Source organism: Bartonella sp. HY406 (assembly GCF_025449315.1).
GTDB lineage: Bacteria > Pseudomonadota > Alphaproteobacteria > Rhizobiales > Rhizobiaceae > HY038.
Map to the genome: position 1 here is coordinate 461,371 of NZ_CP104893.1, position 922,746 is coordinate 1,384,116.

Annotated in this window: 760 protein-coding genes, 13 tRNA genes, 1 other RNA gene, 12 pseudogenes and 1 riboswitch (2 of these 787 cut by a window edge); of the genes and pseudogenes, 432 read left to right on the forward strand and 354 right to left on the reverse strand. The window is 40.3% G+C overall.

Annotated elements, in window-relative coordinates; all coding sequences use genetic code 11:
* Together N6B01_RS01890 and N6B01_RS01895 are read left to right on the forward strand one after the other, a co-directional pair.
* On the forward strand, positions 1–796 hold the 3' portion of the coding sequence (locus N6B01_RS01890; RefSeq protein WP_262079671.1) for an HpcH/HpaI aldolase/citrate lyase family protein. It extends 98 nt beyond the left edge of the window; only the last 796 of its 894 coding nucleotides appear in the window; its start codon lies beyond the left edge, outside the window; its stop codon occupies positions 794–796.
* 18 nt (positions 797–814) lie between these two features.
* The gene (locus tag N6B01_RS01895) at positions 815–1,357 is read left to right on the forward strand and encodes a sugar O-acetyltransferase (protein WP_262079672.1); all 543 of its coding nucleotides are present in this window, start codon (positions 815–817) and stop codon (positions 1,355–1,357) included.
* A gap of 91 nt (positions 1,358–1,448) precedes the next feature.
* Here N6B01_RS01895 and N6B01_RS01900 read toward each other — a convergent pair whose 3' ends face one another.
* Positions 1,449–1,859, reverse strand: coding sequence for a tellurite resistance TerB family protein (locus tag N6B01_RS01900; RefSeq protein WP_182418653.1), 411 nt, complete (start codon positions 1,857–1,859; stop codon positions 1,449–1,451).
* A 420-nt stretch (positions 1,860–2,279) separates the two neighbouring features.
* Here N6B01_RS01900 and N6B01_RS01905 point away from each other — a divergent pair, with 420 nt between their 5' ends.
* From N6B01_RS01905 to N6B01_RS01925, 5 genes are all read left to right on the forward strand, one after another.
* Positions 2,280–3,941, forward strand: a complete 1,662-nt coding sequence (locus tag N6B01_RS01905) for a lysine--tRNA ligase (protein ID WP_262079674.1) — start codon at positions 2,280–2,282, stop codon at positions 3,939–3,941.
* Positions 3,942–4,072: 131 nt separating this feature from the next.
* Positions 4,073–5,647 (forward strand): peptide chain release factor 3, encoded by a 1,575-nt coding sequence (locus tag N6B01_RS01910; protein ID WP_182418655.1) that lies wholly within the window; start codon positions 4,073–4,075, stop codon positions 5,645–5,647.
* Between the two features lie 262 nt (positions 5,648–5,909).
* A complete protein-coding gene (locus tag N6B01_RS01915; RefSeq protein ID WP_262079676.1) occupies positions 5,910–6,638 on the forward strand; it encodes an arylesterase in 729 nt (242 codons plus the stop codon).
* A gap of 718 nt (positions 6,639–7,356) precedes the next feature.
* Positions 7,357–10,572 (forward strand): autotransporter outer membrane beta-barrel domain-containing protein, encoded by a 3,216-nt coding sequence (locus N6B01_RS01920; protein ID WP_262079678.1) that lies wholly within the window; start codon positions 7,357–7,359, stop codon positions 10,570–10,572.
* A 192-nt stretch (positions 10,573–10,764) separates the two neighbouring features.
* Positions 10,765–11,142: a TFIIB-type zinc ribbon-containing protein gene (locus tag N6B01_RS01925; protein ID WP_182418659.1), complete on the forward strand. Its 378-nt coding sequence runs from the start codon at positions 10,765–10,767 to the stop codon at positions 11,140–11,142.
* Between the two features lie 109 nt (positions 11,143–11,251).
* Here N6B01_RS01925 and N6B01_RS01930 read toward each other — a convergent pair whose 3' ends face one another.
* A complete protein-coding gene (locus tag N6B01_RS01930; protein ID WP_182418660.1) occupies positions 11,252–11,971 on the reverse strand; it encodes a Bax inhibitor-1/YccA family protein in 720 nt (239 codons plus the stop codon).
* Positions 11,972–12,436: 465 nt separating this feature from the next.
* Between N6B01_RS01930 and N6B01_RS01935 the strand changes: the two genes are divergently transcribed.
* From N6B01_RS01935 to N6B01_RS01955, 5 genes are all read left to right on the forward strand, one after another.
* Positions 12,437–13,114, forward strand: coding sequence for an ABC transporter ATP-binding protein (locus N6B01_RS01935; RefSeq protein ID WP_262079680.1), 678 nt, complete (start codon positions 12,437–12,439; stop codon positions 13,112–13,114).
* Between the two features lie 101 nt (positions 13,115–13,215).
* On the forward strand, positions 13,216–15,723 hold the full coding sequence (locus N6B01_RS01940; protein WP_262080540.1) for an ABC transporter permease: 2,508 nt from the start codon (positions 13,216–13,218) through the stop codon (positions 15,721–15,723).
* A 23-nt stretch (positions 15,724–15,746) separates the two neighbouring features.
* Positions 15,747–15,989, forward strand: coding sequence for a hypothetical protein (locus tag N6B01_RS01945; RefSeq protein WP_262079682.1), 243 nt, complete (start codon positions 15,747–15,749; stop codon positions 15,987–15,989).
* 65 nt (positions 15,990–16,054) lie between these two features.
* Positions 16,055–16,372 (forward strand): hypothetical protein, encoded by a 318-nt coding sequence (locus N6B01_RS01950; protein WP_262079684.1) that lies wholly within the window; start codon positions 16,055–16,057, stop codon positions 16,370–16,372.
* 202 nt (positions 16,373–16,574) lie between these two features.
* Positions 16,575–17,138: a hypothetical protein gene (locus N6B01_RS01955; protein ID WP_262079686.1), complete on the forward strand. Its 564-nt coding sequence runs from the start codon at positions 16,575–16,577 to the stop codon at positions 17,136–17,138.
* On the opposite strand, the pseudogene N6B01_RS15200 reads toward N6B01_RS01955, so the two are convergent.
* A pseudogene (locus N6B01_RS15200) lies at positions 17,129–17,344 on the reverse strand (recombinase family protein); the annotation flags it as partial. The gene N6B01_RS01955 and the pseudogene N6B01_RS15200 sit on opposite strands and share 10 nt — an antisense overlap.
* Positions 17,345–17,355: 11 nt before the next feature.
* Positions 17,356–17,973, reverse strand: coding sequence for a hypothetical protein (locus N6B01_RS01960; protein WP_262079687.1), 618 nt, complete (start codon positions 17,971–17,973; stop codon positions 17,356–17,358).
* A 253-nt stretch (positions 17,974–18,226) separates the two neighbouring features.
* Here N6B01_RS01960 and N6B01_RS01965 point away from each other — a divergent pair, with 253 nt between their 5' ends.
* A complete protein-coding gene (locus N6B01_RS01965) occupies positions 18,227–18,772 on the forward strand; it encodes a hypothetical protein (RefSeq protein WP_262079689.1) in 546 nt (181 codons plus the stop codon).
* Between the two features lie 18 nt (positions 18,773–18,790).
* Here the strand turns inward: N6B01_RS01965 and N6B01_RS01970 are convergent.
* Positions 18,791–18,907 (reverse strand): annotated as a pseudogene (locus N6B01_RS01970) (IS6 family transposase); the annotation flags it as partial.
* Between the two features lie 191 nt (positions 18,908–19,098).
* Here N6B01_RS01970 and N6B01_RS01975 point away from each other — a divergent pair.
* Positions 19,099–19,662, forward strand: a complete 564-nt coding sequence (locus N6B01_RS01975) for an SMI1/KNR4 family protein (RefSeq protein WP_262079690.1) — start codon at positions 19,099–19,101, stop codon at positions 19,660–19,662.
* Positions 19,663–19,792: 130 nt separating this feature from the next.
* Here the strand turns inward: N6B01_RS01975 and N6B01_RS01980 are convergent, their stop codons facing one another.
* Entirely contained in the window at positions 19,793–20,284 is a 492-nt protein-coding gene (locus N6B01_RS01980; protein ID WP_182418674.1) for a tetratricopeptide repeat protein, read from the reverse strand.
* Between the two features lie 177 nt (positions 20,285–20,461).
* On the opposite strand from N6B01_RS01980, the gene N6B01_RS01985 reads away from it, so the two are divergent.
* Positions 20,462–20,911, forward strand: coding sequence for a hypothetical protein (locus tag N6B01_RS01985; RefSeq protein ID WP_262079691.1), 450 nt, complete (start codon positions 20,462–20,464; stop codon positions 20,909–20,911).
* Between the two features lie 290 nt (positions 20,912–21,201).
* Positions 21,202–23,010, forward strand: a complete 1,809-nt coding sequence (gene lepA / locus N6B01_RS01990) for a translation elongation factor 4 (protein ID WP_182418676.1) — start codon at positions 21,202–21,204, stop codon at positions 23,008–23,010.
* Between the two features lie 98 nt (positions 23,011–23,108).
* On the opposite strand, the gene N6B01_RS01995 is transcribed toward lepA, so the two are convergent.
* From N6B01_RS01995 to N6B01_RS02025, 7 genes and pseudogenes are all read right to left on the reverse strand, one after another.
* Complete coding sequence (locus N6B01_RS01995) at positions 23,109–24,374, reverse strand: restriction endonuclease subunit S (RefSeq protein ID WP_262079692.1); 1,266 nt, start codon at positions 24,372–24,374, stop codon at positions 23,109–23,111.
* A gap of 203 nt (positions 24,375–24,577) precedes the next feature.
* Positions 24,578–26,557 carry a type I restriction-modification system subunit M gene (locus N6B01_RS02000; RefSeq protein WP_262079693.1) on the reverse strand — a complete coding sequence of 660 codons (1,980 nt, stop codon included), beginning with the start codon at positions 26,555–26,557 and terminating at the stop codon, positions 24,578–24,580.
* A gap of 104 nt (positions 26,558–26,661) precedes the next feature.
* Positions 26,662–27,048: pseudogene (locus tag N6B01_RS02005) on the reverse strand (GDSL-type esterase/lipase family protein); the annotation flags it as partial.
* 77 nt (positions 27,049–27,125) lie between these two features.
* The gene (locus N6B01_RS02010) at positions 27,126–27,389 is read right to left on the reverse strand and encodes a hypothetical protein (RefSeq protein WP_262079694.1); all 264 of its coding nucleotides are present in this window, start codon (positions 27,387–27,389) and stop codon (positions 27,126–27,128) included.
* 659 nt (positions 27,390–28,048) lie between these two features.
* Entirely contained in the window at positions 28,049–28,966 is a 918-nt protein-coding gene (locus tag N6B01_RS02015) for an RNA polymerase factor sigma-32 (RefSeq protein ID WP_262079695.1), read from the reverse strand.
* Positions 28,967–29,706: 740 nt separating this feature from the next.
* Positions 29,707–30,507 carry a bifunctional hydroxymethylpyrimidine kinase/phosphomethylpyrimidine kinase gene (gene thiD / locus N6B01_RS02020; RefSeq protein ID WP_262079696.1) on the reverse strand — a complete coding sequence of 267 codons (801 nt, stop codon included), beginning with the start codon at positions 30,505–30,507 and terminating at the stop codon, positions 29,707–29,709.
* 209 nt (positions 30,508–30,716) lie between these two features.
* On the reverse strand, positions 30,717–32,132 hold the full coding sequence (locus N6B01_RS02025; RefSeq protein WP_262079697.1) for a DHA2 family efflux MFS transporter permease subunit: 1,416 nt from the start codon (positions 32,130–32,132) through the stop codon (positions 30,717–30,719).
* Positions 32,133–32,758: 626 nt separating this feature from the next.
* On the opposite strand from N6B01_RS02025, the gene gdhA reads away from it, so the two are divergent.
* Complete coding sequence (gene gdhA, locus N6B01_RS02030; RefSeq protein ID WP_262079699.1) at positions 32,759–34,111, forward strand: NADP-specific glutamate dehydrogenase; 1,353 nt, start codon at positions 32,759–32,761, stop codon at positions 34,109–34,111.
* A 188-nt stretch (positions 34,112–34,299) separates the two neighbouring features.
* Here the strand turns inward: gdhA and N6B01_RS02035 are convergent, their stop codons facing one another.
* The 4 genes from N6B01_RS02035 to hemC all read right to left on the reverse strand — a co-directional run bounded on the left by N6B01_RS02035 (position 34,300) and on the right by hemC (position 39,669).
* A complete protein-coding gene (locus N6B01_RS02035) occupies positions 34,300–36,039 on the reverse strand; it encodes a heme biosynthesis protein HemY (protein ID WP_262079701.1) in 1,740 nt (579 codons plus the stop codon).
* Positions 36,036–37,634: a hypothetical protein gene (locus N6B01_RS02040; RefSeq protein ID WP_262079703.1), complete on the reverse strand. Its 1,599-nt coding sequence runs from the start codon at positions 37,632–37,634 to the stop codon at positions 36,036–36,038. The genes N6B01_RS02035 and N6B01_RS02040 overlap by 4 nt, the downstream gene beginning before the upstream one ends.
* A gap of 380 nt (positions 37,635–38,014) precedes the next feature.
* Complete coding sequence (locus N6B01_RS02045) at positions 38,015–38,725, reverse strand: uroporphyrinogen-III synthase (RefSeq protein WP_262079704.1); 711 nt, start codon at positions 38,723–38,725, stop codon at positions 38,015–38,017.
* Positions 38,726–38,742: 17 nt separating this feature from the next.
* Positions 38,743–39,669: a hydroxymethylbilane synthase gene (gene hemC, locus N6B01_RS02050; protein WP_262079705.1), complete on the reverse strand. Its 927-nt coding sequence runs from the start codon at positions 39,667–39,669 to the stop codon at positions 38,743–38,745.
* A 222-nt stretch (positions 39,670–39,891) separates the two neighbouring features.
* Between hemC and tsaD the strand changes: the two genes are divergently transcribed.
* The 4 genes from tsaD (at position 39,892) to N6B01_RS02070 (ending at position 42,909) form a co-directional block, all read left to right on the forward strand.
* A complete protein-coding gene (gene tsaD / locus N6B01_RS02055) occupies positions 39,892–40,971 on the forward strand; it encodes a tRNA (adenosine(37)-N6)-threonylcarbamoyltransferase complex transferase subunit TsaD (protein ID WP_262079707.1) in 1,080 nt (359 codons plus the stop codon).
* Positions 40,972–41,040: 69 nt separating this feature from the next.
* On the forward strand, positions 41,041–42,069 hold the full coding sequence (locus N6B01_RS02060) for an NAD(P)H-dependent glycerol-3-phosphate dehydrogenase (protein ID WP_262079709.1): 1,029 nt from the start codon (positions 41,041–41,043) through the stop codon (positions 42,067–42,069).
* 4 nt (positions 42,070–42,073) lie between these two features.
* Entirely contained in the window at positions 42,074–42,364 is a 291-nt protein-coding gene (locus N6B01_RS02065) for a YciI-like protein (protein WP_182418689.1), read from the forward strand.
* Between the two features lie 116 nt (positions 42,365–42,480).
* Positions 42,481–42,909: an EVE domain-containing protein gene (locus N6B01_RS02070; protein ID WP_182418690.1), complete on the forward strand. Its 429-nt coding sequence runs from the start codon at positions 42,481–42,483 to the stop codon at positions 42,907–42,909.
* 87 nt (positions 42,910–42,996) lie between these two features.
* Here the strand turns inward: N6B01_RS02070 and N6B01_RS02075 are convergent, their stop codons facing one another.
* Both N6B01_RS02075 and N6B01_RS02080 read right to left on the reverse strand, forming a co-directional pair.
* Positions 42,997–44,322: an MFS transporter gene (locus N6B01_RS02075; RefSeq protein ID WP_410007221.1), complete on the reverse strand. Its 1,326-nt coding sequence runs from the start codon at positions 44,320–44,322 to the stop codon at positions 42,997–42,999.
* Positions 44,323–44,460: 138 nt separating this feature from the next.
* The gene (locus N6B01_RS02080; protein ID WP_262080542.1) at positions 44,461–45,351 is read right to left on the reverse strand and encodes an aromatic amino acid exporter YddG; all 891 of its coding nucleotides are present in this window, start codon (positions 45,349–45,351) and stop codon (positions 44,461–44,463) included.
* Between the two features lie 243 nt (positions 45,352–45,594).
* On the opposite strand from N6B01_RS02080, the gene N6B01_RS02085 reads away from it, so the two are divergent.
* The 4 genes from N6B01_RS02085 (at position 45,595) to N6B01_RS02100 (ending at position 50,230) form a co-directional block, all read left to right on the forward strand.
* The gene (locus N6B01_RS02085) at positions 45,595–46,278 is read left to right on the forward strand and encodes a GntR family transcriptional regulator (RefSeq protein ID WP_262079711.1); all 684 of its coding nucleotides are present in this window, start codon (positions 45,595–45,597) and stop codon (positions 46,276–46,278) included.
* Between the two features lie 103 nt (positions 46,279–46,381).
* Entirely contained in the window at positions 46,382–47,284 is a 903-nt protein-coding gene (locus N6B01_RS02090) for a dihydrodipicolinate synthase family protein (RefSeq protein ID WP_262079713.1), read from the forward strand.
* Between the two features lies 1 nt (position 47,285).
* Positions 47,286–48,782: an aldehyde dehydrogenase gene (locus tag N6B01_RS02095; protein WP_262079715.1), complete on the forward strand. Its 1,497-nt coding sequence runs from the start codon at positions 47,286–47,288 to the stop codon at positions 48,780–48,782.
* Positions 48,783–48,904: 122 nt separating this feature from the next.
* Positions 48,905–50,230 carry an NAD(P)/FAD-dependent oxidoreductase gene (locus tag N6B01_RS02100; RefSeq protein ID WP_262079717.1) on the forward strand — a complete coding sequence of 442 codons (1,326 nt, stop codon included), beginning with the start codon at positions 48,905–48,907 and terminating at the stop codon, positions 50,228–50,230.
* 132 nt (positions 50,231–50,362) lie between these two features.
* On the opposite strand, the gene N6B01_RS02105 is transcribed toward N6B01_RS02100, so the two are convergent.
* On the reverse strand, positions 50,363–51,043 hold the full coding sequence (locus tag N6B01_RS02105) for an XRE family transcriptional regulator (RefSeq protein WP_371739716.1): 681 nt from the start codon (positions 51,041–51,043) through the stop codon (positions 50,363–50,365).
* A gap of 334 nt (positions 51,044–51,377) precedes the next feature.
* On the opposite strand from N6B01_RS02105, the gene N6B01_RS02110 reads away from it, so the two are divergent.
* From N6B01_RS02110 to N6B01_RS02145, 8 genes are all read left to right on the forward strand, one after another.
* On the forward strand, positions 51,378–51,608 hold the full coding sequence (locus N6B01_RS02110) for a hypothetical protein (RefSeq protein ID WP_262079718.1): 231 nt from the start codon (positions 51,378–51,380) through the stop codon (positions 51,606–51,608).
* Positions 51,609–51,611: 3 nt separating this feature from the next.
* Complete coding sequence (locus N6B01_RS02115; protein WP_262079720.1) at positions 51,612–53,060, forward strand: replicative DNA helicase; 1,449 nt, start codon at positions 51,612–51,614, stop codon at positions 53,058–53,060.
* Positions 53,057–54,013 carry a helix-turn-helix domain-containing protein gene (locus N6B01_RS02120; protein WP_262079721.1) on the forward strand — a complete coding sequence of 319 codons (957 nt, stop codon included), beginning with the start codon at positions 53,057–53,059 and terminating at the stop codon, positions 54,011–54,013. The genes N6B01_RS02115 and N6B01_RS02120 overlap by 4 nt, the downstream gene beginning before the upstream one ends.
* Before the next feature lie 45 nt (positions 54,014–54,058).
* Positions 54,059–54,661: a hypothetical protein gene (locus N6B01_RS02125; RefSeq protein WP_262079722.1), complete on the forward strand. Its 603-nt coding sequence runs from the start codon at positions 54,059–54,061 to the stop codon at positions 54,659–54,661.
* 193 nt (positions 54,662–54,854) lie between these two features.
* Entirely contained in the window at positions 54,855–55,313 is a 459-nt protein-coding gene (locus tag N6B01_RS02130) for a hypothetical protein (protein WP_262079723.1), read from the forward strand.
* A gap of 264 nt (positions 55,314–55,577) precedes the next feature.
* Positions 55,578–56,045, forward strand: coding sequence for a hypothetical protein (locus tag N6B01_RS02135; protein WP_262079724.1), 468 nt, complete (start codon positions 55,578–55,580; stop codon positions 56,043–56,045).
* A gap of 250 nt (positions 56,046–56,295) precedes the next feature.
* Positions 56,296–56,817, forward strand: a complete 522-nt coding sequence (locus N6B01_RS02140) for a hypothetical protein (RefSeq protein WP_262079726.1) — start codon at positions 56,296–56,298, stop codon at positions 56,815–56,817.
* A gap of 222 nt (positions 56,818–57,039) precedes the next feature.
* On the forward strand, positions 57,040–57,519 hold the full coding sequence (locus tag N6B01_RS02145) for a hypothetical protein (RefSeq protein WP_262079727.1): 480 nt from the start codon (positions 57,040–57,042) through the stop codon (positions 57,517–57,519).
* Between the two features lie 95 nt (positions 57,520–57,614).
* Here N6B01_RS02145 and N6B01_RS02150 read toward each other — a convergent pair whose 3' ends face one another.
* Entirely contained in the window at positions 57,615–57,758 is a 144-nt protein-coding gene (locus N6B01_RS02150; RefSeq protein WP_182418703.1) for a hypothetical protein, read from the reverse strand.
* Between the two features lie 166 nt (positions 57,759–57,924).
* On the opposite strand from N6B01_RS02150, the gene N6B01_RS02155 reads away from it, so the two are divergent.
* On the forward strand, positions 57,925–58,485 hold the full coding sequence (locus N6B01_RS02155) for a YagU family protein (RefSeq protein ID WP_262079729.1): 561 nt from the start codon (positions 57,925–57,927) through the stop codon (positions 58,483–58,485).
* Positions 58,486–58,898: 413 nt separating this feature from the next.
* Here N6B01_RS02155 and N6B01_RS02160 read toward each other — a convergent pair whose 3' ends face one another.
* Together N6B01_RS02160 and N6B01_RS02165 are read right to left on the reverse strand one after the other, a co-directional pair.
* A complete protein-coding gene (locus N6B01_RS02160; protein ID WP_262079730.1) occupies positions 58,899–59,219 on the reverse strand; it encodes a hypothetical protein in 321 nt (106 codons plus the stop codon).
* 378 nt (positions 59,220–59,597) lie between these two features.
* Positions 59,598–59,671 (reverse strand) — tRNA-Gln (locus N6B01_RS02165).
* 399 nt (positions 59,672–60,070) lie between these two features.
* On the opposite strand from N6B01_RS02165, the gene pal reads away from it, so the two are divergent.
* Together pal and N6B01_RS02175 are read left to right on the forward strand one after the other, a co-directional pair.
* A complete protein-coding gene (gene pal, locus N6B01_RS02170; protein ID WP_182418705.1) occupies positions 60,071–60,610 on the forward strand; it encodes a peptidoglycan-associated lipoprotein Pal in 540 nt (179 codons plus the stop codon).
* A 216-nt stretch (positions 60,611–60,826) separates the two neighbouring features.
* Positions 60,827–61,786: a tyrosine recombinase XerC gene (locus tag N6B01_RS02175; RefSeq protein ID WP_182418706.1), complete on the forward strand. Its 960-nt coding sequence runs from the start codon at positions 60,827–60,829 to the stop codon at positions 61,784–61,786.
* Positions 61,787–61,859: 73 nt separating this feature from the next.
* Here the strand turns inward: N6B01_RS02175 and N6B01_RS02180 are convergent, their stop codons facing one another.
* Complete coding sequence (locus N6B01_RS02180; RefSeq protein WP_182418707.1) at positions 61,860–62,645, reverse strand: transporter substrate-binding domain-containing protein; 786 nt, start codon at positions 62,643–62,645, stop codon at positions 61,860–61,862.
* Between the two features lie 346 nt (positions 62,646–62,991).
* Here N6B01_RS02180 and hisS point away from each other — a divergent pair, with 346 nt between their 5' ends.
* From hisS to hisG, 3 genes are all read left to right on the forward strand, one after another.
* Entirely contained in the window at positions 62,992–64,503 is a 1,512-nt protein-coding gene (gene hisS, locus N6B01_RS02185) for a histidine--tRNA ligase (RefSeq protein ID WP_262079732.1), read from the forward strand.
* A 98-nt stretch (positions 64,504–64,601) separates the two neighbouring features.
* Positions 64,602–65,708, forward strand: coding sequence for an ATP phosphoribosyltransferase regulatory subunit (locus N6B01_RS02190; RefSeq protein WP_262079733.1), 1,107 nt, complete (start codon positions 64,602–64,604; stop codon positions 65,706–65,708).
* 1 nt (position 65,709) lies between these two features.
* Entirely contained in the window at positions 65,710–66,399 is a 690-nt protein-coding gene (gene hisG, locus N6B01_RS02195; RefSeq protein ID WP_182418710.1) for an ATP phosphoribosyltransferase, read from the forward strand.
* 81 nt (positions 66,400–66,480) lie between these two features.
* Here hisG and N6B01_RS02200 read toward each other — a convergent pair whose 3' ends face one another.
* A complete protein-coding gene (locus tag N6B01_RS02200) occupies positions 66,481–68,193 on the reverse strand; it encodes a lysozyme inhibitor LprI family protein (RefSeq protein WP_262079734.1) in 1,713 nt (570 codons plus the stop codon).
* A 608-nt stretch (positions 68,194–68,801) separates the two neighbouring features.
* Between N6B01_RS02200 and N6B01_RS02205 the strand changes: the two genes are divergently transcribed.
* From N6B01_RS02205 to N6B01_RS02215, 3 genes are all read left to right on the forward strand, one after another.
* Positions 68,802–69,491 carry a Tim44/TimA family putative adaptor protein gene (locus N6B01_RS02205; RefSeq protein WP_262079735.1) on the forward strand — a complete coding sequence of 230 codons (690 nt, stop codon included), beginning with the start codon at positions 68,802–68,804 and terminating at the stop codon, positions 69,489–69,491.
* A 171-nt stretch (positions 69,492–69,662) separates the two neighbouring features.
* The gene (locus N6B01_RS02210; protein ID WP_262079736.1) at positions 69,663–70,277 is read left to right on the forward strand and encodes a Smr/MutS family protein; all 615 of its coding nucleotides are present in this window, start codon (positions 69,663–69,665) and stop codon (positions 70,275–70,277) included.
* A 17-nt stretch (positions 70,278–70,294) separates the two neighbouring features.
* Positions 70,295–70,666 carry a helix-turn-helix domain-containing protein gene (locus N6B01_RS02215; protein WP_182418713.1) on the forward strand — a complete coding sequence of 124 codons (372 nt, stop codon included), beginning with the start codon at positions 70,295–70,297 and terminating at the stop codon, positions 70,664–70,666.
* A gap of 61 nt (positions 70,667–70,727) precedes the next feature.
* On the opposite strand, the gene trpA is transcribed toward N6B01_RS02215, so the two are convergent.
* The 4 genes from trpA to N6B01_RS02235 all read right to left on the reverse strand — a co-directional run bounded on the left by trpA (position 70,728) and on the right by N6B01_RS02235 (position 74,393).
* The gene (gene trpA, locus N6B01_RS02220; protein WP_262079737.1) at positions 70,728–71,537 is read right to left on the reverse strand and encodes a tryptophan synthase subunit alpha; all 810 of its coding nucleotides are present in this window, start codon (positions 71,535–71,537) and stop codon (positions 70,728–70,730) included.
* 21 nt (positions 71,538–71,558) lie between these two features.
* Positions 71,559–72,725 (reverse strand): tryptophan synthase subunit beta, encoded by a 1,167-nt coding sequence (gene trpB, locus N6B01_RS02225; protein WP_246708185.1) that lies wholly within the window; start codon positions 72,723–72,725, stop codon positions 71,559–71,561.
* Between the two features lie 205 nt (positions 72,726–72,930).
* Complete coding sequence (locus N6B01_RS02230; protein ID WP_182418715.1) at positions 72,931–73,590, reverse strand: phosphoribosylanthranilate isomerase; 660 nt, start codon at positions 73,588–73,590, stop codon at positions 72,931–72,933.
* Positions 73,591–73,652: 62 nt separating this feature from the next.
* Entirely contained in the window at positions 73,653–74,393 is a 741-nt protein-coding gene (locus N6B01_RS02235; RefSeq protein ID WP_182418716.1) for a sulfate transporter family protein, read from the reverse strand.
* Positions 74,394–74,705: 312 nt separating this feature from the next.
* Here N6B01_RS02235 and N6B01_RS02240 point away from each other — a divergent pair, with 312 nt between their 5' ends.
* The 4 genes from N6B01_RS02240 (at position 74,706) to N6B01_RS02255 (ending at position 80,821) form a co-directional block, all read left to right on the forward strand.
* The gene (locus tag N6B01_RS02240; RefSeq protein ID WP_182418717.1) at positions 74,706–75,710 is read left to right on the forward strand and encodes an adenosine kinase; all 1,005 of its coding nucleotides are present in this window, start codon (positions 74,706–74,708) and stop codon (positions 75,708–75,710) included.
* Between the two features lie 279 nt (positions 75,711–75,989).
* Positions 75,990–76,631: a LysE family translocator gene (locus N6B01_RS02245; protein WP_262080545.1), complete on the forward strand. Its 642-nt coding sequence runs from the start codon at positions 75,990–75,992 to the stop codon at positions 76,629–76,631.
* 30 nt (positions 76,632–76,661) lie between these two features.
* Entirely contained in the window at positions 76,662–77,606 is a 945-nt protein-coding gene (locus N6B01_RS02250) for a 2-hydroxyacid dehydrogenase (RefSeq protein WP_262079738.1), read from the forward strand.
* A 227-nt stretch (positions 77,607–77,833) separates the two neighbouring features.
* The gene (locus N6B01_RS02255) at positions 77,834–80,821 is read left to right on the forward strand and encodes an autotransporter family protein (protein WP_262079739.1); all 2,988 of its coding nucleotides are present in this window, start codon (positions 77,834–77,836) and stop codon (positions 80,819–80,821) included.
* 121 nt (positions 80,822–80,942) lie between these two features.
* Here the strand turns inward: N6B01_RS02255 and purD are convergent, their stop codons facing one another.
* Positions 80,943–82,229 carry a phosphoribosylamine--glycine ligase gene (purD, locus tag N6B01_RS02260; RefSeq protein WP_262079740.1) on the reverse strand — a complete coding sequence of 429 codons (1,287 nt, stop codon included), beginning with the start codon at positions 82,227–82,229 and terminating at the stop codon, positions 80,943–80,945.
* A 249-nt stretch (positions 82,230–82,478) separates the two neighbouring features.
* Positions 82,479–83,600 (reverse strand): ATP-dependent DNA helicase, encoded by a 1,122-nt coding sequence (locus tag N6B01_RS02265; RefSeq protein ID WP_182418721.1) that lies wholly within the window; start codon positions 83,598–83,600, stop codon positions 82,479–82,481.
* Between the two features lie 176 nt (positions 83,601–83,776).
* On the opposite strand from N6B01_RS02265, the gene N6B01_RS02270 reads away from it, so the two are divergent.
* On the forward strand, positions 83,777–84,322 hold the full coding sequence (locus tag N6B01_RS02270; protein WP_262079741.1) for a DUF6210 family protein: 546 nt from the start codon (positions 83,777–83,779) through the stop codon (positions 84,320–84,322).
* A complete protein-coding gene (locus N6B01_RS02275) occupies positions 84,315–84,812 on the forward strand; it encodes a hypothetical protein (RefSeq protein WP_262079742.1) in 498 nt (165 codons plus the stop codon). Before N6B01_RS02270 ends, N6B01_RS02275 begins: the two co-directional genes overlap by 8 nt.
* A 43-nt stretch (positions 84,813–84,855) precedes the next feature.
* Here N6B01_RS02275 and hpt read toward each other — a convergent pair whose 3' ends face one another.
* Positions 84,856–85,392 (reverse strand): hypoxanthine phosphoribosyltransferase, encoded by a 537-nt coding sequence (gene hpt / locus N6B01_RS02280; protein ID WP_262079743.1) that lies wholly within the window; start codon positions 85,390–85,392, stop codon positions 84,856–84,858.
* A 447-nt stretch (positions 85,393–85,839) separates the two neighbouring features.
* Here hpt and ftsE point away from each other — a divergent pair, with 447 nt between their 5' ends.
* Positions 85,840–86,499 carry a cell division ATP-binding protein FtsE gene (gene ftsE, locus N6B01_RS02285; protein ID WP_182418725.1) on the forward strand — a complete coding sequence of 220 codons (660 nt, stop codon included), beginning with the start codon at positions 85,840–85,842 and terminating at the stop codon, positions 86,497–86,499.
* The gene (locus tag N6B01_RS02290) at positions 86,492–87,487 is read left to right on the forward strand and encodes a cell division protein FtsX (protein WP_262079744.1); all 996 of its coding nucleotides are present in this window, start codon (positions 86,492–86,494) and stop codon (positions 87,485–87,487) included. The genes ftsE and N6B01_RS02290 overlap by 8 nt, the downstream gene beginning before the upstream one ends.
* A 167-nt stretch (positions 87,488–87,654) precedes the next feature.
* Here the strand turns inward: N6B01_RS02290 and N6B01_RS02295 are convergent, their stop codons facing one another.
* Positions 87,655–88,416: an alpha/beta hydrolase gene (locus tag N6B01_RS02295; protein WP_262079745.1), complete on the reverse strand. Its 762-nt coding sequence runs from the start codon at positions 88,414–88,416 to the stop codon at positions 87,655–87,657.
* Positions 88,417–89,214: 798 nt separating this feature from the next.
* On the opposite strand from N6B01_RS02295, the gene infC reads away from it, so the two are divergent.
* Positions 89,215–89,751, forward strand: coding sequence for a translation initiation factor IF-3 (infC, locus tag N6B01_RS02300; RefSeq protein WP_182419605.1), 537 nt, complete (start codon positions 89,215–89,217; stop codon positions 89,749–89,751).
* A gap of 197 nt (positions 89,752–89,948) precedes the next feature.
* A complete protein-coding gene (locus tag N6B01_RS02305) occupies positions 89,949–90,947 on the forward strand; it encodes a hypothetical protein (protein WP_262079746.1) in 999 nt (332 codons plus the stop codon).
* 135 nt (positions 90,948–91,082) lie between these two features.
* Here N6B01_RS02305 and N6B01_RS02310 read toward each other — a convergent pair whose 3' ends face one another.
* The 7 genes from N6B01_RS02310 to crcB form a co-directional block, all read right to left on the reverse strand.
* The gene (locus N6B01_RS02310; protein ID WP_182418729.1) at positions 91,083–91,553 is read right to left on the reverse strand and encodes an Lrp/AsnC family transcriptional regulator; all 471 of its coding nucleotides are present in this window, start codon (positions 91,551–91,553) and stop codon (positions 91,083–91,085) included.
* A 431-nt stretch (positions 91,554–91,984) separates the two neighbouring features.
* A complete protein-coding gene (locus N6B01_RS02315) occupies positions 91,985–93,286 on the reverse strand; it encodes an ABC transporter permease (RefSeq protein ID WP_262079747.1) in 1,302 nt (433 codons plus the stop codon).
* Between the two features lie 5 nt (positions 93,287–93,291).
* The gene (locus tag N6B01_RS02320; RefSeq protein ID WP_262079748.1) at positions 93,292–93,966 is read right to left on the reverse strand and encodes an ABC transporter ATP-binding protein; all 675 of its coding nucleotides are present in this window, start codon (positions 93,964–93,966) and stop codon (positions 93,292–93,294) included.
* Between the two features lie 21 nt (positions 93,967–93,987).
* On the reverse strand, positions 93,988–94,359 hold the full coding sequence (locus N6B01_RS02325; protein ID WP_262080547.1) for a hypothetical protein: 372 nt from the start codon (positions 94,357–94,359) through the stop codon (positions 93,988–93,990).
* 296 nt (positions 94,360–94,655) lie between these two features.
* On the reverse strand, positions 94,656–96,407 hold the full coding sequence (locus N6B01_RS02330) for an alkaline phosphatase (RefSeq protein WP_262079749.1): 1,752 nt from the start codon (positions 96,405–96,407) through the stop codon (positions 94,656–94,658).
* Between the two features lie 228 nt (positions 96,408–96,635).
* The gene (locus N6B01_RS02335) at positions 96,636–97,919 is read right to left on the reverse strand and encodes an NCS2 family permease (RefSeq protein WP_262079750.1); all 1,284 of its coding nucleotides are present in this window, start codon (positions 97,917–97,919) and stop codon (positions 96,636–96,638) included.
* 573 nt (positions 97,920–98,492) lie between these two features.
* Complete coding sequence (gene crcB, locus N6B01_RS02340; RefSeq protein ID WP_371739825.1) at positions 98,493–98,885, reverse strand: fluoride efflux transporter CrcB; 393 nt, start codon at positions 98,883–98,885, stop codon at positions 98,493–98,495.
* A gap of 951 nt (positions 98,886–99,836) precedes the next feature.
* Between crcB and N6B01_RS02345 the strand changes: the two genes are divergently transcribed.
* Positions 99,837–102,854 carry an autotransporter domain-containing protein gene (locus N6B01_RS02345; protein ID WP_262079751.1) on the forward strand — a complete coding sequence of 1,006 codons (3,018 nt, stop codon included), beginning with the start codon at positions 99,837–99,839 and terminating at the stop codon, positions 102,852–102,854.
* A gap of 113 nt (positions 102,855–102,967) precedes the next feature.
* Here the strand turns inward: N6B01_RS02345 and N6B01_RS02350 are convergent, their stop codons facing one another.
* The 3 genes from N6B01_RS02350 to N6B01_RS02360 form a co-directional block, all read right to left on the reverse strand.
* Positions 102,968–104,272: an HlyD family type I secretion periplasmic adaptor subunit gene (locus N6B01_RS02350; protein ID WP_262079752.1), complete on the reverse strand. Its 1,305-nt coding sequence runs from the start codon at positions 104,270–104,272 to the stop codon at positions 102,968–102,970.
* 10 nt (positions 104,273–104,282) lie between these two features.
* The gene (locus N6B01_RS02355) at positions 104,283–106,013 is read right to left on the reverse strand and encodes a type I secretion system permease/ATPase (protein ID WP_262079753.1); all 1,731 of its coding nucleotides are present in this window, start codon (positions 106,011–106,013) and stop codon (positions 104,283–104,285) included.
* Positions 106,014–106,173: 160 nt separating this feature from the next.
* Positions 106,174–112,119 (reverse strand): Ig-like domain-containing protein, encoded by a 5,946-nt coding sequence (locus N6B01_RS02360; protein WP_262079754.1) that lies wholly within the window; start codon positions 112,117–112,119, stop codon positions 106,174–106,176.
* A 222-nt stretch (positions 112,120–112,341) separates the two neighbouring features.
* On the opposite strand from N6B01_RS02360, the gene N6B01_RS02365 reads away from it, so the two are divergent.
* From N6B01_RS02365 to N6B01_RS02410, 10 genes are all read left to right on the forward strand, one after another.
* Positions 112,342–113,208, forward strand: a complete 867-nt coding sequence (locus tag N6B01_RS02365; protein WP_262079755.1) for a LysR substrate-binding domain-containing protein — start codon at positions 112,342–112,344, stop codon at positions 113,206–113,208.
* A 188-nt stretch (positions 113,209–113,396) separates the two neighbouring features.
* Positions 113,397–113,894: a prolyl-tRNA synthetase associated domain-containing protein gene (locus N6B01_RS02370; RefSeq protein ID WP_262079756.1), complete on the forward strand. Its 498-nt coding sequence runs from the start codon at positions 113,397–113,399 to the stop codon at positions 113,892–113,894.
* A 115-nt stretch (positions 113,895–114,009) separates the two neighbouring features.
* Positions 114,010–114,927: a thioredoxin gene (trxA, locus tag N6B01_RS02375; protein ID WP_262079757.1), complete on the forward strand. Its 918-nt coding sequence runs from the start codon at positions 114,010–114,012 to the stop codon at positions 114,925–114,927.
* 423 nt (positions 114,928–115,350) lie between these two features.
* Positions 115,351–115,896 carry a hypothetical protein gene (locus tag N6B01_RS02380; RefSeq protein ID WP_262079758.1) on the forward strand — a complete coding sequence of 182 codons (546 nt, stop codon included), beginning with the start codon at positions 115,351–115,353 and terminating at the stop codon, positions 115,894–115,896.
* Positions 115,897–116,164: 268 nt separating this feature from the next.
* Complete coding sequence (locus tag N6B01_RS02385) at positions 116,165–118,351, forward strand: primosomal protein N' (protein ID WP_262079759.1); 2,187 nt, start codon at positions 116,165–116,167, stop codon at positions 118,349–118,351.
* A gap of 331 nt (positions 118,352–118,682) precedes the next feature.
* The gene (locus N6B01_RS02390; RefSeq protein ID WP_262079760.1) at positions 118,683–119,174 is read left to right on the forward strand and encodes a GNAT family N-acetyltransferase; all 492 of its coding nucleotides are present in this window, start codon (positions 118,683–118,685) and stop codon (positions 119,172–119,174) included.
* A gap of 871 nt (positions 119,175–120,045) precedes the next feature.
* Positions 120,046–121,179, forward strand: a complete 1,134-nt coding sequence (locus tag N6B01_RS02395) for a type III PLP-dependent enzyme (protein ID WP_262079761.1) — start codon at positions 120,046–120,048, stop codon at positions 121,177–121,179.
* A gap of 246 nt (positions 121,180–121,425) precedes the next feature.
* Positions 121,426–121,974, forward strand: a complete 549-nt coding sequence (locus tag N6B01_RS02400; RefSeq protein WP_262080549.1) for a GNAT family N-acetyltransferase — start codon at positions 121,426–121,428, stop codon at positions 121,972–121,974.
* A gap of 114 nt (positions 121,975–122,088) precedes the next feature.
* Positions 122,089–122,556 carry a nucleoside deaminase gene (locus N6B01_RS02405; protein WP_262079762.1) on the forward strand — a complete coding sequence of 156 codons (468 nt, stop codon included), beginning with the start codon at positions 122,089–122,091 and terminating at the stop codon, positions 122,554–122,556.
* A 259-nt stretch (positions 122,557–122,815) separates the two neighbouring features.
* Positions 122,816–123,250: a hypothetical protein gene (locus N6B01_RS02410; protein WP_262079763.1), complete on the forward strand. Its 435-nt coding sequence runs from the start codon at positions 122,816–122,818 to the stop codon at positions 123,248–123,250.
* Positions 123,251–123,381: 131 nt separating this feature from the next.
* On the opposite strand, the gene N6B01_RS02415 is transcribed toward N6B01_RS02410, so the two are convergent.
* From N6B01_RS02415 to N6B01_RS02440, 6 genes are all read right to left on the reverse strand, one after another.
* A complete protein-coding gene (locus N6B01_RS02415) occupies positions 123,382–124,887 on the reverse strand; it encodes a DASS family sodium-coupled anion symporter (RefSeq protein ID WP_262079764.1) in 1,506 nt (501 codons plus the stop codon).
* 210 nt (positions 124,888–125,097) lie between these two features.
* Positions 125,098–125,967, reverse strand: a complete 870-nt coding sequence (locus N6B01_RS02420) for a hypothetical protein (RefSeq protein ID WP_262079765.1) — start codon at positions 125,965–125,967, stop codon at positions 125,098–125,100.
* 76 nt (positions 125,968–126,043) lie between these two features.
* The gene (locus tag N6B01_RS02425) at positions 126,044–126,976 is read right to left on the reverse strand and encodes a hypothetical protein (RefSeq protein ID WP_262079766.1); all 933 of its coding nucleotides are present in this window, start codon (positions 126,974–126,976) and stop codon (positions 126,044–126,046) included.
* A 32-nt stretch (positions 126,977–127,008) separates the two neighbouring features.
* Positions 127,009–127,956, reverse strand: coding sequence for a hypothetical protein (locus N6B01_RS02430; RefSeq protein WP_262079767.1), 948 nt, complete (start codon positions 127,954–127,956; stop codon positions 127,009–127,011).
* Between the two features lie 32 nt (positions 127,957–127,988).
* A complete protein-coding gene (locus N6B01_RS02435) occupies positions 127,989–128,957 on the reverse strand; it encodes a hypothetical protein (RefSeq protein WP_262079768.1) in 969 nt (322 codons plus the stop codon).
* 36 nt (positions 128,958–128,993) lie between these two features.
* Positions 128,994–129,908, reverse strand: coding sequence for a LysR family transcriptional regulator (locus N6B01_RS02440; RefSeq protein WP_262079769.1), 915 nt, complete (start codon positions 129,906–129,908; stop codon positions 128,994–128,996).
* A 304-nt stretch (positions 129,909–130,212) separates the two neighbouring features.
* On the opposite strand from N6B01_RS02440, the gene budA reads away from it, so the two are divergent.
* The 5 genes from budA (at position 130,213) to N6B01_RS02465 (ending at position 154,263) form a co-directional block, all read left to right on the forward strand.
* The gene (budA, locus tag N6B01_RS02445) at positions 130,213–130,917 is read left to right on the forward strand and encodes an acetolactate decarboxylase (protein ID WP_262079770.1); all 705 of its coding nucleotides are present in this window, start codon (positions 130,213–130,215) and stop codon (positions 130,915–130,917) included.
* A 1,067-nt stretch (positions 130,918–131,984) separates the two neighbouring features.
* Positions 131,985–146,054, forward strand: a complete 14,070-nt coding sequence (locus N6B01_RS02450) for a YadA-like family protein (protein WP_262079771.1) — start codon at positions 131,985–131,987, stop codon at positions 146,052–146,054.
* A gap of 2 nt (positions 146,055–146,056) precedes the next feature.
* Positions 146,057–146,626, forward strand: a complete 570-nt coding sequence (locus N6B01_RS02455; RefSeq protein WP_182418754.1) for an invasion associated locus B family protein — start codon at positions 146,057–146,059, stop codon at positions 146,624–146,626.
* Positions 146,627–146,917: 291 nt separating this feature from the next.
* Complete coding sequence (locus tag N6B01_RS02460; RefSeq protein WP_262079772.1) at positions 146,918–147,571, forward strand: hypothetical protein; 654 nt, start codon at positions 146,918–146,920, stop codon at positions 147,569–147,571.
* Positions 147,572–148,344: 773 nt separating this feature from the next.
* Positions 148,345–154,263, forward strand: a complete 5,919-nt coding sequence (locus tag N6B01_RS02465) for a YadA-like family protein (RefSeq protein ID WP_262079773.1) — start codon at positions 148,345–148,347, stop codon at positions 154,261–154,263.
* 209 nt (positions 154,264–154,472) lie between these two features.
* Here the strand turns inward: N6B01_RS02465 and N6B01_RS02470 are convergent, their stop codons facing one another.
* Positions 154,473–155,396, reverse strand: coding sequence for a hydrogen peroxide-inducible genes activator (locus tag N6B01_RS02470; RefSeq protein WP_262079774.1), 924 nt, complete (start codon positions 155,394–155,396; stop codon positions 154,473–154,475).
* 625 nt (positions 155,397–156,021) lie between these two features.
* Between N6B01_RS02470 and N6B01_RS02475 the strand changes: the two genes are divergently transcribed.
* Positions 156,022–156,771 carry an electron transfer flavoprotein subunit beta/FixA family protein gene (locus N6B01_RS02475; RefSeq protein ID WP_262079775.1) on the forward strand — a complete coding sequence of 250 codons (750 nt, stop codon included), beginning with the start codon at positions 156,022–156,024 and terminating at the stop codon, positions 156,769–156,771.
* A gap of 13 nt (positions 156,772–156,784) precedes the next feature.
* Positions 156,785–157,717, forward strand: coding sequence for an electron transfer flavoprotein subunit alpha/FixB family protein (locus N6B01_RS02480; protein ID WP_262079776.1), 933 nt, complete (start codon positions 156,785–156,787; stop codon positions 157,715–157,717).
* A gap of 51 nt (positions 157,718–157,768) precedes the next feature.
* On the opposite strand, the gene N6B01_RS02485 is transcribed toward N6B01_RS02480, so the two are convergent.
* The gene (locus N6B01_RS02485) at positions 157,769–158,680 is read right to left on the reverse strand and encodes a LysR family transcriptional regulator (RefSeq protein ID WP_262079777.1); all 912 of its coding nucleotides are present in this window, start codon (positions 158,678–158,680) and stop codon (positions 157,769–157,771) included.
* Positions 158,681–158,789: 109 nt separating this feature from the next.
* Here N6B01_RS02485 and N6B01_RS02490 point away from each other — a divergent pair, with 109 nt between their 5' ends.
* From N6B01_RS02490 to N6B01_RS02515, 6 genes are all read left to right on the forward strand, one after another.
* Positions 158,790–160,001, forward strand: coding sequence for an acyl-CoA dehydrogenase (locus tag N6B01_RS02490; RefSeq protein WP_262079778.1), 1,212 nt, complete (start codon positions 158,790–158,792; stop codon positions 159,999–160,001).
* 14 nt (positions 160,002–160,015) lie between these two features.
* Entirely contained in the window at positions 160,016–161,251 is a 1,236-nt protein-coding gene (locus N6B01_RS02495; RefSeq protein ID WP_262079779.1) for a CaiB/BaiF CoA transferase family protein, read from the forward strand.
* 1 nt (position 161,252) lies between these two features.
* Positions 161,253–162,128, forward strand: coding sequence for a 3-hydroxybutyryl-CoA dehydrogenase (locus N6B01_RS02500; RefSeq protein ID WP_262079780.1), 876 nt, complete (start codon positions 161,253–161,255; stop codon positions 162,126–162,128).
* A 235-nt stretch (positions 162,129–162,363) separates the two neighbouring features.
* On the forward strand, positions 162,364–163,068 hold the full coding sequence (locus tag N6B01_RS02505) for a ZinT family metal-binding protein (protein ID WP_262079781.1): 705 nt from the start codon (positions 162,364–162,366) through the stop codon (positions 163,066–163,068).
* Between the two features lie 751 nt (positions 163,069–163,819).
* Positions 163,820–164,452: a thiamine diphosphokinase gene (locus tag N6B01_RS02510; protein ID WP_262079782.1), complete on the forward strand. Its 633-nt coding sequence runs from the start codon at positions 163,820–163,822 to the stop codon at positions 164,450–164,452.
* 209 nt (positions 164,453–164,661) lie between these two features.
* Positions 164,662–164,946 (forward strand): YMGG-like glycine zipper-containing protein, encoded by a 285-nt coding sequence (locus N6B01_RS02515; RefSeq protein ID WP_182418763.1) that lies wholly within the window; start codon positions 164,662–164,664, stop codon positions 164,944–164,946.
* A 169-nt stretch (positions 164,947–165,115) separates the two neighbouring features.
* On the opposite strand, the gene N6B01_RS02520 is transcribed toward N6B01_RS02515, so the two are convergent.
* Positions 165,116–165,565, reverse strand: a complete 450-nt coding sequence (locus N6B01_RS02520; RefSeq protein WP_182418764.1) for a universal stress protein — start codon at positions 165,563–165,565, stop codon at positions 165,116–165,118.
* Positions 165,566–166,233: 668 nt separating this feature from the next.
* Here N6B01_RS02520 and N6B01_RS02525 point away from each other — a divergent pair.
* The 5 genes from N6B01_RS02525 (at position 166,234) to N6B01_RS02545 (ending at position 171,501) form a co-directional block, all read left to right on the forward strand.
* Positions 166,234–167,310 carry a D-alanyl-D-alanine carboxypeptidase family protein gene (locus N6B01_RS02525; protein WP_262079783.1) on the forward strand — a complete coding sequence of 359 codons (1,077 nt, stop codon included), beginning with the start codon at positions 166,234–166,236 and terminating at the stop codon, positions 167,308–167,310.
* A gap of 312 nt (positions 167,311–167,622) precedes the next feature.
* Complete coding sequence (locus N6B01_RS02530; protein ID WP_410007246.1) at positions 167,623–169,353, forward strand: heparinase II/III family protein; 1,731 nt, start codon at positions 167,623–167,625, stop codon at positions 169,351–169,353.
* Between the two features lie 185 nt (positions 169,354–169,538).
* Positions 169,539–170,144 (forward strand): 3-isopropylmalate dehydratase small subunit, encoded by a 606-nt coding sequence (gene leuD, locus N6B01_RS02535; RefSeq protein ID WP_182418766.1) that lies wholly within the window; start codon positions 169,539–169,541, stop codon positions 170,142–170,144.
* Between the two features lie 299 nt (positions 170,145–170,443).
* A complete protein-coding gene (locus N6B01_RS02540) occupies positions 170,444–170,875 on the forward strand; it encodes a metallopeptidase family protein (protein WP_182418767.1) in 432 nt (143 codons plus the stop codon).
* A 227-nt stretch (positions 170,876–171,102) separates the two neighbouring features.
* Positions 171,103–171,501 (forward strand): TM2 domain-containing protein, encoded by a 399-nt coding sequence (locus N6B01_RS02545; protein WP_262079785.1) that lies wholly within the window; start codon positions 171,103–171,105, stop codon positions 171,499–171,501.
* Between the two features lie 76 nt (positions 171,502–171,577).
* On the opposite strand, the gene N6B01_RS02550 is transcribed toward N6B01_RS02545, so the two are convergent.
* The 8 genes from N6B01_RS02550 to N6B01_RS02585 all read right to left on the reverse strand — a co-directional run bounded on the left by N6B01_RS02550 (position 171,578) and on the right by N6B01_RS02585 (position 177,009).
* Positions 171,578–172,579, reverse strand: coding sequence for an NAD(P)H-quinone oxidoreductase (locus N6B01_RS02550; RefSeq protein WP_262079786.1), 1,002 nt, complete (start codon positions 172,577–172,579; stop codon positions 171,578–171,580).
* 142 nt (positions 172,580–172,721) lie between these two features.
* Positions 172,722–172,952 (reverse strand): hypothetical protein, encoded by a 231-nt coding sequence (locus N6B01_RS02555; RefSeq protein WP_262079787.1) that lies wholly within the window; start codon positions 172,950–172,952, stop codon positions 172,722–172,724.
* A 104-nt stretch (positions 172,953–173,056) separates the two neighbouring features.
* Positions 173,057–173,287, reverse strand: coding sequence for a hypothetical protein (locus N6B01_RS02560; protein ID WP_262079788.1), 231 nt, complete (start codon positions 173,285–173,287; stop codon positions 173,057–173,059).
* A gap of 35 nt (positions 173,288–173,322) precedes the next feature.
* Complete coding sequence (gene ybgC, locus N6B01_RS02565; protein WP_410007222.1) at positions 173,323–173,778, reverse strand: tol-pal system-associated acyl-CoA thioesterase; 456 nt, start codon at positions 173,776–173,778, stop codon at positions 173,323–173,325.
* Between the two features lie 62 nt (positions 173,779–173,840).
* Positions 173,841–174,890: a Holliday junction branch migration DNA helicase RuvB gene (gene ruvB / locus N6B01_RS02570; protein ID WP_182418772.1), complete on the reverse strand. Its 1,050-nt coding sequence runs from the start codon at positions 174,888–174,890 to the stop codon at positions 173,841–173,843.
* A 6-nt stretch (positions 174,891–174,896) separates the two neighbouring features.
* Positions 174,897–175,514 (reverse strand): Holliday junction branch migration protein RuvA, encoded by a 618-nt coding sequence (gene ruvA / locus N6B01_RS02575; protein WP_182418773.1) that lies wholly within the window; start codon positions 175,512–175,514, stop codon positions 174,897–174,899.
* Positions 175,515–175,524: 10 nt separating this feature from the next.
* The gene (gene ruvC / locus N6B01_RS02580; RefSeq protein ID WP_182418774.1) at positions 175,525–176,031 is read right to left on the reverse strand and encodes a crossover junction endodeoxyribonuclease RuvC; all 507 of its coding nucleotides are present in this window, start codon (positions 176,029–176,031) and stop codon (positions 175,525–175,527) included.
* Between the two features lie 156 nt (positions 176,032–176,187).
* Positions 176,188–177,009: a VanW family protein gene (locus N6B01_RS02585; protein ID WP_262079789.1), complete on the reverse strand. Its 822-nt coding sequence runs from the start codon at positions 177,007–177,009 to the stop codon at positions 176,188–176,190.
* Positions 177,010–177,041: 32 nt separating this feature from the next.
* Between N6B01_RS02585 and N6B01_RS02590 the strand changes: the two genes are divergently transcribed.
* From N6B01_RS02590 to N6B01_RS02600, 3 genes are all read left to right on the forward strand, one after another.
* Entirely contained in the window at positions 177,042–177,476 is a 435-nt protein-coding gene (locus tag N6B01_RS02590) for a hypothetical protein (RefSeq protein ID WP_262079790.1), read from the forward strand.
* Between the two features lie 12 nt (positions 177,477–177,488).
* Positions 177,489–177,911 (forward strand): hypothetical protein, encoded by a 423-nt coding sequence (locus N6B01_RS02595; RefSeq protein ID WP_262079791.1) that lies wholly within the window; start codon positions 177,489–177,491, stop codon positions 177,909–177,911.
* 248 nt (positions 177,912–178,159) lie between these two features.
* Entirely contained in the window at positions 178,160–178,654 is a 495-nt protein-coding gene (locus N6B01_RS02600) for a hypothetical protein (protein WP_262079792.1), read from the forward strand.
* Positions 178,655–178,780: 126 nt separating this feature from the next.
* Here N6B01_RS02600 and N6B01_RS02605 read toward each other — a convergent pair whose 3' ends face one another.
* From N6B01_RS02605 to N6B01_RS02645, 9 genes are all read right to left on the reverse strand, one after another.
* A complete protein-coding gene (locus tag N6B01_RS02605) occupies positions 178,781–179,110 on the reverse strand; it encodes a lipid-A-disaccharide synthase N-terminal domain-containing protein (RefSeq protein ID WP_262079793.1) in 330 nt (109 codons plus the stop codon).
* Positions 179,103–179,879 carry a glycosyltransferase family 2 protein gene (locus N6B01_RS02610; protein ID WP_262079794.1) on the reverse strand — a complete coding sequence of 259 codons (777 nt, stop codon included), beginning with the start codon at positions 179,877–179,879 and terminating at the stop codon, positions 179,103–179,105. The genes N6B01_RS02605 and N6B01_RS02610 overlap by 8 nt, the downstream gene beginning before the upstream one ends.
* 1,170 nt (positions 179,880–181,049) lie before the next feature.
* Positions 181,050–181,562: a ribosomal protein S18-alanine N-acetyltransferase gene (rimI, locus tag N6B01_RS02615; RefSeq protein WP_262079795.1), complete on the reverse strand. Its 513-nt coding sequence runs from the start codon at positions 181,560–181,562 to the stop codon at positions 181,050–181,052.
* A gap of 213 nt (positions 181,563–181,775) precedes the next feature.
* Complete coding sequence (gene tsaB, locus N6B01_RS02620) at positions 181,776–182,429, reverse strand: tRNA (adenosine(37)-N6)-threonylcarbamoyltransferase complex dimerization subunit type 1 TsaB (protein WP_182418782.1); 654 nt, start codon at positions 182,427–182,429, stop codon at positions 181,776–181,778.
* Between the two features lie 725 nt (positions 182,430–183,154).
* On the reverse strand, positions 183,155–183,469 hold the full coding sequence (locus tag N6B01_RS02625; RefSeq protein WP_262079796.1) for an HPr family phosphocarrier protein: 315 nt from the start codon (positions 183,467–183,469) through the stop codon (positions 183,155–183,157).
* 8 nt (positions 183,470–183,477) lie between these two features.
* Positions 183,478–183,879: a PTS sugar transporter subunit IIA gene (locus N6B01_RS02630; RefSeq protein ID WP_182418785.1), complete on the reverse strand. Its 402-nt coding sequence runs from the start codon at positions 183,877–183,879 to the stop codon at positions 183,478–183,480.
* Between the two features lie 300 nt (positions 183,880–184,179).
* Positions 184,180–184,647: an HPr kinase/phosphorylase gene (locus N6B01_RS02635; RefSeq protein ID WP_262079797.1), complete on the reverse strand. Its 468-nt coding sequence runs from the start codon at positions 184,645–184,647 to the stop codon at positions 184,180–184,182.
* Positions 184,628–186,448 carry a sensor histidine kinase gene (locus N6B01_RS02640; protein ID WP_182418787.1) on the reverse strand — a complete coding sequence of 607 codons (1,821 nt, stop codon included), beginning with the start codon at positions 186,446–186,448 and terminating at the stop codon, positions 184,628–184,630. The genes N6B01_RS02635 and N6B01_RS02640 overlap by 20 nt, the downstream gene beginning before the upstream one ends.
* A 228-nt stretch (positions 186,449–186,676) precedes the next feature.
* Positions 186,677–187,396 carry a response regulator transcription factor gene (locus N6B01_RS02645; protein ID WP_182418788.1) on the reverse strand — a complete coding sequence of 240 codons (720 nt, stop codon included), beginning with the start codon at positions 187,394–187,396 and terminating at the stop codon, positions 186,677–186,679.
* A 652-nt stretch (positions 187,397–188,048) separates the two neighbouring features.
* On the opposite strand from N6B01_RS02645, the gene N6B01_RS02650 reads away from it, so the two are divergent.
* Together N6B01_RS02650 and N6B01_RS02655 are read left to right on the forward strand one after the other, a co-directional pair.
* Positions 188,049–189,644, forward strand: a complete 1,596-nt coding sequence (locus N6B01_RS02650; protein ID WP_182418789.1) for a phosphoenolpyruvate carboxykinase — start codon at positions 188,049–188,051, stop codon at positions 189,642–189,644.
* A 272-nt stretch (positions 189,645–189,916) separates the two neighbouring features.
* Complete coding sequence (locus N6B01_RS02655) at positions 189,917–190,126, forward strand: hypothetical protein (protein WP_262079798.1); 210 nt, start codon at positions 189,917–189,919, stop codon at positions 190,124–190,126.
* Between the two features lie 165 nt (positions 190,127–190,291).
* Here N6B01_RS02655 and N6B01_RS02660 read toward each other — a convergent pair whose 3' ends face one another.
* Positions 190,292–190,759 (reverse strand): hypothetical protein, encoded by a 468-nt coding sequence (locus N6B01_RS02660; protein WP_262079799.1) that lies wholly within the window; start codon positions 190,757–190,759, stop codon positions 190,292–190,294.
* A 396-nt stretch (positions 190,760–191,155) separates the two neighbouring features.
* On the opposite strand from N6B01_RS02660, the gene N6B01_RS02665 reads away from it, so the two are divergent.
* Complete coding sequence (locus N6B01_RS02665; protein ID WP_262079800.1) at positions 191,156–192,559, forward strand: MmgE/PrpD family protein; 1,404 nt, start codon at positions 191,156–191,158, stop codon at positions 192,557–192,559.
* A gap of 211 nt (positions 192,560–192,770) precedes the next feature.
* Entirely contained in the window at positions 192,771–193,616 is an 846-nt protein-coding gene (locus tag N6B01_RS02670) for a phosphosulfolactate synthase (protein WP_182418793.1), read from the forward strand.
* A 147-nt stretch (positions 193,617–193,763) separates the two neighbouring features.
* On the opposite strand, the gene uppS is transcribed toward N6B01_RS02670, so the two are convergent.
* The 3 genes from uppS to N6B01_RS02685 form a co-directional block, all read right to left on the reverse strand.
* The gene (gene uppS, locus N6B01_RS02675) at positions 193,764–194,516 is read right to left on the reverse strand and encodes a polyprenyl diphosphate synthase (protein ID WP_262079801.1); all 753 of its coding nucleotides are present in this window, start codon (positions 194,514–194,516) and stop codon (positions 193,764–193,766) included.
* Between the two features lie 117 nt (positions 194,517–194,633).
* Positions 194,634–194,999: a winged helix-turn-helix domain-containing protein gene (locus N6B01_RS02680; protein WP_182418795.1), complete on the reverse strand. Its 366-nt coding sequence runs from the start codon at positions 194,997–194,999 to the stop codon at positions 194,634–194,636.
* On the reverse strand, positions 194,992–195,600 hold the full coding sequence (locus tag N6B01_RS02685; protein WP_182418796.1) for a hypothetical protein: 609 nt from the start codon (positions 195,598–195,600) through the stop codon (positions 194,992–194,994). The genes N6B01_RS02680 and N6B01_RS02685 overlap by 8 nt, the downstream gene beginning before the upstream one ends.
* Positions 195,601–196,078: 478 nt before the next feature.
* Here N6B01_RS02685 and N6B01_RS02690 point away from each other — a divergent pair, with 478 nt between their 5' ends.
* The 4 genes from N6B01_RS02690 to N6B01_RS02705 all read left to right on the forward strand — a co-directional run bounded on the left by N6B01_RS02690 (position 196,079) and on the right by N6B01_RS02705 (position 203,902).
* A complete protein-coding gene (locus tag N6B01_RS02690) occupies positions 196,079–197,293 on the forward strand; it encodes a GTP-binding protein (protein ID WP_182418797.1) in 1,215 nt (404 codons plus the stop codon).
* 148 nt (positions 197,294–197,441) lie between these two features.
* Positions 197,442–197,708: a DksA/TraR family C4-type zinc finger protein gene (locus N6B01_RS02695; protein WP_262079802.1), complete on the forward strand. Its 267-nt coding sequence runs from the start codon at positions 197,442–197,444 to the stop codon at positions 197,706–197,708.
* 213 nt (positions 197,709–197,921) lie between these two features.
* Positions 197,922–199,361: an NAD-dependent succinate-semialdehyde dehydrogenase gene (locus tag N6B01_RS02700; RefSeq protein ID WP_262079803.1), complete on the forward strand. Its 1,440-nt coding sequence runs from the start codon at positions 197,922–197,924 to the stop codon at positions 199,359–199,361.
* A 374-nt stretch (positions 199,362–199,735) separates the two neighbouring features.
* Positions 199,736–203,902: an ATP-binding protein gene (locus N6B01_RS02705; protein WP_262079804.1), complete on the forward strand. Its 4,167-nt coding sequence runs from the start codon at positions 199,736–199,738 to the stop codon at positions 203,900–203,902.
* A gap of 46 nt (positions 203,903–203,948) precedes the next feature.
* Here N6B01_RS02705 and N6B01_RS02710 read toward each other — a convergent pair whose 3' ends face one another.
* Complete coding sequence (locus N6B01_RS02710) at positions 203,949–204,815, reverse strand: NAD(P)-dependent oxidoreductase (protein ID WP_262079805.1); 867 nt, start codon at positions 204,813–204,815, stop codon at positions 203,949–203,951.
* 353 nt (positions 204,816–205,168) lie between these two features.
* Here N6B01_RS02710 and N6B01_RS02715 point away from each other — a divergent pair, with 353 nt between their 5' ends.
* The 6 genes from N6B01_RS02715 to N6B01_RS02740 all read left to right on the forward strand — a co-directional run bounded on the left by N6B01_RS02715 (position 205,169) and on the right by N6B01_RS02740 (position 212,675).
* On the forward strand, positions 205,169–207,412 hold the full coding sequence (locus N6B01_RS02715) for a TonB-dependent receptor domain-containing protein (RefSeq protein WP_410007247.1): 2,244 nt from the start codon (positions 205,169–205,171) through the stop codon (positions 207,410–207,412).
* Positions 207,413–207,559: 147 nt separating this feature from the next.
* Positions 207,560–208,477: an alpha/beta hydrolase gene (locus N6B01_RS02720; protein WP_262079807.1), complete on the forward strand. Its 918-nt coding sequence runs from the start codon at positions 207,560–207,562 to the stop codon at positions 208,475–208,477.
* Between the two features lie 255 nt (positions 208,478–208,732).
* Complete coding sequence (locus N6B01_RS02725; RefSeq protein WP_182418803.1) at positions 208,733–209,674, forward strand: siderophore ABC transporter substrate-binding protein; 942 nt, start codon at positions 208,733–208,735, stop codon at positions 209,672–209,674.
* A 334-nt stretch (positions 209,675–210,008) separates the two neighbouring features.
* Positions 210,009–210,965 (forward strand): ABC transporter permease, encoded by a 957-nt coding sequence (locus N6B01_RS02730; RefSeq protein ID WP_262079808.1) that lies wholly within the window; start codon positions 210,009–210,011, stop codon positions 210,963–210,965.
* Positions 210,958–211,920, forward strand: a complete 963-nt coding sequence (locus tag N6B01_RS02735) for an iron chelate uptake ABC transporter family permease subunit (RefSeq protein WP_262079809.1) — start codon at positions 210,958–210,960, stop codon at positions 211,918–211,920. The genes N6B01_RS02730 and N6B01_RS02735 overlap by 8 nt, the downstream gene beginning before the upstream one ends.
* Positions 211,917–212,675 (forward strand): iron ABC transporter ATP-binding protein, encoded by a 759-nt coding sequence (locus N6B01_RS02740; RefSeq protein ID WP_182418805.1) that lies wholly within the window; start codon positions 211,917–211,919, stop codon positions 212,673–212,675. Before N6B01_RS02735 ends, N6B01_RS02740 begins: the two co-directional genes overlap by 4 nt.
* Positions 212,676–212,820: 145 nt before the next feature.
* Here N6B01_RS02740 and N6B01_RS02745 read toward each other — a convergent pair whose 3' ends face one another.
* Positions 212,821–216,075: a hypothetical protein gene (locus N6B01_RS02745; protein WP_262079810.1), complete on the reverse strand. Its 3,255-nt coding sequence runs from the start codon at positions 216,073–216,075 to the stop codon at positions 212,821–212,823.
* A gap of 606 nt (positions 216,076–216,681) precedes the next feature.
* On the opposite strand from N6B01_RS02745, the gene N6B01_RS02750 reads away from it, so the two are divergent.
* The gene (locus N6B01_RS02750) at positions 216,682–218,010 is read left to right on the forward strand and encodes an omega-aminotransferase AptA (protein ID WP_262079811.1); all 1,329 of its coding nucleotides are present in this window, start codon (positions 216,682–216,684) and stop codon (positions 218,008–218,010) included.
* A gap of 88 nt (positions 218,011–218,098) precedes the next feature.
* On the opposite strand, the gene N6B01_RS15160 is transcribed toward N6B01_RS02750, so the two are convergent.
* The 5 genes and pseudogenes from N6B01_RS15160 to ligA form a co-directional block, all read right to left on the reverse strand.
* The gene (locus N6B01_RS15160) at positions 218,099–218,785 is read right to left on the reverse strand and encodes a dihydroxyacetone kinase subunit L (RefSeq protein WP_315973327.1); all 687 of its coding nucleotides are present in this window, start codon (positions 218,783–218,785) and stop codon (positions 218,099–218,101) included.
* A gap of 6 nt (positions 218,786–218,791) precedes the next feature.
* Positions 218,792–219,745 (reverse strand): annotated as a pseudogene (locus N6B01_RS15165) (dihydroxyacetone kinase subunit DhaK); the annotation flags it as partial.
* A gap of 128 nt (positions 219,746–219,873) precedes the next feature.
* Positions 219,874–220,264, reverse strand: an RNA gene (gene rnpB, locus N6B01_RS02760) — RNase P RNA component class A.
* Between the two features lie 101 nt (positions 220,265–220,365).
* Positions 220,366–221,277 (reverse strand): DMT family transporter, encoded by a 912-nt coding sequence (locus tag N6B01_RS02765; protein ID WP_262079812.1) that lies wholly within the window; start codon positions 221,275–221,277, stop codon positions 220,366–220,368.
* Between the two features lie 272 nt (positions 221,278–221,549).
* Entirely contained in the window at positions 221,550–223,712 is a 2,163-nt protein-coding gene (gene ligA / locus N6B01_RS02770) for an NAD-dependent DNA ligase LigA (protein ID WP_262079813.1), read from the reverse strand.
* A gap of 266 nt (positions 223,713–223,978) precedes the next feature.
* Here ligA and ivy point away from each other — a divergent pair, with 266 nt between their 5' ends.
* A complete protein-coding gene (gene ivy / locus N6B01_RS02775) occupies positions 223,979–224,431 on the forward strand; it encodes an Ivy family C-type lysozyme inhibitor (protein ID WP_262079814.1) in 453 nt (150 codons plus the stop codon).
* A gap of 463 nt (positions 224,432–224,894) precedes the next feature.
* Here the strand turns inward: ivy and N6B01_RS02780 are convergent, their stop codons facing one another.
* The 4 genes from N6B01_RS02780 to lpxC form a co-directional block, all read right to left on the reverse strand.
* Positions 224,895–225,128 (reverse strand): hypothetical protein, encoded by a 234-nt coding sequence (locus N6B01_RS02780; protein ID WP_262079815.1) that lies wholly within the window; start codon positions 225,126–225,128, stop codon positions 224,895–224,897.
* Between the two features lie 69 nt (positions 225,129–225,197).
* Complete coding sequence (gene recN, locus N6B01_RS02785) at positions 225,198–226,868, reverse strand: DNA repair protein RecN (RefSeq protein WP_262079816.1); 1,671 nt, start codon at positions 226,866–226,868, stop codon at positions 225,198–225,200.
* A 3-nt stretch (positions 226,869–226,871) separates the two neighbouring features.
* On the reverse strand, positions 226,872–227,756 hold the full coding sequence (locus N6B01_RS02790) for an outer membrane protein assembly factor BamD (RefSeq protein WP_371739826.1): 885 nt from the start codon (positions 227,754–227,756) through the stop codon (positions 226,872–226,874).
* A 415-nt stretch (positions 227,757–228,171) separates the two neighbouring features.
* Positions 228,172–229,038 (reverse strand): UDP-3-O-acyl-N-acetylglucosamine deacetylase, encoded by an 867-nt coding sequence (gene lpxC, locus N6B01_RS02795; protein WP_262079817.1) that lies wholly within the window; start codon positions 229,036–229,038, stop codon positions 228,172–228,174.
* A gap of 226 nt (positions 229,039–229,264) precedes the next feature.
* Here lpxC and N6B01_RS02800 point away from each other — a divergent pair, with 226 nt between their 5' ends.
* Positions 229,265–229,687 (forward strand): DUF3995 domain-containing protein, encoded by a 423-nt coding sequence (locus tag N6B01_RS02800; protein ID WP_262079818.1) that lies wholly within the window; start codon positions 229,265–229,267, stop codon positions 229,685–229,687.
* Positions 229,688–229,759: 72 nt separating this feature from the next.
* On the opposite strand, the gene N6B01_RS02805 is transcribed toward N6B01_RS02800, so the two are convergent.
* Positions 229,760–230,401, reverse strand: a complete 642-nt coding sequence (locus N6B01_RS02805) for a glycosyltransferase family 29 protein (protein WP_246708122.1) — start codon at positions 230,399–230,401, stop codon at positions 229,760–229,762.
* A 322-nt stretch (positions 230,402–230,723) separates the two neighbouring features.
* Between N6B01_RS02805 and guaB the strand changes: the two genes are divergently transcribed.
* On the forward strand, positions 230,724–232,223 hold the full coding sequence (guaB, locus tag N6B01_RS02810; protein ID WP_262079819.1) for an IMP dehydrogenase: 1,500 nt from the start codon (positions 230,724–230,726) through the stop codon (positions 232,221–232,223).
* Between the two features lie 82 nt (positions 232,224–232,305).
* Here guaB and N6B01_RS02815 read toward each other — a convergent pair whose 3' ends face one another.
* Positions 232,306–232,830 (reverse strand): anthrone oxygenase family protein, encoded by a 525-nt coding sequence (locus tag N6B01_RS02815; RefSeq protein WP_182418818.1) that lies wholly within the window; start codon positions 232,828–232,830, stop codon positions 232,306–232,308.
* An 86-nt stretch (positions 232,831–232,916) separates the two neighbouring features.
* On the opposite strand from N6B01_RS02815, the gene N6B01_RS02820 reads away from it, so the two are divergent.
* On the forward strand, positions 232,917–233,507 hold the full coding sequence (locus N6B01_RS02820; RefSeq protein ID WP_182418819.1) for a TetR/AcrR family transcriptional regulator: 591 nt from the start codon (positions 232,917–232,919) through the stop codon (positions 233,505–233,507).
* A 295-nt stretch (positions 233,508–233,802) separates the two neighbouring features.
* Here N6B01_RS02820 and N6B01_RS02825 read toward each other — a convergent pair whose 3' ends face one another.
* Positions 233,803–233,940, reverse strand: a complete 138-nt coding sequence (locus N6B01_RS02825) for a hypothetical protein (protein WP_262079820.1) — start codon at positions 233,938–233,940, stop codon at positions 233,803–233,805.
* Between the two features lie 641 nt (positions 233,941–234,581).
* Between N6B01_RS02825 and N6B01_RS02830 the strand changes: the two genes are divergently transcribed.
* A complete protein-coding gene (locus tag N6B01_RS02830; protein WP_262079821.1) occupies positions 234,582–238,958 on the forward strand; it encodes an autotransporter domain-containing protein in 4,377 nt (1,458 codons plus the stop codon).
* Positions 238,959–239,059: 101 nt separating this feature from the next.
* Here the strand turns inward: N6B01_RS02830 and N6B01_RS02835 are convergent, their stop codons facing one another.
* Positions 239,060–240,592, reverse strand: a complete 1,533-nt coding sequence (locus tag N6B01_RS02835) for a helicase HerA domain-containing protein (RefSeq protein WP_182418823.1) — start codon at positions 240,590–240,592, stop codon at positions 239,060–239,062.
* A gap of 325 nt (positions 240,593–240,917) precedes the next feature.
* Here N6B01_RS02835 and N6B01_RS02840 point away from each other — a divergent pair, with 325 nt between their 5' ends.
* Both N6B01_RS02840 and pth read left to right on the forward strand, forming a co-directional pair.
* The gene (locus N6B01_RS02840; RefSeq protein ID WP_182418824.1) at positions 240,918–241,529 is read left to right on the forward strand and encodes a 50S ribosomal protein L25/general stress protein Ctc; all 612 of its coding nucleotides are present in this window, start codon (positions 240,918–240,920) and stop codon (positions 241,527–241,529) included.
* Positions 241,530–241,698: 169 nt separating this feature from the next.
* A complete protein-coding gene (gene pth, locus N6B01_RS02845; protein WP_262079822.1) occupies positions 241,699–242,439 on the forward strand; it encodes an aminoacyl-tRNA hydrolase in 741 nt (246 codons plus the stop codon).
* An 82-nt stretch (positions 242,440–242,521) separates the two neighbouring features.
* On the opposite strand, the gene N6B01_RS02850 is transcribed toward pth, so the two are convergent.
* The 5 genes from N6B01_RS02850 to N6B01_RS02870 all read right to left on the reverse strand — a co-directional run bounded on the left by N6B01_RS02850 (position 242,522) and on the right by N6B01_RS02870 (position 248,380).
* The gene (locus tag N6B01_RS02850; RefSeq protein WP_262079823.1) at positions 242,522–244,441 is read right to left on the reverse strand and encodes a potassium transporter Kup; all 1,920 of its coding nucleotides are present in this window, start codon (positions 244,439–244,441) and stop codon (positions 242,522–242,524) included.
* A 372-nt stretch (positions 244,442–244,813) separates the two neighbouring features.
* Positions 244,814–245,554: a pyridoxine 5'-phosphate synthase gene (locus N6B01_RS02855; RefSeq protein ID WP_262079824.1), complete on the reverse strand. Its 741-nt coding sequence runs from the start codon at positions 245,552–245,554 to the stop codon at positions 244,814–244,816.
* 156 nt (positions 245,555–245,710) lie between these two features.
* A complete protein-coding gene (metF, locus tag N6B01_RS02860) occupies positions 245,711–246,616 on the reverse strand; it encodes a methylenetetrahydrofolate reductase [NAD(P)H] (RefSeq protein ID WP_262079825.1) in 906 nt (301 codons plus the stop codon).
* 79 nt (positions 246,617–246,695) lie between these two features.
* Positions 246,696–247,688 (reverse strand): ArsR/SmtB family transcription factor, encoded by a 993-nt coding sequence (locus N6B01_RS02865; RefSeq protein WP_262079826.1) that lies wholly within the window; start codon positions 247,686–247,688, stop codon positions 246,696–246,698.
* Positions 247,689–247,864: 176 nt separating this feature from the next.
* Entirely contained in the window at positions 247,865–248,380 is a 516-nt protein-coding gene (locus N6B01_RS02870) for a GNAT family N-acetyltransferase (RefSeq protein WP_262079827.1), read from the reverse strand.
* A gap of 352 nt (positions 248,381–248,732) precedes the next feature.
* Between N6B01_RS02870 and N6B01_RS02875 the strand changes: the two genes are divergently transcribed.
* Positions 248,733–249,473, forward strand: a complete 741-nt coding sequence (locus tag N6B01_RS02875; protein WP_182418830.1) for an OmpW/AlkL family protein — start codon at positions 248,733–248,735, stop codon at positions 249,471–249,473.
* Between the two features lie 216 nt (positions 249,474–249,689).
* Here the strand turns inward: N6B01_RS02875 and N6B01_RS02880 are convergent, their stop codons facing one another.
* From N6B01_RS02880 to N6B01_RS02890, 3 genes are all read right to left on the reverse strand, one after another.
* Positions 249,690–250,661: a tetratricopeptide repeat protein gene (locus N6B01_RS02880; protein ID WP_262079828.1), complete on the reverse strand. Its 972-nt coding sequence runs from the start codon at positions 250,659–250,661 to the stop codon at positions 249,690–249,692.
* Between the two features lie 107 nt (positions 250,662–250,768).
* Complete coding sequence (locus N6B01_RS02885) at positions 250,769–251,908, reverse strand: FUSC family protein (RefSeq protein ID WP_182418832.1); 1,140 nt, start codon at positions 251,906–251,908, stop codon at positions 250,769–250,771.
* Positions 251,905–253,686 (reverse strand): SLC13 family permease, encoded by a 1,782-nt coding sequence (locus N6B01_RS02890; protein ID WP_182418833.1) that lies wholly within the window; start codon positions 253,684–253,686, stop codon positions 251,905–251,907. Before N6B01_RS02890 ends, N6B01_RS02885 begins: the two co-directional genes overlap by 4 nt.
* 366 nt (positions 253,687–254,052) lie before the next feature.
* On the opposite strand from N6B01_RS02890, the gene N6B01_RS02895 reads away from it, so the two are divergent.
* Positions 254,053–254,232, forward strand: a complete 180-nt coding sequence (locus N6B01_RS02895) for an Imm40 family immunity protein (RefSeq protein WP_410007223.1) — start codon at positions 254,053–254,055, stop codon at positions 254,230–254,232.
* 106 nt (positions 254,233–254,338) lie between these two features.
* Positions 254,339–254,716 (forward strand): DUF4260 domain-containing protein, encoded by a 378-nt coding sequence (locus N6B01_RS02900; RefSeq protein ID WP_262079829.1) that lies wholly within the window; start codon positions 254,339–254,341, stop codon positions 254,714–254,716.
* 34 nt (positions 254,717–254,750) lie between these two features.
* Here the strand turns inward: N6B01_RS02900 and N6B01_RS02905 are convergent, their stop codons facing one another.
* A complete protein-coding gene (locus N6B01_RS02905; protein ID WP_262079830.1) occupies positions 254,751–255,626 on the reverse strand; it encodes an ABC transporter ATP-binding protein in 876 nt (291 codons plus the stop codon).
* Positions 255,627–255,691: 65 nt separating this feature from the next.
* Between N6B01_RS02905 and modA the strand changes: the two genes are divergently transcribed.
* Together modA and modB are read left to right on the forward strand one after the other, a co-directional pair.
* Positions 255,692–256,423 carry a molybdate ABC transporter substrate-binding protein gene (modA, locus tag N6B01_RS02910; RefSeq protein WP_262079831.1) on the forward strand — a complete coding sequence of 244 codons (732 nt, stop codon included), beginning with the start codon at positions 255,692–255,694 and terminating at the stop codon, positions 256,421–256,423.
* A gap of 4 nt (positions 256,424–256,427) precedes the next feature.
* A complete protein-coding gene (gene modB, locus N6B01_RS02915; protein ID WP_246708123.1) occupies positions 256,428–257,129 on the forward strand; it encodes a molybdate ABC transporter permease subunit in 702 nt (233 codons plus the stop codon).
* Between the two features lie 25 nt (positions 257,130–257,154).
* Here modB and modD read toward each other — a convergent pair whose 3' ends face one another.
* The 3 genes from modD to N6B01_RS02930 form a co-directional block, all read right to left on the reverse strand.
* The gene (gene modD, locus N6B01_RS02920) at positions 257,155–258,003 is read right to left on the reverse strand and encodes a ModD protein (RefSeq protein WP_262079832.1); all 849 of its coding nucleotides are present in this window, start codon (positions 258,001–258,003) and stop codon (positions 257,155–257,157) included.
* 220 nt (positions 258,004–258,223) lie between these two features.
* Positions 258,224–258,850 carry an SH3 domain-containing protein gene (locus tag N6B01_RS02925; protein ID WP_262079833.1) on the reverse strand — a complete coding sequence of 209 codons (627 nt, stop codon included), beginning with the start codon at positions 258,848–258,850 and terminating at the stop codon, positions 258,224–258,226.
* Positions 258,851–259,086: 236 nt separating this feature from the next.
* On the reverse strand, positions 259,087–259,893 hold the full coding sequence (locus tag N6B01_RS02930) for an undecaprenyl-diphosphate phosphatase (RefSeq protein ID WP_262079834.1): 807 nt from the start codon (positions 259,891–259,893) through the stop codon (positions 259,087–259,089).
* A gap of 389 nt (positions 259,894–260,282) precedes the next feature.
* Between N6B01_RS02930 and N6B01_RS02935 the strand changes: the two genes are divergently transcribed.
* From N6B01_RS02935 to N6B01_RS02995, 13 genes are all read left to right on the forward strand, one after another.
* On the forward strand, positions 260,283–260,975 hold the full coding sequence (locus N6B01_RS02935; protein ID WP_262079835.1) for a glutathione S-transferase family protein: 693 nt from the start codon (positions 260,283–260,285) through the stop codon (positions 260,973–260,975).
* Positions 260,956–262,095, forward strand: coding sequence for a tRNA epoxyqueuosine(34) reductase QueG (queG, locus tag N6B01_RS02940; RefSeq protein WP_262079836.1), 1,140 nt, complete (start codon positions 260,956–260,958; stop codon positions 262,093–262,095). Before N6B01_RS02935 ends, queG begins: the two co-directional genes overlap by 20 nt.
* Entirely contained in the window at positions 262,092–262,952 is an 861-nt protein-coding gene (locus tag N6B01_RS02945) for an SDR family oxidoreductase (RefSeq protein WP_262079837.1), read from the forward strand. The genes queG and N6B01_RS02945 overlap by 4 nt, the downstream gene beginning before the upstream one ends.
* 98 nt (positions 262,953–263,050) lie before the next feature.
* A complete protein-coding gene (gene mepA, locus N6B01_RS02950; RefSeq protein WP_410007248.1) occupies positions 263,051–263,962 on the forward strand; it encodes a penicillin-insensitive murein endopeptidase in 912 nt (303 codons plus the stop codon).
* Positions 263,963–263,988: 26 nt separating this feature from the next.
* The gene (gene glk, locus N6B01_RS02955; protein WP_262079838.1) at positions 263,989–264,993 is read left to right on the forward strand and encodes a glucokinase; all 1,005 of its coding nucleotides are present in this window, start codon (positions 263,989–263,991) and stop codon (positions 264,991–264,993) included.
* A gap of 86 nt (positions 264,994–265,079) precedes the next feature.
* Positions 265,080–265,886 carry a 4-hydroxy-tetrahydrodipicolinate reductase gene (gene dapB, locus N6B01_RS02960; protein ID WP_262079839.1) on the forward strand — a complete coding sequence of 269 codons (807 nt, stop codon included), beginning with the start codon at positions 265,080–265,082 and terminating at the stop codon, positions 265,884–265,886.
* A 59-nt stretch (positions 265,887–265,945) separates the two neighbouring features.
* On the forward strand, positions 265,946–266,563 hold the full coding sequence (locus tag N6B01_RS02965; protein ID WP_262079840.1) for a 2,3-bisphosphoglycerate-dependent phosphoglycerate mutase: 618 nt from the start codon (positions 265,946–265,948) through the stop codon (positions 266,561–266,563).
* Positions 266,564–266,764: 201 nt separating this feature from the next.
* Positions 266,765–267,913, forward strand: coding sequence for a homoserine O-acetyltransferase MetX (locus N6B01_RS02970; protein WP_410007249.1), 1,149 nt, complete (start codon positions 266,765–266,767; stop codon positions 267,911–267,913).
* Positions 267,906–268,535 (forward strand): methionine biosynthesis protein MetW, encoded by a 630-nt coding sequence (gene metW / locus N6B01_RS02975; RefSeq protein ID WP_262079842.1) that lies wholly within the window; start codon positions 267,906–267,908, stop codon positions 268,533–268,535. The genes N6B01_RS02970 and metW overlap by 8 nt, the downstream gene beginning before the upstream one ends.
* Positions 268,536–268,538: 3 nt before the next feature.
* Positions 268,539–269,534: a phosphotransferase enzyme family protein gene (locus N6B01_RS02980; RefSeq protein ID WP_262079843.1), complete on the forward strand. Its 996-nt coding sequence runs from the start codon at positions 268,539–268,541 to the stop codon at positions 269,532–269,534.
* A 63-nt stretch (positions 269,535–269,597) separates the two neighbouring features.
* The gene (locus tag N6B01_RS02985; protein ID WP_262079844.1) at positions 269,598–270,212 is read left to right on the forward strand and encodes a GntR family transcriptional regulator; all 615 of its coding nucleotides are present in this window, start codon (positions 269,598–269,600) and stop codon (positions 270,210–270,212) included.
* A gap of 197 nt (positions 270,213–270,409) precedes the next feature.
* Complete coding sequence (locus N6B01_RS02990; RefSeq protein ID WP_262079845.1) at positions 270,410–271,285, forward strand: DMT family transporter; 876 nt, start codon at positions 270,410–270,412, stop codon at positions 271,283–271,285.
* Between the two features lie 4 nt (positions 271,286–271,289).
* The gene (locus N6B01_RS02995; protein ID WP_262079846.1) at positions 271,290–272,021 is read left to right on the forward strand and encodes an alanyl-tRNA editing protein; all 732 of its coding nucleotides are present in this window, start codon (positions 271,290–271,292) and stop codon (positions 272,019–272,021) included.
* 21 nt (positions 272,022–272,042) lie between these two features.
* Here N6B01_RS02995 and N6B01_RS03000 read toward each other — a convergent pair whose 3' ends face one another.
* The 11 genes from N6B01_RS03000 to phoR form a co-directional block, all read right to left on the reverse strand.
* On the reverse strand, positions 272,043–272,903 hold the full coding sequence (locus N6B01_RS03000) for a C40 family peptidase (RefSeq protein ID WP_262079847.1): 861 nt from the start codon (positions 272,901–272,903) through the stop codon (positions 272,043–272,045).
* A gap of 26 nt (positions 272,904–272,929) precedes the next feature.
* On the reverse strand, positions 272,930–274,312 hold the full coding sequence (locus N6B01_RS03005) for a leucyl aminopeptidase family protein (protein WP_262079848.1): 1,383 nt from the start codon (positions 274,310–274,312) through the stop codon (positions 272,930–272,932).
* A 135-nt stretch (positions 274,313–274,447) separates the two neighbouring features.
* A complete protein-coding gene (locus N6B01_RS03010; RefSeq protein WP_262079849.1) occupies positions 274,448–274,876 on the reverse strand; it encodes a hypothetical protein in 429 nt (142 codons plus the stop codon).
* Positions 274,877–275,290: 414 nt separating this feature from the next.
* Positions 275,291–276,259 carry a type I pantothenate kinase gene (coaA, locus tag N6B01_RS03015; protein WP_262080557.1) on the reverse strand — a complete coding sequence of 323 codons (969 nt, stop codon included), beginning with the start codon at positions 276,257–276,259 and terminating at the stop codon, positions 275,291–275,293.
* 23 nt (positions 276,260–276,282) lie between these two features.
* A complete protein-coding gene (locus tag N6B01_RS03020; RefSeq protein WP_262079850.1) occupies positions 276,283–276,603 on the reverse strand; it encodes a phosphoribosyl-ATP diphosphatase in 321 nt (106 codons plus the stop codon).
* Positions 276,604–276,616: 13 nt separating this feature from the next.
* Entirely contained in the window at positions 276,617–277,408 is a 792-nt protein-coding gene (hisF, locus tag N6B01_RS03025) for an imidazole glycerol phosphate synthase subunit HisF (protein WP_262079851.1), read from the reverse strand.
* 11 nt (positions 277,409–277,419) lie between these two features.
* Positions 277,420–278,166, reverse strand: a complete 747-nt coding sequence (hisA, locus tag N6B01_RS03030) for a 1-(5-phosphoribosyl)-5-[(5-phosphoribosylamino)methylideneamino]imidazole-4-carboxamide isomerase (protein WP_262079852.1) — start codon at positions 278,164–278,166, stop codon at positions 277,420–277,422.
* Positions 278,163–278,813, reverse strand: a complete 651-nt coding sequence (gene hisH / locus N6B01_RS03035) for an imidazole glycerol phosphate synthase subunit HisH (protein WP_262079853.1) — start codon at positions 278,811–278,813, stop codon at positions 278,163–278,165. Before hisH ends, hisA begins: the two co-directional genes overlap by 4 nt.
* Positions 278,814–278,881: 68 nt before the next feature.
* Positions 278,882–279,478 carry an imidazoleglycerol-phosphate dehydratase HisB gene (hisB, locus tag N6B01_RS03040; RefSeq protein ID WP_182418861.1) on the reverse strand — a complete coding sequence of 199 codons (597 nt, stop codon included), beginning with the start codon at positions 279,476–279,478 and terminating at the stop codon, positions 278,882–278,884.
* 234 nt (positions 279,479–279,712) lie between these two features.
* Entirely contained in the window at positions 279,713–280,342 is a 630-nt protein-coding gene (gene chpT, locus N6B01_RS03045) for a histidine phosphotransferase ChpT (protein ID WP_182418862.1), read from the reverse strand.
* 103 nt (positions 280,343–280,445) lie between these two features.
* Positions 280,446–281,699 (reverse strand): phosphate regulon sensor histidine kinase PhoR, encoded by a 1,254-nt coding sequence (gene phoR, locus N6B01_RS03050; RefSeq protein WP_182418863.1) that lies wholly within the window; start codon positions 281,697–281,699, stop codon positions 280,446–280,448.
* Between the two features lie 762 nt (positions 281,700–282,461).
* Between phoR and ppk2 the strand changes: the two genes are divergently transcribed.
* Together ppk2 and N6B01_RS03060 are read left to right on the forward strand one after the other, a co-directional pair.
* Complete coding sequence (ppk2, locus tag N6B01_RS03055; protein ID WP_246708124.1) at positions 282,462–283,409, forward strand: polyphosphate kinase 2; 948 nt, start codon at positions 282,462–282,464, stop codon at positions 283,407–283,409.
* A gap of 25 nt (positions 283,410–283,434) precedes the next feature.
* Complete coding sequence (locus N6B01_RS03060) at positions 283,435–284,304, forward strand: transporter substrate-binding domain-containing protein (RefSeq protein ID WP_262079856.1); 870 nt, start codon at positions 283,435–283,437, stop codon at positions 284,302–284,304.
* 81 nt (positions 284,305–284,385) lie between these two features.
* Here N6B01_RS03060 and N6B01_RS03065 read toward each other — a convergent pair whose 3' ends face one another.
* The gene (locus N6B01_RS03065) at positions 284,386–285,315 is read right to left on the reverse strand and encodes a 2-hydroxyacid dehydrogenase (RefSeq protein ID WP_262079857.1); all 930 of its coding nucleotides are present in this window, start codon (positions 285,313–285,315) and stop codon (positions 284,386–284,388) included.
* Positions 285,316–285,912: 597 nt separating this feature from the next.
* Here N6B01_RS03065 and rpsU point away from each other — a divergent pair.
* From rpsU to N6B01_RS03095, 6 genes are all read left to right on the forward strand, one after another.
* A complete protein-coding gene (gene rpsU / locus N6B01_RS03070; RefSeq protein WP_182418867.1) occupies positions 285,913–286,137 on the forward strand; it encodes a 30S ribosomal protein S21 in 225 nt (74 codons plus the stop codon).
* Between the two features lie 553 nt (positions 286,138–286,690).
* Positions 286,691–287,488: a tetratricopeptide repeat protein gene (locus N6B01_RS03075; RefSeq protein ID WP_262079859.1), complete on the forward strand. Its 798-nt coding sequence runs from the start codon at positions 286,691–286,693 to the stop codon at positions 287,486–287,488.
* Between the two features lie 170 nt (positions 287,489–287,658).
* Positions 287,659–289,011: a TolC family outer membrane protein gene (locus N6B01_RS03080; protein ID WP_182418869.1), complete on the forward strand. Its 1,353-nt coding sequence runs from the start codon at positions 287,659–287,661 to the stop codon at positions 289,009–289,011.
* Positions 289,012–289,179: 168 nt separating this feature from the next.
* Positions 289,180–289,500: a DUF4282 domain-containing protein gene (locus tag N6B01_RS03085; protein ID WP_262079860.1), complete on the forward strand. Its 321-nt coding sequence runs from the start codon at positions 289,180–289,182 to the stop codon at positions 289,498–289,500.
* 364 nt (positions 289,501–289,864) lie between these two features.
* The gene (gene greA / locus N6B01_RS03090; protein ID WP_182418871.1) at positions 289,865–290,338 is read left to right on the forward strand and encodes a transcription elongation factor GreA; all 474 of its coding nucleotides are present in this window, start codon (positions 289,865–289,867) and stop codon (positions 290,336–290,338) included.
* A gap of 7 nt (positions 290,339–290,345) precedes the next feature.
* Positions 290,346–291,398 (forward strand): glycosyltransferase family 4 protein, encoded by a 1,053-nt coding sequence (locus N6B01_RS03095; protein ID WP_262079862.1) that lies wholly within the window; start codon positions 290,346–290,348, stop codon positions 291,396–291,398.
* Between the two features lie 216 nt (positions 291,399–291,614).
* On the opposite strand, the gene N6B01_RS03100 is transcribed toward N6B01_RS03095, so the two are convergent.
* Positions 291,615–291,688, reverse strand: a tRNA-Cys gene (locus N6B01_RS03100).
* A 107-nt stretch (positions 291,689–291,795) separates the two neighbouring features.
* Positions 291,796–292,050, reverse strand: coding sequence for a hypothetical protein (locus N6B01_RS03105; protein WP_262080558.1), 255 nt, complete (start codon positions 292,048–292,050; stop codon positions 291,796–291,798).
* Positions 292,051–292,313: 263 nt separating this feature from the next.
* On the opposite strand from N6B01_RS03105, the gene N6B01_RS03110 reads away from it, so the two are divergent.
* From N6B01_RS03110 to N6B01_RS03130, 5 genes and pseudogenes are all read left to right on the forward strand, one after another.
* A tRNA-Asn gene (locus N6B01_RS03110) sits at positions 292,314–292,388 on the forward strand.
* A 287-nt stretch (positions 292,389–292,675) separates the two neighbouring features.
* Positions 292,676–292,750: transfer RNA gene (locus N6B01_RS03115), tRNA-Asn, on the forward strand.
* A 485-nt stretch (positions 292,751–293,235) separates the two neighbouring features.
* Positions 293,236–293,904: pseudogene (locus N6B01_RS03120) on the forward strand (PspA/IM30 family protein); the annotation flags it as partial.
* A 7-nt stretch (positions 293,905–293,911) separates the two neighbouring features.
* Complete coding sequence (locus N6B01_RS03125) at positions 293,912–294,514, forward strand: OB-fold-containig protein (RefSeq protein WP_182418874.1); 603 nt, start codon at positions 293,912–293,914, stop codon at positions 294,512–294,514.
* Between the two features lie 94 nt (positions 294,515–294,608).
* A complete protein-coding gene (locus N6B01_RS03130; protein ID WP_262079864.1) occupies positions 294,609–296,312 on the forward strand; it encodes a flotillin family protein in 1,704 nt (567 codons plus the stop codon).
* 236 nt (positions 296,313–296,548) lie between these two features.
* On the opposite strand, the gene mnmA is transcribed toward N6B01_RS03130, so the two are convergent.
* Positions 296,549–297,739, reverse strand: a complete 1,191-nt coding sequence (gene mnmA / locus N6B01_RS03135) for a tRNA 2-thiouridine(34) synthase MnmA (protein WP_262079865.1) — start codon at positions 297,737–297,739, stop codon at positions 296,549–296,551.
* A 399-nt stretch (positions 297,740–298,138) separates the two neighbouring features.
* On the opposite strand from mnmA, the gene N6B01_RS03140 reads away from it, so the two are divergent.
* Positions 298,139–298,414, forward strand: a complete 276-nt coding sequence (locus N6B01_RS03140) for a CtrA inhibitor SciP (RefSeq protein WP_182418876.1) — start codon at positions 298,139–298,141, stop codon at positions 298,412–298,414.
* 231 nt (positions 298,415–298,645) lie between these two features.
* Positions 298,646–299,410, forward strand: coding sequence for a YggS family pyridoxal phosphate-dependent enzyme (locus N6B01_RS03145; protein WP_262079867.1), 765 nt, complete (start codon positions 298,646–298,648; stop codon positions 299,408–299,410).
* Positions 299,411–299,501: 91 nt separating this feature from the next.
* On the opposite strand, the gene gltX (N6B01_RS03150) is transcribed toward N6B01_RS03145, so the two are convergent.
* The 6 genes from gltX (N6B01_RS03150) to rpiA all read right to left on the reverse strand — a co-directional run bounded on the left by gltX (N6B01_RS03150) (position 299,502) and on the right by rpiA (position 307,971).
* Positions 299,502–300,869 (reverse strand): glutamate--tRNA ligase, encoded by a 1,368-nt coding sequence (gltX, locus tag N6B01_RS03150; protein WP_262079869.1) that lies wholly within the window; start codon positions 300,867–300,869, stop codon positions 299,502–299,504.
* A 144-nt stretch (positions 300,870–301,013) separates the two neighbouring features.
* Positions 301,014–302,702: an NAD+ synthase gene (locus N6B01_RS03155; RefSeq protein ID WP_262079870.1), complete on the reverse strand. Its 1,689-nt coding sequence runs from the start codon at positions 302,700–302,702 to the stop codon at positions 301,014–301,016.
* Positions 302,703–302,828: 126 nt separating this feature from the next.
* Positions 302,829–304,208, reverse strand: a complete 1,380-nt coding sequence (locus tag N6B01_RS03160; protein ID WP_262079871.1) for a class II 3-deoxy-7-phosphoheptulonate synthase — start codon at positions 304,206–304,208, stop codon at positions 302,829–302,831.
* A 158-nt stretch (positions 304,209–304,366) separates the two neighbouring features.
* Positions 304,367–305,758, reverse strand: a complete 1,392-nt coding sequence (gene gor / locus N6B01_RS03165; protein ID WP_262079872.1) for a glutathione-disulfide reductase — start codon at positions 305,756–305,758, stop codon at positions 304,367–304,369.
* 292 nt (positions 305,759–306,050) lie between these two features.
* Positions 306,051–306,866 carry a DUF2059 domain-containing protein gene (locus N6B01_RS03170; RefSeq protein ID WP_262079873.1) on the reverse strand — a complete coding sequence of 272 codons (816 nt, stop codon included), beginning with the start codon at positions 306,864–306,866 and terminating at the stop codon, positions 306,051–306,053.
* A gap of 406 nt (positions 306,867–307,272) precedes the next feature.
* Positions 307,273–307,971, reverse strand: coding sequence for a ribose-5-phosphate isomerase RpiA (gene rpiA / locus N6B01_RS03175; protein ID WP_262079874.1), 699 nt, complete (start codon positions 307,969–307,971; stop codon positions 307,273–307,275).
* 393 nt (positions 307,972–308,364) lie between these two features.
* Between rpiA and N6B01_RS03180 the strand changes: the two genes are divergently transcribed.
* From N6B01_RS03180 to N6B01_RS03215, 8 genes are all read left to right on the forward strand, one after another.
* On the forward strand, positions 308,365–308,679 hold the full coding sequence (locus N6B01_RS03180) for a (2Fe-2S)-binding protein (protein ID WP_246708195.1): 315 nt from the start codon (positions 308,365–308,367) through the stop codon (positions 308,677–308,679).
* Positions 308,645–309,130, forward strand: a complete 486-nt coding sequence (gene bfr, locus N6B01_RS03185; protein WP_182418883.1) for a bacterioferritin — start codon at positions 308,645–308,647, stop codon at positions 309,128–309,130. The genes N6B01_RS03180 and bfr overlap by 35 nt, the downstream gene beginning before the upstream one ends.
* Before the next feature lie 739 nt (positions 309,131–309,869).
* A complete protein-coding gene (locus tag N6B01_RS03190; RefSeq protein ID WP_262079875.1) occupies positions 309,870–313,886 on the forward strand; it encodes an autotransporter outer membrane beta-barrel domain-containing protein in 4,017 nt (1,338 codons plus the stop codon).
* 403 nt (positions 313,887–314,289) lie between these two features.
* Positions 314,290–314,517, forward strand: coding sequence for a hypothetical protein (locus N6B01_RS03195; protein ID WP_262079876.1), 228 nt, complete (start codon positions 314,290–314,292; stop codon positions 314,515–314,517).
* Positions 314,514–314,891, forward strand: coding sequence for a type II toxin-antitoxin system death-on-curing family toxin (locus N6B01_RS03200; RefSeq protein WP_182418886.1), 378 nt, complete (start codon positions 314,514–314,516; stop codon positions 314,889–314,891). The genes N6B01_RS03195 and N6B01_RS03200 overlap by 4 nt, the downstream gene beginning before the upstream one ends.
* 179 nt (positions 314,892–315,070) lie before the next feature.
* Positions 315,071–315,628: an ATP-dependent protease subunit HslV gene (hslV, locus tag N6B01_RS03205; RefSeq protein ID WP_262079877.1), complete on the forward strand. Its 558-nt coding sequence runs from the start codon at positions 315,071–315,073 to the stop codon at positions 315,626–315,628.
* A 71-nt stretch (positions 315,629–315,699) separates the two neighbouring features.
* Positions 315,700–317,007 (forward strand): ATP-dependent protease ATPase subunit HslU, encoded by a 1,308-nt coding sequence (hslU, locus tag N6B01_RS03210; RefSeq protein WP_262079878.1) that lies wholly within the window; start codon positions 315,700–315,702, stop codon positions 317,005–317,007.
* Between the two features lie 89 nt (positions 317,008–317,096).
* Positions 317,097–317,729 carry a DUF3885 domain-containing protein gene (locus tag N6B01_RS03215; protein WP_262079879.1) on the forward strand — a complete coding sequence of 211 codons (633 nt, stop codon included), beginning with the start codon at positions 317,097–317,099 and terminating at the stop codon, positions 317,727–317,729.
* Between the two features lie 36 nt (positions 317,730–317,765).
* Here N6B01_RS03215 and N6B01_RS03220 read toward each other — a convergent pair whose 3' ends face one another.
* The 3 genes from N6B01_RS03220 to N6B01_RS03230 are packed head-to-tail and all read right to left on the reverse strand — an operon-like array spanning position 317,766 to position 320,796.
* Entirely contained in the window at positions 317,766–318,731 is a 966-nt protein-coding gene (locus tag N6B01_RS03220) for a cation diffusion facilitator family transporter (RefSeq protein WP_262079880.1), read from the reverse strand.
* Positions 318,732–318,777: 46 nt separating this feature from the next.
* Positions 318,778–320,028 carry a lytic murein transglycosylase gene (locus N6B01_RS03225; RefSeq protein ID WP_262079881.1) on the reverse strand — a complete coding sequence of 417 codons (1,251 nt, stop codon included), beginning with the start codon at positions 320,026–320,028 and terminating at the stop codon, positions 318,778–318,780.
* Between the two features lie 33 nt (positions 320,029–320,061).
* The gene (locus tag N6B01_RS03230) at positions 320,062–320,796 is read right to left on the reverse strand and encodes an HAD family hydrolase (RefSeq protein WP_262079882.1); all 735 of its coding nucleotides are present in this window, start codon (positions 320,794–320,796) and stop codon (positions 320,062–320,064) included.
* Positions 320,797–320,993: 197 nt separating this feature from the next.
* Between N6B01_RS03230 and N6B01_RS03235 the strand changes: the two genes are divergently transcribed.
* A complete protein-coding gene (locus N6B01_RS03235; RefSeq protein WP_262079883.1) occupies positions 320,994–321,344 on the forward strand; it encodes a hypothetical protein in 351 nt (116 codons plus the stop codon).
* A gap of 155 nt (positions 321,345–321,499) precedes the next feature.
* Here N6B01_RS03235 and pgi read toward each other — a convergent pair whose 3' ends face one another.
* The gene (gene pgi, locus N6B01_RS03240; RefSeq protein WP_262079884.1) at positions 321,500–323,152 is read right to left on the reverse strand and encodes a glucose-6-phosphate isomerase; all 1,653 of its coding nucleotides are present in this window, start codon (positions 323,150–323,152) and stop codon (positions 321,500–321,502) included.
* A gap of 186 nt (positions 323,153–323,338) precedes the next feature.
* Between pgi and N6B01_RS03245 the strand changes: the two genes are divergently transcribed.
* From N6B01_RS03245 to N6B01_RS03265, 5 genes are all read left to right on the forward strand, one after another.
* Positions 323,339–323,803 (forward strand): SRPBCC family protein, encoded by a 465-nt coding sequence (locus N6B01_RS03245; protein WP_182418894.1) that lies wholly within the window; start codon positions 323,339–323,341, stop codon positions 323,801–323,803.
* An 11-nt stretch (positions 323,804–323,814) separates the two neighbouring features.
* Positions 323,815–324,450 carry a DUF1287 domain-containing protein gene (locus tag N6B01_RS03250; RefSeq protein WP_262079885.1) on the forward strand — a complete coding sequence of 212 codons (636 nt, stop codon included), beginning with the start codon at positions 323,815–323,817 and terminating at the stop codon, positions 324,448–324,450.
* 635 nt (positions 324,451–325,085) lie between these two features.
* Positions 325,086–325,484 carry a Fur family transcriptional regulator gene (locus N6B01_RS03255; RefSeq protein WP_262079886.1) on the forward strand — a complete coding sequence of 133 codons (399 nt, stop codon included), beginning with the start codon at positions 325,086–325,088 and terminating at the stop codon, positions 325,482–325,484.
* Positions 325,485–325,560: 76 nt separating this feature from the next.
* Positions 325,561–326,136 carry a DUF2753 family protein gene (locus N6B01_RS03260; protein ID WP_262079887.1) on the forward strand — a complete coding sequence of 192 codons (576 nt, stop codon included), beginning with the start codon at positions 325,561–325,563 and terminating at the stop codon, positions 326,134–326,136.
* Between the two features lie 211 nt (positions 326,137–326,347).
* Positions 326,348–326,641, forward strand: coding sequence for a pyridoxamine 5'-phosphate oxidase family protein (locus N6B01_RS03265; RefSeq protein ID WP_262079888.1), 294 nt, complete (start codon positions 326,348–326,350; stop codon positions 326,639–326,641).
* A 552-nt stretch (positions 326,642–327,193) separates the two neighbouring features.
* Here the strand turns inward: N6B01_RS03265 and N6B01_RS03270 are convergent.
* A complete protein-coding gene (locus N6B01_RS03270) occupies positions 327,194–327,517 on the reverse strand; it encodes a winged helix-turn-helix transcriptional regulator (protein ID WP_262079889.1) in 324 nt (107 codons plus the stop codon).
* Between the two features lie 122 nt (positions 327,518–327,639).
* On the opposite strand from N6B01_RS03270, the gene N6B01_RS03275 reads away from it, so the two are divergent.
* The gene (locus tag N6B01_RS03275) at positions 327,640–328,272 is read left to right on the forward strand and encodes an NAD(P)-dependent oxidoreductase (protein WP_262079891.1); all 633 of its coding nucleotides are present in this window, start codon (positions 327,640–327,642) and stop codon (positions 328,270–328,272) included.
* Positions 328,273–328,840: 568 nt separating this feature from the next.
* Here the strand turns inward: N6B01_RS03275 and N6B01_RS03280 are convergent.
* On the reverse strand, positions 328,841–329,260 hold the full coding sequence (locus N6B01_RS03280) for a MarR family winged helix-turn-helix transcriptional regulator (RefSeq protein ID WP_262079892.1): 420 nt from the start codon (positions 329,258–329,260) through the stop codon (positions 328,841–328,843).
* Positions 329,261–329,849: 589 nt separating this feature from the next.
* Between N6B01_RS03280 and N6B01_RS03285 the strand changes: the two genes are divergently transcribed.
* The 3 genes from N6B01_RS03285 to N6B01_RS03295 all read left to right on the forward strand — a co-directional run bounded on the left by N6B01_RS03285 (position 329,850) and on the right by N6B01_RS03295 (position 332,864).
* Complete coding sequence (locus N6B01_RS03285; RefSeq protein ID WP_262079893.1) at positions 329,850–330,641, forward strand: creatininase family protein; 792 nt, start codon at positions 329,850–329,852, stop codon at positions 330,639–330,641.
* Between the two features lie 148 nt (positions 330,642–330,789).
* On the forward strand, positions 330,790–331,884 hold the full coding sequence (locus N6B01_RS03290; RefSeq protein ID WP_262079895.1) for a CobW family GTP-binding protein: 1,095 nt from the start codon (positions 330,790–330,792) through the stop codon (positions 331,882–331,884).
* An 8-nt stretch (positions 331,885–331,892) separates the two neighbouring features.
* Positions 331,893–332,864, forward strand: coding sequence for a WD40 repeat domain-containing protein (locus N6B01_RS03295; RefSeq protein ID WP_262079896.1), 972 nt, complete (start codon positions 331,893–331,895; stop codon positions 332,862–332,864).
* Between the two features lie 83 nt (positions 332,865–332,947).
* Here N6B01_RS03295 and N6B01_RS03300 read toward each other — a convergent pair whose 3' ends face one another.
* Positions 332,948–334,069, reverse strand: coding sequence for an alkene reductase (locus N6B01_RS03300; protein ID WP_262079898.1), 1,122 nt, complete (start codon positions 334,067–334,069; stop codon positions 332,948–332,950).
* Between the two features lie 276 nt (positions 334,070–334,345).
* On the opposite strand from N6B01_RS03300, the gene N6B01_RS03305 reads away from it, so the two are divergent.
* From N6B01_RS03305 to N6B01_RS03320, 4 genes are all read left to right on the forward strand, one after another.
* The gene (locus N6B01_RS03305) at positions 334,346–336,688 is read left to right on the forward strand and encodes a Tex family protein (RefSeq protein WP_315973328.1); all 2,343 of its coding nucleotides are present in this window, start codon (positions 334,346–334,348) and stop codon (positions 336,686–336,688) included.
* A gap of 439 nt (positions 336,689–337,127) precedes the next feature.
* On the forward strand, positions 337,128–339,542 hold the full coding sequence (gene gyrB / locus N6B01_RS03310) for a DNA topoisomerase (ATP-hydrolyzing) subunit B (protein WP_410007250.1): 2,415 nt from the start codon (positions 337,128–337,130) through the stop codon (positions 339,540–339,542).
* 276 nt (positions 339,543–339,818) lie between these two features.
* Positions 339,819–341,156, forward strand: coding sequence for a hypothetical protein (locus N6B01_RS03315; protein WP_262079903.1), 1,338 nt, complete (start codon positions 339,819–339,821; stop codon positions 341,154–341,156).
* A gap of 139 nt (positions 341,157–341,295) precedes the next feature.
* Positions 341,296–341,748 (forward strand): MliC family protein, encoded by a 453-nt coding sequence (locus tag N6B01_RS03320; protein WP_262079904.1) that lies wholly within the window; start codon positions 341,296–341,298, stop codon positions 341,746–341,748.
* A 228-nt stretch (positions 341,749–341,976) separates the two neighbouring features.
* Here the strand turns inward: N6B01_RS03320 and N6B01_RS03325 are convergent, their stop codons facing one another.
* Positions 341,977–342,471, reverse strand: coding sequence for a thermonuclease family protein (locus tag N6B01_RS03325; RefSeq protein WP_262079906.1), 495 nt, complete (start codon positions 342,469–342,471; stop codon positions 341,977–341,979).
* Between the two features lie 251 nt (positions 342,472–342,722).
* Positions 342,723–344,510 carry a glucan ABC transporter ATP-binding protein/ permease gene (locus N6B01_RS03330; RefSeq protein ID WP_182418909.1) on the reverse strand — a complete coding sequence of 596 codons (1,788 nt, stop codon included), beginning with the start codon at positions 344,508–344,510 and terminating at the stop codon, positions 342,723–342,725.
* Positions 344,511–345,075: 565 nt separating this feature from the next.
* On the opposite strand from N6B01_RS03330, the gene N6B01_RS03335 reads away from it, so the two are divergent.
* From N6B01_RS03335 to N6B01_RS03350, 4 genes are all read left to right on the forward strand, one after another.
* Positions 345,076–346,065, forward strand: a complete 990-nt coding sequence (locus N6B01_RS03335) for an RluA family pseudouridine synthase (protein WP_182418910.1) — start codon at positions 345,076–345,078, stop codon at positions 346,063–346,065.
* Positions 346,065–346,739, forward strand: coding sequence for an HAD-IA family hydrolase (locus N6B01_RS03340; RefSeq protein ID WP_262079909.1), 675 nt, complete (start codon positions 346,065–346,067; stop codon positions 346,737–346,739). Before N6B01_RS03335 ends, N6B01_RS03340 begins: the two co-directional genes overlap by 1 nt.
* A 61-nt stretch (positions 346,740–346,800) precedes the next feature.
* Positions 346,801–347,586, forward strand: a complete 786-nt coding sequence (locus tag N6B01_RS03345) for an ATP12 family chaperone protein (RefSeq protein WP_262079911.1) — start codon at positions 346,801–346,803, stop codon at positions 347,584–347,586.
* Positions 347,587–347,752: 166 nt separating this feature from the next.
* The gene (locus tag N6B01_RS03350; protein ID WP_262079912.1) at positions 347,753–348,793 is read left to right on the forward strand and encodes a zinc-dependent alcohol dehydrogenase family protein; all 1,041 of its coding nucleotides are present in this window, start codon (positions 347,753–347,755) and stop codon (positions 348,791–348,793) included.
* A gap of 394 nt (positions 348,794–349,187) precedes the next feature.
* Here the strand turns inward: N6B01_RS03350 and N6B01_RS03355 are convergent, their stop codons facing one another.
* From N6B01_RS03355 to N6B01_RS03385, 7 genes are all read right to left on the reverse strand, one after another.
* A complete protein-coding gene (locus N6B01_RS03355) occupies positions 349,188–349,814 on the reverse strand; it encodes a hypothetical protein (RefSeq protein WP_262079913.1) in 627 nt (208 codons plus the stop codon).
* Between the two features lie 302 nt (positions 349,815–350,116).
* Positions 350,117–350,614, reverse strand: coding sequence for a hypothetical protein (locus N6B01_RS03360; protein ID WP_262079914.1), 498 nt, complete (start codon positions 350,612–350,614; stop codon positions 350,117–350,119).
* A 416-nt stretch (positions 350,615–351,030) separates the two neighbouring features.
* Positions 351,031–351,651, reverse strand: coding sequence for a MarC family protein (locus N6B01_RS03365; protein WP_262079915.1), 621 nt, complete (start codon positions 351,649–351,651; stop codon positions 351,031–351,033).
* A 98-nt stretch (positions 351,652–351,749) separates the two neighbouring features.
* Complete coding sequence (gene fhuB, locus N6B01_RS03370) at positions 351,750–353,723, reverse strand: Fe(3+)-hydroxamate ABC transporter permease FhuB (RefSeq protein WP_262079917.1); 1,974 nt, start codon at positions 353,721–353,723, stop codon at positions 351,750–351,752.
* The gene (locus N6B01_RS03375; RefSeq protein ID WP_262079918.1) at positions 353,710–354,618 is read right to left on the reverse strand and encodes an ABC transporter substrate-binding protein; all 909 of its coding nucleotides are present in this window, start codon (positions 354,616–354,618) and stop codon (positions 353,710–353,712) included. Before N6B01_RS03375 ends, fhuB begins: the two co-directional genes overlap by 14 nt.
* A 73-nt stretch (positions 354,619–354,691) precedes the next feature.
* Complete coding sequence (locus N6B01_RS03380) at positions 354,692–356,827, reverse strand: TonB-dependent siderophore receptor (RefSeq protein WP_262079919.1); 2,136 nt, start codon at positions 356,825–356,827, stop codon at positions 354,692–354,694.
* 308 nt (positions 356,828–357,135) lie between these two features.
* The gene (locus N6B01_RS03385) at positions 357,136–358,008 is read right to left on the reverse strand and encodes a helix-turn-helix transcriptional regulator (RefSeq protein ID WP_182418919.1); all 873 of its coding nucleotides are present in this window, start codon (positions 358,006–358,008) and stop codon (positions 357,136–357,138) included.
* A 296-nt stretch (positions 358,009–358,304) separates the two neighbouring features.
* Between N6B01_RS03385 and N6B01_RS03390 the strand changes: the two genes are divergently transcribed.
* The 8 genes from N6B01_RS03390 to N6B01_RS03425 all read left to right on the forward strand — a co-directional run bounded on the left by N6B01_RS03390 (position 358,305) and on the right by N6B01_RS03425 (position 367,415).
* The gene (locus tag N6B01_RS03390) at positions 358,305–359,084 is read left to right on the forward strand and encodes an ATP-binding cassette domain-containing protein (protein WP_182418920.1); all 780 of its coding nucleotides are present in this window, start codon (positions 358,305–358,307) and stop codon (positions 359,082–359,084) included.
* A 463-nt stretch (positions 359,085–359,547) separates the two neighbouring features.
* Positions 359,548–362,286 carry a DNA gyrase subunit A gene (gene gyrA / locus N6B01_RS03395; RefSeq protein ID WP_410007251.1) on the forward strand — a complete coding sequence of 913 codons (2,739 nt, stop codon included), beginning with the start codon at positions 359,548–359,550 and terminating at the stop codon, positions 362,284–362,286.
* Between the two features lie 253 nt (positions 362,287–362,539).
* Positions 362,540–363,037 (forward strand): pantetheine-phosphate adenylyltransferase, encoded by a 498-nt coding sequence (gene coaD / locus N6B01_RS03400; RefSeq protein ID WP_182418922.1) that lies wholly within the window; start codon positions 362,540–362,542, stop codon positions 363,035–363,037.
* Between the two features lie 154 nt (positions 363,038–363,191).
* A complete protein-coding gene (locus N6B01_RS03405) occupies positions 363,192–363,752 on the forward strand; it encodes a peptidylprolyl isomerase (protein WP_262080560.1) in 561 nt (186 codons plus the stop codon).
* 147 nt (positions 363,753–363,899) lie between these two features.
* Positions 363,900–364,409: a peptidylprolyl isomerase gene (locus tag N6B01_RS03410; protein ID WP_182418924.1), complete on the forward strand. Its 510-nt coding sequence runs from the start codon at positions 363,900–363,902 to the stop codon at positions 364,407–364,409.
* Between the two features lie 160 nt (positions 364,410–364,569).
* A complete protein-coding gene (gene queA, locus N6B01_RS03415) occupies positions 364,570–365,652 on the forward strand; it encodes a tRNA preQ1(34) S-adenosylmethionine ribosyltransferase-isomerase QueA (protein WP_262079921.1) in 1,083 nt (360 codons plus the stop codon).
* 1 nt (position 365,653) lies between these two features.
* Positions 365,654–366,784, forward strand: coding sequence for a tRNA guanosine(34) transglycosylase Tgt (tgt, locus tag N6B01_RS03420; protein WP_262079923.1), 1,131 nt, complete (start codon positions 365,654–365,656; stop codon positions 366,782–366,784).
* 148 nt (positions 366,785–366,932) lie between these two features.
* Positions 366,933–367,415: a GlcG/HbpS family heme-binding protein gene (locus N6B01_RS03425; RefSeq protein WP_262079924.1), complete on the forward strand. Its 483-nt coding sequence runs from the start codon at positions 366,933–366,935 to the stop codon at positions 367,413–367,415.
* Between the two features lie 152 nt (positions 367,416–367,567).
* On the opposite strand, the gene N6B01_RS03430 is transcribed toward N6B01_RS03425, so the two are convergent.
* Entirely contained in the window at positions 367,568–368,557 is a 990-nt protein-coding gene (locus N6B01_RS03430) for a hypothetical protein (protein WP_262079925.1), read from the reverse strand.
* A gap of 559 nt (positions 368,558–369,116) precedes the next feature.
* Here N6B01_RS03430 and N6B01_RS03435 point away from each other — a divergent pair.
* A complete protein-coding gene (locus N6B01_RS03435; protein ID WP_262079926.1) occupies positions 369,117–370,103 on the forward strand; it encodes an LLM class flavin-dependent oxidoreductase in 987 nt (328 codons plus the stop codon).
* A gap of 123 nt (positions 370,104–370,226) precedes the next feature.
* Here the strand turns inward: N6B01_RS03435 and N6B01_RS03440 are convergent, their stop codons facing one another.
* Together N6B01_RS03440 and N6B01_RS03445 are read right to left on the reverse strand one after the other, a co-directional pair.
* Positions 370,227–371,855, reverse strand: coding sequence for an acyl-CoA dehydrogenase family protein (locus N6B01_RS03440; protein WP_262079927.1), 1,629 nt, complete (start codon positions 371,853–371,855; stop codon positions 370,227–370,229).
* Positions 371,856–371,981: 126 nt separating this feature from the next.
* A complete protein-coding gene (locus N6B01_RS03445; RefSeq protein ID WP_262079928.1) occupies positions 371,982–372,455 on the reverse strand; it encodes a PACE efflux transporter in 474 nt (157 codons plus the stop codon).
* A gap of 172 nt (positions 372,456–372,627) precedes the next feature.
* Here N6B01_RS03445 and N6B01_RS03450 point away from each other — a divergent pair, with 172 nt between their 5' ends.
* The 8 genes and pseudogenes from N6B01_RS03450 to N6B01_RS03485 all read left to right on the forward strand — a co-directional run bounded on the left by N6B01_RS03450 (position 372,628) and on the right by N6B01_RS03485 (position 380,542).
* Entirely contained in the window at positions 372,628–374,124 is a 1,497-nt protein-coding gene (locus N6B01_RS03450; protein ID WP_262079929.1) for a CoA-acylating methylmalonate-semialdehyde dehydrogenase, read from the forward strand.
* A 137-nt stretch (positions 374,125–374,261) separates the two neighbouring features.
* Positions 374,262–374,603, forward strand: coding sequence for a DUF1491 family protein (locus N6B01_RS03455; protein WP_315973329.1), 342 nt, complete (start codon positions 374,262–374,264; stop codon positions 374,601–374,603).
* Positions 374,604–374,798: 195 nt separating this feature from the next.
* A complete protein-coding gene (locus tag N6B01_RS03460) occupies positions 374,799–375,344 on the forward strand; it encodes a hypothetical protein (protein WP_262079931.1) in 546 nt (181 codons plus the stop codon).
* Positions 375,345–375,446: 102 nt separating this feature from the next.
* Complete coding sequence (locus N6B01_RS03465; RefSeq protein WP_262079932.1) at positions 375,447–376,241, forward strand: tRNA1(Val) (adenine(37)-N6)-methyltransferase; 795 nt, start codon at positions 375,447–375,449, stop codon at positions 376,239–376,241.
* A gap of 87 nt (positions 376,242–376,328) precedes the next feature.
* Positions 376,329–377,180: a S49 family peptidase gene (locus N6B01_RS03470; protein WP_182418934.1), complete on the forward strand. Its 852-nt coding sequence runs from the start codon at positions 376,329–376,331 to the stop codon at positions 377,178–377,180.
* A gap of 118 nt (positions 377,181–377,298) precedes the next feature.
* A pseudogene (locus tag N6B01_RS03475) lies at positions 377,299–377,957 on the forward strand (IS1595 family transposase).
* A 1,310-nt stretch (positions 377,958–379,267) separates the two neighbouring features.
* Positions 379,268–379,459, forward strand: coding sequence for a hypothetical protein (locus N6B01_RS03480; protein WP_182418936.1), 192 nt, complete (start codon positions 379,268–379,270; stop codon positions 379,457–379,459).
* Positions 379,460–379,624: 165 nt separating this feature from the next.
* Positions 379,625–380,542 carry a 4-(cytidine 5'-diphospho)-2-C-methyl-D-erythritol kinase gene (locus N6B01_RS03485; protein ID WP_262079935.1) on the forward strand — a complete coding sequence of 306 codons (918 nt, stop codon included), beginning with the start codon at positions 379,625–379,627 and terminating at the stop codon, positions 380,540–380,542.
* 106 nt (positions 380,543–380,648) lie between these two features.
* Here N6B01_RS03485 and N6B01_RS03490 read toward each other — a convergent pair whose 3' ends face one another.
* Complete coding sequence (locus tag N6B01_RS03490) at positions 380,649–381,086, reverse strand: DUF805 domain-containing protein (protein ID WP_262079937.1); 438 nt, start codon at positions 381,084–381,086, stop codon at positions 380,649–380,651.
* Between the two features lie 128 nt (positions 381,087–381,214).
* Here N6B01_RS03490 and N6B01_RS03495 point away from each other — a divergent pair, with 128 nt between their 5' ends.
* Complete coding sequence (locus N6B01_RS03495) at positions 381,215–382,102, forward strand: DUF4424 family protein (RefSeq protein ID WP_262079938.1); 888 nt, start codon at positions 381,215–381,217, stop codon at positions 382,100–382,102.
* Positions 382,103–382,354: 252 nt separating this feature from the next.
* Here N6B01_RS03495 and N6B01_RS03500 read toward each other — a convergent pair whose 3' ends face one another.
* Positions 382,355–382,792, reverse strand: a complete 438-nt coding sequence (locus N6B01_RS03500) for a hypothetical protein (RefSeq protein WP_262079939.1) — start codon at positions 382,790–382,792, stop codon at positions 382,355–382,357.
* 539 nt (positions 382,793–383,331) lie between these two features.
* On the opposite strand from N6B01_RS03500, the gene N6B01_RS03505 reads away from it, so the two are divergent.
* From N6B01_RS03505 to smpB, 3 genes are all read left to right on the forward strand, one after another.
* Positions 383,332–383,505, forward strand: coding sequence for a DUF4424 family protein (locus tag N6B01_RS03505; protein ID WP_262080561.1), 174 nt, complete (start codon positions 383,332–383,334; stop codon positions 383,503–383,505).
* A 304-nt stretch (positions 383,506–383,809) separates the two neighbouring features.
* Entirely contained in the window at positions 383,810–384,694 is an 885-nt protein-coding gene (gene dapA, locus N6B01_RS03510) for a 4-hydroxy-tetrahydrodipicolinate synthase (protein ID WP_262079941.1), read from the forward strand.
* A gap of 20 nt (positions 384,695–384,714) precedes the next feature.
* Positions 384,715–385,188, forward strand: a complete 474-nt coding sequence (smpB, locus tag N6B01_RS03515) for an SsrA-binding protein SmpB (RefSeq protein ID WP_182418942.1) — start codon at positions 384,715–384,717, stop codon at positions 385,186–385,188.
* Positions 385,189–385,327: 139 nt separating this feature from the next.
* On the opposite strand, the gene N6B01_RS03520 is transcribed toward smpB, so the two are convergent.
* Positions 385,328–385,846 carry a DUF805 domain-containing protein gene (locus tag N6B01_RS03520; protein WP_262079944.1) on the reverse strand — a complete coding sequence of 173 codons (519 nt, stop codon included), beginning with the start codon at positions 385,844–385,846 and terminating at the stop codon, positions 385,328–385,330.
* Between the two features lie 306 nt (positions 385,847–386,152).
* Between N6B01_RS03520 and N6B01_RS03525 the strand changes: the two genes are divergently transcribed.
* Positions 386,153–387,538 (forward strand): MFS transporter, encoded by a 1,386-nt coding sequence (locus tag N6B01_RS03525; RefSeq protein WP_262079946.1) that lies wholly within the window; start codon positions 386,153–386,155, stop codon positions 387,536–387,538.
* Between the two features lie 323 nt (positions 387,539–387,861).
* Here N6B01_RS03525 and N6B01_RS03530 read toward each other — a convergent pair whose 3' ends face one another.
* Complete coding sequence (locus tag N6B01_RS03530; RefSeq protein WP_262079948.1) at positions 387,862–388,083, reverse strand: putative signal transducing protein; 222 nt, start codon at positions 388,081–388,083, stop codon at positions 387,862–387,864.
* A gap of 189 nt (positions 388,084–388,272) precedes the next feature.
* Between N6B01_RS03530 and N6B01_RS03535 the strand changes: the two genes are divergently transcribed.
* The 5 genes from N6B01_RS03535 to N6B01_RS03555 all read left to right on the forward strand — a co-directional run bounded on the left by N6B01_RS03535 (position 388,273) and on the right by N6B01_RS03555 (position 396,226).
* Complete coding sequence (locus N6B01_RS03535; RefSeq protein WP_262079950.1) at positions 388,273–389,253, forward strand: polyprenyl synthetase family protein; 981 nt, start codon at positions 388,273–388,275, stop codon at positions 389,251–389,253.
* 354 nt (positions 389,254–389,607) lie between these two features.
* Positions 389,608–391,476 (forward strand): tetratricopeptide repeat protein, encoded by a 1,869-nt coding sequence (locus N6B01_RS03540; RefSeq protein ID WP_262079951.1) that lies wholly within the window; start codon positions 389,608–389,610, stop codon positions 391,474–391,476.
* A 236-nt stretch (positions 391,477–391,712) separates the two neighbouring features.
* The gene (locus tag N6B01_RS03545; RefSeq protein ID WP_182419624.1) at positions 391,713–392,684 is read left to right on the forward strand and encodes a glycine--tRNA ligase subunit alpha; all 972 of its coding nucleotides are present in this window, start codon (positions 391,713–391,715) and stop codon (positions 392,682–392,684) included.
* Complete coding sequence (gene glyS, locus N6B01_RS03550) at positions 392,684–394,966, forward strand: glycine--tRNA ligase subunit beta (RefSeq protein ID WP_262079952.1); 2,283 nt, start codon at positions 392,684–392,686, stop codon at positions 394,964–394,966. Before N6B01_RS03545 ends, glyS begins: the two co-directional genes overlap by 1 nt.
* A gap of 189 nt (positions 394,967–395,155) precedes the next feature.
* The gene (locus tag N6B01_RS03555) at positions 395,156–396,226 is read left to right on the forward strand and encodes an alpha/beta hydrolase family protein (protein WP_262079953.1); all 1,071 of its coding nucleotides are present in this window, start codon (positions 395,156–395,158) and stop codon (positions 396,224–396,226) included.
* Between the two features lie 77 nt (positions 396,227–396,303).
* Here the strand turns inward: N6B01_RS03555 and N6B01_RS03560 are convergent, their stop codons facing one another.
* The 9 genes from N6B01_RS03560 to N6B01_RS03600 form a co-directional block, all read right to left on the reverse strand.
* Entirely contained in the window at positions 396,304–396,858 is a 555-nt protein-coding gene (locus N6B01_RS03560; RefSeq protein ID WP_262079954.1) for a copper chaperone PCu(A)C, read from the reverse strand.
* 28 nt (positions 396,859–396,886) lie between these two features.
* A complete protein-coding gene (locus N6B01_RS03565) occupies positions 396,887–397,249 on the reverse strand; it encodes a hypothetical protein (RefSeq protein ID WP_262079955.1) in 363 nt (120 codons plus the stop codon).
* Positions 397,250–397,485: 236 nt separating this feature from the next.
* A complete protein-coding gene (gene panC, locus N6B01_RS03570; RefSeq protein WP_262079956.1) occupies positions 397,486–398,334 on the reverse strand; it encodes a pantoate--beta-alanine ligase in 849 nt (282 codons plus the stop codon).
* An 85-nt stretch (positions 398,335–398,419) separates the two neighbouring features.
* On the reverse strand, positions 398,420–399,151 hold the full coding sequence (gene recO / locus N6B01_RS03575) for a DNA repair protein RecO (RefSeq protein ID WP_262079957.1): 732 nt from the start codon (positions 399,149–399,151) through the stop codon (positions 398,420–398,422).
* Positions 399,152–399,312: 161 nt separating this feature from the next.
* Positions 399,313–400,224 carry a GTPase Era gene (era, locus tag N6B01_RS03580; RefSeq protein WP_182418954.1) on the reverse strand — a complete coding sequence of 304 codons (912 nt, stop codon included), beginning with the start codon at positions 400,222–400,224 and terminating at the stop codon, positions 399,313–399,315.
* An 8-nt stretch (positions 400,225–400,232) separates the two neighbouring features.
* On the reverse strand, positions 400,233–400,934 hold the full coding sequence (gene rnc / locus N6B01_RS03585) for a ribonuclease III (RefSeq protein WP_262079958.1): 702 nt from the start codon (positions 400,932–400,934) through the stop codon (positions 400,233–400,235).
* Positions 400,935–400,955: 21 nt separating this feature from the next.
* Complete coding sequence (gene lepB / locus N6B01_RS03590; protein WP_262079959.1) at positions 400,956–401,795, reverse strand: signal peptidase I; 840 nt, start codon at positions 401,793–401,795, stop codon at positions 400,956–400,958.
* Positions 401,796–401,976: 181 nt separating this feature from the next.
* Positions 401,977–402,396, reverse strand: coding sequence for a holo-ACP synthase (acpS, locus tag N6B01_RS03595; RefSeq protein ID WP_262079960.1), 420 nt, complete (start codon positions 402,394–402,396; stop codon positions 401,977–401,979).
* Positions 402,393–402,995 carry a DUF2062 domain-containing protein gene (locus N6B01_RS03600; protein ID WP_262079961.1) on the reverse strand — a complete coding sequence of 201 codons (603 nt, stop codon included), beginning with the start codon at positions 402,993–402,995 and terminating at the stop codon, positions 402,393–402,395. The genes acpS and N6B01_RS03600 overlap by 4 nt, the downstream gene beginning before the upstream one ends.
* 464 nt (positions 402,996–403,459) lie before the next feature.
* On the opposite strand from N6B01_RS03600, the gene moaB reads away from it, so the two are divergent.
* The 5 genes from moaB (at position 403,460) to pqqE (ending at position 407,701) form a co-directional block, all read left to right on the forward strand.
* The gene (gene moaB, locus N6B01_RS03605) at positions 403,460–403,996 is read left to right on the forward strand and encodes a molybdenum cofactor biosynthesis protein B (RefSeq protein WP_262079962.1); all 537 of its coding nucleotides are present in this window, start codon (positions 403,460–403,462) and stop codon (positions 403,994–403,996) included.
* A gap of 603 nt (positions 403,997–404,599) precedes the next feature.
* Positions 404,600–405,532: a pyrroloquinoline quinone biosynthesis protein PqqB gene (gene pqqB / locus N6B01_RS03610; RefSeq protein WP_262079963.1), complete on the forward strand. Its 933-nt coding sequence runs from the start codon at positions 404,600–404,602 to the stop codon at positions 405,530–405,532.
* Positions 405,529–406,293 (forward strand): pyrroloquinoline-quinone synthase PqqC, encoded by a 765-nt coding sequence (pqqC, locus tag N6B01_RS03615; protein WP_262079964.1) that lies wholly within the window; start codon positions 405,529–405,531, stop codon positions 406,291–406,293. Before pqqB ends, pqqC begins: the two co-directional genes overlap by 4 nt.
* A gap of 8 nt (positions 406,294–406,301) precedes the next feature.
* Entirely contained in the window at positions 406,302–406,613 is a 312-nt protein-coding gene (gene pqqD, locus N6B01_RS03620; protein WP_262079966.1) for a pyrroloquinoline quinone biosynthesis peptide chaperone PqqD, read from the forward strand.
* Positions 406,601–407,701 carry a pyrroloquinoline quinone biosynthesis protein PqqE gene (pqqE, locus tag N6B01_RS03625; RefSeq protein WP_410007252.1) on the forward strand — a complete coding sequence of 367 codons (1,101 nt, stop codon included), beginning with the start codon at positions 406,601–406,603 and terminating at the stop codon, positions 407,699–407,701. Before pqqD ends, pqqE begins: the two co-directional genes overlap by 13 nt.
* 33 nt (positions 407,702–407,734) lie before the next feature.
* Here pqqE and N6B01_RS03630 read toward each other — a convergent pair whose 3' ends face one another.
* Both N6B01_RS03630 and N6B01_RS03635 read right to left on the reverse strand, forming a co-directional pair.
* Complete coding sequence (locus N6B01_RS03630; RefSeq protein ID WP_262079968.1) at positions 407,735–408,340, reverse strand: UbiX family flavin prenyltransferase; 606 nt, start codon at positions 408,338–408,340, stop codon at positions 407,735–407,737.
* Complete coding sequence (locus N6B01_RS03635; RefSeq protein WP_262079969.1) at positions 408,337–409,803, reverse strand: UbiD family decarboxylase; 1,467 nt, start codon at positions 409,801–409,803, stop codon at positions 408,337–408,339. The genes N6B01_RS03630 and N6B01_RS03635 overlap by 4 nt, the downstream gene beginning before the upstream one ends.
* 254 nt (positions 409,804–410,057) lie before the next feature.
* On the opposite strand from N6B01_RS03635, the gene N6B01_RS03640 reads away from it, so the two are divergent.
* From N6B01_RS03640 to N6B01_RS03655, 4 genes are all read left to right on the forward strand, one after another.
* Positions 410,058–410,564 carry a ubiquinone anaerobic biosynthesis accessory factor UbiT gene (locus N6B01_RS03640; RefSeq protein ID WP_262079970.1) on the forward strand — a complete coding sequence of 169 codons (507 nt, stop codon included), beginning with the start codon at positions 410,058–410,060 and terminating at the stop codon, positions 410,562–410,564.
* Positions 410,555–411,532 (forward strand): ubiquinone anaerobic biosynthesis protein UbiU, encoded by a 978-nt coding sequence (locus tag N6B01_RS03645; protein ID WP_262079971.1) that lies wholly within the window; start codon positions 410,555–410,557, stop codon positions 411,530–411,532. The genes N6B01_RS03640 and N6B01_RS03645 overlap by 10 nt, the downstream gene beginning before the upstream one ends.
* Positions 411,533–412,456 (forward strand): ubiquinone anaerobic biosynthesis protein UbiV, encoded by a 924-nt coding sequence (locus tag N6B01_RS03650; RefSeq protein ID WP_410007224.1) that lies wholly within the window; start codon positions 411,533–411,535, stop codon positions 412,454–412,456.
* Between the two features lie 62 nt (positions 412,457–412,518).
* A complete protein-coding gene (locus N6B01_RS03655; RefSeq protein WP_262079972.1) occupies positions 412,519–413,694 on the forward strand; it encodes an NnrS family protein in 1,176 nt (391 codons plus the stop codon).
* 79 nt (positions 413,695–413,773) lie between these two features.
* Here the strand turns inward: N6B01_RS03655 and N6B01_RS03660 are convergent, their stop codons facing one another.
* Positions 413,774–416,152 carry a membrane-bound PQQ-dependent dehydrogenase, glucose/quinate/shikimate family gene (locus tag N6B01_RS03660; RefSeq protein WP_262079974.1) on the reverse strand — a complete coding sequence of 793 codons (2,379 nt, stop codon included), beginning with the start codon at positions 416,150–416,152 and terminating at the stop codon, positions 413,774–413,776.
* 436 nt (positions 416,153–416,588) lie between these two features.
* Between N6B01_RS03660 and N6B01_RS03665 the strand changes: the two genes are divergently transcribed.
* The 9 genes from N6B01_RS03665 (at position 416,589) to N6B01_RS03705 (ending at position 424,863) form a co-directional block, all read left to right on the forward strand.
* Entirely contained in the window at positions 416,589–416,957 is a 369-nt protein-coding gene (locus tag N6B01_RS03665) for a DUF805 domain-containing protein (RefSeq protein WP_262079975.1), read from the forward strand.
* 60 nt (positions 416,958–417,017) lie between these two features.
* Positions 417,018–417,557: an SMI1/KNR4 family protein gene (locus N6B01_RS03670; RefSeq protein ID WP_262079976.1), complete on the forward strand. Its 540-nt coding sequence runs from the start codon at positions 417,018–417,020 to the stop codon at positions 417,555–417,557.
* A 15-nt stretch (positions 417,558–417,572) separates the two neighbouring features.
* Entirely contained in the window at positions 417,573–418,094 is a 522-nt protein-coding gene (locus tag N6B01_RS03675; RefSeq protein ID WP_262079977.1) for a DUF805 domain-containing protein, read from the forward strand.
* Positions 418,095–418,587: 493 nt separating this feature from the next.
* A complete protein-coding gene (locus tag N6B01_RS03680; protein ID WP_262079978.1) occupies positions 418,588–419,361 on the forward strand; it encodes a hypothetical protein in 774 nt (257 codons plus the stop codon).
* Complete coding sequence (locus tag N6B01_RS03685) at positions 419,354–420,637, forward strand: hypothetical protein (protein WP_262079979.1); 1,284 nt, start codon at positions 419,354–419,356, stop codon at positions 420,635–420,637. Before N6B01_RS03680 ends, N6B01_RS03685 begins: the two co-directional genes overlap by 8 nt.
* The gene (locus tag N6B01_RS03690) at positions 420,624–421,580 is read left to right on the forward strand and encodes an AAA family ATPase (protein ID WP_262079980.1); all 957 of its coding nucleotides are present in this window, start codon (positions 420,624–420,626) and stop codon (positions 421,578–421,580) included. The genes N6B01_RS03685 and N6B01_RS03690 overlap by 14 nt, the downstream gene beginning before the upstream one ends.
* Positions 421,581–422,894, forward strand: coding sequence for a DUF58 domain-containing protein (locus N6B01_RS03695; RefSeq protein WP_262079981.1), 1,314 nt, complete (start codon positions 421,581–421,583; stop codon positions 422,892–422,894).
* Positions 422,891–423,982: a stage II sporulation protein M gene (locus tag N6B01_RS03700; protein ID WP_262079982.1), complete on the forward strand. Its 1,092-nt coding sequence runs from the start codon at positions 422,891–422,893 to the stop codon at positions 423,980–423,982. Before N6B01_RS03695 ends, N6B01_RS03700 begins: the two co-directional genes overlap by 4 nt.
* Positions 423,979–424,863, forward strand: coding sequence for an RDD family protein (locus N6B01_RS03705; RefSeq protein WP_262079984.1), 885 nt, complete (start codon positions 423,979–423,981; stop codon positions 424,861–424,863). Before N6B01_RS03700 ends, N6B01_RS03705 begins: the two co-directional genes overlap by 4 nt.
* Positions 424,864–425,054: 191 nt before the next feature.
* Here N6B01_RS03705 and leuA read toward each other — a convergent pair whose 3' ends face one another.
* The 5 genes from leuA to N6B01_RS03730 form a co-directional block, all read right to left on the reverse strand.
* The gene (gene leuA, locus N6B01_RS03710) at positions 425,055–426,743 is read right to left on the reverse strand and encodes a 2-isopropylmalate synthase (RefSeq protein ID WP_262079986.1); all 1,689 of its coding nucleotides are present in this window, start codon (positions 426,741–426,743) and stop codon (positions 425,055–425,057) included.
* Between the two features lie 292 nt (positions 426,744–427,035).
* Positions 427,036–427,614, reverse strand: a complete 579-nt coding sequence (locus N6B01_RS03715) for an NUDIX domain-containing protein (protein WP_262079988.1) — start codon at positions 427,612–427,614, stop codon at positions 427,036–427,038.
* Positions 427,615–427,885: 271 nt separating this feature from the next.
* The gene (locus tag N6B01_RS03720) at positions 427,886–428,518 is read right to left on the reverse strand and encodes an ATP-dependent Clp protease proteolytic subunit (RefSeq protein ID WP_262079989.1); all 633 of its coding nucleotides are present in this window, start codon (positions 428,516–428,518) and stop codon (positions 427,886–427,888) included.
* Positions 428,519–428,706: 188 nt separating this feature from the next.
* Entirely contained in the window at positions 428,707–429,201 is a 495-nt protein-coding gene (locus N6B01_RS03725) for a DUF805 domain-containing protein (protein WP_262079990.1), read from the reverse strand.
* A gap of 42 nt (positions 429,202–429,243) precedes the next feature.
* Positions 429,244–430,221, reverse strand: a complete 978-nt coding sequence (locus N6B01_RS03730; RefSeq protein WP_262079991.1) for an asparaginase — start codon at positions 430,219–430,221, stop codon at positions 429,244–429,246.
* A gap of 432 nt (positions 430,222–430,653) precedes the next feature.
* Between N6B01_RS03730 and N6B01_RS03735 the strand changes: the two genes are divergently transcribed.
* The 6 genes from N6B01_RS03735 to hemN all read left to right on the forward strand — a co-directional run bounded on the left by N6B01_RS03735 (position 430,654) and on the right by hemN (position 438,203).
* On the forward strand, positions 430,654–432,897 hold the full coding sequence (locus N6B01_RS03735) for a RelA/SpoT family protein (RefSeq protein ID WP_182418983.1): 2,244 nt from the start codon (positions 430,654–430,656) through the stop codon (positions 432,895–432,897).
* A 257-nt stretch (positions 432,898–433,154) separates the two neighbouring features.
* Positions 433,155–433,733, forward strand: a complete 579-nt coding sequence (gene pyrE / locus N6B01_RS03740) for an orotate phosphoribosyltransferase (protein WP_262079992.1) — start codon at positions 433,155–433,157, stop codon at positions 433,731–433,733.
* Between the two features lie 751 nt (positions 433,734–434,484).
* Positions 434,485–434,733 carry a hypothetical protein gene (locus N6B01_RS03745; RefSeq protein WP_262079993.1) on the forward strand — a complete coding sequence of 83 codons (249 nt, stop codon included), beginning with the start codon at positions 434,485–434,487 and terminating at the stop codon, positions 434,731–434,733.
* 178 nt (positions 434,734–434,911) lie between these two features.
* On the forward strand, positions 434,912–435,313 hold the full coding sequence (locus tag N6B01_RS03750) for a hypothetical protein (RefSeq protein ID WP_262079994.1): 402 nt from the start codon (positions 434,912–434,914) through the stop codon (positions 435,311–435,313).
* A 591-nt stretch (positions 435,314–435,904) separates the two neighbouring features.
* Positions 435,905–436,684 (forward strand): cyclic nucleotide-binding domain-containing protein, encoded by a 780-nt coding sequence (locus N6B01_RS03755; RefSeq protein WP_262079996.1) that lies wholly within the window; start codon positions 435,905–435,907, stop codon positions 436,682–436,684.
* A gap of 184 nt (positions 436,685–436,868) precedes the next feature.
* Positions 436,869–438,203, forward strand: a complete 1,335-nt coding sequence (gene hemN / locus N6B01_RS03760; protein WP_262080563.1) for an oxygen-independent coproporphyrinogen III oxidase — start codon at positions 436,869–436,871, stop codon at positions 438,201–438,203.
* Between the two features lie 116 nt (positions 438,204–438,319).
* Here the strand turns inward: hemN and N6B01_RS03765 are convergent, their stop codons facing one another.
* The 6 genes from N6B01_RS03765 to N6B01_RS03790 all read right to left on the reverse strand — a co-directional run bounded on the left by N6B01_RS03765 (position 438,320) and on the right by N6B01_RS03790 (position 442,286).
* Positions 438,320–438,829 (reverse strand): hypothetical protein, encoded by a 510-nt coding sequence (locus N6B01_RS03765; protein WP_262079997.1) that lies wholly within the window; start codon positions 438,827–438,829, stop codon positions 438,320–438,322.
* Between the two features lie 359 nt (positions 438,830–439,188).
* Complete coding sequence (locus N6B01_RS03770; protein WP_262079998.1) at positions 439,189–439,965, reverse strand: hypothetical protein; 777 nt, start codon at positions 439,963–439,965, stop codon at positions 439,189–439,191.
* A 42-nt stretch (positions 439,966–440,007) separates the two neighbouring features.
* Positions 440,008–440,253, reverse strand: a complete 246-nt coding sequence (locus N6B01_RS03775) for a hypothetical protein (protein WP_182418989.1) — start codon at positions 440,251–440,253, stop codon at positions 440,008–440,010.
* A gap of 190 nt (positions 440,254–440,443) precedes the next feature.
* Positions 440,444–441,211, reverse strand: coding sequence for an N-acetylmuramoyl-L-alanine amidase (locus N6B01_RS03780; RefSeq protein ID WP_262079999.1), 768 nt, complete (start codon positions 441,209–441,211; stop codon positions 440,444–440,446).
* Positions 441,208–441,933: a J domain-containing protein gene (locus N6B01_RS03785; protein ID WP_262080000.1), complete on the reverse strand. Its 726-nt coding sequence runs from the start codon at positions 441,931–441,933 to the stop codon at positions 441,208–441,210. Before N6B01_RS03785 ends, N6B01_RS03780 begins: the two co-directional genes overlap by 4 nt.
* Positions 441,930–442,286: a hypothetical protein gene (locus tag N6B01_RS03790; RefSeq protein ID WP_182418991.1), complete on the reverse strand. Its 357-nt coding sequence runs from the start codon at positions 442,284–442,286 to the stop codon at positions 441,930–441,932. The genes N6B01_RS03785 and N6B01_RS03790 overlap by 4 nt, the downstream gene beginning before the upstream one ends.
* A gap of 285 nt (positions 442,287–442,571) precedes the next feature.
* On the opposite strand from N6B01_RS03790, the gene N6B01_RS03795 reads away from it, so the two are divergent.
* From N6B01_RS03795 to N6B01_RS03805, 3 genes are all read left to right on the forward strand, one after another.
* Positions 442,572–443,351 carry a glycoside hydrolase family 25 protein gene (locus N6B01_RS03795; RefSeq protein WP_262080564.1) on the forward strand — a complete coding sequence of 260 codons (780 nt, stop codon included), beginning with the start codon at positions 442,572–442,574 and terminating at the stop codon, positions 443,349–443,351.
* A gap of 45 nt (positions 443,352–443,396) precedes the next feature.
* Positions 443,397–443,909, forward strand: a complete 513-nt coding sequence (locus N6B01_RS03800; protein WP_262080001.1) for a ClbS/DfsB family four-helix bundle protein — start codon at positions 443,397–443,399, stop codon at positions 443,907–443,909.
* Positions 443,910–444,298: 389 nt separating this feature from the next.
* The gene (locus N6B01_RS03805) at positions 444,299–445,525 is read left to right on the forward strand and encodes a lytic murein transglycosylase (protein WP_262080003.1); all 1,227 of its coding nucleotides are present in this window, start codon (positions 444,299–444,301) and stop codon (positions 445,523–445,525) included.
* A gap of 64 nt (positions 445,526–445,589) precedes the next feature.
* On the opposite strand, the gene N6B01_RS03810 is transcribed toward N6B01_RS03805, so the two are convergent.
* On the reverse strand, positions 445,590–446,870 hold the full coding sequence (locus N6B01_RS03810) for a glycerate kinase type-2 family protein (protein ID WP_262080004.1): 1,281 nt from the start codon (positions 446,868–446,870) through the stop codon (positions 445,590–445,592).
* 106 nt (positions 446,871–446,976) lie between these two features.
* Positions 446,977–447,585 (reverse strand): glutathione transferase GstA, encoded by a 609-nt coding sequence (gene gstA, locus N6B01_RS03815; protein WP_262080005.1) that lies wholly within the window; start codon positions 447,583–447,585, stop codon positions 446,977–446,979.
* A 422-nt stretch (positions 447,586–448,007) separates the two neighbouring features.
* Here gstA and dusB point away from each other — a divergent pair, with 422 nt between their 5' ends.
* From dusB to rplL, 11 genes are all read left to right on the forward strand, one after another.
* Positions 448,008–449,012, forward strand: a complete 1,005-nt coding sequence (dusB, locus tag N6B01_RS03820; protein WP_262080006.1) for a tRNA dihydrouridine synthase DusB — start codon at positions 448,008–448,010, stop codon at positions 449,010–449,012.
* Positions 449,012–450,181, forward strand: a complete 1,170-nt coding sequence (locus N6B01_RS03825) for a two-component system sensor histidine kinase NtrB (protein ID WP_262080007.1) — start codon at positions 449,012–449,014, stop codon at positions 450,179–450,181. Before dusB ends, N6B01_RS03825 begins: the two co-directional genes overlap by 1 nt.
* Positions 450,178–451,638 carry a nitrogen regulation protein NR(I) gene (gene ntrC, locus N6B01_RS03830; protein WP_262080008.1) on the forward strand — a complete coding sequence of 487 codons (1,461 nt, stop codon included), beginning with the start codon at positions 450,178–450,180 and terminating at the stop codon, positions 451,636–451,638. The genes N6B01_RS03825 and ntrC overlap by 4 nt, the downstream gene beginning before the upstream one ends.
* 377 nt (positions 451,639–452,015) lie before the next feature.
* Positions 452,016–453,191 (forward strand): elongation factor Tu, encoded by a 1,176-nt coding sequence (tuf, locus tag N6B01_RS03835; protein WP_182419000.1) that lies wholly within the window; start codon positions 452,016–452,018, stop codon positions 453,189–453,191.
* 80 nt (positions 453,192–453,271) lie between these two features.
* Positions 453,272–453,347, forward strand: a tRNA-Trp gene (locus tag N6B01_RS03840).
* A gap of 654 nt (positions 453,348–454,001) precedes the next feature.
* Complete coding sequence (secE, locus tag N6B01_RS03845; RefSeq protein ID WP_182419001.1) at positions 454,002–454,226, forward strand: preprotein translocase subunit SecE; 225 nt, start codon at positions 454,002–454,004, stop codon at positions 454,224–454,226.
* Between the two features lie 12 nt (positions 454,227–454,238).
* Positions 454,239–454,775: a transcription termination/antitermination protein NusG gene (nusG, locus tag N6B01_RS03850; protein ID WP_182419002.1), complete on the forward strand. Its 537-nt coding sequence runs from the start codon at positions 454,239–454,241 to the stop codon at positions 454,773–454,775.
* A 202-nt stretch (positions 454,776–454,977) separates the two neighbouring features.
* Positions 454,978–455,409, forward strand: coding sequence for a 50S ribosomal protein L11 (gene rplK / locus N6B01_RS03855; RefSeq protein ID WP_182419003.1), 432 nt, complete (start codon positions 454,978–454,980; stop codon positions 455,407–455,409).
* A gap of 1 nt (position 455,410) precedes the next feature.
* Entirely contained in the window at positions 455,411–456,112 is a 702-nt protein-coding gene (rplA, locus tag N6B01_RS03860) for a 50S ribosomal protein L1 (protein ID WP_262080009.1), read from the forward strand.
* Positions 456,113–456,684: 572 nt separating this feature from the next.
* The gene (rplJ, locus tag N6B01_RS03865) at positions 456,685–457,203 is read left to right on the forward strand and encodes a 50S ribosomal protein L10 (RefSeq protein ID WP_182419630.1); all 519 of its coding nucleotides are present in this window, start codon (positions 456,685–456,687) and stop codon (positions 457,201–457,203) included.
* Between the two features lie 53 nt (positions 457,204–457,256).
* The gene (gene rplL, locus N6B01_RS03870) at positions 457,257–457,628 is read left to right on the forward strand and encodes a 50S ribosomal protein L7/L12 (protein ID WP_262080010.1); all 372 of its coding nucleotides are present in this window, start codon (positions 457,257–457,259) and stop codon (positions 457,626–457,628) included.
* A gap of 90 nt (positions 457,629–457,718) precedes the next feature.
* Here the strand turns inward: rplL and N6B01_RS03875 are convergent, their stop codons facing one another.
* Complete coding sequence (locus tag N6B01_RS03875) at positions 457,719–457,928, reverse strand: hypothetical protein (RefSeq protein ID WP_262080012.1); 210 nt, start codon at positions 457,926–457,928, stop codon at positions 457,719–457,721.
* Here N6B01_RS03875 and rpoB point away from each other — a divergent pair.
* Complete coding sequence (gene rpoB, locus N6B01_RS03880; RefSeq protein ID WP_262080013.1) at positions 457,910–462,049, forward strand: DNA-directed RNA polymerase subunit beta; 4,140 nt, start codon at positions 457,910–457,912, stop codon at positions 462,047–462,049. The two genes, N6B01_RS03875 and rpoB, sit on opposite strands and share 19 nt — an antisense overlap.
* A gap of 191 nt (positions 462,050–462,240) precedes the next feature.
* Positions 462,241–466,449, forward strand: coding sequence for a DNA-directed RNA polymerase subunit beta' (gene rpoC / locus N6B01_RS03885; protein ID WP_182419008.1), 4,209 nt, complete (start codon positions 462,241–462,243; stop codon positions 466,447–466,449).
* A 921-nt stretch (positions 466,450–467,370) separates the two neighbouring features.
* Here the strand turns inward: rpoC and N6B01_RS03890 are convergent.
* Both N6B01_RS03890 and N6B01_RS03895 read right to left on the reverse strand, forming a co-directional pair.
* A complete protein-coding gene (locus N6B01_RS03890; protein ID WP_246708136.1) occupies positions 467,371–468,075 on the reverse strand; it encodes a cyclic nucleotide-binding domain-containing protein in 705 nt (234 codons plus the stop codon).
* 242 nt (positions 468,076–468,317) lie between these two features.
* Positions 468,318–468,818 carry a DedA family protein gene (locus tag N6B01_RS03895; protein ID WP_262080014.1) on the reverse strand — a complete coding sequence of 167 codons (501 nt, stop codon included), beginning with the start codon at positions 468,816–468,818 and terminating at the stop codon, positions 468,318–468,320.
* 640 nt (positions 468,819–469,458) lie between these two features.
* On the opposite strand from N6B01_RS03895, the gene N6B01_RS03900 reads away from it, so the two are divergent.
* From N6B01_RS03900 to N6B01_RS03935, 9 genes are all read left to right on the forward strand, one after another.
* Entirely contained in the window at positions 469,459–471,759 is a 2,301-nt protein-coding gene (locus N6B01_RS03900) for a sensor histidine kinase (RefSeq protein ID WP_262080015.1), read from the forward strand.
* A gap of 189 nt (positions 471,760–471,948) precedes the next feature.
* Entirely contained in the window at positions 471,949–472,413 is a 465-nt protein-coding gene (locus tag N6B01_RS03905; RefSeq protein WP_182419012.1) for a hypothetical protein, read from the forward strand.
* A gap of 249 nt (positions 472,414–472,662) precedes the next feature.
* A complete protein-coding gene (gene guaA, locus N6B01_RS03910; RefSeq protein ID WP_262080017.1) occupies positions 472,663–474,222 on the forward strand; it encodes a glutamine-hydrolyzing GMP synthase in 1,560 nt (519 codons plus the stop codon).
* Between the two features lie 97 nt (positions 474,223–474,319).
* Entirely contained in the window at positions 474,320–474,658 is a 339-nt protein-coding gene (locus N6B01_RS15205; RefSeq protein WP_410007225.1) for a YrdB family protein, read from the forward strand.
* 314 nt (positions 474,659–474,972) lie between these two features.
* Complete coding sequence (locus N6B01_RS03915; RefSeq protein ID WP_262080018.1) at positions 474,973–478,395, forward strand: autotransporter family protein; 3,423 nt, start codon at positions 474,973–474,975, stop codon at positions 478,393–478,395.
* Positions 478,396–478,569: 174 nt separating this feature from the next.
* Positions 478,570–480,048, forward strand: a complete 1,479-nt coding sequence (locus N6B01_RS03920) for a helicase HerA-like domain-containing protein (RefSeq protein WP_262080019.1) — start codon at positions 478,570–478,572, stop codon at positions 480,046–480,048.
* 59 nt (positions 480,049–480,107) lie between these two features.
* Positions 480,108–480,491: a hypothetical protein gene (locus N6B01_RS03925; RefSeq protein ID WP_262080020.1), complete on the forward strand. Its 384-nt coding sequence runs from the start codon at positions 480,108–480,110 to the stop codon at positions 480,489–480,491.
* Between the two features lie 361 nt (positions 480,492–480,852).
* A complete protein-coding gene (locus N6B01_RS03930) occupies positions 480,853–483,114 on the forward strand; it encodes a leucine-rich repeat domain-containing protein (protein ID WP_262080021.1) in 2,262 nt (753 codons plus the stop codon).
* A gap of 572 nt (positions 483,115–483,686) precedes the next feature.
* A complete protein-coding gene (locus N6B01_RS03935) occupies positions 483,687–484,691 on the forward strand; it encodes a hypothetical protein (protein WP_262080023.1) in 1,005 nt (334 codons plus the stop codon).
* Between the two features lie 78 nt (positions 484,692–484,769).
* Here N6B01_RS03935 and N6B01_RS03940 read toward each other — a convergent pair whose 3' ends face one another.
* The 5 genes from N6B01_RS03940 to N6B01_RS03960 are packed head-to-tail and all read right to left on the reverse strand — an operon-like array spanning position 484,770 to position 489,877.
* Positions 484,770–486,041: an ABC transporter substrate-binding protein gene (locus N6B01_RS03940; protein ID WP_262080024.1), complete on the reverse strand. Its 1,272-nt coding sequence runs from the start codon at positions 486,039–486,041 to the stop codon at positions 484,770–484,772.
* Positions 486,042–486,061: 20 nt separating this feature from the next.
* On the reverse strand, positions 486,062–486,883 hold the full coding sequence (locus tag N6B01_RS03945) for a carbohydrate ABC transporter permease (protein WP_262080025.1): 822 nt from the start codon (positions 486,881–486,883) through the stop codon (positions 486,062–486,064).
* 58 nt (positions 486,884–486,941) lie between these two features.
* A complete protein-coding gene (locus N6B01_RS03950; RefSeq protein WP_410007226.1) occupies positions 486,942–487,877 on the reverse strand; it encodes a carbohydrate ABC transporter permease in 936 nt (311 codons plus the stop codon).
* Between the two features lie 51 nt (positions 487,878–487,928).
* Positions 487,929–489,047, reverse strand: coding sequence for an ABC transporter ATP-binding protein (locus N6B01_RS03955; protein WP_262080027.1), 1,119 nt, complete (start codon positions 489,045–489,047; stop codon positions 487,929–487,931).
* Entirely contained in the window at positions 489,047–489,877 is an 831-nt protein-coding gene (locus tag N6B01_RS03960; protein ID WP_262080028.1) for a metallophosphoesterase family protein, read from the reverse strand. The genes N6B01_RS03955 and N6B01_RS03960 overlap by 1 nt, the downstream gene beginning before the upstream one ends.
* Positions 489,878–490,416: 539 nt before the next feature.
* Between N6B01_RS03960 and N6B01_RS03965 the strand changes: the two genes are divergently transcribed.
* From N6B01_RS03965 to N6B01_RS03975, 3 genes are all read left to right on the forward strand, one after another.
* Entirely contained in the window at positions 490,417–492,489 is a 2,073-nt protein-coding gene (locus tag N6B01_RS03965; protein WP_262080029.1) for a carbon starvation CstA family protein, read from the forward strand.
* 122 nt (positions 492,490–492,611) lie between these two features.
* Positions 492,612–492,809 carry a YbdD/YjiX family protein gene (locus tag N6B01_RS03970; RefSeq protein WP_262080030.1) on the forward strand — a complete coding sequence of 66 codons (198 nt, stop codon included), beginning with the start codon at positions 492,612–492,614 and terminating at the stop codon, positions 492,807–492,809.
* 243 nt (positions 492,810–493,052) lie between these two features.
* Positions 493,053–494,063 carry a CobW family GTP-binding protein gene (locus N6B01_RS03975; RefSeq protein ID WP_262080032.1) on the forward strand — a complete coding sequence of 337 codons (1,011 nt, stop codon included), beginning with the start codon at positions 493,053–493,055 and terminating at the stop codon, positions 494,061–494,063.
* Positions 494,064–494,137: 74 nt separating this feature from the next.
* On the opposite strand, the gene nrdF is transcribed toward N6B01_RS03975, so the two are convergent.
* From nrdF to rpoZ, 6 genes are all read right to left on the reverse strand, one after another.
* Entirely contained in the window at positions 494,138–495,106 is a 969-nt protein-coding gene (nrdF, locus tag N6B01_RS03980) for a class 1b ribonucleoside-diphosphate reductase subunit beta (protein ID WP_182419028.1), read from the reverse strand.
* Between the two features lie 12 nt (positions 495,107–495,118).
* Positions 495,119–497,287 carry a class 1b ribonucleoside-diphosphate reductase subunit alpha gene (gene nrdE, locus N6B01_RS03985; RefSeq protein ID WP_262080033.1) on the reverse strand — a complete coding sequence of 723 codons (2,169 nt, stop codon included), beginning with the start codon at positions 497,285–497,287 and terminating at the stop codon, positions 495,119–495,121.
* Positions 497,262–497,687, reverse strand: a complete 426-nt coding sequence (gene nrdI / locus N6B01_RS03990) for a class Ib ribonucleoside-diphosphate reductase assembly flavoprotein NrdI (RefSeq protein WP_262080034.1) — start codon at positions 497,685–497,687, stop codon at positions 497,262–497,264. Before nrdI ends, nrdE begins: the two co-directional genes overlap by 26 nt.
* Position 497,688: 1 nt before the next feature.
* A complete protein-coding gene (gene nrdH / locus N6B01_RS03995) occupies positions 497,689–497,910 on the reverse strand; it encodes a glutaredoxin-like protein NrdH (protein ID WP_262080036.1) in 222 nt (73 codons plus the stop codon).
* Positions 497,911–498,296: 386 nt separating this feature from the next.
* Positions 498,297–498,571: riboswitch (cobalamin riboswitch) on the reverse strand.
* Between the two features lie 76 nt (positions 498,572–498,647).
* Positions 498,648–499,532: a LysR family transcriptional regulator gene (locus N6B01_RS04000; RefSeq protein WP_262080037.1), complete on the reverse strand. Its 885-nt coding sequence runs from the start codon at positions 499,530–499,532 to the stop codon at positions 498,648–498,650.
* A 209-nt stretch (positions 499,533–499,741) separates the two neighbouring features.
* Complete coding sequence (gene rpoZ / locus N6B01_RS04005; RefSeq protein WP_182419033.1) at positions 499,742–500,146, reverse strand: DNA-directed RNA polymerase subunit omega; 405 nt, start codon at positions 500,144–500,146, stop codon at positions 499,742–499,744.
* A 212-nt stretch (positions 500,147–500,358) separates the two neighbouring features.
* Here rpoZ and N6B01_RS04010 point away from each other — a divergent pair, with 212 nt between their 5' ends.
* Positions 500,359–500,943: a LabA-like NYN domain-containing protein gene (locus N6B01_RS04010; protein ID WP_182419034.1), complete on the forward strand. Its 585-nt coding sequence runs from the start codon at positions 500,359–500,361 to the stop codon at positions 500,941–500,943.
* A 117-nt stretch (positions 500,944–501,060) separates the two neighbouring features.
* Positions 501,061–501,729, forward strand: coding sequence for a uracil-DNA glycosylase (locus N6B01_RS04015; protein WP_262080039.1), 669 nt, complete (start codon positions 501,061–501,063; stop codon positions 501,727–501,729).
* Between the two features lie 59 nt (positions 501,730–501,788).
* On the opposite strand, the gene N6B01_RS04020 is transcribed toward N6B01_RS04015, so the two are convergent.
* On the reverse strand, positions 501,789–502,991 hold the full coding sequence (locus N6B01_RS04020) for an MFS transporter (protein WP_262080040.1): 1,203 nt from the start codon (positions 502,989–502,991) through the stop codon (positions 501,789–501,791).
* A 405-nt stretch (positions 502,992–503,396) separates the two neighbouring features.
* Here N6B01_RS04020 and N6B01_RS04025 point away from each other — a divergent pair, with 405 nt between their 5' ends.
* Positions 503,397–505,508: a lytic transglycosylase domain-containing protein gene (locus N6B01_RS04025; protein ID WP_262080041.1), complete on the forward strand. Its 2,112-nt coding sequence runs from the start codon at positions 503,397–503,399 to the stop codon at positions 505,506–505,508.
* An 86-nt stretch (positions 505,509–505,594) separates the two neighbouring features.
* On the opposite strand, the gene N6B01_RS04030 is transcribed toward N6B01_RS04025, so the two are convergent.
* Both N6B01_RS04030 and N6B01_RS04035 read right to left on the reverse strand, forming a co-directional pair.
* Positions 505,595–505,756, reverse strand: coding sequence for a hypothetical protein (locus N6B01_RS04030; protein WP_262080043.1), 162 nt, complete (start codon positions 505,754–505,756; stop codon positions 505,595–505,597).
* A 168-nt stretch (positions 505,757–505,924) separates the two neighbouring features.
* Positions 505,925–506,536, reverse strand: a complete 612-nt coding sequence (locus N6B01_RS04035) for a hypothetical protein (RefSeq protein ID WP_262080044.1) — start codon at positions 506,534–506,536, stop codon at positions 505,925–505,927.
* 535 nt (positions 506,537–507,071) lie between these two features.
* Between N6B01_RS04035 and N6B01_RS04040 the strand changes: the two genes are divergently transcribed.
* Together N6B01_RS04040 and N6B01_RS04045 are read left to right on the forward strand one after the other, a co-directional pair.
* Positions 507,072–507,419: a RidA family protein gene (locus N6B01_RS04040; protein WP_182419039.1), complete on the forward strand. Its 348-nt coding sequence runs from the start codon at positions 507,072–507,074 to the stop codon at positions 507,417–507,419.
* Between the two features lie 103 nt (positions 507,420–507,522).
* Entirely contained in the window at positions 507,523–508,407 is an 885-nt protein-coding gene (locus N6B01_RS04045; protein WP_262080045.1) for a metallophosphoesterase family protein, read from the forward strand.
* 16 nt (positions 508,408–508,423) lie between these two features.
* On the opposite strand, the gene N6B01_RS04050 is transcribed toward N6B01_RS04045, so the two are convergent.
* Positions 508,424–508,579, reverse strand: coding sequence for a hypothetical protein (locus tag N6B01_RS04050; protein ID WP_182419041.1), 156 nt, complete (start codon positions 508,577–508,579; stop codon positions 508,424–508,426).
* Between the two features lie 532 nt (positions 508,580–509,111).
* On the opposite strand from N6B01_RS04050, the gene N6B01_RS04055 reads away from it, so the two are divergent.
* The 4 genes from N6B01_RS04055 to N6B01_RS04070 all read left to right on the forward strand — a co-directional run bounded on the left by N6B01_RS04055 (position 509,112) and on the right by N6B01_RS04070 (position 512,255).
* A complete protein-coding gene (locus tag N6B01_RS04055; protein ID WP_262080046.1) occupies positions 509,112–509,669 on the forward strand; it encodes an NADPH-dependent FMN reductase in 558 nt (185 codons plus the stop codon).
* A gap of 429 nt (positions 509,670–510,098) precedes the next feature.
* A complete protein-coding gene (locus tag N6B01_RS04060; protein ID WP_262080047.1) occupies positions 510,099–510,263 on the forward strand; it encodes a hypothetical protein in 165 nt (54 codons plus the stop codon).
* A 248-nt stretch (positions 510,264–510,511) separates the two neighbouring features.
* A complete protein-coding gene (murA, locus tag N6B01_RS04065; protein ID WP_262080048.1) occupies positions 510,512–511,801 on the forward strand; it encodes a UDP-N-acetylglucosamine 1-carboxyvinyltransferase in 1,290 nt (429 codons plus the stop codon).
* A 10-nt stretch (positions 511,802–511,811) separates the two neighbouring features.
* Positions 511,812–512,255: a DUF2948 family protein gene (locus N6B01_RS04070; RefSeq protein WP_262080049.1), complete on the forward strand. Its 444-nt coding sequence runs from the start codon at positions 511,812–511,814 to the stop codon at positions 512,253–512,255.
* A gap of 34 nt (positions 512,256–512,289) precedes the next feature.
* Here the strand turns inward: N6B01_RS04070 and N6B01_RS04075 are convergent, their stop codons facing one another.
* Positions 512,290–512,742 carry a DoxX family protein gene (locus N6B01_RS04075; protein ID WP_262080050.1) on the reverse strand — a complete coding sequence of 151 codons (453 nt, stop codon included), beginning with the start codon at positions 512,740–512,742 and terminating at the stop codon, positions 512,290–512,292.
* A 244-nt stretch (positions 512,743–512,986) separates the two neighbouring features.
* Here N6B01_RS04075 and uvrB point away from each other — a divergent pair, with 244 nt between their 5' ends.
* On the forward strand, positions 512,987–515,695 hold the full coding sequence (gene uvrB, locus N6B01_RS04080; protein WP_410007227.1) for an excinuclease ABC subunit UvrB: 2,709 nt from the start codon (positions 512,987–512,989) through the stop codon (positions 515,693–515,695).
* 304 nt (positions 515,696–515,999) lie between these two features.
* Entirely contained in the window at positions 516,000–517,433 is a 1,434-nt protein-coding gene (gene gndA, locus N6B01_RS04085; RefSeq protein WP_262080051.1) for an NADP-dependent phosphogluconate dehydrogenase, read from the forward strand.
* Between the two features lie 431 nt (positions 517,434–517,864).
* On the opposite strand, the gene N6B01_RS04090 is transcribed toward gndA, so the two are convergent.
* Together N6B01_RS04090 and N6B01_RS04095 are read right to left on the reverse strand one after the other, a co-directional pair.
* Positions 517,865–518,938, reverse strand: a complete 1,074-nt coding sequence (locus N6B01_RS04090; RefSeq protein ID WP_262080052.1) for a tartrate dehydrogenase — start codon at positions 518,936–518,938, stop codon at positions 517,865–517,867.
* 44 nt (positions 518,939–518,982) lie between these two features.
* On the reverse strand, positions 518,983–520,281 hold the full coding sequence (locus N6B01_RS04095) for an MFS transporter (RefSeq protein WP_262080053.1): 1,299 nt from the start codon (positions 520,279–520,281) through the stop codon (positions 518,983–518,985).
* A gap of 108 nt (positions 520,282–520,389) precedes the next feature.
* Here N6B01_RS04095 and N6B01_RS04100 point away from each other — a divergent pair, with 108 nt between their 5' ends.
* Entirely contained in the window at positions 520,390–521,304 is a 915-nt protein-coding gene (locus N6B01_RS04100) for a LysR family transcriptional regulator (RefSeq protein WP_262080054.1), read from the forward strand.
* Positions 521,305–521,420: 116 nt separating this feature from the next.
* On the opposite strand, the gene pepT is transcribed toward N6B01_RS04100, so the two are convergent.
* Together pepT and N6B01_RS04110 are read right to left on the reverse strand one after the other, a co-directional pair.
* On the reverse strand, positions 521,421–522,638 hold the full coding sequence (pepT, locus tag N6B01_RS04105; RefSeq protein ID WP_262080055.1) for a peptidase T: 1,218 nt from the start codon (positions 522,636–522,638) through the stop codon (positions 521,421–521,423).
* Positions 522,639–522,646: 8 nt separating this feature from the next.
* Complete coding sequence (locus N6B01_RS04110) at positions 522,647–524,257, reverse strand: ABC transporter substrate-binding protein (RefSeq protein WP_262080056.1); 1,611 nt, start codon at positions 524,255–524,257, stop codon at positions 522,647–522,649.
* A gap of 264 nt (positions 524,258–524,521) precedes the next feature.
* Between N6B01_RS04110 and N6B01_RS04115 the strand changes: the two genes are divergently transcribed.
* The gene (locus N6B01_RS04115) at positions 524,522–525,580 is read left to right on the forward strand and encodes a hypothetical protein (protein ID WP_262080057.1); all 1,059 of its coding nucleotides are present in this window, start codon (positions 524,522–524,524) and stop codon (positions 525,578–525,580) included.
* 226 nt (positions 525,581–525,806) lie between these two features.
* On the opposite strand, the gene N6B01_RS15210 is transcribed toward N6B01_RS04115, so the two are convergent.
* The 7 genes and pseudogenes from N6B01_RS15210 to lipB all read right to left on the reverse strand — a co-directional run bounded on the left by N6B01_RS15210 (position 525,807) and on the right by lipB (position 533,435).
* Positions 525,807–525,932, reverse strand: a complete 126-nt coding sequence (locus N6B01_RS15210) for a putative quinol monooxygenase (protein WP_410007228.1) — start codon at positions 525,930–525,932, stop codon at positions 525,807–525,809.
* Between the two features lie 236 nt (positions 525,933–526,168).
* Positions 526,169–527,176 carry an aldo/keto reductase gene (locus N6B01_RS04120; RefSeq protein WP_262080058.1) on the reverse strand — a complete coding sequence of 336 codons (1,008 nt, stop codon included), beginning with the start codon at positions 527,174–527,176 and terminating at the stop codon, positions 526,169–526,171.
* Between the two features lie 51 nt (positions 527,177–527,227).
* The gene (locus tag N6B01_RS04125; RefSeq protein ID WP_262080059.1) at positions 527,228–527,644 is read right to left on the reverse strand and encodes a MerR family transcriptional regulator; all 417 of its coding nucleotides are present in this window, start codon (positions 527,642–527,644) and stop codon (positions 527,228–527,230) included.
* A 144-nt stretch (positions 527,645–527,788) separates the two neighbouring features.
* The gene (locus N6B01_RS04130; RefSeq protein ID WP_262080060.1) at positions 527,789–528,817 is read right to left on the reverse strand and encodes a hypothetical protein; all 1,029 of its coding nucleotides are present in this window, start codon (positions 528,815–528,817) and stop codon (positions 527,789–527,791) included.
* Positions 528,818–529,271: 454 nt separating this feature from the next.
* Entirely contained in the window at positions 529,272–530,342 is a 1,071-nt protein-coding gene (gene mutY, locus N6B01_RS04135; protein WP_262080568.1) for an A/G-specific adenine glycosylase, read from the reverse strand.
* Positions 530,343–530,457: 115 nt separating this feature from the next.
* Positions 530,458–532,386: pseudogene (gene parE, locus N6B01_RS04140) on the reverse strand (DNA topoisomerase IV subunit B); the annotation flags it as partial.
* A gap of 314 nt (positions 532,387–532,700) precedes the next feature.
* Positions 532,701–533,435 (reverse strand): lipoyl(octanoyl) transferase LipB, encoded by a 735-nt coding sequence (gene lipB, locus N6B01_RS04145; protein ID WP_410007229.1) that lies wholly within the window; start codon positions 533,433–533,435, stop codon positions 532,701–532,703.
* Between lipB and N6B01_RS04150 the strand changes: the two genes are divergently transcribed.
* From N6B01_RS04150 to gatA, 5 genes are all read left to right on the forward strand, one after another.
* Positions 533,434–533,604 carry a hypothetical protein gene (locus N6B01_RS04150; protein ID WP_262080061.1) on the forward strand — a complete coding sequence of 57 codons (171 nt, stop codon included), beginning with the start codon at positions 533,434–533,436 and terminating at the stop codon, positions 533,602–533,604. The two genes, lipB and N6B01_RS04150, sit on opposite strands and share 2 nt — an antisense overlap.
* A gap of 67 nt (positions 533,605–533,671) precedes the next feature.
* Entirely contained in the window at positions 533,672–534,343 is a 672-nt protein-coding gene (gene gmk / locus N6B01_RS04155) for a guanylate kinase (RefSeq protein WP_182419059.1), read from the forward strand.
* Positions 534,344–534,666: 323 nt separating this feature from the next.
* Entirely contained in the window at positions 534,667–536,151 is a 1,485-nt protein-coding gene (locus tag N6B01_RS04160; protein ID WP_262080062.1) for a cobyric acid synthase, read from the forward strand.
* 200 nt (positions 536,152–536,351) lie between these two features.
* Complete coding sequence (gene gatC, locus N6B01_RS04165; protein WP_182419061.1) at positions 536,352–536,639, forward strand: Asp-tRNA(Asn)/Glu-tRNA(Gln) amidotransferase subunit GatC; 288 nt, start codon at positions 536,352–536,354, stop codon at positions 536,637–536,639.
* Positions 536,640–536,739: 100 nt separating this feature from the next.
* On the forward strand, positions 536,740–538,221 hold the full coding sequence (gene gatA, locus N6B01_RS04170; protein WP_182419062.1) for an Asp-tRNA(Asn)/Glu-tRNA(Gln) amidotransferase subunit GatA: 1,482 nt from the start codon (positions 536,740–536,742) through the stop codon (positions 538,219–538,221).
* Between the two features lie 77 nt (positions 538,222–538,298).
* Here gatA and N6B01_RS04175 read toward each other — a convergent pair whose 3' ends face one another.
* Positions 538,299–538,739, reverse strand: a complete 441-nt coding sequence (locus tag N6B01_RS04175) for a VOC family protein (protein ID WP_262080064.1) — start codon at positions 538,737–538,739, stop codon at positions 538,299–538,301.
* 261 nt (positions 538,740–539,000) lie between these two features.
* Between N6B01_RS04175 and N6B01_RS04180 the strand changes: the two genes are divergently transcribed.
* From N6B01_RS04180 to N6B01_RS04190, 3 genes are all read left to right on the forward strand, one after another.
* A complete protein-coding gene (locus tag N6B01_RS04180; RefSeq protein WP_410007230.1) occupies positions 539,001–539,594 on the forward strand; it encodes a cold-shock protein in 594 nt (197 codons plus the stop codon).
* An 86-nt stretch (positions 539,595–539,680) separates the two neighbouring features.
* A complete protein-coding gene (locus N6B01_RS04185) occupies positions 539,681–539,953 on the forward strand; it encodes a hypothetical protein (protein ID WP_182419064.1) in 273 nt (90 codons plus the stop codon).
* Positions 539,954–540,231: 278 nt separating this feature from the next.
* Positions 540,232–540,834, forward strand: coding sequence for a YqgE/AlgH family protein (locus N6B01_RS04190; RefSeq protein WP_262080065.1), 603 nt, complete (start codon positions 540,232–540,234; stop codon positions 540,832–540,834).
* 643 nt (positions 540,835–541,477) lie between these two features.
* On the opposite strand, the gene N6B01_RS04195 is transcribed toward N6B01_RS04190, so the two are convergent.
* Together N6B01_RS04195 and N6B01_RS04200 are read right to left on the reverse strand one after the other, a co-directional pair.
* Positions 541,478–541,783: an ETC complex I subunit gene (locus N6B01_RS04195; RefSeq protein ID WP_262080067.1), complete on the reverse strand. Its 306-nt coding sequence runs from the start codon at positions 541,781–541,783 to the stop codon at positions 541,478–541,480.
* Between the two features lie 397 nt (positions 541,784–542,180).
* Positions 542,181–542,257: transfer RNA gene (locus N6B01_RS04200), tRNA-Pro, on the reverse strand.
* Positions 542,258–542,630: 373 nt separating this feature from the next.
* Between N6B01_RS04200 and N6B01_RS04205 the strand changes: the two genes are divergently transcribed.
* Entirely contained in the window at positions 542,631–543,125 is a 495-nt protein-coding gene (locus N6B01_RS04205) for a DUF7000 family protein (protein WP_262080069.1), read from the forward strand.
* Between the two features lie 60 nt (positions 543,126–543,185).
* Here the strand turns inward: N6B01_RS04205 and ctrA are convergent, their stop codons facing one another.
* Complete coding sequence (gene ctrA / locus N6B01_RS04210) at positions 543,186–543,887, reverse strand: response regulator transcription factor CtrA (protein ID WP_182419068.1); 702 nt, start codon at positions 543,885–543,887, stop codon at positions 543,186–543,188.
* Between the two features lie 685 nt (positions 543,888–544,572).
* Here ctrA and N6B01_RS04215 point away from each other — a divergent pair.
* The gene (locus N6B01_RS04215) at positions 544,573–544,959 is read left to right on the forward strand and encodes a flagellar export protein FliJ (protein ID WP_262080572.1); all 387 of its coding nucleotides are present in this window, start codon (positions 544,573–544,575) and stop codon (positions 544,957–544,959) included.
* A 345-nt stretch (positions 544,960–545,304) separates the two neighbouring features.
* Positions 545,305–546,021, forward strand: a complete 717-nt coding sequence (locus tag N6B01_RS04220; protein WP_262080071.1) for an MgtC/SapB family protein — start codon at positions 545,305–545,307, stop codon at positions 546,019–546,021.
* A gap of 206 nt (positions 546,022–546,227) precedes the next feature.
* Here the strand turns inward: N6B01_RS04220 and N6B01_RS04225 are convergent, their stop codons facing one another.
* On the reverse strand, positions 546,228–546,542 hold the full coding sequence (locus N6B01_RS04225; protein ID WP_182419071.1) for a DUF1476 domain-containing protein: 315 nt from the start codon (positions 546,540–546,542) through the stop codon (positions 546,228–546,230).
* A gap of 199 nt (positions 546,543–546,741) precedes the next feature.
* Between N6B01_RS04225 and purC the strand changes: the two genes are divergently transcribed.
* The 7 genes from purC to grxD all read left to right on the forward strand — a co-directional run bounded on the left by purC (position 546,742) and on the right by grxD (position 552,483).
* Positions 546,742–547,506: a phosphoribosylaminoimidazolesuccinocarboxamide synthase gene (gene purC / locus N6B01_RS04230; RefSeq protein ID WP_262080072.1), complete on the forward strand. Its 765-nt coding sequence runs from the start codon at positions 546,742–546,744 to the stop codon at positions 547,504–547,506.
* Between the two features lie 198 nt (positions 547,507–547,704).
* The gene (purS, locus tag N6B01_RS04235) at positions 547,705–547,944 is read left to right on the forward strand and encodes a phosphoribosylformylglycinamidine synthase subunit PurS (protein WP_182419073.1); all 240 of its coding nucleotides are present in this window, start codon (positions 547,705–547,707) and stop codon (positions 547,942–547,944) included.
* Positions 547,945–548,093: 149 nt separating this feature from the next.
* Positions 548,094–548,762 (forward strand): phosphoribosylformylglycinamidine synthase subunit PurQ, encoded by a 669-nt coding sequence (gene purQ / locus N6B01_RS04240; RefSeq protein WP_182419074.1) that lies wholly within the window; start codon positions 548,094–548,096, stop codon positions 548,760–548,762.
* Positions 548,759–549,160 (forward strand): hypothetical protein, encoded by a 402-nt coding sequence (locus N6B01_RS04245; RefSeq protein WP_262080074.1) that lies wholly within the window; start codon positions 548,759–548,761, stop codon positions 549,158–549,160. The genes purQ and N6B01_RS04245 overlap by 4 nt, the downstream gene beginning before the upstream one ends.
* 216 nt (positions 549,161–549,376) lie before the next feature.
* A complete protein-coding gene (gene purL, locus N6B01_RS04250) occupies positions 549,377–551,584 on the forward strand; it encodes a phosphoribosylformylglycinamidine synthase subunit PurL (RefSeq protein ID WP_262080075.1) in 2,208 nt (735 codons plus the stop codon).
* A gap of 159 nt (positions 551,585–551,743) precedes the next feature.
* A complete protein-coding gene (locus N6B01_RS04255) occupies positions 551,744–551,977 on the forward strand; it encodes a BolA/IbaG family iron-sulfur metabolism protein (RefSeq protein WP_182419077.1) in 234 nt (77 codons plus the stop codon).
* Between the two features lie 173 nt (positions 551,978–552,150).
* Entirely contained in the window at positions 552,151–552,483 is a 333-nt protein-coding gene (gene grxD / locus N6B01_RS04260; protein ID WP_182419078.1) for a Grx4 family monothiol glutaredoxin, read from the forward strand.
* Between the two features lie 377 nt (positions 552,484–552,860).
* On the opposite strand, the gene N6B01_RS04265 is transcribed toward grxD, so the two are convergent.
* Positions 552,861–554,075 carry a UbiH/UbiF family hydroxylase gene (locus tag N6B01_RS04265; RefSeq protein ID WP_262080077.1) on the reverse strand — a complete coding sequence of 405 codons (1,215 nt, stop codon included), beginning with the start codon at positions 554,073–554,075 and terminating at the stop codon, positions 552,861–552,863.
* A 365-nt stretch (positions 554,076–554,440) separates the two neighbouring features.
* Here N6B01_RS04265 and pcsA point away from each other — a divergent pair, with 365 nt between their 5' ends.
* From pcsA to N6B01_RS04305, 8 genes are all read left to right on the forward strand, one after another.
* Entirely contained in the window at positions 554,441–555,211 is a 771-nt protein-coding gene (gene pcsA, locus N6B01_RS04270; RefSeq protein ID WP_315973322.1) for a phosphatidylcholine synthase, read from the forward strand.
* 614 nt (positions 555,212–555,825) lie between these two features.
* On the forward strand, positions 555,826–556,935 hold the full coding sequence (locus N6B01_RS04275; RefSeq protein WP_262080078.1) for a septal ring lytic transglycosylase RlpA family protein: 1,110 nt from the start codon (positions 555,826–555,828) through the stop codon (positions 556,933–556,935).
* Between the two features lie 184 nt (positions 556,936–557,119).
* A complete protein-coding gene (locus N6B01_RS04280; RefSeq protein WP_262080079.1) occupies positions 557,120–558,343 on the forward strand; it encodes a D-alanyl-D-alanine carboxypeptidase family protein in 1,224 nt (407 codons plus the stop codon).
* 70 nt (positions 558,344–558,413) lie between these two features.
* Positions 558,414–559,058: a dTMP kinase gene (tmk, locus tag N6B01_RS04285; protein WP_262080081.1), complete on the forward strand. Its 645-nt coding sequence runs from the start codon at positions 558,414–558,416 to the stop codon at positions 559,056–559,058.
* A 69-nt stretch (positions 559,059–559,127) separates the two neighbouring features.
* Positions 559,128–560,243 (forward strand): DNA polymerase III subunit delta', encoded by a 1,116-nt coding sequence (locus N6B01_RS04290; protein ID WP_262080083.1) that lies wholly within the window; start codon positions 559,128–559,130, stop codon positions 560,241–560,243.
* A 301-nt stretch (positions 560,244–560,544) separates the two neighbouring features.
* Positions 560,545–562,092 (forward strand): methionine--tRNA ligase, encoded by a 1,548-nt coding sequence (gene metG / locus N6B01_RS04295; RefSeq protein ID WP_262080084.1) that lies wholly within the window; start codon positions 560,545–560,547, stop codon positions 562,090–562,092.
* A 3-nt stretch (positions 562,093–562,095) separates the two neighbouring features.
* Positions 562,096–562,869, forward strand: coding sequence for a TatD family hydrolase (locus N6B01_RS04300; RefSeq protein WP_262080085.1), 774 nt, complete (start codon positions 562,096–562,098; stop codon positions 562,867–562,869).
* A gap of 18 nt (positions 562,870–562,887) precedes the next feature.
* A complete protein-coding gene (locus tag N6B01_RS04305; protein ID WP_262080087.1) occupies positions 562,888–563,709 on the forward strand; it encodes an MBL fold metallo-hydrolase in 822 nt (273 codons plus the stop codon).
* A gap of 185 nt (positions 563,710–563,894) precedes the next feature.
* Here the strand turns inward: N6B01_RS04305 and rpmG are convergent, their stop codons facing one another.
* The 3 genes from rpmG to N6B01_RS04320 all read right to left on the reverse strand — a co-directional run bounded on the left by rpmG (position 563,895) and on the right by N6B01_RS04320 (position 566,031).
* Positions 563,895–564,062: a 50S ribosomal protein L33 gene (gene rpmG / locus N6B01_RS04310; protein WP_182419087.1), complete on the reverse strand. Its 168-nt coding sequence runs from the start codon at positions 564,060–564,062 to the stop codon at positions 563,895–563,897.
* A 95-nt stretch (positions 564,063–564,157) separates the two neighbouring features.
* Positions 564,158–565,333 carry an MFS transporter gene (locus N6B01_RS04315; protein WP_262080088.1) on the reverse strand — a complete coding sequence of 392 codons (1,176 nt, stop codon included), beginning with the start codon at positions 565,331–565,333 and terminating at the stop codon, positions 564,158–564,160.
* The gene (locus N6B01_RS04320; RefSeq protein WP_262080090.1) at positions 565,333–566,031 is read right to left on the reverse strand and encodes an NUDIX hydrolase; all 699 of its coding nucleotides are present in this window, start codon (positions 566,029–566,031) and stop codon (positions 565,333–565,335) included. The genes N6B01_RS04315 and N6B01_RS04320 overlap by 1 nt, the downstream gene beginning before the upstream one ends.
* 307 nt (positions 566,032–566,338) lie before the next feature.
* Here N6B01_RS04320 and N6B01_RS04325 point away from each other — a divergent pair, with 307 nt between their 5' ends.
* From N6B01_RS04325 to N6B01_RS04335, 3 genes are all read left to right on the forward strand, one after another.
* Entirely contained in the window at positions 566,339–567,568 is a 1,230-nt protein-coding gene (locus N6B01_RS04325; protein ID WP_262080091.1) for a hypothetical protein, read from the forward strand.
* Positions 567,569–567,666: 98 nt separating this feature from the next.
* The gene (locus tag N6B01_RS04330; protein WP_262080092.1) at positions 567,667–568,773 is read left to right on the forward strand and encodes a DMP19 family protein; all 1,107 of its coding nucleotides are present in this window, start codon (positions 567,667–567,669) and stop codon (positions 568,771–568,773) included.
* 82 nt (positions 568,774–568,855) lie between these two features.
* Positions 568,856–570,064 carry a DMP19 family protein gene (locus N6B01_RS04335; protein WP_262080093.1) on the forward strand — a complete coding sequence of 403 codons (1,209 nt, stop codon included), beginning with the start codon at positions 568,856–568,858 and terminating at the stop codon, positions 570,062–570,064.
* Between the two features lie 24 nt (positions 570,065–570,088).
* Here the strand turns inward: N6B01_RS04335 and N6B01_RS04340 are convergent, their stop codons facing one another.
* Entirely contained in the window at positions 570,089–571,471 is a 1,383-nt protein-coding gene (locus tag N6B01_RS04340) for a MocR-like pyridoxine biosynthesis transcription factor PdxR (protein WP_410007231.1), read from the reverse strand.
* Positions 571,472–571,561: 90 nt separating this feature from the next.
* On the opposite strand from N6B01_RS04340, the gene N6B01_RS04345 reads away from it, so the two are divergent.
* The 3 genes from N6B01_RS04345 to N6B01_RS04355 are packed head-to-tail and all read left to right on the forward strand — an operon-like array spanning position 571,562 to position 573,091.
* Positions 571,562–571,987, forward strand: a complete 426-nt coding sequence (locus N6B01_RS04345; RefSeq protein ID WP_182419092.1) for a GNAT family N-acetyltransferase — start codon at positions 571,562–571,564, stop codon at positions 571,985–571,987.
* Positions 571,988–571,997: 10 nt separating this feature from the next.
* Entirely contained in the window at positions 571,998–572,609 is a 612-nt protein-coding gene (locus N6B01_RS04350; RefSeq protein ID WP_262080097.1) for an FMN-dependent NADH-azoreductase, read from the forward strand.
* Between the two features lie 2 nt (positions 572,610–572,611).
* Positions 572,612–573,091, forward strand: a complete 480-nt coding sequence (locus tag N6B01_RS04355) for a carboxymuconolactone decarboxylase family protein (protein ID WP_262080098.1) — start codon at positions 572,612–572,614, stop codon at positions 573,089–573,091.
* Positions 573,092–573,304: 213 nt separating this feature from the next.
* Here the strand turns inward: N6B01_RS04355 and tig are convergent, their stop codons facing one another.
* The 4 genes from tig to N6B01_RS04375 form a co-directional block, all read right to left on the reverse strand.
* Entirely contained in the window at positions 573,305–574,825 is a 1,521-nt protein-coding gene (gene tig, locus N6B01_RS04360; RefSeq protein WP_262080099.1) for a trigger factor, read from the reverse strand.
* Positions 574,826–575,057: 232 nt separating this feature from the next.
* A tRNA-Leu gene (locus tag N6B01_RS04365) sits at positions 575,058–575,140 on the reverse strand.
* A 322-nt stretch (positions 575,141–575,462) separates the two neighbouring features.
* A complete protein-coding gene (locus N6B01_RS04370) occupies positions 575,463–576,665 on the reverse strand; it encodes an FAD-dependent monooxygenase (RefSeq protein WP_262080100.1) in 1,203 nt (400 codons plus the stop codon).
* A gap of 261 nt (positions 576,666–576,926) precedes the next feature.
* A complete protein-coding gene (locus tag N6B01_RS04375; protein WP_182419097.1) occupies positions 576,927–577,178 on the reverse strand; it encodes a zinc-finger domain-containing protein in 252 nt (83 codons plus the stop codon).
* A 364-nt stretch (positions 577,179–577,542) separates the two neighbouring features.
* Between N6B01_RS04375 and N6B01_RS04380 the strand changes: the two genes are divergently transcribed.
* The 5 genes from N6B01_RS04380 to N6B01_RS04395 all read left to right on the forward strand — a co-directional run bounded on the left by N6B01_RS04380 (position 577,543) and on the right by N6B01_RS04395 (position 583,737).
* Positions 577,543–579,732 carry an RNA degradosome polyphosphate kinase gene (locus N6B01_RS04380; RefSeq protein ID WP_182419098.1) on the forward strand — a complete coding sequence of 730 codons (2,190 nt, stop codon included), beginning with the start codon at positions 577,543–577,545 and terminating at the stop codon, positions 579,730–579,732.
* Between the two features lie 24 nt (positions 579,733–579,756).
* Positions 579,757–581,274: an exopolyphosphatase gene (gene ppx / locus N6B01_RS04385; RefSeq protein ID WP_182419099.1), complete on the forward strand. Its 1,518-nt coding sequence runs from the start codon at positions 579,757–579,759 to the stop codon at positions 581,272–581,274.
* Between the two features lie 223 nt (positions 581,275–581,497).
* The gene (gene tldD, locus N6B01_RS04390) at positions 581,498–582,910 is read left to right on the forward strand and encodes a metalloprotease TldD (protein ID WP_262080101.1); all 1,413 of its coding nucleotides are present in this window, start codon (positions 581,498–581,500) and stop codon (positions 582,908–582,910) included.
* 120 nt (positions 582,911–583,030) lie between these two features.
* A complete protein-coding gene (locus N6B01_RS15215; RefSeq protein ID WP_410007253.1) occupies positions 583,031–583,192 on the forward strand; it encodes a DUF4424 family protein in 162 nt (53 codons plus the stop codon).
* Positions 583,193–583,206: 14 nt separating this feature from the next.
* Positions 583,207–583,737, forward strand: a complete 531-nt coding sequence (locus tag N6B01_RS04395) for a hypothetical protein (protein ID WP_262080102.1) — start codon at positions 583,207–583,209, stop codon at positions 583,735–583,737.
* A gap of 343 nt (positions 583,738–584,080) precedes the next feature.
* On the opposite strand, the pseudogene N6B01_RS04400 reads toward N6B01_RS04395, so the two are convergent.
* A pseudogene (locus tag N6B01_RS04400) lies at positions 584,081–585,314 on the reverse strand (DEAD/DEAH box helicase); the annotation flags it as partial.
* Between the two features lie 800 nt (positions 585,315–586,114).
* On the opposite strand from N6B01_RS04400, the gene gpt reads away from it, so the two are divergent.
* Positions 586,115–586,609: a xanthine phosphoribosyltransferase gene (gpt, locus tag N6B01_RS04405; RefSeq protein WP_262080103.1), complete on the forward strand. Its 495-nt coding sequence runs from the start codon at positions 586,115–586,117 to the stop codon at positions 586,607–586,609.
* Between the two features lie 462 nt (positions 586,610–587,071).
* Positions 587,072–587,539, forward strand: coding sequence for an NUDIX hydrolase (locus N6B01_RS04410; protein ID WP_182419103.1), 468 nt, complete (start codon positions 587,072–587,074; stop codon positions 587,537–587,539).
* 99 nt (positions 587,540–587,638) lie between these two features.
* Here N6B01_RS04410 and N6B01_RS04415 read toward each other — a convergent pair whose 3' ends face one another.
* The 3 genes from N6B01_RS04415 to N6B01_RS04425 all read right to left on the reverse strand — a co-directional run bounded on the left by N6B01_RS04415 (position 587,639) and on the right by N6B01_RS04425 (position 593,412).
* Positions 587,639–588,709 (reverse strand): hypothetical protein, encoded by a 1,071-nt coding sequence (locus N6B01_RS04415; protein ID WP_262080105.1) that lies wholly within the window; start codon positions 588,707–588,709, stop codon positions 587,639–587,641.
* A gap of 158 nt (positions 588,710–588,867) precedes the next feature.
* The gene (gene dnaE / locus N6B01_RS04420; RefSeq protein ID WP_262080106.1) at positions 588,868–592,353 is read right to left on the reverse strand and encodes a DNA polymerase III subunit alpha; all 3,486 of its coding nucleotides are present in this window, start codon (positions 592,351–592,353) and stop codon (positions 588,868–588,870) included.
* Between the two features lie 618 nt (positions 592,354–592,971).
* Positions 592,972–593,412 carry a Ros/MucR family transcriptional regulator gene (locus N6B01_RS04425; protein WP_262080107.1) on the reverse strand — a complete coding sequence of 147 codons (441 nt, stop codon included), beginning with the start codon at positions 593,410–593,412 and terminating at the stop codon, positions 592,972–592,974.
* A gap of 370 nt (positions 593,413–593,782) precedes the next feature.
* On the opposite strand from N6B01_RS04425, the gene msrB reads away from it, so the two are divergent.
* Positions 593,783–594,211 carry a peptide-methionine (R)-S-oxide reductase MsrB gene (gene msrB / locus N6B01_RS04430; protein WP_262080108.1) on the forward strand — a complete coding sequence of 143 codons (429 nt, stop codon included), beginning with the start codon at positions 593,783–593,785 and terminating at the stop codon, positions 594,209–594,211.
* A 207-nt stretch (positions 594,212–594,418) separates the two neighbouring features.
* On the opposite strand, the gene N6B01_RS04435 is transcribed toward msrB, so the two are convergent.
* Positions 594,419–596,260 carry an ABC transporter ATP-binding protein gene (locus N6B01_RS04435; RefSeq protein WP_262080109.1) on the reverse strand — a complete coding sequence of 614 codons (1,842 nt, stop codon included), beginning with the start codon at positions 596,258–596,260 and terminating at the stop codon, positions 594,419–594,421.
* A gap of 334 nt (positions 596,261–596,594) precedes the next feature.
* Between N6B01_RS04435 and N6B01_RS04440 the strand changes: the two genes are divergently transcribed.
* The 3 genes from N6B01_RS04440 (at position 596,595) to N6B01_RS04450 (ending at position 599,217) form a co-directional block, all read left to right on the forward strand.
* Complete coding sequence (locus N6B01_RS04440) at positions 596,595–597,056, forward strand: tRNA (cytidine(34)-2'-O)-methyltransferase (protein ID WP_262080110.1); 462 nt, start codon at positions 596,595–596,597, stop codon at positions 597,054–597,056.
* Between the two features lie 209 nt (positions 597,057–597,265).
* On the forward strand, positions 597,266–598,180 hold the full coding sequence (gene hemF, locus N6B01_RS04445) for an oxygen-dependent coproporphyrinogen oxidase (RefSeq protein ID WP_182419109.1): 915 nt from the start codon (positions 597,266–597,268) through the stop codon (positions 598,178–598,180).
* A 140-nt stretch (positions 598,181–598,320) separates the two neighbouring features.
* A complete protein-coding gene (locus N6B01_RS04450) occupies positions 598,321–599,217 on the forward strand; it encodes an ankyrin repeat domain-containing protein (RefSeq protein ID WP_262080111.1) in 897 nt (298 codons plus the stop codon).
* A 73-nt stretch (positions 599,218–599,290) separates the two neighbouring features.
* Here the strand turns inward: N6B01_RS04450 and N6B01_RS04455 are convergent, their stop codons facing one another.
* The 7 genes from N6B01_RS04455 to N6B01_RS04485 all read right to left on the reverse strand — a co-directional run bounded on the left by N6B01_RS04455 (position 599,291) and on the right by N6B01_RS04485 (position 607,098).
* A complete protein-coding gene (locus N6B01_RS04455; RefSeq protein WP_262080112.1) occupies positions 599,291–600,274 on the reverse strand; it encodes a TerC family protein in 984 nt (327 codons plus the stop codon).
* A 170-nt stretch (positions 600,275–600,444) separates the two neighbouring features.
* The gene (locus N6B01_RS04460; RefSeq protein WP_262080575.1) at positions 600,445–601,233 is read right to left on the reverse strand and encodes a heme ABC transporter ATP-binding protein; all 789 of its coding nucleotides are present in this window, start codon (positions 601,231–601,233) and stop codon (positions 600,445–600,447) included.
* Positions 601,233–602,339, reverse strand: coding sequence for a FecCD family ABC transporter permease (locus N6B01_RS04465; protein ID WP_410007232.1), 1,107 nt, complete (start codon positions 602,337–602,339; stop codon positions 601,233–601,235). The genes N6B01_RS04460 and N6B01_RS04465 overlap by 1 nt, the downstream gene beginning before the upstream one ends.
* An 8-nt stretch (positions 602,340–602,347) precedes the next feature.
* On the reverse strand, positions 602,348–603,259 hold the full coding sequence (locus N6B01_RS04470; protein ID WP_182419113.1) for a heme/hemin ABC transporter substrate-binding protein: 912 nt from the start codon (positions 603,257–603,259) through the stop codon (positions 602,348–602,350).
* Between the two features lie 150 nt (positions 603,260–603,409).
* Positions 603,410–604,471, reverse strand: a complete 1,062-nt coding sequence (locus N6B01_RS04475) for a hemin-degrading factor (protein ID WP_262080113.1) — start codon at positions 604,469–604,471, stop codon at positions 603,410–603,412.
* Between the two features lie 9 nt (positions 604,472–604,480).
* Positions 604,481–604,678 carry a hemin uptake protein HemP gene (gene hemP / locus N6B01_RS04480; protein ID WP_246708140.1) on the reverse strand — a complete coding sequence of 66 codons (198 nt, stop codon included), beginning with the start codon at positions 604,676–604,678 and terminating at the stop codon, positions 604,481–604,483.
* Between the two features lie 212 nt (positions 604,679–604,890).
* Positions 604,891–607,098 (reverse strand): TonB-dependent hemoglobin/transferrin/lactoferrin family receptor, encoded by a 2,208-nt coding sequence (locus N6B01_RS04485; RefSeq protein WP_262080114.1) that lies wholly within the window; start codon positions 607,096–607,098, stop codon positions 604,891–604,893.
* A 191-nt stretch (positions 607,099–607,289) separates the two neighbouring features.
* Between N6B01_RS04485 and N6B01_RS04490 the strand changes: the two genes are divergently transcribed.
* Entirely contained in the window at positions 607,290–607,610 is a 321-nt protein-coding gene (locus N6B01_RS04490; RefSeq protein ID WP_182419116.1) for a heme-degrading protein HmuQ, read from the forward strand.
* A gap of 86 nt (positions 607,611–607,696) precedes the next feature.
* Here N6B01_RS04490 and N6B01_RS04495 read toward each other — a convergent pair whose 3' ends face one another.
* Complete coding sequence (locus tag N6B01_RS04495; RefSeq protein WP_262080115.1) at positions 607,697–609,406, reverse strand: ABC transporter ATP-binding protein/permease; 1,710 nt, start codon at positions 609,404–609,406, stop codon at positions 607,697–607,699.
* Between the two features lie 117 nt (positions 609,407–609,523).
* Positions 609,524–611,725 (reverse strand): TonB-dependent siderophore receptor, encoded by a 2,202-nt coding sequence (locus tag N6B01_RS04500; protein WP_262080116.1) that lies wholly within the window; start codon positions 611,723–611,725, stop codon positions 609,524–609,526.
* Between the two features lie 456 nt (positions 611,726–612,181).
* Between N6B01_RS04500 and N6B01_RS04505 the strand changes: the two genes are divergently transcribed.
* From N6B01_RS04505 to N6B01_RS04525, 5 genes are all read left to right on the forward strand, one after another.
* On the forward strand, positions 612,182–613,678 hold the full coding sequence (locus tag N6B01_RS04505) for a replicative DNA helicase (protein ID WP_182419119.1): 1,497 nt from the start codon (positions 612,182–612,184) through the stop codon (positions 613,676–613,678).
* A 190-nt stretch (positions 613,679–613,868) separates the two neighbouring features.
* Positions 613,869–615,269: a DNA repair protein RadA gene (radA, locus tag N6B01_RS04510; RefSeq protein ID WP_262080117.1), complete on the forward strand. Its 1,401-nt coding sequence runs from the start codon at positions 613,869–613,871 to the stop codon at positions 615,267–615,269.
* A gap of 357 nt (positions 615,270–615,626) precedes the next feature.
* Complete coding sequence (locus N6B01_RS04515; protein ID WP_182419121.1) at positions 615,627–616,205, forward strand: CvpA family protein; 579 nt, start codon at positions 615,627–615,629, stop codon at positions 616,203–616,205.
* Between the two features lie 82 nt (positions 616,206–616,287).
* Complete coding sequence (gene purF, locus N6B01_RS04520) at positions 616,288–617,835, forward strand: amidophosphoribosyltransferase (RefSeq protein WP_182419122.1); 1,548 nt, start codon at positions 616,288–616,290, stop codon at positions 617,833–617,835.
* 27 nt (positions 617,836–617,862) lie between these two features.
* Positions 617,863–618,606: an SDR family NAD(P)-dependent oxidoreductase gene (locus N6B01_RS04525; RefSeq protein ID WP_262080118.1), complete on the forward strand. Its 744-nt coding sequence runs from the start codon at positions 617,863–617,865 to the stop codon at positions 618,604–618,606.
* Here the strand turns inward: N6B01_RS04525 and N6B01_RS04530 are convergent.
* The 3 genes from N6B01_RS04530 to N6B01_RS04540 all read right to left on the reverse strand — a co-directional run bounded on the left by N6B01_RS04530 (position 618,595) and on the right by N6B01_RS04540 (position 621,117).
* On the reverse strand, positions 618,595–619,827 hold the full coding sequence (locus tag N6B01_RS04530; RefSeq protein ID WP_262080119.1) for a cyclopropane fatty acid synthase: 1,233 nt from the start codon (positions 619,825–619,827) through the stop codon (positions 618,595–618,597). The genes N6B01_RS04525 and N6B01_RS04530 overlap by 12 nt on opposite strands.
* 363 nt (positions 619,828–620,190) lie before the next feature.
* A complete protein-coding gene (gene rplI, locus N6B01_RS04535; RefSeq protein WP_182419125.1) occupies positions 620,191–620,763 on the reverse strand; it encodes a 50S ribosomal protein L9 in 573 nt (190 codons plus the stop codon).
* A gap of 30 nt (positions 620,764–620,793) precedes the next feature.
* Positions 620,794–621,117, reverse strand: a complete 324-nt coding sequence (locus tag N6B01_RS04540; RefSeq protein WP_182419126.1) for a hypothetical protein — start codon at positions 621,115–621,117, stop codon at positions 620,794–620,796.
* Between the two features lie 355 nt (positions 621,118–621,472).
* On the opposite strand from N6B01_RS04540, the gene N6B01_RS04545 reads away from it, so the two are divergent.
* Positions 621,473–621,742 (forward strand): hypothetical protein, encoded by a 270-nt coding sequence (locus N6B01_RS04545; RefSeq protein ID WP_262080120.1) that lies wholly within the window; start codon positions 621,473–621,475, stop codon positions 621,740–621,742.
* A gap of 275 nt (positions 621,743–622,017) precedes the next feature.
* On the opposite strand, the gene rpsR is transcribed toward N6B01_RS04545, so the two are convergent.
* The 3 genes from rpsR to N6B01_RS04560 form a co-directional block, all read right to left on the reverse strand.
* Positions 622,018–622,266: a 30S ribosomal protein S18 gene (gene rpsR / locus N6B01_RS04550; RefSeq protein WP_182419128.1), complete on the reverse strand. Its 249-nt coding sequence runs from the start codon at positions 622,264–622,266 to the stop codon at positions 622,018–622,020.
* Complete coding sequence (rpsF, locus tag N6B01_RS04555; RefSeq protein ID WP_182419129.1) at positions 622,266–622,664, reverse strand: 30S ribosomal protein S6; 399 nt, start codon at positions 622,662–622,664, stop codon at positions 622,266–622,268. The genes rpsR and rpsF overlap by 1 nt, the downstream gene beginning before the upstream one ends.
* 318 nt (positions 622,665–622,982) lie before the next feature.
* Positions 622,983–624,512: an NAD(P)H-hydrate dehydratase gene (locus N6B01_RS04560; protein ID WP_262080122.1), complete on the reverse strand. Its 1,530-nt coding sequence runs from the start codon at positions 624,510–624,512 to the stop codon at positions 622,983–622,985.
* Positions 624,513–624,745: 233 nt separating this feature from the next.
* On the opposite strand from N6B01_RS04560, the gene N6B01_RS04565 reads away from it, so the two are divergent.
* The 4 genes from N6B01_RS04565 (at position 624,746) to N6B01_RS04580 (ending at position 631,323) form a co-directional block, all read left to right on the forward strand.
* Positions 624,746–625,084, forward strand: coding sequence for a P-II family nitrogen regulator (locus N6B01_RS04565; RefSeq protein WP_182419131.1), 339 nt, complete (start codon positions 624,746–624,748; stop codon positions 625,082–625,084).
* Positions 625,085–625,188: 104 nt separating this feature from the next.
* The gene (gene glnA / locus N6B01_RS04570; RefSeq protein ID WP_182419132.1) at positions 625,189–626,598 is read left to right on the forward strand and encodes a type I glutamate--ammonia ligase; all 1,410 of its coding nucleotides are present in this window, start codon (positions 625,189–625,191) and stop codon (positions 626,596–626,598) included.
* Between the two features lie 143 nt (positions 626,599–626,741).
* Positions 626,742–627,560: a hypothetical protein gene (locus tag N6B01_RS04575; protein WP_262080124.1), complete on the forward strand. Its 819-nt coding sequence runs from the start codon at positions 626,742–626,744 to the stop codon at positions 627,558–627,560.
* Positions 627,561–627,891: 331 nt separating this feature from the next.
* On the forward strand, positions 627,892–631,323 hold the full coding sequence (locus tag N6B01_RS04580) for an AsmA-like C-terminal domain-containing protein (RefSeq protein ID WP_262080126.1): 3,432 nt from the start codon (positions 627,892–627,894) through the stop codon (positions 631,321–631,323).
* A 165-nt stretch (positions 631,324–631,488) separates the two neighbouring features.
* Here the strand turns inward: N6B01_RS04580 and N6B01_RS04585 are convergent, their stop codons facing one another.
* Positions 631,489–631,836: an ADP-ribosylation/crystallin J1 gene (locus N6B01_RS04585; RefSeq protein WP_182419135.1), complete on the reverse strand. Its 348-nt coding sequence runs from the start codon at positions 631,834–631,836 to the stop codon at positions 631,489–631,491.
* Between the two features lie 121 nt (positions 631,837–631,957).
* A complete protein-coding gene (locus tag N6B01_RS04590) occupies positions 631,958–634,792 on the reverse strand; it encodes an Rne/Rng family ribonuclease (RefSeq protein ID WP_262080127.1) in 2,835 nt (944 codons plus the stop codon).
* Positions 634,793–635,628: 836 nt separating this feature from the next.
* Here N6B01_RS04590 and N6B01_RS04595 point away from each other — a divergent pair.
* The 7 genes from N6B01_RS04595 to pip all read left to right on the forward strand — a co-directional run bounded on the left by N6B01_RS04595 (position 635,629) and on the right by pip (position 645,571).
* On the forward strand, positions 635,629–636,891 hold the full coding sequence (locus N6B01_RS04595; RefSeq protein WP_262080129.1) for an N-acetylmuramoyl-L-alanine amidase: 1,263 nt from the start codon (positions 635,629–635,631) through the stop codon (positions 636,889–636,891).
* 526 nt (positions 636,892–637,417) lie between these two features.
* Positions 637,418–639,835: a penicillin-binding protein 1A gene (locus tag N6B01_RS04600; RefSeq protein ID WP_262080577.1), complete on the forward strand. Its 2,418-nt coding sequence runs from the start codon at positions 637,418–637,420 to the stop codon at positions 639,833–639,835.
* Between the two features lie 200 nt (positions 639,836–640,035).
* Positions 640,036–641,164 (forward strand): peptide chain release factor 2 gene (gene prfB, locus N6B01_RS04605; RefSeq protein ID WP_262080131.1). Its coding sequence is split into 2 segments (ribosomal slippage): positions 640,036–640,104 and positions 640,106–641,164, totalling 1,128 coding nucleotides; the frame shifts between segments, so codons are not numbered across the junction.
* A 226-nt stretch (positions 641,165–641,390) separates the two neighbouring features.
* On the forward strand, positions 641,391–642,335 hold the full coding sequence (locus N6B01_RS04610; RefSeq protein ID WP_262080132.1) for a phosphodiester glycosidase family protein: 945 nt from the start codon (positions 641,391–641,393) through the stop codon (positions 642,333–642,335).
* Between the two features lie 128 nt (positions 642,336–642,463).
* Complete coding sequence (locus N6B01_RS04615) at positions 642,464–643,201, forward strand: cytochrome c biogenesis CcdA family protein (protein WP_262080133.1); 738 nt, start codon at positions 642,464–642,466, stop codon at positions 643,199–643,201.
* Positions 643,202–643,246: 45 nt separating this feature from the next.
* On the forward strand, positions 643,247–644,596 hold the full coding sequence (glmU, locus tag N6B01_RS04620; RefSeq protein WP_262080135.1) for a bifunctional UDP-N-acetylglucosamine diphosphorylase/glucosamine-1-phosphate N-acetyltransferase GlmU: 1,350 nt from the start codon (positions 643,247–643,249) through the stop codon (positions 644,594–644,596).
* 27 nt (positions 644,597–644,623) lie between these two features.
* The gene (gene pip, locus N6B01_RS04625; RefSeq protein WP_262080137.1) at positions 644,624–645,571 is read left to right on the forward strand and encodes a prolyl aminopeptidase; all 948 of its coding nucleotides are present in this window, start codon (positions 644,624–644,626) and stop codon (positions 645,569–645,571) included.
* A gap of 39 nt (positions 645,572–645,610) precedes the next feature.
* On the opposite strand, the gene N6B01_RS04630 is transcribed toward pip, so the two are convergent.
* The 3 genes from N6B01_RS04630 to aroC are packed head-to-tail and all read right to left on the reverse strand — an operon-like array spanning position 645,611 to position 648,193.
* Complete coding sequence (locus N6B01_RS04630) at positions 645,611–645,880, reverse strand: exodeoxyribonuclease VII small subunit (protein WP_182419646.1); 270 nt, start codon at positions 645,878–645,880, stop codon at positions 645,611–645,613.
* Between the two features lie 54 nt (positions 645,881–645,934).
* Positions 645,935–647,050 carry a 3,4-dihydroxy-2-butanone-4-phosphate synthase gene (ribB, locus tag N6B01_RS04635; RefSeq protein WP_262080140.1) on the reverse strand — a complete coding sequence of 372 codons (1,116 nt, stop codon included), beginning with the start codon at positions 647,048–647,050 and terminating at the stop codon, positions 645,935–645,937.
* Between the two features lie 54 nt (positions 647,051–647,104).
* Entirely contained in the window at positions 647,105–648,193 is a 1,089-nt protein-coding gene (aroC, locus tag N6B01_RS04640; protein ID WP_262080142.1) for a chorismate synthase, read from the reverse strand.
* 382 nt (positions 648,194–648,575) lie between these two features.
* Between aroC and N6B01_RS04645 the strand changes: the two genes are divergently transcribed.
* On the forward strand, positions 648,576–648,872 hold the full coding sequence (locus N6B01_RS04645; protein ID WP_262080144.1) for a DUF1344 domain-containing protein: 297 nt from the start codon (positions 648,576–648,578) through the stop codon (positions 648,870–648,872).
* A gap of 385 nt (positions 648,873–649,257) precedes the next feature.
* A complete protein-coding gene (gene rarD / locus N6B01_RS04650; RefSeq protein ID WP_262080145.1) occupies positions 649,258–650,160 on the forward strand; it encodes an EamA family transporter RarD in 903 nt (300 codons plus the stop codon).
* 35 nt (positions 650,161–650,195) lie between these two features.
* Here the strand turns inward: rarD and map (N6B01_RS04655) are convergent, their stop codons facing one another.
* On the reverse strand, positions 650,196–650,981 hold the full coding sequence (gene map, locus N6B01_RS04655; RefSeq protein ID WP_262080146.1) for a type I methionyl aminopeptidase: 786 nt from the start codon (positions 650,979–650,981) through the stop codon (positions 650,196–650,198).
* A gap of 199 nt (positions 650,982–651,180) precedes the next feature.
* Positions 651,181–651,839 (reverse strand): annotated as a pseudogene (locus N6B01_RS04660) (IS1595 family transposase).
* A gap of 562 nt (positions 651,840–652,401) precedes the next feature.
* Here N6B01_RS04660 and N6B01_RS04665 point away from each other — a divergent pair.
* A complete protein-coding gene (locus N6B01_RS04665) occupies positions 652,402–652,797 on the forward strand; it encodes a hypothetical protein (RefSeq protein WP_262080148.1) in 396 nt (131 codons plus the stop codon).
* Positions 652,798–653,017: 220 nt separating this feature from the next.
* On the opposite strand, the gene N6B01_RS04670 is transcribed toward N6B01_RS04665, so the two are convergent.
* The 5 genes from N6B01_RS04670 to N6B01_RS04690 form a co-directional block, all read right to left on the reverse strand.
* Positions 653,018–653,227 (reverse strand): cold-shock protein, encoded by a 210-nt coding sequence (locus N6B01_RS04670; RefSeq protein ID WP_182419149.1) that lies wholly within the window; start codon positions 653,225–653,227, stop codon positions 653,018–653,020.
* Between the two features lie 648 nt (positions 653,228–653,875).
* Positions 653,876–654,247, reverse strand: a complete 372-nt coding sequence (locus tag N6B01_RS04675; RefSeq protein WP_262080150.1) for a hypothetical protein — start codon at positions 654,245–654,247, stop codon at positions 653,876–653,878.
* A gap of 112 nt (positions 654,248–654,359) precedes the next feature.
* The gene (locus N6B01_RS04680; protein ID WP_262080152.1) at positions 654,360–654,710 is read right to left on the reverse strand and encodes a hypothetical protein; all 351 of its coding nucleotides are present in this window, start codon (positions 654,708–654,710) and stop codon (positions 654,360–654,362) included.
* Positions 654,711–655,690: 980 nt separating this feature from the next.
* Positions 655,691–655,764: transfer RNA gene (locus tag N6B01_RS04685), tRNA-Gly, on the reverse strand.
* A 26-nt stretch (positions 655,765–655,790) separates the two neighbouring features.
* Positions 655,791–655,874, reverse strand: a tRNA-Tyr gene (locus tag N6B01_RS04690).
* Positions 655,875–656,066: 192 nt separating this feature from the next.
* Here N6B01_RS04690 and N6B01_RS04695 point away from each other — a divergent pair.
* Positions 656,067–656,897, forward strand: coding sequence for a TrmH family RNA methyltransferase (locus tag N6B01_RS04695; protein WP_262080154.1), 831 nt, complete (start codon positions 656,067–656,069; stop codon positions 656,895–656,897).
* Positions 656,898–657,011: 114 nt separating this feature from the next.
* Here N6B01_RS04695 and N6B01_RS04700 read toward each other — a convergent pair whose 3' ends face one another.
* Entirely contained in the window at positions 657,012–657,773 is a 762-nt protein-coding gene (locus N6B01_RS04700; RefSeq protein WP_182419153.1) for an NAD kinase, read from the reverse strand.
* 185 nt (positions 657,774–657,958) lie between these two features.
* On the opposite strand from N6B01_RS04700, the gene N6B01_RS04705 reads away from it, so the two are divergent.
* The 5 genes from N6B01_RS04705 to N6B01_RS04725 all read left to right on the forward strand — a co-directional run bounded on the left by N6B01_RS04705 (position 657,959) and on the right by N6B01_RS04725 (position 663,884).
* Positions 657,959–658,333 (forward strand): hypothetical protein, encoded by a 375-nt coding sequence (locus N6B01_RS04705; protein ID WP_262080155.1) that lies wholly within the window; start codon positions 657,959–657,961, stop codon positions 658,331–658,333.
* Between the two features lie 212 nt (positions 658,334–658,545).
* Entirely contained in the window at positions 658,546–659,259 is a 714-nt protein-coding gene (locus N6B01_RS04710) for an SDR family NAD(P)-dependent oxidoreductase (protein ID WP_262080156.1), read from the forward strand.
* Between the two features lie 232 nt (positions 659,260–659,491).
* Positions 659,492–660,166 carry a protein-L-isoaspartate O-methyltransferase family protein gene (locus N6B01_RS04715; RefSeq protein WP_262080157.1) on the forward strand — a complete coding sequence of 225 codons (675 nt, stop codon included), beginning with the start codon at positions 659,492–659,494 and terminating at the stop codon, positions 660,164–660,166.
* Positions 660,167–660,398: 232 nt separating this feature from the next.
* Positions 660,399–661,745 (forward strand): TolC family outer membrane protein, encoded by a 1,347-nt coding sequence (locus N6B01_RS04720; protein WP_262080158.1) that lies wholly within the window; start codon positions 660,399–660,401, stop codon positions 661,743–661,745.
* Positions 661,746–662,276: 531 nt separating this feature from the next.
* Entirely contained in the window at positions 662,277–663,884 is a 1,608-nt protein-coding gene (locus N6B01_RS04725) for a DUF2497 domain-containing protein (protein ID WP_262080159.1), read from the forward strand.
* A gap of 245 nt (positions 663,885–664,129) precedes the next feature.
* On the opposite strand, the gene N6B01_RS04730 is transcribed toward N6B01_RS04725, so the two are convergent.
* Together N6B01_RS04730 and N6B01_RS04735 are read right to left on the reverse strand one after the other, a co-directional pair.
* Complete coding sequence (locus N6B01_RS04730) at positions 664,130–664,870, reverse strand: hypothetical protein (RefSeq protein ID WP_262080160.1); 741 nt, start codon at positions 664,868–664,870, stop codon at positions 664,130–664,132.
* 826 nt (positions 664,871–665,696) lie between these two features.
* Positions 665,697–665,771 (reverse strand) — tRNA-Val (locus tag N6B01_RS04735).
* A gap of 198 nt (positions 665,772–665,969) precedes the next feature.
* Here N6B01_RS04735 and N6B01_RS04740 point away from each other — a divergent pair.
* Complete coding sequence (locus N6B01_RS04740) at positions 665,970–666,341, forward strand: hypothetical protein (RefSeq protein ID WP_262080161.1); 372 nt, start codon at positions 665,970–665,972, stop codon at positions 666,339–666,341.
* A gap of 96 nt (positions 666,342–666,437) precedes the next feature.
* On the opposite strand, the gene cpdR is transcribed toward N6B01_RS04740, so the two are convergent.
* The gene (cpdR, locus tag N6B01_RS04745; RefSeq protein WP_182419160.1) at positions 666,438–666,800 is read right to left on the reverse strand and encodes a cell cycle two-component system response regulator CpdR; all 363 of its coding nucleotides are present in this window, start codon (positions 666,798–666,800) and stop codon (positions 666,438–666,440) included.
* A gap of 540 nt (positions 666,801–667,340) precedes the next feature.
* Here cpdR and N6B01_RS04750 point away from each other — a divergent pair.
* Together N6B01_RS04750 and hisN are read left to right on the forward strand one after the other, a co-directional pair.
* The gene (locus N6B01_RS04750) at positions 667,341–668,231 is read left to right on the forward strand and encodes an N-formylglutamate amidohydrolase (RefSeq protein ID WP_262080162.1); all 891 of its coding nucleotides are present in this window, start codon (positions 667,341–667,343) and stop codon (positions 668,229–668,231) included.
* A 255-nt stretch (positions 668,232–668,486) separates the two neighbouring features.
* Positions 668,487–669,272, forward strand: coding sequence for a histidinol-phosphatase (gene hisN / locus N6B01_RS04755; RefSeq protein WP_262080163.1), 786 nt, complete (start codon positions 668,487–668,489; stop codon positions 669,270–669,272).
* 30 nt (positions 669,273–669,302) lie between these two features.
* Here the strand turns inward: hisN and N6B01_RS04760 are convergent, their stop codons facing one another.
* Positions 669,303–670,292 carry an alpha/beta fold hydrolase gene (locus N6B01_RS04760; protein ID WP_262080164.1) on the reverse strand — a complete coding sequence of 330 codons (990 nt, stop codon included), beginning with the start codon at positions 670,290–670,292 and terminating at the stop codon, positions 669,303–669,305.
* Positions 670,293–670,543: 251 nt separating this feature from the next.
* Between N6B01_RS04760 and N6B01_RS04765 the strand changes: the two genes are divergently transcribed.
* Positions 670,544–671,035 (forward strand): Hsp20 family protein, encoded by a 492-nt coding sequence (locus N6B01_RS04765; RefSeq protein ID WP_182419163.1) that lies wholly within the window; start codon positions 670,544–670,546, stop codon positions 671,033–671,035.
* 261 nt (positions 671,036–671,296) lie between these two features.
* Here N6B01_RS04765 and glmS read toward each other — a convergent pair whose 3' ends face one another.
* The 5 genes from glmS to N6B01_RS04790 form a co-directional block, all read right to left on the reverse strand.
* A complete protein-coding gene (glmS, locus tag N6B01_RS04770) occupies positions 671,297–673,117 on the reverse strand; it encodes a glutamine--fructose-6-phosphate transaminase (isomerizing) (RefSeq protein WP_262080165.1) in 1,821 nt (606 codons plus the stop codon).
* A gap of 151 nt (positions 673,118–673,268) precedes the next feature.
* Positions 673,269–674,168 carry a cation diffusion facilitator family transporter gene (locus N6B01_RS04775; RefSeq protein WP_410007233.1) on the reverse strand — a complete coding sequence of 300 codons (900 nt, stop codon included), beginning with the start codon at positions 674,166–674,168 and terminating at the stop codon, positions 673,269–673,271.
* Positions 674,169–674,394: 226 nt separating this feature from the next.
* Positions 674,395–676,581 (reverse strand): anthranilate synthase, encoded by a 2,187-nt coding sequence (locus N6B01_RS04780; protein WP_262080578.1) that lies wholly within the window; start codon positions 676,579–676,581, stop codon positions 674,395–674,397.
* 418 nt (positions 676,582–676,999) lie between these two features.
* Complete coding sequence (locus tag N6B01_RS04785; RefSeq protein ID WP_262080169.1) at positions 677,000–677,506, reverse strand: BA14K family protein; 507 nt, start codon at positions 677,504–677,506, stop codon at positions 677,000–677,002.
* Positions 677,507–677,947: 441 nt separating this feature from the next.
* The gene (locus tag N6B01_RS04790) at positions 677,948–678,163 is read right to left on the reverse strand and encodes a cold-shock protein (RefSeq protein WP_182419167.1); all 216 of its coding nucleotides are present in this window, start codon (positions 678,161–678,163) and stop codon (positions 677,948–677,950) included.
* A 318-nt stretch (positions 678,164–678,481) separates the two neighbouring features.
* Between N6B01_RS04790 and N6B01_RS04795 the strand changes: the two genes are divergently transcribed.
* Positions 678,482–678,904: a Kazal-type serine protease inhibitor family protein gene (locus tag N6B01_RS04795; RefSeq protein ID WP_262080170.1), complete on the forward strand. Its 423-nt coding sequence runs from the start codon at positions 678,482–678,484 to the stop codon at positions 678,902–678,904.
* A gap of 103 nt (positions 678,905–679,007) precedes the next feature.
* Here N6B01_RS04795 and N6B01_RS04800 read toward each other — a convergent pair whose 3' ends face one another.
* From N6B01_RS04800 to N6B01_RS04825, 6 genes are all read right to left on the reverse strand, one after another.
* A complete protein-coding gene (locus N6B01_RS04800) occupies positions 679,008–680,294 on the reverse strand; it encodes a dihydroorotase (RefSeq protein ID WP_262080172.1) in 1,287 nt (428 codons plus the stop codon).
* A complete protein-coding gene (locus N6B01_RS04805; RefSeq protein WP_262080174.1) occupies positions 680,291–681,259 on the reverse strand; it encodes an aspartate carbamoyltransferase catalytic subunit in 969 nt (322 codons plus the stop codon). Before N6B01_RS04805 ends, N6B01_RS04800 begins: the two co-directional genes overlap by 4 nt.
* A 355-nt stretch (positions 681,260–681,614) precedes the next feature.
* The gene (gene glpX / locus N6B01_RS04810) at positions 681,615–682,604 is read right to left on the reverse strand and encodes a class II fructose-bisphosphatase (RefSeq protein WP_182419171.1); all 990 of its coding nucleotides are present in this window, start codon (positions 682,602–682,604) and stop codon (positions 681,615–681,617) included.
* Between the two features lie 158 nt (positions 682,605–682,762).
* A complete protein-coding gene (locus N6B01_RS04815; protein ID WP_182419172.1) occupies positions 682,763–684,079 on the reverse strand; it encodes a homoserine dehydrogenase in 1,317 nt (438 codons plus the stop codon).
* A 455-nt stretch (positions 684,080–684,534) separates the two neighbouring features.
* On the reverse strand, positions 684,535–685,719 hold the full coding sequence (locus N6B01_RS04820) for an LL-diaminopimelate aminotransferase (RefSeq protein ID WP_182419173.1): 1,185 nt from the start codon (positions 685,717–685,719) through the stop codon (positions 684,535–684,537).
* 203 nt (positions 685,720–685,922) lie between these two features.
* Complete coding sequence (locus N6B01_RS04825) at positions 685,923–686,276, reverse strand: hypothetical protein (RefSeq protein ID WP_182419174.1); 354 nt, start codon at positions 686,274–686,276, stop codon at positions 685,923–685,925.
* Positions 686,277–686,830: 554 nt separating this feature from the next.
* Between N6B01_RS04825 and N6B01_RS04830 the strand changes: the two genes are divergently transcribed.
* The 4 genes from N6B01_RS04830 (at position 686,831) to dprA (ending at position 691,294) form a co-directional block, all read left to right on the forward strand.
* Positions 686,831–688,138, forward strand: coding sequence for a YcbK family protein (locus tag N6B01_RS04830; RefSeq protein ID WP_262080175.1), 1,308 nt, complete (start codon positions 686,831–686,833; stop codon positions 688,136–688,138).
* Positions 688,139–688,212: 74 nt separating this feature from the next.
* A tRNA-Glu gene (locus N6B01_RS04835) sits at positions 688,213–688,287 on the forward strand.
* Between the two features lie 1,126 nt (positions 688,288–689,413).
* Positions 689,414–690,031 (forward strand): glycerol-3-phosphate 1-O-acyltransferase PlsY, encoded by a 618-nt coding sequence (gene plsY / locus N6B01_RS04840; RefSeq protein WP_262080176.1) that lies wholly within the window; start codon positions 689,414–689,416, stop codon positions 690,029–690,031.
* 6 nt (positions 690,032–690,037) lie between these two features.
* Entirely contained in the window at positions 690,038–691,294 is a 1,257-nt protein-coding gene (gene dprA, locus N6B01_RS04845; protein ID WP_262080579.1) for a DNA-processing protein DprA, read from the forward strand.
* On the opposite strand, the gene N6B01_RS04850 is transcribed toward dprA, so the two are convergent.
* Positions 691,255–691,491, reverse strand: coding sequence for a hypothetical protein (locus N6B01_RS04850; protein ID WP_262080177.1), 237 nt, complete (start codon positions 691,489–691,491; stop codon positions 691,255–691,257). The genes dprA and N6B01_RS04850 overlap by 40 nt on opposite strands.
* 353 nt (positions 691,492–691,844) lie before the next feature.
* Between N6B01_RS04850 and topA the strand changes: the two genes are divergently transcribed.
* Positions 691,845–694,568 carry a type I DNA topoisomerase gene (gene topA / locus N6B01_RS04855; protein ID WP_262080178.1) on the forward strand — a complete coding sequence of 908 codons (2,724 nt, stop codon included), beginning with the start codon at positions 691,845–691,847 and terminating at the stop codon, positions 694,566–694,568.
* 53 nt (positions 694,569–694,621) lie between these two features.
* Complete coding sequence (rnr, locus tag N6B01_RS04860; protein ID WP_262080580.1) at positions 694,622–696,865, forward strand: ribonuclease R; 2,244 nt, start codon at positions 694,622–694,624, stop codon at positions 696,863–696,865.
* A 261-nt stretch (positions 696,866–697,126) separates the two neighbouring features.
* Here the strand turns inward: rnr and N6B01_RS04865 are convergent, their stop codons facing one another.
* The 12 genes from N6B01_RS04865 to N6B01_RS04920 all read right to left on the reverse strand — a co-directional run bounded on the left by N6B01_RS04865 (position 697,127) and on the right by N6B01_RS04920 (position 709,821).
* A complete protein-coding gene (locus tag N6B01_RS04865) occupies positions 697,127–698,446 on the reverse strand; it encodes an MFS family transporter (protein WP_262080180.1) in 1,320 nt (439 codons plus the stop codon).
* A gap of 150 nt (positions 698,447–698,596) precedes the next feature.
* On the reverse strand, positions 698,597–700,006 hold the full coding sequence (locus N6B01_RS04870) for an FAD-binding oxidoreductase (RefSeq protein WP_262080181.1): 1,410 nt from the start codon (positions 700,004–700,006) through the stop codon (positions 698,597–698,599).
* Between the two features lie 417 nt (positions 700,007–700,423).
* Positions 700,424–700,903 carry a F0F1 ATP synthase subunit B gene (locus N6B01_RS04875; protein WP_182419180.1) on the reverse strand — a complete coding sequence of 160 codons (480 nt, stop codon included), beginning with the start codon at positions 700,901–700,903 and terminating at the stop codon, positions 700,424–700,426.
* A gap of 12 nt (positions 700,904–700,915) precedes the next feature.
* Complete coding sequence (locus N6B01_RS04880) at positions 700,916–701,476, reverse strand: F0F1 ATP synthase subunit B (RefSeq protein ID WP_182419181.1); 561 nt, start codon at positions 701,474–701,476, stop codon at positions 700,916–700,918.
* 121 nt (positions 701,477–701,597) lie between these two features.
* Positions 701,598–701,822, reverse strand: a complete 225-nt coding sequence (locus N6B01_RS04885; RefSeq protein WP_182419182.1) for a F0F1 ATP synthase subunit C — start codon at positions 701,820–701,822, stop codon at positions 701,598–701,600.
* A 74-nt stretch (positions 701,823–701,896) separates the two neighbouring features.
* Positions 701,897–702,655, reverse strand: coding sequence for a F0F1 ATP synthase subunit A (locus tag N6B01_RS04890; protein ID WP_182419654.1), 759 nt, complete (start codon positions 702,653–702,655; stop codon positions 701,897–701,899).
* 24 nt (positions 702,656–702,679) lie between these two features.
* Positions 702,680–703,060 carry an AtpZ/AtpI family protein gene (locus N6B01_RS04895; protein WP_262080184.1) on the reverse strand — a complete coding sequence of 127 codons (381 nt, stop codon included), beginning with the start codon at positions 703,058–703,060 and terminating at the stop codon, positions 702,680–702,682.
* 401 nt (positions 703,061–703,461) lie between these two features.
* Complete coding sequence (locus N6B01_RS15220; protein ID WP_410007234.1) at positions 703,462–704,742, reverse strand: cell wall hydrolase; 1,281 nt, start codon at positions 704,740–704,742, stop codon at positions 703,462–703,464.
* Positions 704,743–705,282: 540 nt separating this feature from the next.
* Positions 705,283–706,713 (reverse strand): ribosome biogenesis GTPase Der, encoded by a 1,431-nt coding sequence (gene der, locus N6B01_RS04905; RefSeq protein ID WP_262080185.1) that lies wholly within the window; start codon positions 706,711–706,713, stop codon positions 705,283–705,285.
* Between the two features lie 3 nt (positions 706,714–706,716).
* Positions 706,717–707,394 (reverse strand): tetratricopeptide repeat protein, encoded by a 678-nt coding sequence (locus N6B01_RS04910; RefSeq protein WP_262080187.1) that lies wholly within the window; start codon positions 707,392–707,394, stop codon positions 706,717–706,719.
* Positions 707,395–707,624: 230 nt separating this feature from the next.
* Positions 707,625–708,902, reverse strand: coding sequence for a Na+/H+ antiporter NhaA (gene nhaA / locus N6B01_RS04915; RefSeq protein WP_262080188.1), 1,278 nt, complete (start codon positions 708,900–708,902; stop codon positions 707,625–707,627).
* A gap of 214 nt (positions 708,903–709,116) precedes the next feature.
* Positions 709,117–709,821, reverse strand: a complete 705-nt coding sequence (locus tag N6B01_RS04920; protein WP_182419187.1) for a L,D-transpeptidase — start codon at positions 709,819–709,821, stop codon at positions 709,117–709,119.
* Between the two features lie 268 nt (positions 709,822–710,089).
* Between N6B01_RS04920 and N6B01_RS04925 the strand changes: the two genes are divergently transcribed.
* The 18 genes from N6B01_RS04925 to N6B01_RS05010 all read left to right on the forward strand — a co-directional run bounded on the left by N6B01_RS04925 (position 710,090) and on the right by N6B01_RS05010 (position 727,992).
* Positions 710,090–712,180 (forward strand): molybdopterin oxidoreductase family protein, encoded by a 2,091-nt coding sequence (locus N6B01_RS04925; RefSeq protein WP_262080189.1) that lies wholly within the window; start codon positions 710,090–710,092, stop codon positions 712,178–712,180.
* Positions 712,181–712,270: 90 nt separating this feature from the next.
* The gene (gene nagZ, locus N6B01_RS04930; protein ID WP_262080190.1) at positions 712,271–713,296 is read left to right on the forward strand and encodes a beta-N-acetylhexosaminidase; all 1,026 of its coding nucleotides are present in this window, start codon (positions 712,271–712,273) and stop codon (positions 713,294–713,296) included.
* Positions 713,297–713,384: 88 nt separating this feature from the next.
* On the forward strand, positions 713,385–714,191 hold the full coding sequence (locus tag N6B01_RS04935; protein WP_262080581.1) for a segregation and condensation protein A: 807 nt from the start codon (positions 713,385–713,387) through the stop codon (positions 714,189–714,191).
* On the forward strand, positions 714,184–714,855 hold the full coding sequence (gene scpB, locus N6B01_RS04940) for an SMC-Scp complex subunit ScpB (protein ID WP_262080191.1): 672 nt from the start codon (positions 714,184–714,186) through the stop codon (positions 714,853–714,855). Before N6B01_RS04935 ends, scpB begins: the two co-directional genes overlap by 8 nt.
* A gap of 129 nt (positions 714,856–714,984) precedes the next feature.
* Positions 714,985–715,218 (forward strand): twin-arginine translocase TatA/TatE family subunit, encoded by a 234-nt coding sequence (locus tag N6B01_RS04945; RefSeq protein ID WP_182419191.1) that lies wholly within the window; start codon positions 714,985–714,987, stop codon positions 715,216–715,218.
* A 163-nt stretch (positions 715,219–715,381) separates the two neighbouring features.
* Positions 715,382–716,053: a Sec-independent protein translocase protein TatB gene (tatB, locus tag N6B01_RS04950; RefSeq protein WP_262080192.1), complete on the forward strand. Its 672-nt coding sequence runs from the start codon at positions 715,382–715,384 to the stop codon at positions 716,051–716,053.
* Positions 716,046–716,882 carry a twin-arginine translocase subunit TatC gene (tatC, locus tag N6B01_RS04955; protein WP_182419193.1) on the forward strand — a complete coding sequence of 279 codons (837 nt, stop codon included), beginning with the start codon at positions 716,046–716,048 and terminating at the stop codon, positions 716,880–716,882. Before tatB ends, tatC begins: the two co-directional genes overlap by 8 nt.
* A gap of 74 nt (positions 716,883–716,956) precedes the next feature.
* Positions 716,957–718,237 carry a serine--tRNA ligase gene (serS, locus tag N6B01_RS04960; RefSeq protein ID WP_262080193.1) on the forward strand — a complete coding sequence of 427 codons (1,281 nt, stop codon included), beginning with the start codon at positions 716,957–716,959 and terminating at the stop codon, positions 718,235–718,237.
* 193 nt (positions 718,238–718,430) lie between these two features.
* Positions 718,431–719,189, forward strand: coding sequence for a 5'/3'-nucleotidase SurE (gene surE / locus N6B01_RS04965; protein WP_262080194.1), 759 nt, complete (start codon positions 718,431–718,433; stop codon positions 719,187–719,189).
* A gap of 90 nt (positions 719,190–719,279) precedes the next feature.
* Positions 719,280–719,942 carry a protein-L-isoaspartate(D-aspartate) O-methyltransferase gene (locus tag N6B01_RS04970; RefSeq protein WP_182419196.1) on the forward strand — a complete coding sequence of 221 codons (663 nt, stop codon included), beginning with the start codon at positions 719,280–719,282 and terminating at the stop codon, positions 719,940–719,942.
* 125 nt (positions 719,943–720,067) lie between these two features.
* Entirely contained in the window at positions 720,068–721,408 is a 1,341-nt protein-coding gene (locus N6B01_RS04975) for a LysM peptidoglycan-binding domain-containing M23 family metallopeptidase (RefSeq protein ID WP_262080195.1), read from the forward strand.
* A gap of 264 nt (positions 721,409–721,672) precedes the next feature.
* Entirely contained in the window at positions 721,673–722,251 is a 579-nt protein-coding gene (gene pgsA, locus N6B01_RS04980; protein WP_262080196.1) for a CDP-diacylglycerol--glycerol-3-phosphate 3-phosphatidyltransferase, read from the forward strand.
* Positions 722,252–722,354: 103 nt separating this feature from the next.
* Positions 722,355–722,606 (forward strand): molybdopterin converting factor subunit 1, encoded by a 252-nt coding sequence (gene moaD, locus N6B01_RS04985; RefSeq protein ID WP_262080197.1) that lies wholly within the window; start codon positions 722,355–722,357, stop codon positions 722,604–722,606.
* 2 nt (positions 722,607–722,608) lie between these two features.
* Entirely contained in the window at positions 722,609–723,088 is a 480-nt protein-coding gene (locus N6B01_RS04990; RefSeq protein ID WP_262080198.1) for a molybdenum cofactor biosynthesis protein MoaE, read from the forward strand.
* Between the two features lie 366 nt (positions 723,089–723,454).
* Complete coding sequence (locus tag N6B01_RS04995) at positions 723,455–724,015, forward strand: invasion associated locus B family protein (RefSeq protein ID WP_182419201.1); 561 nt, start codon at positions 723,455–723,457, stop codon at positions 724,013–724,015.
* 376 nt (positions 724,016–724,391) lie between these two features.
* Positions 724,392–725,081 carry a ribulose-phosphate 3-epimerase gene (gene rpe, locus N6B01_RS05000; protein ID WP_262080199.1) on the forward strand — a complete coding sequence of 230 codons (690 nt, stop codon included), beginning with the start codon at positions 724,392–724,394 and terminating at the stop codon, positions 725,079–725,081.
* 85 nt (positions 725,082–725,166) lie between these two features.
* Positions 725,167–726,474: an adenylosuccinate lyase gene (gene purB, locus N6B01_RS05005; protein ID WP_262080200.1), complete on the forward strand. Its 1,308-nt coding sequence runs from the start codon at positions 725,167–725,169 to the stop codon at positions 726,472–726,474.
* 642 nt (positions 726,475–727,116) lie between these two features.
* Complete coding sequence (locus tag N6B01_RS05010; RefSeq protein WP_262080201.1) at positions 727,117–727,992, forward strand: META domain-containing protein; 876 nt, start codon at positions 727,117–727,119, stop codon at positions 727,990–727,992.
* 176 nt (positions 727,993–728,168) lie between these two features.
* Here the strand turns inward: N6B01_RS05010 and ndk are convergent, their stop codons facing one another.
* A complete protein-coding gene (ndk, locus tag N6B01_RS05015) occupies positions 728,169–728,591 on the reverse strand; it encodes a nucleoside-diphosphate kinase (protein ID WP_182419205.1) in 423 nt (140 codons plus the stop codon).
* A 248-nt stretch (positions 728,592–728,839) separates the two neighbouring features.
* On the opposite strand from ndk, the gene N6B01_RS05020 reads away from it, so the two are divergent.
* The 3 genes and pseudogenes from N6B01_RS05020 (at position 728,840) to N6B01_RS05030 (ending at position 732,368) form a co-directional block, all read left to right on the forward strand.
* Positions 728,840–730,726 (forward strand): ABC-F family ATP-binding cassette domain-containing protein, encoded by a 1,887-nt coding sequence (locus N6B01_RS05020; protein WP_262080202.1) that lies wholly within the window; start codon positions 728,840–728,842, stop codon positions 730,724–730,726.
* Between the two features lie 143 nt (positions 730,727–730,869).
* Positions 730,870–731,439, forward strand: a pseudogene (locus tag N6B01_RS05025) (IS1595 family transposase); the annotation flags it as partial.
* Between the two features lie 452 nt (positions 731,440–731,891).
* On the forward strand, positions 731,892–732,368 hold the full coding sequence (locus N6B01_RS05030; protein ID WP_262080203.1) for a hypothetical protein: 477 nt from the start codon (positions 731,892–731,894) through the stop codon (positions 732,366–732,368).
* A 114-nt stretch (positions 732,369–732,482) separates the two neighbouring features.
* On the opposite strand, the gene N6B01_RS05035 is transcribed toward N6B01_RS05030, so the two are convergent.
* The 6 genes from N6B01_RS05035 to N6B01_RS05060 all read right to left on the reverse strand — a co-directional run bounded on the left by N6B01_RS05035 (position 732,483) and on the right by N6B01_RS05060 (position 739,097).
* Positions 732,483–732,884, reverse strand: a complete 402-nt coding sequence (locus tag N6B01_RS05035) for an SUF system Fe-S cluster assembly protein (RefSeq protein ID WP_182419209.1) — start codon at positions 732,882–732,884, stop codon at positions 732,483–732,485.
* Complete coding sequence (locus N6B01_RS05040) at positions 732,881–734,125, reverse strand: aminotransferase class V-fold PLP-dependent enzyme (RefSeq protein ID WP_410007235.1); 1,245 nt, start codon at positions 734,123–734,125, stop codon at positions 732,881–732,883. Before N6B01_RS05040 ends, N6B01_RS05035 begins: the two co-directional genes overlap by 4 nt.
* A gap of 24 nt (positions 734,126–734,149) precedes the next feature.
* Positions 734,150–735,430, reverse strand: a complete 1,281-nt coding sequence (sufD, locus tag N6B01_RS05045) for a Fe-S cluster assembly protein SufD (protein ID WP_262080204.1) — start codon at positions 735,428–735,430, stop codon at positions 734,150–734,152.
* Between the two features lie 12 nt (positions 735,431–735,442).
* Positions 735,443–736,198 (reverse strand): Fe-S cluster assembly ATPase SufC, encoded by a 756-nt coding sequence (gene sufC, locus N6B01_RS05050; protein WP_262080205.1) that lies wholly within the window; start codon positions 736,196–736,198, stop codon positions 735,443–735,445.
* Between the two features lie 55 nt (positions 736,199–736,253).
* The gene (gene sufB / locus N6B01_RS05055) at positions 736,254–737,765 is read right to left on the reverse strand and encodes a Fe-S cluster assembly protein SufB (protein ID WP_182419212.1); all 1,512 of its coding nucleotides are present in this window, start codon (positions 737,763–737,765) and stop codon (positions 736,254–736,256) included.
* A 168-nt stretch (positions 737,766–737,933) separates the two neighbouring features.
* Entirely contained in the window at positions 737,934–739,097 is a 1,164-nt protein-coding gene (locus N6B01_RS05060; protein WP_262080206.1) for a cysteine desulfurase family protein, read from the reverse strand.
* 250 nt (positions 739,098–739,347) lie between these two features.
* Here N6B01_RS05060 and N6B01_RS05065 point away from each other — a divergent pair, with 250 nt between their 5' ends.
* Together N6B01_RS05065 and N6B01_RS05070 are read left to right on the forward strand one after the other, a co-directional pair.
* Positions 739,348–740,022: an alpha/beta hydrolase gene (locus N6B01_RS05065; RefSeq protein WP_182419214.1), complete on the forward strand. Its 675-nt coding sequence runs from the start codon at positions 739,348–739,350 to the stop codon at positions 740,020–740,022.
* Positions 740,023–740,268: 246 nt separating this feature from the next.
* On the forward strand, positions 740,269–741,942 hold the full coding sequence (locus N6B01_RS05070) for a ribonuclease J (protein ID WP_182419215.1): 1,674 nt from the start codon (positions 740,269–740,271) through the stop codon (positions 741,940–741,942).
* A 78-nt stretch (positions 741,943–742,020) separates the two neighbouring features.
* Here the strand turns inward: N6B01_RS05070 and N6B01_RS05075 are convergent, their stop codons facing one another.
* Positions 742,021–742,635, reverse strand: coding sequence for a DUF922 domain-containing Zn-dependent protease (locus N6B01_RS05075; RefSeq protein WP_262080207.1), 615 nt, complete (start codon positions 742,633–742,635; stop codon positions 742,021–742,023).
* A gap of 113 nt (positions 742,636–742,748) precedes the next feature.
* On the opposite strand from N6B01_RS05075, the gene folP reads away from it, so the two are divergent.
* Positions 742,749–743,582 (forward strand): dihydropteroate synthase, encoded by an 834-nt coding sequence (gene folP, locus N6B01_RS05080; protein ID WP_262080208.1) that lies wholly within the window; start codon positions 742,749–742,751, stop codon positions 743,580–743,582.
* Complete coding sequence (gene folK, locus N6B01_RS05085) at positions 743,582–744,109, forward strand: 2-amino-4-hydroxy-6-hydroxymethyldihydropteridine diphosphokinase (RefSeq protein ID WP_262080209.1); 528 nt, start codon at positions 743,582–743,584, stop codon at positions 744,107–744,109. The genes folP and folK overlap by 1 nt, the downstream gene beginning before the upstream one ends.
* A gap of 35 nt (positions 744,110–744,144) precedes the next feature.
* Here folK and N6B01_RS05090 read toward each other — a convergent pair whose 3' ends face one another.
* Together N6B01_RS05090 and N6B01_RS05095 are read right to left on the reverse strand one after the other, a co-directional pair.
* Positions 744,145–746,403: a ComEC/Rec2 family competence protein gene (locus N6B01_RS05090; RefSeq protein ID WP_262080210.1), complete on the reverse strand. Its 2,259-nt coding sequence runs from the start codon at positions 746,401–746,403 to the stop codon at positions 744,145–744,147.
* A gap of 413 nt (positions 746,404–746,816) precedes the next feature.
* A complete protein-coding gene (locus N6B01_RS05095; protein WP_262080211.1) occupies positions 746,817–747,389 on the reverse strand; it encodes a TetR/AcrR family transcriptional regulator in 573 nt (190 codons plus the stop codon).
* Positions 747,390–747,612: 223 nt separating this feature from the next.
* On the opposite strand from N6B01_RS05095, the gene N6B01_RS05100 reads away from it, so the two are divergent.
* Positions 747,613–748,797 (forward strand): MFS transporter, encoded by a 1,185-nt coding sequence (locus N6B01_RS05100; protein WP_262080212.1) that lies wholly within the window; start codon positions 747,613–747,615, stop codon positions 748,795–748,797.
* Positions 748,798–749,320: 523 nt separating this feature from the next.
* Here N6B01_RS05100 and N6B01_RS05105 read toward each other — a convergent pair.
* The 3 genes from N6B01_RS05105 to N6B01_RS05115 are packed head-to-tail and all read right to left on the reverse strand — an operon-like array spanning position 749,321 to position 754,253.
* A complete protein-coding gene (locus N6B01_RS05105) occupies positions 749,321–750,508 on the reverse strand; it encodes a beta-barrel domain-containing protein (protein ID WP_182419221.1) in 1,188 nt (395 codons plus the stop codon).
* Positions 750,509–750,520: 12 nt separating this feature from the next.
* Positions 750,521–752,782 (reverse strand): type I secretion system permease/ATPase, encoded by a 2,262-nt coding sequence (locus N6B01_RS05110; RefSeq protein WP_182419222.1) that lies wholly within the window; start codon positions 752,780–752,782, stop codon positions 750,521–750,523.
* 16 nt (positions 752,783–752,798) lie between these two features.
* Positions 752,799–754,253, reverse strand: a complete 1,455-nt coding sequence (locus N6B01_RS05115; RefSeq protein WP_262080213.1) for a TolC family protein — start codon at positions 754,251–754,253, stop codon at positions 752,799–752,801.
* Between the two features lie 1,336 nt (positions 754,254–755,589).
* Here N6B01_RS05115 and N6B01_RS05120 point away from each other — a divergent pair.
* The 8 genes from N6B01_RS05120 to N6B01_RS05155 all read left to right on the forward strand — a co-directional run bounded on the left by N6B01_RS05120 (position 755,590) and on the right by N6B01_RS05155 (position 766,838).
* Positions 755,590–758,988 (forward strand): type I secretion C-terminal target domain-containing protein, encoded by a 3,399-nt coding sequence (locus N6B01_RS05120; RefSeq protein WP_262080214.1) that lies wholly within the window; start codon positions 755,590–755,592, stop codon positions 758,986–758,988.
* A 371-nt stretch (positions 758,989–759,359) separates the two neighbouring features.
* Entirely contained in the window at positions 759,360–759,689 is a 330-nt protein-coding gene (locus N6B01_RS05125; RefSeq protein WP_182419224.1) for an FtsB family cell division protein, read from the forward strand.
* 129 nt (positions 759,690–759,818) lie between these two features.
* The gene (pdhA, locus tag N6B01_RS05130; RefSeq protein ID WP_182419225.1) at positions 759,819–760,859 is read left to right on the forward strand and encodes a pyruvate dehydrogenase (acetyl-transferring) E1 component subunit alpha; all 1,041 of its coding nucleotides are present in this window, start codon (positions 759,819–759,821) and stop codon (positions 760,857–760,859) included.
* 14 nt (positions 760,860–760,873) lie between these two features.
* Positions 760,874–762,271 (forward strand): pyruvate dehydrogenase complex E1 component subunit beta, encoded by a 1,398-nt coding sequence (locus N6B01_RS05135; protein ID WP_262080215.1) that lies wholly within the window; start codon positions 760,874–760,876, stop codon positions 762,269–762,271.
* Positions 762,272–762,323: 52 nt separating this feature from the next.
* Complete coding sequence (locus N6B01_RS05140; RefSeq protein WP_410007254.1) at positions 762,324–763,679, forward strand: pyruvate dehydrogenase complex dihydrolipoamide acetyltransferase; 1,356 nt, start codon at positions 762,324–762,326, stop codon at positions 763,677–763,679.
* 80 nt (positions 763,680–763,759) lie between these two features.
* Positions 763,760–765,220 carry a dihydrolipoyl dehydrogenase gene (gene lpdA, locus N6B01_RS05145; protein WP_262080217.1) on the forward strand — a complete coding sequence of 487 codons (1,461 nt, stop codon included), beginning with the start codon at positions 763,760–763,762 and terminating at the stop codon, positions 765,218–765,220.
* A 200-nt stretch (positions 765,221–765,420) separates the two neighbouring features.
* Complete coding sequence (lipA, locus tag N6B01_RS05150) at positions 765,421–766,383, forward strand: lipoyl synthase (RefSeq protein ID WP_262080218.1); 963 nt, start codon at positions 765,421–765,423, stop codon at positions 766,381–766,383.
* Complete coding sequence (locus tag N6B01_RS05155; protein WP_182419230.1) at positions 766,383–766,838, forward strand: type II toxin-antitoxin system RatA family toxin; 456 nt, start codon at positions 766,383–766,385, stop codon at positions 766,836–766,838. The genes lipA and N6B01_RS05155 overlap by 1 nt, the downstream gene beginning before the upstream one ends.
* 350 nt (positions 766,839–767,188) lie before the next feature.
* Here the strand turns inward: N6B01_RS05155 and N6B01_RS05160 are convergent, their stop codons facing one another.
* Together N6B01_RS05160 and N6B01_RS05165 are read right to left on the reverse strand one after the other, a co-directional pair.
* Complete coding sequence (locus N6B01_RS05160; protein WP_182419231.1) at positions 767,189–768,403, reverse strand: NADP-dependent isocitrate dehydrogenase; 1,215 nt, start codon at positions 768,401–768,403, stop codon at positions 767,189–767,191.
* Between the two features lie 72 nt (positions 768,404–768,475).
* Entirely contained in the window at positions 768,476–768,826 is a 351-nt protein-coding gene (locus N6B01_RS05165) for a DMT family protein (RefSeq protein WP_182419232.1), read from the reverse strand.
* Between the two features lie 1,413 nt (positions 768,827–770,239).
* Here N6B01_RS05165 and N6B01_RS05170 point away from each other — a divergent pair.
* From N6B01_RS05170 to N6B01_RS05185, 4 genes are all read left to right on the forward strand, one after another.
* On the forward strand, positions 770,240–770,815 hold the full coding sequence (locus N6B01_RS05170; protein WP_262080219.1) for a spore coat protein U domain-containing protein: 576 nt from the start codon (positions 770,240–770,242) through the stop codon (positions 770,813–770,815).
* Positions 770,816–770,902: 87 nt separating this feature from the next.
* Positions 770,903–771,643: a fimbrial biogenesis chaperone gene (locus tag N6B01_RS05175; protein ID WP_262080220.1), complete on the forward strand. Its 741-nt coding sequence runs from the start codon at positions 770,903–770,905 to the stop codon at positions 771,641–771,643.
* A gap of 111 nt (positions 771,644–771,754) precedes the next feature.
* Entirely contained in the window at positions 771,755–774,433 is a 2,679-nt protein-coding gene (locus N6B01_RS05180) for a fimbria/pilus outer membrane usher protein (RefSeq protein ID WP_262080221.1), read from the forward strand.
* A gap of 199 nt (positions 774,434–774,632) precedes the next feature.
* Entirely contained in the window at positions 774,633–775,736 is a 1,104-nt protein-coding gene (locus tag N6B01_RS05185) for a Csu type fimbrial protein (RefSeq protein WP_262080222.1), read from the forward strand.
* Positions 775,737–776,510: 774 nt separating this feature from the next.
* Here N6B01_RS05185 and N6B01_RS05190 read toward each other — a convergent pair.
* The gene (locus N6B01_RS05190; protein ID WP_262080223.1) at positions 776,511–777,875 is read right to left on the reverse strand and encodes a sigma-54-dependent transcriptional regulator; all 1,365 of its coding nucleotides are present in this window, start codon (positions 777,873–777,875) and stop codon (positions 776,511–776,513) included.
* 599 nt (positions 777,876–778,474) lie between these two features.
* Here N6B01_RS05190 and N6B01_RS05195 point away from each other — a divergent pair.
* Both N6B01_RS05195 and hemH read left to right on the forward strand, forming a co-directional pair.
* Complete coding sequence (locus N6B01_RS05195) at positions 778,475–778,852, forward strand: outer membrane lipoprotein Omp10 (protein ID WP_182419238.1); 378 nt, start codon at positions 778,475–778,477, stop codon at positions 778,850–778,852.
* 194 nt (positions 778,853–779,046) lie between these two features.
* A complete protein-coding gene (hemH, locus tag N6B01_RS05200; protein WP_262080224.1) occupies positions 779,047–780,060 on the forward strand; it encodes a ferrochelatase in 1,014 nt (337 codons plus the stop codon).
* 132 nt (positions 780,061–780,192) lie between these two features.
* Here hemH and N6B01_RS05205 read toward each other — a convergent pair whose 3' ends face one another.
* Entirely contained in the window at positions 780,193–780,654 is a 462-nt protein-coding gene (locus N6B01_RS05205; protein ID WP_262080225.1) for an NfeD family protein, read from the reverse strand.
* 374 nt (positions 780,655–781,028) lie between these two features.
* Positions 781,029–782,003 (reverse strand): SPFH domain-containing protein, encoded by a 975-nt coding sequence (locus N6B01_RS05210; protein WP_262080226.1) that lies wholly within the window; start codon positions 782,001–782,003, stop codon positions 781,029–781,031.
* Between the two features lie 348 nt (positions 782,004–782,351).
* On the opposite strand from N6B01_RS05210, the gene panB reads away from it, so the two are divergent.
* Positions 782,352–783,161: a 3-methyl-2-oxobutanoate hydroxymethyltransferase gene (gene panB / locus N6B01_RS05215; RefSeq protein ID WP_262080227.1), complete on the forward strand. Its 810-nt coding sequence runs from the start codon at positions 782,352–782,354 to the stop codon at positions 783,159–783,161.
* Between the two features lie 846 nt (positions 783,162–784,007).
* On the opposite strand, the gene recA is transcribed toward panB, so the two are convergent.
* The 7 genes from recA to N6B01_RS05250 all read right to left on the reverse strand — a co-directional run bounded on the left by recA (position 784,008) and on the right by N6B01_RS05250 (position 792,402).
* Positions 784,008–785,090, reverse strand: a complete 1,083-nt coding sequence (gene recA, locus N6B01_RS05220) for a recombinase RecA (RefSeq protein WP_182419243.1) — start codon at positions 785,088–785,090, stop codon at positions 784,008–784,010.
* A gap of 306 nt (positions 785,091–785,396) precedes the next feature.
* On the reverse strand, positions 785,397–786,620 hold the full coding sequence (locus N6B01_RS05225; RefSeq protein WP_262080228.1) for an aq_1923 C-terminal domain: 1,224 nt from the start codon (positions 786,618–786,620) through the stop codon (positions 785,397–785,399).
* Positions 786,621–786,815: 195 nt separating this feature from the next.
* On the reverse strand, positions 786,816–788,033 hold the full coding sequence (gene glp, locus N6B01_RS05230; RefSeq protein WP_262080229.1) for a molybdopterin molybdotransferase MoeA: 1,218 nt from the start codon (positions 788,031–788,033) through the stop codon (positions 786,816–786,818).
* A 150-nt stretch (positions 788,034–788,183) separates the two neighbouring features.
* Positions 788,184–788,669, reverse strand: coding sequence for a cyclic pyranopterin monophosphate synthase MoaC (gene moaC / locus N6B01_RS05235; protein ID WP_262080230.1), 486 nt, complete (start codon positions 788,667–788,669; stop codon positions 788,184–788,186).
* Positions 788,670–788,697: 28 nt separating this feature from the next.
* On the reverse strand, positions 788,698–789,492 hold the full coding sequence (gene trpC, locus N6B01_RS05240) for an indole-3-glycerol phosphate synthase TrpC (protein WP_262080583.1): 795 nt from the start codon (positions 789,490–789,492) through the stop codon (positions 788,698–788,700).
* Positions 789,492–790,511 carry an anthranilate phosphoribosyltransferase gene (trpD, locus tag N6B01_RS05245; RefSeq protein WP_262080231.1) on the reverse strand — a complete coding sequence of 340 codons (1,020 nt, stop codon included), beginning with the start codon at positions 790,509–790,511 and terminating at the stop codon, positions 789,492–789,494. The genes trpC and trpD overlap by 1 nt, the downstream gene beginning before the upstream one ends.
* Positions 790,512–790,524: 13 nt before the next feature.
* Entirely contained in the window at positions 790,525–792,402 is a 1,878-nt protein-coding gene (locus tag N6B01_RS05250) for a peptidyl-prolyl cis-trans isomerase (RefSeq protein ID WP_262080233.1), read from the reverse strand.
* 628 nt (positions 792,403–793,030) lie between these two features.
* On the opposite strand from N6B01_RS05250, the gene N6B01_RS05255 reads away from it, so the two are divergent.
* On the forward strand, positions 793,031–795,028 hold the full coding sequence (locus N6B01_RS05255) for a L,D-transpeptidase family protein (protein ID WP_262080235.1): 1,998 nt from the start codon (positions 793,031–793,033) through the stop codon (positions 795,026–795,028).
* A 19-nt stretch (positions 795,029–795,047) separates the two neighbouring features.
* Here N6B01_RS05255 and N6B01_RS05260 read toward each other — a convergent pair whose 3' ends face one another.
* Complete coding sequence (locus tag N6B01_RS05260; protein ID WP_262080237.1) at positions 795,048–795,827, reverse strand: cobalt-precorrin-6A reductase; 780 nt, start codon at positions 795,825–795,827, stop codon at positions 795,048–795,050.
* A complete protein-coding gene (locus N6B01_RS05265; RefSeq protein WP_410007236.1) occupies positions 795,814–796,917 on the reverse strand; it encodes a cobalt-precorrin-5B (C(1))-methyltransferase in 1,104 nt (367 codons plus the stop codon). Before N6B01_RS05265 ends, N6B01_RS05260 begins: the two co-directional genes overlap by 14 nt.
* 406 nt (positions 796,918–797,323) lie before the next feature.
* Here N6B01_RS05265 and N6B01_RS05270 point away from each other — a divergent pair, with 406 nt between their 5' ends.
* The 9 genes from N6B01_RS05270 to rnhA all read left to right on the forward strand — a co-directional run bounded on the left by N6B01_RS05270 (position 797,324) and on the right by rnhA (position 806,354).
* The gene (locus tag N6B01_RS05270; protein WP_262080240.1) at positions 797,324–798,007 is read left to right on the forward strand and encodes a rhomboid family intramembrane serine protease; all 684 of its coding nucleotides are present in this window, start codon (positions 797,324–797,326) and stop codon (positions 798,005–798,007) included.
* 535 nt (positions 798,008–798,542) lie between these two features.
* Complete coding sequence (locus N6B01_RS05275) at positions 798,543–799,676, forward strand: porin (RefSeq protein WP_262080241.1); 1,134 nt, start codon at positions 798,543–798,545, stop codon at positions 799,674–799,676.
* Positions 799,677–799,878: 202 nt separating this feature from the next.
* Entirely contained in the window at positions 799,879–800,460 is a 582-nt protein-coding gene (locus N6B01_RS05280; RefSeq protein ID WP_262080243.1) for a YdcF family protein, read from the forward strand.
* A 288-nt stretch (positions 800,461–800,748) separates the two neighbouring features.
* A complete protein-coding gene (locus tag N6B01_RS05285) occupies positions 800,749–802,275 on the forward strand; it encodes a cbb3-type cytochrome c oxidase subunit I (protein ID WP_262080244.1) in 1,527 nt (508 codons plus the stop codon).
* 287 nt (positions 802,276–802,562) lie between these two features.
* On the forward strand, positions 802,563–803,510 hold the full coding sequence (cyoE, locus tag N6B01_RS05290) for a heme o synthase (RefSeq protein ID WP_410007237.1): 948 nt from the start codon (positions 802,563–802,565) through the stop codon (positions 803,508–803,510).
* The gene (locus tag N6B01_RS05295; RefSeq protein ID WP_262080245.1) at positions 803,510–803,659 is read left to right on the forward strand and encodes a hypothetical protein; all 150 of its coding nucleotides are present in this window, start codon (positions 803,510–803,512) and stop codon (positions 803,657–803,659) included. The genes cyoE and N6B01_RS05295 overlap by 1 nt, the downstream gene beginning before the upstream one ends.
* 219 nt (positions 803,660–803,878) lie before the next feature.
* The gene (ispH, locus tag N6B01_RS05300; RefSeq protein ID WP_262080246.1) at positions 803,879–804,907 is read left to right on the forward strand and encodes a 4-hydroxy-3-methylbut-2-enyl diphosphate reductase; all 1,029 of its coding nucleotides are present in this window, start codon (positions 803,879–803,881) and stop codon (positions 804,905–804,907) included.
* An 18-nt stretch (positions 804,908–804,925) separates the two neighbouring features.
* Positions 804,926–805,894, forward strand: a complete 969-nt coding sequence (locus tag N6B01_RS05305; RefSeq protein WP_262080247.1) for a homoserine kinase — start codon at positions 804,926–804,928, stop codon at positions 805,892–805,894.
* Positions 805,895–805,913: 19 nt separating this feature from the next.
* Positions 805,914–806,354: a ribonuclease HI gene (rnhA, locus tag N6B01_RS05310; RefSeq protein WP_262080585.1), complete on the forward strand. Its 441-nt coding sequence runs from the start codon at positions 805,914–805,916 to the stop codon at positions 806,352–806,354.
* An 82-nt stretch (positions 806,355–806,436) separates the two neighbouring features.
* Here rnhA and N6B01_RS05315 read toward each other — a convergent pair whose 3' ends face one another.
* From N6B01_RS05315 to N6B01_RS05330, 4 genes are read right to left on the reverse strand one after another with little or no spacing between them, the layout of a single operon-like run.
* Positions 806,437–807,198, reverse strand: a complete 762-nt coding sequence (locus N6B01_RS05315) for an ABC transporter permease (RefSeq protein WP_262080248.1) — start codon at positions 807,196–807,198, stop codon at positions 806,437–806,439.
* Complete coding sequence (locus N6B01_RS05320) at positions 807,182–807,952, reverse strand: ABC transporter ATP-binding protein (protein WP_262080586.1); 771 nt, start codon at positions 807,950–807,952, stop codon at positions 807,182–807,184. Before N6B01_RS05320 ends, N6B01_RS05315 begins: the two co-directional genes overlap by 17 nt.
* A 41-nt stretch (positions 807,953–807,993) precedes the next feature.
* The gene (locus N6B01_RS05325) at positions 807,994–808,995 is read right to left on the reverse strand and encodes an ABC transporter substrate-binding protein (protein ID WP_262080250.1); all 1,002 of its coding nucleotides are present in this window, start codon (positions 808,993–808,995) and stop codon (positions 807,994–807,996) included.
* A gap of 59 nt (positions 808,996–809,054) precedes the next feature.
* Positions 809,055–810,110: a PrpF domain-containing protein gene (locus tag N6B01_RS05330; protein WP_262080252.1), complete on the reverse strand. Its 1,056-nt coding sequence runs from the start codon at positions 810,108–810,110 to the stop codon at positions 809,055–809,057.
* A gap of 230 nt (positions 810,111–810,340) precedes the next feature.
* On the opposite strand from N6B01_RS05330, the gene N6B01_RS05335 reads away from it, so the two are divergent.
* Positions 810,341–811,234 carry a LysR family transcriptional regulator gene (locus tag N6B01_RS05335; RefSeq protein WP_262080253.1) on the forward strand — a complete coding sequence of 298 codons (894 nt, stop codon included), beginning with the start codon at positions 810,341–810,343 and terminating at the stop codon, positions 811,232–811,234.
* Positions 811,235–811,278: 44 nt separating this feature from the next.
* Here the strand turns inward: N6B01_RS05335 and N6B01_RS05340 are convergent, their stop codons facing one another.
* The 10 genes from N6B01_RS05340 to N6B01_RS05385 all read right to left on the reverse strand — a co-directional run bounded on the left by N6B01_RS05340 (position 811,279) and on the right by N6B01_RS05385 (position 823,737).
* Complete coding sequence (locus N6B01_RS05340) at positions 811,279–812,097, reverse strand: protein-disulfide reductase DsbD domain-containing protein (RefSeq protein ID WP_262080254.1); 819 nt, start codon at positions 812,095–812,097, stop codon at positions 811,279–811,281.
* Between the two features lie 235 nt (positions 812,098–812,332).
* Positions 812,333–813,256 carry a translation elongation factor Ts gene (gene tsf / locus N6B01_RS05345; RefSeq protein ID WP_182419265.1) on the reverse strand — a complete coding sequence of 308 codons (924 nt, stop codon included), beginning with the start codon at positions 813,254–813,256 and terminating at the stop codon, positions 812,333–812,335.
* A gap of 113 nt (positions 813,257–813,369) precedes the next feature.
* The gene (gene rpsB, locus N6B01_RS05350) at positions 813,370–814,140 is read right to left on the reverse strand and encodes a 30S ribosomal protein S2 (RefSeq protein WP_182419266.1); all 771 of its coding nucleotides are present in this window, start codon (positions 814,138–814,140) and stop codon (positions 813,370–813,372) included.
* 235 nt (positions 814,141–814,375) lie between these two features.
* The gene (locus N6B01_RS05355; protein ID WP_262080255.1) at positions 814,376–815,212 is read right to left on the reverse strand and encodes a cell envelope integrity EipB family protein; all 837 of its coding nucleotides are present in this window, start codon (positions 815,210–815,212) and stop codon (positions 814,376–814,378) included.
* 224 nt (positions 815,213–815,436) lie between these two features.
* Positions 815,437–816,711, reverse strand: a complete 1,275-nt coding sequence (clpX, locus tag N6B01_RS05360) for an ATP-dependent Clp protease ATP-binding subunit ClpX (RefSeq protein ID WP_182419268.1) — start codon at positions 816,709–816,711, stop codon at positions 815,437–815,439.
* A gap of 222 nt (positions 816,712–816,933) precedes the next feature.
* A complete protein-coding gene (locus tag N6B01_RS05365) occupies positions 816,934–817,557 on the reverse strand; it encodes an ATP-dependent Clp protease proteolytic subunit (protein WP_262080256.1) in 624 nt (207 codons plus the stop codon).
* 215 nt (positions 817,558–817,772) lie between these two features.
* Complete coding sequence (locus N6B01_RS05370; RefSeq protein WP_262080257.1) at positions 817,773–818,564, reverse strand: glycosyltransferase family 32 protein; 792 nt, start codon at positions 818,562–818,564, stop codon at positions 817,773–817,775.
* A 170-nt stretch (positions 818,565–818,734) separates the two neighbouring features.
* On the reverse strand, positions 818,735–820,111 hold the full coding sequence (gene trkA / locus N6B01_RS05375) for a Trk system potassium transporter TrkA (RefSeq protein ID WP_182419271.1): 1,377 nt from the start codon (positions 820,109–820,111) through the stop codon (positions 818,735–818,737).
* Between the two features lie 3 nt (positions 820,112–820,114).
* Positions 820,115–821,479 carry a nitrogen assimilation response regulator NtrX gene (locus tag N6B01_RS05380; protein ID WP_182419272.1) on the reverse strand — a complete coding sequence of 455 codons (1,365 nt, stop codon included), beginning with the start codon at positions 821,477–821,479 and terminating at the stop codon, positions 820,115–820,117.
* Entirely contained in the window at positions 821,479–823,737 is a 2,259-nt protein-coding gene (locus N6B01_RS05385) for a sensor histidine kinase NtrY-like (RefSeq protein ID WP_262080258.1), read from the reverse strand. Before N6B01_RS05385 ends, N6B01_RS05380 begins: the two co-directional genes overlap by 1 nt.
* Positions 823,738–824,534: 797 nt before the next feature.
* Between N6B01_RS05385 and rirA the strand changes: the two genes are divergently transcribed.
* The 6 genes from rirA to N6B01_RS05415 all read left to right on the forward strand — a co-directional run bounded on the left by rirA (position 824,535) and on the right by N6B01_RS05415 (position 831,499).
* Positions 824,535–824,993, forward strand: a complete 459-nt coding sequence (gene rirA / locus N6B01_RS05390; protein WP_182419662.1) for an iron-responsive transcriptional regulator RirA — start codon at positions 824,535–824,537, stop codon at positions 824,991–824,993.
* 34 nt (positions 824,994–825,027) lie between these two features.
* Complete coding sequence (locus N6B01_RS05395; protein ID WP_262080259.1) at positions 825,028–826,245, forward strand: bifunctional 2-C-methyl-D-erythritol 4-phosphate cytidylyltransferase/2-C-methyl-D-erythritol 2,4-cyclodiphosphate synthase; 1,218 nt, start codon at positions 825,028–825,030, stop codon at positions 826,243–826,245.
* A complete protein-coding gene (locus N6B01_RS05400; protein ID WP_262080260.1) occupies positions 826,242–826,751 on the forward strand; it encodes a CinA family protein in 510 nt (169 codons plus the stop codon). The genes N6B01_RS05395 and N6B01_RS05400 overlap by 4 nt, the downstream gene beginning before the upstream one ends.
* Positions 826,752–827,255: 504 nt before the next feature.
* Positions 827,256–828,344 (forward strand): hypothetical protein, encoded by a 1,089-nt coding sequence (locus N6B01_RS05405; protein ID WP_262080261.1) that lies wholly within the window; start codon positions 827,256–827,258, stop codon positions 828,342–828,344.
* A 618-nt stretch (positions 828,345–828,962) separates the two neighbouring features.
* Positions 828,963–829,649 carry a LuxR C-terminal-related transcriptional regulator gene (locus N6B01_RS05410; protein ID WP_182419277.1) on the forward strand — a complete coding sequence of 229 codons (687 nt, stop codon included), beginning with the start codon at positions 828,963–828,965 and terminating at the stop codon, positions 829,647–829,649.
* Positions 829,650–829,666: 17 nt separating this feature from the next.
* Positions 829,667–831,499: a sensor histidine kinase gene (locus N6B01_RS05415; RefSeq protein WP_262080262.1), complete on the forward strand. Its 1,833-nt coding sequence runs from the start codon at positions 829,667–829,669 to the stop codon at positions 831,497–831,499.
* A 95-nt stretch (positions 831,500–831,594) separates the two neighbouring features.
* On the opposite strand, the gene mltG is transcribed toward N6B01_RS05415, so the two are convergent.
* Complete coding sequence (mltG, locus tag N6B01_RS05420) at positions 831,595–832,722, reverse strand: endolytic transglycosylase MltG (protein ID WP_262080263.1); 1,128 nt, start codon at positions 832,720–832,722, stop codon at positions 831,595–831,597.
* Positions 832,723–833,127: 405 nt separating this feature from the next.
* On the opposite strand from mltG, the gene N6B01_RS05425 reads away from it, so the two are divergent.
* Positions 833,128–833,589 carry a RidA family protein gene (locus N6B01_RS05425; protein ID WP_262080264.1) on the forward strand — a complete coding sequence of 154 codons (462 nt, stop codon included), beginning with the start codon at positions 833,128–833,130 and terminating at the stop codon, positions 833,587–833,589.
* A 60-nt stretch (positions 833,590–833,649) separates the two neighbouring features.
* Here the strand turns inward: N6B01_RS05425 and pyc are convergent, their stop codons facing one another.
* A complete protein-coding gene (gene pyc / locus N6B01_RS05430; protein WP_262080265.1) occupies positions 833,650–837,108 on the reverse strand; it encodes a pyruvate carboxylase in 3,459 nt (1,152 codons plus the stop codon).
* A gap of 312 nt (positions 837,109–837,420) precedes the next feature.
* Here pyc and purU point away from each other — a divergent pair, with 312 nt between their 5' ends.
* Entirely contained in the window at positions 837,421–838,305 is an 885-nt protein-coding gene (gene purU, locus N6B01_RS05435; RefSeq protein WP_262080266.1) for a formyltetrahydrofolate deformylase, read from the forward strand.
* A 59-nt stretch (positions 838,306–838,364) separates the two neighbouring features.
* Here the strand turns inward: purU and cimA are convergent, their stop codons facing one another.
* The gene (gene cimA, locus N6B01_RS05440) at positions 838,365–839,987 is read right to left on the reverse strand and encodes a citramalate synthase (protein ID WP_410007238.1); all 1,623 of its coding nucleotides are present in this window, start codon (positions 839,985–839,987) and stop codon (positions 838,365–838,367) included.
* On the reverse strand, positions 839,987–841,492 hold the full coding sequence (gene cysS, locus N6B01_RS05445; protein ID WP_262080267.1) for a cysteine--tRNA ligase: 1,506 nt from the start codon (positions 841,490–841,492) through the stop codon (positions 839,987–839,989). The genes cimA and cysS overlap by 1 nt, the downstream gene beginning before the upstream one ends.
* 466 nt (positions 841,493–841,958) lie before the next feature.
* Between cysS and N6B01_RS15225 the strand changes: the two genes are divergently transcribed.
* The 5 genes from N6B01_RS15225 (at position 841,959) to N6B01_RS05465 (ending at position 846,309) form a co-directional block, all read left to right on the forward strand.
* Complete coding sequence (locus N6B01_RS15225; protein ID WP_410007255.1) at positions 841,959–842,144, forward strand: polymorphic toxin type 17 domain-containing protein; 186 nt, start codon at positions 841,959–841,961, stop codon at positions 842,142–842,144.
* Positions 842,141–842,377 carry an Imm31 family immunity protein gene (locus N6B01_RS05450; RefSeq protein ID WP_262080268.1) on the forward strand — a complete coding sequence of 79 codons (237 nt, stop codon included), beginning with the start codon at positions 842,141–842,143 and terminating at the stop codon, positions 842,375–842,377. Before N6B01_RS15225 ends, N6B01_RS05450 begins: the two co-directional genes overlap by 4 nt.
* A gap of 510 nt (positions 842,378–842,887) precedes the next feature.
* Positions 842,888–843,937, forward strand: a complete 1,050-nt coding sequence (locus tag N6B01_RS05455) for a zinc ABC transporter substrate-binding protein (RefSeq protein ID WP_262080269.1) — start codon at positions 842,888–842,890, stop codon at positions 843,935–843,937.
* A gap of 259 nt (positions 843,938–844,196) precedes the next feature.
* Positions 844,197–845,054 carry a glucose 1-dehydrogenase gene (locus N6B01_RS05460; RefSeq protein ID WP_262080270.1) on the forward strand — a complete coding sequence of 286 codons (858 nt, stop codon included), beginning with the start codon at positions 844,197–844,199 and terminating at the stop codon, positions 845,052–845,054.
* On the forward strand, positions 845,047–846,309 hold the full coding sequence (locus N6B01_RS05465) for a D-mannose isomerase (protein WP_262080271.1): 1,263 nt from the start codon (positions 845,047–845,049) through the stop codon (positions 846,307–846,309). Before N6B01_RS05460 ends, N6B01_RS05465 begins: the two co-directional genes overlap by 8 nt.
* Before the next feature lie 459 nt (positions 846,310–846,768).
* Here the strand turns inward: N6B01_RS05465 and N6B01_RS05470 are convergent, their stop codons facing one another.
* Both N6B01_RS05470 and pepN read right to left on the reverse strand, forming a co-directional pair.
* Positions 846,769–847,197 carry an organic hydroperoxide resistance protein gene (locus N6B01_RS05470; RefSeq protein ID WP_182419287.1) on the reverse strand — a complete coding sequence of 143 codons (429 nt, stop codon included), beginning with the start codon at positions 847,195–847,197 and terminating at the stop codon, positions 846,769–846,771.
* A gap of 348 nt (positions 847,198–847,545) precedes the next feature.
* Positions 847,546–850,212, reverse strand: a complete 2,667-nt coding sequence (pepN, locus tag N6B01_RS05475) for an aminopeptidase N (RefSeq protein WP_262080273.1) — start codon at positions 850,210–850,212, stop codon at positions 847,546–847,548.
* A gap of 313 nt (positions 850,213–850,525) precedes the next feature.
* On the opposite strand from pepN, the gene N6B01_RS05480 reads away from it, so the two are divergent.
* The gene (locus tag N6B01_RS05480; RefSeq protein WP_262080274.1) at positions 850,526–851,518 is read left to right on the forward strand and encodes a DMT family transporter; all 993 of its coding nucleotides are present in this window, start codon (positions 850,526–850,528) and stop codon (positions 851,516–851,518) included.
* Between the two features lie 48 nt (positions 851,519–851,566).
* Here the strand turns inward: N6B01_RS05480 and N6B01_RS05485 are convergent, their stop codons facing one another.
* From N6B01_RS05485 to N6B01_RS05515, 7 genes are all read right to left on the reverse strand, one after another.
* Positions 851,567–852,442, reverse strand: coding sequence for a uracil-DNA glycosylase (locus N6B01_RS05485; RefSeq protein ID WP_262080275.1), 876 nt, complete (start codon positions 852,440–852,442; stop codon positions 851,567–851,569).
* Between the two features lie 168 nt (positions 852,443–852,610).
* Complete coding sequence (locus N6B01_RS05490) at positions 852,611–853,675, reverse strand: nickel/cobalt transporter (protein ID WP_262080276.1); 1,065 nt, start codon at positions 853,673–853,675, stop codon at positions 852,611–852,613.
* Positions 853,663–854,325 (reverse strand): DUF1007 family protein, encoded by a 663-nt coding sequence (locus N6B01_RS05495; RefSeq protein WP_262080277.1) that lies wholly within the window; start codon positions 854,323–854,325, stop codon positions 853,663–853,665. Before N6B01_RS05495 ends, N6B01_RS05490 begins: the two co-directional genes overlap by 13 nt.
* A gap of 289 nt (positions 854,326–854,614) precedes the next feature.
* Positions 854,615–855,028, reverse strand: coding sequence for a Fur family transcriptional regulator (locus tag N6B01_RS05500; RefSeq protein ID WP_262080278.1), 414 nt, complete (start codon positions 855,026–855,028; stop codon positions 854,615–854,617).
* A 60-nt stretch (positions 855,029–855,088) separates the two neighbouring features.
* Entirely contained in the window at positions 855,089–855,889 is an 801-nt protein-coding gene (locus N6B01_RS05505) for a metal ABC transporter permease (RefSeq protein ID WP_182419292.1), read from the reverse strand.
* Positions 855,882–856,715 (reverse strand): ATP-binding cassette domain-containing protein, encoded by an 834-nt coding sequence (locus N6B01_RS05510; RefSeq protein ID WP_315973330.1) that lies wholly within the window; start codon positions 856,713–856,715, stop codon positions 855,882–855,884. The genes N6B01_RS05505 and N6B01_RS05510 overlap by 8 nt, the downstream gene beginning before the upstream one ends.
* A 193-nt stretch (positions 856,716–856,908) precedes the next feature.
* Positions 856,909–857,658, reverse strand: a complete 750-nt coding sequence (locus tag N6B01_RS05515) for an SOS response-associated peptidase (RefSeq protein WP_262080281.1) — start codon at positions 857,656–857,658, stop codon at positions 856,909–856,911.
* A 173-nt stretch (positions 857,659–857,831) separates the two neighbouring features.
* On the opposite strand from N6B01_RS05515, the gene N6B01_RS05520 reads away from it, so the two are divergent.
* The 6 genes from N6B01_RS05520 to cysE all read left to right on the forward strand — a co-directional run bounded on the left by N6B01_RS05520 (position 857,832) and on the right by cysE (position 862,266).
* Positions 857,832–858,203, forward strand: a complete 372-nt coding sequence (locus N6B01_RS05520; protein WP_262080283.1) for a TIGR02301 family protein — start codon at positions 857,832–857,834, stop codon at positions 858,201–858,203.
* 192 nt (positions 858,204–858,395) lie between these two features.
* Positions 858,396–858,653, forward strand: a complete 258-nt coding sequence (locus N6B01_RS05525; RefSeq protein WP_262080285.1) for a hypothetical protein — start codon at positions 858,396–858,398, stop codon at positions 858,651–858,653.
* 92 nt (positions 858,654–858,745) lie between these two features.
* Positions 858,746–859,414 (forward strand): hypothetical protein, encoded by a 669-nt coding sequence (locus N6B01_RS05530; RefSeq protein WP_262080286.1) that lies wholly within the window; start codon positions 858,746–858,748, stop codon positions 859,412–859,414.
* Positions 859,415–860,115: 701 nt separating this feature from the next.
* On the forward strand, positions 860,116–860,589 hold the full coding sequence (locus N6B01_RS05535) for a DUF192 domain-containing protein (RefSeq protein WP_262080287.1): 474 nt from the start codon (positions 860,116–860,118) through the stop codon (positions 860,587–860,589).
* A gap of 6 nt (positions 860,590–860,595) precedes the next feature.
* On the forward strand, positions 860,596–861,375 hold the full coding sequence (locus N6B01_RS05540; RefSeq protein WP_262080288.1) for an alpha/beta fold hydrolase: 780 nt from the start codon (positions 860,596–860,598) through the stop codon (positions 861,373–861,375).
* Between the two features lie 60 nt (positions 861,376–861,435).
* Complete coding sequence (gene cysE, locus N6B01_RS05545; protein ID WP_262080289.1) at positions 861,436–862,266, forward strand: serine O-acetyltransferase; 831 nt, start codon at positions 861,436–861,438, stop codon at positions 862,264–862,266.
* 24 nt (positions 862,267–862,290) lie between these two features.
* Here the strand turns inward: cysE and N6B01_RS05550 are convergent, their stop codons facing one another.
* The 4 genes from N6B01_RS05550 to folE all read right to left on the reverse strand — a co-directional run bounded on the left by N6B01_RS05550 (position 862,291) and on the right by folE (position 864,133).
* Complete coding sequence (locus tag N6B01_RS05550; protein ID WP_262080290.1) at positions 862,291–862,650, reverse strand: DUF488 domain-containing protein; 360 nt, start codon at positions 862,648–862,650, stop codon at positions 862,291–862,293.
* Positions 862,651–862,806: 156 nt separating this feature from the next.
* A tRNA-Leu gene (locus N6B01_RS05555) sits at positions 862,807–862,891 on the reverse strand.
* A gap of 208 nt (positions 862,892–863,099) precedes the next feature.
* Complete coding sequence (gene hisI, locus N6B01_RS05560; protein WP_262080291.1) at positions 863,100–863,513, reverse strand: phosphoribosyl-AMP cyclohydrolase; 414 nt, start codon at positions 863,511–863,513, stop codon at positions 863,100–863,102.
* Entirely contained in the window at positions 863,510–864,133 is a 624-nt protein-coding gene (gene folE / locus N6B01_RS05565; RefSeq protein WP_182419302.1) for a GTP cyclohydrolase I FolE, read from the reverse strand. The genes hisI and folE overlap by 4 nt, the downstream gene beginning before the upstream one ends.
* A 323-nt stretch (positions 864,134–864,456) precedes the next feature.
* Between folE and N6B01_RS05570 the strand changes: the two genes are divergently transcribed.
* Both N6B01_RS05570 and yidD read left to right on the forward strand, forming a co-directional pair.
* Entirely contained in the window at positions 864,457–864,888 is a 432-nt protein-coding gene (locus N6B01_RS05570; RefSeq protein WP_262080292.1) for an iron-sulfur cluster assembly scaffold protein, read from the forward strand.
* 12 nt (positions 864,889–864,900) lie between these two features.
* The gene (gene yidD / locus N6B01_RS05575; protein WP_262080293.1) at positions 864,901–865,272 is read left to right on the forward strand and encodes a membrane protein insertion efficiency factor YidD; all 372 of its coding nucleotides are present in this window, start codon (positions 864,901–864,903) and stop codon (positions 865,270–865,272) included.
* A gap of 157 nt (positions 865,273–865,429) precedes the next feature.
* Here the strand turns inward: yidD and N6B01_RS05580 are convergent, their stop codons facing one another.
* From N6B01_RS05580 to N6B01_RS05610, 7 genes are all read right to left on the reverse strand, one after another.
* The gene (locus N6B01_RS05580) at positions 865,430–866,884 is read right to left on the reverse strand and encodes an NAD-dependent succinate-semialdehyde dehydrogenase (RefSeq protein WP_315973331.1); all 1,455 of its coding nucleotides are present in this window, start codon (positions 866,882–866,884) and stop codon (positions 865,430–865,432) included.
* Between the two features lie 161 nt (positions 866,885–867,045).
* A complete protein-coding gene (locus N6B01_RS05585; RefSeq protein ID WP_262080296.1) occupies positions 867,046–868,323 on the reverse strand; it encodes a 4-aminobutyrate--2-oxoglutarate transaminase in 1,278 nt (425 codons plus the stop codon).
* A gap of 211 nt (positions 868,324–868,534) precedes the next feature.
* Positions 868,535–869,962 carry a PucR family transcriptional regulator gene (locus N6B01_RS05590; RefSeq protein ID WP_262080297.1) on the reverse strand — a complete coding sequence of 476 codons (1,428 nt, stop codon included), beginning with the start codon at positions 869,960–869,962 and terminating at the stop codon, positions 868,535–868,537.
* A gap of 81 nt (positions 869,963–870,043) precedes the next feature.
* Positions 870,044–870,796 (reverse strand): amino acid ABC transporter ATP-binding protein, encoded by a 753-nt coding sequence (locus tag N6B01_RS05595; RefSeq protein WP_262080299.1) that lies wholly within the window; start codon positions 870,794–870,796, stop codon positions 870,044–870,046.
* 34 nt (positions 870,797–870,830) lie between these two features.
* The gene (locus N6B01_RS05600) at positions 870,831–871,973 is read right to left on the reverse strand and encodes an amino acid ABC transporter permease (RefSeq protein ID WP_262080300.1); all 1,143 of its coding nucleotides are present in this window, start codon (positions 871,971–871,973) and stop codon (positions 870,831–870,833) included.
* A gap of 2 nt (positions 871,974–871,975) precedes the next feature.
* Complete coding sequence (locus N6B01_RS05605; RefSeq protein WP_262080301.1) at positions 871,976–873,184, reverse strand: amino acid ABC transporter permease; 1,209 nt, start codon at positions 873,182–873,184, stop codon at positions 871,976–871,978.
* A gap of 88 nt (positions 873,185–873,272) precedes the next feature.
* Complete coding sequence (locus tag N6B01_RS05610; RefSeq protein ID WP_182419668.1) at positions 873,273–874,274, reverse strand: amino acid ABC transporter substrate-binding protein; 1,002 nt, start codon at positions 874,272–874,274, stop codon at positions 873,273–873,275.
* 307 nt (positions 874,275–874,581) lie between these two features.
* Here N6B01_RS05610 and metC point away from each other — a divergent pair, with 307 nt between their 5' ends.
* The 4 genes and pseudogenes from metC (at position 874,582) to N6B01_RS05630 (ending at position 880,916) form a co-directional block, all read left to right on the forward strand.
* On the forward strand, positions 874,582–875,754 hold the full coding sequence (gene metC, locus N6B01_RS05615) for a cystathionine beta-lyase (protein ID WP_262080302.1): 1,173 nt from the start codon (positions 874,582–874,584) through the stop codon (positions 875,752–875,754).
* 231 nt (positions 875,755–875,985) lie between these two features.
* Positions 875,986–876,347, forward strand: a pseudogene (locus N6B01_RS05620) (choloylglycine hydrolase); the annotation flags it as partial.
* A gap of 172 nt (positions 876,348–876,519) precedes the next feature.
* The gene (locus tag N6B01_RS05625) at positions 876,520–879,282 is read left to right on the forward strand and encodes a [protein-PII] uridylyltransferase (RefSeq protein ID WP_262080303.1); all 2,763 of its coding nucleotides are present in this window, start codon (positions 876,520–876,522) and stop codon (positions 879,280–879,282) included.
* Between the two features lie 221 nt (positions 879,283–879,503).
* A complete protein-coding gene (locus tag N6B01_RS05630) occupies positions 879,504–880,916 on the forward strand; it encodes a DegQ family serine endoprotease (RefSeq protein ID WP_262080304.1) in 1,413 nt (470 codons plus the stop codon).
* 89 nt (positions 880,917–881,005) lie between these two features.
* On the opposite strand, the gene argC is transcribed toward N6B01_RS05630, so the two are convergent.
* Positions 881,006–881,923: an N-acetyl-gamma-glutamyl-phosphate reductase gene (gene argC / locus N6B01_RS05635; RefSeq protein WP_262080305.1), complete on the reverse strand. Its 918-nt coding sequence runs from the start codon at positions 881,921–881,923 to the stop codon at positions 881,006–881,008.
* Between the two features lie 275 nt (positions 881,924–882,198).
* On the opposite strand from argC, the gene glyA reads away from it, so the two are divergent.
* The 6 genes from glyA to nusB all read left to right on the forward strand — a co-directional run bounded on the left by glyA (position 882,199) and on the right by nusB (position 887,075).
* Positions 882,199–883,506, forward strand: a complete 1,308-nt coding sequence (gene glyA / locus N6B01_RS05640; protein WP_262080307.1) for a serine hydroxymethyltransferase — start codon at positions 882,199–882,201, stop codon at positions 883,504–883,506.
* A gap of 299 nt (positions 883,507–883,805) precedes the next feature.
* Complete coding sequence (gene nrdR, locus N6B01_RS05645; RefSeq protein ID WP_182419314.1) at positions 883,806–884,279, forward strand: transcriptional regulator NrdR; 474 nt, start codon at positions 883,806–883,808, stop codon at positions 884,277–884,279.
* Complete coding sequence (gene ribD, locus N6B01_RS05650) at positions 884,276–885,379, forward strand: bifunctional diaminohydroxyphosphoribosylaminopyrimidine deaminase/5-amino-6-(5-phosphoribosylamino)uracil reductase RibD (RefSeq protein ID WP_262080308.1); 1,104 nt, start codon at positions 884,276–884,278, stop codon at positions 885,377–885,379. Before nrdR ends, ribD begins: the two co-directional genes overlap by 4 nt.
* 2 nt (positions 885,380–885,381) lie before the next feature.
* Entirely contained in the window at positions 885,382–885,987 is a 606-nt protein-coding gene (locus tag N6B01_RS05655) for a riboflavin synthase (protein WP_262080310.1), read from the forward strand.
* Between the two features lie 159 nt (positions 885,988–886,146).
* On the forward strand, positions 886,147–886,605 hold the full coding sequence (locus tag N6B01_RS05660; RefSeq protein ID WP_182419317.1) for a 6,7-dimethyl-8-ribityllumazine synthase: 459 nt from the start codon (positions 886,147–886,149) through the stop codon (positions 886,603–886,605).
* Positions 886,602–887,075 (forward strand): transcription antitermination factor NusB, encoded by a 474-nt coding sequence (nusB, locus tag N6B01_RS05665; protein ID WP_182419318.1) that lies wholly within the window; start codon positions 886,602–886,604, stop codon positions 887,073–887,075. The genes N6B01_RS05660 and nusB overlap by 4 nt, the downstream gene beginning before the upstream one ends.
* A 130-nt stretch (positions 887,076–887,205) precedes the next feature.
* Here the strand turns inward: nusB and N6B01_RS05670 are convergent, their stop codons facing one another.
* Positions 887,206–887,868, reverse strand: coding sequence for a DUF2268 domain-containing putative Zn-dependent protease (locus tag N6B01_RS05670; RefSeq protein WP_182419319.1), 663 nt, complete (start codon positions 887,866–887,868; stop codon positions 887,206–887,208).
* Between the two features lie 357 nt (positions 887,869–888,225).
* On the opposite strand from N6B01_RS05670, the gene glpD reads away from it, so the two are divergent.
* Positions 888,226–889,716 (forward strand): glycerol-3-phosphate dehydrogenase, encoded by a 1,491-nt coding sequence (gene glpD, locus N6B01_RS05675; protein WP_262080311.1) that lies wholly within the window; start codon positions 888,226–888,228, stop codon positions 889,714–889,716.
* 105 nt (positions 889,717–889,821) lie between these two features.
* On the opposite strand, the gene gltA is transcribed toward glpD, so the two are convergent.
* Both gltA and gltX (N6B01_RS05685) read right to left on the reverse strand, forming a co-directional pair.
* Positions 889,822–891,111, reverse strand: coding sequence for a citrate synthase (gene gltA / locus N6B01_RS05680; RefSeq protein ID WP_182419321.1), 1,290 nt, complete (start codon positions 891,109–891,111; stop codon positions 889,822–889,824).
* A 563-nt stretch (positions 891,112–891,674) separates the two neighbouring features.
* Positions 891,675–893,096 carry a glutamate--tRNA ligase gene (gltX, locus tag N6B01_RS05685; protein WP_262080312.1) on the reverse strand — a complete coding sequence of 474 codons (1,422 nt, stop codon included), beginning with the start codon at positions 893,094–893,096 and terminating at the stop codon, positions 891,675–891,677.
* A gap of 265 nt (positions 893,097–893,361) precedes the next feature.
* On the opposite strand from gltX (N6B01_RS05685), the gene N6B01_RS05690 reads away from it, so the two are divergent.
* Positions 893,362–893,437 (forward strand) — tRNA-Thr (locus N6B01_RS05690).
* A 1,539-nt stretch (positions 893,438–894,976) separates the two neighbouring features.
* A complete protein-coding gene (locus N6B01_RS05695) occupies positions 894,977–895,183 on the forward strand; it encodes a DUF3126 family protein (RefSeq protein WP_182419324.1) in 207 nt (68 codons plus the stop codon).
* Positions 895,184–895,244: 61 nt separating this feature from the next.
* On the opposite strand, the gene radC is transcribed toward N6B01_RS05695, so the two are convergent.
* The 3 genes from radC to sfsA all read right to left on the reverse strand — a co-directional run bounded on the left by radC (position 895,245) and on the right by sfsA (position 897,778).
* Positions 895,245–896,063 carry a RadC family protein gene (gene radC / locus N6B01_RS05700; RefSeq protein ID WP_262080313.1) on the reverse strand — a complete coding sequence of 273 codons (819 nt, stop codon included), beginning with the start codon at positions 896,061–896,063 and terminating at the stop codon, positions 895,245–895,247.
* A 159-nt stretch (positions 896,064–896,222) separates the two neighbouring features.
* Complete coding sequence (gene map / locus N6B01_RS05705) at positions 896,223–897,050, reverse strand: type I methionyl aminopeptidase (RefSeq protein ID WP_262080315.1); 828 nt, start codon at positions 897,048–897,050, stop codon at positions 896,223–896,225.
* A complete protein-coding gene (gene sfsA, locus N6B01_RS05710) occupies positions 897,050–897,778 on the reverse strand; it encodes a DNA/RNA nuclease SfsA (RefSeq protein WP_262080317.1) in 729 nt (242 codons plus the stop codon). The genes map (N6B01_RS05705) and sfsA overlap by 1 nt, the downstream gene beginning before the upstream one ends.
* 724 nt (positions 897,779–898,502) lie before the next feature.
* Here sfsA and N6B01_RS05715 point away from each other — a divergent pair.
* Together N6B01_RS05715 and murI are read left to right on the forward strand one after the other, a co-directional pair.
* Positions 898,503–899,348, forward strand: coding sequence for an RNA methyltransferase (locus N6B01_RS05715; RefSeq protein ID WP_182419328.1), 846 nt, complete (start codon positions 898,503–898,505; stop codon positions 899,346–899,348).
* Positions 899,349–899,354: 6 nt separating this feature from the next.
* Positions 899,355–900,149 carry a glutamate racemase gene (gene murI / locus N6B01_RS05720; protein ID WP_182419329.1) on the forward strand — a complete coding sequence of 265 codons (795 nt, stop codon included), beginning with the start codon at positions 899,355–899,357 and terminating at the stop codon, positions 900,147–900,149.
* A gap of 86 nt (positions 900,150–900,235) precedes the next feature.
* On the opposite strand, the gene moaA is transcribed toward murI, so the two are convergent.
* The 7 genes and pseudogenes from moaA to N6B01_RS15170 form a co-directional block, all read right to left on the reverse strand.
* The gene (moaA, locus tag N6B01_RS05725; RefSeq protein WP_262080319.1) at positions 900,236–901,267 is read right to left on the reverse strand and encodes a GTP 3',8-cyclase MoaA; all 1,032 of its coding nucleotides are present in this window, start codon (positions 901,265–901,267) and stop codon (positions 900,236–900,238) included.
* Between the two features lie 64 nt (positions 901,268–901,331).
* On the reverse strand, positions 901,332–902,225 hold the full coding sequence (locus N6B01_RS05730) for a peptidylprolyl isomerase (RefSeq protein ID WP_262080321.1): 894 nt from the start codon (positions 902,223–902,225) through the stop codon (positions 901,332–901,334).
* A 483-nt stretch (positions 902,226–902,708) separates the two neighbouring features.
* Entirely contained in the window at positions 902,709–903,428 is a 720-nt protein-coding gene (gene narI, locus N6B01_RS05735) for a respiratory nitrate reductase subunit gamma (protein WP_182419331.1), read from the reverse strand.
* An 11-nt stretch (positions 903,429–903,439) separates the two neighbouring features.
* Positions 903,440–904,141, reverse strand: coding sequence for a nitrate reductase molybdenum cofactor assembly chaperone (narJ, locus tag N6B01_RS05740; RefSeq protein ID WP_182419332.1), 702 nt, complete (start codon positions 904,139–904,141; stop codon positions 903,440–903,442).
* A complete protein-coding gene (narH, locus tag N6B01_RS05745) occupies positions 904,141–905,676 on the reverse strand; it encodes a nitrate reductase subunit beta (protein WP_262080323.1) in 1,536 nt (511 codons plus the stop codon). Before narH ends, narJ begins: the two co-directional genes overlap by 1 nt.
* Complete coding sequence (locus N6B01_RS05750; RefSeq protein ID WP_262080324.1) at positions 905,673–909,422, reverse strand: nitrate reductase subunit alpha; 3,750 nt, start codon at positions 909,420–909,422, stop codon at positions 905,673–905,675. Before N6B01_RS05750 ends, narH begins: the two co-directional genes overlap by 4 nt.
* Positions 909,419–912,162 (reverse strand): annotated as a pseudogene (locus N6B01_RS15170) (nitrate/nitrite transporter). The gene N6B01_RS05750 and the pseudogene N6B01_RS15170 overlap by 4 nt, the downstream one beginning before the upstream one ends.
* Before the next feature lie 1,752 nt (positions 912,163–913,914).
* On the opposite strand from N6B01_RS15170, the gene N6B01_RS05765 reads away from it, so the two are divergent.
* The 4 genes from N6B01_RS05765 to N6B01_RS05780 all read left to right on the forward strand — a co-directional run bounded on the left by N6B01_RS05765 (position 913,915) and on the right by N6B01_RS05780 (position 917,518).
* The gene (locus N6B01_RS05765) at positions 913,915–914,061 is read left to right on the forward strand and encodes a hypothetical protein (protein WP_182419337.1); all 147 of its coding nucleotides are present in this window, start codon (positions 913,915–913,917) and stop codon (positions 914,059–914,061) included.
* 38 nt (positions 914,062–914,099) lie between these two features.
* Positions 914,100–914,249: a hypothetical protein gene (locus N6B01_RS05770; protein ID WP_262080327.1), complete on the forward strand. Its 150-nt coding sequence runs from the start codon at positions 914,100–914,102 to the stop codon at positions 914,247–914,249.
* 350 nt (positions 914,250–914,599) lie between these two features.
* Positions 914,600–917,023 carry an endopeptidase La gene (gene lon, locus N6B01_RS05775; RefSeq protein WP_262080328.1) on the forward strand — a complete coding sequence of 808 codons (2,424 nt, stop codon included), beginning with the start codon at positions 914,600–914,602 and terminating at the stop codon, positions 917,021–917,023.
* 216 nt (positions 917,024–917,239) lie between these two features.
* Positions 917,240–917,518 (forward strand): HU family DNA-binding protein, encoded by a 279-nt coding sequence (locus N6B01_RS05780; protein ID WP_182419340.1) that lies wholly within the window; start codon positions 917,240–917,242, stop codon positions 917,516–917,518.
* A gap of 108 nt (positions 917,519–917,626) precedes the next feature.
* Here N6B01_RS05780 and N6B01_RS05785 read toward each other — a convergent pair whose 3' ends face one another.
* Positions 917,627–917,938, reverse strand: coding sequence for a 2Fe-2S iron-sulfur cluster-binding protein (locus tag N6B01_RS05785; RefSeq protein ID WP_262080329.1), 312 nt, complete (start codon positions 917,936–917,938; stop codon positions 917,627–917,629).
* 204 nt (positions 917,939–918,142) lie between these two features.
* Between N6B01_RS05785 and N6B01_RS05790 the strand changes: the two genes are divergently transcribed.
* Positions 918,143–922,746, forward strand: the 5' portion of a protein-coding gene (locus tag N6B01_RS05790) for an apolipoprotein A-IV repeat region-like domain-containing protein (RefSeq protein ID WP_262080331.1). The gene runs 2,500 nt beyond the window's last position; 4,604 of the gene's 7,104 nt are visible here — the first part of the coding sequence; it begins with the start codon at positions 918,143–918,145; its stop codon lies off the right edge, out of view.

Sequence of the window (922,746 nt, forward strand, 5' to 3'; positions counted from 1 at the left end):
TGTTGATGTCGTCATTTTTGACCTTGAGGACTCGGTGGGAATTGCAGACAAGGCGGCAGCAATTGGCAATCTGCAACAATTTTTTAAAGATCATCAACAATTACCCTATTTTGTCACCATTCGTATTAATCCAGTGATTGGTAAAGATATTAATGAACTGCAACAGGTTGCCGCCCTTAATATTGATGCGCTGGTTTTGCCCAAAGTTGAAAATATAGATGAATTAGATTTCGTCTATGCGATTTGTAAAACATCAGCCCAAAGGCCTATACCGGTTTGGGCAATGATTGAAACGCCAAAGGGGATTTTGGCCGCCGCATCTATTGCTAGTCATCCAAGTGTGACATGTCTCATTGTCGGGCCAAATGATATTGCATTGGCGACTGGCGTTGCGAGCGTGGTTGATGAAGGCGCGGTTAATCATGGCGCAAACCGCCAATATCTTGTTCCTTGGCTTATGCAAATTGTGCTTGCTGCCAAAGCCTATAATCGCCGTGTTTTAGATGGCGTTTTTAATGATTACAAGGATTTGGTGGGTTTTGAAGATGAATGCCGCCAAGCAAAAGCCATGGGCTTTGATGGTAAGACGCTTATTCACCCTAGCCAAATTGAAACCGCAAATGTGATTTTTCAGCCAACATTGAGCCAAGTGGAATGGGCGCAAGAAATAATTACCGCTTTTGCTTTGCCTGAAAATATCGGTAAAGGCGTTATTTCTTTAAATGGTAAAATGGTTGAAGATTTACACTTAAAGCAAGCGCAACGCATTTTAGCCAATAGTAGCGATACCAGATAGCATTATAAGGATAGATATATGAGTGAAAAGCAAAAAATGCTGGCTGGTGAACTTTATAATGCTAGTGATGGTGAACTTATTTTAGAGCGCAAACAAGCTTTTTCATGGATGAAAACCTTAAATGACGCTTTTGCCATGGATGATAATGAGCGGCTTAGCTTGTTGCGGCAAGGCCTTGGACGTGTGGGCGATAATGTCACCATTCGCTCGCCCTTTTATTGCGATTATGGTTATAATATATCCGTTGGCAAAGATGTTTTCATTAATTTCAACTGTGTCATTCTTGATGGTTGCAGTGTTGAGATTGGTGATGGCTGTGAAATTGCCCCAAATGTGCAGATTGTAACGGCAACGCACCCCACTGACGCTAAGTTGCGCGAACAAAAGCTTGAATATGGCAAGCCGATAAAAATTGGTAAAAATGTTTGGATTGGTGCGGGAAGTATTATATTGCCCGGCGTTACCATTGGCGATGGCGCAACCATTGGCGCGGCAAGCCTTGTTACGCGTGATATTCCGGCAAATTGCACCGCTTTTGGTTCGCCGGCGCGGGTGCGTTAAAGTCTTAAAGCAAGTATGAATGGGCATTTTGCGTTTCATATTTAAATAGCAAAATGCCCATTACAAAAGGTCCATTAATTGAAAATTTCGCCTATAATTTTCGGAAACGTAAACGTGCGCTACGCTCTAATGCGGCAACGGTTAACTCATCAAGCTCCCAACGATCTTGCATCATTTGCAAAAATTCAAGCTCTTCTTGATTAACATTTAAATCAGCCGAGGCAATCTCAACCGCAAGCGCATAGGCAGTATCATAAAGCTTTTCTGGTAATGCTTCATGCGCGAGGTCAAGAATGTGTTCAAGACCGCTTTCTTCTTCCAAGTGCCCTAAGCATTCAGCCGCTAAAGCATCTAGACGGTCGCTATCAAAGCCGGCAAAAACGGGGTAATGGTTTACAATGGTAACAATGCTTGCCAATTCCCGCTCAGACATTGCAGCATCGGCCGCCGCAGTGGTTACCATGACAAATATCAAACCTTCATGGGGAGTTAGCTCAGCCATTACAATCTTCCTCGTGATTTATGAATTTGATGTTAGCTTAAAGATAAAATGCTTTTATTAAAAGTGGTTTTAAGCTTCTTACACGAGATTATTATCGCATTTTGTTTTTTTGTCAAAATCCGTGCAAATTTATAGTGTGAATAATCTTATAAATAAAAAGCAGCATTGCTTGGGTTAAATCTATAGGCTTAAAGGGGATAATTATGCTTGAAATCTTGTAAAAATCGATAGTTTTTATAGATAAGACGGTTGTAGGCTTGCAAGATTTATGAAAAAGAGTAAATGAAAACAAATTGATGTTGTTAAATAATCTAAAACTTGTTTAATTATCATCAATTGATAAACCTATTGCTGGTCAATGAGCTTTTGCTTACAACCACATTTATATAAGCCGATTAACACTATTTAGGGAACCTTTCTATGGCGTCCGATTTTTCCTCCACCCTCCTTATATCCCCTGAAAGCGTGACTTTAGCAGGTGATGCGAAAGCTTGGCCTTTCGAAGAGGCACGAAAAATTGTCAAACGTTATGAGAAAAAAGGCTTTCCTGATGAAGTCTTGTTTGAAACTGGTTATGGTCCGTCAGGTCTGCCGCATATCGGCACTTTTGGTGAGGTTGCCCGCACCACCATGGTACGCCATGCTTTCCATGTTTTAACCGAGAATAAAGTTAAAACGCGCCTTATCTGTTTTTCTGATGATATGGATGGTTTGCGTAAAGTGCCTGATAATGTTCCTAATAAGGAAATGTTAGAGGCAGCGCTCGGTAAGCCCCTTACTCAAGTGCCTGACCCATTTTTAAGTGAATATCCATCTTTTGGTGCGGCTAATAATGCGCGTTTACGAGCCTTTCTCGATCGCTTTGGCTTTGATTATGAATTTGCAAGTGCAACCGATTATTATACATCAGGTCGCTTTGATGAAACCTTGCTACTAATGCTTAAAAATTATGACAAGGTCATTAACATTATTTTGCCAACCCTTGGTGAAGAACGCCGTGCTACCTATTCACCATTTTTGCCAATTAGCCCATTTTCTGGCAAGGTTTTGCAAGTGCCAATTATTGCCCGCGATGAAGCGCGTGGCACAATTACCTATGTTGAGCCTGAAACAGGTGAAACCATTGAGACAGAAGTAACCGGTGGCAAAGTAAAATGCCAGTGGAAAGCTGACTGGGCAATGCGTTGGACTGCCCTTGGCATTGATTATGAAATGGCTGGTAAGGATTTGATCGATTCAGTTACCCTGTCGTCAAAAATTTGTAAGGTTTTAGGTGGTACACCGCCTGAAGGCTTTAATTATGAATTGTTCCTTGATGATAAGGGTGCAAAAATTTCCAAAGGCAAGGGCAATGGTCTTACCATTGATGAATGGCTTACTTATGCACCGACTGAAAGCCTTGGACTTTATATGTTCCAAAAGCCAAAAACCGCTAAAAAACTTTATTTTGATGTGATCCCTAAAGCGGTTGATGAATATTATACTTATCTTTCAGCCTATGGTCGTCAGGATTGGAAAGAGCGCTTAAATAATCCAGTTTGGCATATGCATAATGGTAATCCACCGGCGATTGATTTACCTGTTTCTTTTGCGATGCTGTTGAATTTGGTGAGTGCATCCAATGCTGAAAATAAAAATGTGCTTTGGGGCTTTATCTCGCGCTATGCTGATGGTGTAACGCCAGAAAATAATAAAAGCCTTGATGATCTTGTTGGCTATGCCATTCGTTATTTTAATGATTTTGTTAAGCCTACAAAAAAATTCCGCGCCCCTGATGAGGTTGAGCGTGAAACATTAATAGCTATTGATAAAAATCTTGCTGCGCTTGACTTGCAAGCTGATGGCAATATCATTCAAAATGCTTTGCTTGACGTGGCACGTGAGATTGAACGCTATCAAGATAGCGCGAAAAAAGGCCCTGATGGCGGCCCCGGCGTATCGGTTATGTTCTTCCAAATGCTTTATGAAGTATTAATTGGTCAAGAGCGCGGTCCGCGTTTTGGCTCGTTCATTGCGCTTTATGGCATTAATGAAACGCGCGAGCGCATTCAGCAAGCCTTAAATGGTGAATTGTTAAATTAATGGTAAATTAGGCTCGATACCTATGGTATTGAGCCTTCTTGCCATGTTTTATTTTAGTTAAGATGCGCTGCCATAGCAAAGGCGTCTTTTATTGCGTGCTAAGCGCGCAAATTTAATTTTAGGAGAATTTGATGAGTGAAGCCAGCGAGGTCAAACGGCGCCGGACTTTTGCGATTATCGCCCACCCCGATGCTGGTAAAACAACACTTACTGAAAAGCTCTTGCTGTTTGGTGGTGCCATTCAGCTTGCTGGTGAAGTCAAGGCTAAGAAAGACCGTATCCAAACCCGCTCCGATTGGATGAATATCGAGCGTGATCGCGGTATTTCGGTTGTAACTTCAGTGATGACCTTTGAATATAAGGATTGTATTTTCAATCTTCTTGATACACCTGGCCATGAAGACTTTGCCGATGATACTTATCGCACCTTAACTGCTGTGGATAGCGCGGTCATGGTGCTTGATGGTGCGCGCGGTATTGAGCCACGAACATTAAAATTGTTTGAAGTTTGCCGTATGCGCAATATTCCGATTGTTACCTTTGTTAACAAAATGGATCGCGAAGCGCGTGATCCTTTGGAAATTTTGGATGAGATTGAAGAAAAATTAGCACTTGATACTGCGCCAGTTACTTGGCCAATTGGTGCAGGTAAAAATTTTGCCGGTAGCTTTTCCTTGCATGAAAATAGCGTGCGCCAAAAGGATGAGGAAGAAACGCCAAGACCAGTAAGCGGGCCGGAAGAGGCTGCAGAATTACTGCCTGAAAATGAGCGGGATATGTTTGTGGATGGTGTGGTTCTCGCGCGCGATGCTTGTAAGCGTTTTGATTTACAATCTTTCAGTGAAGGCCATATGACACCGGTTTATTTTGGCTCGGCACTGCGCAATTATGGTGTGCGTGATTTGATTGATGCGCTGGTGGACTTTGGACCGCAGCCGCGTGACCAAGTGGCCGATACAAGAACCGTTCATGCCGTTGAACCTAAAATGACTGGCTTTGTATTTAAAATTCAAGCCAATATGGATCCTAACCATCGCGACCGCATTGCCTTTTTGCGTGTTTGCTCTGGCACTTTATCGCGTGGTATGAAAGCAAAATTGGTGCGCACCGGCAAACCAATGACCCTTTCAACCCCGCAATTCTTCTTTGCACGTTCACGCCAAATTGCCGATGAAGCCTTTGCAGGTGATGTGGTTGGCATTCCCAATCATGGTACGCTGCGTATTGGTGACACTTTGACCGAGGGCGAAGATTTGCTGTTTAGGGGCGTGCCTAATTTTGCGCCAGAAATTTTGCGTCGTGTGCGCCTTGGCGATGCGATGAAAGCCAAAAAACTGCGCGAAGCCTTGCAACAAATGGCAGAAGAAGGGGTTGTTCAGCTCTTTACGCCTGATGATGGCTCACCGGCGATCGTCGGCGTGGTGGGCGCCTTGCAAATTGATGTATTGACCGAGCGTTTAAAGGTTGAATATTCTTTGCCTGTTGGTTTTGAAGTGGCTCGCTTTACAATCTGCCGTTGGATTAGTGCAGATAGTCAAGAAGAGCTAGATAAATTTATTGCAGCTCATCGCGCTGACATTGCTCATGATCTTGATAATGATCCAGTATTCTTGGCACAAAATGTCTTTTCTTTGAATTATGAAGCAGAGCGGTGGAAAGCTATTCGCTTTGCAGCGGTGAAAGATTATCAGGTGCGAGCAAATTAGTCTAAACTGCATAAATTGCTAACCCAATGATAAATAATGCTATATGCTAATTGATTTTTATTGGATGGTTATGACCATGAACAAGCACCGCTTTACAAAAATGTAAAATGGTGCTTTTTTATTGAAATAATAATATTACTACAGCCCATAAATAAGCCGCAAAGTATTGCTGATCTCTAGTATGCTAGACAGCAATGAAAAGAAACAAAGTGATGAGTTACTGCCTTTTAATATGGTAACCTCAGTAAAATGGATTATATTGATGCTGCAAAAACTTTATTATGCGAGTTTCGCGTTTTTTTTAAGCTTATTTTTAAGTTTTACCGCGCATGCACAAGCAGATAATAACCCATCTGATGCGATAGGTGAGGGGCAGGCAACAGATCTTGATCCAGCTCTTATTCCAAATAGTCCATTTCGTATAATTGGCTTTGGCGATAGCCTTATGGCTGGCTATCAGCTTGAGCAAGACCAATCTTTTGCAGCTGTTTTGGAAAAAAAACTAAGCAGTGAGGGCTACGAAGTCATTGTTGATAATGCCGGTGTTTCTGGCGATACCACAACCGCCGGTTTGTCCCGTCTTGATTGGTCGGTACCAGATGACGCAAAACTCGTCATTCTTGAGCTTGGTGCCAATGATATGTTGCGCGGTATTGAACCAGAGGTCACCGAGCAAAACCTTGACGCAATGCTTGCCCGCCTTCAAAGCCGCAAAATTCCAGTACTGCTCGCAGGTATGATGGCCGCGCCAAATATGGGGGTAGAAAATGTCACAAAATTCAATGCTATTTATCCGCGCCTTGCACAAAAATATAATGTTACCCTTTATCCGTTTTTTCTTGATGGTGTCGCAGGACAAAGCCAATATCAGCTAAGTGATGGCATGCACCCCAATAGGCAAGGGGTTGAACTTATGGTAGATCGGTTTTTGCCAACCATAAAGGCAGAATTACAAAAGCTTGGTGTTGAACCGCTGCAGGATAGTGAATAATTTTCATACTTTGCGCTTTTTTCCTTTTTACATCAAAAATATATATTTTTGATGTTTATTGAGCTTGTTTCTTTAAATAAATAGGTGCTAACCCTAGTATAGATCATAAAAGTAGATCAATTTTACATTCATGAAATTAATGCTGCAAATAGTCTTTGCGCTCGACTAAGTGCCAATAATTTTTTTTGCGAATTTATCAAAAACGCTTGATATGCGTCATTATAGTGCAATTATTTGCGGCAAAAATTAGAATTTACAAACATATTGAACATTTTACATCTATTGATACCGTTTTCTATAGACCGCGAGCAGTTGCTGATTATATAGTAACTTAATCATGGATTGATAAATGCGCATAGCTATTGTCTTGACCAATGGGGGCAAATCCTTGGGGTTAACAATATTGTATGTGATGAAGTTATGTTGAAGCCGTTGTAAATATGGCAGTCCATTTAACAATATATCATAAGTCAATTAAAGTTTAGCTAGCTTGGTTAATGCTTGTTTTTAACCAATACAAGGATAGCAGCTTGTTAATATAATCAAACGCTATTTAAGTTTTTTAAAAAAATTGTTTAAAAAATAAAATCAACCGCTTTATTTTAGAACTTATTTATTTTATTAAATTTGCAATTTTAATATTATTAACATCCGTATTTACTAAAATTACATATTCTATTTTTTTAAATTCTATATGAAAGTGTCGGGCTATCCGAAAATGAAAAATTCTATTCGTCGTTTATTATGTGCTACAATTCTATTTTCAGGTTTTACGCCGTCTTTTTTCTCTTTTGAGGTTTTTGCAGCGTCGATTACCTATAATGGTACGACCAGTGAATTTGACCAATTACAAGACGATGCGCGCGGGATGGCACAAAAAAGTGTTGGTCCTAATGATAGTGCAGACCAATCAGATAATTCTATTCTTATAAATGATTTAAATGGTTTAGGCGATGATTTTTCCGGTGATATTGCCGTCTATGGTGGTTATTCCGATCAAGGATCTTTAATTTCAAATAATAAAATTACCATGACTGGCGGTTCGGCGGTTGTCGTTTATGGCGGTTTTAGCACGTTGGGGATGGTCCAAAATAACCAAGTTGATCTTTCAAATGCTAAGATTAGCAATAATGTCTATGGTGGCTATAGCGAGGATTCAGAAAACGTCACGAGTAATAGTGTTGTTATTGACAATAATAGTTCGGTAGCAGGCTCGGTATATGGCGGATTAATGAACGGTTATAACGGTGATATTTCTAGAAATATTAGCGCAAACCGCGTTACCATATCGGGAAATAGCTCGATTGAAGGCGATGTGCATGGCGCTTTTATTTACAACTATATGTCTAATATTAGCAATATATTGAATGATAATATTGTCGAAATTACAAATAGTTATGTTAAAGGTCAAGTTGCTGGTGCCTATATTCAAAGTTCGGGCATGTTATCGGCTGATGAAATTTTTAACCTACAAGGAAATAGGGCCAATATTGTTAATAGCCGTGTAGATGGCAGTATCAATGGTGCTTATAGTAATGTTTACGGATCATCATCAGCGTTGCAAAATAGTGTGACGATTTTGAATAGTGATGTCACCCAGGTAAATGGCGGCAATGTGTTTAGCAATGTTGAAGGGGTCAGTCTTATTGTGAATGCCAATTCTGTTGCTATAAGCGGTGGAAGTGCTTCACAAATTCAAGGCGGTAATGCTGAGTTAAATGGTTATAGCCCGTCCTTAGGGCAAGTTTTGGATAACCGCGTTGATGTTGATGGTGTCACAGGTATTGCGTCAATTTATGGCGGCAGAGGCTATATTCGATATGGCTCTGCCTTGGTTAACGGTAATCAGGTTAATGTTTCGAATAGCATTCTGCGTTCAAATTCTGAAATCTATGGTGGTTATGCTTTTGGTGGCGAGAGCCTTCAAGCCAATGATAATAAAGTTCAAATAAGCAATAGTTCTTCAATTACCAGAGTTTATGGTGGTTTCGCTACGGGCGGTAGCGGCATGGAAGAGCAAAAAATTGAAAATTTTGCTCAAAATAATATGGTGGTCATATCGGGGAGTGATATTGGCTTAGAAGTTGTTGGCGGTCTTATCGAAACAAGTATGGCGAGCGACAACAATATTTTAAGCAATGCCGTTTCCATTGCTGATAGTCATATCGGTGGAGACGTTATTGGCGGATCACTTCGCAATTATGGCTCGTCCATTGACGTTACAATTGCTAGTAATACTATAGAATTATCAGGGCTTACAACTATTGATGGCTCTTTATATGGTGGCTATGCAATTAATGGAGTTGATGCAAGCCATGTCACCAATAATAAGGTGACACTTAATGGTGATCAGCTAACTATTCTTGGATCCTTATATGGTGGCTATAGCGTAAGCGGTAGTGGTGAAGTCAATAATGAGTTTGACTGCGTTGTTGCCGGTAACACACTTAATCTTAATCAATATCGCGGCAGTGTCAGTGGTATTTATAATTTTGAAAATTATAATTGGCTATTGCCCAGTTCTATCGTCAATAATGACGTGCTTATCCATATTACCGGCAATGATGCCGTCAATTTAAATAATACCAATCATAGTATTGCAATGATGAATGATGGCAATCGGTTAAATGAGGGTGATGAAATCACCATGATTGATAAGGCTGTCGGTACTCCAACCGCAGCGCCAACCCAAGTAACTCAAGGTCAATTCATTATCTATGACGTTAGCGTTAAAGTGACTGATGACAATAAATTTGTGCTAAAAGTCAATGGTAAAACCGATGGTGAGGAAACGGATACTGACGGTAGCGATGGTAATGAAACTGATACTGATACTGGCGGCACAGATAATAATGAAAGCGGCAGTGGTGGCGGTGACATTGATGTCAAGCCAATTGTTCCCGATCAAAAACCTGCAGGATATATTAATCCACGCAGTAAAGCATTTTCAGAAGGGCGCATTGCCAGCCTTGCCTTCCTTAATCAAGCCAATGATTTGATTGCAACTGCTGGCATTGACAATATTCGTATCATGGTTCGCGCCAATGAAGATGAAATATATCGTCCTCATTTTATTCCATTCATGATCGCTAATGGCTCAACCCAGCGCTACAAAACCGGTAGTCATGTTGATATTGATGGATTCAATATGGCGGTTGGCCTTGCGACCGGTTTTGAAACCAAGGCAAATCATAAAGTAACCCTTGGTTCATTTTTTGAATATGGTCACGGTACTTATGATACCTATAATAATTTTGCCACTTATGGTTCAGTTCATGCTGATGGTGATGTAAATTATAAGGGTGGTGGTATTTTTGGCCGTATAGAGTTTAATGGCACCGGTCTTGGCCAAGTTGCAAGCCTTGCCGCAGATCAGGCCGACGGCCTTTATGTGGAAGCCTCAATAAGAGGCGGCAAAACCCGCAATAAGTTTGATGGTAGCAATGATTTAATTGATGGCGAAGGTTATCGCGGTATTTATGATAGCAAGGTTTCCTATTATGGTGGCCATGCAGCTGTTGCCTATGTTTTAAACTTTGATGAAAAGCAAGCACTAGATGTTTATGGTCGCTATTTGTGGATGCATATGGATGGCGATACAGTCAATATTGGCAAGGATCGGTTGCATTTTGATGCAAGCAACAGCTCGCGCATGCAACTTGGTGGGCGCTATAGCTATGCATATAGCCAGCAATTCAAGCCCTATATTGGCGCGGCATATGAATATGAGTTTGATGGTGCAATTAGCGCCAATGCCTATGGCTTAAGTCTGGCAGAGCCCTCATTAAAAGGCTCAACTGGTATTTTTGAAGCCGGTTTCTTGTTCCATCCAATTGCTGATAATGATGCACTTAGCATTAATGTCAATGGTCAAGGCTTTGTTGGCCAACGTCAAGGTGGTGGCGGCGGTGCTAAAATAAAATATCAATTTTAGAAGCTAAAAGTCCCACCTAAAAATTTATCGCAATGGGTGAAATAGCAAATTTTGCTCATTGCCACAAATATACCAGTTTCATGCAAGATGCTTTGCAATATCATCACACAATTTGCAGTAATTTAGTTTTGTTCTCTTTTAATTGCCCTTCTTCATATCCACATAGAAGATTGGTAAATTGGAGAAGATAAAATGCAATGTCCTATTGATGGTGAAACTCTGGTCATGAGTGAGCGCAGTGGTATCGAAATTGATTACTGCCCAAAATGTCGTGGTATTTGGCTTGATCGTGGCGAATTGGATAAAATTTTAGAGCGTGGCTCGCAGGAAATGAACCAGCGGGATGTGAGTGATCGGCGGGCTGATACGTCTTATGAGCCGCCAAGAGCCGCAAGTTCGCATCATGATTCCTATCGCGATGAGCGTGCGCGTGATGATAGACATGGGGACAGGCGTTATAGTGAAAAAGATCGCTATAATGAAAAAGATCGTTATGACGACCGCTATCATGATGGTAAGAAAAACCGTAAAAAATCATTCTTAAGTGAGATATTTGAGTTTGGTGATTAAATATAAAAGCTATAGGCTGAAACTAATAAAAAGCCCCGTTTTCTAAAAGAAAACGGGGCTTTAATTTTTATACAATACTTGTTTACACTATATTTGTATTCGCTTCATATTAATTGCGGTTACCAAGGAAACGCAAAAGGAACAAGAATAAGTTGACAAAGTCGAGATAGAGGTGCAACGCACCAATCACAATTTTTCTACCACGTGTTTCGTCATGGTCGCCTGCATAATATAATTCTTTGATCTTTTGGGTATCATAAGCGGTAAAGCCTGCAAAAATTAACACACCTGCAACAGAAATAATGAAGTCCATAGCTGATGATTCAACAAACAAGCTAACAAGCAATGCGATAACCAAACCGATAAGACCAATAACTAAAAATGTTCTCATTGGGCTAAGGTCGCGTTTGGTTGTATAACCGTAAAGTGATAAACCACCAAAAGATGCCGCTGTTATAAAGAATGTGCGTGAAATACTGGCAACATCATAAACTAAGAATATCGGTGCCAAAGACGCACCCAACAGTGCTGCATAGGCAATAAATAGAGTTCTTGCTGTTGATGTCGACAAACTATCAATCCGGAATTGCAAAAACATAGCAACGCCAAATGGTACAAGAATTAGGATAAAATTAAATCGATACAAGAACATTAAAAATTCAACATTGGTTGCTGCAAAATAAGCAACAGCCATTGCAATAATGCCTGTAATTGCAAGTCCAACCATCATCAGGTTATAGATGCCAAGCATATAGCTGCGCAAACCTAGATCAATGGATGCATCGCCGCGCGCAATTGTTGTTGTGCGCATATTATTAAAATCTGCCATAATATAATCCTTTGCGTGCGTTCCGTCCGGTGTCGGTCGTTTAAGCAATTTAGTATTCTAATGCTAAAAAATGCCAATTTTATGATGGATTGATATTTATATTTCGTCCGTCATTTTAACACCTATACATCTTGTCTTAAAATTTGAGAGATAGCAAAAATTCATTAAATTTTAAAATAAGAGCAAAGCGCTGATTAAACTCCCAGGCTCCGCTGGCGGAACTCCAGCATGCCTTGCTATTATTATGGCGATTTATAGTTTTATAAACAAGCCTTTAATTTAACTTTTTTTGCTTTTTCACAAAGTATCAAGTGTAAAACTTCATTGATCGGCTGCACTATTTTGATGTTTATTTTTCTTTGCTACTATTATTTTGTTGATTTTTTAAAGCTAACCATAAACTTGGCTTATTTTTGCTTACAACTAAAATCATATGCATTAAAATCTATGTGAGTGGAGTTGTTCGTGGCAGATTTATTGGTGGCTTTAAAAAATGTTGATTTAACCTTGGGTGAGGGTGCTTCAAAAGTCCATGTGTTAAAAAATATTTCACTTACAATTAATAAAGGTGAGGTTATCGGCATTGTCGGGCCATCGGGTTCAGGAAAGTCTACTTTATTAATGGTGCTTGCTGGGCTTGAAAAAGTTGATGGCGGTGAAGTGTTAATTAGTGATTGCGATATTTCAAAGTTAAATGAAGATGAAGCGGCATTGTTTCGTGGCCGCAATATTGGTATTATTTTCCAATCCTTCCACCTTATTCCCAATATGACGGCGCTTGAAAATACGGCTGTTCCCTTAGAGCTTGCAGGTGATAAAAATGCTTTTGATCGCGCGCGCCAAGAATTAGAAGCGGTTGGCCTTGGCCACCGCTTAAACCATTATCCGGCAACCCTATCAGGCGGCGAACAACAGCGCGTTGCTATTGCAAGAGCTTTAGCGCCAAGACCAAAAATTATTATTGCTGATGAGCCAACCGGCAACCTAGATAGCGCAACAGGGCAAGATATTGCCGATCTTTTATTTAAGCGCGCGCAAGACAACGGCACCACCATGGTGCTTGTTACCCATGATAATCAATTAGCGGCGCGCTGCGCCCGCCAAATCCATGTGCGCAATGGCGAACTTGAAGCAGGGCAATGAGCATGAAGCCAAATGATAGCGTTACGGTTGCTTCAAACGCCGTTGATTATTTATCAAAATTTGCCAGTTTAAAACTGGCTTTACGTTTTGCTTTGCGTGAAATGCGCGGTGGCTTACGTGGTTTTTATATTTTTCTTAGCTGCATTGCCCTTGGTGTTGCGGCAATCGGCGGTGTTGGTGGTATTACTGATATGATACGGCAAGAATTTGCCACCCAAGGTAAAATATTGCTTGGTGGTGATTTGCGCGTTTCGATGACGCAAAAGGAAGCAACCCCACAAGAATTAAGCTATCTTAAAAGCATGGGCAATGTGTCTTCTAGCCTTTGGATGCGCACCATGGCACGGCGCAGCAGTGACCAAACCCAGTTACTGGCTGAAGCACGTGCAGTTGACAACAAATATCCGCTTTATGGCAGTGTCAAAGTTAAGCTTAATGATGGCAAATTTTCCAATAATCTTTATGACCAAGTTAAAAATATCAATGGCACTTATGGTGTTGTTGTTGCGCCGCTTTTAGCCCAGCGCCTTGATTTAAATATTGGCGATAAGCTTACCCTTGGCAATACAAATTTTGAAATCAGAGGCTTGGTGGAAAATGAGCCTGATTTGTTATCGGAAGGCTTTCAATTAGGGCTTCGGGTATTTTTGTCAGAAGAGGCAATGAAGCAAACCGGTCTTTTACAACCGGGCAGCCTTTTTACCTATACCTATAAAATAGCGGTTCCTGCCGCTAAATTAGCTGAAGTTGCCAAATTTGATGAAGCGGCTAAAAAGCAATTTCCTGATAATTTATGGATTATCCGCAATAGCGACAATGCAACGCCGGCTTTAACCAGTAATATTGAACGCTTTTCGCAATTTTTAACCCTCGTTGGCTTAATGGCCTTGGTGGTTGGCGGTGTTGGTGTCGCCAATGCGGTGCGTGCCTATCTTGAAACCAAATTCGGTGTGATTGCCACGCTAAAATCGCTTGGTGCTTCGGGTAATTTTGTTATTTGGCTTTATTTAATCCAAATCGTGTTGTTGAGCTTTATCGGTATTGCTATTGGTCTTGTTTTTGCGCTGATTATACCGCCGATTGTTGGACAAATATTAAATTCTTATTTTCCTTTGGCTGGTGGTTGGTCAATTTCCTACCTTAGCCTATTAAATGGTGCAGTTTTTGCCTTGCTAACCACGCTTGGTTTTGCGTTAATACCTTTGGCACGCGCGCGTGAAATTCCGGTCACTACCCTTTTTCGCGCTATGGGCTTTTCTGGCAAGGTTAAAATTGCGCGGCTTTATCTTGTTATTGTCGCATTGATTTTTGGCTCTATTGCTTTCATGGCGGTTTTTACCGCTTATGATCGGCGTATGGCGGCTATTTTCATTATTGCCGTTATTGGTGTTTTCATTGTTTTGCGGCTATTGGCGATTATTATCCAATATCTTGCCAAAAAGGTTTCCCATGTCCGCGCGCCTGCTTTGCGCCTTGCTATTGGCAATATTTATCGCCCAGGTTCCTTAACCAGTGCCATTGTGCTTGCGCTTGGGCTTGGGCTAACTTTGCTTGTTGCTATTGCGACGATTGACGGTAATTTGCGCCGGCAACTTGGCGATACAGTGCCGATCAATGCGCCAGCATTTTTCTTCCTTGATATTCCAAGTGATGGAGAGCCGGCATTTCGTGCCTTGATCGCTCAAAATGATCCCAAGGGTGAATTGCGGCTTATGCCCACTTTGCGGGCGCGTATCACAGCGCTTAATAATGTCGAGGCAAAGGATGCCAATGTCGCTGAAAATGGCCGTTGGGTGCTGCGCGGTGATCGTAATATTACCTATTCAGATAATGTACCACAATCGACCATACTAAAAGAAGGCAAATGGTGGCCGCAAAATTATGATGGCCCACCGCAAGTATCCATGTCAAATGATGAAGCAAAAGCACTTGGCTTAAAGCTTGGTGACATGATAACCGTTAACGCCTTAGGGCGGCAAATATCGGCTAAAATTACTAGCCTGCGGGAAGTGCATTGGGATTCGATGAATATGAATTTCGTCATGATTTTTTCACCCAATAGTTTTCGTGGTGCGCCGCATATTTGGATGGGAACGCTTAAAAAAGGCGATGGCACGCTTGAAGATGTGGCATTAATGCGCGCTATTGGTAAGGATTTTCCCTCGGTGACGATTTTATCAGTGCAAGATATTATCACCAATGCACGAGAGCTTATAGATCAAATTGGTCTTGGTGTGCGTGCCTCTGCCTCTATTGCTTTGCTTGCCGCCATTCTTGTGTTAGCAGGTGCGCTGTCCGCCGGTAACCGTAGCCGAACCCATGATGCGGTGGTGCTAAAAACTCTTGGCGCAACCCGCAAAGTGCTTATTCGTGCCTTTTTATATGAATATATAATTTTAGGCGTTGTCAGCGCGGTTTTTGCCTTTATTGCAGGCAGTGCGGCAGGGCTTGCTATGGCACGTTTTCGTATGGATCTTGATGCAGTACTATTGCCGCAAACAGGGCTTATGGTTTTGGTTGCTGCCTTGGTGCTAAGTGTTGGTTTTGGTCTTATTGGCACATGGCGTATTTTAGGGCAAAAACCATCGCGTTGGCTGCGTGAATTGTGATAATTAGACTAAGAGAGGGGCGAATGAAAAATTGTCTTTGGTATCCAATCGATGCTTTTCATTCGCTTCATGAATATGCACGCTTTTGTAATTGGTTGCAGCTTCAAATTGCTGAAGGCATGGTTGAAGAAATAACCGTAAATGAAAATTCAACCCGTTTGCCTTTGTATCAGCAACGAACCTTTATTTGCAAATTAACTGGAGAAAAATGGCAGCTTATTGCGCCAGATTTTCCTTTTAAAGGAACTTGGTTGCCTCATTTTTGATAAATTATATTGAATTGTGTTTACAGTATTTAGGTATATAAGATAAACTATATTAGGATATTGGCATGTTGGTTAAAACACCGGATAATGAAACTTTAAATGTTTTTCAAATTTTTTGGAATTCGCAATATACCAGTTTAGGTATATTGCGACCTAATACTGGTGGCATGAATGTCATTTACCTGCATGAAGTAGAGGTCATTGATCCATCGTTCAATTTTCGCACAGTTTTATTCCAAAGTGAAAATGGCACCATGCTTGCTCATTGGGCGCTTATTGAAAAAAAACTATTGGATGATTTTATTGATCATTCGAAATCTGTCTATCTAGAATTTTTGGAAATTATTAAAAAAGAAGGTATTGTTGACAAAAATTTTTATTAATAAATAGCGGGTACCAATGCACTGTGACGATCCTTGTCACATAAAACTTGGCGATATTTAATTTCGGATCAGTTCACTGGTAGAGGATAGAATTTACACATCAATAATTGGAGAAAAATGGCAGCTTATTGCGCCAGATTTTCCTTTTAAAGGAACTTGGCTGCCTCATTTTTGATAGGTTATATTGAATGGAGTTTACAGTATGCTTTATCACGCCTTCACATTTTGGGGAGCAATCCGTAAAAATGTTCAATTCAACACCGTTGATGAATATATTAAAGACATATATTCTCATTTAAATTTAAACATTACTCATATCGGATATCACTCTGAGAAGTATGATAGTAAAGGTTATAGAACTTACCAAAGAGTGATTAAAAAGCTTCGTTGTTTTGATGAAGAAATAGATAACCTTGCATATGTAACATTTGATTATACGGGTAAAGAATCTGAAATATTATCAAATTTTGACATTCAGATAGGGATAAGAGAAGAAAATTTTAAACTATATGATCATGTTGGTCCTAATCCTAAAAGAGATATCTGTCATTTTGTGCTTAAAAATCAATATATTTCGAACAATTTTAAAGAAGCAATATTGCCAATTTTTAAACAATTAGCCAATATCGTTCTTGATAAAAATGAGTATCAGTACTTTGTTACTGAAAAACATTTTGCAATTGATAGTTATCAAGAAGGAAAGAAAGTTGAGGATATTCCAGATATTGCTTCGATTAGAGTATTAGAGCGTAAAATTTATAAATAAAGTTTTTTGGCTAGATCTTTTGGCGGAACACCATTGGCTAAAAGACGGTTAGCAGATTTAAATTTGCTGTTGTTCATTTTACGTAGGCGGCTACCAATGGGGCCCAATTGTTTTGCTATTATTAATCTAGCCCGCGTGCGCTCAATAATCAATTCTCGTTCCATTTGTGCTAAACTTGCCATCACATGAAAAAAGAACCTACCAGACACTATTTGTATCAATCTAATCCGTTATATATTCCGCTTAACGAAAATTCACTGCTAGGTAAACATTTACCTAAATCAATTACAGATAAATACTTACCGTAAAGATAAAATTTATATTCACATATAAAATCCTCTCCAATGATTTTATATATACCGTTATCATACTCTAAATTTCCTTCAGAGATGTAATTTCTTAAATTTTTTTCGTTATTGACCTTAAAAGAGCTTGCACCTGACATATACAATTTATCATCAGTGATATTCAAATCAATATTTAAATTCTTGTACTCATCATATGCAATCCATTCTCCAATTAAATGTTTATTGTCATATTTATTAATATTTACTGAAGATAAAGAATTACTATTAACCCAACCAGATATATATTTATTATTATCCATTTTATAAATAATACATGTAAAATTATTATAATTAACGCCAGCCAAGACTAAATCATTATTAATTAAATATTTATTGGTAATGCTATTATTTTCAATAGTTTTATATATAAAAGATTTCTTATTTATTTTTTTAATTTCGCCATTATTGTTATTAATAAAAGAATTTACATCGCCACAAATAGAAATAAGATGTTCATATTGTTTCTTTTCTAATCCTTGCGCATACAATGTATATATATTTATATTTAAAAAAAAATATTATTAAAAAAATATTTCATAATTTACCACCTATTAAAACTATTTGATAAAAAATAGGCCTTGTCGCAAAGTTCCGAGTAAAACTGATAAGACATGTTAAATTAAATGATAAAATGAAAAATGCAGGTAGTCAACTCACAGCATGCTGTCAAAATGACTCAGTAGTTTTAGGTTCAGGTAGAATTACAACTATACCTAATTTACATCAATAGGATTAATGATTATGCTATTTCATTCATATATATTTTGGGGCACTATCCGTAAAGATAGTCAATTCAATATAATTAATCACCAAGCAAATGAAATATTTGTTGATATGGGATTGGATATTACTCATATTGGTTATGAATCTAATACTTATGATAGTAAAACCTATAGAAAATATAATAGAGTAAATAAAAAATTGATGAATTTAAATGAAAATTTAGATAATATATATTTTTTAAATATAACTAATAATGCAAAAGATGCTTACTATTTGTATGAATATGACGTGCAACTTGATTTTCTCAATAAAATTTTCGCTGGCAACAAGCAAAGACCAAATGATAGTTGCCAACTTGTAATTAAAGAAAAATATTTAGATGATAATTTTAAAAATAACATTATCGAAAAATTTAAACACCTAGCTAAGTATATTTTAGATGTAAATGAATTTCAACATTATACATGTAGAAGCCAAACTAAAGCTGGAGATTATATTTTTTACAAGGGTACAAAAAGGGATTTTAGATCAATTAATATTTTGGAGCGTGAAATTTATAAATGAACGATTGGTTTAATTCAAGTCAACCTTGATGCCACGCTCCAATAACAGCTCCTCAATATCCCTATAGCTTAAACAATAACGCAGATACTTGGCTGCCACCTGAATAATAATTATCGCATCAAAGTGCCGTATTATTTAAATTAGGTATAAAATCATTCCTTACTCAACCACCGCTTATATGCTGAAATAATTTATTCTTTAATTTTTTGAGCCACTATGCTTCGTTAAAACAGGAAAGCCCAAGGATTAGATTTGTCTCAAGTTTTCTTATTTTTAACGTTAATACAGATTACGAATAATATTTGCGAAAAGGTTGGAGAAACAAAATGAATCTAGAAGCAATAAATCCAATTGTTTATGGTGCTTGGTTACAAAGAAAAGCAGCAGGCCCCCGATTTTATGAGCCTAGTACACGAGAACAATTACAGAAAATTGAAGATATGATTGGGTCTCATTTATCTGATGACTTTATTGATTCCATGCTAGAATATTCAATGGTTGCTCCAACTGAAACTAATGATTGCTCGTGTTTTAAAGTTGATTATATTAGTGGTTCAAAGCTTGAATGTTCTTATTTGTTGGTTGAATCTGCTCAGTCCATAATCAATGCAATAGACTGGTATCAAAATCCATCACCTTATAACGACGAAATTGGCCCGCGCCTTCCTAAAGTTTTACTGCCACTTTCAAGAGATAATGAGTCATCATTACTTATCGATTTACGCCCAAAAACTTTTGGTAATATTTTATATCATCCTGATTTATCCGTTTGGACTTTTGGCACATCAATGAACGATTGGGATACAATTGGCTATGTAGCACCAAATTTTACTGATATGTTAAAAGAGTTAAATAGTGAAGAAGTCATAAAAGAACGTTATAATTTATAAAGTGTTCATAATGGAAACAGGTTTTATTTAATATAGAAAATTACCCTAATCCAGTAATTGCATCAGAGTATTTTTATTGGCCCGAACCTTTACAAAACCTTGCAAGTTTCAAACCTCTAGGGTCTTGAACCTAGTCTTTCAACTTGTCAATTTCCTGCCGCAAAATGGCTTTATCAGTATAAGGGCGGCCTATAATATAATGGCGGACAAAATCATCAGGCAGCAATTTAAATAGCCGTTCAGCCTCCAATATTTTAGCCTGTTTGATTGCAATAGCTAGCTGAATAAAATATGAATCTATTTGAAAATAAGGTTCTTTTTCAATTTCAATAAAGGCTAATTTGGCTTCATCAAGTAATCCAGTATTCATATAATCTGTACCAAGACCATATAAGATTCCATATCTCTCCTTTAGTTGATTATCTTTTAGCAATGTCAGCGCTATTTTTTCATGGTCGATTGCATTTTGATACATCTTCAACATGCTGAAAGCATCCGAAATGCTAACGTGTGGCTGATAATCTGAAGGGTCTTCTCCAATAGCTTTTTGACAATATTCTATCAGGAAGCCGTATTCCCGTTTCATAAAAGCCTGATCCGCAATATCTTTTTCAAATGCCATGACATTTCCTCCTTAAAAATTATACACCAACTGGGTTACAGCCTTGCAGCAAAGTTTAATTTATATGCATTTATGCCCTAAACCCACAGTTTTTAGGTATTGTTAACTTATCTAACTGCAAATATATCGCGGTGCAATGAGTTGCGCTTTTTCCAAATCTATAACAAGGAATTAAAAATGATTATTTACGAAAAAATATTTTTCCAAATAATAGAACCATTTCTCTGCCTATGGGATAACGACGAAATGGGAGATCAGGTGATGGAATTTGAAAATAAGAAGGATTATGATGGATTAAAGGAATTTATACAAAATAACATTGAAAATCATTTAATCTACCTAATTGGCGATGATTATTTAAAATCAAACAATGTAAAAAATACTATTTTTTACTATGTAAATTGTTGTTCAACAGAAAAATTAGATGCTAAATTAGCATCTTATTTGATAAGTTTTACAGAAATAAGTGTCTTTACAACTGCTTTAGATAATATTTTAAAAAAGATGATTAATTTGACAGGAAATGTAACGATTAAATGTGAAGACATAATTGAAAATAGTAAATCATTAGATGAAATTGAAATTTTTAATTATAGTGATGCTTGGGTTGACTATTTAATAAAATAGTATTCCTGTTTGAGGTCATGATAACCAACCTTTTTGCAAGTAACTAAAATTTTAAGAAATTGATCTCACAGAATCTGATATTAGATGTAGGGTAACTTCATTGGCAAATCAGCCAGAGCGTAATGGCAGCCATTGGCTTAATGCTTGTTTGATAATATTTATGGGGTTTTGCATGTTCTTGCCTAAAAATCATAATATTTTAGCAAGCAAGCTGTGAAAAGCTGCAAATCTATGCCCAACTTGCTAAGAAGGGCTTTGCCTTTATTGTTAACACCTGCTAAATCGCTTCTATGACGACAAAACTTGACCATATTCGAAATTTTTCCATCGTGGCGCATATCGACCACGGCAAATCAACATTGGCCGACCGCCTCATTCAATTGACTGGCGGTCTGGATACGCGCGAGATGAAGGATCAGGTGCTTGATTCTATGGATATCGAGCGCGAGCGTGGCATTACCATTAAGGCGCAAACCGTGCGTTTGCATTATAAGGCCAAAAATGGTGAAGACTATGTTTTCAATCTCATTGATACGCCCGGTCACGTTGACTTCGCCTATGAGGTATCGCGCTCATTATCGGCTTGTGAAGGCTCGCTTTTAGTCGTTGATGCTTCACAAGGCGTGGAAGCGCAAACCCTTGCCAATGTTTATCAGGCCATTGATAATAACCATGAATTGGTCGTTGTTTTAAATAAGATTGATTTGCCCGCAGCTGAACCAGAGCGCGTTAAAGAGCAGATCGAAGAAGTGATTGGCATTGATGCCAGTGATGCGGTGGAAATTTCTGCTAAAACTGGTCTTGGCATTGCCGATGTTTTGGAAGCAATTGCAACAAGATTACCGCCCCCACGGGAAGGCGATGCAAGCAAGCCGCTAAAAGCCATGTTAGTGGATAGTTGGTATGATGCCTATCTTGGCGTTATTGTGCTTGTGCGGGTTATTGATGGCGTTTTGAAAAAAGGTCAAACTATCCGCATGATGGATACTGGCGCAAAATATCCGGTTGAGCGTGTGGGCGTGTTTACCCCAAAAATGTTGGCAATGGATGAATTGGGGCCGGGTGAAATTGGTTTTATCACAGCGTCCATCAAAGAAGTTGCTGATACGCGCGTTGGTGATACCATTACTGAAGATCGCCGCCCTTGTGAAGATGCACTACCAGGCTTTAAACCTGCGCAACCCGTTGTTTTCTGTGGTCTATTCCCGGTTGATGCGGCAGATTTTGAAGATTTGCGCGGCGCAATGGGTAAATTACGCCTTAATGATGCAAGCTTCTCCTTTGAAATGGAAACATCCGCCGCACTTGGTTTTGGTTTCCGTTGTGGTTTCTTAGGGCTTCTTCATCTTGAAATTATCCAAGAGCGTTTGGAGCGTGAGTTTAATCTTGATCTGATTGCTACAGCGCCATCGGTTGTTTACCGCATGAATATGCTAGACGGTAGCCAGAAGGAATTGCACAATCCTGCTGATATGCCGGATATTATCAAGATTACCTCGATTGAAGAGCCTTGGATTAAAGCAACTATTTTAACGCCAGATGAATATTTGGGTGCTATTTTAAAGCTTTGCCAAGATCGTCGTGGTATTCAGGTTGACCTATCCTATGTTGGCACTCGTGCTATGGTCACTTATGATTTGCCATTAAATGAAGTGGTTTTTGATTTTTACGACCGCTTGAAGTCTATTTCCAAGGGCTATGCTTCATTTGATTATCAAATTACTGATTATCGTGAAGGCGACCTTGTAAAAATGTCGATTTTGGTCAATGCTGAGCCAGTGGACGCGCTGTCAATGTTGGTGCACCGCACCGCGGCGGAAAAGCGTGGCCGCGTCATGTGTGAAAAGCTAAAAGACCTTATTCCGCAACATATGTTCCAAATCCCGATTCAAGCGGCAATTGGCGGCAAGATTATTGCTCGTGAAACCATTCGCGCTTTACGTAAAGATGTGACCGCTAAATGTTATGGTGGTGACGTTAGCCGTAAGCGTAAATTGCTTGATAAGCAAAAAGAGGGCAAAAAGCGCATGCGTCAATTTGGTAAGGTGGAAATTCCTCAGGAAGCCTTTATCCAAGCGCTTAAAATGGGCGATAATTAGGCTTTCAGTCTCTGCTAAATTCATTAAAACGCTAAATGGCAAAGCTGCTATTTAGCGTTTTTTATTGATCTAATCGCTATATTAAGCGACTTCTATTTTTAGTTTATAAAATTCATTTTGTTAGTATTTTGTGTTATGAATTCCATTGCGGTTTCTTCATCACATTCAATTGCTATTTCAACCGCTTGCTTGGCTATATCTAGCAAATTCTCTGCTTGAGATTTTAACGCAAAACTTTGTTTTACAAGGTTACAAATCGAACGTTGTTTTTCAATGTTTAAAATTGGAATTATTGTATCCTGTACTTGACTTATACGCCAATGATCAATGATAGAGCCGCCAGAATCTCTTTCTGCTTGTTGTTGTACGACTTTAGAATTTAAAACTAAGGTTAAATATTCGGGTAAGATATTATCGTCTTGAATTGTTAAATGTAAAATTGCACCAGAAGTAATTGAGTTGCTATCTTCGGTCATTAAATAGGCAACACCAATGCTACCATCCTTTGATAAAAGAATAGTATCCTTCTTCAACATCAAGTCGTCTAACCGTTCTTTGTTAGCGTTATAGTAATCTTTTTTAAGTTTCAGAGTAGGCTCGCTGATGCCTATTTTATTATAATCAGCAACGCGAATAAATGGAATACCTTCAGTGTCATAAGCATTGGAACCCGGTTCAACTGATTTTTTTATTATAACTAATTCTTTTAATAGTTTGTGATGTATACTTTTTATATGATTGATTATTTCTTCATATTTGGGCAGATAATATTCTGCATCTAAGCGTCCTGTTATTTCAAAGGAATCCTTATTTGATTTAATATTAATAGCTTGTTGATTTGGTTTGAAATTCTTCAAATCCAACTCTTCTAATAAAATATCTTCTGCTTGCTGGTATAATAAAATCGCGCTAGTTCTTTGTTTATGTGCTAAGTGCAAATTGTAACTAACTATATTTTGTAACTCGGCTGAAAGTATAGGAATTTCAACTTCTTTTACCTCCTCTGGATTTATGTTTGTCTGATTAATAGATTCGCGAGCTCTTCGTTTTAAATCTCGTACACCTTGTCGAGTATTCAAATAACATGTCAAATATTCTGGAGTAATTATATTGGGGTCAGGTATAAATCTAACTAAATAGGAAGCAAATGTCCTTTCTAAATTGTCGTGTTTATAGTATATTCCTGTTCTGCCGACCCATTCATATGAATTTGTTCTATTAAATAAAACATCTCGATCATCTAATAAATATGCTTTAACTTCCGTAAAAGGTAAATCAATATACTTATTAGTTTCTAAGTCACATAACATAGAGTGGATTTCATTCATTCTATAAATAGGAAACCCTTTTTTTTCTTCAGACATGGAAATAGATAATCCATATTGACTTGACAATATGACACTACCAATTTTCTTATATGTTAATTTATCGTTTTTTTGAGGAGCATCGGTATGAAAACCTGAATCAATTCTCCTATCCTTATTTTTATTTACATCAGAAAGATAAACCTCCCTGATTTCCAGCCCTTTTAATGAAGCCTCATATTTTGCTTCATCAAAAGGGCTGTTTAAAAAAAACTTAATTTTTCCTTTTTGGCAAATTCAATAAAGGCTTCCGCTATGCCATCTTGAGTTAAGTCATCATGATTATATAAGTCATGTTTAACTATGAGATGACCATGCTCATCAAGCCTATGGCTGCCATCAGCATTTTTAATAAATATTTTGTCACCTGAATTATCTTTGCTTGGCTCTTGCATCGTTGCAAAGAAAATTGGATAATCATCGCGTTTAGGACAAAGTTTTTCATCCCATTTTTGTACAAAAAGAACGCTTGTTTTTGTGCCTGTATGGGGTTTAAAGACATTGCCGTGTAATCCTACTACTGCTAGAATCCTACAACGTTCAGCAATGAAATCGCGAATATATTTATCTGTACTATTGTTAAATCTACCTTGCGGAAGAACTATGGCCATTCTTCCTCCCGGTTTTAAAAAATCTAAATTTCGTTCGATAAATAACACATCACGCACAACTTTCGTTTGCATTTTTCCCTTAGCATTTTTTCCTAGTTCATATTTGGCTAAAATGCGACTTTCTTTGATATCGCCAGCAAAAGGCGGATTTGCCATCAAAATATCAAAGTTAAAATCACGATTACTTTTTGGTGATTGTCTTAATTTGCGCAGATTCTTCCAACCAGTATTATAAGTATCAAGCCAATTTTCGTCTTTGGTGTTTTCATCCCAACGCTCATAATCAAGTGTATTCAAATGCAGTACATTTGTTTGTCCATCGCCAGCTATTAAATTTAACGTACGAGAAACACGCACTGATTTTTCATCAAAATCAATCGCAAATACATTATTTTCAACGTAATCTGTACATTCTTGAGGCTTTTTTTCCAGGCTAAATAGATAACTGATTTCAATGTTTTTCTCTTTTAAAATATTTCGCCAGACGTAAAAAATACTATGAACAGGAAAGCCACAACTTCCCGAGGCTGTATCTATAATTGTCTCATGTGCTTGAGGATTCAGCATTTTTACGCACATATCAATAACATAGCGTGGTGTAAAATACTGTCCCTTTTCACCTTTGCTTGATTTGCTAATTAAATACTCAAAAGCTTCATCTACCACATCTAGGTTGGAGTTAAATAATTTTACGTCCTGCAATGAAGAAACGCAGACAGATAAATGAGATGGTGTTAGCAATATTTTAGCGTCATTGCTAAATACACCATCCCATTTTTTTTTCGCATCATTAAAGAGGTTTTGAATTTTTTCCTTTAATTCTGTCTCAGTATCGCCGTAATTTCTAAATTGTAAAGTACGGTGTTTATTATTGCCTGATTGCATTTCATCATAAAGCTTAGTAAAAATAAGCTTAAATAATTCTTCAAAAACATCTACACCTGCATTGGCTAAGACTTCATCTTCCATTTCAAGAACAAGGTCTTTTAAAGATTTTTTCTCAGTTATCAGCTTATCTTTTTTAACCAAATCGTCGATGGTCCAACGCTCTGTTAAAATATCCGATAGTTTTTCATTTTCATTCGGAATATTAGGTATATCTTCGAAAAAGTTAGGATCTTTACGATGATAAAACGAAATAGCGTCTCCGTTGGTCCAAATGCCGATAGGCGCACCTGTAGCGTTACAGTACGATTTTAACTGCTCTTTACCATCTTTTAACTTTGGTTTTTTTAATTCAATAATTATAAATGGGTCTGTGCGCCTATCTTTATCAAAAATGACAATGTCGGCTCTCTTTTTTTCACGACCAAACGAAACGGAGTACTCCAATTCCATGCGTGTTATTGGATAATTGTATTCATCTATCAACTTAACTAAGTATAATTGTCTTACAGCTTCTTCAGGTGTTAGTTTAATTTCCTTTTTTCTGATCAAACATTTTATATATACAACTGCGTTGCCATTTTTATCTTGTTTAATAAAGATGGAATTTTCAATTTTTGCAATTTGCTTATCTGAGAATTGTGATAATTTATAAGGTGAACCTTTAGTTAAATTGTATAAATACATAGAATGTTTAAGACCTTTATGGTTTATTATTGAGTGAGTTTCATATTCCGCTGTAAATTTGTTATGGTAGTTTTTTATATCCTATGCAATCCTTAAATTCTATATTAGTCATCTGCTTTTTTGGGAGCAATCTCAAGTTTTTGCAGTTCCGCTTTCATTAATGGCAAAAACCGCTCGACCATGATTTCAATACCTTCCTTATTAGGGTGCATGCCATCACTTAGTTGGTATTGGCGTTGTCCTGCTACGCCATCAAGAAAAAATAGATAAAGGGTAATGTTATATTTTTCCGCAAGTTTTGGGTAAATGGCGTTAAATTTCTCTGCATTTTCTGCTCCCATATTAGGTGCGGTCAACATGCCGGCAAGGAGAACAGGAATTTTGCGGTTTTGAAGGCGTTCAAGCATTGCATCTAGGTTCTGCTCTGTTACCTCAGGTTCAATGCCGCGTAGCATATCATTGGCCCCTAGTTCTAAAATAACCAGCTTTGCATCTTCAGTAACCGACCAATCAAGCCGCGCAAGACCCGCGGTTGTTGTATCTCCAGATACTCAGGCTTTATCTAAAATCACATCATAGCCTTGACTATGCATTTTTGTTCTAAAACTGCGGTAAAAGATTGGTCTTGTGGAAGTTCATAGCCGGGCATGAGGTTATCACCAAAACCGATGATGCGAAATGGACTATTGGGAATAAGGGATGGGTCAAGGTCAGTCGCTTGATCCTCGCCAATGTTTTCAGGCAGACTACTTGCCGTTTGTGCATGGGCATTAAAGGTTAGGAAAAAGCTTAAAATTAACCCCAAACTTGCATAATACATTTTTTGCAACATCACTATAATCCATGTTCTCTTGCGGGATTGCCCCTTTTAGGCCTATGGCACTGTTTACCTATCTAATCTGGCCACTATTTTATGGCCAATGGCTTGCAGTTTGACATTTTTTATTGTCACTTTTATGGCTTTTTAAAAAACAAGAGTGGCAGATGTCCCCGTTTCAACTCAAAATACCTAAAGCCCTTTTTACCGCTTGCTATGGTAAATTACTATGCACAGCTTTTAATATGTGTAAAGACAGGTAATATATTGCCTTTTTGTTAGCAGCAGTCTGCCTTAATAGCAAATCGGATGCAGTCTTTTTTAAAGCTAATGATTATAAAATATTTTGTGATTAAAATATAGCATGATATCAATATATTAAAGGCAGAAGGTAAATTATGGCCGCATGGGTAATCGTCATTATAGTTTTTGCTATCAGTAATATTTATAGAATATTACCTTGCGCAATTAAATAGCAATATTATTTGCATAGATAAAATAAAAATGGCAAGCTTTTTGTAGCTGCCATTTAATCCAACTGATATATGTATTTTACTTGTTAAAAATTTAGAGCCATTTCTTTATTGCGGGGCTTTGTTTATTATTTTTATGCTTAACGAAAAAAAAACGGCCCCACAAGTCTCGTACGTCTACCCAATTTCAAAGCCTAATAACTAGCAGCTTGTAAAAATTTCTGCCTCATGCTGCTTTAATAAGGCTGCACGAAGTTTTTCCATGGCGCGGCTTTCAATTTGGCGAACCCGTTCTTTAGATATGCCAAGATGCTCGCCTAAATATTCAAGGGTTGCAGCTTGTTCTTTTAAGCGGCGCATTTTAATAATAAGCAATTCACGCTCATTAAGGCTACTCATCGCCTCATTTAGCCATTTGCTGCGTCGATCATTATCAATTTCATCAGCTACAACCATATCTTGCAAGGGCGCTAAATCAACCAATTGGTCCATTTTGGTTGCCGTACTATCCTCATCATTGCCAATTGTTGCATTTAACGAATTGTCTGATGCGGAAAGCCGAATATCCATAGTTGCAACATCACCAACTGATACGCCAAAATGGGTTGATAGTTTTTTATAAACTTCATCAGTGGTTAAATGCGCTTCTTCAACGCTAAGCTGGTTGCGCAAACGGCGCAAGTTAAAAAACAAGGCTTTTTGTGCTGAGCTCGTTCCACCACGCACAATCGACCAATTTTTAAGAATATAGTCTTGAATAGAAGCGCGGATCCACCAACTTGCATAGGTAGAAAAACGCACCTCACGTTCTGGATCAAAACGTGTTGCCGCTTCCAAAAGGCCGATATAACCTTCTTGTACAAGGTCTGCCATCGGTAAATTAAAACGTTTAAATTTGTTGGCAGTCGCAATAACAAGACGCATATGGGCAGAACCAATATCATGTAAGGCTTGCGTATCCTGAGAGGCCTTCCATTTTTCGGCCAAAGCCTGTTCGTGGCTCCTTTCAAGATAAGGCGCATTGACAGCCCATTGGACAATGTCTCTACTTATGGTTGCGTAACCCTTTCCAGGGCGAAATCTTGCTGTTGGTTTATCCCTAGTAACAATTTGTTGCATTTTAACCCCTTATAAACTTATCAAACATTAGGGAATTCTGCTGTTTAACCAGCGTTGATAGTACCGATACATATATAACGCTGATTTAATCATTTGGTTGCATGCTACTTTAAAGTGTATTTATTACAACTATAAGTTTAACTCAAATTCTATTAGTCGGCAAATATTAAATTGAAATTTTAAAAAAATTCTTGCTATGGTTGCATTGGATTTTACTTAAATACTTGACTTTTTTAGTATTTTTATAAAATGCATTCCCAATTTAATTTTGGGTTTATCAAGAATTATTCCAGTGATTGGTGGGGATAAAGGCAGAAAAAATTCAAATTGAGTGGCCGTTATGTGATTCTTTTTGAAGAATAGCCGATTTTTTTTCTTGCATTTTAAGGTTAAAAGGCAAAATTCAAGAATTTTTTGATAATAGTCAAGTATTAAACATTAGGAATAATCAATATATATTTGAAGTGGGCAAGGGGGCAAAGAAAAATTGAAAATAAACAAGGTTGCCAGCAGATGGTATGGGCGTCAAATCGCGTCTTTTAGGGGATTGTTTATATTTTTGCCAATGGCTATTTTATCGAATAGTAAATTTTTGGCTTTTGCAAAAAATTTAAGACTAGGGCCCTAACCTTGGGCAGGGTTTCATTGGGCAGAATAAATAAAGGCTGTCTTTAAACCAAAGCAGCCTTTTATCTTTTGTCAATTTTTAGATGCAACGGGAGCGTTCGCGCAAAAATTGCCTATTCGCTCCAAATATTATGAAAATGGTGCACGGGGCCATGGCCTTTACCAACAGCAAGCTTTGATGACATAATAAGCGCTTGGGTTAGATAGTCTTTAGCGGTAAATACCGCATCTTTAAGGGAGTGGGTTGGTAATAAGGCGGTAATTGCTGCTGATATGGTGCAGCCGGTACCGTGATCGTTTTTGGTTTCAACGCGGTTTTTTTCCAGCCAAATTGTTTCATTATTGATGCAAAGTAAGTCGCTTGCTTTAACGCCTTTTAACGCGCCGCCTTTAAGTAGCACGGCGCCGGCACCAAGCTCCATTAATGCAGGGGCAACCTCTTGCATTTTTTCAACGCTCCAATCTGGCTTTATCGATAAAAGAACGCCGCCTTCAAGCAAGTTGGGGGTTATAATGGTGGCTTTTGGCACCATGACGTCACGGATAAAATCCACCGCATCACTGTTCATTAACAAATCGCCGCTTTTAGACACCATAACCGGGTCTAAAACAATATTTTTAGCCTTGTGATAATTGAGGCGATCCATAATAGCTTCGCCAATTTTTATATTGGCAATCATCCCAATTTTTACCGCGTCAACATGAATATCTTCAAAAACCGCATCAATTTGGTCGGCAACAAATTGCGGCTCTAGCGCAATAAATGATTTAACCCCGCGCGTATTTTGAGCAACGACTGCGGTGACGGCTGCCATGCCATAGCTGCCAAGAGCTGAAAATGTTTTCAAATCTGCATGAAGGCCTGCGCCACCGCTTGGGTCAGTGCCTGCAATACTTAAGACATTTGCGATCATTTTTTTTCCACTCAATAAACCGCATTGCTTGGTATTTTTTGAGTTGTTATGCGGTGTTTTAATTTTAAGGTAAGTATTATTTTTATAATGATTTTATCAAAACTAACATACTATATCTAGTTTTTATCATATAAAAATAAAACTGCATTATTGCGCTTAAAAACTTAGTTAATAAATAATATAATCGGCGCATAGTAAAAATAAAGTTTTCATTTTATTTTTTTAGTAACATGGGCGCCGGCATCCTTGGCAAGGCGCACGCTGTCCCAAAGGCCAATTAATGATAATAGGGCGATAATGACAAAAGCAATATGAAATTGCATGCTAGGCAAGGCGTTTTCTGGTGCAAGCATAATGCCAATGCGCCAAGAAATTGCACCAATGGCAACGCCAAGACCAACGCTTAATTGATTGGCTGTTGAAAAAAGCGTATTTGCATTGGCCATGTCACTGGTTGGGGTATCGGCAAAGGCCACCGTATTTAAGGCGGTAAATTGAATTGATCTGGTGACGCCACCGGCAAATAAAATAAGCGCGGTGATGATAAATGGCGTATGCTGATCGATAAAAATACAAAGAAAAAGCGACAGCGCATTTAAAAGACCATTTACAATCAAAACGGGGCGAAAGCCAAAGCGCTTTAAAATTGGCGTGGTAAGTGGTTTAATAATGAGATTGCCGGCAAAAACAATCATCAGCATCATGCCTGCATAAAAGGAGTCGTAGCCAAAGCCAATTTGAAACATAAGTGGCACCAAAAATGGTACGGCGCTAACCCCAATGCGAAATAGTGATCCGCCATAAATGGCAACGGCAAAAGTTTTATTTTTTAAGGTGGCAAGATTTATCATTGGGTTTTTAGTGCGCTTCATATGATAAATTGCCATAAAAAGCATTATGCAACCAAATAAGAAAATACCACCAATCAATGATAAGTTGGCGTCTTCATATCCGACAAATTCCGTACCATAAAGTAAGCAAAATAAAGCTGTGCCAGAGTATAAAAAGCCAAGCCAATCAAAACGCGGAATATGGCTGGTTTTGCCGGCAGGAATAAGCCATAAAGCCATAACAAAAGCTATTAAGCCAAGGGGAATATTTATATAAAAAATCCAACGCCAATCGACATGTTCGGCCATGAAACCGCCAATAGGCGGCCCTAATACTGGGGCCACCAATGCTGGCCAAGTTAATATGGCAATGGTTTGAATAAGCTTTTCTTTAGGTGTAAAGCGCAAAACAACAAAGCGTCCAACTGGAACCATCATTGCGCCGCCAATACCTTGTAAGATGCGGAATATAACAAATTGCGGCAAGTTTTGTGCAAAGCCACATAAAAGCGAAGCAAAGGTAAAAAGTGCAATCGCAAAAGCAAAAATGCGTCTTGCACCAAAACGCTCTGCTATCCAACCGCTTGCCGGAATAAAAATTCCTAAAGTTAGCATATAGGCGCTAACACCAATATTAAGATTAATCGATCTTGTGCCAAAACTAATGGCCATATCAGGTATGGTTGGTGTGATGATGGTTGCATCAAGGTTTTCCATAAAAAATGTTCCCGCCACCAATAAGGCAATGGCGGTAAGGCGAGCAGCACTTGGAGGCTCGTTATTTTGGACAGACATTTGATGCACCTAAATCTAATACGCTTCAAAGACTAGGGTTAAATCTTTAGCGGTTTATTGAATTATTATGAACCCAATAAAAACGTATATTAAAAAAAAGCAAGAATAAACCTGCCTTTTGCCTGTTTTTCTTTTGCATAAGTGCAAATAGTGCGACACGTTTCAAATTGGCGGCAAATATATCACCGCAATGGTTGTCATGTCTTGCGCATTGGTATTTCTTTTAAAGGTGAAGTAAAACTGCAAAAAACCTATATACGCCTTCTCTATAGAAGTACAATTTAATATATTGTTTTTACGTTATTTTTTTAGACTTATTTTAATTATCAATAGGAAGATAATTGGCAGAAAATTCAACTTTTAAAACTTGACAATTATAGAATAGTATTTAGCATAATGATACAATTCAGGCCAATTTTAAATGTCGTTTATAGCTTTTAGCTTATTTTTAATCTGTAAATTTCATTTGATGACAATTGGCGGTGAAGAGTAAAATTGTCGCGATTACAATGGTATGACTATATAAATTATTAGAATGTCTATATAAATTACTGCTTTTTCCTATAATCTCATCATCAGTTTGGGCGCTTAATGCGCGCCCAATTAAAACCCATTGGGAGGATTGAATGTCGGTTTCTGAAAATAAAACACTTGCACAGGTTTTGGAAGTGGTTCGTAAGCGTAATGCCGGTGAGCCAGAATTTCATCAGGCGGTTGATGAGGTTTTAGGCAGCTTGGAACGTGTGGTGGCTAAACATCCAGAATATGCTGATAATGCATTGATTGAGCGCATTTGCGAGCCAGAACGCCAAATTATTTTCCGAGTGCCGTGGATTGATGATGCCGGGGATGTACAAATTAATCGTGGTTTTCGCGTGCAATTTAACTCCGCCCTTGGACCCTATAAGGGTGGTTTGCGTTTTCACCCATCGGTCAATGTTGGCATTATTAAGTTTTTAGGCTTTGAACAAACATTTAAAAATGCTTTGACGGGTTTGCCGATTGGCGGCGGCAAGGGAGGATCAGACTTTAATCCGCGTGGTCGTAGCGACCGTGAAATTATGCGGTTTTGCCAATCTTTCATGACTGAATTGCACCGCCATATTGGCGAATATGTTGATGTGCCGGCCGGTGATATTGGTGTTGGCGGCCGCGAAATTGGTTATATGTTTGGCCAATATAAGCGCCTTACCAATCGCTATGAAGCAGGTGTCATCACCGGTAAGGGGCTTATTTATGGTGGGTCGCAAGCACGCACAGAAGCAACCGGCTATGGTGCGGTGTATTTTGTTGAACGTATGCTTGCTACCAAAGATATGAGTTTTGAAGGCCGCAAGGCCGTTGTTTCAGGCTCTGGCAATGTTGCTATTTATACCATGGAGAAGTTGATTGAACTTGGCGGTAAGGTTGTGGCTTGCTCTGATTCCAATGGCTATATTTATGACGAAGAAGGCGTTGATCTTGATATTGTTAAGGAAATCAAAGAAAAACGCCGCGCCCGTATTTCGCTTTATCCTGAATTAAAGGGCGGCAATGCGCGTTATGTCGAGGGTGGCAATATTTGGGACGTACCATGTGAAATTGCTATGCCATCAGCTACCCAAAATGAGCTTAATGGCGAAAGCGCCCGCACTTTGGTTAAAAATGGCGTTATTGCCGTTGGTGAAGGTGCTAATATGCCATCAACTGCCGAGGCGGTGCATATTTTCCTTGAGGCAGGAACTTTGTTTGCTCCCGGTAAAGCTTGTAATGCTGGCGGTGTTGCAACCTCTGCCCTTGAAATGCAGCAAAACGCTTCACGCGATAGCTGGACTTTTGAGGAAACCGAAAGTCGTTTAGCTGAAATTATGCATAATATTCATGATCTATGCGCATCAACCGCTGAAGAATATGGCGTTGCCGGTGACTATGTTGCCGGTGCCAATATTGCCGGCTTTGTGCGGGTTGCTGAAGCGATGAAAGCAATGGGCGTTATTTGATAACAGCTTTGAATTTTAGCCGGTTGCTAATTTGTTAAATGATCTATCGGCTGATATTTAAGTGATAATATTTTTGAATGTGAAACGAGAGCACTTACACTTGATATCGGGGTGCAAGTGCTTTCATTTTGTTAAGTGCTTTCATTTTGTGTTTTATACATCTGTTATGAACACTTTTTCTTTTATTTTTATTTATCCTTAGGGTCAACACCCGGATCATCAACATTTAGCCGGTTGAAGCTTGGATGGCTTTTATCTTCAAATTTTTTGTCATCCATTGGCTCGGCATCAATGATTATTGCTGCAGCTGGCGCGGTATCAACTTTCGGCTTTTCTTCCGCCATTGGTTTTCCAGCATTGGTTGCACTTGTATTGCCTGTACTCGGCTTAGCCGTTTTAACCACTATTGTTTCGGTTTTACTGGTTTCAGCTTTACTGGTTTCAGGTTTGTTGGCAGGCGGCTGAGCTTGGTCGGCACTAGCAATATCAGCAACCTCTTTGCTTATGTCGTCTTTATCGGCGTTTAACTTGGTTTCCGTCTTTGGCTCGCTTGTTTGTGCCACCGCTTCAAGTTGCAAAATAGTGCTATCATTTGATAGGTCTAGATCAAGTGCATTTTGATGGGTGTTTTTGGTTGGTTGCGTCCAAACACAAGTGCCGATTTGACCACTTATTGGTGAAATAGCAACCCATTGCGGCACCATCATGCCATCAACAATCCATACTGGATCTGGCTCGGCATGCAGGGCCATTTGCAACCACTCACGCATTTTACCTTCATTGCCGCTTTGCGCCGCTTCAATGTCCGCAAGCAAGAGATAGGTGCTTTCTGTTGGTGCTTCCTTAGCAATGATTAAAGCATTTTTACGGGCCAATTCAAACTCGCCCGCTTCTAAAGCCGTGCGTGCAACAATCATTAACGAGGCATGATTTTTTGGGTTGAAACGGGCAAGATTTTGCGCCCGTTTAAGGCGATCCAAGGCACTTGCACCCAAGTAAGCATTAACATAGGTTAAGGCAAGATCTGGGTGGGGCGTTGATGACCATAATTTTTCAATCATCTTGCTGCCTTTGCGCACTTCATCTAGTTTAAACAAAATGGTCGTGGCAATATTAACCGCTGGCACAAAATTAGGCTCAAGTTTAACTGCCTTTAAGGCATTGCGCTTGGCTTCATCAGGATAGGTTTCAAAGCCTTCTTGCGCTTGGCCTGCCATCATCACAACCCGCATATGTTGCAAGTCTTGATCATTGGCGGCTGTTTTATTTTTCTTGGCGGCTTTTTCATAAGTGTTAAATAGGCTAAGCGCTTCTTTCCAGTCCCCTTCAAGGCTCAATTGCTCAACGGTAGCGCGGTTTGCCCATTTTAGCGAGGCATTTAACTGGGCAGCTTCTGCCGCATATTGGTGGGCTGCATCAAAGGCTTTGCTTTTAAGTGCTTCAGCATAAAGACCTTTAAGGCCAAGCAAGCGCATATTGGGATTTTCGCGCATTTTGGCGTAAACTTCGATTGCGCCCTTATTGTCGCCTTCAAGTTGTTTGGTTTGTGCATCAAGCAAAAGAATAAGCGGCTCTTTATTTTCGTCAATTAGCTTATTGCCTTGCTTTAACATTTTGCGTGCATTGGCAACATCACCAGACATAACCGCAATTAAGCCTTGTGAAAGGGCTTGGTAGCCGCGGTCACGCTTGCGGTTTTTTAAGTGGCGGTTAAAGGCAAAAGGCGCGGTTATGATTGATTTGATAATCCACCAAATGAACAATAAAATAATAACCGCAGCAATGAATGCGCATGTTGCATGAAATACACTCATCACAATGCGTTGGCCAGCAATGACCATCACCACATCACCGTGATAATTGGCAAACCATGCAAGACCTGCGCCGGCCGCTACCAGCACGAGAAAATAGACTATAGCGCGGATCATGGTTGTGTCTCCCCATGGTTAGGGGCAGTTTCATGTGGTAAAGAAGCAGGTATTGGCTGCGCGGGCGCTTGCGGTGTTGTTTTTGCATCAGGATTAATGGTTAAATTGACCAATTGTGCAAGCAGTTGATCAATATCATTGCGCACTTTTAGCTTGCTGATAAAGCTTGCTGAAACATCCTTGGCTGATTGTGGCAGTTTTTGCCATTCACTTAAAGCGTGATTATAATCAGCTTCCTTAATTGCAACTTCCATTCTTGCGGCAATTGCACCGGCATTATCGCCCTCTACATTACCAACAGGGCGAATAGCGACAAATCCTTTGGCATAGCTCCACGCTTTTTGCCCCAAATTAGCGTCACTGCCAACTTGGTTTTCAGTGGCAGCAATGGCATCGGCAACGCTGCTAAACTCTTCGCTTAACGCGGCATTGCTAGCAATGCCGGTAGTGGAATATTTTTTCAATTCATCAAGGGCAAGACCTTTAGGCGCAAGGCTTTCAAAGGTTGCCAATTCATTGACATAAGAACCACCGCGATCCACCGCAGATTTTAGCGCATTGGCGGCAATAAGGGTGGTCATGCTTTTGGCGCGCTCTGCCAAGGGATCAGGAATTTTCTTAACTTCAACAGCAAGGCTATCGAGGGTTGCGTTGCTTTTGGCAATATTCGCGGTATTTTGGCTAACTGCGCTTTCAAGCTGTTTTGCCTTATCAAGGTCACTTTGAATGCCATTAAACCGTTGTTCAGTCGCATTTTTAAAGCTTGCAAGATTTTCATCAAGCGCATTTAATTTGCCTTCAAGCGAGCGGATTTGCGGATCATCAGCGCTGATGGTTGCATGCGTATTTTGGGCTAAATTTTCTTTTAATGATGCGATTTCAGCTTTTAGACCATCAAATTGCGCTGCAAAACTGCTTGTGCTTTGACGAATGTCACTTAAGGATTGTTGCGCTTGATCAGCAGTCGCGCGCGCATCATCTGCAGCTTTTGTTGCCTTTTCAATAAGGTTTTTATCAACAGCGCTGATAGCATTGCTCGCATTGCTAAGTTGTTGTTGGCCTTGTTCTTTCAATTTGGAAAGTTCAGCTTTTAATGCTGACAATTCTTTTTGTACGCTATCAGAAAGCGCGGTTGCAACAGTAGTGCCAGTTGACACGGCTTGACCATGATTGGAAAGCGGTGGAATAACACCGCTAAATTGTAATGCACCGGCCAATGCAATTGCGATAACACCGCCCGCAACGCCGGCTAGAAGCCCACTACCAGTTTTTTTGCCGCTATCTGGTGTTGAAGTCATATTGGATGTAGAATTTTGTTTTGAAGTCATATCATCTTTATCAGTTGAATTATCTTTGCCACCAATTGCCGCAATTTTTTCATTTGCAGGGGCAGCTTTATTGCCACTATCTTGCACAGGTTGTTTTTGCGGTGCATCTTGTGTGGGATTATTTTGCGCTTTTGGCGCTGCCAATTGTGCCATGGCGACTGGCTCGGCATCAGGTACATTTTGTGAGCCTTTGGGCAAAGGCTCATGATCTATTGCGGCGGGTTTACGGGTTGTGCCTGAATGACGTTTTTTATCTGCTCTGGCCATAATTCCTCACATTTTCGCGGCTATAGACTGCTATTGGTTCATGTAACACAAATTAAAATATATCGTAGTCATTTTAAAATATATCTAACTTATTGCGTTATTTTCACACAAGATCAAGAAAATTACATCAAGTCACATGCTTTCACCAAGCTTTTACCAAACTATGGTTGATTAAACATTCTTAATTTTTGTACCATAACATTTATTCGAGCAAAATGAAAAAAGAGTTTAAATCCTTTGAGCATTTTTTGATGAGAGCGCATTTCGATCTGATTGGATCAGATATGCGCTCTAATCCATAGTTTACACGCCGTTTTTTGCCCGAAAACCGCTTCACACTTTTCAAAAAACGCTCTATTGGGTTAAAATTATAGCGGCTTTTATAAAAGCTTTAATAGGTTTTCCTCGGTTGGCTCACTGGCAATAATTGCTTGTGGTTGATATTTTTGTGGCAGGCTTTGTGCAATGCGCTTTGATAAGCATAAAAATTTTGTTGCATGATTAAAATGACTATCAATGACTTTAAGGCCATTTAATCCAAGGGTTGAATAAAGCAAAACCGCATCAAATTGCATTGATTTTGCGATTTTTTCTTTATTTGGTGTCATTGCAAAGGCTTCATAGGTTTCAATCGTAGTAACAAGCCGGCCTTGCGCGGTTAAGCCGTCTTCCAAAACAGGGCGGCGTTGTTTACCGGCAAGATATAAAAAATGCTGATAATTGCTGGATTTTAGCAATGAAACAAGCTGATCTGCATCTTGGGCAATAGCAGCTATATGGCGAAAACCAGCATTTTGCGCAGCTTTTGCCGTTTTGCTGCCAACGCAAAAAAGGGGTAATTCTTTTATAATTTCAAATTTTGGATCATTTTGATGGCTTGTAGCTAAAAATGCCGCTGCGCTTGATGCGCATAGGCCATCAAATTGTGATAAATCCTCGGGCAGTATAAAATTACAAGGCTCAAGCCGAGATAAAGGCGCAATAATCGTGTTAAAGCCTTTTGCTAAAATATATTCTTGCGTTTTTTGGCTGCTTTCGATGGGGCGCGTTACTAGAATAGTTTTGCTAGCCTTATCACCACCTTGCACCATATTTTACTATCCCATTCCTACCAGCTACTAAAAAACTTTTCGCCAGCATTTTTTTTAAGTTCCATTGCGGCTTCTTCGCCAATTAATCCGCCATCTTGGGGATTGCCGGCAATTTTAACTTCAAAAAATTCTTTGCCATCGGGCGTTGCCACCATGCCATGAAAGTGCAAAACGCCATCTTTAACCCGAGCAAGGCCACCAAGTGGCGTGCGGCATGAACCATCAAGACTTTTTAAAAATTGCCGTTCTGCCGTAAGTTCTAAATGTGTGGTTTCATCACGTAGCGGCGCAACAAGTTGATCGGTTTTTATGTCACCCTTGCGGCTTTCAATAACAATGGCACCTTGGCCGGGCGCAGGCACAAAATAACGCTCATCAACAATTTCACTAATCACATGGGAAAGTCCCAAACGGTTAAGGCCAGCAACCGCTAAAAAGGTAGCGTCGGCAACGCCATCGTGTAATTTTTTAAGCCGTGTTTGCACATTGCCGCGAAACATCACCACTTCAAGATCTGGGCGCAAGCGACGAATCATTGCTTGGCGGCGCAGCGAAGATGAGCCAACAATTGCGCCTTGCGCTAGATCCATAAAATTTTTAACCTTATGGCTGATAAAGGCATCGCGCGGATCTTCACGCTTTAAATAAGCGGAAAGATAAAGACCATCAGGCAAAATGGTTGGCATGTCCTTGGTGGAATGCACCGCAAGGTCAATCTCTTTATTGGTTAGGGCGGTTTCAATTTCCTCAGTAAAAAGCCCTTTGCCACCAATTTCCGATAAAGCGCGGTTTTGCACGCGGTCGCCCTTGGTGGACATCGGCACTATTTCAATTGCTTGCTGGTTAAGATTATGGGCAAGCACCAAACGATCGCGCACCTCATGGGCTTGAGCCAATGCTAATTCGCTTGCTCTTGTGCCTATTTTTAGAAGAGGTGTTTGCATCTTATTTTATCCGTGTTATAGCATATGTTAGCAGAACTAATAATTAGTTTTACATAAAAATGCATAAAATTAAACAGTTAGCGCATTTTATCAAGCGGTCAAATATTGATAAATTATTTATTTAGCAAATATTGTTGATCGCTCATTGGCTATTTTAAACTTATTGCATAAATAACAAAAAATCTGTAGCCATTTTTTTATTTTTGAAAGGTTAATCCTTAAATGCGAGTGCTTGGTATTGAAACCAGTTGTGATGAAACTGCTGCTGCGGTTGTTGTAAGAAATGAAGATGGCAGTGGTGAAATTCTTTCAAACATCGTTTTCAGCCAGATTGAGGAACATGCCCCCTATGGTGGTGTGGTGCCTGAAATAGCAGCGCGCGCTCATGTCGACGTTTTGGATGGTTTAGTCAAAAAGGCGCTTGATGAAGCAGGCCTTCGATTGGATGATATTGACGCGGTGGCAGCAACATCTGGGCCGGGTTTGATTGGTGGTTTGATTGTCGGGTTAATGACTGCAAAAGCCATTGCCCTTGCTGCCAATAAACCATTTATCGCGGTTAACCACCTTGAAGGGCATGCCTTGACCGCGCGCCTTACCAATAATTTAAGCTTTCCCTACTTATTGCTGCTTGTTTCTGGTGGCCATACCCAAATGATTTTGGTTAAAGGCCTTGGTGATTATGAGCGCCTTGGCACCACGATTGATGATGCACTTGGCGAAGCTTTTGATAAAACCGCAAAATTATTGGGTCTTGATTACCCTGGTGGGCCAGCGGTTGAAAAAGCCGCTTTTAGCGGCGATAGCGCGCGTTTAAACCTGCCGCGCCCGTTAAAAGGTGAAAAGCGGCTTGATTTTTCTTTTTCCGGTTTAAAAACGGCGGTGCGAAAAGCAGCAACGCAAATGGCGCCGTTAAGTGATAAGGATGTTGCTGATATTTGTGCAGCATTTCAGCTTGCCGTCACTGATACTTTAGCAGACCGTGTTGGCCGCGCCCTTGAACGTTTTTTGGAAACCTATCCAGAGTTAGACAACCCAAAATTGGTGGTTGCCGGCGGTGTTGCAGCCAATAAGGCTATCCGCACCATGCTTGAAAAAACCTGCGCTGCCAAGGGCTTTGAATTTATTGCCCCGCCAATTAGTCTTTGCACTGATAATGCTGCAATGATAGCATGGGCGGGGGCAGAGCGTGCCGCAGAAAAGCTGTTTGATCCGTTAGAGACTGCGCCGCGTTCACGTTGGCCGCTTGACCAAAAGGCAGAGCCATTAATTGGTGCTGGGAGGCGCGGCGCAAAAGCATAAGCCGCAAAACTATAAGGCGCAAAGGCATAAGGCGTAAAAGTATAAGGCGCAAAAATAAGGGGCATTAATATGGATGGTAAATCGCAAGCAAAAAGTGATTTAAACAATAAGGCTGCGCATAAAAAAATTACTGTTTTGGGTGGTGGTGCATGGGGCACAGCCTTAGCCACTATGGCGGCAAATCAAGGCCATGATGTGCGCCTTTATGCGCGCTCCACAGCAATGGTTGACGATATTAATCTTAACCAACAAAATAGTGAATATTTGCCCGATATAAAATTGCCAAAGGCAATTATTGCCACCACTGATGTTAAAGCAGCAGTTGCCCATGGCGAAATTTTGTTAGGGGTTATACCAGCGCAAGCCTTTGGTGCATTTTTAAGCGATATTGCGAGCGACATTAAAGAAAATATACCCATGGTTTTATGCGCCAAGGGTATTGAGCGGGCAACGGGGCGCTTCATGTCCGATGTTGCAAGTGATATTTTGGGCAAAAATCATCCAATTGCTGCCTTGTCTGGCCCAAGTTTTGCCGCCGATGTTGCCAAAGGCCTACCAACCGCCGTTACCATTGCCGCCACCAATGCCGACCTTGCTAAAAATTTAGTGCATGTTTTTTCTGGGGCGCGTTTTCGCTGTTACGCATCGCATGATTTAATCGGTGTTGAAATTGGTGGCGCGTTAAAAAATGTGCTTGCCTTGGGGGCAGGGGTTACTACTGGGCGCGGTCTTGGTGCAAGTGCGCAAGCTGCATTGGTAACGCGTGGCTTTGCCGAAATGCGGCGCATTGCAACAAAATTGGGCGGCAAGGCTGAAACAATGATGGGTCTATCGGTACTTGGTGATTTAATGCTAACCGCATCAAGCCCACAATCGCGCAATTATTCTTACGGGCTTGCGATGGGGCAGGGGTTAAGCCTTGATGATTTACCTTTAGCCGAAGGGGTTGCCACCGCGCCAATTGCTGCTAAGCTATGCAAGGACAATGATATTGACGCGCCAATTATTGATGCAATAGCTGCCTTAATTGATAAGCGTATTAGTATTGATGAAGCAATGGATGGTTTAATTTCACGGCCACTTAAATTTGAGGATTAATAAAATGCTTTATGCAATTATTGCAAATGATAAGCCTGACCATGTTGAAAAGCGTCAAGAGGTTCGCCCAAAACATCTTGAATATTTGACGAGCCTTGGGGATACGCTAAAATTTGCAGGTCCCTTTTTAGATCATGAAGGCAATGGCGTTGGAAGCCTTGTGGTGGTGGAAGCTGCTGATATAGCTGAGGCTGAAAAAATCATGAAAAATGATCCTTATGCATTAGCCAATCTTTTTGCCGATGCACAGGTTCGTCCTTGGCGCTGGGCAATTAACAATCCTGAAAATAGTTAAGGCAGAACCCTAAACCTATTTTGTTAAAATAAGCCGGCAATTATTGGCAACAAAGACTGCCGGCTTTTATTTTCCACTATTGATTTTCCACTATTTATTTTTCTAAAGGCAGGCATATGGCATATTGGCTTTTTAAATCAGAACCATTCAAATGGTCATGGGAGATGCAAAAGGCAAAAGGCGAAGAAGGCGAGCAATGGGACGGCGTGCGCAATTATCTTGCCCGCAATAATATGCGCGCCATGCAACTTGGCGATAAGGCGTTTTTCTACCATTCTAATGAGGGGTTAGAAGTTGTTGGTATTGTTGAAATATGCGCGCTTGCCCATCATGATACAACAAGCGATGATCCGCGTTGGGAATGTGTTGATATTAAAGCTGTTTGCGATATGCCAAAGCCGGTGACGCTAAAAGCGGTTAAGGCTAATCCTAAGCTTGAAAATATGGCACTGGTTACGTCTATGCGCCTATCGGTGCAACCGGTGCGTGAAGATGAGTGGCTTGAGGTTTGCCGCATGGGCGGTCTTGAACCTGCCCCACAATAGGCGATAAGCACCCTATATATTCGCTCTTTGATTTGACGGTTAGTTTATCAACTAGCCGTCATTTTGTGTGGTTTTGCGTTTTAAAGCTTACAATTTTCCGGCATCATCAAGGTCAAGCCCTTTGGTTTCAGGTGCCCAAGCGATAGAAACAATAAGACCAATTGCTGTAACCGCTGCAGCAACATACATAGTATTGCCAATGCCAATAGTTTCAAGCGACAGTGGCACCAAAAATGTACCAATAGCAGCGCCAATGCGCGTTGCTGAAACACCCCAACCCATGGCATAGGGGCGAAGTTCGGTTGGGAATATTTCATTTGGATAGACAAGCTCTAATACTTGGGCGCCGCCAATAAACAAAGCATAAGCCCCAAATAAGATCAAAACAATAAGTTGCGAAGAATTAGAAAATGCACCCAATAATAGCAATGCCAAACCCGACCATAAAAAACTATGAATGAGCATTTTGCGCCGGCCAAGGACATCAATCAATTTGGTTGCAACAATACAGCCAACCACAAATAATAGCGTGATAACAACCGAGCCATAGGCTGCCCAATCGCCTTTTAAATTTAATGCATCCAATACTTTTGGCGCAAAAGCATAAACGGCAAAAACAGGAATAATCGCACAAGTCCAAAAAATAATCACAAATAGCAAGCGCTTGCCATAACCCATGCGCAGCATATCACCTAAGGATAGTTTTTTCATCGCCGTATCTTTTGACAAATTGGTAAGCGAAAACTTTTCCCCATAGATTTTTTTGATAATGGCAAGGGCTTCGCTGCTGCGGTTTTTGGTAATTAACCAGCGCGCCGATTCAACAGTGCCTAATCGCGAGATTAACAAAATAATGCCAATGATAACCGAGCTTGCTAACGCCCAGCGCCAACCATTTTCACCCGTAAAGCGCATGATAATGTCACCAAAAATATAGGCAAGGGCAGCGCCGGTAAACCATAAAATTGTGAAGCCGGCTAAACGACCGCCGCGATTTTTTTTGGGAACAAATTCGACAAAGAGACTGGTGGCAGCCGAATAATCAATGGCAATGGCTATGCCAATCAAAAAGCGTAAAAGAAAAATAATTGTTGGTGAATCTGTCCAAAATTGCAATATTGAGCATAGCAAAAAGATAATTGGCGCAACAAAAATTATTTTTTGCCGGCCAAATCTGTCGGTTAGCCAACCACTAAATAGGCCGCCTGCAAAGATCCCAAGCAATGCCGATGTTGCAATCATTCCCTGCCAAAAATTGCTTAAATGTAAATTGGCGGTCATTTGCACCAAAGCGACACCAATAATGCTTAAAATATAACCATCCATCAGCGATGCACCGCCAACCGAAATGGTTAAACGTTGGTGAAACGCATTTAACGGTACGTCCTCAATTGATATAGTCGATTGTTCCATTTTATCCTCCTCCGTTAGTTTTAAAAATTTTTTTCGATTGGAATCCTTTGTATACATATTGTATAATGTAAATTTTGAATGATAAGTTACTGATAGTTATGACCTATCAATTTTTGAATTTAGGTTTTTAAGCTTTATTTATTTATTGCTTTCACGTTTTCGCTTTTTAAAAATTATATCCTTGGAAGCAAGAACCGCGCCGCAGGTAATAAGAATACAGGCGGCCAAAATTTTCCAATTTGGCTCGGTGATGCCAAACAGTACTAAAAGCAGTGTCGATAAAAGCGGGGTTGCATAGCTTGTGGTGCCAAGTACTTGGATATTGCCATTTTTAATACCATAATCCCAACAATAAAAGGCAAGACCAACAGGAAAGAGACCAAGGGCAATCATTGCGCTCCACTGGATTAAGCCTTGTGGTAAAATATTGGCTTCACCAAAGATAAAATGGCAAATGAGCGATAAAATCGCTGATATAAAGCAAAATCCACCCACAAGCAGGGTTGGAATGCGGTTGAAACGGCGTGCCAATAGGGAATAGCTCGCCCAAATAGTTGCACTGCAAATAGCGGCCAAATAGCCTAAACCATAGCGGCTATCAAAGCCTAAGCCACCGCTTTTGCTAACCACAAGGATTGTGCCACAAAAGCCAAGGATAACCCCGCCTATATGGAACCAGCGCAATTTTTCATTGGGCATAAAGGCAGTGCCAAGCACAATTAATAATGGCCAAAGATAGTTGATAAGACCCGCCTCGGCAGGTGGTGCATTGCGTAGGGCAGTAAAGTAAAAGAAATGATGGCCAAATAAGCCGCCAATGCCAATAAGCCAAATGATAAGTGGCTGTTTTAGCAATTTAAGATTTTGCGGGTGGAGTATAAGTTTCAAAACTGCCGGAAGAGAACCAATAAACAGTGCAATAGCGGTTAATAAAAATGGCGGCACCGCACCGGTATAGGCAGTTAATGTGACCATGATAGCCCACATTAAAATGGCAAGAAGACCAATGATCGTCGCCTTTGATGACATATGTGATGGGGTGTGCATCGTCTCTCCCTAACATGCAGCAGATTTTTAAACGGTGAAAATGGAATCAAGTTTGTGCTTTGCTTTTATATGCCCCTATCCAAACTTGAAATATCCTCCGTTAAATATCTATATTATACAAAATGTATTATGAAAATATACAAAATGCTTGACGATGAAAAAAAAAGTCGTAATGTAGGCTATAGTTTGCTAAACCTTTGATAGTTTATAAAATGGTTGAGCAGCATGAAAAACGGAAAAACTATTTTCTATGAAGACCTTAAGCGCCAGATTTTAACAATGGAGCTTGATCCTGATGAAGACCTTGAGGAAATTCGGTTGGGGCAGGAATATGGTCTTTCAAGAACGCCAGTTAGGGAGGTGCTGCAAAGGCTAGCAGGAGAGGGCTATGTCGAGTTGCGAGAAAATCGCGGTGCGCGTGTTTCGCCAATGAATCATTCAACAATACGCCATTTTTTTCTGGTGGCGCCAATGATTTATGCGGCAATTGGTCGTCTTGCTGTTCATAATTATAAACAAAAGCAACTTGCTGAATTGGTAAAAACACAGGAAGACTTTACCAAAGCCAGCAAGGATCATGATGCATTAAATATGGTACTTTCTAATAATCGCTTTCATGAGATTATTGGTGAAATGTCGGGAAATGTTTATTTGCAAGCAAGCCTTGGCCGTTTGTTGATTGATCATAGCCGCATTGGTTGTGTTTTTTATCGGCAAAATAGCAGTCAAGACATGACGTCACGGGTGCAAGATGCGGTTGCCCATCATGATGGTTTTATCGCCGCAATTATTGCCCGCGATGAAGATGCTTTTGTGGCGCTGGTTTTCCAGCATTGGGAATTGTCGCGTGAAAGAATGGAAATGTTTGTCATGCCCCATAGCATGAAAGCTGACATTAACCAGCTATAATTTAGCTCACGCGCTTTAAACCTTAAAAAATCTAACAATCATTAAACGCTCTTACCCTTGTGGGAGCGAATAGAAAGCTTTTATACTTTTTTTGGAGGAAAAAATGGACTTTAAAGGTATTTTCACCCCGGCAATCACACCTTATGATGAAAATGGTGAGATTAATTGGCAAGCTTTTGCAAATATTATTGAAAGCCTTATTGAAGCGCAAGTGCATGGCATTATTATTGGTGGGTCAACCGGTGAATATTATGCGCAAACCCAAGAGGAGCGCATTAAACTTGCTGAAAAAGCTAAAGAAATTATTGGCAATCGCCTGCCACTGATTATTGGCACTGGTGCTATTCGCACTGAAGATGCGGTTATTTATGCAAGCCATGCCAAACAAATCAAGGCTGATGCCATTCTTGTCACATCACCGCCTTATGCGCTGCCAACCGAGGCTGAAAACGCCCACCATGCTTTAACCATTGATAAAGCGGCTGATTTACCCATCATGCTTTATAATTATCCAGGCCGTATGTCGGTAACAATGGGCGATGAATATTTCAAATTGGTAAGCGCTTCTAAAAACGTAAGGGCGATTAAAGAAAGTTCAGGCGATGTTAATCAAATGCACCTTCTTGCTTGCCAATATCCCAATATTGCCATGTCATGTGGGTGGGACGATCAGGCGCTTGAATTTTTTGCTTGGGGCGCGCAAAGCTGGGTTTGCGCTGGTTCTAACTTTTTGCCAAAAGAACATATTGCACTTTATAAGGCTTGCGTCATTGACGGTAATTTCACCAAGGGGCGTAAAATCATGGCGGCAATGATGCCATTCATGAATTTTCTTGATGGCGGCAAATTTGTGCAATCGATTAAATATGGCTGCGAATTGGCAGGGCTTCATGCCGGTAAAGTGCGTGCGCCATTATTGGGGCTTGATGACAATGCCAAGGAACAGCTTAGCGATATTATTGCCGCATTAAAAGCCGATATTCCTGCCATTGAAGCAGGGGCATAAGATGACGGAGCTGTTAACTCGCGACCAATATTATAGCCTTGCGCGTTCTATAAAATATCCAACAGATGCTTTTATTAATGGGCAATTTCAACCCTCCTTATCGGGCGATAGGTTTACCACTGTAAATCCTGCTACCGGCGAAAAAATCACTGATATTGCCGATTGTGCAAATGGCGATGTTGATTTGGCGGTAAAAGCTGCTCGTCATGCTTTTGATGCAGGAACATGGAGCAAGCTTAGCCCGTTAGAGCGCAAAACAACTATCTTGCGTTTTGCCGATATTATTGAAGAGCATTTGCAAGAATTGGCCGTTTTGGAAAGTTTGGATAGCGGTAAACCAGTCAGCGAATGTGTTGGTGTTGATGTGCCTGATACTATTCATACTTTGCGTTGGCATGGCGAACTGATTGATAAAATTTACGACAACACCGCACCGGTGGGGGATGAAAAAATCGCCATGATTATTCGCGAGCCAATTGGTGTGGTTGGTCTTGTTTTGCCATGGAATTTTCCCTTACTTATGCTTGCATGGAAAATTGGCCCTGCTTTAGCAGCAGGGTGCAGCTTAGTTATTAAGCCGGCAAAAGAAACTACTTTAACCGCGCTAAAACTGGCAGAACTTGCGCAAAAAGCTGGTATTCCTGCCGGCGTTATCAATGTTGTGCCGGGTGGTGGGCGAGCAGTGGGTGAGCCGATTGGCCGCCATATGGATATTGATATGGTAAGCTTTACTGGCTCGACAGAGACGGGGCGGCTATTTCTCCATTATGCCGCTGACTCCAATTTAAAGCGCATTGTGCTTGAATGTGGTGGCAAAAATCCTGCTGTGGTTATGGATGATGTCAGCGATATTGATGCGGTGGCTGAACAAATTGTAAGCGGTGCTTTTTGGAATATGGGTGAAAACTGCTCGGCAACCTCACGCCTTATTGTCCATGAAGCAATTAAAGATAATTTGCTGAAGCGCATTTTGCATCATATGAAAGCTTGGAAAATGGGCGATCCCTTAGATCCTCAAAATCGGCTTGGGGCTTTGGTAAGTTCTGCCCATTATGACAAGGTTTTATCTTTCATTAAAACTATTGAGGAAGAAAATCTTGATCTTATCGCTGGAGGAGAGGCGAAAGACGATATTTATATATCTCCAACAGTGGTTGATAATGTTGGGGCGCAAAGCAAGCTTTTTAACGAAGAAATCTTTGGGCCAATTCTTACCATTACCAGTTTTAGCACCATAGACCAAGCGATAACCCTTGCGAATGATACACCTTATGGGCTAGCGGCTAGCGTTTATACTGCAAATCTTCGTCATGCATTTACCCTATCAAAGGCAATTCGTGCCGGCATTGTGACGGTGAATTGCTTTGGCGAGGGTGATGCCACCACACCCTTTGGCGGATATAAGGAATCTGGTTTTGGTGGGCGTGATAAATCGCAATGGGCTCATGATCAATATACCGAATTAAAAACCATTTGGATCGATATTTCAGCGTCCTAGAGCGTTTTTTAAGAAAAGTGTGAAGCGGCTTTCGGGCAAAAAACGAAGGTAAACAATGGATTAGAGCGCCGATCTGATCCAATTAGATCGAAATGCGCTCAAGGGCGCGATGGGGAGGAATAATGCAAGAGATAGATCGTTTTCCAGCCAAGGCGGGAGATCTTGGCTGGTTTGAATTGTCACGTTTTAAAAACCATTCATTTACCAATCATGATTTGATGGAAAAGGATTATGATTTTGTCATTATTGGCGGTGGGTTTGCAGGGGTTAACGCAGCGCATCGCTTAGCCGAGCACCGACCACAAGCAAAAATTGCCCTTTTTGAAGCCTTGCAAATTGGCATGGGTGATAGTGGGCGCAATGCTGGGTTTTTAATTGATGTTCCCCATTCTTTTGGTGAGCCGGGGATTACGATTGCCGATCATAAATATCGCTTTCATTTAAATAACCTCATCATCAAACGCTTGCGCAAGCTTAAAGATGACCATCAGCTTGCAATTGATTGGCTGGATTGTGGCAAATATCTTGCCGGCCATGAGCAAAAATATTTAAAAAATCTTGATGCAATGGCAACACTCCTTGATCAAATTGGGGCTTCAAGCCAATTTATCGAGCATGACGAATTAGTCACGCGCATGGGTACGCATTATTATAAGCGCGCTTTATATACAGCTGGCACTTGCCTTATTAACCCATCTGAAACGGTGCGGGCTTTTGCCAGTATTTTGCCGAAAAATGTGGATGTTTTTGAACAATGTCCTGTCTTAAAATTTGATGATGGCAAAGTGGTAACCATTACTTTCACCAATGGCAAAACCGTAAAAGCTGGGCAATTATTGCTATTGGCGGGGGTTTTTATAGATCGTTTTGATATTGAGAAAAAAGGTCGTATGACGCCTGCAGGTAGTTTTGCAGCTTTTAGCCGTGAATTAAATAAGGATGAACTCGCATCGATTAAAAATATTGCGCCATGGGGTTGTACTTCCGCCCATGCGGCAGGTACTACGGTGCGCTTTACATCAACCAACCGCATTTTTGTGCGCAATGGCTTAACCTTTCCCACTCATTTAACCCTGTCGCCAGAACGGGTTTTTAAAGCACGTAAACAATTGCGCAAAGCCTTTGAAAATCGCTTTCCAAGTTTAAAACATGTTAATTTTGAATATGTCTATGGTGGTATGATACCGCTTACGATGAATGGCGATTCCTTCTTTTTTCAAAAAAGCCCCCATGTTTATGCAGCCGCAGTGGGTGATGGTTGCGGGCTAACACGAAGTTCGATGCTTGGCACTTATCTTGCGGATCTTGCTTGCAATGTTGATAGTGAAGAAATGCGCTATTTGCTAAAAACCAGTAATCCCAAATGGTGCCCACCAGAGCCGATTAAAACCATTGGTGCCACCATTCGTATGAGCATTGAAGAGTGGCAAGCCAAAGGAGAAATATAAAGCGGGAGAAATATAAAAAATTTCCCGCATTTTCGCGCCATAACTTGGTCAATGAAGCCAAAACAGTTAAGCGGCATTTGGTTATATTGCCGATTGCCAACCTTTGCTATCACATTTCATAATGCTTAGTTTTTACAATTCGCCTGCAACAGCAATAAAATGCACGGAAACCACTTGGGCATGAGGAAACCGCAATTCCTTTGGTGGATTAAATTGTGATAGCACCAATTCTTGCGCATTGTGGCGCACAAAACGTTTGACAAAAGCATGAGGGGTTGAAAATTCATCCATTTGGATTTGCGCAACCACATAATCGCCTTGCTTTACACGCCTTTGCGGGTTGAGAAAAACCACCTCACCATCTTCATAGCGCGGTGACATAGAGTCTCCACTCACCACAACGCCATAAGCATCTTTTACATCACATAATTGTGGTGGGCATATAACATCATAAAGCACGTTGCCATTGAGCAAAAACTCTCCATCAACCCCTGCAACCGCTTGGCCATAAATAGGAATTTTGCGGCTTGTATCAAAATGGATGGGGCCTACTATTTTAGCATTGGGCGCGTCAAGGCTAAGCCTCGCGGCTTGCTCTGGTGTGCTTGCCTCTAAAAGCTCTGCCATATCTAACTCAAGCGCTTGGGCTAATTGCGCAAATTTATCGTTCCTAAAGGATTTTTTACGCCCCGATAGGAAATCTCGAATATAGCCTTTTTCAAGCCCAACCTTGGTGGCAGCTTCAACTGCACCGATATTGAGCGCTTGCAAGCGTGCTGCAATAATTTTACGTAATTGTTCCATATTTGTCATTATAGGATATTTCCAACTTTTTTAAAAGAGGGAAAATTACACTTGCAAAGTTGGATAAATACAACTATTATCCAACTATGAAAAAACGAGTCGTACAATATTTTCTAGCTCATTACCTCAGATTTTCTGAAATAGATAAACTCAAACTTTTTACAAAAAATAACTTTAAAAACAATATGAAAGCGCGCAATGGCGCGCTGATCCCTCAATTCTTAACCCATTATCAAAGCCTAAAAAAATTACAAAGCCAAAATTATAAGTGGTTTTTATACCGCTTTATCCCTTTATTTGCTGCTACCAATAAGTTGGATATTAATAAAGTTGAGGTGGCGCAATGAGTGAAACATTTTCACAAGCGGCAAAGCGGTTATTAGCGGGGCTTGATGCCAAGGCCAAGCTTGTGCATTTGCCAGTAACACCGGCAGGGCGCGCATTATTACGCCACGTCATACAACAAAATAAAATGGATGGAGCTACATTTTCTAACCGCAATTTTGACCATGAGGCCGCCACTCATTTTTCGCAAAAAATGGGTCGTTTTAACCTTAAAAAAAGTGAGCATTAGTTTATGGCGGAATTTTCAAATGCATCGGTTAATCAAAACGCTTTTATACCTGAAATCGAGCAAGATTTGCTGGGTGGTTGCCTGTTGGAAACAGAATGTTTCATCAAGGCATCGGCTATTTTATCGGCTGATAATTTTATTGAGCCACTGCATCAAAGTGTTTTTAATGCCATGCAGCGCGGCTTTGATACCTATCAATCAACCACTTTGCCAATTATTGTAAAAGGCTGCCCGCAAGGGGTTGAAGAACAATTAAAAGCGCGTGGCTTTGTTAATTGGGCAGAATATTTGGTGCGTCTTACCACGAGCACCATTACCCGTCCTGCTAGTGTTGAAGAACGGGCAATGCGCGTGCTTGAGCAATGGGGCAGGGTGCAATTATCCGATCACGCGCAAAATATCGCCATTGCCGCTAAAGACCCTTTAGCATCGCTTCAAGGGCTTGTTTCTTCAACTGTTGCCGCCTTTGATGATATTTTGGTAAAATGTCGTAAATCAACTAGCAAAAACGCTAGAACCTCGTTAACGCGCGCCATGCAAAGTGCTTTTATTGCTGCAAGAAAAGCAGCAAGCTCTAACAATGGTTTAACGGGTTTAAATTGGGGGCTTGTTGATTTAAATGCGATTACCGGTGGTATTCAAAAGCGAGATTTAATTTTAATTGGTGCGCGTCCATCGATGGGTAAAACCACCTTTGCCACCGCCATTGCCCGTGCGGTTGCTAAATCTGGCAAGCATGGCGTTGGTATTATTTCGCTTGAAATGGATAAGGATAAGCTAGCCGCGCGCATGGCAAGCGATATTGCCTTTGATAAGCGCATGGATATTCCCTACACCCATATTATTAATGGCAAAATTGCGCTTAGTGATTTGGAGCAAATGGAAGAAATTTGCCAAACCATTGGTAACTTGCCAATTTTAATTGATGATCAATCAGGCATTACCATTGCGCAAATCCGCGCCAAGGTTGAAGCGATGAAAGCCGAATTTATCAAAGGCGGCGCTGAATTATCAGTGTTGATCATCGACCATTTGGGGCTTATTCGCGCCAGCAACCGCTATTGTGGCAATCGCAATAATGAAATTGCCGAAATGACCGCAACATTAAAAGCTATTGCCCGCGATTTTGATATTGCTGTGGTGCTGCTATCGCAGCTTAACCGCGAGGTGGAAAAGCGCAATGATAAACGCCCTCAACTATCCGATTTGCGCGACTCTGGTGCTATTGAGCAAGATGCTGATACGATTATGTTTTTGCATCGTGAGGCCTATTATCTTGACCGCGAAAAATATGCTGATTTTGACAAGGAAAGTGCGCGTGTCGAGCGCTTAATTGATACGCAAAATACAATGGAAATTATTGTGGCCAAGCAGCGCAATGGCCCGTTGAAAACCATTGGCGTTTTTGCCGATATGGCATGTGCGGCAATTAGAAATGGAGCAAGACCATGAGTATTAAAGCTGTTGCTTGGGTTTTAGATCAAACAATAACAGACCCAACCGCCAAACTGGTGCTTATATCATTAGCCAATTGCTTAAACAGTAAAACAGGCAAATGCTTCCCAACTTTTGAGCGTATCAGCCAAGAAAGCAGCTGCGCGCGCAGCACCGTTATTCGCAAATTGCAATGGCTTGAGCAAAATGGCTGGATTAGCATTAACCGTGAATTTGGCGATGATGGCCGCCAATTAGCAAATAGCTATATCTTGCATTTTGAGGGTAGCAATTTGCTATCCGCGGATAGCATTTGCAAGGGCGAGGGTGGCAAGCTGCAACGGGAGGGTGTTGTGGCACATACGGGGGAGGGTTGCATTGTTGATACTCCTTATAAGAAACTGGAAGAAATACCAGAAGATTATTCTTTGTCGGAAAAGCATTCCGACCCGCAGGAAAACTTAGGCGATAACCAAAAAGAAAAATCACAACAAGAATTATTCGCGGCAAAAGCTAAAAACAAAAAGCCAAACTATCCACAAGCATTTGAAAATGCTTGGAAGTTATACCCAACTGACTGCAATATGTCAAAAAAACAAGGTTTTAGCGAGTGGCAGCGTTTAGATGCGAGTGACCGCGCTTTGCTACTTGCTGCTATCCCCAATTTTAAGGCGCATTGCCAGAAAAACCCCGATTATCGCCCAGTGCACTTTTGCCGTTTTATCAGCCAAAGGCGCTTTGATGGCTTTCAACCGCAAGAGGTAAAACCTTTGGCGCACGATTGTAATATTAGCGGCTTTGATGATCAACGCTGGCAAAAAATATTAGATTTTGGCCGCAGCCGTAAAGAGTGGCAGGTAAGCCTTTGGGGACCAATGCCCAATCGTCAAGGCTCACTTGTGCCAGCTAAGCTTGTTTTGCCAAATGATGGCATAGGCTGGGCTGAAACATATTTAGCTGCCGCACAATAACGCCACAATGACGCAATTTATCAATTTAAAAATAGGAGAATGATCATGGCACAACAAAAGGCAAAAACAAAAAATCAACATGTTAAAAAAAGAGGCGGTCGTCCACGCATACATGGTAAATTGCGCGAGCCTAATGGGCGTGTTTCAAGGGCTAAAGGGCCACAAGAACCAATTGATAAATTAGCAATTGAAGTGCGGGCGCGCCGCTTTGGTTTAAATGTTCATGAGGCGCGAAACCCGATGGCCGCGACTTTTATTGGCCGTTTAGCGATGAAAGGCGCTGCCAATGGTTTAAGCCAAGATCAATATGATGCCGCCGTTCAATTTTTAAAAATTCGCAATGATTATCGCTGCTCGCTACTTTCGCCTGGTGCATTTTATGAAAAAACAGGGCAGTCCATGAATGTCGATAATATGCAAGAATACACCGATTGGGTGTTGCGGGCGCGCCAGCGTTATCAAAATGCGATGAAAGCCATACAAGAAGCGCAATTTGATAATGGCCATGAAAATCTTTATGCAGCACTGCAATATGTGATTATTAATGATGTTGAACTTGAAAATTTAATTGGCGCGGCCCGCATGGTTTTAAATGCATTGGTGCGCCATTTTTGCGCTAAAACCCACGCTTCTCGCCGTTTTTTATAAAAAATATTTTTGTCAATTTTTTTGTTGACGAAGCATATGTCATAAACCTCTTATATAAATTGTGGCTAAAGAACAAAACATGAACTAAGCCGCAATTGCTAAGATGTTTCTAAGACTTAGCAGATATGAAATTTATACTACAAAGGTTTTTGTTAAAAAAGCTAGCGTGTGTTTTAAATGAAAGGAATTTACAATGGCTGATTTTCTTCAAAAGAATAGTGATGGTTTTTATTTAGTTAAGGGTGGTGCGACACTCAATGTTAGGTCACATACTGCCTTCACCAAGAATGGTTTGATCGTACCTTTGGGGCATCCTGATGGTATTGTTTATGCTGGACGTATAATAAGTCAAGATGATCCAGATAATACCAATGGCCAAGATGGTGATACTGCAGTAAACGTTCAAATTTATGATAATTTACAATTTTTTGCGTCAGATTTAGCCAAAGAATTTGATGTAAAAATTGAAAACCTCAATCAGCAGGTTTACCTATCTACCCTTCAAAACCTTCATACGACTGCAGGTACGGGGCGTATGCCGATTGGTACTTTGACAAGTATACATCGGAATTTTGATGCAGATCCTTCACGCGATCCAAATGAAATTGTTTATGAAATTGATGTAAGCAAAATTGCGCCGATTTATCGCTAATTTGGAATTAAAATGCTGGGGATAAAGCGTTGCTATAACAGCGATGCTTAAAGCCAAAATCTCAGCAAAATATAAAAATAATTGCCCAGTTTTTGTTGACGAAGCATAGGTTGGAGACTTCTTATATAAATTGCGGCTATAGAACAAAACGTGAATATAGCCGTGATTGCTAAGATGCATTCAAGACTTAGCAGTTATGAAATTAATACTACAAAGGCTTTTTAAGAAAAAGCTGGCGTGTGATTTAAAGAAAAGGAATTTACAATGGCTAATTTTATTCAAACTGACGGTAATTCGCAATCCTTACTCAAAGCTGGCGTGAAGCTAGCTTGTGAAGAAATTGCAGCAGTAACTAAGGATGGTTTTATTGTGCAATTGGGGCATCCAGAAGCGGTTGCTGTAGCTGGCACTGTAGGAAATTATGAAGGGGTTGATAACACCAATGGTCAAGATGGTGATGTCACTGCTTACGTTTGGTCAACTGTGCCTAGTAATTTTAAAATTTTTGCCTCTGATTTGACCGAAAAATTTGACGCAAAACTTGAAAATCTATATCAACAAGTCTTTGCGTCTTCTGCTAAGACACTTCATCTCGTGCCAGGTGCAGGTCGTTTACCTATTGGTGTGCTAACCAGCATTAAGAAAAATTTCACTACCGATCCTAACCGTGATCCAAATGAAATTTATTATGAATTAGATACAAGCAAAATTTCAGCTGTTTATCGTTCATAAGCAATTAGTATCATGCTGATAAAGCATTGCTGTAATAGCGATGCTTAAAGTCAAAATCTGAGAGAATTACAATAATATTTGCTTAGTTTTGTTAACGAAGCATAGGTTGGAGACTTTTTATATAAATTGCGGTTATAGAACAAAACGTGAATATAGCCGCAATTGCTGAATAAATTTAAACTATCAAATTAAAAACTGCCGCTGCTAAAGCTAGGCGGGCAAAACGAAATTTACTTAAAAGGAATTTAAAATGACACATACAACTATAGCTGGATCTCATGTTGCTCCAGAAATAAGCCTAGGGGTGAAAGGTGGTATTAAGCTAGATTTTGACATGCTATGCGCATGTACTAAAGAGCGCTATTTGGTGCCGATTGAGCATCCGGAAGCTGTTATTTTTGCGGGGGTAACAATCACTCTACCGTCATCAGGCTTTCCTGAAAGTGATCAAGAGTATTATGATACGTACATGCAAGGCAATTTTGATAATACTAACGGTCAGGACGGCGATAAAAATGGTTCATGCTTTTTAGGTACCTATGGCTTCCCAGTTGCCAGTTTAACCCAACCTTTGGATGTTAGCTTACAAGATCACGGACAAATTATCTATGCGTCTGGCAATCGCACACTTCATAAAACGCCTGGTAAAGGTCGTCTTCCTATTGGTATTTACTTGCTAACTGCTCCTTCACGAGATTGGACAGGAAAATTATCTACGGAATCATATCATTGGATTGACACAAACGTTAACCTACCGCGCTATAAAGCGTAAGCCCATATTTTAAAATATATAAAGGCAGCCACATTGGTTGCCTTTTTCCAAACAGCCTATTGGCTTGACAAAGCATAAGTCAGAAACTTCTTATATAAATTGCGGTTGTAGAACAAAACGTGAATATAGTCACAATTACTGTATAGATACAGAATATAAAATTAAAAATGCCGCTGCTAAAGCGAGGCGGGCAAAACGAAATTTACTAAGAAGGAATTTAATATGATTATTAAAGGTGTAACTGAGGCTTATATAGATAATAACTATCCAGTAAAAGCGGGTGTTAATTTGCGAGGAGGTAATTTATTGGCATTAACAAAGAATAGATTGCTTGTTCCAATTAGTCATCCTGATGCAGTTGTATTTATTGGTTACGTGTCAACACAATACGAAGAGGGCATGTATGACAATACAAATGGAGAAGACGGCGATATTAAAGTTCGACCAATTCAGGGGGGGGACGTAACTTTTATGGCTGATGCTTTGGTAAAGCCATTAGACGTAACAATTGTTAATATTGGCCAAACTATTTTTGCTTCAAATCATGATGCGTTACATTTATCACCGGGTGAGGGACGTTTTCCAATAGGCATTTTAAAAGACATTGCCCCAGCTGCGCAATGGTCTATTCCTGTTGGGGGAGATGCCAATGCAATTTATTATCAGCTCTCATTAAACACTTTGCCTGTATTCTATTCATAAATAAGATTTAAGGTTTAGCCCTAAATCTTATAGTTCGGGCACTATTTACGAAAAAAATGTTGGGCAGTAACTAAAAAAAATCTGCTCAACATTTTTTAATGCTGATCGACCGAAACACCATTTTCGTTAAGTTTTAGTTCAATGCCTGATGGTTGTTTTTCTTGCTTATAGGTGTAGTAACCAAAACCAATAACAACGACAATAAGCGCACCAATAATGAGGTAAAGAAATCGGTTCATAATTTAGATCCTAAAATATTGTAACTGCAGATCTATATGGAGCGAAAATAAGCGATTCAAGGTGCGGCTAAACATCATTATTAATATTGGCAAGCTGTAAGTTGAGGTAAATGACTGGTTTTGCTCTCTTTATTGTGACTTGCGGTTAAGCTAAATATGGATATTGATGGGTTATATTTCATCTGCGAGTAGTTATATTATGACATCATTATTTGTTAGAACGAACCCTAAAGATCGGCTATTTGGCGTTGCTGTAATTGTCGGTTTAGCCGGTGGCATTATATCCGGTTTTGTTAAATCTGGAGTTGAAGGTGTTCTGCCTCCACGCACCCCAGATAGATTGATCCCACCTGCGGAAGTGTTGCAAAGCTTTGGTATTGATTCCAGCAATATGATCTATCACTATTCAGATCATATAGTTAATTGGGGCATATCAGGTGTTCATTATTTATTTTCGATTGTTTTTGCTGTTGCTTACTGTATCGCCGCTGAAATTTTTCCAAAAGTTAAACTTTGGCAAGGTCTTCTATTTGGTGTTGTCGTGACAATCGGTTTTCATGGCTTGGTGTTACCAGTTGGTGGCTGGGCGCCGCCAATTTGGAAATTGCCTTTTGACGAATTATTTTCAGAAAGTTTCGGGCACCTAGTTTGGGCATGGACGATTGAAATTTTTAGACATGATTTAAGATATAGAATAAGTGGTAAAACGGATGTAATGGCAGCTTAATAATGAGCTGTAAGCATTGGCAGACAAGCAAAGATATAAGATTAGGCTAAACTATATGCTTGCCTGCCAATAGCTTAAATTGCTAACCATATTACTTTTACATTAAACATAACCGCCTTTATGAGGCGGTTTTTTTCGTAAAATAACCTTGATGACATCTAAAATAACCGCTAATGCCAGTTAAAAAGTGGCTAAAATGATGCTAAGATGTATGGCAATTATGTTCTTTGTCTTTGTATCTATATTGTCATTGGTAAACTGTGAAATAAGTTCCAAATATTCTATCAACTGGGCTCGTGCATAAAGACTAATCGCTGCGCATTGGTAGCAGAAGACCAAAAGCGCTTAAAACAATTAAATAACTAATAAAATGCCATTGAAAATACGGTATAAGGCTTAGGCCAAATTTATTGCTACCACCACCCTCTTGGAGTAACGACAGGTCTAAAGAAAATATGGGCATTTTTGTCTAATGTAAAACCCAAATTTTGCATGCATAAACTTGTTTTTACATTTACGTTATTCTTAGCCGCATCGTCCAAGGTGTAATTGATAATGTTATTTTTACTCTTTTGGAAGCAATCACCAAGCGCTTTTTGGGTATCTTCAAGGCTTACCCCTGGTTTATGAAAAGAGGCGGCAGTTGGTAAAGGAGGTTGAATAACTTGCGGCTGACAGCCAATTAAAAGGCATAATAAAGGAAAGTAAATTAAAGAAAATAATATTTTTTTCATGTTTACTCCTTTGTGTAAATAAACTTAAATAAATATATATAGTACTCAATTATATTAATTGATGCAATCATTTATAAAAAAATCTATACTTTATCATATCGGAATTTATTGATGCTGATCTATAAGGACGTAGCAATATGTCATAAATTGCAAAGCAAAAGCGGTTCACTGCCAGATAAATTATCAATTTTAATGCAATTTAAGCCGCCTATGCGCAGGTTACAGATCTAAAACAGCCAATGGCAATCTTTGTTTAAGTAATGCAAGGAAAACTAAATATTTAAATCTTTTGTTGCCATGATGTTAGCTAAAAAGGGGATAAAGCCATTGTGGATAGATGTTTTCAATCTTTAAAGCATTTTGAAATTTTTGAAAAATTGGCTGGGGAACCTGGATTCGAACCAAGACTAGCGGAGTCAGAGTCCGCTGTTCTACCCTTAAACTATTCCCCAAGACAGATTAGCGGCAAATATATTGAAGCCGAATCTTCTAGTGCGGTGACTTCTATCATATTTTTCAAGCCAATCAAGATAAAAAGCACCAATTGCATATTCTTTTTGCTTTGTTTTTAAATTCTAACGCGCAAATATGTCAGCGACAAAATATCGTCTTTTTGACTAACTTTTATAATCATTGGTAAAATAAATTGATGATCGCCGTTTAAACGCCGTAATTTTTGGCGATGAAAACTGCAAGCCTTGATGATGTTTTTTGCTTTTTTGCAGAAAAATACGTCAAAAAGTGATAAAAATTTCAAGTTTATCGTTTGTTAACCATAGTTATTGAATTGCCTTTAATGAACTTAGGCTAAAGACAAATTATCAACAGACCAACTAAGGGAGTGCCGGCACATGCGCCGTTTCCAGACAATTATACGCCATCCCGTTACGGTAGCACTTTTTCTTTCGCTTACCCTTGCTGGTTGCGCTAAGAAAAACACCGGTTTAGATGCCAATGGCCAATTTGGTGCCAATGGTCAATATGGTGCCAATGGCCAATATGGCTCAGGTAGTGCAAGACCTGGAACAGCACAAGATTTCACCGTAAATGTTGGTGATCGCGTGTTCTTCGAGCTTGATTCATCCTCTATTCGTGGCGATGGTCAGCAAACTTTGATGCGCCAAGCCCAATGGTTGAAGCGTTATCCTAACTATACCATCACCGTTGAAGGCCATGCCGATGAACGCGGTACCCGTGAATATAATATCGCCCTTGGACAGCGCCGTGCAGTTGCTGCCCGCGATTTCTTAATTTCACAAGGTATTTCACCTAATCGTATGCGGACCATTTCTTATGGTAAAGAGCGTCCGGTTGCTGTTTGTGACGATATTTCTTGTTGGTCACAAAACCGCCGCGCTGTTACAGTGGTTAATAATGCGCCAAATAGCTAAATCTTGGCTTTATTGCGGGCTTTAGAGCGCATTTCGATCTGATTGGATCAGATCAGCGCCTTAATCCCTTGTTTACACCGCGTTTTTTGTCCGAAAACCGCTTAACACTTTTTTAAAAAACGCTTTAAGATTTAAGTATTTATAAAAATGAAAGGCTTATCCGTTATTATATGGGTAAGCCTTTTTGTTATTCGCAACTTAGATGGAAAGACCATAATGCGTGAAGAATCAAATGATATAGAGCTATTACCTGCCAAGCCTGATGTATTATTGGCCCGCAAAAATTGGCTTGAAAATCTTTTGCATACACGGCGCTTATCAAACTTAACCATTGAAGCCTATGAGCGTGATACACGGCAATTTTTGCATTTTCTTGCCCAATATAATGGTGATGCGGTATCTTTTGGCGATATAAGTGCTTTAAAAGTGAGCGATTTACGCAGCTTTCTTGCCGCAAGGCGGCGCGATGATATTAGTGCGCGCAGTTTAGGGCGTGGTCTTGCCGGTATTCGTTCATTTTTTGATTATCTTGGCCGCCAAGACCTTGCCCATGTTCCCGCCGCTAAAGTTATTCGTAGCCCCAAACCAGATAAGCGTTTACCAAAGCCGCTTGCGCCGCAAAGCGCGCGCGATGTGGTCTCCATCGCCGCGCAAGATAGCGACGAGCCGTGGGTTTGCGCCCGTAATGCTGCCGTTTTAACACTGCTTTATGGTTGCGGCTTGCGTATTTCGGAAGCCTTGTCGCTGCAAGCAAAAGAGCTTGAAAATGCCGCGCAAACCAGCCTTTATATCACCGGTAAGGGCGGCAAAACTCGTCTTGTGCCAATATTACCAGCAGTTTTTACCGCTGTTAATCATTATCGCAAGCTTTGCCCTTTTGCCTTGGAGCGTGAAAAACCGCTATTTCGCGGGGTAAGGGGCGGTGCTTTGCAGCCAGCTATTATTCAGCGTGCTGTGCAGCATATGCGTGGCAGCCTTGGGCTACCAGATAGTGCAACACCCCATGCATTGCGCCATTCTTTTGCAACCCATTTATTAACTGCAGGTGGCGATTTGCGTTCTATTCAAGAATTGCTTGGCCATGCCAGCCTTTCAACAACGCAAATCTATACCCAAGTGGATACAGAGCGTTTATTGGCGGTTTATCAAAATGCCCATCCGCGCGCTGATCGATAATCATATGCACAAAAAAGCCTGCTGCAATGTTTGAAAAACTGCAGCAGGCTTATTGTTGGTTATGTCTTAAAGATTAATCTTTCTTTTTGAAAGATACATCATAGCCAAAATATTGATTAGATAATTTGCTCACCGTGCCATCAGCAGTTAATTCGCTAATTGCTTTATCAACGCGAGCCTTTAATTCGCTATTGCCTTTTTTCATTGCAACGCCAATGCCTTGGCCAAATTCAGGATAATCAGCACCGGTGAGGATTGGGCCAAAGCGTTCAATCTTATGATCGTCCTTCAATAAGCCTTCCCAAACAGTAATTTCAAGAAGAGCAGTATCAAGACGGCCAGCTAAAATGTCGTCAACGATTTGTTCATTGCGCTCATAAATACGCACATCGGCATCTTTAAAATGGGCTTTTACCACAAATTCATGGGTGGTGCCACTTTGTACGCCAATAACCTTATTTTCTAAAGCTTTTTCAAGCTCGGCAGTGGTTTTAACGCTTTTAAGCGGGCTATCAGCTAGGGCTGCAAATTGATAAGGTGATTCACCATAAGGAATGGAGAAGTCGACATTCTTTGCCCGTTCTTCAGTGATGGAAATGCCAGAAAGCAACATGTCAAATTTACCAATTTGCAAGCTTGGCAATAAGCCATCATAGGCTTGGTTGGTCCATGTGCAGGTGGCATCAATCTTTTGGCAAATTGCATCGCCCAAATCGCGCTCAAAACCAGTAATTTCGCCACTTGGTGTGGTGAAACCCCATGGCGGGAAATCGGCGCTTATACCAAGGCGCAGATTTTCAGCATTGGCATTACTGATAAAAAGCGCTGCTGCCATCGTGGCAATTGCAAATAATTTCATACTCGTTCCTTTTAACCCAATATTCAACCCTTAGCCTAACATATGCCATAAACCGCGTTTGTTAAACCTGTTTTTTGTAAATTTTATTGGGGCTTTATTGGAGTGGCTTTATTTTGCTAAATTTGAAAAATCGTCAAAAATTGTTTTAAATTGAGGTCCTGACCCTAATCAGCTGTAAGATATTGCCAATAACCTAAAATTTAAAGCAAATGCTTTCAATCAATACTTGTTTGATTTGCCTTTTCAATGTTAAAGGCAATAGATATAAATTTATCAATTAACTCATGTATATACATGTATATATGGGTTTTAAAGACAGTAAACGAAAAGACAAAGGCGAAAGCAAATGGCTAAAGACAAAGAAAAAACCAAGGCAAGACTACCGCGTGGATTTGTTGACCGCCATCCTGCCGAATTGCGTGCCGCCGAAGAAATGATGTCAACCATTCGTAGTGTTTATGAGCTTTATGGTTTTGAACCCGTTGAAACTCCGATTTTTGAATATACTGATGCTTTGGGCAAGTTTTTGCCTGATCAAGATCGCCCTAATGAAGGGGTATTTTCGCTACAAGATGATGATGAACAATGGTTATCGCTGCGTTATGATTTAACTGCACCATTGGCGCGTTTTGTTGCTGAAAATTTTGAAACCTTGCCAAAGCCCTATCGCAGCTATCGCGCTGGTTGGGTTTTCCGCAATGAAAAGGCAGGCCCTGGTCGTTTCCGCCAATTCATGCAATTTGATGCCGACACGGTTGGCGCTGAAAATGTAACAGCAGACGCTGAAATTTGCATGATGGCTGCCGACACATTGGAAAAGCTTGGCATTGCGCGCGGTGATTATGCAATCCGCGTTAATAACCGCAAAGTGCTTGATGGCGTTTTGGAATTGATTGGCCTTGGTGAAGCGCAAAATAGCGCTAAGCGTCTGACGGTTTTACGCTCAATTGATAAGCTTGATAAATTTGGCGAAGAGGGCGTACGCGCTTTGCTTGGTAAAGGGCGCGTGGACGAAAGTGGTGATTTTACCAAAGGCGCAGAGCTTAGCGAAGACGCCATTGAAAAAGTTATTGCTTTTACGGCTGCTGGCGGAACAACTGGCAGTGAAACAATTGCCAATTTGACGAAAGTGGTTGAAGGCAGTGAGCGCGGTCTTGAAGGCGTGCGCGAATTGCAAGACATGAATGTGCTATTTGATGCAGCAGGCTATGAAGGGCGGGTTAAGATTGATCCTTCCGTGGTGCGCGGCCTTGAATATTATACTGGCCCAGTTTTTGAAGCCGAATTATTATTTGATGTGGTTAATGAAGATGGCCAAAAGGTTGTTTTTGGCTCGGTAGGCGGCGGCGGTCGTTATGATGGTTTGGTGTCGCGCTTTCGTGGGCAGCCAGTGCCAGCCACTGGCTTTTCCATTGGTGTTTCACGCCTTATGACTGCGCTTAAAAATCTAGGCAAGCTAGATCTTTCAACGAGCGTTGGCCCTGTTGTGGTATTGGTTATGGACCGCGACAGTGAAGCGCTGGTGCGTTATCAAAAAATGGTGGCTGATTTGCGTCTTGCCGGTATTCGCTCCGAGCTTTATGTCGGTGATACGGGCATGCGCTCGCAAATGAAATATGCGGATCGCCGTAACGCGCCTTGCGTTGTCATTCAAGGTTCTAACGAGCGCGAGGCAGGCACAGTTGAAATTAAGGATCTATTGGAGGGGCTACGCCTATCGGCTGAGATTGCTGACAATGAAACATGGCGTCAAAGCCGCCCTGCGCAGGTAACCGTTGGTGAAGCCGAGCTTGTGCAAGAGGTACAAAAAATCCTTGCCGCCCAAGAAGAAGATAGAAAAGCGTCAAAGCCGCAATAAAAGCGTAATAAGAATAGATCAATATTATTCTTTAACCTATGAAGGCGGATTATTGGCTTTCATAGGTTACGTTACTAAGTATAAAGACAGGCAACATCATGACAGCAGAAAGACCAACAAACGCGGCACGCGTCACCGCAGTTTTTAGCCAAATGGGGTTAGAACCTGTAAATGTGCCGATTTTACAACCTGCCGATCCTTTCCTTGATATTGTTGGAGAAGACTTGCGCCGCCGCATTTTCATGACTGAAAATGAAAATGGTGACAGTCTTTGTTTGCGCCCTGAATTTACCATTCCTGTTTGTTTAAACCACATTGCTGAAAATCATGATACGCCGCGCCGCTATGCCTATATTGGCGAAGTGTTCCGCCAAAGACGGGTTGGCACCGGTAGCTTTGTGCAAGCAGGCATTGAAGATTTGGGCGAAACCAATGAAGCGGAGGCTGATGCGCGCTCCCTTCATGATGCCTTTACACTGGTTGGTTACGTTTCATCGCTAACGATTGATAAGATTTTAATTGGCGATCAGGCACTTTTTGCCGCTGTTTTAAATGCGCTGGGCTTACCTCATGGTTGGCAAAAAAAGCTCATGCGCTGTTTTGGTAATGACCAGCTTTTGCAAGCACTGCTTGCGGATTTTGCAAAACCCCGTGAGCCGCTAGAATTGCCCGCTCATATAGCACAAAAAATTGCAAATCATGATAAGGATGGTTTGCAAGACTTGCTTGAAGCGGAAATGATAAGTGCCAATATTTCGCCGGCATTTTCGCGCAGCCCTAAAGAAATTGCCCAGCGATTAATTGAAAAGGCAGAGCTTGCAGAAGTGCAATTAGATCCAAAATCTATGGCGGCTTTGCAAGAATTTTTGAAGTTTGATGTCGCGCTTGATAAAGCGGTTGATATTTTAAACGATTTTGCCAAAACAAACCATTTGCAGCTTGATGATGTAATTGAGCGTTTTTCTGCCCGCAGCAAAGCGATTGTAAAAGCAGGGTTTGATCTTGATAAATTACATTATGATGCTGCTTTTGGCCGCCCGCTTGATTATTATACCAGCCTTGTTTATGAGATCCGCTCGCAAAATGGCGAGGTGATGATTGGCGGTGGGCGCTATGATAGTCTTTTAACCATGCTTGGTGCAAAAAAGCCCATACCTGCCGTTGGTTTTTCCATGTGGCTTGATCGGGTAGGGGGAGATTTATAAAATGGCAATTACTTTAGCACTTCCCTCCAAGGGCAGATTAAAAGAAAAGTCGTTGGAATTATTAAAAAAGGCGGGTTACGAGGTGGTCTTGCCTGAAGATGACCGCAGCTACCGCGCCCATATTGCCAATGCACCAAAAATAGATTTGCAATTCTTGTCAGCCTCTGAAATTGCCCGCGAGCTTGGCTATGGCCGGGTTGATCTTGGTGTTACTGGTGAAGATTTAATCCGTGAAACCCTTGCCCATGCTGACGAACGGGTTAAGGTGGAATTGCCCTTGGGCTTTGGCCATGCGGATGTGGTGGTGGCTGTGCCGCAGGTTTGGCATGATGTATCAACCATGGCTGATCTTGATGATGTGGCGGCAGATTTTCGTCAGCGTCATGGCCGCCGTTTGCGCATTGCCACAAAATATTGGCGTTTGACGCAAAAATTCTTTTCGCAAATGCATGGCATTCAAGTCTATCGCATTGTTGAAAGCTTGGGGGCAACAGAGGGCGCGCCTGCCGCCGGCTCTGCCGATATGATTGTTGACATCACCTCAACCGGGGCAACTTTAACCGCCAATCAGTTGAAAGTGCTTGATGATGGGGTGATTTTGAAATCAGAGGCTTGCCTTATTGCATCAAAGCAAACCAAAGAAAAAGCTCTAAGTGATGAGGTTATAAGCCGCATGAAGGCTATTATCTGATTTAACTATGGCAAGATTATCGCGTGTTTTTTAAAATATTAAGGGCTTTATTTCACTTTGAATAAAGCCCTTAATAGTTGGCTATTGTTTTACCAAATTGCTATTATAAAGTTGTGGCCAATCCTCTTGCTGAACGAGCGCGCAAAAAGGCATGGCACGAACAGTGCTTAACTGCCAAACCTTGCCATTATAGGCAAAGCCAAAATCGCGGCCGCAATCATTATTGGAACTAAAACGAATGGTTGAACGCAATTCAAGTCCAGCATTATTTGCGGCTAAATTATATAGCCAATTTTCTTGAGATAAATTCGCTTTGCCATCAAATTGAGCCGCTATCATACCTTGTGGGCTTTGTTTTTGTAAGCGATAATTATCTGTATATCTATTTGTATAATCGTCACAAACTGCAATGAAGTGTTCACCATTGTTTAGCCTAATATTTAAGTCTGTTGGTTTATCACTTTGGCAATTTGAACTATCTTCACCATGTAGCGCAATTGGCGTATTAAGGGTAAAAGCGAGAGCCGAAATTTTCGGCAAAGGCGCAATTTTATTGCCAAAAAGCGCATTAGCATTATCTTTTTGAGTGTTATAAAAATTTGCAAATTCTTTAAGGGAAATATTAGCGCGAGGTAGGTCTTCAACATCAACACCAAAGGTTAACTCTTTTTCGGATAAAAGTGCCTTCATAAAATTTGCGCTGTCTTTATCGTCAATATGAGCCGCAAAAATAACTGGCTGATGGGCGCTATCATTAATAAGCCCAAATTTAAGATTTTTCTTGGAAAAATGATAGATAAATTCACCGCTTGTAATATGTTGATCATTGCTTGCCACAATGAAGCGTATAAGAGGTGGTTTCGTGCTGTTATATTGCCAATGGATTGCGATATATTGACCTTTATCATATATATTATCAATATTAGGGTAGCCAATTGCGGTGCAGCTAAAACCTTGGTCGCAACCAAAAAGCCAATCACCCTTGTGCGATATTTTACCAATATTGGCAAAATCTGATAATGCGCTGGTTGTGGCTGTATCATTCCCAAAGGCTAGTTGTTGAATGCGGTGGTCAATGATTGCACTTTGGCAGCTTTGATATTGGAAATTATTATTGGCATTTTCATCAAGATATTGGGTAAAGAGGCAAGCCTTATCCAAAAAGCTTTTAAAATTATTTTTATCACGTAATGCATCTTTTTCAAAATTGATGCCATAATCCTTTTCAAGCTCAGCAATTTCTTGAGCGCTGTTTTCTTGATCCGGATCACTTTGACCCAAACTACTTTGATTTGGCGTCTCAAAATAATCAAGAATAGATTTTTCCGTTTTAGTATCGATAAAATCACGTTCAACCTGTTGATCGAAGCCACATTTTTCTTGATAACAATAATGGTTGCGCAGTTCGTCAATACGGTTAGCAAGTAAGCTATTATTACAGTTGGGAGCACTGAGCACTTGTCCATCGCGGCCCCAATAACCGCTTTCATAAACTGCACAAACATTTTGGCGATAGTTTAACCATGCCCGTTGCTCTGCAATTAAGCTTTTGCGAATGCCTTCAGCTTTGGGGTGGCCGTCATAACTTGCTAAAACAATTTTCCAAACCGCATTTAATTGGTTATCAAGCCGTTTCCAGTTTTCACTACCGCATGCAGTCCAATCTGAATTAGTACCAAATGGATTTTCTGCCATACATTGATCATAAAGTGGATCAGCTTTAAGTGTTGGGATTATTGTGAAGTAAAATAGTACTATAAAAATAAAGGAAAAAAATAACCGCATATTATTCATGGCCCCACACCTTGCCGAAAATTTATTAACCACTCTAATATTTTTAAAACATTATTTAAAGTACTTAGGGTCAGGACCTATTAATTTAAATGAAATGGCACAATAAACAGCAAAAATATACAAGGAGGAAAGCGAAAAGTGGGTGGTATACCCAGTTAAGCTTTACGACGCAGTAGATTGCAGCTGTTTTTGTGTCCTTTCAGGATATGGGAAATTTTTGCGATAACTTTGTCGAAGCCCCTTGAAAATATTTATATTTCCTGCGTTTCTTCTCCTTGTTCTCACAAAAATTCCCTCATACCATTTTGTTCAAATTAATAGGTCCTGACCCTAACTATCTAAAAGTAATTTATTTATTGGTTGTTATAAATATAATTGCTTAAACATCTTAGCCGGTGATTTAAAGGAATGTTTCATGCGTCATTTGCAAGTTTGATAATGGTTACCTATATAGCAAATATTTAAAGCAATGAAAAACCGCAATGGTTCTTAAAAAAGCTGTTTTTTGTTTGGCTTATGCTCTAAAACAGGATAAGGTTGACTAAATCTTATCCTTGTTGTGTAAGAATAGTTCATTTAGATTTTAAGGCAGGAGACTGACGAAAACAATGGAATTTGATGTTGTACTCGTAGTATTTTTCGTATTGGCAGTTGTCATATTTTTGCAATTGCGCAGTGCGCTTGGTAAGCGTACCGGTAATGAAAGACCTCCCTTTGATCCGATGAAACGTACACCAGCAAGCAGCCCAGCGCGCGGTGATGATAATGTCGTACCAATGGCGAAAAAACAAAATCGCCGGAGCGATGATTTTTCTGATATTGATGCAATTGCCCCGCAATCAAGCCGTTTAAATGAAGGATTGCGCGCTATTCGTGCCGCCGATAGTTCGTTTTCACCGCAAAGCTTTAGCGATGGTTCGCGCATGGCCTATGAAATGGTGATGACTGCCTTTGCTAATGGCGATACCAACACTTTGAAGACGCTTTTAGCAAAAGATGTTTTTGATGGTTTTAATACCGCAATTAGCGAGCGTGAAGCAAATGGCGAAAAGGTTAAATTTTCGTTTGTTGGTATTGATAAGGCAGATATTGTTGCTGCCGATCTCAATAATGGCGTTGCAGAAATTACGGTGCGTATTGCAAGTGAAGTGATCTCTGCTACCTATGATAAAAATGAAAATTTGGTTGAAGGTGATCCGCAAGAAGTAACTCAATTGCATGATTTGTGGACCTTTGCCCGTGATCCACGCTCGCGTGATCCTAACTGGCAAGTGATTGCCACCGATGAGGATGCGTAAGGATTATTCCTTGGATTTTAAAAGCCGCTTTTAGCGGCTTTTTTATTGAAAAATAAAATTTTTTTTTTTAAATGACAAAATCAATCAAAAAAATGAAATTTAAAAAATTGGTCTATTCGCCCGATAGGTGAATATGCTATATAGCAAAAAATTAGAAATATTGGTTTTAAAATGCAAAGCGATTTTGGCAAGAAACAACAAAAAAATACAAGTGGCAAAAGCCGCTTTAATGTTTTGCGCCCTGAAGACAAAGCTTTGTGGGATGCGGTGGCAAAATCCATTCGTCCCTTGCGTATGAGTACCGCTATTGCTCAAGCTGATAGCGATCCTACTGAATTTAAAACCATGCTGGCTAGCGGTGATATTGCACCTTTGGATAAAAACCAAACCAAACGGGCGCAAGCAGATAATTATTCGCCAAAATCTAGCCGTAGAAATAATGATGGTGGATTAATCAACCCGATTGACCGCAAAACCCACCGTAAAATCGCTAAAGGCAGGCTTGATATTGATGGCCGCATTGATTTGCATGGTCTTACGCAAAGTGAAGCTCACACGCTGCTCTTGCGGTTTTTACAATCGGCACAATTTCGTGGCTTTCGTCACGTTTTAATCATCACCGGCAAGGGTAAGTCGTTGCAAAGTGATGGCATTTTGCGCCAACTTGTTCCCCATTGGTTGTCAACCCCAGCTTTTCGCATCTATATTAGCGCTATTAATGATGCGGCGCGTCATCATGGTGGCGATGGTGCAATCTATCTAAAATTGCGCAAATTATCCGCATAATCAACAGGCAGTAATCAATGACCCCTTTTGGTTTGAAAATGCAAAGCTTGCGGCGCAAAAAGGGCGTAAGCCAAAAGGAAATGGCTAAGGCGCTTGATGTTTCAGCCGCCTATCTGTCCGCCCTTGAACATGGGCGCAAAGGTGCGCCGCCTTTTGCTTTTGTGCAGCGGATTATCGCTTATTTTAATATTATTTGGGATGAGGCGGATGAAGTATTAAAATTAGCCGATTTTTCCCATCCGCGTATTATTATTGATACCAAGGGATTGTCGGCAGAAGCTACCCATTTTGCTAATCGCCTTGCTAAGGATTTGGCAAAAATTGATAATGCTGACAAATTATTATTAATGCAAAAATGTCTTGATGATTTACTTGCCGATTTATCTTAAAATTAGCCGATAGATCGATAGATTGTGAGGCATTGATTAAACACCTCACAATTTTAAGTTTTTAAAGACCGCTTGCTAACTCTTTGACCAAACGGCTTGTTGCTGCAACAATATCGGCTTTAACCGCGCCATTATCATCAAGGCTTTGTGCTACCGCATTAACAATGGCTGAGCCCACCACAACGCCATCGGCAAGCTTCGCAATATTGGCAGCTTGTTCGGCGGTTTTAATCCCAAAGCCAACCACGACTGGTAAATCTGTATGCTGCTTAATGCGCGCAACAGCATCGCCAATTTGCTCAATTTGCGGCAAGGCTTGGCCGGTAATACCGGTCATTGACACATAATAAACAAAGCCAGAAGTATTTTGTAAAACCTTTGGTAAGCGCTTATCATCAGTTGTTGGGGTTGCAAGACGAATGAAATTAATCCCAGCTTTTAAGGCAGGCAAACAAAGCTCATTATCCATTTCAGGGGGGAGATCGACCACCAATAAGCCATCAAGTCCTGCTTCTTTGGCATCTTTCAAAAAGCGATCGACACCATAAATATAGATTGGATTATAATAGCCCATCATTAAAATTGGCGTAACATTATCATGAACGCGAAAATCCCTAATCAATTGTAAGGTTTTTGCAAGAGTTTGGCCATTTTTTAGTGCCCTTTGGCCGGCAAGCTGAATGGTTGGGCCATCGGCCATTGGGTCTGAAAAAGGCATGCCAAGTTCAATAATATCAGCACCAGATTTTGGCAAATCCAACATAATCTTTAAGGATTCATCATAATTAGGATCGCCAGCCATAATATAAGTGGCAAGAGCACTGCGACCTTCAGCTTTTAAGGCCGCAAATTTATCATCAATACGCGTCATAGTTAAAATCCTTAAAAAGCGTTACATTGCCATGCCGAGCAAATTGCCGACCGTATGCACATCCTTATCACCACGCCCCGAAAGATTGACGATGATAATTTGATCTTTGCCCATTTTAGGTGCGCGTTTTACTGCCTCTGCCAAGGCATGTGAAGATTCAAGCGCTGGAATAATACCTTCAGTACGGGTTAATAGTTGAAATGCGTCCAAAGCTTCATTGTCAAGAATAGGCACATAACTAACCCGCTTCGTGTCTTTAAGCCATGAATGTTCAGGGCCAACACCTGGATAATCAAGACCTGCAGAAACTGAATGGCCTTCAAGAATTTGCCCATCACTGTTCTGCAAAAGATAGGTGCGGTTGCCGTGAAGAACGCCGGGGCTTCCAGCACTCATTGATGCGCAATGCTCATCGCTATCAAGGCCATGGCCACCTGCTTCAACGCCAATAATTTCAACACTTTTATCATCAAGGAAGGAATGGAAAAGCCCAATAGCGTTAGAGCCACCACCAACGGCGGCAATAATCATATCAGGCAGGCGGCCTTCACGTTCTAAAATTTGAGCGCGCGCTTCATCACCGATAGTGGTTTGGAAATCGCGCACCATTTCAGGGTAGGGGTGCGGGCCGGCGGCAGTACCAATGAGATAATAAGTATCATCAACATTGCTAACCCAATCGCGCAAGGCTTCATTCATCGCGTCTTTTAAAGTGCCATTACCAGCCGATACTGGCTTTACTTCAGCGCCAAGAAGGTTCATGCGAAACACATTGGGCTTTTGCCGCTCAACATCGGTTGCACCCATATAAACAACACAAGGAAAGCCAAAGCGCGCGGCAACGGTTGCAGTAGCAACCCCGTGTTGACCAGCACCCGTTTCAGCAATAATGCGTTTTTTGCCCATGCGCTTTGCTAAAAGCACTTGGCCCAAACAATTATTGATTTTATGGCTGCCGGTGTGATTAAGGTCTTCACGCTTTAAATAGATTTTTGCGCCGCCAAGATGTTCTGAAAGACGATCGGCATAATAGAGCTTTGATGGACGGCCGGCATAATGGGTTAAAAGATTGGACAGCTCGGCTTTAAAGGCTGGATCATTTTTTGCTTCATCATAAGCATCTTGAAGCTCCAATATAAGTGGCATCAAAGTTTCAGCAACAAATCGACCGCCAAAAATACCAAACATGCCATCTTCATCAGGACCTGTCCGATACGAATTTAAGTCAATTGCGCGATCATCTTGCGCCCCATCAACCAGCTTTGTCACATCATTCTCCATTATTGCCATCTTCATTCAACTGTCGAATTTTATTATATACTGCTTATAGTCATAAAAAACCAATTTAGGCAAAACATTTTAAATTGGTGGTGCCGTGCAAAGCATTGCATCGTTATTTTTGCTGGGCGATTAAAGCATTTTGTACCGCGTTAAAAAAACCGTTCATAAGGGCAAGATCTTTAACGCCTGGTTCACTCTCAACGCCTGATGAGACATCAATGCCACTTGGGCTAATCGTTGTTAATGCATCATGGATATTTTCAATGCGCAAACCACCAGAAAGCATATAATCCATGTCGCTATCAAAATTATTTAATAATTGCCAATCAAAAGACACGCCATTTCCCCCCGGAAGATTAGAACCTTGTGGGGCTTTGGCATCAAATAAAATGCGGTCGCTAACTTCCCTGTAGGGAATAGCGTTTTGTAAATCTGGCGCGGTATGGACTGAAATTGCTTTCATCACGGGTAAATTATAGCGCTTTTTAATTTCAGCAACGCGGCGCGGCGTTTCATGGCCATGTAATTGCAGCATATCGGGCTTTACAATATGGACAAGGTCATCAAGAAAAAGATTATCAGCATCAACCGTTACGGCAACGGTTTTGGCGCGCTTTGCGACTGTTTCACAAAGCGCGGCTGCTTGCAAAAATGAAATATTGCGTGGACTTTTGGGAAAAAAGATAAAGCCAATATGGCTTGCACCATTGGCAATGGCCGCTTCTACCGCCTCATTTGTCTTTAATCCACAAATCTTTATATCAAGTGCCATTTTGGTTTTCCCATTTTGGTGATCCAAGTGAATTCTTTATTTTTTAAAAACCGATCATAACTTCATATCGGCCTAGAATCGTATTGATCTTTCTGTTTTGGTTCTCTTTTACTGCCAGAAAGTGATTTGTGCAAATAGGTCATCATGGCTGCTGCAAATAGCGGTGTCAATAAATTGAGTATCGGAATGGATAAAAACAAGGCAATCACCAAACCTGCACAAAAAACGTTCCATCGGTTTTGTAAGTAAAATTCATGACCACCTTTTTCAGCACGTAAGCGGCTTGCGGCAAATTCAAAATATTCTCGCCCTAAAAGATAGCCGTTAATGACAAAAAAGCCTATGAGATTAACCCCCGGTACCAATAATAATAAAAGCGCAATAATATTGCCGATGATGGAAAGGCAAAGAAAGCGCGCCGCGATAATCATCGAGCGACCAAGCGGCATTGCAGTTCCGACTTTATCTTGTGGGTAATCTTGCTTTTCAATAATTTCAGCCACATCATCAATAAAAAGCCCACCGATAAGTGCGGTAATTGGCCCCACCAATAAGGCAAGAATAGCTGCAAGCCCAAAGCTAAAAGTAATAATCCACACAATGCCAAGCCAGCCAAGCCAATCAGGCATGCCAGAAAAATAGGGTGCAAGCCAAGGAAAAACCGATTGAATAAATATTTGGCGTAAGAAAAACCATAGAAAAATCAAAAGACCAATTGTATAGCCAAGGGACTTCCAGAAAATTGTTCTAAATTGCGGCGACCATAAACGTTGTAGAGCCCAAAAGGCAGCGTTGAAAATCATTTTTTTCCTGACTTAAAACTGAAAAAGGCGAAACGAGGTTTCATTTTTGTACTGGCATTTATTTTTTTAAAGCATTAATAATCATATATCGTAAAGCCTTGCCAATTTTAAAAGTGGATTGCCCGATATTTTTGGTTCTGATATGCTTTTTTAAAATTTCTTGTGCATTGGCGTTCAATGTCCGTTTTAACCAAATCCTATGGGTAAATCTATTTATCCTTTATATAAATCTAACTGTTCAAGAGTTTAAGTCTTTTATCCATTTAAATGTATAATTGTGTTCTTGTTTTGAACTTATGGAGCTTTTAATCCATGCCGAAATTCGATGTTTTAACTATTGGCAATGCCATTGTTGATGTTATTGCCCGTTGTTCTGATGATTTTCTTATTCAAAACGGCATTGTAAAAAATGCGATGAATTTGATTGATAGCGGCCGTGCGGAGCTTTTATATAGCCGTATGGGGCAAGCCATAGAGTCTTCAGGCGGTAGTGCTGCCAATACGGCGGCAAGTGTTGCCAGCCTTGGTGGTAAAGCTGCCTTTATGGGCAAGGTTGCAAGCGATCACTTAGGGCAAGTCTTTGCCCATGATATGCGCGGCCAAGGTGTTTCTTATGATACGCGCCCCTTAGAAAATGGTGCGCCAACCGCAAGATGTATGATTTTTAATACGCCCGATGGCGAGCGGTCGATGAATACTTATCTTGGCGCATGTATTGAGTTTGGCCCAGAAGATATTGAAATTTCCAAGGTTGCTGAAGCCAAAGTTACTTATTTTGAGGGTTATTTGTGGGATCCGCCACGCGCCAAGGAGGCAATGCGCCTTGCTGCACGTATTGCCCATGAAAATATGAATGAAGTTGCTATTACTCTGTCGGATTCATTTTGTGTTGAGCGCTATCGTGATGAATTTTTAGAAATGATCCGCTCTGGCATGGTTGATATTGTTTTTGCCAATGAAGCAGAAATTCTAGCGCTTTATGATACAACCTCATTTGATACAGCTATTCGCGCTATCCGCACCGATTGCAAGCATATTGCTTGTGTAACGCGCGGTGATAAGGGTTCGGTTATTGTTCAACGTGATGAAACCTTTACTATTTCGCCGATAGCGGTTGAAAAGGTTGTTGATACAACTGGCGCTGGTGATCTTTATGCGGCAGGCTTCCTTTATGGTTATACCAATGGGTTAAGCCTAGAAGATGCAGCGCGTCTTGGTTCGCTTGCTGCCGGTCTTGTTATTCAGCAAGTTGGTGCGCGCGTACAATATTCTTTGTGTGATGCAGCTATTCAAGAAGGCTTGATTGAAAAACGCTAAAGCAATTTTGAAAAATTGATCATACTATATAATCAAGGCACCTCTTCATTTTTGGGGTGCCTTTATCATTTTTGATAATATTAACAGCAAAATTCATCACGATTATTTCCATAGATTTGTTGTTGTCTTTTTGCTAGAAATCTTATCAATGTGATTAGAGCGTTTTTTAGAAAAGTGTGAAGCGGTTTTCGGACAAAAAACGCGGTGTAAACAATGCATTAGAGCGCCAATCTGAACCAATCAGATCGAAATACGCTCCAAAAAGGTGTAGCAAACATGATGACATTTTTGCCAGAATGGTCAATTTTTTTAAAATTTGCGCTTTATTCGATTATCTTGACACTTGTTCCCGGCCCTGATCTTACATTGCTTATTTCACGCTCTATCCTTGATGGGGCAAAAGCTGGCTTTGCTTGCTTGCTTGGCGCGTATAGTGGCATTTTTATCCATGTTATTGCCGTGTCTATTGGGCTTTCTGCGCTCATTATTGCCTCGCCAACAGCGTTTTTTATCTTAAAATGGCTTGGTGCTGCTTATCTTGTTTGGTTGGCTATTCAATTATTTCGCAACCGGTCAACTTTTAAGCTTGATATGGAAAAGACCAAAACATTTTCTTTCAAAAAGAATTATTTGGCTGGCTTGATGTCCAATTTGTTAAATCCTAAGGTTATTTTATTTAATATGACCTTTTTGCCGCAATTTGTGTCGGTGACAGATCCTCATGCTGCGGGTAAATTGGTTTTTTTGGGGCTATCTTTCATTCCCGTTTCCATGCCTTTTGTTGCCGCAATCATTGTTGCAGCTGACCGCGTTGCTAAGCTATTAAAGGAAAACCCGCAATTTATTCGTGGTTTGAATTGGGTGATGGGAGCAATGTTCATGGGCTTTGCAGTAAAGCTATTGGCCATTCAAGCAAAATAAAGCATGTCGATAAAATAAATGGGAGGATTTATGAATAAGGTTATTGCATTTGTTTCTCGTTATAATGGTGAGGAAACACAAAATTGGTTGGACGCATTAAATAAGGCATTTAATGGTCAAAAAATTATGGCAATATCAGCAATGAGTGATATGCAAAAGCATGATTGCTCGGTGGCAATTGTTGCTAATCCCGACCCTAGCGAGCTTGCTTTGCTGCCTAATTTACAACTTATCCATAGTTTATGGGCCGGGGTTGAAAGATTGGTTAGTGAGCTTCCACTAAATTGCGCGCCAATTATCCGCCTTATTGATCCTGAATTAACCCGCACCATGGCTGAAGCTGTGCTTGCTTGGAGCTATTATATTCAACGTGATATGCCAGCCTATCGGATCAGCCAAATGGCAAAACAATGGCAACCGCGTGAATATCGCCCACCTCATAATATGACTGTTGGCATTGTTGGCTTGGGGCTGCTTGGGCAAGCGTCAGCAAAATTTTTACAGCATGCCGGTTTTAATGTCATTGGTTGGAGCCGCACCCTAAAAACCATTGATAATCTTCAAAGCCTAACAGGTGATGATGGTTTAACGACATTGTTGCAGACAAGTGATATTGTTGTTTTACTCGTCCCGCTAACCAATGAAACCACTGGCTTGATGAATGACAAGCGGTTTTCTCAAATGAAAAAAGGTGCAGCTTTAATTAACTTTGCCCGTGGGCCAGTTGTTGAAGCGCAAGCCATGCTAAAATCTATTGAGCAAGGGCAACTTGGACATGCTATTCTTGATGTCTTTAATGTTGAGCCATTGCCGCCAACATGCCCCTATTGGCATAATCCAGCGATTACCATATTGCCCCATATTGCCGCGCAAACGCCTAAGGAAACTGCGGCAAAAATTGTTGCACACAATATTGCCACTTGGCAAAAAACCGGTGATTTACCGCCATTTGTCAATCGCAAATTGGGCTATTAATGCTGATTAAAAAATTTATCTAAACTTTAGACAGAGAATTATCCTCACAAAAACTATTATTTATAGGAAAATTATTAGTCGGCTAATTATTTAATTGTGTTAAAAGAGTCACTAAAATAAGCAAATATGAATTTACATATATAAATTGAAGCTTATCAATTGAATTGCTGACAAGTCGATGTTATTTAAGGGAAAATTTTTTAGCAAGTTTAGCGGGATTCCCTATAATGTATAGACATAAACTTTTTTCATGGAAAAAAATTATTTTTTGCAGCACTTTTTTATGTTGTTTAAACACAAGTTTTTCTTATTCACAAATGGTCAATGACACCATTATTAGCACGCCAGATACAGCATTAACACTTGATAATAATTATAACGGTTTAACCTTTGAAAATACAATAACCGGTCAGGTTTTGGGGGTAAACCGTGGAATACTTGTTAATGCAAACAATACAGTTAGCATTACCAATGCTGGAATGATTTCTGCCATACAAAATGCAGATCGTTTTTGGGAAGATGCAGGTATTCAAAACAGGGGTGTTATTACGAGTTTTGTCAATTCAGGCACGCTAAAATCGTCTTTGGGCTTAGGGTTGTTTAATCAAGGCACGATTGGTTCAATACATAACACGCAAAGCGGCGTTATTTCATCAGATAACACGACAGCTATTTTGTCTACTGGTGCTATTGATAGTATAACCAATGATGGCGTTATATCAGGTGTTGACGCGGCTATTATTACCACTGCTAAAATCAATACTTTGACTAATTCTGGCGTTATTTCTGGCTATAATGCAGGTATTCAGTTGGATGGTCCAGCAGCGATTGATAAGATAATAAATAATAATATTATCGAAGCGCGCGGCGATCATACAACTTGGTACAATGCCGCTATCTTTACCAATGGTGGTACTGGGTATATTGGTTCCATTGATAATCATGGTCAGCTTAAATCCAGTCAATATGGTGTATTGACTTATAATGATATTGGTCAAATTAATAATTATGGCACCATTGAAACAGGCCAAAGCGCCATTATTCAAAATAGGGGTACGATTGGAGTCATTAATAATTATGGGACTATTGGTAGCAAGGATGTAGAAAACTCCCAAGCCATTATTCTTAATAATATTAATCCAATTGCACAAAGCAATGTCATCAATAATTATGGTACTATATATGCGCGTCAATCATTGGGTATTATGGTCAATAATACAAATGGCAATCAAAATACTGTAAGTATCAATAACTATAAAGATATAAGCGGTGTTGTTGGTATAGAGCTTACTGGCAGTACGGGTAGTGTTGTTATCGAAAATAGCGGCAATATTAATGGTGTTAATGTCGGTGTCGAATCCTCTTTCCAAAATGCTATTATTAAGAATTTTGAAGGTGGCGTTATCCAAGGTGGCGGCGCGTCTATTTCTGTTTCGGCAAATGGTCAAGTCTTAAATTATGGTTCTCTTTTAGGTGAAGTAAATTTACGCTCTGCATCTCTTTACGCTCTTGGCGATAAAAGCATTATCAAGGGTAATGTAATTGGTGATGAAGATGCTTTATTTTCTGTTGGTAAGGGTACACAAACCGCAAATTATGACGCGCAGGATTTAACTGTAGTTAGTGTTGGAAAAATTGCCGTTGAAGCCAATTCATCTTTAAAACTGTATGACACGACAAGTTGGGAAACATTGTCTAGCGAACAAGATGCGTTTAAAAATCTAGGCACTTTATACATTAATGGTAATGTCAGCTTAAAGTCTAATGTTACGAATGATGGCATAATTTCATTCTCTTATGATAATACTTATAAGACTTTAAAAATTGATGGTAATTATGCTGCCAATAATGGTCAAATTTTTATTAATACCGTATTGGGTGATAGCAATTCTGCAACCGATCAATTGCATATTTTAGGCGATGCAACAGGTAGTACTTGGGTTAATATCCTTAATCGCAATGGTATTGGCGCACTAACAACTGGAAATGGTATAAATATCATTAAAGTTGATGGTACATCTTCTGCCGATGCATTTACTTTAAAATCTGATTATTCGTTTGAGGGACGCTCAGCAATTATTGCAGGTGCTTATGCCTATTCACTTTATGCAAGCGATGCTGCGGGTAATTTTGATGGCAATTGGTATTTGCGTTCGCTTAGTACAAAAGATGATGATGATACTGAAGACAAACCAGTAAAACCAGTAAAGCCAGTTTATTCAGCTACTGCGCCCTTATATGAAGCCTATCCGCAAATTCTTCAGCAGTTGAATAAGGTTGGAACGCTAGAACAGCGCGTTGGTAACCGCACTTGGCTTAACACGTCAAAAGATTTACAAGCCAATACAATTGATCAAGCGGATGGTCGTGGCTTTTGGATGAAGGTTGATGGTGGTACAGGCCACATTAAATCTGATATTAGTAAAACCAATTCTTCATATGATATCGATTTGGTGAAAACATTATTAGGATTGGATTTTATTGCCCAAGAAACTGCTCATGGTAAATTTATTGGCGGTGTTTATTTCCAATATGGTCATGCAAAAGCTGACATTGATTCACGCTATGGTGATGGTGAAATAAGTACAGATGGTTATGGCTTTGGTGGTACTTTAACGTGGTATGGCGCCAATGGGCTATATGTTGATGGTGTAGGGCAGGTAATGTTCTATGATAGTGATATCCGTTCCAATTGGCTAGAAAATGGATTTGGTAAGCGCGTTGTTGATGGCAATCGCGGTCGTGGTTATGCTCTTAGCATTGAGGCAGGTAAGAAAATTGCTCTTAATCAAGAATGGGCAATGACCCCACAAGTTCAGTTAAGCTATAATGATGTCGATTTTAATAGTTTCAATGATAATTATGGCGGCCATGTCAATGCAAAAGATGGGAATGCATTAACGGGTCGTTTGGGCATGCAATTTGATCGTGAAGTAAGTTGGAAAACATCAGAGGGTGATTTACGCCGTTTAAAGGCTTATGGTATTGGCAATCTTTATTATGATTTCTTAAATGGTACCAATATTAATTTGACCGGTGTTAATTTCCGTAATCGTTCAGATCGTTTCTGGGGTGGTCTTGGTACAGGTATTTCCTATAATTGGAAAGATGATGCCTTCACCATCTATAGTGAAATTGATGCGCGTACCAGTTTTACAAATTTTAGCGATAGTTATAGTTTTAATGGTACAGTTGGTTTTAAAGCCCGCTTTTAAGTGTCGTTTCTTTCATTAAATAAAAAGGCAGCCAATTGGCTGCCTTTTTATTCTTAAACACTATTCATGGTTTGTATATGAGGTCATGACCCTAGACCATTTGTGCAATAGTGAAACAAGGTTATTGGTGAAGCGTTTTGAAGCGGGCAATTTCCTTATAGCCAATATCTTGGCGGCAAAAACCTTGTGGCCAATTGATCTTATCAATGGCGGCATAGGCTTTTTGTTGGGCTTCTAACACGGTTGCGCCCTTAGCGGTAACATTTAAAACCCGTCCACCATTCGCAATTAATTTCCCTTCCTTTAACGCGGTTCCAGCGTGGAAGATGACAACATCTTTTTCTTTCGCTGCTTCTTCAACGCCTTCAATAATCGTGCCTTTAAGTGGATGATCGGGATAGCCTTCGGCAGCTAAAACAACGGTAAGTGCCACCTCATTTGCCCATTTTGGTACAACGCCTGATAGATTGCCGGTTGCAGCCTTATCAAGCAGTGGGATAAGATCATCTTGCAACAGCATCATTAATACCTGACATTCAGGATCACCAAAGCGTACATTATATTCAATCAGTTTTGGACCATGGTCGGTTAGCATTAAGCCTGCATATAAAATACCAGTAAATGGCGCATCAATGGCAATCATGCCGCGCATGGTTGGTTCAATAATTTCGCGCATGGTTTGGGCGATAAGTTCATCACTCATGATTGATGCTGGTGAATAGGCGCCCATGCCGCCCGTATTGGGGCCAGTATCGCCATTACCTACGCGCTTATGGTCTTGGGCCGTGCCAAAGGGAATGGCGTTTTTGCCATCGCAAAGGCAAAAAAAGCTTGCTTCTTCGCCTTGTAAAAATTCTTCTACCACAACTTCAGCGCCCGCTTCGCCAAAAGCACCATCAAAGCAAGCATCAATGGCATTTAATGCGTCTTCTAAGGTCATAGCAACAAATACGCCTTTGCCGGCGGCCAAGCCATCAGCTTTAACCACGATTGGCGCACCTTGTTGGCGAATATAGGCTTTGGCGCTATCTGCATTGCTAAAGCGGCCATAGCTAGCAGTTGGAATATTAAAGCGGCTACAAATATCCTTGGTGAAGCCTTTTGAGCCCTCAAGTTGTGCCGCTTGCTTGGTTGGGCCAACAACTTTAATACTAGCAGCGATCAAATCATCGCAAATGCCGGCGACAAGCGGCGCTTCTGGGCCAACCATAACAAGGTCAACGCCATTATCTTTACAAAAAGCAATAACCGCTTGGTGATCGCTAATATCGAGGCTGATATTTTCGGCAATGTTTGCAGTCCCAGGATTGCCGGGGGCGCACCATAATTTTTCTAATAGGGGGGAACGTGTCATTTTCCATGCCAAAGCATGCTCGCGCCCACCAGAACCAATAAGAAGAATTTTCATGCCACAGCCCCATTCCCTGTTAAAAGTCATCATTGAACTTTAATCTTTAAATCATCTAACATGGATGCGGCAAGCAAATAACATCAAAAAATTATGTTAAACACATAAAGCATGTTCCTTGCAAAAGCAGGCTAGCCTTTTGGGGGAGGGGGCAATTCTTATATGCCCTATATCAGATAATTTTTGTAAGTTAGAATAGCAAAGCTTGGCAAAAGACTTTTCGCGCATAACCTATCATATAATAACCAATTACCGAACAATCACTAATTCTTCGGCGGCACGGGTTATTGCGGTGTAAAGCCAACGCTCTCTCGTTTCACGAAAGGCATAGCTTTCGTCAAACAATACCACCTTATCCCATTGTGAGCCTTGCGCTTTATGGGTGGTTAAGGCGTAGCCATAGTCAAAATCATCATAGCGTTTTTTTAAGTTCCAAGCAATTTCCGCATCGGGATCTTCAAATTGCGCTTTTAATAATTTGATTTTTGCCATGCCGCGATCATCATCTTCTGGGTTTATCAAAAGATTAATACCCGGCTTTACTGTTTCTTTAGAGGATTGAAACACTTTCCAAAGCGAGCCATTAAGCAAGCCTTTTACAGGGTCATTGCGCAAGCATACGAGTTTATCGCCAGCTTGCGGATAAACAGCATCAAAGCCTTTTAACTCCCGCAAACGTTGATTATAGCGCTTTCTTGTCCGATTGGTGCCAACCAATACTTGATCTGCCGCCAAAACCAGTTCTTGATTAACATCGTTACGGGTGATGATCCGTGCTTTGCCATAATCACCATAAGCAATATCGCGCCCCTCGCGCACATCAAGTGCAAGGCGAATAATTGGATTGTCTTTGGCTTGACGGTGAATTTCAGTTAATAAAAAATCAGGTTCTGCCTCGGTAAAAAAGCCGCCACCGGAAATAGGTGGCAATTGCCCGGGGTCACCTAGCACTAAAATCGGTGTGCCAAAACTCATCAAATCGCGGCCCAATTGCTCGTCTACCATTGAACATTCATCAACAACGATTAAAGCGGCTTGGCTAACGGGACTTTGGCGGTTAACCGAAAACATCGGCGCAATTGAGGTTTTACCAGTAATTTCGTCTTCAACCGCTTCTTCGCCGCGTGGCCGATAGATAAGCGAATGCAGCGTGCGAGCATTGCTTGCGCCTTTGGAGCGCAAAACTTGCGCGGCTTTGCCGGTAAAAGCGGCAAATTGCACCGTGCCATCAATTGTTTCAGCAAAATAGCGAGCAAGGGTGGTTTTACCCGTACCGGCATAGCCAAAAAGCCTAAAAATAGGAGACCGCCCCGCTTTTAACCAGCGAGCCACTTCGTCCAATGCTTTTTCTTGTTCAGGTGAAAACTTCATGGAAAGAACAAAACAGGATTCGAGTAAAAAGCGCAAGCTTGAACTATCTTTGTACACGCGATTTTTATTCAGTAAAGAATAACATATTTAAAACACAAGAGGATCATTATAGTAAAACATCTATAATGCTTGTTAGGAATAGTTATTGGTTAATCTAAGGTGGAAAAAGGCGCGCTATGGAAAAATTATTCACAACGATTTGGGAGGCTCGTGATAGCTATCTTATTATTCTAAACGATAATGGCATGATCTATCACACCCAAACCGGCGGTGAATTACACGATGAAGAAGAGGCGCAAGGGTTTTTGCTACCTTTTCCAATTTATAAAAACAAAGAATTTTGCCATGCTATAATTTCTTTATTTCAAGACCACTATTATCAATATAGTGACCAATGCTATTTACATCACAATCCGCAATTGCGTCAAAACTTGAGTAACCTTTTTGAAGAATTTCAACTTGCGGAGCTAATTGAATTAGATGAGGGTGAGCTCGATAAATCTTATAATCAATGGATTTATGTTAATATTACAGCCGGATTTCAAGATATGTTCACCGTGCCACAGCAGCAATTACCGCTCAAAGCTGTTTTAACATGGTCTTTCAATGATCCATTTGTTGAGCGGCCAGATTACCATATCTATGAGGAAATGGTAAAAAAATCACAAGAAATTATACTTAAGGCAAAGAGGCGAAAAGAGGAAGTGGGGCGCAATGGATAAGGCAAATAATCCACCTAACAAGGCGTTTAAGCTGATACTGCATATCATTTGCTTTATTCTTGCCTGCATTGTGGTTATAAATGCCGAGCTATCGCTAATTGCTGATACATGCAATCAAGCAATGTCGGATAGTTTTCAAGGCATTGTCTTTTCGGTGATTATTTGGGCGGTTCTCATTGCACTGAATCTTAAAAGCAAAAGCTATTTAAACTTTTGGATAAGTTTGCTGTTACCAAGTTGCTATTTTATTGCAGTTTTACCGCGCAGCATTGCGGTATTTAACCATGTTGTTATGAACAATCAAAATATTTGCACGATAAATATGATGATGGTTGAAAGTCGTATTGATACGGCGGATTTGATTGGTGGGTTTTGTTGGCTTTTCCTAAGCCTTACAGCAATTTATATTTTTGCCCTTGGCTTACGGCGGCTTTTAGCTTGGGGCAAAAACAATATAGCAAACATAAAAAAGCGCTTTAGCAAATGTTAGGCAGCTAAAGCGCTTTTTAATTTCTATTTTTACCAATCAATATTTATTCTTTTACAACGCCAACAAATGGCAATTGGCGGTATGAATGGGCAACGTCCATGCCGTAGCCAACCACAAATTCATCAGGGCATTCAAAACCAACATAATCGGCAGAAATATCCGCTTGGCGGCGTGTATGCTTGTCAAGAAGAACGGCAATGCGGCTTGATTTGGCACCGCGCTCACTCACCAAATTTTGCACAAATTGCAAAGTGTTGCCTGATTCAAGAATATCATCAATCAGCAAAACATCGCGGCCTGCAATATCGCTATCAATATCATGGACAAGGCGGATATTACCGGGGGTCTTGCTTTCGCCATAGCTTGATACAGTGATAAATTCAACCGATGAAACGATGCCAGTCTTATGCAAAGCACGGATCAAATCGGCAGCAAAAACAAAAGAACCTTTTAAAATGGGCAAAACCAAAAGACGGCTAGGATTTGAAGCTGCAATTTCGGCGGCAATAAGATTATTGCGCTCTGCGATTTGTTCTTCTGAAAAAAGAACATCAATTTGTCGACCGTCTATATGGGGCATTAACTTTTTCTTTTTGCTAGGAATTAAGAATCAATGGGGAATGGGCTCTATTTATAAGCTATTGAGGATTGGCGCAAAGGAATTCGTTAAAAAAAACTTTTTCCAAAGCTTGCAACCATTTTTTTTAGTTTTAGCTAGGCTTGAAAACTAAGTAGATGATAAAAGTTGTTTTTAGCGCTGGCCTTAATGCAAAAGATTGTAAATGCAGACTAATCACCTCAAAATTGCCTTATAGAAATATTTAATTAGAGTTGAGCTAAAAATCATCGGCTATTGTTTCATATGTTTTAGGTTAAAACTGATTAATAATATTTGCGACAAGGTTAGGGGGCTAATCCTAAATTGGTTGTTTGAGTTCATGAAATCAATCTTATTGAAATAATTAATTTTACTCATGGGTAAAAGGCTTTTAAAAGCTGCAAGCAGAAAAAACAGGGTAAGTATTACGTGATTCGCTTTGATAATGTAGGTTTGCGCTATGGTATGGGGGCTGAAATTTTAAAAGATGTCAGCTTTAATATACCATCAGGCTCATTTCAATTTTTAACTGGTGCATCAGGTGCTGGCAAAACCACGCTTTTGCGTTTGATGTTTTTGGCACTAAAGCCAACGCGTGGGCTTATCACCGTTTTTGATAAGGATACATCCTTGCTCGCGCGTAATGAAATGCCGCAATTGCGCAAGCGCATTGGCATTGTTTTTCAAGATTTTAGGCTTCTTGATCATTTAACCACTTATGAAAATGTGTCGCTGCCCTTGCGCGTGCGGGGCCGTGAAGAACACACCTACCGCGCTGAGGTAGAAGAATTATTGCATTGGGTTGGCCTTGGCGAGCGCATGAATGTTTTGCCCCCTGTATTGTCTGGCGGTGAAAAACAGCGTGCGGCCATTGCCCGTGCCTTGATTGATCAGCCTGAAGTGCTTTTAGCCGATGAGCCGACCGGTAATGTTGATCCGCCAATGGCACGGCGTTTACTGCGCTTATTTATTGAGTTGAATAGGCTTGGCACTGCGGTTGTGATTGCCACCCATGATTTACCACTGATGGACCAAGTTGATGCACGTCGGATGATTTTGGAAGAGGGAAAGTTGAAAATTTATGACTGATGCTGTGCAGCAAAAATCACCAAAGCGTCCAATTGGGCGGTTTTTTGGAAAAAAATCCAATGGTCTTACCCCGATTGTTCCTGAAGGTGACATTCGTGGTTTTGCTTTGGCTGTAGTGCTCACCATTATGACATTTTTAGCAAGCCTTTCCCTTGGCGGTGTTAATCTTATCAACTCTTATGCAAAAAGCTGGCAATCGGATATATCGCGTGAAGCAACAATTCAAATTATGCCGGGCGATAATGTCAACATGGAAGACGCGCTTAAAAATGCTGTGCGGCTGGTTACTGACTTTCCGGGGGTTAAAGAAGCGCGCGTTCTTGACCGTGAGGAAACGCAAAGCCTGCTTGAACCCTGGCTTGGTAGTGGTATTAATGTCAGTGAGTTGCCAATTCCGCGCTTGATTATTGTGACCTTTGATCAAGGTACCGCTCCCGATACTTTTAGTTTGCGTGAGCTGGTTAAGCAAAATGTGCCTAATGCCTATTTTGATGATCATCGCATGTGGGTCGATCAATTATCTAGCGTTGCCAATAGCTTTGTGGCAGTTGGACTTGGTGTCTTTATACTGGTGCTTGTTGCATTGATTTTAACCATTGTTTTTGCAACACGTAGTACACTTTCTAATAATAACCATATTATTGAAGTCTTGCACTTTATTGGAGCCGAAGCTGGATTTGTGGCGAGACAATTTGACTGGTATTTTTTCAAAACCGGTTTAAAAGGTGCGACTATCGGTGCTTTGGCGGCTTTGTCACTATTTTTTGCTTTTTCTTTTTGGTCATCTTATAATAGTCAATCGCCGCAAGCTATGGAATTTACCATGTTGCTTGGTACCTATTCTATCGGCTGGTTAAGCATTGTTGAGACGTTTTTACTTATTTTCTTTGTGGCATTTTTGACCATGTTTACTAGCCGTATTACGGTCATTCGCCAATTGCGCGAAATTGACAGCAAGGAAACAGGCTTTTTTGCTATAAATGCGTAACAATTCATTCTAAAGTATAAGTCCTTATCATTTGCTGACTGATAAGGACTTTTTAGAGCGTTTTTTGAAAAGTGTGAAGCGGTTTTCGGACAAAAAACGCGATGTAAACAATGCATTAGAGCGCCGATCTTATCCAACTAGATCGAAATGCACTCTAATGTTGATACTTAAATCAGCGATTTTACAATGCGTTCTAATAAAGCAAGGTCTTGTGGGCGGGATAAGCGATGGTCGCCATCATGCACAAGGGTTAAAGTCACATCATTGAGCGGCAAATGTTCCATCAGCTTCATAGTTGATTGATAAGGAACCACATCATCTTTCATGCCTTGGATAATATGCACTGGACAGCCAGTGTCAATAATGCCTTTTAAAACGAGATTATTAGCGCCATCATCAAGCAGTTTTTTTGTATAGGGGGTGGAGCCATATTCTGTTTCAATTGTAAAATAGCCTTGTCGAGCCAAATCTTCGCGGTTTTGGTCGGTAAGACTTGGTTCAACAAGGGTTTTGGTGAAATCAGGCGCTGGTGCCAATAAAATAATTGCTGCCGGTGTAATGTTTTTCTTCTTTAATTCTTCAACCATTCGCAAAGTAATCCAACCGCCCATGGATGAGCCAATCAAAATTTGTGGGCCGTTACTAAAATGCTCAAAAATAGCAAGGCTTTGGGCAAGCCAAAGAGAAATTGAGCCGTCAAAGAAATCGCCTTTTGATTCACCATGGCCTGAATAATCAAAGCGTAAAAAACTATGGTTTTCTTTAACCGCCAATTCTTCTAAAAATACTGCCTTTGTTCCAAGCATATCTGAACGATAGCCGCCAATCCAGACAAGCCCAGGAGCTTTGTCGCCTGTTTTTTGGCGTAAAGCAATGTCAATACCTTCAACATTATAAAATTGCACGGGGGGTATATCAACATTGGTCATTTCACCATATCCTTTATTTGCAATGTCTATTTCGCAAGCCATGCTATCATATTTGTTAAGGGGCAGATCAATTTAATTTTGATAAAATATGAAAAGAAAATTGTGGGCATCATTATGACGGCGGCAAAGCTATTGTGAAAATTTAAACCTATTTTTAAACGCCTCCCACAAAGCCGCAATCAATAGTGACGTAAAACTCATTCACATATTTTGATAGATTAGTAGGTCCTAACCCTAAACAAGATTAATATAATTAAATATTTTTATAATGCCATTATTTCTTATCTAAGACTAATTGCTGATTACTTATTGGTAGGGGTAAATATTTGTAAATCAGGTATTATTGTTATTTATAAAATTGTACTTATTATGGCTATTTGATAGCAATTTAAAAAATCTGCGTTGGATTTTACTCGCTTTGCGTTAAAGCATAATAGAATCACTATGTTTAGTTTATTTGAGTTCTTGTTTGATAATTGCTTGAGTTTGGGGTGATTTCTTTATATCAAATTTAAAAAAATAGGGTCAATTGGTTATTGAAAAGCTTGATAATAACTAAAAATAGTCATCTTTAGTGCAGCTTGGTTAATTGTCAGCAGTTTAATAAACTGATAAACTACAATTTATTGGCTATTCAATTGTAAAGTTCTTGCATTTATAGTCAAAAATGTGCAATTTGCTCAAACTTGAAATGTGGGGTTCCCACATTTATATATATAGGCGGTTAAGCCCTTTAAATTAGAGAGATTTAGAGCCTAACTGTTCTGGTAATGTTAATAATTTTAGGAGAATAAGACCATTCGCCGACCGTTTAAAGCAACCCCCGTTCAAAAAGACGGGCCACGTTCTAATCAAGATATCCGTGTTCCACGCATCCAATTGATTGATGCGGAAGGGCAAAATCATGGAAATATTGCAACAAGTGACGCACTTGCTATGGCACAAGAGGCAGGGCTTGATCTTGTAGAAATCGTGCCTAATGCTGAACCGCCTGTCTGTAAAATCATTGATTTGGGTAAATTAAAATATCAAAATCAGAAAAAAGCAGCAGAAGCGCGCAAAAAGCAAAAGACGGTTGAGATTAAAGAAATCAAGATGCGTCCCAACATTGATACCCATGATTATGAGGTAAAAATGAAAGCTGTTGCACGTTTCCTTGATGAAGGCGATAAGGTTAAAGTAACATTGCGTTTCCGTGGTCGCGAAATGGCGCACCAAGAATTAGGCATGAGATTGCTTGAGCGCATGAAAGAGGATACTGCTGAAATTGCAAAGGTTGAAGCAGAGCCTAAACTTGAAGGCCGTCAAATGATGATGGTTATTGCGCCGCGCTAAACCTAAGTTAAAAATCAAGATCACGCAGTTATTTGCATGGTTTGATAATTATAATTTGAAGCCTTGGAGGGAATAGATTTCCTCCAAGGTTTTTTTATAATTGCTATGCACATTTTAGTTGAATATTGCGGTGTGGTTTTACTTTATCGCTAAATTGTTTTAATCTGTTGACCTAGCCCTCTGGAATGAAGTTTAAAATGCTAAAAAAACTCAATAAGATTATTATGTTTATCGCTTATGCTGCGATGCTTGCCTTGTGCATTATTTTGCTGGTTGTGTCGTTTAGTAAGGCGCAGGATAAAGAAAATAATGAAAGACTTGCCGTTTTGGGCACACCTGTCACCATGCAGCCACCGCAAGGATTTAAACCATCAGCTGAGTTTACGGGCTTTTTAAACCAAGATACCAATGCTAGCATTGTGGTTGCGGTGTTTCCTGATGATGTTGCCCCCCAAATAGGTAGCCTATTTACCAATAGAGAAAATTTTACCAAGCAAATGGCAGCGCTTGGCTTTGAAGTGCAAGGCGTAAGCGAATTGCAGCGCATTAATTCCGATGTGCCGCTTATGGTTTATAAAGGTATTCAGACAGATCAAGGTAAAAAATATGATAAATGGGCAACGCTGATTGCCCATGGCGGTCTTTATATGGTGACAATTCAAGCCCCTCAAGATAATCCGTTAAGTGAAGAAGAAGTTGATGCCGCATTTCAATCCATAGATTTTACCGCCAATTTTACACTTGCGGATCAAATTCTTCATCTACCATTTTCTTTTGTGAGTGAAGCACCTTTTGAGCCGAAAGCAACCATTCTTGGTAATGGTGTCAGTCTTGAAATGAAAGATGCAACTGGCAAGACTGGCGATGCAACAATTTTTATTTTACGCGATAGCCAAGCGCTTGATATAAATAATGCAATTTTGGCGCAAAATCTTTATCTAGCCTCAATTATCAAGGTTTTTAAGCTACAAGAAACCACTATTGAGCGCGATGAGCAGTTTTTGCAGCGCAATGGCCGCTTGTTGATTGGTAGTGGTGTCAGCGCAGATGGAGCTGAGCAGGATATTATCCTATATAGCGCGATTGATAATGACCAACACCCGATCTATTTGCAGGCGCTTGCGCCAAAAGGTGAATTAGCGGCTTATCAAGCAATTATTCAAAATATTGCAGCAAGTGTAAAATCTAAATTATAATGGCAAATAATTTCTTATTGCGCCGTTAAAGCGTTTTTCAAACAAAAAATGCGGTGTAAACAATGGATTAGAGCGCTGATCTGATCCAATAAGATCGAAATGCGCTCTAAAAATAGTGAGATGAACGGCTTGCAATTATAAGATCAAGAGTGGATCATCTTTAACTGCCTTGATGGTAAGGGCAGTTCTAACCCCATCAACATTGGGGGCAGCAGTCAAGCACTCGATAACAAAAGTTTGGAAACTGCTAAGATCAGGGGCAATGCAATAAAGCAAAAAGTCAGATTCGCCTGATACCATCCAAGCTTTGCGCACAAAAGGCCATTCATTGGCGCGTTCAGCAAAAGCTTTTAAATCGCTTTCTGCTTGGTGGTGCAGGCTGACTGAACAAAAGGCAACGAGATCTTGCCCTAAAATTTTGCCACTAAGCAAGGCGCTATAGCCCTTAATAATGCCAAGTTGTTCAAGCCGGCGCACCCGTCTTAAACAGGGCGGCGCTGAAATGCCAATTTTTGCTGCAAGTTCAACATTGCTCATACGCCCATCATCTTGCAGCTCTTTTAAAATCTTCCAATCGGTTTCATCAAGATCTGCTTTGATCGGCATTGCATTCCAGTCCTTAAAAATAAAATGATAAGCCTTTAAGGCAAAAAATATATTGCCTAAAGATGCCCAATTATTGATTGGATTATCAAATATGAATTCCATTTAAATATATTGAGCTATAATCAATTTAGATTAAACTAATAATAATTTTGGCTCAAATATGCGTCACGCAAAATGAATCATAAGAAATGATCTAATTTACTTGGCGACAAGTTTTACCATTGAATTTATAAAAGGTCACGCAATAAAATTACTTGTTAGAGTGGTTTTTTATGGCAATCATTACCAAGTCGCTTGATGCAGGTGGTAAAATGATTGCCGTTGTTGGTTTAGAGCGTTTTTGCGAAAAGTGTGAAGCGGTTTTCGGACAAAAACGCGCTATAAGCAATGGATTAGAGCGCCGATCTGACCCAATCAGATCGAAATGCGCTCTAAGAGCGCAGCGCAGTCATCGGGGATTGTCGCCATGCCATGAAGGCAGGTACAAGACTAATGATGGCGGCGGTAAAGATAAGGCGCAATAAATTGCCAAGATCTTCATCGCTTAACTCAATTGGCAAGGGAATACCACTTGCTTGCCCTAAATTGTTAGCAATGACATGGCTTACTAAAAAGCCGCCACTATAGCCAACGACAATACCAACCATAATCAACACCATTAATTCAAGCCAAACCATGGTTAAAATTACACTGCGCGAGGCGCCAAGGGCACGCAATGCACCAATTTGGCGGCGCCGGTCATGGATATGGGTAATTGCCACAAAGATAAGTGCCGCAGCAACTAATATTTGCGCTCCATCAGCAATAAGGCTCAACAGCTTTCTGACATCGCCAAGTGTACCATAAAGATTGGTTAAAATCTCACCGGGAAAGACGGCTAAGGCTTGGTCATTGCGATAGGCTTGGCGAATTTTATAAGCATCGGCGATCGATTTTGGTTTGACGATAACCGCAGGCACTCCCGGTAAGCCTGAGGCGGATAGCCGATGGTCGTGTTGACTATTATTGTAATTTTTAAAATCAAGGCTTGGATATGTCGCTTCAGCATTGTCTTTGGTGTCTTTTTTATCTTGGTTTTCTTGCCTGTTCGCGTTATTCTCCACACTTGGCTTTTTATCATCGCCTTGCTTGCCAAGGCCATGGACATTCCAAACAGTTTCAATTGGTACAAAAATTGCCTTATCCCAAGCTGTGCCAGATGGCTTTAACTTGCCAATAATCTTATAGCGAACGTCAGTGTGGATATGGCCGCCTTCACTAAGGCTGCCATGCATGGGAGCAATGTGCTTACCAATGGCAATATCCACATGAGCACCAATAACCGCTTCACCATCTTTTGGCATAAGGCTGCCACTTTCAACATCATGGAAAATGCTTTTTAAGATGGATTCATCAACGCCGATAATTGGATAATCTAAAAATGTGTCGCCCATGCCAACTGGGCTTGCAAATTCCACTCTTGGATCATTTTTCAATTGTTGCAATACATCGCCCGACATTAAGGGCAGGGCAGAGGGTTGCAAAAAAATAGTTGAGAGCACCAATTGGGTTGGGCTGCCCGGCGCACCAATGACAATATCAAATTGGTCAGCAGCCCTTGCGCTGCCAAGGCGAATAGCGCGCTCCATTAAGGTAACAGTCAAGCCAAGGGTAACTGCAAAGCCAATTAAGATAATGATGGCCATAGCGCCAAGCCACATGCGCCTAAGGTCAGCTTTAATAAAACGTATCATCGCTTTTACAGCCTTTCATCTTTTACAATGCGGCCGCTATTTAATTCAAGTCGCCGATCCATGCGTTTTGCAAGCTCAATATCGTGGGTGACGATAATTAAACTGGTATTTTCTTCGCGCCCTAATTGCTGGATTAAATCGCCGATGATTTTACCATTATCGCCGTCAAGACTGGCGGTTGGCTCATCGGCTAGCAATATATCGGGCTTACGAAGCAAGGCGCGTGCAACGGCAACCCGTTGCATTTCGCCGCGTGACATCATTTTAATATCGCGTTCTGGCTTTTTTAAATTGGTACGCTCTAAAAGCTCTAAAGCGCGTTTTTTATCATCAGCGCGTACAAGACCAGAAAGCGCCAAAGGCAGTAAAACATTATCAATTGCACTTAGACCTTGAAAGAGATGAAAATCTTGCATGATAAGACCAATATTTTTGCCGCGCCATTTATCGCGTTTACCTTGAGATAGGGTGTAAATGTCACTATTGCCCCATTTAACCGCACCTTTATCTGGCTTGGTAAAACCGGCAAGCACATTAATAAAGGTTGTTTTGCCGCAGCCCGATGGTCCTGTGACGGCTAGATGCTGGCCGCTTTCAAGCGTAAAACTGGCAATATCAAGGGCTGGCGCTTCAAGACCAGAAAATTGAATCTGTAAATCCATTATATCAAGGGATAGCATTTTATACCTGTTACTTAAGCTCTATTCAACGCGATATTGCGCATCAAGCAAGCGTAATTGGCTCACAAAGCCAGTTTCTGGATCCGTCCATGAGCCGACATCAAGGCGACCAGTGACGACAATATTTTGCGATGGTTGAACAAAAGTTTGCTTTTTATCCAAATAAACAACCACAATATTATCAGGCCAGTCGGAGTCTGAGCTGCAAAAAGGGCAAATGGACATGGGAATTTCAGTCAGCACAAAAAACTTAGCTTCAGCTTTTAATGGCGGTGCCATAAAGCCGCGCATATCAATTTTCTTTTGGTTAAGGTCATGAACCTTTTGGGAAAACTCAAGCCCAAGTACGGTTATTTTGCTATAAAGTTCGCGGAACTTTAATTCTTCCGACATTGCTGGAGTTATAAAAGCAATAAAACCAAGCGAGCTAAAAATTAAGCAAAAGACCCGTCTAAAAAAAGTGCGGTCCAGCATTTGGGTAATTCCTTGCCGATCAAATGGCGAATAATGCAAAAAAATCAGTGGTTGAAGCCTGAGCAATGTTGCTTGTTACTCAATTTTATGAGTTGCAGCATGCTTTAAACGACACTTCAAAGACGTGGCTGGACCTAAAACCCAGCCACGCGGCGCATTAATTAAATGCCTATTGTATATTCTGGCAGCAAAAGGCATTTGCCTATTGCGCGCTATTATTCGCCTTTGCCGCCAAAGCCCAATGCGTCAGCAAGAACTTTATAGACATCGCTTTGTTCCATATAGCCACGGAAGTTTTCTGATTGTGGACCTGTTGCTTGCAACACCACATCATCAACCGCATGGATTGCTGTGTCGTTAGAACGTGGCAAATTACCAGCTCTAAAGACTGCACCAGGAACATCCTTATAGGCTTCGTTGGCTACATATTCGCCTTTTTCATTTTTGACAGCAGGTACAAATGGGCCATCAAGCTTGGGGCGGAATGTTTCATAATAATCAGGGAAGTTGCTAGAAAAGACCGCAAGGCGGTGGCTAACATCAACGCGGTCTGGGAAACCATCGCCATTGCTATCGACATAATTAGGGAAACCGGCATGCTGATAAACACCAACTTTTTCGCGCATTTCATCGCCAGCAATTTCATCATTCACTGTACCAACAACAGAAATACCATGGGTATGATCGCCGGTTACAACAATTAAGGTATCTGGGTGGGTTTTAGCAAATTCCATGGCAACGCCAATGGCTTGGTCAAATTCGATTGTTTCATAAAGAGCGCGATCCCAATCCATAGGGTGGGACATTTTATCAATTGACGCGCCTTCAACCATTAAGAAAAAACCGTTTTCATTTTTGGATAAACGCTCAAGGGCAACCTTGGTCATATCAACAAGGCCGGGTTGTTCTGGGAATTTTTCAACCGTACCTTTTTTAAGCTGTTTACGGTCAAGAACCGTATCAAGGTTGCCGGTATGGAAAAGCCCAAGCAATGGGCCATCGCTGTCATTAGCGGCAAGCAATTCTTTTTCAGATGTTACCAATTTATAGCCAGCATCTTCAAACTTTTGGATATAATTAATGTCGTCTTTACGTTTTGAGCCATTAGTGGTTTTTGGCAAGAAGTAAGCAGAACCACCACCTAGCAAGACATCAGGTTTAACATCAAGCAACATGCCAACAATTTCAGGCTTGTCATAACGATTGCGCGTATGACTGACCACTGCAGCAGGTGTTGCATCTTCTACTTCGGCTGTTGTTACAATACCAAGGGATTTCTTGGTGGTGCGGCGTAAGGCCTCGGCGATATTTTCAATGCGAGGATCATCAAGGCTATCAGCTGTGCGGTCAGCATAAACGCCAATTGCATTAACCGATGATTTGTGACCAGTCATATAAGCAGACATAGTATTAGCACTGTCGGTTGCAATTGAGTTAACCGCTGATGTGCCGATAAAGGCCATCCGGTCAAGATCATCCATATTAAGGCGGCCATTGGCCTTGCCCTCGGTCATGCCTTTTGACATAATACGCGCGCCAGTTCGGTGAGCAACCGACATGCCATCACCAAGCAAGAAGATGACGTTTTTAACCTTTGGCGTTGCAGATGCACCGTAAACATGCCAATTGACGGTTTTTTCTTCATTGCCAGCTTTTACAACAACCTTATATTCGCCTGGTTCGCTAATTTTTACATTGCGAAGAATAAGGGCGGAACCAAGTTCCTTGTCGTCTTTGCCTTTTTCAACTTCGACAAATTCGCCTTTTTGACCAAGGGCAGAATCATAATCCTTGCCATTGATTGAAATAGAAATGTCGCCAGCTTTGATTTTATTGTCAAACTCAACCTTGAAATCAAAAGGCGAGTTGGCAAGAACCGTTGCACGATCAATGGGATAGACGCTCGCAGCTGAAGCTGCCGACATCATAAATGTAGACGCAATAAGGGTAACTAATAAAGAACGCATAAGATAAGCTCCAAGTTTATCATGGAGCGGAAAATATGGAAGCTATGTTGCGATAATGTTGCGGCTAGATGACAGTTTTATGACAGGATGTGCGTTAAAATTAAGCTAATATTTGAAAAATAACGCGATTATGTCAATTTGGATAAAATTTTATTTTAAAAATAAATTGATAAGCGTAACAATGAGCTTATAAAAAAGCGCCAAGGTTAATTGGCGCTTTTGGGCATATTATTCAACAACGAAGCGTAAAATAAATAAAGCAGCAATAATCCAAGTTGCTAGGTGGACATCACGCCATTTACCAGTGCATGTTTTTAGTATGACATAGCTGATAAAGCCAAATGCCAAACCATTTGCAATAGAATAGGTAAGAGGCATCATGACGGCAGTTAAAATGGCGGGAACAGCTTCGATTAAGTCATTCCAATTTACCTTAGCAAATTCACGCGCCATCAAGCAGCCAACAAATAATAGCGCTGGTGCTGTTGCATGGGCTGGAATAGATGTGGCTAAGGGTGAAAAGAAAAGCGCAATAGCAAAGAAAAATGCAACAGCCACGGCGGTTAGACCAGTGCGTCCGCCAACGGCGGCTCCTGCCGCGCTTTCGACATAGGCGGTGGTGCTGCTTGTACCAAGGAGCGACCCTGCAACAATGGCTGTACTATCTGCAAATAAAGCCTTGCCAAGATTATTGGGCTTATTGGGGGTAATAAGGCCTGCGCGTGTGCCAACGCCGATAAGTGTGCCTGTCGCATCAAAAACTTCAACCAACACAAAAACAAGCAAAATATAGAAAAAGCCTTTTTGGAAAACCCCCATAAGATCAAGCTGCAAGAGAGTAGGCGCTAGCGAACTTGGCATTGAAATAACACCATTAAATTGGCTGATGCCCATAAGCATAGAAATAAGGGTGATGAAAAGAATACTGGTTAGCACGGCACCGCGAAAGCGGAAATGATCAAGAACGATGATAAGAAAAAATCCAAAACCAGTTAAAATCGCGCTCATATTGGTCAAATTGCCCAATTGAACCATGGTAAATTGATTGGCTACAAGGATGTTAGTGCTGTGTAGCGCGACAATAATAAGAAAAAGACCAATACCTGCAGCAATCGCGCTGCGTAGGGATTGCGGAACACCGTCAATAAGCCAACGACGAATACCCGAAGCGCTTAAAACGATGAAAATAACACCTGAAATAAATACCGCTCCCAAGGCTTGTTGCCAAGTAAAACCAAGCTGGGTCACAACAAAGGCAAAAAATGCGTTAAGCCCCATGCCGGGTGCCATACCAATTGGCCAATTGGCAATGAACCCCATGATAAGGGAACCGATGATGGCTGCAATACAGGTGGCGACAAAGACCGCGCCGCGATCCATACCCGTATCAGCCAAAATATTGGGATTAACTGCCAAAATATAGGACATGGTCAAAAATGTGGTTAAACCGGCAAGAATTTCGGTTTTCACTGTTGTGCCATTGCGCGATAAGCCAAAGAGCTTTTCTAACATTTTGCAAATACTTTCTTACGCTCCAGCCCCTAAAATAATACCGTTTTTCGCATTGAATTAGGGTGGATAATAAAAGGTCTTTTTGCCACTAACCTGTTTAATCAAAGCCAAGTTAATTAGGAGACCGGGTTGAGCTTAGTTTAAATTTGAGTACGGTAATTTTTCTTAAAGCAAATATTTAATATGAAATAAGGCGTTGCTTTGCAAACGCAACCATTTCTCGACTAAATTTTTATTGCTAAACTTTTCTTACCCTATCTTGTCAAATTATGCCATGGGGCCATTGCACAATTTTGCCATAATTCACGCAATTTCGTGTTTTTAAGCCATTACCAAAGATAAGATTTATAAAATTTAAAAAATACTATCGATCGCTTATTTTATTAAATATGCCGTTAAAGACATAAAAAAACCCGTCAACCAAATTGCCTGATAAATTAGGTGACAATGGTTGACGGGCGTGAAACCGATTGGAGGTCGAATGTTTCAAGATTCTTATAGCCATTCATTGTGGCAGATTTATTAAATTAACTATATTTAATATTGGCTGGCACAATGGGGTTGTAATGCAGTTTAATGCGTGTTGATTGCTTGCGCCGCATAATAACCAATGGCGGTTGCAATAAGGCACAAAACAACCGATAAAACTATATTCATAAAAGCCCTTAATGGCGCACCATTTATCAAAAGCTCAAATGTATTTAAACTAAAACTGGAAAAAGTGGTAAAGCCGCCGCAAATTCCTACCATAACAAACAGCCTTATGTGTTCAGGCATTGGAAAACGGCTATTCATCAAGGTTAAAACGGCAAAAAAAGCAATAATAAACGAGCCAACAACATTAATTGAAAGTGTACCTAAGGGGAAATTGCGGCTAAGTGGCGCCATTAAAAGCCCAACCCAAAATCGCGCAACACTACCCAAGGCGCCACCCAATGCAACCCATAGCGTTTGCATCCATAAAATATGTGTCATTGGCCTTTACATCCTTAACAGTTTTACAACCCTTGATCATTATCGTTTTTTACGCTTGTAATAAGGTGATAGCAGTTTTTTTTAAACTTGCATATTCGTTGTTTTTAAGGAAATGCAAGAAATGAAAAGACACTCTGAAGAGAAATACTTTATCAATCATGACAGATTTTTCGACATTTTTGAGTATTATATTAAGACTGACGAGATGTGTTATGTGGATATTCTGAAAATTTTTATGAAATATTTAGAAAAAATAAAGGGGCTGGCATAGATAGCGAAAAAAGCTATTGGTGCTAAATAGCTAAGTCGCAATGCAAAGCTCGTATTTTACAACCGAAAACTGCCTTATTCTTTCGTAACAGGCTTGACTGTACATTTGCTGCTATTTTAGCGAGCGGAAAAACACATCTTCACTCTATTTTTATAAGCAATAATCGTAAATAGCCTTCACCCAAAATAAGAGGGCGTGCCCCATATTGGCTGAAATTGACCGCTATGACCGTTATTGGAGTGGTATCCGTAAAGGCAAAACAACAATTTTATCTCTATTTAAAGGAGTATGAGCGCGCTTTAATTGTCAAATAATTAAAAATTTAAATATTATTGATGCAGATGAAATAATTATACGTTATTAATATTTGTTTAATTTTGAAAAATATTTTTAAATACTATGTAATAAATCGATGATATTAATAAAAAAATAAATGAGTTTTCTGAATATTAAAAATTTCGATTATTACTATGTATTAAAATGTGCTATATTTGGCACAATGCCATTCAAAAAATGCTTATAATATAAAGATTTTTTTTAATATGTAGCATGTTTAAAATATTTTTTGTAAGAATACGGGCAAAAATTATTTCAATAATAGGTTAAGTGCTTATAAGACACCTTGCCGGTATTGTTTGATTATATCATTTTTAAAGGGAAAAAATGCTATTATGGTTTGTTTTGATAAGCGATTTAGCTTAAAATACTCTGCTTCACGCTTTGCTTTAGCTTTAATATTGGGTACAGCTATTGTTGCAAGCCTAGGATCGGCCAATGCGATAGCTGATACAATTAGTTATGATGATACATCATCATCAGCTACATTGAAAAACGCACCAACTTATGTCTCTTTTGGTTCTAATTCGCTTTATGTTGGTACTTTTGATACGCCGGCGGCTTCTAACAATACAGTGACGTTAGATTATACAGGGGCAAATAAAACTTCGCCTAATAATGTCTTTGGTGGTTTGGTCAAAAATGGAATCTCTGAAAACAATGTGGTTTTGATTAAAAACGGCAGTGTAAGTTTTACTGGGATTGGTGGTAATGTTTATGGCGGTTATGGCTTTGGTAATCAAAGCGTGACTGTTAGAGGCAATAGCGTTAATATAAGCGGTGGCAATATTGGCGGCTCTGTTTTTGGTGGTGTTGGCGCTGCTGATGTCGCTACCTATGCCGATGTCGGAGCTCTTATTGTTAATGATAATTCTGTGACCCTTGGTGGTACTGGCAAGGTTGCAGGAAATTTGAATGGCGGTGCGGTAAATGGTCTTAGCAATGCGTCATCAATTACAGTTAATGGCAATTCAGTAACTGTTACCTCTGGGAGCGCCGGCAATATTAACGGCGCGCTTATTCAAGGCAATAAAAGTCTTGATACGACTGCTAACAATAATTCAGTTACAATAACTGGTGGTCAAACTGGATCAGTTAGCGGTGTTTTTGCGCATGGCAAGGGCATTATTAATGTTAACTCAAATGTTGTTAATATAACAGGCGCGACAGTTCGTGGTAATATTTACGGTGCTGATGGCGCAAGTACTGATTCCGTTACCGTTAGCAATAACTCAGTTAGCATTCATCATTCGGGTATGGTTGAGACTATTTCCGGTGGCAAAGGTGAAGCAAACAACAGTGCCACGGTTAGCAATAATTCTGTAGAGATTAGTGGCAATGGTTCGGCGGTTTTTGTATATGGCGGTGAAGGCGGTAGCGATGGCACTGCAACCGTTGCAATTAGCGGCAATAGCGTTTTAATAAATGAAAGTTCTGCTGGGACGATTGTTGGCGGCTATAATAGCGGATATAGTTTTAATAACCTTAATAATGATACTGCAGTTATTAGCAATAATTCTGTGATCATGAATGGTGGTACTGCTGGGCAAGTTTTGGGTGGTGAAGCAAGTTTCACCAATACAGCAACTATCAGCGACAATTTGGTAAAAATTAGCGATGCTGAAGTTTTGCTAACAAGCGGTGGTTATGCGCGAACGAGTGGTACGGGTGCTACAAATATTAGCGGTAACTCTGTTGAAATAAGTGGCACAAGTAAACTTGGTTCTGTTTATGGTGGCTATGCAATTGGCAGTGGTAGCGGTGACGTTAATGTAACCAATAATAGCGTTACCTTGATAGGCGACAAAATCACTATTGCTACCTATAGTGAAGAAGATGATTCATTAGAAGCTTATGGCTCGATTTGGGGCGGAAGAGCGACTATTTCAGGTGCAGACGTTACTGATTTTGATAAGGTTGTACAAGGAAATACATTAAATCTTGTTGGTTATCGCGGTACAGTATCAGGTATTTATAATTTTCAAAACTATAATTGGACATTGCCAAGCAATGTTGTCAATGGCGATACGCTTGTAACAATTGCCGATGGTGGTACAGCGGTTGATCTTACCAATACGAGGCATAGTATAGCTGACATGCAAGTCAGTGATAACCGCCTTCAAAATGGTGATAGTATTACATTCATCTCCAAAACAACTGGTGATTGGTCAGCCTCTAGCCCTTATACGATTAAACAAGGGCAATTTATTATTTATGAAGCAACCCTTGCTCAGCAAGCAAGCGGAGCTGATAATGCGCTTGTATTAACCATTGGCGGTAAAACGGATACAACACCGGCTGGGTCTAATCCTGTTGATGGGATTGGTCAATCAGCTGCACAAGTTAACCCTCAGTCTGAATCTTACTCAGAAGGGCGAGCCGCATCGCTTGGTTTTGCCAATCAAGGTGCCGATCTTATTTCAAGCGAATTGGGTGGCATTGCGAGCGAATCTTCTGCGCAAGGTAATGGTGCATCAGCAATGCCCTTCATGGTCATGAATGGTTCATCACAGCGCAATAATACTGGTAGCCATGTTGATATTAAAGGCTTTAATATGGCGCTTGGTATAGCAACCGGTTTTGATTTTAGCGCCGGCCATAAGGTTACGCTTGGTGCTTTCTTTGAATATGGTCGTGGTACCTATGATACCTATAATAGCTTTACAAACTTTGCCTCAGTGCAAGGCGATGGCGATAGCGAATATAAAGGCGGCGGTGTTTTTGGTCGTTTAAATCTAGCCGGTACTGGACTTGGACGGGTTAGCACAATTGCCCCAGATCAAACAGATGGTGTTTATCTTGAGGCATCTTTGCGGGCTGGGCGTATCAGCAGCAATTTTGATGCTGGCCGCAATATGCGTAGTTTTAGCAATGATGGCGATGATTATCGTGGTTCCTATGATAGCAAAAGCAGCTATTATGGTGGGCATATTGCTGGTGGCTATGTGTTTAATTTTGATGAAAAGCAATCGCTTGATACTTTTGGCCGCTATTTATGGACCCATATGGATGGTGATACAGTTTCAGTTGGCAATGAAAAGCTGAGCTTTGATAGTAGTACGAGTTCACGTATGCAAATAGGTGGTCGGTATGGCTATGCTTATAATGAGCAATTCAAACCCTATTTAGGTGCTGCCTATGAATATGAATTTGGTGGTGAAGTTGCAGCTAAAGCCTATGAGTTTGATATTGAGAAACCATCGCTTGGTGGCAGCACTGGCATATTTGAAGCTGGCTTCAACATTAAACCAATAAGCACCAATAAGGCTTTAAGTTTAGATGTTAATGGGCAAGGTTATGCTGGCCAACGCCAAGGCGGCGGCGGCGGTGTAAAGCTTAAATATCAGTTTTGATTTTTTGTCTAAAGTTATTATCTAAATTATCGTCATAAAAAGATAAGAGCCAATATTTTTTATATATTGGCTCTTTTTATTTTTAAGCAATAATATGCTCGAGGATCAGGAACTTAGCTTTCTCTAAACGCGCGGTTAACTTGGTCCATAAGCGGTTTTATAAAGTATGAGGCAATTGTGCGTTCTTGTGTGGTGATAAAGGTTTCAACCGGCATGCCTGCCACTAATTCCACATCACCAAGGCGCATAATTTCCGCTTCGTCAATTGCAAGGCGCGCAATATAATAGGTTTGGCCAGTTCTTTGATCGGTGGTAATATCTGCCGATACGCGCTCTATATGACCGTTAATTTCAGGCGTGGTTTTTTGATTAAATGCCGAAAAGCGCAATCTTGCAGCTTGTCCTTTGTAAATCTGGTCAATGTCTTGGGGGGCAACTTTAGCTTCGACCACCAACTTATCCACCTTGGGCACAATCATCATAATGGGTTCTCCAGCAGATATAACTCCGCCTTTCGTATGTACTGTCAATTGATGCACAATACCGGTTTGTGGTGCGATAATATCAATACGGCGTAATTGATCTTCCGCCGCTATTTTACGCTCACTATATTCGGCAATATTATTGGCCATTTCGCGTAAATCATTGCCAACTTCTTCGCCCCATTGTTCATCAACTTGAATAATTTGCAATTGGGTTTCTGCTATTTTTTCATTAACTCCGGCAATCGCTGATATTAGACGACCAATTTCACCATCAATATTGGAAGCTTGTCTTTGTATTGTGCTAAGGCGGCTATGCTCAACCAGTTTTAGTTCATAAAGTTTTAAAAATCTTGATAATTCGTCCTTAATCAGCTCACGAGAATGTTCATTGGCTTGCTTTTGCGCCATTAGCCCTTTAATTTCGTCATCAAATTGGGCGATACGGCGTTGTAATTGTTGTTTTTTACTGATGCGGACTTCTCGGCGGTTAGAAAGTAGACGCTCTTCTGCCTTCATCATCGCCGCAACGTCTTCATCACTAGCACGCGCCAATATATCCTTATGAAATTTTATATAATTTAAATGATCGCGTTCACTTTCAAGACGGGAACGGCGTACTATAAATTGGTCAAGACTATTGCTGATAATTGCAAGATTAGCCTTGGTGGTGGTGGCATCAAGCCGCATAACTACATCGCCAGCAGTGATGAGATCGCCTTCTTTGACCAATAAATCCTTAACCACACCACCAACAGGATGTTGCACTTTTTTCAAATTGCTTTCAACAACAATTGATCCTTGGCTAATCACTGCGCCAACGATATTGGTGTTGAGCATCCAACCAATAACACCAACCAATAAAATAACCACGGCCAAACAACCAATTAACAGATGTCTGCGTAATGAGCGCTGTAATTCTTGCCATTCATTCATCTTTTTTTCCTCAAGCGTGAACAACTTTTAGGGTTGCTGATGGTGTCGGTGTTAATACTTTGGCTAAGACTTCATCTTTAGGGCCAAAAGCCTGCAATTTTCCACCATTGAGCATGAGCACTTGATCGACAGCAATGAGAGCGCTTGGACGATGGGCAATGACAATGGCAATACCATTTCTTTGGCGAATAGATAAAATTGCGGCGGTTAAAGCCTCGTCCCCTTGCGCGTCAAGGTTGGAGTTTGGCTCATCTAAAATGGTTATGAAAGGATCTCTAAAAAGGGCGCGTGCAAGTGCAATACGCTGTTTTTGTCCTGCCGATAATGGGTGGCCAAGTTCGCCAACTTGGGTATCATAGCCATGCTCAAACGTAATTATAAGATCATGAACCCGCGCATTTTGTGCAGCACTGATAATTTCAGCAGCGGTTGCCGTTGGATCAAAGGCTGCAATATTTTCAGCAATTGTACCATCCAATAATTCGATGCTTTGTGGCATATAGCCAATATGTCGCGCAAGGGTTGCGGGGGCCCATTGGTCAAGAGTTGCGCCATCAAAGCGTATGGTGCCACGGGCAGGCAGCCAAATGCCGGCTAAAATTCGCGCTAAGCAGCTTTTGCCTGAACCGCTTGCGCCAATAATGCCAAGTCCCATGCCTGCTTTTAATGAAAAACTGATATCGTGCAGCACGGGATTTTGAAATTCGGGCGGAATAGCTGTAACATGGTCAATCGTAAGTTCGCGCGTTGGTGCAGGTAGATCCATGATTGCCTTATCATCTGGCAATAGTTTTAAAATATTTTTAAGCCGCGTGCGGCTTTGGCGCGCGCCAATAAATCCCTTCCAGTTAGCAATGGCAAGATCAACCGGGGCGAGTGCGCGTGCTGAAAGAATGGAGCCTGCAATAATAATGCCCGGTGTTGCTTGTTGTTGTATAACTAGCCAGGCACCGACTGCTAAAATACCTGATTGTAATAGCATACGCAGTGCTTTGCTCAAAACGCCTAAACCGGATGAAATATCGCTTGCTTGGCGCTGATGGCGGGCATAGCTGCGGCTTTCTTCATGCCAGCGTTGCTTTAAATGCGGTAGCATACCATGGACCGTTGCAATATCGGCATTACGCCTACTCATATCAATCATGCGGCTACGTTTTATCGCTTGGCGTGCGGCTTCCTCCACTGGTCGCCGTGTAACCATTTCGGTGACAAGGGTAACCAATGCCAGAATAATCGCGCCGGCAAGGGCTGTCACCCCAAGCCAAAAATGAAAGAAAAAGCAAATGGCAATATAAAATGGCAACCATGGTAAATCAAAAAGGGCGATGGGGCCGCTACTTGATAAAAAGGCACGAATACTATCAAGGTCGCGCATGGGTTGGTTGTTACGCGCGCTAATTGGCATGATTAATTGGATGCGCATAATAATATCATAAATGCGCGGAGCCAAAGCTTGATCAAGACGATCAGCAATGCGGATTAATAATCGTCCGCGTAAACTATCAAAAACGCCTTGAAACGCATAAAATACAATAACAAGTGCCAATAAGGCAATTAAGGTTGGTATGCTGCGGCTTGGCAGAACTCGATCATAAACCTCCATCATGAATAGGGAACTGGTTAAATAAAGCAAGTTGACAAAGGCACTTAAAACAGCAACACCGATAAATGCTGTCATGCAGCCAGAAAATATGCCACTTAAACTCTTTGATTTATTTTCCGTATTAGGCTTATTAATCATAAATTATTTTCCCTCAAAAACCTTTGCATTTGCTGTTTTTATCAACGCCTTTTGACAAAGTGATTTCAGCAAAGGCAATATTTGACCTTTGCTGAAATCTTTTTTAAAAACTCATTGAGTGCATGTTCACTTAATGATGTTTCAGGGCAGTAATCATGGCCTAAGCAAAGCGGAAATCATCAATGGTAAAGTCTTGAACGCGAACACCATTTACGGTTATTGTTGATCCATCATTGAGAACAATTTGAGCGCCATTGGCGGTGTCTGTTATATGACCTGATGTCATTAATGCATCAAAATCGGCAAAGATTTCTTTGGCAAGAACAATGATATCGCCATTAGTCGCACCGGGCTTAAAATCCATGATCAAATCATGACCATTATCAACAGCTTGGAAAACAAATGTATCATTGCCATCGCCGCCCCATAATATGTCATTGCCTTTGCCACCGATTATGTAATCATCGCCGGTTCCACCATTGATTTGGTCGTTGCCATCGCCGCCATTCAAGACGTCATTGCCATCATTGCCCATAATGATATCGTTGCCGTCTCCGCCGTCAACAATATCATTTCCCGCGCCGGCCATGATGCGATCATTGCCTTTGCCACCGCTGATAAGATCATCACCATTGCCGCTTATGATCGTATCATTGCCATCAAGTCCATCAATCATATCATCGCCATTTGTACCGATGAGAATATCAGCCGCGTTTGTACCATGAATGATGTTATAAGGGGTATAACCATCAATACGGATGGTTGCGGTGCCTGTGGCTGTGCCGCCATTGCCATCGCTAATGGTATATTCTAGTGTGACTGTGGCAAACTCCCCTTTATTTAATGCCGCAAATACATTTGCAGGATCGGCAAATAATTTACCATCAACAATTGAAAATGCGGCTTGGGCTTGTTGCGGAGTAAGCGCAATGCCTTCGACAGTAGTTACTTGAAAACCGGTTAAACTGATCGTGTCACCATCGACATCAATGTCATTGGCGGTAAGGTCAAAGAAAGCCGTTTCATTTTCAGCAACACTGCCAAAATCAGCAACCGCAATAGGCGCATCATTCACTGGTGTAATGGTGATATTGATGGTGCTTTCAGCAAAACCACCATTGCCATCACTGACAAGGACAATAAAGCTATCAAAGCCATTAACATTTAGATTAGGTGTATAGGTCCATGCGCCAGTCTTTGCATCAACGGTTGCGGTACCATTTTTAGGGCCATTATTAGGTTTAATGGTATAAGTTAATATGTCGCCATCAACATCACTTGCAACGACTTGTCCACTAATTGCCTCATCTTCCTTAGTTTCAACGTCAATTGATGATGTAACTGGTGCATCATTAACTGGGCGAACCACAAAAGAGGCGCTTGCTTGGCTGGTGCCACCACGGCCATCACTCACCACATAGTTAAATGAGGCAGTGCCGTTGAAATCTTGGGTTAAAGAAAAGCGGATAGCATCGCCTTCTATCACCGCTGTTCCACCAATCGGCGTGCCAATGGACACAATCGTTAAACTATCACCATCAAGGTCATAATCATTTGCAAGTAAAGAACTAAATGGAATGAGGAATGATGGCGTATCTTCATCAATTGTTGCAAGCACATCATTGCCCGCTGATGGGCCGCGATTGGTAAGATTAGACAAGATTTGCTCGCGGTTTAATACCGTACCGTCAGCAAAGGTAATCAATTCAACGCCGCCATCGCGCATTTGCAGGTTAAGCCGAATTTTTGAACCATCGTTCACAACCAATTCAACCGCATCATGGGATTTATATAAGGTGACTTCGCTGCGGTTAATATCATGGAATGCCAAAACATCTTGCCCGCTATCTTGTGCAACTTCGGTAATATTATCCGAGCCATCGCCGCGCCCATAAATATAGGTATCTGAGCCGTCACCACCTACCAATAGGTCATCACCACGCCCACCTTCGATAATGTCATCGCCATTGCCGCCAAAAAGCGAGTCATCGCCATCTTCGCCCATAAGCACATCATTACCATTACCACCTTCAAGACGATCATTGCCGGTGCCGCCCATCAAAACATCATCGCCATCGCCGCCATATAATTGGTCGTTGCCACCAAGACCGAGCAAAGTATCATTGCCGGCAAGCCCATAGATTACATCATCACCATCGCCGCCGGCCATTATATCGCTAGCATCCGTGCCGATTTTGGCATTTTGGTCTATGGTTGATAAATCGCTTACGGTAAGATCATCAAAAGCAAGCCCGGCATTGCCCCAAGAATAAAGGCCAAAAGTACCTGTATCATGACCGCGATCGCCAATTGGCTCTGCAAAAAGCTTTTCGCCATTAAGATAAGCCATGATTTTGTCGCCTGAAACTTCTAGCCGCAATCTCATTGGCTCATCGGGTTGATATTTACCCGGCATTTGCGCAAGGATTTGCTCCACACCATCTTTCATGCGGATCAAATTAAAAATGCTTCCCGCGCCATTTCGTGCGTTGCGGTCGAAAGTACCACTGGCATCAAGTTCAAGCTTATAATAGTTTTTATCGTCTGTATAACGGAAAAGGAAACCAAGCACATCATCATCAGGCGTGGTGATTGTGGCTTCAATTGCATAATTTTGCCAAGCCATGGCGGCTGAATCATTATATAAGGCATAAGTACCAAGGCGCAATACATTGACACCATCGCCAAGCGGGCTCCAGCCGCGTTGCCAATAGTCGCTTGCGGTTGCTCCTTGCCAAGTTAATTGGCGGCTAGCAAGTTCAGTTGTTTGCACCAATTTACCATCTTGCCAAATCCATTGCGATTTGCGGCCATCGCTGCCAATGCCGCCAAACTCACCTTCATCAATAATTGTGAAGCGTGAAAGCGAGTCTTGGTTTGAAAAGTCTTCATGCATTAATATTTTTGACTTACTCACCACGTTAATATCAATGCGATCTGTTGAAACCAAACCATCACTATCGGTGACTTTTAACAGTAATTGATTGTTTCCGGCAGGAAGTTCGGTGGTTAAAGTTTTGCCAGTACCAATCACATTGCTATTAAGATCAGTCCAACTATAATCGACAATGTTTTTGGTGCTAAAGGAAGCACTTGCATCTAAAGTAACTGCAGCAGTGCCATTACCATCAAAATCATAAACATTTTGATCAATTCCAGCTTTTGCGGTGGTAATGGCTTTGGTTACCACAAGATCATCAAATACAGATGAGCGTTGTCCACTTGAGTAAACGCCAACTGTGCCGCCTTTTATGGTCATTGTATCATCAACAACGGGTCCGCCAAAAACATTTTTATCATTGATAAAAACGTTGATATTATTATCGGTTATCGCGATGGTTATTGGCAAGCGGATGTTAAAAGGCGTACCTTCATTTACCACCGCTAGCAGCGTTTCTTGACCATTTTCTACTTTGATTAATCGACGCTGATTATTTTCGCCATCCATGCTGAAGCGATAGTAATTATTGGCATCTTGATAGTAGAAGTAAACACCTAAAGCATCATTGTCGAGCTGAGTGAGAGTTGCTTCAAAAACATAATTGCTCCAGTCTTTAGAGCCTTCACCAATATAAACGAGCTTATTATTGGCAGCATCACTTTGATCGTAAAGGGAAGCTTGGGGCGCGGCTAAACCATCATCATGTGCAGGGCGAGAAAATACAGTGCCTTTTAACAAAAATTTACCCGTATCGCCATCAGCTGCACCATAATCGGTCGCCCAACCTTTAGCATCACCATCGTTAAAGTCTTCCACCATTAATGTTCGATCGCCGCGCACAATAACTTGGATTGTATCGGTGGTTTGAATACCATTTTTATCAATGGCGGTTAGTTTTAAGTTATGTTTACCAAGGCCAAGCTCTGCAATTGCATCCTTACCATTTGCAACAATATCACCGTCTTTATCGGTCCATATCCATGATGTAACCGCATCTGGCAAAAGCGATTTTGCAGCAGATAGATTAACGCGTGCAAATTCGGCGCCCTCGGTTGCTTGGGCTATAATGTCATCTCCCGCCTTTGCCAATGCATAAGCTTGTGCAGGACCTAGATCAATATTTTCAATAACTTCTTGATGATCCTTATATGGACCAGTTAGACCATCGCGATCAAGCTCTTCTTGGGTGCGATATCCATCAAGATATTTATCCAAAGCAACAAAATAGGTCTCAGTGGTGATACGATTATTGTCAGGGTCAATCGTTACCAGACGAATAGCACCATTACCGCCATTATTACCTTTTGATTCATCGCCATTTCCGGTGATTTCGCGTGATACACCATTTTGATAATTGACAAGAAACTGATAAACTGGTTGGCCATATTGATTATAAGAAATATCGGTTTGTGCGCCATCACCAAAAATATGACCCGAAAATGTCATCACAATATTAGGGTAACGGGTTAATAATTCTCGTGCAATGGTTTCACCATCAGTTGAGCCGCGTTGATCCTTGCCTATTCCATAATCATAGCCTGCGCCTTCATCATAAAGGGGAAGCGAAATATTGTCTTGCCGGCTAGCATAACTTGTCAGCGCGTGGGTGGTTAGCATCACCTTATAATCAGGATGGGCTTCAATCACATCACCTGCCCAACGAATAACATCATCGCGTGGCCCAAATTCTAGTGAAATGGATAGCCATTTTGTTCCATCTGGTGCGGTAAATGTGCTATAGGTGTTACGCGCGCTATTGGTTTCTTGATCATAAGCGCCACCAAAATTATTGGGATTGGTGGCTTTTTGCTTATCTGGCGAAAAACGCTCATCAAGGTGGATAGATGAGTGATCTGCGGCACTACCGCCAGTTGCCTGATCATGATTGCCTGGCAATAAAGCATAGGGAATTTTACCATCAAGCTTACGTAAAGCAGCCTCTGCAATATCCCATTGACGAGTGGTATTATTGTTCGTAACGTCACCGACATGGGAAACAAAGCTAATATTATGGCTATCCTTATTATCAACCAACCATTGCATCATATCGCCAAATATATGGGCAAGACCGTCACTTGCGGTATAATCTTGCGTATCTGGAATAACTGCAATTGTATAGGCATTAGGACCTGCAACACGCACACGAAAATCATCAACAACTGATGTTTTTCCGCTACTATCGGTTGCTGTAACTGAAATATCGGAATGACCAAGAGTATTAAAATCAAGGATAAGCTGATTGTCAACCAGCGTTGCAGCAACCACATCGCCATTTTTATTGGTAATATTGTAGGTTAATCCCTCACCAGAGAAATATTGTGAAAGGTCTATTGTGACATTTTCTGCGTCTGGGGTTACCATAATATCACGAATTGATGCAACTTTTTGCACAAGCGCTGGGTCGGTTGTACCAGATCCGCCGCTATCTTTCTCAACGGTAAGGGTTGTGTTAATGCCTTCTAATGAGGCACTGCCAAAAATTGGCTCTGCTGTGCCGTTATTAAAGCGAAATTCACTGCCGTTAAATTTTACTGCTTCATCATGAAGACTATCTGGAATAATACCGCTTGGCTGAAAATTGCCAAGAGCGCCCATCTCGTCGGCGGTAAGCACTCTTTCACCGTAGAAAAAATTGCTAAGCTGTGCGGACGATGTTTCGCCATCATTATCAGAAAAAATCAAAAATCCTTTTTCATTATCAATAATATAACGCTCAGCATTACTGCCGGTAATTTGTTGGTCATCTATATGGATACCATTGATATATTTATGCATGGTAACGCTGTTATCAGCATTTTTTTCAATGGTTATACCAATGCGGTTCCAACTATCGAGTTCGGCAACGCCGCGATAATTTCCGCCTATGCCAATACCATAGCTGGTTCCGCCCATTTTGCCAAAAATATCAGCATCATTTGTATTGGTTACGTCAGATTGAAAAAATGAAACCCAGCTGCTTGTAGCAGTCTGTGCTGGAACATAAACATCGAAAATTAAACTAAAAGATGTGACTTTTCCCGTGCCGCCCGTATTGACATGAATGGCTTGATTTGGGTTGAGCGCATCAATTTTCAAAAAGCCATCTGCCGCTGTATTAAAAAGCGATGTATCTAATGGCAATGTCATTAAAGGTGGTGTATTTGAATTAGCTGATATTGTACTCATAAAGGTTTTCCTCAAAGCAAGTAAAAGCAGGTATTTTGCCGTTAAAAGCTATGGTGGAAATATGACAAACAGGTTGCATTTGTTTTGCCAAGCTATGAAAAACCGATAGTTTATTTCTATATGGGGTATTCATTTTTTAATGTGTCATACAACTGTAAATAAAAGATCTTAGCGTAAAGTAAGGTGTTTAGGCGTGTTATTCGCAAGGACTTAGGGGGGACTATGTCATTTACACAACTAAAGGCTTTTCACTATGTTGCGCTTTCTAACAGTTTTTCACGCGCATCACGTCAAATGGCCATTAGCCAATCAACTTTGTCAACTCATGTGCGCCAATTAGAAACCAAATATGGTCTTAACCTGTTTGAACGTAAAATGAATGGTGTTGTGTTAAGTGATGTTGGTAAAGATCTTTTTGAAATAACCACCAAGCTATTTGATGCCGAGCAACAGGCGCAGGAATTTTTAAAAGGTGAGAGGCTTGTTTATACAGGACGTATAAGGGTGGCGGCTGATGGCCCAATATTGGTTTTGCCAATTTTAACCCATTTGAAAAACTGTCATTCAAATTTGACTTTTTCACTATCGATTGATAATTCTGTGCATGTTGTTGAGCAACTTATTAATCAACGTGTTGATATTGCTATTAGTGCTTTTTTGTCAAAAAATCAGGAACTTGCAGCCGAACATTTTTTAAGCATGCGCCTTGGCCTTTGTGTTTCTTGTCACCATCCCTTAGCAAAACGAATTTCGGTTTCGATGCAGGAAATCAAAAATCTACCTTTTGTATTGCGCGAGATTGGCTCAAGAACGAGAGAAGTTTTTGAAGCAAATATAAACCACCACGGTCTTTCATTAAAAAATATTGTTGCAACATCCTCGCGTGAGGGCGTAGCTGAAGCAGTAGCCTTGGGGGTTGGAGCCAGCATTGTCGGTGATCGGGAATTTGGCAATGATGACCGACTTTGTTTCATTCCAATTAATGACGCAGATATAACTATTGATGAATATATTATTTATTTTAAAGAACATAAAAATTTTTCGCTTATCAAAAAATTTATAGAGACTGCAAAACTCCTCTATCAATAGAATATCTTGTTACTTCATGTAAAATCAATAGGTTTTAACCCTCGCTAAAGCTTGCGACACGATCATGTCCAATTTTGTTTTGACTTATGAGCGCAAACAATACAAATTGCTTTTCTAAAATGAGTTGATTGCTAAGGCTTTTGGGGTTTTTATGAAAAGCTGCAAGACTATAGTGAGGGAGAGCCACATTGAAAGCAGGACGCAAAGAACTTCAAGCTTTTTTGAATGATCTTGGCATTCGTGTCAAAACCTATGATCATGAGACGGTTTTTTCTGTTGGTGAGGCGGAACATCTTAAAGAAACTATTAGTGGTGCTCATAGTAAGAATTTGTTTTTAAAAGATAAAAAGAGTAATTATTTTTTGATAACAGTTGAAGACAATGCCATTATCGATCTTAAATCCATTCATCATAAAATTGGTGCATCGGGGCGTGTTTCTTTTGGCTCGCCAGAAAAACTTGATGAATTTTTAGGTCTTTATCCTGGTGCAGTTAGTATTTTTGGCGCGATTAACGACAAAAATCAGCAAGTAAAAATTATTATTGATGAGCCATTATTTAAACAACCATTGATTAATGGCCACCCCATGAGCAATGATGCGACCATGAGCATTGGTAATGATGACCTTGCACGTTTTATCAAAGCAACTGGCCATGAACTACACATTATTAAAGTCAGTGAATAGCTTTATTGAAGCCTTGAAAACTATCTTTGAGAATACGATTTTATAAGAAAAATATTTTGAGTGTCTATCATTGATAGATAAGAGATTAATCGCTTAGAAACAGGAATTGGAAAAAATGAGTACAATCAATGGTCTTGCAACCGGCGCAATAGGTAGCCAACCAAGCCAATGGGTAAGCGATACGACGACTGCAACCTTTCAAAAAGACGTGCTTGAGGTGTCTAAAAAACATGTCGTTCTCGTGGATTTTTGGGCGCCATGGTGCGGGCCATGCAAACAGCTTGGGCCAACGCTTGAAAAAGTAGTCAATGAAGCCAAAGGCGCTGTTCGGTTGGTTAAAATGAATATTGATGATCATCCATCAATTGCTGGGCAGCTTGGCATTTCATCTATTCCGGCAGTTGTTGCATTTGTTAATGGGCAGCCAGTTGATGCTTTTATGGGCAATGTACCAGAAAGCGAAGTGCGTGAATTTATTAGCCGTCATTCATCAGCAGATCAAAAGCCAGATATGCAAGAAGCGGTTGAAGCTGCGCAAGAATTGCTTAAAAACGGTGATTTTGTTCAAGCACTTAATATTTTTTCGGCAATTTTACAGCAAGAGCCTGAAAATATTCCTGCAATCGCCGGCCTTGCAACGTGTTTTCTAGAAGCCGGTGAGGTGGAACAAGCCAAGGCTATTCTTGCGACCGCCCCTGAAAATAAAAAAAGTGATGCAGCTTTAAGTGCGGTTTTGGCTCGTATTGCCATTGCAGAGCAAATTAAAACGCTTGGCGACCCAATTGCATTGCAAAAACAAATTGATGAAGATCCCAAAAACTTTTCGGCGCGTTTTGATCTCGCCCTTATTTTTAACGCCCAAGGTGAACACGCAAAAGCCGCTGATATGCTGCTTGACTTAATGCGTGAAGACCGCACATGGGAAGATGAAAAAGCCAAAAAACAGTTGCTACAGTTTTTTGAAGTTTGGGGCGCAACTAATCCTGTTACTTTGTCCGCGCGACGCAAATTGTCTTCACTGCTTTTTGCTTAAGATGAGGTAAGTAAAGTTTACAAAGGCCAGTGGATTTTGCTATTTACTGGCCTTTTTATCTGGCATGACAATGGATATTTTTAAAAATTTTGATTTTTCCAATGAGCAAAGGACGTTAAAATTTACTATGAAAAATTTGGGTCTTGCCGCAAACTTTAAATAAAATATATTTATTTCCTAACCCTAATATGTTGCAAATATCTTATCGCTTAACAATAGCGAATACACTTAGCTGTAAATCGAATATTCATCATTGTGTCAAAGTAGCAACGTTTAAAATTATTGCTTGCCTAATGGTATAATTTTCTATTTAATCTTAATGGATTATAGGTTTTAAAATAGGAATACTCAAAAATGAGCTTTCCAAAGACCTTTTTTACGCTCATGCAGAGTAAGGATAATATTTAAGCTAAGGACAATTAAATGTATTTTGAAGAAATTACTAAATTAATTGCAACTTTGAGAAGCTATAAATCCAAGGTAAAATTGGTATCTGCTGGTAATTTTGACTTAGATTTATTTCCTTGTATGAAAATACGCGGTGAAATATCGGAATTTGGCTATTTTAGTTCTTTTACATTAAATTGTAATTCAAATGGCGTTGATTTTTATGATTTGAATAAAATTTTAAAAATGCGAAAATTTTTCGATTTAGATGTTAAGGAATATCTTGTCATTGCTGATGCTAGTGGTGATCCAATAGCTATAGGCAAAGATTGCAATCTTTATTGGTCAATCCATGGTGGTGGAGAGGCTGATTTTAATAAAATAGCAACGAGTTTAGAAGATTTTTTTGCAACCTTGACTATATTTGCAACATTTTATTTTGGCAATTTTAAGCGCAATATTGACAATGAAGATCATGGGATTAACTGGGATAAATACAAAATTATAAAAAATGCGATAATCAATAATGGAACAGAAGAGGACGTTGCCGACAATTTTTTACATTGCATGTTATACCTTTAACCATCTAAATTTTATCTATAACTAAATTTTTTGATAATTGTTAATCAATTACGTTCGGTTTAATCTAACCAATCCATTTGATGTTTCCGCTTTAGCGGATTTGATTTAATAAAATTTTGTTCTGTGTTCTTTTATTATCTAAAAAATAGACCCGTGATAAAAATCTTATGGTGTTGTGGTGTAAACCGCTTTCCAGTTTTATGAAAATGCTTTAGTTAATCGATAAAAGCTTTGTTTAAACAAAAAGCATGTGTATCATAAAGGCCATATGACAAACGATCTGTTTCAACCGACAAAAATTGTATCTGTGCTCATTCCTGTACCGACTGAGCGTCCATATAGCTATGCCGTGCCGGAAGGCATGAATGTCGAGGTTGGCTCTATTGTGCAAGTGCCGCTTGGCCCAAGACAGGTGGCGGGTCTTGTTACCGATGATGCAACTGATAATGTGCCGATAAAAAAGTTAAAGGCAATACATCAAGTTTTTGATTGCCCGCCAATAAAAGCCGAGCTTTTACAATTTATCAAATTTGTTGCAAATTATACGCTGTCGCCGCCCGGTATGGTGGCACGCATGGCCTTGCGTGTTCCAACTGCCTTTGAGCCAGAGCCGATGATTACAGGTTTTCGCTGGAATGGGAATGAAGTTGAACGGCAAACTCCGGCGCGATTACGCGTGATAGACCATATTCAAGATGGCTTACCTTGGACGAAATCCGGCCTTGCTCATGCTGCGGGTGTTTCCACTAGCGTTATTGACGGGCTTATTGCGCAAGGCCTATTTGATGAAGTAAAGCTGCCACCACCTGCCGTTGTTGCCGATCCTGATCCTGCTTATTCACCACCAAAGCTTGAACAAGACCAACAATACGCTGCTGATGCTTTGGAAATTGCGGTTTTTGATAATGCTTTTAGCACAACCTTACTCGATGGTGTCACCGGTTCTGGCAAAACTGAGGTTTATTTCGAGGCGGTTGCCCGCGCTATAGAGCTTGGCCGCCAAGTTTTAATTCTTTTGCCTGAAATTGCCCTTACCCAACAATTTCTTGACCGTTTCCATGCGCGTTTTGGTGCGCCACCTGCTGAATGGCACTCTGATATGTCGCCGCGCCAACGCGAACGGGTTTGGCGGCAAGTGGCAGAAGGCAGAGTTAAGGTGGTTGCCGGCGCGCGTTCCGCTTTATTTTTGCCGTTTAAGCAACTTGGGCTGATTATTGTTGATGAAGAACATGATGCTGCTTTTAAGCAAGAAGATCGCGTTTTTTATAATGCGCGTGATATGGCTGTTGCGCGTGGTGCTATTGCCAAAGTTCCGGTCATCTTATCATCGGCAACACCATCAGTTGAAAGTCAGGTTAATGCGCTGCAAGGGCGTTACAAGCAAATTAAGCTTACCAGTCGCTTTGCTGCTGCTGCAATGCCTGATCTTCATGCAATTGATTTAAGAAAAAACGCACCAGCGAGCGGCCATTTTTTGTCACCCCGTCTCATTGAATCTATTCATAAGACCATTGAAAAGGGTGAGCAAAGCCTATTATTTCTTAATCGGCGTGGCTATGCGCCGCTAACCCTTTGCCGTGTGTGTGGACACCGTTTTTCCTGCCCCAATTGCTCAAGCTGGTTAGTGGATCACCGCTTTCGTGGTGAATTATTATGCCACCATTGCGGTTATCACGTACCAACGCCGGAAAGCTGTCCCGAATGTGGAACATTTGACCATTTGGTTGCCTGTGGTCCGGGCGTTGAACGGATTGCTGAGGAAACGGAGGCAGAATTTCCCGATGCGCGTATTCTGGTGCTTTCGACCGACCTTATTGGCGGTGTCAAACGTTTGCGGCTAGAACTTGAAGCCGTGACCAAGGGTGAAGTAGATATTGTCATTGGCACGCAGCTTGTCGCTAAAGGCCATCACTTCCCCAATATGACCCTTGTTGGCGTGGTCGATGCTGATATTGGTCTTGCGAATGGTGACCCGCGCGCGGCTGAACGCACTTTTCAACTTTTATCGCAGGTGACGGGACGCGCTGGGCGTTCAGGCGCAGCGGCAGAAGGGCTTATTCAGACCTATCAGCCTAGCCATCCGGTGATGCAGGCAATTATATCGGGTAATGCATTAGCCTTTTATGAGCGCGAAATTGCAGCGCGTGAGCGTGATCACTTGCCGCCCTTTGGGCGCTTGGCGGCCATTATTATTTCAGCTGAAAGCCGGCAAGAATCTGAAAATTATGCAAGGCTCTTGCGTCAAGCCGCCCCAAAAACCAATGAAATCAGTGTTCTTGGACCGGCTGAAGCACCGCTTGCGATTATTCGAGGTCGCCACCGCTTTCGCTTACTTATTCATGGCTCAAAACGCGCTGATATTCAAAGTTTTATTAAAGCCATCATTGCAACCGCGCCACCACCACGTGGCTCGGTAAGGATACAAATTGATATTGATCCACAAAGCTTTTTATAAGTATTGTTCTGTCGTTAAAAATAGCCGATGGTTCGTAAGTTGTTATTTATGATAATTAATGGGTTCTGACCTTCATATGATTTATTGATGATTGTTCTATCGGTAGTTGCCCATAGTTTAGTTAGCACCAATAGCAAAAAGTTGCGTGCTGCGCGTGAAGATTAGCGCGGTTACAGAAACATATAAGACATGAGTTTTACCGCGCCAGCATATTGGATGCTATCGCAGAGCCGCTTTGACGCCGATGATTTTTAATTGATTATTAAAAACTCCTTGCGTCATTTTTAAATGCTGTATAATTTTATTTCTTAATTTAAAGGGGAAAGATTATATGCTTCATATTCGCGCCGCCACTGAGGATGATTTGCCAGTTATTACCGATATTTTTAACGAAGCAATTTTAAATAGTGATGCTATTTGGACCGAGCATGTGGTTGATATTGCAAACCGCAAATCATGGTTGCAGGACAGGCAAAAATCAGGGTTTCCGGTACTGGTTGCTGAGGTTGATGGCATAACTTGTGGCTATGCAAGTTATGGTCCATTTCGCCAGTTCCCCGGCTATGTTCATTCAAGTGAATTATCGATTTATATTGATAAGAATGCCCGGGGCAAGGGTATTGGTAAAGCCTTGCTTGGCGCTTTGATTAAGGAAGCGCAAAATAACAATGTCCATGTTTTAATTGCAGGAATTGAAGCTGAAAATAAGGCCTCAATTGCCTTGCATGAAAAATTTGGCTTTAAGGTTACAGGGCATATGCCGCAGGTTGGTATAAAATTTGGCAAATGGCTTGATTTGGTATTGATGCAGTTAATTTTATAACTTACTGATTAGAGCGTTTTCCAAAAAGTGTGAAGCGGTTTTCGGACAAAAAACGCGGTGTAAACAATGTATTAGAGCGCGGATCTGATCCAATCAGATCGAAATGCGCTCTAATAAATGCACTTTGATGGATTAAGGTGCATAGTATGTTGAAAAAAGCGCGGGCTATTAAGGGGAGATTTTCTGCTATAGCCCGTTAAAAATACCATTGCTTTTTGACCATAAGCTATTGATTGCTTGCAACTTATTATTTTGCAAAAAAATATACATTTACATAAATATTGCTTGTCATGAAAGAAATAGTTTTATACTTTAGTTTGCTTGTTTAATACTAAAATATAGTTGAAAAATTAAATTATTTATGTTTTTCTGATATTTAGCAAGACCTGAAAATTAAATTTAAAAAAAAATCCCAAATTTGAAAAATTGTCATTGAAAAGTCATTTTTTTATGACTATATGGCAATTGCCCAAAGTCGCACGAGCCTATGGGTGTCCGCCGGTTCCTCGAATGGTGAGGGTAATCGGTAAGGTACCTGGAACTAACCGCTCCAGTCGCTCTCATTGGCCAACCAAAAGAGCGAGGACATCTCGAAGCAACGACGGTGCGGGCCTTTCTAGTGATACGGCTATGCCGGAAATACTGTAGAGGCACACCCTCATTGCCTTCATTGCGGAAATGGTTTTCCAATTCCAATAAGAGGCAGACAAAGCTGAACAATGCGGTCGCCGCGCTGTTCCTTCATCGCCTGAATTCTATCCTATTTTTTAAAATGGGAGGATTTCATGCACTTTGTTCTGAAGTTTTACAGCCCCTTGATGACAAAGGGCTGCGATGCTTTACATTTGGAAACCAAAAGTGGAGAGTTCCAATGGCTACACAACGCATTCTTGATTTTCTTAAAACCCGCCGCCCAGAAGGCCCATGCGTTGTCGTGGATCTTGATGTTGTGCGCGAAAATTATCACGGTTTTGAAAAAGCACTTCCGCAATCGCGTATTTTTTACGCGGTAAAGGCTAATCCAGAGCCACAAATTTTGCGCCTTTTGGCTGATTTGGGTTCTAATTTTGATACAGCTTCAGTTGAAGAAATTGAAATGGCTTTGGATGCAGGTGCATCACCAGAGCGAATTTCTTACGGCAACACCATCAAAAAAGAGCGTGATATTGCCCGTGCTTATGCTTTGGGTATTTCGCTCTATGCTGTTGATTGCGTTGAAGAAGTAGAAAAAATTGCCCGTGTTGCGCCCGATGCAAAAGTGTTTTGCCGTGTATTAACCGATGGTGAAGGGGCTGAATGGCCGCTATCACGCAAATTTGGTTGTGTGCCTGCCATGGCAATTGATGTGTTACGCCGTGCCGATGAACTTGGTTTATCCGCCTATGGTGTTTCATTCCATGTTGGCTCACAGCAAACCAATCTTGATGCATGGGATAGTGCTTTGGCTGATGCGGCTGGTGTGTTTGAAGCGCTTGCTAAAGAAGGCATTAAATTGCAAATGGTGAATATGGGCGGTGGCTTTCCAACCCGCTATTTGAAAGATGTACCAACCGCGCAAGCCTATGGTAATGCTATTTTTGAAGCTTTAAGCAAGCATTTTGGCAATCGTATCCCAGAAACCATTATTGAGCCAGGCCGTGGCATGGTGGGTAATGCAGGGGTTATCCGCACCGAAGTGGTGTTGATTTCTAAAAAGTCGGCTAATGATGAGCAACGTTGGGTTTATCTTGATGTTGGTAAATTTAACGGTCTTGCTGAAACAATGGATGAAGCTATTCGCTATCCAATTATAACGCCTCATGATGGTGATGTAACCGCGCCTTGCGTGCTTGCTGGCCCAACCTGTGACTCTGCCGATGTTATGTATGAAAAGACACCTTATCCATTGCCTTTAAGCTTGACCATTGGTGATGAATTGTTGATCTTGGGTACAGGTGCTTATACGACTACTTATGCATCTATTGCATTTAATGGTTTTGAACCTATCCGCTCTTACGTGATTTAGAGATTTTGCTCTTTAAGTGAGCAGTAATTTCTATTGCGATCAACCTTAAACGCCTCACGCAAAAGTGGGGCGTTAAGTTTAGTATTTTAAAAAAAATATATGCATGTGTCTTGTAAATTACCAATAAGGTGATTTGCGGTTCTTTTGACATGTCATCTTATAGGGCGATCGAACATGTTGGCTCAAAGCTTAAAAAATATTTTAAATAATGGTGATGCAGCGCTTATCAATAACAGTGCAAGTGCAATGATTATCATTGATGATGAACGCTGTGATGAAGTTTCACAGCGCGAAGCTTTGCTTGATAGTGTGATGGGGGCAAACCGTAAACGCAAATCATCAGAAAAAATTCGTAAAAATCGCTTGCCCGCTCGCGGATTAAACCTTGTTGCACGTGATGAAAGCGGTATGCTTATTGGCAGCATTCGCCTTTGGCATATCTGCTTGGCAAATAGAAATGGTGGTTTTATTAATGCGCTTTTATTGGGTCCTCTTGCTATTCGTCAAGATTTTGCAGGGCAGGGCATTGGCGCGCGCTTGATGGTGGAAGCTATTTCTCGCGCCAAGCTCTTAGGGCATGGTGCTATTCTTCTTGTTGGTGATGCTGATTATTATCGCCGTTTTGGTTTTTGTGCTAGCAAAGCGGCTCATTTATCTATGCCAGGACCTTTTGAGCGCCAACGTTTCCAAGCACTTGAATTGGTTACTGATTGGTTAGATAATGCAACTGGTGTTGTTATGCCGTCAGGTGAAAAAATAAAGCGTAATATAAGCCCCTCAAAAAACGTGGCTTAAACAAGTTAAACCCATAGGCCTGCGCTATTTTGTTAGCAAGCTCTTCACAGCTTTTATAATATGTTTTATTGCTATTGCTTGAAATGAACAATAAATGGCTGAATTAACTTAAATATGGTTGTTACAAGCAAAAAACAAAGTACACCTATGGAGCTTGCCTTGCGAGAGGCAAAGCTTGCATTTGAACTGGATGAGGTTCCCGTTGGCGCGGTTATTTTTCATCAAGGCAAATTAATAGCCAAAGCCCATAATTTAACCCGCCATGTTTTTGATCCAACGGGACATGCCGAAATCCGTGCAATAAGAATGGCTTGTGAAGCACTGTCAAGTGAACGCTTGCCAGAATGCGATTTATACGTAACGCTTGAGCCTTGTGCTATGTGCGCAGCCGCCATTTCTTTTGCGCGAATTCGCCGGCTTTATTATGGCGCAAGTGATCCAAAGGGCGGCGCTGTCGAATATGGACCGGTTTTTTTTAATCAACCAACCTGTCATCACCGCCCAGATGTCTATTCTGGTCTTTGTGAACAGGAAACATCTGATCTTTTGACGCAATTTTTTAGCAATAAACGCAAAGCTTAGAATGTAGATCTTGTTTTAATAGCTGAAATATTGTGTAACAGTGGTTGTGTCTTTATAAAATAATTTACCATGTATTAATCTTACAGTAAATGAAGAAAAACGTTTCCAAAATGCCGATATTCATAAGGCTTTTGGGTGCTTTTATTATTGCATTGTGTTTAAGTTTTACTGCAATTTCTTGAGCAATAATTAAAGACCTAGTTTGCTTTAATAATTCTACGCTTAACAAAACTATTTCAATATTCTACTGGGGATAAAGATGAATTTAAAAAAATGTGCTGTGTCGGCAATGGTTATTGGTTTTTCGCTTTCAACCTTAGCAGGTTGTGGTGGGCGTGCTGCCAAGGAAATTGCTATTACCAATCCAACCGATAGCATCATGGATTGTGCGGGAATTTCTCGCGAGTTTGAAGCCAATGAGCGTCAGGTGAAAGCAACTTTGCATGAGCGCAATGTAGGGCGCGGCAAAAATGTCGCTCTTGGGGCTGCTAGCATTGTATTTTTCCCAGCATTGTTCTTTATGGATCCAAAATCGCCTGAAGCGGTTGAAATCGCCGCTTTGCGTAACCGCAATGGTGTTTTAACTCAAATGGCAGCTACCAAAAGATGTGCAGCACCGCAATCGCAATTGACGGAAGTTTATAGGGAACTTGATGGCCGTTCATCAAAGGCAAAGCAAGAAGACCGTAATTAAGCTTTTTTGGTTTTTTATAAGCAAGGTAAAGGCGCTTACACAAAGAGTGAAGCGCCTTTAAAAATTAGAGATTTAGAGCATTTGGGGAGACACTTATGGTGCAAATGCTCTCGTTTTTATGGGGAAAGATATTACCAATATCCCAAGAATTTCCACCATACCCCGCCGATTATTGCGAAAATGGCAAGATTTACTACCGCCATGATGAAGCCGACAGTCCACCAACGACTTAAAGTGACAAAGCCTGAACCAAAGATAATCGGTGATGTGCCAGTGGCATAATGGGTAAGACACATCATGATTGCTGATGCCGCGGCCATTAACAGCATGAATAAATTGATATATTCTGCTGGGATGAGGTGCACGCCAACGGTTAAGAAAGCCAGCATCATGGCGCTGATATGGGCTGTTGTACTTGCAAATACATAGTGAGAAAACATAAAGGTAAGAATAAGGATCGTCATTGCGGCTGGCCAACTCATACCACTTGTTTCAATTGCAGTACGCAAGCCATCTGAAATCCATCCAACAACGCCAAGCTTATTAAGTTGACCGGCAAGCATTACGAGAGCGCCAAACCAAATTAATGTATCCCACGCGCTTTTTTCTTTTAAAACATCATCCCATGATAATGTGCCGCTTAGCAATAAAATTACTAAACCAACAAAAGCAACAGCAGTTGGATCAAAGAGGTAAGAATCGCCAAATATTGCGGCTGGAACGCCTGCCCATAATAAAAGCATAATTGCGAAAGTTATTAGCATCACAATCTCAGAGCTTTTAACTGATCCAAGTTTTGTAAGTTCACCATGAGCAAAGGTAACGGCATTTGGTGTATGCTTTAATTCAGGCGGGGATATGAGGTAAATTACAAATGGCATAGCAATCATTGCGATGAGGCCGGGTAAAAGCATGCATAATGCCCAACTGCTCCATGATAAGGATAGGCTACCACCGGTTGCTTGGCTAATATATTTTACCACAAGCGGATTGGGAGCTGTTGCTGTAATAAACATGGCTGAGCTGATTGGATTGGCATGATAATTTACCAAAGCAAGATATGTACCAACCTTGCCTTGCGTCGCTTTTTCAGGGCTTGAATCAAAGGCCGCAGCAATGGATCGCATGACAGGATGTATAATACCACCACCGCGCGCCGTATTGCTTGGGGTAAAGGGTGCTAATAGCAATTCACAAAATGCAAGTCCATATCCAATGCCTAAAGTCCTCTTACCAATAAGGCGGATGAAATAATAGCCAATGCGGGCGCCAAGTCCCGTTTTGATTAAGCCACGTGACACCATGATTGAAACCACAATCAGCCAAATGAGGGGACTGTTAAAGGCAGCAAGGGCATCTGCAACAGCCTCTTTTGATGTGGGTGATGTAACCCTTGAAAGAACCACAACAGCTATCGTAATCATTGACATGACGCCAATAGGCATAACTTTTAAAATAATGCCTAATATTGCGGATACAAATATTGCAACAAAATGCCATGCATCATCAGTTAGTCCAGTTGGTGTGGGTGTAAAAATAAGCCCCCAATAGACCACAACACAAAAAAAACCGGGAATGACGCGGAATGGAACGAGGAGAGAAAATCTCTCATAAAGATTATAAAGTGACTTAAACATTAGGCCCTCTTACTAGGTGCCTCCCGAATAAATCCTATACCCTTTTATTGGAATAGCAAGAAATTATTCATATAAATATGTCGTTATTTTGACTTGTTAGGTCGTATTTTTTCAGCTTAAGATTGTGCCTTAATTGAAAGGAGTTTTAGGGTGGTTTTATGGATTTGATGACATAAAACCATTGCCCTATTTCCATATAGGATTGAACTGCTAATTTTCGGCTAATAGCTTTAACATCGCTTCTTCGCCATCTTTTTTGCTTATCAATGGGATAGAGCTACTTGTCTCATCGTATAATTCTAGCGCATATGCTAATGTATTATATAATAGGCAATTTCCATCAGTTTTATATTTCATAAGCTGTTGTTCTAAATACGGTTTTGGAATGATTTCAAAAAAGCTGTGATGTGCAAGTTGATGTAGATAGATAAGCGCAATATGGGTATCGAATAGACCATGACGCTGGGTTATCGCATCTTTATCAGGATTTAATAACCACCATGCTGACAGCGGGTCATCGATAAAGTCAGCAAAATAATAATCAATTCTTTCGTCACGCTGTTGAAATAGATAATTAAAAATTTCCCGAGGGGCAACACGTAAATGAATAAGGCATGCAATAATTGTTTTTAAGCTAAATGCTATTGGACTCACTGTAGTATAATCATTGGTTTTAAATTGGCCGATGGCAGGACCAAGCGGCGCAGGATTATTATGGGCAATAAAATTTATCAAACAACGGCAAAATAATTGGCGTAAGGCATCTTGTTCGCATTGGCGCCAAAAACTGACATTTTCACAAGCGAGTTTTTCATAAAACTCAAAAGTTGAACCAGCGCGGTCATCAAGTATTAATTTTTCTAATATACGGGGCAGCCAGAATTTAAAGCTATTTATTCCGCCAACGCAGTCAATAGGTTCACAAACAAACAGACGGCAGGCTAAGTTATCAGCGCAATCGGCATTATCAATGCTGTCTATTATTTGTGTAAGCATTTCATCTGAAACGCATGTGTCGCAATAATCCTCGCGTTTGCGACAAGGTTGATATTGGCTAAAGGCTTGCTTAACGGCGTGCATGCAGCTTTCCGCCGAGGGCGGCGATAAATCTAATGGGTAAAAAAGGGTTTGCTTATTGTCCAATGTTTTGCTGCCTTTATGCTGGTATAGAAAATTGACCTTGTTGAATTAATTTTAAAATAGCCTCTTCCCCGTTTTGTTGACTTATTAATTGAGGGCGCTTTTTTCTTTCATCATAATATCCAATTGCAAGCTCGAAGTTTTGTACCAAAAGTTGGTTTCTAGCTGTTTGGTATTTAGCCAATTGCTGGGCTAAATAGTCCTTGGATACATGGTTTAAAACAGCTTGCATGGCATTTTGATCTAAAAATATATTGACCTTATCATAATCAGTTAAATTATTTGGTAATCCTTTGTCTAAATCACCAAGCCACCACGGTTCCATCTCAACAATGATGATGTGCGCTAAAAAATAATCAATCCGCTCATCGCAATGCTTAAAAACATAGGCAAAGATATCTTGCGGATTAACGCGTAAAGCAATGAGACTGCCGATAATGGCTTGTAAGGCAAAATTGGTCGGCCAAGCTTTGTCATAATCATTGGAGGCAAAATCAGGCAACTGGGGCCCCAAGGGTGCCGCATCCATGTGTTCAACCACGCCAATTAAAGACCGCGTAAAAACTTGTCTTAGTGCCTTTGTTTCGTGAGGAGACCAAAAGCCGATATTTTGGCTTTTGTATTTTTCAAAAACTTCAAAGGTAAAGTGTTTATTGGAATCTAAAATTGATGTTTCTAATGTGCGTGGTAGCCAGAATTTTAAATTATTAATCGTGCCGACACAATCAATATGTTCATGAAAAAAGAGTTCGTAAACCCAAGGTTTTGCAGTATTGGGGTGATCAATTGCATTTTGAAATTCAGGAAAGACTTCTTCAGCTATGCAAGAGTCACAAAAATCATGGCGTTCACGATAGGGCGCATATTGGCTAAAGGCTTGCTTAACGGCGTGCATGCAGCTTTCCGCCGAGGGCGGCGATAAATCCAATGGGTAAAAGACTTGCTGCATATTTGTTCCTTTGAAGATGATAAATAGTCAATTTAAGCGGATAAATCCTTCTCACGAGGGAATTTTTGCAATAAGTGACGCAAAGTCCTTTCATCCGCGATTTGGTCTTTATCATCTTGAATGATTTTTTGTTGTTCATATTGTTGCAGGGCATCTTTAATTTGACAACATAATATTTCGTCGCCTTTCGCCTTATATTTTTTTAACAGTTGCTGGAGATCATCGCTTGATATTAATTGAAATAGGCTTGCTCGCGCACGTTTACTTAATATTTCGGTCACATGTTTTAAGTCATCATTATTAATATAAATTTGCTCAGAAAACCTATCCAAGTGCTCCATGCTAAGCCAAGGGTAATTTATTTCGCTGCACAGGAAAAAATTAACGCGCGCATCATCATTGTTTAAAAGATATTTGAAAATATTTGTTGGTTCGACACGTAGATAGATTAAAGTCGCGATAATGATCACAAAAATATCGCTTATATGCAGTAAAGCTAAACGCCTATCATCTTGATTATCTAATAATTCGCCTTTTAGCGGCGAGGGGTCGCCGGTTTCAATCAAATTTATGAGGGCACGGCTAAATGTAAGGCGCAAAACCTCTTGTTCATGATCTGGCCAAGCTGAAAGGCCAAGATTTTGATATATTTCATGTATGCCGCTATATGGCATGTGTTGTAGCGATGTCAGCATATAGGTTTCAAGGGTGTGCGGCAGCCAAAATTTGATATTGTCCGCGCCGCCCATGCAGGTTGGGTTTTCCCAATAAATCCCGCAAAAACTATTCATGGGTGCTGTATGGGGTGATTTACTCGCCTTAGCTATCGTTTCAATAAAATCATCGCGTGTGCAAGTTGTGCAGTATTGTGCTCGTTCTACGGCAGGTTTATAATCAGCAAAAGCCTCGTAAATTTTAAGCATACATTCATGAGCGTTTGGTGGTTGTATATCAAAGGTATAGAATAAAGATTTTGGCATTTTATTACGCCTACTATAATTAAAATATTTCATTATAATGCAGTATCTAACAGTTTGTGCAATAATAAACTATCATCATCTTCGTTTAAATCTTCATTATTAGATTTTTGACTATTATAGTCTTGCAGGGCTTTTTCGATATATTGGCATAAAATTGTGTTACCTAATTTTTCATATCTATCCAATTTATCAAATAAGTCTTCAATGCAAATAGCATTAAAAAGGGCAGTGCGCGCCCGTCTGTTTAATAGCTTGGTTAAAAGTTTTAAATTGTCATTGTTATTGATTGTTTCAGCATCATAATAGGCTTCTTCATCGATGCTTAAAAAATCGTCGCTTATCTCGCGGCATAGGAAAAAATCAATATTTTCATTTTGGTGGGCTTTTAAGTAGGCAAAAATGCCTTTTGGCTCAATACGCAAATAGATGAGCATGCCAATAATCATGGTAAAAATATCGGCATGTTGCTGCAATTCTTTGCATTTGTTGCGGCTCTTCGTCAATAATGTGCCGTTTAACGGTGCGGGGTTGCCGCTTTCAACAAAATTAATCAATGCGCGGCAAAAAGTAAGCCGCAAAACCTCCTGCTCATCAAAAGGCCAGAGAGACAGTCCTATGCTTTGATAACGCTCAACTACGCTGGTAAAAATACCATTATCGACTGGCGTTAATATATATGTTTCAACGGTGCGCGGCAGCCAAAATTTTATATTGGATATGCCACCCATACAATGGGGGCCTTCCCAATAAATCCCGCTAAAGCTACTTAACGGTGCTTTACTGGGGGATTTGCATGCTTCAACGATAATTTCAACAAATTCGTCGCTTGCACAGGTTCGACAATAATTAGCACGACCGCGCGCTGGTGGATAATGAGAAAAAATATCATAGACTGCGCTCATACAATCGATAGCGCTTGGCGGCTGCTCTTCAAAAATATAAAAGAGCTGCGGTTTTTTATTGCCGATTAGCTTTCGTGTCGATTTTTTCAAAATAGACATAGCTTAACATTACTCACTTATTCATTTTATTTTCGATTAATTACCATTGTGTTCCGACCTAGAGCTTATCAAAATACCATCTTTGTCGGTGGAGCACTGGCTAATTATCATTTGGGCGATATGGTTGATTGGTTTATTATGAGTATTATGGGGGGCAATGGCTAACCATGTCATATGTTTTATGATAGGTTTAAGTCCTGCAAATTCCAGTAGTTTAAATTCACCGGATTTTAGTTTTGGAGATAAAATTCGAATTGATTCAAGCCCAATACCCATTCCATTTTCAATAGCCGATACCAATTGCGATGCACGGTTAACCGTCATGGATTTTGTTATATTGACTGGTATATGGTTAAAACTTAACCATTCTTCCCAAGTTGTTCGGGCAAATTCATTGCGAATAAGTATAAACTGTTTAAAGTCTTCAATCGTTTTGATTTTATCATAGATATTTTGATGGCAGAACGGATAATAATAATCTGGCCCCAAGTCTAAAGCGTGCGAAAGGTGGGCTGCTTTTTCATCAAGAAAAACAGCTATATCGTAATTTTTTATGTCCAGAACGTCTCTTTCTTCATTGGTGATAAGCCGAATATCTTCGTAACCTTTTTCTAGAAGTTCAAGAATTATAGGCTGCATTAAAAAATTGGCAAAGCCCGGTGGACAAAAAAGAGTGATGAAGTGCTCTTTGTTGGTGATGTGATCTATGCCTTTTTCAATCTCTTGTAGCCCTGCCTCAACGAAGGATAATAAGGCCTGGCCTTTTGCAGTTAATTCAACACTGTTGGAATTGCGGATGAATAAACGCACTCCTAGCAAATCTTCTAGTTTTTTAGTTGATTGGCTAACAGCACTTGTTGTCAATAACAGTGCTTCACCTGCGAGCTTGAAAGACTGTAAACGTGCAGATATCGCGAAAATATTGAGTAAATTCAAAGGTATATTTTTCATTCTAGGTTAAATCCCACTAAATCAAGATTGAAATTTATTAAATTGATGGTCGATAAAATATAGTTATATTGGAAATAGAAACGATTACCAAAATACCTCAATCTGCTGCAAAAAGAAATTACCTTAGCAATAACAAGCTGTTAAAATTGGTAAATGCCATTTAAATGGCGGTGCTTATTCCTATAGCAATTGACGGTGTTAGCTCTAATTAACTGAATGTCTAGTCTTTGCTATATGAACAATTAATTAGTGGTGTGATTAGTCGTATTTAATTGGATAAGTCAAATTCTGAATTGGAAAAATTATGACCAAAGCTATTTCTCAGTTTTCTACAGTTAATGCTTTAATGTCTGGACTATATGATGGTGTATTTTCTGCTGAAACTATTCTTAAAAGCGGCGATTTTGGACTAGGCTGCTCTCATGCATTTGGAGGCGAAGTCATTATTATTGATGGAAAAATGATAGAAGCGCGTGGCGACGGCATCGTTCGTACCATGTCTTCAGCAGAAAAATTACCCTTTGCGCAAGTAACCAGTTTTAATGCGGAAAAAAACATATCTATAAAGAATGTTGCCAAAGAGCAATTGCATGATGTTTTATCGTCTTATACGAAATTTGATAATATATTTTTGGCGGTAAAATATAAAGGTAGTTTTGATAGAATTAAAATTCGCCGCCCTTTGGAGCAAAAAAAACCTTATAAATCTGTTTTAGAAGTCGTGTCAGATCAAGTCGTTGATGAATTGAAAAATGTTTCTGGCACACTGATTGGCTTTTTTTCTCCAAATTATTTTTCAACCATTTCTGTTTCGCAGTTCCATGTTCATTTTATTTCTGATGATGGGACAAAGGCTGGTCATGTAATGGATTTTGCCATGGCAGAAGGTAATCTAGAATTTGAGCGTAAATTGGGTTTAGATATTAAGTTGCCCGATAATCCTGAATTCTTAAAGCAAAATCTAGATATTGATGATATGGTTGAACTTATAAAGCACGTTGAAAATTAAACTTTAGTACAACATTTAAAAAGCCCCTTTTATGAAAGGGGCTTTTTTGTTATTATGGCTAGGTTCTTGAGTGGTAAGATGGGAAAGCACCAAGACTGCAATAATGTCTTAAGCTGCTAGCCAAGATAATGGAATTTATTTTTTCAGATTTAAAGACAGCTAGAAAAACGTTAGCCTACTTGCATAAGGCCGCAAAAATCGTTTTTTACCTCCCTTTTAAATTTGGTTCTTTAATATGGTTGTTGGTAGGTTGAACAAGTCTCTTTCGATCAATACAGCTTAGATTTTTTGCCAGAAAAATCGAGCAAATTTCACTCCAATTATAATTAGCTATTTTGGGGGATGCTTCAGCGCATTATTGCCGAGCTATTGCGGCGACAAAATCCATTATTGGCTTTAATTGTGGCAAATCGAGACATTTATGTTGCCATTATGTCACGATGGTTTTTTTTTGTTGAAATCTTGAAAAAAATTTTTTTTTGGAACCAAATTTAAAGTTGCGCGTTTAAGAAAAATTCGTGCCAATTTAGCTTTGTTTCATAATAAGAAAATAGTTTTCAAGTTAAATAATTTCAATATTCTAATATTATTAATTGATTTTCCATAATATTTCGAAATTTAAATGATATTTATGTATTATTTTATATATTTATTGAATTTTATCAATTGGAATTTATAAATATAATTTTGTCATTGATTATATCGATATTTATTTAACCTTATATTATAATCCTTAATTAATTTGTATCTTTATATTAGATTTTTATTATGTATTTGTATTATTATGCAATATTGCATGAAATATTAAATTATGTTAATGAAATATACACAGCTGTAACTTTATGAAAGTGAAGTTGTACTCGTGGCTATGTTCGAGGTTTTCGGCGTTTTGCGAGTGCTGGAGTGTAAAGGATCACGCATTTGTGATTCAGCATACTTAAGTGAGTCTAGTTCAAGTGTGTTCTTGGCAGAGTGTCTTGGGTTGCACTGACTTAATTTTATTTATGAGTTTCTGCGTAAGTACGTAGTTAAGAATTTTATATGTGTATCTACATTGGGTGGGTTAAATGACAAAAACTATTAAGAATAAAAATACTTCTTTAGCAGTTGAAAATCGTCATCGTCGTCGCGAAAGCTTATTGTCCGGCGTTGCTGGTGCCGGTTTGGTTGCTGTGACCGCCTTGATTTCTGGTGGTGTGCTTATTGATCGTGCAGATGCTGCGATCGCCATTAGTGATTATGCTAGTAAAAATGTTAGTGCTACTGCTACCTCGCCTAGTAGTAGTAATTCTGGCAATCTAAATACAGGTGCGTCGGCAAGTAATAACGGTATTGCTATGGTTGGTGATGGTGATTGTTCCGTCTTTACCGGTGATGATACTTATGCTGGTGTGTACGGATCTGATTCTACTTTTGCTGGTGGTGTGTATGGGTTTGGTCAGCAATCTACAGCTATTGACTACGGGGTTTATGGAAATAAGGGTGGAAATACTGCTGGTGTTGCGACCTGGCTTGGAAGTGATCAGACTTTTGGTACTAGCAAATCGTTGGTATATTTAAGATCTGCTACCCAGACTTCAAATCAAACTCAAGCTTTTGGTATGAATAGTTTCGCTGTGGGTTGTAATTCTAAGGCTTTGGGAGTTGGATCTACTTCTATTGGCTTAAATAATCAGGCGCTAGGTACTGGTAGTGTAGCTATGGGGCAACACTCTATTGCGAATGCTGGTGGCACTATTGCAATGGGTGTATCTGCTAAAGCTATGGCTGAGGATGCAATTGCGCTTGGCTCTTTGTCTAATGCATCCGTTAGAAATACGATTGCTATCGGTTCTAATGCTCAGGCAACTGGGGTTGGTGCTACTGCGTTTGGTTCTACCGCAAATGGTAGTGTTGATGCAGGTGTGCTTGCGAGTGGTGCGGGTTCTACAGCTATTGGTGGTAATGCTACGAAAGGCGCTAATGCGACCGGTGCAGATTCAGTAGCTATTGCAGGTCAATCCCTTGCTAGTGGTGCGTCATCTGTTGCTATTGGTTTAAGTTCTACTGCAAGTGGTACATCAGCCATTTCTGTTGGTAATGGCTCAACTGCAAGTGGTTCTCAGTCAATTGCAATTGGTGTTGGAAACACTGTAAGTGGTGCAAATTCTGGTGCGATTGGTGATCCAACCACGATTACCGGTGATGGTTCATATTCTTTAGGTAATGATAATAATATTGCTGGCGCTAATGCCGGTATTTTTGGTAATAATGGTAATATCGGTACAGCTGGCGCTGGCGCTCGTATCATTGGTAATAATGGTAGTGTTAATGTTGCTGATGGCTTTGTTCTTGGTAATTCAGCCTCTGTTACAGCTAGCGGTGGCGTTGCTATCGGCTCATCTTCCAAAGCTTCGACAGCTGCTGGCGGCATTGGTCTTGATCCTTTCACAAATAAGGCATCAACTACAACTGGTGGTGCATGGGTTGCCACAAATGGTGCGGTAAGCGTTGGTGATGGTTCAACCGTTACTCGCCAAATTACTGGCCTTGCTGCTGGTACTGCTAGTACTGATGCGGTTAATGTTGCACAGCTTAGCAAATTACGTGATTATGCAGCGCAGGGTTGGAATTTAACTGCAGGCGGTGAAAATTCAACCAATGTTGGTGTTGCAGGCGCTATTGATCTAAGTGCTGGTAGTACGAATTTGCTTGTATCAAAAGGTGCAGATAATAATAATGTAACTTTTGACCTTGCTAAAGATATCAATATTACAAGTGTTACGACTGGCAATTCTAAGTTAACAACAAGTGGTCTTGCTATCACTGTTGGTTCTGGTGCAACGGCAGGCACAACAAGTTTGACTGGTACTGGTCTTTCAATCGCCAATGGCCCATCTATTACAACGACTGGTATTGATGGTGCAGGCAAATCTGCAACCAATCTTGCAAATGCAACTTTGTCTGCAACGTCAACTGATGCAGTGACTGGTCAGCAACTTTTTGCAACCAATACCACAGCAACCACCAATGCTTCACGCATTAGTAGTTATTTGGGTGGCGGTGCTAATGTTGGTGCTGGTACTGCGCCTACTTATTCCATTCAAGGTGCGAATAAGAGCAGTGTGGGCGATGCATTTGCATCAGTTGATAGTGCACTTGATAATCTTAATCTTAATGCGCTACAATGGAATTCAAGCTTATCAGCCTTTGACGCAAGTTATGATAAGGATGGTACAGGTACAAAGACAGCTCAAAAAATCACTAATGTTGCCGATGGTGAGCTTTCCACTACATCAAAAGACGCTGTTAACGGTTCGCAGTTAAATACTACCAATACCAATGTATCTACTCTTGATACTAAGGTTGGTACTTATGCAACTCGTACCAATACCTTCCTTGGTGGTGGTGCAGATATTGCAAATAATAAAGCACCTAGCTATTCAATTCAGGGTACATCTAAGACCAGTGTTGGTGATGCTTTCTCAGCTGTTGATACAGCAATTACAACAAACAAAACAAATATTGCCACCAATGCTAGTAATATTTCTAACTTGCAAAGAGATGCTCTGCAGTGGAATTCAACCACAAAAGCATTTGATGCTAGCTATGATTCAGCTGGTACAGGCACAAAAACAGCTCAAAAAATTACCAATGTTGCGAATGGTACTAGTGCCAATGATGCGGTAAATTATAGCCAGTTGCAGGCTGTTCAGTCTGGTTCTGCTTGGAATGTGTCCGCTAATGGCGATGCAACCGGCAAAACATCTGTTGGTGGCGGCGCAACTGTAGATTTCAGTGCAGGAAGCACAAATTTAACTGTTGCTAAAAGCGGCACAAATCTTTCATTTGATTTGGCTAAAGATATTAGCATTGATAGCGTAACTACTGGTAACACAAAGGTTTCAACCAGTGGTGTTGCGATTGCAGTTGGATCTGGTGCGACGGCTGGGACAACAAGCTTAACTGGAACTGGCTTAACCATTTCAGGTGGCCCAAGCATTACAACAACCGGTATTGATAATGCTGGTAAAAAAGCAACTAATCTTGCTGATGCAACATTGTCTGCAACTTCAACCGATGCAGTTACAGGTAAACAATTGTTTGCAACCAATGCAAATGTAACAACTGTTGATGGCCGCGTTACCACGCTTGATACAAAGGTTGGTACTTATGCAACGCGCGCTAGCACCTATTTGGGTGGTGGTGCAGATATTGCTGCTGGTACTGCGCCAAGCTTTACAATTCAAAGTACAGCTTATGGCAATGTAGGTGCTGCTTTAGGAGCTGTTGATACAACATTGACAGGTCTTAAAACTGACGCTCTACAGTGGAATGCAACATCATCTGCTTATGATGCAAGTCATGGTACAACATCTGCGCAAAAAATTACCAATGTTGCTGATGGTACGTTATCTGCTACATCTAAGGATGCAGTTAACGGTTCGCAGCTCAATACAACAAATGCTAATGTAACTGCTGTTGATGGCCGTGTTAGCACGCTTGATACTAAAGTTGGTACTTATGCAACACGCGCTAGCACCTATCTTGGTGGTGGTGCAGATATTGCTGCAGGTACTGCGCCAACATTTGCTATTCAAGGCGCTAACTACAACAACGTAAATTCTGCCTTTGGCGCAGTTAACTCAACGTTGACTACACAAAATACTAATATTTCTGCATTGCAAACTGATGCATTGCAATGGAATAGTGCTTCCCTTGCTTATGACGCAAGTCATGGTAGTGGTTCAGCTCAAAAAATTACCAATGTAGCCAATGGTACAGCTAGTTCAGATGCTGTTAACTATGGCCAGTTAACCAATGCGATTAATTCTTCAGCTTGGAGTTTGGCAGTTGGTAGTGAAGCAGGCACTGCTATTGGTAATGGTGCAACAGTTAAGTTGTTGGCTGGTAGTAGCAATCTAACAATTGCTCGTGCTGCTGGAACCAATGATATTACTTTTGATATCTCAAAGAACTTGAGCCTCACCAGTGTTACTGCAACAGGTGCTGTGACAGCAAATAGTCTTGTCGCTGGTAATTCAACTATTAATAATAATGGTTTAACTATCGCTAATGGTCCTAGTGTTACAGCAACTGGCATTGATGCAGCTTCATTGAAGGTTACTAATGTTGCTGCAGGTACATTATCTGCTGCTTCAAAAGATGCCGTCAATGGTTCTCAGCTTTATACTACCAATACCAATGTGGCTTCGAATAAGACAGCTATTACTGATCTCCAAACCAATGCATTGCAATGGAATGGCACAGATTCCTTTGATGCAACACGTAATAGTGCTGCACAAAAGATTACAGGTGTTGCTGCAGGTACATTATCTGCAACTTCAACTGATGCTGTAAATGGTGCTCAGCTCAATGCAACCAACACCAATGTTTCAGCAAATAAGACAGCAATTAGCAGTCTTCAAACCAATGCATTGCAGTGGGATGGCACAAGTGCTTTTGACGCTACACGCAATAATGCATCACAAAAGATCACAGGTGTTGCTGCAGGTACCTTGTCTGCAACTTCAACTGATGCTGTAAATGGTGCTCAGCTTAATGCTACAAACGCCAATGTCACCACGAATAAGAACTCAATTACGGCTCTTCAAAGTGATGCATTGCAATGGAATGCAAATCTAAGTGCTTATGATGCAGGTCATGGTACAGGCACAGCGCAAAAAATTACTAATGTTGCTGATGGTACCTTATCAACTACATCTACTGATGCGGTGAATGGCAAGCAGCTCAATACAACGAATACTAATGTAACTGCTGTTGGCAATCGCGTTACTGCGCTTGATACAAAAGTTGTTACACAGGCTAATAATGTAAGCACTTATCTTGGTGGTGGTGCTGATGTTGCTGCCGGTGTTGCACCTACTTATACCATCCAAAGCGCTTCTAAAACGAGCGTTGGTGATGCTTTCTCAGCCGTGGATACCGCACTTACTACCAATAAAAATGCAATAGCTACCAACAAAACAGCTATTACTAACTTGCAAACAGATGCTCTACAGTGGAATTCTGCTTCAGGTGCTTATGATGCAAGTCATGGTAGTGGTACAGCTCAAAAAATCACCAATGTTGCTGCTGGTACTTTGTCAACAACATCAACAGATGCTGTTAATGGTGCCCAGCTTAATGCAACCAATACCAATGTGACTGCCAACAAGACTGCAATTGCTGCAAGCAATGCTAATATTGCAAATCTTCAGGCAAATGCTTTGCAATGGAATGGTACAGATAGCTTTGATGCAAATCGTGGTGGTGCAGCTCAGAAAATTACCGGCGTTGCAGCAGGAACGTTGTCAGCAACATCAACTGATGCTGTAAACGGTGCTCAACTTAATACAACTAACACCAATGTAACTGCTAATAAGACAGCAATTACAGCTAATACTAATGCAATTGGCGCTCTTCAAACCAACGCATTGCAATGGGATGGTACAGGTGCTTTCGATGCAACTCGTAACGGCGGTTCTCAGAAGATTACTGGCGTTGCAGCAGGCACATTGTCAGCAACTTCAACTGACGCAGTAAATGGTGCTCAGCTTAACGCTACCAATAATAATGTAACTGCAAACAAGACTGCAATTACTAGCCTACAAACAGATGCACTTCAATGGAACGCCGTTTCTGGTGCATATGATGCAAGCCATGGTAGTGGTACAGCACAAAAAATCACCAATGTTGCTGATGGTGCGTTATCAACTACATCAACTGATGCAGTTAACGGTAAGCAACTTAATGCAACCAACACCAATGTAACTGCTGTTGGTAACCGCGTTACTGCTCTTGATACCAAGGTTGGAACTTATGCTTCTAACGTTGATAGTTATCTTGGCGGTGGGGCTTCAGTTTCTGGCGGTACTGCGCCAAGCTTCACAATCCAGGGCGCAACTAAAAATAGCGTTGGCGATGCATTCACTTCTGTTGATACTGCTCTTACAACCAACAGAAATGCAATTAATGCAAATAAGACTGCAATCACAGGTCTTCAAACTGATGCACTTCAGTGGAATGCGACTTCTGGTGCTTATGATGCAAGTCATGGTACAACATCAGCACAAAAAATTACCAATGTTGCGGCGGGTACTTTATCTACAACATCAACCGATGCTGTAAATGGTGCACAGCTTAACGCAACCAATGCAAATGTTACTGCAGTTGGTAACCGCGTAACTGATGTTGATACTCGTCTTGGTACAGCTGTTAGTAACGCCAATAAATATTTTGGTGGTTCTACAGATTTAGCTGCAGGTACTGCACCAAGCTTTACCATCCAAGGCAATGCAACCAACAACGTAACCTCTGCATTTGGTGCAGTTGATACAGCCTTGACAGGCCATGGCACATCAATTGCTGCGCTTCAAACCAATGCTCTTCAATGGAACCAAAATCTTGGTGCTTATGATGCAAGCCATGGTTCGAATGCACCGCAAAAAATTAGCAATGTAGCTAATGGTACTAACACCAATGATGCCGTTAATCTTGGTCAATTGAATGAGCAAATTGGTCAAACTGGTTGGAATCTTTCCGTAAATAATGCTAATTCGACAAAAATTGGCAAAGACGCTACGGTTGATCTAAAATCAGGCAGCAGCAATTTGACTATTGCTAAAGCAACAGGCAGCAATGACGTAACTTTTGATATTGCACGTAATCTTGATCTTGATAGTATCCAAGCTGGTAATGTTAAGCTTGATAATACTGGTCTTGTTATTACTGGTGGTGCAAGCGTTACCACAACTGGTGTTAATGCTGGTAATCAAAAAATTACCAATGTTGCACAAGGTACAGCTGCAACTGATGCAGTTAACTTTGGCCAATTGACAACAACCAATAATAATGTTGCAGCTAATACGACTGCGATTGCTGCCAATAAAACAGCAATTACAGCCAATACAGCTGATATCACTGATCTTAAAACCAATGCATTGCAATGGAATGGTACAGATTCATTTGATGCAACACGTAATGGTGCTGCACAAAAGATTACTGGTGTAGCAGCAGGCACTGCAGCAAGTGATGCTGTAAACTTTGGTCAATTGACAACAACAAACAACAATGTTGCTGCCAATACCACTGCAATTACCACCAATAAGAATGCAATTGCTACCAACACAACTGACATTGCTGGTCTTAAAACCAATGCTCTACAATGGGATGGTTCTGGTACATTTGATGCAACACGTAATGGTGCTGCACAAAAGATTACTGGTGTAGCTGCAGGTACAGCAGCAAGTGATGCGGTTAACTTTGGTCAGTTGACAACAACCAACACCAATGTAACAAATGTCGGAAATCGCTTAACAACAGCTGTAAGCAATACCAATAAGTATTTTGGTGGTACAACAGATGTGGCTGGCGGCGTTGCTCCAAGCTTTGCTACCCAAAACGGCACTGCAAATAACGTGACTGATGCATTTAGTGCAGTTAACACCAGCATTACTGGTCAGGCTACATCAATTGCAGCTCTTCAAACCGACGCTCTACAGTGGAGTTCTTCACTTGGTGCGTATGACGCAAGTCATGGTAGCAATGCACCACAGCGCATTTCAAATGTTGCTGCTGGTACAAGTGCAACCGATGCAGCCAATGTTGGCCAGTTAACGACAGCTATCAGCTCAACCGGTTGGAACCTTTCTGCTAATGGTTCTAATGCAAGCAAAGTTGGCAATGGTGGTACTGTTGATCTTCGTGCAGGCAGCAGCAATCTTACCATTGCTAAGGCAACCGATAGCAGCACTGTAGCTTTTGACATTGCTAAAGATCTTGATCTTACAAGTGTTAAAACTGGTGATGCTACACTCAATACCAATGGTCTTTCAATCACTGGTGGTCCAAGTGTAACCAAGACTGGCATTGATGCAGGCAATACAAAAGTAACTAATGTTGCTGCAGGTACTGCTGCTAGTGATGCTGTTAACTTTGGTCAGTTGACAACAACCAATACTAATGTTGCAGCTAATACGACAGCAATTGCCGCTAATAAAACAGCAATTGCAACCAACACCACTGATATTTCTGGTCTTAAAACCAATGCATTGCAATGGAATGGCACAGATGCATTTAATGCAACTCGTGATGGTACAGCGCAAAAGATCACTGGTGTAGCAGCAGGTACTGCAACAGGTGACGCAGTCAACTTTGATCAATTATCTGCAACCAATACCAATGTTGCAGCTAATAAGACAGCAATTGCTGCCAATAAGACAGCAATTAACGCCAATACATCAGATATTTCTGGTCTTAAAACCAATGCATTGCAATGGAATGGTACAGATTCATTTGATGCAACACGTGGTGGCGCTGCGCAAAAGATTACTGGTGTAGCAAACGGCACTGCTGCTAGTGACGCTGTAAACTTTGGTCAGTTGACAACAACCAACACCAATGTAACCAATGTTACAAATCGCCTAGCAACCGCAGTAAGCAACACCAATAAATATTTTGGTGGCACAACTGATGTTGCTGGTGGAGTTGCTCCAAGCTTTGCTACTCAAAACGGCACTGCAAATAACGTAACTGATGCATTTAGTGCAGTTAATACCAGTATTACTGGTCAGGCTACATCAATTGCAGCTCTTCAAACTGATGCTCTACAGTGGAATTCTTCACTCGGTGCTTATGACGCAAGTCATGGTTCTGGTACACAGAAGATTACCAATGTTGCAGCTGGTACCAATAACACCGATGCAGTTAATGTTGCACAGTTGAATGACAAGATCGGCCAAACTGGTTGGAACTTGACAGCAAATGGTGCAAATAGCAGCAAAATCGGTAATGGCGGTACTGTTGACCTACGTGCAGGCAGCACCAACTTGACTGTGTCAAAGACTGCGGACAGCAATGCTGTAAGCTTTGATATTGCTAAGGACCTTGATCTTACCAGTGTTAAAACTGGTGCAGCTACACTCAACAATGACGGTCTAACAATCGCCAATGGCCCAAGTGTAACAAGCACAGGTATCAATGCAGGTGCGAAGAAGGTAACCAATCTTGCTGATGGTGATGTAAGCACTACATCAACTGATGCAGTAACTGGTCGCCAGCTCAACACAACCAACACCAATGTAGCTGCTAATAAAACTGCAATCGCTGCTAACAAAACAGCAATTGAAGGCAATACAACAGCAATTACAGGTCTTCAGACCAATGCATTGCAATGGAATGGTACAGATTCATTTGATGCAACACGTAATGGTGCTGCGCAGAAGATTACTGGTGTAGCTGCTGGTACTTTATCAGGAACATCTACTGATGCGGTGAACGGAGCTCAGCTCAATGCAACCAACACCAACGTTACCAATGTTCAAAATCGTGTAGCTGATGTTGATACCCGTCTTGGTACAGCAGTAAGTAACACCAATAAGTATTTTGGTAGCACAACGGATGTAGCAGCAGGTACAGCACCAAGCTTTGCAACACAAAACGGTAGCGCAAATAATGTTGCGGATGCATTTAGTGCAGTTAACACCAGTATTACTGGTCAGGCTACATCAATTGCAGCTCTTCAAACTGATGCTCTACAGTGGAATTCTTCACTCGGTGCTTATGACGCAAGTCATGGTTCTGGTACACAGAAGATTACCAATGTTGCAGCTGGTACCAATAACACCGATGCAGTTAACGTTGCACAGTTGAATGACAAGATCGGCCAAACTGGTTGGAACTTGACAGCAAATGGTGCAAATAGCAGCAAAATCGGTAATGGCGGTACTGTTGACCTACGTGCAGGCAGCACCAACTTGACTGTGTCAAAGACTGCGGACAGCAATGCTGTAAGCTTTGATATTGCTAAGGACCTTGATCTTACCAGTGTTAAAACTGGTGCAGCTACACTCAACAATGACGGTCTAACAATCGCCAATGGCCCAAGTGTAACAAGCACAGGTATCAATGCAGGTGCGAAGAAGGTAACCAATCTTGCTGATGGTGATGTAAGCACTACATCAACTGATGCAGTAACTGGTCGCCAGCTCAACACAACCAACACTAATGTAGCTGCTAATAAAACTGCAATCGCTGCTAACAAAACAGCAATTGAAGGCAATACAACAGCAATTACAGGTCTTCAGACCAATGCATTGCAATGGAATGGTACAGATTCATTTGATGCAACACGTGGTGGTGCTGCGCAGAAGATTACTGGTGTAGCTGCTGGTACTTTATCAGGAACATCTACTGATGCGGTGAACGGAGCTCAGCTCAATGCAACCAACACTAACGTTACCAATGTTCAAAATCGTGTAGCTGATGTTGATACCCGTCTTGGTACAGCAGTAAGTAACACCAATAAGTATTTTGGTGGCACAACAGATGTAGCAGCAGGTGTTGCACCAAGCTTCAAGGTTCAGGGTACTACTTATAGTGATGCTACCTCTGCCTTTGGTGGTGTTGATACAAGCCTAAACAGCATTAAGAATGATGTTGCAAGCATCAGCACTGATGCCTTGAAGTGGGATGCAACAACAAATGCATTTAACGCACAACGTACCGATGCTGCAGGTAACACTTCTAACGGTAAAATCACCAATGTTGGCGATGCAACCTTGTCTGCAACATCTAGCGATGCGGTAACGGGTTCACAGCTTTTCGCAACCAATAAGGAAGTGACTGCTAATCAGGCACGTATCGCAAGTGTTGCTGATAAGACCAGCCTCTATCTTGGCGGCGGTGCAGACTTAGCAAGTGGTACAGCGCCGACCTATAATATCGGTAGCAACAGCTTTAACAATGTTGGTAGTGCATTGACTGCGGTTGATTCAACTTTAACTGGTCACGGCACAAGCATTGCAACCTTGCAGCGCGACGCCATGCAGTGGAATGATGGTCTAAACGCATTTAGTGCAAGCCGTAATGGTGCAGCACAACGTATTACCAATGTTGCGAATGGTACCGAAGCAACTGATGCAGTTAATAAGAGCCAATTGGATACAGCTGTAAGCAATTCTGGTTGGAACTTGTCAACAGATGGTAAAAACTCCACGAAAGTGGGTGCTGGTGACAGCGTTGACTTGAAATCCGGCAGCAACATCAATGTAAGCAAATCGGCTAATGGTCGTGATGTGACATTTGATCTTGCTAAAGACATCACTGTTGATAGCGTAACTGCAACAGATGTAGCTGCAACCAATGTAACTGCAGATAGTATCAAAGCTGGTAATACAAGCATTGATACCAATGGTCTTACAATTGCCAATGGTCCAAGTGTAACAGCTTCAGGCATTAATGCGGCATCGAAGAAAGTTACCAATGTTGCTGATGCAACCTTGTCAGCTACTTCAAAAGACGCAGTTAACGGCTCACAGCTCTTCGCAACCAACAGCAATATTGACCAAGTTGCAGCAAATACCAGCAGCTATCTTGGTGGTGGTGCTGATGTGAAAACGGGTCAAGCACCTAGCTATTCAGTACAAGGCGGTACCTACGATAATGTTGGTTCAGCACTTGGTGGTGTAGATGCAGCCTTTAACAATGTTAACAGCCAGATCAGCACAATCAACAATAGTGCATTGATGTGGAGTGTTGGCGAGGGTGCATATGATGCGGCTCGTGATAAGGGTACAGGCACAAAGACCAATAGTAAGATTACACATCTTCAAGACGGTACTTTGTCAGCTGACTCTAGCGATGCTGTAACTGGTTCACAGCTCTGGAAAACTCAGCAAGATGTTAATGACACGAGCTTGCGTTTGACCAATATTGCAACCAACACCTCTAACTATCTTGGTGGTGGTGCCAATGTTCAAACTGGTGAAGCACCAACCTATAAGGTTCAGGGCGACACTTACCGCAATGTTGGTGATGCATTTAACGGTGTAGATACAAGCCTTACTAATGTTCAAAACCAGATCGCTAACGTCAATAAAGACGCTTTGATGTGGGATAGTTCATTAAGTGCCTACAATGCTGCCCGTCCTGATGCTACTGGTACTAGTGTTGCACGCCGTATTACTGGTGTTGCTGAAGGCAATGTTAATGCGTCTTCAACCGATGCAGTTAATGGCTCACAGCTTAATGCAACCAATTTGAATGTAGAAAGTGTTACAGACCGTGTTAATACAGTTGCACAAAATACCAATAAATATCTTGGTGGTGGTGCAGATGTAGCAAACGGCGTTGCACCAAGCTTCAATGTTCAAGGTACTAAATACAATAATGTTAGTGCAGCATTTGGTGGTGTTAATGCAAACTTGACTGATATTAAAGATCAGGTTGCAAGTATCAATACAGATGCCTTGAAGTGGGATAGTGACTTAAGTGCATTTAGCGCTGCCCATGATGATGGTACAGGTACGAAAGTTGCAAGCAAGATCACCAATGTTAAGTCAGGTCGTGTTGCTGCAGATTCAACCGATGCTGTAAATGGTTCGCAACTCTTTACAACAAACACCAATGTTGCAGCGGTTAGAACGACTGTTAATGATCATGCAGAACGCGTAGCCACCTATCTTGGTGGTGGGGCTGACATTATCGGTGGCACTGCGCCTACCTATAATGTTCAGGGCCAAGCTTATCGTGATGTTGGCTCAGCATTTGGCGGCGTTAACTCCAATCTTACCGATATTAAGGGTCAGATTGCTGGTATCAATAACGACGCTCTTATGTGGGATGCTACATTGGGTGCATTTAGTGCAGCTCATGACAATGGTACTGGTACTAAAGTTGCAAGCAAGATCACCAATGTTGCAGCAGGCGAAGTTAGTGCAACTTCAACGGATGCAATTAATGGCTCGCAGCTATTTACCACAAATACTCGTGTCACAACCATTGCTAATACTACATCTGCTGCTCTTGGTGGTGGTGCAGACTTGGCAAACGGTAAAGCACCTAGCTATCAGATTTCATCAATTGGCTCTGGTGCAACCACTCGTTCAGCTAGTGCATTTGGTATTGAAGCTTTTGCTGATGGTGACACTGTTACTAACTTTGATAATGTTGGCGATGCGCTTACACAGCTCAACACCAATGTTAACACTGTTAACACCAAGGTTGAAAATGTTAAGGCAACTGTAACGGACCTTTCCAAAAATGCGTTGGTTTGGGATGAAACAGCTGGTGCATTTAGTGCAAACCATACCAAGGATGGCGTAACAACCAAGAGCAAAATTACCAATATCGCTGATGGTTCACTTACTGCCGGCTCTAGTGACGCTGTAACAGGGGGACAATTGTACTCCTCTAACAGCCAAATCGCTAGCTTCTTTGGTGGTGGTGCAGCCTTTACCAACGGTACTTGGACTGCTCCAACCTTCATCGTTAGCCAGGTGAGTGCAAATGGTACACAAACCAACGGTACCTATAGCAATGTTAATGATGCCTTTGGTGGTGTAAATAGCAGTGTTAATAATGTTAACCAACGCGTGACTGATGTTCAAAACCAGATCAACAATATGGGCCCAGATGGAAATGCTCTTCGTTATGATGAGACAGCTGGTGGCTATAATGCTGGTGCAAAGAACAATCAGCCTAACAAGATTGTTAATGTTGCAGATGGTTCAATTGCACAAGGTTCGAAAGACGCAGTTAATGGTGGTCAGCTTTGGGATACAAACCAGAGGATCGATAGCATTCAAACCAATGTTAACGATGTTGCCAATAATTCTGTCATGTATGACAAGGATGCAAGTGGTAACAAGACCAACTCGATTAGTCTAAAGGGTGCTGATGCAAGCAAGCCAGTAACCATTAATAATGTTGCTGATGGCAAGATTGAAAAAGGTTCGAAACAGGCAGTTAATGGCGGCCAGCTCTATGATTACACCAAAGAGCAAGCTCAAGTTACACTTAATGAATCGAAGGCTTACACTGATCAGCGTGTTGACAACATCGTACAAAATTCTGTAGAACAGTCTAACTACTATACAGATACGAAGTTCAACCAGCTTAACACTAGCATTACAAATGCACGTAAAGAAGCCCGTCGTGGCGCAGCAATCGGCCTTGCCGCTGCTAGCTTGCGTTATGATGATACACCAGGTAAATTCAGCGTAGCTACCGGTGGTGGCTTCTGGAAGAGCGAAGGTGCATTGGCATTCGGTGCGGGTTATACCTCTGAAACCGGTAAAGTGCGGTCTAATATTACCGCAACAACAGCTGGCGGCGATTGGGGTGTTGGTGCAGGTGTAAGCATAACCTTGAATTAATTATGGTTTTGAAAAAACTTAAATTTACAATAATCGCTCTCGCCTTCTCCCTAATGGGGGGAGGCGAAAGCTTTTCACAACAGCCAGAACAAAACTACTTTCCTCACCCGCCTGAGCTTTCAGTGCCCGATGGTGAACCTGGTCAGATCCGCCGTGCGATTATGCAATTTAATAATTGGACGCTTATCTGTGACGAGGACTTGCCTGCTAAAAAGCAGGTTTGCAATGTTACGCAATCAATTGTCGATCGCACAGGCAATGTGGTTTTTAGTTGGTCGCTAGCTGCGAGTGATAATGGGCAGCCGTTTTTTTTGCTTCGGGCATTGCCGACAGCTGATAAAACCAAGCCAATACAAATGTTCTTTCAAAATCGCAAGGAGCCAGTAAATATCGATTATGTTGATTGTAATGAATCGCTTTGTCTAGCACAGACGCGGGTTGGGCCAGTGCTTAGCGCAGCAATTGATACAGGAGCGATGGCGTTTATTTCTTATCCGTTGCAAGATGGCAGTAATTTTCAATTTTATGCGCCATTGAAAGGCCTAAAAGAAGCAGTGCAATCGATAAAGTAGTTGTTGGATTACTTGTTAAATAAGTCTAAAAGCATATTGACATAAATACTTTTTGTCTATGGTTATTAGACATTGAAATTAGTATCAAGGTTTCTAGATTATAACATTTGTTGCGAGATAAATTTGTAAAAGTGAAAGGTAATTGGAGTGATTGCTGATCGCTTATTGCAATAATTCTTCTATTTGTATTGATGCTATTTTTTAATTTTGTTTAAGATTTAAAAAATTGCACATATTTTGCCCTTGGTTGCATTCCGCTTTGTGGATATTGTCGGGGGAAAGCAGGAAAAAATGACATCAGATCAAAATAATAATTCGCCATCTTCTATCTATCAAACCAAACCCAAGAAAAAGTCATTTTTGGCTCAGCCAGTATTTTGGCTTATTCTACTAGTGCTTATTCTTATTGGTATTGCTGGATTTTTGGTTGCCGATAAATTGAGTGGCTCAACCACACCACAAGCACCAGCTGCAACCGAGCCGCAAACGGGCAATGCAACAAATATGATTAATAATGAATTTGCCAAACAAGCGCAGGAAATCGGAGCCAAAAAATGTGCAGCGCTTTTCTCTAATCTGGGTGATGCAGTTATTAGCGGTTCAACTTATGATGCAATTTATATAGGTAGCCAACAGGGCGCTGATGAAAATCCAATTGGCGCGTTGATCGGACAGGTGTATACATCTACTAATGGCCGTGGTACAGGCGTTGTTTTTGCTGCGCCAACACCTAATGGCTGTGCTGGTGTTTTGACACGGACAATTTTACAAATGCAATCATGTGGTGAAATTGCACAACAATTACCTGCAGGTAGTGAACGGCTTAAGGATTTGACTGCAACGGCAGTATTCAAACTACCCAATAATTTTAATGTAATGCTTATGCCTGCATCCGAAACGAGCTGTGTGATTGTTACGTCGCTTAATTTAACTGATAAAAAATAGACCGGCATTTTACATATATGATTGCTATTTTTTAAAAGTAAGTAGGTTTTTACATCCAGCGTTTGTGTTGGCATCTAAAATTTTTCTTTTAAAAATTATATTTATCGAAACGGCTCCTTTTTTCAAAAGGGGCCTTTTTTCGTTTAAGAGTTCAATTAAAATTTTTGCGAAAGCATTTCCTGCTTGCTAAGATGTAGTGGTTTTCAAATAGGCCATTGAAAAATTGTCGATATTCGCACCGTGCCGGAATCTCCCATTTAAACCGGTACATCCTATTTAAATATGTAAAATCTTAATCGCATTATTTAATATCCATAAAATCTTGTTATGGAAGCCCCCACTTTTTACACCTTATCAAAGCTTTAGGGTGAAGTATTTTTCTTCATTTTAGTGTCCAATTTTGTTGGCGATTTAGTCTTTTAAATTGCTAGTTAAAATAGTGTTATAAGTTTCTTAAAAAAAATGGAACCAAATGTCTTTGTAGACGTTCATTTGTTATTAAATCAAAAAAATCGGTCGTAAATAAATCATTTAGTTAATTATAATTAAGTCGTTAATAAATTAGATTTTAATCAAAATATATTCTTTTTAAAATATTTGTTTAATTTAAATAAAGTTAAGGTTATATTTGAAAAATAATTCGTTTTCAGTAGATTATAATTTAGTTATTTAAAAATTTGCGTTTTTTTTGATTTAATACTTTGTTGTTGAAATGCGATAAATGTTATGCGGTTACAATTATTGGCGCTTTGATCATAGAAATGGATGTTATCATGAGAAATTCCACAAACATTAAATTGAAAAAATTGGCATCTAGTGCTTCTGCGGTCAAGCTTAACAATAGTTATTTCCCTCGGCTTGATATAAAGAAAGCTGCTGCTGCATTGTTGTCTGCCGGTGTTTGTTTCACATCATTTCAGGTTGGAACTGCACAGGCTGCTATTGCAATATCAGATAGTGGTATAGCTGCAAGTTCGCCCCCACAAACACGACCTGGTTCTAGCGGTGGTGGTGGCGCTAATACAAGTAACACAGGTATCGCTATGGTGGGTGACGGTGATTGCTCTATTTTTGCTGGTGATACTGTTTATTCTGGCGTTTATGGTACGGATGCGAGTACCTATTTGGGCGGAATGTATGGCTTTGGTTCTCAATCGGTTAGCCGAGACTATGCCGACCCTTCGAACGCGGCAGCTAATTCAGGTATAATTAGTTATCAAAGCGCAGAGCAATCATTTGGCAATGTAACTTTCCATGGTTTTGCAAATAGCGCACAAGTTAATAATAAAACCAATGCATATGGCGTTAACTCTTTTGCCGTTGGTTGTAATTCCAAAGCTCTAGGCGTGTCTTCAACCGCTATTGGTATGAATGTACAAGCTAATGGTACAGCAAGTATTGCGATGGGGCAGAGCTCGGTAGCAAATGCGGGCGGCACGATCGCGCTTGGTTTGTCGGCACAGGCATTGGACACTGATGCTCTTGCTTTGGGTACCTTATCTTATGCGTCAGTAAAAAACGCGATTGCTATTGGTTCCAACGCGCAAGCTACAGGTATTAGTGCGACAGCATTGGGTTCTACCGCCAACGGCAGTTCCGATGCTGGGGTAATTGCTAGCGGTGCAGGTGCAGTAGCACTTGGCGGCAATGCAACGAAGGGCGCATCTGCAACTGGAGATGACGCTATTGCCATAGCAGGTGAATCAAGTGCAGCTGGCACTTCGGCGTTAGCCATTGGCAGAGGATCTTCTGCGTCAAAAAATCTATCTATAGCAATTGGTGATGGTGCTCAAAGCTCAATCGTCGGTGGTGTTGCTCTTGGGGCAAATTCTATCGCTTCGATTGATGCTGGCGTATCAGGCTTTGATCCTTTCAGCAACGCAGCATCTACAACGACTGGTGGTACTTGGGTTAGTACTACGGGGTCAGTCAGTGTTGGCAGTGGTTCAACCATAACAAGACAAATTACTGGTCTTGCAGCAGGTACTAATGATACTGATGCAGTTAATATCGCACAGCTTAAACAAATGCGTGCTTATGCTGCCCAAGGATGGAACATATCCGTTGGTGGCGGTGACGCAAGCAATGTTGGCCTTGGAAGCCAAGTTGATTTTAGTGTTGGTAACTCTGGTAATTTGTTGGTTACAAAAGGAACAGACAACAATAATATTAGCTTTGAACTTGCAGAAAATATTGATGTAAGCAGTGTTAAAGCCGGTAATTCTTTATTGAATACGAATGGTCTTACAATCACTGTTGGTGATGGTTCAACAGCCCTTACCGCAACTGGTCTTACAATTGCTAATGGTCCAAGTGTGACAACATCAGGTATTGATGCTGCAGCTAAGAAAGTAACTAACCTTGCTGATGCAACCTTATCAGAAACTTCAACAGATGCAGTAACTGGTAAGCAATTGAATGAAACCAATACCAATTTGGCAACGACGAATACTAATCTTGATACAACCAATGCAAATTTGGCAACGACCAATAGCAATGTAACTGCGCTTAATAGCAAGGTTAATGACCATGCTACAAATATTAACGCAGCACTTGGCAGTGGTGATATTACAGATGGTACAGCGCCAAGCTTTAGCATTCAAGGCGTTGTAAAGAACAGCGTTGCTGCTGCATTATCTGCAGCTGATAGCGCAATCACAACCAATAAGGATAATATTGCAACCAATACAACTAATATTGCAACAAATTCTACTGATATTGCTAGCCTTCAAGCCAATGCTTTACAATATAGCGGCGGTGTATTTTCGGCGACCCGTAACGGTTCAGCTCAAAAAATTACTGGCGTTGCCAATGGTACTGCTGATAGTGACGCGGTAAATTATGGTCAGTTAAGTGATGCAATCAGCGGCGCTTCTTGGAGCCTTTCCGTTGGTGGTGAGAATTCTACCAAGATTGGTAATGGTGCAACCGTTGATTTTAGTGCTGGAAGTTCTGGTAATTTGTTGGTTACAAAAGGAACAGACAATAACAATATCAGCTTTGAACTTGCAGAAAATATTGATGTAAGCAGTGTTAAAGCCGGTAATTCTTTATTGAATACGAATGGTCTTACAATCACTGTTGGTGATGGTTCAACAGCCCTTACCGCAACTGGTCTTACAATTGCTAATGGTCCAAGTGTGACAACATCAGGTATTAATGCTGCAGCTAAGAAAGTAACTAATCTTGCTGATGCAACCTTATCAGAAACTTCAACAGATGCAGTAACTGGTAAGCAATTGAATGAAACCAATACCAATTTGGCAACGACGAATACTAATCTTGATACAACCAATGCAAATTTGGCAACGACCAATAGCAATGTAACTGCGCTTAATAGCAAGGTTAATGACCATGCTACAAATATTAACGCAGCACTTGGCAGTGGTGATATTACAGATGGTACAGCGCCAAGCTTTAGCATTCAAGGCGTTGTAAAGAACAGCGTTGCTGCTGCATTATCTGCAGCTGATAGCGCAATCACAACCAATAAGGATAATATTGCAACCAATACAACTAATATTGCAACAAATTCTACTGATATTGCTAGCCTTCAAGCCAATGCTTTACAATATAGCGGCGGTGTATTTTCGGCGACCCGTAACGGTTCAGCTCAAAAAATTACTGGCGTTGCCAATGGTACTGCTGATAGTGACGCGGTAAATTATGGTCAGTTAAGTGATGCAATCAGCGGCGCTTCTTGGAGCCTTTCCGTTGGTGGTGAGAATTCTACCAAGATTGGTAATGGTGCAACCGTTGATTTTAGTGCTGGAAGTTCTGGTAATTTGTTGGTTACAAAAGGAACAGACAATAACAATATCAGCTTTGAACTTGCAGAAAATATTGATGTAAGCAGTGTTAAAGCCGGTAATTCTTTATTGAATACGAATGGTCTTACAATCACTGTTGGTGATGGTTCAACAGCCCTTACCGCAACTGGTCTTACAATTGCTAGTGGTCCAAGTGTGACAACATCAGGTATTGATGCTGCAGCTAAGAAAGTAACTAATCTTGCTGATGCAACCTTATCAGAAACTTCAACAGATGCAGTAACTGGTAAGCAATTGAATGAAACCAATAGCAATTTGGCAACGACGAATACTAATCTTGATACAACCAATGCAAATTTGGCAACGACCAATAGCAATGTAACTGCGCTTAATAGCAAGGTTAATGACCATGCTACAAATATTAACGCAGCACTTGGCAGTGGTGATATTACAGATGGTACAGCGCCAAGCTTTAGCATTCAAGGCGTTGTAAAGAACAGCGTTGCTGCTGCATTATCTGCAGCTGATAGCGCAATCACAACCAATAAGGATAATATTGCAACCAATACAACTAATATTGCAACAAATTCTACTGATATTGCTAGCCTTCAAGCCAATGCTTTACAATATAGCGGCGGTGTATTTTCGGCGACCCGTAACGGTTCAGCTCAAAAAATTACTGGCGTTGCCAATGGTACTGCTGATAGTGACGCGGTAAATTATGGTCAGTTAAGTGATGCAATCAGCGGCGCTTCTTGGAGCCTTTCCGTTGGTGGTGAGAATTCTACCAAGATTGGTAATGGTGCAACCGTTGATTTTAGTGCTGGAAGTTCTGGTAATTTGTTGGTTACAAAAGGAACAGACAATAACAATATCAGCTTTGAACTTGCAGAAAATATTGATGTAAGCAGTGTTAAAGCCGGTAATTCTTTATTGAATACGAATGGTCTTACAATCACTGTTGGTGATGGTTCAACAGCCCTTACCGCAACTGGTCTTACAATTGCTAGTGGTCCAAGTGTGACAACATCAGGTATTGATGCTGCAGCTAAGAAAGTAACTAATCTTGCTGATGCAACCTTATCAGAAACTTCAACAGATGCAGTAACTGGTAAGCAATTGAATGAAACCAATAGCAATTTGGCAACGACGAATACTAATCTTGATACAACCAATGCAAATTTGGCAACGACCAATAGCAATGTAACTGCGCTTAATAGCAAGGTTAATGACCATGCTACAAATATTAACGCAGCACTTGGCAGTGGTGATATTACAGATGGTACAGCGCCAAGCTTTAGCATTCAAGGGACAGCTTATGATAATGTAAGTTCAGCTTTTAGCGGTGTTGATACAAGTTTAAATGCAATTAAGGGGCAGATTAATAGTATAGACACAGATGCACTTAAATGGGATACGACCATAAATGCGTTTAATGCTTCTCGTAATAATGACAATGGTGAAGCAACAGCTAGTAAAATCACCAATGTTGCGGCAGGCGATATAAGCGCAAATTCAACTGATGTTATCAATGGTTCGCAATTATATTCGACCAATGAGAGTATAAATTCAGTTGCGAACCTTACGTCAAGCGCACTTGGTGGCGGTGCTGATCTTGCTAATGGTGTGTTGCCAAGCTTTCAGATTTCAACCATCGTTGCTAATGATGCGCGGATGTTGCGTTCTGGTTCATTAGTTTCTACTTATGATAGTGTTGACAGTGCATTAACTCAGTTGGATACCAACATTAATGTCGTAAATGATAAAGTGGAAGCAGTTAGTAGCAATGTAAGCAATCTTAGTTCCAATGCATTGCTTTGGGATGATACAGCAGGTGCTTTTAACGCAGGCCGTACAGTTGATGGTGAAGTAACCAAGAGTAAAATAACGAATATTGCAGATGGGTCATTGGAAGAAAATTCTAGTGATGCAGTAACTGGTGGACAACTTTACTCATCAAATAGTCAGATAGCAAGTTTCCTTGGTGCTGGTGCAGCCTTTGTTAATGGTACTTGGACCGCCCCTAATTTTTTGATTAGTCAAATTGATACAAGCGGCAATAAGACCACCGCAAATTATGGAAATGTTGGTGATGCCCTTACTGGCGTTAGCAGTAGTATTGATAATGTTAACCAACGTGTCAGTGATGTGCAAAGCCAAATAGATAATATGGGTCCAGATGAGGATGCCTTGCGTTATGACGAAAGTGCTGGAGGTTATGATGCCGGATCCAAGAATAACCAACCAAATAAGATTGTTAATGTAGAAAATGGTACAATCGCTCAAAACTCAAAAGATGCAGTAAATGGTGGACAGCTTTGGGATACTAATCAAAGGATTGACCAAATTCAAAGTAACGTCAATGATGTGGCAACTAATGCTGTAACCTATGATAAGGACGAAAATGGTAATAAAACCAATTCAATTAGTCTGAAAGGAGCTGATGCCAGTAAGCCAGTTGTTATAAATAATGTGGCAGATGGCAAGATTGAGAAAGATTCAAAGCAGGCGGTAAATGGTGGTCAGCTTTATGATTATACCAAGGAGCAAATGCAAGTCACACTTAATGACTCCAAAGCTTATACAGATCAGAGAATTGAAAGCATGACTCAGAATTCGGTTGAACAAGCTAATTATTATACCGATGCTAAGTTTAATCAGCTCAATGGTAGTATTAATGATGTTCGTAAAGAAGCACGACAAGCTGCCGCTATCGGACTTGCAGCCTCTAGCTTACGTTTTGATTCAACCCCTGGCAAGATAAGTATTGCAGCTGGTGGTGGCTTCTGGAAGAGTGAAGGTGCTTTTGCAGTAGGTGCTGGCTATACATCTGAAACAGGTAAAGTACGTGCTAATGTTACAGCTACATCTGCCGGTGGTGATTTTGGTGTTGGTGCCGGTGTTAGCTTCACGTTGAATTAACCGGGAACTGCATAAATAAACCCTTGCCATATTGCGCTTAAATGTAGTTTGGCAAGGGCATAATGCATTAATTATTTTTGATGACAAAACATATATAATAAATTGGGCTATTGGGTAAATTAACCGATAGCTTTTTTTAAAAATTTAATTAAGATGTGCTTGCAATGAGCACTTTTTATCAAAACTATTCATCACTTTTGCTAAAGACATTATTCTTGTAGTTGTATATTTTGATTTGCTTTCTTTTGTAATGGCTTTACCACATTGATCAAAATTTCGGCAAATTGTTCATATTCCTTATCGCGAGGACTGCGTTCTCGCCAAAATAATGAAATGTCACGTTTAGGATGGCTATGTTTGAAGTTTAAAATTTTCAAATTTTTTAAATTGCTATCATCGATACAAGCAATTTGTGGAATAAGCGTTACGCCAAAATCATTAGCAACTAATTGCAATAGCGTGGTAAGACTGGTTGCACCATATTCTTGCAAATAATTATTGGCGCTGCAAATATCGAGCGCTTGATCACGTAAACAATGGCCTTCTTCAAGTAAAAGTAATTGTGTAATATCTATATCATCGACATTATCTACGCCGTTATTGTAACGCTGCTCTTGTTTCGAGGTGCCAAGGTAAAACGGGTCAGAAAATAAGTGTTTAGATTTTACAGCATCTATAGGAAAAGGTTCGGCAGCCAGTGCTAAATCTAAATTGCCGATAGCTAATTCACTTGCTAATGTCGTTGTTTTCGCTTCATGTAATTCTAATGAAAGATTGGGGTAGTTTTGTTTGATTACAGGTAAAAGGCTAGGTAAGAGATAAGGAGCAAGAGTGGGAATAATGCCAATACGTAAAATCCCATGAAAGGGACCGCGATACAGCGACGACATTTCATCAAGAGTTTTCACTTGCTTCAATATAGAACGAATAATCGGCAAAAAGTCACGTCCAGTAGTCGTTAATATAACGCCTTTTGGCATACGCTCAAAAAGTGGTAGGCCAATTGCTTTTTCCATTTCGGCAATTTGTACTGATAATGCTGGTTGTGATACTCCAACTTTATCAGCAGCGGCGCCAAAATGCCGAATTGTGGCTAAAGCTTCAAAATAGCGCATTTGTCTTATAGTAAACATAAATAATTCCCGACTGAATAGAATTTATTTATATGCAAAATATTATAAAATTAAATAAATTATTGATTTAATTAGAAATTACATTAAATAAATTTTCTTTTTTATACCTAATTTAGAAAGTATATTTAATTTTTAATTTTTTTATTAATCAAGATTCCTAATTAAATTAAACTAATTCCACTTTTACAAAGAAATATAAAGCATATACTGGTTTTTGATTGTTTTGTCCGCTTTGTCAGTCTTACAATTTATTAGCTTAATTTTAAATACTCAAGCGCTTGATTAATGTTAAATTAATTAGTTTTCCGGCAAAATAATTTTTATTTGAATAATTTTTAATTTGGCAACGCAATTTGCGCATTTAAATTAAATATATCATTCTTTCACTAAAGGTTGTAGCTGAAAACTTGATTAAAATTCTCCTAAAAAATGGTGGTTTTGTACAAAAAGAGTTATGTAAAGAGATATTTCACGCTTTACATAGGGTATTAGAATGGGTTTAGTAGGTTTGCTATTGTAAGGTTTTGGTTGGAAATATTATAAGCCATAAATGTGGCATCTTTGTCAGTAATATTTCATATATTGGCGCACTATGTAAACCCTAATTGGAAAGGATAATGCCAACATGAAGGTTTTGGTCTGTGTGAAGCGTGTCGTTGATTATAATGTTAAAGTTCGCGTAAAAAGTGACGGTTCAGGTGTTGACCTTGCCAATGTTAAAATGTCGATGAATCCCTTTGATGAAATTGCAGTAGAAGAAGCGATCCGCCAAAAGGAAGCTGGTGTTTTTAATGAAGTGGTTTTGGTGTCTGTCGGGCCGCAAGCTGCCCAAGATGTTTTGCGTACTGGTCTTGCTATGGGGGCAGATCGCGCCATTTTGGTTAAAACCGATAATGTTGTTGAACCATTAAATGTAGCTAAAGCGGTAAAGGCCGTAACTCAAAATGAAAAGCCTGATATGGTTTTTCTTGGCAAACAAGCAATTGATGATGATAGCAATCAAACCGGTCAAATGCTTGCTGCATTATTGGCATGGCCGCAAGCAACCTTTGCTTCAAAATTGGAAATGGCTGGTGATAAGGCAATTGTTAGCCGCGAAGTTGATAGCGGTATTGAAACAATTGCAGTGACGCTGCCCGCCGTTTTAACGGTCGATCTTCGTTTGAATGAGCCCCGCTATGCTTCCCTTCCTAATATTATGAAGGCGAAGAAAAAGACAATTGATGAATTGAGTCTTGAAGAACTTGGTGTTGATGCAAGCCCACGTCTAAGCGTTTTAAAAGTTGAAGAGCCGCAGGGGCGCAAAGCAGGTATTAAAGTTGCAAGCGCTGAAGAGTTGGTAGCTAAACTTAAAAATGAAGCCGGAATTTTTTAAGGAAGGGATGAAAATGGCAATTCTTATTTTAGCTGAACATGATAATGTGAACCTTTCCGAACAAACGGCAAAGACCTTGCTTGCAGCGCAAAAAATCGGTGGAGATATTGATATTTTAATTGCTGGGCATAATGTTGGTAATATTGCCGCTGCTGCTGCAAAGCTATCTAGGGTTAGAGCTGTATTGGTAGGGGATGCTCCCCATCTGGAGCACCAATTGGCAGAGCCTGTTGCCGATCTCATGCTATCGCGCAGCAATTTTTATGATTATTTGCTAAGCCCTGCAACTTCTAGGGGTAAAAATATATTGCCGCGCGTTGCGGCTTTGCTTGACGTGATGCAGATTTCAGACATTGTAGAAGTGGTTGATAGCAGCACATTTAAGCGCCCCATCTATGCAGGTAACGCTATTGAGACGGTAAAAAGCAGTGAAGATAAAAAGGTTATCACTGTGCGCACAACGGCGTTTAGTGGTGCTGTAGAAGAAAACGGTAATGCCAGAATTGAAGCAGTTGGCGTACCGGAAGATAAAGGCTTATCGCAGTTTATCAAGGCTGATGTTACTGCCAATGAGCGGCCTGAACTCACCTCTGCGAAAGTGATTGTGTCAGGTGGACGTGCCTTTGGTTCAGAAGAACATTTCATGCAGCTTTTATTGCCGCTTGCTGATAAATTAGGCGCTGCGATTGGTGCAAGTCGTGCGGCGGTTGATGCAGGCTATGCCCCTAATGATTGGCAGGTTGGCCAAACTGGTAAGGTGGTTGCGCCAGCACTTTATATTGCCATTGGCATTTCTGGCGCAATTCAGCATTTGGCTGGCATGAAAGATTCAGGCATTATTGTTGCTATTAACAAGGACGAAGAAGCACCGATCATGCAAATTGCTGACTATGCTTTAGTGGGCGATTTATTTGATATTGTACCAAAGCTAAACGACTTGCTTTAATTCTTGGTGGACTATTTAAAAATAAGGGGCATCTTTAGGCGTATTATTCGGCTATTGATGCCTTTTTTCCACTATTGAGCGCTTTTCAACAATGGTTTTTAACCATTGTTGAAAAGCAATAAGTGGTGGGTGGTTTGCCTGCTTTTCTGGCCAAACCAACCAATAGCTGCCTAAACCGTCAATATTAGGCTTTAATATAGGTATAAGCTGACCACTTTCCATTGCGCCATGGGCTAAATATTGCGGTAAGAGTGCAACGCCAAGACCAGCCATTGCCGCTTTCATCATTGGTTCAAAATGATCGAAAATCATTGCGGTTTTAAAACTTGGTGATTGGCCGCCTTGATGTGTAAACCAATTTTCCCAAGCCTTGGGGCGGGTTTCTAATTGCAATAATGCCAGCCCTTCCATATCTTTGATAGTTTTAATTGGTTTTTCATGTAAAAGCGCTGTTGAAATATAAGCCGTTAGTTTCTCATCAAATAATTTCATATGATTGGCATCGCGCCAATCAGCCTCACCGAAGTGGATAGCTGCATCAAAATTTTCCTTGTCAAAATTAAAGTGTTTTAATCTTGTGGCAAGTTTAACAAAAATTTGCGGATGCGCTTTGTTAAAATCGGCGAGGCGTGGCACAAGCCAATCACTACTAAAAGCCGGTAAAACTGAAAGTGACAGCGTGTCGCTATGGGTTGTTAGCTGTATACTAGCATTTTCAATAAGGTTTAAAGCCTTGGCAATGTGGTCGGCATAGGTGAGTGCATCTTTGGTCGCGATGAGTTTTTGTAATCGGCGATGAAAAAGTTGTTGTCCTAATTGCTTTTCAAGGTTTTGTACCAAACGGCTTACCGTGCTTTGCGTCAGGTTAAGCGCACGCGCTGCGGCCGCAGTTGAGCCGGTTTTTAAAACCGCTTCAAACGCAGTTAATTGGCTGATTGATGGCAATAATCGGCGTGAGCGCATGTTCCCCTATGCATTTTATACATTACCTTAAAGCAAAATAGCGTTATCATTCTTAAAGTGCAATGCTTATCTTGAAGAGAGAAAGAGTTGGGATATTAGGAGGAATAAAATGTCTAGTGGATTGGCTTCCCGTTCACCCAAGGGGGTTGCATTTAATTGGCAGGATCCATTTTTTTTGGACGATCAGCTTAGCGATGAAGAACGGATGATTAAGGAAACGGCTGCCGCTTTTGCGAAGGCGGAATTATTGCCGCGCATTGAAGAAGCTTATCTTGATGAGGAAACAGATCCACAATTATTTAAGAAAATGGGGCAGGCGGGGCTGCTTGGTATCACCTTACCAGAAAAATATGGGGCAGCGAATGCAGGCTATGTCGCTTATGGTCTTGTTGCAAGAGAAGTAGAGCGAATTGATTCAGGGTATCGCTCGATGATGAGTGTCCAATCGTCCTTGGTAATTTACCCGATTTATGCCTTTGGCTCAGAAGTGCAGCGTGATAAATATTTGCCCGGTCTTGTTGCTGGTGATCTCATTGGTTGTTTTGGTTTGACTGAACCTGATGCTGGTTCTGATCCAAGTGGCATGACGACAAGGGCTGAAAAGATAGACGGTGGCTATCGGCTGCATGGCACAAAAATGTGGATTTCCAATGCCCCTATCGCTGATGTTTTTGTGGTTTGGGCAAAATCTGCCGCCCATAATAATGCTATTCGCGGCTTTATTCTTGAAAAGGGCATGAAAGGTCTTAGTGCCCCTAAAATTGGCGGCAAGCTATCTTTGCGTGCATCAATCACCGGTGAAATAGTGATGGATGGGGTTGAAGTGGGCGATGATGCAATGTTGCCCAAAGTGCAAGGTTTAAGTGGGCCTTTTGGCTGCTTAAACCGCGCGCGCTATGGTATTTCATGGGGGACAATGGGGGCGGCAGAAGATTGCTGGCTTCGTGCACTGCAATATGGCTTGGAGCGTATTCAGTTCAAACGACCGCTTGCCGCCAATCAGCTTTACCAAAAAAAGCTTGCCGATATGCAAACAGAAATTGCCCTTGGTTTGCAGGCATCACTAAGGGTTGGGCGGTTAATGGATGAGGGTAAAATGGCGCCTGAAATGATTTCGATTATCAAGCGCAATAATGCGGGCAAGGCTTTGGATATCGCGCGCCAAGCACGTGATATGCATGGTGGCAATGGTATTCAGATCGAATATCATGTGATGCGTCATGCACAAAATCTTGAAACGGTAAATACCTATGAAGGCACCCATGATATTCATGCTTTAATTTTAGGGCGAGCACAAACAGATATTCAAGCATTTTTTTAAATTAGGGGGATGCTATGGGAGAGGATAATAAGGCGCCATTAGACGGCATAAGAGTTGTTGAATTGGCACGGGTTTTGGCTGGTCCTTGGATTGGGCAAACCCTTGCTGACCTTGGTGCTTGTGTCATTAAGGTTGAAAGCCTAGAGGGAGATGATACGCGAAAATGGGGACCGCCCTTTGTTGAACGCCAAAATATAAACGGTGATATCGATAAGACAGCGGCTTATTTTTACTCTGCCAATCGCGGCAAGGAATCTGTTTTGTGTGATTTTAATGATGATCAGCAATTGGCAAAATTAAAAGAGCTCATAAATGATGCTGATATCCTCGTTGAAAACTTTAAGCATGATGGTCTTAAAAAATATGGGCTGGATCATGCAAGCCTTAGCGCTAGCAATCCGCGGCTTATTTATGCTTCTGTAACCGGATTTGGACAAAATGGCCCGCGAGCTAGCCAGCCAGGCTATGATTTTTTGATCCAAGGCATGAGTGGGATTATGGATTTAACCGGCAATCCCAAAGGGGATCCGCAAAAAGTTGGTGTGGCATGGATTGATATTTTTACCGGTCTTTATGGTGTGATCGCCATACAAGCGGCTTTATATGAACGGCTAAAATCGGGTAAAGGCCAACACATTGATCTTGCATTATTTGATGTTGCAGTGGCAATGTTGGCTAATCAGGCAAGTAACTATCTTTATAGTGGAAAAGTACCCCATCGTTTAGGCAATACCCATCCCAATATCATGCCCTATCAGGTTTTTCCTGCAAAAGATGGCTTTGTTATTATTACTTGCGGCAATGATCGTCAGTTTGCTAATCTGTGCCAAAGTTTGCAGCTTAATCAATTGGTTGGCAATCCACTTTATGAAAATAATGGTAAAAGATTAGAAAATAGCAAGAAGCTTGCCGAAATCTTAAGCGAAAAGACGGCCCAAAAAACACGGGCTGAACTTATTGATTTAATGGGCAAGGTTGGTGTCCCATGTGGGCCAATCAATACGGTGGCAGACGCAATTAATGATCAGCAAATAAAAGCACGCAATTTAAAAATTGAAGTGGAAGGTTTCCCATTGTTGCGTAGCCCCATTCTTTTTTCACGTAGTCCCATGGTTTATGAAAAAGCGCCACCTGTTCTTGGTAACATGAATTGGCAAAGCGCAAAATGGCCAAATGCAGCAACAGTCACCCCAATGTTATGCCGTGAAGAAATTATTAATCTTAAGATCGAATGTGATAAAGAGGAATAAAATGGCGATTAAAACCATAGGTATTATTGGGGCAGGGCAGATGGGTAGCGGTATTGCGCAAACTTTTGCTGCTGCCGATTATTCGGTTCTACTCAACGATTTAAGCGAGGAAAGCCTTAAAGCAGGGATTGCAAAAATTGCTGCCAATTATGATCGGCAAATCTCACGCGCTAAAGCAAGCCAAAGCGACAAGGATAAAGCCTTGGCGAATATTACCACGAGTTTAAGCCTTGGTGATATTGGTAGATGTGATCTCATTATCGAAGCAGCTACCGAGCAAGAAGTGATTAAGAAGCAAATTTTTGATAAATTAAAACCCCATGTAAGCGATAAAACCATCATTGCGTCCAATACGTCTTCAATTTCGATAACGCGTCTTGCCGGCTATAATCAAAACCCTGCCCAATTTTTGGGTATTCATTTTATGAACCCAGCACCAGTGATGCAATTGGTTGAAGTTATTCGTGGTATTGCAACTGATGATGATAGTTTTAATGCTGTGCTCGATGTGGTAAATAAAATCGGAAAAGTTGCTATCAAATCGGCAGATTATCCAGCCTTTATCGTCAATCGGATATTAATTCCGATGATTAATGAAGCAATCTATGTGCTTTATGAGAGTGTTGGCAATGTTACCGATATTGATAATGCCATGAAGCTTGGCGCAAACCAGCCAATGGGGCCATTAGAACTTGCTGATTTTATTGGCCTTGATACTTGCCTTGCTATTATGAATGTTTTGTCGCAAGGCTTTGTTGATTCAAAATATCGCCCATGTCCACTATTGGTGAAATATGTTGAAGCAGGGTGGCTAGGGCGTAAGAGCGGCATTGGCTTTTATGATTATCGCAATGGCGAGCCAATCGCTAGTCGTTAAATCATTTTGGCTTAAAATAACATAGTCAATCATAATTGATGTTGTTGATCATTGCCTGTTTTGTGCTTATGTGTGCTGCGTTTCTTCCATTGTTTATAAATGCAACAAAATATGCGCTGGTTAAAAAAATGTCTTTTTCCCTCTTGCCAAAAGAAAATTCATGACATAAAAACGTTATGTTATTTTATAACATTTAGTTTGTGGAAAAATTTTGTTCATGAAAGAGGCTTGGTTTATGTCTGATATTATTTCAAAATGCGTGGGTGCATTTGGTGCAACAGCACTTCTTTTAACTCCAGTTGCTAGTTTTGCAAATAGTGGCGCGCAGCAGGTTGCCGCCGCAGAACATGATCACGCCCATGAGCATTCGCACGCCCACGCCCATGATGAAGAGCACGGCCACAGTGATCCAATTTATAAGGGCTATTTTAAAGACGATCAAGTAAAGGCGCGCGAACTTACCGATTGGGATGGTGATTGGCAGTCCGTTTATCCATATTTAATGGATGGCTCGCTTGAAACTGTTTTAGAAGCTAAAGCAAAAAAAGGTCCGCAAACGATTGAGGAATATCGGGATTATTATAAAACTGGTTATAATACCGATATTAATCGCATTGTTATTGATGGCAGCAAAGTCACTTATTATAAAAACGACAAACCTTATAGCGGCGAATATGCTAGCGATGGTCATGAAATACTCACCTATAAAAAAGGCAATCGTGGTGTAAGGTTCATCTTTAAAAAGATATCTGGCGATGCTGATGCACCACAATTCATCCAATTTAGTGATCATGGTATTTTCCCAGCTAAGGCCGAACATTATCATCTTTACATGGGTAATGACCGCGCTGAATTGCTAAAGGAAATGGATCATTGGCCAACCTATTATCGCTCGTCATTAAATGCCAAGCAAATTGCTGATGAAATGCTTGCCCACTAAAATTGTTAAGCTGATTTAAAAGTTTTCCGATCATGATCATTCCCATGATCGGCGCGCGCCAGAATGTTTATGTATAAGCTCCAATTTATCACACCTATTCTGGCGCGCTTTTTTTGTTTAAAAATTCAATAGTGATAGTTAAACTGCTCTATCAAAAATATTGGCTTTAGGGCCAGGACCTATTAATTAGCATTGGTAAAAAATTTTGATTTTGTTGACGATGTCTTTATATGGGCTCATATAAAACCGACATATATTTAACCGAAATTCTAAACACCAATTGAAATCTCGGTCTGTTAACCAAACGCGGTAAGCATTATTAAACTGCTTTTGAAGTTCCTTCAGGATATCATAGCAATTACCGCCAAAGTAATCTTCTTGCAGCTCGCCTAGTTAAATAAACATAGCCATAAATAATTAGGCTTTTTCTTATGTTACTTAACCATTTACCAATATTTTGATCGCCACGTTCGAAAATGATGGGTATAGATTTTTGGCTATTTATATAACTAAATTCCCAAGGAAAATTATTATCCAGTTTTTGATCTAGCTTTTGCTTATCCAATTTGTTTTTAAAAATGCTTAGTTGCTTTTTGGGATACAGATGGCGCCACCATCTTTTTCATTTGCAATTATATGTAAGATTTTAAAATACTTTGTTTTTTTATTTGCGCAGTGGTTTTTTGTCTTTATAAGATTAAATAGTTTATTCAATTTAAGACTGCAACGCAAATTTCAATCAAGGCTAAAAATGAAAAAAATTACAATCCTTCTTGGTGGGCAGTTAGAAGTAACGCCGCGATTGATGGGGCAAATTGCTGGGAGTACTGTTATTGCTGCTGATAGTGGTATTCGACATGCTGAAACGTTGGGTGTTGAACCTTTCTTATGGTTAGGTGATTTTGATTCGACCCAAGAAGCAGATATTGCCCGCTATAGAGAAATTCGTCGCCAATCCTACCCTGTTGAAAAAGACATGACGGATGGCGAAATTGCCGTTCATGTAGCATTGGCTGAAGGAGCTGATGAGATCATTTTATGTGGGGCTTTTGGTGGTAGCCGTAGCGATCATGCCTTATTGCATATGACCATGGCGGCCGCTTTAGCACAAAAGGGTGTGAAGCTTTTATTGACAAGCGGCGGCGAGGAGGCAACCCCTCTTGCGCCTGGCGATCATGTATTTGATTTGCCTGATGATACGCTGTTTAGCATCATTGCATTTTCGCAAATGTCAGAATTATCTATTCAAGGTGCGCATTGGCAATTGCAAAATGCCCAATTGGATTTTGGCTCTTCGCTTACCTTATCAAATAGGGTGCAAGGTACGCTTTTTGTGTCATTTGAAAATGGTTCTGGCATTCTTATTGCAAATTTGAAAGAATAATTGATTAAATATAGCTTTTAGCAGTCAATCTTTGTAAGATATCACAATTATTCATCACTTGTTCATCAGTTATAGAATAAGTTAACGATAAAGCATGATTTCATGGTAACAAAAAAGTTGACTGATAGGCTATTTATTCTGACTTTTTTTAGCCGTATTATCAACACATGATAGTGAAATCAGATATTGATTTGAGAGAGGTATTTATTATGTTGAAACGTATTTCAGTTATTGCTGTTACCGCAATTATGGGTTTTGCAGCCGTTGGTTGCACCCAACAAGAACAGCGCACAGCTGGTTATGGTGTTGGTGGTGCAGCGCTTGGTGCGCTTGCTGGTGGTGCAATTACTGGTTCTGGTCGCGGTGCCCTTGCAGGTGCTGCTATTGGCGGCGCTGCAGGTACTCTTCTTGGTGTTGCTCAAACACGTAATGGCGTTCAATATTGTAACTATCGCGATGCTTATGGCCGCGTATATCAAGCACCTTGCAACTAATAATCTATAATAGTTGACAATATTAAAGCAGCGTTTGCTCCATGCAACGCTGCTTTTTTATATTTAAATTTGTGATGCATTGGGTTTGACACATTATTCACCTCAATAAAAAACGCTGCTATAGCAAAATAGCAGCGCTCTAAAAAACAATTATTTAGATCAAATAGCTTTATTTAATCACCATAACAGGGCGTTCACTCATCGCCATTACTTCTGATGCTTGGCTACCCAGAATAAGACGGTTAACGCCACGGCGACCATGTGATGCGACAATAATGAGATCGGCATCATGCTCATTAGCTGCATCCACAATACCAGCTGCTGCCAACTGATTTTCCGCATGGATACCTTGCGCTTTTACATTAAATTGATGAGCTTTATTTAAAGCAGATTCAAGAATTCTTTTTGCACTTGATTCCATTTCCTTACGAAAATCTTCAAATGCACCAGGGCTTGATGCCCATTCTGCACCCATAACAATACCGTAAGAAGGCATCATACTGGTGACTGTTACAATAAATAGCTCGCCACCTGTTTTTACAGCCAGTTCAATTGCTGCATCAACGCCTTTTTCAGCAAGCTCTGACCCGTCTGTTGCAACTAAAATTTTCTCATACATTTGCAAAACTCCTTACTTGCTTGCCAATAATGGTCAGATCTTCTGCCTTTAGCATTTTCAATTAATCGTGATGGTTAATTATTCATCATACGAATTTGATAAAAATGCTATTGTAGTTTTTCTGTCCTCACATAATAGATATTGGCATGTTTCATCAAAAAAACAACCAATTTTGCCAAAAATTTCGTATTATTTCGCAGCTTTTAAGTCCTTTTTAAACTATTTTTAGAGCTAATCTAATTGAGGGGGCAAATCATTGATTATAATCAATTTGATCTTATAGATTTTAATAGTTTTGGGTGAGTTATTTGCTTATATCTATCAAAATATAAATGATGGCAGAAAATTAACAAATATGCATTATTGCTACCTGATGGTTAGATAATTGACACATTTGACCTATAGGGCAATGAAGTAAAGTTTTGTTGCGCAACGAAATGTTGTCTTGTAAGTTTAGGCTTCAACTTAATATTGATTTTCTTGGGGTGTAAATGTTGTAAATTCACCTTAAAGTTGAGGTGTTATGCATTTTTGTATGAATATTAATATAAAGCGTATTATTGAAACCTAAAAAACTACTTTTAGGCAAATATGTTTAAGGTAAAGGTCAAGGCATTTTGATTATTCAATCTTTGATCAAGATGTTTAAGGAAATTGGAAATAGTGTAATGTTTAGATTTTTAGCTTTAATTTTGTCGCTTAGTATAACTGTTTTTTCTTTTTCCTCCGCTTTTGCTAATCCCTATATTGTTGTTGATGTGCAAACAGGTCGCGTGCTTGCCCATAACGAAGCTTTTGATCGTTGGTATCCTGCCTCTCTTACTAAACTTATGACCGCTTATGTCACATTTCGTGCATTACAGCGTGGTGAAATTAGCCTAGAAACACCTATCCGTATTACCACGACTGCTGCGCAATTACCGCCAAGCAAATCTGGCTACAAGGCTGGCTCCACATTGACCCTTGATACAGCTTTAAAGATTATGATGGTTAAGTCGGCCAATGATATAGCAACATCTATTGGTACTGCGGTTGGCGGTTCTGATGATGCATTCGTTGCGCGTATGAACTCCGAGGCGACTAGGATCGGTATGGTGGGTAGCCATTTTGCTAATGCAAGCGGACTACCCGATCCTGCTAATTATTCAACTGCACGTGATCTAGCTGTTTTAGCCGCGCAAATTCGTCGCGAGTTTCCTCAATATGCGCATTATTTCAATATTCCAGCTATTGATTATGGCAATGGGGCCAAGTTGGTTCCTAACACTAATAATTTGATTGGTCGCTTCAATGGTGCCGATGGCATGAAAACCGGCTTCATTTGTTCTTCAGGCTTTAATCTTGCCGCTTCAGCAACGAGAAAAGGGCGCATTATCGTTGCTGTCGTCTTGGGTGCAGAACGCATTGATCAACGTGAAGGCCTATCAGCGCAATTATTAAATGATGGTTTTAAAAGCGCTGGTTCACAACAATTGACCTTAGTCACATTGCGTCCATATGGCAGTAAATTATCGCAGGCAACTGATTTACGTCAAACAATTTGCACAGAAACTGCTTGGCAGGAGCGTTTGCAATATCGTGATGAAAATGGAAAAATTCAATTTTCTTCGCCGTTCATGTCGGCATTGGATATAAATAACATAGCTGCTATTCCGGTTCGTTTATTGGCTGCGCCTCCAGTTTTAAAAGCAGGACAAGTGCCAGATTGGAAAGTGCCCGTTCCAGTTGCAAAGCCTTCATTTTAAAAAAGGGCTTACCCAGCCTTCAAGAGCAAACATTAAATAAACGTATTTTCAATGTTGTAATTTTGATTAGCAAAATTGTAACATTGATCGATAATGTCTAAATATCTTATATTAAGAGCGATGATTTATTAGCTTCGAACTTAATGAGAAATATCAATTTGCTTAAAAATTAAGATTGTTAACTATTCATTCACCATAAGTCTATAAATATTATAAACGAAAGAGGACCGATCTATTGGTTCATTGATTTGATATAATAATCTGCTTGCCATTTTGGGCTAGCCAATGACGGGAGATCCAGCTGTGACATCCATGCTCGCGGATAATTTGGATTTTAAAACATCGACTGCATCCATTGCTGTGCAGCGTTGGGCACGCCGTCTAAGTGTTGGGCCGTTTTTTCGGTGGCGTTTTAGCGGCTTTAGTCCGCAACAGATTTTAAATCGTCCCATTGATTTACATTTAGCTGATCCCTATCTTGCTCATGAATTTTATCATGGGCGGTTTCCACTTGCTGGCCGTATTGTCCAGACCGGATCTATTTCACCCTTTGTGGTTGTCCCTCCAACCAGAGAGTGGCAAAACGCCTTGCATGATTTTAGCTGGCTACGCCATATGGCTGCAGCTGAAACAGAGCTTGCAAATGCTCATGCGCGTTCATTATTGGGTGATTGGATTGATATTTGCGGTAAACGTATCCACGGCAATGTTTGGGATGGTGCAGTTACTGCTGGTCGGATTATTTCATGGCTCACACATTCAGATATTTTATATGAAAGTGGCAATACCGCGTTTAAAAAGCGGTTTTTAAGGTCACTTGGCCTGCAGGTACGCTATTTGCGCACCGCGGTCAAAACTATGGATCTAAATGAGCACCGTTTGCTCGCTCATATTGCCCTTACTTTTGCGGCTTTAGCTTTACCTGTATCACAACGAGTTGCAAAGCGCACGACGCGCAATTTGGAGCGCGAATTGCAAAAGCAAATATTGCCCGATGGTGGTCATATTTCACGCAATCCAGCTATTTTACTAATGCTTCTATCGCATCTTATTGCGCTGCGTCACTGCTTTGCCCAAAGCGATATTGAGGTGCCAGAGGTTTTACATGCAGCCGTTGAACGCATGCTGCCTGCCTTGCGTTTTTTTCAGCATCGCGATCAAAGTCTTGGTAATTTTAACGGCGTTGGCCCCACGCTATCTGATCGCCTTGATATTATTTTGCAATCGGATGAAACTGCTGGTAATCCTTTTAGTCATGCACCGCATTCTGGTTATCAGCGTTTGGCTGCGGGTGGCACAACCGTCCTTGCTGATACGGGCAAGGCACCAAGTGGCGCAATTTCAAAAACAGCCAATGCAGGTTGCTTATCCTTTGAAATGTCGTCTGGTATTAAAAAATTTGTGGTAAATTGTGGTGTTGATCCATATGGACCAGAAGAATTTCGTTTTTCTGGTCGCTTGACTGCGGCTCATTCTACGGCAACCATAAATGATACTTCATCATGCCGTTTTCGTAAAAATGGTCGTGTAGATAGTGCCATTACAGCCGGGCCGTCTAAGGTTGTGGTAAAACGTCTTGAACAAGATGGTCAATCTGGATTTATAGCTCTTCACGATGGTTATGCACGTAGCTTTAATGTGTTGCATCAGCGCACGATGATGCTATCTGATGATGGCATGGTTTTGGAAGGTGCGGATTCATTTCTCAAAGCTAATAAAGCACAAGCCTTCAAGGCTGCAAAAAATATTGCAACAATTCGCTTTCATTTGCACCCCGACGTGGAGGTTAGTCGCAGTGAAAGCGGTGCTTTACGTTTGGAAGTAATGGGCGCAGATAGTTGGAGCTTTCAAACTGATGCACCCTTGCATTTAGAAGATTCTATCTATTTTTGTGGTCTTAAAGGGCCAACAAAGACCCGTCAAATCGTTATTTCATGTGATATTGCCAATGCCAATGAAGTTTATTGGGCATTTCAACGTTTATCACCTATTGCTAAAAGCCAACCTAATTTGTCGCTTGATTTTGCTGTTGATGATATTTGAGCTACGGATTAGAAATCTGCCCATACTCTTCTTAAATAAATGGAGTAGTTAAAAATAATTTGCAAAAAAGGGTTTATACTTCTTGCGAATTGTTCTAAAAACCCCATTTGTTTGACAAAGAATTTTGACTTGTTACTGCAAGAGTAGTAAAAGAGTTAAAAATTCCAGCCATTGAGGGTAGACATATGGAAAAATTTACAAAGCTCACTGGCGTTGCTGCTGCCTTGCCAATTGTCAATATCGATACAGATATGATCATTCCAAAGGATTATCTTAAAACGATTAAACGCACTGGGCTTGGAAAAGGTCTTTTCGCAGAGCTTCGCTATAATGAGGATGGTTCAGACAATCCTGATTTTGTGCTCAACCAACCAGCCTATCAGCATGCGCAAATTTTAGTTACTGGCGATAATTTTGGTTGTGGTTCCTCGCGTGAGCATGCTCCTTGGGCGCTAGCAGATTTTGGTATTCGTTGTGTTATTTCAACATCCTTTGCTGATATTTTCTATAATAACTGTTTTAAAAACGGTATTTTGCCGATTAAAGTAACGCAAGAAGAGCTTGAGTCTTTGCTTGATGATGCAACTCTGGGCGCAAATGCTACTTTAAGCGTTGATCTTGAAACGCAAGAAATTCGTCGTCCTGATGGTGGTATTATAAAGTTTTCGATTGATGAATTCCGCCGTCATTGTATGCTCAATGGTTTAGATGATATTGGCTTAACTTTACAAAAAGTATCAGAAATTGATACATTTGAAAAAAGTGAAGCGCAAACCCATCCCTGGGCTTAAATAACGCTAAAAGTTGAATTGATTTTAAGGTACAGAACATATTGCTGTTCTGTACCTTGATTTTGTTTAGCTTTGTCTTAAATTTGTAATAGATGACCTATCATTATCGAAAATAGGTATTCAGATATGGTTGTGTTTTACAAAAAATGCCAAAGCGCTAAAGTCATAAAGCACAAATAATTTTGAAACTTGTGTTATCTTTCATGATTTTTATTAATTTTGTTTAAAACACTTGGTAATTTAAAATAGACACGATATATCAAACAAAAATACCTGATGGGCTTGAAAGTAAGTATTATATGGCGCGTATGGACCAAAGCCGAGATTGGAAAGCAAAGCTTGCACCTTCTCTTGGCGAATTAGATTCTCTTACAGTTGAGGCTTATGCTCAATTGCCTGAAAAGTTTCGTGCTTTATGTGGGGATTTGATTATTAGTGTAACCGATTTTCCTGAAGATCAAATCATTGAAGATATGGGGTTGGATTCACCTTTTGAATTGCTTGGACTTTTTGAAGGTAATGGTATTGGTGAGCGCTTTAGTTTTCCCACCGGCGAAAAGCAAAATCGCATGACTATTTTTCGCCGTGCTATACTTGATTATTGGTCGGAAAATCCAGAAACTTTAGGCGATATTCTTACACAAATTCTTATCTATGAGATTGGTAATCATTTTGGATTATCCGATAAGGATATGGAGCAAGTTGAGGAAGCTGCCGAAACCTGTCTTTAAATAGTAGCATGTTTTCATTGACAACGCGGCTTAATCTTAAAAGCCATATTTAATATTTTGCATTTCTATAATCTGTTTCCTATATAATCTCCCATAAAGATGGTAATAAATAATATTATTTTTTGCAAAAACCTGTTGAGTGGTTTTGCGTTAAAATCTGTAAAGCGAAAATAGCGCATGCCACGGGACTTGATTAATGTGGATGTGCTTTGGGATTGGTTTTATTTATGCGTGGAATAGTTATCAGTTTTAGTCGTAATCGTGGTATGATTTCGGGTGATGATGGCCGGCGTTATGGTTTCAGTCATCTCGATTGGTCGGGCAGGGGAACCCCACAAGCTGGTACGCAAGTCGACTTTCTCGATCAAGGCACCAACGCTAAAAACATATTTCCACTTAAAATCGAGCGCGATTATTCAAAACTTATTTTAGCGTTGATTTGTCTCTTCTTGGGTATTTTTGGGGTGCATCGATTTGCTGTTGGTAAAATAGGTACGGGGATACTTATGTTGTTATCCACTTGCACTGGATATGGCGCAGCTATTACTCTTATTTGGGCTGTTATCGATTTCATCTTTATTGTAACCAGTAACTTCACTGATAAGAATGGCAATAAAATTGAGTAAAATTTATTGAAATATTTCTTTCAACCATATTAAAACGCCAATTTGCACTTTTAAATTGGCGTTTTTCTAATTTCTATTATTCTTCTATAACTTTTAGTATAATCTTGCCGATATGGCTGCTTTCTTCCATAAGGCGGTGGGCAGTTTCTGCTTCAGTAAGCGGAAATACCGCGTCAATTAATGGTTTTATTGTCCCTGCTGCCAATAAAGGTAGAACATGGGTTTCTAACGCCTTAGCGATCAAAGCTTTGAAGGGTATTTCGCGCGCACGCAAGGTTGAACCTGTATGAACCAACCGCTTACGCATGAGATCATTAAGGTTTACTGTTGCCTTATGGCCATTTAAAAATGCGATCTGGACAATGCGCCCCTCAATGGCGGCAATCTTATAATTCCGTTCGGTATAATCGCCGCCAACCATATCAAGAATAACATTAACACCCTTTTTTTCCGTAATGCGATTTATTTCCGTGACAAAATCTTGTTCTTTATAATTTATCGCATGGTCTGCACCAAGCGCAAGGCAAGCATCACATTTTTGTTTTGACCCAGCAGTTATAATGACTGTTGCACCAAAAGCTTTACCAAGTTGAATAGCTGTAGTGCCGATGCCTGAACTGCCACCATGGATAAGCAAAATTTCGCCGCTTTTTAGACCGCCGCGATCAAATACATTGCTCCACACGGTGAAGAAAGTTTCGGGTATTGCTGCGGCTGTGACATAGTCCATATGGTCTGCCATTGGCAAGACTATGCTTTCATCTACGGTAGCATATTGAGCATAGCCACCACCGGCAATAAGTGCAAAAACGCGCGCCCCCAGTTTAAAGCGCTTTGCGCCATCACCTAAAGCGACCACTTCGCCCGCAATTTCAAGACCAGGCAATGGCGAAGCACCATCAGGAGCGGGATAAAGGCCCATACGCTGCGCAACATCAGGGCGATTTACGCCGGCTGCATGAATCTTTACCAATATTTCATTGGCCTTAGGTTTCGGGATGGGTACTTCACAAGGCTTCAATACCGATGGATCGCCAAAAGCACTGATTTCAATTGCAGTCATCGTTTCTGGTAACATCACAGAATCCTTTTATATCTCGGCACCTTTTATGCCATTCGTCATGACATTTAACAGTGTAGCTTGCTGTTTAAAAAACGGCAACGTTAGATATGATATTGTGCTTTCTCGGCTATTTCAAAAGTTGGTTTTAGCACCACCTTTAGGACTTTATTTGGATATTCATAAGTTCGCCATTAATATCAAAATCCAAAAATATTTTAAAATCACCAAGCGAAAGTCTACCATCGCTATTTTGCGATATAATATCATTTAAGCTAAGTGTTTCCACAGTTTCTCTTGAAATAATTTCGGATTCTGCATCATGTTTATCAAGACTAATTATGCCTGAAAATGGTTCACCATTTATTATGCTAAAGCTGAAATTGGACATCAAGCTGATCCTCAAATTGAGATTGCGTGTCTTGGGTTATATAGCTTGCTGATGAACTGCATTTAAAATTTGTTTCAATTTAACAAGCAGTTAAACAAAGCCATTTATTGATAAATTTCCAATGCTGAAACTTCGCCATTTTCATCAAAATCAAAAATTATATCGACTTTTCCTAATGAATATTTTTCTCCAGTGAATTTTTTAAGAAAATTACTGAGAAAAAAGCCATCACCTAAATTTCTTGGAACGATTTCGCCTTCTTTATTCAGCTTATTTATCTCAATAAAGGCCATGAATGATGCATCATTGGTTATATTTAACTTAAATTTAGCCATAGACTTATCCTAAGGATACACTTTATTCGTGGCATCTATTGAAAGCGTTCTATCCATTCAAGGGGTAGGCGGCGAGGGCGGCCATTAGCATTGATAATTGCTGCCTCTACCTCGGCGCCAACCAATAATTTATCACCGCGTAAAATTTTCTGCTGCATTTTAACCCGTGCTGCACTTACATGGCTAATGGTTGTTTCAACACATAAAACGTCGTCGATTTTAGCAGGAGACGCAAAATCAAGCGACATGCGGCGCACAATCCAAGCCACTGCCTCATTGGGGCCAGCTTCCGCCATAATATGATGATGAATATCAGAAAGGCGTAAAAATTCCGTGCGGCCACGCTCGAAAAACTCAAGATAGCGACCGTGATAGACGACGCCTGAAAAGTCAGTGTCTGCATAATAAACGCGCACCATCAGCTGATGTATACCATCTTTAATTTCACCGCAAAAGGCAATATTTTTTTGATTGTCGCTCATATCTATCATAATCATTTCTCTTTTTGTTTTTGCGGCTTTATTGCGTTTTTGACGGTTAAGGTAAAGCAGGCTTAATCGCTTTCCTCATCATCAAAAAGACCAATTTGAGCAGCCCCTACCATATTTTCAGGCGCACGCAGACCCAAATGCCGCCATGCATTTTGCGTCAATACTCGTCCTCGCGGTGTACGCTGGATAAAGCCTTGTTGAATTAGGTAAGGCTCGATAATATCTTCAATAGCATCACGCGGTTCTGATAATCCTGCGGCAATAGTTTCAATACCGACAGGGCCGCCGCCGAAGTTTTGCGCAATCATGAATAAATAGCGGCGGTCAAGTTGGTCTAGTCCAAGGCTATCAACCTCAAGCCGCGATAAGGATTCATCAGCAATTTTACGGTCGATTATATTTGTTTTGGCAACCAAGGCAAAATCACGCACGCGGCGCAATAAGCGGCCAGCAATACGTGGTGTACCACGCGCGCGGCGGGCAATTTCACGCGCCCCATCATCGGTGATCTGCATATGCATGATGCGGGCGCCGCGCCGCACAATGAGTTCCAACTCATCCACCGTATAAAAATTTAGCCGTACCGGAATACCAAAACGGTCACGCAGCGGTGTAGTGAGCAACCCAAGACGGGTGGTGGCAGCAACGAGGGTAAAGCGTGCTAAGTCAATTTTAACCGAGCGTGCAGCTGGTCCTTCACCAATGATAAGATCAAGCTGAAAATCTTCCATTGCCGGATAGAGAATTTCTTCAACTGCTGGGCTTAACCGATGGATTTCATCAATAAACAATACATCGCGTTCTTCCAAGTTGGTTAACAGCGATGCAAGATCACCAGCTTTAGCGATAACAGGACCAGAGGTTGAACGGAAATTAACCCCTAATTCTTTTGCCATGATTTGAGCAAGGGTGGTTTTACCAAGCCCGGGAGGACCAACAAATAAAACATGGTCTAATGCTTCATTGCGCACTTTTGCGGCTTCAATAAAAATTTTAAGATTAGCGCGGGCGGCTGCTTGGCCAACAAAATCATCAAGGGTTTGCGGGCGTAAACTTGTGTCGGTATCTTCCCCGCGCTTATCAGCGGCAATTAATCTATCGGGCTTTTCCATGTTTATTTACCTTGATAATTCTTTAAGCCCAAGCCGAATAAGGGTGGCAGATTCTGCTTCATCGCCAGCTTGCTTCAAGGCACTTGCTACGGCATTGGCGGCCTGTTCGCGTGAATAGCCAAGATTAGTAAGCGCAGAAACAGCATCGGAAACGGAAGAGGGGGCGTTTGCACTGCCAATATCTTCAAGCATGCCAAAATTTTCATTGCTAATGGTCGAAAAAGCAGGGGCCTTGCCTTGCAACTCCGTAATCATACGCTCTGCCACTTTTTTGCCAACTCCTGGTGCGCGTGAAATCATCGCAACATCACGCAAGGCAATGGCATTGGCAAGTTCGCCAGCACTCAAGGTTGCAATCACTGCAAGGGCAACTTTTGCACCAACGCCTTGCACATTTTGCAAAATTTTAAACCATTCTTGATCAAGCTTGGTGGTAAAGCCATAAAGACGGATAAAATCTTCACGTACATGGGTTTCAATAAAAAGTGTTACCGCTTCACCGATTGAACCTAAGGTCGCTAGCGTGCGGTTGGACAAAAATACGACATAGCCCACACCATGGACATCAAGAATGATATGATCATCGCCAATTTCGTCAATAATACCCTTGAGCTTACCAATCATATATTCACCTTTATGCACTTACCCGCATGCGGGCTTTTAATGACAATGTTTGGCGATTATGCGAATGACAAATAGCAATAGCCAAAGCATCTGCTGCATCGTTTGAGTCAAAGGTTGCGCGTGGCATTAAAACCTTTACCATCATATGAATTTGTTGCTTTTCGCCATGACCAACGCCAATCACCGCCTTTTTAACAGCATTAGGCGCATATTCACTAACAGGCAAGCCATAAAGCGCAGGAACTAGCATGGCAATGCCCCGTGCTTGACCAAGTTTAAGGGTAGCGGTTGCATCCTTATTAACAAAAGTATGCTCAACCGCTGCTTCACTTGGCGCAAATTCGCGTAGTACCTTAAATAAACCATCATGCAATTGGCAAAGACGTGTAGCAAGATCACATTTATCATCTGATTTAACTGTGCCGGCGCCAATGAAGCTAAGCTTATTGCCTTCGCTTTCAATTATACCCCAACCAGTATTGCGCAATCCTGGATCTATGCCAACAATTCGAATCATTTTTAACCTATGCCCTTATTTGATACTCTTTTAGCATGGTAATTGTAATAAGTGAACAAAAGGGAAACGAAAAAGCAGTCGCGCCAAAATAAGGACAATAAATGAAAGTGGTGAACAACGAATATCGACAAATTACAAGAAAAATAAACCTATTTATCAGCTTTGCTCTTCAAACCCTTGTGGGACATAAGCAACACGGGCGTAATTTTTGGTTACCAACTCCCTTGATAATTCTCGTCCTATCTGCCCTTTTTCGTTGCAAATGCGCCAAATTTCGTTGCGGCGAAAAAACATGCCATTGGTTTCACGAATAAAGGCATGGTTTTCTTCTATAACATGATAGCGGTAGGGTAGGTCATCTGAGCAACGCAATTCGCCTTCTAAACATTTTTCGGAAAACCATAAGCGAATTTGAAACGTATGGTTGGTATTATTTTTAAATTGGTAATCTCGGTAATTATAAAATACCGTTGCACCGCTACCAAAAGGTAACACACGTCCATCATCAGGAAAGGGATCATAAGAATGATGATAACGTTCGGTAACAGTGAGGGGAGAATGGATAACCAGCCAATGAATAAGGTTGGAAATTTGGCAAATGCCACCACCAATACCGGCACGCGGCTTACCAAAGGATATTTCCATACCTTCTAAAAATCCGCGTTTTTCAGTTGGTTTACCAACACGACGACAAAAGGAAAAGGTTTCCCCTGGTTTAATGATTAGACCATCAATTGTTTGAATAGCAATTTTTAAATTGGTTACCTTATTGCGTTGCAGTTGCATATCGCTTTCACCAAGCTTTTTTAACAAAACCGATTGGTGTTTTTTGACGCGGTAGGGTAAAAGTTCACTTTTTTGATGCTTGGCATAGTGCTTGCCATCGCAATACCACAAGCATTGCCGCCATGAACGGCGTAAAAATACTGATATTTTATATAAAATAGGATGATAGCTGCTAAGCGGTTTACGTGCCACAATAATGCCTATATTTTAAATAGAGTTAAATAATGTATAAATTGATATTTTCCACAGCAGATATAAATGAAAAGGTAGAAGAATATACCTATCTGTTTAAGCTGAAGATATATTTAAATCTATATTATGCAAATAATTATTTTTCCAAAATAATGTTTAGAGACGTTTATAAAGAAAACAATTATTGTAGTGAAGATTTAGGTAGCAATAACGGTTTAGATATTTGGATTACCCAATGCTCATTATATAATGGGCCGATGGCGTTAAAAGATGTACAAGAAATACATCTCAATAGGTGTGATAATCGATTTGCGGTAAGTATCAAATCTGCTTCTGACAAAATTGATCTGCAATGTTGGCGCTTAGAAATATATCAGCATAACCAAGATCGCATCACATTTTTTCCATCAATTGATAAAGATCGTCTCCCTATATTTGATAGAAAAGGGCAAGATACTATAAATTAGCTTGTTAAAAATATGTATGATATTGTTTTTTCAACCGACGATATAAATCAAGATCAAGAAGAATATATATATGTTTTTGATACGGTGAAAGTTTTAAATCTTTATTATGTTAATAATCATTTTTCAAAATTATTGTTTCGAGATGCAAGTATGGAAAATGGTTGCTTTAGTGAAAAAGGCGCGAAGGATATTTGGGTGTTTGAATGTTCGCATTATAAGGGACCTTTGGCATTATTGGACGCGCAGGAAATCCTATTCCATAGGCATCAAGAAGGTTTTCAAATATCTATAAATGCGTTGGCGGGCAAGATTGATTTGCAATGTTGGCGATTGGAAATATACCAACACAAACAGGATCGGCTTAGGTTTTTCCCCTCGATTGATGCTCATCGTCTTTCGATATTTAACCAAAAACAGACACTTAGAAAAAAGTAAAATAGGCTAATTGGGGGGATTAATTTACGATAGCTTCCCCATAGTCAAAGAAGTCTATTCCATAAAAGCTGCCTTGAATTAGATAAAGGTTGTGAATTTTCTAGAAGCGTTGGGTTTTGAGTAAAAATAAATATGAGCTTATTGATAAACTGGTATATTCGCCTTTTGGTAGTTTACTTCATAGATTTGTATAATATTTTGTTCTTCTTGCTTTAATATTAATAAATTTATGGGATAACCAATTAAAGATGTATCCGCAAAAGGAAAGTAATTTGATAAATAGGTATTTTACGCAACAAGATATATTAGAAAATAACGTAACGGTTGAAATATTTGAGTATTACGCGAAGACTGAAGATTTGAATTACGTTGACGTTATAAAAATATTTATTAAAATTTTAGAAAATCTAACAAATCAAGTTAATCATGATTTTTTTAAATATATAGAATATGCTAAAGAATTTTATTATGGACCACATGTAGGAGATGAAAAGTTTCTTGAGGAAAAAAGAGTGAGTCTATGGAAAAAGATGGGTAAAGACCCGAACAGTCAGTTATATAAAGAGGGTAGACCTATAATCTATCCGTTATTTAGTGAAAAGGTTGCAATTGAAATGAAGGGGGAAGAACTATACATGCTTATTCCTTGTTTTATTTTTGATTTACTTAATTTGAATCTCAATAATTGGCAATATATAGAGCCTTGTGTTGCGGAATATTACGGCGAAATTTCAAAAGCATAGCTTTAAATTCTAATTGCCTTCAATAATTTAAGATTTATCTACCTTCAACGTCCAGAGGATTTGGATAAGATTATATCCTCTGTGCTCTTTTTTTGAAGTTTTTATGCTTATGAGTTTTAATCAAAATTAGCTTTTTAGGGCTTGCGTCTTTTCGTTGCGCCGCTCATTGAAAATAAGCCAAAGATTACGAATATAAATAAATAGTCCGGCACCTTGACCCAGAATAAACACTGGTTCTTTACGGCTAATGGCATAAACAAATAGGATTAAACCGCCGCCAAGGGAAAAAAACCAGAAGGCAACGGGCACGATTGAACGTTTTGCACGCTCTGACGCCAGCCATTGAACGACAAAACGCATAGTAAACATGAGCTGCCCACAATAGCCAATAACCGCCCACCAATCCATTTGCGCCACAAACACTTCATGGAACCATGCGCCTAGTGCATCAAACATTTTCGGTATTTCCTGTTGCTTCGTCTAAATTTGTGGTTGGGTTTAACTTTAATTCGCTAACCTTTGGTACGATTTTAAATCGGCGGCGAAGCCACCATACTCCAAATAGATCAAGAACGCCGACTAAGGCGCGATCTAAGATACCATAATTGGATTTGCCGTGTACACGTTCGCGGTCAATAACATCAAGATGGCCAACTTGATATCCTTCACGCAAAACAAGGGCAGGTAAATAACGGTGCCAACCATTAAAGTAAGGTAGTTTTTTAAAAATATCGGCGCGTACAGCTTTTAATCCGCAGCCAGAATCGCGCGTATTATCTTTCAATATCGCTTGGCGCAAACCATTGGCCATGCGCGATGAAAATTGCTTCAATTTCGTGTCGGTACGTTTCAGTCTTTGACCTGCGACTAAGCCCATATCTTCACCACCTGCAATTAATTTATCGGCAAGTTGTGGTAAATAGGCTGGGTCATTTTGACCATCACCATCAAGACTAACGATTATGCTCCCCGATGCTGCATAAACACCCGAACGTAGTGCGCAGCTTTGGCCCGAAGAGCGATCATGACGAATATGGCGCAAAGGTTTGCCTGCTTCCATACGGGTAGCTAAAAGTTTGGCAGTTGTGTCGGTTGAGCCATCGTCAACTACTAGCACTTCATAATTGCGCCCAGTCATTGCATTGTCAATTTCGTCTAATAAAAAACCTAAGTTTTCAGCTTCATTACGGCAAGGTATGACAACAGAAATTTTTTTATCTGGCAAAGATATAATCCTTGACGTTACAGCATGCAGCCTTGAAATCGATCTGGCTTTATGCATTGGGTTAAATAAAGTCTATAAGCGTTTATTAGCGCAGTTAGCTAAAGAATATCTTTTAATCCAATCTCATGGCGATGGCAATTATCTTTATACTAAGATAGCTTTGCACTTTAATATTTTAACAATAATCATATTTTTAAATTGTCGCTAACCAGTGCGCATTGGCAAAAAACGTTCATCTTCGCTATAGCCGTCTTTTTTCAGCATTTTTTCAATTTGTAAAGTATTTTTAACTCTAATCGAATTTTTCAGCATTTTTTCAAGGATGAGCCAATATAATAGTTAAATATCATATAATAATTATGTGATCATCACGGGTTGTTTGTCTTGTGAAGCATGGCAGCCAATCGCCAATAGTAAAATCTTTAATCACATTATAGTATCCTTGTCGGTGCGCCAAGTGGGTTATAAAGGGGCTTGGCACATCTGAACCTAAGCGAAATTTTTCATATAAAAGCCGGTATTTTATTAAGCTTTTGTCCAACTTGCTGATAGTCGCTACTTTATCCATGATAAGTTTAGCATCTCGTTGAGTTTTGCAATTGGGCTTTGAATTTAACCATATACCGATAAGGCCTGGTGCATAAATGCAAATATCATGATCGGCAGGCAGATCTTCACAAGAAAGTTCACCATTTGTTAACGTGTAAAAAAAAGTTAAAAAATTGCTTAGCAAATATGGAATTTTTACACCATAGGGTATGAGAAGCGTTGTATGTTTAACGTCTAATTGTTTAAGCTCATCCATATTATTTGCGGTTTAAATCCTTGTGGCAAAATATTATAACTTTTATAAACAAAGAGTTGAGTATCTGATATAGATTTTTTTGAAATTGTGAATTTTAGCGAAAAAAACATAAAAGCCAAAAAAAATATTAAAAAATACTTGTCGAAAGAAAAAAACTGCGACACTATATATTGGTGATGAGAGTTGTTTTCAAGCCTATCTCGAAAGGCGAACTTCTTATTTAGCGTATTATTATCAACGCCGTTTTAAGTTTTATTCTAATTTGAAAATCTGAAGGTGAGAGGATTTTTTCTTTCACCGCATCAGAGGGGAAAACCGGGTGACGGAAATATCCGCACCCGGTTTAAAGTAGTTATTGCCAATATTTAAGCTTTTTCTTTTATTTCAATTGGTGAATAGATTAATTGCCGGCGTAAAATGAGCGCGTCACTTCGCCCATCAGGGGAGCGATAATAGCCTGCGCGTCTGCCGACTTCTTCAAAGCTAAATTTTTTGTAAAGCGTGATTGCAGCGATGTTGTTTTCATCAACTTCTAAAAAAGCACTTTCTACACGATGATGATAAAAATGGCGTAGTAATGCATGCATAAGTTTTTGCCCTATGCCGTCACCACGGTGCTCTTTATCCACTGCGATAGATAAGATTTCAGCTTCATCGGCAACAAGGCGCGCCAATACAAAAGCAACCATATTGTTAGGTTCCTTTATGGGGCGAGCAGATAGACCAAAAATCGTGCTATCTTGCAAAAAATTATGAAATGCATTTTCATCCCAAGTTTCAAAAAATGCACCGGCATGTAAGCGATGCAATGCCTCTACGTCGTCAAGGGTTAAAGGTGCTATGTCCATATTGCGTCGCATAAAGGGTAATCTGGTCATGCTAATTCCATAAATTGGCTGTTCTTAAAAAATAATTATTCTTAAAAATGAATGTTAAAATTCGCAGCTCAATGAGATAATTAAAATTATTCTATTAACAATTCAACCAATTAAATGCTTACCCATGATATAAGGGTAATAATATTAATCTATGCCAATTTTTACCCATTTAGGAGCATTGCCATTTGCATCAAATGCAAGAACCAATATGTTTTATATACGGGGAAGGGCGAAGCCAATTTGCGGTTTTGCATCAGGCGGACGCATATAGACAGGGGTAGGTAAAGCGTTTTCAGGTGACTTATTTGCCCCTAATACTGCCAAGGATTGTAAAATTTCAAAATATGGTGGTGATTTGCGAGCCGCAATTAACGGACTTTTGATATTGGCGGCGCCTGAGCCACTCAACAATATTTCACCCATAAGATTTTTGCGAATATCATCGGCATTTGCGGTATAAGCAGGCGTCAATATATTGCCTGCGGCATTAAAATGTTGCGCCATTAAAGTGCCGCCATGACCTTCTTCAATGATAGAGATCGCATATTGTTCATTGCGCAATGCAAATGCCTTGGCTTCCAATAATGATATGCCAATAACTGGTTTATCTAGGGCAAGGCCAAAGCCTCGTGCTGCGGAAACTCCAATGCGAATTCCGGTAAAGGAACCTGGACCAGTATTTACAATGATGCGATCTATATCCGAAAAACTTTTATTTGCCTTTTGCATGATCGTTGAAATCTGCTGCATCAAATGCTCTGCAGGACTTTTTTCAAGCGGATTTGTATCAAATGTAAGACACGTGTCACCATCAAAAAGGGCGGTAGCACTAAGGCGTGTAGCTGTGTCGATGATTAATAGCGTCATGGCAAATTTTACAACTCAATTTTTCAAACTGGCGATAACCAGATCAATATTTAATTGTTTGCTTATACTGCCAATTGCAAAAAAAGCAAACCATCAGACAATAATCGGGGTAGTCAATTAAAGGTGATTCCTGTTGTTTAAGCAAGCGTGCATGGATGGCGGTGTAAAAAGCGCGCATATGTAATAGGCATTTTATCTATAGTTTGGAATAAATGTTTCAAGATAAAGTCGTCTCATCGCAATTGAATTCATCATCTTTCTTTAAAAGATGAGGCATATGAATGATAAAATAATCTAAAATTATGAAGAATGATTAACGCGTAATTATTAGCCCTTTTAAAAGTTGCCAATACACAACTTCAGAAGGCACGAAAATAAAACGAATGATGAGGTGTTTGGCTTTTTCTTGTACTTGTTCAAATTGTGATGGATGAAAATATTGAAACAACAGCTGGCGATGATGAGCAGCTTTGCAAGGAGGCTCATGATAAATTGTTTTAAAGCTTTTTTAAAAAAATATATTGGAAAAGAGATAATATTATTTGGACAAAATGCAAAATGTGAACATTGTTGATTTATCTGATATTTTTAATAAATATTATGACGTTTTAAGGGGTATTTGCCTGCGCCTAATTTAACTTTATAATAGAGGCAAATATGAGCAGATTGATCAGATAGTTTATCAGCTGATTGTCATTCTTTATTGTTGCTTTACAATAACCTAATTAGCATTCTTCACCAAAACGCTCATTAACCAGTTCCTCAATCGCATCAAGCACGGCATTGGCATCATCACCTGATGCAATGACTCTAATTTTGCACCCTGGCGAAGCGGCAAGCATCATTAGTCCCATGATAGATGTGCCACCAACGCTCATGCCATCTTTTTCAACGTGTACATCAGCATTAAAAGAACCAACCAGTTTAACGAATTTAGCAGAGGCGCGCGCATGTAAGCCGCGCTTGTTACAAATGCCAATATCACGTGTTAGCACTTGCTCTGCAAGGGATGGTTGTGATGATAGTTGCGTTTGTGACATTTTGCCTCCTATTCGTCTGCAAGAACCATGCTTGGTACGGTAATATAACGCCGTCCAGCATCTTGTGCGGCGCGTAGCGCCCCTTGCAAACTCTCAACATGCCTAACGCTTGCCAATTTTATCAGCATTGGTAGGTTGACGCCAGCAATAACTTCAATTTGGCCTTCTACCATAACCGATATAGCCATATTGGAGGGAGTGCCACCAAACATGTCGGTTAAGATAATGACGCCATCGTCTTCATCAACTGATTGAACTGCGGCCAAAATATCATCACGCCGCTGATCCAGATCATCATCTGGACCGATACAAACAGTTGCAAATTTTTCCTGTGGGCCAACCACATGCACCACTGCATGTAAGAATTCTTCAGCTAGCCTACCGTGCGTCACAAGCACGAGTCCGATCATATATATGCTCCCGTTAAAAACACATCTCGTCCAAGCTTGCTTGAGTTCTTCTTCAAGGACGAATTATCTATTGTCTCAGTCTTAACGCGGAGTGCAAGGGGAAACTTCAAATAATTACAATATTTCTGTTTCTTTAACCAATAAATGTGACTTTTTTGCCAAATTTCGCCACTTTTTCACCCAATTTGAAAAAGCGATGCAAATATTCTCTAAAAACGGCAGTTTGTTTGCATATCTACTTATAACAAAGAATCGGATTGCTAGCATTACAATCCGCTTCAATGAAATAATGTAAATTATTTAAAGCTTATAGGCCCGCTTGAACAAGGTGGCTTCAATAGCTTGACAAATAGTAATTGGATTAGCATTTTCAAGACTAGGCAAGCGTAAAAAAGGCAATTTAATTCCTAAAATCTCATAGCCTTCACTTGATGGGTAGCGTTCACCCTTACCTTCTAATTCGACAACAAGGTCAATGCGGGCTTTGTCTTGATGCTCAATTCTAAAAACTCCAGCACCGCGCACCTCAATTAGTCCTTTGATGGTATCAGGTGCAGTCGCAATCACCGTTTGTTCGTCGCGACTTAATAGTACATAATCATCGCTAACAAGCGCCGCACTGCGGTTGATAGATTCCGCCCATTCGATTAAGGCAAGTGCGATGGTCGATTTTCCTGAGCCTGATTGTCCTTTGATAATGACGCCATAACTGCCAAGGCGCAAAGCGCAGGCATGCATTAAATTAGGGTTATTCGTCGTCTCGTTCATGATGTGGCTTTCCATGATAGCCGGCAACTGGCAGCTTAATGATAAAACGCGCGCCGAGCAGGTGGTCTTTATTGTTAGGGTCGATAATATTTTCGGCCGTGAGAGTGCCCTCATGGGCTTCGATAATCTGTCGGCTGATAGATAAGCCAAGTCCAGAATTTTGTCCAAAGGATTCTGCGCCAGGTCGATCAGTATAAAAACGCTCAAAAATGCGCTCAATATTTTCAGCGCCAATGCCAGGACCATTATCTTCAACTGTCAGAATAATATTATGACCAGACATTTTCATTTTGATACGGATAATACCATTTTCAACTGGAATAAATGAACGCGCATTTTCGATTAAATTTGATACCACCTGACCAAGGCGCAAATCATGCCCAGCAACAATATAGCGTTTATTGCCGCTTAATGGTTCAACATCAAACTCGATTTTTGCTTGCGTTTTATTTTTGCGCACTTCTCGTGCTGCTAACACAATACTATCAAGCAAAGTTTGAATATTTACCTCTTGTGATGCTTCACGTGCCAGTTCTGCATCAAGTCGGGAAGCATCAGAAATGTCAGTAATTAAGCGGTCAAGACGGCGCACATCATGTTGGATAACCTCTAAAAGCCGACCGCGTGTTTCATCGGTTTTTGCCAAAGGTAAGGTTTCAACGGCACTACGCAGCGAGGTTAGCGGATTTTTTAATTCATGACTAACATCGGCGGCAAAACGCTCAATTGCTTCAATGCGCATATAAAGTGCCTCCGTCATATCGCGAATAGAGGTCGATAAATGTCCAACTTCGTCTTGGCGTGAGGAAAAATCAGGTATTTCGACCCGCTTATTGGTACCATTACGTACCCTATCAGCAGCGGCTGCCAATTTGCGCAAAGGTGTAGCGATGGTGGATGCTAAGAAGAGTGAAAGAACTAGCATGACAGCCGCAATCACCGCAAAAATCTTTAATATTCCCATGCGCTCGGCACGGACAATATTATCAATATCCGAGCCAACCGTTGATAGTAATAACACCCCAACAACCGTATGAGAACGCTGAATAGGCACAGCTACTGAAACAATTAATTCACCTTGGCGGCTGCGTCGCTGTGCGGTTGCGGGTGTTCCATCAATTGCTTTTAAAACCTCAGGATATGCCATGCCATTGCCGCCTGACATTTCACTATCTTGTGGAATATCATTACCGAAAAATATTCCTGATAGCCAATTTGAAAAACGCTCATACCAAGTTTGGTCATTGTTAGAAATATTGGGTAGGCTGTAGCTTAAAACCTGTCCACTTGAATATAGTTGTCGTGAATCAAGCAAGAGATTTGCATCACGGTCATAAATGCGTGCTCTTGTGGTTGCTGGCGAAATAACTCGTCTTAATAGGGGGGATACACGTTCTGGATTAATTGGAAAATCCCAATTATCGCTACTGTCGCCATGGGCAAATAAACTTTCGCCTGCTTGCAACTCCATAAGTTTTTCTGGATCAATAAGGATTGAATTAGTATCCACCGTTGCAGATGCCGCAATAGCACCCGCAATAATTTTTCCTTGTGTTGTTAAACTATCAAGACGCGCATCTACCACCACATCGCGGGTTTGATTGAGTAGCATGATGCCAAACATTAACCCAACCAGAGCCGCAATGTTTAAAATCACAATTAGCATTGTAAGATTTGAAAATAGGACAAGCTCAAAAAAACGCTTTATGCGGCGTAAAAATCGCATGATTGGCGATTTTTTTGTACGCTTTGTCGTTTGGGCAGCGTTATTGCCATCGCCTATCTTTGCGTCCTCACTCATATAGCAAGAATGATCCTATTGGGTTTAAACTAGTTTATGCAGGTTGCTAACCAGTTTTTAAAATTAAATTCGGCTTAAATAGCTTTTAACACGATTTACCAAAGCGTAGGGCTCTAGCCATCTCATTGGTGACATGGAAGCCATAGCCTATGGGCCTTAAAACATGATAGGCCATAGTGTCAAAATAAAAGTTTATTTTATGTTATTTGACACTATTGCCGGTTTTAATTAACCTTCACGGAAACGATAGCCAACGCCATAAAGTGTTTCAATCATTTCAAAATTATCATCAACGCTTTTAAATTTTTTGCGCAAGCGTTTAATATGACTGTCAATGGTGCGGTCATCCACATAGACTTGATCATCATAGGCAGCATCCATCAATGCATCACGGCTTTTAACAACGCCTGGGCGTTGCGCTAGCGATTGCAAGATAAGAAATTCGGTAACCGTTAAAATAACCGGTTCGCCTTTCCATGTGCAGGTGTGGCGTTCCTGATCCATGACCAGCGATCCACGCTCAATGGATGAGCTTGGTTGGCCGCTTACTTTAGCAGCTTCCCTTGCGGCTGTACGACGCAAAATAGCTTTTACGCGTTCAACCAATAAGCGCTGTGAAAAAGGCTTGGTTATAAAGTCATCAGCACCCATTTTAAGCCCAAAAAGCTCGTCGATCTCATCATCTTTTGAAGTCAGGAACATCACGGGTAAATCAGATTTTTGACGCAAACGCCGTAAAAGTTCCATGCCGTCCATGCGCGGCATTTTAATGTCGAAAATAGCAAGATTAGGCGGGCGAGCCATCAAACCTTCAAGAGCTGAAGCGCCGTCAGTATAGGTTTCGACCTTATAACCCTCAGCTTCAAGCGCAATCGATACAGAAGTCAGAATATTGCGGTCATCATCAACAAGTGCAATAGTCTGGGTTGTGGTTGTTGCATCCTTCATAAGGCCTCGCTTTAAATTAGATACCATCTTTATTTAAATACCAAACTATCTAACCACAGTTGAATAGATTGGGATGTTTTGTATTTATTGTCATACTACCTAAATATAACTGCAAAAAACCAGTCAAATTTAAATTAGCATTATAGCGACATTTAGGACATCTACTATAGGCTTAAAGTAGCTATCCAAATTTTACGCGATTATTATCTTGCTAATTTATTGATCCATTATGCCAAATTTAACATACATCATTTCATAAATTAGCAGCGTTAAAACCGTTCTCTGCTTTGCTCATGATTTAGGTTTATTTGAGCAAATTCTGTTTTTCCTCCGACTCACCTTAGAACAATTTGTAATTAGTTGAAGGGTAACGCATAAATTTTCGCCTTTTTTTCTATTACCCTTTTTGGGGGACAAATTAGGTACAAATTGTGGCAATGGGTAAAAATAGTTGATTTTTCAGATATATTTCACAAATTTTAGCCAAAAAATTGTTTATTAGAAAATAATAATTAATGGGATAAATAGCAATTTAAAAAATTTAAATTTCTTTTAAATCGATTAAAAGTTTGATCTATTTGATTTTTTCTGTCTTAAAGCGTTACGCCTTTTTAAAAAATGCGTTTTTAATGATGAATCATGCGGAGTTATTATGAAAGAGACTGGCATTTTCAACCCGTCCGCGTCTATCACTACAGCGGGACTTAAAGATCTTGGTAATGTTTATTACAATCTTACCCCAGCTTTGCTTTATGAAGAAGCAATTAGACGTCAAGAAGCAAAGATAACCGCTCAAGGTGCACTTGTTGCCTATACCGGTCAACACACCGGGCGTTCAGCTAAGGATAAGTTTGTTGTCCGCACCAGTGAGACAGAGTCTCATATCTGGTGGGAAAACAACAAACCAATGTCGCAAGAGCATTTTGATACGCTTCATGCTGACTTTATCGAGCACGCTAAGGGCCGTGATCTTTTTGTTGAGGATTTAATTGGTGGCGCTGATGAGCAGAATTCAATTCGTGCTCGTGTTACCAGTGAATATGCTTGGCATGCTCTTTTTATCCGCAATTTGCTTATTCGCCCCTATGAAAGCGAATTGAAAAATTTTGTGCCACAAATGACCATTATCAATCTGCCTTCTTTCCGTGCAGATCCTGTGCGCCATGGTTGCCGCAGTGAAACGGTTATTGCGTGTGATCTTACCCGTATGATTGTGCTTATTGGTGGTACATCTTATGCCGGTGAAATGAAAAAGTCAGTATTTACTGCCTTGAATTATCTCTTGCCAGCTAAGGGCGTTATGCCAATGCATTGCTCGGCTAATGAAGGTCCACATGGCGATACTGCTGTGTTTTTTGGCTTATCTGGCACAGGTAAAACTACGCTGTCAGCTGATCCATCACGTACCCTTATTGGTGATGATGAACATGGTTGGGGCAAGGACGGCGTCTTCAATTTTGAAGGTGGCTGCTATGCTAAAACCATTCGTCTTTCTGCCGAAGCAGAGCCTGAAATTTATGCAACAACGCAACGTTTTGGCACCGTGCTTGAAAATGTTGTGTTAAATGAGCGTCGCGAACCAGATTTTGATGACGGTTCACTGACTGAAAACACCCGTTGCGCTTATCCATTGCATTTTATTCCTAATGCAAGCCCAACTGGTCGTGGTGGTCAACCTAAAAATATCATCATGCTGACTGCGGATGCTTTTGGTGTTATGCCGCCAATTGCTAAACTTACCCCAGCACAGGCCATGTATCACTTCTTATCTGGTTATACAGCCAAGGTTGCCGGTACTGAAAAAGGTGTAACAGAGCCAGAAGCAACATTCTCAACCTGTTTTGGTGCGCCGTTTATGCCGCGCCACCCATCGGAATATGGTAATTTGCTCCGTGCTCTTATTGCTGAGCATAAGGTAGATTGCTGGTTGGTTAATACCGGTTGGACTGGTGGTGCTTATGGTACTGGTAGCCGCATGCCCATTAAGGCAACTCGTGCGCTTTTAACTGCGGCTCTTGACGGTTCGTTGAAAAATGTAACTTTCCGCCACGATGAAAATTTCGGCTTTGAAGTGCCAACAGCAGTTAATGGTGTGGATACTACTATCCTTGATCCGCGTTCGACATGGGAAGATAAATCTGCCTATGATGCGCAGGCTAAAAAGCTTGCCGGCATGTTTGTTGATAACTTTGGCAAATTTGCAAGCCACGTTGATGAAGAAGTGCGCAGTGCAGCACCCAAAGCATAAAATTTAAACACTTTTAAAAGTAAATTTTATCAAAATAGCAATAGATCCAGTATGTCTTTTATAAAAAGGCTTACTGGATTTTTTTTTGTTTTAATATAACATGTTTTAATATAATAGAACTGCGTAATTTTATGATTAGATAAAGGTGTTGGTTTATGAAAAAAGTGATAAACTTCGTAATATTATTAATTATTGTTGGTGTTGGGGCTGTTTACTTTACTTAGGGGCCAAATATTTTTTGTGGTGGTCCTAAAAATAGCGATATTATAGAGGTGACAAAAACAGTTATGATTGCCACATCAGGTAGTGAAGAAAAAAAGGCTCTTGTGGCAACAGCTAAAATTACGCCAAAGGGTATCTGCAATAAAATGGATAGCAAATTTGCTTGTGCCGTTAATATTAGTCTATCAGACGGGAGCAGTAAGGATTTTGTAGCTGTATTGCAAAAAAATGCTGCTGGAACTTGGATTGCTGTAGATTAGCATAATTTAAAACGATTGGTCCATATATTTGTGGTAATCAATCGCTTATTCTATTAATTCATTAATTCTTTTGGCAAACAGTTAAAGTAAAATTTAAAAGTGTTTGCCGATTGATGTTTTTTTAAACTCGGTAATATTGGTTTTATTTTTTAATTTATGCTTTTGTTATTCCATGCGGAAAACATGTTGGTAGGAGTTGGCGGCAAGGCGCACCAGTTGCTCTTCTTCTGATGCGGTAATGCTAAGGCTTGGGCGGATGACAATGCCTGCTTGCGCAAATAATTCCAAAATTTGTTTTGCTTGTTGCTCAACTTCCACAAAGGCAGCTTTGCTAGTTAGGTCGCCATGGTGTGGCGCGGTGCCTGTTGTGCCTGCAATAAGATCAATTATCAGTAGTTCCGTTGGTGTTAGATAGTCCCCTTCTTGTCCAGCCTTGATTTCATTAATTTTATCAGCATGGGTAAAGAGGTTGAATAGGGCATTGATAAAGGGATAAATTCGCTCCTGCCGCAGATTGGCTGCCAAGCGATGCTCGATAATGGCTTGTGTTGGTTTGCCTTGTCGCCAAATGCGATAGGCTTCAATAATAATCTGTTCCCAGTAATAAAGATCGTGCACAAAGACACTCGGCATTTTTTTCTCCTATATTAAATGCGCCAACATAACGGCTTGCTTTATTTATTTGGTTTATCAATGAAGGCTTTTATTTGTTTTAAAAGAAGTAGTTTAATTATAATAATTAAAAATTTTAATTATTATAATAAAAATCTATATCATTTTATAATAAAAACCATTTGACGAAATAAAAACTATTTATATATTAAAAAATGTAAATTTTAAATAGAAAATCTTTTTAAAAGATTCTTAAAGTATCAAATAGATTATTGGAATAGTTATAATTATTACATTTTGTGGTAATTATAATTATAATTATATTTATTACAATTAAAATGTATATCCATTTCACTTAATTCAAAAGATCTTACGCTTTTGAAAATGAATAATTGTGTAAAATTTGGAGGATACACTATGGCAAATCATAATACACGGCAGGAAACAGCGCATAAAGATACAGAAGTGCGCCAATTGGCGCGTTTTGTAACCCATGCCAATATTGATATGATGTCAGATACAGCCAAGGACGAATTAAAAAAGCGTATCCTTGACTCGGTTGGCGTTGCGATTGGTGCATTGGATGGTGAACCTATCCATATGATCCGTGAGCAATTGGAGGATTTTGGTGGTCGCCCCCTATCAACCTTGATTGGTGGTGGTAAAACCGCGCCGGATCGTGCAGCTTTTTATAATGGCGCACTGGTTCGCTATCTTGATTTTATGGACAGCTATCTTGCTAAAGGGGAAACCTGCCACCAGTCGGATAATCTTGGTGCGGTGCTTGCTGCGGCTGAATATAGTGATGCGAGCGGAGCAGCTTTTTTAACCGCTATGGCGGTTGCCTATCAGGTGCAGGGTCGCCTTTGTGATGTGGCGCCGGTGCGTGCCAAGGGTTTTGACCACACGGTTCAAGGCGCCTATGCTGTTGCTGCAGGTGTTGCTAAAGCCTTAAAGCTTGATAATGAAAAAACTGCCAATGCCATTGCAATATCAGGCACTTGCAATAATGCCCTGCGCGTTACCCGTACTGGGGCTTTATCCCATTGGAAAGGGCTAGCCTATCCCAATACCGCCTTTATCGGCACGCATAGCGCATTTTTAGCTATGCGCGGTATAACCGGCCCTGAAGAAGTATTTGAGGGCAACAAAGGCTTTAAGGACGCAATAGCTGGACCTTTTACCATTGATTGGCAAAAGGAAAATCTTGAAAATGTCGTTCAGTCAATTATCAAGAAATATAATGCCGAAATACATTCGCAATCTTCCATCGAAGGTGCCCTTGAGTTGCAAGCTCGTGAAGGCTTTACCTGGGATCAAATTGACAAAATCGAAATCGATATTTTTGATGTTGCCTTTCACATTATTGGTGGCGGCGAAGAAGGTGACAAGACGATTATTAGAACCAAGGAAGAGGCAGACCATTCCTTACAATATATGGTTGGTGTCGCTTTGATTGATGGTAATGTTTTGCCTGCCCAATATGATGATGCCCGTATTATTAGAGATGATATTCAATCCTTGTTAAAGCGCTTTGTTGTGCGACCAAGCAAAGAATATACCGATCGCTTCCCGCAAGAGGTAGCAACAACGCTTAACGTTAGCTTAAAAGATGGCAAGAAATTTTCAATTGATAAAACTGATTATGAGGGCTTTCGTACCCGTCCAATGAGTTGGGAGACAGTTATTGCCAAATTTAACGGTCTTGCAACGCCATTTACATCTGAAAGGGCGCGCAAAGCAATCATTGATGCTGTGCAAAATATTGAAAAAATAAAGGTTCGTGAATTTACTGAGATTTTGGCGCATCTCAAAGTTTAAAGCATTTTTAAAAACTGCGCAGTGGTTTTCATTAAAATGCACGAACCAAAGAATCTAGAGCACGCCATTGCCCAAACGATAAGTGGGCGTGCTCTAGACAAAATTCCTAACATAACTGCGTTGGTGGCCCATATTTAAGATTGAGTTTTATCTATCTATGGCCTGTGCGCGACTAATTTATAATTATTTTCTTTAAACAATGGAGTTTAATATGAGTGACAAGCCGCAATCTGATGTTTGGAAAAATCGTTCATTTCCGTTTGTACCAATGAATGATCGCGACCCTAAGCCGCGCAACAAGTCAATTACTGAAATTCGTGGGCCTTATTATGCCATGGTTACCCCAACCTATACTAAGGAATTATTAGAAGGTATGGGGGAGCATGTCGATGGCTATAAATATGCCGGTGGTTCTTTCTCGCTCATGCCGGCAGATTATGTTCGCAAGATCAATCGCATTTGTCATGATCATGGTGTCTATGTTTCAACTGGTGGCTGGATTGAAAATGTTCTTGCCCGCGCACCAACGCAAATTGATGCCTATATTGAAGAATGCGTGCGGTTAGAATTTGATATGATTGAGCTGTCAACAGGTTTTATCCAGTTACCAACGCCCGATCTTATCCGGTTGATTGATAAGGTGAAGAAAGCGGGGTTGAAACCAAAGCCTGAAATTGGCATTCAGTTTGGGGCAGGGGGTGATACGTCTAAAGCCGAGCTAGAGGCTGAAGGCACGCGCGATCCGCAAATCTTGATTGATACTGCTAATGATTGTCTTAATGCTGGCGCTTCGATTATCATGATTGAATCGGAAGGCATTACCGAAAATGCTGATCCATGGCGCACCGATGTTGCAGCAAAAATCATGAAAAATGTTGGTATGGAAAATGTCATGTTTGAAGCTGCTGACCCTGAAGTCTTCTCATGGTACATTAAAAATTATGGTATTGATGTCAATTTGTTTATCGATCACAGCCAAATTGTGCAGCTTGAATGTTTGCGCCGTGGTATTTGGGGCACTAAGAGCACCTTTGGTCGCATTACCACATTCCGCTAATGGGCAAATGTAAATAGCTTAAATTAGCATTTGAAAATAAAAATCCTAGGCTTGCCTTGCTTGCTTAGGATTTTTTGTTTTTTGCATGTTTTGGTTTTTATTTTCAAAAAAATGATAAAATTTTTTATAGATTATACATGTATCAAATTATGCAGTTAAACGTTGGTAATTTACTGGCGCGCTGGTAGGGCTTTTACCCACTAGCCCAAAGCGGCGTTCGCGATTGTGGAAGAAAGTCACGGCTGCAACAAGATCTTCAGGTTCAAACTCGGGCCACATTTTTTGAGTAAACCATAATTCAGCATAGGCGCTTTCCCATAGTAAAAAATCGGATAATCTTTGTTCGCCGCTGGTGCGTATGACAAGATCAACATCGCCAATTTCTGGGCTTCCGGTTAATGCTTGGTGAAAAAGGTCGCGGTCAATATCTTGGTTCTTATCAAGGGATTTTATGGCTTTTAAAATTTGGTCTCGTGATGAATAATCAATTGCTATGCGCATGTGCACACCGGTGCAATGGGCGGTTTGGCTTTCGGCATAATCAATTGCCAAAAGCAATTTTTCTGGCAGGCGCTCCCTCATGCCAATGACCGTAAGTTTGACATTATGGTTGATAAGGTTTTCTGTCTCAGCCAATAGAAACAATGTGAAAATCTCCATCATGGTTTCAACTTCTTGGGCCGGGCGCTTAAAATTATCCGTTGACATACCAAAAAGCGTTAATGTTTTGATATTAAGATTTTTTGCATGAATAAATGCTTTGCGAACTGCTTCTGCTCCCTGATAATGCCCATAGGAACGCGGTAGACCTTGTCGTGATGCAAAGCGACCATTGCCATCCATGATAATTGCAACGTGGAGTGGTTTTTTGTTTTTAAAATCAATCAAGTCATGATGCATGATATTTACCTAACAATGAGTGTTTAATGATATTTTCAAAAAAAGAATATGCAAGATCTGCTCGGTGTATGAACCAAGAGATGATAATTTTAGTTATTTTATGCGGCTTATAGGAGATTAAGTGGGGGCGGGTTTTAAGCTTTTTGGAATGGTTTCACGGGCAAGGGCGGCATCGCGAATAATTTGTTCGAGTATATTGATATAATCTAAAAAACGTTGTTGCCCTTCGCTCGTCATCTTGCAGGTGGTAACAGGGCGTAATTTATCAAAATATTTATCAATCTCAACCAGGCCTGCTTCTTGCAATACTTGTAAATGGCGGCTTAGATTGCCATCACTAAGACCACAAGAGTTTTTAAGATCGGCAAATTTCATGGCGCTATCATGAGCACTTAGCGAGGTTAGAATGGCAAGGCGCGCGCGCTCGTGAATGATTTTATCAAGATTTTCATAAGAAAACGGAGCAGATGATGAGTTAGGCATTTTTTTTACCCTTTGCTGTATAAAGTAAAAAGGCCATAAGACTTTGGGCGCAGCCAAAGGGTAAAGCCATAGCAAGTGGTGATAAATCACGCGATTGCACGGTGAAAATAAAAGTTGCAAAGCCCAAAACAACATAGGCAGCAGCACCAATGGCAAGCGATGGCGGTAAAATTCGCAATGCTGCAAAAAGGCAGCAACCAACCAACATCAACCATAATGGTGGTAACAACCAATATAGGTCTGGCGCATAAAAGGCAAAGGCTGTTAAAAGCAAGGCACCGATGATACCAGCTGGCAATAAATGGCTCATGGCGGCTAGCACCATTTCATCTGCCATGCCTTGATGGTGGCGTCTTGAGCGCGCAATCATTTCGCCGCCAACTAAAAGCGTTGCTATGATTGCTGTAACAATCCACGAGCTAAAAAAGGCAAAGGGTGTGGCCGCAAGTTGCGGAAATATATATTGCAAGCCGCCAGTGATAAATGCCAAAATAGCAGTCAACGCCATTGTCATTGGTCCAAGCCCGCGAAATTCCTTTGTCGTTGCCATTTGTTGGCGGATAAAGGAAATATCGGCAAGTGCCTTATCAAGATCGCCCATGTTTACCCCGTCAAAAACTATTATACTAAGTTTGTCTATGCCTTATTGCAAAGCCTACTTTTTAAAAAGTTGATGTTAGCAACTCATAAGCTATGATAACTTTTTATTAAAGTGGACTTTGCATTACAAAGTACTTTGACTGGTATTATTGGATTATGATTTAATTATGGCGGCTCTATAAAACCTGTCGATTATTTGGTGAGGTCCATTGATGATTAGATTGGAGTACTGTTTGTAAGTCGATTCATCACAGCATAAATCTAAGGATAATTTATAAACTCACAAAGCAGTTTAGAATTATAAAAAAATACTAGACAATGTAATGTTATTACATTACATAAGCAGTTAAATTGAATAAAAGGAAATATCCAAAGGCGAAAATGGTTATGAAGCTGCCATCTTTGATGGTTGGCAATGGATGCTTTTGCACTTTTTCTTCTAATTCCGGTTTTTAAATTGTTTTGCATTGGAGTAAATAATGAACCAAGATTGCCGCTTACCAGTTACAGTTTTGTCGGGTTTTTTGGGGGCTGGTAAGACCACCTTGCTCAATCATATTTTAAATAATCAAAAAAATATGAAAGTAGCCATTATTGTTAATGATATGAGTGAGATTAATATTGACGCTGAGCTTATTCGCGCCGATTTAAGCGGTGATGAAGCAAGCAGTCTTTCACGTCTTGATGCGCAGTTAGTAGAGCTTACTAATGGTTGTATTTGCTGCACCTTGCGTGAAGATTTACTAGTTGAAGTCGAGCGTTTAGCTAAGCAAAACCGTTTCGATTATTTGTTGATCGAATCGACTGGGATATCGGAGCCTATGCCGGTTGCGGCAACTTTTGATTGGCGTGATGAAGATGGTAAAAGTCTTTCCGACCTTGTACGCTTGGATACTATGGTGACAGTTGTCGATACTGCAAATTTATTGCATTATTATTCTAATAGTCAGCGTCTTGCGGATTTAGGTGAAACTGCTGGTGATAATGATGAACGTACTTTGATTGATTTATTGGTTGATCAAATCGAATTTGCAAATATTATTATTTTGAACAAAATTGATAGCGCCAGCCCAGAAAATCTTCAATTTGCTAAAACCATTATCCGCTCGTTAAATGCTGATGCTAAAATTATTGAGGCAAACTTTGGTGAAGTTGCACCAGATCAATTATTAAATACCGGTTTATTTGATTTTGAAAAGGTAGCAGATCATCCACTTTGGGCCAAAGAGCTTTATGGCTTTAAAGATCATATTCCAGAAACCGAAGAATATGGTATTCGCTCATTTGTTTATCGTGCGCGTCGTCCATTTCATCCCCAAAAGCTGCAAAATTTTCTTAATAGTTCTTGGCCTGGAGTTGTGCGTGCTAAGGGCTTTTTTTGGTTGGCAACACGGCCTGATTTTGTCGGAGAAATCAGCCAAGCTGGTGCGCAAATGCGCACCCAAAGATATGGGCGTTGGTGGTCGTCGGTGCCGAAAAATAAATGGCCCGAAAATGACCAATGGCGTGAGATGATGGCACAAAAAATGGATCCAATATGGGGAGATAGGCGGCAAGAAATTGTTTTTATCGGTTGTGATCCAATGGATGAAAAAATGCTGCGGATCTGTCTTGACGATTGTCTTATTGAAGAAGAAAGTCTTAATTTTGCACAATGGCAAAAATTAAATGATCCTTTTGCTCATTGGAGTTAATTTATTGAGTTTTTCTTCCAAAACCGCATCACTTTTTGTTGATTTTTTTAGCCTTTGGTAACGCCACCTATAGTCTTTGCAAACTTGAATTAGGCCCTTGCAATACTTATATATTTTTAAATTATTAATAATATAAAAGGAGTGTTAAATGGCTGGTGGATGGACCGCAGATGGTGCAGTTCAAGAGCAAGTTGATGCAAGCCTTGATGATGCTTTACAGCTTGCACGACAGCGTTTGCCAAGTGGTGAAAGTGAGTATTTTTGCGTTGAGTGTGATGAAGCCATTCCCGAAAGGCGCAGGCTTGCGTTAAAGGGGGTAAAGCTTTGTGTTGCCTGTCAGAGCGAACATGAAAAAACAAGCAAAATACAAAGTACTTATAACCGCCGTGGTAGCAAAGATAGTCAATTGAAATAGATCATATAAAGGCATTTTTGATAAAGGATAGTGTTCTTTTATTAAAAATGCCTTTCGTCTATTAGCATTTAGTATTCAATAAAATGGTAGCCAGTTGTTTATTATCTGTAACATTATTACAGTATTTATAAATGATAATTTCTAATATTGACATTGCCATTTTATCCATGACAAGCTGGGCATAGAAATTTGACTTTCATAGTGGAGGAAATCATGCAAGGTCCATATCCCGATACACTTCTGTTAATTGACAATACGTGGCGCGAAAGCGAAGGTAATAAGAAAATGCCGGTTATTGATCCGGCAACAGAAGAAATTATTGGCCAAGTAAGTGTCGCATCGAATAATGACCTTGAAGCTGCTGCACAATCTATCGCTAAGGGATTCGAAATTTGGAAGAATGTTTCACCTTTTGAGCGCGCTAAAATTATGCGTAAGGCGGCGCAATTATTGCGCGAGCGCAGCCAACTTATTGCTTGGTTTATGACTCGCGAACAAGGCAAGCCTAGCGCGCAAGCCAAGATGGAAGTAATGGGCGCTGCTGATACTATCGATTGGTTTGCTGAAGAAGCGCGCCGTACCTATGGACAGATTATACCTGCACGCAGCACCAATGTAACCCAAATGGTGATTAAACGCCCTGTTGGACCTGTGGCAGCTTTTACGCCTTGGAATTTTCCAATTAACCAAGTTGTACGCAAATTATCCGCCGCCTTAGCTGCAGGTTGTAGCATTGTTATTAAAGCACCAGAAGAAACGCCGGCTTCTCCTGCTGCCATGATCAATTGTTTTATTGATGCTGGTGTGCCAGCAGGTGTTATCGCACTTGTTTTTGGTGTGCCTGCGCAAATATCAGAGTTCTTTATCGCTCATCCAGCTATTGAAAAAATATCATTTACTGGTTCAACTGCGGTTGGCAAACATCTTGCAAGCCTTGCTGGGCAACATATGAAAAAAGCGACGATGGAGCTAGGTGGACATGCGCCGGTTCTTGTTTTTGATGATGCTGATATTGATATTGCTGTAAGTACAATGGCGGCGTCCAAATTCCGCAATGCAGGTCAAGTATGTGCATCGCCAACTCGTTTTATCGTGCAAGATGACGTCTATGATGAATATGTTGAAAAATTCACCTTGGCTGCAAAAATGATGAATGTCGGCAACGGTTTAGAACAAGGTGTCGATATGGGACCGCTTGCCAATGACCGGCGTATTCCAGCTATGGAAAATATGTTGCAGGATGCAACTTCAAAGGGTGGTAAGGTTATTTTAGGTGGTAAGCGTATTGGTAATAAGGGCTATTTTTTCGAGCCAACGATCATTACCGATGTGCCAACTTCTGCCGAAATCATGAATGAAGAACCTTTTGGCCCGATAGCAATCATTAATCGCTATAAAATGGATGATGATATGTTTAACGAGGCCAATCGCCTGCGTTATGGGCTTGCATCTTATGCCTTTACCAAATCGGCATCACGTGTCCATGCGCTGAGTAGTTTGGTTAATGCAGGTATGACCAGTATCAACCATAATGGCCTTGCCCTGCAAGAAGTTCCATTTGGCGGTATACGCGATTCCGGCTATGGCACAGAAGGTGGCTCGGAGGCTATAAACGCCTATCTTGATTTGAAATTTGTAACCGTTGCGGTTTAAATATTCATGAGACATTTCAGCGAGAGGTGCGAATCCCTTTCGCTGAAACTTTCATTCTAGCTTCTTTTGAGTGAATTTTGAGGCGTTGAAGCATGTTTTTCTTTGCTACACTTAGATTTACACGCTTTCAAAACAAGTAAATATTTAATGGAATTATCCAAAATAGATATATTATAAATTATCTTATTAATTTTCCATTGTGCCTTTGTAAAAAGCTAACTGCCTAATATATTGAAATTAAATAGTAAATTCTATTTTATTTGTTGCTGTATCAGCGCGTTAACTAAAAATCCATTTTTCCTTTTAAAATACATGCATAAGTTTGATTAAGGCTGTAAACTGGTAAAATAATTTTTGAACCAGGAATGATCACTATGGCAGCTCCGCATGCTTTTTTGGATATTTTAGCAAATCCGCAAGTGCGTGATGCATATCTTGCCGGCCGCATTTCTATTATTTTATCAAGCGATTTTGAAACTATTCTTTGGGCAAATGGAGCTGGTGCTCATTTTTTAGGTTTTCGTACCGTTGCAGATTCAATTGGCGTTGATAGTGGTTTTGATAATTTAACCCGTTTGCAGATTGAAAACGGTTTAGCCACAAAACGTGGTGTAAAAATTGGTGGTATCCCTGCCGCACAGTCTTTTTTAATTAATGCAATAGACATGGAGCATTTAGGGCAAGTGGTTTTCTTGCGTTCAATCGCAGCCGTTGCCTCTGATGCAGGTTTTGTAGATTTAACCAATGGTTTAGGAGATGAATTTACTGAGGCTGCAGTTTTAGATGTTTCGGGCAATATTTTGAGTGCAACCAAAGGTTTTCGACCCGATTTTGTTGTTGATGAAGATTTGATGGCACTGCTGCATGAAGCGCAATCGGGCGGTGGTGTAAAGAAACGTTTGCTGAAAAATTATTCAGATATGCCTGTCGGTGTATTGGAACTCAATAAACAGCCGGCAATTTTTTTACTCATTGCGGCAAAGCCCAATGGTGATAATGACAATGCTGACAAAGATGAAGTAAAACAGGAATTTGTTTTTGATGTAACGCGCTTTCCATTACAATTTGCGTGGCAGCTTGATGAAAATAATTTTTTTATTGATGTTTCTCCGGAGTTGGAAACTGCTGTTGGTCCCCGCTTTGGAGATGTTATTGATAAATGTTTTACAAGCCTTGCCAAAGAATGGAATATGGATAGCAATGGAGCGATGCGGGCTTTATTAAAAAGCCATAAAGCCTGGTCGGAACGTAAGATATATTGGCCTGTTGAAGGCGGTGAAAGTCGGGTTGAAATTGAATTTTCAGCCTTGCCAATTTATTCGCGGGATCGTGAATTTAGTGGCTATCGTGGTTTTGGTATAATAAATGAAGCAAAAATGACAGTAAAAGAAGAAGGATTGAACCTTGCACGCAATCGTGGTCCAAAAGGTTTAACCGCGCAAGAGCATGAAGCATTTACAATAATAGCCCGTAAATTGAAGGCTGATATTCTTGCCGTTGAATTACCAAGAAATCTGCGCCAAGCCAAAAATGATGAATATTTAAAAGTATCTTCGGCTAAACCACGCTCTAGCGAAAAAGAACTGGGTGCTGATGAGGGGATTATCGCTGACGAAAATAATCAGCCCATAGTCTTCCAACCATCGCAGGCTAAACAGACGAATGCTATTATTGACAATATTCAAATTAGCAATAAGCAAGACAATAATAACGACCAGCAAGAGGTTGCTTTAATTGGTAATGACAAAGTTATAGATAATTTGCCGGTAAATATTGAAGAAAAAATTGTTGCGCCATCAAAGTTAGATGTTGATGGTCTAGAAGATGGCGAAGAAAGTGATAGCAATACACATCATGATGTTGAGGACAGTGAAATTGCCCTTGATGATCAGCCATTGAACTTGCCTGAAGCTATTGAGCAAGAAGATAAAGTTTTGCCTGCTCTTTCAACTTTGCCAACGCTTGATGAAGAATATGGTTTTTCAAATGATGACGAGCCAGACACGCAAAACAGTGATTTGGCCATTGACGCCTTACTTAATCATTATGATAGTAATATATTATCAGGGGCTAGCTCTATACAGTTAAAAAGTACTGATGTGTTGCCAAAATTGCCTGAAAGGGTAATGAATACGCAAAAAAACAACTCGCCCAAAACGTCTCAAATGTCTAGCGAAGATGATTTGGTGATGGCGACATTGCCCGATGATGATCTTGAAACAGCATTGGAGCAAGAATGGGCTGATGATGATTTGATTACTGAAACATCAGAAGACAGGCTTGATGTAAAAAAATTGGAAGATATAGAAGGCGATGAAGATAGGGAAATTCTGGCCGAAAAATCACCAGATGCCAAACAAAGATCTGATGTTACAGAAGCCGAAAACCTTGTAGAGCAAAAAGCTGAAATCAACAATCAAGATACAGAAAACCAAGATACAGAAAACCAAGTCACAGGAAAGAAGAGCACTGACTTGGTTGATAGTAACGATGATGGTGATCTTAATGACGTGGTTGAAGCAAAGGATCACAATGAGGAGGAATTGGGCACTATAGACGAAAGCGATGAAGAGGAAGCGCTGCAAACTATTGAGGAGGCCTTGGCAGCTTTACGTCGCTCGCTGGAAGCAAATGGTGTTGAAGCAATAGAACCGCGTGAAGAGCAAGACCTTAATTTTTGGGATGACAGTGCTATTGAAGAAACCGAGCTTGATGATCGGTCGAAAAGCAATGCCTTTGTTGAAGATCTTTCCCCCAATATTGATGAGCTGATGCGGCAAGCAACTTTCTTAGATGAAGACAATCAATCAAATTCCTCTTCTTTACCGATATTGGGCGAAGATATTGGATTGGATGAAAGGGCAGGGGAAAGCCCATATCAATATCCAGAGAATGACAGCAGCCCATTAGCGCTTGAAACTGAAGAGAGCGATATACCAGATGGGCATCGCAGCCGCTTAAATCTACGTCCTGCCGAAAAGCTCGAAATATTTGGTGCTGGTGCATTGGATGCTGGTAAGACTTCACAGTCTCCCCACGATACAGCTTTGCCTATAATGCCTTCTCCGCGTATCGAATTTACATTGCTACAGCATTTGCCTTTACCCATTCTTATTTATCGTGACAATCGGGTTCTATTTGCAAGTGATGAATTATTGCGCTTAACCGGTTTTCCAACCCTTGATTCATTTAGGGCACATGGGATTTTATCAGTTATCTTACGGGAATGGTTGCCGCGTAATATTCTTATTGGTAGTAATGACGAGATTTGGTCGGTACGTCCGCAAATGCGTGGTGTTACTTGGGCAGATGGCCGTGAAGCTTCAATGATTTCTTTTGGTAATCTTGAAAAACAAGATTCTATTGATCGAGAAGATTTTGAGGCTTTGCAGCGTAAAGCAGTGGAATTATCCATATTATTGAATTTAATTTCAGATGGCGTTCTTATTGTTGACGATACTGGACTTATTCATTCGGTCAATGAAGCGGCGCAACGCATGCTTGGTTTTGATGCTGATGAAATTAAAGGGCGCAATTTTATCCAGTTCTTTAGTCCTAAAAGTGTTGATATGGTCAACCAATATTTCGATACGGTTAGGCAAAGTAATGACAAGCCCCCTTTTGGTGAGGGCTACGAGTTTGAGGCAAAGCGCAGTGATGGCGACGCTATAAGCCTATTTGTAAGTTTTGGAAAAATGGAGCTCGATGAGGGCTATTTCCTTATGCTGCGTGATTTAAGTGTTATCCATTCCGCTGCATCTGAGTTGGTGGTCGCGCGCCATCAAGCAGAGGAAGAGTCTTTGCGTAAATCGCGTTATCTTGCCTTGGTAAGTCATGAAATTCGCACGCCGCTCAACGCGATAATAGGTCTTTCTGAACTTATTTTGGAAGAAAAATTCGGCTCTCTTAATAATGATCGCTATCGCGGTTATTTACGTGATATTGTCAATTCTGGTGGCCATATCATGACGCTTATCAATGATTTGCTTGATGCAGCTAAAATTGCTGAAGGGCGTACCACAATTGATATTCGTAATGTCTCAATAGTGCCTATTTTAAAAGAGGTTTTGGGGCTAATGGCGCCGCAAGCCAATACGGGTCGCATCATTATGCGCTCAAATATAGCTCATGACTTGCCCGATATTGCTGCTGATAAACGTTCTGTAAAGCAGATAATTCTTAATCTCTTGTCCAATGCTATTCGGTTTACACCGCCAGGTGGTCAAATTATTATTTCAGCCTTGCGTCATGAAAATGCAGGTGTATTATTGCGCGTTCGTGATAGTGGTATTGGTATGAGTGAAAACGAAATGGAAGAAGCAATGCTGCCCTTCCATCAAATTTCACGCCCCTTACAAAATGATAGTATTGATGATAATATTGATCGTGGCACAGGCCTTGGTTTACCGCTAACTAAGGCATTAGCAGATGCTAATAATGCGCGTTTTAATCTTTATTCTGAAACTGGTAAAGGCACTGTTGCCGAAATTGTTTTTCCATTGGCGGTTAATCGCCTTGATGATGAACCAATGGATAGTTAAACTATAGGGAGCTAAAAATTAGTAGCTCCCTATATCAGTTTTGACCCTAGTCACGCAAGCGGGTAATAAGGCTTGATGTATCAAAACGGTTATTGCCGGCGCGCTGGATGTCAGCATAAAATTGATCAATCAAAGCAGTGATTGGCAAGGTTGAGCCATTATTTCTTGCTTCATTAAGACAGATGCCTAGGTCTTTGCGCATAAGATCAACCGCAAAGCCAAAATCAAATTTATTGTCAACCATGGTATTGCCACGGTTTTCCATTTGCCATGAACCAGCAGCACCCTTTGATAAGACTTCTATCACCGATTTCATGTCAAGTCCGGCATTTACGCCAAATTGTAAGCCTTCCGATAGGCCTTGTACAATGCCCGCAAGACAAATTTGGTTGACCATTTTGCACAATTGACCAGATCCGGCCGGCCCCATAAGCCGCACTGAAACCGCATAGCTGTCAATTGCCTTTTCAATCTTTTCATATATTGCTTGGTCACCGCCACACATTACAGTAAGTTTGCCATTTTCTGCGCCAGCTTGGCCACCAGAAACTGGTGCATCTATAAAGTTAAGCTCACATTTTTGCGCTTCCTCATAAAGCTTGCGCGCAACCTCTGCAGAGGCGGTGGTATGATCAACAAAAATGGCCCCTTTGTTCATTGCTTTAAAAGCCCCATTGTCACCAAGGGTAATTTCAATAAGATCCTTATCATTGCCAACGCAAGAAAAAACAATATCTTGTCCTTTGGCGGCCTCAGACGGTGTATCAGCACTCTTACCTTGATAGGTGGTGACCCAATGGTCAGCTTTGGTTTTCGTGCGATTATAAACAGTCACCTCATAACCAGCTTTTGCCAAATGCCCGGCCATAGGAAAGCCCATGACACCAAGCCCTAAAAATGCAATTTTTTTCATACCCACTCCCTATAGAACTCTTTTTCAAATTAAGGCAATATCATGCCTTATTCATTTTTATACTTCAAATAAAACAATCCTACACTATTTTCGAAAACACTTAAATTAATTCTTTGATATTACAGTAAATTCGCGCGTTGAACAATTCTATATTTATTGAGTAATACACATGTGTTTTCTAAATTATTTGTAATGTTTCCTTTATTTTGAACAAATTTTGACAAAATTTCACCTTGTTTAGAGGGGTTAAAAATAACGCTATTGACATGACAATGTTTTTACTTTTGTAAAAGATGATAAATTAAATCATGTTATCTTGGCAGAGGTATTGGAAAGCTATGAAATTGAAAGCAATGTTAAGCGGAACGAGCTGTCGGCGTAGATTGGCGTCTATTTTGTCTGTTCTAACTATTTCTACTTCAGCAATCGTATTAGCAAGCCCAGCAATTGCGCAAACCACGCCAGCACAAAGCCGTACCACACGCCATATCAATGCACAGCAAGTTGCCGAAACTGTAGCAACACAGGGCGAAACAACACAAACAGCAACAAGTGAAGAAGCAAGCGATGAAAATGCTTCAACGCGTTTGCAAACCGTTGTTGTAACTGCAACCGGTTTTGAGCAGACGGTTAATGATGCCCCTGCAAGCATCACGGTTATTCCGCGAGAAGAGCTTGAAAAAGGATCATTCCGCGATCTAGGTGATGCGTTGCGTAATGTTCAAGGCGTTGCCGTGACTGGGTCGGCTGCTGAGCAGGATATCTTTATCCGTGGTCTTCCAGGGGCCTATACACTCATTTTGGTTGATGGTAAAAGACAAAGCACTCGTGATGCTCGCACCAATGGTAATTCTGGTTTTGAGCAAAGCTTTGTTCCACCAGCTGGCGCTATCGAGCGGATCGAAGTCGTGCGCGGGCCTATGTCCTCGCTTTACGGCTCAGATGCCATGGGCGGCGTTATCAATATTATAACCCGTAAAGTTCCAGAAAAATGGACCGGAACAATAACGATTGATGGTACGGCTAACCAGCATAGCGAATATGGTAATAGTGCGCAGGTAAGCTATTATGCTGCTGGTCCCTTGCAGCCTGATGTAATAGGCTTGCAATTATGGGGGCGTGGCATGGGCCGCGAGGAAGACGCAATTGTCTCTGGTACACCAAAGAAAAAAGAAATTGATATTACTGGCCGTGTCACGGTTACTCCCAATAAGGATCACGACTTAACCTTTGAAGCTGGTACAACAAAGCTGAAGCGCTTTAGCACAGTTGGCAATAATATTGAACGCTCGGTCAATAATAATCGCGCCGCTGTTGATACCTACAATCTAAATACGCGTGACCATTTATCTTTTGGTTACACTGGGCGCCTTGGTTGGACAACTGCAGAGTTTTCAGTGCTTCAAGAAACGGCTAAGCGTGAAAGTTATACTTGGAATAATAATACGCAAGATTTCGTTGCTAATTTACGTGCGCCAACTATTCGCAATACTATTATTGATGGTAAATTCACCACACCGTTTAGCCTTGCGGGTAACCATACACTTGTCACCGGCGCTCAGTACATTCGCAATGATTTAACCGATCAAAACCCAGGCTTACGCACTGCGCAAGATGAAAAATTTGACGTGACACAATGGGCATTGTTTGGTGAAGATGAATGGTGGATTAGCAATTCATTTTCACTAACCGGTGGTTTGCGTATGGATCACCATGAAATTTATGGCACCCATTGGAGTCCACGTGGTTATGCAGTTTGGCATGCAACTGACAATATCACTTTAAAGGGCGGTATTTCAACCGGTTTCCGTGCTCCTGAAATACGTCAAATTGCCCCTGGTTATGCTTATACGACAGGTGGCGGCAATTGTTTTTATGGGCAAAAGCCGCCAAGTGGCCGCGGTCGTTGCGGTGTTATTATCGGTTCAAGCGGTTTGCAACCAGAAAAGAGCACATCTTATGAATTTGCGGCCCTATATGACAATCTTGAAAACTTACAGCTTGGTGCAACTTATTTCTATACAGATTTTAAGGATAAGATAAGCAACCAACAGGTTGTTGATGCAAATGGTAATCTTGCTGAATGGTCGGTAGATCCAAATTATGTCTTGTGGGAATTTATCAATATTGACGATGCGGTTATGCAAGGTGTGGAATTAACCGGAACTTGGTCGCCAATCGAAGCTGTTTCTTTGCGTGGAAATTATACCTACACCCATTCAGAGCAAAAAACTGGTGATTATAAGGGCTTACCACTTGCTCGTACACCAGAACACATGGGTAGTATACGTGCCGATTGGCATACACCGGTTGACGGGTTAGATGCTTGGGCTGGCGGTAATTATCATGGTAAGGAAACCAATGCTGGTTTGCGTATTGGTGCAGCTGGAACAGCTGTTCTTCGTAATGGCCAAGTGGTTGCCCGTGAATATAAGGATTATTTCACCTTTGATATTGGTGGCAGCTATAAGTTTAGTGACTATGTTTCATTAAATGCAGCAGTTTATAATCTTTTTGATAAACGCGTCAGTGTTGACGAATTTAATAATGTGGTTGAAGGCCGGCGCCTTTGGGTGTCAATGACGTCCAACTTTTAAATTAAATAGCGGGTAAATTGGTAAATTTACTGCAATACTTTGCTAATTTACCCGTAAATCAAAAAAATAATGAACCCTTTGTCCGTAAATGTTAAAAATATAGGTTAAACTTAATTGCGTAAAATTTTAACACTGTTTGGCTCATGCATGCTGACGACATTGGTCATGCAACCATGTTTTGCGCAAAGTGAAAAAGTAACAGCCAATCACAGCGAAGCATTGAATATGGATATTCGTCATTTTGATATAAAAATTACGCCAACCAATAATGCATCGCGTTCGATAGATACGGAAAAAGCTGATCTGGAAAGCTATCGCATCTTTGTCGCTACTCCCAAACAGTCAGCGCCGCAAGATGGTTGGCCAGTCGTTTGGTTGCTTGATGGCAATATGACGTTTGATTATGCGGTCAAAAATAAACCAGAGGCGATTATTGTTGCTATTGGTTACCCATTAGACAATAGAGACGAAATCGTAACGCGGCGCTATTATGGCCTCACCGAAAAGGCAGGGCCTGAAAATTTCCCACATAGGGAGGGAAAAACTCCACCCAATACAGGTGGGCGCGCTGCATTTAGCCGTTTTATTATGGATGACTTACGTCCATTAATAAAAAAGCAATATAATATAAATGATAATCAACAAATTTTATATGGCCATTCCTTGGGTGGATTATTCGTTTTACATGAAATGCTAGATGGTCGCCAGCGTTATAATATTTATTGCGCCGCAGATCCGTCCATTTGGTGGAGTAAGCATGGCATATTAGAACGTTTTAAAGCGGAACCATTATTTGCTGATACGAATAATAATCAAAAAACTTATCTGCTTATTTCTGCTTCGGGTAAGCGTGCGCAACGAGCGCAACTATCGCCCGAGGAAGCCAAAAAACTTGCAGAAACCCGTGGTGGTCCCAATGGCAAATATGTGTTTGATTTATTGAAACAATATCCATTTATAGAAGAAAATTATCAGCTTTATGAAAATGATAGTCATGGCACCATGGTTGAGCCATCGGTTCATGATTGTTTGAAATTTGCCAAAATCAAGCTCAATAATGATTAAAAGTCGATTTTAAACTGGGTAAAAGGCTTCAGTAAATTTGCATAAGGCTTTTGAAATAAATATAAAGATGAATTTCAGTGCATAGTTTCATAGGCTGTAATTTGGGGGATCTAAGTCAGTTCAGGGAATTGAAGATTGGCTTATGAGAGATTTAGAGCAATTAGGATTTTATAAAGAAACTAAGTTTGCTTTAGGTGATTAGGTGATGCCTAATTATAAATGTAGTTTTCTAACAATGAAAGCAAGGATGATTAAATGGTAACGAAACGTAAATTCCTTATTGGGGCTGTTTTTAGCACTATGTTGGCAATGGCAGGCTTTAGCACACCATCATTTGCAGAAAATATTAAGATTACCCATGCATCAGGTGAAAGCGAAGTGCCGCTTCAACCTAAAAAAGTTGTGGTCTTTGATCTTGCAAGCCTTGATAATCTTCAGCGCCTTGGTGCAGGTGATACGGTCATTGCTCTACCAGAAATTGGTTTGCCTAAATATCTTGAAGCCTTTAGCGATGAAAAAATTACCAAAGTTGGTACACTTTTCGAGCCAAATTATGAGCTTATCGCTTCGCTTAAACCCGACCTTATTATTGCTGGCGGTCGTTCACAGCCAAAGCTTAAAGAATTAGCAGCTATTGCGCCTACAATTGATACAACTGTATCAACAGATAATTATCTTGGCGATGTTGATCGTAATGTTGAAATTTTAGGTAAGATTTTTGGCAAGGAAGCGGAAGCTAAGGCCGAAATCGAAAAGCTTGCCGCAACTCTTGCTGAAGTGAAAAAGGAAGCAGATGGCAAGGGTAATGGTCTGCTTATTTTAACAACTGGCGGTAAAATGAGTGCATTTGGGCCCGGCTCACGCTTTGGTCTACTTTATTCAGGCTTCGGCGTTTCTCCAGCTGTTGCAGATCTACCCGTTGGTCGCCATGGCCAGCCAATTTCATCTGAATATATTTTGGAAAAAAATCCTGATTGGCTTTTCGTTATTGACCGTGATGCTGCTATTGGTCGTGAAGGTCAGTCTGCCGCTCAAATGCTTGATAATCCAGTTGTTAATGAATCAAAAGTTGCACAAAAAAAGCATATTGTTTATCTTGATCCACAAAACTGGTACCTCGTTGGCGGTGGTTTAAGTGGTCTTCACGAAACAGCAGACCAATTGATGAAAGCCTTTAAAGCTGCTGATGCAAAATAAATTGTTATTGGCAGAATCTATCATTTATCGTTTTTGTTGATAGACTTTATTACAATATTCAATTTTGAGTTTTTTAAAGCGGGCACCATAAAGGCCCGCTTTTCTTTTAAATAATTGGTTAGCACGCGAATTCCTTTTTTGTGTTTATCACACGGTGCCATAAAATCCCTGTTAAAAAGACGAATAAAACCAAAAAAGGTAATTTTAAAAAGTTGATTAAAATATACTTGTTTTATATGACTAATCATTCAAACTAGATTTCACTTTATCATTTAAGAATAAGCAGTTGGGGCAAAACCTGCTTATTATATAACAACATGCTGGGAATAATTTCTTGGGAAAGCTAATTGGCGGATTATTAATTGTCTGCATTCTCGCCCTTTGCAGTATATTTGTTGGTGTTAGCGATGTTACGCCATCAAGGCTTTGGGCGCTTGACCCTTATGCTTGGAATGTTTTTTGGGCAACACGTATTCCACGAACTGCTGCGCTTATTCTTGTTGGCGTTGCCATGACTATTTCTGGCACAATCATGCAGCTTTTGGCCCGTAATCGTTTTGTTGAGCCGTCTACTGCTGGTACGGTAGATTCTGCATCCTTAGGAATTTTAACCGTTTTATTATTAGCACCTGATTTGCCTGTTATCTTAAAAGCTGCTGTCGCAGCTTTATTTGCGCTCATTGGCACATTAATCTTTATGGCAATTTTACGCCGTATACCATTGCGGTCAGCTTTATTGGTGCCATTGGTTGGTATTATGCTTGGCGGGGTTATCGGGTCGATTAGTACATTTTTTGCCTATAAACACGATAAGATCCAATCTCTGCAAGCATGGATGTCCGGCGATTTTTCAAGTGTGATGCAAGGACAGTATGAACTTTTGTGGATTGCGGCGCCACTTGTATTGCTTGCCTATATTGCCGCAGACCGTTTTACTGTTGCAGGCCTTGGTGAAGATTTTACCACTAATCTTGGGGTTAATTATCGGCGTATTGTTATGATGGGGCTTATAATTGTTGCAATGACCACAGCACTGGTTGTGGTAACTGTTGGGCAAATTCCATTTTTGGGCCTTATTGTACCCAATATTGTTGCGCTATTCATTGGTGATAATATGCGGCGCGCCGTGCCTTGGGTCGCACTTTTGGGCGCATCAGCGGTGTTATCTTGTGATATAATGAGCCGCTTAATCAATTATCCTTTTGAAATTCCAATCAGTACCATTTTGGGTGTTGTTGGTAGCGGTATTTTCCTTTTCCTCTTGCTGCGAAAGGGGAACCGTTTTGCTTAAATCTATCAATAGACCTGCTTATATTATTGCACTATTAGTCGTAATTGCTGTCGTTTTTAGCATATTTTTTATGTCGTGGAACTTGCTTGGCAATATGTCCTTTGCATTAACACTACGTGGTAAATCGCTTATTTCACTTGTCATTGTTGGCTATGCGATTGCTATTTCAACAGTGCTTTTTCAAACAGTTACCAATAATCGTATTTTGACACCGTCTATCATGGGCTTTGACCAATTATACCTTTTGGCGCAAACAGTGGTTGTTTATTCGGTTGGTGTCTCAGGGCTTGCGCTGGTAAGCAGTGTTACTGGCTTTATTATCCAAACACTTATTTTGGTTGTTTTTGCTACGACATTATTCAGGTGGCTATTTGCTGGTGAGAATAAAAGTCTGCATCTTGTTTTATTAGTAGGTATTGTACTTGGCACATTTTTCCGCAGCTTAAATGTTCTCTTGCAAAGAAAAATTGATCCAGATTCATTTGTAGGGTTACAAGAGCGTTTCTTTGCCAATTTCAATAGCGTTAACTCCGATGCGCTTTTACCAGCCTTTTGCATTATTCTGGTTGTGAGTATTTTTGTTTTTGCCAAGCGTAATTGCCTTGATACTTTGGCATTGGGGCGTGAAATCTCAATTAACCTTGGTGTTGATTATAAGAAAAATGTCACGTTCATTTTAATGCTAGTAACTATTCTTGTTTCTGTCTCAACAGCACTGGTTGGGCCAGTTCTCTTTTTCGGATTATTGGTTGCAAGTCTTGCCTACCAGCTTGCAGGCAGCTATCGACATATTTTTATTTTACCAATTGCTGCGCTTTTGGCCATAATATGCTTAGTTGGCGGTCAATTGATTATGACACATGTCTTTAACCTTGGCGTGCCGCTTGCGGTAATTATAGAATTTATTGGTGGTATTGTCTTTATCTGCCTGCTTTTGAGAGGATCCTTGCGATGATTGAAATTAAAGGTGTGTCGAAAGCCTATAATGACCGCTTAGTGGTTGATGATGTCCATCTTACAATACCAGCGCAAGGCATTACCTCGATTATTGGGCCTAATGGCGCAGGTAAGTCAACATTGCTAACGATGGCAAGCCGTTTAACACCGATGGATAAAGGCGAAATTTCGGTTGGGGGTCTTGATATTTTAAAAACCCCGAGTGATGAGCTTGCTAAACGGCTTTCAATTTTGCGACAAGAAAATGTCTTAACATCACGTTTAACCGTGCGTGAATTGGTGACTTTTGGTCGCTACCCTTATAGTAAAGGGCGGCCAACGTTGGAAGATAGGCAATTTGTCGATTCCGCAATCCGTTATCTTGGCCTTGAAGATTTGCAAAATCGCTTTCTTGATCAATTATCGGGCGGCCAGCGTCAACGCGCATTTGTTGCCATGGTTATTTGTCAAGATACTGATTATGTCCTGCTAGACGAGCCACTTAACAATCTTGATATGAACCATTCTGTTTCGATGATGAAGCAATTGCGCCGCGCTGCTGATGAGCTTGGCAAAACTATTGTTATTGTTGTTCATGATATTAATTTTGCATCTTGCTATTCAGATACCATTGTCGCTATGCGTGATGGCAAACTTATTGCGAAAGGATCGCCAAGCGAAATCATTGAAACCGATTGTTTAAAAGCAATTTATGATATGGATATTAATGTGCGAGAGATAAATGGCAATCGTATTGCTATTTATTATTCCTGATAATTTTTATGATTTTGCGTTGAAAAATGTGGCAAGACTAAAAGTCAAAGCAAGTTGATGCAGCATTTCATTCTTTAACTTATTCAATAATTAGGGCATATTAGAAATATAATTCTATTTCAAATATGCCCTATTTTTTTGATGGTTAAAACTGATATTTTATTTTGATACCGCCACCACCACCATGACGTTGACCAACAAAAGCTTGGCCGTTAACATTAATGTTAAAAGCCTCATTATTGGCTATAGGCTGGAGATTGAAACCAGCTTCAAATATACCTGAATCTCCCTTTAATGATGGCTTATCAAGTTTAAACTCATAAGCAGTTGCTGCAATTGTGCCATTAAATTCATGTTCATAGGCCGCACCAATATAGGGTTTCAATTGTTCGCTATAGGTATAGCTGTATCGCCCACCTAGCTGTAAGCGAGAGCTGGTCGCGCTATCAAAGTGTAACTTTTCATAGCCAATTGAAACCGTATCGCTATCCATGCGCGTCCATAAATAGCGCCCATAAACATCAAGCGCCTGTTTTTCATCAAAATTAAAAACATAACCAATAGCGGCATGACCTCCAACATATTTACCTTTGCTATCATAAGAACCGTGATAGCCAATTGATGATTCTTTAAGAGTACTTAAAGTGTTGCCGACATCAAAACTATTATTTATTTGTCCAGCGCGTATTGAAGCTTCTAGATAAATACCATCGGCTTGATCAGGTGTAAAATTGACAACGCGGCCAAGACCAGTACCCTTTAAGTCAATGCGACCAAAAATGCCGGCACCTTTATAATTGCCATTCCCATCACCATGAACGGAAGAAAAATTGGTAAAGTTGTTATAGGTGTCATAAGTGCCATGACCATATTCAAAAAATAGGCCAATGGTGGCTTTGTGGCCGGCGTTAAAATCAAAGCCAGTAGCAACGCCAACTGCCATATTAAAACCTTTAATATCAACATGGCTACCTGTATTATATATTTGTGATGAACCATTGGCGATCATAAAAGGTATAAAAGCTGGACGATTTATATTATCATCATTTGCGCGCACCATAATACGTATTTTATCAATTCCGGCTGTTGAAATAAGATCACTCCCTTGATTGAGAAATCCTAACATTGCTGCTCGACCTTCCGAATATGATTTTGATTGGGGATTTATTTGAGCTGCAGATTGATTATTGTTAGGATTAGACGGCTTAGGATTCTCTGGAGTAGGCTCTGCTGGTTGATTAGGATTCTCCGGAATAGGCTCTGTTGGTTGTTTAGGATTCTCTGGAGTAGGCTCTGCTGGTTGAGGTGTTATATCTGCTTTATTGTTAATAGTTAAGACAAGTGCTTTATTATCATCAATTAACTGTTGTTCTAAGCTTGCTTGATAGATAATAAATTGGCCTTGTTGAATGACATAATTATTCAATGCAGTCCAAGTACCTTGGGTCTTTGTAATAAAAATAATTTTATCACCATCATAAAGACGATTATCACTCATCTGCATATTTGCAATTGTATGTTTGGTGTTTGTCAAATCAACAGCTTGGCCATTACTAGAAATTGTTATAAGTCTATCTTCATTTGTTACATCGCTTGGCAAAGTCCAATTGTAATTTTCAAAATTATAAATTCCAGATACTGTACCGCTATAACCTATCAAATTTAATGTATTGCCGGAAATTACTTTATTAAAAATATCTTGAGAGTTGGCATTTGAATCATTAAAACTAAGCCCAGTGTCATCTATACTTTTACCGCCCCAAATAGCGCCATATTGCATGACATCAGAAATATTGTGACCTATAACAATTTGCTTTCCTTTCAATGTTACTATATTATTTATAGCTACATTGCCAGTACTATAACCGCCAAAAATGTCGCCCCAGATGGCCGATGACCCTGAAATCGATACTTCATTATTGATAACTGCACCGCCAGAACCTTTTGTGCCACCATTGCTAATAGCGCCTCCACCGATGCTTAAGCCACCAAAGATACTTCCTCCCTCCATGCCTTCTGAGCCGCTGATGTCTGAAGAACCTCCGTCGCCGCCTATGATAGTAACATTTGTTAGTGAAACTTTGTTATCGCTTACCGTTCCTCCAGAACCCCCGGTGCCCATGTAAGCGCCTCCTATGCCCCCCATACTTAAGCCACCATAAACGCCTCCACCTCCAATTCCGCCAGTGCTTGCGTAGCTTCCTATGCCACCGCTACCACCGCGACCACCCTGAAGCGCTACATCTGTTAATATAACTGTGTTATTGTTTACATCCCCACCTAAACCACCAATTATATCATGAGCATTGTTGCCGATACTTAACCCACCATAAACACTGCCACCTCCCAAACCTCCAGTACCATAAATACTACCAAAACCACCAGTGCTACCATTACCACCCTTAAGGGCTGTGTTGGTTAATATCACCATATTATTATTTACCTGGCCGCCAGATCCGGCGTTGCTTTGATCGCCACTATTCCCGCCCATACTTAAACCACCATAAACGCTACCGCCGCCAAAGCCGCCAAAGCCCCCGGCGCTATTACTTGCAAAGCCACCCGAACCGCCATTTGCTCCTATAAGAGCTACATCTGTCAAGGTAACGGTGTTATAGCTTACGAGACCACCAGAGCCTCCTGCACGCTTAAAGCCGCCTGTACCACCAATACTTAGGCCACCCAAAATACTTGCGCCACCAATGCCGCCCATACCGCCGCCGCCGCCCATCGATGAGCCGCCACCGCCACCATTGGCTCCTGTAAGGGTTACATCTTTTAGTGAAACTGAATTATTAGTTACTTCACCACCAAAACCACCAGTACCCTCAGAAGCGCCTGCACCGCCTATACTTAAACCACCATAAATACTTCCACCACCAAAGCCTCCTGAACCGCCGCCGTCGCCGAAATATTCTCCATTTGCACCTTCCACTGCATTATTCGTTACCCCACTCCAATCGTACGCGATGTGATGCATCAAAACTTTGTTATTTTCGATACGATTACCGGAGATGCCATTTTGAGTGCCCGTTGTAAGGGGTGTCCCAGCATCTCCTATATTTACACCACCATAAATAATATAAGGAGCAATGATGTCGCCTAGGTTAGGTTGTGTATTCCAATTTGCTTGGACTGCAGCATCAACATCACCTATTGTAATCATATTTCCAGTATAACTACTTTGTGAAAAAAGACTTTTATATTTTTCACTATTATCTGAGATAGCAGTTGGGTCTTTTTTAAAGACGGTTGATGCGCTTGTTCCTGTATATATAATATCTTCGGCAACAGCATTTGGTATACCCATGCAGCTTAGCCCAGTTGCACTAAGCGCAATTATAATAGAAAAACGTGAAACTGAGCCTTTAAGGCAAAAATAATTATTCAAAGAACTCATGATAAGTTTTTTCCTATACAACATGATATGATGCAAAAAACAGTAAACGTATTATGTCACGTTACGTCGTATTCAAACCGTTTGTTTAATCGACATATTCAAATCATTGCTTTTTTACGCAATTAAAACATTAGTTTTGAATATATTATAAAAAATATAATTTACAATAAAAATTTGTTTTTTAGAAATTGTTTAAAGTCTAAAATAAAATTTTAATTAATAAAATTATAATTTAACAATTTTTCTATTATTTAAATTAAATAGTTTTTTTGATGATAATTATTTAATAGTTGATTTTTATAATTTTTGCTTATTTAGTCTCAATTAGATATAATTTCGAGTGAATTAAAAAAGTTTTATACGATATTTTTAAAAAAATATTTAGCCATTTAAAACAAAAATATTTAGAGTAAAAACAATGCGATCAACTAAACTCTAAGTGCATAGAAATAATACTTAATTATTGTTGTGAATAACTGCTTGTTTCGTTGTATTGGGCTCTAACAAGCAAGCATGCAAAATTAAAAAAGGACTTGTTTAAATTTAAAAACGTGGTTTTCTATCATCATCGGGAGTTTTGAATATTGAAAGCCGGAGGAGTAAACTATGACTGCAAAATCTAATTCTATATCATTGGAAAGCTATTGGATGCCGTTCACGGCAAATCGCCAATTTAAGGCAAATCCAAGAATATTGGCATCCGCCAAAGGCATGTATTATAATGATATTGATGGCAATAAGATTATTGATGGTACAGCAGGTCTGTGGTGTGTCAATGCAGGCCACGGTCGGGCTGAAATAGCAAGTGCGGTTGAGCAACAATTATTAACTCTTGATTATGCCCCTGGTTTTCAGATATCGCATCCTATTGTACATGAATTTGCTAATCGCTTAATAGACATGGCCCCTGGCGGCAAAGAATCGGGTTTAAACCATGTATTTTTTACTAATTCAGGATCTGAATCAGTTGATACAGCTTTAAAAATTGCTATTGCCTATCAACGCTCTATCGGGCAGGGTACTCGCACCCATGTTATTGGTCGGGAAAAAGGTTATCATGGTGTTGGCTTTGGCGGCATTTCCGTTGGTGGCCTAGTTAATAATCGACGTGTTTTCCCCAAAATTCCTGCAAGCCATATGCGCCATACTTTGAATATTGAAAAAAATGCATTTTCGCGGGGGCTTCCAAAGCATGGGGTGGAACTGGCGGAAGATTTGGTACGCATTATCGAGCTTAATGGTGCCGAAACTATTGCAGCAGTTATTGTTGAGCCAATGTCAGGTTCAGCAGGTGTAATTTTGCCTCCTAAAGGCTATTTAGAGCGCCTACGTGAAATAACGCAAAAACATGGCATATTGCTGATTTTTGATGAGGTTATTACTGGTTTTGGGCGTTTGGGTACACCTTTTGCCGTAGATTATTTCGGCGTTGTGCCGGATATGGTGACTTGCGCCAAGGGGCTCACCAATGGTGTTGTTCCAATGGGGGCTGTATTTGTGCAGCAAAAATTATATGATGGCATGATGAACGGTCCGGAAAGCCAAATTGAGCTTTTCCACGGCTATACCTATTCTGGTCATCCACTTGCTTGTGCGGCAGGGCTTGCCACATTAGACATCTATGCCAAAGACGATCTATTTGCTCGTACTGCAGGTCTTGCACAATATTGGCAAGATAGTGTTTTCTCGCTGCAAGACTTGCCCCATGTTATTGATATTCGAACAATTGGGCTTGTGGCCGGTATTGAACTTGCTAGCCGTGATGGCGCCCCATCTCAGCGTGGTTATGATGTTTTTGTCGATTGCTTTAATCATGGTGCATTGGTGCGCCAAACCGGTGATATTATTGCACTTTCGCCCCCTTTAATTGTAGAGAAAAGCGAAATTGATGAGATTATCAGTAAATTAGCTGATGCCATCAAACGGGTAAAATAAGCTAGGTAATTAACGCGTATCCAATGGCTATGACATCGGATACGCGTATATTTTGTAATGTGTAACAAAGTTTATAAAAAACGTAAATTTATTGTTTTGCTGTAGCAAGCGCTTCAAAAATGCGGGCTGCCATTTCAGCGCCGGGATCCTTTACATTTTCTAATTGATTAGCTGAAACATAGCTAGCACGACCAGCATGAGCCGTTAACATTTTTCCTGTTTCATCTGCGCCCTCACGCGCGGCTTTTGCAGCTTCTTGTAAGTTGCCACCCGCGATAAGCGCATTAAATGCCGGTTGTAAAGCATCAATCATGGTGCGATCACCAGACTTGGCACCGCCATATTCCATCATTTTTTGTAAGCCGATGTTAAGTGCTTCTGCCCAACCTTGCTGTTCATTATAATTATGGGCGGCACTGGTAAATAAAATGGCCAGCAAGACACCGCTAGAGCCGCCAGCACTGCGCATTAAACGCTCACCGATTTGCTTTAAAAATCGGGTTGGATTTCCTGTTGCAAGCTGATCTTTCATATCTCTAATGCTTTTTGCTGCAGTGCTTAAGGTTGAGCCTGTATCACCATCACCAATTTTGGCATCAATTTCATCAATCTCATCGGCATTTTTAATAATTGTGTCAATGATGGTTGCAAGTATTATAGCATCGTTTTCATTGCGGGTAATGGCCTGTGTTTCTTGTAGCGTTGGTTGAGGCAAGGAAATTAATGGGTGTTTAATGCTTGTATCGCGCACGATCGGCCAATCTGCAACACTCACAGCTTGGGTTAAAGCCGCTTCTTTATCATCATCCAATATTAAAATACTTATTGAAAAGCCACGCATATCAAGCGATGTCATTAATGGTGCAGGTCCTATAATATATTTCGCATGGCTATAAAGTGGCGTCTTGGCAAGCGAATTCATCATAATAGATAATTCTAATGGCGATACGCCACCAAGGGAGTTGAGCATGATAGCGATTTTATCTGTACTTGATAATTTTTCGCAAAGTTTAACTGCAGTAAGGGCAACAAGATCATCGGCGGACTGCATGGGAATGATAGCAGCTCCAGGTTCGCCATGAATGCCAAGCCCTAATTCAGCTTGATTATCATTAAAAGATTGTTCCGCTTGCTTGGCGCCTGGTATATTGCAATGATTAAGGGATAGACCAAGGGAATGGGTAGCTTAAGCAGCTTTTATTGCCATTTCATGCACTTTTTCAAGACTTGCACCTTGTTCGGCTAGTGCTCCTGCTAATTTATGCACAAAAAGCGTGCCAGCAATGCCACGCGGTTGCTTATGGTCGGGTAGGGCTATGTCATCAGCAACAATCACCATTTCAACCTTATAGCCAAGACTAATCGCTTGCTCACGCGCTAGACCAAAATTGAGGCGATCTCCCGTGTAGTTTTTAACAATAAGCAAACAACCAGCTTGTCCGCAAACACTGGTAATTGCGGCTAGAACAGCATCAACGCTCGGGGAAGCAAAAATTTCGCCACATATGGCAGCTGTTAGCATAGCTTTGCCAACAAAACCAGCATGGGCAGGTTCATGGCCTGAGCCGCCGCCAGAAATCACCGCAACTTTATCCTTTTGCCAATCAGCACGGATTACAACCTTTATTTCTGGAAAAGCATCAAGCCGCGTTAGATTTGTGCCTGCGGATGAAAGGAGTAAGCCATCTATTGCATCACTTACCAATGTTTGACGATCATTCATAAAAGATTTCATTGAACACCTTTTAAGTTAATGTGTAAATATTTATAAGAAAAAATAGTAATTATGGAGTGTAGCTTGCGGCTTTGTTAAGCCACTTCAGTTTTATTAAAAAGCAGTTAAGCACAGAAGTTTGAAAAATAAAAGTCAGTCGGCCTGTAAGCCGGGTTTTGTATGGCAAAGCTTAACGCTTTACGTGGCAGCCATTCATCTTGGACGCAATGTCGCCATGCGCCTCATGCAACCCACCCGGATGATTGGCTGGAGACAGGCCTGTGGTTAAACCACGCATCATCCCTATTCGGTCTTGCTCCCGGTGGGGTTTACCCTGCCATTATCATTACTGATAATGCGGTGAGCTCTTACCTCACCCTTTCACCCTTACCTATAAAATATAGGCGGTTTGCTTTCTGTGGCACTTTCCCTAAGGTCACCCTCGCCGGGCGTTACCCGGCACCGTGTCTCGCTGGAGCCCGGACTTTCCTCACTAGCCACCTTTCGGTATTGGACTAGCGCGGCTGCCCAGCCGACTGACTTTGCAGTGCAATAGCATGCTAGGGTCAAAAACGCTATAGCATTTTCTGCAAAAATTAAATCGACTTTCGCTTAGCGAATAATGCAGCAAAATAAAGAATTTACTGCGCGTCTTCCAATTTAATTTTTGGTTTTCGTACTTGTTCGCGATAAAACACAAATAATCCACTGCCAACAACAATGGTTGCGCCGACCAATGTCCAAAAGTCTGGAAAATCATTAAATATGATGAGACCAACAAAAATCGACCAAACAAGCTGTAAATAATTGAAAGGCTGAATAATACTAACTGGAGCCATGGTGAGCGCTTTAATCATTGCAAAGTGGCCGCTTACCGACATAAGACATAGGAGAACCAACAGCCAAACATGGTGACGATCCATATCCACCCAGAAATAATAAATGCAGCCAGTCGTGATAATAGCTCCAACAAGGCCAATATAGAAAAATGAGGTAATAGCGCTATCGCGATCACCAACCAAACGGGTTATGGTTGCATAAAGTGCAAAACAAAAAGAGCCGCTTAAGGCAAAAATAGCGCCAACGGAAAACACACCCGAACCGGGGCGAACCATGATCAATATGCCCAAAAAGCCAATAATCAAGGCAGTGATACGCCGCCAACCGACCGCTTCTTTCAAGATTAAAATTGCAAGGAGTGTGCCGAAAAGTGGATAGGCTTGAAAAAGCGCTGTGGTTTCAGCAAGCCCCATATGACGAAAAGCTAGGCCAATCAGTATAAGCTCCACCAATAGCAACACACCACGTAAAATTTGTAAGTAAATGTGACCGCTTTTACTGTTTTTGCGAAAACCGCCTTTTGATTGTTTAGCCATCAGCATGCCAACCGCCAAAAATACCCAATAGCGTACCATGACAATAAAGGTAATTGGATAGTTACTTACAAGAGTTTTGGTTATGGCATCTTGAAAAGCAAAAATAAGGGTCGCTAAAATGGCAATCAAAATACCTGGCCAATAATTAGGCTTTTGGCTTTCGCTTTCATTGGACATTTATTGCCTTCCCTTTTTTAATTATTTATAGCTTTATGCTTAGTATGCAAAATCTATGCTTATAATTCTAGTAATACTGTGCATTTAAAATCTTGCAACAGCAATACTATGGGTGTTGAAAAAATAAATCGTGATGTTTCACTACCTAGATGAAAATAACCTGTAAAGCCCTATATAAAATGCTAAAAGCACATATCTATCCAATAAGATATGTGCCTTAATATGTTGTTTTTAATAAGGTATAAACAAATATTGGCAGAGCTATTTAGCTGTTAAGCGCCAACTAGATCGAACCATGCATCCTCATCAATAACCTCAATACCAAGTTCACGTGCTTTATCAAGCTTAGAGCCAGCTTTGGGACCCGCTACGACAAGATCGGTTTTTTTAGATACTGAGCCTGCCGTTTTTGCACCAAATCGCTCTGCCATGGCTTTTGCTTCATCTCGTGACATGCGTTCAAGCGAGCCAGTGAAAACAATGGTCTTGCCAGCAACGGGCGAATGACTTGCAACCACCACTTCTTCGTCTAAAGGGGTAACTTCAGCCAAAAGCGCATGGACGGCTTCTAGGTTATGGGGCTCACTATAAAAATCAACCACAGCCTCGGCAACAATTTGGCCTATGCCTTCAATATTAATAAGTTCTTGCCACGTATCATTGCCCTTGTCGGCTTTGCTTTCTGGCATTTTGGCATCCTTAGCGGCTTTTTCAAAAGCAGCATAGGAAATATAAGCTCGTGCTAAGCGTTTGGCGTTAACCTCCCCAATATGGCGCATGCCAAGGCCAAATAAAAAGCGGCTTAGTGCAATTTCACGTCTTGCATCAATGGCATCATAAAGCTTTGCTGCAGAACGACTGCCAAACCCTTCAATATTTTCAAGCTTGGTAAGCGAATTTTCCTGCCGTTTTTTTAAGGTAAAAATATCGGCGGGAGTTTTAATGCTCAATGATGGATCTTCAGCATGAAAGAAAAATTCAACCTGCTTTTCGCCCAAACCCTCAATATCAAAAGCGTTGCGTGAGACAAAATGGCGAATGCGTTCAACCACCTGAGCAGGGCAGATAAGGCCGCCGGTGCAACGGCGCACCGCTTCTCCTTCTTCGCGCACTGCATGGCTTCCACATACAGGGCAGGTGGTAGGAAATTGATAAGGCACCGCATCACTGGGGCGTTTTTCTAAAACCACATCAACAATTTGCGGAATAACATCGCCAGCACGTTGTATGATAACTGTGTCACCAATACGAATATCGCGGCCATCACGCAATTTGCCACCATTGGAATCAATTCCAGAAATATAATCTTCATTATGAAGGGTGGCATTGGTCACCACGACACCGCCAACGGTAATTGGCTCAAGGCGCGCAACTGGTGTTAAAGCACCAGTTCTGCCGACTTGAATATCAATTCCCTTTAACAGCGTAAAGGCACGCTCGGCTGGAAATTTGTGGGCAATAGCCCAACGCGGTGAGCGAGATACAAAACCAAGGCGGCTTTGCAAGCTCAATTCATTGACCTTATAGACCACGCCATCAATATCATAATCAAGGTTTGCTCTTTGTTCCTCAATCATATGATAATGATTAATAACATCCTTGGCGCTGGTAAACAGCTTGGTGAGGGGGGTGACGACAAAACCATATTCAGCAAAGCAATCCATCATTCCCATTTGAGTTGTTGCCGGCATTTCGCTAACTTCACCCCAAGCATAGGCAAAAAATCGCAATGGCCGCTGTGCGGTTATTGAAGGATCTAGTTGGCGAAGTGCGCCAGCCGCGGCATTACGCGGATTGGCAAGGCGCTGTTTGCCTGCTTCTTCTTGACGTAGATTTAGTTTTTGAAAATCATCACGTGCCATATAGCATTCGCCGCGTACTTCAATAATATCAGGATAGTTACCTTTAAGTTGGCGAGGAATATCTTTTAATGTAAGAGCGTTAGCAGTAACATTTTCACCAATTGTACCATCGCCGCGCGTTGCGGCACTTACTAGTTTGCCTTGTTCATAGCGCAGCGATAATGATAATCCGTCAATCTTAGGTTCAGCACTAATGCCAAGTGGCGTTGTCGTATCAAGACGTAAAAAGCGATGTATGCGGTCGATAAAATCATTAACATCTTCGTCATTGAAAGCATTATCAAGTGACAGCATTGGAACATTATGGCGTAGCTTTTCAAACTTTTCTGAAACCTTGGCGCCCACTTTTAAGGACGGAGAATCTTCGCGAATTAAGGTTGGGAAACGTTGTTCAATCGCATGATTGCGTTGCCGCAATGCATCGTAATCAGCATCAGATAGGGCAGGATTATCTTCCAAATAATAGAGTTGATCGTTATGGGCCATTTCGCCAGCAAGAGCTGCCAATTCTTTTGCGGCTTGCTCTTCGCTTAAATTTTCAACAGCAATCTGTCTTAATTCATTCTCGCTCATATGTTCCATTTCCTATCGTTTTTTCGCTTGATTTTCATAACCGACTTGATGAAGCATTGCACATAATTATTTGAAAAATATTTAACACGAAGGAGTAGATGATATTATTGCGACAAAAATAAAGATCCAAAACCTAAATTATAAGCTTGCCAGCATTGTGCAAGCTTTTAAATGAATCAACAAGGCGTGATTTGTCTCTTACAATGTCGATAGGTTAAATTGATATCCTATATATTTAATGGATCGATAATATAGGAGTTTTATGTATGAAAAAATTACTTGTGGCATTATTAATATCTTTATCAAGCCTACCAACTTACGCCTATGCGCAAGACGATATTACGATCAGTAGTTTAGAAAAAAACGCCGACACAAAAGTAGAATTTCAAAAATTAATGAAAGGTCAGAATTTACCTAAATGGGTAAGTGAAGGCGGGACGGAATCTCAGGCTAAAGAAGTTATCATTGAAGGCAAAAAATATCTTGTATTGAGCGCATGCAAACCCCATGATTGTGATGCGCAGCAAATAGCTCTGCTTTATTCAACTGAAGCTAAAAAATTAGCAGGTGTTTTCTCGTCAAATGATGACAAAGATGGCAGTCAAAAACTACAATGGCTCAATATTCCTGATGAATTGTCGATTGACGGCAAAACAATTCTATTCGCAGCATTGACGGGTAGTCTTGATAACCACCCAAATAGCTTTAATTTTAAATAAGAATTGCAACGAGTGGGGAAATATATCCCCACTTAAGCTTCATCACAAATGTAGATCTTGTATAAATTTTTTTCTATCTAAAGGATGAAAGACATTGCCCAGTCGATACAGATTTGAAGTTGTTGAAATCGTAGTTCGAAACACGTCCCAAGCACCGATTGCAGAAGATCTGTTTTATAAATGCCTAATTTGTGAGGGCATGATACCATCAATGCCTGATGATAATATTCGTTGTCAATGTAGGAATGTTGTAATCGATGTTGATATGCATCGCTTATATATTGGAGATTATCAAAAATTTTCAGTTTTAAAACGAATGAAGGTATAAATCGATTAAGAGCTTTTATAGATAAATATCAACCATCTAAATCGATCTCTAATTTATCTTCTTTTAAGGTCGAGAAAAAATCAATTTTTATTAAATGATTTATTGCTTTTACAATCTCATCATAGGTTATTTCTTTTACAACAACAATATTTTTGGAATAGAAAAACACCCATATCCATGTCGTTCATTTTCAGCGTCTATATCTTGTTCTAAACGCATCTTGTCATAAAAAATTATATTATATGATTTTTTTTCAATAATGACATATAAATCAAAAAGATATCCTTTGCATTGCGTTTCATAACGTCTTCTATCGTCAAAGGTAGAAAGAAATGCTATGTCATAGCCGTTTTCACGAATAATATGCATAAAATTTCCTTTAAGAATACAAACAGTCAAATATATGTTTGCCCATTGCGATGCTAAAAAAAACGCAAATTAGTCTTTGCTGGCTAATAGCTTTTTAGCCGCAGCACGAGCCTCGCTGGTTACTTCAGCACCAGCCAGCATACGGGCAATTTCTTCTTGACGTTCTTTTTTATCCATCAAATGGATGCGTGAACTAACGCGATTGCTGTCGCCAGTTTCAGCCTTGGCAATAAGGAAATGTCCATCAGCACGCGCTGCCACTTGCGGTGCATGGGTGACCGATAAAACTTGCACATTTTGCGCAAGGCGTTTTAATCTTTGACCAATGGCATCCGCCACTGCACCGCCAACGCCAGTATCTATTTCGTCAAAAACGAGAGTAGGGGCAGAGCCGCGATCAGCGAGTGCGACTTTTAATGCTAGCAAAAAGCGAGATAATTCACCGCCTGAAGCAACTTTCATCATTGGGCCGGGTTTGGTACCGGGATTTGTTTGCACATAAAATTCTACCGTATCGATACCCTCAGCCTGCCGCTCATTCAAGTTACTGGTAAATTCAATGATAAACTTTGCACGCTCTAATTTTAAGGCTGGCAATTCTGCCATGACGGCAGCTTCAAGTTGATGGGCAGCCGCTTTGCGCTTTTGCGACAATTCTTGCGCTAAAACATCAAATGCATCACGCGCTGCCAAAGTTTCAGCTTCCATCTGCGTTAAGGTGGTTTCGCCAGCATCAAGATCGGCAAGATTTGCGTCGAGCTTGTCGCGCAGCTCGGGTAAGTTTTCTACCGCAACCGAATATTTACGTGCTGCAGCCCGCAGCGCAAACAGCCGTTCTTCCACGGCTTCTAATTCGCGCGGATCAAAATCTATAATGCGCATGGCATTTTCTACGGCATCTTGCGCAAGGCCAAGCGCATCAAGGGCTTGATCAACTTGTTGGATGATCGGCTCTACAATGTCTTGTGCTTCGCTCATCTTGCGCTCCAGACGGCGGACAAGATTGGCTAATATTGGAATGGCTGATGTTGGGCCAGATAATATTTCACCTGCTTCGTTAATATCGCTGGCAATTTTTTCGGATTTCATCATTGTGCCACGCCGCTCTGCCAAGGATTCTTCCTCGCCAAATTGCGGATCAAGCAGCGATAATTCTTCAACTGATGCGCGTAAATAATCAGCTTCTTTAGCCGCCGCCTCAACATGGGCGCGGTGGCGAGCAAGACCTTTTTCAAGGCTGCGCCAAATTTGATATTGTTGTTTTAATGCAGTAACTTCACCGCCAAGACCACCAAAGGCATTAAGCAAATCACGATGGGCATTAATGTCGATTAAAGCGCGATCGGCGTGTTGACCATGAATTTCAACTAAATGGCGTCCAATATCACGTATGAGCCCAACGCTTGCAACTTGGTCATTGATAAATACGCGTGAGCGTCCATCACTTGACTGTACGCGCCGCAATATAATATCGCCGTCATCTTCAAGACCATTTTCGCGAATTAATAAACGTGCTGGATGATTAATCGGTACATCAAAAACGGCAGTTACTTGCCCTTGTTGTGCGCCGTGGCGCACAAGCGAAGCATCTCCCCTTGCACCGAGCGCAAGGGAAAGAGAATCAAGCAAAATAGACTTACCGGCGCCTGTTTCGCCGGTAAGTACAGAAAGACCGACATCAAAATTGATGTCCAATTTTTCGATCAGAACAATGTCGCGGATCGAAAGTTGAATGAGCATGGTTTATTGTGTTCTGTTCGCTTGGTTGGCATTATTGGAAGACCCGCCCTTAAAGGCGCGGGAAATCCAAGAGCCGCTATTTTCTTGTGGTGAGTGGCCAGCCTTTTGCAAAAGCTTATAGGCATCAGCATACCATTTACTATCAGGGTAATTTTGCGCCAATACTGCCGCAGCTGTTTGCGCTTCAGGAATAATACCAAGAGCAAAATTAGCTTCAACTAGGCGATAAAGTGCTTCTTCAATCTGATTAGTGTTTGAATATTCTTGCACAACAGCTTTAAAGCGATTGATAGCTGCAAGATATTGACGGCGTTCTAGATAATAACGGCCAACTTGCATTTCCTTACCGGCAAGCTGCTCGCGCCCGAAACGAATCTTATCTTTGGCATCCGTAACATATTCAGAGTTTGGATAACGGTCGACCAGTTCTTGCATAGCAGCAACTGCGCGTTTTGTATCTTTTTGATCGCGGGTTACGTCAGGAATTTGGCGGAAATAGGCAAGACCGATAATATAATAGGCGTAAGCTGCTTCTTGAGAGGTTGGATATAGCGAGATATAACGGCGCGCCATATTAACCGCTTCATCATATTTGGATTGGCGATAATTCGTAAAAGCGCCCATAACAAGAGACTTACGTGCCCATTCAGTGTAAGGGTGTTGGCGGTCAATTGCTTCAAATTTCTTGGCGGCCTCATTAAGGCGACCTGCTTCAAGATTGGCAAGGGCTTGGTTATAAAGCACGTCTGGCGACTCAATAGTGTCAACATAAGCGTTAAGATCAAGCGCTTTGTCTTTGTCTGCACAGCCTGCTATAAGTGCCGTTGTGGCAACCATGCTGGTAATCAGTAGACCTCGGGCTAAGCTAAGTGGTTTAAATCCCCGAATACTGAAATACGATTTTAACATTGTCATGCTATCTCTGGCCCTCTTGGCACGCTGGTTGAATGAAGTGGGTATCACAGAAAAACTGCGCTAAGTCCACACCCTTTTAACCAAAACTAGTCTTTTTACCAATAGTTTAGTGATATATAAATACCACATTTTCAAATTTTTGATTTGTGTCTCAATTAAAATAGCATTTTAGCTTTTAAATCAATTCACGAATTTGATTTGTCTGAATGATTCAACAAAAAATCAAAGGCAATTCAAATCTTGTTATTCTTAATAAAGCATTTTGTAAAAAATACAAAATATTTAAGCAGCTTATAAAGGCATAACTTTTTTTAATGCTTATCGTCAATCATTCTATCTAGGCTCAATTAAGGCAATTGTTGAAAACTGGTAATTTAAATCGGGTTTTTCACAAAAATGATGTGATTTTATAAGCATCAGAGGTTGATAAAAGTGTTTTTACTGCCGCACCATTTAACGCATGGCCACCGCGCAGTGATTTAAAGCATCCAATAAAAGGCAATCCTAGCAAAGCAGTGTCGCCAATCGCGTCAAGGGCTTTGTGGCGTACAAATTCATCTTCAAATAATTTGCCTTGCGGGTTTAATATTTCTTCATCATGGCCAATGACCAATGAATTATCAAGTGATGAACCAAGGGCTAAGCCTTGCTTTTGTAAAATTTCGGCATCTTTTAGAAAGCCAAAAGTGCGGGCAGGGGCAATATTTTTATGAAAAAAATCTGCCTCAAGCGCAAACTCAATATGTTGTTTGCCTATTGCTGGTGAGGCAAAATCTATTGCAATATCAAATATTGTTGCTTCATCTGGCAAAAATTCTGCAAAACCATTGAGGCTTTCAACCCGCACGGGCTTAATGATTTTGATATATTGGCGTGGCTTATCTTGGGTTTTTAAGCCTATATCATTAATTCCGTTTGCAAATATCAAAGCACTACCATCGAGAATTGGCATTTCATCATTATCAGCTTCAATAATCAGATTATCTATTGCAAAAGCACTAATTGCCGCCATCAAATGTTCAATTGTTTCAACCTTAGCACCATCCTTATGCAATGTTGTGCATAATTGTGCAGGTCCGGCAAATTGGTGGCTGGCTTTTAGGTCAATTGGCTTATTATCATTGCTACTGCGGTTAAAAATAATGCCGTTGTCAACCGGCGCGGGCTTTAATACTATATTGCTAGGCTTGGCGCTATGCACGCCAATTCCACTAAATAAAATCGGCGCATTTATGGTTGATTGAAATGAATTCACTTAAATTGACCTATATATGTTTCAAATATTAAGACGCGTCATTTAGATAACGCAAATTTACTTATCTTTCAATTGCCAGATAATTTTTAGATAATTCTTGAGGTTTGCACGCCAATAAATTTCAGCTAAAATGATAAGAGTTGATATAAAGCGGTTGAGAAAATTTAAAAAGAAAATAAAAATACTTTAAATCAATTAAATACAAAAGATATTAAAAGGTAGCTTTATGATTAAAGATTTGATTGCTTTGGCAATGGCAGTTATATTTTTTACAATTGCTTTGGCGCATTTTTATTGGGCTTTTTTTGCAAAAATAATTTCACCGAAAGTTATTCCGCATGTTGATGGTAAGCCGGCATTTATACCGTCTAAAGCGATTACTGTATTTGTTGGTATCGTTTTTATTATTTTAACGGCTTTTGTCGCCATTATGTCATTACATTGGCAAAGTTCCTTATTAAATCCTTTTTATCAAATCGCCGGTAGTCTTTTAACATTTATTTTTTTACTAAGAGCAATTGGTGATTTCAAACTTGTTGGCTTTTTTAAAAAAATAAAAAATAGTGAGTTTGCTTTTTTTGATACACGCTATTGGTCGCCACTTTGTGCGATTTTGGCAATTTTTATGGCATATCTTACTTGGTTATAGTTTAAAGCCAATATCAATGCGGCATTATTAATGGTAATTGCCTATTGTAAAGAAGTATTAAGTGTATAATTGTTAATTAAACAAAGTTAAAACACCTTCTTCCATACGAGTTTCAACCCATTGGCGTTCTGCATCCCAATTATGGCGTTTCCAGCCTTCAAAGCCAAAACCTATAATATTTATTTGCCATTCAGCCGGCCAAAACCGCTTTAAAGTACGCCACATGCCAAGATATCCGGTGGAGGGAAATTGCTTGTAGAGACCTTCACCCTCAATACCAATATCGCGGCAAGCAGATAGGTAAAATTGCGGTGGCATAATTGTAATCGGTTTACCAGCCTCACCTAAAATTTTGATTGCTTCAGCCGTCCAATCAACTTTACGACCTTTTAACAATCGCGATGTGATTAATGGGCGTTTAAAATAACGGCGCATAATATTGGGGTGATAGACAAAAATAAGCTCTCTTGCTGCTTCAAAAAACGGTGAAACAATGAAAGCACTATCATAAAGCTTGGTTTGCATTGGCTTACCAGAATTTGCCAACATTAAACAATCAGTCTTTAGGCCTGCCCAACCGCCTAGCATACGTGGTTCGTTAAAGCGTAAAACATAATCAGCATTATTAATCTCGGCTGAAAAATCTCGTGATAAATCGCCATTTCCAACAATGAAACAGGTTTTACGATTTTCTATTGCTATTGACGAATGCATGGCCATCCTTCGCATTTCATGATCAATAATACAAAACAGCTAAAATATAGGATCATAATCAATACATCATTTCCAAAGCTGCAAGCTATCGTTTGAAGAATTCTTACAAAAATTGAGAGGATTACCTCCATAAAACTGTAAAAATAGCTCTATAAAATATAATTGAAGTGATTTACGGCATTAAAGATTAATATTTTTTTAAAAATAGCTTTTCATTAGCGTTAAAGCATGGTACGCACCGTTGTCAATTCATATCATTAGCCAAGCGTTAGCCGCATCTTTAAAAGAGTGCGGTATTTGTGCATTTAAAAGGGAATTGACAATGGCAAAAATCGTTGAAACCGCTACAGGGCTTTTAGCTCTTACATTTGATGACGTGCTTATTCAGCCAGGTCACTCAGAGGTTATGCCCGGTCAAGTCGATATTAGAACACGTATTGCCCGCGACATTGAGCTTAATTTACCACTTTTATCCGCTGCTATGGACACTGTTACGGAAGCGCGTCTTGCTATTGCAATGGCACAAGCCGGCGGTATTGGTGTTATTCACCGTAATATGACACCTGATGAACAGGCGGAACAAGTACGCCAAGTTAAAAAATTCGAATCTGGCATGGTGGTTAATCCTGTAACTATTCATCCTGATGCGCCACTTTCTGAGGCGCGACAAATCATGAAAGCTTATGGAATTTCAGGCATTCCAGTCGTGGAACATAAGGGCGAAGCCAAGGGACCAGGTCGGCTCGTCGGTATTTTGACAAATCGTGATGTGCGCTTTGCATCAAATCCTAACCAAAAAATCTATGAATTGATGACTCGCGAAAATCTCGTAACGGTGCGTGAAAATGTCACACAAGAGGAAGCCAAGCGTTTATTACATCATCATCGCATTGAAAAGCTATTGGTGGTTGATGATCAGGGCCGCTGTGTAGGTCTTGTTACGGTTAAGGATATTGAAAAATCACAGTTAAATCCCCATGCATCCAAAGATGAAAATGGCAGCTTACGTGCTGCTGCTGCATCAACAGTTGGCAAGGATGGCATGGAACGCGCTGAACGTTTGATCGATGCCGGTGTTGATATTATTGTTATTGATACCGCCCATGGTCATTCACAGCGTGTCCTTGATTCCGTTGCTGAAATTCGCAAAATGGCATCCAATACCGCAATTATTGCTGGTAATGTTGCAACAGGTGACGCAACCCGTGCTTTGATTGATGCGGGTGCCGACGCAGTTAAGGTTGGCATTGGACCTGGCTCTATCTGCACAACGCGTATTGTTGCCGGTGTTGGTGTGCCACAGCTTGCAGCGATTATGGGCGCAGTCGAAGTTGCCCATAAGGCAGGTATTCCAGTTATTGCTGATGGTGGCATTAAATATTCAGGCGATTTTGCCAAGGCAATTGCTGCCGGCGCATGTGCTGCAATGGCAGGTTCGCTGCTTGCCGGTACTGAAGAAAGCCCAGGTGAAGTTTATCTTCATCAAGGTCGCTCATTCAAGGCCTATCGTGGTATGGGTTCAGTTGGCGCGATGGCGCGTGGATCGGCAGATCGTTATTTCCAAGCTGAGGTTCGCGATGAACTCAAGCTTGTGCCAGAAGGTATCGAAGGGCAAGTTGCTTATAAGGGGCCAATTTCATCAGTCCTTCATCAGCTTGCCGGTGGTTTGCGCGCTTCCATGGGTTATGTTGGCGCCAAAACTATTCCTGAATTTCAAGAAAAAGCAACTTTTGTGCGCATTACTAATGCCGGTCTTCATGAAAGCCATACCCATAATGTGGCAATTACTCGTGAAAGCCCGAATTATCCAAGTGCAAAATAATTATTTAAAATTCGATAAAAGAGCTGGTCATGCGATCAGCTCTTTACCATTCCATTGATTTAAGTCTTATAATATTGCTTTGTTAAGACTTTTTTGAGCATTCTTGGAGCTGTGTGCGCGGCAGAGAAAAGACTGCGAGGATGGTTAATGTAAAAACAATACCAGAAGCAATAAACCGTATTAAATTCCAAAACTGCCATGGTTGTGAAAAGTTTTTCCAAATTAAGTCAGCTTTTTGGATATCTTCGGGTATTATCACAGCAGCTAAAGCTACATTCATAGGCACATTTATAAGGGCTGTTAGAATGAAGCAAAAGCAAATATAAATGATACTTGCAACTGCAACCATTAAGGCACTCTTTTTATGGCGCATATAGAATAATACAATTGCGGTACAACATAAAGCGATAGGTGTGCCAAAAAACGTCGGAGCAAATACAGCGTTGCGGACAGAACTATTCATAGCTTGCATTGCATTTATTGCAACCCGGGGATCTATTTTATCTAGTCCCCACATAGTCGAACAAAGCCAAGCATAAAAAAATCCAAATATGGCCGCACTCAACAGTAGAGAAACCATAACCATGAAAAATGCGAATTTGCGCATATTTATTCCTTTCAATAAGCCTAAACATTTATACGCCTTGTATTCCGTACAAATCTTTACGCTAAATGTAAAGGGGGCTTAACCAAATGAAAGAAACGGTACGGCGTAGCCGAGAAATTTCAATATTTGAAGCTGCCTATGAGCAATTAAAGCTGTATGGTTATGGTGGTGCATCGATGCTTCGTATTGCAAATGCTGCAAAAGCCTCCAACGAAACGCTTTATCGTTGGTTTGGCGATAAGGATGGCCTGTTTAAAGCGATGGTTAAAGAGAACGCCGCACAAACTTATCACACTTTAAAAGAAGCTGTAGATCAGCATCAAGACGCTTGGCAAGCTTTAGCAAACACAGCGCCAATTTTATTACGGATGATCTTAAGTGAAAAAGCAATATTATTAAACCGCGCAGCAGCTGCTGACCCTAGTGGTGCTTTGGGTCTAGCAATATCTACTAGTGGTCGCACCGAAATTAAAGTCTTATTAAATCAACTTATAAAACGCATCTGCACGGATGTAAGTCATAATGAGATTGAGGTAACAGATTGGTTTATAAGCTTACTTGTTGGAGAACTGCAAACACTGCGGATTATCAATCAACAAGCGGAATTATCAGATATTGAGATTGAAATAAGATGTTTGAAAACTCTTGCAGCCTTGCGTTGCTTGTTGAGTAAATAGCGGCTTAAACAACAAACACTTAAAGAAATAAAACTATCTGATTTTGGTATTTAAAATACTATAATTGTAAAAAAACCTATCTGACCAATCATGAAATCAGATAGGCCAAGTGTGAGCTTAAATTTAGCTGACGAGGATTTGAGAACTTCTTAACGCAAATGCTGTGGTGCAATTTTAGCAACATTGATGCGTTTGTGATTAACAGCCTTTGCTTCTGATTGTTCACGAACAATAGTGATTGAGATGTTTAAGCTAGCAAAAGCAGTACGGCTACCTGTTGCGCCAGCACTACCAGTTACACACCACGAGCTGCCATTGAGCTCATATGGCTATTTGCTGCAGTCAATTGGCCTTGAAAGCTTGTTGGTTGCAACCCGTCCCTTTTGGTTGCCAATAGTAATATAGCACCAAGCAGAATTACAAACACCAACATTAACTTCAGTACCCTTAGCAATTGTGCTTGTTACTGCGGCTCCTTTTGCAGAGTATTTTGTAATGATAAGGCAAGGGCTGAAAGTGTGGTTGCTTGCGCTGAAGGAGCAATGCCAATTACAGCAATGGGTAAAGTTGAAGCAGTAATGATAGTTTTGCAGAACGGTTCATGATCTTATTTTTTAAGTTTTGGAAAGAACCATCCAACTTGAAATTTGAGCTAAGCTTTTCTATTCAAGAATATGCCTTTACGCTATGTAGCTTCAAATTTTGACAAAGTTGGATGATTAATGGGAAACAGTTTTTGCTTCCAATTTATAAAATTTTCCGTGGCATTGATTAACTCTTAAGCTGCTTCGCTTATTTTTCTTTGTCAGCATTCTTGTTAGGATCATAGCTTGCCTGCAAAAAATTCTAACAATTTTTAAAAATATACATCTTGCCAAAAAGGGAATTAATAATGAGATTGAATCATAATAAATGAATAATTTCAATATATTTTAAATAATAATTTTATAAGTATTTAATAATAGTTTTATCTACAAATTTAAATTTTTTCTTCATTTTAAATACACCAAAATGAAATAATCCTGAAATACGCCAACAATAGAAAAATCGCATTAATCTTTTTACGAGGGAAAAATGCGAAAAAAATTAATTCTAAAAACATCTTACGCCATTGGTGCATTACTTATTCCAACGCTTTTTAGCACCACCGCTACACTAGCGTCAGAAATTAATAAGGATGCGTATCAGCTTAATCTATTTAATTTTAATGTCGAAAAAAAAAGCTATTCCACAGACAGTGATTTTGGGCGTTGGCTTATAGACTTTAAGCCTGATGCTTTACTGTTTCAAGAAGACACCCAAGAAATGGCCGAGTTATTTGCCCAATATTTAGTGGCGCAAAATAATCAAACAAATAATGTTGTGGGGCAAGGGCGCGGTGATCAAAGATTACGATCATTAATCGGCGGTGTTGCTCGTCTTACACCATTAATTAATTATGAACCTGCTTGGGTCCAAAGTGGCTTTTGGCCTTGGCAAGGATATTGGTCCTTAAATAAAGTACAAGGCGCAGTACCGACAGTGCGCGTAACAATGCGAGGCGACCAAGAAATAGATGTTTTGACCGCTCATTTCAAAGGGGATGATCGTTCAGTTGGTAATAATGCGCAACGTAATATTGCAGCAGATGCACGTGAAATCAATAATATGATTAATGGCATGCCAATTCCAATGGTGTTGACGGGGGATTTTAACGCTGGTGATGTGTCTGCTACAGGCTTACGTCCAAACCAGACTTATCCTTCTGCCGATAATTATCCAATAACAATGAATATTATCAAAAATGGCGCGCAATTATTTCAATCGGAAAGTCAAAGAGAACCTTTTCGATATTTGCAAGATAGTGATGGATCTTACACATGGCCCAATGTTGGAGCTAACTGTACTGCCGCAGCTGGATGTTGGGGCTCTTCCCAGCGTTGGGATCGTGTAAGGATTGATCATTTTGTCATTAATAGGCCTTATGCTAAGTGGTTTTTTGACAATAAAAGCGAGGAGGATCTAGCCGCAGATTTAGCTTTGCGTGAAATAAATCGTGGTGGGGTTTTATCTGATCATAGCCATAGTTCGGCGAAAATGGGTTGGGTTATGCCGGTTTCTAAAGAAATTGAAAGTGGTAATTCTGCCGCCGGCATTAGTCTCACATTTGATATAAATCTCCAAGAACAATCAGCCATAGCCGGTAATAAGGCACCTTGGTATAATGGAGAAAAGAAGGAATTTTATCTATCGCGTACCAATAATCGTAGCGATGTTTATCTTGGCCAAATTTCTGATGAAAATGGTAAGCCAACTTTAACCCAAGCAGATATTACGAATGCATTAAATTTAGGCGATCCAGAAATTCGTCAGCAATTAGCCCTAAAAACCGGCTTGGATTTTGATAATGATGCTAATGCCGTCTTTAAAATCCAACTTGACTGTTCTGACACTGGGCACTTATCATTAAGCGGAGCAAGTGCTTATTGTACGGATGACCATAGTCGCTTCAAAGCAATCGACATTAAAGATGGGCAAACGGTGGTTTATGATGAGGAGGCAGCCCTTGGTGATATTGATGGAGTAATCACCTTAAATGACGGTGGGCTTAGAACCAAGGGCAGTGATGATCTTTGGGCAATAAATAAGCTAGCCATTGATACAATAACGCGTGCAATAACTCTTAATGGTAATGGTTGGATCAACATAACTGATATTGATGATGTTGTTACGGCTAATGGTATCATTTCAGGAGAAGGAAATTTTATAAAACGTGGTAATGGTATCTTAGTTTTAAATGCCGCCAATGTTTATAAAGGAAACACTACTATTGAGGCGGGTATTTTAAGGGCAGGCTCAGCAAATTCCTTTGTGCAAAATCAAGCTTATATTATCAATAATGGTACTTTAGATTTAAATGATTATGACCTTACGGTAAGCTCTTTAGCTGGCCTTGGTGGTAATGTTTCGCTTGGATCAGCGAATTTAACAATTAATCAAGATATTGATACTGAGTTTTATGGCAATATAACCGGTACAGGCGGGCTCAATAAGGCAAGTCAGGGTACTATTATTTTAAATGGTAGCAATTCTTACAAAGGTGATACCAATATTTTTGCTGGCAAAGTGCAATTTGGCAATGGTTCTCATGAAAATATCAGCGATATTGGTGGAAATATCAATGTCAATGCCGCAGCAACCTTAGCAATTTTTTCCCCTAGCACTGTTTATGTTGATAAAACAATATCATTGTTTGAGAATTCAATTTTAGAAATATCAGACAGCCGTATGGGATCATCGAACTTTGGTAATTTGACAGCTCAAAACATTGTAATACAGGATAATGTTACATTTAATTTATCTGGAATAAATGAAAATTCTGCATTTAATCGGGTATTATTTAGCGCCAATGAAGGCATTGATGGCGAGTTTAAAACAATCAATATTGGTGGTTTTAATGGTGAGGTAGATTATTTAAATCTCCATGTCAAAAAATCTAATGATGGCACAAAGTACTATGCCACATATGATTTGAGTTGGTATGCCAATACTTCCTCAACCCATGGTACATTTACCCTTGCCAATAGTGAAAACCATTTTACGCTTGATACCGTTTTGAGCGATGTCATTTCCAATAATGGTAATTGGGATGGTAAAAGCTTAACTAAAATGGGGCAGGGGACACTTATTCTTAATCAGGATAATACTTATAGCGGCCAAACAATCATTAATGCTGGTACATTGCAATTGGGTAATGGTGCTAATAGTGGCTCGGTAATTGGTGAGATTATCAATAATGGCACCTTAGCAATTAATCGCAATGATGAAAATTTGATAGTAAGCCAGGCAATTTCTGGTTCTGGAAATGTGAAACTCATTGGCAATGGCACAACCATATTCTCGGCAACCAATAGCTATGCAGGATCAACAGATATTAATGCCGGCAAGTTAATTTTAGGCGCAAGCAAAGAGTTTGCAAATAGTGCGCAAATTGCAGGTAATGTCAATATCAGCTCTGGCGCGACACTTGCTGGACATGGTCGGGTTCTCGGTCATGTTCAGGTTCTTGATGGTGGTATTATATCACCTGGTAACTCTATCGGCACTTTAACAGTTGGTTCGATTACCTTTGATAAAGGATCAACCTATGGCGTTGAAATGAATGCATCAGGTAATAGCGATCTCATAAAGGTAATGGGACGCGCCACAATTAATGGCGGAAAAATTGAAATTTTAAGCAGTGCTTCCGATTGGGATTTTAATAAAATATACACGTTCATTGATGCAGATGGTGGTATATCAGGTAGTTTTGATACGATTGATGCCGCATCCTTGTTCCTCACTGCAAGGCTTATTTACACTGACCCACAAAAACTACAATTTGGCATTGTTCGTGATAATCAGGCATTTATAAATGTTGGTACAACCCATAACCAAAAAAATACCGGATATGGCATAGCAAAGCTTAATGATCAGCATGATATTTTACAGGCAATGCTTAAATTTACCGATGAACATCAAGCGCGCACCGCTTATGATAATTTATCTGGTGAGATTTATAGCTCTACCCGTTCTGGGCTTATTTTAAACAATCGCTATCTGCGCGATGCATTAAATAAACGTATGCTATCTGAAAGCCGTCTCCCTTCTACAGAACCAATATGGTTCTCCATGTGGGGCCATGGTGGTAAAATAGATGGTAACCATAATGCTGCATCGATAAACAATAAGGGGTGGGGTCTCGCTTTAGGATTTGATGGCGAAGTGAATGATAATCTTTTTGCTGGTATTGCTTTAGGGTATGACCGTGGTGAATTTGATGGTGGAAGAAATTCTAAAAGTGAAGCAGATTCATTCCATGTCAGCGGTTATGGCGCAACTGAATTTAATACGATTAAATTACGAAGTGGCGTTTCTTATAGCTATATTGATGGGGAAGCAAGCCGTAATATCTGGGTTCCTGGTTTAAGAAGTGAAGCCAAAAGCGATATTAATGGTTGGCAAGTTCAATTATTTGCCGATATGTCAAAGGATTTTAAATTATCTGATAACGCAGTTTTATCCCCCTATGCCAATATTGCCCATATTTGGTTAAACCTTGATGATATAAAGGAGCGTAACAGTAACGCGGCACTTCATAGTCATGGTGATAGAGATAATATCACTTTCACAACTTTAGGTATTCGGAGTGAATTACAAATTGCTACGTTACTGCCTGTTGCTCTTTATGGTGATATTGGTTGGCAACATGCTTTTGGTGATATCGATGGCAAGATTATCAATAATTTCCAAAATACGAGCACCAGCTTTGCAATCAAAGGCGTAGGTATAGATGAAGATATGGCCATTATATCAACTGGCTTTAATGTTAGGCTTAATGAAAATAACACTATTTCGCTTGGCTATAATGGGCAATTGGGATCAAAAACAAAGGCCCATGCTGCAACAGCTGAATGGAAGGTAAGATTTTAATTCATATTGTTTAGATGTGAGGTGGTATAATCAAAGCCTCCTCACATCTGTCTCTTCACGTCAAAATGTAAAAACTATATGTAGTCATATGATCTGCATCTTTATTCAGCCGCAGTTGGTTGGCCAGATGTCACATCATCAGGCTGCTCTGGATCACCTGCTGCAGTTTCTAAGCCAAGGTCTGGAAAAACAACAATGCGCTTACCTGAAAAATCGGTACGTACGACCACAAGACCGCGCTCTTCAAAATAGGTAAGCAAACGGCGGGCACGAGAATGGGAATAAGTACCATAAATACGAGCAAGTGTTGCGTCGCCGGGGCAGGGGGCGCCCGTAACAGCGGCTTGTGCAACGGTTAAAAATACGCCTTGCACATCATCGGTCAAGGTTTTGGATAATTCAAGCGCCTGTTGCCAGCCTTCACCTGATGCGGTCTCATCATCAATACTGGCTTGCGCAACAGCTAATTTGCGACGAAACTGTGCAAGATCAAGCGGCTCCCCGGGTACACGGTGGATGCGGCAGCGGACAAGAAAATCTTGATAAAGTACTGCAACCGAGCGGTAGGCTGCATCAGGATCATTAACAATGTCGCGCATGACACTTTCGAATTGCGCTTCTTTTTCTGCCTTACCAATTTCTGGAAAGAGGGGAGCTTCGTCCTCTGGCTCTTCTTGGCGCATCCGTACAACTTCTTCTAATATTTCAGAAGTAGGCTTTGGAGGTGGCACTGGCGCAGGCCGGCGCGGCGCTATGCGAATTTCACTTGGCAAAGGTGTAAAGATTAATTCCTGTGCATCAACAGGTGCATCAGGCAGTGGCATTAATTTAGGACTAGATGAACGAGCCGAGGTTTCCACATCCCCAATTTTAATTGGAAATGGTCGGCGCGATAAAGCAGGGCCAAGGGCAATAAAATGCCCACGCTCAAGATCTCGGAACATTTCGGCTTGCCGGCGCTCCATGCCAAGAAGGTCGGCGGCGCGTGCCATATCAATATCAAGAAAGGTTCGCCCCATCAAAAAATTGGAGGCTTCCGCCGCAACATTTTTTGCAAGTTTTGCAAGGCGCTGCGTTGCAATAACACCAGCAAGGCCGCGTTTACGGCCGCGACACATTAAATTGGTCATCGCGCCAAGTGAAACTTTACGGGCTTCATCAGACACTTCGCCGGCAGCGGCAGGGGCAAAAAGCTGTGCTTCATCCACCACCACCAACATCGGATACCAATAATCGCGTTCGGCATCAAAAAGACCGCCCAAAAAAGCAGCAGCAGCACGCATTTGTTGCTCGGCATCTAATCCTTCAAGGTTTAACACAACCGATACACGGTGTTGGCGAATACGACCAGCAATGCGGGTCAATTCATTTTCCGTGCGCGTGGCTTCTACCACCACATGGCCGAATCGATCGGCAAGAGTTACAAAATCACCTTCAGGATCAATGATACATTGTTGTACCCAATCAGCGCTTTGCTCAAGAAGACGGCGTAAAAGATGTGACTTGCCTGAGCCAGAGTTACCCTGCACCAAAAGGCGGGTTGCCAAAAGCTCTTCAAGATCAAGCGTTGCTGGTGCTGCTTTCCCCAAAGCAACATCCTTGGTCGCTACACCCATATTGATATCAACTTTCATTAAAACTCCAGACCACAGGCCTATTAACGGCTATCTAAGGGCAATCATAATGCGGCCTTAAGATCAATAGGCCGTAGTGGTAAATGATTCTGACAGACACTTAGCATTTTTTTGGCACAAATTGTGAATTTTTCAATAAAAAAACCACAACTCTTGCAAGTGAGGCAAGATTGCTTTATAGCAAGCCATCCGCGTAGACACCCTTGGAGGCAACGCGGAATGCAAGCATTACCCTCTTTTTTGAAAAATCAAATAAATAGGCATGATCTGCTGCATATTTTCAACTGATGTTGAAAATCTCCATAACACTTGAAAGGATACAGCCATGAGTAAGGGCTATACACTCAAGGCCGAGAAGCGCGATCGGGTTGGTAAGGGGTCCTCCCGCGAACTTCGCCGCAACGGTCTTATTCCTGCGGTCATCTATGGTGACAAGCAAGAACCAATTGCAATTTCCGTTCCCTATAAGGAAGTTTTCTACAAGATTCATGGCGGCGGTTTCCGTACAACTGTTGCAACTATTGATCTTGATGGTAAAAAAATTCAAGTATTGCCTAAGGATTATCAACTTAATCCAGTAAGCGATGCTCCTCTTCATGTTGATTTCTTGCGCGTTTCCGCAAAGTCAGTTGTTGAAGTAAACGTTCCTGTGCATTTCATCAATGAAGAAGCTGCCCCTGGTATTAAGCGCGGCGGCGTTCTCAATGTTGTTCGTCACGATGTTGAACTTTTGGCTCCTGCAAATGCAATTCCAGAAGCAATTACGGTTGACCTTACTGGTTATGAAATTGGTGATTCTATCCATATTTCTGCAGTTAAATTGCCTGCAAAAGTTGAAACCGTTATCCAAGATCGCGATTTCACCATTGCAACAATTGTAGCTCCTGCTGCTCTTACATCTGAAGAAGCTGCTGAAGAAGCTGCTGCAAGCGAATAATATTTTAAGGGGAGTTTACTCCCCTTTTTTTCAATCTGACATAAATTAAAGCATTTTAGGCTTAAACATTTTGTTTATGCGTAAAATGCTTTATGTTTTTTATGGCAATTGTTAACTCAATTCTTTAAATCAATATTCAAATATTTGTATTATTATACTGCGAGGCATCATGCTGCTTATTGCTGGTTTAGGTAATCCTGGCGCACAATATGCGCATAATCGTCATAATATCGGCTTTATGGCGGTGGATGACATTCAACAGCGCCACAATTTTTCCTCTTGGAGCAAAAAATTCCATGCCCTTATTAGTGAGGGAAAAATAAATGATCGTAGAATTCTATTGATCAAACCACAAACCTATATGAACCTATCTGGTCAATCAGTTGGTGAAGCAATGCGCTTTTATAAAGTGCCGCTAGAAAACCTTATTGTAATTCATGATGAATTGGATTTACCCGCAGGCAAAGTACGGATTAAAACAGGTGGCGGCTCTGGTGGTCACAACGGCATTAAATCAATAGATGCCCATTGTGGAGCAAACTATCGGCGGTTACGCTTAGGCATTGGCCATCCTGGGCAAAAAGAACTCGTCCATAATCATGTTCTTGGTGATTTTGCCAAGGTGGATAATGACTGGCTAGAACAATTATTGAAGAATATTTCTGATAATATTGGCGAAATCGCTGATAATAAAGATAGCCAATTTATGAATAAAATATCTGGGCAGCAAGATAACAACGCTAAAACAAAAAAGCCTAAAGTTGATAAAGCTAAAACTGATGAAGGCGCAACCGGAAAGCCTAAGCAACAAAGCCACATAAGGCAAGCCCGCGACGATCATCATGTGCAAAAAGCATCTGGACCCATGGCCGATATGCTTAAAAGGCTTTTTGGCAACAAAGAAAAATAGCTGGAAATAAAGCCAAAATTAAAATTAGCATTCACAAAAAGGCGTTTTAGCAATTTGCTAAAACGCCTTTGATTTTTAAAGGTTACACTGTAATTTGCGTACCAATTTCAACAACACGACCGGTCGGAATTTGAAAATATTCTGTTGCATCAGAGGCACCACGAGCAAGCTTGATAAATAATTTTTCTTGCCAACGCGGCATTTCAGGCTTGCTACCTGTTTTGATAGAACGACGCGACACAAAGAATGATGTTGTCATAATATCAAACTTCCAACCAAGCTTACGGCATAAGGCTAAAGCGCGTGGAATATTAGGCTGCTCCATATAACCAAAGGTTAGCTCTACTAGCATGAAACGTTCGTTAAATTGCGAAACCCTTGCGCGATCAACTCGGCTAACTCGCGGCGTTGAAGCAGTCTTAACGGTAAGAATAACATTATTCTCATGCAAGACCTTATAATGCTTCAAGCTATGCATAAGCGCGGTGGGCACGGTTTTGGGATCACCGGTCAAGAAAACTGCAGTACCTGAGACTATAGTTGGCTGGCTTTTTGCAAGACTATCAATAATAACCTCAAGTTCTACTTCATTTTTGCGTGTCTTCTTCATTAAGTTGCGCGTACCACGCACCCAAGTCCACATAACCACACAAACAATGAGCGCAAGACCGATTGACACCCAGCCACCATCATGGATTTTAATAATATTAGCCGAGAAAAACAAAATATCTATTGTCAAGAAACAAGCTGTTAACGCGACACAAGCTGGCAGGCTCCATTTCCAAATACGGGTCATTACAATGAAAAGAAGGGCGGTCGTTACAAGCATGTTCCCGGTAACGGCAATGCCATAGGCGGCTGCCAAATTGGTGGATTTTTGGAAACCGATAACCAATGCGATCACAACAATTGCCAAAATGAAGTTGATCCTTGGCATATAAATTTGGCCAAGGGTTTTTTCAGATGTGTGCAAAATTTCCAAACGTGGCAAAATATTTAATTGTACAGCTTGGCGCGCCATAGAAAAAGCACCAGTAATGACAGCTTGGCTAGCAATAACAGTTGCCATTGTCGCCATTAAAATCATCGGTACTAATGCCCAACTTGGTAACATTTGATAAAATGGATTGGCAGCGGCTTGCCCATGGCTTAAGATAAATGCACCTTGCCCTAAATAATTTAGGATAAGGCATGGGAAAACCACCCAGAGCCAAGCCGCAACAATTGGCTTTCTACCAAAGTGGCCAAGGTCAGCATAAAGGGCTTCCGCACCCGTTACCGCCAAAAATACCGCGCCAACCGCGGCAAAAGATGTTGCCGGATTATTAAAAATATAAGCAACACCATGCCAAGGTAATAAAGCTTGTAAAATAGATAAATCATCAACAATATGAATAAGGCCAAAGAAACCAAGGGCCAAAAACCATACAAGGGTAATAGGGCCAAAAATAACCGCAACCCGCCCCGTACCAAAACGCTGCACGGCAAAAAGTGCCAACAACACCACAACGGTCAACGGCACAATAATCGGCTCGAGATCTGGTGCGACAATTTCCATGCCTTCAATCGCTGAAAGCACCGACACTGCCGGCGTAATTACCGCATCGCCAAAAAACAATGACGCACCTATGATACCAATACCAAGCGCCCAGCCACCATGATGTTTAAAGCCAGTACGAGCCAAGGCCATCAATGATAAAATACCACCTTCGCCATTATTATCAGCTCTTAAAACGAAAATAACATATTTAACCGTGACAATAAGAGCTAATGCCCAAAAAATAAGGGAGATAACCCCAAAAATATCTTCGCTGGCAATTGCCTTGCCTCCGGCGCCGGCATGGAGCGCTTCACGGAAAGCATAAATCGGACTGGTACCGATATCGCCATAAACAACACCAATTGCACCAAGCAGCAAGAGACGGAAACTCTCTTTTGAATGGTCGTTTGTTTCTTCAGTCAAGTCATCAGAAGACACATCTGCCGTTTGCAGATCAGCCATTGCTGGATTCCTTTCAACACCTTATGAGGCATAAACGTCATTAAGGTTTACTTTGAATATAGGGGGAAATAAAATTTCACAGGCTAAGCCCATTTTTAAAAAGCCTCTTCAAGCTCTACTAGACATATTTGCCAAGCTTACTTGCATCGCCTTATCTCTTTTCCGATAGTTCTCAATATCAGGCTATGCCTAAACTACCTTTGTTGATCTTTAAAAATAGCAATCTTTTGCTAAAAAAACTAAACTCTTTTTACTTTAACAATAAATGCGGTATCTAAATTCCGCAACCATTTTTCATTTTCCAATGTCTCGGCATCTATAAACATTTACGCCGAGGCAAATTTGTTTGAATAATAATCACGATACCTCAATTTATTGCTGTGACATAGCGTCAATAAAGCGCTTCACAGTCATATTCATACCATATTCTAGCGCATCTGCAATAAGGGCATGCCCAATTGATGCTTCCGCAATGTAAGGTACGGCTTTTATCAATGGTGGTAAATTAGCAATGGTGAGATCATGGCCAGCATTAATTTCAAGACCATTTTGTTTAGCAGTTTCAGATGCTTGCTGTAAACGTTGCAACTCTATTTTTTGCTGTTTTTCATCGTTAAAAGTTGCACCATATGGGCCTGTGAAAAACTCGACCCGATCTGCCCCTAATTTAGCGGCTATATCGAGTCCTTTGGGTTCAGGATCCGCAAAAAGTGATATACGAATTTTATTCTTTTTGAGTCGCGCAATGATGGGCGCAAGACGATCGGCATTTGCTTCAAAGTCCCAACCGTGATCTGATGTTGATTGCTGCGGCGCATCAGGCACAAGAGTTACTTGGTCTGCATCATTTTCTTCAACTAAACCTAAAAAATGATCAGTTGGGTAGCCTTCAATATTAAATTCACGGCCTTTATAGTCATTATCCAATAATTTACGGATGTCTTTAAGGTCGCTAAATCGCACGTGACGCTCATCGGGACGCGGATGAACCGTAATGCCAACAGCGCCAGCATCTAAAACAATGCGGGCAAAGTGCAAAAGGTCTGGCCAAGGCAAATCCCGCCGATTGCGTAATAGAGCAATGGCATTAAGATTAACCGATAATTTCGTCATACTATAAAACCATATTAAAATTGTACAAAAGTTTTTTGAAAGATTATAGATTTAACCGCAAAAAACAACCAGATAAATATTTATAGCATAGTTTTTAATAGGAAATGCAATCACTTTAATGTGCCCACCTTTAAGATGGGCACTTAAATGAAGATATTAAATCTCTTTTTTAACCTTGGGGCGAATGCCGATAAGGTGGCAAATAGCATAAACAAGATCGGCACGGTTTAGTGTATAAAAATGAAAATCGGTAATACCACGCTCAACAAGGTCAACCACCTGCTCAGCGGCGACTGCGGCTGCAACAAGGCCATGAGTTTTTGGGTCATTTTCCAATCCTTCAAAGCGCTGAGCAAGCCAATCTGGCACATGAGTGCCATTGCGTGAACAAAAATTCCTCACCTGCCAAAAATTATGAATAGGTAAGATGCCGGGTAAAATTGGGATATAAATTCCAGCACGTCTCACTCTTTCAACATAGCTTTCATATAAATTATTGTCAAAAAATGCCTGCGTAATCGCGCGGGTCGCGCCATTATCGATTTTGCGTTTTAATAATTCAATATCGGTTGCAAAATCTGGACTTTCTGGATGTTTTTCTGGATAGGCAGACACCGAAATATCAAAATCTGGATCAATGGCCTTTAAACCACCAACCAAATCAGCGGCATTAAAATATCCGCCTTTGGTTGGCTCATAAGTGCCGCCAATACCATTGGCTGGATCGCCGCGCAAAGCCACAAAGCGTCGAATGCCAAGGGCAGCAAATTCACGCACTACCTGATCTACCTCGTCACGCGTAGCGTCAACACAGGTTAAATGCGCCGCAGTTGTAAGACCCGTTTCGTTAATAATCCGCTCAACAGTGCGCGCCGTACGCTCACGGGTTGAACCACCTGCACCATAGGTTACTGATACAAATTCTGGCTTCAATGGGGCAAGCCGCTCAACTGTTTGCCATAGCATTTCTTCCATTTTTTCGCTTTTGGGTGGAAAAAATTCGAAAGAAACTTTGAGATTCTCGCCAATATTATTACGGCGGGACAACCCATAAGATGCCATAGCCTACTCTCCTACAATGTTAAGGCCTTTGGGCCAGTTGAAATTAAAATAAATTCGCATTAAAAAATAAAGTTGCCTATCATGCGGTTAATGCGGAAACCTTCTCAGCCATCAAAAGTCGCGGATCCTTTGCAAGCCATAATTTAACCGTTAGGCCTTTTTGGCGATCCTTAGGCTCAAACTCTACACTATCAACAAATTCTAATCCTGCTTTGTCGATCCATGTTTTCATTTGCTCATCAGAAAACCCAAGTCTTAAATGCGCATAATCGGTGCGCAAAAATTCCAAATCATGGGCAGCAAAGTCCACAATAATTAACCGACCATTGGGGCGCATAACTCTCGCAGCTTCCCGAATTGCAGCTTGTGGATCATCCAAAAAATGCAAGACTTGATGAATGGTAACAAGATCAAAACTTTCCTTATCAACGGGCAAGGCAGCAATATCGCCTTGGCGTACTTGCGCATTCGTAATGCCCGCCAAATCGAGATTAGAACGCGCAATAGCAAGCATGTCACGATTATTATCAACACCGACACCGCGTAGGTATAAGTCAGCAAATAATTTCAACATTGATCCAGTGCCAGTACCGATATCAAGCATGGATTGAAATGTCTTGCCGCCAACTATTTCTCTCATCGCTGCTTCAACGGCATTATCCGGCACATGAAGCAGGCGCAGCTTATCCCACAGGGCAGCATTTGCAGAAAAATAAGAAGCAGCATAGGAGTTGCGTTCTTCTTTAACCTGATTTAACCGATGCTGATCGCTTTCTAACATATGATCACCATGGTTAAGATGATTGAGAATTGCATGAGTAATTGTCATGCGCATTTGATCATCAGCAAGGCGAAAATAAGCCCATGCGCCCTCTTGATAACGAATGATAAGCCCAGCTTCTTGCAACAGCTTTAAATGTCGTGATACCCGAGGTTGCGATTGACTAAGAATACGTGTCAAATCAGAAACTGTTAAATCACCTTGGCATAAAACCGCCAAAATGCGCAGGCGCGTTGCTTCAGACGCAGCTTTTAGCATTTCAACCATTGCAGCAAGATCAAGATTCGTCATATTTTCATTTCCAATTAAAATGCCACCCTGTATGAATGATAAAATAGATATAAAGATATGTTTATGTCTTGTCTAGCTTTTTAATTCATTAATATTGTGATTTATATAGATTGGATAAACAAAGGACGCATCATTAATGAGCTTAAATTTTTCCTAACAACGCCCTTTTAATATTGCTAAATGAGTTTCAAGCAATTTTTGTGGCGAACAATACCGGCAATATCTACAAGGCTGCTGGGGGCAAGCTCTAATCCCAATAAACGATCCGGATTAACTGGGGCTGGCATAATAACGCGCCCTTGAGGTATTTTTTTAAAGCCAAAGCGACCATAGTAAGGTTCATCACCCACCAATAGAATTGATGGAAAGTCAGCGTATCGCGCAGCATCAATTGCCAAATTCATCAAATACTTGCCAATGCCTGCACTTTTAAGATTTGGAGAAATAACAATCGGCCCTAATAAAAGGCTTAAATTTTGGCCAATATAAATAGGTGTTTGCCGTATTGTACCGACAACTTCATTATCTTTTAATGCCACGAAGGAAAGAGAATAATCATGCCCACCAGATTCGCGAATGAGATGGGCTGCACGCGTAAAACGCGAAGGACCAAAAGCTTCTGCATTCAATTGTTCGATTATATCTTGATGCGCGGCATTTTCCTGCGCATAGGTAAGCTCTGCAAATATCATTGAAAATTCCACTGGTAAATAAAAAACGCGACAAAACCTGCCTTTAAAGGCGAACCACTGTTCTTCGTCGGTTAAGAATCATAAAACCAGTCAATAATTTTTCCAATGCAAATAGAGTGAAAACCCAATAAAGTTATTATTAGCAAAAAAAATTCAAATAGCCATAAAAAAAGCAAGGTATAAAATATTTACAAATATTGAGGTAAAGCTAATATGTTGCAAGTAAGCAACAAGCCCCAATATCTAACGATGATAACGTTAGCTTTCCAAATAATTTGATTTCAATCAATGAACTAAGGGCGTAAAGGGTGCATTGATTAATCATGTTAATTGCACTTTTACGGAGAGAAAAATGAAAAAGTGGATTGGTGCTAGTGTTCTGGCCATAGCAGCTACAGCGGCTTTTTCTACCTCGGCATCTGCTGCCGATGTTGTAAGTCAACAACCAACACAATATGATGCAGCTCCGGTTGTGCAAGAGGCTTTAAGCCCATGGCAGATCCGCGTTCGCGCTTTGGGTGTTGTTCCACAAAACAAAGGTCACGTTAGCCAGATTGACAACTCAGGCCTTGGTTTTTCTAATACAGTAATTCCTGAACTTGACATCACTTATTACTTTACAGATAATTTTGCTGCCGAGCTTATTCTTGGTACAACATTTTCTAAAGTAGATAGCCGTCGTTCATTAAAAGAAGCTGGTGCGGGTCGTCTTGGTAAGACATGGATTTTGCCTCCAACACTTACATTGCAATATCACTTCACCAATTTTGGCAACTTTAAGCCTTATGTTGGTGCTGGTGTAAATTACACCTTCTTCTATAAAGAAAAAGGCTATGCAAATGATGCTGGTATTGGTCTTTCTGACTTCAATGTTAAAAATACTTGGGGCGCAGCCTTGCAAGTTGGTTTCGACTATATGATCGACAAGCATTGGGGCTTCAACATGGATGTCAAAAAACTTTATTTGCGTCCTGATTGGAACGGTCGCTTAAATGCAGCAACAGCTGGCGCACTTGGTCTTGATCCACATATTAGTGGTAAAGCCAAGCTTGACCCATGGTTGATTGGCGCTGGTGTCACCTATCGCTTCTAATTATTGCTTTGCAATATTGCATTATAGCTTGATGAAATGTGGGGGCTAACCATCAAGTTAGTAATGGGAGTGTTTCTTTGAAACACTCCCTTTTGTATTTTTTAGCTTTTTTTTAACTAAAAATAATCCCACAGTTTTGATCATGTGGGCTAATAAACTAAAAACAATGATACAGTACATGAGCTAAACACTAGCGAGTACACTGTTTGTAACGCACTATTTTATAAGCTTTTTTTCCTTAAGATGGTTTAAATATATTTCGCCATCTTCGTCAAAAATATCATCGCCTTCTAACATATAAGCGCGCAGCAAATAATCGGTTGCTTCATCCTTGCGGTTTAAATCATATAGGTTCGTACCTATTGAATAAAGAATATAGGGATTTAAATAGCCCTCCGCTGACTGATAGCCGCGTTCAAAATATGATAGTGCCTCCTTATGATCGCCTTTACTTTGATAAGCGTCACCCAATGCTGCATAAAGCCATAGGCTTGCTTCCCACTTTTGGCGCGGCTCTGGTAATAAACTCAACGCCTGCTGCCACTTTTCAATAGCTGCATCTATTTGCTTGTTATCAAATAACTCTTGCCCTTGCCCTGATAGATTTTCTACTTCTTCATAAATATCATCAGGCAACTCGTCCTCGTCCAATTCATCAACCACTTCTGGAGTTTTTGCGCTTGATGTTAAGCCGTTTTCAATAAGATAGGCTTTTATCGCATTTTTATCCAAAGTCGCTTTTTGCTTTTCATCTTCATAATAAAGCATAAATTTATAGTGATTTAAATCTTCTCCTCTAAAAGCACCTTTGCCGTATATTTCATATGTGCGATGAAATGCTTGGTAGGCTTTTTCATAATCTTCAAGCTTGAGATAGCCTTCACCTGCAGTACTTAAAACATAGAGTTCTGTTTTTTCTGGGGAGTGATACATTTTAAAAGCAATATCAATCCACTTGGCAAATTCTTCAGAGTTACCAATATTGGCATATTTATTAGCCATATTGATTGACATTATTTGCGGATACATCATCCACGTCTCTTTAGGCTCAGGAATAAGATCCCAAGCCTTAAGGCCATATTCTATGCTTAAAGCGATATTTCCACTACGCGCCAATTCCCCAGCTTTACTTAAAAAGTCGGTAACTTGCTGTTCAATTTTGACAGGGAGTTCTTGTATCACAGTCATCATTAACTCCTTTAAAAACAATGCGTTTTTCCATCAATCATATTGTCATTAAATAATCGCCGATTGCAAGTATATTTTATAAAGTGATAAGTTAAACAATATAAAGTTTATTTTTCCGCTTTTCCTTGTAAGGCAAGTAATTTTTCTTTTTTGCTTTGTTCTACCTCAGCACGGACGGCATCAAGGATTTGCTTCCGCTTATGGGCTTGCAATCGCGCTTTTCGTGTGCGACTTTTATAAAACCGTGCAATCGTGTTTTCGGTCATTTCAATATCGTTGACGCAATTGCGCCAAGAAATTGGTACTTCACTGCGGATTGAGCGATCAGGCTTTGAAAAATCGGTGTAATGTCCACCTTCGCCGGAAAATACCCGACAATTATCGGCAACAGCTCGAATAGCATCACTTAGCCATTCTGGTGGCGGTTCTGCTTGTTTGCGCAGTGCGTTGACAAGAGCTTCAGAAAATAACAGCGTCACCGCATAAAGACGAATGGCCGCTTGGTCATAGCGCACCGATAAAGCGGTAACTTGTTTCGATGCAATACGGCCACGCAATGTCCAGCGTGCACTATCGCGCGCTACATCAATAGCGCCAGTTAAGGCAACCAAAGCAATATGGGTGCGTGAACAGCTTTTTAAAGCGCTTACGGCTGCCGCAACATTGCCTTCATCTAGGGCATTGGCGGCTAAAGTATAATTATTGGCAAGCTCTCGAAAAAAGCGTTCAACCGAGGCGCGAAGGGCTTTAATGGGGTCGGGCGTAAAAAGCACTTGGCTAAATAATAGACCAATCCCAGTTCCAACCATCACATCAATGACACGCGTAAAACCTGCGACTTCCGCACCCATTGCGAGCACCATAACCGAAGAAACGCCCGCTTGGATAATAATTGCTGGAACAACTGCATAGGCAGAACCAATAAGCAATCCCAAAAAGGCCACAATAGTGATGCGCAATTCAATTGCCATTGGCGGTAATAAAAGCGTCATTTCACCAACAAAAACGCCAGTTAGAACACCAATCAATACATAAATAGCTTGTTTGCCATGGTTGGTAAGCCCTGGAGCAATACAAATAAGTGCCGACATTGACGCAAAAATAGGATGAGAGTGCCCAAGCCAATGCTGTGAAATATACCAAGATATACCCGCCGCAATTCCAGCAAGCGCAGCGTCTACCCAATTGGCGCGCGCCTGCGACCAAGCCAGCTTTAAACGGCGATTTAAATGTTCAAGTCCAATCATTGTAATGGCCAAACCCACATTAGCATCGGTACTGAAATCAAGAGGATTAAAAATGACAATGGTAGCCCAAGGCGCGGATAATCACTAAATTTATATCCTCCTGGTGCCATAACCAACATATTGCATTGATGACCTATTGGGGTTAAAAAATCACACCCTGCACCAATAGCAACTGCCATTAAAAAAGCCTCCGGCTTATAATGGAGTGACGTTGCAAAGCTTGATGCAATTGGTGCCATTACCATTACCGTTGCTGCATTATTCAAGAAAGGTGTCACCAACATGGCAGCAACCAAAATTAATGCAAGCGCACCAAAAGGTGGTAACGAGGCTGCAGAATAAGAAAGCCAATCACCAATCAATTTGGTGCAGCCCGTGGTTTCCAGCGCTTGGCTGACTGGAATAAGCGCGGCAAGCATTATTAATATTTGCCCATCTAAGCTTTTATAAATATCGCGACCTGGAATAACCCTAAAAACAACCATGGCGGTTGCCGCGGCAAAAAAAGTGATAGCGACTGGCACGAGCTGCAAAGCTGTAACCATAATTGCCAATAGTAAGATAAGCAATGGAATAAGCCCACGGCGCAAGCTCCCTATATTAATATTACGCTTGGCAAGCGGCAAAACTTTTAAATCACGTAAAAGGCCGGGTAATAGGTGTTCTCGTCCTTGCAATACAATAACATCACCAAGGCGAAAAGATATTTCACCAAGGCGGGCACGAATACGCTCGCGCTGGCGACTTACCGCAAGAAGATTGGCATCATAGCGGTCAAATAGTGCAAGGCGCTTGGCGGAAATACCGATAAGCGGCGAGTTATCAGTAATCACCGCCTCAATAACATCGAGTTCCTGTTTTTTATCGCCTTCTGGAATAGGCCGCCCAGTAGACAATGACAGTTTGCCGGTATTAATCAAAATATCAAGGGCTTTGGGACTGCCTTCAACGATGATAATATCACTTTCAGCTAAGATCGTATCGGGAAGTGGTGCAATATTTTTTCCGCCCCTAATGATTTGTAACAACATTAAACTGCCGGTAACGGGACGCAAAACCTCAGAAACGGTTTTACCAATATAGGGTGAGCCCGTAACAATTTCTGCTTCAGAAACATAATCACGAATTTCAATCGCTTCGCTATTTGGAACTTCGCTACGACCACGCACCGGCAAAATCCAATAAAAAAGCACAAGATAAATAAAGCCACCAAGTGCAATGGTCGCGCCAACAGGCGTAAAATCAAACATAGAAAATGACTGGCCAGTCATATTTTCACGAATACGCGAAACAACCACATTGGGCGATGTACCAATTTGCGTCATAAGGCCGCCCATCAAAGCGCCAAAAGACATTGGCATTAAAAATATTGACGGTGATACGTTTGAGCGACGCGCAAATTGGAAAGCTACCGGTAGCATAATTGCCAAAGCGCCAATGTTTTTAACAAAAGCTGAAAGAATGGTAACAACAATGACCAAAAACGCCAATTGCATTCTTACAGATCCGGTATCATGCCAATAACGTTGGATGAGGTTTTCCATAATGCCCGATCGCGCAACACCAGCACTTACCAATAAAGCACTACCGACAATAATAACAATATCGTCACTAAACCCAGAAAAAGCACCATTTTCACCGCTGACAGGTACAATTCCAACCGCTACCGCAATAAGTAATGTGCAAACTGCCACAACATCAAAACGAAATCGGTCGAGAATGAAAAAGAACATCATCAAACCGATAATTGAAAAGGCAAAAATTTGCTGATGCGTCATGAGAGTTTATTCCTTTTGGCGTTAATCGCCATTTTGGGCATTTATAAACTATTCAATGGTATTGAGTAGCTAAGTTTTACAATTAAACGATCATAAAAATATGATTTGCACATATTTTTTTTCGTTAAAAAAACATAAAATACACCATTAAAATAAATATAAACAATAATTTAACAAGATTCGTAATGTCATTGTAAATTAAATTGCATTGGAAAGACAAAAGATGGATTTTTCACATCGTGAAATAATAACCACCATTCTTGAAAAGGGCTTTCTCTGCACGACAAAGGTATAAATAATTGGGTTTTAACTAAAATCCAGTGCCTCACTGCGATTGAAGAGCTTCAACAAAATAATATAGCCATATTGGGTGGTGATACTTATCTTAACGGTCAGATAAATCCCAATGGCGATAGTTGGTCGGTCGATAGCCAAGCTAATGAAGGTGATCAAGAATATTTTGAGCGTAGGATAAATGCGGCGATAAAATTTGTTTCTAACCCAATTTATGCAAAATATAGCTTTCTTCTTGTACCCAAACAATAAATATCAAATAAGTTTTTAACGAAGACATGGCTCAAGCTGTCATTATTTTTTAATTTTTTAATAATATCGGTAAATTTAATATATTTCTCACATTCGGTATTTATCCATGTTTTCATTTAACAAGCCTAATCATATTTTACGTATCGAGGCATTATTTTTCTTAGTCGCAGTGATATTTATCTATTGGAAAATGCAAGGTTCATGGGTGCTTTTCGCTATTTTATTTTTTGTACCCGATATTTCGATTATTGCTTATAAAGTTTCGCGGGGCATCGGCAGTACTATCTATAACCTATTTCATACCACAATTTTTGCGATTATATTCGTTGTCATTGGACTAGTAATAGATAATCAAAATTTATTATCCATCGGCTTAATATGGGCGGCTCATATCGAATTTGATCGTGTCCTTGGCTTTGGTTTGAAATATCCAACAGGCTTTCAAGATACACATTTGGGCAAAATTGGTGGTGTTAAACAATAGGGGATCAATAAGACTGTAGCGGTCCTACTAAAATTTATTCGGCTGCGTTGAATTTTAAATGATCACAGCACAGTTTAACCACATCACCTTTTTTAAAGCCTTGGGGCAAATTATCAATTTTTTGTTTGATAGTTTGCCCCAATGTTTTAACAATAACAAATCCATCTTCATCAGCAAGACTTAAAATTTCACCTATCATTTCCAGCTTGTTATGTACCTTGTTTTGGCGATAATTCTTTAAATCTTGATCCGTGACAATTTTTCCAGCTTTTAATTCCACAATGCGATCAGCCATTGAAATAATATCTTGTTTGTCATGGCTAATCATAATGGTTGTCGTTTCAAATAAATCATGTAAGCGCCGTATTTCACCTTGTAAAAATAGACGCATATGTGGATCAAGCGCCGACAAAGGCTCATCAAGTAATAAGAGTTTTGGTTTGCTGGCTAAGGCACGGATAAGTGCAAGGCGTTGTTGTTGCCCACCTGATAATTGTGACGGATAGACGTGAGCCAAATTTTCCAAGCCCACTAAGGCTAGATAATCTAAGGCAATTTTCTTTTTATGCTTTTCCTTAATGGAGTAATAAAGGTTTTTTTGTACGCTCATATTGGGAAACAACGCATAGTCTTGAAAAACAAAGCCAATATGGCGATTTTGTACCCGCTTATTAATCTGCCGCTGACTTGAAAACCAAATATCATCTTGGGCGTCAATCTGGCCAATCTGCGGTTTATCCAAGCCGGCAATCAGCCGTAAAAGACTGGTTTTTCCTGCTCCTGATGGCCCACATAAAGCAACAAATTGTCGCTCAAAAATGGCAATATCCACATTAAGGTCAAATGCGCCTTCGGCACCCATCAGCGGCTTAACTAGACTAATATCAATAAATTTTTTAAAAGCGTTCATAGGTTTAACTATACAACGATATTTGACGATGTTATAGAGCTAAAATACGAATGAAGGAAATTAATATGCGTAAACTTTTGACCTCTATTATTGCAATGACCACCATCATCGGCTTTGGCAGCGCTGCGCTTGCAGATAATGCCATTATCGCTTCAGCCGGTGGCTTTCGCAAGCCAATAACTGAACTTGCAACTCAGTTTGAGCAGCAAAGCGGCTTAAAATTGGACCAAGTTTATGGACATATGGGGCAGATTATTACGCAAGCATCAGAAAATAAAGATGTTGCATTGGCTTGTGGCGATGAAAGCGTATTAAAAGCCGCCAAGAATGTTGAATTTTCAAAAATGCTACCGCTTGGTGATGGTAAATTAGTTTTGGCTTTCCGCAAGGGGCTTAAAATTGAAGATACTAAGGATATTGTAGCAGCCGACATAACAAAAATTGGCGTTGCAGATCAAAAAAGTGCAATTTATGGCATGGCAGCACGAGAATTTTTACAAAACTCTAAGCTTGATAAGGAAGTAGATGATAAAATTTTGCCTGTTGCTAGTGTTCCGCAGGTTACCAGCTATATTGTGAGCGGTGATGTTGATGCAGGTTTTATCAATGCTACCGATGCATTAGGCGCTGGCGATAAAATTGGAGGCTTTATCGAAGTTGACCAAAAACTTTATACACCAATCAAGATAAGCTGCGCAGTAACCAAAGACCATGCAGAAACAAAAGTAGTTAAAGAGTTCTCGTCGTTTTTAGAAACCCAAGCTGCCCAATCTATTTTAAAACGCTATGGGCTTTAAGATATTGCTACTTAATCTAATCAACGAAATTGCCGATCCAAGCGTCATTCAATCGGCAATTTTAACCTTACGCGTCGTTATAGCTACATTTTTTTGTCACCTTATTTTAGGGGCGCTCCTTGGCTGGGCATTAGCACAAAAAAAGTGGTTTGGGCGCACTCTGCTTGATATCATCATTACGCTGCCGCTTATTTTTCCGCCTATGGCTCTTGGTTTTTTTCTTCTTTTATTGCTAGGGCGCAATGGTTATATCGGCAAATTTTTAAACAATGTATTTTCTATCAATTTGATATTTTCGATTGAGGCCGTGATCTTAGCTTCCGTCATTGCTGGTCTGCCATTGGTCGTAAAACCGGTTGAGGCTGCAATCCGAAATCTACCAAAAAGCCTATGCGAAGCATCCTACACGCTTGGACATAGCCGCTTGGCCACATTTTTCTTCGTAATTTTACCCAATATAAAAGGTGCATTTATCGCAGGCCTCATCCTTGCAACCGCCCGCGCAATGGGCGAGGTTGGCATAACCCTCATGCTTGGCGGTAATATTTTAGGCCGTACCAATACAATATCGTTAGAAATTTATAATGCCGTTTTCAATACAGACTATGATCGCGCCTTGGCATTGTCGCTTCTACTTGCAGTTATTTCCATGCTGATATTTATATTAATGCGCATTTTCACCCGTAATGATTTGCAAAAACATTAAATTTAATATTATGTTTCCCAATATTTTATAAGGCTTTATGGATTGCTACCTTCACATCTTTTGGAGGTGCATAATAAGGCTGTGAGGTTACAAGAATATCTGCTCCTGCCTGCGCAAAACTTTTCGCATTTTGCGTATTTATGCCGCCTGCAGCAGATATTAGGGGAGGATTTTTAAAGCTTAAAAAAGCTGTTTTTAATTGGGTGATATCTTCAAGGCTTACCTTATCCATCTGGATAATATCCGCGCCAGCTTTTGCAAATTCCAACGCTTCTTCAACATTGTTGCTTTCAATAGCAATTTTACGCTCTGGTGCGGCATTGCGTAAATCAGCAATGTATTTTTCAAGGCTAATATTTGGCGACATGAGATTGCGATGTTCTGCAAAAATAAGAGCGAAGTCAGAGAGTCCCAAACGGTGTGGACTTGCGCCGCCACAAATAATAGCTTTTAATGCCGCTTTCTTAACGCCCGGCATATGTTTGCGTGTACATGTCACGTGACAATCAGCATTGCCGGCTTTGGCTTCTTTAACAATATTAGCTGTTGCGCTCGCTATGCCAGATAAAATTTCCATAAAAGTTTGTGCAACCTTATATAATTCGTGAATAGCACCGGCTGGTCCACTAGCCGTTAATATCACATCACCAGCTGCTAACTCATCCCCGCTTTTATAAAACAAAGTTGTTTCAATATTTTTCAAAGAAAACATACGCGCAGCTTCTTCTATGCCGCATAAGGTCATAGCATGTCGTGCTGACATAGTTATTTGTGCTTTGACATTACTTATACCTAAGCCATTGGTGGTAATATCACCATAAGGACAATCATCATTAAGTAAGGATAACAGTGTATCATCAGTTAGGAAAATCATGCTTGTCCTCTAGTGGCCAGTTTTTTTATTGTTAAATTTCTCAATTACTTTTGCTTTTTAAAAAATAGTTATAGAAAAACCTAAAGTGCAGCCAATGCTTATTTTCAGTAATTATGCTAAGTGCTTTATAATTATTTAAAACCTTACCTAGTTTATAACATAGAATTGTTATGCGGCTAGGTAAGATTTCGTTTAGATTAAAACAGCCTGATTGACGCCTCTACTGCTGATACAGACTTGGAGCCCTTCTGAAGCTTGGCTGTGGTCTTTGGTAGGTTGGTATAGGCCGTTTGTAACTTTGTGGTGGTTGATAGTTTACCGGCGGTCTTTGGTAACCCTGTGGTGGTCTTTGAACACCGGGGCGTGGGGGTAGAGGTCTATTAAACCCTGGTGGAGGCCGATGAAATCCAGGAGGTGGCCGATGGAAATTTGCAGGTGGGCGTTGATAGACTGGAGGCGGTGGTGGGCGATGATAATGATGGCGATAATAATTGCGGTGGCGATTGCGATAGTAATAATTATCATAGCCACCAATAATAAATGGCATTGCAACTGCAGGAGCCGGGTTTTGCGCATAAGGTCTCACCGGTTGTCTTGCTTCCCGATAAGCAATATAACGGGCTGAAATCCAGCCACTATAGCCACCCGCATTGATCAAGCACCAATTAGCCCGACATTGATTAATATTAATTGGATAACCAGCCGGTAGCGTTGCTTGTACGCGGTAACGTGTACTTGGCCCATTGCGCAAATTCACATTTCCAGTCGTAATGGCATCAGCAGCAAGTGCAGTGCCAGCACCAAGGCAGAAAATACTTACTAATAATGAACTTAAAAACCTTTTCATGATACACCATCCTAAGCTGCAAAAGCAGCTGATAATGACCTTGATGGCCAAAAAAATTACGCCATTATGATTTGCTATTACAATATTTTATTTCATAACAGCGCGTTGATATTTGTAACAATGCTATCCTATTAGCAGATTTTAGATGAATGGTTAATGAATCGTTAATGATGCTAAAGCCCCCGCGATAAACAGTCAATTAGTAAAAAAAACTAAAAATAGGATGTTCTTTTAATCTAAGACCAAATCTTAAGCGCAGCAAGCCCTAAAACACCAACAATAATGCGCCACCAGCCAAAAAGCATAAAGCCTTTGCGTGATACATAATCAAGGAGATGGCGGACAACAAAAACGCCGGAAATAAAGGCGACAACAAAGCCAATTATAATATATAGCCCGTCATTAAATGTGAGAACGCGATAGCTTTTGAAAAGCTCAAGCGCAAAAGCTCCTGCCATGGTAGGCAAGGCTAAAAAGAATGAAAATTCGGCAGCTGAGCGCTTATTGGCTCCCATTAACAGCGCAGCTACAATTGTCGAGCCAGAACGCGACACGCCCGGTATCATTGCAAGGCACTGGCAAAAGCCAATTGCAAGACACATGCCAAGGGGATATTTTGTTGCGTCATCATAACGGGGCTTAAGGTCCATTTTATCAACAGCCAAAAGAATTACGCCACCAATAATCAGCGAAATACAAACTAATAAAGGCGAGGCTAAAAGATAAGTTTTAATAACGCTATGTAAAGCAAAGCCGATAAAAACAGCTGGTAAAAAGGCTAATAAAACACCAAGGACAAAACGGCGCACGCTAGCATCGCTAGTAAAATTGCGGGCAATAAATGCAAGCTTGCCAAAATAAACGGTTAAAATTGCTAAAATAGCGCCAAGTTGAATGAGAATCTCAAAGGTTTTTTGAGGAGAGTTAAATCCTAAAAAATGGCCAATTAAAATAAGGTGGCCAGTTGAAGAAACGGGAATAAATTCAGTTAATCCTTCAATAAGTCCTAGGAAAAACGAATTAAAAATTTGATAAAGATCCATAGTGAGCCTATTGGTGCAAAGGTAAAATGTTAAATGACGTTGGTTGGTAAAAGCTATATATTGGCTTTATAAGACATTAAAATAAAACAAGGCGTTAAAAAATATTTATTTAGTAACTAATTTATTATAACTGGTTTGACTAGACGTTTTCGCTAAAAGTCATTATGCACAAGCAATGTTTTTTGGGCGATGTATTTTTGGGTAATGTAATTTTTGCGGCAATGCCTTTGTTGGTACTGTTTGGCTTTGCTTATAAAAAACCATGTTTGGTCTGGTCTATTGAAATATGTTAATGAAATATCAAATAGAGTAAATAGTATTTTAGGTAATTTACTTTATTTCCTATAGTTTGAAATTAGTTTTTTTTAATTGAACGAAATGTGCCGCATATGCTGACGCTTTTTCAACATCCTATGTCTTCTGCCTCGCGCTTTATCCGCCTTATTCTCAATGAATACGGGATTGCTACCAATTTGATTGAAGAATATGAATGGGCAAATCGTCGTGAATTCAAAGCATTAAACTTAGCTGGTACTGTACCTGTATTGCTTGCAGAGGGCGAAGTTGCCATTTGTGGCGCAACAGTCATTTGCGAATATCTTGATGAAACACGCGGTACTTTTAATCGTGGCGCTCCATTTTTTCCGCAAAATCCGTTGGAACGCGCCGAAGTGCGCCGCGTCATTGACTGGTTTTTAAATAAGTTTGAAAATGAGGCCACTGTCCATATTGTTCGTGAACGAGTTTATAAGGGTGAAATGACCACAGCCCAAGGTGGTGGTGCACCTGATTCGACCATTTTGCGCAACGCACGTAATAATATTCGCCCTCATATGCAATATTTGGATTGGCTTGCCGCGACGCGTGATTGGATTGGCGGCTATACGCTAACCTATGGTGATCTTGCTGCAGCTGCTTCTATATCGGTGCTTGATTATATGGGCGAAATTGATTGGAGCCATTATCCCGCCGCGCGTGATTGGTATGCTCGCTTAAAGTCTCGCCCGTCTTTCCGCCCATTGTTAAATGATCGCATTCGTGGTCTTATGCCGGTCGCTCATTATGCAGACCTTGACTTTTGATAAGGCTGTAAAGCTTAAACAATTTATTGCTAGCGAAGCAAAGGCGCATGGTTTTGACCTTTTTGCCATTGCTAATCCAAAATCGGTGCTTGATGCCGGTGATCGTTTAAAGATAGCGGTTGAGCGTGGCTATCATGGCGATATGGAATGGATGAAAGAGACACTGGAACGGCGTCAATCTCCACAAAATCTTTGGCCAGAAGTGCGTTCTGTCATTATGCTGGGGGTTAATTATGGACCAGAGCATGATCCACGCTTGGATGCAAACAGTAAGGATAAGGGTAATATATCGGTTTATGCTCGCCATCGTGATTATCATGATTTAATCAAGGGGCGGCTTAAACAACTAGCATCGCGTTTTGCTTCACGCGCTGGCGGTGAGGTTAAAGTTTTTGTAGATACCGCGCCAGTGATGGAAAAGCCTTTGGCTGTTGCTGCGGGACTTGGCTGGCAGGGAAAGCATACCAATCTTGTTAGCCGCGAATTTGGTGCTTGGTTGTTTTTAGGCTCTATCTTTACAACCCTTGAGCTGCCCGTTGATGAAGCCGAAATTGACCGTTGCGGCTCCTGCAAAGCCTGTCTTAATTCTTGCCCGACCAATGCTTTTCCAGCTCCTTATCAATTAGATGCACGCCGTTGCATATCTTATCTGACGATTGAGCTTAAAGAGCAAATCCCGCATGAATTTCGTAAAGCCATTGGGAACCGTATTTATGGTTGCGATGAGTGTTTAGCTGCCTGCCCATGGAATAAGTTTGCCCAACACACCAATGAGATTAAATTGCAAGCACGGCCAGAACTTATGGAACCAGATTTGCGGTTTTTACTTGGTTTTGATGATGCGAATTTTCGCCAGTTTTTTTCGGGCTCACCAATAAAACGCATTGGGCGAAATAGGTTCATTCGCAATGTTTTATTGGCAGCTGGCAATAGCAATGATAGAACATTTATTGAGGATATTAAGGCGCATTTAAATGATGGTGATGTTCTTGTCCGCTCTATGGCGGTTTGGGCATTAAAGGAACTTATGTCATCAAACGAATTTGATGGCCTTCGCCAATTGCACATGCGCCAAGAAAATGATGATATGGTTAAAATTGAATGGGGAATAATGTCATGAAGTTTTTTATTTTTGGTGCAGGATTTAGCGCACGAGCTTTTGCAAGGCTAAATAAAGAAGCGGTAGCAGGTACAACGCGCAAATTTGATAAATTTGAGCCTTTGGAAGATGCTAATGTAAAGCCCTATATTTTTGATGGCATCAATTTAAGCGCGGAAATTATCGCAGAATTATCCGACACCACCCATCTTATTGTTTCTGCGGCGCCCAATGAAACAGGCGACCCAGTATTACAAGTTAAAGACATTGATGTGTTGTTACCAAAATTGCAATGGATTGGCTATTTATCAACCGTTGGCGTTTATGGTGACCATCAAGGCAATGTGGTTGATGAAGAAAGCAGTTGCAAGCCAACGACGGAACGCAATGAAATGCGGGTTATTGTTGAGCAAAATTGGCTTGACTTAGGAAAAAGGCTTAATGCCAAGGTTGCAATTTTACGTTTGGGCGGCATTTACGGTGCTGGCCGCAATGCCTTTAATAAGCTTAAAAATGGCACTGCTAACCGGATTATTAAGCCTGGGCAAAAATTTAGCCGCATCCATAGCGATGATATTGCCGGTGTTTTAAACTATTTTGCACAACATCATTTAGGCGGCATTTTTAATGTTGCGGATGATGAGCCTTCACCACCGCAAGATGTCATTACTTATGCAGCTCAAATTATGGGGGTTGAGCCGCCGGTTGAAGTACCCTTTGAAAAAGCAGATTTGTCACCTATGGCACGCTCTTTTTATGGCGATAACAAGGTTGTCTCCAATAAAAAATTAAGACAAAGTGGTTATGATTTCAAATATCCAAACTATCGTGATGCGCTTAATGGCATGTGGCGTGATAATAGTTGGGAAAGGGAATAAGCATTTGCAACAAAAGTGTGTAAGCGGTTTTGTGTTCGCAAAATGCGCTAGGTAAAAATAGATTTGCAACAAAAAAGCGGTATGGCTCGTTGCAAATGATGCGGTTAATTAAGAAAGGCGGCAGCATGAAAAAGAGTTTTAAATTTTGTCTGGCTTTATGTAGCCTAAGTCTGTTTGGTCTTTCTTATGCAGGTATTGCACAAGCTGATCAGCCTGCAAAACAAGCTTTCAGCGCCCAAAAAACGCCAACAGGCGGTGAGCCAAAGGCGATTGGGTTTTATTCCAAAGGCTGTTTATCAGGTGCAATGCAGATGCCCATTGATGGCCCCAATTGGCAAGTTATGCGTTTGTCGCGCAATCGCAATTGGGGACATCCAACGACAATTGCATTTTTGCAGCAATTATCACGTGACGCCGCCAAAGATGGTTGGCGCGGTTTATTAATTGGCGATATTTCACAGCCACGTGGTGGGCCAATGCCGCAAGGCCATGCCTCGCATCAAATTGGTATGGATGCCGATATTTGGTTGATGCCAATGCCAGCGCGTAAATTAAGCGCTAAAGAACGTGAAAATATGCAAGGCGTATCTATGCTTAAAGGTAAAAGCCTTTATGTTGACCCCAAAAAATGGACACCTGCCCATGGTTTTCTCATTCGGGATGCCGCCTCTAGCCCACTAGTCGATCGTATTTTTGTGCATCCTGGCATTAAAAAGCAGCTTTGTGAAACAGCAACGGGCGACCGTGCATGGCTTGGCAAAGTGCGCCCTTATTGGGGGCATATTTGGCATTTCCATGTTCGGTTAAAATGCCAACCTGGATCTCCTGCTTGTGTTTCGCAGCCACCAGTACCCAAGGGTGATGGCTGTGGTTCTGCTTTAGCATGGTGGTTTACTGATGAGCCTTGGGTACCCAAAACACCTAAAAAGCCGACAGAGGAAGAAGAGCAACCAAAAGAAATGATGGTATCTGACTTACCAAAAGCTTGCGCTGCCCTGCTTAATGAATAGATAAATAACATACTGAGTGAGGTAAAATGCACGAGGAAAAATCAATTATCTTTCCTGTTTTAATTGCCGATATTGGCGGCACTAATGCGCGCTTTGCTTATCTAACAGATAGTGCAAGTGAACTTTTGTTGTTTGATAGTTTAAAAACTGCTGATTTTGATAATATAGATCAGGCGATTAAGCGTAATATTTTACCTCACCTTAAAAATTCTCCTAAAACACTCATCATTGCTTGGGCAGGGCCAATTGATGGGGTGGCACCAAAGCTCACTAATTCCACGTGGTTTATTGATAAACAAGCCTTGGCCAAAAGTTTGGATTTAAAAGCCATATGTTTGCTAAATGATTTTGAGGCGCAGGCTTTAGCCACAACAGTTTTACCAGCTGCACAACTGCAGCAAATTGGCGGTAAAATACATGAAAGCAATGCATCGCGGGCAATTCTAGGCCCAGGTACAGGCCTTGGTGTTGCTGGGCTTATTTCTTTTAAAGGACAATATTTACCAATTGCTGGAGAGGGTGGGCATATCGATTTTCCTTTAAAGGGTGAAGATGAATTTGCGCTTTTTAAATATCTACCATTACTTGAAGGGCGCTTAACCGCAGAAGAAGTTTTAAGTGGGCGTGGGCTTTTAGCCATATATCATGCATTTTGCAAAAAGAATGGTGTTGTGATTGATTTTACATCTGCAGACAAAGTCAGCCATGCAGCTTTACATGATAATAATCATTTGGCACGGCAAGCGATAGATTTGTTTTTAAAGTGGTTGGCGCGTATTGCTGGCGATATTGCACTTATTTTTAAGGCAAAGGGCGGCGTTTATATTGGCGGTGGCATTGTACCACGGCTTTTGCCTTTGCTTGATGAAGTTATATTTCGTGATGAATTTGAAAACAAAGCTCCCCATCAATGGTTGATGCAGGATATGCCAATTTTTATCATAAAGGATTCAAATTCTGCTTTAACAGGCATGGCAGGTTTGGCTAAAAATCCAAAGGATTATTTAGTGAATATTGATTATTTTTCTTAAAATAAATTTGCATGTTTTCTTTTTTGATAGTTGCGTTCTTTCTGGCTAAAGTCCATTATAGAATAGATGAGTTAAAGGAGATTTTAATGCGGCTTGCAGTTGTTGGTGCCGGTGGGCGTATGGGGCGCGAATTAATTCGCACAATTAACGAAATTGACGGCGCAGAGCTTGGCGCTGCAATTGAGCGTAGTGGCTCCGACCTTATTGGCAAAGATGCAGGGCTTCTAGCTGGTATGGAAGAAAATGGCATAAAAATAACTGATGATGCATTGGCAGCTTTTGCAGCAGTTGATGGCGTTATCGATTTTACATCACCTGTTTCTAGTCTTGTTTATGCTGGCTTTGCAGCACAAGCGCGCATTGTCCATGTTATTGGCACAACGGGATTTGAACAAAAAGACGAAGCGGCTATTTTAGCGGCTTCCCGCCATGCAAAGATTGTTAAATCCGGTAATATGAGCCTTGGGGTCAATCTTTTGGCAAGCCTTGTCAAGCAAGCAGCAAAAGCCTTAGATATAGCTGACTTTGATATTGAAGTGGTGGAGATGCATCACCGTAAAAAGGTTGATGCGCCATCAGGTACCGCGCTTTTATTGGGTGATGCCGCAGCAAAGGGGCGCGAGCAAAACTTAAACGAAGTAAGTGTGCGTGGCCGCGATGGTATTACTGGTGCGCGTGAAGCGGGCACTATTGGTTTTGCCGCCTTGCGTGGTGGCACAGTAATTGGTGAACATTCTGTTATATTTGCGGGTGAAAACGAACGCATTGTTTTATCGCATATTGCCGAAAATCGCTCAATCTTTGCTCGTGGGGCAATAAAAGCTGCACTTTGGGCGCAAGACAAGCCGCATGGCCTTTATTCAATGGCTGATGTGTTGGGACTTGAAGCTTAGCACAAGTAATTAGTTTAACTATTTTATAAAATCCAATCTCGCAAAAGGAAAAAACAGATATGCAACGCACACTTGTACTTGTCCGTCATGGTCAAAGCGAATGGAATCTTAAAAATCTTTTTACTGGCTGGCGTGATCCAGGATTGACCGAGCAAGGTCATCAAGAGGCTATTAGCGCAGGCCAAAAATTAAAGGCAGAAGGACTTCAGTTTAATATTGCCTTTACTTCAGCTTTAAGCCGCGCACAGGTGACCTGCCAACATATTTTAGACAAGATTGGCGAGCCGAATTTGCAAACCATCCGCGACCAAGCTTTGAACGAGCGCGATTATGGTGATTTATCAGGTCTTAACAAAGATGATGCTCGTCAAAAATGGGGTGAAGATCAAGTTCATATTTGGCGCCGTTCCTATGATATTGCACCACCAGCCGGTGAAAGTTTACGTGATACTGGCGCGCGTGTTTGGCCTTATTATATCCATAAAATTCAACCGCATGTTTTGCGCGGTGAATCGGTGCTTGTTGCGGCCCATGGCAATTCATTACGAGCATTAATTATGGCACTTGAAGGCTTAACCCCTGATGAGGTCGTAAAGCTTGAGCTCGCGACTGGTGTGCCAATTGTTTATACTTTAAATGCTGATTCAACCATTGCGACTAAAAAAGTGCTTGGTTAAATCTATCAAAATTAAGTCATTAAGAAGCTGTGCGCCCTAAAGCGGGGCGAGCAGCTTTTTATTTCGTATTTAGCAAAATTAATACTTATGCAAAAATACGTTGTAAAACTGATTGAGTTATGGCTAATATCACCGCATTAACTCTTTCTAGACGGTGCAACCGAAATGAACAATTCAATACCCAATCCTGCGGGTGGCATCATGCTTGCCCAAGCGGTGCAGCCTGACAGTAAAATTGTCAAGTTTGGCCCCGATAATCCCCTTATTCTTGATAGCGGCGTGACATTGTCACCCTTTCAAGTTGCATATCAAGATTATGGCACTTTAAATGCAGATAAAAGCAATGCTATTCTTATTTGCCATGCTTTAACTGGCGATCAACATGTTGCTAATGATCATCCCGTTACCGGTAAACCGGGTTGGTGGGAATCATTGGTTGGCCCTGGCAAAATAATCGACACAAACAAATATTATGTAATTTGCTCCAATGTTATTGGTTCATGTTTAGGCTCATCTGGCCCAGCATCACTTAATCCGCAAACAGGACTTCCTTACGCACTTGATTTTCCAGTCATTACCATTGGTGATATGGTACGGGCGCAAGCCATGCTTGTCGATCATATGGGTATTGATACATTATTTGCGGTTATTGGTGGTTCCATGGGCGGCATGCAAGTGTTACAATGGGCATCAAGCTATCATAGTCGTATGTTCTCGGCGATTGTTTTGGCAAGTGGCGCACGCCATTCAGCGCAAAATATTGCCTTTGATGAAATTGGTCGGCAAGCAATTATGGCTGACCCCAATTTTCATGAAGGGCGCTATTTAGAAAAAGGCACTGTACCACGCAAAGGTTTAGGTGTTGCGCGTATGACTGCCCATGTCACCTATTTGTCAGAAGATGCCTTACATCGCAAATTTGGTCGCAATTTGCAAAATCGCAGTAATATCACCTATGGGTTTGATGCGGATTTCCAGATCGAAAGCTATTTACGCCACCAAGGAAGTTCTTTTGTTGAACGTTTTGACGCCAATTCCTATCTCTATCTCACCCGCGCTATGGACTATTTTGATCTTGCTAGCGAGCATGATGGCCAATTGTCAAAAGCCTTTGCCGGCATTAAATCGCGGGTGTTTGTTGCTTCTTTTTCATCTGATTGGTTGTTTTCTACCAAAGAAAGCCGCAGTTTTGTTCACGCGCTAAATGCTGCGGGGGCAGCGGTTTCCTTTGTCGAAATTGAAACCGATAAAGGACATGACGCATTTTTACTGGATGAGCCGATCATGTTTTCGGCAATTAATGGTTTTGTTGCATCGGCTGCTAAAGCAAGAGGGCTAAAAGATGAGTGACATAGCAAATCTTAGTGCTAGCCTTTCGCGTGTGGATTTTGACGTCATTGCCTCGCTAGTGCAGCCACAAACACGCGTCCTTGATGTTGGTTGCGGTAATGGCTCGTTGCTTGAATTGTTAATTGAGCGAAAAAAAATTGATGGGCGCGGTGTTGAATTATCACAAGAGGGCGTCGATCTTTGCATGGCACGCGGCCTATCGGTTATTCAAGGTGATGCCGATAGTGACCTTATTTATTATCCCGATCAAGCCTTTGATTATGTGATATTATCCCAAACCTTGCAGGCAACACACAATCCTAAAAATGTACTCGATAATCTCCTGCGTATTGGCAAACATGTCATTGTGTCGATTCCCAATTTTGGCTATTGGCGAGTGCGCGCTTCACTGTTATTTCGCGGTAGAATGCCGGTTACCAAAGAATTACCTTATAGTTGGTATGACACGCCCAATATCCATTTTTGTACGATTGAGGATTTTTTGGATACGGTGCGTGAGTTAAATGGGAACATTGAGGAAAGAGTGGTGCTTAAACGCTCTGGCGAGCGCGTGAGTTTTCGGCTGCCAGAAGCTGCCCTTAATATGTTTGGGCAACAAGCTGTGTTTTTGTTGCGCCGTTAAACCATGTTTTATACCCGTCACAGATTAGCGTTTTTAGCCGCCCTTGTTAAGGATAATATTAGGCATTGGGGCTTTCACTCCAATGCTGAAGTTGCTTTGCTTACCTATTCGGAAAATGCCACCTTCATTATTCAAGATAAGGGGCAAAAACGTGTGCTTCGTGTTTATCGACCGCATTATCATAGCAATGCAGAGATATTAAGCGAATTGCAATTCATGCAAAAGGTTGAACAACAAGGCAATATTATTTTGCCCCATATTTATAAAACCAAAGATAATCAATATTTTTTAACGATTCGTGCAGAAGGCATTGATTGGCGAATTGCCTGTTTTTCATTTATCGAAGGTATTGAGCCTAAAATATCTGATAATTTACCACAATGGTTTAATAAATTAGGCGGATTAGCGGCGCAGTTACATAGCATAACACGAGACTGGCCATCTCAAGCTGCTAGTAGTCAAAATATTTTTACCCGCAAAAGCTGGGCCTATGAAACCATGATTGGTAAAAATGCCTATTGGGGTAATTGGCGAGCAGCAAGGCTTGACGAACAAAATAAAGCCCTACTTGAAATTTGCGATGCGCAATTAAAAAATGCCTGTGAAGCGCTAACAAATAAAGGCACAAAATTTTCGCTTTTACACGCCGATTTGCGCCTTGCCAATTTGCTTATGCATGGGAATGAATTAGCGATTATTGATTTTGACGATTGCGGCTTTTCTTGGCTTGGTTTGGATTTTGCCAATGCTATCAGTTTTATCGAAAATGAGCCGATCGTGCCCTTGTTGCAAGATCAATGGTTGAGTGGCTATTCAAAGGTAAGTGAGCCTGATAAAGATATGATTGAATCCTTGCCTCATCTCATCATGATGCGGCGCATGCAGCTAACCGCTTGGTTGATGAGCCATAGTGAAACGTCTACGGCTATTGCATTAAATGATCAATTTGGTTGTATAACAAGTCATCTTGCCAAAATATATTTAAACAAGCATGGTTGATTTAACTGTTAAAAAGGCAAATTAACAATCGACTTCATAAAATAATGAATTATCTATTGAAACATGGAAAAAACGCTTCAAGAACCGATTGCTGATAATATTGCTAAAATACTTGCCGAGCGAATTATTCGCGGCGAGATGCAAGCTGATGAAAAACTGCGGCAAGACCATATCGCAATTGAGTTTTCAACCAGCCATGTGCCGGTGCGTGAAGCGTTTCGCCGTTTAGAAGCTATGGGCTTGGTGGTAAGCTTACCAAGGCGCGGCGTTAGGGTTTCTTCCTTTACTAAGGATGACATGCGCGAAGTGGCGCAAATGCGCGCATCATTAGAGGCTTTGGCTTTGCGCCATGCAGCTCCACATTTAACGCCTGCCATTTTAGAAAAGGCTGAAGAATTAACAAGTTTGGGAGAGGCGGCCCGCGATGTTGCTACTTGGGAAGATGCTAATCGGCAATTTCACCGCTCTATCCTTGCGCCTTGTAACATGCCGCGATTAATGAGCACGATTGATGAATTGCATATTGCTAGCGCACGCTTTGTTTTTTCTGGCTGGCGAGCCGAATGGGAAGCACCAAGTGACCGCGATCACCGTGCCATTTTAGATGCTTTACGCAAAAATAATATCGATTTAGCAGTAAGTGTCCTTGCTCACCATATCGACTGGAAACGTGCATAATTTTCTTTGTTAGGATTGTGTTTTTGCACTTTGCTTTTATTTTATACGTTTTATTCTATATAGTGGCTTTGTCATTTAAAACCCATGTATAGATTTTAAAAATAATAATATTTTATTTTTATTATAGATTTATAGCAAATTTTTCTCATAATGATGATCTGTCCAAAATATTAATCATTTTTAAATGTGGGAAAAGAGTGGCAAATAATAGAACCAATAATAGCCGTGATGTTTTGCTTGTTCTGCTATTTGTTAGCTGCTTGGCATCAGGTGGTATTTTTGTGCGAATGAGTGATCTAGGGCCGATTAATACTGGCCTATGGCGCATTGTATTTAGTATTCCAATTTTACTGCCATTTTTACTTTATGAAAAATCAACAACAAGCTATAAGCCACTATCGGGCAAGGATTTTATCCTTTTGGCAATTGCCGGTGGCTTTTTGGCCGGTGATTTAGCAATTTGGAATATTTCTTTTCATTATACAACTGTTGCTAATGCCAATCTTTTAGCCAATTTTGTACCTTTGATTATTATTCCAGTATGTTATTTTATTTATAAAGAGCCAATATCGCGCAATTTCTTTTTGGGGGCGATTGTTATTCTAATTGGCGTAGTCTTGCTAGTTAGCGGTAAATCCACAATTACATCAGTTAATCTGCTTGGTGATAGTCTTGCCTTTTTAACCTCGATATTTTACGCGCTATTTTTGTTGATGGTTTATAAACTACGAAATCGCACCAGTGCTGTACAGATCATGTTTTATAGTGGTCTTGGTTCAATTGTGACACTATTTTTCATATGCTTGATGACTGAAGGCATTCAATTTCCCAATACATGGCATGCTTTTTTCCCAATTCTTGGACTAACGGTTTTTTCTCAAATTTTAGGGCAAGGTGGCTTAAGTTACAGTTTGGGGCGTATTTCTGCCTCTTTTGCCTCTATTCTTGTTTTAACTCAGCCGGTTATTTCGGCAATTTATGCGTTTTTGTTTTTCCATGAAAGTTTGACATGGATGGAAGTACTGGCAATGTTTATCGTTTTGGTTGGAATTTATCTCGTTAAAAGGAAATAGCCTCATGGTTGATACGTTGAAACTACATATTAATGATGCCTATCTTAAACAATGCGAGGCAAAAATTATTGATGTTTTTGATAATATCGTGGTGCTTGATCAAACAATTTTCTATGCAGAGAGTGGCGGCCAATTAAGTGATAGAGGCGAAATTGTCTTATCTGATGGAACAGTTTTTAAAGTTGAAAAAGTTATAAAATCTCATCCAATCAGCAATGAACAAGGGGTTTTTCATATTATTGCGGGCGATACACCACTTGATCGCGGTAGCTTATTAAATTTGCCTGTTATCTGTAATATTGATTGGGCATATCGCTATAATATCATGAAGATGCATAGCGCAGCCCATCTTTTATGCGCGATTTTACCCTACCCAGTTAATGGTTGCCAAATTAGCGGCACTGCTGCGCGGCTTGATTTTGTAACAACCGATGCTTTTGATAAGGATCTTATCAATGGCAAGCTAAGCCAATATATTGAAGATGCTTTAGAAATAAGTCAAGATTTCATCACCAATAATGAGCTGGCGCAAAATCCTCAGCTTGTACGCACATTAAACGCGGCGCCACCGCAAAATAATGATCAGGTGCGATTGGTTAAAATTGCCGATATTGATATTCAGCCCTGTGGCGGAACCCATGTTAACAACACCAGTGAAATCGGTAAGATTGAAGTTGCAAAAACCAAAAAAGTAAGCGCCGAATGTCGGCGCTTATCTGTTGGATTTGTTGCCTAGAAAGACACGTAAAATTGTCGCTTACAGGCTTTCAGGCCTGCGATAGCAGGTTGGGCGGCCATAAAGCTTGGCAATACGCGAGATAGCCTCATTTAATGGCTCAATACGCACATCCATGGAAGCACCATTGGCATGAATGAGGTTATCCTTATCAATCATAATAGCAACATGTCCTTGCCAAAAGACAAGATCACCACGCTCGCTTGGCAAGCCTTCTGGTATTTCATGGCCGATGGAATGCTGTTGCATATCACTGTCGCGCATGACATTACGACCAGCCATTGCAAAGGATAATTGCACAAGGCCGGAGCAATCAATACCAAAGGCTGATTTGCCCCCCCACAAATAGGGCGTATGGATGAGGCTTTCTGCAATACAAACAAAATCAAGGGCACGCACATCAATTGGCTCAATATGCGCGGCAATGATTGCTTTGCCATCTTCAAGCATAGCATAGCGCGTGCCGCGTGTTTCTTCAAAACCATCAATGGTTAGTTTGGAATTCATCGAAATGGCGTCAATTGGTGGCGTTTTTAAATCTGCCATTGGGTAAATAAAACTGCGTGGTACTTTAACGCGGTGGGTGAGGGGGCGTTTGTCAACGCTGAGATGACTACTGGCGACATATCCGACATAGCCATCTTGCAATGAGCGGATAAAGCAAAAATCATTGTGATTTTCAAAAACGAGTGCTTCATCACCAAGTAACATTTGGCTTAAAGTAGAGCTAGAAAAGTTAGCGGCTTTTTTTATATCGCTTACTGGCGCAATAATACGATGTTTAACACCTTCAACAAATTTTTGTGCATTAACGCGTCCTTTTAAGGTGATATCTGCAAGGTCATCACGATAGGCATTAAGGCGCGGATCAAGTTTTTCCATTTATTTGGCCTTCTAATATGCAAAAATTATTTACAATATAATAGCTTAATCGCAGCAAAAAGTGCTCTTATGCCTTGCGCTTCACCACCTTTTGGAAAACTTGGGCGTGCTGTTGGTGTCCAACCGTAAATATCAAAATGCGCCCAAGATTTTGCTTGTTCTACAAACTGGTTTAAAAACAAGGCTGCAGTGATTGATCCAGCAAATCCACCGCTTGTGACATTGTTTAAATCGGCAATCGGTGAATCGAGATGTTTTTTATAAGCAGGCCAAAGTGGCAATTGCCAAACTGGGTCATGTTGGGCAAGGCTTTGCGCGTTAATTGCGCTAATCAAATCTTGGTCTTGGCTATAAAATGGTGGCAAATCAGGCCCTAAGGCAACACGCGCGGCGCCGGTTAATGTTGCCATGTCAATGATTAAATCGGGTGCATCTTCATCGCCATAGCTAAGCGCATCGGCTAATACCAACCGTCCTTCCGCGTCGGTATTGCCAATTTCAATGCTTAAGCCTTTGCGGCTGATTAAAATATCGCTTGGGCGAAAAGCATTGCTAGCAATTGAGTTTTCCACTGCAGGGATAAGCAGTTTTAAGCGCACATCGAGCTTTTGCTCCATAATCATTTGGGCAAGACCAATAACATTTGCAGCGCCGCCCATGTCTTTTTTCATTAATAACATGCCGCTTGCTGGTTTAATATCAAGACCACCAGTATCAAAACAAACACCCTTACCAACAAGAGTTATTTTGGGCGCATCTTGCCGCCCCCAGTTAAGTTCAATCAAACGCGGCGCAATAGCGCTTGCACGGCCAACCGCATGAATAAGCGGAAAATTTTGTGACAGCAAATCATCACCAATAACGGCATGGACTGACGCGCCAAATTGATTGCCAAGCATGCGGACAATGTTTTCAAGCTGGTCAGGCCCCATATCATTGGTTGGGGTATTGATGAGATTGCGTACAAGTATTGTGCTTTCAGCTTGGCTTAATAGCGCTTTATAATCAATGTGGCTTGGCACAAAAAAGCGTAAAGCCTTTTCACTTGGTTGTTTCAAATAGCGATTAAATTTGTAAGCACCTAAGGCAAGCCCTAAATAGTGTAAGTGCTGCAAATTTTGGTCATCATGAAAATGCCAATCACCATCGGGTAAGGCGTCTGCTAATTTTCCAGTAATAAAAGCGCCATTGTCTGGACAGTTTATGAGTACTGCGCCACAAAGATCGCCTTGTTCGTTAGGTAATAATGCAAATGCCCCTGATTTTGCTTTAAAATTTTGTGCTTTTAGCCAATTTGCGCTGAAATTTGATAGCGGCAGCGTTGCAAAATCGCGCTCGTTGGTAAAAAATATCGGTAAACTTGTGGCTACTTGATCGGTGGTGAAAGTAATATTTAAATGAATATTCATAAAGCACCTTTTAATTTCAAAAATAATCTTGCTATAAACTGTGACGTATTATTTGCTTAAACTCAAGTCGGATTAGTACATAATAATCCGCCAATTTTTTGAAAAAAATCAAGTTAAAAAGCTAATGCCGCAAACCTAACTTTGCTCTTTAGATATTGATGTGAACAAGTTATATTTTTTTAAGTTTTTAAAAATGGTGGCAATATCAGTATATTTTTCATCATAAATAATAAGATGGCTGCTATTTGCTAGCGCGCCCTCACCATATTGATAAAATTCATTGGAAAATAGCAAGATGCACTCATCAAGCTCATCATTAGCGCTTGTTGTGCAAAATAGATTATTATCAATTATAATGTCATCAATGTAATCTTCAATTTTATTGGCATCGCCACCATAAATAAAGAAATTCTGATTACCATTTTTAGCAAGATTTAAAATAAGGCTTTCCGGTAATTGGTTTTGTTGTAACCCAATCAATACAACATTCTTATAGGGTAAATTTTCAATAGACTCATGAGGCTTATTGATATTAATAATGTTTTTATCATGCTTGATAATCACTATCATTTCCTAATAATTTTTTCGCGTGTTCTTTTGAGGATAAAATTTATGCGACATAGGTTAAATGGATGAGTATGTCATTTCTCGTTAATCTTAGAAAATTAAGCATATTAGTGATATTTTAGCACAATATTTGATTTTCGTCTATTTTGAGTAATATGCTCATTGCACAGGTTTTAAAAAACTATGCAATTATTTATGTGGTATTGAAAACAAAAAAACCACAAAGACCAGAGCCTTTGTGGTTAAAAAATTTAAAATGTTTAAGTTTTAGCCATCACAATAAGGCTTATTAATACGGTGGTTAATTGCACCATGTTAGGCATTACTGTTGCGGCAAGCAAATGACAAAGAAATAAAATATATGGGATGCAAAACCATCTTGCTTTTTATTCAATTTAAAAAAATATGTGTTTACAGCTTTCTAAGCGCAACTTTTTCAACCAAATGATTTTGACCTTTGCGCAAAATGAGACTTGCTCTTGGCCTGGTGGGTAAAATATTTTCTTCTAAGTTTTTTAGGTTGATATTATCCCATAAGCCTTGTGCCATTGCACTTGCCGCATCATCGCTTAGGCTTGCATAGCGATGAAAAAATGATTGAGGGTTTTGAAAAGCGGTTTCGCGTAGGCGTTTAAAACGCTCTAAATACCATTTATTAATCATGGCTGTATCAGCATCAATATAAATGGAAAAATCAAAAAAATCTGAAACAAAGGGAATAGCCCGCCCACCGCTTGGCAAGTCGCGTACTTGCAAAACATTGATACCTTCAAAAATAAGAATGTCCGGTTGGTCAATGGTGATATATTCACCCTTCAAAACGTCATAGCTTAAATGTGAATAAAGTGGAGCCGGTACCATGTGGCGACCAGCTTTAATGTCATTTAAAAAGCGTAAAATTTTACCTGTGTCGTAGCTATCTGGAAAGCCTTTGCGATCCATGCGGTTTTCAGTGCGTAGCACGTCATTAGGATATAGAAATCCATCTGTGGTTACAAGGTCAACCTTAGGGCTCGTGGGCCAGCGCTTAAGCAGTTCTTGCAAAATACGTGCAGTAGTTGATTTGCCAACCGCAACCGATCCTGCAATACCAATAATAAAAGGCGTTTTAGGAATATTCTGCATACGTAAAAAATCGCTGCGTTGCCTAAAAAGCCGCTGCGAAGATTCTACATGGGCATAAAGCAAGCGCGATAGTGATAAATAAATGCGTTGCACTTCGTCAAGGTCGATTGGATCGCCAATCGAACGTAACCGCTTAACTTCATCAAATGTCAGGGTTAATGGCGTGTCAGCGCGAAATTTTGCCCATTCTTCTGCCGAAAAAAGACTATAAGGAGAATACTGACCGTTTAATACATCATAGCTTAAATCAGGCATTTCGATTGCAAGGGCATTATTATTCATGGCTGACGTGCCGCCTTTTCTTGCAAGCCAGTTTGCGCCGTTCGTTTTTCTAATTCAGCCATAACATCATCAACATTAATGCCCGCAATTTCCCAAACAACAGCAAGATGATAAAGAAGGTCGGCGCTCTCGCCAATTAAATGATGCTTATCTTCGGCAAGGGCGGCAATAACCGTTTCAACTGCTTCTTCTCCAAGCTTTTTAGTGGCTTTGGTCATGCCCTTTTCAACAAGACTTGCCGTATAGGAGCTGCCATCGGTAACTTTAGCGCGCTTACTAACAATATTGGTTAAAGTCTTTAAGGTAAAATCACTCATATCATTGTCTCAATTATTGCTCGCCAACGGGGTCAAGTCGCATAGGCAACCCTGCCTTTGCCATGTAATGTTTGGCTTCGCTGATTGAATAGGTGCCAAAATGGAAGATCGAAGCCGCAAGTACCGCTGTTGCGTGGCCATCACGAATACCTTCAACCATATGCTCTAAAGTGCCAACGCCGCCAGATGCAATTACCGGTACCGATACCGCATCGGCGATCGTCCGGGTAAGTGCAATATCATAGCCTGATTTGGTACCATCACGATCCATGGAGGTTAGCAAGATTTCGCCAGCACCGCGCTTTACCATGTCTTGTGCAAAGGCAATGGCATCAATGCCGGTTGCTGTACGTCCACCATGGGTAAATATTTCCCAGCGTGGGTTTTCGTCTTGCGGATTTATGCATTTGGCATCGATCGCTACAACAATACATTGATTGCCAAATTTATCCGCACCTTGTGAGACAAGATCAGGATTTTGTACCGCAGCGGTGTTAATCGCGACCTTATCGGCACCTGCCAATAATAGATTGCGCATATCTTCAACTCGGCGCACGCCGCCACCAACGGTTACTGGCATAAAACAATGTTCTGCGGTGCGGGCGACAACATCAAATATAGTTTCGCGATTATCGGACGAAGCGGTAATATCAAGAAAACATAATTCATCAGCGCCAGCTGCATCATAAGCGCGAGCAGCTTCAACTGGATCACCAGCGTCAATTAAGTCAACAAAATTGACGCCTTTGACAACGCGGCCATCTTTTACATCAAGACAAGGAATAACCCGTGCTTTTAAGCTCATTTTATGTCCTTTCAAGAATTGCTTGTCGCATTGCCATTTTTAAGCAATTGTAATGCCTCATGTGGATTAATACGCCCGTCATATAAAGCGCGACCAGAAATAGCACCGTTTAAAATCGCCGCATCGCTTTGAGTTAGGCGTTTAACATCATCAATGGAAGCAAGCCCACCAGACGCTATGACCGGAATGGTAACCGCATTGGCAAGTCGCAAGGTTTCATCAAAATTAATACCGCTTAAGATGCCATCGCGATCAATATCAGTGTAGATGATAGCGGCAACACCAGCGCCCTCAAATTGTTTGGCAAGGTCAATTACGTCAAGTTCTGATTCTTCCGCCCAGCCTTCAACCGCAACCTTGCCCTTGCGCGCATCAATGCCAACAGCAATATGGCCTGGAAATAATCGGCAAGCTTCCCGCACAAGGGCAGGATCACGCACAGCAATAGTGCCAAGGATAACACGGGCAAGCCCCTTGCTAAGCCAATTTTCAATATGCTCAATTGTGCGGATACCACCGCCAAGTTGCACGGGATTTTTAGTCGCTTTTAAAATTGCGTCAACCGCATCACCATTCATGGATTTACCAGCAAAAGCGCCATCTAGATCCACGACATGCAACCATTCAAAGCCTTGTTGTTCAAAGCTTAAAGCTTGCGCGGCAGGGTCTTCATTATAAAGGGTAGCTGCATTCATATCACCTTTGATAAGACGCACGCATTGACCTTGTTTTAAATCGATAGCAGGATAAAGTATCAAGGCATCCACTCCAGAAAATTGGCAATTAATTGTAAACCGAGGCGTTGGCTTTTTTCAGGATGAAACTGCGTACCAACAATATTATCGCGACCAATCATTGCAGTGATAGGGTTACCATAATCGGTTGTGGCTATTAGTTCTTGCGGCTTTTCACATTCAAAATGATAAGAGTGAACAAAATAGGCATGGAGCCCATCACTGCCAGTTGGAATTTGTGATAATAATGGGTGATTGTTATGAACGCTCAAAGTGTTCCAGCCAATTTGTGGAATTTTATAATCGTTTGATTTTGGTTTGATAGGCACAACATTGCCGCCAATCCAATCGAGACCAGCGGTTTCGCCTTTTTCTAAACCGCGCCGCGCCAAAAGTTGCATACCAACGCAAATACCAAGAAATGGTTTGCCGCCAGCAATCACTTCTTCATTAAGGGCAGTAATCATGCTGTTTAAATCTTGAAGGCCTTGTTTACAGTCGCCAAAAGCACCAACGCCAGGCAAAACAATGCGATCAGCTTGCGCTAAGTCTTCGGCTTTATCGGTTAATATTATTTCAGCCTTAATTGCGTGGTCATGGGCAGCGCGCTCAAATGCTTGCTGAACCGAGCGTAAATTACCAGAACCATAATCTATAATTGCAACACGCATTTAATTTTCCTTGTTGCCTTTTATGAATGCTTTATTCCAAGCTTTTAAAGAGCTAAGAAACAGTTTTATCAACCCTGTAGTGAACCCTTGGTTGATGGGATAGCATCGGGTTGGCGCGGATCGCTTTCCATGGCTGTACGAAGGACACGGGCAACGGCTTTAAAACAGGTTTCAGAAATATGGTGATTATTAACGCCATAGTGATTGGTTACATGAAGGGTAATGCCCGCATGTTGACTTAAGGCTTGAAAGAACTCTCGTACCAATTCCGTGTCAAAGCTGCCGATTTTTGCAGCATTAAAATTAACATTCCACACAAGAAATGGGCGGCCAGAAACATCAATGGCTGCGCGGGTTTCGGTTTCATCCATGCAAAGATCAAGTGATGCATAACGAATAATGCCCTTGCGCGTACCCAAAGCCTTATCAATGGCTTGACCAAGGGTGATGCCGCAATCTTCAACTGTATGGTGGTCATCAATATGTAAATCACCATTGGCAGTAATTTCCATGTCAATCAATGAATGGCGGGATAATTGTTCAAGCATATGATCGAAAAAGCCGATGCCAGTATTGATATTAAATTGCCCTGTGCCATCAAGGTCAATTTTAACAGTAATATCAGTTTCATTGGTTTTACGGCTTAACGAGGCTTTACGTGCCATAGTCTGTTCCCTCTTATTTATCGTTGCGCCACTATAGCTTGCCAAGCCTATAGTGAAATGCTTGATTAAGTTAGCGTGACTATCTATTTTTCTCGCCACAAAATCAACATTAAAACACTTAATTTATAAGAGACGATAGCATTTTATAACAGTTTAAAGCACTTTTAAAAAAATAAAGCGGTTAAAGAACAATTTTGCTTTAACCGCTTTGTGGTGAACTATACCGAGAAAATTTTAACTTGCTGAGAAAATAATTTCAGTTGGTAAAACACGAATATCAATTTTCATATGGGCTAGTTCTGCAAGTAATAAGGTATAATAGGATTGCACGGCATGACCATCCACCGGTTCACCCGGTAAGTCGCCATTAAATAATTCAACAAAGCGCGGCGGAATACGCAACATTTTGCCACTCACCGCAATGGTGAAAATGGTTTTATCATTGTCGCGGCTAAGATTGACTTTGATTTCGCCACCACGCGGAATGGAGCCATTTGCAATAAGTAAAAGATTGAGCAGCAATTTTACTTCATTTTTTGGCAAAAGCATGCGTGTGCCCTGCCAAGATAATTGCGCCTTTTCATTTGCCATATATTTTTGTGCAACTGATTCAGCGTCGCCTGTATCAATTTCCATACCGGCAGAACCTGCCGCACCATAGGCAATCCGGGCAAATTGCAGGCGAGCCGATGCATTGGTTGCCGACATACGGATAAGTTCAAGGGCATCTTCCTCGGCGCCGCCTTCATCATATAATTCCATTGCATTATTAATAGCGCCAATTGGAGAAATGAGATCATGGCAAATGCGGCTTGCAAGCAGCGCGGCAAGATCTTGGGCTGATAGAGTGATGGCGAGGGGCATGGTAACTCCGCTTTTGAAAAATGCATATGGACTATTAGGCTTGGTTATAAAGCAATGAAGTGAACAGTTTCCTAATCATTTGCTTGAAACGTTGCTATATCTTTTAGTGAAGATCGTCGGCAGGATTGGTTAAAAGGGTTTCTTTGTTGTTAGAGGCCGGCAAAATGACGGTGAAAGTCGATCCTTCGCCAAGTTTTGAAGTGATTTCCAATTTGCCGCGATGTTGAGTAATGATATGCTTAACAATGGCAAGCCCAAGACCAGTCCCTTTATGCGCTCGGCTTATATCGACGCTTACACGATAAAAACGCTCAGTGAGGCGCGGTAAATGTTCTGCCTCAATGCCCATACCATAATCGCGAATGGCAATATGAATTTGTGTACCGACAGATTTAGCTGAAACCACAATTTTTTTGCCTGAGGCCGCATATTTTAAACCATTTTCAACAAGGTTTTGAAAAAGTTGGATCAAACTGTCACGATTGGCGGCAAGGGCAGGCATATCCTCTTCAAGGTTAAGTTCAATATTAACATCATTTTTGCGGGCAAGCGGTGTTAATGTTTCGGTCACGTGGCGTAGTAATTTGGCGGTATCAAGCCGTTCAACCATTCCAGGGCCTGTTTGAGTTTCAAGGCGTGAAAGTGATAGCAAGTCATCAATTAAGCGCGACATGCGCTCTGCCTGTTCTTGCATGATGATAAGAAATCGCGCCCTAGCTTCGCTATCATTTTGCGCAGGTCCACGCAGGGTTTCAATAAAACCGCGTAGCGATGTTAGTGGCGTGCGCAATTCATGGCTAGCATTGGCAACGAAATCCGTACGCATGCGCGCCAAGCGATGCATTTCTGAATGGTCACGAAAATGGCAAACAAAAAGGTCTTTGGTGATTGGAATAATCGCAAGATTAAACCATCGCCTTTCTGCGCCTTTTTCACCATATTCGATGCTACGCGCAACGCCGCTTGCTGTAACATTGCGAAAAAGGTTTGATAATTCGGGAGCGCGGAAGCGGGCAAAGAGGCTTTGGTCACGGCTGAGACCAGAAAATGTTTGATAGGCTGCATGATTAATAAAGCTGATATTGCCTGAATGGTCAAAAAATACCAAGGGATCATTAAGGGCATTAGCCAGTTTTTCTGCATCAAATTGCATTATGTTTGCGGGTCGTTTTTCCAAACTTATGCGTTCAGATAAACGGATCAAACGTTTTATCAGCAATATCAAACGGCGAAAATAAAATATTTCAAAACCTAAAACAATGATACACCAGATAAAAACTATATTGCTTGGGAAAAACCAAATGGCTGGCAAAAGGCTAAGCCCTATAAGTGTAGCAATTATTCCAAGGCTTCTCATTATTCGTTTTACTCCAATTAGTAAGTCACATAGGGCATTGGGTTGGTAAGTTAAGTCGCTTAAGTAATATATTTATCTGATGTATTGGTTTACATAAAACTAAATCAATATATTTGCAAAATGCCCCATTAAAAATCTCATGTTACTGAATTTATTTTATAAGTAGTATCGAACTTGCTAATATTTTCCACTCCTCTTTCATTTAGCTGCAAAAAAGTTAATTAAAATCGGAATCAATAATATGTCACTATGACAAGTAATATATTACATCAGTTGATAATCCCCATTTTAATTACGCTATCTTGTTTTTTAAGATAAGGGCACTGTATCCATATGCATCAATGTCGAACGAGCAGGGCATATTGCCGCAGCTAATAATATTGTATGGAAAATATCTAAAATTGTGGCCTATTTGGTAGCCGAAAAAATACCTGAAATTTGGAACGCGAGTTTTTTTAAGATTGATTCGAATAAAGGTAAAATTTTGCTAGAATATTTAATATCTATATCGGGGGTAGTTAAATAGAATGGACAACAAAATAAGGCCAATTTTACAACTTAGCTTTTCTAGATTTTATAAATTATGGTCCTAAGAATAGTTTAAATTTAAAAGCATTAAAAATTGTGCTACATTAGACTAGGGTTGGTCATTATAATTGCTTAAAACTTATTAGTGATAGCTGAAATCTATTTGACTTAAAAACTATTTAAATTGTGATTTTATACAGATACAATATCAAAAATAGCAAAAAGGAGCCAATCGTGAGTGAAAAGCCAAAAAAAAATGGTAAAAAGCCTAAAGTTGACGGGATCGAGCTTACTCTAAATGGCAAAAAGCGGGTATTTAATATTAGTGATCCCAAATTGCCCGATTGGATTGAAAAGCAGGCAATGACATCAGGCGGTTATCCCTATACGCAAAAGATGAACCGTGATGAATATGAAAAAATGCTTTTGGCTTTACAGATCGAGCTAGTGAAATTACAAGGTTGGCTGCAAGATCAAGGTGGTAGGGTCGTTATCTTGTTTGAAGGACGCGATGCAGCAGGAAAAGGCGGTACAATTGATGTATTACGTCAATATTTAAATCCGCGTTCTGCACGAAATGTGGCGCTACCAAAACCGGACGAAACTGAAAATGGGCAGTGGTATTTCCAACGCTATGTACAGCATTTTCCAACTCGTGGTGAATTTGTAACCTTTGACCGTTCTTGGTACAATCGTGCAGGAGTTGAATCGGTTATGGGTTTTGCAAGTCCTGCGCAAGTGGATCTATTCTTATCCGAAGTTCCTTCATTTGAGCGCTTGATTGTTTCTGATGGTATTCGTTTCTTTAAATTTTGGCTCGATATTGGGCAAGAAATGCAGTTGAAACGTTTCCATGAACGCCGTCATAGTGACCTAAAACATTGGAAATTTTCAACAATGGATGAGGCGGGCATTTCCAAGTGGGATGACTATTCCAAAGCAACAGAGCGGATGGTAACTGTTTCGCATAGTGCTATGGCGCCTTGGACGATTGTACGCTCTAATGACAAACGTCGGGCTCGTTTGGCGGTTATTCAGAGAATTTTATTATCAATTCCCTATACAGATCGCGATATTAATGCCATTGGTGTGGAAGATGGTAATATTATTGGTCATGGTCCATCATTCCTACGCGAAGGGGATGGATTTGAAAAGAATTTTACCTCTGATGATAAATCCTAACCAGCGTGAGATTTAAAGCTTTGATATGAGATTATGTTCGACTTATACCTTCCGTAGTCTCAGACTGCTTTTAAGCCTTATCACTATCGTGGCTTTGTTGCTACCATGGTCAAGTCACGCCCAGCAGCGTGACTTACCACATTTTTTTTACAGCAAAATAAAACCAGTAAAGCCTGACTTGAGCCAATATGAAAGGGTGCGGTTTTTAACTATAGTTGATTTTCCACCCTTTAATTATATCAATAATGATGGTGTGCTATCGGGCTATAATGTTGATCTTATCAGAGCTATTTGCGAAGACCTTGATATTGTTGCGCGCTGTCAGGTTGAAGCTTTGCCGTTTGATGAGCTGCAAAAACGCCTTTTGGATAAGGGGGGCGAAGCTATTATTGCCGGCCTAAGTCCAACAATGGATAACCGCCAATATTTAAGATTTTCTCATGTCTATATCGCATTCCCCGCCCGTTTTATTGGTTTTGCTAGCAATATTATGTCGGAGCCACTGAGTGATAAACTTAATGGCACAAAAATTGGTGTTGTTGCAAAGACTGGCCATGAAATTATGGTGCAGAGTTACTTTCCAAAAGCTGAAATCATCAGCTTTAAGGATTACGACACGCTTTATAGTGCAGTGTTAACCGGTGATGTTGTACTTGGTTTTGGTGATGGCATGCGCTTTTCGCTTTGGCTTTCGCAACCTGATAATGGCGGTAAAGCGCAATTTGTTGGTGGTCCTTATTTGAATAAAGCATTACTTGGCGGCGGCATGCAAATTACTGTGCGTGAGCAGGATGAAAGTCTTGCCAAAGCCTTTGACTATTCACTTGGCCGATTGGAGCAAAGTGGTAAGTTGCAAGAATTATATTTACGTTATTTTCCAATTGGCTTTTATTGAAATTGTGAATTTTATTGAAATCGCATTTTTAAAAAACTGCCTTTAAAAAAAGGGGCTTTTTGCCCCTTTTTATTTTTAATATTAATTAATAAGGGTGAGGGCGGGTTTGCCGTCAATAACCGCTTTTATATTATCAATAACACATTGTCCCATGGCTTCACGGGTTTCATTGGTAGCGCTGCCTTGGTGCGGTGCCAGTACCACATTATCAAGGGTTAAAAAAGCAGGGTTAATTTTAGGCTCATTTAAAAACACATCAAGCCCTGCGCCAGCAATAAGCTTGCTTTGTAAAGCCGTGATTAAAGCATCTTCATCAATGACTGAGCCGCGAGCAATATTAATAAGCACGCCTGATGATCCAAGTGCCTCTAACACATCCTTATTAATAATTTTTTCTGTTTCGCCATTGGCGGATATTGCAACAATTAATGCATCGCTATCCTTGGCAAGTTCCACAACATTGGGATAATGCGGCCAAGTTAAATTTACCTTTGGGCTACGATTATAATAGCGTGGCAGCATGCCAAAGGCTTGCGTGCGCTCCGCAATGTCCAAGCCAATGGCACCAAGCCCAACAATCCCAACTTTTTTGCCGCGAATAGATGTGCCTAGCGGGAATTTTTCACCCTTCGCCCAAGTGCCAGCTCGAATGAATTCATCGCCCTTAACAATTTGGCGGGTAAGTGCCAATAAAAGCGCTAAGGCCATATCAGTTACATCTTCGGTTAAAATGCCAAGAGTGGTCGTGACATCAATATTGCGGCGGCGCGCCTCTTTAATGTTAATTTTGTCAAAGCCGACACCAAAAACCGCGATGAGCTTTAAATTGGCTAGGCGATCAAACCAACTCTCATCAAATCCCGTCATTGGCGAAACGACAGCATATTGAACGCTTTTTAGAACATCATCGCTAGGATTATCCTTGGCGAATATTGGTGTTGTAACTGCTTCGATACCAGCGATAATTTTTGCTGGCAAGCTGTTATCAAGAATTAGGCACGATGGTAGCATAAAAACTCTCCCTAAGCTAAAGGCTATAAAACAAGTATATAGCAAGTTTAACAAGGAACGGCACAAATAAATGTTATTTAAGTTTTTCTTAGTAAAGCATGTTCCATAAAACATGGTGCGCCAACTGTATTGTTTCCCCAATGGATTTTAAATATGGATCGTGCTAGATTTGCTAGGAAAATAGATTTTTCTTATTTTTGTTAAATATTTGGCTTTAACAGCAATTAACATAAAACATGGTTTATCGCCCGTTGATTCCAATTATCTCGTTTTGTTTGGCTGATTGATAATTTAAAACCTTGCTTGCCATTATTATTGGTAATGGCTTGTTAATTTTGACTTTTACCTATGCTTTACACGATAAAATGCTACAAAATGTCATAAGCTTATAGACAAATGCTAGGTTTTTGTGCTATCGGCTCTTCACATTCTTCTTGATAGGTAATCAAGAGCAGAAGTTTTGACTTTATTTTAATAAGATCACCGGTTCTATTGTAGTGCTTATGTGCTGCTTAATTGATAGCAATCGTGTGAAAGTTTAACCAATATAAAGATTGCATGTAAGTGCATCTTTTATGGAGAAAAGCAGGATTACAAGTGCAGGTACTCGTTCGCGATAACAATGTTGACCAAGCGCTGCGCGCGCTTAAGAAAAAAATGCAGCGTGAAGGTATCTTCCGCGAAATGAAAATGCGTGGCCATTATGAAAAGCCTTCTGAAAAGCGCGCCCGTGAAAAGGCTGAAGCTGTTCGTCGCGCTCGTAAGCTCGCTCGTAAGCGCGCACAGCGTGAAGGTTTGGTTTCAGGTCGCGCTGCTCGCTAATTTCTGCGTTGCAAGAATCAAAAATACAATTATTGAGGGCAGGCGTTTACGTCTGCCTAATTTATTTTTAGATCACATTTATTTATAGAATCAGCTTTTATCTGGCGTTTGCTTAAGTTTTATAAGCATGGTCAACACCAATATGATCTTCATTGAAATGATATGCTTTAATGGGAAATAATGTGATTCCATTAAATATTAATGGGTCTATAATTACATTTAACCTGCTCCAAAATATACATGACCCACTATTTGCAGGGTGTGATGAGATGAAGCACTAATGGTGATTTGGCTATAGTGTAAATCATATTTAAATAAATTATGACTATATTGCAGCCAATTATGCCATTCATAATTGTTTGTAGTGATTCTGCCTTGATCTTGCCATAATAATCATTAACGGCAATTTAAATAAGGGGTGGCACAAGTTGTAACTTTGTTTTTAGCCTGTCATTATCTAAAAATGCGACATTATTTGCATGTTATTTTATAATGGAAAAATTTTGATATGCATTTTAGTGTGGTCGGGCTTCTTTAATTCTTGGGATTTAATATGGGTAAATTTCGTTTGAGCCTATGTGCTGTTTTGTTGCTTGCAGGCTGCACTACAACAAATTTTGTTGGTACTGCTGAGGATCTTGCGCAGGGGTCCAGCGAGAATATTTCTTCGCTCAGCGCGGTTATTCGCAATAATCCTAATGACGCTACTGCTTATAATGTGCGTGGTTCAGCCTATGGGCGTGCGGGTAAATATAGGGAAGCGATTAATGACTTTAATACAGCATTAAAGCTTAATCCGCAATTTGCTGCAGCTTACGCTAACCGTGCTTTGATTAATCGTCATATGAAAAACGATCAGGCAGCTGTAGCTGATTATTCGCGTGCCTTGGAGATGGATCCAGGTTATACGTCCGCGCTTGTCGGGCGGGGTAATGTTTATCGTGAAAATAACCAGCTTGATCTTGCCTATAATGATTTTTCACAGGCAATTTCACTTGGTACCACTGATGGTCGTGCTTGGTATGGCCGTGGTTTGGTTGAACAAGCGCGTGGCCAACATACACAAGCAATTGCAGATTTTGGTGCCGCAATCTCGCGTCAGCCAAGTCAACCTGCGCCCTATAATGGTCGTGGTGTTTCCTACGTCGCACTAAATGATTTGGAAAATGCGCAGGATGATTTTACGGCGGCGGTAAGGTTGGATAAGCAAAATGCTGAAAGCTGGTATAATCAAGCAACGGTATTAGAGCGTCAGGGCAATAAGCCTCAAGCCTTTCAGTCCTATCAACGCGCCTCGCTTCTTGATCCTAAATATCAAGCTGCCCGTGATGGTATGACACGCACTAGATAATATTTGATCTATATTTGGTAAGCTTGCTGTTGATCAAATCAATAGATAGGTGATTACATAAATGTGGGTTTGACCTTGAGTTGCATTTATATTAAAGATCATGCTGCACATAATTGAATGAATGCCAGATTTTTGGCCAAAACCACATTGGATTGAATTAGGGAAAATAGATGCAAAAGAAAACTTTACTTTCCTGCTTGTTTGCCTTGGGTGCATCTGTTGCCTTTGCTATGACACCGGCATCAGCAGATAGTTTAAAAGATGCATGGGCGCAGACATATAAAAATAATCCAACGCTTAACTCTGCGCGTGCTAATGCTCGTATTACCGATGAAGATGTTGCTATTGCGCGCTCAGGAATGAGACCAATTATTCAGGGAACAGGTAGCCTATCACGTTCTCGCTCGGCTCAAACGGGGTTGTACACCAATAGTGGGTCTTTAGCTATTCAAGTTAGCCAGTCATTGTTTGATGGTTTCCAGACCGCTAATAATGTACGTGCAGCACAAGCTCAGGCAGCAGCTCAGCGTGAGGCTTTGCGAAATGAAGAGCAAAATCAGCTAACCAATGCCGTATCTGCCTATGCTGATCTTTATGCAAAGCAACAGATCGTTGGTTTGCGTCGTCAAAATCTTGCAGCCTTGGATGAGCAAGTGCGCGTTGATCAGTCGCGCCTTGATGTTGGTGAAGGTACGCAAACCAATTTGGCGCAGTCGCGTGCAGCTCGCTCGCAAGCCTTATCAGAATTAGCCCAAGCAGAAGCTGCGGTTAAATCTGCACAGGCCTATTATCGCCAAATTATCGGTGTTGAACCAGGCCAGTTAGAACGTCCTGCGCTAGCAAAGGCGCTCGCTGCTAATTTGAATGCTGGTTATACAATTGCAGATACAGAGCATCCTGCAATTGTTGCTTCAAAATACGCACTTGATGCGCAGCAATTTAATGTTAAGTCGAAAGAAGGTGCTTTATTACCACAGGCTGACCTTTCTGCTAGCAGTTCCTATAATCATATTTATAAAGGTCTCCCAATTGGTGAAGGCCGTGCCAATAGCGCTGGCGTTTCAGTTACTGTTCCGGTCTATCAAGGTGGGCGCTTGTCGGCGCAAGTTCGTCAATCTAAAGAACAAGTCAGCCAGGCAACGGTTGAAGTGGAAGTATCACGCGACACAGTACGCAGTGCTTTGACGTCTGCTTGGTCTCAGCTTGAGGGGGCCCGTTCTGCTGTATCTGCTTATAATGATAGTGTTAAAGCGGCACGAATTGCTTTAAATGGTCGCAGTGAAGAATATCAAGTTGGCCAAGCAACTACTCTTGATGTTTTAGAATCTCGTTCAGTGCTGATCAATGCGCAAATTGCTCTTGCGCAATCAGAGCGTGATACGGTGATTGCGAGTTATAATGTGCAATCAGCTTTGGGGCGCATGACTGCTGATTACTTAGGGCTTGATGTTGATAAATATGACCCTATGAAACATTATGATGCAGTGCAAAAAAAGTGGATTGGTATTAATACTCCACAATAGAAAGTACTGCTTTTCCATTAGATTTAACTAATATTAATTTAGAACTATTAGAGTTTATAGTAATAACTATAAACTCTATTATTTTATTTGGAACTTTTTTATTGATTTATATTTTATATTGCATTAGTTGTTTCCCTATTATTAATTTATTCGGTTATGGGAAAAATTATGCAAAATAACTTCAATGTAAATCCAGAAGAAGCAAAGGGTTTTGTGAAAAACCTCTTGAGTTTAGATAAGTTTGTTACACCAAAACTTATACATGTATTTTATATTATAGGTTTAATTTGTTTGGCCATATTCTTTGTGGTAACTCTCTTTAGCGCTTTGATGGCTATTTTACAGGGCAATCTTATGGGGGGATTGGGGGTTTTATTGTTGTCTATTGGTGGAACAATAATATATACGCTTCTTTTGCGCGTCTCTGTTGAAATGACAATTTTGGCATTTAAAAATAACGAGTATTTGAAAAAAATTAGTGAAAAATAGTTAGAAGATAACTTTTTAGATCTAATGATTTAATTATATTGATGAGAGCACCTTGAATTTACTATTGAGTTCAGGGTGTTTTTATTTGATTTAGACGTAAGACTTTTGTTTCAGATTATCATTACTTGTACTTAGAAGAAAAGGCTTAAAATATAAATATGCGGCGCCATAATTATCTATAGGGCTAAAACAAAGCTATTTGATAATATTAGGTTAGATAGGCAATAAAATATATATTGTTTTAAAAAGAAATTAACTGTGCTATAATGTAAAAATTGTTAAATGTGACGGGCTCTAGGAGGCATTCTGGAGGCCGTTTCTTTTTTGCATACTTTGTGTTTGCAAGTGTAAGAAAGGACAGGACATGGATAACGTCCCAATGACCAAGGCTGGTTTTCAACAGCTTAAAGAAGAATTGCGTGAGCGCCAACAAGATGGCAGGCCAAAAATTATTGAGGCAATTGCTGAGGCACGTGCACATGGCGACCTTTCTGAAAATGCCGAATATCATGCGGCGAAAGAAGCACAAAGTTTGAACGAAGGGCGCATCCACGAGCTTGAAGATTGGATAGCACGTGCTAATGTGATTGATATCGCAAAGCTTTCAGGCGATAAAATTGTTTTTGGTGCGACTGTAACGCTTATTGATGAAGAATCCGAAGAAGAGCGTTCCTATCAGATTGTTGGCGATCAAGAAGCTGATGTGAAAAAAGGGCGTATTTCTATTTCCTCGCCCATTGCGCGCGCGCTAATTGGTAAATCTATCGGCGATACAATTGAAGTGAATGCGCCCGGTGGTGCTCGTTCTTATGAAATTATAAATGTAAGATTTATTTGATAAAGCAATGCGTATATCGTTAAGTGAAACAGAAGTTATTGCCCCGAATTTTAAAAAACGTTTATCGGGGGTAACATCAACCATTGTCCAGCTTATTCCATTGCAAAGGAAAAGCGGTATACGCATTTCGACACTTGGGCCAGGATTGCCAGAAGACCTTCCCTCATTATCATATTTTTCGCTTTTTGGGCTTTGGAAAAAGCCCAAAGATCGTAGGTTTCGTATTTGGCATGCACGCCGCAATGTTGAAATGATTGCAGGCATATTGATGCGCAATATTTTGCGTATGAAAATAAAGCTTATTTTTACCTCTGCTGCCCAACGTGACCACAAGTCTTTTACCAAATTTCTCATTCGGCGTATGGATCGGGTTATTGCTACCAGTGCGCGCTCAGGCTCGTATTTGGAAGTGCCGCATAAGGTGATCATGCATGGTGTAGACTTGGAGCGTTTTCATCCGCCGCGCGATGCCGAAGATGATTTTAGCGCTAGTGGATTGCCGGGAAAATATGCAATTGGTTGTTTTGGGCGGGTGCGCCACCAAAAAGGAACAGATCTTTTTGTGGATGCTATGGTTGCGCTTTTGCCAAATTATCCTGATTGGACAGCGGTTGTCACCGGACGCACCACTGCAGAACATGCTGATTTTGAAGAAAATCTTCGCAAAAAGATTGCCGCTGCTGGCTTGGAAGACCGTATATTTATTTTAGGCGAAGTGCCCGATGTTCGTGTTTGGTACCGCCGTGTCAGCCTTTATGTAGCGCCATCGCGCAATGAAGGATTTGGTTTAACGCCATTGGAGGCAATGGCATCGCAAACAGCTGTGGTTGCCAGTGATGCAGGTGCTTATGCAGAGTTAATTACACCACAAACAGGTAGCGTCGTTGCTGCAGGTGATGGTGAAGCATTAACGAAAGCAATTGCACCTTGGCTCGCCAATATAGAAGATACAAAGGCAGCTGGGCAGCTTGCCTTGCAGCATGTCTGTGAAGCCTTTCCTTTAAGCAGAGAAGCTAATGCTATTGCGGAAGTTTATGAGGAATTGTTTTCTCAAAGCTGAAATTCAATCTATTGGCGCATAAAGATATTATCGTTAATTATACAGACAAAAGGGTAACCTTGATTGGGTGATCTATTCATAATCACTTCTATCATTTTGCATCTAGTATAAGTAATTTAAACGCTTTACTCATAAGGTTTAAAATACCTAATGTCAGCTTGCAAGAAAGTGCAGGCTTATTATTGGTAGTTGAAATGATCTAAGATGAAATTATGATGGAGGCCTCGCCCGGAATCGAACCGGGATACAAGGATTTGCAGTCCTCTGCGTAACCATTCCGCCACGAGGCCTCACAAAGAATATTTAAAATATTCTTCAAATACCAAAACTGAATCACACTTTTAAATTGAAGTGAATTAAGTCAGTAGCAGCTCATTAAGTGATCAAAATCATTCCGTCAAGTAATTCTAAGCGGCTTTACGATTTTTTTTGAACATTTTCGTGAATTCTTACCTTTTTCAGGCGTTTTTGAAAAGCGAGTAGAATGCCACCATCGCATAATGCGGACTTCTTGTTCACGGCGCCACCTTCTTATTTTAGGTGAGTCCTGCGACAGAACAAACAAGCCTACAGGAATCATCCAATATCCAAGAATTGGTAAAAAGCCTAGCATGCCTCCAACAACTAAACTATATCCCAATATTTTCCGCATAAGACGTGATTGGGGAATCGGTATTTTTTGATTGAAAATACGAATCTCATGTCTTTTGGAAGCATTTTTCAAAGTTTTCTTCTTTCACTTTAAAAATTTATAAAATGTTGGTGAATTTATCCACTAATTTAGATAATTTCTGCAAAGAAACAAGTTAATATCACGATTATTAGAAAAATTTGATGAAAATGTGTTTTTCCCTCTTGGCAAATCACTTTTTCTTTTGCTATAGGGCGTTCAGCACTTATTCAATTGAGCACTGTTCCCCGGTAGCTCAGTGGTAGAGCAACCGGCTGTTAACCGGTTGGTCGCTGGTTCGAATCCGGCCCGGGGAGCCACTTTTAAAAATCCAATAAATGACTATATTTCTTACTCTTGCAATGCTTTTGTGATGACTGGGTGCTCATAGAGTTTTCAAATTTAATTCATGACTTCTGATAATCGAGCTATTCACCTTTAATTAAAGTTAGCTATCTGAAATCGCTTTGGTCTTTATGAAAATTGGTGGAGAAGTTATCCCCATTTTTTACTTTTTTGGTTTAATTTTGCATTTTTTTAATTTTTTCTCTTGGCAAATCAGTTCTTCTTTTGTATAGGCATTCATCACCAAGTGATTGAGCACTGTTCCCCGGTAGCTCAGTGGTAGAGCAACCGGCTGTTAACCGGTTGGTCGCTGGTTCGAATCCGGCCCGGGGAGCCATTTCATAATCGTAGATAGTTATTTATCAAGCAGATATCATCTGAATTTTATTTTAGCGCAAATATAATCTAGCTGCATGTCTAAGCGCTAATATTTTTATCTTCTTAATAGTTTTTTCTAAAATATCATCATTTTCAAATCTACAGCCAGTTTTAAGGTAATGTTTGTTTTGTTGGCTTTGAAATTTAAAAAAATCTTTAGATATTAGAACTTTTTCAGATAGCATTTATTAGCATAATAAAAAATATGATAGTTTGGAATAGATCTATTTATTTATTGAATAATTTATATAATTATCGTCATTTTATTGCAATAAAATATGAAAAAAAATAAGATAATATAATGTACGAAGTCTTTTATAAATAGATAAAAGATTATCGATATATCTTGTATAAAATACAATAAATGCACTTGCGGAAATTTTAATTTTATTCAATGATGTATTTGTAAATTATTGCGAAAAGCTTTATGATAACTTTGGATTTAAAAGGGAGTTTTACATGGCTAGAGAAGGCGTTCTTGCCCGTATGGGCCGTTTGATTGCAGGTATTACAAATGCTGCAATTGACAAAGCTGAAGGAACAAATCCCGTAGCAATCGTTGAGCAAGCTATTCGGGAAATAGATGATGCAGCAGAAGAAGCCCGCCTTGTACTTGGCCAATCTAAAGCTGAAGAATATCGCATTAAAACGCGTCGTGGTGCATTGGAAACAGAACGCACTAGTCTTGATGAAAAAATTAGACTTGCTGTTAATGAAAATCGCGATGATTTAGCCAAAGCTGCCATTGCTCGGCAAATTGATCTGGAATCTCAAATTACAGCGCTTGATAAGGCATTAAGCAATATCAATGAAGATATGACAGAAGGGCAGCAAGCTCTTCAAGCAATTTTGGCGACCCGCCGTGAAGCTGAAGAAAGATTAGCAGAATTAAAACGTTCTTTTGCAGCATCTAGTAAAGGTGATGGTATTAATGGCATTAATCCTCGCGATAATGCTAGCGCGCAAGCAGACCGCGCTGCGAGTGCTGTTTCTCGTGTGACTGGCGTACCAAAGGGCGAAAAGAACCAATCTATTGAACTTGATGAATTAGATCGTTTGCACCGTGATCATGCTATTGCCGAGAGGTTAGCCCGATTTAAAACTACCAATTGAGGTTAAAATGGCATTATTATTTGCCCCTGAATGTCGATTTTTTCTTATCGCATTGGTTGTTATGCTTTGCTTGGTAGCTATTGAAGTTATGGCATTATTTACCGGTGCTTCGCTAAGCGATATTGTTGATAATAGTTTCGATTTTTCTTCAGTTGGTGTTATCAATTGGTTTAATATTGGTGGCGTACCGCTGATTATTTTACTTATCTTAATTTTTGCTTGGTTCTCGGCATTGGGGTTTTGTATTCAAGGTGTTGCTAGTGGATTTTATCATCCGATACCGCAATCATTAGCGGTCATTGGCGCCTTGTTCTTGACTATTCCTGCGGTACGGGAAAGCAGCCGTTTGGTTGCACGTTTTGTTCCACAGGATGAGACCTATGCAGTAGAGGTTGATGATTTTATTGGTCATATCGCTAAAGTAACAGTTGGGCCTTTGGATGAAGGCTTGCCGGGTTTGGTACGGGTTAAAGACAAGCATGGCAATTACCACAAATTGCGTGCGCGAGCAGCGCCTAATGTGGGTAAAATGGCTGTTGGTGAAGAGGTTTTATTAGCAGATATGCAAAATCATATATTTATCGCAATTCCATTTTCTGCAGATGAATAGCCATTTAAGTAGAACTTTACCTATTACAGATGAGCATATTGAAAATAAGCGCAGCTGTGGCGGTGCTTAATATTTGACTTAAAAGAGGGAAAATATGGATATTTTACTACCGGTTGGAATTATTCTTATTGCCATTATTGGTGTAGGCTTTGTGTTGGGATCGCTTTATAAGCGTTCATCGCGTGACCAAGCCTATGTTCGTACCGGACTTGGCGGTCAAAAGGTTGTACTTGATGGCGGTTCTATTGTTCTGCCGATTTTCCATTCCACCGCTTTTGTTAATTTAAAAACTTTGCGCCTTGAAGTACGGCGCGGTGAAAATGATGCACTTATCACGAAAGATCGTATGCGCGTCGATATTGGTGCTGAATTTTATGTACGTGTAAAACCAGATGCATCTTCTATTGCCCTTGCGGCGCAAACCTTAGGTGATAGAACCAATAATGCTGAAGAATTGCGTCTATTGATTGAAGCAAAATTCGTCGATGGTCTTCGCTCTGTTGCCGCCACCATGAATTTGGATGAATTGCAAGAACAGCGCGCTGATTTTGTTAAAGCCGTGCAAGAAGCGGTGGGCGCCGATTTACAATCCAACGGTTTGGAGTTGGAATCCGTATCACTGACACGTCTTGATCAAACAGACATTAAGCATTTTAATGCTAATAACTTTTTTGATGCTGATGGTCTTGCCACGCTTACACGTATTACCGAGCAACGGAAAAAAGAGCGTAACGAAATTGTTCGTGATACTGAGGTTGCTATTGCACAAAAAGATCTTGATGCTCGTCAACAGCAATTAGAAATTGAACGCACCCAGCGTCAAACCGAACTTAGTCAAGAGAGAGATATTGCGAATATTGCTGCATCTACTCGCGCTGAGACCGCTCGTCAAGAGCAAGAAGCCCAACGCGCTGAGGAAGAAGCGCGCATTGGCCGCGAGCAAGCCGTGGCAGAGCGTGAGGCAACGGCGCGTCAAGCGCGTGAAACCGCTAATATTGAATCAAAATTGAATGTGCAACGGCGTGAAACCGAAGCACAACGTGATTTGCAACTGATTGCACAAGATAGCTCGATTGCGGTTGCCGATCGTAGTCGTCAAGAATCCGAGGCTAAGGCCCGTGCTGAAGAAGCCCGTGCTGATGCAATTTCAGCGGAAGAAAAAGTTGCGACTGCGCGAGCCGTTGAAATTGCAGAGCGTGATCGTCGCATCGCAGTTATTGATGCACGCCGTCAGGCAGAACAAGAGGCAACTTCGGTTCTTGTTTCTGCAGAAGCTGAACGCAATGCGGCTAATGATAAGGCAACCGCTGTATTAACGCTTGCAAAAGCTGAAGCAGATGCCGCAGCTGAACGCGCGCGTGGTATTTTGGAAATTGGCCGCGCCGAAGCTGAAGCTGAAGCTGCCCGCAATGAAGCACGTAATAAATTAAGCGCGCAGGTTATTGAGTATGAAATTACTCGTGAGCGTATTCGAATCATTCCAAACGCATTGGCTGAAATCGTTAAACCAATTGAAAAAATTTCTGATATTCGTATTTTTGATACCGGTGGTATGCTGGGGCGTGGCGGCGATGGTAAATCAAGTGGTGTTGGCATGGGGGAGGGCTTGGCTGGCCAGTTACTTTCTTATAATGCGCAAATGCCGGTGCTTAATGAGCTTTTAAAGACTGCAGGCTTTGATGACAAGGATGCGGTTGCTTCTTTGTTAAACGAAGCAGTGGGTAAAAAAGAGCAAGCTGCTGATCCTGAGCCATCGCAGCCCAAAGCACCTATTATTAATACCCCCAACAAGAGCTAAATACATTACTATTGTTTATGCCGTTAAATCCCACATTTTAAAAATGTGGGATTTTTTTTATATATTGCTTAAATTATTGTGGCTTGAAGTTGAAGGCTTACCAAAATTAAAATTGACCTGCTGCTTTTTGATTTAATTATGGCGTATATTGGCAAACACAATCTATTTTAATAATATAAATGCGAAAAACCCCGCAAGTGCGGGGTTTTGAAGTTTTTTAATGATTCGTAAAATAATTATGCAGCAGTGTTGTTTTCAAAAATAAGTTTTTGCAACATTTGTTCAGCTTGAGCTTCACGCTGTGAACGAGCAATGAAACCGCCACCTAAAACGCGTGAACCATTATCTTCACTTTCATAAACAACACAAGCTTGACCTGGTGCAACTCCGCTTTCACCTTCTAATAATTCGACATTAAATTCGCCATCCTCATAACGAAGAATCGCTTGGCGTGGAGGGCGTGTCGAACGTACTTTGGCGGCAACCTCAATTCCTTCCACTGGAAAATTATTAAGATCATGATCGCCAAGCCAATTGGCATTGCGTAAATAAATGCGGTGGGTATGTAAGGCTTCCCTTTGGCCGACGATAACGCGCGCGCCCTCAGCATCAAGATGCACAACATAAAGTGCTTCACCTGTTGCAATGCCAATACCGCGGCGCTGCCCAATGGTATAATTCATAATACCTTCATGACGTCCCAAAACCCGGCCATCAATATGGACAATATCACCTGGATTTGCTGCATCAGGTTTTAACTTGCTGATAACATCACTATATCGACCCTGTGGTACAAAGCAGATATCTTGACTATCATGCTTTTGCGCAACCGTAAGGCCCATTTCTTCAGCAAGTTTTCGCACATCTGCTTTTGGCAACCCACCTAACGGAAAGCGCAAATAATCAATTTGCTCCTGTGTGGTTGCAAAAAGGAAGTAGCTTTGGTCACGTTCTGCATCAATGGGCCGATAGAGTGCGCGGTGAGCACCCTTTTGTTTGCTGCGGATATAATGACCAGTAGCAAGTGCATCTGCACCTAATTCTTGGGCGGTTGCTAACAAATCAGCAAATTTTACTGTTTGGTTGCATGCAACGCATGGAATAGGTGTTTCTCCATGGGCGTAACTTTCTGCAAAGGGGTTGATTACCGCTTCACGAAAGCGCTGCTCATAATCCAAAACATAATGAGGAATGCCCAAAGTTTCACAAACTCTGCGCGCATCCTCAATATCTTGACCTGCACAACAGGCACCAACGCGGTGTACGGCGGCACCATGATCATAAAGCTGTAATGTTACTCCTAAAACATCATAGCCCTCTTGCTTTAATATACCTGCCACAACGGACGAATCAACGCCCCCGGACATGGCAACTACTACCCGGGTCTCCGCAGGAGAGCGTGGTAGATCGAGACTATTTAAAGACATCAATGTCACCTTTCAGACATTATGGAAATATATACCGATCAAGGCTGGTATAAAAGCCATAGACTAAGTCCAACAAAGGAAATGTCGAATTTTGCGGCTATATCGCAAAATACAGCTCATTGTAAAATGAAAACTGGAAGATTGCACTCACAATTATAAAAAAAATTAATAGCTGTAGCGTCGTATATATGAAACTTTTAAAAAAAAATAAAGTGCTTGAAAAAATAAAATATTTTAGAAAAATGTAATATTTAATTTAACATATTGTATTTAAACGATAAATCCAGAATTTTGATATTTAAATGTTAATTATTCGTTACACAGAGTTTAGTTAAATCTTAAAGCTAATAGTGTATTTTTGAGTCTGTGATTGGGTCCTTGAGAAGAGTAGAGAGTACAATGACCGATCTTGTTAGACAGAGAATAAAATATGTAATTGGTCCAGATGGAAGTCCTTTGACGATGTCTGACCTACCACCGAAAAATACAAGGCGTTGGGTTATACGACGCAAGGCAGAAGTTGTTGCAGCCGTTCGCGGCGGATTATTAAGCCTTGATGAAGCATGTCAACGTTATACACTCACAGTTGAGGAGTTTTTGTCATGGCAAACCTCAATTGACGAGCATGGCTTGGCAGGATTACGCACAACGCGTATCCAGCAATATCGCCATTAGACAATTTCACATTTTATTTTTAAAATGGAATTACAAGACATTATGGCCGGATCTGATCCGGCCATAAATATTTTTGGATTGAGCGTTTACGCTCTTAGGCATAAAACTGTCTTTATTTTTCAAAATTTGACTATATTGCTTACTTTTAAAGATCATTAATATGTGATTTGCGTATTATGGCTTTAATGGCGCAAACATATGACGAGCAGTCCAATAATGGAGAATGCAATTATGGTTGATTTAGATGAGGATAAAAAGCGTTTTGGTAATGATCCGAAGAATTTATTTGCCGATAATTTAAAAGCTGTCCATAAGCGTATTGCAATTGCGGCCGCGGCAAGTGGCCGCCAAGGAAGCGATATTCGGTTACTGGTGGTCACAAAAACAGTACCTGCGCATATTTTGCGTTTTGTTCATGATCTGGGCATTGATAATTTTGGTGAGAATAAAATACAAGAAGCAAAGGAAAAGTCCGAAATCCTAGCTGATTTAAATATCCGTTGGAGTATGATTGGCCATTTGCAAAGCAATAAGGTTAAATATCTTGTGCGGTTTGCCTCTGAGTTCCATGCTCTTGATAGCCTTACACTCGCAGAAGAATTAAACCGCCGCCTCGATAATATGGGACGCGATCTTGATGTCTTTGTGCAGGTCAATACATCTGGCGAAGAAAGTAAATATGGACTTCATCCTGATGACTTGCTGCCATTTTTAGAGGTCTTGAAAAAATATCCACGTTTGAAGCCTAAAGGATTGATGACTTTAGCTATTTTATCCGATGATCCTGTGCTAATACGTCCTTGCTTTAAACTTTTAAAGCAATTGCGCGATGCTGCCCGAAACAAATATCCAGAAATTGAAAAACTCTCGATGGGAATGTCTGGGGATTTTGAAATGGCGATTGAAGAGGGCGCAGATATTGTTCGCGTTGGACAAGCTATATTTGGTCCGCGTCCTACAAAAGATTCAGACTATTGGCCAGCTTTATTTCATTAAAATTTTTGTCTTTAAAAGCAGCTTTTTAAAAAGCTGCTTTTAAATTTTTAAGGTGCAAAAAACCTCATCAATAAGGCTAAAGCAATATTTTTTAAGCCGTTAGACGCTTTAATACGAGATCACGATCAAGCAGAAGCAAGAAGCTTGCAAGCTCTGGCCCTGATTGTTCACCAGTCAAAGCAACGCGCAAAGGATGAAAGAGATCTTTGCCCTTGCGGCCTGTTTTATCTTTAATCGCTACAGTCCAATTTTTCCATGTGGTTTTATCCCATGGGCTTTCTGGCAATAGTTTAGCAGCTTCGCTTAGGAATTCTTTTTCTTCTGGCTCAGCAAAGGTGAGGTCGCTATTATTGGCAATATCCCACCAATGTGTTGCATCGCAAACTTTGGTCAAATTTTCATGGACTACATTCCAAAAATCTTCAGCCTTATCGCCATTGATACCAAGTTTAGCTAAACGATCTTTAACATCATCATAGCTATATTTATGGACGATTTGCATATTCAATGCATTAAGATCAGCAGGATCAAATTTAGCTGATGATTTTGAAACTGATTGAAGGTTGAAATGGCTAGCAAGCTCATTCATATCAAAACAGGAAATGACATTTTCAGCCGTGCCAGTAAGGGTGGCAAGCGAGCTGATCGCCATTGGTTCTAAACCATCTTCGCGAAGGCTGCGTAATGATAAATCACCTTTACGCTTGGATAGGCCTTCGCCTGAAGCTGTCGTTAAGAGATTGATATGACCAAAATTTGGCACATCACCACCCAAGGCTTCAAAAATGGCAATTTGAACACCAGTATTGGTAACGTGATCGTCACCACGAATAATGTGGCTGATCTTCATTTCAATATCATCGACAACCGATGGTAAGGTATAAAGATAAGTGCCATCTTCACGCACGAGAACAGGATCCGACATTGATGATAAGTCGATAACTTGTGGGCCGCGTACGATGTCATTCCAACGCACTTCACTGCGCTGGCGTTCAAACGGTGAGGACGCAAAATTAGGAAGCAAAAAGCGCCAATGGGGTTTGCGTCCCTCTTGCTCAAAAGCTTGCTTTTCGGCGTCAGTTAATTTTAGTGCATCGCGTTCATAAATTGGTGGCAATTTACGCGATAATAAAATTTTACGGCGGCGGTCTAATTCTTCTGCTGTTTCATAACAAGCATAAAGCAAACCTGCAGCTTTTAGTTTTTCAACTGCCGCATCATAAACATCAAAGCGTTTTGACTGGTACCAAATTTCATCGGGAGTAATGCCTAGCCAATCAAGGTCTTGTCCGATGCCATCAATATATTCTTGTTTGGACCGTTCAATATCTGTATCGTCGAAACGTAAGATATATTGCCCTTTATTGGTTAGCGAATATAACCAATTAAAAAGTGCAATACGTGCATTACCAATATGAATATAGCCCGTTGGTGAGGGCGCAAAACGAACGCGTACCATGGTTCTCACTTATCTTTATTCTTGTTGTAAGTTCTAAAGCAGTTTATGCCTTTTAGAGGTAAAATGCTTTTATTATTTCTTTTATACTGCCAATTGATAATTGTCGCGATAATTATCACAATTTTATTGAATATTAATCACCATTTACTTATCGCGGAAGCGATTGGTAATCGGATAGCGTCTATCACGACCAAAATTCTTAGGCGTAATTTTTACACCCGGTGCCGATTGACGCCTTTTATATTCAGCAATGTAAAGAAGATTTTCAATGCGCTTTACGGTTTCACGATCAAAGCCACGCTCAACAATCTGTTCAACACCCATTTCTTGCTCAACCAAACATTCAAGAATATCGTCAAGCACGGGATAAGGAGGCAAGCTATCTTGATCTGTTTGGTTTTCCCGCAACTCTGCGGAGGGTGCTTTTTCAATAATGTTTTGCGGAATAACCATGCCTTTTGGACCTAGGGCACTTTCTGGGCGATGATGATTGCGCCAGTCGGACATAGCATAGACTTGCATTTTATAAAGATCTTTAATTGGATTAAAGCCGCCATTCATATCGCCGTAAAGCGTTGCATAGCCAACCGACATTTCTGACTTATTGCCTGTGGTTACCACCATTGAACCAAATTTATTGGAAATAGCCATAAGAATTGTGCCGCGTGTACGGCTTTGTAGATTTTCTTCGGTGATGCCGCTATCTGTACCTGCAAAAACTCCATCAAGAGCAGATAAAAAGCCTTCAACAGGGGCAAAGATCGGCACAGTTTCATATTTGCAGGTCAATAATTTAGCACATTCTTCTGCATCAGAAAAAGATTCTTGCGATGTATATTTATAAGGCAACATAATTGCCCTAACGCGTTCAGCGCCAAGCGCATCAACAGCAATTGCGGCGCAAATAGCAGAATCAATGCCGCCAGATAGACCCAAAACGACATCTTTAAAGCCATTTTTATTCACATAATCGCCAAAACCGACCATACAAGCACAATAGTCCGCTGCAAGGCCTTCCAACAATTCTTCATTTGGACCGTTTAAGAAATTCCAGCCAAATTGGTTTTCTTCCCATTCGGTTATGCTAAGATCCGATTGGAAATGTTTCATTTGAAAGGCAAGATTGCCGCCGCCATCAACACCAAAGGATCCGCCATCAAAAACCAACTCATCCTGACCACCAAATTGGTTGACATAAATTAAAGGTAATTGACAATTTTGCGCTTGAACCGCAGCAACAAGTGGTCTGCGTGCAGGCTTGTTACGTGTATAGGGGGAGCCGTTGATGACAATCATCATTCGCGCCCCTTGATCGGCTAGATATTTGCAAAATTCTTCATCATTCCAGATGTCTTCGCAAATGGGCAATCCAAGACTTATACCACGATATTCGATCGGCTCCGGCATTGGGCCACAGTTAAAGACACGCTTTTCATCAAATTCGCCATAATTAGGTAAATCGACCTTATAGCGCTCGCCGATGCAGGTACCGTGATCGAGAACCATGACACTATTATAGATTGCATCATCTCTATGCAGCGGTGTGCCAATGATAACGCCTGGTCCACCATCTAATGTGTCTTTGGCTAATTCCATCACGGCTTTTTCGCAAGCCTTGGTGAAAGCCGGTTTTAGCACAAGATCTTCTGGTGGATAGCCACTGATAAAAAGCTCGGAAAAAACAATGAGATCCGCATTTTGTGCTTTGGCTTGCAGTCGCGCATTGCGGGCTAGTTGCAAGTTTTTTTCAACGTCGCCCATAACGGGATTTAATTGTGCAATGGCAATGCGCAAAATTCGATTATGATTTTCATTGATCTCAGTTTTGGTCATCAAGTTACCTATAAATTTTTATTTTTTTGCATATGTGGCAGAAGACTTAATTATTCAGATATGCTTTAATGTTTTATTAAATGGATAGCAAAAGGGCCACTTGGTAAACCAAATGGCCCTAATTTTTTAACTAGCCGCAGCCTTGCCCGCGCTTTCAGCATCGCGGTCACGCTTTAATAGCTCCGCCACCAAAAACGCTAGTTCAAGAGCCTGGTCGGCATTAAGACGAGGATCACAATGGGTGTGATAGCGGCTTGATAAATCATCACCGGAAATAGCTTGCGCACCACCAATACATTCAGTGACGTTTTTGCCGGTCATTTCAATATGGATGCCGCCTGGATGGGTGCCTTCCGCACGATGCACATTGAAGAAAGTTTCAACCTCTTTCAATATACGATCAAATGGGCGGGTCTTATAGCCAGCAGCCGTAATGGTGTTACCATGCATAGGATCGCATGACCAAACAACCTTACGACCTTCACGCTCAACAGCACGAATAAGTTGCGGCAAATGATCTTCAACTTTATCATGACCAAAACGTGCAATAAGGGTTAAACGACCTGCTTCATTTTCTGGATTTAAAATATCAATAAGGCGTAAAAGATCATCTGGTTCTAAGGATGGACCACATTTTAAGCCGATTGGGTTTTTAATGCCACGGCAATATTCAAGGTGAGCATGGTCGGCCTGACGCGTGCGGTCGCCAATCCAAAGCATATGGCCAGAAGTTGCATACCAATCACCACTGGTGGAATCCACCCTTGTCATGGCTTCTTCATAACCAAGTAGCAAAGCCTCATGGCTGGTGAAGAATTCTGTTTCACGCAGCATGTGGTTGGTTTTGGCAGTGATGCCAATGGCGCGCATGAAATCCATTGTTTCGGATATGCGCTGGGCTAGTGCCTCATAACGTTCACCTTGTGGACTATTGGACACGAAGCCAAGCATCCATTTATGGACATTTTCAAGATTGGCATAACCGCCCTGAGCAAAAGCACGTAAAAGATTGAGAGTTGCAGCCGATTGACGATAGACCATGGCCATGCGTTGTGGATCTGGAATGCGCGACTTTTCGTCAAACTCGATGCCATTGATAATGTCACCACGATAGGATGGTAGTTCAATACCATTAATTGTTTCAAAATCACTGGAACGTGGCTTGGCAAATTGGCCGGCAATACGCCCAATTTTAACCACTGGCTTTGAAGAACCAAAAGTTAGCACAACCGCCATTTGCAAAAACACACGGAAAAAATCGCGGATCGTATCAGCCTCATGCTCAGCAAAGCTTTCCGCGCAATCTCCGCCCTGCAGCAAAAACGCCTTACCTTCAGCAACATCAGCAAGCTCGCTTTTAAGGTCTCTTGCTTCCCCAGCAAAAACAAGCGGTGGGAAACGGCTTAAACGGCTTTCTACATCGGCCAAAGCGGCGGCATCAGGATAGGCTGGAACCTGTTTAATCGGCATTGATCTCCAGCTGTGCGGTGTCCAGTTTTTTGTCATGGCTCTTAACTCACTTACCTTAATTCAAAATCTGCGTGAGGTCTCTCCCCAGAAGATAATGAAACTTATAAGACATATAAATAGAAACTTCTAGTCCCCAATATAATAATGGCAGCAAATGCTGCCATTTGTTTTGTTAGATTTATTTAGATTAAAGATTAACTATCAATACGCACGCCGCTTTTATAAATATAGCTTGGCTTATACATGGTTACCAATTCTTCAGCTGCGGTTGGGTGTACTGCCATAGTTGCATCAAAAATATCCTTGGTTAGTTTGCCTTTGAGGCAAATGCCAAGAACTTGAGCAAGCTCGCCAGCATCAGGTCCCATAATATGGGCGCCAATCACAATACGGCTATCGCCATCAACAATAAGTTTAGTCAACATGCGCTCGCTATTTCCCGAAATTGTATTGCGCATTGGGCGAAATAATGCGCGGTAAACCTCGATATTGGCATATTGAAGGGCTGCTTCTTCTTCTGATAGGCCTACAGTGCCAATTTCTGGCTGTGAGAATACTGCGGTTGCAATAAGATCATGATCGGGCGCCGTTGGATTACTGTTAAAAGCAGTTTGCAAGAAACACATTGCTTCATGAATAGCAACGGGGGTTAATTGCACACGGTCGGTGACATCGCCAACAGCCCAAATATGGGGATTGCTAGTGGTAAGATATTGATCCACAATAATCGCGCCACGCTTGTCGGTTTTAACGCCTGCCTTTTCAAGGCCAAGCCCTGATGTATGGGGAACGCGTCCAAGTGCTAGCATAACTTGCCCTGCTTCAAGCAATTCACCATTGGATAAGATAACGCTATAATCTTCGCCGGTTTTAGCAACCTGCTTGATGGAAGCATTATAAATAATTTTAATGCCTTTTTGGCTCATTGCATCATGCAATAATTGGCGCAAATCATGGTCAAAGCGGCGTAAGATTAAATCACCACGATAAACCAATGTTGTATCAACACCAAGGCCATGAAAAATATTGGCAAATTCAACGGCTATATAACCGCCACCTGCAATGACAACAGATTTTGGTAATTGCGGTAGGTCAAAGACTTCATTTGAAGATATGCAATATTCGCCACCGTTGATTTGCTCGGCCCCCTGTGGGCGGCCACCCGTGGCAACGAGTATTTTTTCGGCGGTTATTTTTTCACCGGTATTTTTAAGTATAAGGGTATGCGCATCAAGAAACTCAACGCGGCTTTCAAAAATAGTAACCTTACTATTTTCAAGGCCCATACGATAAAGACCTTCAAGGCGGGTGATCTCGGTGTTTTTTTGGTCAACAAGATAGCGCCAATCAAATTTGGGCTCATTAATTGTCCAGCCAAAGCCCTTTGCATCATGAATGGTTTCGCGATAATGAGAGGCATAGACATAAAGCTTTTTAGGAACACAGCCACGAATAACGCAGGTTCCCCCCATACGATATTCTTCCGCAAGACCAACTTTTTTACCCAAGGCGCCTGCAAGACGCGCGGCGCGCACACCGCCAGAACCACCACCAATGACAAATAAGTCAAAATCAAAAGAAGACACAATTAACTCCAAAATCTATGCACAATCGGCAATTTCTATTAAAATAATGACTATTGCATAAAACAATAATAGGCAATTGTTTTAGGCTTGTTTTCGTCATGTTTAATAAAATTATATAGGAAGTGATGAATGCGGCTTTTAGTGCTGCGCGCTTAATAAATCTGTCTTACTAAATATTGAGCCACGTGGATGAAACGCATACTGGAATTAAGGATCCTATTAAAAGCAAAAAGACCTTAGCCATTATAGCTAAGGTCGGTTTGATAAAACGAAATAAATCTCGTCAATTTTATTAATTTGCAGGCTTTGCTTCTTCAGTTGCAGGCTTAGCTTCTTCGGTTGCAGGCTTTGCTTCTTCGGTTGCAGGCTTTGCTTCTTCAGTTGCAGGCTTAGCTTCTTCGGTTGCAGGCTTTGTTTCTTCAGTTGCAGGCTTAGCTTCTTCGGTTGCAGGCTTTGCTTCTTCAGTTGCAGGCTTGGCTTCTTCGATTGCAGGTTTTGCTTCTTCAGTTGCAGGCTTAGCTTCTTCGGTTACAGGCTTGGCTTCTTCGCTTTCTGTTTTTGGTGCATTTGGATCAACAATAACATTATTTTGAACAAATTTGGCATTTAACTCTTTGCCAACATTGGCAGCTAAGTCCTGCGCAATTGCTTGACGCCATACATCAAAAGCCTTGATTGTTTCGCCAACGGCTTCAGGTCCTTTGCTTAAAAGTTTTTTTCCTGCTTCCGAATTATAAAATGCTGCAATATCATTTAATTCTTGTTCTGAAAAATATTTCGCATAGGCATAGGCAGCTTCACGCTCAAGATCGGCACGGCGAGAAACCAAAGCTAGCGCTTGCTCATTTACAATCTCTGAAATGTCTTTTTGCAAATTGGGATCACGGCGCATTAATTCATTTTTTAACTCGCGGGCTGTGTCTGGTAAAAATGAATCAAATTGATCCGTCGCATGAATTGCAGAAATAGCTTTTCTCGCGGCCTGCAAATGGCCTTCCGTTACGGATTGCGCAAAGCTTGGCAATAGGCCAAAACCTAGGATAGCCGCCACAGATAAAGGCATGGTAATCTTGTGCGCAATACGGCGAACATTTTTTGCAATAGTCATAAACTAATTTCTCCAATTTAAACCCCTTAATAGGGGAGTAGCATTTTCTTCTGGTAAGGTTTTACCAAGCCAAATTATCATCTGTCTACATTTTTAAAACCAATGTAACGATAAAATGATATATTTTATTATATTGTCCATCTGCCAAAATTTAGGCAAGATCACTTTAAAAAGATTTTTGATAAATTGATGCTTTGTACAATAAAAAATTCTTACATTTTGACAAAAATCAGATATTTCAATCTAATTCAATATCAATTTTTTCTCTCTCCAGATAGTTTTGCCCGATGAGGCGCTAATACTGGTTAGATATTTGATCAAATTATCATTCTTTACCTGTTATTTGGATACGGCAATATTTACCTGATGGCACAACTTTATATTGAAAAGCATTATCGGGGCGTGCTTAACGGGATAAAACCAAAATTTCACCTTGCTTATCCGCGATAATGGCAATGCCTGCAAGACCAAGAAACATGCCATGTTCAACTACGCCTGGAATGGATACCAAGCTATCGGCTAAAGCCTGAGGTTGTATGATAACGCCAAAGCTCGCGTCAAGAATAAAGTGACCGCCGTCAGTTACATATGGTTTGTTGCCATCATGTCGTAAGCTCACTGCACCGCTTAGCCCAAGGGTAAAGGCTGCTTTTTCGATGGCGTGTTTTGTTGCCGCCAAGCCAAACTGATTTACTTCTATAGGTAATGGAAATGCACCCAACTTTTCCACAATTTTAGAGCTGTCAGCAATTACGAGCATCTGCTTTGAAGCTGCGGCAACAATTTTTTCACGGAGTAAGGCGCCACCACCACCTTTAATAAGGCTCAAGTTTGGGCCAATTTCGTCAGCGCCATCAATGGTTAAATCAAGTTCAGGCATTTCTTCAAGTGTTGCCAAAGGAACGCCAAGTTCGCGGCATAAATCCGCACTGCGCTGTGATGTAGGCACACCGCATACACGTAAGCCATCATTTACCCTTGTTGCAAGAAGTTTGATGAATTCATTTGCTGTTGAACCAGTACCTATACCAAGACGCATGCCGTCTGATACATATTCAAGTGCTTTTGCTGCAGCAGCAATTTTTAATTGATGAGCGTCTTGCATGATGATTCTATCCCTAAATACGTATTTTCCATTAATATAGCATATTTGTAATTCTGTTAACCCTTCCTTACTCTTCTAGTTTAAGTAAAATTGGAACGTTATCCACAGTTAAGCCTAATTATTAAGTATATACATATCTTAATTATTTTTGGAAATAAACTTAAAAATGCGTTATTTCTCTTTACAGTTTAGACTCCCTCTAAACTAGATGAAAAAAATCCATCGCTATAACTTAAAAATTGACGCTTAAACTTGTGTTTTAATGTCATGTTTAATATATTGACAAAATTCAATGGGTCAAACTCATTGTTTCCATTATTGAAATCAGTTTGGCGTCACCTTCTGGTTGTCTTTTAATGGCTGGTCAAAATCCTGGTAAGAGAGTTGACTAACATGATTGTTTGCCAATGTAATGTCCTTAGTGATAAAGAAATTGAAGGCATTATTTGGCAATTTCTTGAAGACGATTGTTGGACCCTTGTGGTGCCCGGTCGTGTATTTAATGCTGCAAAAAAGCTTGGACGCTGTTGCGGTTGTTTCCCGAACATAGTAGAGACAATTATCAAAGTAACAGAGGCTTACCACCTCGCTCATGTTCGCGATGAAGAGAAAGTTATTGATTTTCTTGACAGAGTTCGCGCGCTGAGAACCAAGTTCGGGAGTATGGAATACCATGAAAGGCGACGCAAGAGTTATAGAGCGGCTTAATGAAGCACTCTTTTTAGAATTGGGCGCAGTAAACCAATATTGGATGCATTATCGCTTGACTGAAGATTGGGGCTTAACCAAGCTTGCCAAAAAAGAGCGCGAAGAATCCATTGAAGAAATGAACCATGCTGATAAGTTGGTTAAGCGCATTATTTTCCTTGAAGGTCATCCAAACATGCAGACCCTTGCGCCATTGCGTATTGGTCAAACAGTTAAAGAAGTATTGGAATGTGATCTAGCTGGCGAATATGAAGCTCGTGAATCCTACCGTAAGTCACGTGAAATTTGCGCAGAACTTTCCGACCATGTATCAAAACAGCTTTTTGATGAGCTTCTTGCTGATGAAGAGGGTCATATTGACTTTCTTGAAACTCAGCTTGAACTTTTGAATAAAATGGGTGAAGCTAAGTACATTCAGCTTAATGCTGGTAGTGCAGATGTAGCCGAATAATTTTATAAGTTTGTTATGCTAATATTATCATTTAATACTAGGTTATTTGGTTATTAATTGATTGCATGCAATTGAGATGCAAACGGCAGCTGCGTAAAGCAGCTGCCATTTTTTTATTTTTAGTGTTTCGATCTGTTTGCAGCTTTTAAGAAAGGCACTCTATCTTATTTTTGAGTTGTATGATGTCGTAGTTTTGGGGATCAAAAAGCGCCATCATTGTGTTATATTTTTTATAAATCATGGAAGCCAATTAAATATTCTTAAGTATTGAGTTTTATCATAGTCGATAACTATACTGCTAAAGATTTATTTTTTTGTGTTTTGGCTGTCATACATGTTTGCTCTTTAGTTTCTTAATAGTTCTCATTGTTGATGGGGCTTTATTTAAACCCTTATGCCAAGCGTCGCGTCCAATATTTTTTTTGGAAGAAGCGAAGGAAAAATATATAATAGATTTGATATAAATTGAGTAGAAATTTCTTTTATTTTTCAATAATTCTAAAAAATACTGAATTGCGATTGTTTTATGGGGGGGTTAATTTTATTTTATCTGTTGCAAAAATACACATGTTATAAATAAATTGTTTTATATTATGTTTACTTGTTGCTTGGTTTTCTCGGCCACTATATGTTTGCTAAACTTTAGGGGTGAATAATTTGGGAAATATTATTCGCGAATTTTAACTGATATATTTTATAAAAAACTTGTTTTTTAAAGTATTATTGGCGAGGGACTATAATGCAAAAGAAAATTTTGAAATCTGCGGTTTCGGTATTGGCTCTTTCTACTGCTGCTATTGCACTAATGCCAATGGCTGCAAGTTTTGCCGGTTCAATTGTTTATGACGGAACGCCTGCAGACCAATCTCTTTTGCAAGAAGAATTTATTCAGGATAATGATCCCAATACAACTTGGTATAGTTTGTATCCCGGAACCTTAAATGCACCAGGAAATACAGGAAATATTATTAACGTAACCAATACAACTGGTCTCGTAATTGATCATGATCCTTTAAATCCCTTGCCTGATTCAGCTTATTATAATGCCCCTCATAGTGTGTATGGCGGCTATACTGATGCAATTGGCGTTGCAATTACAGATAATAAAGTTTTTGTGTCGGGCGGACTGATTTCTAGCGATGTTCGTGCTGGCCGTGGTAAGGATGTTGTTACTGGAAATAGTGTTGATTTTAGCGGCGGTTGGGTGTTGGGCTCAATTTATGGTGGCTGGAGTGACGCTACTATTAACTCTTCTAATAATAGTGTCAGTATGACAGGTGGCCAAGTTAATGGTTCTGTTTATGGTGCCTTTGCAGCTAGCGATGGCATAGCATATGTTTCAGGCAATAAGGTATCAGTTTCAGGTGCAAGCACTGAAGCTTGGTTTGTTGTTGGTGCTGAAGGCATGGGTGAGGGTGAAGTTAATGTTTCAGGTAATAGCGTTGTAATTAATGATGGTGCTAAGACAGGCCGTGTGTTTGGTGGTGCAAATAGCACGACGGGTATCGTAACAAATAATAATGTCACGATTGCAACAGGTGCAACAGCTGAAGCTGTTTACGGTGGTGCAACTTATGGTTCAGGACTTGTATCGGGTAATTCCGTTAGCGTTAATAAAGCGAGCGTTAGCGATGAAATTTATGGCGGTTATGGTGATGATGTTGGTGCGGTCAGCAATAATCGCGTGAATGTTGAAAATGAGTCAACTGTTAATCAAGTTTTTGGTGGTTTTTCCAATGGCAGCGGAGCTGTTTCGTCCAATATTGTTACGCTTACAAATAGCACATCTTCAGATAAGGTTCATGGTGGGGCGAGTTATGGTTCTGGTCTTGTAGATAGTAACACTGTTAATATAAACAAGGCAAAAACTGAAGCGCGAGTTTATGGCGGTTATGGAGATGGTACAAGTGCCATCAGTAACAATAAAGTTATCGTTGAAAATGGATCAACGATTAATCATGTTTACGGCGGCTTTTCAAACAGCAATGGAACAGTTTCATCAAATAGTGTGGTGTTTGCTGATAGTACTTCTGTAGGTGAAATTTTCGGTGGTTGGTCTGTCGAAGGTGATGCAAACAAAAATAGTGTTTCCATTTTAAGCGGTACAATAGAAAATCACGTGGTTGGTGGTTATTCTTCTAGGCTTGGCAATGTTAATGATAATAAGGTGACAATTGCTGGGGGGGCTCAGATTACTGGTTCGGTATATGGTGCAATTAGTGAAACAGGAGGAGGCAATGCCGCAAATAACCTTGTGGACATGAGTAGCGGCACAGTCTTTGGTGAAATTCATGGAGGCGCGGCTTTTGCTGGAACTGCACGCTTAAATAGTGTCTCTATGACAGGTGGTCTGTCAAAGGGTAGTATCTATGGCGGTTCAAGTGAGAGGGGCGAAGCTAATAATAATGCCGTTAGCATTGTAAATGCAGCGGTTGAGGGGCAAATTAACGGCGGCGTGGGGCTTAGTTTAGCCGCTGAAAATAGTGTGACCTTATCAAATGCTGTCGTAAGTAATTTAGTTATTGGCGGGCGTACTTTTGAAGCCTCTAGCAGTGCAGAACGAAATAGCGTCATTATTTCTAATGGTACAATTGCTGCAGAAACGATTGCGGGTGGTTTTAGTCAATTTGGTAAAGTTTCAAAAAATACAGTGAATATATCTGACAGTAATATCGCGCAATCGGTGTTTGGCGGCCGTGTTGATGATGGCACACTTAATAATAGCTATGCGAATAATAATAGTGTGGTGATTACTAATAGTACTATATCGGGAAGAGTTTCTGCAGGCGAAATTACTGGCAGTAATAATACCATAATCGGTAGTGGGGATGTTATTGCAAATAAATTGACAATTACTGGAAGCAGCATTGCAAGAGATGCAGTTGGCGGTTGGGCTGATGCTGGTTTAGTACAGCTCAATAATGTAACTGTGTCGAATTCAATATTATCGAAAAGTGCTGTTGGCGGTTATGTTGGTGTAGGCGCTGGCAATGCAGAACAAAATAGTGTTACATTGACCAATAATACAATTGTCACCGAAATGGCTATCGGTGGATATACTGCTAGCGGCAATGCAACCGGAAATAGCGTTTCAGTTACAGACGCTACAATATCTCAAAATGTTTATGGTGGTTGGTCAGCCAATGGTGATGCAATTAACAATACGGTTACTTTAAACGGTACCAATGTTAATATTGCTGGTTTTGTTTATGGTGGCTTTAGTGTTGATCAATCCGGCGATCAATTTACTGGCAATACATTAAATCTCAACGGTTATCGTGGTAGCGTTGCAAGTATCTATAACGTGCAAAATTATAATTGGGTGCTGCCTAAAGATGTTATGAATAATGATGTATTGGTTCATGTAACTGGCGATGCTGTTGACCTAAATAATACCAACCATACTGTTGCCATTGAAAATGACGGTAATAGGTTGAATGCTGGTGATCAAATTGTCATGATTGATAAGGCGACCGGCGCACCTTTAACTACGCCAACCGAAGCTCAGCAAGGGCAATTTATTATTTATGAAGTAAGTATGGCTGTCAATGCTGACAATAAATTTGTGTTGAGTGTAGCCAATCAGAAGGATGATACGCCAACTGAAGGCAATGCTGATAATGGTGAAACTGGCAGCAATACTAGCAATGAAACGAGTGCTAATACTGGTAATGGTGAAACTCAAGATAACAATGTAAGCACTATTATTAATGAAGCTAGTCGCCCAAGTGTTACACCCGCAGGGCGCATCAATCCGCGTACAAAGGCTTATTCTGAAGGACGTACGGGTGCCCTTGCCTTTGTCAATCAAGGCGGTGACTTAATTGCGGGCAGTGGTATACAAGCCGCTCTGACTGCAATTAACGCTGAAAGTGGTAGCGCTCAGCGCTTCACTGTTGCTCCTTTCATGATTTTAACTGGTTCATCACAACGATTTAACACAGGTAGCCATGTTGATATTGATGGTTTCAATATGGCAATTGGCCTTGCTGGTGCTACTCAAGTTGAGGCTGGACATAAAATTATGTTCGGAGCTTTCTATGAATACGGTCATGGCAATTATAAAACTTATAATAGCTTTGACAGGTTGGCATCTGTTCGTGGCGATGGTGATACAGATTACAATGGTGGCGGTATTTTAGGACGCATTGAATTTGCTGGAACGGGTTTAGGACGTGTTGTAAATCTTGCTAGCACCCAAACGGATGGGCTTTACCTTGACGCATCATTGCGTGGTGGTAAAACCAAGTTAGCGTTTGATACTAACGATCTTTATGACGGTGACGGCTATCGCGGTCATTATAATAGTAAAGCTAGCTATATTGGTGCACATGGCACACTTGGTTATGTTTTCAACTTTGACGAAAAGCAAGCGCTTGATATTTACGGTCGTTATTTATGGACGAGAGTAAATGGCGATAATGTGGTGATTGGTAAAGATACATTGCATTTTGATCGCAGCAATAGTTCGCGCGTACAGCTTGGTGGACGTTATAACTATAGCTATAGCCAGCAATTTATACCCTATGTAGGTTTGGCCTATGAGCATGAATTTAAAGGAACAATTTCTGCTAATGCCTATGGTCTTGCTCTTGGGGAGCCATCATTGAAGGGTGATTCAGGTATTGTTGAAGCCGGATTTATGGTTCGTCCGATTACCACAGCACCAAATTTGTCAGTCAATATTGGTGGCCAAGGTTTCTTTGGTAAGCGTGAAGGTGGTGCTGGCTCGTTAAAAGTGAAATACCAGTTTTAATATTGTTCGACTAGCTATCTTCAATCTCTAGTCTAAATCATCAATGAAATGCCAAGGGCTCATAAGGCGCTTGGCATTTTTGCTTTTCTTGGGTTGCAGCTAAATTATCAATCCAATGCAGTTATTTTGAATTTTGTCAGAAATAGTAAAAACTTTAGTGATTTTACAAATTAGGCTCCAATGTTTCCGATCATATGGGGCAAATTACTTAGAAAATACGTGTTTAAAATAATGATTTAAACTATTTGTCAAAATATTCATATTTGTTATAGGGTTACTATTTTTATTTACCTGCGCAATAGATAAAATAGTGACCTTGTTGCTGGTTGATTTATAAGATATTATTTTAATAAAAGAGATACAATATATTTTAGTATCGCTGATTATACTTCGAAAGTTTGTTATGAAAAATAGCCCCGTTAACAATATAAGTATTGATGTTGAGCTTTTGCAAAAAATTGAGAAAATCGCCGCAATCAAGAATTGTTCAGTTGATGAGCTTATTTATGATGCGCTAAGTGCGTTTATTGCTCCCAATATTGAAGCAGAAGGTTTAAGAGAAAGCATCATGCGTGCTTATCAAGAAAGTCATAAAAAATATGCCAGCCTTTATGAAAGGCTTGCCCAATGACTTTATATTTACGGCCAATTGAAGCGGAAGCCATTCATAAAGACCAAATCGCACGTTATGGCGGCGGTGATGGTATTCGTGATTATGGCTTGTTTGAAGCTGCCCTTTATCGGCCGCAACAGGGGTATTATTCTAGCCTTTTACAAGAAGCGGCAGCCCTTTGGGAAAGTTTGGGGCAAAACCACCCTTTTATTGATGGTAATAAGCGTACGGCTTTTGCCGTTACCTATACATTTTTAGCTATTAATAACATTGAAATGACCGCGAATGCTGATGACATATTTGATTTTATTATTAAGCAATATGATGCAAAAGCATTTACATTTGCCAATCTTGAAAAGTGGCTTATTAATAATACCAAACAGCGCAATTAGGGCACATTTTATGGTTTAATCCATTTAGGCTCTATACCATTTTCACTTAAATTATACCAAAAGATGGAACAATCGGCCTAGAAGTGGTTGTGTTTTATAAAAAGGCTTCCTAAATAGACTTATAATTGCGTCGTTAATTGCTAAAGAAGGATGACGGCGGCAGATTAGGAGTTCATTATATGATAGATCACAAACCAGATACAATTTACGGCACGACCATTGTTACAGTAAGAAAAGGTGGCAAGGTGGTTATTGCTGGTGACGGTCAGGTATCGCTTGGGCAAACCATTATGAAGGGAAATGCCCGCAAGGTACGCCGTATTGGTTCAGGTGGCCATGTTATTGCCGGTTTTGCTGGTGCAACCGCTGATGCTTTTACTTTGCTTGAACGCCTTGAAGCAAAGCTTGAACAATATCCAGGTCAATTAATGCGAGCAAGTGTCGAACTTGCCAAAGATTGGCGCACTGACCGCTATTTGCGCCGTCTTGAGGCTATGATGTTGGTTGCCGATAAGAATGTAACCCTTGCTTTAACCGGCCTTGGTGATGTGCTAGAGCCTGAAGATGGTATTATGGCTATTGGATCGGGTGGTAATTACGCCCTTGCTGCAGCGCGCGCCCTTGCTGATACCGATATTGATGCTGAAACCATTGCACGCAAAGCAATGAAAATTGCTAGCGATATTTGTGTTTATACCAATAGTAATTTCACCGTTGAAACATTGGATGCCGAATAGGCATCATCTTGGTAAATTCTAGTAGAAAACCATTTATCTTATTTAAATTATAAAAGCTGAAAGTATTATTAATGAGTAATAATTTTTCTCCCCGTGAAATCGTATCGGAACTTGATCGCTATATTATTGGTCAAAAGGACGCAAAGCGTGCCGTTGCTATTGCTCTTCGTAACCGTTGGCGTCGTTTGCAATTGGAAAGCCCAATGCGCGAAGAAGTTATGCCAAAAAACATCTTAATGATTGGACCGACAGGCGTTGGTAAAACCGAAATTTCTCGCCGTTTAGCGCGTCTTGCTGGTGCACCTTTTGTAAAAGTTGAAGCAACTAAATTTACTGAAATTGGTTTTGTCGGACGTGATGTTGAGCAAATAATCCGTGATCTTGTTGAAGTAGCAATTAATCTCGTACGTGAAAAAAAGCGTGAAGAAGTTCGTGCTAAAGCCGAAGTTAATGCTGAGGAACGCGTTCTTGATGCGCTGGTTGGTAAAACCGCAAGCCCTTCAACGCGCGAATCATTCCGCAAAAAATTGCGCGAAGGTGAGCTTAATGACCGCGAGATCGAAGTTGAAGTAAGTGATAATAGCAATTCTGGTGCGCCAACTTTTGATATTCCGGGTATGCCCGGTGCCCAAATGGGCGTAATGAATATTGCTGATATTTTTGGCAAAATGGGTGGTCGTACCAAAACCCGAAAAATGACGGTTGAAGAATCTTTCAAACCATTAATGACCGATGAGTCAGATAAATTATTGGATGAAGAACAAGTCATTCAAGAAGCATTGCGCCTTACCGAAAATGAAGGCATTGTGTTTATCGATGAGATCGACAAAATTGCAGTGAAGAACTCGTCTTCTACCAACACGCCGCGTGAAGGCGTGCAGCGTGATCTTCTGCCATTGATTGAGGGAACAACTGTTTCAACCAAGCATGGGCAAGTTAAAACTGATCATATTTTATTTATTGCATCGGGTGCTTTCCATATTTCAAAGCCATCGGATCTATTGCCAGAATTGCAGGGGCGTTTGCCTATTCGTGTTGAATTAAATGCGCTAACCCGTGAGGACTTCCGTGCAATTTTGACCGAGCCAGAGGCAAGCCTTATCAAGCAATATATTGCTTTGATGAAAACTGAAGGTGTGACGTTAGAATTTGCCGAAGATGGTATTGATGCTTTGGCTGATATTGCTGTCGATCTAAATTCTACGATCGAGAATATTGGTGCAAGGCGTTTACAAACGGTTATGGAGCGTGTTTTGGATGAAATTTCCTTTGCCGCCCCAGATCGCGCCAATACTAGTCTTACCATTGACGCTGATTATGTGAAAAAGTCAGTTGGTGACCTTGCTGCCAATACTGATTTATCGCGCTTCATTTTGTAGTTTTTTATAAAAATATTCTGCCCCAACGAGATTAAACCTTGGGGCAGATTTTTTACTTAATTACTGCCATACAGGGTAGCATAATTGCCATGAAAGAAAAATTTCAGGATTTTATTGTCCCCTTGGGTGTTAAAAACATTCCTTTTGGAGCTTTTTACAATTTTCCCCATGCTTTAAGATTTGAACTGGGCATTGGTGAAAATAGAATGAGGCGGATGGTATCTGCATTTGATCGCGCAAGAGCGATTTGTAATCATATTTTAGACATGCAAATAGATGAAATCTATGCTGTTTTTCGCATTATCGATGAAAAGCGAAGATCATTCAATAAACAGCGATTTTTTGAAACTATGTTGGATTATCTAAATATTAAGGCAGACGATTTTATAAATTATGGCGTGACTGCAATGCCAGAAGGCTATGAAGATGATGATTTATGCTGCTATTGGTATGCGGTTAAATTAAAAAGTCTGGAAGATATAGATGGATTTTTATGGTTTCCTGTAAGTGCAGAAATGGGATTTAAGCCAATATTACTTGCAGATCTTTACATTTATGATCGCAAAAATGCTATTTTAATTCATCCCTATGATGATCGAGGAATGGATGTAATTGCTGCCCAAAAACAAAGTTTAGTTAGACTTTACCAAGATTTTAATGGTTGGTTGTTAGATTATGATAGAACAAAAATGGATGAAAACTTTGCTTCTTTCAGTGATTAACTCAACTATTCTATTATGCAAAATAATAAACCGCTTTTAACTATTATTGGCAATTTCTGCGGCATTCATATTATCTTCTTGTTTTTTCCACGCACCAGCCGTTTGTGGTTTCACAAAAAATCGCACTATTTCAGGAATGGCTTGTTTTAGTTCAACTTCCAATCGCTCAACACAATTTTCAATTTCCGGTGCGGTCAAATGATCTTCAAATTCAAGACTTAGATTAACAAGAATCTGATGTGGTCCAAGTTGTGCTGTTAAAACGCCGTTGACTTTTTGCACGTCTTTATCTTTTGAAGCAATATTGATAATTGTTGCCTGCATTTCAGGCAAGGCCTGCTCACCCACTAAAAGCCCCTTACATTCTCGTGCTAAAAATATGGCTGTTAAAGCCAATACTAAACCGATGCCCATAGAAGCTATGCCATCATAAATAGGATTATGGGTCACAACACTTGCGGTAATTCCTATACCCGCTATAAATAGACCTAGTAAGGCTGCGCTATCTTCAAACAACACTGAAAAAACGGTAGGATCCTTTGATTGCCTTACTGCCGCAAAATAGCCGAGCTGCCCTTTTTGCATGCGAAAGGCGCGTAGAGCAACTAACCATGATGCTCCTTCAAAAATAATAGAAGCACCAATAACAATATAGTTCACAAAAACATCGCGTATTGGTTCAGGGTTTAAGACATGGATAATGCCTTGATAAAAGGAAACACCGGCGCCAAGCGCAAAAACCAATAGAGCTACAATGAAACTCCAAAAATATAGCTCTCTGCCATAACCAAAAGGATGGGTGCGGTCGGCAGTGAGGGCGGCGCGCTTTAAGCCATAAAGCAATAATAATTCATTGCCAGTATCGGTAAGTGAGTGTACGCCTTCGGACATCATCGCTGACGAGCCAGTAAAAAAGGCCGCAAAAAATTTGGTCATCGCTATAAAGAAATTACCAGCAAGCGCCGCATAAATTACAGTTTTTGAGCCTTTTGGTGTCGCCATTATCGAATTTCCTTACACTATGGCAGAAATGGATTGTTACCTTTAATTAAAGAGCTTTCAATGTCTTTTGGCTTGGATAGCAATCTGCAGCTAAGCCGTTTTTTTGCTGCCATTCACCTATGGAGCGGCGTGTTTTAAATCCTGCCAAACCATCAGCCTTGCCGATGTCATAGCCTTGTTTTTGCAAATATTGTTGGATTTTTAAAACGTCTGATCGCAGCGTAACATCAACATTTTGCCATTTTGCGAAAAATTGCGGCGTGCCACCAATGCCATCAGCGACATGGCCAATATAAACGGCATAAAGATCGCTCATATTATAGCTTTTAATGACATAGAAATTGGGTGTCACCAAAAAGGCAGGCCCAAAGCGACCCGCTGGCATTAATAATGAAGCTGGCGTTTTTAGATCCGTATTTGAAAAATTGCGCCTATCGGCACGCTTGACGCCAAGTTGCTGCCACTCAGCAAGGCTTTTTCGCTGGTCTGGCCCTTCCAATGCGCATGAAACGCTTTGCGGCAAAATCACCTCATACCCCCAGTTAAATTTACCATCCCAACCTTCCAGCTTTAGATAATTGGCAATGGATGCAAGGCTATCAGGAACGCTTTGCCAAATATCGCGATGGCCATCACCATCAAAATCAACCGCATGTTTCAAATAGGAACTTGGCATGAATTGTGGTTGTCCTAAAGCACCCGCCCAAGAGCTTTTTAATTCATTGGCATTTATATAATTTTTTTCAACAATAATAAGTGCGCTTAACAACTCACTTTGAAACATCTCTTTACGGGTTGCCATAAAGGCTTTGGTTGCTAAAACCTCAAAAGCATCATAGGGAATTTTTACACTGCCATAGGCTGTTTCTCTTCCCCAAATTGCAAGTATAATATTTTCTGGTACGCCATAGCGTGCCCTAATTTGTGATAAAAACTGCCCATATTGGCTTTTACGTTTCTTACCACCATCGACAATAATCTTAATTTTTTGCTCATCAAAATAGCGGGCAGGGGAGGAAAACTCTGCCTGAGTTTGTGGCTTTTGCGGCTTAGGTGCAGCGCCCGGTATAACAAGATCAGGCAGTTTCCAATTGATTTTGACGTTTTTCAATGCGCTGTCAAAAGTTTGACGGCTGATACCATTGACTTTGGCAATGGGCCAAAAATCGTTTTCTAGCCATTGCTGAAAGCTTTTTTCAATTTGTGGCTTGTTGACTTGTGCAAAAGCCGTTGCACTTAAGCTAAACAGACAAAGGCATATAATGATAAAATAAGATTTTATGCTCCATAGTTTCATTATAAAATTTCCTTTTAATCTGTAAAATTTGCTTTAGTTATGATCTATGGTGTTTATCAGCCAATCGGATAATTCGACCACCGATGGAAATAATAAGTCACAATTGTTTTGCAACTGCTCTTTGCTGCCCGTGCCGGATAATACGCCAATTGCAAGACCTGCATTGGCGTTGCGTGCGGCGCTTATGTCGTGATTATTGTCGCCAATCATGGCAATTTCATCAAGATTAAGTCGCGTTGTTTTGCTAAAAAGCATAATTTGATCGCCTGCCGGCTTAGCATTTTCAACTGAGTCCCAACCGATAATTTCGCTAAAATATTCTTGCCAGCCAAATTTTTCGACGCATTTTTTTGCACTTAATTCAGAATCATTCGTGGCAATGCCAAGGATATAACCTTGTTGTTTTAGTGCTTTTAAACTTTGGCTAATACCATCAATTTCGCAGACATAGAGCATAGATCTTTCTGCTCCATGATTGCGGTATTCAAGCACTTTATTATCAAGTGCTATGCCCTCAAGTTCAGGATGCCATAATTTGACAAGGTCAAGCAATGAACCAGATGCCATTGGACTGTCGCCCTTAAAACGTTCTGTTGTAAAATCATAACCACCTAATTCTAAAAGGTAGCGCGCTTTATCATCATTGCCATTGGCTGCCATTAAGGCTTGCTCATAGGCAATAGCAAACCATGTCTTTTCAAAGTCGATTAATGTACCATCCTTGTCAAATAGTAGGCCACGAATTTTGCGTAATTTTGTTATAGGCATAGTTCACCAATTGAAAAATAATAAAAGCTTATACCATTTTATTATAGGCCATAAATTAAGATTATGTACCAAATTTATTGTGTAAAATTTAAATAAAAATATTTTTAAAAGCTATATTTACGACATAATATAATTGTTAAAAATTAAAAATTTATGCAAATTTAGAACAAATATTCCGATGTAAAAAAGGGGTAAAAATGTCGAGAAGACCAATAATTTTAATAGTCGTAGGTATAATTGCGCTAATCAATGCTTTTGTGTTTAAACCAAATGTTTCTGAAGCGCCGAATGATTTAAGAATTGCTTGTGAAAATAAAATTCGAAATATGGGTACTGATGGATTAGATTTTATAGATAGGTGTAAAGAATTAACATTTGCAACTGCAACAACATCTACTAATGCTCATGCTGCGGCGCAGGCTATTAGTTCAGCAAATAAATCAGATGTTTTGTTAGATACAGTGCAAAAATTCCTCTGGGGATTGGGAGGGATTCTTGTGTTTTTGGGAATTCTTATGATTTTTCGGCGCAAAAGGAATAACTCTTAGTTTTTAACCTAATTAACTAAGAGCTTTGAGTTGGGAAATGAAATCGAAGTGATTTATTGAACCAACTTAAATAACGAAATAAATAAATCAGTGTTTATTATTGGCAAAAAGCGCAGCTGGCGATTAAGTAACGGCAGCTACGCTTTCATATCTTACTATAACTTGTTTCGCTGTGATTGAATATGAGCAAGTAATCCGAGTGTTGAAGCATCGCGATTTTGTGCTTTTTTCTCGCCACTTACCATGGGCAATAATTCGGTTGCTAAAGCTTTACCCAGTTCAACCCCCCATTGGTCAAAGGAATTAATATTCATTAACACGCCTTCAACAAAAACCCGATGTTCGTATAAAGCGATTAAGCGGCCAAGGGCGTAAGGGGTGAGCAAATCTTGCATCAAGGTTAGTGTGGGGCGGTTGCCGTCAAATTCCTTATGTGGGCAAAGGTTTTTCGCATCATTTTTGCTCATGCCTTGCTGTTCAAGCTCGTCACAAACAGATTTTTCATTTTTGCCAACCATTAAGGCTTCTGATTGCGCCAAGCAATTGGCAAGCAGCATATCGTGCTGGCGTTGTAGTTTTGGCTCATGGCCATTCACTGCAACGATAAATTCAATCGGAATAATATCTGTGCCCTGATGTAAAAGCTGGAAAAATGCATGCTGGGCATTTGTGCCAGGTTCGCCCCAAACTAGAGGACCAGTTGGTGTGGTTACCGGCATACCGTTAAGGTCGATATGTTTGCCATTTGATTCCATGTCAAGCTGTTGCAAATAGGCTGGGAAACGCTGTAAACGCTCTTCATAGGGAATGATAGCACGTGCAGGATAATTACAAATAACACGGTGCCAATAGCCAACCAAACCAAGCATCATTGGCAAATTGGTATTAAGCGGCGCATCTTTAAAATGCATATCCATAGCATGGGCACCAGCAAGGAATTTTTTAAATTGTTGGGCGCCAATTGCTAGCATTAACGAAAGGCCAATGGCCGACCAAATGGAATAACGACCGCCAACCCAGTTCCAAAAACCAAAGGTTCGCTCATGATCAATGCCAAATTCTGATACTTTATCAAGGGCAGTTGATACCGCTGCAAAATGCTTGGCAACTGCTTCTTCGCCAAGGGCGTTGCAAATCCATTGCCGTGCCACGCGGGCATTGGTCATGGTTTCAGCCGTGGTAAAGGTTTTGGACGATATGATGATTAATGTTGCCGCAGGATCAAGCGGTTTTAAGACATCGGCAATATTTGCGCCATCCACATTGGAGACAAAATGACATCTTGGGCCATCATGATAAGGTTTTAACGCGGCCGTTGCCATACGTGGCCCAAGGTCAGAGCCACCAATGCCGATATTGACAATATCAGTAAAAGCTTTGCCACCGGTGCCATTAATATCGCCATCGCGCACTGCTGTTGAAAATTTAGCCATATGATTTATTACGTCATGGACATCTTCAACAATATTTTTGTCGCCCAGGATAATTTCGCTGTCTTCTGGCATGCGCAGTGCAATGTGAAGGACCGCGCGCTTTTCTGTAATATTGATCTGGTCGCCGCGATACATGGCATCACGGTGGCCAACAATATCTGCCGCATGGGCAAGGTCATCAAGCAGGCAAAGGGCTTTTTGGCTTAATGCAGTTTTTGAATAGTCAAATAATAGGTCTTCAAAATTAAGCGAGAATTTTTCAAAACGTTGCGGATCATTTTGAAATGAGGCGCGTATATCAAAGGACGCGTCATTTTCTGCGTATGCTTTTAATGCGGTCAATGCTTTGTCAAACTGAGCTGCATCACGTGCCATATTATCCACTCCCGTTCATAGGATTTATTGTTAAAACAATTAAATAAAATTTTTGTCGAAACTCTATCAGTAAATGTCGCGATAAAATAGTTTATAGTAATCGATTAAAAGATAAATGACATTTTTGTGCCAGTTTTCCGTAATAAACACAATTTTGATTTTATTTAGAAAAGATTGTGGATTTGCATGGAAATACGAGGTGAAGAGCACATTGCAGCTAGCCCGGACGCGGTTTGGCGTACTTTGAATGATACAACTTTACTGATTGATTGTATTCCTGGTTGTGAAAAATTAGAGCGGATATCTGAACATTTGATCGAGGCAACGATCGTGGTTCATTTAAGCCTAATTAAATTGCGCTTTCACGGGCGGTTAATTTTGTCTAATTTAAATCCACCCTATTCTTATACAATTGCTGGCGAGGGCGAGGGGTCTGTATCAGGTCTTGCAACTGGCAAAACTGACGTTAGCCTTGTGGCTGATGGTGATGGTACCATATTGAGCTATGTGATGTATGGGTCAGCTGAAGGGAAAATTGCCAAATTGGGTTCCGCTCTTTTGGCAGGTGTTGCGCGAAAAATTGCGGATAAGTTTTTTGCAAATGTTTCAAAAGTAGCAAGTACATTGCCTAATATGAATCTTGTAAACTGAAAGATAAATATATGACTTTGAAACGCCGTGATTTATTATCATTTGGTTTGCGGGCTGGTTTGGGATTAAGTTTTGTACCACTCTTTTTGTTGGGTAATAGTGCAAAGGCTAATCCACAACAAAATGAGCGGCGTGCATTAATGCTGATAGATGCGGCGCGCGCGCAAATTGGTGTTACAAGGTTTTATAGTGGAGCTTACCAAAAAATATCCTTTCCTAATGGTGATATTGACCGTAGCATCGGCGTTTGCACCGATGTGGTGATTAGAGCTTATCGTGATGCTTTTCAATATGATTTACAAAAGCATGTGCATGAAGATATGGCAGGTAATTTTGGACAATATCCTAAAATTTGGGGTTTAAAGACTACCGATTGCAATATTGACCACCGCCGCGTGCCTAATTTACAAACATTTTTTGCAAGAAAAAACGCGCGTATTCATTCAAAGCTTGATATGGCTAATTTGCAAGCAGGCGATATTGTCACTCAAATGGTCAATGAAAAGCTGCCGCATATCGTTATTATATCAAACAGAAAAAATGCTAATGGCATTCCTTTGGTCATTCATAATATCGGCCGTGGCACACAAGAGGAAGACCGCTTGTTAGAGTTTCCCCAAACGGGTCATTATCGCTTTTTTAGCTAAATTTTTGGCGATGCTAAATTTTTAGCGATGATTGTATGGCGTAATGGGTTGTGAGACTGATGCTAGCCGCGTTTTTAAGATTTTTAGTTTTATGCAAGCATGAAATACAAACGGATTTTATGCTTGTAGTTTTATGAAGCAGGTGCCAATGGGTCGCGGTCTTACTTAAATTAGCTAAATAGATACCAACAATATTCAAAGTGCAGTGCCCAAGATTTTTGCTATATTTATGGGTGAATTATAACTCATCTTCATTGAATTCGTTTTTGAAGCTCTTTTAGGTTTAGCAATAATTATCATCCCATTATTGCTATTATCAGCATATAACTACGTTCAAATTATCAAATCCATACCTTGAGTAATAAATAACAATGAAACCCCATTTTTTACGGCGCATGGAAAATCTGTAAAAAACTATTATTGCTATTGCAAATCATTTGCAATAATGCCAAAAATAAAATGAAGCTGATTTCAAATGTTTCATTTGTGCCTTTGGGATCAAAAGCAAGCTCCTTTTATATGAATTTATGAAATGAATGGTTTGGCATCCAATGTTATATATTCCTGAAGAAATAAGAAAAGGTTTGCTCTCTCAGCAAGTCTTAACCTCTAAACAAAAACAAGCAATTGCGAACATGTTGCGGTCGGTCGATGTGCGCCCAACGCGACCAAGGCTCATCGTTGCCCATTGTCTTTTTCGCGAAAAAAATAGGCGAGTTACCCCTGATGAGCTATATCGTGAAGTGACTGATGGGCGGCTGTTTATCTCACTTGCAACCGTCTATAATTGTCTTAACTTATTTGCGAGCGTTGGTCTTTTGCGCAAATATAGCATTACCGGCGATAAGACTTATTTCGATACCAATGTTGATGGCCACCGCTTTTTTTATTGCAGTGATAGTGATGCCATTTTGCCACTTGCGGTACCTACACTTTCACTTGTTAGCCAGCCGGATATCCCCGATGGATTTTACCTAGATAAGGTGGATATCATTATTCATTTAAAACAAAAGGATTGCAAAGGGCAGGGGTAATTTCGGGAAGAAAGGCCGTTGTGATGGATAAAATTATTTCCCAATTTTAATGACAATCAATTAAAGAGATGAAATTATGGGGTTCTATACTGATAATATTAAGGAAAATTTCAAACAAGAGTGCAAAAACACGGGGTCTGACGGGCTGCGTGTAATTAATGGCGGCGACCAAAATTGGCAAAATTATACAAAATTGGCCAATGAAGCTTTTAAGCATGGCGAGATAGAGCAAGCAGTGCATTTTTATAGCCAAGCATTTGGTGAAGCAGAAATATTATTTCATGCAGCCATAGCCGGTGAGGGGCGCGATACTGCACCTATGCTTTACAATATCTCTTGTCATAATTTAGCAGCTTTAGAAATGTGGCGTAATAATCGGTTAGAAGCTGATTATTATTATTACAAAGCCTATCATCAACTTCTTGATATAGCTTCTGCGGTTGATACTTTTCCAAATTTACGGCTGGCTTGTGTTCAGCATCTAAAATTTTCATTAATAGCTTTGGTAGATCATTTGGTAAAACATCAAATCGACAAGGATCATATTATACAACTTAAGCAGGATGCGGCAAAGGTTGCGTTAAATGTTTATCATATGGCTGAGCATATGCTTAAGGCCAAGCAGGATTGTCCCCATTGCTCGCCCCATTAGGCTTGATCGTCACCTTGGTGTTATGCGTGCGCATATTGCTAAAATGTTCAAGTTTAGAAAGTTTGTTGCAGTGAGAATAGATAGATAATTTAAATATAAGGATAGGATATCCATGCTTAATGATGACATGAAAAGTTTATTGGCCAAGCAATTGCCAATTCAAGCTACAACGAGCAAATTGGAAATACCAGATATTGGTCCTTAGCGATCATTGCGTGTATTTGATGATAATACTCTAATTTATAATGAAAATACGGGCGGTCAAACATTGCAAAATTTGATTGATGGTTCAAAAATAGCGGTTGCAGTTATTGATAGGGAAGCCTTGGACGGCTATCGCTTTATTGGTAGTGCGCAAATTATTGATGATGGTGAAATATGGGAGCAAGCAAAGATCTATGCAGATGAAAGAAGAATGAAAGCACCTAAATGTGCGGTTCTTATTCATATTGAAGCGGTGTTTAGTCTTCGCTCTGGTTCAACTGCAGGACAAAAAATTATCTAGTTATAAAAGCTTATTTTACCAGTATTATATGCTTAATTATTTTAGAGGCAGGACTCATTAATTGTGATAAAAGATGACAGCTGCAGCGATATATATTGCTGAGAAAAAGAAATGAGCGCATCTGTTGTGTCTTGTAGCGATGTGTCGCCAAATTTCAAGTTTTGCAAAAAAGTTCTCAATTTTATTTAGTATTGTAACCTTTGTCCGCCATGAGTTTTTGCGCATCAGGCAAAATAGGTAGTAAAAGAGCAGCACCTTTTTAATCACTCCTCTCACCTTCTGACAATAATAGGCATTTAGGTTTTCCATCTTGATCACAGACTATGGTTATTTTGAATATCACTAGATATCAACCAAAACCCAATTAAATCCAGATTTTACCCATATCATTACAATATGTTATCTTATTGCTATAGTGAATTATGTAAAAGGCATCATTGATGTAAGTTCTGCCGATGGTGGTATTTGTGATGATATTAAAACAAGCATATCAAATTATACTAGATAGATGGGCATTTTATATCCCAAATAGCTTGAAAACAATTTAAATCTTTATGCTATTGCTAATTCTTGACGGTGATCTTCGCCCCAATTTGCCATAGCGCTTAATATGGGTTCAAGCGTTTTACCGCGTTTGGTTAAGCTATAATCAACCCGTGGCGGCACTTGCGCAAAGATTTGTCTCGTGACTATGCCTTGTTCTTCCAATTCACGTAAATTGGCTGTTAGCACTTTTTGCGAAATATCGCCAATGCTTTTGCGCAATTCGCCAAATCGTTTGGTGCCATTAAGCAAGTCGCGAATAATCAATGGTTTCCAACGATTGCCTATAATGAGCAAGGTAATTTCAACAGGACATGGTGGTAGCTTAAGCATTTTATACCCTTAATACTCGATTATTCAACATTAATATCTTTTAGTAACCTATATAACAAAAAGGTGCCTACTTTACAATAGCGCCTATCATGTTATGGTTTGCAAAATAAGGAGTAATTATCATGAAAATAGCAATTATTGCGGCCAATGGCCGTGCAGGTCAATTAATAACCAAAGAAGCTCTCGATCGCGGCCATGATGTCACAGCGATTATCCGCAAAGGCAATGCAGCTGATCCGCGTGCAAAAACTTTTATCAAGGATTTATTTGACTTGAGCTACCAAGATTTGGCTGATTTTGATGTTATTATTGATGCATTTGGAGTTTTTACCCCCGATACATTAAACCAATATCAAACTTCGCTTGCACATCTTACTGATATCTTGGCTGGTCACGCCAATCGTTTGTTAATTGTTGGTGGGGCAGGGAGCCTTTATATGGATAAAAGTCACACGACACGTTTGGTTGATAGCCCAAACTTTCCTGAAGAATATAAGCCTTTAGCGCTTTCTATGGCGACCGCGCTTGATGCGCTTAAAAAACGTCATGATGTCAATTGGACGTTTTTAAGTCCTGCTGCTGTTTTTATTGCGGACGGTGTTCGCACTGGAAAATATCAAGAAGGTGGTGAAGAGTTTATAGTTGATAGTAATGGCAAAAGTGAAATCAGCTATGCCGATTATGCCATTGCAATGATTGATGAGGCAGAAAAAGGCAATCACATTAAGCAACGCTTTAGTGTCATTTCACAATAACTTCTCAGGCAAATTATTGCAAAGAAATTGGGCTCAAAATATCAGCTATGAAAAAATTTCAAGCTTATCATTATATTGGTTATGATTTTATTTTAGCGAGATGATAAGTTTGGTTTTGTGCTTTATTGAGGAATTGGCTTTAAGTGGCTGCGTCTCAAATATGAATGGCTATGATTGCTTAAGAGGCAGGATCCATTAATTTAAATGAAAAGGTACGAGGAAATTTTTGTGAGAATGCAAATATTATATGTGAGAAGAGTTAGCCGGAAATATGAATATCTTCAAGGCTCTTTAACAAATTAGCGTTAAAATTGAACATATCCTGAAAGGATATAAAAACAGTTGTAATCTACTGTGTCTTAAAGCTTAATGGGTATACCATCCACTTTCCGCTTTTTTCCATTTATATTAAAAATGTATATTTTTGCTGTTTATTGTGCCATTTCATTTAAATTAGTGGGCCCTGACCCTAATCAAAGCTTGTTTGTCATTCCAATCATATTGGCAAACATATCTACTATTTCTAGTTGCAAGAATTTTACTGTAAATGTAGGTTTAATGAAAATTCTTATGCCAAATTACGTTCAATGCGCTGCAATAATTCAGTTAAAATAGTAATCTCATCATTGCTAACATCATTTAATGCCGTCTTTTCTATAGCGTTAAGATGAGTTTGTAACTTATTGACAATATTTAACCCTTTTGACGTAAGGGAAACAAAGCTTTGGCGTTGATCTTCCGTTGACGTGTTTTTTTCAACAAAGCCTTGATTGGCTAGACGTAAAATTGTTTTTGTGATTGTTGGTGGGCGGACATCTAGTTCATGAGCAAGCTGTCCAAGTGTCAATTCACCTTTCAATGAAAGGGCTAGCAAAACATTATCTTGCCCAGGGTAAAGGCCTTCCTTTTGCAGTTCTTGAGCTAAAGCGGTGCGCAAAAAACGTGATGTTGTTTGAAGTTTTTTTAAAAGACCTTGTCTGTCAGGCATTATTGGGCTCGCTAAAAAAGCACCTTATTCACAAAATTATATACCAAACATAATGCAATTAAGGTGCTCGTGTTTTAAGTGACTATTCATTGATAGTGGCAATTTTGCATTCTTAAACTTAATTATTAATACATGCAAATATAATAATAATCTATTATTCCAAACTTGGTAGATATTATCAATGTCTATTTTAGTAAATTAGGAGGTTATATTAAAATTTCAACATAAAAGGTGGATTTTTAAGCAAACTAATTGTGAACGCTTGTGCTAGAGTTTATTTATTTTATCAAAGCTGTACTAATTCAATTTTGAATATCGGCTATAATGCTTAATGTTTTCAGTTGTGCTTTTGCAATTCCATCATAGTTCTACAAGGATAACTTTGCCTGATTCTGAAGGATTAATCTTTTTGATATAGTTATTTTTATCATAAGAAAGTTTTGCTCGCTTATTTTATGATGTGTTTAGTTTGCAGTATCTAAGCCTTATAGCTTTGCCAATGATCGGTATCATACAATATTGTTTGGCGTAATTGTCAAAATATTGAATAATATTTGACAATGAATAGATTACGATGACAGATAGGCTTATGGAAACGTTATGTAATAATATTGATCAAACATCGCACATTGCAGTTCTGCCTCTTGGTGCCTATGAGGCTCATGGTCCCCATTTGCCTTTTGAAACCGATGCATTGATTGCGCAGGCTTTTGTTGATCATGTTGCGGCTATTTTACCTCTCCATCTTAATGTCAATTTTTTAAATGTTGAACCAATTGGTTATTCTATTGAACATAAAAGGGTAAGTGGTACCAAGACACTTAGCTTTGATGAAGCAGTGGCACGTTGGATCAAAATTGGTGAGGAACAATTTAAAAAAGGTACTGATAAATTTGTGTTGCTGAATGCTCATGGCGGAAACTCGCCTCTAATGACTATTGTTGCGACAGAACTGCGCGCGCGCTATCCGATGCTTTGCGTCACAACCAGTTGGACGCGCTTTGGTTTGCCGATTGGGCTTATGAGTGAAGATGAAAAAGCGCTAGATATTCATGCTGGTTTTATTGAAACATCGGTCATGCTTCACATCGCACCGCATTTGGTTGTAATGGAAAAGGCTAAGAATTTTAGCAATTTTCAAGCACGTTGTCATTGCGATTTTAGCTATTTGCGTGCTTATGGTCGCCATAGCTTTGGTTGGTTAATGCAGGATCTTAACTGTGAGGGGGCTGCAGGTGACGCAAGCCGTGCCAGTGCAGCGGTTGGAAAAGCAATTTTAGATCATGCGGCAAAAGGCTTTATTAGTTTGCTTGAAGATGTTCATCGTTTTGATACCGAGCACTTTCAAAAAATTGATGAGCTCTTTCCTCAATCGACATAGTCATTGCTGGATGATTAAAAAATCCGCAATTATGTTTGTGAGCTATCTTCTACAAAAATTACAAATGAAATTTGTTATACTATTTCAATTTAAACAAAACACGCTTATATCATACCATATCTTGTCTTTTTAAAAAGAGGTTTAAGCCATGAGCGAGGCAGTAAGTGAAATCAAGAAAATTCCGGTAACCGTTTTAACCGGCTATCTTGGATCAGGAAAGACCACATTGCTCAATCGGATTTTGAGTGAAAATCATGGCAAACGCTATGCGGTGATTGTCAATGAATTTGGTGAAATTGGCATTGATAATGATCTCATTGTGGAATCAGACGAAGAAATTTATGAAATGAATAATGGCTGCATTTGTTGCACTGTTCGCGGTGATCTTATCCGCGTTGTAGAAGGCTTAATGCGTCGGCCTGGTCGTTTTGATGCTATTTTGGTCGAGACCACTGGTCTTGCTGATCCCGTTCCTGTCGCGCAAACATTCTTTATGGATGAAGATGTTCGTTCTAAAACAATGCTTGATGCGGTTGTCGCATTGGTTGATGCCAAGCACTTGCCGCTTCGCCTTAAAGATAGCCGTGAAGCTGAAGATCAAATCGCTTTTGCTGATATTGTCTTATTAAATAAGACTGATCTTGTTAATGCTGATGAGCTTGCATCGGTTGAAGCAACAATTAGGGCTATTAATCCAACTGCTGTCATTCACCGCACCGAGCGTGCCTCGATTGATCTTGCTAAGGTGCTCGACCGTGGCGCATTTGATTTAAAACGCGCCCTTGATAATGATCCTTACTTCTTGGAACATGGTGAAGAAGGTCATATTTGCGGCCCCGATTGCGGCCATGACCACAGCCATGAGCATAATCACGATCATAGCCACAGCCATGAGCATAGCCATCAACATGATCACGGTCATCATCATGAGCATGGAGCGGCCATTCATGACGTTACCGTGCAATCGGTGTCACTGCGTAGTGGCGAATTAGATCCAGCAAAATTTTTCCCATGGTTGCAAAATGTAACGCAAGTACAAGGGCCAAATATTTTGCGCCTTAAAGGTATCATTGCTTTTAAAGGTGATGAAGACCGTTATGTGGTGCAGGGGGTCCATATGATTATTGAAGGCGATCATCAACGGCCATGGAAAGACGGTGAGAAACGTGAAAGCCGTCTTGTCTTTATCGGTCGGCAATTGGACGCTGAAAAATTAAAATCTGGCTTTGAAGCCTGTGCGTGAGAGGTTTTATGCCGACAATAGCTCCAATTGATATTCAAAGCCATTGCCTGTTAGCTGGCTTTCTTGATGATAAGCCATTTTTTATTTCGGCTGATGGTGTTCTGCATCATTTAGGCGAAGGCGAAAAACAAATTGAGATCGGCAATGGTATTGCCAGCGCTAAAAGTGCCGAAAACGGTCGTTTTGTGCTTACTGGCGGTGAGGATGGCCGTTTATGTAAGGTGAATGCTGATTTTTCCGTTATCGAATTGGAAAAACTCGGTAATAAATGGCTTACAGCCGTGGCAATTGGTCCTGATGATGCCTTTGCTTATGGTACAGGGCGCGTCGCCTATGGTAATGTACAGGGCAAAAGTCAAGAAATGCCCCATGAGCGCAGCATTGAAGATTTGGCTTTTGCGCCAAAAGGTCTTCGTCTGGCGCTTGCTCATTATAATGGTGTTACATTACATTGGCTTGGTACGGAAAGCAAACCCGTGTCGCTTGAATGGAAAGGCGCCCATACAATGGTGAATTTTTCACCCGATGGGCGCTTTCTCGTAACGGCGATGCAGGAAAATGCCTTGCATGGTTGGCGGCTTGCTGACAATCAACATTTACGCATGTCTGGCTATCCTGCTAAGGTTAAAAGCTGGTCATGGAGTAGTAAGGGGCGTTACCTTGCAACGTCCGGTGCGCCTGCGGCCGTAGTTTGGCCGTTTTTAGGCAAGGATGGTCCAATGGGTAAAGCCCCATTAGAGCTTGGCACGAGAGCCAATATATTGGTGACATGTGTTGCTTGTCATCCAACTGAAGAAATGGTGGCTATCGGCTATGAAGATGGCATGGTGCTTTTTGTGCGTTTTGCTGACCAAAAGGAAGCACTGTTACGTCGCCCGGGGCAAGGGGCTATCAGCTCATTGGCTTGGGATAAAAGGGGTGAAAGATTGGCTTTTGGTTCAGAAGCTGGTGATTGCGGTATAATTGATATAACTGGGTAAGTTTCTACCTGTCGTTTAAAGTTTAAAAGGCATTTTCAGTTTTAAAAATTGAAAATGCCTTTTGTTATGCGATTTTTTAATTCTTAAGCCTTATCAAGAGTTGGATAGTCCGTATAGCCTTCTGCTCCTTGGCCATAAAGCTTGTCGGCTTTTAACTCATTAAATGGCCCATTTTGCTTTAATCGTTCAACAAAGTCGGGATTAGCAATGAAAGGTCGGCCAAAGGCGACGAGATCTGCATAGCCGCTATCAATGGCTTCTTCTGCCATGGCGCGATTATAGCCATTATTGGCAATCCACGCAGCTTTACCTCCGGCATCGCGATAATGTTGGCGTAAACGGTGATAGTCAAAGGGATAGGGAGCCTCTTGATAATTACGGTCTGCCCCTGTTGCTCCTTCGATAATATGAATATAGGCAAGGTCATAAGCGGCTAATTCATCAATCAGCGCATCAAATAATGGCTGCGGATCATTATCATGAGCATCGTTAACTGGGGTTACTGGCGAGATACGAATGGCGGTGCGATGGGCGCCAATTTCACTAATGATCGCTTCAACAACTTCCAAAGTTAGGCGAATGCGGTTTTCGATAGATCCACCATATTCATCATGGCGCTGATTGGAGTTTTCACGCATAAAGGAATCAAGCAAATAACCATTAGCGGCGTGGATCTCTACGCCGTCAAAGCCGCCTTCTTCTACCGCGCCTTTAGCTGCGCGTTTATAGTCTTCAATAACACGGCTAATCTCGTCAAGACGAAGCGCGCGCGGCTCAGACGTTGACGCAAATTCTCCTTCACCCTTATCATTGCGTATATATGTGTGGGCATCGGCTTTAATTGCTGATGGGGCAACAGGTGCACCGCCATTTGGTTGCAAGCTTGTATGGGAAATACGACCAACATGCCAAATTTGAGCAAATATTTTGCTATCCTTGTCATGAACTGCATCGGTTACTTGTTTCCAGCCAGCTAATTGTTCTTTGCTGTAAAGGCCGGGAACATCAATATAACCTTGTCCTTCTTGGCTAATGGCAGTGCCTTCAGAAATAATGAGACCTGCACTAGCGCGTTGGCTATAATAAATGCGGTTTAACTCATTAGCAATGTTGTTGGGCGAGCGATTACGTGTAAGCGGCGCCATAACAATGTGGTTTTTTAAGTTTAATGCATTAGATTTAAAGGGTTGAAATAATTTGCTCATTCTGCCTATCCTTAGTGACTATAATAAAGAGATAGGGCTTAATAGGCAGTTTAAAAAGAAGTGAGCGATAATTTAAATGGCTTTCTTGATCACGATTGCGCCATATTAGTGATAAAAGATATTGAGTAGGTTTTTAACAATGAATGAAAAATTCAAGTCTAATGCTTTCCTTAAGTGTTAAAAGGTATTAGAAGTTAAAAACAATTTCGAAATAAGATTTAAAAAGTGAATTAGTGTTTGATGACAATGAGTGTTTCGCAAAATAATAACCCGGCTATGAGTCAAGTATTTGATATCGCTAAAATTATTTCCACCGAAGTTAATGCCCGCCGTGAGCAAGTGGATGCTGCTATTGCATTGATTGATGAAGGAGCAACAATTCCCTTTATTGCGCGCTATCGTAAGGAAGTAACTGGTGGCCTTGATGATACGCAATTGCGTTTGCTTGGTGAGCGATTAACCTATTTGCGAGAGCTTGAAAGTCGCCGATCGACTATTTTGCAAAGCATAGAAACACAAGGAAAGCTAACGGATGATTTGCGCAATAAGATTGCTGCCATCACCACTAAATCAGAGCTTGAAGATGTCTATCTGCCCTATAAGCCAAAACGCCGCACTAGGGCGCAAATTGCTCGCGAAAATGGTTTAGCGCCCCTAGTTGATGATATTTTTAATAACCGCGATAAATCACCAGAAGTTTTAGCGAAGTCCTATATTAATGATAAGGTTGCAGATACTAAATCTGCTCTTGAAGGTGCGCGCGATATTATTGCGGAAAATATGTCAGAAAATGCTGATCTATTAGGAATTTTACGCCAATATATGAAAGATCATAGTGTTCTTCACGCCAAGGTTGTTGATGGTAAGCAGAATGATGGCGCAAAATTTGCCGATTATTTTGACCATAGTGAACGCTGGGCAACTGTGCCAGGCCACCGTGCTTTGGCAATGTTGCGCGGCCGCAATGAAGATATTCTAGCTCTTGATTTAGAACTTGATATTGATGATCCAGCACCAATAAAGCCGGCGCAAAAACTAATTGCAAAAGCCTATGAAATCGGTTCAAAACTGCCGGGTGATTTATTCCTGATGGATGTTGCAGGTTGGGCTTGGCGGGTAAAACTGTCACTATCCTTAGGGCTAGATCTTATGCGCGAAATGCGTGAACGTGCAGACCAAGAAGCGATTGATGTTTTTGCCCGTAATTTAAAAGATTTGCTTTTGGCAGCTCCTGCCGGTTCGCGCACCACGATTGGGCTTGATCCGGGTATCCGTACAGGCGTTAAGGTTGCCGTTATTGATAAAACAGGCAAATTGCTTGAAACGGCAACTATTTATCCTTTTCAGCCGCGTAACGACATTAATAGTTCAAGGGCAGTGTTGGGCGCATTAATTATGCGTCATAAGGCGGAACTGATTGCCATTGGCAACGGCACTGGAAGCCGCGAAACAGAAAAGCTGGTTAATGACCTTCTTAAAGATGTACCAGAGCCTAAGCCAATTAAGGTTATTGTGTCAGAAGCTGGTGCATCGGTTTATTCTGCATCTGAACTTGCTGCGCGTGAATTTCCAGAGCTTGATGTGTCATTGCGCGGTGCAGTCTCTATTGCACGGCGTTTGCAAGACCCATTGGCAGAGCTTGTAAAAATTGAACCAAAATCCATCGGTGTTGGTCAGTATCAGCATGATGTTGACCAATTCCAATTGGCTCATTCGCTTGATGCTGTGGTTGAAGATGCGGTGAATGGTGTTGGTGTTGATCTAAATACCGCATCAGCTCCACTCCTTTCACGGGTTTCAGGTCTTGGCAAATCCTTGGCAGAAGCGGTCGTTGCCCACCGCGATCAAAACGGCCCATTTAAAAGCCGCAAAGGCTTGTTGGATGTAGCGCGCCTTGGTGCAAAAGCATTTGAACAATGCGCTGGTTTTTTGCGTATTCGTGATGGCAGTGAGCCGCTTGATGCATCTAGCGTGCATCCCGAAGCCTATGATGTGGCACGTAAAATTGTAGCATCTTGTGGGCGTGATGTCCGTGATCTTATGGGCGATAGTGCAGCGTTAAAAAATATTGATCCTCGTGAGTTTGTGTCAGGTCGTTTTGGCTTGCCAACTATCCGAGATATTTTGTCAGAACTGGAAAAACCGGGTCGCGATCCGCGCCCAGAGTTTAAAACTGCAAGCTTTACCGATGGTATTGAAGATATCAAGGATTTAAAAGTTGGTATGGAGCTTGAAGGTACGGTTACCAATGTCGCTGCCTTTGGTGCTTTTGTTGATATTGGCGTGCATCAAGATGGCCTCGTGCATATTTCTGAAATAGCCGATCGGTTTGTTAAAGACCCTCATGAAGTGGTTAAGGCTGGCGATATTGTTAAGGTCAAGGTTTTGGAAGTGGATGCACCACGAAAGCGCATTTCGCTTTCTATGCGTAAAGAAAATCCAGGTAGCGGTGCTGCGCAATCGCGTAATAATCATAGCCAAAGCAACCAAGCTGCTCCGCGTCAAGCCAATGCGAATAACCAAGGCAAAGCTAAAGCAAATCGCGCTAATCCGCAAGAAAGTGCTAGCGGCGGCGCATTTGGTGCAGCACTCCTTGATGCCATGAAGCGCAAGAAATAGCCAATACAGATATTTTACTGCCATAAATATTTAAATGATTATGGCAGTAAAATTTGTACATCGCTTTGCGTGTTTTTTCGCGATAAGAATGTATAAAAAGCAATGTGTCGATTATTGGCATTTATTTGTTAAATTTAGGCAATATCCACGTAAAAAGACCGGCATTTATTTGGAAAATCAACGCATTTGCCTTATATATATTAGATTAGATTTTCTCGATTCGGATTTAAATATGTGATTGATTATAAATTTCAATGATTGATATTTAATCCTCAACTTTACGCTTTTGGAAAGTGTATTTATTTGCAAGGGGAAGCTCTTGCATTTTTGGTGTGCGGCAAAAATAGCGAAGGTAATTGTTTATCTTGTATTTTGTTGACAAACTTACACATTTCAATCTGCGGTTTTTAAAATGGATCAGTTCATGAGTGATGCAACAATGCCAGAGAATAACGCCGAATATGGCGCGGATTCAATCAAGGTTTTAAAAGGCCTTGATGCGGTGCGTAAACGCCCCGGCATGTATATTGGTGATACCGATGATGGTTCGGGTTTACACCATATGGTGTATGAAGTTGTTGATAATGCGATTGATGAGGCCTTGGCTGGTTATGCAGACTTGGTGACTGTAACGCTTAACGCCGATGGTTCTTGTACCGTAACCGACAATGGACGCGGTATTCCAACCGATATTCACACTGGTGAAGGTGTTTCTGCTGCTGAAGTTATTATGACGCAATTGCATGCCGGTGGTAAATTTGACCAAAATTCCTATAAGGTTTCTGGTGGTTTGCATGGTGTTGGTGTTTCCGTTGTTAATGCTTTGTCGGTTTATTTGAAGCTAAGCATTAAGCGTGCAGGTAAAATTCATGAAATGACCTTTACTCATGGCGTTGCAGATGGGCCATTGGCAATTGTAGGGGACGCGGGCGAAGCTACTGGTACGGCAGTAACTTTTTTACCAAGTACTGAAACTTTTACCAAAGTTGAGTTTGATTTTGATACGCTTGAGCGCCGTTTGCGCGAACTTGCATTTTTGAATTCAGGTGTACGTATTTTCCTCGCTGACCGCCGGCACGCGGATCATCGCGAAGAAGAATTGCATTATGATGGTGGTTTGATTGAGTTTGTAAAGTATATTGATCAGACAAAAACACCTTTGATTAGCGAGCCAATTTATATTAGCAGTGAAAAAGACGGTATGACCGTGGAAGTTGCTATGTGGTGGAATAATTCTTACCACGAAAAGGTTTTGTGCTTTACCAATAATATTCCTCAGCGTGATGGTGGTACCCATTTGGCTGGTTTCCGTGGTGCGTTAACCCGTCAGGTGAATGGCTATGCCGAAAGCTCTGGCATTGCTAAACGAGAAAAAGTGCAGCTTACTGGTGATGATTGCCGCGAAGGCTTAACGGCTGTTTTGTCGGTTAAGGTACCAGATCCTAAGTTTTCATCGCAAACCAAAGATAAGTTAGTTTCGTCAGAAGTTCGTCCTGTTGTTGAAAGTCTTGTTAATGAGGCGTTGGCAAGTTGGCTTGAAGAACATCCAACCGAAGCTAAAATATTAATCGGTAAGGTGGTTGAGGCTGCGGCAGCACGTGAAGCTGCTCGTAAAGCACGTGAGCTAACCCGCCGTAAAGGTGCGCTCGATATTTCGTCCCTGCCTGGTAAACTTGCCGATTGCCAAGAACGTGATCCTGCCAAATCTGAAATCTTCATCGTTGAGGGTGACTCAGCTGGTGGTTCTGCTAAAAGTGGTCGTTCGCGTAAAAATCAGGCTATTTTGCCATTGCGTGGTAAGATTTTGAACGTTGAACGCGCACGGTTTGACCGTATGTTGTCATCAGATATGATAGGAACGCTAATCACTGCCCTTGGTACGTCTATTGGCAAGGACGAATTTAACGCGGATAAATTGCGTTATCACAAAATCATTATCATGACCGATGCGGACGTTGATGGTGCGCATATTCGAACTTTGTTGCTAACGTTTTTCTTCAGGCAGATGCCTGAACTTATTGAACGTGGTAATATTTATATCGCGCAGCCGCCGCTTTATAAGGTTACGCGCGGTAAATCATCACAATACATCAAAAATGAGTCAGCATTTGAAGAATTTTTGATTGATTCAGGTCTTGATGAATGCTCATTGGAATTGCATTCAGGTGAAGTGCGCCGAGGTCAAGATTTGCGTCAATTAGCTGAGGAAGCCCGTCAATTGCGCCAATATTTAAATGGTTTACATACGCGCTATGACCGCTCTGTTGTTGAGCAAGCAGCCATTGCGGGGGTTCTCAATCCTGATGCGGTTGCCAATAATGAGCTTGCACAAATTGCCGCCGATAAGGTAGCAAGCCGTCTTGATCTTATTGCTGAAGATATGGAGCGCGGTTGGAGCGGCCATGTTATGGATGATGGTGGCTTACGCTTTGAGCGTACCTTGCGCGGTGTTAAGGACGTCGCCTTTGTTGATATGGCGCTTATTGGCTCGGCTGATGCACGTCAGATTAATCGCTTTTCAACCCAATTGAATGAGGTTTATGGCGAGCCCGCAAAGCTTTCGCGTAAAGATAAGGTTGAAACTGTTACGAGTGCTAATAATTTGCTTGAAAGTATTTTTGCAAGTGGTCGCAAAGGGCTTTCCTTGCAGCGCTATAAAGGACTTGGTGAAATGAATGCCGAGCAATTATGGGAAACAACCCTTGATCCTGATGCACGCACTTTATTGCAAGTTAAGGTGAGTGATGCGACTGAAGCAGATTCACTATTTTCACGCTTGATGGGCGATGAGGTAGAACCGCGCCGCGATTTTATTCAAGAAAATGCCCTTAATGTTGCAAATCTTGATGTTTAAGATTTTAGTATTTTGATAGTTTTAGCGCTGGTTGAGGTTCTCGTCCGGCGCTTTTTTATGGGGCGAAGTAAAGTCTTTTGTAATTGCGGTAAATTTTTTTAAAAATTCTATGATTTCGGTCATCATAAAGAAGGCGTTTTTATCTTTTAAAGACTAAAAGTAGGATATTAGCATTTATTTTTATATAAATGCTGATCGGTTAAGGCAGTTTTAACATAAAACCTGCACCTATAGGGAATTCATATTTTTAATTAGATGGGGCATGGCTCGATTACAATGGTTGATTCTAGGTTTAAGAGTTTTTTTGCAGCGAAGCGCTTTATCGTTCAAGCAGTATTAGTTATAGGGCTAGGTCTTGCGGCCCAAACAGCAATTGCACAAAAAAGCGAACATTTGTTTGAAACCCTTCGGTTGTCACCGCAGCAGACCGAAATTTTTGGTTTAGAGCGCAAGGTTTTTGATTTTAAAAGCCCAAAGCTCAATTTTGAAACGATTGTGCCAAAAGGTGCTCAAATAACCCTTAACCCTTACGAGGATCAAGTTGTAGAGGAGGGGCAAATCGGTCGCGTTCTTCCGCTTGGTAAGGCTATTTTTAACCTAGATGGCGTGGAAATTGAAGATAATATATTTTCCTATAAACTACGCTATGCACCTGCTGCCTTACGCACATGCCAGTGGCAGATGCAGAATGATGAGTATTTCATTTTTCACTCGGTGGCTAAGGATAAGTTAGCCGAAGCTGAACTTTTTGGTGTACAGTTTAAAGGTGAGAAAAAAGTACCAACCAAGGCAGAATTTGGCTATTGCTATGCGCGTGGCGATGTTTTAATTGCCCATTTTTTCTCGACACCGCTAGTTGGAAGTGTTCAGCAACAAAGCGCATCAATTGTTGGTTTGCGCAAGGTTGTTTCTTATTTTGCGTCAAATATCCTAATGGCTGATGGCAGGCCAAACTCTATTGACGAAGATTTAATGCAGAGTTTGGCAGTTGACCTTGATGGAGAAACCTTGGTATTGACCTACCCTAAAGGTTTTACATTAGTGGTAGATAATTCTAAGCGTAAGATTTTACCTTACGAGGTACATCTTATTCAAAAATTGCAAAATGACGAGATGTTTAGCCATTTATTGCTATGGATTAATAAAGCCAGTGAACCTGAAAGCGAAGAAAGTTTTCGGCGCCAAGCGGATATTTTTGCAGAAATTTACCTCTCATCGCAATTGCGCGTAAATAAGGGGCAAATTAATAATACAGAGCAAAATGGCGAAGCAACTTCAAATGATGCAGCAATAACACCTGCAGCCGAAGCAAATAATGTTGCAGAAAACGTAAAATATGAATTTATTGGACGTAATTCTATTCCCGGTTTTGCTGAGGCAGGGATTATGGCGCGCTCCTATCAATATAAGATTATCGATAAAAATAATCCCGACCATCCAACATTGTTTTTTGTTTCCGTTATTGGCTACAAGGACAAAACTTATGTTCTTTATTATCATAGTTTAAGGGGTGGTATTTCAAAAGCAAGCGAGTATTTTACTGGTCTTGCTGGTGATATTGCTTATGATAGTATTCGTGAATCTATTTACAATTATCTTGTAGGGTTAAAATAATAGTTGATAAAAAGCGAGCTGGTTGATTAAAGTCATATCGTGGATTGTTTAGATTAATTGATATGTGTTTTGATTGTTTTTACAATTAAATATGTCATAGTTTTTTGTGTAACCCTTTTATCAACCGCGAGGAAAGTTTATGAAATTACATTCCATTGTAGCAATAGCTTTATTTTCTTTAACAGGAAGCGCTTTGGCTGAAAGTGTGTCAGTTACTATGCCCGGGATATCAGTATCTGTCCCTGCTGATGATGCAGCTGCAAATGTTTCAGTGGGCGCACCATCTGGTTTTGCCATTTCTGTGACTGGAAGCGATGACTTTTCGTCGGAAAAAGTAAAATATAAGTGCGGCGATCAAGATGTGGTAGCAACTTATATCAATGCGAATGATATCTCCCTTGTACAGCTTGATTTTAGCGATAAAACGATTGTTGCTGCTAATGTCCTTGCTGCCAGCGGTGCTAAATATGCTGGGGATCAATTTATCTGGTGGGAAGATCAAGGCGAAGTGAGCCTTTATAATATCATTGATGATCCAGAGCAGAAAAAGCCAATTGCTTGCCTTGAGGATGCAAATGAAACGGGCGAGTAAATTGTTTCTAATAGGCTAATGTCTTTTATAAAACGACTTTGTTCAATTTTGAGGAAAGTCGTTTTTACATTATTTATAAGTTTGTATTTACCCCTTAAATATTTTAGTGTTTTTCCAATTAAAGAAAGAGCTTTTTTGCTTTTAAAACAATATTTTATTTTAAATTGTTTTGTTAATGGTTAAAATAATGTTAAAGTAAATTATTATTTTATTAAGTTTTGGTCTCTTTTAATTAATTTTATTAGATTTTTTATTCCATCGCCACTGCCAAGGCTCTAAAAAACTTCCTGCCCATATTCCTGATTTTTTCTGTTTGGCTTTTTCTTGGGCATTGCTATAATATCCTTGTGAGTAGCGGGGCCAATCAAGTGCATGGCCATTGGAAACCATGTAGTCGCCAAGATCTCTATTGTCAGCTCTCACACATTTAGCAACAAAACGCTTATATCTATCCTTATATTGTATATTACATTGTATAGGTTGCGATTTATCAAGCCAATCAGCTAAAGCAAAGGATGCCTTTTGCCCACAACGGTAATTTTGGCCTTTATTATCTATACATAATTGCTTGCTTTCAGGGGCATCAATTCCCCATATGCGAATGCGCGTATTGTGAATAATAATGGTGTCGCCATCAATGACAAATGCGCGTCCAGTTATAATATCATTTGCAAATGTTGGGGAACTTAACAATAAAAATAATGAACAGAGAAAAAGACGCATAATGCAGCTCGACCTAATTGAATAATGCCGAACAATTACACTTATTGATATGTATGTATATAATAAAATATTAAATTATAGAATTATTGATTGAAGGAATTTTTAGCCTTGTAATAAGGAAATTTAATGCCAGTTAAATTAAAATTTTTGAACTGGATCATTTAAATAGCTCTACAAAAAAGGGAGCACTGAGGCTCCCTTTTTTGAAATAATTTTGAATGTCGGCTTTAATTTTCTTGAGGGTGAAAATCTTAAGCAACTTCGCGGTTTGGAAACTTTGTAACATTGCCCGAATAATTATCTGGCATTTCTTGTTCTATAGTCAAGCCGCCGGCACGTAGTAATTGGGTGAAGCGACCACCTTTTAATGAAAGCTCGCGGAACGAGCCTTGTTCAATAATGCGTCCCTGATCCATGAAAAGAACAAGATCAGCATTGCGTACCGTTGATAGGCGGTGAGCAATCACAAAGGTTGTGCGGTCACGGCTAACCTGATCAATTGCATCTTTAACTTTAGCTTCGGTTTCAACGTCTAAGGCACTTGTTGCTTCATCCAGTACCAAAATAGGTGCATTCTTTAAAACAGCGCGGGCAATTGCAAGGCGTTGACGTTCACCACCTGAAAGACGTGAGCCACGCTCACCAACTTTAGCCTGATAGCCATTGCCCTTTACCAAAATAAAATCATGGGCAGCAGCGCTTTTAGCGGCATCTTCAATTTCTTTAACGCTCGCACCTTGCTTACCAATACCGATGTTTTCAAGGATTGAACGGTTAAATAGCCCAGCATCTTGGAAAACAGTGGCAAGACATTTACGCAATGAATCGCGTGAAATTTTACGCGTATCGGTACCATCGATAGAAATATTACCAACCGCTGGATCATATACCCGTTGTAAAAGGTTGATCAAAGTGGTTTTACCTGCCCCTGTTGGACCAACGATGGCAACGGTCTGTCCAGCTTTTGCTTCAAAGCAAACATCATAAACACCCTGGCCGGAATTCGCAAATTCGAAGGTTACATGATCAAACTTAACGGAGCCTTTTACATTTTCCAATGCTGGTAAATTTTGTGGCTCTGCTTGGGCAATGGTTGAATCTTCCATTTCGTAAAATTCATCAAGCTTAGCGCGTGAAGATACCGCAAGGTTGATAAAGGCAGTGATTTGATCAAGACGACCAATCATCAATTGTGCAAAGCCAACAAATGCAACCACATTGCCAACAACCATTTGGCCGCGTGATACAAGTACGGCGCCAAGTAGAAGTACAACTACCATAGAAATAGTGGACGCCATACGATTTAAGCCACTTGCTAAAGCCCACCAATTTAAAACGGGATATTGGGCGCCAAGTAAACTCTCTGTATGCTGACGCAATGCTTTAGATTCTGCTTGAATGCGGTTATAGCCCTGAACAACAGATACGTTGGAGATTGAATCTGAAACATGCTCAAATAATGTATGGTGGTGATGTTCAATAGCTTCTTGGCCATCCTTGGTTTTTTTCATAACCAAGCGCGCAATCATGACATATACAACGCCAAGCACAGCAAGCACCATAGTCAAACGCCAATCCATTGATAGCGCAGTTGGTACCAACATAACTAGAACAACAATAGTTGAAAGATGTTGGCGCATAAATTCAAGCCAAATGGCAGAAAGTGAATCTGTCGCGCGAATAAGTGTATGCAAAGCGCTAGAGGTACCGCGCCCCTGATGCCAAGATAGCGGCATAGCAATGATGCGCTCATAGGATTTGGTTAAAGTATCAAGGCGCAAGCGATGAGCCAAGCGGTCGGCTCCGCGCGCAACGAGTACATAAGCAACAATATTAAAAATACCAAAGCCAACCCATAGGCTAAGATTGGTGAAAACATCACCCTTATCAGCAATAGCACCGATGATGCGGCCAAACAAAATAGGTTCGGCGATAACAATTATCGACAAAATCACATTGGCTAGACAAATCGATATAGCCGATTTTTTTTCTCCGCCAAGATAGGAAAGCGCACGCATATAAGTTTGAAATATTGACACGGTATTCGTGCTCCATAAAATATAGCTAGAAATTAAATTCTCTTTGCCTTATTTCATGCCCTAATGACTAATATGTGTCAGGGAAAGCCACTTTTGGAATCGCATTGTAACCAGTCGTGATAATTAGTTTTTTTTAAAATATTAAAATTTATTTAAAAAAAATATCAATAGAACAGAAAGTTCTCGAATTTTTAAATTAGTGGGATGATGAAACTTTATCATTTTTATAACCTATTGGTATTTAATGATTTTTATTGTTTTAGTTGCGTGCTAATGTGCTTAATTAATCGATTTAAAAGTAAATTTAGCTAGATGAAAAGTACGGTTTTGTTCTTGAAATTAGTAAGACTTGGATACAATTAAAAACAAAATGTGATTTATAAGTTTTCACCAAATTATCATGATGACGGTGCTTTTTGATGGATGGGCGTTACTTTGATGATGGTGATTCTAGAAAATTTAGCTAAAAGATGCGGAAAAGCAAATATATATTGCATTTGATAGTGGTAATATTGCATTAAGGTGCAAAGAAGATACGACTGCCATTGGGCAAGGAGATAAGCGCATGACCGGACAGAAAACGGTTGAGTTAAAAACTGTTGAAAATGATGAAGCGGGCATGCGGCTTGATCGTTGGTTTAAGGTTCATTATCCTGGCTTGGGTTTTGGTGCGTTGCAAAAGCTTTTGCGTTCTGGGCAAATCCGCTTGGATGGCGGGCGGGTTAAATCTGATACCCGTCTTAATGCTGGGCAAACCATGCGTGTGCCACCATTAAGCGTTGATGAAAAAGCCTCTGGCCCCTTAACAGGTAAAACTATACGAGGGCAAAATGATGGCGATGTTTTAGCGCAAATGCTCATTTATGAAGATCCAAAGGTTTATGTATTTAATAAACCATCTGGACTTGCAGTGCAGGGCGGCTCAGGTGTTGCACGCCATGTTGATGGCATGCTTGAGGCTTGGCGCAACAAAAAGGGTGAAAAGCCACGCCTCGTTCACCGTATTGACCGTGATACCTCTGGGGTTTTGGTTGTTGCCCGTACACGTAGTGCCGCTCAAAGCTTAACGGCAGCTTTTCGTGAGCGTGAAACTAAGAAGACCTATTGGGCGATTGTGCGTGGTGTGCCACGCCGCCGCCAAGATAAGATTTCAACTTGGCTGGTGCGTGAAACAACTCCCGATGGCGACCGTATGCGGGTTTGCGAACATGGCGAGCCTGATTCCGATCACGCGGTTTCTTATTACCGAGTTATTGAAACGGTAGGCCGCGATATTTCATGGTTGGAGATGGAGCCGTTTACGGGGCGTACTCACCAATTGCGGGTGCATGCAGCTTTTATGGATAATCCGATTTTAGGCGATTCAAAATATTTTTATGCGGATCAAAATTGGGTTTTCCCAGGTGGCATTCAGAACCGGTTGCATCTTCATGCGCGCCGTATTCGTATTCCAAATCCTGCTGGTGGCATGATTGACGTTAGCGCGCCATTGCCACCCCATATGGTACAGACATTCAATCTTCTTGGGCTTGATGAAGAAGATGGTAATGAATAATGGTAAATGATTTACGCCTTGTGCTTTTTGATTGTGATGGCACTTTAATTGACAGTTTCTCAACCATCAAAAATTGCATGGTGAATGCTTTTGAGGATTTTAATTTTCCTGTACCAAGTGATGCAGCAATAAAATCGATCATTGGTCTGTCGCTGCCAATTGCTATTACAAGATTGGCGCAAGGGGTTGATTTGTCTAGTAATGTAACAGTTCCAGCCGATGAGATGACGGCTTGTTACAAGCAGCATTTTAATCGCTTGCGCGATGAAAATCGGGGATATGAGCCTTTATATTCAGGCATTAGCGAATTGTTAAAACAACTGTCATCTATGGATAATATTATCCTTGGCATGGTGACCGGCAAATCAAGGCGCGGCGTTGATATGGTGATGGCTGAGCAAGGATTTAACTGCTTTGTTGCTAGCCGCTGCGCCGATGAGTGTCCATCAAAGCCGCATCCTGCGATGGTGCTTGAATGTTGCGATGAAACTGGTGTTACACCAGATTGCACCCTTGTTGTTGGCGATGCAATTTATGATATGCAAATGGCAAAGGCAGCAGGCGCCAAAGCTATAGGTGTTGACTGGGGCTATCACAAGGCTGAGCAATTGTTAAAGGCTGGTGCAGATTCATTGTTGAAGCAACCATTGGACTTGCTGAAATTGCTATCATAAAAATAGTACTTTTGATATAAAGTGCTTATGAGCTAGATGACCAAAATATAGGAATAAAATTATGCGTAATGTTTTCACCGACATAGAGCCTTGGGATGATGAAAAAGACCCGATGGTATCAGCTCAGGAAAAAATGAAACATAAATTACCCAAGCGTTTTTATGAAAAAGCTGAAAGCTTGGCAAGCGAAAATGGCGTTGAAATACGTCTTGACGGTCGTTCGGTCAAAACGCCCGCCCGTAAAATTTTAGAGCTTCCAAACCAAGCATTAGCAGATTTAATTGCGCAAGAATTTAATGCGCAGGTTGATGTGATCGATCCAGCAAAAATGCCAATCACTCGTCTTGCCAATACGGTTATCGATGGCATAGCCGAAGATAGTGAGCCAGTCGTTGAAGATCTATTACGCTTTGGTCTTTCTGATTTACTTTTTTACCGTGCATCCGCGCCAGTAGAATTGGTGGAGCGGCAACAAAAATTATGGGATCCTATACTTGATTGGGCTGAAACACGTTTAACTACGCGCTTTACTTTAGGTGAGGGGGTGATGTTTATTCCCCAGTCTGATAATGCCAGTTGGGCAATTCGCAGCTATTTACAAAACTATTTAAATAAGCCTTTCGAATTGGCCGCCCTTCATATGTTGACAACCTTGTCTGGCTCAGCATTGATTGCTTTCGCGGTAAATGATGGTCATTTAACTGTCGAAGATGGTTGGAGGATTGCTCATCTAGATGAAGATTGGACCAATGAGCAATGGGGTAAGGATGAAGAAGCGATGATGCGGCGCTCCAACCGAGAAGCCGAATTTTATGCTGCATCTGCAGTGCTTGCGGCATTAAAATAAAATCTGACTTTAGGGACCTTTGTATTAGAGCTTTTTTTAGAAAAGTGTGAAGCGGTATTCGGCCAAAAACGCGGTGTAAACAATGGATTAGAGCGCCGATCTGATCTAATCAGATCGAAATGTGCTCTAATTTTAAAAGTTCAATAAGTTTTGGGGGGAGAAATTTATGAAAGCTATTTTTTATGATGCTTTTATGCAAAGGCCACAAATAGCCAATTTACCTGATCCAACACCACATGATAATAGTGTGGTTATCGCCGTTAAAGCAACGGGGGTTTGTCGCAGTGATTGGCATGGTTGGATGGGGCATGATAGCGATATTAAATTACCCCATGTGCCAGGGCATGAATTTGCTGGTGATATTGTTGCAGTTGGCAAAAATATCACTAGTTTTAAAGAGGGCGACCGTGTAACCGTGCCTTTTGTGTCAGGCTGTGGTCATTGCAGTGAGTGCAATTCGGGCAATCAGCAAGTTTGCCCAAACCAGTTTCAACCCGGCTTTACCCATTGGGGCTCGTTCGCGCAATTTGTTGAAATTGATTATGCGCAAACCAATCTTGTCCACTTACCAGACTCGGTTGATTATAGCACTGCAGCTAGCCTTGGCTGCCGCTTTGCCACATCATTTCGCGCCGTAGTTGATCAAGCACGCTTAAAACCGGGTGAGTGGATTGCCATTCATGGCGCTGGCGGTGTTGGCCTTTCAGCTATCATGATTGCAGCAAGTTTAGGCGCGCTGCCAATTGCTATTGATATTAGCGATGATAAGCTAGAATTTGCCAAGCAATGCGGTGCCATTGCAACGATTAATAGCACCAAAGTTACCGATGTGAGTGAAGCGGTAAAGGATATAACCAAAGGTGGTGCTCATGTATCAATTGATGCCTTGGGCAATCCTGTAACTTGTTTTAATTCGATTAAAAATTTGCGGCGGCGTGGTCGCCACGTGCAAGTTGGCTTAATGCTTGCCGACCATTCAACTCCTAAAATCCCAATGGCTGCAGTTATTGCTCATGAGCTTGAAATATATGGTAGCCATGGCATGCAGGCTTGGCGCTATGATGCTATGCTTGATATGATTTTAGCTGGAACGATTAAGCCACAACAACTCATTGGTCAGTTTATCACCTTAGAACAAGGTATTGATGCTTTGGTGTCGATGGATAAGTCAACCAATATTGGGATGAGTATTATCAATAGTTTTTAATAAGCCTTTAAGATTAGGATTTTGGGTTTTGCTTTCGCTGCCGTTTAGTTTGTTTGCGCCGCAGAAGAAGCAGACCCTTAAGTTTGTTGGAATTGACAACTCGGAAAATTACAACGTACAAAGGCTTATATGTCTTTTACGATTTTTTCGGCAATACAGCTTTAAGAATAATATTTTTGATGACACCGTATATAAGGTGAATAATGCATTAAGGATTATGCATCAATTACACTTATGTTGATTTATCTATCATTAGTTATCCGTATGGAAAATAATCATATTAGAACGCAATGAGCTCATACATCGCTTAAAATAAAAATGCGAGTGTAAAAGAACTGAAAAGAATTAAATAAAAATTATCAAAAAAAGAAAAGTTAATCTAACAATGCCCGTTTTATCCATTTAAAAACTTACTATAATTCTTATGAACATACATATTTATGCCATTGCTTAAAACATCACCTAAATTTATGTATTTATCTTCATCAAATATATTTGAGGCTAACCTTAGCGGTAAATCAATCGCTATATCTTTTTTAAGAAAAACGATGTAATAATCTTCGAGCCGCGGAGCAATATCGTATGAAAGACAACCCCAGATAAATTTTTCATCCACGAAAATCGAGCTTGTTACGTCAATAAAACTAAAGACATCTACAAAACGCACATTTCCACCTGCTATTGTATAATTAAAATTATAATCATATTTGTCTATAGGACACCGATAATCCATTAATCGCAAATATATTTCATCATTACCAATATCTAAATTGAATGTAATCCAAAATTTGAGTTCACAATCTTTGATATCTTTAATAAAAATTTCTTTTTTAAATTTATTTAAATTATTTGGATATTTAATATTCTCAATTTCACTAGTCTTCCTCTTCTTTTGATTTCTAAAAAATATACCTTCTATGTTTAATATTTTATATTTTTTAAATATATGATATGTATATGTATTATAGTCTTCAACTGAAGGATCGGATGTTTTTATATGTAAAAAGTAATCTGTTGACATTCTACACTCATTTAAAAATTAAATAATAAATATTGCTAATTTTATCGTGATGAAGGCAATTCCATTATATGAACGTTATTCATGTTGATTTATACCGCTATATATTTTGTGGCGATTAAACTGAGGCGCAAATAGCAGATAAATTATTTATTTTTGAGCTAATTATATTATATTATATTATATTATATTCTATTTTTATCTGTAAAATATTTTATGTTTAAATAGGTTTTTGCAGATATTAATATGCAAGCAAAGTTAACTATGGCTAACCTTGCTTATTATTTGTATTATATTTTAAAGCTCTAAGAAGTTGAGGTCGAGTCTTCTTTATTTTTGCGTGCCATAATGTAGAGTACCGTAACATAAGAAAAGCCAGCACCGAACCCTAGCCCAAAAGCCAAATGAGTGGCTGCCACATAATGCATTTGATAAAATTGCACGATTAATATTGCAAGGCCAAAAAATATAATAGTTAAAACTAAAAATATTAAGACATTGATGAAGCGTTTTTTTATAAGCCGTGTGGGATGGCCACTACAAGCAAATGATATCAAAAAGCTTATAATGCCAACAGGTAAAATCATCGTGGCATAGCAAAGCACTAAATATCTTGGAAGTAGATATAACGCATTGATAGCGATGGTTTGTAAAAAGTCCCCATAGTCGCCTTGTTTTCCAGCCAACTCCCACAAGTCGTGGCTTGAAAGAACGGGAAAAAACGCCCAAATAATTGCCATGGAAATTGGCGAAAAAAATGTATTCCACAAGGTGAACCTAATTTGTTCTGACGTTAAGTTCATCACCGTCCTCCAGTATAAGTTAAAATATCAATGCTAGATTCCATATTTTTAATGTGTTGTTTTATAAAATGGCATTACATCAATATCAATATATGGATATAATTATTATAATTTAATTATTGAATTTGTAGAAGATTAATTTATATTTTTTCCTATATATTATATAGGAAATTAATTTTGTAAATTTTATTTCGATATTTCTATTATTTCAGATTTTTTGTATATTAAGCTTAATAATTTTTTTTGAATATTCTAATAATTTATATTGTTTTTCTGTCTTATTTAAGAATGATGATTGGCCGACTTTTAATAGTAAGGTTGATTAGCTTGATTAAAAAAGTCGCGCCTTATTTTAATATCTTTAAGCAAAAAGATGGCAAAAATTTATGCTATGAAAAGCAATAGGATTTATAAAATCATTGGAAAAACAGTGATTTTATACCATCGGCCACTAATTGTACCGCAAGGGCTGCGAGGAGTAGCCCAAACAAGCGGGTAACGATAGAGCGACCAGCAACACCAATTAAACGGTCAATTGCTGGTGAAAGCCGCATGAAAAAATAACAGCATATAACTGCGATAAAAAGCACGCCAAGGGTGATTGCTTTGCCGCTCCAGCCAGGATTATTGCCGGCCATTAAGATGGTTGCTGAAATAACGCCAGGGCCGGCAATCATTGGCATAGCAAGGGGAAATGCAGCAATATTGGTAATGTGATCCTTGGTAATAATGATTGCGGCGGTTTTTTCCTTACGTTCGGTGCGTTTTTCAAAAATCATTTCAAAAGCGATGAAAAACAGCAAAATACCACCAGCTATTCTAAAAGCACCAAGCGATATACCTAGGGTTGTTATGATCTGCGTACCAACAAGGGCAAAAAATGCCAATATCACAAAGGCAATTGTTGCAGCAATGATAGCTGTTTGCTTTTGTTCCTTACCATTCATGCCGACACTAAGCGACAAAAAGATAGGAATAAGACCGGGCGGATCGATCGTTACCAATAGGGTAATTAATGTATTTAGAATCTCAATCATTGCTACTTCGCTTAAATGCTTTGTGGTTTTTGTTATGCACTAAAATGCATAATGCATCTAGTTGAAATTTTAATTATATGCACTCGCAAAAATAATTTTTACAGTTTAGCATTTTTAGATCGTTGCGATAAAATCAAGATAAGACAAAATCCACCAATCAGCGAAGCAAAAAGCCCGGGCGGTAAATTATAAGGAAACGCTATCATGCGTGATAACCAATCAGTAATTGCCATAATCACCGCACCTAATAAAGCTGAGGCAATCATAAAACTGCGTGTTTCATTAATACCATAATAGCGAGCAATATGCGGAGCAATTAGCCCAACAAAGCTTAATGGCCCAATCATTAAAGAGCCTATCGCTGTTAAGCTTGTGGCGGTAACAACAATTATCGCGCGTACCAAACCATTGGGAAGACCTAAGCTACGCATTGCAACATCACCGAGCGGCAAAATGGTTATCCAACGGGATAGGGCAAATATAATGAAAAGAGCTACAAAAAGTATAACGGTGGCAAAGGCAATTCCCCAGCTAGTTGCTTGCGTCGTTGTACCACTTAACCAGCCTAACAAAGCATAACCTTGCGGTGTGCCTGTCGCAATTAATGCGGTTAAGACAGAGCTTGCCATAGCGCCAAAACCAACGCCCGCTAAAAGTAATTTTTCAGAGCCGAATTGCCCACGCATTGCCAACAGCATAATAAATAGGATTGAAATAAATGCACCAATGGCAGCACCCATCCATTGTTGGGCAAGGCTAGGGCTTGCAATAGTTAATAAAACAAGGGCAAGACCGACGCCTGCGCCAAGACCAGTTCCTAATATTTCAGGGCTGGCGAGTGGATTAGCGGTGAGGCGCTGCAATAATGCACCTGCTAGCGCAAGACATGCCCCCGAAATCATCGTAAAAAGCAGCCGCTCTAAGCGCAGATCAATAAAATCATAAAAAAGCGTGCCGGTTGCCACAAATATGCCTTGTGTCCCACGCCCTAAAGTCAAAGCAATGAGGGTGACCAATATTAAAATAATTACAAGTATAGCAATAAAGCTGAAAGGATGACGGGCGCGCTTAACAATTTCGCCAGTTTGACTGTTTGGCCATTCAAACATTCTTAATTTGGGTAGCATCCATAATAAAAGTGGACCGCCAAGCAAGGCGGTTGCTGCGCCAACAGGAATATCGGTATGAGTAAGGGTTTGAATTAAATATGTTGCGCTATCGGTTGCCCATAAAAGAATTGCGCCAATGATTGGGGATGCAATCATCATTTGTTTGAGTGATCTTGCTCCCGAAAGTCGCGCCAACGCAGGTCCGACCAAACCGACAAAGCCTAATATGCCAACTTCTGCGATAATAAAGGCGGCTATCGACACGCTAATCATAATCACAAGCAATCGAATAGCTAAAAAGGAAACGCCAAGGCTTCGCATATTAGCATCATCAACATTAAATAATGTCAAAGGGCGTAATAGAAAACTCGCAATAATAGCGCCGATTATAACTTTCACCGATAGCCAAAGAAACGGTGTCCAACTTAATTGTTCCAGTGAACCGCCACCCCAGACAAACAGGGAAAAAACATAATCACCATTGGCAAGAATAAGCGCAGTTGAAGCAGCTGTCGCGGTTAATGAGATAATCATACCACTTAAAATAACCGATGCAGGCTCAAGTCGTCTTTTATGGTTCAGCAATAAGACTAACAAAATAGCACTAAATGCCCCAATAAGTGCTAGCCATTCGCGGCTTAACCAAGTAACTGGAACATATAAAATACCTAGCGTCATGGCAAGCTGTGCACCTGATGCGATGCCAAGAGTAGTTGGCTCAGCAAGGGGGTTGCGCAATATTTGTTGCAAAAGCAGCCCCGATAATGCAAGGCCAGCCCCGCAAATTAAAGCCATAGCGCTGCGGGGCAAAATCATATTAAGCGCAATGATATGCTGTAATTTTTGCATATCATTATTATCGATTGCGCTATTCCATGCATTTAAAAATTGCATCAAGGTAATGATTGCTGCAAAAATACATAATGCCGACCAAAATATTATGATTTTTCTATTTTTCACCATCAGCCTCGAACCAGTGTTTTGCTAAAAGCGCAATAAAATGTTGTGCTGTCGGCAGGGCGCCAAAATGATTAAGCGGTGGCAAAAAAACAAAATTACCTTGTTTGATCGCTGGTAATTCATTCCATAATTTATTGTCAGGCAGTGCTTGGAGGGTTTGCTCTTCCGTTGGCCCAATGATGATAATTCCAGCATCAGGCTTTTGAGCTAATTTTTCAATGCCAATATGGGCATAGGCTGAATAGCTTGTATCGCTGCCCCAAGCATTATTCAAACCAATATCTTTGAAAGCTGCACCAAAAATACTATCATTACCAAATGCACGAAAATTGCGACCATTGCCAAGATTTATAATGAAATAATCACGTTGTAATAATCTTGCAAATTGAATGCGCTTTTGTTGAATAAATGCGTCATAGTTCTGTATAAATTGTTGTGCCTTTTCAAAACAACCAAGGTGTTGCCCTAACTCTAAGGTTGCTTTGGTAAGGGTTGGACGGGGTGAAAGACCCTGCCCAAAGACAATAGGCGCCCAAACTGGTGCAATTTTTTCCAATGTTGGACGCTGATATTCATAAAAATTAGATGCGATAATGAGTTTGGGGGCTAAAATACGCAGGAGCTCATAATTAGGACTGCCACGCAAACCAATATCCGCTACACTGTCTGGCATAGGCGGTTGAATTTGCATTTTTTTATATTGGCGCAATTCCGTTGCTGCTAGAGGTATTGTGCCAATGGCTAAGGCGGTTTCAAGCATAGCCCAGTCGATTATTGCAATATCGCAAAGGCAATATTGCAATGCAGCATTTTCTGCGATGCTATGGGTCATATTAAAATGGCTCGAAAAGAAAGCCGCGCAGGACAGCGATAAAAAGTGTCGGCGGCTTAATTCCATATTGTGTTTCCATATCATCGTGTTGAGGTAAAAGCGCTTTATTTTTTGTAGTCAATAAAGCGCTTATATTATCTTACCATTTTGTGTGCATGCGTAAAAGGGTTTTACGCCCCTCGCCATAGCTGCAAACAAAAATGCCTTGGCAGCCTGATACATAACCCTTGTTGAACAAGTTGGTGACGTTAATATCGACGCCCCAATTATCTTTTTCATAACCAAGTTTTAAGTCGGCAAGAGTAACTGCTGGTACTTTAAGGGTGTTTTCTTCATCGGCAAAAGTTGAGCCAACATAGCGCACACCCCCGCCTAGGGTTAGACCTTCAAGCTTGCCACTGCTAATGCGATATTCTGTAAATAAGGCTGCTTGTTGTTCTGGAATAAGGTAAGGACGGTTGCCAATCAGGCTCGGTGTTGTTTCATCGTCCTTGATTTTGATCTTGGAGGTGGTGAAATTGCCAATGAGTTTCCATGATTGCGTAATATTGGCTTGTACTTCTAATTCAAAGCCGCGTGAATTGACTTTGCCAAGCTGGGTGCGCGCAAAACTTGACCCAGTTAAGGAATTTTCCTTGGTTAGGTCGAACAATGATGCAGTGATTAAGCCATCAAAGATTTGCGGACGGTACTTCATACCGATTTCATATTGCGTTCCGGTTTCAGGCTTGGCATAGCTGTTGTCAAAAAGCGTATCAATGATTGGATTAAAAAATGTTGCAACGCTAGCATAGGGTGTTAGCCCGTTGTCAAATTCATAACCAAGACCAGCACGACCAGACCAGCGTCCCGTATTATACTCATATTCAGGTAAGCCTTTGGCTTTGGTCCAAACATGGTCATAACGGCCATTTAAGGTTAAAATCCAACTTTCGCCAAATTCCATGCGGTCTTGGGCATAAATACCAAACTGGTTGCGAGTTAATTTTTGATCAATATAAGGATCCCACATTGGGCCCTGTGCTGCGCCATAAACAGGATTATAACCGTCAATAACAGTTGCGCTACCGGTTTGTTGCATTTGGTTGATTAAAAAATACCGGTATTCAGCCCCAAATAATAAATTATGAGTAATCGCTCCAGTATTTACACTGCCTTCAAGCATATTGTCGGCAACAAAAGTGTTTACTTCCGTATCATGTTTAAAATTTATACGTGCAACATTGGGATTATTTAAACTAGGCTGTGATAAAAACCCCTCATAGCCATATGCGTAAAGGCTATGTTCTTTAACATGGGCATAGCCATAACGTACATTTTGGCGGACAGTCCAATCATTGTCAAAGCGGTGCTCAAATTCATAGCCAATACTAGCCTGCTCTCGGTCATAAGAATCGACAGAGGGCTCGGTATAGTTGATAGTCCGCGGAATTTTGCCAAATTGTGTTGGCACTACCGTGCCATAATAAGGTAAGAAGCCACCGCCATCATGGGTTAAGTCTAAATGGGTGTAATTGCCTAAAATTGTAAGCCGCGTTGCTTCATCGGGTTTAAATTCAATGCTTGGAGAAATGACACCGCGAAATTCTTCCGCATGGTCGGTGTAATTATTGCCACCTTGAATTTTGCCATTAACACGATAGCTTAAAGTATCGGTAACTTTGTCACCCATGTCAAAACCAATATAGGCGTTACCATAGCTGTTTACGCCAATTTCAGTTTCGCGGATACGGTCAAATGTCGGGCGCTTGCTAATGTAGTTGACAATGCCGCCAGGGTTTGCGCCGCCATAAAGGGCTGCTACAGGTCCTTTTAATACTTCAATGCGCTCGATATTATAACTATCAATTAAAAAGCCACCAAAACCGTAGCTAAAGTTTTGCAAACCATCAAGATAGGTTCCAGTCTGGGTTGCATCAAAACCACGGATATATATCCAATTGGTATCATTATCGACGCCAAAAGGTTGGGCAAACACCCCGGCTGTATAGCGTAGCGCCTCGTCAAGCTTTTGTGCGCCAGTCGCATCCATTTGGTCGCGGCCAACAACCGAAACTGATTGAGGAATTTTACTAATATTCACAGACGCCTTTGAGCCTGTAGCGGTTACTTGGGGCACAAAACCATCGACTGGGCTTACAGCCGTATCATCATTATTTATAACTACGGTTTCTAGAGTAGTATTGGAATTTTGTTGGGCATTTGCATAAGTGTGACTAAGCGATGTACTTGCTGCTAAAGCAAGTAAAAATGTAAACAGACGTGATGATGCCATTGATTGAAACCCTTTAGGCTATAAAATAACAATTGTTGATTTGAGTGTATAAAGCCGATTTAGGTGCTATAACTAGTATGGTTGCAACTGATTGCTAGACCGAACTAAATGGCAATATGAGAAATATGATTTTTTAATTCATATTTTAATAAAAAGCTTGTCTGATATTTTGAATTTTTGAATGATATTGCTTAAAAAGCTAAACACAAAAATCAAATTGAATTAAAAAAAGCGTCAAAGATCATGGGGAAATGCGAATCTATAAATAAAAGGTTCGATTATTTCCCTTGTCTCAATTTCTTCATCTTTCAGTTGAATATTTTTACCCATTCCTTTGGTGTTGTGCCATTTATTTTTTTAAACACGCGTGTAAAATGAGCTTGGTCAGAAAAGCCGATTGTTGTTGCTATATCAGATAAGGGACGTTGTTCGCGCTCTAATAATAGTTTAGCTTTTTTTATGCGGCGCTGCATTTGAAAACTTAATGGCGAAATACCTGTAGTCATTTTAAAGGCTGTACAAAAATAGGATTTAGAAAGACCGCAAATGTTGGCAAGTTCTTCAATCCTTATGATACGATCGTAATTATTTTCAATAAATTGAGTTACTTGTTTTAATTGGCGTTGGCTAAGGGTGCCAGAGCGCTTTAAAGGGATGTGGGTTATTTGAAAAAGTTCTGCAACCAGTGCGTGTAGTAAGCCTTCACTAAATAAATTGTGCAATGGTGTTTGGTTGTTGCATTCTTGCGCTAATAGATTTGCAATTTGTGCAATGCGTGGGTTTTGAAAAAATAAATTAGGCTGATTGATGAGTTGGATATCGATGCAACCTTCAAAATGTTGTTGTAAAAGATCAATATCGAAATGAATATCAAGATGCTTTAAAAAGCCAGATTTTGTAAGATGACTTGATACTGGGAAATTAGCTGGAATGTAACATAGATCCAAGGCATTCAATGGTTGGTTTGGTTTGTTGTCATGATTATTAAAAAAGCTAATCTCTGCACTGTTTTCCAAAACAAAAAATAAACGTGGTGCTTGTGAAAGATAATGTCCTTGCATGTTAGGGCTGCATTCAACCGTCCATACATCAATAATTGCGCCTTCTAAAATGCGATATTTTAGTTTATCAATTAACTTAATGCCGTCAATTTGGCATTCCATTTGGGGATGAAAGCTCAAAAAGCTTGCTCCTTTAGTTTTAAGGCTTATTAACTTTTAACTTCGTAAAAGATATAAACTTAAGCACCACCTTGCATATGACCCTAGTTGTTCATGCTCGAAATGATATTTGCTGATGTGTTTGATTTAGGCGTAAAATAGCCATTGCAATCGCATGATCTATATCCTAAACTCTTTTAACTTGTTTATAACAGTCATGTTTACTATGCAATGTTTAATCTTTCTTTATTCAGATAAGTTTGTTTTACTAAGCTTGCAAATGGGCAATTGCAAATAACCTTTTTTGAAGGATCTTTATGACAGACTTACTATTTAAATTGGAAAAGGCACGTTTTACAGTGCAGGATCGTGATCTTTTAGCGCCGCTTGATATGGAGATAGCGGCGGGTAAAGTCACGGCGTTAATCGGTCACAATGGTTCTGGCAAGTCAACTTTGTTAAAAATTTTGGCGCGTCAGCAGGCCGTGACCAGTGGAAATGTTGTTTTTTGCGGTCGGCCGCTTGATCAATGGAGTGGTCGCGATTTTGCCCGTCACCTCGCTTATTTGCCGCAACAGCCTGCAGTTGCTTCTGGCATGTTGGTGCATGAATTGGTGGCCTTGGGGCGCTATCCTTGGCATGGTGCGCTGGGGCGTTTTGGTGAGGATGATGCGAAAAAAGTAGCAAAGGCCATGGAGGCGACAGGTGTTTTACCTTTTAAAGATCGCTTGGTGGAAACCTTATCAGGCGGCGAGCGTCAGCGGGTGTGGATTGCAATGCTAATTGCACAGGATGCCCGTTGTTTGTTACTTGATGAACCAACCTCTGCCTTAGATGTTGGGCATCAAATTGAAATATTGAGTTTGGTACGAAGCTTATCGCTTGAGCATAATTTAAGCGTTTTTATGGTTTTACATGATATTAATATGGCTGCGCGCTTTTGCGATTATGTTTTTGCTTTAAAGAGCGGAAAACTAATTAAGCAAGCAAGTGCTCTTGATATTATGACGCCAGAAACCTTGCAAGAAATTTATAATATACCAATGGAAATATTAAAGGATGCCCATGCGCAGCAGAAGGTAGCGGTTCCGCTTTAGTTGTATATAGGCGCGAATATTTGGGACATAAGTGATTTTGTTTGTTGCTTGAGGCTTGCAGGGTCTTTTAATATTGCCAATATGTGGCGGTTAAATCGTTTCATGGTGATGTTTTAAAATGATAATAAATTTATCATCCAATGAGCAAACATATGCTCATTATTATAATTTTGCCGTATTTTAGTCTGTATTTATGTGTTTTCGATAAAATATAAGCTTTGTTTTATGCTTTATAATTATTCATCCACTGATTTTTCAGTTGATTTATTTAAGTTGCTGAATTTATAGATTTATTTATTCAAAAAAACAGGCGTCTAAATTGGCTTTTTATAACGCTTTCGGCTATAACAAATAGAATTTTGAGTCGTAATTTAACAGAATGGTTAAACACGTGAACGATCAGATATTGCCACCCGATAGCGGTGACGTACAAGGTATTGAACCAGTAAACATTATCGAGGAGATGCAGCGCTCCTATCTCGATTACGCAATGAGCGTTATCGTGTCGCGCGCTTTGCCCGATGTGCGGGATGGTTTTAAGCCTGTACATAGACGTATTCTTTACGCCATGAACGAAATGGGATTGGCTTATAATAAACCATACCGTAAATCTGCCGCTGTTATCGGTGAGGTTATGGGTAAATATCACCCTCATGGTGATGCTTCAATCTATGATGCTTTGGTGCGTATGGCGCAAGATTGGTCATTGCGCGATCCGTTGATTGATGGGCAGGGCAATTTCGGCTCGATCGATGGTGATCCACCAGCCGCTATGCGTTATACTGAGTGTCGCTTGGAAAAGCTTTCCGATACTTTGCTTGGCGATATTGATAAGGAAACTGTTGATTTTCAAGACAATTATGATGGTTCAAAGCAAGAGCCTGTTGTTCTTCCAGCACGATTTCCTAATCTATTGGTTAATGGTTCTGGTGGTATTGCTGTTGGTATGGCTACCAATATTCCACCTCATAATCTTGGTGAAGTAATTGATGGCTGTGTTGCCTTAATCGATAATCCTGCCATTACTTTGGAAGAAGTGATGGAAATTATTCCAGGCCCAGATTTTCCAACCGGCGGCATTATTTTAGGTCGTGCTGGCATTCGCTCCGCTTATGAAACTGGCCGTGGCTCGGTTGTTATGCGCGCCAAGGTAGAGATTGAGTCTATTCGCAATGATCGTGAAGCGATTATTGTGACGGAGGTTCCCTATCAGGTCAATAAAGCGACCATGATTGAAAAAATGGCCGAATTGGTGCGCGATAAGCGCATTGAAGGCATTTCAGATTTGCGCGATGAATCTGATCGCGATGGTTATCGTGTGGTAATTGAGTTAAAGCGCGATGCGGTTGCCGATGTGGTGCTAAATCAGCTTTATCGATATACACCTTTGCAAACCTCTTTTGGCTGCAATATGGTAGCACTTAATGGTGGCAAGCCTATTTTAATGGGCTTGATGGATATTTTACGTGCCTTTATCACTTTTAGAGAAGAAGTAGTAAGTAAACGTACTAAATATTTGCTGCGCAAAGCACGCGAACGCGCCCATGTTCTCGTTGGTCTTGCTATTGCTGTTGCTAATATCGATGAAATTATTGCGCTTATTCGTAAAGCTCCGGATCCGGCGACTGCACGTGAACAGTTAATGGAACGCCGCTGGCCTGCAGAAGATGTGACATCATTGATTAAATTGATTGATGATCCGCGTCATATTGTGCATGAGGATAATACCTATAATTTATCGGAAGAGCAGGCGCGTGCAATTCTTGAATTGCGCTTGCAGCGTTTGACTGCCCTTGGCCGCGATGAAATTGCCAATGAGCTCAATGAAATTGGCGTAGAAATTGCCGATTATCTTGATATTTTATCTTCGCGTCTTCGTATTATGACCATTGTCAAGGACGAGCTTTTAGCCGTTCGTGATGAATTTGGTAATATGGATGATAAGCTTGCCAAACGCCGCACAACTTTTGGGCTTGGTGGCTCTGATGTTGATGATGAAGACCTTATCGCCCGTGAGGATATGGTGGTGACAGTAAGTCATACCGGCTATATCAAGCGCGTTCCATTATCAACCTATCGCGCACAGCGCCGTGGTGGTAAGGGGCGTTCTGGCATGGCGACCAAGGATGAAGATTTCGTAACGCGGCTCTTTGTGGCAAATACGCATACGCCAATCTTGTTCTTCTCATCGCGCGGCATTGTTTATAAAGAAAAGGTTTGGCGTTTGCCAGCAGGTACCCCGCAATCGCGTGGTAAGGCCTTGATAAATATGCTGCCATTGCAGCCTAATGAACGTATCACCACCATTATGCCATTGCCTGAAGATGAAGCAAGCTGGGCAGAACTTGATGTAATGTTCGCAACAACCCGTGGCACGGTGCGCCGTAATAAGCTATCAGATTTTGTTCAGGTCAATCGTGGTGGTAAAATCGCCATGAAGTTGGACGAGGAACAAGACGAGATCCTTTCCGTTGCCACTTGTACCGAAAATGATGATGTTTTGCTCACCACTGCTAAAGGTCAATGTATCCGTTTTGCGGTGACTGATGTGCGTGTTTTTGCTGGCCGAAACTCGGTTGGTGTACGTGGTATTAACTTGGCTGAAGAAGATACGGTAATCTCCATGGCTATTTTAGGCCATGTTGAAGCAACACCCGCAGAACGTGCAGCCTATATCAAACGTGCCATTGCCGAGCGCCGCGCCTTAGGTAGTGATGCGGAAGATGTTATTGACAGTGATGAAGAAGTAACAGAAAACGTTGATCTTAATGATGAGCGTTATCATGAGTTGCAACGTGCTGAACAAATGGTGCTTACCGTTTCTGAATTTGGCTACGGCAAACGGGCATCTTCCTATGATTTCCGTACCTCCAATCGTGGCGGTAAGGGTATTAAGGCAACAGATACATCAAAAACCAACGAAATTGGTTCATTGGTTGCAACTTTCCCCGTTGAAAGTTCCGATCAGATTATGTTGGTGTCCGATGGTGGACAGCTTATTCGTGTGCCGATTGATGGTATTCGCATTGCTGGCCGTTCAACCAAGGGCGTTACAATTTTTAACGTTTCTGGCGGTGAAAAAGTTGTGTCGGTTGAGCGTATTTCTGACCCTGAAGACGAGGTTGGTGACGAGGGGGAAGATAATGCTTCACCTGATGCAGATGCCATTGTAGTGCAAGCTAGCGAACCAAACGCAGAATAAGGATTTTGCTATTTAATCGGTTTGACGGTTTAAATAGCAAAAAAATACAACAAAAGTCCTGCAAAAATGATAAAGGTTTTTGCAGGATTTTTTTTATGGTATATGTTTAGTAATATTATTGAAAATCATTGCGTTAGAGCACATTTCAATCTGGTTGGATCAGATTGGCGCTCTAATCCATTGTTTACCTGCGTTTTTTATCCGAAAACCACTTCACACTTTTCGTAAAAACGCTCTAAATGAAAGTTAAGCCATGAAGCCAATTGGCATTTATGCGGGGTCGTTTGATCCAATAACCAATGGTCATCTTGATGTATTGCGCGGCAGCTTGAAAATTGCCGATAGGGTCATTGTTGCTATTGGTATTCATCCAGGTAAACAGCCGCTGTTTTCCTTTGTTGAGCGTAAAGATCTTATTCATGCTGTTGCGAATGATGAATTTAAGTGCGACGCAAAACGTATCGAGGTTATTGCCTTTGATAATCTGGTTGTTGATAAAGCACGAGAATTAGACGCATCTTTGCTCATTCGTGGTTTGCGCGATGGCAGCGATCTTGATTATGAAATGCAGCTTGCCGGTATGAATGCGACTATGTCGCCCGATATACAAACGGTATTTTTACCAGCAAGTATTTCAGTTCGTGCTATTACTGCCACATTGGTGCGGCAGATTGCATCTATGGGCGGTAATGTTTCGCACTTTGTGCCGGAAATTGTCGCCCATGCTTTAAAAAACAAGTTTCAATCTTAATATGCTTTGCTTATTTCAAAATGTAAGTTTGCACAGTATTTAAGTTTTAGCCAAGCTTCGGCTTTTCATTTGATTTTCAATAGAGAATTAAATGTAGTCAAACACAATTGGAGTTTTAATCACTATGACTTTGTTTAAAAAAATTGCAGCAATTATGCTGTTTATTGCCGCGAGTTTAGCCTTTATTGCACCTTCGTCGGCTGCAGATAATGACAATATCCTTGTTCTTACATTAAAAGATGGCGATGTTGCTATTCAATTACGCCCCGATCTTGCACCAAAGCATGTTGAGCAAATTAAAAAGCTAGTACGCGATGGCGCATATAATGATGTGGTTTTTCACCGCGTGATTGATGGTTTTATGGCACAAACTGGTGATGTGCAATTTGGTAATTTGAAAAAAGGCTTTGATGCCAATTCTGCGGGTATGGGTGGCTCAAACTATCCAAATATTAATGCAGAATTTTCAAAAGAACCATTTGTGCGTGGTACTGTTGGTATGGCGCGGAGCCAAAATCCAAATTCAGCCAATTCACAATTCTTCATTTGTTTTGATTCAGCATCAAACCTAAATGGTCAATATACTGTTGTGGGCAAGGTTATCAAAGGTATGAATGTGGTCGATAAAATTAAAAAAGGCTCAAGCAGCGATAATGGTAAAGTTGAAAATCCTGACCATATTATCAAGGCAAGTCTTGTATCTTCAGTAAAATAACCCAAATAATTTAATACGCGCTCATGACTGGGTGCTTTCTCATTTTTAAGCGGATAGTTTATTTTTAATTTTATTAAAATTCTATCTGCTTATTGACATAATTGGCCCTTTGCATAAAAAGGGAACAAACAACAGGAGTAATGTCGAATGGCTTATAAAGATCCGGAAAATACCCTCATCCTTGAAACAACCAAGGGAAATGTAGCAATCGAGCTATTTCCTGATCTTGCTCCTGGTCACGTAGAGCGTATTAAGGAACTCGCTCGCGAGGGCGCCTATGATAATGTTGTGTTCCACCGCGTGATTGATGGTTTTATGGCGCAAACTGGCGATGTTGAATATGGTAAAACCGATTCAGCTAAGTTTAATGCAGCGCGTGCTGGCATGGGTGGCTCTTCAAAGCCAGACCTTAAGGCAGAATTTTCTAATGCTAAGCACGTTCGTGGTGCAGCTTCAATGGCGCGTAGCCAAAATCCAAATTCAGCGAATTCACAATTCTTCATCTGTTTTGAAGATGCATCATTTCTTGATCGCCAATATACCGTTTGGGGTCAAGTGATTGAAGGCATGGAAAATGTCGATAAAATCAAGCGCGGTGAGCCTGTGCGTGATCCAGATGTTATCTTGAAGGCATATGTTGCCTCTGACGCTGAGTAAATATTTAATTAGTCGAATAAAGCGGGGCATAGCAATATGCTCCGCTTTTTTATGTCATAAACTTGCATAGTAATTTTAAAATATGACTATCAATCACCAACACAAAACCCTATGCTAAGTTTTACGCTTTTTATCCATGTCCCAATAGTTAGTTATTTTCATGAATGTAGATCTTTTTGATTTTGAATTGCCGGAAAGCCATATTGCTTTGCGCCCTTTAGTGCCGCGCGAGGCTGCAAAATTATTGGTCATTGATGAAAACCAAATTCCAAATGATTTCCATATCGGCGATTTACCGCAGCTTCTGCGGGCAGGGGACGCATTGGTTTTTAATGATACCAAGGTTATCCCAGCTCGGCTTGAAGGCACACGAACACGCGGTGAGGCTGTCGCCCATATTGGTGCAACCCTGCATATGCGCATGTCGCCTAATAGTTGGAAAGCTTTTGTGCGCCCAGCCAAACGGTTAAACGAGGGCGAGATTATTGTCTTTAGCAAGGCAGATCAAAGATTGGAAGCGCAGGTTAGTGAAAAGGGTGAAGCTGGCGAAATGCTGCTTACCTTCGATAAGTCTGGCGCAGAGCTTGATAGTGCAATAGCCTTTATTGGGCATATGCCTTTACCACCTTATATTGCGGCAAGGCGTGGTGAAGATGCACAGGATACCAAGGATTATCAAACGGTTTTTGCCCGTGAAGAGGGCGCTGTTGCTGCACCAACTGCGGGCTTGCATTTTACCAATAGCCTACTTGATAGTTTGAAAGAAAAAGGTCTCGAACAGCATTTTGTAACTTTGCATGTTGGTGCGGGTACATTTTTACCGGTTAAAGTAGATGATACGATTGACCACAAAATGCACTCAGAAATCGGTCACATTACCCAAGAGGTAGCAGATCATTTAAATGCTGTGCGTGCACGCGGTGGGCGTATCGTCGCCGTTGGAACAACGGCATTGCGTTTGCTTGAAAGTGCGGCAAAAGATGATGGTAGCTTAGCAGCATGGTCTGGTGCTACCGATATTTTTATAACGCCCGGTTATCGGTTTAAAATTGTTGATCAGTTGATTACCAATTTCCATTTACCGCGTTCAACGCTGTTTATGCTGGTTTCAGCTTTTGCTGGATTAGATGTGATGAAAAACGCCTATAGGCATGCAATTGATAATGACTATCGTTTTTATTCCTATGGCGATAGTAGCTTATTAACGCGCAATAATGATGCTTTAAAACTGCAGGATAAATAAAATGAGTGAAAATTTTACCTTTAAATTGATTGCAGAAGATAAAAAGGCACGGCGCGGCGAAATCACCATGCCACGCGGTAGCGTCCGCACGCCGGCCTTTATGCCTGTTGGCACAGGTGGTACGGTAAAAGCCATGTATATGGATCAGGTTAAAGACCTTGGCGCAGATATTATTCTTGGCAATACCTATCATTTAATGCTGCGCCCAGGGGCAGAGCGGGTTGCAAAGCTTGGTGGCTTGCATGAATTTGCCCGTTGGCAAGGACCAATTCTCACCGATTCAGGCGGTTTTCAGGTAATGTCCTTAGCGGGTTTACGTAAATTAGATGAAAAAGGTGTCACCTTCCAATCCCATATTGATGGCCGTCGCTATGAAATGTCGCCTGAACGCTCGATTGAAATTCAGGGCTTACTTGATTCAGATATCCAAATGCAGCTTGATCAATGTGTGGCATTGCCAGCGACCTTTAATGAAATGGAAAAAGCCATGGAATTATCCTTGCGCTGGGCACAGCGTTGTAAGGATGCCTTTGGGATTCAGGCTGGCAAGGCGATGTTTGGTATTGTGCAGGGTGGTGATAATGTGCCTTTGCGTGAACGCTCTGCAGAAGCATTAAAGGAACTTGATCTTAAAGGCTATGCCGTTGGCGGCCTTGCGGTTGGTGAACCGCAACAAGTGATGATGGATATGCTAGATGTTACTTGTCCAATTTTACCACGTGAAAAGCCACGCTATTTGATGGGGGTGGGCACGCCTGACGACATTATTAAAGCTGTTGCACGCGGTATTGATATGTTTGATTGCGTGATGCCCACGCGCGCTGGGCGCCATGGTTTGGCTTTCACGCGTTTTGGTAAGGTCAATTTACGCAATGCCCGACATAATGAAGACCACCGCCCACTAGACCCACAATCTTCTTGCCCTGCCGCGCGTGATTATAGCCGTGCCTATTTACATCATTTGATAAAATCCAATGAGGCTTTGGGCTCAATGTTGTTAACGTGGAATAATCTTAGCTATTATCAAGACTTAATGGCAGGCATAAGGGCAGCGATTGAAGCTGGCCGATATGAGGATTTTTGTGGTGAAACCAGCGAAGCTTGGGCCAAAGGTGATATGGCACCGCTTTAGGTGCAAGGGATAAACAATCAAAGCATTATTGTTTCTTGAAAGCGAGAAACGGTAATGTCATAGTAGTATCGTACTAAAAGTGACAATTTAAAAATATCATTTGCAGTTTACTGCATATAATCGATTACCCTTAAAAAGGATAGCTATTATGAAACGCATATTGATGATTTTATCTCTTGGTCTTTTACCTAATTTTGCTTTTGCACAGGATTTGCCAACAGCACCCTATTTACCATTAAGTCTTGCCGGAAAGGCGGCTCATGCTGCCCTTGATGCATGTGCGGCTAAGGGTCATAATGTCAGTGTTGCTATCGTCTCAAGAGACGGTTCAACCAAAGTCTTGTTAAAAGCTGATCAGTCTGGTCCTCATACGGCAGGCAGCGCGCAAGGCAAGGCATTTACATCGGCTGCTATGGGACGCGATAGCGCTAGTCTTGCGGAGTTTATTGCCAAAAATCCAGAAAATGCAGGCCTTCGTGATATGGATGCGCGTTTTGTTATCCAAGGCGGTGGTTTGCCAATTAAAATTGGTGATGCATTGGTTGGTGGTATTGGTGTTGGTGGCGCGCCAAGCGGTGCTATTGATGCCGAATGCGCCCAAGCTGGCATGGATGCTATTGTCAAAAAATAATTAAGGATTAGGATATCTAGCAATTTTTTCAATCTTTGCTAGATATCCTTTTAAAGTAAAAATTAAATAGATAGTGATTAATTAACTGATTGTTTTATATAAGGTTTGTATAAAATATAACAAAGCTCGTCTTCGTTATTTTTGCGTGGTTTTTATTTGTTTTTACCAAGCAATTTTACCAAATCATCGCGAAAATCTTTGCAGTCACTCTCGCCTTTGCTAATCCCTACATCATACCAAGCAATAATTTTGGTGTATTCCTCTTGATAATCTTGTGGTTTTTGTAGCATTTTAGGTGCCAAATCAGGATAGAGATAGCTATGTCCAAGTAAGCATATTGACTTTTTGTTGCCCGCAATTGTGGCAGCCAAGTAATTGGCTTGGGCATCCTGTTTCTTTTTATAAAATTCTTTATCACCTAGTGCTTTTAAATGATCGCCACTGATGCGGATGCCATTTTGCAAAAGTGCCGCTTCATGCACTTCTTGGGCGGACTGATCGTCACCTAAAAGCCGATATAACTGTGTTAAATAGATAGGGCTACGTAAATTAAATTCAAAAATCTTAGCGTTTTTTAAACAAAGATTTAATGCATTATTGAGTTTTTCTACATCTTCGGTTTGTTTGCTGGTTTGCATGAGAATGGTGGGTGAAATGCTAAATACCGCTTCATCGCATTCATTCCAGCCCAATTGTTCTTCAATTTGCATTGTTGCATAAAGCAGTTGTTTTTCACCTTTTGCCGTTTGAACAAGGAATTTTGTATTCTTAATGACCATATCAAGTTCCTCGATATTAGATACTTGACCATTGGTTTGTTTTTTGAATCGTTTGTAATAATCATTGCCGATTAGATAATTAGGTGTAAAGATGCCTTCTACCCCAGCAATATATGCTGTGCCCGCAATTTCAATCGCATCTAAATCGTTGTTTTGTGCTGTCTCTAACACTTTTAGCAATAGGGCTTTATCTTTTAGACAAGTCAAAATATCGTCAAACTTGCTAATTTCTTTTAACTGTAAAACGGTTTTATAGGCCTGCTCAGTGTCCGCAGGACAGCGTTCGTTTGTATTTTGTGCTACCGCGCGATAACTAGTAAGAGTTAAAAATACAAAAATAATGAAGGCAATAATATTTTTCATGATACCCCAAATCTAATTTAAAACCTTACCATATTCTGATCATTTTGGCGACGTTTACAACTTGAATTTAGCTTAGATTACTATTTGCCAACAATATAAAACACTGTAAATCATTGTAAGGCTATTTTTTTCATTAGTTTTATTTCACATGTAAAAGCTTTAGGGTCAGCACCCATTCATTTGAACGAAATGGTATGAGGAAATTTTTGTGAGAACCCAAAGATTAAATAATAGAAGAGTTGCCGAGAAGTATGAATATTTTCAAAGCTATTCGACAAAGTTATCACGAAAATTTAACATATCCTGAAAGGACACCAAAACAGCTGTGATCTACAGCGTCGTAAAACTCAAATGGGTATACCACCCACTTTTCGCTTTCCTTCTTTTATATTTTTGCTGTTTATTGTGCCATTTCATGTAAATTAATGAGTCCTGACCCTAAGCATTTAGCTGCCTATGCGTTTATTTTCACTCTTGAATTTGTGCCCTCGCAAACCCAAATAATTTATAAATTAAGTTAAACACTAATGGCGCGTTGACGCGTGAAAAGATAGGGCAAATGAAACTTTCCGTTCTTGATTTATCCAATGTTCCTGAAGGGAGCGCGCCTAAAGATGCTTTGCGCAATTCTATAGACCTTGCACGCCATGTCGAGAACCTTGGTTTTAAGCGTATTTGGTATGCTGAACACCATAATATGACAGGTATTGCCAGTGCCGCGACTGCGGTTTTAATTGGTCAAGTAGCGGCAGTCACCAATAAAATTATTTTAGGATCGGGCGGCATTATGCTGCCCAACCATTCCCCTTTGGTTATTGCCGAGCAATTTGGAACGCTATCGGCGCTTTATCCGGGGCGTATCGAATTAGGTTTAGGGCGCGCGCCTGGCACGGACCAGCTTACTGCACGCGCCTTGCGTCATCGCCACGATCTTGACGCTAATTCTTTTCCCCAAGATGTGGTTGAACTGCTTGGTTATTTTAAAGAAGCATCGCAAGGACAGCAAGTTCGTGCAGTTCCAGGAGCTGGAGAAAATGTGCCAATTTGGATTTTAGGCTCCAGCCTTTTTGGTGCGCAATTAGCCGCAATCTTAGGGCTTCCTTATGCTTTTGCTTCGCATTTTGCGCCAGCTGAGCTTGACAATGCGTTAAAAATCTATCGGGAACGGTTTGAGCCTTCAGAGACTTTGACAAAACCACATGCAATGGTGGCGCTTAATGCCATTGTTGCCGATAGTGATGAAGAAGCGCAATATCTCTTTACTTCGTTGCAACAATCCTTTGTTAATTTGCGCACTGGCCGCGCTGGTCCATTACCGCGCCCACAAGATAATTTTGCTAAAACTTTGCCAGAGCAATTTCAGATGATCCTTGAGCAAACGCTTTCATGCTCGGTTATTGGTTCACCGCAAACTGTACGCGAAGGCCTTACTAAATTATTGGCGCGCACTAAGGCTGACGAGCTGATTGTTACAACAACGGTGCATGATCATGAGGTGCGCAAAAAATCTTTCACGTTGTTAAGTGAGATTATGGAAACATTGTAGATCAAATTATTTTCTATCCTTTTATTGGTTAGAAAATATGTGATTGACGCTATCACATGCAGCCATTTCATTATTTAAATTTTAGCCTATCAGAGAAAATCTTCTGATAGGCTAAAATTTTATTTATGCAGATGGATATAGGGCTTCTAAAATAAAGGTCGCATTAAAACGCGGACTCATCATGCCGTAAGTCGAGCGCCATTGCCCACCTAAGCGGCTTTCAACAAAGGCGTTGGCTACCATGTCAATATCTAGGCGGCTTAAGGCGGCAGCAGCAGCAGTGTAGGCAAATTGTTCCATCAGCAAAAAGGCGGACCCGCTATCATTAACGGCCATTTTAGCCGCTACTTGCAAGACTTCGGCAGTTCTTGGGCCGGCCGATCCAATATTACCAGCAAGACCAATAATAATATTTTCAAAATGATCAGGGTATTTTTTTACCGCTTTCATAAAATCTTGAATATGATCATTAGGCGTCTTTTCAAAACTGCGATTGCGTGCAAAAAAACGTAAGCCGCGATGGGTACGTTCGCCCTTTTGAAGTGGGAAATTAGTTCGGGTTGTGATGGCGCAATCGGTAATTTGGCGGGCGAGTTGCTCACTCCAATAGGCAACAACCGGGCGTAGAAGCTCTGCCCAAACCGCCTGAACCTCATTTTGTGCAGCAATGTCAATGGATTGGCCAAGCCGCAGGGTCAAAACCGTTAAAGCGGCGCAGTCGAGTGCGGCATCGGCCAACATGCGGCCATAAAATATATTTTCTTTGCCGTTTTCTTTTTCCATACGTAATAAGTCAACTGCAACCCGCATGGCACTGCGAGCGATGCTGGCACTTATCACGGCATTATCATTGCCAAGATTGTCAAATACTTCGTTGATGATTGTTGTAAACTGATCTTCCTTGGCAACAAGCCAACCGGCACTCTGCTCAAATATCATACTGGCAAAAGGTGCAGTAAGGATTGATGCATCTTGAATGGCAGGGCGCAAACTAATGCCATTTAATTGACCAGAACCAAGCAAACGTGGAACAAGGAAAAGGCATGGCTTGTCCTTAATGACAGCGCTTACTAAAAAACCATCTGCAACTGGATTTATAACCCTTATTTTTTCGCCGCTGATGCGAAAAACGCTATCTGCGCCTTCGCCGTCTTCATACATGGCTTCAGCTTTTGCTGTGCAAGCTGATATGGTGCTTTTGCCTGATGCTAATTCTTGGATAGCAAGGGAAATACTTGCCCCCTCCTTGCGTGGAAAGGCAATACGGGCAGGGTCATGCATCGGACTTGCAAGTTGTGGCTGCCATTGTTCATAAAGCTCTTCGCAATGGCGAAGTGCGCCAAGGCCAGCACTTGATATGCATAATTCTTGTAAATGGCCAGTTTCCAAGCCGCCAAGCAAAAACAACCTCATCATGCGTGTTTGGGCACGTTTTCCTTCTTCTTCAGGATTATCCTCATAAAGCGAACCTGCAATGCCCGCCGCGCGAGACCTCGTTAATAGGCTATGATAGGCTGGGTGGATATCAACATCTTCAAGCAGTTCGCCCCATTGATTATAAAGGTTAAGCATTGGCAAATGACGATGGGCAAGGCGCGCTCGCTCATCGGCCTCTATGCTTGCGGTATAATCGCCAAGATCAGAAAAGGATGGTAACAGTGAAATATCAAGCTGTGATGCTGTTTGAAACAGGATAGGATCACTGAAGAAATAATTGTCACTGGTTTTTAATTTGCTGTTTTCTGCTTGCAACCGAATATTCCTTGAAAATTAAAGAGCCAATTAATCCAACTGATTGATAATTGCACGATATATAGTTTAAATGCACCATGCCATAGAAATTTTGAATATCAAGAGATAATCTTAGAAGTTAAAGATTTAACTTTTGGCAGTAAAGTGAAGATAAATCTTATCATAGATATAATTGAAAATTATGGAATAGGGGAGGAAGAACAGTAAAAGCCCTATATCTAAGACAAATGCATACCAAAGACTTATATTTAGATAGAATGCAATGCATGGCAATGTAAAGATTAATAAACCACCTTCAAAGCCTAATGCATGTAAAAAGCGAACCATTTTGCTGCGTGAAAAGCGATATTTTTTTTGTAATTGGTCGAAAGCAAAATTGAAAATGCCATTCCAAGCTGTTGCTATGAGTGAAATGATTATTGATAATACGCCCATACTTACCAAGCTTTTTCCTTCTACAAATACAAGAAAAAGTGCAGTAAGAATAATGGCGATGACTTCAAAAATTGTGGCATGTAAAATGCGCGCTAAAAGACCACGCTTTATCAGCCTGTCATCATGATTATGTTCTACTATATCATTTGATGCCTGCTGTTGCAATTTTTGCTCCCAAGTAAAAATAACTTAACTATAATTTATTGTAATGGGTAGTCAATATTTTCTATTTTTAAGCTATGCATAAATTTGCACAATAGATAAGGAAAAATGCTTGTTCCTTAAACAGTGTAAAGGCATTATTGTGTATTAACGACATTTTTAGTGGAGGAAAAACATGCGAAATATTGGGCATTTTATTGGTGGTAAAAATGTGGCAGGTAAAAGCGGCCAAGAGGCTGATGTATTCCAACCGTTTGATGGCTCAGTCATTGGCAAGGTTGCCTTAGCAAATAGTGCTGAAATAAATGAGGCCGTAGAAAACGCAAAGCAAGCTCAGCCAGCATGGGCAGCTGTAAATCCACAGCGGCGCGCGCGCGTGATGCGTAAGTTTTTATCTCTTATTGAAGAGGAAATTGACAGCCTTGCAGAATTATTGGCAAAAGAACACGGCAAGACAATTGCTGATGCTATTGGTGATATTCAGCGCGGCTTGGAAGTGGTTGAGGTAAGCCTTGGCGTTCCCCATATGCAAAAAGGTGAATACACAGATGGGGCAGGACCTAGTATTGATACATATTCCATGCGCCAAGCCTTAGGAGTTGTGGCAGGTATTACGCCATTTAATTTTCCGGCAATGATCCCGCTTTGGATGGGCGGACCCGCTATTGCTTGCGGCAATGCGTTTATTTTAAAGCCATCAGAGCGTGATCCTGGTGTTCCTATGCGCCTTGCTGAATTATTTATAGAGGCAGGTGGTCCTGAGGGAATTTTTAATGTTGTAAATGGTGGGAAAGAAGCAGTAGATGCCTTGCTAGATGCACCAGATATTAAAGCGATAAGCTTTGTTGGCTCAACTGCTATTGCACAATATATTTATGGCCGCGCCGCCGCAAATGGTAAACGGGTTCAAGCTTTTGGTGGTGCCAAAAACCACATGCTCATCATGCCAGATGCTGATATGGATCAAGTAGTTGATGCTTTGATTGGTGCGGGCTTTGGTTCTGCTGGTGAGCGTTGCATGGCCATTTCTGTGGCTGTGCCAATTGGCGAAGAAACAGCTGAACGTTTGCTTGAAAAGCTTATCCCACGCATTAAAGCGCTTAAAGTTGGCTCGTCACTTGACAAGCAGGCTGATTACGGCCCGGTGGTTACCAAAGAAGCCAAGGCTCGCATTTTGGATTATGTCGATATTGGCGTTAAGGAAGGTGCAAATCTTGTAATTGATGGTCGTGGTTTTAATTTGCAAGGCTATGAAAACGGTTATTATGTTGGCCCATGTCTATTTGATAATGTGACGCGCGATATGCGCATTTATAAGGAAGAAATTTTCGGCCCAGTTTTATCAATTGTGCGTGCTGCTAATTATGAAGAAGCACTTAGCTTGCCTAATGACCATCTTTATGGCAATGGCGTTGCAATATTTACCCGCGATGGCGATACGGCTCGTGATTTTGCCGCCCGCGTTGAAGTTGGCATGATTGGCATAAATGTGCCTATTCCAACACCGGTTGCCTATTATACGTTTGGCGGCTGGAAAGCCTCGGTATTTGGTGATCTTAATCAGCATGGGCCTGATGCGTTCCGTTTTTATACACGCACAAAAACTATTACTTCGCGTTGGCCTTCCGGCATTCGTGAAGGGGCAGAATTTTCTATTCCGACTATGGAATAAGCATGTTATAAGTTAATTTTAAAGGCGGGCTATAAGTCCGCCTTTTTTATTGGTATTTTTGTGCTAGATATTAAAACATGCGTTAAAGATTAATATCGCATTTATAGTTATTATAATATTGGAGTTATTTTATGGGATTGCGGCTGACATCTGATTTTTATGTGGCGCAATTGATACGCAAGATTAATGGTGCCAATGGCTTTGCTTATCTTGTGCGACGCGGCGCAATAGAGGCTGGTACAATTTTTATCATGCAGCGTCTTAAAAATAACCAAGTTGACTTATTTGGACCGGCACCCCAAAGCTTTTACGAAGAAGCAGAAAATGACGGTGGTAGGTTGTTTATAAAAATTTTAACTGATGCAGAAGAAGTAAATGCGGTTGAAAAGCTAGAAAAAGAGCTTCGTTTTGATCCTGATATTTGGCTTGTTGAAGTTGAAAATATTGATGATTTGACAACTTATATAAATATTGTGTGATTAATTTGTGATTGTTAGCTTGGGTCACAACCCCAATATAGCTATAAACTTATGTCTATTTTCAGCTTGATTAAAAATTTTGCTCTTTTATTCTTTTTTAAATTTAGCCAATAGAGTTTATTTGGCTGCTTATATTAAAGAGATTTGATAAAATATTGAATGCAAAACTAAGTCTATTTAAAAGGAAATTAACCAATGGCGCTAACGGCTGAGCAAAAAAAACTTATTTGGATGGCGGTAGTATTTACGCCATTATTTGTGGCAATTGGCCTAACAATCTCGCCGTTTTTGTTTATTAATGAAATGTGGCAATTTACAAATGAAAGGTTGAAGGAGTTAAGCGAAATCTACGCTAAAGCTGATATGGAGGTGCCAACAAATTTAAGTACACTCACATATGACAAGTTTTTTTGGCGAACGATAACTGACGCTTATATGCAACTTCCTATTCGGCTTGTCATAAGTTACATTTTGGTCGCTATTCCTATTGCAGTTTTTTCTGCCCTTTATTCCTTTATATATCAAAAAAATAAGTCAATTATTTTGATGGTCATTATTTGGGGTATTGCTGCTGAATGTCTTTCTTATGTGCTAAATAAGTTCTTTTTCACCGATACTTTATTAATGATGGATCACTTTATTGGGCGTATTATTGCTGTAACTTTAATTTTTGCTATGACAGTTTCTGCCCTTATTATTGGTATTCTTATGCACAAATCTTCGAAAAAGAGTGCAGGGTAGGGATTATCTTTGGTGTTGTAAAAGCGTTTTAATTTTACTTTAAAGCCTAAAAGTGTTTTAAACGATTTTAAAAGCTGTAACTCCGTTTCATGAATGCCGACAATGCCACTATCATTTGATAATATTGACGAAACGATTGACGTTTTTCATCGTGGTCGTTTTGCTCTTGTGCAGCCCCGTAATTTTGGGCATCGCTCCGGCATGGATGCCATGATGCTTGCGGCCTTAGTACCAACGGATTTTAGCGGCCAATTGGTTGATCTTGGTGCGGGTGCAGGCGCGGCAGGTCTTGCTGTTGCTTCGCGCTGTGATAATGCCAAAATAACTTTGGTGGAGCGCTCACGCCTTATGGCGCAATACGCACAAAAGACATTGCACTTACCCGAAAATATTAAATTTAAATCCCGGACATCATTGCTAAATGCTGATGTAACATTGCGTGGAAAGGCTCGTTTAGAAGCAGGGCTTATTGATAATAGCTTTGATTTTGCAATTATGAACCCGCCATTTAATGAACAATCTGATCGCGCAACGCCAGATAAGGAAAAGGCCGATGCGCATGTGATGACAAAAGGCATGTTTGATGCTTGGCTTCGCACTGCCGCCGCACTGTTGCGCCCGGGTGGTTTTATAGGGTTAATTGCGCGCCCAACCTCGCTTGAAGATATATTGCCTGCCTTGCAGGGGCGCTTTGGTGGTGTGGTTATTATTCCTATTTATCCACGCCCCCATCAAGCAGCAATTCGTATTTTGGTTTATGCAAAAAAGGGTAGCCGCGCTGCATTGTCTTTTGCTAGCCCAATATTATTGCATAATGCTGATGATAATAAATTTTCACCTAGAACCGATGCAATCTGCAACGGAATATTGAGTGTTTGGGATAAATATGATGAATAGTCGCAGAATAATTGTGTCGCTACTTGCGAGAGCCTATCCAAAAACCTATTAAATAAGTCAATATAATTTTGAAAATGGAGATGTAGCTTGGCTAACTGGATTAAAAAACTAATTCCTCGTAAATTTCGTTCTGAAGGCGTAACTATTCCAGTTGTGCGGTTGCAAGGTGTCATTAGTTCTTCATCATCGGCACTTAAAAGCAATTTGTCGCTTGCAAATTGTGCAGAGCAGCTTGAGCGCGCTTTCAATATGAAAGAAGCACCTGCCGTTGCTATTGTTATTAATTCGCCCGGTGGTTCGCCAGTGCAGTCGCGGCTTATTTATAAGCGTATTCGTGACCTTGCTAGCGAAAAAAACAAGCGTGTGCTTGTCTTTGTTGAAGATGTGGCGGCATCAGGAGGTTATATGATTGCTTGTGCAGGCGATGAAATCTTTGCCGATCCTTCATCGGTGGTTGGCTCAATAGGCGTTGTTTCTTCCTCATTTGGTTTTCCTGAATTAATGAAGAAAATTGGTGTTGAGCGCCGTGTTTATACCGCAGGTAAGAACAAGGCGACTTTGGATCCTTTTTCTCCAGAAAAAGAAAGTGATATTAATCATTTAAAAGAGTTGCAGTTGGAAATTCATGAAACTTTTATTAATTTGGTAAAAAATAGTCGTAAAACCAAATTGAGCGACAATGAAGATCTTTTCACTGGCATGTTCTGGACTGGTATTAAAGGTAAAGAATTAGGCTTAGTTGATGGGCTTAATGATATTCAAAGCGTGTTAAAAGACCGCTATGGCAGCAAAATGCAAATGCGGTTGATCAATGCATCAAAAGGCTTGCTTGGACGTAAATCGCCATCGGGAATTTATGCTGATATTGCTGGTCAAGCAATTGGCAATATTGTTGATGTTGCTGAAGAGCGTGCCTTATGGTCGCGCTACGGGCTTTAAACCTATTACATAAAAGGGCGGCAGCAATGCCGCCTTTTCTTTTTTACTGCCAATTCTTAAATGACATAATATAATGCTAGGGGCTGACACCTGACTTTATATAAGTTAGGGTCTCTTTATGTATGTAAGGCATTGTAAACTAACAAGAAATAAGCAGTTGGAGCTTATGAAATACTTCATTGCGGGTTCAACCGCTAGAACAGCTGCTGATTTGGCTGGTATTCATCGCAATACAGCTGTACGCTTTTTTCATAAATTGCGATGTTCAATTGCCGTAAAACAACAGGAACGTGCGGAACAATTTGCGGGTGAAATCGAATTAGATGAAAGTTATTTTGGAGGTCATAGCAAAGGCATGCGCGGTCGAGGAGCTAGCCAAGTAAAGTTGCTGTCTTTGGTATTCTTAAGCGAGGTGGTCAAGTTTATACACAAATCATCTTGGATGCTAAAACAGATACGCTTATGCCTATAATCCGCCAGAAAATCGTACCGGACAGCATTGTTTATACAGATTGTTGGCGAGGATATAATGCGCTTGATGTTTCAGAATTTAAACATTTCCGCATTAATCATTCAATCTTATTTGCGAATGAAAAGAACCATATTAATGGCATTGAAAATTTTTGGAACCAAGCCAAACGACATATGAGAAAGTTTAACGGAGTTCCAAAAGAGCATTTCAATCTTTTCTTGAAAGAATGTGAATGGCGCTTTAATATCGGTACACCTAAACAGTTGCTAGATGATCTTAAAATCATCCTTAAATCACAATCTTAGGTGTCAGCCCCTAATGCTATTATTGATGGTTAGGCAAATAACAGGTCAAAATTTATGTAGCCCAATCTATTAACATTTTTTTTAAGTTAAGCTGTGCGATACCATACCCAAAATTGAAAACGCTAAGCATATATTGTTGCTTAGGTTGTGATATTCCATTTGTATTAGGTGCTGCTGAGGGTAGATTTTCCTCGCCGAAATAATCAATTGGTGATTTCTTTAACTAGCAAAGCGAGGGCATTTTCGTTGGCTAGCACTGGTAATGTGCGTATGGGGGCCATTGAATTCTTCTTCGGTGAGCCAAAAAAGAGAGTATTGGCAACCCAAAAATTCTATATTAAACCAGTTTTCATCAGTAACTGGCAAACTATCCAATCCTAAGAAGGCAGTGCCTCATTAAACATATCATCAACAAAAAAGCTTATAGCAACGAGTTCTAGCCCTTGCATGCGGTATTGCTCGGGTAGCTTGAGTGTAAAGGCGTGGCGCAACTGTGTTCCATGGACGGAACTGATCGGCATCTATAGTTGGTGGTAGTCCATAACACCCCCCCCATTTTATAAGGTCGCTCAGGTTATATAGCATTTGCGTCCGCAAGAGTTATAATTAGAATCTGATTATCCTTAACTCCAACTGTAAACTGCAAGCCCTCTTCGGGTCCGTCTTTAATTATTGCGCGTTTAAAACGCCACTTATATTCATTGCACGCATCAGAAATACTTATTGAGTTGGTATATCTTTATCGAAAGATAATGCGGGAGAGTCTTGCGTAATGACAGCTATAGAGATATTGGGAAGGATTGTTAAAACGTGATTTAGCCCATCTTATCATCAATTATTATGCGAGCGCTAACATCATCACATAAATGCCCTTCAGCGTGGCAATAAGGCTCTTCCCATCTGGCGCCTAACGCATTGCGTAACAAATACGTTTAATCTTTAGGGCGCAATTTTGCTAACAATTTATTTTTTACCAGCAGATAATCAACCCTCTTTAACCCTTAGCTTCATGCTAAAATATGATAAGGTTTTTAGTTTTATATTGTTTTGCTCTATTTTTTAAATTGGGATGATTGCTATTAAAAATATTAAATATTATTTATTTTAAAAATAAATGGCACTATGCCCTATTTTCGTTTCTATTTAATTCTATATTATAACAGATAAGGGACAAATCCCGCTCGGAAATGCGCTAATTTCACTTTTTTTATGGTATGGCGCTGTTATTTAGGGATATGTGTTCTATTGTGGAAGTCGGCTAACTTGTTTGCTAATGTAATTTGCATGCTGCGAAGAAAAGGGTTTTAAATATGTCTCGTTTTATCTTTTTGGCAATTGTCGTGGCTGGTCTTGTATATTTTTACAAGGTTTTAAAGCGTGAATCTAATCGCGTTGCTGTGCGGGTAAAAAGAGCTGAGCAAGAGCGCAAGAATGGCTCCAAAGGCACTTTGGTTCAAGATCCTAAGACGGGTGAATATCGGGTAGAAACTAATCAATTTTGATTTATTCCCTTGATCGCAAATGTTGGTTGCTTTCTGGCTGTCTCAGCCTTATAGCCAGTAGATGCTTTAAAAAGCAGATTATGTACTTTCTGTGTAAATCTAATGTATCGATTGGTTATGGCTCCATATTCTTTAAATGAAAATTTGGCTTTAAAAGACAGTTTAGTGAGTGAACAACCTCACGAGATTATAGAAGAGATTGCGCCGGCAAAACTTAATTTGTCGCTACATGTCATTGGACAGCGCAGTGATAATTATCATTTGTTGCAAAGCCTTGTTGTCTTCATGAATAATGGCGACATGATAAAGGTACAAGCGGCAGATAGCGATAGTTTTGCTATTTCTGGCCGTTTTGGTGGCGGTGAAGATTTTGGCGCAGATAATCTGGTTGTTAAAGCGCGCAATTTTTTACGTGATCTTATTGGGCAAGAGCGCTGTCCGCCAGTTGCCATTCATTTGGAAAAAAAATTGCCAATTGCATCGGGGATAGGAGGCGGTTCTTCTGATGCCGCAGCTACATTGGTGGCATTAATCCGACATTGGAATTTAATACCCGATGCTGATGATCGAGAAGCTGAATTGCAATTATTAACCAATAAAGTGCAAAGCCTTGGCGCAGATGTGCCAATGTGTTTGCATGGGGTGCTCTATCGCTCACCCCTGATCGCCACCGGTATAGGCGAAATATTAAAGCCGCTTGATGAATTTATTCCTTTGGATATTTTATTAATCAATTCAGGCGTGGCAGTTTCAACCCCGCAAATATTTGCCAAGTTAGAGAACAAAAATAATCCAGAGTTTAGCTGGACTGATGGTGAAGGGGCGCAATATAAGGGGTTGATTGAAAAATTGAAGACCATGCGTAATGATCTTTATCAGCCTGCATTACATCAATATCCGGCGTTGAAAACCATATTGCATACATTACAAGACCTTGGCGCCGATTTTGCTGCAATGTCAGGTTCTGGCGCGACATGTTTTGGTATATTTCCCAATGCCCAAGCGCTGCAGCAGGCCTATTTGGAAGCGCAGAAAATCTACCCCAATTATTTTCTCATGGCTGGAAAAAGCTACGGCGTTTAATGCACATATCTGCTAAATTTGCTCTTTTGCTATTTACAGCTCATAGTCTTTTTAGTCATTTTTCATTTGTTTTTGCGATACCACATGTGGGGTAAGTTTTGGAAAGTCACTCAAATATTTTTTGATATTCCATTTTAGCAAATGGATTTTTACCGTAGCGATTTGAATCAGGTGGTCCTTCTTTGCAAAGTAGATAAATATAATAAAGCCACGGAGCTTCACCAACATACGGCATTTGTAACGCAATTAACACAAACCAAAAGTGCCAACCAGCCATGCCGATATCGTGAAAACGCCGTATGGATACACTCGCAAAAGGAATAAAGAAGATAACAAAAGGGATAAGCAATAAGGGCAGGCTTAACCAATAAATTGGCTTTTGCGGATCCATTGGCTCTATAAAATATGTTAATGTCAGAAAGAGAATTAAATATATTATATTGAAGACAAGTGCAAACCACCAATATTCTGAGCGTGATGCTCTGCCTGTGGTAGATGCATATTTATGCGTAAAACATGTATGGAGTGAAGTTTTGAAATTCATTTTTGTGTCTTTATTTGTTTCTATTTTTATTTAACGAAATAAAATCTATTTTTCTAGATTAAAGTTGTGTACTTAATGGTTTTTATCTAAAAAAATGCTACAGTATTTTTAAAAATATTGGAGATATTATGCAAATTGAGTTTTTAAACAATACATGCTGGCGTAATATTGGTAAAAGCTTTTTGCTATGCTTTAGTTTAGCCATGACTTGCGAAATAACTTTGGCTAATGATAGTAGTGCAGGATTAGCTGCAGGTGGGCTTGTTCTTCAAAAGTTAGAAGATATAGCAATGGTATCAGAAGAGTTATATATTTCAGTTGATAAAATTGAAGTGAATTATATATTTGAAAATCGCAGTAAAAAAGATATTATGACTATTGTTGCTTTTCCAATGCCTCCTTTTGAATTTGATGCAAATGGTGAACCTTTTGACGATCAATATAATAGGCCCTACATCGATGATAAGCATCTCGATAATTATTTAGATTTTCATAGTTTTGTTGACGGTAAAGCTGTCGCAACAAAAAGCACCCGTAAAGTGGTGAGGGATAGCGGAGATTTTCCATCTGAAGCTACGCTTTATGTCACGTTTTATTGGCAACAAACTTTTCCTGCGGGTAAAAAAATTAAGGTTCGCCATTCTTACACGCCTAGTACAACTACTGGCATTCCGCAATCGGTAAATTGGATAAAAGAAAATTATTTAAATAACGACACTTATTGCCCAGATAAAAACTTCATAGCAGCATTAAACAAATATGAAAAAGCTAATTACGATAGTGGTTATCATGGGATTGACTATATTTTAACTTCCGGAGCCAATTGGGCAGGCGGTGTTATTGAAGATTTTCGTCTTATTATTGATAAAGGAAAACCGGATGCATTTGTAACATTTTGTGGTGATGGTGTTCAAAAAATAAGCCCAACCCAATTTGAAATGCGCAAAAAAAAATATGTTCCTAAAAAAGATCTTTCGATTTTTATTCTGAGTAATTTTAGCAATCCTAATCAATAGGTAATTTGAAAAATTGACTGCTATATAACTTAGGGGAAGCGACTATTTAAACGTCTTACAGTTTCTAAGATTTGCTTTTTTGCTATTAGAAGTTTTATTCTATCAGAAAATTAAATGCGTTTATTATATTTATCTTGCTATGCTTTAATGACAGGATTATTTTGGTAAAATTAGGCTAGATTGCCAATGCGGCTATTCAAATATTGATTTGACGCCCTTTTCACTCAGTTGCTAACTTTCCCATGTCCTATCTTAATTATTTAAACGACGTTGTTTATTTTGTTCTTTAATTTCTCTATATTTTATGACTTCAGCCATTCTGTTGCGAACAAATTCTGATTTATCGTTTAACAACCTTTCAATCATTTTATGCGGTAAAGCAGGATTACCGCATAATGATGCACGAACATTTTCATTCTGTTCAATTAAATATTGGTAAGTGCTAGGTAACAAAGGCCATTTCGTGCATACTATAGATTTTATTCTATCATCTCCTCGCCTAGCAATTTTATCGATAATATCAAATGGTAAATTTTTTATAAACATTAATATATCGTCGTATTTAGGATCTGTATTAAAAATATTTTCAATATCATTCCTATTTAGATTTAAAGATTTAATTTGATCTTTTGTAATATAATCATTCGTTTCATATAAATTTAAGAAAAATTTTGTTTTATTTTCTTCCATAAATAGATCTCTCTAACAGCACTTGCTAACCTTGCAGTCATTAACTGAAGATAATATGTTTTCCCAAAAGACAGAGCGCTCAAGGTCTAAATGCGTCAAATTTCAACTTTGCTACACGGCCTTTTAATATCCTGTTTGAACAACGAGTGATTAACTATATCTATATCGCGTTTCACAGATTAGTTTAAAGGCTCTTGTCTTTCTATTATTCGTCATCTTTGTTCCACTATTATTTTGAAAAGCATATATATCAACGCCATTTGCCCCAAGATATTTGCTACATTGACGAGTAATTGATTTACTTAACATGATTTTCAACGGGCGCAATACAAGTAAATAGTCTTACCTGAGTATTCTCAACTATCAAAAAATGAGATTTATCAATTACTTTTCTAGTGTTGCAAATTTTTTATTCTATAGTAATAGACTTACCACTATATTCGGGATTTTTGCTTATCTAAGTTAGCGTTTCACTTAAATTACCATGTTCTTCAGCATCATTATGTATAAGCAACGCTCTAGGACGTTTATAATATAATATTTCATTTTGGGCAGGCGGTGTTATTGAAGATTTTCGTCTTATTATTGATAAAGGAAAACCGGATGCATTAATAACATTTTGTGGTGATGGTGTTCAAAAAATAAGCTCAACCCAATTTGAAATGCGCAAAAAAATTATGTTCCTAAAGAAAATCTTTCGATTTTTATTCTGAGTGATTTTAGCAATTCTAATCAATAGGTAATTTGAAAAATTGACTGCTATATAACTTAGGGGAAGCAACTATTTAAACGTCTTACAGTTTCTAAGATTTGCTTTTTTGCTATTAGAAGTTTTATTCTATCAGAAAATTAAATGCGTTTATTATATTTATCTTGCTATGCTTTAATGACAGGATTATGTTGGTAAAATTAGGCTAGATTGCCAATGGCGTTATTCAGATATTGATTGCCGCACTTATATGGCTAGTTAGTCGCTAAAATAATAGCAATATTAAAACTTAATTTACGGAGTTTACCATGCTCAAGGGAGCCATTACCGCACTTATTACGCCATTTTCTGAAACTGGAGAGGTTGATGAAAAAGCGTTGCGCGACCTTGTGGAGTGGCAAATTACCGAAGGTATACATGGGCTTGTGCCAGTTGGCACTACAGGTGAATCGCCGACTTTAACCCATGAAGAGCATAAGCGTGTTGTTGAATTAACAATTGAGCAAACTAAGGGGCGTGTACCTGTTATTGCTGGTGCTGGTTCAAATAGTACGGCTGAAGCCATTGAGCTCGTTCAATTTGCTGAGACTGCGGGTGCAGATGCTGCGCTTGTTGTGACACCATATTATAACAAGCCAAATCAACGTGGTCTTTATGCGCATTTTGCCGCTATTGCCAAAGCAACGATTTTGCCAATTGTTATTTATAATATTCCTGGTCGGTCGGTTATTGATATGACATCAGAAACCATGGGACGTCTTGCCAATGATTTTGATAATATCATTGGTGTAAAGGATGCAACTGGCAAAGTAGAGCGCGTATCAGAGCAACGCGTGACTTGTGGTGATGGTTTTATCCAATTATCGGGTGAAGATGCAACTGCCCTTGGTTTTAATGCGCAAGGTGGTGTTGGTTGTATTTCCGTTACATCCAATATTGCGCCACGCCTTTCATCTCTCTTTCAAGAAGCTTGCCAGACAGGTAATTATGAAAAGGCAAGAGAAATTCATGAAAAGTTAATGCCATTGCATAAGACTTTATTTCTTGAGCCAAATCCAACTGGTGTTAAATATGCGGCACAGCAATTAGGGCTTTGTGAAGCGCATTTGCGTTTGCCTTTGGTTGCAATCGAAGCTGAAACTGCCCACAAAATTGATGCGGCAATTGCCCATGCAGGGCTTGTAAAACGCTAAAAATATAGTATTTAGGATTTATGACAAAAAAAGATAAGCCAGAGCGTAAGATTATTGCCGAAAATCGCAAGGCACGCTTTAATTTTGAGATATTGGATACATTAGAGGCGGGTTTAGTGCTTAGCGGCACTGAAGTAAAGTCTTTGCGCGCTAATCATGCCAATATTGCGGAAAGCTATGCTAGCTTTGAAAATGGTGAATTTTGGCTTATTAATTCTTATATTCCTGAATATAAGCAGGGTAATCGATTTAATCACGAGCCCAGGCGTTTGCGCAAACTGCTTGTCAGTAAACGTGAAATGTCCAAGCTTTTTCAGGCTGTATCGCGTGATGGTATGACAGTTGTGCCATTGCGACTTTACTTCAACTTACGTGGTCGCGTTAAAATAGAGATTGCTGTGGCACGTGGTAAGAAGAACCATGATAAGCGTGAAACTGAAAAGAAGCGCGATTGGAACCGCGAAAAATCAAGATTGTTGCGTGATCGCGGTTAGGTTTTATAGTTTTTTAATTTATAGAATAATCAAAGGCTTGGATCTCTTGAATGGATTCAAGCCTTTTTATTAGCTTGTTATGAAAGTTTTTTATCACCTGATTTGATAGTGATTTATGTAGGTAGTCTATATAGAAATTTCACGAAAAAACATCCGTATCAACGTCTTTACTAAGCGGGTTGGGTCCATATTGATTCAAGCCATCTGTGCCTTTGAATAAAAATGGAATGTGTAAAAGAAGCTGCAAAATGATATTAAGTCCCAGTAAGATATACATGTCATCGTTGTAAATAATCCTATTTATGACTAAAAAAATTAGAAAATAAGGAATTAACATTGTTATGATGAAGGGGCTTGCCCATATTGATGATATATTGCGATCATGGAGGCGACGAGACGCTGCAGCTAAAAATGGAGTAAATAGTATTATCTCAATAATAAAAGCTATAATGATACTAAGAGCAATGCGGTTTTGCGAACCAGTAAATGATGATGAACTTGTAAAATGCAGTATAAAAGCTTTTGAAGTCTGAGTGGCGATATAATATGCGATTAAATTTGCCAGTCTAAACCACCAAAATTCTGATCGGCAAGCGCGCCCGCTAAATGTTGCGTATTTCGTGATGAAAGCACTGCGAATTGCTTCAACAAATCCCATCGGACACCCTTTATAATTAAATCATTTTCAATGATTAATTCTATTACTTACTTTGTTTCAAATTTGTAATGATTAAGTCGATCTAGTCAATGAATATGTGGCAATAGATTATTGTAATTTAACTTATCCGGCAAATAATGTCGCTTAATTGGTACGCAGTATTGGGCAGGTTTCAGATTGTGGAATATTTTTAAATTATTCTAGTTTGCTGTTGTTATTCTTGTGCTTCCATTGCAAGACTGTGCTTCGCAAATGGCAATGGGGCATTATTGATAGAATATCAATGGCATGGGAGTGAGGAAATAAATGGTGGCTGATAAAAGCTTACAGGTGCAATTGAGCCGTAGCAAACAGGTTGATATTGGTGAAATTCTTGATAATGGATCCTTTACACCATTGCAGGTTTTTATTGTGGTTATTATTGCTCTTGCAATTATTCTTGATGGTTTTGATAGTCAGCTACTTGCCTATGCCATCCCAACAATGATGAAAGATTGGGGGTATAGCGAGCGCAGTGTCTTTACTTTTGCTGTTGTTGCAAGCTCGGTTGGTATGGTTATAGGTAGCCTTATTGCTGGCTATTTAGCCGATAAAATTGGTCGCCGTCGCCTTATTTTGATAACATTAACACTATGTGGTCTTTCCACTATGCTTATAGGTCTAGCAGGCAATGTTCATCATGTGATGATATTTCGTTTTTTTGCTGGTATTGGCATTGGTGGTGCTCTACCTGTTTGTACAACTTTGTCGGCTGAGTTTTCGCCACTGCGTTATCGCACGATGATTATTACCGCTTCTATCGTTTGTGTGCCGCTTGGCGGTATGCTTGCAGGTTTTTATTCGAAGATGGTTCTTGTTGAACTGGGCTGGCAAAAGACCTTTTTTATTGGTGGCTTCTTGCCGCTTGTCTTATTGATTCTTCTTTGGTTTACGTTGCCAGAGTCACCTAAATATATGGCTCGTCATAAAGTGCGTTGGCAAGAGCTTCAAAAACTCTTATTAAGATTAAAGCGGCCAACAGTTTGCGATGTCGAATTTGTTGAAAAAAATGACGCTGGTTCACCATTAGCAAAAACCAGTTTTGGTGCTTTATTATCACATGGGTTTGCGCGTAATACAGTTGCTATCTGGTTTGCGTTTTTCTTCTGTATGAGTGCGGTATATTCGGTTTTTGGTTGGTTGCCAGCTATTCTCGCCTCTCATAACATAGATGCAAGCATAGCAGGTGATGGTCTCACTGCTTATAATATTGGCGGTATTATCGGATCGCTGCTTTGCGCTTTTGCTATTTCTCGTTTTGGATCATTCAAGGCGCTTGGAACCTGCGCGATCGGTGGCGCGCTGTCGATACTTGCCCTTTTGTTGTTTAATGTTAGCGAGCATATCAGCTTGATGTTAATTTTATTAACTGTTCATGGCTTTTTTGTTAATGCTGTTCAGTCACCACTTTATGCTTTGGCAGCATTTTTATATCCAACTCAAATGCGTGCCACCGGAACTGCAACCGCTGCTGCTTTTGGGCGTTGTGGCGCTATTTTAGCAGGTATTTGTGGTGGATTTATTGCTGGGCTTACGAGTTATATCTGGCTGCTAGGATTTGCGATGTTTGGCGTATTTATCGCACTTATTTGCCTCAAAAACCATATTCCTGCAGTTAGAAGAACAAAAAGCAAGTTAACCACTATTGTTTAAAATAATTGTGCTGCCTCGCCATAAAAGAGGCCGCAACCGGTGGATGTTATAGATAAAACAGGAGAAAAAGCTCTAATTATAGACGCTTATATATCTTAAAACGATAGCTAATTTAAAATTTAGAAGATTTGTTTTTAGGGGATGGTATTTCGGTTGCAATTCTTGCTTTAATAAAATGCAGGTATTTATATTCAGGTGGTTGATGTTCAATTGGCTAGTATTCAATTGATGGGTGAGTTGTCACGATTAAATTAATTATGTTTTGACCTCATTGCAAAAAATATTGCACTGCGTCATTCACTATATTTAATTATCTGGTTCGTTTAATTGCGTAATTCATTGCCAAGATCGGCATCGATAATTAATTGACGAGCTTCTTGCACCTGATCTGATTCCACCAATATGCGTTTTTGGAGAAAGCCAAGCGATCCTTCCAACACGCTCATATGGGTGTCTGTAACCATGTAATAAATACCAGCTTCTTTTAATAAAACTTCGATAACCGATATAATAACTGCATCATTGGTGCGTATAATTTCTATCATGCCAAATAATTACATGAAATTTACGTCTTGCAAAGGAAAATGGTGAAATTTATCCGCTTTTTTTCAAAAAAATAATTTAATAAATGCAGAATTAGCTATTTCGCGCTTGAGCAAGTCCAAAGCCTCCCTTATGGTGGCGCAAAATATGCTTGGCTAAAGGGCCAATTGGCGTCAACCGGGAAAAATAACATGCAAGCTTCTATTCAGCCACTTATCGACCTTACTCGCTCCGATATGGAAGCAGTTAATCAGCTTATTCTATCAAAAGCTGGTTCAGATGTTGAAATGATTCCCGAAGTTGCTAATCATTTGATTTCTTCAGGTGGTAAAAGATTGCGGCCCATGATTACCTTGGCAAGTGCTCGTATGTTTGGTTATGAAGGTAACCATCATGTGGCTTTGGCAACCGCAGTTGAATTTATGCACACGGCAACACTTCTTCATGATGATGTGGTTGATGAAAGTGATTTGCGCCGTGGTAAATCTACAGCTCGAATGATTTGGGGCAATCAGGCAAGTGTGCTTGTTGGTGATTTTCTTTTAGGACAAGCTTTTAAGATGATGGTTGATGTTGGTTCATTGCCGGCATTGGATGTTCTTGCGCAAGCCGCTGCTGTCATTGCAGAAGGTGAAGTCATGCAGCTTGCTGCGGCAAAGCATATTGGTACCACGGAAAATGAATATCTTGCGGTTATCAATGCCAAGACTGCAGCGCTTTTTTCTGCAGCTGCCGAAGTGGGGCCGATTATTGCTGGCCAAGACGATAATTGCCGCAGAGTGCTTGCCTCTTATGGTACTAATCTAGGTCTTGCTTTCCAATTGATTGATGATGCGCTTGATTATGGTGGCAACTCTAAAGATCTTGGAAAAAATGTTGGTGATGATTTCCGTGAAGGAAAAATTACTTTGCCTGTCATTTTAAGCTATGCTCGTGGTGATGCGGAAGAAAAGCAGTTTTGGAAAACTGCAATGGAAGAGGGGGCAAATGATGATAAATCCCTTGAAAAAGCAATCCTACTTATGAAAAAGCATGACAGTTTGCACGATACTATCGTTAAAGCCCGCGAATTGGGTGAAAAAGCAAGGCAGGATCTTGAAACCATAGCTGAAAATAGCGAACGTCAAGCTTTGATTGAAGTGATCGATTTTTGTATATCGCGGGTTAATTAATATTTGCCGTTAAAAGGGCTTAATCATTACTTAATGATAGCTTATATGATTTTGATATGGTTAATGGAACTTGGTCTTTATTATTGATTAAATTGTTCGCGTATTCGATTTTAAACGTAAATGAAAAGGCGAACAGCAATATTTGTGAATTTTGGGATTTTGTTTCGTAAATTCAACCCATTTTAGTTAGCCTTGATGAAATTGATTTGAATAAAATAGTTCAAAATGGCAAATTTAATTATCTTTTTGATAAGTTTTTATTTGCATAGTTGAATATTTGAGTTTGTATATTTTGCAGCAGTTTAAAAATTGATAATGCTTTAATTATCAATATTGGGAAACAGGGAAAATTCTATGCGGCGTAACATCCTTTCTCGCTCCTATAAGGCGGTTTTAGTTAGTGCATTCTTGTCTAGCCTTTCACTTCCTGCTTTGGCAGCAACGCAGCTTCCCCCTGCAAGATCTTTTTCTGGTGCTTATTTGGCCGGGCGCATTGCAATAAGTGATCGTCAGCCGGATATTGCCATTAGCTACCTAAATCAAGCGCTTGATTTTGATCGTAATAGTGTAATGGTGCAACGCGATTTATTCCTCACCTTGATGGCAAATGGTAAATTTAATGAAGCTGTTCCTATTGCTATTTTATTGCGCAATAATAAAGAATTAGAACGTTTTACAAAGCCAGTTATTGCGGCCGATGCTATGAACCGCAAACATTTTAAGCAAGCAATTAGTGTGATGAAATATTCAAATCCTGATTCGCTTGATACCATTACTTGTGGCACTTTTGTTGCTTGGGCAAAATTTGGTCAAGGTCAGCGCCGCGCTGCAATTAATGATATTGTTGGGTTTCAAGGACAAGAATGGTTTCCTTTTTTCAAAAATTACCATTTGGCTTTAATGTATAGTTTAAACGGGCAAAAGGTTGAAGCTGAAAAGGCATTTGCTGCTGCATTAAAGGATCAGGAAAGCGGTGCTGCCTTTCCAGATACTTATGAGCGGGTTATTATTGCCTATGCTAATTTTCAATGGCGCAATAAAAATATACGAGGTGCGATTGAAACCTTATCTAATGGTGAAAAACTATTATCTGGCCGTGATACGCTTACTAATATGCGTATAGCGGCACAAAATGGTCAGCAGCCTACAGTTATTGTCCAGTCTGCTAGTGATGGTGCAAGTGAAATTATTTATAATATTGGCACTGCGCTTAACCGCGCTAATGCTGAAAATGTAGCAGCTCTTTACTTACAAATTTCACTCGCTATGCGTCCCAATAGTGAAGCAACATTATTTCAACTTGGTGACTTATCTGCGAAGACCGAGGATCATAAAAAGGCCATTGAATATTATGGGCAGATTAAGCAAGGCTCGCCTTATTATCGCGATAGCCAATTACGCTTAGCGTTAAATCTTGCCGATTCAGGACAGGAAGATAAAGCTGTTGAGCTTTTAAATAGTTTGGTCAAACAGTTTGGTGCAGATGAACGGGTCTATACTGGTCTTGCTAGCATTTATATGCAAAAGGAAGATTTTGCCAATACTGTGCAAATATTGGATCGATATTTAAATCAGCTCACCACAACACGCCCCGAAAACTGGCCATTATTTTATCAACGTGCTATTGCCTATGAACGTTTAAAGCTTTGGGATAAGGCTGAACTGGATTTTAATAAAGCATTGGAATTGCAACCCAATCAGCCACAAGTGTTAAACTATCTTGGCTATTCGCTTGTTGATCGTGATATGAAGCTTGAAGAAGCTTTAAAAATGCTCAAAAAAGCGGCTGAGTTGCGCCCGCAAGACGGTGCAATTATTGATTCTCTTGGCTGGGCTTATTATAAGCTTGGTCGCTTTGATGATGCTGTGCGTGAGTTAGAACGCGCAGTAAAATTGCGTCCGGAAGATTCAGCAATTAATGACCATTTGGGGGATGCCTATTGGATGGCTGGGCGCAAGCTTGAAGCAACCTTCCAATGGCACCATGCGGCCGATAATAGTAAGATTGAGCCAGATGAGCTAAAAAAAGTTGAACAAAAATTAAAGCACGGCTTAAAGGCTGATGGTAGCATTAATGAAAAGCCCGATGAAGAACATGCGTCCAGCGATAAGCCAAAAGATGAGCCAACAGATGCAACCTCAACGGAAGGTACCGCGCCGGCTCAAAGCCAAGGCGAAGATGCGCCTTCTCAAGAGCCTTCTAAACCTGATGCAGCTGAATAGTTGCCGGCAAATTTGCTTTTGTTCAATTTAATAGATTGAGACGGGCAAAGGAAATTATTACAGAATATAAGCCTCTTATTTTCAAAATAAGGGGCTTTTTTGTTTCGTAATCGCTCTTTTTTGAAATATCTAAAGTCCCATTTGTCTTTGATATTGTATTGCTTCTATAATTGCATTATGCCAAAAACATTAATGCGAATTTTATAGCAGTTTTTAAAAGGGGTTTTGTTGTGAGCCTGCCCAAAAGTCTTGAACCAAGTCATCAGGATCAAAATTATCTTGATCCAAGCCGGTCCTTTCAGGGACTTATCTTAACGCTCCAAAACTATTGGGCAAAATATGGCTGTGCCATTATGCAACCCTATGACATGGAAGTCGGCGCTGGAACATTTCATCCAGCAACAACTTTGCGCTCTTTAGGGCCGCGCCCTTGGAAAGCTGCTTATGTGCAACCATCACGCCGTCCAACCGATGGGCGCTATGGCGAAAATCCTAACCGCTTACAGCATTATTATCAATTTCAGGTTTTGTTAAAGCCATCACCACCAGATTTGCAAGAGCTATATCTTGGTTCCCTAAATGCTATTGGTCTTAACACCAATTTGCATGATGTGCGCTTTGCCGAAGATGATTGGGAAAGCCCAACGCTTGGCGCATGGGGACTTGGTTGGGAATGCTGGTGCGATGGTATGGAAGTATCGCAATTTACTTACTTTCAGCAAGTATGTGGCGTTGAGTGTTCGCCGGTTTCAGGTGAGCTCACCTATGGTTTAGAGCGTCTTGCTATGTATCTGCAAGGGGTTGAAAATGTTTATGACCTTAATTTTAATGGTCGTGAAGGCGATGAGAAAATCACTTATGGTGATGTATTCTTGCAATCGGAAAGAGAGTTTTCAAAGTTTAATTTTGAAATAGCCGATACTGAAATATTGCATCGCCATTTTATTGATGCCGAAAAGGAATGCGCGGCTATTCTTGACGCAGGTAAGCCTTTGGAAGAGGGCGGTTTACATCGTTGTGTTTTCCCAGCCTATGATCAATGTATCAAAGCCAGCCATATTTTTAATCTCTTACAGGCGCGCGGAGTTATTTCTGTAACCGAGCGACAAAGCTATATTTTGCGTGTACGTGATCTTGCCCGCCGGTGCGGCGAAGCATTTTTGCAAACCGAAGCTGGTGGCGCCAATTATAATCGTGGAGATCTATAATGCCCGACTTATTGATTGAATTATTTTCTGAAGAAATTCCTGCGCGCATGCAAAAAAAAGCAGCAGCAGATTTGAAAAAAATGGTGACTGACCGTTTGGTTGATGCAGGTCTTACCTATGAAGCCGCACGTGAATATTATACGCCGCGCCGCCTTGCTTTGGATTTGCGCGGCCTTACCGCAAAATCACGAGATATTGCTGAAGAGCGTAAAGGCCCATCAGTTAAAGCACCAGAGGCCGCCATTGCTGGCTTTTTACGCTCAAGTGGTCTTGATAATATTTCACAAGCTGAAATTGTTAATGATCCTAAAAAAGGCGACTTTTATGTAGCCAAAATAAACAAGCCTGGCCGTAAAGCTGAGGATATTATTGCTGAAATAATGCCTGATATTATTCGCAATTTTCCTTGGCCCAAATCTATGCGTTGGGGTAATGGCAATTTGCGTTGGGTGCGGCCTTTACATTCGATTATTTGTTTGTTTGGCCCTGAAATAGGCGAAACAGAAATAGTCGATTTTGAAGTTGATGGTATTAAAAGTAGCAACTTCACCTATGGCCACCGTTTCTTAAGTGACGGTGAGCCCATCACTGTGCGCCGCTTTGAAGATTACGTCACCAAGCTTGAAAATGCTAAGGTTATTCTTGATGCCGAGCGCCGCCGCGAAATTGTTTTGGCAGATGCTCGTAATCTTTGCTTTGCTAAGGGGCTTGAGCTAGTTGAAGATGAGCAACTTGCTGATGAGGTTGCAGGTCTTGTTGAGTGGCCAGTTGTTTTGATGAGTGAATTTGAGCCTGAATTTTTGGCTATTCCGCCAGAGATTGTTCGCCTTACTATCCGTACCAATCAAAAATGCTTTGTGACCCGTCCACGCGGCGAAACGGAAGCTTTGTCCAACCATTTTATTCTTGTGTCCAATATTGAAGCGAGTGATAATGGCCAAGAAATCGTTAAGGGCAATGCACGTGTTGTGCGCGCTCGCCTTTCCGATGCGCTTTATTTCTGGCACACGGATCAAGCTGATTTGCCGGATTTAAATAAGCTTAGCTTATCAGCTAACCGCTTAGGGCTTGACCTTCAAAAGCCGCTAGATCAAAGAATGGCGCGTCTTGACCATTTACATGTGACTTTCCATGCAAAACTTGGTACGCAAGGCAGCCGTGTTACGCGCATTGCCGCGCTTGCACAGGAAATTGCACCATTATTGTCGGCTGATCCGCAAACGGCGCGCCGTGCTGCTTTGCTGGCTAAGGCAGATTTGCAAACCGAAGCCGTGGGCGAATTTCCAGAATTGCAAGGCGTTATGGGGCGTAAATATGCAACCTTGCAAGGTGAGAGTGAGGAAGTTGCTCGCGCTATTGAAGAACATTATAAGCCTATTGGTCCAACAGATAGCGTTCCCCACTCGCTTATATCTATTGCGGTAGCGCTTGCTGATAAAATTGACACGCTTTGCGGTTTTTGGTTTATTGATGAAAAGCCAACAGGCTCAAAAGATCCATATTCATTGCGTCGTGCAGCAATTGGTGTGATCCGTTTAGTTTTAGCTAAAGAAAAGCAAATCAATTTGTTACCTTTGCTACGCTTTGCTTTTAACTTGCATATGCGCTCCCATATTGAAAATGCTCTTTTTGCCTATGAAGCCAATTTGCGCAGCGAAAAATCTGGTGAGGTTGATGGTAACCAAGACTTTGACAATGCGTTGCGCATGGAAGAAGATCGCATCACCCAAGATTTAAATGCCAAAATTGAGCCAATCATTGTTGATCTACTTAGCTTCATGCATGAGCGTTTTAAAGTCCACATCAAGGATGAAGGCGCACGGTATGATGCAATTGATGCCGTGTTAACTCCGCTTGCTGATGACTTATTACAGGTTGCACGCCGTATTGAGTCATTGATTGTATTTATTAATACTGATGACGGTGGCAATTTGCTAGCAGGTACCAAGCGTGCAGTTAATATTCTTGAAGCTGAAAAGAAAAAGAATACTCAAATTGCCGATCATGTGGACCCAAGCTTGTTGATTGAAGAGCAAGAAAAAGCACTTTATCAAGCGGTGCAAAAATGTGAACAAGAGGTTGCCCGCTTCATGAGTGAGAATAACTATGCCATGTCTTTGGCAAGTCTTGCTCAACTCCGTGCGCCAGTTGATGCGTTCTTTGACGATGTCTTGGTCAATGATGAAAACACTGCCATTCGCGCTAATCGCCTAGCCTTGCTTGAATGCATTCAAAAATTAACCGCTCAACTTGCTGATTTTAGCAAATTGGTTGTTGCTTAATAAATGCCGTAATGCAGAAAATAGTAAAATATAAACTGGATTAGTTGTAAGTTATTAAATCCAGTTTACAATAAAAAAAGTAGTTTTGTTGATATTCTAATAATATTGTAATGCAATTTACCTATCTCTTGCATCACATAGAATAAGCTATTAAAAATCCCTCAAGCTTTAAACTTGAGGGATTTTTTTATGAAGTTTATAAAAAAAATATTTACTATAATTTTGGTAATCTGTGCGGCCATTTGGGGCGCAGCCTATGGGCAAAAAATAGCTCATGGCGATTACTCATTGCCAACACGCGATGAAATACCATTTTTAAACCAAGCGCTGGATTATGTAACCCAGATTGTCTCGGCAGATCATTTGTCTTATAAATTATCACCAGTTAGTTTGCGTGATGCTCATAAGAATTATCCTGCAACAACTTATAAAAAAGTGTTTCAACCAGAAGATACTGGAACACCTCCAGCAGATATTTTTAATCTAATTAATTACCCTGCCAAAGATGGTAATCTTGCCGCTTTTCTTAGTCCTGATCCTAAGGATGGTAAAAAACATCCCGCAGCTATTTGGTTGCATGGCGGCTATGGCGGTATTGGTGAATTTTTTTGGGAGGATATTGAAGCAAGTAATGACCAAAGCGGTAAAGGCTTGCGCGACGCTGGTATTATTATGATGGTACCATCATTTCGCGGCGAAAATCATAATCCTGGAAAATTTGAAATGTTTATGGGTGAATTGGATGATCTGCAATCAGCGCTTGATTATTTAAAAAGCCAACCCTATGTCGATACAGATCGTATCTATCTTATCGGCCACAGTACTGGCGGTACAAATACTTTGCTTGGTAGCGAATATGTTGATGGTTTTCGTGCTGCATTCTCATTGGGCGGCATTCCAGACTTGAAACTGCGCTTACAATATGGCCGCATCAGTGTTGGCTTGCCATTTGTTAAAACAGATGAAGCCTTGGCCATTCGCTCGCCGCGTCTGTTTATAAATGATATAAAGTCACCAACTTTTTATTTTGAAGGCAGCGAAGGCTGGTGGGAAGAATTTGAAGAAGTGGCGCGTTATGCCCAAAACAAACAAATTCCATTCTTCATTAATAAAGTTCCCAATGCTGATCATTTTAATTATTTACAGCCAGCAGTTGCATTAATTGCACAAAAAATTAATGCCGATACGGGCGAAGCCAGTAATATTTCTTTTTCTGAAGCTGAACTAAAAGAAATTTCTAAAAATATTGTGCGGGAATAAATAGGCCTATTATAAAAAACGCGCCGAATGGATTTTTCCATTGGCGCGTTTTTACAAGGTGATAAAAGCAAAAATTATTAATGCTTATGATCGTGAGCTTGTTCAGCCTGATCTTTATTTGGGGTAGGGTGATCGTGGTTCATGGTTTTAGTGTCCATTGCTTCCACTTTAAAATCGACTTCCACTTCACCAGCTTTTTCAAAATAGAGTTTGCCTTTAAATTTTTCGCCCTGTTTTAGGCCATTTTTTAAATCCATGAACATGATATGATAGCTGCCAGGCTTAAACTCAATATCGCCGCCAACTGGAATTTCGATGCCATCGGTTAAATGGCGCATTTTCATAACGCCATCTACCATAGCCATTTCATGAATTTGCACATCATCAGATAGGTCGGCGGTTACTTTAACTAGCTTATCTGCAACATCACCCTTATTGATAATTTTAAAATAACCACCTGCAACCTTGGCCGTTGGTACTGTAGCGCGTGACCATGGATGGATTATTTCAAGATTACCAGCTTTGTATTCATGTGCTTGCGCCGATACAATTGTAAAAAGGCCTAAAATAATTGCAGCAATGCTACTAAATAGCGTGGTTTTGTTGGCGCTAGCCTTACATAAAAATGTCATTATATTCTCCATAAATAGTTTATTTAATTTAAGTGCTTATATTTATGAAGACGGGCGGTGCACGGGCTTGGTTGCTGGCATAATGTATTGCTACGCTATTTGCTGTAATAGGCAGCCATGTAATGAGATGGCCATCAATGTTGTCATGGGCGCAACTGCCTTTGACATTTTGATAGCTTAGGCAAAATGCACATAAAAAGCAGCCTTGCAAACAATGATCATGTTGACTTTGTTGCTCATGACTTTGCGGCTCATGACTTTGCGGCTTATGACTTTGCGGCGAATGAATATGCGTTGCTTTATTTTTGTCTATATCTTGGCTGCAAATGCTGGTTGCTAAAAACTCTAGGCGATCGAGTTGGCTTCTATGGCCAAGTGCTCCATAGGCCATAAAAATAGCTTGCAATAAAACCGACAGCACAAGCACCATAGATAGCAAAAAATGGTGCTGCTGTTTGATATTAAATAACGGCTTTGGTGTGCTATTACTAGGCAGCCTTTTATTCCTTGCCAGCTTCTGCCATGATAAAAATGGCAAGTCTTAAAATTCAACTTAAATCAAGCTTGTCAGCCCTATCTCTCTTTAAGCGAAATAAACACACTTAAGCAATGCGACAAAAAAACACGCTATAGGGTGAGAATATGTTGATCAATGAGGCGCACTGATCCGAAACGAACGGTTAGCAACAAAACAGCTGCACCAGTCACATTCCCCTCAACATCACTTAACGATTCGCAATCGCGTAAATCAATCGCTTCAATGATACCACGTGGTTCTCTTTGCAATATCTCATGGGTTATTTCTTTAAGCTTTTGGGCACTACGCTCGCCATTTTTAAAGGCCATATCAGCCGCTTGCCAAGATTGTGGGATGATAGCTGCGGCGCTACGGTCTTCTGGACTTAATAATGTATTGCGTGACGAACTTGCCACCATATCGCTATCACGCAAGGTAGGAACGCCGATAATTTTAACTGGAAAGGCAAGATCTTGCACCATGCGTTTGATGATGGTGATTTGTTGAAAATCCTTTTCACCAAAATAAGCATAATCGGGTTGGATAATGTTAAATAATTTAGCAACCACAGTGGTTACACCGCGAAAATGCAAGGGGCGCAAAGCTCCCATAAGCATATCAGATAATCCTTCCACTTCCACATGGCTGCAATTGCCATTTGGCCACATTTCCTCAACACTTGGCGCAAAGCAATAATCAACGCCTTCTGCCTCAAGTAAAGCTGCGTCCTTGGCCAAATCACGAGGATAGGCATCAAAATCTTCTTCCGGCCCAAACTGTTTGGGATTAACAAAAATTGACACAACAGTTTTATCGCATTGTGCGAGCGATTGCCGCGCAAGGGTTAGGTGGCCAATATGCAGTGCACCCATTGTTGGCACTAAGCCGATAGTTTCAAATGCATTGCGATTTTGTTGTAAGATTTCGCGTAAATGCATGATTGTTGTAATAATTTGCATATTTGTACTTTGTTCTAGAAATTAAAATTATGGCGCATTTAGTACTGCATTCATCAGTTAAATGCGTTCAAGCCTTGGTAATACTTTATTTTTCGAAAAAACGGTGCAAATGGGTTTGGAATTTTTCGCGCACAATTGGCGGTGCTATGCTGCGTGGTTCCCAAACATGACGGGTTAAAAAAAAGCCAGTTAAAGCAAAACCACTTTTGAAATCGGCTAATTGTGAAGGACGCTTTTGCAAGGAGCATAAAAAATCTGGTAAAAGCAGCAGTTTATCATGCCATGGTAAGCCTGCCTCGCGGCAAACAGCGCGCGCAGATTTGGGGGATACATAAATGAGATCTTCTTTTTGTCCGGTAGCTGCACAGGATAAAAGATCAAGCCCGAAGCCAACTTCTTCAAGTAAGCGCAACTCAAAACGCAATAATATTTCAGCGAGCATTAAGGGATCATCAGCATAGGATAATAGAAGTTGCAAGGCTTCATAAAGACCGGCATGGGGATCGCGTTCGGGCAAAAGCCGTAAATGTGAAGACACAGTTTGTAAGCCATAAAGGGCAAGCGGCAAATCAATTAAACGAGCAGCGGAAAAATCCAATGTTTCTACCCGAAAACTACCCATATGCTCATTAAGGCGCGCCCACCATTGCACGCGAACTTTATTGCCCGGTTGTAGCATTGGCTGCATACGTTTGGAGCGGCCGCCTTTAACCACACCCAAATGGCGACCATGATGCGGTGTCATGACTTCAACAATGGCGCTGGTTTCACCATGTTGACGCAAGCCCAAAATAATTGCTTCGTCATGCCATTCCATTGGTCATTTAACTTTCGTCATTGCGACTTTGATCTTGCTAATCTTGAAGCTTTTAAAAAATATCAAGCTAGATTTTATATAAAAAAGGCGTAATTAACATCACGCCCCTTTATTCCAATATATAAAGATTTGAAAATGATTTTCCAACTAACGAGCCTTTATTATTTTGAAAAATCAAGACCCATTTCGCGGTAACGTTCAGGATCATCACCCCAATTTTCACGCACCTTAACAAAAAGGAAAAGATGGACATTTTGTTCTAAAATTTGTCCAATTTCCTTGCGTGCCGACTGGCCGATGGATTTGATGGTTTCCCCCTTTGCGCCAAGCACAATTTTCTTTTGGCTTTCACGCTCAACAAAGATAACCTGCTCGATTTTTACCGAGCCATCTTTGCGCTCTTCCCAGCGTTCAGTTTCAACGGTGGAAGAATAAGGGATCTCGTCATGGAGGCGCAAATATAGCTTTTCGCGGGTAATTTCAGCCGCAAGTTGACGCATTGGCATATCTGAAATTTGATCTTCAGGATAATACCAAGGACCCTCGGGCAAAGATTCTGCTAAATAATTCAAAATATCCTTACAGCCATAGCCTTTAAGCGCTGAAATCATGAAAGTACGTTCAAATTTTACCCGTTCATTAATTTGTGCGGTTAGCTCCAACAATCTTGGCGGCGGTACACAATCAACTTTATTGAGAATTAGAATTTTTGGGCGATGAAAATTTACAAGACTATCAATTAAAGCTTCATTGTTTTCATTAAGACCCGCTTGCGCGTCAATTAAAACAAAGGTCATGTCAGCGTCTTTGGCGCCGCCCCAAGCGGTGGTTACCATTGCACGATCTAAGCGTTTTTTGGGTTTAAAAATACCTGGCGTATCAATAAAAACAATTTGTGCATTATTATGGATAACAATGCCGCGCACCATAGCACGGGTTGTTTGCACCTTATGGGTAACAATTGAAACCTTTGTTCCGACAAGCTGGTTTAAAAGTGTCGATTTTCCTGCATTTGGCGCACCAACTAAGGCGATAAACCCCGAACGTGTCACGCCCTTATCCATATTATCCATTTTTTACTCTATTCTTCATCGTTTTTATTGGTCCACACGCCTTCACGGCATAATAAGCTTTCAGCTGCTGCGCGTTCCGCTAATCGTTTCGAGCCACCCTTGCCACTTGCTGGTGCAAAGCCTGATATACGTACTTCTACCTCAAATATAGGATCGTGGTCAGGCCCTTTACGCTTTAATACGCGGTAAAGGGGTTGCGCACCATTTTGTTGGTGCGCCCATTCTTGCAATTCGGTTTTGGCATCGCGTCTTTGCGTTTCGCTTTGGCGCATGCGCTCACCCCAATAACGGTCAACGAAAATCCGTACGCTGTCAAGACCACCATCAAGATAAATACTTGCAATCAAAGCTTCTACCACATCGGCATACATATTGGTAAGGCGGCGGCCCTCAAGCACTTTCATCTCTGCCCCCATATGGATAATATCGGGTAGACTAAGCTCAAAGGCAATTTCACAGCAGGTTTCGGCGTTAACCAGCGAGTTTAACCGCACTGACAATTCTCCCTCGACTGCTTTGGGAAAAGTTTGACAGAGCATTTCTGCAATAACAAGTCCTAAAACGCGATCGCCCAAAAATTCTAAGCGCTCGTAATTGCCAATTTCACTGCTTTGTACACTGGAATGGGTGAGCGCCTTGGTTAAGCGCTCCATATCAGTAAATTTATGTCCAGTAGCTGCCTCTAGGGCAGCAATTTCTTTTTTATTCATTTTGGTTATCCGAAAATGTACCTATTTTTGACCCGTAGGCACATTCTTTATTGTTTGAACAAAGCTAAACATTCGGCTCCAGCGCACATCAAATGGCCAATTCCAAATTTGCCATGCTGATGCACCATTACCAATAGAGAAGAAGATAATATTTGCCCGCCCTACAAGATTTTCATATGGCACTTGTCCTACTGAAAAGCGGCTATCTTCTGAGTTATTACGATTATCACCCATCATAAAATAATGTCCAGGTTGGATGGTAAATACTCTATCCGTATCGCGCCAATAAGGAGAGCCCAGATCAAATGTATTATATTGAACACCATTGTCCATTTTCTCGCGATAAACGCTTACTGGTAGATCCGAGTTAGGGTCGTATAAATGACTTTCTTTAAAAGCCGTGTTAGGCATATCACCAATCACATCAACATCGGTTGTTTCACCAATTTTTGTACGCTCGACTGGTTTTCCATTGATAATTAGTTGGCCATTTAACACTTGAATGCGGTCGCCGGGTAAACCAACAACGCGCTTGATATAATCATATGATGTATTGCTAGGAAGACGAAATACCAATACGTCACCGCGCTTTGGTTCACTACCCCAAATACGCCCAGAAAAAAGATTGGGGGAAAATGGCAGTGAATATTTGGAATATCCATAGGAATATTTAGAAACAAAGAGATAGTCCCCAACAAGCAGAGTTGGGCGCATGGAGCCAGATGGAATGGTAAATGGTTGAAACAAGAATGTTCTGATGACAAGAGCTATTAGAACAGCTTGCACCACAATACTTAAAATTTCAAAAAAGCCGCCAGATGCTTTTTCATCTGGATTTACCGGCACTTGTTTTTGCATCATATCTCGCCTATCCGCTCTTGTTTATACCAATAAAGCATTTCATATACCTTGAAAAAGTCGAATGCTTAGCTGTCAATCACACATGATTTTTAATAAAATAATTTTATTTTCAACTAATGTTATTTTTGTTGGTTTAGCATGTAATGCAGAGTAAATTAAGTTAAAAAAGTTATAAATTTTTTTAACTTTTTATATTGCTATCAGTCGAAGGAACCGCCTCAATTATTACAAATGCTTGAGCCCAAGGGAAGTCATCGGTTATAGTAAGGTGTATCACTGCTTCATGGCCAGCTGGTAGAAGTTTTTGTAAAAAATTTGTTGCATTTCCAGTTAAGTTAATTGTTGGCTTACCAGATGGCAGGTTAATAACACCCATGTCTTTCCACCACACTCCGCGTGATATGCCAGTACCAAGAGCTTTGGCGCAGGCTTCCTTGGCGGCAAAGCGCTTGGCATATGATGCAATGCGTTGCTTACGCCCTTCGGATTTTTTCTGCTCAATATCGGTGAAAATACGGTTTATAAAACGCTGTCCATGGCGTTCTAAAACTTTTTCCACCCGTCTTATGTCAATAATATCATTCCCGATACCGATAATCATGGCAAGTAATCCTCTGGAAACGCCTTTATCTCATCAAAGCCTGTCATTTGCTTTGCACGTATTTTATCTGCACGGCGCTCTGCTTGTCTTTTACGGAAACGAAATGTTAGCCAATAAACCGCAGTATAACTTAATGTTGCACAAATAGCACCAATTAATGCCGAACCTACCAAAAGCTGGATAAAAACATCCCATAATTCGATGAAATTCCATGTTCTTAAATGGTGTGAAAATTCTTCAAAAGACAGTGCAACATCATTGCCGCTTGCTTGCATTACCATGCGTCCTACAGCATAGGTTGACGCAAAAAAAGCAGGAATAAAAGGTGTTGCAAAGGCTGTACCAATAGCTGCGGCCGGAATATTCGCTTTTAATATCCATGCAAAAATTATAGCAATAAAAATATGCAAGCCGATAAATGGTGTGCATGAGGAGTAAATACCGATTGCAAATCCCAATGCAATTGCATGGGGTGAACCCGAGAAACGCAAAATGCGTTTGCCAAAATAACGAAAAGAACGGTTAAATGAGCGGCGCGGCCAAACGGATAGGCGCACTCGTTCACGAAGATTTGCTGGATAACGACGGCGAAACAGCATCTTCTTTATTCTTCAACAAATTTGTGGTTTGAAATTATAAACAATTTAAATCCAATTTTTCAATTTTTAAAACAATGAAGTTCGACATTTTTAAAAAGCCTTTTATACCAAAATTAACCTTTATTACTAATTGTCAATTTTGTAGCCAATAGACAAAGTTAGCTTAAATGATTGGTAGCAAGGCGGTTATGCGAGTCGAACATATTGTAAGTAATGCTTCACTAGCATAAAGTTTGGTCTTTTATAAGAGGTTTTATAATAGCTCGATTTTTCAGTTCTATGAACACATTTATAATGCCCTTTGAATATATAGATTATAAGATTAAAATTACAATCGGTAGAAATCTTAAGCTTAAGGCGCGACAGATGGATAGATGATGAGAATGTGTAATTTAGACATTTTATGAAAGAACTGCTATTTAAGCGATATTTATATGTGTTGTTAAATTTTAGAAAGCCTCATCATGAGTACTTGGATAGATGAAACCTTAAGCTTTACGCCCCTTACTATTGCAGTCCTCACTATTTCTGATACACGCAAACCGTTAGATGACCGCTCTGGTGATATCTTAGTGGAAAATTTGCAAAAATCTGGTCATGTTTTGGCAGAGCGGGCAATTGTTCGCGATGAAATTGATGATATTAGAGCGCAGGTTACAAAATGGGCGATGGATGATTCCATTCAAATCATCATCACAACTGGCGGTACAGGTTTTACAGGCCGTGATATAACACCAGAAGCAATCGAGCCTTTATTCGATAAGCGAATGGATGGTTTTTCAACCCTTTTCCATATGGTTTCTTTTGGTACTATTGGCAGTGTTACCGTGCAGTCACGAGCTGTTGCTGGTTTAATTAATGCAACTTTTGTTTTTTGTTTGCCTGGCTCACCTGGTGCTTGTAAAGATGCTTGGAAAGGCATATTGCAAGGCCAGCTTGATAGCAGACAAAAGCCAAGTAATTTTGTAGATTTGATGCCAAGGTTGAAAGAGCATCTCTAAAACGTCAATATAGCGTAATTCGACTACATGGTCATTGAAGCTAAATAGTCAAGCTGATATTAATATAGCCTTATTCAACATAGATATTTGCTCCTTACGCCATATGTCATCATGCGAATAATGATTTATATCATCGCACTAGAATAATAATGTCTTTTAATGCTGTCTTATCAAGGCAACAAAATCTGATTTATTGTATGATTTTATAATTTGTATTGTTAAAAAATAGCGCCTTTTTATAACTCTTTAAAACTAATAGTAAAATTAAGTTGAAACGAGATATTTTTAATGACGCAATAATAAAAAACTGTCATATTCCTTGCGAATGGCAGATGCCGCGATTTGCGGCATTCATGCTGATGATCAATATTTTCCACCAGAAAAGGAGATTTTTATGAAAAAAGCATGGGCAAAGCCAACTATGTGCCAAGTTGCAGCCGGTATGGAAATTTCGCGTTATTTACCTGCACAGGTAGCAACAAAGCGCTAATTGCTTTGTATTTTATAGTGATATGGATGTTGGCGCTTTCTCTTAAATTTTGTGGACGCGCCAACATTTTTTTTAATAGTTTATACGTTATTTATGTTTAATTGGATTTTTTAATGTTTTTTAAAATTATTGGCTCGGCTGCTGGCGGTGGTTTTCCGCAATGGAATTGTAATTATCCATTAAGCCGCAATGCCCGCACAAAAAATGCCAATTATTTGCCGCGTACTCAATCAAGCCTTATCGCTTCTAGTGATCAAAAGCGGTGGGTGCTTTTTAATGCTTCCCCAGATTTGCGCCAACAAGTTAATCAAACACCAGAATTACATCCCCATGCTAATGGTGAATTACGCAATTCGCCTATTGCTGCGGTTGTTTTAACCAATGCCGATGTTGACCATATTGCTGGCTTGTTGACCTTACGCGAACGCCAGCCCTTTGTGCTTTATGCGACAAAACGGGTTATGACTGTTTTAAACGAAAACCCGATCTTTAATGTGCTGGATCGTGATATTGTACAGAGGAAAGTTTTACCCAATAGTGGTCTAGTTACGTTGCATGATTGTGAGGGAAAATCCCTTAACATAGAAATTGAAATATTTTCGGTTCCTGGAAAAGTAGCACTGTTTATGGAAGACCCAATGCAGCTCAATTTTGGCTCGCAAGAGGGTGATACGGTTGCTTTGAAAATCTATGAGAAGAACAGTGATAACAGTCTTTTATATATTCCAGGGGCGGCAAGTGTCACCAATCTTATGAAGATGAAGGCTGGTAAAGCTGATATTTTACTGTTTGATGGCACGCTTTATCAAGATGATGAAATGGTAAAGGCAGGGCTTGGGCCTAAAACAGGTGCAAGAATGGGGCATATTTCTATGAGTGGTGAATTGGGCTCTATCGCTGTGTGGCAGGATGTTGCAATAAAGCGCAAAATTTTTGTTCATATTAATAATAGTAATCCGGTGCTAGATGCATCATCGCCCGAGCGTGCTTTGGTAGAAAAGGCCGGTTGGGAAATTGCTTTTGACGGAATGGAGTTAGCCCTATGACTGATTATCATGATATTGCACAAAACGGCCTTAGCGAGAGTGAATTAGAAGCGGTTTTACGCCAAATTGGCCATGAGCGTTATCACATTAATCACCCACATCACCATTATATGATGGCGGGAAATATGTCTAAACTTGAATTGCAAGCTTGGGCCTTAAACCGCTATTGCTATCAGGCAGCCATTCCGCGCAAAGATGCAGCTATTTTAATGCGTTCTAATGATCCTGAGTTTCGTGCCGAATGGCGTAGTCGCATTGAAGATCACGATGGTACGAATGGTAAAGATGGTGGCATATCACGCTGGTTAAAATTAGCAACTGGTCTTGGTCTTGACGAAGAGGTGGTTAAAAGCCAAAGGCAGGCTTTAGCTGCCACGAAATTTGCCGTTGGTGCATATATTGAGTTTTGCCGTGATAAAACCCTGCTTGAAGCGGTAGCGTCTTCCTTAACCGAGCTTTTCTCGCCATTGATTATATCAGAGCGCGTTCCTGGCATGCTCGCCAAATATTCTTTCATCAGTGAAGAAACCTTGGCCTATTTTAAGCCGCGTTTGACACAAGCGCCAAAAGATTCTGATTTTGCTTTAGCCTATGTAAAAAAGCATGCCAATACGCCAGAAAAACAGCAGCAAGTAATTGACGCATTGTTATTTAAAACTGATATCCTATGGGCGATGTTAGATGCATTACAGCATGCCTATGGTGAAAAAGGCCATATTCCGCCCGGTGCTTTTACAGGTGTGTTTACTGGGGAACTTTAGGCATATAAATGTTACATGTTCTGGCGGAAGTTAAAAAGTCAAGGCAAGTTGTAAATGCAATGAGTAAGCCGCAATTAATGGCACATGTTCGCATGCGCTATGATCCTGTAAGGGAGGCGCTGGCCTTGTTGTCACCAGAAAAAATCCTTTGGCCTGATGAAATTGCTTTAGAAATTTTAAATCTGTGCAATGGTAAAAATACCGTGTCTGACATTACAACCAAATTGGCAAATCAATATGAAGCGCCATTGGATGAAGTAATAGCCGATGTCATGGAATTTTTACAAAGCTGGTCGGATCAGTTATTATTGAAATTATGAATCAGACAATTTTACCACCGATCAGCATGTTGGCGGAGTTGACCTATCGTTGTCCGCTACAATGCCCTTATTGTTCCAACCCTTTAGAACTGATGAAAGCTGATCGTGAATGCGATACAGCGCGCTGGACTGCGTTATTTAATGAAGCAGCCGATATGGGGTTATTACAAGTGCATCTTTCTGGTGGTGAGCCAACCTTGCGGAAGGACTTGCCGCAATTGGTGGCAGCACTTAAAGCTCGCGATATTTATAGCAATTTGATAACTGCTGGGGTGGGCGGTGCAGAAAAACAATTGCCAGCCTTAGTTGAAGCTGGGCTTGACCATGTTCAGCTTTCGGTACAAGGCACAGATAGCGCCACAACCGAACTCATCGGCCATTTAAAAGGTGGTTTTGAGCAGAAAATGAAAACGGCACAAAAAGTGCGCGAATTGCAATTGCCTTTAACTATCAATGCGCCCATTCATCGCCATAATATTGATCAATTAGATGATTATGTAAAACTTGCTTTAAGACTTGGTGCGGAACGGCTGGAAATTGCCAATGTACAATATTCCGGTTGGGCGCTGCTTAACCGCGGTGCTTTAATGCCAAAACGCGAAGATTTTGAACGACAAATGGATATGGTCGCTCATTTACGTGAGGCTTTGCGCGGAATTTTAAATATAGATTATGTCATTCCCGATTATTTTGCCGATTATCCCAAGCCCTGCATGGGCGGTTGGGCACGAGATGCTTTTGTGGCAACGCCTGATTGCACTATTTTGCCTTGCCATGCGGCAATGACGATTAAAACCTTGCAATTTGATCGATTTGGCGAAAAATCATTAAACGATATTTGGCTTCATTCATCCGCTTTTAATGCTTATCGCGGCGATGATTGGATGAGCGAGCCTTGCCGTTCTTGTGAACGTAAAGAGTTGGATTATGGTGGCTGTCGTTGCCAAGCCCTTGCCCTTGCCGGTAATGCTAATGAGGTTGATCCGGCCTGTATTCGCTCGCCTTTACATCAACAAATGGTAGAATTGGGGCTAAAAGCATCGCAAAGCAATGACGCATTACAATATCGCCGCATTGGTGTTTTTTAGCCAAAATAGCTGCGCATGGTGATGGTTTAAATCTTATTCATCAAACCATTCTTTTGCCTTTGCGCTGATCGATATGTTGGTAAGACTTATTGCGCGAAGGGCAAGATCATTAACAATATCATCAATGGTTTGTGGCTTGTGATAAAAAGCCGGTACTGGCGGCATGATAATTCCACCCATTTCAGTCACTTGCACCATATTGCGCAAATGCCCAAGATGAAGCGGAGTTTCGCGTGCCAATAAGATAAGCCGCCGCCGTTCTTTTAAATGAACATCTGCCGCCCGTATAATGAGATTATCCGCAAGACCATTGGCGATAGCTGCTAGGCTGTGCATAGAGCAGGGCGCAATGATCATTGCGGCAGTTTTAAATGAGCCGCTAGCGATGCTTGCCCCAATATTGTGGTAATCATGAAAAATTATATTGCTCATAAAATTGGTTTGTAATTGCTTATATTTTTGCAAATTTTCTTTTGAAACTTCGGTTTCTATTGTTCTTTGTGCAGATGGAGAAATAACGACGTGTAAATCAATATGCTTTTCGGCATGAAGATAATCAATAATTTTTAAACCAATAGCGGCACCTGATGCACCAGTGATGGCAACGACAATGCGGATGTTTTGAGGTTCATTCATCATAGACCAAGATCTTTCCAATAGGCATCAACTTTTGACTTTACCTCATCGGGCACTTTTAAAACTTTGCCCCATTCACGGGTGGTTTCGCCTTTAACCTTATTGGTGGCATCTAAGGCCATTTTGCCGCCAAGCCCTTCCATTGGTGAAGCAAAGTCCAAATAATCAATCGGCATATTATCTAAAATAGTGGTGTCACGGCTTGGATCAAATCGGGTGGATAAAGCCCAAATTACATCATTCCAATTGCGAATATCAATATCAGGATCAACGGCAATCATTAGCTTGGTGTAATTAAATTGCGGCAACATGCCCCAAAGCCCAAGCATTACACGTTTGGCTTGGCCTGCATAACGCTTATCAATGGCAACAATAATCGCGCGATAGGAGCAGGCTTCTGGTGGTAACCAAATATCGGTAATTTCAGGAAATTGCTTTTTAACTAATGGAACGAATAATTGGTTGAGGGCTTCACCTATGCGCGAGGGTTCATCGGGCGGTCTGCCTGTATAGGTGGAAAGGTAAATGGGGCTTTCGCGCATGGTAATGGCGGTAATTTCCATAATAGGAAAAGGTTCAACTGCGTTATAGTAACCTGTATGATCGCCATAAGGCCCTTCATTTGCGGTATTCTTATGCGATACATAACCTTCAATAATAATCTCAGCTTGCGCTGGTACCATTAAGGGTACAGTTTTAGCTTGCACAAGATCCGTTGGGCTTTTGCGTAAAAGTCCAGAAAATGCAACCTCACTCATGGTTTCAGGTAAGGGCATGACCGCAGATAAAATAAGCGCAGGGTCAGCGCCAATGATAATGGCAACCGGCATATCGCGTTGTTGCTTTTGCCATTTGTGATGGTGCTTGGCGCCGCCGCGATGCGCAAGCCAACGCATGATAAGATGGCTATTGTCGAGTTTTTGTAGGCGATAAACTCCAAGATTAACATCATTGCGATTATCAGGATCAACAGTCATTACCAAAGGCCAAGTTACCAAAGGAGCGGGTTCATCTGGCCAGCAGGTCTGAATTGGCAAAACTCCCAAATCAATATCATCACCAGTTAATATAATTTCTTGGCAGGGAGCACTTCGCTTGGTTTTGGTGCGCATGGAAAGGACAGAACGCGCCATTGGCAATTTTTTCCAAAGATCGGAAAGTGAGGAAATACCACTTGGTTCGCGCAAATCCGATAGGCTTTGACCAAGATCAGGTAGGGATTTTTCTTCAATGCCAAGGCCTAGTGCCACGCGCTCTACCGTGCCAAATAGGTTGGTGAGTACTGGGATTTTTGAAATGACACCATGTTCATTTATTGGTTTTTCAAACAATAGAGTAGGGCCATGCTTTTCCAAAACACGTTTATGGATTTCGGTCATTTCATGTCGAATTGAAACTGGACGCTTGATGCGTTTTAACAAATTGCGCGACTCAAGAAGCTTTATAAAGGCGTTTAAGTCATGCATGGGCTTTTTCCTGATGGGGCAAAATCAGCTGCATAAACATAAATGGCACCAATATAGGCATTAGAAAAATAATTCGCTTAAGTTGCTGCTTTAGAAAAACTTTTATATTTGAAACGGTTTTCATCAAAAAAAATCCACTTCTTGCACTGGCGCTTGATATATATTCATGGTATCTGCGACATAATGACGCAATTTTGTGCGACACTATGTCGCGAAGCGCCACATGTCAAATGATTTGCGAAAAGAGGTTTGCTATGCAGCTTGCACCACCACTTAAAAATGCCATTTCACATCTGCCATTACCGCTTTTAAGCCTGCCAGCGCGTTTAGCTTTTTCGCAAATTTTGCTTGTCCACCCCAAATTATTTGATCGCCTTGGCGAACATGCCAGCAAAAATTTTGCTTTCATTTTAACCGATATGCCTTTGGTGTTTGTGGTCAACCCGCAACAAAAATCGATTAAACTTTTCAAAGACCGCAAAGATATTAAGGTCGACGCTGAAGTTGAGGGGCCGCTTGGCCTGTTGCTTGCTTTGGCCGAAGGGCGGCTTGATGCTGACGCGTTGTTTTTTTCGCGCGATGTAATGATTACTGGCGATATGGAAGCAATGCTTGCTTTGCGTAATGCCCTTGATGACAATGAAATAGATTTACCTCATGATTTGTCACTATTAAGTGGCCCATTGGCCCCAATCACCGAAAAAGTGGCTAAGCATTTACGCCGCCATTTATTAAAAGAGGAGCCAAAGCAATGGAATTAATATGTCCTGCAGGTACGCCATCTGCCTTTATTGAAGCGGTTGATGCAGGTGCCGATTGCGTTTATTGTGGCTTTCGCGATGAGACCAATGCCCGCAATTTTCCCGGTTTAAATTTTTCTCGTGAAGAATTATCTGATGCAATTGCTTATGCACGTAAGAAAAATGTTCAAACATTTGTGGCGTTAAACACTTTTATGCGTGCTGGCAGCGAAGACATTTGGTTTAGCGGCGTTGATGATGCAGTAGAAATTGGTGCTGATGCATTGATATTAGCTGATATTGGCCTGCTTGATTATGCAACACGTAAGCATCCACAACAACGCCTCCATGTTTCGGTGCAGGCTTCCGCCTCCAATGTTGATGCCATTGCTTTTCTTGTTTCATCCTTTAACGCTAAGCGTGTTGTTTTGCCACGCACCTTGACAATTAGCGATATTGCCAAACTTGCCAAGCAAATTGATTGCGAAATTGAAGTTTTTGCCTTTGGCGGTCTTTGCGTGATGGCGGAGGGACGTTGTTCATTGTCATCTTACGCCACAGGAAAATCACCTAATATGAATGGTGTTTGTTCACCTGCAAGTCATGTGCGTTATGAGCGAGATGGTGATGCAATGCTATCTATTTTAGGGGACTACACAATAAACCGTTTTGAACGTGGCGAAGCTGCTGGCTACCCAACGCTTTGCAAAGGGCGTTTTGCCATCGCTAATGAACCAGGCTATGCCTTTGAAGACCCGATTTCGTTAGATGTGATGGATCATCTTGACGCTTTGCGCGATGCTGGCGTCAGTGCGTTAAAAATTGAAGGACGCCAACGCGGCAAAGCCTATGTGGCGCAAGTCGTTGCTACATTAAAAGCAGCATTGCAAACCGATAGCGATAGTCGTGGTCAATATTTATCAAAATTACGCGCATTAAGTGAGGGGCAACAAACTACCTCAGGTGCTTATGAAAAACGGTGGAGATGAATGATGGAAAATAGACAAATATCATTATCCATGGGGCCAGTTTATTATTTATGGGATGCTGATAAATGGTGCGATTTTTATTATCGTATCGCCGATGAAGCGCCAATCACTTCGGTGAGTATTGGCGAAAGCATTTGTTCTAAACGTTTGCATTTTACTGATAAGCTTATTGATAAAGTCGCTGATAGGCTTCAAAGAGCCGGAAAAAAAGTGATTTACAGCACCCTTGCTATGGTAACGCTTGAACGTGAACGCAAAGACGTTAAAAAAGTGCTTGCTCGTAATGATTGTGAATTTGAAGTCAATGACCTTGGAACAGTTAATTTATTAAACGATCATCAGCATATTATTAGCCCATTGCTTAATGTTTATAATGCACCCGCTGCTCGTTTTTTAGCAAGCCGCGGAGCAAAACGCATTTGTTTGCCGCCAGAATTGCCCTTTCAATCGATAAAAACGATTGTTGAAAAAACCAAAGATGTCACTGATATTGAAGTTTTTGCTTTTGGCCGGCTTCCTTTGGCTATCTCTGCGCGTTGCGCCCACGCCCGCTCGAAAGGTCATATTAAGGACAATTGTCAATTTGTCTGCGGTGAAGATCCCAATGGATTGCCAATCCGCACCCTTGATGGCAAAGATTTTTTAAGCCTTAATGGTATTCAAACCATGTCGCATAATTGCCAAGCCTTAACTTATGAAATGCAATCGCTTATTGATATCGGCGTTCATCATTTTCGCTTGTCGCCACAAGATTGTGATATGGTTGCAATCGCGCAATTGTTTAATGATCTCATTGCTGGACAATTATCGGCTGAGGAAGCAACACAAAAAATTGCAGATCACTGTGGTGATATGCCTTTGGCTAACGGCTTTATTCATGGTTTGGAAGGTGCGCGATTTGTTGAGCGCACTATTGCATTATAACAATATTAGTTAAGATTTAAAGATCAAAACTGGTTATCAGCATAGCTATTGAAGCGGTGCTGATGGCTTTATGGCAAATCTTTTGGGATGAAGGTTTTATGAAAAAATCCTTTGCCTACCAGCCTTTTTTTACCTTTGGCGCACTTTGGGGAGCGTTGCATTTTCTGTTCTGGCTACCATTTCTTGGCGGTGAAGTGGATTTAACTGGCAGTTATACTCCTTTTTTTTGGCATGCCCATGAAATGCTTTTTGGATTTGGCGCCGCTATTCTAGCTGGTTTTTTGCTAACGGTTGTTCCCAATTGGACGGGTGAATTGCCTTTTTCGCCAAGGCTTGTAAGGTTGCTATTTACCCTTTGGTTGCTAGGGCGCGTTGCTATGATTTTGGCAAGTGTTTTACCTGCATTTTTGGTCAGTCTATTAGATAGTATATTTTTACCAAGCGTTGCTATGTGCTTAACAATTCCAGTTATTAAAGCAAAAAAGTGGCGAGATTTCAAAGTCCTTATTGGGCTATTTATAATTATGATTGCCAATATTACCTTTCATTATCAAATAATAAAAAATGGTGATGTTCTCGTTTTTTGCAAGCTTGCTGTGGCAGCTTTTACGGTGTTGATTATTATTGTTGGTGGTCGCATGATCCCTGCTTATATGCGTCTTGCATTTCAAGGCTGCGGCAGGGGCGAGGGGCCGCCCAAACATGGTTTAATCGATAGTGCCTCCATTTTTGTAAGCGTAATAGCTCTAGGGCTTTGGGTCAGTGATTATTGCTTTTTAGCGCAATTTTATTTTGGTTTGGCTGCTGCTATGCTTAATATTATACGCTTCGTGCGGTGGCAAATTTTAAGACCACCTTACCCAATTTTAGTCTTCTTATTAGTGCTTGGTTACGCATTTATAATCATTGCATTTTTGTCTATAACATTGGCGGGATTTGCAATTTTACCATCACTCTTTCCAATTCACATTATCACTATAGGCGCTATGGCAATATCGATGCTAGCGGTGATGATACGCCTTTGCTTGCGATACCAGTTTAAAAAAGCATCAGTCAATCGACTGGTTTTTGCGCCATTTATTTTGCTTACCTTTGCGGTTTTTTTGCGCGCTTTGGCTGATATTCATAGCGAGCAAGCAATGACGCTTTTTTATGCTTCAGCTATTTTGTTTTCAATTGTTTTCGTGGCGTATCTTTTTCCCAAAAAACTGCTTTCATATAAAGATAGACGGTTTTAAGATGTAGTCAGAATAAATTTTGTATGTTCGAAAAAAGGCCGCGTTAGCGGCCTTTCATTGTTAAGTATTTGCTATAAACTTAGTCTTTTAGCTTATAGGCAATGACATAATCGCCGCGTTTGGCATTTTGGCGAGCGCCACCAGCAGTAATAACAATATATTGCTTACCAGTTTTAGGCGAAACATAAGTCATTGGTCCGCCTTGGCTACCAACTGGCAAACGATCTTTCCATACTTCTTTACCAGTACGGCTATCAAAGGCACGTAAATAGAAATCTTGTGTGCCGGCAAAGAAAACAAGACCAGATTGGGTTGATAATGATGGCCCAAGGGTCGGCATACCAATTGGTACGGGAACACCAAGCGCCATATTCATTGGACCGGTGTCTTGCACTGTGCCAACTGGAACTTGCCAAATGATTTTGCGGGTTTTCAAGTCAACGGCAGACATTGTACCAAATGGTGGCTTTTGGCATGGAACACCTAAGGGTGACAAGAAGCGCATGCGCATTGCACCGAACGGTGTGCCGTCCATTGGCACAATACCCATTTCAATGCCTGAAGCATTGGCTGGAATGTCTTTACGCTCAACAAGGTAATTGGCAAGTCCTAGGCGCATGTCATTGATAAACACATAGCCAAGGGTTGGATCATAAGAAACTGAACCCCAATTCATGCCGCCCAAAGAGCCTGGCATTTGCAAGGATAAATCAAGACCAGGTGGTGTGAATACACCTTCATGACGCAAAGATTTAAATTTGATCCGGCAAAGTACCTTATCAAATGGGGTGGCACCCCACATATCTGCTTCGGTTAGTGTATCATTACCAAAAGCCGGCATGCCGACTGAATAGGGCTGTGTTGGCGAATAGCGTTCACCCTTAACCACGCCTTGTGGTACAGGCTTTTCTTCAACCTTTGAAATTGGCTCGCCAGTCTCACGGTTAAGTAAGAAAATCATGCCTTGCTTGGTTACTTGAAATAGGGCAGGGACAATATTGCCCTTATCATCAGGTGCATCAAGCAATACGGGCTGGGCTGGCGTATCAAAATCCCAAATGTCGTGATGCACAAATTGATAATGCCAACGCACTTTACCGGTTTTTACGTCAAGTGCTACAACTGAAGATGAGTATTTATCATCAAGCTCATTACGATATCCTGCCCAAAAGTCAGGAGTTGAATTGCCGGTTGGCAAATAAACAAGGCCAAGCTTTGGATCATAAGACATTGCTGCCCACACATTTGGCGTACCGCGTGTATAGGTTTGACCTTCTGGTGGCACTGTAGTGATTTCAGGATTACCTGGATCCCAAGCCCAAACAAGCTTGCCATTATGTACAGAATAAGCACGAACAACCCCTGGTGGTTCGTCAGTTGAGAAGTTATCAGCAACGCGGCCACCAACAATAACAAGATCGCCGGCTAGAAGTGGGGTTGATGTTTGCTGATAATAGCCAGGCTTTACCTCGCCCATGCCAATTTTTAAATCAACAATACCTTTGTCGCCAAATGGTTCGCAGGCTTTACCTGTGTCGGCATTAATGCCGATAAGACGCGCGTCACCAGTTGGTAAAAATAGGCGGCGTAAACATTTATCGCCATTTTCATCTGCTGCCACTATATTGGCATCGGTTTCTTCAAAATAGGCAAGACCACGGCACCGTTGCCATGTCGGCGCGGAACCTTTGGGGTCAAACGTCCATTTTTCTTTACCTGTATCAATGTCAAAAGCTAAAACCTTACCATAAGGTGTGCAAACATAAAGGTTTTCACCAATTTGTAATGGTGTGTTCTGGTCTTCTGCGCCAGCACCGGTGCTTATGGCAATGTCACCAGTATGGGCTGTCCATGCAACTTCTAAACGGTTAACATTTTCCGGAGTGATTTGGTCAAGCGCAGCAAAGCGGCTACCATAATCATCATTACCCCAATGTTTCCAATCCTTTTGCTGGTTTTCTGCTGTAACAGGTACAGGGGCAGGCGCAACTTGGGTATTATAAATAACATTTTTAGGGCTGAAAGATGCATAAATTGTTGCACTTAGGCCAAGAAGCGTTAGCAAGGCAAAGAAATAAGAACCTTTACTTGCAACACGACCCTGCGCGCGCATGAGCGGGCGATAGGCCAGCAATACAAGAAATAAAGCAACACCAAGCGGGAATAGGTCTGGAAAATTCTGCCAATAATTAAGGCCTGATTCTAAATAAGACCAGATGGCGGTTGCAATAAAGATAAGGACAAATATCCAAACGCTAAGGGGGCGAAGCTTTATCATTAATAGCCCGCTTACTAAAAGCGCAATGCCAAGAGCAAGATAATAACCAGTGGTGCTTCCTAAAAAAAGGAGGTAGCTACCGGCTATGGTGAAGTAAATACCAGCCAACAATACCAGAATACTGAGACAATAAATCAGTATTCTGGGTAATGTGCCCAGTGTTTTATAATTATGAAGCATTAAAATCTCACCGTTAAAATTTTAAGGGATTGGACCAATATGAGGTCATCTATCTAAAATAAAGTGTCAATTAATTCAAAACACATATATTTGTGTTGATGATTTTTATGGTAAAGGATTTACAAGCTTAAAGGAAATATATTATTTTGTTTTTATGTGTAACACACAGAAAATATTGAATTTTATTATTATTCTATTCTGTAATAAATCTAAATTATAGTGCATGAACAATGTCATTATTAGAATGGAAATAAGGTAACTATGAATGAATCCCTTTGCTGCAATTAAAACGGTCTTGGTTACAAAGCTTTTTAATTATTCTGGTCGTGCGTCGCGTGCAGAATTTTGGTGGTATATCCTGTTTGTTTTACTCATTGTTTGGCTATATAAAAAAATCGAGTGATCTATGTTCTCTTCACCAATTAGGGGGGAGCCATTGGCGCGCGCAGATTGGTTAAAACCAGAGCTTAGCCTTAACGATCTTAGCGGTTTTATTTTAGGAGTGATGTTAATAACCCCCTTTGTGTCGGTAACGGTGCGGCGTTTACATGATAGAAATATGACTGGTTGGTGGGTTTTATTATTTGTTGCTGTTTATTTACGCCTTAACATTCTTTTTTTTTCTGCATTTCTGCCTTCTTTATATTTACCAGAAGATCACTGGATTTCTGCAGTGAATGTTATAATGTTTTCTATTAGTGCTTACTTATTATTTAATACTTTAACTAAAAATGGGACAAAAGGACCTAATCGGTTTGGATCTGATCCTGCGCCGGTTAAAATAGATACCGAAGTATTTTCTTGAAAATAAATATAAATTTAAAATGAATATATTCGATAAAAATATAAGTAACAGGATCATAAAATGAAAATTGAAAAATTTTACGGTGTCAGATTAAAGCAATGTGGTGTTCCTGTTGATGATAGTGATATTTTTAACGAAATAAATTGCACATTTAATGGATCAGATTTGTTTTATGAATTTTATAAAACTTATAACGGAGGATATGCAAATAAGCAGACTATTTACGTAGATTTTCCGATAACTTTAAGGTATTTTTTTTATGTTAAAAAACCTTTTGATAAATTACACTTCACTATTCAAACAAAAACAAATTTTTTTAAGAGTGATGCTATAGGTCAACAGTTTTTAGTAAATGCCATTATTATTTCTCAAGATAGTGGAGGAAATCCAATTTACATTGATTCAAATACAGGACAGGTATTTTATACTCCAACAGATGTTGGTGAGGACATTGAAGATTTTGAAAAATATTTTTTGGCTAAAAATTTTGGTAAATTTTTAAAAAAACTTGATTACCAATCCAACTTCGCGATTAAAGAGGGGCTGCCAAATATCGACTATTATAAAAAATATGAAAACTGGTGGGATGAGTTGCCTTAAAAAAGGGGGAGGCTAATGGGGTTTTGGCAAGCGGTGAGGACAGCAATTTTTAAAAAATATCTAAAATTTTCTGGGCGTGCATCACGGTCTGAATTTTGGTGGTTCATGTTGTTTTATGTACTATGCTATATTTTTATTTTTGCCCTACAATGCTTAGCTTCAGGGTTGGAATTCGCTCATAGCAATTTCATTGGTTTAGGTTGGTTTATAGTAAATAATGTATTTTTGCTTGTGTTATTTTTCCCCCGTATTGGAATAACTGTACGGCGTTTGCACGATCTTAATTTTTCTGGTTGGTGGAGCCTTATATTAGTTGGACTAGCTATAACCATATGGATGCGGTTTTTGACCGAGCTATTCACTCCAGATTTTTTAGATTTGTATAGAGTAACCGATTTTATAAATATCTATAAAGTTGCTTTTAGTATATTGACCTTTATTCTGCTTATTGTTTTAATTAAAAAAGGGGACAGTGGTCCTAATAAATATGGAGAAAATCCTGTTCGCGTAAAGGTCGATCTAAGTGTATTCTCATGATAATGATAGAAAATGTAGGATTAATATATTTATATATGTGAATAAATAAGTTTTTTCTATGGATATAGGCTGTTTTACGATAATAAATGCGCTATGGAATAAGTGTTTTAGTTATAATATTTGGTGATAATGTCAATAGTATAGAATTAATATTATTTAATCCAATTGGCTTTCTATAAATAGCTGTCATTTAAATGTAAGGGATATAAATGGGGGGGAGCAATAAAGGCGGTGTTGTTTGAAAGATATGCCAATTTTTCTAGCCGCTCATATTTATCATAATTTTGGTGGTGATATTATTTTATAATATTGTTTCATTTGTTTTTATCACATTGAAGAAATTTTGCTACTTGTAAATACAAGTGCTGCGGGTCTTATTTTTCTTATTGTTTTGTTTGGCATACTTATTTTGAAGGGGACCAAAAGTGTCAATAATTATGGTGAATATCCAACTGGACCATATAGTTTACAAGACATATTCGTGTGAATATTAATGATAAAGACTAAAAAGGCATTAGGTTTTCTTATTTTGTGTGTTTTGGTAATTGGTATCACAATTGCCAACGGACAGAATGTTGCCCGTTCACATACTTCTTCTAATCCATCGCAAGGCATAAGTACTGAAAATCAAGTTAATCAACGTCAATATATTGAAGAGTGTGAAAAATATAAATTTGATTGCAAAATAAGTTATGGACATGATGAGATAAAGCATGAAGAACAGCAGACACAATCGCAACCGGCGCAAAAAAGTCGAACAGTAAGCAACCGTTCGTCAACGCCAATTTTAATCGGTCCAACTTCAGTTTTTACTGTTTTGGTGATTATTGTTGTTGTTATTCTGCTTTGGCTACGCTTTGGCGGCTCCGGTGTTTTGTTGAATAATTCCCCTAAAGATATAAAGCCGCAAGGCGAGATACCTGAAAATTGGGGAAATGCAAGCAATATTGTTTCAAGCTCATCGAATGATATTCTATCGGGAGTTTTAGCTATTGATGACAAACGCTTAGCGATGATAGAATTATTGCGGATGTGCCTTTTGCATGGAGCTGGTCTTAGTTCTACACGGCTTGCACGCTCTGACACTGAGCGAACCATCTTTCGCCGTCTTCCCCAATCATTGCCGCAACGTGATGAGTTGGAGCTTTTGTTGAAAACAACGGAACTCGTGCATTATGGTGGGCAAGAAATAACGTCAGACCAATTTGATGAGTTGATCAGCAAAGCCAGAATTTTTTTAAATATAAGGAAGATGGCTAATGCGTAAAATTTTCGTTGTAGTCATTCTCATTGCTTTATTTTTATTGGCTTCATTTTTGTTTACATCACAATGGCGCAATAAGCCTTATGAGCTTTCAGCTTTAGGAAATAAAGGGCTTGAGCTTGTGTTAAAAGCAAAGGATATCCAAACAACAAGCTTTGATAAATATAAAACCTATTTGGACACGCAATTTGATTTTCGTATTCTTTCAACTGATGCAATCATATTTCCATATTTAAATGGTCATTATCAGCTTCCATATTTTACTGATGCGCGCCGTAAGCTAGCGCAAACCTTAAAAAACAAGGTTAATGAATTAGATACAATGGTTGTGTTGCCTAAATGGGATAAAAGAGTAAGCGAAAACCTTAAAGCTGATAATAATTTTTTACTGTTGTTACCCAATGTTAAGTGGGTCATGGACACGCTTGATTATGGTGATATTCGATTAGATCGTTCTTTGAATAGCTTTACGCGAGAAAATATTAAAACAATTAGCGGCCATATGCGAAAAGTTGAGCTTTATGATGCGCAGTTTTTTTTCCGCGGTACTCTTCCTGATGAATGTGAGGAATTGCTTGGCATAAAGGCTGGCGCATTATTAATTCATTGTTCTGGTGATTATTCCGCTTACTTCCTTTCAGATCCTGATTTATTCAATAATCATGGGCTTGCACTTGGTAATAATAGAGACATAGCTGTTGATATGATCAATGATATGTTGGCTGAATTAGATGCAAAGTCCGTTTTTCTCGATGTAAATGAAAGACTATTTCCCAATCAAGCTCACGAAGAGGTTAAGCCACAGCCATATAAACGCGATGCTAGCGATTTTGCTCGCCTTTTTGAATATCCGTTGTCGACTATTTGGGCTGCAATTTTAATGATTACCATCATTTGCCTATGGCGCGGCGCTTTTCGTTTTGGCCCGCCATTAAAAGATGCAAATGACAATATTGAAATATCAAAAACAGCAGCAGTAAGTGCTATGGCAAGATTGCTGCGCCTCTCGGGCAATGATGGACAAATGGTCGCACAATTTGTGCAAAATAGTTTGTTGGATAGGGCGGTACAAGCTTTTGGCGAAAGTGGTGGTAATCAAGCGGGGATTGATCGTTTCATACAACGGCTCGCTCAAAACGATAAAATTTTGGCAGAAAAATTTGCTTCCTTGGCTCGTTCTTTAATGCTGCTTGGACCAATAATGAGACATCACGAGTTACACAAAAATTTAGAAGATTTTCGCGAATTACTAAGGAGAGTAGACCTTGAATCTCGATGAACTCCATAATTTGGTTGCGTCTATACGCGATGAAATCAACAAATATGTGCAGGGGCAAGATGCGCTGATTGATCTTGTGTTGACGGCAATTTTTGCACGGGGGCACTGCCTTGTTGAAGGGCCTCCTGGGACAGCTAAAACCTTGCTTGCGCGTTGTGTTTCAAGTGTTATGGATATGCAATATAGACGTATTCAATTTACGCCAGATTTGATGCCAAGCGATGTGCTTGGTATTAATTTGTTTAATTTTGAAACCAATAAGTTTCATTTGACCAAGGGGCCTATTTTTACAGATATTCTTTTGGCTGATGAAATTAACCGTGCACCGCCAAAAACACAGTCAGCATTATTGCAAGCGATGAATGAACGTGTGGTAACCATTGATGGTAGCGATTATTCGCTTGGTGATAATTTCTTTGTGTTAGCTACCCAAAATCCTATTGAGCAACATGGAACATATCCCCTGCCAGAAGCGCAGCTTGACCGCTTTCTTTTCAAGTTGGTTGTTGATTTTCCAGATCGTGAAACAGAAATTGCAATTTTAACCGCTCATGGCTCTAAAGCTATACATGAAGATACCAATAAACCACAATTAAAACAAATTCTTACTGCCGATCTTATAAAAAGCGCTTATGCCCTTCTTGATAATATTCGGTTGGATGAGACCATTCTTGTTTATATTGTTGACCTTGTTCGTGCTACGCGCTCGGATGGTGATATATTATATGGCGCGTCAACCCGTGCCGCCGATGCTATTGCGTCGGCTGTTCGTGTCCGTGCGGCATTTGAAGGACGCAATTATGCAATTCCAGATGATGTACAAGCTTTGTTTATTCCAGCGCTTCGCCATCGTATTGTGCTTTCACCTGCGGCAGAAATTGACGGGAAAGCAGCCGAAGATGTTCTAACCAATATTATTAACCGTGTGGATGCCCCCCGATAGATGCGCCCTTCAATTCACCTCATCACCCTTGTTTTAGGTCTTACTGTTGCAACTATTATCGTTGCCTTTTGGTTTTCAAGTCTTAGCTGGCTTTTACCTTTTTTCTGGGCAGTCTTAATGGGTGTTTTGGTTATAGATGCGTTGGTATCGCTACCACCAAAGCGTATTGGTTTAATTGCAGATTTACCTAAACAGGGATTTGTTGGGCAAGATATTGAGCTAGTTGCGCAAATTTTTGTGCAAAAAGATGTGTTGCCCAAGGATCTGGTTATGCGCCTTGATCTGCCATTGGTGCTGGTTGGTAAGCCAGAATTTAACCTTGCTTATGAACAAGGAGCAAAGGAAACGGCATCGCGCGCCAAGCTTTTGCCTACCAAACGTGGCGAGTTTAAAATACCTGCTCTTTGGTTGAAGTGGTCGTCAAAATTGTCTTTGCTGGAGTTTCTTATTTCCTTTCCAATCAATAAGACAATAGATATTGTTCTTGATATTTCTCCTGTTTTGTCAGGGGCAATCTATACCCAAATCTATCCTTTAGCCGGTGGACAAAAGGATATGAAAACACGTGGTGATGGTAGTGAATTTCACCAGTTGCGTGAATTTAGTGCGGGCATGGATCCTCGTAGTATTGATTGGAAACGTTCGGCACGAACGAGAAGTCTCATTGTACGCGAAACGCGGATTGAACGAAATCATCAGATCGTCTTATGCATCGATAGTGGGCGCTTAATGGCCGAGCAGTTGGCAACTGTTTCCAAGCTTGATTGTGCTATAAACTCAGCTTTGGCGATGTGTTGGGCATCGGGCATTGCGGGGGATAATGTTGGATTTTATAGTTTTGATAGCAGACCGCGTATTTTTATTCCGCCAGCTCCTGGGCGCAGTGCCTTCAGTCGCATTCAAAAAACATGTGCTCAAATGCAATATGAAACACAGGAAACTAATCATACCCTTGGTCTCACACAATTGGCAACAAAGTTAAAAAAGCGCTCATTAGTGATTATTTTTTCCGATTTTGTTGATACGATAACTGCTGAATTAATGATTGAAAATATGCAGGTTTTGACCCGTCAGCATCTGGTTGTTTATGTAGCAATGAAGGACCCGATTCTTGATAAAATGACGAAGCCAGAGGTTTTAGGATTAGAGCCGATTGCGCGAGCAGTGTCGGCTCATAATATTATTGAAGAACGGCGCGCAGTTTTGGAAAAGTTAAATAGGATGGGGGTGTTGTGTCTTGATAGTGCGCCTGAATTGCTGACGACTAACTTGATATCACGCTATATCGATATTAAATTGCGGGGAATGATATGAGTGAGACTAATTACGGTCATGAATTCACTTTTTCAAGCAATGTTAACCGCGATGATGCAATTATTGTCACGGAGCAGGGTAATTTGCGTTCATCGCGCTTTCGCTTGGAGCGTGAAAAATATTGGCTGCGGCTTGATGAATTGATAAAGCGTGCTGAAAAAAATGGTATTTCAAGCTTTAGCTATCAAGAAACCAATGAACTTAGCGACACCTATCGCCAAGCTGTTAATTCTTTAAGTGTTGCGCGTGACATTTCTCTTGATTTAGCTTTGATTGAGTATTTGGAAAGTCTTTGTTCTCGTGCTTACCTTGTGGTCTATGCACCGCAAGAAAGCTTGCGAGGTGTTATCAGTCGGCTTTTTGTTTCTGGTATTCCCCAAGCCGTAAGGCGTTCAGCCTTGCCTTTATTTGTTGGCTTTTTGGCGCTTATATTGGGAGCGGTGGTTGGTTTCCAGCTTTTTAATCAAGACACATCTTGGTTTTATAGCTTGGTTCCATCCAGCATCTTTGACGATAGAACGCCAGAAGCTAGTGCAGAGCAGCTTCTTAAATCTATTTATAGCGATAAAGAAAATTTTGTTGATAAGTTAACCGATTTTGCTGCAGATTTGTTCTCTCATAATACTCAAATTGCAATATTCATATTTGCATTAGGTATTTTTTTAGCTGTTCCAAGTTTTTTGCTGACATTTTATAATGGTTTAATCCTTGGTGCGTTTTTTGGCATGCATGTGCAAAAGGGAGTAGGCTATGATATTTTTGCTTGGCTTTCTATTCACGGCGTTACGGAACTTGCTGCGATAGCAATTGCTTGTGCTGGCGGTGCGCGCTTGGGATTAGCAGTTTTATTACCGGGATTGCGTACGCGCAAAGATGCATTAAAGCATCAATCACGTGATGCGGTAAAGTTAGTTATTCTTGCAGCTATCATGCTCATAGTTGCTGCCTTTTTAGAAGGATTTATGCGTCAGACGGTCCAGTCTGCAGAATTGCGATTATTAATTGGTTGGGGAATGGGGGGCTTTTGGTTTACTTGGTTATTATTAAGCGGGCGCAAAAAGCCTATAAAAGGCGGTAGTAGGAGATGAGTAAAAAAGAGCGAATTAATCCTCGTCTTTGGAAATTTGTACCACCTGAGGGTGTCCCCATCCATTTTACCATTGCAACAATAGGTAGCCGTTTTGGCGCCCAAGCTATTGATTTATTATTGACGTATGTTTTAATCTTTATCATGTTTTGGGTTTTAATTCTAACCGATGTCATTGGTTGGACGGCAGCATCTACTTTGATAACCTTGACTGCTTTTTTAATACGCACGCCCTATTATATTTTTTCAGAACTTATTTGGAATGGTCGAACTTTAGGCAAAAGATTTTCAAAAATTAGGGTTATCAATATCAATGGACGACGTTTAACACCGCACCAAATCACCGCCCGAAATCTCATGAAAGAAGTCGAGATTTTTACGCCAGTAATATTAATGCTTAATATTGGGCATTTACCAGTCTGGGGCAAAATTCTCACATTAGTTTGGACTGCTATTATTGTTATTGTGCCATTGTCTAATCGCCGCCGTCAAAGGTTAGGGGATATTATTGCAGGAACATTGGTCGTTGAAAATCCGACGTCGGTTTTAATGCCTGATCTTGTAGTAAGCAGTGGTGGTTTAAAAGGTAAAAGCTCTATATTTAGCTTTTTACCCGAGCAATTAGACATTTATGGTCGCCATGAATTGCAAACATTAGAAGCGATTTTGCGCGATGGTAATTTATCGCAAATGGATAGTCAGATAAAATTGGTGGCAAAGACCATTATGCAAAAAATTAATTTTCAAGAAATATTGCAACCTGGGCAAGAACGTCTGTTTCTTACAGAGTTTTATAAAGTGCAACGGGAGCATCTTGAAAAATTGCGTCTATTTGGCACACTACGTGAAAACAAGTTTCATACTACTGAAACCAAAAATTAAAGCCTTTTGTTTTTTTCCTAGAGCGCATTTCGATCTGATTGAATCAGATCAGCGCTCTAATTCATTGTTTACACCGCGGTTTTTGTCCGAACACCGCTTCACACTTTTCGGAAAACGCTTTAATAAAAATATGCCCATTTAAATCTAAAGACTTAAATGGGCATATGATATTTGTACGTTATATGTTGAAGCTATGCAATGCGGTTTGCAGCGGCTAAAATGGCTGCTAGTGAGGCACTTGTAATATTGTCATCAATGGCAACACCAAAGACATGACCATCAGGATAGGCAATCTCCATATAGCAAATGGCGGTTGCATCAGAGCCTTGCTGCATGGAATGCTCAGAATAATCAATAACCGAAAGCTTCTTACCAATATAGTTGGATAGCGCATTGATAAAGCCATCAACAACACCATTGCCTTTGCCTTCGATGCTTTTTACAACGCCATTATCGGTTATATCAGCCGTTACAATGCGGCGGTTGCGATCAACCGGATCTGGGCGGCTTTCATGGTCAATATATCCAAAGCGCGCATTTTCACCTGAGGTATAGGTCTTAATAAACTCATCATAAATACGTTGTGATTGAAGCTCTTTACCCTCAATATCCGTAATTCTTTGAATAACATCACGGAATTCCACTTGTAATTTGCGTGGCAAGTTTAAACCGTAATCTTGATTTAGAATATAAGCAATACCACCTTTGCCCGATTGTGAGTTGATGCGGATAATTGCTTCATAAGAGCGGCCAACATCTTGCGGATCAATTGGCAAATAAGGCACTTCCCAGATCGGCGAATTGGCTGATTTTATTGTTTTCATGCCTTTATTAATGGCATCTTGATGCGAGCCAGAAAAGGCGGTGTAAACCAATTCCCCAACATAAGGGTGGCGTTCAGGAATACGCAATTGGTTGGAATATTCGTAAACTTCCTTCATGCGCTCAATGTTAGAGCAGTCAAGCATTGGGTCAACGCCTTGAGTAAACATATTTAAGGCAAGGGTAACAATATCCACATTGCCAGTACGTTCACCATTACCAAACAAAGTGCCTTCAACGCGGTCTGCGCCAGCCATCAAGCCAAGTTCTGCAGCTGCAATACCGCAACCGCGATCATTATGGGGATGCAATGAAATAATGACACTGTCTCGGCGATCGATATTTCGGCACATCCATTCAATCTGGTCAGCATAAATATTGGGCGAAGACATCTCAACCGTTGATGGCAAGTTCAAAATCATTTTCTTTTCCGGTGTCGGATTAATGATTTCAATAACAGCATTGGATATTTCTAGTGCAACTTCAAGTTCTGTGCCAGTAAAGCTTTCTGGCGAATATTGGAATTGGAAGTCATTGCCAGCTTTTGCCGCCATGTCGCTAATCATTTTTGCAGCATCGGTCGCAATTTGCTTGATGCCAGCAACATCTTTGCCAAAAACAACGCGGCGTTGCAACTCACTAGTTGAGTTATAAAAATGCACAATCGGATGATTGGCACCTTCCAAGGCTTCAAAGGTACGGGTGATTAATTCTGGTCGGCATTGCACTAAGACTTGCATGCTGAGATAGTCTGGCATGTTGCCGTGCTCAATACACCAGCGGGCAAACTCAAAATCAGTTTGCGAGGCTGATGGAAAACCTACTTCAATTTCAGTAAAACCCATATCTACGAGCAAACGGAACATACGTTCTTTGCGATCTTGCCCCATTGGGTCAATCAAAGCCTGATTGCCATCGCGCAAATCAACCGAACACCAAATAGGAGCATGTTCAATTGTTTTGTCAGGCCAAGTACGGTCCTTTAAACCAACTTGTGGATATGCTTGATATTTTTGGTCAGCATTGACCATGCCTTTTTTTGCAGCAGTATAAGTCATAATATCACTCTTCATTACGAACTAATGTTAAAACAGAAAATAATGGAAAAAGAGGCATTTTGCCGTTTTGGCATAAATCGGCTGCCGGGCGCCTCTCAGCGAACCCGACAACCGCTAATAAGGCCGAGTAGAAGTGCATTTGTAATGCTTACTAAAGAAAAGCTGCTGAAATATGCAGTCGCGCAAAGCCCTTGCTTGGCAGCAAAGCTTTTATTTCTGAAAATGGCGCGATCAATTGTTTTCATCTGTTCGATACTACATATTTTATTCAAGCCCGCAAGAGAAAAAGCGACTAACAAAACTTTTGTTTACATAAATTCAAAAGTAGGATTGTTTTTAAATCGATAATTTCTTCATTTTCAACCATGGTTAAAGCTTTTTCTAATGGCATTTCTACCACTTCAATGTCTTCGCCTTCACTATAAAGGCCGCCGCCTGCACCAATGCGGTCGCCTGCATCATAGGTAGCAATAAAAAGATATAATTCTTCTGATGAGTAGCCTGGGCTAGAAAAGCCACGTCCAATTCGGGTGAGTTGATGGAAACGATAGCCTAGTTCTTCTTCGCCTTCACGCATAATGGCTATTTCCGGCGTTTCCCCTTCATCAATAATGCCAGCGCAAGCTTCCAACATCATTGGGTTTTCGCCATTCAAAAAGGCTGGAAAACGCAGCTGACGGGTCAATAGAACAGTTTGCCTGATAGGATCATAGGGGACAATGGCACTCGCGGGACCACGGCAATAAACCTCACGTTTTTGTTCGCTCCATTCACCGCTGCGGCGTTGGAACTCAAAATCAAAGCAGGATAATCTGGTCCATCCGGCTGATAGAATTTTTTCTGCAATGTTGCGGATTCTATTAAATTCCATGACAGGTACTCCAGTTACAACGCATCTCATTTAGTTTCGCACATCAAGCCACTATATGCTAGTTAAATTAATTTAAGCAGGTTATCTCTATAGGTTAACCCACTGAATATTTGTCTTTTTTATGACGGCAATACAAAATTAGTCGCTTTGTGAAAACCATTTTAAATGCTGGTAGCCCGTATTTATATTTAATGTTGCACATGCACCAATAAAAAAACCTGCTAGATGCAAAGCACATAGCAGGTTTAAAAATATAACAAAATTTAGAGACTTATTTTTGGCTGCTGCTAGGAGCTGCCCCAAGATCTGCCCCAAGATCTGACATTGTGCTAATGGCGCGCGAAACAATGCCATATTCCATAGCTTCTTCCACAGTCATCCAATGGTCGCGGTCAATATCAGCGCGCACCCGTTCAACTGGTTGTCCAGTTTCGCGTGAGATGATTTTAGCCAAACGCTCGCGCATACGTAAAATTTCACGAGCTTGAATTTCTACATCGGTTGCTGAGCCGCCAATGCCGCCTGATGGCTCATGTATAAGAAAACGCGTATTTTCAAGGCACAAACGACGTTCTTTTGGAACAGCTAAGAAAATATGGGTACCAGCACTTGCAACCCAGCCTGAACCAATCATGGTAACTGGGGCTGGAATAAATTTAACCATATCATGAATAAGATCGCCAGATTCTACATGGCCACCTGGTGAGGACACAACGACATAGATAGGATCTGAAGATTCCTGCGCAAGCCCGATAAGCTGCGCCACAACATTCTTGGCCATTTTGTCATCAATTCCGCCGATGATGAAAACGAAGCGTGAGCGAAATAGATTTTCTTCCATACGTCCTGCAAGCGGCTTAGCTGCATTTTCGTCTTTTGTTTCTTTTGTCTTTTCATCGCTCATAAGCGGGTTCCTTATACTTTAACAAGCATTTCAAGGTTAAATTGAAATGCGTAATCTTTATTGCAATTTGAACTCTTTCACAATGTGGCAAAAAGTTTTTATTGATTCGATGCTATATTATCGTTTTGTAACGATTATGGCGAGGCATCCAATGCGAAAACTTATTTGTTAGCTTTCATAAAATTATGTTACGCAAATATATCAGCATTCGTATTTGGTCTTAATGGATCTGGACCATATTTATTGCTACCCATAGTGCCTGTAAACATCAATATAACGTGTAAAATAATCATTGCTATGGCAAATAATCCTTTTAACATTTTGTATGTAAGTGGATCTGGTTCCGCAAATAGTTCGTAATAGGGTAAGCTTGCTTGGATGATAATAATGATCGACCATAATCCAGACATATTTCTATCGTGCAAGCGGCGAGATGTTACTGCCAAGAATGGTATAACAAGTATGAGATCAAGAGTAATACAGAAGGCATAAAAACGTATCAGGGTGGAGAATAACACTGGTCCTAAACTTGTTTCTACTAGTTTTGGTATTCCCCATATTAATATCCTTGAGAGTATCAAATAACTAAGACGAAACCACCAAAATTCAGCCCGTGAAGCACGACCAGAAAAATTGGCATATTTTTTGATGAATGTTATATAATTTGCTTCTAAAAATCCCATGAGCTTACCGTTGTTCTTGAGTGTTTTAAAGTATCTCAAAGTCTATTGCGCGTCAAAATAATGTTGAATAGTCGCATATGTGGCACCTGCACCTATCAAGCATGCAAGTGCAATGCGTGATTTTACACCTGATAAAGAGCCTGAAAAAATCGCACCTGCTTTAGCGAGTGAGACGCCACCACTATCTCCGCCGTAAATGGGCATTGTGCGCCCTTCAATACAACGAGAGGATATGATAACCGGAATTTTTTTGTCAGTTAAGACCTTGATTGCTGCCGCAAATCCATCAGGCGCATTGCCAAGGCCAAAGGCTTCAAGTACAATACCTTTTACACCTTGGCTTGCTGAAAAGGTTAGGTAATCTGGGCTGACACCCATGGCTAGTTTCATAAAACCAATATTATCTTCAATTCTTGTTGTTGCGATAGGGCGGCGCATCAGGGGTTTACGCCATATGCTCACCTTGCCAAATTCAATAGAGCCGATTTTACCAAAGCTGCTTGAGCGAAAACTATCAACGCGATAGGTATGGGTTTTGCTCACTTCGCGTGCGGCATGCAAATCATGCTCAAAGGCAATTAATGTCCCAAGATTTTGTGTTTCATCACTTTGAGCGGCAATAATTGCTTCGACAATATTACGTGGTCCATCACTATCACTTTCGCTAGCATTGCGCTGTGCACCAGTAAAAATGACTGGCTTATTTGACTGTACAATAAGATCGCTTAAAAAAGCGCTTTCTTCCATTGTGTCGGTGCCATGAGTTACAACAACTCCGTCACAATCAGCCTGTTGCAAGGTTTCGTTAATTTGCTTGGCTAGCGAGAAGGCGAGGGGCAAAGTGAATGCCGCACTATCCATTGTACAAAAATCGTCAACTGTTAGTCGGATATTTGGTAATCGGTCTTTAATCGTTGCAATAAGATTATTGCCTTTTATTCCAGCAACGACACCATCAGAATTTTTATTTTTGGTGGACGCAATCGTGCCGCCTGTTGTTATAATTTTGATATGTTTCATTGCATTGCCCTATTTTATTTTTTGACTGTTAGCAGAATTAATTATTCAAAACTGTGTATATCTGTAGAAAACACAATTGTCATTTTATCATTCCTGATCTTATCGATAATTTTCATTTGCTGGGGTTTATAAGGCAATATTAATTAAACTTATATGAGGTTGTTTTTTCATTTTTTAAAAGCTTTGGTTTCACTTTTATTGAAAAGACAAGTGATATGGATTGAAAGAGCAATTAACTTATCAATTTATACAATGATGTTAATTTTAAACTTTATTGTTATTGCTTAATCTAGAATTGTTTTATAATTTTGAAAATTACAGTAATTTTAATTGAAATACCGCAATTTTTCTTTATATGCTATTGTAATATAATATTTTTCAATAAAATAGCTGTAATGATAGACCACCCAAAAGAATCAGGAGACTATGCCCATGATGCGTCAATATGAGCTTGTTGAGCGCGTACAGCGGTACAAGCCGGACGTCAACGAGGCATTGCTAAATAAAGCCTATATTTACGCCATGCAAAAGCATGGAGCACAAAAACGTGCAACAGGTGAAGCCTATTTTTCTCATCCCTTAGAAGTTGCTGCAATTTTAACTGATATGCGCCTTGATGAGGCAACTATTGCCGTTGCGCTTCTTCATGACACTATTGAAGATACAACTGCGACACGCGCAGAAATAGATCAACTTTTTGGGCCAGAAATTGGCAAATTGGTTGAAGGGCTTACCAAGCTAAAAAAGCTTGATCTTGTTTCTAAAAAAGCCATTCAAGCGGAAAATTTGCGTAAATTATTGATTGCAATTTCTGAAGATGTGCGGGTTCTGTTGGTAAAGCTTGCAGATCGTTTGCATAATATGCGCACATTGGATGTTATGCGCGATGATAAACGCCGCCGTATCGCAGAAGAAACCATGGATATTTATGCGCCGCTTGCTGGCCGCATGGGTATGCAAGATATGCGTGAAGAGCTTGAAGAGCTCGCTTTTCGCTATATTAATCCTGAAGGTTGGCGCGCGGTCAAAGATCGTTTGGCAGAGTTGCAAGAGCGTAATGCCGATATTTTAACCACCATTGAAGATGAGTTGTCTTTCCTCTTTGCTGAAAATGGTATTGATGCAAAAGTAAAAAGTCGGCAGAAAAAAGCCTATTCGGTTTTTAAAAAAATGGAAACCAAGGCTTTATCTTTTGAGCAATTATCAGATATTTACGGCTTCCGTGTTATGGTGCATAAGGTGGCAGATTGCTATCGCTCCTTAGGTGTTATCCATACTACATGGCCAATGGTGCCGGGGCGGTTTAAAGATTATATTTCTATTCCAAAACAAAATGATTACCGTTCAATCCATACCACGATTGTTGGGCCATCGCGCCAACGTGTAGAGTTGCAAATTCGCACCTATGAGATGGATGAAATCGCTGAATTTGGTGTTGCTGCGCACTCTATATATAAAGATCGTGGTTCAGCCAATAGTCCACAAAATTTGACGGGTGAAACCAATGCTTATGCATGGTTACGCCAAACTATTCAATCTCTGTCGGAAGGCGATAATCCAGAAGAATTTTTGGAACATACCAAGCTTGAACTTTTTCAAGATCAGGTTTTCTGTTTCACGCCAAAAGGGCGGCTTATCGCTTTACCACGCGGTGCAACGCCGATTGATTTTGCTTATGCCGTGCATACCAATGTTGGCGATTCTTGCGTGGGCGTTAAGATTAACGGTCGTATCATGCCGTTGATGACCGTTTTAAAAAATGGTGATGAAGTGGAAATTATCCGCTCTAAAGCGCAAGTGCCGCCAGCTGCTTGGGAATCTATGGTGGTCACTGGTAAAGCGCGCGCGGCTATTCGCCGTGCAACTCGCGTTGCTGTACGTAAACAATATTCAGGATTAGGTACGAGAATATTAGAACGTAGCTTTGAGCGTGCAGGAAAAAAATTTAATAAGGATGAGTTAAAGCCAGTGCTTTCGCGCCTTGCTCGCAAGGACATTGATGATGTTTTGGCCTCGGTTGGCCGTGGTGAATTACCATCAAGCGATGTTATCAAGGCGGTTTATCCTGATTATCAAGATAGCCGCGCAACAACAAAAAGCAAAGCAAAGCCGGGCGAAGAAGGTTGGTTTAATATCCAAAATGCATCCGGTATGATTTTCAAAGTACCGGGAAGCGAAAAGACTGCTGGCGATTCAGATGATCGAGAGGGGGATGAACTTCAGCGGCCGCCATTGCCTATTCGTGGTATTCATGGTGACGTGCCGGTGCGGTTTTCGCCAGAGGGCGCAGTGCCCGGTGATCGGATTGTCGGTATTTTACAGCCGGGCGCAGGCATTGTTATCTATCCGATCCAATCGCCAGCGCTTACTGCCTATGATGATCAGCCTGAGCGTTGGATTGATGTGCGCTGGGATATTGATGCAGCAATGACTGAGCGTTTTCCTGCTCGTGTTAGTGTTTTAGCAATTAACTCGCCAGGCTCCTTAGCAGAAGTGGCGCAAGTTGTGGCTAAAAATGATGCGAATATTCAAAACTTATCGATGGTGCGGACTGCGCCAGATTTTACCGAGATTATTATTGATCTTGAAGTTTGGGATTTAAAACATTTAACCAAGATTATTTCGCAATTGAAGGAAGAAAACATGGTTAGCGGTGCAAAACGCGTTAATGCGTGATGCAAAACCAATGTGATGCTTGAACATAAATTAGCATCACGTTAATAACGCTATTAAATATGGCTCATAATGGGCTTATCGATTGTTGCGGCTAATCGGTTTTGTTTTTGCATTTTGATGTTGTGCGTTAGCAAAGATGTTAAAATGTAATGGTTTAAAGAAATGCGTTTCACTATTCATTTTTTGCATGGTATCTGAAATTTGATATCAGTTTGTAAAAGTTAAGAGAACGCGCGAATAGAATGAAGGAATTTTTTATGACAACTGATGATGTGCTTGATATTTTTCGCGAAGCAGGCGCCATTCTTGAAGGGCATTTTATTTTAACATCAGGACGGCGCAGTGGCACCTATATGCAAAAAGCCCATGTTTTTATGCATGCGAACTTGACTGAAAAATTATGCCGTGGTCTTGCTGAAAAAATTCGCAAAAATGTTGATGGAAAAATTGATTATGTTGTAGGGCCAGCTATTGGTGGTCTTATCCCTGCTTATGAAACATCGCGTCATCTAAATGTGCCAGCTATTTGGGTTGAGCGTGAAAATGGCGAGTTCAAGCTACGCCGTTTTGATGTTGAAAAAGGCGCACGCGTTGTGATTGTTGAAGATATTGTAACCACCGGTCTTTCTATTCGCGAGACTGTCGATTGCATGCGCAAGGCTGGGGCTGATGTTATTGCCGCCGCTTGTATCGTGGATCGTTCCGCTGGCAAGGTAGATGTAGGTGTGCCACTTATTGCTTTGGCTGAATATGAAGTGCCTTCATATGACGCAGATAATTTACCTGAAGAACTTGCAAAAATTCCTGCAATTAAGCCAGGAAGCCGCAATATTTAGTGGTAAAACAAAACTATTGATTTCCGACAAAAGTAAAAATTGCTTTTGTTGGAAATTTTTGAAAACTAATAAGGGAAGTTACGATCCGCTGGTTTAATTCTGTGAGTAATAAGCCATTTTTTCATCAAAATGACCGAACTGAAGCTCCTGATTATCTTTTGTGGTTGTTTGCCATTTTTCATTTTGATTTGTACGAGTTTTCAAAACTGCATTTACATAGCAGCGTATTGAGTTTTTTGCATTCGCTAATGCGTTCGCAGTTTTTTTTCTAAAAACATTAGCTAAATAAGCTCTTTTTGCAGTAAACTTTCTTGTAGTAAAGATTTTTTTTCATCCGGTTCTTTTAGCTCGCATCCGGTCAGCGCAAAAATAACAATTGCAGATAGTGCTCGTATTTCAAGCCGAAAATTCATTATAAGTCGATATGTTATGATTGAAAAACGTGGTTTTGTTACTCGTCAAGCAGGCTTTTTGACGCCCGGACAATAGGTTGATAAATTTGGAGTGCCTAAAGGCAGGTTTTTAGTATAGCTTGGATATAGTCAAGTCAACGCGGAATGGTTCCGCGCTCTGAGAATTAAAATATATACGCTTTACCTTGTGCAAAAACCTATTTCTACGGAGCATGGGAGAGCTTCAGCTGTTCCAGAGTTTAATGCAGCAAGTGATGTGCCTCAGTGTTATACTGGAGAAAAATTTATTCAACAGTTACTTGATGGTGGATTTTTACCCCTGATGCAGGATTATTAAAATGAACAATAACTATATTTTTGAAATTATCAAAGTTGGTGTTTTAAATAATTCAGAAGCCCCCATTGATAACGATATATTTTATAAATGCCTTATCTGTGAAGGTATTATACCGTCTTGTCCGAAAGAAGACGTAGGATGTCAATGTGGTAATATCGCTATTGATATAGTGTTGCATAGGTTGTTTATTGGAAACAAAGAAAATTTTTCTATTCTTAAAAGGAAAAAATATTATAACCATAAGATTTAAAATATAATTGTTTTTATTAAGTTAGATAACTTTAAAATTTTATTGATAAAAATATATATTAAATTTATAAGTGGTATTTGTTGTTACGTTTTTACAGATAAAAACGATAAATCTGTTTATATAATAACTATTTATTTGTAAATTCTTATTAGGGGAGGCTAGTAAGGGCAGGTATGTTATGGAAAATCCTGAAGGATTCGTGGCGGTCATAAAGGCGGCAGAACTTTTTTTGGCCAATGTAGAGCTTTTTACAAAGCAGCATTGGCTTGCAAGTTATGGTGAGTTACAATTGCAATATAATGAATTGCCTTTGTGGATTTTAATTTCAGCAGAAGCATCTGTATGTGAAGCTCATCACCAATTGTTAAAGCTTTATGAGCCCTTTCAAACTGCTCTTTCATCAGTACAGTTAAATATTTATTTTTATCGAAAACAAGCAGATAGTAGGTATTGTCAATTTTTCACTTTCCCAAATACGAAAGATTTTTTAAATGCTCAAATTGATGGTGAGATTTTAACAGAAGAAACTTATGATAGGTTAGAAAAATATAAACCAAAAATTTTCAATAAAAATCATTGATTTTTATATTGGATTTTTCGCCAAATATCATTTCATACGAAAAATGGTGTAATTTATAATGTTAAATGGAACTATTTTACACGCTAAGCGTTAAGTAGTATGATTACTGTGCGTTTTAGACGCAGGGCGCTCAATAATAATATGCTTTAAAAACATTATAAGCTTATAAAATATGAATGACTTGGTGTGTGGTTAAAGCCAACATCATTGCTGTGATAAATCTGCGCTTTTACCATTAGATCATTTGTTTTTATGCTTAAAATGTGCTAAGAAAATAATTGTTATTTATCTTTAGTATTGTACTAATTCAATATAAAATATGGACAATTTTTTGGGTGTCTTTCGAGTGCAGTCCAGTTGGTTTGATGCTGACTTAGATTGTGGTTCTTAATTGGATAGAATATTTTATATCTATGTTTTTTATAGTCATTTAGACTTGGGTTTGATATTTGCATGTATAATCAAGCCGATTTATTGTAGTTGAAATGCTCTCATTTGAAGCTATCGTTTGATGAGCGTTAATTCTTATTTGATTAATATGTAAACGTTTAGATTAAAAAATGATTAGGTTATGTGTAGGGAAAGCAATTGTTGGACAGATTGAAAAAAACGACGCTCCAATCGGGCATGCTGTTTCAGCCTAATGACAGTTTAAGTTGTGAAAGCATGAAGGGAACTTTATGCGAAAATTGTCAAGTGCATGGCATTGCCATATGTGCATCACTTGATGAGACGATGTTACGTGAGCTTGACAGTATTACTTCTGACAAAAAACTTGATACAAATCAGGAGCTTGTTCAAGAAGGTGACATCAAGAAATATGTATTTACTTTGCGCAGTGGTATGTTGCGGCTTGTTTCAACATTGTTTGATGGTCGCAGGCAGATCTCAGGCTTTATTATGCCCGGTGAGTTTATCGGGTTGATTGCGGAAGATTATTATACCCAAACGATCGAGGCAGTAATACCATCAACCCTTTGCGTATTTCCACGCCACGAGCTTGATCAAATGATGGAGCTTTATCCACAAATGCGTGAGCGTTTGTTTGAGATGACGAGAAAATCATTATCGAGATCGCGTGAAAACCAGCTCTTATTGGGGCGGTTAACGCCTATTGAAAAAATGGCCAATTTTTTGTTGATGTCGTCAAAGCGTGCGACTGAAAGTGGACTAATCGATAATCCTGTTAATCTGGTAATGAATCGCAGCGATATAGCTGATCATTTAGGCCTGACGATTGAAACTGTAAGCCGTTGTTTTTCAAAGTTGAAGACTCAAGGGGTAATAAGATTAATTGATACCCATACGGTGCAATTATTAGATAGGGCAACCTTGCAACATCTTTCTGGCATGCGCGATAAGCCTGCCTAAATAAATTATGCTAGGCGAAAGCTATGAAAAGCTAATAAATTACGTTATGCTAAAACAAGCGTATTTATTAAAGATGCGGCGATATGCCTTAATTGTGATGGGTAGAATTACTTTAAAGATACATCATTTGCATGTAATGGTGTAATGATAGAGATAGATAAAGATCTGGAAAGTTAAATTGGCGATGAATAAGGAAACTTTGCTGCATTATGCAATCCAAGCGGTACCTCGCTATACCTCCTATCCAACAGCGGCAGATTTTGTTGCTGTCGGCGATAGCGAGCGAAAGCAGTGGCTTGGTGAAATTGCCAATGGCGAAGCTGTTTCTGTTTATATCCATGTTCCATATTGTACTGAGTTATGCCACTATTGTGGTTGCTTTACCAAGGCAATTCGCCGTGAAAATATTATTCAGGATTATGCGGATACCTTAGTAAAGGATATCCATTTACAAGCAGGTTATTTAAAAGGTCGGCCAAAGCTTGTTCATTTGCATTGGGGCGGCGGCACTCCTTCAATTCTATCAGCTGCAAGTTTTAAAAAAGTTATGGCAGCATTAAGACAAGTTTTTGACTTTGATAAAGATGCCGAGCATGCGATAGAGCTTGATCCACGTACTGTCACGCCGCAATTGGCAAGTCTTATGGCCTCTATTGGCGTTAATCGCGCGAGCCTTGGGGTACAAGATATTAATCCTGATGTGCAAAAGTTAATTGGCCGTATTCAGCCAGTTGAAGATGTTGAAAACGCGGTTAAAAACTTGCGTAATGTTGGCATTATGCGGATTAATTTTGATTTGATTTATGGTTTGCCATTACAAACCAAAGCGTCGTTGGAAGAAACGTGCCGCGTGGTGGGGGCGCTTGAGCCTAACCGTATTGCCTGTTATGGTTATGCTCATTTACCGAAAAGGCGTGCTAATCAACGGCTTATTGATGCAGCAACATTGCCGGGTGCTTTTGAGCGTTTTGAGCAGGCAGAAGTTGTAGCAAATACCTTGGATAGTCTTGGCTATGTAGCAATCGGTATAGATCATTACGCTAAGCCTGATGATCCGATGACAATTGCCATGATGGAAGATCGCTTACACCGCAACTTCCAAGGCTACACCGATGATAATTGTCCAACACTCATTGGTTTTGGCGTTTCATCGATTTCAGAATTCCATAATGGTTATGCGCAAACTATTGCTGATATTGGTCAATATCGCCGCGCAATCGATGAAGGCACGATGGCAACCAAGCGTGGTATTGGTCTTGATGATGAGGATCGTTTACGTGCCAATTTGATCCGTGAAATTATGTGCCGCTTCAAGATCGATCTTGCCGATTATGGTGGGATCGAACATTTCCAGCGTGAAATGAATAATATGGCATCACTCGTTAAAGATAATATTGTAACCATTGATGGTTCAGTCATTTCCATCACCGAGGAAGGATTGCCATTTGTACGCACACTTGCGGCTTTGTTTGATACATATCGCTCTTATGGGCAGGGGCAGTTCTCGGCAGCTGTTTAAATTTATTGATTTTGAGAGTTTATAACGCGCTTGGCAATGTGCTTGGCGCGTTTATTATTATAAATGGCTTTGATTCTACAGCCAACATATCTGTGTTAGTCCTCATCATTTAAATATTAGGTATCAATATCCTTAAGGTATTCACTAAAATCTTCATTGATGTCGTCCATGCTTAACAGTTCATGTGGCTTTAATTTTGTCCATTTTATTTTGGTTGTTACCTTATCGGTGGCTTCATCAAGAATAGGGTCAATAATTAGCGTTTCGATTGTTGTCTTTTTTTTATTTGTAATAAAATTATAGCTTTCTTCGGTTGTTGTTCCGGTAGTTCTTTGGGTGGAGGAATAATCATAACCAACGAGATTAAAATCACCATTTTGCCAACGAAATCTATATAAGTAGAAACCCATTTGACTGCCAAAAAAGCCAATGCGAATATTTAATGTACCATTTTTTGCTGTAACACCACCATAAACAATGCCATGAAATGGATCAACGACTTCGTCATTAATTATAACCGATTGCGGTATGAAATCTGTATCTTGCTTGACAAGACGCCAAAATTTACCTTGCTTGAAAAGCACGATTAGCATTCTAGGATTTTCAACTTCAAATCTACCTGACATTTTTTCGTCTCTGGCTTGCCCAATGCTACGTAAAACCAAAACCGTATCAAATTCACTGTCATTATTGAGATCGTCTTGTTGAAGAAATTCAATAATCCAAGATTTGGGTATAAAATCTTGTAATTTTTCACTTTTAATTGGTAATTGGGGAAATTCAAAATAATCGCCAGTGTCATCTGATTGTGCATTTGCTGCAAAAATGTTGAAAAAATTGTAAATATGATGCTTAATTTCAGCGGGTATTTAAAAGCTTTTTTCAACATAATATATTAGATCCGTCTTGATCTATTATTGAATATTCTATGTAAGCTCAAAGGCATATAGTATATTTGTAAGGTCATGTAAGTTTAGCTGGAAAATTACTGAGCTATTGCTTTAAGATAATCATCAATATCACCGCTCATAATCTCGTCAAGTTTTAGCAATTTATGCGGCTTTAACTGTTGCCAATCTGAGTTAGTCTCAATGCTATCATCATCTAATGGTGTTTCGGTTTTGGTGTTTCGGCGGTTGGTTAAAAAATTGTAGCTGCTGGTTGTCTCAATCCCAGACGCTCGTCCACGTGAATAACTATCATAACCAATGAGATAAAAATCATTGTTTTGCCAGCGAAACGTATAGATTTTATAGATTAATTCGCTGCTAAAATAACCTAAGCGGATTGAGATAATACCTTTTGACGTTGTTACTCCGCCAGAAACGATACCGTTGAATGGATCTTGAATATAGCCATTATCATTTTCGGTTTTAGGGATGAAAGTGGTATTTTGTTTAATCAGCCGCCATTCTTTGCCTTGGCGGAACAAAATAATCAATATTCTAGGATTAGTATCTATTAGGGGTGAAGTATCATCACCAATATGGTTGATATTTTGGATATCTTGATTGCGGAGCACCATAACAGTATCTAGCTCGCCATCGCCATTTAAGTCTTCTTGTTGAAGAAATTCAACAATCCAGAAATCTGGAATGAAATCTTGTAATTTTTCACCCTTCAAAGGTAATTGGGGAAGTTCTATTGTGCTTGCATCTTGATTAGCCTTTTGCTCGGCAAAAGCGCATTGGCATGTTGCTGCAAAAAACACCAATAGGCAAAGAAATTTCAACAATAATCTTTGCCAATATTGATGTTTCACAGCTACCTCAATTGATGAGTTGAAAACAATTTACAAATATGATTACCGCACATAAAGCCCAACTGACATTGCAACGCATAAGACAGCTAAGACAATGAGACCAAGATAAATTTTGGGGCGATCAAACAATATCGCAAAAGCTGAAAACCAACCAACAATACCACCGCCAAGCGCGAAAAGAAAGCCTGCTTTACTGCCAACGGCAATATGCACAGCCATTAGGCCGCCAATGATTAACGCGCCAAATAGAATTAATAATGCGGTGGCGACTTTTTCATAATCATCCATGGTATTTCCTCTTTATCATGCCGCTTGCAAGGTCATATAGGTCTATTACAATTGTTCTACTCTATATCAATGCCGAACGAAAGATTTAAAATAGAGTGCTAACCTAATTTTCCTCGCATAAGAATATGCGGCAAATATGGCTTATCTATTTATGTTAAAAATAAATAGATTTAACTTGGTCGTAAAAATATTAACTAAGGCGTTCAAGCCGTTGGAGTAGGCGGTGTAATGTATCAATGGTGGAGGCATCCGCTACACCGTCAACAAGTGCTGGCCTAAAATGACGCTGGAATGCTTCGGTTACAATTTTAGTATTTTCATCAAAACTTCCAGTGATTTCTATAGGATAGCCATAAAGTGCCAGCATGGATTGAAATGCTTCAACTGGCCGACCGCTTTCACCTAGGCTCATAAACCTGCCGCCGCCAAGTGGGCTTGGCGAGACAAATTGGCCAATGCCATTGTCAGCAAGGTCTTTCCATGGAAATTTTTCGCCAGGGTCAATTTTGCGCTCTGGTGCAATGTCGCTATGGGCTAAGACATAGCGTGCGCCAATATTATGGCGATTTATGATGGATTGGCAAAGTTCAACAACTGCTTTGATTTGAAGCGAAGGAAAATCGGGAAAATTTCCAAGTGGTCCTTGATTGACAATTTCAATACCAATGGATTTTGAGTTAATATCATCTTGCCCTTGCCACATGCTTTTTCCTGCATGCCAAGCACGCTTTGATTCGGCAACCATTTGCACAATAGTTCCGTCTTCGCGTACCACATAATGGCAAGAAACTTGTGAGGCAGGATCTTGCAAAAGGCTTTCGGCAGCTTCAGCATCATTCATACCAGTATAATGCAAGATCAGAATATGCGGCTTAGTATTATCAGATCTTTCATTGAAATTAGGCGATGGGCGTAAAATTGCGCCTTCAAAATCAGGTCTATCCAAAACTTCAGTCATGTTAATATCAATTCTTTTTTAATCAAAGCCCAAGCATTGTTAATGCGGGCAAGTCGTTCATTAGCAATTGCAGAAAATTCAGGTGGCATGCCACGTGCAGCCAGCTTATCGGGGTGATGCTCTTGCACAAGTTTATGGTAATGCTTACGAGCTTCAGCAAAGGGCATCTTGCGGTTAATACCTAAAACTGTCCACGGATCTTGCGTGCCATTTACGGAATGATAAGCGGTGATCGTTTCAAAACGGCTTGCAGTAATGCCAAATATTTCACTTACTTGGCGTAGAAAGTTCATTTCATCTTGATGAATGTAACCATCGGCTTTCGCAATATGGAATAGCCCATCAATAACATCTTCTAAAAGGCAGGATTCGCATTCGCTATCTTTGCAAAGAAAAACAATGCGCTTGGCGTAATAATCAAAGCCAGCAATATCGCCTTTTGCCAACGAGAAAAGACGTGCCACGTGGTTTAAGTCTTTTTCTTCCACGCTGAAAATTTCGTAAAACGCCTTAACTTCATTATCGGTAACGATACCATCGGCTTTAGCCATTTTGGCTGAGAGAGCAATCATCGCTACCGAAAACGCTACTTGTCGGCGTTTTTCAGCATCCCCTTCAAAATAAGTGCGCACACTTTCAATCACCGTTGATAAAGCGTCGCTTGCATGTTGTAAAATGCTACCAAGCAATGACCAAATAGTGTTGGAATTATTATCGCTCACCCGCCAAGGCCTCCAGTGGTTTGTGCTGGATAAAAAGCTTTGCGTGCGCTTGTTGCTGCTGCCTCACCAGCCTTTTGTGCATTGTCATCGCTTTGGCCGGTGGCTTTGGCAGCTGCAACTGCGTCTTGGCGTGCTTGCTCAATTGCCGATTCGCGCTCTGCATCACTCATGGTTGCAGGGGTTTTCGGCGGCTCTGGCAAATTTATCGGTGAGCCATCAGGTAAAGTTTCCCCTTGGGTTGGGATAAGGGGGGAGCCACCTAAAAATATTTTTTGCCCGATATAGGCACCAATACCCAATATCATAAACAAAATAAGGACAAGAATAACTCTTCCCCACCGGATTCTTTTCATTCCATCACCGCTATAAAAAAATATTTGTTAATATATGCCATTCTTTTACCTTTTTATGCAATGCTTAAAGGCACTTGTTCCAAATAGGAAAGAATTCAAGTGGTCAAAACGAACAATTATTTTAAATTTACCAATTTGTTTACTTCAAAAGCACAGTCTATGACTAAAGCAAAATTATCTAATTGTGAAGCTGCTGCAAATCATGATTGTGCTAGAAGTAAAGTTTTTAGATGGAAAACATGGCTAAAACACGATTTTAAGCCTTTATCTATTTTTACTAAGATCATGGCTTGCGGTGTTTTGCTTTTGCCGAGCGCTTGCGGCTCGATGTTTTCCGATCTTGGTGACTTGAAATCACAAAGCCAATTTAAAGGCGAGCGTAGTGGAGCAGGCCCGCGTTTTGACGATAGTAACCCCCATGAATGGGCAGCACGTAAGCCATGGCATTATCCTATCCATGGTACTGATATTTCAAAATATCAGCGCGAAATCGATTGGAATGCGGTTAAGCGCGCTAATATTTCCTTTGTCTTTATTAAGGCAACTGAGGGCGGTGATAGGATTGACGATAATTTTGCGATGAATTGGCAGCGTGCTAAAAATGTAGGTATGCCACGCGGTGCTTACCATTTTTATTATTTCTGCCGTCCAGCAAAAGACCAAGCACGTTGGTTTATTGCAAATGTTCCCAAGGATAAAAGCGCACTTCCACCAGTTCTTGATATGGAATGGAATGATAAATCACCGACCTGTAAACTGCGCCCTGACCCTGAAACCGTGCGCCGTGAAATGAAGGTGTTTCTTGATATTGTTGAGCGCCATTATGGTAAGCGTCCAGTTATCTATACAACGGTTGATTTTTTTGACGAAAATAATCTACGATTGTTTAAAGCCTATCCCTTCTGGCTGCGTTCAGTTGCTGGCCATCCCGATGAGAAATACAGCGCCCATCCTTTCACTTTCTGGCAATATACCGGCACGGGTGTCATTCCTGGGATTGAAGGCAATGTCGATATTAACGTCTTTGCTGGCAATCGTGAGCAATGGGCAAAATGGATTAAATAAGTCAATGCAATAATTTTGATAAAGCGTTTTTGAAAGGAAATAGTAATGCCGCGTCCAACAGATAAAGCTAGTTTACAGCACCTTGCTGAACAAAACTATCAAAAGCTATACCATATGATAGATAGCCTATCGGCCGAGCAGCAATTAGGGCTATTTCCTTTTGATGATCGCGATAAAAATATTCGCGATGTGCTCATTCATTTATATGAGTGGCATCAATTATTGATACATTGGGTTGAAAATAATTTAGCGGGGCATGATGTCGCTTTCTTACCAGCGCCTTTTAATTGGAAAACTTATCCGCAAATGAATGTTGAATTTTGGCAAAAACATCAATCAACTCCACTTGAGACAGCGAGAGCTGATTTTGAAAAAAGCCATCATAAAGCAATGCAGCTTATTGAGCCGCTTAATGATGAGCAGTTATTTACCAAGAAATTTTACAAATTTACCGGATCAACCAATTTGGCTAGTTATGTGATTTCCGCGACAAGTTCGCATTATGATTGGGCATTAAAGAAAATTAGTAAATATTGTAAAATGTTAAATGTAAAATAAATGCTTTTACATAGCTTGTGTTTTAAGGGAAGGTAATAAATTTTTATATTTAAGCCACAGGCAATGTTCATAATGATTTTGTTTTGATTATTCTTGCTTGTCAATTTAACAGTTTGTTTTATTAGAATTATTACAAACATTATGGTGCGCAAAAATAGATCACTGGGGATAACTAAAGCTTGTGCAGATTCTAGCACTAAAATTAGCAAGTTCCTATTTAAGGGGCTTGCTAATTATCAAATATTTTTTATTTCCTTAGATAAAGTTCTATTTTATTTTGGCTATGATTAGGCTAAATAGTTTAAGTACTGTTTTGAAAAAATTATTATAATCGCCGACTTTAGTCGCAGTGTTTGATGAGGCTTGGTAAAAGAGCCAATAGGATAAAAATGCTTTTTAATAAGATATCTTTGATTGCTTTATCAGCTATGATGGGCTTTAGTTTCATTCAAAATGCAAATGCTCAAAATACTCCTGAGCAAGCTGCAAATGCGGCACAAAGTTCAACCTGTGGCGGTAATTTAAAAGACTGGCTCGATGGTGTTGCTAAAGAGGCTAAGGCACAAGGGGTGAGTGACCATTCTATCCAAGAATTATATGATGCACAAATTGATGAAAAAGTATTGGGGCGCGATCGCTCACAAGCTATTTTCAATCTTACCTTTGCAGATTTTTCCAAGCGGGTTATTTCCGATAATCGCCTACAAAAAGGGCGCGAAAACCTTGTAAAATATAAAGCAATTTTTGATAAGGCGGAAGAAACTTATGGTGTTCCCGGTCCAGTAATTGCAGCGTTTTGGGGGTTGGAAACCGATTTTGGTGCAGTGCAGGGCAATTTTAATACTTTAAATTCCTTAGTGACATTGGCTCATGATTGCCGTCGTCCTGATTTATTCCGTCCACAAGTTATTGCTTTACTTAAGCTTTTTGATACCGGAGTTGTCGATTCAAAAACTCAAGGTGCTTGGGCAGGTGAAATCGGCCAGATGCAACTTTTGCCGAAAGATTATCTTGAGCGCGGTGTTGATGGTGATGGCGATGGCAAGGTAGATTTACGAAACAGCACTGCTGACGCTATTATGACTGCAGCGCGAATGATTAGTGAACTTGGTTGGAAACGTGGTCAGCCTTGGCTTGAAGAGGTGCGGGTTACTGGACAAAATGTGCCTTGGCAAGAAGCAACCCGCCAAAATCGCAAACCCCATTCGCAATGGGCAGATTGGGGTATTTCTGGTTTAAAAGGACCTCTCGGTGCAGATGATGGTGATGCATCATTGGTGTTGCCAATGGGGCGCAAAGGACCAGCCTTCCTTTCCTATGATAATTTTGATGTTTTTGTTGAATGGAATAAATCCATCGTCTATGCCACAACAGTCGCTTATTTTGCTGCACGATTGAACGGTGCGCCAAGTTTCGATCTTGGCAATCCCGATGCGGGCCTATCAACGGATGATATGAAGGCATTGCAAGAAAAATTATTGGCACGTGGCCATGAAATTGGCAAGATTGATGGTGTTTACGGTGCTTTAACTCGTGATGCTGTAAGAGCCGAGCAATTGCGCCTAAATATGCCAGCTGATGCTTGGCCAACCCAAGATTTGTTAGAAAAATTATAGTCGTTTAAGATAAAAACATCATGCGCCTTTTGGTGGCGCGTGATGTTTGTTGTTCCTTGCACTACTATTTAATTAAGATAATTCGTAAATCATTGACATTGGTACCAGTTGGGCCGGGGACAAATAAATTGTCAATTGCGTTAAATGCTGACCATGCATTATGCTGTGCAAGGAATTTTGCACCATCAATGCCAGCTTTTTGCATGGCTGCAATGGTGTTAAAATCGCAAAAAGCACCAGCATTATTTTCTGAGCCATCAATACCATCAGTATCTGCTGCAAAACCATAAATTCCCTCAATGTCTTTTATGGTTAAAGCAAGTGACAGCAAAAATTCGCTATTGCGGCCGCCTTTTGCACCTGCCTCAATATCACTTTGGCTAATGGTTACAGTTGTTTCACCGCCAGATAATAATATTGCCGGCTTTTGAAACGGTTGATTGAATAGAGCGATTTCTTTAGCGATGGCGCCATGCATTTTGGCAATTTCGCGCGCTTCTCCTTCAATCGCATCTGATAGGATATAGCTGCTAAAACCAGCATTTTCACAAAATTGCTTGGCAGCAAGCAGTGATTGACGCGCCGAGGCAATAACATGGACTTCATTGCGTTGAAATGCAGGATCATTGGGGAGGGGCGCGTCTTCATCATCATTGGCAAAATAGGCGATGATATGGTCTGGCAATGCTATTTTATATTGAGAAATATAGGCGCGTGCCTGCTCTTTGCTAATATGATTTGCGACAGTTGGCCCTGATGAAACAAAAGACGGTTCATCTCCTGGAATATCTGAAACAATTAGCGAAACCACCTTGGCAGGAGAGGCAGCTTTGGCAAGCCGTCCGCCCTTAATCTGGGAAAAATGTTTGCGTATGGCATTCATGACGTCAATCGGTGCGCCGCTTGCCAGTAAAGCTTTGTTGAGTAAAATATCATCATTAAGTGACATGCCTAGCGGCGGTAAGGGTAGCAGAGCTGAACCCCCACCACAAATAAGGGCAATGACAAGATCATCTTCACTTAGATTGTTGACGCTTTCTAGCAGTTTTTGGGCGGCAATAAGACCATTTTCGTCCGGCACGGGGTGTGATGATTCAACTACGGTAATATTGTTGCATGGGGTCGCATAACCATAGCGGGTAACAACTAAACCCTCAACTTCGCCATTGCCGGCTTCGTGCCAAAGTTTTTCAAGAGCGGCAGCCATTTGCGCAACGCCTTTACCAGCGCCAATAATAATTGTTCTGCCTTGTGGTTTTTTAGGCAAATATTTTTTTAAAGCAAGATATGGATCTGCTGCAGCAACGGCTATGTTAAAAATGTCTTGAAAAAACTTTTTATGCATGACTCACCCCTCTATATATAAAAAGCCAGATAACCAATTAATATCTGCTATCTGGCCATTATAACGTGAAAGACGAATAATACGAATAATTTATTATATGTGAGGATTATTGAAATTTTTGTTCGGCAGCGATTGCTTCAATTACCGCTGGACGTTGGCCAATACGCTGATGAAATGCTTGGATTGCAGGGAAAACCGATAGATCTAGCCCCAAATGTGGTGCCCAATTTAAAACGACAAAAAGATAAATATCAGCAAGAGAAAAAGTATTATTGGCTAAATATGGTGCTTTTTCTAACTCGATTTCAACGGTTTTTAAACGAGTTTGAATTTTTTCAAATGATTGCTTTTTGTATTCTTCTGGCGTAGCTGGGTAAAAAAGTGGGCCAAAGCCTTTATGCAATTCCGTGCCGATGAAGTTGAGCCATTCTTGCACTTTTGCACGCTCAAATGTTCCACATGCAGGGGCAAGGTTTTTAGCTTGGCTATTATCATTTAAATATTGAGTAATCGCTGGGCCTTCAGTAATAATGCGCCCATCATCCAATTCCAATGCTGGCACATAACCTTTGGGATTGATGTCGATGTAATTGCGACCATCGGAAGTTGCTTTGCTTGCTAAATCAACTTTGACCAAATCAAGCTTAATACCCAATTCACTGGCTACAATATGGGGAGATAGGGAACAAGCGAACGGGGAAAAATATAGTTTCATGATCATATTCCTTGATGTTGGTTTAGTTGAACTTTTAACAGTTATGAATATAGATGAAAGTAATTAAGCCAGAAGATAGCTTAATATCGACAAATTGTTGCATTTTTATTGACAATGTCAAGATGCTAAACTTTTACCCATTGATAATCAATTCACTACATTTTTATCAACTAATCCGAACCCTATATCGTACTAAAATTCGTAAAATTGATTTTTAAATTATGATTATAGCGATCAAAAGCTTGGGCTTAGTATTTGCACTATTGGCTTTTTTGTTGAAAGTTTTATGTGGCTTTGCACAGAAAATCGGCATGTTGTATGGTGTTATTAGAGCATATTTAATTTAATTGAGGTGATTTTTTGCCTCTTTATTGATCTTTTGAAAAAAATGGTTAAAACTTAGGCTTGTAAAAATTAGGAGCTTGCTAGTGTCGCTACTAAATACCCCTTTCACTGTTGGTGATGTGACCATTCGCAATCGTGTTTTGGTTGCGCCGATGTCGGGTGTGTCTGATTTACCTTTTCGGTTGCGGGCTTGGCAAGCGGGCGCGGGTCTAGTTGTATCTGAAATGGTTGCAAGTGGTGAATTGGTTAGCGCACGCAAAGAAAGTCATTTGCGGTTATCATCAGATGGTATTGATCAACATGTTGTGCAATTAGCCGGCCGTGATCCTTATCTCATGGCAGAGGCTGCTCGCATTGCCCAAAATGAAGGCGCCGACATTATTGATATTAATTTTGGCTGTCCTGCTAAAAAAGTGACAGGTGGCTATTGCGGCTCAGCTTTAATGCGAGAACCTGATTTTGCCTTGCAGCTTGTTGAGGCGGTTATTAGTGCGGTTGATGTACCGGTGACGGTTAAAATGCGCCTTGGTTGGGATGATGATAGTATTAATGCGCCCGAAATTGCCCAACGCTGCGAAAATGTGGGCGTTGCAATGGTGAGCGTTCATGGGCGCACCAGAATGCAATTTTATAAAGGTAATGCCGATTGGCAGGCAATTAAAAAGGTGCGTGAGCGCATAAAGATACCACTGGTTGCTAATGGTGATGTTACGTGCGCAGAAGATGCGTTGAAGCTCATGGAGATTTCAGGGGCTGACGCTATCATGGTGGGGCGTGCTTGTTATGGGCAGCCTTGGCTTGCTGGACTTATGGTTGATGGTTTTATGCCTGATGATATTGCTGCTTATGCAATCAGCCATTATGAAGATATGCTATCCTATTATGGAGTTTTTGCAGGTAAACGTCATGCCCGTAAACATCTTGATTGGTATATATCGCGCCATAGTGCAGGGCTTTATAGTGCCGATGAGCGTATGGCGTTAGTCACCGAACTTGAGCCAGAAAAAGCAACTATTCTACTTGCGGATATTTTAGGACGTGCTCGTATAGATAGAAATGACAATAAGCAAAGGGTGGCGTGATGGATAATTCAAATTATGGGGCACAAAATTTTCCCCAAAAAGATAATCTTGCTGCTTTGGTCTTGGATGCCGTTTCTCATCCTGTAGTAATGGTCGCCAGTGACGGTTTGATTTGCTATGCCAATAACGATGCAGAGCAGTTTTTAAAAACAAGTGCAAGCACTTTAGCTAAAAGTCGTCTGGCGCAATTCTTACCTTTTGGTAGTCCACTTTTAACCTTGGTTGATCAGGTGCGGCAAACCAAAATTCCAATTACTGAATATCGGGTTGATATTTCTTCGCCCAAGCTTGGGCGCGATAAATTGGTTGACGTATTTGTGCATCCCGTATTTGAGCCGCAAGGGGCTGTGGTTATTCTATTTCAAGAAAAATCGCGAGCCGAAAAACTTGATAAGCAAATGACCCACCGCGGCGCTGCGCGTTCTGTCACCAGTCTTGCATCAATGCTTGCTCATGAAATTAAAAATCCATTATCAGGTATTCGTGGGGCCGCTCAATTGCTAGAAGCGGTGGTGGGCGATGAGGATCGCTCGCTCGCCCGTTTGATCCAAGACGAAACAGACCGTATTGTCGCGCTGGTTGATCGTATGGAGGTATTTTCCGATGATCGCCCCATTGAGCGTTTTCCGGTCAATATTCATCTTGTTTTAAGTCATGTAAAAGCCATTGCTAAAAGTGGCTTTGCGCGCAATATCCAAATTGTTGAGCATTATGACCCATCCTTGCCGCCGGTCTTTGCTAATCGTGATCAACTTATCCAGATTTTTTTAAATTTGGTCAAAAATGCTGCGGAAGCATTGCAAGGACGTGAAGATGGCGTAATTACACTTTCCACAGCCTATCGTACTGGTATTCGTTTAAAAGTGCAGGGACATAAGATTGCTTTACCGATGGAATTTTGTGTGGAAGATAATGGTTCTGGTGTATCTGAAGATATTATGCCGCATCTTTTTGATCCTTTTATTACCAGTAAGGTGAATGGCTCCGGCCTTGGTCTTGCTCTGGTTGCTAAGGTGGTTAATGATCATGGCGGGGTAATTGAATGTGATTCAGAAGTTGGGCGCACGGTGTTTCGCATTTTAATGCCAATGTGGCGACCGCAAGACGCGCAAATTCAAGATGTAGAGGTTGAAGATGCGCAAGGTGTTAAGCTGGAGGTTGGGATATGAGTAAGGGAACAATTCTAGTCGCTGATGATGATGCAGCTATTCGTACCGTATTAAATCAGGCCTTATCACGTGCTGGATATGATGTAAAAGTAAGCCCCAATGCTGCAACCCTTTGGCGGTGGATTGCCGCAGGAGAGGGCGATCTTGTTGTCACTGATGTTGTTATGCCTGATGAAAATGCCTTTGATTTTTTACCGCGTATCAAAAAAATCCGCCCCGATATGCCAATTATTGTTATGAGTGCCCAAAATACCTTTATGACGGCTATAAAAGCATCAGAAGCAGGGGCTTATGATTATCTACCCAAGCCTTTTGACTTAAGCGAACTTATTGCAATTGTTGGCCGCGCTATGGCAGAGCCAAAAAAACAAGCTGATGCTGCAAAAAATGATGATGTGGGCGATACTATGCCATTGGTTGGGCGTTCACCAGCCATGCAAGATATTTATCGCATCCTTGCGCGTATGATGCAGACAGATCTTACCATTATGATTACTGGTGAATCTGGCACCGGTAAGGAATTAGTTGCGCGTGCTTTGCACGAATATGGTCGCCGCAAAAAAGGTCCATTTGTTGCAATCAATATGGCGGCAATTCCAAAAGATCTGATTGAATCTGAACTTTTTGGCCATGAGAAAGGCGCATTTACGGGTGCGCAAACCCGTTCAAGCGGTCGGTTTGAACAAGCTGATGGCGGAACGCTTTTTTTGGACGAAATTGGTGATATGCCAATGGATGCGCAAACTCGTCTTTTACGTGTTTTACAGCAAGGCGAATATATGACAGTTGGTGGTCGTACGCCAATTAAAACCGATGTGCGCATTGTCGCTGCTACCAATAAGGATTTGCGTTTGTTAATTAATCAAGGGCTATTTCGCGAAGATCTTTATTATCGCTTGAATGTTGTTCCCTTGCGTTTGCCTGCCCTTCGTGAGCGGGCGGAAGATATTCCCGATCTTGTGCGGCATTTTTTCAAAAATGCGGCTGAAGATGGTCTGCCGGTTAAGTATATCACCAGCGAGGGATTGGACCTTATGCGCAGTTATAGCTGGCCGGGCAATGTAAGAGAGCTTGAAAATTTGGTGCGCCGTTTAGCCGCTTTATACCCCCAAGAAGCTATCAATGCCGATGTGATCGAAGCGGAGATAAAGCCTGATCGCCAAAAAGATGCTATGGTTGGCGCAGATAGCGCTGTGCTTGAAACAATATCAATTGCCCAAGCTGTCGAATTTAATATGCAACGCTATTTTGCCTCTTTTGGTAATGATTTGCCACCGGAAGGTGTTTACCACCGCGTATTGGCCGAAATGGAATATCCATTAATTTTGGCTTGCCTCACTGCAACGCGCGGTAATCAGATTAAAGCAGCTGAATTATTGGGGCTTAACCGCAATACTTTGCGCAAGAAAATACGGGATCTTGGTGTGAATATTTATCGCGGCATGAATGGCAATTAAAATAATCTAAATTTTTGCTAAATTAGTACAAATTGCATATTACGGGGGTAGTCTGTTTAAGTTTATGTTTTAATTAACTTTTTTGCGATGGTGCAATTGTAGGTAGGTTTCTAATTCATTTTAGCGCAAATATGTTGAAGTAAAGCGAGCTATAGGACTTAAGATTTTTTCTTGTCAATTGAAAATTAATATGTATATAGGTTGGCATTATTGGTGGACTTACGTGCTTTGGCAGGATAAATCCATCATAGTTCAATCGCTTTTACCCTTTAGGTTAAGCTATTGAATAATCAGATGGCCGAACTTATATCATGGTTTGGTAGTGTTTGAAAGTTCACCCACTAGTGGGTGCTAACGAGATTGAGAGATCGACGGCGATGGCTAAGAGCAAATTTGAACGTAATAAGCCGCATGTTAATATCGGCACAATTGGTCACGTTGACCATGGTAAAACCAGTTTGACAGCTGCGATCACCAAGTATTTTGGTGAGTTTCGCGCTTATGACCAAATCGATGCTGCACCTGAAGAAAAGGCACGCGGTATCACCATTTCAACTGCACACGTAGAGTATGAGACAGAAAACCGTCACTATGCTCACGTTGATTGCCCAGGCCACGCTGACTATGTTAAGAACATGATCACCGGTGCGGCTCAGATGGATGGTGCTATTCTTGTTGTTTCTGCAGCAGATGGTCCAATGCCACAGACCCGCGAGCACATTCTTCTTGCTCGTCAGGTTGGTGTTCCTGCAATCGTGGTTTTCCTTAATAAGGTTGATCAGGTTGATGATGAAGAGCTTCTTGAGCTTGTTGAATTGGAAGTTCGCGAGCTTCTTTCAAAATATGATTTCCCAGGCGATGAAATTCCTATCGTTAAGGGTTCAGCTCTTGCAGCACTTGAAGACAGCAACAAGACCATTGGTGAAGATGCAATCCGTCTTCTCATGAGCGAAGTTGATGCTTATATTCCAACTCCAGAGCGTCCAATTGATCAGCCTTTCTTGATGCCAATTGAAGACGTGTTCTCAATTTCAGGTCGTGGTACTGTTGTAACTGGCCGTGTTGAGCGTGGTATTGTTAAGGTTGGTGAAGAAGTTGAAATCATTGGTATTCGTCCAACTTCAAAAACCACTGTTACTGGCGTTGAAATGTTCCGCAAGCTTCTTGATCAAGGTTTGGCTGGCGATAACATTGGTGCGTTGCTTCGCGGTGTTGATCGTGAAGGTATCGAGCGTGGTCAGATCTTGGCAAAGCCAGGTTCAGTAACACCTCATACAAAATTCCAAGCTGAGGCTTACATTTTGACGAAGGAAGAAGGCGGTCGCCATACTCCATTCTTCACAAATTATCGTCCTCAGTTCTATTTCCGTACGACAGACGTGACAGGTATTGTTACGCTTCCTGAAGGTACAGAAATGGTTATGCCTGGTGATAATATTTCTGTGAATGTAGCTTTGATCGTTCCAATCGCAATGGAAGAGAAGCTCCGCTTCGCTATTCGTGAAGGTGGTCGTACCGTTGGTGCGGGCGTTGTAGCGAAAATCATTGAATAATTAAAAAAACATTTGCTATGTGGAGAGAATCAAGCTATTGACCTCCACACAGTTTACAGGTTGGATCATTTAGTGATCATAGGGGTATAGCTCAGTTGGTAGAGCGACGGTCTCCAAAACCGTAGGCCGCGGGTTCGAACCCTGCTGCCCCTGCCAGATAAGCCCAGACATTTTGTCTGGGCTTTTTTTTATCTAATTTGTAGTTTCTTCTTTGAGGTCAATCTCTAAGGTGTTGCTAATAGTTTTTTCCAGTTAGATATTTATTAATGGTCTGCATGTCTAAATTCCAGTTGGGCTATAATTGCTGTATCAAAAACGTAAAAATAGGTTTGGGCTTTTCGTTACTGTTTTCTTTAGTTGTCGATAGCAATTTTGAAATGCTTATAGTTTAGGCTTGTTGCTTTGAGTTTGGTTGGTTTAGTAATAGGTGGAGCTAGATTTATTGTCTTCAATATGTTTTGGAGCTGTAGTAATGTTGCAATGGCATCGATATTAAATAACTTGATTTATCTTGTATTGAAAATTAATGGCAATAAAATTTATAATTTCCGCTAATAAAATGGTGTCTGCTTTGTGCGGTCTGCATGGAGAGAAATTAATGCAATTGTGCTTAGTTTCGATGAATTACGTTTTTTTCTTGCAATTTCTGAAGTTTTAATTATTATATCGCCAATGTTCGGGCGCGTAAGGCTGTTTGGCTTTTCGCGTCTTAAATCTATATAGCAGATATTTTTTGAATTTGCTGTTAGGTTTACCGATTCGTATTTAATTTGGTTTTTTCTAAGTCTCTTTTATTGAGTAGGGCTATAAATGGCATCTAAGACAAACCCTATCACTTTTTTTAAGCAAGTTCGGGCTGAAATTGCTAAAGTGACCTGGCCAAGTCGTCGTGAGACAGTTATTTCTACCGTCATGGTTTTGGTGATGGTTGTTGTGGCTTCACTGTTCTTTTTGTTGGCTGATTTTCTAATGTCAAACGGTGTAAGTCTAGGTGTGCGCTTCATTAGTGATTTGATTAAGTCTTTTATGGGTTGATGGTGAGGTTCTATGGCTGTTGCAGCGCGTTGGTATATTGTTCAGGCTTATTCAAATTTTGAGAAAAAAGTCGCCGAAGCAATTCAAAAAGAGGCGGAGCTTAAAGGCTTAACGCATCTTGTGGAGAATATTACTGTTCCCGCAGAAAAGATTGTTGAAATTCGTCGTGGGCGCAAAGTTGAGTCAGAACGCAAATTTTTTCCTGGTTATGTTCTTATTCGCGCGCATTTGACTGATGATCTTTTTCATTTGATTAAAAATACGCCTCGGGTAACTGGGTTTTTAGGGTCGGATTCACGGCCTGTTCCGATTTCAGATCGTGAAGCTGATCAAATTTTGACGCAGGTTCAAGAACGAGTTGAAAAGCCAAAGTCAGCCTTGCGCTTTGAGGTGGGTGAACAGGTTCGCGTTTCTGATGGTCCTTTCGCCTCGTTTAATGGTATTGTTCAAGAAGTTGAGGAAGAGCGTTCGCGCTTGAAGGTTGAGGTGTCGATTTTTGGTCGTGCAACCCCTGTCGAGCTTGAATATGATCAGGTTGAAAAGCTTTAAGTTTTAGTAAGGCTATTGAAGAATCGCTCGAAAGGGTGGTAAAGCGCGTGAGCGTTTTAATTTAAACGCAATTTTTGCGTTTTGGGCGGAAGAAAGAAAATGCTTTAGCCGGCATTTTGTTTTGTACCGCCAACTGCGTGCCGAATGATTTCGGTTTTGGTTCCGTTAGATACGGATAATTTTATATAAAGGCAGATGTAGTATGGCTAAAAAAGTAGCAGGCCAGCTCAAGTTGCAGGTGCCAGCAGGTTCGGCGAATCCTTCGCCGCCAATCGGTCCAGCTCTTGGTCAGCGTGGTATTAATATTATGGAATTCTGTAAGGCGTTTAACGCGTCTACACAGGATATGGAAAAGGGTTCACCTATTCCTGTTTTGATTACTTATTATCAAGATAAGTCTTTCACATTCGTATTGAAAACTCCTCCAGTTAGCTATTTCATCAAGAAAGAAGCTAATTTGAAGTCTGGTTCAAAAGAGCCAGGTAAGATTTCTGCAGGTACGATTAGTCGCGATAAGGTTCGTGTTATTGCTGAGGCCAAAATGAAAGACCTCAATGCAAATGATATCGAAGCAGCGATGCGTATGGTTGAAGGTTCCGCCCGTTCAATGGGTATTGAAGTGGTGGGTTCATAAGATGGCCAAGATTTCAAAAAGAATGAAAAAAATCCGTGAGGGTTTAAATACAGATAAGCTTTTTTCGCTTAACGAAGCTATTGCTCTTGTTCGCGAACGTGCAGTTGCTAAATTCGACGAAACAATTGAAGTTTCGATGAATCTTGGTGTTGATCCTCGCCATGCTGACCAAATGGTTCGCGGCGTGGTTAACTTGCCAAATGGTACTGGCCGTACAGTTCGCGTTGCTGTATTTGCTCGTGGCGATAAGGCTGAAGAAGCAAAAGCTGCTGGCGCAGATATTGTTGGTGCAGAAGATCTTTATGAAGCAATTAATGCTGGTAATATTGATTTTGACCGTTGTATCGCAACTCCTGACATGATGCCACTCGTTGGCCGTCTTGGTAAGGTGCTTGGACCACGCGGCATGATGCCAAATCCAAAAGTTGGTACGGTTACTCCAGATGTTGCTGGTGCAGTTAAAGCATCAAAGGGCGGCGCTGTTGAATTCCGTGTTGAAAAAGCTGGTATTGTTCATGCTGGTATTGGTAAAGCATCTTTTGGTGATCAAAAAATCGCTGAAAACATTCTTGCTTTTGCTGATGCGGTTATTAAAGCAAAGCCTGCAGGTTCTAAGGGTGAGTATGTGAAGCGTGTTGCTGTTTCATCAACCATGGGTGTTGGTGTAAAGGTAGATCCAGCTTCGGTTCGTCCAGCTCAATAATATTTACGTTATTTTAAGAAATGCACTCGGGGACTTAGTTGTTCCCGGGTGCTTTTTTATAGAATTTTGTTCCCTTTACAAAATCCCAAGCTTGAAATTTTCTTGGTGTGACATAAGTCATATTTATAAATATGTCTTTTTTAACTAAAGGCGTTATATAGTTTGCATAGGGTGTCCATATTGGTTCATTGTAATTATTTTAATGAATTTATAACCTTATGCTTGCAATTTAGTTGTGAAAGTTATACATGCGAAATGTTGATCGCCTGATTTTTAGAATCAGGAGGTCTTTTTTGCTAGAAGCAAAATACCGGAAATCTTCCGGAACATCCTGTCCGAGATTGCGGGTGGTGTAAGATTTTTCTTATATCTTAATCTGTGAAGCCTGTATGAGACTGGGTTAGTAGAGCTTTTTAATGGATTTTTCTAATTGGAAAGTTTGAACCAGAGTTGCCTTTGATTGTGTATGCATGAAGAAGGGGACAGGATCCTCGATAGTCACGTGATTATCATGTGGCAAAGGCAACCCGATGGATTTGCAAAGGTGCAAGTCCGTTAATTGGAGAGAGACAGTGGAAAAAGCGGAAAAACGCGAATTTGTCACATGGCTCAATGGGACCTTTAATGAGTCCGGTTCTGTCGTTGTGGCCCACTATTCCGGTCTCACTGTTGCGCAGATTAATGATCTTCGTACGAAGATGCGCGCAGCAGGTGGTTCCGTTAAAGTCGCGAAAAACCGCCTTGCCAAAATCGCTCTTCAGGGCACTGAATCAGAAGCTATTGCTAGTTTGTTCACCGGGCAAACTGTTATTGCTTATGCTGCTGATCCAATTACAGCACCAAAAGTTGCTGTAGATTTTGCTAAAACGAATGCCAAATTGGTTATTCTTGGTGGTGCAATGGGTGCGACTGCCCTCGATGCTGATGGTGTGAAGTCTTTGGCTTCCTTGCCTTCACTCGACGAGCTTCGTGGCAAGTTGGTTGGTATGATTTCAACCCCAGCTACACGTATCGCATTGGTCACTCAGGCGCCTGCAGGTCAACTTGCTCGCGTTGTTGGTGCATATGCTCGGAAGAACGAGGCGGCTTAAGGCCGTTTCTCGCTGTCAATAGTTCAAATCTTTTAATTAGTTAGGAATATAATATGGCTGATCTCGCAAAGATCGTTGAAGAACTTTCAGCATTGACTGTTATGGAAGCTGCTGAGCTTTCAAAGATGCTTGAAGAAAAATGGGGCGTTTCTGCTGCTGCTCCAGTTGCAGTTGTAAACAATGCTGGTCCTACAACAGCTGCTGAAGAAGAAAAGACGGAATTCGACGTAATTCTTGTTGATGGCGGCGCACAGAAAATTAACGTTATTAAGGAAGTTCGCGGTCTTACCGGTCTTGGTCTTAAAGAAGCAAAAGACCTCGTTGACGGTGCTCCTAAGCCTGTTAAAGAAGGTGTTTCTAAAGACGAAGCTGAAAAAGTTAAAGCTACTCTTGAAGCAGCTGGCGCTAAGGTTGAGCTTAAGTAATATATTTATTCCGGCGGGGAAACCCGCCGGTTTAATTTAAGTTGGAACGAACCCTTTTCCTGACAGTTCGGTGGCTGTCAGGAAACGGGTTTAACCCGTTAAAGGATCCAAATCAATTGGGCGGTAGTATTGCTTAAATTTGGATTTATATTCTGGGCATATTTTACCGGTTGAATGGGTGAAAATGCCGATCGGTATAGCACTACAATCTTGGTGATGTGGTGCAATGGAAGCAGCTCCAAAGGTGTGGCCGCCAATGGAGCAAAGATCGAGGAGCGACGATGGCTCAGACCCTATCATTCAACGGTCGTAAGCGCGTACGCAAATTTTTTGGTAGAATCCCAGAAGTAGCTGAGATGCCGAACCTTATTGAGGTTCAAAAGTCATCATATGATCAGTTCCTTATGGTTGATGAGCCAAAAGGTGGGCGTCCGGATGAAGGCTTGCAGGCGGTATTCAAATCAGTATTTCCAATGACGGATTTTGCGGGCGCTTCAATGCTCGAATTCGTTCGTTATGAATTTGAAGCCCCCAAGTTCGATGTTGAAGAATGTCGTCAACGTGATTTAACTTACGCTGCGCCACTTAAAGTGACGTTGCGTTTAATCGTGTTTGATATTGATGAAGATACTGGCTCTAAATCCATTAAGGATATTAAAGAGCAAGATGTATATATGGGCGATATGCCGCTTATGACTGATAACGGTACATTTATCGTTAATGGTACAGAGCGCGTTATTGTATCGCAGATGCACCGCTCCCCCGGTGTGTTTTTTGACCATGATAAAGGTAAATCCCATTCATCTGGCAAATTATTATTTGCCGCGCGTGTGATTCCTTATCGTGGTTCATGGCTCGATATTGAATTTGATGCCAAAGATGTGATTTACACTCGTATAGATCGTCGTCGTAAATTGCCAGTCACTAGCTTGCTAATGGCTTTGGGTATGGATGGGCAGGAAATCCTTTCTACCTATTATAATACGATACATTATGTTCGTGATGGCGAAGAATGGCGTATTCCGTTTTCGGTTGAACGCTTTAAAGGTGTCAAGCTTGTTGCAGATTTGATTGATGCTGATACCGGTGAAGTTGTTGCTGAAGCTGGTCGTAAGCTAACAACACGTGCTGCGAAGCAATTGGTTGAAAATGGCCTTAAAGCCGTTAAAGCAACCAATGACGATCTTTTAGGTTCCTATCTTGCGGAAGATATTGTTAATTATTCAACTGGTGAGATCTTCCTTGAAGCCGGCGATGAACTGGACGAAAAATCTTTAAAGATTCTTCTCGATACCGGTGAAGACGAAATCAATATTCTTGATATTGATCATGTTAATGTTGGTGCCTATATTCGCAATACTTTGGCTGCAGATAAAAACGAAAGCCGTCAAGAAGCATTGTTCGATATTTATCGTGTGATGCGTCCTGGTGAGCCGCCAACATTAGATACTGCCGAAGCAATGTTTGAATCGTTGTTCTTTGATGCAGAGCGTTATGATTTATCGGCCGTTGGTCGCGTCAAGATGAATATGCGTCTTGAGCTTGACTGCCCTGATACTATTCGCGTTTTGCGTAAAGAAGATATTGTTGCAGTATTGAAGATGTTGGTCGAATTGCGCGATGGTCGCGGTGAGATTGATGATATCGACAATCTCGGCAATAGACGTGTTCGTTCCGTCGGCGAGTTGATGGAAAATCAATATCGCGTCGGCTTGCTCCGTATGGAGCGGGCTATTAAAGAGCGTATGTCTTCGGTTGAAATCGATACGGTTATGCCGCAAGATTTGATCAATGCGAAACCAGCTGCCGCTGCGGTACGTGAATTCTTTGGTTCTTCTCAGCTTTCACAGTTTATGGATCAGACCAATCCTTTGTCTGAAATTACCCATAAGCGTCGTATGTCGGCATTGGGGCCTGGTGGTTTAACACGTGAGCGTGCTGGCTTTGAAGTACGCGACGTGCATCCAACCCATTATGGTCGTATTTGCCCGATTGAAACACCTGAAGGTCCAAATATTGGTCTTATCAATTCGCTTGCAACTTTTGCCCGCGTTAATAAATATGGCTTTATTGAAAGCCCATATCGTAAAATTATCGACGGTAAGGTAACAAGTGATGTTATCTATCTTTCAGCAATGGAAGAGTCTAAGCATTATATCGCTCAGGCTAATTCGCTTTTGGATGGTGAAGGTCGCTTTACCGAAGAATTTGTTGTTTGTCGTCACGCCAACGAAGTTCTCATGGCCCCTAAAGACCATGTTGATTTGATGGACGTTTCGCCAAAGCAGCTTGTTTCCGTTGCTGCGGCGCTTATTCCATTCTTGGAAAACGACGATGCAAACCGCGCCTTGATGGGGTCCAACATGCAACGTCAGGCCGTGCCTTTGGTGCGTTCTGAAGCGCCTTTTGTTGGTACTGGTATGGAAGCCGTGGTTGCCCGTGATTCTGGTGCGGCTATTGTTGCCAAACGTACAGGTATTGTTGACCAAGTAGATGCTACTCGTGTGGTTATTCGCGCGATGGAAGACTTGGACCCAACCAAATCTGGCGTTGATATTTATCGCTTGCAAAAGTTCCAACGTTCCAACCAATCGACCTGCATCAATCAGCGTCCATTGGTAACTGTTGGTGATCGCATTGAAAAAGGCGATATCATTGCTGATGGTCCATCGACTGATCTTGGTGATTTGGCTCTTGGCCGTAACGTGCTGGTCGCGTTTATGCCTTGGAATGGCTATAATTACGAAGATTCGATTTTGTTGTCAGAGCGTATTGTTGCCGATGACGTCTTTACTTCAATCCATATTGAAGAATTCGAAGTCGCTGCTCGTGATACCAAGCTTGGACCTGAAGAAATTACTCGCGATATTCCAAATGTTTCGGAAGAAGCGCTTAAGAATCTCGATGAAGCCGGTATTGTTTATATCGGTGCCGAAGTTCAGCCAGGTGATATTCTTGTTGGTAAGATTACGCCTAAGGGTGAAAGTCCGATGACACCGGAAGAAAAATTGCTTCGTGCAATTTTCGGTGAAAAAGCTTCAGACGTTCGTGATACTTCAATGCGTATGTCGCCAGGAACCTTTGGTACTGTTGTGGAAGTACGCGTTTTCAACCGCCATGGCGTTGAAAAAGATGAACGTGCAATGGCCATTGAACGAGAAGAAATTGAAAGTCTAGCAAAAGACCGCGATGACGAACAATCAATTCTTGATCGTAGCGTTTATGCGCGTCTTATTGATCTATTAACCGGTCGTGTTGCTATCGCTGGTCCTAAGAGCTTCAAAAAGGGTACCACCCTTGATGCCAACATCATGAACGAGTATCCGCGTTCGCAATGGTGGCAATTTGCTGTTGAAGATGAAAAACTTCAAAGCGAACTTGAAGCGATGCGCACTCAATATGACGAATCTAAAAAGCGTCTTGAACAGCGCTTTATGGATAAGGTTGAGAAGGTACAGCGCGGCGATGAAATGCTGCCCGGTGTCATGAAAATGGTTAAGGTTTTTGTGGCTGTTAAGCGCAAAATCCAACCAGGTGATAAGATGGCTGGTCGTCACGGTAATAAGGGTGTGGTATCACGCATTCTTCCCGTTGAAGATATGCCATTCTTGGAAGATGGTACTCACGTAGATATCGTGCTTAATCCGCTTGGCGTGCCAAGTCGTATGAATGTTGGACAGATTCTAGAAACCCACCTTGGTTGGGCTTGTGCCGGTATGGGCAAGCAGATTGGTGAAATGCTAGAACTCTATAAGCAATCAGGCGATGTAACGCCATTGCGTCATCGTATTGAGGCAATCATTCCGGATAATGACCGTAATGAGCCAGTGCGTCATTATGATGAAGACAGCGTTGTGCGTCTTGCAGATCAAATGAAGCATGGTGTTTGCATTGCAACACCGGTCTTTGATGGTGCTCATGAGCCAGACATCAATGATGCGCTTGAGCAAGCAGGTCTTTCGACCTCTGGTCAGGTTACGCTTTATGATGGTCGTACGGGTGAATCTTTTGATCGTCAGGTAACAGTTGGCTATATTTATATGCTTAAACTGCACCACTTGGTTGATGATAAGATCCATGCTCGTTCTATCGGACCTTACTCGCTTGTTACCCAGCAACCGCTAGGTGGTAAAGCTCAGTTTGGTGGTCAGCGTTTTGGTGAAATGGAGGTCTGGGCTTTGGAAGCTTATGGTGCCGCCTATACCTTGCAGGAAATGCTCACCGTTAAGTCCGATGACGTTGCTGGTCGTACCAAGGTTTATGAAGCGATTGTCCGTGGTGATGATACGTTTGAAGCCGGTATTCCTGAAAGCTTTAACGTGCTTGTTAAGGAAATGCGTTCACTTGGCCTTGATGTAGAGCTTGATAATACCAGTGAGTTGATTGCTGCGCAAAATGCTCTGCCGGATGCGGCCGAATAAAATGCCGAAAATGAAGATCATGCCAGATTTCTGGCGTGATCTTTGCCTGTCTTATCTAGCTGTTGCAGCTTAAAACGGGCAAAGCAGGATTTTTCTGATCTAAATTATTCCTGTTTAAAACCGATTTTTATTGAGATGACGGATCGCTCATCACAGCAGACTCGATTTTGAAGAGTCTTAAGGAGAACGGCATGAACCAAGAGGTCATGAATCTTTTCAATCCTCAGACGACAGCTCAGACATTCGATTCTATTCGAATTTCGATTGCTAGTCCTGAGAAGATTCTGTCCTGGTCTTATGGCGAGATCAAGAAGCCAGAGACCATTAATTACCGTACGTTTAAACCAGAACGTGACGGTCTTTTCTGCGCCCGTATTTTTGGCCCGATCAAGGATTATGAATGTCTTTGCGGCAAATATAAGCGTATGAAATATAAGGGCATTATTTGTGAAAAATGCGGCGTTGAAGTAACACTTTCACGCGTTCGTCGTGAACGTATGGGCCATATTGAGCTTGCAGCACCTGTAGCTCATATTTGGTTCTTAAAGTCACTGCCAAGTCGTATTGGTACTTTGCTTGATATGCCATTAAAGGATATTGAGCGCGTACTTTATTTTGAAAACTACATCGTAACCGAAACCGGTCTTACTTCATTGAAGCAACATCAATTGCTTTCTGAAGAAGAATATATGATGGCAGTTGATGAATTTGGTGAAGACCAATTTACAGCTTTAATTGGTGCGGAAGCTATCTATGAGCTTTTGGCTTCAATGGAGCTTGAAAAAATTGCTGGTGATTTACGGGCTGAGTTTGCCGAAACAACTTCTGAGTTAAAACAAAAGAAATTGTTGAAGCGCTCGAAAATCGTTGAAAACTTCCTTGAATCTGGTAATCGTCCTGAATGGATGATTATGAAAATCGTACCGGTTATTCCACCTGATTTGCGCCCATTGGTGCCACTTGATGGTGGTCGTTTTGCGACTTCAGATTTGAATGATCTTTATCGCCGCGTTATCAATCGTAACAATCGCTTAAAGCGTTTGATCGAATTGCGCGCGCCTGGTATCATTATTCGCAACGAAAAGCGTATGCTTCAAGAAGCGGTTGATGCCTTGTTTGATAATGGTCGTCGTGGCCGCGTTATCACCGGTGCTAATAAGCGTCCGTTGAAATCTCTTTCTGATATGCTTAAGGGTAAGCAAGGTCGTTTCCGTCAAAACTTGCTCGGTAAACGCGTTGACTATTCAGGTCGTTCAGTTATCGTGACCGGTCCAGAACTTAAATTGCATCAATGTGGCTTGCCTAAAAAAATGGCGCTTGAATTGTTCAAGCCATTTATTTATGCGCGTCTTGATGCCAAGGGTTACTCCTCTACTGTGAAACAGGCCAAGAAATTGGTGGAAAAAGAACGTCCAGAAGTTTGGGACATTCTTGACGAAGTTATTCGTGAGCATCCAGTGTTGCTTAACCGCGCGCCAACTCTTCACCGTCTTGGTATTCAAGCATTCGAACCAGTTTTGATCGAAGGTAAGGCTATCCATCTTCATCCGCTTGTTTGTACAGCATTTAATGCTGACTTTGACGGCGATCAAATGGCTGTTCACGTACCATTATCGCTTGAAGCTCAGCTTGAAGCTCGCGTCTTGATGATGTCGACCAATAATATCTTGCACCCTGCAAATGGTGCGCCAATTATTGTGCCATCACAGGATATGATTCTTGGTCTTTATTATCTATCGATTAAAGCCGAGCGCGAGCCAGGTGAAGGCATGATTTTTGCTGACCAAGGTGAGTTAAGTCATGCTTTGGAAACCAAAGCTGTGACGTTACACACCAAGATCAAGGGTCGCTACAAGAATCTTGATGAAAATGGCAATTGGGTATCAAAAGTTTATGATACGACGCCAGGTCGTCTTATTGTTGGTGAATTGCTGCCCAAAAATCCAAATGTCCAATTTGATATTGTCAACCAAGAATTGACCAAGAAAAATATCTCAAAGATGATTGACCACGTCTATCGTCATTGTGGACAGAAGGAAACAGTGATTTTCTGTGACCGTATCATGCAGCTCGGCTTTGCTCATGCTTGTCGCGCCGGTATTTCGTTTGGTAAGGATGACATGGTCATTCCTGATAGCAAGGCTCGCCTTGTTGCTGAAACGGAAGCATTGGCAAAAGAATATGAGCAACAATATAATGACGGTTTGATTACTCAAGGCGAAAAATACAACAAAGTTGTTGACGCTTGGGGTAAATGTACCGACCGTGTTGCTGAAGAAATGATGAAGCGCATTCAAGCTGTTGAGTTTGATCCAGAAACGGGTCGTCAAAAACAGATGAATTCGATTTATATGATGTCGCATTCAGGTGCTCGTGGTTCTGCAAACCAGATGAAGCAGCTTGGTGGTATGCGCGGTCTTATGGCTAAGCCTTCTGGTGAAATTATCGAAACTCCGATTATTTCAAACTTTAAAGAAGGCCTAACCGTGAATGAGTACTTCAACTCAACCCACGGTGCACGTAAAGGTCTTGCTGATACGGCGCTTAAAACCGCTAACTCTGGTTACTTGACACGTCGTCTTGTAGATGTTGCACAAGATGCAATCATTTCGCAAGTGGATTGCGGCACGGTTAAGGGCCTTACCATGCAGCCAATCGTCGATGCGGGTCAGATCGTTGCATCGATCGGTCAGCGCGTGCTTGGTCGTACAGCCTTGCTTGACATTCTTCATCCAATTTCGGGTGAAATCATTGTTGAAGCTGGTCGCATGATTGAAGAGGCTGACGTTGCAAAGATTGAAGAAGCTGGTATTCAAACGGTTCAGATTCGTTCGGCTCTTACCTGTGAAACACGTTATGGTGTTTGCGCTAAATGTTACGGTCGCGATCTTGCACGTGGTACGCCAGTTAACCAAGGTGAAGCTGTTGGCGTTATTGCTGCGCAGTCGATTGGTGAGCCAGGTACCCAGCTAACCATGCGTACCTTCCACTTGGGTGGTACAGCGCAGGTTGTGGATTCTTCTTATCTTGAAGCTTCTTACGAAGGCCATGTTGAGTTGCGTAACCGCAACGTTGTTCGTAACTCTGAAGGTAATTTAGTCGTTATGGGCCGCAATATGGCAATCCTTATTAAGGATGCAACAGGTAAAGAACGAGCTTCACATCGTGTGTCTTACGGTTCTCATCTGTTTGTCGATGATGGTGATGTGGTAAAACGCGGTCAACGTTTGGCCGAGTGGGATCCATATACCCGCCCAATCTTAACTGAAGTTGAAGGTTATATTGCTTTTGAAGACATGATCGATGGTCTTTCTGTGACAGAAACCGCCGATGAGTCTACAGGTATTACCAAGCGTCAGGTTATTGATTGGCGTGCAAATCCACGCGGTGCAGAGTTGAAGCCTGCTATTATCCTTACCGATAAGAAAGGCAAAATTGCAAAGCTTGCTCGTGGTGGTGAAGCTCGTTACATGGTGTCTATGGCAACTATTTTATCAGTTGAACCTGGTGCCCATGTACAAGCAGGTGATGTTATTGCCCGTCTGCCAATGGAAAGCACCAAGACTAAGGATATTACCGGTGGTCTTCCACGCGTTGCTGAATTGTTTGAAGCACGTCGTCCAAAAGACCATGCGGTTATCGCTGAAATCAGTGGTACTATCCGTTTTGCACGCGACTACAAGAACAAACGCCGTATCCTTATTGAGCCAGATGATAATACAGAAGAGCCAGCAGAATATTTGATCCCTAAAGGCAAGCCTTTCCACTTCCAGGATGGTGATCAGATTGAAAAAGGCGATTATGTACTTGATGGTAATCCAGCACCGCATGACATTCTTGCTATTAAGGGTGTTGAGGCTTTGGCTTCTTATCTCGTTAATGAGGTTCAGGAAGTTTATCGCTTACAAGGCGTGTTGATCAATGATAAGCATATTGAAGTTATTGTGCGTCAGATGTTGCAGAAGGTTGAAATTACTCAATCTGGTGAATCTGGCTACATCGTTGGTGATCATATTGACCGTATCGAACTTGAAGAAGTTAATGAACGCTTGATCGAAGAAGGTAAAGCACCTGCACTTGGTAATCCAGTACTTCTTGGTATTACTAAGGCATCCTTGCAAACACCTTCGTTTATCTCGGCTGCTTCCTTCCAGGAAACAACCCGTGTTCTTACTGAGGCATCAGTTGCAGGTAAGATTGATACATTGCAAGGATTGAAGGAAAACATCATTGTTGGCCGCCTTATTCCTGCAGGTACTGGTGGTAGCATGGCACAAATCCGCCGCATTGCTACAACTCGTGATGATCTTATCGTTGACGAGCGTCGCAAATCAACTGGCGCGGAAACAGCAAGTGCAATGCTTACAGATATGACTGAAAACGCATCTGCTGCGGAATAAGTTTTATTGATTTACAAAAATGAAGCCCGCTTTTGTTCAGCAAAAGCGGGCTTTTGTTTTATTAGGGTGTTTTGTATGTATGCGGAATTATTGGTTGATATTGGTATTTTGATAAGTGAATTACAGAAAAATAACCGCTTTGAAACAGTTCAATATTTTCAAAGTTAATACGACAAGATCAGTCTTCAGGATGAGTGGGCTGTTGCAGCTGTAAAGGAATTAATGTCGATAGCAGCATTGACGCAATATGGCAAATTTTCCTTTCAGGAGGAAGCTTTGCTAACGTCGGTAATAGAGCGCGCTATTGTCATAAAGCGTTTAATCCGGTGAGAATCCTAATATATCGTTAGCTTCAAGCAGGTGGGGGCAATGATGATCAGGTATAGCTTGTCAATAGTTGTAAGTTTTTCTTTTATGTGGTGTTAAAAGGAAAATTTGTTAAGTTTAGTAGTGCGGAGGCTACGCAATTTTGGCGTTGCAACTTTAAGTTTACGAAAATGCTGATCGCTACAAAATTTTCTTCAAAAATTGCGAACAACTTAACCCTATTTAGGAAAAAATATTAGCTGGTTGTAATCTTGGGATACGGATTTATCTTCATCAATTGCATTTGATCTGCGGTAAAAGGACGCGAGTAGTGTTAAGATAGTAGGTAGAGATATGATGCTTGAGCAAAACTATTTAAATTATTTGATGTTTGTCTATTTCAAGCTTTATAAGTTTGCTGATAAAACGACTGTAAATCCAATTTTTATCAAAATTAAAAAAACTAATTTATGAAGATCATGCTTCAAAGATATGTGTTGATGGCCTTTAAGTAAGCGCTATTTTGCAGTACACAAAATTTTATAAAGCAAGCACTATGTGGTAAGGCATAAAGAAATAGAGAAATAATGTTTTAGCTCTATTCTTTCATTACTATTATTGTGGCTCAATTTTATCAATTAGCGGGTCGGGGCGGGCGAAAAGTTCAAGCTTATGCATGTCAACAAAGACAACGCGGGAGCCATCAACTTTAATACCATGTTTGGCGAGTTGTGAAAAAGAGCGGGAAAGGTTTTCGGCTGTCATGCCAAGGTAGCGTGCAATTAACCTCTTTTCACATGGTAAATCGATGAAATGGGTTTGATTTTGCTGTTTGGCAAATTTAATAAGAAAATTGGCCAACCGTTCAGATGATGAACGTAATTTTTGGTTTTTGAGTTCTTTAACTGTGTGACGATAACGTTTTGCCAATTCGCGGACAACGGCACGCATGAAGGTTATATCTTCTTCAATTGCTTGCCGAACTTGTTCTGCTGGTATCATTAGCACTGTTGCGTTGCTTAAAGTCCGCGCTGATTGCAAGCATACATCGTCATTTAAAACTGCCGCTAGAATGAAAAGGCCTACTGGCTCAACAATATCAAGGATGGTTTGCTTTTCCTCTGTATAGGAAAACATCTCAATATTGCCTTCAATTAAAATATATAAAAAATCTGCTCGTTGGTTTTGATGGATTAAAACGACGCCTTCTGGAAAATTTTGTAAAAAGCCCCCATTGATCAATGATTGAAAGGTTTCTTCTTTCACATTGGCAAATAATTCTAATTGCCGGACGGCTGCAATATCCTCGGGCCTCATCATTCATCCTTTTACATTGTAATTTATGTGATAATTACAATATTGGTTTACCTAGAGCGCATATTCTTTTTTATGTTTACAATATCACAATCATATTTAAAAGTGTTTTTGTTCTATGGTGGTAAACAAAAATATACTTTCACTTATTTATTGTGGTGGCATTTTAAAATAAATTTTAAATATTTATATAGTATTTTATTATAATATTTTATTATAAGTTTGAAGAATTTTTTATTTTTATTGTTTTATGAGAAAAAAACTTTCACGATATAGGGGCCTGCTCCCCAAACAAGTGTCCAAGCTGCAGATCCAATAATATTAGCAATAAGAAACTTATGGAATGCCATACCGCCTGATCCTGCAATGATGCCATTCAATTGTCGTACAATTACAATAAATCTTGCGGTTGCAACAAAGAAAAAACCTTTTTGGTTCAGTTGGTTTTCAAATTTATCTAGCCGTTCGGGTGTTAATTTAATCAAATAGCCGTAGCGCAGCAAAAGCTTTTTACCACCAAAATGACCGATTGCATATCCGGTACAATCGCCAAGGACACTTCCCAAAAAACAGGCTACTAATAAGCCAGGTAAGCTTAGCTTGCCAGCGGCGGCGAGCAATGATCCAACCACTAATCCGCTTTCGCCAGGTAAAGGTAAGCCCAAGGATTCAAAATACAGAATAAAGAAATAGGCGAATATTCCATAGTGTTGAATATAGGCTTCTAGCCAAATTTCAATTGCGTGCATTGTTTACTCTATCAAGTCGTCATTGGTTTATTGGCAAAATTGATGGGTATTAGTTAACTCAACAATCTCATGGTGTTTTAAGCGCGTCCATTTAGTGAAAAAGTGGTTGCGCGCCTTAATTTTTCGGTTTTAGTATATGGTCGATAAGTAGAGGTTGATTTTGGTTTTTGCCTTATTGCTCCAAAAATGCCTTTACACTATTGATAACTATATTGATTGGTCTTTTATCATATTAAAAATAAATGCAGCATTTGTTCAATATTCTTTTTTAATAGAGCGCTAACATGGATTTTGAAATGCACTTATTTGTGAGTTTTAGTTATTGAAACCTTTAAAAATGTTTGCAGCGCTATATTTTTTATTTTGTTGTCTTTGTTTCCTTAATTTTAGATGTGTTTGCAAAACATATTTTCAAATATCCGTTAGGACCAATTATCGCATTTGATATTTTTGAAAAGAAAAAACTATTATCGCTTAAGTGACTGTTTATTAATGGTATTTATACATTATGAATAAAAGTTAAGCTAAAGTTAAGAAAATGCTGGACATAGCGAATCAGTTTTGATTCATTGCAGCTATTCAAGTGCTGTATATGCGAATCAGTTGCAGTGATTTCTAATCTTTGGAAGAGGGGCCGCCTATGGCAAGAATGGACGCGTTGGACGCGGCCAAAGGAGCATTTGCTGACAAAAAAAAACCGGTAAAGCAACGGTTGGATATGTCTGCGCATGTAAACCTTATTTCAGGTCCAGCTTATAAAAGAATGTTGAGGATTGAGCCTTGGATGCGGCGCTCTATCCCTTTGCTTATAGCTTTTTTTCTTATTATTTTGGCCCTGGTTCGCGGTCTTTCTCTTTATGAGTGGCGTGTGGGTATTGAAAGCAGTTCCCGTGCGGCGTTAACGCTTTCGACCGGCCATATAGCTTCAGCAATTGATCGTGTTGCGGCAGTTAATGGCGGGTCGAAAGGTAGATTGTCTAATGCAGCCTTGCAGGATATTTTGTTGCGCTTTCGTAGTGCAAGTTTAGTAAATCCTGCCGCCGTTATTGCTATTGTCGATGCCAATGGTGTTGTTGTTGCAGCATCTGGTTTTGAACCGTTGATTGGAAAGCTGCTTTCTGATCAGGTAAGTGACACACCCGCTTTATTTGTTATGGGAGCAGGTGCAGGTATTATGAACGTTCTTATTAATAATGATCCTGCCTATGCGGCTATGAGCGAAACTGCTGGTTACCGTATCTTTGTTGCATTGTCTCAGCAGAAAATGCTCGCTGATTGGCGTAAAACCTTATCGCTCAATATTACGCTTTTTGCGGGTACTGTTGGGGTAATGTTGGCCATTCTCTATGCCTATTTCAGTCAAGCAACAAGAGCGCGCGATGCTGATGCTATCGCCGATCGCATACAGCAGCGTATTGATACGGCTATGGTGCGTGGTCGTTGCGGATTATGGGACTGGGATATGGCCCGTGGTCGTATCTATTGGTCGCGTTCTATGTATGAGATGTTGGGTTATCGTCCTTATGATGCGTTGCTTTCAGTATCTGAGGTTGCCGCTGTCGTCGATCCGAAAGATTTTGATCTTTATGATGTTGCGCGCCGTGCGATGAACGGTGAAGTTGATCATATTGATATTAATGTGCCGATGCGTCATAGCGATGGCCATAATGTTTGGATGCGTATTCGCGCTGAGGTTGCGGGTAGTGATGAGCCGCATCTTGTTGGTATTTCTTTTGATGTTAGCGAACAGCATCAATTTGCAGAACAAACCGCTAAAGCTGACCGCCGTATTCGCGATGCTATTGAAAATATTTCAGAAGCATTTGTGCTTTGGGATGCTGATGGACGTCTTGTTATGTCAAATAGCAAGTATAGAGAACATGCAGCCCTATCAGCCAATCTATTGGTGCCTGGCGCTTCTCGTACCTATGTTGAGGCACAAGCGCGTGCTCCGCTTCTCGAAACCGTGCTTGAGGGAGACGAGGAAGGTAATACTACTTATGAGCGTAAACTTCTTGATGGAAAATGGCTAAAAGTGAATGAGCGGCGCACTGAGGATGGTGGTTTTGTTTCGGTGGGTACGGACATTTCTGCCCTTAAAGAGGCTGCGCAAAAAGCGATAGATGTGCAAAAACGTTTGTATAATTTTGTGACTGAGTTGCGTACATCGCGCACGGCACAAAAACAAAAGACTGAGCAGGTTTCACTTCTTAATGAACAGTTGAAGGAAGAGAAAGACCGTGCTGAAAGTGCAAACCGCGCCAAATCTGAATTTTTGGCTAATATGTCTCATGAATTGCGTACGCCACTTAATGCAATTATCGGTTTTTCACAGATGATGAGCGCAGGAACTTTTGGACCGCTTGGCAATGAGCGCTATAATGAATATATGGAAGATATTACTAAATCGGGTACGCATTTATTGACATTGATTAATGATATTCTTGATATGTCAAAAATCGAAGCTGGTCGTTTTTCCATTGATCGTGAACAGCTCGATGCTGCAACCGTAATGAGCGATACTTTGCGTATTATGGCAATTACCGCACAAGAAAAACATGTGGCACTGGCAGCCAAAGTTGCTCAAACCATGCCCATGTATGCCGATAGTCGCGCTTTGAAGCAAATTTTCTTAAATCTAGTATCCAATGCGGTAAAGTTTACGCCAGCTGGTGGTCATGTATCTGTTCATAGTTCCATTAAAAACAAAATGTTGTTTGTAACGATAGCTGATAGTGGCGTTGGTATTCCAAAGACGGCTTTAAACAAATTAGGGCAGCCATTTGAGCAGGTGGAAAATCAGTTTACCAAAACCCATACCGGCTCTGGTCTTGGCCTTGCTATTTCGCGTTCATTGATTGAGTTGCATGGGGGGACATTGCGTATTTTTTCACGGGAGGGCAAGGGGACCATTGTGAGCTTACGCATGCCGGTGAAGTAAACTTCTTTTTATTGGTCTTTATTAAAGCTATTCTAATTGGTTGTGTGTTGAGTGTGTATAGGTGCTAACAGGCCTATCAAATGCGCCGCCCACTTGCATAAATTGAAGAAAAGCCAATAGACAATGTTTGATAATGATAGACAGCATCAATAATATCGCTTATGATTTTAATATTATGTGGGTGGTGCTATGAAGAAAAAACTATTTCTATCATTTTTCGGTTTGACAGCTTTATTGGCTTCTTGTGGGACAATGTCTCATACGGCATTATTTAAGCCAGGTGCAACGCTTGCACAAAAGCAAGGCGACCTTGATCGCTGTAAGATAGCGTCATTCAAGCAAGTACCTGCAGAGTTAAGCACAACTGTCAATGGTGGGTTTTATGACCCAGGTTATGTGAGTTGTGTTGGCACTGGCGGCGGCGGTGCTTTTTGTCGTAGGGTTGGCGGTGTTTATATTCCACCAACCTATTCAACAGTCGATCGCAATGAAAATTTGCGTTGGCGTTATGTACAAGGCTGTTTGAAGCAAAAAGGCTATGATGTTATTACCAATTTGCGTCCATGTGCAAATGATGCACAAAAGAGGCAGGCCTTAGCTGCCAAAAGCATCAGTGATCTTGTTTGCAATCCTGATTCTAGTCTTGATTATTAAGTGATTGAATTAGCGTTATGTAAGGATATTTAAACAAGGTTGGCTACTTGATCAAAGCTCGCATTTGGTCTGTTAGCATAGTTTATTTACCCTTTATCAAAGCATTTTGATGCCTTTGGGGTAATAAAAGTTCTTGTACTGCGTTTAAGCAAGGTTAAACAATCGTCTTGATGTGGATTTCTACAAATGTGGTAGGATATTGCGATTAAGACAATTGCATTTTTTGCCGAAATTCATTATCTGCTATGCATGAGCACAAAACATCCTGAGAGTATCCTTATTATCGATTTTGGCAGCCAAGTAACGCAGCTTATTGCAAGACGTGTGCGTGAAGCTGGCGTTTATTCTGAAGTCGTTCCTTTTCAATCGGCAGTCGAAGGCTTTCATCGCATAAAGCCAAAAGCCGTTATCCTATCGGGTAGCCCGCATTCTACCACAGATATTGGTAGCCCGCGTGCACCACAAGAAATATTTGAAGCTGGTATTCCAGTTCTTGGCATTTGCTATGGTGAGCAAACCATGTGCGAGCAATTGGGTGGCAAGGTCGAAGCTGGCCATGAACGCGAATTTGGTCGGGCTTTTTTGCAAGTTGACCAAGATAGCCCATTATTTGACGGCGTTTGGGAAAAAGGCTCGCGCCATCAAGTATGGATGAGCCATGGCGATCGTGTGGTTGCGTTGCCAGAAGGCTTTAAAGTAATTGGAACATCGCAAGGCGCACCTTTTGCCGCCATTGCTGATGAAAAGCGTCATTTTTATGCCGTACAATTTCATCCAGAAGTTGTCCATACACCTGATGGCCATTTGCTAATCCAAAATTTCGTTCATAAAATTGCCGGTCTTAAAGGCGATTGGACAATGGCCGCCTATCGTGAGCAAGCCATTGCGGCAATTCGCCAACAAGTTGGTGGCGCAAAAGTTATTTGTGGCCTATCCGGCGGTGTTGATTCTTCTGTTGCTGCCGTTCTTATTCATGAAGCAATTGGCGATCAGCTTACTTGTATTTTTGTCGATCACGGCTTGTTGCGCAAAAATGAAGCAGCGGAAGTTGTTTCAATGTTCCGTGAGACCTATAATATTCCACTTGTGCATGTTGATGCATCCGATATGTTTATTGATGCCCTTGAAGGGATGAGTGATCCGGAAGAAAAGCGCAAAACCATTGGTCGCTTGTTTATTGAAGTATTTGAAGCGGAAGCCAAAAAAATCGGCGGTGCAGAATTTTTGGCGCAAGGCACACTCTACCCAGATGTTATTGAAAGCGTTTCCTTTACGGGAGGTCCTTCGGTTACCATTAAAAGCCATCACAATGTAGGCGGCTTGCCTGAGCGCATGAATATGAAATTGCTTGAACCTTTGCGTGAATTGTTCAAGGATGAAGTGCGTGCGCTTGGTCGTGAGCTTGGTTTGCCTGCTAACTTTATTGGTCGCCATCCTTTCCCTGGTCCTGGTCTTGCTATTCGGTGTCCAGGTGGTATTACCCGTGAAAAACTTAATATTTTGCGTGAAGCCGATGCAATCTATCTGGATGAAATTCGCAAGGCTGGCCTTTATGATGTAATTTGGCAAGCTTTTGCTGTCTTGCTTCCTGTGCAGACAGTTGGTGTTATGGGTGATGGTCGCACTTATGAATTTGTTTGTGCTTTACGTGCCGTAACTTCGGTTGATGGTATGACAGCTGATTTCTATCATTATGATATGGATTTCCTAGGCCGAGCTGCAACTCGCATTATCAATGAAGTGCGCGGCATTAATCGCGTTGTCTATGATGTGACATCAAAACCACCTGGTACGATTGAGTGGGAATAATTGCATCCACACATGTGAAGACTGCAATTAAAGAGAGAGGATTAAGCGCTGCTATTAAAAATAGCGGCGCTTTTTTATTCATTTGAAAGCTAATATTTTGAATTTTATTAAACTTATTAATGGTAGTCTAAGATTTTTATTAGAATTATTAATAATCGCGTCTCTATGCTATTGCGGCTTTAGTCGATTTGATCAAGCCATTTTTAAATTTGGTATTGGTTTGATTTTGCCAATAATGATTATTGTTTTTTGGGCAACTTATATAGCGCCAAAAGCGCCTAACCGCTTGGCCTTTTTACCGCGATTTATGGCCGAAATGGTAGTTTTCTTAACTTGTTTAACTCTCATTTATCTCAGTGGTTTTGAATATTATGCGATATCGCTTGCTATTGTTGTTGTGATAAATTCGATTATTATTAGTTTATTTAGTATTTAAATTTTAACAAATATAATTAAATTGAAATTTATAGAATTGTAAATTATTTTTTATATTTATTATTAATATATAAATCAATCTTGAGTTGTATTTTTTTGTATTTATGCAATTTAATGTTTAGTGTTATTTAAAAATTTTTATAAAAGATTAAGTTATATTTAATTTGTTCATTAAATGTTCTAAAGTTTAATATAGTATTAACTTTTAATATTTGTTATTCTATACCCCGCATAAGCTAGGTATTTTTCTTATGCTTTTATGTTGCGGGGCGTTATTATGCCTATGCTTCAACTGCAAGTTGAAGAGAGGGACTTATGGCATTTAATCACAATTTGATCGTTTGTAATGTTTTACAATCTTTCCAGCGTAAGGCCAATTCTGGTTGTGCTATGCTTGCACTTGTTGCAACTGGCATTGTATCTTTGGCGCTAATCGATGGTGGTTACAGTATTGCTTTTTCGGCTGACGCAAATGAAACGGCTATTGCTCCGAGTAATTTTACAAACTTTGTTAATGGCAATGGCGATGGCAATTATTTTTTTAAAATACCAAGCGAAGCTAATACAACCTATGTTTTGTATGATCATGGAGAAAGCGCATCTTATCCGACTTTAAATAGGCTAAACATCAATCATCCTGATATTGCATTGCACTTAAAAGGGCAAAATAACAACACTGGACGTAGCGATAGTTTTAAGGTTAATCAATTTGTAATTGAAGATGGCACTTTAATAGTTGATGCGGGTCCTGGACTTTCTTTTGAAGTTGGTAGGTTTTTGCAGCAAGGTGGGCATACTGAGATTTCTTCACAAGTTAACGGTCAAGTTGGTTTGAAAGCCAATAATGTCGTTGTCGATATGCTAACTGGACGGCTTAGTGCCTCGGCCACAGCCGGCACCGCAGTAAAGGGCGATTTAACCTTAGAAAATGGCGCAGTGACGATTGAGACTAGCGTTGGGCAAAGCGCAAAAAATGCATTACCAATTGGCTGGCAAGGTAGTGTGCGTCAAGCAGGAGGACATCTCAATATTTTTAATAGAGGTGGTGTTGGTGTTAGTGGAAGTGAATATATTTTAAATGGTGGTACTCTTAGTATTACGGCGTTAAACCCTCAAAATGCACTTCAATCAACGGGTGCAGTAGTAAGTGGGCGTTTTTCACAAAGTGCCGGTAGTAATATAATTTTGGCTGATGGATTGGGCTCAACAGGTGTTCTTCTTGAAAAAGATGCCCGCTATGTTTTATTCGGTGATGATAGTCAAATTCGGATCAATGCGCAAAAAAATGGTGTTGGGTTAAGAAGTGTTTCGAAGGCAAGTGGTGCGGAAAATGATTTTGGTGAAGCTTTCACGCAAAATGGTGGTGATTTAGCTATTCTCGCAAAAACAGGCGGTAAAGGTCTATATCTTGAGCAAGGCGGGGTTAAGCTCATTAAAGGCAATCTTTCTATTGATGTAAGTGAGGCAGGTACAGGCATTGAAATTGCGAATAGCAATGACTCAACATCTGGTTTTACACTTGATGATGGTAGCGTTAAAATTGTTGCTAGGGGTGACAATAGTATTGGTCTTAAAAGTGAAAGGGTTACCATAAATGGTGGTAGCCTTGATCTTCTAGCTAGTGATAATGGCAGGGCGATTGATATAGGTTCGGGCCAGTTCAATATGCAGGCGGGCAATCTTTATTTACGTCAAAATTCTGAAGCCGCTCAAGGTTGGGCTGTATATGGTGATGACAATAGTTCGGCTTTTTTTGGTAAGGATGCGGTTGTTGAAACTATTATTGATCTTGATGCGGCGAAGCAAAAATCTGGTTTAATGAGTTTTGGTACTGTTACTATTGAGGATGGAGCCAAGCTTCAGCTTGGCTTTGCCAATACTGCTACAGTTTTGTCATCCAATTATGGAATGGGACGAAGTGCCGCAACGTCCTCAATCAATTCTCCTTTTTTAGAAAGTAGAAGCAATCCAATAGCAGGGCAGTTTGATGTCGCACCAGAAAATGTTGCCGGTGAAACCCTTTTTTATAATTATCAGCTTGTATTAAGTGAAGGTAACCAAGATTATCGCTTGGTGATGACACCGAAAAGTACAGGAAATACCGGTGGTGGTGATAACAGCGACGAAAATGAAAATGGTAGCTCAACCGGTGGTAATGGTAGCAGTGAAAATCCAACTGAAACTGGTGGTAATGGCGGTGAAAGCGATGGCAGCGGTTCAACCGGGGGTAATAGCAGCAGTGAAAGTCAAAGCGGCGGTTCAACCGGTGATAATGGCAGTAATGAAAATCAAAGCGGTGGTTCAATCGGTGGTAATGGCAGTAATGAAAGTGGTGGCAATGGTAGCCATGAAAGCGAAAGCAGCGGCTCGACGGCTGATAATAGCGAGACTGGAAATAATACCAATATTAATGATAACGACAATAGTTGGGTAAATAGTGGTGGTAATCAACCAAACGATAATGGTTCAAGTGGGACTGCCGAGGCGGGGCGTGATTTGCTTTTGCCTTCACATTTATTATCCGGCGCCAATAAAAATGCTAGTTTTTCACTAGAAAATATTTTGCGGCTTGATAGTACAAATGCTTCACATGCGAATTTAAACCGTGCATTTGATAAATTATATAATAGCCGTAACGAAAAAGAGTTAGAGCAGCATGCGCGTGGCTTAACCGCCCATGATACGACACGATTACCAAGCCTAACCATGGCAATGCATGACCGTATGACCTTAAACTTACAAAGCGAAATTGATAAAGCTGCACAGCAGACAGAAGTACCCGTTTTGCAAGCGCCGCTTGCCTATGTTGAACCGCAAGCATCATCATCACAAGATTCAACACCGTTTTTGCAAGCTCTGCCAAAAACGCGTGATCGGTTGGTGAATGGAAATACTAACAATGGTCTTTCACAAATGACCTTTTGGGCAAGGCCAATGGGAGCTGCGGATAGATATCGTGCCGTAGATACATCTCATTCTAAACTTGATGCAAATTATGGTGGTATATCTGCGGGTTTTACCCACCGGCTTGACACAATCATTTTGGGTGCAAGTGTTGGTTATCTTCGTGGTGATTTATCGGGCGCCGATGGTTATGACGCAAAGAGCAATAGCTTTTTATTAACTGCTGGACTTAAAACCGATAATATTGCTTTGACAGACAATTTTACGCCAAGTTTCAACTTGATTGGTGCTTATGGTTATAGTCAATATGATCAAAACCGCCGTGATACTTTGGGTGGCCGCAATCAGGCTGATCTTGATGTTAATAGTGGTCGTTTAACCGCCCAAATGGTGCTTAGCTATGATATTAGGGTAAATGCGCGTCTTCTACCCAAAGTTGGTTTGGATTATAGCCTTGTGCGTCTTGGTAGCTATAAAGAGCATGGCGGCGCAATTCCGCTTAGTGTTGATGCAAAAAATGTTAATTCCATGCGGCCCCATATCGGAGCAGATATTATGGTTGTCACTAGCGGCAATATTGAACTCAATGCTTATGGGCTTTATCGTTATGAAGTTTTGGATAATAAAGTTGGCCTACGCACCAGTTTCAGTGATGCAAGCAATATGAGCTTTATCAGTGAAGGAGAAAATGCGGGTCGTTCATCAGCAAATATCGGTATTAATGCAAAGGTCAAAGTGAATGATATGATATCGGTTGCGGGTGGTTATGATCTAATGGCGGCACGCAAATTTATCGGTCATCAATTTTATTTACAAGGTGATGCCAAATTTTAAAATTTGGGAAAAATGTAACGATTTTTCATTTAGATAATAAAATCAATCTGCTAATATAGGTTTTTTATTGAGTTGATGTTTTAAATAATCAACTTAGTGCTATGATTGTTTGCATTTTGTTAGGTTTATTTAAGCGAATTTGTGCTATTGCTTATCAGATTCAGGAGTATGAATATGGTAGAGCAGGGCAAAATTTTTCTTGGTGCTTATGATGGCGCGGATCAAAACCAAAAAAATGGTGAATATCTTTGGCTAAAATATGCCAATCGCCATGGTCTTGTGACGGGAGCAACAGGAACGGGTAAAACCATTACGTTGCAAGTATTGGCTGAATCATTTTCGTCGCAGGGCGTACCGGTTTTTTGTGCCGATGTGAAAGGTGATCTATCGGGTATTGCAAAAGCTGGCACAAAGTCGGAAAAAATCACGCAACGCGCTAACGATGTTGGTCTCGATGACATGGTAATGCAAGCAAGCCCTGTTGTGTTTTGGGACATATTTGGCGAGTTAGGCCACCCGATCCGCGCAACAATTAGTGAAATGGGTGCGCTATTATTATCGCGCTTGCTAAATCTTACTGCCGCACAAGAAGGCGCACTTAATATTGCTTTCAAAATTGCCGATGATGAAGGGCTTGTTTTAAAAGATTTAAGTGATTTACGGGCCATGCTAAATTATCTGTCGCAGGAAAGTAAAGACGTTTCTGCGCGTTATGGCAATGTTTCCAAGGCGTCCCTTGGTGCAATCCAACGTGAATTGCTGGTGCTTGAAACCCAAGGCGGCGAGTTGTTTTTTGGCGAACCTGCTTTGCGTCTTGCCGATATTATGCGCAGTCAAATTGATGGACGTGGCTTTGTCAATGTGTTGGCTGCTGAAAAATTGATGAATAATCCGCGTCTTTATTCAACATTTTTGCTTTGGTTGATGTCGGAATTATTTAAAAAATTGCCAGAAATCGGCGATCCGGAAAAGCCGCGCCTTGTATTTTTCTTTGATGAAGCGCATTTACTGTTTGATAATGCACCCAAAGCGCTGGTTGATCGCATTGAGCAAGTGGTGCGGCTTATCCGTTCCAAGGGCGTTGGCATTTATTTCATCTCACAAAGTCCGGCAGATATTCCTGAAAGTGTTTTGGCGCAGCTTGGCAATCGCATTCAACATGCCCTGCGCGCTTATACGCCTAATGAAATGAAAGCGGTAAAAATAGCGGCGCAATCTTTTAGACCCAATCCGCGCTTTGACACGTTTAACGTCATTTCCAATCTTGCAACCGGTGAAGCTCTTGTTTCAACCTTGGAAGAAAAAGGCGTGCCTTCTATGGTGGAGCGGGTTGTAATGCGTCCTCCAGTTTCGCAAATTGGACCAATAAGCCTCCAAGAACGGCAAAATTTAATCGCGCAAAGTCCAGTTTACGGTCAATATGAACAAGAAAACCATGATGAAACAACAAGACGCAGGTTGGATCAAATGATGCAAGCTGGCGAGCAGCAACAACAACAGCAATCGCGTCAAACACAGCGGGCACCGCGTGCAAGCAATCGGCAAAGCGTTGGCGAGGCTGCCATCAAGTCAGCAACGCGATCTGCGGCTAATGCACTTGGCCGCACGATTGTGCGTGCTGCAACACAATATTTGAAGCGCTTTTTTAAATGATATGTAGTTAATGTAGTTGATTAGGCTCAGTAAAATTTAAAAAATAAAAGGTCGTAAGCATGAAGAAGAAATGGCTTTTAATACCACTTGGCATCGTTGTTTTAATAGGTGCCGCCTTGTGGGGAGGTGACAAATACCTCTATTCCCTTGCTTATGATGAATTCGTTGGAATAGCAGTTGAAAAATATGGCTGTGAAGGAAGCGAATGCGATGAACCTATTACCTATGCCATTGAAGCTCTAAAAGAAAAGCAACAATTGTCTGAACGTCAGGTCATGCGCTGCCGCGGCGCCGCTATTGTTGAAGAGAAAAAATTTGTGATTTTAGATGGCGTTAAAAATCAAATTGCCGCATGGATAATTGAAACCTGTGACAATGGCGAAGCATCTCTTGATGACGCTACTATTGAGTTTTATGACGGCTCAGGCTCACATGGTGAGTAGAGCTCTATAATTTTAACAAAACGGGTGTTTAAAGCCCGTTTTTTTCGGCATCAAAGGTGCTTTTACAGGCAAATCCAAAAAATCGATAAATCTCAAGTCTTGATATTTTTTTATTTGATTAGAATGATAATAATATTTTCTGTGAAACGTATAAAGAAAACCACACAAAAATAGTAATAGTATAACTCCATTAAAAAGTCACAAATTATAATTAATAAATTTCTATAATCTTTCTATTGAACAACTTATTAGCAGCTTGTGTCTTTTAACATCATTTATTCTCTTAGTTTCTGTATCAGAAATCGATTGTACTGATCATAATTTTTTATACTTGTAAAACAATGCAAATAGCGGTGGGCCAATGTTAAATTTTATCAAAGAAAAGTTATTCATTCTAGTTGCTCTGTGCTTAATGCCAAGCTTCGCCTTAAGCGAAGTGATCGTGCAAGAGGTTGATGAGCCAACGATAGTGCAAATTGGCAAGCAGCGCGTTGGTGTCAATCAAGATGGATTTTGTTTAACTCCACCTGCCAAAGGCTATACGCAGCAAGATTGGCAAAATCTTGGTAAATTAACCCGTGTTTCTTGCTTTTGTATCCATGGTGAAGGATTAAATTCACTTGTAGGTTTTCCAACTTTGCCTGAACTTTATCAAATAAGTTTTGATGGTTCCACATTTACCGATATTTCGCCTTTGAAAAACGCGCCAAAACTCACAATTCTATATTTAAAAAATGTAAAAAACACAGAAATTTTAGGTTTTGAAGAACTAGCTAATTTAGAGTTCTTGTTCATTAATCATGCCAAATTGCAAGATTATAGCTTTTTATCAAAATTAACTAAACTTGAATTCTTAAGCTTATACGATAGCAACTTTTCGGACCTCAGTCTTTTAGAGAACCTTGACAATCTTATTGAGCTTAATATTTCTAATAGCAAGGTGACTGATTTTAGCGCCCTTGAAAAATTGCCTAATCTTAAAACCTTAAAACTGAATGGCTTAACACTTGATAAAGATACGATTAAATCCCTTGTATCATTAAAAAAACTTAGCACTTTAGACCTATCGAATAGTAATATTTCAGATTTATCCTTTTTAGAAGATTTAAAAGATATCAGGGAGCTGTTTCTTGACAAAACCTATGTCACAAATCTTGAGCCATTAAAAAACTTAAAAACACTTAATACTTTATCGCTTGCCGGTCTCGTTCTTGATGAAAATAGCTCAGCAATCATTGCTCGTTTTACTGAGCTTGATGATTTAAATCTTGCCAATAGCAATATTACTGATCTAACATTTTTAACGTCCCTTGAAAATTTGTCAAAACTTAATTTAACCGGTAGCAAGGCCACCGATTACAGCTCACTTTCTAAGCTTAGGATGCTTTATTCCCTTATTTTAACTGGTGCATCAATTCCTGACCTTGAACCAATTCGTGGACTGGAAAACTTGAGCGAGATTTCGCTTAATGAAACGAAAATTCAAAATATTGAGCCTCTTCGTGAAACCGCCTCACTTGGTGAAATTGATTTACGCGGCACCAATATTTCTGATGTTTCTCCTTTGTCTCAAAAAGGTTACATTTACCAACTTCTTTTATCCAATACAAAAGTAAAAGATCTTTCTATGCTGCCGGGCGTTCGTGAGTTAGATATTCGTGGGCTTAATGAAAAAATATTTTTAAAACTTCCAAATGAGGTATCCAAATTATTACTTGGTGAAGGACCGAGCGATAATAGAGTGGATCGTAAGGATCTTTTCAATAAGCGGAATCTAGCAAAAGAGACCTACCTGTTAGATGAAGCCCAAATTGAAAGTTTTGTTCGGAAATTACGCGGGGAAAAACAAGTTGAATTTTTAGGGCAGGAAATTTGGCCCAATATATATGGTCTTACCATTTGTTATAAGCCATCAACATTGGATAAAGAAACACAAAAATTATGCGTAAATCAAACCCATAAGGATCTAGGTATTTCTGTTGATGAGCCTCTTAGTAGTGGTGACATTGCAAAATTGGCAAAATTCACCAATTTACAAAAGCTACAATTGATAAATTTTGAAAAGGTAAATGCTTCTGATCTTCCACCATTGCCGCAATTGGTTTTTCTTAACCTTACCAATGCGAAATTTGTCCAAAATAGTGTTTTCAATAAGCAGCCAAAGCTTAAACTATTAATGCTGGATAATAGTAATTTTGATAATTTAAATATGATTAAAAACTTTGAAGGGCTTGAAGTTCTTTCTTTGCGAAATACCCCATTAAAAGATATTTCAGCGCTTAAGGATTATAGATCTCTCTTTGGGCTTGATCTTGCATCAACACCAGTGGAAAATTTTGATACTTTAAGTAGCTTAAGCAATTTAGAAAGCTTAAATTTAAACAATACTAAATTTCAAAATCTATCTATTCTGGCCAAGATTGAAACATTGAAAAATCTAGATCTTCAGAATATTGCTATTTTAAATTTTGCTGGTTTTAGCAATAAAAATACTTCTTCTCTCGTTGGAGAAAATACAAAAACACCTGAAATGCTGCCCTATTTTAAGTTTTTTGGACGCTTAAAAGATCCGGTTTCTGATATTTATAAGCGCGATAATACGTTTTATAGGAGACAATTTTAGGGCGCGGCAATTAATCATTATATGCTTGGGCACTTTACTTCAAAATCAATGGATTGAAGTGCCCTCATTGCATGTTTTTACAGCTATGTTTTTTTATGAGTAGTATTTTGAATTAGATTGGGTATCGCCTAATTTTTGGGCAATAACTTATCAAATTTTTACTAAAAGTTTAATCAAGTTTTGAGTTTCAATAATATGCTAAAATAAGGTGTTTAGAACAGCCTACCGCTTCAATAATAACCTGCACCACTTCTTGTGATAAAGTGAACAGGTTTTTAAACTAGCAAAGTATGTTGATACTGTAATAAATACAGTATTAATTTCAATTATTTTTAATTATTAACTTTTTTAAGCATGTAATATTCCTTTGACTTTTAAAAACTTCTATATCATCAAAAATCTGGACATCATGAAATAAACGCAGATGGTCAAAACCAGTTATAATAAAACAAAAGCTATGTTGATATAAATATAATGGATTTTAAATGTGACCACTTATAAAATTAAGATTTTTAGTGAGGTATTACCGTTCTATATATCTTGAATTTTTTTGACTAAAAATGTGGTGCCTAATGACAGAAATAAAAGATAACACTTTACCTATAGAAATCCCAGTTAAAAGAGTTCGTCTTACCTATAGAGCTAATTGGGGCATTGTATTAGTATTGTCTTTTTGGACTTTGTTTTGGGCGCTTTTTACCGTTTTGGTGTTTTGGAGTTCTTATCATCCAATAAAGCGCTTATGGAATGATTGGGTTATTTCTAAAAATTATGAATTTATTCCAAATGCTTATGCAGGATTTGGCTGTAACAAATATGAGGGTATTTTAGATTATGTTAATTGTGGTGTTACATTTAATGCTGGTAACCGGTATAAAGAAGAAAAATTAAGAGATGCATTTGAAAATTATCCTTATAGTTGGCAAGTTTTCCTAGCGCCAAAAAACTTGGCGATGGAAGGCAAATCTCCAATGGTTCGCAGTGTTGATAATCCAAGTAGAACTAGTTTTTTATTTGGTATTGAAACAATTAAAATACGTCTTTTAAGTCTGCTGATAACAAAAGCGTTTCAAATTTTAATTGTTTCAGTGTGGTTTTACGGCCTATATCTATGGTGGGAAGTTTATTATTGGCGGCGTTTTCCTAATGATGTTTGTTTAAAAGCTATAAAAATTGCTAGTATTTATGATGCAAAACGGCGCGGCAAAGTTTATTATCATTATGGTTTAAGCAAATCTATAGCCGCTAGCGGATTGCGCTATTTGCCTTCTCCAAATTATATCGTTATGCCAAACCCTATGCGTAATATGATGGCATATACTTGGCTACGCAAAGGGCAAGAACCTATATTTTTAGATAAAGAGCAAACAATTGGTGTTGCTATTGAAGCTAAGCAAGCAGGTGGTGGCTATTTGTTGGATTATAATCTGACACGCTGTGTTTTATCTAAGCAAGATAAGGAAAAACTTATCGCCAATATTAAAGCCTATCAAGCATGGATTGCAAAACATCCTAAAAAATTGCAAGAATTGAAGGCGGCTTTAGAGCGTCAACCAAAAGCCGGTTTAATAGCATAAACGCCAAAAAAAGCCCAAAAAAAACCATGCAAATGATTTAAATATTTGCATGGCATTTTTTAAGTTTTGTCAAAAATTTTAACGGCGCGGTAGTAGCTTTTGTACTTCGGCTGCGGCATCATCGCGGGCTGTGTCAGCATCAGCCGTACCACCAACGATGCGGGCAATATTATCAACAATGGCTTGAGTAATGCGCACGCCATTGCTGCCAGGGAATGCATACCACGGTGTCATTAATGGCATTTGTTCAAGTGAAGGCTTGAAAAGCGGATTTTCTTCATAAAATGTGCCGAGATATTCAGGTGATGTGGCTGCAAGTTCATTATTGGGCACATAGCCAGTTCCTGGAACAACGACTGAGGCACCATAAGGACCTGCGGCAAATTTAGCAAATTCCCAAGCCGCTTTTTGCTTTTCAGGATCCGTTGTTAAAATGATAATCGCATTACCACCAGTTGGTAATTTGGCTTTTTCAGGGTTAAGAACTGGTATTTTTGCGGTTCTTAATTCGAACTTGTCACCAACGCTATTGATTGTGTTGCGTAATGCGGCGCTGCTATAAAACTGAAAGCCAACTTTACCTGCGGCAAAGGCTTGCAATCCTGCGTCTGCGGTAAATTCTGGCATGCCGCCTTCTTTTACCAAGCGCTCAATAAGATGAAATGCTGCGGTGCCTTCTGGACCATTAAAGGCAACCGTCTTTTCGTCTTGCGATAGCATGGTGCCGCCAGCGCCAAATAACAGGGCGGAATACATCCAATCGTCACCCTGCCAGCGTAAGTTGATACTTGATACACCATTGCCAAGGGCTTTAATTTTTGCGCCAATACGAATGACGTCATCCCAGCTTTGCGGTGGATTGTCAGGGTTCTCACCAACCGCGCGGAAAAGATCTGCATTATAATACATAATTGGGTTAGACGTTGCAAAAGCAAGACCTACTTGCTTGTCGCCAATTTTCGCAAGATTAAGGATGTTTTCGCTAAAGCCTTGTTTGGCAAGCGTATCTTTTTCGGTATTTAAATAGGGGGTAAGGTCAACGCCAACATTGCGCTCACTTAACATTCTTAAACGGTTAAGGGCAACAAAGGTTACATCTGGTTGTTCAGCCGTATTAGCTTGGCGCAAAATCGTCTGTATGCCTTGCTCATAATTATCTGACGGATTAACAAAGCTAATCACAATATTTGGATTTTCTTCCATATATTTTTGCGAGATTTTTGCCATCACGTCTTTAAAAAAGCCCGGCATAGGATAATGGACTTTTAACGTCGTTTGCGAAAAAGCAGCACCGCTAAGTGCAACCGATATGCCGATCGCGGCACATATGGACTTTAAGACTTTTTTCATAGGTACTCTCCGTTATAGTTTTAACCTTTAAGGCCAGTTAGGGTTATTCCTTCAATGAAGCGGCGTTGCGCAAAAAGGAATGCAAGAACAAGGGGAAGGGTGATGATTAATGTTGCTGCCATCAAGACACCATAATCGCTGCCCGATTCAGCAGCGCGAAAATAAAGCAAGCCCAAAGGTGGGGTTGCTTTATTAATGTCGCTTATAACGATCAATGGCCAAAATAGGTCATTCCAATGAGCAACAACAGAAAAGATTGAAAATGCAGTTATTGCAGGCCAAGCATTGGGGACGACAACCCGCGCGATGATGCCAAGTTCTGACATGCCATCAAGTCGCGCGGCGTGTAAAAGGTCGTCAGGCAGAGCTTTAAAAAATTGCGTAAAAAGAAAAATGCCAAATACAGAAATAAAGAACGGTAATCCCATTGCTGTATAACTATTTAAAATACTTAAATTGCTAAAAGCGACATAAAGGGGCAGGGCAGTGGCGTGAATAGGCACTAATAAGCCTAGCATAACCAGTGCGATCATAAAACGCGCACCGCGAAATTTAAGTTTAGCCATCGCATAGGCACAAGGAATAGCCACCACCACTTGCACAACCAAAATAAGCAGACAAATAAAAACACCATTAAGCATTATTTGTGCCATAGGAACGCGGGTTAAGGCCTTGCCAATATTATCAAATAATACCCAATTCTTGGGGATAAGCGTCAGCGCTGAGGTAAATATTTCGTCTTGTGGCTTTGCGGCTGTGCTTAACATCCAAATATAAGGCAACAGAAAAATAAATGTGCCAAGAGCTAGAAAACCATTACGAAAGATGCGAAAAATTGACATTATTTTACCTGAAGTCGAAAGGAGTAAAATGGATGGTTGCAATTGGAAATAGTTTTGATCACTGGTAATGAACACGTTTTTCAACAAAGCGATGTTGCAACAACATCATAACGAGCAAAATGGCGATGAATACCATTGTCATGGCAGATGCATAACCAACGCGTAAATAGATGAACCCCTCTTGATATATGGTCCACAATAAAACCTCAGTCGATTTATTAGGGCCGCCTTCTGTCAGGGTTTTTACGGTTTCAAAAACTTTAACTGAGTTGATGATGGAAATGGTTAAAACAAAAATTGTGGTGGGGCCAAGTAATGGCCATGTTACCAAACGGAATTTGTCAAAGCGTGAGCGCACACCATCAATTTCCGCCGCATCATAAAGGTCTTTAGGAATAGCGGTAAGGCCAGCAAGAAACAAAACCATATTAAAGCCAATGGTTTGCCAAATGCCAATAATTGCAAGGCTACCAAGGGCACTATTGGCGGAGCCAAGCCAATTGGGACCTGCAATGCCAAATATTGCTAGAAAACCGTTGATTGGGCCAACCGTTGGGTGAAATAGATATTGCCAGACGGTTGCCATTGCAACAATGAGCGAGGCAACAGGCAAAAAATACACGGTTCTAAAAAATGCTTTACCCTTATTAAGGCTGTTAATTGCCAAAGCACTTAATAGGCCAAGAATAAGCGATGCTGGTGTAACAATTAAAACATATTTTATTGTATTTTGAAGGGAAATACGAAAATTTTTGTCATTAAATAATTCAATATAATTGTTAAAGCCAGTGAAGGCAAAATTTGGATAGCCAAGTTCAAAATCCGTAAAACTTAAAATGGCAATGGCTAATACTGGTAATATAATCAGTAATAGTGCCAAAATAAGTGCAGGTGCCATCAGAGCAAAAGCTAATTTTTCTTCGCGCTTGGCTCGTAATTTGGCAATATTGGGCATTGTCGGCGTATAAGGCGCTGAAATGCTGGTCTCAGACATTGGATCTTCCCCGGTTCGCTTTGTGTTTGGGCCTAAATAAAGGGCAATGATTTATCGTATCCGCAATCCGTCGGAATCGAAAAACAGCAATTTTTCATCGTCAAAATCAAGATGAATGGGCATGCCGACTTTTAGCGATATCGCTTCCTCTGGCGTGAAACGGGCAATTAATTCATCACATTCATTGGGTAGGTTTATTGCGGCTAAAACTTCATTGCCGATAAATTCAACACGGGCAATATTGCCTTTTATTGGGGATGTATCATCACTTATGCGGATATGTTCGGGACGGATACCAATTTGCACTTTTTGCCCAATGGTGAGACTTGCATTGGGCTTAATGATTTTTCCAGCAATATTGAGCTTCTCATCATCATTATAAAGGGCAGTTATAATATTAATGCGTGGCGATCCGATGAAACGCGCCACCTCTATATGGCTTGGATTATTATAAACCTCGGTCGGCGCGGCTATCTGCAATAAATTGCCATGCATCATAACGGCAACGCGGTCCGCCATGCTCAAAGCTTCGGTTTGGTCATGGGTAACATATAATGTCGGCACGCCAGCCTTTAGGTGTAAATCCACAATTTCAGCACGCGTATGCACGCGCAAATTGGCATCAAGATTGGATAGAGGCTCATCCATCAAAAAGGTTTTCGGCCGGCGTACCAATGCACGGGCCAAGGCAACACGCTGCCTTTGCCCACCCGACATTTGTCCCGGCCTTCTATCTAAAAATGGGCCAATTTTTAGGCTTTCAGCCGTTTCTGCTACGGCACGATCAATTTTTTGGCGTGTTGCACGATAGCCAGGCATAAAACTGCCAATAATGGGCAAGCGCTGGGTATTGGTTAAGTCGCGCATTGCTAAAGGAACAGCTATATTTTGCCCAGCGGTTAAATGCGGGTATAGCGCATAGGATTGAAAGACCATGGCAATATTACGCTCGCTTGGTCGCGCATGAGTCATATCATGCTTTCCAACAATGATTTTGCCACTATCAGCATGTTCAAGACCTGCTGCTATGCGTAATAATGTGCTTTTACCGCAGCCAGATGGGCCGACAAGCGCAATAAATTCGTTTTCGCTGGCCTCGATGGAAACATTTTTCAAAATAACATTATCGCCAAAAGATTTGGATATATTTTGTAAAGCAAAAGCGCTCATTATTTTTTATCCCCACTTGTTGAATGCATGGGATAGATTTCACCGATAATGTCATCAATTATGAATTTTTGTAGCCCAGGAATAGATATTGGCGTGCTTGTTACATTGTCTTTTGTAAACTCATGCATAATAGCGCCAAGGCAATTCACACCCGGAAGGGCAGTTTCGTTGCATTCAACGATATAGGATGTTGGCGCAGTCCAAATAAAGTCAGTGCCGTTATGATGGGCTTTATGGCTCTTATGTATGTGGCCACTTGCATGGAGCTTTACCCGATATTGCGCAAATAAATCCAATAGCTCTTGACGTTTTTTTGGTTCAATCCCCCAATATCCTGTTTCGCCCTCAGTAGGGCTATCCATGAAAAGTGGCTTATGGGCAAAAATTGCAATATTTTTATCTTTGCTGGCATCAAGCGTTTGTTTAAGCCAATTTTGCTGCGCATTATCACGCACATCATTAAGTCCGATAAAAAGGCTATTTAAGCCAATAAGCCGCCAGTTATCTATGTCGTGAAACCAATGGTCAGGTCCTATAATATTTTGCCAACGCGCAATACGAATATCATCAACCGGTTGAAACGCGCCATTAAGGTGGCCAACGTCATGATTGCCGGGTATGATTGCAAAAGGAATATTAAGTGAGCGCATGCGTTCAATACCAAATTGCAAATCCTCATCCTTATCAGCGCCGTCAATGCTAAGGTCGCCGGTATGAATGATCATATCAGGTTTGATGTCTAAAATATAATCTTTGACGGGTTGCCAATTGGCATTAAAATGTGGTTTTGTTGGACTCATATGAGTGTCGCTAATTTGCAATATGCGCATAGTTTTCTTTCCTAATATAAAGGAAATATCCTTTAGATTTAAAAGTGAAAAAAAGGCGCAATGCTTTGCAAATTGCTTAAGACCAAAGCCCGCTTACCCTTTTGTCAAATCAATTTAATTCGAAGCTTGGTATGCGGTGTTGATGACAGCAACATTGTATTTTTATTACAATTTGATGAAGCAATGCCTATATATTACTTTTTGCTTATAAAATGCGATTGTTGAAATCTAAAAATTGAATGGCGTATTTGATTGATAATTTATCAGGTTTATTAACCAAAAGGCTAATTTATGAAAATAGATGACGGATTTATAGCCACCGCAGTTCTTTACCGATTTTTATATCTATTAGATAAATAGCTGGAAATATTTCATCTATACATCAGGGCATCATAGGCTAATTAACTTTTACTCTAAGCTTTTAATCCCCGATTTAATTTATAGCTTTTATAAAAATGTTTGCAAATTTTTGCACCTAGTCGCAATATAGCCACATTTCGAGGAGCCGGACAGATTCTGTCCTTATTGGAGGGTTACCTATGTTATATAGAGCCAAGCCTTTAAGCGCTACGCACAAACTTATTCTTGGTTTGCTGGCAATTATTGGCGCATTTTCTTTAGGCTATATTGCTTTAAATCGTGGCGAAGCGATCAATGCGGTTTGGATTGTTGTTGCGGCAGTTTGTGTTTATCTCATTGCTTATCGCCTTTATGGCATGTTTATTTTGAATAAAGTTTTACAGGCTGATCCCACCCGTATGACGCCAGCTGTGCGCCATAATGATGGGCTTGATTATGTGCCAACTGACAAGAATATATTGTATGGCCACCATTTTGCTGCGATCGCTGGTGCTGGGCCATTGGTTGGGCCAGTTCTTGCCGCGCAAATGGGTTATTTACCTGGCATGCTTTGGATCTTGGCAGGCTGTGTGCTTGCTGGTGCTGTGCAAGACTTTATGGTTCTTTTCATTTCAACTCGCCGCGATGGTCGTTCACTGGGAGAGCTTGTGCGTGAAGAAATGGGTACAATACCCGGCGTCATCGCTCTTGTTGGCTGTTTTATGATTATGCTTATCATTCTCGGCGTTTTGGCTATGGTGGTGGTTAATGCTCTTGATGGTAGTCCTTGGGGTACCTATACGGTTGGCTTTACCATTCCTTTAGCACTGTTTATGGGTGTTTATTTGCGCTATATTCGCCCAGGTCGGGTTGGTGAGGTTTCCATTATTGGCATCGCTTTCCTTATCTTTGCAATTATTTCAGGTGGTTGGTTCGCAGATAGTAGTATTGGGCATTATTTAAGTTTCAATAAGCCAACACTTGCCAGTATAATTATTTTTTATGGCTTTATCGCTGCGGTTTTACCGGTTTGGCTTTTGCTCGCACCGCGTGATTATCTTTCGACCTTTTTAAAAATTGGTACCATTATTGGTCTTGCTATTGGTATCGTTATTTTGCGGCCAACACTTGAAATGCCAGCATTGACAGATTTTGCAGCAAAAGGTGGGCCTGTATGGGCTGGGCAGCTTTTCCCATTCTTGTTCATTACCATTGCCTGTGGTGCAGTGTCGGGCTTCCACGCGCTTATTTCATCAGGTACTACGCCCAAGATGCTCGCCAATGAAACACAGGCTTGCTATATTGGCTATGGCGGCATGTTGATGGAATCTTTTGTGGCTATTATGGCTTTGGTGGCTGCTTGTGTCATTAATCCGGGTGTTTATTTTGCTATGAATACCCCATTAGGCACGTTGGTTCCCAATGGAACGGTTGATGCTTTACAATCTGCATCCCAAGTTATTTCAAGCTGGGGTTTTCATGTTACGCCAGAAATTTTGCAGCAAATTGCAAAAGATGTTGGTGAACCAAGTATTCTTGGCCGTGCTGGCGGTGCGCCAACCTTGGCTGTTGGTATGGCGCATATTTTGCATAATGCTATGTCTGGCTGGCTTGGTATGTCGTTTTGGTACCATTTTGCGATTTTGTTCGAAGCCTTGTTCATATTAACTGCGGTTGATGCAGGCACCCGCTCTGCTCGCTTTATGCTGCAAGATCTTCTTGGTCTTGTGCATCCAGACTTGCGTAAAACTGATAGCCTGCCAGCAAATCTTTTAGCGACATTTATTGTTGTCTTGCTTTGGGGCTATTTTGTTATGGTCGGTGCCCTCGATGAAACAGGTAAAGGCGGCATTTATACGTTATGGCCATTATTTGGTATTGCAAACCAGATGCTTGCTGCAATTGCTTTGATGTTGTGCGCTGTGGTCTTGTTTAAGATGAAGCGTCAACGTTTTGCTTGGGTTGCCATTATTCCTGCATGTTGGTTGCTTATTTGCACTATGACTGCTGGCTGGATTAAAATATTTGATGCAAAATTAAGCTTTTTTGTTGCTGCATCAAATGCCGCAAATATGCAGGGCAAAATTAGCAATACAGTAAACGGCGTTTTAACTGCATTCTTTATGTTAGTAGTTATTTCTCTCGCAATCTATTCAATCAAAACGGCAATGGCTGCGCTTAAAAATGATAAGCCCACATCTGCTGAATTGCCTTATGAAAGATTGCCAGACCAATATATTCCTGAAGAATATAGGGATGCAAAGACGGCATAGACTATGTGCTGAAACGAATATGGTCTGCTCATTTTAAAAATTGGCAGACCATATTAACAATTTAAAAATCTATGCCAAACGTTTAATGATACTAAGCGTTCAATATTGGTGGAGGAAATGCCATGTTTAACAAAATTGCTAAGGCCGGCAAATATATGGGGCAGGCGGCTAAATTAATGATTGGCGTGCCTGACTATGATAATTATGTTCAGCATATGCGATTAACCCATCCAGACCAGACACCCATGACTTATCCTGAATTTTTTAAAGATAGGCAAGATGCTCGTTTTGGTGGCAAAAATGGCTTTAAGTGCTGCTAGATTAGCGCGCTGATATTTGGGCTCTACATATATTTGTAAGAGCTTTGTTAAATTTTTCCAAAATGTAGTTCTTACGGTATTTTATTCAATTCTTTAAATTATATTTTCTTTTATAATCAGTATGTTGTGTTGATTAATTAACTTATGGTTAAAACTTTATTTAAAGTTATGGTTAAAAAAGCGTTAATTTTTCTAAAGAATTTATGTTAAGATTTTGATTTTAAATTATTAAAGGGTTTTCTTATGATTGTTCCTGTTACCGTTTTATCGGGTTTTTTGGGTTCTGGTAAAACAACCTTAATCAATCATTTATTACGCAATGATCAAAAAACACCATTTGCGATCATTGAAAATGAATTTGGTGAAACAGGCATTGATGGCATATTACTTGAAAAGCGCGATAAGCTTGAAATTGTAGAAATGAGCAATGGCTGCGTGTGCTGTAGTGTTCGGGGTGAATTTGCAACTGGCATTAATCAATTGCTTGAAAAGCGCGACAAAGGATTGGTTGATTTTGAACGCATCATAATTGAAACCACCGGACTTGCTGACCCTTCGCCTGTCGTGCAAACTTTTTTTGTTGATGATAATCTGCGCGAAAAAACCATGCTTGATGCCTGCATTGTCCTTGCTGATAGCGAGCATATTGAGCGCCAATTGGATGAGCATAATGTGGCGTTAGCGCAAATTGCCTTTGCCGATCGTATTTTTTTAACCAAAACTGATCGTATTAACAGCGAAAAAAAACAAACAATCTTAAAAAGATTAAGTAAAATCAATTGTAAAGCTGACTTTTTTGAAGTGGTTAATGGTGCTTGCCCACAGGAACTTTGGCTCAATGTCAAGGCTTTTGAATTAAGTGATGAACTGCAAATAACCAAGGGTAGTTTTGGCTTTGATGAAGCGCAAAAGCCGCGCTTTAGTGCTTTTTCAGCGCAGGGCGTGCAGCAGCAATCTTGGGGGGATACTATCCAATCGCTCTATTTTGAAATGGCGCTTTTTGATATTGATCGCTTAGGCAGCTTTATGGAAAAATTGATTGAAGATTTTGGCAATGATATGCTGCGCTATAAGGGCGTTTTTGCCATTGCTGGTGAAGAAAAGCGGCTTATTTTGCAAGGAGTGCATAAGGTAGCGGCTTTTGATTATGGCTCACCTTGGAATGAAGAAAAGGCACTATCAAAATTTATTATTATTGGCCGCGGGCTTGATCAAGATTGGTTGCGTGAGCAATTAACGCAATGTCTTGCATGATTATATAAGAGATTATTTTTTTGAATTTTCAATAATCTCTTATATTTTAATAGGTTGTGCTAATTTATTGATGTTTAAAAAGCCCAATCTTCATCCTGCGTGGCAACTGCTTTACCAATAACATAAGATGAGCCAGAGCCTGAGAAAAAGTCATGATTTTCATTAGCTGCGGGTGATAGGGCTGATAAAATAGCTGGATTAACGGCACAAATTTCTGCTGGAAATAGCGCATCAAAGCCCAAATTCATCAGCGCCTTATTGGCATTATAATGCAAAAACATTTTCACATCTTCACTTAAGCCAACCGCGTCATAAAGGTCCTCAGTATATTTGCTTTCCACTTCATAAAGGTCGAGCAAAAATGCAATGGTGAAATCTTTAATTTCTTGCTGTTTTTCACTGCTGCATTTTTTAAAGGCTTTTTGGAATTTATAGCCGATATAATAGCCATGCACTGCTTCATCACGAATGATAAGGCGGATAAGGTCAGCAGTATTAGTAAGCTTAGCGCGGCTTGACCAATACATTGGCAGATAAAAACCAGAATAGAACAAAAAGCTTTCAAGAAAAACCGAGGCGATTTTTTTCTTCAATGGATCATCAGCTTGATAACGCTCAATCACCAGCTTTGCTTTTTCTTGCAAATAGCGATTTTCTTCCGCCCAACGAAATGCTTCATCAACATCAACGGTAAGACAAAGGGTAGAAAAAATCGAAGAATAGGAGCGTGCATGTACCGCTTCCATAAAAGCAATATTGGTAAGCACTGCTTCTTCATGTTGGTTTTCAGCGTCTTCTAAAAGTGATATCGCGCCAACGGAATTTTGAACGGTATCAAGTAAAGTAAGACCAGTGAAAACGCGTATGGTCAAAATTTGCTCTTCACGGGTAAGGCTTGCCCAAGAACCAATATCATTAGAAAGAGGTACTTTTTCTGGCAGCCAAAAATTAACCGTCAAACGGTTCCAAACTTCAAGGTCTTTTTCATCTTCAACGCGGTTCCAATTAATGGCGCGTACGGGTTTTGCTTTTAAATGGTTCATTTGATGTGCTCCTTAAAGACTGCATGATACGCAGCCTTCAACCTCGGTGCCGCTTAGGGCATCTTGGCGAATGCGGACATAATAAATAGTTTTAATGCCTTTTTTCCATGCATAGATTTGCGCGCGATTAATGTCGCGTGTTGTTGCAGTATCAGGAAAAAATAGCGTTAGCGATAGACCTTGATCGACATGGCGGGTGGCCTCAGCATAAGTGTCGATGATTTTTTCAGGGCCAATTTTATAGGCGTCTTCAAAATATTCAAGATTGTCATTGGTCATATAAGGCGCCGGATAATAGACGCGACCAATTTTGCCTTCTTTACGAATTTCGATTTTTGACACAATAGGGTGAATGGACGAGGTGGCATGATTAATATAGGAAATAGAGCCGGTTGGCGGCACAGCCTGTAAATAGCTGTTATAAAGTCCATATTCGGCAACTTTATCGGCTAATTCACGCCAATCATCTTTTGTGGGAATAGCAATTGAATTTTTTGCAAAGAGCTCAACCACCTTAGAAGTTTTTGGCTGCCATTCTTCATTTATATATTTGGCAAAATAGCTCTTATCGGCATAGGCAGAGTTTTCAAATCCTAAAAAGTGACTTCCATGTTCCTTCGCCAATTTGTTCGAGGCACAAAGCGCATGATAGGTGATGGTGTAAAAATAGATATTGGTAAAATCAAGCGCTTCAGGTGAACCATAATAAATATGTTCGCGAGCAAGAAAACCATGAAGGTTCATTTGCCCAAGACCTATGGCATGGCTTTCACGATTGCCTTTAGCAATTGAAGGAACACATTCCATATTGCTCATTTGTGAAACAGCGGTAAGGGCGCGTATAGCTGTTTCAACCGTATTGCCAAAATTGGGAGAATCCATCGTTTTAGCAATATTGAGCGAACCAAGATTGCAGGAAATATCATTACCAATAGTTTTATAAGAAAGATCGGCATTAAATTCGCTAGCGCTATTTACTTGCAAAATTTCAGAGCAAAGATTGCTCATTGAAATGCGGCCAGCAAGCGGATTAAGTCTATTGGCGGTATCTTCAAATAAAATATAAGGATAGCCTGACTCAAACTGAATTTCTGCAAGGCGTTGAAAAAAATTGCGGGCATTAATACGGGTTTTGCGAATATCAGGATTATCAACAAAGTCTCGATAATGCTTACTTATTTCAATATCACTCATGCATTTGCCAGTGACACGCTCAATATCATAAGGAGAAAATAGATACATTTCCTCATTTTGGCGGGCAAGCTCAAACGTAATATCAGGAATAATTACCCCTAAGGATAAGGTTTTGATGCGGATTTTTTCGTCTGCATTTTCGCGCTTGGTGTCAAGAAAAGTTAAAATATCTGGGTGGTGAGCATGTAAATACACCGCACCAGCCCCTTGGCGCGCACCAAGTTGGTTGGCATAGGAAAACGCATCTTCAAGCATTTTCATCACTGGTACAATGCCTGATGACTGGTTTTCAATATGCTTGATCGGTGCGCCCACTTCACGCAAATTGGTAAGGCTAAGGGCAACGCCGCCGCCGCGTTTTGATAATTGCAAAGCCGAATTGATTGAACGGCCAATTGATTCCATATTGTCTTCAAGGCGCAATAAAAAGCAAGAAACAAGTTCGCCGCGCTGTTGTTTGCCAGCATTTAAAAAAGTTGGAGTAGCAGGTTGGAAGCGACCAGTGATAATTTCGTCAACTAATTTTATTGCAAGTTCTTGATTGCCGCGTGCAAGGCTTAATGCAACCATGACAATGCGATCTTCATAGCGTTCTAAATAGCGCGTGCCATCACGTGTTTTTAAGGTGTAAGCGGTGTAATATTTAAAGGCGCCAAGAAAAGTTGGAAAGCGAAATTTATAGCCATAAGCGCGTTGGAAAAGGCTTTTTATAAAATCGCTATCATAGGCATCTAACACCCTTTTTTCATAAAAACCTTCTTCGACAAGGTAATCGAGTTTTTCTTCTAAATTATGAAAGAAAACGGTGTTTTGGTTGACATGCTGCAAAAAATACTGCCGCGCTGCCATTTTATCCATTTCAAATTGGATTGCACCATTTTCATCATAAATATTAAGCATGGCATTTAGGGCATGAAAATCAAGCTGTGTTTCGCTGCGCGCTGATTTTGCTATTTGCGATTTATCCAATTGCGGCTGGTCTAGCATTGGTTTTTTCCAAGATTTTAAAGTTTTTTAAGATTTCATGAACATTGTCAGCATCTTCTTGCGTGCCGCGCAGTTCAAAACGATAAAGGCAAGGCACATTGCATTTTTGCGCAATAATATCGCCAGCAAGGGCATAGGTATTGCCAAAGTTGCGATTGCCACCAGCAATGACACCGCGAATGCGGTGGCGATTTTCTTCTTCATTTAAAAAACGGATAATGGCTTTGGGTACAGCGCCATTTCCTTCGCCATCAGCATAGGTTGGCAAAACCAAAATATAGTCATCACCTATATGTTTGGCTGGTTCTTTGCGATCAATGCGAAAGGCGGGCAATTGCAAGCGCTCGACAAAAGCATGAGTATTGCCAGTCGAGCTTGAGTAATAGGCAAGCAAAAGCATATTATGCAATCTTCGCAATCATGTCAGGGCGAAACCCAGCCCAATGATGATCACCTGCAACAACAACCGGAACTTGGCGATAGCCCAGCGATTGAACCCGCGAAAAACCATCTTCATTCTCAGTAATATCAATAATATTGTAAGCAATACCCTTGGTATTAAGAACGCGGTAAGTAGCAGTACATTGGGCGCATTGGGGCTTTGAATAGATGGTAACTTGCATGAGATTAATTCCTTTTGAGGATAACTAGCTTTGGTACTTTATAGAGTTTTGGTTAAGCATAAACGCCGAGCAGTAAGGGCTTAGCCTTATGCTGCGTTAAATCCGTGCTTTGTCATGGAGGATGGCGCTGTCAGAAGTATTAAAGCAGCAAAGCTCAATGCTGCTTATTGTAGCTCGACGGCGCTATAGCTTTAGTTACTGCTGCACTGGCGGTGCGTTGATGTAATTAACATCAAAAATATTTGGATAAAGCATTATAAACTTCCTTCCCGAAGCCTAAAGAGGCATTTGCACGGGTGAGTTTAACGCATCGGCAAAGGCAATAGACCTAAACCAAAAGGGCGCAAAGATGCGCCGATTAAACCTCGCCAGTGCAGACACCCCGTCTGTTGACACTTATTCAAGGCAGGTCTCCTGGCTCACAGCTCAACGCAATTAACGACCTTCCCAAGCATTGTTTAATTTCATTTTAACAATATTGCTAATTATGATTCTTAAAACTTTACTCAGTGGTTAAACCGTTATTGCTCCTTGTTCACAGTTGCGGGGGCAGCTTTGGAATAATATCAATAATCAAATGTAAGGCATTGATTATTAAGCTATCTACCAAATTCCCTTTAAATTTGAACAGAATCAAATAACCTTGAATACTAGATATAGTAGTCTATTTGAATTTTTGGTCAATATATATGGTTAGATTATAAACAGACAAAATTGAATTTGGTTAACTCAGCTTTTTACAGAAAAGCAGCGCGATTGGTTTCGATAGATTGGGAAATAAAGTTTGCCACTTCATGTATACGGCGAATGCCTTTTAAATTTTCATGATAGGATAACCAGTAGGAGCGAATAATTGCTTTTTCTGGCAGCACTACCACCAAATCAGGATAAGTTCTAGCGATATAACTATGCAAAATACCAATACCGCCGCCAGCTATAATGGCTTCCAATTGCCCTAATGTGCTAGATACTTGAAAATTGGAATGCCAATCTTCACTTATCTCATGGCTATAAGCAAGGGCAGGGGTGGAGATGAGATCGTCAACATAATCAATCTTGCGATGATGTACTAATATATCATGAATATCTAATGGGTGGCCATGGCGCTTTAAATAATCCTTATGGGCATAAAGGCGCAATTTATAATCGGTCAGCTTTTTGGCAATAAGCCGTCCTTGCGCAGGGCGCTCAACGGTTATCGCAATATCGGCTTCGCGTTGGGACAGCGAAAAATTGCGCGAAACTGGTACTAATTGCAGGGTTAGATCTGGAAATTTTTCTGACAATTGCGGTAAATGCTTGGCAAGGAAAGAAACACCAAAGCCATCAGGTGCAGCAATACGAATGGTACCACTAAGCTGCACATCTTCGCCACCAATTTGCGCTTGAGCTTGCAACATTTGCGCCTCAACTTGTTCTACATGGTGTAAAAGGCGTTCACCTGCATCGGTGAGCTGCGTTCCAGTGGTGCTGCGCGTCACTAATTTGGTGTTTAATTGGTGTTCAAGCGCGGTTAGACGCCGCGAAATAGTTGTATGATTAACTCCAAGCTGTTTGGCAGCTTTAAGCAACTGACTATTGCGCGCAACGCTTAAAAATATTCGTAAATCATCCCAATTCATACGCTTAAATTTGCATATGTTTGGCGATTATTCAATGCCATAAAACGCTTCTATAGGCTTATGCGCTTATTGTGTAAGAAATAGTTTTAATGAAATCTTGTTTGGCTCATCTAATTGAATTAGACCTATAAATGCAAAAAAACCGCCAACTGTTACAGTGGCGGTTTTATATAAAGTCGATTAATAATGATTAATTCAATAGTTTAGAATCAGTAATCATCATTCTTTTCAGGGGCAACCAAGCCCTCAATACCAGCAAGAAGATCGTCTTCAGACATTTGATCAAAGACTATAGGTTGATCTGCAACGTCATCATTAAATAGCGAATCACCCAAACCTGCATCATCATGAGTAAGAAGTGCTGGTGCAATTTCAGGCTCATCAACTTCAACATGCTTTTGCATGGAATGGATAAGATCTTCTTTCAAATCGGCTGGTGACAAGGTCTCATCAGCAATCTCACGCAAGGCAACAACAGGATTCTTATCATTGTCGCGGTCAATAGTGATTTGCGCACCTTGAGAAATCTGACGGGCGCGGTGGCTAGCCAGAAGAATAAGCTCAAAGCGGTTGTTAACCTTATCAATGCAATCTTCAACAGTAACGCGGGCCATAGATGCCCCTTTCATTATATGCGGTTTAATGGATTTGAGGCTTACATAACCAGTTTTTATAAAAAAAACAAGAAAAACCAACCAAAGAGTTAAAATTCCTAAAGTTCTGTCTTGGCATCACTGCACAACTACATTAAGTTAGGTGTATTGTTCCAGTTATTTTAGCTCTGCATTCAATTAGTAATGCATATTATAAAAAGATGGTTTTAAATATGTTTGACCCAAGAGAGAAAATTGCTCTTTTTATTGACGGCGCAAATTTATATGCCGCCTCCAAAACATTAGGTTTTGATATCGACTATCGAAAACTTTTAAAAGCTTTTCAAAAGCGCGGTTATCTTTTACGCGCTTATTATTACACTGCTTTGGTTGAAGATCAAGAATACTCCTCGATTCGTCCACTTATTGACTGGCTAGATTATAATGGATATCGTGTCATTACTAAGGCAGCCAAAGAATTTACTGATGCGGCAGGTCGCCGAAAGGTAAAAGGCAATATGGATATTGAGCTTACCATTGATGCAATGGAGCTTTCGGAAACAGTTGATCATTTTGTTATTTTTTCTGGCGATGGTGATTTTAGATCTTTGGTGGAAGCTTTGCAACGCAAGGGTCGTAAAGTGAGTGTTGTTAGCACTCTTTCAACTCAACCAGCAATGATTTCGGATGATTTGCGCCGCCAAGCGGATCATTTCATTGATCTTGTTTCGCTAAAAAATGAAGTGGGTAGAGCGCCAAGCGATAAGCCGAGTGACTCGCCAGCTTTTTATGAAGAAGACGAAGAAGACGAATATTGATTTTTTTAAAATGAAGTGGCGATATACATCGCCACTTTATGGTTTTTTTTGATGTTGCTGCGGCTTTTAGCCGTTTTATTATTTTATTTAAGGGCATAGTTTGCATTGTTGTCAGTCATGAATTTTTCTGTAGCGCAATCATGTCCAGACCCCAGCTATGACTGCCCTTTATGCCCCCGCCTCCACGAATTTTTAAGTGAATGGCGGCAAATCGAGCCTAATTGGTATAATGGTCCAGTAAAGCCTTTTTGGCCAAAAGATGGTGCGCAAAGTGTTAAGCTGTTAATTATTGGCCTTGCACCGGGTTTACGAGGGGCGAATCGCACAGGCCGACCATTTACAGGCGATTATGCCGGCGATTTGCTTTATTCTACATTGAAGCTGTTTGGCTTTGCGCAAGGGCAATTTGAAGCACGTATTGATGATAGTTTACAATTAGTTGATTGCGCAATTGCTAATGCTGTGCGCTGTGTTCCGCCGCAAAATAAACCAGTGGGCGCAGAAATAAATATGTGTCGGCAATTTTTATCGCCATTATTTAACAATCTTCCAAATTTGAGAATTATCATAACCCTTGGTGCTATTGCCCATCAATCAACCATCCGTGCGCTGAAAAAGCCGGTAAGCCGCTATCCATTTAAACATGGACTTATGAGTGATGTTGATGGCTTGAAAGTTTTATCAAGCTATCATTGCTCACGCTATAACACCAATACAGGTGTTTTGACCGATGCAATGTTTCATGATGTTTTTGAAAAAGCGCGCGTTTATCTTGATAATCAATAAAACGCTGGTCTAATTTATAAACCAGCGTCTTTTTTGTGAATTGAAAAGCGTAGTTAAGTCTAGCGTTTGAGTGTTTTAACTTCACCAGTTTTTAATTTTGGCAAAAATATTGCGACAAGTCCCAAGAATGGCAAAAATGAGCAAACATCAAATAGGGTTTGGATGCCATAAATATCAGCAACTTTGCCTAACACTGCCGCAGATATAGCGCCAATGCCAAAAGAAAGTCCAAAGCAAAGACCTGCCACTGTACCAACGCGGCCGGGCAATAATTCTTGCACAAAAACTACAATTGCTGGAAATGCCGATGCTAAGATCATACCAATAATAACCGATAAAATTGCCATGATTGGCAAATTAACATGCGGCATTAATAGAGTAAAAGGTAATACGCCAAGAATGGATACCCAGATAACTGAGCGTGCGCCAATGCGATCGCCAATGCGACCACCAAAAATTGTGCCAACAGCTATACCGCCGAGATAAAGAAATAGTAAAATTTGCGCTGTATGGGTGGTAACGCCAAATTTGTCGATAGCATAAAACATATAAAAATTGCTCATACTGGCAAGATATATGTATTTAGCTAACATCAATAAAAGCAATACAAATAAAGTACCAGCGATTTGTTTTTTAGATAAAAGCTGGGTTTGCACAACTGCTTTTTTCTTTGCGGTAAATTTTAATTGGGCAGCATACCAACGGCTAACCCAAATCAACAATAAAAAGCCAATAAAGGCAATAATTGCAAAATATCCAATGCGGCTTTGCTGCGAGATAAACAATGCCGCTAATAACGGGCCAAGCGCTGCGCCAGTATTGCCGCCAACTTGAAAAATAGCTTGGGCAAAACCATGGCGACCGCCCGATGCAAGTCGCGTAACCCGTGAGGCTTCAGGATGGAATATGGCCGAGCCAAAACCAACACTTGCAGCGCCAATGAGCAACACATAATAATGATGTGCATTCGCAAGCAATAGTAAGCCCACCATGGTAAATAGGGAGGCAAAGGGTAGCGAGTAGGGGAGCGGACGTTTATCGGTATAAAAGCCGATAAGTGGCTGTAAAACTGAACCAGTTATTTGATAGGTTGCGGTGATAATGCCAATTTGTAAAAATGTAAGGCCATAATTATCACTTAATAGAGGATAAATGGCAGGCAACATCGATTGCATGACGTCATTAAATAAATGACTAAGACTAATTGCAAGAAGAATGGCAATGACCGTATCTTCTGTTTTTACTGCTGGGTCTTTCATCATAGCCACTGCTCCTCCCTATTGCCTATGCGTGATGCCACTGTTCCTTAACAGGCCATTAGGGACATCATCACGTGGCTATTTAAAAATTTAAGCTTTGTCGCGTTTATAGCAATTATAAAATATTTTGGCAGGGGCAAATATGATTATAAAACAGGTTCGTGGTAACAAAATTGTGCGCCAAATCATAAATTAAAAAGCTAATCACAAAAGCTAAAGGTGTTTGCCTTGGTTTTAACGATTTTTCATATTATTGAAGTTTTATGCTGTTAACTATAGCTTTAGTTTTTTAACCCTTTTTTAACTACTATTCGTAACTGCCCTGAAAATTAAGAGACGATTCACCATTAGCCTTTATGACTTTTGAAGATTAAATTTAAGATGTCAAAGCACTATGACGGGAAGCACATGATGAAATCTGGTTTATATCTTGGCCGAGTAGCATTAGTGAGTGGGCTATCTTTAAGTGCAATTGTTCAATCTTTTGCGCAAACGCCAAAACTGCCATCTGATGGCCCTGTGCCATTGGCGCGGCCCTTTGCTTCGGCGCCGCAAGCGGGAAGCGGTGTAGTTGCTGCAGATAATATTATCACTTCAGGTATTCCTAAATTGCCAACTGGTAAGATGGTTGGCAAATTAAAAGATGGGCTTGATGCGCTTTATAAAAAAAATGACGCAAATCGTGCTATCGCTATTCGAAATGGATTGGCGGTTAATTCCATTGACAGACAAATTTTGACATGGAGCCTAGCGACCTCTGGTGCGCCAGAAATGTCCAGCAATTCTATCGTTTCGGCGATGCATGAGGTGGCAGATTGGCCAGGCCAGTCAATTATGCAGCGCAATTTTGAACGGGCAATTTCGCGCGAAAATTTAAGCGCAGTAAATGTCATTAGTCTTTTTTCTAATCGCCGTCCTGAAACAGCACAAGGCATGGTAACGCTTGCCAATGCTTTAGCCGCATCGGGCAAAACTGCGCAAGCGCGGGCGGTTATTGCGCCATGGTGGCATCGCGAAAAGCTAAACCCAGCAGAAGAAAAATATGTTCTTGAAAAGCAAAAGGGTGTTTTAACCTCTGACGACCATCTTATCCGCATGAAAGCCATGTTGCTTGCCTATCGTATTGATGCAGCTGAGCGCGTTTCGGGGCCGGCCAAGGCACGCTCGTTCTATCTTGCTTTTGAAGCGGTGGCGCGCAATAGAAAAGATGCAGGGCAAAGACTTGCTAATGTCGATCCATCATGGCGTAAGGACCCTGTTTATAGTTATGCGCGTATTCAATATTTAAGGCGTGCTGGAAAATATACTGATGCTGCAAATGTGCTTTTAAAAACTCCAAAAGATGCAGCCTCATTAATTGATCCAGATGCGTGGTGGAATGAACGGCGTGTTTTATCGCGTGAAATGCTCGATCTTAATAATCCGAAACTTGCTTATCAATTGGCGGCGGCACATGCTGCAGAAAGTCCAACAGCCGCAGCAGATGCTGAATTCCATGCCGGTTGGTATGCGTTGCGTTTTTTGAATGATCCCAAAACTGCAATGCGCCATTTTAGCCAGATAGCAAAACTTTCATCGGGGCCAATTTCATTGTCGCGCGCTTATTATTGGATGGGTAGGGCAAGCGAAGCGCAAAAAAATCCTGCGCAAGCAACAGGTTATTATCAACAATCCGCCCGTTTTGGGACGACATTTTACGGGCAATTAGCTGCGGCGCGCCTTGGCGCATCAAAGCTTGAATTGCCTTATCCAAAACCAAGCAATGACGAAAAACAACGTTTTGAAAAACGCGGTGCTGTTCGCGCCATATTAAGGTTAGAGGCGGCAGGCTATAGTGATAAAGCAGGTTTACTTTATCGCGAATTAAGCCGCGAATTAAAAAGCCCCGGCGAACTTGCCTTGCTAGCGGTAATGGCAGAGCGCAAAAGCAACCATGTTATGAGTTTGCGCATTGGTAAAACGGCGGTTTTGCGTGGCATTAATGTGGGTGCGCTTTCGCATCCTTTGGGTGCTATTCCATCATCGGCCAATATTTCGCCGTCAGGTAAAGCGCTTGCTTATGCAATTGCCCGCCAAGAAAGTGAATTTAATCCAGCTGCAGTTTCAAGCGCTGGTGCACGCGGAATGCTGCAATTAATGCCAGCAACGGCAAAATCGGTAGCGGCAAAACGTGGCATTGCTTATAATGTGCAACGATTGACGACTGATCCTGCCTATAATGCGACTTTGGGCGCCCATTTTTTAGGTGATCAGCTAGAGCGTTTTGATGGCTCTTATGTTTTGACCTTTGTTGGTTATAATGCAGGTCCAACCCGCGCTAATGAATGGATTAATCGCTATGGAGATCCGCGCGGTCGTGATTTGGATACAATTGTTGATTGGATTGAGCGCATTCCTTACACAGAAACACGCAATTATGTGCAGCGCGTGATGGAAAATTATCAGGTCTATAAAGCGCGGTTGACGGGTTCATTTACAATTAAAAATGACCTTATCGCAGGACGCGCAATGAAAAATTAGTAAAAATGAAAAACTAGCAAAAGAACCCAAAGTTGTATTTGCTTTGGGGCATTTCTTTTGCTGCGTTTACGCTTGTAAGAACGCCATTATTTTTTATCTTCAAAGGGTTGGGATTTTGCCGCTGCAATAATAGCCCGCTCATGGGCGTTGCCACGATAAAACAACTTGCGTACAAAATAACCGCTTAAAGCGCCTAACAGCGAAGATAGAGCAATTAATAAAATAATCTCAAAAGCAAGATGAAGCATGATTTACTTTTCCCCTTCATTGCGTTTGCTCACTGTCCAGCCGATAAAAAAGCTAACAATTGCTGCAATAAGCATCCATGGCCAAAGAAATGATATGAGAAAAGTCATAAATAAGGTCCTATAAGGTTAAATGCATGTCGCAATTATGTGGTTGATAGCTGAAATATTTTATTCGCTTTTGAGTGTGAGGCTTTGCAATTTTAACCCATTTGGTATGCTGAGATCCTTTATTGCCTTTTCAGCATCGCCATTTTTGGCAATGCCATTAATTGTAATGACATCATCACTAAGGATAATCTCGCCACTTTTTAACTGCTGAATCTGTGCTGCCGCATAATGAAGCCACTCAGCAAATTTTTCATCCGCACCTCGCGCATTGCCGGCTTGATCAATAATAACGCCATCCATATTATCTAAAATAGCGAAACGATCAAACTCGACTGGGAAATCGCCTTTGATGGTGATGGTATCATCATTTTTTTCTAAAATAAATTCAAAAGGCGCTTTTAGTGGCGGAACGATAACCTCATCAGTAACCGATGCTATGCCCCATATGGCCGCAGCTTTGGCTAATACATCGTTTTCAATATTTTCGGTTGCGGCGATACCGCGTATCGTAAGGTCGCGGCCATCAAGATCATAAGTCGCCCAAATCTTATCAGTAAGGAGGTTTTCAACTTCATTGGTAAGCTGCGTCGTCATTGTACCCAAGCAAAACCATAATGCCATCACTGAAAAGAAAATAATGGTTGTAAGCAAGGGCCAAAATAGTCGGCGCATAGGATTTCCTTTTAAAATGCTACTTTTGCAGCATATTTATTAAAATTGCTAATTTGCGATAAATATTGAAGAATTTTTATGAAAGCAATATAATTTATAGCAAAGATTGCTTTTGCTTTAAAAATGGCAATAAAAATAGCCTTTTAAAAAAGGGAAGGGGAGTTTGTGAAAACAAAATTATATATAGAAAAACCAGTTGGGTTAGATTAAAGCACAACCCTCACGCATTCATTATTGAATAATGAATTGACTTGCTAAGGTCTTTGCTTCGCAACTCTAACCAAATATTCCCATTGAAAAAATCATAAGCGCAACGCCAACATTCAATGAAAGGATCATGGCTGAATAGGTTATGGCCGTTTTGAGGATATCATTCATTTGATCACCTATTAGTTTGTAATTTAACTTCACATTACGTTACAACACGAAACATAACAAATTGTTACAATTGCGGCAATGGTAAAAAAACTTATTCCTTTTTATTTTTTTCTTGTTAAAACATTCATATCAACCCAATTTAAATGGAGGAATGAGCATGTCTGATATAAAGCGTATCGAGCCTGGTAAACGCATGAGCAATGCAGTTGTGCATAATGGTGTTGTCTACCTTGCTGGTCAAGTCGGCGAACCAGGTGCTAGCGCAAGCGATCAAACCAAGCAAATTTTGGCTGAAGTGGATCGTTTGTTAGCTCTTGCAGGTTCAGATAAGACACGTATTTTGAAAGCAATGATCTGGCTTTCAGATATGAAATATTTTGCTGATATGAATGCCGTTTGGGATGAATGGGTTGCACCAAATGCAGCTCCTGCCCGCGCAACCGGTGAAGCAAAGCTTGCAGCCCCTGAATATTTGGTTGAGATTGTTATTACTGCTGCTGTTTAAGAAATTTTGTTTCATAAATTATGGCATATGTCATGGCTATCTATGGCATATGCTTTTAATTTTAAATTGTATATTTAAAACTCAATTGAAATTAAGGTTTTTAATGTTTCGCCTTATTCATATTTCTGATGTTCATTTAACGCCAATGCCTGGGCCAAAGCTTTTTCAGCTATTGAATAAGCGCATTACTGGCTGGGTTAATTGGAAGATGAACAGAAAAGGCGAAATCGGCAATGAAACCTTGCAGTGCATTATCAATGATATTAAAAATCAACCCCATGATCATATAGCGATTAGCGGTGATTTGGTTAATTTAGCATTGCCGATTGAGTTTCAAAATGCCCGTATTTGGTTAGAGCAATTGGGAAATGCGCAGGATATATCTGTTGTTTTTGGTAATCATGATGCCTATGTACCTACTGCATTAAAAACCGCTATAAAAACATTTGCGCCATGGATTAGCAGTGACGTGGCTGTCAACGCACCTTTTCCCTATATGCGGATAAGAAAAGATGTTGCAATCATTGGTTGCTCGTCAGCTATTGCAACCATGCCTTTTCGGGCCACAGGTAAATTTGGTAAGCGCCAAGCAGACAGCCTTAAAAAATTATTGCACATAGCTGCAGAAAAACAACTTTTTCGCGTGGTGATGATCCATCATCCGCCTATTCATAATGCAACGCATCGCCACAAAATCTTAACAGATATTGATTGCTTTCAAACAGTTATCGCCGAGTGTGGTGCAGATTTGGTTTTGCATGGCCATACTCATTTGCCAACACTTTATAGTATAAAGGGTAGAGATGGCGACATACCTGTCGTGGGGGTTGCATCAGCTTCGCAGAGTTTTGGCGGCAAAAAACCACCGGCCAATTATAATGTGTTTGAAATTGAAAAGCAAAATGGCAAATGGCAAAATAGATTATCACGCCACACAATTTTAAATGCTGAAAATGATATTAGCTGTAGCGAAACCATTTTATTATAATTAGACAAAAAAAAAGTCACCAAATAATTGATAATTGCTCAATAAGGATAAGGGTTGCGGCTGCAATGGAAAGGCACGTAATACAGATTATAAATCCATATTCAACAATGCTCATAATCACATTATGACTGCTGCGTAGAGGCGAGACTTCAAGAGGAACTTGCTTAGTCATTAGAGCACTTTCAACGAATATTATTTGAATTGACCTAATGGTTTTTACAGCGATTCTGTTTCAATGGGTTTAAAACTTTTGGTAAATTATGGGTAAATGATGGATGAACTGTCAAATTACCGTGGCTAGGTTTTTATATGCGCTTTGTCATTATGAGAGTTATTTGCAATGCCACAAAATCTTAAGGCTAGATTGTCATCTTTGATTTAGATTTTCATATTAGTGTCAATATTTTTTTGACAGTGCGTTGCACTAAAAACACTTACCTATATTGATGTTTTGGAATAGTCTCATAGTTAAATAATTGCATGTTTTGTGGTGATTAGTTGATTATGGGTCTGCTAAATCTTGGTTTTTGAGTTTGTTAGATTTCACATTAAAATGATGGATAAAATCATAAAACTGTCAATTAATGGCATTACTTTTAAATAATAAACTATATATTGCCATGGAGTTTGATTTTTCTGCGATGGTTATCTTGAAGCATGGCAGAATGGACGACAAATCTTCAAGACGTTTAAACAGGTGTAAAATGTCAAAAGTATATAATATCGGTGTTTTCGTTGGTTCATTACGCAATGCTTCTTATAGCCGTAAATTAGCTAATACATTTAAGAAGATTGCTCCAGCAGGTCTTAATCTTGAAATTATTGAGATTGGCGATATGCCCATGTATAATGAAGATCTTGAAACCGACGTACCACCAGCTTCATGGTCAACGTTCCGTCATGCCGTAAAGCATGTTGACGGCTTCTTGTTTATTACACCTGAATATAACCGTTCTGTACCAGCTGTACTTAAAAACGCTATTGACGTTGGTTCGCGCCCCTATGGACAAAGTGTTTGGAATGGTAAGCCAGGCGCGGTTGTATCGCTTTCTCAGGGAATTATTGGCGGTTTTGGTGCCAATCATCATTTGCGTCAATGTTTGGTATTTAATGATGTACAAACTATGCAGCAGCCTGAAGCCTATTTATCACATGTTCAAAATATCATTACCGACAGTGCAGAACCTGCTAATGAATCTTCCCATGCATTCTTGGTTAGTATTCTCACTGCGTTTGAAGCTTTGGTTAAAAAGTTTGACTAAGCATTGCCCGCAAAAGTGCAAAGCGGTTTTGCGTTAAGAACAATGCGTTAAATTATACATTGCCCGCAACTATCTAAATTTACAGTCTTTAATAAGGCTGCCTTATGGATATAAGCGTTAATAAAAGCATTTCCACTGCCGATTATTTTCGCTTTATTGGCCGCTAGCATGTTTCATGTTAGCGGCTAATTTTTTGTGGCGTACCTATTTAAATGTCTTTCTATTCATGATTATCAAAGCCTCGATGCTATCTTGAAAAAAAACTAGCTTCGATATAAATAGGCAGCTTACATAATTAAAACTGGCTGCTTAGAGTGCGTGTGTTTATTGTTGAAGCGGTAACGTGCTCTAGGCTCTTTATTTGGGCGCATTGTTGACAAGAGAAAGTTAAATCAACTTTTTTTCAAAAAATGCTTAAATGGGCAAAGCATGAGTATTGACCAAAAAAAAGAACATCAAAAAAAGCGCTTGGCAAAACAGTTGCGCACGAACCTAATGCGCCGTAAAGCACAAGCTCGACAAAGAACCGAGGATGGTGCTGAGGATGAGGTGCTTGATGGAGATAATATTGAAAGCGGTGATAAAGATAAATAGCGGTTTAATCAGTTAACCCAATAATTTTTGGCAGATATCAATATTAAATGTTAATGAGTGCCCTAATTTGGTAGTTAAATATTTTTATGAATTTTTGTTCGCCATTAAAACACTTTTAAAGCGTTGCAACTTATTATAGAGCTGTGAACTCTAAATGACATAGTTGTAAAAGCATTTATTTAACCAAGGCTTTGTCATTTACACGATATTGCGACAATGGACTATCAGCATTTAGGAAGGCAATTAGAATGGATCGTATAAGAATTATCGGCGGTAACCGGCTTAATGGGGTTATTCCGATTTCTGGCGCAAAAAATGCTGCCTTACCTTTGATGATCGCTTCTTTGCTAACCGATGATATGTTGACCTTAGAAAATGTGCCCCATCTTGCAGATGTTGAACATTTGATTCGTATTTTAGGCAATCATGGTGTTGATTATTCGGTAAATGGCCGCCGTGAACATCAAAATGGCAGCTATTCGCGCACTGTGCATTTTAATGCCCGTCATATCGTTAATACCACTGCGCCCTATGATCTTGTTTCGACAATGCGTGCGAGCTTTTGGGTAATTGGGCCGCTGCTTGCCCGTATGGGTGAAGCAATTGTTTCACTGCCTGGTGGTTGCGCCATTGGTACGCGCCCAGTGGATTATATCTTGGATTGCCTTAAGGCGCTTGGCGCAAATATTCATATCGAAAATGGCTATGTCCATGCCAATGTCGGCGATGGCTTAGTTGGCGCTGAATATACATTCCCTAAAGTAACTGTTGGGGGCACCCATGTCATGCTAATGGCGGCAAGTCTAGCTAAGGGTGATACTATTATTCATAATGCTGCAGCTGAACCAGAAGTTGCTAATCTTGCTGATTGTTTAAACCAGATGGGGGCAAAAATCTCTGGCGCTGGTACATCAACCATTAAAATTTCGGGCGTTTCTGGCCTTTCTGGCGCGCGTGTACGCATTATTCCAGACCGTATTGAAACTGGAACCTATGCAATGGCTGTTGCGATGACGGGCGGCGATGTGGTGCTTGATGGCGCCGATCCGCGCCAATTAACATCAGTTCTTGAAACATTGCGTCAAACGGGTATTGAAATTGAAGAAAGTGCCAACCAAATCCGTATTCGCCGCAATGGCCATGCGATTGAGCCGGTTGATATTGAAACACAACCTTTCCCCGGTTTTCCAACCGACTTACAGGCACAATTTATGGGGCTTATGACCCGGGCGAATGGCACATCTCATATTACTGAAACCATTTTTGAAAATCGTTTTATGCATGTGCAAGAATTGGCACGGCTTGGCGCAAAAATTTCGCTTTCTGGGCAAACCGCAACGGTCGAAGGTGTCGAAAATTTGCAAGGGGCGCAAGTCATGGCAACCGATTTGCGGGCATCAGTTTCTTTGGTAATTGCAGGTCTTGCAGCGCAAGGTGAAACGATGATTAGTCGTGTTTATCACCTTGATCGCGGTTTTGAGCGCCTTGAAGAAAAATTATCTCATTGTGGCGCCGTTGTTGAACGTATCCGTGGGTGAGTAGTGCATCATGGCCTTATTGAAATTATTAGCCCTTGATAGTGAAGATTTAGCAATTATATCCGCTCACGCGCAAGATGCTGTTTTAAAAGTAAAAGATATTGATTGGCAGCCCAAGGATAAGCGTTTGGTGATTGCCATTAACCGTTTTGCTTGGGAAATTGAAAAGCCACGCGGATTTTTTAAGCGGCGTAATATTCCAGAACGGCATTTTGCGGTTTTGCGATTTGATCGGGTTGAAAAAATTCAAGCTCGCAATATTACTAGTGATAAAGCCGAAGAGGTTTTATCATTATTAGCTATTCAATTTGAAGAAGGCGATAATCCGCAAGGCACAATTCAATTGCAGTTTTCAGGTGATTGCGCTTTGCGTTTAAGCGTTGAATGTATTGAATGCCAATTGGGAGATCTTGGCCCTGTTTGGCAAGCAAAAAACCGTCCCAACCATGATTAATCATGGTTAGGACTAAAGCTTTTTAAAAATCTGCTTAAAAATCTGCTTGTTGCTGTTTACCAGCTTGTTGAAATTCATAAATAGCAACAATAAGACAGCAAATAGCCCAAAAGACCAAATATTCATCGCCGCCTTGGTTCCATGTCCAAGCAAAATAGCCACGATTGATATTTAACGCGGTCAAGGCACTTAAAAGAATAGTCATTGCGCCAAGAGCCGCATAGCGTGAGCAAATACCCAATATTAAAGCTAATCCGCAGGTAACCTCGCCAAGCGCGGCAAAATAAACCCAAAATTCAGCTGGATAAAATCCAACCTTGGCAAAAAAGCCAACAGTATCAGGATTAAGGGTTGGAAAGTGGCTAAACTTGCCATAGGCTTCTGGCAAAAGAAATAAGCCACAAATGATACGCAATAGGTGTTCGGTATTTCTAAAATTAAAATTGCTTGCTTTTAGCTTGAAATCATCCAAATAAAATAGCTTCATGATCTGAGCCTTTTGTAATGTCGATTATAGTTATTTTAGGTTGAGGTACCGCGGTACTTTGCATAATTTTTTGCATTATTTATTGTGTTGCGTTTTAGGTAAAATGCTTCGCGATACGCATGACGCGATATATATGAAATGAAGCGCACCGCTTACACTGTATTGCCGTTAAATTTATTAAACATATCTTTTATTGGTGCTAAAAGTTACTATATATAGTTCAACATATATAGCGAGTGTAAAAATGGCCGAAAATAAAAGCTCAAAAAAAGTTGATCAAAGTAATCACATTAATGACGGTCAAAATGATGAAGGTATAGCAAGCATAGCATCTTGGGCGAATGAATTAAGTGAAGCGGCTGAAAAAGATGTTGTTGAGGTTAAAGCTAAAACGGCAAAAGTCAAAGCAACCAGTGCAGCTAAAAAAACAGTCAAAAAAACCGCTAAAGATGAAAAGCCAATGAAAACATCGCGCGGAACTTTGCTTGGCGGTAAAGCTTCCGCTAAAGAGCGCAGCCGTGCTGGTCTTAATCCCGTTTCAGGCTTGGATATTTCGCTAGAAGATGCTGATAATTTACCCCAAAGCGGTGCAACCGCGACGGTTGAAGCATTATCTGCGCTTATTTCATCGGGTAATCCACTTTTTAAAAATGGTGAACTTTGGACACCGCATCGACCCGATCGGCCACATAAGTCCGAAGGTGGTATTCCGTTTAAAATGCATACACCGTTTTTACCATCAGGTGATCAGCCAACGGCTATCAAGGATTTGGTGGAAGGTCTTAACAGCGATGATCGCACACAGGTTCTCTTAGGTGTGACAGGGTCAGGCAAAACCTTTACCATGGCTAAAGTCATTGAGGAAACCCAAAGGCCGGCGCTTATCCTTGCACCGAATAAAACCCTTGCTGCGCAGCTTTATGGCGAGTTTAAATCATTCTTTCCTGATAATGCGGTTGAATATTTTGTTTCCTATTATGATTATTATCAGCCCGAAGCCTATGTTGCGCGGTCCGATACTTACATTGAAAAGGAATCATCGGTTAATGAGCAGATAGACCGCATGCGCCATGCTGCCACCCGTGCGGTTCTTGAGCGTGATGATGTTATTATTGTTGCATCTGTTTCTTGTATTTATGGTATTGGGTCGGTTGAAACTTATACCGCAATGACCTTTGAGATGAAGGTTGGCGATAGGTTAGATCAGCGGCAATTATTGTCCGATCTTGTTGCGCAGCAATATAAGCGGCAAGAGTTTAATTTTGTGCGTGGTTCTTTCCGTGTGCGCGGCGATACAATTGAAATTTTTCCAGCCCACTTAGAAGATAGGGCATGGCGCATTTCATTGTTTGGTGATGAGATTGATACAATTACTGAGTTTGACCCGTTAACTGGTAAGAAAACTGGCGATTTAAAATCGGTTAAAATCTATGCAAATTCGCACTATGTGACACCGCGGCCTACTTTAAATCAGGCGATAAAAAGCATTAAAACTGAGTTGCGTAACCGCCTTGTCGAACTTAATGATGCTGGGCGCTTATTGGAAGCGCAAAGAATTGAACAACGCACCAAGTTTGATCTTGAAATGTTGGAAGCAACAGGTTCTTGCCCAGGCATTGAAAATTATTCACGTTATCTCACGGGACGTAAACCGGGTGAACCACCACCAACCATGTTTGAATATATTCCGGACAATGCTTTGGTCTTTCTTGATGAAAGCCATGTTACCATTCCGCAAATTGGCGCTATGTATCGTGGTGACTTTCGACGTAAAGCAACCTTGGCAGAATATGGTTTTCGCTTGCCATCTTGTATGGATAACCGTCCCTTGCGTTTTGAGGAATGGGATGCAATGCGCCCGCAAACCATAGCCGTTTCTGCAACGCCTGCTCAATGGGAAATGAATGAAGCAGGCGGCGTCTTTGCCGAGCAAGTTATTCGTCCAACAGGTCTTATCGATCCGCCCGTTGAAATTAGGCCAGCAAAAACGCAGGTTGATGACGTGATGGGCGAAATATTAGCCACCAGTAAACAAGGCTATCGCTCGTTGGTGACGGTACTTACCAAACGCATGGCGGAAGATTTAACTGAATATTTGCACGAGCAAGGCATTAAGGTGCGCTATATGCACTCAGATATTGATACGCTTGAACGCATTGAGATTATTCGCGACTTGCGCCTTGGTACATTTGACGTTTTGGTGGGTATTAACTTATTGCGTGAAGGTTTGGATATTCCTGAATGTAGTTTTGTTGCCATTCTTGATGCGGATAAGGAAGGCTTTTTGCGGTCTGAAACATCACTTGTTCAGACCATTGGTCGTGCGGCGCGAAATGTTAATGGTCACGTTATTCTTTACGCCGATAAGATGACCGGTTCGATGGAGCGCGCAATTAACGAAACCAATCGCCGGCGCGAAAAACAGGTTGCTTATAATCTTGAGCATAATATCACGCCAGCAAGTGTCAGCAAGAATATATCCGATATTCTCGGTTCTGTTTATGAGCGAGATCATGTTCGCGCCGATATTTCGCAATTTATCGATGAAGGTGCGATGATAGGCAATAATCTTGCCACGCATATTGCACATCTTGAAAAACGCATGCAGGAGGCTGCCGCCGATCTTGACTTTGAGGAAGCCGCACGCTTGCGCGATGAAGTCAAGCGTTTGCGCCAAACCGAACTTGCTATCGCCGATGATCCATTAACCCGTGAAACAATACGAACGATTGAGGGAACCGCCAAAAAGGTTAGTAAAAGCCTTTTTGCCAAGCCTGATTTGGATCATATGGGACCAACAATGGATACAGGACTACCTATGCCAGATTCGTCCGTTAACGATGAGTTGGCGCCGGTTAAACGTGGACGTATTGGTGTTGGGTCTTATGAAGAACCTGAAAAATCTAATAGTCGAAAAGGCAGGGCGCGAAAAACGGGTCGGCCAGGAAAATAAGTTTTAAAGCTATTTATCAAACGTCCCTTTCAATTGCATGATAGGGGCGTTTTTATTTGCACGTTTGAGCTTTACGAATGATGATATAATTTGCAGCCTTAACCAGATCAATTTTTTAAATGATCAATAATTTATCAATTATGGCTTTTTTTGTTTTTAAATTGCACAATTTGATATAGTCTTTGGCAAATAATATCTCGACAATTGGGTAGCATCAGCACTTATCAATGATGAGGCAGTCTTTCGCTTCATTCAATATTCGTCTTTATGCTAATTTTTTTACTAAGTTGAAAGTGAGAAAAACGTGGAACAAGCAGAAATTGGATTGATTGGTCTTGCCGTAATGGGGGCAAATCTTGCCCTTAACATTGCGGAAAAAGGTTATCGCGTCGCCGTTTATAACCGTACTTATGCCAAGACAGAAGAATTTTATAAAAATGCTGGCGATCTGCAGGATAAAATCATTCCATGTAAAACATTGGAAGAATTTGCGGCTGCCATTCGTCCACCGCGTCCAATTATTATCATGATTAAAGCTGGTGAACCAGTTGACGAACAATTACAAGAATTAGCACCACATCTATCAGACAATGATATTATGATTGATGCGGGTAATGCCAATTTCCGCGATACAATCCGCCGCTTTAACACCTATAAGGACACAGGCTTGACCTTTATGGGCATTGGGGTTTCAGGCGGTGAAGAAGGTGCGCGTCACGGTCCATCAATTATGGTTGGTGGCACAGAAACCTCATGGAAGCGGGTTGAACCTATCTTAACTGCAATTGCTGCGCGCTATGATGGCGAACCTTGTGTTGCACGCATGGGCAATGACGGTGCTGGCCATTTTGTTAAAACCATTCATAATGGTATTGAATATGCTGACATGCAGATGATTGCCGAAATTTATGGCATTTTCCGCGAAGGTCTTAAAAAGGACGCGCACGATATTTCCAATATTTTTGGTGAATGGAATAAAGGCCGCCTTAACTCTTATTTGATCGAAATTACTGCAACGGTTTTAGGCGCAAAAGACCCAATATCTGGTATGCCCATGGTTGACATGATTGTCGATAAAGCTGGACAAAAAGGCACAGGCAAATGGTCGGTGATTGAAGCCCAAAATATGAATGTGCCAGCAACCTCGATTGAGGCAGCGGTTGCTGCTCGTTGTATTTCAGCTCTTAAAGATCAACGTCAAGCTGCAGCTAAATTATTTGGTGCGCAAAATACCAATTTTTCGATTCCATATGATGATGCGCTTAATCATGATTTGGCACAAGCATTGCTTGCTGCTAAAATTGCCGCCTATGCGCAGGGCTTTGTTGTGATGGCAGAAGCATCACGCGACTATAATTGGTCGTTGCCAATGCCTGAAATTGCAAAGATTTGGCGTGCTGGTTGCATTATCCGTTCGCAATTTTTGGATGATATTGCTAAAGCCTTTGTTGATGCACCAGATGCAGTTAATCTTATTGTAACGCCAACATTTGCTGCCATGGTTAAAGAGGCATTACCATCTTTACGCCGTATCACTTGCGCCGCATTGCAAGCAGGTCTGCCTGTTCCAGCTTTGTCAGCAGCTCTTAATTATTTTGATAGTTATAAGCAAGAACGCGGTACTGCCAATTTAATTCAGGCGCAACGCGATTTCTTTGGCGCGCATGGTTTTGATCGTATCGATGGCAAGGATATTCACCACGGCCCTTGGGGATCTGGTTTAGCTGATTTTAAATAAGCAGTTAAATGTAGTTAATGTGGTGCAGCCATTTACCGCTTACCCAATATCAATCTTATTCATTGTTTCAAGTCGCATGAATTATGGAAAAATGATAATCTTTGATTGATTTTGGGGGAGGGGTTGAAGCATGATCTGCTAATTGGAATGAAGTGGTCTGAGAATTTTTTTGTAAAAATCCAAGGATTTATTTGAGAAAAGGCGCTAAAACTTAAGAATATTCTTAAGTTTCCTCGACAAAGTTAGCACAAAAATTTCCTCATACCATTTCGTTCAAATTAATGGGTTCTGACCCTTGGGTGTTGGAGAGCTAAAGATGGGACTATACTTATCTTTAGCTCTCTTGACCGTATATTCTTGAGCCGCATTATCTTTGCAAAGAGCAATGATTCATGACGCAGCAGTTTTTAATTATATAATATTGATAAAACTTAAATATTGCTGCTTGCAATGGCATCTAACATTGCATCGGTTACCTCTTTTGTTGTAGCAGTGCCACCAATATCTGGTGTTTTAATATTTTTGCCACCAACAATTTCAATAGCATTCATAATTCGGTTAGCACCGCCAGTTTCACCTAAATGGTCAAGCATTTGCGCCGCTGTCCAAAAGGCTGCAATAGGGTTGGCTATTCCTTTACCGGTAATGTCAAAAGCTGAACCATGAATAGGTTCAAACATTGAAGGGAAACGGCGCTGCGGATCAATATTGGCCGTTGGGGCAACACCAAGGCTACCTGCCAATGCCCCCGCAAGATCAGATAAGATATCGGCATGAAGATTGGTGGCAACAATTGTATCTAGGCTTTCTGGTTTCAACACCATCCGCACCGTCATTGCATCAACCAACATTTTATCCCAAATCACATCTGGAAATTCCTTTGATACTTCCTCAGCTATTTCATCCCACATCACCATACCAAAGCGTTGCGCATTGGATTTCGTCACCACGGTTAACAGTTTTCGTGGTCGCGATTGAGCTAGTGCAAAGGCATAGCGCATAATGCGAGCAACTCCAGTACGGGTAAAAATAGATACTTCAGTCCCAACTTCCTCTGGCAAGCCTTTATGGGTACGCCCACCATTTCCTGAATATTCCCCTTCAGAGTTTTCACGCACAATAACCCAATCAAGAGTACCTACGCCGCAATTGCGCAAAGGCGGTACAATACCGGTTAATATTTTTGTTGGACGAACATTGGCATATTGGTCGAACCCCTGACATATGGGCAAGCGCAAGCCCCATAAAGTGATATGGTCAGGAATATCTGGCGCGCCTACAGCACCAAAATAGATCGCATCATATGGCTTTAATTGCTCTAACCCGTCTTTGGGCATCATTTCACCATTTTTACGGTAATAATCAGACCCCCAATCAAATGTGGTAAAGTCAAATTCTACGCCATTTAGCCGCTTTTCAACTGCTTTAATAACCTTAATGCCAGCTTCGATAACCTCAGGACCAATACCATCGGCTGGAATAGCTGCTATTTTATATTTATGCATAATAAACCTCTTTTATCCTTAAATATATTATATCAAATTGTCTTCTATTTTACTGGCTTGGTTGCCGACGCCAGAATAATGGTTAAAATACTTGAAACAACAAGCAAACCCGCTACAAAATATAAACCGCCGGAAAAACTACCGCTTTGATCTTTTATCCAACCAATCATTGTTGGTCCCAAAAAACCACCTAGATTTCCAATTGAATTGATAGTTGCAATGCCGGCTGCGGCGGCAGAACCTGATAGGAAAATAGTTGGCATGCTCCACATTGGTGGCTTTGAACAAGATATGCCAATATTAACGATGGTAAGGGTAAAAATTATACCTATGACGGACGAGACCATCGCAGCTAGCACAAGACCACAAGCAGCAACCAAACATGCAATCACTACATGCCAAGTACGCTCATTGGATTTATCGGAATGACGTGCCCAAAGGAACATAGCAACCACCGCAAATATAGCAGGAATTGCATTAGCAAAGCCAATCTCCAAAGAATTAAGCCCTGTTGTTTTAATGATTTGTGGCGCCCAAATCCCAAGCGTATACAGCCCTGCCGATGTGCCAAAATATATGATAGCAAGCGCTAAGACGCGAATATCAGCAAGCCCTGCTAATATGCTATGCTTGGCAGTAGCTTGTTTATTGCGCTGCTCATTCGCCATTGTTTCAGTAAGCCAATTACGCTCATCTCTACTTAACCAGTTTGCCTTTTCGGGTTTGTCTGTCATATAGAATAATACAACCACACCCAATATAATGGCGGGTATTGCCTCTAGAATAAACATCCATTGCCAGCCGGCATAGCCCATTAAACCATGCATCTGCATTAGAGCACCAGATATTGGTGAGCCAAATGCCGTCGATAGCGGGGCAGCAGCCATAAATAATGCAGTGACACCTGCGCGCGAACGCATTGGAAACCAAAAACTCAAATAAAGAATGATGCCAGGGAAAAACCCCGCTTCGGCTGCACCAAGTAAAAAACGCAAAACATAAAAACTAACTGGCCCTTGCACAAAAGCCATTGCACCTGAAACCAACCCCCATGTGATCATCACCCGCGCAATCCAAATTCTTGCGCCAACCTTATTTAAAATAAGGTTAGAGGGTACTTCAAAGAGAAAATAGCCAAGAAAAAAAATGCCTGCGCCTAACCCATAAACCGTATTGGAAAGGCCGATATCCTTATTCATTTCAAGCGAGGCAAAACCAATATTGACCCGATCAAGAAAGGCGATGAAATATAAAACCATGATAAATGGCACTATGCGCCAAGTAACCTTTTTTATGACCGCGTTACCATAGGTCACATGATCAGCTTTAACCTCTTGCTGCATGTCTTCCTCCCATCATGCAATAACTCCCACGCCATAAAAGCGCTCGCGAGGTTGGAAAAACAATGTTAAATTGATTATATAAAAAAATGGAATAATAGGGGAAATATAATGGATCTTGCCCATATCGAGTATTTTTTGCTACTTTGTAAAGAAATGCATTTTGGCCGCACTGCAAAAAAATTGAATATTGCTCCCGCCAGTCTCTCACGGCATATTCGAATGCTTGAGCAATCTTTCAATGTTCGGCTCTTTATGCGTACAACTAGAAATATTGTCCTTACCAAAGAAGGCGAATATCTTTTTAAACATGGTCCAGAATTATTAACACTTGCACAAACAATTACGCAGAATATCGCTTTAATGGAAAAAACTGAGAAAAATGAATTGCAAATTGGTGCAATGGATAGTGCTGCGTCTGGTCTATTACCAATGCTTATGCGTGATTTTTATCAAGAAAATCAAAATATCAAACTTTTCATGCACGAAGATAAAACAATTAATCTCATTCCGAAAATTCTCACCGGTCGGCTCGATATTGCGTTTATCCGCCCACCAGAACAAAAAAATCCATTATTGCAAATAATCAACCTTTTTGATGAACATATGGTTATTGCACTGCCTAGCAGTCATCCACTAGCCACAGCAAAAAAAATAACCATCGATGATCTTAAAGACCAACCAATGATATTACCAGAGCGGCGCTATCGCCCCCATAGCCATGATCTTGTCATCAATATTTTCAAAAGCAAAGGCTATAATATCAATATTGCGCAAATGGCCAGCGAAAAAAATACCATCATTAATCTTGTTGCTATGAATATAGGACTTGCGATTGTTCCATTTTGGACAACAAAATTAACCCAGCAAGGGGTTAGTTTTGTTGAACTGCACCTTACCGACAATGCAAACTTAATGCGGCTGCCCCTTGCAGTAGCATTTTTAAAAAACACCAGAGACGCAGCCCGCGAAAAGTTGTTTGAAATACTGCAAAAAAATATCAAAAACTATGCCGATGAACTTTAGTTTATTTTTGCCACAAACTGGCATAGTTTTCCTTTGCGAAGAGCCATATTAGCAACTTTAAGCTATTACCATCTTACATTATCTTCCATATCGGGATCTTCAATAGCTAAAGTTTATTATTTTTTTGCCTGCTTGATAATCTCTACAACCATTTCAGAAGCTTTTTTTAAGGAGTTAACTGGCAAATATTCAAAAATAGAATGAAAATTATGGGCCCCGCAAAAAAGATTAGGGCATGGCACACCTTTTTCAGTTAAAATAGTACCGTCAAAGCCACCACGCATCGGTTTTTTATCGATATTGAGCCCCATTAACGCCATAACATTTAGAGCAAGATCGGCCGCATAAGCGTTTTTGCCAGTTAAGCCTTCAGCAACATTTCGGTAAACTTCTTTATAGCGCATTCTTACGCATTCTTCACCAAATAGGGCTCTGAAACTATTGACTAAATCATTAACAAAAAGCCGGCGTTTTTCAAAATTATTGGCATCAAAATCACGTATATCCATAACCAAACTAGTTTTGGCGACATTGCCATTAATATTTTTAACCCAATAATATCCTTCGCGCCCTTGCGTATATTCCGGTCTTTCTCCAGCCGGCAACATGGCAATAAATTGGTGGGCAAAAAGCAGTGAATTGCGTAATTTCCCCTTAGCTGACATAGGGTGAGCTGCCTGCCCATAAAAATCAATGTGAAATTCACCGGCATTCCAATTTTCAAGCACGATTTCGCCAATAGCACAACAGTCAAGCGTGTAGGCAAAATCTACATTAAGAGCGTTAACATCAAGTGCTTTTGCACCAAGCAAACCAATTTCTTCGTCTGGAACAAAAACAAGTTTTACGACGCCATGTTCAATGTCAGGGTTTTGAACAAGAAACTGCACAGCATTCATAACTTCGGCAATTGCAGATTTATTATCGGCACCTAGCAAACTTGTGCCATCGGTTACGATAATTTGATCTCCAATATAATTTGCAATTTCAGGAAAATCATTTTGTTTTAAAACAATATTTTTTTGCTGATTTAAAACAATGTCTCCCCCCTTATAATTAATCACTTGCGCCTTAGTATCACCAACATATTCAGAACTGGTATCCATGTGGCAAACAAAGGCAATGCTAGGCTTAGCAGTGCTACTATTGGCTTTTAAAGTACCAATCGTAATTGCATGGTCTTGCTCTTCAACATCTAGCCCAAATGCGCGCATTTCTTTAGCCAATAATTCTGCCAACTGCCATTGGTTTTGGCTTGACGGTAATGTGCTTGCACCAGGAATAGCTGTTGTATTGATTTTGGTATATTGAATAAATCGATCAACAATGTCCATAATTGTACCTATTCTTCAATATCAACATCAAGAAAAGCATGAGAGCCGAAAGGATCTATTTTATAGTTTTTAACCTTGCTACTAATAGGCTGCTCAATAATTTGATGAGCAATAGGCAGCCATGGATTTTCTTGTGCGAAAATATCTTGTGCTTTGCCATAAAGCGCATTACGCTTTGCTTGGTCGGCGCTTATGCGAGCTTCTTTAATAAGCCTATCAAATTCTTCATTGCACCAATTTGCTCGGTTAACTGCGCCAATAGCATCACAGCCAAGCAAAGTACCTAAATAACTATCTGGATCAGCAATGCTTGGTGTCCAGCCAATAATCACCATTCCATCACGATCTTTGGCCAATGATAACTTCATATATTCAGCCCATTCATAGCTAATAATATCAGCAGTAATGCCAACTTTAGCTAAATCAACTTGCATTAACTCTGCCGCACGTCTTGCATTGGGCATATAGGGGCGAGAAACAGGCATTGCCCAAATCTTCATGTGCAAATCTTTAACCCCAGCCTCGTCAAGCATAGCTTTTGCCTTTACTGGATCATAAGCATCAACGGGCAGATCCTTATAACCTGGAATTGAAGGCGGCATCGCATTAATAGCAGGAAAAGCCGATCCTAAAAATACTGCATCAATAATAGCCCTTTTGTCTATAGCCATATTAATAGCACGGCGCACCCGCTTATCATCAAAAGGTGGTTGCAAGGTGTTATAAGCACCATAACCAACATTTAGGCCATCACGCTTTAAAATAGTTATATCCTTATTGCTGCGCATTTTTTCAATGTCAGCAGGGTTTGGATAAGCAATTACGTGGCAATCACCAGTTAATAATTTTTGATATCGAACCGATGCATCTGGTGTGATTGAAAAAATGAGACTATCAATCTTTTGCTTGCCACCCCAGTAATCGGGATGAGCTTTATAACGAATAACAGTATCGCGCTGATAAGCAACAAATTGAAAAGCACCTGTACCAATTGGCTGTTGGATTAAGCCATCCAACTTTCCTTCTTGCACCAGTTGATCAGCATATTCTTTTGATTGAATTGCTGTAAAGGTCAAAGAAAGCGACTGAATAAAAATTGCGTTTGGTTCATTTAAAATAAATTTAACTGTATGGTCATCAATCTTTTCTATTTTCCGCAATAATTTATCAAAGCCATAAGATGTATATTGTGGCCAAAGTCCATCACCATAAAGCGGGTTTTCCTTATTGCTTTGACGGTCTAGTGTAAAAATCACATCATCAGCATTGAAATCGCGCGTAGGTTTAAAATAATTGGTCGTATGAAATTTCACGCCTTGGCGCAAATGAAAAACATATTCCTTACCATCATCTGAAACCTCCCAACTTGTTGCAAGGCCAGGCTTAGTGTTTGTTGTTCCAATTTCAACATTGATAAGCTTGTCAAAAATATTCCACGCGGAAGCGTCATAACTGGGTCCAGAAAAATTGCGTGCAGCATCAAAGCCATCGGGCGATGCTTCAGAGCAATAAACTAATGTTTTTGCCTCAGCAGCACCTAGATTGGAAGTGCAGAGCGTAGCTGTAGCTAGCAAAGCTGAAGAAAATAGTCTTTTAAGCTTGATTTTTTTATGCATCATGTCCCCTACCATTTTATGCTGTAGCTCATTTTAAAGCAAAAAAGCCAGATTTTCCCAATTGTTTGATTTATGACAGCAAAATTATTCATCTGTCAATAATACAATAATTACTTATTAATATGGGCTAAAATAGTACTTAAAATTACGGTGACCAATATTTATGTTTCTACATTGACATAAATCCATAAATGCTGACTTATATAAAATTAAATATTTAAATAAAACCAGAATTAAATAGTTTTATATTATAAATTAGGAATATTTATGAGATATATTTTTCTAATAGCAAGTATTTTAACAAGTTTTATTGCGTTTCAAACTCATAGTTTTGCGAATGGTGGCCCAGTTGAAAGAGTGGGTCCAGTGCCAGAATTAAGTCCTGAGTTACAAAAAATAACCGATCATCATTATGATTATCCCTATTCTAAAAATTATACTTATCCCGATGAGATTTATGAGCGCAGAAAACGTATCGAAAATGATATTTACAGCAATTATATTCGGGAACGCATACCAGAACGTGGATCTGGAATTGCTAAGCATTTTAAGGAAGATAGTCAAATATATGCATTGGCATTAAAGATTGGTCTTTGTCAAAAAATAACAGATACAGAGGTTGAAGCAATCAAAGATCGCATTAACCAGAAGTATAGTGGAGATACCTTATTAGAATTAGCTATTGCTCAAATGAATTTGGAAGCTATTGATTTGCTTTTTAAATATGGAGCTGATCCTTTCATATCTTACGAGGAAGATTATGCACATGTCGATAGATCAGATTTAAATTTTATGTATCAAATGAGCGAAACATTTAACCCCGGCTTTAGTGTAGATGTTATTCGTCTTTTTGTAAAATATAAGCTTAATCCCAATCATGTATTCGGCCGAAAAATAAACGATGCAGCTTTTGGAGACAATGGCATGACGTTTCTTGCATATATGGTTTTAATTAAAAATGAATTAGCTTGGGTTTCATTAATGGAGGGCGGCGGAAATCCATGGGCAAAATTTAAGATAGGTGGTAGAATAATGAATATTGCAGCTTACGCTGCATCAAGCGAAGATATAGGCTTTTTAGATTATGTAATTGAAAACGGCTATTTAAAAACTGCGAGTAAAGAAGATATTGAAGATCTTATCGCCAAAATAATGGAAATGCCATTATATGCTGATTATGCGGGCACAGAAAGTAGGCAACGTATTTTACAATCAATAATTGAACAAACTGATATTGTTCCAACGAAAGAAATGTTTGATTATATCAATTGGCGTGGTAATAGCAAAACAGAAAGCATAGACTACATCCTTAGAAAAAAATATTGAAGCTGCACCAGATAACTGAGAAAGTTTACTGCTAGAAAATGCTCCATCAATCGATCTTGTTTAACTTTCGTTAATTGACACTTTCTCATGCTTATACCAGTAAACTTTCCCAGTTATCTAGCACAGCGCTTTTTTTCTATAAAGTTAACTTCTTATATTTCTTTGTGATCTAAAACTTTTACAACTTGCATTAAATCGAGTGCAAAATATTTTGGATGTAATCCTTTTACATGTGGCTATCAAAGGCTTCCTGATCTTTGAATATCTCCCATAGAATAAATCGATCAGCTATTTCCCTTCTTTGGAATAGTTTAAAAATTAAGCAGCCTAGTTCTTTTACTGTTTCATCCATTAATTCATTAATGCTTTGATTTGTATTTTTGTAATTATTAGAATTTGCTTAAAAAAGTTTTGGCAATGGGCAACAACGTAACAAGACCTTTGGTTGATTGTTGAACTGCTTATCGGCGCAAAATATTGCCTCAAAAACATCTTGTAAAAGTAGATTTTACATAATTTTTATCGGTCAGGCCACTGCTTGATAAAATATAAAATTCTTCTACAAGATGTTTTGATGGAAGCTTCGTTTTAACTATCTATTTCATGGCTTGAATAGTCAGGATAACGAGCGCCTTGGGCAGGAGGCAGAATTGCGCTAATTTCTTGCCAAATGGTTGAGTCAAGTTGAATATCCAAGGCGTGTAAGTTTTCATTAAGCCGTTCTGGTTTGGTTGTGCCGAAAATTGGTACAATGTGGTCGCCTTGGGCTAAAACCCAAGCAAGTGCCAATTGCGCCGGAGTAATGCCTAGCTTAATTGCATATTCTTTAAGTTTTTCAACCACAAGCAAGTTTTTGTTAAAATTTTCCCCTTGGAAACGGGGAGAATGTTTACGATAGTCATTATCCGCAAAGTCAGCTTGTGTTTTAATACTACCGGTTAAAAAACCACGTCCTAAGGGTGCATAAGGCACGATACCAATACCAAGTTCTTTACACGTATCCATAACCCCATTTGTTTCAATATCACGCGTCCAAAGTGAATATTCACTTTGCAGTGCAGTTAATGGGTGGACTTTATGGGCGCGGCGAAGCGTGGCTGCCGATACTTCAGAAAGGCCGATATGGCGGACCTTTCCTTCATCGACTAAATCTTTCATTGCGCCGACAGTGTCTTCAATAGGGACATCGCGATCAAGGCGGTGCATATAATATAAATCAATATAATCGGTTTTTAGGCGTTTTAGTGATGCTTCGCAGGCCGATTTTACATAATTAGGGCTGCCATTCACGGTCTTATTGCCATTATTATTATCAAGTCCTCTAACAAGACCGAACTTGGTAGCAATGATTAGCTTGTCGCGCTTCCCGCCAATTGCTTCAGCCACCAACTCCTCATTGGTATAAGGACCATAAACATCGGCAGTATCAAAAAAATTAATGCCCTTTTCTATGGCGCTATGAATGGTGTTGATACCTTGTTGGCGATCTACAACGCCATAGGCCCAAGTCAGCCCCATGCAACCAAGCCCCAAGGCACTTACTTGCAAGGCGGTATTGATTTCAGCTTTTGAATTACCAAGATCTCTCTTTTGCATGATTTTTCTTCCATTTGTTACGCTCAGTGCTTCTTTTGAAGCACCGGAAGATCAGGATTTTGCAAGTTGTCTAAAGCGGCTCTCCAAATCTGTATTGGTTGTGCCTTGTTCTATTTCTTGCTCAATGGTTTGGTAAGCGATGATTTTTTTATCAAGCAATTGAAGATTTTCTTGTAACTGTTTGATATCTTGCGCAACTTTTTTGCGATGCTGTTCTAATTTTTGCCGTCTCTCGGTAATGCTAGCATCGCCTTTATCGCGTAAAGTAGCATATTCAAGCATTTGCGCTAGCGGCATACCAGTTGCTTTTAAATTTTTTAAAAAACAAACCCAAGTTAAAATGGTCTTATCATAGTCACGCTGGCCACCGCCATCACGGTCTGCATAAGGCAATAGCCCAATGCGTTCATAATAGCGGATAGTATGACAGGAAAGACCACTGCGTTGTGCAAGTTCACCGATTTTCATTGCATATCCTTTCAACGCATATAGATTTACGGCTTAGAGTATACTCTAAGTCAAGCGTAAAATAGAAAAAAAAATACATATTTATTTTAATGCTGTTTTTAAGTGAAAAGTGATGGTTAGTCATCAATAATGGTTCAAAAACGATCACTTGACATCATTCATTGAAGGTACCCAGTTGATATAATCAAGTATTTCTTGACTAGGTATAATACCGCGCTTCGCAACGATACTACGCAATTGGCGTTGTCTATTTTGTGTATATAAATCTGATCTGAGTGCTAAAGTTGTCATGACATCAATCAATTCATCAATGTCTTCTTTACTAGCAGTTTCTAAATAGCCATTTTCTATGATATAATCTAAAAATGGTAGATTAAGACCCATTACTGAATGACTAACAATACTTTTGGGTTCACCTGCTATTTCCCATTGCAACCATGGATTGCCACCGCCTTCCATCAATGACACCCAAGCTAATTCATTGTGAATCAAAACCATATAGGCAAGAAACGTCATGTCATGGTCTTTAGAAGTTGCATGGTCTATTTTTCGATTGTTTACGTGATTGGGATTAAGCTTATATTTTACAAAAAGACGAATAACATCTACACTAAAACCTGGGTTAAAAGTATCGCTCATTTTATCCATAAAAGCTAAATCTGATCGGTCGACATATATATTTCCTTCCTCGTAAGATATGAAAGGATCAGCGCCATATTTAAAAAGTAAATCAATAGCTTCCAAATTCATTTGAGAAACAGCTAATTCTAATAAGGTATCTCCACTATACTTCTTATTAATGCGATCTTTGATTGCTTCAACCTCTGCATCTGTTATTTTTTGACAAAGACCAATCTTTAATGCCAATTCATATATTTGACTATCTTCCTGAAAATGCTTAGCAATTCCAGATCCGCTTTCTGGTATGCGTTCTCGAATATAATTGCTGTAAATATCATTTTCGATACGTTTTCTGCGCTCATAAATTTGATCAGGATAAGTATAATTTTTTGAATAGGGATAATCATAATTATGATCGGTTATTTTTTGTAACTCAGGACTTAATTGCGGCACTGGATCCACTCTTTCAACTGGACCACCATTTGCAAAGCTATGAGTTTGAAACGCAATAAAACTTGTTAAAATACTTGCTATTAGAAAAATATATTTCATATAATCCCCTTCAATATTGCTTAAAAATAATATTATATATTTACCTTGTCACGTAAAATTAATTTATTTTGGTGCTGTTTATTTATATTAATTAAAAATATATAATGTAATGAACTGGGTAAATAGCCATCAATGTTACCATTATGTTTATATTTTATCACGCTTATATTAATTAATGAAATATCATAGCTTAAAAACAACGCGCTTATAAGCTCAAAACATTACAAAGGTAGAAATTTGCAGTGTTTAATCTTCATGGTCATATATAATTATATTGAGGCGTGAGAAAATATAGGCATTATTACCGGCGGTAATATGAACCAGTCTTTGGTATATTGGTTACAACAAGGATGCTAGGCTCATCAAAAGTGGTAAGTTGAGTGTAGGCAATGTTTATCTATATTTGGCTTATGCGTTTTGTTGGGGCAAGAAGCCGTAAAAACGTCTTATCAAACTATGCGGCTCTTTTTATTTTGAAAGCATCGGGCAGGGCAGTTGCGATAATTTTTTTCATCACCGTTGGAAGAGCTTCATCATGCAAATCATCAATTGCAACCCACCAACCGTTTTTGAAATTTTGTTCATCAATATTATTGGCAAGATAAACCGACATTTCAAGACGGAAATGGGTAAATATATGGGTTGCTTCACCACTATAATGCCAATTGGCTTTGCTTGGTGCTTGGTTAAGATCGTGTTTTTCTTCTAATGAACCAAAATAATTTGGCACTTCGCTCATTTGCGCAAGCAAGCCTTTTTCATGCCGTTTTTGCAAAAAGACATTACCTTCTTTGGACAATAAGATAAAGGCCGCTCCTTGCCGTAAAGGCTTATCTTTTTTGGGAGCTTTAATGGGATAAATTTCGGGATCACCTTGCGCTAAAGCTTGGCAATTCGAGTTGATAGGACACAAAAAACAGCTTGGCCTCTTCGGGCTGCATAGGCTTGCACCAAGATCCATCATCGCTTGAGCAAAATCCCCCGGCCTATCATTGGGGGAAATAAGCGCCATTTTTTCACGAATTAATGGTTTTGCAGCAGGAAGCGGCGTTGATATGCAAAAAAGGCGACTGATAATGCGCTCGATATTGCCATCGACCACAGCTTCATTTTGATTAAAGGCAATGGCGGCTATGGCAGCGCTGGTATAATCGCCAATGCCGGGTAGTTTTTTCAAATCATTTATAGTGTTTGGAAATATGCCATTATAATCCTTAACAATCCTATCGGCGCAAGCTTTTAAATTACGCGCACGAGAATAATAGCCAAGGCCTGCCCAAGCTTTTAGAACATCATCAAGTGATGCGGCGGCCAAATTTTCAACCCTTGGCCATTTTTGTATAAATTTGATAAAATAGGCTTTTACCGCTTCAACGGTTGTTTGTTGCAGCATCACTTCCGATAGCCAAATTTTATAAGGATCAGGCTTTAAACCATTTTGTACGTCTTTGGGGCTAATACGCCAAGGCAGCACGCGATGGTGCCTATCATACCAATCCAATAATTGCTTTGCATGTATTTCCATAGCATCGATATAGGTGAGATTAGAACCAATTGAAAGATGCGCAGCTGCTTTTGTCAGCTGCGCATCTTTATTAAATAGCGATGGTTTGACCATTATTTATGAGCAGCCTTGCCTATTAAATGTCAAGACTTTCTGTATCGGCGAAGGCTGCATTTTCTTGAATGAAGCGAAAACGCGCTTCTGGCTTAGTGCCCATAAGGTCGCTTACGGTTTCTTTGGTCGCTTCAACATTTTCATCATCAATTAAAACCCGCAAAAGTGTGCGTTTTGCTGGATTCATGGTTGTTTCTTTAAGCTGCTCGGCACGCATTTCACCAAGGCCTTTAAATCGACCAATTTCGATTTTGCCACGGCCAGTAAACTGAGTTTTCATAAGTTCATCCTTATGAGCATCATTGCGTGCATAGGCAACATTGCCGCCTTGGCTAATACGGTAAAGGGGCGGCACCGCAAGATAGAGATGGCCGCCAGTTACAAGGGCGGGCATTTCTTGATAGAAAAATGTCATAAGCAGAGAAGCAATATGGGCGCCATCAACGTCAGCATCGGTCATAATGATGATGCGTTCATAGCGCAAATCTTCTTCGCGATATTTAGAGCGCGTACCGCAGCCAAGTGCTTGTATCAAATCTGCAATAAGCTGGTTAGCTGTTAATTTATCACGGCCGGCACTTGCGACATTCAAGATTTTTCCGCGTAATGGTAAAATTGCCTGATTGGCGCGGTTGCGTGCTTGCTTAGCAGAACCGCCAGCCGAATCTCCTTCAACTAGGAATAGTTCAGCGCCAAGGGCAGAATTTTGGGTGCAGTCGGCAAGTTTGCCGGGTAGTCGTAATTTGCGCACTGCGGTTTTGCGATTGATTTCACGTTCTTGGCGGCGGCGCAAGCGTTCATCGGCACGTTCAATCACCCATTCAAGCAGTTTGGTCGCTTCTTGTGGGGAGCTTGCAAGCCAATGGTCGAAAGGATCGCGTATAGCATTTTCAACGATGCGCTGGGCTTCCGTGGTTGCTAGGCGATCTTTGGTTTGTCCAACAAATTCTGGCTCGCGAATAAAGACGGAAAGCATGGCAGCTGCTGAAATCATCACATCTTCAGTGGTAATGATTGAAGCACGTTTATTGCCAATGAGTTCTCCATAGCCTTTTAGGCCGCGCAAAAGGGCAATTCGCAAGCCCGCTTCATGGGTGCCGCCTTCGCCTGTTGGAATAGTATTACAATAGGAATGGACATAGGCGTCCCCGCCATACCAAGCCACTGCCCATTCAACCGAGCCATGGCCACCGCGTTGATCGGTTTTGCCCGAAAATATTTCTTGGGTTACTTTAAAATCTTTACCAAGAGAGTTACCAAGAAAATCTTTTAAACCGCCGGGAAAATGAAATACTGCTTTTTCAGGTATTTCCTTGTTCGGATCCAAAAGGCTTGCATCGCAATTCCACCGAATTTCCACACCGCCAAAAAGATAGGCTTTCGAGCGTGCCATGCGATAAAGGCGCTCTGGTTCAAAATGCGCTTTGGGGCCAAAAATATCAGCGTCTGGGTGAAATCTTACGCGCGTACCACGGCGGTTATGAACTTCACCAAGGTCTTCCAAACCACCAAGGGGAAGCCCACGCGAAAAACGCTGGCGATAAAGGCGGCGACCACGGGCAACTTCAACCTCGCAATCATCGGAAAGTGCATTAACAACCGAAATACCAACGCCATGCAAACCGCCTGATGTTTCATAGGCTTTGCCGTCAAACTTACCGCCAGCATGAAGTTTGGTCATAATAACTTCAAGGGTTGATTTACCTGGTACTTGTGGGTGATTTTCAATTGGAATACCGCGACCATTATCAGTAACTGACAAATAGCCATTGGCATCAAGGGTTACATCGATAAAATTAGCGTGCCCAGCAACCGCTTCATCCATCGCATTATCAATAACTTCAGCAAAAAGATGATGAAGGGCTTTGGAATCTGTACCACCAATATACATGCCGGGCCGCAGGCGCACAGGCTCCAAACCTTCAAGCACACGAATGGCTGACGCATCATAGGCTTGTTCTGCTTTGGTATCATTGGTGTTAGAAAGCGGTAAACTACTCATAGATGTTTCCAATTTGGATGGTTCAGATTTATCTGTCGCAGAAATAACTGATTTTGATGTTGTCGGTTCGCTGGTTGCAACAAGTGTATCGTTTTCTCTATGTTCTTGTAAAGTTCTTATATTGTTTTTACTCAAATCTTGCGAGAAAGTAGCGAAAAGGTCATCGTCTTTTTTATCGGTCATATTCTTTCTGCTTCTTCTGTCATGCTGAATAGCTCAATTCTCTTAGCAATTTTACAGCAAAATTGCGATAACGTTGGCGTTTATTGTTTATCAATATCACCAAATATCTCGGCAAAAGTTTTTGCAAGGGCATTATCAACATCATCCATGGTGACAGGCAAGCCTAAATCCACAAGGCTGGTTACACCATGATTGGCAATGCCGCAGGGGACAATGCCTGAATAATGGGTGAGATCAGGTTCTACATTAATGGCAAGACCATGAAAGCTTACCCATTTTTTTAATCTGATGCCAATCGCGGCAATTTTATCTTCCGCAGGCTGCCCTATAATTGTTGATGGGCGCTCCGGCCGCACAACCCAAACACCAACGCGATCTTCACGCCTTTCGCCCTTAATATTAAATTCTGCCAAAGTGTCTATAATCCATTGCTCAATCGCTGCAACAAAAGCGCGAATATCCTCGCGGCGTTTTTTTAAATCAAGCATAATATAGACAATACGTTGCCCGGGGCCATGATACGTATATTCACCGCCGCGCCCTGCATCATAAACAGGGAAGCGATCAGGTGCAATCAAGTCGTTAATATTGGCGCTGGTGCCAGCTGTATAAAGCGGTGGATGCTCCACTAGCCAGATCAATTCTCTTGCATTATCGCTGCGAATAGCTTCTGCACGTTTTTGCATGAAGTCTAAGGCAAATTGATAATCCGTCAAGCCGCTTTCAATGCGCCATTCAACCGGCGCATTGTCAATTTGTGGCTTAAAGCTGTATTTAATATCGTTACGAAAACTGGGGCGTATATTTTGCGTCATGGCTCTTATTTATGATGTTCCTGTTAAGAATGCCAGTGTAAATATCAGTTACGCTTGCTTTTTAGGGGAAAAATTGGCTAATCTTATGGCATTTCCAGCAAAGATTGATTCAAGTTTTGCGTTTGGACAATGCGCCAAAATTTTGCGTTGGGAAAATGCGCCAAAATAAAGAATTTAGAGCACAATATTGCTTTAACAAAAAATAAATGTGCTCTAACAAAAAGAAAAGGCAAAAAATGACATTACCTCAAGATACAGCAACCAAAGTTGATAAAGCAATTGAACGCCGTGGTTTAATGCTGGTATTATCATCGCCATCAGGTGCGGGTAAATCAACCATCACGCGTCTCTTGCGCGAAGACCCTGAAATGAATTTGGCACTATCTGTCAGTGTTACAACGCGTCAACGCCGCCCAAGCGAAGCTGATGGTGTCCATTATCATTTTATTAGTGTAAAAGATTTTGAGCGCCGCCGTGATAATAATGAGCTTGCCGAATGGGCAGAAGTTCATGGCAATTATTATGGCACATTACGCGATAGTGTTGAACAGGTATTGTCGCAAGGTAATGACATGCTTTTTGATATTGATTATCAAGGAGCAGCGCAATTACAAGAAAAAATGCTTGATGATGTTGTTTCAATTTTCATTTTGCCTCCATCAATGAAAGAATTAATGGCGCGTTTGCATCGGCGCGCTGAAGATAGTGAAGATGTTATCACTATGCGGCTTGAAAATGCTCGCAAGGAGATAGCTCATTGGAACTCATATGATTATATCATCGTCAATGAAGATCTTAACATTTCGCTTACTGCAGTAAAGTCAATTATTGTTGCTGAACGATTAAAGCGCGCGCGCCGTCCTGGTATGCAAAATTTTATTGATTCACTCATAACAGAAGAAATTTAAATAATCATAATAAATATAAAACCGCGCTATACTTGTAATAAACAAGAATAAACGCGGTTTTCATATACTCAACAAGCTTTCATGATACGCAAACACTTATGAAAGCAATAAACTCCGGTACGCAGTACCAAATCCGGAGTGTGAAAGCAGCTTTAAGCAACCTTCGATTAGGATAAATAAAGCAATTGTGTTAATTCGAAGTTATCAATTGCTTAAATATTTATGAATTTTGCATTTTATTGCATGGGAAATGCACTTTTTTGCCATATTTCATAGGTGAAGAGTTTTTTTGTGGTTTTTCAAATTGATAATAGGAATGACATTTGACACGCGCAATCATGTTACAAGGCACCGGATCAGATGTGGGGAAAACTGTTCTGGTTGCCGGTCTTTGCCGTGCACTTTACTTGCGTGGTATTAAAGTTGCGCCTTTTAAGCCGCAAAATATGTCAAATAATGCCGCTGTTGCTAATGATGGTGGTGAAATTGGCCGTGGGCAGTGGTTGCAAGCCATAGCCGCAGGTCTTGAGCCGTCAATCCATATGAATCCAGTATTATTAAAGCCGCAAAGCGAAACTGGTTCGCAGGTTATTGTGCAAGGCAAGTTAACTACAACTGCACAAGGGCGTGATTATCAGGCTTTAAAAAAACAATTAATGCATGCGGTTTTAGATTCTTATCAAAAATTGCAAAAGACCGCTGATTTTATCATTGTTGAAGGGGCAGGATCACCAGCGGAAATTAATTTGCGCCAAAATGATATCGCTAATATGGGCTTTGCCGCTGCTGCTAATGTACCGGTGATTCTGGTTGGTGATATTGATCGCGGCGGGGTTATTGCTTCCATTGTTGGAACCCATACAATATTAGACCCAAAAGACCGCAATTTAATTGCTGGTTTTTTAATCAATAAATTCCGTGGTGATTTGAGCCTTTTTGATAAGGGCATTGCAGCAATTCAAAATTTTACTGGCTGGCAATCCTTTGGGGTTGTACCTTGGTTGAAGGCTGTTGCCAATCTTCCAGCTGAAGATTCCGTCATTTTAGATCGGGATTTTCACCAAGCAAGTGCTGCTAAATCTCATGCAAAAATAAAACATACAAAAATAAAAATTGTGGTACCTATTGGCCGCCATATTGCCAATTTTGATGATCTTGATCCTTTAAAGTCAGAGGATGGGGTTGATCTTATTTTGCTTAAAAACGGTGCGCCAATACCAAGTGACGCTGATATTATTTTGCTGTTAGGGTCCAAGGCAACAATTGCCGATATGCGATTTTTTCAAGAAATTGGCTGGGCTAAATCTATTCAAGATCACGCAGCAAGGGGTGGTCATGTCATTGGTATTTGTGGTGGCTTGCAAATGCTTGGCCAAATTATTGAAGACGCAGATGGCGTGGAAGGTAAAGCAGATAAAATTGCTGGTTTAAAATTATTGGATATTGCCACTAAAATGACCAAAACCAAAACAACACGCAATGTTAGCGGCATTCATAAGACCTATAATTGCTCGGTTCAAGGCTATGAAATTCATCTCGGGGAGACTTTAGGCAATGATTGCTTGAATAGTTCTATTTATCTTGGTGGGCAACAAGATGGCGCCGCAAGTCGTGATGGAAAGATCTGGGGCACTTATTTGCATGGAATATTTAATCAAGGTGTTTTTCGCTCAAAATTTTTAAGCAGTTTTGGTGCGCTGTCTCAAGGCGTATCACAACAAAGCATTATTGATGATGCCTTAAATGATATTGCCGCAGAGCTTGAAAGGGCCGTTAATATTGACCAATTATTGGCTATTGCACGTTAAAATTTTACGTATTTTTGAAAATGTCCAATAGCATATTGGGTTTTAAATGACCAATGACGTCAAATAATGCCAAGAATTTGTGCTTTTATTGGCGATAAACAATGACAAATATTGCACTTATTGCCATAGGCATGTATAGGATCTAATAAATTTATCTTTATCAATTTAGTGAAGAATACCAGAATATCAGGAGATATGGCATGTCGGTCGATTTGTCGACAGTGAAACGGGTAGCCAATTTGGCACGTATCGCTTTAAGTGAAGACGAAGCTCAAGCAATGAGTGAAGGTCTAAATTCCATTCTGGGATTTGTTGAACAATTAAATGAAGTGGATGTAACTGGTGTTGAACCGATGACATCAGTCGCACCAATGGCACTTGTTATGCGTGAAGATGTTGTAACCGATGGTAATAAGGCGAGCGATATTGTTGCCAATGCTCCACTTACTGAGGATAATTTTTTCCTTGTTCCTAAAGTTGTTGAATAAAGACATCAAAGCCGGATTTTTTCTAACTGATCAATCTGATTTTATATGATGTAAAACGATTGTATCCCTTATAGTTAGACCTCGAAAAGAGAGATTTACTATGACTGATTTAACCGCTCTAACCATTGCAGAAGCACGCGACCGTATGAAGGCGGGCGATTTTTTGCCAAGCGAGCTGACAAAGGCTTATATTAGCAATATTGAAGCTGCAAATGAAACATTTAATGCCTATGTTACCGTTACGGCTGATAAAGCGCTTGATATGGCAAAGGCAAGTGACGAACGCTTGCAAAAAGGCGAGGGACGTGCGCTAGAGGGTATTCCTCTTGGTATTAAAGACCTATTTGCCACTTATGATATTCATACACAAGCGTGTTCCAACATTCTTAAAGATTTTAAACCGCGTTATGAATCAACGGTTACCAGTAATCTTTGGGATGATGGCGCGGTAATGCTTGGCAAACTCAATATGGACGAGTTTGCGATGGGGTCGTCAAATGAAACATCTTTTTATGGCCCAGCAATTAATCCATGGCGTAAAAATGGCTCAACTGATGCTTTAGCGCCGGGCGGTTCATCGGGTGGTTCTGCTGCTGGTGTTGCTGCTCAATTATGCGCTGGTGCAACTGCAACCGATACGGGCGGCTCTATTCGTCAGCCTGCTGCCTTTACAGGTACCGTTGGCATTAAGCCAACCTATGGGCGTTGCTCGCGCTTTGGTGTGGTTGCTTATGCTTCGTCACTTGATCAGGCAGGCCCAATTGCAAAAGATGTGCGTGATGCCGCTATTTTGCTAAAATCCATGGCATCTTATGATCTTAAGGATTCAACATCGGTTAATATTGCAGTGCCAGATTATGAGGCTGCACTTGGCCGTTCAGTCAAAGGTATGCGTATTGGTATTCCAAAAGAATATTATGTTGATGGCATGTCGCCTGAAATTGTTGAGTTGTGGAATAAGGGCAAGGAATGGCTTAAAGCTGCTGGTGCAGAAATTGTTGACATTTCTCTACCCCATACCAAATATGCCTTGCCAGCCTATTACATTGTAGCACCAGCGGAGGCATCTTCCAATCTTGCTCGTTATGATGGTGTGCGTTATGGTTTGCGCGTGCCAGGCAAAGATATTCAGGAAATGTATGAAAATAGCCGTTCTGCTGGCTTTGGTACTGAAGTAAAGCGCCGTATCCTTATCGGCACTTATGTGCTTTCATCGGGCTATTATGATGCTTATTATCTTAAAGCTCAAAAAGTACGTAGCCTTATTAAAAAAGATTTTGATGATTCATTTGCTGCAGGCATTGATGCAATCCTTGCACCTGCAACACCAACTGCAGCCTTTGCCATTGGTGATGAAAAATTGAAGGCTGATCCGGTTGCTATGTATTTAAATGATATTTTCACCGTAACGGTTAACATGGCTGGTCTTCCAGCTATTACTGTACCTGCTGGGCTTTCTAATGATGGTTTGCCATTATCATTGCAATTGATTGGTCGCCCCTTTGGTGAAGAAACCTTGTTCCAGCTTTCGCATGTGATTGAACAGGCAACGGGCCATTTTCTACCAACCAAATGGTGGTAATAAAGAGATTAAAAAAAGGCCTTAAATTTTTAAGGCCTTTTTCTTTATAAGGTACAAGCTTTATCCTGCAGCAATCCTTACCAAGTGCCAGTGTTTTTCATTGAAAGCCAAGGCTCCATGGGTTCTAGGCTCTTACCCTTTTGCAATATTTCAATTGAAATATTATCAGGGGATTTAACAAAGGCCATGTGGCCATCACGTGGTGGGCGGTTAATCGTTATGCCATTATCCATTAGGTTTTGACAAAATTGATAAATATCGTCAACTTCATAAGCTAAGTGGCCAAAATTGCGTCCGCTATCATATTCTTGATCATCCCAATTATAGGTAAGTTCCAATTCTGGCGAGTTATCAGCCATAGCATCTTTACGATCATCTAATGCGGCAAGAAACACTAGGGTAAATCGCCCATCTTGGTTTTCTTTTCTATGGGTTTCAGATAAGCCGAATAATTTTTTATAAAAATGCAAGGATTGTTCTAAATCGCGCACGCGCACCATTGTATGAAGATAACGCATAATCGGCTCCTTTAATAGATCACATTGTTGGTTTATCCAAAATGGATGAAAGTTGACATCCACTATTCATCTTTTTTAAAAAATCAGAGTTAAATAGCGCCAACCCTATAAAGGTTGTGATCTAAATGGGAAAATACAAGGGGAGGTCTTGCTAGAATGGTTAACATAGATGTTATCTTAATATAAGAGAATCAAAACGCATCGAGCCATATTTTCTTGAATTGATTTTTCATGAAGCGATCTCGGGCAGGAAATGACGCGATGAAAGAAAAGCAACATTCTGATGACTTAAAGCAATTGCTAGATAAGATTGAGCCTATCTCAAACGAGATGGGTGAAATGGCTACTGCGCAAGTTACTGGGAAAATCAAATGGTTTGATATTTCTAAAGGATATGGGTTTATTACGCCTGATATTGATGGGATATCAGATATTTTATTGCATGTTAATGTTTTACGCGAAGGTGGCTTTCAAACGGCGCTTGAGGGAGCGCTTGTTCAATGTACAGTAAAACAAGGCGAGCGTGGGTTGCAATGTGTAGCCATTATTTCCATTGATATGACGACGGCCGTTCATCCTGCAGAATTACCACAAAGAACGCGGGAAATTGTTATTCCAACCAGTGGCTTGGAGCGCGCTATCGTTAAGTGGTTTAATCGCAATAAAGGCTTTGGCTTTTTATCACGCGGCGAGGGGACCGAGGATATTTTTATCCACATGGAAACATTGCGCCGCTATGGCTTGGCTGAATTGCGTCCAGGGCAAGTGGTGCTAGTGCGCTTTGGTAATGGTAGCCATGGTTTGATGGCGGTGGAAATCCACCCTGATAATCCAGTGACGTTTCAAGCCCATTAATAGACCCATTCATTATGCATTATTGTCTTTGTTATCATTAAATAGCAAAGACAATGATCAGGGATAGTTTTTAAAGACGGGGGCACATGTATAAAAGCATTCTTATGCTTGCTGGGGTTTTGATGCTTACGGGTTGTTTAACCCTAAGTGGAAATTATCATATTATCGAAATTGATGCCAAGGGCAATGAAGTTCCTTCCAAGTTGCACCTTTTTGCGCAGGGAAGAGGAATTTATACTATTCGTAATGCCTATTGCGCTACAAAGCCTAATGCTATTTTGCGCATTATCAATGACGATACTGGGCAAGAATTGAAGAGCGAAAGTCCTTATCGCTGCGGTAAACGTATTTTTAATTAATAAAAAAGGCATAGCTTTTATTTAATTTTAAAAAGAGAAAATCGGGTATAATAAGTGGCAAGGAATTTTTCTCGCCTATTATTGGTTGAAATTGCGCATAGGCGCATCCTCCCCTGTGACTGCAATGGGCCGAAAAGCCGCCGCCACCATTATTATTACAAAATTTATATGGAATGTATTATTTTCCTTGCAATCATTATTACAAGAAAGTTTGTTAATTTACTGTAATTTTAATATTTCCTCTTGTTATTCTGAAAATAAGCCATAACCTTAATTATATGGCAAACATTAATCTTGATCCTCATTCACATAATTATCTTAACGGTAAACTTATCGTCGCTATGCCCCATATGGCCGATGAACGGTTTGCACGCGCCGTTATTTATATCTGCGCCCATTCACCAGAAGGCGCAATGGGTATTATTTTAAATCAGGCGCAAAATTATACTTTTCCAAGCCTTCTGATGCAGCTTCGCCTGATTGATGAGGCGGCAGCTAGTCTTTTGCCACAATATTTATGGGATTTACCAATTCGCCAAGGTGGTCCCGTTGATAGAGGGCATGGCTTTGTTTTGCATTCTGATGATTATTGTAGTGATAGTACTATGCCTGTCTCTGAAGATGTTGGCTTGACTGCAACAGTTGATATTTTGGAAGCTATTGCTCAAGGGCGCGGTCCTAAAAAATCCTTGGTGGCACTTGGCTATGCAGGTTGGAAAGAAGGGCAATTGGAAGATGAGATTGTTGATAATAGCTGGTTGATTGCGCCATGCTCTCAGTCATTGATTTTTGATGGTGCACTTGATGGGCAATATCATCGTATTCTCGCATCAATTGGTGTTAATCCTATGCATTTGGTAGGGCAGGTGGGAAATAGTTAACCTTTCATACTGCTCGTTCAATGCGCTATAATCTGTTGATTTTTAAAATCAAATTTTGCTGCCAAGTGCATATCTTAATTCATCTTTGACTAAGTCGATTTAGATATCGGGTTGATAATGGCAAAAAGATGATTAAAGAAAGATTTAGATATTTTGATGAAAAGGCTTCGCCGTATGGTGCAAGTCGCTAGCTTGTAGAGATTATCATTGCAAAAAATGCTATTGATATAAATGCTTATTATCTTTTACGGGCTTCTTTGTATTAATGTTATCAAGATGGTGTAGTGCTTATCTTATGAAATATTATAAACATAAAATTGACGGTAATCATAAGTTGAAATAGGGTTTTTGCTATTCTTACGTTTTGAAATGACACTGCTTGATAGTGTATCTGTACTTGGTATAGCAAATAATAGGAGGGGATAATAATTTTATATTTTATCAAATATTCTAAAACAATTTTGCCCAAGGAGGGCGGCATTTTTGGTTAAGCTATGCAATTCGTTTAATTAATCAATTAATTTAAAAAGCAAAATAGATAATCAAAATTAAGGGTGCAACACTGCACCCCAATGTTATTATAGCTGTATTAGGGTAATGAGATCACCAGACTTATGATCTTTAAGCTCTGATTTTTATAAACTCAATGGGTCCAAGGCGCTTTTCTGTCTGACTTAAAATTATCAGAATAAGAAACATTCGCTCTATCTGGCTTATGGGCAGGTTCCACCCGATAAGCAATGCCTTCAGCTTTAGCATAAGCAATAGCATCTTCTAACGTGTCAAATTGCACACGCAATTGGCTTTTCATGTCGGCAGATGAAGTATATCCCATTAAAGGATCAATCATTTTGGCCTGTTCTGGCTCATACTGCAAAATCCAATAACCTGTTTTAGCTTGGCCCGACTGCATTGCATTTTTTGCAGGACTATAGATACGCGCAACCATATTCACTTACCCTTCAATTTCAATTCAATTATTGAAAGCATATTATATAGAACACTATGCCAAAAAAAGAATAAAATAACCATCAAGATTATTTTATAACTTCCACTGCTAAGAATTTTGATTCTTAATCACGGCCATGGCATTCTTATCAACTTTAGTTAAGCGATACAGCCCACAATCAATTATTGCAATTAAAATAATTCTAACATGGGTTGGAAATGAAACATTTACGCTTTAGCCCCATAGATAATCAAATAGGGAATAATAAAAAATTATTTTGGGGATTAATAAAAATAGGAGAATTTTTTGGACACAATATCCAGCATCTAATAAGAATTGTTTTTTTGAAGATATATTTTTTTGATATTTAATTCTATCAAATTACTATTTAAAGTAATGGTCGGAGCGATAGGATTCGAACCTACGACCCTCTGGTCCCAAACCAGATGCGCTACCAGACTGCGCTACGCTCCGACTTTTGTTTAAGAGTTGGTGTGTCTCTCAAGCGTGTTTGCTGTCTAAAAGGTTTGCTTTGAAAGTGCAAGTCCTTTTTTTAGTTTTTTTAAAAAAAATGTCTTTTTTTTTATTTTTTTTTGAATTCTGCCGCGGCTGTGGAAAAAAGTTGGCAAAAAAAACTAAAAACTAAAATCTATTATGCGCTTGTTTGAAAATTATCGGCCAAATTTTAAAATATGCCCTGCAATTTTAACTTGGCAATTGACTATTTTCCTATGAGCGAAAACCGCCTCAATAAAATATCGACAACTATTTATAATAGTTGCTGCATTATATCGGGCTTTAAATATCATGATTCTTGCAGCAACTTTATGAATTGAGGATTTTGAAAATGACAGATATTAATAAAATAATTGCAGCCTATAGTGAGCAATTAAAAAATCCGCAAATTAAAGCCGCATATCAATATCTAATAAAGTTTATGATGCGCCTTAAAGGACTTTTTATAAGGGCCGAAGGTGAAAATTTTACGTTTGGTAATGTGTCACCTGGCTATATGGACTATAGCTATTTTCCGTTTTACAACGCCTTGCTAAAGCAGCATGGCTTGCGCTTTGGCATTGTGCTCAATCATCAAAATATGGCCTTTGAGCTATGGCTGATGGGGCAAAATATGATGATACAAAAAAAGTTTTGGCCCATTTTTAAAAACAGCCCATGGATGCAAAATTATAGCACGATGCCACGCTATAGCGCTTTGGAAGTCCAGCTTTTGAATCAGCCTGATTTCAACCATGAAAATGAGTTGATGGAGAATATTTTACAAAATGCTTCGCAGTATATAGGTGAGATTCTGGTTTTCATTGAATCTAATACCCAAACGTAAAAAGCCCTTACCTCTTATAGGAGGTAAGGGCTTTTATATGCAGCAATCAAATCTTAAAATTTAAGCGGTTTCACGCAAGATTTCACCATTAGGTTCACGCAAAACATAACCGCGCCCCCAAACAGTTTCAATATAATTTTGGCCACCAGAAACAGCATCAAGTTTTTTGCGCAACTTACAAATGAAAACGTCAATAATTTTCAATTCTGGCTCATCCATACCACCATAAAGATGGTTTAAGAACATTTCCTTGGTAAGGGTAGTGCCTTTACGCAAAGACAAAAGCTCAAGCATTTGATATTCTTTACCGGTTAAGTGAACGGGAAGACCAGAAATTTCAACTGTTTTTGCATCAAGGTTAACAATAAGGTCGCCTGTTGCAATCACGGATTGTGCGTGGCCTTTAGAACGGCGTACGATTGCATGAATGCGTGCAATAAGCTCATCTTTATGGAAAGGTTTGGTCATATAATCATCTGCACCAAAGCCAAGACCACGAACCTTATCTTCAATGCCGCCCATGCCAGAAAGGATAAGAATTGGTGTCTTAACTTTTGATAAGCGCAATGTGCGCAATACTTCATAACCCGACATATCTGGCAAATTCAAATCAAGCAAAATAATATCGTAATCATATAATTTGCCGAGATCAACGCCCTCTTCGCCCAGATCGGTAGTATAGATATTGAAGCTTTCTGACTTCAACATTAACTCGATGCTATGGGCTGTTGCATTGTCATCTTCAATCAACAATACGCGCATAATAATTTCCCTTTTCCGCAACCACGAATCGGCCGCCTCGAACAAAACATTGGGTCAATTTTTAAAATGACCCCTCAATTGAAAAAATTAACCATAAAATACAAGCAACTATTGCCCTTATTTTATCTACTTTTGGCAGCACGCGGAACTGTCGTTGCCTTGTTTGTTAATTTGCCGAAAAATGGTTAACAAATTGTTATCCAGTAATGCAAGTCCTTAAAAAAATTATCTGCGATTAACTTTCCTTAAAAAAACATAAATAAAAAAAATCATATATTTCAATTAATTAAAGTGACAACTAATAAATGACTCATAAAATGACATTTACTAAGTAATTAATATCTTTATTAAAAAACAATGAATTATAGTAAATACTATTTTGATAATAAAATTTTGCATTGGCCCTTTAAATATCGATTATATCGCAATTCTAAATGGGGTTTCACTAATGACATGTTAGCCCGTTCACTCATCAAGAACACCCCTCCAATATAATTTCACAGCATTGCCACATTTTTGTTGGTTGTTTACCTCCCTTTAAGTCTCGCCTTTTATATTCATCTCAATCAAATATTTTGCAAAAAATTTGCTGTAAGGCTTAGCTTTTTATTTGAGCATTTTTATTTTGAGGGTATTTCACATGATGAAGTTTCATAGGCTTCTTCATGATAGAGGGAGTTTATGTATGAAGCCGCGTGAAACGATTGTTAGGCTAAAACTATTCCAAGTGCGTGAAAAGCGTCGACAAATCACCCAACTTGAAACCATGGCATTTGAGTTTCAACGCATGGCTAATGAGCTTGAAACGCAAATCGCCAATGAAGAACGCAAAGCGGGCATAACCGACCATAACCATTTTGCCTATCCAACTTTTGCGGCAGCAGCGCGGCAAAGGCGTGAAAACCTATTAAACTCGGCTAATGATTTGAACATACAAAAAGCCGCAGCTCTTATTGCTTTGCAAGAAGCAGAGGCGGAACTTGCTAAGGCGCAAGCGATTGAGGTGCGCGATGGTAGTTCTATTCTTGAAGAGACAATTAGCTTTGTTCAACGCCGTTCGATGATTGGTTAATATTCTACCATCATAAGTTCTATAATTAAAATTCCATTGATTGCAAATTATTTGCGGATTGCTATTCGCAAATAATTTCTTGGTAAAATCATGCGGTTAATGCTGATAAACTTGAAGTTTTAAAAGTAAATAAAATTAAGATAGATAAAGCTAGGGGAACAAGGCGCAATGTGTCATTTTCCTGTCATATAACTTGCCTATGCAGCTGCAAGTGAGCATTTATCAGAGTAAAAATAACATTTTCACTAAAGATAGATATGCAATGAAGTTTTATCGCTTCAATTTAATTGAATGATCAAAACTATGCCTTAGCTTTTTGCTTTGCAATTGACCAATAGGTGATTAATGAGATTTGCTGAAACTTTTTCACTCTTACCATTTCTTGACACCGCTGTCTGCCTGTTAACAGCTTTTGTTCTTGGTACATTAATTGGTGCAGAGCGCCAGTATAGGCAAAGAACTGCAGGTTTACGTACCAATGTGCTTGTTGCAGTAGGGGCAGCCGCTTTTGTTGATCTTGGCCATCGTTTGGCAGGCAATGCTGAAGCCGTAAGGGTCATTTCCTATGTTGTTTCAGGTATCGGCTTTTTGGGTGCTGGTGTCATCATGAAAGAAGGCATGAATGTGCGCGGGTTAAATACCGCTGCAACTCTTTGGTGTTCGGCGGCTGTTGGTTGTTGTGCTGGCGGCGATATGGTTGCAGAAGCAACATTGCTGACTTTTTTTGTAATATTCGGCAATACAGTATTAAGGCGGCTTGTTAATCTTATCAATCGTATTCCACTAAACGAGGAAACAGGCGAAGCAACCTATGAAATTCGCTTAACGGTTAATCGCGATGCAGCACCAGAGCTGCGTGAAAAAATGGTAGACCTGTTGGAAAAGGCACAATATCCAGTAAGTGACGTTGAAATTTATGATCTATCTGGCGATAGGGTAGAGCTGATTGCAACTCTGGTAAGCACCGCCATTGATAAGGATGAAATTGAAGCGGTGGTTAACTTGCTTGAAAAAGAACGCAATGTTCACCATGCCAATTGGGAAAGCAGTACCCGCGAATAAAGACCAAGAACTGCATTAGAGCGTTTTTTTGAAAAGTGTGAAACGGTTTTCGGAAAACGCGGTGTAAACAATGGATTAGAGCGCCGAGCTGATCCAATCAGATCGAAATGCGCTCCAAGCCAACAACGCCAGTAGAAATGAAAAAAAGCGCAATACCAATATTGATATTGCGCTTTTTAAATATAGATTGGTTTAAAATAAATATATTAAGTAAGAGACTTAACGGCTTCTTCTAAAAGCACAAACATTTTTTCACGCAATTCATCTTCGCTGACAGCAACATTTGCGGCTTTAAAATCTGCCATAACTTTTTCAACAACATCATTATCGCCTGGCTCTTTCAAATCAGAAATAACAACTTCTTTAGCATAAGCATCGGCATCTGCGCCGGCTTTACCAAGCTTTTCAGCTGCCCATAAGCCAAGCTGACGATTGCGGCGTGCTTCAGCTTTGAATCGCAAATCAGCATCATGAAAAAATTTATTCTCTAACGCTTCACCGCGTTCACTCATACCACTCATTGCACCCTCCGAATTCATGGCAACAAAGAAACTTCTTTAACTACTTGCCGTATAAAAGCGTAACAATCAAGGCGCAATTGTTAAAAACTGTTGTCAATGTTGTTTTTTCTACAATCTAGGGCTGCGCATGATTGAGATTCTTTGCGATTTGCTATAGTGAGCTTAAATAGTTTATTTCAATATAGTGAAGAGAGTTGCCATGAACCGTCGTCGTCGCATTTATGAAGGTAAGGCCAAAATTCTTTATGAAGGGCCAGAACCAGGTACGCTCATCCAGTTTTTCAAAGATGATGCAACAGCATTTAATGCTAAAAAGCATGAAGTGATTGATGGTAAAGGCGTTCTTAATAATCGTATTTCTGAACGTATATTTACACTGCTAGAAGAAATAGGTATTCCTACCCATTTCATCAAAAGTATTAATATGCGTGAACAGCTCATTCATGCGGTTGAAATAATTCCCCTTGAAGTTGTTGTTCGCAATATTGCCGCGGGTTCTATTTCTAAGCGTTTAGGCATTGAGGAAGGCACACCATTACCAAGCCCAATTATTGAGTTTTATTTCAAAAAAGATGAACTTGATGATCCAATGGTTTCAGCAGAACATATTTTTGCTCTTGGCTGGGCAAGCCCTTCTGAGCTTGAAGAAATTATGGCGATTGCAAGCCGTATCAATGATTTCCTTAGCGGACTTTTCATTGGCATAGGCATTCGTCTTGTTGATTTTAAAATGGAGTTTGGTCGCCTTTGGGAAGGCGATATGATGCGCATTGTCCTTGCTGACGAAATTTCCCCTGATTCTTCGCGTCTTTGGGATGTTAATACCAATGATAAACTGGATAAGGATCGTTTCCGCCGCGACATGGGTGGCCTCGTTGAGGCTTATCAAGAAGTTGCTCGTCGTCTTGGCATCATTAACGAAAATGAAGCACCGCGCCCTAAAGGTCCGGTATTGGTGAAATAGCTCACCTGCACTTACTGACATGAATTTATAGGCTTTTATTTTCACTTAAATGAGCCATTTATTTGCCTTTATATGGCATTTGTTGCACCTTTAGTGAAAATATAGCCTATAAATGCTATTCTTATAATTCCATTGGTTATTAAATCTCTTATGCGCGTCAACAAGCCATAAATCAGCCAAGTAGAAAGATTACAAGTTATGAAAGCCCGTGTCACCGTTACCCTTAAAAACGCTGTTCTTGACCCACAGGGAAAAGCCATTGTTGGTGCCTTGGAAGCACTTGATTTTAGTGGTGTTAATTCTGTTCGCCAAGGCAAAGTCTTTGATATTGAACTTGCAACCAATGACAAAGCCGTTGCCCAAAGCGAATTGCAAGCCATGTGCGAAAAACTATTAGCCAATACTGTTATTGAAAATTTCACCATCGAGATTTTATAATTTCAAAGCAAATTGCCTATAATGCAAGCTGCTTAGACCGCCAGTTTATTATATTATAGGCAATTTTAAGATCATAATTTGTGCTGCACTTTAGCTTAAAATCCGCTTATACCAGAAAAGTGCTCTTGGTTATCTTCAAGGATTTGCAAATGAAAACGGCTGTTATCCAGTTACCAGGCTTAAATCGCGATCGTGATATGATCACCGCTTTGAGCGATATTTCAGGCACCAAACCAATCACTGTTTGGCAAACAGAAACAACCATTCCTGATGTTGATTTAATCGTTATTCCGGGCGGTTTTTCTTATGGTGACTATTTGCGCTGTGGTGCAATTGCTGCACGTATGCCGGTTATGCAAGCAATTAAGGAAAAAGCCGCTAAAGGCGTTAAAGTTCTCGGCGTATGCAATGGTTTTCAAATTCTGCTTGAGGCGGGTCTTTTACCGGGTGCTTTAATGCGCAATACATCGCTAAAATTTGTTTGTCGCGAAGTAAAGCTTGAAATCGCCAATGCAAATACAGCTTTTACAACCGGCTACCAACAAGGGCAAATTATTCGCTGTCCCGTTGCCCATCATGACGGCAATTACTTTACCGATAGTGAAAGCCTAAAGCAGCTTGAAGATAATGGTCAGGTAGTTTTACGCTATGCACAAAACACTAATCCTAATGGTTCACTCAACGATATTGCTGGGATCATCAATAAGCAAGGTAATGTGCTTGGTATGATGCCGCATCCTGAAAATCTTATTGAAAAGGCCCATGGCGGCGATGATGGACGCGCCTTTTTTGCTGGCGCTTTAGGTATTGCAGCATGAAATTCATAAAGGAAACCATAGTACTTGGAGTGTGTTTGCTAGGTGTTTCAGCCTGTTATAGGGTTACTCTACCTGTTGAGCCACCGGTTTTTAACAGCCAACATGCAGCTTTACCAACCATGGAGCACATTGCTTTAACCGCTAATCGCTGCTGGTTTAAATCAGGGGATAATGCATTCAAGGCCTATCGCCTTGCACCTGAATTGCAATCCTATAGTGGCAAGCCTCGTATTTTGCTTGTTGCATATAACAGACCAACTGATCGGCCACTTTTGGTGGTGGAAGCCATGGGCAGCCCTGCACAAGTTGCGCATTATGGTCCGCTAATGGACAGTAGTTTAAGCAGCAGAATAACAGATAATATCAAACGCTGGACTGCTGGCGACAATAAATGTTGAACGAATAAAACGAATGTTGAACGAATAAAATCAACCAAGCCTTATAAAAATAAAATGGGTTTGGTTGAAATAGATCAAGAGCCAACAGATTATATGAAATACCCTTTAAAGGGTAAAATATAGCAAGCTGTTGTAAGGACAAACATTAATAGATAGTTTGATTGGCTAGACCAACAATTATTTATTATCACTTAGGGAATACGGAGCCCAAACCTGATGAGCCTTGGCAATGATGTTGCAATAACCCCTGAACTTATCGCAGCGCATGGATTGCAGCCTAATGAATATGCCCGTATTATCGAGCTTATCGGCCGTGAACCAAGCTTTACTGAACTTGGCATTTTTTCCGCTATGTGGAATGAGCATTGCTCTTATAAATCATCAAAAAAATGGCTACGTACCCTGCCTATTGATGGTGATTGCGTCATCCAAGGGCCGGGTGAAAATGCTGGCGTTGTCGACATTGGCGAGGGCGATTGTGTGGTTTTCAAAATGGAAAGCCATAATCACCCATCTTATATTGAGCCATATCAGGGCGCAGCAACCGGCGTTGGTGGTATTTTACGTGATGTTTTCACCATGGGTGCGCGTCCAGTAGCTGCCATGAATGCGCTGCGTTTTGGTGAGCCAAGCCATCCGCGCACCAAACACCTTGTTTCTGGTGTTGTTTCAGGTGTTGGTGGCTATGGTAATGCCTTTGGGGTTCCAACCGTTGGCGGTGAAGTTAATTTTGATAAAAGATATAATGGCAATATTTTGGTCAATGCTTTTGCAGCAGGTATTGCCAAAACCAATGCGATTTTTTATTCTAAGGCTGAAGGTGTTGGGCTTCCCGTTGTATATCTTGGCGCCAAAACTGGCCGTGATGGTGTTGGTGGCGCAACTATGGCATCTGCCGAATTTGATGATTCGATTGAAGAAAAACGTCCCACAGTACAAGTTGGCGATCCATTTACTGAAAAATGCTTGCTTGAAGCCTGCCTTGAATTAATGGCAACCGGCGCAGTGATTGCTATTCAAGATATGGGAGCGGCGGGTCTTACCTGCTCAGCCGTTGAGATGGGCGCTAAGGGTGATCTTGGTATTGAGCTTAATCTTGATCTTGTGCCAGCCCGCGAAGCAAATATGACCGCTTATGAAATGATGCTATCAGAAAGCCAGGAGCGTATGCTCATGGTGTTGCTGCCAGAAAAAGAAGCTGAAGCTGAAGCAATTTTTAAAAAATGGGGTCTTGATTTTGCAATTTGTGGTAAAACCACGGATGATCTGCGTTTCCGCGTCCTTCATCAAGGTGTTGAAGTTGCCAATTTGCCAATTAAAGAGCTTGGTGATGAAGCGCCAGAATATGATCGTCCTTGGGTGGAACCAAAGCTTCCAGCTGCACTAAATGATAACGAAATTGCTGACCAAGGCGATTTCGGCAGTGATCTTTTAAAATTGTTAGGCTCACCTGATTTATCGTCACGGCGCTGGGTTTATGAACAATATGACACCTTAATCCAAGGCAATAGCCTTGTTTGCCCTGGCGGCGATGCCGGCGTCATTCGTGTTGACAGCAATGATAAACGCGCACTTGCATTTTCATCTGATGTTACCCCACGCTATTGTGAAGCCTCCCCATATGAAGGGGGCAAGCAAGCCGTTGCTGAATGCTGGCGCAATATTACTGCAACAGGAGCAACGCCCCTTGCTTCAACCGATAATTTGAATTTTGGCAATCCTGAAAAGGCTGAAATTATGGGGCAGTTGGTTTTTGCCATTAAAGGCATTGGTGAAGCTTGTAAGGCACTTAATTTCCCAATCGTTTCGGGTAATGTGTCGCTTTATAATGAAACCAATGGTGAAGCTATTTTGCCAACACCGACCATGGCGGGCGTCGGCATTATTGCTGACTGGGCGCATATGGCCACTATTGGCGGCATGCAAGAGGGTGATATATTATTGCTCATTGGCGGTGATGGTCGCCATCTTGGCCAATCGATTTATTTGCGCGATATTTTAGGGCGCACGGAAGGCTTACCGCCTAAGGTTGATCTTTCTGTAGAAAAGCGAAATGGCGATTTTGTTCGCTCGCTTATAGAAAAAAGCTTGGTCACAGCATGTCATGATATATCCGATGGCGGCTTGGCAATTAGCCTTGCTGAAATGTGCATCAAATCTGAAAAAGGTGCAAAGGTAACGCTGGGCAATGGCACGCGGGTTAGTGAGTTATTTGGTGAGGATCAAGCGCGCTACGTAATAGCAATTAACCCTGAAAATCTTGATGATATTACCAACCGCGCTTATTTAAACGGCATTGAACTGCGCCAACTTGGCCAAGTTGAAGGATCGATGCTTGATATTGCTAATTGCTTCAGCCTGTCGGTTGAACAATTAAACAATTGCTTTGAAGGTTGGTTCCCTGACTTTATGGGACAAGAATAAGTCATTGCTGAAGCCTCAATTGAATTAGATATTCATTTGGGGCTTTATTTTTAAGATAGCTTTTTAAAACAAGCAGTGTTGTTGGTACTGCCATAGTGATTTGACATTTAACTAACAGCCATTATATTATTGTAACAATTCAAAATAGGAGAATTTCTCATGGCAATGGACGCGCATGCGATTGAAAAGCTCATTCGCGAGGGCATACCTGATGCCAAAGTAACTATTCGCGATCTTGCTGGCGATGGTGAACATTATGCTGCTGAAGTTATTGCGGAAAGCTTTCGCGGCAAAAGCCGTGTTGCGCAGCATAAAATGGTATATGATGCATTGCAAGGCAATATGGGCGGTGTATTGCATGCCCTTGCATTGCAAACCAGTGTGCCAGAATAATTTGCGTTATTATTAAGTTAAATCGCATATTTTTTAAAGATGACTATGGTTAAGTAAAAGAAACTTACCATATAAAAAGTTAAATATTAAATCACGCAAGGTTGCTTTTTAATGGTAAAGCACTTGAAATAATGCAGCTATTAGCCCCAAAGCTGCGCAGGAAGGATTATAGAATGACCGGCATGAATGATTTCATTGATAATGAAGTTAAGAGCAATGATATTGTACTTTTCATGAAAGGTACGCCCGGCTTTCCACAATGTGGTTTTTCAGGCCAAGTCGTTCAAATTCTCGATTATCTTGGTGTTGCCTATAAGGGCGTAAATATTCTCACATCTGACGAATTGCGCCAAGGCATTAAGGAATATTCCAATTGGCCAACAATTCCTCAGCTTTATGTTAAGGGTGAATTTGTTGGCGGTGCTGACATTGTGCGTGAAATGTTCCAACAGGGTGAACTTAAAACATTGTTGGAAGATAAAGGCATTAGCGTACAAAACGCTTAAATTTTTTATATTGAAAAAAGGGGAACCATTCGTTGAGATTGGTTCCCCTTTTTTATTATTTATATATTATGGAATTAGAACTTAACTAGCCATATGCGTTAAGATCTATGAGTACCTCTCACGGCCGTGTCTTTTTTTGGGGCGGCTATTGGGTTGAATAAAGCACTCTATGATAGTTCATTTTGATATTCTGGATGCAGACCAAAAAAATAGCATTGTTATTATTGGTGTCATATCCATCAAAGTTCTAGGCTCGCTTAAAGGTGTAGGTTAGGCATAACTCAAACAAGGTTTGGTTGAAAATATAGGATTTCATTAAGCTGTTGTTTGTTTTCCTGCCGCGTTTTCACTTTATTGGTTCTACCACCCTAAGACTACTATTTTAAAAATTTGGGCTTTAAGCATGAAAAACCTTGACCGGGTTGCATAGCTTCATGCATAAAAAGCGTACGCAAGGGCGAAAACTGTCGCAAAAGCTCAAGACCACCACTGCGCACCATTTGCACAGGTAGAAAATCTGATAATAAAGCACGGTTAAGCAAGTGCACAAAGCCAGTACGCGCCCAAATGTCGGGCTTGCGGTGACGGTTATAATCGCTGATTGCATCGTCCGAGCCGGGATCTTCGAGGTTTTTTGCTGCGGCATTTGTCAAATCAACAACATCGCGAATTCCAAGGTTTAAACCTTGTGCGCCAATAGGCGGGAATACGTGCGCAGCCTCACCAACAAGGATTGTTCTATTACGGGCAAAATATTTAGGCACTGCGCCGCCCATCGGCCATGCTTGCACGGGTGTTTCAATGGTTACTTTACCAAGCATTGAGCCCATTTTTTCTTCAATTTCTTTGGCTAAAGCCTCTGGCCCAAGGCCTAATAGTCTATTAGCTTTTTTGGGCTTTTGCACCCAAACGAGGCTCGATTTATTGCCAGGTAATGGCACTTGCGTAAACGGCCCTTCACTGGTGTGAAATTCGGTTGAGGTGTTTAGGTGTGGTAATGGGTGTGAAAAGCTTAAAATGACGGCAGTTTGTGGATAGGCCCATTGCCGTGTTTCAATGCTGGCAGCTTCTCTTGCTGCTGAGTTTCTTCCATCTGCTGCAACTAGCAATTGGGTGGTAATCACATCACCATTATCAAGGGTAACCTGCACTCCATTATCTAAATGTTCATAGTGGGTGACATGGTTTGGTAATTGTTTTATTTTTTCGCACTGCTCCACCGCAGTTTTTAAAGCAGCATTCAGTGAAATATTAGGAATGTTAAAGCCAAAAGCTTGCTCGTTTATTTCACTTGCACGAAATGTAACACAGGGCGAGCGAATAAGCCGCTTGGTGCCATCAATGATCCGCATGGTAGCAAGTGGGGCAGCTTTGCTTGCCAAATCTTGCCAAATGCCAATTTCATCAAGCTGTTTGATGGCTGGCATCATAAGTGCGGTGGTGCGCATGTCATTTTGGTCGGTGCTTGGACCAATGAGTAAAATATTATCAAAATGTCCCGCCAATTTAAGTGCCGCAAACATTCCAGCAGGTCCCGCGCCAACAATGGCGATTTTGCTTTTGGTGTTGGGAGAAATATCGGCATCTTGCATGACAGCATCCTTTTCATTTCATTATTTTGGCAATCTATCATTTATTTTTTGCAATAAAAAGCAAAGATTGACGGAGCTTTTGTTCAATAGGCATATTTTATATAGATATTTTGTGCCACATTTATCATAAACACCTATATTAGCGCGCTAATGCCGTAATCACTCCATTTGAGACTATTTTGATTTGATTGTGTCATAAAACCTTAGTTTTGCACTTGATAAGCTGTTATACAAGGTGGTGCCTTTGATTAAAAAATGAATATTGGTTGCTTTATTACAATTCTTTGTTGTAGCTCTTTCACTTTAATACTATTAAAAGTGCAAGATCCGCTTTTGCGGATGGATTAAACAGGGATGATGCTCGCGTGAAAAATAGTTTTTCTGAAAAGATAAAAGATGGCAAAGAACGCCTATTGGCAAAAAAGGTAACTATGCCACAGGCGCGAGCCTTTTCGGTACATCTTTTAACTGCATCGGGATCATTTTTAGCTTTCTTATCGCTTGTTGCAGCGTCTGAAAAACAGTGGACAGCCATGTTTTGCTGGTTGGGGCTTGCTTTATTTGTTGATGGGATTGATGGCCCGATAGCAAGAAAACTTGACGTAAAATATGTTTTGCCGACTTGGTCTGGCGAATTATTGGATAATATTATTGATTACGTCACTTATGTGCTTATTCCTGCCTTTGCGCTTTATCAACGCGGCTTCATGGGCGAGGGGCTATCATTTTTATCAGGCGCGATCATTGTGATTAGCAGTGCAATCTATTACGCCGATACTGCAATGAAGACGAAAGAAAATTTCTTCAAAGGCTTTCCTGTTGTGTGGAATATGGTGGTTTTCACGCTTTTTGTGCTGTCGCCCGGTGAGTGGGTGGCTTTTGGTGTTGTTGTGTTTGCAGCGGTTTTATCCTTTGTGCCGATATATTTTCTCCACCCAGTTCGGGTTGTGCGGCTGCGACCGTTAAATTTAAGCGTCTTTTTAGCGTGGTGTGGCTTTGGTGTTGTTGCATTGTTTTATAACCTTGAAGCGCCTTATTGGACAAAGTTAGGTCTGATGATTACCAGTATTTATATTTTTGGTATTGGTTTTATTTTGCAGCTTTTTCCAAAATTTGGACTTAGGTCAAAATCATAAGCATTTTGCGCAGGATGAAGTTTTAGAGCGTTTTTTGAAAAGTGTGAAGCGGTTTTCGGACAAAAAACGCGAAGTAAACAATGCATTAGAGCGCCGATCTGATCCAATCAGATCGAAATGGGCTCTAAAATAATGGCAGCCATATAGAATATTATTGACTTTGAATTGTACCTATTTTGTAAAATATCAATAAAACTGATTTGTTACATTGCGTGATCAACTATATGATTCATTTAGGTGATTTTAAAAAATACTCGTATTCGTGGGTTAATTTTGGCAATTTATTCAACTTTTTTAAATTATATGATAACATTTTAGCTTAAGGCTCCAAAGGGATAAATATTAACTATAATTTAATGGAAAAATAGAGTTTTGTAGCTGATTTGTCTTAAAAATCAATTGCTTATATTAGGGATTTAAAGGTATTAGTCAAAGCATTGTTGATAAGCGTGAAAGCGTGCTTGCTACCACTAATCGCAATATGTTACCAAATTGTAACATTATTTGATTTAAACAATTTGTGTCTATGCGGCTAGTTTCTGGTTGGTCGTCAACAAAACCTCATCGCTAGGGTTTGCGATTTGGTTGCGGTTTCATTACAGAGCGGACGAAACATGAAGCAAAAATTACGAAAATTATCTCAAAGCTCCGCATCAACAGCGGTTAAGCTTACAGGGTTTGTTGTGTTGGTAGCTGGTTTGACAGCTTGTAATTCTACAGGTCCGCTATTTCCAAGCGAGAAAGAATTAGTACGTACAACACCCGTTAAAGATGTAGAATATGGTGCACCGCTACCTGGTGTAAAAATTTTTCAAAATGCCGAAGCCCAAATAGCTCGCAAAGCAGGGCGCGTTTTTGTTGGAAAGCCTTATAAGGTTAATGGTCAATGGTTTTACCCTAAGGCTGAAATTGGTTATAGCAAAGTAGGGCGCGCTTCTTGGTATGGCGCAGGATTCCACGGCCGTAAAACGGCAAATGGCGAAATCTTTGATATGAACCATTTGACTGCCGCGCATCCTACTATGCCTTTGCCAAGCTATGCAAGGGTTACCAATTTAAAAAATGGTGCATCTGTCATTGTACGGGTTAATGATCGTGGGCCCTTTGCTCATAATCGCTTAATTGATCTTTCTAAAAAAGCCGCTGAGACTTTGCATTTTGCAAATCGTGGTGTTGCTGATGTTAAGGTTGATTATATTGGCCCAGCACCTGCGCAACCCCGTAAAGACGGTTATTTATTGGCTTCCTATCGTGGGCCAAATCAAAACGCAAACTCTGCTGCTGCCTTTGTTGCAATTGAGGATAATCACAAGAATAACGAAGCTGAAAAAGCCGTTAAGGCTGTGGTAAAAGACAGTTTTGATTTGTCAGAAGCAAAGCCTGCTCTTAATTTAGCGCCGCGTTTAACTTCTGCCTATGTTGAAGAATATATTGCATCAGGACGCAACAGTGATATTTTTGCGCAAATTTTGCGTGATGAAGGTGCATATTCACACGCTAAACAAGAATTGATTACTTTGGGCAATTTTGCCAATAAAAACGATGTTAATGAAATTGCTCAAAAGCTCAAATCTTTTGGTGATGTTAAGTTTGTTGAAGATAAAGACCAAAATGGCAATGTAATTTACTCTGCTAATCTCATGGTTAAAAACAATCTTGATGAAGCACTTGATGCTGCATGGTCAGCCGGTGCGAATGATGCGTTTATTGTGAGAGATCATTAGGTTTTTGTAATACCAAACTTTGTTTTATGTTAAGTAATTACTAAAATTATTTAAGGCTGCGCGTCAAAGGACGCGCAGCCTTTATTATTGTATGAATTTAAAAAATATTAATAATGCCTCGTTAAGAATGGTGAAATATCGACTTTTAGATAAAATTATAAGGAATGATTGGGACTATTGGGGTATGAAATTAATAAGCAAAAATTTTACCAATCATTTTTATCAGCGATTTTTCATCGCCATTTCGCTATTTTTGGTTTGCTTTTGGCTTATTTTTTTAAGCATGCCAGCTTTTTCAGCTATAGCGGACAAAGATTTTGAAACAAGTGCGGCGCAGGCATTATTGGTAGATAAAGAAACTGGAAGTGTTTTATTTGAAAAACAAGCCAATAGTCGCATAGCGCCTGCTTCACTTGCCAAATTGATGAGTGCAGAAGTTATTTTACATGCACTTAAGCATAATAAATTTTCATTAGATGATGAATATATCATTTCCGAAGATACGTGGCGGCGCGGCGGTGCACCATCACGTACAACCACAATGTTTGCGGCGGTAAAAAGCAAGGTAAGTGTTAATAATTTGTTGCAGGGCTTAATTGTCCTACAAGCCAATGACGCGGCCCTTGCATTGGCTGAAGGTGCATTTGGTAGTGAAGAAGCTTTTGTTAATAAAATGAATGAGAGAGCGGCGGAAATTGGTCTAAAAAATAGCCATTTTGTCAATGCAACTGGCCTACCGCAAGACGGGCAATATACCACACTTAAAGATTTGGCCTTGCTTGCTGCTTATTTAGAAAAAGAATATCCTGATCAGATAACGCTTTATAGCCAACCAGCATTTGAGTGGAACAAAATATTTCAGCGTAACCGCAATCCGTTAGTGGCGGCCAATATTGGCGTTATTGGTATGGCTAATGGCTTTACGCAGGGGCAGGGCTATTCGATTTTCTTATCAGTTGAAAAAAATGACCGTAAGTTATTTCTTGCACTTGCTGGTGTGCCCAAAGAAAAAGAGCGCAATGAAGAGGCAATCCGCATTATCACTTGGGCAATGAATGAATTTGTAAGTCGTCTCGTTTTTGATAAGGGAGAAAACATCGGGCAAGCCAAACTATTTGGCGGCGACAATACCACTATTGGCCTAAAGGTTAATGAAGTCGTTGCTGTCTTGATACCAAAAACCAAGATAAAACAAGTAGAGGCTAAAATTACCTATGAAGGGCCAATTACGGCACCGGTGGAAGCCAATAAACGAGTTGGTTTGGTTAAAATTTTGCTTAATGGCGATAGTATTCTTGAACGGCCAGTATTTACGGGCGAAACTGCGACAGAGGCAAGCATAACCCAAAAGGCAAAAAATTCCCTTTATGAGCTTTCCATTGGTTGGATTAGGGCTTATTGGAATTAATCGGTTCTTACGCTTTTATATTTAAAGTTTAATCCATCATAAGTCTTTAAGGAAATGAAGGAATAGTATTTTGCAGCAAGGTTTTTTTATTTCTTTTGAAGGTGGCGAAGGTGCAGGTAAATCAACGCAAATAAAACGCCTAGCAAAAGCACTTGAACAAAAGGGCTATGATTTGGTCATTACCCGTGAGCCGGGTGGCACAGCAGGGGCAGAGGCGGTGCGCTATGTATTGCTAAGCGGTTACGGTGAAAAATATGGTGCTTCACTTGAAGCAGCCTTGTTTGCCGCTGCAAGAGCTGACCATATTGATGTTTTGATCGAGCCGGCATTAAAATCTGGTAAAATTGTGCTATGTGACCGCTTTATTGATTCAACCCGTGTTTATCAGGGCACAGCTTCACCGCAACTTGCCACAACGGTTGATGCACTTGAACAGGCCGCAATAAAGAACATACGGCCAAATATTACTTTTATCCTTGATTTGCCGGCAGAAGTGGGCTTAGCACGAGCAAATTCGCGCCGTAGTGCAGATAGTGCGGTTGATCGGTTTGAAAAAGATGATGTTTTAATTCATGAAAATCGGCGTCAGGCATTTCTTGATATTGCACAAAAAGAGCCAGATCGCTGCGTGATTATTGATGCAGAGGGCGATATAGACCAAATTGCAAATGAAATTTTGTCTTGTGTAGAACAAAAATTACATCAAACACAATGATTAAAATAGGCTTTTTGCTTCATAAAAGTATAAAGCTATTATAGTGAGCGTTGAAGGCATTTTCGCCGCATGACATTTGAGGTTAAGATGAACGACATTGTTAGTATTCCACAATATGATGATATTGATGGAATCATCAGTCCTGCACAAAATGCTTTCTTTGTCGGTCATGAGGCGCAACGTGCGTTTCTTGCGCAAATGCTGGACGAAAACCGCTTGCATCACGCGCTATTAATGGAAGGCGCAAGGGGCATTGGTAAGGCAAGTCTTGCCTATCGCCTTGGTTATATTTTATTGGCAAAAAACATTGCTGCCAATAGTATAATGGCGCAAGATCTTCGTGATATTATTAATGATGACGCTGCAATAAATTTTGAAAATAAAAATATTTGGCGCAAAATTGCCCAGGGTGCTCACCCTAATCTTTTGCATATATCACGGGCGTTTGACCCTAAAACACAAAAGTTTCGTGGGGCAATCACTATTGATGATATTCGTAAGATTACCCATTTTTTACAGCAAACCTCATCTAATAATGATTGGCGCATCGTCATTATCGACTCTGCGGATGATATGAATAGAAATGGCGCTAATGCGCTGTTAAAAACCTTGGAGGAACCACCAAAGCGCACTATTTTTATGCTTATTTCCCATAATGCTGGGCGACTTTTGCCCACCATTCGTTCGCGTTGTCAGGCAATAATGTTTAAGCCATTGGATCATAATGATTTACAAAAGGCATTAGGTCATGCTGCAGGTTTTGATAATGGATCTGCACAAATGCAAGATAATGACGAATTAATTGCCAATTCTGAAGGAAGCGTTCGTAAGGCGGCTTTAATGCTAGCTTATGGCGGGCTTGATATTATCCATGCGGTTGAAGATATTTTAAACAATAAGGCATTTTCAGTTGATGGTGCTTTTAAGCTTGCCAGCGTGTTATCAGCCAAAGATGCCGAAGTGCAATTTTCGTTTTTTATTGATTATGTGCTTGATCGTGTGGCGCAATTGTCGCGTGATAAAGCCATTGGTGGCGATCTAGCAACGGGTGAAAAACTATCACAATTCTGGATTGAGATTGAGCAGCAAATACGTGATGCCACCGCCTATAATCTCGATAAAAGGCAATCTATCCTTGTTCTCTTGCAAAAACTACATCAAAATTTGAACGACTGTTTGGGTTAATCATAGAATTATATTATCTTTTTAGGTGACAAAGGCAAAATCTAGCATTATGTCTTTAAAGAAAAGGCGATAATGTTTCTAATCTTGTCTCGTCAGATAATCATGATAAAAATCGTCTCTGACCTTAGTTGAAAAAATATTCAATATTGATTGAAAATATTACGCCAAGGGTTGCAAAACATTAGGAAGACAACAGCAATAAGGCTTGGTCGCCCAATTTTTGTAACCATTTTTTAATATTGTAACCATTCGGGCCGCTATTTGAGCGTGCGCCGTAAGAGATAATGAAGACTGAAGTTAAATGCGTGAAAAATATTATATAACGACACCAATCTATTATCCTAATGGCGAGCCACATATTGGCCATGCATATAATGCTATTGCCACCGATAGTATGGCGCGGTTTCAGCGCCTTGACGGCAAGGATGTTTTTTTTCTGTCAGGTACGGATGAGCATGGTCTAAAAATGCAGCAGACAGCGGAAAAGTTAGGCATTACTCCGCAGGAATTGGCCGATAAAAATTCAGCCGTTTTCCAAGAAATGCTAGCATCATTGAATATTTCTAATGATGATTTTATCCGTACCACCCAAAAACGCCATTATGACGCTTGTCAGACCTTATGGAAAATTTTGGAAGATAATGGTGATATTTATCTTGATACCTATGCTGGTTGGTACTCGGTTCGTCAAGAAGCCTATTATGATGAAAAAGATACGATTGTTGGTGAAGATGGTATTCGCCGCGAAACTGAAGTTGGTTCACCGGTTGAATGGAACGAGGAAGAAAGCTATTTCTTCCGCTTGTCAAAATATCAAGACAAATTGCTAGATTATTATGAAAAGCACCCTGAATTTGTTGGGCCAAATGAGCGGCGCAATGAGATTATGAGCTTTGTGCGCTCTGGTTTACGTGATTTATCAGTTTCGCGGACCAATTTTTCTTGGGGTGTTCCAGTACCGGGTAATTCTAAACATATCATGTATGTTTGGCTTGATGCGCTTACCAATTATTTAACCGCAACAGGCTATCCAGATCCAAATGCGCCGCGTGCTGGGTTTTGGCCAGCCAATGCACACATTATCGGCAAGGATATTGTTCGCTTCCATGCTATTTATTGGCCAGCTTTTTTAATGTCTGCTGGTATTGAATTGCCTAAGCGGGTTTTTGCCCATGGCTTTTTGCTCATGCGCGGTGAAAAAATTTCAAAATCGGTTGGTAATGTCATTGATCCTTTTGCAATTACTGCGCAATATGGCGTTGATTCCATTCGTTATTTCCTCTTGCGTGAGGTATCCTTTGGCCAAGATGGCGTTATTAACAATACCGCGATTATCAACCGCATTAATGCCGATCTTGCCAATGACCTTGGCAATCTTGCCCAGCGCTCTTTATCAATGATTGCTAAAAATTGCGATGGAAAAGTGCCAAATAAGGGTGAGTTATTAGCGCAAGATAGTGAGATTTTAGATAAGGCTAGCGAAGTGGTTAACACTGCTCGTGACGCAATGGCAAAGCAGGCGCCGCATTTGGCGTTAACAGCTATTTTTGCGGTCATTTCTGATGCTAATCGCTATTTTGCGGGTGAAGAGCCTTGGGCTTTGCGCAAAACGGATCCAGAACGTGCTGATACTGTCCTTTATGTAACCGCTGAAATATTGCGCCGTGTGGCAATTCCTTTGCAGGCCTTTATGCCCGCATCAATCGACAAATTGCTTGAACTTTTAAATATTGGCGAAGATCATCGTATGTTAAGCGATGTTGCAAGCCAGTGGATTGCGCCGGGAACTGCATTGCCAAGTCCAAGCGGTATTTTCCCACGTTATAAGCTTGAAGAGCTTGAGGGTTAAATTATGTTGATTGATAGCCATTGTCATCTCGATTTTGATGATTTTGCTCCCGAGCTTGATGAGGTAGTAGAACGCGCTCATCAAGCTGGTGTTAAGCGCATGGTGACAATTTCTACCCATGTGCACCAGTTTGATCGTATTATTCGCATTGCCGAAAAATATGAGCATGTTTTTTGCTCAGTAGGGACGCATCCCAATAGCGCCCATGAAGAACCCGATATTACCGCAGAAGACCTATTGGCATTAACCAGCCATGCAAAAGTGGTTGCGATTGGTGAAGCTGGTCTTGATTATCATTATGATTATGCAACACCGCAGCAACAAAGAACGAGCTTTCTTCATCATATTGATGCAGCGCGACGCAGTGAATTACCATTGGTCATTCATTCCCGTAATGCCGATGAAGATATGGAAGCGATTTTGCGTGAAGAAATGGCAAAGGGAAAATTCAAATTTATTTTGCATTGCTATTCTTCTGGTATGCAATTGGCAAAGGCAGGCATTGAGCTTGGCGGCTATTTATCTTTTTCAGGAATATTGACCTTTAAGGGCGCACCAGAAATTCGTGAGGTTGCAAAAATTGTGCCTTTGCAGCAATTATTGGTAGAGACCGATGCGCCTTACCTTGCACCAGTTCCTTATCGTGGCAAGCGCAATGAGCCTTCTTATGTGGTGAAAACGGCGGAAGTTTTGGCAGAGCTGCGCTCTCTTAGCTATGAAGAATTGGCTAAAATTACAACCGATAATGCATTTCGGCTTTTTTCAAAAATGCTGTGATTGGTTAAACAAAATAGGATGACTGAAATATCTGCAAAAGATAAATTGCGATTTACCATTTTAGGCTGCGGTTCCTCGCCAGGGGTGCCGCGACCTAACGGTGATTGGGGTTCTTGCGATCCCTTAGAGCCTAAAAACCTTCGCTATCGCACCTCGCTATTGGTTGAGCGTGTTAGCGCAAATGGCAAAACTAGCGTTGTAATTGATACAGGGGCTGATTTTCGCTCTCAAGCCATTGATGCTGGCATCACCAATCTTGATGGAGTAGTTTATACTCATCCCCATGCAGATCATATTCATGGCATTGATGATTTACGCACTTTTGGCATTGGACAAAATAAGCTAATTGATGTTTATAGCGATGCTGCTACGTTAAATCGCTTGCATGAAGCCTTTGGTTATTGTTTTAAAACCCCCACGGGGTCAAACTATCCACCCATATTACGCGCCCATCACATTGGTCCTTATGACGATTTTAAAATTAATGGGGCAGGGGGTGAATTAGAGTTTCAAACCCATTTGCAAACCCATGGCGATATTCACTCGCTTGGTTTCCGTATGGGGAATGTCGCTTATTGCACCGATGTGAGTGCCTTTCCAGAAGAAAGTTTAACTAAGCTATTTGATCTTGATGTGCTTATTATAGGTGCTTTGCAATATCAACCACATCCAAGCCATTTTTCACTTTCGCAAGCTTTGGATTGGATTGATTATTTGCGGCCAAAACGTGCCATATTAACCCATATGCATATTTATCTTGATTATCGCACTGTTTTGCACGAAACGCCAGATTATGTTGAGCCAGCTTATAATGGCTTGCAATTTGAGGTTGGTTGCTAAGTCCTACCTCTTAGCTTCGGCAAAAGCAGCATCTTGTTGGCTTTATGCGCTTTGTAGCTTTAATGATAAAGACAGCTTGTTTGTTTAACAACTGTAAGTGGCAGCATTTTATAGAATTAAAGATTTATTTTAGACATAAAAAAACACGGCTAAAAGCCGTGTTTTTAAACATAATTTATAAAAAATTATTTGATCTTTGTTTCGCGAAACTCAACGTGTTTTCTTACGATTGGATCATATTTGCGCTTTGTCATCTTATCGGTCATTGTACGGCTGTTCTTTGTTGTTACATAGAAAAAGCCGGTTTCTGCCGTCGACAAAAGCTTGATTTTGATTGTATTAGCTTTAGCCATAATAGAGAATCCTGTCTATTTGAATCACCACACCGCCTGAATGACCCGTGGCCTAAGACGATTTTGTCGCGACAATAAGCATTCAGGATAAAAAGTCAAGAGCGTGTTAACCTTACAACCAATCTTATTACAACTAAAGCGACATAAAGACCGAAAAAAAGTGCCATTGCCATGGAAAAACCGGTTACGGGAAAGATTTCCATAGCTTGTCCAATGATCGATGGGCCAATTAACATGCCAATACCATAGCAAAAAATGAAAGCTGCATTGGCGGCCGCAAGATCGCTGCCTTTGAGTCTTGCCCCCAATTGGGCAAGGCCAATGGTATAAAGGCCAGCTGATACACCACCTAACACAAATAAAACCGCCCCAAGTAAATAATAATGCTGCGTGATGAATGGCACGAGTAAAGTGCCAATAAGGCCAATGATTGCGCAACCAGCTAAGGCATAGCGGCGGTCGGGCAACCGATCGCTAATCATGCCAATTGGTACCAAAAGCAGCACATTGCCCAAAGCAAGCAAGGTTAAAAAATGTCCAGCCTGCGCTTCGCTATAGCCCAAATTTAATGAAAATGGCGCGATTAGGGTAACCGCACCCAGCTGAACAGCGCCGTAAACCAGCACCGCCATGGTTGATGTTGGCACTTTGAAAATAAATGGCAAAAATGGCACGTGTTCGCTGTCTTTGAAATTAGGGCTTAATTTCCATGCTGACATAATGGGAATGCTGGCAAGGGCAATAAGCACGCACCCAATACCAAATGGTAAAAAGCCTTTGCTGCCAACATAGGAAAACAAAATTGGCCCCAGTGAAAAACCAAAACCAAAAGTCGCCGCGTAAATGGCAAGAATCGCCCCACGCCTTGCTGGCGGTGCTGAACTATTGACCCAAAATTCTGATAGAATGAACATAATCGTCATAGCAAAGTGCAAGGTAAAACGTAAGACAAACCAAACCCATAGGCCTTGAAAGCAATAAAACCCTAAAAAGCTTAAAGCGCCAACAATAAGCATGACTAAAATCGGTTTGATAACGCCAAACTTTAGCGCGATTCTTGATGTACAAGCTGCAGCAATAATGGTGGCCAGACCGCCAATCGTGCCGCTATAACCAATAATACTTTCAGAAATACCATGATCCAACATCATTGCTGAAATAAGGGGCGTTCCAAGGCCAATTGCTATACCTACCGCAGCAATTGTCGCTATCGCCGCAATGATTGCCCGCATGGCATGGTTTTCGCTTTGGCTATCCGTTTCAAAAGTCATCAGCTAAATCGAACCTTTCTATAATGTCTTCCCCTCGCGCTATAATATAGCGTAACTGGATGACATTGCTTTAACGCCATGTTGGGCGTTATGCAATCTTTTGTATCTTCCATGATTTGTTTTGTGATGTCATGAATTTTGATGTTTGGCGGTGAAAACAAATCAACCCATTGTAAATCGAATAATTCGCTTGATGGCTGCATTTCATCAATATTGTTGATATTTTCTACAAAGGTGAGAAAAAAACGTGTGTCAAACCGCCTAATATGCCCAGTTGGGGTAATTGCCCTTGCAAAATAATGTAAAGCAGATGGGTTGGGCTGAAGTTGTTGATTTTGAAAATTGCGCCAAGCAGAATTTATGCTTTTTCTTAACGGAGCCTTGGATTTTACGCCAATAAGAAGCCCTGTTTCTTCTTGTGTTTCCCGAATGGCACATAATGCCAAAGCATTTGCGTGTTTTTCTGTAAAATGTTTTTTTTCACTGCGCATCAATTTTATTTCACGCTCCTGAAGTGAAGTGGAGTAAAAATGGCTAAAATCAGCACGATCCATTTTACCACCGGGAAAGACATAAAAATCTGGCATAAATTTATGCGCCTCATGGCGTTTACCCATCAATACAAATGGCTTGCCATCTATAGCTTTTAGTATCAATAATGTTGCCGCGCATTTGGGTTTTAAAATATGTTTTGTCACTATTACTTCACTTGAAAAGACACAAAATTGTTATGCTAATATAGCTAGGTTTAGCGTTATTAAGCATTGTTAATAATAAAACTTTTTTTAATATACAATTTTCCTTTATGCCTATATCGTTTACTTTAAACAAAAGACGGGTTCTTCAAATTTAATTAAAAGCATATTTTATATCATCTGTAACATTAGAGCGCTTTTCGATCTGACTGGATCAGATCGGCGCTCTAATCCTTTGTTTACACCGCGTTTTTGTCCGAAAACCGCTTCACACTTTTCGGAAAACGCTCTAATAAAGTGAAAAATGATTATGCATAAAATATTAAAATTTTTTCAGATTTTTTCTATTATTGCTCTTGTTCTTGGTGGAACTATGACAAGCAATGCGCAAGAAAAATGCGAGATACGTTATTGGGATAAATCTAAACCTTTTGATTTTAATCATATAAAAATTATAAGTTTTAATGATTCCATGCAGGCAGAGTTTCATCTTGATCGAGAATTGTTAAGTGCTCAATATTTTTCCCCTGTTTCAGAAGACGTTAAAAGAAGCGGACTGTTGGAAATAGACAGCGACCTCTTAGCCGATAGTGATGACCTTCAAGATCTTTTCTGGCTTTTTGCCCTTGCAGAATATCCAGACACGAAAGATCTTTTTTCTGGCCGGTTTTCTGATTTTGCCCCCTATATGGTAAGGGCGTTAAACCGCCAAAATATGGCAAAAATGGCCGATCAACTTTCAACTGCTATGGCAGCTTATGGTACGCGCTATCAAGGCTTTGATCCAGAGGAAAAGTCAATAAAAGCCTTTTCAATCTCTATTAGTGACCAAGAAGCTGACAATGATTGGGGCCCCAGACACCGTGCTTTGCTACAATATAAAAAGGCGCAAGCGGTGGATATGGATGATACATCTTTTGAACGGGAACATAAGCGAGAATATGAGATGCTTTATGCCCTGACCCCAAAAACAATAGCTGCACAAAAATTAATGACTGAATTTCCAAGCCAAAGCGAAATCTACAGCGCGATTTATGCGCGAATTTGTCAAAATCCAAATTTAAAAAATTGGTACTATCAAGAGTTTAATGCCATACCTCAAGACCAGCTCTTATCGCGCATTGCATTGACATTAAGTTCTAATAGAAAAGCATTTGGACCTTATGAAAATTGGCCGGTTTATTATCAAGATATTGATTCATTGACTGTATTCCAAGTTGAGATGATGGATATGGGAATATTTAGCTACTTTTATAGTGCCTCGCCAGAAGATATTGATCGCTTATTAAAAGCGTTAAAAAATTCAAATCTCGATGACGTTTTACAAATTGCCAAGGAAACGAAAGCCTTTCATGAAAAGCTGCAGTCTTTAAACGATAAATTTGATTTGTCATCGCCTAACGGCTTTGAACAAGCCGAAGAATATCTTGGTGTGTTGGTCGAGCAATTTGAAGCTAAAATTGATATTTATGACATAAATGACAAAATTGATCGCGCCATTTTAAAGCTTGGCTTAGATAATAAAATTATTTCATACTAAGAGGTAAGCGTTTAATGCTTAATATATGCCGCAAATGCAAGGTTCAAACCAAGTTGCATCTTGTCATGCTTACATTAGTTTTTTTGATTTTAGGAGGAATGATGCCAATTCATGCGCAAGAAAAATGTGAAATTTATTATGCACCTCGCGAAAAAGGCGTTACGTTCGATGATTTGAAGCATTTGAATTTTGATGAAACTTTCGAAATCTTTTTTAAAGACAAACGCGATGAGTTTTTATTAGCATATGGAATAATTCAAGACGTTGAAAAACCACGCAAAGATCTTTTAGACGAATACCAAAAAATAAACGGCGATATTTTACAATGGCCAGCTAATGAGCAGGATTTATTTTGGTTATATTCTTTGTCGCAGTCTGATGGTGTTATTGCATTTTTTCGTCGTCAAGATGCGGATTTTGCACCCTTTATACATCAAGCTTTAATGCGCCAAAATATGGCTGAAGCTGCTGATGTTTTTAAAAATATTATGGATATTTTTGGTAATCGCTATAGCGAGTTTGACCCCAAAAGTGAAAAAATCATCGGCTTTCCTTTAGAAAAATCAAATGTTGCCCGCTTCTTTAATGATAAGGATAATGGGCAGTATTTGATTAAAGCTGGTATACAAAAGTCTATTGCGCCTGACGCCTTGCGGGCATTTCCACGTCCTCAACAACTCTATCAGACATTGCGCGATCATATATGTGAAAATGAAGCGTTAAAAAATTGGTATGAAAAGCGTATTAAAGCTATACCGGATCAGCAACGCGCCCTTATACTCGTTGCCAATTTATTCGATTTTGAAGAGGATTTAGGCGATTGGCAGGATTGGCCAGAACCATATCGCTATCTTTTTTTGGTAGAAATGTTAAATGGTGAATTTTTAAATGGTGGCCTTGGACAATATTTCTTTAATCAAAGTAATGAAGATATATTGGCTATGTATGATGCGTTGGAAAAATCTGGGCTAGTCGACTTAAAGGCTTATATTGGTGCGGCAGATGAGTTTTATGAACAATCACGTCAAAAAATAAGAAATTTTGATGTAAGGCGTGGCAATGATACTTTATCGCTTTATAGCGAGTTAATGAAGACGCCACCATTTTCTAATTTTGATGAAGACATGGATTTTGAAGGCTTTGTGAATAGGCTTAAAGATGCGATGACAGTCATTGCCCGTAACCATAATATTCTTCCGCGTTGATAATATTTTTGCTTTTTGGTTGGGGGCTGTTGGTATTGCGTGAAAATTTGAAAATTCCATGTAAGGACGAAAGAGGTTCACATTGAAAATTTTAAAAATCTTAACAAGTTTATTTGCTGGCGCAGTCATTATAAGTAGCGTCAATTCCACTGCAATAGCCAAAGATTGCACGGTGTATTTTGATCCCAAAGGCGATGCCATAACCTTTGATGATCTAAAATTTATTAGCCTTGATGAGGTGTTAAGTTTTAAGTTTCTCGTTTTAACCTGGGACATGCATGGCTATCATGTAAATCCTAGCTTTTACGATAGCAAATCCTCGCCCGTTGAAAAAATATTGGCTTATCCTGACGATGTACAAGACCTTTATTGGTTGTTTGTTTTCTTGCGTTATCAAACCGCGGTCAATTATTTTCAAAGTAATGATTCAGATTTTGCCCCCTATATTGGGCGCGCATTACGGCGGCAAAATATGGGTGATGCAGCAAGCCAATTCCAGTCCGCTATGGACGCTTTTGGCAGCCGTTATCAAAAATTTGACCCATCAGAAAAAACCATTAAGCATTTTATTATTCCGGCAACACAGGCTGAACTTGATCAGGCCTTTTTAAAAAAATTAGATGCTATGATGGGTGAGGAAGCCCCAGATGGTTATAAAAAAATGCATTTAGACCAACGTAAGCAAGACAGAAAATTATTAGGTGGTGGCCCTGAAAAAGATACATTAGGCTATGCAGCGCTTTATGCAACGCATCCTGATGTCTTACAAGCAAAAGATAAGTTAAGGGATTTTCCAAAGCCTATCGCTATTTATAAGGCATTGCGCGATGATATTTGTCAAAATGACCAGCTTCACGATTGGTACAAAAACATTGTTCAATCGATGGCAGAAAAGGATCGCATGAATATTTTGGCTGAAAATTTATTTCTTCTTCAAGATCGATTTGGCACAAGAGAAAATTGGCCAAGCGTTTATCGTGATATTTTTGCACTCAATTTATTTTCGGCACAATTTTCAAATGGCGGATTTTACCAATATTTTGATCATAATCCAAATGAAGTTCCAGCATTGCTTGAAGCGTTTAAAAGGTCAAATTTACAAAATCTTGAAGCTGAGTTGCAAAAAGCAAAATCCTTATTTGAAATGGTAAATAAGCTTTCTCCTAACGAGTTAGAAAATGGTAATCCATTAGATGATTTTGAGGATAAGCTCGATTTTACTAAAATTCTTGACGAAGTTGATGGTGCGATGCTGAAGCTAGCAAAAGAGAATAACATTCTACCTCAGTAATTCTATCGCTTATCAGCGTTTTAATTATTGGGCAATTATGCGGCTTTCATTTGCAACTTTAGCCAATTGGTTGATTGCTTGTTCTAAACTGAGTACATTGGTGTAACCAATAATTAAGCCATATTTATCTGGTTCACCTTTATACCAATGAGATAGGGGAGATACCTTTAACCCGTGTTGCTGCCATAATTGTGCTAGCTCTTGATCTTTGCTGCCTCGTTTAAGGTAAGCAATTATGTGCATGCCACCATCGGTTAATTCTATATCCAAAATATCACCTAAAACTTGCTTTAATGCAGCCTCCATAATAACGCGGCGTTGTTGATAAAGCGTACGCATTTTCTTAATATGGCGATAAAAATGGCCTTCACTCATAAATAACGAAAGTGCTTTTTGGGTAAAAAGCGGCATACCACTTTCATAGATGTTACCAATTTGCGTAAATAGCTTTATTGTTTCTTTCGGCATAACGATATAACCAGCTCGCAAGGCAGGCATTATGGTTTTGCTAAAGGAACCAGTATAAATAACTCTATCATGGGCATCGATACTCTTTAATGCGCTAATTACTTTTCGTTTAAAGTGAAATTCGCCATCATAGTCATCTTCAATAATCCAACTTTTATTATTACAAGCCCATTCTAATAGTCGCTGTTTTCGTGGTAAAGACATTGAAACAGTTGTTGGGCTTTGATGGGTCGGTGTGACAAGCGCAAATTTTGCATCACTATGATGCTTTAATAGATAGTCTGTGTTTAGCCCCTTATCATCTATTGGAATATAATGAAGTTTTGGGATAATAAGTTCGAGGAATTGGGCCGCAATAAAATATCCCGGATTTTCAAAAAGAACCGTATCATTAGGTGTGGATAGTACCGCAAAAATAAGCCGCAAGCTGGCGCGGTAACCACTTGTTATAAAAATTTGCTCGGGCGAGCAGTTAAGCCCGCGAGAGATATTAAGATAGCTGGCAATATTCTCTCTTAATGGCTGATAGCCCATAAAAGGTGGCATGATAAGATCATTTTCATTCATATTACGGGCAGCTTTTTTCAAAGTTAAAAGCCATTTTTTATAAGGAAAGCTTTCAAGGGCTGGAATTCCAAGGCGCAAATGCTTGGGCTGTAAGTTGCTTTTTTGTGCAAATTCACTCTTTGCGCCATTAGTGTTGCTATTTAAAGCAACTTCAATATTAAGTTCTGGGTTCACAAAGGTGCCTTTAGCGCCTTGGCTTACCAAATAGCCTTCCCCAACAAGTATTTCATAAGCGGATTCTACAGTTTTACGCGCGACATTCAATCCACTTGCTAAAACTCTAATCGATGGTACGCGATCGCCCGCTTTAAGATTGCCAATACTGATTTCATTTCGGTACCGCTCATAAATGCTTTTGTAGCCCACAATCATGTCCTACCTTTTTTTGTTTATTTTGGCTCTTTCTAATATGACTTAGCAGTTTAAATTGTGCAACTCAATTTAGCTTAAACCGGAGAAATTATGGAAATAACGCATTACAGCACACCAAGCGAAATATTGCAGTGCTTTGATCTAATGGCGATGTTGCGTCCAAAACTATTAAGCAAAGAAGCTTTTATAGTACAGGTGCAACGTCAACAGCAGCAAGGCTTTGCATTGCTGGGAGTTACTAACGCTACCATGCCGCTCGCATTAGCTGGATATCGTTGTATGGAAAATTTTATCCATGGTCGATTTTGTTATGTCGATGATCTTATCACCCATCCAACTGTACGCGGGCAGGGATATGCAAAAAATCTACTCGATAGTTTGGGTAAACTGGCCTTTGAAAAAGGGTGTCAGCGTATGGTGCTTGATACTGGATTGACGAATAAAACAGCGCAAAAATTTTACCAACAGGTGGGCTACACAACCACTGGTTATCATTTATATCGCGATTTATATTAAAGGAAAAATTATGAGATTACTTCATATTAAGGTGAGCCAAGATTTAGAAGGATCTTCATCTCGCAAAGCATCAGCGTATTTGGTGGATAAACTAAAGGCTTTACACCCCGATATTTCGGAAACAATTATTGATTTAGCCCAAAATCCACTGCCGCACTTAGATAGTGCAATGATAACGGCCATTTTTACCAAACCTGAACTGCGTAACGAGGCGCAGTGGGAGCTGCTAAAAAAATCAGATGAATTGGTTGATCAGCTATTTAGCCATGAGATTTTGGTTATTTCCTCGCCAATCTATAATCTTGGATTACCATCGGTGTTAAAGGCATGGTTTGACCATGTAACACGGGCGGGTCGCACTTTTGCATTTAAATCGGATGGTACCAAAACAGGGTTGGTTCATAACTTAAAAGCCTTTTGTGTTCTTTCAAGTGGAAGTATTTTTTCAGCCGGCCCCTTTGTAAGTGATGAGCAGTTTACGCCATATGTGCGGGTTGCCTTGGAGTATATCGGCATTACAGATTTAACTAACTTTCGTATTGAGGGTACTCAAGACGCAAAAACACGTGACACGGCTTTAGCCCATGGCTTGAAGCAAATTGATCATTTTTTTGAGGTGTAACTATGTCAAATCGAGTAAATTTATTCAAAACCCAGCCAGCATTAGTAAAAGCTATGACTGAGCTGTCCAATAAAACAAGTGATTCAAGCATGGATAATACATTGAAGCATCTTGTTTATATCTATAGTTCCCAGCTCAATCATTGTGCATTCTGTCTGGATATGCATGTTAAAGAAGCTAAAATCGATGGCGAGCGTGAATTGCGTTTGTTGCATATTCCAATTTGGCGTGAATCTACACTGTTTTCAGAGCGGGAAAAGATAGCCTTAGAGTTGACTGAGCAACTCACTCGGCTTGGTGAAAATGGTATTGAAGACGAATTATATTCAAAAATGCAATTGCACTTTAATGACGATGAAATAGGCCAGTTAATCTTTGTAATAGCTGTGATTAATAGTTGGAACCGGCTTATGATTGCGTCCAAAATGACGCCGGGTTCCTTAGACCACTTATATGGTTTGGATAAGGCAAATTTAAAATAAAAATAAAGCCAGCAAGAAATTGCTGGCTTTTTTTTACACGCTATTTTTTGCTGTATTTAATATGCCTTAGTCATTAAAAACAGATAATATTGTTATACAAATATCCAAACTTTAATGCTGGGTTTAATCGGTCGGCTATAATTCAGCGCGGCATTGAATAAACCAATCACAAATTAACTGCTTAAAAAAAAGCCCGGTAAAACCGGGCTTTTTTTATTCGCTTTTAGGAGCTGCTTTTTTAGCAGGAGCCTTGCGAGGAGCTTTTGCTTTTTCAGCTTTTTCTCCATCAGCTTCTTCGCTTTTAGCGGCTTTCTTAGCTGCTGGCTTTGCATCTGCGTCAGCATCTTTTTTCTTAGCTGCAGCTTTCTTTTTTGGCTTAGCTGCGGCTTTTTCTTCTTCTTCAGCCGATGCAACCAATTCCTCAGGAGAAACTTTTTTGTCGGTCACATTGATCTGACTTAAAAGATGATCAATAACTTTTTCTTCAAAAATAGGCGCACGCAAATTAGCTACTGCATCAGGGGTACGACGGAAGAATTCCATGATCTCTTTTTCTTGACCAGGATATTGTTGCAATTGTGCATAGACAGCACGCTGCAATTCTTCTTCAGATACCTTAACTTCAGCTTTTTCACCAATTGCTGAAAGTACAAGACCCAAACGCACGCGACGTTCAGCAAGCTTGCTATATTCAGCGCGGGCTTCTTCTTCTGTTGTTTCTTCATCTTCAAAACTACGGCCAGCTTGCTGTAATTCTGTTGTGATTTGGTACCAAATATTGTTGAATTCAGCTTCAACCAAAGTTGAAGGTGTTTCAACCTTATAATCACCATCCAAGGCATCAAGAATCTGACGCTTTACTTTTTGGCGGGTAATTTCACCATATTGGCCTTCAAGCTGTTCGCGTACGATTTCACGTAGGCGGTCAAGTGATTCAATGCCAAGCTTTTTTGCAGCTTCGTCATCAATAACAAGCGCATCAGGTGCAGCAACTTCTTTTGCTTTAATATCAAAAGTTGCAACTTTACCAGCAAGGTGAGCTGCATTGTAGTCTTCTGGGAAAGTTACAGAAATAACTTTTTCTTCGCCAGCTTTAATACCGATTAATTGTTCTTCAAAACCAGGAATGAAGCTTTTTGAACCAAGAACAAGCTGAGTATCTTCTGCCGCGCCACCATCAAATGCAACACCATCAATTTTACCTAGAAAATCGATAGTTACGCGATCGCCATCTTCAGCGGCGCCGTCTTTTGTTGCAAAATTGCGGGTTGAAGAAAGAATGCGTTCAATTTGCTGTTCAACTTCTTCAGCTGGAATTTCAACAACATCACGAGTGATTGAAATGCCAGAAAAATCTTTAACATCAATTATCGGTAGAATTTCATAATTGATGGTGAATTCGAAATCAGATTTACCAGAAAGAACGTTTTCTGCGTCCTTTTCATCTTCACTCATCGTGACCTTAGGCTGAGTTGCTGAACGCTCCTTGCGCTCTGCCAAGATGTTTTGTGGTGTTTGATTGAGAATTTCATTTATAACTTCTGCCATAAATGAACGACCATACATTTTACGAATATGCTCTGCAGGCACTTTGCCTGGACGAAAACCCTTTAACTGAACCTTGTCCTTGGCGTCTAAAAGACGTTCTTCAAGCTTCGCTTTCAAATCCTTGGCTGGAACCACGACTTTAACTTCGCGCTTCAGTCCCTCATTAAGCGTCTCGGTAACCTGCATTACACAACCTTCACTTCTTTTAGAACATGCTTTAAATGCTGTTCATTTCAATCAAAATTCTGCATTAATGTAGATATTTTGCATCCAATGAAATCTATTTGCAATGAAATCTATGTGAAATCTTTGCTATGGAATGCAATTTGTATCAATAAATGCATCGTACCTGTAAATACAAAACTGCGGTACCCAACAAGTTGGAATACCGCAAAATTCTTTTTGTGGTCTTTTAAAATGGTGCGGATGGAGGGACTCGAACCCCCACGGTCTCCCGCCAGAACCTAAATCTGGTGCGTCTACCAATTTCGCCACATCCGCACATGCTTTAATCTACATGACCACAGCGCACGTTCCTATAGCACTCTATTTTTAACTAGCAAAGGGCAAAACGAACTTTTTTTTGAAAAAAAATCAAAAAAAATAAAAAATAAAATAAAAACAGTAAGTTGTATGTGTATAAAAATCGTGGAATTTGCTTTAATTTGTTTGCTTTTTGATGCTTTAAGGTAAAAAAAAGCGTTTTATGCCTTTTAAAGCGCTATTTTTGTGAATCGCTTAATTAATAATTGCTCATTTATGAATCGTTTGGGAGCCGTTAGCGATCATTATTACAATCGCTAACGGGTCCCAGTTGCAAGTATTAGATATTTCTAGCATCAAAATCATAAAGCCAATCAAGGTCAGTTAAGAATTTTTCTTGCGGGCGTATTTTCATAAATAGGTTGCGTGCCAGCGCAACTGGTCCGCTGGCATGATAAACAAAGCGATTAAAATCACCGCGCTTGGCAACCTTTGTTAATCTTTCATTGCGGACGGTTTCATAAGTTGTAATAGCGCTCTCAAAATCCTTGTGTTTTAAAAGTGCGCTTGCAAGGGTTGCAGCATCTTCAATAGCCATGGCCGCACCTTGCGCGGCAAATGGCGTAACGGCATGGGAGGCATCACCAACAAATATTTCATTGTTAAGGCCACGAAAACGCAGGCTTGGCATTTTGAATAAGGGCCAATAGGTCCAATCATCTGCCTGTTGCATAATATCTTTGATATTTTTATGCCAGTTAGAAAAATGGCTTAATAGCTTGGCTTTGTCGCCAGTTTTGCTCCAGCTTTCGCCTGGATTTTCGTCAGCGGTAATGGCAACAAAATTATACACTTCATTTGGTCTTGCTGGATAGGTAATGAAATGACCATCGCCATGCATATAAACGCCAATGGTAGGCTTTTTATTTGCAGCCATAAAATCAGCTGGTACTTGGTCAAAGGGCAGGGTTGCACGCCAAGAAATATAACCAGAAAATTGTGATTTTTCTTTTAAATGCTTTTGGCGTAACTGCGACCAGACACCATCGCTTATGACCAAAAGATCACCATTGACCGTTGTTGTTGTCTCGCCTTGTTTTAGCGTGACATTATAGCCTTGATCGAGTGAGCCGCTATAATCGACAATTTCATGATCTAAATAGATGTCTATAAGAGGATTTTTTAAAAGGGCGTCATAGAGGATTTTTTGCAGATTGGCGCGGTGGATGGTGACGTAAGGCGCTTTCCACCGGTTTAACGATACTTCTTTAACTGGCAGCATGCTAAGAAGATCATCTTTGCGGCCATCTCTCATCATGATGGTGTCGGGTTCAACGCCAGATTTTTGAATGTCGTCCAAAATATCGAAGTCTCGCAATAATCTTGTAGCATTGGGTGCAAGCTGTAATCCTGCGCCAACTTCTGCAAGTTTGGCAACTTTTTCATAAATTGCTATTTTATATCCGTTTTTTGCCAATGCGAGTGCGCTTGCCATGCCAGCTATACCTGCGCCTGAAATGATAATTTTGGCTTTGTCGGACATAATTTTACCTATCTTTATTATTGTTACATATCTGCGCCAAATTTTAGATAGCCAATTACTACTCCTATTGGATGTTCAATCCAAAATAGAAATTTTAAATAATATATATTTTGATTGGCATGGTTTTGGCGTCACATATAAAGGATATGTGTGTTTGCAACTAGATTACTTAAATGTAATTACTCAAACACCGTCTAAATATTAAAGTCTAATATGTTGAAAATCCTCAATAACCATCAAGATTATTGAGGATTGATCATTTTAAACTGCTGTTGCCAATGGTTGGTAAAAACAGTTTTCAGGCTTTGATTGAGTTGGGCCAAGGGCTGGGTTATAGCGATATAGGGTTGAGCAATAAGGGCAAATTTTTTCAACATCGCCACCCATATCAAGGAAAATATGCGGATGATCATATGGCGGATTGGCGCCAATGCACATAAATTCCTTAGCTCCAATTTCAATCATTTTATACCCGCCATCGTTTTGGAAATGTGGTATATGATGATCAGCCATTTAAATGCTCCATTAATTACTGTTACGATCCTATCATCGATCTGTTGATAGCGTGGTAAAAACTGTAATACCATCACTTATCTGTAATAAAAGAGATGATAATGCAAAAAAGTTATTTGCTGCTGTTATCAGAAAATATCAGCAAATAATATAATCAACTGCCAAATGCTGCAAGCTTTTTGCTATGGGCGCTCAAAAATAAAAAAGATACAAGCTTATGGTGATATATTCGTGGCGCTTTTGGAATTTTGGAGTAAAAATATTATTGCAAGGTCGAATCGTTGAGATATACTTTAAAAGTAAAAATAATTTTGTGTAAATTTGTTTGCGATCCATTACGACTATCATCGCGGAAGGGGCTTTTATGAATACCGTAAAAAATACTGACAATAATAAGGTTGATAGTGTAAAAACTGGTGATGGAGCAATTACTTTTGATAGTGTGGAACGTTTTGTAAACCGAGAATTTTCATGGTTACAATTTAATAACCGTGTGTTGATGGAAAGTGCCAATGCGCAACATCCATTATTGGAGCGTGTGCGTTTTCTTTCTATTTCTGCAGCTAATCTTGATGAGTTTTTTATGGTGCGTATCGCAGGACTTGCTGGGCAAGTTCGTGCAGGTATCCAAACTCGCAGCGCAGATGGGCGCACCCCACAAGAACAGCTTGATTTCATTTTGCCAGAAGTCGATAGATTGCAAAAAAATCAACAAATGCAATTGCGTTTGCTGCGCACTGCCCTTGTTAAAGAAAAAATTGAAATTGTCCGTCCTGATAAATTAAGCAAAACGGAAAGGACATGGCTTGAAGATCATTTTAGCCAACGTATTTTCCCGGTTTTAACACCGCTTTCAATTGATCCTGCCCATCCATTTCCATTCATTCCTAATTTGGGCTTTTCCATCGCATTACAATTGTCGCGCCGAGCCGACAAATATCCGATGACTGCCTTGCTGCGTTTACCAACAGCGCTAGAGCGGTTTATTCTATTGCCGGATGAGGATCGCGGTTCGCGTTTTATCACGCTTGAGGATACGGTTGGGCTGTTTATTGGCCATTTATTCCCCGGCTATGAAGTTAGTGGTGCTGGTACTTTCCGCATTATTCGTGATAGCGATATTGAAGTTGAAGAAGAAGCTGAAGATCTTGTACGGCTTTTTGAAAGTGCGTTAAAACGGCGCCGCCGCGGTCAAGTTATCCGTATTGAATTTGATGCAGAAATGCCGGAAGATTTACGGATTTTTGTTGCAAGTGAATTGGAAGTTCCAGAAAATCGCATTAGTGTGCTTGATGGTTTGCTGGCTTTAACCATGATTTCAGAGGTTGTAGATCTTCCACGTCCCGATTTGAAATTTGTGCCTTATAATCCGCGTTTTCCTGAGCGTATCCGCGAGCATGGCGGCGATTGTTTTGCGGCAATTCGCGAAAAGGACATTGTTGTACACCACCCTTATGAATCTTTTGATGTGGTTGTACAGTTTTTGCGTCAAGCCGCAACTGATCCTGATGTGGTGGCAATTAAGCAAACTCTATATCGCACATCAAATAATAGTCCGATTGTTCGCGCTTTGGTTGATGCGGCAGAGGCTGGCAAGTCGGTGACGGCGCTGGTGGAATTGAAAGCGCGCTTTGATGAAGAAGCCAATATTCGTTGGGCGCGTGACTTAGAGCGGGCTGGCGTACAAGTGGTGTTTGGATTTATCGAACTTAAAACCCACGCTAAAATGTCATTGGTGGTGCGCCGCGAAGACCAGCGCCTGCGGACTTATGTGCACTTGGGGACTGGTAATTATCACCCAATCACCGCTAAAATCTATACAGATTTATCGTTCTTTACCACTGATCCAGATATTGGCCATGATGTTGGTGGAATTTTCAATTTTATTACTGGCTATGCACGGCCTGATGAAGATATGAAAATTGCCTTTTCGCCACTAACATTGCGTTCGCGCATGTTGCACCATATTGAAAATGAAATGCAAAATGCCCGTCAGGGCAAAAAAGCTGCTATTTGGATGAAAATGAATTCGCTTGTGGATCCGCAGATTATTGATGCGCTTTATCGGGCAGGGCAGGCTGGCGTTAAAATTGATTTGATTGTTCGTGGTATTTGTTGCTTGCGTCCTGGGCTTCCAGGTTTTTCAGAAAATATTCGCGCCAAATCTATTGTCGGGCGGTTTTTGGAACATAGTCGTATTTTCTGTTTTGGTAATGGCAATGATTTGCCAAATGAAGATGCGATTATTTATTTCAGCTCAGCTGATATGATGCCGCGTAATCTTGACCGAAGAGTTGAGACATTGGTTCCAGTTTTCAATAAAACCGTGCATCAACAAGTTCTTTCACAAATAATGCTTGCTAATATCATTGATAATCAGCAAAGCTTTGAAATCCTTAATGATGGCACATCGACGAAAATTCAGCGTCTTGCTGAAGAGGAAGCGTTTAACGCCCAAGAATACTTTATGACCAATCCTAGCCTTTCAGGGCGTGGTAAGTCATTGCGGTCTTCAGCGCCTAAACTTATAGCTCGTCGTAGCCGTGAACGCTAAGAAAAACAACAAGATTGATTGATTATGACACGTGCAAATGCTCAAGGTCGTCTCAAAGGGCGTAAACCAATTGCGGTTATTGATATTGGCTCAAACTCGGTAAGACTTGTGGTCTATGAAGGGTTGGTACGCTCGCCCACGGTTTTGTTTAATGAAAAAATCCTCTGCGGTCTTGGCAAGGGTTTGGCAAAAACAGGGCGATTGGAAGACGAGTCGGTAAAAATAGCACTGGCGACCTTGCGGCGTTTTAAAGCACTTTGTAAGCAGATTGATGTTGATAATATTCATGTGCTTGCAACAGCCGCCGCACGCGAAGCGGAAAATGGCCCACAATTTATTGAAGAAGCGGGCGAAATTTTAGGCTGTGAAATTCGTGTTTTAACCGGCAAAGAAGAAGCAACCTATTCTGCTTATGGCATTTTATCGGCTTTTTACCAGCCTTCTGGTATTGTTGGTGATATGGGCGGCGGCAGTGTTGAATTGGTTGATGTTCATAAAAACAAAATTGGTGATGGCGTAACAACGCCTTTGGGCGGATTGCGCCTTATGGATATGTCGGATAATAATCTTAGCGAAGCGGTAAAAATAGCGCGGCGTTATGTGCGAAAAGCCACATTATTAACCAAAGCGCGTGGGCGTAATTTTTATGCAGTTGGCGGTACATGGCGTAACCTTGCCAAGCTCTATATGAGCTTTAAGGGCTATCCTTTGCCGGTTATGCATGCCTATGAACTTATTCCAGACGAGATTGATTATTTTCTTCATCGCATAGCCAAAGGCGATATTGAAACCATCAAGGGGATTGAAACAATTTCAAAAAACCGCCGCCAATTATTGCCTTATGGTGCGGCGGTGCTTCTTGAAATTATCCATGTGATGAAGCCAGCAAAAATTATTTTCTCCGGTTCTGGTGTGCGTGAGGGCTTCCTCTTTTCATTGCTAAACAAAACAGTTCGCAATTATGATCCATTATTATCGGCAACGGAAGAAATGGCGGTTTTGCGCGCTCGTTCGCCGCGTCATGCCAAGGAATTAATGGTTTGGACTTCGCAAGCCTTTGAAACTTTGCAACTAACTGAAAGCGAAGATGAAAAGCGTTACCGCGAGGCCATTTGCTATCTTGCTGATATTGCTTGGCGTATTCACCCCGATTATCGCGGCATGCAAGCGGCCAACCAAATTGCCTATGGTGTTTATTCCGGTATCGACCATCCAGGGCGAGTTTTTGCCGCTTTAACGGTTTTTTACCGCAATGAAGGCTTGGTGGGTGATAAAAACGCCCCAGAAATTATTAGCCTTGCAACGCCGGATATTATTTACCGCGCCAAGGTTTTGGGTGCTTTTATGCGCATTAGTAATTTATTTTGTGCATCCAATAGTGGTATTTTACCTGAAACCTTCTGGTCTATGGAAGATGGCTGTCTTTCGCTCAATATCCCACAAAAATATCAAGATTTGGTGTCTGATCGCCCAATTGGTCGTTTGCAGCAATTGTCTAAATTGGTCAATATTCCGGCGCAATATCGTATCATTAATGATTAAGTCTTGATGCGATATTGATTTGTGCGCAATGGTGCTAAAAAATTATTATACATTTATCTCGTTTTATCGCGTAGTTTTATAAAACTGCGCGATATTTGCATGAAATGACAACAGTTTTATTGCATTGAAAAAAATTGTTAAATTTTGCTTATTTTACAAATTGTAATATGGTCTTGCTGTCTTTAAAATAAGGTTTCAGGATTTAAAAAGAATGGGTATTGTTATGAAGCCGTTAATTGATCAATTTGATGTTTCACAAGAGGCGGTGGAGCAGGTTGTAAAAAACACCTTGGAAAATGCCGATGACGGCGAGCTTTATATGGAGTATCGCGAAAGTGAAGCCTTAGTTTTTGACAATGGCCGGTTAAAAACTGGCTCTTTTAATCAAGATCGCGGTTTTGGTTTGCGTGCTGTCGCTGGCGAAGCAACGGGCTACGCTCATTCAGGTGAATTTTCATTGGCGGCATTAAAACGGGCAGGTGATGCGGCCAAAGCAGTATCAGCCAATCATAGCGGTACTATTGCTAGCGCACCGCGCGGTACTAACCATCATCTTTATGGTGATGAAAGTCCGCTTGGCGCACCAAGCTTTGAAGAAAAAGTTGCTCTGCTTGAAAAAATTGATTCTTATTTGCGTCATAAAAACGGCGATGTTAGACAGGTTACAGTATCCCTTGCTGGCTCTATCCAACAAGTGGAAATTTTACGTGCTGATGGGCAATTGCTGCGTGATACACGTCCGCTTGTTCGCCTTGGTATTGGTGTTGTTGCCGCCCATGGCGATAGGCTTGAAAGTGGCTTTTATGGTTGCGGTGGCCGAAAGGCTTTTGAAAGCTTTATTACCGAACATAATTGGCAAATGGCGGCTGATGAAGCCTTGCGCCAAGCCTTAATTAATCTTGAAGCGGAAGATGCACCAGCTGGCACCTATGATGTGGTTTTGGCAAATGGTTGGCCTGGTGTTATGCTGCATGAAGCGGTGGGACATGGCCTTGAGGGTGATTTTAACCGCAAGAAAACCTCTGCCTTTTCAGGGCTTTTAGGTCAGCAAGTGGCTGCAAAAGGGGTAACTGTCGTTGATGATGGTACAATTCCAGATCGGCGCGGTTCTTTAAGTATTGATGATGAGGGAACGCCATCTGGTCGCAATATATTAATCGATGATGGTAAGCTTGTTGGCTATATGCAAGATAGGCTAAACGCTCGTTTAATGAATATGCAGCCAACCGGTAATGGCCGGCGTGAATCCTATGCCCATGCGCCAATGCCACGTATGACCAACACCATGATGCTTGGCGGTGATGCAACGCCTGAAGATATTATCGCTTCTGTCAAAGATGGTATTTATTGTGTTTCGTTTGGCGGTGGTCAAGTGGACATCACATCGGGTAAATTTGTGTTTGAATGTACCGAAGCCTATCGCATCCATAATGGTGTTGTTGGTGCGCCCATAAAGGGTGCAACACTTATCGGTAATGGACCTGATGCGATGCACCGTATTACGATGATTGGCAATAATCCAAAGCTCGATAATGGCATTGGTATGTGCGGAAAAGCAGGGCAAAGCGTACCGGTTGGGGTAGGGCAACCACATTTGCGCATGAATGGCATGACAATTGGTGGTACGAAAGCCTAATTAAGAGATGAGGAGTAGTTTAACTCTTTAAGAGAGTTGAACTGCTCTATTTGTCTAAAAAGGTGGCGAGATGAGTCTGGCTATCTATGGGGTTGAATAGGGGGGAATGAAACTAATTCAATAGTTAAGTATTTAAAGCAAGCCTTTGTTAGCTTTTGTGGAACTAATGTAAAAAAGATAAGCCCAACCCAATTTGAAATGCGCGCAAAAAACTTTAAACCAAGCCAAGAGCTTTACTTTCTTTATGTTGATAAAGACCACTTTACTTCAATTGGAAAATAAGTTTGGGAGTAGCTATGGGAAATGCCAAAAGCTGGTTTATTGTTAAATATAATTGGGATGATGATTGCACGTGCGAGCATCATTTTCAGCATCGCTATCTTGGTATTGGCGGTGATCTATGGCCGCAAGGAAATGCGAATAATCATACCGCCTATTATTCGATTTTTAATAAATTAAGTGAAAATTGGCAATATATCAATATAGGCAACTATTATGTGAATGTTTGCACATCGCTTATTGACGCAAAAAACTATAGCCAATTTTTAGAGGCAAAATATAAAAAGCCAATCCTTATTGAAGTGTCATTAGATGATTTAGAAAAGGCTGCAGGCTATGATTTTGGCCAGCCCCACGGCGGCTATTCGTTAATAGAGACGGAGATTTTTGGCTGCCGTCGTTTTGAAGCAGCAAAAAAATATCTTAATCATCACGGTCTATTTAAAACGCGTGGTGATATAAATCAGTTTATTAGCGAATTAGATTTAACCAAAGTGGAAGATCTTGATAATTATCTTGCTGTTTCGATTAGAGAAGTTTTGTTTTAAAATTGATTATAAAAAGGCGCTTAAAGCAAAAAGGCGTTATTAAAAAATAACGCCTTTGAAAAAAATGCTTTTATAAAACTATAATTTTAAGTTTTTAACCGTGTTGAGGTTAGCATAAAGGCTGGAATATCATCGCCAAAACCAATAATTGGGCTATTATCATGCTTTTTGCGGTTGTGGTCAGAATGATTATTTCTTGAATGGGGTGGCTTCGTTGCTTGCATATTTTCTTTAACTTTTACCGCTTCAATTACGGGCTCTTTGCTTTGATTATTTGCCGCTTTGCTTGGCGCGTCTTTGCCTACGGTCTCATCAATTGAGGCTAATGTATCATTGGTTAAAATTGGATCTTTTGCTTTTTTATTGGTATTCTTTTTATTGCGGCCAGCTTTACCCTTATGCTCGGTTTCTTCAGCTTTTTGTGGGGCAAGGGTTGAAAGATCGCCATCAAGCCAAGCGATTTCTTCCTTGTTCATTTTTTCAATAGCATCAACATATTTCATGTCGGCTTTGGTAACAATGGTAAAGGCACTGCCTTTGCGGCCAGCTCTGCCTGTGCGTCCAATGCGATGCACATAGTCTTCAGGATGAGTAGGTACGTCGAAGTTAAAAACATGGCTGACATCAGGAATATCAAGCCCGCGTGCCGCAACGTCAGATGCAACCAAAAGTTGCAATTTGCCTTCTTTAAAATTGGCAAGCATTGTCATGCGCGAGCGTTGATCCATGTCGCCATGCAAAGCACCTACGCTAAAATTATGGCGGGTGAGCGAACGGAAAAGCTCTGCCACATCTTTTTTGCGGTTACAAAATATAATTGCGTTTTTAAGCTCATCACCCTGTGCTTTGATAAGGTCGCGCAATACAGCGCGTTTATCCCAAGATTTTGGTGGAGATTTTACTAAATATTGGGTGATTGTGCGTGCGGTTGATGATTCTTTTGCAACTTCCACGCGCTCTGGCGCATGTAAAAACTGCTCGGTCAATGTAGTAATTTCTGGCGCCATAGTTGCCGAGAAAAACAAAGTTTGCCGTGTAAACGGAATAAGCTTACAAATGCGCTCAATATCAGGAATGAAACCCATATCAAGCATGCGGTCGGCTTCATCAATCACCAAAATTTCAACGCCAGTTAAAAGGAGTTTACCGCGTTCAAAATGGTCGAGCATACGCCCTGGTGTTGCAATTAACACATCTGCGCCACGCTCTAATTTGCGGTCTTGATCTTCAAAAGATGTGCCGCCAATAAGTAAAGCGACATTTAAGCGATGATTAATGCCATATTTTTCAAAATTTTCAGCAACTTGTGCTGCAAGTTCGCGGGTAGGCTCAAGGATCAAAGTGCGCGGCATTCTTGCGCGTGCCCGTCCTTTTTCAAGCAAGGTCAACATTGGCAATACAAAAGAAGCCGTTTTACCTGTGCCAGTTTGCGCAATACCTAAAACATCTCGCCGTTGCAGAATAAATGGTATTGCACCAGCCTGAATTGCGGTTGGAGTTGTATAGCCAGCTGCATCAACCGCGGCCGTTACTTTTTGGGATAAACCAAGTTCTGCAAAAGATGGTAAGGAGGACATATTTTCTTCAATTTTTAAGGACAAATTTTAATCTTTGTTAAATGCGTCAAATGATCGCTAATTAATTAGCTATATAATGCAAATTAGAAAAAATAAAAGCATTATATAATTTTATTCAATCTTATCAAACTTACTTGATAAAGCCAAACGGTATTTCCATAGCTGTCTATCAAGCTTGTCACAATAATTTTTATAATCTAGTTATTTTATGCAGTCTATCTTGATGATTTTTTTATAATCTATCTGTGTGATGTAAAAATAAGCAAGATGTTTATTTTTCATCAAATAAGATTTAAAGCTATAAATATTACACCATCAAGACATAAATATTTAAAAATAGTTAAGCTTCTTAGATATAAAAGTCAACGAAATAATTTAATCGATTTTATAAAAGTATTTAATGTTTTTATCAAAGTTAAACACTTGCGCTTTGCAAATTGGAGAAAATATAGAAATATAATTTTATATTTAAAATCAATTTGATATATATTTTTAATAAAGTGATTATAGGTATAAAAATATAGTTTTTACAGTGGAGAATGTTTGTAAATTAGTGAATAATGCAATGATTCATTGTGATAGAGTAACGTCGTTAAGCACTTTGAATTGACATTATTTTTATATACCATCGGCTTATCTACTAAATTTTGCCATCGCTTGAATTGTTGCATGTCATTTATCAAGTGGATAACTAACCGCTTTTTTGCATAGTTTCCATAAAGGGGCTGTTTTTATCTTAATAATTTTATCTACATAATTTATAGTGTTTGCAATAAATAGAATATTGGTCTGGAGTTATCATGTCACTTCCTGAAAAAGCATTTCCCGTCAGCTGGGATCAATTTCATCGCGATGCACGCGCACTTGCTTGGCGTATTGCAGGGCAGGGCACTGAGTGGAAAGCCATTGTTGCTATTACACGCGGTGGCTTGGTGCCTGCCGCCATTATTTGCCGCGAATTAAATATCCGCCTTATTGAAACCGTTTGTATTGCCTCTTATCACGATTATAGTAAGCAGGGTGAAATGGCGGTATTAAAAGGTATCAGCGAAAACCTGTTAGAAAATGGCGGCGAAGGCGTATTGGTGATTGATGATTTGACCGATACCGGCAAAACAGCTGGCCTTATCCGCAATATGATCCCAAAGGCGCATTTTGCAACGGTTTACGCAAAGCCGCAAGGCCGCCCGCTGGTTGATACTTTTGTAACCGAAGTTAGTCAGGATACTTGGATTTATTTCCCTTGGGATATGGGGCTTGCTTATCAAGAACCTATAGCAAAAGGCGGCGCCTAATTTATATTTTTGGCAAGGTATCCACTCGATTAGGCCTGGTTGCCTTGCCAGTATTTTAATAATGAGTGAAAATAATTTCCTTAAATGCAGCGTTTTTTATAGCTTATAGGTGTTCTATTCTATAAGGCTTGGCATAATGATATTTTTATGCTAACATCTGCGCCGGCTTTTGAGAATGTGCTAAATTTCAGATATTAACCTTGTTTTTAAAAAAAGTAATAGAATAGTTGACAGTGTTTTTTTAAGGAACTGTTTTAGGTTTTTATTCTTTGACATTTTTATATCAATCAAATGATTAAGCAATCAAAAACCAAATTATCGAAAAAACAAATTATCGAAAAATATGTGCTGAGCAATTGAACCAAACGGATTTTGATTCATTATATTAATATCAACTCTTACCGGTCGCATCATCATCATAAATCGACGACCCAAAAAAAATAACAAGAAGAGGATATAGTAATGTCGGCCGTAGCAAAATCAAAAATTGTATTATTAAATGATGGCCATCTATTACAGGTAGCAGCCCTTGTTTATCGCTATCAGGGCAAAAATTTAGAAGTTTTATTAATCACTAGCCGTGGAACTGGCCGCTGGATTTTTCCAAAAGGTTGGCCAATGCCAGGCCGCAGCTCGGCACAGGCTGCCTTGCGTGAAGCCTATGAAGAGGCAGGTGTGCGTGGCACTGCTGAAGCTCATGCAATTGGTTCTTATGAATATAAGAAATATGACTTGCCAGAGGGACAAAACTTGTTCACAGTTGACGTTTTTCCAATTCTATTTTCTCATCAAGAGAAAAAATGGCCAGAAAAACAACAGCGTCAATATGAGTGGGTAAGCCCGCAAGAAGCTGCAAAGCGAGTGGATGAGCAGGAATTAAAACAACTCCTATTAAATTTTCAGCCACTAGCGCAAGCGGCAATAGCTTAATCTTACTTTAATATTAAGGGGCTAACACCTAAAATAGCAATAAGCTATCAAATGGGCTACGACTTGATTTAAACTGTAGCCCATAGTTTTATAAGATAATTAATTGGCCTTGTAACCTTCCATCAGTTCAAGCACCTCATCTTCAGTTAAATAACGGATAAAATCAAGCCGTGTCGTTTGCCCAACATGGATTTGATCCGTCATATTTTCCCAGCTGCGCTTAATCATGGATTGATCTTCAACCGCAACCAAAACCACCTTGCCTTGCCATTTTGGCCATATGTCTACCGCTGGCTCGCCCAAAATAATCGGAAATATTTGCGGTCCTTCATCTTGCCAGTTAGACCAAGGAATCCAAGAATATAGGGATTTATGTAGGACTTCATCCACCAATATAGCTGGATTGACTTTGCCAATTTTCAAATTTTCTTGGCGCTCTGCAATAAAGGGTTGCAACAACTCAATGGCATGAAAACCGTTTCTTATGTGATGACCACGAACAATAAAACCAGTTTTACTGGAATGTAGTAGCACAACCATGTCAGGATTACTCATTGCCGTCATTTGGGTCAGAAAATAAAGATGACTAATATCAATGAGATCGCTATTATAAATTTCGTAAATTTTTTCGATAAATTGTTGGTTGGCTTTAAAAGCCTCTAAATAGTCATCATGATGAATGATGCATGCCATGATGGGAAGAATGAGGCAATTTATAGTCTCGGTAAGGTTTGCTAATCGCGCTTTTTCATCACTTTCAAGGTTTTCAAACTTTTCTTTAACCTGATGCCAATTTTTTAAATCTTGCTCAAATGCGGCTTTATTTTCATTATATAGAGTGTCACTCTCATTAGGTTCATTGCCAATAAAAGGCTCAAATTCTGCTAAATAGTGCAATAGCAGTGCGCAGGCATTGTCAAAAAATTGCGCTGGTTCCACCCCTTGTTCGATAAGGCCGCCACACGCCAAAGCAAGGGTGGCAGCATTTTCGGGCAAAACAAAATGCTCTAATTGCTCGCCTACTTGTTTAATCCATAGGGAGGGATCATCAATTTTCTTACATGTTTGTTGAAAATTTACGCAAATAGGCAGCATCTCTGGCGAGCGCACGGATTTATCAGCTTTGACCATATCCTCCAACAAGGCATCAATTCTACCTATATTCTGCATGAAACACCCCATTATTGCTAGAATTAACCTATTAGAGCGCATTTCGATCTGATTGGATCAGATCGGCGCTCTAATCCATTGTTTACCTTCGTTTTTTGTCCGAAAACCGCTTCACACTTTTTTTGAAAACGCTCTAAATAATCGTTACTTTTGCCCAATTATACCATTTCAACATCCACAACACCTTGGATCGCTTTCATTGCCGCGGCAATTTGCGGGCTTAAGCGGTAACGGCGCGGCAATAAAATTTCAATCTCGCGTTCACCGTCATCTTTTAATAAAATAAGGCTAACTTCACCATCACCAATAGTGGTTAATTGTGTTTTGATATGTTCCACCACATCGGCAGAACGCACAAATAAACGCAGCATTTTACGAAGGCGCGCCGCCTCATCTTCTAAAGAATTAACGCTTTGGATGCGCAGGCTCACCCCTTCGGGGCGATTTTCCGCAGCAACAGTAATCACTACCGATTGCCCCGGTTCCAGCATGTCACCAAATTGGGCAAGACCTTCAGAAAAAAGAATGGCTTCATATTGACCGGTTGAATCTGAAAATTGCACAATACCCATTTTGTTGCCAGTACGGGTTTTGCGAATTTGCTTTGTGGCAACCGTTCCAGCAAGCCGGCCAGCACTAGCCCCTTTACGTACTGCATTGGAAAATACTGCCCAATCTTGTACGCGCATTTTTTCAAGGTAGGTTTTATATTCATCGAGCGGATGAGCCGATAAATAAAATCCAACCGCTTGAAATTCGCGGTGCAGTTTTTGCGCGCTAAGCCAAGGAGTTGCTTGTGGTAACATGAGCTTTTCAGCTGGGGTATCAGCAAGGCCAAAAATATCAATTTGACCACTATTGCGATCTTCAAGCACGCGATGCGAACGTGCTAGGATAGTATCAATGCCTGCCACCAAAACTTCGCGGCCAATGCCAAAACAATCAAGGGCGCCTGCACTAATCAAGCTTTCAAGGGCGCGGCGATTAACAATATGGGTATCTACGCGCTCGCAAAAATCTTCCAAGGAAGAAAATGGCTTATTGCCGCGTACTTCAACAATATGGTCAACCGCCTGCTCACCTACGCCTTTAATGGCGGAAAGCGAATAATAAATGCAATTATCACCCACTTCAAAAATACGATAAGACGTCTGGATCGACGGCTGCACCACCTTGATGCCCAAACGCTCGGCTTCACGGCGAAAATCGTTAAGCTTATCGGTATTATTCATATCATAAGTCATTGATGCGGCGATAAATTCAACCGGATAATGCGCCTTCATATAGGCGGTTTGATAAGAAACAATAGCATAGGCGGCAGCGTGGGATTTATTGAAACCATAATCGGCAAATTTTGCCAAAAGATCAAAAATCGTATTGGCTTGTTGTTTAGATACGCCATTTTCAATCGCACCATCGACAAAGCGCGATCTTTGCTTATCCATTTCCTCGCGGATTTTTTTACCCATAGCGCGGCGTAGCAAATCGGCTTCACCAAGCGAGTAGCCAGATAAAACCTGCGCAATCTGCATCACCTGTTCTTGGTAAACAATAACGCCTTGCGTTTCTTTCACAAGATAATCAATTTGCGGATGGATCGAAGCAATTTCTTCTTCGCCATGTTTGCGCGCATTATAGGTTGGAATATTTTCCATTGGCCCCGGGCGATAGAGCGCGACAAGGGCTATAATATCCTCAATTCTATCCGGCTTCATGCCCAGCAAGGCTTTACGCATACCGGCACTTTCCACCTGAAAAACGCCAACAGTTTCACCGCGCGCCATCATTTCATAAGTGGGGGCGTCATCAAGGGGAATGTGAGAAAGATCTATTTTTATGTTTTTTCGCGCAACAAATTTAACCGCAGTTTGTAAGACTGTAAGGGTTTTTAACCCTAAAAAGTCAAATTTCACCAATCCTGCTTGCTCAACATATTTCATGTTAAATTGGGTGACTGGCATATCCGAACGTGGATCACGATACATCGGCACCAATTGCCACAATGGGCGGTCACCAATAACAATACCGGCCGCATGGGTGGAGGCGTGGCGATAAAGCCCTTCTAGCTTTTGCGCCACATCAAGCAAGCGGCCAACAACTGGTTCTTTTTGCTTTTCTTCTTCAAATTTTGGCTCATCTTGAATAGCTTTTGACAGCGAAACTGGATTAGCTGGATTGGATGGAACGAGCTTACTTAAGCGGTCAACTTGCCCATAGGGTATTTCAAGCACACGCCCCACATCACGCAAAACGGCACGCGCTTGCAGCGTTCCAAAGGTGATAATCTGCGCAACTTGTTCGCGGCCATATTTACCTTGCACATAACGAATAACTTCTTCGCGCCGATCCTGACAAAAATCAATATCAAAGTCCGGCATTGATACGCGGTCAGGATTCAAAAAACGCTCAAAAAGCAGCGAAAAGCGCAAAGGATCAACATCGGTAATGGTAAGCGCATAAGCAACCAGCGAGCCAGCACCAGAACCACGCCCTGGTCCTACGGGAATATCCTTACTCTTTGCCCATTTGATAAAGTCAGCAACGATCAAAAAATAGCCGGGAAACTGCATGCGTTCAATAATGCCAATTTCATATTCCAACCGCTTTTCATAATCTTCAACACTATAGCCATCAGCAAGCCCTGCGGTTTCAAGCCGCCATTTTAAACCTTCTCGCGCTTGGCGGCTAAGTTCTGCAGCTTCTGCGGCAAGGGCTGCATCAGGGTCATCCGACTGGCCAGTAAATCGCGGCAAGATCGGCTTTCTAGTTGGGGTAAAACTGTGGCAGCGTAATGCGATTTCAACGGTATTTTCAATGGCTTCGGGAAGATCTTTAAAAAGCGCTACCATTTCATCTTGCGTTTTCATATAATGATCTGGCGTTATGCGGCGGCGATCATCATTAGACACCACTTGGCCAGCGGCAATAGCCAGCAATGCATCGTGGGCTTCATAATCTTCACGCTTTAAGAAAAAGCCTTCATTGGTTGCAACAAGGGGCAATTCGCGTGCATAAGCAAGTTCCACCAGCTTTGCCTCAAGAGCACGATCATAATCGCCTTGCCGTTCAAGTTCAACATAAAGCCGATCTTTAATTGCCTTTTGCAAAAACTCAATGCGGCTCAAAGCCTTGTCAGGGCGATCTTCTTTAAAGGCAGCAGCAATAGGCCCATTTAAACCACCAGTTAAAACAATAATACCATCACCAATTTCATTAAGGTATTGCGCTCTAATATGGGGTGGATCTGTATCTAATTTATCAAGATAGGCACGGCTTACAAGGTCAACAAGATTATTATAACCTGTATCATTGGCAGCAAGAAATACCATTGATTGAAAATCTGCAGCGGTGCGCATTTTAACTATGCGGCTATCACGCGCATCCTCTTCAAAATCTACAGCTAATTGACAACCAATAATGGGTTGAATACCCACCTTAAAACATTTTTGGGTAAATTCCAATGCGCCAAATAGATTATTGGTATCAGTAATAGCAATTGCCGCTTCGTGGTCGCTTGCTGCATGAGCAACGATTTTGTCGGTTTTAAGCGCTCCTTCAAGCAATGAAAAAGCAGAATGGACGCGCAAATGGACAAACTTAGGATAAGAAAGTGATTTAGGCGTTTGTGTTGTTGTTTCACTCACCAGTATGAATCCTATTTTGCTTCAGGTTTTATGAATGTGGTGCTGAATATAGCTTGAATATATGGCATTTATATCAACACATATGATAGGTGATATAAAGATAATATTTACAACTTTAAAGCCCTCTTTGCCGAAAATATGCTTCAATTAGCAGATTGTTCGTGAGCTCGACTAAAGAAGCTAAGCTTTGCTTCAAGGCTTTACTAAATAGCTACATAATAAATTTTGTGAAACGCCAGTTAATGGCAGAGCTGTTTAAGAAAATATATAGATTTTTAATATTTCGAGAAAAATATTTAATTTAAAAAATATATTTGAAACAAGCAATTGTACGATGAGTTCAAATTTTTGATAGATCAATAAAAGGTAGCGAAATTAGTTTAAATAGAAATGTTTTATATTGTATTGTTTGGTAAAATAGATGGTGCCAAATAAATTTATAAAAAGGCAAAAATAAAATGGCGATGTTTATAGAGTAAATATACTCAGTTAAACATTAACGCCATTTTTTCACATGAAGTGTAAAGACTATGTATCACCTTGTGGGTGGTAGAATTTATATTTTAATTATCAAATTATTAAAGATAACTTAACTCCCCCGCAGGTGTTAAAGTTATATTATTGCTTGGTTGCCCGCTTTTTACGTTTGCGGCCTAGTCCCATTTCTTTTGCGAGTTCAGAACGCGCCATGGCATAATTAGGAGCAACCATAGGATAATTTGGATCAAGATCCCATTTTTCACGGTATTGTTCTGGGGTTAAGCCGTAATGGGTCATCAGATGACGTTTTAATGATTTAAACTTTTTACCATCTTCAAGGCAAATAATGTAATCTTCACCAACAGAACGCTTTGGATTAACTGCAGGCTTGGGTTTTTCAGTGACGACTTCAACAGTATTAGTTGCATCGATACTGGATAGCGCACCATGTACATTGGTGATTATTGTTGGTAATTCAGCTGCTTGGCAATCATTATTGCTTACATATGCAGCAACGATATCAGCGGTCAATGCGATCAACATTGCCCGGTCAGTTTCATTATTATCAGAGCTTTCCATAAGTTCTTCCTTTTGGTCTTGTTTTATCAAGTCAAAATACAAAAATATGGCTTAATAAAAAGCCTATATAAATCTATCTGACAAGGATTTAGCTATTTGTGTTGCTAATATCATTACATATAAAATTGTCAATCGATGTGATATCTAAATTCTATTAATTTTTATATAGGCAACGATATCGGTCTTTCAATTATATTACAATATATTTTATATAATAAAGAAGCAGATATTTTTTATTAAAAAAATGTAAGGTTATATCGCAAATATGTGATTTTAAAAAAACTGCAAATGAAATTTATATAGTTCTCCACTTGTATTGTAGTAGAGCTACTCTATTTTAAAATTAAAATTTCGACAATGGGTATTAAAAGTGAATAGATTAAATAATACACACTTAAAAGTTATTAAAACTGATGAAGAGTGGCAAGAACAGCTTACCCCTATTCAATATCAGATTACGCGGCAGCATGGTACCGAGCGAGCGTTTTCCAGTCCAGATTTTGATACGTCTCATCCGGGCATATTCCGTTGTATTTGCTGTGGCAATGCTCTGTATGATTCATCTGATAAATATGAATCTGGTACTGGTTGGCCAAGCTTTAGCCAACCTATTAAAGAAGATGCAGTTATTTGTGTTGATGATCATTCCTATGGAATGGAGCGTACTGAAATTCGTTGTGCTGATTGTGACGCACATCTTGGCCATGTTTTTCCTGATGGCCCTCCACCTACTGGCCTTAGATTTTGTATGAATGGTCACGCGTTAAGCTATGATCAACAAAGTATTAATTCTTATTGATAGTGTTTTTTTTGATGCTTAAATATTAACAATGTTTCTTTATTTAAGTGTGTGTTAGCATTTTTAAAGGATAAAAAGGTGGTTGATTATTTTGATCAGTCACCTTTTTAATAAATATAAACCTAATAATTTATTTTAATAAATATTATTGTTTGGATAGCCTAATTTATATAATCCATATAAGTTTTATACATTGTTGAAACAAAGCTACTCATCTTCTTCATCTAGGCTTAAAACACCACCGGTTTGACGTGACCAAAGTTTTGCGTAGATGCCATTTTGTGCTAAAAGCTCCTCATGGGTTCCATCTTCTACGATTATACCTTTTTCCATGATAATTAGGCGGTCCATAGCGGCAATGGTTGAAAGACGATGGGCAATTGCAAGTACAGTTTTGCCTTCCATCAATCTCATCAAATTTTCTTGAATAGCAAATTCTGCTTCGGAATCGAGAGCTGATGTTGCTTCATCAAGAATGAGAATCGGTGCATCTTTGAGCATAACCCTTGCAATGGCAATACGTTGGCGTTGGCCACCAGAAAGTCTGGCACCGCGCTCGCCAACTTGCGCATCAAAACCTGTATTTCCGGAGTGATCGCGTAATTGGTCGATAAAATCAGCAGCTTCTGCATCACTTACTGCAGCTATCACGTCATCATGGCTAGCATCAGGACGGCCATATATGATGTTTTCGCGCAATGAGCGGTGCAGCAATGCAGTATCTTGCGTCACCATCCCTATATTAGCTCTAAGTGATTCTTGGCTGACATTGGCGATATTTTGCCCGTCAATCAGGATACGACCGGTCTCAACGTCAAAAAAGCGTAAAAGCAAGTTAACAAGGGTTGATTTACCCGCACCAGAACGGCCAACAATACCAACTTTTTGCCCTGGCAAAATATTCAAGTTCAAGTTACTGATAACACCTTTACCTTTGCCATAATGAAAACCAATATTTTCAAAACGAATATCACCTTTGGTGACAATAAGCGGCTTGGCATCAGGCTTATCTTCAATAAGGCGTGGGCGGGCAATAGAATTAATGCCATCTGCAACAATGCCGATATTTTCAAATAATGCCGACATTTCCCACATAATCCATTGTGCCATGCCATTAAGACGCAATACAAGACCAATGGCGACAGCAACGGCACCAACCATTACTGCGCCGTTAACCCAAAGATACAGTCCTAATGCGCCAACAACAAAAAGAAGTAGGCAATTACTTGCATAAACACCAAAGGAAACTAACGAAATAAGTCGCATCTGTTTATGAACAGTTGTTTGAAAGCCAATAAATGCATCACGCGCATGGGTTTCTTCGCGTTGATTATGGGAAAAAAGTTTGACTGTGGCTATATTGGTATAGGTATCAACAACGCGCCCCGTCATCAGCGAACGCGCGTCCGCCTGTGCTTCTGAAGCACGGCGCAATTTTGGAATGAAAAAACTAAGAATTGCGATATAAGTTAATAACCAACCAATAAAAGGCAGCATTAGCCGCCAATCGGCGCTTGCGGCAAGAATTAACGTACCGATAAAATAAACAATGACATAATTTAATACATCAAATAGTTTCATGATAGTTTCACGCACCGATAATGCAGTTTGCATAACCTTTGCGGAAATCCGTCCAGAAAATTCATTTTGGAAATAACTAATTGATTGGCCTAATAAATAGCGATGAATAAGCCAACGAATACGCATCGGATAATTGCCAAGCAAAGTCTGATGCATAATTAAGGAATGGATACCAACAGTTACCGGCAATAGTACCAATACAATAAAAGCAATAAAACCTAGCTTGCCCGATTGGTTGGCAAGAAATGTTTGAGGGCTTTCTGATGACAACCAATTAACAATATTGCCTAAAAATCCAAATAGTGAAACTTCCATTATAGCTATAAGCGCGGTAAACACCGCCATTAAAGCAAGCCATCCCCAAACGCCCTTTGTATAATGAATGCAAAATGCAACAAGGCCGCGTGGTGGCATTGTTGGTGGATCGGCAGGAAAAGCATCAAGCCTGCGCTCAAACCATCCAAACATGTATTATCTCCTTTTAACGGGTCACAAATTACCGTTATAAATATTAGTTTTGCACTGTTTTTGATTATAGGTGCTAAGGATATAGGGAATTACAATTGCCATTAAAGGCTAAATTCCATCAATATAATAATTAATTGAAATGATTATATCGTAAGCAGTTTATTACAACAAGCCGAGTTTTAAAAACTTAACAATATGAGCTTTAAGCGCTTAAAGCTGAATATAGATAGTTTGGGTAATGGGATGCATGCAAAAAGTAAATTATGTTGAACTTTTTGTCTAAATCCGTTTAATGCCTTATATCATATTTTCATTTTCTATGGTTTTTTATTCAATGACGTTACAGCTCGCTTTATACCAACCCGATATCCCTGGTAATACTGGCACTATCATTCGCCTTGGTGCATGTCTTGATATAGGTATCAATATTATTGAACCTGCGGGGTTTGATATTTCTGACCGTAATTTAAAAAGAGCGGGCATGGATTATGTGGAGTTAGCCCATTTACGCCGCCATCAAGATTGGCAAGAATTTACGAGATCGATGGCTGAAGAAGAGCGTCGCATCATTTTATTCACCACTCATTCTGATAAAGCCTATTATGATTTTTCGTTTAAAGCTAATGATTGCTTGCTTTTTGGACGTGAATCCGCAGGCGTTCCTGAATATGTCCATAATTTTGCATTTGAAAGAGTTACGATTCCAATGAGCCCACATGCGCGCTCGCTTAATTTGGCTTTGAGCGTTGCTATGGCCGCAGGCGAAGCTAAGCGGCAAATTTTGTTAACAGATTAAGCATTGAATTAGATATTATTGGCAAATTTTATGTTTTATGAAACTCTGTTGTTGATAGGAAAACGTAATATAAGTTAATAAGTTTCTAGCTTACTAAGGTAATCTGCATATAAAGCTGTGTAAAGCTTGTATGGAGCATTGCAGTTCTCGGTTAGACATAGAACAATTGCTAAGCACCATCAATTTAACCAATTGTTAAGAGAACGCTTATGAAAATGCCATTGATTCCAAGTGATATACCGGCAGATATTGACGAGAAAAAAACTCAGGTTTCAAAATGGTTTGAAGATTTGCGCGACCGTATTTGCCTAAGTTTTGAACAAATTGAGCGTGATCTTGAAGGGCCGTTAAGTGAATATTTGCCTGCAAAATTTGAGCGTATCCCTTGGCAAAAGCAAGGTGGTTTGCAAGGTGGTGGTGTAAGATCTGTTCTTCATGGCCGCGTTTTTGAAAAAGCGGCGATTATGACCTCGACAGTATTTGGCGAGATTGAACCAGAATTGCGCAAGGCAATACCCGGCGCCGAGGAAGATCCGCGTTATTGGTCTTCTGCTATTTCTTTAATCGCCCATCCTCAAAGCCCTCATGTACCAACTGTTCATATGAATACGCGGCTTATTGTAACAACGCGCCAGTGGTTTGGTGGTGGTGCAGATTTAACCCCAATGCTTAGTGAGCGGCGCACCCAGCAAGATAGCGATAGCGTTGCATTTCATAAAGCATTTCGCTTTGTTTGTGATAAGCACAAGGATGTTGCTGATTATGACAAGCTTAAAAAATGGTGCGATGATTATTTTTATTTAAAACATCGCCAAGAACCGCGTGGTATTGGCGGTGTTTTTTATGATTGGCTGCACTCTAGTGAAGAGCAGGGCGGCTTTGATGCCGATTTGGATTTTACTCGTGATATTGGTCGCGCTTTTGCAGTTGTATATCCCTATATTGTAAGGCAAAATTTTAACAAACCATGGACAGAGGAACAGCGCGAAGAGCAGCTTATTCAACGTGGTCGTTATGCCGAATTTAATCTACTTTATGATCGCGGAACGCTTTTTGGTTTAAAAACCGGTGGCAATGTTGATGCTATTCTTTCCTCTTTACCGCCTGCCGTGCGCTGGCCTTAAGGTTTTTATAGTTTATCAAAAATTAGATGCGCTGCCCAGATTACAATATTTGGGTGGCGTTTTTATTTAGTGATAAGGTTTTAACTATTTCGCTGTGTGCATTTTGGGTCTATCGTCTATAGATCGAAAGGGGGCTTTCAATGAAAAAAATCCTTGGTCTGCTCGTCACATTTTTTGTTGCGCATTATTGTTTGATTGGTTGGTTATCCGCTCAAAATTTGGTTGACACTGGCACAAGGGACACCCCGTCCTCCTATAGTTATTTTGATAAGGCTCCAAGAAGTGTTTTTACGCTTGCCCAAAAAATTGAACGCAAACAAGATATCACCCTTGCAGAAGTAAAAGCATTACCAGATGGTGCGCTTAACGCGCGTTATGACGCTGAGATCACTTTGTTATTTTTTGCCGCTCGGCACTATAATTTACAAGCTATTGATATTTTACTGCAAGCGGGGGCTGATCCCGATATGGTTGATAGACCATCTCAAAAATCTGCACGTGATTTTACTTTTTATATAGCCAATGTTTCATCTCCGGATGGTGTTGAAAAGACAATGAAATATAGAACGAAACTTTTAAGCATTTATTTGAAAAATGGTGGCGATCCTAATCATGAATTAACCTCTGGTGCTAAGACACCAATCATTGCTTTAACAATATTGATGGGTAATACTGCTGGGGCACGTCTGTTAATCGATAATGGCGCTGATCCTATCAAAATTTCGCAGACAGGTCTTTCAGCCGCAACCATGTTGGCAATTCGTCGAGATGATGAAAGTAATCAGTTACTCAAAGATATTATCTGCAATGGTGCATATGATCATGCAACAGAAGAGCAGATCCGAAAAATTATTACTTATTTGAAGCCATTGGGTGCGACTGATTTAGAGCGCGAAGAAAATCAAAGAAAATTAGCGATGTTTATATTAAAAAGACATCCTAATTTTAAGGATAATGTTTCAACAAAATATATATTTAACGGTCCGATTCCATGGAAGACCATCGGTGAAACAAGTGATGAGGTGTTATGTAAATGATAGCTTTTTAGCTAATCAGCCCAAATTAATGAATAATTTTAGGCTGATTATTTTAATAAAGACGGATTACGTATTAATCATGTGTTGAATGGTGGTTATTATTTTTTGTTTTCAACAGTGATACAACAACACCAATTGTTAAAATACCAAAAGTAATAATTAACGACCAAATCGCGGGGAATTTATCCCAATTCATGAGGTCCGCAATAAACATTTTACTGCCAATGAAAATAAGCAATACTGAAAGTGCATATTTCAAATAGGCAAAGCGGTGTAACACAGCGGCCAACGCAAAAAACAACGCACGAAGACCTAATATCGCAAAAATATTTGACGTATAAACAATAAATGGGTCAGTTGTAATGGTAAATACTGCTGGTACTGAATCTACTGCAAAAATAATATCGGTAAATTCTACCATTATGAGTGCAAGGAAAAGCGGTGTTGCAAAACGCAATAATTTGCCGTTCTGTGGCTGTTTAACAAAAAACTTATTGCCATGAAGATCATCCGTAACGCGCAAATATTTGCGCGCAAAGCGCAATACAGGATTACGGCTCATATCAGGCTCTGCTTCATCTTTGGCAAAAAGCATCTTGATACCCGTAAAGATAAGAAATGCTGCAAAAAGATAAAGAACGAAATGATAATTGGCTACGATAGCGGAGCCAAAGCCGATCATTAAACCGCGCAATATGATAACGCCTAAAACACCCCAGAATAAAACGCGGTGTTGATATTGGCGAGGAATAGCCAGCATGGAGAAAATAAGCGCAATGACAAAAATATTGTCAAGCGACAGGGTTTTTTCAACGACAAAGGCGGTTAAATATTGCGCTGTTTCGGTAGCGCCCATTTGCCAATAAACAATGCCAGAAAAAGCAACGCCAAGACTAATATAAAAGGCGGATAATTTTAAACTTTTACCGATTTCAATTTCATGGTCACCACGGTTAAAAAGACCAAGGTCTAGCACGAGAAGAAATAAAACAATTACAAGGAAAAATAGCCACAGCCAAATTGGGGTGCCTAGAAAAGGCATAAAAAACATGTCCATAAAGACCTCAATTAATTGGAAGAGATCCACAGACAATAGCGGGCGGACCTCAAGATAACTCGAAGTGGTCCGACATCGCAGTTTTTCAAATTAAACTACCAGAGGGGCCCGGCCCATGCAAACAAGATAGAGCTGCCTTTTACTTAATTCAAGGGCGAGGCTCAAAAAAATTAAACCATATCAGCTTGAGGTAAAATGAATGGCACATGGGCTGGGGGCAGGGCATTGACTGGTAGATAGCAATTATAAATATTTTGTAGATTTGCCGCGGTGATAACCTCTTGCGGTATGCCTTTGGCAGCAATCTTACCTTTTTGCATTAAAATAAGATGATCAGCATAGCGGGCTGCAAGGTTCAAGTCATGCAAAATAGCAATGACCCCACCGCCTTGTTTCACAAAATCTTTGGCGATATTCATAACCGTTAATTGATGTTCTATATCAAGGGCGGCAACTGGCTCATCAAGCATTAGCCAGCAAGGCTTGCCTTCATATTCTGGCTGCCAAATTTGGCATAAAACACGGGCAAGCTGAACGCGTGCTTGTTCACCACCTGAAAGCTCTTGGTAAAATTTTGCATGGTAATCAACTAAGTCCACTTTACTTAAAGCGGCATAAATTAATTCATCATCACTAGCTAATAAGCGGCCATTGCCTGCTGATAGGCCAATTGCCACCACTTCACGCACTAAAAACGGAAAAGACATGGTACTGGCTTGAGGCAAAACAGCGCGTTGGCAAGCAAGTTGCCATGCTTTTATATGACGTGTATTTCGCCCATTGATGTAAATATCACCGCTATATTGTAACTCGCCGCAAAGTGCGCTGAGTAAAGTTGTTTTGCCAGAACCATTTGGACCGATAATAACAGTTAATTCACCCGCTTTAATATTAATAGCTAAGTCTTCAATGATGGTTTTTTTGCCGCGATTGACGCTAAGGTTTTCAACTTTTATCATCATAACATCATCCCGCGTTGGCGCAGCAAAATCCAAAGAAAGAAGGGAGCACCAAGAAGCGCTGTTATTATGCCAATGGGCAATTCGGCCGGATAAACCACTATGCGGGCAATATAATCGGCAAAGATAACAAGGCAAGCGCCAAGAAGTGCGGAGCATGGAATAAGATAGCGATGGTTGGGGCCGATAATTAGCCGCAATATATGAGGTATAACAATACCAACAAAACCAATGCCACCACTTACCGCGACTGCCGCACCACACATTAAGGCCACCAAAACAATTGAAATGTTTTTAAGTCTTTGTACCGGAAACCCTAAATGGCCTGCCACTGCCTCACCAAGTGCCAAGGCATTTAAGCCATTTGCTAAAAATGGCGCTACGCATAGGCCAAGAACAATAAATGGTGCTGCAATGATTACTTTTTGCATGGTTGTACCTACCAGAGAGCCTAGGCTCCAAAAGGTAATGTCACGCAATTGTTGATCACTTGCTTTAAAGACCAATACGCCAATAATTGCACCAATAAGCGCAGCAATGGCAATGCCTGCCAAAAGCATGGTTGCAATAGATGTCTTTCCATTGTGCGTGGCGATTGAATAAAGTAATAAGGTTATAACCAAACTACATAGAAAAGCACTAAAAACAATGCCAAACGAGCCTATGATTGGGCTGATACTTATTGGAATAATGTGACCTAATACGATGAATATCACCGCACCAAAGCCAGCACCTGCTGATACGCCAACAATGCCAGGGTCTGCCAACGGGTTGCGAAACAAGCCTTGCATTAAAACGCCGCAAACAGCAAGGGCACTACCAACAAATACGCCAAGAATAACCCTTGGTAAGCGAATATCGATCAGTACCAGATAATCTTGTGTTGCTTGCACTTGTTCAAAATTTTCGGCACTAAAATAATGGCTAATCAACCTTAGCAATGAAACATCTGTTTGCCCTAATAAAAGGCCGCAAAGCACGCTAGCAATGAAAATTGGAACAAGGGCAATTAATACTAATTGACCACGAAGACTTCTGTCACCTTTTCGCATTGCCGCAAGAGTTTCGCTCTTTGGCACAGGCGCAGTGTGGCTCGACAAAGACATTATTTTTCCTATTTCGATTGATTTTGGCCATAAAGCAATTCTGCAACATCACGTGCTGCTGCGGCCGTACGTGGGCCAAAGCCAAGCAAATAAAGCCCATCCATGTCTTTAATCATATTATTTTTAGCTGCAGGGGTTGCAAGAACGGCCGGCAAATCGGTAAGTTGGGTGGTAACAGGGCGGCCTGGAAATGGTGACATCGACAAGATCATATCAGGTTTTGCAGCTAGCAATGCTTCATCGTTTAAGAGTTTATAGCCATCAAATCCAGTGATTGCGTTTTCTGCACCTGCAAGCTTAATGATGCCATCAGCTGCCGTATTGCTACCAGCCGCCATAACGCGACCATTTTGTACGGAAAGTACAAAGAGAATTTTTTTCTTTTCTGTAACCTTATTCGTCAACTCATCGGTTTTATTAAAATCTTCATTAAGTTTGGTAATAAGCTCATCGGCTTTGTCTTCAAGCATTAGGGCTTTACCAACACTGCGCACTTTGGTGATAACACCATCTCGGCTAAAGCTTTCTGGCACAACAACCATTGGCACCGACGCTTTTTCTAAAATATCAATTGTAGGCTTTGGGCCGCTACCTTCAACTAGCAAAATACCCTTTGGTGCAAGTGATAAAATGCTTTCAGCTGAAAGGGCGCGCATATAGCCAATATCTGGTAAAGCTTTGGCAGCTTCGGGATAGATGCTGGTCATATCGCGGCCAATGATCCTATCTTGTGCGTCAAGTGCATAAACAATCTCAGTTAATGCGCCGCCAATGACAATAATTTTGGAGTCTTTAGGTAAAACTTCGGTTTCCGCGCTTTGTGCGGTATGGCTAACCGAAAATAAGCACAGAATAAGAGTTGTTTGGATAAGTATCTTTTGCCAAAGAGAAAATGGCTTTTTGATAGTTTTATAAAACATCGTGTTATCCTGTGATTAATGTTGATGATATTTTTGATAGTTAAATTTGGTTCAGCAGCATGATGAAGGGCAATAATATTCGCTATACAAACTGATTTTACTTAGAGGAAAATTTATAGGTAATTTTCCTCTAAACCGTATTATGTATGTTTAGGCAACTGCGCTTTGCTCTAAGCGTGGTAGGGATGCCATCAGGTCGCTCCATGCGCTTAGTTCTTTTTCGCCTTCTTGACGTTTGCCAAAGAATTGAATGATAAGATTATTATCCTTATCAAACACTTCCATAGAGGTGATTTCGCCGTCTTTGGTTGGCTTTTTTACAGCCCAAATTTTTTCAACATTAGGTTCCAATAAATGGAGGTGGAATTGCTCATCCATAATATTGGTCCATTCACCATAAGGTTTGACTGGGCCAATTTTACCGGTGAAGATTTGAATGCAACCACGATTACCAACAAAGCACATAATTGGTAAATCTTGTTCATGAGATTTATCAAGCATGGTTTTGATCGCACTTTTATCCAATTCGTAAGCAAAACGATCGCCAACAATATGGTTTGCTTCATGGCGCTCAACTTGCATATCTTTTAAAATATTATGCAATTGATGCACATCTTTCATTTCACTCCAGCGGCGACGGAATTCTTCAATATCAACATCGCCTTCACGCTTTGCCGCTTCTTTCGTAAAAGGCTCAACGCTGATCATGTCGGTTGGTGTGCCAAGTGAATTCTGGTCAGCAAAAGCTTTCCATGCATCATGGTCGGTGCCTTCATGTTCATAAATCTTAAATACAGCAGTACCAAATTTGTCAAAATATTGGATGCTATTGTATTTTTTGCCCATGATCTCGACTTGCTTTTCAAACGCAAAAGCCCAGTTTTTATTGAAAATGCGCAAGTCAATTTCGCCTAATGTGAGCGATGCCCCCTCACCATAAAAGGTTTTTTCAAAATGTCCGCGCATTTCATGTACGGCTGAATCATTGCGTACGATGCATAAGACTTTACCAAAAGTTTTAGCCTTTTCTAAAAGATCCGCAATATCTACCTTTAATTGGCGGGCTTCACTATTACAGGCATAGGCGCAAATGAGTTCAGCTTCAGTGATGCCGATAGACTTCACAAAATCGCGTTCGCGCAGTTTCACGCCACTTTCAGCGACTGCGGCTTTATGTTTGGTGATGATGTCTTGTGCTTTTGCGTTCAACATGGAAAATTCCTATTTGTTTAATATTAGCTTGCCAAAGCGCGTTTTCTTTAAGCGATAGGTGGTATTTTCGTGAATGATAATAACTTCACGACTATTTTTAAAAAGTTGAGCGCTATCTATGATTGGCGGTGTAAGCAATGTCGCAGTAGACAGATCTGCATCATCTGCTAACTTATTTTTTACCGCATCTCCCATGATCATTCCCATTTTATTTCTCCGTTTTTTAAGAGCCGCGCTATAAAAGGGAAAAGCGCATTAAGGGTTGGTATTTGTTGCTTCGTTAAACTTAGTTAGACAAGATAAATTGTAATAGTCTAGAAGACGCAATAAACAAATTTTTTATAACTATCAATTACTTAACACGCCAAATTAACAAAGTTGTATAAAGAGGTAGGATAGACCTACCTCTTTATATTGATTTAAAATTTTTGAATGAATGATAGTTTGAAACTACGGCCTGGTTCGCTAAAAAACTCTTTAGGATAGGATGTTGAAGAACGTAGGTTCAAAGCATTCCAATAGGTTTTATCAAAAAGATTATAAACACCTGCTTGTAAGCGTGGACCTTTTTCACCCATTGGTTCCCACCAACCAGTTAAATCAACAACAGCATAACCAGGGGCGCGTGCATAATCTGAATTTTTAGCTACTTTATTACGTTTGCCAGCGGCTGTTAAATTAACATCTGCACCCCAAATTTCTTGTGCATAGCCTAAACCAACCATGCCCTTTAAAGGTGGAACTGAGTTTAGATATTCATCCTTATCGGTGTCGCGTCCTTCAGCATAGGCAAGGGCAAAATTTGTATGCCAACCATTACCAATTTGCCAATGACCTTTTGCTTCAACGCCAGAAATAGTAACGCGTGCACGGTTAATATTTTCAAAGCGACCAAGTGGGAATTCTCTATTACCGGCTAAGCTAACTTGGTCGATGAAATTCTTGTAACGGTTGCTAAACACACTAATTGAGCCACCTAAATCTTTGTCGCCAAGTTGAACACCAATATCAAAACCATTGCTTGTTTCTGGTTTTAAATCTGGATTGCCGCGGGTGTAATAGAACCCTGGGTTAGTGTAGTTGAAATAGAGTTCAGAGGCAGTTGGAGCGCGAAATGCCTGAGCCCATTGTGCGTAAAGTGTGACCTTATTGGCAACATCCCATTCACCACGTAACTTAGGTGAAAAGCGTGAATCGCTTTGCGAATCTGGATAGCCAGTGAAGCCAGAATTTTGTTCATAGCGTGCACTGTGTTTTGGATCGCGTTCATACCAGTCAAACCGGCCACCTGGTGTAATTCTTACGCGACCATCATAAAATGCAATTTCATCTTCAAAAGCAAAACCAAAATTTTTACTTTCTGTTGTAGGTGAATCTGCTTGATTAACGTGCATGAATTGGCAGGTCATGAAAGGGCGTGTGTAGGGTGGGGGTGGGCAGCTATCTTCACCACCAGCATATTGCTGATATTTTGAAAATGAGGTGTCAATTGCAACACGGACGGTATGGGTTGTTGCCCCCAATTGCAATGTTTTAAAACCATTGACATTGAAGCCATATACACGTTCTTCCGTCTGCGCGTCGCGTAAGTAAAAGCCTGTTGGTACAGGAATACGATTACCATATTGGCTAGTTTCTAAGCGTTGGCGCTGCCAGTAAATATTAGCATGTGCTTCATCTAGCCAACCATCACCATTACCCATGTAATCATAAGATGCAGAAAAACGTTCACGTTTTTTCGTTTGATCTTCATAGAATGTACCTGGCGTATAAGTGCGTACGGCTTGATTTAAGCCATGTGTGGTGCCGTCAAAATAAAATCGTTCAGCCGTGAAGCCAAAGCGATGCTCTTTACCGACATGCTGATAAACTTTGAAAAGCAAATTATTATTATCAAAGTCTGCTGGATTAGCGATTGAGCGCTCAACGCCATAACCACTAACAGAACCATTATTTTCGCGCTGTTTGCCGCCAACATAACCGCCTTGCAATAAGAAATAAGTATTATTTGCGCGCACAGCAAACGCTTCATCAATATGCCAGCTGCGATTAGATGAATCGTAGCTTCCTTTAGTAAGGGAGGCCCAGTTCTTGTCACCGGTCAAAAGGTCTTCTGGGTCAAGAGTACGGAGCATAACAACACCGCCAAGTGCACCTGAACCATAAAGGCTAGAATCTGAACCGCGCACAATATCAAGACTTGAAAGCGAAGAGATGTTAAATGAGGAAATGCCCCCTGTTAGATTTCGGCTTGATGGATCAGGGAACCAAGTAATAGGTACGCCATCAATTGTCGTTAAAACACGGTTTTGATCAAGTCCGCGGATGGTAAAACTATCGGAGCCCCGGCTATAAGAAATAGCAGGATCAAGCCGTGAGATATCATTAATATCATCAACCTGTTTTTTGGCAATTGTCTCGCCTGAAATACTATCTGTTAATACTGTAGCTTTACGGTCAAGTCTTTCTTTTTTACCTTCAACCACGACAGTATCTAGCGTTTGAGAATCAGAAGTTGCATTTGTAGTCTGATTCGTTGTTTGTGCTGATGCAGGGCTTGCTGCGCAAATGGCAATAACGCCAAATGCTGCGTAATGTTTTAAACGCTTTAATTGTAACCAATACATTAAGATACCATCCTTCTCAATTCTTTTGAAAAGCTTTGGCTTGCCACATTAGATTGGCTGGCTACGCTTCATATCATGAATAGTCACTATTAAACATGATACTAACAGTCAAGAAAAAAGTTGATTTTTATCATTTGGACTGGTTTAATAACAGGGGTGATGATCCGTTATATATTTAAGGATAATAAGTTATGTATATCGCAATGAACCGTTTCAAAGTCAATAAAGGTAATGAAGCCGAGTTTGAAACTATCTGGAGAGAGCGTGAAAGCCGTTTAAAAGAATTACCGGGCTTTGTAGAGTTTCATTTACTTAAATGCGACACTGATAAGGATGAAAATACCAGCCTCTATTCTTCACATGCTATTTGGAAAGATCGTGAAGATTTTATCAGTTGGACAAAGTCAGAGCAATTCCGCGATGCCCATAAGGGTGCTGGTGAACGCCGCCATGTTTTTGCAGGCCCTCCACATTTTGAAGGTTTTGAAGTTATTTTGTCTGAAAAGGCTTGATCTCTGAATAATCGGCTGCTTTGCCTTTGTTTGTTTTAAAAAATAGTACAAAGCAGCCATTTTAAAAAAATACAGTTAAGTGAGCTCTAGTTACTTATTTGAAGCGTCCATTTTTTATTGTTTTTGATAAGTTTTTGGTTGAATAATGTTTTGATTTCATCTTGATGCGTGATGCAGACAACTATTGTATCGGGACAATGCTTTTTCAATAAAGACATGGATTGAAATGCGTTATTGTGATCAAGTTGATTGGTTGCTTCATCAAGAAAAAGAATATCTGGTTGGTAAAGTATAGCGCGGGCTATAGAGAGGCGCTGCTGCTCTCCACCTGATAATATTTGTTGCCAATTGTCATTATGGTCTATTTTGTCGCCTAAGCTTAGGCTTAGCAATTTCAGTGTATCCTTTATTATTTCATCATCGTAGTTATTCTTTGCTGGGTAGCTAATGACAGTGCGTAGCGAGCCTTTAAACAAATAAGGCGTTTGTGGTAAAAAGAGCATGCGTCCGTGAAGCGTACGATCTCCCTGGCAAAACGGCCAGAGTCCAGCTAAATAGCGTAAAAATGTTGTTTTTCCTGCACCGCTTTTACCATCAACCAAAAGCCAATCGCTTTTTTCAAGTTTAATATCAGGAAAATAGCCCAATGGTGTCTTATCTGGATAAAAAAGTTGAACATTTTTGAAGGAAAGAAATGCGCTTTTCTGGTTACCTTGTTGCTTGGATCGATCATTGTCGCTTTGAGTGTTTTTTGTGGCTATAGGGCAAATATTTAACGCTGTATCAAATTCGGCCAAGCGTTTGATGAATGATGACCATTCAATCAAACGCTTATAATAAGTGGCTATCCAGCCAAAGCCATCAGCAACAATGGCAAAGGCACTTTGTATTTGCATCACGTCGCCAAAGGTTATGGTTTTATTTAAAAAAAATGGTAACACCGCAATAATTGGAATAAAGTTAGTTAAGCGAAATTGGAATGCAGTAATAGATTCTAATTTTATCTCAGCTTTGATGATTTTAAACCAATTATCGCCAATGGCGTCAAATAGTTGCTTTTGCTGTTTATTTTCGGATGCTTCACCATTATAAAATGCAACTTCTTCACTTTTTTCCGTCAGTCGTACCAGTTTGGCCCTATAATCAGCTTCCCTGTGTTGGCGATCTATATTGAGAGAAAGTAATATTTTGCCGATCCAATGGATAATTAATGTTGATATAACGCCATAGGCCAGGGCTATCCAGAATACATAGCCATGCAATGTATATTGTGCATCATTTAAGGTGATATCAACGAGCGGTGAAAGATTCCACAAAATGACAATAAAGGTTAGCAATCGCGTTGCATGGGTTAATAGCGATTTGAATAAAAAAACGCTTTCAGCCGTGAATAATCTTATGTCTTCGGCTATACGTTGATCTGGATTATCAGGATATTGGTTGAAGCGCAGCATATAATGGCGATGGTCATCTAGCCATTTGTCACTAAAGTAATTGTTCAGTTCTCGTCGCCATAAAAACACTAAAATTTTGCCGAATGCACTGCCAACAACAATGCTTAAAACAACAATTGATAAATAAAATATATAAATAAAAATTAAGTGTAATGCCGCTTCACCATCAAATTGCTGAAGCGCATCGTAGAACAGCTTTTGCCATTCATTGATAAAAACACTCATATATACAAACAGGAATTGGCAGCTTATGGTTAGGATAAGCGAAGCCCAAATTTGCCAATTAAATGGTTTAAGGCTGAAAGGTGCCAAAAATAGTTTGAAATAATAGGAATATTTCATCTCGGCCTTATTTAAAAATTTGTTAATTTAAGTTTTATTGCTTTAATATTCTTTATGGTAAGCTAATTTATATTGGTTGAAATATCTCAGCCAATATAAGCTTTTGGTGGGCAAGAATTAAAATGTTGTATTAAAAGTGACCAAGATACTTCTTGGATCAGCAAAATAATTGTTGAAGGTTTTGTCACGTACGCGATTATTTTCATAATAACGCTTATCAAAAATATTATTGGCATTGATTTGCAAATAAATATTCTCTTTGAAATTATATTGTAGGCTCAAATCCCAAACTGCATAGGCTTTTTGTTCAATATTATAGACGCTTTTAGTCTTGCTTTGCGCACGAACACCGCCGCCGATTTTCCATTTGTCATTATCAACGGGTAAGACATAAGTGGTGTTTAGGCGAAACATATGTTGAGGTGTTGCAGGACTGTAATTGTCTCCCGCTATATTTGAAGTCGATTCTGATTCAAGATATTTACTGCGATTATAGGTATAGCCTGTAAATACATTCCAACCTTTCGTAATCTCGCCACTAAGTTCTATGTCAAAGCCGCGGCTTTGCACTTTTCCATCAGCATAATAATATCTTTCAATATTATTATAGATTGCGCGGTTTGCTTGAATAATTTCAAATAATGCAAAGGAAGCATCAACGCGTCCGTCAAAGAAAGTGCTTTTTATGCCAATTTCTTTGTTGGTGCCAGTGACTGGAGGCAGAAAATTATCATTCTTATCAAGCGCTGATTGCGGCCGAAATATTTCTGTGTAGCTAGCGTAAAGTGTCGCATTATCATTAAGATTATAGTTTAGCCCATAATAGGGAATGAATTTTGTTTTTTCATAATGGTCGCGTGTAATATCATCATCTGGGTTACCTCGATAGCGGTAGTATTTTGAGGTGCTATCATATTGATAGTTGGTTGCCCTTGTACCGATAATTGCATATAAGCCGTCAATAAAGTTGAAGCGACCACCAAGGCGCCCCGACGTTTCCTTAAATTTAGTATTAATTTCAACATCGGTATAAAGGATGCTGTTATTAGACCAATTGGGCTCAATAATTTCGTTACCTGAAAAATTGTCAATATTATAAGATGTTTGATTACGTACTACGCGCATATGTGAATCATAATCATTGTAGGAATAATCAATACCACTAAAAATTTCCTGTTTGCGATTTAAAAACTCGAAATCACCATTGAGTTTAACCTGCGCGCTAAATTGTTGCCCGTCATTATCATAGCGAACAGCATTATTAACGCTGGCGAGACGGTCAATTCCTAAACCATTTCTAGCGATAAGAGCTGCAAATGCATTATGTGACTTAAATTGGTTGTAATTAACTGATGCATTCAACTTCCAATTACTGGAAAATTCATGATCAATTTCAAAAAATCCATTGGCTTTTTGTTTTTCTAAACTGTTCCATTTAGCACCAAGATAGGTCGAACGTGATAGTCCAGCATCTTTACCATCGCGTGTCATGGGGACACCGTAAAAATCGGGTACTTCATTGCGTTTTTGGAAAAGACCGCCTAATTGCCAAGTGGTTTTATCGTCAATGTCGCCCTCAATAACACCAAAAATCATACCATTTTTGCTGTCGACACTATCTTTAAAGGAATTAGCCTTATCAAAATTGCTAACAAAGCGGCCACGCAAGCTCTTGTCAGCATTGAGTGGGCCGGTTATATCTATAGTTTCTTGGATTTTGCTCCAAGTACCAACAGAAAATGTATTGGTTGCTGAAAACTCATCTTTTGCACGTTTGCGAACCAGATTTATCGTACCGCCAGGCTCTCCCGTTCCTTGCATAAGACCGGTTGGGCCACGTAAAACTTCAACGTGATCATAGATTGCAAGATCGCTATAATCACCTGCATCTCTATAGGCATTTATTCGGGCGCCTGGCGCGTAGGAGTTGACACCATCCTCTTGAATTTGATCGATGTAAAAACCTCGAGATTGGAAGCGATACATGCCAGATTCGCGTAACACATTGATGCCGGTGGTATTTTTTAAGGCATCGGCAATATTGCTTGATGCTTGGTCTTTTAGTTTTTGATTGGTAATAATTGATACGCTTTGCGGTGTTTCACGCGCAGTAAGCGTTAAGCCTGTGGCCGAACTCATATCATCAATAATATAGCTGCCTGTCCCTTCCGTTAAACTGCGGAAATTTGCTCGATTAACGATGACGGTATCTAAGGTTTCATCATCGGTCTCATTGCTATTGCTCTGCGCATAAATATAATTGATGCTGCATGGTTGAAGCGCTAAAAATAATATAGCAAGTTTCCAATTTTTACGCATTGACGTTTCCTTAACAGCGAAATTTTAAGAAAGCCATTTGGTTAAAATGACTTTAAACAAATTCAAAAACGTGAATTTGATAACAAAGGTTCATTCGTTGGGGATTAATGTCTGCGCCATAATATATTTTTTTTATTTTTACTAGCGATGTATAAAATAATTTTAATTATACATGTTTTTATTTATTTTTTATTTTTAATTAGAATAATTAATATTACAATATTATATTAGATGTTTATTGTGTTGAAGGGATTTAAAGTAAAATTGTTTTATTGCCACCAATTTAAATTAGATAGAGATTAAATACACCGTCAAACTGCTATATGTTCGTTCCTTTTTTTAGGGTGTGGATCAAGTGTGGAAGAATTTATTTAATCTTGTTTTTTGGTTAATATTATTGCTTGCGCTTGATGATCGGCGTATTTGATGAGCTTAGACAAATTCAGGTGATTCATTATGGCAGAAGCGACAATCCATTCAATCAATAAAGCCAAGGGCCAAGGTGATAGTTATCGTCAAGCTCCCCATAATCTTGAAGCTGAGCAAGCATTGCTTGGCGCATTGTTGATTAATAATGATGCTTTCGATCGCGTATCGGATTTTTTAAAACCTATACATTTTTACGAGCCGTTGCACGCCAAGCTTTTTGAAGTTATCTCCAGTCTTGTTGGTATGGGTAAAACTGCAAATCCAGTAACAGTAAAGCCTTTTATTCCAGCGGATGAAAAACTTGGCGATATGACGGTATTTAACTATGTTATACGCTTGGTAACTGAAGCAGTAACTGTTATTAATGCTACCGATTATGGTCGTTCTATCTATGATCTATATATTCGCCGTGCCTTGATCAGTGTTGGCGAGGATGTGGTAAATAATGCTTATGATGCACCAGTTGACCATGCGCCAGGTAAACAAATTGAAGAAGCTGAGCAGCGCCTTTTCCAATTGGCTGAAACAGGCCGCTATGGTGGCGGTTTTGAAAATTTTGGTGAAGCATTAACCAAAGCCGTTGAGCTTGCTGCAGCTGCTCATAAACGTACATCAAAATTATCAGGTATTCCAACACAAATCCATACGCTTGATGAACGTATGGGTGGCTTGCAACGCTCCGATCTTATCATTTTGGCTGGTCGTCCGGGTATGGGTAAAACTTCGCTTGCAACGAATATAGCCTTTAATGTTGCTGCTGCCTATAATGCGGAAAAGGCCAAGGAAAATAATGGCACCAATGAAGGTGGTGTGGTTGGCTTTTTCTCGCTGGAAATGTCGTCAGAACAGCTCGCTACCCGTATTATTGCTGAACAGGCAGAAATTTCGTCATCAAAAATTAGACGTGGTGATATTTCAGAAGAAGAATATACAAGATTGCTGCGCGCGACCAAGACCATGCAGCAAGTACCACTTTATATCGATCAGACCGGTGGTATTTCGATTGCCCAGCTTGCCGCACGCTCACGCCGCTTAAAGCGCCAGCGCGGCCTTGATGTTTTGGTGGTAGACTATGTGCAGCTGATGTCTGGTTCATCCAAGCGCTCATCAGAAAATCGCGTGCAGGAAATTACCGAAATCACCACCGGTTTGAAGTCGTTGGGCAAAGAGTTGAATGTGCCGATTATCGCACTTTCTCAGCTTTCTCGTCAGGTGGAATCGCGTGAAGATAAGCGCCCCCAGCTTTCGGATCTTCGTGAATCTGGTTCGATTGAGCAGGATGCGGACGTTGTATTGTTCGTTTTCCGTGAAGAATATTATATTAAAAACCGTGAGCCAAAACTTGGTACGGAAGAGCATATGAAATGGCAAACCGACATGGAAGAAGCCTTTGGTAAGGCTGAAGTTATTGTTGCAAAACAGCGTCACGGTCCAACAGGTACGGTGAAGCTTGCTTTCCAATCAGAATTTACCCGCTTTTCTGACCTTGCAGAAGAAGATCGTTTGCCAGAACGTTTTGAATAAAGTGGTAGTATATATGCGGTAATCGCGTGAACTAAATGAGGGAAAGTTGGTAAGACTTTCCCTTTCTGATTTGTCTTGAAAATATGAGATGAAAGTTCCTATATAGTGCTAATTATCAGGCTGTCGGTAAAATCTATTCATGATTTTGCTCTTTCTTAGGCTATATAAAAAAGGATTTTAGTAAAGATTTATGGCGCGTTCAAAGGTTCAGTTCATTTGTCAAAATTGCGGTACAGTCTATTCGCGCTGGTCGGGTAAGTGTGATGCTTGCGGTGAGTGGAATACATTGGTTGAAGAGGGGACCAATGGTGGTATCGGTTCTGGCCCCGCAAAGGCAAGCACACGTAAGGGGCGCGCTGTACAGCTAACTGATCTTTCTGGTGAAATTGAAGATGCGCCGCGTATTTGCTCGGGCATTGCTGAGCTTGATCGCGTTACCGGTGGCGGTTTTGTGCGTGGTTCTGCTCTTTTGGTGGGCGGTGATCCAGGTATTGGCAAATCAACACTTTTAACTCAAGCTGCCGCTGCTTTATCACGCCAAGGCCATAATATTGTTTATGTGTCGGGTGAAGAAGCGATTGCTCAAATAAGGTTGCGTGCGCAGCGGCTAGGTGTTGCCGATTCTGCCGTGCAATTGGCGGCTGAAACCAATGTTGAAGATATTCTGGCAACCCTTAGCACGGCGCGTAGGCCTGATTTGGTTATCATAGATTCTATACAGACACTTTGGTCTGATGGCGCAGATTCGTCCCCTGGTACGGTGACGCAAGTGCGCATAGGTGCTCAAAGCATGATCCGTTACGCAAAACAAACGGGGGCTGCGGTTGTTTTGGTTGGACATGTCACCAAAGATGGTCAGATTGCCGGTCCGCGTGTAGTAGAACATATGGTTGATGGCGTACTTTATTTCGAGGGTGAGGGCGGCCATCATTATCGTATTTTGCGCACGGTTAAAAATCGTTTTGGCGCAACGGATGAAATTGGCGTGTTTGAGATGTCAGATAAGGGCTTGCGGGAAGTTGCTAACCCATCTGAATTATTCTTAGGCGAGCGTAACGAAAAAGCACCAGGTGCAGTTGTGTTTGCTGGTATGGAGGGAACGCGACCAGTGCTTGTCGAAATTCAAGCTCTTGTTGCGCCATCTTCGCTAGGTACACCGCGCCGCGCTGTTGTTGGTTGGGATAGTAGCCGCTTAGCTATGATTTTAGCCGTTCTTGAAGCGCATTGCGGGGTACGTTTTGGTAGTCATGATGTCTATTTAAATGTTGCAGGTGGCTATCGTATCAGCGAGCCTGCTGCAGATTTAGCTGTTGCGGCCGCTCTTGTTTCGTCAATTGCGGGTGTCGCATTGCCGGCTGATTGCGTTTATTTTGGCGAAATTAGTCTTTCTGGCGCAATTCGCCCTGTTGCACATGCCTTGCAGCGCTTGAAGGAAGCTGAAAAGCTCGGTTTTAAGCGTGCAACTTTGCCAAAAGCAGGTAAGGAAAAAATGAGCCAAAATGATTTTGCTATACGTGAACTTGATAATCTTCCTGACCTTGTTGCGCGCATCGCTTTGGCAAAAAATAAGGCAGGCCGTGATAATCAATAACCTGTTTGTTATGGCATATCTAACATAGACATAAAGGCGTTCAATATAATTTATTATTCAAAAAATGTGGCATATTTGCTTTTTACAGCAAAGTTAAAGATTTTTTTAATTTGCCTATGCCATTGATGAATCTTATTCCATTTAAAGAAATTGTTCCTTCTCGTTGGAATGATTGACGGACTGCTTATCCTAAAGGATAACTAAAAGCGATTATAAATTGTAATATTATTTTTTGTTTTTGGTAATTTTTGAAAGCCGATAAGGTTTCAGGAAAGTAGTTAAACAATAGCAATCCTATGACTGAAAATGTTATAGGTGTGGTTATAAATAAGTTAAATTTAAAATTAGGAAAAATTAATGCCCGTTACTTTGCTTGACATTATTGTTGTTGTCGTTGTTTTGTTGTCGGCATTTCTTGCCACCATACGTGGGTTCTCACGCGAAATTTTGTCCTTACTATCATGGGTGTTGGCGGCTGCCGCAACATTCTTTCTTTATGAATATGCACTTGAATTTGCGTCTCCATATTTCTCAAATAAAACGGTAGCAATTGCGGTAACTATTGTTGTGCTGTTTTTAGTGTTCCTTTTCATCATTTCAATATTTACCATGAAAATTGCCGATGTGATTGTTGATAGCCGGATAGGCGCACTTGATCGTACGCTAGGTTTTATTTTTGGGCTCGCTCGCGGCGTTCTTATCTTGGCTGTTGCAATGATCTTTTTAAACAGTTTAGTGAAACCTGCCGATCAGGTTGATTGGATCAGGGATGCTAAAACCAAACCAGCTATTGATTCTGTTGCCAATAAATTGCGTGATACATTGGAAGAGGCCTCGACTAAAATATGGGGTATGGCTGATCGCATTAAGCCATCACAACAACAAGAACCAAATGATTTGTTGAATAATGGCGAAGCAGGTCAACCAGTTGAGTAATTTTTTTACATCGCATATTTAAGAATGATGCTTAGCATGCTATATATCTGTTTTGGAAATAGCTGCGAAGGCACATTGGCGAATGAAAACCTCTTTCAATGACTTTTCTCAATACACCACATCTCGAAATAATACTTCCCCAAATAAAGTTGATTTAGACCAATTTCAATTGGAGGTTGACGGAGATACCCTTCATGAAGAATGTGGTGTTTTTGGTATTTTAGGGCATGAAGATGCAGCAACCCTGACAGCTTTAGGGTTACATGCTTTGCAACATCGTGGCCAAGAAGCGGCAGGCATTGTTTCATATGATGGCGCGGCTTTTTATTCTGAAAAGCAGATGGGGCTTGTTGGTGATCATTATACTGATCCAGCAATGTTAGCACGCTTGCCCGGTAATATGGCTATTGGCCATGTGCGTTATTCCACAACCGGCGAAACTGTATTGCGCAATGTTCAGCCGCTATTTGCTGAATTGGAAGTAGGCGGCATTGCCATTGCGCATAATGGCAATTTTACCAATGGTCTTACACTGCGCCGTAAGCTGATTGCATCAGGTGCAATTTGCCAATCAACATCCGATACCGAAGTTGTTTTGCATTTGATTGCGCGTTCACAACAAGCGTCTTCATCCGACCGTTTCGTTGATGCTATTCGGCAGGTTGAGGGTGGTTATGCTATTCTAGCATTAACGCGTACTAAACTTATTGCAGCACGTGACCCTTTGGGTATTCGCCCCCTCGTTATGGGTGAGCTTGATGGCAAGCCGATTTTCTGTTCGGAAACCTGCGCTCTTGATATTATTGGGGCTAAATTCATTCGTGATGTCAAAAATGGTGAAGTCATTATTTGCGAGGTGCAAAAGGATGGCACTATTTCAACAACGGTGATTGCGCCAGAAAATCCAAAGCCAGAGCGCTTATGCCTATTTGAGTATGTCTATTTTGCTCGCCCTGATTCTGTTGTTGGTGGACGCAATGTTTATTCTACGCGCAAAAATATGGGAGTTAATCTTGCCAAAGAAGCGCCTTGCGATGGCGATGTTGTAGTCCCTGTACCTGATGGCGGAACTCCTGCGGCTATTGGCTATGCACAAGCAAGTGGCATACCGTTTGAGCTTGGCATTATTCGTAACCATTATGTTGGTCGTACCTTTATTGAGCCTACTCAGCAGATCCGCGCTTTTGGCGTTAAATTGAAACATTCAGCCAATCGCGCTGTTATTGAAGGCAAGCGGGTTATTTTAGTTGACGATTCTATTGTGCGCGGTACAACCTCGATTAAAATTGTACAAATGCTGCGCGATGCGGGCGCGCGTGAAGTGCATATTCGTGTTGCTAGCCCAATGATTTTTTATCCCGATTTTTATGGTATAGATACCCCAGAAGCATCCAAGCTTCTTGCTAATCAATATCCTGATTTAAAATCCATGAGTGATTATATTGGTGTTGACTCGTTAGAGTTTTTGTCAATTGATGGCCTTTATCGTGCGGTAGGCGGCGAGCCACGCAATAACGCCAATCCACAATTTACCGATCATTATTTTACCGGTGATTATCCAACCTATTTGGCCGATGAGCATAGCAGTGACAATGTCCATAAATTATCTGTGTTGCGAACCAGCCGATAATTTTATTTGCCAAAAAGGGAGAATAGTGTGCAAGATTTTTCACTTGGTGGCAAGGTAGCATTGGTAACCGGTGCATCACGCGGTATTGGCAAAGCTTTTTGCCTCGAGCTTGCTAAACGGCAATGTCATATTATTGCCGTAGCAAGAACCGTTGGCGGTTTGGAAGAGCTTGACGACGAGGTTCAGGCATTCGGCGGTACAACAACACTTGTACCGCTTGATCTTAGCGATATGGATGGTATTGATCGGCTAGGTGCATCAATTTTTGAACGATGGGGTTATCTTGATATATTACTGGCAAATGCTGGCATCTTAGGACCGATTTCACCGGTTGCCCATATTGAAGCGAGCGAATTTGATAAGATAATGGCCATCAATGTCACCAGTCAATGGCGGCTTATCCGGTCCACAGAGCCTTTGTTAAGAGAATCTAGGGCTGGTAGAGCAATTTTAATGTCTTCAGGTGCTGCACATCGGGTTCGTGCTTTTTGGGGAGCCTATGGTGCTAGTAAGGCGGCGCTTGAAGTACTTGGCCGTGCTTGGGCCGATGAAATGCGTCAAACAAATTTACGTATAAACCTTGTTAATCCTGGCGCAACCCGAACCGATATGCGTGCTAAAGCAATGCCGGGGGAGGATCCGTTAACATTGCCGACCGCCGCTGAGGTTGCAAGCTCAATGATACCGCTTGTTGCACCAGATTTAAATGATCACGGCCGGCTATTTGATGTGCGGCGTAATCGGTTTGTTGATTATCATCTACCCGATTAAATCAATATTACGCAGGCGGTTTTCCTCTTTTGCAATATAATCACGGGTAATTGGTACAGCATCTTGCCTATGGGCAAGCTGAATATGGAAAACCATCATGTTTTGCCAACGAAAAGCCGATTCTGATGCTGCAAGATAGAATTCCCACATGCGGCAAAAGCGTTCATCATATAAAGCTTTGGCTTTATCACGCTCGCTTAAAAATCGCTCGCGCCATGCTTTTAAAGTATCAGCATAATGCAAGCGCAATATTTCAATATCGGTAATAACCAGTCCGCTCTTTTCAATAATGGGAATGACTTCAGAAAGGGCAGGGATGTAACCGCCAGGAAAAACATATTTACGAATAAATGGATTTGTTGTTCCCGGAATACCGTTGCGACCAATAGAATGAAGAACAAAAACACCATCAGGCTTTAGCATGCGTTTCACATGAGAAAAATATTCTTTATAATGGCCAATGCCAACATGCTCAAACATGCCAACTGATACTATTTTATCAAATTGTTCTTTAATTAAGCGATAGTCTTTTAGAAGAAACCGGCATTGTTGTTCAAGCCCTTGATCTTTGGCGCGTTGGGTCGCAACTAAATGTTGTTCATGGGAAAGTGTAACACCTGTTACATCTGCCTTTAAAAAACGTGCCATATAAAGGCTAAGACCGCCCCAACCGCAACCTATATCCAAAAGGCCTTCACCTTCTTTAATTGATAGTTTAGCTGCAAGATGGCGCTTTTTGGCAAGTTGGGCTTCCTCAAGAGTAGAATCTGGAGTTTCAAAATAGGCGCAGGAATATTGCTTATCTGAATCTAAGAATAAATCATAAAGCTGGCCTGATAAGTCATAATGCTGGCGTATATTGCCGCTAGAGCGCTTCAGATTATTCATTTGCATTAAGCGTTTAGTACTGGTGCGCACAGCATTTAAAATCCGCATCCAAGGTTCGTTTTCTGCGCTTGCTCCTGCGTTGCTAAATATAAGTTCTAATAGCCCATAAATATCGCCTTCTAGAAAATCAAAGCCGCTATTCATATAAGCTTCACCAAATTTTAATGCTGGGTCAAAGGCAATTTCTTTTTCCCATTTTGTGTGATTTATGCGCACATGAATAAGGGGGCCATGCTGATCACCAAAGTGAAAAACCTTACCGCTTGCGTCGGTTACAAGAAAATTCCCTTTTTTAATAAGGTGTTTAAGAACAGTTGTTAAAAGTCCAAACATTATTTTCACCTACCTAAAGCACTGCTAAGAATAGTTATGGCATGGAATATCGTCGCATAAATACTATCAGTTCATAGATGCCCATGGGAACCTATTGGGTAGTCATATTTTGGTAGGTAGATTTATTAAACTGCAACATGAGTTGAAAACATAATAAAACCTACTACGCGGCTATCTTAATCATCAAACAGCTTTATGCCTTTCTATTATTATATATTTAGTGAAATTTTTAAGAATTAAAATAAAAAACACCCAGCTTTACAGCCGGGTGTGATCATTTTTTGTTTATCACGCTATATTATAAGCTATAAGCGTGCATTACATTTATTAGAAGTAATAAATGTAACTATTTATAAAAGCTTATTAAGCTTGATCTTCATCTTCGTCAGTGAAGTCAGCATCGTCTTCATCTTCTTCAACTGGTGGAAGTTTGTATTCATCGCGATCAATTGCAGAAAGATCTTCACCCTTAGCTTGACGCTCTGCTTCATCAGCTGAACGAGCAACATTAACTGTTACAGTTGTAGTAACTTCAGGATGCAAGGCTAAGGTTACAGTATGAAGGCCGATGGTCTTGATTGGGTGTGCAAGCTCAACCTGTGTACGAACAATAGTGAAGCCATCAGCTGTGATTGCTTCAGCGATATCACGGGTTGATACTGAACCATAAAGTTGGCCTGTTTCACTAGCTTGACGAATAGCGATGAAGCTTTTGCCTTCAAGCTTAGCTGCAATTTGATCAGCTTCGCTTTTACGCTCAAGGTTATGAGCTTCAAGTTGTGCACGCTTGCTATCAAAATATGATTGGTTAGCATCATTAGCGCGAAGTGCTTTGCCTTTTGGCAAAAGGAAGTTACGGGCAAAACCGTCTTTAACGGTAACAATATCACCCATTTGACCAAGGCGGGCGATGCGTTCTAGAAGAATTACTTTCATAATAATATCCTTAAGGTTGGAATTGAAGTTTTAATTTGATGGATTTTTGGGTTGTTGGTATAAATTATCTCTGGCTTGCGTAACTGATGACGCAAGACCAAGAAAAACGAGAATAATAAAAATGAGTGCCGTAAAAACACCACTAAATAAAAGAAAATAGGTCGGCACAAGAACGGCAAACCGCCATAATTTTCCTAATGTAATTTGGTGAATAAAGGCAATGCCGCTAGCAACAAAACCTAACGTAAATGCAAAACAAATCGAGATTGCGCACATAAAGGCAGTATAATTTGAGCCAACAAGACTTGCTGAAATAATGGCAATAAACCAAAGCGGTATTGCCATTGCTGGCATAGTTAAGTCCCTTGGCCAAAATGATAAAGGCCTTGGACTTAAATGCTGTGCTGTTACAAGATTTGTAGAAATATAGATACAAAGCAATATTGTAATAAATACGCTAGTAATTGTTTCTGATGCGACAGTAAAAATCGCCAACTTATTGAAGTTTAGGTTGTAAAATTCTAGCATCTGATTTCGTGTTACTTCATCTACAAAAATTTGGGAAAATAGTGATTTAATATTTTCATCCATTAGTTTTTTAGTTGAAGCAAATGATTCTGGTGAAAGCAGCGGTATTGAAGTGGTAGAGTTTACATAAATAGCGAATAAAATTACTGTTATTACACTGATGATGCAAAGATTAAATAAAATGGATGAAAGTGGCAGCCATCTTGCCTCAGTCGTTTCTTTATCAACGGTCACAATATTTAAAATAGTGCCGATTAAGAATGCAGGAAAAATAGTTACAATACTAAAATATAACGCGGCTTCAATAGGTTGGATAATGCATGAAAAAACTACGGCAAGCACAGCGCTTAAAAAGGCGCCTCGTATTCCAAGTGCAAGCGAAACACTGGAAATGGATGTTGCTGCTAAAACCTTAAAAATAAATGGGAGAAAAGACAGATTAGCTAAATAAAATGACAACACATTAGACCCACCTGCAATGATGGCACCTAAAATTATAAATTTATGAAAAGATATATTGCGTTGCATTTCTTGCTGTCCTGCTTTTTATAAAATCTTGCATTATTTATATTTTGCAAGATTATGGCAGTTAGAGGCATTGCCCCAACCAACTATTTTCACTTTTATAGTTTATAAAAAACTTAAAAAAGCTATCATAGTTAAAAATCAAGTGTTTATTGTTAAATTTGAAAGGCAGAAGTAGCTCCTGCCTTTCAAAAAATCTACTTACTTTACAACGTAAGGAAGAAGGCCAAGGAAACGAGCACGCTTAATAGCGCGAGCAAGTTCACGTTGCTTCTTCTGACTTACAGCAGTGATGCGTGAAGGAACGATTTTACCGCGTTCTGAAATATAACGCTGCAAAAGCTTAATGTCCTTATAGTCAATCTTTGGAGCATTGGCACCTAAGAAAGGGCATGTCTTACGACGACGATGGAAAGGACGACGGCTAGGGATCTGATTAATATCAACCATTATTCTTCTCCTTCACCAAAGTTTTCATCATTGTCGCGTGGACGACGGCCACGACGTGGACGCTCATCATCGCGATCACGGCGAGACAACATTGCTGATTGCCCTTCTTCGTGTGCTTCAACGCGAATAGTCATGAAGCGCAAAATGTCTTCATTGATACGCATTTGACGTTCCATTTCAGCAATAGCTGCTGCAGGAGCATCAATGTTGATGCATGCAAAATATGCACGGCGATTCTTGCGAATGCGATAGGTTAGGGGACGGATACCCCAATTTTCGATACGCCCGACTTTGCCACCATTTGCTTCAATCACGCCTTTGTAGGTTTCTACAAGCTGATCTACTTGCTGTGGAGCAACATCCTGTCGGGCAAGGAACACATGTTCATAAAGAGCCATTTGCTTTGCCTTTCTTCGATTAATACCCGATATACTGGCGCAAAGCCTCTGCGACTTCTCTATTCTTTTGAAAGATGAAGAAAGGACGCACGGTGAGACGTTCGAGAGCGGAGACACGGGAGGATTTAAAAATATTTTTTAAAGCTAAAGGTAAAACCTATTAGCCCTCCGTTCAGCCCCCAGCCAATAGCCTCGGGTAGACGAGGCTGTGCTTAAATGTTTTTTAGTCAAAAAGCAAGAGTATAAAGCATATTTATCCAATTTAAACGGTTTGCAAAGTGCATAAAACTTATTTTAACCTATTGGCTAGGCTAACACTTAAATGGTAATCGCCATTTCAGGTTGCAGTAACCAGCGTAAGGCTTGAGGCAATGTGTCAATGAGATCTTCTGCTATGAGGCCTGGTCCAAAAATGGATGCTGCCTCACTATGAAGATATGTGGCGGCACAGGCAGCTTCAAAAGCTGGCATACCTTGAGCAACAAAGCCGCCGCATAGGCCAGCAAGGACATCGCCCGATCCTGCGGTTGCAAGATAGGCTGGTGCGTTGGTGTTAATGGCCGCGCGGCCATCAGGCGCAGCAATCACGCTATCGGCACCTTTGTAAAGAATTACCGCTTTTGATTGCTCTGCAGCCATTTGTGCTTTTTCTAGGCGTGACAAGAATTTATTGCGCGCAATTTCGGGGAAGAGCTTTTTAAATTCGCCCTCATGGGGAGTTAATATGACTTTTGTTGTCGAGCGCTCAATAGAGCTAAATAATCGCTGTGATATTTCGGTAAAGGCTGTAATACCGTCAGCATCAAGTACAAGCGCATCAAGGCTTTGGGTTATAATAAGCTCAAGTGCAATATCTCTTGCACGCATTCGATCGCCGAAGCCCGGTCCAAGCACCGCCGCTTTTACCTTGCGGTCATGCATAAATTCAATGATATCTTCAATTCTATCATAAATATGCAGCATCACCGATGTGAGCTGTACAGCATTTACTAAAAGTGCGCTTGATTGCGAAAGTAAGGTAACAGCACCTGCGCCCGCTCTTGCGCTAGCATGGGCGGCTAGGCGTCCTGCGCCAGTACTGGTTGAGGGGCCAGAAAAAACGGCACAGTGACCGCGGCTATATTTATGACTATTATGATCGGGAATGGGGAGCTTGTCTTTCCAAATGAATGGAATATTAACCATGGTTTTGGGTTTTATCTCATCTAATACTTTGTAATTTATGCCTATATCGGCGCAAATTACCTTGCCTGCCAAAGATTTACCTGGATAGAGCAGGTGGCCCGGCTTCATGCGAAAAAAAGTCACGGTCAACTGTGCTTTGATTGCAACCCCCAGTATGTCGCCCCTAAGTCCAGAAATCCCCGATGGCAAATCCACCGCAACAATTGGCTTGCCGCTATTATTGGCAAGGTTAATAAGATCCGCGTCATTGCCGCTGATGGGGCGGTCAAGTCCCGCGCCATAAAGGCCGTCTACAATAACATCGAATTCATCAGGATTAAATTCAGCTATTGGCTTGATTGATCCTTGAAAATTACTGGCAGCCGTTTGAGCATCGCTTTGTGGGCGCGGCTCCGTATCGGTAAAACAAATCGCTTCCAATCCGCGTCGCTTTATCACTGCAGCAGCAACATAGCCATCTCCGCCATTATTGCCTGGTCCACAAAGGATTGCCACTTTTTTGGTATCAGGAAACTGTTTTAATAATGTATCTGCAACTGCAAGGCCAGCATTAAGCATTAATTGGTAGCCAGATAGGCCACCATTCTTAATGGTCAAGCTATCTGCCTGCGCCATTTCTTGCGGATTCAACAAAAAACTATCCGTTATGTTGTGGTCCTTCATATGCTAGTGCCTCTTTTTTGTAGGTTGTGCCTAAAATTTAAGCGATGTGCTGCTTTACAGTATAGACTCATTTTCAAGGTTTGAATTTAGCTTATAGTGTTATAAAGTGCTATTTTAACGCGATTTCAACAAAAATATAAATTTTTTATGTTGAATTTGCAATTGGCATGGTTCATGCATGAATAGAATATCAGAGACCCTAGGGTGGATTTTTAAATGGAGGCCTTTCAAATATGAAAAAGATTGAAGCAATTATTAAGCCATTTAAGCTTGATGAGGTCAAGGAAGCCCTACAGGAAGTTGGCTTGCAGGGAATAACTGTCATTGAAGCTAAGGGTTTTGGCCGTCAAAAAGGGCATACAGAGCTTTATCGCGGTGCTGAATATGTTGTCGATTTTTTGCCAAAGGTGAAAGTTGAAGTTATTGTTGCTGATGAAACTGTTGAGCCAGCAATTGAAGCAATCCGCAAGGCGGCCCAAACAGGCCGTATCGGTGATGGTAAGATTTTTGTCTCGTCCATCGAAGAGGTGATCCGCATCCGCACTGGTGAATCAGGCGTTGATGCTATTTAAATTTTATTTTCTAAAGCTACCCGAGCAGAAAATATTTTGTTAGGATAGTTCGAGGTTAGCAGATTTCCAAATCGGGATTTGTCGTTTTTATAAGGGAAGTTAATATGACAACTGCAAATGATATTCTAAAGCAGATTAAAGATCATGATATTCGCTTTGTTGATCTTCGTTTTACTGATCCAAAAGGTAAAATGCACCATGTAACCATGGATATTTCACAGGTTGATGAAGATATGTTCGCTGACGGTGTGATGTTTGATGGTTCATCAATTGCCGGTTGGAAGGCAATCAATGAATCAGACATGGTATTGATGCCAGATCCAGAAACTGCCCATATGGATCCGTTCTTTGCGCAGTCAACCTTGGTTATCATGTGTGATATCTTAGATCCAATTTCCGGTGAAGCTTATAATCGCGATCCACGCTCTATCGCTAAAAAGGCGGAGGCCTATTTGAAGTCGCTTGGTATTGGCGATACAATTTTTGTAGGTCCCGAAGCTGAATTTTTCATCTTTGATGATGTGCGTTTTAAGGCTGATCCATATAATACTGGTTTCCGTTTGGATTCTAATGAATTGCCATCAAATGATGATTCAGAATTTGAAACTGGTAATCTTGCTCATCGCCCGCGCGTTAAAGGTGGCTATTTCCCAGTGCCGCCGATTGATTCATGTCAGGATATGCGTTCAGAAATGTTGAGTGTTTTGACCGATATGGGCGTTGTTGTTGAAAAACATCACCATGAAGTTGCAGCTGCACAGCATGAACTTGGCATTAAATTTGACACTTTGGTGCGTGAAGCTGATAAGATGCAAATGTTCAAATATGTTGTCCATCAGGTAGCTAATGCCTATGGCAAAACAGCAACCTTTATGCCAAAGCCAATCTTTGGTGATAATGGTTCAGGTATGCATGTGCATTTATCAATCTGGAAAGATGGCAAGCCAACTTTTGCCGGTAACGAATATGCTGGTCTTTCTGAAAGCTGCCTATTCTTTATCGGTGGTGTAATCAAGCACGCCAAGGCAGTTAATGCCTTTACAAATCCATCAACCAATTCTTATAAGCGTTTGGTTCCTGGCTATGAAGCTCCTGTATTGCTTGCTTATTCAGCACGCAACCGTTCTGCTTCTTGCCGTATTCCTTTTGGTTCTTCACCTGCTTCCAAGCGTGTTGAAGTTCGTTTCCCTGATCCAACAGCAAATCCATATCTTGCTTTTGCAGCTCTCGTCATGGCTGGGCTTGATGGTATTAAAAACAAAATCCATCCAGGTCAAGCGATGGATAAGGATCTTTATGATCTACCTCCTGCAGAACTTAAAGAAATTCCAACGGTTTGCGGTAGTCTTCGTGAAGCGCTTGAATCACTTGATAAGGACCGCGCATTCCTTAAGGCTGGCGATGTATTTGATGATGAAATGATCAATTCATTTATCGCACTTAAGATGCAAGAAAATATGCGTTATGAAATGACGCCACATCCAGTTGAGTTTGATATGTACTATTCTGTCTAATTGATCTTGGTTTGTTAGATTTTTAATTAATATAAACAATGGATTAGATTTTAAACTTTAACCATTGTTTGATCTAAAAAGTTTGAAAATATAACTTCAACTGTAACATTTCTTTAAAATTTGTTGCAAACTGTTTAGGCATATTGAATATAACTATTCAATATGCCTTTTTTTTGATTTATTCGTTTTATATCAATCAATATCGGGTTAATAATTGGTCAAAAGAAGATTTGCATGCTTTGTTATTTGTAAAGTTAAAATGCAAAAATGATAAATGCATTAAAACTGTGCCAATAAAAATTTGCAAGAGAATATGGCAGGAAAAAATGAAATTTAAGAAACTAGTAGCTGCAAGCTTTCTTGCAAGTATTGTTTTAACCAATATTGCGTCCGCCCGCGAGGCAACTCAGAGTGAGTTAAAGTCTTTAAATGAGGTTGCTGCAAATTACCGTCAGGCGACAATGAATAAAAATGTCGATGACTTAATTGCCGGTATTCCCCCTCGTGTGATTAAAATTTTGACAGAAATTTCTAAACCCGTTGATGGTGTTGCGCTTGATGAAGCTAAAGTGAAGGAAAATATCAAGCGTGATATTACTTCTTTTACGGAAATAGCCAAAGTTATAAGTTGGGATGTTGATCTCAAAAATAAAAAAGCTGGAACACTTGATGTTACAGCTAGGGAAAAGCAAGAGAAAAAAGATGGAGAGCCTTTTTTCATCATACCTTCAACAACTGTAGTTGAGTTGAAGGTCAAAAAGCAAAGCGCATCTATATCAGACACAAATGCATATGAGCTAAAGCGACAAAAAATAACCTCAGATGTTATTGCAGTTCTTGACGAAGGCAAATGGTATATTTTATCAGCCGATAATCCAATGCAATTACTCGTTTATCAACGCGCATTTCCTGGTATAGAAAAAGCTCAATTACGCAAGCCCGTAATTGTTGACGCTAAATAATTAACTTTATTATTTTTGTGTTCCAATTTTTAATATGGCTTTAAAAATAATGCATTAGGGTAATGTCTTAATGCATTAATTTATTTTCTCTTTAATCCTTATTTTAAATCATATATAAAATGAATTGGTTGCAATCACTGCCTTGTTTAAGCAAAATAAATGTAGCTGCAGTCATTGCGTTTCATTGCTTAGAGCGTAGATTAAGTGCAATTGATAGCTTGGCAACAGCAAGATAATAGTGCCAAATCATAGTTTCAAATTATAATGCTGATTTAAATTGTATGATTTTATGCGGGATTTGAAATGCAAAAACGGGGGCGATGGATTTACCTTGACTAAGAAACACAAGAAAATTCGCTTTTCTAAGCGAAGTATCAAAAAATTACATCACTTTCCTTCGTCTATGCAATCAGATGGTATTAAAATCCGCGAGAGGCGGATTGTGCCTTTTTGTTTTCTATTAGCTAAGCGTTGTTTGATTTATAGCTTTATTTTACTTGTGCTTTTTAGCATATTGCTTGCCATCTTACTTAAGGTTGGTATCAGCGGCAATATGCTGGCGCAAAAAATGGAAGCGGCGTTGCAAGGTAAATTAATCAATGTTGCCGAGACTAAGATAGATGATGCCTCGCTTTCCTTTGATGAAAGTTATCATTTGGCACTTGAGGCACATAATGTTGGGTTAACCAATGTTAAAGGTGGTGTAGAGATTGATAAAATTGGTATTTTACGCCTTGGTCTTGCGACTGCACCGCTTTTAAAAGGTAATATAAAGGTAGCACAATTTGAAATTGCGGATAGCAGCATCCACATGCCAGCATCCAATGATGGTAATTTTTTAGATAAATTACCGCAGGATACATCGGGGAATATAGATTTTGATACCATTTCTTTTGCTTTATTTAAGGCATTCGATGGGGTTTTTTCAGCTTTAAAAAGCCAAGAAACCCATTTGGTGGTTATTCGCAATGTGTCCGTGCATTTTGGTAGCGAGGCGGTGCAAAAGACGTTTTATATAGATGAATTATCGCTACAATATGAGAATAATTATATTTTAGCAACAGGAAGTCTAACGTGGAAAGATCAAAAAATAGCGCTGGAAGCAACGGTTAATACTTCTGCTTCTGGTGCTGCTGATAGCTTTGTGATTTCTATGAAAGATTTTCCTTTCCATCTTGGCGCCGATGATAATGTTGCTCGTATATTTGCGGATGGACGACCCAATAATAATTATTTTCGTAGCCGAGGAAAAGTCAACCTTGCTTTGCAAGGCGCCTTAACAACTAATAATACTACACAATTGGGATTGACTTTGAGCTTAGGTGAAACTGGAACCGATATTGCTCAAGACAATGATATTGCAACAAGTGGTGAAATAAATCTAGCGTATAAAAGCGGTGATGGACAGATTGCTATTTTGCCTTCGGAGTTAATTCTTGGCTCGCTCTACTTGCCATTAAAAGGTGGTGTGCAATCGATCTCGATGAGTGGTGAACAAGGTGTATACGCATTTAACCTTGTTATGAATGATGGTGCAGTCAAACCAGACGATGTAAAGGCAGCACGCCTTGATTTTAACGGTGAGATTAAAGGTCGCTTTTTCGCAAAACGAGCCTTTGTTGATTTTTCCCAACTATTACTTGAAACTAAGAATGGTAAAATCGACGGGCGTGGAAGTTTGCAATTTGGTGTCGGATCACCACAAACGCAGCTTGAGTTTTCTATGCCGCATATGCCGAGCGATGAAATAAAGCAGATATGGCCAATTAATTTGTCGCCCGGCGCGCGTCGATGGGTAGTAAGTCACGTTGCAGGTGGCGAGGTCAAAAATGCCAATTTAAAAATTAATTTTCCGCAAGGCATATTCGTACCCGGTGGTGTGCCACCAGTGTTAAGCGAGAAAGAACTTATTCTTGAGGGGGATTTTGAAAAAGTATCAACTTTATTAGTTGGTGATTTGCCGCCCTTGCGCCAAGGCGCAGGACGTGTTGTTATTAAAGGTACTACGACAGAAATTTTTATGGATAGTGCAATATCTTATATAGATAATAAAGAAAACCAGATTGAGTTAAGTGAAGGTTATTTTGTCATTCCATGGCGGCCTAATATTAAGGTTTTTGCAGATGCTTCAGCGCGTTTTAAAGGTAAGGTTAGCGATGTTGTAAGATTGGTTAGCCTAGATCCAATAAATGCTAAGGATAAGGTTCCATTTAAGGCTGAAGAGGTTAGCGGTGACGTTTCTGGATTGTTGAAAATCCGTTTTCCATTAATGCCGCGCCCTGATAAATCTCTCATTGATTGGTCAAGTGAGTTATTATTTGACAAATTGTCACTGTTAAGTCCGCTTGATGGAAATATTCTTATTACACAGGCTAAAGGCACGGCAAAACTCAATAAAAGTGACATCACCATTATTGCCGATGCCAATCTAAATGGAATTCCAGCTAATATCAACCTGTACCGCCCTATGGGGCCTTCTGATATCATACCCAGTGAAACTATTCGTATTCAATTGACAGACGATATTCGAAAAAAGCTGATGCCAGGTCTTAATTCCATTGTCTCAGGAACTGTTGCATTAGAAATCGGGGCGCCCGTAGAGGGCGCTCGTCCGGTAAAAGCAGATGTTTCCAATGCAGAAATTCGTTTGCCATGGGTCAGTTGGACCAAGGGTAAGGGGATTGCTGGCGAAGTGCAATTTTCATTCAAGAATGGTGGTGGCAATGTTAAAACTATTGAACTTCATAATTTTAGCTTGAAGGGTAATAGTTTTATGATTGCCGGCAATATACTCATTCAAAATGGTGCATTGCAGTCTGCGGATCTATCAAGAGCCAATCTCAATCGTGGTGATAGTTTGGGGTTGACTTTACGCAAAACGAATAATGGTTATCGTATCGTGGCAAATGGCAAAAAACTTGATGCGCGTGCCTTAGTAAAAATGGTTAGCGGAAGTCAAAACCAAGGGCAAGCTAAGTCTAATGATAGTCTTGATCTTGTTGCCGATATTGATAGTCTTAGTGGTTTTTATGACGAAACTTTGAGTAATGTAAAACTTAAAATGGTTCGGCGTGGCTCATCCAGTGAAGATGTCATTTTTAATGCTTTGACTGGTGATAATAAATCAATTACCGCAAAAATTACGCGTAATAATAATAGCCGTGACATTTCTGTTAATGCAGCTAATGCCGGAGGGCTTTTACGTTTCATGGATTTTTATGATAAGGTTCGCGGCGGTATTTTGCAATTATCGTTAAAATCTGGCACCGATGGAACTTTAAAAGGGCCTGTTAACGTGCAAGATTTTCAAATTGTTAATGAGCCACGTCTTGCGTCTTTAGTGTCTTCAACGCCGCATAGTGGCGGTAAGAGCCTTAATCAAGCCGTGGATGGTAAGCTTGATGTTTCTGTGGCTGTTATTGAGACGGCTTCGGCGCAAATTGGCAAGGGCGATAGTTTTTTGGTGATTGATGGCGGCGTTATCCGTGGTCAAACAATTGGAGCGACCTTTCAAGGTATTGTCTATGACGCATCAGGTAATATGTCTATGACAGGTACTTTTATGCCAGCCTATGGTATTAACCGTGTTTTCGGCGATGTGCCGGTTCTAGGCACAATCTTGGGCAATGGCCGCGATCGCGGGCTTATTGGTATTACCTTTAAAATTGATGGTAAGGCGCGCGAACCCAAAGTAACTGTGAATCCAATTTCGGCCATTGCGCCGGGTATTTTTAGGCAGATATTTGAATATAAACAGCAATAACATTTTTATAAAATAAAAACTTTGGTCAGATACAGTAGATCTCTTTGCAATAAAGCATTCCTTAAAAATCTATCTTATAAAAATGATGCGCCTGCACTGCGTTAACTGCTTATTTAATTAGGCATTCCTCTGTTGCCTTAAAGGCTAATTTAAAACCTTAAAAATTTAGCGAAATTCGTGGGTAACTTCAATTTTTCCAATAATTGCAGCATTGAATGCATCAAGCTCTTCAGCAGGAATCCAATATTCTTGATGGGCATTGCCGCCAGCAACTTGAATATCATATTGATCAAGAAAAGCCTTATCAACTTCCATGCGGGTTACAAAGCCTGAGCCGCTGCGCGCAACATTCCAATCACGTGCAATTTTAATCGCATAATCTTCGCTCAAAACTGGGTAGAATATCGGTTGGTCAGGCAAACGTGCTGGAAAGGCGGTCATATCTGTTTGCTCAATAAGTTTTAATTCTTCTGGGCCAACTGGACGCCAAAGAGTAACTGTTTCAACTGTCATAATGTGATCCCTTATAAAAAATACCCGCCATATATTTATATATGGCGGGCAATAAACTATAAAAAGGTTTTTAGGTCAATGCCAAATGGTCAACCAAGCTATTTGGTCATTACTCTAGCGATCAAAAAAAGCCTTTTTTCTGCCACCAACCGCCTCGCTTCGGCTTGTCGCCATCTTGCGATGAGGAAACGGTTATTTCTGTTTCTTTTGCTGTTGCAGTTTCATTATTTTCGATAATCTCAGTATTATGACTGCTAACATCATCAGCTTTGCGTTTACGGCGTGTGCGTGGCTTTGCTGTGTCCGCTTTAACTTCGCTGTCTTTGGTGTCAGGCACAACAACATCACTTATCGCAGCGGCTTCACTCAATGTTGCTTCCACCGCAGTATCTGTTTTGGTAGCTTTAGTGCGTCGTGGGGTGGCGGTTTTTGGCTTTGCCGGTGCTTTTCGTTTGGCCTTTGCCGCTGGTTTTTCAGCCACAACTTGAGTGGTTGTTTCCACCTTGGTGAAGGGGCCAACTGGTTCTGCATTAGGGATAATTTTGTTTTGCGCAGCATTTTCGTTCGATACTACAGCCAAATTATCGGTTGCAGCCTCAACTGTTTGGTTCTTGTTCCTTGCTGTTTGGCGCCCACGTCCCCGACCACGGCTATTTGGCTTTTGTTCGCCATTGTTTGTTGCTTGCGAAGTGGTTTGTGGTGTCGTAATGGCAATTTTTTGGATACCATTTTGCTTAGCATTTACGTTGCCATTTGCGGCAGCCGCTTTAGGGAAAAAGCCAACGGGCTCAGCTGCAGGAAGGAAGCGGTTGCGACGGCTTTGACGTATTTCAGCAAGAGCTGCTTGTGCAAATGGCCCTACTGGTTCAGCAAAAGGCAAGCGCTTACGATCATTATCATAATGGTCACGGTTACGGCGTCCACCACGGCGACCACGACGTCTGCGCCGGCGGTTGCGCTCTTCTTCGCTTAGATCGCTTGTTACGCTATCACCATTAGCCTCTTGTCTGCGGTCATTATTGCCACGCTTTTTCTTATTTTTGCGTCGTTTATTGTCATTTTGTGGCTCGTTAACCGTTACAACTTCTTCTTCCTCTTCGACTTCAGGGATATCTTCATAGATTTCCTCTTCTTCGAAGATTGGAGTTATTGGCATGATAACGGCTGGTGTGCCTTCTGCAGGCGTACCTTTATCAATTGCTAAATGCTGGGCACCAACGGTTTCATCTGCTTCAATACTAATTGTTAAGCCAAAACGCAATTCAAGATCAGAAAGTAGTTTGCGTTTATGGTTTAACACATAAAGTGCGGTGCTAACTGGAGTGCGAACGATGATATTATTTTGACCATTACGCAATAAATATTCTTCGATTGAGCGCATAACATGTAAGGCCACCGATGATTGCGAGCGCACATAGCCAGTTCCAGCGCAGTGCGGACAAACCTGCATGGTGCTTTCAAGCACTGATGCACGAATACGCTGGCGGCTCATTTCCATGAGACCGAAATGTGAAATGCGACCCACTTGAATGCGGGCGCGGTCGTCTTTTAGGCAATCTTTAAGCTTTTTTTCAACTGAACGGATGTTGCGCTTGTCTTCCATATCGATAAAATCGATGACAACAAGACCAGCCAAGTCGCGCAGACGTAATTGACGGGCAATTTCTTCGGCAGCTTCAAGATTGGTTTGAACGGCGGTTTCTTCAACCGAATGTTCTTTGGTCGAGCGGCCAGAATTCACGTCAATTGCAACCAAAGCTTCGGTTTGGTTTAAAACGAGATAACCGCCAGATTTTAATGTTACCTCTGGTTGCAACATACGGTCAAGTTGGGTTTCAATGCCGTTTCGCGCAAAAATCGGGGTTAATTCACGATAGGGTTGAACAGCTTTGGCATGGCTTGGCATAAGCATACGCATGAAGTCTTTTGCTTCACGATAACCGCGTTCGCCTGCAACCTGAATTTCTTCGATATCTTTATTGTAAAGATCACGGATTGACCGTTTGATAAGGCTACCTTCTTCATAAACAAGGGCAGGGGCAATTGAAGTTAGTGTAAGTGTACGAACATTTTCCCAAAGGCGCATAAGATATTCATAATCGCGTTTAACTTCAACCTTGGTACGATTAGCTCCTGCTGTACGCAAGATAATACCCATGCCTTTTGGTACATCGAGTTCTTTGACGATGTCTTTGAGGCGTTTGCGATCATTAATATTCGTAATTTTGCGTGAGATGCCACCACCACGCGCTGTATTAGGCATTAAAACGGAATAGCGACCGGCAAGAGAAAGATAGGTGGTTAAAGCAGCTCCCTTATTGCCGCGCTCTTCTTTAACGACCTGTACGAGCAGGATTTGGCGTCTTTTAATGACTTCTTGTATTTTATAATCGCGTTTATAGGCTTTTTGCAGTGTTGGAAGCTCTTCTAATGCATCCTCTGCGCCAACAGATTCAATAATGTCCTCATTATTATCGCTATCATCACTTTCAAGCTCATGGTCATCATTGTTATCTGTTTCAATATTTATGTCATTTTCATCATTATCTTCTGAGATAATGTCGCTATCTGCTGCCGCCGATTGAGTTTTGCGGTTGTTGCGAGTGTTTTTGCCATTGCGATTATTGGCTTTAGCAGCCTCTTCTGCGTCTTGCTCTTGTTTGGCGGCAAGTTCTTCAGCCTCAAGCAAAGCTTGGCGGTCAGCTTCAGGAATTTGGTAATAATCAGGATGGATTTCTGAAAACGCTAAAAAGCCATGGCGATTGCCACCATATTCGACAAAGGCAGCTTGCAAGGACGGCTCAACACGCGTCACTCGGGCAAGATAAATATTGCCTTTCAGTTGCTTTTTATGGTCCGATTCAAAATCGAATTCTTCAATCCGGTTACCGCGTGTGACGACAACCCGTGTTTCCTCCGGGTGGGAGGCATCTATAAGCATTTTGTTGTTTGACATATTGCAAATTCCAACAAACCAAATGTCTAACCTGCGCGATCAGCAGAAAAATGCTGCGCGTTACTGTCATTTCATCTTGGCTTGCAAATTCAGGTTTTACCGGACCGGAGCAATGACGTGCGACATAGAGTTGCCCTAAGGCAAGTCCATCGGTCATTTTCTCTTTTCTCATCCGTTCTGAATGAACCATAACGGCTCCTGGCAAAACGATTATACTATAATCCGAATATCGGATCAGCGAAACTTTATTATAGTTCATTTTTACAAAAGCTCTTCAGCCTAAGCGGTAAAAATGTATAAACTGATTTATGGGATTAATTTAGCCTGTCACACTAACGCACCCAAATAATAATTAAATCTAGGTTGAAACAAAAACTCAAATCTTACATGTCAAGATTGACAAAGCCGGTTGAGTTTGTAGTTCATCCTCATGCTAATATTCTGCTTATTACGGGCATTTGGCAATATATCCATCGCATGGATGCCTGTTGATACCTCATATCACAAAATTCAGCATTTTTGTTCTATTGCTTAGAAAGCAATCTTGCAAGCAAAATCCGTCAATTGAAACAAGATTTATATCTTTTAGAATATTATGAATTAATTAAATTATTTGTTTCCTTACTTTGAAATCTAACCTTATTTGGGGATACGTAGCCCATGAAATTTGACTGAAACCCCTTGCAATCTTACGGTAAAAAAAATATGAAAACATATCGTACAGGTCTTAATCTAGCGATAATTTAATTTTTAAATACCTCATTGCGATTTTTTGCCAGTCCGCTTTATGGTCGGTAACATAATATGTCATGCTCAAAGTTATTGGTTGCAGAATAATGATTTTATCAAAAAATTGGTTTTCAAAAAGCTTAATCTTTATTTTTCTGCAATTGGCAATTTTTTGTGTCGTCATTAATTATAGCTTAGCGGCAGCAAGTGAGGTCGATGGTAGCAATTCTGCGTCATTTAAAGTTTTAAGCACGCGGCTTACTGGCGACAATAATCGATTAAGAATAGTTACTGTTTTAAATGAGAAACCTAATTACCGCCTTATGCTTTTAGATAAACAGCCAAGATTAGTTGTTGATTTACCCAAAGCTGATTTTTTGATGCCGCTTAAAGCAGTAGAGATACGCGGTATGGTAAAAGAATTGCGCTATGGTGCAATAAACCCAACGCAGTCGCGCATGGTTTTTGCCATGAAAACGGCCTTTGCTATTGAGCGAGTTGATGTTGAATCGTTAAATGAAAATATTTGGCAACTTATCATTGATATAAAAGCCGTGCCTGACCAGGATTTTGATAAGTCAATAGAACACACGCGAAAATTTGAGCAATTGCGGCGTACAAACCCTGAAAATCTTGATCACAATAAGCCTGATAAAATGGCTATAAACGTAAAGAATGATGAGTTTACAATTGTTATTGATGCGGGACATGGTGGTTTTGATACTGGTGCAATTGGTGTTAGTGGTATTGAAGAAAAAAGTGTGACTTTGGCCTTTGCTAAGGCACTGAAAGATGTTCTTGAAAAAAAACAATTTAAAGTGGTTCTAACCCGTGATGATGACACGTTTTTACGCCTTGGCGAGCGTGTCCAATTGGCACGTAGCAACGCAGCCAATCTTTTCATATCGATCCATGCCGATTCTATCCATTTGCCTGATATTCGGGGGGCAACAGTTTATACTTTATCTGATAATGCTTCAGATTCCTTGGCTAAAGCCGTGGCTGAGAATGAAAATAAAGCCGACTTATTAGGTGAATTGCCACCCGATGAGCCGCCTGAAGTTGCCGATATATTGATTGATTTGACACGACGCGAAACTGATGGCTTTTCATCGAAATTTGCTGATCGGGTTATTTCATCCCTTAATGAAGGGCAAATACGTGTTATTAATAATCCACACCGATATGCAGGCTTTATGGTGCTAAAAGCGCCTGATATACCTTCAGTGTTAATTGAACTTGGTTATCTTTCCAATGCTGATGATGAGAAGCTTATCTCTGATCCTGTTTGGCGCAATAATATGGCGCATATTATTAGTAATGCGATTGAAAAATATGCTCAAATGCGAATGCAAAAGGCATTGCCATAATATTTTTGTTTTGGCGTGAAAAGCGACTTCCTATTGTATCGATAAGTATTTTAATGAAATTGTTTAATTTGTTAAAGTTATGTAAAATAATAGTAATTTGACTTAACATGCTTTTATTATTAAAAACAGGTAGATAATATCTTGCTTGCTGCCAAAAATAAAACGCGGTGTTTAGATTATTGTATATAATGGGTATATTTCTTGGTTGAGCGTTTGCAGTAAGCAGAGTTTGAGGGGGATAATTAATTTGTTTCGCAAGATTCTTTTATTTTTGCCAGTTCTTTTGTTCGTACAAAAAAATACGTGTATCAACAGAATTAGTGATAAAATTAACGAATTTCGTAAAAATGGCATAAGAATTTTAAAATATTTTAATTTTTCTTGTCATTTTCCTTGTCTTTGACGTATTTGAATGCAAATGCAATGGGATTAATTGCTTTTCTCAATTTATAATGGTCTGAAAATAGTGTCACGTAAGTTTCGAAAAATTCTGGGATATACAGTTACTTCAACATTGACCCTTGCAATTCTGGGGCTTGGCTGCGCAACCGCTTATGTCAACGAAGTATCAGAAGAACTTCCAAATTATGAAGTTTTGGAAAAATATGAACCACCAGTAATGACGCGCGTTCACGCAGCAGATGGTGGTCTTATGGCCGAGTTTTCCAATCAAAGACGGCTATATTTGCCAATTCAAGCGGTTCCAGATCGCCTAAAAGCGGCTTTTATTTCAGCTGAAGACAAAAATTTCTATAGTCATTTTGGTCTTGATCCTGAAGGTTTAGCGCGGGCTGTTGTCAATAATTTAAAAAATATGGGGTCGGGCCGTCGTCCCGAAGGCGCGTCGACCATAACGCAGCAGGTAGCAAAAAACTTTCTTTTGAGTTCAGATGCTACAATGCAAAGAAAAGTACGTGAAGCTATTCTTTCCATGCGTATCGAAAAAGCTTATTCTAAAGACCATATTTTAGAGCTTTATTTAAACGAGATTTATCTTGGTAAAGGAGCATATGGTATTGCAGCTGCCGCGTTAACCTATTTTGATAAGTCAATCAATGAGCTTAGTTTAGAACAGATAGCCTATCTTGCAGCGCTCCCTAAGGGGCCTTCGAATTATGATCCTTTTACCCATACTGAGCGCGCATTGGAGCGCCGTAATTGGGTCATCGATCGCATGGTCGAAAATGGTTATGTTGATGCTGCCGATGGAGAGGCCGCCAAGCAAAAGCCGCTCGGTGTCACATTGCGCAGCAAGGATAACTATGTCTTTGGTGCTGATTATTTTACTGAAGAAGTTCGCCGTCAACTTATGGCACGCTATGGTTCAAATACACTTTATGAAGGTGGTCTTTCGGTTCGTGCTACGTTAAATCCACAATTGCAAGTCTATGCGCGTAAAGCGTTGCAAGATGGTCTTATTAAATTTGATCAAAATTTTGGTTGGCGCGGTGCTTATAAAAAGATATCACTTGCCGGAGATTGGGGCGTTGCGCTAGGTGAAATACCTGCATTTAGCGATGTACCAGAATGGCAGCTAGCAGTTGTCCTTTCCACCGATAGCAATAGTGCCCAAATTGGTTTGCAGCCAGAGCGCGAACTTTCCAATGCTTTATCTTCACAGCGTGTAAAAGCAACGATTGCTGCTAGCGATATGAAATGGGCATATCGTTTGGTTGATGCAAATGGGCGCCGTAGCACAGCGAAAAATCCTGCTGGTGTGTTAGAGCCCGGCGATGTGGTGTTTGTTGAAAAGAAAAAGGGCTCGGACAATGCTTATCAATTGCGTCAACCACCTCGCGTGCAAGGCGCGTTAGTTGCTATGGAGCCGGTGACTGGCCGCGTTTTAGCAATGGTTGGTGGTTTTTCTTATTCGCAATCAGAATTTAACCGCGCAACGCAAGCTTATCGCCAACCAGGCTCATCATTTAAACCCTTTGTCTATGCTGCTGCACTTGATAATGGTTACACGCCTGCATCGGTTGTGCTTGATGGTCCTGTTGTTATTGACCAAGGATCTGGCAATATTTGGCGGCCTAAAAACTATGGTGGTACATTTGCAGGTCCATCGACCCTACGCTATGGTATTGAACGTTCGCGTAACCTTATGACTGTGCGTCTTGCTAACGATCTTGGCATGCCGGTGGTGGCAGAATATGCCGAGCGTTTTGGTATTTATGACAAAATGCAGCCGGTGCTTTCAATGTCGCTTGGCGCAGGTGAAACCACTGTGCTTCGTATGGTAACGGCTTACTCGGTTCTTGCAAATGGTGGACGCGCTATCGAACCATCGATGATTGACCGTATTCAAGATCGCTATGGTAAAACTATCTATCGCCACGATAAGCGTATTTGTAAAGATTGTAATGTGAGCGTTTGGGATAACCAGCCCGAGCCGGAATTGGTTGATGAGCGTGATCAGGTGCTTGATCCAATGACCGCTTACCAGATCACTTCCATGATGCAGGGTGTGGTTCAACGTGGTACTGCAGCTCGCCTTAATTACTTAAACCGGCCTATCGCCGGTAAAACGGGTACTACTAATGATTCCAAGGATGCTTGGTTTGTTGGTTTTACACCTGATATTGTGGTTGGCGTTTTTGTTGGCTATGATAATCCACGTTCATTAGGCTTTGGTGGTACAGGTAGTGCTTTAGCAGCTCCAATTTTCGGTAACTTTATGGAGCCAGCCATGAAGGGTAAGCCGAAAATTGATTTCAAAGTGCCACAAGGTATGAGCCTCATTGCAATCGACCGTAAAACTGGTATGCAAGCCCATGCCGGTGATCCCAATGTCATGGTGGAAGCGTTTAAACCCGGTACTGGTCCAGCTGATGTCTATCAAGTTATTGGTGGCGCTGAATCTTTCAAGGAGGGGGTACGCGTACCTCTTATGTCACCCACCGTCAATGATGCGATTGGCCGTGGCTCAAGTGGACTTTACTAGATTTAAAATTCAACCATGTTGAAATTGAAGCGCATATTTGCAAATAGCGAATATGCGCTTTTGATATTGAAGTCGGTTTGACTTTACGTTAGCAAATAGGCAAAAGACAAAGAAATGCATTTATTTTTGCAGTTTAAAATCATGAGCTGATAACTGTAAAATGAATGTAAGCTTATAAGTTAAGAGGTTGTGGCGTAATTATGCGTGCAGAAATTGAAACATTGGTAGATGAAATCAAGCAGGCCATAAGTCTGCTGAGGAGGCATCTTTGACTGGGATCAGTCATTAAAACGCCTTGAATATTTAAATCAGCAAGCAGAAGATCCTTCGCTTTGGAATGATCCGCAAAAGGCGCAAGATTTAATGCGTGAGCGCCAACGGCTTGAGGAATCAATTGCTGGTATAAGGCTATTAAGCCAAACCCTTGATGATAGTGTTGAACTTATCGCTATGGGCGAGGAAGAGGGCGATGCTAGTATTATCAAAGATGCTGAAGAAGCTATTAAAGGCTTAAAGCAAGAAATTGATAAGCGGCAAATTGATATGTTGCTCTCTGGCGAAGCTGATGCCAATGATACCTATTTGGAGGTTCATGCTGGGGCAGGTGGTACTGAAAGTCAGGACTGGGCCAATATGCTGCTGCGTATGTATACGCGTTGGGCAGACCAGCATGGTATGAAAGTCGATATCATGGAAGTCCATGATGGCGATGAAGCTGGTATTAAGTCAGCAACTATTCTTGTTAAGGGCCATAATGCTTATGGCATGCTTAAAACAGAATCAGGCGTGCATCGTTTGGTGCGCATTTCGCCTTACGATTCTAATGCACGCCGCCATACGTCTTTTGCAAGTATTTGGGTCTTTCCTGTTGTTGATGATAATATCGAGGTTGAAGTTTCCGAATCAGATGTTCGCATTGATACTTATCGCGCATCGGGTGCTGGTGGTCAGCATATTAACACCACCGATTCTGCTGTGCGTATTACGCATATTGCAACGGGAATTGTGGTCCAGTGTCAGGCTGAGCGTTCACAACACAAAAACCGCGCTGCTGCATGGTCAATGTTGCGGGCTCGACTTTATGAAGAAGAGCTGAAAAAGCGCGAAGAAGTTGCCAATGCAACTGAGGCCAGCAAAACTGATATTGGTTGGGGGCATCAGATCCGTTCTTATGTTTTACAGCCATATCAATTGGTCAAAGATCTACGGACTGGTGTTGAAAGTACCGATCCGCAAGATGTTTTAAATGGTAACCTTGATGCTTTCATGGAAGCTGCACTTGCGCAACGTGTGCATGGCGGCGGTGAAGATGTCGCAGATATTGATTAAGTTTAAGTCTTTTTGTTAACCTATTAAAAATACTGGGTTAAATTATAGGCGCATTTATTCGCTTTTTGCGTTATAAATGCGCCATATTTTTTGATAAAATAATGAGACTATGTTTCATACTTATTTTAAGTCTCTTTAATGGTTTTACTTAATCTATTAAAAATAAATGTATTTTTACGCGTTTTATGTCTTCGTGTTTTAGTTTAATATCAAAGGTGTTTTTGCAATGCGGCTATTATATTACGGCTTTTTTGTCATTGTTGTTATGGCACTGATTTTGAGCTTTATGTGGTTTTTTAATGAAAATCACAACAATGATATTCGGCAAAATAGTGTTGAACAGAGTATTACAACCAAGGATAATGATCCAATTGTTGGTTTGTTGTCACAGCCAGATATGTTGGAACAGCGAAACACTCCGCAAGATGAAGAAACATCAAAGATTGTGTTGCCGCCGCCAGTTACCCCAATGGATGATAGTTTGAAAAAGCAATTTTGCACCACGGATAGCTTTGAAAATAAAACCTATGTTGTGTGTCGCGCCAATCCTAGCCTTGATCGGATTGAACTATTTTTAAATGGCAGTGATGATAAGCCTTATAAGCGGTTTTATCGTTTAGAAGACGCACTTAACGCTGAAGGCAAAACAATTGCTTTTGCGATGAATGCTGGCATGTATCATGCTGATTACACCGCTGTGGGGCTTTATATTGAAAATGGCAAAGAACTGCATTCCATTTCCACCAAAGATGGCCCAGGTAATTTTCATATGAAACCCAATGGTGTCTTTTTTATCAATGATGGTAAAGCTGGTGTATTGGATACAGATAGCTTTATTGCTCGTGGTTTAAAACCACAACTTGCTACCCAATCTGGACCGATGTTGGTTATCAATAATGAAATTCACCAGCGATTTATTCCGCAATCTCCCTATCTTGAATATCGCAATGGCGTAGGTGTTACGAATGGTGGTGAAGTGATTTTTATTATTTCTGAACAAAAGGTCAATTTCGATGAAATGGCGCGTTTTTTCCGTGATAAGCTAAAAACACCGAATGCATTATTTTTTGATGGCTCTATTTCTAGCCTTTATGCACCAGAACTTTTGCGTAAAGACTGGTGGCATGGTTTAGGGCCAATTATTGCGGTAACCCTTGACAAGAATAATTGATCTGGTTTTGTTGGTGAAGTTGATTTAATAACGGACATGATTTGAACAAAAAATAAAAGCTAATAAAAATTGGTTTTTGAAGATTAAACCTTCGTCCTATAATTTAATTTTGAGGTTGGCATATACCAATGGATGTGACATTAATGACGGCATTTTTAGGAGGGATTTTATCTTTTCTATCGCCTTGTGTTTTACCACTTGTTCCTCCTTATCTTTGCTATATGGCAGGGGTGAGTTATGAAGAATTGCGTAGTAATGGTAAAACAAACCGTTTTAAATTTGACCCAACGATTATCATTCCGGCGATCGGATTTATTTTAGGCTTTACCATAATATTTGTATTGTTGGGCGCAACCGCTTCATTCATTGGTCGGTTTTTGCTGCGTTGGCAACAAGAAATCACTATCGCTGCTGGTGTTGTGATCATCATTATGGGCTTACATTTTTTAGGCGTTTTCCGCATTTCGCTTCTTTTACGTGAAGCGCGGTTTCATGCAAAAAATTCAAAATCTGGCCCAATTGGCGCATTTGTTATGGGGCTTGCTTTTGCCTTTGGTTGGACCCCCTGTATTGGTCCAATTCTAACCCCAATCATTTCAATGGCAGCAAGGTCTGATACCGTTTGGACAGGTGCATCCATGCTTGCTGTTTATTCTCTTGGGCTTGGCATCCCCTTTTTGATTGCGGCTATTTTTTCAGGGCTTTTTATGTCCGCCTTAGCATCAATGCGTGTCCATCTTGGTATTGTCGAAAAAATAATTGGTGTCTTGTTAATTATTGCCGGACTTGTCTTTATTACTGGCCAAATGCAAAATGTATCTAATTGGTTTATTGATACATTTCCATTTTTGCTTAATTTAGGTTAATGCCGTAAAATAGCATAATAATATTGCTTATATTTAGAGGATTTCATGTCACGTTCTTGCTTATCGGTTGTTCTCGGCGCGGGTGAGGGTACCCGCATGAAATCCAGCCTACCAAAAGTGTTGCATAAAATTGCAGGGCTGCCACTTATTGGCCACGTGGTTCAAGCGATGGAAAAAGCTGGCTTTGATCAGCTTGCTGTTGTGGTCGGACGCGGCGCTCAATATGTGCAGGATTTTGTATCTACTTTAACCCCAAATGCTGCTTTCTTTGAACAAAAGGAGCGCCTTGGCACAGCCCATGCCGCACTGGCTGCGCGTGAATTATTGGCTAAAAATTATGATGATGTTTTGATTGTATTTGGTGATACGCCACTTATTGAAGCAGAAGCTTTAAGCCATGCGCGTCAAGAGCTTAAGGCAGGCGGCGATATTGTGGTGATGGGCTTTTATAGTGATACACCTCATGGTTATGGTCGTTTAATTATTGAAAATGGCAAATTACAAGCCATTGTTGAAGAAAAAGAAGCAACCAATGAGCAAAAGAAAATAAAGTTTTGCAATGGTGGTTTAATGGCCATTAATGGCAAACACGCTTTGTCACTATTGGAAAAAATAGAAAATAATAATGCCAAAGGCGAATATTATCTAACTGATATTGTTGCGCTTGGAGCCACGGCTGGACTTGATGTCCGCGCGATTGAAATTCCATTTGATAATGTCATTGGTATCAATAATCGCTTGGAACTAAGCCAAGCTGAGCATATTTGGCAACAAAGGTGCCGCAAAGCTATGATGCTTGACGGTGTTACCATGCAAGCACCTGAAAGCGTATATTTTTCTTTTGATACAAAAATTGCCGCTGATGTTGAAATTGAGCCAAATGTAGTCTTTGGTCCTAAAGTTGAAGTGTCATCGGGCGCTATTATTCATAGTTTTTCTCATGTTGAGGGGGCATTTATTGGTGAAAATGCTTCAATTGGCCCATTTGCGCGCCTTCGACCGGGGGCAAAACTTGGCGCAAAGTCGCGGGTTGGCAATTTTTGCGAAATTAAAAATGCGCAAATTGGAATCGAAGCTAAAGTTAATCATCTTAGCTATATTGGTGACGCCGAGATCGGTGAACGCGCCAATATTGGCGCAGGAACAATTACTTGCAATTATGATGGCTTTAATAAATGGCAAACAAAAATTGGCGATGACGCATTTATCGGTTCTAACAGCGCTTTGATAGCGCCTGTTACTATTGGTAATGGTGCCTATGTTGGCTCAGGTAGTGTTGTAAGCGATAATGTACCTGCTGATGCTTTGGCTTTGGCGCGTGCGCGGCAGGTTAATAAGGAAGATAAGGCTAAATCACTGCGTGCCTATTTTTCATCACTTAAAACTCCAAAATAAGTGTTCAAATGATATGAGGATGTGATTATGAGTCTTGGTTGCCTTTTTCCTGAAATAGAACCTTTTCATCAAGAGATGCTAAAGGTTTCTGATATTCATGACCTTTATGTTGAGCAATGCGGCAATCCTAATGGTAAACCAGTGATTATGCTGCATGGTGGACCGGGGACTGGAATTTCAATGACCATGCGACGTTTGCATGATCCGCAAAAATATCGCATTATTTTATTTGATCAACGTGGTTGCGGAAAATCAACCCCCTATGCCGAGTTGCGTGAAAACACCACTTGGGATTTGGTTGATGATATGGAAAAAATCCGTAGCCATTTAGGTATTGATAAGTGGCAAGTTTTTGGTGGTTCATGGGGATCAACTCTTGCCCTCGCTTACGCGCAAACTCATCCAAATTATGTAAGTGAGCTTATTTTACGGGGCATATTCATGTTGCGCCGTTTTGAGGTGGAGTGGTTTTATCAAGAAGGCGCAAGTCTTATTTTTCCAGATCGGTTTGCCGCTTATCGTGATCATATTCCACTCAATGAGCGGGGCGATATGATTGGCGCCTATTATCGGCGCTTAACCAGTGATAATAAAGAAGTTCAACTTGCTGCAGCAAGGCTATGGGGGCAGTGGGAGGGATCTGCGATTAATCTATTGCCTAATCCTGAGCAAGTTGCAGCCTTTAGTAATGACGATTTTGTTATAGCTTTCGCTCGTATTGAAAGCCATTATTTTCAAAATCGTGGTTTTTGGGAAGATGATGACCACTTGTTAAGAAATGTTGATAAAATTAGACACATTCCGGCGATTATTATCCATGGTCGTTATGATATGTGTACGCCTTTTATTAATGCATGGCAGTTAAAGGAAAAGTGGCCAGAGGCTGAATTGCAAATTATTGAAGATGCTGGACATGCCGTTAATGAGCCTCCTATTGCAAAGGCGCTTATTCAGGCAACAAATCATTTTGCTTAAATAATCGAAGGGGCGTTTTATAAAACGCCCCGTTGGTTTTTAGTCTTGTGGGTCAAGTGGCTCAACACCATCTGCTTCATTGTTTTTGTTAAGGCGAATTTTCTCAACCTTGTTTTCTGCTGTTTTTAGCAAAGTGTCGCAATGCTTTTTCAGTGCTTCGCCGCGTTCGTAAATAAGGATCGATTGTTCAAGCGGTACATCGCCACGCTCGAGATTTTCGACAATATGCTCAAGTTCACTCAAAGCTTTTTCAAAACTCATGGTTGAAACATCGGCATTATCTTGATTATTTGTTGGTTGTTCTGACATCATATTTACCTAAAAATATTTAAATTTCTCAATTCCATTAATTAAAACAAAGAATTATTGAATTTCTGTACGGGTAATGTGGATTCCAAAGCCTTCAAGACCGACATAATGGCGCTCCTTTGAAGCATAAAGCACAATAGAATTGATACCCAAATCCTTTAAAATTTGCGCACCAAGACCAATTTGCCGCCATTCATCCTCACGGGTTACTGCTTCGCTATGGGCTTCATGCCCTTCAAGAATAAGCTCACGGCTACGCATATCATGGGCATCAGTGCCAACGCCGACGGAACCTTCACGTAGATAAACCAAAACACCGCGTTTTTCATTGGCCATCATCTTTTTCAAGATGGTTGCTATTTCATCTTTAGTGCCAAATACGTCGCTTAAAACATTTTCGCGGTGAAGACGTACGGGAACATTTTCACCGTCACGTATATCGCCAAGGACAATGGCAACATGTTGCATGGGTTCCCAAGGCAATTGATAGGTATGGGCAATAGCAGGGCCGGCTGCTGTTACAACAGCTATTTCATCGACGTGTTCAACAAGCTTTTCCTGTCTTTGACGATAGGCGATTAAGTCCGCAACAGTTACCTCATGAAGGTTATGCTCTTTGGCAAAACTGGATACTTGAGGACCGCGCATAACGGTGCCATTATCATTGACGAGTTCGCACAAAACACCAACTGGTGCTAATCCAGCAAGACGGCATAGATCAACCGCTGCTTCAGTATGGCCAGAGCGCATCAAAACCCCACCCTCGCGGGCAATTAAGGGAAATACATGGCCGGGGCGGACAAAATCAACTGCGCCACAATTGGGATTTGCAAGATTACGTACAGTTAATGTACGGTCATTGGCAGAAATACCGGTTGTTGTACCATGACGATAATCAACGGTCACTGTAAATGCAGTGGAATGGGGAGAATCATTTTCCGCGACCATTGGTGCCAAGTTTAACCGCTTAGCTTCACTATGTGGCATTGGTGCACAAACAATTCCAGACGTGTGGCGTACAATAAATGCCATTTGCTCCGGCGTGCAAAGACTTGCCGCTACAATAATATCACCTTCATTTTCGCGACCATCATCATCCATGACAACAACCATTTCTCCGCGTTCAAAAGCGCGAATGGCATCGACAACATGTTTTTGTTTTTGATTCATTTGAAGGACTTTCTATAAATCGACAATTTAAATCTCAGTTTAATCTTTGATCGTTTAAATTCGGCCAGTTTGACCACGATGAAGAAGGAAGTGATCGGCAAGGGCGCAAGCCATCATTGCTTCACCTACCGGAACAGCACGAATTCCTACACATGGATCGTGACGGCCTTTGGTTATAACGTCTACCTCATTGCCATCTTTATCAATTGATTTAGTTGGGGTTAACATTGACGAGGTAGGCTTGACGGCAAAACGGGCAATTATTGGCTGTCCGTTTGAGATGCCGCCCAAAATACCGCCGGCATGATTGGCTAAAAATAGTGGTTTACCATCAGCGCTAATACGCATTTCATCAGCATTTTCCTCACCACGCAGTGCTGCAGAGGCAAAACCATCGCCAATTTCAACACCTTTAACCGCGTTTATTGACATCATGTAGGAGGCAATATCTTGATCCAACTTTGCGTAAATTGGGGCGCCGAGACCGGCGGGTACATTTTCAGCTATTATTTCTACAATTGCGCCAATGGATGAGCCGCTTTTACGAATCTCATCAAGATATTGAGTAAAGGGTTCCACCATCATTGGATCGGGACAAAAAAATGGATTATTATCAATCTCTTCAAAGTTCCAGCGGCTTTTATCAATGGATAGATTGCCAATTTGAACAATAGCACCACGAATGTTGACTTCTGGTATGATTTTACGTGCTAAAGCGCCTGCTGCTACTCGCATTGCGGTTTCGCGGGCTGATGAGCGACCACCACCACGATGATCACGAATACCATATTTGACATCATAGGTGTAGTCAGCGTGGCCAGGGCGATAATTATTCGCTATATCGCCGTAATCTTTTGAGCGTTGATCAGTATTTTCAATAACCATTGAAATGGGGGTTCCAGTGGTAATCAATTGGTCGCCATTTGGTAAAACGCCAGACAATACTTTTACTGCATCATCTTCGCGGCGCTGTGTGGTAAACCGTGATTGTCCTGGCTTTCGGCGGTCGAGTTCTTTTTGCATGTCATTAAGAGAAAAAACAATTCCAGGTGGGCAACCATCAATGACGCAACCAATCGCGCTGCCATGGCTTTCTCCCCAAGTCGTGACTCTAAACATATGACCAAATGTATTGAATGACATGATAATTGCTCAACTATTTTAAAACTCTGTTAGGGTTGTTTTATTGTTGTTTTGATGTGCGGTCAAATATGATAACGACATATAATCAAAATTTGATGATTTTTTACAATCTTTCGTCACATTCACCTGCTTTATATAAATTCATTCAGTATTAATGTCGAATTTCTTATAATTATAAGCGGTAGGAGGTTGGATTTTGTTTTTTTCCAATTTTTACTATTAGCAATTTTTATAGAGATTGGTGCTATTTTGGGCGAGATTGATACTGTCAATTGAAGAATTCATGTTAGCGGGGCAATGTATTTTGAGTTTAACTTGAATATTTTGGCTGGGGATTTTAATTACTAGAGTTATGGGCCATGTTCCCATATAAGGAATTTTTATGCGCAAACTTTTATTTTTAGGTGCATTCGCTGCAGTTGTTTTTCCAATATCTGCATTTGCTGATAGTGCTCAGGGAACAATTACAGCAATTGATCCAAACGCAAACACTATGCAATTAACAGATGGTAAGAGTTATGCATTGCCGGGTGAGTTTGATTTTAGTGTCATTCAACCGGGAATGAAAGTGACGGTATTTTATGATGTTGATGGATCCAACCGTTATGTCACGGATATTGAGCCTGAAGGAGAAAACACTCATATCGAACTTCCTGATGGGCAGACACAGTCTAATTAATAGAGATTTTAATAGTTAATCCATTAACTAAAAATTTAAGCTAGCACGGGGGTCGCTTAGCTGATTGATTTAAAGGCAAAGCATAGTGTTTTAAGCACTACGCTTTGCCTTTTTTATATAGTGAGTCATTATTACGAATTTTATGACTAAAAATTGAATGATTTAATTGCATTGCCAACAGTTTTAACCCTTGTAAGAGTTTCCATTGGATGAAAGACTATTATTTTTCTATATAGTGCTATAGGAAGGGGCATTTGTTTTCATAAAAACAAATGAAAATAACAAATTTGAGTAGAAAAATAATACTCAGAAAATTTGGCTGTTAGAGTGAACTGAGTATAACATTAAATAGCATTCCAATTTAAATGATATGGGTATGGCAAATATGCAATCTTCAAATATACGCGGTCTTTTAGCGGCTTTTGGCGCCTATGGTCTTTGGGGGCTTTTACCGCTTTATATGAAGGCTGTTGCCCATATTGATGTTTTGGAAGTCGTTGCTAACCGTATTATATGGGCAGTTCCGGTTACAGCGCTCATTCTTTATTATTTGGGTAGATTTACCGATTTACTTAATGCTTTCAAGAAACCAAAAGTTCTTGCAATGGCTTGTGTGACTTCGGCGCTTATAACCTGCAATTGGAGTGTTTATATCTGGGCAATTGGCAATAATCATGCTGTCGATGCTGCCCTTGGTTATTATATTAATCCGCTATTAAATGTATTATTGGGCTTTGTTTTTTTAAAGGAACGCTTAACTCCGTTTCAATGGCTAGCTGTTGTTTTAGCTGCATGTGCTGTTGCAATTCTTGCAATAAATAAAGGCGGCTTGCCTTGGGTGTCGTTGGTTTTGCCTATAACATTTGGCCTATATGCTTTGCTACGCAAATCGCTTCCCATCGGTCCAGCGCAGGGATTTATGCTAGAAGCCCTTATTTTGTTTATACCTGCTTTAGTATTGCAAGGCTATTTCATCTATAGCGGTAAAGATTACTTTGTTCACGGCACTACCCTTGATACCCTATTGCTTATTGGCGCTGGCCCTTTAACGGCAATTCCACTCATTTTATTTGCAGCAGGTGCAAAAGCTTTGAATTTGATGACACTTGGTCTTATGCAATATATGACACCAACGATCCTATTTCTATTTGCTGTTTTTGTTTTTCATGAGCCTTTCAACCAAATTGAACTTGTTGCATTTTCGTTAATCTGGCTAGCACTTATAATTTATACTGTTTCATCTATTATGAATTATCGAGCATCAATGGCCAAAGAAAAAAAACTATAAATACATTTTTAATTTATGCGTAGATCAAGGAGGTCTTAAGTTTTAAGGTCTTCATCCTCACGTAAGGTTAAAACTTCAACACCCTTTTGTGTAACAAGCACTGTATGCTCAAACTGAGCTGAAAGCCTATTATCAACGGTTATAACGGTCCAGCCATCTTTTAATGTTTTAACAGCATTGCTACCCTGATTGATCATTGGTTCAATTGTAAATGTCATGCCAGGCTCTAATATTAGTCCTTTTCCTTTGCTCCCATAGTGAAGTACAGTGGGTTCTTCATGCATTTTACGGCCAATACCGTGCCCACAAAAATCTCTTACCACCGAATATCCATTTTTCTCGGCGTGATGTTGAATGCAAGCGCCAATATCGCCTAAAGTGGCGCCAGGCTTTACCAGTCTAATTGCTTTATATAGGCACTCTTGGGTGGTTTTAACGAGATGCTTAGCTTTTTCATCCGTGTCGCCAACAATAAAGGTAACACTGCTATCACCGTAAAAACCATCCTTTTTAACGGTTACGTCAATATTGATAATATCGCCATTTACAAGCTGCCGATCACTTGGCCAACCATGGCAAACAACCTCATTAATGGATGTATTGACGGTGTGTGGATAGCCATATTGACCAAGGCTACCTGGGATAGCATGGAGATTATTTATAATGTAATCATGACAAAATTTATCAATTTGCAAAGTTGTTGTCCCAGCTTTTATTAAGGGGCGTATGGCGGTTAATACTTTGCTAGTTAATGTGCCAGCAACGCGCATATTTGCTATGTCTTTATCATTTTTTATTGGAACTTTTTTTCTTTTTAGCATCTATATTATCCAATTGCAGAAATCTCATATGTCAATATTTGAGTCGTTTCATCATGTCATGCTCATTCATTGCCAAGGCAATATTTAATTGTAAAGAGCATAAACTACTGAAAACAATCAAACGAAATTAATATAGGATTATTTTGATTAAGACCAAATAGCGCAACATCAAAAGTTTTTAAAAAGAAGGGGCTGACACCTAAGATTGTGATTTAAGGATGATTTTAAGATCATCTAGCAACTGTTTAGGTGTACCGATATTAAAGCGCCATTCACATTCTTTCAAGAATAGATTGAAATGCTCTTTTGGAACTCCGTTAAACTTTCTCATATGTCGTTTGGCTTGGTTCCAAAAATTTTCAATGCCATTAATATGGTTCTTTTCATTCGCAAATAAGATTGAATGATTAATGCGGAAATGTTTAAATTCTGAAACATCAAGCGCATTATATCCTCGCCAACAATCTGTATAAACAATGCTGTCCGGTACGATTTTCTGGCGGATTATAGGCATAAGCGTATCTGTTTTAGCATCCAAGATGATTTGTGTATAAACTTGACCACCTCGCTTAAGAATACCAAAGACAGCAACTTTACTTGGCTAGCTCCTCGACCGCGCATGCCTTTGCTATGACCTCCAAAATAACTTTCATCTAATTCGATTTCACCCGCAAATTGTTCCGCACGTTCCTGTTGTTTTACGGCAATTGAACATCGCAATTTATGAAAAAAGCGTACAGCTGTATTGCGATGAATACCAGCCAAATCAGCAGCTGTTCTAGCGGTTGAACCCGCAATGAAGTATTTCATAAGCTCTAACTGCTTATTTCTTGTTAGTTTACAATGCTTTACATACATAAAGAGACCCTAACTTATATAAAGTCAGGTGTCAGCCCCAAAAAGAAGTTTGCCTGCGAGCGAGTGGCGCAAAACGCCTTTCCTCACCATAAAAGTTGATGGCATATCATTTGATTAAGGTTTGTAAATTCTAAAAAAGGGATTGCCGTAATCGTTTAAAGGTAAAGTAATATATGAACTAAATAAAAGAATCCGGTGATAAATATAGCCCAGCAAAGGGATGAACTTGTCTTATTTATTGAAATTTGGGGGATGTGTAAGCCCTGCTTAACCAATAAATGCGGCTATATAAGAGCAACCGATCAATATTTTATAAAGCAATAATATCATGAAAATACTTTGCGTGACGCAATTATCCTAAAGCTAAAGCGTAAAGCTTGCAGGATAAAAGGTAAGGTGCAATTTTGCTATGTTCATATGGATAGGTAGGAATAATTTTAACTCACATTTTTGATTGCATATTTTTTAAAGTGGTTCAATTCTTTATAAGTATTTATAGATTAATCATCACAGTGCGTATCTAATGCTAGGCTTCTATTTATTGTCGTATCTGGCATTTGATTTGAAAGACAAGGAACAAATACTATTAGATATGCCTCCTGGAATGTTGTTACATTATGCCAAAGGCTTGAATATGACCGAAGAAAAATTTACATCTTTCATGTTTACTGTCATGGATGAAAATTGGTCAAAGATATCATCAACGACATTAGATTATGATAAAGATAAGTTTATTTATCGTGAATTACCTAACGGAGAGCTGTATACGCTTATTTCGTACAAAACGCATACCCTTATGAAAGATGGTAGCGAACAAAACTCTGAAAATCTTGGGTTAGATTTCAATGTCGACGAGCGCTGGTATTTTGCAATTGTTGATGATGAAAGATCGTTTAAAAAAGTTTTAGAAGTTTACCCGCAATTTAAAAATGCAGATTTGACAATTCCTCATCAATAACGTTTTTATTTGCTTTAAATATGTCGCAAAAGGAGCCGAAGGCGCAATTTTTGGCGTTTTCGTCTTCCATGTCATAATTTGTGCAAATGTGGTAAAGCGTGAATGTTTCTGTTTACATTTAACAAATAAAAAAGGCCAGACAATCTGTCTGACCTCTCGGCGTTATCTTATTTTAACAATGCCAGTACATCCGTGGTCATTGCAAAATAGATAGCAATCTTTAAGCTGCAGCTAGGTTGCAAGCAGACATTTTACCTGAACGCTTGTCTTGCTGCATGTCGTAGCTTACAGCTTGACCTTCATCAAGTCCGCGCATGCCAGATTGTTCTACTGCGCTAATATGTACAAATACATCTGCGCCACCATTATCTGGTTGAATGAAGCCGAAGCCCTTGGTTGAATTGAACCATTTAACTGTGCCTGTGGTCATAATAAACCCTTTCATAGCAATAAGAGATCAATGCAGGAATTGCATCTAAGTACCGATTTTTGAGAAGAGGGGAAAATTAGGACGCTAAAAGCGTATAAAGTAACAACTCGAAAAAAAACATCGTTTTTAATGTTTACATTAAATTATTTCATACGTCAATTGAAATTTTAAATAAGTATTATAGTGCTAAAATGAAAGTTATTCAAAATAAATATCATTACAAAATTTAAATAAAATTGGGTAACGCTATTTTTTCGTAAAAAACCAATTATAAAAAGCGGTAATATTAACCCTGCCCGTGATTTAAATTAAGTCCCTGCCTTTAGTTTTTTTGCTAACGCCATCACGCTCTGGTGTATTTTCAAGGTCGAAGCCAATATCATAGCGATGTTGTGCTTTGGATGCCCCCATATTTTGTGGGGTAAAATGCCGATCTCATTCATGCAATGTTTGGGCTAAAAATTGCGTCAAGCGGTAATGTAGGTCAAGGCCATAGTGATTATATGCATCAAGCAAATACGGCATATTATGTTTTTTTGTGCTTATGCAGTAATCTGACGCGGTATTTTGCGGTTAGCTTCGGGGAGTATCCTGTTACAATAGGGCAATAAAAAAGGCAGCTAAAAGCTGCCTTGGTGGTAATGCTGTTTAAAGACCATTATTGCTTTTATTGGGACCTTGTGGGAGCGTTGACATTTTTTCTTCAGCCATTTTAACCAAATCTTCTGGTGTAATTTTGAAATCCCAAGTGGAGATTACCTTTGCAGCGTTTTCTATGCTCTCTCTTTCATCAAGTTTGATTTGTCCATTATCATACTCCTGAAAATGGCGAGATTTTATATTTTCACTTCTTGATGCTTGATTGTGCTGTGCATAAAAACCTAGGGCGGCTTGGAGAACTAAGCTATCAAGTACAAGTACAATGGCAAATTTACGCGATTTTTTTAAAAATAATAAAAATATACCACCGAAAAAAGCTATAAAAGCAATAATCCATAATAAAAAAATAACTATGCCCATACGTTTCTCTTTTTTAGTGCTATGTACATGATTACTTTTAATGAAGATCACTTCAATCTGAGACTATCACACCGCTGTAAGCAATTTAATTATATTTAAAAAATGGAGTTAGTTAAAGCGTGGTATCTGGTATTTTTTGATAGCCAGATAATATTATCCCGCAGCCAATAAGTGAAATAACCATAGTTGCTGCAACAAGTATACCACCTAGAGCAATTCCACATAAGGATGAAATGATTATCAAAATTACAAGTGATTTGCTTTTTAGGCCTAATGCTATGCCAGCAAGAAAAATGCATAGACATGAACACCACGCGCCATAAAATGTATAACTATTTACTTCGTGGTTTGGGAGTGAGGCGCCACCAATCCCACCTAATGCGCTAGCATAGGCTTGCATGAAAACTGCCACTAATCCTAAAACACCTGCAATAATTATGATGATTGCGCCAATTATTCTCATGATTTTTCCTAAATCAAAGACGTCAAAATTTAAGAGTTTTACTTGGTTTAGTCAAGCAACATGAAAGAATGGTTTACTTGTTATCAATGTCGCTCCAATCAAGATCATGTATTGGGGGGCATTCTTGGCTCTTTTTATTTTTTTTTGGTCTGATTATCCTTTTGCAGGTTTAAGTTGGTATCGATTCTTGTGGTATTGTTAAACTTTGAAAACACTTGGTTGCATGTTTAAACATTAAAGGTCTGGATTTGCTTTTACTACGGTTTCAAGATAACTGCTTTCATCGCTATAGATTTTTAGGCAAATATCACAAGCATTTCGCCTTGAATGGTTTTATAATGGTCTATAATTTATCAAATCTACTTTATCCAAATAAAGTTTCAACAATTGACACGCACGCCGATGGTTGCCAATAGGCAAAGTTAGGGCGATTGAATAAAGAAATATGCGGGTAAAGCCATGGCGGGTCTGGTAGGATTGGACTTCTTTCACCGCTTTAATAGGTACCTTATTGGTTTGGTCATCCGACTATTGTGCTACCTTAAGTCCGCCAACCACGTCTAGTTTTGCCCATGCAGTGCTTGGCTTTGTTTGAGCATTGGATAGCTAATTATTTTGATAATACTTATCAGTGAAATAGCAAAGTGCCGAGCATTAAAGCTGCCTATAAAACATTGTTTGCTGTTTCATCAATATCACGTTTGGCGTGAGTTATGATAAGGTGACTTGGACGGAGAGCAATTTGAATGTTTGGGTTGTATTTATCTAAATTGATAATTGCTTTGGGCGCTCATCTTTTATCGGCATAATTGCAATTTTTGCTATGAGTTAATGATCTTGATTCGCAGATCTGGAACTCACAATAACATGCTTTTTGAACAAAGTTGTGTGACATCTTGTATGTCATATTGTTTTGCAAATCTGAGGAAATATCAATGCAGAAGGGAGGAAACACCATATAATCAATTATGATATTATCATGGAGCGGGTAGCGGGAATCGAACCCGCATATTCAGCTTGGAAGGCTGCTGCTCTACCACTGAGCTATACCCGCAAGCTAATATGTCAGCTAAAGAAAAATGGTGGAGCGGGTTGGATTTGAACCAACGTAGCTTACGCAACGGATTTACAGTCCGTCCCCTTTAACCCCTCGGGCACCACTCCACTTTTCAAGCTAGCTGAACCAGCTTTTAACTTTGCAATCTGTAGAACCTTAATTCGTTGCAGCTTGCGGAGTGGGTTATGGCGATAAGTTGAGCAGAAGTCAACAGCCTATTTCAAAAAAAATGAAAAAAAATATAAAAATGTGAAAAATTAGTTCTATCCGTGGATAGTAAATGCGCATATAACTGGCGCATGAACTCAAAAACTCCTAAAGATTCCCATTATGCCCGTTTGCGCCGTCAATATAGAGACAGCCAAAATAGCGGCCCCAAATCAAATCGTCCGGCACTTTCACCTGAAAATGTGCCTGATGGACTCGTTCGACTTTATGGTTTGCATACTGTGCGGGCAGCTTTGGCTAATCCTCGACGTAAGCTTAAACGTCTTTTGCTAACCCAAAATGCTTTTGCACGGCTTGAAATTGCACAAGAGGATTTGCCGATTGAGCCAGAATTCGTTGAACCACGGGCGATAGATCGGTTGCTAGGATCTGATGCCGTGCATCAAGGTGCCATGCTTGAAGCTTTGCCATTACGTCCGCGTGCACTTTCTGCACTAGGTGATAGTGAGCTTGTCGTTGTATTAGATCAAGTGACTGATCCCCATAATGTCGGGGCAATTATGCGTTCGGCAGTGGCATTTAATGGTGGCGCGTTAATAACGACTGCACGTCATTCGCCAATAGAATCAGGCGTTTTAGCCAAGTCGGCATCCGGTGCCTTAGAGCTTATTGATCATATTTGTATAGGTAATCTTGCCACTGCAATTGAGCAATTGCATAAGGCTGGTTTTACGACCTTTGGGCTTGATTCTGAAGGGCCCCTTTCGTTGGAAGAAACCTTTACAGGTAAAAAAATCGCCTTGGTCTTAGGTGCGGAAGGGAAGGGGTTGCGGCAAAAAACGCGCGAAACTGTATCCTATCTTGCGCGTCTTGATATGCCTGGCGAAATAAAATCGCTGAATGTTTCTAACGCGAGTGCTATTGCGCTTTATGCAGCACGTAATTTTTTAAAGGCTAAATAGTTTTTAAAACTCCGCATTGCTGACAATTCCGATTTGTAACACTTAAAACCACAAGTAAGCGATTACTTGTGGTTTTGTTTTTAAGGTTTTTGCAAATCTATGCGAATCAAAAAATTAATATTTGAATTGCTCTGATAGGATTCGTTCATCCCATGAGTGGTTGGGGTCAAATAATATACGCGCAGTGATATTTTTAGCCGAATAAATGGTTACGCTAGTAACGGTTTTAACTTCAATATTATCAGCTGCGGCATTAACTGGTCTTTTATCTTGCTCAAGCATATCAAAGCGTATGGTTGCTGTGTTCGGCAAAAGTGCACCATGCCAACGGCGTGGGCGAAATGGGCTAACCGGGGTCAATGCAATAAGTGGTGCCAAAAGTGGTAAAATAGGCCCCTGAGCTGACAGATTATAGGCGGTGGAACCGGCGGGTGTTGCTGCCATAATGCCATCGCAAATCAATTCTTCCATTCTGATCTGATCATCAATGCTGATTTTAATTTTTGCTGCCTGATAGGACTGGCGAAACAATGACACTTCATTGATAGCAAGGGCTTTGACGCTTCCTTCAAGTTTTGATTCTGCAATCATCTCTAATGGATGAATTTCTTCCATATGGGCAACAGAAACACGTTCAGGAAGGTTTTTTATTTCATATTCATTCATTAAAAAACCAATGGAACCGCGATTCATACCATAAATTGGTTTTTGACTATTCATAAAATCGCGCACGACCTGTAGCATGGTGCCGTCACCACCAAGGACTATGATAGTTGTTGCTTCTTCCGCGCTATTTTGTCCATAGTGTTTGATAAGAGCTTGAGCTGCTTTTGTAGCATTGGGTGTTTCTGCGGCAATAAAATGAAATTTTGGCATGGAATGTGAACTTTTTTAATTTACAAATCGACTATTAATAGGAGAAAATATTAAATTTTGTAATCAGCCGGTAACCAGTAATATGCTTGAATTCGGTGTCATAAGCAAATTTAAAATATGATAGCTTCTGGATTAAAATACTTAGCCGGGAAATAATTTATCCATTATCTATGAAAGCATTTTTGATGTTTCTTAAAAAAAATCAAAAAAAGGAATTACCTAAAGGCGAATATGCCATTTTTATTCCAGAGGGCTCTATCGGTCGGCCTTTTGATGTAGTCTATGAGTTGCGAGAAACAATTATTGATGAGCAATATGAGATCGTATTTATTGGTGGTATAAGGTTTTTATTTGATACACAAAATCAATTCCATTTTTATAAAAATAGTCTTTTTGTTGTCGTTCAAGAACCATCGATTTTGATCTTGGGTATTGAAACAGTTTTAAACCGCAATATAGAGGTTAAAAAGCTTGAACAAGGCATCGTATCTTTTATAAATATCTGTGATAGCAGATTTATAAATGAGCTTTTTGAGTTTAAGAAAACATTGGAGCGCTGATGTTTGCGGTTTAACAGCCGTGACTATCAATGTCTTTGAAGAAGCAGTTAACTATCTAACAAGTTGAGCTGAGTTTTTGCGTTTAAAATAACTTTTTTCAATTAAATGAAAAAAAATATGGCTTATGCTATCAAAAGGTCTTAAAGATTTTTTAAATGGTCAGTCAAATTTAAGACATGTGCTTTTTGCACAAAACGGTTATGGAGCACGTAATGGAAGAGCCAGTCATGCACAAAAATCCTTGCGCTTTAGTGATTGGTGTTGGCGTGGGGACTGGTTATCAGGCGGTGAAGCGTTTTGCTGCAGGCGGCTATGATGTTGCTATGATTGCGCGAAATCACGGCCGACTTGAAAAATACGAAGCTGAAATCGAAGGCGCTTTTGGATATCCAGTTGATATTACCAATATTGAAGCTTTTGATCATCAGCTCAATGAAATTATTGCAAATCATGGTTTGCCGCAAGTTGTTGTGTTTAATGCTTTCCAAGGCGTTTTTGGTGATTTTTTGGAAATCGACCCAATGCAACTCGCTATGAATTTTAACACTAACGTTATGGCGTTTTTGCATGTGACACGCAAATTATCGCCTTTAATGCTTGAGCTTGGCCATGGTGTTTTCATTGTAACAGGTAATGCTGCAGCTATTCGCGGTAAAAGTAATTTTGCGGGCATTGCTCCTACAAAAGCTGCGCAACGAATTTTAGCAGAATCAATTGCTCGCTCGCTTGGTCCAAAAGGTATTCATGTTGCCTATGTGGTTATTGATGCGGTAATTGATGTGCAATGGTCGATGAACCGAAGCAATAATGATGATTATTTTATTCAACCCAATGATATTGCCGAGGAATTATGGCATATCGCGCACCAACCGCGCGGGGCTTGGTCGTTTAATGTTGAATTGCGCCCCTATAAAGAAATATGGTAAAGGTTACAAAGATTAGCATTTTATTAAATGCTTTCACTGCCTTATGCTTTGTAGTTTATTGCATTTACAAAAACACTCACTAATAACCGCTTTATAAGGTTGTCCAATCAAAAAAGTCTAAGCAGTTAATGAAATCGAATTTATTTTTTGATTTTGAGTAGACATCTACTTTGCTTGGCGATAAATAGGGGCAGGTTGCTGCCTTTATGGAAAAATGCCGGAAGGATTTCTTATGAATATAGATTATGCTGAACTTCGCCGCAAAATGGTTGATAATCAGGTTCGCACTGTAGATGTTACCCGTCTTTCTGTATTGGCCGCTCTTCTTGCTGTTCCGCGCGAAGCATTTGTTTTAGATGATTTTAAGAAGTTTTCCTATGTCGATGAAGATGTGGAAGTGAAAGCTGCTGAAAATGGAGAGCCAGCTCGTTTTATTATGGAGGCAGCTCCATTTGCCAAGCTATTGCAACTTGCCGATGTTTCAAAAAAAGATATCATTCTTGATATTGGCTGTACGACTGGTTACAGTGCGGCTGTTCTTTCAGAACTTGGCAGTTCTGTTATCGCACTTGAAAGTGATGAGGCATTAGCACAAGCTGCAAAAAATAATCTTGACAATAATGGTTATGATAATGTTGTTGTGATTAATGGAGTATTGCAGGACGGTTATAAAAATGAGGCGCCCTTTGATGTTATAGTTATTGAAGGTTCGGTAGATTTTGTACCGGAAAATTTATTTTCCCAATTGCGTGAAGGTGGACGCCTCGTTGTGGTTGTTGGTCATGGTAATGCTGGAGTTGCGCAGTTATTCATTAAAGAAGACGGCGTTATTTCTGTGCGGCGCGGCTTTAATCTTGCGGTAAAACCTCTTGCTGGATTTTTAAATAAGCCGAAATTTGTATTTTAATATTATATAAATGCCTTTTTGCTATGTTTGCTTAAATCTTGCCTTGGTTGAAAATAAAGCGGTTTTGCAAGAGAAAGTTTTATTCTAGTTGTTTTCCTGCAACGCTTGCCGATTTTATGAGTAATAGTTTTTTTATTGCCTTAAAAATTGCAAGCTATGTGTTGCGAATTTATTAGCTAGGCTATAGCAATAGATAAAGTGGTAATTGAGATTGGTTTGGATTGTGAAAAATATGAAAAAAGCACTGTTGGCAGCTCTGCTGGTTTCAGGCACGATTCTTTCAAGTGTCCCATCAAAAGCTGAAAATTTGATGGGTGCGCTTTCAAAGGCTTATAATAATAATAGCCGTCTCAATTCAGATCGCGCCTCTGTTCGTGTTAGTGATGAGAATGTTGCAATTGCACGATCCGGCATCCGTCCGTCTATAGCTGCATTTGCTAGCTATACTCGCGGTAATAATGCTGGAAATCCCTATTATTCAACTGTTGGCTCGGTCGGTATTCAGCTTGACCAAGTTATTTTTGACGGTTTTTCAACAAAAAATAATATTAGTGCTGCTGAATTACAGTCTGCTGCGCAACGCGAATTTTTGCGCAACAGTGAACAAAATCAGCTTTATGCGGCGATTGAAGCTTATGCAGATGTTTACATGGCGCGGCGTATCGCTATTTTACGTCAACAAAATGTTGCTGCATTAGATGAACAAGTTCGAGCTGATCGGGCAAAACTTGAGGTTGGTGAGGGTACTCGAACCGATCTTGCGCAATCCGAGGCACAGCGGGCCCTAGCTATTTCGCAATTGCATTTAGCCAAAGCTGACGTAAAGTCAAAAGAGGCGATTTATCGTCAGGTGATTGGTGTGGAGGCAGAGAAGTTGGATGCCCCAGTATCAGCAACCGGTCTTCCTCGTAATGCAAAATCGGGTTTTGAAATTGCAAGAGTAGAACATCCTGCAATTTTGTCTGCTCGTTACGCTGTCGATGCGGCGTCCTATCGGGTTAAGGCTAATGAAGGCGCTTTACTTCCACAAGTGAACTTCAGGGTAGCAAGCTCTTATAATGAGGTTTATGATGGCCCAGGGACGAGTGGTAGAGCCAACTCGATTGGTCTTGCTTTAACAGTGCCATTTTATCAAGGTGGTCGCACATCTGCACAAATTCGTCAATCCAAAGAGCAGTTGGGTCAGGCGGTGATTCAGGTTGATGTTTATGTTGATCAGGTTCGCCAAGAGCTATCCGCCGCGCTTTCTCAATTAGATGGCGCTAGGGCATCTGTTGCAGCCTATCGTGATAGTGTTGCTGCGAATAAAATTGCTTTGAATGGACGTATTGAGGAAAATCGAGTCGGGCAAGCAACTACCCTTGATGTTTTAAATTCTCGGGGTATGCTTATTGATTCTCAGGTAAGTCTAGTATCTGCCGAACGTGATGCAGTTGTAGCCAGTTACGGGCTAGTGGTCGCGATTGGGCGTATGAGTGCTCAACAGTTAAATTTGCAAGTTGTTCACTATGATCCCAAAATTCATTTTGATGCTGTACGATTTAAATGGTTTGGTTTGAAAACGCCATTTTCTCATTAGATCATATAATATATAGTTATAATAGGTGCTGGATTTTAAAGCATCCGATATAACCTTTGGTGTGAAAAAAATACATTATTTGGTATTAAATCTTTAATTATATTCCCCCATGTTTTTTTGTTGATTTGATTGAAATAATTCCCTTTTTCTAAATTGAAAACTAATATTTTGTTCTTTTTTAATATCAAATCAAATCGAATCATCGTTATTTTAGAATGTTATCGATAGCGCATTTGTCGCCATAAAATTGGAATTAGCTCTTATTATAGTTTTTTATCGATTCCTAAGGCTGATCTGGAGTTTTATTAGCAAAAAAAATGTTAAGTTCGATGAAAAAAGTCTTTTGGGACTGGAATGTAATTATTAAAAAAAATATACTAATGTTGGTTTTATTTTTAAATTTAACAAATATTGTTACAAAATATGAAGGGCTGTCTGTTTACGCTGGATTATCTCATGGTTACGAGTAAATAAGAGATATCATATATTGAAATATTATGTTCGGCAGTTACTGAGAGTTAGGTGGGATTGATGGCACAAAATCCAAATGCAATGCAAGAGCCAAGCATGGATGAGCTTCTCGCATCTATTCGTGAGATCATCGAAGAAAATACGGGACCTTCACCGAATAGAAATCCAAATAGGCAAGATGTAAATGCGCATGAGCCTGCTATTCCAGTACAGCGTAACGCTGTTGGTGAAAGCCAAACGCGAGTAAATCCAAATCCAGCATCTCCTTCTACAATGCCACGTAACTTGCAAGGCGATGACCGTGCTTTAAGGCTTGATATTCAACAATATGGTGATGTCGGGCAGGTTAATTCTGAAGCGCCACCTGTACAAGATGCCATGAATGCATTAGCTGCACGTATTGGTTTGCGCCATAATGAGGATGGAGATGGGGCAGCTAATGACGGAATTGCACGTGATGATAGGCCGCATCTTCCACCACCGCCGGCAGCGATGGTTGTTAAATCCGCCCCTAGCGAAAGAGCCCCGCAAGCACAAGTTCCAAATCCTGCGCTTACACAAGCTCGTACCATGAACACAAGCCAGAATGCAGGCAATGTTAACAGTTCTCCAGCACATATTAATAATGCGCAAAACGTTATTAATAAGCCTATAAGCGCAGTTCAGGCACGGCATCCCAATCCAGTTGATCAAACAGCACAATTTCAAGGGCAACCAATGCAACAGCGTGCTGCTCCCATTCATGCACAAAATCAAGCTGCGCCTCAACCGCATTTAGCTCCGCAAACGCAAGTCGATCCGCTGCGTCAACGTGAAATGCCGCAAGTAAGACCTCTACCACAACAAAGGGAGGCACCCCAACAAAATGAAAGTGCTATACGTAATCAACAAATGCAGGTAAATGCTGCTGCGCAGCAAAATGGCAATCGTCAAATGCCCCCTCAGCCGCGTGTTGCAAATCCAAATATACGCCCTAATCAGGTTGCTCCGCAAAATAATGTTACGCAAAATATAGGTGGTGAAAGACGTACGCCGATTCAGCAACCCAATTTTAATGCAGAACCACATATTGATGAAAGGCGGGATTTGCGAGCAAGTTCGCAGCCATTGCCTCAAGAGGTGCATGCACCCAATGATATAAATCCTAATCGTCGTCCTGTGTCGGCTAGTGTTAATCAGCCAAATATTGAGGCTGTGCAAGATGAAAGGCAAATACTTGCGCAAGGACAATCCAGTAATTTAGCTGTACCTCAAGGCCAGTTAGATGTGCCTGATACCCCCCATAACGTACCGTTTCCACGTTCTGCGCCATCAAAGCCTCATTTTTTAAGTCAAGCTTTGCGATCAGCTTTTATGAGTATTCCTGCCAAGGATTCAGCTTTTCAAACGGCCTCATCTTTGCCTCAGGCGCCGCTTCGCCCACAAAGCGTATCTTCCAGAAGCACACAGCCAACGCGAGTTGAGCAAAAAGCTGCTGAAATGATAGAAGCAGAGGTAAAGCGTGAAATGGATAATATTGATAGGGCATTGGAAGCTGATTTTGAAAAATCAGCTGAAAACTTGTTACGGCCCTATATTGCTAAATGGCTTGATGAGCACTTTAGTGAACTTTTTGAAAAAGTTTTGCGCGAAGAAATAAAGCGCGTTATCCAAGCACAGCTGCGTTAAGGCAATTAAATAAGATACATATTTAGCCATGTATTTCGTTAATACATGGCTTTTTATTTGTATTGTAATAATTTTTATTGTGGTGCCACTAATGTGACCTGATATTCTAATATTAAGCCTTGTTAGTTGCAAGACAGATATTTTTTCAGCAGATGAAATGTATAGATTTTATATTTGTCACAGCAAAAAAAACACTCGATTTTGTAATTTTTTTCTGTCAGCTATTTGAAATAGTATCCATATTATTAATTAGGAAAATGTCCTATTCTCCATTCATAATAATTTTTAGCCGCAACTATAAAAATCTCTTTTATGTGCTCGTTTTTAACTTTACAAGTTAAATTCGAAATAGCATCCCATAATTCAATGGCTAATTTTTTATCATCACCATTTAATTTAAAATATCTATTGTCTGAATTAATATTTAAAAAGGCATCAAGTAACTCATAATCATCATTGTTAATACTTTCTAAATAATTAGGCACATCAATGGTTTCATTGCATAAATAGTTCAAAGGATTTTGGATGTACCATCCAATATACTTTTTATTTTTAATTATAAATCCAAAATCCTTAGTAAATAAAACAATATTTGCATTGGATAATCCACGAGTTTCATTGAAACAGATCAAATATCTTTTTTGTTTATTCAAATATCGGAATTTTACTCGTGGGAAACAATTTATTTTGCCGCACATACTAAGAAAACCATAGTTTATAGTGCCAGGTATTTTTACTTTTTTTATACGATCAGGTGCAATGGACCGAATAGATGCCAAGCTATTGTCTTCAGCAAAGCATATTGTGTCATAAAAATCATCTAATCCGTCAATTGTACATATGTATGGGCTGTTAGAAGAAATAAAATCAACAAACACCCCTGTTTCATCTAAGAAAAATCTTAATTTAGCATGCGGAATAATTAAATTACTGGTTGTTGTAATTTTTATTCCGTCAACTATTTGAAACGTATCAATATTATTCATTTTTGGCCTTGTCGCTAATATTATTTGTAATCTGTATTGACGCAAAAATATAAAATTTTGAAATGATGCTTGCTTATTTTAGGAAGGCATAGATGCTAGAAAGATTAAAGAATAAATTATTTCAGCATATAAGGGGGGATTGGGCAAGGGATGATTTTAAAGGGCGCCACTTTGATACAATCATCATTATTCTAGCTATCAACTGATATCTTAGCTACTGCTTAAGCCATCGGTTATTGAAGAGCTGTTATTAGGCGTGGCATCAAGGTTGATCATAGCACATACAACCGTTCGATTTTTAATGTCTTTTAACCGACTTAACTTTGCTATAACGAGCACTATGGCCAATGCAAAACCATAAAGTGCTCAAGCGCATCTACTGAGGCCAGTATGGATCATCTACAGAGCGAGTAGACCTTAAAGTGGTAAATCCATCCATTGTGAGTTGATCTAAGCCTGTGCGCTTTATGACCGGTAAGATGTCTACTTGGCAAGGCATTTTTAGCGTGCCCTATTTATATATATTGGTACAGTCAAAAAAGTCTTGGATATAAGTTCTTTCATAATGTTTAAAGCTATGGTTACTGAAAGTTTCAAGCGGCAAAGAGAACGTTTGTCTTATGATAATCATCAATGGCTATGAATATTTCAACATCTCTCATTATTATTTACAAAATAGGCTGATAGGAAAGGCTTGCTACAGAAAATATAGACAAGCTAAGCCGCTATAAGAATTAGCATTCTTAGCCCAAATAGTTCTACAACTTGACCAATTGTTTTATAAAAAAAGATTATTTCAATAAGTAATGAGGAGGATTTAATCAAATGGTGGGCGTGACAGGGATTGAACCTGTGACCCCTACAATGTCAATGTAGTGCTCTCCCGCTGAGCTACACGCCCATTTGATGTCGCGTCATAGACCATATTAGTGTCTTGCAGTCAATGGTATTTTTAGCAAAATTAGTTTATTTTTAAAATATTTTGTAATTGTGGATAAAGTTGCCCAGTTTTTAGATTATTGGTGTTTAGGTTCTTGGGGCTGAGTTTTAGGCTTCTGTTTTTTAGGAAATTGCGCAAGAGTAATATCGGGGTGGGACAATGTATATAAAAAAGAACGGCAAATATTCATTCGCATTCTTTTTAGATTATGATGATGTATTTGATGTTTATAATGGCTTTGCCAAAACGGATAATTTTGAAATCGTTGGACTGATAAATATTAAAAATAAACAGCAAACCAAAAATATTTGCTTTTTCTATGAAGAAGGCGAGGGGGATTTTCGTTGTGAAAACCAAGATAATCAACTTGCCATTATTTATAGCGATATTGAGGCTGAGAATTACCTAAGGTTCATTGATAATATAAAACAGCATGAAGATGGATTATTTTTAGGCTTTGAGTTCAACTCTATTGTTTATAAGGGAAAACAATATTCGTGTAGTATGCATCCTAAAGTTATTTTATTATGAGAAAATGCTATTTAAATGTTTAGAACGCACAAAAAGCCATGCAAGGTTTTGCATAGCTTAATATTTTACATATTTAATATCCTAAAATGGCTATTTTTACGCCGCGATTAGCATTTTTTGCACTTCGCTTACCAATTCACGCAAGTGAAAGGGTTTGGACAAAATACGCGCATCACTTGGTGCTTGCGAATCTGCATTAAGCGCGACTGCGGCAAAGCCAGTGATAAACATTACTTTAAGATCTGGATCAATCTCTGTTGCACGGCGTGCAAGTTCAATACCATCCATTTCAGGCATGACAATATCGGTTAAAAGTAGCTCAAACGGCTCTTCCTGTAAACGCTCATAAGCGCTAACACCATTATCAAAATCGGTTACTTCATAACCTGCCCGTTCTAGCGCTTTGGCTAAAAAGCGGCGCATATCATTATCGTCTTCAGCAAGAAGAATACGTTTCATCGACCTATCCAAATTTTAATTAAAGCCGTTATTTAAGGTGTGACCCTATTTGAGAATCGATAATAGCAAGTCTTGGTAAAAAGGAAATAAAGAGATTTAATCCTCTTCATTCTTGGTTAATACCAACAGGCTTTTATCTTAACCAGGCGTGTTTTGCTTGCTTTTTTAGCAGCATTCTAATAAGGGCAAGATTTGTCATGGTTGGATAAATATCGGCTTATTTTTCCTTGTAAATCTTATAAGCCTATCATAACATTATATCCATTAATTTTTAAATAAACAAAAAAATAGCTGTTGAAAAATCCTTTTTATTTCAATCTATTGGTTTTATTTATTAAAGTAATTTTATCGAAGCTGCGGTTAGGATCAATAGATTTTGGAGAGAGTAACGTGTGATTGATTTGCTCCTCCAAGCTTGATGATAAAAGATATTGCTTGGGCAGTGCCTGATGTCATTGCATATAAATATTGAAAATTATACTGTTAATTAATGGCGCTTAATCTCGTAGTTTAAATTGGGTAATGTGGGATAGCAGATAAATGGCTGCAAATATTGATTTTGGTGGGCAACTTCCCTTTCGGATTATGCGTCCGCATAACCAAACTGTTCCATTTTTTTTCAATTCACCTCATTCGGGGCGGCAATATCCCGCGTCATTTTTGCAAATGAGCCGTCTTAATGATTTTGATATCCGGTTATCTGAAGATCGTTATGTTGATTTAATTTTTGGTTCTGTGCCGCAATTTGGTGCGCCACTTATGCTTGCAGATTTTCCGCGTGCCTATCTTGATGTTAATAGAGAACCTTTTGAGCTTGATCATCAAATGTTTGAAGAAGCATTGCCAAATTTTGTACCAAAACCTTCTCCGCGTGTTTTAGCCGGGCTTGGTAGTGTTCCTAAAATTGTAGCTCAGGGTAAAAATATTTATGCTGGACGTATTTCAGCCAAAGCTGCTTTAAATCGTATTGAGCATGTTTATCAGCCCTATCACACTTGTCTTGATTTTGAATTGCAACAGATAAAAGCGCAATTTGGCTATGCAGTTTTGATAGATTGCCATTCCATGCCTGGGCAATTGAAATTTTTTCAAGGAACACGCCAACCCGATTTTGTTCTTGGTGATGTTTATGGCCGTTCCTGCGCTTCACAGCTTAGTCGCCTTGCAGCGCAGCTATTAAGCGAAATGGGCTATTACGTCCAATGTAATCAACCTTATGCTGGAGGCTTTATAACCATGAATTATGGGCGGCCTTTGCATATGTTCCACGCTTTACAAATTGAAATCAATCGCGACCTTTATCTTGATCCAGAGACTTTGGAGCCTGATAGTGGTTTTGATGCTTTAAAGAAAAATATGTCATTTTTTGTAGAGCAATTGGTACAATTGTCACACAGTGCTTTTATCTTGCAGCAAGATGCAGCAGAATAGTATTTTTTCTTTTTAATTTTAGGCTAGTTAATTAAAAAATATTTTGAATAATGGATGGCTATAAAATAAAAGGACCGCATACTTAAAAAGTATGCGGCCAAGTTTATCTAGGTAGCAATGAAACATTGCTTAACCAAGAATTAAAATAATTTGGCCGTAAGGTCAATGCAATTTGACCAAAAAAATGACATAAAATACTAATCGATTAAAAAATATTCTATTTTTATGTAAATAAGGCGTATAAGGGGACTAATTATGTCGGCATTTTATGATGAAACATTTTTCTGTAAGTTAAATGAGATAGCTGCGAGTCAGTCCTTACCGCTTTTTCGACAAGCCTTGACTGTAAATAATAAAGAAGTTGATGGTTTTGATCCAGTCACAATGGCAGATCAGCAGACTGAAGCCGCATTGCGAGCATTTTTACAACAAAATAGACCACAAGATGGTATTTTTGGTGAAGAGGGTGGCATTGAAGGTGGGGAGCGTGAATTTGTTTGGGTGATTGATCCCATTGATGGCACAAGGGCTTTTATTTCAGGTTTGCCGGTGTGGGGTACGCTTGTTGGATTATTGCATAAGGGGGATGCTATTGCCGGAATGATGGCACAACCATTCACGGGTGAGTTGTTTTTTGCCAATGATGAGGGGAGTTTTTTACGTCATAATGGCTTAACCCAGACGATAAAATGTCGTGATACTACTCATATTGAAGATGCAACGCTTTTTTCAACCGCGCCGCAATTATTGAAAGGTAAGGAGGGGGAGGCTTTTGCATGTTTAGAGGAAAAGGCTCAATTGACCCGTTTTGGTACCGATTGTTATGCTTTTGCGATGTTAGCTGCTGGCTTTGTGGACCTTGTGGTAGAGGTTGGATTAAAACCTTATGATATTGTTGCGCTTATTCCGATTATTGAAAAAGCCGGTGGTGTGATTAGTCGTTGGGATGGTGGAAGGGCAGAGGAAGCAGGTAACATAGTTGCGGCGGCCACGCCTCAATTGCATGAAAAAGCGTTGGAAATTTTAGCTAAAGCCATTTAATTTCGAAAATGGTTTGCTCACCAATATAGCTTATTGTGCCGTAATTTTTAGCATTGTGTCACCACTATCAATCGAATTGGTAGTGGCAATGCTATTGTACCATTCATTTTTTTGCTTAAAATTGGGCTTAAAGGATGAACCTGGTATAAAGGCTGAAAATCCTTGCCAGAATTGCCTTGTAAACTTTTCTTCACTTGCCAAAATATCATGGGGCGCGCCGCGCAAATCAATCAATTGTGCCATTCGTAATCTAGAAACAAATTCGCGGTTTTTGGGCGAACTGCTAAAATTATCTTGATTAGGCTGATAGACGAGAGTTGGAATGGTCATATTGTCGATATAATGGCTTGAACCAATATAGCCTATGGCATCAAGCATAGTAGAATACCAGCCAAGGCTTGGGTACGCGCGTTTATTGTTATGTATAATAGCAGTACTATCTTCGCTATCTAGAGCTTCTGGTAGTTCTTTGGTTAATAATAAAGGTCGTGTTGTTCTAATAAGCCCCAATCCGCTATCGCTTAATATGCGGCAAAATTTATGAAAAAAACTATTATTGCTGTGATTGCCCGGTGTTAATGGTGGAGAAACAAGAATTTGTCGTCTGATTTTGCCGGCAAATAAATCATGAGCCGTAAGCGCAATGATTGCTCCCATATCATCACCTAGAATATAGTAGGGGGCCGGTAAGCTTTCTAAAATAATTTTGGTAAATAATATATCAAGGTCGTCGATAAATCTGCGATAATCCTTGACATGACCGCCCCATTTGTCGCCGCGCAATTTATCTGATTTTCCTTGGCCGATAAAATCAGGGCAGATAGTAAAAAAACCGCGCACTGCCAATTTGTAAATAGATGATTGATAGTCTTCAACCTGTTTGCCATAGCCCTGTAAAAGCAAGATCGTTCCATTTGGTGCGCTGCTTTGTGGCTTGGAAATGATATAACGCATTGATAGGTTTTTGCGCACCATTATGTAGTCTGTTTTACTATCAATTGCCGATATTGTTTCAATCATTATCAATCACATTGCTTAAGGTTTTAATAAGTATCCAAGGCGGCTATGGCATTAAAATTTTTCATAAATAGACTAAACTGCTTTGGCTATTAAATGGTTAAAATAATTTTATTTATAAATCTTGAAAACCAATATTTCTATACCCACATGGTGAATGTAACCGCCACTATTGGGGTTACGTGCAAATAAAAATCGCCCATTGTGGGATTTTAGTCTTGCAAATTCATGTTGCTCTAAAGGAGGGCATAATTATGCGTCAAGTAGATTTTACACCATTATATCGGTCAACTGTTGGTTTTGATCGTTTATTTAATATGTTTGATACACTTTCTCAGCCAGAAGGTGCACAAAGCTATCCGCCTTATAATATTGAACGTTTAGGCGAAAGTTCCTATCGTATTTCGATGGCGGTGGCTGGTTTTTCGGTAGATGAATTAGAAATTGAAGCCCATCGCAACCAATTGACTATAAAAGCTAATAAATCATCTCAACAAAATGATGATAATCAAAGCGAATTTCTCTATCGTGGCATAGCTACACGGGCTTTTGAGCGCCGCTTCCAGCTTGCCGATCATGTAGAAGTAGTCGGTGCAGAATTAAAGAACGGCCTATTGCATATTGAGTTAAAGCGCGAAGTGCCTGAAGAAATGAAGCCACGCCGCATCAACGTCAATGTTGCAAACAATAATGCTACCAGCGTTGAAACATCATCAAAAGTGATTGAAGTTGAAGCGGCTGAATAATATTAGCTTCAATTAAAGTTGGTTTACTATAGCAAAATAATGAAAAGGTTGCAGATGTTTGTCTGCAACCTTTTTTGATTTCAAGATAAATATAACGCTGCATATAAAAAGCAGACTTATTTCATTCTAGAGCGTTTTCCGAAAAGTGTGAAGCGGTTTTCAAGCAAAAAACGCGGTGTAAACAATGGATTAGAGCGCCGATCTGAACCAATCAGATCGAAATGCGCTCTAAGTCTGCCTCTATAGTTTTTGCGTCCTAAATTATTCTACTGTTACTGCTTTTGCAAGGTTGCGTGGCTGGTCAACATCAGTGCCCAATAATAAGGCGGTATGATATGCAATGAGCTGGATTGGTACCGCATAGACCAGTGGAGCAATTAAATCTGGTACTTCAGGCATAACCAAGGTTGCCAAAGTTTTCATATTGGCGGCTTCTTTACCCTTTTGATCGGTTATGAGAATAATTCGACCACCACGTGCTGCAACTTCCTGCATGTTGGAAACTGTTTTTTCAAACCAGCGATCATAAGGCGCAACAACGATTACTGGCATGGTTTCATCAATCAAGGCGATTGGCCCATGTTTTAATTCACCAGCAGCATAGCCTTCAGCATGAATATAAGATAATTCCTTAAGCTTTAATGCGCCTTCTAAGGCTATAGGATATGACGTGCCACGGCCGAGATAAAGCACGTGCTTAACGCTCATCAATTCAGTGCAAATAGACTCAACTGATTTTTCAAGCTTCAAAGCTTGATTGATAAAGCGCGGTGCTTCCGCCAATATTTTTACTAACTCTTCTTCTTTTTTTGCATCAATGAAACCGCGCGCAACGCCAGCATTAATCGCTAATGCCGCAAGGGCTGCCAATTGACATGTAAAGGCTTTAGTCGATGCAACGCCAATTTCCGCGCCGGCAAGTGTTGGAAAAACTCTATCTGCTTCACGTGCCATAGTTGAATGGGCAACATTTACCACCGCGCCCGTTGCTATATTTTGCTGCCGGCAATAGCGAAGGCAAGCCAGAGTATCCGCCGTTTCCCCCGATTGAGAAACAAAAAGCGCCAAAGTATTTGGATCAAGCGGCGGTTCGCGATAGCGAAATTCTGATGCAATATCGTTGTCTATTGGAAGACGCGCTAGATTTTCAAACCAATATTTAGCAACAAGGGTTGAATAAAATGCGGTACCGCAGCTTGCGAAAGATAGGCGGCTAATTTTTTTCCAGTCAATACCTTCAAGCGCGCGTATTTTTCCTTTTGCTAGGTCAAGATAATTGGCAAGCGTATGGGAAATGACCTCTGGTTGCTCGAACATTTCTTTGCGCATGAAATGGCGATGATTGCCTTTGGAGACAAGGAATGAAGCACCTGTTGCACGGGTTTCTGTGCGTTCTACTTCATTGCCTTCGCCATCATAAATCTTAACACTATCATGGGTAAGAACAGCCCAATCGCCATCCTCCAAATAGCTAATGCGATCGGTAAATGGCGCAAGTGCGATAGCATCTGAGCCAACATACATCTCGCCATCGCCATAGCCAATGGCAAGAGGGGGGCCTTGGCGCGCAGCAATCATTAAATTGTTTTCACCTTTAAAAATGAAGGCAAGTGCAAATGCACCGCTAAGGCGCTTTAATGCCTTTTCAACTGCATCTTTAGGAGTGTTGCCGGCTATAAGCAATTCTTCTACAAGATAGGCGACAGTTTCAGTATCGGTTTCAGTTTTAAATTCATACCCTTTTGCTGAGAGTTCTGCCTTTAATTCCGAAAAATTTTCAATAATGCCATTATGCACAACGGCAACTTGTTCTGTCATATGCGGATGAGCATTTTTTTCAACTGGCATGCCATGGGTAGCCCATCTTGTATGGCCAATGCCTGTAGTGCCAGCAAGCGGATGCGTTTTTGACTTTTCTTCAAGATTGACGAGCTTACCTTCGGCGCGCATGCGTTTCAAAATGCCGTTTTCAAGGGTTGCAACGCCAGCCGAGTCATATCCCCGGTATTCAAGCCGCTTTAAACCATCAATTAATAATGGTGCAACCGGTCTTGTTCCAAGAATACCAATAATGCCGCACATAAATAGCTCCGTTAATTTAAAAATCTGTTCTATATGTATTAGAACAATTGTCCAATACAATAGTTAATAAGCCAAGAATAATCATTAAAAAATGTGATTTCAATTTTTGTGGTGACTGAACTTGGCTTTAATCATGCAAAATTCGTTGCAATCATGCAAATGGTACTGCTGTTGTGCCGGGGGGTAGTTTTGCTTCTTCCTCTGGCTCTACATGGATGACAACTTTGCTGTTTTGAATTTCAAGATGTAAAGCATCTTCAATACGATCACAAATTTTGTGAGATTCTCCAACCGTCATAGCCGCAGGTACAACCAAATGAAACTCGATAAATGTCAATTGGCCAGCAAGGCGGGTGCGTAAATCATGGGCTTCAATTGCACCATCGGCATTTGCAGATACAATGTCGCGTATGCGCATGGTTTCTTCGAGTTCCACACCAACATCCATCAATCCTTGTACCGAATTATTGATAACTTTCCAACCTTGCCAAAGAATATTTATTGCAACGATAATGGCCAATAATGGATCGAGAATATGCCAACCTGTAATAATAGCTGCAAAAAGACCAATTAAAACACCAACAGAGGTATAAACATCGGTCATTAAATGGTGTCCATCAGCAAGAAGTGCGGGTGAGCGTAGACGATTGCCAACCCGTATCAATAATACCGCCCATACGCAATTGATAACACTGGCGACAAAATTAACAGCAAGACCCAAGGTTGGAGTTTCAATGGCTGGTGGTTCTTTGAGTGCCCCCCAAGCCTCGTTGATAATCAATAATGCGGCAATAATAATTAAAACACCTTCAAGCACTGCAGAAAAATATTCGGCCTTATGGTGCCCAAATGGATGATTATGATCTGCTGGTTTGTGGCTGATGCGGATAGCAAACCAAGCGACGAGAGCTGCAATAACATTAACGATTGATTCAATGGCATCGGAATAGAGCGCGACGGAGCCCGTTACATAATAAGCAAGATATTTAAGCCCTAATACAGCAAGTGATACAGGGATGGACATGATAGCCATCCGATTAATAAGTTTCATATTGCCAGCCATTTGAATTGCATCCTGCTTTTAATTAAGATCTGTTCAACCCAATATCACCCGTTTATTACCAAATTTAGAATGGTATCTAACCACTCTTTGATTGTTCAAAACTTGGGTCATATCAATAAAAGCTATTTTACATAAGACAATGTAAAATAGCTTTGATTTAAGTGTTTTCTATTATTTTAGCTAAAACTCATTTTAGCTATTTCTTCATATGCCGCTATAGAATTTTGCGTTTTTTAGGAAGTTGGGCAATAACGTTTTCAATCATTCGTAAACCTGCGTCCCCCCCTAAAGACATAATCGATTCAGGATGAAATTGTACTGCAGCGATTGGTTCGCTTTTGTGCTCAATTCCCATGATAATCCCATCATTTGTTTCTGCTGTGATTATAAAGTCGGTTGGTAATGTGGCTTTATCCGCATAAAGCGAATGATAGCGACCTATGGTGATTTCTTCCGGTAGGCCAGCAAAAACAGTTCCTGCCTCAAGAATTTTAATGCGCGATGGTTTGCCATGAACAGGTATAGGTAATTGCTTCAAACTGCCGCCATAGGCTTCAGTAATCGCTTGTAGCCCAAGGCAAACACCAAAAATTGGCAAATTACGGTTGCGTGCGCGGCGAATTGTTGCAGCGCAATCGAAATCTTTTGGATTGCCAGGGCCAGGTGATAAAACCACAAGATCAGGAGATAGTTGTTCAAGCATTTCACTGCTAATTGGGCTACGCAATGTTGTAACATGCGCACCCGTTTGGCGAAAATAATTAGCAAGCGTATGCACAAATGAATCTTCGTGATCGACAAGTAAAACCGAAACACCTTCACCGATTTTTTGGGCGCGATGGGCAACATTATCATTATGGCTTTGGGTTGCGCCGCGAATAGCTGCTATCATTGCCGAAGCTTTAAGCTCTGTTTCTGCTTCTTCTTCTTCAGGATTTGAATCAAAAAGCAAAGTTGCACCGGCGCGAACTGCGGCAATTCCATCTTTAATCCGCACTGTGCGCAGGGTAAGGCCAGTATTCATGTTACCATTAAAATGCACCATGCCAATGGCGCCGCCATACCAAACACGCGAACTCATTTCGTGTTCTTCAATAAAACGCATCGCCCATAATTTAGGCGCGCCTGTTACTGTTACTGCCCATGCATGAGAAAGAAAAGCGTCAAAGGCATCCATATCATCGCGCAAACGCCCTTCAATATGGTCAACCGTATGGATAAGGCGTGAATACATCTCAATCTGACGGCGGCCAATAACCCGAACGGAACCAGGCTCGCAAACGCGACTTTTATCATTGCGATCCACGTCAGAACACATGGTAAGCTCTGACTCATCTTTTTTAGAATTGAGTAGTTTTAATATTTGTTCTGAATCGGCAATTGCATCTTCACCGCGTTTGATAGTGCCTGAAATAGGGCATGTTTCAACGCGGCGGGCATTCACCCGCACAAACATTTCAGGCGAAGCACCAACAAGATATTCTTGCTCGCCCAAATTGATAAAGAATGAATAGGGGGAGGGATTGGTCTTTTTTAAGCGCCGTGAAATTGCAGATGGCGAATCCTTGCAAGGCTCATAAAACGTTTGTCCTGGCACAACTTCAAATAAATCACCACAGGCAAAGCTTTTCTTTGCTTCACGCACAAGATCAGCATAAGCGCCACGATTATGATCGCTGCGCGGTGGAATAGTGGTGGAAACTTTAAAATCTTGGCCTTGGCTATCATTTTCAACGCCAACAGTAGATAGGGAAGCTACTGAAAAATCATAGCGGTCAATCCAAGCTTTTGCGGCATGGTGATCAACGATTAAAATGCTGTCAGGCAAATAAAGCACAAGATCGCGCTGATCTTTCTCACGCTCTATCTTGAAATCAATAGCCTCAAATTGAAATGCAAGGTCATAACCAAATGCACCAAATAAGCCCAAATTTTCATCAGCATCAGAATGAAAAATTTTTACAATCTCACGCAAAACCGTAAATACCGAAGGTTGTCTCGACCGTTCTTCTTCCGTATAGCGCCGTGTGGGTTGTTTTATATATAGGCTTAGCTTTTCCGCACTAATTGATGTGATTTCAATATCGCTTAGTGCTTCAATATTTGGCCTAATCATTGCTAAGATAATGACACCGCGACTATTGAGTGCTGCAATCGACAAATTTCTTCCTGATGATGTGACGCATAATGGCGGATCAATAATGCCAGTATCCCAGCGGGTGTAACGTCCTGGATATTCATAGTTTGAGGAAAATAAAGCACCAAGACGGCTATCAAGAGCATCAACCATTTTATCGGTTGCACCTTCATAAGCGATAAAATCACGATGACGCATAATATCGATGCCACCATCTGTGGTATATTTAAAAGATGTATTTTCCAAAATTAATCCGTCCTTCATCATTGGACATTCTCCCGTTGTGTCATAAGAATAGACCAAACGGAAAATTAAAAAGGCCGCTCGGTTATCCGTTGCGGCCTCGCACCTAAAAAATGCACATGCAAAAAACGACCGCTATAAGCAGGTCCACCACCAAATATTAAAAATGCGTGTTTGTTTTTGACATGTTTTCATGGAAATCTATTTAACCGCAAAATTAAAATTATGCAATGAGATTTTCATTTAATCTGTAGCGTCACCTATTTTGCGATATTTAGTGGTTTAGATTACAAATTTCGTTTTCTTTTATAGTAAAATAAAAAAACGCTGCAGGGGATGCAGCGTTATAATTTTTAAAAAATTTAAGTTATTCAAATAGTGTCTCGCCTCATATTGTTATTATCGAGGCGAGCTAAAATGAGGTCATTTGATAAAATACTTAAGGCACATTGCAGAAATGATCTCGGCCATCATAACCACGGAAAGTACCTGTTTGTGAGTTAAATGTACGGTATTTTCGTGAACAATAATCATACCAGCCGGGCGTCCATGGATCTAATCCTCGATAAACAGGCTGTGGCTGATAAATAGGGCGCGGCTGTTGATAAACGGGCTGGGGCTGCGCTGGATAATAAGCTGGCGGCGGTGGTGGTGCTTGATAAACCACATTTGGTCGCGCTGGTTGCGATAAAGCTCCGCCGATAATTGCACCAGCAGCCAAACCGATAACACCTGCGGCAATGGCATCGCTATGGTCACGGCGCTTAGAGTGATGGCGATAAGGCGGAGGAGGCGGCGGCGGTGCATAATAGCCATCACCACCGTAGTAAGGGCCGGGACCAGGACCAGGTCCATAAGGACCACGAGCAAAGGCTTGCGACATTGGGGCTGAAGCGGACGCGATAGCTGCAAAGGATAAAATAGCCATTTTTAAAAATTTATTCATAATACACTCCATCATCTGGAAACATTGACCTTAATAATGAGGTCATTTCCAGTTTTAATTGGTTTGGAGTTTATGACTCTAACCAAGGTTTGTCTGGAAACGCTTTCATGTTCGATTATTGATGATGGCATCTGAATGGATTATGAACAATTTACTAACAATGTTGGAGGATAATCGATAAGTGTATTTTTTCTTTGCAGAAATTAGTTTAATTTATTGTATTTTATGATTATTTTTTTTCAATTTTCACATTTGTCGCAAAGTGTCACATAATGTTTCAATGCTAAATATTTGCGTGCTAAAAACAAAATTGTTTGGTTTCTAAGTATGCGGTGGTGAGCTTTATCTATCGCGAAAATGAAATAAACTATATATTAAAAATAATAAAAAACCCGGCAACCAAAAAGGAGACCGGGCCTTCATTCAATTATGGCTATAAAATTAACCGGTAACAGAAATATTTACGGCCTTAGGACCTTTGCCGCGACGATCAGGTTCAGTGTCATAGGACACTTTCTGTGCATCGTTCAAGCCGGGCAGACCTGAATCTTGAACCGCTGAAATATGAACAAAAATATCTGGACCGCCGTCATCTGGCTTAATAAATCCAAAACCTTTTTCATTATTAAAAAACTTAACTTCACCCGTCTGAGCCATAATTCTCAATTTCCTTTGTATAATATCTGGCTTTTATTAAAAAGCTTTATAACTAGACCGCCTGACTGCTGAAAAGTCAAGCAGCGTTCAAAGGCAGTTTTTGTAATATGGAAAGAGATGCTATAACGGGTTTCCATAAAACCATGACAGATTAAGCGCTTTTGGCCTAAAATGCCTCATTACTATCTTTCTATGTCCGTAAATTGCCCCGAACAAAAAAGAGATTGCGATATTACAAAGCATTTGGCAAGTGTTTTCTGGTATTCATAGGATATTCATTTACCTAGTTTTATGTTGGTTCTAATCAAGGAGCGACTCATGCGTATAATTTCACTTGTTTCAATAGTTTTTGCAACCGTTGGGGTGCTATCAGCTTGTAATTCTTCTAAAGAAGAGAGCGATACCAGTGCTAAGCCTTGCCCATTAAATTATTTACCCGTTTGTGGTGAAAAAAATGGCGAGCAAAAGGACTTTTCTAACCGCTGTATGGCGGAGGCTGCCGAGTTTAAAATTATTAAAGAAGGCACCTGTAAGCCGCAAGATCAAGTTCCTGCGGATTCAACCCCAAAGCCTCTTGAAAATAGTAGCTCAGAACAGCGGCCTTTAAAATTTGCCTGTACCCGCGAATATAAACCCGTTTGCGGCGTGAAAGATGGCAAAGCAGAAACCTTTGGCAATCGTTGCATGGCTGAAGCACAAGATTTTGTGGTAAAGTCAAACGGTCCTTGCCCTGCAAACTAAGTTCATTATAAATTTTTTCAAATAGCCAACTTTAAAAAAACTTATAAAAATAGGCATGAATGGTTTCATTCATGCCTATTATTTTTTGTTTAGATCTTATCACTCAGCGTTCAAAAATAAACCGTCCGCCAACCATTGTTTTTACAACGCGACCTTGGAAGCGGGCATTTTCAAAAGGTGTGTTTTTGGATCGTGAATGTAACTCATCCAACTTTACCACCCATGGTTCCTCAAGATCAATAATAGCAAGATCAGCTTTTGCACCTGCTTTTAATGTACCAACATCAAGACCAAACAACTGTGCCGGTTTGGTTGATAGGGCATCGATTAAACGCATCAGCGGTACTGATCCATCATGATAAAGTCTTAGCGCTGCGGCAAGTAAGGTTTCTAAACCAATTGCCCCTGGTTCAGCATCTGAAAACGGCAATCTTTTAGTATCAGCATCCTGCGGATCATGGGAAGATACAATAATATCTATAACACCATCGCGCAGGGCTTCAACCATAGCCAAGCGGTCTTCTTCATGGCGTAGTGGTGGTGAAAGACGGAAGAAAGTGCGATATTCACCAATATCATTTTCATTAAGACAAAGGTGGTTGATTGAAATACCCGCAGAAATAGTATTGCAACGGTCTTTAGCAAGTTTAACTGCGTCTGCAGACATGGCACAAGAGATTTGCGCAGCATGATAGCGTGCTTTAGTCAATTGGGCGAGGCGTAAATCACGCTCCAATGCAATGAGTTCCGCTTCGCGGACAATGCCTGAAAGACCAAGCCAGCTTGCAAGAATTCCTGAGTTCATAACCCCAGAACCAGTTAAATCGCGATCTTGTGTTTCATGAATAATTGGCACATCAAAATCACGTGCATAGGTCATGGCGCGGCGTAAAATATTGGCATTGGCAATTGTTTTCTTACCTTCGGTAAAGGCAACAGCTCCCGCTGCTTTTAATAGCCCAATCTCGGCCATTTCTGTGCCTTCCATACCCTTGGTGATCGAGCCGGTAGGGAAAACGCGTACCAATCCATTGTCGCGCGCGGTTTTTAAAATAAAGTCAACCAAAGATACGTCATCAATAACCGGTGTTGTGTCGGGCATCATGAAAAAAGAAGTAACCCCGCCAGAAGCGGCAGCAAGGCTTGCCGAGCGAATGGTTTCACGATATTCTTGCCCAGGTTCACCGACAAAAACTCGAGTGTCAACAAGGCCGGGTATAATGGTTTTACCATCAAGATCGTGGATTTCAGCACCTTCAGGCACACCTTGATTTTGTACGCTTTTGCCTATGGCAGAAATTTTACCATCTTCGATAATAATTGTGCCAGTTTCATCAATATTTTGAGATGGATCGACGACATGTGCATTCTTTAAAACATGTGTTTTCATGCTACATCTCCGCGAAATTTTAAGTTGCGTTGGTCAAGCAATGCCTCAATCACTGCCATGCGAGCGGCAACACCCATTTCCACTTGTGTCTGAATCATGCTGTGCGAGCCATCGGCAACATTGGAGGAAATTTCAACACCGCGATTCATTGGGCCTGGATGCATGACAATGCAGTCGGGCTTAGCAAGTTTTAACTTTTCGCGGTCAAGACCAAAAAAATGGAAATATTCGCGTACTGATGGAATTAATGCGCCTTGCATGCGTTCGCGTTGTAAGCGCAGCATCATGATAACATCAGCATCTTTAATGCCTGTTGCCATAGTGCGATGGACTTCAACGCTCATGTCTTCAATAGCGGTTGGTAAAAGTGTTGAAGGCGCAACAACACGCACTTTAGCCCCCAATTGATTTAGGCTAATAATGTTAGAGCGCGCTACGCGTGAATGTAAAACATCGCCGCAAATGGCTATAGTTAAGCCTTCAATTGTGCCCTTGGCACGCCTAATTGTTAATGCGTCTAGCAAGGCTTGGGTTGGGTGCTCATGGGCACCGTCACCGGCATTAATGACCGAGCAAGATACTTTTTGCGCGAGTAAAGCAACTGCGCCAGCCGATGCATGGCGCACAACTAAAACATCAGGTTGCATTGCGTTAAGGGTCATGGCTGTATCAATCAGCGTTTCGCCTTTTTTAAGCGATGAATTTGCAACCGCCATATTCATCACATCAAGCCCAAGCCGTTTACCAGCAAGTTCAAACGATGACTGGGTGCGGGTTGATGCTTCAAAAAACAGGTTGATTTGCGTGCGACCGCTTAAAATAGATTTCTTTTTGACAGCGCGGCGCGAAATTGCAACATTTTCATCAGCGCGGTCGAGTAAAATATTAAGATCTGGGCGTGAAAGCCCTTTTATGCCAAGAAAATGGCGATGGGGAAAAATCGGATGATCATTTTGATGTGTCATGGCGAGTGCCTTTTTAAAACCGTAGCCTTTTATAGAATAAGGCAATAGCAAGATGCAAATAGCTTTTTGCATTAGTTAAATAGATTTTAAACTTGATGCTAATTAATTTTGCGTAGATAGTTTAAAAACATCAAACGGCTTTTTAGTAAAAATCTATAAAAACAAAATGTTAATAAAGTAGTAAGGATCTCTAAGGTTGAGCTTTCTGAGTTTATCAAAAAAATAAAAAAATCAAAAAGACTAAGGTGTAAAAGCAAAAAACGCCCGTGATTAAAATCAGGGCGTTTTGTAAAAAATCAAACTATGGCAGAAACAGCAATAAGGTTTTGCCTGAAAGCGATTCTTTTGCGCAATGTTAGTCGAATTTATCAGTTTTTTGATGGCGTGCTTTAATGTTACGTATGGTGCCGGTATGGGAGCGCATAACAATAGTATCTGTCTCGATATAGTGGCGAGCAAATCTAACACCTGAAAGCATATTGCCATCAGTGACACCAGTTGCCGCAAACAGCACATCACCTTTGGCCATTTCGCTCATATCATAAACTTTTTTTGGATCTAAAACGCCCATTTTAGCTGCGCGCGCAATTTTTTCATCGGTATTTAATTGCAGACGTCCTTGCATTTGGCCGCCAATGCAGCGAAGTGCCGCCGCTGCTAAAACGCCTTCTGGTGCGCCGCCGATGCCAAGATAAATATCAATGCCTGTTTCATCAGGGTCTGTTGTATGAATAATGCCGGCAACGTCACCATCACCGATAAGGCGAATCGAAGCACCAGTACTGCGGATTTCTTCAATGAGTTTAGCGTGACGTGGGCGATCCATAACGCAGGCAGTAATATGCTCGATTGCGACACCTTTTGCTTTAGCTAGTGCATGGATATTATCGGTTGCGGATGCATCAATATCAACAACGCCTTTTGGATAACCAGGGCCAACGGCTATCTTTTCCATGTAAACATCTGGTGCGTAAAGAAGATTGCCTTTTTCTGCAATTGCAATAACCGCAATTGAGTTAGGTTGGTTTTTGGCACAAATTGTCGTGCCTTCTAGTGGGTCAAGTGCAATATCAACAGCCGGCCCGTGCTTGGTACCAACTTCTTCGCCAATATAAAGCATAGGGGCTTCATCGCGCTCACCCTCGCCAATCACCACAGTACCATTAATTGGCAAGCGGTTAAGCTCTTGGCGCATCGCGTCAACAGCTGCTTGGTCGGCAGCCATTTCGTCACCGCGTCCGCGTAAACGCGCAGCTGCTACCGCAGCACGCTCCGTTACGCGCACAAGCTCAAGGGTTAAAATACGATCAAGTCCATTTACATTATGGTCAGTGGAGTTAGCCATCACAAATATCCTACCGGATTTGGGTTGCACACCTTATGCCGAACCAAATCGGCAAGTCTTCGATAATGTCTTTTGTCAAAGACGAGCCGCTGACGCAAGAGGCTGACCGTTCAACTTACGTTATAATTGATTACATTTAGAAATTTAAATCGATTTTATTATGCGGGTCTTTCAATTCGGATCATTTGTGGCTTGTCAACTAGGTTGCCATCCTTAGTAATTGCTTCCAAAGCAGTACGAACAAAAGACTCGGTCGTTTCATGGGTAATAAGAATAATTGTCTTTGTTCCTGGGTGTAATTCTTCGGACATCGGGCGTTGAACAATTGATTCCAATGAAATATTGTTTTGCGCCATACGTTTTGCAACTGCTGCAAAGACACCTGTCTTATCATGGACGGAAAGACGGATAAAATAACCACCCGCATGAGAGCGCATTTTAGCTTTTTTATAGGGCGTAAGATCACGGGCAGGGGTACCAAATACCGGTCCATATTGGAAGCCCGGAGTGGATTTTGCAATATCGGTAATATCGGCAATAACAGCAGAAGCGGTTGCCGCACCGCCTGCGCCAGGACCCGATAGGATAATTTCTCCCAATAGATCCGTTTGAATGGAAACGGCATTGGTTACATTTTGAACCTGCGCAATAACCGAGGATATTGGTACCATTGTTGGGTGGACACGCTGTTCAATGCCTGATTCTGTTTTAACCGCAACGCCAAGCAATTTAATGCGATAGCCAAGTTCTTTAGCAGCATGGATATCAGCTAAGGAAATATTGCTTATACCTTCAAGGTAAATATTATTGACTGAAGTAACGCAGCCAAAAGCAAGGCGAGTTAGAAGCGATAATTTATGGGCTGTGTCATTGCCTTCAATATCAAATGTTGGATCAGCCTCAGCATAGCCTAGAGCTTGTGCATTGGCGAGGCATTGCGAAAACGAAATGCCCTCATTTTCCATTTTGGTAAGGATATAATTGCAAGTGCCATTTAATATGCCATAAACGCGGGTAATTTTATTTGCGCTTAGCGCTTCGCGCATGACTTTAATGACAGGAATACCGCCGGCAACAGCAGCTTCATAATTCAGTAAGGCGCCTTTGCTTTCAGCAATTTGCGCAAGTTCAATACCATGGCGAGCTAGCAAGGCTTTATTTGCGGTTACAACGTGATGGCCTTTTTTAAGGGCTGCTTCAACACTGTGACGGGCTGAACCTTCTTCGCCGCCCATTAGCTCGACGTAAACATCGATTTTATCGGATGCGGCAAGTTCAACCGGACTATCAAACCACTCTATTGCACTCAAATCAATGCCACGATCGCGCGTACGATTACGAGCTGATACGCCGACGACTTCAATTTTGCGGCCGCATTCGCGGCTTAATTCTTCCTGCTTTTGTTGAAGAATATTGATAACAGCACTACCGACAGTTCCTAATCCTGCAATACCGACTTTTAAAACTTCGCTCATGGTTTGACCTGTTGTAGTTAAATAGAATGTGGTTTCTAATTTTGTTTGTAACAACTTCTGCAATAAAATATCAAGCTATTGCAAAGACGTTTCAAGTTTTTATTATTTAATTATCTATAATAAAAAACGTTATTCTTCTAGCAAGTGCAAATAGCCGTTTTATATCAAATATGGTTTTATCCACCGCTTATACAGATATGCCGCGTAACGAAAATGATTAGGCCGATTATTAACCAGTAACCAACGCTCTGTCTATCATTCTATTTTATAATTGTCTTAATGATTTTTGGCCGTGCGGAGGAAAAATTTGCGCAATATAATATGATGGAGCTGTTGAATTTTATAGTTGATATCTGGTGATCTAATGAGTTTATTTATAAGTCGAAGCACTGGTATTTAAAATCGTTTTCACGGTTAGTAATAGTGCTAACCGTGAAAACATAATTTGAATTACATCACGCATCATCGCCAGAGAAAAAGCGCTTCAAGTTGCGTGCTGCTTGGCGTAAGCGATGTTCATTCTCAACCAATGCAATGCGTACATGGTCATCGCCATGTTCACCAAAGCCAACACCGGGTGAAACTGCAACATCTGCCTTTTCAATAAGTAGCTTGGAAAATTCCAGCGATCCTAAATGGGCGTATTTAGGCGGAATAGGTGCCCAAGCAAACATAGTTGCAGCTGGCGGCGGAACATCCCACCCAGCACGTGAAAAAGTTTCAACCATGGTATCGCGGCGTTTTTTGTATATGGAGCGTACTTGAGCAATATCCGAGCCATCACCATTTAATGCTGCTGTTGCCGCAACTTGAATGGGTGTGAATGCACCGTAATCGAGATAGGATTTAACTCGCGTCAAAGCACCAATCAATCGTTCATTGCCAACAGCAAAACCCATACGCCAACCCGGCATTGAAAAGGTTTTTGACATGGAGGTAAATTCAACGGTTACATCAATGGCACCTGGTATTTCTAGCACTGATGGCGGTGGATTATCATCAAAATAGATTTCCGCATAGGCAAGGTCTGATAGGAGAATCAAATCATTTTTCTTGGCAAAATCGACAACCTCTTTATAAAAATCAAGGTCAGCAACATAAGCGGTTGGATTAGATGGATAATTTAAAATAACCGCAATCGGTTTTGGGATGGAGTGTCGCACAGCGCGATCAAGCGCGCGCATAAATTCTTCACCCGGTGCTGCCGGCATAGAGCGTAAAACGCCGCCCGACATAAGAAAGCCAAAAGAGTGGATTGGATATGTGGGGTCTGGGCACAAAATTACATCGCCAGGAGCGGTGATTGCTTGCGCCATATTGGCAAAGCCTTCTTTGGATCCCAAAGTTGCAACAACCTGTGTATCTGGATTAAGCTTTACACCAAAGCGGCGCTCATAATAGGCGGCTTGCGCACGGCGTAAGCCTGGAATGCCTTTTGATGCTGAATAACGATGGGCGCGCGGATCTTGGACAGCTTCGCAAAGTTTTTGCACAATTGCCTTAGGGGTTGGCAAATCTGGATTGCCCATGCCAAGGTCAATAATATCTGCACCGGAGGCTCGCGCGGCTGCCTTTAGGCGATTTACCTGTTCAAAGACGTAAGGCGGGAGGCGACGAATTTTATGAAATTCTTCCGACATGGCAAGACCATTCTATTAGTTGATTAAAGTTAATATTTTAAAGTACGAAGGCACCATGATTATAATAATGTCGCTATGTCAACGATCAATTATCCAATCAAAAGTGTAGGGCATAATTGTGAGGCATATATGTTAAGTACATGCCTTTCGATAAATGCATTATTAGCGATATGTTTAATTTATATCAGCCTAGGAAAGCTTTTTTATTGACCGGCTTGTTCAATCTGGCGCAAGGTTTCTTCCGCAGATTTTGCGGCTGCTTGCTTTTGTCGTGCAATATCTTGCTCCGTTGGAACAGCCTCGGTGGCCGCTCGCTCAAGATTGCTTCGATCTTGAGTTAATTGGTTAGCGAGCTGATCGCGCTCAGCTTTGGTAAATTGCGCAGTTTCTCCTTGTGGCATTTGTGAAAAACGCGGAAATACACCAGTTCTATTGGCGCCTTTTTGTGGTACTGTTTCAAATTCTTTGCCGCCTGCGCATCCAGTAAGCGCGCCAACAAGCGCCATTATAATGACTGTAAAAAGAATTTTAGGGTTTTTATATTTTTCTACGGTCATTTTAAATCCATTTTTTCAAGCAGAAGGAGTAGCATTAAAGCAAAATACTAATGACATGGCTTTATTATGCTTGTACCTTTTCTATTATTGCATTTTTATCGTCAAGGCTTCAACAAAAACATAATCAAAAAGCAATAAAAAAGGTTAAATTTTATATCTTTTTAAAAAGGGATAAAAAATTTAACTAGTTCTTGGTGCTGGTTGTTGCCACGCTAACTCATTTGTAAAGAATGAACCGATTCCCTCATTTGCGGCTATTTTATTAGTAAATCAACTAATTTACAGATTAATCATCATCAATCTTTACCATTTTATGTTGTTTTTTGTTAAAATCTCGCAATAATAATTGACTGGAACACAATCGCCACAGCATTATGATAGTGTGATGTTTTGCCATGCTTTAGTTGTTAACTAATGCAGGTGAAAATTTAAAGCGCTTGGTCTATTGCCAATTAATACTAGCCTTGCTGAATTTTTATTCAACTAAGCATAATGGCGTTTTATTAATAAATTTTTATTGTTGGTTTAAATTGGTAACAAATTGGAGATTTTGTTTGAAACTGTTTTGTCACGACAAAAGTGCTTTTCCATCCATTTCACTTTTAAAAGTAGTTGGGGCACTTTTTGTTCTTTTTCCATTTGTTAGCAGCTGCACATCACTAACTGATCAATTTGCTGATACTGCCTCTATCGCTAAGACTGTTGACAGAGAAGACGCTAAAAATAACAAAAAGCGTAAATCTGGCGGCGTTAATGATGTGATCCCCGTTCCAGATGAAGATGGCGTTCAAGCAAGTTTGGGCAATCAACCAAGTTTAGAGAAGAAGGTTGCTGATGGTACGCAAGGACAGGCGGGTAATGAAGCTGATGCTTCCGATAACCAACCTAAAACTTTGTTATCGATGTTTTCCAACAAGAAAAATCGAGATGATGGTGATGCAACAGCGGTAGTAACTAGTGAACCAAGTGATTCTAAAAACAGCAATGTTTCGAAACAAGAAAAGGCGCAGGTAAAAGTCAATCCAGCTAATAGCGGGATTTCCACACAATCAAATGATAAAATTGAAAAAGAACAGCCTAAGTCGTTATTCTCGATGTTTTCCAATAAAAAGAATGATGAACAGCAGGTGAGCGATGCAAGCGATAAGAATGGTAATCTTGACAATGGAACTGCTAGTGCAACGATCAATAATAAAAATTTGGCTGTTGATAAGAGTTTGCTAGGGCGAGCCGATAGCCAAGATAAGGGCGCGCGTCTGCGATTATTTTCAGGAAATAGTGATTCTTCATTAAATGGTGGTGAAACTGGAGCTACCAATAAGCTTGCCTCAATAAAGCCTGATAGAGTTGATCGCAGCCAATATTCTGTCGAATTGCCAGGGGTGCGCCCCAATGGCGGTATTGAAATTAAGCACCGTACCAGCCTTTATGATGATACCGATATTGACGCAAATGAGGTAGAGGCATTTCCATCGATTCAAATGGCATCAGTTGGTGGCTTGGGACGGAATTTGCCAAACGGCTTACGACTTGCGCATAAAGCCGTTGACGCGCGTTGTTTAAAGCCACAATTAATTAACCTCTTAAAAACGATTGAACGAAATTATAATCGCCCAGTCTATATTACATCCGGTTATCGCAATCCAATTTATAATCGCAAGGTTAATGGTGCTAATCGCTCGCTCCATATGTCATGCGCAGCTGCTGATATTATTGTGCCTGGTGTTCACAAATACGAAATTGCTAAATTTGTACGTAGTCTGCCGGGGCGCGGCGGCGTTGGCACTTATTGTCACCAAGCGATCCATGTCGATATTGGTCCACGAAGGGACTGGAATTGGTCTTGTTCTGGAAAAAAATAGAATTATTTCAAAAAAATCTAAAATGGGGCTTGCGGATTTAAATTTTTGCGTTTATAAGCCCATTCACTGCTTGGGCGCCCATCGTCTAGCGGTTAGGACGCCGCCCTTTCACGGCGGAAACAGGGGTTCGATTCCCCTTGGGCGTACCACTTTACTTTTGAGGTTTAGCAGTAAATCCTTAGCTGATTTGCATTTTTGAATATAGTTTATTGCATTTTAAATATTTTAAGCTTTTAATTCAGGTCATTTATTTCTTCTTTGTTCATGACCCTAAAGGACAAGTCCAAATCAGTCTCATATAATTGCTCTTTTTGACCATATATCATATTAATAAAATGTAGAATGACGGGAAAATAAATACAGAAGGCAGTTTTTCAAATGTGCCATTTGGTTAAATTGGTTTATTCAGCTTGTTTTATAACTCTATTTTTTCTCAGTCAGTCTTTTGCTGATGAAACCGTTGCCAAAAAAATAATTAGCCACATTAGCGAAGACATAGAATGCAATTCTAATTCGCGCGATAAAATATTTGCTGTCGGCGAAGTAAATACAAAATCATATTTTGGGGGTGTAAATGGCGATGGCGCTCCGTTTGAAAAAAGCTGCATATGTCATTAACGAAGATAAAATTATGATATATTCGGCTTATAAAGATTATTATTGCGTTGGTTTTATGAAAGATTATAATTTTATAAAATTTATTATGGTTTGATTGCGAAAGAAAATATTATATTCGATAATTATATAGCAGATTTAAGTAAGTATATTGGAAAATGGGAGTATAATGATGGATCTTTATTTAAATTTTTTGAATTAAAAGAAATGAATAATAAATTATTTATAGATATGGACGTGAATATTGTTGATATTATTGCACAGTTTTATACCAATAGTGGATATATTAATTTTGACCTAAACACTTAAAAATTTAAAGCTGGGGTAATTGAGCAAGGTAGTGATCAGCTTACTAATTGTTCTTACCGTTTTTATTAATATCATGATTATTTGGTGGTTGTCGATTATAACCAAAAAAGTAATAAATGCGTTACAACTACAGCTTTTAATATGTCTGGAGTTTATAAGGTAAGCTATAATAATAATTAGTGTTGGCAGCAATTTAAAGTGTCGGGTTAAATCATTTCATTGCATATTTTTTGAAACCGAGAATTTTCGTTTTTCATTTTCTTTTTGCATTAATGGCTGCTTTTCCTTTTAGCAAAAATGTTTTAACTGTTATTGATAGTTTTTAGCAGTCAGATTTAAGGATTGGCCTTTATGCTTTTTGATGAATTGTCAGCAATTCCAGCTTTGTGGATCATCGCCGCAGCTATTCTGGGTTATTTATTGGGTTCAATTCCTTTTGGTCTTCTTTTTACCAAGGCTGCAGGTCTAGGAGATGTTCGCAATATTGGTTCAGGTAATATTGGTGCGACCAATGTGCTACGTACCGGAAATAAAAAACTAGCAGCCGCTACGCTTTTGTGTGACGCTTTAAAAGGAGCTGTTGCAGCTATTTTGTTTAATGTGCTTTTTCCTGGATCAGGGTTGATTGCAGGTTTTTTTGCTTTCTTGGGGCATCTTTACCCAGTTTGGCTACGGTTTAAGGGGGGGAAAGGCGTTGCTACCTATATTGGTGTGGTTTTTGCAATTTTTTGGCAAGGTGGATTTATCTTTCTTGGCGTGTGGCTAATTACTGCATTTATAACACGTTATTCCTCGCTTTCTGCACTTGTTGCGATTATCGTTGTGCCGCTCGCCGGCTATTTTCTTACCTCTCCACTTATAACCGCAATATTAGTCTTGATGGGGCTTTTGATTATTGTTAAACATAAAGGTAATATTAGTCGGCTAATGTCTGGAAATGAGAGTAAAATAGGCGCGAAAGGGAAATAAAAGGGGATTGTGATTAAAACGCGGGGGATAAAATTAAGTGAAAAGCAAAGGCTTTCATGGTTACAGCTTATTCGTAGTGAAAATGTTGGGCCTCAAACCTTTCGTCAGTTGATTGAGCGCTTTGGTTCAGCAGAGCAGGCTTTGTTAGCTTTGCCAGATTTGGTGGCGCATGGGGGTGGGCGCAAGATTCGCATTGCAAAGGCAAGCGATGCAGAGCGTGAGCTTGATTTTGCCCAGCGTAATAATATCCATTTTATCGGCATTGGTGAGCCAGACTATCCCCCTTTATTGCGCGCTATTGATAATCCGCCACCACTAATATCTGCTAAGGGTAATTTAAAGTTATTGCAAAAAACGGCTATTGGCATAGTTGGTTCGCGTAACGCTTCTGCTGCGGGGCAAAAATTAGCAAGCCAGTTTGCTGCAAGCTTAGGGGAAGCTGGACTTATTAGCCTATCGGGTTTTGCACGCGGTATTGATGGGGCAGCCCATCAGTCTAGCCTAAATACTGGAACGATTGCTGTTATGGCAGGGGGGGTTGATCATATTTATCCGCCTGAACATGGTGACCTTTATCAGCATGTATTAAAAAGGGGCAGTCTTGTTATAAGTGAAATGCCGATTGGCTGGCAGCCAAGGGCGCAAGATTTTCCACGCCGAAATCGATTAATTGCAGGTATTGGTTTAGGATTGTTGGTCGTTGAGGCCGCAAAGCGTTCTGGTTCATTAATTACAGCACGATTAGCTGCTGATTATGGGCGCTTGGTTTTTGCAATACCTGGTTCGCCACTTGATCCACGCGCAGTTGGCACTAATGGTTTGATTAAAGAGGGCGCCAGTCTTGTTGATTGTGCAAAGGATATTATTGAAAGCCTTACACCTCTTTGCCCTGAAATGACATTATTTGATAAGATGCTGCCGTTTGAACTTACAGAAGCTATCGATCAGCATTTGCTTGAAGTTAATGATACTTCCATGGGAAACATTATATCAATGACAAGTCCGCAAATATCCCAGAGCTTTTCTCTTAATAATTTAAATCACTGTGACCTTAATAATAGCAATTTGGATGATGACCTTAGCAAAAAGGAGAGGCAAGTTCTTTTGGGGCATTTATCAGTAACACCGATTGATATGGAGACTTTGGCTCTGTATTGTGATTTGTCTTTGCCAAAGGTTTATCTTGCCATTTTGGAGCTTGACCTTGCAGGCAAGGTGCTGCGTCATTCGGGAGGTTTGGTGTCACTGGCGCCAGATTTTTGATTTAACATCTCATTGTAATTTTGAAATTTCAGTAAACTTTCTTTCTCTACAACTTCAAGCAAGAAAAAAAGCAGTGGCTCGTTAACCTTAGCTGCCATTAATTTTAGCGAAAGTGCCATTTCATATATATAGTTAATTGTGCCGAGTTTATCAATTTCGTTAGCCGATTTAATGTTTTGATTCTCTTGGTCGGTCATGTAACCTCGGCTCTCTTAGTCGTTTATCTAATGCGATGGTTTGCCTAACACAATAATTTATCACATTAAATTTGACTTATTATATTTGGCGATTTGTGTTTCATTGCATAATTGAATGAATGATTAAAAATATCTGTATGATAAGATATTTCAAGGGTAAGCCAATACTAGTGCGATATTTTTGCCAAAAAACATCTTATTTATGGTTAATTTTAAATCAGGACTTGACGTTATCTCATTGACTGTTCATTTGAATGCTGAGATTTTTTTTCGCGATTATTGAATTTTGATGCGATTTAACACAAGGGATGACTTATTTAACCAATAGGTTCGTTCCAAAATGGGAATTGAAGATGAAAGTAGTTGTTGTCGAATCACCAGCAAAAGCAAAAACAATTAATAAATATCTGGGAAGCGACTATAAGGTATTTGCCTCATTTGGTCATGTGCGTGATCTGCCAGCCAAAGATGGTTCTGTTTTGCCTGATGAAGATTTTGCCATGAAATGGGATACAGACAGCGCATCGGCAAAGCGCTTGTCTGAAATTGCTAAAGCGGTCAAGGATGCTGACCAATTGATACTCGCAACCGATCCGGATCGTGAAGGGGAGGCAATTTCGTGGCATGTGCTTGATGTGCTAAACGCGAAGCGCGTTTTAAAAGACAAGCCAGTAAGCCGCGTTGTTTTTAATGCTATCACTAAAAGCTCCGTGCTTGACGCTATGGCGCATCCTCGCCAAATTGATGATGCGTTGGTAAATGCTTATCTTGCTCGTCGCGCATTAGATTATCTATTTGGCTTTAATTTGTCGCCAGTATTATGGCGCAAATTGCCGGGTGCGCGCTCTGCAGGGCGTGTACAGTCGGTAGCGCTGCGTTTGATTTGCGATCGTGAGGCAGAAATTGAGCGGTTTATTCGTGAAGAATACTGGACGATTGCAGCTGAACTTAATACGCCGCGTCAGGAAAAATTTATTGCACGTCTTACCGATTTTGAAGGTAAGAAGCTTGGCAAGCTTGATATTAAGAATGGCGAGCAGGCAGAAAAAATTCGCAAAATGTTAGTTGGTGCGAGTTTCAAAATTGAAACGGTGGAAGCAAAGCCAACAAAGCGCAATCCTGGTCCTCCTTTTACAACTTCTACTTTGCAGCAAGCTGCGTCATCGCGCTTAAGCTTTTCGGCGTCACGCACTATGCAAGTTGCACAGCGCCTTTATGAAGGTATTGATCTTGGCGGGGAAACAACTGGTCTCATAACCTATATGCGTACTGATGGTGTGCAAATGGCGCCAGAAGGTATTGATGGTGCGCGTAAATCGATTGCTAAAACTTTCGGCAATAATTATGTGCCGGAAAAGCCACGCTTTTATTCAGCAAAAGCTAAAAATGCGCAAGAGGCGCATGAGGCGATTAGACCAACTGATTTTTCACGCACGCCGCAATCCATGAAGGCATTTTTGGATGCCGACCAATATCGCCTTTATGATCTTATTTGGAAGCGTGCAATAGCCAGTCAAATGTTACCGGCCGATATTGAACGAACTACGGTTGATATAGCTGCAAGAAATGGCGAGTCTATTGCCGATCTACGTGCAACGGGTTCGGTTATTCGTTTTGATGGCTTTTTGGCAGCCTATATGGATGTTCGTGAGGAAGATGCAGGAGATGATGAGGGTAGCGCACGTTTGCCATTCATGGAAAAGAATGAGGTGCTCACCCAATCTCGCATTGACGCTGACCAGCATAGCACCGAGCCGCCGCCACGCTATTCAGAAGCAAGCTTGATTAAAAAGCTTGAAGAATTAGGCATTGGAAGGCCGTCCACCTATGCGTCCACTCTTGCGACATTGCAGGACCGTGATTACATCAATATCGATAAGCGCAAGCTTATTCCTGAAGCCAAGGGACGGGTGGTTACTGCTTTCCTTGAAAACTTTTTCAACCGCTATGTTGAATATGACTTTACTGCTAGCCTTGAAGACAAGCTTGATCTTATTTCAGATGGTAAGTTGGTTTGGAAAGATGTCTTGCGCGATTTTTGGCAACAATTCTCGTCTTCGATTACCGATATTGCTGATTTGCGAGTAACCGCTGTTCTTGATGTTTTGAATGAGGTACTTGCACCAATCGCTTTCCCTGCGCGTGAAGATGGATCAGATCCGCGCTCTTGCCCATTATGTAAGCAAGGGCAGTTATCGTTAAAACTTGGTCGCTATGGTGCATTTGTTGGTTGCTCTAACTATCCTGAATGTAAATTTACGCGTCAGCTTGGTAGTGAGGGTGAAGGTGATGGTAAAGCACTAGGTGATGAACCTGCAGTGTTAGGGCAGGATCCTGAAACTGGCGAGGATATCACTTTGCGCACTGGCCGTTTTGGTCCTTATGTACAACGTGGTGATGGTAAGGATGCTAAACGTGCCGGCTTACCAAAAGGTTGGCAAATGGCCGATATCGATTTTGAAAAGGCACAAGCTCTGTTGGCTTTGCCGCGTGATATTGGTTTGCATCCTGAAACTGGCACGATGATTACAGCAAGCATTGGGCGCTACGGCCCTTATATTGCCAATGATGGAAAATATGCTAACCTAGAAAATGCTGATGAAGTGTTTAGCATTGGTATTAACCGTGCAGTGAGCGTGCTTGCTGACAAGGCTAATAAAAGCGGTGGTCGTGCAAGCGCTGCAAGTGCAAAACCTATAGCTAATTTAGGTGCGCATCCTGATGGTGGCGAAATTACCGTGCGTGATGGGCGTTATGGCCCCTATGTTAATTGGGGTAAAATAAATGCTACCATAACTAAGGGTATGGATCCTGCAAGCTTAACGCTTGAAGAAGCAATTGCCTTGCTAGCTGCAAAGGCAGCTAAAACGCCTACAAAAAAAGCTGCAGCCAAAAAAGCGCCAGCTAAAAAGGCCGCAACTAAAAAAACGGCAGCCAAAAAAGCAGTAACAAAGAAGGTGGCGGGTGAGAATAGCGATGAAAAGCCCAAAGCTGCTAAAAAAGCCGCTCCTAAAAAAGCTGCTGTGACGAAAAAGACTGCAGCCCCTAAAAAGGCCAGTGTAAAGAAAGCAGAGTAATCTTGGCTAAAAAACCAAAGAAAAGCAACAGCAAATCTAGTCCTAATAAGGCAATGGTTCATCTACCAAGCCGCGAAGATGTGGTGCAATTTATTTCTGATAATCCAGGAAGTAACGGTAAGCGTGAAATTGCCAAAGCCTTTGGTTTAAAAAGCGAAGGCCGCATTTGGCTGAAAAATCTTTTACGCAGTTTGGCTGATGATGGGGTTATTGAAAAGCGGCGTAAAACTATTCATTCTAAGGGTAGTTTACCGCCGGTTGTAGTGCTGGATATTTTTGGTCGCGATAAAGATGGTTCATTACTTGGTCGACCTGTCGATTGGCATGATGATGAGCCGCCGATTGTTTTATTGCGCGCCGGTAAAGTCGCCGGTGGTCCTGCTATTGGTGTTGGTGATCGTATCACGGCTAAAGTTTTTCCATCTAAAGAAAAAGGCCCTGCCTATACAGGGCGCCTTATTCGTAAAGTGGACAAGAAAAATAATACTGTTCTTGGTGTGTTGCGCGAGATAAAAGGCGAATGGCGGTTGGAGCCGGTTGATCGCAAGCAAGATCCTGTTCTTATTGATCCGCAATCATTAGAAAATGCCAAGGAAAATGATCTTGTTGAAGTGACACTTGGTCGTGATAGCCGCTATGGTTTAAAACGTGGCATGGTGCGGCAAGTGGTGGGTAGTATTGAAAGTGAAAAAGCACTTTCAATGATTGCAATCTACGCTCATTCCATACCGCATATTTTTCCTGAAGAGGTTTTGCAGGAATCTGAAAATGTTAAGCCAGTAGTCATAGCTGATTGTAAAGATGGAGCAAGGCGTGAAGATTGGCGCGATATTCCATTTGTAACGATTGATCCCCATGACGCTAAAGATCACGATGATGCAGTTTATGCTGAGCCAGACAGCAATGAGGCCAATGCACATGGTCACATTGTTATGGTAGCTATTGCTGATGTTTCTGCTTATATCCGTCCTAATTCGGCAATGGATAGGGAAGCATTAAAACGCGGTAATTCCGTTTATTTTCCTGATCGCGTTGTGCCTATGCTGCCAGAGAGGATTTCTAATAATCTTTGCTCGCTGCGTGAGGGTGAAGAGCGCCCAGCTATGGGCGTGCGTATGGTCTATAATAAGGATGGTCACAAGCTAAGCCACAGTTTCCATCGGGTAATGATTCGCTCCCATGCAAAGTTAAGCTATCAACAAGCGCAAAAAGCAATTGACGGGGTGTTGGATGAAAAAACCGCACCGATTGTTGACACAATCTTGAAGCCGCTTTGGAAGGCCTATGATAGCCTTAAAAAAGCGCGTGACAAGCGTGAGCCTTTGGACCTTGATTTACCTGAAAAGAAGCTGCTTCTTGATGAAGAGGGGCGCGTTAAAGATGTTTATATTCCATTGCGTCTTGATGCGCATCGCTTAATTGAAGAATGTATGATTGCTGCCAATGTCGCAGCTGCAGAAACCTTGAAAAGCAAAGGTCAATCATTAATTTTCCGAATTCATGACCAGCCATCGCTTGCTAAGCAAGAAACCTTGCGTGAATTTTTGGCAACAATTGGCTTACCGCTTGCCCGCGGTGCTGACCTTACGCCATCTAAGTTTAATGCCATTTTGAGTAAAGTAAAGGGCAGCGAACAGCAGGACTTGGTAAATCAGGTCGTCTTGCGTTCGCAAGCTCAAGCTGAATATAGTCCAGATAATATTGGTCATTTTGGTTTAACGCTGCATAATTATGCGCATTTTACCTCACCTATTCGCCGCTACGCGGATTTAATTGTGCATCGCGCGCTTATCAAGGCGTTAAAGCTAGGCAATGATGGTTTGACTGATCGTGAGGAAGAGCAGCTTGGCGAAATCTCAGCGCAAATTTCGCAAACAGAACGCCGTGCTATGGCAGCAGAACGTGAAACAACCGACCGCTTAATAGCGCATTATCTTGCCGATAAAATAAATGCTGAATTTTCAGGCCGTATCACCGGTGTGACTAAGGCAGGTTTATTTGTCCAGCTTGATCCTTATGGTGCTGATGGCTTTATACCAATATCAACGCTTGGCGCTGAATATTACCTTTATGATGAAGCCCGTCATGCTTTGGTTGGAGAGCGCAGCCAAAAAGGTTTCCAAATGGGGGATGTTATATCTGTGCGTTTAGTTGAAGCCTTGCCGGTTGCTGGTGCTTTACGCTTTGAGATGTTGAGCAAACCGCAAGAATTACCATTCTCAATGCTTTCTCACCATAAAACAGGCAAAAGAAACCGTAACATGGCGCAAAAGCCGCAACGGGGCCGCCGTAGGTGATAAAAATGCTTTTCGGCTTCTGTTCCAATTATAACAAGAAAAGCTCATCGTCTTATTGGTTAAAATCTCGATATTGAATATTTCATCATAAATATTTAAAAAGCCGCAACAATATTACATTGTTGCGGCTTTTTTTAAATTATTTTAGCAATTTCAGAAAGATTTTTGTTTAAAATATAGCATAAATAACTAGAGCTTTTTTTGAAATTAAATAGCTCTAGCTAATATAACCACAGGCATTCATGGTCAAACTGCGCTCATTTAGTGGATGCCATGGCCTTGCAAATAGCCTTTTTTGCGAGCATCAGGCATGAGCAGTGCGGCGATAAATGCAACGACCATCATGATTGTTACATAAATATAGAAATAGTTTTCATGTCCAAGTTGTTTCATTCCAAGTGCAACGGTTTCAGCCGAACCACCAAAAATTGCATTTGCAATCGCATAAGACAGACCAACCCCCAACGCCCGAGCTGAAGCGGGGAACATTTCAGCTTTAACAATACCACTAATAGAGGTGTATAGGCTAGTAATGGCGAGCATGACCACAATGGTAAAAAATACGACATAGGGCGATGTTGCGCTGCCAATGATTTTTAGCGCGGGAATTGTGCAGATGATCGATAATACCGTCCAAATAAGCAGTGATTTTCTGGTACCGATACGATCTGCAAGCATACCGAAAAATGGTTGTATTATCATGAAAACAAAAAGAGCTGCAGTCATCAAAGTTGTTGCAGCATGTTTCTCAAAACCTGCAGTTGTTACTAAGAATTTTTGCATATAGGTAGTGTAGGTATAAAAAGTTAAAGAACCACCCGCAGTAAAACCAAGTACCAATAAAAATGCTTTGCCATGATTGCGCAACAAAGCGACAATGCTACCTGCTTCTTTACTTTTGCGTGTTTCCTCTGTTGAAGTTTCATGAAGGTTTGAACGCAAGTAAAGCGCCACAATTGCTGCTAAACCACCAATGAAAAATGGAACGCGCCAACCCCAGCTTTTCAAAGCCTCATCATTCAGATAACTAGCAAGAATAAACACCACCAGTGAGGCCAATAATTGACCACCAATGAGAGTTACATATTGGAATGAGCTGAAAAATCCGCGACGACCTTTAAGTGCTACTTCACTCATATAAGTTGCCGTCGTACCATATTCGCCGCCAACGGAAAGTCCCTGTAACATACGCAAAAGCAAAAGAAAAATTGGTGCTAATATGCCAATTGTTTCATAAGTCGGCAAAAGCGCAATTAAAAATGAACCGGCGCACATCATCAAAACGGAAATAAGCAATGAGCGTTTGCGCCCATATTTATCGGCGATGCGACCAAATAACCAGCCACCAATGGGGCGCATAAGAAAGCCAACAAAGAAAACGCCTGCTGCCTTCAATAGCTCTTGGGTTGTGTCGCCGTTTGATGGAAAAAATAACGCAGCAAAATAAATTGATGTGAATGCATATACGTAAAAATCATACCATTCAACTAGGTTGCCAGAGGCGCTCGATACAATTGCATAAATTCTTTTACGTGTATCATGCGGGTCTGGCTGATGTGAATCAGCTTCATGTGAGTGCATATCTGTGTCCTCCTAAGAATTATTCTATATTTTTATTATTGATCGCCTGCCATATTGCAATAATAGAATAGCCATATTTGCGCCATATTTAACAATATTTGCGAAATAAATCATTATCAACATGCTAAAGTACAAATATAAGTTATAAGCTTATAACATTTTTCCCGGGTTCATAATGCCATTTGGATCAAAGGCTGATTTAATTTTTCGCATTAAATCGATGGCGACTGGGGATTTAAAGGCAATAAGTTCTTCTCTTTTGAGTTGGCCAATACCATGTTCTGCAGAAAAGGCACCACCATAGCGCATAACAAGCGTGTGAACATGATGATTAACATCAGCCCATTTGGACAAAAATTCTTGCCGATCCATGTCAATTGGTTGAGTGATATTATAGTGAAGATTGCCATCACCCATATGGCCAAAGCAGACGATGCGAGCCGCAGGAATAAGGCTTTCAACCAATTCGCCCGCTTCAGCAATAAAATCTGGAATTGAAGCTACAGGAACGGAGATGTCATGCTTAATCGAGCCACCTTGTTTTTTTTGAGCCGGTGACATCTCTTCACGCATAGTCCAGAATTCGTTCTCTTGTGTTTTATTGCTAGCAATAACCGCATCTAGAATAATATTTTTTTCAAAGGTTTCACTTAAAATATCTTCAATGAATTGGCGTGCTTCACTATCTGAGTGGGGAGAGGAAATATCAATCAATACATACCAAGGGTAGGGCGCAGAGAATGGATCGCGACTTTTAGCGTTGTAATCAACCGTAAATTCTAGTCCTATGCGCGGCATTAATTCAAATCCCGTAAGCATAGTACTCGCCTTATCATGGGCAATAGTAAAAAGCTTAAGCGCTTCAAAAGGCGATTTTACGCCAACATATGCTACAGCTTTGCCGCGTGGCTTTGGATATAGTTTTAGCACTGCCGCTGTAATAATACCTAGCGTACCTTCGGCTCCAATAAAAAGATCTTTTAAATCATATCCGCTATTATCTTTTTTAACTTGGCGTAAATCATCCAATATGCGGCCATCAGGCAATACAACTTCAACACCAAGACATAATTCCCGGCTATTGCCATAGGATAGCACGGCAGTACCACCAGCATTCGACGACAGGTTGCCGCCAATTTGGCATGAACCTTCAGAACCAAGTGAAAGCGGAAAAAGTCGATTGGCCTCATCGGCGGCTTCTTGTAGATTTTTTAAAATAACGCCAGCTTCTGCCAATATAAGATTACCCTCCACATCTAAGGAGCGAATTTTATTGAGCCGCGCTAATGAAATAATGATTTGGTTGCCACTTGTATCAGGCTGTTGGGCGCCGACGAGACCAGTATTGCCTCCTTGCGGAACAATGGCGGTTTTTGTTCCATTGGCCAGCTGCATTAGTTTTGAGACTTCTTGAGTAGATTGCGGGCGTAATAAAAGCGGCGTCTTGCCGTGATAAAGCCCACGCTGCTCAATTAAATAAGAGCTTAAAATATCGGGATCCGTAATTGCGTTATTACTACCAACAATAGCAACAAAGCGCTCGATTAAATCTGGTGTCATGTTTTACCTCTTAAATCAAAAAAGTTGCTAATATTGGCATAGGTGCCAGCGTTTAAAGTAGTCATGGTAAAGCTATATGAAAAGCGTTGCCTTTAACAGTAATTAAAAATCTTAAAAAAGATTTTTCATTCACTCCTAACCAGTTTCGCCCTTAGACGTGCATTCAGCATTTATGTGAAAAAGACTAAAAGGTTAAAACATCCATTGAGAATTATTCGCTATACGAAAAGTCAGGTAGATTTGGCTTTTTACAAGGCTTAGCCAAGTTATCTAGAATATCCAACTGTTTTAAATTTCGATACAACTTGTAACTCATGGATTGTTGTGGATGCTATTTCTAGTAAGGGCGTTTATAAATGAAGTTAATAAAATCAAAAAAGCCGCCCAGTGGGCGGCTTTTTATTTTGAAAAATAAACTTAATTAAGTTTTGTTTTAACTTGCTCTAGCGAATTATGAAACAATTTATCTGATTTATTGCTGTCTAGTTCTTCGCTAATTATTTTTCCGGCAGCTGCGATTGCAATATCAACAGCTTTGGAACGTACTGCAGCAATTGCATCGGCTTCAGCAAGAGAAATTTTTTGCTCGGCCAAACGATTGCGGCGCTCTACATATTCTTCGGTCTTGCGACGTGCATCTTCTGTTAGTGCAACTGCTTCGCGTTGCGCAACTGCAATAATGTCAGCGGCTTCCTTTTCCGCTTCAGAACGCTTGCGTTGATATTCAGCTAAAAGCTGTTGTGCATCTTCACGTAAGCGGCGAGCATCTTCCAATTCTTCAGATATGCGTAACGAGCGTGCATCTAAGGCTTTGCCAATCCAACTTGGAACTTTTAAATAGGCTAAAATCGCCAAAAATAGTACAAGCGCAATAAGAGCCCAAAAAGTATCGGTCATTATGTTCTCCTCTTATTCGCTTACTGATTTAACGGCTTTAGTTAAAGAATCAGCAGTTGCCTCGCTGCCAATAAAATCTTGAACAATTTGTTTCGCTGTATCAGCTGCTATTTGGCCAACATCTTGCATTGCACGGTCTTTAATATCACCAATGCGCTTTTCTGCAGCAGCTAATTTTTCTTCTAATTCAGCTTCTACGGTTTTACGTTCCCGTTCAGCCTTTGCTTTTGCCTCATCATTCGCAGCTTGTGCAATAACAAGGCCTCTTGCGCGTGCTTCCGAAAGCTCTTTTTCATAAGCGCTAACAGCAGCATCTGCATCTTGTTTCATACGGGCGGCTTGATCTAGATCAGATGCGATACGATCGCGTCTATTTTCAATGACAGAACCGATGCGTGGAACAGCAATTCTTGCAATAAAAATATAAAAAAGACCAAAACAAATGATCAACCAAAAAAGATGGGATGCAAAATAGGTCGAATCAAAGGGAGGGAAACTGCTGCCACCATGCCCAGCTGAGGCATGCTCTGCGGTGGATTCAACGCCTTGTGCAAAAGCTGAGGACACGAACATCCAATTCATCCTTCATAGAAGCAATAAACCTTAATCGGTTTATCGAAGTGTAATCTGATATAATCTGGAATTATAGCTTGAAAGATGTGCCCGAGTTAAAGGGCACATCTTTAAAATGTGATTATGCGAACAGAAGGATAAGAGCAACGAGCAATGAGAAAATGCCCAAAGCTTCTGTCACAGCAAAACCAAATACAAGACGGCCGAACTGGCTGTCAGCAGCTGATGGGTTGCGCAATGCGCCTGAAAGATAGCTACCGAAAATGTTGCCAAGACCAAGAGCTGTTCCTGCCATACCAAAACAGGCTAGACCGGCGCCGATGTATTTTGCTGCTTCCGCTTCCATAAAATTCTCCTTTGAATAAAGCGCTTTTGATGGTTTATGCGCATATTGGAATGTGGCGGTGGACCGCCGGTTGGTTAGTGACCAGGATGCACTGCATCGTTGAGATACATACAGGTCAATACTGTGAACACATATGCTTGCAAGAATGCAACCAAAAATTCAAGTGCTGTAATAGCGACATTCATTGCCAAAGGCAAGATAGCGCCGCCAAAACCAATTGGCCCCATTGCAGCTAAGCCAACGCAAAAACCTGCAAACACTTTCAAAGTAATATGGCCTGCCAACATATTGGCGAACAAACGAACTGAAAGGCTGATGGGACGTGATAAAAACGAAATAACTTCGATGATTGTTACAATTGGTACAATGACCGCTGGTACACCTTTAGGAACGAAAAGTTTGAAAAAGCCAACGCCATGCTTAAATACACCGTAAAATACAACGGTCAATATAACGAGCATCGCCAAACCAAAAGTGATCATAATTTGAGTTGTAACAGTGTAGAAGTAAGGGAAAAGACCAATGAAGTTGGCAACCAATACGAACATAAACAAGGAAAATACGAGCGGGAAAAACCGCATGCCTTGTGTTCCAGCAGATTCGCGCAAGGTATTTGCCACAAATTCGTAAGCCATTTCTGAAACCGATTGACCGCGTGTTGGCACAAGACCACGGCTTGATGAGGTCAAAAGCAAAAATGCTGCTGAGGCGACAATAGTTATAACCATAAAAAGGGATACATTGGTAAATGATAAATTCCAACTACCGATATTAATATGGATCAGATCTATTATTTGAAACTGATGAATAGGATCCAACGTTGCCTCCTTAATAAGCAGTCAAATCGGCCTTTTGGCCTAATTATCTTTATTGTTCTTCTGTTTGCCAATAGAGCTTTGCTCTATCATGCCTACAGAACGTAAAACATTCATAACGCCAGCGGCAAATCCAAGAAAGAGAAAAACAATTAATCCCCAAGGATTTGTACCAATTAATTGATCAAAGCCAAGACCCAAAACGACACCAACAACTATTGCTGCTAAAAATTCGCTTGAAAGCTTTATAGCATAGCTTGAGCTAGGCGGTGTTTTCTCTGGTTCAGGTTGTTTAAACGCTCCCTTTTTAATCAAAGCCTCTTCTAGGCGATGTTTGCGTTCGTCCAAATCCGTCATGTTTGAGTGTTGATGCTCACTAATGGTATCACTATGTGGCTTTTCAGGCTGATTCCCTTTGGCCATGAATGTCCCCTATCAATGAGTGGCAACGTACTAGCTTTAACCTTTTAGGTTGCGCGCAACATATTGTTACTGGAGCAATTCGTCAAGGCTTGAAAGTAGCTCTAACACAGAGAATAGCATAGTTTTTTAGCAGTAATTTGAGAAACAGCGGGAAAAAATTTTTGAATGCAGTAAATTGGCTTCATTATCTAGCCCAAAATATAGACATATAATTTTTTTGTTTTCTTTTTTGTGTGATTGTTTCTCATCTATGGATTGGGTGTTGGGAGGTAGAATAATATTAAAAATGATTCCTTGGCATCAAAAATCTTGAAGAAATGTGCAATACATACCTTTAATCAAATATTTTAAAATGTTTGATTAAAGGCATCTTGGTCACGTTCTGCGATGTTTGAGGGAAATCAACCCCATCCGCCATTTTTTGTTCGGTAAAATATGTGTAATCCAATTTTTTCCATTTTATACATAGAACTTGCCCAGTTTGGGCGTACGTAAACGGCGTGATAATGGGTCGAAGAGCCAACCTCAGGCAACCAGATTTGTCCTGCTGAAACGGCCTTAGCAATATCTTGTGCAATGCGCCAATGGCGCTTTTCTGTGACGAGATGCTTTTTCCCATCACATGCAAAAGAAAATTGGCATCGATTGCGCCAGTTAACATTTTGATAAACAACGCCGCAAACAGTATTTGGATAAGAGGGATTTCTAACCCGATTAAGGACAACTTGTGCGACCGCAGCTTGCCCTTTTAATGTCTCGCCTCGTGCTTCAAAATAAACAGCTTCAGCGAGGCATTTTTGTTCTTTGGCGGTAAATGAAGATGCAGGTAAAGGTGTGGCAGCCCACGCATGATCTTTAGGACCAATTGGTGGAATAAAACGTCCTGCAGTTTTCTCTGCATCAGTCAAGATGGAATCAAAAGGAGATTCTTTAGCTGTCCCAGCATTGGCTGGCGCGTAGCCAAGAGCAAGAATGTCAGGCTTATCGTTAGTAACCAATGAAGCTAGCATGTCAGGAACTGCGAGTTTGGGAAGTTCTTTGCGTTTAGGCACTGGAATTATCCCAAGTGCAATTTGGAATTGACCCTTAGCTTTCTCGGGCGGAACAAGACGAGCAATATGCTGTTGTTCTAGCTGAGAGATTGTTGGCAGCTTTATACTGCGATCCAATTGAGTGTCAGCTAAAACAAGACGTAAATCATTGCTTTTTCGCGGCATAAAAGCTTGTTTTGCGGCGCTATTAATTCGTTGATCGCTTGAAAGCTCCCCTGACTGCATGCTGTAGGGCTGAGCAAATGCAGTGTCGGTAAAAGTGGCTGATATTCGCACTTGTTCATTAAAGCGCTGCCGACTAGCCTTTAGTTCAGCGACATTATCTGATTGTAAGACGCGATCTGCTTTTTTATTTTTCGTAACGGTGGGGGAGCTGATAAAAAGCGTTGTATTAGCTGCAACAAACGGCGAAGTCATTTGTTTTTGCAGTGTGGACATTCCAATAATTGAAATGCCAGCGCCTAGGATTAGTGGAAAAAGGTAGCGAGTAGGTGAGCGCTTTTCAGGTAGCATCAAAGGTGCTTCATAATAGCGTCCCTCTGGCATATGATAACTTGCAGGTGCAGTGAGACGGTATTCAACGTGATTCTTAGGCAATTGATGGCCAAAAAAGTTTTGAAAAATACTCACCGCATAAACTCCAGCGCAATAGACAAAATAAGTTGGGGATAGAATCACAATGTTTCCACCCTTATGATTTGGGTAGAATGCAATAGTAAAATTTATTTAAGGTTAACAATGTGTGTTCGAGCGAACAAAAGGTTAATAACATTGGTTAACGGGTTCGTATATAATTAATTTCGAAAAAAATAAATTTTTTGTATGTGATTGTTAAAGTGCGGGGAATAGAGGGATTTCTTGAAAATTTAGCGAGTGTTTTTTTATTAGATTTTGCCGCATGACGTCTTAATTAAGTAAAAAGTTCAAAAGAATGCTGCGCCTTATTAAATTTAATTATTGATATCGTTTTTTTAGTTAAAAAAAATAATTATGGATATTAACTATAAATATTGAGGTCACATAGGAGATAAGTAATTTAATTTATCTAATTTCAATAAAATATTGAAAGTCGCCAATGCATTTTTTCGTAGGCTAACTGTTCGGCAAATCAAAAAAAGCGCCAATGCTTTTTCAGCAATGGCGCTTTTTATCTAGGCTATAGAAGTTTGCTTAATGCTTTTTCTTAGCGCGTCCTGCAAAAGGATTATCCGGCTTGCGCATTGATAACCTTATCGGAACGCCGGGCATCTTAAACGTTTCACGTAGGCTATTGATAAGATAGCGTAAATAGGATTGTGGCATTGCATCAGGACGCGAGCAAGATATAACAAAGCCTGGTGGTCTTGTCTTAATCTGCGTCATATATTTAATTTTTAACCGGCGGCCGGATACTGCAGGCGGTGGATGGTGGGTAATAATCCCACCAAGCCAACGATTAAGTTTTGCTGTAGAAATGCGCCGGTTCCATATACGGTGAACCATTTCAACATTTTCCATCAGCTTATCAATGCCTTGGCCGCGTTCACCCGAAATAGGAATAGCCCGTAAACCGCGAACTTGCGGCAGAAGCCTACTACATTTTTCTAGTAATTCGGTTAAGGTTTCCTGCCGGTTTTCGATTAAGTCCCATTTATTAAAAGCAATAATTGGTGCGCGACCTTCACGTATAATAAGGTCAACAATCTGTAAGTCCTGCTTTTCAAAAGGAATTGTTGCATCAAAAAGAACAATGACCACTTCGGCAAAGCGAACAGCTCTTAAAGTATCGGCAACCGAAAGCTTTTCCAACTTTTCTTGCACACGAGATTTACGCCGTAAACCTGCTGTGTCATGAAGTTTGATTTTTCGACCGCGCCATTCCCAATCCACTGAAATAGAATCGCGGGTGATGCCAGCTTCAGGCCCGGTCAACAAACGGTCTTCCTCAAGCATGGTATTAATCAATGTCGATTTGCCCGCATTTGGGCGGCCAACAATGGCGATACGCAACGGTTTTGTATCGTCATATTCTGGCTCTTCAGCATCTGGATCTTCAATGTCGTCACCAATGGAAGCAGATTCGATTTTGAGGCGTTCTTCTTCTTTTTCTTTTTCAAATGCCTTTTCTGAGCCAACCGCTTCAACTATGGCATCGCGCAAGTCCGACATGCCAAGACCATGCTCGGCAGAAATCGGGCAGGGTTCACCAAAGCCTAATTTCCAAGCATCATAAAAATTGCCATTTGCATCCTTTGCTTCGGATTTATTGGCAATAAGAATAATTGGCTTACCTGATTTGCGTACAAGCGACGCAAATGTTGTGTCGGCTGGCGTAAGGCCAGCTTTTGCATCTAATACAAAAAGAATAAGATCTGCTTCTTCAATAGCCGCGCGTGTTTGCGCCCGCATTCTGCCTTCAAGCGTGTCATTGGCAGCTTCTTCAAGGCCGGCGGTATCAATAATGTCAAAACGTAAATCTTGTAAACGCGCGGCGTGATGCCGGCGGTCACGAGTGACGCCTGGTGTATCATCTACAATTGCTAGCTTTTGACCAACAAGACGATTAAATAAAGTGGATTTCCCAACATTGGGTCTTCCAATAATAGCGATTGTAAGCGCCATAAATTAGCCTTTTGCACTTTCTGTGCGGCTATTGATCAAGCTCAACATAAGTTGAGCTCGGGCTGCTACGCCGCTGCCAGCACTCTCACTGTCATTAATAATTTGTTCAAAATAGTTTTTAGCTTCAGCTAAATTGCCAACTTTCCATGCCGAAAGTCCTAAAATTTCGCGCGCTGATAGCCGCATAGGATTATTATCAGATGCAAAAACAGTAACACGTTGGCTTAATTCATTAAAATCCGCTGTATCAACTAATATATAAGCTGCGCGAATACTAGCAATATCTTTTAATGCGCTTGGTGTATCACTATTTTGAGCGATTTTATCGAACATAGCAACAGCCGCTTGTTTGTTGCCTTGTTCCAAGGTTAGCCCCGCTTCACGCATTTGGGCAAGTGAAGGATAGCCGCCAAAATCAGAGGATTCAATCTGCTTTAATGCTGCAATTGCTTCATCAACTTTACCGCCTTTGACAAGGCTTTCGGCTGTTAACATAGCATCGCCGATAGTTCCGGCCTTTTTATTTTGCCAATAGCTATAACCTTGCCAAACAGCAGTGCCAAGCACAAGGGCGACAGCCGCGCCAATTATCATTGGACCAAATTTGCCCCATAAAGCACGTGCTTTTTCTTGACGAATTTCTTCGTTAACTTCGCGAATAAAGCTGTCGTCTTCTGCCATTACAAAACTCTCTATGGTAATTTATCTTATTAAAGATAGCTTTTAAGCATAAATGCGGCAATAGCAAAGCTATTTTTTGCAATTGAATTATTTTTCATCGAACTTTGCTCATTCCACCGCTTCATCAAAGCTTTTTTCTAAGGATAGCTTGTTAAAATTGCGATAAATTTGAAAAATGTTCTTTTCGAGCATTGGCTTTTGGTGATGAACTGGATTTTATAAGCATTATGCTAATTTTGCTTTTGCTTGATGTAACCTAAATATAAAAAACCATAAATCAGCCCAATAATTGCTGATAGTCCTGAACCCAATAAGACTCCAATTTTAGCGCTTGCTAATTGTTCAGGGTTGCTAAACGCTAACATGGCAACAAAAATAGCCATGGTAAAGCCGATGCCAGCCAGTAAACCAACTAATATCATGGCGCGCCAGTCAACTTGTGGGGGCAGGCGGCAAGCACCCAATTTAACTGCGATAAAACTGGTTAAAATAATGCCAAGCGGCTTGCCAATTATAAGGCCTGCCATGACTCCCATAGTTATCCCGAATGTGCCATTAGCGGAAAGATTGATATCGCCAAGGTAAATTCCTGCATTGGCAAGCGCAAAAACCGGCATAATGAAAAACGCAACCCAAGGATGAAGATGCTTTTCAACAATCGCAAGCGGATTTATCAAGGCTTTGTAGGGCTTATTGTCTTTACCAAGCTGTAAAGGTTGGTAAATAATTGGCGTTAAAAGACCAAGAATAACACCCGCGAGAGAGGGGTGTATACCGGTTTTCCAGAGGCCAAACCAAAGCACACTTGCTGGCAATGCGTAAGCAAAAGCTGATGAAATACCAAAGAAATGAAAAATATAGATAAGACCAATAGCTGCAACAGCAATTAGCAGTGCTGAAGCGTCAATGCCATTGGAATAGAAAACTGCAATAATAAGTACGGCGATAATATCATCAATAATCGCCAGTGAAAGCAGAACTACGCGAATATTGCTCGGCAAGGAACGCCCTAGGAGTGCTAGAATACCAACAGCAAAGGCGATATCTGTAGCGGTTGGAACTGCCCAACCGTGATGGCTAATTGGATCTGTGTTAAACAGCATATAGATGAGAGCTGGTACTAAAACGCCGCCAAGGGCTGCAATAATTGGTAGTGTTGCTTGTTTAATGCTTGAAAGTGCGCCATTATGGATTTCTTTTCTGATTTCAAGACCAGCAATAAGAAAGAAAAATGTCATCAAGACATCATTGACCCAAAAATGTAGATCCCAATTTAAAGAAAATTTGCCTAATGAAATACCAAGTTTTGTATGCCAAAAACCAACATAGGTTGTATAAAAAGATGAATTGGCCCAAAATAGCGCAATAGCTGCGGCAGCAATTAAAAGGACACCTGCAAAAGCTTCCAAGTGCATAAGCTTTTTTATTTGAATTAAAATGCAAAAATAAATTTTGGCAATGAAATGGGGTGTTGTCACAGATTTCAATGGTTGGTCTTGGTGGTCCATAAGTAAAGCTCCGCGCTCTCAGCGGCCCGACCAAGAACATTCCTGCCAATAGATTATTCTAATTGACACCCTTGCATTTATTATAAGATGTTTTTTCGTTTATTCAACCGTTTCTCATATGAGAAAGTAAATTGAATTCTATCATTTCAACCATGGGAAAGAACTTCTTCCCATGGCTAGTTTAAAGTCTAATGCGTTCGGCTAGGCTTTTGAGCTAGATTTGTTGCGCGACTTGTTGGTGATCTGTAGTGCGAGGAATAACGACAACTTTACTACCCACGGTAACGCGGTTGTAAAGATCGATGATATCTTGAAATAGAAAACGGATGCAGCCAGAAGATACGTTTTTACCAATACTCCATTCTTCCGTGGTTCCATGCAAACGGAACAAAGTATCACGACCATTACGGTAAAGATAAAGCGCCCGAGGGCCTAATGGATTTTGTGGGCCAGGTGCCATGCCGCCGCCAAGATGTCCATAACGCTCCGGCAATCTTCTCATCATGCTAGGAGTTGGTGTCCAAGATGGCCACATTGCTTTACGACCGATAATCGCATCGCCGCTAAAGTTTAGGGTATTATTTTCGGCAATGCCAACCCCATAACGGATAGCTTGATCGTCTTCCATGACAAAATAGCAAAAATAATTATTAAGATCGACCACTAAAGTGCCTGGCGTATATGAACTTGGATAAGCAACAATTTGGCGCCAATAGATTGGGTCTATTTTACTGATATCTGAAGCTTTGACAGGGTAAGGTTCACTGTCAATTGCACCATACATTTCAAGATAATAGGGATTAATTTTTTTTGCTGGCACTGGGGTTGCATCAGCAATGCGGCGTCCTGTTGCACTACATGCACCTAATGCAAGCGGTGCAGAAAGCATAAATATTCTTCGGCTCAATTTACCTGACATTACTTCGACCTTGATTCGGATAGAAATTGTTTTGCATAATTGTGAATTTGGCTAATTTAAGAATTTGTCATTAACTTGTTGGCGATTACCTTTATAGATAATTATGAAAAAAATTCTTAATCATTTGAGATAAACGTGTATGATCACAAAAAGTTTCACGTTATTATGCTTATTTATTGGTAATAGCTTGGTTATTATCAAAATATTGCTTGTGATTTATAACGCCTAAGTTATCAATTTTATTGGTTTTAAGAGAGGCAATTTTCAAATGAATTTGCGTATAGGACATTCGGCATGTCCTCATGATTGCCCCTCGACATGCGCCTTAGATATAGAATTATTGGCAGATAATCGTATTGGTCGGGTAAGAGGATCGAAAGATAACAGTTATACTGCCGGGGTAGTTTGTGCCAAGGTTGCCCGTTATGCTGAGCGTGTCCATCATAGCGAGCGCTTATTAACGCCTTTAAAACGTATCGGTAAAAAAGGTGCGGGGCAATGGCAAGCTATTGGGTGGGATGAAGCGCTAGATAGTATTGCAGAAAAACTAACTGAGCAAGTTGAACTTTTTGGGTCGCAAACGGTTTGGCCTTATTACTTTGCGGGCACAATGGGCTTGGTGCAGCGTGATTCGATTAATCGGTTGCGGTTTGCAGGAAATTTTTCCAAGCAGTTTTCTACTTTTTGTACCAATACTGCGGTGACCGGTTATTTTGCTGGGGCAGGGCGTATTGCAGGTGTTGATCCGCGTGAAATGGAAAAATCCGATTGTATTGTTATTTGGGGCACCAATGCTGCAGCTACGCAAGTTAATGTGATGACCCATGCAGTGCGCGCGCGTAAAGAGCGTGGAGCAAAGATTGTTGCGATTGATGTTTTTGAAACAGCAACGGTAAAACAAGCTGATATTGGACTCATCTTAAAGCCTGGAACCGATGCGGCACTTGCTTGTGCGGTGATGCATGTGCTTTTTCGTGATGGTTATGCAGATTACGCCTATATGAAAGCCTATACGGATGATCCTTTTGGACTTGCGGCTCACGTTGTTAATAAGGATCCATTATGGGCTGCCAAAATTACTGGTTTGAGGGTTGCGGAAATTGAAGAATTTGCCAAGCTGATTGGTGAGACCAAGCGCTGTTTCTTTCGCCTTGGTTTTGGCTTTACCCGTCAACGCAATGGCGCTGTTGCTATGCATGCGGCGCTCTCTATTCCTGCTGTACTTGGCTCTTGGCAATATGAAGGAGGAGGGGCATTTTTTTCAAACTCTGATATTTATGTATTAAATCGTGATGAGATTACTGGAAAAAAATTGGCGGACCCTACTATTCGCAGCCTCGATCAATCAAAAATCGGTCGCATCCTTTGTGGGGATAAAGATACGCTTTATGGTGGCCCTCCAGTCAACGTGCTCTTTATTCAAAATACCAATCCGGTTAATGTCGCTCCTGAACAACGCCTTATTCGGCAAGGTTTTATGCGAGATGATCTTTTTACTGTTGTGCATGAACAATTTATGACCGATACCGCAAAGCTTGCTGATATTGTTTTACCTGCAACTATGTTTGTCGAGCATGATGATATTTATTGTGGTGGTGGTCATCAACATATCATTCTTGGACCAAAATTGATTGAGCCACCTTTAGGGCCAAAACCTAATTTATTTGTCATTAACCAACTTGCACAGCGCCTTGGTTTTAAAGGGTTTGATTTTGACGAAAAAACATTGATTGATGATTTATTGGTTAAAAGTGGTTTTGGTGGTTTTGAGGAGTTGAAGGAAAAACGCTGGTATGATGTGCAGCCATCTTTTGATGAAGCGCATTTTATCAATGGCTTTGGTTGGGTTGATAAACGCTTTCACTTTAAAGTAAATTGGCTTGATGAGCATTTTCCTAACCGTCCGCCAGCTTCAATGGGGTATCAGGGAAATTGGCAAGAAATGCCGCAATTTCCAGATCAATGGGATAACCTTGAGCAAGCCAGTGAAGATTGCCCATTTCGGTTGGCAACATCGCCCGCGCATAATTTTTTAAATTCTACTTTTGCTGAAACGCCAACATCATTGCAAAAAGAGAGGCGGCCGGAACTCTATATTCATCCAGATGATGCCAAAGCGCTAGATATTGAAGATGGAGATATTGTTGCAATCGGTAATGCACGTGGGGACGTGAGGCTGCATGCTAAGATTTTTGCTGGGGTGCAACGCGGAGTGCTTATATCTCCTGGTATTTTTCCCAATAGTGCATTTATTGATGGCGAGGGCATAAATACTTTAACAGGCGCACAGTCACCTGCACCTAATGGTGGTTTAGCGGTTCATGATATTAGTGTGTGGGTTAAAAAATTAGCAAATTAAAATTTTTGGATTAATAGAATCTCAATCAACATAACGGCATTTATGCAGTTTTAATGAATCAGCATTGGGCTTGTGCCAAAGGAATATTAGATGGAAAATTGTAAAGCATTTATCACCGGCGTTGCAGGTCTGTCATTAAATGATCAAGAGCGTGCCTTTATTAAAGAGCATAAGCCATGGGGATTTATTCTATTTGCACGCAATATTGACAATAGCGATCAATTATCTGCACTTACTGATGATATAAGACTTACATCTAATAATGAAAATGCTTTGATTTTTATAGATCAAGAAGGCGGAAGAGTTCAGCGTCTACGTCCACCACTCGCCCCTAATTATCCAACGGCAGCAGCTCTTGGTGATATTTACAATAAAGATCAAGATCAGGGCTTACGCGCAGCTTGGCTAATGTCGCGGCTTCATGCTTTTGATTTAAAAAAATATGGGATTAATGCTGATTGTTTGCCGCTTTTAGATGTGCCGGTTGCTGGCAGTCATGATGTTATTGGTTCGCGTGCTTATGGCCATAAGCCTGAAATTGTCACTGCAATGGGTAAAGCTGCAGCGCAAGGGCTTATTGATGGTGGTATTTTACCGGTTATGAAGCATATACCTGGCCATGGTCGCGCCATGTGTGATACGCATTTGGCTTTAGCGCGGGTAGAAGCCGATATTGATGAATTAAACCAATCAGATTTTATTCCATTTAAGCAATTAGCGCATTTGCCGACGGCAATGACAGCCCATGTTGTCTATGAGGCAATTGATCAAGAACAATCTGCCACCCTATCATCAAAAGTTATTTCTGATATTATTCGCGGCGATATCGGCTTTGATGGCTTGTTAATGACCGACGATTTATCCATGAAAGCACTATCTGGAACGATAGGTGATTTAGCTCAGCAAGCATTTATAGCTGGGTGTGATGTGGCTCTGCATTGTAATGGTAATTTTAGAGAAATGTTGGAAGTTGCTGAAAATAGCCCATATTTACAGGGAAAAGCCGCGCGAAGAGCTGCTTTTGCCGAAAGCTTTGTTGTAAATACGATAGCAGCGGATGAAAAAGAGCTACGGCAAGAATTTACCAATTTTTTTCCAGAAACGCTAAATTTTTAATTATTTTATGTCGTTTAATCAATAGGCTATAAGGAATATTTGTTATTTGGCTTTAGCTGGAAAAACACCGCAATCTGATGCACCTCCCATGAGCGAATGGTGGGATGATGAAACGCGCGGTGTGAGTGAGCCGGAATTGGTGGTGGATGTCCAAGGCTTTGAGGGGCCAATGGATCTTCTCTTGCATCTTTCGCGCACGCAAAAAGTTGATTTAACCCGTATTTCAATTGTCGCGCTGGTTGATCAGTATTTACAGTTTATCAAACAAGCGCAACAGGTAAGATTGGAGTTGGCGGCTGATTATCTGGTTATGGCTGCTTGGCTTGCTTATTTAAAGTCACGGTTATTGGTTCCTAAAAAACAAGGGGAGCAAGAAGCAAGTGGTGAAGAAATGGCGGAAATGTTGCAATTTCGCTTGCGGCGTTTAGAAGCAATGCGCGATGCTGCTGGTAAATTGATTAATCGCAATCGTTTGGGGCGTGATGTTTTTAAACGTGGCGCGCCGGAAATGGTTGTGGTTGAGCGAAAAAATCGTTTCAATACGACACTGTATGAGTTGTTAACGGCCTATACCGGAATAAGGCAGCGACAAGCGGTCAGTCACGTTGAAGTTGGCAACCGTAAGGTTTGGCCACTTAAATATGCTCGGCAAATTTTAAGCCGTATGGTGGGTGATCTTTCACATGATTGGTTGGCGCTTGATCAATATTTGCTTCGTTTTATCAGTGATGACAAAGAGCGTAAGACAGCAATTGCCAGTGCTTTTGCAGCAAGTCTTGAAATGGTGCGTGAAGGGCAGGTAGAGCTGCGGCAAAGTGGGGCTTTTTTACCGCTTTATATGCGTGTTAAACAAGAGAGTAGAGATGAAGATAGGGAACAGCTTAGCAATGGTTGAAAAGCCCAAATTTGACAGTTCGCCTTTGCTGTTACGGATGGTGGAGGCAATTCTTTTTGCGTCATCCGAGCCCGTCTCGCGCAATGCTTTGGCGGAGCGATTACCAAAAAATAGCAATATTGATTCTATAATTAACGAGCTAACTGAAATCTATAGTGGTCGCGGTGTTAATTTGTGCCTTGTTGGTAATGCATTTGCTTTTCGTACTGCTCCTGATTTAAGCTTTTTGTTATCTAAGGAAGAACAAACAGCGCGAAAGCTGTCACGTGCAGCCCTAGAAGTGTTGGCAATTATCGCTTATCATCAGCCGGTAACGCGTGCGGAACTTGAGGATATACGCGGCGTTGAAACCTCAAAAGGAACACTTGATGTTTTGATGGAGACCGGTTGGATAAAAATTCGTGGTCGAAGACGAACACCCGGTAGACCCGTCACTTATGGTACAACCCAAGATTTTCTTGATCACTTCACCTTGCCCGATATTGGCGATTTGCCGGGTATGGAGGAGTTAAAAGGGGCGGGGCTATTATCCTCGCGTTTGCCTGAAAACTTCACGATACCGATTCCATCCGTTCATGAAGATGAATTGAGTCTTGAAGAGGACCCTTACGAGGATATTGACTTGGAGCAGCTTGGGCTTTTACCGCCTAAAGATATGGAATAAGCTTTTTAGATCAATTACTATTGATATAGGCTAATAAAATTAACAAATTTGAATAGTAGCGTTTGAAACTTGGATAAAAAGCTTCTAAAGTGTTAAAGTTGAATTGTTGAAATAAGGAAATTGACGCAAATGGGTTTCGGTTCTATTTGGCATTGGATTGTTGTTTTAGTAATTGTGCTGTTATTGTTTGGCAGTGCTAAAATTCCTAATTTGATGGGTGATGTGGCAAAAGGTATTAAAAATTTCAAGTCCGGTATGAAGGATGATGAAGATGAGAAGCAAGCTGCTACAAAAACGATTGATGCTAAAACTGGTGAGACGGTAGACACCAATAAATCTTCGGTTGATGATAAAGTATCATAATATTAAAAATTTGCAGCTTTTGGGCTTGTGATTCATGCTGCATATAATGTTGCTCTGTTGGAATATTTGGTCATCTTTACTATTTAGTTGTATTCACTAATATAAGTAATTTTATTAAGTGGTTATAGCTGAATAATATTTTATTGCTGCATGAGGGTTGTTGATGTTTGGAATTGGTTGGTCTGAATTTTTAGTTATTGCTATTGTGGCAATAATTGTAATTGGACCAAAAGATTTGCCAAAGGTGATGCGTTCCTTTGGGAAAGCAACTGCAAAAATGCGTAGTACTGCAGCAGAGTTTCGTCAACAATTTGATGATGCAATGAAAGAGGCAGAGCTTGATGATGTAAAATCAGCGCTTGATGAGGTTCGTAATCTTGATCCAAGACGTAGTCTTACGCAGGTATTTGATCCATTTCGTGATGCTGCCAAAGATGTGAAACAATCACTAAGCCAAACGAGTGATGCATTAAAAGGTATTGCGTCTCCCTCCCTTGAAGATCAAGCAATTTTGGATAGTCGCAATTTATTGCCACCGGCAAATTACCAAGGTGACGATAATTATCTGATGAGCGATAAGCCACAAAGTGTAAATCAGCAAGATCATTACGTATTTGATGCTTCATCGCGACGTAAAGGCAAGGTTGTAAAACATCATGCGAGCTTTGAAATGAAGCGTCCGGTGCGTAAGCATCGTTTGAAGCACAATAGCGGGCGTTTTTCACGCAATAGTCATGGAAAAAAAGCCGCCTATTATGTCGAGCGATCCGTAAAGTCGGTGCCATTGGGTCAGATAATCAATAATAAGAATGGGGCGCAAAGTTCCGATGAGTGAGAGTAAAAAAATAGCAGCAGATAAAACAGAAGATATGGATGATAGTGCTGCACCCTTAATGGATCACTTGAATGAGCTGCGCTCAAGATTGATTTGGTGCATTGCAGCTTTCATGGTTGCTTTTGTTTTATGCTTTGCTTTTGCTGTCGATATTTTTAATTTTATTGTCCGCCCGATGCAATGGGCGATGGTTTGGCATGGTGATGACCCTGCTAACTTGACCTTGATATATACTGATTTATTTGAATTTGTTTTTGCAAAGATTAAAATTGCCGCTTTTGGTGGTGTGGTTATTGCCTTTCCTGTCATTGCTATACAGCTTTATCGTTTTATTGCGCCTGGTCTTTATAAAAATGAGCGCAATGCATTTTTACCATTTTTAATAGCTGGTCCCTTATTGTTTTTGGTCGGCGCAGCGGTCGCTTATTATCTTGCAACGCCGATGGTAAGTTGGCTTGCACTGTCTATGCAGCAAGTAGCGCCGGCGGGCGGTGATTTGCATGGTGCCGCTAAGATTGTTTTGTTGAACAAGGTATCAGAATATTTGAGACGGGTGATTTCTTTTGTGTTGGTTTTTGGTTTAATATTCCAAATGCCAATTGTCACAAGTCTACTGGTGAAAGTTGGTATATTATCAGCGCAAGGGCTTGCCAGTAAGCGCCGTTATGCAATCGTTGCTATGTTCGTTGTTGCGGCTATTGTCGCTCCGCCCGATGTATTGAGTCATATTACACTTGCACTTCCAATGGTGCTCCTTTACGAAATATCGATTATTATTGCACGCATGATTGAACGAGGACGAAAAGCAGACAACGATAGTAGTGCTTAATTGAATATTTGCTCTATCAACTAAGACCTGATGTTTCTCTTCAAATAAATAGCTTTATTATATGGTGAAAATTTATGCTTGATATTAAATGGATCAGAGAAAATCCGCAAAGCCTCGATGAGGCACTTCTAAAACGCGGCGCACCTGCGCAATCTGCAGAAATTATAGCTCTTGATGCCCAGCGTCGTGCCCATGTCTTTAACTTGCAAGAAATGCAAGAGCGCCGCAATGCTGCATCAAAAGAAATTGGTCAAGCTATGGCTAGTGGCGATAAAGAACGTGCAGAAAAGCTAAAGGAAGAAGTTTCAGCTTTAAAGTCGGCCTTTAGTGAAGCAGAACAAGAAGAGCGCCGTTTAAATCAGGCGCTTGAAGATGTTTTATCTCGTACACCTAATATCCCGCTTGATGATGTGCCAGTTGGTCCTGATGAAAGTGCCAATGTTGAAGTGCGTAAATATGGCACGCCGCGCGAATTTTCTTTTGCACCAAAAGAGCATTTTGATATTGGTGAAGCATTAGGCGGTATGGATTTTGAACGGGCAGGGCGCATGTCTGGTGCGCGTTTTACCATCTTGTCTGGTATGTTGGCGCGTCTTGAGCGTGCGCTTGGCCAATTCATGCTTGATATTCATACCAATGAGCATGGCTACCGTGAAGTGTCAGCACCTATTCTTGTTCGTGATGATGCGCTTTATGGTACGTCGCAATTACCAAAATTTTCGGAAGATCTTTTTCAAACTACTGATGGTCGCTGGCTTATTCCTACAGCGGAAGTGCCGCTTACTAATTTGGTGCGTGAAGAGATTTTGGATGAAAGCATATTACCTTTACGATTTACCGCGTTAACACCTTGTTTCCGCTCAGAAGCGGGTTCTGCTGGTCGTGATACCCGCGGTATGCTGCGTCAGCACCAGTTCTGGAAAGTTGAAATGGTGGCAGTAACTGATCGTGATTCTTCATTGCTTGAATTAGAGCGTATGACGGAATGTGCAGAAGAAGTGCTAAAGCGTTTAGATCTTCCATTCCGCACGGTTGTGTTATGTACGGGCGATATGGGTTTTGGTTCTAAAAAGACCTACGATATTGAGGTTTGGTTGCCTGGTCAAAATGCTTATCGTGAGATTTCTAGTTGCTCGGTTTGTGGTGACTTTCAAGCGCGTCGTATGAATAGCCGTTATAGGGTAGAAGGTGAAAAGACCTTACAATTTGTCCACACGTTAAATGGTTCGGGAACGGCTGTGGGACGTTGCCTTATTGCCGTACTTGAAAATTATCAGCAAGAAGATGGTAGCGTCATTATTCCTGATGCACTTATTCCTTATATGGGCGGTGTCACGCGTATTGCTGCTCTTTAATATCATCATGCTGTCATAAGTTGGCAGCATGTTTAATAAAACATTATGCTGCTAAATAGCTTGTCTATTTTAAAAATGAAGCCAACACAATTGTAATATGTCAGTTTATTCAATCTGTTGGCTTTATTCTAAACTTGCATGACCATTATAATTCTATTCAACTTAGATTTTTAAGAAATTCAAGGAGTTTCACATGCGGATTTTAATTACCAATGATGATGGTATCCATGCCGAAGGTTTAACCGTCCTTGAGGATATTGCGAGATCTTTAAGTGATGATGTGTGGGTTGTTGCTCCTGAAAAAGACCAAAGTGGTTTATCTCATTCCTTAACCCTTTCCGATCCCTTGCGCATGAGACAGATTGACGATCGTCATTTTTCTGTCCGTGGAACGCCAACCGATTGTGTCATTATGGCTATCAAGCATATTATGCCACAAGCCCCTGATATTGTTTTGTCTGGAGTGAATTCAGGCGGTAATCTTGCTGATGATGTTACTTATTCTGGTACTATTGCAGCTGCTATGGAAGGGACTTTATTGGGCGTGCGCTCCTTTGCTCTTTCGCAAGAATATGTAAGTGAGAATAATAATCGGATTATTCCATGGGATACAGCAAGGCAGCATGCGCCTGCTATTTTACAAAAATTGATTTCATTACCCTATAAGCAGGGTGTGTTGACTAATCTTAATTTTCCAGCTTGCGGGTCTAATGAAGTTACGGGTGTTGAAGTTACCCATCAAGGGCATATTGCTCATGATATTTATATTGATGAGCGCCATGATGGGCGTGGTTTTCCATATTTTTGGTTAAAGTTTTCGCGCAATAGAAATTTATGTGCAATTGGTAGCGATGCTTACGCGGTGGATAAGAGAAAGATTTCTATTACGCCTTTGCATCTTGATCTTACGGCGCAAGATGAAATCGCCGGTTTACAGAAAGCATTTTCTTAATCTTTCTTTATCGTTAAATGCATTTTATAAGTTCGAGCCAAAAGCACCATTGATGCTTTTGGTTGTTGAAGTTGAAGAGTTAATAAGACTATGGCTGCTGAAAATAAGGTATTGTCGGAATATGAAGCACTAGCAGGTTTAGCTTTGCGCATGCGTGCAAAGGGAATTGACCTTTCTGAGCTATTATTGGCATTGGAACAGACGCCGCGACGTAATTTTATGGATTCCGCTTTTAGTGATATTGCCTATAGTAATAGCGTTATACCCATTGAATGCGGCGAATATATTGAACGTCTTGATGAGCAATTGATTTTGATTAATACTCTGCAGCTTGAAAAAAAACATCGTGTTTTAGAAGTAGGTACGGGATCAGGTTTTACAGCAGCTTTGATGGCGCGCCTTGCTGGGCGTGTTACTACAATTGAACGTTATAAAACTTTATGTGACGAAGCACGCATACGATTTCAAAATCTAATGCTTGATAACATTATTTTAAGGCAAACCGATGCCATGCGCGGCATTCCGGGTAATGGTCCATTCGACCGTATTATTATTTGGCCGGCAATGGTGAAGGAGCCTTTAGCTTTCATGGAAATGTTAGCAGGTAATGGTATTTTACTCGTTCCACTTGGAGTGGATGATGGAGTGCAAACCATCATGCGTTATTCTAAAACGGGTACCAGATTTGAGCGCTCAGATATGTTTAGAGTACGTTATCAACCCTTTATTGAGGGTGTCGCTGAAATTTTATGATTATTTTATGGCAAAATATAAGAAAAATTGCATTTTTTTGACATTTTTTTTCCAATCTTAACTCTCAAGTAAGATTAACCCTATTTAATGGCCTTGTCATTGATTATCGGGTACAGGCAAATCAGATGCATTTAAAAATAATTGATAAGGTTTCACGCCGCTATATTCAGGGGGCGGCACTCATAGTAATTACTGGTTTAGTTGCTGGTTGTAGTTCTGATACTATGCGGTTTACCGATGGTCTCTTTACAAATTCGACACCATCACAGCAAGCTGCAGTAAATCGTCCTATTCCGCAACAGCAAGCGCAGCCGCAACAATTGCCGCCGCCAGTGCAAAGCGGAACTATCCAAAGCAATGCTTTACCACCAGCGCAGCCACAATATCAAGCGTCGCAGCAGCCACAATATCAGGCTCCGCAACAGCCTCAATATCAGGCGCCGGCGCAGCAATACCCACAGCAGCCAACACACCAATTGGCGCCAGGGCAGGTTGCCGGTACTGGCGAGCCACCACGTAATCTTGGTACATTGCCGGCAAATGCTGTGCAAGGCGGTCACGCTTCATCAAGCGCTAATAATCGCAGCTATATCGTTCAAAGTGGTGATACTTTGACGCGTGTGGCTAATCGTAATGGTGTTAGCGTTAATGATATTAAAAATGCCAACGGGCTTTCAAGTGGTGCGATTCGTGTAGGTCAAAATTTAATTATTCCAGGTCGTGGTACAGGTAATCAAGGTACTGCTGTAGCGTCAGCTAATGCAGCTGTAACCCCAGTGAGTGTACCTCGTACGCAAGCTGGAAATCAACAAGTAGCTGCGGTGCGGCCAAATGCGCCTGCTGCGCAAGCCTCAACGTCTAATCAAAATACGGCTCAAGCTAGCAATCAAAGTAATGTGATTGACACGGTTGCTGTTCGTATGGATCAGCCAACCACTGCTCCTCAGCCAATTGCGCCAACACAACAACAAAATGCGACGAACGGTCAAGCCCAACAGCCACCGCAAGCCCAAAATGCTGTTGCTTCAAAAAATGATTCTATTGCTCAAGCTGAGCAAGTTGCGGCTGTTGCACCGCAAGCAACAGGTATTTCGCAAATGCGTTGGCCGGCACGTGGACGTATTTTGAGCAGCTTTGGCCAAAGGGAAGGTACTGTTACCAATGATGGTCTAGATATCTTGGTTCCTGAAGGTACATCAGTACGCGCAGCAGAAAATGGCGTTGTTATTTATGCTGGTGATGGCTTGAAGGAATTTGGTAATACTGTACTTATCCGCCACGAAAATAATATTGTGACGGTATATGGGCATAATAGCAAAATTCTTGTAAAGCGTAACCAGCAAGTACGTCGCGGCGATGAAATTGCAAAGTCAGGTATGTCTGGCAATGCAGCCACACCTAAGCTACATTTTGAAGTTCGTAAAAATTCCGTGCCCGTAAATCCTGCGAAGTTTTTAGAAAACTAATGCAATGCGAGTATGATATTGGTGCATCGAATTATGGTTGCAGATTACTTTGTTTACTACCCGATAATTATAAATAAAGTAGTTTAAAGCCTATATTTCGTATATTAGCTTTTTGTTTAAAACGGTCTGATAGATTATCAGGCCGTTTTTTTGTTTAAACTAGGGGATTTGCTTTCTATTTAAATTTTCTGTCATTTTACAAGGTCATTAAGACATGCTACTAGAGTGTAAGGCTTTTAAAAATGTTGGATTACGGCACCGCGCATGAAAAATAATGCTCTTTCTTTTCCCAATATATTGACTTATGCACGCATTATTGCTGTGCCGTTGGTGGTGTTGTGTTTTTTTCCTGAAGGAGAATTCAAATCATCAGATACCGCACATTGGGCGGCTTTCTTTATTTTTGTAGTCGCTAGCATTACTGATTTTTTTGATGGCTATCTTGCACGCATGTGGAAGCAAACATCTAATATAGGCCGTATGCTTGATCCTATTGCTGATAAATTATTGGTATCGACTTGTCTTTTGCTGCTTGCCGCAAATGGAACAATTGCAGGTTGGTCGCTTTGGGCTGCAATTATCATTCTTTGTCGTGAAATTTTGGTGTCGGGTTTACGGGAATATTTGGCTGAATTGAAAGTTGGAGTTCCGGTATCGCGCCTTGCTAAATGGAAAACAACAGTTCAAATGATAGCGCTGATGATTTTGCTTATAGGGCAGGCAGGCGAGCCCTACTTCATTTACACAACACAACTTGGTCTTGTCTTATTGTGGATTGCAGCCATATTAACGTTAATTACTGGATGGGATTATTTTAGAGCTGGACTTAAACACATTATTTGACAACTAATTTGAATTTAGCATTTAATTTAGAGTAATGTATTCTTAAAAATCGTTCATTGCCTATTTATATTAATTGCAGAAAACACTGTTAAGGAAAATTGTTATGAAACTCGTTTATTTTGCTTGGGTCAGAGAGAAAATTGGCACAGCAGAAGAAAAAATTGAATTGCCCGAAACGGTAACAAATGTCAGCGAGCTTTTTGAGTTTTTAAAAAACAGTGATGAAAAATATGCCTCTGCTTTCGCAAATGAAGCTATTATAAATGTTGCAATTGATCATGAGCAAGTATCGTATGATACAGCAATTATTGGGGCGCATGAAATAGCTTTTTTCCCTCCAATGACGGGTGGATGATTATGATTGATAGTAAAGCTGTTGATATTTATGTCAGCATTCAAGACAAAGATTTTGATGTTAATTCTGAGATTGAACGGCTGACCAGTAAGAATAAGAATATTGGGGCAGTTGTTAGTTTTCTTGGTCTTTGCCGAGATGAAGCTGGGACATTAAAAGCGTTGGAACTTGAACATTATCCTAATATGGCTGACAAGCAAATTGCAAATATGGCAAATAATGCTGCCCAACATTGGGAACTTGATGCTGTTACAGTCATTCATCGTTATGGATTGATTGGGGTGGGGGAAAATATTGTTCTGGTTATAACAACCTCTAAACATCGCACTGCTGCATTTCAAGCGGCAAATTTTATTATGGATTACTTAAAAACCGATGCCCCTTTTTGGAAGAAGGAGCATAAGAAAGATGGTAGTACTGGTAGTTGGGTTGAGGCAAAGCAGGATGATCGGTTAAAACGCGATCATTGGCAAAACGGTTGATTTCAATTTTATCGTAAAATAGTATATTAAAGCTATTTTTATCTTATGTGATATTATGTAAAAATCGTCTTTCCCTTTGCTTGGAAATGATTTAATGAAATCATGTTTTATAATGTTCTGTGATGTTCATTTAAAAATAGAGGCAACCAAGCACCAAGAAATAATGTATTAAACATTTTTCTAACAATATAGTAAGGTTTTTTATATATCCTTTTTGGATTATTTAAGACTAATTAATGATTAAGTATGCTTACATGTTATGTGTTTTAAATTTGTAAGAGCACATAAAATAAATATTTGTATTGGTGTTAAATTTTTAACATCATTTTACGCAATAATTGTTGCGTGATTCGAGCAGGAGTTCTTATGTCAGCTTTTGGAAATTTTTTTAAATCCGTGAATAAAGCAATTTGTGCTATCTCTATGACTGGATTGCTTGTTTCCCTGGGTATGGCACCTGTGATAGCTTTTGCACAGCCTGCTAGTCAACAAGACGTACCACAAAACCAAAACTTTGGCTCTTGGACAAAAGTATGTAGTCAACCATCTGGCACACCTAATATCCAATGCGAAATTACGCAAAGTGCTCGCGCTAAGGATCGTCCAGATATTTCTTTTCGCGTTTCGTTCATAAAAAGGCCAGCAAAGGATCAAGGTACTTTACTGCGTGTTATTGTTCCTATTCGCGTAGAGTTACAACTCGGTATTGGTATTATGATTGATGGCACAACCGATATGGGACATATGCCGTATCGCCGTTGTTTGGGTGATAGTTGTGTTGCTGAGGTATTGCTCAATAATACCGAACTTGCTTCATTCCTCAATGGTAAGAATGCAACCTTTTATGTCTTTACAACCCCGCAAGATGGTGTTGGTGGTATCATTAACCTTGATGGTGTAAAAGCGGGTTATAACGCATTACCTTAGAAGCGTTTTAGCAATTTTTTATGGCTGTTTAATTTAAATAGTACGGATAGAAGAGCGTTTTATACATTAAATTGTGTTAAAATGCTCTTTTGTGTTTTAGTTGGGCATGTAATTATTTTTAATATATAAACTTTGCTGCTTAGCAATTTTTATATAAGATGAAGTCTCTCCGTGCTTGCGTAGTGGTCCAGTATTTTTTACATTCTTGTCAAAAATTCTTTTGATTGTGTTTTATATCTTTTGCCTTGTTTCTTTTCTTGTATTAAAACAAAGCTAAGAGCACTTAACATTCGTTAATCCGGATTTATTTAATTCCATTAGATTGAAATGCAAATAATGGTATTTTTACCGTCTTATGCGGTTATAGGAAATAGTCATGTCCACTGAAATAATTATTGCTCCTTCTATTCTAGCATCTGACTTTTCAAAGCTTGGTCAAGAGGTAAAAGATGTTGTATCCGCTGGGGCGGATTGGATACATATTGATGTAATGGATGGACATTTTGTTCCAAATATTACTTTTGGACCTGATGTGGTGAAAGCCATTCGCCCTTTAACTGATGCTGTTTTTGACACTCATTTGATGATTGCTCCATGCGATCAATATATTGAGGCTTTTGCCAAGGCGGGTTGTGATATTATAACTATCCATGCTGAAGCAGGTCCACATTTGCATCGCTCACTGCAAACTATTCGCAGTTTGGGAAAAAAGGCCGGCGTAGCGCTTAATCCGGCTACACCTGAAAACGTTCTTGAATATATCCTTGATGATGTTGATCTTGTTTTGGTCATGAGCGTAAATCCCGGCTTTGGTGGTCAAAGTTTTATCCCATCAAGCTTGGACAAAATTTCTCGTGTAAAAGCACTAATTGGCAATCGTCCTATTGATATTGAAGTAGATGGTGGAGTGTGTCCACAAAATGCTGAAACTATTGCGCATGCAGGTGCCAATGCTCTCGTTGCAGGATCCGCTATCTATAAAGGTGGGGATGCCACAACCTATGGTCCGCGTATCAGTGATATTCGTAATGCTGCAAAAAGCGGAATTTCAAAGTGGCGTTCATAGACTGTGAGACGTCGGAATTTTCGATATTACGAACTATTTTAGTGTAAGTTAAAACTATTCCCCTTGTGAAACAGGAAAGAAAAAAATGATCCCTCGTTACTCCCGCCCCGATATGGTTGCTATCTGGTCTCCAGAAACGAAATATCGTATTTGGTTTGAAATTGAGGCTTACGCATGTAATGCTTTGGCTGAAATTGGTGTTATTCCAAAAGAATCTGCCAAAATTATTTGGGAAAAGGGATCGGCGGCTGTTTTTGATGTTGCTCGTATTGATGAAATTGAAGCAATCACCAAGCATGATGTGATTGCGTTTTTGACCCATCTTGCTGAGTTCGTTGGTCCTGATGCTCGCTTTATCCACCAAGGTATGACGTCATCGGATGTTCTTGATACGACTTTAAATGTTCAATTGATGCGTGCGAGCGACATTTTATTGGATGATTTAGATAAGCTTCTCGCTGCATTAAAGAAACGCGCTTTTGAACATAAGAATAGTGTCACTATTGGTCGTAGCCATGGTATCCATGCCGAACCCACAACATTTGGTGTGAAATTGGCGCAAGCCTATGCGGAATTTAGCCGTTGCAGAGATCGTCTTGCCGCAGCAAAAGAGGAAATTGCAACTTGCGCAATTTCTGGTGCAGTTGGCACTTTTGCGAATATTGATCCACGCGTTGAGGAATATGTTGCAAAAGCGCTTGGTATGCGCCCTGAGCCGGTTTCAACTCAGGTTATTCCACGTGATCGTCATGCAATGTTCTTTGCAACTCTTGGTGTTATTGCTTCATCTGTTGAGCGTCTATCAATTGAAATTCGCCATTTACAGCGTACCGAAGTGCTGGAAGTGGAAGAGTATTTTTCTCCTGGACAAAAGGGCTCTTCGGCAATGCCACACAAACGTAATCCAGTATTAACCGAAAATCTTACTGGTCTTGCGCGGATGGTACGTTCTTATGCTATGCCAGCTATGGAAAATGTTGCCCTATGGCATGAGCGTGATATTTCCCACTCATCGGTTGAGCGTTATATTGGTCCAGATGCAACCATTACTCTCGATTTTGGATTGGCTCGCCTTACGGGTGTTATTGAAAAGCTTCTGGTTTATCCAGAAAATATGATGAAGAATTTAAACAAATTCCGTGGCCTCGTTCATTCGCAGCGTGTTCTTCTAGCCTTAACCCAAGCAGGTGTTAGTCGTGAAGATTCCTATCGCCTTGTTCAACGTAATGCCATGCGCGTTTGGGAAGAGGGCAAAGATTTCTTGGAAGAACTGCTTCAGGATGAAGATGTTCGCAATGCATTGTCAGAAGAAGAAATTCGTGAAAAGTTTGATCTTGCTTATCATACTAAGCAAGTTGATACCATTTTTGATCGTGTTTTTGGTGAACATTAAGTCATTCTAGGTGACGATAAATATTTAAGTGAAGTGATTCTTATGGGCGTATCTAGCATTTTATAAAATGTTAGATACGCTTTTTGCATTCAAGGTGAAGGGCATAATTAAGGGGAATATTAAAATTCATTTGGTTCTTTGCATGTTTCTTCTGAAAATTAGTTAATCTGTTAATTTTATTGAATAAATTTATCATTAAAATGATTTTACATTATTTTTTATGAGCTCAATATTGTCTCTTGTATCACTATGGCGTTAGTCAGAAAAAAATCATTTCACATGGTTTTTCAATTTGAAAAAATATTTCATTATTAAATCGGGTGAATGTCAGGCTTTTGCCTTGATTTAGTGCTTAATTAACTCAGTTCTCTTATACTTGAGAAATTATGGCTTTATTTTTGTGATGAATATGCCGTTTGGGATCAAGTAAATGGAATAAAGGTTTTGCTATTATTTGTACAAGCTACCTTTATAGTTTTGTTTGGTTTTAAGTCATTTTTATTGGTTTGGGTTAAGAGCTATTTTGAATAATTTTAATAAGATATCTTGGTATCTTTTAGGTTTTTCTTAATGGAAAAATTATCTTAATAAATTGATAATAAGCCAAGCAGTTGTTAATTGTATAGGGACGAGCTGCATTATATGAAGCGTAGATTGATCACTTTTGTTTCTTTTGGTGTTGTTTTAACTGCATTTTTGCAGTTAAGTAAAGACCATCTATCTGATGGCTATACTCAAATGAGTGGTGTTAGCCATGCACATGCAGCTATTGCAGAAAAACAAATTTTTGGACAAGTTCATTATGAACAAGCCAGTAGCTTGCCTAGTCAAGCTAGCTTGCTTGTTCAACTCGTTGACCAAACTGTAGCAGGTTCGCAAAAAGTGGTGAGTGAAGCACGTTCCCCTGCAAGTAGTTCTGGAAAAACTGAATTTAAACTACCTGTTGACCTTAATGACTTAGATAATGCGCATAAATATAGTTTGAAGGCGCGTATTTCTGTGGGGGATTCACTTATTTATGTGAGTGAAACGCCTACAATGGTAGATCACAAGCAGGCTGGGTACATCATGCGCCTTGCCTCTATTGGCCAACCAATGCCTATTGTAAATAAGCAAAAGGGAATAGTTGGTTCTGAATGGATAGCCCGCGAAATCAATGGCATACAAATATCGCAGGGAACAAATGTAAGTTTGACAGTTAATAGTTCCGTCCAGGCACCAGCGTTAGGGCTAGATAATAGCGCAGCAGTTTCTAGTCGTTTTAGTGTGAATGGTTCGGGTGGCTGCAATCGCTTTTTTTCGGTAGCGCTTATAAATGAAAACAGTAATGCTTTAACCTTTGATCCGCTTGGAATGACATTCATAAGTTGCCCTGAAGTTGTTACTGATCAGGAAAATCGCTTTGTTAATATGATGTCCAAAGTAAGAAGCTATGAAGTAGACAAAGACAATACGCTTAATCTTAAAGACCAGCACAATCGCGTGATTGCTCGTTTTGTTACCAATAACTCTATTTAAAGCACTGTTTTGCATTTGAAGGTTATTTTATTTACATATATGCCTAAAACCTCATTGCGTGGTCTCACAATATTGTTTTTTAAAAGTTGGAACTTGCATCAAATATATTGATATAAAAAAAGCCTGATTTTTCAATCAGGCTTTTCATGTATTATTGCAGCTGAACGCTGTGATACTTATCCAACTACTTCAGTTTGTGAGAACCAATAAGCGATTTCTTCACTTGCAGTTTCAACAGCATCTGAACCGTGAACTGAATTTTCGCCAATTGACAAAGCATGTGCTTTGCGAATCGTACCTTCTTCTGCATTTGCAGGATTAGTGGCACCCATCAATTCGCGATATTTTGCAATTGCGTTTTCACCTTCAAGAACCTGCACAACTGTTGGTCCAGAAGACATAAATTCAGTCAATTCTTGAAAGAAAGGACGCTCTTTATGCACTGCATAAAAGCCTTCTGCTTCGCGCAAGCTCATCCATACGCGCTTAGAAGCAACAACTTTCAATCCAGCTTCTTCAATCATAGCTACGATAGCGCCAGTAATATTGCGGCGGGTTGCATCAGGTTTAATCATCGAAAATGTGCGTTCAATAGCCATTTTTTCGCCCTTTATAAGTTAAAATCAACATCATCTGTGGTATAGCGATCTTCGTTATGCTTGCCAAGAGAAGCTAGAAGACTTATATCACTTTCAACATTGTTTTTATACTGCAAAGCTTTAAAATGTGAAGCTAAGTGTGATTTAAACCCCTATCACAGATAAAATGTACCAGTTTAGCTTTTATGTGGAGGCTTATGGACATTTTCAGTTTTATAACCAGACGAATAGTAAAAGGCCGGCTTGAAATGTTGATTTTAGATGATGTTACCCTGCGAATGGCTGGCAAATTGTTGATTGATCATAGTAGCGCAATCTTACCTGAAGGATCTAAAACCGGCTTTGTTGGACATAATGGCACTGGAAAGTCAACTTTGTTTAAAGCAATTGTTGGCGAACTTAGTACTGAAACTGGGAAAATAGTATTGCCGAAAGGTGCTAAAATCGGTCAAGTTGCGCAAGAAGCACCAGCTACTGAACAATCGCTAATCGATATTGTATTAGAAGCGGATAAAGAGCGTAGTGCTTTGATGCAGGAAGCTGAAACTGCAACAGACCCAATGCGCATTGCTGAAATACATATCAGGCTTGCTGATATTGATGCCCATTCAGCAGAAGCGCGTGCTTCGACCATTTTATCCGGCCTTGGTTTTGATAATGAGGCGCAATTACGCCCAGCATCATCTTTTTCTGGTGGTTGGCGTATGCGTGTTGCGCTTGCGGCTGTTTTATTTGCCGAACCTGATATTTTGCTATTGGACGAACCTACCAATTACCTCGATCTTGAAGGGATAATGTGGCTTGTAGATTACATTAAGAAATATCCCCATACTGTTGTTATTATTAGCCATGATAGGGATCTTTTGAATAGTGCTGCCACATCCATCTTACATCTAGAAAACCAAAAACTCACCTTTTGGCGGGGTAATTATGACCAGTTTGAACGCCAGCGTGCTGAAACAATGGAACTTCAGCAAAAGCAAGCAGTAAAGCAAGAAGCGAAAAAAAGCCATATGGAAGCCTTTGTTGCGCGATTTCGTGCCAAGGCTACCAAGGCGAAGCAAGCGCAATCACGCTTAAAAGCTCTTGAAAAATTAAAGCCTATTACTGTTTGGAAAAGCGAAGGTGTGGAGCCATTTAGTTTTCCCGATGCTGAAAAAGTTGCTGCTTCTCCCATTATTGCGCTTTCAAATGTCAATGTAGGGTATGAACCACACAAACCGATATTAAAAAATCTTGATTTACGAATCGATAATGATGACCGTATTGCCCTTTTGGGTTCGAACGGCAACGGTAAATCAACTTTTGCTAAGCTTATTGCAGGTCGATTAAAGGGGGAGAGCGGAACCATTACGCTGTCGCCAAATTTAAAAGTTGCCTTTTTTGCACAACATCAATTAGATGATTTATATCCAGAAGAAAATGCTATTGAGCATGTGCGCCGGTTGATGCCACAAGAGCCAGAAGCTAAAATTCGCTCTCGTGTGGCGCGAATGGGGCTTTCAACTGCTAAAATGATGACCAAGGCAAAAGAATTATCAGGTGGTGAAAAAGCGCGACTTTTAATGGGTCTAGCAACTTTTGATGGTCCTAATCTTTTAATTCTCGATGAGCCGACTAACCATTTGGATATTGATAGTCGCGCTGAACTCGTTGAGGCATTAAACGAATTTAATGGTGCAGTTATTCTTATTGCCCATGATCGTCATTTGATTGATGCAACAATGGATCGCCTTTGGATTGTTCGTGATGGAGGCGTTGGTGTATATGAAGGGGATATGGACGCCTATAGGGCAGAGGTTTTAAACTCAAATAAATCTTCTAACTCTAAAAAAAAAGTAAGCGCAGAAACGGATAAGCCAAAAAACGATCAACGAAAAATTAATGCGGATAAGAGGCAGGCTCTTGCGCCGTTACGAAAAGAAATTCAAAAATTTGAAGCAGATATAGAAAAGTTACAACGAAAAATATCTAAATTAGACATCGAATTGGGTGAAGGTGATCTTTATCTTTCAGCGCCTGATCAAGCGACAAAAAAAACGATAGAGAGATCTAGCTATATTAATCAGTTAGAAGAAGCCGAAAATAAATGGTTATTACTGACTGAAGAATATGAAGCCGCTATTGCTGAGTGATGTGCAAGATCAAAAGTATATATTTAAACGGCGGTTAAATATCGTTTTTCAATATGCCATTGCAATCATTAGAAATGGTTATCGGGGCTGCACCAGATGAATGAGAAAGTTTACTGGTATAGGTATAAGAAAGCGTCGCTTATTTATTTGATTTCAATTTCAAGGAATTTACCTATTACTATCAAAGACTTCGTGTGCTGATTGGCTATCAAACACAGCAAGAAGTGGGTGAAGTTTTTGACGGTGAGATTGAGGTTGATGAGGATTATTTGGGTGGTGAACGCAAGAGTAATCGTGGACGTGGAGCAGGTGGCAAACTTCCTGTTTTTAGTTTTCTCAAGCTCGGCGGATGTGTGTATACGAAGATTATTCTTGATGTATCAAATGCCAGTTTATTGCCCATCATTAAATGCAAAGTTGTACCCGATAGTATTATCTATAGCAACTATTGGCAAGGATATAATTGCTTGGATATGTCAGAGTTTAAACATTATTGCATCAACCATTTAAAACTGTTTGTAGACAAAAGCAATCACATCAACGGCATTGAGAATTTTTGGAACCAAGCCAAACGACATATGCGTAAATTTAATGGTTTACTAAGAAAAAAATTTGGACTTTTTTCGAAGGAATATGAGTGGCGATTTAACAGCCTATTGCCGAAAGCGAAATTAAAACTGATTAAACAATGGGTTAAACAATTTATGGGTTGATTAAATGGTATAGCCGCAATCATAACTTGGTCGATGCGTGTTGGGTGAGTGATTAATTGGTTTGATGTGGTTATTGGTGAGACAGAGGAAATATTGCAAAACGATATCATGTCAAAACTGCTATTTTGACAAAAAGAGCTTTTTAAATGCTTAGGTTATATTCATAGTTCCTATAAATTAGAGGCTACTTTACTGTTGATCAAGTTCGATGGTGATGATCTTGGTATTGCATGAATTGATCTATAAAGATGTATCAATCTTACCAGTGTGAATCTTTGCACAAAAAGGCAAAATATTAGACAATATACAGACGCCGCTAGAAATAAGAAGCTTGCTAAAAAACCTTAACTATCCTGACATGAGCTTCCAATTATGGTACATTGATATAACCATTTTATGTGCTTTAGCTTTTAAGTATTGTTTCTAAGTATTGATAAAATTAGGGGAGCAAATTGGTTAAGTGTGTTGATAAGGATGTTGTAAAGTTTTTTGATGATGATGTGCTGCTTGATGCGGAAGTGATCGCACATTTTAAATATAAATCGCGCATATCTGTAATGCCATTGGATAAGCCGGCATTGTCTTATTATCTTAAATTAAGCGGTGCAGAGAAAATTTGTGAGATTATTGGCTTTTTTTCAAAAAATGAAAGTCAAAATTTTTCTATTGATCGCATAGATGATTATGACGAGATATTTGGCGATCTAGTTTATCAAAATGCATTGTTTAAATATCAAGGTGTCTCTCTATTTATTTGGAAACAAGATGAAAACAAGTTTTATGTAGTTTTTGGTGATGCCGAAATCATTGATAAAATTGATAATCAGTATGTAAGTAATGATGATTTTATGGAAATTTTAAATGAGGATGTCGGCTTATCACTTAAAGGGCGCAACTATATGCTTGATGCCTTACGCAAATATGGATAACTTGTTTTGTCGTACACAAAAACTTAAAGCCTTTATTATTGTTGTAAAATAAGGCGTTATATTGAGTATCTAAAGCTGCATAGTTGCAATAAATAACATGCAGCTTTATGATGTTTAATACCAGCCAACTGCAACTTGTGCTTCTTCAGACATGCGGTCAGGTGACCATGGCGGATCAAATGTCATCGTGACTTCCACGAAAGGAATACCTTCAACCGCACTCACTGCGTTTTCAACCCATCCAGGCATTTCGCCGGCAACAGGGCAGCCAGGGGCGGTCAATGTCATTTCGATTTTAACAGAACGATCATCTTCAATATCAATACGATAAATAAGACCAAGCTCATAAATATCGGCAGGAATTTCAGGGTCATAAACAGTTTTCAATGCTGCGATAATATCATCTGTCAGCCGATCCAACTCGTCAGCAGGAATAGCTGATACAGCAGCTTCTGGGGCTGTTTCCAAATCGATAGCAGAGTTATCCGTCTTTTGTTCTTCAGTATTTTCGGTCATCTGAAAAAAGTCCTTGCTTTTTCAAGAGCGTTAGCCAATTGGTCAATTTCTTCTTTGGTGTTATACATAGCAAGCGATGCGCGACAGGTTGATGTGACACCAAAGCGCGTCAACAACGGCTGTGCACAATGGGTGCCAGCGCGTAACGCAACACCTTGGCGGTCGGCAAACATCGAAATATCATGGGCATGAATTCCCTGCATTTCAAATGAAATAATACCACCCTTATTGGGCGCATTGCCAATAATACGCAATCCTTCAATTTCGTTTAGACGTTCATGGGCATAAAGGGTGAGCTTATGCTCATATTCCATAATTGCTTTGCGGCCAATTTTTTGCACATAATCAAGTGCAACGCCAAGGCCAATTGCCTGTATGATAGGAGGTGTTCCAGCTTCAAAACGATGAGGAGGATGGTTGTAGGAAATGTAATCCTCCCGTACTTCCTCAATCATTTCACCGCCACCTTGAAATGGTCGCATCTTTTCTAAAATAGATTTTTTACCGTAAAGCGCACCGATGCCGGATGGTCCATATAATTTATGACCGGTAATAACATAAAAATCACAATCCAAAGCCTGTACATCAACATCTAAATGCACTGCACCTTGTGCGCCATCAATGAGTACAGGAATATTGTGCTGATGAGCTAAATCAATGATTTTTTTAACAGGTGGAACCGTACCCAAAACATTAGACATATGGGTAATAGCTACAAATTTTGTTCGAGGTGACAACGCTTTTTCAAAACTTTCAAAGTGTAGAACACCGTCGTCATCTACGGGCAGAAAAACGAGCTTTACACCTTGTCTTTCACGCAAAAAATGCCAAGGAACAATATTGGAATGATGTTCCATCACGCTAATGATAATTTCATCACCTTCATTTAGGTTAGGCATTGCATAGCCATAGGCTACTGTATTAATTGCCTCAGTGGCATTTTTGGTAAAAATAATCTCATCACTTGATGATGCATTAAGGTAGCTACGAACGCTTTCACGTGCTTGCTCATAAAGGTCTGTTGCCGCATTAGATAAAAAATGTAAACCGCGATGCACATTGGCATAGGCGCTACTATAGGCATTGGTGATAGCATCAATGACGCACTGTGGTTTTTGCGCGGATGCACCATTATCAAGATAGGCAAGGGGCTTATTGTAAACCTCGAGCGAGAGGATAGGAAAATCCTTGCGAATGCGATTAACGTCAAAAATCTCGCTTGCTTTTTCCAAGGTCATCATAAGTCCCTTACTTTATATTTTACATTATAAGTGGTCGATAAGCCATTGATCGATTGTGGATTTTAACGCGTCTTCAAGAGTCTCGTCCTCAAGCTCTTCAATTAATTCTTGAACAAAAGCTTTAACTAATAACCCTCTGGCTATTGACGCTGGAACACCGCGTGCCATCAGATAAAACAGATGGTCGTGATTAATCTCCGTAACAGTTGCGCCATGGCCGCAAGCAACGTCATCAGCAAAAATTTCTAATTCTGGCTTTGCGTCAAATTCTGCTTGATCGGAAAGGATAAGACTATTGCATGCCATGCGAGCATCGGTCTTTTGCGCTTCACGCGAAACGCGGATCATACCTTGGAAAACGCCACGTGCTTTATCCATGGCAACATTGCGTACAATTTCAGTTGAAGTAGTATTTTCAACCAAATGACGAACGGTCATTGTTGTGTCTGTGTGGCTTTGTCCGTTAAGTAAATTAACACCGCGTAATTGGAAGTCAGAGCCTTCGCCGCAAAGATCTACATTAATTTCTTGGCGTAATAGTTTAACGCCAGCATTGATAATATAGAGCTTCAATTTGGCGTTATTTTGTAAAACAGCGTTAAACTGATTAAACTCCACGGCGTGCTGGTTACGCTCACGAATAATGATCCAAAGCACTTCAGCGTCATCTTCAACCGCTAAGCGATTAATCGCGCTAGAAAAGCTTGCGCTATCATCGCCTAGTTGACGCTCAATAATGATTGCCTTTTTACCCGCTGCCACACTTACTGGTGATGTGGTATGGGCTTGACCATCCGTAACAATATTTTGAATCTCGATAAGATTAATATCATTGTCATTATCGCCAATATTAATCGACCAGCCATCGCTTACATAAGCGGTGTTGATTTGGCTGATCACATCATCGCTAATAAAATGCTTTGGCAAAGAAATTGTGCCCGATGAAAGTTCTCTTGCGACTGGTTTAGCATTTGCAAGTGCATAACTACTTATGCATTTACCATTTATCAATGGCAAAACTGTACTACCTGCCAAAATTGGCTCTAGCACTGCGGGTTCACCATCACTTGCAAAGGCTTTATCCGTTACAAAATCGGGGATATCACGCAACAAGGTGCGTAAATCTGTATAATGCCAAGCTTCGATTTTGCGTGATGGTAAGCCTTTTTCCGCAAAGGTTTCAATTGCTTTTTGGCGTAACAAAACATTGCCAACATCGCCAGGAAGTTGGGCAGCAACGGTCTCTAACCCTTCAACAAGGGCTTTTTCAGCTGATGTATGTTCAGCCTTTGTCATAATAGACATTAACAAGCTCCCTTATGCGCCTTCGCCAATGATTTCTGCATAGCCATTATTTTCAAGATAAAGTGCCAATGATTTATCACCACTTTTAATGATGCGGCCTTTATAAAGAACATGGACGGTATCTGGGACAATATAGTCAAGAAGACGCTGGTAATGGGTAATAACAAGGAATGAGCGATCTGGGCCGCGCAATTTGTTGACACCATCGGCAACGATTTTCAAAGCATCAATATCAAGGCCACTGTCGGTTTCATCCAAAACGCAAAGCTTTGGTTCCAATAAATCCATTTGAAGAATTTCCGCACGCTTCTTTTCACCGCCGGAAAAGCCAACATTTAATGGACGCTTTAGCATAGCCATATCCATCTGCAAATCTTCTGCGGCATCCTTGACACGTTTAATGAATTCAGGAATTTTTAATTCCGGTTCACCGCGTGCACGGCGCTGTGCATTCATTGCAACTTTTAAAAATTCCATGGTTGCAACACCTGGAATTTCCATTGGATATTGGAATGCAAGAAATACACCAAGAGCTGCACGCTCTGCGGGATCAAGTTCTAAAATATTTTCGCCATTATAGATAATCTCGCCTTCAGTGACTTCATAATCATCACGTCCAGCAAGAATATAAGAAAGGGTTGATTTACCTGAACCATTTGGACCCATAATGGCAGCAACTTCACCATCTTGAACAGTAAGGTCTAACCCACGAATAATTTCTGTACCGCTTTCAGCAATACGAGCATGAAGATTTTTAATTTCTAACATATTTTTAATCCTTTATACAGCGGCGCTAAAACAAAGCTGCCAGCCGAAAAAATATTTAACCAACGCTGCCTTCAAGGCTAATATTGATGAGCTTTTGTGCTTCTACTGCAAATTCCATCGGTAGCTTTTGAATAACTTCCTTAACAAAACCATTGACGATAAGAGCAATAGCTTCCTCTTCAGGAATACCACGTTGCATTACGTAAAATAATTGGTCGTCGGAAATTTTGGAAGTAGTTGCCTCATGCTCAAATTGAGCCGTTGCATTTTTTGCTTCTATATATGGCACTGTATGGGCACCGCAATCATTGCCAATAAGCAAGCTATCACATTGGGTGAAGTTACGCGCGTTGGCAGCATTTCTTTGGGCAGTGACTAGGCCGCGATAGGTATTGTTGGAAAAACCAGCCGATATACCCTTGGAAATGATACGACTTGAAGTGTTTTTTCCCAAGTGGATCATTTTAGTGCCGGAATCAATTTGCTGATAACCATTAGATACGGCGATTGAATAAAATTCGCCGCGCGAATTATCACCACGTAGGATACAGGATGGATATTTCCAAGTAATGGCCGAGCCAGTTTCTACCTGTGTCCAAGAAATTTTGGAGTTATCACCACGGCAGTCACCACGCTTGGTTACAAAGTTGTAAATGCCGCCTTTTCCTTCCTTGTCACCTGGATACCAATTTTGGACGGTTGAATACTTAATTTCAGCATCTTTTAAGGCAATCAGCTCAACCACAGCTGCATGAAGCTGATTTTCATCGCGTTGCGGCGCGGTACAACCTTCAAGATAGGAGACGTAACCACCTTCTTCAACTATGATTAATGTACGCTCAAACTGACCGGTATTGCGCTCGTTAATGCGGAAATAGGTTGATAATTCCATAGGGCAGCGTACACCCTTTGGCACATAGACAAAGGAACCATCAGTAAACACAGCAGAATTAAGTGCTGTATAATAATTGTCTGCAACTGGAACTACGGATGCGAGATATTTTTGCACAAGCTCAGGATATTCGCGAATGGCTTCTGAAATTGAACAGAAGATAACGCCAGCGCTAGCTAGTTCTTTTTTAAATGTTGTTACAACTGATACGGAATCGAATACAGCATCAACAGCAACACGCCCACTTGCATAGATATTATCTTCAAGCTCAGAACGCTCATCTTGTTTTCGAACGCCAGCAAGAATTTCCTGCTCTTTAAGCGGAATACCAAGCTTTTCATAGGTTGCCAATAATTCAGGATCTACCTCATCTAAAGATTTGGGACCAACTTGGTTCTTTGGTGCTGCATAATAATACAGGTCTTGGAAATCAACTTTGGGATATTCAAGGCGCGCCCAATGGGGCTCGCTCATATTTAGCCAACGTTGAAAAGCCTGAAGACGCCATTCAAGCATCCATTCAGGTTCACTTTTTTTCGCAGAAATGAAACGAATGATTTCTTCGTTCAAGCCTTTGGGGGCCTTATCTGTTTCAATCTCGGTTTCAAAACCATATTTATATTGGTCAACGTCAATTTCGCTAACCTGTCTTATTGTTTCCTGCACTGCAGGCATAGGCTTATCTCCATCCTGGCCGGGTCAAAGTCCAGCAGTTATTGAAAAAAGCAAAAAATGATATTACAGTTGCTTTATAGAATTTATATAATTGATTAGAATCAAAATTCAATAAACATGACAATAGCACTCAAGCTTTATTTGTTTTTAAAACTATTCTAAAAAAATTCAAGGCTTTTGCGTGATTTTTTTGCTTCTGCTGACAATTTTTTGTGTTTCAGCTAAAAAAGTGTCAATATCATGTAATTCTGTGGTCCAGCCTGTGGAAACTCTTATGGCACCATTGTCATTATGATAATTCATCGCTTTTAGGATAGGGCTACTGGATACTTTTCCTGAGGAGCAAGCAGAACCTGCTGAAACTGCAATTCCAGCAAGGTCATAAGCAATTTGCAATGTTTCAGCTTTCATCTGCGGAATTGAAAAAAATGTTGTATTCGGTAATCGCTCTGTTGCTTTCCCATGGATGATACAATCGGGAGAAATTTGCTTTAATCCCCGTTCAAGGTGATCGCGTAGAATTTTTAGGCGATTATTTTCGTTGTCGTGTCGTTTGATGTCTTCTACTGCTGCACCAAAAGCACTAATCATACCAACGGCTTGTGTGCCACTGCGGTGACCATGTTCTTGACCGCCGCCAGTGAGTAAGGCTTTAGGCATTAAAACGCTGCCCATTGCGATTAACGCGCCAATACCCTTGGGGGCGCCCAATTTATGACCGCTTACAAAGACGAAATCTGCGCCAAGCTCCGCAAGGTCAAGCGGCGTTTTGCCATAGGCTTGCACAATATCGGCAATAAAAACACCGCCAGCTTGTTTTACAATATCGGCAATTTGACCAATTGGTTGCAAGACGCCAGTTTCATGATTGGCATATTGAATACTGACAAGTGGTAATCCAGCAGATTTATCGTGGTTTGCAAGTTCATTTTCCAAAATATCACAATGAATCAAGCCATTTTCATCAACTGGAATAGTAATTATATCTGCTTTATCAAAACGTCCACCGGCTAAAACACAAGGATGTTCAGTTGAACCAATATAAAGCTTTGAAAATAAAACAGGGCTGCGTCCCATCATATACTGTGGAGTGAGGGCGAGTGCCGCACTTTCAGTTGCTCCCGATGTGAATACAATATTATCAATGTTTGCATTAAGGCTTTCCGCTATATGCCGTCGTGCGCTTTGGATGAGCGCTTTAGCTGTTCTTCCCTCGTTGTGAACCGAGGAGGCATTACCAAAATGCTCAAAAGACTGCATTAAAGCAGTTTTAGCAGAATCGCTTAGCGGAGTTGTGGCATTGAAATCGAGATAAATGCGGCTTTTGGCCATTAATTCAATCCATTTATATAAAATTTATGCTTTTTATCGGTTTTACTGCGTAATTTTCTTGAAAAATACATAGCATAACGCCTATTTAACAAATAGCGATATGTTTACCAGTTATCAAACATGATTTTTTTAAGAAAAGTGGATTTTTCCAACAATCTTTAAGTTATTTAAAGTGTGAGTGAGTAAGCGTTAATATTGAGCTGAATAACACCATGCTAATTTAAGATTTAGCGAATTATTGGAGTAATGGATGCCTGAAATTATTTTTAACGGCCCTGCAGGGCGTCTTGAGGGACGCTATCAACCTTCATCAGAAAAAAATGCCCCGATTGCGATTATCTTGCATCCTCATCCACAATTTGGTGGCACAATGAATAATAAGATCATCTATGATCTGTTTTATATGTTTCAAGAGCGCGATTTTACCACACTACGCTTTAACTTTCGCGGTATTGGTCGTAGCCAAGGTGAGTTTGACCATGGAGCAGGTGAATTATCTGATGCTGCTGCCGCGTTGGATTGGGTTCAATCGCTGCATCCAGATTCACGCAATTGCTGGGTAGCGGGCTATTCTTTCGGCTCTTGGATCGGTATGCAATTATTAATGCGCCGCCCTGAGATCGAAGGTTTTATTTCAGTTGCGCCGCAGCCTAATACTTATGATTTTTCCTTTTTAGCGCCATGTCCATCATCAGGGCTTATCATTCACGGTGATGCGGATAAGGTTGCACCGCCAAAAGATGTGCAATCTTTGGTCGATAAATTAAAAACCCAAAAGGGTATTACAATCACACAAAAGACCTTAGAAGGTGCAAACCATTTCTTTACCGGTCGTGTTGAAGAATTAATTGATGATTGTTCTGAATATCTTGATCGCCGTCTTGCTGGCGAGCTTTCCGAACCAAGAATGAAGCGTTTGCGCTAAGTTTTGTAGCCAGCCATCTTATAGGCTTATGGGATGGTTGCATTTTAAAGCTAAAATTTTCTGGCTGCATCTATGCTTTTTTCAGTGTGAAGAAATGAAACATAGGCGCAGTTAAATTTGTAGCTTATCTCTCTGCATAGCTATGAGCTGTTCGCAGATGATGTCGATATTGAATTAATGAGTAAAACTAAATATGCAGCATTTTAAATGATGGATTTTAATAATGCTGACAAAAGGGAGCAATAAATGGCCGTTCAAGATGGCACTGAGCTTGTCTTTTTACCACTTGGTGGTGTAGGCGAGATTGGTATGAACCTTGCGCTATATGGTTATGGCGCTGAAGATGACCGCGAGTGGTTGTTGGTGGATATGGGGGTAAGTTTCGCAGGGCCAGACCTGCCTGGGGCAGATTTAATTTTGCCGGACATCAGATTTTTAGAAAGTGAGCGCCATAATATACGTGGGTTAATTATCACCCATGCTCATGAAGATCATTATGGTGCTGTGCTTGATTTATGGCCAAGGTTAAAAATCCCAGTTTATTGCACTGCTTTTACCGCCGGCATGTTGGAAACCAAACGGCAATCAGATTACCAATCCTATGAAGTACCGCTGACCTTATTCAAAGCTGGCGAGCGTTTTCAAGTTGGTCCTTTTGAGGTTGAGGCTGTTGCCGTTAACCACTCCATTCCTGAACCTGTCTCTTTAGTGTTGCGTACCCCACTTGGTAATGTAGTTCATACAGGCGACTGGAAAATTGATCCAGAACCAACGCTAGGCAATACTACCGATGAAGCTAGGTTTCGCCAAGTTGGTGATGAAGGTGTTCTTGCGCTTATTTGTGATTCAACCAATGCTATGGTTGAGGGCACTTCGCCAACCGAAACAGCAGTTAGCGAAAGCTTGGCAACTATCATTGGCAATGCTAAGGGAAGAGTTGCGATTACAACATTTGCATCAAATGTGGGTCGTATTAAATCTATTGCGGTTGCGGCTCAGCACGCAGAGCGTAAGGTGCTTTTACTTGGACGCTCAATGAAGCGCAGTGTTTTAGTTGCGCAAGAACTTGGAATGATGGAAGGACTTGATCCATTTTTATCGGAAGAGGATTATCCTTATATCCCGCGTGATAAGATCGTTATAATCCTTACAGGATCTCAAGGCGAACAACGGGCAGCATTAGCTAAGATTGCGCGTGATGAAATGCGCGATATTGAACTTGGCGCTGGCGATATGGTGATTTATTCATCACGCTCTATTCCGGGTAACGAAAAAGCCATTATAGAAACGCAAAATCTATTAATTGATCGCGGCGTTGAAGTGGTAACTGAACGTAATGGCCTTGTTCATGTATCTGGGCACCCACGCCGTGATGAATTGCGGCAAATGTACAAATGGGTGCGTCCAGATGTTCTTGTTCCAGTTCACGGCGAGGCAGCGCATTTGACAGCCCATGCAGCTTTGGGTGCACAAGAGGGCATTAAGAAAGTTGCGTCAATTCGCAATGGCGATATGCTTTTATTGGCTCCCGGTGAAGTACGTATTATTGATGAAGTGCCTGTGGGGCGTATTTATAAAGATGGATATCTCCTTGGTGATGAGGATGAACTTGGCATTCGCGAGCGCCGCAAGCTAAGCTATGTAGGCCATGTTGCTGTATCCTTGCTAATGGATAAAAATTTTGATTTAGCAAGTGCGCCTGACCTTGTGGCTTATGGGGTACCAGAAACTGACGGTCGTGGTGAGTTGATGGAAGACTTGCTAATGGATCGGGTTGAAGATGCAATTGGCTCTATTCCAAAACAACGTCGCCGCGATAGCGAAGTTGTTCGTGAATCTGCACGCAGAGCAGTGCGTTCCGCAGTCAATGAAATTTGGGGTAAAAAGCCTGTGGTAACGGTATTTTTGCATCGTAAATAAAATATCTAACACTATGTACAAATAAAAAGCCCTTTTCGTTGATGAAAAGGGCTTTTTAATTTTTGCAATTTTTTAGGCTTATTTGCCTTCTAGCTGTTGCAAGCGATAGTTAAGCAGCCGTGAAAAACGTTTTTCAAAGTTAAGGGTTTCAACGCGCTCAAAATAAGCTTGCGCACGGTCTTGTTTGCGCATGATGCGATTGACAACCTTATTGATGTCTGCTTGTAATTCTTTACAGTCTTTACGATAATAAAGAGAGCGAATAGCATGCTCCATTTCGCTGGCATGGGCGCGAGCGATAATAATGTGGCTTTCTTCATGGCGACGAATATCGCGGTATAAAACATCCCAAATAATGGCAAGTTCAGCTGATCGTGTTGAGTTGCGCTGTTTCCAGCGTGGAAGCAATACGTTAGCCTGAATATCAATGTCAGCTCTTGCAACTTTACAATAGCGTCCATCCTTTACAAGTTTAATATTAGGCACAAATTTTAAGCGCGTGGCACCGGGATGGCGACTACCTGTCGTTTTTAAAAATGGACCTCTCCCTGACATTGAGCGATCAAGTTCAGCCGCAGTATTTCCGGAAATTGTATAAAAACTATCTTTACGATAAATTTTTGATGCAGATGCGGATTGCGCCAAGCAGACAACAGAGAAGGCTGCTAAAATTATTGTGGGAAGCATGCGCATTAACCGATACTCCTGAAATGCGGGATATGAGTAGTTGAGGACAAGTGTAAAATTATTATATAGAAGTGTAATTATTATTGATAAAACAGAATCTCTTAAAAAAAGTAAATTCTATGAATAAAATTTGGAAATGTGCACATAATCGAGAAATTATTTTAGGACCTAAGTCCATATTAATGGGAATTTTAAACGTAACCCCAGATTCTTTTTCTGACGGTGGCCGCTTTAATCAACCAGTTATTGCTGTTCAAAAAGCCAAAGCAATGATTGAAGCAGGTGCAGATATCATTGATATTGGTGCTGAGACTACAAAACCAGGTGCAGAACCGATAGATGTGGAAACTGAGTTAGATAGGCTTATACCCGTTGTAAAGGCTTTGGTAAAGGAAACAAACTGCGTTATTTCGATTGATACCTATCATGCGCAAACTGCGTTTGAATGTGTTGCATTAGGGGCACATATTATCAATGATGTTTGGGGGCTACAAAAGGATGCCGATATGGCTGATATTGTTGCAAAAACCGGGGCAGGGGTTGTTATAATGCACACCGGGCGCGAACGGGTGCGCGACAGTGATGTTATCAAAGATCAAATCCATTTTTTAACAGAATCACTTAAGCTTGCAAAAAATGCTGGTATTGGTGATGAGGCAATTGTGCTTGACCCAGGTTTTGGTTTTGCAAAAACTGTTGATGAAAACATGACTCTGATGAAACGGGCAAATGAATTACATGTCTTAGGCTATCCTTTATTGGCTGGTACATCACGCAAACGTTTTATAGGCAGCGTTGCCCACATAGATATCGCCGATCAACGCGATGTTGCAACAGCAGCCACGTCAGTATTAATGCGCAATCTAGGTTTTGATGTTTTTCGTGTTCATAATATTGAAGTGAATAAGGATGCGCTTTTAATTGCGGATGCTTTTTTAAGGGCTGGCGCATAATGAATGTTGAAGCAGAAAATCCCTATAAAAAAGTTTGGCTTGGCCTTGGTGGTAATATTGGAGATGTGCCGCATAATATGGCAAAGGCATTACGAAAGCTGATTGAAACACAAGATAATAAGCTATTAGATATATCATCTCTATATAAAACACCGCCATGGGGAAATATTGATCAGCCATGGTTTTATAATAGTTGCGCTTTAATTCATACTCGTCTTGATCCGCAGAGTTTTTTGGACCAATGTTTGAAAGTTGAGTTAAGCCTTAAAAGAGAGCGTCTTGAGCGGTGGGGACCAAGAACGATTGATCTCGATATATTGAGTTTTGAAGGGGTTGAATATTTTAAATCAGATAGTTTAACGCTTCCTCATCCACGTATTAGTGAGCGATGTTTTGTATTGTTACCGCTTGTTGAAATTGCCCCTGATTTAAAGATAGGCGTGCACAAAGTGTGTGATCTTATAAAAAAATGTGCAAATGAAGATATTGAAAAAGTTAGCAATGGCAAAGAATGGATCAATTTTTAACTTCAAATGTCTGAATATTGCAAGAATTGAGTTTTTTAATCATTAATGCCTAGAGCTACTCTAGAAGCTTTACGATAATCATTCCATGGGCGTTGAGGAGATCCCGACGCCCATTTGATAATAAACTCTCCATTTTCATTATAAATTTCAGCCGTACCATTAAGTGCAATATCGCGCTTTGTAATCAGTAATGCATTTGCTTTACAACTTTCATTGCTGAGTTTTGGATAGCTCGTGCTGACATAGTTCAAAAATATAATATCTGCTTTGTTGCAGTTTTCCTTTAAAAAATTTGGATTATCGATGATTGTTAGCTGTTTGTTGCTTTCTAAACTTAGATGGCAAATAAATTCTGTGCAGGTAAAACCAAATGGGGCTTGGCTGTTTACTGGTATGATATCTCCAGGTTTTAACTTCAAACTGCTAAGCCAGTTATTGACAAGGTAACTTGGTGTCCTTTCCTGATTGACTGCAAATTTATGGTTGCTAGTAAAAGATGCAACAAGACGGCCATCTTCAGAAATCAATATGCTTGGAATTGGTGAGCTAAAAGTAAGCAACATACCAACACAAAGGGGAATAAGTCCAAGTAGCCTTAATCGCGTTTGTAAGAAAAAAAGTATAATTAGACCCAAAGTTAAAAATATTAAATCATGTTCATTAATTATGTTGGTATTAAAGTCTGGTGAAATAGAGGAAACCCAAAATGCAATTTTTTTTACGATATCGACGCCAGCTCCCATAATTTGTAATGGTAGCCATTCAAGATGAAGTGGCATTAAAACTGCTGCCATAAGTGCAAAGGGCATCACCAATATAGACATGATAGGAAAGGCAAGCCCATTGCCCAAAATTCCAAGTGGCGCAGTATTGTTGAAATGATAGGCTGCAAAAATTCCACTAGCAAAGCCTGCGACTAAAGAGGCTACTGCGGTTGAAACAATTGGCACCAAAACAAATTTATATAGAAAATTCTTTTTAACTATTTTTCCATTTTGTTTTTTCTCTCGATTGCTCCACCAGCCAAAAACCGCAATTAGTGCCGCTGTTGCAGCAAAGGACATCTGGAAGCTAGGTCCAAGAATTTCATGGGGAGAAATAATAATTGTAATCAGTGCAGCAATGGCAATATTTCGCATGGTAAGGGCGGAGCGATCAAATACGATTGCAATCATCATAACGGCAACCATCACATAAGAGCGCTGTGCGGCAACATCTGCCCCAGATAAAATAAGGTAAAATGTTGCAGCAAATAGCGCAATGATGGCTGCTAGCTTTTTAGCTGGATAACGCATAGCAAAAGATGGAAAGCAGGATAAAATAAGGCGAGCCACCACCAAAATCATACCAGTTACCATTGCCATATGTAGGCCGGAAATAGAAAGAATATGGGAGAGCCCAGAAACCCGCAACGCTTCATTAGTATCATCACTAATGCCGCCCCTTTGTCCGGTAATCAATGCAGCGGCCACCGCACCAGCCTCGCCACCAATCGCGTTATTAATCCGTTCGGTCATGTTGCTGCGTAGGGTCGCAATGGCTAAAAAAAGCCGCTGGGTTATATTGGTTGGCGCTGAAACGGAAATTATTTGTGGTTCGCCCATAAAAAAACCTTGGGCGCTAATACCTGAATAATAGTTATGGAACGAAAAGTTATAACTGCCGATGCGTGACGGGCCGCTAGGAGGGCGCAAGCGAACAAGCCCATAAAGTCCATCGCCTATAAGTATATTAGCGGGTAAGCTCCGTGCAGTTAAACGTATCTTATCAGGGGCAAAGGGAAGCGCGGGGTTTTCACTTGCTAAAACTTGAAGATCTAAACGGTAGTCGCCTTTAACGCCTTTATCAAGTGATAATACTCGACCTGTAATCGTGGTTGTTGAGGTATTAGCAATGATAGGTGTATTTTTTCGAATAGTTTCCACCTTGCCTGCAATGGCGCCAGCATTAAAAATGACAAGGGTAAGTGCAAATAAACGCAACGATCGGCTATGACGCAAAAGCGCAAAGATTAGAAGACTTAACAGCAATAATATAAGGAGATAAATTAATGATGGTTCATAGACTAGATTGAAATACCAAATGGAACCACTGCCAGCAATAACCGGTAGAAATAAAAATATACTGCCAAGAGCACCTTCAAAATTATATAAATTGCAAAGTCTGCTGTAAAGCTTAATGAGGCGATCAAACAGCCAGTTTTTATTTTTTGGCGGAAGGTAAGCAATATCGTCCGGAGTATCTATTATCCGTGGATGACTTTGGTTGGAGGGTGTCTTAACATTTTTAGCCAAATGCTGAAGATCCTCCCTTGTTATAGTAAAATTAAATTATTCCCTATTGTCTAATTGAAATGAGATATTACTCTTTTATATCTATATTGCACAGTAATATTTGCTTTAATAAAAATATATTTTAATTTATATTAGTATCTATATTTATTATAATATTTTTAATAGTATAATAATTTAGAACTTTTTCAGATTTTTGTAAGCTGTTGGTGCAAAAATCGTAAATTAGGATAGGGGCCTATGCTTTATTAATGCTTATTAGGCATTAACCTTTGAAGCTTTAACCAATGAAATTGTGCCTGATTTCTTTAGAGCGCCATAGATGGTAAGCATATTGAAGAACGTTTTTCAGTGAACCAAATTTGAATTCAAATTGAATTTTTTACATTTTTAGTCTTATAAACCATTCTTGAATTTTATTTATTTGTAATTAATTTTGACTTGACCGTTGATAAAAAACGATCGGATAATTCGCCGTTGGTCGCCCTTGCTAAAAGTAGCGCCCCTACCATTGCAGATATATCATAGATTGCGTCGTCTTTAGCTGTATCACTGTCTTCTAACGTGGTAAGAATAGCTAAAAGTTGTTCTATTCCCTGCTTAAAAGAATTTTTAATCATTTCGCTGGTGTCATTACGCGAAATATCCATGGCGAGACATGATATAGGACAACCTTCAGCAACATTGTTTTTGTTTTCTTGTGACAAGTAGCCTTCTATTATCGCTTGCCGCGCCGCTGCTTGCGAAGGTGCGTCTTTTACTCTTTTTTGCCATTTTTCGTTTGAAGCGTTAAACACGAGCGAACAAATCTTGATCAATAATTCATCTTTTGAGCTGTAATGCTTATAGAAACCACCATGGGTTAAACCAGATGCATTCATAAGATCCGCGATACTAACTTTTAGCCCCTTTTCTTTGATGAGCTTCGCGGTTGTTTTTTCTATTCTTGCGCGATTTTGGATCATTTTGTCCTTTGAAACTCTTGGCATAAAGCCTCCAAATATTAAATCAAAAAATAAATAAAAACGATAATTTACCCGTAAAATGCATCTAAAAATAGAAATTGCATTAAAATAGATTTCATTTATAATCTATTTAAACAGCCTATACAATTTTAAAAACCAAGATTAATCACAGCTGACTTTCCCCTGTTAAATGGATTTGAGAATAATAAGGTCTAATATGTCGACAGAAAAGTTTTAGCCAAATTTTATGTACATCATCATCGGCAGCGCCATTATTTTAGCTTTGTCTTTGGGAATTCGTCATGGATTTGGCCTATATCTTGTGCCTATGAGCCATGAATTTGGTTGGGGCCATAATGTTTTCAGCTTAGCTATTGCGATGCAAAATCTTCTTTGGGGAATAGTGCAACCTTTTACCGGGGCGTTTTCTGACAAATATGGCGCCAAAAGAACCGTCCTTATTGGCGGTGTTCTCTATAGTTTGGGCTTAATGTTAATGGCCATCAGCTCATCTGGGATAATGTTGAACTTAAGCCTTGGTGTTATTTTAGGGGTGGCGCTATCGGCAACGTCTTTTTCTGTATTGCTTTCTGCCGTTGGGCGTGCGGCACCCGTGCAAAAACGCGGCTTAGCGATGGGCATGGCTAGTGCTGCGGGGTCTTTGGGACAATTTATTTTGCTGCCTTCGACATTGCTTTTAATACAAAACTATGGATGGTCGACATCCTTGCTTATCAGTGCTGTATTAAGTGCATTAATTATACCATTGGCATTTTTATTAAAAAATCCTCAGTCGTCTAAAGGCGCTGCTTCTTTAGCGAAAAATAAACAGCAAGCCTCATTAAAAGAAGTAATTGGTATCGCTATCAAATATAAGCCATTTTTGTTTTTATCTTTAGGTTTTTTTGTTTGCGGTTTCCAAGTTGTTTTCATCGGTATTCATATGCCAGGCTATTTAATTGATAATGGTTTTGATAATACGACGGGCACAATATTTTTGGCGCTTGTTGGTCTATTTAATATCGTTGGAACTTATTTAGCTGGCTGGCTTGGTGATAAATATTCAAAGCCGCATTTGTTAATGGCACTATACGGTCTGCGTGGAGTGGCTATAATTATTTTTCTAACTATGCCCTTAACCACTTATTCGGTATATTTATTTGGCGCGGTGATGGGCATCCTTTGGCTCTCGACCGTGCCGCTAACTAATAATATTGTTGCCAACATCTTTGGAGTGCGTTATTTAACCACCCTTGTTGGCCTTGTCTTTTTTACCCATCAAGTAGGATCATTTTTCGGAGGTTGGTTAGGTGGTGTCAACCATGACCTGACTGGAAATTATACAAATATATGGATTTTTGCAATTTTTCTAAGTCTAGTTGGTGTAGCAGTGCATTTCTTTGTTAATGAAAAGGCTATTATTCATGAATAAATCTCTTAAGCTTTTCAAGTTTAATGCAGCACTTATCGCTCTTGGCTTAGTCATGTTTGCAGTTTATTTGTGGACAAAAACCCCTGATTTATTTGCAAATTTCAATCATGCTTTTTGTCCCCATTAATAAGATAATGAATACGGCTACGCTGAAAGCGTTATCAATCTATGATTACAGTTGAAATGACCACATAAAAGAGTAATTTATTTTGCAGCTATTACAAAATTTGCTTATTTTTCTTTTCTTAACCATATGATCTATGCCGTTATTTTTATTAGCAGACCGAATGATTTTACATCATATGCATTTGTCAGTTAATCGAGCGGCTAAAGAAATAGTATTCATGAGGTTAATAATACCAAATAATAATAATTGCGTGAGAGATGAGCGAGTTTTAAGGTGTCTCTTGAACCCGTTTTGAAATTATATTTATGCTTCTTCTAAGGGCGGAGGGGAGCTAATAAAAAATGCCGCAATAAACATGCGGCATTTTGTAGTTTCAATAATTGACGATTGATAAAATTAGCGTTCGCGTAAAGCTTCGCCAGCTCTGTTGAGAGGCTTTAACAAATAAGCAATTATGGTCTTTTGTCCTGTACTAATTTCTGTTGTGGCTACCATACCGGGAAAAATTGAATATTTATGATCCTTTTCAGGATGGTTTTTATCTTTTACATCAATATAGCTTTGATCTGTCTGTACGTGGACACGATAGTAGCGAACGCGCTTATCTGCTTCATCTTCAATAGTATCTGGTGAAATATAAATAACTTTGCCTTTCATAGATCCATATACGCCAGAGTCATAAGCAGAAATTTTTACATTAGCACTTTGTCCATCATGGATAAAAGCAATGTCACGAGGGGTGATCTTGGCTTCAATTACCAATTGATCGTCCTGCGGTACAATTTCCATCAAGATTCCGCCAGGTGCTATAACACCACCAATAGTAGAAACATTGACATTTTTAACAATGCCTTCTGTTGGGGATGTAATAACTCTGCGGCTAAGTTGGTCTTTTAAGCCTCCGAGGCTTTTGATTAGCGGCTCCAATTCGCTCATGGTTTTGGTATAATCATCTCGTAACGCCACAAGATATTGATTTTGACTAGCGCCAAGACTGGTAGTGAGCTCAGCAACGATTTGTTGGAGACGTAGCAATTCGGTCTTGCTTGCCGCGCCACTTTGCATGAGGGGCTGGGCTATTTTAATTTGTTCCTCAGCGAGATTTAACTGGTTTTGGATATTTGAAATGTTTTCTTTAAATGCACGCCTATTAACCGTGAATAGGTTTGTTTCACGTTGCGTTACCTCTTTAAATTTTAACACATCTGCTGGAAAATCAATCTTATCCGCATCGTTAATTTCCGCTTCAATACGCGCAGCTCGGGCTTGCAGCGTGATAATTTTTGATGAGGTTTCATCAAATTTAGCTTGAGACAATTTCATGTCAAGAGTGGCTAATACATCACCTTTTTTAACTGTATCACCTTCTTTTACTGTAAGATTTTCAATAATTCCGCCTTCAAGGTTCTGAACGATCTGTCCTTTCATTGAAGGAATAACTCGACCTTCGCCTACTGCAACCTCTTGAAGCTCAAAAAGACAAGCCCACACTAAAAAAGCAGCAAGGGCAGTCATCATTATCCAAAGCATTATACGGGCCTTATTCGTTACGCCGTATATTTTGAACATTCCATCACTAAACATATTTTCCCCGCCTTATTTTCTAAATGGGTTTTCTGATGCCTTGGCTGGCTTGATTGACAGCACACCAGAACCCGATTTAGCATATGGGTTGGGCGTTTTTGTGGCTTCGGTAGTTGGTGTTGGCTGCACAGCTTGCTGGCCAGCGCTCATTGCTTTTAATATTTCATCCTTAGGTCCATCCCTAATGATGCGACCATTATCTACAATTAATATCCGGTCAACGAGTGATAAAACTGGATATCTATGGGTAGCAACGATTAGCGTGCGATTGGTTAGCCATTGTTGGAGATTGCGTAAAACTTCAACTTCCGTCCCTTCATCAAGTGATGCAGTGGGTTCGTCAAGGATTACGACGTTAGGTGAACGTAAATAAAGACGGCTCAGCATAAGCGCTTGTTTTTGTCCACCTGAAAGTCCGATACCACTTTCGCGAAGTTTTAAATCCAAACCATGGGGCTGATTTAGTAGTAATTTGTCGGCGCATGCTAGTCGCATTGCTTTTAAAATATCTTCATCGCTAGCTAATGGGCTACCAATAAGAAGGTTATCACGCAATGTGCCGTAAAAAAGGCTTGATTCTTGTAGCATTGCACCAACGTCGCGGCGGATATCTGCAATATCAATAATTTTCATTGGTGTGCCATCAAGCGTAATTTGACCTTGAACAGGTGCAGAAAGGCCAGCAATCATACGCAATAGTGTAGATTTACCAGCGCCAACACGCCCCAACACAGCAATCCGCTCACCGGCTGTGATGGTCAAGCGAGGTATAACTAAGGCGGGTTTTTCCATAGGCCCATAGGCATAGGCAACATTTGTAAAGTCGAAGTTACCTAAGATTACAGGCTTGTGGTAATAATCATTTTTGCTGTCATGATCGACAGGTAAAGTAAGCAAACCATCAAGTGCTTTTTTACCAACGCGGGCATTTTGCAAACGACCCAAAATACCTGGAATTTGCGCTAATGGAGCAATTGTACGACTAGTCAGGATTGAGCAGGCAAGCACAGCACCAAATGACATGACATTATTCAAAATACCATACACACCCGCAACAATTACGCCGACATAGGCAAGCTGTTGTATCATTTGTGAAAAATGCATCAATAGAGCAGCCCATTTGCGCTGTTTCAAGCTGATGTCACCGCTCGTCTTGTTGACGTTATCCCAGACGTTACGGAAGCGTGGCTCTGCTTGTAGTAATTTAATGTCTTCTGCGCGGTAGATAGATTCCATTAAAACTGCGTTACGCAACGCCGCTTCGTCAAGGCCAGCATTTGCTAATTTGGCGAGTGGAATTTGGGCAATGATACCAGGTAAAATAATCAACGGAATAGCAAGAATTGGAATCCAAACTAATGGACCACCAAGCGCCCATATAATTGCCAAGAACACTGTAACAAAAGGTAAATCAATTAATACACCAAGCGTACTAGAAGTAAGCAATTCGCGAATTTGGTCAAGGTCACGTAGCTGCGAAACCAAGGTGCCAGGTGAACGTGGTCGTGCATCATTGCGAATATTTAATGTGCGCGAGAAAAACATACCAGACAATTTTAAGTCAGCAAGTTTTCCAAAATAATCCGTAACTGAGACCCGTGACATACGCATCAAGAATTCCATAACCATTGCAATTGCAACGCCGGTAAAAAGAACCCATAGCGTTGAGAGTGATTGCGATGGAACAACGCGATCCCAAACTTGCATCGCAAAAAGTGAAGTACCGATAGCAAGAAGATTACCAAAAAGAGAGCCAAGCCCTAATTGCACCATAAGAGGCCAATTGCTGGTAAAGATACCCCTCAACCACGATTGCGGCTTTTCTTCAAGATATTTGTCAAGACGGTCATCGCGTACAGCTTCATGACGGTCAAGCAATAAGATTTGGCGTTTTCCAGCCTTAAAAAGCTGATCAAGCGCCACGCGGCGTTCAAAAGACTTTCCATTTACTACAAAATGGATCAAAGCCTGCTTTTCGTCAAAGGCAGTTAGCAAACCTAGTTCTTTGCCAATTTCAATGACGCATGGCAACATAGTATTAGAAAGATTGCTTTCGTCTATGCTTAAATAGGTTGCATTAAGGCCGCACGCCAAAGCAATATCTATAGTAGATTGTTTGGGATCCCCGCCTTTTGTCCAAGCTGCCGCATTGCGCACCAATTCAGGTGAAGATTTTATACTAAGCTGACGCGCAGCTAGAAGTAAAACATCAGTCCATTTTGTTGCATCAAAGGCAGGTTGTATACTGCTAATATTTTCAATTTTATCGGTCATTATGACACCCCGCCAATTATCGTCCGCCTCTTAAACGCTCCACTAGTTCACCAACCGCAGTGTAAGCTTTAATACGTGCGGTCATATAGTCGGCCATTGCTGTAACATATTCACTTTCAGCAATAAAAGTTTCGCGTTCGGCATTTACCACATCCGTTAAAGGACGTTTATTTAATGTATATTGTTGCCAATAAAGATCGCGTGATGTCAAAGATAGAGACATCAGTTGTTTTGAATTATCCATTCTGGCGGTAGCACCATCAGCTTCTGTTTTGGCAGAGCTGACAGTGGTTCGTGCAACGAGCCGCTCATTTTCACTTGCCTGCTTGGCTGCATTTACCTCAGCCTGTGCTGAAGCAATTTGGTGTTTTTCCCTAAAGCCTGAATTTAATGAACCGCTCAATTGCAAGCCAACAAATGAATTATCATTGGTGACATTGCGCTGTCCTGTGGATTTTTGTTGGCTTGCAGCTACACTTACCGATGGGTAAAGTTGTGCTTTTGCAAGCCTAACACGTTCGAGCGAAGCTTTAACTTCTGCATCCGCGGCCAAAACATTGGGCGTATTTTCAATTGTATTGCGTCCACGGCCAAGAGAATCAAGGAATTTTGAGGTTGTTTCCATATTCGCCACTTTTGTAGGGCGGATACCAGTTATTTCAGCAAAACGTCCAGCAGCTATATCAAATCTGTTTTGAGCAGATAAAAGATCCGAGCGAGCACGTTGAATCGCCAAGTCTGCTTGATTAAGGTCAACTGCGTCTGAAAGACCGCTTTCAACACGTTCGGCAATTTTTTCACGTGTGCGTCGCATCGCTCCATATTCGCGTTCCGCAGCAGCAATTAATTCTTGAGAGGCGGATAATTCAACGAAAACCACAGACATATTGGTTGCAACATCTTCAACAGCTTTAGATAAAAGGTAGCTGTCTTTTTCGTAAGTCGCTTTGGCTACACCAATTCGGCTTGAAGTGCGACCAAAATCATAGACTAATTGGGTTACACCTACTGAACCGCGCACGCTTGAGCCGGTTCGGTCACTATTACTTGCGGCATAATACCGGTTATAGCCTGGATCTACACCATATTGAAATGTTGGGTACCAAGCCGACTTTTCAATGGAAATTTGTGCATTGCTCTGGACAACAACAGCTGATGCGCGGCCAATATCTGGGTGGCGCGCGATTGCAATACCCACGGCATCGGTAATATTGAGGTTATCAGTATTGATTGTATGGAGCGGATTGTTACTCGCATTGCTAACATCATTCGCTCTTGCTAATGAAAGAGTCGATTGGGGCGGATTTGCTAATGCTTGCACATTTTGATTTCGTTTTAACTTTAATCCTTGGCAACCTGATAAAGTTAGAAAGCATGCCATTGATAGCGCGCCGATAAATACTTTGCCAGACGAATTGGATAAAGATTTCACTGCAGCTTTTTCACCCCGTTTTGCACTCTGCGATGTCATCATTATTCCTTTTAAAATAAATGTTTTATTCAAATAAATTTTCTTTAATAATTGCCAAACAATTTAGAGTGAGGCAAATATCTTATCCACCATATTCAATATTTGAGGCTATTTATTATTGCAATCCAATAAGATTGTGCAATTTTAGAATAAATTGATAAAAAATCCACTCATGAAATTAGCAATTACAATCATGATGCATTAACCCAGCCCGCTATTTTAAAAACCTACTTATAGTATAATTGCTCATAGAACAAGAGAAACAAAAATAGTTTTTTGGTTTTTATTACAATCTTAGCAATTTACTGGCCAATAGCTTTATTAATCGAAAATGTTCGAGGATTTTTCTATGTTGTGAAATATCTTGCCAGCAGTGTTCCTCGATCAGCCAAATTTATAATGGATGAATGGTTGAATGGTTCCATTTATAGTAAAAAATCTCGCATCCTGAAAAGGCATAGGCATGCTGTAATTTATGGTTTGGTAAGCTAAATGGGGATGTTGCCAATGTTTGTTTATCTTTTTGTATGCATTGGTGGTTTGTTGGACTTTTCTCTTTGGCGTGATGTGTCACACCCCTAGCGCTAGACACCTTAGCTGTTACTTCTTTAATTCCGCGACTTATATCGATCTCTAACCGTTTTGTTTGCAGGGGTTCTAATTTGTTTAGACGTCGTCGGATTCCATTTTATTATATATCAAAGTGTAGTGAAAAATGCTGGGCAGTGCAGCAATCTTCGATTTTGTGTTTTGGAATATGTTACTCCTGATAATGGTTAATTGTCTTTAGAAAATTGCACGCTTTGTAGACAACTCTTTTGTGAGTGGAAGGGATTAAAGTTGGATGCTGTAACAAAGCAAGGTACAAAGTGGAATTTTACTATATTTTTTGGCACGTATTATAATTACAACTTCGAAATAAGGTGCTAGTTGCCGGTTATTTTGAAAGAATTATTAAATTATATTCCTTAAATGTAATGTATTTTTTTATTTGGTTTGGTTAGTTTTTTATTATATTTGAAATTTAAGAAATTTATGTAGTAATATTTTCGAATTTTATTTTTTTATAAATTAGTTTTAATTTATTTATATTTGTTTTTTTCATTTTAATAAAAATATATTGATATTATATGTATTTTTATAGTAAGGATATTTTGATTTTTGTTTATATCGATCATGAGAAATTTGAATTCTTATTTTTGTTCTACGGGGTGTTTGGGGTAGAGATAAGGATATGACGATTTTTCTAAGATAAGTTATCAAAATTCGTTTGGCTGCTGGTTTTGGTTACATTTTGTTACCATCTGGCTTACTAGTTTGTTGAAGGCGGGGAAATATGGCTTCTATATCATTTGTTGGGACTAGTGGTTCTGATCATCAGATCCATTTTGGGTTTGATTCAAATAAAGAAAAGAAAGTTTTGTGGTTTGACATTGTTGATTATGCGCCAGGTTCTCAGGTGCGTTTAATATCAACAAATAATCCAAACGATGTGTATTTTGGGCAATATGACTCTGTTACCGGTTATTGGATGGTTGATCTAACCAGTGGGCCTGCTTTTGATGCAGGTTATTTACCATTTACCATAAGCGTTATTGGGCAAGACCCTGTCGATAGTGCTAATTTGTTTTTTAGGGTTCATGTTCTGCCCCCAATTACAACTGTGCCAATTATCGAAACTTTTACTGATAATGTTGGGCTTCTGCCGGATGGTCAAGGTGAGTTTCCTTCAGGAACCCAAACAGATGATCGCACCATTACGCTTAATGGCAAGGTCGATAGTGAATATTTAAATAATCCTGAAAAAAGCTTTTATAAATTAGTAATTTATCAAAATGGTGTACGCCTTGGTACGGCGAATGTCGATGCAAATGGTAATTGGTCTTATGTGGTCGATGATGTTCTTGAGCATCATACTAAGTATAATTATGAGGCTCGCTTTGAGGATGATGGGGGAAACATAGGCGATTATTCATCTAAGTTTGTTGTTGATGTTGAGTTGTCTATATCTATAGATTCTTTAACTACCGCAGATTTTACTCCACTGCTAACTGGACATATAGGTTTTGAACTTTTACAAGATGAATACGTAACAATAAGCGTAAACGGAAAAACTTATAGTTCTTCTAATGGTCAGGTTGTCGTTGATCAAGAAAAAATGACTTGGTCATTACAAATTCCAGATAGTGATGCTTTAAAAGCAGGAACTTATGAAGTTGTTGCCGCATTGCATAAATCTACAGGGGAAATAATTGTACAGGACAATACTGCAAATGAGTTGCGCATTCTCGATCCGGTGATTCCACCTGTTGTTGAAGGGAATGATGACGAAAAAGCAACCGCGATGACGCTCAGCGAAAATGGGCAGTGGAAAATTTATACTAACGGAACAGTACTCGACCAAAAAGCGACTGATGAAAAAACGTTTGGTACGTTTGACCAGACCCATTTAAAGGGTAAAGATGTATATGGTCCAATTAATAAACCTACTGCTGGAACGCAAAATGGTACATGGTTGGATATAAATCGTGACGGGTACATGGATTTTGTCTCCAACGATGGTAATGCCGAAACCGGTCAGCAGATGTATTATAATATTGGTAATAATACCTATCTATCATATCAAATAGGTAGCCAATATCGAAATGGGCCAGATTACAATCCTAAAGCTAATGTTATGGCTCAATATGCTGGCGTTATTGGTTTTGACAAAAATGGGAATGGTTTTGCAGATATTGCCTATGGCAATATTGCTCCAGGGCGGTCTGGTTTTGTGACGGCCCCAGGAAGCGGTTATACATCTAATCGCACTTGGGATAGTCAGATTGTCAGTAATATTAACGGTAATGTTCAATCTATGGTTAAAGATAAGAATTTTACTGATTCGCGACTTGGGCCATCTAATTTTGATTATTCGCCAAATGCTTATAATGCTCAGCCAGGGCCAGAAATTTCCGGTGTTGATCTTAATAATGATGGCATTGTGGACCTCGTCTATCATGGTGTTAGCGGCTATAGTAAACTTGGTAACGAAAGACCTGATGTTCGCCGAATGAGTAATGATCAGCAACGGCTCGTTGTTGTGTCAAGTGATGGTAAAGATGGTTATTCGACAAGTCAAATTATTGAAGGGGTTTTCCAAAATACTGGTAAGGCAAATTCCACGACAAGTAATGCTATTTCCATGACTTGGGCTGATTTTAACGGCGATGGTTTCATGGATTTGTTTATTGGCCGTGGCAAGGCTCAAGATGGCCATTCTGAGTATGAAAGCCGTATCCTTTACAATGATGGTAATGGAAATCTTGGTTCAACTGCTCCAAATGCCATAGGGACGGCTAATAATATTCATTGGCTAGGCGATAATTTGGAAGGTGGTCCATCAATTGCTGTCGATTGGAATGGCGATGGAAAAATGGATATTATCGAACTACCAGCTTATTCCGCTGGTAACGGTGTATCTGCAAATGGTACCACTGGTACAGTCAATCTTTACACCAATAACTCAACGTCCTCTGGTAATAGTTTTTCGACTTCCAATCTGTTAGGCGGTACTAATACAATAGGTGTAAACGGTACAGTAAATGCGCATAAAAGTCCTGGTAAAAATGATCCTGTAACAGGCGCTGTTGTTGCTGATATTAATTGGGATGGTGCTCAAGATTTGTTGATTTTCACACAACAAGGAAATACAGAAATCGTCCGCAATCAAACAACAATTGCTAAGGGAACAGCATTGCATTTCCGAATTCTTGATCAAGAGGGTATTAATTCATTTTTAGGAAATACCGTTCAACTATACGATTCCAAAGGAAACCTTGTTGCTTCTCAAATTATAAATCCTCAGTCTGGTAACCAAACTAGCGATACGTCAGGTATTGTCAATTTTTACGGACTAGATCCAAATGAGACCTATTCACTTAAATTATTGCGTAATGTGAAAGGTGTGAGTTCGAATATAGATTCAACTGTTAATGAAGCTTGGGGTGGTTTTGTTGCTGGCGAAGCATATGAAGCACATGTATTGACCGCTGAGAGTGGAGATAGCTCAAAAAATGCCAATTTGGGTACCGGTATTGTCGGTACGGGTTACAATGACACATTTTATGCGACTAAAGGGACCGATAAATATGACGGCGCTGGCGGTTGGTCCATAGTGAATGGGCATAAAGAGTGGAGCGATACGGGTGGTCTCGATATTATAGACTTTAAGTTGGCTGGTAATACCGCAGTTAATGTTGATTTAAGTAAGACAACTTACCAAAATACTGGCTTTAATACAGTGCTATTGAAGAATATCGAAGGTGTTGCTGGTGGTAATGGTAACGATACCTTCACAGGTAATGGTCAAGATAATTATTTTAATGGCCGTGGTGGTGATGATACCTTTAATCTCCATAATAGTGGTCATCATACATTGATATATGAGCGTATTGATGTAAATGACGCAACCGGTGGCAATGGTCATGATATTGCAAATGGTTTTACCATTGGTGATTTTAATACAAATGCCAATGCGGATCGTATCGATCTTTCGGGATTGTTGATTGGTTATCAGGATGGCGTCAGCAATATTGCCGATTATATTTCTGTGGTACATCAAGGTAATAATACTATAATTTCGGTTGATATTGACGGTACAGATTCGCAGTTTTCTAGTTCCGCGATATTAACATTGAATAACGTTCTTACAGATTTAGATACTTTGGTGAATAATCATCAGATTGTTGTTTAATTTAGTTGGAGCTCTAACTGAAAATTTGAATTGCTTCCTGCGCTTGTTGGTGTGGGAAGCTTTTTTGTTTGGGTGACCTTAATCTCTTAGAATTGGTTGAGGGCTGAGTTAAGGTTGTTTTGATTTTAGTATACTGAATGCCTATGAGAAAAGTTCTTTTTAATTGAATGCATATTAGTTATTTTAGTAATCAGACGTTAAGCATATTTTGCTATATTGGAGGTCGTCTAGTAATCTTCTTTAACCTAAATATGCGTAATTTAATGATTTAAATGTGAGCGAGCTAAGCTGAAAGGCCTGTTGCGGTCTGTAAAGATTGTAAGCATATTAAAATCATTTTGTGATTCCAAAGCTAAGGGCAGCATTAGTAAATGTGGACAAAACAAAAACGTAAAACCAATCGTAGTCGCTTTATTTTGCCAATCATTACCGTGGCTGTATTGTCTTATTTTGGTTATCATATTTACCATGGCGAATATGGTCTATATTCACGCGAAAATGTTGATGAGCATATCATGGTACTTAATTCAGAGCTTCATAAGCTTGAGACCCAACGCCAGACTATGGAATTGAAAGTTTCATTGTTGCGCGATGGCGAAATTGAGAAGGATATGCTGGATGAGTGGGCGCGCAGGAATCTTAGTGTTTCCAACCCGAATGAATTGACAATAATTACCTCTCAAGGTGATAAATCAAATTAACCAAAATTAGGTTAATTTTAAAAGTTATGTAAAAACAGATACTTATCACTATTGTTAACTGATTTAAAAGACTTGTAACTTTCTTTCTGACAGCGTATTTTAAGGAATACCTATCACAGGGAGTTAAAAATGGTCGCAAAAGCAAAAAAGGCGCCTACCAAGCTTGTAGAAAGCGCTTTGTCTAATGCCATGCCGACACCAAGTCCGGCAGAATTTACCAAAGAAGAAGAGCTAAACGCTTATCGCGAAATGCTGTTGATTCGCCGCTTTGAAGAAAAAGCTGGCCAATTATATGGCATGGGGTTGATTGGCGGTTTTTGCCATCTCTATATCGGGCAAGAAGCTGTCGTTGTTGGCATGCTTAAGGTTTCCAAAGAAGGTGACCAGATTATCACCTCTTACCGTGATCACGGTCACATGTTAGCCGCCGGCATGAGCGCGCGCGGTGTGATGGCCGAGTTAACTGGGCGTCAAGGTGGCTTTTCCAAAGGGAAAGGCGGCTCAATGCATATGTTCTCCAAAGAAAAGAATTTTTATGGTGGTCATGGTATCGTTGGTGCACAAGTACCGATCGGCACAGGTCTTGCCTTTGCCAATCGCTATCTAGGTAATGACAATGTATCATTAACTTTCTTTGGCGATGGTGCGGCCAATCAGGGGCAGGTATATGAGAGTTTTAACATGGCTTCTTTATGGAAGCTGCCGGTTATTTATGTGATTGAAAATAATCATTATGCTATGGGCACTTCGGTTTCACGCGCTTCTGCGGAGACGGATTTTTCAAAGCGCGGCCTTTCTTTTGAAATTCCTGGTATCGTTGTTGATGGTATGGATGTACGCGCAGTAGCTGCTGCGGCTGAAGAAGCTATGGCTTGGGCGCGCGGTGGTAATGGGCCGATTATTCTCGATATGCAAACCTATCGTTATCGCGGCCACTCTATGTCTGACCCTGCAAAATATCGCAGTAAGGAAGAAGTGCAAAAAATGCGCTCTGAGCATGATCCAATTGATCAGGTGAAAAAACGCCTTATGGATAATGGTTGGGCAAGTGAAGAAGAATTAAAAGTAATTGATAAAGATGTCAGAGCAATTGTAGCTGATGCAGCTGAATTTGCTGAGAATGATCCTGAGCCAGATGTTTCTGAACTCTGGACGGATATTCTGGTTTAAGGAGGTTTGCTAACATGTCTATTGATATTCTTATGCCTGCATTGTCACCAACAATGGAAGAGGGCAAAATTTCTAAATGGTTGAAAAAAGAAGGCGATAAGGTTGAGCCCGGCGATACTATTGCTGAAATTGAAACCGATAAAGCCACAATGGAAGTAGAATCTGCGGATGAAGGTATTATTGGCAAGATTCTTGTACCTGAAGGCAGTGAAGGTGTTAAAGTTAATACGCCAATAGCTATTTTGCTTGAAGATGGTGAAACTGAGGCTGATTTAGGAAAAGCTGTTAACCCTGCAGATAAAAATAAGGCTCCAGCAGCAGATCAAGTTGCTGCTCTAAGTGAATCCGTTGTGCAACCGGCAAAGGTTGCTGCAAGTCCAATTGCTGTTGAAGTTGAAAACGATCCTGAAATTCCTGCTGGTACGCAAATGGTTATGACCACCGTGCGCGATGCTTTACGCGATGCTATGGCTGAAGAAATGCGCCGCGATGATAGGGTTTTCCTTATCGGTGAGGAAGTTGCCGAATATCAAGGCGCTTATAAGGTTAGCCAAGGCTTGCTTGAAGAATTTGGTGCAAAGCGTGTTGTTGACACCCCAATTACCGAACAAGGTTTTGCTGGTCTTGGCGTTGGTGCAGCCTTTGCTGGCTTGCGGCCAATTGTCGAGTTTATGACGTTTAATTTTGCGATGCAGGCGATTGACCAGATCATTAATTCAGCGGCAAAAACCCGTTATATGTCTGGTGGACAAATGTCAGCTCCGATGGTGTTTCGTGGTCCAAATGGAGCGGCGGCTCGTGTTGGTGCGCAGCATTCACAAGATTATGCTGCTTGGTATAGCCAAATTCCTGGTTTAAAAGTGGTTATGCCTTATACTGCGGCCGATGCTAAAGGGCTTTTAAAAGCTGCAATTCGTGACGAAAATCCAGTTATTTTCCTTGAAAACGAATTAGTTTATGGCCAACAATTTGAAGTTCCCGATATGGAAGATTTTGTCTTGCCAATCGGTAAAGCTCGCATTCATAAAAAAGGTAATGATGTAACGATCGTATCTTTTGGTGCTGGTATGAAACACTCAATCCTTGCGGTTGATGAATTGGCTAAACAAGGCATTGATGCAGAATTAATTGATTTGCGTACTATCCGCCCAATGGATCTACCAACCATTATCCAGTCGGTCATCAAAACTGGACGTTTGGTAACTGTTGAGGAAGGTTTCCCGCAATCATCTGTTGGTACGGAAATTGCAACACGGGTGATGCAACAAGCCTTTGACTATCTTGATGCGCCAATCATGACGGTTGCCGGTAAAGATGTGCCAATGCCTTATGCGGCCAATCTTGAAAAGCTTGCCTTACCAACCATGGAAGACGTGATTGAAGCTGTAAAAGCTGTCACCTATAGCAATTGATGGAGATTGTAATATGCCAATAAAAATTACAATGCCGGCGCTTTCACCAACTATGGAAGAGGGTACTCTATCAAAATGGTTGGTAAAAGAAGGTGATAATGTTACTTCGGGTGATGTTATCGCCGAGATTGAAACCGATAAGGCTACAATGGAAGTTGAAGCCGTGGACGAAGGCGTGGTTGCTAAAATTTTAGTGCCAGCTGGTAGTGCAGGCGTAAGAGTAAACTCTGTCATTGCTATTTTAGCCGCTGATGGTGAAGATGTTGCAGCCGCAGCAAAGGCAGCTGATGCTTCTACATCAAGTGATGTGGTAAAAGATGTGGCTATTGCAAGTGATAATCAAGCACCGATACAGCAATCAACACCGCAGACTGCAGACGCACAAGGTTCAGTTGCCCAAGCTAATGCCACTCAAGACAATGCTACAGATGGCAATGCGGGCAAAGGAAATCGGGTATTTTCTTCACCTTTAGCACGGCGCTTAGCAAAAGATGGTGGACTTGATATTGCAACCGTTGTTGGTACTGGCCCCCATGGCCGTGTCATTAAGCGCGATGTTGAAGCTGCATTGCAATCAGGTATAGCCAAAGTTGCTACAAACGCTACTAGTAATGCTGCAGCGCAAACGTCAGCAAGCGCTGCGCCAACCATTAGTGCGCCATCAGATGATGCTGTGCTTAAGCTATTTAAAGAAGACGAGTATGAGGTTGTGCCGCATGATACGATGCGTAAGACAATTGCACGCCGTCTTGTTGAATCAAAGCTTACTGTGCCACATTTTTATGTGACGGTTGATTGTGAACTCGACGCATTGTTAAAGCTACGTGCTGAACTTAATAGTGCTGCACCAATGGTTAAAAATGATGCAGGGACTGCACCAGCCTATAAGCTATCAGTTAATGATATGGTAATTAAGGCTGTAGCTATGGCATTAAAGGCGCAGCCTGATGCCAATGTTTCTTGGCTTGATTCAGGGATGATCCGCCATAAGCATGCTGATATTGGTGTGGCGGTGTCTATACCCAATGGTTTAATTACGCCAATTGTTCGTCATGCCGATGAAAAATCTCTTTCTGCCATTTCAAATGAAATGAAAGATTTGGCAAAACGTGCGCGTGAACGCAAGTTAAAGCCAGAGGAATATCAAGGTGGTTCTAGCTCTGTTTCCAATATGGGAATGTTTGGTGTTAAATCATTCTCGGCAATTGTTAACCCGCCACAAGCGACCATATTCGCAATTGGCGCAGGTATTCAGCGTGCTGTAGTTAAAGATGGTGCTTTAGCGGTTGCAAGTGTCATGTCGGTAACAATTTCTACCGATCACCGTGCGGTTGATGGTGCTTTGGCTGCACAATTGGCACAAACATTTAAAGGGTTGATTGAAAACCCAATGAGTATGCTGGTTTAAAATCTTAGGCGTGAGTGGGCTCCACTCACGCCTTATTTAATCAAAAGCATTCCGGCTAATTTTTTTGATGGAGTAGAAGCGTGTCAGCAAGTTATGATGTTATTGTTATCGGCTCTGGCCCAGGTGGTTATGTTACGGCTATCCGCGCTGCGCAATTAGGCTTTAAGACCGCAATTGTTGAGCGTGAGCATCTAGGTGGAATTTGTCTTAACTGGGGTTGTATTCCAACCAAGGCACTTTTGCGTTCGGCTGAAGTCAAGCATTTAAGCGAGCACGCTAAAGATTACGGTCTTACTCTTAATGGTACAATGAGTGCTAATATTGATGCCGTTGTAAAACGCTCACGTGGTGTTTCAGCTAGATTAACTGCTGGTGTCGGCTTCTTGATGAAAAAGAATAAAATCGACATTATTTGGGGTGAGGCTAAGCTTACCAAAGGTGCAAAAGGACAAGAACTTGCTGAAATTATTGTTGGCAAGCCCTCAAAACCTGCCCATCAGCCACAAAATGCTGCGCCTAAAAATATTTTGGGTGAGGGTACCTATAAGGCTAAGCATATTATTGTGGCAACGGGTGCACGCCCGCGTGCATTGCCGGGAATTGAACCCGATGGCAAATTGATTTGGACCTATTTTGAAGCAATGGTGCCAAGCAGCATGCCTAAATCCATCGTTGTTATGGGATCTGGTGCGATTGGTATTGAATTTGCGTCTTTCTATCGTGATATGGGGGCGGAGGTTACCGTTGTAGAATTAATGCCGCAGATCATGCCCGTGGAAGATCAAGAAATTTCAACCATTGCTCGTAAGCAGCTCGAAAAACGCGGTATCCGAATTATTACTGAGGCTAAAGTTACTAAGGTTGATAAGGGCGCAAATTCAATTACGGCGAATGTTGAAGCCAATGGTAAAATCGAAACTATTACAGCAGACCGGTTGATTTCAGCTGTTGGCGTACAAGGCAATATTGAAAATATCGGCTTAGAAACTGTAGGTGTTAAAACTGATCGTGGTTGTATCGCTATTGATCAATGGAGCCGCACTAATATTGAAGGTATTTACGCTATTGGAGATGTTGCGGGTCCGCCAATGCTTGCCCATAAAGCAGAAGAAGAGGGCGTTATCTGCGTTGAAAAAATTGCAGGTCTCAAAAATGTTCATCCGCTTGATAAGGGTAAAATCCCTGGTTGTACCTATTGTAACCCTCAGGTTGCATCAGTTGGTTTAACCGAGGCAAAAGCAAAAGCGGCTGGGTTAGATGTTCGGGTTGGGCGCTTTAGTTTTGCTGCTAATGGTAAAGCCATTGCTCTTGGTGAAGATCAAGGCATGGTCAAAACAATTTTTGATAAAAAGACTGGCGAATTATTGGGCGCTCATTTGGTGGGGCCAGAAGTCACAGAACTCGTTCAAGGTTTTGTTATTGCAATGAATCTTGAAACAACGGAAGAAGAACTTATCCATACGGTATTCCCACATCCAACCCTTTCTGAAGCAATGAAGGAAAGTGTTTTGGACGCTTACGGTATGGTTTTAAATGCTTAAAGTTATATAGATCATATCAAGACCAAAGCGGTGATATTAACATTACTTTGGTCTTGGCATTCAATAAAACGTGGGATATATGCACAACTACTTGTTGTTGACAGAGATTATATCTATTTAAAGTGATAAAATGAATTCGCTTTAATTTCGCATAATGCTTTGGTAAATTGGCTCAAGCAATTGCCGGAAGAGGAATAAAAATGGTTACGGTGCTCAATACTGTTGCTCAAAAACGAGCAAGGCATCCTGAAAAAGCGCATAAGCCGGATAATGAGGTTTTAAAAAAGCCAGATTGGATTCGGGTAAAAGCACCAACCTCGAAGATTTATGCAGAAACTCGTGATATCGTTCGCACCAATAAGCTGGTTACCGTTTGTGAAGAAGCGGGTTGCCCTAATATGGGTGAGTGTTGGCATCAACGTCATGCCAGTTTCATGATTATGGGGGAAATTTGTACACGCGCTTGTGCATTTTGTAATGTAACCACTGGTATTCCTTTGCCGCTTGATGATGGTGAGCCTCAGCGTGTTGCTGATGCAATTCAACAAATGGGTTTAAAGCATGTGGTGATTACCTCTGTGGATCGTGACGATCTTGCTGATGGTGGTGCTATGCATTTTGCTAAAGTCATCAAGGCAATTCGTTCAACCAATCCACAAACCACCATTGAGGTACTAACCCCAGATTTTCGTCATAAGGATGGCGCATTAGAAATCGTGGTAGCTGCTAAGCCTGACGTGTTTAACCATAATTTGGAAACTGTTCCATCGAAATATCTCAAGGTGCGCCCTGGTGCGCGTTACTTCCAATCTATTCGTTTACTGCAAAAGGTAAAAGAGCTTGATCCGTCTATCTTTACCAAGTCTGGCATTATGGTTGGATTCGGCGAAGAGCGTAATGAAATATTGCAATTGATGGATGATTTACGTTCCGCCGATGTTGATTTTATGACGATCGGCCAATATTTGCAGCCAACGCGCAAGCATCATCCGGTTATTCGGTTTATAACGCCGGAAGAATTTAAGTCCTATGCTACAATTGGTAAAACCAAAGGCTTTTTGCATATGGCATCAAGCCCATTAACGCGTTCATCACACCATGCTGGTGATGATTTCGAGATGTTAAAAGCAGCCCGAGCTGCTCAACTTGCAGCCAAACGCTAATGCCTAGAATTTCAACTAAAATGATTGTCGCACATAGGCCAGATCAGATGTTTGATCTGGTTGCTGATGTAGAAAAATATCCTGAATTCGTACCGATGTGCGAAGCGCTGATTATTAGACAAAAGCGCGAAAAAGACGATAAGGTATTGTTAGTTGCCGATATGACAGCTGGTTATAAGCTCATCCGTGAGACTTTTACTAGCCAAGTTTTACTTGACCGCAATCAAGGTATCATTGATGTAAAATATATTGACGGGCCCTTTAAACATCTTGAAAATCGTTGGACTTTTTCTCCACAAGAGAGTGGGGAAGGGTGCGATGTTGATTTTTATATGGATTATGAATTCAAAAACCGCATGCTAACAATTTTGGTTGGATCGGTTTTTGATATGGCTTTTCAAAAAATGACATCGGCATTTGAAAAACGCGCCGATGAGATTTATGGCAACTCTTAATTGCTGATAATGGTACTAATTCTAACAAGAAATATAATAAAAGCTCGGAATATTTTGGGTGTTAATATAGGGGCTGAGCCTAGTGAAGATCAAAAAAAGTAGTGTAGGTCTTTAGATCCGAAATTATATTTTTACCTTAATCATATCATTTTGCTTATTGTATAACTTATTTGGTTTGCTAACGCATAACCATTTTTAGTTGCTCATTTTAATTTAATTAAATCAATGTGCTAACTTAGGGCTCTTTTATTCTAATTCATATTAAAAATGTGAGAATTGGGCTTTTTGATAAAATAAAAAGCCAGGCAAATATCAAAATTTGCCTGGCTTTTATTCATTCAGCAAGAATGTTACTTATTCATTGCTTTTTGTAGATTTTCGTCAACTTTATCGAGGAAGCCTGTCGTGGAAAGCCATTTTTGATCTGGGCCTACTAATAAAGCAAGATCCTTAGTCATGAAACCTGATTCAACTGTATCAACGCAAACTTTTTCAAGAGTTAATGCAAAGTCTTTAAGTGCTTGATTATTGTCTAACTTTGCACGATGAGCAAGACCGCGCGTCCACGCAAAAATAGAAGCGATAGAGTTTGTTGAGGTTTCTTCGCCTTTTTGATATTGGCGATAATGGCGGGTAACTGTACCGTGAGCCGCTTCCGCTTCAACTGTATTACCGTCGGGTGTCATGAGAACTGAAGTCATGAGGCCAAGTGAGCCGAAACCTTGGGCAACAATATCAGACTGCACATCACCATCATAGTTTTTACATGCCCAAACATAGCCACCAGACCATTTAAGAGCAGAAGCAACCATGTCGTCGATAAGGCGGTGCTCATACCATAATTTGCGTTTTTCAAATTCTCCCTTAAATTCTGCATCATAAACCTCTTGGAATATATCCTTGAAGCGACCGTCATAAGCTTTCAAAATAGTGTTTTTGGTTGAAAGGTACACAGGGAAGTTGCGTTGCAAGCCATAATTTAATGATGCACGGGCAAAGTCACGAATGGAATCATCGAGGTTATACATAGCCATTGCCACACCAGAACTTGGCGCATCATAGACATCATGTTCAATAACTTCACCATCTTCGCCAACAAACTTGATTGTTAGCTTTCCTTTACCAGGGAAACGGAAATCTGTTGCGCGGTATTGATCGCCAAATGCATGGCGACCAACAACAATTGGTTGAGTCCAACCTGGAACAAGACGCGGAACATTTTCACAAATAATCGGTTCACGGAAAATAACGCCACCTAAAATATTACGAATAGTGCCGTTTGGCGACTTCCACATTTTCTTTAGCTTAAATTCTTCTACGCGTGCTTCATCCGGTGTTATGGTTGCACATTTGATGCCAACGCCATATTTTTTGATAGCATTTGCAGAATCAATTGTTACCTGATCATCGGTTGCGTCACGATTTTCAATTGAAAGGTCATAATATTTCAAATCAACATCAAGATAAGGGTGAATTAACTTGTCTTTAATGAGTTGCCAAATAATCCGTGTCATTTCATCGCCGTCTAGCTCAACAACAGGATTCTCAACTTTGATCTTTGCCATTAAATGTTCCTCTTCGTTAATGTGATTAATTTCTATAGCATTGGAAAATGGTTAGTAAAAGTACAAAGCGTATTATAACGGACCTTTGAATACAAAATAAGCACCAAGGCAGATGAATGAGAAGCCGACCAAATGGTTAAGTGTGAGTTTTTCACCTAAAAATGCTACTGAGAAAAATGCAAATACAATCAAGGTAATGACTTCTTGTATTGTTTTTAATTGCGCTGCTGAATAAACGTTATGCCCCATACGATTTGCTGGAACTGCAAGGCAATATTCAAAAAATGCGATGAGCCAACTTATAAATATAATCAGCATTAGTGGGCGATTTGGGAATTTTAAATGGCCATACCAAGCAAAAGTCATAAATACATTTGAAGCTAATAGCAAAAGAATGGGCGCAATATATGGCAATGCTGGCATAGTGATTCCGATCTGGTTTATTTTGCGCCAAGGATCGCAGATGTGTTTATGGTTGCAAATCAATTTTTCGAAATCTATTTGAAGTTATGATAATCACCAGCCTACATGATGTAAAATATTGGGGCTGGTGTAGATAGTTTAAAGCAGCTATTGGTATCTAATGAATAAGTGACTGCGTTAAATTTACCTTTGATAAGTAAAAAGTGGAGTTCATTAAGTATTTCTTTTAAGGATTAAAGGCTCGTTCTACAGCGGTTTTAACAAGCGTAAACAGGAACACAGCTACGCTTTATTTCCGCAAGCTGTGAGAGGAGATAGCTTCCCGCCTTGAAGAATAAGCGTTTTAACTTATCGGCGGTCAAATTGAACTTGATGAGAGTTATTTGGTTGGTGTGGCTAAAGGTACAAGAATATAGATCTTGTGGTAAAACACTCATATTCAAATTGTCAGAATGCAATCGAAAAAATAATGCTTTTGCGTTTCCCTAATACCTGTACCAAACGCTTTATCAATTATTAAGCAATCGATCAAACCAAATTTCATTGTTTATACAAACAATTTGAAGCCTATGATGATCTTGATGTGTCTGAATTTCACCGTGAGCGGATTAAGCATTTGAAACCTTCGGGCAAAAACCTTTGTGGATGAGCACATTCATGTCAATGAAGTAGAGCTATTCTAAAGCCTAGCCAAACGACATATGCGTCATTTTATGGTATTTCAAAAGAGCATTTATACCTTTACTTAAAGAAGTGTGAGTGGCGCTTTAACTGCCTATCAATTCGGAAATTGATTTAAGTATCGTCAAGTTTGATAAAATAATTATACGTAATTATTATCTATATTATCCCATTATTTTTATTCAATTTAATAAATATGTTGTTTCTAAAATTTGTATTTACAAATTTATAGATTGTTATGTTTGTTGTAATTATTATATGTGATTTCATTATTGTAGTTGTATATTGATGTAATTTGTAAAGTATCTAATTAAAATTTACTAATATTATTATATGATATTTAAGATATTTAAATATTAATAATGTTTAAAATGTTGTATTTGTGCATTATATGATTTTTTTACTAAAACTATATTGATTTAAGATATTTTGAATGGTAGATAACTGTTAAGCGTTAAAGTCGGGGGCGATTTTATTTATTGAGTTGAAGTAAATTATTTATTTCTATTAATAATTGAAGTTAAATTTTTGTTATTTGTTTTGTCCAAGTAAATATTAATTCATTTGAACATTCAATTATAACCCATTCGGGGTGTCTGGGTTGTTTCAACAAAAATCCTTTGATTTTCGTGAAGTGTTTTTAATTTGCCAGTGATTTATCAGTGGCAAATTAAAGTTCTGCATTGGGTGTGCAGAATTTCTTAAACTGTGCTTAGAATTAGGAGTTATCAAATGAAACGTATTATTTTAAAAACTTTGGCTACAGTCAGTGTTTTGGCAATGGGTGCGGGCTTGGCTCAGGCTCAGTCAACTAGTCCAGCAACTGCTGACTTGCAGGTTGAAGTTAGTATTACTACTGGTTGTACTGTAAATTTCCCTAATAATTCCGGTAACGTGAATTTCGGCACTTATTCACGCATTTCAACAAATTTAGTTGAAACACGTGAGGTCGTTGTGGATTGTAATGGTGGCAACGCGGCTAATGCTGGTGATTATAGCTTGAGCCTTAGTGAAGGTAGTAATTCTGCAGCGTCTGGTGGTTTGCCTGTAGGTCGTAAACTTAGCAGTGGTACTGGTGTAATTGCTTATGATGTTTATAAGGCAGTTAACCTTTCATCGCGTGCTTGTGGTGGTGAGCGTTGGGACGCAACCCGTCCATTTACTGGCAATATTGACAATAGTACTGGTACTATGAATGGTTCGGCTTCACATTATTTTGCCATCTGTATTCCAGCTATTCCAGCAACTCAAACGCAGCCAGCGGTTGGTACTTACACTGACGCATTGGTTGCAACTCTTACCTACTAATAAATATTGCTTCCATTTGGAAGCTTTGGGGTGGGAGTGTTCTCCTACCCCATTTTAAATTTCTTTTTAAGTTTGGTGGATAAATAGATGCGGATATTGGCTTTTATCATAGTTTATTTGGCTTTGGCGACAGGGGCGGTGCAATCGCAGGAACTGGCTAATGGTGTGAGTTTAACTGTTATGCCTTTGGTTTTGGATGTGAAACCACCTAAAGTTGCAGATAATATTATGGTTCGAAATACAAGTCGTATGCCAGTTCGTCTGCAGGTTCGTGTTTTTCGTTGGCAGCAAAAAGGCGGTAAAGATTATTATGCGCCAACAAATGACGTTGTGATTACGCCACCATTTGTTTCTGTTAAGCCTGGTGGCGTCGCTACGGTAAGAGTGTCACGCGTTGCTAAGGGACCAGTATTGGGTCAAGAGGCTTATCGGGTCTTTGTAGATCAGATTCCACCTTCTGCCTTGCGGACCAATAATGCCGGTGAATCCTCTGCTGGTGTAAGTATGGTGTTACGTCAAGTTGTACCCGTATTTTTTTCTCCTGGTACGGGTGGTGTAGCTGCTTCTCAAGCCAGTATCTCATTTTTTGCTCAGCCGGCTTCGGGTGGTTTTAACATCACTGCAACCAATAGAGGAAGTAATCGTATTCGTATGGCCGACGTTTTCCTTCTTGCTGGAGGTCAAGTGATTGGAGCTAAGTCGAAGCTCGTCGGATATGCTTTGCCTGGATCTGATTTTCGATTTTTTGTTGCCACTAGGGGTGGCGGTAAGCCTGATAGAATAAGGTTTACATCTGATGTGGGGCAAATTGAGTATCCTCTGCAATAAGGAGCGTGATGTTTATTTGATTTAATTTCGTTCAAATTTGTTCGGGGCAAGTTAGATCGAATGGCATTTTCGGAATATCTAAAATTTGAGTTCCTATTGGGGGCATATAGGATGAAATGTGAATATAGCAAAAAGGCGGGACGTAAACTGCTTTATAGTTCCAGTCGTATGGCTCTTTTATTGGCAAGTGGTGCCTTTTTGGGGTGTTTTGCTTCAGATGGCTTTGCTCAGCAGATAAATGATGATGTGCAGTGGATGACTTCTGATGAAGTAGCTTCCTCTAATTATACCAGTGCAACTAATGTCCATAGCGGATCTGTTGATGAGTTAGAGGCTCTTAGTTATCAGGAGGGGGAGTCTGTCGGTGCTGCTGTAGACGGTTTATCTAGTCAGCAAGCTGATGCCTTTGTTGACGTTACTGTTAATGGTGAGACCCGTCCTAATTTGATCGCAGTTCGACAGTTAGCCGACGGTTCATTCATTATGAATGCCGATGTACTTCGTGGGATCGGTATATTGCCTCAACGATCTGCCACAAACAACGATGGGTGGGTTAGCTTATCTGCACTGAAGAATGTAGAATTTACATTTGATCCCCGCACTGAAACATTAGCATTTATTACTACTGATCCTGATGCCTTGGCTCCTTATGCCTTAAGTCTAAATCCATTAGCTGCTGCTGCTCGCTCTGGCGGTTCAGAAGGTGAAATAAAGCCACAGTCAGATTTGGCAGCTGTTTTGAACTATAATATTTACGCCGATTCTGGGCATGAAAATTTTAAGGATATTTGGGATTTTCAAGGCGTTTCCGCCACAATAGATGGGCGTGTCTCGGGTAAGTTTGGTACATTTTATACATCTGAATTATTACGCTATTCATCTCAAGGCTTTGGTCGTGATAGAAGCGATGCTATTCGCCTTGATAGTTATTGGACGTATTCTGATGAAAAGCGTATGATGACTTATCAAGTTGGCGATTTGATAACAAGAAGTGTTTCGTGGTCGCGCTCTACGCGGTTAGGCGGTGTTCAACTGCGTAGAAATTTTGATCTCCGCGACAATCTTGTTACAATGGCATTGCCTGAGCTTTCGGGATCTGCAGCAGTTCCATCAGCTGTTGATCTTTATATAAATAATGCTCAGCGCGCGGTTTCAGATGTTCCAACCGGACCTTTCTCTTTGACAGATATTCCTGTTGTTACTGGTGCTAATTCTGCGCGACTTGTCGTTCGTGATGCCATGGGGCAAGAGTCTGTAAAAGAAATTTCATTTTACGCTTCAAGTGATTTATTAGCCAAAGGTTTATGGGATTTCGCCGTTGAGGCAGGTGTCCCACGTACTAATTATGGTAGTAAGTCTGGTAGTTATTCCAGTGATTTCTTTGTTTCAGGTACTACTCGTTATGGTTTTACAAATAGTTTGACTGGTGAAGCACATGCAGAAGCTGGTAGTGATTTCTTTAATGGCGGTTTGGGTGCTGTTTTCACTATTGGAGACCTAGGTCGTCTTTCTGTTGCGGGTAGTGCTAGTAGTTATAAGAGTGAAACAGGGCAACAACTATATGCAAATTTACAGTTGGAGCGTTGGGGCTTTTATTTTAATGCTATGACGCAAAGAACTTATAGCAACTACAATGATACGGCCTCAATTGTCGATCGTAAAAATCGCGATATTACTGAAGATATTGATTGGGAAAATATTGATTTTTCTAATGATAGTTATCGTGCTATTAGCCGAGCCTCTACTAGGCCTGCCAAAGCTGTTAATCAGTTGTCTTTAAGTACCAATCTACGGTTTGATCCTGCTACGATTACACTAAGTTATACTGAGGTGGATTACTGGGATCAAAAGGATTCTAAATATTTAAGTGTGTCCAGTAGTCGCAGTTTTGGGCATGGAATTTATGGTTACGCAACTGGATTTGTTAATCTGAAAGATTCTGACGCCTATAGCGTTTTTGCCGGACTTTCTTTTACCTTTGACAAAGGATATAGCGCTTCCACAAATGTTACTACAGACCATGAAGGATCTCGTTTTACGTCACAAGTGGCTAAAAGCCTCGGTGGCAATGTTGGTGATTATGGTTGGGCAATTCGTGATACTGAAGGTAAGCGCACACAACGTGGAGCCGATGGACAATACCGTACGTCTGTTGCCTTGTTAGGTGCATCCATTGATCAGTATGAAGACACTTGGCGTGCAACAGCAAGTGCGGCTGGCGGGTTGGTCTTTGCCGATGGTGCTTTAATGCCTACGACACGTATTGACGATTCATTTGCCGTTGTGAACGTTGGTGTGCCTGATGTTGGTGTTAAAGTTAATAATCAAAAATATGGTACGACATGGCGCAATGGCAGATTGGTAGTTCCAGATCTTCTTTCATATACGACATCTAATATCTCGTTAGATATGAATAGTTTACCTCCGGATGCTATTGTGGATAAAACCGATGAAGACGTCCGTCCAGCAGCGCAAAGTGGTGTTGTAGTGCACTTCGGCGGTGCAACAGGTGATCAATACTTATATGTTTCTTTAAAAGGAACTGATGGTAATACGATTGAGGTAGGATCTTATGCGCAAGTCGCAGGATCTGACGTTGGTTTCGATATCGGTTATGACGGACTTGCTGTTATACAACTTAATCAGATTAGCTTACCGGCAACACTTCATATCTTGGAAAAAAATGGCAATACATGTGAAGCTGTTATTGAAGCGTCAGTTAATCCTGGGTTGCAGTCAGGTAGCCAAATTATTACCTGTCGTCCAATGGGGCGTGCAAATCAAAGGTAAGTTTCATGCTGCTTAGCACATAACGTTTATAGATTTAAATGAAATTGATGGTTGTTAAGAAGTAAAACAAAATTGGTAATTCTTATAGTGGTTGGTTGAGTTGCTTAGTTTGTAATGAGTTACGTCACTCGGCAAATATTATTTTAAAATTTAGCAATTCTATTTGATTACGGATTATTATGAGAGGAATGTTGGAATTATGAATTCAAATGGGGCTACACTAAAAAAGAAAGCTTTTTGTTATGGTTTAGTGGCTACTTTATTTTCTTCTATGTTAGTTTTTCCTATTCATAATGATGCTTATGCTCAAAATGCGTGGCAATCTGGTAGGATGCTGTGTACACTCGGTGGGTCTTCAGTTATTGATTTTGGTGATATTAGCGGCTTATTAATTAAAGAGGGTAGAGCTGATAGTGATCTTAAACCCACCTGTACTAGTGATTTTTATCAAATGGCTAATAATTCATGGTTTGCTTCGGGTTCGGTTTGTGTCGGAATTGAATCTCTAGAAAGCGGACAGAGTGCTGATCCTAGGTATCTTTATCTTGATGGCAATCCTGCGTCAGAACATAAACTTATGTATAATTATTATTTAAATAATCTAGACGATGGCGCTAGAGTAGGTGACGGCGTTCAGGTGCCAGGAGTTTCTTTATCTACTCAAGAACCATGGCGGGGGACGGGGACTCCGTCAGGGCCTATGGATGTTAATTTGTGGTTTAATTTATTCGCAAATTTTAATTTTAATCAACCTAATTTACCTGCCGGAAAGTATTCCAATCAATATAAAGTTACGCTGCGTTCTGGTGCTGGTGGTGGAAGTGCGGGTGGAAGAACTTCATGTGCAAATTTTCCCGATGTATCGCCACCAGTTACAATTAGCGTTACTGCTCGGGTATTACCGTCATGTCAATTTAGAATTAAACGCCACATTAACTTTGGTATGCATACACGATTAAACGCGAACATCGTTGCTTATGGTGAATTGGGGGTAGTGTGTAATCTAAATGCACCCTATGAGATAAAGTTGGATGGTGGGCGAAACAAAAGTACTACCGATCGTCGCATGTCTAAATTTTCAACGGGATCTGTTTTTGATGACACAAAGACAATTGGCTATGATTTATATTTGCCCAATACACAAATGAATTGGGGAAATACTGAGGGTGTTGATACCTATAAGGGGATCGCAACTGGGGCTGAACAGACAATAAGAATTGATGGTAAGATAAATCCAAAAGGAAATTTTACGCCCGAAGTCGGAAATTATCGCGATAATGTTGTTGCAACAATTGTCTATTAGATACGTTTCATGTGGTAATGTATTGCTTAGCTGTGTTGATATTTAGAATTCCTAAATGATTTAAGCTGTGTTTCTATGATCTTTTAAGGATGAATATCATAGTTGGACTAGTTCTAACAGATCAATGATGTTTACTCATTGAGTCACTGTACTTAGCCAAAAAGAGCCATCATTATCGCAGTGGCAATGACAACCGTTTATATATTTTGATGCTGTCTTATAAAAAGCAGTAGCAATATACCTAGGTGGGATTTGCCTACAATCTTTGCTAGCTAGTACGCAGTCTTTGAGCGTTTTGATGGTTGGTCATGCTAGAATGTATTTGAGCCGATATTTGAATCTACATCAGATGAGCTTGATTATGAATATATGATGGTTGATACCATGATTATCCCCGTTCATCGTTACAGATGCGGCAAAAAAAGGCTCAAAGTCAAGCCATTGGTAAATTAAAGAATTGATGGACAATTATAACCGTTCCTTTAATAGACGCTTTGGACAATGTGGTGCGGTTTACCTTCTACTGAGGGAATCGTTTGATACGATTTGTCTTCCATGATTGATTAAATATAGGGGCTAACACCTAAGATTGTGATTTAAGGATGATGTTGAGATCATCTAGCAGTTGTTTAAGTGTTGCCTCTATTTAAAAATCCTGCCCTAAGCTGCTCTAAAAACTACTTTCAAATTGTGTTAGCCCTCGATGTTTAAAAACAAGTAATTGAGAACAAGATTTTTTTAGCGGCAAGGCATCTAAAATGGGTAGTATTAATTCTACATATAACTCTTTTCGGTATCAATCTCTAGCTCTACTAACTTTCGATAGAGAGTAGATCTACCAATTTTTAAACGGCGTGCTACTTCGCTAATACGTCCTTGATAGCGTGTCATAGCGGTTTTTATTACTATGCGTTCAAGTGCATCGAGAGAGCAAATATGACCAGTTTTATCAAAGAAAAAATCATCAGAACCGGAGCTTTTGGTTTGCTCTTTGGTTTCGGGTTCTGAAACTTCGCCTTTCACAAGTTGCGGGAAATCAGCAATGGATAAAAGGGGCCCAGAGCTTAGTAGTACGGCGCGAAACAATATCCTATCTAACTCGAGAATATTATCAGGCCAATCATATTGCGATAGAAAATTAATAGCCGAACTTGATAGCCCAGAAACATGCGAATAGCCTGTCTCTGTTATAATATGAATTAAAAGGTTTTTTGCAATATCGGTTATATCTTCTCGCCGATTTCTAAGTGGAGGTATGGATAATTGCCTTTGCGCGAATAGTTTATAAAGTTTTTTGTGAAATTGCCCCTCTGCTAATATTTCATTTATTTCAGGGGTCGTCGTCGCAATCAATCGTATATGGTGATTATTGTCGACGCCGAGTTTAATTAACCGATCATAAAGAAAATCTTGCGCCTTTTGTGTAAGGCTTTCAATGTTGAGAAAAAGTAGTGTCCCGTTTGAAAAATTATCGAGTGCTCTTTCAACGTTACGTTTCCAATCCTCTGCATATTCTTCATGATTTAAAGAGTAGCGGCATTGAATATTACGCAAAGTTGCACTTTCATGCCCGCTTTCCCTATGCATTATAGTTGCAATACTATTTCTGCCCGTCCCTTGTTCTCCGGTTATTATGACATTGTGTTCGTGTTCGACAATGTCTTTTGCCACCATGACTGTGGTCTGCATAGCAAGGCTGTTCACCACCAGATCCGAAAAGTGCAGATTGCCTTCAAAGCATCTGTGCATGCTTTTAATCTCGCGCTCTATAGCAGCACGTTGCATAGTATTTTTTATCGTCACCATAAGGCGTATATCTGAAAACGGATCAATGATAAAATCATTTGCACCAGACTCGATCGCACGAGCTAAATCTCTACTTTCATCCTTGTAGGACACAATAACGATCGGTGAGCGGATCCCAGCCGTCCTTAATGTATCAATGAAATCTAATCCATTAATATCGGACATCTGCAAATCTAACAGTGCTAAGATAATATTGGGTCGTCTTCGAAGTAGGTCTAACGTATGATAGCCACTACTCGCTTCGATTATGCGGTACCCCTGATTAATCAGCAACTTGGAAATACGTTGCCTACGACCTAAGTCTTCCATGGCAACTAAAATTGTACTAACCATTATATTTAATACTCCTAGTTACCAGTATAACGGTTTGTAGATAAATTAGTTGCATGTGAAGCCATATCAATTCTTTATATTTTAAACTACGTATTTCGTAACTGAGGCGATTGCATATCTTAAACACTTCTTGTTCATCACATGAGAACGTGGTTATCCATTATCTGCTGCCGATAACATAGTTTTGGAAGCGTCAATTTTAAGTGGAGGACAGGGATGGTCCTCAAATGGATGAAATTTATCAAAATTATATAGCTTGATTATATATTTTGTTTAACTAAAATATTTAAATCTATGATCGGACACGCATATTCTTTCCTATTGATGAATAAATGCAACAGTTGGCACTTTTTTAACGAAATATTTAAAGTTTCCATTGCTTTGAAAAAAAACAGAATTATTTAATAATCTATTGTTACTTTTATAACGATGATAAACAGTAAAATAAACGCTCTAAAAAATTATGACAAAAGTTGCACCAAAAAGTTGAAACATTGTTTAGAATGTTCCTATGAAAGAATGCAATCCATTATTTTAGCCCAATATTGGGAATAGTTGTTTTATCCATTATAATTGCCCAAATGGGTTTGGAGTAAAAAATGAAGTTTTTAATATCCCTTGTCTCTACTGCAATAGTTGGTTTTGCGCTCAGTGGTTGTATAGCACCAGATATGAATGGGCCAATAAACCCTGTTGTACAGCCGCAGGTTAGTCGTGGCATTGAAGGACAATGGATTGATTCAGAAGGTGTTGCTTTTTCTTCTTTCCGTAATGGGATTTTTGAAACACGATCGATTGATACACAAGAAAAATTATCAGAAGGCAATTATGCAATGACGTCTCCGGAGATGGTTTCTCTTGAGATGAGGTCGTTGGTACGGGGTACGGTGTCACGCGTAAACTGCGCTTTATCAGGCTATAGTAGATTGTTATGCACGACCGAGTCTGGTTCTCACTTTACTTTAACAAGGCAATAAGCCATCTTAGATCGTATCAAATTGCATTTTATTTTATCCGTATTATCCTATTGAGCTAGGCATTGGAGTGTCTAAATGTAAGGCTTTTATAATTTTGACAAATTTTCAGATATCTCTTAAAACTTGATAAAAATTACCTATTTAAAGAAATGTAATATTCACTAGTTTTATAAAATAATGAAAGTTTCAATATTATGCAGCCAGCGCGTAAGTCAAAAATTGGTGTCCTTCTTGTTAATCTTGGGACACCAAATGGAACAGACTATTGGAATATGCGTAAATATCTATCGCAATTTTTATCAGATAAACGTGTTATTGAATGGCCAAGTTTCGTTTGGCAGCCGATCTTACAAGCCATTGTTTTAAGCGTTCGCCCTAAAAAATCTGGCGCAGCTTATGATCGTGTTTGGTTTAAGGAAACCAATGAATCGCCATTACGCCATTATACGCGCTTGCAAGCAGAAAGACTGGCAGCGCAATTACAAGATCTTAACAATGATGACACCATAGTCGTCGATTGGGCGATGCGTTACGGACAACCATCGATCGACCAGGTAACGAGCAGATTATTACAGCAAGGCTGCGATAAGATTGTATTATTTCCGCTTTATCCGCAATATTCAGCAACAACCACGGCAACGGTGAATGATGCGTTTTTTGACGCTTTAAAAACCCATCGGGTGCAGCCAGCTATTCGTACAGTGCCGTCTTATCCCGATCATCCTGTTTATATAGATGCTTTGGCACAATCTATTGATAATCATTTGGCAACACTCGATTTTACGCCAGATGTTCTGGTCGCTTCCTATCATGGTATTCCACAAAGTTACGCAAAACGCGGTGATATTTATCCGCAAGATTGCGCAAAAACCACCAATGCTTTACGGCAAAGAATGGGCTTAGGGGAAGATAAGCTGCTAATGACCTTTCAATCGCGTTTTGGTCCTGAAGAATGGTTGCAGCCCTATAGTGATAAAACAATTGATGAATTGCCCACAAAGGGGATAAAATCCATTGCGGTGTTTAATCCAGGCTTTGTGTCTGATTGTCTTGAAACCGTTGATGAAATTGGCCATGAAGCAGCCGAAAGCTTTCATGAAAATGGCGGGGTTAATTTTTCACACATTCCATGTCTCAATGCGAGTGATTTGGGTATAAAAATTATTGAAACACTCGTGCGTCAAGAATTATCTGGGTGGGTGAAATAGGAGAAACATAAATTACAGCTTAGGGGTAGCTCCCCTAAAATATTTAAAAAAGCAGTTTTATCTTTTCATCGCTATAAACTAAAAACCCCGTAACTTTTGTTATGGGGTTTGTTTTAAATTGCAACTCTTAGTTTAGTTGATGCTTTCAACTTCAAAAAATCCATTTTGATAAGATTTTATCCGTACAGTGGTGCCTTCAGGCAAATCGGGCCCGATAATATTCCATAATGAATCGCCGATTCTTAAACGGCCTTTGCCATTGATGATTGGTTCTTCAAGGGTGGAGACGTAGCCAATTAATTCTTCAGTGCGATTATTTAAAAATGGTGCATCAGTCATTTTGCTTTTTTGGTTAAGCTTGACACCGATTAATACGGTGATGACTGAAAAAATAATGAATATAAAAAGCTGTGTTTGCCACATTGCAAAAATTGGAAAATGACCTTCTAACAACCAAACAACAATTGCTGTTGCAATGGCTGCTAAGCCAAACCACATAAGATAGACACCGGCGACAAACAGCTCTAAGACTAGCAATATAAAGCCTGCAATAAGCCAGCACCAATAACCAAGTATTTCAAAAAAATCTAACATTCAGCCTATCCATTTGCATATTTTAAGACCTCTAAAAGGCGATGAAATAAAATAACGTTGTAAATTGCTTTTTATCTTAAATTGGCGGTGTTAAGAAAAATTGCAATATCAGTACAAAATTAATTATATATATCGGCGTTAAAGCTAATATAAATGTTAAATTTTATACTCAGTGAAATATTTTAAAAATATCTTACAATTTAAAAGCGAATAAGGTGAAAATATGGTTATATAATATCTCACCTTAGTCTTTGTAACTACATCTGATTTTTGTAAAAACCGTATGTTAAATACCTTGATTGGTAAAGCTATATACTCTGCAAATTGTAAAATAAAAAATCAACAGAGTATAATCATAAACAACTATTTAATGTTTATTCGTTGTCAAAACCGGTGCGTCTCTGCACTGGCTTGGTTGATGGCTTTGAATCGCCGCCAAATACTTCCTTGGCGATGGCACCAATGCCTCCAAGAGAGCCAATGAGCGATGATGCTTCAAATGGCATTAACACAATCTTATTATTATTGGCTGAACCGATTTTGCCTAAAGCTTCGGTATATTTTTGTGCTACGAAATAATTGATAGCCTGCACATCGCCTTCGGCAATTGCCCTAGAGACTGCCTCGGTTGCCTTTGCTTCCGCTTCAGCCAAACGCTCACGCGCTTCAGCTTCACGGTAGGCAGCTTCTCTTTTACCTTCAGCTTCCAAAATTTGCGCTTGCTTCAAGCCTTCTGCGCGCAGGATATTTGCGTTTCTGTCACCTTCAGCTTCAAGTACTTGTGCACGCTTATCGCGTTCTGCCTTCATTTGGCGATTCATCGCTTCGGTCAAATCGCGTGGCGGTTGGATATCCTTGATTTCCACACGGGTCATTTTTAGGCCCCATGGATGAGCGGCAACATCAACCACTTGCAATAGGCGGTCATTGATGATGTTACGGTTAGACAAGAGTTCATCAAGATCCATAGAACCAACAACAGTACGAATATTGGTCATGGTTAGATTGATGATTGCGTATTCGAGATCAGATACCTGATAGGCAGCTTGTGCAGCGTTAAGCACTTGATAAAAGGCAATAGCATCAACTGACACAGATGCATTGTCTTTGGTGATAACTTCTTGGGTTGGGATATCAAGAACCTGTTCCATGATCGAAATTTTCGCCCCGACGCTGTCGATGAATGGGACGATGAGGTTAAGGCCTGGTGCCATTGTTCGTGTGTAACGACCAAAGCGCTCGACCGTATAATTATAGCCCTGCGGTACCGTTTTAATACCTTTAAATAAGGTAAGAATGATAAGGGCAGCTAAGATAATAAGGGCGATGCCCATTCCTTGTAACGCCATAATACATTTCTTTCTAAGTTAATTCGTTCATGCTTATAATGCTGTTTATAAAATCATTATCGTGCATTGTTATAAGTGCACTTATAAATTCATATTTTTACAATATAAAAAAGCAGAAAATAAACATTTTACTCTCTATTAACTATTTTTTTGTTTGAAAAGTGATTGTGTGGCTATGAAACCCTCTTAATACTTACAATTATATCAATTGAGGTGATTAAAATTGCAACGTCCGCCATCTAAATGCTCCGTATTTTTACCGCGGCTGATTTGCTTATTAGATCAAAATATGGTTTGGCATAAATATCAGTTCGCATTTTAAGTCATTATTGCATAAAGGGCTCCATTATGAGCAAACCCATCACTATTCGCCGCAAAACCGCCCCACAAATTCAAGCACAAAAGGGGCAGACACCGATTGTGTCCTTGACGGCCTATCATGTTTTTATGGCACAGATTGCTGATCAATATTGTGATTTCCTGCTGGTTGGCGATAGTGTCGGAATGGTTGTTCATGGTTTATCTTCAACAATTCCCGTTACACTTGAGATGATGATCACTCATGGCCAAGCTGTCATGCGTGGTACGCAAAGGGCTATGGTTATTATTGATATGCCATTCGGCTCTTATGAAGAATCGCCTGAACAAGCCTTTCGCAATGCGGCGCGTATTATGCAAGAAACTGGTTGCGGCGGGGTTAAGCTTGAAGGAGGCATGAAACAGGCTGCAACCGTGAAATTTTTAACCGAGCGGGGCATTCCTGTCATGGGGCATATTGGATTAACTCCGCAATCTTTTAACACCTTTGGCGGCTTTAAGACGCAAGGGCGTAACGAAGAAAGCTGGCAAGAAATTGAAAAAGATGCAAAGGCCATTGAAGAAGCTGGGGCTTTTGCGGTAGTTATTGAGGGTGTGGTTGAGCCGTTAGCTAAAAAAATAACCCAAATGGTTGCAATTCCAACAATTGGTATTGGCGCATCTAATGCCTGCGATGGTCAAGTATTAGTTATGGAAGATATGCTCGGTATGAGCAATCATAAAGCTAAATTCGTGCGCCAATATGCAAATTTTGAACATGCGATGGACAGGGCTTTTGCCCAATATGCTGAAGATGTTAAAAATCGTGCCTTCCCTAGCGAAGATGAGGTTTACCGCTAAATTTTACCAGATTGACAAAAATATGTGTAAAAGGGCAAACGTCCTTTTACATCAATTTAAAAAAAGAGTTTGCGTAGCTGACTATGCAGGTTCCTCAAAAGCTTATGATACTATGTGCAAAATGAATTTTATATGGATTGTATTATTTCAGAGTAAAAAATTTAAGATAATACTTTCTAATCTTTGATTTAGTTAAGTGCCAAATTGCAAGATGAACAGTATAGCACCGCAATGCCAATATCTTACCTTAATCATCGTGTTTTTAAAAGCTAGCTTGTGAAGCTCTTATTTAGCATCTTTAAATTATATGGATAGATTTAAAAGAATTGTGTCAAACTGTTCAAAAACCGCGTTAAAAGCGATCAAAGGCAGCCGAGTAGATCATACCTCTATAGCCAATTCAGATAAATTTACGCCTATAATAGCTAGGCTGACTCTAATCGGCGACATTTTTGTATTGACCATTTGAAATATGAATTGGCATGAAGACAAGTCTTTATTAATGGCATTAAAGAATTCGCCAAATTCATGCTTAACAAATTAAAAGATATTCCCAAAAAGGCGTTCTATTTGCACTGAAAAATGTGAATGAAGATATTATAACCATTCTTCCGTTACTCATGCAAAAATCTAGTTAAAACTGCCAAGGGTAAATTTTCTGAAATATGCGACATTAGTGTTAGACGCATCTTGCTTTTAGCGTAAAAAAAACGAAACACAGCCACATAAACATAGAATCATAATATTCATAAGGTCTAACATGAGTAAAAATTAGCTTTAATCAAAAACAAAAAGGGAGATAGCCGAACTGACTAACTCCCTTTAATATCATACATCAATTAAATACTATCCGGCTGCACTTTCATCATCTGCTTCAGGACCAGTATTTTCTAAGAATTTTTCGGCGATAAGTCCTGCATTTTGTCGTAATGCGGCTTCAATTTCATGAGCTGCTTCTGGGTGTTCCCGCAAAAATTGCTTAGCATTTTCGCGACCTTGACCAAGACGCTGAGAATTATAGGAAAACCATGCACCTGATTTTTCAACAATACCAGCTTTGACGCCAAGATCAACAAGTTCACCAACTTTTGAGATACCTTCACCGTAAAGAATATCAAACTCAACTTGTTTGAATGGGGGAGCTAATTTGTTTTTAACCACTTTAACACGGGTTTGATTGCCCACAACTTCATCACGATCTTTTAAAGCGCCAATACGACGAATATCCAAACGAACAGATGCATAAAACTTTAGTGCATTACCCCCTGTAGTTGTTTCAGGTGAACCAAACATAACGCCAATCTTATGGCGGATCTGATTGATAAAGATAACCATACAATTTGAGCGTGAAATTGAAGCGGTTAACTTACGTAATGCCTGGCTCATTAAACGAGCTTGCAAGCCAGGGAGGCTGTCACCCATTTCGCCTTCTATTTCAGCTTTTGGTGTTAGAGCGGCAACAGAATCAACAACCAATACATCAACAGCACCAGAGCGCACCAAAGTATCGGTAATTTCTAATGCCTGCTCGCCAGTGTCTGGTTGAGAAATCAAAAGATTTTCAAGGTCAACACCAAGCTTGCGAGCATAAACTGGATCAAGCGCGTGTTCTGCATCAACAAATGCGCAAATGCCGCCTAGCTTTTGGGCTTCGGCTATGGTGTGCAATGCCATGGTGGTTTTACCAGAACTTTCTGGTCCATAAATTTCAACAATACGCCCCTTAGGCAAGCCACCTACACCCAGAGCAATATCAAGGGATAAAGAGCCAGTGGGAATGGTTTCAATTTCTACAACTGTATCATTTTGCCCAAGACGCATGATCGAGCCTTTGCCAAATGCGCGCTCAATTTGGGACAGGGCAGCATCTAATGCTTTTGTTTTATCCACGGTATTATCCTCAACAAGTCGTAACGTTTTCTGAGACATCTTACACCACCTTTTCAGGATTTTTAAACCCTGGATTGATTATTCACATGAATCATTTGTACATGATTTGTTCTTTTTTTGCAAGGGGATTCAGATATTGAAAATATTGTATTTTTAATTTTTGTTCTATTGATGTTCTTTTTGGTGAGGGTGTAAATAGATTAGTGATTGAAGCCATATCTCTTTGATGTTTTCATGCAGATATTGTTTTTGCTTGCTATAATATGGATAAGACAGAATCAATAATCTGTTTGTTTGGTATTTTTAATGAATAAGATTGCCTTTTAAGTTTAAGCATTTGGGTGTTTAATTGGCGTGAATTGATGGTTTCAATTGCTTAATTAGGCTTTCGGGATTGATTTTTCCGGCAAGTGCTAACATCACCAGTGATGTACGCCCCATGGGTTTTAACTCAAATTGCAATGTTTTAGGGTTATTTATAAAAATAATTATTTGATTTTTAGCTTGTTCAAAAAAACTTGTTTTTTTGGCAAACGATAGCCATCCAGGCAGACCATTTGCCCATTCTTCTTTTAATTGAACAGGTGTTTTATTTTCTCGTTTTGCTTGTGCATTGATTATTTTATTGGTTAAACCATAATCTTTAAAAACAAATGATCCGTTATAGAAATTATATCTTTGAACTTGCCCCAGCATACCTAGCGCCATGCGCGACTTATCAATTTTTCCATGATCATTTTCACGCTGTAGGGTTAGTACAGTGAGAAGCGAGTCTATGGTTATGCCATCCATCTTTAATTGTGCATCTAGCTTTCCACCCTTATTGAGGGTTAGATTGAGTTGATCGAGCTGTAATAAGGCATTTTTGCCACCATATGCACCATTCAGGATAAGACTACCATTGGCGCGGCTGTATCCCATATTAATAAGATCTGTTCGCGATGTACCAACTGGAAAATTCTTGACTTCAACATTAATGTTGGCAATTTTAATTTTAAACTTTACTGGATTGTCGCGTATCGAGCGCGTTAGTCTAATTTCACCATTTTGAAGCGATCCGAGCGGGTTATTCTTATCATCGAGCAATTGAACCGATTTAAAGGTTCCTCTGTCATAGCTAAAGCCAATATTTTGGTTATATATCCCTTCATTAGGCGGTAGGGCTGCGCCATTAAGCAATATTGTATCGGCGATTAACGTACTTTTTTCGTATCGATAAAATACTTTATCGATGATTACATTGGAAATTAAAAATCCGCCATGGGGAATAGCTCTTACATTTGTAAATGTTATAGTTTTAAATCTTGTGTCAGGTGTTAAAACATCACCGCTAATAATAACATCTTTTAGGGTTATATTTTGCTTGTCTACTGCTATACTTGCAACGGTTACGATAGTTTTGCGGTCAAAACTTTTTTTAAAACGATCTAAAAAAGCCTCTTTATTGAAAGGCAGGTTTGATGCAGTGGCCGTTGATTGCTTGTCTAAGCTTTGTGCGTAACTTAATGTTATGTTAAGAAAAGTTATTACTAAAAATGCCTGTATTATTACATTAAAAACTTTTTTCATGAAATTAACCCGCATGCATTGGAATTGCAGTTTAGCTTTTTATCTTTCGACAACAATTCAAATGGTATTGCTGCAGACATAAATATAAAGCAAAAGTAATGTTTTTATTAAGCATAGAAGTAAAACTTTGCAAACACACATTATTTAACATCCATATTATAAAATGTGTGTTTAGGGGCAAAGCTTTTGACAATATTAAAGAATAAGTATTTTGACTGTATCGCCGATTTTTAAAGCAGGAGCATCAATTTCATTAACAATAAGACAATTTGATTGTGCCATAATCTTCATAAGCGATGAATCTGCAGATGCCGCTGGCGTCACATGCAAAATACCGTGTTCATCGCTTTTCATTGTAGCACGTATATAGTGACGACGAGGGCCATTTGCTTTAAGTTCTTTAGTTAATTTGGCATTGATTATGTGTTGAGTGGTCTGATTGCCGCGCATTTTGTCCATCATCGGCAATAGAAAAAGTGTTGCTGTGACTAGGGCAGAAACCGGATTGCCTGGTAGCCCTAAAACGAGCATTTCATTTTCGTTATTATTGATACTGCCAAACATTAAAGGCTTGCCTGGGCGAAGCGCAATTTTCCAAAAATCGAGTTCCATTCCAGCTTTTTTCATGACTTCTTGCACAAGGTCATAGTCACCAACCGAAACCCCACCACTTGTAATGAGTATGTCGGCTCTTTGTTGTTTTGCGGCAATAATCGCGGAATGGATTTCAGCGCGATCATCGGCGACGATACCAAGATCAATAACCTCACCACCATTATCCATCACAAGTTGTGCCAAGGCATAGCCATTTGAAGCAATAATTTGACCTTCACCCGGTGTTGTACCAGCTGGTACCAATTCATCGCCAGTGGATAAAATAGCAATGCGAGGTGATCTAATAACGGACAAAGTGTCATAACCACTCGCTGCCGCAAGGCCTATTGCTGACGGTGTTAGTTTGGTGCCGATTGGTAAAATAACATCGCCTTTTGCAAAATCGCCACCCGCAGGACGAATATTGGCGTGAAGTGCTGCATTTTGGGTTAATTCAATAGTTTGATTGTCAAGTTTTGTAATGTTTTCTTGAATGATAACAGTGTTGACTGAATCTGGAACAGGGGCACCGGTAAAAATTCGGATCGCTTCACCAGCATTAATCTCACCATGGAACATGTGCCCTGCTGCGGCTTCACCAACGATTTTAAATTTTGTTCCAGCAGCAATTTCTTTATCAGCCATGACCGCATAGCCATCCATTGCTGATGAATTAAACGGCGGTTGTGTAAGTTTGGCTATAAGTGGTTCACTTAAAAAACGCCCACCCGCAAAGCTGATATCAATGGTTTCACTTTCTAAAAGAGTTGCCTTGTTGGTTAACCTGTCAAGGGCTTCATCAACTGTCATAAGTGCCATTGTCTATCCTATCTCATCATATGATTAAAATAATCAGTTACAACTTTATTGGAGAACACGACTATTTCATCTAAAGGCTATTTAAAAAACAACAATTCAAGCTAACATCTAATTTAATGACCGGAAAGCCTTAGCAAAATAAACAATTAATTAATCTTGCTGACGTAGCCAATTGCCTGATTTGCCGCCAGTTTTCTCACTAAGTTCGATATTAGTGATCGTCATCGACTTATCAATTGCTTTAGCCATGTCATAAATTGTAAGGCAGGCTATTGATACGGCTGTCAATGCTTCCATTTCAACACCAGTTTTGCCTGTTAGAGCAGCGGTTGCTTTAACCCTTATGCCTGGAAGAGATGTGTCTGGTAGTAAATCAACACTTAGCTTTGTTAGCATAAGTGGATGACAAAGAGGAATGAGATCAGATGTCTTTTTAGCCGCCATAATACCGGCAATGCGGGCTGCAGCTAGCACATCACCCTTAGCAATACGGTCTTCAGTAATAGCGATAAGTGTTTCATTCGCCATGACAACACAACCTTCGGCAACGGCCTTTCGTTCTGTTTCATGCTTTTGGCCAACATCAACCATGTGGGCAGCGCCATGCTCGTCAATATGAGTTAGCTTATTTGACATATTAAATTCCTATCGCTTATTTTAAGCTTTAAATGCCAAGTAGTTGACGGGTCGCTAATGCAACATTATCTTGCCGCATAAGGCTTTCACCGATCAGAAAATTTTTGACATCGCTTTTGGTTAATCTCAAACAATCTTCATGGGTAAAGATACCACTTTCACCAATTAGAAGTTTGTCTTCAGGCACCATTGGAGCAAGTCGCTCGGTCACTGCGAGATCAACATAAAAATCACGTAAATTACGATTATTAATCCCTATCATTTCCGATTTGAGTTTTAATGCACGTTCCATTTCCGCTTCATTATGCGTTTCAATAAGAACATCCATCCCCAGTTCAAAAGCTGTGTCTTCTAATGCTTTTGCACAATCATCATCTATCGCAGCAAGAATGATTAAAATGCAATCTGCGCCCAAAGCCCGTGCTTCATATACTTGATAAGTATCAAATAAAAAGTCTTTCCGCAATGTTGGCAAATGGGTTGCATTGCGTGCTTGATTTAAAAATTCTGGCCTACCTTGAAATGATGGAAAATCAGTGAGCACAGACAGACAAGCAGCGCCGCCTTCTTCATAGGCTCGAGCGAGAAGTGTTGGATTGAAATCCTCACGAATAAGCCCTTTTGAAGGACTTGCTTTTTTGATTTCAGCAATTAAACCAAAAAGGCCCGCAGCATTTTTTGCCTTTAATGCATTAATAAAGCCACGGGGGGCTTCAATATCTATAATTTTTGCCTTTAAATTATCAAGTGAAGTACAGGCTTTTGCTTGGGCAATTTCCTCAAGCTTATAGGCTTCAATTTTTTTTAAAATATCACTCATAATCAAGATTCTTGTCGATTAGAAACAGAAATAAGATGTTCAAGTTTGCCAAGCGCTTGCCCCGTATCAATGCTTTCTTTTGCAAGCTCCACGCCATCGGACAAGTTGGCTACCCTGTCGGCGATAATAAAGCTTGCAGCTGCATTTAATAGAACTATATCGCGATAGGCACCTTTTTCTCCTTCTAAAACGCGTTTTAAAGCAGCAGCATTATATTCAGGGTCACCGCCCTTAAGATCGTCTTTGCTAACTCTTTTCAGTCCTACTTCTTCAGGAGTTACGATAAAGCGAGAAAAAGCACCATCTTTTATAGCAACAACTTCTGTTTCACCAGATGTTGTTAATTCATCCATCCCATCACCGTGAACAACCCATAATGATTTGGAACCCGACGCTTGTAACGTGCGGGCAACAGGCTCAAGCCAATAAGGTGAAAATACCCCAATTAATTGGCGTGTCGCGCCAGCTGGATTTGAAAGGGGGCCTAAAATATTAAAAATAGTTCGTGTTCCTAATTCCACACGGGCAGGGCCTACATGGCGCATAGCGGAATGATGTGTTGGTGCAAACATGAAGCCAATGCCAACTTCTGCAATACAAGTAGCAATTTGATCAGCTGTAATATCAATATCAATGCCCAATGCTTTCAAGGCATCTGCTGCACCTGATTTTGACGATAATGCACGATTGCCATGTTTGCCAACTGAAATTCCTGCGCCTGCTACCACGAAAGCTGTTGCTGTTGAAACATTGTAAGAGCCAGATTGATCGCCGCCAGTCCCAACAATATCAATAATATTTTCGGGGGCTTTAACGGGTAACATTTTTGCCCGCATCGCTTTAACTGCGCCGGTGATCTCGTCAATAGTTTCGCCCCGCACCCTCAATGCCATTAAGAATGCGCCAATTTGAGACGGCGTGGCTTGGCCCGACATCATAATTGTAAAAGCCTGCTCCGCTTCATCTTGAGTTAACGGCGCAGCCGTTGCAACTTTATTGATAAAAGGCTTTAGATCGGCCATGTTTCTTGTCCACCTATGGGTTTAGAATACGCTGGATGATTGAATTATTTGCTTGAACCGGATGCTCTTTCTCAATTGCAAAAAGATATTGAGATAGCACATCTTGCTTTAAAGATAAGCTAAGCTGCTGCTTCATGGCTGGATCAAGAGCATCAGGGCTAGTACTTGCCGGTTCAGTAGTGCTTGTAACTTTGAAAACAAGCTTTGTCTGTTCATTTTCGCCAGGAGCTATGCCGGTTGAGTTTGTTGGACCGCTAAAAATAGCAATGAGTGCTTCTTTACTAAGATTTAATCCTGCACCTGTTCGACTTAAAGCCTCAGCTTTCTCGACTTGAATGTTATTTTCATTGGCAATTTGTGCAAGGCTTTTACCTCTAGCAAGCTCGGCATTGAAGCTTTCTGCTTTTTGCAAAACAAGACGGTTCATTTCTTGTTCTTTCCAAGCGGTGATTGCAGACTGCCTTACCTCATCAAGTGTGCGCTCACGGCTATTTATAATTTCGTCTGTTTGATACCATTGGACACCTTCATCGCTGATAAGTGGATCTGAATCAATACCTATAGTTGCATTAAAAATGCCACCAATTAGGTTCTCCTTGTTAGGAAGATTCTCAACGGCTTTCCCTTCAATATCGTTGCCCTCAGCATCAATAATTACGCTTGTTATTGGTAAATTATGCTTTTGGGCAATTTCATTTAAAGAAAGACCTTCAAACTGTTCATCAGCAATGGTTTTTACCAAAGCAGATAAATCTTGACGAGCTTTTTGGTCTGCCAATTGTTGACGGATTTGTTCGGCAACGGCTTCAAGTGGTGCAACCGCGCTAGGTGTAATCTTAATTACGCGAACAATTACAGGTCCTTGTAAATCATTTATGACGGGAGAGATACCACCTTCTTGCAATGGAAAAACCTCTGCTGATACCAATGATGGTAAGTCGGAACGGGTGAGGGGACCTTTTCTAATGGCATCGATGCTTAGATTGAGCGAGCTTACCAATTCATCAAAGCTCATACCACTTTGCAATTTTTGTGCAGCCGCATCGGCTTGCTGACGATTATCGAAACGTAATTCATCAATAATACGTGTTTCTGGAGATAAAAACCTAGAGGATTCCTTTTGATAAAAATCCTTGATCTCGTCCTCTGTGATCGCTGTCGGATTAGCAAAATGTTGCGCTGTTAAAGTAACATATGTTGCTTTCCTATATTCAGGAGCGCGAAAATTTGCTTTTTGAGTTTCATACCAAGCAGCAAGTACATCTTGAATGGGCTCTGGCACCTCACCAATTAGTTTTGGTGTTACTGCAACATAATCTATATTTCGTAGTTCGCGATTATTAAGTACAAGTGCGGAGTAAAAGACATCAGGCATAACAATATTTTGGCTCACCGCTTCAATAATTTGGTTGCGTATGCCAGTTTTTGCCAATTGCTCAAAATAGGTTTTTTGTGAAATACCTGCTTGATTGATAAATTGGGCAAACGCTTCTTTGCTGAATTGACCATTCATACCATGAAAAATTTGCTCTGAACCAAGAACGCGTAATGCTCCATCTTGCCCAATGTTGGTTTTCATTAGCCTTGCTTCTTCATCGATCAACGCGTAGCCTTTAAGAGTTTGCAAAAGCTGGTTGGCAATGCCTAATTGAGCAAACTGATCAGGAGAGATATATTGCCTAGTCGAAAAGAAATATTGTGTAGCCTGATTTTGAGCCATGAATTGGTAGTCTGCAAGAGTTGCTTCAGATTTGCCCGACTGATAAATGGCATCGCTTCCCTGTCCATTAAATGCTTGTGGGATTCCCCATAAGGCAAAACTTAACAATAATAATCCAAGTAATGCTTTTGCCACCAAGGTGTTGGCTGCTGCGCGCATATGATCTAGCATAAGATATTTCCATGTTTTAACTATCAGTCGGAATATTTAGGCATTTGTTTGCCCTAATAAAATGGCAGATGCAAGATGTTGCCTGCATTTTTTTGGTTTTAATTACGATAACGAGTGATAATTGCCCAATATTCTTATTTCTGAAGTGGGTTTTTATCAGCAAGGTGATGTTATTTATAAAATGTACTAAATTTAATTTATTTTGTATATTCAAATTTATAGTAAGTTAAAATGGTTTTTTCTTAGAGTCTTTAATTGAGGTTATAGCTTTAATATCACTAATTTATTTTTAAGTTTATATAGTTTTCAGTCGTCTATTTAACCGGTTTTATCGGGTTAATAAATCAAAAAAATAATAGTATCAAATATTTAATTTTTAATCTTAGTTATAGAAAAAAAGTCATTTTTATATTTATATTTTATTGTAATTATCCGTGGGCAATATTGGTTATTTTATTGACAAGGTGGCCTATTTTCTGGATGATGAATAACCTATTATTAAGGCGCTTCTGGCATGCTAATCATATAGCGCGGCTCAATGTGCATCGTATTTTGCTTTGGTTTAATGAGTTTTCTTGAGTTTTAAGTTTTCTTGGGTTTTAAGTTTTCTTGGGTTTAATGAATTGTTATGGCTAAAAAATCATCTTATAAATCGGTTTGCCTTTTGGTTGGTGTTGCATTTTTAGCATCCCTTTCTACAAAATCAGCAAATAGTGCTAATATCTTTGATTATTTTGGTCAAAAAAAGCAAGAGCGTTTACAGCGTGAGCAGGCCTTGCGGCAACAGCAATTTATGCAGCAGCAAGTTCAGCCAAGGCAAGTTACGCCGGTTGATCCTACACCTCAGCCAATTAAGCGTGTTGTGGTAGAACCTCCCAAAATATTTGATTATCGTCCTGATAAATTGATTGATTTAGATTTTTCAAAAGTTAAGTTCCAGTCATCTAGCCGTGCTGACGATATTGATCGATTGCTTGATACCCAACTTGTGGACGAGGAATTTAATACCATTAATGGTGGTACAGTTAGCAATGATAGTAGTGAGGTGGGGCAATCTGAAATTGGTGCGCTTAGTGTTGAAGAAGCAAAATTTGCAGAACTTGCCCGTACATTGCCCTTAATTAAAGTTGAAAAGCAAGTTGGTGAAGCCTTAACAAAATATTATGCGGCTCACCCCCAATTGATATGGTCAGCCAATAATGTTCTCAGTGAGAAAGGCAAGGCCGTTCAAGAGTTTTTAAAAAAATCCGCTGAAGATGGTCTGAATCCGGATGAATATCTGGTTGATTTTCCTGAAATTTCTGGAAATGTTGAAGATGCTCAAGCTGTTATGGTTTTTGATATAAAATTAACCGCTCGCATTTTGCGTTATAGTTTGGATGCAGGAGCAGGACGTGTAACCGCAGATCGTTTATCTGCATTTCATGATTTGCCGCGACGCAAAATTGACCTTGATACAATTTTGCAAGAATTGGTAAAAAATACTCATCCTGAGCAAGTCCTTGCGAGTTTCGAACCACGCTCGCTTTGGTATAAAAGTCTTAAAGCCGAACTTGCGGTTTTAAATACACAACAAAGTGCCCCTCGGATAGAAATAGCCGATAATACGGTGATAAAGCCAGGTAAGGCCAATGATGAATTGGTTAAAGTTATTAGGTTGATTCTTGATAAGGCGCCACCATCTTATTTGGAAAGCCATAGGCAAGTGCTTGAGGAAAACCTGCAAAATACGATTTATAGTGAGGAATTGGTTATTGCCGTAAAAGATTTGCAAAAGGTTTTGGGTAAGGCAAGTGATGGCGTTATAGGACCGGCAACTATTCGGGCTTTGCAAGGTGACAATATCGTTGATAAAAAGCAAAAAATTATCGCCTCGCTCGAAAGATTGCGGTGGTTGCCGCATGAGTTTTCGGATCGTTATGTGTTTATTAATCAACCAGCCTATCAAGCACAATATTTTGAAAATGGCAAAGAGGTTATTGCCATGAAGGTTGTTGTTGGTTCGCAACGTCACCAAACATATTTTTTCTATGACAATATAAGTCTTGTTACATTTAATCCGACTTGGGGCGTGCCGCGTTCTATTGTCATGAATGAAATGATGCCACGCATATTAAAAGATCCAGCCTATCTTTCTCGTAATGGCTACGAAGTGTTTAATGCATCGGGTAAAAAAGTAGATGCTTCTTCGGTTAATTGGGCGAATGTCGCGACTAAAGGCTATGGTGTCAATATTCGCCAAAAGCCGGGAACAAGTAATGCATTGGGTGAACTTAAAATTTTGTTTCCTAATAAACATGATATCTATCTTCATGATACGCCATCAAAAGCTGCTTTTCAACGTGACATGCGTGCAATTAGCCATGGTTGCGTGCGGTTAGCTGATCCTCGTGCTATGGCCGCTGCAGTCATGGGACTAGAAAAAGATGGTTTGAAGCGTTATTTTGGCAAGGATGAAAAAACGGTAAAGTTAGATGTAACTGTTCCTGTTTATCTAACCTATTTTACTGCTTGGCCAGATGCGGATAATCATATTATCCATTATTATGATGATGTTTATAACCGTGATAGTGCGCAGCAAACTGCAAGCAAAAAAATTGAAAAAATGCGGCTTGAAAATATGTAGATGTGATGTCAATGCACGGTTAAATATGTTTTAAATATTCAAGCACTGCATCGATAGAGTGGACGGTGATCGTAGTTGGTAGCGATGTACGCTCAATCATGATGATTGGTATTGATAATTCTCTTGCGGCTTTTACTTTGCCGTAAGATGAATTGCCGCCTGAATTACGGCATATAATCAAGTCAATTTTTTTATCGATCAATAGTTTTTTTTCGCTAGCGCTATCGGTTGGATAGCCTATAATAAATTCAAGATTGGTAAGCTCATCAATATTATCTGGATAGTCGATCATCCGCGCCCAAAATTTTGAATCTTTAAAATTAGCAAATGGTGCAATGTGCTGGCGACCAATAGCTAGTAATATGTTTTTACCTTTGGGGATTACGGTCAATGCCTCGCTAATATTGGGGACGCTATGCCAAGTATCGCCGTCTTGTTTTTTCCAAAGTGGTCGCTCTAGTCTTAAAAGAGGTATTTTGGTTATTCTTGATGCTTCATAGGCATGATCAGTCATTTGACGGGCAAATGGGTGCGTGGCATCAATTATAAGGTTAGTTTTTTCCTTCAAAAGATAGGTGATCAAGCCTTCGACGCCTCCAAAGCCACCAATGCGCCAATTGCCTTTTGGAATGCGTGGTGAATTAGTACGTCCGGCAAGAGATGTTGTAATATTGATTGGTTGGCTTTCCAATATCTCCGCAAGTTGATATGCCTCGGTTGTTCCTCCTAATATAAGAACCGATAGAGGCTTCGATACTGGCTTTTCCAACATGTTGGAATCAAAATTATGATCTTGCAATGATTGCGCCCTTTCGATCGGTTATGATTACTTCCACCTCGACAGGTGCGCCATTTAGCACTTTAAGTGCAGTACTCTTAGCTAGCTTGGCGATTGAGGGTGCTGGATTTATGCTTTTTTCTAGTGCAATATCAAGTATTTCTTTTGCGGTGTTGGCATTTATTATAGTTGCTTCAAAAGATTTGTCTAAGCCCAAGTCACGAACAATTTGCCATAAAAATTGCCGATTGATCTGTGATCGTGAAGAGTGGAGATCTGTTTCACCTTGTGCAAGTTTGGTCATTTTTGCAAAACCGCCAGCAATTGTAAGTTTTGGGATTGGATGATTGCGCAAATATTTCAATACTGCGCCAGCAAAGTCCCCCATGTCAAGCAAAGCATAATCGGGTAAATTATAAAGCGCTTGTGCTGCATCTTCTGAGGTTGATCCTGTTGCTGCTAATACGTGTTGTGCATTTTGCGCCCGTGAAACGTCAATGCCGCGATGAATAGAATGGATCCATGCTGAACAAGAAAACGGATGAACGACACCGGTAGTACCAAGAATAGAAATACCGCCAACAATACCAAGTCGGCCATTCCATGTATTTTTGGCAATTTCCTCACCATTGGGCACGGAAATGGTAATAACAACATCAGCAGGCAGTCCATAAGAACCGCAGATTTCTTCAACAATATCACGCATCATTTGTCGAGGTACTGGATTAATTGCGGCTTCTCCTGGCTCTATTGGTAGACCTTTGCGTGTTACTGTGCCGACCCCATCACCCGCTACAAACATTATACCCGTTCCTTCCGGAGCGGGAAAAACAGTTGAAATAATCATTGCGCCATGAGTAACATCGGGATCATCGCCCGCATCTTTTATTATACCAGCACTTGCATAATCTTCGCCAAGACTTTCCATTGCTAATTGAAAATATGGAACTTCTCCTTTAGGTAGGATAATACCAACCGGATCTGGAAATTCACCAGTTATGAGAGCTATTAATGCAGCCTTTGTAGCCGCTGTAGCACAGGCTCCGGTTGTCCAACCTGATCTAAGTGAACTTTTGCTTGAAGGGAGATCATCATTCTCATTCATTGTCATAGCTGTCTTTATTTTTGTTGCAGTTTATGGCAAAACGAGTTTGATGTTTACATGCTCGTTAGCTCTATCATTGTTGTATATTGCTATAATATTTTTTTAAGATTTCAAAAAGACTATTTAATGATAATTAAATTTCTAATCGTTAATTTTGCATTTTTTGTGGTTGAAAGCCAAAATTTAAGAATTTTTTTAAATGGTTTTTCTTAGAAATAAAAGATATTGAGATTAGAATGTTTAGATCTCAGCTTGCCAATTTATATTTTATCTAAAAGTGAGCTTTAAAGTCGGAAAACTAAGAAAAACAACAAATGAGGCATTGAATTAGTTTTAACCTTGTTGAATATAAATTGATCGATTGTTACTATCAACAATATAATAATATAATCTAACGATTAGAAAGAATAAGATGCAGCCGAATAATATCCACCCATTTCGTAATCGAGAGCCAAGGTTGAATATACCAACCGTAGTGGTTGTATTTGTTGTCATTAATATCGCAGTATTTATCTGGCAGGATTATATTTTGGATTGGAATGAGCAAAATTATTTCATTGTTCGTTTCGCATTTATTCCATTGGTCTTTGGTAGTGAACAGACATTAGAGGTTTTATTAACTCCGGTTACTTCTTCTTTTCTACATGCAAGCTGGAGCCATCTTGGCATGAATATGTTATTTATGGTGGTTTTTGGCTCGCCGCTTGCACGGCGCATGGGGGTAGGCGGATTTATAGTGTTTTGGATATTTACATCCGCGGCAGGTGCGCTTTTTTACTACGTATTAAATACGGATAGCCCAATTCCAGTTGTGGGAGCATCGGGTGTGGTATCAGCTATGCTTGGTGCTATTGCGCGATTTGGTTACGGTCGTTCTTTTTTCCATCCATCACTTTATGGGGATGTACTGCCGATACGTATTGCTATCCGTTCACGCGATATTGTCACAATTATGGGGTTTTGGTTAGCAAGCAATTTACTTTATGGTGTCACTGCAAGTTGGGGTGGTGGTGCTATTGCTTGGCAGGCTCACATTGGTGGACTTCTTGCCGGTTTTTTAGCTATCGGTCTTTTTATTCCACCAAGGAAAAAATAGTCAAAAGTAAATAATGTTCGAAATAATTGAAGTCTATTGAGGCATTTTGATTGCTACCAATAGTGCCTTAAAAAGTTGTTGGCTTTAACTCAATCTATCTAGTTTAACGATTCACCTTTGCATGTCTGAGGTTGTGAATTTGAATAAAATCGCACGAAAGCAGCTTTTTAATATGTTGTTGTTAAGTTGGTCGGTGATGTTGGCGGTGTTGCAAAAATGCAATTATTAAAAATAGAGTATTTCTAAATGCTGTTATATCATGAATTTCTATACATGCGTATATTTACACAACTTCACTAGACAGTTATATGAATAAAATATGACAAGCATACTCCGTATTAATTTTTATCAAGATTAGCATTTCTGTAATGTGAAAAATTGATGCAAATACTAGATCATTGGGTTAATTTTAAGAGTGGGGCTTGATTAACATTGTGGTATTAAATTTGTATTTAATACAGTGTTGCTAGGCAATCAGAGTATTAGTTTGTAGTCTGTGTACATAATAATCGGTTTTTAAAAGTAGGGATCAACCATGAAAACTTCAAAGTTCTTTTTAGCGCTTTTAGCTGCTGGGGCAAGCTTGGGATTTACACAATATAATGCGTCTGCAGCGGATGCGGTAACTTTAGAAGCAGAGCCAGTTGAGTATGTGCGAGTTTGTGATACTTATGGACAGGGTTATTTCTATATCCCCGGTACTGAAACCTGCATGAGCATTGGTGGTATGGTATTTGGTACTGTCTATGGTGGCGCAGATGTATATACTCGTACTTTGAATGACCGTGATCCTAAAAAGTGGCGTTATTCAACTCGTGCAGAACTTGATTTTTCTACAGCTACTGATACTGAGTTAGGTACTTTGCGCACCTTTATCCGTTTGCGTGGTGAGTGGGCCGATGGCGAGCAGGTTGAAGCTGGTAGTTTACGCTTTGGCTACATTGATCTTGGTGGTTTGCGTGTAGGTCTTGATGAATCTGCAATTAATACTTTCTTTGGTTATTATGGCGATTTCATCAACGATGATGTGGTGCTTGGCGGTGGATACAGAACTAATCTTATCAGCTATACCTATGCAGCTGATAATGGTTTCTCAGCTTTAATTTCTCTTGAGCAGGGAAATACTGAGGATAATGACTATAATGGTCAAATTACTGATTATACACCTCATGTTGTTCTTGCAGCTAAATATGAGCAGGCTTGGGGCTCATTAACTGGTGCCGCTGCTTATGATTCTGTTAATGAAACTTGGATTGGTAAGGCCAAAGTTAGCGTCAATATTACTGATAAATTTAACATTTGGGGTATGGCCGCTTATAAGGATTTAAAAGATACTTATTTTGGTGATATTGATGATGAAAATTCAATCATCACCGATCGTAATATTCGCGGTGTTCGCGCCGTTAATAGCTTCTATGCTACTTGGGGCGGTAAATGGGTTGGCTGGGTAGGTGCATCCTACGGGTTTACTGAAAAGGCAACAGTAAATCTTCAGCTTGCTTATGAGGGAGCTGGTAATTTTTACGGTGCTGCTAACGTTAATTATGAACTCGTATCAGGTTTAACGCTTATTCCTGAAGTTAATTATCGCAAATGGAATGATAGCAAGTCAGAGTTGAAGGGTAAGGATGCGTTTGGCGGTGCCTTACGTTTGCAGCGTGATTTTTAATCCGTTTATTCTTTAAATGTATTAAAGGCCCAGCTTTGCTGGGCCTTTTTTTTGATCATTTAATCTGTCTACTCAAAGCTAGCTGAATGTTATATTTTAAACATTATAAAACCTTAAAAATGTTAGTTTTTGATTTTATAAAGGCCATATTTGTTTGAGTTTATATTGTATTCTATTTGAGTGCTTCAAGGTGTCGAGTTTTATGAAAAAAATAATCGTATTTCTATCCATTCTTCTCATAGTCCCGTTAATTGCGTCATTGGTAATAGTCATAATAGGTTTGCGTGATCACAAAGGAAAGGCTGATATAGGCGTAGTCCTTGGTACTGCAATTTTTGCTGATGGCACCTTGTCTTCTTATCTAAAAGGTCGCCTTGATGAGACTGTAAAGCTGTATCAACAAGAATATTTTCCGTTAATTGTTGTCAGCGGTGGTGAAAATGAGTTTGGATTGTCTGAGACAAAAATTATGAAAGACTATCTTATTGAACAAGGTATTCCAACCAATGCCATTATCGAAGACGCTGAAGGTATTAATACTGCAGCCACAGCAAAAAATATGGTGGAGATAATGCAAAAGAGTTCAGCCCAAAGTGCATTTATTATTACCCAATTTTTTCATGTTCCTCGTACTCGTTTGGCTTTTGCCTGCAATGGTATTTCCCCCGTTTATTATGCGCCAAGTCCGCAATGGAATATGAGGGATCTCTATTCTGTTTTGCGTGAAGTGCCTGCGAATGTCACTTATTGGTGGAATTGTTCAAAACATTCCAACAAAGGTTAACTGGGTTCTATTGTCCTGCTAGGTCGCAAGCATTACTTGTTTTTTATCATTTCTATATCTAATAGATCGGATATTTCTAAGGCCACTGTGTAATTATGCCACATCGGAAAATCTTGTGTCTTATTCTAAATATGGTAAAAGGACAAAACTTTATAAGTTTTCCAAATTACATTCTAAATTGTGCCGCAATTGGTTGAAAATTCATGCGGTCATGATCTTAGATAATAATGGTTAGCTTGATGATGAAATATGCAGCTTAAATGCTGGTAATGCGAGAAATAGAGTCTTATGAAAACCATTTTTTCTTGTAATCATAAACAGATCGGTACCAATTATCTGGTTTTTGCCATTATTGCTGGTATTATCGGTGTTTTGCTCTCGGTTGTTATGCGATTGGAGCTCAATGAGCCAGGGATTCAGTATTTTCATGGTCTAGCTAGCTTATTATATGGTTATGAGGGAATCTCAGCTGTTGAGAAAGGGCGTGAAATGTTTACGCTTTTTTCATCTGCTCATGCCCTTATCATGATTTTTTTCATGGTTGTACCAGCTTTATTTGGTGGTTTTGCTAATTGGCTGCTGCCAATGATGATTGGTTGCGAAAATATGCTATTTCCGCGCTTGAACCGCTTTGCTTTCTTATTATTATTTCCTGCAATGGCTTTGTTGGTTGGTAGCTTATTGTGGGTTTCTTCTGCGCAGACTGCATGTCTATTAATGATAGCAATGATTCATCTTGCTGCGCTTTCCGCAATATTGACTGCTGCTAATTTTATCGCAACTATATTGGTGGCGCGCGCCCCTGGTATGGGGTTTAAATATTTACCAATTTTTGTCTGGTCAGTTTTGGTTTCATCTTTTTTAATGATTATTTGCATGCCGACTATGACTGCTGCATTAAGTTCTTTACTTTATCATTTTGGTTTTGATAATTTTAGCATGCATGCGGTTGATGGTAAAAATCTACAGGTTATGTTGTGGTTCTATTCGCATCCAGAAATTTTTGTACTGATTTTACCTGCCTTCGGCATTATTAGTGAGGTTGTTGCTACTTTTGCAAATCGCCCACTTGTTGGACGTTCTTATGTTGTTTCAGCTATGGTCTTTATTGGTGCTGCCGGTTTCCTAATTTGGGCGCAAAATCTTTTTTCTGCAGCCAATCTTGGTGATATGAAGGGTTATTTTTCTGTAGCTTTACCAATTATAGCTATTCCTGCTTTTGTAATAATCGGTTCTTGGCTTGCAACAATTGCAAGTGGGCACATTCAATATAAAACGCCTATGCTTTGGGCTTTGGGTTTTATTTTAATGTTTGTTATTGGTAGTTTTTCGGCCATTCACTTGGCATTAAACAGCCCCGTGAGTAACGGCAATCCTGCATTCGTCAGCCATTTCCATTATATTTTGTCACTTGGTGCAGTCTTTGCAATTTTCGCAGCATGGTATTTTTGGTTTCCCAAAATTTCGGGTTATGAGTTACGCGAACTTACCGGTAAACTACATTTTTCAATTATGTTTATTGCGGTTAATATGATTTTTCTTCCGCAACATTTTCAAGGTTTTGAATATGTTAATGGTAGTGCTGCTTTTTGGATTGAGAATAATATTGGTTGGAATAAGATTATAACGTTAGGTGCAATGATAGGCGCTATTTCACTTGTTGTTTTTTTATATGGCATTTGTGAAGCGTTTTGGCGTAAAAAAGCCGTAGCAAGCAATCCTTGGGGTGAGGGGGCAACGACACTAGAATGGTCCTTGCCTTCGCCTGCTCCAATTGTTCAATGGCAAGCTATCCCTGTTTTTGATAGAAAATAAGCTGCAAGTTTTTAAGGGTGGCCTTTAATTTACGTGAAGGTCATCCCATTATGTATTTAACTATATAATTTATAGTTTTTGATAAATAAGCTACAATTGGTCGTTAAATTGCCTGCAAAAGATGTTTAATGGTTTTTCCTGTCTAAATTACTATAAAATATTTTGTAATTCTGATTTATGATTAATGTGATGCAAATTGTCGATAATTATGAGATGATATGGTATCAATTTTTAATCTACTGCTGCAAAGTTTAACTAATTTGAGCAAATGCTCGATGGGTACGTTAATGTCAATACCTAATCAAATCAATCAAACACCTGAAATGGCTTATATTTCCATTGCGGAAAGCCGCGATTATATCACGTTGTTAAAACTTCGCGTTATGTCCTTGGTAGTTTTTACTGCCTTTGTAGGCCTTGTGGTTGCACCTGGAACAATTAACCCTATTTTGGGGTTTCTTGCTATTTTATGCATTGCTGTCGGTGGTGGTGCGTCAGGTGCATTAAATATGTGGTACGATTCTGATATTGATGCTGTGATGAAACGTACTCAATCTCGACCTATTCCATCGGGTAAAATAAGCCGCAACCAAGTATTAATATTTGGTTTGGTTTTGGCTGCTTTTTCTGTTGGCGTGATGGGTGTTTTTATTAATTGGTTTTCAGCGCTATTTTTGGCCTTTACAATTTTTTTCTATGCGGTCATTTATACAATTTGGCTAAAGCGTTCAACTCCGCAAAATATCGTTATAGGTGGAGCATCTGGTGCTTTTCCCCCAATGATTGGTTGGGCTGCGGTTACAGGTACAATTAGTCTTGATAGCATTGTTTTATTTTTAATTATTTTTATGTGGACGCCACCGCATTTTTGGGCTCTTTCCTTGTTTAGTACAACAGATTATGAAGCTGCGCATATTCCGATGATGCCAAATGTTAAGGGCGAGCGTTCGACAAAAAACCAAATTTTGGTATATGCAATTTTAATGGCATTAATCGGCGTTTTGCCTTATGTCTTAGGCTTTGCGGGAATTGTATTTGGCAGTATTTCTGCTGTTTTGGGTGTTATTTTTATTATTCGTGCCGTTCAGTTATGGAAGACGAGTACACGAGATGAAACTATCCCTGCTGCAAAACGACTATTTTTCTTTTCACTATTTTATTTAACCGGTGTTTTTGCTGTTCTTTTGCTTGAAAATCTTGCCATTAAAGCACTTGCAATTTGGGGATATAACTAATGGTTAAGTCATCTGATAAACAAGCTTACTTAACCCTTACAAAAGAACAAAAAGCTGCAAGAAAAAGCCGTGCTTTAGGTATCATGGTGGGGGTTTTGCTATTAGCTTTATTAATTTACATTGCAACTTATGCAAAATTTGGAGCATAAATTTAGGCTTTCTTTTTAAGCGTTAATTAAACGCTTAGTCAAAAAATATTTTCGCTATAATTTTCTGGCTAGATTATATAAGGGTTAGCGGCTATATATGATATTGATATTTTAAAAGCGATGGATCTGCTAGTTTCAAATATTACTTTGATTGCCGATGTGTTTTAAGGTTCTGAATAACCTATGCATTTTATTTCTTTGACAGAGGAACAGAATTTTATGGCCACCAAATCACCCCTAACTATACGCTTGTGCGGACCGCGTGGATTTTGTGCAGGCGTTGATAGAGCTATTCAGATTGTGGTTGCAGCCTTAAAAAAATATGGCGCGCCTGTGTTTGTACGTCATGAAATCGTTCATAATGGTTACGTAGTTGAAGGTTTAATTGCTCGCGGTGCGGTGTTTATTGAAGAGCTAGATGAAATTCCGGCAGATCTTCGTGATCGGCCTGTCGTTTTCTCGGCGCATGGAGTACCAAAGTCAGTACCGGCAGATGCAACGGCTAAAAATCTTTTTTACCTTGATGCTACCTGTCCCTTGGTATCAAAAGTGCATAAGCAGGCGATTAGACATCGCAAGCACGGACGACATGTTATTTTGATTGGACATGCTGGGCATCCAGAAGTAATTGGCACCATGGGCCAATTAGATGAAGGGGCGGTAAGCCTTATTGAAACCATTGAGGATGCGCAAACTTACCAGCCACTTGATCCTGAAAATCTTGGCTTTGTTACGCAAACGACTTTATCGGTTGAAGATACAGCTGGCATTATTGAGGTGCTCTACCAACGTTTTCCACAAATGCAGGCGGCGGCAGCTGAATCTATTTGCTATGCAACAACCAATCGGCAGGACGCTGTTAAAGCAGCTGCACCAGGTAGCGATTTGTTCTTGATTGTTGGAGCTCCCAACTCATCAAATTCACGTCGCCTTGTCGAGGTTGCGGAAAGAGCAGGGGCTAAAAAATCTATTTTGGTACAACGTGCTTCTGAAATTGATTGGTTGAATTTGGGTTCTTTAGGGGTGGTTAGTTTATCTGCGGGAGCTTCTGCACCTGAAATCATTGTTTCAGAAATTATAGAAGCTTTTCGTGAGCGCTATGAGATGAGTATTGAGCTTGCTGAAACAACGCAAGAGCTTGAAAATTTCTTAGTAAATCGTGAATTGCGTGATGTTATTCTAACCAATGATGATATGGCTTTTGTGAATGGCGTAGAGGGTGATTCCGCGCTTAATGAATTAGCCTAACAAGAAAGGTAATCGGCAATGGCTGTTTATACCGATATTAGTGAAGAGCAGCTTGCAGGCTTTTTAAACGAATATGACGTTGGAACGCTTCTTTCATATAAGGGCATTGCTGAAGGCGTTGAAAATTCTAATTTCTTGTTACGCACAAAAGTTGGTAACTTTATTCTTACTATTTATGAAAAGCGCGTAGATGAGCGCGATTTGCCGTTTTTTCTTGGGCTAACACAACATCTTGCTCAAAAAGGCATTCTTTGCCCGCAACCTATCCTTCGTAAAGATGGCGAGATGGTAAGTCGATTAGCTGGAAAACCAGCCGCGCTTATTAGTTTTCTTGAGGGGATGTGGGTTAGGAAGCCTACAGCTTTTCATTGTGGTAAAGTGGGAGCCGCTCTTGCTAATTTACATGTAGCGGGCTCTGATTTTCCCATTAAACGAAAAAATAGCCTTTCAATCGATGGTTGGCGTCAATTGTGGAGTGATGTGCGTTATCGCGCAAATGATATGGCTCCAGATCTTGAAAAAGAAATAGATAATGAATTAGTTTTTCTTGAAAAAAATTGGCCTAGTGATTTACCATCTGGCGTGATTCACGCTGATTTATTTAATGATAATGTGTTTTTCCTTGATGGTGATTTATCCGGCATAATTGATTTTTATTTTGCTTGTAATGATGCCTTCGCCTATGATTTGGCCATTTGCTTAAATGCATGGTGCTTTGAAGCGGATTTATCGTATAATTTGACCAAGGGGAGTGCCCTTCTATCTCATTATGCTACGCAGCGTCAGCTTTCTGATCGTGAGCGAGATTTATTGCCTATTTTAGCACGCGGTGCCGCATTGCGCTTCTTTTTAACTCGCGCCTATGATTGGTTCTTTATTGATGATAGCGGATTTGTGGTTAAAAAAAATCCAATCGAATATTTGCGTAAACTACGCTTTTTTAGACAGATAGCGCGTAGTAGCGAGCTTGGGCTACCCAACTGTTGATAGCTGACAATAATAGATGATGAAACAGATAGTAATTTATACTGATGGCGCATGTTCCGGTAATCCCGGCCCTGGTGGTTGGGGTGCGCTTTTGCAATATAATGGTCATGAGCGCGAATTATTTGGCGGTGAAAAAGATACCACTAATAATCGTATGGAAATTATGGCAGCTGTTGAAGCGTTAAATGCGCTGAAAGAACCATGTAAAGTCGATCTGTATACTGATTCAGTTTATGTACGTGATGGCATTTCAAAATGGATTGAAGGTTGGAAGCGTAATGGTTGGCAAACGGCAGCCAAAAAGCCGGTTAAAAATATGGATCTTTGGCAAGCACTTGACGTGGCTCGTAAACGCCATGATGTTGTTTGGCATTGGGTTAAAGGGCATGCTGGACATACAGAAAATGAGCGTGTTGATAGTTTAGCGCGTAAGGGCGTTGCCGAAATTAAAGCTGGATAGTGTTAATGAAATAGGCAATTTGGGTTTTAGAGCAATATTATTAAGGGAGATGTTGCTTTTTAAACTGCCTATCCATTATAGATTATGCTTTTTTAGGGCGCCATTTTATCAATTTGTTTTCTATGATGTCGAGAAGCATATCGATAACAAGAACGAAAACACCAAGAATAATAATTCCAGCAAATACACCTACCGCATCAAAATTGCCTTCAGATTGAGCGATTAAATAGCCTAATCCTGCCGATGATCCTAGGTATTCACCAATGATTGCACCAACAACGGCAAAGCCTACCGAAGTGCGAAGAGATGAAAGAATCCAACTCGCCGCAGCTGGAAAATAGACGTGGCGCAATAACTCTAAACGGTTTGCTCCTAATATTTTTGCATTTGCCAATACAATATTATTTACTTCGCGTACACCTTGCATCGCGTTAAAAAAGGTTATAAAAAACACCAAGGTAACGGCAAGCGCAACTTTTGACCATAGACCCAAGCCGAGCCATAAAACAAAAATAGGTGCTAATACAACGCGGGGTATTGCATTCAATGCTTTAATAAATGGGTCTAAAATGCGTGCGGCATTATTGCTTAATCCAAGCCAAACACCTGCAGCAACACCTAACCCTGTACCGATTAAATAGCCCAAAACTGTTTCGGTTAAAGTGATTGAAACATGTTTATAAAAATCTGTATCAGTTAACCAATTGACTATTTGTTTTAAAACATCTTTAGGGGCAGGGAAAAAGAAAATATCTATAAAGCCTAACGCTATACCTAGCTCCCATCCACCAATGATGACAATGATAATGGTTAACTGAATAATTCGTTCAGTCATGACGTTCATAACTTTTCTCCACTTCGTTGCTCAAGGATAGCCAAATTTTTCTATATAATTCCATAAAACGCGAATCGAGTTTTACTTCTGAAACATTTCGCGGCCGATCTAAGTCAATGTCGAAACTATTAATGATATTGCTTCTTGGGCCTGCTGATAAAATAACAACTCTATCACCTAGCGCTATAGCTTCCTCTAGGTCATGGGTTATCAAAATCACTGCACGTTGTTTTTCTTGCCAAAGTCTTAAAAGCTCATTCTGCATTAGATGGCGGGTATGAATGTCTAAGGCAGAGAATGGCTCATCCATTAGAATAACTTTGGGATCAGTGATCAAGACTTGTGCCATTTGAACACGTTTGCGTTGCCCTCCTGATAATTGGTGCGGATAACGATGTTCAAATCCTTTAAGGCCTACCTTAGCTAGCCATTGCATAGTCTTATCATGCCGCTCATTCTTCGGGACTTTACGAAAAAGTAGGCCGAGCTCAGTGTTTTCATAAGCGGTTTTCCAAGGTAAAAGTGCATCTTGCTGGAAAAGGTAACCAATTTCATTCTGTACGCCTTTAACCTTTTTATTATCAATGTGTACCGATCCTTTAGCAGCTTTTAGCAGGCCTGCAATTGCATTTAGGATCGTACTTTTTCCGCAACCAGTTGGCCCAACAATTGCGAGAAATTCGCCGTCTTTTACACATAAGTTGACATTTTGAACCGCAACAAAATCTCCAAAGGCCATAGTTACTTCATTTATATCCACCATTGTATTTGTGGGTATTGTTTGCGATAACTCCGTTACGGAATTCATTTTTTATTCCTTTCTAATGCCTTAATCACGAATTCATCGGTGTAGGTTTTAGAAAGATCTATGTCGGCTTGTGAGACACGTGGGTTAAATGTCTTTAAAACATCTAATGGTATTTTAATATCTGTTGGATTTATTAAACCGTCGGTCGAAAAAATTGGCCGAGCATTTTCAATAGCTTTAATAAAAGTGTCTCTGTCTCCAGCAACGAAGTCCTTAGGCATTGCATCAACGATTTCACTTGCTGTGTGATCATGCATCCAAGCCAATGCTTCAACTGTTGCATCCGTTACCTTTTGGATGGTTTGAGGATTTTTTGTGATATAATCCTGTAATGCATAAAGGACCGATGTTGGATAAATTCCCCCATAGATGTCAATTGCGCCTTGATCTTGCCTACCATCAATAACAATGCGCCCAACTCCCTTGGTAATTAAAAAGGTTGCAGCAGGATCGTAATTGACAAGATTATCGATTTTTTCTTGCTCCAATGCAGCAACTGCTGCTGATCCTGAGCCAACACCAATAATTGAAACATCTTTATCGCTGAGCCCATGGCGTTTTAGATAAAAACGTATGAAAAAGTCAGATGATGATCCTGGCGCGGTAATGCCAACTTTTGAACCTTTAATGGTTGAAGGGTCTTGCGGATCAAACTTTGAGTTGTTTCCTGCTGCCATTACTAGCCCAGAATTTCGTGCCAATTGAACAAAGGCCACAACATGCTTATTTTGTGCTTGCATTTGGATCGTATGATCATAAAATCCAACGGCGATATCTGTGGAACCTGCTACCAATGCTTGTAAGGTTTTTGATCCGTTAGAGGCAAAATTTTCTACCGTTACATCTAGACCGTGTTTTTCATATAGGCCCAATCCAACCGCCACAGGGAAGGGTAAGTTATTAAGATTGAAGGATCCTACACTTATCCTTACTTTTTCTGCAGCTGCGATATTTATAAATAGTAACGTAAAAACAGTGATTAATATCTTTTTAAGCATCTTTGTCCTCCAACTTTATCATTGCTCAAAATTCGTTATTTTGTATTTTTATCACTTTGCTACTTTAACAAAGCAGCACCTTGAAAAATCCTGCGTGTGGTTCTTAAAAGACTGACTATATTTCTTCCATCCCTATTTCGAATTGTTAAGGAAAGACTTCCTGAGGGATGATCGATGATAATATCAGTAGGTGTGTTTTGCTTTCCAGAAAGCTGGCTTGCTAATGTGTTTTCGATTGTGGTTGCTACTGCAATGCCAACAGCGCCGGTCGTAGCGAGGCTTGGGTGGCATTCGTCTGGCATGAAATAGCGGGCATTAATCGTAGATTTTTTTTTACTACTACTCAATAAAACAGGTTTGGGAATTACTTTATTTCGTACATCTCCTAGCCCCATTTTTAGACCTGCTTCTTGTCTGATTGCAGCAATCTGATCTATTAAATGCTTATTCGCGTTTAACTCTTGAGCAGTTTCATGTGCTGTAACATTTAAGGGGGCTGGATCGATAAGCACAAGTGGTATGGCACTATTAATGCATGTAATAGTGACACCATTGATTACTTCTATTGTCTTTCCAGTTGGAAACAGGCTTGTAAAATCGCCATTAGCAGAATTCAGAAAGTTAAGATAAATACCAGCCCCTGTTCCTGGTACTCCATCTATCGCGCTTGTACCATTATAACAAACAGCATTGTCAACAACCGGTACTTCTGCTTCAATGATTTCACCTGTATTAATATTATGGATCTTTACGAAAGTTATAGGCTCTGTTGGGTAAACTAGCCCTGCTTCAATTGCAAAAGGACCAACAGCAGATAACATATTTCCGCAATTAGGGCTTGTGTCGACAATGCCTTCTAGATTACGTATTTGGGCAAATAAGTAATCGACATCTGCATTAGACACTGTTGCTGGGCCCACTATAGCAGCCTTATTGGTAACTGGGTTTCCACCGCCAATACCATCAATTTGCAACGGATGTCCTGCTCCCATAATTGATAATAAGATATTATCGCGTTGGTTAACTTGTTTTGGAAGGTCTGATGCTAGAAAGAATGGTCCGCGCGAAGTACCACCACGCATAATAACACAAGGTATATATTTAAGATCATTCATGAATCGCTCCCATAACATAAATGAAGTCAGCATTGCCCAGAGATAAGTCCTTAAAATTCGACGGACAGATAAACTCCCAATTAGATTGGGAACTCCTCAAGTTATGAATTAGTCGTATAATCAACTTACCTTTCCAGATATGTTTATCTTGCATTAATTCTAACTATTAATTTATATTACACATTTTGATTGATTTGAAAAATGCAATTTTAGGGGGTAATTAATAACCAATGAGCATAAATTGCGAAATCTTAGATCTTAGAGCGTTTTTAACAATTGTCGAGCTTACCAGCTTTAACCGTGCGGCGGAGGTTTTGCATATATCGCAACCAGCACTAAGCCGGCGTATGCAAAAACTTGAGGAAATAATTGGTGCACCGCTATTGGAGCGAACAACGCGCCATGTTGGTCCGACCGCATTAGGCAATGAATTATTACCCTTGGTCCGCCGCTTAATTGAGGAGTTCGATGGTTCTTTATTCGCTGCTCGCGATAAAGGGGTAAAAGCTACTGGCTTAGTAACAATTGCCTGCTTGCCAACTGCTGCATTTTATTTTTTACCGCGTATAATTAGCCGCTTTAGTTTGCAATATCCTGAAATACGTTTTCGTATCCTTGATTTGACAGCAACTGATGGCCTTCAAGCGGTGAATCGAGGGGAGGTTGAGTTTGGTATTAATATTATAAGTGGGATAGATAGCGAATTAGCATTTGAGCCGCTCATGGAAGATAAATTTGTGCTTGCGGTAAAGCGCGATCATCCTTTAGCCAAAAAAGAGGTCGTTTTGTGGGAAGATTTAAAACCTTATTCGCTGATAACCGTTCATAATTCAAGCGCAAATCGCATTTTGCTAGAAGCGGCGTTGGCCAAAGAAAATATAAAAATTAACTGGCGCTATGAAGTTACACATCTATCTACTTCACTTGGCTTCGTGGAAGCTGGTCTTGGCATATCAGTGCTACCGCAAATGGCAACACCGCAAGGGGAACACCCTTTTTTAGTAACACGGCCGATAGTTAATCCTACAGTATCAAGAATGATTGGTGTAGTGAAAAGACGAGGATCAATTTTATCACCTGCCGCCCAACATTTCTACGATATGCTTTTAAATGAATGGAAATAGAATTCTCGTATGTTGCGATCAAAAATCTATAAGTGATTATAAATTTAATGGTCAGCAATATTGACTGAGCCGGAGATTGTTCCATTTCCATCATTTGCAATAAAGTGGACTTTTTGCCCTTTATCAAGCTTGCCAGATAATATTGGGGCGGAAAAGATAATTTTATTTGGCTCTTGCTGAATGAGTTTTGCAATGCCCAATTGTGCCTTATCTGAGGCTAAAAATAATTCAGCAATTTTACTTTGATGGGGTAGGTGTAAGACAACTTCGATATATTTATCATGCAGCTTTGGCTCTTCTACATAAAATGTGTCACTAGCTTGTTGCGGTAACGCATTTAACGCAGTCTGAATTTTTAACTTGCTAACAAAATTATTAGTCGGTTTACTATTAAGTATAAAAGGAACATCAACCGGTACGCAAATAGTATTACAAATTCCAATTAATAAATTTCCTTTTAAATTAACGCTTGCAATATCGCTGGCAGCGATACGGAAAAGAATTTGCGCATGGTCTTTATAGATATATGCCCAATCTTTTCCTTCTTGTAATAAATGAGGAGCTGTAAATAATAACGTATTTTTAATACCGTTTTCTATTTGTAAATTGGGTGACAAACCAGAGTTACCAGAATTTTCCCAGTAAGTTTTCCAGTCAGGTTGTAGCTTTACATCAATAAGCCCATAACGCCATTGGGGCTCATTATTTAGTACTTCATTGTTAAATATAATGGAAATATCGGCGCCTTCCATCTTGGTGTGATTAACGGATTGGGCCTGTGAAATTGTTAATGAAAAAAAATAACAGATTGCTGTAATAATTTGTAATGCAATAGCTTTTTTGTAATAGCAAAATTTACCCATTTCAAAGCCTTTTAAATATATTTAAAGTGTATTGGCGCTGTTATTTACTACTTTTTTATTCTGTTAAATAATATGCTAACTATAAAAATAGGGCGAATTTACGAAAAATACTTTATTGTGCGTAGATTTTGGCTGATAAATATATTTACCAATGTGCCAATAAAATAAGCGGAACAAGTAGTAAACTTACTCCGCTTAAAAAGTTTATTCAGTTAAAACCGGTTGCTAAAACTAATTAGCTTTTTGCAACTGCAGCAACTTCAGCTGCAAAGTCAGTTTCTTCCTTTTCAATGCCATCACCAAGAGCAAAGCGCACATAGCTTACAAGCTTGACTGGTGCGCCAATTTCTTTTTCAGCTTCTTTTAATGCTGCTTCAACGGTGATGTCAGGATTGATAACAAAAGCTTGTGAAAGAAGAACAACTTCTTCAAAGAATTTGCGCATACGGCCTTCAACCATCTTTTCGATGATGTTTTCTGGCTTGCCTGATTGACGAGCTTGTTCAGAAAATACTGATTTTTCGCGCTCAATAGCACCGGCATCAACTTCGTCTGAAGTCAAAGCAAGTGGATTGGTTGCAGCAATATGCATAGCAATTTGACGGCCAACTGCTTGTGCCTTGGTTGCATCGCCATCGGTTTCAATAGCAACGAGAACACCCAATTTGCCAAGACCATCGGCAACAGCATTATGGATATAGGTTGCAACAACACCCTTATCAACCGAAAGCTTAGCAGCGCGGCGCAAATTCATGTTTTCGCCAATGGTTGCGATTGAATCCTTAATAGTGTCAGCAACAGTTTTGCTTGAGCCAGGATAGATTGAATCGGCAACAGCTTCAACTGAACCATCAGTTGAAAGGGCTGCTTGCGCTACACCATTTACAAGTGCTTGGAATGCATCATTACGTGCAACGAAATCAGTTTCAGAATTTACTTCAACCAAAACAGCAGTATTGCCATTTGATGCAATACCAATCAAACCTTCAGCTGCAGTACGACCAGCCTTCTTGTCTGCCTTAGCAATACCCTTAGCGCGAAGCCAATCAACGGCTGCTTCCATGTCGCCATCTGTTGCAGCAAGAGCGGCTTTACAATCCATCATGCCGGCGCCGGTTAATTCGCGAAGTTCTTTAACTTGAGATGCGGAAATGCTCATTTTAGCCTCTTTGTTAAAAATAACGAAGCGTGCTTGATGACCTTTCGGCTCACGCACGCCCGCTAATAATTTAAATTTCAAATATTAGCCTAAATTGGCTGACATTTGTTGTCCTAGTTAGAAGCTACAGCTTCTTCAACATTTGTGTCGATTGGTGCTTCAACTTGTGCACCAATGTCAATGCCGTTTGCGCCATGTTGACGCGCAATGCCATCAAGGGCTGCTCGAGCAACAAGATCAGAATAAAGCGAAATTGCGCGAGCTGCGTCATCGTTACCTGGTATTGGATAGTCGATATTGTCTGGATCACAATTGGTATCAACGACAGCGATAACTGGAATACCAAGACGCTTTGCTTCTTGAATAGCAATTGCTTCTTTATTGGTGTCAATAATGAACATTAAGTCAGGAACCGAACCCATATCCTTAATACCACCAAGGGCGCGATCCAATTTTTCACGCTCACGTTCAAGGTTTAGGCGTTCCTTCTTGGTGAAGCCTTGGCCTTCATTGGTCAAAATTTCATCCAATTTACGAAGACGCTGAATTGAATTAGAAATAGTTTTCCAGTTGGTGAGCATGCCGCCGAGCCAACGAGCATTAACATAATACTGAGCAGAACGATCAGCAGCATCAGCAATAATTTCTGAAGCTTGACGCTTTGTACCAACGAAAAGAACGCGACCACCACGAGCAACTGTATCTGAAATCACCTGCAAAGCGCGGTGCAACATAGGTACAGTCTGTGAAAGATCGATAATATGAACATTATTACGCTCGCCATAGATATAGGGAGCCATCTTTGGGTTCCAACGATGTGTTTGGTGACCAAAGTGAACACCAGCTTCAAGTAGTTGGCGCATTGAAAAATCAGGCACTGACATTTTAATTTCCTTAATTTCCGGTTATACCTTCACGAAATGAGGCAAATCTGCCACCGGCGGACCCGCTAGTAATTTTAGCTTGGCCCATATCTCGTGTGTGGAATAGCTTGCCTTTATAGGACTAAAGACAAAAATGCAAGCTACCATTAGTAATTTGTTGTCGAATTCCATATTTTTCATGAGATAGACTATTAAGATGTAACTTATATGACGTATCGAAGCGATAATAATTTTCTTACTTTGCGCTACAGTCAATATCGCCCTTATCAAGCAATTCAATTTTAATGAGCTTCCCTTTGATAGAAAAATCGCCATAATCCATGATGAGGTCGCGCGTTACGCCATTCTTATATAATAAAAAACTAGTGCGGTAAGTTGGAAGACCATCTTGACTACTACTATCATCAAAATATGAGATATTGATGGGCCAAGTTGGCTCTTCTCCCAATTTACCCATAATTTTGGTCTCTTCATTTGGTTGGGCGGCGATCTCTTTGCCAATCACCACATTAGTAGGTGTTATTTTATCGGCATCTTCTGAGCCATCGAAGATATTGGTATTAAAAATGTATTTTTTATTCAAAGCATGATTAATAATTTCGATAGTATGTTCAGTTGGGAAGATTGCCTTTTTCAATTGATGATTTGCAACTTCTGGTTTTGTAATGTCAACTTTCAAGCCGTCCTCTTCAAGCTCAGCGCTGCCATCTACTTCCTTGGTTAGCTCTTGGTCGGTAAAGCTCTTGCTTCTAAAACTAAATTTTTTGCCATCACCGCTTTCGATGGTTGTTACTTGTTGATCACTCATACGCTGTGGCAACTCACTTAAGTCAACTTTGCTGACAAAGCGAAATTTAGTTGTAAAGCCTTTGCATTTGTTGCCGGTAAATTCATAGACCATACGTCCGGAAAACCCTGTAATTCCAGATTTGTCACTGGCGTTATCTAGCTGTAATTCATATACGCCACGATAGGGAGCAAGTTCATCTATAGTGGTTGCGAAGCTGTATGAGGCGGGGATCAATGAGTATAAGCCGATTGTTAAAAGTATTGGTCTGATAAAGCGGTACATAGGCCTACTCCTAATTAGAAAATATCTACATTTACCCATATAATATCTAACCGATAAGTGGTGATATAATTATCTTGACACTATCCCTAAAAGGTAAATGAATTTCGATGTTGTAGAATTTTGTTATAAATTAGAAAAACCGTACATTGATAAACCCTTTATAGCGTTTTCAATATACGGCTTTATAATTTTTTGCCTAAAATAAAGATGCTTAATAACTATTTTCAGGCCGTTGCATTTTCTTTTTCTACCTTGCGGTCTGCATAAATATAAAGTGGCCGAGCTTCACCAGTTACGACGTCGCCAGAAATAACGACTTCTCGCACACCTTCCAGTGTGGGTAATTCGAACATAGTATCAAGTAGAATTTTTTCCATAATTGAGCGCAAGCCGCGAGCTCCAGTTTTACGTTCAATCGCCTTATTAGCAATAGCGCGCAATGCATCATCGTGAAAAGTCAATTCAACGTCTTCCATTTCAAAAAGGCGTTTATATTGTTTCACAAGCGCATTTTTAGGCTCTGATAGGATGCGAACTAAAGCATCGATATCAAGATCTTCCAAAGTTGCAATTACAGGAAGACGACCGATAAATTCAGGAATTAAGCCAAATTTTAGCAAATCTTCTGGCTCAAGTTCGTGGAAAATCTCACCAAGCCGGCGATCATCAGGCCCTGAAACATTGGCTGCAAAACCGATAGATGTTTTTGCACCGCGTTCAGAAATAATCTTGTCAAGACCCGCAAAAGCACCGCCACAAATGAATAGAATATTGGTTGTATCCACCTGCAAAAACTCTTGTTGTGGGTGTTTGCGTCCGCCTTGCGGTGGGACAGATGCAACAGTACCTTCCATAATTTTTAGGAGTGCCTGCTGTACGCCTTCACCTGAAACATCGCGGGTGATTGAAGGGTTATCGGCCTTGCGGCTAATTTTATCCACTTCATCAATATAGACAATACCGCGTTGAGCGCGCTCGACATTGTAATCTGCCGATTGCAATAGTTTTAGAATAATATTCTCAACGTCTTCACCAACATAACCAGCCTCGGTCAAAGTTGTCGCATCTGCCATTGTAAAAGGCACATCAATAATGCGAGCAAGAGTTTGGGCAAGATAGGTTTTACCGCAACCAGTTGGCCCAACAAGCATAATATTAGATTTTGCAAGCTCAATATCCGAGTTCTTGGATTGGTGAGCAAGGCGCTTATAGTGGTTGTGCACTGCTACTGCTAAGACGCGTTTTGCATAGGATTGACCAATGACATATTCATCAAGAACGACCATTATTTCTTGAGGGGTTGGAACGCCATCAGTTGCGCGCACAGAGGAAGATTTATTCTCCTCGCGAATAATATCCATGCACAATTCAACGCATTCATCACAGATAAATACGGTTGGCCCAGCAATTAATTTGCGAACTTCGTGCTGGCTTTTTCCGCAAAATGAGCAATAAAGCGTATTCTTGGATTCGCCGCCGGTGTTTCCAACTTTGCTCATCACTGTTTCCTTTCATACAGATATTATACGGGTTTATAATATCTGTTATTTAATTCTGCCTAAGCAAGATATCTAAGTCCAATAAGGCTAGATATCTTTTTCCCCTTTGAGTCATATTTCCAGTTTTGGGTGCAAATATTTATTAAGCAAATATTATACACCTAAAAAGCATTTTTAAAAATCTTTAATCGATAATCAGATCGGATCTCGTTAAGAATTTGATTATTCAGCTTCACTAATGACGCGTTTTTCAATAACATCATCAATAAGGCCAAAGTCTTTTGCTTCTTGTGCTGTCATAAAATGGTCACGATCAAGCGTCTTTTCAACCATTTCATAACTTTGCCCAGTATGTTTTACGTAAATTTCGTTAAGGCGACGTTTTGCCTTAATAAGATCTTCTGCATGACGTTGAATGTCAGAGGCCGCACCTTGGAAACCACCAGAAGGCTGATGCACCATAATACGGGCATTCGGCAGCGCAAAACGAGAACCGGTTGCGCCTGCTGTCAAGAGTAGCGATCCCATAGAAGCAGCTTGCCCCATGCAAAGGGTAGAAACATTGGGGCGAATAAATTGCATTGTATCATAAATTGCCATGCCTGCACTGACCAATCCACCTGGTGAATTGATATAAAGGTGAATATCTTTTTTAGGATTTTCAGCCTCAAGGAACAAAAGCTGCGCACAAACAGTAAGTGCCATATAATCTTCAACAGGGCCATTTATAAAAATAATACGCTCTTTTAAAAGACGCGAAAAAATATCATAAGCTCGTTCGCCACGATTGGTTTGCTCGACCACCATAGGAACAAGGCTCATTGCAGTTTCAATCGATTCACTCATTATATGGCTTTCATTTAATTAATTTTAATCTACAAAAAATAGACCAAATTTTAGTAAAATCTCGAATCACTGACTAATAGCGATAAGTTTAATAAAATAGATAGGGTACTAGTCACCCCTTTCGCAATAGTGAAAAAAGATAAGTTTTGCGTTAACGTGTTTTTTTATCAACAAATAAGTGATTGTTGTCGGCAATCGGTTATCTTTTTATAGACTTATGAAAGCGGAGTTCTTTTAATTGCCCAATCAAAAAAACTACCTTCAAGTGGCGGTTGCTCTGTTTTAGCTTTTTTGTGAATGTGAAAGCCAATAAAATCCTTATTCAGAGTTGGCTCAATGCCAAATGCAGGATCAAATATTTTTTCTGCGTCTCGTCCAGACCAATAATAAAAACTTTCTCTAGGTTTTGCCTTATCAAAAAAATGATATTTTTTTGCAAGCCTTGATATACCATCATTGCCAAAAATAGTTATACCTAAATGGTTTGGCTGGACTGGCTCGTTTTTTAGTTTAAGCAAAAATGGCAGCCAAACCCGTTTTTTAAAGCCTAGCCATGAGGGGACAAGGTTAGTTCCATTAATATAGTTCTCAAATTCTGCGATAATCGGATTATCGGGCGGAAGATAAAGCGCAGAAACACCAACACGTCGCGCATTATCGCTAGCAAGCCAAACTTCGTTTGGATTTGGATGAAATTGCTTTACTAAATATATATCTGTATCAAGCCAAACACCTTTTTGATATTTCATCAACATGACACGGAAAATATCAGAAAACTGCACGATAGAGCGTGATGGCTTAAAGCTTGGAAAGCTGGGGTCAAGCTTATAAAGCAGCGAAAGCGGCAAAATCGGTTCAGCATCACATAGCTCAACGCCTTCAGGCACGCCTTCAACGTGGTTATGTGCATATAATTTCACATGTTGGCCGGTTTGCACCATAGATGCAAGGCAAAGCTGGTCAATATAGCGGAGCTTTTCTCCATACCAGAAGGTACAAATATCCATAAAAATTTCCTGATGAAAGCAGTATTTCACCACTTTAGAGTATTTTAAAAGCACATGAAACTAGCAATTGAATGTTTTTGTGCCCGACTACTTTATAAATTTGTCAAACATTATATTGAAAAATTTAAAATACGATCCCAACGAATAAATAGTTAAACAAATGATTATTGTTAGAAAAATTCAAAACTTACCCTAAACATTTGCTCCACTTCTTTTACAGCTTCAGCTAAGGCAAAAATTACAATACGGTCTTTGGGCTGAAGCCGCAAGTCACCGGTAGGTCTAATAATCTCGTCTTTGCGATAGATTGCACCAATTCGCAAACGATTTGATAGGGTTAATTCCTTAATGGTTTTACCCACAAGTGGAGATGTTTCTACAGCCTCAACTTCCAATAATTCTGCTTTACCATCTGAAATGGAGTGTACAGCCCGGATGCGCCCACGCCGAACGTGCTGTAAAACTTTTGATATGGTGGCATTGCGCGGATTTATATGGGCATCAATGCCATCAGTTCGCGTAAATTCTTCATAAACAGGATCATTAATAAGTACCATATTAGCTGATGTACCAAGACGTTTTGCCATCATCGCGCTTAATATATTGACCTGATCCTGATTGGTTAAAGTTACAATAAGATCTGCCGTTTCAGCTCCGGCTTCTTGTAATACTTCTTGATCTAATGCGCTTCCATGTAAAACCGGAGTTTTCTTCAATCTGTCAGTGATGTAAAGAGCACGTTCTTTATCAAACTCAATTATTTTGACTTTAGCAGGATGATTTTGCTTTTCAATTTCTTGCGCGACATATAGACCAATATGCCCGCCACCTGCAATAATTATGCGACGTGCTTCTTGTTCCTCATGGCCAAAAAGTGCCATGGTGCGGCGTACTTGTTTTTCTAATACCGTTATATAAACAATATCACCGGCATTTAATTCATCATCTGCTTGAGGAATGAATAATTTACCATTGCGTTTTATGCCAACTGCTGTCGCCTGAAGATCGGGGAATAGGCTGCTTAATTGCCTCAAAGGCGTGTTTATGAGCGGGCAGTCTTCACTGCAGCTAATGGCAAGAAAAAGAACTTTGCCATCGCAAATGCTCAAAACATCAAGAGCACCAGGTTCAGCAAGGCGTCTTAAAATAAGCCTTCCAACTTCAATTTCGGGTGAAATAACCACATCTATGGGTAGGTTTTCTCGCGAAAAAAGATCTTGATAGCGTGGATCAAGATAGGCTTGCGAGCGAACGCGTGCAAATTTGGTTGGTACGGCAAAAAGCGAATGGGCTACTTGGCATGCTACCATGTTAATTTCATCATGAAGGGTAACAGCAATCAGCATGTCAGCTTCATCGGCACCAGCGGCGGCAAGCATATCGGGATGAGAGCCATGGCCAACAAGTCCGCGCACGTCTAACTCGTCTCTTATTGTAAAAATAAGATCGGGCGAAATATCAATGACTGTTACATCGTTTTGCTCTGCTGCCAAGCGCTCGGCAATACCATAGCCTACTTGTCCTGCACCACAAATAATAACGCGCATATTTTAATATACCCCTAGAGACTTCAATTTTCGATGCAGGGCTGAGCGTTCCATGCCGACAAATTCTGCCGTGCGCGAAATATTACCACCAAAACGATTGATTTGAGCAACAAGATATTGTTTTTCGAACAATTCGCGCGCTTCGCGCAAAGGAAGAGCCATAATGTGCTGGTCATTATCGGTTGGAACACGCGGCAAAGAATCGCCAATTTCGGCAGGTAGATGTTCAGCCGTGATTGGTTCTTCACTATTGTCATCGCGGGTTAAAATGAGAAGGCGCTCAACATTGTTTCGCAATTGCCTTACATTCCCGGGCCAACTATGCGCTTGTAAAACGGCCATAGCATCATCGCTAATAATGCGTGGACGAATTCCTGTTTGGCTAGCAATTTGTTTGACGAAGAAGTCAACAAGGGTGGGAATATCTTCTCTGTGGCGCGATAATGCCGGTACCGATAGTGGCACGACAGCAAGGCGATGGAAAAGATCTTCGCGAAATAAACCTTCCGCAATTAGTCCTTCAAGATTTTGTGCTGTTGAAGAAATAATACGGACATCAACTTTGACGCGTTTATTGCCGCCTACGCGCTCAAACTTTTGCTCGGTTAGTACACGCAAAATTTTGTTTTGCGTTTCGCGCGGCATATCGGCAACTTCATCAAGATATAAAATACCACCATGGGCTTCTTCTAGTGCACCAATTTTCCGCTCCCCCCCGTCCATTTCGGTGCCAAAAAGCTCAATTTCCATACGTTCGGGCGTAATTGTTGCAGCATTTAAGGTAACAAAGGGACCATTGGCACGGGTTGATAGCGCATGGATCATCCGTGCGGCCATTTCTTTGCCAGAGCCCGAAGGACCGGTTATCATGATACGACTATTGGTTGGAGCAATTTTTTCGATGGTTTGTCGCAATTGGTTGATAATTAAGGAATTTCCAAGTAATTCTGGCGTATCTGTTACCTTTTTGCGTAGTTCTGTGACCTCACGCTTCAATTTTGAGGTTTCAAGCGCTCTTTCTGCAACGAGCACGAGGCGATCTGCCTTGAATGGCTTTTCAATAAAATCATAAGCGCCGCGTTTTATAGCAGAAACTGCGGTTTCAATATTTCCATGACCAGAAATCATAACAATGGGAAGGTTTGGATATTGCTTTTTAATCTCATCAAGCAAAGATAGACCGTCAAGCCGGCTTCCTTGCAGCCATATATCAAGAAAAATAAGGCGAGGGACGCGTTCATTGATAGCAGCCAAAGCCTGATCAGCATCGCCCGCCATACGTGTCTCATGCCCTTCATCTTCTAAAATGCCAGCAACGAGTTCCCGAATATCCATTTCATCGTCGATTACAAGAATATCAGATGCCATTATTTTAAACCTTCTTCTTTAGAAGACATGTCTATGTCTTTATTATTATGGTTATTTTCAATTTGTGGAAAAATAAAACGGATCATAGCCCCAATACCACCATAAAAATCACTTGGAGCATCATGTAATTCCATATAACCGCCATGTTCTTCGACGATTTTGCGTACAATTGCAAGGCCAAGGCCAGTGCCTTTTTCACGTGTTGTCATATAAGGTTCAAGTAATTTTTGCCTGTCATCTTTTGGCAATCCTTTACCATTATCAATAATATCAACAAAAATAGAACCATCTTTATCATAAGATCGCACGAATATATGACCATGAAAACCTTCACGGCCTGAAACTGCATCAATCGCTTCGCTAGCATTTTTGATAACATTGCCAAAAGCCTGCCCTATGAGGCGATTGTCGAAGCTTCCCATCAATGGGGTTGCGCCAAAATCGCGTTCAAATTTGATTTCATGCCGTGAAACTTCAACAAGAAAGCTAGCCTCACGCAAAGCATTGCGTAGATCAGTTGTTGCCATTACTGGTTTCGGCATGCGCGCAAAAGAGGCAAATTCATCAACCATGCGTCCAATATCGCCAACTTGTCGTATAATTGTATCAACACATTGATCGAAAACTTCGCGGTCACTGGTGATGACTTTTCCATAGCGGCGGCGAATTCGCTCTGCTGAAAGTTGGATTGGGGTTAGTGGGTTTTTGATCTCATGAGCGATGCGGCGGGCAACATCTGCCCATGCTGACGAACGTTGGGCATCGATAAGGTCGGTAATATCATCAATTGTAACTACCCATGAATGCGCTTCTTTTTCTGATTCTTCCATTGTAGTTTGCACATTAAATACGCGTGCTCTACCATGATGGGTAATTGATATTTGTTCACGATGAATTTTTTTAGCTGATGCACGCGCGACTTCAAAAACCCGACCAATTTCGCTATGAACAGAAATCAAGCTGCGACCAATAACCTCTTCAGGCTTGAATTCAACCATAGTCTCCGCAGATTTATTAATAATGGTAATGTCAGCATGATCGTCAACTCCGATAACAGCCGCACTTACCCCTGATAACACTGTTTCTGAAAATCGTCGCCGCTCATCAATTTGGTCTCTGGCTGAAATGAGCAAGTTTTGCTGGTTTTTAAGTTCAGAGACCATGTAATTGAACGTTTTGGATAAATGTCCAACATCGCCATCACGGGCGCGTACTGGTACGAGAACATTCATATTGCCTGCAGCAACATCATCTGCTGCCCCAATTAAGAGGCGGATAGGAAGAACAAGCTTGTCAGCCACAGCAATTGCTGTCCAAATCGCCGATAACAGCATGATGAGGAAAAGGCAGAAATAGAGAACCGCAAAAGCAATTTGCATAGTGACACGATTTGCCTCCATGTCACGATAACGGTTGGTATTATTCTCGGTTAAACGTAGCGCATCCAATACGTTCGGATCTACTTGTCCAGCAATATACAGCCATGCATTATCAATATTTTGCATTTTTAAGATAACGCCGAAATAATCATGTTCACCTGGTTGAAAAGCAACAGGCTCATCGGTGCTTGCCTTTAATATCCATTCTTCTGGTGGGATTGGTAAATTGGTACCTTCAGTTTGCTCACTTGCTGTAATAATATTACCCTTACTTCCCAATAAAAAGGCGCCACTTAAATTGCGGCCAGTTACTTGCAATGACATTTGGCGTTTATATTCAACAGGATTTAAGTTTAACAATTGTCGATTATCTAATTGCTGTGCCATCGTATAGGATGCAGCTTGTAATGAGTTTAATGTTGCACTCGCGTAGGCATTGGCAAAACCTACTGATGAATCAACAATCTGGCGAGTGTTCACATCAAACCAACGATCTAACCCTAAATTGAGTGTAACAAGGGCGATGATCGCAATAACTAAAGCTGGAAGGGCGGCAACCAATGAAAAAAGTGCAATTATCCGCACATGCAATTTGGAAGCTGCCCGCCGTGCCCGCCATGCTTTAATAATTGGATAAAGCTCATGAATAATAACCGCAATTAAGCAAAAAATCATTGCGACATTGGTAAAGATTAACACAATTGTGACCGGACGGTCTGGCGAGATAGGCGTTAATCCAATCAGAACGAGAAATGATACTGCAGCTGTTAATAAGGCAAGCACTATTATTGCTATGCCGATAGCCGCGCGTCGCTTTTTTAGTGCTTTTCCTTGGATGCGCTCTTCTTCCGTTAATTTAGGTATTTGAAAGCCTTTCATTGGATGGCCTTGCTTTTATTATTTTCAACCAATGAATTGGTCATGATCTACCTTTTTAAATATAAGGATCTAATGATACTTAAATATTTGTATTTATATGTTATTTTCAATTGAGCTCAGCTAATAAAAAAGAATAAAGTCGCATAATGTTTGTGTTAAAAACGTCTTTTAAGTTCGGCTTACCCCAAAAAAATCAATCGAGAATCCTCATAATATAAAGCTTACAAAATTTCAGTGGTAATATTGCAACATTTTGTGTCGAAATTGCAACAAAGATGCATAAATGTGATAAAAATATGAAAAAAAATTAATCTGACTTTTTACAGTCATGTTCTCAACACATAGAAAGCGAAATTTAGATCGTAAAGTTGTTTTTAGGAAATATATCTGATTTTGTAATATTGTAAGCTTGATTTGCGCCAAAGTAGACTTACTTAGTCGAAATATGCAATATGGCTGATGATGGCTAGCTAATTATTGTCGTGAACGGTGAAAAATGCATTGGTCTTGGATAAAAGTATGGCAATATGTGTTTAAATGCCACATTGATAATTTAGTTCTTTTTGCTTATATCTTAAATAGATAATTTAGAATTATGATGCTTGTTGAGTGGGTAGTTTGTATTTTGGTTTATTTTAGAATTGGTTTTTAGTGTGATTTTCTGTTTTAACAATATAAAATTTTAATATTAAAAAACACTTTCTTTTTTTTAGAATAGTTATAAACTGGCGTGCGTCAGTCAAGGCATTTGCCTTATGGAAATGGTCGTTAAATCGACCAATATGGAAGGAACTAATATGCGGCTTACAAAACAAACCAATTATGCAATTCGAATGCTTATGTATTGTGCCGCCAATGAAGGTGAGCTTAGTAAAGTACCTGAAATTGCTAAGGCCTATTCAGTTTCTGAATTATTTTTATTTAAAATTTTGCACCCTCTTGTTGAGGCAGGTTTAATGCAGACTGTACGAGGCCGCAATGGCGGGGTTAAGCTTGCTAAGCCTGCTGTTGAGATTAGCGTTGCAGATGTGGTCAGAGTAACTGAAGAAAATTTTGCTATGGCGGAATGCTTCGAAAATGATGCTGTTGAATGTCCACTCGTCAATGCGTGTGGTTTGAATGCAACTTTGTCAAAGGCATTAAAAGCTTTTTTCGATGTTTTGTCAGCCACAACCATTGCAGATTTGCAGCGTCCACAGTTTAGAAGTCGGTTAGGCATTGAACAAAATGAAGAAAGCTGCAAAATGGCAGGCTGATATTCTCAAAAAGAGATGAGGCTTTATTATTTCAATGTCAAAAAAGGTTGCAGCAATTATTCTTGCTGCTGGTCGCGGTGAACGTGCTGGCAGTATAGGTCCTAAACAATATGAAGATTTGCAAGGCGAAGCAGTTATATGTCAAACCGTGCAAAAGTTTGTTGATTGTGTTGACATTGGGCAAATTATTATTGTTGTTCATGAGGATGATGTAGACCTTGCAAAAGCTGTACTTCAGCGCTTTGCACAGCGTATAGAGTTGGTTATTGGTGGTGCCACACGGCAAATATCTACTCTTGCTGGACTTGAATATTTATCGTCATCTTCACCGGACTTTGTACATATTCATGATGCTGCTCGTCCTTTTGTTACAGTGCAGATTCTTGATAATATTCATCAAAACCTTTCCCATGAAAATGGGACTATCATTGCAATTCCCGTTTCCGATACTTTGAAACAGGTGGATAGCAATAATAATATTATTGCTACAATTAAGCGAGATGGTCTATTTAGTGCACAGACACCGCAGACCTTTCCTTTTTCCTTGATTTTTGATGCCCATAAGAAAGCTTATGAAAACGGGCAAGATTATTTTACCGATGACTCTGCTCTTGCTGAGGCGTATGATATTCCAGTCAAAGTATTGTTAGGCTCGGCTGATAATATAAAAATAACATGGCCAGAAGATTTTAGTCGCGCACGACAAATATTTGCAAAGCAACAAGGGCAAAGCCAACAGAAAGTTGATAATATGTATCCCGATATACGTACTGGAAATGGTTATGATGTCCATTGTTTTGAAGCGGGGGATCATGTTACGCTCTGCGGTGTGGATATTCCTTTTGATAAAAAGCTCTCTGGGCACTCAGATGCTGATGTTGCATTGCATGCTTTGACGGATGCTTTATTAGCAACAAGGGGGGCAGGGGATATTGGTACGCATTTTCCACCTTCTGATCCGCAATGGCGCGGGGCTGCATCCCATATTTTTGTTCGCCATGCGGTGTCAATTGTTAAGCAATATGGGGGGCGTATTGCCAATGTTGACATTACTTTAATTGCGGAAGCGCCAAAAGTTGGACCACATCGTGATGCTATGGTTGTCGCATTGAGCGACATGCTAGGCATTACCATAGATAGAATATCGGTCAAAGCAACGACAAATGAGAAGCTGGGTTTTATTGGCCGAGGTGAAGGTATTGCTGCAATTGCTACTGCCAATGTTATTTACCCAGGCGAGGTGCCTTTATGATTGATGCTAAGATTATTGATGAGCTTGCCCGCGAAGTATTAAATATTTGCCGGCAGCAAAAGCTTTTATTGGCAACAGTGGAATCTTGCACTGGTGGAATGATTGCTGCAGCACTTACTGATATTGCCGGTTCATCAGATGTGGTGGAATGCGGTTTTGTCACCTATTCAAATGAAGCAAAAATGAGCATGGTCGGTGTAGATCAATGTTTATTGGAAAAATATGGGGCAGTTTCAGAGCCGGTTGCGATTGCAATGGCAAAGGGCGCTTTGCAGCATAGCAGGGCTGATATTAGTATTGCAGTTACTGGTATTGCAGGTCCCTCTGGCGGAGGAAGTGAAAAACCAGTTGGTCTTGTCCATTTAGCTGTTGCCTTCAAGCATTTTGAGCCTTTGCATTTTAAGGCGCATTTTGGCGATATCGGGCGTCGCAATGTGCGGCAAGCGACAGTTGTCAAGGCTTTGGAACTTATCATTGCGAATATCAGACACAACACAGAAGCTTGAAGATTATCAACTTAAATTTTAAAGTTTACTAGCTAAGTATCTTTGGTCTGTGTCATTGTTACAAGATTTTTGTTCTATTAGAAAATGTGAGGCGTATTTTCATTCGCTTCTTTATGGTGCAGGCGAAATATATGGTATGAATTACACTTTTATTTACAGGCTTAACTTTCTCTAGCGATTTGATAAGAAATAATGATATGTTTCAATAACAAATTAATGTTGGATTTTAAGCCTGCAAAAAATATAAAGATTATGCTCTTTGTAATTTTATTTAACAAAAAAACGTAGGCTATTTTTCTTTTAAAGTAAAAAAATATTTTGCATTTAATATGGTGCTATATATTATAGGTAATAAATGGGATATCACTAATTAAGATTGATAGTATTTTATTATGACGTATAATGCTTTAAAGTTTGGCTTTCGTTATTATTAATTTATTAAATTGAATAATATATTCCCTTACCTTTTTATTTTTTTTATTGCTTTATTTAGAGGAAAAATAGATGGCTTTGTTCGATTTTCTAAGTGGTAAGCCCAATCCCGCAAAAATTTCTAAGCAGGCTCTTGCCGAAACAAACAAGGTAGATCCTCGAGTTGCGCAGTTTTGGCAGGAGTTTTCAAAGTTATATGCAAATTGGGATGGTGAGCCTAGTATCGATAAAATGGAAGCTGCTAATAATTTGCTGCATGTTCATTTTCCGCAAGTCATATGTGAAGTTTCCCAAAGAATAGTGAATGGTAATGCAAAAACCGAGTTGGTTCTAACCCCTGATGGGAATACTGCAGTACTTGATGATATCTTCGCTCTTGCAAAAGGTGCTCCTCGTGATATTCCCATTGTATTATTTCGTAGCGCATTTCTTTCAAATGATAATATTGCGATGAACGATAATCAAGGTAATGAGGTAACGGTTGAAAATGTTACGGCACGTATCGTTTCAGATCAAAGTCGGTTAAGCTTAATTCTTTCTTATAAGGGTTTTTCTGAAAAAGATTTGTCGGACAGCCGGAAGATGTTAATGTTAATGTTGGCTGTTCATACGCTTGGTGAATTAAGGTTTATGGCTTCTTTTTTCAATTGGGGTTTTACCTTTGATGGTGATAATAGAGAACAAGAGATTGCTTTACATGATGTTAGCAAAAAACTTGATGAAATTTGGCAAAAACGCGGACGGGATGGACATTTTTCTACAACCGATGAAAGCAAATTTACTGTTTTGCGTGGTACCGATGGCGATGACAATCCAATGATTGTAACACTAAATGTTGATGCTGATCGATTGGTGGGGGTGTCTGAATATTATAACACTCTTATAATTGAGAATTCATTTTCTACGAAAGATGGGCTTACCATCGCCAGTGATTTTGCTGATTTGCTTGCTTCTTGTCTTGAAGTTGACCAGACGGGTCTCTTGACCCATATTGTATTTCTTCCTGAAGCAGGTGAAAGACATTGCTATTTCAAAATTAAAAATGCAGACGCTGCCAGGCTTATGGTTGATTTGTGTCGTGCTAAATTCAAAGGAATTGGTGAAGTACGACAAACTATTGAGGCAGATCCGTCCTGGGCGCATTATCTTCTATTTGCATAAATTATCAATGTCGTCAGATAATTGATCAATTGCTGCTAAGTGCGTTTATATCAAATTTTTAAAATAATTAAATATGAATTAAGATTTTGAATTTTAATGATAATATTTGTCGTTTGAATTAAATTTTCAAATATTGCATGTTAGTGGTGATGAAAAATAGATGCTGAATACAAATATGGATTTTAATATATAGTACTAACATTTTTTGGGGGGACTTAAAGTCTACCTTTAAAATACTGATATTGCTTGCGGGCCTTAGGGTCTGCTATCTATAGTGTGGAACCTATATTATTTCCTATTTTTTCATTATTGGTTTTTTTCACGATAAATCAGATAGATATGCAGAGATGTAAATATATCGCAATAAATGTAACTACTGAAGAAGAACGGAATGTATTTTGAGTATCACTATTTTATAGTTTTATTTCAATATATTATCAATCGGCTTTTTTGCCTATTTTCTATAGGCGCGGCCGCACTTTTAAAAATATGAATTGCTTTATTTATTAAAGGGTGATGTTTATTAAAGGTGGGTTTTTATTATGTTTATCCAAGCGATTTTTAAAAAGACAAGTTGGGAGAGATCTCAAGTTTTATTCTTGAAACTTAGGAATTAAAATGGTGATTCGAGCAATTGCTGCAGATCTAATTCTAGAAGAGCCGGTTCTTTTAATTGAGGATGACCCTATGGTTTATCGCAGATTAAAGGTTCTATTATTGGCTATGGGGTATGGGGAAAATGGCATTATCCATGCTACCACTTTGAATGAGGCACGCCAGTATGTAGCCAGTTTACCCAAGATAGCGCTTGCCCTTGTTGATCTTGGGCTTCCTGATGGAAATGGAATTGATTTGATCCGCGAATTGCGTGCTGGTGATAGCGATTTAGGAGTTCTCGTTATATCTGCTTGGAGTACGCAAGACATAATTTTTGCAGCTTTGCATGCTGGCGCAACAGGTTATATTGTCAAAGAACGTGATGATTTGGAACTTGCACTGGCTTTGCGAAGTGTCATACGCGGAGGGGCTCCTATTGATCCATTTATAGCTCGTAAAATTATTGAAGAGTTGCCGCCAGCCAAAGTTGGTGACGATGATATGGCTGAATTAGAGAGGTTAAGTCCGCGTGAGCATGAGATCTTAATTTTGGTAGCACAAGGATTGGGCAATCAAGAGATAGCCGATCAACTTTCGCTATCGCGCTATACCATTGAATCTCATATTAAACATATTTATAGGAAATTGTCCGTTTCATCTAGAACCAAAGCTATCCATACAGCACGTAGATGGGGTCTTATTTGTTAAGGTTCTGTGTATTTTTTTTGATTTTTTTTATTGGGCAAGTATGTGCATGGGCAAAAGAAAATGGTGATATATGTTCCGTCCAGATTTTATCGGTAAAAACTGCTCGGGCTTTACATAATGGTAATAAACCGCTTTTGAGTGAGTATTGGGTTAAAACAACTTTGCCAGATAATTGGAATTTTAAGCGTTCTAATAGTGAAAAAAAAGTCTGGTATCGTATTGATTGGCAGCAGTTATGTGAAGATGGTATCGCTACTCCAGTTACAGTTGTTTTACAATCTATTCAAATGGCCGGCGAAGTATATGTTAATGACCAGCAAATATGGCGTGACCAAAACGTTACCGAGCCTTTATCGCGTAGTTGGAATAGACCGCGATACTTCCAGCTACCTAGGAGTTATTTGCGTGAGGGGATCAATACATTATGGATTAAAGCAATTAGCGTGCCAGGCCAGCCATTAGGTTTGGGGCGCTTTTATCTGGGTGATCCTAACAAAATGCAAATGCTTTATGATAAGCTTATTTGGAACAGTCGAACAGTTATATTGATTAATATAATTTTAGCTGTTGCCTTAGCTATAATGCTGTTTTTTGTTTGGATCGTAGATAGGAGACAGACTGCTTATGGTTGGTATGCCATATCTATTGTTTTTTGGTTGATTTTTATAAGCAATTTTTTAGCTACCAGTGCGTGGCCCTTTTCGAATAGCTATGTTATTGCCCGTGTCAATACAATTGCCCTACTGCTTACAACGATGAGTTTTAGTTTGTTTATTCTTCGTTTTGCTAAGCAGCGATTGTTTTATGTTGAGTGCATATTTTGGTTGGTGATTGAATTTTTAGTGGTTTTAACCTGGTTTATTGCAGATATCAATCTTTGCATAGCGCAAGTATTAAGTTTAATTATAGGAACGTTTATTTTTTTATTTGCTTGCATACAACCTCTTTGTTTTGGTTTACGACAACGCCAAAAAGAGATTGTTTTTTTTGCATTAGGTTGGTTGCTCGTTCTTGGTGCGTATATCTATGATTTATTACTTTTGTTAAACCTTGTGTTTAACCCAATTGCTTTAACGTCCTATGTAAGTATTTTTGTCACGCTTTACATAATATGTATAATTGGGTGGCGTCATGCGCATTATATTAAACAGATTGCATCGTTTAATGATGAGTTAAGTATAAGTGTTACAAGGGCTAAACGGGAGTTATCAGTTGTCTTGGAGCAAGAATATGCGCTTAGTATGGAAAATACTAGATTACAAGATCGCTTGCAGATTGCCAATGATTTACATGATGGATTGGGTGGTTCTTTAGTGCATCTGATGGCGTCTGTTGAGATGGCTAAGCCATTTTATAGTTCTAAAGAGGTTATAGCTATGCTAAGCCTTATTCGTAATGACTTACGACAGGCAATAGATAGTAGTTCAAGCCAAAGTGTTAAGGTTCCTGAAACTCCTCATGAATGGCTTGCTCAAGTACGACATCGCTATTCAACTCTCTTCGAGGAGCTTGGACTTGAATTTAAATGGTGCATTGAAAGATCGTGGAAAACTGTGCCTACAGCAATTCAGTGCCTTGCTTTAACACGCTTAATTGAAGAAGCTTTAACTAATGTTATTAAGCATAGCCATGCACATTTTGTTGAAATTAGCTTAAAACTACCAAAGAATGATGTGCTTATTCTTACTATTGAAGATAATGGCTTAGGTTTTGATGTAGAAGCTGTGGCTCAATCAGGTATGAGCATTGGTATGCGCAGTATGAAAATGCGCATTAGCCGTGTGGGGGGGCATTTAAAAGTTTTGTCAAGACCAGGGAAAACAACTTTGATAGCCACTTTAAATCTATGATACAATCAAAATGAATTTAAATGATCAATGTCACGAACAATTAAAACTAAAACAATCATGTCTCTTATATTGCATAACTGCTTTAGTTTTTTTAGTTAATTGGGAGTCGTACTACCTGAACGCTCGACCTCACGCCATTTTCGGACATTTTGGTTATGCTCATCTAACGTTTTGGCAAAGGCATGTCCACCAGTACCGTCAGCAACAAAATAAAGATCTTCAGTTTTTGGTGGATTGGCAACTGCCATTAAAGCATCCTTGCCCGGAATTGCAATTGGTGTTGGTGGCAAGCCATTAATCCTGTAAGTATTATAAGGCGTTTCCTTATCTATATCTGAACGATATATTGGGCGCCCTGATGGCTTACCTGCACCACCAAACAATCCATAGATAATGGTTGGGTCTGATTGCAAACGCATATTTTTACGCAGCCGATTAACAAATACAGCTGCAACTTGTGGACGTTCCGACGCAATACCCGTTTCTTTTTCAACAATTGATGCAAGTGTTACAAATTCATTAATGTTTTTAATCGGTAAATCTGCAGCTCTTGTAGCCCAAATGTCTTTTACCAATTTGTCTTGCTTTTGTTGTAAGCGGCGCACAATATCAGCACGAGTTGTGCCGCGTAAAAATGTCACTGTATCAGCCATTAAACCACCTTCAGGAGGCATTTTTTCGTTTGCTAAATCGCCAGTTAATATTTCATTACTGCCAATGCGATTTAGCGCTTGGGTTACAGTCCAACCTTCTGGTATTGTTATGCTATGCTCAATAGAGCGACCTAGAACCAAGATATTCATAACATCACGCATAGAGGCGTGGGCAGGTATTTCATATTCACCTGCCTTTAGCGCCTTAGTTTTTTGTTCCCATCCAATGCCATAGACAAAGATTTGATCATTGGAAATGATATTACTGCTAGCAAGCATTGTTGAAATTTCTTTTATACCTGTCCCAGGTTTGATCCAAATGACTTCAGCCTGTTGCAATGGGCCTTGATCATTAAATGTCTTTTTTAAATAATAAATACCAAATCCTGCCCCTAATGCGGCAAGTATAAGGAGTGAAAAAACAAGGTTCGCTAAAATAACTAAAGGGTTACGCGCCGCTTTTGAACGCCGTCTTTTTTTGGTTTTAACGCTTTTAACCGCATTGTTGGGCTCTGGATCAACCTTGTTTGGTTCTATATTATTTTGCTCGTTTGGGGCAGGAGATGTCATTGTAGCTTCTTTATGTTTGGTTTGGACATTATCCAATTCAATTTCTAAATGGCTTTCAAACCAAGAATATTTTCAAGACCTTGTTGCGTCAAGATAAATTTAAATGTCGCAGTTTAATTAGATTTTGCTGCTATTTGGTTAAAATAACAAAGGCATTTGTCTTTTAGATGGCATAAGATGTCTTTTCTAGGGCTTTGAAAAAAGATAATGTGCTACAATCTGTTGCTAAGGGTGGTACATGTTGTGATTGTCCACCTACATCCATCAATTTGTTCCTTTATTGTTTAGGGATAACTCCTCTTTCCTTGTCCATTTAGGCAAGGATGAATTGTATTTTATTAAAAATGCGCTAGGCGTTTTTTTTGAACTGTGTATAATTCTAGTTATTTTATGGAAAGGAATATCATGTCAGATTTAATTAGCCAACGACTAAGTGATTTGGGAATTACTATACCGCAAGCCGCGGTTCCTGTTGCCAATTATGTTACTTATGCGCAAAGCGGAAACCAGTTATTTATTTCAGGGCAATTGCCGCTCAAAGATGGAAAATTATTAGCCACAGGTAAAGTGGGGCAAGATGTTACTATCGAAGACGCCAAAAAAGCGGCTGAAGCCTGTGCGATAAATGTTTTGGCGCAAGCACAAGCAGCACTTGGTGATCTTAATAAAATTAAGCGTGTGGTCAAAATTGTTGTATTTGTTGCAAGTGCGCCTGATTTCTATGATATTCCGCAAGCAGCAAATGGCGCATCTGACCTATTTGTAAATGTGTTGGGTGAAGCGGGTAAACATGCGCGCTCTGCAGTTGGTGCTGCTAGCTTGCCATTAAATGCCACAGTGGAAGTTGAAGCTATTCTTGAAATTTAAGCTTTAACCGCGAAACGTCCCTTTTTGAATGAAGGCAGGTTTCGCGGTTTAACTAAAAATCTATTCAAAAGTAATTAATAGGTCTTTGGCATCTATTTGGTCGCCTGGCTTAACAAAGACCTCAGCAATTATACCATCTTTTTCTGCATGAAGTGCTGTTTCCATCTTCATAGCTTCAATAGATAGCAATACATCACCGGCTTGAACCTTATCGCCGGTTTTTACTGCAACTTCTGAAACAACACCGGGCATTGGCGCACCAATCTGATTTATATTGCCAAGCTCGACCTTTGTTCTGGTTTTAACTGCGCCTGCATGTAGACGATCGGGCACTTTAACGCGTCGTGGCTGGCCGTTAAGCTCAAAAAATACCGTGATCATGCCATTTTCATCGCTTTCGCCAATTGCAAGATTGCGGATGACCAATGATTTGCCCTGTTCAATTTCAACCAATATTTCATCGCCATGGTTGAGGCCATAGAAATAAATTGGTGTTGGCAGCGTGGCAACTGGGCCATAAAGATTGGCAGCTGCGATAAAATCAGAAAAAACTTTTGGATACATCAAATAAGAAGCAAATTCATGGTCGCTAATTTTACGATTAGCTTTTTCTTCTATTTGCTGGCGCTCATTATTAAGATCAGCGTCTTCCAATAATGCGCCCGGGCGTACTGTAAAAGATTGTTCACCTTTTAATATTTTTTTCTGGATTTGTTTTGGCCAACCACCTTCCGGCTGTCCCAAATCACCGCGCATCATTGATACGACCGATTCTGGAAAAGCGATGTCCTTGTTGGGATTTTCAACATCTTCAACACTTAGATCTTGCGATACCATCATCAAAGCCATATCGCCGACAACTTTTGATGAAGGAGTAACCTTAACAATGTCGCCGAACATTTGATTTACATCGGCATAGGCTTGGGCAACCTCGTGCCAGCGCGTTTCAAGCCCTAAGGATCTTGCTTGTTCTTTTAAATTGGTGAACTGGCCTCCGGGCATTTCATGTAGATAAACTTCGGATGCTGGGCCTTTTAAGTCGCTTTCAAAAGCCGCATATTGTTGGCGTACCGCTTCCCAATAAAATGATACTCGCCGAATAAGATTAGTATCTAAACCGGTATCATGATCACTTCCCTTTAGTGCTTCTACAATAGAGCCAAGGCAGGGTTGCGATGTATTGCCTGAAAATGCATCCATTGCGCCATCAACGATATCCGCACCACTTTCAATCGCTGCCAAAACAGTCGCGGCGGCAATGCCTGATGTGTCGTGGGTATGGAAATGAAGTGGCAACGCAGTTGTCTCACGCAGTGCTTTAAATAATATGCGTGCCGCGTTTGGCTTCATCAGTCCCGCCATATCTTTGATTGCAATAATATGGGCGCCAGCTGCTTCCACTTCACGGGCGAGTTTTAAATAATAGCCAAGATCATATTTAGGTCGAGCAGAGTTTAAAATATCGCCTGTATAACAAATAGCTGCTTCACATATTTTATTTTCTTCTAAAACGGCATCCATCGAAAGACGCATATTTTCAACCCAGTTAAGGCTATCAAAAACACGGAAAACATCAATGCCATTTTGTGCAGCTTGGCGAACAAAATATTTTACCACATTGTCGGGATAGCTTTTATAACCAACGCCATTGGCGCCGCGTAAAAGCATTTGCAATAAAATATTGGGTGCGGCTTCTCGTATTTTATTCAAACGCTCCCACGGATCTTCAGTTAAAAACCGCATGGCAACATCAAAAGTTGCACCCCCCCAACATTCAAGCGAAAACAACTCTGATAGGCCTTTCGCGTAGGTTGGAGCGATATTGATAATATCATGGCTGCGCATGCGGGTCGCTAATAAGGATTGATGACCATCACGCATGGTCGTATCGGTAATGAGGGCGCGTTTTTGCTCTCGTACCCATGCTGCAAATTGTTTGGGTCCCAATTCATCAAATCTTTGCTTGGTACCAGCTTTAATCTCGTGGCTTTTGGTTTGCGGAATAACCGGTGAAGCGGCATTGGCTGCCGGTTTTGCGCGCCCTTTTGTTTCAGGATGACCATTTACGGTTACATCAGCAATATAGGTCAATAATTTACTGGCGCGATCTTGCCTTTTTACCGATTGAAAAAGCTCTGGTGTGGTGTCGATAAAGCGCGTTGTATATTTATTGGCAGCAAAATTGGGGTGGGAAATAATTGCTTCCAAAAAGGTAAGATTGGTGGCAACACCGCGAATACGAAACTCGCGCAAAGCTCGGTCCATTCGCGCAATAACTTCATCAGAAGTTGGTGCCCAAGCCGTTACTTTTTCGAGCAATGGATCATAGAAACGCGTGATGACAGCACCACTATAGGCGGTGCCGCCATCTAAGCGAATGCCAAAGCCAGTTGCACCGCGATAAGCGATAATCCGGCCATAATCAGGGATGAAATTTTGCTCAGGATCCTCGGTGGTAATACGGCATTGCAAGGCATGGCCATTTAGCTGAATTTGTGCCTGCGGCGGTACACCAGATTTTGCTGTACCAATGGTTTCGCCTTCAAGTAGCTTGATTTGTGCCTTAACAATATCAATACCAGTAACTTCTTCGGTCACTGTATGTTCAACTTGGATGCGCGGATTAACCTCAATGAAATAGAATTTTTCTTCATCGGCATCCATTAAAAATTCAACTGTGCCAGCGCCAATATAATTGGTGGCATGGGCAATTTTTAAGGCGTAAGCAGCAATTTCTTGACGCTGTGTATCATTGAGATAAGGGGCTGGTGCGCGTTCAACTACCTTTTGGTTGCGCCGTTGGATAGAGCAATCACGCTCATATAAATGCACAGCATTGCCATGGGTATCGCCTAAAATTTGCACTTCAACGTGGCGAGCGCGCTCAACTAGCTTTTCAAGATAAACTTCATCCTTACCAAAAGCAGCTTTGGCTTCACGTTTAGCTTCTAATACTTCGCGGGCTAAATCTTCTTCCTTACGGATAACGCGCATGCCACGGCCACCACCACCCCATGAGGCTTTAAGCATGAGTGGAAAGCCAACGCTTTTTGCAAGTTTGGTTATCTCATCAATATTGTCGGGCAGGGGCTCTGTTGCTGGTACAACGGGAACGCCAATATCAATAGCCAGGTTTCTTGCTGCAACCTTATTGCCTAATTGGCGCATGGTTTGTGGTTTAGGGCCAATAAACAGAATATCATTTTGCGCACAAGCTTCTGCAAATTCAGGACTTTCTGACAGCAGACCATAACCTGGGTGAATAGCATCAGCACCAGAAAGCCTGGCAACACGGATGATTTCCTCAATCGATAAGTAGCTTTCAATCGGCCCTAATTCACGCCCTAATTGTGGGTCACGGCCAATTTGATAACTTTCATCGGCCTTGAAACGATGAAGTGCTAATTTGTCTTCCTCCGCCCAAATGGCAACGGTTTTAATGCCCAATTCATTGGCGGCACGAAATACGCGGATAGCAATTTCTGACCGGTTTGCCACAAGTAACTTTTTAATGCGCATTATTAAGTTCCTCCCAAGCATATATGCTTATATTTAAATAATATAGTTGCCGATAAAGCAAGAGAAACAAAATAGAAAATATAACATTTATTTGTATTGTGCTATTTTATATGTATATATTTATTTTTTGGTTGGTTTATATTTGTGAATGTTTAAATAAGAGTGCGAGACTTTTTATAAGCTGTTTTAGTTGCGCCAAATTTTTTTTAACTTGTTCGGTACAACATGCTAATAAGAAAAGACTGGAATATGCTTATAAAAAGCTCTAAATGGGCGATTTAAGAGATAGTCTTGTAAGGTTTTGGAGTTGTGATGAGTCGTTTTATTTTAACTGTTTCTTGCCAATCTATGCGTGGTGTTGTTGCAGCCATTTCAGGATATCTTGCTGATAAGGGGTGTAATATTATTGACTCTTCGCAATTTGATGATCTTGAAACGGGCAAGTTTTTTATGCGGGTAAGTTTCGTATCAGAGCTTGGAGCGAGTTTGCGTGAAATTGAGGAAGGTTTTGCAGATATTGCGCAAAAATTTACGATGGATACACATTTTTACGATTCAAATGAGCGTATGAAAGTTGTCATTATGGTTTCTAGCTTTGGCCACTGCTTAAATGACCTTTTATATCGCTGGCGCATAGGTGCTTTGCCAATTGATATTGTTGCAGTGGTATCCAATCATTTTGATTATCAAAAGATCGTTGCCAATCATGATATTCCTTTTTATCGCATTAAAGTGACCAAGGAAAACAAAAAACAAGCTGAACAAGAACTTATGGAGGTTGTCCGCCAAAGCGGTGCGGAATTGATTGTGCTTGCCCGTTATATGCAAATTTTGTCTGACCAGCTATGCAAGGAAATGTCGGGGCGCATTATTAACATCCATCATTCCTTCTTGCCATCTTTTAAAGGTGCTAATCCTTATAAGCAGGCCTATCAGCGCGGCGTTAAGCTTATTGGTGCAACAGCCCATTATGTAACGGCAGATTTAGACGAGGGGCCAATTATTGAACAAGCGGTGGAACGCATTACCCACGCACAAAATGCTGAGGATTTTGTCACCATTGGCCGTGATGTTGAAGCACAAGTTTTAGCTCGTGCTGTTCACGCACATATCCAACATCGCAATTTTATCAATGGTAGCCGTGTTGTTGTCTTTCCAGCAAGCCCAGGAAGTTACGCATCTGAGCGTATGGGATAGTTAATGTAATTTTTTAAAATAGCCTGCTATTATTATCTGATAGCAGGCTTTTTTATGTTTTAAGCACTTTGTTGATTTAATAAATTCTCATCTTGTGAAGTGCGGTTTTTTACCAATTTATAGACAACAGAATCGAGCAGCGCTTGGAATGATGCATCAATAATGTTATCGGATACGCCAACGGTGCGCCAACGCATGCCAGATTTATCTTGGCTTTCAATCAATACGCGGGTGATCGCTTCTGTACCACCATTTAAAATTCGCACTTTAAAGTCGATCAGTGACATATCTGCAATTTCACTTTGATACTTACCAAGGTCTTTACGCAGCGCAATATCAAGAGCATTGACGGGGCCATGCCCTTCGGCAACCGACATATGAATTTCATCATCAATACGTAATTTTACAACCGCTTCTGACATTAAAGCAATGCAGCCATTGCCTTGGTGTCTTCTTTCAACACTACAGCGAAAAGATTGGATATGGAAAAAATCAGGTACAGTGCCGAGATGTTTGCGTGCTAAAAGCTCAAAACTTGCATCCGCTCCCTCATAAGCATAACCAGATGCCTCACGCTCTTTGACAATATTAATAAGGCTATCAAGTCGTGGATCACTTTTTTCAACCATAATATTGCGCTGATGGAGCTCGGCAATAAAATTGGCTTTACCCCCTTGGTCGGAAACCATGACGCGGCGGCTATTGCCGACTAATTGTGGTGGAATATGCTCATAGGTTTCAGGCTCTTTTAATAGGGCTGACGCATGAATACCTGCCTTGGTCGCAAAAGCTGATGAACCAACAAAGGCGGCTTGCTCATTGCTGTTGCGGTTTAATATATCGTCAAAGCTGCGGGAGATTTGGGTTAATTTTCTTAATTTTTCAGGTGTGATTCCTGTCTTAAATCGTTCTGACCAAAAGGGTTTTAAGCCAAGGGTTGCCATTAATGTAATAAGATTGGCATTACCGCAACGCTCACCAATGCCATTTAATGTACCTTGCACTTGACGTACACCTGCTTCAATGGCGGCTAATGAATTAGCAACGGCTTGGCCTGTATCATCATGGGTGTGGATGCCAAGATGATCGCCTGGTACCACTTTGGTTACTGCTTCGATGATCTTAGTAATTTCACTTGGCTGAGTGCCACCATTGGTATCGCATAAAACCACCCAACGTGCGCCATTATCATAGGCTGCTTTGGCGCAGGCAAGGGCATATTGCGGATTTGCTTTATAACCATCAAAGAAATGCTCGCAATCGACCATTGCTTCTTTACCTGCGTTTTGGACAAATTTTACCGATTCTGCAATCGATTGTAGGTTTTCGTCATTGCTACAATTGAGTGCGACACGCACGTGGTAATCCCATGTTTTAGCAACCAAGCATATGGTATCTGATTTTGCTTGCGCTAACATGCTAAGGCCTGGATCATTAGAAGCAGAAATGCCAGCCCTTTTTGTCATGCCAAAAGCGACAAATTTAGCTTTTTGGGTTGGCTTTTGGGTAAAAAAAGCCGTGTCAGTTGGGTTTGCGCCTGGATAACCGCCTTCAATATAATCAAGGCCAAAATCGTCAAGCATTTTGGCGATTGTCTGCTTATCTGCAAGCGAAAAATCAACACCGGGTGTCTGTTGTCCATCACGCAGAGTTGTGTCATAAAGGGTTATATAATCACGCATTATTTTTTTACTTCCCAGCTGGTTACACGTTCTCCGGTTTCAGGATTTTTTCCATCCTTTAACAAGATATTTTGCTTGGCAAGATTATCTCTAATTTCATCACCCTTTGCCCAGTCCTTAGCGGCTATGGCTTCAAGTCTTAAAGCAATTTGTTGATGAATTTCATCGTCTGATAGTTCCGCTTTGCGGTAAAATAGCAGGTTTTCTTGGTCTTCAATCAAATCTTGGCGGAGGAGCCCAAGCAAAGCCATGCCTTCGCCCAATGCTCGTGCATCGCGTTCTTTGTAAAAACGCCTTAAGGTGGTGATTGCATTCCATGTATTAAGATCGTCGGATAATGCCTCTACAATCTCATTATCAGCGCTTGTATCGATGCTGCCATCAAACTTAATGTCACGTAATAGCTCATACCAGCGATAAAGTTCATCTGCACCTTCGGTTAAGCGTTGTTTTGTCCAATTAATTGGTTCGCGGTAATGGGTTTGTAACATGGAAAAACGTGCCGATAGACCCGCCCAAATGCTGCGTAATTCCTCGCTTACCTCATCAGTAAATTGTGGTAAATCTTCATTTAAGACTTCACGAATGGTAATGAAATTGCCAAGGCTTTTGGACATTTTTTGACCTTCAACTTGTAAAAAGCCATTATGCAACCAATAATTTGCCATACGCTCATTGCCAAAAGCCGAGCAGCTTTGGGCTATTTCATTTTCATGGTGGGGAAAAATAAGGTCGATACCGCCGGCATGAATATCAAAAATATTGGCCATAGGGTCATCGCATTGTAGGCCACCACCAAAAGGCTGCAATAATTTTGCCATTGACATTGCCGAGCATTCAATATGCCAGCCAGGGCGACCATTAACGGTTATTCCAGCAGGTGAGGGCCAGCCAGGTTCGCCATTGAGCGATGGTTTCCATAAAACAAAATCCATTTCGTCACGTTTATAGGCCGCAACATCTACACGCGCGCCTGCAATCATATCGTCAAGTGAGCGGCGCGATAATGCGCCATAGCGGGGGTTAGTGCCCATGCTAGCTACGGAAAACAACACATGGTCTTCTGCCACATAGGCGTGACCAGTTTCTATAAGGCGTTCAATCATGGCGCGCATTTCGCCAAGGTGGTCGGTGGCGCGTGGCTGTTCATCAGGCGGTAAGCAGCCCAATGCTTTCACATCTGCTTGAAACTGGTTATTCGTTTCCTCGGTGAGTTTTCTAATTGCATCATTAAGTGGCAGATCTGGATAATCGCGTACGGCACGCGCATTAATCTTATCATCCACGTCGGTAATGTTACGGGCAAAAAGCACATGGTCTTGGCCATAAATGTGGCGCAATAGACGATATAACACATCAAAAACAATGACAGGGCGCGCATTGCCTATATGGGCATAATCATAAACTGTTGGTCCACAAACATAAAGGCGCACATTGTTTTTATTAATTGGATGAAAATCATCTTTTTGTCGTGTGAGGGAATTATAAAACTTCAACACTGCCATGGCTGCAACCTTTATGTGCGTGATTTCTTGCCGCTGATCTGGGCGCTAATCTCTGCTTAAAGGGATAACAGTGATGAAAACAACCAGACCAGCTATGAGCTAGTCAATAATAATTGTAAAAATACAAATTGTGGTTTCAAATGTTTTCATGAAACACATTTAGCGCGCTTTACCAATCTGCGTCAAGTGTTGTTAGAAAAATTCAAACAAAGAATTTACATGCCTTTATATCATTTTAAATTTAAGTGAGTTCCGTGCATTGGAGTGCCTTGACTCAATGGAGATTTCTTTGTGGCTGTTATTTTAAGATTTAATTCTGTTGCTTCAATTTTTGGCTTACTGTTAATAAATTTTATTAAATATTAAATTCAAATTGATAAAATTCATAGAACGTCAGACTTATTTTAATAATAATTTATGGTAAAACTAAGCGGCAGGAAATTAGTTATTAATTATCAAAACTGATATTTATCAAAAACGTTATGTAGTTAGATTTGGTAATGAAAGGGTTAAAGGAACTTCACGTATTGCAGGACAAGCTTTTGAATGGGATGTTCAATTAGGCAGTCAAGGAAAATCACAGCTTGGGTGTGCCACCCGTGATGGTTCCCATCTGAATGTTTCACTTGATGGAAGGATAACACATAAATGAAACACGTAAAATTAGATTTTTTTTCAGAAGTAATCGTCAATGACAATGTTAAAAATAATATCAAAAAATCGGAATATCATAACTTGAAAGGAGTAGTCTTGGGAATTAGAGAGGAAGATGATGGGGGATTTGGCTATGGAATTCTTTTATATAAATATAATCTTTGCTTTGACTTTGAATCCGATGAATTAACGGCTACTGGAAAAAAATTTAAACGTGAAGATTTTTATTAGAGGTTGAATTGCCTTGTCGCAAAGTTAGAGTTTGACGCATTTATGTATTGAACGCCCAGTCTTTAGGTATTATTAACCATCTTAATTCCAAATATATCGTGTAGCAATTGGTTTTGCTCTTTGATTGTCTATGCACCTTTTCACCCAAATCCCTTTTTAAGCCGAAAATGAATAATTATAAAAAAGTATGATTTTTAATGAATTTTATTATTAAGGGTTGGGGATTCGATGATTGCAAAATGATTGACACATTTTCTACAAATCATCCTTTGCTGCGGTTCAAACATAAATTGTGGTAATTGATGTTGTAATATGAAAATAAAATATTGTTACTTGATTTTTAAAAGCGTATGAGATTAAATGTTATATTATAACGTTGCATGTGGTGGATTGTTAGATTTGTGCGGGGCTATATTTGCGGTCTGCTAGCGTTTCAGCTTTCACCTTATATGTTGGTTAGATTTGATATTTTACATTTTATCCGTCAATAACGCTCTTAAAGGATGCAAAATGACAAATTTGGTTAAAAGCTTTCGCAAGTTGCTTGCCGCTTCTGTTTTTGTTTCAGTTTCTGTTTTTTCAGCAAGTGCTTTTGCTGAAGTTCCTAAAGTTACCGCTTCAATTAAGCCGATCCATTCTTGGGTTGCAACGGTTATGGAAGGTGTCGGTACGCCTGAATTGATTGTAAAGGGGACAGGATCAGAGCATGGCTATTCTTTGCGCCCAAGTGACGCCGATAATCTAGCCAAAGCTGATATTGTCTTTTGGGCCGGCCCAAGCATGGAGACATTTTTAATAAAGCCGCTTGATAACCTTGCGGAAAAAGCAGACAAGGTTGCTCTTTCTGAAATCCCGGGCATAAAGCTTATTGATATGCGTGAAGGAGGTATGTTCGAAGCCCATAGTCATGACCACGACCATGATCATGAGCACGAACATGGGGAGGCTGACCACGACCATGATAAGGCAGAAAAGGCCGATGCACATGACCACGATCATGCTCATGAGCATGAAAGCGCAGAAGCTGATCACGACCATGATCATCATAAGGATTTGCATTTCTGGCTAGATCCTGAAAATGCCAAAGTGGCCGTTAAAGATATTGCTGAAGTTTTGGCAAAAAAAGACCCAGAACATGCCGATCGTTATCGGCAAAATGCAACCGCCTATGTGGCAAATCTTGATACATTGATTAAGCAAGTAAATAGTGAGCTTGCGCCGGTGCGTGGTAAGCCATTTATTGTTTTCCATGACGGATATCATTATTTTGAAAAACGCTTTGATATTCCAGCTGCGGGTTCTATTACAGTAAATCCTGAGCAAGCACCTGGTGCACAGCGTATTTCCGAAATTAAGGAAAAAGTAAAAGACTTAAAGTCTGCATGTATTTTTTCAGAACCACAATTTGAGCCGCGTGTTGTTAAAACTATTCAAGAAGGCACAGGCGTCAAAACAGGTGAGCTCGATCCACTAGGTTACGATATTCCAGAAGGACCAATGCAATACGAGCTTATGATTGAAAAAATTGCTCATTCATTGAAACATTGTCTTTCCGAATAATTGAAATTTTTTGGCCCGCTTATTTTAAAAGCGGGCCATTTATAAGTGGCTTTAATTAAATTTGTGATTGGTAAATTATAATTTACTAAAATATTCTTTATCAAGAATTAGCTATTTGAAATTCTATCTAACTGATATTTAACGTAATTTTTTTCTTTTTTTGAAAATATGGCTCAGTGCACAAATTTAGCTATATTTTTATTGCAACCATTAATGCTTGTCTCCGTTTAACTTTAACAACCCAAACGGAGTACGTATTATGAAAATTCCTCCACAATCTCAAGATCACATGCCTGGTGTAGAATCTAAACTTGTTCCACCAGCGCAACACATACGCGATAGCTATAAAGGTTCAAGCAAACTAGCTGGTAAAAAGGCACTTATTACGGGTGGAGATAGTGGTATTGGTAGGGCCGCGGCATTGCATTTTGCTCGTGAAGGTGCTGACGTTGCCATTATTTACCTTCCAGAAGAAGCTGACGATGGCCAAGACGCAAAGAAACTCATTGAGGCAGAAGGTGTGCGAGCTTTAGCGATTGAAGCGGATTTACGAAAAGTGGAAAATTGTAATAGTGTCGTTAAAACTGTTATTGAGCAATTTGGTGGATTAGATATTGTCGTAAATAATGCAGGTATTCAAAAGGTTGCTAAAGACCTTGGTGAAATTTCTGATGATGATTGGCATTGGCATTTTGATATTAATGTGCATGCAATGTTTTATTTAACTAGGGCGGCGTTACCGCATTTACATAAAGGTGCATCAATTATAAACACAACTTCGGTCAATGCTTTTGCTGGAAATGATATGCTCGTTGCCTATTCAACTACTAAAGCAGCGCAAGCAGGTTTTACGCGTGCTTTGGCATTACAACTAGCAGATAAAGGTATAAGGGTGAATGAAGTTGCGCCCGGTCCTATATGGACGCCAATTCAGCCTGCTGGATTTGGACCTATCGATCCTCAGATTGTGGCCGATATGGGAAAAAGTGTTCCTTTGGCGCGCATTGGTCAGCCAAGTGAGGTAGGTCCGGCCTATGTTTATCTTGCTAGCGAAGATTCATCATTTATCACTGGGCAAACCATTCATGTTAACGGTGGCATGATTATCAATGGTTGACACATTAGCATCTGTTTCGCCATCAGAACAAACATGGTTACATAGCCAGCGACATCATCGCTGGCTAGAGCAGCAAGGACAAAGGCTGTTAGACTTTTCGAAAGAGTCTCGCGTTAAAAACGGTTTTACCGCTCTTAATGATCAAGGTAATCTTCCTGACAACGCGGTTGCTCAAACAATCATAACCGCCCGTATGACCCACGCATACGCTTTGGGTTCTATATTAGGTTTACCCGGTTGCGCGCCGCTTGTAAAACATGGTATTAAGGCTCTTCTTGGGCCATTGCATGATGATAAGCATGGTGGTTGGAAACAGGCAGAAGATCAACCACAAGCAAGAAAAATTGCCTACCTTCATGCTTTCGTTGGCTTGGCTGCGTCATCAGCAGTTGTAGCGAAAACCGAAGGAGCTGAACTTCTTCTTAAGCAAGCTGTTGATATACTTGAAGAATATTTTTGGTCTGAAAATGAAGGAGCTATGCGCGAAAGTTTTGCGGCAGATTGGTCTAATGAGGAAAACTATCGCGGTGCAAACAGTAATATGCATTCTGTAGAAATGTGTATGGCGCTTGCTGACGTGTTAAATTCTTCTATTTGGCGGCAAAGAGCTTTGCGGATTGCGCATCGTGTTATCCATACCAATGCGCGTGAACATAATTATCGAGTTCCGGAGCATTTTGATAAAAATTGGCTGTTAATGCGCGATTTCAATAAGGATAAACCTTATGATGATATGCGCCCATTTGGCATGACACCAGGTCATTTTTTAGAATGGAGTCACTTACTGCTAAAGCTTGAAGCGGCTTTACTTCTAAATGGTGAAGAAGCGCCAACATGGTTATTTGAAGATGCAAGCAAATTATTCGACGCAGGTGTTAATACTGGATGGGCTGCAAACGGCAAGCCGGGTATTGTTTATACAATTGATTGGCAGGATAATCCTAATGTAAGTAATCGCGCTCATTGGGTGCAAGCCGAGGCTATAACTGCTGCCGCTGCGCTTTTAAAACGTACTGGCAATATTAAATACGAAGTTTGGTATCGGCGATTTTGGGATTTTCTCGATTTACACATGATTGATCGGCGAGGTGGTAGCTGGCATAATGAAGTTGATGGCGACAACAATCCCTCAAGTAAAATTTATGTAGGAAAGCCAGACCTTTATCATGCTTATCAATCAACCTTAACGCCGATATTGCCTTTAGCTCCCTCGCTCGCAACAATGCTTGCTCAACGTATGCAAATAAATCAATAATTGCTGATTTATAGCATTATGGATTTAAACTATTAAACTTGGTTATTGTCTGTTTGTGAATTAACTGTTTAGCTTAAAACATCATACCGTTATTAGCGGTTTGATGTTTTTTTAATAATTATTTTACAAATCAATCTAAGAGAGAAATAAAGCAAAAAAGATTTCAAGATTGTGATCGTAAATGTGGCTGATGATAGATCAATACCTGTTCGGGCTGGGAAAATTGTTTTAAAATTTGAATGATAAATGTGCGAACGATCGTTGAAGTTCTCGACAAACATTCATATAGTTGATTTTCCAAACAGGGTAAGTTAAAATTTAAAAAAAGTCTGATGAAGTAACTTCAGATGATGTTATTACAAAAACTGGAAAACCTGTCGGATTTTAGTTTGATAATACAAAATAATAAAGGCGCCCTTCCGATAGGGTGAGCGCCTTCTTATTTTGAATAATTAAAATTTAAACAATCTTGATTTGTACTTCCACATTGCCACGTGTGGCATGGGAATAGGGGCAAATTTCATTATGGGCAGTAAGCGCTGCCATTTCAGCTTGTTGCTTATCAAGGCCATCAAGATGAACGTTAAGCGTTACAACTAATTGGAAGCCACCCTCCTTACGAGGGCCAATACCAACATCGGCTTTAACCCAGCTATCTTCACCAATTTTCATACCCTTTTGGGCAGCCGCAAAGCGCGTTGCTGATTCAAAGCAGGCTGCATAGCCAGCTGCAAAAAGAGTTTCAGGATTTGCGCCGACTTTGCCATTGCCGCCCATTTCTTTTGGTTTGATCAAGTCTAGGTTGATGGCACCGTCTTGCGATGTAACATGACCTTCACGGCCACCTTTAGCTGTTGCACTTGTTGTATAAATAACTTTTTCTAACATGTTTGCTCCTAAAATAATCAAGTGAATATTGCCCAATTGGGGGGAGTTAAGTTGTATGCTACTTAAGCTAATCTAGAGCACATCCGCTAAGCATTGGCTTATCATTGTGCTCTAATATTTTGTTTATGTATTTTCCATCGCAAAACTGCTTTTACACTTTTATGGAAAATGTCCAGCCACATCAGCAGCTTTATTCGTTCTAAAATTGATATTGAACATGAATTTCTATTCCCAATAATTCATTAAAATGCCGAAAATTTTTGGCATTTTAATGAAAATTCTATATTCAATATTAGTTAGTATATAGCGTCTTGTTCTTATTGAACAAGATTATAAGTGGTCTTATAATCACTTATTTTTATGTTTCTTTTTATCCTTATCATCACCAAGTAACCTTGCAATGATATCACTAACATCATTGGACAAATTATTTGTCTTGGCAATATGCTTTAGAGCATGTTCAAGCTTATTGCGGCGGTTTTGCTCTAAAGATCGCCAAGAGCGTAAAGTTGTTAAAAGACGGGATGCAAGTTGCGGATTCTTACCATCAATATCAATGATAATCTTTGCAAGATAATTATAGCTAGCGCCATCTTTACGGTTAAATGCAACAGGGTTGCCGCCCGCAAATGTTCCAATCAATGCACGCACACGGTTTGGATTGTCAAAGGAAAAGTGCTTGTGTTTGGTAAGCTCTTGCACTTTTTCAAGGGTTTCCAATCTTGCACTACGAGCTTGCACGCCAAACCATTTGTCAATTGTTAGAACATCTTTGTCAAAGCGTTTTTCAAAGTCGCTAAGCGCTGATTGTGCTTCTTTAGATTGGGCAAAATTTTGCACCAAAATATTAAGGGCAGCAAGGCGATCGGTCATATTATCTGCTTCGTCATATAAGCCGCCGACCCTTTTAGGCGAATTTTCAGCTATGGCAATATAATAAAGTAAAGTGTTTGCCAAAGCGCGCTTGCCTGCATTGATTGCATCGGGGGTGAATGGCTTTGCAGGGTTTATTGCTTTATAAAGTGTGTTAAAGCTTGCTTGGTTTTCTCTAGCAACAATTTCAACCAATATTTGTCTTGCAGCATGGATATGATCGGGATTGATATCTTTTGCGACAATCCTTGCAATTTCTGCTTCGCTAGGCAAGGTCAAAGCAATCGCGCGAAAAGCTGGTTCTAAACGCTCATCATTGGCAACATTATCGACGAGCTTGGCAAGTTTTATGCATTGCTTATGGCGCAGTTTTCCCTCATGCTTATGGGCGTGTACTAATTCATCCATCAAAAGATCATTGAGTGCCTGCCACCGGTTAACTGGATCCTGATCAAATGCAGCAAGGAAAAAACGCTCCTTTTTGCTTAAATCTGTTTTAAGGATGACTGGGGCAGAAAAATCACGCAATAGTGACACCACAGGCCGATGCTTTATCCCTTTGAAGTGGAAGCTTTGCTTGGCCTCGTTAAGCACTAAAAGAGTAGCTTCGCCATTGCTATTTGTTTTCACATTAATTTCGTTACCCTCTTCATCTAAAAGAGCAAAGCGAATAGGTATGACCATTGGCTTCTTTTTCTTTTGCCCTGGTGTTGGGTAGATTTTTTGCTCCAGTTTAATGGTAAGGGTTTCATGCTTTTCGTTATAGTCGAATTTGGCTTTTACATGTGGTGTGCCTGCTTGTTCATACCAAAGCATAAATTGAGAAAAATCTTGTTTTGATACCTTCGCAAAGCATGCAATGAAGTCTTCAATCGTACAAGCCTCGCCATCATGGCGGTCAAAATATAGATCCATACCTTTTCTAAATAATTCATCACCGAGCAAGGTGTGAACCATGCGGACAACTTCGGCACCTTTTTCATAGATAGTGGTTGTATAAAAATTATTAATTTCGCTATATTGCGTAGGTCGTACGGGGTGGGCAAGGGGACCAGCATCTTCTGGAAATTGCGCAATTTTCAATAAACGAACTTGGTCTATACGCTGCACGGGACGCGAGCGTTGGCTTGATGAGAACTCTTGATCTCGATAAACCGTAAGCCCTTCTTTTAAGCATAATTGGAACCAGTCACGGCAAGTGATACGGTCGCCCGTCCAATTGTGGAAATATTCATGGGCAACTACACGTTCAACATTGGCAAAGTCCGCATCGGTTTCGGTTTCGGCTGCGGCAAGAATATATCGATCATTAAATATATTCAGTCCCTTATTTTCCATTGCACCCATATTAAAATCAGATACGGCAACAATATTAAATATATCAAGATCATATTCGCGACCAAAAGCTTTTTCGTCCCACGCAAGAGATCGTTTAAGCGAATCCATTGCATAAAGCGCGCGCTCAGTCTTACCTTTCTCAACATAAATGCCAAGATCCACAATTTTACCGCTCATTGTCTTGAAGCTATCGCGGGTTACTTCGAGATTGCCAGCAACCAAAGCAAATAAATAGGATGGCTTGGGAAAGGGGTCATGCCATGTTGCAAAGTGCCGATCCCTGCCTATATTTCCAGTTTCAACGCAATTACCATTGGATAATAAAATGGGGGATTGTTTTTTGTTTGCTTCAATCCGAACAGTATAAACGGAAAGAACATCGGGACGATCATAGAAATATGTAATCCTGCGAAAGCCTTCCGCTTCACATTGGGTGCAAAAAACACCATTAGATTGGTAAAGACCCATTAATTGGCGGTTAGCTTTGGGATTGATTTTCGTTACAATTTCTAAAGTAAAAGGATCACAAGGAGGATTGTCAATTTTTAATTGGCTGGGGGTTATGGTAAATGCTTTTGGCTCTAGTTCAATATTATCAATGGCAACACGTACCAGTTCCAATTCATCACCAATAAGAATAAGTGGTGCGCCTTTTTTAGTGCCTTGCCGTCTTTCTAGCGACAATCTTGTGGTCACAACTGTATTTTCAGCTTCAAGAATGAAGTCCATATGCGTTGTTTTTATTTCATATGGTGTTGGCTTATAGTCTTTTAAGCGAAAAACTGGACGCTTTACCGTGTTCATAACCTTAAATCCCATTTGTTAATTTATTTTAAGGTAGGAATAAATTTAAAAGGCTGCAATAGATTTTTTAAAAATATCTCCAATCGTTGCTTTATTGTTAGTTACTTTTTTAAAAACAAGATATTTAAAAAAAACTATGATAATCGATTATTTATTATATCGTGACAAATAGGTTTTAAATGTACGCAAATTATTTAACTTAAATCTTTTAGGCTGAATAAGTAGTAAGAGTGCGATGTGCCTAATTTTGTATCACTATCGCTGCAATGTGGTTTAATGCTTTGATGTTTTAGGTGAAAGTATCGGCTTTATTATGGGTTCTATAGATAAAATGCCTGTTATTTCAGGAAATGTAATGGTTGGAATCTGGATGAAGGTTACTGCTGTTGCGCTCTTTGTCGGTATGTCAACATTACTCAAAGCAGCGGTTGGAATTCCAGCTGGTGAGCTTAGCTTTTTTCGTTCATTTTTCGGATTGCTACCAGTTTTTATCTGGCTATTTATGCGTGGTGAGTTGCGTAAAGCTTTTTATACAAGCAATATTGTCGGGCATATTTGGCGTGGATTGTTTGGCATTTTGGCTATGATGTGTAATTTTTATGCTTTAACCTTATTGCCTTTACCTGAATCTATTGCAATTAGTTATGGTGCGCCTCTCATTTTAGTAATTTTAAGCGTTATTTTTTTAAAGGAAAAAGTACGTTTATATCGTTGGAGTGCAGTTTTTGCGGGGCTTGTCGGTGTGTTGATTGTTATTTGGCCTCGTATGACGATATTTTCTGCGCAGGAACTGGATACATCGATTGCTTATGGCGCTATAGCTGCCCTTGCTAGCGCCGTGCTTACAGCTATTGCGCTTTTATTGGTGCGGCGCTTAGTTTTTACCGAGCGTACAACAACAATTGTGCTCTATTTCATGATTTCTGCAAGCTTATTTTCTTTGCTATCTTGGCCGATTGGCTATTTCTTAAATCATATAGGCATAAAAACTGCATTGCTTGATGTCTGGGTTTGGCCAGATTGGCATATAGCCTGTCTATTAATCGGTGCAGGTCTTTTTGGCGGCGTAGCGCAGATATTTATGACAGAAGCATATCGCCATGCTGAACCATCAACTGTTGCACCCTTTGAATATGTCTCTTTGGTGCTCGGGCTTATTATTGGTTATGTGGTTTTTGGTGATGTGCCAACAACGCAAATGCTCATTGGAAGTTTGATTGTCGTTGGCTCTGGAATATTTATTATTTATCGTGAAAGCCGCTTGAATTTATTAAAGCCACAAGAGCGTGCAGCAAATTCCAAATAAAATAATTTGTATGAAATATGCATGAAAGACAATCAACTTATGGGTGAGTTAATGGGATAACTCACGCATTTTCATTTTCACATTAAGCAAATCTTGCCACGTAAATTTTTTATGAAGGGGATTTTTCAATAAATAACGCGGATGGAATGTTGGCATAACATCAATAATTTTTCCGCCTGCGGTTACAAATTTTAGCCAATTACCGCGCATACGCAAAATACCTTCATTGGCACCGGTAAGCCATGTTGTTGTTGTGCCGCCGAACGCTAATATCATATCAGGATTTGCCAGTTCAATTTGCCGGTAAATAAATGGCTTACATAATTCAATTTCATGCTGTGTGGGTTCGCGATTGCCCGGTGGACGCCATGCGATAACATTGGCAATATAAACATCTTGACGATTATACCCTATTGCCCCAAGCATTTTGTTGAGTAGCTCACCTGCGGGACCAACAAAAGGCACACCTTGCAAGTCTTCCTCACGCTCTGGCACATCGCCGATAATCATTAGCTTGCTCTTGTTTGTACCATCAGCAAAGCAGGTGTTTTTAGCGGTAATCTTTAAAGGACAGCCCTCAAAATCGGTTAAATTTTGACATAGTTCCTCAAGACTATTTGCACGCATCGCAACTTCGCGTGCAAGTTTTATCTGGTCATCAAGGGGAACATAATTGGTTTTACGTGCAGCGCTTGCTGTTCTTGTTGGTGCCTTTTTGGTATCAGTCGCCTTTGTTGCGGTCGGGACTGGTTCTTGATTAACCGCAATCTTCGTTTCAGATTGAATATTTGAAGGTGCAGGCGCTACCTGAAGCCGATTAATAGGTTCATCCAAGATTGCTATATCAACGCCAGAATCCTGATAGAAGCGTAAAAGCTCTTCAAATGTAAAGGCTTTTTTCTGTCCAATAAGGTTTTCGCTCACGCCTCGTATTCCTGTTTGTAGCAGTTAATTTCTTGGAGAATAATGAAGGTTTAATAATCATATTTGTTAGCACATACAAGTTGCTAAAGCTTTTATTTTTAAACAATTCGAATGGTAAATTAATTTATGCGTTTATACAAATGATTAACGCGTTAATTTATTTTCAATTTAACTTATAATCGAGGTCAAAGTGAGGGAAAGACCAGTGAGGAAGATGAAAATTGCGGCACACCATTCTAATGCAGATTTGAAAAAGTTAAAATGGCTTTGTCTATTTGAAATCTTGAGTGCTAATGATTTTGCATAGACAGCAAGCGCGGCCAGAAGCGATACGGTGATAAAGGTGCCAAGAGACATAGCCAAAACCGATAAAACACCAATGAACCATAAATCATTGAGCATGACAAAGCTCATGACAAATATAGCACCGGAACATGGGCGAAGGCCGACAGAAAAAACAGCCATAAGGGCAGGGCGCAATTGCAGTGGTTCTTTGACAATGTCAGGGCTAATCATATGGGCTTGGCCGCAATCATTACAAATTTCACCTGCGCCATTAAATACATGGTCAACGCCGCCTTTTTCATAATTTAAGCGTGGTTTGTTGTTTAATGCGCCTTTGGGGGGCAGGCTTGATTGAAAGCTGCTTTGTTGGTTAAAGTCACTGGCTGGTGCACTGTCAAATATAGTTGTTTTAATGCTTTTTTTGTGAAAATAGGGTTTGATTTTTCGCCAGATCATAACCATCCCCAAAATCATAACCAGAATAAAGCTGCCTGTTGTTAAAAATGTAGCTGCTTGTGTGAGGCGACCAGGAAGTAGAAAGAATACTAATAAAATAATAAAAATTGCGCTTAACGCCTGCAAAATTGATGAAAGGAACGATAAGAAAATACCGCGTTTTAAACTTGCATCATTGGCAACAAGATAAGATGCAATTACTGCTTTACCATGTCCTGGACCTGCAGCGTGCAAAATGCCATAAAGAAAAGAAAGACCAATAAGCCAAATTGCATTATGTGGATTTTCTTTCATACCAATGAGGTATCCGCCAATTGTGCGTTCAAAGACCTGTTGCCAACCAAGAATATAAACATAAATTTCTGAAAAAATGGATGAATTATTGACGGGCTGCTCAGGCGCACCGATACCAAGTGGAGATCTAGCAAAGGCGTTAGTTAGTATGCTATAATATATTACAGCAATTAAAGGCATAAATTTTATTTGTCGCATATCACTTCCAATTTGGGCGCAAGACGTTGGGCTAGGTCAAAACTTGCATCGGGATTTGCAAAAAAATCTTCGGTTTCATTGGCAAGACTTTTGGATAATATTTTATCGCCATCAGGACGAACCATGTAGCCCTTACAAAACGAAGGTAATCCCGAAAATGAAATATCAATATCGCGTTTAAAGTTTACAGCAACATAAAAAGTTGGGTCATAGAGTGAAAAGCTGTAATGGCCACCACGTTTAATATATAATGGCTCTTTGGGCTTATTTTCGATATGAAGCGTGAGCTGGTTATTTTTCATATCAGCAATAAGCTTATCGGGATTAGCAAGCTTAACTGATTTACCATCTACTGTTACAGATTGGAAATAGTCAAACTCAGCTAAGGATTCGCGGATAGTTTTGCTTATTTCGGCAAGTTCTGATGGATCAAGAAAACGGTCACCATTCTTGTCAAAATCTAAAATAACCCCAGCTGAAAACAAAGCATCAAACAACCAATCTTGCGAGAGTTTTTCAACCTTGCCATCTTTATCTAGTTGAATTTGAACTTTTGCATCGACAAAAATATGTGGATGAGCTTGCACAATAGCAGTCATCGGCACAATGAATAAAATACTAAAAAAAAACTTAAATAGAGTTTTGATCATTTAATTTTAAAAAACCTTACATGCATTAGTTTGTTGTTTGATCTATGCATGACGAGCTGCTTTTAGCATATCGAGTGATAGGTAAAAGCGGCGACAAACTATGCAAGCGGATCAAAAAATGCTTAAATTGATTCATTTGAGGAAAATATGCTTTAATTATGACAAAAAGAAAACACCTGCCAAATAGTAAATAAAAAATCCAAATATTAAGAAAAATTGGGCCTATTTAGCATCGCCATAGTGGGCTGTCATCTAAGGTGCACTACAAATACGCAGGTAATATGTAATATTAAGCATTGCTGGGTTCTTCTGCACAATTTTCGCAAAGACCACGAATTTCTAATGTTGTTGCATGGGGGCGAAAGTGGATCTTATGCATATGGTCATGCACTTCATGTTCAATAACGTGATTGTTAAATTCGTGAACCTTGCCACAGTTTTTACAAATAGCAAAAGCAACTAGATGATGGTCATCGCAGTCAGGGTGGGCGCAAGCTATATAGGCATTTAAGCTTTCAAGCTTATGCACTGCACCAATTGCAATCAACTTATCTAAAGCGCGATAAATTTGTAACGGAGCGCGAAACCCCTCATCGCGCAATTGATCAAGGATAGTGTAAGCGCTTAATGGTGCCCGCTCTTTCTTGAGGACATCAAGAACGAACTTTTGGTTTTTTGTAAGATCACCAATTGGGGGCATCATCTATCACTCTTTTCATAAGTCATATTAAAATTTATTAGCCGATAATTGCTTTTAAACCAGCTAAGTTTTGTTTTTTAACAAGCTGAATGGCAAAAGGCAAATAACAAAAAGGACAAAGGCGGCAACAACAATCGAGGGGCCAGAAGGCGTGTTAAAGATTTTTGACATTTGCAATCCTGTTGTTGAAGAGATAATGCCGATGACACTAGAAAGCAAGGCCATGATTTCAGGGGTTGATGACAACCGTCTTGCTGTGGCAGCAGGTAGTATTAAAAGCGCGGTAATCAGCAATATTCCGATAATTTTCATAGCCACAGCGATAATAAGCGCGAGCATAAGCATAAAAATAATTTGAGCAACTTCAGGATAAAGCCCTTCTGCTTTAGCAAGGTCGGCATTGACTGTTCCAGCGATAAGTGGCCGCCAGATAATATAAATGATCGCTATAGCAAAAATACCGCCCAGCCAGATCATTAAAAGATCAAGCCGAGAAACCGATAAGATGTCGCCAAATAAGTAGACTGAAAGGTCCTGTCGTACCCAAGGTAAAAAACTTAAAATAATTAAGCTGATAGCAAGGCTTGAATGAGAGAGTACGCCAAGTAAAGAGTCGTTTGAAAGTGTATGACGGCGTTGTAAAAGTAAAAGGATAATGGCCAGCATTGTTGTAACGATGAAAACACAAATGGTCATGTTAATGTTGGATATGAAGGCAAGAGCAACGCCAAGCAAAGCTGAATGGGCCATTGTGTCACCAAAATAAGCCATGCGGCGCCAGACGACGATACAGCCTAAAGGCCCGGCTGCCAAGGCAATGCCGATACAACCAACCATGGCGCGTACAAAAAAATCATCAAACATTCGTATTATCCTGTGGTTTATTATCTGGTTTTGTTAAATGATTATGTTTGCTGTTGTCGTGACATTGATCGCCTTGGCAAATCGTACCATCTGGATGGTGGTTGTGGTCATGTTGATGCCGGTAAAGTGCGGCGGAATTTTTACCATTCCTTGAAAATAAGGCATTATATTCGGGGCTCATGGCTACCTCTTCTGGCTTACCGCTACAGCAAATATGCCCATTAAGGCATATCACGCGGTCGGATGCTGCCATAACGACGTGTAAGTCGTGGGAAATAAGTAAAATTCCGCAATTTAACCGCTGCCTATATTGAGAAATCAGATCATAAAGTTCTGCTTCGCCGCTAAAATCCACGCCCTGCAATGGCTCATCTAAAACAAGAATATCAGGTTTGGTTGCAGCAGCACGTGCCAACATGACCCTTTGCAATTCCCCTCCTGATAAATTGAGAACTTGCGCGCCACGTAAATGCAATGCCCCAACTTCTGCAAGGGCTGCATCGGCATCTTCCATTTTTAATTTGTGGGTAAGCTCCATAAAGCGACCGACACTCATCGGCATGCTACGGTCGAAATTAAGCTTTTGTGGCACATAGCCAACCCGCAAGTTTGGTGCTTGCCAAACATTGCCCTCATTAGGTTTTAATATTTTAAGAGCCATTTTTGCGGTGGTGCTTTTACCTGAACCATTAGGGCCAATAAGCGTTATAATTTCGCCGCGTGATAATTCCATGTCAATGTTACGTACCAGCCAGCGATTATTGCGAAAAATCCCAGCGTTTATAAGCTTTATCAATGAGGACGACACGAAGAATAAACTTTCTATTCAAATACCTAAATTATTGGTTGTAATCATATATAAATAAGTTTGATGTGTTTTCTTTATGCACATAAATGACTTAGCCTCGATAAAAATCAAAGGTTTTAACCATCAATGCTTGGCCTAAAGACACATAATTCATTATCGTTATAACATAACACTTAAAAAACGCAATTTTAAAACATAGCTCATGCATTTTTTAAAAGAGTGACAGTTGGTCAGGGTGGCTTTTGGATGCGCTGGGTGTTTCTAATTCCAGTATTTCGTCCAAAAGATCTTCGCTGCGATAATTGGCATCATTAACCTTGGTAGATATTTTTCTAGCAATGAATTTTTCCGTGTCAGGTGTGGTTAACATGCGCAAGACATCTTCGCCGCGATAGTTGCGTATATCTAACCACGCTTGATAATTTTCTTTTGAAATGATGAGTGGCATACGTTGATGTATCATTTTTATATCATTATTTGCGGCTGTGGTTATTATGCCTGCAGTGTCAATTTCAGTGCCGTCTGCGCCACTCCATGTTTCAGCAAGCCCAGCAAAGCCGATAATTGGACTATTTTGAGACGTAATGTAATAAGGCTGGCTTTGTTTGCCAGTTGTTTTTTTCCATTCAAAAAAACCGCTCGCAGGAATGATAATTCGGCGGTGGTTAAGAGCATTTCTAAATGATTTTTTTAAATGTACCGTTTCTGCTCTAATATTAATTGTTAGTGGCCATTTATCAGGTTCTTTGACGAAAGCCGGAACAAATCCCCAACGCATTAATGAAACATCATGTGGGGGTAGGTTGCTATTGTCTGGCCTTGTTGCTTCTGGGTACTTTACAATAAGGATTGGCTGTGTTGGAGATATATTATAAAGGTGTGGTATTGCAATTGGAACAATGGCGCCAAATTGCTCTTCAATTTTTGTAATATCTGTTAATAGAGTGAAACGACCACACATTTAATTTCCAGTTTTAAATTAATTGACTTTTATAAGTTTAACTAAGCGAATTAACAAATACAAATACAACAAAATTGTAAATATGTATCGAATTGCGAAAAATTTAATCTTATTTAATAAGTTTTTGACAATTTGAAATTGTGTTGCAGCATGAAGTTGGGGTGACTTTTATCGTGATAAAACGTTTTTTTTCCATTGTTTTTATTCTAACTATTTTGCTACCCGCATCCCATGCTTTTGGGCAAAATGTTAGCTATGATAAAAAAATGATACGTTTATCAGAAGTTTTGGGTTCTCTTCATTATCTTTATAATTTATGCGGCGAAGATACAGCTATTTGGCGTGACAAAATGGATTTATTGTTAAATGCTGAACAAGCTGACGGCGCAAGAAAGACTAAATTAACAGCTGCCTTTAATAGCGGTTTTCGTGCTTTTTCTGAAAATTACTACCAATGTACGCTTGCTGCGTTAAGCGCGATAGAGCTTTATAATGATGAGGGTAAGAAACTTTCCCAAGAATTAATTGACCGCTTTGGTAATTAATTGGTTTTTACATAGATATTCAAAATATGGGATAATTAAAATTATTTCATACACCCTGTCATTGAATACTGCCATTAAAAGATAAATTAACCTTTTTTTCAGTTATCTTACAAGGCCCTAAAGAAATATGCTAGTCTAGGATAAGATTATAGTGTTAACGCTCTTTGCGTACAAATAAAGAGATGACAGGAAATGAAAAATAGTCAATCCGACTTAGCATTAATTATTGCGCAGGAAAAAAAACTTGTTGCAAGTGAAACACAGGCAGAAGCTTGGGCTAATGGTATGTCTAATGGTATTGAACCTGAAATTTTAGCTGAGGTAGCTTTCGTTACTGCACTTGAGCATTTTTTGCTGTTTAAAAAGGAAGAAGAAGCCTTAAATCTTGTGGATGTTATTCGCGAACGGATAATTATGGGAGATTTTCTTAACCATAAGACCGTACAATAGCTCAATCACCTTCTATTTACCGCATAGGTTGAACATTTAGCGGATTTAAATAGGTTATTCACAGTACTTATTATCTATAAAATTTGGTAAAAATGTTAAAAAACATCAATAAATTGGTCTTGGTAGTAGGTCTTGCTTTAGTTTTAGCAAATGCACCGCTGCAAAATGCATTTTCCAAAACCGATCAGCCAGATTTTCGTGGGATTTTGGATAATAATATACCTGATCCTGAAAGTGCCTTTGGTCCTTTTAATGGTGATGACGCCAACAAAAATAGCTTAATCGGCCATTCTTTACCAATTGTTTTATATGATGAAACTGCTTTGCCCGCTAAAGTTCGTGATATGCGTTTAAACATTATTAAAGCGGCTAAGACAGGCGAAATCGAAGCATTAAGACCCTTGCTTGGCACTGGGATTAACGAAACCCAATTAAGGTTGACAGACGAAGAAGGCGATCCAATAGAGTTCTTAAAAGAGATTTCTGGCGATGGAGAGGGACTTGAAATTCTGTCAATTATCATTGACTTACTTAATTCAGGTTACGTCCATCTTGATCAAGGCACTGAACAAGAAATCTATGTTTGGCCGTATCTATTTGCCTATCCAATAGATAAATTAACCAAAGCTCAAATGGTTGAAACTTTCCAGATTATGACTGCGGGTGACTTTGAGGCGATGAAAGACATTGGTGCTTATTCTTTTTTTCGCATCGGTATAACACCAGATGGCAAATGGCAATTTTTTGTTAGCGGTGATTAGGGGCTGAAAGATTATTTTATCACACAGTAAGCCACTCTTGCTCCACCACCAAGTGGTTTGGGATGGCTGTAAAATTTACCTAATTTAGGTGCAAATACCAGAAAATTGGCGTTGCATCACTATCGACCAAATATCGGGGGAAGTTACCAAGATGCCCGTTGTCATCCCAAGGAGTTGAAAGTTTTTTGTTCTTTGGAAGGGGTTAAGTGACTGCTTGTTAAACTGGTGGAATTATCTTTTCGCCATTTAATCTGGATTGCTATGAACATGAAGCCCATGAATCACAGGTGCTAGATATTTTAGATGGAGTATAAATACCAAGTCATAATAAGATAGCTCAAAACTAATAGTGCCGTTTTCTTTCCCGGGCTTTTATCGGTCGCTGCAAAAAAATCTATGCTAATGCTATTTACACGATAATTTTTTTGTGCTTGTGGAGCTTGTGGTAATGAAAATGTACTAAGTAGCAATGCTATTGCTAAATATTTTTCATTTAATCCCCCTTTTAAATTTAAGTATGCCGATGGTGAGACTTCGCCACATAATTAATTTTTGACGAAAGCATATTTCATATTTATAGCGTTAATTTATGCGGGCGGAATTTTATATGCGGTAAGTTGATTTTTGTTAATCAAATTTCTACTTGCAAAATAGACCATGGTTTTGCATGGTGAAAGTTATTTCACCGTGGGGATTTATTAATGAAAACGATATTTGCAGCTATAGTTTCTTTTTTGATGCTTTCAACGAATGCTATGGCACAAGAGGCAATGCGCATTCCTGTAGATTCTGCGCCTATCAGTTTTTTAACTGCTAGTGGGGCGCATAATTACTCTGTTGAAGTTGCTCAAAAACCTCAGGAGTTGGAAGCGGGTCTAATGTTCCGCAAGGATTTACCTCATGATAGAGCTATGCTTTTTGTTTTTGCAATCCAGCGCGATGTTATGATGTGGATGAAAAATACTCCTTTACCACTTGATATGGTTTTCGTTGATAATAATGGCAAAGTTGTTTCACTTGCTTATAATACGACACCAGAATCAACTATTCTTATTTCTTCAGGTTTTCCAACTCGCTATGTTGTTGAATTGAATGCTGGTGAGATTGATAAGATGAATTTAAAGCAAGGTGATTGTGTTGTTCACCCTGCAATAGCAGTAAAATGTGTCAGGTAATAATTTATGCTAAAAGATGATGTGAATTTTTTTGAAAGTGATGGTTACACTCTTGCCTATCGCGATAAAGGAAATGGGCAACCTATTTTACTCATTCATGGTTTTGCATCATCTTCATGGGTTAATTGGGTTGCGCCCGGATGGTTTCGTACGTTGAATGATGCTGGTTATCGGGTAATTGCCATTGATAATCGCGGCCATGGATTTTCACAAAAAATTCACGATGAAAAAGCCTACACACCTGAAGCAATGGCCGATGATGCGGTTCGTCTTCTTGATCATCTTGGTATAGAAAATGCGCATATCATGGGTTATTCCATGGGCGCAAGAATTACAGCATTTGCTTGTTTGCGACATGCAGCACGAGTGCAAAGTGCGATTTTTGGCGGTCTTGGCATTGGTATGGTAACAGGTGCTGGACGATGGGAGCCTGTTGCTGAAGCTTTGTTGGCTGACGATATTGCAAGTATTAACAACGAACGAGGTTTGATGTTTAGAAAATTTGCTGATCAAACCCAAAGTGATCGCTTAGCTTTAGCTGCTTGTGTTATTACGTCGAAAAAGGAACTCACCGCAGCTGAAGTTTTTAAAATAAAACAACCCGTTCTTGTGGCTGTTGGTAGTAACGATGAAATTGGCGGCGATCCCGTTGCTCTAGCAGCATTATTACCTAATGGTGAACCCTTGGTAATTGAAGGGCGAGATCACATGTTGGCAGTAGGTGATAAAATATATAAAAAAGGTGTTTTGGAATTTCTCGCTCGTCATCCTATTGGTCGCAGATAGATTTTGTCTGATAGGTGCCGTTAAATTAGCTTTATAGTGACGATTGGAAAGATGAGCTAGATGAATTCTTCTGCCACTCTTATTTCTTTTGATAGAAAATATGACATTGGTGATTTATGGAGCCTTATATATTCAGAGGCAGAAGCGGCTATAGTCAATGACCACACCATGTCAGGGTTTCTATATCCCTCTGTTTTAAATCATCAAAGTTTACGCACGGCAGTGATTAATCGGCTTGTTGATCGACTTTATCATTATGATCTTGATCAGGACGTGTTACGGCAAACTTTAACCGAGGCTGCCGCAACGATTGAAAATTTTGATGAAATGTTAAGTGAAGATATTGCTGCAGTTTTTGATTTGGATCCTGCCTGTCATCGTTTAATGGACGCCTTATTATATTTTAAAGGCTTTCATGCCTTGCAAACCTATCGACTTGCCAATGCTTTATGGCAGGCGGGGCGCATAGATTTTTCCTATTATTTGCAAAGTCGATCATCTTCAGTTTTTCAAACAGATATTCATCCTGCTGCAACCATTGGTAAGGGTATTTTTCTTGATCATGCCACGGGTTTAGTTATTGGTGAGACTGCTGTTGTTGAAGATCATGTTTCTATTCTTCATAGTGTAACATTAGGTGGTACTGGCAAGGCTGGCGGTGATCGCCATCCTAAAATTCGGCATGGTGTTTTGATTGGTGCAGGTGCAAAAATTTTAGGCAATATTGAAGTTGGTCATTGTTCAAAAATTGCTTCAGGTTCAGTTGTTTTAAAAGATGTACCTGCAGGTGTTACAGTTGCCGGCGTGCCAGCGCGCATCATAGGTGAGGCGGGTTGTACTGAGCCTGCACGCAATATGGACCAAACCTTAATTGCAGGAGATGGCATTTAAATATACTTATTCATGATTTGATTATCAATCATTGCTAAGTTGTTCTAAATAATCTTTTAAAACAACCGCATTATTATGTTCGCTGTCATGAGCTGCAAAGAGTAAGCTTACGATGTTGTGTGTCTTTATACTGTCTATAAAGGCTTGTATTTTTATACTATTTTGATCAAGTTCGTTCTTATATTTTTCAGTAAATTCGGGCCATTTTTCAAGGTCATGATTAAACCATTTACGCAAATCTGCACTTGGTGCGATATCTTTGCACCAATCATCTAGTTTGGCTTTGTCTTTTGATAGCCCCCTTGGCCACATGCGATCTACAAGAACTCTCCAACCATCGTCATTTGTTGGCGTTTCATAGATATGTTTAATTTGTAATTTCAAAGCTAGGCCTTTTAGATTAATCGATGCGAAAATAATCAATGATAGTCAATGTCTTTATGTCTGAAAAAATATAGGAGCGTTTTAGCTGCTATCTCAATTAGTGGGTCTTAAGGCTAAGTGACAACAAAGCTAAAAAATCTGTAAGTAGATTTTTAATGGTGCGGTCGAGAAGACTCGAACTTCCACGGGTTGCCCCACAGCGACCTCAACGCTGCGCGTCTACCAATTCCGCCACGACCGCACGTGGTAGAAGCTAAAATAAATCAGCTAGCGGCATGTAACAAATGTGTAACTTTATGACAAGCACTTTTTTTTAAATATAACAATTTTTTTAGATCTTCGTAATCTTAGCGCTTAAATGAAGCAATATGTTTCCTAAAAGGTAAGGCAAGTGCGTTTAACGAGCAAAATTAAAGCAAAGATGCTCAATTATCTCATTAAGCCATTATTCATTGAACCTTTAACAATAGTGATTTGCCATTTTTATCTTGAATGCTCCGATAAAAACAACTCTGTCTGCCCGTATGGCATGTGGGTCCGTGACCCTCCACTTCAACTTTAAGCAAAAGTGCATCTTGATCACAATCGACAAGAATTTCTTTTATGTGTTGCATATTGCCTGAAGTTTCGCCTTTCTTCCAAAGTGACTGGCGAGAGCGTGACCAATAATGAGCAATGCCAGTGCTTAAAGTAAGCTCCAACGATTCTTTGTTCATATATGCTAGCATCAAAACTTCATTGGTTACATGGTCGCAAGCAATGGCTGTAATTAAGCCATTTTGGTCAAAGCGCGGCGCAAACATATCGCCTTCTTCCTGCTTTTCCTTATCAATAAAAGGCGAAGAAAATTTTTCAGATTTCATCGAAATCCCCTAATCATATTCATGAATTGCGCTTGTTCTTGCGGATTATTTTCATAATGACCACGAAATGCTACCGTTATCGTTGTTGAACCCTGCTTTTTTACCCCGCGCATTGCCATGCATAAATGTTCCGCTTCAACTAAAACAGCGACACCGCGCGGCTTTAAATTATTGTTGATTGCATCGGCTACTTGGGCGGTCATTGTTTCTTGCGTTTGCAGTCGGCGGGCAAAAACATCAACGACTCTTGGCAGTTTTGATAGGCCAACCACGCAATTATCAGGAAGATAAGCAATATGGGCTTTGCCAATGATCGGCACCATATGATGTTCGCAATGGGAAAAAAATTCAATGTCACGAACAAGTACTGGATCATTATAGCCAGCGACTTCTTCAAATACTGTTCCTAATATATCTTCTACCGATTGCTCATAACCGCCAAATAATTCACCATAGGCTTTGGTAACGCGTGCAGGAGTCTTAACCAAGCCTTCACGATCGGGATTTTCGCCTGCCCATAATAGCAATGTGCGAACGGCTTGTTCAGCCTCTTCACGACTTGGGCGTTTTTCAATAGATAATGGTTTTTTACTAACGGGATTCTGCACGAAAACATCCATTCTAAATTTCAAACTTTTGTTTAATTTTACTCGTTAGCTTTATAAAATAATCATAAAGCTAACAGTCAACACTTAATCACTTACGGCCGTATTTAGTTCCCTTTATTCTTTACTAAATAACATAAATTAGAAAATATCTAAGAGTGGCAGTAAGCTCATATGGTCTATTAATTTGAATCGGTTATAATTGATATGACTTCATATTGGAGAATATATAGTTTACCTTTATATGGCATTAAAGGAATTTCAATCCTATATAATGGTTTATTCGTGGAACGAAAGTCCCAATCACTGGATTTAGATGGATTTGGTATAAATAAATTATGATTGATGACATTTATAATAGCAAAATATTATCAGCGGCAGCTCATATTAGCCTAACTGGTCGCCTTAGTGATGCTGATGCGTCATCGCGCCAGCACTCTAAAATTTGTGGGTCGATTATTACTGTCGATATTAAAATAACTAATGGCATTGTTACAGAATTTGCCCAAGAGGTGCGCGCTTGTGCGTTAGGGCAAGCCTCAGCATCGTTGCTAGCCAATCATGTTATTGGTGCAAGTACTCGAGAGTTGATGGAGCTCAAAGATGTTATGTATGCCATGCTTAAGGAAGATGGTCAGCCGCCAATAGGCAAGTTTGAAGAACTTGGTTGTCTGCAACCAGTAAAGGACTTTAAAGCCCGTCACGCATCAACTCTGTTAGTGTTTGACGCAGTTGTTGATTGTATCCAGCAAATTGAAATCACAGCTTAGAAACCAAGGGTAATGGTAGATCAAAATCGCTATAATCGCAATTATGATGGTCCATGGCGCAAAACACCGGGGCGAATTCTAGGCATTGTGTTCATTCGCTTTTATCAGCTCACGCTTTCATCATTGATTGGCAATCAATGTCGCCATCTACCCACATGTTCTGAATATACTTATGAAGCAATAGCGCGTTTTGGACTGTGGAACGGTGGTTTTATGGGATTATTTCGTATTATGCGTTGTGGCCCGTTTGGAACCCATGGAATTGACCCTGTGCCAGTTGTTTTGGATGATTATTATAGATGGTATTTACCATGGCGGTTTTGGAAAATTGCAAAGCAAAAAAAAGATTCAAAAAAATGCAATTGCAAGGATAAGGTTGAGTGATTATTTATTTAAAGCAATTGGTTAAGTTCGAATTTCAATTTTTTTTTATGAATGTTTTTAGCCTGATTTTTCTAATTGAAAAAGGCTTCATTAAAGAATGAAGCCTTCTTATCATTTTATAAATTTTATATATCTTATTGCAATCACTTGTTATGGTTTAAGCAATTTCACCAAGGCAGACATATTTAATCTCAACAAAGTCATCAATGCCAAAATGTGAACCTTCGCGACCAAGGCCAGATGACTTGATACCTCCAAACGGTGCTTCTGCTGTTGAAATAAGGCCGGTATTAACCCCAACCATGCCATATTCTAATGCTTCACTAACGCGGAATACGCGGGCTAAGTCCTTAGCATAGAAGTAGGATGCAAGACCAAATTCAGTATCATTTGCCTGTTGGATAACGTCATCCTCATTGGAAAAGCGGAAAAGTGGTGCAACAGGGCCAAAAGTTTCTTCACTGGCAACCAACATACCCTTGGTTACATCGGCAAGAACGGTTGGCTCAAAGAAAGTACCACCAATGGCAGACGGCTTACCACCGGTTAATACACGTGCACCTTTGCTGACCGCGTCTTTAACATGCTGCTCGACCTTTTTAAGGGCAGGCTCATCAATCAGCGGTCCAAGAATAACGTCTTTTTCCATACCATTGCCAACTTTTAATTTGGCAATAGCATCAGTTAATTTTTTAGCAAATATGTCATAAACGCCATCTTGAACGTAAATACGATTGGCGCATACGCATGTTTGACCATTATTGCGGAATTTGGCAATAATGCTACCGGCAACAGCTGCATCAATATCGGCATCATCAAAAACGATAAAGGGTGCATTGCCACCAAGTTCTAGGCCAAGTTTTTTAATTGTCGGTGCGCATTGCGCATAAAGCTTTGCACCAACTTCAGTAGAACCAGTAAAGGTCAGTTTGCGTATAATTGGGCTGTCAGTCATCACCTTGCCAATTTCTCTCGCGCTACCAGTCACCACAGAAAAAAGACCGGCAGGGATACCGGCACGCTCGCCAAGTATGGCAAGGGCAATGGCTGAAAATGGAGTTTGAGACGCAGGTTTTAACACCATGGCGCAACCAGCTGCTAATGCGGGGCCTGCTTTGCGAGTAATCATTGCATTTGGAAAGTTCCATGGCGTTATCGCGGCGACGACACCAATTGGCTGCTTCATCACGAGGAGACGTTTGTCCCGCTGATGACCGGGGATGATTTCACCATTAATGCGGCGTGCTTCTTCAGCAAACCAGTCAATAAAGCTTGCACCATAGTCAATTTCGCCAATAGCTTCATTAAGTGGTTTACCTTGTTCAAGGGTGAGAATTTTGCCAAGATCTTCGCGGTTCTCTACCATAAGATTGAACCATTTACGCAAAATAAGCGAGCGTTCCTTAGCCGTGCGTTTTGCCCATTCTTTTTGAGCCGTTTCAGCAGCTTTAATCGCCTCCAGAGTCATTTCCTGTGTACAGTTAGGAATATAGCCTAAAATTTCGCCCGTTGCAGGGTTAGTAACTTCTGTGCCATTATCTTTGCTGCCTGCAATCCATTTGCCAGCGATATAGGCGGCCTGTTTAAAAAGTGTATTGTCTTTCAACATAATATCAATCCTATCCCATTGCTTCTTATTCAATATTTTTGGCTTTACGGGAAAGCCAATCCGCTTAATTACAGCGAGAAAACTAGAGCACCTAGTTGTTGTAACTTAAATAATTGTGCTCTAGTGTCTTTTGTATTTAATGCTAGGTATTGAAAAAGCGCAAATTAACTTACCGCTTTAACTTCGCGGATTGATTGCTCTAAAATATCAAGAGCTTCATTAAAAATCTTATCGTCAACCGTGATTGGCGCCAAAAAGCGGATAACATTGCTATAGACACCACAGGTAAGCAAGATAAGCCCTTTTTCGAGAGCCTTAAGACGGATTTTATTCGCAAAGTCAGCTGATGGCTTGCCATTTTTGTCAAAAAATTCAACTGCTGTCATGAAGCCTGGACCACGGATATCCTTGATTTCTGGCACATCATCCTGAATTGAAGCCAAACGTTGGCGCAAGCGCGAGCCAAGCTGGTTTGCTCTTTCACAAAGCCCTTCTTCCTTAATTACATCAAGCACAGCTAGAGCTGCTGCAATGGCTAATGGATTACCGCCATAGGTGCCACCAAGGCCGCCCACGCCTGGGGCATCCATGATTTCAGCCTTGCCAGTAACTGCTGATAGTGGGAAACCGCCAGCTAAGCTTTTTGCCATAGTGATAAGGTCTGGGGCTACGTCATAATGATCCATGGCGAAAAGTTTGCCTGTTCTTGCAAAGCCTGTCTGTACTTCATCAGCTATCATAACAATGCCGTGTTCATCACAGATTTCGCGAACGCGATTCATTAATTCTGCTGGTGCTTGATAAAAACCACCTTCACCCTGAACAGGTTCTAGAATAATGGCTGCAATGCGCTTTGGATCAATATCTGCTTTAAGCAGCGTATTTAACGCGTTTATACTATCTTCAACGGTTACATCATGTACTGAATAAGGGTAGGGAATATGGTAAATATCACCAGGCATTGCTCCAAAGCCAACTTTATAAGGGACGACCTTACCAGTTAAAGCCATGCCCATAAATGTACGGCCATGAAAACCACCGGAGAACGCAATAACGCCATCACGCCCTGTATAAGCGCGAGCAATTTTAATTGCATTTTCAACCGCTTCAGCGCCGGTAGTTACAAAAACAGTTTTTTTCTTAAAATTACCAGGTGTTGCTGCATTGAGTTTTTCAGCAAGCTCCACATAATTCTCATAAGGCACAACCTGATGGCAAGTATGGGTAAAGCGATCAAGCTGCTTTTTTACCGCTTCAATAACTTTTGGGTGGCGGTGGCCAGTGTTAAGCACTGCAATACCCGATGCAAAATCAATAAAGCGGCGGCCTTCTGCATCCCAAAGTTCAGTGTTTTCTGCTTTATCTGCAAAAATTGGCGTAGTTACACCAACGCCGCGAGCAACGGCATCTGAGCGGCGCTTTGAAAGTTCTGTATTTCCCATGATTAAATCCTCCATATTCGCTTAAAAAACTGTATGATTGGATCAAAAGATAATTTGATTGAAACTATTATAGATCATCCACGTATTTATCATTTTGACACTTGTTGAGGATAGATTAACCTATTTTTTGTCAAAAAATATAGACAATCTGTATAATTATATTTTATTATTTATACGTTTGGGATATTGGTTGGCTCTTTTATTATTGAAATTACACGGAAAATATTTTGGCAATTTTTAAAGCGAGCCATATTTTATTGCGGTTATCAGCATTTTGGATATCAAGACCGGTAAGGTCATTAAAGCGTTCCATGCGGTTGCGAATAGTGTGGCGGTGGACATTAAGCTTTTGTGCCGTTTCATGGAGGTTAAAACCACTATCTAGCAACATCTCGATGGTCGTAAGTAATTCAGCAGATAGGTCTTTGTGAAGTATGGCGTTTTTGAAAGCTTTGGCTGAGATGGGATCCAATAAACCAAGCATGGTTTCAATTGCCATATCATCGCTATCATAAAGGCCTGCTGTTGAGTTTTGCGCCAGCATTTGTGCTTGCCGTAAGCCCGTATGTAACTGATCTGCTTTAACTGGTTTACTAACCCCTATGCTACAATTGGGACAAATAATCAGCAATGGCGCTAAAAGTTGTTTAGGGGATAATCGGGATGAAATTGCAAAAAAAACAATAATTTCATTGTTGTAAATCTGAATTATCGAGTCTTTTGGTAAGTTCGTGGCAATTAAATCTGCTGTCTTTTTCAAATGACCATTAAGCGGTTTTACAAAAGCAAATCCGAAATTGCTATCAGGGTCAAAGCCAAGTGAAAAAAGCTTATGCCTTATTTCTTGTAAAGGTAAAAATGATTGCATCAGCATGGAAAATATATCAATTTTTAAACGGCTTTCAGCCCGGTTTACCGCATTGGTGCGATTGATAATAATTCTTGCTGCCAAAATCATTTCATGGATAAATGCCTTATCGGTTAATGAAAAATCTTGCGATTTGCGTTTAATGCGCAATTCAATTGTATTGGTGCAAGAAAAGCTGGTAAAATCATTATGTTGGTTTATTGCTTCCTTTGCTTTGGCGCCCTTACTGCGTACCGCCTCGGCTAAGATATTTTTATCCTGCTCAATGATTTGGCAGTCTGCCAATAAGCTATTGGCTAGCCGCATAGTAATATCGGAAAGATGTAATTTTTCATCAATGGCATCGTCAAGAATTTGGCTGTAATAGGATGTATTGCCAAGTTGGCTTGGCTTATCGACAAGCTGTTCTGCTGCAATCTGTGTTATATGGGCAAAACTTAATTCATAAGGCACTTCGCATAAGGGTAGTTTAAGAGCATTTGCTCTTTCAATCATGATGGCTGGAATTTTACTAAATTTAAGCCCTATACCAAAGCCAATGCCAGCAACTCCACTTGAATAGAGTTGATCCATGTAGCGGATCATTGCCGCATCATCATTAAGGTTCCAACCTGATATGAGATTAAACTCACCACCTCTTAACCAGCGACGTGGCTCAGGATTATCGGAAGCAATTACCCAGTTAATACGGTTTTTAAGCCCCTCAAGACCTGCAATGGGAATGAGAGCAGGTTTAGTCATGCTACAAAGGCGTTCAACGGTTAGGGGCATAATTTATAATCTTTAAGTTTTGCTTTTAGTTACTTACAATTAAATGAACTATAAATTTTTACATCATTTCAGCATATTCATTTATAGTATTTGCTCTAAAAATGTTTTTGTGCGTGCATTTTGCGGATTGGTAAAAAGATTTGTTGGAGTATTTATTTCCATAATTTGTCCCTCATCCATGAAGATAATACGATCTGCTATTTCGCGAGCAAAAGCCATCTCATGGGTAACACAAATCATTGTCATACCAGTTTTGGCAAGTTCCTCGATTGTATCTAAAACTTCTTTTATCATTTCAGGATCAAGCGCCGAGGTTGGTTCATCAAAAAGCATGATTTTAGGGCTCATACACAAAGAACGAGCAATTGCGGCACGCTGCTGTTGTCCACCCGATAATTGTCCGGGATATTTATTGGCTTGATCCCTGATGCGGACCTTATCCAAATAATCAAATGCTAAATCATTCGCAGTGCTGCGGTTCATATGGCGAACCCAAATTGGGGCTAAAGTACAATTTTCTAAAATGGTTAAATGGGGGAAAAGATTGAATTGCTGAAAAACCATACCAACTTCACTGCGAACCTTATCAATATGGCGGCTATTGGAATCAAGCTGGATACCCTCAACCGTGATTTGTCCACTTTGATAGGCTTCCAATGCATTTATGCAACGGATCATAGTTGATTTACCTGATCCTGAGGGACCGATAACCACAATTTTTTCACCCACCGTGACAGATAGATTAATATCACGCAAAACATGGTTGTCACCAAACCATTTATTGACCGTTTTCATTTCAACGGCAAGTGGACTGTCATTTGTTTGGTCAATCATGATGTTATTCATTTCATTAGTTTTGTAATTTCCTTTAGGCATTGAGATGGCGCTCAATAAAATGGGCATAGCGTGACATGGCAAAGCAAAATAGCCAAAATATAAAGCCGGCAAAAATATAGGCGGTTGCAGGTGTTACCGGACTTATCCAATTGGGTTGTAAGGTAGCATTTTGGGCGGCACCCAATAAGTCTTGCATATTAATCGTATAGATCAAGCTAGTATCTTTAAACATTCCAATCAAAATATTGATGACACCGGGAATAACAAGGCGAAAAGCTTGTGGCACAATGATAAAGCTAATCATTTGCCAATAATGCAGCCCAAGCGACCATGCAGCTTCATATTGTGCCTTAGGCACTGCTTGCAAACCGCCACGAATAACTTCTGCAATATAGACTGAGGTAAAAAGCGCTACCGCAATGAGTGCTCGTAAAAAATTATCAAAATTTAAATCTTGCGGAAAAAATAATGGCAACATGACATTGGCAACAAAAAGCACTGCCACCAAGGGTACACCACGCAAGGTTTCGATAAAAATTACACATAAAAAGTGAATGATTGGCTTTTTCGATTGCCGCCCAAGTGCCAGTAAAGTGCCAAGCGGTAACGAAACGATTATGCTGGAATAGGCAATGATTAAAGTTGCAAGTAAACCACCCCAACGCGCAGTTGGCACGCTCGTTAATCCAAACGCACCACCATAAAGCATGATATAGCAAAAGATTGGTACAAAAATAAACGATAATATGGCGTTGATGACTTTGAACCTTGCTCTTGGTATTAATAGTGGAATATTGACTATAATCACCAATAGCAATGCGCAATGAACCCGCCATAATTCGCTTTGTGGGTAAATACCATATAAAAATGAACTCATATTAGCGCGGACAAATGCCCAACATGCGCCTGACCAACCATTGGGTTGAACGCCGCCTTGTATGATAGATGCGCAAGCTGCACGATCATTGCCTATCCAGCTAGCGTCAATAAACAACCAACGCAAAGTTGGAATGGCGGTGTAGATCAAGGCAATTAACAAAAATATGGTTATTATGCCATCAAGTGGATTTGCAAATAGTCGGCTTTTTAACCAATGCAAAATACCGCTTTGGCGTTTGGGCGGCGGTAGGGCTGGTAGCAACTGCTTACGAGAAAAGGCGCTAATTTTTTCCATTTTTAGCGTCCTTTCAAACTGGTTTTATAATTAAACCAATTCATGATCAGTGAAATAAGCAAGCTAAGGCTTAAGTAAACGATTATCCAAATAACGGTTACTTGAATGGGCTGCCCTGTTTGATTGTAGATGGTGTTACCAATGCGCATAATCTCGGTATAACCAATAGCTGTTGCAAGTGAAGTGTTTTTCATCAAGCTCATATATTGGCTGGAGAGTGGTGGAACAATGATGCGCAAGGCAAGTGGCAAAACAATAAGCCTTGTAATAAGGCGAGGCTTTAAACCAAGTGAAGCTCCAGCTTCCTTGTAGCCATAATCGACACCTTGGAGGCCACTGCGCACAAGTTCTGCAATTAAAGCCGATGTGTAAATGGAAAGGGCTAAAAATAATGCGGTAAATTCTGGTGTTATACTTGTGCCGCCACTAATGTTAAATCGCCCTGCTTGCGGTATATTAAAGCCTGAAAATTGTAAAATTGGCATAAGAATTAAAAAAGTGGCAATAATGATTAAAATATAAAATGGCCATAAAAGCTTGGCCTTACCGCTTTGCTCAAAGCGTTTTTTGCCCCAATGGTGCAAATATATACATAAAAGAAGATTAATAATAATGGCTAGTGCAAAACTCAGCATAATCAACCAACCACTTTGGCCAAATATTGGCTGTGGTAAAAAGATACCACGTTGATTGATAAAAACATTAAACGGTAGTGCAATACTGTCACGCACCGAAGGGAGCAAAGCTTGAATTATTGCAAAATACCAAAAAAATATCACCAGAAGTGGAGGAATATTACGAAAAGTTTCAATGTAAAACAGGCAAATTTTTGAAACTAACCAATTATTAGATAGCCGACCATTGCCAATTAAAAGCCCCAATAGGCTCGATGCTATGATGCATAGAACGGCCATCACTATTGTATTGACAAAGCCAGCAGCTAGCGCTGTGAGATAGTTGGAATCTTCGCTATAGGGGATAAGACTATTGGGAATAGAAACGCCAGCGCGCTGTAATAGAAAGCCAAAGCCCGCAGTCATATTATTGGCTTGCATATTGGTAATCGTATTGGTGATAATCCACTGTGCAGTTAATCCAATAAAAACAATTACTAGCAATTGAATAAGAAAACTAACACTCAATATGGAACGCAAAAAGGTGCGAAACGCACCTTTTTTTATCGGGGAGGGCCGTGGTTGAATAGGTACCAAGAGTACAATGCCTCATAAATTTATATTGGTAAGTAAAATAAATTTTAAAACAAAACGGGTGCGCAATACCCGATTTATTTACAAGGTTTTAACGAATAGGCACGCCATATTGTAAACCACCCTTGGTCCATAAGGCATTGATACCACGTGAAATTTTAAGCGGTGTATTTTGGCCTATATTGCGCTCAAAAACTTCACCATAATTACCAACATTTTTAATGATTTTGATAACCCAATCCTGATCAAGTCCTAAGTCCTTACCAATATCGTTACCTTGTTCTGCACCAAGCATGCGCTTAATGTCGGGATTATCAGATTTTGCCATATCATCAACATTAGAACTGGTGATACCAAATTCTTCAGCGTTAACCATTGCATAATGAGTCCAACGAACAATATTTGCCCATTGTGCATCGCCTTGGCGTACAGCAGGACCAAAAGGTTCTTTTGAAATGATTTGCGGTAAAACAACATTTTTATCAGGATTTGCTAATTGCAAGCGAGTTGCATAAAGCGATGATTGATCTGTCGTATAAGCGTCGCAACGGCCAGCATCGTAAGCCGCATTGACTTCAGTGAATTTTTCAAAAACCACTGGTTCATATTGCATTTTATGGTTGCGGAAATAATCTGCTAAGGTCAATTCAGTTGATGTACCAGATTGAACACATATGGACGCACCAGAAAGTTGCAAAGCAGAAGTTACGTCTTTTAACCGGTCAGAATTAATCATAAAGCCTTGGCCGTCATAATAATTAATTCCAGTAAACTCGATACCAAGTGACGTATCGCGGCTCATTGTCCAAGTTGTATTGCGGATTAGCACATCAATCTGCCCCGATTGAAGCGCAAGAAAACGCTCTTTTGCGGAAAGAGGCACAAATTCTACTTTGGATTTATCTCCAAAGATAGCCGAAGCAACTGCGCGGCAATAATCAGCATCAAAACCTGTCCAATTGCCTTTTCCATCTCTGATCGCAAAGCCAGTTAATCCGGTATTGACACCGCATACCAAATGACCACGGGTTTTTACTGCACGCAAGGTCGCACCAGCATTTTCAAGCTTAGGGTCGCCCAATGTTACCTTCATTTCGCTAGTAACCACAGTGCCTTTAACTGGTGCTTGAGCTGCTTCAGTTTGTGCATTTGCCAATTGACTTTGAAAGCCGCTTATCGTTGTTATCGCCAATAAAGCTGTCAGAAATTTGGTATTTATTGCCATAATCACCCTCTTAGATTTAGTTTGCAGTTACAATATCCATTTGGAACGTAGTTTGATTGCAAGTTCAAGCAATTTTTTTCCATTGTTTTCTTGCAAGTTAGCATAAAAATAATCTAACCTAAACATCAAATTTGGTTCCATAGGTCGTAGAGCCTAAAAAGAGGATAATAAGGCAATGGCAAAAACTAAAGATATGGATAATTGGGGTGTTAATACAAAACTCGCTCATGGTGGATATAATCCCCATGATTATCACGGTTTTGTTAATCCACCAGTGGTCCGTGCCTCAACCGTTCTTTTTCCTGATGCCAATACAATGGCTTTGGAGAACCAAGCCTATACTTATGGTACCCATGGTACAACAACCACCGATGCGCTTTGCCATGCAGTTGATCTTCTTGAAGGCTCAGCGGTTACCGTGTTAACGCCATCCGGTCTTGCAGCCATTACTATGCCGCTGCTTGGTGCGCTAAGCAGCGGTGATCACCTACTTATTACGGACTCCGTCTATTTTCCAACGCGTCGTTTCGCTGATACGATTTTAACGCGCATGGGAGTTGAGGTTGAATATTATGATCCTTTAATTGATGCCGGTATAGAAAAGCTCTTTAAAGACAATACACGAATTGTCTTTACCGAGTCGCCTGCATCCAATACCTTTGAAATGCAGGATATTCCTGCAATTGCCGCAGCTGCCCACAAAATTGGCGCTATCGTTATGATGGATAACACGTGGGCAACGCCGCTTTTATTTAAAGCGTTAGATTATGGGGTTGATATTTCGATTAATGCGGCGACCAAATATCCTGCAGGTCATGCTGATGTGCTGATGGGGATGGTGTCCGCCAATCAAAAATATGCTGATCTTATCAAGGATGCCCACAAAATTACTGGCATGAGTGTATCGGGTGACGATGCTTATCTCGTTTTGCGTAGTATGCGCACCATGAATATACGCCTTGCTCATCAAAGTAAAACAACAATTGCTCTTGCTTCATGGCTAGAAACTTTACCGCAAGTTGCTGAAGTCTTGCATCCGGAATTGCCAAGCAATAAGGGACACGCAATTTGGCGTCGTGATTTTAAAGGTTCAGCCACTATTTTTTCCATTGTTTTGAAAAATGGGGGTATTGAAGAAGCAAGTCGTTTCCTTGATAGCTTACAGCTTTTTGGGCTTGGCTATTCATGGGGCGGTTATGAAAGCCTTGCAGTTCATGTTAACTTAAAAGACCGTGTAGTCGCCAAAAAAGATTATGCAGGGCCTGTTTTGCGCTTGCAAATAGGTATTGAAAATTTTGAAGATTTGCAAAAAGACTTACAAAATGCAATCAATGCAACCGGCTTATAAATAACTCCATTTTTTATTAAATACCCAATGAAGCTATAAGACAATGTCTACTGCTTCATTGGGTATTTAATGGATGGGAAGTCGATGAAGATGTGCAAAAACTGTCCCTTTACAACTGGCTTTGTGGCTTTCCTTGCTGTGATATCTATGTGGGTAAGCCCAGTTGCCAATGCATGTACTCGTTTTGTATATCATGGTGCAGATGATAAAGTTATTTCTGCTTGTTCCATATTCTATGTGAATGCAATACCAAAAAATGAAAGTCTAATTGAAGCCATTGCAAGTGTTTTCAGTGTTATTCGCAATATATTTGTCCCTTACGGAATTACAACACCAAATGAGCCTAATATATCGTCAACGCGCTGGCGCCCAGTGCCGCACCATAAACGTAAGCTCTATTTTTTAAGTAACCACTACTCCCAATATATTCTGAGCAGATTTGACAAAGGTAGATTTTACTAAGGTTACTGGTAAGGTCATGAAACTTGATTTGGGGTTCAACCATACGCATATTTCTTCAGGCATGGTCAATAAAAAAAATTAAGGAAGCTGCTCCATTCAAGTTTTTTGGACTATATTTTTTTAGGCTATAAATTAAAGTGATTTGCACCCTGTTAAATTACAAAGCTATATCGAACAATTAAATAAAATGGCTTTCGATCTTGATAATAAGCTAAGTGTGATAACCAACTTTATTGTGGCCGATGAATAATGACAATATAATGATTGAACTGGTATCATTATTTAAAATGGGGGCAGGTTGAAATGACAAAGCTGGCGAAAGTTGAAGATGTTGTTAATTCATCAGAGTTAAAAAAGCGGCTTTATGAAGTCATTGGCGATGAAAAATCGAATTGCACCGATGTACAAAAACGCGAAGCTATAAGACGCGAATTAAAACAAGCTCTTGTTGCTGGACAAAAGGGCTGTGAAATTCAACTTTTGCTTGATGGTCACGGCCGTTTATGTGCCAAGCGTCTTAGCTTGTTAATTGATATTATTATTGATGCACTTTATGATGTGGTGATAAAAAAAATATTCAAATTGCAAAATCCGTCAAATGGTGAGCGTATAGCTTTAATCGCAGTTGGTGGTTATGGTCGCGGTACGCTTGCCCCTAGTTCCGATATCGATCTTTTGTTTTTGCTTCCCTATAAGCAAACACCATGGGGCGAACAAGTCATGGAATTTATCCTTTATATGCTTTGGGATATTGGCTTGAAAGTTGGACATGCAACGCGCAATATTGATGAAACGATACGTATGGCGCGTGAAGATATGACCGTTCGCACTGCACTTTTGGAAATGCGTTTTTTAAACGGCAATCAACCACTCTTTCAACAATTATTTGATCGGTTTAACGCAGAAATAGTGAAAGACACGGCTCCACAATTTATCCGCGCTAAATTGATTGAGCGCGATGAGCGACATAAAAAAGCAGGACAAACACGCTATTTGGTTGAACCCAATGTTAAGGAAAGTAAGGGTGGCCAGCGCGATTTGCAAACACTCTATTGGATAACGCGATATTTTTATGGTGTCAAAACCCCAGAGCAATTGGTTAAAATCGGAATTTTATCGCGTCAAGAATCTAATATCTTTAAAAAGGCCGATGATTTTTTATGGGCTGTGCGTTGCCATATGCATTTTTTAGCCGGCAAAGCCAATGAACGTCTGTCTTTCGATATTCAGCGTGATATCGCACATCGACTTGGCTATACTGCCCATCCAGGCCAAGAAGACGTCGAACGCTTTATGAAGCATTATTTTCTGGTGGCTAAACAAGTTGGCGATCTAACTCGCATTATTTCAGCAGCGCTTGAGGAAGATCATGCTAAAGCAGTGCCAGGCATAAACCAAATATTTTTAACTTTTTCCAAGCGAAAGAAAAAAATTAAAGGTAGTGATGATTTTATCATTGATAATCAGCGTATTAATATTGCCAATGCAGATGTTTTTTCAACAGACCCAGTTAATTTGATCCGTATTTTCCAAATCGCGGATCAACATGGTTTTGAATTGCATCCCCATGCTATGCAACAAATGACGCGATCTTTGAAGTTAATTACCAACGAAGTGCGTGAAAATAAAATTGCCAATGGTCTATTTTTAGATGTTTTAACCTCGCCACGCAATCCTTCCCTTATGCTGCGCCGGATGAATGAATCGGGTGTTTTAGGTAAATTTATACCCGATTTTGGTAAAATTGTTGCTATGATGCAATTTAGTATGTATCATCATTATACTGTGGATGAACATTTGCTGCTATGTGTTTATTATTTAAGTGAAATTGATAAAGGGAATAACCTTGTAGAACACCCTTTAGCAACTGGTCTAATCCCCCAATTAAAAAATGAACGGCGGCTTTTATATATCGCTGTATTCCTGCATGATATTGCAAAAGGGCGACCAGAAGATCATTCTATTGCTGGCGAAAAAATTGCCCGAAAACTATGCAAAAGATTTGGTCTGTCATCTACAGATTGTGAAACGGTTGCATGGCTTATTCGCGAGCATTTGACCATGAGTATTGTAGCGCAATCACGTGATTTAAATGATCGCAAAACCATCAATGATTTTGCCGATGTTGTTCAAACAATGGATCGTCTTAAACTACTGCTAATCTTGACAATTTGCGATATTAAAGGGGTAGGGCCAGGCGTTTGGAATGGCTGGAAAGGGCAGTTGTTACGAACACTTTATTATGAAACAGAAATTGTTTTAACCGGTGGTTTTTCAAAAGAAACACGCTTTGAGCGAATTTTGGAGGCTAAGGCTGAATTAGCTGTAGCCCTGCAGAATTGGCAAGAAGAAAAACTTAATGCCTATATTGAGCTTTTATATCCCAATTATTGGCTCACCGTATCATTGGATGATAAAATACGCCACGCTAATTTTATTACCCATGCTGATGAAAATGAAAAGACCTTCGCTTTTATGGCAAAATTGCATTATTTTGAAGCGGTAACTGAACTTACCATTCTTGCGCCAGATCATCCAAGGCTTTTATCAGTTATTACCGGTGCTTGTGCAGCAGCCGGAGCCAATATTGTCGATGCCCAGATTTTTACAACTTCTGACGGGCGTGCTCTTGATACGATTTTGCTCAGCCGTGAATTTGAACTGGCTAGTGATGAAGAGCGTCGTGCGCAAAAGATCGCGGATGCCATTTCATCACTGTTAAGAGGAGAGGCGCGACTAACTGAGTTTATAGCAGCGCGCGCTAAACCCAAAAAAATGGCAAAAGCTTTTTCTGTTGCCCCGCGCATTGAGATTAATAATACGCTGTCTGATAAGTTCAGTGTTATCGAGGTAAAAGGCTTAGATAGACCGGGTTTATTATCAGAGCTAACCGGAACAATTTCTAATTTGTCACTAGATATTGCATCTGCCCATATTACTACTTTTGGCGAAAAAATTATGGATACATTTTATGTGACTGATTTAGTCGGGCATAAAATTGATAATATAGCAAGACAAAGGACAATAAAGCGAAGATTAAATCAATTATTTGGTGATGAAGGTTAGTTATTAAAAAGCGGCAATTTAAAAAATGACAAATTTATTAGTAGTATTATATAAATGTCACTTAAACCAAAATATTAAATTATTTTAATGAATAAAAATTAAGTGTTAAAATATATCAAATCAAAGTGAATAATAAATTTTGCATTTTTTTAGCCATAAATGATTTATAATTTTACGAATTCTAAAGATATAAACAAGCTGGTAAGATCAGGAGCCAGGATATGATAAAAAAATATTTAGCCTCTTCTATTGTACTTTTAGCGGTTTTTTCTGGCAGCTTTAGCGCCAACGCGCAAGATGCCCAAAGACAAGTTCCGCAAAGTCCAATGGAAATGCAGCTTTCCTTTGCACCTTTGGTTAAAAAAGCTATGCCGGCAGTGGTTAATGTTTATGCGGCAAGGCAAGTTCGGCGCCAAGCAACGCCTTTTGATGGAGATCCATTTTTTGAGCAGTTTTTTGGCGGCCGCTTTCAAAACCAGCCTCCCCGTGTTCAATCTTCACTAGGATCTGGTGTTATTGTTGATCAAAGTGGTTTGATTGTTACAAATTATCACGTGATCCGTGGTGCTGATAAAGTAAAGGTTGCATTGTCAGATGGGCGCGAGTTTGAAAGCAAGGTGTTATTGAAAGATGAGGCAACAGATATTGCCATCTTAAAAATAGATCCGCATGGTTTGCAATTTCCGGTTTTAGCGCTTGCAGATTCTGACAAGGTTGAAGTTGGCGATTTAGTTTTAGCGATTGGTAATCCTTTTGGCGTTGGGCAGACTGTAACAAGTGGTATTGTGTCGGCACAGGCACGAACTAAGGTTGGAATTTCTGATTTTGACTTTTTCATTCAGACCGATGCTGCAATTAATCCAGGTAATTCTGGTGGCGCACTTATCGGTATGGATGGAAATCTTATTGGGATTAATACTGCAATTTATTCACGCACTGGCGGTTCTATTGGTATTGGTTTTGCTATCCCTTCCAATCTTGTGCGATCGGTCGTTGAAACAGTAAAGCGTGGTGGCAGTAATTTTGAGCAGCCTTATCTTGGCGCATCGTTTCAAGGATTAGACACAGCATTGGCTGAAAGTCTGGGTATGGAGCAGCCTTATGGCGCATTAGTAACTGATGTGCAAGCCAATAGTCCTGCAGCTAAGGCTGGTTTATCTGTTGGCGACATTATTTTAACCGCTCAAGGGCAAAAAATTGAAAATCCCGATGCGCTCGGTTATCGTCTGTTAACCACTGGAATTGGTAAAAGCATTGATTTTGATATTATGCGCAATGGCAAGGTGGCCAAAATAACAGTCGTGCTTACGGCTATGCCAAATGATGCTTCAGGTGCTGCCGAAGTACTTACTGGCAATTCACCCTTTACAGGCACTGAAGTTTCCAATTTGACGCCAATTAATGCTCGGCGCTTTAATCAACCACAAAATGCTAAGGGTGTGGTGATAAGTAATGTTGATGATAATTCGCGCGCAGCAAATATTTTTGCTAAAGGTGATGTTATAAGGGCGGTAAATGGCCAGCTTATTAATACAGTTAATGATTTGAAAAAAGTTTTAAATGCGGGTCAGCCGCAAATTTGGCGACTAGAATTTGTACGTAATGGAGTTTTAATCCGACAATTCTATCGCTAGACTTAAATTCTAAGCATTTTAATTGAAAAAAAAGCGTATTTAAACTCAATTAAATACGCTTTTTATATCTATCAATGATGAAATACTAATTAACCAATCATTAGGTTTAGATTTTGTACTGCAGCACCAGAGGCTCCTTTGCCAAGATTATCAAGAACTGCAACGACATTTACAAGACTATCATTACCTGTGATATAAATTTTCAAACGATCAGTATTCACCAATTCCTCTGCATCTATACGGCTCATGGTTGCAGTTTGTTCCAAGGGATCAATCTCAACAATATCTTGGCCGCTATAATGTTGGCAAAAAAGCTCATACAACGCCTTTTTGTCTATCTTACCATTAAGGCGATTGAGATAAAGTGGCACATTAACAATCATACCTTGCGCAAAACGCCCGACACTTGGAGTGAAAATAGGACTATGCCCCAAAAGCCCGTGCATGGTTATTTCGGGAACGTGCTTATGTTTTAAATTTAGTCCATAAAGAAAATCATTGGCATGAATTGCGTCTTCACGTGTTAGATCTTCCATTTGTGCGATGAGTTGCTTGCCTCCGCCAGTATAACCAGAAACAGCATTAATAGTGACTGGATAATCCTCTGGAAGAACGAGAGCTTCGCGTAATGGACGCAAAATCGATATTGCGCCCGTTGGATAACAACCTGGATTTGCAACAAATTGCGCATTGGCAATGCGCTCGCTTTGTCCTTTGCTCATCTCAGCAAAACCGTAGGTCCAATTTGGGTCGATTCTAAAAGCGGTTGAACTATCAATAATGCGGGTAGGGCAGTCCTGTAGCATCTTTACTGCTTCTTTTGAAGCATCATCTGGCAAGCATAAAATTACAATATCGGCATTACGCAAATAATCAGCACGAATTTCTACATTGCGGCGATCTGCTTGAGGGATTGACAAAAGTTCAATATCATTGCGCATTTCAAGCCGCTTTGCAATTTGCAAGCCTGTTGTGCCGTGTTCACCATCAATAAAAACTTTTGCCATTTTAGTCTCCAAAAAACCTATTTGATGATTATATACATAGACTAGTCTATTTAAAATAGTATTTTTGAACGGGTTTTATAAAAATGTAATGTGTTTTTGCTAAAAATGTAAAACGAAGATAGATAAGATTTTTGTAGACATTATAAAAATGTCCTCCCAATTACCACAGTCAATGCTTCCTTTTAAAATCGTTTAAAAAACATATCGGTAATAGCCTATTGGCTTCATTTGTGTTATTGGCAAATGAGTTGCTGTTATAATAGAGGAAACCGCTCATGGTACAGTCCGCAAGCATGTCTTTAGATCGTTTTTTCAATGGTGATTTGGAATCAGTTGATTCTGATGTTTTTAATGCAATTCGTGGTGAGCTCGGTCGTCAGCGTCATGAAGTTGAGCTGATTGCTTCAGAAAATATCGTATCTCGCGCTGTGTTAGAAGCGCAAGGCTCGGTTTTTACCAACAAATATGCTGAAGGCTATCCAGGTAAGCGTTATTATGGCGGTTGCCAATATGCTGATATCGTAGAAGAACTAGCTATTGAACGTGCCAAAAAATTGTTTAATTGTGGTTTTGCTAATGTGCAGCCTAATTCTGGTAGTCAGATGAATCAGGCGGTTTTTCTAGCATTGCTACAACCAGGTGATACCTTTATGGGGCTTGATCTAAATTCTGGTGGTCACTTAACCCATGGTTCACCAGTCAATATGTCAGGTAAATGGTTTAACGTTGTTTCATATGGCGTTCGCCGTGATGACCAATTATTAGACATGGAAGAAATTGCCAATCTTGCTCGCCAACACAAGCCTAAGCTTATCCTTGCAGGTGGTACTGCCTATTCTCGTATTTGGGATTGGGAACGTTTCCGTGAAATCGCCGATGAAATTGGCGCTTATCTCATGGTTGACATGGCTCACATAGCAGGCCTTGTGGCTGGTGGTCAGCATCCTTCCCCATTACCATATGCCCATGTGGTCACCACAACAACCCACAAATCTTTACGCGGTCCTCGTGGCGGCATGATTTTGACCAATCATGAAGATATCGCCAAGAAAATTAATTCTGCAGTTTTCCCTGGGCTTCAGGGTGGTCCTTTAATGCATGTCATTGCTGCAAAAGCCGTTGCCTTTGGTGAAGCATTGCAACCAGAGTTTAAAACTTACGCACAAAATGTGGTTGAAAATGCCAAGGTCCTTGCAAAAACCTTGCAGTCTAGTGGTCTTGATATTGTTTCAGGTGGTACTGATAATCACTTAATGTTAGTTGATTTACGCCCTAAAAATGCAACAGGCAAGCGTGCTGAGGCAGCTCTTGGTCGCGCTAATATTACATGTAACAAAAACGGTATTCCATTTGACCCTGAAAAGCCATTTGTAACATCCGGTGTTCGTCTTGGTACGCCTGCCGGTACTGCCCGTGGTTTTATGGCTGGTGAATTTACCGAAATTGGTAATTTAATTGCTGAAGTTCTTGATGGTCTAAAGGCCGCGAATTCTGATGATGGTAATGCAGCAGTTGAGGAACATGTTCGCAAGAGAATTATCACTCTTACCGAGCGCTTCCCGCTTTATTCTTATTTAGGATAAGCTAAAATATTTTTGATCCTTGCTCCGGTTCAATATTTACTGCAAAAAGTTTATATGCTTTATGCTTTTAAATATCAGACCGGAGTTTTTAAATAATTGCTTTGTTCCATTAAAAATAAAATATACTAATATGCTCTTTAGTTTGAGTGCATATGCTGACTATTTATAGTCTTTTAATATCACCAGTTAATCATTAACTTTAAAAAAAGACTGAATGTAACTGATTTTATGTTTTAATTTTTCCTGACACTATTAAAAGATTTTGAATTTTAGACTAGAATAAAGAGAGTGACCACAATATGCGCTGCCCCTTTTGTCAATGTGAAGATACACAGGTTAAGGATTCTCGTCCGACAGAAGATGGGTCGGTTATTCGGCGGCGCCGTATTTGCTCGGTATGCGGTGGGCGCTTTACCACCTTTGAGCGCGTGCAACTTCGTGAATTAATGGTGATTAAAAAAAGTGGTCGCCATATGCCTTTTGACCGTGAAAAATTAATGCGCTCCATCGATGTTGCGCTGCGCAAGCGCGAAATAGATAAAGAAAAAATTGATCGAGCAGTTTCCGGCATTGTGCGTCAGCTTGAAAGCTCTGGTGAAGTTGAAGTAACCTCCGAGGAAATTGGTCGTTTGGTGATGGAGGCATTAAAGCGCATTGATGATATTGCTTATATTCGATTTGCATCGGTTTATCGCAATTTTAGTTCGGCGCAGGATTTCCATAATATTATCGATGAGGTTAAAATTTCCCCGATCGACGAGGTTAAGGAATGACATTAGACGAACAGCACATGCATCAACGGTTTATGGAAGTTGCTATTCGTTTGGGGCGACAAAATCTAGGATATACGGCAGAAAATCCAAGTGTTGGCGCGGTAATTGTTAAGGAAATGAACGGCAAACCAATTATTATCGGTATTGGTGTTACAGCCGTTGGTGGCCGCCCCCACGCAGAGCCACAAGCCTTGCAGCAAGCTGGGGCTAGCGCAAAGGGTGCAACTGCTTATGTAACTTTAGAGCCGTGTTCTCATCATGGAAAAACACCACCTTGTGTTGATGCATTAATTGCGGCAGGAGTAAAAAGGGTAGTGATAGCTTTAGATGATCCCGATCCGCGTGTGAGCGGACGAGGGATAGCGCGGCTTAAAGCTGCTGGTATTGATGTTGTTCAAGATATTGCAAGTCGAAAGGCTTTTGAAGGTTTAGCAGGCTTTTTAACTAGAATTACAAAAAAACGCCCTTTTATAACCCAAAAGCTCGCCTTATCTCAAGATGGTTATATTGGTAGAATTAGCGAGGCAAATACCCCGATAACTGGAATTTTATCAAAAGCACGCACCCATATTTTAAGGGCTGAAAGCGATGCCATTTTAGTAGGTATTGGCACGATAAAAATAGACGATCCAATGTTGGATTGTCGCTTGCCGGGCCTCGAAAAGCGTTCGCCAATTCGTATCGTGCTTGATAGTGATTTAAGTATTTCAGTTGAAAGTCGTATTGTGCTTTCGGCAAAGAAAACTCCACTTTGGATTATTTGCAATGAAAAGAGTGATAAAAATAAGCAAAAATTACTCGAGGCATTAGGCTGCCGTATTATTCCATTTGGTGAAAATATTCATAATAATTTAAATGAGCTTATGGAATTTTTTGGGGGCGAGGGTATTAATAATTTGCTTGTTGAAGGTGGTCGTAAAGTCGCACAATCTTTTTATGATAGCGGTTTAATTGATAGACTTATATTATTAAAATCAAATCAAAAAATTGAAACTAATGGCTACGCCGCACCACAATTTTTAAATTTGCAAAAAGACTATTGGCAAAGCAGTCAAAAAAGCTATGACAATGATATTTGGTGCATATGGGAAAGGATTTAGTTATGTTTACGGGTATTGTTACTGATATCGGTCGCATTGAACAAATAACCGCGCTTGATGAAGGTTTACGCTTTCGCATTGCAACGACATATGATCCCTCAACCATTGATATTGGCGCGTCTATAGCATGTAGTGGCATTTGCTTGACCGTCGTTGCCCTGCCTGAAGAAACAAGCGCGGAATCATGGTTTGAAGTGGAAGCTTGGGAAGAGGCTTTGCGACTTACAACCATTGGATCGTGGCAGATTGATAAACAAATCAATCTCGAGCGTTCGTTAAAGCTAGGTGATGAAATGGGCGGCCATTTGGTTTCAGGCCATGTCGATGGTACAGCAGAAATCATAAAAAAAGACGGCGAGGGAGAGGCGATAAGATTTACCATTAAGGTAGATGAAAAATTAGCGCGCTTTATTGCACAAAAGGGTTCTGTTTGCCTTGATGGAACATCGTTAACGGTTAACAAAGTGGAGCAAACTACTTTTGACGTGCTGATTATTCGTCATACGCTCGAGGTTACAACTTGGGGACGGCGCGAAGTTGGTGATATTCTTAATATAGAAATTGACCAATTGGCTCGTTATGCCGCCCGCTTAGCAGAATTTTCTTAATAGTAATTATCTCAAGCTCGAAAAGGGCGGATATTAAGCTTATAATTCGTTGGTGCAATTATCATTTAACTCGCTTAATAATGCCAAAAATGGAGAGTTTTTCTTTTCATTTTGCCACATTGGGAGTATTGATAGTTAAAACACTTTTTGGAGATGGCAATGAATTCGAAAAAAGAACGCCCTTTGCATTTATTGATTGTAGAAGCTCGTTTTTATGATCATTTGGCTGATAGTTTGCTTGAGGGCGCTAAAAAACACCTTGATGGGGTAGGTGCAACCTATGATGTTGTAACCGTGCCAGGTGCATTGGAAATTCCGGGTGTTATTGCCAATGCTTATAAAAGCTATGATGTACATTATGATGGTTATATTGCGCTTGGCTGTGTTATTCGTGGCGAAACCTACCATTTCGAAATTGTTGCTAATGAGTCATGTCGTGGCATCATGGAATTGACAATGCGCAAGCGTCTTGCTATCGGCAATGGTATTCTAACAGTTGAAAATGAAGAACAGGCTATCGCGCGCGCCAGTGTCCTAGATAAGGACAAGGGTGGTTTTGCTGCAGATGCCGCATTAAAAATGATTGCATTAAAAAAGCAATTTGGAGTAAGTGAGTGAGCGAAGAGAATAAAAAGCCATCTGTGCGGCCGGCAAATAAACGAGGTGCAGCGCGTCTTGCGGCCGTGCAGGCGCTTTATCAAATGGATATTGCCGGAAGTGGTGTGATGGAAACAGTGACCGAATATGAGAGTTTTCGGTTAGGCAAAGATATTGATGGTGATCAATATCTGGAAGCTGATGCGCAGTGGTTCCGCTCAATCATTGCAGGCGTTGTTGCCGAACAACGCGAAATAGATCCACTCATTCATGATTTTTTGCCTGAAGGTTGGCCTTTATCGCGTATTGATACAACCTTACGTGCGATTTTACGCGCGGGTATTTGGGAATTAAAGAATCGTCCAGAAGTTCCGCTTCCTGTGATTGTGTCTGAATATGTTGATATTGCAAAAGCATTTTTTGGCAAGGAAGAGCCAAAGCTTGTTAATGCCTTGCTAGATAATTCAGCTAAGCAATTGCGAAAAAGCTAAATTATATATTTTAAATTATCATGAAAGGTACTGTTTCGTTTCGGGAACAGTGCTTTTTATTTTGTGTATTATATGTTGGATGAAAGTTCATCTATATTTACTAAATTATAGCTATTGGTTTAAATCTACGTTACTGCTTTAACAGTTTATTGATATGATTTAAAATTTCCATTGCATCAATATCGACCATACCTGTCTTACTTTTTTTGTCATTATTGCGGCTGTATAAATCGATAAGTTGATAACCAATGCTATATCCTGCCCAGCGTGGCAAATCACCCGTGCCGAAAAACCATTCATAATGGTTGTAATTTTCATTCTTTAGCTGACTTTTTGCAAGCTTGATTATTTGATTTGTTATTTCAACTTTGCACCAAGGCGGTACAGGCATCGAAGTAATAAACGTTGAAAAATAGTCGGCGAGACCTTCGGAAATGATTGCTTCGCCAAGCGTTTCTCCATAACCATGTCGTGCCCATCGCATCGCATGATGCAATTCATGTGCAATGGCTTGGGCAAAATGACCTTCCGCAAGTTTAGCTGAAAAATTTTCGTTTTGTGAATCAATGCTAATGGAAATAAGTTCAGCTTTATAGCAGCTACCGCCCACGCCAATTTCGGGAATAATATTAGTGGGATCATTGCCGATTAAAACATCAATGGCAATATTATGATCCTTAGCAGGTACAATTTTTTCAATCTTTAAGCGTAGTGCTTCGATCTGAGTTCGAATAATATCTTTCCAAGACGATAAATCGCCTGCGGCCTCAAGAAAATGCAACCGTAAATCCATTGTTAAATTCCAGTGTTAATATTCAATTTACGTAAAAAACATATAAAATTTTACCTGCTTTGCCAATTATTTTCATTGGATATCAGTATCTTATAGCAAAATTTTATTTTTTTGATGTGGGCATTTTTTTTAGTATTTTTCTTCATACTGTCATTTAATCATGAGACAATAGGCGATAAATTAATAAAGTACGAGCTTTTTTTTTGCATGATTTAAATATTGATTTGGCTAATTAATTGATTTTTATAAAACAATAATTTTTTTCTAAAATTAGTTTTCCTAACAAATTGAAGTGTTGGCGATAAATATATTGTAAAAAAAGTACTTTGTTTTGACCTATTTCGAGGCGGGGCTTTTATGGAAAAAAATTTTGACGTCTTTATTATTGGTGGCGGTATCAATGGTTGTGGTTTGGCTCGTGATGCTGCGGGACGAGGTTTTAAAGTTTGTTTAGCCGAGATGAATGATATTGCATCGGGTGCGTCTTCGGCATCAACAAAGCTTATTCATGGTGGTTTGCGTTATCTTGAGCAGGGTGCCTTTAGCTTGGTGCGCGAGAGCTTAAAAGAACGGGAAACTATTTGGAAAATTGCGCCCCATATTGTGCAACCATTGCAGTTTTTACTGCCGCATCATAAGGACATTAGACCTAAATGGTTTTTAAATATGGGAATGTTTATTTATAGCCGTTTGGGTGCGAGAACGGTACTTCCCCACTCGAGAGCGGTTGATTTTTCAAAAGCAGTTAGTAATCCGCTGAAACAAAATTATAATAAGGGTTTTGAATATTATGATACGCGTGTTGATGATGCGCGTCTTGCCATTCTTAATGCGCGCCACGCTCAACAGTTGGGGGCTGATATTCGTGTGCGTAGCAAAGTTATTTCAGTAAAGATTATCAATGATCGATGGCATATCACCGTGCAGCGTGAAGGACATAGGCAGGAAACTCATTACACAGCGAGTTTTTTAGTAAATATGGCAGGCGCTTGGATGGATAATATCTTGGGCGATGTAGCAGGTTTAAAGGTTCATTCGCCGATAAGATTGGTGCAAGGCTCTCATATTATTGTGCCGCGTCTTTATAAGCATGAGCATGCTTATATGTTTCAAAATGTCGATCGAAGGGTTCTTTTTGCTATACCATTTCAACAAGACTATACACTGATTGGCACTACGGATATTGATTATCAGGGTGATCTTGGCAAAGTGAAAATCACCACTGAAGAGATAGATTATTTATGTGCTGCTTCAAATGAATATTTTACCCAACAAATTAGCCCTGAAAAGGTAGTTTGGTCTTTTTCAGGCATTAGGGCTCTATATGATAACGGTGAGAAAAACGCTCAGGAAACCAGCCGCGATTATCTTTTAAAGCTTGCCGATACAAAATTGCCTCTTTTAACCCTATATGGCGGAAAAATGACAACTTTTCGTAAGCTTGCTGAAGATGCAATGGGTTTTGTTGAAAAATATTTAGGAAAACGCAAAGGGAAATGGACTGCAAATGTTTGCCTGCCCGGTGGTGATTTCCCTCATGGAGATTTTGAAGGTTTAGAAAAAAGCGTTGCTAAGATGTTACCAATGCTAGATCACTTTACGGTTAACCGTTTAACAAGCTGTTATGGAACAGATGTATTCTATATTTTTAATAGGGATAATAGAGATTTTGGCATTGATTTTGGGCACGGGCTATTTGAGGTGGAGGTTGATTGGCTTATTAAAAGAGAATGGGCGCAAACCGCCAATGATATTTTGTGGCGTCGTACCAAGTTAGGGCTAAAATTTGATAATGATCAGCGTGAATTATTGGAAAACTACTTATCCGATCGTTTGATACAACCATAGTTAATTGCTGAAAAATTGCATATATATTAAGATGTTTCTTATAAAAAGCCTCCTACAATATTATTTGTAAGAGGCTTAATTTTAAATCAGATAATTTAATTAAATTTAGCGCTTATCAACTGGAACGTAATCGCGTTCGGCAGCGCCTGTGTAAAGCTGACGAGGGCGGCCAATTTTTTGTGCAGGATCTTCAATCATTTCCATCCATTGTGCAACCCAGCCAACACTGCGAGCTAAGGCAAATAGAACAGTAAACATATTGGTTGGGAAGCCAAGAGCCTTCAAAGTAATGCCTGAATAGAAGTCAACATTGGGATAGAGCTTCTTTTCAACAAAATATGGATCATGCAACGCAATTTTTTCAAGTTCCATAGCAATGTCAAGAAGTGGATCATCTTTAATGCCAAGTTCAGTAAGTACTTCGTGGCATGTTTGCTGCATGATACGTGCACGAGGATCATAATTTTTATAAACACGATGACCAAAGCCCATAAGGCGGAACGGATCATCCTTATCTTTAGCGCGCGCAATAAATTCGGGGATACGATCTACAGAGCCAATTTCTTCAAGCATTTTTAAGCAAGCTTCATTGGCACCACCATGTGCAGGGCCCCAAAGACATGCAACGCCGGCAGCGATACATGCAAAAGGATTGGCACCAGATGAACCAGCTAAACGCACCGTTGATGTTGAAGCATTTTGTTCATGATCCGCATGGAGCGTAAAGATTCGATCCATCGCGCGGCCAAGTATCGGGTTAACAACATATTCCTCACAAGGCACGGCAAAACACATATGCAAGAAATTTGACGCATAATCAAGCGAGTTGCGTGGATATACGAAAGGCTGGCCGATCGAATATTTATATGCCATTGCAGCAAGGGTTGGTACTTTCGCAACAAGGCGGATTGAAGCAACCATGCGCTGATGCGGATCAGTAATATCAATTGAATCGTGATAGAAAGCCGACATAGCGCCAAGACAGGCAACCATGACTGCCATTGGATGAGAATCGCGGCGAAAGCCTTGGAAGAAGCGAGCAAATTGTTCGTGCATCATATTGTGGTGTTGAACACGATAGTCAAAATCTGCCTTTTGTGCAGCTGTTGGTAGTTCTCCATAAAGAAGAAGATAGCAAGTTTCTAAAAAGTCGCCTTTTTCTGCCAATTGTTCAATTGGATAACCGCGGTAAAGAAGAACACCTGCATCACCATCAATATAAGTGATTTTTGATTCGCATGATGCGGTGGATGTGAAGCCTGGATCATAGGTAAAAGTACCCGTTTCCTTATAAAGAGGGGCAATTTCAATAACATCAGGTCCCAAGGTGCCTTTTCGCACTGGTAATTCGATCGATTTACCCTCGACCATAATATGAGCGCTATTATCCGACATAATTTTCCCTTTCAAATCCTCATCCCATTGGAATAGAGTATGCAATTTCATTGCTAATAAAAATCATTTTATTCATTGAGTATTCTTGTTAGCCTACTCAAAATCATTTCAGTTGCAACGTCAAATTTGTATTATTTTAGTGTTATGTGTCACAGCTCCGTGATAAATTTTGTTAAATTCTAATAGATCTAATTACTGCTTACATTAAAATGAAAATTTTGTGATCAAAACCGCTGCTTAGCTTGAGTTTAGTTGTTTTGACCATCCAACCTACCGAATTAATGTTAGTTAATATCTATTTTAACAACGAAGGTTTATCCTCTAGGTAATGCATATTAAATTATAAGAGGATTTAATTACATAACAAAACATTGCATGTTTATAAAACTCCTCCCAGTTTTACAATAACAGCTTCGACGCATATTTAAAGCACTTTGGTTAAAATATTTGCTTACTTTCCAAATACTCTAAATGTGCTAAGCAAGATTATATATTCCGCGATACCAAAATTTTAGTTTGCAGAACATATAATCTTACACAGTGGTGATTTAGTTGCAATTAAATTATGATAATTGGTCCCTTACGCGGGCAATAGATTCGTCTCTTCCAAGTACAGCTAACACGTCAAATACACCTGGCGATACAGCTCTACCAGTTAATGCTGCGCGTAAAGGCTGGGCTATTTTACCTAGTTTTACGCCACTTGCTTCGCTATGAGCGTTAATTGCAGCATGTAGTGCGTCATCACTCCATTCAATGCAATTTTCTAAAACAGGTAAAGTGTTAGCAAGAATGGCTTTGCCGTCGTTGTCAAGAAGGGACGCCGCTTTTTCGTCAAGCTTTAATGGGCGCTCTGCAAAAATAAATGCAGCACCATCAATTAATTCAACCAGTGTTTTGGCTCTTGCTTTTAATCCTGGCATAGCGGCAAGAAATTGCGCTCGCTTTTCATCGGTAAGTTTTGGAAGAATATCAGCTCCACCTTCAATTTCAGGCAAGATGTCAATTGCGCTTTCAAGTAAGAACACATCATCACTTGCTCGAATATACTGGCCATTAATCGCTTCAAGCTTTTTGAAATCAAACCGCGAAGCCCCTTTATTGATGTCATCAATATCAAACCACGAGATCATTTCATCCATGCTCATAATTTCATCATCGCCATGGCTCCAACCCAAACGAACGAGATAATTACGTAAAGCTACTGGTAAATAACCCATAGCGCGATAGGCTTCAACACCAAGAGCTCCGTGACGTTTAGACAGTTTTGCCCCATCAGCACCATGAATAAGTGGAATATGCGCCATTTGCGGAATATTCCATTCCATTGCTTGATAAATAATGGTTTGGCGGGCTGAATTGGTTAAATGGTCGTCACCACGAATGATATGAGTAACGCCCATATCATGGTCATCGACAACAACCGCGTGCATGTAGGTAGGGGTGCCATCTGAGCGTAAAATAATAAAATCATCAAGATCTTTGTTAGGAAAGCGCACTTCACCTTGTACATGATCATGAACAATAGTTTCGCCAACCGTTGGTGCTTTAATGCGAATTACTGGTTTAATGCCTTGAGGTGCTTCAGATGCATCACGATCTCTCCACCGCCCATCATAGCGCGGTGGTTTACCTTCTGCGCGTGCAGTTTCACGCATTTGGGTTAGTTCATCTGGGCTTGCATAGCAGTAATAGGCTCTACCCTTGGCAACCAGCTCCTCTGCAACTTCACGGTGCCGCTCAACACGGCTAAGTTGTGATATAGCATCGCCATCCCAGTCAAGGCCAAGCCAAGTTAGGCCTTCTAAAATCGCATTTACGGCAGCATCAGTGGAGCGCTCGCGATCGGTATCTTCAATGCGCAGTAGCATTTTGCCGTCAGAGTGCTTGGCATATAGCCAATTAAATAAAGCAGTCCTTGCGCCACCAATATGCAAAAAACCTGTTGGTGAAGGGGCAAAGCGTGTGACCACCGGTGCAGACATATAATACTCCGAATTTCTTACCCATTTATCATGGGTCAATTTTTATAAGCTTAAAGCGACTCTTTTGATATTTAATGCTTATCATTTTAATTGTGCTATTCCAACGAATAGGGAAAAAATTTTTTAATTCCTAATAAAGTGCATAACCAGTATAAATTTGCGTTATAAAATACAAGGAAACTTGCTTTTCAAGGCTTGCATTCATATCAAGATTTCGCTATTGAAGTTTTGCTTAATAGCGAGCTCTTGCTAAAGAGCAAGATAGGCCGCAGTAGCTCAGTCGGTAGAGCACATCATTCGTAATGATGGGGTCGTAGGTTCGATTCCTATCTGCGGCACCAAAAGATCAGTAAAATAAATATATTGATCTTTATTGAGATGTGGGCTTTAGGTTTATTGAATTTGTTGTGAACTCATAAAGCTTAGTTTCAAGTGCATTTTTAGCTTTTCCTAAATCGTCTGGTTAAAATTGTGCATAGACTTTTTCTGTTACCGATATATTGGAATATTTAAATATGGTGTAATTTTACTCATACTGATTCCAGCTTCTGCCATCCATACAGCATCAGAGAGCCTGAATAAATGCGGGCTAATATTTGCAACGGCGTTGTCGCAAAGTTTGAGTTCGACGCATTTACGCCTTGAGCACCCAGTCTTTAGCTATAGTTAACCATCTTATTCCAAATATATCGTGGTGCAATTGGTTTTGCTCTGGTGTAGTCTATGCGCCCTTTAACCCAGTTCTGTTCTTAAGCTTGAAGTTGGATCATAGCCAATTATTATTCGCTTGCAGTCTTAGATGATTGAAAGCCACCATTTGGCGACATTGGCCTTTTAAGCCGAGAGTGAACGCTCTTATTGCTATATGACAGTATCTAAAGTTACATAATGGATATGCTTTCCAATAAGCACATCATTTTCAGTCAATAACTGTAAGACACTAGAAAAAGCCTTTGCTTTATCTGTACTAATCTTTGCTAAGGGTATTAATGGGCAAAGAACCGATCATCTTTGAAAGCCTTGAGAAAAAAAGGGTATGGCAGCATTTTATCCCTTGATGCTTTCGTCAACAAATCAATGAAACACCGTATTTATTGATTGGGAGATAAAAATATTTCATAAATCTAACCCTTGGTCTTTAACCTTAATATAGGTCTCATCAATGCGAACAGACTCACAATGAGGCTTTTTGAATTTCCGTAAGCATTTTTCATGTTTAGTGCATATTTTAATATCCAAAAGTTGATTTAACTCAGATTAATCTTGATACCGTACTCCAATAACAGTTCTTCAATATCCCTATAGCTTAAACATTAACGCATATGCTTGGCTGCCACCTGAATAATGATTGTTGCATCAAAGTAACAGTATTTGAAATTGGCTTTAAAATTATTCTTAGCCTAATTACTTTTTAAACGCGGACATAATATATTTTTTAATCTTTTGAGCCTTCATAGCTCCCTTCAATAGGCAAACCATATGTCTCAAGGTTTCATATTTTTATGTTAAACCGATTATGAATAATATTTGCAACAAAACAAAAAAAGTGATTGACGAAATAATTGTTGATCTGCTTTGGCCTTATTTAAGCAGAAATTTGTCATATATGTGTTTTAATAGGTTGAAAAATGATGCTGTTAATCATATTACGCTTGCAATAGTATATTAGCGTTGGCTTTATTTTTTTACAATGATTGCAATTGGGAAAACAGATGTCTTTTATAAAAAGGTAATTACTTTTAGTTGCACCTTTAAGCACCAACAAGCCGACCTATATTAAATAGAGATGCAATTGAATTAAAAATAAGTAGTAGCTAATATATTTGTTTGTTTGCTATAAATATTTTTAAATTTAGTTAGAATTTTAGCAGGAGAATCTGGTGAAACCCGAAGAAATTAAAAAGTTAGATGCTTACTTTAAGCGAACATTCGGTAATGCGGCGATTAGTGTTAAGCCTCGGCCGCGTAAAGATGATTCATGCGAAGTTTATATTGATGATGAATTCATTGGCGTTGTATATGTCGATGATGATGAAGGTGAGTTATCCTATAATTTTTCTATGGCAATTTTGGATATTGATTTGTAAGCATATCCAGTTGAATATGAAATAAGAGCCAACTTTTTTAATTGGAAAGTTGGCTTTTTATTTATATGAGACCAAGGGATTTTAGGCTGACATAGCCATTTCTGCCAATAATTAAGTGATCTATTATATTAATATTTAAGCCTTTGGCGACTTCCATCAGTTTTATAGTCATGGAGATATCCTCGCGCGAGGGAGTAGGGTCTCCCGATGGGTGGTTGTGCACAAGAATTATGGCAGAAGCCGCAAGCTCTAAAGCGCGCTTCATCACCTCTCTTGGATAGACAGGAATATGATCAATCGTTCCGCTTTGATGGACTTCGTCAGCAATTAAACCATTTTTTTTATCAAGAAATAATATACGAAATTGCTCAATAGTTTCATGTGCCATGACAGATGTGCAATAATCTATGACTTTATCCCATGATGAAAAAATATTGCGTTTATTAATACTTGCCCTATTGGCCTTTGTTATTGTTGTACCAATGATTTTGAGGTCTAAAGCAATTGATTCACCACACCCTTTTACTTCGATTAGGCGCTTAATATCCGCACCGAGCACATCTGCTAGTGTGCCAAAGTGGTGTAAAAGAGCTTTTGCAAGTGGTTTTGTGTCCGCACGGGGTAATGAGCGAAATAACAGGAGCTCTAATAATTCGTAATCAGCAAGCCCTTGACCATCTGTTTCGATAAAGCGTTGGCGTAGTCTTTGTCGGTGCCCTTCATAATGCATTTTTTCTTTGGGTGGTTTTGTCTTAATGTTTTTTGCATCCTGTGATTTAACACCTTTTTGGGAATTCAATTTTACCTGTGGTACTATTTGACCTACAAGGTTAAAAAAATCAGCTTCTTGAAATGTGTCTTTATGTTCCTTACCCGACATGGCTTCCCCCTTACATGTCTGTATGAAGTTTTTATGATCAATTACGGATGGCTTGTATTTTAATGCAAGATAAAAACGCTAGATTTCAATAGTCCTTTCCTGCTTTTTTGCGTGATCAAACAGGAAGGAGTATTGAAAGATATATGGTACAAGTTTCAATCAGCTTTTAGGAGGAATATAAAACATATTAGCAGGCGAAAGTGTAAATATTTCGCAACCATTTGCCGTTACCCCCACCGTATGCTCATATTGCGCAGTCAATGATTTATCATTAGTAACTGCCGTCCAGCCATCGTTCAAAATTTTTACATCGAGCTTGCCGAGGTTAATCATTGGCTCAATTGTAAAAATCATGCCTTCACGCAGTTCTGGACCATCACTTGGAATGCCATAGTGAACTATATTGGGTGTATCGTGGAATAATTGCCCAACGCCATGACCGCAAAAACTTCGCACAACTGAGCATCGCTGGCTTTCAGCATAGGTTTGAATTGCATGCCCTATCGCACCTGTTCGTGCGCCTGGTTTTACCGCCGCAATAGCAAGCATGAGAGATTCGTGGGTTACTTCCATTAAGCGTTCGGCCGCGCGCTTAATCTTGCCCACCGGATACATGCGGCTTGAATCGCCATGCCAGCCATCAACAATAAAAGTGACATCAACATTAACAATATCACCCTCTTTTAATATGCGCGCACCTGGAATACCATGACACACCACGTGGTTTAGTGATGTGCAGCAAGAATGTGTAAAACCGCGATAGTTAAGATCTGCTGGCAAAGCACCTTCTTTGGCACCAAAAGCAAAAACGAAATCGTCAACGGATTGGGTTGTAATGCCTGGTTTAATGAAATCGATCAATGCGTCAAGGCAACGAGCTGCTAAATTGCAAGCTTTGCGCATCCCCGCAAAAGCTTCCTCATCAAAAATTCGGATCTGCCCTGTATATTCAATTGGTACTTTTTTATAATCTATATAGGAAACCATTAATTATCCATCGATTCTATGTTTGGCGATTCTATGATTGGTAGGGCCCGATAAGCCTCAATTTTTTCAATATCTATTTTGCACCCAATAGCAAAAGCCTCAACCCCTTTTTTACGTGCAAGTTGAAATTCTTCACCATAAATAAGATCTAAATCCGCGCAAATTGACATTTTGTCACAATCTTCGCGTTGAATAACAAAGAGCATGACCGCTCGTTTACCTTGTTCTATCATCTTAACTAATTCACGCAAATGCTTAGCACCGCGCGCGGTTACAGTGTCGGGAAATTCCGCCAGGCGTTGTTCTCTCATAAAATGAACGTTTTTAACTTCGACATAAGTATCAACTCTATTAATATCTTTTAACAATAGATCAATCCGAGAATTGCTGCCATAGCGCTGTTCGCGCAAAACAGTACTATAATCTGCCAAGTCGCCTACAAGACCATTTCGGATAGCTTCTTCCGCAATTTTGTTGGGAGTAGATGTGTTAATGCCAACTAAAATATTATCAGATTCAACTATTTCCAGTCGATATTGGTATTTACGGGTGGGGTAACTAGAATGTGAGAGCCAAACCTTGCCATTTTCATGAAGTAGTCCAAGCATGGAGCCTGTATTTGGAACCGACACCGTTATTTTATCGCCATTTTCAAGAATGACATCGGCTAAAAACCGTTTATAGCGTTTAATGAGACGCGCGGGTGTAAGAGGAGAGGTAAAAAGCATAGCATATGATAGGATATGGCTAATGAAAAAGCAAATCGCTATCCATGGGAGAATTAAAATCTCTTTAGATTGAAATATCTATATATGTTCTCGTCAATTAATTAGTTCCACTTGCAGCTTTATCATAAATAATAATAGTCAATGATAATAAGTTAAAATCTGCTAATATTGAACAAAGTAATGAATAACATCTGAGATTGTAAGATTTGCGCCAAAAACCATAATTATAGCAATAAGTCCTGTTGCAAAAAGCGCGACGGTCGTTCTTGTTTCACTTTTCATTTTGAACCTCATCAATCTGTCTATATCAGTTAAGTTAATTATTTCTGTTTTCATGAAACCAAAACTGGACTGCAAACAAGGCTGCAGTTAGGCAAAAAAATGATTATCTCTGACCGTTTTTGTGATTTTTTGAGGAAGAAAATAAATAACTTAGATTAAGGTTGCTAAAAGGTTAATATCTATTGATTTTGTAGGAAAACACTTTAATCGATATTGAAAAGCGCATGATTGATTGAGTTAGGAATGCATAAGTGCAAAACGACATTATATATTGCATGGTTAAGTAGATCTTGCCTTAATTAGCCATACTAAGTTTAGGTTAGCTATTGACTTTACCATGATAATGTCAAAAAACGATCAAAGGTTTTTTAATCTCTTTTTGTTGGTGATATTGATCTTTCAACAATGTTTAATTTAGGTAAATTAGAGAAAATATATTATTATGGCTGGTACAGATAAAAATCGCGCAATGATTAAAGAGGGGCCTGCAATCATTCTTGTTAATCCGCAATTGCCAGAAAATATTGGCATGGTAGCACGTGCAATGGCCAATTTTGGTTTGGCGGAGTTGCGTCTTGTTAACCCACGTGAAGAATTTCCTAGTGAAAAAGCTTTTTCTGCAGCAAGTAAAGCTGATCATATTATCGAAAATGCGGTTGTTTTTGATGATTTGCGTGATGCTGTTGGTGATTTGACTTTTATCTATGCAACGACAGCCCGTGAACGCGACGGCTTTAAACCAGTACGTAGTCCTGTTGAAGCAACCCAAAAGTTACGAGCATTAGAAACAAATGGTCAAAAAACAGGCATTTTATTTGGGCGTGAACGTTTTGGACTTTCTAATGAAGAAGTTAGCCTTGCTGATGAAATTGTAACTTTTCCGGTCAATCCTGCATTTGCCTCTTTAAATATTGCGCAAGCTGTTTTACTTATGTCTTATGAGTGGATGAAGACCTCGTTAGATAAGAGCACGGACACAGCTTTTCGTGGCCCAGAGTATGTACCTGCTGAAAAACATAGCCTTTATGGATTTTTCGATCAGTTGGAAGATGCTTTGGATGTTAGGGGCTATTTTAGGCCGGTAGAGCGCAAGCAAGTAATGGTTGATAAAATTCGAGCGGTTTTAACGAGGGCAGATTTTGGCGATTCAGAGCTTAAGCTTTTACGTGGTGTTATCTCGTCACTGGATAGGTTTTCGCCGCAAAGGCCACGCGGGGCAGGTGCACCCGAAGGTGAAGCACCGCGCAAGGGTAGGGTAGATATAAAGCCAATCAGTGATTGCGAGTAGGAATTTATGAGCGAGCGTATTCGTCCTGTGCTGTTTTTTGATAGCGGTATCGGTGGCCTATCGGTACTGCGTGAAGCACGTATTGTAATGCCCGATCGCCACTTCATCTATGTGGCTGATGATGCGGGTTTCCCTTATGGTACTTGGGATGAAGATGCGCTGCGAGAACGTATTCTTATTCTTTTTGAATGGCTGATACGCCGTTATGATCCCGAGCTTTGCATTGTCGCTTGCAATACAGCTTCAACGCTTGTTTTGGCCGATTTGCGACGACATTTTAGCAGTGTGCCATTTGTAGGAACTGTTCCGGCAATTAAGCCTGCAGCCGAGCAAACATTGAGCGGAATTATTTCTGTTTTAGCGACACCTGGAACCGTAAAACGTGCCTATACTCGCGACCTTATTGCGTCTTTTGCACAGCAATGCCAAGTGCGCTTGGTAGGGAGTGAGAGCCTTGCAATGATAGCCGAAGGCTATTTGCGTGGCATGGATATTGATTATGAATTGGTACGCAGAGAAATTGCAGGTTGCTTTATTGAAAAGAGCAATGGCCGCACCGACATTGTTGTGCTTGCTTGTACTCACTATCCATTTTTAATTAATGTTTTTCGAAAAGTTGCTCATTGGCCAGTTGATTGGCTTGACCCTGCCGAAGCAATTTCTCGGCGTGCTGCTTCTCTGTTAACGCCTTTATCGGAACAAATGGATCCTTCTGCAGATTTAGCTTTTTTTACATCGCAAACGTCAGATTTTGCAACGCGTCGTTTATTACATGGCTTTGGACTGCAATGTGATTGGTAGGGGTGATTGGTAGGGGTGACTGGCAGGAGGATCACTAAAGTCGATTGGCAAGGCTAACCATATTATTTAGGTCAGAACTTGGCCGCTTAGCCGCCAAGTTCTGACATATGGCGTGCAATACCAAATACCTTGTCTTTTTCTATCAAAAAATTATGGCCTTTTGGCTTTCCTGCAATTGCGGAATAGATTTTTTCAATCAAATGCTCATTTGCTTCACTTGAACGTAGAACTTCACGCAACTCAACCATGCCAGTTTGCCCCATACATGGATATAAACGACCGGTTGAGCCTATGCGGACGCGATTGCAGTTCGCACAAAAATCGCAAGAAAGTGGTGTTATAAAGCCAAGCTGACCGCCGGTTTCTTCAACTGTGACATAACGCGCTGGGCCACCAGAGCTTTTAGCCGATGAGTTAAGCGTCCAACGTTGCGAGAGACTTTCGCGTAGTTTAGTAAGTGAAAGGTGAGTCTCGACTCGATCATGGCCTGTATAACCAAGAGGCATTTCCTCAATTAATGTTAGGTCCATGTTGCGTGCATGGGCAAAGCGAATAAGTTCATCTACCTCACTTAAAAAATGCCCATTCATGGCAACGGTATTTATTTTAACTTTCAGCCCTGCTTCCAGTGCTGCATCAATGCCACGGAAAACTTTAGCAATATCGCCTAACCTGGTTATATCCTCATAGCGTGCAGGATTCAACGTATCCAATGAAATATTGACCCTTTTTACCCCAAATGAGGCAAGTTCGCCTGCATGGCGGTCAAGCAAGGTACCGTTGGTAGTTAATGTGAGTTCTTCAAGGTCTTTGCCAATATGGGGCGCCAACATGGCGAACAACTGCATGATGCCGCGACGAACCAATGGTTCACCACCGGTTAGACGAATCTTTTTAATACCAAGATTAATCATGGTTGAAGAAACACGATAAAGTTCTTCAACAGTTAATAGTTCCTTTTTAGGCAAAAAAACCATATCTTCAGACATGCAATAGACACAGCGTAAATCACAACGATCTGTTACAGAAAGACGTAAATAGCTTACATTTCGTCCAAAGCCATCTTGTAATTGTGAGGGCTTTAAAGCTGATTTATTGTTTTTGACCGTGTCAAGCATGTCTTTCGCTTTCGATAAGTGTGATTATAAATAACACACTTCTAAAGTGATAGTAAATATCATTTTATTGCACTAATGGTCCATCTGACGGCAAAACTTCAATGCCTTCAATTTTGGCGTTTCCTGCTAAAATTAATATATATTGCGAAACAGCTCGCGACCAACTTGATGCTTCTAGCCAAGCACTAACACGATCTTTTACAACTTCAAAGGGAAGAGGAGTTCCTGGAATTTTACGAATAATGTCAACGACATGAAAACCGTAACGGGTTTCAACTGGGCTTTTGAGGAGTCCTGCACCTTCAGCAATTTTCAATGCTTGTTCAAATTCGGGTACCGTACTACCGGTGGTTAATTGTCCAAGGTTGCCGCCATGCATCGATGAAGGACAGTCAGAATATTCCTTTGCAAGCTCATTAAAACGTGATGGACTTAATTCGAGGTTACGGATAATTTCTGTGGCGATTGTTTTTGCGCCATCACGGTCAGCCTGTACTTTTGGATCTGCACTAATAAGAATATGGCGAGCTTCCACAATCATATCGGATAGGAAACGGTCGGTATTATTGTTATAAAAGCGTTGGCAATCTTCAAGAGTTGCATTGGGAACAGATATTTCTTGATCCATTAATTTACTGATTGCAATGTCTTGCGGTGTGTCACTACGTTGATCGCTTGATAGTTCATCACTATAAAGATCAAGGCGTTTGGCTTCTTGTAATAGTAATTCGCGGATAACTAGGGCGCGTGCTGCTGCTGTAAGCGCTTCACCTGGATTTTCTGCGGGATGATTTTGCGCTTCTGCCAAAATATCTGCTTCTTCTATGGTAATTCCATTGACACTAATCTGGTTGAAAACCGGTTTCGCCTTTGGCGGAATGCGAGTGTCAACATCCTGTTTTTTGCTATAGGGTTTTGGTGTATTATCTTCGGTTTTACTATTGAAAAGGGTTACCATAATTTACTCCATAGCGTTTTCATGGTCTTTCATCAATTGAAACAACGCAGTTTCAGGTATGAGTCTGCAGATAAATGACGAAAGTTATGCTTTTTATAATAGTTATAACTTAAATTCTGCCTTGTCGCTAAAATTAGCGGTGAGAGTTGAGTTTATAACCGTAATTTATCGATTTGACCGTTTTAAACGCTTGATTGATCAAGTTGTTCCCAATTTGGAACATAATATAAAATCTTAATCATAGGTTTTATTTGACATTGGTTTGATACCCTTAAACTGCGGGGGAAATTCAAGGGTATCAAATATTTTAGCTTAGAAAATTAAGCTTAAAAGTTAAATTCGTTATCGGGTAGGCACCCTCAAAATGCGGGGGGGATTGAGGGTGCCAAAGCTGTTAAGCTTATAAAACCAATATGCAAATTTCGGAAGATTTGGTCGGGGACCCCTTAACGGGTGTATGGGAGGTAAAGGATCCCCTAACTGTTATTCTGCGGGTTCACGCACCATAGGTGCATTTTTTTCAGCCTTACGCACAATTTGATACCCTGGACGCCAAATATAACGGACAGGAACGCTCAACATATGAACAAGACGAGTGAATGGGAAAACCAGAAGAATAGTAAGTCCAAGGAAAATATGCAGTTTGAATACAGCTGCTGTATCAATAATATAGCTTGATGCAGCAATGTTGAATGTAAAGATTCCTTGAGCCCAATTCATGAATTTCACCATTTCATGACCATCAAGATGTCCAAGTGATAATGGAATGGTTAGAAGACCAAGCATCAATTGAATCCAAAGTAAAATGATAATCATCGTATCAGAAAAACTTGAATTGGCACGAACACGGGCATCAAACAAGCGGCGGTGAACAAGTAATGTTGCACCAACAATACCCATAGTACCAGCAACACCGCCAAGACAAATAGCTAGTAATTGCTTAAATGTATGGCTAATTCCTAATGCATCAAAAAGCGCAAGAGGTGTAAGAAGACCAACAAGATGGCCGCCAAAAATCAACAATACACCGACATGGAATAAAACAGAACCCCAGATAAGCTGTTTGCGTCTTAATAATTGGCTTGATCCTGAACGCCAAGTATAGGGATCAAGATCATAACGGGCAATACAGCCTAGGACCAAAACAGTGAGGGCAATATAGGGATAGATCCCAAATAAAAGTGTATTAATATACGAATACATGGGGTTTCTCCTTAATGTTGGCTATGGGTCGCGTCGCGATTTGCCGCCCGCAGCCTTGTACGTAAACGATCCGGTCCACAGGCATTTTCACCTTGATTTGCACCAAATGTTACGGCTTCTTCTTCCCAGATGCGGTCAAGCGCTTCAAGGTCGTTTGGATCATCTTCTTCCATATTGCGAAGTTCATCTAGCAATGCCTTATCCGCACCACCATTTGATAGGGCTTCCAATGCGGTAAATGCTGCAGCATAAGGAGAATTGCGTTTTTGTAAACGTTCGCCGATTGCTGTTACAATGTGCAAGATGTCGCTAATGGATTGACGAGCTTCATCTGCGGTTCTTGTTGAAAGATATTCAAGGAACATGGGCAGATAGTCAGGCAATTCACTGGCATTAATTTCAAGACCAGCTTCTTCATACATGATTTTCAAATCAACCATCGCTTGTCCACGATCACGGCTTTCGCCGTGAACATGTTCAAAAAGATGTAATGAGAGTGAGCGTGTACGGTCAAACAAAGTGACATATTCTTCTTGGCTTTCAAAAATATCACGTTCACCAAGGGTTGCAATCAAGTGTTTGACCTTAGCTAATGTTTGCGCATCAAGCTCACTTGTCTCTTCTAACGTTGCGGCAAGAAGGCTTGCATCATGCTTTAGTGCTTCTTCAGGGTAAGCTAATAGAATGGATAGAATTTTAAGATCCGTATGCATTATGCGCTCTCCTTCAACATTCCGCTTGCTGTATGGTGGCGAGGTTTTTTGCTACCAAAAAGCTCAGCAGTAGAACTACTACCTGAACAACCATTACCAAATGAAAAGCCACAAGATCCGCGCATTTCATAGGCATCTTCACTGACTTCGCGATGGGCTGTTGGCACCACAAAGCGGTCTTCATAATTAGCAATCGCCATGACATGATACATGTGTTCAACCATTTCGCGGTCCATGCCAACTTTTTCAGGAATTGATGGATCTATCACCCCATCAACCGTTTTTGCACGCATATAAGCACGCATGGCTAGCATACGTTCAAGAGCGGAAATAACTGGCTCTTCCTTACCTGCGGTCAAAAGATTGGCTAGATATTTAACCGGAATACGCAATGAGCGAACATTTGGAATAAAATCATCCATTTCAATTTTACCAGCTTCAGCTGCTGACTGCAGTGGTGAAAGTGGTGGAATATACCAAACCATTGGTAAGGTGCGATATTCTGGATGAAGTGGGAAAGCCACTTTCCATTCCATTGCCATCTTATAAACGGGTGAATTCTTTGCAGCGTCCAACCATTCTTCAGAAATACCATCCTTGCGAGCCTGATCAATTACAGCTGGATCATTAGGATCCAAGAACATCTTCAATTGTTCTTCGTACAGATCTTCTTCGCTCATAGTGCTAGCTGCATCAGAAATCTTGTCGGCATCATAAAGAATAACACCAAGATAACGAATACGTCCAACGCAGGTTTCAGAGCAAACTGTTGGCTGACCACTTTCAATACGTGGATAGCAGAAAATGCATTTTTCTGATTTACCAGAAGACCAGTTATAATAAATCTTCTTATAAGGGCAGCCAGAAACACACATGCGCCAACCACGGCACTTATCTTGATCGATTAAAACGATACCATCATTGTCGCGCTTATAAATAGCGCCTGATGGGCATGATGCAACGCAAGCAGGATTGAGGCAATGTTCGCAAAGGCGTGGCAAATACATCATGAATGTATTTTCAAATTGTCCATAAATGTCTTTTTGAACGCCGTTAAAGTTATAATCCTTTGAGCGCTTTTCAAATTCGCCACCAAGAATTTCTTCCCAGTTTGGACCCCATTCAATTTTTTCCATACGCTGTCCGCTAATTTTTGAGCGCGGACGAGCAACTGGCATTGCTTTGCTTTCTTTAGCGGTTTGCAAATGCTCATAGTCAAAATCAAATGGTTCATAATAATCATCGATTTCTGGTAGGTCAGGATTGGCAAAAATCTTTGCCAATACCCGCCATTTTGAACCGATTTTAGGTTCTAACTTACCGTTAGACTTTCTAACCCAACCGCCATTCCAACGTTTTTGGTTTTCCCAATCCTTAGGAAAACCAATGCCTGGCTTTGATTCAACATTGTTGAACCAAGCATATTCTACGCCTTCACGATTTGTCCAAACGTTTTTACATGTCACCGAACAGGTGTGACAGCCGATACATTTGTCCAAATTGAGGACCATACCTATTTGTGCGCGGACCTTCATTGTGCCGCCTCCTTTGCTGCATGTTCGGGTAATTCATCATCTAACCAATCAACTTTTGCCAATTTGCGAACGACAACGAATTCATCTCGGTTGGCACCAACTGTGCCGTAATAGTTAAAGCCATAAGAAAGTTGAGCATAGCCACCAATCATATGGGTTGGTTTAGTAATAACGCGGGTAACCGAGTTATGGATGCCGCCACGTTGGCCGGTTAATGGAGAGCCAGGGACGTTAACAATTTTTTCTTGCGCATGGTACATGAACATTGTTCCGTCTTTCATGCGTTGTGAAACAACTGCACGGGCAACCAAGGCACCATTGCTGTTATAAACTTCAACCCAGTCATTATCGATAATGCCTGCACGTTTGGCATCTGGCTCTGAAATCCAGACAACGGGGCCACCGCGGTTAAGCGTAAGCATAAGCAAGTTATCAGAATAGGTTGAATGGATACCCCATTTTTGGTGAGGTGTGATGAAGTTCAAGACAAGATGTGGCTGCCCATCGGCTTTGGCTTGCAATGCAGGTGTTACAGTTTTGGTATCAATTGGAGGACGGTAAACGCAGAAGGCTTCACCAAATGCACGCATCCATAAATGATCCTGATAAAGCTGCTGACGACCACTAATTGTACGCCAAGGAATAAGCTCATGAACATTGGTATAGCAAGCATTATAGCAGACTTCTTCAGATTCCAATCCTGACCATGTAGGTGAGGAAATGATCTTACGCGGTTGGGCGACAATATCACGATAGCGAATTTTTTCATCTTCTTTTGGGATAGCAAGATGGGTATGGTCGCGACCAGTGATTTTACTTAAAGCGGACCATGCTTTAACTGCAACTTCACCATTTGTTTCCGGCGCAAGCGACAACACAACTTCTGTTGCATCAATATCACTTTCAATCTTAGGCATACCTTTTGTAACGCCTTCTTCTTCAACAACACCGTTAAGTTTTGCGAGGAAGTCAACTTCATGATCAGTATTCCAAGCAATACCCTTACCGCCATTACCAATGTTTTTAAGTAATGGTCCAAGAGCTGTAAAGCGCTTGTAAAGATTTGGATAGTCGCGTTCTACAACAGCAACTGTTGGCATTGTCTTACCAGGAATTGGTTCGATTTCGCCTCTTTTCCAATCTTTAACATCAAATGGCTGTGCAAGTTCATTTGGAGTATCATGCAAAGTTGGTACAAGAACAACGTCTTTTTCAACACCAAGGACTTCAGGAGCAATTTCAGAAAAGCGCTTTGCAATGCCTTTAAAGATTTCCCAGTCGCTACGTGCTTCCCATGCAGGGTCGGCAGCACTTGATAAAGGATGGATGAAAGGATGCATATCCGAGGTGTTAAGGTCGTTCTTTTCATACCATGTTGCGGTAGGCAAGACGATGTCAGAATATACACAAGTTGTGGACATACGGAAATCGAGCGTTACCAAAAGATCTAGTTTACCTTCTGGAGCTTCATCATGCCAAACAGCCTCAACCGAGCCCGCACGACCTTCTTCACCCAAATCTTTGCCAAGTACACCATTTGAAGTGCCTAGCAAATGCTTGAGGAAATATTCATGTCCCTTACCTGATGAACCAAGCAGATTTGAGCGCCAAACAAACATATTGCGTGGCCAATTTACTTCTGCATCTGGATCTTCACATGACATTTTCAATTTGCCTGATTTTAGGCTTTGCGCCACAAAATCCTTAGGCTCCATGCCAGCTTCTTGAGCTTGTTTTGCAAGATCAAGTGGATTGGTTTCAAGCTGCGGTGCAGATGGTAACCAGCCCATGCGCTCAGCTCTGATATTATAATCAATTAATGAGCCTTCCCATGGACCTTCAGGCGCAGTAGGTGAAAGCAAATCGCTTACCTTAACTGTTTCATAACGCCATTGATCGGTGTGGGCATAGAAGAATGATGTTGAATTCATGTGGCGTGGTGGGCGTGCCCAATCAAGACCAAATGCAAGAGGTGTCCAGCCAGTTTGCGGACGGAGCTTTTCTTGTCCAACATAGTGGCTCCAGCCACCACCAGATTGACCGATACAACCACACATAATCAGCATATTAATAATGCCGCGGTAGTTCATGTCCATATGGTACCAGTGATTCAAGCCAGCGCCAAGAATAACCATTGAGCGACCATTGGTCTTTTCAGCATTACGCGCAAATTCACGAGCAACAGAAATAATATTTGCACGTGGTACACCAGTAATTTTTTCGGCCCAAGCTGGGGTGTAAGGAATGTTTTCATCATAGCTTGTGGCGCAGTTAGGATCTTTGAAACCGCGTTCAAGACCATAATTAGCAACAAACAAGTCAAAGACTGTCGCAACCATGACTTCCCCTTCAGGAAGTTTCAATTTGCGGGCAGGGACCTTGCGTGTAAGTACGCTATCGTGGTCTGTTCCTTCAAAATAATCATGTTCCTTATTGCCAAAATAAGGGAAATCAACATCGGCAACGGCATCATGGTCACCTTCAAGCATAAAGCTCATTTCCAAAGTGATGTCGCGACCCTTACCATCCTTTTGTTCAAGGTTCCATTTGCCATCTTCACCCCAACGGAAACCAGCAGAGCCAGTAGGTGCAACATATTCGCCAGTTAAACTATCAACCGCAATTGTTTTCCATTCTGGGTTATTGTCTTCACCAAGGTTTTTATCAAAATCTGAAGCGCGCAATAAGCGATCAGGAATATAATGACCATTTTTACCAGTAAGGCGAACAAGCATTGGCATGTCGGTATAACGACGGCAATAATCATCAAAATATTCAGCTTGGCGATCAAGATGGAATTCACGCAAAATAACATGACCAAATGCCATTGAAAGGGCGGCATCAGTACCTTGTTTTGGATGAAGCCACATATCAGCAAATTTGGCGGCTTCAGAATAGTCTGGACAAACGACAACTGATTTCGCGCCCTTATAACGAGCTTCGCTATAAAAATGTGCGTCCGGTGTACGCGTTTGTGGAACGTTAGAACCCCAAAGCATCAAGAAGCCGGCATTATACCAATCAGCAGATTCAGGAACATCTGTTTGTTCGCCCCATGTCATTGGTGATGCTGGTGGCAAATCACAATACCAGTCATAGAAGGACATGCAAGTACCGCCAAGCAATGACAAATAACGTGCACCAGCAGCATATGAGATCATTGACATTGCAGGAATTGGCGAGAAACCAATAACGCGATCTGGACCGTATTTGCGCACAGTGTAAGCATTTGCAGCTGCAATAATCTCGTTCATTTCTGCCCAAGTTGCACGGACAAATCCACCAAGACCACGTACTTTTTGATATTCACGACGCTTTTCAGGATTTTCCTGAATGGCAGCCCATGCACCAACAGGTGTTTTAAGAACGCGTTCAGTGCGCCAAAGTTTTAAAAGGCGTGCTCGAATAAGTGGGTATTTAACGCGGTTTGCTGAATACATATACCAGCTATAGCTTGCGCCGCGCGGACAACCGCGTGGTTCATGGTTTGGAAGATCAGGCCGAGTACGTGGGTAATCGGTTTGCTGGGTTTCCCAAGTAACGATACCGCCTTTTACATAGATTTTCCATGAACATGAACCCGTGCAATTTACACCATGGGTTGAGCGAACGATTTTGTCATACTGCCAACGCTTACGATAGCTATCTTCCCAGCTGCGGTCTTCATCGGTAGTAATACCGTGGCCTTGGGAGAATTTTTCGCGCTTATGGGCAAGAAAGTTGAGACGATCGAGTAAATTACTCATTTGTTTTGGTCTCCTGTCGATTGGATACGCTTTGCGCGTTGACCTTCAATGTGTAGAATTGCGCCCTTACGGGTGTAGCAAAACCAAGTAATAAAAAGGCAGATGAGGTAGAAAATTAGGAAGCCGAATAGAGCTGCTTGTGGACCACCATAATAAAGCTTTGAAGCATTAAAGCTGATTGGAATGATGAAGAAAGCATAAGCAGCGATTGCGGCAGTAAAGCCTGTGATTGCAGCAGATTCACGCTCTGTTTGATGGCGTTTTTGTTCAGTTGTTGCACTTGGCATAGTGTTATCAATAACGCGGCTCATAATTGCTGGGATCATTTGGAATGTAGATGCATTACCAACACCTGTTGCAAAGAACAGCACCATGAATGAGGTAAAGAAGCCACCAAAAGCAATTGGATTTTCAGGATTTGCTACAAAATAGAGTGCAGCAAGAAGAGCAGCCATCATAATGATGAAAGAAATCAATGTCACACGGCCACCGCCAACGCGATCACTCAAGCCACCAGAACCAGCACGTGCAAGAGCTGAAATTAATGGCCCTAAGAAGACATAATTAAGAACATTTACTTCAGGGAAAGTAACTTTCATCAAAAGAGGAAATGCAGCAGCAAAACCGATAAACGAACCAAATGTACCCATGTAAAGAACGCACATTAACCAGTTGTCTTTGCGCTTAAAAATAATTGCCTGATCAGCGAATGAAGCTTTAGCATCAGCAATATCATTCATACCAAACCAGCTAGCAATCGTACAAATAATGATGAAAGGCACAAAGACAAAGGCACCGTTTTGTAACCAGATTGATGATGTTGCACCATTAGCTTGGGTGATTGTCTGTGGGTTGCCGCCGAGCCAGCCAAAAACGCTAGTGGCGATAACAAGGGGAACAACTAATTGAACAACTGATACACCAAGGTTACCAATGCCAGCATTTAAGCCCATTGCTTTACCTTTTTCGCTCTTTGGGTAAAAAAAGGAAATATTAGCCATTGATGATGAGAAGTTACCGCCACCAAAGCCACAAAGCAATGAAAGTGCCACCATAACCCAATAAGGGGTTTCTGGGTTTTGTACGGCAAAACCAATACCAATTGCAGGAATTAAAAGCGATGCAGTGGTAAGAGCTGTCCAACGACGGCCACCGAAAATTGGTACCATAAACGAATAGAAAATGCGAAGAGTACCGCCTGAAAGACCGGGAAGAGCCGCAAGCCAGAACAATTGCGTTGCTGTATAATTAAAACCAGCTTTAGGCAGTTCTGATACTGTTACGGACCAAACTTGCCAAATAGCAAAAGCTAAAAGAAGTGCAGGAATTGAGATCCAAAGATTTTTATTAGCTATTGCTTTACCAGTCCGTTGCCAGAATGACGCATTTTCAGGGTTCCAAGTAGTTAGAACGTATTTATTATTAGGATTAGACATTAGCGTAGCTCCGGAAATTCGGCAAGGGTCTCACCCATTTCGGCAAGGCGTTGTTGTTCCATGCGGCGAATTGAAAAGTGCATCCAAAGGAGGGAAACGGCGGCAATTGCGAAAAGCACCATAAAACAAGTGGTATAGACGCCGGTAATTTCAAGAATCTTTCCAAAGATGATAGGTAGGATAAAGCCGCCAAGACCACCAATCATACCAACAAGACCACCAACAGCACCGACATTTTCAGGGAAATAAACCGGAATATGCTTATAAACTGCGGCCTTTCCAAGTGCCATGGCGAAGCCAAGGATAAACACAATAATGGTAAAGGTAATGTAACCTGTTGCCATATGGAACGAGATTGGACCATTTATGCTTTCAATAGTATATTGTGTTGGTGGGTAGCAAAGGAAAAAGGATGTGATAACCGATACAGTAAGCGTCCAATACATAACTTTACGAGCGCCAAGAGTATCAGAAAGATAACCACCATAAATACGGAACAAGCTGGCAGGGATTGAGAAAAATGCAGCAACGATACCTGCTGTTCTTAAATCAAATGCATAAACATTCATAAGATATTTAGGAAGCCATGCAGCAAGGGCGATAAAGCCACCAAAAACAAAGAAATAATACAGTGAAAAGCGCCATACTTGCAATTTGGCGAGCGGGGATAGCTCTAGCCAGCTGCTATTAGGCTTTTGACCACTTTTACGTTGTGCAACAAGTGTAGGATCGTCTTTGGTGAAGACAAAGAATATAATACCAGTCACTGCAAGGGCTATGGCCCAAATAATTGCCACTGCATGCCAGCCGCCGCCAATATTAGAAACAGTTGGCGCAAAAAGTTTTGTAACGGCCGCTCCAACATTGCCAGCGCCGAAAATACCAAGTGCGAGACCAAGGCGCGGGCTACCTTTAAACCAACGAGCGACATAAGCAACGCCAGAGGAGAAGGCACCACCAGCAAGACCAATACCAAGAGCTGCAAGAAGCATTTGATTATAGGTTGTGGCAAAGGTTAGAAGATATGTAGCAATAGCAGCTAGAAGCATTGTTATAAGAGTAACAAGACGTCCACCATATTGTTCGGACCAGATGCCGAGCGGAATACGAACGAGCGAGCCGGTTAAAATTGGTGTACCAACTAAGAGTCCAAATTGGCTTTGGGATAAACCTAACTGGTCTTGGATCTGAACGCCAATAATTGCGAATATAGTCCAGATGGCGAAACAAATGGTAAAAGCAAAAGTGCTCAACCATAACGCGGAGTTTTGCCCAGCGGGGGCCTTGATTTGTTTGTTTTCCATTTTTTTATCCAGCAAATTTAGTCTGGTTAAAACGCATCACGATGAAATTCGTTGCGTCGATGCTGGCAATATGAACTTAGAATAAATACAGTCGTTGATTTGAATCAATCTAAAGAAGGAAAGCTCTTTGAAAGCTATCAGATTGATTTACTTAGTTTTGTATATGAATAATGTTGCTTATATAATTGATTTTTATTATTTTTACGATTGATTTTTATCAATCAATACTGTGGAGAAATTGCTAATAAGCGACTCTTGTTATAGGGTAAGGCTTGTAATTGTTCACAATCAATAAAGGTGATTAGATTTTAATATTTAGATAAAAACGCTGAGGGTTTTAGGCGTGAATGACATTAACTGTTTAAATGTTAATTTTGCTCATCACGCAACTGATTGATGTTGCTTATCGATGGTGTTGCAAGATAAATCTGGAGGAAACTTTTTTGGGTTGCATCCATTAATTCATCTTTTGGCCATGTGTTGGAGGATTAAGTTTAACAAGTGCCGTTGCTGAAAAAAGTGGATGGCTAAAATGCGGATTAGGGAACCCGTGCATTTTGCGCAGTCTTAATGTAGCTAATATTATCTATTGGATAAAGCCAAAATACTTTGGTTCAAAATCAATGTAAAGTTCATTTCGCTCAAATTTTATTGGTTTTCTATTGGATAAATGATAATCAGCCATTTAACTCATTAATTGGTCGACAAAAATCATATTTCGCTATGCCAGTTTTGCAATGCTTTATCCTAAGCCGGCCCTAGCAATTTAACCTCAATCTTGCAAAAATTTGTCATGAAGTTATTGTCTTTGGTTTTAACCAATCCTTCGCTAGCAGCAACATAAACCAACCAAGATATCTTGCGCCTATGCCGCCATCAAAAACCATGTTAATCTATTTTAATGCAAGACGCGCGCATAATTAGACTTCTTTTTCCTAACCCAATAATAAAACACGGGGTAATATTTTTCCAAATGAAGTTAAATGTTATATACTCAAATTTTGCGAATGATAATCGTAGATTGAAATAGTATAAAGCAATTCTGCAATACTTGCTCGTGTAGTATAATCTAATATGTCAGTCTCTATTATATAATGCAGACTAGAAGGAACGTAATGGAATAGCATATATCTACCAATATCTTCATGATACATGGAGACACGTTTTACTTCAATATTGACATTGCCTTTTGTGTCCATTCTTTCAATTCATCAATTGAAGGATACATCGTTTTTTGTATGTGGGCCAGAGTCTTAAGCATTGTGATATTCATTTTGATAGCTTGAAAGTGTTTATAGACATAAAGCTATTTTCATTGGTCTTTTACATAGCTTCCATATATATCCTTTTTTCTGATAAAAGGAAAAAGTGATATGACGCTTGACCGGTTAAAATAACAACTGATCGTTCATCACGGTTTGCATAACAATTCCAAAGGAATTGCGGAAAATGTTTTAACGGCTTTTTGCCTTGTTGCTGATCAAAATTTCCCTATATTGTTGGACGGTTGCTTAACCAAAGATGGCGCAGTTATTGTTTATCATGACCACTTGTCAGCTTTATCATTGGAAGCTAAAATCATCGGTTGCCTTGCAAGGGTATTGTCGGACAAAAAGTTAGTGATAGCAATAATTTTATTCAAAGCATGGAGGACGTTCTTGAAAAGCTTCAAGGTCGAACACCGGTATTAGTCAATCTGATGGTAATCCTCCTCATTTTAATGCAGATTTAGCAACCGCTACGAATGATATATTGCGCCTTTATGGAAATAATGCAGCAATGCTAGCAGGGGACTTTCATATATTAAGACGCTTTCGCGTATCGGCTGAAGGTATTGCTCATGGTATGCGTGCAAGCAGCATTCAGCGCAGCGCGATTGAATGGAATTTTCTATGCTGACCCGTGATGTTTAGTTTATTTTATATAATAAGAAGGACTTGACTAATGTTTTTGCACATTTTATGCGCCAACGCGTGCAGGTGCCTATCATTACCGGCGTTATACAAAAAATCGAGCAATGGTTGGCGATTGAAAAGCTGGTCGATCAAATGGTTTTTGAGGCTTTAAATTCCGATGATATAGAGTAAGGGTTGTTCAGATAGTCAAAATAATTATTATTTGACTTGCAAAATGCCCTAAATTAGCCCATTTAGGGCTTTATATTATTGCTTATTGTATCATATCCATTACTATAGCTTTTTTGATTTGACTGCTGATAATTGGAAAGGCTGAAGTGATGTTGAGGAGAAGCACTTATAGCATAATTAATTAGAGAAAAATATTCATTAATTATACGATCTAATAATTAAACTGCGCCAAGGGCTTGAATTTGATGCTTTTGGCAACCAATTATCTGTTCAGAAGCGTGATGCATGTTTGCAAAAATTGGGGCATGCATTATGGCGGTGGGGGCCGTTGGTCCCAGAAAGGACATGAAATGCAAAATAACGAGAAGACTAAAAAAGCCGAGAACGGGCTTTACGCCGTTCTGCCGCTAAGAGATATTGTTGTCTTCCCGCATATGATTGTGCCGCTCTTTGTTGGGCGTGAAAAGTCAATTAAAGCTATCGAAGTGGCTATGCGTGAAGATAAGCAAATTTTGCTTGCAACGCAAAAAAATGCCGCCGACGATGATCCAAAAACTGAAGACATTTATGAAATTGGCACTTTAGCTAATATTTTGCAATTGCTTAAACTACCTGATGGTACGGTTAAGGTACTTGTCGAAGGTGTGGCGCGTGCTCAATTGTCGGTGTTCTCAGAAGATGATGGTTACATTCAGGCTGAGGCATTGGTTCTTCACGAAGGTGAGGAAGACAAGGTTGAGATTGAGGCCTTAGCACGTTCGGTTGTTGCTGATTTTGAAAATTATGTGAAATTGAATAAAAAGATTTCACCAGAGGTTGTAACGGCAGTTAGCCAAATTGACGAGCCCTCAAAATTAGCAGACACCATTGCATCGCATCTTGCTATTAAGCTTTCTGAAAAGCAGGAAATGCTATCGCTCCTTTCTGTTGCCCAAAGACTTGAAAAAGCGCTTTCTTTTATGGAAGGTGAAATTTCAGTTCTGCAGGTTGAGAAACGTATTAGATCGCGTGTTAAACGCCAGATGGAAAAAACTCAGCGAGAATATTATCTCAATGAACAGATGAAGGCGATCCAGAAAGAGCTTGGCGAAGGCGAAGATGGCCGTGATGAAGTATCTGAAATTGAAGAGCTTGCAAAAAATACCAAGTTAAGCAAAGAGGCTCAGGAAAAGACCGCAGCTGAGGTTAAAAAACTTCGCTCCATGTCGCCAATGTCTGCTGAAGCAACTGTGGTGCGTAATTATCTTGATTGGTTGCTAACGATTCCTTGGGGTAAAAAGTCCAAGATTAAAAAGGATCTCAATTTTGCAGAAAAGGTTCTTGATGAAGAACATTTTGGCCTTGATAAGGTAAAAGAACGTATTGTTGAGTATCTCGCCGTGCAAAGTAGGATTTCTAAAATTAAAGGTCCAATTCTTTGCTTGGTAGGCCCTCCTGGCGTTGGTAAGACGTCGCTTGCACGTTCTATTGCTAAGGCAACGGGTCGTGAATATGTTCGCATGTCGTTAGGTGGTGTACGTGATGAATCAGAAATTCGCGGTCATCGTCGTACGTATATTGGTTCAATGCCCGGTAAAATTATTCAATCAATGAAAAAGGCTAAGCGTTCTAATCCGCTTTTCCTTTTGGATGAGATTGATAAAATGGGACAAGATTTCCGTGGTGATCCATCATCTGCTTTATTGGAAGTGTTGGATCCAGAACAGAACTCAACCTTTATGGATCATTATCTGGAAGTTGAATATGATTTATCTGACGTCATGTTTGTGACAACAGCTAATACACTTAATATTCCAGGGCCATTGCTTGATCGTATGGAAATTATCCGTATTGCTGGTTATACAGAAGATGAAAAAGTTGAGATTGCAAAGCGTCATTTATTGCCTAAAGCCATTAGTGATCATGCAATTTCAAAAGATGAGTTTTTTGTTGATGAAAGTGCTATCCGCTCGATTATTCAATATTACACTCGTGAAGCAGGTGTAAGAAGCCTTGAACGTGAGCTCATGAAGCTTGCTCGCAAAGCAGTAACCGAGATTATTAAGACAGGTAAAAAATCCGTTACAATCACTGCTGATAATATTGACGAATATCTTGGTGTTAAGCGTTATCGCTTTGGCCAAATTGATGGCGAAGACCAAATTGGTATTGTTACTGGTTTAGCTTGGACTGAGGTTGGTGGTGAGTTGCTGACTATTGAAGGTGTCATGATGCCAGGTAAAGGTCGCATGACTGTAACTGGTAACCTACGTGATGTTATGAAGGAGTCGATTTCAGCTGCTGCATCTTATGTACGATCGCGAGCTGTTGATTTTGGTATTGAGCCACCTTTCTTTGATAAACGTGATATTCACGTCCATGTTCCAGAAGGTGCAACACCAAAAGATGGTCCTTCAGCTGGCGTTGGCATGATGACAGCAATTGTATCTATTATGACTGGCATTCCTGTGCGTAAGGATGTCGCCATGACGGGTGAAATTACATTGCGTGGCCGCGTATTGCCGATTGGCGGTTTGAAAGAAAAGCTGCTTGCTGCATTGCGTGGTGGTATTAAGACAGTTCTTATCCCGGAAGAAAATGCCAAGGATTTGGTGGATATTCCAGACAATGTTAAGAATAATATGGAAATAATACCAGTATCTCATGCAAGTGAAGTGCTTAAGCATGCTTTAGTCCGTCAGCCAGAGGCTATTGAATGGACAGAGCCATTGAGTCCAGTTTCAACGGCTTCAGATACAGACGAAGACAAGAGTGCTCATGCAATAGCGCACTGATTCACGTTAAAAAAAGAGGAAAAGAGCGGTTTTTACCGCTCTTTTTTTTGTTTTGAATGAAATTTTGTTGCTTTTTTGCAAGTAAATAATGAAAAACGCCAGAAAACTGGTGGTTGCAGCATTTTTTTCTTCAAATTGCTGTAGATTTGAATAAACTTGCTTTATAGCTAAAATTGTATTGTTTTGTCTCCGGTAAATCAGGAAAGGAAATACCGAATGAATAAGAACGAACTCGTCAGCTCCGTTGCAGAAAAAGCTGGTCTTACAAAAGTGCAAGCTGGTGCAGCTGTGGATGCATTTATTGCTTCTGTTACCGAAGCATTGCAAGCTGGCGGTGATGTACGTTTGCCTGGTTTTGGTGCCTTCGAAGTATCTCATCGTGCCGCTACTAAGGGTCGTATCCCAACAACCAATGTAGAAATTGATATTCCTGCTCGTAACGTGCCTAAATTTTCAGCTGGCAAATCTCTTAAAGAAGCAGTTAATACGAAATAATTTTTATTTTGTTTTAGAAAGAATTTAGGGCGGAGATATCCGCCCTTTTTGTTATTCGCTCTTTTATTGTTTTCTGTCTAGAATTAAGACGATTATAGCGTTTATATATTATGGAATAAAAACTCTAAGGCCGTCCATATTTTCGGTTAAAAAGATTTGACATGCTAAACGAGAATTCTCATTAATCTCATCGGCAAAATCTAACATATCAATTTCCATTATGCTTGGCTCAGGCAATTCGTTTTGCCATTTTTCATCAATATAGACATGGCATGTGGCGCAAGCACACGCGCCACCACATTCACCAATGATTCCTTTTATACTGTTGAGGACTGCCAATTCCATTAATGATGTGCCAATTTCGCCATTTATTGCTATTTCGTTCATTTCTGGCAAAGTTATAAACAATATTTTTACCATAATAAAATTATCCTATTAATAACTGAAATTATTTGCTTTTACGTTAATTCTCACTTAAGGTGTTACGTAATTATGTAATTGATTTGTTCTGTTTTGTATCGCGTTTTGTTCAGAACTTCTTCCTTTCACATTTCTTAACAGGCATAAAGCGACTAGTCTTGCAGAAATGATTCTTGCAGATTAATAATGGTGATGAGACGGATTATGGCACGTAGAACCAAAGCAGATAAGTTTGATATCGATGTTGAAGCCGCTTTAGAGGATGCTCTTGACTTTAATTTTGATGATGATGCTTTGCGCTCACCTTCAATAGAAGAAAACGCAGTAGAACAAAATACATCTCAAGAAAAATTGTCTCATAGCAGTTCATCCGATCATATTGATGGTGCAAAAACTCCAGATCAAAATAGTCATGATGAAGAATTGTTGCAAGAGCTTGGCTTGGAAAGCGCTTTTGAAGAAAGTATTCTTGATGAAGTTGATTCAGAGCTTTTTGATCTTGAAAGTCTTGAACAGCAAATGGCATTGGCTGCTGAAGAACTTGTTGCTCATACCAATAAATCTGAAAGTCTTGCTGAAGAGGTAGTTTCTGGTCAGGTAAACGAAAAGCTAATGGATAATGATATTTCTGTATCATTCATGGATGCAGTCGCTGATGAATTATCAAATGGCATTAGTTTGACAAATGATGAAATAGCTCCGGAAGTCACCAACGTGCGTCCTGTTCCACGTGTAGGGAGTTTGTCTAAAAGTGGCAATAGTGATCATTCGTCTTTAGCTGCGGCTTCGATTGATTCTGATGTTCAGGATGTAATTAGCTCTAAAACACCAAGCTCGACCGTTTCTGACCATTCAAATACCCGCGATTTAGGTCGTATAGGTCTAAATGTTGCCAGCAATGAAAATGGTGGTACGGAGATTAAAGAGATTAGCGCGTCAAAAAAAGAAGAGAAAGCTAAGGAAACTGTCGCTAATTCCGAGCGGTCCTCTGTTTTTTCACAGCCTGATATCGATTCTGGCTCGCAACATACGACACAGAATAAAGAGCGTCGAGAAATTTCTTTGGCTAGCACCTCTATGCGAGATGCTAGTTTCCCAGCTTTTAAGGGTAAAAGGAAATCCAAGCTCGGACCGGTATTTTGGAGTACTACTGCCTTAGGAGCCTTGTGGTTTGTGGGTGGGGTCGCGACAGCTTATAAGCTTGCTGCGGATAGTTCTTTGGGAGGTTTTTTAACGAGTGCTTCAGGCTTGCTTGTCACAGCAGGAACGATTGTCCCAATATTGATGTTTACCGGTTTTGCACAGCTGGCTAGGCGCGCGCGAGAACTTCAAGATGCAGTTGAAGAAATTAATATTGCTGCGCGCCGTTTGCTTGAACCCGATGTGGAATCAAAAGAGCGCGTTCAAAGCCTTGGTTCTTCTATTCGTCAAGAAGTTGAAGCGATGGGTGATGGTATTGATCGTACTATTTCTCGCGCGAGCGAACTTGAAGCGTTATTGCAAAGCGAAGTCAATAATCTTGAACAAGCTTATAGTGAAAATGAAAATCGCATCAGGTCGCTTATCATTGAGCTTGCAAATGAAAGAGAAGCTGTTTCCACACATGCTGAGCATGTAAAAACAACCATTACAGGGGCTAAAGATCAGCTTACGCGTGAATTTAACTCGATTGCAGACCATATAAATGCTTCGGCTGAATCTTTTACGTCGACTCTATCCGACACACTTAATATGCGTTGGGGCGAATTGGTCGATGAATTTAATACAGCAAATGAGGGCGTCGCTCAGCAATTATCAAACAAATTTGTTGAAACTGTTCAAAGCTTTGACGCGTCACGTGGTCGGTTCTTTGAGGAGCTTGATACGCGTTTTGCGCAAATTGACCAGCATACAGAGCAAGCAAGTAACGCTGTGGCAGAGCGGCTTGGTTCTAAAATGGATGATTTTGTTAAAATCGTCCATGATAGAACGGAAGATGTCGAAGTCCGCTTTAATAGTCTTACAGGGCGCTTAGCCAATAGCGGTGAAAAGATTATCGAAGCTGTTAATGATAGTGTTTCTGATATTGAAAAGCGCTCCGATGATATTGATACAAGATTGCGCTCAACTGCTGATAAAGTTCTTAGCGACTTCCAAAATAAATTTGATAGTCTTGATGAAGCGATTGAAACACGCGGTGAGAAGTCACTTGCTACATTCTCGCAACAGATTGCAAGGCTAGAAAGTCGCGCGCAAGATCTTCCATTAACGCTCGATAACCTTGCGGTATCTTCTGTTGATCAATTTGCCCAACAGATCACTAAGGTGGAGGAGCAATTTGCTCTTCTTTCGGGCCGTCTTGCTAAAAACGGTACTAGCGTAACAGATGCTATCTCAAGTAGCCTTAGCGAAATTGAAGAACGATCAGAAGATATTGATGCACGTATTAAAGCCTCGACTGATCGCTTAGTAAATGAATTTAATGACAAATTTAGTCATGTAGACAATACCATTAACCAAAAAACTAAGGGATCTTTGCGTCAGTTTACCGATCAAATCTTGGATTTAGAAAAGCAAGCTAGCGAACTTTCAACAAGTTTTGATACTGCGACCAATTTGGCTATTCAAGCATTTGAAAAGCGTCTTGATCAAGTTGACGAATCTCTAAATGATCGTAGTACCTCATTAATTCGCTCGTTCATTGCTCGCACTGAAGCTTTGGAGGAAAGTACTGATAAACTAAATGTGGCACTGGATACTCATGTTGGTCGCATTAATGATGCATTCCAACAGCGTACTCGCGACATTGCCCAGACCTTAACTGGCGGGCGAGACGGTATTTTATCAGTGGTTGAAGAAACCAAAGTGCGGCTTTCCCATGAAATGGAAATTGTCGGAACAACTATTGCTAAATTGGTTGACGAGCGGGCAGGTGGCTTTATCCATCAGTTTACGGAAGGGCGTGAGCGCCTTTCAAATACTTTGGAAAAGGAAGCCGCACAAATTGTTGCGACTGTTTCGACCCAATTAGGTTTGCTTTCTCGTCACGTTGGCGAGATAGAAGAAAAGCTTTTAACGAATATCCAGTCTGTTGATGAAAAGACGACCTCTCAGTCTGAAGAATTTTTAATTCGTAGCGCCAAGTTCGAAGAAACTATTTCTCGAGGCTTCGAGACTGCACGCGAAGCAATAGAAGTGCAATCGCAAAACCTTGAAGCGCGTTCAACCGCCTTAAATGATTCACTTAAAATGAATAGTGAAGCGTTAAATGCAGTTCTTGGTGAGCAAGCTGGGGTAATTGAAGCGCGTATTGCTCATATTCGCGATATGATTGCTCAAGGTAATATTTCATTTACCGAAGCCTTGGGACAGCATGTAGATCTCGTTCAATCTGCTGTTTTGACTAATGATGATGTATTGAAATCGACATTTATGGCGCAGCTTGAGCGCCTTGAAGACCAAACTTCGAGACTTAAGGATGTATTTGCTGAAAATCACGTTCACTTGGCGCAGGCAATTGATGAACGGATTATTGGTGTTCAAGAAACGCTTACGAAAAGCGAAACTGCTATTGGTGACGCTATTTCTTCTGGGCAAGAAGATATCAAGCAGGTTCTTGGTGCTGGCCAGCATGCATTAAAAGAAACCTTGTCTGGTCATCAGGCGATGTTTGAAGATACTTTAAGTGGTAGTCAGGCAACATTTAATAATATCATGCATAATGGTCACCATGCATTAAAAGAAACCTTGTCTGGTAATCAAGCTGTCCTTGAAGATGCTTTAAGTCAAAGCCAGGCTAATTTTAACAATATCATGCATAATAGTCAGCATGCTCTTAAAGATACTTTGTCCAACGGTGAAGATATATTAAATAATCTTATGCTTAATGGTCAAAGTAATTTGAAGGGTGTTATTGAGCATAGCCATGGAGTTATTGAAGAAACTCTTTACAATCACGGCAATATTATTTCTCAACAAGCGATTGAATTGAAGAATAATATTGGCGGTATTCTTGAAACTGTTGATGAGCGTTTAGAACTGCAAGGTAAAAAACTTGATCAACGTGCGTTAAGTTTGAGAGAAGTTGTCGAGCATAATAGTGCATTACTAGATAAAGCTTTCGAAACACAAACAGCCGTAATTGATGAGCGTTCTGCAACAATGCAAAATGCGTTGGAGATCGGTGTTACGAATGTTCGTGCAGTTCTTGAACAAAATGCCTTGTCTTTGTCAGAAACTTTAAGAGAACGTATTTCAGAAGTCTCCGGTACATTGGCATCCGAGGCTGAGCGAGCTGAAAACCAGATTGCACGTGCGGGTGATAAGTTAAATGAATCTGTGCTTGAGTCGGTTTTTGAGGTTGAGCGCAAATTGCAAGAGCGTGCTGTATATCTCAAGGAGAATGTTGCAGATATTGAGCTACAACTTAGCAATGGGTTTAGCGTAATTGAAAATCGCGTATCTAACACTGCTGCAAACCTTAGTAATGAAGCAGAAAAGGCCCACAACATTATTATGTCTGCTGGTCAACGCTTGTCAGGTTCAGTTGTTCAGGCAGCACAAAATGTTGATGAACAATTTAATGTTCGAGATCAGATGCTCAAGAGCAATATGCAGGAAATTGAGGGGCAAATTCATGCCGGTCTTGATTTAATCAGCAGCCGTATGGCTGATGCTGCTGCAAATTTGACCGCTGAATCTCGTATTATCGAAGGTAATATTCATTCAGGTTTAAATCTTATTGCCAATCGTATGGCTGATGCATCTTCCAACCTTAACGATGAAGCGCGTAAGATTGATGGTCAAATTGCAGTGGGGCTAGATTTGAT

Coding starts and splice junctions, on each gene's coding strand:
- N6B01_RS02480 (WP_262079776.1), top strand. CDS start 156,785: ATGGCAATTCTTATTTTAGCTGAACATGATAATGTGAACCTTTCCGAA.
- N6B01_RS03905 (WP_182419012.1), top strand. CDS start 471,949: ATGAAGAAAAAACTATTTCTATCATTTTTCGGTTTGACAGCTTTATTG.
- gatC (WP_182419061.1), top strand. CDS start 536,352: ATGTCGGTCGATTTGTCGACAGTGAAACGGGTAGCCAATTTGGCACGT.
- N6B01_RS03360 (WP_262079914.1), bottom strand. CDS start 350,614: ATGAACTTAACGTCAGAACAAATTAGGTTCACCTTGTGGAATACATTT.
- greA (WP_182418871.1), top strand. CDS start 289,865: ATGGATAACGTCCCAATGACCAAGGCTGGTTTTCAACAGCTTAAAGAA.
- N6B01_RS05625 (WP_262080303.1), top strand. CDS start 876,520: ATGACAAAGCTGGCGAAAGTTGAAGATGTTGTTAATTCATCAGAGTTA.
- N6B01_RS03065 (WP_262079857.1), bottom strand. CDS start 285,315: ATGCTACCATCGTGCCTAATTCTTGATAACAGCTTGCCAGCAAAAATT.
- guaB (WP_262079819.1), top strand. CDS start 230,724: ATGGCAAAAATCGTTGAAACCGCTACAGGGCTTTTAGCTCTTACATTT.
- N6B01_RS03945 (WP_262080025.1), bottom strand. CDS start 486,883: ATGTCAATTTTTCGCATCTTTCGTAATGGTTTTCTAGCTCTTGGCACA.
- N6B01_RS02780 (WP_262079815.1), bottom strand. CDS start 225,128: ATGCATATTATTCGTGAAAACGGCTATGACATAGCATTTCTTTCTACC.
- N6B01_RS04450 (WP_262080111.1), top strand. CDS start 598,321: ATGAAAAAAATCCTTGGTCTGCTCGTCACATTTTTTGTTGCGCATTAT.
- N6B01_RS03810 (WP_262080004.1), bottom strand. CDS start 446,870: ATGCATAAAAAGTTTTTTCAAGACATTTTTAACATAGCCGTTGCTGCA.
- N6B01_RS02605 (WP_262079793.1), bottom strand. CDS start 179,110: ATGTTTGATGCACTAGGCGCATGGTTCCATGAAGTGTTTGTGGCGCAA.
- N6B01_RS04850 (WP_262080177.1), bottom strand. CDS start 691,491: ATGACCGACCAAGAGAATCAAAACATTAAATCGGCTAACGAAATTGAT.
- N6B01_RS02835 (WP_182418823.1), bottom strand. CDS start 240,592: ATGAAAGTTGATATCAATATGGGTGTAGCGACCAAGGATGTTGCTTTG.
- N6B01_RS02830 (WP_262079821.1), top strand. CDS start 234,582: ATGCGAAAAAAATTAATTCTAAAAACATCTTACGCCATTGGTGCATTA.
- N6B01_RS04490 (WP_182419116.1), top strand. CDS start 607,290: ATGTATATCGCAATGAACCGTTTCAAAGTCAATAAAGGTAATGAAGCC.
- moaD (WP_262080197.1), top strand. CDS start 722,355: ATGAAACTCGTTTATTTTGCTTGGGTCAGAGAGAAAATTGGCACAGCA.
- N6B01_RS01955 (WP_262079686.1), top strand. CDS start 16,575: ATGCTTTATCACGCCTTCACATTTTGGGGAGCAATCCGTAAAAATGTT.
- N6B01_RS03335 (WP_182418910.1), top strand. CDS start 345,076: ATGACCGGACAGAAAACGGTTGAGTTAAAAACTGTTGAAAATGATGAA.
- N6B01_RS02495 (WP_262079779.1), top strand. CDS start 160,016: ATGGGAGAGGATAATAAGGCGCCATTAGACGGCATAAGAGTTGTTGAA.
- N6B01_RS04820 (WP_182419173.1), bottom strand. CDS start 685,719: ATGTCGGAAGAATTTCATAAAATTCGTCGCCTCCCGCCTTACGTCTTT.
- N6B01_RS04010 (WP_182419034.1), top strand. CDS start 500,359: ATGTTTGACCCAAGAGAGAAAATTGCTCTTTTTATTGACGGCGCAAAT.
- dapB (WP_262079839.1), top strand. CDS start 265,080: ATGCGGCTTGCAGTTGTTGGTGCCGGTGGGCGTATGGGGCGCGAATTA.
- N6B01_RS04730 (WP_262080160.1), bottom strand. CDS start 664,870: ATGAATAATATTGATACGTTTCAAATAGTTGACGGAATAAAAATTACA.
- N6B01_RS01985 (WP_262079691.1), top strand. CDS start 20,462: ATGATTATTTACGAAAAAATATTTTTCCAAATAATAGAACCATTTCTC.
- gyrB (WP_410007250.1), top strand. CDS start 337,128: ATGCCAGAGAATAACGCCGAATATGGCGCGGATTCAATCAAGGTTTTA.
- N6B01_RS02230 (WP_182418715.1), bottom strand. CDS start 73,590: ATGGCACTTGATATAAAGATTTGTGGATTAAAGACAAATGAGGCGGTA.
- hisI (WP_262080291.1), bottom strand. CDS start 863,513: ATGAAATCTGAAAAATTTTCTTCGCCTTTTATTGATAAGGAAAAGCAG.
- N6B01_RS02180 (WP_182418707.1), bottom strand. CDS start 62,645: ATGAAATTATTTGCAATTGCCACGATGGCAGCAGCGCTTTTTATCAGT.
- glp (WP_262080229.1), bottom strand. CDS start 788,033: ATGGCACTTATGACAGTTGATGAAGCCCTTGACAGGTTAACCAACAAG.
- tsaD (WP_262079707.1), top strand. CDS start 39,892: ATGCGAGTGCTTGGTATTGAAACCAGTTGTGATGAAACTGCTGCTGCG.
- ruvA (WP_182418773.1), bottom strand. CDS start 175,514: ATGATTGGTAAGCTCAAGGGTATTATTGACGAAATTGGCGATGATCAT.
- N6B01_RS02250 (WP_262079738.1), top strand. CDS start 76,662: ATGAATAAGGTTATTGCATTTGTTTCTCGTTATAATGGTGAGGAAACA.
- N6B01_RS05535 (WP_262080287.1), top strand. CDS start 860,116: ATGAAAACGATATTTGCAGCTATAGTTTCTTTTTTGATGCTTTCAACG.
- hisF (WP_262079851.1), bottom strand. CDS start 277,408: ATGAGCTTAAAAGCACGGGTTATTCCTTGTCTTGATGTAAAAGATGGC.
- N6B01_RS02110 (WP_262079718.1), top strand. CDS start 51,378: ATGAGTGAAACATTTTCACAAGCGGCAAAGCGGTTATTAGCGGGGCTT.
- N6B01_RS04370 (WP_262080100.1), bottom strand. CDS start 576,665: ATGTCCGACAAAGCCAAAATTATCATTTCAGGCGCAGGTATAGCTGGC.
- nrdR (WP_182419314.1), top strand. CDS start 883,806: ATGCGCTGCCCCTTTTGTCAATGTGAAGATACACAGGTTAAGGATTCT.
- N6B01_RS03275 (WP_262079891.1), top strand. CDS start 327,640: ATGAAAATAGCAATTATTGCGGCCAATGGCCGTGCAGGTCAATTAATA.
- N6B01_RS02040 (WP_262079703.1), bottom strand. CDS start 37,634: ATGGCCAGAGCAGATAAAAAACGTCATTCAGGCACAACCCGTAAACCC.
- N6B01_RS02750 (WP_262079811.1), top strand. CDS start 216,682: ATGACTGCAAAATCTAATTCTATATCATTGGAAAGCTATTGGATGCCG.
- N6B01_RS02970 (WP_410007249.1), top strand. CDS start 266,765: ATGCTTGCCCAAGCGGTGCAGCCTGACAGTAAAATTGTCAAGTTTGGC.
- N6B01_RS04540 (WP_182419126.1), bottom strand. CDS start 621,117: ATGCCAGCAATGGCAATACCGCTTTGGTTTATTGCCATTATTTCAGCA.
- N6B01_RS01895 (WP_262079672.1), top strand. CDS start 815: ATGAGTGAAAAGCAAAAAATGCTGGCTGGTGAACTTTATAATGCTAGT.
- folP (WP_262080208.1), top strand. CDS start 742,749: ATGAATAAAATTTGGAAATGTGCACATAATCGAGAAATTATTTTAGGA.
- N6B01_RS03405 (WP_262080560.1), top strand. CDS start 363,192: ATGCTGTTTATTGCCGCGAGTTTAGCCTTTATTGCACCTTCGTCGGCT.
- N6B01_RS05595 (WP_262080299.1), bottom strand. CDS start 870,796: ATGATTGACCAAACAAATGACAGTCCACTTGCCGTTGAAATGAAAACG.
- rimI (WP_262079795.1), bottom strand. CDS start 181,562: ATGACCAGATTACCCTTTATGCGACGCAATATGGACATAGCACCTTTA.
- N6B01_RS01940 (WP_262080540.1), top strand. CDS start 13,216: ATGCGCGGTGGCTTACGTGGTTTTTATATTTTTCTTAGCTGCATTGCC.
- N6B01_RS04070 (WP_262080049.1), top strand. CDS start 511,812: ATGGCCTTATTGAAATTATTAGCCCTTGATAGTGAAGATTTAGCAATT.
- N6B01_RS04675 (WP_262080150.1), bottom strand. CDS start 654,247: ATGGGCATAGTTATTTTTTTATTATGGATTATTGCTTTTATAGCTTTT.
- N6B01_RS02600 (WP_262079792.1), top strand. CDS start 178,160: ATGTATCCGCAAAAGGAAAGTAATTTGATAAATAGGTATTTTACGCAA.
- N6B01_RS05225 (WP_262080228.1), bottom strand. CDS start 786,620: ATGAAAAAAGTTTTTAATGTAATAATACAGGCATTTTTAGTAATAACT.
- N6B01_RS03780 (WP_262079999.1), bottom strand. CDS start 441,211: ATGACTGAAGTTTTGGATAGACCTGATTTTGAAGGCGCAATTTTACGC.
- N6B01_RS03705 (WP_262079984.1), top strand. CDS start 423,979: ATGAGTAAAAAAGAGCGAATTAATCCTCGTCTTTGGAAATTTGTACCA.
- N6B01_RS01900 (WP_182418653.1), bottom strand. CDS start 1,859: ATGGCTGAGCTAACTCCCCATGAAGGTTTGATATTTGTCATGGTAACC.
- N6B01_RS04725 (WP_262080159.1), top strand. CDS start 662,277: ATGGCACAAAATCCAAATGCAATGCAAGAGCCAAGCATGGATGAGCTT.
- N6B01_RS02450 (WP_262079771.1), top strand. CDS start 131,985: ATGACAAAAACTATTAAGAATAAAAATACTTCTTTAGCAGTTGAAAAT.
- N6B01_RS04265 (WP_262080077.1), bottom strand. CDS start 554,075: ATGCAAGATGCCGATATTTCTCCCAACACCAAAAGCAAAATCGCCATT.
- panC (WP_262079956.1), bottom strand. CDS start 398,334: ATGCAAATTATTACAACAATCATGCATTTACGCGAAATCTTACAACAA.
- N6B01_RS02880 (WP_262079828.1), bottom strand. CDS start 250,661: ATGACTGTGATACAAGAACTCCCTGTCAAAATTGAACAGCAAGTTACC.
- N6B01_RS04785 (WP_262080169.1), bottom strand. CDS start 677,506: ATGAATAAATTTTTAAAAATGGCTATTTTATCCTTTGCAGCTATCGCG.
- nhaA (WP_262080188.1), bottom strand. CDS start 708,902: ATGGACCACCAAGACCAACCATTGAAATCTGTGACAACACCCCATTTC.
- N6B01_RS05315 (WP_262080248.1), bottom strand. CDS start 807,198: ATGAACGTCATGACTGAACGAATTATTCAGTTAACCATTATCATTGTC.
- N6B01_RS05255 (WP_262080235.1), top strand. CDS start 793,031: ATGGCTAAAAAATCATCTTATAAATCGGTTTGCCTTTTGGTTGGTGTT.
- narI (WP_182419331.1), bottom strand. CDS start 903,428: ATGTATTCGTATATTAATACACTTTTATTTGGGATCTATCCCTATATT.
- N6B01_RS03190 (WP_262079875.1), top strand. CDS start 309,870: ATGCAAAAGAAAATTTTGAAATCTGCGGTTTCGGTATTGGCTCTTTCT.
- N6B01_RS01910 (WP_182418655.1), top strand. CDS start 4,073: ATGAGTGAAGCCAGCGAGGTCAAACGGCGCCGGACTTTTGCGATTATC.
- N6B01_RS02625 (WP_262079796.1), bottom strand. CDS start 183,469: ATGTCACAAACGCAACTATCATCACAACCATCCCTTGCAGAGCAAGTG.
- N6B01_RS05125 (WP_182419224.1), top strand. CDS start 759,360: ATGTGGACAAAACAAAAACGTAAAACCAATCGTAGTCGCTTTATTTTG.
- surE (WP_262080194.1), top strand. CDS start 718,431: ATGCGGATTTTAATTACCAATGATGATGGTATCCATGCCGAAGGTTTA.
- nagZ (WP_262080190.1), top strand. CDS start 712,271: ATGGAAAATTGTAAAGCATTTATCACCGGCGTTGCAGGTCTGTCATTA.
- N6B01_RS02705 (WP_262079804.1), top strand. CDS start 199,736: ATGGCAGCTCCGCATGCTTTTTTGGATATTTTAGCAAATCCGCAAGTG.
- trxA (WP_262079757.1), top strand. CDS start 114,010: ATGAGTACAATCAATGGTCTTGCAACCGGCGCAATAGGTAGCCAACCA.
- N6B01_RS05490 (WP_262080276.1), bottom strand. CDS start 853,675: ATGCGACAAATAAAATTTATGCCTTTAATTGCTGTAATATATTATAGC.
- pqqD (WP_262079966.1), top strand. CDS start 406,302: ATGTTACATGTTCTGGCGGAAGTTAAAAAGTCAAGGCAAGTTGTAAAT.
- N6B01_RS04990 (WP_262080198.1), top strand. CDS start 722,609: ATGATTGATAGTAAAGCTGTTGATATTTATGTCAGCATTCAAGACAAA.
- N6B01_RS04910 (WP_262080187.1), bottom strand. CDS start 707,394: ATGGCAGAAGACGACAGCTTTATTCGCGAAGTTAACGAAGAAATTCGT.
- purF (WP_182419122.1), top strand. CDS start 616,288: ATGAAAACCTCTTTCAATGACTTTTCTCAATACACCACATCTCGAAAT.
- N6B01_RS02540 (WP_182418767.1), top strand. CDS start 170,444: ATGGCGCGTATGGACCAAAGCCGAGATTGGAAAGCAAAGCTTGCACCT.
- N6B01_RS04245 (WP_262080074.1), top strand. CDS start 548,759: ATGAAATTCATAAAGGAAACCATAGTACTTGGAGTGTGTTTGCTAGGT.
- N6B01_RS04780 (WP_262080578.1), bottom strand. CDS start 676,581: ATGAAGGACGGATTAATTTTGGAAAATACATCTTTTAAATATACCACA.
- N6B01_RS02105 (WP_371739716.1), bottom strand. CDS start 51,043: ATGACAAATATGGAACAATTACGTAAAATTATTGCAGCACGCTTGCAA.
- N6B01_RS02140 (WP_262079726.1), top strand. CDS start 56,296: ATGACACATACAACTATAGCTGGATCTCATGTTGCTCCAGAAATAAGC.
- N6B01_RS03430 (WP_262079925.1), bottom strand. CDS start 368,557: ATGAAAAATATTATTGCCTTCATTATTTTTGTATTTTTAACTCTTACT.
- modD (WP_262079832.1), bottom strand. CDS start 258,003: ATGATTTTCCTAACTGATGATACACTGTTATCCTTACTTAATGATGAT.
- N6B01_RS03340 (WP_262079909.1), top strand. CDS start 346,065: ATGGTAAATGATTTACGCCTTGTGCTTTTTGATTGTGATGGCACTTTA.
- purB (WP_262080200.1), top strand. CDS start 725,167: ATGATCCCTCGTTACTCCCGCCCCGATATGGTTGCTATCTGGTCTCCA.
- N6B01_RS05330 (WP_262080252.1), bottom strand. CDS start 810,110: ATGAATGATCTTAAATATATACCTTGTGTTATTATGCGTGGTGGTACT.
- N6B01_RS03930 (WP_262080021.1), top strand. CDS start 480,853: ATGTTAAATTTTATCAAAGAAAAGTTATTCATTCTAGTTGCTCTGTGC.
- N6B01_RS03790 (WP_182418991.1), bottom strand. CDS start 442,286: ATGAAAAGAATCCGGTGGGGAAGAGTTATTCTTGTCCTTATTTTGTTT.
- N6B01_RS03735 (WP_182418983.1), top strand. CDS start 430,654: ATGATGCGTCAATATGAGCTTGTTGAGCGCGTACAGCGGTACAAGCCG.
- N6B01_RS04875 (WP_182419180.1), bottom strand. CDS start 700,903: ATGACCGATACTTTTTGGGCTCTTATTGCGCTTGTACTATTTTTGGCG.
- N6B01_RS04025 (WP_262080041.1), top strand. CDS start 503,397: ATGATGAAATCTGGTTTATATCTTGGCCGAGTAGCATTAGTGAGTGGG.
- N6B01_RS05185 (WP_262080222.1), top strand. CDS start 774,633: ATGAATTCAAATGGGGCTACACTAAAAAAGAAAGCTTTTTGTTATGGT.
- N6B01_RS02090 (WP_262079713.1), top strand. CDS start 46,382: ATGGACTTTAAAGGTATTTTCACCCCGGCAATCACACCTTATGATGAA.
- N6B01_RS03320 (WP_262079904.1), top strand. CDS start 341,296: ATGAAATTACATTCCATTGTAGCAATAGCTTTATTTTCTTTAACAGGA.
- N6B01_RS02485 (WP_262079777.1), bottom strand. CDS start 158,680: ATGCGCTCACGCCGATTATTGCCATCAATCAGCCAATTAACTGCGTTT.
- N6B01_RS03000 (WP_262079847.1), bottom strand. CDS start 272,903: ATGGAAAAACTTGATCCGCGCCTTAATGCCTATCGTGATGACCTTGCA.
- N6B01_RS02115 (WP_262079720.1), top strand. CDS start 51,612: ATGGCGGAATTTTCAAATGCATCGGTTAATCAAAACGCTTTTATACCT.
- N6B01_RS02425 (WP_262079766.1), bottom strand. CDS start 126,976: ATGCAGCAAGTCTTTTACCCATTGGATTTATCGCCGCCCTCGGCGGAA.
- N6B01_RS02025 (WP_262079697.1), bottom strand. CDS start 32,132: ATGTCTGTCCAAAATAACGAGCCTCCAAGTGCTGCTCGCCTTACCGCC.
- rplK (WP_182419003.1), top strand. CDS start 454,978: ATGGCTAAAAAAGTAGCAGGCCAGCTCAAGTTGCAGGTGCCAGCAGGT.
- smpB (WP_182418942.1), top strand. CDS start 384,715: ATGACAAAAAAAGATAAGCCAGAGCGTAAGATTATTGCCGAAAATCGC.
- hisN (WP_262080163.1), top strand. CDS start 668,487: ATGTCGGCATTTTATGATGAAACATTTTTCTGTAAGTTAAATGAGATA.
- N6B01_RS03825 (WP_262080007.1), top strand. CDS start 449,012: ATGGATAATTCAAATTATGGGGCACAAAATTTTCCCCAAAAAGATAAT.
- gltX (WP_262080312.1), bottom strand. CDS start 893,096: ATGTCTGCACCGGTGGTCACACGCTTTGCCCCTTCACCAACAGGTTTT.
- bfr (WP_182418883.1), top strand. CDS start 308,645: ATGAAAGGCGACGCAAGAGTTATAGAGCGGCTTAATGAAGCACTCTTT.
- N6B01_RS03720 (WP_262079989.1), bottom strand. CDS start 428,518: ATGAGCGATGAAAAGACAAAAGAAACAAAAGACGAAAATGCAGCTAAG.
- N6B01_RS04410 (WP_182419103.1), top strand. CDS start 587,072: ATGTCGGCCGTAGCAAAATCAAAAATTGTATTATTAAATGATGGCCAT.
- glnA (WP_182419132.1), top strand. CDS start 625,189: ATGACAACTGCAAATGATATTCTAAAGCAGATTAAAGATCATGATATT.
- N6B01_RS02385 (WP_262079759.1), top strand. CDS start 116,165: ATGACAAACGATCTGTTTCAACCGACAAAAATTGTATCTGTGCTCATT.
- N6B01_RS02265 (WP_182418721.1), bottom strand. CDS start 83,600: ATGAAGTTTTCACCTGAACAAGAAAAAGCATTGGACGAAGTGGCTCGC.
- N6B01_RS04495 (WP_262080115.1), bottom strand. CDS start 609,406: ATGAAATATTCCTATTATTTCAAACTATTTTTGGCACCTTTCAGCCTT.
- folE (WP_182419302.1), bottom strand. CDS start 864,133: ATGGATGTTTTCGTGCAGAATCCCGTTAGTAAAAAACCATTATCTATT.
- phoR (WP_182418863.1), bottom strand. CDS start 281,699: ATGAGAAGCCTTGGAATAATTGCTACACTTATAGGGCTTAGCCTTTTG.
- N6B01_RS02150 (WP_182418703.1), bottom strand. CDS start 57,758: ATGAACCGATTTCTTTACCTCATTATTGGTGCGCTTATTGTCGTTGTT.
- N6B01_RS04315 (WP_262080088.1), bottom strand. CDS start 565,333: ATGACTTTTGAAACGGATAGCCAAAGCGAAAACCATGCCATGCGGGCA.
- N6B01_RS02295 (WP_262079745.1), bottom strand. CDS start 88,416: ATGACCAATGTTGATATACCCCCCGTGCAATTTTATAATGTTGAAGGT.
- N6B01_RS05450 (WP_262080268.1), top strand. CDS start 842,141: ATGAAACACGTAAAATTAGATTTTTTTTCAGAAGTAATCGTCAATGAC.
- N6B01_RS01965 (WP_262079689.1), top strand. CDS start 18,227: ATGCTATTTCATTCATATATATTTTGGGGCACTATCCGTAAAGATAGT.
- pal (WP_182418705.1), top strand. CDS start 60,071: ATGCGCCGTTTCCAGACAATTATACGCCATCCCGTTACGGTAGCACTT.
- rplA (WP_262080009.1), top strand. CDS start 455,411: ATGGCCAAGATTTCAAAAAGAATGAAAAAAATCCGTGAGGGTTTAAAT.
- N6B01_RS01950 (WP_262079684.1), top strand. CDS start 16,055: ATGTTGGTTAAAACACCGGATAATGAAACTTTAAATGTTTTTCAAATT.
- N6B01_RS03730 (WP_262079991.1), bottom strand. CDS start 430,221: ATGAAACATATCAAAATTATAACAACAGGCGGCACGATTGCGTCCACC.
- N6B01_RS02305 (WP_262079746.1), top strand. CDS start 89,949: ATGCTAAAAAAACTCAATAAGATTATTATGTTTATCGCTTATGCTGCG.
- N6B01_RS05160 (WP_182419231.1), bottom strand. CDS start 768,403: ATGGCAAAGATCAAAGTTGAGAATCCTGTTGTTGAGCTAGACGGCGAT.
- N6B01_RS05285 (WP_262080244.1), top strand. CDS start 800,749: ATGAAAACCATTTTTTCTTGTAATCATAAACAGATCGGTACCAATTAT.
- N6B01_RS02650 (WP_182418789.1), top strand. CDS start 188,049: ATGAAAGAGACTGGCATTTTCAACCCGTCCGCGTCTATCACTACAGCG.
- folK (WP_262080209.1), top strand. CDS start 743,582: ATGAATGTTGAAGCAGAAAATCCCTATAAAAAAGTTTGGCTTGGCCTT.
- fhuB (WP_262079917.1), bottom strand. CDS start 353,723: ATGGTGAAAAATAGAAAAATCATAATATTTTGGTCGGCATTATGTATT.
- N6B01_RS02310 (WP_182418729.1), bottom strand. CDS start 91,553: ATGCCGATCAAAGCAGATCTTGATGAAACCGATTGGAAGATTTTAAAA.
- N6B01_RS02255 (WP_262079739.1), top strand. CDS start 77,834: ATGTATAGACATAAACTTTTTTCATGGAAAAAAATTATTTTTTGCAGC.
- N6B01_RS01975 (WP_262079690.1), top strand. CDS start 19,099: ATGAATCTAGAAGCAATAAATCCAATTGTTTATGGTGCTTGGTTACAA.
- N6B01_RS05530 (WP_262080286.1), top strand. CDS start 858,746: ATGTTAAAAAACATCAATAAATTGGTCTTGGTAGTAGGTCTTGCTTTA.
- leuA (WP_262079986.1), bottom strand. CDS start 426,743: ATGACTTATACTGCTGCAAAAAAAGGCATGGTCAATGCTGACCAAAAA.
- N6B01_RS03095 (WP_262079862.1), top strand. CDS start 290,346: ATGCGTATATCGTTAAGTGAAACAGAAGTTATTGCCCCGAATTTTAAA.
- N6B01_RS05750 (WP_262080324.1), bottom strand. CDS start 909,422: ATGAGTAATTTACTCGATCGTCTCAACTTTCTTGCCCATAAGCGCGAA.
- N6B01_RS02335 (WP_262079750.1), bottom strand. CDS start 97,919: ATGTTAGAAAAGCTCTTTGGCTTATCGCGCAATGGCACAACAGTGAAA.
- N6B01_RS02325 (WP_262080547.1), bottom strand. CDS start 94,359: ATGTCGGAAGAATTAAAGTTCCGCGAACTTTATAGCAAAATAACCGTA.
- N6B01_RS05585 (WP_262080296.1), bottom strand. CDS start 868,323: ATGGGAAATACAGAACTTTCAAAGCGCCGCTCAGATGCCGTTGCTCGC.
- N6B01_RS04595 (WP_262080129.1), top strand. CDS start 635,629: ATGATTTTATCAAAAAATTGGTTTTCAAAAAGCTTAATCTTTATTTTT.
- pdhA (WP_182419225.1), top strand. CDS start 759,819: ATGGTCGCAAAAGCAAAAAAGGCGCCTACCAAGCTTGTAGAAAGCGCT.
- N6B01_RS04895 (WP_262080184.1), bottom strand. CDS start 703,060: ATGGCCAAAGGGAATCAGCCTGAAAAGCCACATAGTGATACCATTAGT.
- moaB (WP_262079962.1), top strand. CDS start 403,460: ATGAGTACTTGGATAGATGAAACCTTAAGCTTTACGCCCCTTACTATT.
- N6B01_RS05335 (WP_262080253.1), top strand. CDS start 810,341: ATGAGCATAAATTGCGAAATCTTAGATCTTAGAGCGTTTTTAACAATT.
- N6B01_RS02695 (WP_262079802.1), top strand. CDS start 197,442: ATGGCTGGTGGATGGACCGCAGATGGTGCAGTTCAAGAGCAAGTTGAT.
- N6B01_RS03105 (WP_262080558.1), bottom strand. CDS start 292,050: ATGCGGAAAATATTGGGATATAGTTTAGTTGTTGGAGGCATGCTAGGC.
- purS (WP_182419073.1), top strand. CDS start 547,705: ATGAAAGCCCGTGTCACCGTTACCCTTAAAAACGCTGTTCTTGACCCA.
- rpsF (WP_182419129.1), bottom strand. CDS start 622,664: ATGGCTCTTTATGAACATGTGTTCCTTGCCCGACAGGATGTTGCTCCA.
- N6B01_RS04275 (WP_262080078.1), top strand. CDS start 555,826: ATGAAGCAAAAATTACGAAAATTATCTCAAAGCTCCGCATCAACAGCG.
- N6B01_RS04205 (WP_262080069.1), top strand. CDS start 542,631: ATGACAGATATTAATAAAATAATTGCAGCCTATAGTGAGCAATTAAAA.
- narJ (WP_182419332.1), bottom strand. CDS start 904,141: ATGCATACGGATCTTAAAATTCTATCCATTCTATTAGCTTACCCTGAA.
- pyrE (WP_262079992.1), top strand. CDS start 433,155: ATGACAACTGATGATGTGCTTGATATTTTTCGCGAAGCAGGCGCCATT.
- N6B01_RS04500 (WP_262080116.1), bottom strand. CDS start 611,725: ATGCGTAAAAATTGGAAACTTGCTATATTATTTTTAGCGCTTCAACCA.
- N6B01_RS03425 (WP_262079924.1), top strand. CDS start 366,933: ATGAAACGCATATTGATGATTTTATCTCTTGGTCTTTTACCTAATTTT.
- rpe (WP_262080199.1), top strand. CDS start 724,392: ATGTCCACTGAAATAATTATTGCTCCTTCTATTCTAGCATCTGACTTT.
- rnhA (WP_262080585.1), top strand. CDS start 805,914: ATGAAACAGATAGTAATTTATACTGATGGCGCATGTTCCGGTAATCCC.
- N6B01_RS02120 (WP_262079721.1), top strand. CDS start 53,057: ATGAGTATTAAAGCTGTTGCTTGGGTTTTAGATCAAACAATAACAGAC.
- N6B01_RS05470 (WP_182419287.1), bottom strand. CDS start 847,197: ATGTTAGAAAAAGTTATTTATACAACAAGTGCAACAGCTAAAGGTGGC.
- N6B01_RS02435 (WP_262079768.1), bottom strand. CDS start 128,957: ATGTCTATTTTGAAAAAATCGACACGAAAGCTAATCGGCAATAAAAAA.
- murA (WP_262080048.1), top strand. CDS start 510,512: ATGGATCGTATAAGAATTATCGGCGGTAACCGGCTTAATGGGGTTATT.
- mnmA (WP_262079865.1), bottom strand. CDS start 297,739: ATGTCTTTAAATAGTCTCGATCTACCACGCTCTCCTGCGGAGACCCGG.
- N6B01_RS03365 (WP_262079915.1), bottom strand. CDS start 351,651: ATGATTGAGATTCTAAATACATTAATTACCCTATTGGTAACGATCGAT.
- purL (WP_262080075.1), top strand. CDS start 549,377: ATGAGCCTTGGCAATGATGTTGCAATAACCCCTGAACTTATCGCAGCG.
- N6B01_RS04475 (WP_262080113.1), bottom strand. CDS start 604,471: ATGTTGAACGCAAAAGCACAAGACATCATCACCAAACATAAAGCCGCA.
- N6B01_RS02905 (WP_262079830.1), bottom strand. CDS start 255,626: ATGAACGCTTTTAAAAAATTTATTGATATTAGTCTAGTTAAGCCGCTG.
- gmk (WP_182419059.1), top strand. CDS start 533,672: ATGACATTACCTCAAGATACAGCAACCAAAGTTGATAAAGCAATTGAA.
- N6B01_RS02290 (WP_262079744.1), top strand. CDS start 86,492: ATGACTGATGCTGTGCAGCAAAAATCACCAAAGCGTCCAATTGGGCGG.
- N6B01_RS01930 (WP_182418660.1), bottom strand. CDS start 11,971: ATGGCAGATTTTAATAATATGCGCACAACAACAATTGCGCGCGGCGAT.
- N6B01_RS04280 (WP_262080079.1), top strand. CDS start 557,120: ATGAAATTAATAAGCAAAAATTTTACCAATCATTTTTATCAGCGATTT.
- N6B01_RS03145 (WP_262079867.1), top strand. CDS start 298,646: ATGGTTGATTTAGATGAGGATAAAAAGCGTTTTGGTAATGATCCGAAG.
- ribD (WP_262080308.1), top strand. CDS start 884,276: ATGACATTAGACGAACAGCACATGCATCAACGGTTTATGGAAGTTGCT.
- N6B01_RS02635 (WP_262079797.1), bottom strand. CDS start 184,647: ATGAACGAGACGACGAATAACCCTAATTTAATGCATGCCTGCGCTTTG.
- rpiA (WP_262079874.1), bottom strand. CDS start 307,971: ATGCAAGACGCTCATCAATTAAAAATTGCTGCTGCAGCAAAAGCACTT.
- hisS (WP_262079732.1), top strand. CDS start 62,992: ATGGCTAAAGACAAAGAAAAAACCAAGGCAAGACTACCGCGTGGATTT.
- N6B01_RS02985 (WP_262079844.1), top strand. CDS start 269,598: ATGGAAAAAACGCTTCAAGAACCGATTGCTGATAATATTGCTAAAATA.
- N6B01_RS02865 (WP_262079826.1), bottom strand. CDS start 247,688: ATGACGAATCTTGATCTTGCTGCAATGGTTGAAATGCTAAAAGCTGCG.
- N6B01_RS05065 (WP_182419214.1), top strand. CDS start 739,348: ATGCCTGAAATTATTTTTAACGGCCCTGCAGGGCGTCTTGAGGGACGC.
- dapA (WP_262079941.1), top strand. CDS start 383,810: ATGCTCAAGGGAGCCATTACCGCACTTATTACGCCATTTTCTGAAACT.
- sufC (WP_262080205.1), bottom strand. CDS start 736,198: ATGTTAGAAATTAAAAATCTTCATGCTCGTATTGCTGAAAGCGGTACA.
- nrdH (WP_262080036.1), bottom strand. CDS start 497,910: ATGCAAGTTACCATCTATTCAAAGCCCCAATGCGCCCAATGTACTGCT.
- N6B01_RS03765 (WP_262079997.1), bottom strand. CDS start 438,829: ATGTCAGGTAGATTTGAAGTTGAAAATCCTAGAATGCTAATCGTGCTT.
- N6B01_RS05250 (WP_262080233.1), bottom strand. CDS start 792,402: ATGCTAGATCATATGCGCGCAGCAGCCAACACCTTGGTGGCAAAAGCA.
- metW (WP_262079842.1), top strand. CDS start 267,906: ATGAGTGACATAGCAAATCTTAGTGCTAGCCTTTCGCGTGTGGATTTT.
- N6B01_RS01920 (WP_262079678.1), top strand. CDS start 7,357: ATGAAAAATTCTATTCGTCGTTTATTATGTGCTACAATTCTATTTTCA.
- N6B01_RS05115 (WP_262080213.1), bottom strand. CDS start 754,253: ATGACATCGCAGAGTGCAAAACGGGGTGAAAAAGCTGCAGTGAAATCT.
- N6B01_RS05500 (WP_262080278.1), bottom strand. CDS start 855,028: ATGATGCCCCCAATTGGTGATCTTACAAAAAACCAAAAGTTCGTTCTT.
- rpsB (WP_182419266.1), bottom strand. CDS start 814,140: ATGTCAGTGCCTGATTTTTCAATGCGCCAACTACTTGAAGCTGGTGTT.
- N6B01_RS01945 (WP_262079682.1), top strand. CDS start 15,747: ATGAAAAATTGTCTTTGGTATCCAATCGATGCTTTTCATTCGCTTCAT.
- N6B01_RS02945 (WP_262079837.1), top strand. CDS start 262,092: ATGAAGTTTTTTATTTTTGGTGCAGGATTTAGCGCACGAGCTTTTGCA.
- hemF (WP_182419109.1), top strand. CDS start 597,266: ATGAAAATGCCATTGATTCCAAGTGATATACCGGCAGATATTGACGAG.
- cysE (WP_262080289.1), top strand. CDS start 861,436: ATGAATTCTTCTGCCACTCTTATTTCTTTTGATAGAAAATATGACATT.
- argC (WP_262080305.1), bottom strand. CDS start 881,923: ATGGCAAAAGTTTTTATTGATGGTGAACACGGCACAACAGGCTTGCAA.
- N6B01_RS02175 (WP_182418706.1), top strand. CDS start 60,827: ATGCGTGAAGAATCAAATGATATAGAGCTATTACCTGCCAAGCCTGAT.
- N6B01_RS03520 (WP_262079944.1), bottom strand. CDS start 385,846: ATGGGATTTGTTGAAGCAATTCGCAGTGCTTTCATCACGAAATACGCA.
- N6B01_RS02330 (WP_262079749.1), bottom strand. CDS start 96,407: ATGCGTTCTTTATTAGTTACCCTTATTGCGTCTACATTTATGATGTCG.
- N6B01_RS03085 (WP_262079860.1), top strand. CDS start 289,180: ATGCAAAATAACTTCAATGTAAATCCAGAAGAAGCAAAGGGTTTTGTG.
- N6B01_RS04560 (WP_262080122.1), bottom strand. CDS start 624,512: ATGAAGGACCACAACATAACGGATAGTTTTTTGTTGAATCCGCAAGAA.
- N6B01_RS05180 (WP_262080221.1), top strand. CDS start 771,755: ATGAAATGTGAATATAGCAAAAAGGCGGGACGTAAACTGCTTTATAGT.
- N6B01_RS02405 (WP_262079762.1), top strand. CDS start 122,089: ATGGTTGTTACAAGCAAAAAACAAAGTACACCTATGGAGCTTGCCTTG.
- glk (WP_262079838.1), top strand. CDS start 263,989: ATGCACGAGGAAAAATCAATTATCTTTCCTGTTTTAATTGCCGATATT.
- N6B01_RS02815 (WP_182418818.1), bottom strand. CDS start 232,830: ATGCGCAAATTCGCATTTTTCATGGTTATGGTTTCTCTACTGTTGAGT.
- N6B01_RS03900 (WP_262080015.1), top strand. CDS start 469,459: ATGGCAAGAATGGACGCGTTGGACGCGGCCAAAGGAGCATTTGCTGAC.
- tsf (WP_182419265.1), bottom strand. CDS start 813,256: ATGAGCATTTCCGCATCTCAAGTTAAAGAACTTCGCGAATTAACCGGC.
- N6B01_RS05600 (WP_262080300.1), bottom strand. CDS start 871,973: ATGGAAAAAATTAGCGCCTTTTCTCGTAAGCAGTTGCTACCAGCCCTA.
- N6B01_RS05385 (WP_262080258.1), bottom strand. CDS start 823,737: ATGAAAGGCTTTCAAATACCTAAATTAACGGAAGAAGAGCGCATCCAA.
- N6B01_RS03285 (WP_262079893.1), top strand. CDS start 329,850: ATGGAAACGTTATGTAATAATATTGATCAAACATCGCACATTGCAGTT.
- pth (WP_262079822.1), top strand. CDS start 241,699: ATGCTGCTTATTGCTGGTTTAGGTAATCCTGGCGCACAATATGCGCAT.
- N6B01_RS03645 (WP_262079971.1), top strand. CDS start 410,555: ATGGAATTAATATGTCCTGCAGGTACGCCATCTGCCTTTATTGAAGCG.
- scpB (WP_262080191.1), top strand. CDS start 714,184: ATGGTTGAAAAGCCCAAATTTGACAGTTCGCCTTTGCTGTTACGGATG.
- N6B01_RS03635 (WP_262079969.1), bottom strand. CDS start 409,803: ATGCATGACTTAAACGCCTTTATAAAGCTTCTTGAGTCGCGCAATTTG.
- N6B01_RS04440 (WP_262080110.1), top strand. CDS start 596,595: ATGACGTTACAGCTCGCTTTATACCAACCCGATATCCCTGGTAATACT.
- N6B01_RS03060 (WP_262079856.1), top strand. CDS start 283,435: ATGAGATTATGTTCGACTTATACCTTCCGTAGTCTCAGACTGCTTTTA.
- N6B01_RS02640 (WP_182418787.1), bottom strand. CDS start 186,448: ATGAGTGAGGACGCAAAGATAGGCGATGGCAATAACGCTGCCCAAACG.
- N6B01_RS04060 (WP_262080047.1), top strand. CDS start 510,099: ATGAGTATTGACCAAAAAAAAGAACATCAAAAAAAGCGCTTGGCAAAA.
- N6B01_RS03160 (WP_262079871.1), bottom strand. CDS start 304,208: ATGACAAAAAACTGGACACCGCACAGCTGGAGATCAATGCCGATTAAA.
- N6B01_RS05280 (WP_262080243.1), top strand. CDS start 799,879: ATGAAAAAAATAATCGTATTTCTATCCATTCTTCTCATAGTCCCGTTA.
- N6B01_RS04180 (WP_410007230.1), top strand. CDS start 539,001: ATGAAAGAAAAGCAACATTCTGATGACTTAAAGCAATTGCTAGATAAG.
- N6B01_RS05630 (WP_262080304.1), top strand. CDS start 879,504: ATGATAAAAAAATATTTAGCCTCTTCTATTGTACTTTTAGCGGTTTTT.
- N6B01_RS05465 (WP_262080271.1), top strand. CDS start 845,047: ATGGTTGACACATTAGCATCTGTTTCGCCATCAGAACAAACATGGTTA.
- cysS (WP_262080267.1), bottom strand. CDS start 841,492: ATGGCAGTGTTGAAGTTTTATAATTCCCTCACACGACAAAAAGATGAT.
- N6B01_RS03255 (WP_262079886.1), top strand. CDS start 325,086: ATGTTGCGGTCGGTCGATGTGCGCCCAACGCGACCAAGGCTCATCGTT.
- rplI (WP_182419125.1), bottom strand. CDS start 620,763: ATGAAAGTAATTCTTCTAGAACGCATCGCCCGCCTTGGTCAAATGGGT.
- N6B01_RS02085 (WP_262079711.1), top strand. CDS start 45,595: ATGAAAAACGGAAAAACTATTTTCTATGAAGACCTTAAGCGCCAGATT.
- N6B01_RS02070 (WP_182418690.1), top strand. CDS start 42,481: ATGGCATATTGGCTTTTTAAATCAGAACCATTCAAATGGTCATGGGAG.
- purU (WP_262080266.1), top strand. CDS start 837,421: ATGAGTCGTTTTATTTTAACTGTTTCTTGCCAATCTATGCGTGGTGTT.
- N6B01_RS03490 (WP_262079937.1), bottom strand. CDS start 381,086: ATGAATTTCAAAACTTCACTCCATACATGTTTTACGCATAAATATGCA.
- purQ (WP_182419074.1), top strand. CDS start 548,094: ATGAAAACGGCTGTTATCCAGTTACCAGGCTTAAATCGCGATCGTGAT.
- N6B01_RS04340 (WP_410007231.1), bottom strand. CDS start 571,471: ATGATTGTGGGCTACAAAAGCATTTATGAGCGGTACCGAAATGAAATC.
- N6B01_RS02870 (WP_262079827.1), bottom strand. CDS start 248,380: ATGATATTTGCAGAGCTTACCTATGCGCAGGAAAATGCCGCGCATCAA.
- N6B01_RS05190 (WP_262080223.1), bottom strand. CDS start 777,875: ATGGTTAGTACAATTTTAGTTGCCATGGAAGACTTAGGTCGTAGGCAA.
- N6B01_RS02995 (WP_262079846.1), top strand. CDS start 271,290: ATGGTTGATACGTTGAAACTACATATTAATGATGCCTATCTTAAACAA.
- N6B01_RS02560 (WP_262079788.1), bottom strand. CDS start 173,287: ATGGCTAAATTTAAGTTAAATATAACCAATGATGCATCATTCATGGCC.
- N6B01_RS03890 (WP_246708136.1), bottom strand. CDS start 468,075: ATGATGAGGCCCGAGGATATTGCAGCCGTCCGGCAATTAGAATTATTT.
- N6B01_RS05075 (WP_262080207.1), bottom strand. CDS start 742,635: ATGCGCATGCTTCCCACAATAATTTTAGCAGCCTTCTCTGTTGTCTGC.
- N6B01_RS05405 (WP_262080261.1), top strand. CDS start 827,256: ATGGCTTTGTTCGATTTTCTAAGTGGTAAGCCCAATCCCGCAAAAATT.
- hemC (WP_262079705.1), bottom strand. CDS start 39,669: ATGCAAACACCTCTTCTAAAAATAGGCACAAGAGCAAGCGAATTAGCA.
- N6B01_RS04565 (WP_182419131.1), top strand. CDS start 624,746: ATGAAAAAGATTGAAGCAATTATTAAGCCATTTAAGCTTGATGAGGTC.
- N6B01_RS03915 (WP_262080018.1), top strand. CDS start 474,973: ATGGCATTTAATCACAATTTGATCGTTTGTAATGTTTTACAATCTTTC.
- N6B01_RS02380 (WP_262079758.1), top strand. CDS start 115,351: ATGTATTTTGAAGAAATTACTAAATTAATTGCAACTTTGAGAAGCTAT.
- N6B01_RS02235 (WP_182418716.1), bottom strand. CDS start 74,393: ATGATTTTCAACGCTGCCTTTTGGGCTCTACAACGTTTATGGTCGCCG.
- N6B01_RS04945 (WP_182419191.1), top strand. CDS start 714,985: ATGGGTTTCGGTTCTATTTGGCATTGGATTGTTGTTTTAGTAATTGTG.
- N6B01_RS05040 (WP_410007235.1), bottom strand. CDS start 734,125: ATGATGACCTTGGAAAAAGCAAGCGAGATTTTTGACGTTAATCGCATT.
- N6B01_RS03640 (WP_262079970.1), top strand. CDS start 410,058: ATGCAGCTTGCACCACCACTTAAAAATGCCATTTCACATCTGCCATTA.
- N6B01_RS04255 (WP_182419077.1), top strand. CDS start 551,744: ATGGCAATGGACGCGCATGCGATTGAAAAGCTCATTCGCGAGGGCATA.
- N6B01_RS02270 (WP_262079741.1), top strand. CDS start 83,777: ATGGAAAAATTATTCACAACGATTTGGGAGGCTCGTGATAGCTATCTT.
- N6B01_RS02530 (WP_410007246.1), top strand. CDS start 167,623: ATGCTCGCGGATAATTTGGATTTTAAAACATCGACTGCATCCATTGCT.
- N6B01_RS02440 (WP_262079769.1), bottom strand. CDS start 129,908: ATGAAAAATATACCTTTGAATTTACTCAATATTTTCGCGATATCTGCA.
- rpoZ (WP_182419033.1), bottom strand. CDS start 500,146: ATGGCCCGCGTTACTGTTGAAGATTGCATTGATAAGGTTAACAACCGC.
- N6B01_RS03380 (WP_262079919.1), bottom strand. CDS start 356,827: ATGGCATCATCACGTCTGTTTACATTTTTACTTGCTTTAGCAGCAAGT.
- N6B01_RS04870 (WP_262080181.1), bottom strand. CDS start 700,006: ATGACACCAGATTTAATCGAGCGCTTTGTTGCTATTGTTGGTAGTAAT.
- N6B01_RS02925 (WP_262079833.1), bottom strand. CDS start 258,850: ATGAAAAGGTTTTTAAGTTCATTATTAGTAAGTATTTTCTGCCTTGGT.
- lepB (WP_262079959.1), bottom strand. CDS start 401,795: ATGATGCAAAAACAAGTGCCGGTAAATCCAGATGAAAAAGCATCTGGC.
- clpX (WP_182419268.1), bottom strand. CDS start 816,711: ATGAGCAAAGTTGGAAACACCGGCGGCGAATCCAAGAATACGCTTTAT.
- N6B01_RS04765 (WP_182419163.1), top strand. CDS start 670,544: ATGCGTCAAGTAGATTTTACACCATTATATCGGTCAACTGTTGGTTTT.
- thiD (WP_262079696.1), bottom strand. CDS start 30,507: ATGATCGCAAATGTCTTAAGTATTGCAGGCACTGACCCAAGCGGTGGC.
- N6B01_RS04125 (WP_262080059.1), bottom strand. CDS start 527,644: ATGAAAATCGGTGAACTTGCACAACGCAGTGGTCTTTCCTGTCATACT.
- N6B01_RS03630 (WP_262079968.1), bottom strand. CDS start 408,340: ATGATGAATGAACCTCAAAACATCCGCATTGTCGTTGCCATCACTGGT.
- recO (WP_262079957.1), bottom strand. CDS start 399,151: ATGGAATGGCATGACGAAGCAATTATTTTGGGCTTGCGTCAACATGGT.
- N6B01_RS03280 (WP_262079892.1), bottom strand. CDS start 329,260: ATGCCTGACAGACAAGGTCTTTTAAAAAAACTTCAAACAACATCACGT.
- N6B01_RS05355 (WP_262080255.1), bottom strand. CDS start 815,212: ATGTACCGCTTTATCAGACCAATACTTTTAACAATCGGCTTATACTCA.
- N6B01_RS04110 (WP_262080056.1), bottom strand. CDS start 524,257: ATGATGCATAAAAAAATCAAGCTTAAAAGACTATTTTCTTCAGCTTTG.
- guaA (WP_262080017.1), top strand. CDS start 472,663: ATGAGCACAAAACATCCTGAGAGTATCCTTATTATCGATTTTGGCAGC.
- N6B01_RS02660 (WP_262079799.1), bottom strand. CDS start 190,759: ATGCCGAGTGTCTTTGTGCACGATCTTTATTACTGGGAACAGATTATT.
- N6B01_RS04630 (WP_182419646.1), bottom strand. CDS start 645,880: ATGTCAGAACAACCAACAAATAATCAAGATAATGCCGATGTTTCAACC.
- N6B01_RS04485 (WP_262080114.1), bottom strand. CDS start 607,098: ATGTATTGGTTACAATTAAAGCGTTTAAAACATTACGCAGCATTTGGC.
- hisB (WP_182418861.1), bottom strand. CDS start 279,478: ATGGCACGTAAAGCCTCGTTAAGCCGTAAAACCAATGAAACTGATATT.
- N6B01_RS05785 (WP_262080329.1), bottom strand. CDS start 917,938: ATGGTAAAAATATTGTTTATAACTTTGCCAGAAATGAACGAAATAGCA.
- queA (WP_262079921.1), top strand. CDS start 364,570: ATGAATGTAGATCTTTTTGATTTTGAATTGCCGGAAAGCCATATTGCT.
- radC (WP_262080313.1), bottom strand. CDS start 896,063: ATGTCGGGTAAGGAACATAAAGACACATTTCAAGAAGCTGATTTTTTT.
- N6B01_RS03745 (WP_262079993.1), top strand. CDS start 434,485: ATGAACAATAACTATATTTTTGAAATTATCAAAGTTGGTGTTTTAAAT.
- purD (WP_262079740.1), bottom strand. CDS start 82,229: ATGAAAATTCTTCTTATTGGTTCTGGTGGGCGCGAGCATGCTTTGGCA.
- N6B01_RS03140 (WP_182418876.1), top strand. CDS start 298,139: ATGACCGATCTTGTTAGACAGAGAATAAAATATGTAATTGGTCCAGAT.
- N6B01_RS02430 (WP_262079767.1), bottom strand. CDS start 127,956: ATGCCAAAATCTTTATTCTATACCTTTGATATACAACCACCAAACGCT.
- N6B01_RS03235 (WP_262079883.1), top strand. CDS start 320,994: ATGTCGAGAAGACCAATAATTTTAATAGTCGTAGGTATAATTGCGCTA.
- gstA (WP_262080005.1), bottom strand. CDS start 447,585: ATGAAACTATATTTTTCCCCGTTCGCTTGTTCCCTATCTCCCCATATT.
- N6B01_RS02545 (WP_262079785.1), top strand. CDS start 171,103: ATGCGTGGAATAGTTATCAGTTTTAGTCGTAATCGTGGTATGATTTCG.
- rpmG (WP_182419087.1), bottom strand. CDS start 564,062: ATGGCTAAAGCTAATACAATCAAAATCAAGCTTTTGTCGACGGCAGAA.
- N6B01_RS05265 (WP_410007236.1), bottom strand. CDS start 796,917: ATGACAATGAATGAGAATGATGATCTCCCTTCAAGCAAAAGTTCACTT.
- N6B01_RS03805 (WP_262080003.1), top strand. CDS start 444,299: ATGCTTTTTAATAAGATATCTTTGATTGCTTTATCAGCTATGATGGGC.
- N6B01_RS02590 (WP_262079790.1), top strand. CDS start 177,042: ATGTATAAATTGATATTTTCCACAGCAGATATAAATGAAAAGGTAGAA.
- N6B01_RS02715 (WP_410007247.1), top strand. CDS start 205,169: ATGTTAAGCGGAACGAGCTGTCGGCGTAGATTGGCGTCTATTTTGTCT.
- yidD (WP_262080293.1), top strand. CDS start 864,901: ATGGTAGATCAAAATCGCTATAATCGCAATTATGATGGTCCATGGCGC.
- nusG (WP_182419002.1), top strand. CDS start 454,239: ATGGCTGTTGCAGCGCGTTGGTATATTGTTCAGGCTTATTCAAATTTT.
- N6B01_RS02200 (WP_262079734.1), bottom strand. CDS start 68,193: ATGAATAATATGCGGTTATTTTTTTCCTTTATTTTTATAGTACTATTT.
- N6B01_RS04740 (WP_262080161.1), top strand. CDS start 665,970: ATGTATATAAAAAAGAACGGCAAATATTCATTCGCATTCTTTTTAGAT.
- N6B01_RS05270 (WP_262080240.1), top strand. CDS start 797,324: ATGCAGCCGAATAATATCCACCCATTTCGTAATCGAGAGCCAAGGTTG.
- N6B01_RS03345 (WP_262079911.1), top strand. CDS start 346,801: ATGCGTAATGTTTTCACCGACATAGAGCCTTGGGATGATGAAAAAGAC.
- N6B01_RS03540 (WP_262079951.1), top strand. CDS start 389,608: ATGCGGCGTAACATCCTTTCTCGCTCCTATAAGGCGGTTTTAGTTAGT.
- tsaB (WP_182418782.1), bottom strand. CDS start 182,429: ATGACGCTATTAATCATCGACACAGCTACACGCCTTAGTGCTACCGCC.
- lon (WP_262080328.1), top strand. CDS start 914,600: ATGCAAAATAACGAGAAGACTAAAAAAGCCGAGAACGGGCTTTACGCC.
- N6B01_RS03355 (WP_262079913.1), bottom strand. CDS start 349,814: ATGTCAACAGATTACTTTTTACATATAAAAACATCCGATCCTTCAGTT.
- N6B01_RS04705 (WP_262080155.1), top strand. CDS start 657,959: ATGTTTCTTAAAAAAAATCAAAAAAAGGAATTACCTAAAGGCGAATAT.
- trpA (WP_262079737.1), bottom strand. CDS start 71,537: ATGACGCGTATTGATGATAAATTTGCGGCCTTAAAAGCTGAAGGTCGC.
- N6B01_RS03935 (WP_262080023.1), top strand. CDS start 483,687: ATGACAGAAATAAAAGATAACACTTTACCTATAGAAATCCCAGTTAAA.
- N6B01_RS02360 (WP_262079754.1), bottom strand. CDS start 112,119: ATGAGTACAATATCAGCTAATTCAAATACACCACCTTTAATGACATTG.
- N6B01_RS05400 (WP_262080260.1), top strand. CDS start 826,242: ATGATTGATGCTAAGATTATTGATGAGCTTGCCCGCGAAGTATTAAAT.
- N6B01_RS02460 (WP_262079772.1), top strand. CDS start 146,918: ATGACATCAGATCAAAATAATAATTCGCCATCTTCTATCTATCAAACC.
- N6B01_RS04045 (WP_262080045.1), top strand. CDS start 507,523: ATGTTTCGCCTTATTCATATTTCTGATGTTCATTTAACGCCAATGCCT.
- N6B01_RS02035 (WP_262079701.1), bottom strand. CDS start 36,039: ATGATCCGCGCTATAGTCTATTTTCTCGTGCTGGTAGCGGCCGGCGCA.
- plsY (WP_262080176.1), top strand. CDS start 689,414: ATGCTTTTTGATGAATTGTCAGCAATTCCAGCTTTGTGGATCATCGCC.
- N6B01_RS02240 (WP_182418717.1), top strand. CDS start 74,706: ATGCCGAAATTCGATGTTTTAACTATTGGCAATGCCATTGTTGATGTT.
- N6B01_RS05590 (WP_262080297.1), bottom strand. CDS start 869,962: ATGCCCCTAACCGTTGAACGCCTTTGTAGCATGACTAAACCTGCTCTC.
- cimA (WP_410007238.1), bottom strand. CDS start 839,987: ATGCGTGATTATATAACCCTTTATGACACAACTCTGCGTGATGGACAA.
- N6B01_RS04015 (WP_262080039.1), top strand. CDS start 501,061: ATGAATTTTTCTGTAGCGCAATCATGTCCAGACCCCAGCTATGACTGC.
- metC (WP_262080302.1), top strand. CDS start 874,582: ATGGCAAAAACTAAAGATATGGATAATTGGGGTGTTAATACAAAACTC.
- N6B01_RS03300 (WP_262079898.1), bottom strand. CDS start 334,069: ATGAGCAAATTATTTCAACCCTTTAAATCTAATGCATTAAACTTAAAA.
- N6B01_RS03920 (WP_262080019.1), top strand. CDS start 478,570: ATGGTAGAGCAGGGCAAAATTTTTCTTGGTGCTTATGATGGCGCGGAT.
- N6B01_RS04805 (WP_262080174.1), bottom strand. CDS start 681,259: ATGACACATCAAAATGATCATCCGATTTTTCCCCATCGCCATTTTCTT.
- N6B01_RS03875 (WP_262080012.1), bottom strand. CDS start 457,928: ATGATAGGGTCTGAGCCATCGTCGCTCCTCGATCTTTGCTCCATTGGC.
- N6B01_RS05010 (WP_262080201.1), top strand. CDS start 727,117: ATGAAGCGTAGATTGATCACTTTTGTTTCTTTTGGTGTTGTTTTAACT.
- N6B01_RS03350 (WP_262079912.1), top strand. CDS start 347,753: ATGAAAGCTATTTTTTATGATGCTTTTATGCAAAGGCCACAAATAGCC.
- N6B01_RS03315 (WP_262079903.1), top strand. CDS start 339,819: ATGGTTGATTCTAGGTTTAAGAGTTTTTTTGCAGCGAAGCGCTTTATC.
- hpt (WP_262079743.1), bottom strand. CDS start 85,392: ATGCCCCATATAGACGGTCGACAAATTGATGTTCTTTTTTCAGAAGAA.
- ivy (WP_262079814.1), top strand. CDS start 223,979: ATGAAAAAATTACTTGTGGCATTATTAATATCTTTATCAAGCCTACCA.
- nrdF (WP_182419028.1), bottom strand. CDS start 495,106: ATGAACCATTTAAAAGCAAAACCCGTACGCGCCATTAATTGGAACCGC.
- N6B01_RS02550 (WP_262079786.1), bottom strand. CDS start 172,579: ATGTTACCAGAAACGATGACTGCAATTGAAATCAGTGCTTTTGGCGAT.
- ruvC (WP_182418774.1), bottom strand. CDS start 176,031: ATGATTCGAATTGTTGGCATAGATCCAGGATTGCGCAATACTGGTTGG.
- N6B01_RS02415 (WP_262079764.1), bottom strand. CDS start 124,887: ATGTTTAAGTCACTTTATAATCTTTATGAGAGATTTTCTCTCCTCGTT.
- N6B01_RS01980 (WP_182418674.1), bottom strand. CDS start 20,284: ATGGCATTTGAAAAAGATATTGCGGATCAGGCTTTTATGAAACGGGAA.
- N6B01_RS04130 (WP_262080060.1), bottom strand. CDS start 528,817: ATGAAATATATTTTTCTAATAGCAAGTATTTTAACAAGTTTTATTGCG.
- N6B01_RS03375 (WP_262079918.1), bottom strand. CDS start 354,618: ATGGAATTAAGCCGCCGACACTTTTTATCGCTGTCCTGCGCGGCTTTC.
- N6B01_RS02145 (WP_262079727.1), top strand. CDS start 57,040: ATGATTATTAAAGGTGTAACTGAGGCTTATATAGATAATAACTATCCA.
- aroC (WP_262080142.1), bottom strand. CDS start 648,193: ATGTCATTCAATACATTTGGTCATATGTTTAGAGTCACGACTTGGGGA.
- N6B01_RS05095 (WP_262080211.1), bottom strand. CDS start 747,389: ATGCCAAGAGTTTCAAAGGACAAAATGATCCAAAATCGCGCAAGAATA.
- N6B01_RS05455 (WP_262080269.1), top strand. CDS start 842,888: ATGACAAATTTGGTTAAAAGCTTTCGCAAGTTGCTTGCCGCTTCTGTT.
- N6B01_RS02155 (WP_262079729.1), top strand. CDS start 57,925: ATGGGTTATATTTCATCTGCGAGTAGTTATATTATGACATCATTATTT.
- radA (WP_262080117.1), top strand. CDS start 613,869: ATGGCGCGTTCAAAGGTTCAGTTCATTTGTCAAAATTGCGGTACAGTC.
- hemH (WP_262080224.1), top strand. CDS start 779,047: ATGCAGCCAGCGCGTAAGTCAAAAATTGGTGTCCTTCTTGTTAATCTT.
- sufD (WP_262080204.1), bottom strand. CDS start 735,430: ATGTCTATTATGACAAAGGCTGAACATACATCAGCTGAAAAAGCCCTT.
- N6B01_RS04695 (WP_262080154.1), top strand. CDS start 656,067: ATGAACTCAAAAACTCCTAAAGATTCCCATTATGCCCGTTTGCGCCGT.
- N6B01_RS04790 (WP_182419167.1), bottom strand. CDS start 678,163: ATGGCTCAGACGGGTGAAGTTAAGTTTTTTAATAATGAAAAAGGTTTT.
- N6B01_RS04700 (WP_182419153.1), bottom strand. CDS start 657,773: ATGCCAAAATTTCATTTTATTGCCGCAGAAACACCCAATGCTACAAAA.
- mutY (WP_262080568.1), bottom strand. CDS start 530,342: ATGGAAATACATGCAAAGCAATTATTGGATTGGTATGATAGGCACCAT.
- N6B01_RS02900 (WP_262079829.1), top strand. CDS start 254,339: ATGTTTTCATTTAACAAGCCTAATCATATTTTACGTATCGAGGCATTA.
- recA (WP_182419243.1), bottom strand. CDS start 785,090: ATGTCTCAGAAAACGTTACGACTTGTTGAGGATAATACCGTGGATAAA.
- N6B01_RS05480 (WP_262080274.1), top strand. CDS start 850,526: ATGGGTTCTATAGATAAAATGCCTGTTATTTCAGGAAATGTAATGGTT.
- N6B01_RS04100 (WP_262080054.1), top strand. CDS start 520,390: ATGGATCTTGCCCATATCGAGTATTTTTTGCTACTTTGTAAAGAAATG.
- N6B01_RS03245 (WP_182418894.1), top strand. CDS start 323,339: ATGGAAATACGAGGTGAAGAGCACATTGCAGCTAGCCCGGACGCGGTT.
- N6B01_RS01905 (WP_262079674.1), top strand. CDS start 2,280: ATGGCGTCCGATTTTTCCTCCACCCTCCTTATATCCCCTGAAAGCGTG.
- N6B01_RS05410 (WP_182419277.1), top strand. CDS start 828,963: ATGGTGATTCGAGCAATTGCTGCAGATCTAATTCTAGAAGAGCCGGTT.
- N6B01_RS05655 (WP_262080310.1), top strand. CDS start 885,382: ATGTTTACGGGTATTGTTACTGATATCGGTCGCATTGAACAAATAACC.
- N6B01_RS05165 (WP_182419232.1), bottom strand. CDS start 768,826: ATGCCAGCATTGCCATATATTGCGCCCATTCTTTTGCTATTAGCTTCA.
- N6B01_RS04825 (WP_182419174.1), bottom strand. CDS start 686,276: ATGACCGTAGAAAAATATAAAAACCCTAAAATTCTTTTTACAGTCATT.
- N6B01_RS05515 (WP_262080281.1), bottom strand. CDS start 857,658: ATGTGTGGTCGTTTCACTCTATTAACAGATATTACAAAAATTGAAGAG.
- N6B01_RS03290 (WP_262079895.1), top strand. CDS start 330,790: ATGAGCGAGGCAGTAAGTGAAATCAAGAAAATTCCGGTAACCGTTTTA.
- N6B01_RS03700 (WP_262079982.1), top strand. CDS start 422,891: ATGAGTGAGACTAATTACGGTCATGAATTCACTTTTTCAAGCAATGTT.
- N6B01_RS02320 (WP_262079748.1), bottom strand. CDS start 93,966: ATGCTATCCCTTGATATAATGGATTTACAGATTCAATTTTCTGGTCTT.
- N6B01_RS03250 (WP_262079885.1), top strand. CDS start 323,815: ATGACTTTGAAACGCCGTGATTTATTATCATTTGGTTTGCGGGCTGGT.
- N6B01_RS04220 (WP_262080071.1), top strand. CDS start 545,305: ATGAGATTTGCTGAAACTTTTTCACTCTTACCATTTCTTGACACCGCT.
- N6B01_RS04920 (WP_182419187.1), bottom strand. CDS start 709,821: ATGTCAGGTAAATTGAGCCGAAGAATATTTATGCTTTCTGCACCGCTT.
- map (WP_262080315.1), bottom strand. CDS start 897,050: ATGGTTTCCTATATAGATTATAAAAAAGTACCAATTGAATATACAGGG.
- N6B01_RS05320 (WP_262080586.1), bottom strand. CDS start 807,952: ATGGTGGATATAAATGAAGTAACTATGGCCTTTGGAGATTTTGTTGCG.
- N6B01_RS04925 (WP_262080189.1), top strand. CDS start 710,090: ATGAATTTGCGTATAGGACATTCGGCATGTCCTCATGATTGCCCCTCG.
- N6B01_RS02355 (WP_262079753.1), bottom strand. CDS start 106,013: ATGATTAATAAGCCTAATACGGAAAATAAATCAAAGAGTTTAAGTGGC.
- N6B01_RS04795 (WP_262080170.1), top strand. CDS start 678,482: ATGCGTATAATTTCACTTGTTTCAATAGTTTTTGCAACCGTTGGGGTG.
- N6B01_RS03450 (WP_262079929.1), top strand. CDS start 372,628: ATGCGAAATATTGGGCATTTTATTGGTGGTAAAAATGTGGCAGGTAAA.
- tuf (WP_182419000.1), top strand. CDS start 452,016: ATGGCTAAGAGCAAATTTGAACGTAATAAGCCGCATGTTAATATCGGC.
- N6B01_RS05295 (WP_262080245.1), top strand. CDS start 803,510: ATGGTTAAGTCATCTGATAAACAAGCTTACTTAACCCTTACAAAAGAA.
- N6B01_RS02630 (WP_182418785.1), bottom strand. CDS start 183,879: ATGATCGGACTCGTGCTTGTGACGCACGGTAGGCTAGCTGAAGAATTC.
- N6B01_RS04330 (WP_262080092.1), top strand. CDS start 567,667: ATGATGCCAATTCATGCGCAAGAAAAATGTGAAATTTATTATGCACCT.
- ctrA (WP_182419068.1), bottom strand. CDS start 543,887: ATGCGCGTATTGTTGATTGAAGATGACAATGCAACAGCCCATAGCATC.
- N6B01_RS02765 (WP_262079812.1), bottom strand. CDS start 221,277: ATGTCCAATGAAAGCGAAAGCCAAAAGCCTAATTATTGGCCAGGTATT.
- N6B01_RS03560 (WP_262079954.1), bottom strand. CDS start 396,858: ATGACATTTTTATGTAAGGCTAGCGCCAACAAAACCACGCTATTTAGT.
- N6B01_RS03225 (WP_262079881.1), bottom strand. CDS start 320,028: ATGAAACTATGGAGCATAAAATCTTATTTTATCATTATATGCCTTTGT.
- tig (WP_262080099.1), bottom strand. CDS start 574,825: ATGCAGGTTACCGAGACGCTTAATGAGGGACTGAAGCGCGAAGTTAAA.
- N6B01_RS02935 (WP_262079835.1), top strand. CDS start 260,283: ATGCTGACGCTTTTTCAACATCCTATGTCTTCTGCCTCGCGCTTTATC.
- rpoB (WP_262080013.1), top strand. CDS start 457,910: ATGGCTCAGACCCTATCATTCAACGGTCGTAAGCGCGTACGCAAATTT.
- N6B01_RS02930 (WP_262079834.1), bottom strand. CDS start 259,893: ATGGATCTTTATCAAATTTTTAATTCGTTTTTCCTAGGACTTATTGAA.
- N6B01_RS03715 (WP_262079988.1), bottom strand. CDS start 427,614: ATGGAATTTAATAGAATCCGCAACATTGCAGAAAAAATTCTATCAGCC.
- N6B01_RS03125 (WP_182418874.1), top strand. CDS start 293,912: ATGGCATTATTATTTGCCCCTGAATGTCGATTTTTTCTTATCGCATTG.
- N6B01_RS02400 (WP_262080549.1), top strand. CDS start 121,426: ATGATTATCATTGATGATGAACGCTGTGATGAAGTTTCACAGCGCGAA.
- N6B01_RS15210 (WP_410007228.1), bottom strand. CDS start 525,932: ATGGATGAAACAGTAAAAGAACTAGGCTGCTTAATTTTTAAACTATTC.
- N6B01_RS03525 (WP_262079946.1), top strand. CDS start 386,153: ATGGTGGCTGATAAAAGCTTACAGGTGCAATTGAGCCGTAGCAAACAG.
- N6B01_RS01915 (WP_262079676.1), top strand. CDS start 5,910: ATGCTGCAAAAACTTTATTATGCGAGTTTCGCGTTTTTTTTAAGCTTA.
- N6B01_RS02465 (WP_262079773.1), top strand. CDS start 148,345: ATGAGAAATTCCACAAACATTAAATTGAAAAAATTGGCATCTAGTGCT.
- hslU (WP_262079878.1), top strand. CDS start 315,700: ATGAGTAATAATTTTTCTCCCCGTGAAATCGTATCGGAACTTGATCGC.
- N6B01_RS05155 (WP_182419230.1), top strand. CDS start 766,383: ATGCCTAGAATTTCAACTAAAATGATTGTCGCACATAGGCCAGATCAG.
- coaD (WP_182418922.1), top strand. CDS start 362,540: ATGAAGCCAATTGGCATTTATGCGGGGTCGTTTGATCCAATAACCAAT.
- N6B01_RS04815 (WP_182419172.1), bottom strand. CDS start 684,079: ATGAGCGAAGTTTTAAAAGTCGGTATTGCAGGATTAGGAACTGTCGGT.
- N6B01_RS02470 (WP_262079774.1), bottom strand. CDS start 155,396: ATGTTTACTATAAGACAAATGCGCTATTTTGAAGCTTTAGCCACAATT.
- N6B01_RS05195 (WP_182419238.1), top strand. CDS start 778,475: ATGAAGTTTTTAATATCCCTTGTCTCTACTGCAATAGTTGGTTTTGCG.
- N6B01_RS03270 (WP_262079889.1), bottom strand. CDS start 327,517: ATGCTTAAGCTACCACCATGTCCTGTTGAAATTACCTTGCTCATTATA.
- moaA (WP_262080319.1), bottom strand. CDS start 901,267: ATGCTTGACACGGTCAAAAACAATAAATCAGCTTTAAAGCCCTCACAA.
- N6B01_RS05070 (WP_182419215.1), top strand. CDS start 740,269: ATGGCCGTTCAAGATGGCACTGAGCTTGTCTTTTTACCACTTGGTGGT.
- N6B01_RS02645 (WP_182418788.1), bottom strand. CDS start 187,396: ATGAAGGATGCAACAACCACAACCCAGACTATTGCACTTGTTGATGAT.
- trkA (WP_182419271.1), bottom strand. CDS start 820,111: ATGCGCGTTATTATTTGTGGTGCAGGACAAGTAGGCTATGGTATTGCC.
- uvrB (WP_410007227.1), top strand. CDS start 512,987: ATGGCCGAAAATAAAAGCTCAAAAAAAGTTGATCAAAGTAATCACATT.
- N6B01_RS05395 (WP_262080259.1), top strand. CDS start 825,028: ATGTCAAAAAAGGTTGCAGCAATTATTCTTGCTGCTGGTCGCGGTGAA.
- N6B01_RS05425 (WP_262080264.1), top strand. CDS start 833,128: ATGTCAGATTTAATTAGCCAACGACTAAGTGATTTGGGAATTACTATA.
- N6B01_RS03675 (WP_262079977.1), top strand. CDS start 417,573: ATGGGGTTTTGGCAAGCGGTGAGGACAGCAATTTTTAAAAAATATCTA.
- N6B01_RS03200 (WP_182418886.1), top strand. CDS start 314,514: ATGACTTTATATTTACGGCCAATTGAAGCGGAAGCCATTCATAAAGAC.
- N6B01_RS04750 (WP_262080162.1), top strand. CDS start 667,341: ATGGCTGCAAATATTGATTTTGGTGGGCAACTTCCCTTTCGGATTATG.
- N6B01_RS02390 (WP_262079760.1), top strand. CDS start 118,683: ATGCTTCATATTCGCGCCGCCACTGAGGATGATTTGCCAGTTATTACC.
- panB (WP_262080227.1), top strand. CDS start 782,352: ATGAGCAAACCCATCACTATTCGCCGCAAAACCGCCCCACAAATTCAA.
- budA (WP_262079770.1), top strand. CDS start 130,213: ATGACCAAAGCTATTTCTCAGTTTTCTACAGTTAATGCTTTAATGTCT.
- N6B01_RS04300 (WP_262080085.1), top strand. CDS start 562,096: ATGTTGATTGATAGCCATTGTCATCTCGATTTTGATGATTTTGCTCCC.
- hisG (WP_182418710.1), top strand. CDS start 65,710: ATGGCAATTACTTTAGCACTTCCCTCCAAGGGCAGATTAAAAGAAAAG.
- N6B01_RS04120 (WP_262080058.1), bottom strand. CDS start 527,176: ATGCAAAAGAGAGATCTTGGTAATTCAAAAGCTGAAATCAATACCGCC.
- N6B01_RS02080 (WP_262080542.1), bottom strand. CDS start 45,351: ATGTCATCAAAGGCGACGATCATTGGTCTTCTTGCCATTTTAATGTGG.
- rirA (WP_182419662.1), top strand. CDS start 824,535: ATGCGGCTTACAAAACAAACCAATTATGCAATTCGAATGCTTATGTAT.
- N6B01_RS03530 (WP_262079948.1), bottom strand. CDS start 388,083: ATGATAGAAATTATACGCACCAATGATGCAGTTATTATATCGGTTATC.
- N6B01_RS05110 (WP_182419222.1), bottom strand. CDS start 752,782: ATGACCGATAAAATTGAAAATATTAGCAGTATACAACCTGCCTTTGAT.
- lipA (WP_262080218.1), top strand. CDS start 765,421: ATGGTTACGGTGCTCAATACTGTTGCTCAAAAACGAGCAAGGCATCCT.
- N6B01_RS04610 (WP_262080132.1), top strand. CDS start 641,391: ATGCGGCTATTATATTACGGCTTTTTTGTCATTGTTGTTATGGCACTG.
- N6B01_RS02505 (WP_262079781.1), top strand. CDS start 162,364: ATGTCTGATATTATTTCAAAATGCGTGGGTGCATTTGGTGCAACAGCA.
- N6B01_RS02690 (WP_182418797.1), top strand. CDS start 196,079: ATGAACCAAGATTGCCGCTTACCAGTTACAGTTTTGTCGGGTTTTTTG.
- uppS (WP_262079801.1), bottom strand. CDS start 194,516: ATGCATCATGACTTGATTGATTTTAAAAACAAAAAACCACTCCACGTT.
- gdhA (WP_262079699.1), top strand. CDS start 32,759: ATGTCGGTTTCTGAAAATAAAACACTTGCACAGGTTTTGGAAGTGGTT.
- N6B01_RS02740 (WP_182418805.1), top strand. CDS start 211,917: ATGATTGAAATTAAAGGTGTGTCGAAAGCCTATAATGACCGCTTAGTG.
- N6B01_RS02820 (WP_182418819.1), top strand. CDS start 232,917: ATGAAAGAAACGGTACGGCGTAGCCGAGAAATTTCAATATTTGAAGCT.
- gyrA (WP_410007251.1), top strand. CDS start 359,548: ATGCAGCGCTCCTATCTCGATTACGCAATGAGCGTTATCGTGTCGCGC.
- N6B01_RS05660 (WP_182419317.1), top strand. CDS start 886,147: ATGAATTCGAAAAAAGAACGCCCTTTGCATTTATTGATTGTAGAAGCT.
- ispH (WP_262080246.1), top strand. CDS start 803,879: ATGGCCACCAAATCACCCCTAACTATACGCTTGTGCGGACCGCGTGGA.
- N6B01_RS03975 (WP_262080032.1), top strand. CDS start 493,053: ATGATTGTTCCTGTTACCGTTTTATCGGGTTTTTTGGGTTCTGGTAAA.
- N6B01_RS04050 (WP_182419041.1), bottom strand. CDS start 508,579: ATGACTAAGCAAGTTCCTCTTGAAGTCTCGCCTCTACGCAGCAGTCAT.
- gltX (WP_262079869.1), bottom strand. CDS start 300,869: ATGGTACGCGTTCGTTTTGCGCCCTCACCAACGGGCTATATTCATATT.
- N6B01_RS02700 (WP_262079803.1), top strand. CDS start 197,922: ATGCAAGGTCCATATCCCGATACACTTCTGTTAATTGACAATACGTGG.
- N6B01_RS04645 (WP_262080144.1), top strand. CDS start 648,576: ATGCGCAAACTTTTATTTTTAGGTGCATTCGCTGCAGTTGTTTTTCCA.
- N6B01_RS02095 (WP_262079715.1), top strand. CDS start 47,286: ATGACGGAGCTGTTAACTCGCGACCAATATTATAGCCTTGCGCGTTCT.
- N6B01_RS02595 (WP_262079791.1), top strand. CDS start 177,489: ATGTATGATATTGTTTTTTCAACCGACGATATAAATCAAGATCAAGAA.
- N6B01_RS02045 (WP_262079704.1), bottom strand. CDS start 38,725: ATGGTGCAAGGTGGTGATAAGGCTAGCAAAACTATTCTAGTAACGCGC.
- N6B01_RS04115 (WP_262080057.1), top strand. CDS start 524,522: ATGAGATATATTTTTCTAATAGCAAGTATTTTAACAAGTTTTATTGCG.
- N6B01_RS04185 (WP_182419064.1), top strand. CDS start 539,681: ATGTATAAAAGCATTCTTATGCTTGCTGGGGTTTTGATGCTTACGGGT.
- N6B01_RS04590 (WP_262080127.1), bottom strand. CDS start 634,792: ATGTCAAACAACAAAATGCTTATAGATGCCTCCCACCCGGAGGAAACA.
- N6B01_RS03230 (WP_262079882.1), bottom strand. CDS start 320,796: ATGCCTATAACAAAATTACGCAAAATTCGTGGCCTACTATTTGACAAG.
- ndk (WP_182419205.1), bottom strand. CDS start 728,591: ATGGCTATTGAACGCACATTTTCGATGATTAAACCTGATGCAACCCGC.
- N6B01_RS05305 (WP_262080247.1), top strand. CDS start 804,926: ATGGCTGTTTATACCGATATTAGTGAAGAGCAGCTTGCAGGCTTTTTA.
- N6B01_RS04000 (WP_262080037.1), bottom strand. CDS start 499,532: ATGAATTGGGATGATTTACGAATATTTTTAAGCGTTGCGCGCAATAGT.
- N6B01_RS02490 (WP_262079778.1), top strand. CDS start 158,790: ATGTCTAGTGGATTGGCTTCCCGTTCACCCAAGGGGGTTGCATTTAAT.
- N6B01_RS05365 (WP_262080256.1), bottom strand. CDS start 817,557: ATGAGTGAATCGATTGAAACTGCAATGAGCCTTGTTCCTATGGTGGTC.
- N6B01_RS05670 (WP_182419319.1), bottom strand. CDS start 887,868: ATGGATTTACGGTTGCATTTTCTTGAGGCCGCAGGCGATTTATCGTCT.
- pqqC (WP_262079964.1), top strand. CDS start 405,529: ATGACTGATTATCATGATATTGCACAAAACGGCCTTAGCGAGAGTGAA.
- N6B01_RS02065 (WP_182418689.1), top strand. CDS start 42,074: ATGCTTTATGCAATTATTGCAAATGATAAGCCTGACCATGTTGAAAAG.
- hslV (WP_262079877.1), top strand. CDS start 315,071: ATGATAGATCACAAACCAGATACAATTTACGGCACGACCATTGTTACA.
- N6B01_RS02350 (WP_262079752.1), bottom strand. CDS start 104,272: ATGAATGAATGGCAAGAATTACAGCGCTCATTACGCAGACATCTGTTA.
- N6B01_RS03215 (WP_262079879.1), top strand. CDS start 317,097: ATGAAAGAAAAATTTCAGGATTTTATTGTCCCCTTGGGTGTTAAAAAC.
- N6B01_RS04760 (WP_262080164.1), bottom strand. CDS start 670,292: ATGATTGAAACAATATCGGCAATTGATAGTAAAACAGACTACATAATG.
- N6B01_RS05730 (WP_262080321.1), bottom strand. CDS start 902,225: ATGGTAACCCTTTTCAATAGTAAAACCGAAGATAATACACCAAAACCC.
- N6B01_RS02805 (WP_246708122.1), bottom strand. CDS start 230,401: ATGCATTCGTCAATAGCAATAGAAAATCGTAAAACCTGTTTCATTGTT.
- N6B01_RS04715 (WP_262080157.1), top strand. CDS start 659,492: ATGAATATAGATTATGCTGAACTTCGCCGCAAAATGGTTGATAATCAG.
- N6B01_RS03660 (WP_262079974.1), bottom strand. CDS start 416,152: ATGCTTCATAATTATAAAACACTGGGCACATTACCCAGAATACTGATT.
- glyA (WP_262080307.1), top strand. CDS start 882,199: ATGGTACAGTCCGCAAGCATGTCTTTAGATCGTTTTTTCAATGGTGAT.
- N6B01_RS02125 (WP_262079722.1), top strand. CDS start 54,059: ATGGCACAACAAAAGGCAAAAACAAAAAATCAACATGTTAAAAAAAGA.
- N6B01_RS04040 (WP_182419039.1), top strand. CDS start 507,072: ATGTCTGATATAAAGCGTATCGAGCCTGGTAAACGCATGAGCAATGCA.
- N6B01_RS02015 (WP_262079695.1), bottom strand. CDS start 28,966: ATGCAACAAATTGTTACTAGGGATAAACCAACAGCAAGATTTCGCCCT.
- N6B01_RS05060 (WP_262080206.1), bottom strand. CDS start 739,097: ATGGCCAAAAGCCGCATTTATCTCGATTTCAATGCCACAACTCCGCTA.
- N6B01_RS04090 (WP_262080052.1), bottom strand. CDS start 518,938: ATGCATAAATATAAAATAGCAGCTATTCCAGCCGATGGTATTGGTCCT.
- N6B01_RS04190 (WP_262080065.1), top strand. CDS start 540,232: ATGGCAAACATTAATCTTGATCCTCATTCACATAATTATCTTAACGGT.
- lepA (WP_182418676.1), top strand. CDS start 21,202: ATGACGACAAAACTTGACCATATTCGAAATTTTTCCATCGTGGCGCAT.
- N6B01_RS04175 (WP_262080064.1), bottom strand. CDS start 538,739: ATGCGTTATCTTCATACAATGGTGCGCGTGCGCGATTTAGAACAATCC.
- N6B01_RS03950 (WP_410007226.1), bottom strand. CDS start 487,877: ATGTCTGAGACCAGCATTTCAGCGCCTTATACGCCGACAATGCCCAAT.
- N6B01_RS05175 (WP_262080220.1), top strand. CDS start 770,903: ATGCGGATATTGGCTTTTATCATAGTTTATTTGGCTTTGGCGACAGGG.
- N6B01_RS03970 (WP_262080030.1), top strand. CDS start 492,612: ATGTTTAACAAAATTGCTAAGGCCGGCAAATATATGGGGCAGGCGGCT.
- N6B01_RS05610 (WP_182419668.1), bottom strand. CDS start 874,274: ATGAAGGTAACATTGGGCGACCCTAAGCTTGAAAATGCTGGTGCGACC.
- N6B01_RS03495 (WP_262079938.1), top strand. CDS start 381,215: ATGCAAATTGAGTTTTTAAACAATACATGCTGGCGTAATATTGGTAAA.
- N6B01_RS05135 (WP_262080215.1), top strand. CDS start 760,874: ATGTCTATTGATATTCTTATGCCTGCATTGTCACCAACAATGGAAGAG.
- pepT (WP_262080055.1), bottom strand. CDS start 522,638: ATGGACATTGTTGATCGATTTATTCAATATACCAAAATCAATACAACA.
- N6B01_RS02685 (WP_182418796.1), bottom strand. CDS start 195,600: ATGGGCGATCTTGATAAGGCACTTGCCGATATTTCCTTTATCCGCCAA.
- mepA (WP_410007248.1), top strand. CDS start 263,051: ATGCGGTTAATTAAGAAAGGCGGCAGCATGAAAAAGAGTTTTAAATTT.
- N6B01_RS04345 (WP_182419092.1), top strand. CDS start 571,562: ATGGAAATAACGCATTACAGCACACCAAGCGAAATATTGCAGTGCTTT.
- ntrC (WP_262080008.1), top strand. CDS start 450,178: ATGAGTAAGGGAACAATTCTAGTCGCTGATGATGATGCAGCTATTCGT.
- chpT (WP_182418862.1), bottom strand. CDS start 280,342: ATGCCCCTCGCCATCACTCTATCAGCCCAAGATCTTGCCGCGCTGCTT.
- trpD (WP_262080231.1), bottom strand. CDS start 790,511: ATGGCCGATCTAAAGCCTTTTATCAATAAAGTTGCAACGGCTGCGCCG.
- serS (WP_262080193.1), top strand. CDS start 716,957: ATGCTTGATATTAAATGGATCAGAGAAAATCCGCAAAGCCTCGATGAG.
- N6B01_RS04995 (WP_182419201.1), top strand. CDS start 723,455: ATGTCAGCTTTTGGAAATTTTTTTAAATCCGTGAATAAAGCAATTTGT.
- N6B01_RS02075 (WP_410007221.1), bottom strand. CDS start 44,322: ATGGAACAATCGACTATATCAATTGAGGACGTACCGTTAAATGCGTTT.
- rnr (WP_262080580.1), top strand. CDS start 694,622: ATGGTTCATCTACCAAGCCGCGAAGATGTGGTGCAATTTATTTCTGAT.
- N6B01_RS03680 (WP_262079978.1), top strand. CDS start 418,588: ATGATAAAGACTAAAAAGGCATTAGGTTTTCTTATTTTGTGTGTTTTG.
- N6B01_RS01995 (WP_262079692.1), bottom strand. CDS start 24,374: ATGTCTGAAGAAAAAAAAGGGTTTCCTATTTATAGAATGAATGAAATC.
- N6B01_RS02100 (WP_262079717.1), top strand. CDS start 48,905: ATGCAAGAGATAGATCGTTTTCCAGCCAAGGCGGGAGATCTTGGCTGG.
- N6B01_RS04350 (WP_262080097.1), top strand. CDS start 571,998: ATGAGATTACTTCATATTAAGGTGAGCCAAGATTTAGAAGGATCTTCA.
- N6B01_RS04355 (WP_262080098.1), top strand. CDS start 572,612: ATGTCAAATCGAGTAAATTTATTCAAAACCCAGCCAGCATTAGTAAAA.
- N6B01_RS04035 (WP_262080044.1), bottom strand. CDS start 506,536: ATGCGCCGACTATTTTGGCCCTTGCTTACAACCATTATTTTCTTTTCA.
- N6B01_RS02800 (WP_262079818.1), top strand. CDS start 229,265: ATGATTAAAGATTTGATTGCTTTGGCAATGGCAGTTATATTTTTTACA.
- N6B01_RS02520 (WP_182418764.1), bottom strand. CDS start 165,565: ATGTATGAGAAAATTTTAGTTGCAACAGACGGGTCAGAGCTTGCTGAA.
- N6B01_RS03670 (WP_262079976.1), top strand. CDS start 417,018: ATGAAAATTGAAAAATTTTACGGTGTCAGATTAAAGCAATGTGGTGTT.
- N6B01_RS02455 (WP_182418754.1), top strand. CDS start 146,057: ATGGTTTTGAAAAAACTTAAATTTACAATAATCGCTCTCGCCTTCTCC.
- rplL (WP_262080010.1), top strand. CDS start 457,257: ATGGCTGATCTCGCAAAGATCGTTGAAGAACTTTCAGCATTGACTGTT.
- pepN (WP_262080273.1), bottom strand. CDS start 850,212: ATGAACACGGTAAAGCGTCCAGTTTTTCGCTTAAAAGACTATAAGCCA.
- N6B01_RS03750 (WP_262079994.1), top strand. CDS start 434,912: ATGGAAAATCCTGAAGGATTCGTGGCGGTCATAAAGGCGGCAGAACTT.
- N6B01_RS05020 (WP_262080202.1), top strand. CDS start 728,840: ATGTTGATTTTAGATGATGTTACCCTGCGAATGGCTGGCAAATTGTTG.
- N6B01_RS03170 (WP_262079873.1), bottom strand. CDS start 306,866: ATGACTATTGCAAAAAATGTTCGCCGTATTGCGCACAAGATTACCATG.
- rpsR (WP_182419128.1), bottom strand. CDS start 622,266: ATGGTTGATATTAATCAGATCCCTAGCCGTCGTCCTTTCCATCGTCGT.
- N6B01_RS04375 (WP_182419097.1), bottom strand. CDS start 577,178: ATGGCTGATCATCATATACCACATTTCCAAAACGATGGCGGGTATAAA.
- gatA (WP_182419062.1), top strand. CDS start 536,740: ATGACTGATTTAACCGCTCTAACCATTGCAGAAGCACGCGACCGTATG.
- N6B01_RS02395 (WP_262079761.1), top strand. CDS start 120,046: ATGGCTACACAACGCATTCTTGATTTTCTTAAAACCCGCCGCCCAGAA.
- N6B01_RS04225 (WP_182419071.1), bottom strand. CDS start 546,542: ATGAGTGGTATGAGTGAACGCGGTGAAGCGTTAGAGAATAAATTTTTT.
- N6B01_RS02840 (WP_182418824.1), top strand. CDS start 240,918: ATGAGTAAGGGCTATACACTCAAGGCCGAGAAGCGCGATCGGGTTGGT.
- N6B01_RS04680 (WP_262080152.1), bottom strand. CDS start 654,710: ATGAGAATAATTGGCGCAATCATCATAATTATTGCAGGTGTTTTAGGA.
- pqqB (WP_262079963.1), top strand. CDS start 404,600: ATGTTTTTTAAAATTATTGGCTCGGCTGCTGGCGGTGGTTTTCCGCAA.
- N6B01_RS05210 (WP_262080226.1), bottom strand. CDS start 782,003: ATGGCGTTACAAGGAATGGGCATCGCCCTTATTATCTTAGCTGCCCTT.
- murI (WP_182419329.1), top strand. CDS start 899,355: ATGAGCGAGCGTATTCGTCCTGTGCTGTTTTTTGATAGCGGTATCGGT.
- tgt (WP_262079923.1), top strand. CDS start 365,654: ATGAGTGAAAATTTTACCTTTAAATTGATTGCAGAAGATAAAAAGGCA.
- N6B01_RS02555 (WP_262079787.1), bottom strand. CDS start 172,952: ATGTCCAATTTCAGCTTTAGCATAATAAATGGTGAACCATTTTCAGGC.
- N6B01_RS02060 (WP_262079709.1), top strand. CDS start 41,041: ATGGATGGTAAATCGCAAGCAAAAAGTGATTTAAACAATAAGGCTGCG.
- N6B01_RS05570 (WP_262080292.1), top strand. CDS start 864,457: ATGATTGATGACATTTATAATAGCAAAATATTATCAGCGGCAGCTCAT.
- N6B01_RS02245 (WP_262080545.1), top strand. CDS start 75,990: ATGACATTTTTGCCAGAATGGTCAATTTTTTTAAAATTTGCGCTTTAT.
- N6B01_RS04305 (WP_262080087.1), top strand. CDS start 562,888: ATGACTGAAATATCTGCAAAAGATAAATTGCGATTTACCATTTTAGGC.
- N6B01_RS04470 (WP_182419113.1), bottom strand. CDS start 603,259: ATGTTTTATAAAACTATCAAAAAGCCATTTTCTCTTTGGCAAAAGATA.
- N6B01_RS03435 (WP_262079926.1), top strand. CDS start 369,117: ATGAAACTTTCCGTTCTTGATTTATCCAATGTTCCTGAAGGGAGCGCG.
- N6B01_RS05540 (WP_262080288.1), top strand. CDS start 860,596: ATGCTAAAAGATGATGTGAATTTTTTTGAAAGTGATGGTTACACTCTT.
- coaA (WP_262080557.1), bottom strand. CDS start 276,259: ATGCCTGATTTAAGCTATGATGTATTAAACGGTCAGTATTCTCCTTAT.
- cyoE (WP_410007237.1), top strand. CDS start 802,563: ATGTCAATACCTAATCAAATCAATCAAACACCTGAAATGGCTTATATT.
- N6B01_RS04880 (WP_182419181.1), bottom strand. CDS start 701,476: ATGTTCGTGTCCTCAGCTTTTGCACAAGGCGTTGAATCCACCGCAGAG.
- gpt (WP_262080103.1), top strand. CDS start 586,115: ATGTCACTTCCTGAAAAAGCATTTCCCGTCAGCTGGGATCAATTTCAT.
- nrdE (WP_262080033.1), bottom strand. CDS start 497,287: ATGCTAGACCAGCCGCAATTGGATAAATCGCAAATAGCAAAATCAGCG.
- N6B01_RS03600 (WP_262079961.1), bottom strand. CDS start 402,995: ATGCTGTTTCGCCGTCGTTATCCAGCAAATCTTCGTGAACGAGTGCGC.
- trpB (WP_246708185.1), bottom strand. CDS start 72,725: ATGTTTGGTATTTTTGGCGGTCGATTTGTTGCTGAAACTTTGATGCCA.
- N6B01_RS03480 (WP_182418936.1), top strand. CDS start 379,268: ATGTCTCGTTTTATCTTTTTGGCAATTGTCGTGGCTGGTCTTGTATAT.
- N6B01_RS03130 (WP_262079864.1), top strand. CDS start 294,609: ATGGATATTTTACTACCGGTTGGAATTATTCTTATTGCCATTATTGGT.
- N6B01_RS03965 (WP_262080029.1), top strand. CDS start 490,417: ATGTTATATAGAGCCAAGCCTTTAAGCGCTACGCACAAACTTATTCTT.
- N6B01_RS04615 (WP_262080133.1), top strand. CDS start 642,464: ATGGATGTGACATTAATGACGGCATTTTTAGGAGGGATTTTATCTTTT.
- N6B01_RS02885 (WP_182418832.1), bottom strand. CDS start 251,908: ATGATTGGACTTGAACATTTAAATCGCCGTTTAAAGCTGGCTTGGTCG.
- N6B01_RS04515 (WP_182419121.1), top strand. CDS start 615,627: ATGCCCGTTACTTTGCTTGACATTATTGTTGTTGTCGTTGTTTTGTTG.
- N6B01_RS05035 (WP_182419209.1), bottom strand. CDS start 732,884: ATGACCGAAAATACTGAAGAACAAAAGACGGATAACTCTGCTATCGAT.
- N6B01_RS02130 (WP_262079723.1), top strand. CDS start 54,855: ATGGCTGATTTTCTTCAAAAGAATAGTGATGGTTTTTATTTAGTTAAG.
- N6B01_RS02345 (WP_262079751.1), top strand. CDS start 99,837: ATGGTTTGTTTTGATAAGCGATTTAGCTTAAAATACTCTGCTTCACGC.
- hemP (WP_246708140.1), bottom strand. CDS start 604,678: ATGGGAATGATCATGGGAGATGCGGTAAAAAATAAGTTAGCAGATGAT.
- N6B01_RS04325 (WP_262080091.1), top strand. CDS start 566,339: ATGCATAAAATATTAAAATTTTTTCAGATTTTTTCTATTATTGCTCTT.
- N6B01_RS05505 (WP_182419292.1), bottom strand. CDS start 855,889: ATGTTTGATGATTTTTTTGTACGCGCCATGGTTGGTTGTATCGGCATT.
- N6B01_RS02215 (WP_182418713.1), top strand. CDS start 70,295: ATGACCCCTTTTGGTTTGAAAATGCAAAGCTTGCGGCGCAAAAAGGGC.
- N6B01_RS03195 (WP_262079876.1), top strand. CDS start 314,290: ATGAAAAATAGCCCCGTTAACAATATAAGTATTGATGTTGAGCTTTTG.
- N6B01_RS04075 (WP_262080050.1), bottom strand. CDS start 512,742: ATGAAGCTATTTTATTTGGATGATTTCAAGCTAAAAGCAAGCAATTTT.
- der (WP_262080185.1), bottom strand. CDS start 706,713: ATGGCGCTTACAATCGCTATTATTGGAAGACCCAATGTTGGGAAATCC.
- N6B01_RS03180 (WP_246708195.1), top strand. CDS start 308,365: ATGATTGTTTGCCAATGTAATGTCCTTAGTGATAAAGAAATTGAAGGC.
- queG (WP_262079836.1), top strand. CDS start 260,956: ATGCAGACCTTGACTTTTGATAAGGCTGTAAAGCTTAAACAATTTATT.
- N6B01_RS03080 (WP_182418869.1), top strand. CDS start 287,659: ATGCAAAAGAAAACTTTACTTTCCTGCTTGTTTGCCTTGGGTGCATCT.
- N6B01_RS02515 (WP_182418763.1), top strand. CDS start 164,662: ATGTTGAAACGTATTTCAGTTATTGCTGTTACCGCAATTATGGGTTTT.
- N6B01_RS05140 (WP_410007254.1), top strand. CDS start 762,324: ATGGAAGAGGGTACTCTATCAAAATGGTTGGTAAAAGAAGGTGATAAT.
- N6B01_RS02205 (WP_262079735.1), top strand. CDS start 68,802: ATGGAATTTGATGTTGTACTCGTAGTATTTTTCGTATTGGCAGTTGTC.
- recN (WP_262079816.1), bottom strand. CDS start 226,868: ATGCTCATTCAACTTTCGATCCGCGACATTGTTCTGATCGAAAAATTG.
- metF (WP_262079825.1), bottom strand. CDS start 246,616: ATGGCATCTTATGGGTTGTCCCGCCGTAATAATATTGGCGAGAATCTC.
- N6B01_RS02965 (WP_262079840.1), top strand. CDS start 265,946: ATGCAACGCACACTTGTACTTGTCCGTCATGGTCAAAGCGAATGGAAT.
- N6B01_RS04020 (WP_262080040.1), bottom strand. CDS start 502,991: ATGATGAAAGACCCAGCAGTAAAAACAGAAGATACGGTCATTGCCATT.
- N6B01_RS03795 (WP_262080564.1), top strand. CDS start 442,572: ATGGCTTGCGGTGTTTTGCTTTTGCCGAGCGCTTGCGGCTCGATGTTT.
- N6B01_RS03895 (WP_262080014.1), bottom strand. CDS start 468,818: ATGCACGCAATTGAAATTTGGCTAGAAGCCTATATTCAACACTATGGA.
- cpdR (WP_182419160.1), bottom strand. CDS start 666,800: ATGAAACGTATTCTTCTTGCTGAAGACGATAATGATATGCGCCGCTTT.
- N6B01_RS02710 (WP_262079805.1), bottom strand. CDS start 204,815: ATGAAAAAAATTGCATTTTTAGGGCTTGGTGTCATGGGCTTTCCTATG.
- N6B01_RS04505 (WP_182419119.1), top strand. CDS start 612,182: ATGGCAGAAGCGACAATCCATTCAATCAATAAAGCCAAGGGCCAAGGT.
- N6B01_RS04585 (WP_182419135.1), bottom strand. CDS start 631,836: ATGACAGTTGAAACAGTTACTCTTTGGCGTCCAGTTGGCCCAGAAGAA.
- N6B01_RS05100 (WP_262080212.1), top strand. CDS start 747,613: ATGTACATCATCATCGGCAGCGCCATTATTTTAGCTTTGTCTTTGGGA.
- N6B01_RS02315 (WP_262079747.1), bottom strand. CDS start 93,286: ATGATACGTTTTATTAAAGCTGACCTTAGGCGCATGTGGCTTGGCGCT.
- acpS (WP_262079960.1), bottom strand. CDS start 402,396: ATGATTATCGGTATCGGGAATGATATTATTGACATAAGACGGGTGGAA.
- N6B01_RS02980 (WP_262079843.1), top strand. CDS start 268,539: ATGTTTTATACCCGTCACAGATTAGCGTTTTTAGCCGCCCTTGTTAAG.
- N6B01_RS02000 (WP_262079693.1), bottom strand. CDS start 26,557: ATGTATTTATACAATTTAACTAAAGGTTCACCTTATAAATTATCACAA.
- N6B01_RS04720 (WP_262080158.1), top strand. CDS start 660,399: ATGAAAAAAGCACTGTTGGCAGCTCTGCTGGTTTCAGGCACGATTCTT.
- N6B01_RS03305 (WP_315973328.1), top strand. CDS start 334,346: ATGAGTCAAGTATTTGATATCGCTAAAATTATTTCCACCGAAGTTAAT.
- N6B01_RS05370 (WP_262080257.1), bottom strand. CDS start 818,564: ATGGATATTTGTACCTTCTGGTATGGAGAAAAGCTCCGCTATATTGAC.
- N6B01_RS03020 (WP_262079850.1), bottom strand. CDS start 276,603: ATGAGTGATTTTACCTTAAAGACTTTAACCAATATTGTTAGTAAGCGC.
- N6B01_RS03925 (WP_262080020.1), top strand. CDS start 480,108: ATGAAGAAGAAATGGCTTTTAATACCACTTGGCATCGTTGTTTTAATA.
- leuD (WP_182418766.1), top strand. CDS start 169,539: ATGGAAAAATTTACAAAGCTCACTGGCGTTGCTGCTGCCTTGCCAATT.
- glpD (WP_262080311.1), top strand. CDS start 888,226: ATGGAAAAAAATTTTGACGTCTTTATTATTGGTGGCGGTATCAATGGT.
- N6B01_RS05380 (WP_182419272.1), bottom strand. CDS start 821,479: ATGGCATCTGATATTCTTGTAATCGACGATGAAATGGATATTCGGGAA.
- N6B01_RS05170 (WP_262080219.1), top strand. CDS start 770,240: ATGAAACGTATTATTTTAAAAACTTTGGCTACAGTCAGTGTTTTGGCA.
- N6B01_RS02510 (WP_262079782.1), top strand. CDS start 163,820: ATGAAAAAAATTACAATCCTTCTTGGTGGGCAGTTAGAAGTAACGCCG.
- N6B01_RS03940 (WP_262080024.1), bottom strand. CDS start 486,041: ATGAAAAAAGTCTTAAAGTCCATATGTGCCGCGATCGGCATATCGGTT.
- N6B01_RS02210 (WP_262079736.1), top strand. CDS start 69,663: ATGCAAAGCGATTTTGGCAAGAAACAACAAAAAAATACAAGTGGCAAA.
- tatB (WP_262080192.1), top strand. CDS start 715,382: ATGTTTGGAATTGGTTGGTCTGAATTTTTAGTTATTGCTATTGTGGCA.
- N6B01_RS03695 (WP_262079981.1), top strand. CDS start 421,581: ATGCGCCCTTCAATTCACCTCATCACCCTTGTTTTAGGTCTTACTGTT.
- purC (WP_262080072.1), top strand. CDS start 546,742: ATGAACCGTCGTCGTCGCATTTATGAAGGTAAGGCCAAAATTCTTTAT.
- N6B01_RS04545 (WP_262080120.1), top strand. CDS start 621,473: ATGGATGAAAGTGGCAGCCATCTTGCCTCAGTCGTTTCTTTATCAACG.
- N6B01_RS02410 (WP_262079763.1), top strand. CDS start 122,816: ATGAATTTAAAAAAATGTGCTGTGTCGGCAATGGTTATTGGTTTTTCG.
- N6B01_RS05325 (WP_262080250.1), bottom strand. CDS start 808,995: ATGCTTAAAAAGATATTAATCACTGTTTTTACGTTACTATTTATAAAT.
- N6B01_RS05495 (WP_262080277.1), bottom strand. CDS start 854,325: ATGATCAAAACTCTATTTAAGTTTTTTTTTAGTATTTTATTCATTGTG.
- N6B01_RS03390 (WP_182418920.1), top strand. CDS start 358,305: ATGACAGACTTACTATTTAAATTGGAAAAGGCACGTTTTACAGTGCAG.
- ligA (WP_262079813.1), bottom strand. CDS start 223,712: ATGAGCGAGAATGAATTAAGACAGATTGCTGTTGAAAATTTAAGCGAA.
- N6B01_RS05105 (WP_182419221.1), bottom strand. CDS start 750,508: ATGTTTAGTGATGGAATGTTCAAAATATACGGCGTAACGAATAAGGCC.
- N6B01_RS02275 (WP_262079742.1), top strand. CDS start 84,315: ATGGATAAGGCAAATAATCCACCTAACAAGGCGTTTAAGCTGATACTG.
- rarD (WP_262080145.1), top strand. CDS start 649,258: ATGCAATCTTCAAATATACGCGGTCTTTTAGCGGCTTTTGGCGCCTAT.
- N6B01_RS04865 (WP_262080180.1), bottom strand. CDS start 698,446: ATGCACTCACATGAAGCTGATTCACATCAGCCAGACCCGCATGATACA.
- map (WP_262080146.1), bottom strand. CDS start 650,981: ATGCTAAAAAGAAAAAAAGTTCCAATAAAAAATGATAAAGACATAGCA.
- N6B01_RS04150 (WP_262080061.1), top strand. CDS start 533,434: ATGGCTCTTATTTATGATGTTCCTGTTAAGAATGCCAGTGTAAATATC.
- N6B01_RS02855 (WP_262079824.1), bottom strand. CDS start 245,554: ATGACGAAATTATCGGTTAATCTTAATGCCATTGCTCTATTACGCAAT.
- N6B01_RS03325 (WP_262079906.1), bottom strand. CDS start 342,471: ATGCGTCTTTTTCTCTGTTCATTATTTTTATTGTTAAGTTCCCCAACA.
- N6B01_RS04935 (WP_262080581.1), top strand. CDS start 713,385: ATGAGCGAATGGTGGGATGATGAAACGCGCGGTGTGAGTGAGCCGGAA.
- glmU (WP_262080135.1), top strand. CDS start 643,247: ATGTCACGTTCTTGCTTATCGGTTGTTCTCGGCGCGGGTGAGGGTACC.
- N6B01_RS02875 (WP_182418830.1), top strand. CDS start 248,733: ATGAAAAAGTGGATTGGTGCTAGTGTTCTGGCCATAGCAGCTACAGCG.
- N6B01_RS03410 (WP_182418924.1), top strand. CDS start 363,900: ATGGCTTATAAAGATCCGGAAAATACCCTCATCCTTGAAACAACCAAG.
- N6B01_RS02160 (WP_262079730.1), bottom strand. CDS start 59,219: ATGAAAAAAATATTATTTTCTTTAATTTACTTTCCTTTATTATGCCTT.
- N6B01_RS05780 (WP_182419340.1), top strand. CDS start 917,240: ATGAATAAGAACGAACTCGTCAGCTCCGTTGCAGAAAAAGCTGGTCTT.
- topA (WP_262080178.1), top strand. CDS start 691,845: ATGAAAGTAGTTGTTGTCGAATCACCAGCAAAAGCAAAAACAATTAAT.
- N6B01_RS04530 (WP_262080119.1), bottom strand. CDS start 619,827: ATGTTTGGACTTTTAACAACTGTTCTTAAACACCTTATTAAAAAAGGG.
- N6B01_RS02500 (WP_262079780.1), top strand. CDS start 161,253: ATGGCGATTAAAACCATAGGTATTATTGGGGCAGGGCAGATGGGTAGC.
- N6B01_RS04415 (WP_262080105.1), bottom strand. CDS start 588,709: ATGCAGAATATAGGTAGAATTGATGCCTTGTTGGAGGATATGGTCAAA.
- lipB (WP_410007229.1), bottom strand. CDS start 533,435: ATGACGCAAAATATACGCCCCAGTTTTCGTAACGATATTAAATACAGC.
- N6B01_RS04215 (WP_262080572.1), top strand. CDS start 544,573: ATGAAGCCGCGTGAAACGATTGTTAGGCTAAAACTATTCCAAGTGCGT.
- pyc (WP_262080265.1), bottom strand. CDS start 837,108: ATGCGCATTAAAAAGTTACTTGTGGCAAACCGGTCAGAAATTGCTATC.
- N6B01_RS03155 (WP_262079870.1), bottom strand. CDS start 302,702: ATGACCAAAACTGAGATCAATGAAAATCATAATCGAATTTTGCGCATT.
- nrdI (WP_262080034.1), bottom strand. CDS start 497,687: ATGCTTTTGCTTGCCTATTACTCAAGCTCGACTGGCAATACTCATGCT.
- N6B01_RS02135 (WP_262079724.1), top strand. CDS start 55,578: ATGGCTAATTTTATTCAAACTGACGGTAATTCGCAATCCTTACTCAAA.
- metG (WP_262080084.1), top strand. CDS start 560,545: ATGCGTGAAAAATATTATATAACGACACCAATCTATTATCCTAATGGC.
- N6B01_RS03075 (WP_262079859.1), top strand. CDS start 286,691: ATGGGTAAATTTCGTTTGAGCCTATGTGCTGTTTTGTTGCTTGCAGGC.
- N6B01_RS03775 (WP_182418989.1), bottom strand. CDS start 440,253: ATGGATGATTATGAAAAAGTCGCCACCGCATTATTAATTCTATTTGGC.
- gltA (WP_182419321.1), bottom strand. CDS start 891,111: ATGTCGGATAATAGCGCTCATATTATGGTCGAGGGTAAATCGATCGAA.
- N6B01_RS03260 (WP_262079887.1), top strand. CDS start 325,561: ATGGGGTTCTATACTGATAATATTAAGGAAAATTTCAAACAAGAGTGC.
- N6B01_RS04055 (WP_262080046.1), top strand. CDS start 509,112: ATGTCAAAAGTATATAATATCGGTGTTTTCGTTGGTTCATTACGCAAT.
- N6B01_RS02010 (WP_262079694.1), bottom strand. CDS start 27,389: ATGTTGCAAAAAATGTATTATGCAAGTTTGGGGTTAATTTTAAGCTTT.
- N6B01_RS04710 (WP_262080156.1), top strand. CDS start 658,546: ATGGAAGAGCCAGTCATGCACAAAAATCCTTGCGCTTTAGTGATTGGT.
- moaC (WP_262080230.1), bottom strand. CDS start 788,669: ATGTCAAATAAGCTAACTCATATTGACGAGCATGGCGCTGCCCACATG.
- N6B01_RS02365 (WP_262079755.1), top strand. CDS start 112,342: ATGTCATTTACACAACTAAAGGCTTTTCACTATGTTGCGCTTTCTAAC.
- N6B01_RS05460 (WP_262080270.1), top strand. CDS start 844,197: ATGAAAATTCCTCCACAATCTCAAGATCACATGCCTGGTGTAGAATCT.
- N6B01_RS03295 (WP_262079896.1), top strand. CDS start 331,893: ATGCCGACAATAGCTCCAATTGATATTCAAAGCCATTGCCTGTTAGCT.
- N6B01_RS02190 (WP_262079733.1), top strand. CDS start 64,602: ATGACAGCAGAAAGACCAACAAACGCGGCACGCGTCACCGCAGTTTTT.
- N6B01_RS04455 (WP_262080112.1), bottom strand. CDS start 600,274: ATGGACATGTTTTTTATGCCTTTTCTAGGCACCCCAATTTGGCTGTGG.
- N6B01_RS05715 (WP_182419328.1), top strand. CDS start 898,503: ATGGCTGGTACAGATAAAAATCGCGCAATGATTAAAGAGGGGCCTGCA.
- N6B01_RS04800 (WP_262080172.1), bottom strand. CDS start 680,294: ATGAAAACACATGTTTTAAAGAATGCACATGTCGTCGATCCATCTCAA.
- N6B01_RS04775 (WP_410007233.1), bottom strand. CDS start 674,168: ATGAAACTTATTAATCGGATGGCTATCATGTCCATCCCTGTATCACTT.
- N6B01_RS04395 (WP_262080102.1), top strand. CDS start 583,207: ATGGGAAATGCCAAAAGCTGGTTTATTGTTAAATATAATTGGGATGAT.
- N6B01_RS02850 (WP_262079823.1), bottom strand. CDS start 244,441: ATGGCTGATCTGCAAACGGCAGATGTGTCTTCTGATGACTTGACTGAA.
- pip (WP_262080137.1), top strand. CDS start 644,624: ATGAGTCTTGGTTGCCTTTTTCCTGAAATAGAACCTTTTCATCAAGAG.
- glyS (WP_262079952.1), top strand. CDS start 392,684: ATGCCCGACTTATTGATTGAATTATTTTCTGAAGAAATTCCTGCGCGC.
- N6B01_RS05340 (WP_262080254.1), bottom strand. CDS start 812,097: ATGGGTAAATTTTGCTATTACAAAAAAGCTATTGCATTACAAATTATT.
- N6B01_RS04425 (WP_262080107.1), bottom strand. CDS start 593,412: ATGGAAAGCTCTGATAATAATGAAACTGACCGGGCAATGTTGATCGCA.
- N6B01_RS02745 (WP_262079810.1), bottom strand. CDS start 216,075: ATGAGTTCTTTGAATAATTATTTTTGCCTTAAAGGCTCAGTTTCACGT.
- N6B01_RS02665 (WP_262079800.1), top strand. CDS start 191,156: ATGGCAAATCATAATACACGGCAGGAAACAGCGCATAAAGATACAGAA.
- N6B01_RS03960 (WP_262080028.1), bottom strand. CDS start 489,877: ATGCGCATATTGCAAATTAGCGACACTCATATGAGTCCAACAAAACCA.
- N6B01_RS03725 (WP_262079990.1), bottom strand. CDS start 429,201: ATGGGATTTTTAGAAGCAAATTATATAACATTCATCAAAAAATATGCC.
- ribB (WP_262080140.1), bottom strand. CDS start 647,050: ATGAATCAAAAACAAAAACATGTTGTCGATGCCATTCGCGCTTTTGAA.
- N6B01_RS03800 (WP_262080001.1), top strand. CDS start 443,397: ATGCCGCGTCCAACAGATAAAGCTAGTTTACAGCACCTTGCTGAACAA.
- hisH (WP_262079853.1), bottom strand. CDS start 278,813: ATGCGTGTTGCAATTATAGATTATGGTTCTGGTAATTTACGCTCGGTT.
- N6B01_RS05525 (WP_262080285.1), top strand. CDS start 858,396: ATGAAAAATAGTCAATCCGACTTAGCATTAATTATTGCGCAGGAAAAA.
- rpoC (WP_182419008.1), top strand. CDS start 462,241: ATGAACCAAGAGGTCATGAATCTTTTCAATCCTCAGACGACAGCTCAG.
- glmS (WP_262080165.1), bottom strand. CDS start 673,117: ATGTGCGGCATTATTGGTATTCTTGGAACAAGACCGGTTGCACCATTA.
- N6B01_RS02420 (WP_262079765.1), bottom strand. CDS start 125,967: ATGCACGCCGTTAAGCAAGCCTTTAGCCAATATCAACCTTGTCGCAAA.
- N6B01_RS04435 (WP_262080109.1), bottom strand. CDS start 596,260: ATGTTTGGATGGTTTGAGCGCAGGCTTGATGCTTTTCCTGCCGATCCA.
- N6B01_RS02720 (WP_262079807.1), top strand. CDS start 207,560: ATGCTGACGACATTGGTCATGCAACCATGTTTTGCGCAAAGTGAAAAA.
- N6B01_RS03535 (WP_262079950.1), top strand. CDS start 388,273: ATGCAAGCTTCTATTCAGCCACTTATCGACCTTACTCGCTCCGATATG.
- N6B01_RS04975 (WP_262080195.1), top strand. CDS start 720,068: ATGCATTTAAAAATAATTGATAAGGTTTCACGCCGCTATATTCAGGGG.
- tatC (WP_182419193.1), top strand. CDS start 716,046: ATGAGTGAGAGTAAAAAAATAGCAGCAGATAAAACAGAAGATATGGAT.
- ppx (WP_182419099.1), top strand. CDS start 579,757: ATGACACGTGCAAATGCTCAAGGTCGTCTCAAAGGGCGTAAACCAATT.
- N6B01_RS04465 (WP_410007232.1), bottom strand. CDS start 602,339: ATGTCTTTGTCGAGCCACACTGCGCCTGTGCCAAAGAGCGAAACTCTT.
- hemN (WP_262080563.1), top strand. CDS start 436,869: ATGAATAAGGAAACTTTGCTGCATTATGCAATCCAAGCGGTACCTCGC.
- modA (WP_262079831.1), top strand. CDS start 255,692: ATGCGTAAACTTTTGACCTCTATTATTGCAATGACCACCATCATCGGC.
- N6B01_RS03650 (WP_410007224.1), top strand. CDS start 411,533: ATGATGGAAAATAGACAAATATCATTATCCATGGGGCCAGTTTATTAT.
- N6B01_RS02475 (WP_262079775.1), top strand. CDS start 156,022: ATGAAGGTTTTGGTCTGTGTGAAGCGTGTCGTTGATTATAATGTTAAA.
- N6B01_RS02680 (WP_182418795.1), bottom strand. CDS start 194,999: ATGCCTAACTCATCATCTGCTCCGTTTTCTTATGAAAATCTTGATAAA.
- N6B01_RS03005 (WP_262079848.1), bottom strand. CDS start 274,312: ATGAATATTCATTTAAATATTACTTTCACCACCGATCAAGTAGCCACA.
- N6B01_RS02825 (WP_262079820.1), bottom strand. CDS start 233,940: ATGTTGGTGTTTGTAATTCTGCTTGGTGCTATATTACTATTGGCAACC.
- ybgC (WP_410007222.1), bottom strand. CDS start 173,778: ATGATAGATATGAGCGACAATCAAAAAAATATTGCCTTTTGCGGTGAA.
- pgsA (WP_262080196.1), top strand. CDS start 721,673: ATGAAAAATAATGCTCTTTCTTTTCCCAATATATTGACTTATGCACGC.
- N6B01_RS03565 (WP_262079955.1), bottom strand. CDS start 397,249: ATGGCCTATGGAGCACTTGGCCATAGAAGCCAACTCGATCGCCTAGAG.
- sfsA (WP_262080317.1), bottom strand. CDS start 897,778: ATGCTTTTTACCTCTCCTCTTACACCCGCGCGTCTCATTAAACGCTAT.
- N6B01_RS05275 (WP_262080241.1), top strand. CDS start 798,543: ATGAAAACTTCAAAGTTCTTTTTAGCGCTTTTAGCTGCTGGGGCAAGC.
- N6B01_RS02670 (WP_182418793.1), top strand. CDS start 192,771: ATGAGTGACAAGCCGCAATCTGATGTTTGGAAAAATCGTTCATTTCCG.
- glpX (WP_182419171.1), bottom strand. CDS start 682,604: ATGGCTAACTCCACTGACCATAATGTAAATGGACTTGATCGTATTTTA.
- N6B01_RS02725 (WP_182418803.1), top strand. CDS start 208,733: ATGGTAACGAAACGTAAATTCCTTATTGGGGCTGTTTTTAGCACTATG.
- N6B01_RS03460 (WP_262079931.1), top strand. CDS start 374,799: ATGGCGCTAACGGCTGAGCAAAAAAAACTTATTTGGATGGCGGTAGTA.
- N6B01_RS03500 (WP_262079939.1), bottom strand. CDS start 382,792: ATGGAAGAAAATAAAACAAAATTTTTCTTAAATTTATATGAAACGAAT.
- mltG (WP_262080263.1), bottom strand. CDS start 832,722: ATGACATCTCCTGCCCCAAACGAGCAAAATAATATAGAACCAAACAAG.
- N6B01_RS03220 (WP_262079880.1), bottom strand. CDS start 318,731: ATGGCGACACCAAAAGGCTCAAAAACTGTAATTTATGCGGCGCTTGCT.
- N6B01_RS04970 (WP_182419196.1), top strand. CDS start 719,280: ATGGCTGCTGAAAATAAGGTATTGTCGGAATATGAAGCACTAGCAGGT.
- N6B01_RS04380 (WP_182419098.1), top strand. CDS start 577,543: ATGAATACCGTAAAAAATACTGACAATAATAAGGTTGATAGTGTAAAA.
- N6B01_RS05120 (WP_262080214.1), top strand. CDS start 755,590: ATGGCTTCTATATCATTTGTTGGGACTAGTGGTTCTGATCATCAGATC.
- N6B01_RS04290 (WP_262080083.1), top strand. CDS start 559,128: ATGACATTTGAGGTTAAGATGAACGACATTGTTAGTATTCCACAATAT.
- N6B01_RS04670 (WP_182419149.1), bottom strand. CDS start 653,227: ATGACCACAGGCACAGTTAAATGGTTCAATTCAACCAAGGGCTTCGGC.
- pgi (WP_262079884.1), bottom strand. CDS start 323,152: ATGGCACGTGATGCAGCTCAGTTTGACAAAGCATTGACCGCATTAAAA.
- N6B01_RS01925 (WP_182418659.1), top strand. CDS start 10,765: ATGCAATGTCCTATTGATGGTGAAACTCTGGTCATGAGTGAGCGCAGT.
- narH (WP_262080323.1), bottom strand. CDS start 905,676: ATGAAGGTCCGCGCACAAATAGGTATGGTCCTCAATTTGGACAAATGT.
- N6B01_RS03555 (WP_262079953.1), top strand. CDS start 395,156: ATGAAGTTTATAAAAAAAATATTTACTATAATTTTGGTAATCTGTGCG.
- N6B01_RS03955 (WP_262080027.1), bottom strand. CDS start 489,047: ATGAGCGCTTTTGCTTTACAAAATATATCCAAATCTTTTGGCGATAAT.
- N6B01_RS04030 (WP_262080043.1), bottom strand. CDS start 505,756: ATGCTTCATCTTGCTTTTGAGATTATTTTATTAATTGCTCTATCTTCG.
- era (WP_182418954.1), bottom strand. CDS start 400,224: ATGGATAATATGGATAAGGGCGTGACACGTTCGGGGTTTATCGCCTTA.
- N6B01_RS02525 (WP_262079783.1), top strand. CDS start 166,234: ATGTTTAGATTTTTAGCTTTAATTTTGTCGCTTAGTATAACTGTTTTT.
- ruvB (WP_182418772.1), bottom strand. CDS start 174,890: ATGGAAAAGCCCGATAGATTAATTGCCGCTGATAAGCGCGGGGAAGAT.
- N6B01_RS03685 (WP_262079979.1), top strand. CDS start 419,354: ATGCGTAAAATTTTCGTTGTAGTCATTCTCATTGCTTTATTTTTATTG.
- N6B01_RS02890 (WP_182418833.1), bottom strand. CDS start 253,686: ATGACGCATCAGCAAATTTTTGCCTTTTCAATTATCGGTTTGATGATG.
- N6B01_RS03655 (WP_262079972.1), top strand. CDS start 412,519: ATGGCTTTATGGCAAATCTTTTGGGATGAAGGTTTTATGAAAAAATCC.
- secE (WP_182419001.1), top strand. CDS start 454,002: ATGGCATCTAAGACAAACCCTATCACTTTTTTTAAGCAAGTTCGGGCT.
- N6B01_RS04095 (WP_262080053.1), bottom strand. CDS start 520,281: ATGCAGCAAGAGGTTAAAGCTGATCATGTGACCTATGGTAACGCGGTC.
- rnc (WP_262079958.1), bottom strand. CDS start 400,934: ATGAATAAAAAAGAAATTGCTGCCCTAGAGGCAGCTACTGGACATAAA.
- N6B01_RS04460 (WP_262080575.1), bottom strand. CDS start 601,233: ATGATAAAAGTTGAAAACCTTAGCGTCAATCGCGGCAAAAAAACCATC.
- sufB (WP_182419212.1), bottom strand. CDS start 737,765: ATGCCTGCAGTGCAGGAAACAATAAGACAGGTTAGCGAAATTGACGTT.
- grxD (WP_182419078.1), top strand. CDS start 552,151: ATGACCGGCATGAATGATTTCATTGATAATGAAGTTAAGAGCAATGAT.
- N6B01_RS04885 (WP_182419182.1), bottom strand. CDS start 701,822: ATGGAAGCGGAAGCAGCAAAATACATCGGCGCCGGTCTAGCCTGTTTT.
- N6B01_RS05205 (WP_262080225.1), bottom strand. CDS start 780,654: ATGTTAGATTTTTTTGAAATACTTGGTTATTGGTGCTGGCTTATTGCA.
- tldD (WP_262080101.1), top strand. CDS start 581,498: ATGAAGCCGTTAATTGATCAATTTGATGTTTCACAAGAGGCGGTGGAG.
- N6B01_RS04195 (WP_262080067.1), bottom strand. CDS start 541,783: ATGGTTGCGCGTATCTATAGTCCTGCAAAAAATGCAATGCAGTCGGGC.
- N6B01_RS03465 (WP_262079932.1), top strand. CDS start 375,447: ATGCCACTATCATTTGATAATATTGACGAAACGATTGACGTTTTTCAT.